A 922,746-nucleotide genomic window follows, 5' to 3' on the forward strand; every position below is an offset into this window, starting at 1 on the left:
GTGACCCAAAAGGGCCGCGAGCTTTTTTTAGCTATTAAAAAAGTTTGCAAGCTGTTTTTTATAATTTCCTGATGCAATTCCCCTCTCGGTAATGATGGCGGTAATGTACTCATGGGGAGTGACATCAAAAGCCGGATTGAATACCTTCACGCCTTCTGGTGCGATGGGTTCTCCCTGAAAGTGGGTCACTTCTTCTGCCGGTCTTTCCTCAATGGGAATATCATCTCCAGTTGATGTGTTCAAATCGATCGTTGATAGAGGAGAGGCTACATAAAAAGGAATGCCGAGTGCTTTTGCCTGCAAGGCTAGTCCGAACGTCCCGATTTTATTGGCGGTATCTCCGTTGGCAGCGACTCTGTCACAGCCGACGATGACCGCAGCGATGTTTTTTGTTTTAAGTGTATGGGCAGCCATGTTATCCGTAATCAATGTTACATTAATACCTGCCTGCTGCAGCTCCCAGGCTGTTAAACGCGCCCCTTGAAATACCGGTCTTGTTTCATTAGCGTACACTGAGAGGTCCCAGCCTTTTTCTTTTGCTAAATACATGGGAGCCAGAGCTGTACCATACCGGGAAGTTGCAATTCCGCCAGCGTTGCAGTGCGTCATCAAACAATCCCCGTTTTTCAGCAAGGTCAATGCGTATTCCCCGATTTTACGGCAAGTTTCTTCATCTTCCTGCTGAATGAAAAGTGCCTCTTGCTCAATCAGCTGAACCGCTTCCTCAGTATCTCGGGCTTGTTCGGCAGAGCCTGTGACCCGGTCGAGGGCCCAGAACAAATTAACCGCAGTTGGCCGGGATCCGGCAAGGTAAGCTTTTTGCTGCAACAGCTTTGACTTGAACTCGTCATACGGCAGGGAATTGTTGGCCTTTGCCCATAACACGATTCCAAAAGCTGCGGCGATTCCAATGGCAGGTGCGCCTCTCACTTGCAATTTTTTTATGCAATCCCACACTTGTTCAATTGTCGTAACATTAATGTAGACGGTATGGCGGGGAAGCTGCTGCTGATCAAGCAGCAGAAGATGATCCCCTTTATATCTTAGTGATGAAATCCAGGTTTCTGTCGTACTCATAATCATTAAACACTCCTGATGTATGTGATAAATTCATCGATATTTTTTATTCTCTCAGCGTTCTTTACCCAATCGCTTCCAAGCTTAAGCACACGTTTTTTTAACTCGATTTGGCCATTGAAGTCTTCAATGGAATCAAGATCTTCGACATGGGCAAGCCCAATCGTGCGGCGGATCACTTCACAACCTGCAAAACCAATCATATCTGTAAAAATACTATTTAAAATCTCTTCCTCAAATTCAGGAAGTTTGGTTGCAGACTCTACACCCTCTGTTTTCCACAGTTCCCTGTAATGGGCAGTGAAGGTTTCCCAAGTGTCTTTGATCACGCTGAGCAAATAGCTCTGATATTCTTCGCGCCTAAGATTGTCAGAGATATGAAAGGACTGTGAGGCATGATTCAATGCAATATTGGCAAAAAAGTGGGCGATATCAAAGCCTTGAGGCCCATAATAAGCAAACTCGGAATCTATTAATTTTGTAGAAGTTTCGGTAACGAAAATACTTCCGGTATGGAGGTCACCATGCAACAGGGCCTCTGCACGCGTTAGAAATTTATATTTTAGAGAGGCAGCTCTCTGTTTGAGGAGAGTATCATTCCATAGTTTGGAAACGGCCTCCTTCAGCTCGGAAGGAAAATCGTTGGTGTTGATGTCATAAAACGGGTCAGTAAATACAAGGTCTTCGGTTATTTTGCAGAGTTCAGGGTTTGTAAACGTCTGGACAAGCTCTTTCTTCTCGAAAGGATGCAAATAGAAATCACTCGTATAGAACAGGCTTTTGGCAATAAATGTGCCGATGTGCTGTGCGAGATGAGGATATTTGACCCCTTCGATCAGACCTTTCCGCAGAATCACGTGAGAAGATAAGTCTTCCATTACAGTGAGAGCGAGATCCTGGTCTGTATAAAAAACTTCTGGAACATGCTCAGGAGCAAATTCTGCTGATTTTATTAAAGAGCTGCTTTCAATCCTTGCCCTGTCCAGTGTAAGCGGCCAGCTTTCTCCCACAACTTTGGCATAGGGAAGTGCCTGCTTTACGATAATGGATTTACCTGTATCTGCTTCGATTAGCCGAAAAACAAGGTTAAGATTACCGTCACCAATCTCATTGACTTTAATGTTTTGATAATCAGAAAACAGTTTGAGTTTTTGTGCCAGCCCCACCACGGTTTGTTCATTCAGTGGTTTGTAAGCCTGTTTGAGGGTTGTTGCCATCTATACTACCTCCGGAATTTTTTGTATGTAAAAAGGCCTCTTTTCTGTATGAAAAGAGGCCTGGATGTATAGCTTCCACGCCTCTTATCTTGCAAAACAAAGTTTTGCTGGAATTAGCACCGTGCCATACTGGATCTCCAGGCTTCTAGTAGTAGACGCCCCATTTTACAATGGTATTACGGTCGGTTGCTGGGTTTCATCGGGCCAAATTCCCTCCACCTGCTCTTGATAAGAGACAACAAATATAAAATTGTTAGAAAAAACAGAATGCAATAATAATTTACAATGGCAATCATACAATCTTATCCATTGTCCTGTCAAATCTTTTTTTAATAAAATTCTGGACGTCTGTCTTCAAACACAGGAATTCTGTTTCTTACTTCTTCAACAAGATCAGTGTCGACCTCAGCAAACAAAATGGTCTCTTCTTCTCCGTCTGTCTCTGCAATAATTTCTCCCCAGGGATCAATGACCATCGTGTGACCTGCGAACGTGTTGTTCTTATCACTGCCGACCCGGTTGCATGCCACAACGTAGCATTGGTTCTCAATGGCTCTTGTTATTAGCAGGTTCCGCCAGTGGCTCAGCCGCTGCGCCGGCCACTCGGCAGGAACAAACAGGATAGAGGCGCCTTCAAGAATATGGGAGCGAATCCATTCGGGGAAACGGATATCATAGCAGATGACACCGGCAGCCGGAACGTTTTCAAGCATGAAATTTCCTTTGCTGGAGCCCGGAGCAATATATTTTTCTTCCTGCATTAGCCGGATCAGATGGAGTTTACTGTATTCGCCGATCTGCTTACCTTTTCGGTTAAAGGCATACATGGTGTTATAGATTCCTTCATCCGTTTTCTTAGCGATGGAACCCGCAACAATGTTCACTTGGTATTTGCTGGCAAGCTCGCTCATTAATCGTTTGATCTCCTCGCCGTTTGTATCTCCTATCTCATCTAGTCTTTCTAGATCATAGCCTGTAGTCCACAGTTCAGGAAGAACAATCACATCTGGTTTTTTCATTGCTGCCTGTTCAATTCGTTTTGAAGCCCTCTTAATATTTTGCTTGGGATTGCCAAGCTGAATATCCATTTGTATCGCTGCAACAGTAAGTTTCATGCTATCCTCCATTAAAACGTTTTGACAGATTTTAATTAAGCGTATAACATAATTGATTAGAATTTCAAGAAAATTACGAAAGACAGGATGTGTAACCGTGAAACAATTCCAGCAAGCAGAAGCTTTATCGCGGCTGCCTGAACAATTTTTTGCAAAGCTGGTAGGAAAGGTGAGTGCTGCTGCTTCTAAAGGGCATGATATCATCAACCTTGGCCAGGGAAACCCTGACCAGCCCACTCCTCCGCATATTGTGGCCGCTTTGCAGGAGGCTGCTCATAACCCGCAATATCATAAATATTCTCCGTTCAGGGGTTATGATTTTTTAAAAGAGGCAGTTGCTGAACATTACAAGAAAGAATTCGGCGTAGAAGTTGATCCTAAAAAAGAAGTAGCTGTCTTATTCGGAGGTAAAGCAGGTTTAGTAGAGATTTCACAATGTTTTTTGAACAAAGGTGACCTAGCCTTGGTCCCTGACCCTGGATATCCCGATTACTGGTCAGGACTTGCCATGGCGGAAGCTGAGATGAGCATGATGCCTCTTAAAGAGGAAAATGATTTCCTGCCTGATTACGCTGAAATCTCACAAGAGGATGCAGAACGGGCAAAACTCATGTTCTTGAACTATCCGAATAATCCAACGGCGGGTGTAGCGACAGTGCCGTTCTTTAAAGATACAGTAAGCTTTGCCGAAAAGCATAATATTTTAGTCGTCCATGATTTTGCCTATGGAGCCATCGGATTTGAAAACGAGAAACCGGTCAGCTATCTGCAGGTTCCTGGTGCGAAAGAACAGGGTGTCGAAATCTATACGATGAGCAAGACGTATAACATGGCTGGCTGGAGAGTAGGCTTTGCCATCGGGAACGAGTGTGTGATTGAAAGCATTAATCTTCTTCAGGACCACTTCTATGTCAGCCTTTTCCCAGCTGTACAGGAAGCTGCAGCTAAAGCACTCCTGGGGCCGCAGGAGTGCGTGGAAAATCTGGTCTCCATGTATGAAAAACGGCGTGATGTGTTTATTTCAGGATTGAGGGAGATCGGCTGGGATGTGACTGCCCCTAAAGGATCCTTCTTCTGTTGGCTCCCTGTTCCCTCAGGGTTCACCTCTGAAAGTTTTGCAGATTATCTCCTGGAGCATGCACATGTCGTTGTTGCACCAGGCATCGGTTTTGGCAAAGAAGGAGACGGTTATGTTAGAGCAGGGCTATTAACGGATGAGAACAGGCTGAAGGAAGCCGTTGTTCGGATTGCCCAGCTGAAATTATTTTGATAGTGTTGTACATTTAAGAGATTGACAGATTTTTTGTAACCTGTCATAATCACAAGTAATTCTAACATTCGAATAATTTTATTTATTCTCTTATCAAGAGCAGGTGGAGGGACTAGCCCTATGAAGCCCGGCAACCGGCTTATCCTTTAGGATAAAAACGGTGCTAATTCTTGCAGCGGCAGCTGACAGATAAGAGGGAGCGGTATCTTTTTGTTTATTATGCCTCTTCCCTCGGGAAGAGGTTTTTTATTGGAATAAATCTATGCTTTCGGAGGGATTTCAGCATGTCGACAATAACTGCAACCTATCTGGTTCATGATCCAAAAGGCAACTTTGAGAAAAAAGCTGAAGGAATTGCACTCGGACTGACGGTCGGTTCATGGACGGACTTGCCGGATCTTCAGAAAGAACAGCTGCGAAACCATAAAGGCCACGTAGTGGAAATCAATGAATTGCCCGAAGATACGAGGGTAAATCAATACTTTGGCTCGTCCAGAAAACAGGCTCTTCTTAAAATCGCGTATCCTGCCGCTAACTTCACACCGGACTTGCCGGCGATCTTGACGACTGTTTTCGGTAAACTATCGTTGGATGGAGAAGTAAAGCTGATCAATCTTGATTTTTCCCCTGAATTGGCTTCGGCTTTTCCTGGACCTTCTTTTGGAATTGATGGAATTCGCAATCAGCTGGGGGTTTTTGAAAGGCCTCTTCTAATGAGTATTTTTAAAGGTGTGATCGGCAGGGATCTTCAATATTTCAAGAATCAGCTGAAGGAACAAGCGCTGGGCGGAGTGGATCTCGTAAAAGATGATGAAATCCTGTTTGATAATCCGCTGACACCATTTGAAGAACGAATAACAGCTGCTAAAGAAGTATTAACGGCAACTGAACAAGAGACCGGACATAAGACACTGTATGCGGTGAATTTGACAGGGCGAACCTATGATCTGAAAGATAAAGCAAAAAAAGCGGCAGAGCTAGGGGCAAGCGCATTACTCTTTAACGTTTTCGCCTATGGGCTTGACGTCTTGCAAAGTTTAGCAGAAGATCCAGACATTAGCCTTCCGATCATGGCACATCCTGCCGTATCAGGCGCGATTACACCATCGGAATTTTATGGTATCTCCAACCGTCTGCTTCTTGGTAAACTGCTCCGCCTTGCAGGAGCGGATCTCGTATTGTTCCCGTCACCATATGGCAGTGTCGCTCTTCGAAAAGAAGATGCAATCGGCATTGCAGGCGAACTGACTGAGAAGGATGCAAACTGGAAAGGGGCATTCCCGGTACCATCAGCAGGAATCCATCCTGGTTTAACACCGCTCTTGCTTCAGGATTTTGGCATTGAAAGCATTATTAATGCTGGTGGGGGTGTTCACGGCCATCCAGGAGGAGCTGTGGACGGCGGCAGAGCTTTCCGCGATGCAATCGATGGATTGATGCTAAACAAATCTCTTGAACAGATCAGCCAGGAAAGTAAACCTTTAAAGGAAGCGCTTGAGTTGTGGGGCGGATTGGTAAAAGCATGAGCAAAACGAAAATTATCTTTTGTGACTTTGACGGTACGATTACCGAAAAAGATAATATTATCGATATCATGAAGAATTTTGCTCCGAACGGCTGGGAACTCATTAAAGATCAAATTCTAAATCAGGAGATCTCTATCCGGGAAGGTGTAGAGAAACTCTTTTCCCTTATTCCATCCGACAGGAAGAATGAGATTGTGAGCTATGTCCTCTCAACAGCAAAAATTCGAGAAGGATTTAATGAATTTGCAGCTTATACAAAAGAACACAATATCCCACTGTTTATCGTCAGCGGTGGAATTGATTTTTTCGTTTATCCAATGCTTGATGGAATAATTAATCAAAATAAGATTTATTGCAACGGGAGTAATTTTCAGGGAGAGACGATACAGATTCTTTGGCCGCATTCCTGCGATTCCTCCTGCAGCAATGATTGTGGATGCTGTAAACCTACTATACTGAGAGGCTACGATTCTTCCCGTTATGAAAAAATTGTGATCGGTGATTCCATTACAGACCTGCAGGCCGCCAAGATTGCGGATAAAGTGTTTGCCAGAGATTTCCTGATCGAGAAATGCGAAGAACTCAGCATTGCATACGATCCTTTCTCTACTTTTTATGAGATTGTACAGTATCTTGAAGAAAAGGGAGTGAGAGTTTGAGTACGCTTGATGCGCTATGGACAGAACTGGCGGACATTAAGGATGAATTGGCACAAAGGGACTGGTTTCCAGGAACAAGCGGAAACCTGTCCATTAAGGTAAGTGATCAACCGCTTACCTTCTTGGTTACCGCAAGCGGAAAGGATAAGCGAAGAAGGACGACTGAGGATTTTCTATTGGTGGATTCAGAGGGAAATGCGGTTGATCCAACGCATCTCCGCGCTTCAGCTGAAACCGGTCTTCATTCAAAAGTATACCAGCTGACCGATGCGGGCTGCTGTCTCCATGTGCATACTGTGGACAATAATGTGATTTCAGAATTGTATGCAGGAGAGGGGCAGGTTACTTTCAAAGGGCAGGAACTGATCAAGGCCTTTAACATCTGGGAGGAAGAGGGGTCCATCACGGTTCCCATTATTGAGAACTATGCGGATCTTAAGATATTGGCCGAAAGCTTCGGAAAGGCAATCGGTCCTGATACAAGAGCTGTCCTTATTCGAAACCACGGAATCACCGTTTGGGGCAAATCGGGATTTGAGGCGAAAAGGCACTTGGAAGCAATTGAGTTTCTATTTTCCTATCATATTAAAATGAAATCATTAATGCAGTTTCATGGTGGACAACCATCACTTATATAAAACGAGCATAGGGGGATGCCATATGGCGCAATTACGTTTTCATGATAACAATGAAAGGTATGAAGAACTTAAGAAGGTTAGTGATTATCTTGAAAGCCAGGGAGTAATCTACGAAAATTGGGATATTGAAAAACTTCCTGCACACCTGAAAGAAAACTATTCTTTAAGTGATGAAGAGAAAGCAGAAATCATTCAGGTCTTTAGAAAAGAAATTGATGAACTGTCAGAAAGAAGAGGATACGTGACAGAAGATATAATTGCCCTGTCACCGGATACTCCAAATCTTGATGAGCTGCTTAAAAACTTTTTGGCAGAGCATCACCATTCCGATGATGAAGTACGATTTATTGTGAGCGGACACGGTATTTTTGCGATTGAAGGGCCAGAGGGACGATTTTTTGACGTTGAGCTGGAGCCAGGAGATCTCATTTCTGTACCTGAAAACTATCGCCATTACTTTACACTCATGGATGACCGCAAAGTTGTGGCCGTCCGAATCTTTAAATCAAAGGAAGGCTGGGTGCCCATCTACGATAAACAGGAAACAGCTGTTAAATAATCAGGCTACACACTTGACTGCAGCAAAGGGAGCTTCCTTTGCTGCAGTTTTTTTAATGGCTGGTTTGCAAGCTTTTCAATCTTGAATAATTACACACTCATACCGGTGAACCATTCTCACTTACCTGCATAAAGTAAGTATTGGGCGCTTATGGAAGGATGAATCAGCATCCGAATGGAAAGGGTGATGACGGTGTGCGGGATTACTGGATGGATAGACTGGAAGCGCGACGTTTCACAGGAAAATAAAACATTGATTAAAATGGCAGCTACATTATCGAAGCGCGGGCCGGACGCTTTGAACGTATGGAGCCGCACTCATGCAGGCTTCGGCCATGCAAGGCTGGCGGTTGTGGATCTTGAAGGCGGCGCACAGCCGATGACGAGGGGGGAAGAGAACGCCCCTTGCACACTTTGTTATAATGGTGAGCTTTATAACACCGAGGATTTAAGAAAAGAACTGTTGAAAAAAGGGTACCAGTTTGAAGGTCATTCTGATACCGAAGTGCTTCTCATTTCCTATATTGAATGGGGAGAAAGCTGTATTGATCACTTTAATGGGATCTTTGCTTTTGCGATCTGGGATTCCCAAAAAGAAAAATTGTTTCTAGCACGAGACCGTCTTGGTGTCAAACCGCTGTTTTACTCTATAGCGGGAGGACGTCTTTTGTTCGGTTCGGAATTAAAAGCGATCCTGGCTCATCCTGATGTAAAAGCCGAACTGGAGAGGGAAGGTCTTCAGGAAGTTTTCGGGCTGGGGCCATCAAGGACTCCGGGACATGGTGTGTTTAAAGGAGTCAGTGAACTTAGGCCCGGCCATGGTTTAACGTTTGATAGAAACGGTCAAAGGCTTTGGCGGTATTGGAACGTGAAGAGCGAGTGTCATCCTCATTCGCTGGAGGAAACCGTATCCAATGTGAGAGAGCTGGTGGTGGATGCTGTTCAACGGCAGCTTGTTGCCGATGTGCCGGTTTCCACCTTTTATCGGGAGGCCTTGACTCAAGTGTGATATCCGCAATTGCGGCAGAGCATTTTAAATCAGAGAATAGAGGGCGGCTCCACACGTTCAGCATCGATTATGTGGATAATGACAAGTATTTTAAAGCGAGTGATTTCCAGCCGAACGCCGACGGTCCATTTATTCAAAAGATGGTGGAAGCCACAGGCTCCGTCCATCACAATTGTGTCATTGACACAGAGCTGCTGGTCAATCACCTTCGGGAATCAGTAGCAGTAAGGGATCTTCCGGGAATGGCTGATGTTGATTCCTCATTGCTTTGGTTCTGCAGACTGATTAAAGATCATTCCACGGTTGCACTTTCCGGTGAGTGTGCCGATGAAATTTTTGGCGGTTATCCATGGTTTCATAAACCAAAAGTTATGAACAGGCCCCTTTTTCCATGGATGAGTTCAACGGCTGAGCGGGAAGATCTGCTGCATGATCATTGGAAGAATAAGCTAAATCTATCTTCCTATGTGAAACAGCGGTTCCATGAATCACTCGCGGAAATGCCAAGGCTTGATGGAGAAACGGGAGTGGAGGCGAAACGCAGGGAGATTTTTTACTTAAACATGATCTGGTTTATGACAACATTACTCGATCGTAAGGACCGAATGAGCATGGGGGCAAGTCTGGAGGTCAGGGTACCGTTTGCTGACCACCGGATCGTTGAATACGCCTGGAACATACCGTGGGAGATGAAGATGCTGGAAGGGCGGGAAAAGGGCCTTCTCAGAAAAGCACTTACCGGAATCCTGCCGGATGAAGTTCTTCATAGAAAGAAAAGCCCTTATCCGAAAACACATAATCCAAACTATACGCAAAGTGTGAAAGAGTGGCTTCAGTCGATCATCGATAACAGCAGTTCACCTATACTGGAATTGATAAAAAAAGAAAAAGTTCAGGCGATTATTGATACAAACGGTGAAGCATTTAAAGTTCCTTGGTTCGGCCAGCTAATGACTGGGCCGCAGCTCATGGCCCATCTGTCTCAAATCGATACTTGGCTGAACGACTATAACATTAATATTATCGATTGAAAAAAACCGCGGAATTTACTTCCGCGGTTTTCTATGTGTGAGCTGCACCTGGCTGAATATCCAATACGTTCTTCCTCTCCCAGATTCTTGACCTCCAGCGCCAAAGCATAAGAAGTCCGCGCAGCCACTCATCTACGATAAAGGCGATCCATATGCCAAGCAGTCCCATCTCCATCGTTATTCCTAAAAAATAAGCAAGCGGGACACTGATTCCACACATCGATATGACTCCCATCAGGACAGGGAATTTAGCGTCTCCGGCCGCCCGAAGTGACGAGATGACCACAAGATTAAACGATCGGCCAGGCTCTAAGATAACTGTGACATAAAGCAGCGCTGCCCCTGCGGCTATAATGGCATGATCATGTGTGAAAATGGAGAGAAGATTTTTTGCCGATAAGGCAACGATCAAGGCCATGAAAAAGGAAATAGCCATTGCATATTTCAAACTTCGCAAACAGGTTGAATAGGCTTTGTCATTTTCTCTTGATCCGATCAAACGGCCGACAATGATTTGGGTACCTTCTCCAATTGATACTGAAAAAAGAAAAATAAACATCATGATATTAAGCGCGTATACTTTTGTTGTGAGTGCATCCGTTCCAAGAAGGGTAATAAAATACGTGATCGCAATCTGTGAAGTGCTGTAGGCGAGATGCTCTCCTGCAGCGGGCAGCCCGATTTTCAGCAAGTCTTTTAAATACTGAATTGGAAGAGTTAATAACGATTTAAAAGGCAGTTGTCCAGGTACTCTTTTATTCAGAAGATAGAGAATGACAACCAATCCGATAAATCGGCTGACCGTTGTTGAAATGGCTACCCCTTGAACACCTAGAACAGGAAATCCAAATGGTCCGAAAATAACAAGGCAATTTCCGAGGACATTGAGTACATTCATGAAAATCGCCACATTCATGGCATCACGGGTAAAACCATAGCTTCTAATGATGGCACCGATGGTCATGATAACGGCCTGCACGAACGAAAACCCGCCGACGATGACCAAAAAGGAATACGCTTGATCCATAAGTTCATCAGGTGTGTTCATCCAGCTGAGGAACGTTTTTCCGAACAAAAATAAAATTAAACTCAACAATAATCCGAACCCTAAGTTGACTGCGATTGCCATGACGGCTACTTCCGAAGATTGTTTCACCTTGGAAGCTCCAAGTGATTGGGCAACAACGACACTCGCACCCGTAGCTATGAATCCAAACATAACAATGATGATCTGCAGAAGCTGGTTTGAAAGGCCGACCGCAGCTACCGAATGGTCGGAATAGTAGCTGAGCATAAGTGTATCGGCATTCCCCATCAGCATATGAAGCATGATTTCAATGAAAATGGGCCACGTAATCGCAATCAAGGAGAGTTTGACAGGTTTTAGTGTTTTTGCTTTACTCATAATGTAGAATCTCCTTTTGACAAAAACGATATTGAACTTTACCTATTCTAAAGGATGATTACAGTATTAAAAAGAGAGTTAGCCGATATATCTTGTACTATTACGACTTTTTGAGGTGCACTATGATCCATTTTCCAGTTCCGCCGTTTCCCACTTATATCACAGGAGGAGAAGGTGTTTTTCATCCTGGGATGAAGCATTTCCGCAGGACGTTTTCAGTATATGACTTGATTTATGTAACATGCGGCACCCTCTATATGACCGAAGATAATAAGGAGTATGAGGTAAGAGAAGGGGAATATATCCTGTTAACTCCAGGTTGGGAGCATTACGGCCATAGAGAATGCCAGGAAAAAACTGAAATCCTGTGGCTTCATTTTCATGCAGAAACAGCACCTGCCGTTCATCCTGATGCCGAGGTAGACTGGTCAACGATCTTTCGAAGGGACAGTACTTATACCGAGGCCCCTCAATTTATACTTTCGTTTCCTATAAAAGGAAAAGTGAAAAACCGTGAGGTCATTACAAGCGGCTTGGATAGATTATTTACTCTGAATGAAATTCCATCTCCGGAAAACAAGCTTCGCCAGCAGCTGCAGTTTTCTGATGTGCTGATTTCATTGCAGAAAGAAGTGTTCAGCATTCCGACGGCTGCCGAGCAAGTTACCCAGAGCATTATCGATTATGTTCATCAGCACTACAACGAACATTTTTCAATGAAAAACCTTTCTCAAAAACTCCTGTTCCATCAGGATTATTTAACAAGATGCATGCAGCAGACCATGGGGATTACCCCTTTGCAGTATCTGAACCAATACCGTATGAATATGGCCAAGAACCTGATCAGTTCAACAACTTTAAGAATGAGTGATATTGCAGGGAAGTGTGGAATGGAAGATGCCGCATATTTTTCTAAGCTATTTAAGAAACTGGAAGGGATCAGTCCGCGAGACTATAGGAGAATGTCAAACCTTTTTTAAACCGGATGAGAGTTTCACTTTAGAATCCCTCAAGCCCATGCTTTTTTTTGTGTAGGCATATAACGATTAAAAAGGGTGAAAACTCAATCTTGAAATAAAGAGGCCATCTTTTATGCAAGAGCCTGGGTGGATGGGGTGGCATTCGATCAAAAGGGTTCAATCCTCTTTAACAACAACAGACTTCATCAAATGTTTGGCAATGTCACTGACCTCGATTGGAACTATCCATATGCTTGATGAAAAAAATTTCATCCGGTGAATCCTTATAAGGAAAAAAACCCCTTTGGTTCATATGCGCCATGTGAGCGTTCATGGTCAAAGGGGCTTTATTGATGAATAGGACTAGCAAAAATCCAAGTTCATGCTGACTGCCTTACAGGACGCTTGCACTGTTCTACGTTAACTTAATTTTAAAATCAAGGAATCATTGGCATTTACAACCGCATGAGCTGGGCTGATGTTTTCTCCCGTCCAAAGGTTAACGGCATTGCTGAATCCGTCAAATAGACCTTCTTCAAGCGTTATGGGTTCGCTCTCTGAATTAAAGGCGAATAAAAGGGTTTCATCAGCAGATGTTTTCTTATAAAGAAGCGTTCCAGGTGTATGGCTCCCTTTGATAAAAGAGAGGGTTCCACCATTGCCAAAAGCAGAATGATCAGATCTGAACGTGATCAGTTTTTGAATATCTTCAAATAAAGAGCGGTCCTGTTTTTCCTCATCCCACTCCATGCATTTTCTGCAGCCGGGATCCATTTCGCCAGTCATCCCTACTTCATCTCCATAATAGATGCAGGGAGTTCCAGGGAAGGACAGCATGAGTGTGTACAATTGGCGGACTCTTTCTTTATTTTCCTTGGCTAGTGTCAGTACCCTTGGTGTGTCATGTGAATCAAGAAGATTAAAAGCAACCTCATTCACGTTTGCAGGATAGGACTGTAGAACGTTTGTAATCTTGTCAGCAAATTCGCTGCCTGTTATTTTATCAAATGCTAGAAAATCCAAGGCTGCCGTCGTAAACGGATAGTTCATAACCGCATCAAACTGATCACCCTGCAGCCAAGGCATGGAATCATGCCAGATTTCTCCGAGGATATACGCATCAGGCTTTACACTTTTCACGGTGCTGCGGAACTCGCGCCAGAATTGATGATCCACTTCGTTGGCCACATCCAGCCGCCAGCCGTCAATATTGAATTCTTCGACCCAAAACCGGGCTACTTTCAATAAATATTCTTTTACCTCAGGATTTTCGGTATTTAGTTTCGGCATGTTTTTCTCAAAGGCAAAGGTGTCATAGTTTGGTTTAGGTTCTGTGATGACCGGAAATTCGCGAATGTGGAACCAGTTTTTATATTGCGAGTTTTCCTGGTTTCTGAGAACATCCTGAAATGGTTCGAAGTAGAAGCCGCTATGATTGAAAACAGCGTCCAGCATTACTTTTATGCCTTTTTCATGGCAAGCATCCACCAATTGCCGGAAGGTTTCTTTTGTTCCAAACTGCGGATCGATTTCAAAATAATCGATCGTGTCATATTTATGATTCGACTTTGCTTTGAAAATAGGGGTGAAGTAAATGCCGTTTATTCCAAGGCTGGCGAGATGATCAAGGTGCTGGATGACACCCTCAAAATCTCCACCAAAAAAATTGGTCTTGGATGGTGCAGCTGAGCCCCATGCCAGTGCCCCTTCAGGATCATTGGCAGGGTTGCCATTCGCAAATCGTTCAGGGAAAATTTGATACCAAACCGTATTCTTTACCCATTCAGGTGCCCTGAATACATCTGCTTTGTTAAGGAAAGGGAAGCAGAAATAATACGATGTATCATCCCTAGGTGCTTCTTCATAAAAGCCTTTTTCCGTATAGACCAGCTTCTCATTCTCATTCATCAGCTCAAATCCATAACGAAGTCTTCTAAACTCGGGAGATACTTCAATGACGTAATAATCGAACCATTCATCAGATCCCGATTTGGTCATCTCACTTTTCTGGATTTGCCAGCACCCGTCTATCCAATTATAAGGGTCGCCATAGATAAGATGTACAGACTGAACATCACCTTTTTTCGTTCGTAAACGGATGTGAAGCGTTTTTTCGTCATAGGCATAGGCATAGTTATTCTTTGGTCTATGATACAGGACTTCTCGCTGCATATCATCACTCCTGACTAGTTTTTGCAATCGGTTGCACATATAGGGTATAAAAAAGGTACAAACTCTGTGTGGAGGTTGTACCTGCGGTAGCATTGCCCCGATGCAATTAATTTCAACTTTAATGTAGTATATACTGAAATTGATGTCAACGAAAGAGTTGAAAGCGTTTTATAAAAATTTTTGAAAACAGTTGTCAAAATAAAAAAGGGATGTATAATGAAATTAGGAATTGATGCAATCGTTTTCACAACACGTTAGGCGAAGGCCTAATCCTTTTTTTGATTTGGTTGTGCAAACGGTTGTTTAAGATCTTAAACAAAATAGGGGGAACAAGAATGAAAAAGATAATGGCCTATATGTTAACGCCAGTGCTTGCTTTTGGTGTTCTTTCTGCCTGTGGTCCACAAGACAGCAGCGGAAGCGGCAGCAATACAGGAAAAGCAGAGAAGAAACCGGATAAATTAGTAGTCTGGGAAGATACAGATAAAGGTGTAGGCCTTGAACCAGCTGCGAAAAGCTTTGAAAAGAAATACGGAATTAAAATTCAATTTAAAGAAATGCCAATGCTTGATCAACAAGATAAGCTTCGTCTTGACGGACCGACTCACAAAGGAGCGGACATCATTACGACACCACATGACCGTATTGGGCCATTGGCTACTGAAGGATTGATCGAGCCTCTAAATATTTCAAGTGAAATTACAAGCCAATATACTGACTCATCAATCTCGGCTTTAACGTTTAAAGGAAAACTTTATGGTCTTCCAAAATCTACTGAAACACCTGTTTTCATCTACAACAAAAAGTATATGAAAGAAGCCCCTGCAACACTTGACGATCTTTACAAGTTCTCTAAAGGCGACAAAGGCGGCGCGCAATACGGGTTCTTGGCGAACTGGACAGATTTCTACTTCGCACATGGCATCTTAAGCGGTTACGGTGGTTATGTATTTAAGGATAACAATGGAACACTTGATACGAAAGATCTTGGTTTAACAAACAAAGGCTCTCTTGAAGGTGCTGATTACATTTCCAAATGGTACAAAGAAGGATTATTCCCTAAAGGTATCATCGGGAAAAAAGCAGGACAAACCATTGACGGTCTATTCAATGAAAAGAAAGTTGCTTCTGTAATGAATGGACCTTGGTCATTCCAAGGCTATAAAGATGCAGGAATTGATATCGGTGTTGCACCAATGCCGAAGCTTCCTAACGGCGAGTATGTAAAAACATTCATCGGTGTTAAAGGCTGGAACGTAAGTGCATATTCTGAGCACAAAAAATGGGCTCAAAAATTTGTAGAGTGGATCACGAACGAAGAGAACGCGAAAATCCGCTACGAAAAAACTCAGGAGATTCCTCCGATCAAAGCTCTTATGAAAGATCCAATCATTGCTGATAACGAAGCAGCAAAAGCAGTTGCTGTTCAATCAGAACGCGGTGTTCCAATGCCAAACGTACCAGAAATGGCAGAAGTTTGGGTACCAGTAGGAAACGCGCTGCAGCTTACTGCAACAGGTAAACAAGATTCCAAGAAAGCATTGGAAGACGCATCTAAAACAATCGAGCAAAACATTAAAGCAAAACACACCGGTAAATAATATAGAGGGAGGCGGTACCCAGTATATTCTGGGTACTGCTTTCACTATAGGTGCATCTTCTAATACCTGAAGGTTCAGACATTGGAAGATGCATCTATATCAAGTGTTTCAGAAAGGGGACAGCCTACATCATGGAGGCGTTAGCAAATCAATCCAACCATCGTAAAACCTCGGCTTTGCTCTCTATCATTCCTGGGATCGGCCAGGTATATAATAAACAAAGAATAAAAGGGGCTTTATTCCTTATCCTGGCAGCTTCCTACTTCGTTGTTTTCGGGAACCTTTTGAACATGGGTCTCTGGGGATTCTTTACCCTTGGAACAGAGCTTCCGCGTGACCATTCCATCATCCTCCTCGTCCAAGGGGTCATCGCATTTATCGTGATTGGCTTCGGCATCGCTTTTTATGTGTTTAACATTTACGATGCGTTTCAAAATGGCAAGAAGAGAGATCAGGGCTTTGCGGTCACAACCATTAAAGAGCAATATCAAAATGTGATTGATAAAGGATTCCCTTATCTTTTAGTAGGGCCGGGCTTTTTTATCCTGATCTTTGTTGTTGTATTTCCGATTCTGTTCATGGTTTTCCTTGCGTTTACCAACTATGACTTGTACCATTCACCGCCTGCTAAACTGGTAGATTGGGTAGGAGTTCAGAACTTCAGTGACATGTTTACGATGGATATCTGGAGAAATACATTTGTATCTGTATTTGCCTGGACGATTATCTGGACATTTACAGCAACCACTCTGCAGGTTGCCGTTGGGATTTTTCTTGCGGTTGTTATTAATCAAAAGGATCTTAAATTTAAAGGAATCATCCGTACGTTATTAATTCTTCCATGGGCAGTTCCTGCTTTCGTTTCTATCCTTGTGTTCAGTGGAATGTTCAACGACTCTTTTGGAGCAATTAATAACGATATTCTGGCAGCTTTTGGAATCGATCCCATACCGTGGCTGACCGATCCGCAATGGACGAAAGTCGCGATCATCTTTATCCAGACATGGCTGGGATTCCCTTTCATCATGGCAATGACAACCGGGGTACTCCAATCTATCCCTGAAGAATTGTATGAGGCAGCTACCGTTGACGGAGCGACAGTTTGGGATAAATTCAGATCCATTACGCTTCCGATGATTCTGGCTGCTACTGCACCGATCATCATCACACAGTACACGTTCAACTTTAACAACTTTAACGTCATTTATCTCTTTAACGAGGGCGGTCCAGCCGTTGCTGGACAAAGTGCAGGCGGAACAGACATTCTAATTTCATGGATTTATAATTTGACCATGACCTCTGCACAGTACAGCAAAGCTGCAGCTGTTACAGTTCTGCTGTCTGTCGTTATCGTTACGGTTGCGCTTATTAACTTTAAGCGAACGAAAGCATTTAAAGATGAAGGAATGATGTAAGATGAGCATTAAACGAGGAAAAATTATACGTCTCACTCTGTCCTATCTGGTCATTCTTGCTGCGATTACAATAGTGATCTATCCGATCCTCTGGGTTATCGGATCATCACTAAATCCCGGGGACAGTTTAACGAGTTCAACGATTATACCGGAGCATGCAACACTGCAGCATTACAAAGAACTGTTCACGAAAACTCAATATTTAACATGGTATTGGAATACATTGAAAATTTGTATCAGCACTATGGTTCTTGCTGTAATTTTTATCGGTCTGACAGCCTATGCTTTTTCCCGCTACCGTTTCTTCGGGCGAAAAAATGGTCTGCTTTTATTCCTTGTATTGCAAATGATTCCTCAGTTTGTAGCAATTCTTGCAATCTATATCCTTGCAAACCTTGTTGGACTTCTTGACACGCATTTCGGACTTGTTCTTGTGTACGTTGGGGGATTGATTCCTATGAACACCTGGCTGGCAAAAGGTTACTTTGATACGATCCCAAGAGAACTGGATGAATCAGCACGCATTGATGGAGCAGGACACTTCCGCATTTTTTGGCAGATCATTCTTCCGCTTGCTAAGCCAATTCTGGCTGTGGTTGCTTTGTTCAGTTTCATCTCGCCATTTGCGGACTTCATTCTTGCGTCCATCTTGCTTCAGTCAGATGAGAAAAAGACTTTGGCTGTAGGTCTTTTCAATATGGTATCCGATGAGTTTGGAAATTCCTTTACACTGTTCGCAGCTGGATCTGTATTAATTGCAATTCCGATCGGACTCTTGTTCCTTTCATTGCAGCGTTTCTTCGTTTCTGGGCTGACGGCTGGAGGAACAAAAGGCTAAAAGCGCCTCAATATATGAACGGGAAAAAGCTGCATACGCTTTTCCCGTTTTTTAATAAATGGAATTCTATTATTTTTGGAGGAAATGAGAATGCTAGATACAAGCTTTGCCATACATCCAGGGAATAAGGCTAAATTATTGAACAGTACCTATACCGACATAGGAAAGCTTTTAAAGGCGGAAAAGAAAGAGACGGGTTTTTTGTTTCAGTCCGAATTCGGCTTTGTACGAGTTTCATTCTATACAGAAGATACGGTCAGAGTGACGATGAATCCGGCGGGGTATCCTTCATTCGATTCAAGCTTTGCTCTTATAAAAGAACCTGAAAACATAAACGTTAAGATGACAGATGAAGAAGACAAAATGATGTTAGCTGCTTCCCGAATCAGTGTTGCCATCCAGAAGAATCCCTTTCGCATCTCAGTATATCGGGAGGATGGCACACTTCTCGTAGCTGAAGGGGCAAGAGGAATGGGTTTTAATGAGAAAAAAGAGGTTATCTGTTATAAAGAGATGGATCCTGAAGACCATTTTTACGGTTTCGGTGAAAAATCCGGCTTTTTAAATAAGCGGGGGGAAAAGATGACCATGTGGAACACGGATGTCTATGCCCCTCACAATCCTGAAACAGATTCACTCTATCAATCGATTCCTTTTTTTACGACACTGCGAAATGGAAAGGCGCATGGAATATTCTTCGATAATACGTTTAAATCTGCTTTTGACTTGAAAACAGATGAGGATTCATACTCATTTGGTGCAGAAGGCGGACAGCTTGATTATTATGTAATGGCAGGCCCAACGCCAAAAGAGGTTTTACAGCAATACACAGAGCTGACAGGGCGGATGAACATGCCGCCAAAATGGGCGATAGGGTATCATCAGTCCCGTTACAGCTATGAGACCGAAGCTGAAGTCAGAGCTCTTGTGCAATCCTTTCAGGAAAAAGGAATTCCCGTCGACGCGATTTATCTCGACATCCACTATATGGACGGGTACCGAGTCTTTACGTTTGACCATGAGAGGTTTCCTAATCCGAAGAAGCTGGTTCAGGATTTGCTTGAAATGGGTATTCGTGTGGTTCCGATTGTCGATCCGGGTGTCAAAGAGGATCCGGAGTATAAAACTTATCAAGAGGGAACCTGGGATGATCATTTCTGTAAGTACATCGAAGGACATCCATATTTTGGCGAAGTCTGGCCTGGAAACTCTGCATTCCCTGATTTTACGAATACGAAAACAAGGGAATGGTGGGGACAGAACCACAAATTCTACAGTGATTTAGGGATTCATGGGATCTGGAATGATATGAATGAGCCAGCTGTTTTCAATGAGACAAAGACGATGGATGTAAAAGTGATGCATGGGAATGACGGTAACCCGAAAACGCACAGAGAGCTGCACAATGTGTACGGTTTATTAATGGGTGAATCAACCTATAATGGAATGAAGAAGCTGATTGGCGGAGACAGGCCTTTTCTATTAACCCGGGCTGGTTATGCTGGAGTACAGCGCTATGCTTCAGTATGGACCGGAGACAACCGGAGCTTTTGGGAGCACTTGGCGATGTCTTTGCCTATGGTCATGAACCTCGGTGTTTCTGGTGTGCCTTTTGCAGGTCCTGATGTCGGTGGTTTCGCACATGACACAACGGGTGAATTGCTTATTCGCTGGACACAGGCCGGCGCATTCACCCCGTATTTCAGAAATCACAGTGCGATTGGCACGGTAAGGCAAGAACCGTGGGCGTTCGGTGAAAAAGTAGAATCAATTACGAAAAAGTATATAGAACTCCGTTATGTCTGGATGCCTTTTATGTATAACCTGTTTAGAGAAGCGCATCTCACAGGTGTACCAGTAATGAGGCCTCTATTCTTGGAATACCCAGAAGATCCGAGCACCATGAATGTGTCAGATCAGTTTCTGCTGGGCGACTCTGTTCTGATTGCCCCAATTCTTGCTCCGGGAACCACCCATCGAGCGGTATATCTTCCACATGGCAAATGGCATGATTATTGGACAGACACCGTTTATGAAGGCGGTCAGCATGTCCTTATAAAGGCGGAACTGGATGTATTGCCGATCTTTGTGAAAGACGGATCTATCCTGCCGCATGGTACGGTAAAACCAAACTCTGCCATAAAAGAAACGAAGATGACGTTCCATGTGTATGCAGAGCTTGATGGAAGTGCGGAGTATAGCTTGTATGAAGATGACGCCAAGACTTTTGCTTATGAAGATGATCACTTTGCAGAAATAAATATCAACTGTTCATTTTCCAAAAATTTGATTAAAATAGAACTTAACCAAGAAAGCAGCGGCTATACTCCTGATTGGACAGAATACGAGGTTGTTATCCACCATCCTGCGCCAGAAACAGAATTTAAGTTAAATGGACAAACGGTGAAAGGCAACAGGTTAAATGTCAATGATACAGTAATCATTAAAGGAACGTTGCAGCATGATTGAGAGTAAACACGGAAGGAGGATGATGATGACCGTTACGATTAAAGATGTAGCTAAACTCGCAAATGTAGCCCCATCCACCGTTTCGCGTGTCATTGCCAACAACCCAAGGATATCGGAAAAAACAAAGCTCAGAGTAAGGGAAGCGATGGAGCATTTAGGGTATCATCCAAACTTTAATGCAAGAAGTCTCGCTAACCGTTCAACCCAGGCGATCGGTCTTGTCATGCCCGGTTCCGCAGACAAAGCGTTTCAAAATCCATTTTTCCCGGAAGTTATCCGCGGCATCAGCACCATTGTGCATGAAAAAGAATATGCACTGTATATGTCCACAGGCCAGACAGAAGATGAAATTCATGATGGGGTCGTCCGAATGGTCCAGGGCGGCAGAGTGGACGGTATTATCCTCTTGTATTCAAGCGTAGATGATAAAGTAATGAACTATCTGATCGAGAAGAAGTTTCCTTTTACACTGATCGGCAAGCCGTTTAAGAATGAAGATGCGATTACCCACATTGATAATGATAATTTTAAAGCGGCAAGAGAGATGTCAGACTATTTGATTTCGCTCGGCCATGATAAGATCGGATTCGTTGGTGGAAGTTCTCATTTGGTTGTAACCATCGACCGGCTTCTCGGCTATGAAAAATCGTTGAGAATCCACCAGATCCCATACCGTGATGAATACATTATTCATGAAGAATTTTTAAAAGAAGGCGGCCAGGAAGCGATCAGAAAGTTGATGGCACTAGAGGAACCCCCGACTGCTCTTCTCGTCATGGATGATCTGATGGCGTTTGGTGTACTGAGTACACTCAGCGAGATGAACATCTCTGTACCTGATGACATTTCCGTACTTAGCTTTAATAACGTGATGCTGGCAGACTTTTCAACACCAGCGTTAACCTCTGTTGACATCAATATTTTTCAACTGGGATATGAAGCAGCAGAGTGTCTGATGGATCTTATCGCAAAACCAGACCGCACACCAAGAAGGGTGGCAGTTCCGTACCGTCTTGTCGAACGGCAGTCTTGTATGGCGATATCTGCCCCAAAAAAGAAAACCATATAAAAAGGAAGGCAGCCTGTTTATCGCTAAGAATAAACAGGCTTTTTTCTTTGGGAATGAATAAATCGATGAAGTTCCAGCGCTCGTCGGGCCTTAAAGGGCACTTGCCCTTTTCTTAAATAAACCTGTTGCTTAATGTTTATGTAATCGTATACAATAAGGATGGGACTTAGGACAAACGTTTGCACAAAACGAAAACAGGGAGTTATTGAAATGAAAAAAAAATGGTGGAAAGAAAGCGTCGTTTATCAAATATACCCTCGAAGCTTTATGGACAGCAATGGGGACGGAATTGGGGATCTACAAGGAATTATTTCAAAACTGGACTACTTAAAGGACCTTGGAATCGATGTCATATGGCTTTCGCCTGTATATAAATCTCCGAACGATGATAACGGCTATGACATTAGCGACTATCAGGAGATCATGGATGATTTCGGCACGATGGAAGATTGGGAAGAGCTGCTGGCAGCCTGCCATGAACGGGGAATCAAGCTGATCATGGATCTTGTCATCAACCATACATCTGATGAACATCCTTGGTTTGTTGAATCCCGTACATCCAAAGATAATCCGTACCGCGATTTCTATATTTGGAGAGAAGGGAAAGACGGCAGAGAGCCGAACAACTGGGAGAGTATTTTCAGCGGTTCGGCCTGGAAATACGACGAACAGTCGGATGAATACTATCTGCATCTGTTTTCGGCAAAACAGCCTGATCTTAACTGGGAAAATGAGAAGGTTCGCCGTAAGTTGTATGAAATGGTTCAATGGTGGGTGGATAAAGGAATCGATGGATTCCGTGTGGATGCGATCACGCACATTAAGAAAGCTCAAGGGCTCGAAGATCTTCCGAATCCTGGCAAAAAACGCTACGTTCCTTCCTGGGACGGCCACCTCAATCAGCCTGGAATCCAGGATTTCCTGAAAGAGCTGAAAGAGAATGTCTTCATGAATGATAAAATCATGACGGTGGGAGAAACGCCAGGAGTCAGTCCTGAAGGTGCAAGAGAGTACGTGGATGAAGAAATCGGTAAATTTAATATGGTATTTCAATTTGAACACATGGGTCTTGATCAAACGGAAGAAAGTAAGTGGGATCTTGCTCCTTGGAAGCTCTCTGATTTGAAAGACGTACTTACCAAATGGCAAAAAGGCCTTGAGGGAAGCGGATGGAACAGCCTATATCTTGAAAATCATGATCAGCCGCGGTCAGTTTCCAGGTTTGGCAATGATAAAGAATACCACAATAAATCAGCCAAGATGCTGGCCGCTTTTTATCAGTTCATGCAGGGAACACCTTATATTTATCAGGGACAGGAGATTGGGATGACCAACGTACAGTTTGAGTCGATCGAAGACTACCGTGATGTGGAAATCCTGAACCTGTACAGGGAAGCTCAGCTTGACGGAAAGAGTGTTCCTGAAATCATGAAGTCCATTTATGTTAAAGGCCGTGATAACGCCAGAACTCCAATGCAATGGAAAGACGCTAAAAACGGTGGCTTTTCTGAAGGGACACCATGGATTTCTGTGAACCCAAACTATCCTGAGATTAATGTAGCACTGCAGCAGGCTGACGAGAATTCAATCTTAAACTTTTATAAAAAGCTGATCAAGCTTAGAAAAGAACACAGCATCATTGTCTATGGAACGTACGACCTGGTTCTTGATGGCCATCCTGACGTATTCGCCTACACTCGTACGCTAGATAATGAAAAGCTTACAGTGCTTTGCAACTTCAGAAGCCAAAGCACACAAGTTGAGCTGCCAGAAAGCTTAAAAGATGACAAAGCTGAGTTGCTGATTTCGAATTATGAGTACAGCGGCACTGGTTTGAAAAACTTTGAACTGCAGCCGTTTGAAGTTCGGGTGTTTTACAGCAAGTGATGAATAAAAAAAGATCCTGGCCCATGCCAGGATCTTTTTTGTTATAAACCTTGTTCCTTCAGCCAGTCCAGTACCGGCCCGAAGTGCTTGTTGGATTTTGCATCTTCAAATTCAGCGAACGGATCGCCATTTTCCAGTATTCTCTGGTGGATTGACTCCAGCGGAAAGGTTTCTGGGCGAAGATCTCTATTCAGTTCTTCCCAGCGAAGCGGTGTAGCGACGAGTGCTTCATCGTTGCCCCTCACAGAATAAGGGGCGATGATGGTTTTTCCTTCCGCATGCTGGATGTAATCAATATAGCATTTGTTGCCTCTGTTTTTCTTAAGCCGTTCAACAGTAAACCAGCCCGGTTCTTTCGAAATCAGATATTGAGCCAGAAAATGGGTGAACCTTCTTGTTTCATCAAAGGTAAACTGGTTTTCAGGCAAAGGGATATATACTTGCAGCCCTTTGTTTCCGCTCGTTTTGACAAATGCTTCTAACTTCAGCTTTTGACAAACCTCATGGATAAGCAGGGCCGCTTCGACTGAGAGCACGAACTCATCCCGTGATGGCGGGTCAAGATCCATGACAATCTCAGAGGGTGCTTCAGTACCGATTTTACGAAAGGGGATATGGAGCTCGAATGCCAGCTGATTTCCTAGCCAAAGCAGTGCAGGCAGGTTGTTGCAAACAATATAATGAATCTCGTCTTCAACCACGGTCTCGATAAAGTCAGGAGCATAATCAGGACAATTCTTCTGATAAAAACGTTCATCATTGACCCCATGCGGATAGCGGATGACCGTCAGTGCCCGGTTCTTTAAAAAGGGAAGAAGGTAAGGCGCTATCCTGGCCAAATACTCAAGATAGTGAAGCTTCTGAAGTCCTTTTTTCGGCCACAAAGGCTTATCTGGAGAGGTGACGGCTACTTTAATGCCGTTGATGTTCAGCTCCTGCTGCTGATTGCTTTTTCCCATGTACAATCCTCCCAGCTGACATCGAGTCTAAAGGCAACAAATCGTGGGTGTCTCAGCTGATCTTTATAGATCTCCAAATATTGAAGTTCAACACATATTGATGGTAAAACCTTGATAAAATTGCTGTCCTCCGCAGACTTGTTGTTTTTTATGACTTCGATCAGAACTCTGCGTTCTTCTGAGGATAAGCCATGAGAGAACAAGCCGACAAAAACCGTTTCACCGTCTTTACGTGCACCGACATGAAAGTAGCCGTTCTTCTTTTCATAGGCTGTGATAAAAAAGATGCCGATCTGTGGGTTTTTTATTTTTATCCATTGTTCTGACCGTGCTCCTGGAACGTAATTGCTTTTGCACCGTTTCGCTATAATCCCTTCACTCTTTTCTTTTTTGTTGAGAGACCAGAGCTCATCCCCATTACGGAAAAATTCGATGGCTTTTGTTTTCATTTCTTCGCGTGCAGACATTTTTTTGAATATCTCTTGGAGCTTTTCTTTTCGCTGAAGCAAAGGGGTTTCGGTTACTCGCTCTCCCCGTACACTCAGCACATCAAAGACAAGGTAAGTGGCAGTATCATCTGCAGCGGCCCGTTTGATTTTGTTTACATCCTTTAACCTTCCCCTTTTTTGTAAAGCTTCAAATGATGCCTTATAGGGGGTTTCCAAGATGCATAATTCTCCATCAAATATGAGTGGGAGGAGGGATTTGATCTCCTCAGTCATTAGAATTAAATCATTCACGACTTCTGGAAACGAAAGGTTTAATGAATGGCCGTTTCTGCTGTAAAGATCGACTCCTGTTTCGGTCCATTGGGCAATGCAGCGGTAGCCGTCATATTTTATCTCATAAATCCATTCGGATCCCGTTGGGAGATCACTGGCTAAGGAAGCAAGCATTGGTCTGATCGGTATAGGCATTTATGTTAAGCTTTCTTCTTCTTTGGTTTAGCCTTTTTTGTTTGAGATTCCGGTTTCTCTTCTGCTGTCTTGGACTGGTCGATACTCGCCTGCAGCGCTTCCATCAAGTCAACAACATTGGTTCGCGGCCGTTCTTCAGACACTTTGATTTCTTCACCGGAAATCTTGCTTTCTATGATGTTTAGAAGTGCTTCACGATATTCGTCTTTATATTTCTCAGGCTCGAAAGGCGTAGACAGCTGTTCGATTAACTGCTTTGCCATTTCTAGCTCTTTGTCATTCACCTGTATGTCCTCATCCAGTCCTGGAACATACTCGACATTACGAACTTCATCGGGGTAATATATCGTTTCCATGACAAGCCCTTTATCATAAACCCTTACAGCAGCCAAACTCTCTTTTGAACGAATCGTAATCTTTGCGAGTCCGATCCTTCCGCTTTCTTTCATTGCTTCTTTTAACAAAGTGAAAGGTTTTGCGCCGTTCTCTCCGGGGCCGATGAAATAGGAACGATTAAAGTAAATCGGGTCGATCTCTTCCAATGAGACAAAATCAATGATTTCAATGGCTTTATTCTTAATCCCGGCGATTTTGTCGAGATCTTCTTTTTCTATAAGCACAAATTTTCCCGGCTCATATTCATAGCCTTTGACGATGTCTTCTTGTTCGACTTGCTGTTCACAAACCGGACAGGTTTTTTCATACTTGATCGGATTATGGCATTTTTTATGAAGATACCTCATCTTAATATCTTTGTCCTCAGTCGCTGCAAACAGCTTTATTGGAATATTAACCAGGCCGAAACTGATGCTTCCCTTCCACATGGTATGCATTGTCTACACCCTTTCCTAGTGTTCTTGTTCTAGTGTGTGACAATTGCCTGCCATTTTATCCAAATAAAAAAAGCCGATCTTCATCGGCTTTTCAGAATGTAAGAAATAGCTTGCATTGAGCTTTTCTTAATCTATCCGTTAACAACCGTTCCTCCGTTGATGTGGATAGTCTGTCCTGAAACATAGGATGAATCGTCACTTGCCAGGTAGACATAGGCTGGTGCCAGTTCTTCAGGCTGGCCCGGACGCTTCATAGGGGAGTTTTTTCCAAATACATCCACTTCTTCTGCAGTAAAGGTAGAAGGGATCAGTGGTGTCCAAATCGGTCCTGGGGCAATTGCATTTACTCTAATGCCTTTTTCGACGATTGAATTGGAAAGGGCGCGAGTAAACGACACGATTGCTCCTTTGGTCGATGAGTAGTCGATCAGTTTAGGGTGGCCCTTATAAGCAGTTATTGAAGCGGTATTGATGATGGAACTTCCAGCCTTGAAATGCTTTAAAGCGGCTTTCGTCAGATGGAACATGGAGAAGATATTTGTTCTAAAGGTTTTCTCCAGCTGCTCTGCTGAAATATCCTCAATGCTGTTCTGTGGATGCTGTTCACCAGCATTATTAACAAGAATGTCTAGCTGTCCAAATTCTCCAACGGTTTTTTCAACGGCTTCCTTGCAGAAGTTTTCGTCTCCAATGTCACCGGAAAATAAGAGGCAGCGAACGCCTTCCTGTTCGATCAGCGATTTTGTTTCTTCAGCGTCATTCTGTTCATCAAGATAGATGATGGACAACTGAGCGCCCTCTTTTGCAAAGGCAATCGCAGCTGCCTTACCGATCCCGCTGTCGCCTCCTGTGACTAGGGCGACTTTTCCTTTGAGCTTGCCGCTGCCTTGATATGTTTTAGCTTGAGATTGCGGTTTTGGATTCATTTCCGATTCTGTTCCCGGCTGATGATTCTGGTGCTGTGCCGGAGGATCAATTTTTCTTTCTTGCTGGTCGCTCATTTTCTCATCCGTCCTTTGTCCATGGTTTGAATACGACATTATTCTTCCACATCTCTTATGCAATCAAACCTTTTTTTAAAAAAGGTAGACAAATATTGTTCATCTTTTCAAAGTGTTGCATAATGAAGTAAAAGATGACAAAGAGAGAGGCAGTGGTTTCATGGTTGGTGTTGAAGCGTTGTCCAGCGAACAACTGTATCGGGCAATAAATCACTTTCGAACGCTTCATGAAAAGATTGTAAGGGAATGGCTGGACCATGCCTTAATAAAAAAAGAAGACCCTTTTTATGAAGAGGTCGTTAAGAACGGCAACCGCACCCTTGATTTGCTTTATAAGTATATAGAAAAACCGGATATTTCCCTGATTACGGACCTTACAAAAAAAATTGCTCCTGAGCGAATTGAAGCCAAAACAGACATCAGTGAATTTGTTTATAACATAAACATAGGCAGGCAAATCGTAAACGATAAGGCACTGAACTCCATTTTTCCTCCTGTAGAAATGAAGTGGATCATCATGACCATCAACCATTTTTTTGATCAGCTTCTTTACTATGCCATTAAAGAGTTTTCGTCATTGAATGATGTTATCATCGAGAATAAAAACCAGTTTATTCAGGAAATGCACAGTGACAGGCTTACGATATTAGGGCAGATTGCGGCAAGCTTTGCACATGAGTTTAGGAATCCGTTAACTTCTATTAAAGGATTCATTTATCTTTTGGAATCAGAGCTTGTACCGAATGAAAAAACCGACCATTATATTTCTATCATCAATGATGAGATGGAAAATCTGCAGGACAAGATCAGCCAGTTCCTATTGCTTTCCAAGATGAAAGGGCTGGACGACCTTATCGCTATCTTTGATCTATCTATCTGTTTGCATGAAATGATCGACTTTATGTACCCTCGTTTTCTAGAAGCGAAAATTAATCTAATGGCAGAAATCTCTCCAGATCTAAAGGTTGAAGGGGACAAGAACCAATTGAAACAAGTCATCTTGAATATATTGAACAACGCCGTAGAGGAGCTTTGTGATCTTCCGGAAGAACGAATTATTAAAGTAAAAGCCTATCGTTCATCAGAAAAAATCAGGCTTGAAATATCAAACAATGGTTCACAGATTCCAGCCCACCTGCTCGAGAACATCTTTGAGCCATTCATTACAACCAAGGAGCTGGGGACCGGACTTGGATTATCGGTCTGCAAACAAATTGTTGAAAAGCATAATGGGCAAATCCTTGTTGAATCCAATGCTTCATATACTACTTTTTCCATCAGCATTCCAGAAGCAATCGAAAGAACATCTTTATAAGGTGTTTTTTTTTTGCAATGAAGTATTGTCTAGATTCGATGCTTGACGGACTTTAGCAGAGGCTTGCACCATTCTTATGATTCACAAATCTGACATGAGAAAAGTGATTGTAATCACTATGAGGATATATTCGTTTTCTTATAATGAACATGTAATCAATATGGAAACCAAAGGGGACTTTGTCATGCTGGATCAAAAGACAATTGAAGTGATTAAATCAACCGTACCTGTGCTTAAAACTCACGGAAAGGAGATCACTACCCGTTTTTATAAAAATTTGTTCACTAAACATCCGGAACTATTAAATATTTTTAATCATGCCAATCAAAAACAGGGACGCCAGCAGACGGCTTTAGCGAACGCCGTTTATGCGGCTGCTGCCAATATTGATCAGCTGGAATCGATTATTCCCGCAGTGAAGCAAATTGCCCAGAAGCATCGAAGCTTAGGGATTCTGCCTGAACATTATCCGATTGTCGGCGAAAACCTTCTTATAGCGATCAAGGAAGTGCTTGGCGATGCTGCAACTCCTGAAATCATAGAGGCATGGGGAAAAGCATACGGTGTAATTGCAGACGCGTTCATCGGAGTGGAAAGCCAAATGTATCAGGAAGCAGAACATCAGCCAGGAGGCTGGGAAGGATTCCGGAATTTTATCGTGGATCGGGTCGAAGAGGAGAGTTCAGTTATTACCTCTTACTTTTTAGTGCCGGAAGATCAAAAAGCCATCGCTGCCTTTAAACCTGGCCAGTACATCAGTATCAAGTTTGTGATCGATGGCGAAGAATACAATCATATTCGCCAGTACAGCTTATCAGATGCTCCAGGAACAGGCTATTATCGGATCAGTGTCAAGAAAGAAGCGATCGGCACACATCCAGGCAAGGTTTCTGTGTATCTTCATGACCATATTAAACAAGGGGATATTCTGCAGGTAAGTGCTCCTGCCGGGGAGTTTTATCTTGATACAAAAAAAGAAACTCCAATTGTGCTTCTAAGCGGAGGAGTGGGTCTAACCCCAATGGTCAGCATGCTGAACACATTAGTTCAAGAACAAACAGAGAGAAACATTACTTTCATTCATGCTGCCATCGACAGTACATTTCATGCATTCAGGGAGCATGTCAAGAATTTGGCTGCAGAGCTTGATCATATTAAAAGTTATGTCGTCTATGAGAATCCAACTCTTGAAGACGAAGAAAAAGGTTTGTACCACAAAGAGGGATACATTGATCTCAACTGGCTGAAAGGACTGAATCTCGATCCTAATGCGGACTATTATTTCTGTGGACCACTTCCATTCATGAAGGCTGTGTATCACTGCCTAATGGACCTTGGAATCCACGAACAGCAGATTCATTTTGAATTTTTCGGGCCAGCAGCAGAACTTACAGAAACCGTAAAAGTAAAAGCATAAAAAAAAAGCATCCGCAAAGGATGCTTTTTTTAAATTTACAAATGATCGTTTTCTTTAGAAAACGAATGTTTTCCAGCTGCTTTGTTTTTTTGTTCAGCTTCATTTTTCAACTGCTGATTCGCTTGACGATCGTTTTCTTTCTTATGAGCGTCTTTCGTGTATTTATGTGTCAAAAGTCTCGCCTCCTCATGATTTAACATGAGCGGGTAAGAATAACTTTATGCATCGGAATAGGGCTTTGTAAGAAAGAACATGGCAATGGTGCCTGGACCCGCATGAGAGCCGATGGCACAGCCAATCATGGATATCATAATCTGTTCACAGCCGGTTTCTGCTTTAATCATTTCTTTTAAGGCATTTGCCGCTTCTTGATCATCGGCATGGCTGATCCCGATAATTTGATCTTCAAATGAAGTTCCCCGTTCTTTCATCAATTCGATCATCCGGCCAAACACTTTCTTTTTGCCACGGATTTTTTCGATCGGATAGAGTTTGCCTTCCTTCATATGAAGAACCGGCTTTATTTTCAGCAGGCTTCCCATTACTGCTGCTGTCCGGCTAACACGGCCGCCTCTTAATAAATATTCCAAGTCATCTACGGTGAAAATATGCTCAGTATGGCTGAGGTAATAATTCGCTGTGTTTATTACTTCTTCTAGATTTTTTCCTTCTTTCGCAGCCTTTGCCGCCTGATATACAACAAGGCCAAAACCAAGAGAAGCACATTGGCTGTCGATAACACTGATATTTGCATGAGGATATTCCTCAAGCACCTCCTGGCGCATGAGTTCAGCGGTCTGGAAAGTTCCGCTTAAGCCTGAAGAAAGCGTGATATAAACACAAGGCGTTTCAGTTACTGCGCATTTCTGGAAGGCTTGCTTAACAAGCAAAGGAGGAACCTGGGACGTTTTAGGTGCCGCACCTTCACGCATCTGATTATACAGCTGAAGCGGCTGTATGGTTTTCCTGTCATATTCTTCATGGCTATGAATGGTTACGACTAAAGGAAGCATATTAATTTCAAGTTCATCTATTATGTGCTGCGGCAGATCACAGCCGCTGTCTGTAATGATCTGGACTCCCATATCAATCACCTTCAATTATGTATGATATCTTCAGTGTATACTTCACTATTGGTAATGGCAATAGAATGTTTCAAGCTAAAACCTTTGTGCCTATTGACTCCAGAAGTTAATTCTGATAAAAAAGTATAGTTGGGAAGCTATGAATCGAAAGGAAATTTAAGAATGAATTACACACCCATGCAAGAAATCAAGAAAATTATCGCCATTATTTTAGGTGCTGCGTTGAATGCAGCCGCCCTTAATTTATTTTTAATACCTGCCAAAGTGTATGCGAGCGGATTTACCGGTGTGGCACAGCTCGTTTCTAGCTTGCTTGTCCATTCACCAGTTCCTATCTCAACTGGAATGCTTTTGTTTGTTCTAAACATTCCGGTAGCCATTCTAGGATGGATGAAGGTTGGTAAATCGTTCACCATCTACAGCTTTTTTTGTGTTTTTATGATGTCTTTTTTTCTTGAAATCATTCCTGTTGTTGAAATTTCAAAGGATATTTTGCTCAATGCGGTATTTGGAGGAGTGATTGCCGCTGTTGGTGTCGGCTTTACGCTAAAATATGGTGCTTCAACCGGGGGCCTAGATATCGTTGCCATGATTTTGTCACGTAAACACAACCGTCCGATCGGAACATATTTTCTGATTTTAAACGGCTGTATCATCCTTGCGGCCGGGCTGCTTTTCGGGTGGGAGAAAGCCCTTTATACACTCGTTACTTTATATGTTAGTACCCGTGTCATCGATGCAATCCATACCCGCCATGAGAAACTGACGGCTATGATTGTGACGAGAAAGGGAAGCGAATTAAAAGAAGCCATCCACTCAAGGCTGGTTAGGGGAATTACGATCGTCCCTGCAAAAGGAGCATTCTCAAACGAAAACAAAGAGATGCTTGTTATTGTCGTAACCCGATATGAGCTATATGATTTAGAACACATCATTAAAGAAGTCGATCCAAGTGCATTCACCAATATAGTGAACACGACTGGAGTTTTCGGGTTATTTCGAAGAGATGATCAATAGAAAAAAGAGTACCTTCAGGGAATTTTACCTGCAAGGTACTCTTTTTTTTTATTATAACGTTTCCAGAACTTTCTGAATTTGGGGCACCAGTTCGTCCCAATCACTTTCAGGAAATTTGTTTACGGTAATAAAGTCTTGAAAACCGAAGATGGATTCCACACCATCAATGCCAATAAGGGATTGTGCCAATTCTGAATCAGGTGTTTCTCCTGCTCTGGCTGATAATCTGCCTTCTAAAAAGGGCTGGCTTGCGGAAAATTTAAGAGCATTTGGGTTTGGGGTTGGTTGTATTCCAAATTCTACTGCCATTCTTCTCATCTCCTGTTATTAAAAATTAAAACGATACCTCTGTGATACAATATCATGAAAATCAAGGGAGTTGTACAGGTGTTTTGTGACTGAATTGTTGATTCCTGTTTCCAGCTCTATGGACTTAATCCCTTCATGTTCTGCCCAATGGATCAGATGCAGCAAAATTTTGCGGGCAATTCCTTTGTTTCGCGCATTTTCCCGGACGAAAAGTTCGTTTAACCAAAGATAGGGGCCGCCGAGAGGCAAGCTGATTCCGATGTTGTAGAATGCAACTCCGAAAACTTCTCCTGCTTCCTCGGCGATGATGACGCCTGAGTTGGAATCCTTCTGGATGGCAAGAGAAATGCCGTTTAGTACTTTTTGATAACTGCCATCATCCTCTGAACGCGTACGCTGCTGAGAGATCAAATCCGCGATTTTCTTGGTTAAATCCTCAGTGGCGTCAGCCGGAACTTCATAGACAAACATTAAAATCCTCCATGCAAATAGGTTTTGTAGCTACATTATAACAAAATAATCACTTTGCGACTGTGAGCAAATGAATTTTACAGGCGAATATTTATAATGAAACTAAAAAATGGCAAGGGGGGAGTTCATGAAAACATTGGTGTGCTTCGGTGACAGCATCACTTCTGAGGAAAAAAGCGATGACGGTTCACTTAGGCTGAGTTCAAGGGTGCGTTTGTCCCTGCAGAAATGGAATGTTATTAATGCAGGTGTACCTGCTGAAACCACGCGAGTGGCGTTAACCCGTTTTCAGGAAGACGTTTTACGGCATGACCCTGATCTGGTGACCATTCTTTTTGGTGCAAATGATGCGAGCAGACATCGTTTAATCGAAGTGGAAGAATATAAAAAAAACCTGGAATACATGATTGAAAAGCTTGGTCCATCAAAGGTCATCCTTGTTTCTCCGTCACCGGTTAACGAACGTTTTCAACATGCGAGATCAAATGAGGAGTTGAAGAATTACGCGTTTGCGGTAAGAAAATTGGCAAAAAAGTACAATACCCATTTCGTGGATTTATGGACAGAGATGATCAACAAAGATTATTGCAAGATGCTTAATAATGATGGCCTGCATTTTAATAAAAAGGGCTATAAACTCCTTGCAGATCTCGTCATCCGAAAAATGGAAAAGATTTCAAAATCCCAAGCTTCGAAAAGAATGTTACTGCTATAGTGGGTTACCCATAAAAAAAGGCTGAGAGAAAACTCTCGGCCCTTTTACTGCTGGTCTTGCGTGCTGCTTTTTGTCTGATCAAGCTCTTCCTGCAGTTCAGCAAGCTGCTGGCGTTCTGCATCAGAAGAGTCAGCCATGGCGGAAGAGATAATATTCTGTGCTACTGAAACGTCTTCGTTGCTGAAGTCATTGTTATGCTGGCTGATTTGCTCATGCTGTTCGTGTTGTCCCTCTTCATTTTTTCCAACCAGATTGGAAACAGCTTCTCTTGCTCTCTGAAAAATATTATTACCCATCGGTTAATTTCCTCCTAATGTAATATTTTTTTGAACTTCTTGCTTCGTTTCTTTAATGTCTTCATTTAGCTGCTGCTGAACGTCATTATGCTTTACTTCATCAGCGCCTTGCTGTATAGCACGTTTTGATTTGCTGTGCTTGCTCATTCATTTTTGCCTCCTAACGGTTTATATTAGTTTTTACACAAGCACGAGTTTTATGTAGAAAGCTCACCCTTCCAAAATTTATAAAAACCCGGCAAAGATTAGTCTCTGCCGGGTTTAATGGATTACATCATTTTAATGACAATACATCTTCTAAGTAAAGGGCGATTCCATCTTCTTCGTTTGTTGCCGTTACAAAGTTTGCGATATTTTTCAATTCGGAAATGGCATTGCCCATCGCAATTCCGTGTCCTGCATATTCAATCATTTCCAAGTCATTGTCTTCGTCGCCAAATGCAATGACCCTTGCTGTTGGTATGTTGTAATATTCGGCGATCTTCTTTAATCCTACAGCTTTGTTTAAACCGGCACGTATGATTTCTATGATGTTCCAAGGAGCAGCCCATACGCGCTGGTCGATTACTTCAGCATGTTCCTGTTTCAGCTGGTCCCGCAATTCAGCAACGTGATGATCCTGAGGATGAATCAAAATGGAGGTAGGGTCATCAGTGAGCATGTTTTGAAGGTCCCCCGTCTGTGCCGGGTTCTCTCCCATGATAAACGTATTGACAATGACCTCGTCTTCTTTGTGCAAATACACATCATCCAATACTTCAGCCATAATATTTTTCACAAGAAAGTCTTCAGCAGTTTGAATGACTCTTTTCGCATGTGAAAGTTCCAATGGGGAATGGTACACACCAAACTTCTTATCGTGGGGGTGATGAACAAATGCGCCGTTAAAGTTAACAATTGGTGTGTTTAAGCCAAGTTCATCATAATACATGGTGCTTGCACGATAAGGGCGGCCGGTTGAAATGCAGATGATATGCCCTTCTTTTTTAGCCTGAAGAACGGCGTTTTTTGTTCGATCCGAAATCGTTTTTTTATCATTCAGTAAGGTGCCGTCTAGATCTAACGCGATTAAATACGGTTTCTTCATTCAGATTCCTGCCTTTTCTTCGGTTCTCAAGTTTAGTGTAAAGCTTTCCTTAATCACTGTCCATTATAAGGAAGTTTTACTGTAGCGGGTCAAGGGTAATGCTACAAACATATCGGTTCAAGAAGGAGGAGTTTCCATGAAGAAGAAATATTTGCTGCTATCTGGTTTTGCATTGTCCGCTGCTGGAGTAACATCCTACCTCTTGCGTAAGGGTTCCAACAGGGCTATGGCTAAAATGATGGTCAATGATATGAAAGATAAAATCCTTCCTTTTCTGACAAAAGAGGAAAAAGATCAGAAACTGCCTGTGAATAAAGCGGGCCATCCCGATCCATATGATGTCGATGATAATGAAATGGTGTCGGAAGGAAGCATGTATCCTGTGAATTATTACAATAAAAAGAAACAGTAAGGCAATGTGATCAAGGTAAGAAAGCAAAAAGCAATTTAGCATGCATTGATGTAATGTCTAGCTCAATCACCCAGTCCTGAAAACGAACTTCAGTTTTCAGCGTAAGTCCTCGAGAGACGAAAAATAATTACCATTTCGTCTTAGGTCGCTTCACTCTTACCCAACAACACAAAAAATGTGTTGTTGGGTAAGAGTTCCAGCGCTTGTCGGACTTTTACGGGCGCTTGAGCTTTTCTAATACGCAAATTTTGATTAACTTGTTATGATAGAGTAAACGATAAGCAAAGGAGAAGTATATGGTAACCATAGAAACACGAACAATTGATAACATTCCGGTGCTGCATGCTTTTGAAGGTGGCAAAGAGAATGAAAAGCTTCCTTTAATGTTGTTTATCCATGGATTCACGAGCGCAAAGGAGCACAACCTGCACTTTGCCTATGCCCTTGCCCAAAAAGGATACCGTGTCGTTCTGCCGGATATGCTTCATCATGGTGAACGAATGTCTGATGTTTCAGGAGATAAAAGGATGTATTCCTTCTGGGATATCGTCGTTCAAGGTATCCAAGACATACATAAACTTGTTCAATCTCTTGATCGGGAAGGCATAATTGACCGTGAGAGGGTAGGAGTTTCAGGTACTTCCATGGGAGGGATCATTACATTTGGCGCTCTGTCACAGTATCCTTATATAAAAGCAGCTGTAACACTTATGGGAACACCGTACTATGAAGATTTTGCTTATTGGCAGATTGAAAAGATGAAACAGCAGGAAGTTTCCTTTCCTTTTTCAGAAGAGGCGCTCGCGAAGGTCATCTCCATCATCAAGCCCTTTGATTTAACATCGTGCATGGAAAAGCTTGATAATCGGCCTCTGTTATTATGGCACAGCAAAATCGATGAAGTGGTACCTTTCAGCCAAAGCTGCGATTTCTATAGAAAAGCAAAGGCTGTTTATAAAAATCCTGAGAAAATCCAATACATCGCGGATGAAACCTCAGGACATAAAGTATCTAGGGCGGCGTATCTCGAAACGGTAAAATGGTTTGCCAAATATTTATAGATCTGAAATAACCAACGAGAGAGGTGAGCATGATGCCGATTGAAAAACGGAAAATCATACCCGTCTGGGAAGCAGTACGGAGTGTACTGGATCAAACATTTGAATTGCCGACCGAAACGATTCCTCTTGAAGAAAGTGATAACCGTTATTTAGCGGAAGACATTAAAACTACCCATGATGTGCCTCCTTTTGATCGTTCTCCTTATGATGGATTTGCAATTAGAGCTGAAGATACAAATGGTGCATCAAAACAAGCTCCTGTAATTTTAAACGTGATCGATTCAATCGGAGCAGGCCATGTTTCTGAAAAAACAGTCCAAGAGGGAGAGGCCGTACGCCTAATGACGGGGGCTGCTATTCCAAAAGGTGCAAATGCCGTCATCATGCTGGAGCTCGTGAGCGAGAGGGACAGCGTGCATATTGAGATAAGACGAACTGTCCTCCCAGGTGATAATATTTCTGAACAGGGGGAAGACACAGAACAGGGAACTCAGATCTTAAAAAAAGGCTCAAAAATTCATCCGGGTGCTGTCGCTCTTCTGGCTACCTTCGGTTATGAAAGAGTGAAGGTAATGAAGAAGCCGGTGGTGGGGATATTAGCTACTGGTACAGAACTGCTGGATGTTGGGGAGGAGCTCGTTCCCGGAAAGATTCGAAACAGCAATGCCTACATGATTGCCTCACAGATCAAAAAAATAGGCGGTGAACCTCACATACTCGGCAAACTGCCGGATGATTTCGAGCAAACGTATACGGGCATTGTCAGCGCTTTAGAACGATGTGATGTGTTAATCACGACAGGCGGTGTTTCAGTGGGAGATTTTGATCATTTGCCGGCAATCTATAAAAAGATGGGGGCAAAGCTGCTTTTTAATAAAATCGCGATGAGGCCGGGGAGCGTTACTTCAGCAGCGGATTACAAGGGGAAACTTTTATTTGGCCTCTCCGGCAACCCGTCAGCATGCTTTGTGGGCTGTGAGCTGTTCGTGCGTCCTTATCTTTTGAATGCCTTGAATGCCGACAAGGTTCATCTTGGCGTATTAAAAACAGAGTTACAGGAGGATTTCCTTAAACCGAATCCATTTACACGTTTTGTGCGAAGCAGAGTGGAATGGAGGGGATCTGCACCATTTTCTGTTCCAGTAGGCTTGGATAAATCGGGGTCCGTTTCCTCCCTCGCAGAGGCCAATGCGCTAATCGTTCTGCCTGGAGGAACGAGGGGGTGGGAAAAAGGATCGGAAGTGACCACGCTCTTATTAGACGGGGAAGGCAGTGTATGGCCATGGGATCTGGCAGAAAAGTCCAAGTTGTAGGATATAAGAACAGCGGAAAAACAACTTTGATTACAAACCTGTTAGAGGCTGCGGCCAGGGCTGGAATCATGACCGGAACGCTTAAGCATCATGGACATGGCGGCCGGGTTGAATTTCGGGACGATGAATCGGATACCGCAGCACACCGCAGAGCGGGGGCAGTTGTTTCAGGGGTTGAAGGCGGGAATACTTTTCAGCTTTGTCTTAATATGCAAGCAAGCTTATGCAAGCTGCTTGAACTCTATGAACCGCTGGGACTTGATCTGCTGCTGCTTGAGGGATTCAAGGAACATCAGCTGCCTCGCATCGTCCTGCTAAAGGAGAATGCAGATCTCAAACTTCTTGAAGACAGCGTGGAAATTCTTGCGGTGATTGCATGGCCGCCTGTTTCCAGGCAGCTGATATCAGCAGATCTTCCATTTTTCAGGATTGGCGAAAAGGTACAATATATAGATTTTCTTCTGGATTTGTTTAAGGGGTTGAATACATGAAACGATTTGAAATTGTCACTGGACCAATTTTGGTACAGGACATTATAGACAAAGTAATCAGGGCGGAAGCCGGGGCCGTAAATACATTTATAGGAACTGTCAGAGAGTTGACGAAGGGTAAAAGAACGGTCTTTTTAAAGTATGAAGCATATATTCCGATGGCAGAAAGACAGCTTGCGAAAATAGGCGATGAGATTAGTGCCCGCTGGCCGGGATCAAGAACGGCCATTTCCCACCGAATCGGCAGCCTGGATATTTCTGATATTGCTGTTGTTATCGCGGTTTCTACACCTCACCGGGCAGAAGCCTTTGATGCATGCCGCTACGCGATCGAGCGCATCAAAGAAATTGTCCCCATCTGGAAAAAAGAACATTGGGATAACGGAGAGATGTGGGTGGGAGATCAGCTTGAAACAGCGGCCTATTCAAAAGGCCATCCTGAAAGCGAGGAAGATAAAAATGATTAAAGTGTTGTTGTTTGCCGGAATGCAGGAACGCGCAGGCACAGCTGAGCTTCAGTTGGATGAAGTACGGCTCCGCATTTCTGATATTAAATCTGCGTTAGAAAAAAAGTATGATTCTCCGCAAATGTTCATAGGCTGTCTATCGGCGGTCAATGAAGAATTTGCCGATGATGATACAGAAGTGTCCACAGGGGATACTGTCGCCTTTATTCCTCCGGTAAGCGGAGGTTAATTTTCACGTTCTGCACACGAAAAACATAATAATGTCGTTTGGTCCACATGAATGCCATTTAAAAAGCCCTCTAAACAATAGATGGGCTTTTTGCATTGGCTGCATTCTCCCACATATTCCTTCATTCTCCCACCTCCTTTTCCTCATCTTAAACGCAACGATTTGTGTAATCAACTCAGAAAAAATAAAAATTTATAAATATACAGTTGAATTTATCTTTATACATACATATAATGAAACATACATTAAAAATAACGAGGTGGAAGTTTTGAATGTCGGTATTGTAGGAGCAACAGGCTTCGGAGGGCTTGAACTTGTTCGGCTGCTGCAGCAGCATCCCGGTGTAAAAAAGCTGACTTTGTACTCATCAAGTAAAAAAGGAGAATCGATTGAAACAATCTATCCTCATTTGAACGGCATCAAGGAGGGAAAGCTGGAAGACATTGATCCTTACAAAATTCCTGAACAGGTTGACTTTCTGTTTTCATCAGCACCTACGGGAGTATCTGCGAGTTTGCTGCCTCCGATTCTTGAGCGGGGGATGAAGGTAATTGACCTTGCAGGAGACTTCCGCTTAAAGAAAAGTGAGGATTATCAGCAGTGGTACAAAAAGGAACCGCCCGATCCCAAGTGGGTTGATCTAGCGGTTTATGGATTATCAGAGTGGAACACCGATCTGATAAAAAACGCTCAGATGATTGCCAACCCCGGATGCTATCCGACGGCAGCTTTGCTCGGTCTTTTGCCGCTGATCAAAAAGAGTTTAATAGAAGTCAGTACGATTATTATTGATGCAAAGTCTGGTATATCAGGAGCTGGGGCGGTTCCTTCTGTTTCGGCACATTTTCCGTTTGCTAATGATAATCTGCAAATCTATAAGGTAAACCAGCATCAGCATATTCCAGAAATTGAACAAATGGTCCATCACTATAGTGAAACGAACAAGCCCATTACGTTCAGTACACATTTAGTTCCTATGACCCGTGGAATCATGAACACCATGTATGCGGAAGTGAAGGAGGGGGTCAGTTCGAAGGAGATTGAGGAAACCTATATCGAGTATGCAGAACAGCATGATTTTATCAGGCTTTCTCCATCACAAGGATTTCCTTCCACCAGGCAGGTTTACGGAAGCAATTTTTGTGACATCGGCTGGTCCTTTGATCACCGGACACAGCGTATAACGGCTGTATCGGTCATCGATAACCTAATGAAAGGTGCAGCAGGCCAGGCTGTACATAATTTTAATCTAATGAATGGATTTCCGGAAACAGCCGGATTGCCGGCAAGTCCAGTTTTTCCATAAAGAAAGGAGAGCCGATGTGGCTTCTATCGTTTCATCTCATCTAAAAAAAGTTACAGGATCAAATATTACATTGCCAAAAGGATTTTCAGCTGCGGGTATAAACTCCGGAATTAAATACAAGAAAAAGGATCTAGGAATAATTTTGAGTGAGAAACCAGCTTCAGCTGCGGCCGTATATACAACAAATAAGATCAAGGCAGCTCCCCTGGAGGTCACGAAGGAAAGCATTGAAACTGAAGGATTGCTGCAGGCCGTGATTGTTAATTCTGGGAACGCCAACGCCTTTACGGGGGAACAGGGCAGATTGGATGCCTATGCCATGCGCAATGAAGTGAGTGAACGATTTGGGCTGCAACAGATTCATGTTGGCGTAGCATCCACGGGCATTATCGGCGAGCCGATGCCGATCGATACAATATTAAAAGGAATTCAGCAATTGAATCCCGCATCCAAACTGAATCAAGCGCTGGAGTTCAGCCAATCGATTTTAACGACCGATACGAAGACTAAAAACGCTTGTTACTCTTTTACTGTCGGCGAGTCAGAGGTGGTGCTGGCGGGTACAGCGAAAGGATCTGGAATGATTCATCCGAATATGGCGACGATGCTTTCCTTTTTAACGACGGATGCTAACATATCTCCCCAAAACCTTCATCATGCACTGAAGAAAGTGACAGATCAAAGCTTCAACTGCATTACTGTTGATGGTGAAACATCGACGAATGATATGGTTCTCATACTTGCCAATGGATATGCAGATCATGAGGAACTCACTCCTGAGCACCCTGACTGGGGAACATTCCTTCAAGCATTGACACTAACGTGCACCGAACTTGCGAAAGCCATCGCCAGAGATGGGGAGGGAGCAACGAAATTGATCGAGGTGACGGTGGAAGGGGCGGCAAGCAGTGAGGAAGCTAGAGCGGCAGCAAAGTCCATCGTAGGTTCACCGCTAGTGAAAACGGCCATCTTCGGTTGTGATCCCAACTGGGGAAGGATCGTCGCTGTCCTTGGATATGCAGGCATCGAAATGAGTCCGGAAGCGATTGATCTTTATATAGGAGATTTTCCTGTACTGGTGCAGAGCGAAATCGAACGCTTTAACCATGAAGAGATCTCAGGCTACTTAACAGGGAGCGAAATTTCCATAACAGTCAACCTCCATACAGGAAACGGAATAGGAAAAGCTTGGGGCTGCGACCTAACCTATGATTACGTACAAATCAATTCCAGCTATACGACGTGAGGAGGAGACAGGATGGATCAATTGGTAATCATTAAGTGCGGGGGGAGCATTCTGAAAGCACTGGAGCCTTCATTTTTCCAGAGATTAAAAGACATGCAGGAAGAAGGAAAACAGATCATACTTGTTCATGGAGGCGGACCGGATATTACCAAATTTATGAATGTCCTGTCCATACCAAACGAATTTATCAACGGTGTGAGGAGAACCTCCGGCCGAGCGGCAGAAACAGCCGAAATGGTACTGGCAGGCCGGCTGAATCCCTGGTTTGTGTATCAGCTGAACCAGCTGGGGCTCAAAGCTATCGGAATAAATGGCAATGATGGTGCGTTATTGGAATGTGACTATCTTAAAAAAGAACAATGGGGCCATGTGGGCAAGATTTTAAAGGTGAACAGCGGAACGCTGACGCAGTTGATCAAAGCTGGTTTTATCCCTGTCATCGCATCAGTATCAAGAAATCTTACTGGAGAAATCTTGAACTTAAATGCGGATACAGTCGCCTTTGAAGTTGCCTCTGCCATGGAGGCAGAATCTCTGATTTTTGTGACAGACGTCAACGGAATTATGGCAGAAGGCAAGACTGTTCAAAAAGCGTCCATTGCCTCAATACATGAGCTGATCAATAACGGAGTCATAACTGGAGGGATGATTCCAAAAGTACAGGCAGCTATAGGATGTCTGCAATCCAAAATTAAAGAAATTCAGATCGTAGGAAAAGAAATGAAAGGGACGATGATCATAAAAGAGGAGGTATACAGTTGAGTGCACTATTTTCAAACTACGGCAGAAGGGACCTGCAGATTGAAAGTGGAAGCGGGAGTAAGCTGACCGATCACGCGGGCAAGTCATATCTTGATTTTACGAGCGGTATTGGTGTTTGCAATTTAGGCCATGTTCATCCAGCGGTTACAGCTGCGGTTGAAAATCAATTGAAAAAAGTCTGGCATACATCTAACTTGTTCCAATCTGATCTGCAGGAAGAAACTGCAGAACTGCTGGTTAAGCCTACTCATCTAAATAAAGTGTTTTTCTGCAACAGCGGAGCGGAAGCGAATGAAGCGGCTATTAAACTGGCAAGGAAATTTACTGGGAAAACAAAAATCATAACGTTTGAGCAGTCCTTTCATGGAAGAACCTATGGAGCAATGGCAGCTACGGGGCAGGATAAGATTAAAAAAGGATTCGGGCCGATGCTGGCGGACTTTCAAACGGTCCCTTTTAATGACTTTGATTCATTGATAAAATACGCTGATTCACAGACAGCTGCGGTAATGATCGAAGTGGTTCAAGGAGAAGGCGGTGTCATACCGGGAAATGAATCCTTCTTGCAAAGGGTTCAGCACCATTGCAATGATCATGACATACTTTTGATCATTGATGAAGTGCAGACTGGGATTGGACGGACTGGGAAAGCTTTTGCTTTTCAGCATTATGGATTAAAACCTGATATCGTTACGTCCGCAAAAGGACTAGGCAACGGTTTTCCAGTAGGTGCTGTACTGGGGACAGAGGAAGTAAGTACAGCGTTTGGACCAGGCAGCCACGGAACGACTTTCGGAGGGAATCCGCTTGCCATGGCAGCAGCGAGTGCCGTACTAAAAGAAGTGTTCTCTGACGTATTTCTGGATGAAGTGATGAAAAAAAGCGCTTTTTTAATTGAAGAATTACAGAAAGAACTATCTCCTTGTACGGAAGTATTAGAAGTCAGAGGGCTGGGGTTGATGGCAGGGATTGAATTCAGTCATAAAGCCGCGCCACTCATTCAGGAACTTCAAAACGATGGGTTGCTGGCACTGCCGGCAGGAGAGTGTGTTTTGCGTCTTCTCCCGCCTCTAAACATGAGTTATGAAGAACTGGCGGAAGGCGTCAAAAAAATATCTAAAGCTGTTAAAAAGAAAAGCATCTTGGTATAACTCATTTTTTTTACAAGGAAATGCATAAAAATCCAAATATATAAATTAATATACAAAGGAGAAGGAATGATGAAAGGATACTTGCAGCTTTCTAATGGTGAAAGTTTTAAAGGGAATTGGCACGGGAAGCCGCAATGCTCGAGCGGTGAAGTGGTGTTTTTTACCGGAATGACCGGATATCAGGAGGTACTGAGCGATCCTTCTTATCACGGACAGATTGTTGTTTTTGCTTATCCTCTCATCGGAAATTATGGGATCAATAAAGAAGACTTTGAATCTATCGTTCCTCAGCCAGCCGGAGTGGTGACATGCTCTGCAGATGAAGAAGGCCATCACTATCAGAGCCAGGAGTCATTCACGGCTTTACTGAAGAAGCATAATATACCGCATTTGAGCGGAGCAGACACCCGTTCTCTAATAAAATTGATCCGTTCCGAGGGAGACATGAAAGGGTTATTAACCAGCAGTGAACAAACCCTGCAGGATTTCAAAGAACAAAAAGGGATGCAGGGAAGGCTTGTGAAAGAAGTAGCCGTGACAAAACCTGAGGTGTACGGCAAAGGAAAAACACATATCGTAATGATTGATTTCGGATATAAAAAATCCATTTTGGATGCTTTAATCTCGTCGGGATGCAAGGTGACCATCGTCCCTTATGATACACAAGAAGAAGTTCTCCATAAATTAAAACCGGATGGCCTTCTCTTTTCAAATGGACCGGGCAATCCAAAAGAACTGGCACCCTATATGCCAGTGTACAGAAGGCTAGCCGAGCTCTACCCTACATTTGGTATTTGTCTTGGTCATCAGCTTTTGGCACTGGCTTTCGGCGGAAACACTAAAAAATTGAAGTTCGGACACCGGGGAGCGAACCATCCCATCATTAATGTGAGAACGAATAAAGTGGCGATGAGCTCGCAAAATCATGGCTATGTTGTGGAGGAAAAAAGTTTACTTCATACCGGGTTTCAAGTGCTCTATAAAAATATCAATGATGGAAGTGTGGAAGGGATGTTTCATGAAACACATCCGGTCATGACGGTCCAGTTTCATCCTGAAGCCAATCCTGGACCGGAAGACCATGCTCATATGTTCAGCAGTTTTATTGAACTAATAAAAGAAAAGAGGAGCGAAAAGATCTATGCCTAAGCAGCAAGAGATTCATAGTGTCCTGGTGATTGGTTCGGGGCCTATCGTCATTGGGCAGGCAGCTGAATTTGATTATGCAGGAACACAAGCCTGTGCAGCGCTGAAAGAAGAAGGAATACATGTTGTTCTCGTCAATAATAATCCGGCTACCATCATGACGGATGAAACGTATGCCAATAAAGTATATTTTGAACCTCTGACTGCCCAGTCCTTGGCAAGCATTATCTCAAAGGAAAAACCTGACGGACTTTTGGCTTCAGTCGGCGGGCAAACCGGGTTGAATTTGGCAATGGAGCTTCAGGAAAAAGGGATTTTAGAGGAACACAATGTAAAACTGCTTGGGACAAATTTGGAGTCCATTAAAAAAGCAGAAGACCGCGAGCTTTTCCGTGCATTGATGCATGAGCTTGATGAACCTGTGCCCGACAGTGAAATTGTAACAACAGCTGAAGAAGCTGCTGCGTTTGCAGGAAATATAGGGTTTCCGGTCATTATTCGTCCAGCATACACGCTGGGAGGCTTCGGGGGCGGGACTGCGCATACAGAGCACGACCTGAATGTCATCGTTAAAAAAGGTCTATCAGCAAGTCCGATCGGCCAATGTCTGATCGAGAAAAGCATTGCCGGATTTAAGGAAATTGAATATGAGGTGGTACGCGACTGCAATGATACGTGTATCACGATATGCAATATGGAAAATATTGATCCGGTAGGCATACATACCGGTGATTCGATGGTTGTCGCACCAAGCCAGACAATGACAGACCAGGAATACCACATGCTTCGTTCGTCAGCCATAAAAATCATCAGGGAACTTGGTATCATCGGCGGCTGTAATATCCAGTTCGCTCTTGATCCAGAAAGCAAAGCATATTACTTGATTGAGGTGAACCCTCGTTTAAGCCGTTCATCTGCGCTGGCTTCAAAAGCAACCGGATATCCAATCGCAAAAATAGCAGCAAAATTAAGTGTTGGTTATCAGCTTCATGAACTGAAAAATCCTGTTACTGGTTCAACGTTTGCCAGCTTTGAACCGGCTTTGGACTATATTACGGTTAAAATGCCGCGCTGGCCGTTTGACAAATTTCCGGAAGCAGAAAGAAAACTCGGAACGCAAATGAAGGCCACCGGAGAAGTGATGGCGATCGAGAGGAACCTGGAAGCGGCTTTGCAAAAGGCTGTCCGTTCTCTGGAACTGGACACGGAAAGTATTTTTTTGCAGGAGCTTAAGACATGGGGGAGCGGGAAGCTGAAAAATCTTTTATTAGAAGCGGACGACCGCCGGTTCTTTGCGATCACCGAATTGCTCAGCAGGGGAACTTCGGTTGAAAAGATTCATGAATGGACGAAAATCAATTCATTTTTTCTTGCTTCATTTAAAAAACTAACTGACCTCGACCAGCATATCAAATCAAGCTCAATGGAAAACAACAATCTGAATCATCTGGCTGATTGGAAAGCTGCGGGGTTCTCTGACCAGACTGTAGCAGCGTCATGGGGTGTAGCCGAAAATGAAGTGAGACAAATAAGGATTAAAGCAGGAATTGTTCCTTCCTATAAAATGGTCGACACGTGCGCTGCAGAATTTACCGCAGATACCGCTTATTATTACTCGAGCTGGAGAGGAAAAAGTGACAAAACACCAGTGGACAAAGAAAAAGTTGCCATTATCGGTTCTGGCCCAATCCGGATCGGTCAGGGAGTGGAGTTTGATTATTGCTGTGTTCATGGGGTAATGGCCCTGCAGCAGGAAGGCTATGAGACCATTCTGATCAATAATAATCCCGAAACCGTAAGTACTGATTTTGAGGTCGCGGATACACTTTATTTTGAGCCACTCTCATTTGAAGACATCATGAACGTACTGGATTTTGAAGGAGCTGAAAAAGCCATTCTTCAATTTGGCGGCCAGACAGCCATCAATGTAGCAAACCAGCTGGAAGAGGCCGGAATCCAAGTTCTTGGTTCAAATGCGGATCTGATCGATGAAATGGAGAACAGGGATCGGTTTTATCACTTTCTGAAAAAATGCGGCATCCCTCATGTGCCAGGGGAAACAGCGTATGATCAGCAAGAAGTACTGACATCCGCACAGAAGATCGGCTACCCGGTCTTGCTTCGCCCTTCCTACGTAATCGGTGGGAAAGGAATGATGATTGTTCACTGTGATGAGGAACTGAAGAATTATATGAACACACAGGCCATCGAGTTTCCCGTCCTAGTCGACCGTTATATTGCCGGAAAAGAGGCGGAAGTGGATGTCTTGACGGACGGAGAAAAGGTATTTATTCCTGGGATTTTCGAACATATCGAGCCAGCTGGCATCCATTCTGGAGACAGCACAGCTATCACACCTCCAGTCAGCCTGCAAAAAAGCACGATAGAACATATCGTCACATACACCCAAATTATAGCAAGTTCTATGCCATTCAAAGGAATATTCAATATCCAGTTCGTCATCGATGGAAACCAGGTATATGTCCTTGAGATCAACCCTCGCGCATCGAGGACTGCACCAATATTTAATAAAATATCAGGTGTGAACGTTATACAGGCATCAGTACAAGTCATGATTGGTAAAACATTGCCTGAGATCGGAATAGAATCCGGACTAAATGAAAGCCATTATTTTGCTGTAAAAGCACCGGTATTCTCCAATGTTAAGCTTCCAGGACTCTCGCCAAAAACCGCACCAATCATGCGTTCAACCGGAGAGGTTCTTGGAATTGGAGATTCTGTAGGGGAAGCCGTACAAAAAATCTTTACAGGATGCAATCCAGCTGCGCGAACAGGAGATGCTTCGATGCCAGCCAGCCTTTTTGCAGACATGGAGGAAAAACTGCTTTCTATAGAAGAAACACAACTTCTTCAAAATTGGAAAGAGAAAGGCATGGAGGTGTTCTTTCCTTCACAGCTGTCTTTTTCAGAGTGGAACCAATCGAGGCAGACGGGCATTTATTTTTCAACGGGCAGTGATGAACAATCGCATGAAAGATTAATGGAAGCCAGCCTGGCGGGCAATTATATCTTTACACAATGGGAAACATGCGCGTTCTATCAGCATGGCCTAAATCTCCCAATCGAGAATTTTGTTCATATAAAAGAAATACAAGAAAGAAAGGGAGTCAAAATATGAATCCGATGATATCCATTACAGAAACATCACTTACAGGCAAGGATCTGTTAACATTGGCAGACTGGAAGGCGGATGAAATCAAGCAAATCCTTCACTATGCCATTCAGCTGAAGAAGGAAAAGCAGCCCAAGCAGCTGCTGGCAGGGAAAACGCTCGGAATGATTTTTGAAAAGTCATCTACAAGAACCAGGGTATCTTTTGAAGTCGGTATGCTGCAGTTGGGCGGTCATGCTCTTCACCTAAGTTCCCGCGATATTCAAATGGGGAGAGGAGAATCCATCGCCGACACTGCAAAAGTGCTGTCAAGGTATCTAGATGCGATTATGATCAGAACATTTGATCATGAGATTGTAGAAGAACTTGCTCTTCATGCTGATATACCAGTGATTAACGGACTAACCGATGATTATCACCCATGTCAGGTTTTGGCTGATCTGATGACCATACTTGAATATAAATCATCTTTTGCAGGCAAAAAATTGACGTATATCGGCGATGGAAATAACATGGCCCACTCGTTAATGATCGGCTCGGCTAAAGTGGGACTGGACTGTACCATTGTGGCACCGAAGAATTATAAGCCGAAAGCGGAGATTGTAAGTAAAGCGCAGGAAATTGCAAAAGAATCGGGTGCGAAGATTCTTGTGACCAATGATTTAAAAGAAGGCATACAACATGCCGATATCGTGTATACCGATGTATGGGCAAGCATGGGCTGGGAAGACGAAACCAATGAGCGTCTCGAAGCCTTCAAAGATTATCAAGTTAACATCGAATCTTTAGCAGGCGCAAATCCAGATTATATTTTCATGCATTGCCTGCCTGCACACCGAGGGGAAGAAGTGACAGGTGAAATAATAGATGGGCCTCATTCCGTTGTCTTTGAGGAAGCAGAAAACCGTCTGCATGTTCAAAAAGCACTGCTTGCATCTGTCATGTAAAGGGATGAACACATTGGGGCTGGGTGAATAACATGTGTTAGTAAGGAGGTGCCCCATGTTTAATAACCAGAATCCTTATTATGCTCAACAGCAAGGTTTCCAGCCGCAAGGCTACCAGCAACCGCAGCCGGGCTATCAGCCGCAAGGCTTCCCGCCGAATCCTCAAATGGCCAAAAAGATGCAGAAGCTGTGCCGGAAAAACATTCAGCGATTTGTTTCGGTAACCATGCTCGATGGCAGTGTATACGATGGATTTATTGAATTCATGGACGGACAGAATATTTATTTTGCTTCTCCCATTATTGATGAGGGGCAGGACAGTGAAAGAGAGAACAACGAAACCGAATACGATTATCCATATTACGGGTTTTCACAGCCTGTAAGAAGCTATGAAATTGAACGGTTTATCATCCCGGTATCCAACCTGGCGAACGTCACGCCTGTTCCTTATTACTAATTTCCGAGCCAGCCAGTATTGGTTGGTTTTTTTGTGTGTTTTTGGGAATAGTAAACAACGAAAATGTAAAAAGGAGTGTGGAAACATTGGGTCAGAATCATCAATTTAAACATGGGCAAAAGGCTCCAAACAATGGCATCTATGTAGAAATCGGCGAAACCGGAAGCATGGTCAACGATCCGCAAGAGGTCCAGCTTAGTACGGGGGATCCATTTCCGAAAAATTCAAATCATAACCGTGTTTGGACCTATAAACGAAAGCCTTGATTATGCTGAAAATAGAGATTGGCGCGTAAAAGAAAAAAGGACCTGGGATCAGGTCCTTTTTTCGCGGTTTTCAAATTCTTCTTTAACAGCCTTTAGAAGGTCTGGATTTGTCAGTAGATCATAGCCGGTTAAAGCCAGTGATTTTGCGCCGATGAGCATTCCATCATAGCCCTTTTCTGAATTGGCTGCAGTGCAAAATTCTCTCGTATGGAGATTATGAAAGGCATCCGTAATCTTAATATACGGGTGGATCGCTGGTATAACCTGGCTCACATTACCTAAATCGAGTGATCCATGGTCATTCCCTGTTTCAATTTCTTCAAGCGGAATGCCGAGTGAAACAAGATTTTTTGTAAACGCATCTGACATGGATTCATTCGTAAGCAGGTTGGCGTAGCCGAGTTCATAGTGTGAGGCTTCCCATTCACAGCCCGAACCCATAGCTGCTCCTGCAGCACAGTCCTTTACTCTTCTCACCAGCTCTGGCAGCTGTTCAACTGTAGATGCACGCACATAAAATTTAGCCTGTGTCTGATCCGGAATCACATTCGGAACGGTTCCGCCTTTAGTGATTACACCATGGATCCGGACATCTGGGGTGACCTGCTGTCTGAGAGCATTCACATTGTTAAACAATGAAATGACAGCATCCAGAGCATTGATTCCTTCATGAGGTGAAGCAGCAGCATGCGCGGATTTGCCCTTAAAGTCAAATTGCAGAGCTTCCATCGCCATACTCGATCCGCTTCGTTCAAAGGCTTTGTATGGATGGCACATGAGAGCAGCATCTGCTCGGTCAAAGTATCCTTTATCCGTAAGGTGGACCTTGGCTCCTCCAGTTTCTTCTGCAGGCGTTCCGTATACAAGTACTTTTCCTCCGGTCTCGGCAGCCACTCGGCTAAGTGCAATTCCGGCAGCCGTACTCATCGTTCCAATCAAATTGTGACCGCAAGCGTGGTCAATTTCCGGAAGTGCATCATATTCTGCAAGAAAGCTGATGGAAGGTCCGGATTGTCCGCTGTCATAAACAGCAATAAATGCCGTTTCCATTCCCTCGATATTCTCTTCAACCTCAAAACCAAATGATCTTAATGTGTCAATGAGTTTATTGGATGACTGATATTCATTATAGCCAAGCTCGGGATGCTCCCAAATAAAGCGGGCAACTTCTTTAAATAAGTCAAAATTGTCATCCAGGAAAGCGGTAATGGATTCTTTCATTCGATAACCTCCAATTGCGTCCTTATTATGAAAAAAAGCCCTTCACGGGTGTGATGGGCTGCTATTTTGGTTATTCTGCAGTTTCTGCTTCATTTGGAAGTACAGCACCGATGATCATGATAAATACGGCAAAGACCACGCCAAATGTTGTAGCTTTTGCGAAGTCGTATGCTCCGCCCTGCATGGAAGCCAGTACATAAAATGCCATGTTGCTTAAAAGTAATGACCAGATTAACGTCCAGAAATAGCGCATTTAGTTCACCTCAGCTTTATGTAAACGAATTCTTCTCCTGATATAGTAACAAAAAATCAATGTTTTGTCTTTAAATGTTTTAGGAAATCAGCCAGGAATAGGCATATCCCTTCTCCTCTTTCACAGAACGGACATAGAATAAGTAAGAAAACTTTGGATGAGGGGAGAAAAGTGAGTATCGAAGAGAGAGCATTTAGCTTAGATGGACAATGGAATACAATACATCTTCCTGAACAGCCAAACGGTTTTGCTGTCATGGTATTTGGAGACTGCAATCATTTTGTTGATAATCATACAAGTTTATGGAAACAAAACACCGACCGGTTCATGCTCATCCGTACCCTGATGGAAATGGGATACACCGTTTTTTATTCTCATCTATATGGACGCAACTGGGGTAACCCAGAGGCTGTAAATCTTGCGAGAAGAGTTTATCGATATGTTCTGAAATATGAAATTCTAAATCCGAAGATTCATATCCTCGCAGAGGGAATGGGTGCTCTAACCGCACTCGATTTTATCAATGATATGGAAGGATACATCCGGTCTGCCATTTTTATCAACCCCTGCCTGGATCTTAAGGGGCATTTTCAGCAGGAAAAGCAAAACAAATTATTTTTAAAGCGAATCCGCAAAGAAATCAGCCAGGCTTACGGAATAAAAAACGAACAGATCGATGGATTTCTAGACAATGAAATGTCTCGGTTCACCCTGAAAAGCAATGTACCCATTAAAATTTTTCATGATGCAGCAGGTTCGGTTTATCCTTTCAAAGTGCATAGCCGGCCGTTTGAATCCTCTTGCCTTGAAAAAGGATTCTCTGTTTCGCTGACCATACAGATGCCGGGTAAAAGTGCAGAACGGTATACTGCCATCCCTTATTTTTTCAGCCGGTTTGAGACCATCCTGTGACTTTATTGTTGCAGGTTTTTTTGTGTGCTTTTCTTAAGATGCATACTCCTTAAGTTGAAAAATACGATATAGAGAAGGATAAAGAACGGAGGATTGTTCATGAAACGAGCACTCGTTACAGGAGCAGCAGGTTTTATTGGCTCCCACTTATGTACCAAACTTTTAGAGGATGAAGTGGAGGTCATAGGAATCGATGGCTCCCCATCAACCGAAAAATTAGATTATATTGGAAGAAACGCAAACTTTGAACTCATTAATCAACGAATCGAACAGGCGGACCTGATGAAAATTATGCATAAGGTCGATGTGGTTTTCCATCTTGCCTGTGGGATTCAGCCTAATGAACAATGGAGTGATATTGAAGATAGAGTAAAGGACCATGTTCATTGTATGCGGCTGTTAGCGGAATCAATAGACAGCCGAAAAACGAAATTCATCTTTTCCTCTTCTTATGATGTGTATGGAAAAAAAACAGGTGAAGTTACAGAGAACTCTACAGCGAATCCGGAGACATTGTACGGATTGATTAAACTCACAGAAGAGAATTGCATTCGGATGGCTGCTGCAAAAAAGCATTTTTCATACGTCATTCTAAGATTTCCAACAGTATATGGACCTTGGCAGCCTGAGGGGATGACTTTTCAGCAGATCATCAGCGCAGACGAAGGAGAACGTGATGTAATGACGGTAAAAAAAGATTCTGTCACGGAGGATGCGATCTACGTTGAAGATGCTGTCAGAGCATTATGTCTGGCTGCAGAAAACAAAAGCAGAAATGCGATATATAATATAGTCAGCGGATCAAGCGGAGAATGGCGCAAAGGATTAAAACTCCTATCTATAAAAGAAGATGAATTTCCAAAAGAAAAGCGAAACATGGTAGTTGTAGGAGAAAAGGCGGCTAAAGAACTTGGATTCCGCTCAGATGTTAAAATCGAAGAAGGTTTGAAAAAGCAGATTCAGCATAGCAAGGAAAGGCTCAAAAGTAGGTTTAAGGCATAAAAAGGGAAAATATGTTTTCCCTTTTTTTATTGTCCAGCTTCAGCGCCTAAGTCCTCGAGGTCGCTTCACTCTTACACCTCAACACAAAAAGCGTGTTGCTGTGTAAGAGCTCCAGCGCTTGACGGACCTTATCAGGGCGCTTGCGCTTTTCCCATTATTCTTTATACTAATAAAGGGGGTATCCGGCAAGCGAGGAAATGGGAGTGAACGTCCAAAATGCAGATCAAAACATTGCTCCTGGCAGCTTGTATACTGTTAGGTCTCACAGGATGCCAGGAAAAATCTTCACAGAACCTTCAAAACACCGGGCTCCTGATTCAGGATACAATCAATGATCAGGGCTGGGGTGACAAGGGGTATAAAGGGCTTTTAAAGATTCAGGATACATATGGGAATGAAGTTTTTTATAAAGAAAAAATAGAAACAAAAAGCCAAGTGCTTAAAGCGGTAAAAGAGTTTCAGAAGAAAAAGGTTAACCTCGTTTTTGGCCATGGTAAGATTTATGCTGATATCTTTGATCAGATCAGCAGTGATTTTCCCAAGATGCACTTTGTTAGCTTTAATGGAAAAGTACATGGCAAAAATGTGACGAGCATTCATTTTAATTCATATGGAATGGGTTTTTTCGCTGGAATGGCAGCAGCCAAAATGAGCCGCACCAACCATCTTGGAGTAATTGCCGCCCAGGATTGGCAGCCTGAAATAGATGGCTTTATAGAAGGTGCTCGTTACCAAAAGCCCAAAATTAAAGTGGATAAGAATGTAGTTCACAGCTGGAGCGATGAACAGAAGGCCATCAGCGCATTCCGTAAGATGGAAGCTTCCGGGGCAGATGTCTTCTATCCTGCAGGTGACGGATTTACCATCCCTGTTATTGAAGAAGTGAAAAAGAAAGCACTCTACGCGGTAGGCTATGTATCTGACCAATCGGATCTCGGCCGCGCTACAGTACTGACTAGTACGGTGCAAAATGTTGAATATGTGTATGGATTTGTCGCTGACAAGTTTAATGAAGGCGATCTGAAATCCGGGAATCTGCAATATGGATTTAAGGAGAAAGCCATTTCTCTGGGCAGGTTCAGCCCGCAAGTGCCTGCTTCTTTTGAAAAGAAGATAAAGCAGGAAATTGACGAATACAAAAAATCCGGAAAGCTCCCCAACGGAAAAGTAATGAAAGAACATGTATTGGAGGAAGAACAATGAATCAAGAACTCAATATGAAATTCATGCAAATTGCCATGAAGCATCTGCCAGAAGGAAAAGAGCTTTTGGAGAAAAAAGGAATGGAATTATCCATGGAGGATATCCAGCCTATGTTGAATCTTCTCCTTAAAGTAATGAACGATGCTTATGAGCTCGGAAAACAGGATTAAGAAAACGGAAAAAGGAGCCAACTCTGTGTTGGCTCTTTTATTTTTTCCTAAAGGCATTAAAGAGCGGTGAGACCTGCTGTGCTACTTTAACGGTCTGATCAATAACAGCCATCAGCTTGTTATAATCAAACGCCCCATCGTTCGTCCGGAATGCACTTAATAAGGGATTGGGCCGCTGAAAGGGCTGGCGGTAAGCCATAGGTATAAAGGGCGGCTCACTTGGAGGCTGTTCTCTAGTTTGCCGCGGTGGAGGAAATGGGCTTCTTGCATGCATCATTGGCGGCCTTAGATGCCTTGGTGAAGGAGGCCCATAGCGAGGCGAATTCAAATGTACCACTCCTTATTTTCAGACTGATTACATCTCTCTCTAGGATATGCCCTGAGTTGAAGTTGGTATCTTGTACCGGAAATCTCAGTACTGGACAAAAAACAAAAAATATCTTACATTAGTACCAGGTCTTAAAAATTGATACTAAGTTAGCTGGCGAACAAAATATAAAAAATAAACCAAAGGGGTAATGACATGAATGCTGGAATACTGGGTTTAGGTGCTTATGTCCCTGAGAAAGTGTTAACAAATTTCGATTTGGAAAAAATGGTTGATACAAGTGATGAATGGATTCGTACTCGAACAGGAATTGAAGAACGCAGAATAGCATCTGACGATATCAATACATCACACATGTCTGAAAATGCTGCACGAGAGGCGCTTAAAAACGCTGATATGAATGCAGAGGACATTGATCTGATTGTTGTGGCTACCGTCACTCCTGACAGGCCTTTTCCTTCCGTTGCTTGTATGATCCAGGATCGGCTGGGAGCGGTTAATGCTGTTGCTATGGATATAAGTGCAGCCTGCTCTGGGTTCATGTATGGAATGGTGATCGCTAAACAATTCATTGAATCGGGAACCTACAAAAATGTCTTGGTAGTCGGAGCTGAAAAATTGTCCAGAATTACAGATTGGAATGACAGAAATACAGCAGTGCTGTTTGGTGACGGAGCAGGTGCTGCTGTAATGTCGACAGTTTCTGAGGGCAGAGGAATCCTTTCCTTTGAACTGGGTTCAGACGGCAGAGGAGCGAAACACCTTTATCAGGACAAATATCTTTATATGAACGGCCGGGAAGTGTTTAAATTTGCTGTCCGCCAAATGGGTGAATCATCCATGAACGTTGTTGAAAAAGCTGGATTGACTAAGGATGATGTAGATTACCTTATTCCGCATCAAGCCAACATCCGGATCATGGAAGCAGCACGGCAGCGGCTTGATCTTCCGAAAGAAAAAATGGCAGTTACCGTAAATAAATATGGAAATACTTCATCAGCTTCTATTCCTATGGCTATTTCTGATGCTTTAAAAAATGGTAAAATAAAAGATGATGATCTGCTAGTACTCGTTGGATTTGGAGGCGGCCTTACATGGGGTGCAGTTGCACTTCGGTGGGGAAGATAATAGCTAACTATTCTTCAAAGGAGAGTTGAATTAAAAATGAAAAGACGTGTAGTAATTACAGGAATGGGAGCCGTTACTCCCCTTGGAAATAGTGTAGAAGAAACATGGAACCGAATTGTTGCAGGTGAATCTGGTGTTGGCCCGCTAACTCGCAGGGACCGAGATAAATTCCCGGTAAAAGTAGCTGCAGAAGCTACAGAATTCGATCCCCAGGAATTCATGGACCGCAAAGAAGCAAGAAAAATGGACCGCTTTACTCAATTTGCAGTAGCTGCCTCTAAAATGGCAGTGGAAGATGCAAAGCTTGACATAACAGATGAGATCGCACCGCGTGTAGGGGTGTGGATCGGTTCTGGAATCGGCGGAATGGATACGCATGAAGAACAATTCCGTGTTTTTGAGAAAAAAGGCTACAGAAGGGTCAGCCCGTTCTTTGTACCGATGATGATCCCGGATATGGCAGCAGGACAGGTTTCCATTATTCTTGGAGCAAAAGGCATGAACTCCTGTACGGTAACGGCTTGTGCATCAGGTGCAAACTCCATTGGTGACGCATTTAAAGTGATTCAGCGCGGAGATGCGGATGCGATGATCTGCGGAGGAACTGAGGCACCGATCACAGATATGGCATTGGCTGGTTTCTGCCAAGCTGGAGCACTCTCCTACAATGAGGATCCTGCAACAGCAAGCCGTCCATTTGATGCGAACCGCAGCGGTTTCGTCATTGGTGAGGGTGCAGGTATTCTTGTCCTTGAAGATCTTGAGTTTGCAAAAAAACGCGGAGCGAAAATTTACGCAGAAATCGTAGGCTATGCAGGCACCGGTGATGCCCATCACATTACAGCCCCGGCTCCAGGAGGAGAAGGCGGAGTCAGAGCCATGACACAAGCTGTTGAAGACAGCGGTCTTGCATTAGAAGAAATTGATTACATCAATGCTCATGGAACAAGTACAGATTATAATGATAAGTTTGAAACGATGGCGATCAAAGAAGTATTTGGAGAGCATGCTTATAAAGTGGCTGTCAGTTCAACAAAATCAATGACAGGACATCTTTTAGGCGCGGCAGGTGGAATTGAAGCGATTTTCTCAGTAAAATCCATTCAAAACGATATCATTCCTCCTACCATTAACTATGAAACAGCGGATCCGGAGTGTGATCTGGATTACGTGCCGAATGAAGCAAGAAAAGTAGAAGTTAACGCTGTGCTCAGCAACTCTTTAGGCTTCGGCGGTCATAACGCAACACTTATCTTTAAAAAATACAGTGAGTAATACAAAATCTTGGTTGATTTTTTCAGCCAAGATTTTTGTTTGTGTACAAAATGATGGTTGATTTTTTCAACCAAGATTTTTGTTTGTAATACAAAACCCTGGTTGATTCTATTAACCAGGGTTTTGTGTTTCTCTCGGGATTTTTCTTCCCATGCCATAGAATAAATTGGACAACCTCTGACTATACTGTTTTTAACAAAACGGTTAAGCGAGGGGTTGCAGATGTTATATTTACGAGATGTTTGGGTGAATTGGTTCGAAGGTGAAGAAAATGGCTATAACGTTTGTGAGTTCCATGAGTGGAGAAAGGATGACTTTATTGAATTGCTCGATCAAGTTCCAATCGTGAAAATGGATTCTTCACTCTTTCATTATATTGAAAATGAACTTAGCGATCTTCCAGATTCCCTTTTAGAGGAAGTACACCAAAAAGCATACGTAAGAAAAAATAACCAGAGAGTGCAGCTTGATCATTGTTTTATCATAACGGATGAGAAGAAAACGATGGTGATTGACACGATGGGCTATCGTATCCCGATACGGAAGAGCAGACTGATTCCGAGACAGGAACAGCTCGTCTATGAAATGGCGGAACAAATGGAGACCGCAACTTACACGTTCAAACCAGAAATCAAAGAAAAAGAGCATCATATCCTATCACCGGAACCGATTATCATGAGAGGGCTCACACGAAAGGAAAGACAGTTAAAGCAGCTCTTGTTCATGGTGCTGGATCAGCTTCATACAACTAAAAATGTGGCGGAAGTGCGTTATTGGTATACGGAGTGGATGCCTGAGAATTACATGGCCATTCAGCGAATGGAATTTGAAGAAGCATGGGCAGCTCTTTATTCTGAAATTAAAGACGGCTGGAGCGACCAGCATTATGCAATCTGTGAACGATTAGTAAAAGGGCAGCCTTACTTTGAGAAGATATGGGAACTTGAGAATGGGACACACGTAAACTGAATATGGAGCAAGAAAGGAGACTCATTGTGTGAGTCTCTTTTCTTATGAAATTCAGGATTAAAGCCGGGGATAGAGTTTTGTGAATACTCATTTCGAGTAACGCTCAATTAATTCAAGATTCGGATTAAATCCTAGATGAACAACTGCTTTTCCGCGAGATTCAAACGTCAATAAACACATAGAAACCCCCACTTAAAGTGGAGGTTTCTTCACGCGTTCCCGGTTTTACACTCGTTTTCTGGCCAAGCCCATTGCACGCTCTGCTTTATTCAGCATTTTGTTTGCTGCCCGGTTGGCTTTTTCTGCCCCTTGGTCAAGGATTTGATCAAGTTCATCAGATTCGATGAGGCTGAAATACCGGTCTTGAATCGGTTGTAAACGTTGAATGATCGCCTTAGCTGTGCCTTCTTTAAAATCTCCGTAACCTTTTCCTTCATATTTGGTCTCCAACTCGGAAATGGACTCACCGGAGCAAAGAGAGTAGATTGTCAAGAGATTTGAGATTCCTGGCTTATTCTCTTTATCAAACCTGACAATACCTTCTGAATCAGTTGTCGCACGCTTGATCTTTTTTGTGATGACCGCTTCATTATCTAAAATAGAGATGAAGGCATTCACGTTCGGGTCTGATTTGCTCATTTTTTTAACCGGATCAACGAGGGACATGATTCTCGCACCGACTTTGGGGATTCGAGGCTCAGGAATCGTAAAGATCTCACGGTACTTTTTATTAAAACGTTCTGCAAGATCTCTTGCAAGCTCAATATGCTGTTTCTGATCATCTCCAACAGGTACCAGTTCAGTTCCATAGAGCAGGATATCAGCAGCCATCAGCGGCGGGTACGTCAGCAACCCTGCAGAAACAGCATCTTTTCCTTTGGATTTGTCTTTAAATTGAGTCATACGCTCAAGTTCACCAATATAAGCGATACACTGTAATATCCATCCCATCTTCGTATGAGCAGGAACCTCAGACTGAATGAATAGTGTAGACTTCTCCGGGTCAATTCCAACAGCCAGGTATAGAGCTGCAAGGCTGCGGCTGTTCTTTTTCAGCTGGACCGGGTCTTGCGGGACTGTAATTGCATGCTGGTTTACCACACAGAAGTAACAGTGGTTATCTTCCTGATAGTTTACAAAGTGCTGCAGTGCTCCTAAATAGTTGCCAAGTGTGATCGTACCGCTTGGCTGTATGCCTGAAAATATAGTTGCCATAAAATATCCTTCTCCTTTTACTTCAAAATCAATACAAAAAGGCCCATCCATCCCATTAAAAGGGACGAATGGACCGCGGTGCCACCCTTACTTATTCATAAAGAATCTCTCAAAGCCGTACTGTCATACGGTGACCATTCTATCGTGCGGACAAACACGCCTGTTCCTACTGTAAGTTCAGACAGGAGCTCAAAAGCCCATTCCATGCTTATTCACTGCCTGTTTACACCACACACAGGCTCTCTGAGAGCTTCAAAAACATGTACTTTTCTTTATCATCGCCAAGATCATTCAATTAAAATAAGTATAGTAAATTTAAGACAGAATTGCAACCAAGCTAGAGACCACGAACAGAAAAAGACCCGAAGAGAGGAGAGGAAAAACAAATTCTCCTGATACTCTTTCTGAAAGATAGAAGTTCGATTCGGTTTCATGGCTGCTTGCATACTCTGCAGACTTAGAGAAACTCTTCATAACTTTTTTCAGTGTCCTGGAAAACAGATCGAATAATCCTCCCCTGATGACAAAAAGGGTTAAGCCAATTAAGAGGAGGGCGAGGGAAACCATGAAAAGGCTGTTCACTAAATGAATGAGGTGGATCTTTTTTTCAGAGACAAGCTCTATAATGAGCGAAAGTATTATGGATCCCGCGGTTAATAACAATGAGGAAGTCAAGCGTGACATCAAATTTCTCCTATCTGAAAAATCCAAGTTTGTTTTATACATTTTACCATGAAATTTCACCGATGAAGTAATACTTTTTACCTAGTAAATCCCCCTATCAATCTTCTTGAAGTGAGCTTTTGATACAAAACAGCGGAAGAGCGAAAAAGATATGGGGTAATAAAGGAGGATATATCACCAAACATTCTGGAAATTGCTGTCTGAAAAACAGAAAGAAAACGACGGACATTAATGGGTCTTTATTCCTATTTTTTGTTAATAAAACGTAAATATTATGGGCTTTTTGTAAAAGACGTAAAAAAAAGTATATGCATAATAGTTAGAAAACTTGTATAATACGGTTGTGGGCAAAATGTCTGATAATTCACGAAGTTTGGTCCACTAATTAGGTAAACAGAAAAAGGGGAGGTCAATTCATGAAGAAGTCAAAATGGTCGTTACTTCTAACGATCGTGCTCGTATTGAGCGTCTTCCTTTCTGCGTGTAGCGGAAAGAACGGTAAAGATGACAAAGCAAATGGCAATGCATCTGAAGGTAATGGAAGCTCATCTAAAGAAAAGGTGCTTAACCTGTTAGACTCATCAGAAATTCCATACCTTGATAACATCATGGCGGATGACTCTGTATCTCTAAACGTTGCAAACAACGTTTACGAAGGTCTTTACACTTTAGATGACAAAGATCAGCCAGTCCTTTCTGGTGCTGCTGAAGAGCCGCAAGAAAAAGACGGCGGAAAAACATGGGTATTCAAACTTCGTGATGACGCTGTTTGGAACAACGGTGAAAAAGTAACGGCAAATGATTATGTATTTGCTTGGAGAAAAGCTGTAGCGAAAGAAACAGCTACTCAATACTCTTTCATTTATCAAGTAGCAGGCATCCTGAATGCAGATAAAATACTTAACCCTGAAGACAAAATGTACAACAAAACGGATCAGCTTGGCGTTAAAGCAATTGACGATCACACGTTAGAAGTTAAATTCGCAGCTGACCCTGCATCAAAACCTTACACTAAAGCGGTTCTTTCATTCCCTACTTTCTATCCGCAAAATGAAGCTTTCGTTAAAAAACAAGGCAAAGAGTTTGCTCTTGAAGCAGACAAAGCGCTTTATAACGGCCCTTACACTCTTTCTAAATGGGAGCATGAAAAAGGCTGGCAGTTGAAAAAGAACCCTAAATATTGGGACAAGAACAACGTTAAAGTTGACACAATCAACGTAAACGTAGTTAAAGAAGAAGCAACTCGCATCAACCTGTTTGAAACTGGAAAAGCAGACCGTACTACCATTTCTGCTGAGTACGTGGATCAATACAAAGACAAGAAAGATATTTTCAGTACTGTTCCTGAATCAACATTATTCTTCTTGCGTATGAACCAAAAGAACAAAGCGTTGGCTAATGAAAACATCCGTCACGCACTAGATATGGGCTGGGACAAAAAACAGCTTACTGACGTTCTTTTAAACAACGGATCTGTTCCTGCTTACTTCCTAGTTCCTTCTAAGTTCGTTAACGGTCCAGATGGATCTGACTTCCGTGAGAAGTATGGCGACCTTAATAAAGGCGATGCTAAAAAGGCAAAAGAACTTTGGGAAAAAGGCTTGAAAGAGCTTGGAACAAAGAAAGTAGAGCTTACTCTACTTAACTATGACAGCGATACTGCACAAAAAGATGCGCAGTTCATCAAAAACCAACTTGAGAAAAACCTTCCTGGTCTATCTCTAAAAATTAAGCCACAACCATTTAAACAAAAACTTAAGCTTGAAGAGAAACTTGATTACGATATCTCCTATGCTGGTTGGGGACCTGACTATCCAGATCCAATGACATTCGTAGATATGTTCGTAACTGGAAGTCCTCATAACGAAATGAATTACTCAAACAAAAAGTACGACGACCTAATCAAAAAAGCTTCATCTGAAACAGATCTTAAAAAGCGTTGGGCTATGATGCAAGACGCTGAGAAAATCTTGATTCAGGATGATGCTGCAATCAGCCCAATGTACCAACGTGGTCTTGCTTACATCACTAAGCCAAACCTTAAAAACGTAGTAAACCACTCATTTGGCGGAGATTTCAGCTATAAAAACTGGGATGTTAAGTAAAAAATAATATTAAATGGTTAAATAGCTATACGCGGAGAGTATATGTCAGTAAGCCATATACTCTCCTTTTAACTGCAAAATTCTCACTAGTTGAAATTTGTCGAACTTTCAAATAAAACTATTGTAGGATATTGTAATCTCAACTATTATAGATATATAGGTATATAGCTGGGGTTTATTATTAGGAGGTGCAATAGTGGTTCGTTTTGTACTCAAACGCATGGTTTACATGTTGATCACACTATTTATTATTTCTTCATTTACGTTTTTCTTAATGAAGCTGCTGCCAGGTTCTCCGTTTAACAACGAGGAAAAATTGACAGCAGAGCAAAAAGTTATCTTGAATGAAAAGTACGGGCTGAATGATCCGATTCCTGTACAGTACTTTAACTATATGAGCAATCTCGTAAAAGGGGACGCGGGTGTTTCCTTCCAGTATGACAACCGGCCTGTATCCACTATGATTACAGAGAGAATTGGGCCTTCTGCTGTTCTGGGTGTTGAAGCAACTATTTTTGGAACGATTATCGGATTGATCTTAGGAATTGCCGCTGCATTAAAGCAAAATTCGGCGATTGATTACGTTTCTTCATTATTTGCTGTATTAGGTATATCCATTCCTTCATTTGTATTTGCTGGTGTTCTTCAATATTACGTGGGAGTTAAGCTAGATTGGCTGCCTGTAGCCCTTTGGGATGGTCCGAAATATCATGTTCTGCCAGCACTTTCGTTATCGGTTTTTGTAATAGCAACAGTTGCGAGGTTCATGAGAACGGAAATGCTAGAAGTGTTGGGACAAGATTATATTACAACTGCTAAATCCAAAGGTTTAAAAAGTATTGTTGTCATTTGGAAACATACGATTAGAAATGCAATGATCCCGGTAGTAACGATTTTAGGGCCTCTTGCCATCAACCTGATCACTGGTACGCTGATCATCGAACGAATTTTTGCAGTGCCTGGCCTGGGATACCAATTCGTAGGCTCGATCACACTTAATGATTATCCAGTAATTATGGCAACTACCATTTTTTACAGTGTATGTTTTATTGTAGTCATTTTAATTGTTGACATTTTGTACGGAATTATTGACCCGAGAATCAGGGTTGCAGGAGGCAAGGAATAATGAGCATGCGTGAAAAACAACTTAACAATGATTTGTTCCAGCCTGCGGTGATCTCTGCGGAAGCTTCTGAAAAAATAACGAAAGAGAGCACTTCCTTTTGGCAGGATGCCAGAAGGCGTTTGTTTGAAAACAAGGGAGCTGTTGCTGGGATTATCATCATCGTAGCTATTCTCCTTTTTGCCTTTATAGGTCCAATAATGAGTCATAATGGTTTTGATGATCAAGACACAAGCAGAACCAATTTGCCGCCGCGTATTCCTTTACTTGAAAAGGTAAGCTTCCTGGGTGTTGATGGCGTGGACATCCGAGGCGTCGATCAATATAAAATGAAAAACCAGACAAAAAATTACTATTGGTTTGGAACGGACTCACTTGGCCGGGATCAGTTCGTAAGAATATGGAAAGGGACGCAGATTTCTCTTTACATCGCATTCTTAGCTGCAGCCATTGATATGATAATTGGAGTCGCTTATGGAGCCATTTCAGGTTTCTTTGGCGGACGAACGGATAATATTATGCAAAGGATTATTGAAATCGTAGTAGGTATTCCTAACTTAATCGTCATTATCCTGTTCATTCTTATTCTTGATCCAGGGATTTTATCCATCACAGTGGCATTGGTTATTACAGGCTGGACTACAATGGCCCGTATCGTGCGCGGACAGATCTTAAAGTTGAAAAACCAGGAATTTGTAATGGCATCACAATCATTGGGGGCAACAAGTTCCCGTATTTTGACAAAGCACATGTTCCCGAATATTTTGGGTGCCATCATCATTACATCCATGTTTACCATTCCTAGCGCTATTTTCTTTGAAGCATTCCTAAGCTTTATCGGGCTTGGAATTGCACCTCCAACAGCTTCTCTAGGATCACTAGTAAACGAAGGATTTAAATCATTACAGATCTATCCTCACCTTGTAATGTACCCGGCTGTCATCATCTCGTTGATCATGATCAGCTTTAACCTATTAGGTGACGGGTTACGTGATGCTCTGGATCCTAAGATGCGTAAATAGGGGGAGAAAATATGAAAAATATATTAGAACTTAACAATCTTAATGTCTCCTTTCATACGTTTGCAGGAGAAGTAAAAGCGGTTCGCGGGGTCAGTCTTCATCTTGAAAAGGGTGAGTCCCTTGCGATTGTAGGAGAATCCGGATCAGGTAAATCTGTTACTTCGAAAGCAATCATGCGATTATTGCCTGAAAAAACGAGTGAGATTAAGGAAGGCCAAATCTTATTTGAAGGAAAAGATCTAGTGAAGCTCTCCAACCGCGAGATGGAGAAAATTCGTGGTTCTGAGATTTCTATGATCTTCCAGGATCCGATGACTTCCCTCAACCCGACGATGACAGTCGGGAAGCAAATCATGGAAGGTCTTCGCAAGCATCAGAACTTGTCTAAGAGCGAAGCGAAAGAAAGAGCAATCAATCTTTTAAAGCTTGTAGGGATTCCAAACCCGGAAATCCGCATTAAAGAATACCCTCACCAATTCTCAGGTGGGATGAGACAGCGTGTGGTCATCGCCATCGCACTCGCGTGTAACCCGAAGGTATTAATCGCCGACGAACCAACAACGGCACTTGATGTTACGATTCAGGCACAGATTCTTGATTTAATGAGAGATCTGCAGCAAAAGACAGGAACAGCTATTATTCTGATTACCCATGATCTTGGTGTAGTAGCCAATCTTTCACAAAGGGTCGCGGTAATGTACGGTGGAACGATTGTAGAAACAGGAACAACGGATGAAGTGTTCTACAATCCTAAACATCCTTACACTTGGGGATTACTATCCTCCATGCCAAAGTTAAACACGAACGACAAAGAATTGCTGGCGATTCCTGGTACGCCTCCAAACTTGCTTAATCCGCCAAAAGGCTGCCCGTTTGCTGCACGCTGCCCTTATGCGATGCAGGTTTGTGTGGACCATATGCCGGATGCGTCAGACGTTTCTTCAACTCATAAAGCGGCTTGCTGGCTGCTGGATGAGCGTGCGCCTAAGGTAGAACCGCCTGAAGCTGCATTAGTAGGAGGTGCCCGTTAATGGCAGTTGTAGAAAGAGAGAAATTATTAGAAGTCAAGAACCTGAAAAAGCATTTTAAAGTTGGCAAGAATGCTGTGTTAAAAGCAGTTGACGATGTTAGCTTTGATATATATAAAGGTGAAACACTCGGACTTGTAGGAGAATCCGGCTGCGGAAAATCTACGACTGGAAGAACGATTATTCGTCTGTACGATGCTACAGACGGCAATGTCGCTTATGAAGGTGTGGATGTTCACGGCAAAAAGTCCCGTAAAGAATTGAAATCCTTTAACCGCAAGATGCAAATGATCTTCCAAGATCCATATGCATCCTTAAATCCAAGGATGACGATCAAAGATATTATTGCCGAGGGAATAGATATCCACGGTCTTGCAAAGAACGACAAGGAACGTATGGAGCGTGTTTACGAGCTTCTAGAAACGGTGGGTCTGAACCGTGCACATGCGAGCCGTTATCCGCATGAATTCTCAGGCGGACAGCGTCAGCGTATCGGTATTGCCCGTGCCCTTGCAGTGGATCCTGATTTTATCATCGCTGACGAACCGATCTCAGCGTTGGACGTATCCATTCAGGCGCAGGTTGTAAACCTGCTTATGAAACTCCAAAAAGAACGCGGACTTACGTATTTATTCATCGCCCATGATCTTTCCATGGTTAAACATATTTCCGACCGTGTGGGTGTTATGTATCTTGGAAACATTGTAGAGCTTGCGGAAAGCGATGTGCTTTATGAAGAGCCTCTGCATCCGTATACTCAAGCGCTTCTTTCAGCCATTCCTGTTCCGGATCCTGAAGTAGAACGAAGCCGCGAGCGAATCATTCTGGAAGGTGATCTTCCGAGCCCGATCAGCCCGCCAAGCGGATGCCGTTTCCGTACACGCTGCCCGCATGCCATAGATGTTTGCGCAAGTACAGTTCCTAAATGGCAGGAAGCAAGAGAAGGCCACTGGGTTGCTTGCCATCTTTATGACAATGAATTGAACAATGGAAGTAAACAGTAACAAATGACGCGATCTCCTGTATATCAGGAGGTCGTTTTATGTTATGTTTAAGGAGGGTTATAAGGATTATTTGAAACGAGGTAATTGAATGAATATCACTTTTATTCTGGATAGTGCAAGCGACTTCTGTGTAGATCATCATACATTATCCGTCCCTTTTGTCATTGTTCCGCTTAATATTACTTTTAAAGACGATCATTTTTTGATGGGGTCGATATCAGTATGGATGAATTTTACGAGCGGATGGCAAGAGAGGAGAATCTTCCGAAGACAAGCCAGCCATCTCCACAGGCTTTCTATAATGCTTTTCATTCTGAGCTTGAAAAAGGAAACGAGCTGATTTATCTAGGACTTTCATCAAACCTGAGCGGTACTGTGCAAAGTGCAGGAATCGCGAAAGGAATGCTAGATGAAGACGTCCAGCATAAAGTGCATATTATCGATACAGGAACAGCTTCTGCAGGAATTCATGTATTGCTAAAAGAAGCGGAAAAACTTGTTCACCAAGGCAAGAGTGCTGAAGAAATAGTAGCATCCATCAATGAGAAAAAAGAAACGGTCTTGGCTTATGTACTATTGGAAACGCTTGAAAATGTGAAAAAGGGCGGCAGGATATCTGCTGTTCAGGGAGCCATTGCTGAACTTCTGAATATAAAACCACTTCTTTCCGTACAGGACGGAATTGTTGAAACGGTAGGAAAGTACAGAGGGAAGAAAAAAGGATTAATGAAACTGAAAGAATTGCTGCAGGAATGGAAGCAAAAGCATCCTGAAAAAGAGCTTTTTATTATTCATAGTCTTCCTTCCAAAGAAGAAGTAATGAAGGAGTTTGGAGAACTGTTTACATTCTCTGCGTTTAAATCGATCTCGTTCACCCGATTTGGCAGTACGATTGGTACGTATGCAAGCCAGAACGCGATCGGGTTCATCTTTCATTAATATATAAATAAAAACACTCCGTATGGATATGATCTATACGGAGTGTTTTAGGTTTTGTGTCTCATAATGAGCATCCACCAATCGGTCCAGATTTTTAATTCGGTTTAGTGCCGTACTTTTATCCAGTTTTCGATAATGATGCAATCCGCCAGGCTCCTCATCTGCTTCGTCGGCAAGCGCAACTACACGCTGTAGCGGCAGAAGCTGAAGCTGTCCTTGTGGCAGATAAGAATCAGTGTGCAAAAGAATGGCTAACGCAATCTCTTTTGCTTTCCTTGGATCTTCTCCCAGCTCAATGAGCAATTTATGAGCCCTTTCAGCACCTTTAATGGCATGAATGTCATTTTCTTTATAAAGGGAGTAATCCCATTGGCCGTTTGTATACCAAGTATAGTGGCCGACATCATGAAGAAGTGCAGCTTTAGTTGCGAGATCTGGGTTGACGCCATGCTCTTTAGCAAGGGAAAACGCATGGTATGCTGTTGAGATCGCATGCACAAGGCCAGAACGGTCCAAGTACTTCTGAGCAGATGGGTGAAGAAATATATCGGTTAATGTCACATTTCTCATCAATTTTTCTCCTTTCTGCAAACTCCTCGAACAGGTAAGATACGAGGGATGCTAAAAATGTATATTGTTATATACTATACCACCGTTTTGCCTCTTAATCAATAAAATAAAACAAAAAAAAGGGCTCTCATGGGAGCCCTTCTTTTCCATTAACTTTGTTAAATCGCAAAAAAGCAGATTGGAAAAAGCTTGCTTATACCCTTCTGGCTCAGGCGTCGGTTTAATCACACCCCACCAAAACAACAACATGAACTAACAGACCTTTTTCTATTAAAAATATTCCTTCCAGCGCTTTGAAACCAATTGGTCAATATCTGGCCGTGTTTCAACCGTTTCGGGATAAAAAGGCTTCATTCTTGCATCGATAATGATTGGTCCGCTGTATTTAATTTTATTTCGTACAACCTCACTTTTGGCGTAAAGATCATATGCTGGATCAAAACGCGTAAAGGCTGTCCATAAAAATTGGGATTGAGATGAGGCGATGGAGGCATCGTCCACTAAAAACACCAGCTGCCATTTATTAAGCTGCTGTTCGCCAGCTTGAAGCAGTTTTTCACCAAATTCGGGTTCTTCTTCAAATGTTGGTCCAGAGACACATAAACAGCCTCCGCAATATGCCTGGACGTCATGAATTCCTGGAATGGTTCCACCTTCATATACTCTTTTTAGTTCTCGTACGGGCTCTCCTAGCCCTGTCATGATCGCTTTGCTGCCGGTGTTGAATTTTCGTCCTGTATAATCCAGGGTATCCATGGATGTATCATGCAGGATCAGCAGATCACGCTCTGGCATGAATCTTTCTAACACCCCTTCGAGAAGCTGGGAGAAATCCTGAAGATCCACTTCCTTATTGGTTACCATAAGAAATTTAGTTAATGTAAGCTGACCCTCACCCATGATTCTTAAAGCATGTGCGAGCCCTTCCTTATAATAGGATTCTCGCACAACTGCACCTGCAAGGGCGTGAAAGCCTGTCTCTGCATAGGTCCACAATTGTTTAACGCCATTCATGACAACTGGAAACAGAGGGCTCATCAGTCGCTGCAGATATTCACCGATAAAGTAGTCTTCTTGTCTTGGCTTTCCAACCACTGTTGCGGGGTAGATGGCGTCTTTTCGTTTCCACATATGGTTCACATTGAATACAGGGAAGTCGTGTGCCCATGAATAATAGCCGTAATGGTCACCAAAAGGCCCCTCGGGTTCCCTGATATGTGGTGGAACAACTCCTCCAAATGCAAACTCTGCTTCAGCGATCAGCGGGTGGGAATAACCCGGCGCATGTGTAAGGTTTAGCTTGTCTCCCATCAGCATAGAGGAAAACATAAGCTCCGGAACTGCTTCAGGGAGCGGAGCAATTGCGCTGATCATTAGGGAAGGTGGCCCCCCAAGGAATAATGTTACTGGAAGCTCTTCGTTTTTTTGTTCAGCCGCATAGTGGTGGAAGCCGCCACCTTTATGAATCTGCCAGTGGATACCGGTTTTCTTTTCTTCTTTAATCTCGATTCTATACATTCCAAGATTATGCTCGTGTTTATCAGGATGTTCGGTGTAAACAAGAGGGAGCGTAACAAACGGGTTGCTGTCCATATGCCAGCCGGTTAAAGCAGGAAGCTTCTTCATGTTCACGTCAGCTGTGTAGGTTTCCATGATAGGAGCTTTTGCCGGTTTTACAGTTCTTGTGCCAATTTTCAGTACGTCTTTGATCATCCCTTTTTTTCCCCACAGTTTTGAAGCAGAAGGGGGGAGAAGGTCATCAATTGATGCGACGAGCTGCTTAACGAGAGCTTCCGGTTTAGGGCCGAAAGCCATATCTACACGGCGAATTGTTCCGAATAGATTGGTTACAACAGGGATATCACTGCCTTTAACATTCGTAAAAAGCAGGGCTGGCCCTTGTTCATCTATGACCCTGCGGTGAATTTCTGGGATTTCAAGGTATGGATCAACCTCGGCTTTTATTTCAATAATTTCATTTTCCTTTTTTAACTGCTGAATAAACGTTCGTAAATTAATATGCATGAATCTCCACCTCTAGTATGTATGATCTTCTTTTATCTTCACAAAAAAACAACTTCTCGTAAAGTGGAAGTTGTTTACCGGTTTCTTCTTAGTACGTTACTCCAATTGGATTGAAAAGATTTCGAGTGGTCTACGAATTTAAAAACAGATCTCCCGCCGAATAATTTAAGTGAGAACCAATGTGCGAGTATACCCATAAAAGCAGTCAATCCGATGACAAAAACAGCGAGCAGGAGTAAATCACGGAAAAACATCACCATCTAATCCCTCCATTGAAAAGGCATACATTTCCTCTTTATTGTATAAGATGTTTATCCCTTTGGAAAGAGGGAAAACTAAATCGAATTCTTTATACTCTCTCTATAACTAAATCATTTCAGTTAGGAGCTGGCAGGACAAAATGAACTGGTACGAAAAATTAAATCAATATTTCCCAATTGAAGAAATGAAATCTCAAGAACATATGGAACTCCTACTAGAAGACAAAGGAGATATTTATCATAAAGATGAAGGCCCCCATCATGTGCTGATGTATGTAGAACTGGATGATTTTATTTTCATTGATTATTTGTTCGTGTCTAAAGAATCACGCGGCCAGGGGCTGGGAAAGACTTTGCTGAAAAAGCTTAAAGAAAAAGAAAAACCGATCATACTTGAAGTAGAACCCATTGACTATGAAGATACAGATACCGAAAAACGGCAGCGGTTCTATCGGCGTGAAGGATTTAAGCATGCATCAAAGATTGGTTACAGAAGAAAGTCACTTGCTACTGATCAAGTGAATGAAATGGAGATTTTATATTGGGCTCCCAAAGGAGAAAGTGAAGAAAGTATTTATGAAAACATGAAAAAGACGTATAATGAGATACACACGTACAAAGATAAAGAATTGTACGGTAAAGCTTATCAGGATGTAGCGGATGTGCTCACCTTTCAGCACGATAAAGACGCCATAACCGAGTAATTTCTATGGCAAGGAGGTATCTGCATGAAAGCCAAGGATAAGAAAAAACAGAGTAAGCGAGAACTATTGAAAGAGATGTTGAGAAAGAATTTAAAAGGCTTATCCACGGGTCCGAAAAAAGGGCCGGCATCTCAATTCAAATCAATTGCATAAAGTGATTACGGGATGAAAATTTTTTCATCCTATTTCTTTTATGTTTTGTGAAACTTTTTTCGGGGTAATACGTCTATATAGATGGAACACATTGTTTTAGTTGGGTTGTATAAGTTTTATTACATTTTTGTGAAGACCTTTCTTGTTTAAAGAAAATGTAGTATAATAAAAAATATGATTTAATAACTATTTTAAAGTAGGGGTTAAATCAGTAGGATGGGGAAGGAGAAGATCCATATGGTTACTTTATTTACTTCGCCGAGTTGTACATCTTGTCGTAAGGCAAAAGCGTGGTTAAAAGAGAATGACATTCCATACCAAGAAAGAAATATTTTTTCCGAGCCTTTGAGCATCGAGGAAGTAAAACAAATCCTTCGTATGACTGAGGATGGAACGGATGAAATTATTTCAACCCGTTCAAAAACATTTCAGGAATTAAACTTGAATGTCGAGACGATGCCTCTACAGGATCTGTATCAGCTTATCGCAGATAACCCTGGGCTTTTAAGACGGCCGATTATCATGGATGAAAAACGACTCCAGGTAGGCTATAATGAAGATGAAATCAGAAGGTTTTTACCTAGAAAAGTCCGTACGTATCAATTGCTCGAAGCACAGCGTATGGTTAATTAAAAAAGCTTCTACAGATTAAGTTCTGTAGAAGCTTTTTTTATCAATCATTTAATGTTTTCCGGTCCTACCCGATTTTGAAAGAACGCCTGCAGCAATCACTCCGATTACGATAATGATGCTGAATGCGGATTTGATGTGGGGGCTGGACAGGAACAAAGGCTGAAGTTCTTTTTCCGAACAGATCATACCGGCCGCTGTGTAGGCAAGAATACCAGCGCCGATATAAATCAGGATTGAAAAGCGTTCCATCATATGAAGGATGGCCTTGCTTCCCCATATAATAATAGGTACAGAGATGATAAGACCGATCACGACGAGCTGAACCGATCCATGTGAAGCACCGGCAATAGCCAGTACATTATCAAGGCCCATTGCAATATCTGCTACAACAATGGTTCGGATGGCGCTGATCAACGACATGCCTGGTTTAATATTATTGCCGTTTTCATCATGAACCAGCAGCTGGTAGGCGATGTATATTAACAGAACTCCCCCTGTCAGGTAAAGAAGGGGAATCTTGAGCAGATAGACCACAAGAATGGTTAAGATGATTCTGACGATGATTGCGAGGCCTGTCCCAATAAAAATCGCTTTATTTCTTTGATGCTCAGGCAAATTACGGCTGGCCAGAGCGATTACAATCGCATTATCTCCCCCAAGCAGAATATCAATGGCGATGATCTGTAAGAGGGATATGAGGAAATCTGCTTCCACGAATGCCAACCCCTTTCAAGTGCTAAACGGGACTATGTATGTTAAAATGTACAAAACTTCTTTCAAATAAAGACCATTTATTTTTCCGAAAAGTCATTTAATCGTTAAAAGAACCCGATTAATCTAAAAAAAAGGGCAAAAAAATGGTCAGCATTTTTATTTCCAACTTCGATGTTTTGTCATAGAATAGAAGTACAAGAATGAGCCAGCTTTGGATTGAATTTTCTTTTTTTAGGGAAAAGTGACAATACATCATACCCAGGGGAAATTATCCCTTCATAGGTTACAATACGGTTAGAAGGGAGAGAACGAAATGGAAATAGAAAGAGTCAATGAATTTACAATTAAATTTTTCATAACGTATAGAGATATCGAAGACCGAGGTTTTGATCGTGAGGAAATCTGGTCCGACCGTGAGCGGGGGGAAGAATTGTTCTGGGAAATGATGGACGAAGCCCACCAGCAGGAACAGTTTCCTTTAGAGGGTCCGCTTTGGATTCAGGTGCAAGCCATGGATAAAGGACTGGAGATTATTGTAACTAGAGCACAGATGTCAAAAGACGGCACCAAGCTTGAATTGCCTCTAGGTGATGAAAAAATCGATCTTCCTGTTGATAAAAATATCGAAAAGATGCTTGATCAGCAGTTTACGCCAGATGATCAAGAGGAAGCTGAAGATATTGAACTTGCAGACGAAGATTATTTGTCATTTCTGTTAATCTTCAGTGATTTTGAAGATATGATCATGTTATCCCACAACATTGACAGTTCTTTATTCGCAAATTCCCTTTATCACTTTGATAATAAGTATTACTTGTATGTTACGTTCAATCCAGAAACAACGGATAGGGAGCAGGATGATTTATTATCTCAGCTGCTCGAATATGGCACAGATTCTGATGCATCCATCCATCGAATTCAAGAGTACGGAAAACAGATTATTGCTGAGCGGGCCCTTGAAGACATTTCGGCTCACTTTACATTGTAAGCACGCACCGATTTCATTACTTGGAATCGGTGTTTTTATTTTGAAAAAAGCCAGTTCCCTGTTTAATCCAACAAGAGCTGGAGCTGGACAATATATCTATGCAGCTCATTGAAAAAAAACAGACGATGATCGCCTGTTTTACTTTACTAGCTTCCATTGATGCTGCCGATTACGGGTTTTGGTCTCGCCGCCGTGTGAAATTTCTATTGTGTAAGGTTTTAGTTCAGGAAACGGTGAACCTTCTTGAAGTTCCACACGCTGTCCTCTTTTTACTTTGCCGCCGCCATGGCCTGCTTCAGCATACGTCCCGTTAACGTTTACGGTTTCTCCGGATTTAAACATGATCATACCCTCTTTCTTTGTTCATATTTAAGCGACTGATAGTCTGACAAATATAGTATAGCCATACATGAAAATATTTCCACACTAAATCAACCATCTTCTTGAAAATGGGATTTCTTTACCATAAAATAAAAGAAAAAAGAGGTGATGCTATGCTTGTTGCCCATACGAGCACAGGTAAAAGAATCAGTCTTCATACCGGCTACTCGAAAGAAGAACTGAGGTCTATTCAAAAAAGCAGCGGTTTTTATTGTCCCCAATGCAATGAAAAAGTTCAGATTAAAGCGGGAAACAAGAAGATCTGGCATTTTTCACACGTTCCCGGTGTTACCAATTGTACTTTATCAAGGGGAGAATCAATGTACCATCTGCTCGGCAAAAAGCTCTTGTATGAACATGTCATTAAGGAATTTCCCAATGCACTTCTGGAACCATTCTTTCCGGATATCTTCCAGCGCCCCGATATATGGATACCACCCCAGATTCCCATAGAGTTTCAATGCTCTGCTATTCCATCTCCCATTTTGATTGAAAGATCCAAAGGCTACATCAGCAGGGGAATGACCCCTTTTTGGATCCTCGGTAAGAAAAGGCTTAAAACACTAAGTTCCACTACTTTTCAGATCTCATCATTTGATTGGCTGACCGCCCGAATTTCTTCTGTTAACCACTTGCCCTCACTTTATTACTTCTGTCCTGTTGAAGCAAAAGTGTATCATCTCTCCTCCATTGTTCCTGTTACATCAACAAGAGTGTATGGAAAGCTTGATTCATATCCCCTATGTGAATATTCCTTTCAAACTCCTCATCATCTTCAACCATCAAAAAGAGATTCCCCATTGTTTCAAGTTAAATCCTGGCTGAACGCAAAAAAACAATGGAGACTCCACGCCTTTAAACAAAACCATCAAACCTACCGCCAACTGAAAATCCTCTTTCTTAAAAATCATTCAACGCTTACTTACTTTCCTTCTGAAGCAGGGATGCCTGTCCCTTTTGCTTATACTCTTCAGGAACCTTCATTTATATGGCAGTCATATGTGCTGCTGAACTCCATCATTCCTGTACAGATTGGAGAATCCTTTCAGTTCTCCAGCGTATTTAACCATATGAAATGGCTTATCCATAAGAAAATAATAACTCTGCGGGAACTGCCGCTTATTACAGATGTACATTATTCATTTGCTGTCATGCATTATCTTAACCTGCTTTGCTATTATGGGATCATTAAACGAGTTGGAAAAAAAGAGTTTGTAAAGATCAGAGACCCCGTTTTCCCAAATACGATGGATCAGGCATTAGCCAATGATTTTATTTTAATGGAGTCAGGGGTAAAACATGGTGTGAATATTCTGTTTTCTGGTAAAATGTAGGTATGTACGAAATTTAAGCAGGAGGTGCCGCTGCATGGCTCAAACAAAATCAAAATCTCTTCCGAAACGAGAAGAATTATTACAGCAGGATACATGGGATCTTGAAGCCGTTTACGCAACAAATGACAAGTGGGAAGAAGAATTCAATGAAGTGAAAGGCCTGTTGCCTGAATTGAAGGAATTTCAAGGAAAACTTGGCGAATCGGCAGAAACGCTCTATCATTACTTTCAAAAACAGGACGAGCTCACAAAAAAGCTTGGGAAGCTCTATACATACGCCCATATGCGGTACGATCAAGATACAACAAACTCTTTTTACCAAGGATTGAATGACCGGGCATCAAATCTAGCGACTCAGGTAAGCAGTTCTTTATCATTTGCTGTACCGGAAATTCTGTCGTTGCCCGAGGAGACCATTCAAACCTATGTTAAAGAGTATAAAGAACTTGCCTTATACAAGCATGCCTTGGATGAAATCAACCGCCAGCGGCCGCATGTTCTTTCTAAAGAGGAAGAAGCTCTTCTGGCTGATGTCAGTGAAGTGACGGCAAGTGCCAGTACCACATTCGGAATGCTCAACAATGCCGACCTTAAATTTCCTGAAATCAAAGATGAGAACGGAGATGAAGTCGAGGTTACACATGGCAGATACATCCGGTTTCTGGAAAGCAGCGACCGACGTGTAAGGGAAGATGCGTTTAAAGCTGTTTATGGAACGTATGATAAATTCAAAAATACGTTTGCAAGCACGCTGGCAGGTACCGTGAAAAAAGATAACTTTTTTGCCAGGACAAGAAAGTTTGAATCTGCAAGGCAGGCGGCATTAGACAGCAATAATATTCCTGAAGAAGTGTATGAAAATCTCGTTAAAACAGTGAATGACCATCTTCATCTGCTTCATCGTTATGTCGACATCCGTAAGCGGGCACTGAATGTAGATGAACTTCATATGTACGATCTGTATACACCGCTAGTTCAGGATGTGAAGATGGAGGTTCCTTATAAGGAAGCGAAAAACCTTGTGTTGGAAAGCTTGAAGCCGATGGGCGACGAGTATGTGGGTATCGTGAAAGAGGGCTTGGAAAAGCGCTGGATTGATGTACATGAAAATGCAGGGAAACGAAGCGGAGCCTATTCATCTGGAGCATACGGGACGATGCCTTATATCTTGCTGAACTGGCAGGACAATGTTAATAACCTGTTTACATTGACACATGAAATCGGGCACTCGGTTCACAGCTATTATACGAGAGAATATCAGCCATATCCTTATGCGGATTATTCCATCTTTGTCGCTGAAGTAGCTTCTACCTGTAATGAAGCGCTGTTAAATCACTACATGTTAAATAAAACAAAAGATAAGCAGGAAAAGCTTTACTTGTTGAATCACCACTTGGAAGGCTTCAGGGGGACGGTATTCCGTCAGACCATGTTTGCAGAATTTGAACAAGCTATCCATGTTAAGGCAGCAAACGGTGAGCCATTAACACCAGAACTTCTCACCAAGATTTATTACGATCTAAATCTGAAATATTTTGGTGAGAATGTGGTGATCGATAAAGAGATCGGCCTGGAATGGTCAAGGATTCCACATTTCTATTACAATTTCTATGTGTATCAATACGCTACTGGCTTCAGTGCGGCAGCCTCTCTTTCAAAACAGATCCTGGAAGAAGGAGAAAGTGCAGTTTCCCGTTACATTGACTTCTTAAAAGCCGGAAGCTCTGATTATCCAATTGAAGTGCTGAAAAAAGCAGGAGTTGATATGACGACGTCTAAACCGATTGAGGATGCATTAAAAGTGTTTGAAGAAATTCTGGATGAGATGGAAGACTTGTTATTTGAGAAATAAAAACAAGAGGAGCTCTTTATCGGTTAGACCGGTAAAGAGCTCCTTTAATTGTGAAAGGGTCTTTTCAATTTGTTTCGGTAATTGATACATAACATGAAAAGAAGGATGGAAAGAAATAGCAAGGGAACGGATAAAGCAAGAGAAATCATTTTTAACAATGAAAGGAGAAAAAAATAAAAGCAGCCGGCAATAAACAATAGGGACATCGTGAATAAGAACAAATACATGGCGACCCTCCTTGTCTCCATTGTATTCACCCCGTTAAGCCGCTATTCAAAAAAGACGAACCTATATGGGAAAGGTTCGTCAGTCAACCGACTTGTGATGAATTGTATCTCCAGAATGTACCGTACTTTACCGGAACACGTTCTACCACCTGTTGAAGAACGAGCTTTTTCATGGCTTTTTCTATCTCATTGGCTGCCAAGTTGTACACGACGGAAAGCTCTTTCGTCGCGACAAACCGGTAAATTTTCATGAACTCTTCAAGAGGGGGAGGGGATTTGGGTTCAGGATGAAACCCAAGCATCTCGGCAATAATTTCAACATAAATCGAATATTGGTAGCTGCCGGCAATTTTTATTCCGTCTTCTTCGGCTTTATCATTAAATATGATAAGGGTAGGAATCTGGTCGATTTCCATTTCATTTGTAAATTTCCAATCGCATTGAAGGGCTTTTATAGCCGATTGTGAATGCATATCTTTAATGAATTCATAAGCGTCCAAGCCAACATTTTTGGCGATTTCAAAAAGCACTTCTTCTTTTGAAATGTTTTGCTTCTGCAAAAATAAATGCTCTCTAAGCTTGCGCAAAAATTTGTTTCCTGACTGCTTGCCTTGAAGTTCCGCTGCTTTAATAGCAAGGAATACAAGGTAGGGCGCAAGGATGGGATCTTCAAACCAGAGATCACCGTCACAGCTCATGCCGGTCATATTTGCTGTTTTTTCCCATCGGTCTGCAATTCGTTCAGCAGACTGATGGCCTTTCCGTCTTCGAAATGAATTTAAGGAGTCCAATTTCCCGCCAATGATGTGCCTTAATGTGAAATATTGTCCATACTCAACCTGCAATTTCTTTAAGATAGGTTCCAGCGCCCAGCATTCGGGGCATAATGGGTCAATGACTGAGTATAATTCCAAAGGCTTATGACAGCTGGAAGCAGTAAAGTTACCCTTGTGCTTCGCTTCATAAGGATATTCGGCTTCAAAAGGTGTCAATATTTATTCTCCTTTCCATGGCTATCATCGGACGTATTTACCATATGATAAGCAGTCATGGTTAGACGGCTGATAATAAAATCCCTGAGGGGGCCTTCAAGGGATACAGAATCCATTGCTTTCCCCATGCACTGCAGCCAAGCTTTTGCATGGCGCTCTGTAATCGGAAAAGGCATATGCCGTGCTCTTAGCATAGGATGCCCATGTTCCATCGTGTATAATGAGGGACCGCCAAGAAACTGAGTAAGAAATTGAATCTGTTTACGTGCAGTTTCAGTAAGATCATCAGGAAAAAGGGGCGCTAGATCCTCGTTTTGTTTGACATGTTGATAAAAATTCGTGACCATTTTTGTTAGAACAGCCTCTCCGCCCAGTTGTTCATATGGGGTCATGTCCATTTCATTCATGGTGAAAACTCCTTCAAGCATTTTTCACAAAATCAGATTCATAACTGGGATTTGGGTGACCGCTGACCACGTTCAAAAAATCCTCAGAGTTTGTTTGTTTTCGAACTCCGCATTTGATGATGCGATAAACTTATTGTAGCAAGGGTATAGCCGGATTAGCAAACAATAGGATTCCCGGAAAAGCCCATAAAAAAACCGCACCTTTCATAAGGGCGGTTAAGCATTCATGCTCTGGTATGATTCCATCACTTTATTTACATAATTTTGTGTTTCTTGAAAAGGAGGGATGCCTCCATATTTAGCTACATTGCCAGGGCCTGCATTATAAGCGGCGAGAGCAAGCTTTTCATCACCGTTATAGCGGTCAAGCATCTGTTTAATGTACTTTACGCCGCCTTCGATATTATCTTCAGGGTTATAGGGATTCTGTACACCAAGCGCCTTTGCCGTCTCAGGCATGAGCTGCATCAATCCCATGGCACCTGCCGGGCTTTTGCTTAATGGGTTAAAACCTGATTCATGCTGTATGACCGAACGGATCAGGCCGGGGTTTACATCATATTTAGCACTGATTCTTTCAAGAATTGAATCGATATCTTTTGCTCCGGATGGGTTCGTTAGCTGTAATGAAGGCTTGGTATTCGGAACAGCCGGCAATGCAGAAACTGTCTTCATTGGTATTACGGGTTCTGCACCAGGCTGATCTAACCTCGCGGCTTCACTCAACTGCTGAAGAATCATGGCAAAAGGTGAAGATACAGGAGCAGCTGCTGTCCCATTTATATTTAACTGCTGAAGCGCCTGAAGCTCCATCAGCATTTTTATAGAATCAATTTTCATTTTTGTTCTCTCCTCAAACTATATGTATAATCATATCAAATGAGGAAGAATTAAACAATCAGAGTTCGCTGTTTTTAGCTTCAAAAAAACGTTGTATTTTATTGAGTGTTTTTCTTTCAGGTATTCCATATTGCTTTAGGAAAGTGCTGAATTCAAGTTCACCTTTTTTTCTTTCTTTCGCTTCATATTCCAGTTCGTAATCGATAACAGAAAGATATTGATTTTCATCGAGGACAAGGAGGCCGTCGCCGGTTTTTCTTTCCGCTCGCTTCGTTGTCAGTGTTCCAAGATAAACGATGCTTTTCGGATCAACGCCTAAATCGGTCAGGATGGAATAAACATGGCCTTTCGCAAACTTTTCGTTATTCATGTAAGAGCTGTATTCTGCTTCGCTGAGTTGTTGATGCGTTTCGAGCAGTCCATCGGAATGAGGCTGCTTTAAGGTTAAAACAAAAGATCCGTTTTTTTCGCGGATTCGCAGGGCACAGCGGTGACTTTTAAGTGAAAAATCGGGGGTATCGAAATAATGGTTCGTCTGTGTGGTAAAAGACTCTTCCTTGAGTGAAAGTTCATTAGATAACCGGAAGAATTCATCAGGGGTGAGCATATTTTTAAACTCTATTTCAACTTCTTGCTCCATATTTAGCACTCCTTCGTATAAGTACTGCACGAATCCCATTATGACACAGCCTTATTTGATTCTCAAATGACAAACTGTCTCTATAATTGTGTTAAACTAAAGAGTAGAATAATTGTTTTTAGGAGGTACAGCATGGCAATCAGACATAACATAAATCAAGCAGAAACAGGTGAACAGCTAACGCTGAGCATAGAGAAGGGTGAAGGCTTTTCCGAATGGAAGGACGGCAGCAGGATGCTTGTTGATTCGGATCAGCTTTCATTCATCTATGTCATGGAAACAGAGGATGACCTCGTATATATTTCGCTGCCAGAGCAGTTTTGGGGACAATTGAATGAAGCCCTTTCTAAAGAACTTCCCGTTGTACTAAAAACAGCTGAAGAAGACCATTCCTTCGAGCTGTCTGCTCTGCATTCTGAACTGTCTTATTTGCTCGAAAACATAAAAGGCAACAGCAATTATGGCGATAATATGCTAGAGGCTGTAGAACGATTGTTTCCAGCGAATAGCAAGTAATAACAGGAAGGTGGATGAGGCAATGGATTGGGAGACCCTTCTCGCCCCCTACAAACAGGCAGTAGATGAATTAAAAGTAAAATTCAGAGGAATAAGGGAACAATTTCAGAAGACCACGAAGCAATCACCGATTGAATTCGTAACAGGAAGGGTAAAGCCTATTAATTCTATTTTGAATAAGGCGTGGCAAAAAAATATACCGTTTGAAAAAATAGAAGAAGAAATTCAGGACATTGCCGGTTTGCGCATCATGTGCCAGTTTACGGATGATATTAAAAAAGTGACAGATATGCTCAGGAACCGCAAAGACTTTGAAATAGTTGAAGAGCGGGATTACATCACGAACAAAAAGCCAAGCGGCTACAGATCCTATCATCTGGTCATCCGTTACCCTGTGCAGACCTTGGAAGGGGAGAAGCCCTTGCTGGCAGAAGTTCAAATCCGTACGCTGGCGATGAATTTTTGGGCAACCATTGAGCATTCTTTAAACTATAAATATCAGGGACAGATCCCGAAAGATATTCAGCTGCGGCTGCAGCGGGCAGCGGAGGCCGCAAGCCGTCTGGATGAAGAAATGGCTGAAATCAGAGGCGAGGTTCAGGAGGCACAAATCGTATTTTCGGAAAGAACGGATGATGGGAAAGGATCCAGTCCGACTACATAATTTCTTCGAAAGAAGGTGATCCATTCGTGAATTTTGCCATTATTTCAAAAGGCGACCAAAAGTCAAATACGCTGAAACAAAAAATTAAGACCTATCTGCAGGAATTTGAGCTGCAATACAATGAGACGGAGCCGGATATCGTGATTACTGTTGGCGGGGATGGCACATTGCTTCACGCTTTCCATCATTATGTTCACCGGATTGACCAGACGGCGTTTGTCGGGATTCACACGGGACACTTAGGCTTTTTCGCCGATTGGGTGCCGGATGAAGTGGAAAAGCTCGTAATCCATATAGCAAAAACACCCTACCAGATTGTAGAATATCCGCTTCTTGAAGTGACAGTCCGCTATCTGGATGATGTTGATGAAAAAAGCTATCTCGCCCTTAATGAATGTACAGTCAAAAGCGGCGAGGGCTCTCTTGTCATGGATGTGGAAATTAAAGGTGATCTGTTTGAAACGTTCCGCGGGGATGGACTCTGTATTTCTACACCATCAGGAAGTACGGCTTATAACAAGGCTCTTGGAGGAGCGATCATTCATCCTTCACTTCCATCCATCCAGCTTTCGGAAATGGCTTCGATCAATAACCGTGTATTCCGTACAATTGGTTCACCCCTGGTGCTTCCTCAGCATCATACATGCATGCTGAAACCGGTGAACGATGTGGATTTCCATATTACCATCGACCATTTGTTTCTGCTGCAAAAGAAAGTCAAATCGATACAATGCCGGGTAGCTGAAGAAAAGATCCGGTTTGCCCGATTCCGTCCTTTCCCATTCTGGAAACGGGTGAAAGAAGCCTTCGTTACCGATTAACAGGAGACATTATGACCACATTTACAATAAAGTGGAAGGTTAAAGAAAATGAGGCTGGTCTGCTGCGTGAATTTTTGCGGCTTCATAAAAATATTTCTAAAAGCGCACTGGCTGATATTAAGTTTACTGGAGGAGAGCTTCTCGTAAATGGAGTACCTTCTACTGTCAGAAAAAGTGTGAACACCGGGGATGAGGTTGAGGTCCGGTTTCCACCCGAGGAAATCAGTTCTCATATGGCGCCGATTCCTATGCTGCTTGATATCCTGTATGAGGATGAACATCTTCTCTTCGTAAACAAGCCTGCAGGGATTCCTACCATACCATCACGCTACCAGCAGAACGGCTCCCTTGCCCAGGGAGTCCTTTCCTATTATGAACAGGAAGGGATTCAGAGCACATTTCATGCCGTCAACCGTCTTGATAAGGATACTTCGGGTCTCGTCATGATTGCGAAGCACCGTTTTGCACATTCGTTATTGTCTCAGCAGCAGAAGAAAAAAGCGATCAAGCGAACCTATCTAGCTGGTGTGGAAGGCAGGTTTGAAAGTCTGAGCGGGACAGTGGACGCCAGCATTGGAAGGAATCCTGATAGTCTGGTTGAAAGGATGGTCACAGATCAAGGTCAGAAGGCCATTACTCATTTTAAAGTGCTGAAGGAGTTGGCGGGGAACAGTCTTGTTTCTCTGCAGCTTGAAACCGGTCGGACCCATCAGATACGCGTTCATATGGCCCATATCGGACATCCGCTGCTCGGAGACGACCTATATGGTGGACCGGTAGATCTGATTTTCCGGCAGGCCCTCCACAGCTGGCAGGTCTCCTTCTATCATCCGTTAGAGGGGAAGATGATGAACGTAGAGGCACCGCTGCCGCAGGATTTACAGCAGCTTTTTGGAGACGTAGCAGAACAGTAAAAAAAAGCCCTTTTGGGGGCTTTTTTTTGTTGGTCCAGTTCTTACAAGAAACTCCGAAACTTTTCTTCAACAAATGGCATAGTCGAAGGTACAGAAACGGTCTGTTTCTCAGGATGGCGCAGGGCGGTCAGGCGGTTACCAAACACGCAGCCGGTATCAATGTTAATGGTGCCATTCACTTCCCGCGGTTCTAAGACAGGAGTATGGCCATAGATGATGCAGGCATTCCCGCTATAATGACTTGCCCAATCCCTTCTAACGGGTGTTCCGTCCGGATTGGTTTTACCTGTAATATCACCGTACAATACAAAGGTCTCAACTTTCTTCCCGGTCTTCCCGATATAATCCTCTCGAATTCCGGCATGGGCAATCACAAGCTGGCCATGGTCAAGTACAAGATAAAGCGGAGAGCTTTCATACAGCTCCATGAAATGATTTTTCACCTGATTAAACTCGCTGGGCGGAAGTTCATTTAGCTCAGCTACGGTTGTTTCCAGTCCATGAGTAATTTTAACATTACGGCCCAGGAAATAGCGGTAAAGCTTATTGCAGTGGTTTCCCGGAACATACAAGGCTTGATCAGCCTTGAACAGCTGATAGACATGTTCCATCACTTTGATAGAGCAGGGGCCACGGTCCGTAAGATCACCAACGAAAACCAGTTTCCGATCCTCATCATGTACAGGCATTTCATTTTTCCATATGTATCCTAGCTTCATGGTTAGTTCATAATATTCATCCCAGCAGCCGTGAATGTCTCCGATTACATCGTATTTCATGTTCGTCACCTCAATTATCCTTTACTTACTATAACCTCAAGAGAAAAGAAAAACACCTGCAAAAACAGGTGTTTTACTCAAACATATATTTTCTTGTCCTTGATCGAACATTGAGCACGAGGCCAAAAGCGATCATCTGGGCCAGAACCGAACTTCCTCCGTAACTGATGAAGGGGAGTGGAATTCCTGTGATCGGCATAACCTGAATATTCATTCCGATATTTTGGAAAACCTGGAACGTGACCATCCCAATTACACCTGCACACAGGTAGCTTCCAAATGCTTCATTGCTTTCTAACGCTGTATTGATCATTCGGTAGATCATAAGGAAGAATAAAGAGATCAATACGCTTGTACCGATAAAGCCCCATTCTTCACCAACGATCGAAAAGATGAAATCCGTCTGTGCCTCTGGAAGGTAAACAGACCCATGGGTAAAGCCCTTTCCGAACAGCTGTCCTGAACCGATGGCCATTAAGGCGTTCCGGATATGGTAACCTTCATCTTTGTGTCCATAGGGATCAAGCCAGGCGTAAAAGCGTTCCAGCTGATATTCATCAAGGATATGATCCAGGAAAAATTGCGGGAAGGTAAAATAGATCCAAACCAGCAAGGTGATAAAAAGAACGCCTATTAAAATGATCACGGCAATAATCCGCCACCTGATTCCGGATACGAGCATCAGACTCAGTGTAAGGGCGATAAACACCAAACTTGTACCGAGGTCAGGCTGCATCAGGATGAGGAGCATTGGAGGCATGACGATCAGCGCAATTTTACCGATAAGCAGCAAATCTTCATGCAAGGTCCGCACAATATATTTTTCATTATGGGTTGCAATGGTATTGCTGATCGAAATAATCAAGGCGACCTTCATCAGCTCTGATGGCTGAAGAGCGAAGGGACCGAAGCGGAACCAAGCTCTTGCCCCATTAATATTCGGTACTAGAGATTCAGGAGCAATTACAATCCCGATCAAGAGCAGGATGCCGAAACCGTACAAATACCATGATAGTTTTCTAAACTGGTCAAAATCCAGAATCATTACACCGGCAACAGCGAAAGCGCCGACTGCGTACCACATAAGCTGCTTGATAACAAAGTTAGAATCATATTGTGCAATTTCCTGGGCACTGTATATGGCCATACAGCTTATGCATATCATTAGAAACAGTAAAAATATTAAATTATAATCAATCTGCTGCAGCGGGGACTGCCTGTTATTTTCCATTGCATTCATACTCCTTATCTCGGATAACATGTTCTATCTTACCGAAAAATGAGAAGTTTGCATACTGAAAAGGGGGACATTAATTTGACAATTACATTACTTCTTTTTTATAGTGGACAAAATCAAGTGGTGCATACTGATTTATAAGGAGTTTTTATGTCATACATCTTGGGTAAATAAGTACTTATTGTAAAAAAGGAGGTAGCTATGGGAGGCCATGCTTCAATTTCTTCACTCGTCATCGTCATCTTAACAGCATTCTTTATACCAATTCTGCTCAACAAGTTTAAGATCAGGTTTTTACCGGTAGTGGTCGCGGAGATCATCGCCGGAATCATCATTGGAAAAAGCGGATTTGATATTGTTCATGCGGGAACATGGCTGGATATCCTTTCCGTGCTCGGTTTCATCTTTTTAATGTTCTTAAGCGGGCTCGAGATTGATTTCTCGGTGTTTGCTCCAAGTTCAGAGAAGAAAAAGCTGGCGAACGGTAAGACAGAACCGAACCGGCTGGCTGTCTCCACCATTATTTTTACCTTGATTTTCGTCATCTCTTTTGCTTTATCCATGGTCTTTTTATGGACCGGGTTTACTGATAATGCGTTCTTTATGACGCTGATCATCTCGACAATATCATTGGGAGTAGTTGTACCGACTTTAAAGGAAGAGGAGTTGTCCAAGACTGGAATCGGCCAGATTATTCTTTTGATCGCGGTCATCGCCGATCTCGTCACGATGATCCTGCTCGCTGTATTCGTTTCTCTTCAATCGGGAGACAGCGGACAGATGTGGCTTCTGCTTATTCTATTCGGTGCTGGCATTGTACTGTATTTTATCGGAAAGTACATGCGCCATCATACGTTTCTTGAAACACTTTCTAAAGGGACAGTACAAATTGATACACGAGCCGTATTCACGCTAATCATCGTTCTAGTCGGTGTTTCTGAATCCGTAGGTGCTGAAAACATCCTGGGAGCCTTTTTGGCTGGGGTATTAGTCTCACTTCTTTCTCCGAATCAGCATATGGTCCATAAACTGGATTCCTTTGGCTACGGATTTCTTATTCCGATCTTTTTTGTTATGGTCGGTGTGGAGCTGGACCTGGTTTCTGTATTAAAGGACCCGAAAGTGCTCATCTTGATTCCGTTGCTGCTTTTAGGGCTCTTGATTTCTAAATTTGTTCCTATATTAGTGCTGAGAAAATGGTATGACTGGAAGACTGTACTGGCATCAGGATTTTTATTGACGTCTACCTTATCACTCGTAATTGCTGCGGCAAAGATTGGTGAAAGGATTAAAGTGATCGATTCTAGAACATCATCAGCCTTGATCTTGACGGCGGTCATCAGCTGTATTATCACACCGGTGTTCTTTAAGAAGCTCTTGCCGAGAAAAAAAATCGAAAACACCAAAGAAAGATTGGCCATCATCGGTGCCAATCAATTTACACTGCCGGTTTCCAAAGAACTCGACAGCGGGCGCTATGAAAAGAAGGTCTATCACACGAGACAAGAAGAAAAAGATCCGAAGCAGCTGGAATCCTTTGAGATTATCGAACTGGAGGACTATTCAGCAGATACACTAAAAAACAGTGGTGCCTTTGATTCGGATATTCTGATCGTAGCTACGGGTGAAGACGGTGTGAACGAATCGATCGCCCATGAAGCCAGAAATTATGGCATCAAACGGGTCATCACCCGAATTGAGGATCCTGTGAAAAGGGAAGAGCTGGGCAATAAAAATATTGAAGTGTACTCTGCCTTCTTCAGCTCTCAGATACTGCTTAAGATGATGATTGAGAATCCATCGGTCGCGAGCTTTCTATCCCATAAAGACAATTCTCTATATGAGATATCAGTGAAAAATATGGATTATCATAAAACCGCACTCCGAAACTTCCCGCATTTTGGTGATGCGATCATCGTCAGGATTTTCCGAGGCAAGGATTCTATCGTTCCTCATGGCGATACCGAAATTTTGTTCGGTGATAAGCTGATTGTGACAGGCAGCAGGGAACATATTAAAGAGTTAAAGTTTGTATTAAGGTAAAAGAAGACGCACGAAATCAAGCTGTTTTTTTCAGCAGCCTGCTTTCGGCGTCTTTTTGTATGAAATTACGTCCATACTAACGATAAAAGGAGTGATGAAAATGAGTTTGCCAATCGTTAGATGTCCTCAATGCCACAAAGAAGCAGAGATTGATGCCGTACTGACGGCTCAGTCCAATCAAAATGTAATCTTTAACTGTCCCGGCTGCGGTTATGAAGCCCGAAATATTGAAACGAGCAAAGGATAAAAAAGATAAGAGGGTTCTAGTATTTCCTTTCTTATAAAATCTGTTATACTAATATTAGGACTAGGTACTAATAACAATTGCTAATATGGTCCGAATGAAATTTATCCTGCCATATTTAATAAGGAGGAATTACAAAATGAATCTATCACTTGAAAACCGTACATATGTCATTATGGGAGTTGCCAACAAACGAAGTATTGCGTGGGGGATTGCCCAGTCGCTGTCTAAAGCAGGAGCAAGGCTTATTTTTACATACGCTGGCGAGCGCCTCGAGAAAAACGTAAGGGATCTTGCTGAAACGCTTGAGCGCAAGGATTCGCTGGTTCTCCCTTGTGATATTACGAACGATGATGAAATTAAATCTACTTTTGAGCAGATTAAAGCTGAAGTCGGGGTAATTCATGGGCTTGCCCACTGCATCGCTTTTGCGAATACAGATGAACTAAAAGGTGAATACCTCAATACGACGAGAGACGGGTTCTTACTCGCTCATAACATCTCTTCTTATTCGCTTACTGCGGTTGCTAAAGAAGCACGCGGCATAATGACAGAAGGCGGAAGCATCGTAACATTAACTTACCTTGGAGGAGAGCGTGTCCTTCAGAACTACAACGTAATGGGTGTTGCCAAGGCTTCACTGGATGCCAGTGTGAAATACCTTGCGAGTGACCTTGGAAAAGAAAACATTCGTGTAAACGCGATTTCGGCCGGTCCAATCCGTACGCTCGCTGCGAAAGGAATCGGCGACTTCAACAGCATCTTAAAGCAAATTGAAGAAAAAGCTCCTCTCCGCCGTACAACGACTCCAGAAGAAGTGGGCGATACAGCTCTATTCCTGATGAGTGATCTTTCAAGAGGCATCACAGGGGAAACGATTCATGTGGACAGCGGGTACAGCATTTTAGGAAACTAATCCTTGTCATATCTTAATTTTTTCTGAATGAGAGCATAAAAAGCGATAAAACTGCCAGCCAGTATACCCAGTATATTGGCTGGTATTTTTTTTACGGGGATTGCTGCAAACTGAGCATGAACCAACAGCCCTATCATAATAGGCAATACAATGGATAGTTCATAGTTTTAGAATCCAATGAGATTAGAAAACCGATCGTAGCCGATAATGAAATGGCAAATTCACTGTAATTTACAGAACCGATTGCTTTTCTTGGTTTCAATCCTTTGAGAGCAGGACCGGAGTAGTGATCGGCCCCCACCCTCCACCGCCTATGGCGTCCAATAGGCAACGGTGAATAAATAACCGAGGACAAGCCGATAGCATAAAGTGATTGTAGGAAAATGTATCTGGAAAGAGGGATGGTTTCATTGAAGAGAATGAGTAGTGTTTTATGCTAGTATCTGTTGTAATGCCTGTTTATAATGGTGAAGCTTTTTTAATGGAATCTGTTGATAGTGTCCTAAATCAAACCTATAAACATTTCGAATTAATCGTTGTAAACGATGGATCCACAGACCGTACGAAAGATATTCTGAGTTCATTGAATGATGATCGAATAAAGAGTATTCATCTGAAAAAAAACGGTGGAGCTGCAAATGCATTAAATATTGGCATCAAGGAAGCCAAAGGGGATTGGATAGCAATTCAGGATGCTGATGACATCAGTTTACCGAACAAGTTAGAGGAACAGATTCGTTATATCTGTGAACATCCGGATGCAACCGCTGTAGGTTCCCTTATAGAATGTATTTCAGGCCATGCTGAAGTTCCTATGAGAAATCTGCAAATAGAAGCCACTAGAAATCACCTTTCTTCCAAAGAGCATATTAACGCTTATCGTTTTTATTTAAACCCTTTTTGCCACGGATCAGTTTTATTTTCTAAATCAATTTTTAATCAAATAGGGGGCTATGACCCTCAATATAAAATATGTTATGACTATGATTTATGGTTAAGGATGCTTGAGTTAACCCCCATTCATAAAATACCTATTGTGTTGTACCAGTATCGAGTTCATTCTGGGTCGATCAGCCGGAAAAACCAGCAAACGATAAATGAAGATTGGCTAGTAGCTTCTAAACATTTAAAAAAACAATTACAGGAGCGTTTTAAAAAAGCGCCGAGTTTTATCGTATTTGGCAAAGAAGAGGCCTGCGAAGATTTTAAACAAGTCAGTTTAATGAACAGAATAGACGTATCAGGATATTTTTATAAGGATTTTGACAATGATGATATGCTGCAGCTTTATTATGAGAGGAACATCGATGGGATTATTTTTTTGGAAGATATTAGCCTGATAAGCCTGTTTTATAAACTGCAGGAAAAAGGATTAGAGCTGAATAAAAACCTGTATAAAATTTGGGCAGGATATTATAAATAACACTTGCTGTAAGGATAAGAAAGTAACAATAGTTTTGAATGGGAGGCAGCAGCATGGCCATTTTAGTTACGGGAGGCGCAGGTTATATTGGCACCCATACGTGTGTGGAGCTTTTAAATAAAGGCTATGACATTGTTGTGTTAGATAAATTGTCCAAAAGTAAAAGAGAATCAGTCAACCGAGTAATGGAGATTTCAGGCAGAAGTTTTAAATTTGAGAATGTTGATCTTGTAGAGAAAAAGGAACTGGAAAGAGTTTTTACCGAGAATAAGATTGAAGCTGTCGTCCACTTTGCCGGATTAAAATCAGTTGGAGAGTCAGTGAAAAAGCCTCTTGATTATTATCGAAATAATGTCATGGGTACGATTTTGCTTTGTGAGGCAATGCAGCAATTTGGTGTGAAAAATGTGGTGATTAGTTCTTCTGCCGCAGTTTATGGTACAACAAAGCAAATGCCAATAGCAGAAGATGCACCGCTTGGTCCGGATAACCCTTATGGCCGGACGAAGCTGATGATCGAAGAAATACTTCGAGATCTCTATGTTTCAGATAGCGAATGGAGCATTGCTCTCCTGCGATATTTCAATCCGGTTGGAGCGCATGAAAGTGGACGAATTGGGGAGGATCTGAACGGAATTCCTAGTAACTTAGCTCCCTATATCACACAGGTCGCTGTCGGGAGATTGAAGGAAGTTAATGTCTTTGGCAATGATTATCAAACAAAAGATGGTACAGGAGTCAGGGATTATATCCATATCACTGATCTGGCAAAGGGACACTTAAAGGCGTTAGATAAAGTGTTGGCCGGCAATGGTGTAGAGGCTTATAACCTTGGGACTGGAAAAGGGTATAGTGTGATGGAAATGATTGCAGCATTTGAAAATGCAACTGGACAAAAGATACCTTACAAAGTGGTGGACCGCCGGCCTGGAGATGTTTCAGTCAGTTATGCAGACCCGGCAAAAGCCAAGAGGATGCTAGGATGGGAAGCCCAAAAGGGGATTGATGAAATGTGTGCTGATGCCTGGAATTGGCAGAAGAACAATTTATATGCTTCATTGATAAAAAATGACTCAGTTATAGGAGAGTATGAATGTTAGTTTCAGTTGTAATGGCTGTTTACAATGCTGAAGACTATGTTGAAGAGGCTATTAAAAGTATCTTAAATCAGACATATGATCAAATAGAGCTAATTATTGTTAATGATGCATCTATTGATCGGTCATATGAAATTCTTGAGTCAATAAAAGATCAAAAGGTAAAGGTTATCCATTTAGATAAAAATCAGGGAGCTGCTCATTGCTTAAATATCGGAATTAAGCAAGCTAGCGGAAGTTGGATTGCGATTCAGGATGCCGATGATCTAAGTCTTCCAAATCGCATTGAAGAACAGGTAAAGTATGTTACAAACCATGCCGGGATAGCAGCAGTTGGCTCGTTTATTCATTGTATACATGGAAAAGAAATAATCTCAAATGAATTATTATTAATGGAAGAGGAAGGATATAATGCCTCCAGTGAACATTTAAAAGAACACCGTTTTTTTTCCTGTTTTATGTGTCATGGTTCCGTTATGTTTTCTAAATCTGTTTTTGATAAATTGGGCGGTTATAATCCGGCATATAGAATCGCCTATGATTATGACCTTTGGATGCGTATGCTTGAAATATTGCCGATTCATAAACTGCCTAAAGTATTATATGAATACCGAATACACCCGGATTCACTTAGTCGATTAAAAAGGCAGGACACAGTTAATGAAGTTTGGCTGATTTCCAGTAAAAATATTCAAAAAAAATTAGTGGACGGTTTAAACCATAACCCTAATTTTGTTATTATCGGCGACCGAAAGACATGTAAAGAATTTAAAAACATTGCGTGTACAGAAAATTCTCTCTCAGTCTATGATTTTTACTATAAAAACAATAGAAGTTTAAGTTCTAAAATTTATAAACTTTATTGCACCGGTAAGGTGGATGCTGTAATTTTTCTTAACAGTTATAAATTATTAGGAATTTATGAGCAGTTAAAACAAAAAGGATTGATTTTTAACGATAATTTGTTCAGGATCATGGTGTAAGATATCTTCTTACTATAATGCAATCATAGTAATGTATAACTCCGTGGTTTTTTGCCTATACATCCCCTTAATTGCTGAATAGATTAAACTAATACAATGTATTTAAGTTTCGGGGGTGTACGATGCTTAACACTGGGAATGAACGGATATTAATCATAGCACCACACTCCGATGATGAAGTATTGGGTTGTGGAGGATTGATTGAGAGAGCATGCAGGTTAGGAAATCATGTGAAAGTTGTCATTGCAGCATTAGGAGAAACAACATTCATCCATTCCGGAATGAAAGTGACAGCCGATATTAGAAAAAAGGAACTGTCCGATGCCTTATCGTTTTTGGGTTGTGAAGATTATGAAGTCTTGTTTGAAGATAAAGAAGGGATATTGGACACCATTCCGCAAAAACAATTAGTCTCAAAAATTGATGATATCTTGATGAGTTTTAAACCCTCAATGGTGTTCATACCATATCCGAGTTTTCATCAGGATCATAAGGCGCTTTTTCATGCCTGCATGGCCAGCTTAAGGCCACAGCCTCATCTAAATTATAAGTTGATTGCTATGTATGAGTACCCTTTAATCGTCTGGCAATATCCTCGAATTAACAATGCCGGTGAGCTTTTCTTGGATCTTGGTGAAAAAATAGATATGAAAGTAGAAGCAATGAAAATGCATGTTTCCCAAATCCGTGAGTCTCAACATCTTATTTCACCAGAAAGTATAAAGAAATGGGCAGAAAAAAGAGGGATGGAGAACGGGTCCCAATATGCTGAGAAATATTATATTTTACGTGCAAAGCTTTTTTAGCATTCTGCCAGGAATAAAAGAGTTATTAAGGAGGAATTTTTGCTGAATAACTTTTCAATAAGACCCAAAAGCAGAAATTTTGGATTCGATCGGGGAAAACCTATTGATAGATTTTACATTGAGAAATTTTTAGAGAATAACCGCGCAGAGATAAAAGGACATGTTCTGGAAGTAGGAGATAATTATTATACGAGGACCTATGGAACTAACGTTTTGAAAAGCGATGTGCTGAACCTCATTCCTTCACCTGAAGCGACCATTGTAGGTGACTTGGCAACAGGAGAAAATATTCCTCATGAGGTTTTTGACTGTATTATACTGACCCAGGTCATTCATGTCATATACGATATTAAAATGGCATTAAACAATACAATAAAAGCGTTAAAACCAGGAGGGACATTGCTGATAACGACGACTGGTTTAAGCCCAAGCTGCCGAACAGATTTTCATGGAGACTATTGGAGATTTACGGATACTTCATTGAGGATGCTGTTGAATGAGCTCGTTGATGAAGAAAAGATAGAGATAGATGTATTTGGCAATGTTGCTGTAGCGAAAGCATTTCTTGACTGTTTGGCCGTTCATGAAATCCCTGAAGCCATTTTAGGCATTAAGGATGAACATTACCAGGTGATTCTAACTGCAATAGTTAAAAAATAATGTTTAAAAGAGCAAATGATGAATTGCTCTTTTTTTTATTTGATACAAACATCAGTACAATCAGGATTGGATTAAGTGCATATAAATTAATAAGGAATATTTTTTTTACAGGATATTATAAATTTTAAGAGGTGTTTAAGTAGTTGGATAAAGAAGTGACCATTTTAATACCTTCATTTAATTCAGGAATATATTTAAGAGAAGCTTTAGAGAGTGTGTTTAATCAAACATATCCCTATTGGAAAATTATTTTAGTGGATGATGCATCAACTGATGATAGCTTGTCCCATGCTGCTGATCTGTTGGAAGATCAAAGAATTACACTTATCAAGAATAAAAAAAACGTCGGCCAATCAATGTCACAAAACATTGGGCTTGAAAGAATAAATACAGAATTCTTTATGCAATTAGACGCTGATGATTGGCTTCCAGAAAACACACTGGATGTATTAATGGATACAGCAAGAAATTTACCTGAAGAAGTAGCATTGATTGTTGGCAATGTTATTGAAGTGACAGAAATCAGAAAAAGAAAAAGGTACAGATATGTTTCTAATGAATGGGACAATATTCTGCAGGAAAAATATGAACTGTTGCTTTCAAACTATATTCCTTGGCCAAAGTTTTACCGAACATCTTTGATAAAAAAGATGGGCGGATGGGCAGTTAATGACCCGTTTAACGGCAGGCATGCAGAAGATCTTCGTATGTTTTTACGATTAATAGAAGAATACCGTTTTTACTATATACCACAAACCATTTTATACTATCGAATACATGCAAGGAATTCCACACATCAAAAAGACGTTTACAGAGAGGCTGTAGAGTGGATCGTACGCGATGCTCTTCACCGGTGGGGAAATGAATATGAACCAGTATTTAAGGAAATTAGAGGCGGTTGGAGAGTAGTTAAAAAGTTAAACCGGATTGAATAGGAAGGGTTGGTGAAAATGGACGAAAAAGTAACGGTTCTAATCCCCTCGTATAACCCTGGCAAGTATTTAAGAAATGCAATAGAGAGTGTAATTAACCAGACGCATCAAGGCTGGAAAATGGTCATCGTAGACGATGCTTCGACTGATGATAGTTTATCAACGATACAGGACTATCTATCCGATCCCCGTATAGTCCTTATAAAAAACAAGCGAAATTTAGGACAGTCCAAAACCCAAAACGCTGGTTTAGAGCAAATAGATACTCTTTTTACAATAATGCTGGATAGTGATGACTGGTTTTTTCCAGACACACTTGAAATTCTAATGAATGAGGCGGAAAGGTTGCCCGATGAGGTAGCATTGATCTGCGGCAAAAAAACAATCTTAATAGAAAATGATCATGGTGAAGTGGTATATAAGATGCTGGATATAAAGGGTCGTTCATATGAAGATCCTTATGAATTTTTGTTGGGGAATTTTGTTCCATATCCCCGTTTTTACCGGACATCCGCGCTTAAAAACGTAGGAGGCTGGCCAACAGATGACCCATATGAGGGGCGTTATCTGGAAGACCGTCGCATGGATGTCCTTTTGATTAAAGATTATAAAATTCGATGGATCGATAAAATGCTTTATAATTATAGGAAACATATCAACAACGTAACCGTTAATAAGAAGGCTATTTTAAATGAGATGATTAAATGGAATATTCATTATGCGTTAAATAAATGGGGGAATGAGTTTGAGCCACAATTCTCAATAAATAAAAACGGCTGGGTTGAATTGAGTTCACTTACTCCAGTAAAAACATAGCATAGACCCCATTTTCCAATCCGTATAAAAAGACTGTCTCAAGAAGTTCGTTTAAAACGATCTGAATGAGGCAGCCTTCTTTTTTATTTGGTTGATTTCCGGAGTTGTCAGCTCTTCCACGTCTTGATTCATTTAGTTACTAAAAGAGGATTTATAAACATTTATTGTTCTTCGTAATCCTTCTTCCAGGCTTACCTTAGGTTCCCAATCAAGAATTTTTTTTGCTTTGTCAATGTTTGGCCGTCTTTGTTTAGGGTCATCTTTTGGCAGAGGGAGAAATACAATATCACTAGAGGAATTTGTGAGTTCTTTTATTAATTTAGCTAGATTTAAAACGGTAATCTCATTTGGATTACCTATATTTATAATTTCTCCGTTTGCGGCATCATTCTTCATCATTAACATAATTGCACGGATGGTGTCGTCTACATAGCAAAATGACCTTGACTGTGAGCCATCTCCATAAACAGTAATTTCCTCTCCCTTTATGGCCTGATTTACAAAATTAGAAATTACACGTCCATCGTCATTTCGCAAACCAGCAGAATACGTGTTAAATATCCGGGCAACCTTGATATTCACCCCGAAGAGGCTGTGGTATAAATAACAAAACACTTCCCCAAGCCGTTTGCCTTCATCATAGCAGGCTCTGGGCCCCCAGGTATTAACATTGCCCCTGTAATCTTCCGTCTGAGGATGGATTTCTGGGTCGCCATAAACTTCACTTGTACTTAAATATACCATTTTGGCATTATGAGTTTTAGTGAGTTCTAACATGTTTTTCGTTCCAATGGTATTGATTTCAATGGTTTCAAAAGGATATTGTTGATAGTATTTGGGGGATGCAGGAGAAGCGAGGTGATAAATTTGGTCTATGTCTGTTATTTCCTTTAATGGAAAGAGGTTATCAGAGCAAACATCAAGTTTTATAAAGGTGAAGTTTGGATGAGCATTTAACTTAACAATATTTTGCATCCTGCCGGTAGAAAGATTATCAATTCCTATAATGCAGCAGCCTTCGGATAAAAGAGTTTCTGCCAGCTGATATCCCAAGAAACCGGCCACTCCGGTAATAATTATTTTTTTCAACGCACCTATCACCTCTCAAGTGATTAATTGTAACCTATTCCTTCATAAATATAGCCAATAGATCTCATCTCTGCTGTATTGAGCATATTTCTCCCATCAAAAATAATAGGGGAATTCATTTTATTTTTTATACCTGCCCAATTTATATTTTTATATTGAGGCCAGTCAGTACAGATTAATATTGCATCTGCATTTGTGATTGCTTCTTCTGCAGAATCTTTTTGACAAACAGTATCCACTAGATTGCCAGGGAGTTTAGCAACGGGATCGTGTACTTCTACAATTGCTCCTTCATTTATTAAGTTTTGTATGATCTTCAAGGATGGCGACTGTCTTATATCATCTGTTTGAGCCTTAAAGGAAAGACCCAATACAGCAATTTTTTTTGCTGCCAAGCTGATTAATCTTGTTTTTACTTTTTTAAAGAGGTAGCCCGGCTGGTTCTCATTAATAGCATGAACTTTCTCGAGAATTGAAAGATCTATATTATTTTTCTTTGCAGTATCGATCAAGGCCAGCACATCTTTTGGAAAACAAGATCCCCCATAGCCAATACCAGCTTCTAAAAATAATTGGCCGATTCTTAAATCCAATCCAACCCCTTTAGCCACATCTTGGACATTAATATGCAATTTGTCACAAAGGATGGCTATTTCGTTAATGAATGAAATTTTAGTTGCTAAAAATGAATTAGCAGTATATTTAATTAATTCTGCAGCACTTGGTGTAGTAACAAAAAATGGTGACTTTATTCCCTTATAAAGTTCTTGAAGGAGTGCGGTTGCTTTATCATTTTCACTTCCAAGTATTATTCGGTCTGGATAAAGGGCATCGTGTAAAGCATTGCCTTCTCTTAGAAACTCTGGATTTGATAATACATCAAAAGAGACAGGATCTTTCTTGGTATTTTCGATCCACAGCTTAACTTGTTTAGAGGTTCCCGCGGGCACAGTGCTTTTGATGACGATTATTTTGTATTCATTCAGGTTTGAAGCGATAAATTCAGAAGCTTCCCGTAAAAAGTGCAAATTGGCACTTCCATCTTGATTTTGCGGAGTACCGACACAGATGAAAATAAGGTTATTATCTTTTATAGCTCTTTGATGATCATTTTCAAATGTGATTTTTCCAGAAGCTAAGTGCTTAGTAAGTAGCGTATCTAAACCGGGTTCGTAAAAAAAAAGTTTTCCTTTCTGTAAATCATTAATTTTCTTTTGATCAACATCTATCACTGTTACCGAATGTCCCAATTCAGCAAATAGTAAACCAGTAGTTGTTCCTACATAACCTGCCCCAATGATTAAAACATTCAATGAAACACCCCCGTTAAATTTCAGCTATTCTAAAATATGAATGTAACCAATAAAAGGAAACGGCTATAGCTAAAATTAAACACTGTCCCGGGCTTGAAATCTGTAATTAGTCTTTATATTTTTTAAAGACATGCCGGTTTTCACTAAAGGGGTTAGTAATCTCAGAATGTGCTAAATCATTATTTTTAAAAATATTACGTATTTTATCGCTTACTAATCTGCCGTTATCAAAGTAATCATAGCTCCATGGAATGTTTGATAAATCCTGATGGCCATGATCTTCTAACAATCTCTGATATTCATTGAGTATGTTAATGCCGTGAGTTGTTGTTTCATTGTTTATTAAATACAAGGTGTCAGAAATATAAGGCAGTCCGGAAAAATGAAAAAATCGTAAAGGTTGGTCATTTACCTTATAGTTATCGCTTGTTTTTGTAATATTTCTTTCAAATAGATTCCAATACGCAACATTGTATCCCGGGTGTTTTAAATTCATGACTTTATCAAAAAAAACAGGGGCAAGATCCATCCACTTTTGTTCATTGAATAACCCTCTTGGAGGATCGGTATAACAGTATTGATTGAGCCGATCACACCACCAATCCAAAAAAAACTGACATTCTGTAGATCGCTTGAGCGCGATAAAACCAGTATTGAAATTTCCGGAGTTCAAGAGTGCGAATTCCCCAAATAAATGGGCTGGATTTTTTACTGGATTTAAAATATGTGGAGTTAAAGCAATAGAATGTAAGCGAAGGGTATCCTCGACCTCTATGAAAGGTCCAAAAACCAGGGTATCACTATCCAGGTAAATGACATGTTCTTCTTTTGGATACTTTTGAAAAATATATCGAAACAGCTGTCCTTTACAGAACCCTGCTGTTTCATATTGACTATATTTAAATATGGTATGTTCAAAATTAAGATATCCCATATCTTTCGCTAAAACGATTTCATCAAACAGGTCTAATTTCCTTATAGAAACAGGAAGATTTTTTTCGATCAAACAGAGGACCATCTTTGATTCCGGAATATGCTTTTTAATGGATTGTGCTAATGTCTTGGCCATAGCAAGGTGGTTCATGCAAACAGAAGTACAGAAAATCAATGTTTTCTCACCTGCGTTTTTCGTATTTTTAACCGTTTAATGGCTTTATTGGTTAGTGCATAGGGGTTTGTAGTATGTGCCTCTAATTCAGAATTATATTTAAATACTGATCGTGATTTATCAACTATCCGTTCACCATGATCAAAAAAATTATAGCTCCATTCAAAATGGGTAGGATAGAGGTTTTCATTCTCCTCCATTAGAGCAATGTATTGATGTACAACTTTATATATAGACGGATTGTCTGGAAGGTTATCCCGGAGAAAATGTAATGTTGAAAAATGAAAAAATCGAAAAGGTTCACCATTAGCATAATATACGCCATCTTTCATGCTGATGTTGCGCTGGTTTATATTCCAGAACGCCACATTATAACCGTCATGTTTCAGTACATAAATCTTATCAAACAACATTAAGGCTGCTGTTAGCCATCTCTGGTCGGTAAACAGTCCTTGTTCCGCATCATTAAAAGCATAGCGTTCAAGTCTTGCTGTCCACCAATCCAGCATTGCTTCTGCTTCCATTGAACGTTTAACTCCAATGTACCCGCCGTTAATGATCCCGACTCTCAGAATCAAAATTTCTGCATTTTCCCCCCAAATGGTGTATGTGTTTTTTGGCGGTTCATTATAATGGGGAGTCAATACAATGGAATGCGTTTTAAAGGCAGCAAATACTTCATCAAAACGGGAAAACACTTGAGTATCTGAATCAATATAACTGAAAAATTCCACATCTTTATACTTGCTGTAGACATATTTCATAAGTTGTCCTTTACAAGCACATGCCGCTTCGTATTGATTATATTTAAATATAGTGGTTTCAAAGTTTGTAAAGCCCATGTCCTTAGCCAATACCACTTCATGAAAATCTTGATCGTCCAATAAATGGGCAGGCAAGCTTTTTTCTAGTAAACAAATAACCAATTTACTTTCCGGCATATGCTCTTTTAGTGAATTGGCCAATACCTTTGCCTTTGCCAAATGATTTAAACAGACGGATGTACAAAAAATCATATTTCACATCACCTTACTTGGAAATTATTTTAGTGTCATCAAAAAAAATGCATTCAATGGAAGTGTTTTCTATGTGCAGTTTATCGATTTTTGTCCCTTTTCCGAAAATACTATGAGTTATTAAAGAAGAGACATCACTTACATAAACATTTTCCAGAATTATACTGTCTTGAATCCTGCAGTTATCTATAACGGCACCCTGTGAAACTGATACATACGGACCTATTGTCGAATTTGTTAGCACACAGTTTTTATCAATATGAACGGGCGGAATCAACTTGCAGTTTTTGATGATGGTTGAAGGGTCTGTAGTCTCCTCTGATCGATTCAGGGAATCTAAAACCCAACGGTTGGCTTCTAACCATCGTTCTATTGTGCCTACATCGGAATATTCCTTTTTTGTAATTTGGTAAGAGATATTATATTGATGATTAATTAGCCATTGAATGGCGTCAGTAATTTCGTATTCTCCTCTTGAGGAGGGTTGTATATGGTTAATGGCAGTGAGCACATTGGAGTCAAACGCATAAGCTCCAATTATTGCAAGATTGGATGCTGAATTTTTTGGTTTTTCTTCCACATTAATGATCTGGTTGTTTTCTACATGGGCGATTCCAAATTCACTAGGATTAGAGACCTTCGTAATCATAACAGCACCGTTGATTGAACTAGACAGGATAGCTTCTTTAAGGGATAAAAGCGATTCATTGATCAGGTTATCTCCTAATAAAAGAATAAATGGTTCGGTCTTCAAAAAATCCGATGCTTGCCTTACTGCATCTCCAATACCCTTTGCTTTCGGCTGATAAATTAGTGTAATTGAAGTATTGTCGGCTCGTCGATTATCTATATACTCACAAATATCTTTTTGTAAAGGGTTTAATACAATACCAATTTCGTTTATGCCTATTTTTTTCAGGCTTTCAATACAATATTCTAGTAAGGGCTTATTAGCAACTGGTATTAAAGTTTTAGCCCTTGCAAGTGAAAATGGCCGAAGTCTAGTACCTTTTCCGGCTACTAATATTAATCCTTTCAATAAAAAAACACCACCAGACTGACTAAATAGTATTGTATCTATCATCAAAATATATGTTAAATTATGCATTTATACTGAGAAACGTTACATAAATAGGTGATTTCATATGGATATAAAAATCTATTATATGCCCAACCAATTTGTAGCTTTTGGAATAATTTAAAAGAAAAAGAGGAATTTTTATTCGAGGTGAGAGCAAATAAATGTATTCAAAAGAGTTCTTTAAAAGTAAAAGAGAAGATTCATTATCATCCGCAAACGGGGTTGTTCCCATCGTAATGGAATTAATCCAGCCAAAATCAGTTTTAGATGTTGGATGTGGGACGGGAACGTGGTTAACGGTTTTTAAGAAGAAATATAGAATAAGAGATATTCTTGGCGTTGATGGTGACTATGTGGACAGGAGGCAGCTGGATATACCAAGGAGAAAGTTCTTCCCGTATAACTTGGAGAATCTTCTTGATTTGGGAAGAACATTTGATTTGGTTGTGTCGCTTGAAGTGGCGGAACATCTCCCTGAGCTTTGTGCTGAAACCTTTGTGCAATCCCTTGTGAATCATGGCTCAGTTGTATTATTTTCAGCAGCTATACCTGATCAGGGCGGTGATCACCATGTTAACGAACAGTGGCCAGATTATTGGATTGAAAAATTTAAAAAACATGATTTCCTGGTTATTGACTGTATACGAGATAAGGTGTGGAGCAGTGATACAGTTGGATGGTGGTATGCTCAAAATATGTTTTTGTTCGTAAAAAGGGAATATTTATTTAACCACCCGGTTTTATTGTCTTTTTATAAAGATATAAACCCAGTATCTTTTAATAAAGTACACCCCAATAACCAGCTTTCAACTTTATGAAAATTAGAAAAGAATAATGAAGAACATGGAGAGGTTTATGGAAAATTATGATGTTACCGTTTTGATACCTTCCTATAATCCTGGAATATTTTTAAAGGATGCATTGGAAAGTGTGTTCCGGCAAACTTATGATAAATGGAAAATAGTTTTGGTAGACGATGCCTCCACAGATCAAAGTCTTGCTTTGGTCGAAGACTACTTAAATGATCCGAGGGTTACTTTAATTCGTTTGAAAGAAAATGCAGGTCAGTCAAAAGCACAAAATGAGGGCCTTGCCGTTATTGATACGCCTTTCATAATGAAGCTTGATTCAGATGATTGGCTTTTTTTTGACACAATTGAAAAACTAAGAAATGAAGCAGAAAAGGTTTCAGATCACGTTGCACTTATTTGGGGCAATAAAACAGATATTTATGAGGATCGGGAAGGGAATAAACTATTGGAAGTACCGCGCATCGGGGGACGTTCCTATAGTGATAGGTATGAATTCTTATTATCTAACGATGTACCCTTTCCCCGTTTTTACAGAACGTCCGCTCTAAAACAAGTGGGTGGATGGCCAACCGATGATCCATGGGAAGGACGTCATCTTGAAGATAAACGAATGGATGCATTGCTTATTGAACATTTTGAAATTCACTGGATAGATGAGATGCTTTATAATTACAGGCAGCATGCAAATAATGCTACCAAAAAAATAGATCTATATAATGAAGTTTTTGAATGGCACATCTTTAATACTTTAAAAAATTGGGGTGACTTGTATACCCCTGTTTTTAGAACATATTGTGGCTGGAAACAGCTGGCACAGCTTATTCCAAAGCAAAATCCTGTATAAAAAACAGGATTTTTTCTTTTATTTCCTTGGAAAATACATAGCAATCTCCTTTATTGCATACATAAATCATATAATCCCAATTCTGGGGAGGAAAAGATGAAATTCGATTATTTAATTGTAGGAGCGGGTTTCTCAGGTTGTGTAATGGCTGAAAGAATTTCCAGTATATTGGGGAAAAGGGTTCTAATTGTCGAACAAAGGAATCATATTGCAGGTAATGCCTATGATTATTTTGATGAAAATGGAGTTCTCGTTCATAAATTTGGTCCACATATTTTTCACACGAATTCGAAGAAAGTGTGGGATTATCTTTCAGCCTATACGGAATGGATTCCTTATTATCACAGAGTACTTGGTATGCTTGATGGAGAAATGGTCCCAATCCCATTTAACCTCAACTCACTAAATATACTATTTCCTTCCACCAAAGCCAAAGCAATAGAAAACGCCCTGTTGGAACAATTTAAGTTAGGGGATAAGATAACGATCCTACAGCTTCAAAATAACAAAAATAAACAGCTGCAAAATCTCGCAGATTATATTTACGAAAAGGTATTTCATGGTTATACGGTAAAACAATGGGGGTTAAGACCCGAAGAGCTGGATGCGTCTGTAACAGGACGGGTACCTATTCTCATCTCCAGAGACAATCGGTACTTTCAAGATAAATATCAAGCGATGCCAAAGCATGGATATACTGAAATGTTTAGAAGAATGCTGAAAAGCCCAAACATCAAATTATTGTTGAATACTGACTACAAAGAAATCTTAGCAGATGTTCAGTTTAACAAATTAATTTTTACAGGCCCTATCGATATGTATTTTGAATATAAATTTGGCCAATTGCCATACAGAAGCTTACGGTTCGAATTTGAATTCCACAATAAGGAGGAATTTCAAGAAGCAGGCCAGATCAATTATCCAAATGAGTATGAATTTACGCGTATTACGGAATTTAAAAAATTAACACACCAAAAGAACATCCTGGGAACAACGATTGCGAGAGAATATCCGGAAGTCTACAAAAAAGGTATTAATGACCCGTATTATCCCGTTCCCAAAAAAGAATACAGGGAGCAATATATATTATATGAAAATGAAGCGCAAACCATTAAAGACAAAGTGATATTTGCCGGAAGATTGGCAGAATACAAGTATTATAATATGGACCAAATCGTAGCCAGGGCTCTGCACTTGTTCGAAAAAGAAATTAATACAGAAAAGGATAATAAAGAATAGGAGGAGTGCCATGATTCTTGTGACAGGAGGAGCAGGATATATTGGGAGTCACGTAGTCAAAGCTTTAATTATGAAAAATTATCAGGTTGTTGTTATTGATAATTTGTCAACAGGCAATCAGGAAGCACTTGATCCTAAAGCAATATTTGTAAAAGGGGATGTAAGAAACCCTAAAGATTTAGGAGAAATCTTTTCAAATTACCCTATTCGTGCAGTTATGCATTTTGCAGCAAATGCATACGTAGGAGAGTCGGTTGAAAAACCTGCAGTATATTATAGCAACAACGTCAATGGAATGATAACCCTATTGAAGATGATGGTGCAATATAATGTTAAGAAAATTGTTTTCTCCTCATCATGTGCAGTTTACGGGAAACCGCCTTGCAAGATGATAAATGAAAGTACTCCTGCAATTCCCATTAATCCATATGGTTGGACCAAATTAATTGGGGAGCAACTATTAAGAGACTTTTCAACAGCATATTCGCTAAAATATATTGCTCTGCGGTATTTTAATGTAGCAGGCGCCATTGACTCAGGAGAATTGGGAGAGGACCACACACCTGAGACCCATTTAATTCCCAATATCATAAAACATTTACTCGGCGAGACGAAAAAAATTTTTGTATATGGTAATGATTATGAAACAAGAGACGGTACATGCATAAGAGATTATATCCATGTTACAGACTTAAGTAATGCCCACATTCTTGCACTTGAAGCACTGCTGGATAGTAAGGCTGCCAACAGAGTTTATAACGTAGGAAATGAAAAAGGAATAAGTGTGAATGAAATAATAAAAATGTGCGAAACGATAATCGGCAGAAAAGCCACTGTGGAATATGCAAAAAGGCGTGATGGAGATCCTCCTGCTCTCATAGCCAGTGCAGATTTGTTAAAAGAAGAGTTTAACTGGAAGGCACAGTTTGACCTGAAAGATATGATCGAATCAGCATGTCAATGGTTTTTAAATAATCCAAAAGGTTATAAAAAACCGTAAAAAGAAAGGGGATTATATGGTATCTGTCATTACCTGTACAATTAGGGATTCTTGCATGGATAATATATTTGATAATTACAAGAATCAAAATTACGATCATAAAGAACTGATTATTGTGCTTAATCAAGACAGTATGTGTTTGAAAAAATGGCGTGAAAAAGCAAAAAATTATGATAATGTTTCTGTTTTTCAACTCCCAGAACTTACCTCCTTAGGTAATTGTATCAATTTTGCAGTGGGGCAGGCTAAATATGATATAATTGCAAATTTTGAAGATGACGATTATTATGCACCAGCATATCTACAGCATTCTATTTCTGTATTGAATTCTATGAAAGCGGATGTTATCGGAAAGACATCGGTATATATATATTTGAAAAACAAGCAAGTATTAGCTGTTTTCAATCCAGGCAATGAAAATCAATATGTCAATCATCAAAGCAGTTTTGCAAAGCAATATTTACAAGGAGGAACATTAGTATTTTATAAAGCAATTCTGGACCTAGTAAGGTTTCCCGATCAGGTTAAAGAAGTAGACCGGATTTTTTGCAGGGACTGTGTGAAGGCGGGCTTAAGGGTTTACTCAACAACAAAAGAAAATTTCACCTATGTAAGGAAGGATGATCAGGAACAGCATACGTGGAAGGTGCCTGTGGATGTTATTTTAAGCATAAGCCAATTTATTACGAAGACAGATGATTTCAAACCGTTTGTATCAAAGTTTTGATGTTACTTATGAGGAACAGGGGAGGCTTGTATGGTTTCCGTCATCACTTGCACGATAAGGGATAATTGTATGGAAGAGGTTTTCCTTAATTTTGATCGGCAGCAAGATGTAGAAAAAGAATTAATTATCATTTTAAATAAAGATAATTTGGATGCTGAAAAATGGAAAGAAAGAGCAGCTGATTCTTCTAACATTTCTATCTATCAATTACCATCCGATACTACGCTGGGAGAATGTTTAAACTTTGGTGTAGAAAAAGCAAAGTTCAGCCATATCGCTAAATTTGATGATGATGATTACTATTCGCCATATTACTTGTTGGATTCACTTCAATCTATAAGAAATTCTCAAGCATCCGTAGTTGGAAAAACCTCCATTTTTATGTACTTTAAAGATCAAAGCCTGCTTACCGAATTTAATCCGAATAAGTTTGGGGGGGCAGCTGCGAAAAATGAGGAGACATACAATAATCATTTATTAATGGGAGGGACGCTGGTTTTTAAAAAAGAAGTTTTTAATACCGTAAAATTCAGTTCCACCAATATTGCTGAGGATTCAGCTTTTTGTAAATCATGTATTGAGAATGGAATTCCTCTGTACTCAGCAACTAAAGATAACTATGTTTATTTAAGAAGCTATGAACCAGAAAGCCATACATGGAGGATTAAAAATAACACGATTTTGAAATTCTGCAGCGTGATCGCTAAAACCGATGACTTCCGGCCATATATTACTAAAAAACCTATTCTCTAATGGTTAGAAAATCAGGCAGGCTGCCAGACTGTTTTTGGATTTTTCATTATCTAAAGAGATTGTCGAACAACAATAAAAAAAATCAGGCTTTTTAGGCCTGATTTTTGCGTAATAACCTAACCTATTACGTGAATAGTTGGATCGCAGTAATTTGACGGCAGTCAATGATGATAGGATATCCGTCTAAGATGAAAGTCGCACAGCAAGTTTTATGATCGAAACAAGCGAATGTTAACTCGTCATTAAAGAAGTCCTCTCCGCCTTTTAGTACGATTTGTACTAATGAACCAGGTGTTAGCTTTCTGATCTGATCACACGCACAACCTTTACATTGGTTATGAGAAGAAGATGAAGATGAAGAGCTTTCTTCTTTTCTTTTCCGTCTGCGTACAAAGCTGGAGCTTGAGCTAGAACTAGAGCTTGAGCTTGAGCTAGAACTAGAGCTTTCGTGTTTTTTTCTTTTCTTGTGTACAAAGCTGGAGCTGGAACTAGAACTTTCTTCGTTGCAGCCGCACCCTTGTTTTTTAAATAATGAACCCATTACTTTTCCTCCTTATTTGTCTTTCGTACTCCTGATTAATCAGGGGTAATATAGTATATTGAGTTTTTTAAAATTTGCATGGATAAGTACCTACTTGTACAAAAAATAGGTTTTTCTACTAGAAAAATAGAAAAAAAGAAGGGTGAGATCCTTCTTTTTAGTGGCCATCATTGTTTTTTTTAGGCTTCCACGTTACTTTTCCGCACGTTTTGCAGCCCTTCTTTTTTTTCACAGGTTCAAACAATGACGGTTTGCTTGCCGATTTTTTTGATTTTTCCTGCTGGCGATTACGATATAGCTTTCGCATTTGAGATTTGTCCATTCCACCCACACCTTTTCAGTAAGTTGCTTCTATACTATTCTTTACTTCTCCGAGTGGTATAGGTATTTGGCTGAAAGGGATTAATGGCTGTTGAAGTTTTGCTATTTTTTTGTTTAAACGGATTGATAGTAGATTCAGGGGTTTGTACGCTTTTAAAAGGGCTTATGGCTGGCCCGTTATGGAGATTTTTATTTCGTGTTACTGTTGCGGGTCTGCTTCGGACAGGTATAAGCTGCTGAGGAGCGATGAAGGTGTCAGGCACCTTAAATTCAGGTTCGATTTTTGGCTTTTGCATTTTTTTTGTTTCTTTTTCGCATTGCAGATCAGCGAGCATGGGATTTATCGATCTTAAGATGTGGTTTATCCCTGTCTGGTATTCTCCAATAGAGAGGGAAGCGAGTGATGAAAATGTCTTGGAGAGTCCAATCTGCAGGATGAGGTAGCTGATCCATTCAGGAATACATTCTTTTTCTCGCCATCTGAAGGAAAAAGAATAGTGATTTGCTTTCCTTTTGCATAGGATGCTCTTATGAATCATGTTTTGAACAGCATTTTCGGTATTCTCGGCTGGAGTAATATAGAGGAGTTTGGAATTTTCCGTTTGAATGATGATGGGTACAGGCTGATCAGCAACAAATGAAACCGATATTGAGGCTGTTGTACTCATTCCCGAGGCTTTTTCTTCTATAATAACATCAGTATGCTTAAGAATTTCTTTAACTCTTTCCAGGTCCCTTTGCTCAAGACCTGAAATCACAAAACACTGGCCATACATAGCCGGTTCAATTTCATGATAGTTTTCATTCCAATCCAACCCCCAATAATTTAATAATGGTTTTATATGCTGAAAAAAATTGATGTCCATCTGTCCGATCTGTCTGCCCGAAAATGTAAGAATCATGATGTCTTTCCTCCTAGCTGCCCGAAAAATAGGCATTCATTCTTGTGTCATAACCTATCGTATTCCCATAGTATGTATGGAATCTTCAGAACATGATGAGGAAAGGAAGGGAAACTATGGGTTTAAATCATAAGAAATCTATACCAAAGGCTGCCAATAGTCTCCAAGAAGAATGCATAAGAGTACAGAAAGTGTATGATTGGGTTACTGATACATTTTCAGTAACGAAACAAGTTAGTTTCAATCCGGAGCAGCTCAGAAAGATCGAGGAAGCATTAGAAGATCCGGCACGGCGTCCTTTGCGACTGACTTGTCAAACACCGGCGGCTCCGCCTCCATTCCCGTTAAACGGAGAAGAAACGAGGGCAGAATGCGAGACCTTCCTGTGTGAGCAGGTTGGTGAGAAAAGAGACGTAACGGTTTCGCTAAACGGTAATTTTGTTGATGCTCAGCTCGTGGAGCTGTTATTCACTTCTGAAGTAAGGGTAGCTGTTGTGGACCGTAACGGAAGAGTCGTAACACACCTTACAACGGATGCATCTGTCCTCGAACCATTTGTACTTTGTTATCCAGACGGAACAGACCTGTTTTGCAAAATCACCAGAATTCTTTGCAAAATCCAAACAGGAACCGTACTCCTAAACGCCCCAGCACCACGATCTTTTAACATCACCATTACATTCTGTGTGGATATCCAAATCGAAGCTGAAGTGAAACTCGAAGTACTTGCTAAGTTCTGCTCACCTCGAAATAATGACCTTTCAGCTGAAGAAGCTGAAATGGATTCTTGTCCGGAGGTCGAATTCCCTGCACAATGTCCGGATATCTTCCCTCGCCCTAACTGCGATTGCAGTGTCAGCGGTGAAGCGAGCGGACGCACCGGAAGCAATTCTACTGAAAAAGGCCGCCTTAGCGTGCTTGCTGATATCTGCCAAAACTGCAGCCTGAGTGACAGTTCACTTCGCTTTACGTTTGAAGATGAAAACGGGGGATTAAACAACTTCGACTTCACAGCGGATAGCTTTGAACAGGATTCTCTAAATTGCGAGCCTTGCGAAGGCAAGGGACTCAAGTTGATGGTCTCAGGTGTAGGTACGACAAATGACGGTGAAGAATTTGACTTTAACTTCGCAGCCGTAAGCCGCCACTCTGGAAGCCGTTTCCAGCTTCAGCTTATTGATGAAAGAGGGGTCACTGTATTCGAATCAGGAATTGTGAAAGTAGATAATGGAAGCCTTGAGGTTGAAGATTGCGTGACTTTCGATGATATCAAATTAAAATAATATCCTTAAGGGCAATAAAAGAGCAGGGAAGCATCCTGCTCTTTTTTCTTTAAATAGTGAACGAATCAGTGAAGCCTACATAAGATAAAAGATGGGAGCCTATTTAGGGGGGGACACGTATGCATTCTCAAAAAGAACGGTTAAGCTATGACCGTCTTATCGCTCGGGCCCAGTTTTATCAGGAAAAGTCTTTAGAGTTGGAAAAAAAATTAGTGTTTGCAGAGGAACTGATTGAAAAACTTGAAAAAGAAGCAGCGGATTCTTCAAAAGATACAACGATACAGGCACTTGAAGCTGAACGGGTGCGGCTGACAGAAGAGGTCGCACACTTGAAAAATGAGCTGGGGCAAGCCAAAAGCATTGATTATGACAAAAGAGCAGCGGATTATGAGGCATTGCTGGCCGAAGTGCAAAAGGAGATAAACGATAAGGAGAACAAACTGGATCTCAGCCAGCAAAAAATAAGGGCATTAGAAAAAAAGCTTTCACTTCAAGGAAGGCCTGATCCCTTTATGAAGAAAGCAGAGGAAGACGAAGAAGAGAATATTTTCGTTAAAAAGGATTATGAGTGTCTCTGTCTGTTTGATTACTCCATCATCATGAATGAAAATCAATCAGGCTTTATTAAGGGATCATTTATCATTGAAAACACAGGATTAATTACACTTCAGAATCCATCTGTTTGTCTGCGCTTCAATCCAGGTGAAGCCAATGTCTTAAAAGGGAAGATTTACTCCAGTGAAAATCATGAGGTTAATCAAGACAACCTCGCGAACTTTCATTGGATGTTTATCGACAACGACTGGGCGCAAGAAGCGAAAGAGCGCGGAGAAATCTGGATCTGCCCGATAAGAGAAATGATCATAGAACCTGGTGAGAAATCCGTGATACAAGACTATCAGATTCCATTTAAGAAAGAAGTCATAGGCAATCTAACGGTTGAAGCCTTTGTTTTCTTCAATAAACAGCAATATAAAGTAAAGGCGGCCAATCACATTTCTATCAATTTTTGATAATTAAGCCTATGTCCCTTCTCTATAATCTTGCATACTATGGGAATTATAGAGGAGGTTAGAGTATGTCTTGCGAGAAAAAGAAAAAGAAAGTGATCAAAGCAGATAAAGTCATTATTAAAGCAGATAAAGTGATTGTAGTAGAAGAAAAAAAGAAGAAGTACGACTATAAAGAAACATGGACTCACGATCACGTATATTCTCCTAAGAAGAAAGAATCTTCCAGCTGTAAAAAACATGAATCTTCCAGTTCCCACGGCAAAAAGAAAGAATCTTCTTCATCCAAACATTTTAAGTCAGAATCCAGCTTCAAAAAACACGAATCTTCTTCAAGCTATATTTGCTTTAAAAAGAAGCATAAAAAGCATAAAGATTGTGGCTGTGGCGGTTCCTGGATCTAAGCATGCAAAAAAAAGAACACGCAAAGTGTTCTTTTTTTGCTTTATAAAAAACAATTAGTCCTTTTCTTTCATTACTAGCAGTTCATGTCCCTTTTTCCATTCCGCATAGAGAACATCTTGAGCGGAGTTTATTTTTCTTTTTAAAAGCTGTGCCCGCAGCCACTCCTCATCAACTCCGGCTGTTTTTAAATTGTCATGAATAATTTTACCATCCAGGATCAAAGTGACAGGAAGTGTAACCTCAACTTCATGAAGCTTTAAGTCTTTGCGGGTGACCGGCTGTACATTGGATTTAGGAAGTACAGAAATGGAACCGTTCGTCTCCAGAATGGCATATTCTATCTCTCTCATGCTAAAATGGCCTTTCTGCCGGATAAGATCTTGAAGCTGGTTGATATCAAGCTTGTTCTTTTTCAGCTGTTTACGGTCAATGACGCCGTTTCGGACGATGATAGAGGGAGACCCTTCGAGAACCTTGCGCAGCGTCATTGATTTTTGTGTCAGCATCTCCAATGAATACATAAGTACTCCCCATACGCTAATCGCAAATAAGATCATCCAAATGTGCACATCAGGGTCATACATCGCATTTCCGACAAGTTCTCCGAGGATAAGAGCTGAAATAAAGTCGAAAGGTGTAAGCTGTGATAATTGTGTTTTTCCTAATAATTTAGTTAAAAAGAAAAGAGCAAAAAAACCAATGATCATTTCAATTGTAATTGTACCAAGCCTCATGACAGCCCCCACTGGTGCGAAGTTAAAGTTAGTGTTCTCCTGTTTGTCCAAAATAAACCGATCGTGAACATAAAAAAGCATCAAACTGACTCAAGATCAGTTCAATGCTTTATTCATGGCAACATGCCAAATATTGGCGTCTAGAAAGGGTTCTGTTGAAGTTGTAGCATATCCTAATTTTTTATAGAAATCCTCTGCATGGACCTGTGCATATAATGTAAGGGATGGATAACCGGACTGTTTGGCTGCCTGTTCCATCTTTTTCATCAGCAACTCGCCGAGCCCCTGTTTACGGCGGCTGGCCAGAATACAGACTCTTTCAATTTTCCCTCCGCCTTCTATCGGGCGTAAACGGCCTGCGCCAATTGGTTCACGACGGTCATCGTATAGGACAAAATGGGCTGATTGATCTTCAAACGAGTCAATCTCTTCTTGCTCAGAGACGTTCTGTTCATTTACGAAAACCTGTTTTCGAACAAACAAAGCGTCCTTGTATGATGGATCTTCCGTTGTTAGTACTTTTACTTCCAAAATTAAACGTCCTTTCCGAGCGCAAAAGTCTTGTAGACTTTCCAGCGGTCAGATTCTTCATCCATTTTTAACAAATGAAATTCTGTTACGGTTTCTTGGTATTCTGCTTCCACCATTTTTAACCGTTCCAGCACATCCGCATGCTCCACGTCAGAAAGCTTTTGGGCTAGGGTGAGATGAGGAACGAAATTATACGGATGTTCGTGTTCGAGCGGCCCTTCATAGAGAAGCTCGTGCAAGGAGTTTAGTTCATCATTGTTATCCACTTTCAAATAAATAACATTGTTGACAGGATGAAAAGAACTTGCTCGGGTGATATGAATATTGATCGGAGGAATATTCTTGGCGACTGTTTCGATATATTCAACGATTTCTTCGATTTCTGCATCGTTGGCTTCAAATGGATCTTTGAGTGTAATATGCGGTGCAATGATAGAATAATGAGGATCATAGCGTTTGCGGTAAGAATTTATTTTATCTTTGAGTTCTTCTGATGGGAATATAGCAATACCGTATTTCATTGAAAACTTCCTCCCTTATCTTTTGAATTAGTATATCAAAAATTCTTACAACTTCACAAATCGAATTATTTTCCGTAGATAAATTTTAAAGCAGGCCTGAGGTTTACTTGCCAGTCTGACCAAAGATGACTGCCTTCAAATTCATTATAACGATAATCAAACCCTATGTTCAGAAACCAGTCCGAAAGTTCACGGTTCGGCGATAAAAAATCTTTTATAAAGCCATCAACAGATTCAAAGCGGCTTTCTTCTTTTCCGACGGAATGATAGAGCGTCAGCAGTTCATACCCTTTGAAAGAGCGGACATCGTTCAAGATTTGCTGCTCAACGTACGGAGACTGTAAGATCAGCTTGCCGAAGGTACGGGGAAAAGATATCCCGCATCTGAGGGAAACATAGCCTCCAAGCGAGTCTCCGAGAAGGCACGTCCCGGATCCCAATAAGTAAGTATTAAACTTCTCTTGAACATAGGAAGGCAGATCCAGTGACATGAAACGAATATAAGCGTTATGTTTTTCTCCTTTTGGGTGATATTTATGATGCCTGTCCTCTCCGCGTTTATGGGAAATACCGATGATGATCATTTCCTCGATCTCATTCGCCTGAATCATATCATCCGCTGTAGATGCAAGCCGTCCGAGTTGAAAATAATCAGGTCCGTCCTGTGCGATCAATACAGGATATTTTTTTAGTGTGGTAAACGCTGGAGGCAAATAGATCAATAAAGGAATTTCTTCATTAAGTTCTTTACTATGTATGGTTTCTTCATAGACGGTTCCTTGAAAAGTGGGCATAAAAATTCTCCTATCTAAAAACAGCGCTTTCATTGTATCCGTTCCATTCTATCATACAGTGGTATAATGTAATCAAGATATAAGTATTATTCGGGAAAAATCCAAGGAAAATACAGAGGTGAGCCCAATGGCAAAACGAGTCCATAGCCGTGATGTTGAGTCTGCAGCCAGAGCCCTGCTTGCAGAACGGGGTGTAACGATTCCGGAAATCGCTGAAATTGTGTTTGAAATGCAGTCTCCCTTTTCTCCTCAATTAACGATGACAGAATGTATTGAAAGTGTTGATGCCGTGTTAACAAAACGAGAGATCCAGCATGCTTTGTTGGTTGGAATTGAGCTCGATAAATTAGCAGAAAAAAGGATGCTCTCTGAGCCATTGCAATCCATTGTGGAGATGGATGAAGGATTATTTGGTGTAGATGAAACGATTGCCCTTGGAGCAGTCTTTGGATATGGGAGTATTGCGGTTACGACGTTTGGACACCTTGATAAATATAAAATGGGTATCATTCGAAAGCTGGATACGAAAACATCCGAAGGCATCCATACGTTTCTGGACGATCTTGTCGCGAGCATTGCAGCGAATGCTTCCAGCAGGCTGGCGCACCGTCTCAGAGATCAGGAGGAAAGACTTTCAAAGCAAGAACTGGAACAGCATGATCAAGAAGAAAAGATAGGATGAAGAAAAGCTGCCCCTATACTGGGGCAGCTTTTCTTCGTCAACCACAGCTTTGACCCATTTTTACAAATTGAAGGACCAAGTATAGCTTATCTACATATGGTAGTAATGTGTAAACTTTATAGAAGGGAAAATGCATATGCAAAATAGAATGTACCCGTATGGTCCTGGGGCGGGTTACGGCTATGGGCAAGGCAACTATGGGAACCCAAACGTGAATCCCAATATGAATTATCCGAACCCTAACATAAGCCCAAACATGAACTATCCCGTCAGCCCCAATATGAATTATCCGGTAAGTCCTAATATGAATGTAAATATCCCGGTCAGCCCAAAAATGAAATACCCTAAAGAAGAAAAGCCAACAGAAGTAAGTCCGGCAGAGGTGACGAAAGCCAACAATTTTCTAGGGATCACAGAGACGCTTTCCGTCTGCCCATGTCCTCCAGGAGAGAACGTGTGGGCGGCCCTCGTGAATCCGGAAGGTTCAGGTGTAGATCTGGCGTTACAGCGAATCACCATCTCCAATATGACGTGCAGCCCGATAAACGCTCAAATCTATTTTAAGCCCACTCTGCCGTTCAATGGAAGAATGTCAGGAAATGTTACTCCTGCAGACTTGTCAAAAACTCCATCCGCCCGGCCAAAAGGACAGATTCAGTTTGGTTCGCTTCCAAACTCTCCAGTGAACGGAGTTTTAGCAGCATCCAGAATCATTCCTCCATACAAAAGTATTACCGTTGATCTGGATGGATTGTGGGTCATTGCATCAAGAACAAATGTAATGGTTTTCCTTACCTCTACATGCGATGACAGCAGCCTGAAATCTACTGTAGCTTTTGAATGGGAAGAAAAGTGATGGTTTAGGCCCTTTTTTAGGGTCTTTTTTTATTTTTGATTAATTTTAAAAAAACAGTTGCCAATTAAGTGAAAAATGAGGTATACTTCTATTTGTCCGATACATAATCATTTGATCCGATAGCTCAGCTGGGAGAGCGCTACCTTGACAGGGTAGAGGTCGGGGGTTCGAACCCCTCTCGGGTCACCATAACGCTTAAAACCGCGTCATATCAACGTTTACAAGTCACAGACTGGTCATCGACTGGATCAATGACTGATCGCCAGGGTACAGCCCGAATGGTACACACGGTTCAGGCGCATATATACTTACACGATAATCCTTCTGGTTCGATTAATACAATCGACTGGGAGGATTTTTTTGATGGACAAACGAACGGGAAAACGCATGATCGGAGATCGCAGCGGAACCACTATGCGCAAATCATTGTATGAACTGGACGCCTTATTCCAGAAGTATTTGAGCGCAAAAACAGCTGAAGGCCGGGCGCCCAGCATGGTGGAAAAATACAAGCGCTATTACAGATTTTTCTGCGACTACCTGGACAATCAGAACATACCGCGAGACATCCGCAAGATAGACACCGACGTCATCCGGTTATACAGCAGCTGGATGCTGAACGACAAGATAAAATTCGACGGACACACGTTCAAGCCGGAAGATTCGAAAACGCCTGGTCTGTCGGCTGTGACGGTCAATGATCGGCTGAAGATCTTGCGTGCCTGGTTCCGTTTTCTAGCCGACGAACAGCTGATCGACGAAGATCCAATGAAGCGGATCAAGAACGCCAGGGAAGAATCGGAACAGATCCAGGTTTTGAGTCCGCAACAGCTTCGCGCATTATTGGCAGCACCGAATCAACGCAGATATGCTGGATTCCGGGACGCTTGTTTATTGGCGCTATTAATCGATTCCATGTGCCGGATCAATGAAGCGTTAAACCTAAAGAAAACGGACATTGACTTTGCGTCCAGCACGATAAACATTAGAGCAGAGATCGCTAAAAGCCGAAAGTCACGTATCCTGCCGATCCAGAAGCGGACGGCGCGGCTGCTAAAAGAATTGATTGAAGAAGTTGCGTGCTTCAACAGTGAATACGTCTTTCTGGCGAACTATGGTGAACCATTGACGGCTAATCACTTCCGAAAGCAGCTGCGACAATATGCAGAGAAGGCGGGCATCACCCAGCGGATCATCCATCCACATTTATTGCGACACACAGGCGCAACAATGTTTTTGGAAGCGGGCGGCGATATCCGCCATCTGCAAATGCTGCTGGGACACAGTGATCTGCGCATGGTTTTGAGATATACGCATCTGTCGAAGCAGTCGCTGATCGCGCAGCATGAACAGTATTCGCCGATGAATAACGTAATCGAAAAGCGGCACAAAGAACGGAAGATCTTGCGCTGATTCGGGCGCAAAATAGCAAACAAATAAAAGTCAGTCCATTGCGGGCTGGCGGCTTTTTTTAAACGGATCGAGCGGGTTCAGGCTGTGAAAATTTGCAGAATAAATTTTTTGGATCGGAATAGGCAGTCTTTGTACTTCCAAATCCTTTAAAATATCAATCGGCTGATTTTCCATTTTTCAAAAAATGGTATTATTGATATGGAAAATGAAATGGATGGTGACAAGATGAAGATAACAGATTTTATCGATGAGAAGCTTTACGAACAGTTTAACAGGGATATTTATGGTGCTTTCCTGAAACTTAATGATCCCATGACGATGATTTTGAAAGGACATTTGTACATTGAAGCTGAATTTGAAAAACAGCTAGACATCTATTTAGCAAATCCTGAAGTATTGGATATATCGCGCATGAAATTTCCTGCTAAGCTAAATTTTTTGATCGCATTAGGAATAATGGATAAAAGCGACCGAAGTCCATATGCAAAACTTAATGAAGTCAGGCGTAAATTTGCCCATGATCTCAATTATCAATTGCAGGAAAATGATGTACAAATAATTGTTGATTCATTTAATAAATCACAAAAAAGTAGATTTAATAAAATGGCCGATGGGCAATCATCTCTTATGGGGAAATTGCGATTCTGCCTTTCAATATTATGGATAGATATATCCCTAAATACTGAATCAATAAAGCTGAAAGCAGAAACTCAAAGACTAGAAGAAGAAATAAAGAAGCTTAATGAAAAAAGCACTTTTGATTCTCCCAAACAATTTGAAAAATATTGGGAAAACTATATGGAAAGGATCAGTAAACAGAAAGATTCGCAAACAGAAGTGATGAACGATAAGGTGGCTCCAGCTGGGGAAGATTGCAATTAATCTGCACTAACAAAGGTTAGGGATTGAAAAATTCTGCGAAAAAATTTTTCGACTTGAATTCGGAAATCCTTTTTTAGATTTTTGGATGAACGCAATCAAGGCACCGTGTCTGCCTTAAATACGATTGTCTGCGCATACTGGGATTGTGGATCCCATAGATCGGCGCGCACTAGCGGATCTGTTTGCGAGTGGATCTTGACGATGACTGGACTGGCGTGTAATCCATCGATGGCAGGCGTGTGTAAGCGTAGGGCTGAGATCTAAACCCCCCACATTAGAATTTTTGGCGCAAAGGTGAACAGCCCAGGCGAAGGGAATTGATTGCGGATCCCCCCGGGGGTATCTAATACTTCGAGGATCAGCTCCATCCCGCGCATCCCTGGCGCCATCCATCCACAAGATTGTTCAGTCCGATTCCGATCATTCAATCGATCCATTGCGTGATACATCAAAGCATCGTCATCTGCATCCGAAGATCACCAATCATCATTGCATTGATCACCGATAATCAAGTCGGCGGGCTGCGCCGGCATACGATCCATCATGTGCAACTGCGCCTTAAATACGTTCCATTCCTTCACAACAGCAGCTGGCGCGCCAGGGTTCAACTTCCAGGCGCCAGGTGTTGTATCAACCCATTCATCAAGCCACTGCGGTTTTTGCAAAGATGTCACACAATCATCCCTTTCTTTTACGTATAGATGCAGCTATTGGCGCAAGCCTGGCGTTCATCGACTATTGACTATCATCTCGTTGTAGCCGCTGGCTGGCGCTTTTTCAATTCGCGATAAAGTAGCGATCTACTAATCCCGGTCAGATCGCAGATCTCGTTGACCGTGTACTTCTGCGTGTCATATAACGCAATGGACTGATCTATTTTGCGCTGATCTGCCTTTGGCCGTCCGCCCATGCGGCCACGTGCGCGTGCAGCTGCCAGTCCAGCCTGTGTGCGTTCACGGATCATATCCCGTTCTAATTCCGCAATAACACCGATCATACGGAACATTGCTTTGCCGATCGCTGTTGTAGTGTCAATGCGATCCTGGATCGATACTAATTCGACTCCAGCAGCTTCCAGCTGTTCTGCGACTGTAATCAGCTTCTTTGTGGATCTCGCAAGCCTGTCCAGCTTCCAAACGACAAAGACGTCACCAGGGCGCAGAATGTCCAGCGCACGCTGCAATTCTGGGCGATCGTCCTGGGCGCCGCTTGCGTGTTCAGTGAAAACCCGATCGCAGCCTGCGGCTTTCAGGGCATCCATCTGCATATCAAGCGACTGATCCAAAGTAGAAACACGTGCATATCCGATCTTCATGCTTTAAACCCCTCCGATTTTACTTTTATTTCCTTCTGCTCAATCATACATAAAACGTATGGAAGTGTCACATAGATTAATGGACAAGTTTTTAGACGTTTTAATAAGCTGGAAACCACATTCAGGAATCGAACTAATTATGTCCCGCTAATATTCGTTTTATAGACACATTGAGCAAAAACCTTGCTGCTATCAGTTAGCACGTTTCGTGTTGACTAGTCGTACACAAAATTTTTTTAGTTTAATCTTCATACAACGTCAGAAAACTGCGTCACTATCAGTTTGTACATTTTGTACATTCTAGAAGTTCTCTTTTGTACTTCTAAATATAACAGGGTTCTTAAGAGTTTTGAGCGACAGAACCCGCGCCACTATCAGTTCGCAGGATTTCTGCTGACTGGTTAGTAACTTTTCTACACTCTGAATTGCGTCATTGAAAAGACATTTGCGCTGAAAAACCGCGCAGTTATCAGGTTGTACGTTTTGGACAAATTAGAAGTTCCCTTTTTGTCACTTCTAAATCTATCAAGAATGGGGGGTTAACACAAAAATCCGCATGGCTGCCAGTTAGCACGAAATGTGCCGACTACTTCGCACTATATGCAATATCTGCTGAATCCGGACGTATTCCTGGCGTTGTCCAGGCTGACTTTTATCATCCATATAAGCGCGGATCCTGGCGCAGAATAATGTACAGCAGTGATCCACCCCCCCTGAAGTTCTGCGGCAGGTCGCGTCTGGAACGTCTAGGCCGATCTATGCGCCATTCTCCCACACGCACGGCACCTGTCCACGAATCAATAAATGCCATTCCACGTTCACAATTCGCCTGTTCAAGCTGCTATCCAACACAAACCATTCCGCAATCCCGTTCCGATCTCATATGCGCATTATGACGGCCAGAATGCGAACCCCGCCGCTGCCCACACGTAACATTTCTACACTGCTTTAATGCGACAACGTATAAATGTAACCCCAAGTAAACTCGCCGAATTTACATGAAGACCATGCGAATTTTAATATGTTACATTCATGATTTTAATGGACGAAAATTAACCCAGCTAGAACGCATATAGGTTGAACCAGTCGTGTCGTGCGACTGTTGTTCCCTCCTACCAGTGAGAAAGAGAGATTCCTGTCAGGATCGAATTGGCCAGCGTATATTCCCTTTGCGCTGGCTCATTTTTTTTACCAATAAGGTGAAAAGTCGTCCAATCATTCAAATGAAAGTAGGTGAAACGCAATGTCAAATCCAGTCAAACTATCGGCCTATTCAATAAAGCTGCTTCGAATCGTTCAGGGAATGTCGCAGAAAGAACTTGCAGAACGGGCAGGAATTGATCCGAAGTATCTCTCAAGGATCGAGAGGGGTGCAAGGCCCCTCACGCCATACAATGCGTTGAAACTGCGCGGCGCAATTGATCTTTCTGACAGACAAATCTTACAACTGTTAGCGGCACACAAACGCATTCTACACTGATCGGCGCAATGAGGGAGATGGGACGGATGGCCGGGATCGGTTGGGCTGGCGCCGTCCGCTTCATTCTTGTGATTAATCTTAATCTATATCTTGCGAGTACTTCTTTGCGTATTCTCTCTTCACATAGAACTAACATGTCATCTAGCTTTGCTAGTGACATAGAGAAACTTGTTTCTCGTTATATCTTTTATTTATATTTCTTTATATTTATTATTCTTTGTATTTACTATGCAATAGAATGAACTACCCGAAGTTCATATTTGAACTTCGTAAATTGAACAGATTGAACATCGGAAGGAAGACAGACAATACCAAACAAAAAGTGGGACAGTCATGTTCAGACCTGTATGAATAGTTGAAGACATAAGCACAGGCTAGATCGGAATAGCTACCCGATCGACAAGCGGAATCCTCTCGGCCGCAGCCGTGCTTCTTTTTATTCCATAAAAGGAGAGGAGACCATCACAGAGAGGAACTGAACACAAAATGAATCAGACAACTAACAATATGCATGAACACATAGGCGAGGAGGAATCGTTCTTCATGGCTTCAAAATCCATCTTCCATTACACGAACTTGCCAGGCATGGACTACGCAGCCTTATCGGTATACGTCTACATTGCGGCACATAAGCAAGATCAACTTTCCGTTGATGGCAGCAGCAAGCCTAACGGACTTCAAGGCTGGTGTTACCGTACGAAAAAGCGCATGGTCAGCGATCTGAAGATCAGCAAGGTAAAGCTGGACGCATGTTTGCGCACACTTCAGCAGTATGGTCTGATCCAAGTAGCGCAATGCAAGAATAAGTACGGCGGCAAGCCGTTGAAGTACCACAAGCCTTTGCGACCATCCACAAAGCAAGCGCTGATAGAGAAATACCCACAGTTCTTCGAAGTTGAAGAGACTGATGGTGAATTTGTTGAACTAGAGATTTTATCGATAGATGAAGCATAGGGCGTCTTTCCTTTGAGGATAGGCGCTTTTTTTTATGGAAAAACAACTACAAACACGGGAGGAATCAAAATGATGGAAGAACATTACAACGAAATGGCCGCAGTGGCCGCGATTTTAGACGACATGGGATTCGACAAAGAGGTTCGTAGCATGGCGATCAATGAAGCGGGATTCATTCCGCAGCGACTTCAAGCGCTGGCATATGAAGTTCTCCGATATTCTACGCGATATGGAATTGAAACTGACGAACACGAAGCAGATGAGATCTTGCAGGCAGTGTCGCGCCTGGTGTTCTGGGAACGACTGATTGCGAAGTCTGCGGTAAAGGCGAAACGGCGTCGCAGAAAGATCCGGAATGGGGGGGGCGACATCATGTGTAAAATCAGCCGATGAAAAAGTGCTATCTCTGTCACGTCCACAAGCCGCTGGATCAATTCCAGAAGAATGCGTCAAAACGCATGGGCGTTCGTGATGATTGTAAGACATGCCGCAAATTTGAGAACAGTGTCGGCCTGGCCAACCGAAGGGCAGAGGCTGTGGGCGAATCTGGGAGATTGACATTGCGCCAGGTGAAGCATCTATTCACGTTCTTTCATGACGCCTATTGCCCGCTGTGTGGGAAGCCATTCGATGATGGCAAGCATAATCCGAGCCTTGATCACGTTACACCGCTGTCCCGCGGAGGCAAGAACGAACTGGGCAACGTCGTGATTGTCGGGAATAGCTGCAATTCACGCAAGGGAATTCCAGCGTAATCAAGTATGCGCAGAAGACACCAGCATTGGAAATCGAATCTTTGATCCGCTTCCTGGCGATGGAGTCCGGCAAGGATCCGGAAGAAGTGCGCCAGCTCCTGGTCGAAGGCGAAGGTGAAAAGTCATGATGGATATCGAACGTAATCTGAAACGTGAAACGGATCGCCTGGCACAGAAATCTTGCGCCAGTGGAAACGGATCCGGTGGCTGTTATCTGATTTCTGGCGGCTGCTTGTACGCAAGAAAAAATCCGGGATTCGGCAGATGCCCGTACTTCGAAAAGAATGTGCTGCCTGCGAATCCTGCGCTGGAATCGGAGTACAAGCGATACTTCGGCGAAGCAGCAGCTGCCGGCAGCAAGATCGGAAAATGCGATCGCTGCGGATCCAGCTTTGCGAAAACTTCCAATCGCGCAAAGTATTGCGGACGATGCCGGGATATCGAACGGAAGCGAAAGGAAGCTGCGAGGAAGCGAGGATCACGATAAAAGTGCATATAAACGTCCGCATTTAGAAATCTGGAAGCCTTGCGCCACAAGGGATTCGGGCTTCAAAAATTGACGCCTAAGGGTTTATGTCTAGGACGACAAAAATGGCGTTCTAAATGCGGACACAGACGATAAAAAGGAGATGATCGCAATGAAAGAGACGGCAATTTTTCATCGGGTGAAGACAAAAAAAGCGGGCCTCTATGCAGCATCGGTGGAGATCTGTGACGCCGACGGTTTGCTACTGTTCCGGTACGAAGAGGATTTTTATCGGCAGCCGTTACGTCAGGTCAGCAAGGCGTCGATCAGATATGCCTGGAACTATTGCGACCAGTACGGGCTGAAAGTGGGTTGGCTGGAATCCGATGCCGGGATCCGCACGATTCCGATCCGGTTCCGGCTGGACGCAGATGGCACTGAAATAGAAGAAGACGAACAAGAAGAACTACAATTTGAAACGGGGGAATTTTGAAATGAACATACCTGCAAAGACTTCACAGTACTATATCCGAGAAGGCTTCACGGCAAGCACGGGCGATCGATACGAGGCAGACAAGATCTACAATGTGGATCCCGCAACGATACCAGACCATGCACACAAGTTGGAGGAAGTACGCTTCCCGTCACTGTCAGCTGTCACGCAGAACATTGCGCAGAAAGTCGAAGCTTACAAAGAGCAGCGCCAGGAAATATCGGAAAGTCCGCGTTACGCCGACAACCCGGCTGAACGTGAATTTTTACTGAAGGAAATCAGCAAACAGCTGGATTCGGACATCGCGGATCTTGAAAAGAAATTTGCGCAAGAAATCGAACTGACAGAAATGGATCTGGCGCAAGCAAGTGTGAAGCCGATCGAAGTAAAAACCGAAGACAAGGAAGCCGCCAGCTTAGTATTGGGAACCTTGTCCGCACAGCTTGCGTTTTCATCCGATCCAGCCAGCGTTCTACGCCTCTTCGAAAAGCAAGTCGCAGCTGTGGGTGATGGCGTTCGAATCGAGATCCTGAAGCACATCGCAAACATTGCAGAGTCAGCCGGATCAGATCCGGCGTCGAAGGAAATCTTGCGTCGCATACATGCAACCTGTGCCGACAGCCATCCTGGAATGCGCGACTTTGTGACACGTAGCAAGCATCTGGACGCAATCAAACGCGACGGTGATCCGGCCGCAGCTTATCGGGCATTAAAGGCTTATGAAGCGCGAAGGAGTGGACGTTAATGCTGGGAACAAATGATCAACAGCCAGGCGCAACAGATCCAGCACTTGCCGATCAGCAGCAGCCAGGCGCGAATGGCCAAAATCCGGGCGCCCAGGATGACGACAGACAGTCGGAACCATTAACAGCGGACGAGAAATCCGAACTGATCAGCTTGCGCAAGATGTCTGCACTTGCAACAGCAGGCATCAGCGATCCAGAAGATGTGTCAAATGCACTTCAATGGATAGAAGGCGCAGAAACGGTCGACGAGATCCAGTCCGGAATTGATCGTCTGCTGTGTGAGTTGAGAATATCAGAGCGATCCCAGGGCGTGGATCCATCGCCAGGTAATGGCCGTCAGTCGCCACCAAAGCCGAGAAGCAGAGAGGACGTTGGTCGGAAGCTATACCAGCGCATCAAGGATCGTCGCATAAAATAACACGTGCGCCAGCTTGCGGATATGAGCCGTGGGCTGGTTTATATTTTGTTTTGCAAATTACTAATTGGCTTACGTCGAAAAGATATTTTCGCTTTAAATACAACAGCATAGACTTGTGGTAAAATATCCCTTGAAAATAAAAATTTATGGGGGAGTTAAATGTCTAGTTTATACATGTGCCCAGTGTGTGATCAATACGCAATTTCTTTAGGAGAAGTTAATCATAATGATGTCTACGGTGTGGATTGTACAAGGTGTGGTCTTTTTAATATTTCCCACGAAGCCCAGAGTCAACTTTTCATAATGAAAGATGAAGTTGAAAAAAATAAAATTTCAGCTGTCTTAAGAGAAAATAGTATCAAAAACAGACTAGTATACACGGTAACATTGGGGAGGGCAGCTTTAAAGAATGGAATAACAATAGATAATTTACTAAGTCTTTTTCCTAGAACTGTATCTGACCGTATTGATCGCACTTTACAAAACCTAGTTAACTTGTCCTCATTTCCAAGTTCACCAGTACATATAACAGAGGACAGTTACCCTATTTTCTTTTCAGAAATTAAAGACTTAAAGGTTACTTTTTTTATACTAAAACAATTATCTGAAGATGGTTACATTCAAAGTGAGACATCAATTCCAGGAGAAATTATAGTAACTGCAAAAGGCTGGAACAGGGTTTCGGAACTGGAAAAAAAAGTTAAGGAAGACACTAAACAAGTGTTTATAGCAATGTGGTTTGATAAACAGATGGATCAGTTTGTCGGGGATGGATTTGAAGCTGCAATAAAGGAATCTGGATATGAACCATTTAGGATAGACTGGAAAGAACATAATGAAAAAATCGATGATCAAATTATCTCAGAAATTAAAAAGAGTAAGTTTTTGGTGGCTGATGTCACTGGACACAGAGGCGGGGTATATTTTGAAGCAGGATATGCTTTAGGGCTGGGAATGCCAGTTATCTGGACATGTAAAGAAGATCATTTGAAAGATGTTCATTTCGATACACGCCAATATAATCATATTGTATGGACTGACGTTGAAGACCTTCGAAGAAAATTATATTATCGAATACAAGCAACTATTGAATAAGCTATCTCCAAAAGTTTTAAACGCAATAAATTAAAGTTAAAAGGGAGGACTCACATTTGATCACAGGTTTATTGAAATATAAAGAAAAAAATTGCGTGTTTAAACTAATGGAATTTGATCTTGAAATTGAAGAAATTGAAAATAGAGATGAAATTTATATTAATGATTTAGACTTTTTTTTAAATCCAGATTCAATTTTAAAAGACGGCATAAATCTTCTTAAAGGTATAGAATTTGAAAATGGGAAGGAGATACTTTTTAACATTTATTCTTTAGATCAATCTGGGCCAAAAACTCACAATGCAAAATTATTATCCTATATAGTTTTTGATCAAAAAGAATCTAAATTTGATGGATTACAAATAAATGCTGACGAACTTAATTGGTTTCATAGTGTAAGTAATTCGTATTCACATAGAATTACACCTTCTACTGGCCAGGCAGAAGTGATCGTTAAACCTTATGAAAACACATCAAAAGAGTTTAACTTTAGCTTCGAAGATCAAAAAATTAATGGAAACCTTAATATATCTAGGACAATTTCTTTAGGATCAACCTTACCTTTAAAATTAAGAACAGATTTAAATTTTTATTTTAAAGCTACAAATTGCTTTCATATAGTCGAAAAACTATCATACATTACGACCCAGTTTTTGAGCTTGATTACATACAGAAGGAATTGCAGAATAAACCGAATTACTTTAAAGAAGAAAGATAACAACACTGGAAAGTATCGAAATGTTGGTAAACTAATGATCAGGAATATCAATAATATGGATAAACATTCTGAAGAAGAAAAAATAGTTCGCGAACGATTAATTGATTTACCATTAATTGAAGATCATATTGGATTATTATTTGACCAGGTAATTACGAACAAAATCTATTTAACTCATATACCTAAAAATTCAAAGGAAAATAAGGTAACAACTCCATCTCGCTTTATAATGGTTACTGCTGGATTTGAATGGCAATATAGGTTTTTACATAAGGATGAACAGGAAAAAGAAGACAAATATAAAGAACAACGAGAGGAAATAATTTCTTTTCTTGATGAAAAAATCGAACAAAATACCGGGAAAAAGAAAAAGTATTTTAAAAGTACCAAAAGTCTTGTTTTAAGAAGTGATTCAACTTTATCAGATAAAATACAAAAAGCATTGGATGAATTTGATGATGTGTTAGAAATTTTCATTAAGGATTTATATTTATTAAATAACATAGAAGAATATAAGTACTTGGAGATAGCTGATCGGATTCAACTTCATAGAAACAATATAGCTCATGGAAATATTGATCAAGAGATGGATTCTCTTGTTATTCTTGATCTATTTATCCTAGAGTGGCTATATTATGCAATGGTCTTAAATAGCATTGGTATGTCAAGAAAAAATATAATGCTTTCTTTAAATAAATTATTTAATCGAAGGTTTGCGTTATAAATGGAATAAAAGCTTGCAAACCTTTAGTGAATCTATCTACAAAAATTCATCCGTATTACTGCTATGATTGCAGGGTAGAGCGTAGACGTCTTGCACGGTTCAGCTTATGCGTTTATAATGAGTTTAATCGAATCAGAAGGAATACACGCTGAATACCTTGCGCCGACTGGCGTTGACTGGGCGAATGACTGACGTTGACTGAGCGATTTCTTATAACGTACCTTGACAGGGTAGAGGTCGTGGGTTCGAACCCCTCTCGGGTCACCATTCCTTGATATAACTGACATTGAGTTACGAACCAATGAAATTTTGGGTAGTGCTCTTACATAGGACTCTTTTTAAACCTTCTTGAACTCTACACGAGTTTCCAAGGAGGTTTTTTTATGTTAGTGGAATCATTGCAAAAAGAGTTTTTGATTGAGAGGAAGTTTGAAGGTTTAAGGGAGTCAACGTTGACCTCGTATAACGTTTTCTTCAAGTCTTGGAATGAATGGTTGAACACTCAAGGAATTGAACAAGTTGAAGACATATCTCCGCTTGTAATCAAACAATATTTGAGACAATGTGCGGACAATAGAAACAAACCAAAGACAATTAATACAAAATTGAAGTTACTTCGTGCGTTCTCAAGGTGGTTAGTTGAGGAGAGCCTTGTTGAACAACAATTTACCAAAGGAGTTAAAGCGGTAAGGGAGGATACGGTTCCCAAGATCGTTAGACAAGAAGATATTCAACTTGTTCTATCTCATTTAAGACGAGTTAAGAGACGGGAAAACACCTTTGAGTCACGGAGAAATTACGTTCTTGTGTTATTCATGATTGGAACGGGTTGTCGCTTGAGTGAGATTGAGCGATTAAATTGGACGGACATTGACTTCACAAACTCTCTTATTACAATCCTTGAAAGCAAAACTAGGAAACACCAAAGTGTTCCATTGTCGGATACATTAGCAAGAGAGTTGTTAGATTGGAAGTTATTCGTTGATAAGAAATTTAATAAACCTCCTCAACCATTGTTTATCACAAGGAATGGAACAAGGCTCACTAAAAACGGAATACAAAACTTTTTCAAGTTTAAAGAAAACTCTTGAGATACAAGGTGACTTTTCTCCACATTGTATGAGGAACTTTTATATCAAGGGATTGTTGAAGAATGGAGCGAACTTACGAGAAGTTCAATTATTGGCTCGACATTCTAAAATCACAGTTACACAAGGCTATATTGGTTTTTTTGCACATGAGTTAAAAGAAACCATTGATCAAAGTAATCCATTAAATGATCTAATATGAAAGAGAAACGTAAAGAAAAAGAACAACTTAAAGTCTTGAAGTATTTGTTGAAACTATATCCAAACGATAAGAAGATTATTGAAGCAATAAAGAAGTTGAAAAGAAAATAGTAAGTATATGAGCCGATTGTACTATAAAATGTATGATTGGCTCTTTATTTAATGTTAAACTATGGAAGTAAGGAGGGGTTTAATGGAAGTGATTACCGCATTGCCTATATACCGTATTTCACCGAAAGAGTGGGATAAAGAATTTGAGCAAAACTTGGAACAATCTTTAAATGGAGTGGAACCAACTAAGGTTAAACTCATGGAATTTCGTATTAGACAACGAGATTATTATTCATGGAAGTTCAATGACATTATTGGTTGGTTAGAATTATACATAGAGAATGATTTAGTTAAAGCACAACTTTACATATCGGGTAATAAGAAGTACAAGCGTGGATTCAATGCTATTTACAGGATTGTTATGATACAACGGTTGAAATTCCTATTAGTTCAAATGATAACGAGATAATTAGTCATGACATTACACTCCATATAAATTCTTGGAAAGAGCAATATTTTCAAAACCGTTATTACATTGATTATACATATTTAAAATCAATTGCATGGACTAACTTGTTGAAAAACGAGGAAGTAGTTACATAATTTTGCAGGTATTTATCGTTTTTCGGCGAATTATAGAGAAATAGATTTGTTGTAGAGGAGAAGATTTAATGCTTAGAAATTCATTTTTAGCCCTAATAACGGAAAAATTAAATAACTTTACATTTTCACAAAATGATTTTGATATTGATATTTCGGAATCTTATCATTCTGTTCATGTGAAAATTACTTATAGATATATTGAAGATTTTTATTTCTCATTTACTTTAAAGAAAAATCCTGGAGAAGAAATAAGTTTAGACCGTTGTCCAGGGATTGTTGTTAAAAACGAAAGTAAAAATGTAAAAACTAGAGGCACTCTTGTGGAAGACATTACAAGTTGGCTTAGAGCAATGGAAGAAGAAATGTCTTACACTCCATTCGCAAGAGAATTTACAAAAACAAAAGAAAGATTTACAGTGATGGAAGAAAAATTCAATGAAATTCCAGATGAATATTTCTCTAAAGAAGAAGGGGAATATCTTAAAGAAAAGCTAGAGAACCTTGAGTTTGATTTTGAACAAAAGTTAAGGGAAGAAATGGCGAATAAAGTAAACCTTGAAAATGAAATAGAAGTAATGAAAAAAGATTTAGAGCAATTAAAGTCACAAGTTGAACTATTAACAAAACGAGGTTGGATTAAATCGTTTGGAACTAAAATGTATACATGGGGAACAAGGTATCCGAAAACAACCGCATTTTTGGCTGCAATGGGATTACAATTATTACCCGAAGAAATTAAACAATTCATTCCAAAAGACGAACTAATCAATGCTATTTTACCCGAAGCTACAACGGAAACACCTAAACTTGTTGAAACCGTAAAAGAAGAAGTTACAAAGTAATAGCGTCTCCAGCTTCTATATGAAATATACGAGCCAATCGAATATGATTGGTTCTTTTTGTGTATAGGAAAATCAGAATGTGGGTAGTATGAAGAAAGCCGCCAAACATTCAAGAAACCCTTATTCAATAATGCTTTGTTTGAATACAAAATCTATACTTTTTAAACACAAAAAGTATACTTTTGGGTTAAAAAAATGAGTTAGTATAAATTTATGAAAAAAAGTAATTATGAAGATATAAGCCTTCTATACTTTCAAACTTTGGCGGGAATAGGAGAAGGCAAAGATAGGAGTGGTAATTGAAATTACTTTAAAATTTATAATGAGGTGAAGATAAATGAACACATACAATATAGAGAGATTTATTGAAACACTTGAGGAATTCCTTTTATTTTTACAACAAAAAATTAATGAAGCAACAAATGGTCAATGGTACGATATGAATGTTCTACAAGACTTGGATTCTAAAGTTCAAGCAATTTATAAAATCGCAATTGATTATTTAAAGAGTGATATTTACCTCCTTTACAGCATGGGTCAAACAATGCTCGAAAAACAAGTACAAGATTTATTTGATAAGTTAAATGCATCTGATTCAGATACATTTTATATCTTTTATACACAGATTTTTAGTTTGAAAGCAATGGTTGGAACACTTGAATAATACATGAGCTGTCTCTTATTGGGACGGCTCTTTTTATATACAAAAAAAATCCCTCCCCGTGCTTCCACAAAGGAAACATAGGGAGGGTTTTCTTATTACACCGAATGAGTTGAAGGATACGGTACAAAGAACCGTGCTTCGCTTTGTTCTCTCGAACACGAAAGAACAATGGGAGGTCTCCTATTCCTTTTACAAGGAAATCATGAGAGAAGTATTCAATTGTATTGAAAGAATTTTTAAAGTCGCTCCCTATTAGGAACGTCGCTTGTTCTCCAATCAACAATGGAGAACCCATAGGAGAGAAATGACAACACCGATAAGAAACCATATAGCTTTCTTCATTTTATAGTGTTGCTAATACCGTTTGTCTACAATGTATCCCTCACCTTAAAAAAATTGTGTGTATTTTTTAGAACCTTGTTGTGGGAGAAAAGAGGGGTACTCCCGCCGTGTGTAGGGGTGCTTTATAAATCAATTAAATTGTTGATCTTCCTTGTGAACTCCTTGAGCCACAATTTCAGTTTCTGAAGTGCTTCACAATGCTTCTAAAGGCTCTTACCTTAAACCGTGTTATCTCTTTATATAAAAGAATCTGACAGCTCTCATAAGCTAAGTCACACATTGCTTCACAAGGTGTTACTAACAATATAAAGTCTCATATGGCTTTACTCTATTGACACTAATAAATGGTGTTGATACTGTCTGGTTTAGAAGGTCTCATATGAGTGTCTCATAATACAAGGGAGGGAACACAATGATTTACGGGTATGCAAGGGTAAGTTCAAACGGTCAAGATTTAACCGCACAAGTAAAGTCTCTTGAGGAGCACGGTTGCACCAAGATATACAAGGAGAAGGTTAGTGGTAAGAACAAGGAGGATCGCACGGAGTTCCTTTCCTTGTTGAGCACGGTTCAAAAGGGAGACTCCATTGTTGTCTCAAAATTAGATCGCTTTGCACGTTCCACAAAGGACGCTCTCACGGTCATTGAGGAACTTGAGGAGAAGGGAGTCTCACTTGTGGTTCTCAACATGGGAGGAGACAAATTAGACACTTCAACCTCAATGGGAAAACTTATGGTCACAATGTTGAGCGGGATAGCGGAATTTGAACTCTCACTAATCAAGGAGAGACAACGGGAAGGAATTGCTCTTGCTAAACAAAGAGGAGTTTACAAGGGAAGACCACAAAAGTACACGGTGAAGAACAAAGGTCTCCAACATGCTTTTGAATTGTATGACAATAGAGACAACAATGGAAAGACCGTGAAAGAGATTTGTACAATAACGGGAATTAGTAAAGCCACGTTTCACCGCAAGTTAAGGGAGAGGTCACAATGATCTCTCTTTTTTTATTCTCAATTAAAATCAAGTTTCTCAATGTAATTCAAATATTTTAACCGTCACTCTAAAATGTCCGTTTGGCGACTTGCGGACGCTTACTTTTCGTAAGTTGTAAACCTTGTCTGCGATTTCGTAACCTAAGTTTTGTAATTTATATGTACTACCCAATACCAAAATAGGGACATGAAATCAGCCAAATTTGGTATGAAACTCATTGAATGTAATACCCAATACCAAAAAAGGTACAAAAAACAGCCTCTCATATACCAAAAAAGGGACACATTTTTGCCCTTCATGTACCAAAAAAGGGACATGAAATCAGCCAAATTTGGTAAGGAGATAAACAAGTAATAGATAAACAAGTAATAGATAATAAAGATTACTGGACTAACGTCCAGAATAATTACAATAAAAGAAATTAAATTTTAAAAGAACCACAATAACTTAATTAAATAAATACTGGTATTAAAGAAACTGGTATCACCAAAGTTGAAAGACCTCGGGGATCATTGTGGATACTTATATAAAAGATATATTGTGGAACTGATTTAAAGAAACTGGTAATAAGGTTCCGCTCCCTTCCGTTTCAACTTTCACCGTGGCGGTCTCAAATTCTTCTCCAAACTCCACATTCCATACGCTACATTGTTAAACAAATTTGGAGAATCCCTCAAACTTGTGTTGTCTTCCTTGTACTACTATATTTTCAAAAATATATTCATTATTATATTTGAGACTCTATTTGTTGATATATCCAGCAACTGTTTCTGACAGTTTAAGGACGAGGAAATACAAATATATTCATGGATATATTCAAATTGATTGTGAGCCATTCTGACAGGCTTGAACACTCTTCTTTGTGGGAGGAATGTCAAAATTCGTATTAAGTCGCTCAATGAGATCTCCAATGGAGGTCTCATTTTTTGTCATAATAATAGACTTTTCTTTGTCTTCTTTCGTCTAAAATTCGTCCATTCTGAAAGCCTAAAGCCTAAGTAAAACAAGACTAATTATCAAATGTGTTTATCTAAAATTACATTGGGTTGTGCGGAGTGGGTCATAGCTGCTTATAAGGTAGAGGATAAGTAAGCACAAACTTATTCTCATTCCATTGGAGGACTTGGAGAGGGGACGCTCTTTCCTGTTCTTCTCCTTATTTTTTATAGTGAATGTAATTCTTAATAAACACATTTAAGAGAGGAATGAATGAACGTGGAAAGACCATTGACGAAAAAGGAAGTACGGGCAATACGTCTTGTACTTGGAGTAATGCAAGGTGAGTGGGGAGATATGCTCGGGTTCTCTAAGTCTCATATTTTAAGAACGGAACAAGCTAACAAACACTCATATGAAGTTTCAACAAAATTTGACCAAGCGGTGAAATATAAGTTGAAGCAAATGGGGGTCAAACTTGAAGAAGTCTTGGAGATTGCAAGAAAGAGAGGTTTGTTGTAATGAGAATTTTACGTATTTTGATTGAGTTGTATGACCGTTCACACCACCCAAAGGAACGAGCGGAAATTATTAAAATAATTAAAGAACATATGGAAAGGGAGATTGAAAATGGCAAATAAGGAATTGCAAAAACTAAAAAAACAAATTGAAGACTTGCAAATAAATGTGAAGGAGATTGATTTTCAAGTTGCTGGTTTGAGAGAAAAAGCGGGTTCATTAAGACGTGAACGTTATGAACTCATGAAGAACTTTGTGGAGAACAAAAAAGAAGTGTTTGAGAAAGACGCACAAGAAAATGAATGTTGGGACAATGTAAGATCACTCACTCAAATGAAAGAAGAACTTGAAGAGCAGCTGGAAGCACAAAAAGTTGAGATTGTTGAAAAAGCGGTTCAATTAAGACATGAGACACACTTGGAGTTAACGGTTGAGGGAAATAAAGTCACTCAAGAACTTACACGTAAACGCTTTGAGTATCTCATGGAACTTGAGATAGCGGTAAAGGAAGCAAACGCAAAGTCTCAAGAAGCATTAACGGAAATTGACTTGTTTATCCTTGCTCATGGAAATGCTCACCAAAAGAAAACCGCAAATGCAAACAATAGAAATGTTGTTGACACGGGATACGGTAGAGCTGCAATGCCTTCTCATATGGTCGGTTTAGAAGATTACCGTTTATTATTCCACGAGGAGTCTCAACAAAACTTCACATTCCTTCTATTTAAACTTACGGGTGAAATTGAGTTCGGCGGAACGGAAGCCCAAAAGAAATACCGTGAAGCAATTCAAAAGAAAGGAAGTAAGAAGTAATGGAAAACAATAATGAATACAAAAAGACTCATGAAATTGAAATTAAACCACGGGATACAAAACATCTTGATCTCTTACGTGAAGGTTATGGAGAGCAAAAGGACTTCAAAGAAGTTGACGGGAAAGAGGTTTCCAAAGGTGAGGAGAACGTGGAACTTACGGACGAGGAGAAAGCACTTCTTGAGAGTGACGAGGACTCTTTGAGCCATGCTCTCAAACTCCGTCTTGGATACTTAAAATGGAGACTTGAACAAGACAAGAAACTTGAGAACGACAATGACAACGGTGGTGAGTAATATGAGTAACATTCAACCAAGGGAGGACAATGTTCCTTCCTTGTCTTCGTATGATGAACGCTTGGAGGAATTTGAGAACATTCCATTAGATAATCCAAAATACTCCACGTTACCAATGAGACAACGTCAAATGTGTTTAATGTATGTTCTCAAGGATCAAACGGGAATGACCGCAAAGGAAATAGCGGAGAAGTTTGAAATTTCCCGCACAATGCTTTACAAGTTTTTGAGAAAATATGAAGCACAAATGTTTATGCACGAGGTCTCAAATCAAATCTTATCGGAAACATTCACAATTGCGGTACTTGAAATGAAAAAGATACTAAAAACTTCTCATAGTGAGTCCAACAAAATTAAAGTTATTGAAATGATTATGAAAACACAAGGGAAGTTCAAGAATGAACTTGACGTAAATGTGAAGCAAGAACACGTCTTTGACCTTGAAAAAGAAAAACGTGAAATCATTGAGATTGACGTTGATGAAATTGAGTAAAGGGTTCCTCTTTTGGGAGCCTTTTATTTTTGCGAACCTTCTTACTTTTTGTAAGTTGGAATAAGACAAAGGAGGAGAAGAAATCCAATGGAATTTTTATTATTTGTGCTAACGTATTTATTTTTGTGGAACTCGGGTTCTCAACAAAGCAAAATGATTGAATGTTTAATTACGAAACTAGGAGGTTGATCGTTTGGACGCAATTAATCAAAAGATTGTATCAATGTATGAACACGGAGCAAGTCACAAAAAATTGCTTCCGAGATTGGTCTTTCAATTTCTTCCGTGTACGAACGTATTGTTAAATTGAAAGATAAAGGAATACTTCAACCACGACAAACGCCAAAAGGTAATTGTGTACTTGACCTCACATTCTCAAAACTAGAACTTGAGTTGTCTTACGTCACGGTTCCCAAAGTTGACATTATATCTTGTGATAAAGACATGAATCATTTAATCATAGAAGTTCAAGACAATAATGGCTTGAGAGCAACGTTAAAGTACCCTCTTGACGATCTTGAGGAAGAACTTGTTTCAACTCTTGGAAAGAGAATCTTGGAGGACGTAAAGGACGTTGAATGGACACCTCACATTGACGCTAGGAAGATTAAAACCGAGGAACAAGATTTGAAATACATTGGATCACGGTCTTTGCAATACTTTGTGGAAGGTTATAATTTAACGTTTATTCAAGGTTTCATAAAATACAAGAGACCTATTACAAGAAAATTTGTAAATATTTACAAGGATAATGTTCACCGTGTTGTCCACGAGGACGTTGTGAATGATTATGGTTTTGTATTAAAGGTAAAAGATATAAATTGAGCCTTCGGCTCGTTGCTTTGCAACAATCTTTTAATTACAAGGATCAACATAATTAAAAACTATGTTCTGTTTAACAACTTCTATCTTGTGTTGTGACTTTATTGTGGGGTTGTATTGGGACGCATATAGAAGCCTTATAAGTATGAGGAAACATGAGAGTAAAAATCTCGTGTTTTTTTTTATTGTTAAAGACTTTATTGGGTAGTCAATTTAAAACAAAAAGGAGAGAAATTATTATGAAAATCAACTTCACAATTGAAAAGATCGAAACGTTTATGAAGGAGTTCCAGTTAAACACAAGGGAACTTGGAGACTTACTTGGGTTTCACAAGGACTATATTGCTCGTATTTTACGTGGAGAAAAAGCAATAAGTCATAATGTTCAAGTTAAATTGAATCGTTTGTATGAGGAATTTACGAGTGTTGAGAACTTCAAAAACCGCATGTCAAAACTTAATGAGAACATGAACAAATAAAAGAAAGAGAGGAGAAGAACCAATGGAACTTATTATTTATCACCACCTATTCCACACGGAAAATAAGAATAGACTTACAACGCAAGAATTGTTCTTGTATACGCAATTGAGAAAAAGAAACATGTCAAACGGAGTCCTTGAGACCTCATTGGACATTCTTTCAAAGAGAGTAATCTTGTATAAAAAACCAAGACGAAACAAGGAAGTAATTAAGGAACTTCTTGTGAATTTACAAAAAAAGAAAGTGATTAAGTTTGAAGAAGAAAACGGAGTTATTGACATTGAATTTTACTTTTGTGAGGAACCATTTATAAAACTTCCTTCACAATGGCTTGATCTTATTGAGAGTCCCGAGGAATTATATCTTGTCGCTTTTATCATGAGTGCAAAGCACAAGAGAAGATCAATGCCATTTGCCTTTATTGGTGAAGTCCTTAATGTGAGCACCAACACCGCACAAAATGTTGTCAAAGGATTGGTTGAACGTGGATTGCTTCATAAGAAGACGGGAGAGAAGATTTTTAACCATGAACGTGAAGCAAACACTTACACGCTCCAAAGTATCTCACATGAGAGTTATGAGAGACCACAAGAGAGTTACGTTGAGGAGATCGAATCCCCGCAAGACACAAAGCCTTTAAAGGAATATAAACCCGCTAAAATAGACTTGATACAAAAGAAAGGAACAAAAACTCCAAAAGACTTCTTCCTTGAACAACAAGAATCCATTCCAATTGAGAAAAAAGAAACTCCAAAAAGATCAGCTGCTGAAATTCTAGCGGAGCAAGAGAAACCTGAAAATAACATTGTTGAGAAGACAAAAAAAGAACCAAGGAAAATCTCCGATAGTGCAATAGAGAAAAATCCATGGTTAAAGAGGTACCAAAAGAAAGCTGAACAAAAAGAGATTGTTGAAAAGAGAGAAGAAACAATTGAACCCGTGGAAAGGGTTTTTTAATTTGCCTTCATTAAATATAACAACACTGGGAGTATCGTGTGACCTAAATCAAAATAATTGAGTTTCCTAAAAAGGAGACTCTTTTTATTGGATTAAATTGGTTATTGGGTTACAATTTTTTCATAAAAAGAATGTGGAGGAAGCACATGACCATAAATGTTCAAGTTCAAAACTATATTTTTGTTATGAGGAATTTACAAGACTCGATTAACCAATTACAAGGTGAACAGTATCTAGAGAATCACAAGAAAACATTACTTTTTAGTTTACTAGAAACACTATCAAAAGGAGTTTTTGGAACAGAAAGGAATTTTGTAAAGTTTGAAAGACTAATTAGGGAGTTTTGTGTGTGGGAAGACGGAAAAAGGGTAAGTTTACAACAATTATCATTACTCTTGGAGAGAACAGAAGAACGAGGATTTGAGACATTAAAAAGTTATGTTGAAGCTAATTTATCACGTTATCCAATGTCTAGACCCGTTCCATTTACCCATGATCCTTATATTGAAGAAATAAGGGAATACATGCCTGAGGGAATTCAAAAGATTAATGGTGTTAAATTGGAACAATTAACTCACGTGAGTCTATTGTGGAAGTATCGAAATGGTTTGGTACATGAAGCAAGAGGACTTGGTGCTAACGAATTGTTTGATGAAGTTGAACCTCATTATATATTTTACAGAGCAATAGGATACGATACCGAGGGGGAAATAGCCTATAAAAAATATTGGCAAAAGTTATATCCATTACACTTTTTAAACGATCTTATAAATCAAGTAATCACAAATATAGAACCTTATTTGATTCAAAACGGAATTGATCCATATGATAATTATAACTTTGAACCATTATGGATTGAGGGGAGGAATTAATGAAAACCTTTCTAATTACAATTTTAACAAGCGGAATTACAAGTGGAATTGTTTTAGGTTTATACCGACATTTTTTAAGTAGAAATATAGAAAGTTACAAGAATACTTTACTATATGACTTGCAAAGAAAGGTTCATGATTTTCAGTTATTTGCAGCAAAGAAACATGAAAAATATGCAGATTTGTATAGTACATTACATGTGGCAACGGACGAATTATTAAATTTTACAAGTTGGTTTAAAGAATATCCTTCATTTCAAGGTTACACAGAAAAAGAATTAGATAATTATTTAGAGCAACATAATCTTATTCAAACACACAAATCAAGAATAAAATCATTATGGGAATCAGACAAATGGGCAATGCAATCAGAATTACATAAAATTATTGATTGGAATAAACGTTCGGAAGCAGATAGATTGAGGTTAATTGCTTACCAAAATTATTCACAATCACTAATTTATCAATCTAAAGACGTTGCAAAAATATGTGAAGAAATAACACAAAAACATGTGGAACTCATACTAGATTTTGACTTACTTAATGAGTTGGAACCAAATGAAAAGAAGGAAGTAAGAAAAAAGATTGAAAGTCACAAAAATGAACTTCGTACTTTAAGGGAGGAATTACATAAAGTAATGCAATCGGAATTGACTATAGGATACTATGAAAAATCCAATGAATAAAAAAGAGGAGCCATTGCGGTTCCTCTTTTTTCTATTTGGCGACTTCTTTAATTGGTAAGTGTTTTTCAAGCACTTCAAAGGTTGCTTTGATACTTCTAAGCAGACCAATCATAGCTGCTTTTATTTCACTTGAGGTAGTATACTTTCCTACACCCCATAATTCAATTCCATTTATTTTTCTTATTCCAGAATCTATACGGTATGGAGGGTGATTGTGTGCAATATCATTTCGCATTTTTACCCCAATTTTGAAGTCATCAGATTTTTTACTTTGTTGAGGTCTTTATACAATGGACGGTTCACATTTTTTAATTTGTAAATTGCTCTCTTAAAACTCACAAAGTCATCTTCTTTGATTTTAAAGTCATAAAGTTTGAACAACAAATGTCCAATTGTTTCATACAATGTGTAAGCCTTTAGAAAGAAGGTGTCCACAAAGTAAGTGAAATTGTAAAAGTTACTATGGTGTTGTTCTTCAAAGTGAGGGTAGTATTCAATTGATTGACCGTTTTTCCCAGGTGACTTATGCCATTCATCATCTGGAATCCCTTTGTAATAGTAATACATTGTGTAACCAAAATTTCGATTCACCGAGAGCAACCTATTCCCCAAAATAGTTTCCCAATGTTGTGTGTCCCAATTATCTAAGTTCATAAAATGATCGTCTTCTTTTTGAAACATTCCTTTGGATACTTCAAAGTCCTTCAACGGACTCTCCTTTGTACACTCATTGAGATCAACTTCTGTAATTCCTTCAAATGGTTTGATATTGATTTTTCTCTCCATGTTTCTCCCCATTTCATTTAAATTTATTACTTTAATGATAAGGGAACAACCTAATTTATTCCATGGAAGTCACACATTCTCCTAAATGTTGTTACTCTAAATATGAAGGGCGGATAAATTAAGATTGATTGCTTATCAAAACTATTCACAATCACTTCTCTATCAATCAAAAGAGGTTTCAAAATTTGTGAAGACATAACAAAAATACATGTCCACCTTATTTTAGATCATGATTTATATAGAGACGGAACCAACTGAATAGAAAGAGGTTAGGGAACGAATTAAAATTCACAAAGAGAACCTTCGATTATTACGGGAGGAATTATATAAAGTAATGCAATCTGAATTAACTGTCGGATTCTATGAGAAGTTAAAAGATAAAGCAGATAATTAAAGTATGAAAAAAGAGGAGCCTTTGTGGTTCCTCTAATTTTTTGTTTCAAAATGTTTTCCTAATACGTCTAGTGTTGCTTTAATACTTCTCAAAATCCCAATCATTGCTTCCTTTAACTCTTTGGAAGTTGTATATTCTCCAATTCCAAATGAACCCCCACTTGTTGTGATTTTTACTCCCGAACTTATTTCATATGGAGGGTGACTATGTGTAATTGCGTTTCTTATTTTGACTCCGTTTTGAAAGTCATCTGACTTCTTTATTTTAGATAATTTCTTTTGTAAAGGTCGGTCTACATTAAATAGTTTGAAAACAGCATTGTTATAACTTATTTGGTCACTATAATCCTCCTCATTGTATTCCAAGTTGTAATATCTAAACAATATTTGTCCAATGGTTTCAAACACAGTAAAAGCTTTTAAAAAGAAGCCGTCCGCAAAGAAGATAAAATTATATTGGTTACTAAAATGTTCATTCGTAAAATATGGAAAGTATTGAACTGATTGACCTTGTAAGCCAGGAGAAAGAAACCATTTCTCGTCTGGTATTCCTTTGTAATAGTAGAACATTGCATAAGCAAATTTTGAACGGGTTGAAAAAAGTCTATTCTCTAAAGTTTGTTCCCAATGTTGCATTTCACTATTTAAAAGGAATTGCCCTAATGTATTTTCTTGTTGGAAAAGACCACGAGGTAACTCGTAATTTAATAATGGACTTTCTTGCTCATTTTTCTCAAAGTCAACTTCCTTTATGTCTTCAAATGGTGTTATGTAGATTGTCATAAGTCGCTCCTTTCAAATGTTATATACAAATACTTCCACTCTATTTTTCTAGTTCCTTTAATAACTTAACAAAATTTTACATATTTTGATATAATGGTATAAAAAAGGATAAGGGTTACATATATGAAATTATTTCTCCAATACTTTGCAGGTCCATTGATCGCTGCTTTAATTACAACGGTTATACTTTGGTTTAAAGAAAGTAAGACAGAAAAGAAGAAACACCTTAATAATGTAACTTTTGAGCAACTTACAAAAGTGTACAATAAACTATTTATCTTGTATTACCAATACAATTCTTCATTAGTAATTGAGTATAAAGAGGAAGTTTATAGTTTAGACGAGGAAGGAGAAGAACAAACAATTGAACTCCCGCATGTTGACAACATTGATTTTTGGGAGAAAGTCATTAAGGAAGTAAAGGATATTGTTTATCCAAATATACATTTGTTAATGCGAAAAGACGTTGTATTGTGGAATGAATTTCTTGAGTATGAATTGATTGAAGAACCAACTTCTTCACTTGATATTGTTCTTGGATACGAAAGGTTTAAGAAATTCTTTGGGGATATTTCTTTGAGTTACATTAAACTTTACAATCAATATCATTTGGAAACGTCAAGTGTAAAAAAGAAAAGAAAGAAAGACTACAAGGGTAAATTGAAAAACATTAAGAGCAATCCATTTTACTCCAAAGAGGAGAAGCGTAATAAAATTAAAAAGTTAAAACAAAAAGAACAAGAGACCATAAGTAAAATACTTTAGAGGTGGAGAAATGGTAAAGGATACCCTAGCGTGGATAAATTCAAATGGTTGGATTGTATCTATTTTCACATTGGTACTAGGAGCCTATTTAAGTACGTTCCTAACAAAAAATAAAGAAGTCCTCATGAAAATTGCAGATAAAAAAGGACAGTATTATGCGGATTACATAAATGCTTTGCTTCAATTTAATAAACCAATTCATTTAAGAGCAAGAGAACATGAAATTATTAATACGAATAGAAATTATTTTTACTTAAAAAATCTTGTAATTTTGTATGGTTCAAATGAGGTCATTAAAAGACTTTCTATTTGTGAGAAAAACGGGATAAATTTTAAAAAAGAAGAGGGAAGAGAAAGCTATCTTAAATTAATTGAAGCAATGAAAAAAGACATTGAAAATCCTAAAATTATTAGATCATGGTGGATAAGAAGGATTGCGATGAACAACCGAAACAATAATATTGCCGACATTCTCTTTGATTATAAACAAGAAAGTGAAGAGGAATAAGTTACGACTTGCAAATTTTCATTGGACACTATACTGTAAAACTTGTACTAATTTACCGTTTAGAGTTCAATTAGGATTAAAACATTGATAGTCCGCATGTTTGTTGTATCAAGTGTTAAACAACTCCTTGACAGGGTAGAGGTCGGGGGTTCGAACCCCTCTCGGGTCACCATAACAGTTTATTCAAAGTCCTTGATTTTCAAGGTTTTTTGTGTTACAGAGTATTAGTATTGCATTTTTATACTACAATAAATCGAAACACGTTAAAGGAAAAACGATTATCGTCTTTTCGTCAAATCGAAAGTCAAAAGGACAGCGAATTTCAGCTGTCCTTTCGTGATATTCTCTGCCATTATTGTTAGTGTCAAATTGGTCTACCTATGCACGAGAACCATCATGATCGCAATAAATTCAGGTTCGCCCTTCAATGAACCAATTCTGAGACGGAGTCTTTTTGATAGAGTTTACGGAGTTTACGTCACAGCATTTAAATTTTACAATACTCCCATCAGCAATCTCTCCCGTAACAAGACCCTTATAAGAGTCATAATGTCTAAAGGTAATTTGAACCGATGTATCATGTAAACGAACAGTCACTTTGTTTCCCGATTTAAGTTGTTTAAATCGTTTACAAGTTTGTGAATGTTTTGAGGAATTCATTTTTCAACCACCTTCTTAAAAATTAGAACTTGTACTTGTCATAGTTTATGCGTTCCGTTCATTGTTGGTTTGGACGGGCAGCAAAATTTGGACAAATACACGTTTGTAAACATGAATGAAGCTGATCTTAAAGGGTATTTCAGCTTCTTTTTTTGCGCTTAACCAGTCCTCTTTAATGGTGTCCCGCCGTTTTTTTCTGTATTGTTGAGGGAAACATAAACAGAAAGAAAGGATGATAGTTTTGAGCGGAAAAATGAAGGCGGTAGGTTTGTATAAGTATTTGCCGATTGATAATCCTGAGAGTCTGTTAGATGTAGATATTGATAAACCATCTCCAGGTAAAAGAGATCTTCTCGTAAAAGTAAAAGCAATCTCTGTTAATCCTGTTGATACGAAAGTGCGCAGCCCGAAAAACGCCTTAGAAAAGGAACCGAAAATTCTTGGCTGGGATGTTTCAGGCATTGTGGAAGAGACGGGTTCTGGTGTAAGTATGTTTAAAGCTGGAGATGAAATATATTACGCTGGTTCCATTGGAAGGCCAGGAGGAAATAGTGAATTCCATCTTGTGGATGAACGTATTGCGGCCCATAAACCAAAAACGTTCAGCTTTGAAGAAGCTGCCGCAATGCCGCTCACAAGCCTTACAGCCTGGGAAGGATTATTCGAACGTCTCGGTATTGCTACGAAGAAGGATGAAAATGAAGGTCGATCCATATTAATTATAGGTGCAGCCGGGGGAGTAGGTTCTATTGCGCTTCAGCTCGCAAGTTGGGCAGGATTGACCGTGGTTGGGACCGCCTCACGAGCAGAGACCGAAGTTTGGGCTAAAAAACATGGTGCGGACTATACAATCAGCCATTATGCGGACTTTTTACCACAGCTGAATAAAATAGGGCTGTCTGAAGTGGATTACATTTTTTGTCTGAACAGTACCGATCAGCATTGGGAAAGGATGATGGAAGCAATTGCTCCCCAAGGTAAGATTTGTTCGATTGTAGAAACGAAAACACCGCTGAACATAAGCTTACTTCAGCAGAAGAGTGTAACGTTTGTCATGGAATTCATGTTCACAAGATCGCTCTTTGAAACGAAGGATATGAAAAGGCAGCATGAGATTCTGACAGAGATGGCCCACATGTTCGATGAAGGGATATTAAAGACAACATTAACGGAAACACTTCAACCGATCCATGCAGAAACGATGAGAGATGCACATTCGAAATTAGAATCCGGTAAGACGATAGGAAAAGTGGTAGTAAGCCGCAATGAATAAACCCTTCAGCTAGAAGGGTTTTTTTTGTTTTTTTAAGCTGTGAGAAGGGAATATTTTAAAAATCTAATATATAGTAAATGAAGATGAAAGGATGATGCAGTTGTTTAAGAATAAAGTTGTCATCGTTACTGGAGCAGGACAGGGAATTGGCAGGCAAATCGCCATTGATTTTGCGGCTGCGGGAGCAAAAGTGGTGCTGGCTGACCAAAAGGAAAAGGAAGCGAAAGAGACTTTGGAAAAGATACAGTCCAATAAAGGGAAAGCTCTTCTTATTCCAACAGATGTACGCCAGCCTGAAGATATTATCTCACTTATGGGGCAGACAAAAAGGGAATTTGGGCCAGTTGATATTCTGATCAACAATGCCGGCAAAGGGGTCTGGAAGTCTCCGTTCGATTTGGACGTGGAAGAATGGGATAATGTCATTCAAACCAATCTTCGAAGTGTATTTCTATGTTCGCGGGAAGCCGCAAAACAGATGAAAGAAAATGGGGGAGGCTCCATCGTTAATATCGCATCGACAAGAGCATCCATGTCAGAACCTAACAGTGAGGCATACGCGGCAACGAAAGGCGGCATAACAGCTCTCACTCATGCATTGGCCGCATCGTTCAGCGAACATGGCATTACGGTTAACGCCATCAGCCCAGGTTGGATTGAAACCCAAGACTATGAAGGTTTAAGAGATGTTGACCATCAACAGCATTGGTCAAAGAGGGTTGGAAAACCATCGGATATCTCTAGCGCCTGTTTATATTTAACAGCCCCTGACAATAACTTTATTAACGGTGAGAACCTGGTGATCGATGGTGGAATGACAAGAAAGATGATCTATCACCACTAAGATAGAATCGAACGGATGAATTCATCCAGTTAAGGAATGCTATACGTAGCCTTTTTTAGGTGAATGAAGAATAAGAGGGTGAGAGGCTGTGCCAGCTGAAAAGACACAGAGTAAAGTTGAGAGAGGGGTATATCTCAGTTTATCGGCATACATCGTCCTATCCCTGCTGAAGCTCGGGGTTGGCTGGTTCTATTCCTCTGAGGCTTTGGTTGCGGATGGTTTAAATAACTCAACGGACATTTTGGCATCCGTCGCAGTTCTGGTCGGTTTGAAAATTTCAAGGAAACCAGCGGACCGTGACCATCCTTATGGACATCTTCGTGCTGAGACCATTGCATCCATGATTGCATCCTTTATAATGGTGGTTATCGGGCTTGAAGTTTTTATTTCTGCAGTAAAGAGTATCGTGGAATTTAACATAAAGCCTCCATCAACCATAGCCGGGTTTACTGCCATTGTTTCAGCGTTTGTTATGCTTGCGGTCTACCGTTATAACATTAAACTTGCAAGAGAAACAGACAGCCAAGGGTTAAAGGCGGCAGCCCTTGATAACCGCTCCGATGCGTTTGTAAGTATCGGAGCGGCTGTTGGCATATTCGGAGCTCAGTTTGGCATTTTGTGGCTGGATCCTCTTGCTGCTGTGCTTGTGGCACTAATGATCATCAAAACCGGCTGGGATATTTTTTACGAAACCTCTCATAATCTTTCGGATGGTTTTGATTATGAAGAAGGAAAAGAGATGGAAAAAAAGATCTTGCAGGTAATTGGTGTAAAGCAAGTAACAGACTTAAAAGCAAGAAATCATGGGAGTTCTGCTATTATTGATGTAACCATCCTTGTAAATCCTTCGCTGAATGTCATTGAAAGCCACGAGATCACTGAGAATATTGAAGCAATGCTCAAGCAGGCGTATAAAGTGGGAAGCATATCTGTTCATGTAGAGCCGCATGAGATGAAGAAAGAGGTAGAGAGAAATGAATGAGAGTTTCAGGCAGACTGTACCTGCCAGGAAAGAAGAGAGGCAGACAAGAAGGCCATTGGTCCTTGTGTCAGTGATCATCGCCATGTTTATGGCAGCGATTGAAGGAACCATTGTTTCAACAGCAATGCCGGGAATCGTAGGAGACCTGGGTGGTTTTGCATTATATAGCTGGGTTTTCTCTGCTTATCTGCTCATGCAGTCTGTGACCATACTTATCTATGGCAAATTGTCTGATTTATACGGACGGAAACCTGTTTTTATTATTGGAATTATTATTTTTTTAATCGGTTCATTGCTGTGCGGTTTTGCGGCATCTATGAAACAGCTGATTGTTTACCGGCTTCTTCAGGGACTTGGAGCTGGAGCTGTGCAGCCGATAGCCACAACCATCGTGGGTGACATGTATTCCATGGAGGAACGTGCGAAAATACAAGGATATCTGGCAAGTGTGTGGGGAATCTCTGCTATTCTTGGGCCTTTGCTAGGAGGCTTTTTTGTCACATATTCTCATTGGTCCCTTGTTTTCTGGATGAATATTCCCCTAGGAATTCTAGCGATGATAGGTGTCGGTAAATATCTGCATGAAAACATTGAGAAAAAGAGAGTACATATTGATTATCTCGGATCTTTGTTCGTTTTAGTCGGAGTAAGTGCTTTGATGGTCCTGCTCATACAGGGAGGAACCGCCTGGCCGTGGAATTCTTGGGAGACCTATTTTTTGGGTGTTTTATCCGCGGGCGTCCTGTTCTGGTTTGTGATTCATGAATCCAAGTTTCCTGAACCGCTGATGCCAGTATTCCTGTGGAGCAACAGGCTGATTTCTCTTTCAAATGCTGCATCGCTTACCAATGGTGCAATCCTGATCGGCATTTCCAGCTTTCTTCCCGCGTATATTCAAGGGGTAATGGAACAGCCTCCAGTCGTAGCAGGATTTGCTCTTACTGCTATGTCAATCGGCTGGCCGATCTTTTCAACCATTGGTGGAAAGCTTCTGCTTAAAGTAGGCTTCCGGCCGGTGGCAACTGCTGGAGGCATTGCATTAATTGCTGGCTCGATCGTCTTCGTGTTTATGGATCCTTCCAAAGGGCCGGTCTGGGCAGGAGCTGGATCATTTCTTATCGGCTGCGGTATGGGGCTGACAAATACGACTTTTATCGTTGCCATTCAGAATAATGTGGATTGGAGAACAAGGGGTATTGCTACCGCTTCTAACATGTTTATGAGAATCGTGGGCAGTGCATTGGGAGCTGCTGTGCTTGGAGGCATATTAAATACCAGATTGAGCACTTATTTTGAAGAACATGGGGACAAAAAGGTATCCCTGGATGCAGCGAACATTCTTTTGGATGAAGAAAAACGAAGCAAACTGAGCAGCTCGGTTATTGATCTTCTGCAGCACGGACTTTCGTTTTCCTTGGACGATGTTTATAAAGGGGTTCTTGTGCTGTCCGTGTTAAGCTTTCTTTTCTCGGTACTGCTTCCTAAACCTACCAATAATAAAACAGGAGATCAATAGTCTCCTGTTAGATTGATTCCTGGTTTATTGTAATGTTTCAAGGAGCTCGATACGGTTGCCGAACGGATCACGGAAAGAAAAACGGATGATTCCGGGGATTTCAGTTTCATCTTTCACCACTACTTTTTTGGATTGGAGATACTGTTTTACGAGCTCCAGCTGAGCCACCTCAAATGCGGGGTGGCTTTTCCCTTTGGACGATTCTGGGTTTTCTACTCCGATATGCAATTCCTGGTTCCCTGCTTGGTACCATAGCCCGCCGTTTTTCTTTAAACTCTCTGGTTTTTCAATTTCGCTGAAACCAAGCACACCAGTATAGAAATCTCTTGCCCTTTCTTCTTCTCCTATAGGAATGCACAGTTGAACGTGATGAATCCCTTTAATATTTAATTTCATGGTGGTACTTCCTTTCTATATATGGAATGGTCTACCATTATCATAAATATTTCGTCAAATAATTGAAAATAGAATATAATAGTAAAAACTCATAAGTTTTTCTTATTGTTTAAATTGTGACGTGCTATTGTAAAGGAGGGACAGCATGCAGCTTTCTGAATTTAAAATTCTTCAAGTCCTTGCACAGGAATTGAATATGCGAAAAGCATCTGAACGGCTGTATGTTTCACAGCCGGCTTTGAGCCAGCGTCTTCAGACGATTGAGAACAGCTGGGGAACCAAGATTTTTTTACGCTCACAAAAAGGATTGGCGATTACTGCAGCGGGAGAGAAGATTATCGCTCATGTCAATGACACATTGAAAGAAGAAGAGCGTGTGAGAGAAGAATTGCAGTCATTGACCAAGGAAGTCTTTGGTACGTTAAGGCTGGCGGTAGCATCAATCATTGGGCAATACTGGCTTCCAAACGCTCTTAAGCAGTATGTCAGTTTATATCCTCAAGTAAATATTTCCTTGATTACAGGCTGGAGCAGTGAAATTATCAAACATCTTTATGAGGATCAGATCCACATTGGTATCGTGAGAGGAAACCCTGAATGGCGGGGGGAGAAGATTCATCTGTTTTCAGACAGCCTATATTTGACGGATACAGACATTTCCACCGTTGAAGAGCTGCAAACAACGGATAAGCCTTTTATTCAATTCAAAAGCCATTCTACCTATTATCAGGATATTCAGGAATGGTGGCAGGATCATTTTAGTATTCCGCCAAAGAAGACCATCATCGTGGACCAAATTGAAACATGCAAGCAAATGGCTCTCCACGGAGTTGGCTATGCCATTCTTCCGTCGATTTCTCTGCGTGAAACAGACGAATTCTATAAGGTTCCGCTGCACAATAAAAATGGAGAATCAATGAAGCGGGACACATGGATGATCTCTCATGGAGGTACACTTGAGCTGAAGCAAGTGGAGGCTTTCATAAAACTGGTCAACAGAGCTTAAAAAGGATTTTTGGTTTGAATGTTGTTTGAAATAATGGTTTAATACAAGACAGAACGTATTTAAGGAGGAGCACACACATGAAAATGATGGATGCAAATGAAATTATTTCATTTATACAAAACAGCAAGAAATCAACACCTGTAAAAGTATATGTAAAAGGTGATCTGGAAGGGCTCCAATTTGGGGAAAACACCAAGTCATTCCTAAACGGAAGTACTGGAGTGCTTTTCGGAGAATGGAAAGAGATCGAACAAGCATTGAATAACAATGAAGGTAAAATTGAGGACTTTGTGGTAGAAAATGACCGCCGCAATTCAGCTATTCCTCTTCTGGACATGAAGCATGTGAACGCGCGTATCGAACCGGGCGCCATTATCCGGGACCAAGTAGAAATTGGAAATAATGCCATTATCATGATGGGCGCTTCCATTAATATTGGTGCAGTAATCGGCGACGGCACAATGATCGACATGAACGTAGTTCTTGGCGGGCGAGCAACCGTCGGCAAGAACTGCCATATTGGAGCTGGATCCGTACTTGCAGGAGTTATCGAACCGCCATCTGCAAAGCCTGTTGTCGTTGAAGATGATGTGGTCATTGGCGCGAATGCGGTTGTGCTCGAGGGAGTGACCGTTGGTAAAGGTGCTGTTGTGGCTGCGGGAGCTATCGTAATTGAAGACGTGCCTCCTTATACTGTTGTAGCAGGTACGCCTGCACGCGTAATTAAAGAAATTGATGAAAAAACAAAATCAAAAACAGAAATCAAACAAGAACTTCGCCAGCTAAACGACTAATTTGTCAGGTGCTGATAAGATGAATATGGATACAGAGCGTTTTATAACGATCAGAAGAAAGCTTCACCAGATTCCGGAACCTGGTTTTCAGGAGTATAAAACACAGCAGTTTATTCTGGATTTTATTGATGGCCTTCCAAAGGAAAGGCTGGAGGTTCAGACATGGAAAACGGGTGTGCTCATAAAAGTTCCCGGGCTTAATCCGAGAAAAACCATTGGTTACCGCACTGATATGGACGGCTTGCCGATCTCAGAAGAAACAAGTTATGAATTTACATCTGTTCATAACGGATATATGCACGCCTGCGGGCATGATCTGCATATGACCATTGCTTTAGGTCTCCTTGATCACTTTGTGCATCAACCTGTAGACGATCATCTGCTGTTTATCTTTCAGCCAGCAGAGGAGGGTCCGGGCGGAGCGCTGCCCCTTCTGCAAAGTGAAGAGTTTCAAGCTGTAAAGCCGGATATGATGCTGGCATTGCATATTGCGCCAGAATACCCGGTTGGAACTGTGGCTGTTAAAGAAGGTCTTTTGTTTGCCAATACGTCGGAGCTTTTTATTGATTTGAAAGGGAAGGGCGGACACGCGGCTTATCCCCATCTTGCGAATGATATGGTCGTGGCGACGAGCCACCTTGTGACACAGCTTCAGTCTGTTGTTTCAAGGAACATAGATCCTCTTGATTCAACCGTGATAACCGTCGGAAAAATTACAGGCGGCACAAAGCAGAATATCATTGCTGAAACGGCTCGATTAGAAGGCACGATCCGCACTCTTTCCTCAGCTTCAATGATCAAGGTTAAATCACGTATTGAAGCCATTATAAAAGGAATTGAAGCTTCTTTTGAATGTGAAGCGGCCATTGATTATGGATCCAACTATTACCAAGTCTGTAATCATGAGGAACTGACCAAAGAATTTATTTCATTTCTCGAGTCCAGCAAACCTGCGGATTTCTATCGATGCCGAGAAGCCATGACAGGAGAAGATTTTGGCTATTTCTTAAAAGAAATACCTGGGTTTATGTTTTGGCTCGGTGTGGACTGTGAATATGGTCTGCATCATTCCCGCATTGAACCAAAGGAAGAGGCTATACCTGTTGCACTGCGCACGCTGTCCACTTATATTGAATGGAAAGCTACATCCCAATGATCAGATTGAATTAAAAAAGCGGCCCCTGGCCGCTTTTTTATTTGTGTGAAGAGGGATAAGCGGGCATTTCATTGGACAGATTAAAAAATGCTAAGGAGGTGGAAACGATGGCTAGAATTGGTGTGGAGGAATCCTTAACTAATGTTTCCGATGCTTTAAAAGCTAAAGGCTATGATGTAGTGGCACTTCGCCAGGAAAATGATGTGAATGGATGTGATTGCTGCGTCATCTCAGGGCAGGATCAAAATGTCATGGGAATGCAAAATGCAGTAGTGCAAGGTTCTGTTATTAACGCGGATGGAATGAGCGCAGACGATGTTTGCCAAGCGGTAGAAAGCAAACTTCAGCACTAAAACGGAAGGGGAACAGCCGGTATCGGGCTGTTCCTTCGTCTTGTCTGTGCGTTTATCTGTTAGGTGGAGAGGGTAACCTTTATTATCCCTACTCTAATTCTATTGGCAGGAGGTGACGATCCTTAATCAGTCTGGTTAAGGATTATCAAATGGCACTATTTAATATAGTAATGATTATCGCACTAATTCTTATAACCGCTTTTTTTGTAGCTTCTGAATTTGCCATCGTAAAAGTTCGTGCGACTCGAATCGATTTTCTGGCAGAGCAAGGCAATGGAAATGCGAAAGCAGTTAAAAAAATTCTCTCAAATATAGATGGCTATCTATCGTCGACCCAGCTGGGGATCACCATTACATCACTTGCTCTTGGCGGACTTGGAGAACCGACAGTAGAGACGCTGCTGAAGCCGTTATTTCATCACGTAAATCTGCCTCCCCAGGTACTTCATACCATATCCTTTATCATAGCTTTTACGGCCATCACATATTTTGAAGTGGTATTGGGTGAACTGGCGCCAAAATCATTTGCCATCCGAAAAGCTGAAGAGATCAGCCTTGCAGTAGCCAAGCCCTTAATCGCTTTCAGTTATGTCATGTTCCCGTTTATTTTTGTCCTTAACCGCTCAGCGGTAGTGCTGACAAGGATGCTAGGACTGAAAAGAAGTGAAGAACATGAAATGGCTCATAATGAAGAAGAATTGCGCCATCTGCTCTCAGAAAGTTTTGAAGGCGGGGAGATCAATCAATCAGAATATCGTTATGTAAACAAGATCTTTGAGTTTGATGACCGACTGGCAAAAGAAATCATGGTGCCACGGACAGAGATCGTATGCTTATATAAAGAAAACAGTTTTAAAGAGAATTTAAATGTTATGAGGGAAGAGAAATTCACTAGATATCCGGTAGCCGTGGATGATAAAGACCATATTGTCGGTCTTGTCAACATTAAGGAATTCTTTAATGAGCATGTTACGAATGAAGAAGAGGAATTAGAAAAATACATAAGGCCTATCATTTCCGTTCATGAATCATTTCCTATCCAGGAGCTTCTTGTAAAGATGCAAAAGGAAAGAGTACACATGGCTGTATTAATGGACGAGTATGGAGGAACCTCAGGAATCGTTACAGTTGAGGACATTATTGAAGAAATTGTCGGAGAGATACGGGATGAGTTTGATGAAGATGAAGAGCCAAGAATTAAAAAGATAAATGATAATGTGACGATTTTGGATGGAAAAGTACTCATCTCGGAAGTAAACGAATTATTCCATTTGGATTTAGATGATACTGATTTAGATACGATCGGCGGATGGATACTGAGCCAGCGTGGAGAGGTTGGGCTGGATGAAGAAATAGATCATGAAGGTTATTCATTTAAGGTGATTGAAACAGAGGGCCATCAGATTAAAAAGTTAAAAGTACTGAAAAAATCAGAAGAAAAGGCACAGAAGGAATCTTAACCCGCAGAATGGGAAAGGTTCCGTTTTTATTCCCTGCGCAAAAAAGCTGACTTTCCGCACGATGCGGACAAGTCAGCCTCTTTTTATTGGTCTTCTTTTTTTACCCATTCATCGTTGTCATTTTTTTTATATTTCTTTTTGACAGCACTCCAGGCCACTTTAAAGGCGGTTCCTTCTTCTTTATATTCGTCTAAAGCTGAATTAAAAGCCTCTTTAAAAATTTCCTGAGCATGATGGGGCAAGTTGTCTTTCACTTGGTTGGGCAATTCTTGAATTGAATCGTATGGCATCAGTTAACCTCCCTAAAAGTCATTCTACTGATAGGAATACCCGAAGCACTGCCTATTTAATCATCACACCCCGGGCTCGCTGGACCCTTCATTTGAATCTTCTTCAGCTGATGGAAGGCTGATGCCAGCTTGTCTGAATCTTTGCTGAAGCCGATCCTTGATCTTTTGTTCCATACTCCATTGCTTTAAATTTTCGGTTCTTGCAAGAATTCGAAGAACCGTCAGGCCAGTATCGGCTTCAACTACCGGCAGTACATTTGGCCCTTCGAGGATCGCAGGTTCTTCCTGCTGTAATAAGCGGCTTTCTTCTTTAACGATCTGCAGCGCTTCTTCTACCTGGGGAGTAGAGGGGATTTTGAAATCCACAAGAGCTCTCATATTGCCTCTTGAGTGATTGCTTACACTTGTTATTAAGCGGTTAGGAATATAATGAAGGGTTCCGTCAAAGCCGCGTACCTTGGTTGTACGGAGTTCTACATCTTCAACAATGCCATTAAAGGTACCGGTCGTAATATAATCTCCAACATCGATTTGTTTTTCGAGCAGAATAAAAAATCCGGTGACAACATCATTGACAAGTCCTTGGGCGCCAAAACCAATCGCGAGTCCTACGATTCCGGCCCCTGCAAGCAAACCGCGGATATCTATGCTAAACAATCCAAAAACGGCGACGAACGCCATAAAAATCAAAGCATATGTATACACGCTGATCACAAGTGTTGCAAGGGTTTTCGCCCTGAAATTTGACATGCCTTTCCTGTTGGACATTCGTCCAAAGGTCGTACTGATGATCTTCCTTCCTATATTTCGTACAACAATATAAACAATTAATATGGCTAAAAGCTTTAAAACTAAAATTCCAGTACTTAAGGCAAGTGCGCCCAAGTCAATCTCTGTAAATTTTTTGTAATCCGGCATTAAAACAATGTCCTCCTTTAGTCATTGTATCTTTTTTATTATGCATAACAGTATAACTGACTAAACGGTGTAATCCAATTATTTCACTTCTTTTGATTAACTTGTTATGATATTGGGGAAAGTAAAAGTTGGATTGTGAATAAAACTCCTTATTTAAATTAATTATTATTTAATATTGACTAAAAAGTGAGGTTGTTTTATAATAACAACGAAGCAATAACACAATTAGTTGGAGGGATTTAGTATGGCAGAACGTATGGTAGCAAAACAAGCTCCACGATTTGAAATGGACGCAGTATTACCAAACAAGGAATTCGGAAAAGTAAGTCTTGAAGAAAACATGAAAAATGACAAATGGACCGTGCTTTTCTTCTACCCAATGGACTTTACGTTCGTATGTCCTACTGAAATTACATCTTTAAGCGATCGTTTCGATGAGTTTGAAGATCTGGATGCAGAAGTTATCGGTGTTTCTACAGACACTATTCATACTCACAAAGCTTGGATTAACACTCCGCGTGATTCTAACGGCCTCGGTGAACTTAATTATGCATTGGCTGCTGACACTAACCACGCAGTTGCGCGTGACTATGGTGTTCTAATTGAAGAAGAAGGTGTCGCATTGCGCGGACTTTTCATTATTTCACCAGAAGGCGAACTAATGTATGCCGTTGTTAACCACAACAACATCGGCCGTGATGTTGATGAGACATTGCGTGTTCTTCAAGCATTACAAACTGGCGGACTTTGCCCTGCAAACTGGAAGCCAGGACAAGAAACACTAAACGTTTAATACAATCATAAGTGAGGACGGCCAAGGATTATGCTTGGCCGTCTTTTTCATTTTCTCATTTGATACCCTCTTGTTGATAGAGATGTGGTTTTCCTTTTCCAATTCAGAATCTATACTAAGATAAAAGACATTAAATAAATAGTTGGGGGAATAGATGATGAAACGCCAATATGCAGTAATCGGCCTCGGCCGCTTTGGTGGAAGCATTTGCCGTGCGTTAAGCGAGCAGGGGATGGAGGTGCTTGGGATCGATATGGATGAAGATCGGGTTAATGAGTATTCATCCATTGCCACTCATACAGTCATTGCGGATTCAACAGATGAGGGCGTACTTAAAAACCTGGGTATCCGAAATTTTGAACACGTCATCGTTGCGATAGGGGAAAACCTTCAATCCAGCATACTGACGACTTTAATACTTAAGGATATGGGGGTTTCAAAAATTACTGTGAAGGCACAGAATGATTACCATGAAAGGGTATTGCTGAAAATTGGAGCTGACCGTATCATCCATCCTGAAAGAGACATGGGAATAAGAATCGCTCACCAGGTCGTTTCAAAAAATGTTCTGGATTACTTGGAATTGTCTGATGAGTATAGCATTGTCGAGATGGCAGCAGGGGAGAAGATGAGCGGAAAGTCATTACAGGAGATGAACATCCGTGCTAAATACGGTTGTAATGTGGTGGCCGTCAAGCGCAGCCATGAAGTAATCGTTTCACCTCATGCCGATCAGAAGGTGGAGGAAGGGGATGTATTGATTGTAATTGGAGGAGAAAAGGACATCAGCCGGCTTGAGAAAGATTTAATGGCTTAGCGGAAAAGTTTACATAAAAAAGCATGAAAGGTTATCCTTTCATGCTTTTTCTATTTAGATTTCCATGATGATCGGCAGGATCATCGGACGTCTCTTTGTTTTTTCATAAAGGAAAGGAGAAAGGACATCAGTGATCTCGTTCTTGATCTCAGACCATTGTCTTGTCCGTTTTTCCTCCATAAGCCCGTTCAAATGCTGGTTCAGCAGGTTTTGTGCATCATTGATTAAGTCACCTGACTCCCTCATATACACAAAACCGCGTGAGATGATATCAGGTCCTGCTTCAATTTTGAATTCCTTCATATTCAGGCTGACGACAACAACAACCAGTCCTTCTTCAGATAGAATTTTTCTGTCCCTGAGTACGATGTTGCCAATATCCCCGATACCGCTGCCGTCAACATATACTGAACCAGAAGGAATCTTGCCGGCAACCGCTGCCTCATTGCTTGAAAGAGCAAGCACATCGCCGTTATCCATTGTAAAACAATTTTCAGGCAGAACATCGCAGGATGTTGCGAGATTGATATGCATCTTTAACATCCTGTATTCCCCATGGATAGGGAGGAAGTATTTTGGCTTCATCAGGCGCAGCATGAGCTTTTGTTCCTGCTGTCCTCCGTGGCCGGAAGTATGAATATCGTTTAATGATCCATGAATCACTTCAGCGCCTGCCCGGAACAGCTGGTTAATGGTTCTATTAACGCTCAATGCATTACCAGGAATCGGCGATGATGAGAATACAACGGTATCTCCTGGAATGATCTGAATTTGACGGTGAGTACCGTTGGCTATCCTTGATAATGCAGCCATCGGTTCCCCTTGGCTTCCTGTACACAGGATGGTTACCTGGTTGTCAGGAAGTCTGTTAATCTGTGAAGATTCAATAAACGTATTTTTCGGCGCCTTGATGAATCCGAGTTCTTGTCCGATAGTTATGGCAGAATCCATGCTTCTTCCAAAAACAGCGATCTTCCTGTTGTTTTGTACAGAAGCTTCGACTACCTGCTGAAGTCGATAGATGTTTGAGGCGAACGTCGCGAAAATGACCCTGCCGTTGACCTTACGGAAAATATCATTAATGCTCTCGCCAACCTTGCGCTCAGAAAGAGTAAAACCCGGAACTTCAGCATTTGTACTGTCTGAAAGCAGACACAGTACGCCTTCCTTTCCGATTTCTGCCATCTTCGTTAGATCGGCAGGTTCTCCTACTGGAGTAAAATCAAATTTAAAATCTCCCGTATGTACGATGTTGCCTGGCGGTGTCTTGACAACAATTCCGAAAGATTCCGGAATACTGTGTGTTGTCCGGAAGAATGAAACAGACGTTTTTCTGAATTTAATCACTTGGTCCTCTGAGATTTCATAAAGTTTGGCTCTGCGCAAAAGACCGTGTTCTTCAAGTTTGTTTTTGATAAGGGCGATGGCTAGTTTTCCGCCGTAAATAGGAATGTTCACTTGTCTGAGCAAGTATGGAATACCGCCAATATGGTCTTCATGTCCATGGGTAATGAACAGACCTTTAATTTTATCTTCATTTTTTACCAGATAAGTATAGTCTGGGATCACATAGTCAATTCCAAGCAGCTCGTCTTCAGGAAATTTAATACCTGCATCAATCAGGATGATCTCATCCTGGAATTGTACGCCGTACGTGTTCTTTCCGATTTCTCCCAAGCCGCCCAGAGCAAACACTGCTGTTTGATGGTTTTTTACAAATTTCATATATTATCTTTTCTCCACTTCAAAAGAGTCTGATTGTTGCTCATACTCAAGAAATTTCCCTTTGATTTCTTGAACAAACTCAATATTGTAATTGGTATCAGACAGTTTTTTTCTGACTTCCTCGATCGAATTGGCATCCATATAGATGGATTTTGTGTTCTCTCGGATAGGTACCTCGTTTTTGTTTTCCTGGAAATAAACTTTAAAAATCATCTTTTCGTCTCCTTACCGTACTAGTATTATCAATATCTTCGTTTTATTATAAATGAATTAGGTATGTTTTTCATGTTTTTTTCATCTTATCATGATAAATCGGACAATGTTAAGCCGGTAAAAGCCTGTTTATTGCAGACAAAAAGGTTTTTTTGCTCTTTTTAAATAAGGATATTCATGCATTAGTTTTTTTAGCTTGTTCATAAATCTTCGTTTTCGTTTCATTTCAGCCGTCCATCCTTTTTATGCGTAGTTTGTAGTAGTATGCCGCTGGTCTGTTTTCTCTTGCTAGGTAAATAGTGGAATGAAGTCAAATGAAAAAACTCCAGCCTGATCGGCTGGAGCTTTTTTTCATTGTTCTATCTGTGAAGCGTTACCGCTATTGGCGGAGTAAACGGGTTCTCTTTGTTGATCCTGTCATAAAACATGATTCCATCTAAATGATCGATCTCATGCTGGAAGACGATAGCTGGCATACCTTTTAACTTTAGCTCGACCTGCTCTCCATCTATTGTTGTTCCTTTAACTGTGGCTTTTGCATAGCGCGGAACGAGGCCGGGAACTTCTCTGTCCACGGAAAGGCAGCCTTCACCGCCTTCAAGGTAAGTTACTTTAACAGAGTGGCTGACGATTCTTGGATTAAAAAGGGCGTAGCTGAAGAGTTCCCCTTGTTCGTCAGTAGTATGAACAGCGATGATCCTTTTTGAGATTCCAATTTGCGGACATGCCAGCCCGATGCCCGGGCGGAGTTTGTATTTCTGGGCAATATCAGGGTCTTGGCTGTTCTTCAGAAATTTTAGCATCTTTTTTGCGGTTTCGATATCCTCTTGCTGAGGAGGAAGTTCAACATTTACTGCTTTTTCGCGCAGTATAGGATGGCCTTCTCGGACAACGTCCTTCATGGTTAGCATATGGTTTCCCCCAATTTACAAAGTTTCTTCTTTATTCATATGATAATGGCTTTTTCTGTATTCTACCATAAAAGAATAGCTTTCAATCGGTAATTTGACGCTAGGGTAAGCCAGCTTTTGAAAAAATGCTGCTTTGAAACAGGGTCACATGGAAAGTGATACAGTGATGATTCAGGTGTGCTAGAAGGGCTTGAACTGACCTGTAAAAATTCAAAGATATATTGATAGTAAACAATTGACGCTGTTTGGACGCTGGTGTAAACTAATCTATGTGATAAACATAATTGTATTACTCTGATTTCAAAAATATAGTAATACAGTTTTTGAAAGCCCTTAGAAACAGGAGGGGTGCACAAGATCATGTTTACCCATGATCAAATAGGGAAACAGCAATAATGATTTGTGCATCGGACCCTTAAGGCTTTTTTATAAACTTTGTCATGTATACGGAAAATTATGGGCATTCTAATAGAAGCGCCTATACATACATGGCGGATAACATTGGTGTAAGGAAGGATGAGGTGAAGGTTAATGAGTTTGATTGAACAGGTTGAAAAACAATTTGAAACCTTTCAAATCTTATCAGAAGACGGGAAAGTAGTTAATAAATCTGCTATGCCTAAACTTTCAGATGAAGAGTTGCAGGAATTAATGACACGTATGGTTTATACGCGTATTTGGGACCAAAGAGCGATTTCCTTAAACCGTCAAGGACGTTTAGGCTTCTATGCGCCGGTTGCGGGGCAAGAGGCTTCTATGCTTGGTTCTCAATTTGCGCTTGATAAAGAGGACTGGATTCTTCCAGGATATCGTGATATTCCTCAGATTGTATATCACGGACTGCCGCTATACCAAGCATTCCTATATTCCCGCGGACATTTCCAAGGCGGACAGATTCCTGAAGGCGTGAACGTTCTAATGCCTCAGATCATCATCGGCGCACAGATCGTTCAAGCTGCCGGTGTCGGAGTAGGTTTAAAGAAAAAGGGCAAAAAGAATGTCGCGATCACGTATACAGGTGATGGCGGTGCATCACAAGGTGACTTCTACGAAGGATTGAACTTTGCTGGAGCTTACAATGCACAAACCATTTTTGTCGTTCAAAACAACCGTTTCGCGATTTCAGTTCCTGTAGAGAAGCAATCTGCAGCTAAAACAATTGCTCAAAAAGCAGTAGCAGCTGGGATTGAAGGAATTCAAGTAGACGGAATGGACGTATTGGCTGTTTATTCTGCAGTCAAACAAGCTCGTGAGCGTGCTTTAAATGGAGATGGACCAACACTTATCGAAACACTTACGTACCGCTATGGTCCACATACAATGGCAGGTGATGATCCAACCCGTTATCGTACAGAAGACCTTGATAACGAATGGACGAAGAAAGATCCCCTTGTCCGTTTCCGCAAATTCCTCGAAGATAAAGGCCTTTGGTCTGAAGAGCAGGAAAACAAAGTAATGGATCAAGCAAAAGAAGACATTAAAGCAGCAATCAAAAAAGCGGATGGCGCACCGAAGCAAAAGGTTACTGACCTTATCGGATTTATGTTTGAAGAGCTTCCGCACAATCTGAAAGAGCAACTTGAAGAATACAAAGCAAAGGAGTCGAAATAATATGGCTCAAATGACCATGATTCAAGCAATTACAGATGCGATGCGCACTGAATTGAAAAATAATGAAAATGTCGTTGTGTTCGGTGAAGACGTTGGTCAAAACGGCGGTGTGTTCCGTGCAACCGAAGGTCTTCAATCTGAATTTGGTGAAGACCGGGTATTTGATACTCCTCTTGCTGAGTCCGGTATCGGCGGTCTTGCAATCGGTCTTGGACTTACCGGATTCCGTCCTGTTATGGAAATTCAGTTCTTCGGATTTGTATTTGAGGTAATGGACTCTGTTGTGGCTCAGGCTGCACGTATGCGTTACCGTTCTGGCGGAGTTTATCATTCTCCGATTACGATCCGTTCTCCGTTTGGCGGCGGCGTTAAAACTCCAGAACTTCATGCAGATAACCTTGAAGGCCTTATGGCACAAGCACCCGGAGTGAAAGTTGTTATTCCTTCAACGCCTTATGATGCAAAAGGACTTTTGATTTCTGCGATTCGAGATAACGACCCGGTTGTCTACTTGGAACATATGAAACTATACCGTTCTTTCCGCGGCGAAGTGCCAGAAGAAGAATACACAATTGAGATCGGTAAAGCGGACGTGAAACGTGAAGGTACAGATGTTTCTATCATTACTTACGGAGCGATGGTCCACTCCTCCCTTAAAGCGGCAGAAGAGCTTGAAAAAGAAGGGATCTCTGCTGAGGTTATCGACCTTCGTACGGTTAGCCCGCTGGATATCGACACCATCATCGCATCAGTTGAAAAAACTGGACGTGCAATCGTCGTTCAAGAAGCTCAAAAACAAGCAGGAGTTGGAGCAACAGTTGTAGCTGAAATTAATGACCGTGCGATCCTTAGCCTTGAAGCACCTGTACTTCGTGTAGCTGCTCCTGATACGGTATTCCCGTTTGCTTCGGCTGAAGATGTTTGGCTTCCTGATTATAAAGATATTGTTGAGAAGGCAAAGACAGTTTATAACTTCTAATGCTGGACAACATGCCTGAAAAAGAAATCTATTTGATTTCTTTTTCAGCATTTTATCCCTTTAAAGCATGATTAATTTTTTACTATAGGAGGCGTTGTTAGTGGCATTTGAATTTAAGCTTCCCGATATCGGTGAAGGTATCCACGAAGGCGAGATTGTAAAATGGTTTGTTAAGGCGGGAGATGAAGTTAAAGAAGACGACATCCTGCTTGAAGTGCAAAATGATAAAGCAGTAGTTGAAATTCCGTCTCCGGTTGACGGTAAGATTCTAGAAGTAAAAGTTGACGAAGGCACTGTTTCTGTCGTTGGTGATGTTCTCGTAACGATCGAATCAGAAAGTGAGCCGCCTCCATCTGCACATGGGGATGATACTCCAGAACAGCCAAAAGCTGAAGAAGAGAAAAAACCAGCTGCAGAAGAAGTAACTCAAAAAACAGAAGCAGCAAAAACAGAGCCGGTTACTGATGAAACAGTCGATGAAAATAAACGTGTTATCGCAATGCCGTCAGTGCGCAAATACGCACGTGAAAAAGGCGTTGAAATCCGTAAAATTTCCGGTTCAGGAGACAACGGCCGTGTAATGAAAGAAGACATCGACAAATACCTAAGCGGCGATGCTGGAACTCAAGAGCAGGAAGCTGTAAAAGAACCTGCAGCAGGAGCACCAGCTGCAAAAGAAGCTCCTAAAGCGATCCCAACTGGGGATAATGAAACTCGTGAAAAACTTAAAGGCGTTCGTAAAGTGATTGCGAAAGCTATGGTTAATTCTAAGCATACTGCTCCTCACGTGACCTTAATGGACGAAATTGAAGTTACCGAGCTTGTGGCACACCGTAAGAAATTCAAACAGGCTGCAGCGGATAAAGGAATTAAGCTTACTTACCTTCCTTACGTTGTTAAAGCTTTAGTTTCTGCTGCACGTGAATTCCCTGCAATTAATGCATCTATTGATGATGCGAATGAAGAAATCGTTTGGAAGCACTATTACCATATTGGAATTGCAGCCGATACAGATAACGGACTTATGGTTCCAGTTGTAAAAGATGCTGACCGTAAATCCATCTTCAAAATTTCTGCAGAAATCAATGAGTTGGCTGTTAAGGCCCGTGACGGAAAACTTTCATCCGATGAAATGAAAGGCGGATCTATTACAATTTCAAATATTGGATCAGCTGGCGGACAATGGTTTACTCCGGTCATCAATCATCCTGAAGTGGCGATTCTAGGAATCGGCCGTATTGCAGAAAAAGCAATTGTGAAAAACGGTGAAGTTGTCGTTGCACCGGTTCTTGCGTTATCATTAAGCTTTGACCACCGTTTAATTGATGGTGTAACTGCTCAAAACGCAATGAACCATATTAAACGTTTGTTGAACGATCCACAACTTTTGGTAATGGAGGCGTAGAGAAATGGTTGTAGGTGATTTTCCGATTGAATTAGACACACTTGTTATAGGATCTGGCCCAGGGGGATATGTGGCTGCCATCCGTGCAGCACAGCTTGGCCAAAAGGTTGCTGTAGCAGAAAAAGGCGAAATGGGCGGTGTATGCTTAAACGTAGGATGTATTCCTTCTAAAGCACTGATCAATGCCGGCCATCGCGTTGAACATGCGAAGCATTCTGACGATATGGGAATTAAAGCAGAGAACGTTACTGTTGACTTCTCAAAGGTTCAAGAATGGAAATCCGGTATCGTTAATAAATTAACATCTGGAGTTCAAGGCCTGCTTAAAGGAAACAAAGCGGAAATTATTCGCGGTGAAGCCTACTTCGTTAACGAAAATACAGTACGTATCATGGATGAAAAGAATTCTCAAACGTACACGTTCAAAAATTGTATCATTGCAACAGGTTCCCGTCCGATCGAAATTCCTGGATTCAAATGGAGTGACCGTGTCATTTCTTCTACAGGTGCTCTTGCTTTGCAAGAAGTACCAAAGAAAATGGTCGTAATCGGCGGAGGCTACATCGGAATGGAGCTTGGAACAGCTTTTGCTAACTTCGGTACTGAAATTACAGTATTGGAAGGAAGCAAGCAGATCCTTCCGGGCTTTGAAAAGCAGATGAGCCAAGTGGTTTCTAAACGCTTGAAGAAAAAAGGCAATGTAGAAATCCTTACAGAAGCTCTCGCTAAAGGCGTGGAAGAAACAAAAGACGGAGTTACCGTAACTGCTGAAATCAAAGGTGAAACAAAAACGTTTGATGCAGATTATGTACTGGTTACTGTTGGACGCCGTCCAAACACTGAAGAGCTTGGACTTGAGCAAGTCGGGATTGAAATGACTGAGCGCGGATTAATCAAGATCGATAAGCAAGCTCAAACCAACGTAAAAGGCATTTACGCGATTGGTGACATCGTTGAAGGGCCAGCTCTTGCCCATAAAGCTTCTTATGAAGGTAAAATTGCAGCTGAAGCGATCAGCGGACATCCTTCTGAGATAGACTACCTAGCTATACCAGCGGTTGTATTTACCGATCCTGAACTAGCTACTGTTGGATATGATGAAAAGAGCGCGAAGGAAGCTGGATTTGACGTAAAAGCGTCCAAGTTCCCATTCGCTGCAAACGGCCGTGCGCTGTCTATGAATGAAACTGATGGCTTCATGAAGCTGATCACTAGAAAAGAAGACGGATTGCTTCTCGGTGCTCAAATTGCGGGCGGAAACGCGTCTGACATGATTGCTGAGCTTGGATTGGCTATCGAAGCTGGAATGACAGCAGAAGATATTGCTATGACGATTCATGCCCACCCAACATTCGGAGAGATCTCCATGGAAGCTGCTGAAGTAGCGCTTGGATCTCCAATCCACATTGTAAAATAATTGTATTCTATCAGGCCTTCCCTTTGGGAAGGCCTTTTTTGAGGTTTTGTTCCTTTAATATCCAGCATAGTGTAAGAGAGGAGGGGTGTACGATGAAAGGGTTTCTTTTAATCAGTCCAATACATTGTGTTTTGTGGGCCGGGTATTTTACAGTGATCGAATTATCCAGACATGATCGAACGTTTTTTGAAATTATTTTGTTTCTAATGTTTTTATACCTGTCTTACCTGTTCTCTCATACGTTGTTTCAAAAAAGAACGGTAGCCATTAAAAGTACGATATTGTCAACGTCTTTATTTTTGCTGGTTAAATGGACCATGCTGCTTGTTGGGACGTTTTCTCTCTCTTGATGATTAATGCAAAAAAAAGATGCCTGTCATCTGGTTCAGGCATCCAAAGTTGCTGCTTTTTTATTTTTTCTTATAGTAATACATTATTCTGCCATTAAATAAATGCAGCTCTCCCTCTAGTTGTTTCGCCAGGAACTTACAGAATTCATTTGCTTTTCCTTTGTCTCCATGTGTATACCCTTCTGGCAGAGTGACCTGGATATAGGAGGTATTTGTTTCATCTTTTTCCTCAATGTCCAATCCAATCATAATATACTTAAATTGCTGCCTGTCAGTACCTTTTAAATAAAACCATCGGTCCTTGCCTTCGCTTTTTTCTTCCATTGAATAAGGAAATGCCGATTGACCATATTCCCATCCAAGCTGGGTGCCTGTCTTAGAGGTAATCTCTTTGTAATAACGAAAAAGATTCTTCACTTCTTCACTTGTAATAGACTGCTGTTTCGATGACGGTACGAGTTTGATATAAGCGTGCTGCTGCAATTTAATACCCCGCTTTCCCCCGATTTAACAACGGATGAGGCCAGTATACCTTACCTACTACTTTACCATTATTTTAAATAGTATGACAATATTACGTTAATTGGTTTAACTAAGGAAACACTGGGGAAAAAGATATAAATTAAGTTTGTTATAAAACACATCTCAGCGAATATAGTTGTTATATACTGCAAACATAGCGGCCCGCTTCAAAAATTATGGTTAGGGAGGGGTTTCTGTGGAAGTATTCGAAAAGCTTTATGATGAACATGAAAATGTCAACGTGCGTTTTGTTGGTTTTACAACAGAAGAGGTTCGGTATGACTTTGGTATTATCCATACGAACATGTTCTTCGGTAAGCCCTTGGTTGTCTGTATGCAGACTGGGCGGTCGGCCCTGCTCGATGCAAATGATCTTCAGAATCATGAGTACCTGCAGAAGGTGTTTCGTATACACTCATTAAAGGAAGCGAAAGATCTTTCCCTTTTCTTTGAAGAGTCTCTTCCGTCTATACTTGCATCTGAGCAATATGATTAAACATCATAAATAATTGAATGTGTTATGCTAATCAGGGTTGACAAATTAAATGTGACATAATATTATAAAGGTAAGAATAAAAGCGCTTACATGAAAAGGAGATGTTTTAGATGGGAGAAATCATTTGCCAGACATGTGATAGCACGATTGAACATTTTGAAGACGAAAAGGTAACAAAGCTTTACGCAAATAAATGTCCAAACTGCGCAAATCATACGAACGAAAATAAATAAAATAAAAAAATCCCGGATATCATCCGGGATTTTTTTATTTCTATCGAATCGCGATGTGTTCTTTTATCACTTTTAGCATTCCTAATTCAGGATCCTCTGGACCCTGAACAGGCAGGCCTGCCTCAATGGTTTCCTTAATATAGTTCAGGTTATCCTGTGTAATGATTTCACCAGGAATGAAAATTGGAATTCCCGGGGGATAAACCATGATAAATTCGGCAATGATTCTGCCTGCTGATTCCTCAAAGGGAACACTCTCGGTATCTGCGTAAAATGCATCACGGGGTGATAATGCAAGCACAGGAATATCGGGAACGTGGACTGGCATTGCCTGTGCAGCTTTTTCGTCTGAATTCTCAAAGTGTCGTGACATCTCTTCGAGTGCATGAACTAAAACCATGATATTCTTCTCATGATCCGCGGTTGTGATCAAGCAAAGAATGTTATAAAGATCGGATAGTTCAACTTCAATATTATGTTCCTCTCGAAGCCATACCTCCGCGTCGTATCCCGTTATGCCAAGTTCTTTTACGGAAATAAGCAGTTTTGTCGGATCCAGATCGTACGTCGCTTCTTTTCCCAATATTTCCTCGCCGACACAATAAAGGCGAGGTATTTTATTAATCTTTTCTCGTGCCTCATTGGCCAGTTTGATGGTTTTTTCAATGATGCTGTATCCTTCAGTAGCCAAACGTTTTCTTGCTGTATCAAGGGAGGCGAGCAAAATATAAGACGTTGACGTGGTCGTGAGCATACTCAGGATCGTTTGAACCCTTTTGGCTGAAACAAGACCTTCTTTTATGTTAAGGATAGAGCTCCCTGTAAGTGATCCGCCTAATTTGTGGACGGAAGTCGCAGCCATATCCGCTCCTGCCTGCATCGCGGAGAGCGGCATCTTATCATGAAAGTGAATAAGGACACCATGAGCTTCGTCGACAAGAACGGGTACACGGTAGCCATGTGCGATTTCAACAATTTCACTAAGATTGGCTGACACTCCATAATAGGTCGGATTAATGACAAGCACCCCTTTAGCATCAGGATTCTGCTCCAACGCTCTCTTAACGCTTTGAGGGGTTATACCATGGGAGATCCCTAGCTCTCTGTCAATTTCCGGATGAATGAAAACAGGTGTGGCACCAGAAAAAACAATCGCTGTCATAATGGATTTATGGACGTTGCGCGGTACGATAATTTTATCTCCAGGAGATACGACCGACATGATCATCGTCATGATGGCACCGCTTGTTCCTTGAACAGAGAAGAATGTATGGTCAGCTCCAAAAGCTTGAGCCGCTAAGTCCTGAGCCTGTTTAATCATTCCCTTTGGCTGGTGAAGATCATCAAGCGGAGCAATATTAATTAAATCGATGGACAGGGCATTCTCGCCGATAAAATCCCGGAATTCCGGGTCCATTCCGTAGCCTTTTTTATGTCCGGGAATATGAAATTGATACGGGTTTCGTTTAGCATGTTCTTTTAGACCAGTAAATAAAGGGGTTTCGTGTTGTGACAATTTTGACACCTCATCTATAATAAAAATAATCTTATCCTCATGAAAATACATAGTAAAACAAAAGAAGTATATCAGATTCTAACGATTTTGTATGCAAAGAAATAAAAAAAGAAAGGTTGGGGGAGAAGCATGGAAATGAAAACAAAAGTGACGGAGTTGTTGGGAATCCGTTATCCCATCATTCAGGGAGGGCTGGCCTATCTTGCATACTCGAGGCTTGCAGCTGCGGTTTCAGAAGCAGGCGGCCTAGGACAAATTACGGCTATGTCACTGGATTCTCCAGAATCATTAAAAGAGGAAATTAAAAAAACGAAAGAAATGACTTCCAGCCCTTTTGGAGTAAATTTTGCAATTGGACAGCATGGAAGGCCCTTTGAACATATGGTTGAAGCTGCAGTGGAAGAAAAAGTGCCTGTGATCAGTATGACAGGCGGAAACCCGTCAGGCATATTCGATCTTTTAAAGGGAATTGAGGTAAAGAAACTTGTTCTCGTTGCATCCACAAGACAGGCGGCTAAAGCAGAACAGCTAGGTGCCGATGCCGTCATGGTCGTTGGCCAGGAAGGAGGGGGACATATTGGAAAAGATGATGTCAGTACGATGGTGCTCATTCCTCAGGTAGCTGATGCGGTTTCCATACCGGTAATTGCTTCAGGAGGCATAGGAGATGGCAGAGGCTTGATGGCCGCCCTGGCCCTTGGTGCTGAAGGTGTGGAAATGGGGACCAGATTCATCGCGACAAGGGAATGTGAGCACGCGCATCCTGTATATAAGGAAGCACTCGTTCATGGAACGGAGACAGGGACAGTAGTCATTAAACGGAAGCTTGGTGCACCAGCCAGAGCGATCAGCAACAGCTGGACAGACCTTATTTTGCAAGAAGAAGAAAAAGCTGCGGGTTACGAAGAGATAAAAGATCTTATCAGCGGAAAACGGAACAAGGAATACATCTATGATGGAAACTCAAACGAAGGTTTTGGATGGGCTGGCCAAATCATGGGGAGAATTCAAGATGTTCCTTCAGTTGAAGATCTCTTTTCCAGGATACTTTCTGAAGCAGGCCATATTAAAGAGAGATGGGGAGCAGCGATTAAATAAAATTAATGAACGTTTTACCCAAACACTTTTTCCTCTCAACAATATACTAATCGTAAGAAGAGGAGACATTCTCTCCCCTTCCTGCCAAATCATATGTTACTCGGAATACACCTGTTTTTTTAACTCGTAAAGGGGCATCAGGGTTCGGAAGACGCTATCTGCTTTTTCGATAAAGTCCTTTCCGTGCAACTGAACCGCCTCATCCCTAGGTATATGAATCCCGCATAGCAGTTCGGCTTTTTTCACTTCTGCCAAAGTACGCACAAAGCCTGAAAGGTTACCGTTCTTCATATCACGATGCTGCACAGCATCCGGCTTCATATGATCCTGTGACCAAACGAAGTCATCCGGAATGGAGGCAGTGATCGTATTTAATTCTTTTTTAAGCGAAGCGGCATACTCTTTTTTTACTGGGGATTCATATATAACAGCAAACCAGATAAATACGTGGGTCTCAAACAGTCCGATTTGAAAATGCGGAAGTTTTTTGTATCCTCTCTTGCTGCTCGAGAATGCCACCCATGTATCATTTGGGGGATTAACTGTTCTTCGGGCATGTTTTGCCACATGAAAAAACATTTCCTCTCCTGTTAAAGAAGAAAGTTCTGCTGCGAAATGGCTGCCTAATGCTTCAAGCTTTGGCCGCACCCGCTCAATCAGTTTCTCCATTCTCGCCTCAAGTCCCTCAATAGCAAACACCTTAAAATCGCTCTCTTTAAATCCTGTAAAGCTCATTTCTTTTCCTCCTGCTAGAACTGTTTTGTGCACTGTGGTTAGTAGTTTACCACAAGGGGTACTGTAAAAGAAAATCCGCAATATATGCTACTTTTATATAATTTTTTTAAAAAAAGAGATTAAGGTTGCATTAAGCTAAAGTCAATCATATGATAGAAGACAATATCAAAAATCAGAATATTTAGTATTCTTACAAAAGATAGAAAGGATGTGGGATGTATGAAACAAGTCATTCAAACACTGAAAAGAACGGACGCCGAGCGAAGAATACCGGTACTGAAACTTGAGATCGATTATGAATTAGCGACACTATTCGAAGCATTGCAAAATAAAAATACGAAACAGATCAACGAATCCAAGCGGAAGCTGGAAAAACTTCGCCAGGAACTAGTGAGACTGGAAGCATGATGATAACTGACACAGGGTAAAAAAACGAACCTGATCTATTGCAGGGTCGTTTTTTTTGGGTGAACAATAAAATTCCGTCTGACAAAAGTGCATGGTATGGTTATGTTAAGCCTTACTAGTGGTAACATATAATAAAACATTGAACGAAACTGGAGCTGATGATAATGGACAATACAAAACTTGAAGATCTATACCAAACGGCCAAAAACTGGGTGTATGAAGCCGGAGAAGTTATTAAGCGTTCATTTTCTAATGAGCTGAACATTACATATAAATCACATTATGCCGATTTAGTGACGGATATGGACAAAGCCATAGAAAAGTTCTTTATCGATAAAATTAAAAAAGAATACCCGGACCATGAAATATTGGGGGAGGAAGGCTATGGCGATGAGGTGAAGGATCTAGACGGAACCGTCTGGATTATTGATCCGATCGATGGAACAACTAATTTTGTCCATCAGCAGAATAACTTTGCCATTTCAGTGGGGATTTTTCATAATGGCGAAGGTAAAGCGGCGTTTATTTATGACGTCGTCCGCAACGAATTGTTTCATTGCATTAAAGGGAACGGGCTGTATTTAAATGAAGAAAAACTTCCTCTGCTCAGTGAAGTGACATTGGACAAAGCGGTTATCGGGTTAAACGCCACCTGGATTACACCTAACCGGAAGATAGATCATCATCTGCTTCTTCCGCTTGTCAGAAAATCGCGCGGAACAAGATCTTATGGTACAGCAGCCATCGAACTGGCCTATGTCGCTTGCGGAAGGCTGGATGCCTATATGACGATGAGGCTTTCACCTTGGGATTTTGCAGCAGGATATATTTTGATTCAGGAAGCTGGTGGAATCATTTCTACGATGGACGGCAGCAAAGTGAAGGTTTTGAGCAAAACGAGTATTTTTGCTGCGAAACCTGGTTTGCATCAAGAAATTTTGGATACCATCCATACGGGAACACCACAAGATGGAGAATAGAAAAATAAGGGATGAAGATTTCGATTTTTTTAAAGAAATAATCCCCCATTCACACACTTGGATGAAAGAAGAAGGCTTGACAGGCGAAGAAAACGATGAGCATTTGCGGTCTTATTTGCATCGTTATGATGAAACAGGCGGAGAATGGCTGATCTGGAGTGGGGAAGGGCAAAAAATTGGAGCAGCGTATCTTGTATACGCTGCTCCTTCAAATCAAAAACCATGGCTTGGCACCATTGTCATCCATCCTGAAAAAAGAAAACAAGGATTTGCCAAAAAAATCATAGAGGAGATTTCCTCAATGGTGATAAAGAATAGCCCTGTATTGTTCTCAGCCTGTCCTGCGGAAAATACATCCTGGATCCGCTTCCTGAATCATAATGGCTTTGAACAGGCGGGATTAGAAAATGATGAAAAAGGAAAAGAATATATAAAATTTGTTAAATTCCTTTCAGACTATGACTGATTTCTTTCCCTGAATCTTTTTTTTAGTGTAAAACCTAATCCCATAAGTAAAAATACAGCAATGATCGCAATGATACCGATCAGCCAGCTATGTTGGCCGATCGCCACTCCGATCAAAGCAATGCTGAACGTTGTTAATACGGCAATGATCAAAAAAATCATATTTTCAATTTTCATAAGGGCCTCCAATCATACAAACGATAACTATAGTGTAACTAATTTTTCAAAAAGAAAAAGATTGTAGTTCTTTGTGGTATAATAGAAAAGTTGAATTCCAATAGAGAAATAAATATCCAGGTTGGTTCTGGAAATTTAATAAATAAAAGATAGGATTTTTAAGGAGAGATTATTTTGAACTTGAGACAAGATATAAAAAACATCGCGATTATCGCGCACGTTGACCACGGGAAAACAACGCTCGTGGACCAAATGCTTCACCAATCAGGAACTTTCCGTTCAAATGAACATGTCAATGAACGTGCAATGGACTCCAATGATTTGGAAAAAGAACGCGGAATCACAATCTTAGCAAAGAATACGGCGATCAATTATGAAGGTACCCGCATCAACATCATGGACACTCCTGGACATGCCGATTTTGGCGGCGAGGTAGAACGAATCATGAAAATGGTTGATGGTGTCCTTTTAGTCGTAGACGCTTATGAAGGATGTATGCCGCAAACTCGATTCGTTTTGAAAAAAGCGCTTGAGCAAAAACTGACTCCAATCGTTGTTGTAAATAAAATTGACCGTGACTTTGCCCGCCCTGAAGAAGTGGTGGATGAAGTTATCGATTTGTTTATCGAGCTTGGTGCAGATGAAGACCAGCTTGAATTCCCAGTCGTATTCGCTTCTGCTATTAAAGGGACTGCAAGCACAGATCCGCATCAGCAGGATGATAACATGAAAGCTTTATTCGACTCCATCATTGAAAATATTCCTTCACCGGTTGACAACAGTGGTGAGCCGCTTCAATTCCAAGTTTCTCTTTTGGATTACAACGATTACCTCGGTCGTATCGGTATCGGCCGTATTTTCCGAGGAACGATGGAGGTAGGGCAGGCGGTTTCTCTAATGAAACTTGACGGCTCTGTTAAAAAATTCCGCGTTACAAAGATTTTTGGTTTCCTTGGACTTAAAAGAGTGGAAATTCAGGAAGCAAAAGCTGGTGACCTTGTAGCTGTATCAGGAATGGAAGAGATCAATGTCGGCGAAACAGTCTGTCCTGAAGGCCAGGAAGAAGCATTACCGATTCTAAGAATCGATGAGCCTACATTGAAAATGACGTTCCTTGTGAATAATTCACCGTTCGCAGGCCGTGAAGGCAAATATGTTACTTCAAGAAAAATTGAAGAACGTCTTCGCTCTCAATTGGAGACTGATGTTTCCCTTCGAGTTGATAACACAGAATCTCCAGACGCTTGGATCGTTTCGGGACGCGGAGAGCTTCATCTTTCCATTCTTATTGAAAACATGAGAAGAGAAGGGTACGAGCTTCAAGTATCAAAACCTGAAGTTATCGTTCGAATGGTTGACGGAGTTCGTTCTGAACCTGTAGAGCGTGTTCAAATTGATGTACCAGAAGAGTATACTGGAGCCGTTATGGAATCTCTCGGAGCACGAAAAGGCGAAATGCTGAACATGATCAACAATGGTTCAGGTCAAGTTAGACTTGAATTCATGGTACCAGCCCGTGGATTAATTGGATATTCAACAGAATTCTTAACTCAAACACGCGGTTATGGTATCTTAAATCATACGTTTGACAGCTATCAGCCGATGCATCAAGGCCAGGTGGGAGGACGCCGTCAAGGAGTTCTAGTATCAATGGAACACGGTAAGGCGAGCCAATACGGAATCATCAACGTGGAAGACCGCGGAACGATCTTCGTGGAACCGGGTACTGAGGTTTATGAAGGAATGATCGTCGGGGAACATACCCGAGAAAATGATATTACGGTTAATATCACAAAAGTGAAGCAGATGACAAACATGCGTTCAGCAAATAAGGATCAAACCGTAAGCATGAAAAAACCTCGTGTGATGTCTCTTGAAGAATCACTTGAATATTTGAATGAAGATGAGTATTGTGAAGTTACTCCGGAGAGCATTCGTCTCCGCAAAAAGATTCTTGATAAAAATGAACGTGAACGCGCAACTAAGAAAAGTAAAGTAGCCAAGCAAAACTAAGATTGCGTCTGGTGGTGTGAGCGGTGGATGATAAAAAAGTTATGTCTGCGACGGGTGAGGATTCTTCACCCATCGCTCTTCTTTTAGGAATAAACGAACATCCTGTTGCAGGTTTCTTTCTATTGTATCTTGTCATTACAGTATTAACGATTCTTGTCTATCAGCTGGGCTTTGCTAAAAAGCTTCCACTTCTTAAATCTGCAGTCATTTATATTCTTTTGATATTGGGCTGTTTTCCGCTGACCTTTTTCGGAATTGGCCTGCCGGTTGCAGAGGGTCTTTTGTGTGCTGCCGCAGTATTGATTATTTACAAGATCAGGCTGCACCAGAGCAAAAAAAATAAAGCCGAACACCTTTAAGGAGAGCCTCTATGACCTTACAGGATGCGCTTTACAATTGGCTAAGTATAAAAAAGGTGGCAGAAGAAAGAACTGATGATCAAGCTGCAGCAGATACACTGCTTTTTTTCGATGAAATTCTGCGGGATGACCATGGGTTAGAACACATTGCTGTGCGTATCAGCAACGGCTGTTATGAAGTGGATTACAGAATTGGGGATTCACAGCATCATAAAAAATTTCCTTGCGACTATATTGATGCGCTTTGGGAATCGATTGAAGCAGAGCCCAAGTATAATTAGACCTATTTTGTATTGAGCCATGAACACTACTTGTTCATGGCTCTTTTTATGAGAAAGCCCAAGAGACATCCATACAGCAGGTGTCCTGCAAACCAGAGAAAAAGAGCATAAAAGTCAGTAATCGCAGGCGTTGGCTGCAATGAGAGGATGGTTAATGGAAAGTATAAAAAGGCAGACGAGGCGCTAAGCGTGAGCGATAAAAGATAGACATTCATTCTAATATGCTGCAGAAGGAACTGGGCAGCAAGCCCGATTAAACATGATACAAGGAGATGCAGAAGAAACTGAGAAAGTTCAGTCTGCATAAAAGAGAGAAGCGAAGGAGCAAAATCGATGTTAATCAGGAGCGTGTAGACCCGTTTTCCAGTCAGGGATTCAGCTGCCTTCAGAAAAATACCCAGAAGACAGCCGGATAATATGCCGGCCCAAAAACCCGGCAGCCATCAGTTTACCATTCATTTTCTTTTGCAGGAGAACGGTATAACAAAAAATTTCCTGTTGCAATTCTTTTGTTTGTTTTATCAGTGATCCTCTCCTGGCACTTTTCGCACATGTACGTGTGGATCGGCCGGTTTCGCAGCCGTTTAGCCAAAGAGGATTGATCTTCAATGGATTGAATGGTGTCACATAACACACATTTTACTCGCATACCAATCACCTCTGTCTTTTTGGTGTTATAGCCATTATATCAAAGAAGCCTCTATAAACACTAATAAATAACAAATCTCCATATAAAAACCCCGCTTGTCCAGCGGGGAAAAGATGGGTTAATGTGTTTCTTTTAATTTTTGCTGCTGATTTTTTGTGGCTTTTTCTTGTTTTTGCTGTTGGTTTTTCAGGTTTCTTTTCTCGTTATCTGAAAGCTGGCTGTTGTTGGTTTCTGTCGGTGAAGGTTTGCGTGAATCCATATTGTTTGGAACTTGCGGCATCAACCTTCCAACGATGGCAGAAAGCTCTCTGATGATTCCGCCTACAGGATGACCTTGTCTGATCTGTTTTCCCATTTCTCTTAGACGCTGAACGGTATCAGGATCGGCAGTTACTACCGCATTGGCTCCATAGGGGTCTTTTTTTAATGCCTCTGCCACAGAATACTTGATTGTTCCTGTCCTTGATGCGTCCAGTTTAGAATCGACATCAATTCCCACAACTGCATAACGTCCTAGTACAACCGCTGTAGCGTCTTCTACACCCGGTATGCCGGTAATCAGTCCAACCAGATGCCGAGAAACTTGTTGTGAGTTCCTTGGCCCTTGCTTTTGCCCGTTATTGGCTGTCTGGTTAACCTTGGTTAATCGAGGTGTGGTTTTATCCGTTTGTTCTGCACTTTTGTTGCTGTTGCATGCAAAAAGCAGCAATAGTGAACTCATAACGGCTATAATCCTTAATGTTTTCAATACTTTCATCCTTTCGAGCATGATCTTTTCCGTTATTTTCTGTGTTTTCTTCTATCTTTATTCAACAGTTCATACATTTAACTATAGTCCGTCCCGGCTGCTTTTCTTATACAGCTGGAAATAGACATGCAATCATCATTCATTAACACCGCCAAAACCATAGAAAATCAATAGTCAGGAGGCTGTGTAGGATTGAATAAAATATATGTCCTTGATACCAATGTTCTTTTACAGGATCCATATTCAATATTCTCATTTGGCAATCATGAGGTCGTTATTCCTGCAATCGTGCTCGAGGAAGTGGATTCAAAAAAAAGGTACATGGATGAGATCGGAAGAAACGCACGGGAAGTATCAAGGCTAATTGATAAACTTAGGGCGAAAGGGAAACTCCATGAACATGTTCCCTTGGAAAATGGGGGGATATTGAGGGTTGAACTCAATCATCGGTCCTTCCAGCGGCTTCAGGAAACATTTGCTGAGCCAACCAATGACAACAGGATCTTGGCTGTTTCTTTAAATTTATTAAATGAGGAAAAAGGAAAAGAGAACGCCAAGGAGGTAATTTTGGTCAGTAAGGATGTACTCGTCAGAGTCAAAGCAGATGCACTTGGCATCCAAGCAGAAGATTTCCTGAGTGACAGGGTAGTGGATCGCGACGAACAAACCTATTTAGGCTACAAGGAAATATACGTAAACAGCGAACTTCTGGAAAAATTTTATGAGAAGCAGGAGCTTCCTGTATTGGAGATTGCCAACCACTCTTTCTACCCCCACCAGTTTATCATTATGAAAGACATGTACCGGAGTTCTGTTTCTGCACTCGCGAGGGTAGAAGATAACGGGAAAAAACTAAAGCCGCTTCTATTTGAAGGGGATTCGATCTGGGGAATTAAGCCAAGGAATGTCCAGCAAAAAATGGCGATCGAATTGCTCTTGCGCAAGGATGTTCACCTCGTGACCTTGATTGGAAAAGCAGGGACCGGCAAAACCCTTTTAACATTGGCAGCAGGCCTTCTGCAGACCGAGGACTTGAAAAAATACATTAAACTCTTTATTGCAAGACCAATTGTACCGGTAGGAAAAGACATCGGTTATCTTCCAGGTGAAAAAGACGAAAAATTAAAGCCGTGGATGCAGCCGATCTATGATAACCTTGAATATTTATTTAATGCTAAAAAGCAGGGAGAACTTGAAAAAATCCTTGCGGGAATAGGATCTATTCATGTAGAGGCGCTTACTTATATCAGGGGTAGAAGCCTGCCTGACCAGTTCATTATTATTGATGAAGCACAAAACCTTACAAAACATGAAGTGAAGACGATATTAACGAGGGTAGGGGAAGGAAGCAAGGTAATTCTCCTGGGTGATCCGAAACAGATTGATCATCCTTATCTCGATGAATTTACGAATGGGCTCACATATGTTGTTGAAAAATTCAAAGACCAGAGCATCAGTGGGCATGTAAAACTTGAAAAAGGGGAGCGCTCGAGCCTGGCTCAGCTCGCGGCAGATCTTCTTTAGAGGATGCTCGCAAAAAAATAAACCTGCCGCGGCAGGTTTATTTGATAATGAATCCTCTAATGTTTTTTAACGGATTTTCTTTATTTCTTCCATCACCGTAATAGAAATGGACGGGACCGTCTTCTTTTAAAGGCTTTCCATTTAAAGAGAAGCCCAATACAGATTGGAGGCCTTCTTCCAATGTGATTTCTTCCATTCCGTCTGCTGTATGGATTTCAATAAGAGAGGCCGTTTTATCCGGTTCAGCGTTCTTTATGAGGTGTGCAAAGCCAATGCCGAATGTACCCGTTGCAATTTTCTCTTTCAGTGTCTTCCTAGACGCTGGTTTTTTCTCTGGAGGAGCAGAACCTTCAATAATTTCTTTATCCCAATGGGAAGATATTGCTTTTAAATACTTTTCTTCTTCACTCTCAACATTCTCTTTTTCATCAAAATATGTGGTCAGATCAAACTTTCTGTCATCGAATATAAATACACCCGGATCGATGGTCAGAATATACTTAACTTTTCCCTTTAATTCTAAAACAAAATCCATATTACCATGCTCCTAATTGACGTATAGTTATTGTTTCATTCATATTCATTCTATCATGAATAGAGTTAATACTGTAATATGTTGATTTTTTGGCAGTCAAGCGCTATATTAAAGAGTAGAAAGCCAGAGTAGAACGGAGGGATTATATTGTCACCTGAGATGGCAACAGGACATCGAGAAAAGGCATTTGAACTATTACAGGCGGATGCTGCAAAGATACTGAAGTTAATCGAGGTGCAGATGGAAAACCTGACGATGCCGCAATGTCCCCTCTATGAGGAAGTGCTTGATACACAAATGTTTGGACTCTCCCGGGAGATTGATTTTGCAGTAAGGCTTAACCTCGTTGATGAGGAAGATGGCAAAGGCTTGCTGGAATCACTTGAACGTCAGCTTTCCGCACTGCATGAAGCTTCTCTGCGGAAATAATAGATAACTCAAACCGTTGGCAAAATGGTTTGGGTTTTTTTATTTGGCTTTCTTCTAAAAGATTGTTGCTTTGGGAACAGTTTTGTAAAGAATCTTCATTGCCAAGTTGATTGGAGTGCAAGGTGCGCGACTCCTCGAAAATGAATTTCACATTTTCTTCGTGCGATATAACGCTGCCGAAGTCTTCCTTGTCCTGCGGGATATGCGGGACAGGTCCCCGCAGGCGCCTGCGCAGAGGAGGTAGGCGCTTGCGCCGCTAAGGCTCACCTCACGCGAAAGCGAGCAACCTAAAACGGAAATCAACCACTATCAAGAACAACGAAGATTGTGAAAACAGCGTAAACAGCTTTTTTATTACAGGAGCATTTTACAAAGTTGTGTTAAAATATTTTTAACTTTATCATACAGAGGGAAAGGAAGTTTTATATACGAATCATTGTTAAGGAAAAGACTACATAAAGGATGTAAGATAATGTTAAAAAAAATGTTTCGGCACTATGATTATTCACTGGTGATTGCAATTTTGGTTTTATGCGGTCTTGGTCTCGTGATGGTTTACAGCGCGAGCATCATTGTTTCAATTAACCGCTTCGGCTATTCCAGCAATTACTTTTTTATCCGCCAGCTTGTTTTTTTGGGAGCCGGGCTTGTCTGTTTTTTGGTTGCGATGATTATTCCCTATCAGTTCTATAAAAAACTCATCGTACCGATTGTTTTCGGCTCTATCCTCCTGCTCATAGCGGTTCTGTTTATCGGAAAAACGACAAACAACGCACAGAGCTGGATTTACATAGGACCTATCGGGTTTCAGCCGGCAGAATTTGTGAAGCTTGGACTGACGATTTACCTTGCTGCGATCTTTTCAAAAAAGCAGGACAAGCTTGAAAATTTTGCGGCCAGCGCACCTCCGTTGAGTGTATTTGCCGTGATGTTTATTCTGATCATGAAACAGCCGGATTTGGGGACCGGTTTGATTATTGCTGCGACTACCGGCATCATTATCCTGAGCTCAGGTATGAAACCAGGACATAAACTGATTTTGATTGTATCTGCACTAATGATCATCGGACTTGGTTCCCAGGTTTTGACACATGAGCAGAAGTCGCGTTTTACCGCGGCTTATGAACCGTTTAAAGATCCGCAAGGGGACGGTTTTCAGCTCGTCAATTCCTACTTGGCCATCGGTTCTGGAGGGATCACCGGCAATGGACTGGGCCAGAGTATTCAGAAATATGGCTTTCTTCCGGAACCTCATACAGATTTCATTATTGCCGTTATAGCGGAAGAGCTAGGATTCTGGGGAGTCGCACTTATAGTCGGCTTGATTGGATTTGTTGTTATTAAAGGCTTTATAACCGGCCTTAGAAGCAGGGATACTTATGGAAGCCTGCTTGCCTTTGGTATATCTGGTATGGTCGGAATCCAGTCTTCAGTAAATCTTGGGGCAGCCATTGGTCTGCTTCCGATTACAGGCGTACCTTTGCCTTTTATATCGTATGGTGGTTCATCTCTAGTCTTGTTGTTAATTTCCATGGGGATTTTAGTTAATATTTCCTGCCATGTTAATTATAAAAGAAAGCATCAAAAGCCGGAACAAGCACCTGCAAAAGCAAATCTTCACGCAGTGTAATTCCAGGAATTATTAGAGGGAGAGATACCGATGTCACAACAGCAAATCAGAAAAATATTAGTTGCCAACCGCGGAGAGATTGCCATCCGCATTTTTCGTGCATGTACAGAGCTGGGAATTCGTACGGTAGCGATTTACTCCAAGGAAGATTCAGGATCCTATCATCGATACAAAGCAGATGAAGCCTATTTGGTTGGAGAAGGAAAAAAACCGATTGATGCTTATTTGGACATTGAAGGTATTATCGCCATTGCAAAAAGAAACGGGATAGATGCCATTCACCCCGGTTATGGATTCTTATCAGAAAATATCCATTTTGCAAAGCGCTGCGCAGAAGAAAAGATTACGTTTATCGGACCGAAACAAGAACACCTCATTATGTTCGGCGATAAAGTAAAAGCAAGGGAAGTAGCGGTCAGTGCCGGGCTTCCAGTCATACCGGGATCTGACGGGCCCGTAAACAGCATTGATGAAGTGAGAGAATTTGCAGGAGAACATGGCTATCCAATCATTATAAAGGCCTCTTTAGGCGGCGGCGGAAGAGGCATGCGGATCATACGAAGTGAAAATTCGCTTGCGGAAGGATATGAAAGAGCAAAATCCGAAGCCAAAGCTGCGTTTGGAGAAGATCAGGTTTACGTTGAAAAATTTGTTGAGAAGCCAAAGCATATTGAAGTTCAGATTCTAGCGGACTTAGAAGGCAACATTGTGCATTTGTTTGAAAGGGACTGTTCTGTTCAAAGAAGGCATCAAAAAGTAGTTGAAGTTGCACCGAGTGTTGCCCTAAGTAAGGAACTTCGGCAGGAAATATGTGATGCCGCCGTTCAGCTGATGACGCATATCCACTATTTAAATGCAGGAACGGTGGAGTTCTTGGTTACGGAGGACGGCCGTTTTTATTTCATTGAAGTGAATCCCCGTGTGCAGGTGGAACATACCATTACCGAAATGGTAACAGGTGTGGATATCGTTCAGACGCAGATCCTGATCGCTCAAGGCAATATGCTTCACGGTGATGTAATTGGAATTCCACAGCAAGAGGATATTGCATGCCACGGCTATGCGATTCAATGCCGGGTAACAACAGAAGATCCCGCGAACAATTTTATGCCGGATACTGGTAAGATCAATGTTTACCGTTCTGGAGGAGGCTTCGGAGTACGTTTGGATGCTGGAAACGGCTTTCAGGGAGCTGTTATTACGCCTCATTACGATTCATTGCTCGTTAAGCTGTCAACATGGGCTCTAACCTTTGATCAAGCAGCTGCGAAAATGCTCAGGAATCTTAAAGAGTTCCGGATCCGCGGTATAAAAACGAACATCGAATTTCTTGAAAATGTTGTGAAACATAAATCGTTTATATCCGGAAACTATAATACTTCTTTTATTGACACATCAAGTGAGTTATTCTTGTTCCCTAAGAAGAAGGACCGGGGTACCAAGATGCTGACTTACATCGGTTCAACGACAGTTAATGGGTTTCCCGGCATTGAAAAAATGAAGAAACCGGCATTTACAAATCCGCGTCTTCCGAATTTACAACATATAGATCAGCCTGCAGACGGAACAAAACAAATCCTTGATCAGCATGGTGCCGACGGACTCGTTAACTGGATAAAAGAACAGAAAAAAGTTCTTCTGACAGATACGACCTTCAGGGATGGACATCAATCGCTCTTAGCTACTCGAGTAAGGACAAACGACCTGCTGCATGCGGCAGAACCGACAGCCAAACTATGGCCTTCCATGTTTTCTTTGGAGATGTGGGGAGGAGCTACCTTCGATGTGGCTTACCGATTCCTTAATGAGGACCCATGGGAGCGGCTCTTAAAGCTTCGAGAAAAAGTTCCAAACGTCCTGTTTCAGATGCTGCTGCGTGCTTCTAATGCGGTTGGCTATAAAAACTATCCTGATAATGTCGTTGAGGAGTTTGTGGAAAAATCATCCGCTGCAGGAATTGATGTTTTCCGAATCTTTGACAGCCTGAACTGGGTAGAGGGAATGACTGTCGCCATTGACTCTGTAAGGAAGAACGGGAAAATTGCCGAGGCTGCTCTATGTTATACAGGCGATATTCTTGATTCCTCGAGGACAAAGTACAATGCAGAGTACTACATAAAGATGGCAAAGGAATTAGAAGCTTCAGGTGCTCATATTCTCGCAATCAAGGATATGGCCGGATTGCTTAAACCGCAGGCTGCATATGAACTTGTTTCACGTTTAAAAGAAAACGTAAGCCTTCCTATTCACCTGCATACTCATGATACAAGCGGTAACGGAATATTCACCTACTCAAAAGCGATTGATGCCGGGGTAGACATAGTAGACGTGGCGGTCAGTTCTATGGCTGGGGGAACTTCGCAGCCTTCTGCCAACTCGTTGTACTATGCCCTTGCAGGAAATGAACGGCAGCCGGATGCTGATATCAGCAATCTTCAAGAGCTAAGTTCCTATTGGGAAGATGTCCGCAAGTACTATCAAGGCTTCGAAAGCGGGATGAACGCTCCTGATCCAGAAGTCTATGAGCATGAGATGCCTGGCGGCCAGTTCAGCAATCTTAAACAACAGGCAAAAGCGGTTGGCCTTGAAGAAAAGTGGGACCATGTTAAGCGGATGTACCGCCGCGTGAACGATATGTTCGGTGATGTAGTTAAAGTAACTCCTTCTTCAAAAGTGGTGGGAGATATGGCGCTGTTCATGGTTCAGAATGATCTTACAGAAGACGATGTATATGAAAAAGGTGAAAAACTGGACTTCCCTGATTCTGTCGTTGAGTTTTTCCAGGGTTATATCGGCCAGCCATACCAAGGGTTCCCAAAAGAACTTCAGCAGCTGATCTTAAAGGGAAGAGAGCATATAACGACGCGTCCTGGAGAATTGCTGGAGGCCGCTGACTTTATGGAGATTAAAGAAACGCTCTTCCATAAACTCAATCGTCAAGTAACTAGTTTTGATGCGATATCCTACGCTCTTTATCCAAAGGTATTATTGGACCGCGAAAGAATGTTTCAGCAATTCGGGGATATTTCAGTCCTCGATACACCGACTTTCTTTTATGGCATGAGGCTTGGAGAGGAGATCGAGATCGAAATTGAACAAGGGAAAACCCTTATTGTTAAACTTGTGTCCATCGGAGAACCGCAAATGGATGGAACAAGAGTCGTTTACTTTGAGTTGAATGGCCAGCCGAGGGAAGTTGTCGTTAAAGATGAAAGCATCAAATCGGCTGTCGCTGCCAAGAGAAAAATAGATCCGTCCGATCCAGGCCATATCGGTGCAAGTATGCCTGGCACCGTAGTGAAGGTTTGGTAGAGAAGGGTGAAAAGGTTAAAAAAGGTGATCATCTGATGATTACAGAGGCCATGAAAATGGAAACAACCGTGCAGGCGCCTTATGATGGAATCGTTAAAGAAATCTACGCATCCAACAGCGAAGCCATTTCACCGGGTGATTTATTGATCGAGTTAGCTAAATAGATAGCATCAATAAATCCATTGGGGATTTATTGATTGAACTGGCTAAATGGAAAGACAAAAAAGCATTTCACCTTTTGGGGTGAAGTGCTTTTTTTATAGTTAAATAAGATTGTTCAAAGAAAATTCACAAATTTGTTAAATTTCAGCCTTATACTAAAGTTTGCCAAAACATAGGAATATTATAGGAATATGTCTATCCGAGTCGAAGTATACAAACCTTCTAAATTGTTTTATAATGTTTTAGAAACATGTCTATCATATCACAACAATATGTGATAAATTTCGCAAATATGTGAAAAAAGGGATGCGTTTTACATATTGATTTCCGTTTCATTACTATTTAGAATAAATTATGGCATTTTACCTGGATAGTTTAACAAAAACCGGAAATGGAAGGAAACTTACCTGTAAAGGAGGTGTATACGGTGAGCAAAACTCAAACGACATTTGATGATGCTGACAAAGTGATCAAGGCTGATTCTCTACCGGAAGCTAATCCGACAGGTACATGGAAAGATTTTCTTACAATTGCCAAGATGGGAATCGTTATTTCAAATCTCATCACAGTTTTTGCAGGTGTATTTCTTGCCATTAAGTTTAACAGTCTGCTCTTTATGGATGAGCTGAATGTTTTGGCTCTGGCCGTTGTCGGCTCAGCCTTTGTAATCGCGGGAGGCTGCTGCTTAAACAATTACATAGACCGAGATATTGACGGTTTGATGGATCGTACCATGGACAGACCGACAGTAACCGGTAAGATTGAAGCACACCAGGCATTATGGATGGGGATAATTTTATCTGCCATCGGCGTTATTCTTCTAGCCATGACAACGCTAACAGCCGCCGTTTTTGGATTGATTGGTTTATTTGTATATGTGGTTGTTTACACGATGTGGCTTAAAAGAACCCACTCTATTAATACGGTTGTGGGCGGAATTTCCGGAGCGATGCCGCCTCTGATCGGCTGGGCCGCAGTGGATGCGAACCTGGATATAAAAGCTTGGATTCTGTTCTTGATTCTGTTTTTATGGCAGCCGCCGCATTTTTTGGCGCTTGCGATGAAGAGATGTGAAGAATACAGAAATGCAGGAATACCAATGCTTCCTGTCGTATCGGGATTTAAAATGACGAAGCGCCAGATGATCTGGTATGTAGCAGCTCTCATCCCGGTCTCCTTATATTTGTATCCATTTGGCAAGGTATTTACCATTTTAGCCGCTGTCCTGGGATTTGGCTGGCTGGCTCTTGGGTTATCTGGTATCCGGACAAGTGATGACATCAAGTGGGCAAGGCAGATGTTTGTCTACTCTCTTAATTACTTGACTATATTGTTCGTCGCTATGATTCTCGTAAACATATAATATCGACTTCAGTACGGAACATCTCCTTGAACCGTCTGGATGAATATATTAAAGACCTTTTATATTAAAGGGCTTACATTTTTTTTTGCTATTTGCTGCTTAATGTAAACGGACACATGCCGTTTATGACAAGCAGGTAATAGATTATAGTAGCTGAACTACAACGAGAAAGTGGGGTTTTATGAAGTGATGAGAAATTTGCTGCGTAAAGGGCGAGTAATCCCTTTGTTTGCAATGCTGGCGCTTCTGCTGATGGGTTGTGGTGATCCAACACTGTCTGCGCTTATGCCGCAAGGTGAAGTAGCCAACAAACAATACTCATTAATGGTGCTGAGCTTAGCAATTATGATTTTTGTATTGTTGGTCGTTTTTATCATTTATGTATTTGTTTTGATCAAATTTAGAAGGCGCAAGGGCGATGACACGATTCCTGAACAGGTAGAAGGAAATCATCTGCTCGAAATTTTGTGGACTGCGATTCCAATTCTTTTACTGATTATTCTTGCAGTTCCGACAGTTATGCAAACTTTTGATTTATCTGCGAAAGATAAACCTAAAAAGGGTGAACTGGCTCTCAAGGTTACAGGCCATCAGTACTGGTGGGAGTTTGAGTATCCTAAAGAAGAGATTATTACTTCTCAGGAACTAGTGCTTCCAGTTAACACAAAAGTGCATGTGGAGCTTTCTTCCGCTGATGTCATCCATTCATTCTGGATTCCATCGCTTGCTGGTAAAACAGACACCAATCCTGGTGACGGCAGCAAGAACTACATGTGGATTGAAACAGGAAAGAAAGAACAGATCTATAAAGGGAAATGTGCTGAATTATGCGGTGCTTCTCATGCCCTTATGGATTTCAAGGTAAAAGTCGTTTCAAAAGAAAAATACAAGGCTTGGGTAGATTCATTCAAGAATGCAAGCGGCAATGCTACCGGAAATGCTGCTGAAGGGCAAAAAATCTTTAAAAAGAACTGTATGTCTTGTCATGCGGTAGGCAAAAACGGCGGTAATACCGGACCTAATCTTACTGGTTTCGGTGATAAACAGCGTGTTGCCGGTGTACTTGAGCACAACAAAGCCAACTTGGAAAAATGGATTAAAAATCCTCAAAAAGTAAAACCAGGCAATAACATGCCGAACGTGCCCCTTAATGATGAAGAAGTTGACGCAGTAGCTGACTATCTTCTAAGTCTAAAACTTCAATAGGCAAGAGGAGCGGTTTGTAAAAAGGAGGTAAAAAGGTGTCTACTCATGCAAGTCACAAAAAGAGAAGTGGGCTGATGGACTGGCTCACCACAGTTGATCATAAAAAAATTGGTATTTTATACCTTATTGCAGGGGGATTCTTCTTCATCATTGGAGGAATCGAAGCAATGTTAATGCGTATTCAGTTAATAAAACCAGAAAATGACTTTGTCGCTGCTGAGACGTTTAACCAATTGCTGACGATGCACGGTACTACAATGATTTTCTTTGCGGCCATGCCGTTGATTTTTGCATTTATGAATGCTGTAGTCCCATTGCAGATCGGGGCAAGGGACGTTGCGTTCCCGTTTGTTAACGCATTAGGATTCTGGCTGTTTTTCTTCGGAGGAGTACTACTGAATTTAAGCTGGCTCTTAGGCGGAGCTCCTGACGCTGGTTGGACGGCTTATGCGCCTCTTTCAACAACGTCCGGGGGACCGGGGGTGGACTTTTATGTACTGGGAATTCAGATCTCGGGTATAGGAACCCTTATAGGCGGAATTAACTTCCTGGTAACAATCATCAACATGCGTGCTCCTGGTATGACATTTATGCGAATGCCGTTGTTTACATGGACAGCGTTTGTTACATCAGGTTTGATTCTATTTGCATTCCCTCCATTAACTATTGGTTTATTTATGTTATCTTTTGACAGGGTTTTTGATGCAAACTTTTTCAACCCGGACAATGGCGGTAATATTTTGATTTGGGAGCATATTTTCTGGATCTTCGGACACCCTGAAGTTTATATCCTCATCTTGCCTTCGTTTGGTGCGATCAGTGAGGTAGTTGCGACCTTCTCAAGAAAACGTCTTTTCGGATACAGCGCCATGGTGTTCGCGACCGTATTGATCGGTTTCTTAGGATTCATGGTATGGGTCCACCATATGTTTACGGTCGGCCTTGGACCTGTAGCTAACTCTATTTTTGCCGTAGCAACTATGGCTATCGCTGTTCCTACAGGTGTTAAGATCTTTAACTGGCTTTTCACGATGTGGGGCGGGAAAATCGTATTCTCAACAGCCATGCTTTGGGCGGTTGGATTTATCCCGACATTCGTAATGGGTGGGGTAACAGGTGTTATGCTTGCCATTCCTTCAGCTGACTACCAATTCCATGACAGCTATTTTGTAGTAGCCCATTTCCATTATGTAATTGTGGGTGGCGTAATACTTGGTCTTTTTGCAGGCCTATACTATTGGTATCCTAGAATGTTTAACAGGGTTTTGAATGAAACTCTTGGGAAAATTCATTTCTGGACGTTCTTTATCGGCTTCCACCTTACATTCTTCCCTCAGCATTTCTTGGGACTCATGGGTATGCCGCGCCGGGTATTTACATATCTTTCCGGTCAGGACCTGGATCAATTAAACTTTATCAGTTCAATCGGTGCCTTTTTAATGGCAATCGGTACGATTGTATTATTAATTAACATTATCATCTCAGCTTCAAAAAAATATGCACCTTCTTCCGATCCTTGGAATGGAAGAACGCTGGAGTGGGCCATTCCGTATCCTACACCTGAATATAACTTTGCACAAACACCATTAGTTCGGGGACTTGATGCCTTTTGGATTGAAAAAGCAGCTGGGAATAAAGGCATGACGCCTGCAGAACCAGTCGGGGATATCCACATGCCTAATCCATCCATCCTCCCGCTCTTTATGTCAATCGGGCTTTTTAGCGCAGCGTTAGGATTAATTTATAACACTATAACTGTAACAATCATTGGAATAATCGCCACGTTTATTTGCATGTTCTTACGTTCAATTATTGACGACCATGGCTTCCATATTCACAAAGAAGAAGTGGAAGACGATTTAAAGGGGGTTAAAGAATAATGCACGCGGATGAACGATTAAATGATGCTAACTTTCCGAAACATCCCGAAAAAGCCACCCTTGAAGGCAAAAATAAATTTTTAGGATTTTGGCTGTTCTTAGGTGGAGAGACTGTTTTGTTCGCAACATTGTTCGGAACGTACTTAGGCCTTCGCCATATGAATATGGATGGCCCAACTACTGAAGAACTATTCAAGCTTCCAACCGTATTCCTGGCAACCATGCTCCTGCTAACAAGCTCTTTAACAAGCGTATATGCGGTACTTGCATTAAAGCAAAACCGCGTAAAAAGCTTGCAAGGATGGTTTTTTGTAACCTTACTTTTGGGTCTTTGCTTTCTTGGCCTGGAAGTATATGAATTTAATGAATATGTCCATGAAGGGCATACTTTTACAAGCAGTGCTTTCGGTTCTGCCTTCTATACCCTTGTAGGATTTCATGGAGGCCACGTAGCTTTCGGCTGTTTATGGATCATTACATTGCTAGTACGCAACTGGAATCGCGGAATTACGCTTGTAAACGCACCAAAGTATTATTTATTTGCCCTCTATTGGCACTTTGTTGACGTCGTTTGGGTATTCATTTTCACTGTTGTGTATCTTATGGGGAAGGTGGGTTAAGAGATGGCTAATCATAGCAACCCTGAAACCAATGTTCACCGCAGCGAGGCACTGCAGCGTAAATTGGCGTTTAAAGAAGAGAGGAAACACCATAATGTTTCTTTCATTATGATGATCCTTTTAACTCTGATTGCGTTCTACGCCATTTGGAGTGATAAAGTAGCTGATTCTTTTGCTGTACTATTTATTCTCGTACTTGCTGTTGTTCAAGTATTCTTTCAATTGTATATCTGGATGCATTTAAGTCATAAGGGACATGATTTTCCGCTTTGGGGAATGATGTGCGGAATCCTTGTTGCTGCCATTACGGTTGTTGGTATTGCAGGAATGATCTGGACTTCTTAAATGGAAAATGGCTGCTTAAAGCAGCCATTTTTCATAAATATTGAATATCCCTGCTTTCCGTGGGAAAGGAGTTTATATAATGGACCATAACATGAGTCATGAAAAAATCAGTGATTTTGGTTTTTACAGCCTTTACCGGCCGGATATTTTCATCCTAATTTTGATCATTGGCATTTTATATTTTAAATATTACGGCAACAAAAACTCGGGCTTAAAAACAACAAAGCTGCAAAAGTTCTTTTTTTCAGCAGGTCTTGTATTTTTGTATATTTCCAAAGGCAGTCCGTTAAATGTCGTCGGCCATCATTATTTATTCAGCGTGCATATGATTGAAATGGCAGTAAGCTATCTTGTGGTGCCCCCGCTTATGATCCTCGGTATGCCGCATGGTTTGTATTTGAAGTGGTTTAGCCTTCAGAATTCTATGATGAACATCGTCCGCTTTTTAACAAAACCGCTCATTGCGATATTAGTCTTTATTACGCTGTTTTCCATTTACCATATGCCAGTCGTCTTTGACGCAGTCATGGCAAATGGATTTGTGGCTTTTCTCAGCCATACCATCTTGTTTATCACGGCATTCACGATGTGGTGGCCAGTCCTTTGTCCGATTGAAGAATTGAATTCATTGTCTGATTTACAGAAGGTTGGATATGTATTCGCTAGCGGTGTTTTACTGACGCCAGCCTGTGCATTGATCATGTTTGCCGGCCATCTGCTCTATTCAACGTATGCTCATGCGCCAGAACTGGTATCGTTTCTCCCTCCATTAGAAGACCAGATGACTGGAGGAATTGTAATGAAAATTCTTCAGGAAGTGGTTTACGGAGTAGTTCTTGGACACATTTTTTATAAGTGGGTAAAAAGAGAACGGGCGAAAGACAAAGAGGATTTAGCACTGATCAAAATGAGTGCTGCTGCAAATCATTCTTAAAGACAGTAAGTTAACCGGCAGCCGGTTAACTTTTTTTTTGAAAAAAAAAAGAGTTGTACCGTATAATGTCGAACTAGTTGTTAGAGAGAAAAAGGAGGAAAACCAGTGATTAGAAACCTTCAAAAGGAAGAACTGATGCATTCTCTTGAGCTTTCACAATATGCATTCAGATATTCATTAACAAAAGAAGATATAGAAAAGAGACTTCAAAATCTCGATCCTGCAAGTGTTTACGGTACGTTTGCTGAAAATGGCCAGCTGCTGGCTAAACTGCATTTGCTTCCGTTTGATGCTTATTTAGGGGGAAGATCCGTAAAAATGGGCGGTTTGGCGGGAGTAGCAACCTGGCCTGAGAACAGAAGAAAGGGACTGATCAGGCAGCTGCTCAGACATTCATTGGAAGTGATGAATAACACGGGTACTTATCTATCCATGCTTCATCCGTTTTCAGTAAAGTTTTACCGGAGTTTTGGATGGGAACTAACATGTGATTACAAAAAATATAAAATACATAAAACCCAATTTCCGCCCTTTCATGAAGTGAGCGGCAGAGTAGAACGACTATCTGAAGACAGTTCACCTATACTGTCTCCAATATATGAGAGATTCTCAGAACGCTATAACGGCTCATTGAAGCGAAATGAAGTGTGGTGGAATAATAATGTGCTTTCAAACTCGAAAATAGCACTCTACAGGCAAAGCAACAACGAGGGTGCAGGTTATATCCTTTATTCAATAAAAGAAAAAGTAATGGAGATCGAAGAGTTTGTTGCACTGGACAGAGAAAGCTGGGAAGGGCTTTGGAACTTTATAAGGAATCATGATTCGATGATTAACGAAGTCACCATTGTAGCTCCCCCTGATGATGAAACGGGATTTTATTTGGATGATCCTAAGATTCATCAGGAGCAGCACAGTTATTTTATGGCGAGAGTTGTAAACGTTCTTGAGGCTCTAAAAGAATATCCATTTAACAAGATTCCAGGTGAAACGTTGTTTCTCCACGTGAAAGATGACTTCGCTGAATGGAATACAGGTACTTATTCCGTTACAGCAGATGGGATTCAGCCAAGTGTGAATTTCTTCCCTGCTAAAGAAGGAGAATCTTCATGCCAAATAGCGCCTAAACGTGGAATTTCCCTTGGAATTAAGGAACTGACGGCTATTCTCTTTAACTATAAACAACCTAAAAGCCTGCTGAATCATGGGAGAATTTCCGGGAGAGAAGAAGATATCGCTTTATTTGAATCACTGCTCCCAAAACATACACCATTTATCTACGACTTTTTTTAAGGAGAATGAAAGTATGCCAAATAGAGATTCGGCCATTGAGGCTGCCAAAAAGTTTATTGATCAATTCTTTCCTTCGGGAGAAGTTGCCTTTCTAGCGGGGAGTATCGTTAGAGGGGAAGGAACCGAAAGCTCTGATCTCGACATTGTTATTTTTGATGCCTTGGCAGATCAATCGTTTAGAAAATCGTACCTGGAGTTTGGATGGCCAATTGAAGCATTCGTTCACAGCTTTCAGTCTTATAAAGTTTTTTTTAAGGAAAACAGAGACAGAGCAAGACCCTCACTTCCACAGATGTGCGCAGAAGGGATCATTCTGAAAGACAACGGACAGGCAGCTTCCATCAAAAATGAATCTCTGGCTTTGTTAAAAAGAGGACCGTCACCGTGGAAGTCCAAAGAAGTGGATTCTGCCCGCTATGAGATCACAAACCTGCTTGATGATCTGGAAGGCTCGAATAATCCATCAGAAGATCTTTTCATTGTTTCAAAATTGGCGTATATGATCCATGAATTTATCCTCCGTGTAAATGGCTGCTGGATTGGTGAAGGGAAATGGATGGTAAGGGCGTTAAAAGAATTTGATGAGGAGTTTGCACTACGTTTTGTTCAGGTGTTCGATGAGTATTATAAAGCAAGAGAGAAAAAGCAGGTGATTGGTTTTGCAGGTGATGTGCTTGATCCATATGGAGGAAGGCTGTTTGAAGGATATGCAATAGGAAAAAGAGAATAAGGAAAAACCCTTTCCGACGGGAAAGGGTTTTTTGCCGGAAGGGCATTATTTGATTTCTTCTATCACTTGATTAATAAGTTTTTTGCAATGATCTGTAATGGTTTTAGGAAACTCCTCATCATATTCAACACCGTGCGGATAATAGTGTTTTCCAAGGTAAGGATCCGACAGTTCAATCTTTGCATGAGAGCTCTCAACTTCGCCCTCTGCTACACGGCATGGAAAACGCAAGTAATACACGTCACCATTCGTCATATCTTCAAATTTATAATCGTATGTAATTCTTTCATAATCCCACTGTCCTGCACGGATGATTCCATGGTTATGCATAATATGTTCAAGAATTGAAAATTGGACAACTTGCCCCTTTAGGCCGCTTTCTTCAAATAACATTTCCTTAACCTCCCAATGTTCATGTAAACCTTTACTTATCTATGATAGTATGAATGCTTTAAAGATGCAATCGTTGTCATAATATTTCCCCTTTATTGAATGGACGTATAGAATGCCTTCAGAAGTGAACACTAATCTCGATAAAAATTGAGTATGGAGGAATCTTTAATGAAAACAATTCGTGACATTATGACAACGAACGTGGATACTTGTTCACCACAGGACAGCATCTATGAAATTGCTGTAAAAATGAAACAGGATGATGTAGGGGTCATTCCAGTATGTGAAGGAATGAAACTCCTCGGAGTCATCACGGACAGAGATATCGTCATCAGGGCAGTTGCAGAGAAGAAACAGGGTTCAACGAAGGTAACGGATGTCATGAGCAGTGAACTCGTAACAGGGAGCCCGGACATGAACATAGAGGAAGCTTCCGATCTCATGTCAAAGGATCAGATACGCCGCTTGCCAATCGTAGAGAACAGCAATTTAGTTGGAATTGTTTCCCTTGGAGACATCGCTGTGCATAAAGAAACAGACTCTAAAGCAGGTGTGGCACTAAGTGAGATTTCGGAACAAAGAGATCAGCTTCAGTAAACTTGCAAATACCCTAAATGAAAGCACCTTGTAGAAGGTGCTTTTTTAATTTATAGACAAATTCCACAATTGTGAAGTACAGTTATGAAAGGTATGTTTTGAAGGGAGAACCACTTTTGAAGAAAACAGCAATCCTAACGCTTTTTGCAATTCTCGTTATCTCGTTCTTTTTGGACAGTTGTGATCAGAATTCTTATCATACTCCTGAGAGACAGGAGAAACATAAAATTCCTCAGGAGAGTATTCAAACATTAAGCATCGAAAAATCGACCGTGGCTAATTTTGTAGGTAAAAGCAATAACTATCTGACCAAACGGCTTGGCCCCCCGGACCGGATCGAACCATCAGCTTACGGATATGACTGGTATGTTTACTCAAGTTTCGAGAACCAGTATATGCAGGCAGGAATCAAGGATAATAAAGTGGTAACCGTCTTTGTGGCAGGGGACGGAGTGCCGATCAAACCGTTCAAGATCGGCCAGTCCGTAACGTCGCTTCTAAAAGAGATTCCTGTTAAGAGTGAGATTACCGTTAATAAAACCGATGATTTATTTCGTTTCGAGCTATCGGAAGAAGAAATGAATACCCGTCCTCTCATTCCATTTCATGATATTTTTGCTCAGCTTTATTTTGATAAATTTACTCAGGAGCTTTCCAGCATCAGGTATCTGGATAAAGAAACATTGCTCTTGCAAAGACCCTATTCTGTCGTATACAGAGGCAGCTTGGAGAAACAGCCTGAATTCTCAGAAAAGTTGAAGAGAAAAATTGAAAAAGGACAAGAACAGCAGATTCTGGATATTACCAATGTCATTCGCTTAAAACATGGGTTAGCTCCTTTAGAAAAGGATAGCAAGACAGCAAAAGTGGCCTATAACCACAGCAAAGAAATGGAAGAGCTTGATTATTTTTCGCATACGTCACCCACGTCAGGTGACTTGGCCGATCGGCTAGAAGCGGGAAAAGTGAAATACTCACAGGCCGGTGAAAATATTGCAGCAAAATATACAGATGGACCGGCTGCAGTAGAGGGATGGCTCAACAGCCAGAGCCACCGGGAAGCGCTTTTAAATAAAAACTATACTCGCTTGGGTGTGGGGGTTTATGGGAGCAATTATACACAAAATTTTATAAAGCCATGATAAGCAGTAAGGGAAGGTCAGATGATCTCCCTTATTTTTTTTGAAACACAAAAAACGTGTTGCTGTGTTAGAGCTCCAGCGCTTTTCGGACCTAAGCAGGCCGCTTACGCCTTTCTTACAATAAAAAACGTGCCGGTCGAGACGGCAATTAATTGGTTTTGGTCACCGTAAACTTTTGATTCTGTAACGATGACTTTTTTTCCACGGTTGAGCACTTCTGCTTCACAGCGAAGAAAGCTTCCTGTTCCGGGAGAAGTAAAGTTTACTTTCATTTCAACGGTAACAGCTGCTGATCCTTCAGAAAGCGTCTGGTTGGCTGCTGTTCCCATAGCGGTGTCCATTAAAGTTGCAGTGAGCCCGCCATGCACTATTCCTATTGTGTTGCTTAATAATGGAGTGATTGGCACAGTAATTTCCAATTTATGATCGTTTATGATGTTCAGCTTCATATCCATTAAGCTTGAAATATAAGTAGAGTGGGTGTGTTTCCTTTTATTTTTTAAGCTTTTTAAGATGCCTGACAGCACATTTCTCTCTTCTTCTGAGGCTTCTGTTATGAAAGACTCCATCTCTCTATACAATTTCATTTTTTATTTCCTCTCTCTCTGTCTAGTTGCACGCCTGCTGCTCTTCAATTTTGACACAAAAATCAAAGGGAAACAACGATGTTTAAAGCATCACAAGAAAAATAGGCGCACCATTTTATAGGCGGAACTGTATCATGTAATAGGTGAATTGTAGTCGTTGAAGGACAGCCGGGGGTGAGAAGATGAAAAAGGACGTTGAGGCATTCCGAATATTTGTTCAGAAACATCCTAAGCTGATAAGTGAAGTCCGTTCAAATAATCGTACGTGGAGGGATGTCTATGAAGATTGGTATTTCCTTGGGGCAAATCATGAAAGCTGGAAGGCTTTTAAGGCCGAAAAGGATCAGGATACGGTAAAAACCGGTCATTTCAGGGGACTGAAGGAAAGAAAACAGAAACAGGAACCGGAATCGGCTGAAGAACAGTCTAAAAAAGAAATTACAGTCGGAGATGTTTTTTCCATGTTTCGAGACATCAATGTCAGTGAAATTCAGCAGCATATTGTCCAATTCAGCGGTGCGATCGAAGGCATTCATCAGTTGCTGAAGCAGTTCCAGGGCAGCAAATCAGTTCAGGGCCCGCCGTCAAATTCAAAGGATAGTTATTTTTCAGTATTTAAAGACTAAGGGGTGTGACGGATGAGAAAGGAAATTATTGACTATTTAAATACTAGGCCAGACCTTAAGTTTTTTATTCGGGAGCAGCCTAGATGGTATCGGGATCTATCGAGAAATCCACTTTTGCTGGAAGTGATGGAAAGTGAAGCGAATGTGTTCTTTGGGAGGACATTTGGCCAGCGGATTGATAAGTTCCACAATCAAGTGAAAACAGTTGGATTGATGATTGATTTTCTGAGCATGATGGGAAAAGGAGAAGACCTATAGGCCTGCTATAGGCTTCCTTTTCACCATAATAAAGGGATAGTTTGCTTACCGGTCCATTTCAGCTGCTGTAAGATACTCATAAATTTTTTTCTCTGGAGATACGGCAAGCTGGTTAAAGGCCTGGTTTCCGAACAGCACATTAAACTCTAGAATATAATAACGGCCGTTCGCCGCAACGATATCAAAGCCTGCATGGTTGATATTGAGTTCTTGAGCAACACGAAGGACAAGCTCTAATGCTTCAGCAGGAATGTTATCGAATGAGAGGGTTCCGCCCTGGCTTACGTTATTATGAAAGCCGTTGCTGCCTATGCGCCAATAACTTCCGATAATCTCATTTCCAACTACGCATATGCGAAGATCACGGTCAATCGGAAGGTACTCCTGTATATAGAAAACATCGTTTGCTTTTGCATATTCTTCGAATTCCTGTTCGTTATGAATAAGAAATACGCCTTTCCCCATTGAATTACGAATCTCCTTGGCAACAAAAGGAAAAGAGAAAGTCTCCAGAACCTTGCGCTTGTTCTCATTGGAATGTCCTAGAATCTCAGTGTATGGAAGATTTTCTGGACAAACCGTCCATAACGCGCGTGTCATCTCCATTTTGCTAAACCCAAGCTGAATACTTTCGATACTCGGAAATATTTTTTTCTTCATACCATATACCAACGAGTTTACCTGCCAGTTTTCCGGAAAAAGAAGCACGTCTGCTGCTTTTATTTTATCAAGCTCTTTGAACATGTTGTCAGGCTTTACATACTGTATGCCAGGGATTCCAATCGTTCTAAAAGGGTTAAACGTTACAAGTTTCATTGCGGTCCTCGCTCTCAAAGTCTTTCAAACGAGAGTATTATACTTTTTTTTATAAGAAGGAGTCAATGTTGTGAAGGCGGTTTTTCTTTTATCTCATAATAATTTCGGCTATAATAATAAGATGAAGGTAGAAATTAAAAGTAATCACTTCAGGGAGTGAGAGGATGCTGGGATTAGTGCTGGATTTTGAATTGCTGGATGAAACCTATTCTCTCGGAAAGATGATAGCTGAATCAGAAGCTGCCATACAATACCGAGTGTGTAAATATAATCTTGAACAAGACGCAAATGCTCAGAAGCTCATCAATGAGTTCAACAAAACAAAAGAGCTGTATGAGGAAGTTCAGCGTTTTGGAAAGTATCATCCTGATTATAAAACCGTCTCAACAAAGGTGAGGGTTTTAAAAAGGGAACTCGATTTTAATGAGACAATAGCCGGTTTCAAAAAAGCGGAGAAAGAATTGGAAAGCCTGTTAAACGAATGCAGTTCCCTTATAGCGGGAAGCGTTTCAGAGCACATCAAAGTGCCGACAGGCAACCCATTCTTTGATTCAAAAAGCTGCAGCGGCGGATGCGGAAGCGGAGGCGGATGCAGCTGCAGTTAAGGGCTCTCGATACAGAGCTCTTATTTTTCTTTTATCTATGATAGCGGATACAATCTTCACAAAGATTGCCGCAGCAGAACATCTTTTGTTGAGGAACGAGAAATCGGAACCGGTATACATATAAATGAGAATCTGTCCGGACATAGGATATTTCTGCGTTCAGCCTTTTGCCCATCATGGCTTGGATTGATCGAAGTTTGATCTCTTCCTCTATTTTCGTTCTGTCCGCCGATCCATCCGTTTTAATATAAAGAAACGGTATACCGGTGATGAGTTTTTTTTCTGCAGAATGGATAAAGGAAGTCTGCCGTACGGCCTCGAGGAAGCCATTCCAAATGATGTCAAGGTTCATAGGGGAAACTCCTTTTCTTAAATGGGATTAAATTGCAGACTGATAATAATCATGCTAGACTAAAAAAATGATGGTGTTAAAGGAGTAATTTATGATTGGAAACCGAATGGGGCTTGCGGTTTATTTGCATTCACTGAAATTTTCAAAGCAGCTGAGGAGATATGGAAATGTACATTATATTTCAAAACGGATGAAATATGCTGTTATATATTGCGATGCAGCAAAAATTGATGATGTTGCCGGTAAACTGGAATCTCTTCATTTTGTGAAAGAAGTGAAACGATCTCATAAACATGAGATCAAAACAGAATATGAAAGCAAGATCCCGGATAAAGCAAAGGAATATGATTACAAGATGGGATTATAAAAGACGATGACCCGAAAGAAGGATTGGGTCATCTTTTTATTTTATAACAATGGCGGGATTAGATAATTTAAACGCAAAATGCCGGTCAAATAGTGAAAATACAGTTCTTTTTCTTCGAAGTCTCCTGAAGGTTTCACGTCAAAGGTGATGATTTTCTTCTCCAGTTTCCGGGAGAGCTCTTCAAAAAGCTGATATCGCTTTGAATCTGCCGGAATCCCTTCCCGGCATATGTATAAAGGCTGGAATTTTCCTTCATCTGCCGGATGCAGTACGACGATGAATGAGGCTTTATGAATCCCGTTGATCTCAGTTCTTAGAACTAGCAGCTGACTGAGTCTCTTTTTGTTCGTTTCGGCGATTTCCATTAGTTCATAAATATCTGAATAACCTTCTCCGAGTTCAATAAAACGCTGAATCATAGGATGCGTTGATCCCCCTTTCTTTCTTTGACTTTAGCACACAAGGCTGAGGCTGAAAAGGGAGGGGGGCTCTTTATGAATCAAAAAAAACCCGCAGAACATCTGCGGGTTGCCCAAGGATAGATAAAAAACACTTTTTCCTATCTTTAAGGCGATGGGAGAGGAGAAACCGGAGGAAGAACTTATGGGGAAGTAAGTCTTCTCCGCGGTTGGCAACAACATCATTAGGGATGTTGTTAGGATTAGTATAGCCTTTGTCTAATTTTCTATACTTTAGGCTTGTAAAATAACTTGACAGTTTCTGTTTATTCTAAAAAAAGTGTGATAGGATAATGTTGAATAAAGAGCTGGAAGCAGCCATTAATCGTAAATTGATATGTAAGGTGTGGAAAAATGAGAGTTATTTCAGGTGAATGCAAGGGCAGGCCGTTGAAAGCTGTTCCGGGACAGTCAACACGCCCCACAACAGATAAAATCAAAGAGTCACTTTTTAATATTATCGGCCCTTATTTTGATGGCGGAATTGGACTGGACTTATACGGCGGCAGTGGAGGCCTGGGAATAGAGGCTCTTAGCCGGGGAATGGATAAGATGATCTTTGTGGACCGTGACACAAAGGCAGCAGAGACGATTAAGAATAATATTAAAGCATGCCGTTATGAAGAAAAGACAGAAGTTTATAGAATAGAATCACAGCGAGCCTTAAAGGCACTGAAAAAAAGGGAGTTTCAATTTGACCTTGTGCTTCTTGATCCGCCTTATGCGAAACAGCGGATTGCCGACGACATAACAAAACTTGATGAATATGGTTTATTAAGCAATGGTGTTCAGGTTGTAGCAGAACACGATCCTGGTGTGCCCCTTCCTTCATCGATCGGAAGTCTTGAAAGAGTGAGAGAAGAGACTTACGGAAGTACTAAGCTTTCTTTATATTTACGCAGAGAAGAGTAAATACATTGGATAAGAGGTGGAGAGCATGCCGAATATAGCCGTTTGTTCTGGGAGTTTTGACCCAGTCACACTTGGACATTTGGATATAATCAAACGGGGCGCAAAGGTTTTCGATGAGGTTATCGTTGTAGTAGCGAATAATCAGAGCAAAAGCCCATTATTTTCTGTAGAAGAACGGATCGGCCTGCTTCAGGAAGTGACAGGTGAACTTCCAAACGTCCGGATTGATTCATTCAGCGGACTTTTGATCGACTATGTTAAAAGCGTAGGAGCAAGTGTCATACTTAGGGGACTCCGGGCAGTATCGGATTTTGAATATGAAATGCAGATTGCATCCATCAATAAAAAGCTGAACGAAGAAGTAGAAACGTTTTTTATGATGACAAACAATCAGTATTCCTTCTTAAGCTCAAGTATCGTTAAAGAGGCAGCTAAATACCATGCATCTGTAGAGGGACTCGTTCCCCCCGCCGTACAGGACGCATTAAAACAGAAGTTCAAAACCCCCCATTAATGAAAACGGGGGTTTTTTTTGTTGAGCGAATGCTTAAGGCCCCAGATCAATATAGAAAGAATAAGAGCTGCAAGTGTCATATATGAACCTGCTTTTATAAAGAAGTGACAATATTCATCCCAAGGGTACATCATCAATTGGTTCTGTGACCAAACGGTTATTGATGTTTTGGAATGACCGGAAAGAAACAAGGGAAAGAACAGTGCTGCTAATACAGAAGCATACAGACCGTGCAAAAGCCTGGCGAAAAAGAACGGTTTGAAGCGAATGTCCGTATCAGCAAGAATGCTGGCAACCTGAGCCTGAACAGAAAAGCCGCTGAAGGCGAGAATGAAACTGACAATAATGCATTGCTGCAAAAGTATGCTTGTGCTTTCGCTGGCGAGCTTGCTGCCGAGAGTGATCTCAAACAGGCCCGTTATGAGCGGATAGCTGAGGACGCCTGAAATAGAGAGGATCGAAAAACATTTTTCAAGCAGGTGTGCAAAGACAGGCGTTATCGCCAACAGACTTAAAACCTTATTGATCACTGAAAACAAGATGATAAATCCTCCGATCATCAGAAGTGTACTGGTAGATGATTGAACAGCATCTCCTAACAGCTTTCCGATGGGCCGGCCGTCGGCCAGCCGGGCCTGATGCATTTTTTGCAGAGCGCTTAACGGCTTGAACCTTGTTAAAAAGCGGTTCGAATCTTCCCCTTTCATCGTTTTCTTCCCATGGAATCTCATGGTGAGGCCGACAAGTATGTTTCCTGCATAGTGGCTTAAGGCCAAAACGATACCGAGAGACGGATTGTTAAAAAAACCGACAGCCACTGCTCCAAAGATAAACAGCGGGTTGGAACAGTTCGTAAAAGAAACGAGTCTTTCTGCTTCAATCGTATTGATTTCTTTTTGCTGCCACAGTCTGGCCGTAAGTTTGGCTCCAGCCGGAAAACCGGATGAAAGCCCCATTGCCCAGACAAATCCCCCAGAACCGGGTACCTTGAACAAAGGACGCATTAAAGGCTCAAACAGAACGCCAAAAAAATGAACAACACCAAACCCGATCAAGATTTCGGAAAGGATAAAAAAGGGTAAAAGAGAAGGGAACACAACTTCCCACCACATCTCCAAACCGTCCAGCGATGCCGCAAACGCCGCTTTTGGAAAGATCATAACCGCAGCAGCGAGCGTGATCGCGGCTATAGAGAGTACGATAGATTTATAAAAATTCCATTTCAATTTCATCCCCCGTTTCATCAGTGAGACTAAAGAGCCATCCCTTGTCCATCTATATATTTATACGTATAGGCAAGTTAATTAGACCATATCTTAAAAAGGACAAAAGGTTAGGAGGAGACTGTAATGCAGAGGCCGATCATCGGTTTGGCACTAGGGTCAGGTGGAGCTAGGGGCTTTGCACATATAGGAGTAATCAAGGCACTCCGTGAAGCGGAAATACCGATTGATATGATCGCGGGAAGCAGTATGGGTGCTCTAGTCGGAGCTATGGTTGGAATGGGGCATAATAATGAGAATCTCATAAAAATGGCAACTTTATTTAAAAGAAAGTATTATATGGATTATACAGTTCCTAAAATGGGGTTTGTTTCCGGAAAAAAAATAAAAGAACTGGTCCGCCTGCTCACTCAAAATAAAAAGATTGAAGACACCATCATCCCGCTTTCCATTGTTGCTACTGATTTGATCAAAGGTGAAAAAATTGTTTTTAGAGAAGGGCCGATTGCCGAGGCGGTCAGGGCAAGCATTTCCATTCCTGGCATTTTTGTACCTGAAAAAATAGGCGGCAGGCTGCTCGTTGACGGAGGAGTGATCGAAAGAGTGCCGGCTGCTGTTGTAAGGGAAATGGGAGCAGATATTGTGATCGCTGTAGATATCTCTCATTTTAAAGCTCAGCCGGAGATGGCTTCCATTCTGGATGTTATTGTCCAAAGCATTGATATCATGCAAAGAGAAATTGTCCGCTATCATGAGATCTCAGCTGATATTATGATCAGGCCGATGGTCGAACAATATAGCTCGACAGCTTTTAAGAATGTAAGTGAGATCATCTTAATTGGAGAAGAAGCAGGGAAAAGTAAAATTGAGATGATTAAAAGCAGAATTGAGAAATGGAAGGAGAACAATCATGAAAGACCATCAAAATCCCCGGAGATCGAGCCGGATTAGTAAATTATCAGTTCTTGGGGTGATCGTGCTGGCGCTGGTCATCGCACTGTATCCACTGCCTTATTATGTGACATCACCGGGAAGTGCCAATGAACTGGCCCCCATTATTCATGTAAAAGACGGCGATAAAGAAAAGGGAAGCTTTATGCTGACCACCGTACGGATTGGAAAAGCAAATATCCCTCAATATTTATATGCAAAAGTAAGCGATTACCGTGAACTTCTGCCGGCAAATGAAGTTCGTTCTGACGATGAAACAGATGAAGAATACAACCAGCGGCAGCTTCAGATGATGCAGGATTCTCAGCATGCAGCTACAGTAGTAGCTTACCGGAAAGCTGGAAAAAATGTAAAAATCATCAGCAAAGGTGTCTATGTTACCGGAATTATTTCAGGTATGCCTGCAGAAGGAAAGCTAAAAGTCGGGGATGAGATTACGGAATTAGAAGGAAAACCGGTAAAAACAACAGAAGAGCTGCTAAAAAAATTGGCAGGGAAAAAAGCGGGAGACAAAGTGCAATTAAAAGTCCTCAGAGGCAAAAAGACATTTATGAAAACCGTAGCTCTTGCTAAATTCCCTAAAAAACTCAGCCAGAACAATGAAAAAAGAGCGGGCATCGGCATTACATATCCTGTAACAGATGTAGAGATTAAAGTTGATCCGCCGATCTACATAAAAACAAGTGAAATCGGCGGCCCTTCAGCAGGTTTGATGTTTTCTCTGGAAATCTTAAATCAGCTGACAAAAGGCGATATGACGAAGGGACACAAGATTGCGGGAACAGGAACGATTAATATTAATGAGGAAGTCGGACCGATCGGCGGCATTCAGCAGAAGATTGTGGCCGCGGACAAAGCAGGTGCTGAAATCTTTTTTGCACCTGTCAGTGCCAACAATTACAAAGATGCTGTAAAAGCAGCGAAAGATATTAAAACGGATATGAAGATCATACCAGTTAAAAAAATGGATGACGCAATCAACTACCTGAACAAATTAAAATAAAAAGCAAAGGCCTATAGAAAGAGGCCCTTGCTTCTGTCAAAGCGTAAGGGAGGAGTACTATACTCTTCCTTTATTTTTTTGGAAAGAAACGCTTGCGGATATCCGGCATAATAAATGGACGAGACACGCTGTTCCAGCTCCAGCATAGGATGATTGTACTGTGAGACTGTGGTTACAATTGGTACAGTGACCTCTTTTTTGCGCGTTCTTAAGTATTTCTGCCCCTCACTGCTCATTCCCAGAATGCGTATGTATGGAGGCCCTTTGCGAACCCATTCTGCAGCCGTTTCTTTTGTAATATTGTGCAGGATATGAAGGCACATCCGCTGAAGCCTTGTCCATGTATAGCGTTTGGTTTTTAAGGCAGCCATAAACTCATGAAAATTATTTGCGCCTGAGATGACTGACCGGAGGCGGTGCTCCAAGCCCTCTTCTGTTTCATACAGCTCACTTAACTGTTTTGGTGTTGATGAGAGCAGTTTATACCGGAGGATTGGATATAATGACTCCCATGTAGTGAATTGTCCTGTTTCCTGAAGGTGGCTCTCTAGTATATCCAATGTATAATCTGGAACCGCTTCCTTAATTTCGTTTGTGCTTATGTTTCCAGATTCAAATAAAGTCTTTCTTATGGCGGTTGCACTTGCAATTTTATGTGCAGTGATTTGATCTTCGTGATAGGCGGCCCCGATTCGTTTAATGGTATTAGGCTTGATGGAGAACTCTTGATCGAGGATTGCTTTTACATATTCAATGCCTAAAATATTATTGGGCTTGGCAAGATCGAGGGTATTGCTGCTTAACATAAGTGAACCAGCAGCAAGGGAAGAAGCCTTCGGAAATGAATACCCTTGTTTTATAAACGATTGAAAAGATTGATCATATAGAGTTTTATTCTTCTCCAGTTCCGAAATTGTATGGTAGAATGAATCCATGTTTCCTGATTCACTGCCAAAGCAGATAGCATCAACACCCATTTCATTTAAAAGAAAGACACTTGATTGTGCAAAAATAGGTGCAGGTGATACGGCGAACAGATAGGGCAGTTCAATAACAAGGTCAGCGCCTCCCATAAGGGCCGTTCTTGACCGGTCCCATTTCGAGAGGATGGCGGGTTCACCGCGCTGCAGGAAATTCCCGCTCATAACGGCAACAATTATGTCACTCCCTGATTGTTTTTTTGATTGTTGCAAATGATAAGAATGTCCATTATGGAAAGGGTTATATTCAACGATGATTCCGCAGGCCTTCACGGATTAACCTCCTTTTTGAATAACCATAGTACTTATTCTAGTTTAACGTTAATTGCCGCTTCTTTAAAGAACATGCTGTAAAGATATTATGTTGACATTTCTCTTTATGGCCGATATAATTATTACTGTTGCCTTGAGGTGAAAATAGATGAATTGGTCACTACAGGAATTAAAAAACTTTTATCGAAAACCGCTTGAATTTGATGAGTATGTTGATGCAAGTGAACTTAAATCGCTTGATAAAGAAATTCGCGATATACCGCCTGTTCATGTTAGCGGACATGCCGATGTTACTCAGCAGAAAGCCACTTTTTACCTGAAGATTCAGGGAGAAATGGTTCTTCCCTGCTCAAACACATTGGCAGATGTCCATTTTCCATTTTCGATAAAGACAACCGAAATCTTTCTTCTGGATCCCTCATATACGGTACCAGCTGAAGAGGAGAACCTTCACACGGTTGAAGGGCATTTCCTTGATCTGATGCCTTATATACAAGAGCATATTCTGCTTGAAAAGCCGATCAAAGTGGTAGCCGGACCTGATGTTAAGGATAAGATGGCTCCGCCTGAAGGAGAAGGATGGCAGGTCGTTACAGAGGAAGACCGCAAGAAGAAGATTGACCCTAGACTTGCGGATCTTGCCAAGTTTTTTGACAAAGACAAATCGTAAAATTGGAAAATCTGATGTTTGTTTCAGACAAAACCAATACCCCATTTTAAGGAGGTGGATAACATGGCAGTACCTTTTCGCAGAACTTCCCAAACCCGCCAAGCAAAGCGCCGTACTCATTACAAGCTTGAAATGCCTGGTATGGTAAAATGTCCACAATGTGGAGAATACAAACTTTCTCACCGCGTATGCCGTGAATGCGGTTCTTACAAAGGAAAAGAAGTAATCAGCAGCAAATAAGAAGAAACAGGAAGCAAATCCGCTTCCTGTTTTTTTTATTTATATGTAAATTGAGGATTTATTGTTCAATTAAAGGATTTTCCCGCTTAAAAACGAACTATATGTGTGACGTAAAGGGGGAATTAGATGGAAAAAGTACTGTATACAATTGAAGATGAGATCGGATGGATCACCATCAACCGTCCTGAAGTCAGAAATGCCGTGGATTTTGAAGTAATGGAGCAATTAGAGGAATACATAACTCAAGCCCGACAAAACGATAAAGTAAAAGTCTTAGTGATCAGAGGAGCTGGAAACCGGGCATTTTGTGCTGGGGGAGATTTACGGGCATTTTCAGGTCTCAAAACAGAAAGACAAGCTCATATTATGCTTTCGAGGATGGGTGAAGTGCTGAAAGCCCTGTTTTTCTTTCCGAAGCCAACTGCCGCCTTGATCAATGGAACGGCAGTTGGAGGCGGATGTGAAATCGCGTCTGCCTGTGATGTCAGAATCGCTTCGGCGAATGTGAAGATGGGCTTCGTACAGGGAACGCTCGGGATAACAACAGGGTGGGGAGGCGGCACCTATCTCATGGAGAGGGTACGGAAACTGGATGCACTGGATATGCTGTGGAGCGCCGGAAAGCTGACAGCGAAACAGGCAGCCGACAAAGGGTTTTTACAGTATCTGATAAAAGACGGTGACATTCATACAGAATGCACTAAATATTTAAGAAGGTATACGGAACATTCGGTTGATGTGCTGATGGCCTATAAACAGGTATATCTTCGCAGCCTTCCCTTCCAAGAAATTAATACAAGAGCAGATGAAGAAATAAAAACATGTGCAAAGCTCTGGGAATCAGAAAATCATCACCATGCTGTTGCAGCATTTTTCAATAACAGCAACTGATTTGCCTTTGTTTTTTTACTAAGTATAGTATCCTGGCGGAATGGAAATCGTACGATGGAGACCTCTTATTAATAGAACAAAAGTCTATCTTTTCTATTAATTGCATAACTATGTAAAAACGACATAAAAGATGGAGGGATTAGGTTGACTGTTGTTCGCCAGGATGCTTGGAACCAGGAAGAAGATGTATTGCTAGCAGATGTTGTACTTCGCCATATCAGAGAAGGGAGCACTCAGCTGGCAGCGTTTGAAGAAGTGGGAGAAAAACTGTCACGTACTTCTGCGGCCTGTGGGTTCAGATGGAATTCTCTGATCAGAAAAAGGTATGAATCAGCCATCGCTATAGCAAAAAAGCAGCGAAAAGAAAGAAATAAAGATAAGATTGGTTATGAAGAAAGCCGAGTAGACGTTTCGAGTCATGCTGGTAAAAGAGATGAATATGTCGTTGCGAAGGAAAAGTCATTATCACTGGATGATGTCATTGTCTTCTTGAAGAATTTTAAATCTACTGAAGAACGCCGTTCAGACCAAGAGCTGGCTAATCTTCGGAATCAAGTGGAGGAACTGAAAACACAAAATGCTCAGTTTCAGTCCCATCTTCAGAAATTAAATCATGAATACCAGCTCGTTTGTGAAGATTATAAAGCACTGATAGAAATCATGGACCGTGCTAGAAAAATGGTGGCGACGGATGAAGAAGGCGGCAATCATCTGACATTTAAAGTAGACGGCCTTCAAAAACTTGAAAAATAAAAAAAGATGGCGGAGAGCGCCATCTTTTTTTATTTTTGCAAATTTAAATTATAGCGTTTGTTCAGATACCCCTTTTGGATAGGACACATAAGGGTTTTCCCCGCGGTCCCTTTCTTCATTGTAGGTAACGGCTTCAAAGCCCATTTTCTCCCAGAACCCGCTCGATTGCTGTCTTCCATTTGTTTTAATTGGAAGATTGAACGATTGTGCAAATTGAACCAGCGTTTTTCCGTAGCCTTTCCCTTGATACTGCGGCAGCACTTCCAGCTTCCACAATTCAAAATAATCCTGTGGTGGACTGAAATAACGGTCGTATGCTGCCTCAATTCTATATAAGCTCATCCTGGCCACTAATTTGTCGCCAAAATAGATTCCGTAAAAAGGAGACTCACTGTCATTTTCAATAATGTTATCTTGAAGATCCTCGAGCATAGACAGCTCCTGAATACCGTATTCTTTGAACTGTTTAAATTCTTCTAATGTTTTATAGTTGATGACTAAGCGTTTAACTGTATACGTTTCCATGGTGCTCATAACTCGTTCCCCCTCGAATGACTCTGTTGATTATCTTTCTTTTAGTATATACTAATTATGCGAAAAATTCTTTAAAAAAGAAATATTCGTTTTGTTGCCGCTTACAAAAGGAAAAAAATATTTTTTGTCGAATATACGACAATGAGGCATCGAAGGGAGGATATAGAGTGAAGAAAATATTGATCGCTAACCGGGGAGAAATTGCCGGACGAATCGTTAAAACATGTTCAGAAATGGGAATAGAATCGATTGTGGTCTATTCGGATGCTGACAAGGAACTTCCCTACGTTCAGCAGGCCACTCGTGCTTACCATCTGGGAGAACCCCCGGTTATTAAATCTTACTTGAACCAGGACAAAATCATTGAGATTGCACAATCTGAAAAGGTTGATGCGATTCATCCAGGCTATGGATTCCTCTCCGAGAACGGGGAGTTTGCTAAAAAAATAGAAGAACTAGGCATAACGTTCATCGGTCCGTCCCCGAACGTAGTAGAGGCCATGGGGGACAAAGTTCAGGCGAGAAAAACCATGGAGAAAGCGGGTGTCCCTGTTGTCCCTGGAACGACTGAACCGATTGCGGATGTAGAAGAAGCGGCATCTATCGCTGGCAAGATCGGCTATCCTGTTATGCTTAAGGCAAGCGCGGGAGGCGGAGGGATCGGTATGGTCCGCTGTGACGATGAAGAAACCCTTCGAAAGCAGTTCATGTCCAGCCAGCAGCGAGCTAAAATGTATTTTGGCAGCGACCGTATGTTTATAGAGAAATTTATCAGCCCTGCCCGCCATATTGAAGTTCAAGTATTTGGAGACAGCCAAGGAAACATCATCCATTTGTTTGAAAGAGACTGTTCCATTCAGAGGCGGCATCAAAAAGTCATTGAAGAATCACCTTCACCTTATTTAACTGAGAAACTGCGTGAAGAAATGGGTGAAGCCGCAGTGAAAGCTGCTCAATCTGTTTCCTATACGAATGCGGGTACAGTGGAATTTATCGTTGATGGCGATGGGCATTTTTATTTTCTTGAAATGAATACCCGTCTTCAGGTCGAACACCCCGTAACGGAAATGACGACCGGGTTGGATCTTGTGAGATGGCAGATTGAAGTGGCATCAGGAAAATCGCTTCCGCTCCTGCAGAATGAAGTGCAGCAGAAAGGCCATAGTATGGAATTCCGCCTATATGCAGAGGATCCTGTTAAATTTCTTCCTTCACCAGGAAAAATTGAAGTTCTTTCGTTCCCTCAAGGAGAAGGAATCCGAATTGATGCAGGTTATGCAGCAACAAACACCGTCTCTCCGTTTTATGACCCAATGATTGCGAAGATTATTGTAAGCGATTCCAACAGAGAGCAGTGCCTAAAGAAATCAGCTGAGTTTTTTAACGAGTTTGAGGTCAAAGGGATAAAAACAAATGCCCCTCTTTTCAAAAAGGTTCTTGAGGATCCTGATTTTCAAAAAGGGGTCTATACAACAGGTTTTTTAACTGAGAAGCCAAAGGTTACAGAACAATAAAATACGTAGGAGTGTATGAGAATGAAACAGGTTATCGCATCAATGGCAGGAACAGTATGGAATATTGCTGTATCAGAAGGAGACCAGGTATCTGCGGGACAGAGTGTTGTCATCCTCGAGTCAATGAAGATGGAAATACCGGTCGAAGCAGAGTCGGCAGGGACAGTAGAAGAGATTAAAGTAGCAGTTGGAGATTTCGTAAATGAAGGAGACGTTCTAGTTACTCTGGCTTAAGGTTACGGAGAAAAACTGAACGAGCGCTCACTCTTTAATGCAGATGGAGGGATAACGATGGATTCAACGAAGACAGAATCGTCCTATGAAGTACTTGTCAGCAAGATTAAAGCAGGCGGTGCGGAAAAATATCATGCTAAAAACGCCTCTCAAAACAAGATGTTTGCAAGAGAACGTCTCTCGCTGTTATTTGATGAAGGTGAATTTCATGAAGAAGACGGACTGTTTGCAAACAGCCAGGCGGGAGATCTTCCCGCTGATGGTGTCATCACGGCAACGGGCAAGGTAAACGGACAGACGGTATGTGCGATGGCGAATGATTCTACAGTTAAAGCGGGCTCGTGGGGTGCCCGTACTGTAGAAAAAATTATTCGTATCCAGGAAACAGCACAGCGGCTGAAAGTTCCGATGTTTTATCTGGTCGATTCTGCAGGTGCACGGATCACCGATCAGATTGACATGTTCCCGAATCGCAGGGGAGCTGGAAGGATTTTTTATAATCAGGTAAAAATGTCAGGCATGATTCCTCAAGTCTGCCTCCTTTTTGGACCTTCTGCTGCAGGCGGAGCATACATTCCTGCATTTTGTGACGTTGTTATCATGGTTGACCAGAATGCGTCCATGTATCTGGGCTCACCAAGAATGGCTGAAAAAGTAATCGGCGAAAAAGTTACCCTGGAAGAAATGGGCGGAGCAAGGATGCACTGTTCGGTGAGCGGTTGCGGGGATATCCTGGCTGCAGATGAAAAAGAAGCGGTCAGCTATGCGAGAAAGTACCTTTCTTATTTTCCGGCCAATTATAAGCATAAGCCTGCTTTTACAGAAGAGAAGGCGCCGGTTTCTGGAAGAGAGATCAGTGAAATCGTGCCAAAAAATCAGAACGTGCCTTTTGATATGTATGAATTTATCAGCAGAATTGTGGATGAAGACAGCTTTTTTGAGATGAAGAAGCTTTTTGCTGCAGAGATTGTTACCGGTTTTGCAAGAATAAAGGGCCGCCCGGTCGGATTGATCGCCAATCAGCCAAAAGTGAAAGGCGGAGTGCTGTTTGTTGATTCAGCCGATAAGGCCGCTAAATTTATCACGCTGTGTGATGCTTTCAATATCCCTGTTATTTTCCTTGCGGATGTACCTGGTTTTATGATTGGTACGAAAGTAGAACGAGCGGGCATTATCCGCCATGGAGCCAAGCTGATTGCCGCCATGAGTGATGTCACGGTTCCTAAACTGTCTGTTATCGTAAGAAAAGCCTATGGAGCTGGACTTTATGCGATGGCTGGCCCTGCTTTTGAACCGGACTGCTGCATCGCGCTTCCTACCGCGCAAATTGCTGTTATGGGCCCAGAAGCTGCTGTAAATGCAGTTTATTCAAACAAAATTAATGAGATTGAAGATCCGAAAGAACGCGTGATGTATGTCCAGCAGAAACAACAGGAATACAAAGAGCATATTGACGTGTATAAATTGGCTTCAGAGCTGATTATTGATGATATTGTTGAACCTTCTGCTTTAAGGGAGACGCTCTATCACAGACTCGTCTTTTTTGAATCAAAAGATATGGTGTTTAGTGAAAGAAAGCATCCTGTCTATCCGGTATAAAGGATCCCTCCGCTTTTTTTGGCGGAGGTCTTTTTATGTCAAGATATGATAATATGAAGAAAATACGATGATACATAGGGATTAGGAGAAGTCCATGAAAATTGCCATAATCGGAGGAGGATCGATCGGCCTTCTCCTAGCATCATTTTTTTCAGAAGAAGGCCAAGAGGTTACAGTTTGCACAAGAACAGGCCAGCAGGCAAACGCCATCAAACGAAATGGGGTGAGCTGCAGGTCCGTTTCAGGTACTGAAAAAACATATCCAGTTTCTGCGAGTCTGATTGATGAATACAAAGAGGAACCGCATTATACGGTTGTTTGTGTAAAACAGCATCACCTGCCTGCTGTCTATGCCATTTTACGTTCCAGCCAGAGGTATTTAGACAGTACACTGCTCTTTATACAAAACGGAATGGGTCATGTGGATTCATTGGATTCCCTGCCCCAGCATAATATTTTGGCCGGCATCATTGAACATGGAGCGCTTAAGATCAGTGATCATGAAGTGCGGCATACCGGAAATGGGAAAATTAAGCTCGCCTCTTACCGGGGCGGCATTGACAATGCATTTTGGGGAAGAATGATAACAGGATGCTTCAGTATTGAAGCGAAAGACAGGCTTGATTCCATCATGAAGGAAAAACTTGTGGTAAACAGTGTGGTCAATCCACTAACCTCATTGTTCCGTGTTCAGAATGGTGACATTGAGCGGAATGCTCATTTAAGAGTAATGGCGAAACTTCTTTTTGAAGAAGCCTGTGGTGTTTTAGGTATTGGAGAGACGGATGCTCTTTGGGAGCATGTAAGGAATGTCTGCAGAAGAACAGCGGATAATCGGTCTTCGATGTTAAGGGATATTGAAGAAGGACGAAAAACAGAGATCGAAGCCATCAGCGGATATCTTCTTATGATCGCTGATCATAAGGGGATGCATCTTCCTAACACGAAGTTTATCTATCATGGAATCAAGGCATTAGAACCATAAAAGCGTAGAGGTTCATCTTCTATTGAATGTTGTTCTTCTTTTTGCATAAGTTACATTGAAGACTTTTGTTTTGCTGTCTTTATTTTTGTGCTTTTCTCCGAGCATTTCATTTTGGTGATGAACCTGTAGTTTGCTATACTCTATAAGCAGTTGTATACATAGAGAAAGGACGTACTTATATGAGGATCGATGAATTCCCTCTTCAAGATAAAAACCAAATAGCCGCATCATATTCAGCTGCTGATCCTTCAGTGGAAAACCTCTATGATTACAATGGGTTTACTGCTGAAATGATGGAACAACGGATTTCGGATATCGGCAGCAGAGAGTATGAACGTGAAAAATTGGCGAATTATCTTTCTGATTATAATTTTCAATTTTCCTGTTCAAAACAAACCTTAACCAACATCGAAAAACTAAGAAACCCTAAAAGTGCAGCAGTGATCGGCGGACAACAGGCGGGATTGCTTACGGGCCCGCTGTTAACCATACACAAATGCATCAGCATCATACAATTTGCCTGTATTCAGGAACGGCAGCTGGGTGTTCCTGTCGTTCCTGTCTTTTGGATTGCTGGTGAAGACCATGATTATGATGAAATCAATCATGTGAATGTTGAACGCAACGGAGGCCCTAAAAAACGCTCCCTTCCACCGGTTAGCCCGTTAAAGACTTCCGCAACCTTAATGGAGTGGGATAGCGTGAAGGCGGCGGAGTGGGCTGAATCTGTTTTTAGGGAGTTTGGAGAAACGGAATTCACAAAAGAAGTACTTTCAAAAGTAAAAGAGATCTTCAAATCTTCTAAAACAGCGGTTCATTCGTTTGCTCAATTTATTACAGATCTATTTGGAGAATACGGTTTGGTTTTAGTGGACTCTGGGGAACCGCATTTTAAGCGGCTTCAGACAGAAACCTTGGAAAAAATGATTCTTCGCAACAAAGAGGTGGATGAGGCTTTTGCTGCTGGCATCGGACAATTAACCGGTCGAGGGTTTTCTGCTCCGGTAGAGCTTCAAGAAAACAACGCCCACATGTTTATCTATCAAAATGAAGAAAGACTGCTGTTATTTCGGGATGATAGCGGTAACTTCCTCTCGAAAAATGAGGAAGTAACCATCACCTCAGAACAGCTCATGGCTAATGCCAAAGAAAAGCCGGAACTCTTCAGCAATAATGTTGTGACCAGACCTGTCATGCAAGAAAGCCTGTTTCCAGTCTTGGCATTTATCGCAGGATCGGGTGAGATTGCCTACTGGTCTGCACTTAAAGAAGTATTTCATCTTTTTGGCTTTAAGATGCCGCCTCTAGTACCCAGGCTTTCCATGACCATCGTAACCGGAAAGAATGAAAAACAGCTGAAAGAAACAGGGTTGAAAGTGGAGGATGTTCTGCGGGAAGGAACCGAAGTACACAAACAGTCTTGGTATGAAACCCATAAACCAATCGATACGAAAGGTGTCTATACGGAGACATTGACCAAGATCGAGGCGGCTCATACAGAACTGAAAACGCTGGCGCTCACTATTGATCCTTCTCTTAAGAGGCTTTCGGACATAAACCTAAACAGAATCAAAAATGAAGTTGATTATCTGCATACAAAAATGGAGCGGGCCATGAAAAAGGAATTAAAGGAGCCTCTTGCTTTGTTCGATCATCTGCAGTGCGATCTCGCTCCGGATGGTGTGCTTCAGGAGAGAGTTTGGAATGCTTTTTCATACATTAACCGCTATGGAACAGATTGGATTAAACAGCTAACAGAGCAGCCTCTTGAATTCAATGGCAAGCATAAACTTGTATATGTACGTTAAATTAAAAACGAAATAAAATGATAAAAAAAATCCTGCCCTACAGCAGGATTTTTTTTTTTGTTAGCGAATAATTTGTTAGTGGTGAAAAGTGGGGTAATGTGGTAGAGTTAGGGTAGAAAGTGGGGGATGTCCTATGTTCATGGGTGAATATCAGCATAACATCGATGAAAAAGGACGTATGATCATTCCCGCTAAATTTCGTGAAGACCTTGGTTCGACCTTTATCCTAACCCGTGGGATGGACAAATGCGTCTTCGGTTATCCTCTTGAAGAATGGAAAGTGATCGAGGAGAAATTGAAGAGTTTGCCATTCACAAAAAAAGATGCAAGAGCTTTCACCCGCTTCTTCTTTTCCGGTGCAGCAGAATGCCAATTGGACAAACAGGGGAGAGTAAACGTGGCACCTCAGCTTAGAGAGTACGCCAACCTCGAAAAAGATTGCGTAGTGATAGGTGTTTCGAATAGAATTGAAATTTGGAGCAAATCAGTTTGGGAAGAATACTTCGCAGCTTCAGAGGAATCTTTCGGTGAAATCGCTGAGAGCCTCATGGATTTTGATTTGTAGCCAAATGAAAAACTCTCTGACTTTATACACAGGAAGGAAATACATCATGTTTGACCATATTACCGTACTTAAAGAAGAAGCCGTTAATGCCTTAGATGTGAAACCGGATGGAATTTACGTTGACTGTACACTTGGAGGAGCAGGCCACAGCCGACTCATACTCTCAAAACTGACATCAGGCCACCTGTATGCTTTTGACCAAGATGACACGGCCATTGAACATGCAAAAGCTGCCCTTAAGGAATATGAAGGAACTTTCACCATTATTAAAAGCAATTTCCGTTACATTAAAGAAGAGCTTTATAATCGTGGGATTGAGAAAGTAGATGGAATTTTATTCGACCTGGGTGTATCCTCGCCGCAGTTGGATGAAGCAGATCGGGGATTCAGCTATCAGCACGATGCGCCGCTAGATATGAGGATGGATCAGACGGCTCAGCTGTCTGCCCATGAAGTTGTTAACGAGTGGCCTTATGAGAAGCTAGTGAAAATTTTTTTTCAGTATGGAGAAGAAAAGTTCGCTAAGCAGATCGCAAGAAAAATTGAAGCTGCCAGGAAAGATCGGACGATTGAAACAACGGGAGAACTTGTGGACCTGATCAAGGATGCCATACCTGCACCAGCGAGGAGAGCTGGCGGACATCCAGCCAAAAGAACGTTCCAAGCCATTCGAATCGCAGTCAATGATGAATTGAACGCGTTCGAAGAAGCATTGGAGGATTCTATAGAGCTGCTTTCGATCGGCGGAAGGCTTAGCATCATCACCTTCCATTCACTGGAAGACAGAGCCTGCAAAACGATCATTAAAAAGCACAGTACCGGGCCGTCCCTGCCTCCTGGTTTGCCGATCATACCCGAAGAATTTTTGCCAGTATTAAAAAACATAACAAGGAAGCCGATACTACCACGTGAAGAGGAAATTGACGTTAATAGAAGGTCACGTTCGGCCAAACTGCGCATAGCAGAAAAACAAAAATAAAGGAGAGTTATGGGTTGAGTAATTTAGCGTATCAAACACAGAGACAATATCAGCAAGAATCAAAACAAAAATATGTCCAGCAACAAGCACAACCGAGAATCAGAACCCCACGAATAACAAAAGGAGAAAAGTTCCTTTGGGTTTTTGCCTCTCTTATGCTTATTGCAGGCGCCATTTTCATGGTGTCAAACTACGCCTCAATCTATAAAGTGAACTCCAGCATCGAATCCGTTCAAAGTTCGATCAACTACGAAAATAAAGTAGTGGATGATTACAAACAGCAGGTCACAGAACTAAGTGCACCCGACCGCATTCTTAAAATTGCAAAAGAAAAGCTAGGGATGACGCTTAATGATAAAAATGTAAAAGTGCTTGAAAATTAAGGCGGAGTATTAGACTATGGAAAATAAGTTTAAATTTAATTGGGGAGCAGGGGTTATCATGTTAGTTTTCAGCCTGCTCTTTTTTGTGTTGATAGGAAGATTTTTTTACATTGCGTATACGAAACACATTGAAAATGTTGATTTAAAAGCCTATGCAGAAGAAAAATGGACGAGGCACAAAACCCTTGATGCCAACCGGGGGACAATCTTTGACCGCCACGGGCAGGCGATCGCCAAAGATATTCCATCCTATACTGTAACAGCCACACTTGACAAGAAGTATCCGACCCATATTAATGATCCTGCAGCGGCTGCTTCCAAGCTGGCAGGTGTCCTGGATGCAGATGAAGGGACGATCGAAGAAGCGCTGAGCAAAAAGAAATTATTTGAGGTCCAAGTGCCCGGCGGCAGAAAGATCAGCCACAGCGATAAAGAAAAAATAGAAAAGATGAAAATAGACGGTATTGATTTTCGGCCGGAAACGAAACGATATTATCCAAACCAGACGTTTGCTCCTTACGTGATCGGCTATACGAACGAGCAGGGGGAAAACGAAATATCCGGAGCTTTCGGTCTTGAGAAAACGCTTGATAAATACTTAAAAGAAACCAACGGAAGCCTGTCGTTCAAGAGTGATACGAAAGGCGTAAAGCTTCCGGATCCAGGAGAAAAGATCAAGAAACCGAAGAACGGTTCCAATGTATACTTAACACTCGATGAGAAAATCCAAATGGTGCTCGAACAGTCGATGGATAAGGCGAACAAAAAATATAAGCCTAAAAAGATAATAGGTATTGTAGCCGATCCGAAAACGGGCAGGATACTGGCCATGAGCAACCGGCCGGCTTTTAATCCGAACAAGCGGAACATTAAAGACTTTACGAACCTTGCCATCTCAGATCCTTACGAGCCAGGATCTACGATGAAGATCTTTACATTGGCTGCTGCGATCCAAGAAGGGGTGTACAATGGCAATGAGACTTATAAATCAGGCCAATACAAGATTCCCCACAACCGGCCGATCAGCGACCATAATAAAGTTGGCTGGGGAACGATCACCTTCAATGAAGGGGTTCAAAACTCTTCCAACGTGCTATTCTCCAAGCTTGCGAGAGAGAAGCTTGGCTATGACCGGCTTTTAAATTACTTGAAAAAGTTCGGCCTGGATCGTCCGACCGGCATTGATCTGCCGAATGAAAAATCCGGAAGAATCCTCTACAACTATGAGATTGAAAAACTCACCACCGCATTCGGACAGGGGACAACAGTAACACCCATCCAGCAGATCCAGGCGGCAACAGCCATAGCGAACGGCGGTAAAATGATGAAGCCGTATGTGATTGACAAAGTGGTGGATCCTACCGACAAAAAAGTGCTGCTTCAGCACAAACCGGAAGTTGCAGGAAGACCGATTTCAGAAAAAACATCAAAAGAAGTCCGCGATATTTTAGAGACTGTTGTAACGAAAGGAACAGGAAAGCCTTATCAGATCAAAGGGTACTCTGTCGCTGGCAAAACAGGTACAGCACAGGTGGTAGATAAAGAGTCTGGAAGATATGCTCACGGATGGGGACAAAATGTTTTTTCTTTCATGGGTATGGCTCCTAAAGACGATCCTAAGCTGCTCGTCTATGTCGCTGTTGACCGCCCTCATTTGAAAAATAATGAGCTTGGATCTTACCCGGTGTCAGACGTATTCACTACAGTTATGAAAAACAGCCTTCAATACTTGAACATTGAGCCTGAAGATGAAAAAGAAACAAAAAGAAAAATTTCCGACAGCTCGATCAAAATCGATGATTACAGCGGTGAGGAATCTGCAAAAGCTGAAGATGAACTGAAACAGAAAGGGATGAAGGTGCTGACACTTGGAAGCGGAAGTCAAGTCATCTCCCAGCAGCCCTCTGCCTCTTCAGGACTGCTTCCTGGAGAGAGGATCATCCTTCGGACAGAAGGTGATGTACAGATGCCGGACCTTACCGGATGGTCATTGACAGATGTCCTGAAATTTTCGAAGATCATGGACATCGACGCGTCTGTAAAAGGTTCTGGTTTTGCATCGAAACAGAGTTTGAAAAAAGGATCAGTAATCAAAGATAAAGATTACCTGACAGTCGAGTTTGAAAAGCCTCAGATGCCTTCCGTGAATCTCAGCGATGAAAGCGGAGGCGGAACAGAATAAGCTGGCGGAATGGCAAACTGCCATTCCGTTCTAATCGCCTATGTACAAGCATATATTGAAACGAGCCATGTGGAGGAGGTAATCATGTGCGTGTTTCAAATGTGACGGTACGTAGGCGGTTAATTTTTGTTCTTACCTTTGGGTTGATCTTCTTTTTTATCATTGGAGTCAGGCTTATTTATGTACAGTTTGTGATCGGAGACTGGCTGACAGGCAAAGCACTTGACTCATGGAGCCGGAACATTCCGTTTGAACCGCAGAGGGGCGAAATTCTGGATCGGAACAATGTGCCGCTGGCAACCAATATCAGTGCGCCTACTGTCTTTGTGATACCAAGGCAGATCAGCGATCCTGTTCAAACGTCTGAAAAATTAGCAGCCGTGCTGGATATTTCCCAGCTTGATGTATATAAAAAAATCACAAAGAAATCTTCCATCATCCGTCTGGACCAAGGCGGCAGGAAGATCAGCAATGAAAAAGCGAATCAAGTCCGTGAGCTGAACCTGCCTGGTATCTTTATTGCTGAAGACAGCAAGAGGCACTATCCTTACGGCAGCTATCTCTCCCATGTGTTGGGTTTTGCCGGTATCGACAACCAGGGGCTTATGGGACTGGAGCTCTATTATGATAAACAGCTAAAAGGAACAAAAGGGCATGTTTCGTTCTTTTCTGATGCTAGGGGACGCAGAATGCCCTCGTTATCGGATGATTATGAGCGGCCAAAGGATGGTTATAACCTCAAACTGACCATTGACTCCAAAGTGCAGACCATCATCGAACGCGAACTGGACATCGCGCAGGCGAAATATAATCCTGATGGAGCCGTAGCCATTGCGATGAACCCGAATACAGGTGAGATCCTTGGCATGTCAAGCCGGCCTGACTTTGATCCCGAAGAATACCGCCGTGTTGCGCCGGAAGTGTATAACCGAAATCTGCCGGTATGGGCAAACTATGAACCCGGTTCAACATTTAAGATCATTACGCTGGCAGCGGCCCTGGAAGAAAATAAAGTTGATCTCGAGCACGACCACTTTCATGATCCAGGGTCTATTGAAGTTGGCGGCAGGAAACTGCGCTGCTGGAAAAGGGGAGGACATGGCAGCCAATCCTTCTTGGAAGGAGTTCAGAACTCATGCAACCCTGGATTTGTTATTCTCGGGCAGCGTCTCGGCAAAGAAAAACTGTTCTCCTACATTCAAAAGTTTGGATTTGGGCAGAAGACGGGTATCGACCTTCAAGGAGAGGGTACAGGAATTTTGTTTAATCTGAAGAACGTAGGGCCGCTCGAGCTCGCAACAACCGCGTTCGGCCAGGGGGTTTCAGTTACGCCGATCCAGCAGGTTGCGGCGGTATCCGCTGCGATTAACGGTGGTTATCTGTATGAGCCATACATTGCCAAGGAACTGGTTGATCCAGCGACCGGGAAAACGGTGAGCAGGCAGACGCCAAAACTAAAACGGCGTGTCATATCTGAGAAAACATCCAAAGAAGTCCGGCATGCACTTGAGTCCGTTGTAGCACAAGGTACTGGCGGAAATGCGTTTGTAGATGGCTATCGTGTAGGCGGAAAAACAGGGACAGCACAAAAAGCAAAGAATGGAAAATATCTCCAGAACAATCATATTGTATCGTTTATCGGTATGGCTCCTGCAGATGATCCGCAGATCGTTGTTTACGTTGCGGTCGACAACCCGAAAGACACCATTCAGTTCGGAGGTGTAGTTGCTGCGCCGATGGTTGGAAAGATTGTGGATGACTCCTTACGAGCGATGGGGGTAGAGAAGAGGAAGAACCAGATCGAAAAGAAAAAAACGTGGCAGGATCAGGAGCTGATCAAAGTGCCTAATCTTGTAGGCAAGTCGACGAAAGAAATCAAAGGCTTGCTGTATGATTTGAAAATCCAAAGCTCCGGACGAGGGCAATATGTAGTTAAGCAAGCACCGGAACCTGGAGTAAAACTAAAGCCGGGTTCAGTTATTCGCCTGTTTTTGGGTGACAAACCGGATAGGTAGGATTAAAATAGACTTGAATGCTAATAGCCAGGCGATAGCCTTGGCTTCTTTTTCTGATGTGAACTCTTGTAGAAAGGTCTTGATAATGTGGAACTAAAGACACTAGTAAATCATTTATTAAACTATAAAACAGATCATGAAACGAACGCTGAAATTACTTCGATTGAAATGGACTCCAGAGCAGCAGGACCGGGAAGTCTGTTTGTCTGCATCAAAGGGTTTACCGTAGACGGTCACGACTATGCCGGGCAGGCTGTAAAAAACGGAGCAGCTGCAGTATTGGCTGAAAAACCTCTGGAGGGCATTGATTCGGTGCCCGTCATTTTAGTGAACGATACCAAAAGGGCGATGGCGGTGCTCGCCAATGTATTTTACGATTACCCAACAAATAAACTGCATCTGATCGGAGTCACCGGAACGAACGGTAAAACGACCACTTCTCATCTGATCGAGCAGATTTTTTCAGATGCCGGGAAACGCACGGGCATGATCGGCACCATCGATATGAAAATAAATGGAGTCAGCCATAAAGTATCCAACACCACCCCGGAATCTCTTTTTCTTCAAAAAGCGTTTAAAGAGATGAATGATCAGGGCGTGGAGAGTGCAGTCATGGAGGTTTCCTCCCATGCCCTGGATATGGGCAGGGTCAGGGGCTGCGATTATGACATCGCCGTGTTCACGAACTTTACCCAGGACCATTTGGACTATCATAAAGATATGGAGACTTATTTAAGAGCTAAAGGGCTTCTGTTCGCTCAGCTCGGTAATACATACGCCGGGAATAAGGAAAAGATCGCTATCCTTAACAGTGATGACGAGGCTTCAAAAGAGTTCGAAAAAATGACAGCCGCCCAAATATTAACGTACGGTATTGAACAAAAAAGCGATATTATGGCGAAGGATATTAAGGTGACTGGAAAAGGAACCTCCTTTACGCTTGTAACGCCGCTGGAAGAGAGGCCTGTTTCCCTAAAACTAGTCGGTAAATTTTCGGTATACAACGTACTTGCTGCGATTTCAGCTACGCTTTTATCCGGTATTCCGATTGACTCTATTGTCAAAACCATGGAAAATATGAATGGTGTACCGGGGCGGTTTGAAACGGTTGATGCTGGCCAAAGCTTTACGGTAATCGTTGACTATGCCCATACACCTGACAGCCTCGAGAATGCACTGACAACCGTGAATGAATTTGCCGTTGGAAAAGTGATTTCTGTAGTAGGCTGCGGAGGAGACCGTGACCGGACTAAAAGGCCGCTGATGGCAAAGATTGCAGCAGAGCATTCGGATGTTGCCATCTTTACTTCCGATAATCCCAGGACAGAAGATCCGCTTGCGATACTTGAGGATATGAAAGAAGGCGTACAGGGCTACGATTACATCATTAAGCCAGACCGAAAAGATGCGATTACCTACGCAGTAGAAATCGCAGATGACAATGACATTATTCTGGTTGCCGGAAAAGGGCATGAAACCTACCAAATTATCGGGAAAGACGTTCTGGATTTTGATGACAGGAAAGTAGCTGCAGAAGCGATTGGAGCGAAATAGCAATGAAATTGGATTTAAAAGAATTAACAGGGATAGCTGTATCGACTGCTGGAAACATTGAGAATACAGTGATTCATGGGGTAACCAAAGATTCAAGGCAATCTTCTCCGCAATCGCTGTACATTCCAATCTCTGGAGAAAAATTCGATGGTCATCGTTTTTTAATGCAGGCCATTGAGCAGGGAGCTGTAGCCTCCCTTTGGAAAGAAGGTACACCCCTGCCAGAGGGGCTCGAAAGCTCGTTCCCTCTCCTTTATGTAAAAGATACGGTGGAATCTCTTCAGCAGATGGCTAAGCTTTATTTAAGGAAAGTAAAGCCGGTCGTTATTGCTGTAACTGGTTCCAATGGGAAAACGACGACTAAGGATCTGCTGGAAGCTGTTGTTTCCACGACTTTTAAAACCCATAAAACACAAGGGAACTACAATAACCATATCGGCCTGCCTCTGACGATCCTGTCCATGGATAACGACACTGAGGTTATCATTCTTGAGATGGGAATGAGCAATTTTGGAGAGATCTCATTACTTAGCAGATTGTCTGAACCTGATCTGGCGATTGTAACGAATATTGGAGAATCACATATCGAGTACCTCGGAAGCAGAGAAGGCATCGCAAAAGCAAAACTTGAGATTAGAGACGGCCTTAAAGAAAGCGGGCTGCTCATTGTTGATGGAGATGAACCTCTTCTACAGCATCTGTCATCACCCAATGTATTAAAATGTGGCTATGGTGAAGATTGCACGGTGAAGATCGTGAATCAAGATGGTGATGAGGATGGCTTCACATTCGAGCTTGAAGGAGAGAACATGGTTTATTCTCTTCCGCTGCTCGGTACTCATAATGTTAAAAATGCAGCATATGCTATCGCAGTCGGCCATTATTTGAACATTGAGGACAGCGCGGTCAATGATGGTTTGAAAAACCTGACGCTGACCAACATGAGGCTGGAAAAATACCGCGGCTTGAATGGGGCGCTGCTGATCAATGACGCATATAATGCCAGCCCTACAAGCATGGCGGCTGCTATAGAAGCTGTTAAAGGACTGCCGAATTATAAAAGAAAAGCTGTTGTACTGGGAGATATGTATGAACTTGGTCCGACGGAAGAAAAGATGCACCGTGGGGTAGCAGAGTACATTGATGCTGAAATCACAGATGTTATCGCCATCGGAGAAAAAGGAAAGTGGATCGGCGAGGAAGTATTAAAAAAGGGTAAACCTGGGCCAAACGTCTCCATTTTCAACAAAAAAGAAGAGGCGTCTGATGCGATTCGCTCTCTGCTCTCAAAGGACACGGCAGTTCTGTTTAAAGCATCACGCGGGATGGCGCTGGAGACCATCATTAAACCATTTATTGAGGATGTTCAGGAGGCAGGGAAATGATTGAACAAGTATTACTATTTACACTTCTTGCTTCTTTTCTAATTGCTGTTTTAAGCTCGCCATTTTTCATACCATTCTTACGAAGATTAAAGTTCGGGCAAAGCATTCGGGAAGAGGGGCCGAAATCACATCAGAAGAAGTCGGGTACACCAACAATGGGAGGCATTATTATTATTGTTGCCCTTTCGCTGGCTGCTTATATTATGACTTTTAAATTCATTGGAATGAAGACGGAGACGTATTTGCTTCTTCTTGTAACAGTAGGTTACGGGATCGTAGGTTTTCTGGATGACTTTATCAAAGTCGTAAAAAAGAGGAATCTAGGGCTCACTTCCAGACAAAAGCTGGTAGGGCAGCTGGTTATTGCCGCAATCTTCTACATTGGACTTATTAAAACAGGATTTTCAACAGAGATCAGTGTACCGGGGACGGATTTTTCCTTTGATGTTGGCTGGTTCTATCCCGTTCTTGTCGTCGTCATGCTGATAGGAGCTTCTAACGCGGTGAACCTAACGGATGGTCTCGATGGACTTCTTGCGGGAACAGCTGCCATTGCTTTTGGGGCATTCGCGGTTCTTGCTTCCAACCTTCACCACTATGAAACCGCGTTGTTCTCAGTAGCTGTTGTCGGGGGCGTTCTCGGCTTTTTAGTTTTCAATGCCCATCCGGCAAAAGTTTTTATGGGTGATACAGGGTCGCTCGCTCTAGGGGGAGCCATAAGTGCTATTGCCATTATTTTGAAACTGGAACTTCTGCTTGTGATCATTGGCGGTGTGTTCGTTATCGAAACATTGTCGGTTATGCTTCAGGTTGCGTCATTTAAGACGAGAGGAAAACGAATCTTTAAGATGAGTCCTCTTCACCACCACTATGAACTCAGCGGCTGGTCGGAATGGAGAATCGTTGTAACCTTCTGGGGTGTCGGTTTGTTATTCGCTGCCCTTGGAATCTATTTAGAGGTGTGGGTATAAAATGAACGATATGAAAAATTTTCAAGGAAAACATGTACTAGTTCTCGGCTTGGCTAAAAGCGGATTCGCTGCTGCCAAGCTGCTTAAGTCTTATGGTGCGAACGTCGTCGTGAACGATCGAACGCCGATGGAAGAGAATGAACAAGCAAGAAAACTTTCAAGTGAAGGCTATGAAGTAGTCTGCGGGGATCATCCATTATCCTTATTGGACCGTCCGACAGACTTTGTTGTGAAAAATCCCGGAATTCCTTATACCAATCCGATTGTCAGTGAGGCGGTAAAACGCGGCATTCCTGTCATCACCGAGGTAGAAATCGCCGGAAAGGTATCCTGTGCTGAGATGATTGCCATTACGGGATCTAACGGAAAGACTACGACGACCACCCTGGTGGGAGAGATGCTAAAAAACAGCGGACGCAAACCTGTAGTTGCAGGCAACATCGGAACGGTTCTTTCTGAAGTGGCAGACCGGTCAAACGAATCAGATGTTATTGTTGCAGAACTGTCAAGTTTTCAATTGATGGGAACACAGTCGTATGCACCAAGAATCGCAGTTCTTCTTAATATTTTTGAGGCGCACCTGGACTATCACGGTTCACTTGCTGAGTATGCAGCAGCAAAGGGAAGGATTTTTGCCAACCAGAAAGAGAAAGACTTCGCGGTTTATAACGCGGATGACCTGAGAGTTTGTGAATTGGCTCAAAGCACAAAAGCGGTGAAGGTTCCCTTTTCTGTGACGAGAGAATGCCAAGATGGAGCTTACATAAAAGATGGAAGCCTTTATTTTAGAGAAGAGGAAATCATCTCTGTGAGAGATATTGTTCTTCCTGGGCAGCACAACCTTGAGAATATTCTTGCCGCTGTTGCCGCTTCGAAGCTAGCTGGAGCGAATAATGAACAGATTCAGGAAACGTTAAAAACATTTACCGGTGTCAAGCACCGCCTGCAGTACGTAGCGGAGGTCAACGGCAGGAAATTTTATAACGATTCAAAAGCTACCAATATACTGGCTACCCAAAAAGCCATTTCTGCGTTTGAGCAAAAAATCATTCTTCTTGCCGGCGGATTGGACAGAGGGAACGAATTTGATGATTTGATCCCGCAGCTGAAACAAGTGAAGTCGATCATTTTATTCGGACAAACAGCGCCTAAGCTGCAGCGAGCTGCAAAAGACGCCGGAATAGAAGATATTAAACTTGTTGATAATGTGGAGGAAGCCGTTCCTGCCGCATATCAGAATTCTTCTGAAGGTGATATTATCCTTCTATCCCCGGCTTGCGCGAGCTGGGACCAGTTTAAAACTTTTGAACAAAGAGGGGACATCTTTATCAACTCTGTGCATAAACTTAAGTAGAGTTTGTACATGCTGGTTTTGGAACGAGCAAATACAGAAGAGTTGAGGTGTTTCTTTTGCCTGCGACACGAACAACACCGGATATTATTTTAATTGGCACGACATTGCTTCTATTATCCATAGGCATTATTATGGTTTACAGCGCCAGTGCGGATTGGGCACTTGTAAAGTTCAACGATCCGTTCTTCTTCGCTAAACGGCAGCTGCTTTTTGCCGGAGTAGGAGTGGCAGCTATGTTTTTTATTATGAATGTCAATTATATGACCTGGCGTACTTGGGCAAAGATCCTCTTAGTCATATGTTTTGTTTTGCTGGTAGGCGTGCTCATTCCAGGAGTGGGAATGGTGCGGGGGGGCGCAAGAAGCTGGATTGGAGTGGGAGCCTTTTCCATCCAGCCCTCAGAATTTATGAAACTTGCAATGATTACTTTTCTGGCTAAATATTTAGCAGAACATCAAAAAAAGATAACGTCCTTTAAGAAGGGCTTGCTGCCAACATTAGGCCTTGTTATGCTGGCGTTCGCGATGATCATGCTGCAGCCTGATCTCGGTACAGGTTCTGTCATGGTAGGTACGAGCATCGTTATGATCTTTGTAGCCGGTGCAAGAATCTCCCACTTTGTAGGACTAGGGTTCGTCGGGCTTGTGGGATTCGCCGGTCTGATCATATCAGCCCCATACCGGATTAAGCGGATTACCTCCTTTTTAGATCCATGGAGTGACGAGCTTGGAAGCGGGTTTCAGATCATTCAATCTCTGTATTCTTTGGGTCCCGGAGGATTAATGGGGCTCGGACTTGGTGAAAGCAGACAAAAGTTTGGTTACCTTCCAGAACCACAGACGGACTTTATCTTTGCGATTCTATCAGAGGAGCTTGGATTTATTGGCGGTGCATTGGTCTTGCTGCTTTTTAGCATCCTTCTGTGGAGAGGGGTAAGAATTGCTCTTGGCGCCCCCGATTTGTTCGGAAGCTTCCTGGCGATCGGCATTATTGGAATGGTTGCTATTCAAGTAATGATTAACATCGGAGTAGTCACAGGTCTTATGCCGGTCACAGGGATCACTCTTCCACTGATCAGCTATGGGGGATCATCACTGACTCTCATGCTTGCATCGATCGGAGTTCTGCTGAACATCAGCCGTTATGCCAAGTATTAAGCGGTGTCTTACATGCTGAATTTTATGGACAAAGAAGTGAAACAGCTGAAGTTCAGTGTCCTCACAGCGGTTTTAGTTTATTTGTCTCTCACATGCCCTGTCAGTGTGGTGACAGGGTTTGTCTTATTTTTAATCAGTTTTACGGAGGTGCTTTATGAGAATTGTGTTAAGCGGCGGAGGTACGGGAGGACATATTTATCCTGCTCTTGCGCTTGCAAATGAGATTAAGAAACTTCATCCGGATGCAGAGATTTTATATATCGGTACAGAAAAAGGGCTTGAGAGCAAGCTCGTTCCGAGGGAGAACATCCCTTTTAAAAGTATTCATATTACAGGCTTTAAAAGAAGTCTTTCAATGGAAAACGCAAAAACGGTCATGCGTTTTTTAAAAGGTGTTTCCCGCTGCAAAAAGATCATGAAGGAATTTAAGCCGGACGTTGTCGTGGGCACAGGAGGATATGTTTGCGGTCCAGTCGTATATGCGGCGAGCAGCCTGAAGATTCCTTCGCTGATCCATGAACAGAACAGTGTCCCAGGCCTGACAAACAAGTTTCTTAGCAAGTATGTTAAGAAAATTGCGATCTCATTTGAAGAGAGCGCAAGTTATTTTCCTCAGGAAAAAGTTGTTTTCACTGGGAATCCCAGAGCTTCTGAGGTCATCGGAACTGACGGTGCAAAAGGAAGACAATCATTGAACCTCGATCCGGAGAAGAAGACAGTATTGATTGTAGGGGGAAGCCGGGGAGCCCGCCCAATCAATGAAGCGTTTCTAGATGTGCTTACAGAAGCAGAGAAGAAGAGCTATCAATTCGTCTATGTTACAGGTGACGTGCATCATGAGAACGTCCTGAAGGCGGTCAGCCAGTCAGGAAGCCCGGCGAATGTGACCATTGTTCCTTTTGTTCACAACATGCCCGAACTTCTTGCAGGTGTTGACCTAGTGGTTGCACGGGCAGGGGCTACATCTATCGCGGAATTGACGGCACTTGGAATTCCTAGTATTTTAATACCGAGCCCATACGTGACCAATAATCATCAGGAAAAGAACGCGAGAGCTCTTGAACAGAACGGAGCGGCTGTTGTGATTCTTGAAAAAGATATGAACGGTTCATTGCTTCTTGAAGAAGTGGACAATATCTTGCTTAACCAGGAGAACTGGGAAAGAATGCACCAGGCTTCAAAAGAACTGGGGATGCCAGGGGCTGCAGCGAATGTCGTTAAGCTAATGGAAAATATTAAACAAACTTCTGCGAAATAATATAAAATTTGATAATAGATTTTGTGTGATATAGGGGGGATTTTTTTTGAATAAACTGGCAGATCAACTGCGGAATGAAAACTTAGGTAAAGTTTTGGAAAATGAGCCGCTGAAAAACCATACTACATTAAAAATCGGAGGGCCTGCAGATCTTTTTTTTGAGCCGAACAGCACAGACTCTCTTAAAAAAGCAATGGAATACATCAAAGCAGCAGGTGTACCTTTCCGTCCGATCGGCCGAGGATCAAACCTGCTCGTATCGGATGAAGGAATCGAAGGAGTCGTCATAAAGCTAGGTGACGGTCTAGACAGCCTTGAACAAAATGGGAGCGAATTTAGGATTGGAGGGGGTATTCCCTCGTCAAACTGGCTACCGTTCTATCCCGCGAAGGATACTCAGGACTTGAATTTTCGGCAGGAATTCCCGGATCTCTCGGCGGAGCCGTATTCATGAACGCCGGAGCTCATGGATCAGACATGTCAAAAATCTTGAAAGAAGCATTGGTCCTCTTTCCGGATGGGGAGCTGAAATGGCTCACCAACGAAGAAATGGAGTTCTCTTATCGTACCTCAGTACTACAGAAAACCGGCGGGATCTGCGTGGAAGCCGTTCTGCTTCTTGAAAAAGGCGATAGAGAAACCATAATGGCTGAACTGAAAAAGAATAAAGACTACCGAAGAAATACACAGCCTTGGAACTATCCATGTTGCGGCAGCGTATTTAGGAATCCTCTTCCGAATTATGCGGGCCAGCTTATTGAATCCTCTGGTTTAAAAGGAACAACTGTCGGGGGTGCACAGATCTCTGACATGCATGCTAACTTTATTGTGAACACTGGAAATGCCAAAGCGAAAGATGTCCTGGATCTGATCTCGCTGATCCAGAAAAAGATCAAAGAACTGCACAATATCGATATCGAGACCGAAGTGGAGATAATCGGCAGAAAAAGCTAAAAAATGCCACATCGTTCACGTTAACTTATGTTATAATTTAATAGACATAAATCGGACTGGATGGTTCCTTTTGGAGAAGGAGAATAGCTTGCAGAGCTGTTTTCCTTTCTCTTTACATATGAAGGATGGTATTCAGTTATTTGTATTTACACGGGGGAAAGGAAATGGACAAGGAAAAAGTTGTTACGATTGAAGACCGCATTCCCAAATTAAAAACGCAGCGCAAACAAAAAACAAACAGAAGAATGATTATTTACTTGTCCCTTTTCTTTTTGCTGATATTGGTATTTGTCTATTTCCAATCCAGTTTCAGTGACATAAAAAAGATAACCGTGAGCGGGAACGAAAACATCAGCGACCAAGCCATTATTAAAGCAGCGAAAATCAGCCCTCACACCTCTTTTCTGAACCTGTCGGATGAAGACATTCGAAAAGGCATACTAAAAATGGGGGAGATATCCTCTGTTGATGTACATAAAAAGTTCTACAATCATCTCATTATAGAAGTGAAGGAATTTCATAGAGTAGGCTATCTAAAGGTCAATGGAAAATATTATCCTGTTCTCGAAAGCGGGAAACTTCTTGCTGGTATGAAAAAGGGGTCGTTGCCAGTAAACGCACCGATCATCACAGACTGGAAGGACCGGAAGCTCCTGAAACCTATGGCGAAGGAACTCGGCAAGCTGACGCAAGGGATCACCCACCGTATTTCTGAGATTCACTTAGATACTGAAAGCAAGGACGACAATCGAATTATTCTTTATATGACAGACGGTTACGAAGTCAGGTCCTCGATCACCCATTTTGCCAGAAAAATGGAAGCTTACCCATCCATCGTACAGCAGCTGGGACCTCATCAAAAAGGGGTTATCAATATGGATATCAGCACGTATTTCCATGAATTCGGCAAAGAGGAGGCACCTAAGAGTGAAACCGACAGGTAAGTATGTTTTCTTTTCGATCATCATGCTCGTGACAGGCTTTTTTCTATCGTACTCCTATCAAATTACGAAAAAGGAAGCAGCGACTCATGAAACGAACAGCCAGTGGAAACAAGAGGATGGTTTGAGAAGCGGTATATTGAGAACCCAAAAGACTAACCGGAAATTGAACGGGGAATTAAAAAAAATTCAGCTTCAAATTCAAAAAAGGGAAAACAAACTAGCGGATCAGGAGAAGAAATCTTATAACTTAGTTGAAGACCTGAAAAAAATGAGAAAAGTAGTTGGAAGCGTGAAGGTTAAGGGTCCGGGAATTGAAGTAACCCTCTCGGACTCATCTTATGTTCCTGAAGGTGAGAATCCCAATAATTATATAGTTCATGAAGAGCACATTCGAAGCGTGATCTACGAAATGCTGGTTTCAGGAGCGGAAGCTGTTGCTGTTAACGGACAGAGGATTTCACACAGCAGCTATATCACATGCGTGGGTCCGGTCGTCAGCGTAGACGGCAATCAATATCCAGCTCCTTTTACCATTACAGCGATCGGAGATAAGTCAGTAATGGAAAAATCGTTGAATTTATCTGTAGTCAGTGATCTCGTCAATGATGGTATTGAAGTTAGAGTAGCGACAAAGGATGGAATTACGATGGATCCTTATTTAAGCAAAGAGGGATGAGCCAATTGAACAACAAAAGAAAAGCAATATTCGCCGGCGTTGCCAGCATTCTGGGCGTAATGCTGGCTGTTCAGTTTCAGACAACCAACAATCCCATAACAAGAGACACAAGAGATACGTGGGAACTCCGTGCGGACTTGGAAAAAGAGAAGCAGCGCCAGCAGGATCTAAACAATGAAATCAAAAAGTATCAGGATCTTTTAGATGATTATGAACAATCACGAAAGAAGGAAAAAACAGAGGCGATGGAAAAAGCGCTTAATGACTTAAAAGAGGCGGCAGGTTTGACAGAAGTGAGCGGACAAGGAATTCTAATCACCATCGAACCCTTTAATGAAGGAGAAGCGCCAAAACTCTATCCGGAATTGATCAGAAGGCTGATCAATGAACTGAACAGATATGAAGCAAAGGACATTTCAGTGGATGGCCAGCGAATCATCTCGACTACGCCGATCAGGGAAGTCAATGGCGAAACCTACATAAATAACCAGCCGCTCGGCTCGTTTCCTATTGAAATCAAAGTATTATCAGATGATGCCCAAAAACTTCAAAATAAAATTATTGCTTCGCAATCTGCGGAAGATTTTGTGAGGGAGAACCTATACATTGATTCTAAGCCGCAAAACCAGCTGACACTGCCCGCTTACGATAAACCCATCCGTGTAAAATACATGAAGCAGGCAAAGGAGGAATTATAATGTGGCTGCCGGTCTTGGCTTTAATCATTGGTCTGGTTTTGGGTTTTTTATCTGAAATACGGATTCCTTATGAATATACAAACTACCTTTCTATCGCTGTTCTGGCAGCGCTGGACACGTTGTTCGGAGGAATTCGGGCCCATATGCAAGGGAATTTCGAGGATAAGGTATTTATCAGCGGGTTTTTCTTTAATATTCTGCTTGCGGCAGGCCTTGCCTATCTAGGGGTACATCTTGGAATTGATTTATATTTGGCGGCAATATTTGCTTTTGGCGTCAGATTGTTTAATAATATAGCTGTCATTCGCCGGCTTGTTATTTCAAAATGGAGCAAATCTAGAAAAAACAGTTAACTTTCTTAAAAACTTAAGAAAAAAAAGAGGGAATAATCCTTGTTTGTGGAATTTATTCCTTAATTAACCCACTCGTATACCGATATAATTACATAACGGATAGACGAATAGTATATAACGGACATTTTAAACTCAAGGAGGTGCCAAAGAATGAACAGCAACGAGATTTATGTAAGTTTAGACATCGGTACATCCAATATTAAAGTTATCATTGGAGAAATGACCAGTGAATCCTTTAATGTAATTGGTGTAGGTCACTCAAAATCTGCAGGAATAAAAAAAGGATCTATTGTTGATATCGATGAAACTGTTCGTTCCATAAAAAAAGCGGTTGAACAGGCAGAACGAATGCTTGGTATACCGATTAATGCAGTAATTGTAGGTGTGAAAGGAAATCATATTCAGCTTCAGCCATGCCATGGTGTAGTTGCTGTTTCCAGTGAAGACCGTGAAATTGGGGATGAAGACATTGCACGCGTGATTGATGCTGCTCAAGTAGTTTCAATTCCTCCTGAACGGGAAATTATTGATGTCATACCTGGACAGTTTATTGTTGATGGAACCGATGAAATTATTGATCCGCGCGGTATGCTCGGAGTCAGGTTGGAAATGGAAGGAACGATCGTAACAGGATCTAAGACCATATTACATAATTTACTGCGTTGCGTGGAAAGAGCGGGGCTGCAAGTTGCTGATATCTGTCTCGAACCGCTGGCTACTGCTTCAATAGCCCTTACCAGGGATGAGATGGACTTAGGAACAGCCTTAATCGATATCGGCGGAGGATCAACTACAGTGTCCGTATTTGATCAGGGAACAATGCAGATGACCACCGTTCTTCCTTTCGGCGGAGAGTTCATTTCTAAAGACATATCTATCGGACTTCGAACGACTGCGGAAGATGCAGAAAAAATAAAGATCAAGCATGGACATGCTTTTGTTGATCATGCATCAAAAGACGAAACGTTTTCTGTCGCTCAGATTGGATCCTCATCAGATCAGGAGATCAGTCAGTACGATCTGGCTCTTATTATTGAAGCCCGTATTGCTGAAATGCTCGAACTAGCTGACGAAGAGCTCATTCGAAGAGGCTACGGAGATCTGCCGGGAGGATTTGTGATAACCGGTGGTGTTGCCGCGATGCCTGGATTGCTGGAATTGGCACAGGAAATTTTCCAAAACAACGTCAGGGTCTCCCTGCCGGATTATATCGGCGTCAGGGAGCCGCAATATACGACAGGTATCGGCCTCATCCAATTTACGTACCGCAACATTAAGGTACAAGGAAAAGAGGTAGCTTCTGCCCTTACTGAGGGAGCTGAGGTCCAGCAAAGAAAGAAACAGCCTCAAGCAGCAAAGCAGCAAAGTGATAAAGCCGCAGGCGGCATGAAATCCAAAATGAAAAATTGGTTTGGTTTATTTTTCGAATAAGAGACAGGGTTAACTAGTCATTAGGAGGAACGCTCATGTTAGAGTTTGATATGAACATGGATTCATTAGCTACAATTAAGGTCATTGGTGTCGGCGGCGGCGGAAGCAACGCTGTTAACCGCATGATTGAGCACGGTGTACAAGGAGTAGAATTTATTTGCGTGAATACTGACGCCCAGGCACTAAACCTATCAAAGGCTCAGATTAAAATGCAGATCGGTTCAAAGCTTACTAGGGGATTGGGTGCAGGAGCCAACCCTGAAATTGGAAAAAAAGCGGCAGAAGAGAGCAGGGAACAGGTTGAAGAAGCCCTCCGCGGGGCCGATATGGTCTTTGTTACTGCCGGTATGGGCGGAGGAACTGGAACTGGTGCAGCTCCTGTAATCGCTGAAATCGCTAAGGAAATGGGAGCATTGACAGTAGGTGTTGTTACCCGTCCGTTCACGTTTGAAGGACGAAAACGTTCTACTCAAGCTGTTGGCGGAATCAGCGTATTTAAAGAAAAAGTAGATACATTGATTGTCATTCCAAATGACAGACTACTAGAAATCGTTGATAAAAACACTCCGATGCTTGAAGCTTTCCGTGAGGCAGATAACGTATTGCGGCAAGGGGTACAAGGGATCTCTGACCTGATCGCCGTACCAGGATTGATCAACCTTGACTTTGCCGATGTTAAAACAATCATGACTGAAAAAGGTTCTGCTCTAATGGGGATTGGTATTGCCACTGGCGAAAACAGAGCAGCTGAGGCAGCACGAAAGGCCATTTCTTCACCATTGCTTGAAACTTCAATAGACGGTGCCAAGGGTGTCCTGATGAACATTACTGGAGGAGCCAACCTAAGCCTTTATGAAGTTAATGAGGCGGCAGATATTGTATCCTCTGCTTCAGATCCTGAAGTCAACATGATCTTCGGGTCTGTTATCAATGAAGATTTAAAAGATGAAATTCTGGTGACTGTTATTGCGACCGGTTTCGATGAAAGAGAAAACATGCAAGCCATGCAGGCACAGGCGCAGCGTCCAAAATTCCAGCAGCAGGCTCCAAAGGCTCCTGCTAGCCAAGGAAACCAGCGTGAGGAAGTGACGAACGAAAACCGTCCGGCTCCGCCTTCACAATCCGATTCTGATACATTGGATATCCCTACTTTCCTTCGCAACCGCAACCGTAACCGAAGAAGATAAATAAGAAAAGCGGAAGCGCCAACAATACTTGGAAAACACCTTTCAGACTATGAAAGGTGTTTTTTTAGTGCCTTCAAAACAGTTTTTTGCAAGCAGTAGATTATGACAAAATCTCTTAAAATAAAAAGATATCTTGTCTCATAAATTGACAGACTTTATATTTCGCCTGTTTTATACTTGTTTCAACTCTTAAGAAAGGAGAAAACAAATGACACTTTATCTGGATGTCATTTGGTTTCTTAATTTTTGCATTGATTTTCTGCTGATTGTTTTAACCGGAATGGTGTTAAAACGCAAAATGCAAAAATGGAGACTGGCTGCGGGTTCTTTCATCGGATCTTCGTATGTTTTGCTGCTTTTTATTCCTACGGATATCAGCATGTATCATCCGCTCATAAAATTTGTTTTTTCCTTGATTATCATGGTTGTGTCTTTTGGTTTTCAAAAATTTTCATACTTCGCTAAAAATGTTGGGATGTTTTATTTTGTAACGTTTGTCACAGGAGGGGGGGTTTTTGCGGCACATTATTTCTTACAGACAGATTTAACGATCATGCATGGTGTATTGGCGACCAAGAGTACAGGAAAGGGTGATCTATTAAGCTGGGTGTTTGTCTGTATCGGCTTTCCGGCAGTATGGCTGTTTTCCAAAAAAAGAGTGGATGACATTAAAGTGCAGAAACTCCATTATACAGAATTGGTGGAGGTGGAAATCAGAATTGAGGATACATGCATACAAGCTGCCGGGCTGATCGACAGCGGAAACAAGCTGCATGACCCGATCACGAAGGTGCCTGTAATGATACTTGACTTGAATATCCACGAAGAACACCTTCCACCGGAAATCATAGCGTTTTCTAAAGATATGGAGTCATTTAACGAAAATGGTGCCTCGGGGCATTCCTGGGAATCCCGCCTGCGGATTATTCCATTTCGTGCTGTGGGGAAAGACAGTGAATTTCTCCCAGCCATCAAGCCGGATGAAGTCGTAATCACAAGCAAACAGGGGAACTTTTCATGTTCGAGAGTTCTAATCGGGTTAACTTATACAGCATTATCAAGTGAAAATGCGTTTACCTGCATTGTGCATCCAGAAGTCATGTCGAACGGTATCGAAAGCATAGCAGCCTCATAGAATAAGGAGAGGGGAGAATGACAAAGTGAGAAAGCTTCGTCTGAAACTGACACTTCTTTGGTACAAACTGTTAATTAAGCTTGGGATCAAAACGGAGGAAATCCATTATATAGGCGGCCATGAGGCGCTTCCGCCGCCGCTGAGCAAGGAGGAAGAAGCTGTACTCCTTGAAAAGCTGCCATCCGGCGATAAGGCTGCTAAATCATTGCTCATCGAAAGGAATTTAAGGCTGGTCGTCTACATTGCAAGAAAATTTGAGAATACCGGGATCAATATAGAGGATTTAATCAGTATTGGAACGATCGGACTGATCAAAGCGGTAAACACCTTCAATCCTGAAAAGAAAATAAAACTGGCTACATATGCATCCCGATGCATTGAAAATGAAATCCTCATGTATTTGCGCAGAAATAACAAAACACGATCAGAAGTTTCTTTTGATGAACCGCTGAATGTTGACTGGGATGGAAATGAACTCTTATTATCAGATGTCCTCGGGACCGAAGAGGATATTATTACACGCCGATTAGAGGCGAATGTCGATCGGAAATTGCTTTTGAAGGCTTTATTTACTTTAAATGACAGGGAGAAACAGATCATGGAGCTTAGATTCGGACTATCTGGAGGGGAAGAAAAGACCCAGAAAGATGTGGCTGATATGCTCGGGATATCTCAGTCCTATATCTCAAGATTGGAGAAGAGAATTATTAAACGGCTGCAAAAGGAATTTAATAAAATGGTCTGATTGGAGGCAGCAGCCTCTTTTTTATTTTGAAAATAATTTCCAGTCAATTAAGCTATACTGCCGCATGATTTCCGGCATCCGGCTTCACTTCCTGAAGATAGAGCTACTGCATAAAAATTCCTGCCAGGGAAATACTGACTTTGACAAAAAACTCCCGGTAGGAGGGAAATCCATTGACCCGAAACAAAGTAGAGATCTGCGGAGTAGACACGTCTAAGCTTCCAGTATTAAAAAATCCCGAAATGCGTGAATTGTTCACAAAGATGCAGAACGGGGATCCTACTGCACGCGAAACGTTAGTAAACGGCAACCTGCGCTTAGTTCTCAGCGTTATCCAGAGATTTAACAACCGCGGGGAGTTTGTTGATGATTTATTTCAGGTCGGCTGTATTGGCCTAATGAAATCCATCGATAATTTTGACCTTGGTCAAAATGTAAAATTTTCCACGTATGCAGTGCCTATGATTATTGGAGAGATCAGAAGATATTTGCGGGACAACAACCCCATCCGGGTATCCCGTTCTCTGCGGGATATCGCTTACAAAGCGCTGCAGGTCAGAGACCAGCTTATGAATAAGCTTTCAAGGGAACCAACGGCACAGCAGATCGCTGAAGTGCTGGAGGTTCCTAAAGAAGAAGTGGTATTTGCACTGGATGCCATACAGGATCCCGTTTCTCTTTTTGAACCTATTTATAATGACGGCGGCGATCCGATCTACGTAATGGATCAGATAAGTGATGATAAGGCTAAAGATTTTCAGTGGATTGAAGAAATTGCCCTGAAAGAAGCAATGAGGCGCCTAAATGAAAGAGAAAAAATGATTCTGACGATGAGATTTTTTCAAGGCAAAACGCAGATGGAGGTCGCCGATGAGATTGGAATCTCACAAGCCCAGGTCTCGCGTCTGGAAAAAGCGGCCATCTCACAGATGAACAAAAATATACAGAGCAGCTAAAAAGACAACCCGCTGATAAAGCGGGTTGTTTGCTGTACATGATTTTACAAGCCCGGTCATATAGTTAGTAAAAGAAGGGCGGGGATAAGATGATGAAGATTTCTGACTTTCAGGTCAAGGACGTAGTAAATGTTGCGAACGGCAAAAAACTTGGACATATCGCTGATCTGGAAATTAATTTAAGCACGGGAAAGATAGAATCACTGATCATACCGGGACCAGGAAAAATGCTCGGCTTTTTTGCAAGAGAAAGTGATATTGTCATTCCATGGAGAAATATCGTAAAGATCGGGACAGATGTCATTCTTGTCCGCTATATGGACGCTCAGGATTCAGGAGAATATATTAAAGAACCTTTTGATCAGTTGAAAAAGTAAATAGCATTATACGCTCAAGACTCATCTGTGATAAAATAAATAGCATAATAACCCAATATCCGTCTTAATTTGATAATACTTTTCACAGAAGGAAGTGTGCGGTTTTGAGAGCTGAACCATTTGTACAACAAGGCAGCATGTTTAAACTGGCTGACTGGATGAACCAGCATGCCGGATTAACAGCAGGCATCACGTCACGGCGTAATGGGTTTAGCAAGCATCCATATGAATCTTTGAATTTAGGATTCCATGTCGGAGACAACCCGGAGGATGTTCTAAAAAACCGGCATAGCGCAAGTGTTGCCATTGGAGCTGCTTTAGACCACTGGGTCGGAACTGAGCAGGTGCATCAGGCAGTCATAAAAAAAGTAACGCATGAGGATGCTGGAAAGGGCGCAAAAGATCTGGCAAGCGCGATTAAAGGCACCGATGGAATATATACAGCAGAAGAAGACCTACTACTTACCTCACTTTACGCTGACTGTGTGCCTCTTTTCTTTTTGAGTCCCCAAAGCAAACTTGTCGGGCTTGCCCATGCAGGCTGGAAAGGTACAGTCGGCAAAATCGGAGCAAACATGGTGGATGAATGGGTGAAGGCTGAAGGTATCAGGCCCGATGACATCATTGCAGCAATCGGCCCATCGATCGGAAGCTGCTGCTATGAGGTAGATGAATTTGTTATCATGCAAGTCAACAAGGCGCTTCCGGCTGATACAGCAAATTTTCCATACCGTCAAATAGACGAGAAGCATTATTTGCTGGATTTGCGGGAAGTAAATAAGAGGATTCTGATTCAGGCAGGCATGAAAGAGGAAAATATTGTTGAAACTTCTTATTGCACCAGCTGCAATAATGAGCAATTTTTTTCTCATCGCAAGGAACTTGGGAAAACCGGCAGGATCATGAGCTATATCGGGCGTTTGAAAGGAGCAGAACGTGAATATCCAGCAAAATCTTTCAGTCATCCAAAGTAATATATCTGAAGCTTGCAAGAAAAAAAACAGAAAGCCAGAGGACGTTAAAATTATTGCCGTGACGAAATATGTGAGTACAGAAACGGCTGAGGATGCAGTGAAATCTGGCGTTGAGCACATCGGTGAAAACCGTCCGGAAGGCCTCAAGGAAAAGTATGAGGTTCTTGGTGATGATGTGACGTGGCATTTTATTGGTTCTCTTCAGTCCAGAAAAGTTAAGGAAATTCTCCCTTACGTTGACTATATTCATTCATTGGACAGGCTTTCGCTTGCTAAGGAGATCGATAAGAGGGCAGACCGTGTCATCAATTGTTTTGTTCAAGTCAATGTCTCTGGAGAAGAAACAAAACATGGGATGCTGGCTGAAAAAACTCTATCATTTGTCGATAATATGAAAGAGTTTCCAAACATCCGGATCGTAGGGCTGATGACCATGGCTCCTCATTCAGAAGATGAGGAAACCCTTCGTTCTGTTTTTTCAACACTTAAACAGCTGCAAAATGACATACAGTCGAAGCATTACGAATTTGCGCCATGCACTGAGCTATCCATGGGAATGTCTAATGATTATGAAATAGCTGTCCAGGAAGGAGCAACGTTCGTCAGAATTGGGACCAGCCTGGTCGGCAAAGAATTTTAGGAGGTGCCAATCATGAGCATAAAGAACAAATTCAAGCGCTTTTTTGACCTTGAAGAAGATGAATATGTATATGAAGAGGTAGTTGAAGAAGAGGGTGCGGAGGCGGTGGAGAGTGAATATCCTCCTGCTCAAACAAAGAAAAACAAGCAGAACGTCGTCAGCCTGCAAAGTATTCATCAGCAATCCAAGGTGGTCCTTGTTGAACCGAGAGTATACGCGGAAGCACAGGACATTGCCGATCAGTTGAAAAACAGGCGTGCGGTTGTCATGAACCTGCAGCGCATACCACATGATCAAGCCAAACGGATCGTCGACTTTTTAAGCGGAACCGTTTATGCGATCGGGGGAGATATACAAAAATTAGGTCCTAACACATTTTTGTGCACACCGGAAAACGTAGATATTTCCGGATCGATATCGGAAATGCTGGAAGGCGAATAATACGAGGACGGTGGCTTTCTTTGGTATATCAGATTGGGAACTTTGTTAGCGAACTTTTCACTATCTATCGATATATTGTCATAGCGTACATATTAATGTCATGGTTCCCGAATGCAAGGGAATCTTCCATCGGCCAATTTATTGCCAGAATCGTGGAGCCATACTTGGCGCCGTTCAGGAGAATCATTCCGCCGCTTGGCATGATTGATATTTCTCCGATCGTCGCATTATTTGCATTATCATTTGCACAAGCTGGTGTGAGAATGGTCATTTACTGGATTGGCCAATACCTGGCCTAGAGGCAGAGGAGCATAGATGAACCTATATCAGCATTTTCGCAAAGAAGAATACCCCTTTATTGATCAAGTGCTGCAGTGGAAGGCTGAAGCAGAGGAACGGTATTCTGTTAAACTCACCGATTTTCTTGATCCAAGAGAGCAGGATATCGCTGAAAGCATGATTGGAAAAGGCTCGGAGGCTTCCCTGGCGTTCTGGGGAGGCTCTTCTTTTTCTGAGAGAAAGAGAGCATTAATCTATCCTTCTTATTTTGTGCCCGAGAAAAAGGATTTTGAAGTATCTGTATTGGAAATCCACTATCCAGCAAAGTTTGTAACGATGGAGCATCGAGATGTTCTCGGCTCTTTGATGAACCTTGGAATGAAGAGAGGAAAGTTTGGCGATATCCTCCAAAACCAGGACAGGATGCAGATCGTTGTTGCAGGCGATGTGAGTGACTACGTCCGTTTGAACTTGGAGCGAATCGGAAAAGCGAGTGTTAAGCTGAAAGAAGTGGCTGAAAATGATCTTATTGAATCGGACGAGATTTATGAAATGAAAGAAGGAACAGTTTCTTCATTGCGGCTTGACGTCGTTCTCTCTGAGATCTATGGGCTTTCCCGGTCAAAAGTCAGCCCGCTCATTCAAGGGTCGAAAGCAAAGGTCAATTGGCGGGTTACTGAAGAAGTGTCTTTTCAAGTAGAACCTGGTGATTATTTATCTTTAAGAGGATACGGCAGGAGCAAACTGATCGCTGTGGAAGGTAAGACAAAGAAAGACAGATGGCGGGTAAGGTACGGAGTTTTACAATAAATTATACAGTTTAGAAGGATTGGCATTACAATTGTCGAAACTAGGTAATTAATAGAAAGCATCATTAGCGGAGGTGGCGGAAATGCCTTTAACACCATTGGATATTCATAATAAAGAGTTTACCCGGGGATTTCGGGGTTATAATGAAGATGAGGTCAACGATTTTCTTGATCAAGTAATTAAAGATTATGAATCAGTGATCCGCGAAAGAAGAGAATTGGAAGAAACCGTAGAAAAGCTTGAAGAGAAGCTTTCCTATTTTAAAAACATTGAAGAAACATTGAACAAATCTATTCTTGTTGCTCAGGAAACAGGCGAGGAAGTTAAACGGAGCGCAACAAAAGAAGCAAGGCTGATCGTAAAGGAAGCGGAAAAGAACGCTGACCGAATTATCAATGAATCTCTGGCTAAATCCCGAAAAATCGCGATGGAGATCGAAGAATTGAAAAAGCAGTCTTCTGTTTATCGCACCCGTTTCCGCATGCTCATCGAAGCTCAGCTGGAAATGCTGAAGAATGAGGATTGGGATGCTCTTCAGCCTGCAGAACGTGGTGAAGAATATGAACTGGAGATGAAATAGAACGCTTGACGTTTTTTCGTCATAAGCATATAATTCTTTAAAGATTATTATATTTTGGCAACGATGAAAGGGAAAGTATGTAGAGCATCCATTTTTCAATTGAGCGAGCCGGTGATGGTGAAAGACCGGTAAATGGACTGTACAGAAGATCACCCCGGAGTTTCCAGGCTGAACCTACACTAAGTAAGCCTGGCGTTCTTTCACGATACGATTGCAAAGCGGGTTTCTTTCATTTTGAAACCTATTAGGGTGGTACCGCGGGTGGCCTTCTCGTCCCTTCACAGTGACGAGAAGGCCTTTTTGTATGCATGTGAGCAGTTGGAAATGATTTTTTCTATAGATGTAGGAGGAACAATATGAATTACAAAGACACGTTATTAATGCCTAAAACAGAATTTCCGATGCGGGGCAATCTTCCTCAGCGTGAACCGGAAGTTCAAGCCAAATGGGAAGATCTGAATATTTACAAAAAAGTGCAGGAACATACGAAAGGGCGACCTTCCTTCATTCTTCATGACGGGCCTCCTTATGCCAATGGAGATATCCATGTAGGGCATGCTGAGAATAAGATCTTAAAAGATATGATCGTCCGTTATAAATCCATGACAGGCTATCATGCACCATACGTTCCTGGCTGGGATACACATGGCCTTCCAATTGAAACCGCCTTAACCAAGAGCGGAAAAGTAAAAAGAAAAGAGATGTCGGTTGCAGAATTCCGTAAACGGTGTGAAGAATATGCTCTGACACAAGTAGATCGCCAGCGGAATCAGTTTAAACGACTGGGAGTACGCGGAGATTGGGAGAATCCGTACATCACCCTGAACAAAGCGTATGAAGCCCGTCAGATCGAAGTATTTGGCGAAATGGTGAAAAGAGGATTCATCTACAAAGGATTGAAGCCTGTTTATTGGTCTCCATCATCTGAATCTGCATTGGCAGAAGCAGAGATCGAATATTATGACAAACGTTCAGCATCTATCTACGTTGCGTTTCCGGTGAAAGACGGAAAAGGCGTACTTGATCAAGACGTAAGCATCGCCATCTGGACGACGACACCATGGACCATTCCGGCAAACCTCGGTATTTCCGTTCATCCTGATCTTGACTATGTCGTTGTTGAAGCAGAGGGAAGAAAGCTTCTAGTGGCACAGGCGCTAGTCGAGCAGCTGGAAAAAGAATTAGAATGGACGAATGTGACAGTTTCTAAAACCGTAAAAGGTAAAGATCTTGAACATGTTGTTGCACAGCATCCTCTCTATGACCGTGGATCCCTCGTCATGCTCGGTGACCATGTCACGACTGACGCAGGTACTGGGTGTGTCCATACTGCACCCGGACACGGGGAAGATGACTTCCTTGTCGGTAAAAAATACGGACTAGAAGTGCTCTGCCCAGTCGATGACCGTGGTGTAATGACAAGTGAAGCACATGGATTTGAAGGCATGTTTTATGATGAAGCCAACAAGCCGATCACACAGAAGCTGGAGGAGGCTGGCGCACTCTTAAAGCTATCCTTCATCACCCACTCCTACCCGCATGACTGGAGAACGAAAAAACCGGTAATCTTCAGGGCTACTGCTCAATGGTTCGCTTCTATTAAAGGAATGCGTAAAGAGATGCTGGACGCTATCAAAGAAGTGGACTGGATTCCTAACTGGGGCGAAACAAGACTGTTTAACATGATCAAAGACCGTGAAGACTGGTGTATTTCAAGACAGCGTGCATGGGGAGTTCCTATTCCGGTGTTCTATGCAGAAAACGGTGAACCGATCATGACGGAAGAAACAATCGCGCATGTTGTAAAACTGTTCCGTGAACATGGATCGAATATTTGGTTCGAACGAGATGCAAAAGAACTGCTTCCTGAAGGATTCACGTCTGAACACAGCCCGAACGGCAGGTTCTCTAAAGAAACAGACATCATGGACGTATGGTTTGATTCTGGATCTTCTCACTGGAGTGTTCTTGAAGAACGCGAAGATCTAAGCCGTCCGGCTGATCTCTATCTGGAAGGTTCTGACCAGTACCGCGGATGGTTTAACTCATCTCTTTCCACATCAGTAGCGATCACAGGCAAGGCACCGTACAAATCGGTTCTTAGCCATGGTTTTGTTCTTGATGGTGAAGGAAGAAAAATGAGTAAGTCCATCGGGAATGTAATGGATCCAATCAAAGTCATGAACCAGCTTGGCGCAGACATTATCCGTCTATGGGTATCTTCTGTGGACTATCAGGCAGATGTCAGAGTGTCCGACGATATCTTGAAACAAGTAGCTGAAGTTTACCGAAAAATCCGTAATACACTGCGTTTCTTGCTTGGAAACCTTAACGGGTTTGATCCTAAAGTAAACGGTGTTCCTTTTGAAGAACTTGGCAAGATTGATCAATACATGCTCGTTAAACTCAATAAACTGATCGACAAAGTGAAGAAATCGTATGATGAGTACCAGTTCCTGGCTGTCTATAACGCAATCCATAATTTCTGTACCATCGATCTGTCATCGTTCTACCTTGATATTGCCAAGGATACTCTTTACATTCAGGCAGAAGACGATATTAAACGCAGAAGCATCCAGACTGTACTTTATGAAGCACTTATGGCGATCACAAAATTGACAGCTCCAATTCTAGCCCACACGGCAGACGAAGTTTGGAACTACATTCCTGGTGTTACAGAGGAAAGTGTTCAATTAACAACCATGCCGGACTCTGTCACTTATCCTGGCGAAGACCAATTGATGAAAGATTGGGATCTGTTTATGGATCTTCGTGATGAAGTATTAAAAGCTCTTGAGGAAGCAAGAAATGCTAAAGTGATCGGGAAGTCGCTTACAGCGTCTATTACCCTGTATCCTGCAGAAAATGTGAAGAGCTGGCTTGAAAATGTAGAGGACCTTAATAAACTGTTTATTGTTTCAGAGGCAGTGATTGGCGGTTCTAGAGATGATGCTCCTGAAGGGGCAGTAAAGTATGATCACTTGGCGGTTTCTGTTAAGCCTGCTGAAGGCGAAACGTGTGAACGCTGCTGGGTTGTAACACCAGAAGTTGGTTCTGATGAAAAACATCCTACACTTTGTTCATCGTGTGCAGAGATCGTAACTCAAAATTATGAAAACTAAATAGGGAATAAAGAATAGCTGTCTTTCTGATGACGCAATCATTGCGGTTTGAGGAGGACGGCTTTTTTTTAGGCTATTTTCTGCTTTTTGAATGGACATTCACCTAACCACTTGCTTTGAAATAATGTAAAAGCAAGGAGGCTGTATATGGAACGGTTATATGACAAGGAGAGTGCATCTGTACTGCTTGACGATTGGAAAAGGAATGCATTCCATGCTTTTCATAGCAAGATGACGAATCATGAACTTAAATTTCCCTGCATTCCCGCCATTCAAGGGTATCAGCTCGGCCATATCCGTTATGGTTTCGCACCCCGTCCAGAAAGCAGGGAAGCTTCTGAAGCCTTTGCAGAACTGCTGGATTCATATGGAAAGTGCTCCCGTGAAACCGGCCATTATTCGGCTCTTGTTGTTTTCTTCAATAATGATCCGGCTCATTCTGAAGAATATCGAACGGTAAATACGTACGAAGAAGTTTTTTGGGATTTGATGAAAAGAACTTCATCGCTTGACAAAAAACCTTGGCCGGCACATATTTCAAATGATCCAGAGGATGCAACCTGGGAGTTTTGTTATGGATTGGAACAATATTTCGTATTTTGCGGAACACCCGCCCATGTGAAAAGGTACAGCCGCTACTTTCCCTTTTTTATGCTCGCTCTTACACCGAGGTGGGTGCTTTCCCGTTTCAATGAAGACCAGAAAAAGGCAGAAAAGATGTCTGAATGGATCAGGGATCGGCTGTCAACCTATGATACCGCTCCAATCCACCCTGAATTAAAAAAGTATGGAGATGCCGAAAATAAAGAATGGAAACAATATTATTTAAGGGATGATGAGACGGCAGGCTCGTCCTGTCCGTTTCATCATCTATGGAAGCAAAGTTCAGAAGCAAAAAGAGATACATGAGTCTGAGCAGCTGGAAAAGCAGGATAGTACCTGCTTTTTTCTATTAGGCTTTGTTAAAGCATATTGTTGATTTTTAATCATATGGGGCATCTCATACTGATGCTTATGGCGATGATAAGCTAAATAATTTAGTCTTTGGATTGTGCTTGGCCTTCAGCCTGTGCTAAAATTTGAAAGTATAAACTTAGGAATCGGAGGAAACAAAGTGTACTATTATCTTCTTGCACTTTTGGTGCTTGGCCTCGACCAGGTGACAAAATGGTGGATCGTTAAAAACATGCATTATGGACAAAGCATTACGGTCATAGAAAATGTTTTTTACATAACATCACATCGGAACAGAGGAGCTGCCTTCGGTATTCTGCAAAATCAGATGTGGTTTTTTATCATCATTACGATCGCTGTCATCGCTGCGGTCATCTATTATATGCAGAAGCACGCTAAACATCAGCCGTTGCTGCGAACAGCGCTTGGTCTTGTGCTCGGGGGAGCAACCGGGAACTTTTTAGACCGTATCATCAGGAAAGAGGTCGTTGACTTCCTGGACGTCAAGATATCGAACTATAACTATCCGATATTCAATGTGGCCGATTCCGCACTGGTTATTGGTGTCATACTAATATTTATTCAAACTTTAATGGAAAGCAAGAATAAGAAGGAGAACATGAATGGAGCACATCGAGGTTAAAATTGAGGAAGAACAACAGTCTGAGCGAATTGATAAGGTGGTAACTTCCATTGAATCAGACTGGTCGCGGTCTCAAGTCCAAAATTGGGTAAAAGACGGCATGGTAACGGTCAACGGCAAAACCGTCAAGACCAATTACAAATGCAGTGCAGGGGATATTATCTCCATCACGATTCCTGAACCGACAATCTTGGATGTTGAAGCAGAAGAGATGAATCTTGATATTGTCTTTGAGGATTCCGACGTTCTAGTCGTGAATAAGCCAAGAGGAATGGTGGTTCATCCGGCTCCTGGAAATTATTCAGGTACTCTCGTTAATGGTCTCATGGCCCATTGCAAGGATTTATCAGGTATAAACGGAGTTCTTCGGCCTGGCATCGTCCATCGTATTGACAAAGATACCACGGGTCTTTTGATGGTTGCTAAAAATGATATGGCCCATGAATCTTTAGTGAGCCAGCTAAAAGCAAAGACGACGACACGGAAATACAAAGCCATTGTTCATGGCGTCATGCCTCATGACAAGGGAACCATTGATGCACCGATCGGGCGTGATAAAAGTGACCGCCAAAAGATGACGGTTACGGATGAAAACAGCAGAGACGCGGTAACCCATTTTAATGTTCTGGAAAAGTTCAATGATTTCACATTTGTTGAATGCCAGCTGGAAACAGGCAGAACACACCAGATTCGTGTGCATCTGAAATATATCGGTTTTCCTCTTGCAGGAGATCCGAAGTATGGGCCCAAAAAAACGCTTGATATCAATGGACAGGCCCTCCATGCAGGTTTGCTCGGTTTTGAACATCCTCGCACAAAGGAATATATGGAATTTGAAGTACCTCTTCCAAAAGATATGGAACAGCTGCTTGACAATCTTCGACGGAAATTGGGTTGACAGGGTCCTTCCTTTCTGTAATAATAGGGTCAAATGAATAGTCCTTTAACAACAGTCCCGTGAGGCTGAGAAGGAAAACGGATTTAGGCTCCAGGCCTAACCATGTCCTCTCGCCCATACGGTGAGGGGATTTTTTTATGGGCCGCTTAAAGGATAAACATTAACGAACAAAAAAGAAGGTGACAAGTCATGCAAAAGGCAGTCATTATGGACGATCAGGCGATCCGCCGGGCACTGACAAGGATTGCTCATGAAATCATTGAACGGAACAAAGGAATTGAAAATGTGGTCCTGGTAGGCATTAAAACAAGAGGTGAATATTTGGCGAAGCGCCTTGCAGAACGAATTCAGAACATTGAGGGCAAACCAGTCAAGGTGGGAGACATCGATATCACCCTTTACCGTGACGACCTTAAAGTTAAGACCGAGAATCTTGAACCTGAATTAAAAGGAACGGATATTCCTGTGGATATTGCCAATAAAAAAGTAATATTGGTGGATGATGTTCTGTTCACAGGCAGAACGGTAAGAGCGGCGATGGATGCCGTCATGGACATCGGCCGCCCTGCTTCGATCCAGCTGGCTGTCCTCATCGACAGAGGCCACCGCGAACTGCCGATAAGGGCTGATTATGTCGGCAAGAATGTACCAACATCAAATAATGAAATCATTTCTGCCTCCTTAGCAGAGGTCGATGGAGCTGATGAAGTATCCATCCACGAAAACAATAAATAGCGCACGTCCCTTTAAATCGAGTCCAGAGAGACTAGCAAGGGAGGAATGGATAGACAGGCTGCACAAATAGGCAGACCTGTGTATTCAGCACAACCTCCTTCACTTGCAAAGGAGGTATTTTTTATGGATAAAAACAGAAATAACGAAAATACAGATCAACAGGAAACACGCCATGCCATACTGGATGTGCGTGAAGTACCGAAAATTCACCAATGGCTGACGTTAAGCCTGCAGCACCTATTTGCCATGTTCGGTGCTACGGTTCTTGTACCATTCCTGGTTAAACTGGATCCAGGGGTCGCACTGGTCTCAAGCGGTTTGGCAACATTGGCATACTTGCTGGTGACAAAAGGCCAGATTCCCGCTTACCTTGGTTCATCCTTTGCGTTCATCACTCCAATCATTTCCGTTAAAATGCTGGGCGGACCTGAAGCCGCGATGGTCGGAAGCTTTCTTGCTGGGCTTGTTTACGGAGCAGTAGCTTTGATCATTAAAACAAGCGGGTTGAAATGGCTGATGAGAATTATGCCCCCCGTTGTAGTCGGTCCTGTCATTATCGTCATTGGACTGGGGCTCGCCAATACAGCAGTTAAAATGGCAATGAACAATCCACATACAAATGAGTATAGCTTGTCCTACTTTTCAGTCGCTTTGTTCACACTGGCTGTCACGATCGTTTGCTCGATGTATTTAAAAGGAATCTTTGGAATCATTCCCATCCTGATCGGTATCATCGCCGGATATCTCTTTGCCTTTGCGAGAGGGATGGTGGATTTGTCGAAAGTAAAGCAAGCTAGTCTCATCGATGCACCTGACTTCATGTTTCCGTTTGTATCCTACACACCGCATTTTTCCTGGTCGATCGCATTTATCATGATGCCGGTGGCTACAGTTACTATCGCAGAGCATATCGGGCATCAGCTTGTACTGAGCAAGGTTGTCGGCCGAAACTTTTTAGAAAAACCAGGTCTGCATCGCTCCATCCTCGGTGACGGCATCGGGGTAATGATCGGTTCTTTCATAGGTGGACCCCCAGTGACCACATATGGTGAAAACATAGGAGTCTTGGCCATCACGAGAGTGTTCTCCGTTTTTGTTATCGGGGGAGCTGCAGTGACGGCCATCTGCTTCGGGTTCTCAGGAAAGGTCACTGCACTTATCAGCTCCGTACCAACACCGGTCATGGGGGGTGTTTCCATACTCCTCTTTGGGATTATTGCTTCATCGGGGCTCAGGATGCTGATTGATAATCAAATTGATTTTGGAAACAAACGAAATCTGATCATCTCTTCCGTTATCCTTGTTACAGGGATCGGGGGAGCGGTCCTCCAATTTAGTGAAACTCTGCAGATCACCGGCATGGCGCTGGCCACTATGATCGGTGTGTTCTTAAACCTGGTCCTTCCAGGACGTGAAGATGATTCTGAACTACTGAATAAGATGTTCGGAGTATCTGAAAACGACCCAGCTGCATAATGAACACCTTTTAAATGAGTCCGAGAGGCTTAGAAGGGTGAACCAGTATGAAGAGCGTATGCGCTTCTTCAAATCTGGCTGCACCCTGACAAGAAAACGTCAGGGTGTTTTTTTAGGAAAATTTCAAAAGGAGCTGATCGTATGAAAAATTTACTCACGATGAAAGATCTGTCAGTTCTAGAGATCGAACAGATCCTGCATGATGCACACGCGTTTGCCAAAGGGGAACTATGGAAGCCGGAAGGCCAGACGTTCACAGCCAACCTGTTTTTTGAACCGAGCACGAGAACGAGAATGAGCTTTGAAGCAGCCGAACGGAAGTTAGGACTGGATGTATTAAACCTTGACTGTTCCTTCTCGAGCACCCAAAAAGGGGAAACTCTTTACGATACGGTCAGGACGCTTGAAGAAATCGGTGCGGCTGCCGCAGTTATCCGGCACAGTAAAGACCGGTACTTTGATGAACTGGCCGGCAGAGTAGGAATTCCGATCATCAATGCAGGTGACGGATGTGGAAACCATCCTACCCAGTCATTGCTGGACTTGCTCACCATCCAGCAGGAATTCATCGTCCTGCAGGGGTTGAAGGTAGTTATCGTTGGAGACATCAGGCATAGCCGTGTAGCGAAATCCAATGCGGAAATTCTAGCTCGTCTTGGCGCAAAAGTTTATTTTTCAGGACCGAGAGAATGGTATGACAGTGAACTAGATGAGAATGGCTATCTTACGATGGATGAAGCGGTTGAAACAGCAGATGTACTCATGCTGCTGCGTATTCAGCACGAACGCCATGAGAACAAGAGCGGCATGACGGCTGAACAATATCATGAAAGGTACGGATTGACCGTTAATCGGGAAAAAAGAATGAAAGAACATGCCATCATCATGCATCCGGCCCCTGTAAACCGGGGAGTAGAGATTGCCGATGAACTTGTGGAATGTGAGCGTTCAAGAATTTTTAAGCAGATGAACAATGGAGTTTTTGTCAGAATGGCGGTTCTTAAATGGGCGCTGAAAACCAATTCAAAGGAGGAAACAAAGAATGGGCATCTTATTAAAGGGTGGTAAAGTACTGACTGGGACAAATGGTTTAAAAGTACAGGACATTTTAATCGAGGATACAAAAATAGCAGATATGGGCGAGTCACTGCCTGAAAAAGGCCATAAGGTGATTGACGTGTCTGGGAACCTGGTTACCCCGGGACTAATCGATCTCCATGTCCATTTGCGTGAGCCTGGCGGAGAACATAAAGAAACGATTGAAACAGGAACAAAAGCAGCTGCAAGAGGAGGATTTACGACAGTAGCCGCCATGCCGAACACTAAACCGGTGCCTGACAACGCTGCACAGCTTCAATGGGTTAATGAAAAGATCAAAGAGACCGCTTCCGTACGTGTCCTTCCTTATGCTTCGATCACAACCCGTCAGGCAGGCAAGGAACTTACGGATTTTGAAGCGTTAAAAAACAATGGTGCGTTTGCCTTCACAGATGATGGAGTAGGTGTCCAGTCGGCGGACATGATGCTTCAGGCGATGAGGCTGGCTAAACAGAGCGATGCGGTTATCGTTGCTCACTGTGAAGAAAACACACTGATCCATAAAGGATCGGTACATAAAGGAAATTTTGCGGAAAAGCATGGACTAAATGGAATCCCTTCCATATGCGAAGCGGTTCAGATTGCCAGGGATGTCCTTCTGGCGGAGGCAGCAGAAGCCCGCTATCACGTCTGCCATGTGAGTACGAAAGAATCTGTTCGTGTGATAAAAGATGCGAAGGCAGCAGGAATCAAAGTAACAGCTGAAGTAACTCCGCATCACTTGCTATTGTGTGATGAAGATATACCAGGATTAGACACGAATTATAAGATGAATCCCCCGCTGAGAGGAAATGAAGACAGAACAGCGCTGATTGAAGCCTATAAATCGGGGGTTATTGATTTTCTGGCGACTGATCATGCCCCTCATAGCAAAGACGAGAAAGACCTGGGAATGGAACTTGCTCCTTTCGGTATCATTGGTCTGGAAACAGCCTTCCCGCTTCTATACACCAATCTTGTTCAAAAGGGAGTTTTGACCCTGCAGGAACTGGTTGACGGGTTTACGCGGAAGCCAGCTGATTCGTTCGATCTTCCTTACGGAGCATTGGAGATTGGAGCAGAGGCTGACCTGACGGTGATCGACTTAAATCATGAAGAAAAAATAGATCCTGAAAACTTTGTTTCAAAAGGAAAGAATACACCGTTTGCAGGCTGGAGCTGCAAAGGTTGGCCTGTACTTACGATTGTAGAAGGCAGCATTAAGTATGAAAAGGAGAGTGTAAACGCATGAAACGGATTCTGGTTTTAGAAGACGGTACCGTATTTCACGGAGAAGGATTTGGAAGTGCAATCGATCAGGAAGGCGAAGTTGTCTTTAATACAGGGATGACGGGTTATCAGGAGATCTTGTCAGATCCTTCCTATTGCGGACAAATCGTGACACTAACATACCCGCTGATCGGAAACTACGGCGTTAACCGCCAGGACTTTGAATCCATCTCACCTGCTGTTCACGGACTGATCGTTAATGAAGCGTGTTCACTGCCCAGCCACTATCAGTCCCTAGGGACGCTTGACGAACTGTTAAAAGCAAAAAATATACCGGGTCTTATGGGAATCGATACAAGAATGTTAACTCGTTTAATCCGGAAACATGGAACGCTGAAAGGCAAGATAGCTTCAGCTGAGGCTGACACAGCTGCTATCGTAGAAGAGCTTAAATCTGCGCCGCTTAAAACGAACCATGTTCAATCTGTTTCTACGAAAACACCTTATCATCTCCCAAACACAGGACGAAGGGTCGTCGTAGTGGATTATGGGGCAAAAAGCGGGATCTTAAGAGAACTGTCACAGCGCAGCTGCGATGTGGTTGTGGTTCCCTACAATACAACAGCAGAGGAGATCTTACTGCTGAATCCAGACGGTATCCTATTAAGCAATGGCCCTGGAGACCCTAAGGATGTGCCGGAAGCCCTTCATATGATCACCAGCATTCTGGAAGAAGAAATCCCGCTGTTTGGGATCTGCTTAGGCCACCAGCTGTTCGCGCTGGCAATGGGAGCAAATACAGAAAAACTGAAATTTGGCCATCGCGGCTCAAACCATCCTGTAAAAGACCTTCAGACAGGAAAAATAACAATGACGGCACAGAACCACGGGTATACAGTCAGCCCCGAAACCCTTGCCGGAACGGAGCTTAGATTAACGCATACCGCTGTCAATGACGGAACTGTTGAAGGATTGGGACACAAAGTAAAACCCGCATTCTCAGTGCAATACCATCCAGAAGCCTCACCAGGTCCTATGGATGCCAATCCGCTGTTTGAAAAGTTCATGAACATGATGGAAACTACCAAGGAAGAGGGGAAAGAAATATGCCTAAACGCTTAGATATTAAAAAAATACTCGTGATCGGATCAGGTCCGATCGTCATTGGACAAGCTGCAGAGTTTGATTATGCCGGTACACAGGCTTGCCAGGCGTTAAAAGAAGAAGGCTATGAAGTTATCCTTGTCAACTCCAACCCGGCGACCATCATGACCGATACCTCGATGGCAGACAAAGTTTTCATAGAGCCGCTTACGGTTCCGTTTGTCAGCCGGATTATCCGCCAGGAACGCCCAGATGGACTTTTAGCCACACTTGGCGGACAGACAGGCTTAAACCTTGCTGTGGAATTGTCAGAGAGCGGCATTCTTGAAGAATGCAATGTGGAACTGCTTGGAACAACACTTTCAAGCATTCAACAGGCAGAAGATCGTGAACTTTTCAGAGGGCTGATGAATGAACTGAACGAACCGGTGCCGGAGAGCGAGATTATCCGTACGTATGATGAAGCGGCTTCATTTACAGCAGAAGTCGGCTATCCCGTGATCATTCGCCCAGCTTTCACCCTCGGTGGGACAGGCGGGGGAATTGCCAGTGATGAAGAGGAACTGAAAGAAATCGTAACGAGCGGCTTGCTTGCCAGCCCTGTACACCAGGTCTTGCTTGAAAAAAGCATCGCCGGATTCAAAGAAATCGAGTATGAAGTGATGCGTGACAGCAATGACACATCCATCGTTGTCTGCAATATGGAAAACATCGATCCTGTCGGCATCCATACCGGGGATTCAATCGTAGTTGCACCAAGCCAGACGCTGAGCGACAGAGATTACCAGCTTTTAAGAAACGCTTCTCTCAAGATTATTCAGGCATTAAAGATAGAGGGTGGGTGCAATGTGCAGCTCGCTCTCGATCCTGACAGCAGCAACTATTACATTATTGAAGTAAATCCAAGGGTAAGCCGGTCGTCTGCGCTAGCCTCAAAAGCAACAGGTTATCCCATTGCCAAGATTGCAGCTAAAATTGCTGTCGGCTACACACTGGATGAGATCAAAAACCCGGTCACAGGTTCCACTTACGCAAGTTTTGAACCGGCACTAGATTACATCGTAACAAAGATTCCGAGATGGCCGTTTGATAAATTTGAAGGAGCAAACCGAAAGCTCGGTACCCAGATGAAAGCAACGGGAGAAGTGATGGCGATCGGAAGGAATTTGGAAGAGTCATTGCTGAAGGCGGTCCGATCGCTTGAAACGAAATGCTATCATCTTGAAATCAGCAATCCGAAGCAGACAAGAGAAGAATTAATCCCAGTCCTTGTCAACGCAGATGATGAACGTTTATACCATATTGCGCAAGGTTTCAGAATCGGAATGACGGTAAGGGACGTTTGGGAGCTGACGAAGATCGATGCTTTCTTCCTTGAGAAGATCAAAGGAATCATTGACCTTGAGCAGAAAGTGCTTAACAACGTTGGTGATTTAGGATTGCTGCGTGCCGCAAAAGAAAAGGGCTTCAGCGATGTATGGCTGGCGAAAGCCTGGAACATGCCTGAAAAAGAAATATATGAAATTAGAATGACAAAGGATATCAAGCCTGTGTACAAGATGGTAGACACATGTGCGGCAGAGTTTGAGTCTGAAACGCCTTATTACTATGGAACATACGGTGAAGAAAATGAATCGTTACGAACAGAAAGAGAAAGCGTCCTTGTTCTCGGTTCCGGACCGATCCGGATTGGTCAGGGCATAGAATTCGACTATGCGACCGTGCATACGGTCTGGGCGATCAAAGAAGCCGGCTATGAAGCGATCATCATAAATAACAATCCAGAAACAGTGTCCACAGACTTCAGTACATCGGATAAGCTTTATTTTGAACCGTTAACCGTTGAAGATGTGATGCATGTCATCGATCAAGAAAATCCAAAGGGAGTCATTGTCCAGTTTGGCGGGCAGACGGCCATCAATCTTGCGGATGCTCTGCATGATAGAGGGGTAGCTATCCTTGGAACCTCACTTGACAACATGGACAGAGCAGAAGACAGAGACCGGTTTGAACAGGCGATGAAAGAACTGAACATTCCGCAGCCGGATGGAGAAACAGCGTTTTCAGTCAAGGAAGCACAGGTTATTGCAGAGAGAATCGGCTATCCGGTCCTCGTAAGGCCGTCCTACGTTCTGGGAGGCAGAGCGATGGAGATCGTCTATAAAGAAAAAGAACTTCTTCAATACATGGAGAATGCGGTGAGAGTAAATCCTGAACATCCTGTCTTGATCGACCGTTACCTGGAGGGCAAAGAAGTAGAAGTTGACGCGATATCCGATGGAGATGATGTATTCATCCCAGGAATAATGGAGCACATCGAACGTGCAGGCGTTCACTCCGGCGACTCCATTGCCGTCTATCCTCCTCAGCGATTGACGCCTGAACAGAAAGAAAAAATTATCGAACGTACGATCTCAATGGCACGGGGCCTTGGAATTATCGGGCTTCTTAACATCCAGTTCGTACTGCATGGCGAAGAGGTCTATGTATTGGAAGTCAATCCCAGATCAAGCCGAACGGTACCTTTCTTGAGCAAGATCACGGGAATACCTATGGCAAACCTGGCGACCAAGGTCATTCTTGGAACGTCACTAAGAGAGCTAGGTTACCATACGGGATACGCGCCTGAAAAAGAAGAAGTTTTCGTTAAAGTACCCGTGTTTTCGTTTGCGAAACTGCGCCGGGTGGACACGTATTTAAGTCCGGAGATGAAGTCCACTGGAGAAGTGATGGGAAGAGATACCACGCTGCAAAAGGCGCTATATAAAGGACTTGTGGCTTCAGGAATGAAAATACCAACCTATGGATCTGTACTATTCACCGTAGCAGATAAAGACAAACCAGAAGCGCTCCGCCTGATGAAGCGTTTCTACGAAATCGGCTATACGATCATGGCGACAGAAGGAACAGCAAACTATTTGCAAGAGCAGCAGATCCCTGTGACGGTTGTTCACAAGATCGGGAGCAAGGAAAGAAACCTCCTTGATGTGATCCGGCAAGGGGAAGCACAATTTGTCGTCAACACACTGACGAAAGGAAAAGTCCCTGCACGCGATGGATTCCGCATACGAAGAGAATCGTCCGAAAACGGAGTGGTGTGTTTAACAAGTCTTGATACTGCAGAAGCCTTGCTTGGTGTCCTTGAGTCCTTGACCTTTACAGCCAGACAAATGCCAGCTTTTGAAAAGGATCGTGTTCTCATATGAAAAAGGAACTGGTAGAAGTAGTTTCTCAGAAGGAGATTGCTCGTCATATTTTTGAACTGAAAGTACAGGGAAATGTAGTTAATGAAATGACTTCTCCCGGCCAGTTTGTCCACATACGAGTCACTGACACATTTCAGCCTTTGCTCAGAAGGCCGATCTCGATCTGTGATGTGGACCTGGAAAGCCGGACCCTGACGATGCTTTACCGCAAAGAGGGCACGGGTACCGCTTTGCTCAGCCAAAAAAAGGAGGGTGAGAAGATCGACCTTCTCGGACCGTTAGGAAACGGTTTTCCTCTGGACGAGCTGTCCCAAGGACAGACAGCGCTGCTTGTCGGCGGGGGTATCGGTGTGCCTCCCTTGTACTATCTGGCAAAAAAACTGTGCAGCCAAGGAATCAATGTGATATCTGTACTTGGATTCCAATCTGGAGATGACGGATTTTACAGTGAGAAATTCGCCGAGCTAGGAGAAGCATACGTTTCAACGGTGGATGGATCTCAAGGGACTAAAGGATTTGTAACAGATGTGATAAAAAACAAAGATTTACATTATGACCTGCTGTACTCGTGCGGACCCACTGTAATGCTAAAAGCTTTGGAACTGCAGGTTCCGGCAGCCAACGGATTCTTTTCTTTAGAAGAACGGATGGGCTGCGGAATCGGAGCTTGTTTCGCCTGTGTTTGCCATGTGAATGGAGGGCTTCCCTCAGACTATGTGAAAGTATGCAGCGATGGTCCGGTATTCCCGATTGGTGAGGTGGTATTATGAAACGTCTTGAGGTAAGTCTGCCAGGTTTAAAAATGAAGAATCCGATCATGCCTGCTTCAGGATGTTTTGGATTCGGCCGTGAATATGCAGGACTTTATGATCTGTCAGTCCTTGGGGCTGCTGCCATTAAGGCAGCCACCGTTGAAGCGAGGTTCGGCAATCCTACACCAAGGGTGGCCGAAACCCATAGCGGGATGCTCAACGCGATAGGATTGCAGAATCCTGGTGTGGATCAAATCATGGAAAAAGAACTGCCTTTTCTTAAATCGTATGACCTTCCGATCGTTGCCAATATCGCTGGATCAACAGAAGAAGATTACTGTGAAGTCGCAGAAAAGATGTCCAGCCATCCTCAAGTCTCTGTTTTGGAGCTGAATATATCATGTCCGAACGTAAAAGAAGGCGGCATTCAGTTTGGAACGGACGCGAGAACAGCAGCCGCACTGACAAAAAGAGTGAAAGCCGTCTCGTCCAAGCCGGTGTATGTTAAATTGTCTCCAAACGTTGCCAATATTGCTGAGATGGCAATAGCGGTAGAAGAAGCTGGGGCGGATGGTATTTCCATGATTAACACACTTTTAGGTATGAGAATCGATTTGAAAACACGAAAACCGATTCTAGCCAATAAAACTGGAGGGTTGTCAGGACCAGCGATCAAGCCAGTGGCGATCCGCATGATCCATGAGGTGAGCCAGGCGGTATCTATCCCGATCATTGGAATGGGAGGCGTCAGCTGCGCGGAGGATGTGATCGAATTCATGCTGGCCGGTGCTTCTGCAGTCGCGGTCGGAACGGCGAACTTTGTAGATCCGTTCATCTGCCCGGATATTATCTCACAATTGCCGGAATTGCTTGAGAAAATGAACGTCAGCCATATCAGAGAATTAATCGGAGGGAGCTGGAGGGAATGCGAAGTCCCGTCATTATCGCGCTAGATTTTCCGGGTAAAAAAGAAGTAGAAGCGTTTATTGAACCATTTGAAGGGCAAGAGGCCTGGGTAAAGGTTGGGATGGAGCTGTTCTATGGAGAGGGACCTCAACTGGTCTCTTATCTGAAAGAAAAAAGGTTCAGGATCTTTCTTGATTTAAAGCTTCATGATATTCCGACAACGGTCCGAAAAGCGATGGAACGAATTGCCGCTCTCGGAGTCGATATGGTAAACGTTCATGCAGCCGGGGGGCGAGAAATGATGAGAGGAGCCATCGAAGGGCTGGAAGCTGTAGCAGGTCCAGAAAAGCGTCCTCTCTGCATCGCGGTGACCCAGTTAACCAGTACATCGTCACAGATGCTCAAGGATGAACTGCTGATCGGCGAATCCATGGAGTCGGCGGTCAGCCATTATGCAAAGCTTGCGAAAGAAAGCGGGCTTGATGGCGTGGTCTGTTCACCGCTTGAGGTGCCATACATCAAGAAGGTTTGCGGACAAGAATTCCTAACCGTAACTCCCGGGATCAGGCTTAAAGATGATGATAAGAACGATCAGAAGAGAACCGCTGACCCTGCAGGAGCCAAAGAGCTAGGATCTGATTACATTGTGGTGGGAAGAAGCATTACCGGGTCTCTTGATCCATTGCAAACATACGTTAATATCGAAAAAGAATGGGGGATATTACATGAAACAACAAATCGCTAAAGACCTGCTTTCCATTGAAGCCGTTACACTTTCGGTGGAACATCCGTATACTTGGTCATCTGGAATGAAATCTCCTATCTATTGCGACAACCGCCTGACACTCTCCTATCCAAACGTGCGCAATGGGATCGCTGAAGGATTGAAGAACCTTGTTCTAGAGCATTTTCAGGAAACGAACATGATCGCGGGAACAGCAACAGCCGGGATTCCGCATGCGGCACTGCTTGCAGACCGTCTTGACCTTCCAATGAGCTATGTGAGGAGCAGTGCAAAGTCTCACGGAAAAGGCAAACAGATCGAAGGAAAAGCGGAATCCGGAATGAACGTGGTAGTGGTAGAAGATCTGATTTCAACTGGAGGGAGCGTCATTACTGCCGTTCAGGCACTTAGGGAAGCAGGTTGCAATGTACTTGGAGTTGTTGCAGTCTTTTCTTACGAACTTGCCAAAGGGGCGGACAATCTGGCAGCCAACAACATAAACGTGCAAACTCTTACCGATTTTAGTACATTAATAGAAACGGCCTCTGTGGAAGGCTATATTTCTAAAGATGATCTCTCGTATTTGCTCTCTTGGAAAGAAAATCCGGAGAACTGGCTTCAAAACGCATAGCGGGAGAATGGAAGGAGCGCTTCTGATTGAGGAAGATGAACAGTGAAGAATTCGATGAATTGGTCTCTTTTTTCGATAGCATGGCACGAACCACCTGGCTCGGCGGAATCCATGATACATTAAAGGAGAAAACAGGAACATGGAGAGATAAAAAGGTTCTTGATGTCGGATGTGGAACAGGAAGACTGCTACTTCGCGGCGCAGATGAAGCCGACAAGCTTACAGGTATTGATCTGTCATCGGAAATGATAAAAGCCAGCACGCAAAATTTCTTCTTTCATAACCGCAGCAAGAAGGGGGAGTTTGTGATCGGCGATGCATGTGATCTGCCGTTTGGTGATGAATCATTTGACGTGGCTTTATCAACGTGTGTCCTGTTTCTCCTTCCTGAACCGGAAGTGGGCATCAAGGAGATGATCCGAGTCCTGAAACCAGGCGGAACGCTGGCTATGCTGAATCCATCAGAAAAAATGAATCAGATGGAAGCTTTTCAGTATTGCAAGCAGCATAACATTTCAGGGTTTGAACAAACGGCCATGCTGAAGTGGGCGAATGTTTCAACGAGGAGACATCGATACATATCAGATAGCCTGACTTCTCTTCTTATAACAAACGGCCTTGAAGAGGTCACACATCATGAAGTGCTTGATGGATTGGCCATCATCACCATTGCAAAAAAAATAACCAGGTAGCTCCTGGTTATTTTTTTAATTTTAGCAGTTGATCTTCATCTGGAGTGACATAAAGGGTTTGCTGCTGGTCGTAGATCACAAATCCCGGCTTGGCCCCTGATGGCTTTTTAACGTGCCTGATCAGCGTATAATCCACCGGAACGGAGCCTGAATGCCTGGCTTTGCTAAAATAGGCGGCAAGTCCTGCAGCTTCAAGGAGCGCTGTTTCGCTAACTTCCTCGCTCTTTATGACGACGTGAGAACCTGGAATGTCTTTCGTATGAAGCCACGTTTCATTTTGGCGTGAGGCTTTAAACGTCAAATAGTCATTCTGTTTATTATTTTTGCCGACAAGGATGGTAATGCCGTCTGTTGATTGATAGGTTTCTAGAACAGGCTTTTCATTCTTTTTTGCCTTTTGCTGTTTTCGTCTTCTGACATACCCTTGTTCTTCTAATTCTTCCCGGATGCCTGCCACATCTCTCACAGATGCGGATTCCATCTGCTGGATGAGACTCTCGAAGTAAAGAAGATCTTCTTTCGCTTTTTCCAGCTGCTCTTCAATATAAGCGACCGAGTTTTTAAGTTTAGTGTACCTTTTGAAATAAGCTTGAGCGTTTTCAGAAGGACCTTTCAGGGGATCAAGCAGAATTTCAAGCTTCGGCTGATCCTCTTCGTAAAAATTCGTAACTTCAATTTTCTTTTGGCCTTTTTTCACCATATAAAGGTGGGCTGTCAAAAGTTCACCCAGGACTTTAAATCTATCTGCTTTCTCTGTATCTGAAAGAGATGCATTAAGTTTCTTAATCTTTTTGGCAATTTTATCATGCTCGTTATGCAGCATTTTTTCCAAATCTGCAGCTTGCTGCTTTACTCTGTCCCGTTCGGCCTTGCCGTAATAGAAGCGGTCCAGAAGCTCTCCAGCCGAATCGAAATCCCTCTTTCCTCCCTTTAAATGGGAGAGAGCTGTAACCGAAAAGTATTCCTTTCCATCTGAGACAGACATCTGTGGGGCATATCGGTTGTTCCTGAATTCCTCCATCATGGCGGTGAACGCTTCAGAAAGAGTCTCTTTCGTTGCCAGTCCGGCACGGAACGTTATCTCCCTGGCAATCTGTGGCGAGATTCCGCTGTAAAGCTGCACGATCTGACGGTCGATCTTACCTTCGTTCCATCTGATTTTTTGTATAAAACCTTCTGCACTTTCTGTAAGCGGAGAATGTTTTTCCTGAGGCGGAGGAGATAAGTATTTCTGTCCGGGAAGCAAAGTTCTGTATCGGTTCAGTGACGGGGGAATATGCTTGATGCAGTCTATGATCGTGCCGTTCTTATCTTCTACTAGAATAATATTGCTGTGCCTTCCCATAATTTCTATGATCAGCGTCTTATAGGCGATATCACCGATCTCATCTCTGTTTTTTACTTTAATATGAATGATTCTTTCCAGATCAATCTGTTCGATCGATTCGATGACTGCGCCTTCCATATGCTTTCTTAGCAGCATGCAGAACATGGGTGGGACTGCAGGGTTATCATACGATTTTGCGGTCAGCTGAACTCTGCTGAATGAAGGATTGGCGGATAACAATAGTTTTTGGTTTTTTCCTCCGGATCTTATCGTAAACAGCAAGTCTGTTTTATCAGGCTGATAGATTTTTGTTATCTTTCCGGATTGCAATGTCTTTTTTATCTCTGAAGCTGTTGCTCTTGTAACAATTCCATCAAAACTCATAGTTTCACCTCTGTTTCTCTCTTCATCAGTATAGCATTATTGAGGACATGCCTGCATATAAATGACTATATACGTTATGAGGCAGAGGTGGAGAAATGAATTGGTATCAGCTATCAAAGGAAGATGTTGAACGCCTGACCAACAGTAACCTGCAGACAGGCCTGAGTGATAAGGAAAGCCAGAAAAAGCTGAAAACAACAGGACATAACCAGCTGCAGGAAGCAAAGAAACCGTCGTCGATTCTCGTTTTTTTCGCACAATTCAAGGATTTCATGGTGCTCGTTCTTCTAGCCGCCACGTTATTGTCAGGCTTGCTAGGAGAGTATCTTGATGCCATTGCGATTATTCTGATCGTGATCATGAACGGAATATTAGGATTTATTCAGGAACGAAAAGCGGAAAAGTCACTGACAGCACTGCGTGAGCTGTCTGCTCCAACTGCGATCGTTATGAGAAACGGCAGCTGGACGGCGATCTCTGCTAAAGAACTCGTTCCCGGTGATATCGTGAAGCTTTCAGCTGGAGACCGGGTCGGGGCTGATATCCGCATGGTATCTGCTAGAGGCCTTTATATTGAGGAATCTGCACTGACAGGAGAATCCATTCCTGTTCAAAAAAGGGGAGAGGCACTCCAAGGAAGCGGCTTGCCGCTTGGTGACCAGGCCAACATGGCTTTTATGGGAACGATGGTGACCAGGGGCAGCGGAACAGGAGTTGTTATCGCGACGGGAATGACGACGGAGATGGGAAAAATCGCCCATCTGATCCAGAATGCTGATACGCTTGCAACTCCTCTGCAGCTTAAGCTTGAGCAGCTTGGCAAGATCTTAATTGGGATCGCTTTGCTTCTGACTGTCCTTGTAGTTGTTACAGGCGTTTACAGGGGACATGACTTATACAGCATGGTGCTGGCGGGTGTGTCACTTGCAGTGGCTGCCATACCTGAAGGACTTCCAGCTATTGTAACGATCGCCCTGGCGCTTGGTGTTCAGAAGATGATTAAGCGGAGAGCCATCGTAAGAAAGCTTCCTTCGGTCGAAACTCTGGGCTGTGCCACTGTCATCTGTTCCGATAAAACGGGGACGTTGACGCAGAACAAAATGACGGTCACTCATTTGTGGAGTGAAGGAACGATTTGGAATGTAACAGGAAGCGGATATGATACAGCAGGAGAATTTATAAGAAACGGGCAAAAGACGAGAATCGATCAGCATGAGGGGCTGCTTCAGCTTCTTTCATACGGCGCGATCTGCAACAATGCTGAACTTACGGATTCCGGCAGCATCATGGGTGATCCTACAGAAACCGCATTGCTGATCAGCGCAGCAAAAGCAGGTCTGATGAAAGATAACATTCTCCGTTCGGTTGAAATTTTGGACGAGGTTCCGTTTGACTCGGCAAGAAAAATGATGAGTGTAATCGTCCGCAACCAAAACAACGAGATGTTTTTAATCACAAAAGGAGCACCAGATGTCCTTCTGGAAAAAAGTGATTATGTATTGTGGGATGGAAAGCGGCAGCTGTTAAAACAGCAGCATACCGAACAGATTAAAGAGGCGATCCTGGGTCTCGGAAGCCAGGCACTGAGAACCATAGCCGTTGCCTACAAGCCGCTGCATACAAAAGAAAGAGCTGCCGCAGGACCGTCGGCAGAAAACCATCTGACGTTCATCGGTCTTCAAGGAATGATAGATCCTCCAAGAGAAGAAGTGAAAGAGAGTATCGACCGATGCCATGAAGCAGGGATTAAAACCGTTATGATTACCGGTGACCATGTCGTTACCGCAAGTGCCATCGCCAGACAGTTGAACATCCTGCCTCAGGGAGGGAAAGTTATTGATGGTGCGGCTTTATCGGTCATGTCAGATGAAGACCTGATAAGGGAAGCAGAAAACATCTTTGTTTATGCCAGGGTCTCACCTGAACATAAGCTTAAGATTGTCAAAGCTCTGCAAAAGAGAGGGCATATCGTCGCGATGACAGGGGACGGGGTTAACGATGCACCGGCAATAAAGTCTGCCAACATTGGAATCGCGATGGGTATAACGGGAACAGACGTGGCCAAGGAGGCATCCTCACTCGTTTTAAGTGATGACAATTTTTCAACCATTCGTGCAGCGATCGAGGAAGGAAGAAATATTTACGAAAACATCAGGAAGTTTATCCGATACTTGCTGGCTTCAAATGTAGGTGAGATCCTCGTTATGCTGTTCGCCATGATCCTGTCGATGCCGATGCCGCTTGTGCCCATCCAGATCTTATGGGTAAACCTCGTAACAGACGGTCTGCCGGCAATGGCCCTTGGTATCGATCCTGCGGAAGACAATGTAATGAAACGCTCTCCGAGGAAGCCAAATGAAGGGGTATTCTCAAGAGGGCTTGGATGGAAGATCGTTTCAAGGGGTTTCATGATTGGAATCGTAACGATTCTCGCTTTCTGGACCGCTCTGCACGAGCACCCAGATCAGCTGATGAAAGCACAGACTGTCGCCTTTTCAACCCTGGTCATGGCCCAGCTGATCCATGTCTTTGACTGCAGAAGCGAACGGTCAGTTCTGCACCGGAACCCGTTTGGTAACATGGCGTTAGTCTTGGCTGTTTTGTCTTCTGTTCTGCTTACGCTCGTGGTCATGTACATTACTCCTCTGCAAGCAATTTTTCATACGGTTCCCTTGTCTGGCCGGGATTGGCTGTTGGTCCTCGGAATGGCTGCGATTCCTACATTTGCCCTTACAGGGTTTCAAGCATTTAAAAAATTATAAAGCAGGGGGATAGAAACAAATCTTCATAGGTTTCTATCCTTTTTATTGTTCAGGGTTGTACAGACTGTTAAAATTGTTTAGAATAACGGAGGAATATGTTAAAATGATATAAATGTGCTGGGTACGGACATATCCATACATCGAATTAATTTCTACATAATGATTATGATCTTGCTCGTTCTGGCTAGAATAGAACTACCAACGTTAGGAGCGGTTATATACATGAAGCTAATCAATATTGGTTATGGAAACATTGTAGCAGCACACCGAATCATTTCCGTCGTAAGTCCGGAATCAGCGCCGATCAAACGCCTAATAACTATGGCAAGAGACGGAAATATGCTTATTGATGCCACATACGGCAGACGGACGAGGGCGGTCATCATTACGGACAGTGATCACGTTGTACTCTCTGCTGTTCAGCCTGAAACGGTGGCACAGCGGCTTCTCTCGATTGAAGAGGGAGCGGAAGAAAGTTAAGTGGAGGTAAGTATGGATAGAGAACGGGGCATTTTATTTGTGCTCTCCGGCCCATCCGGTGTCGGAAAAGGTACTGTATGCAAAGCGCTGAGAGCACAAAAGCTGGACATTCAATATTCAGTTTCAGCGACCACCCGAAATCCTCGGGTTGGAGAGGTTCATGGGGTAGATTATTTTTTCAAGTCTAAAGAAGAATTTCAGAACATGATTGAAAATAACGAATTGCTCGAATGGGCAGAATACGTCGGCAACTTCTATGGCACACCGATTGAGTATGTCAATCAGACACTGGATGAAGGCCGCGACGTTATTTTAGAAATTGAGGTTCAGGGAGCGCTTCAGGTACGAAAGACCTTTCCAGAAGGCGTTTTTATTTTTCTGACCCCGCCTAGTCTTGAAGAACTGCGAAGCCGCATTGTCGGCAGAGGAACTGAAACGGAAGACTTGATCAATAACCGCATGACAGTAGCCAGGGAAGAAATAGAAATGATGCAGCACTATGATTATTCCGTCGTAAATGATGAGATAAGCCATGCCTGCAGCAGGATCCAGTCTATTATCACCTCTGAACACTGCAAGGTGGACCGTGTAACCAATCGTTATAAAAAATTACTGGGAGATGAATAAGCATGCTGTATCCTTCAATTGATGCCCTTATGGACAAAATAGATTCAAAATATTCACTGGTGACCCTCTCTTCAAAAAGAGCAAGAGAGATTCAGAGAAGCAATAACGGAATCGTTGAAAAGCCGGTTTCCCACAAATTTGTCGGAAAAGCTTTGGAAGAGATTTATGCGGGATATTTAACGCCAAAAAAGTCTGACACTGAATGATGATCAATAACAACCTATGCTTATAGGTTGTTATTTTTTTCAATTTTTGCGGAATATTATATATGTTAATCATAATTATATTATGTAAACAAATAGGCAGGGGGAGATTTCATTGGATCATTCAATGAAAAAGATTTTGCTTTGTGTAACTGGAGGGATTGCGGCATATAAGGCGGCAACGATTGCAAGCCAGCTGTATCAGCTGGGGTTTGAGGTAAAGGTAATGATGTCAGAGTCATCACAGAAGTTTATTACTCCGTTGACACTGCAAACCTTATCCCGGAACGAAGTCTACACCAATACGTTCGAAGAACGGAATCCAAACGTTGTTGCCCATATTGACCTTGCGGATTGGGCAGACCTTGCTGTCGTGGCACCGGCTACCGCAAACTGCATCGGAAAACTGGCAAACGGGATAGCTGATGACATGATTACAACAACTTTACTGGCCACTACAGCACCGATAATGATTGCGCCTGCAATGAATGTCAACATGTATCAGCATCCTGCTGTTCAAGCAAACATGCAAAAGCTGGCAGACTACGGATACCGGTTCGTGGAACCAGGGGAAGGGCTGCTCGCATGCGGCTATATCGGAAAAGGGAGACTTGCTGAGCCAGAAGAAATTATTGCCTGTATTAAGGATTTCTCTGCCAAGCAAATGGATTTGCCTCTTGAAGGAAAAAAGGTCCTGATCACAGCGGGACCAACGAGAGAACAGGTGGACCCTGTGCGTTACTTCACGAATTATTCATCCGGGAAAATGGGTTATGCGATTGCAAGGGCGGCAGCGGGAATGGGAGCTTCAGTCACCTTGGTCAGCGGACCAACAGCGCTTGAAAAACCAGCAGGCGTCATGTTTATACCGGTAGAATCCACCGATGAAATGTTTCATGCGGTTATGAAAGAGTACCCGGAAATGGATCTCGTTATAAAGTCGGCGGCTGTTGCAGATTATACTCCCCGGATTAAATATGGTGAAAAAGTTAAGAAAAAGAATGAGAGCTGGTCGGTGGAAATGGAGAAAACGACCGATATTCTGTCAGTACTCGGAGAGAAAAAAGAGAGACAAGTCCTCGTGGGATTTGCTGCAGAAACCGGAAATCTTGAGGGTTATGCACTCGACAAACTGAAGCGCAAAAACCTGGATATGATCGTTGCCAATAACGTCGCTCAAGAAGGGGCCGGCTTCAGTGTTGATACAAACCGAGTGGTGATTTATAAAAAGGACGGTTCAGCAAAGGAATATCCTCTGCTGTCAAAAGATAAAGTCGCTCAGGAAGTTTTGGCGCAGGCTATGGAACTGATGCCTCTATGATCGCAAAAGTTATCGTGGATGTGCCGGCCAGCAATGTAAACCGCACCTTCGATTATCTTGTACCTGAAGAACTGAAAGATACAGTTAAACCCGGTATGAGGGTAGCCGTGCCTTTTGGACCAAGAAAACTTCAAGGCTTTGTCATCGAGCTTGGCGAGGAGACTTCTGTTCAAAAATTAAAGAAGATCATTGAACTTCTGGATCCGGTCCCAGTTTTGACTGAAGAACTCCTGAAACTCGGCAAGTGGGTATCGGATCAGACACTCTGTTTCTTAATCACAGCTTATCAGGCTATGATTCCAGCTGCTTTAAAAGCCTCCTACCAGAAGGAATTCCGGCTGGTTGACGGAGTCGGCCTCGCTGACTTGCCGGACGGAGCTAGAGAGTGGTTTAAACACCGGGAATACATCCCGATGGAAGATCTGCTGAAAATGTCACCGACACCGCTTGCCCTCTTCCAAAAACTTGTTCAAAAGAATTCCCTGGAAGTGATCTACAGGATGTCAGACAAAATAACGAAGAAAAAAATAAAGATCGTGCAGAGACGGGGAACAGAAGAGGAGAGACTTCAGCATATCGAATCACTTTCCAAACAGGCGGTTAAGCAAAAAGAGATTCTATCATTTCTTCATGAGTCTGAAAGCCCTGTAGTATTAAAAGATCTTCTAGAGATGTTCGACACGACAAGATCAACAGTCCAAGCCTTGGAGAGCAAAGGTTTTATAGAGATAGCGGAGAAGGAGATCTACCGTGATCCGTATGGTGGCCGTGAATTTAAAAGAACGCAGCCCCTGCTCTTAACATCTCAGCAGGAACAAAGCATTCAGCCTGTTTTGGCTGCTCTCGAGGAGAAGAGGCATGAAACTATTCTGCTTCATGGCGTTACAGGAAGCGGTAAAACAGAAATCTATCTGCAGAGTATTGACAGGGCAATTCAAATGGGGCAGGAAGCCATAGTTTTAGTGCCTGAGATATCTCTGACACCGCAGATGGTAAACCGTTTTAAAGGGCGGTTCGGTTCAAGGGTTGCTGTTTTGCATAGTGCTCTGTCCGCCGGAGAAAAATATGATGAGTGGCGAAAAATTCAGCGTAAAGAGGTATCTGTTGTGGTAGGTGCAAGGTCGGCCGTTTTCGCTCCGTTTGAAAATCTGGGCCTGATCATCATCGATGAAGAGCATGAATCAAGCTATAAACAAGAGGAAAATCCCCGTTATCATGCGCGGGATGTTGCTGTGCAGCGGGGAGAGCATCATCAGTGCCCGGTAATTCTAGGAAGCGCCACACCGTCACTTGAATCTTATGCCAGAGCCCAAAAAGGGGTCTACACGCTCTGTGAATTAAGCGACAGAGTGAACAAGAGGGAGCTTCCCTCTGTATCGGTAGTGGATATGAGGGAGGAGCTCAGGGCAGGAAACCGCTCGATGTTTTCCGGTGAGTTATTTGATAAAATCAATGACCGCCTAAAACGCGGAGAACAATCTGTATTGTTTCTCAACCGCAGAGGCTACTCATCGTTTATTCTTTGCAGAGACTGCGGATATGTCGGAGAATGCCCGCATTGTGATATTTCTCTTACGTACCATAAAAAACAGCATCTGCTCAAATGCCATTATTGCGGCCATCAGGAACCGATGCCTTCCCAATGTCCAATGTGTGAAAGTCAGTATATCCGTTTTTTTGGCACAGGGACACAAAAGGTGGAGGAGGAGCTCGCCAAGCTGCTGCCTCACGCAAGAGTGATCAGGATGGATGTGGATACGACCGGGCGAAAAGGGAGCCATGAAAAGCTCCTCAATCAGTTTGGTGAAGGAAAAGCAGACATATTGCTCGGCACGCAGATGATCGCGAAGGGGCTTGATTTCCCAAAAGTGACACTGGTGGGGGTGCTTGCTGCGGATACGATGCTGCACCTTCCCGATTTCAGAGCCTCTGAAAAAACCTTTCAGCTCCTCACCCAGGTCAGCGGAAGAGCAGGGCGGCACGAGCTTTCGGGAGAAGTGGTCGTACAGACATACACCGTCGGCCATTACAGCATAGATCTGGCATCAGGACATGATTATCATTCGTTCTATGAAACGGAAATGCAGATCAGACGGGAGCACAAATATCCTCCGTATTACTATTTGACGCTCATTTCGTTTTCGCACACTGAGCTATTGAAGGCTGTAGATGCCAGTGAAAAATCGGCATCCTATCTTCAGCAGAAAGTGTCTCCGGGAACAATCATCCTGGGTCCGGTCGTCTCGCCGATTGCCCGTATTAAAGATAGATATCGATATCAGGTAATGATAAAATACAAAAATGAACCTCGGCTTAGTGACTTGATCTCAGAGCTATTGCAGCATTTTCAGCATGAAATGGATGGGAACGGCCTGCAGATTTCAGTCGATATGAACGCGCAAAATATTATGTAAGCCTATAGATGGGAGAGAATGAGGATGGGAGTTAGGGAGATTGTAGTTTATCCTGACGAAATTTTAGAAAAGAAATGTGAAAAAGTGACAGAATTCAACCAGAAGCTGAGCCAGCTGATCGATGATATGTTTGAAACGATGTATGAAGCGGAAGGAGTAGGGCTTGCAGCTCCTCAGATTGGGATCGGCAAACAGATTGCTGTAGTTGATGTCGGAGATGAAACAGGTAAAATTGAACTGGTCAACCCGGTCATTGAAAAAATGGAAAGCGAACAGGACGGTCCAGAAGGGTGCCTTAGCTTCCCAGGTATATTTGGAGATGTTAAACGCGCACAAAAAGTCAGTGTAACTGCACAGGACAGGCATGGAAGAACGTTCACGATTACTGCAGAAGACTTTCTTGCCCGCGCCCTTCAGCATGAGATCGACCACCTGAACGGAATTCTATTTACCTCTAAGGTCAGTTCGTATTATGAACCGGGAGAGTTTGAAAGGTAGGAGTTACAAATGAAAATAGTATTTATGGGAACGCCTGATTTTTCTGTGCCAGTGCTGCGCAGACTCGTTAACGACGGCTATGAAGTCGCAGCCGTCGTCACGCAGCCGGACAAGCCGCAAGGGAGGAAAAAGGAAATTAAGCCAACGCCGGTGAAAGCAGAAGCCGAATTGCACGGCATTCCTGTCTTGCAGCCTGTAAAACTAAAGAATGAGTTTCAGGAAATTTTAGATCTGCAGCCGGATTTGATCGTAACTGCGGCATACGGACAAATTTTGCCTTCAGAAATATTAGAAGCACCGGAATATGGCTGTATTAATGTTCATGCTTCACTATTGCCGGAATACCGAGGCGGAGCGCCGATCCATCAGAGTATCATTGACGGGAAGAAAGAAACGGGCGTAACGATCATGTACATGGTAGATAAGCTCGATGCCGGCGACATTCTGACACAGGTAGTGGTCCCAATAGGTGAAGAAGACCATGTCGACAGCATGTTCAGTAAACTCAGCATTGCAGGAGCAGAACTCTTATCCAGTACAATACCTGACCTGATCGAGGGGAAATTAAGCCCGATAAAGCAAGATGATGATAAAGTTACCTATGCCTATAATATCTCTAGGGAAAAAGAGAAGATCGACTGGACAATGAGCGGTGAAGCCATCTATAACCAGATAAGAGGACTTCATCCTTGGCCGGTTGCATTTTCCACATTGAATGGCCAGACGTTAAAAATATGGTGGGGTAAAAAGGTCCCTGTTCCATCGGATGCAGTGCCTGGGACTGTTCTTGAAACAAGCAAAGAGGGATTGACTGTGAAGACCGGAGATTCTACGGGAATATTGATCACCGATCTGCAGCCGGCCGGAAAAAAACGCATGGCAGCTTCACAATTTTTACAAGGAGCCAAACTGGAACCGGGTACAATGCTGGGTGAAGAACTGTGAAACAAAACGTGAGAAATACTGCAGTTGAAGTTTTATTGAAAATTGAACAAAATCAGGCCTATAGCAATCTTTTGCTGAATCAGTCCATACAGAAGGCCAATCTTAGCCAAAAGGATGTCGGATTGCTGACGGAGCTTGTATACGGGACTGTCCAGAGGAAAAACACTCTTGATTATCTGCTGGGTCCTTTTGTCTCAAAAGGGTTGAAAAAGCTTGAAAAATGGGTGCTTGTCCTGCTGAGGATGTCCCTCTACCAAATGGTCTATCTCGATAAGATTCCGGATCATGCCATCATTAATGAAGCGGTAGAAATTGCTAAGAAACGAGGGCACAAAGGGATCTCCGGCATGGTAAACGGCGTGCTGAGAAGAATTCAGAGGGAAGGAACGGCTGATCTTTCCGAAGTGACACATGATGAGGAAAGACTCGCTCTTCAATACAGCATGCCTGAGTGGCTGGTCCAGCGATGGATCACTCAGTATGGCCTGGATAATGCTGAAAAGATGTGCGCGGCTAACATGGAGCCTGCCCCCGTTACGGGCCGTGTCAACAGCATGAGATCCAGCAGGGAGAAAGTGCTGCAATCGCTGCATGATGAAGGCATAGAGGGGAGCAACGGCGGCCTTTCGCCCGATGCGATTAAATTAAAAAAAGGGAGCCTTTCACATTCTTCTTCATTTAAGGAAGGATATGTTACAATACAAGACGAAAGCTCCATGCTCGTTGCAAGGGCGCTTAATCCATCATCAAACGAAAAAATCCTGGATGCCTGTGCAGCTCCTGGAGGAAAAACGACCCATATTGCCGAACTGTTAAATAATACGGGAGAGGTAACGGCCCTGGATCTTCACCCTCATAAGGTGAAATTGATACAGGAGCAGGCGGAGCGCCTAGGCCTTACCAATATTAAAACGGAAGCTCTTGACAGCCGCAAGGCCGGGGAAAAGTTTTCTGTGTCATCGTTTGACAGGATTCTGGTAGATGCACCGTGCAGCGGTTTCGGAGTGATACGAAAAAAACCCGACATCAAATGGTCGAAAAAAGAAGAGGATATCCATCGCATAGCCGAGATTCAGATGCAGATCCTCGATAAAGTGGCCGAACTGTTAAAACCCGGCGGTACTTTGCTGTACAGTACATGTACCGTCGATAAAGAGGAAAATGATGAAATTGCAGATGCTTTCTTAAAGCATCATTCAGATTTTGAATGGGACAAGTCTTTTAACGAACGGCTTCCTGAACCCTTACAGCCGTACCTTAAACCTGCTGAAGCACAGGTACAGATTCTTCCTCATTATTTTAACAGCGATGGTTTTTACCTTGCATGCTTTAAGAAAAAGACTACAACTGGTGGTGAAACCCAATGTTAAAACCGTTAAGTGAAAAACAGCAGAACCCGGCAATTATGCCTTCTATTTTTTCGCTTGAGCTGACAGATCTGGAAGATTGGCTTTCTGATATAAAAGAACCTAAGTTCCGTGCTTCCCAGGTTTATGATTGGCTTTACGAAAAAAGAATTACGAGTTATGAAGAAATGTCGAACCTTCCTAAAGGGCTTCGCGATAAGATGCAAGAAACCTTTCATATTCAGCCGATGAAAGAATTAGCACGTCAGGAATCTTCTGATGGTACGATAAAATTTTTGTTTGAACTCCAGGACGGTTATTCTATCGAAACAGTTCTGATGCGCCATGAATATGGAAACAGTGTGTGTGTGACAACACAGGTAGGCTGCCGTCTCGGCTGTACATTCTGTGCGTCAACGCTCGGGGGCTTAAAGAGAAATCTGCATGCCGGCGAGATTGTAGCTCAAGTTCTACAAGTGCAGCGTGCGCTCGATGCCACTGAAGAAAGAGTAAGCTCAATTGTCATCATGGGAATTGGTGAACCTTTCGATAACTACGAAGGTCTGATCAAGTTCCTAAAAGTAGTAAACCATGACAAAGGGCTGAATATCGGTGCAAGGCATATTACTGTTTCCACAAGCGGTATCGTGCCTTACATCTACAAATTTGCTGATGAAGGGATGCAGATCAACTTTGCGGTATCCCTTCATGCTCCGAATACTGAAATCAGAAGCAAGCTCATGCCGGTCAACCGCATGTATCCAATGGAAGAACTGATGGAATCCATTCGTTATTACATCAAGAAGACCGGTCGCCGGATTTCATTTGAATATGGTCTTTTCGGCGGTGTGAATGATCAGGTTGAACATGCTGAAGAACTTGCAGATCTGATTAAAAACGTAAAATGCCATGTAAACCTGATTCCTGTCAACTATGTACCGGAACGTGATTATGTCCGGACACCTAAGAAGCAGATCTTCAAATTTTTAGATACGCTAAAAAAACGGGGTATCAATGCTACCTTACGCAGGGAGCAGGGACATGATATTGACGCAGCCTGCGGGCAGTTAAGAGCGAAGGAGCGTCAGGAAGAGACGAGGTGACGTAAATTGCAGTATGCCTTTAAAACAGATACTGGTAGAGTTCGTCAGCATAATGAAGACAGCGGGGGAGTGTTCACAAAAGGTGAACACTTTCTTGCCCTTATTGCGGATGGCATGGGGGGACATAAAGCCGGAGATGTTGCCAGTTCCAAAACAATTCAGTCATTTGAGGAAGCCTGGAACGCTTCTTCGGAAGAAATTTCAGAGACTCCTGTAAAGGCTGAAGAATGGCTTTTAGAAACGGTAACACAGACCAATTTGGATCTGCATCAGTATGCAAATAAGAATATTGACTGCAGCGGGATGGGGACAACGCTTGTCGGAGCCCTTTGCACACCTTCCTATTTAACTATTTTACATATTGGTGACAGCCGCGTTTATTATTTCTCTGAAAAAAAGCTGATTCAAAAGACCGAAGACCATACCCTCGTTAATGAGCTGGTGCGGTCAGGGCAGCTATCGGAAATAGAAGCGGAAAATCACCCTAGAAAGAATGTGATTTTGCGGGCCCTTGGAACGGATGACCATATTGATGTGGATATTCAAACGATTTCCTGGGGCGAGGGAGATATCGTTTTGTTATGTTCAGACGGCCTCTCTAACAAAGTAACCCGCGAAACGATGGAAAACATACTGAATGATGACAACCTCTCGTTGGAAGATAAAGCTGATCGACTTGTGAACCTTGCAAATGAGGCCGGAGGAGAGGATAATATCACGATTGGACTCGTCCATTATACGCCCCAGACACCGGAAAAGGGAGTAAGTTAAATGATTGGCAAGCGTATAAGCGGCCGCTATAAGTTGCTTGAAGTCATCGGTGATGGCGGAATGGCAATCGTATACCGTGCCAAGGACTTAATCCTTGACCGGGATGTTGCGGTTAAAATACTTCGATCAGAGTTTTCAGACGACGAGGAGTTCATCAAACGATTCAGAAGAGAGGCTGAAGCGGCAACAAGTCTCGCCCATCCTCACATCGTAAGCATATTTGATGTGGGAGAGGAAAATAACGTGTACTTCATAGTCATGGAGTATGTAAAAGGGAAAACATTAAAACAATACATCAGGGATCATGGCCGCCTGTCTGTTGAAGAATCCATACAGATTATCAGGCAGATTGCCTCAGGAATGGTTGCAGCTCATGAGCATGGGATCATACACAGAGATATCAAGCCCCATAATATCTTAATTGATGAGAATGGATTGGCAAAAGTTACAGACTTTGGGATCGCTCTCGCCATCACATCCGCAACGATTACCCATACAAACTCAGTGCTTGGATCGGTCCATTACTTCTCTCCGGAACAGGCGCGAGGAGGAGTGGCCAATGCAAAATCGGACATCTATTCCCTAGGTGTTGTGCTGTTTGAAATGCTGACAGGCAGGGTTCCCTTTACAGGGGAATCACCGGTATCCGTAGCACTCAAGCATCTTCAGGAGGAAGTTCCCGAGCCAAGGAAAATCAATCCGGAAATTCCACAGAGTGTTGAAAATATTATTCTTAAAGCACTGACAAAAAATCCGGTGTACCGGTATGACAGTGCTCTTGAAATGATGGACGACCTGGACACGGCTCTCTCTCCTCACCGTCTGCATGAGCAGCGGTGGAGCAATTTTGATGATGCGGCAGATGCTACACGGGTCATGCCTCCGGTATCCATGAACAAAGCAGTCGAAAAGCCGGTTGCAATATCAAAAGATACCACAAAGCCTCCGCCAAAAAAGAAGAAAAAAAGTTGGTGGCTTGTACTGCTGATTTTACTGCTTTTGCTCGCAGGTGCTGGAGCGGCTGCCTTTGTGGTCATGCCTGGTTGGTTTAAAGTGAAAGATGTTTCTGTTCCCAATGTTATCCATAAAGATTACGAATACGGGTTTGAACGGCTCGCAAAACTCGGTTTTAACGTCGAACGGAAAGAGCGCTACGATGAAGATGTGGAACAGGGGAAAATTATAAAACAGGATCCTGATCCCCATTCTATGGTTAAAGAAGGCAGCACGGTTACACTTTTTGTTTCTAAAGGCTTTAAGAAAGTGGACATGCTGGATCTTACCGGAATGAGTGAAGATGCTGCACGAGACCTCTTAAACGAAAGAGGCTACGATAGCAAGAACATTGAGACCATACCGGTGGAATCAGAGGAAACGCCTGAGGGTGAGGTCGTCTCACAGAGCCCGGATAAAGGGGAAAAAGTCAATCCGAGCGAAATACAGGTGATTCTTCGTGTCAGTACTGGCCCGCCTTCGATTCAGCTTGAGAACTTATCAAATTCCTCGAAAGAAGATGTTGAGAAATACATCTCGCAGGAAGGGCTTAATGTCAACTTTACAAAAGAGTACTCTGATACCGTAGAAGAAGGAAAGGTCATCTCGCAAAAACCTTCACCTTATACGAATGTCAAAAAAGGTTCTACGGTTGATGTCGTTATTTCAAAAGGCAAAAAACCAGAACCGAAGCCCAAACCAAAGCCTGATGTTCAGGAAGACATCACATTTAATAATAAAATAACAGTTGAAGTTTCAAAGGGTGATGAGAATAAACAGTTCCAGGTCAGAATTGTTTACAGCGATGCCAAAGAGGAAAATGCTGTTTTCGTAGAAGAAGAAATTTCCCAGACGAAAGAGTATATGGTGCCTTTGACCGTCTCGCCGGACCATGATGCTTCCTATACCGTTTATTTAAATGGGAAAGAGCAGGCATCAAAAACATTTAATTATCAAGATGCGAAGGAAGGTAAATTCAAAGGAGCGAACAATGGACAATAAGACTGAAGGCAGAATTATTAAATCAGTCGCAGGATTCTATTATGTACAATACAATGACAAAGTCTTTCAATGCAGAGGCCGTGGCAATTTCCGTAAAAAGAAAATTACGCCTGTGGTCGGAGATTGGGTCGTATTTGAATCCTCCAACCCGACAGACGGATACATTATGGATGTTAAGGAAAGAAAGAACGAGTTAAACCGGCCGCCAATTTCAAATGTTGACCAGGCAATTCTCGTTTTCTCTGCCGTCCGGCCGGAATTTTCAAGTTCACTGCTGGACCGTTTTCTTGTTCATATCGAAGACAATGGCATTCAGCCGGTGATCTGCTTTACGAAGATGGATTTGATTGAAAGTGCAGAGTATCAGAAGGAAATCGAAAATTACATCGCTGCTTATAAGAAGCTCGGATATGAGGTCATTCCAACCTCTGCGATGTCGCTGGCCGGTATGGAAGACATCAAACCGATATTTAAAGGAAAAACGAGCGTCTTCGCAGGACAGTCCGGGGTAGGGAAGTCGTCTCTCTTGAATGCGCTGATGCCTGAACTCATGCTGGAGACGAATGACATATCAGATCATCTTGGACGCGGAAAGCATACAACGAGGCATGTTGAACTCCTTCCTTTTGAAGGGGGCTTGATCGCAGACACTCCTGGATTCAGCTCATTGGACTTTGTAGAAATTGAAACCGAAGAGCTCTCCTACAACTTCCCTGAGATGAAACAGAGGGTATCACAATGCAAGTTTCGCGGCTGCACTCACAGCTCTGAACCGAAATGCGCAGTAAAAAAAGCAGTGGAAGAGGGAGAGATCCCATCGTTCCGCTATGATCATTATCTTGAATTTTTGCAGGAAATCAAGGATCAAAAACGGAGGTACTAACATGATAAAAGTTGCGCCTTCCATTCTTTCCGCAGACTTTTCAAAGCTCGGTGAAGAAATTAAGGCAGTGGAAGAAAACGGTGCTGATTATATCCATATCGATGTGATGGATGGGCATTTTGTGCCGAATATTACGATGGGGCCTTTAGTCGTTAAAGCCATCAGGCCGCTCACTGAACTGACATTTGATGTACATTTAATGATTGAAAACCCTGACCGGTATATCCCGGAGTTTGCAAAAGCAGGTGCTGATATCATTACTGTTCATGTTGAAGCATGTCCGCACCTTCATCGGACCATTCAATTAATTAAAGAGCAGGGAAAAAAGGCAGGGGTCGTATTAAATCCTGCTACTCCTGTTGAAACCATTCAGCATATTTTGGCTGATATAGACCTTGTGCTCATCATGTCTGTAAATCCAGGCTTTGGTGGACAATCCTTCATACACACTGTGCTTCCTAAGATTGAAGTATTATCTGCGAGGATCAAGGAGCAGGGCTTGAACGTTGAAATTGAGGTAGACGGCGGCGTGAACGCAGAGACTGCCCGTCTTTGTGAGAAAGCTGGAGCTACCGTATTAGTAGCGGGATCAGCCATTTATGGGCAAAAAGACATAAAGGGTGCAATCCGTACCATTCGTGGTGTATAATATATAATAAGTATAATTGAAAAAAGTAACCACAGGGGGAGTCCCAAACAGGGGCTGAGAGGGGAGTACACTCCCGACCCTTTGAACCTGAAGCAGGATCATGCCTGCGTAGGAATGTGGAGTCGCAGTTGTTAACGATAAGCAACCGTCATTCACATGCCGGTTGCTTTTTTCTTTTTATTAAAGATGTTTGGGGGAGATTGATTTGAGTAAAAAAATTATGTTTTTGACTGAAGTGGCGATGATGTCAGCGTTGGCCATCATACTTAGTTTTGTTCAATTTAAAGGGCTTTGGGCAAATGGAGGCTCAGTTTCATTGGAGATGCTGCCAATCTTTTTAATGGCATTCCGCCGAGGGGTCCCTGGTGGAGTATTAACTGGTCTGATTGTCGGGATGGTAAAGATCCTGGTTGATGGAACCGCAGGATACAATCCCGCAGGTTTGATCCTGGATTACCCTCTCGCGTTCCTATTGGCTGGATTTGCCGGGGTGTTTAAAGTCAGTTCGGAAAGCCAATCTAAAAGGAGGATCTCAGCGATTGTGGCAGGCATCGCCTTCGGAAGCCTGCTCCGTTTGGCCTCCCATGTTGTATCAGGAGTCATATTCTTTGCATCATACGCCCCAAAAGGCATGAACCCTGTGCTGTACTCCATTGTGTATAATGCTTCATACATGATCCCGGTTGCTTTGATCACTGCAGCTGCTTTTATTTTCTTGACAAAAACAGCACCGCGGCTGCTGCATAGGACCGATCCAAGAGTTGTTAACGCGGCATGAAAATTATCATTTTAGCAGGAGGTCCGGAAGAAAGGCAGCCGGACCTCTCTTTATTTGCCGGCGAAAAGGCAGTCTGGGCAGGTGTTGACCGCGGCGTATTCTACTTGTTGAAAAAAGGAATCATACCCGGCTGTGTATTTGGAGATTTCGATTCTGTGAACAGCAGTGAGCGTGAATGGATGGCTTCATTTAACCTTCCTTCTTTTGAGTATGACAGTGAAAAGGATAAAACTGATCTAGAGCTGGCCCTTGAATGGGCACTGGGGCAAAAACCGGAACAGATCCTGCTGCTGGGTGTTACGGGCGGGCGCCTGGATCATGAACTGGCCAATATCCAATTGCTCCTTCATGGACTCGAAGCCGGAATTAACATTGAAATATGGGACAGGCAGAATAAGATTGCCTTATCAGCACCAGGACCGCATATCATACAACAAGAGCCTGAGTTCTCTTATGTCTCTTTCCTTCCATTTAACGGGCCTGTTACCGGCCTGACTCTGACAGGGTTCAAATATCCGCTTCAGGATCAATACTTGCCGATGGGTTCTACTCTCTGCATTTCCAATGAGCTTGTAAATAAAAGTGGTACTTATTCATTCTCGGGCGGCATATTAATGTTGGTAAAGAGCCATGATTAATATTTTATGCGTCGGGCCGCATGGTACTATTTTTATAAAAGCGAATATATTTATTAGGGAATGTCTTATTTTTTCAAAGGGCCTGGAGGAGGGGTATGATGAAATTTTACACCATTAAACTGCCTAGGTTTTTAGGAGGATTTGTACGTGCGGTTTTAGGTTCATTTAAAAAAGGATAATCACTTCCATCCAAAAGAAAAAAGCACCCATCAAGGGTGCTTTTTTCTTTTCAAGAAGTGTTGTCCCGTTCCAGCGCTTGTCGGACCTTGCAGCCCGCTTGCGCTTTTCCAAATAAAAAACAACGGGGATGCCGTTGTTTTAAGAGCGATTAAACGCGTTCAACTTTTCCGGATTTAAGGGCACGTGCAGAAACATAAACACGTTTAGGCTTCCCGTCAACCAAGATGCGGACTTTTTGAACGTTTACTCCCCAGCTCTTTTTAGATTTGTTCAATGCGTGGGAACGCTTGTTTCCTGTTTTAGGTCCTTTACCAGTAACGTAACATTTGCGTGACATAATTGTACCTCCTTTATAACAGTAAAACTGTATCATATCAGTCGTATGTTAAATACTAACCTATAGTAGCATGACCACTTAAGAAAAGCAACAAATGATTTTTCGTATTTCAAGTAAAAAGGCTTGACATGGCTTTGTGACTATTGTCAAATGGAGTTGTCCTTTCATAAAACTTAATTTTATAGTAAAATGAGGTTTAGCCATAATTGATTGATTAAAGGGGGATTCATCATGTCCATCGAAATGAAGAATAAATACGGCCAGATTGACATTTCTACGGAAGTGATCGCTACTATTGCTGGCGGCGCTGCTATTGATTGCTACGGTATTGTAGGCATGGCTTCCAGGAAGCAGTTAAAGGATGGTATTACCGAACTTTTAGGACGTGACAACTTCTCCCGGGGGATTGTGGTTCGGCAAGAAGAAGATGAAGTACATATTGATATGTATATTATTGTAAGCTACGGAACAAAGATTTCTGAAGTAGCCCATAATGTACAGACAAAAGTGAAATATACCCTCGATCAAATGCTGGGTCTCTCTGTAGATTCTGTTAACATTTTTGTTCAGGGTGTCAGGGTGACAACCCCTTAGTTAGGAGGAAAGTTCGTGTCTTTAACAGTTTTAGACGGTAAAAAGTTTGCGGCTATGGTTGCATTGGGAGCCGCAAACTTATCAAAAAACGCAGCAATGGTAGATGCACTTAATGTTTTTCCTGTGCCGGACGGGGATACAGGAACCAACATGAACCTTACGATTACTTCTGGTGCAAAAGAAGTTCAAAACAACATAATTCCCGATATCAGTAAAGTCGCGAGCTCTTTTTCCCGAGGCTTGCTCATGGGGGCAAGAGGCAACTCCGGGGTTATATTATCCCAGCTTTTCCGTGGTTTTTCAAAATCAATCGAAGGAAAAGAAACCATTACTTCGGCTGACTTTGCAAGAGCATTTGAGAACGGAGTAGAAACAGCCTATAAGGCTGTGATGAAGCCCATCGAGGGAACCATTCTTACGGTGGCTAAAGATGCGGCAAAACGTGCTGTTAAGGCGGCTAAAAAAAGTGATGATATCCTTTTCGTCATGTACGAAGTTGTAACGGAAGCCAAAGCTTCCCTAGACAGAACTCCTGACTTGCTTCCGGTTTTGAAAGAAGTAGGCGTTGTTGATTCAGGCGGGCAAGGGCTTCTGACGGTTTATGAAGGCTTTCTGTCCGCACTGGAAGGAAAGGACCTTCCTGAAATTTCTCCGCAAGGGCCTTCTATGAAGGAAATGGTTAATGCCGAGCACCATAAAGCACAGCTTCATATGAAAACCGAAGATATCCATTTCGGATACTGTACAGAGTTTATGGTGAAATTCGAACCTGAGAAATTAAAGAAGGCGCCTTTCATTGAGGAAGCATTCCGTAATGAATTAAACGAGCATGGCGATTCTTTGCTTGTTGTTGCCGATGATGATCTTGTAAAAGTTCATATTCATACGGAACAGCCGGGCAACATGCTTACCCTTGCTCAGAAACATGGAAGTCTGATCAACATTAAAATTGAAAACATGCGTGAGCAGCATACTGCGATTTTGGAATCTGAGACACATGTGCCCGTTAAGATGCCTGAATCTAAACAAGAGAAAAAAGCATATGGCATCGTTACCGTAGCGATGGGGAGCGGCATTAAAGAATTGTTCACTTCACTCGGTGCCGGTTACGTTATTGAAGGCGGACAAACGATGAACCCTAGTACCGAAGATATCGTCAAAGCCATTGAAGAAGTGAATGCCGAAAAAGTAATCGTGCTTCCGAACAACGGAAACATTGTTATGGCTGCAGAGCAGGCAGCATCCATCGTCGACCAGGATGTAATCGTCGTCCGCTCTAAAAACGTTCCTCAGGGAATGGCGGCTCTGCTTGTGTTTAACCCTTCAGCAGAATTGGAAGAAAATCATAAGAAGATGACAGACGCGCTTTCAAGCGTAAAATCCGGACAGCTTACATTTGCTGTAAGAGATACTTCCATTGATGGCGTCGAGATTTCAAAAGGCGATTTCATGGGGATCTTGAACGGCAAGATCGTAGCTTCCATGCCGGATAAAGATGAAGCGGTTCAGGAGCTTGTAAAGGAAATGATTGATGAGGATTCTGAAATCATCACCCTGATTTCCGGTGAAGATGCATCGGATGAAGATACGGAACGTTTAGTTCAGTTTATCGAGGAATCTTTCCCTTCTATAGAAGTGGAAGTCCATGAGGGCAGCCAGCCGCTTTATCCTTTTATTATCTCAGTTGAGTAGGTAAAATGTTCTCTCCATTATTGTTGAGTTATGATACAGTAATGGAGGGAATATTTTTTATGTCAGCTATATTTTTATCGGAGGGACATGAATGAAATACAAAAGTGTTTTTGATATAATCGGGCCAGTCATGATTGGGCCATCAAGCTCCCATACAGCAGGAGCTGCACGAATCGGGAGGGTCGCCCGCCACCTGTTTGGCAGGAAGCCAGAATATGCCCATATTTCTTTTTATGGTTCGTTTGCAAAAACGTACCGCGGACACGGGACTGATGTGGCGATCGTTGGAGGAATCCTTGATTTTGATACTTTTGATACTAGGATTGTGGATGCGCTTTCATTGGCGGAAGAGCAAGGTATTGAGATAAAGATGACCGAGGAAGATGCACTGACCGATCATCCCAATACCGCAAAGATCATTCTTGGTGACCAGAATGGAAAAATTGAACTGGTTGGGATATCGATCGGCGGAGGGAAAATAGAGATAGTTGAGCTAAACGGTTTTGAACTGAAGCTGAGCGGAAACCACCCTGCAATACTGATTGTTCATAACGACAGATACGGAGCCATCGCAGGAGTTGCAAATATTCTCGCCAAGCATCAGATCAATATCGGCCACATGCGGGTTTCACGGAAAGAAAAAGGACAAGAAGCTCTCATGATCATTGAAGTAGACCAAAATATAGACCCGGTACTCATCGAGGAGATTGAATCACTGCCAATTGTACAGCAAGTGGTAAAAATTAATGAGTAACCTTGAAAGGGAGAAGTAAGTATGTTTCGTAATGTTGCCGAACTAGTGGAACTTGCCGAGGCAAAAGAATGCAAGATTTCAGATATCATGATTGAGCAGGAAATGGAGTTTACTGGCCGGACGAAAGATGAAATCATCAGCCAGATGGACAGAAACTTAAAGGTAATGGAAGAAGCTGTTGAACGAGGAATAACGGAAGATGTTAAATCTCATTCCGGATTGACTGGCGGGGATGCCATCCTCCTTCAGAATTATTTAAAAAGCGGGAAAAGCCTTTCAGGTGAATTCATGCTGGATGCGGTCAGTAAAGCTATCGCAACCAATGAAGTCAACGCGGCGATGGGAACCATCTGTGCTACCCCTACAGCAGGCTCAGCAGGCGTGGTTCCTGGAACGCTCTTTGCCTTGAAAGATAAATTAAATCCGACAAGAGAGCAGATGGTCGCCTTTTTATTTGCTTCTGGAGCTTTCGGATTTGTAGTCGCCAACAATGCTTCTATTTCAGGTGCTGCCGGGGGCTGTCAGGCAGAAGTCGGATCAGCGACCGGTATGGCAGCAGCGGCCATTGTTGAGCTAGCTGGCGGGACACCTTCACAGTCCGCAGAAGCGATGGCTATCGCTCTGAAGAACATGCTCGGGCTCGTTTGTGATCCTGTTGCAGGCCTTGTAGAAGTACCTTGTGTAAAGCGGAACGCCATGGGAGCAAGCAATGCAATTGTTGCTGCTGATATGGCGCTCGCAGGAATCAAGAGCAGGATTCCGTGCGATGAAGTCATCGATGCGATGTACAAGATCGGGCAATCAATGCCGACAGCACTGAAAGAAACAGCGCAAGGAGGTTTGGCGGCTACACCAACTGCCCGGGAGCTTGAAGCGAAAATATTTGGAATAGCCCTGGAAAAAAAATGAAGCTTAACGAATTAAAAGTGACAGAGATCAATGGGATCGGTGAGAGCAAATCAGAAGAACTGAAAGAGCTTGGGGTTGTCTCAGTGATGGATCTGCTTGAATATTTGCCGTTCCGCTATGACAATCATCAGCTGAAAGATCTGGCCGATGTAAAACATGAAGAGAGGGCAACAATCGAAGGGAAGGTTCACAGTGAACCTTCTCTCCGTTATTTTCCAAGAAAAAAATCAAAACTCAGCATCAGGGTGCTGATCGGACGTTATTTAATTACTGCTGTCTTTTTTAATCAGCCGTATTTAAAAAAGCAGCTTACACCCGGACAAACGGTTACCCTCACAGGGAAATGGGATGCTCATAAAATGACCCTGACCGTCAATGACATTAAATTTGGGCTGCAGCCGCAAGATGAAAGCATCGATCCCATCTATCCGGTCAAGGGAGAGATGAGCGTTAAGCAAGTAAGGAGGCTGATCAAACTCGCCTTCAACCAATATGGTGAGGAGGTTGAGGAAGTGCTTCCGAAGGAGAGTTTGGAGTCCTATAAGCTCTGGCCGAGAAAACAAGCCCTATACAGCCTGCACTTTCCGAAGAGTTTTGAACATTTAAAACAGGCGCGCCGCCGGATGGTATATGAGGAATTCCTGCTTTTTCAGCTTAAGATGCAAATGTTTAAAAAGATCAACCGGGAACAGTCTGCCGGAGAAAAACTGCATTTCAGCATGGATGATGTCAACAGGTTTGTTACTTCCTTACCGTTCCCGCTGACGAATGCCCAGCAGCGGGTCACTCATGAAATTTTAAAAGACATGTCCTCTCCCCACAGGATGAATCGCCTTCTTCAGGGAGATGTCGGATCTGGCAAAACAGTCGTTGCAGCCATCGCCCTATTTGCAGCTGTTTCCTCAGGAAGCCAAGGAGCTTTGATGGTACCGACAGAAATATTGGCGGAACAGCACTACCATTCGCTTCTCCAACTGCTTGAACCTCATCAGATTAAAGTGGAATTACTGACAAGTTCTGTGAAAGGGAAAAGACGGGCAGATATTTTAGCAAAGCTTGCAGAGGGAGAAGTGAATGTGTTAATTGGTACACACGCACTCATTCAGGATGAGGTTGTATTTCATCAATTAGGCCTTGTCATAACTGATGAACAGCACCGTTTCGGCGTCAAACAGCGCCGGGTGCTGCGAGAAAAAGGACAAAGTCCGGATGTTCTGTTCATGACAGCAACCCCCATTCCGCGGACGCTTGCAATCTCCGTGTTTGGAGACATGGATGTTTCTGTCATCGACGAAATGCCAGCCGGCAGAAAAGCTATCGAAACCTATTGGGCTAAACATAACATGCTTGACCGTGTCCTCGGTTTTGTACAGAAAGAGCTTGATCAAGGGAGACAGGCCTATGTGATCTGTCCGCTTATTGAGGAGTCAGACAAGCTGGATGTACAGAATGCGATTGATGTGCATGCACAGCTGCAGCACTATTTTCATCAATACAGGGTCGGCTTAATGCATGGAAGGCTCCATTCCTCTGAAAAAGAGGAAGTGATGAGAGAATTTACTGAGAATAAGTGCCATGTTCTGGTATCTACGACCGTAGTGGAAGTAGGAGTAAACGTACCGAACGCCACGATGATGGTGATCTACGATGCGGAAAGGTTTGGCCTGTCACAGCTTCATCAGCTCAGGGGCCGCGTTGGCCGTGGAAGTGATCAGTCGTATTGTATATTAATCGCTGACCCGAAATCAGAAGAGGGAAAAGAAAGAATGAGGATCATGACTGAAACCTCTGATGGTTTTGTTCTGTCAGAAAAAGATCTTGAACTTAGAGGCCCTGGGGACTTCTTCGGCAGCAAACAGAGCGGGGTTCCAGATTTTAAGATCGCAGATATCGTGCATGACTACCGTGTGCTCGAGGTGGCGAGGAACGATGCTTCCCGGCTCGTCAATTCAGAAGCGCTTTTTCATGAAGAGGCCTACGCTCCGCTTAGAAGCTTCTTGGAAAAGGAAGGCGTGTTAACATCGGAACGCCTTGACTGATGAGGGTTCTGCTTCCGACGAATAGGTCCTTTCTTGAAATGATATAGCTGCTATTATATACTACTGTTAGTACCAGCTCTTAAAAAGCGAAAAACCGTGCATCCATAGAGGCTGATGCTTAAATGGCATATCTGGATGGTGTATACATGAAAAGAACGAAAAAAGAACGACAGGCTTTGCTGAAAGCTACGATTGAAAGGACGCCGTTTATTACGGATGAAGAACTGGCGGATAAATTCACTGTCAGTGTCCAGACCATACGGCTTGACCGTCTTGAACTTTCGATCCCGGAACTGAGGGAACGGATCAAAAACGTTGCACAGCAGCAGCTGGATACCGTTAAAGCCCTTCCGCTCGAGGAAGTAATCGGCGAAATTATTGATCTCCAGCTGGACGAAGCAGCGATATCCATATTGGACATAAAGAGTGAACATGTATTTTCCCGGACAAAAATAGCAAGGGGGCATCATCTGTTTGCGCAGGCAAACTCACTTGCCGTAGCCATTATAAACGATGAGCTGGCCCTTACTTCAAAGGCAAAGATCCGTTTTACCCGGCAAGTAAAAGAAGGGGAGCGAGTTGTTGCCAAGGCAAGGGTGAGCAGCATTGAAGACTACCGGACGACCGTGGAAGTTACGAGCTATGTAGATAAAGAGGCTGTTTTTTCCGGGGAGTTCATCATGTTCCGTTCAACTGGAGAAGGAAGGGAAGGGAGTACGACATGAGAATTGCCATCGATGCGATGGGAGGCGACAATGCTCCGGAAGCTCAGGTTAAAGGAGCTTTAAAAGCACTTTCTGCCTTTGATGATCTTACAGTGATTTTAATTGGAGATGAAAAGAAAATCTCTCCTTATCTGACTTCTGAAAAAAACATAGAAGTCATCCACACGGAAGAAAAAATAACGAGCGATGATGAACCTGTACGTGCAGTGCGGAAGAAAAAGAATGCTTCCATGGTTCTCGCCGCTAAAGAGGTAAAAGAGGGGCGGGCGGATGCCTGTATCTCAGCAGGGAATACTGGAGCACTTATGGCTTCTGGTCTGTTTAATGTTGGGAGGATCAGCGGTATTGACCGTCCGGCTCTATCTCCGACGCTTCCGACAGTAGACGGGAAGGGATTTTTGCTCCTGGATGTAGGCGCCAATATGGATGCAAAACCTGAGCATCTGCTGCAATACGCTATCATGGGAAGTACATATGCAGAGCAAGTAAGGGGAACGAGTTCTCCGAGAGTCGGTCTTTTGAATGTCGGCACGGAGGATGAAAAAGGGAATGCCCTAAGCAAAGCGGCCTTTCAGCTGCTGAAAGAAGCTCCCGTGAACTTTATCGGTAACGTTGAAGCAAGGGACCTCCTGAACGGAGCGGCTGATGTTGTCGTCTGCGATGGGTTTTCCGGAAACGTAGTGCTGAAAACGATAGAAGGTACCGCACTGACGATGTTTTCCATGCTTAAGCAGGAGCTTACAGCGACTGCTGTCAGCAAGATTGCAGCAGGGATTTTAAAACCTCGGCTTAAAGGCCTGAAGAACAAGCTGGACTATTCAGAGTATGGCGGAGCTGGATTGTTTGGGCTTGCTGCACCGGTAGTAAAAGCCCATGGGTCTTCCGATGAGAATGCGATTTATAATGCGGTAAGACAAACGAGAACGATGGTTGAAAAAAATGTTGTTCAAATCATTGCTGAAAAGATGAAAGAACTTGAAAAAGAAGAACAAAAGGGGGAAGAATAATGGGTAAAATTGCTTTTCTTTTTCCGGGACAGGGCTCCCAAAGCGTTGGAATGGCGCAAGAACTGGCACAAAATTTCGTAGAAGCCCGAACTATCTTTGATACCGCAGATGAAAAGCTCGGTATTTCTTTGTCTTCTATCATTTTTGAAGGGCCTGAAGAAGTCTTAAAACGTACAGAAAACACACAGCCGGCCCTGCTGACTGCAAGTATTGCTGTTTTGGAAGTATTTAAGAAATATGGGATCCAAGCTGACTATGCAGCCGGGCACAGTCTTGGGGAATATTCAGCTCTTGTGGCAGCTGGCAGTCTGTCGTTTGAAGATGCTGTATACGCGGTCAGACAGCGTGGCCTTTTTATGGAAGAAGCCGTGCCGACTGGAGTCGGTGCGATGTCTGCCATCCTGGGAATGAAACAGGAGGAACTTGAAGCCATTACAGAAAAGGTTACTGAGAACGGGCATGCTGTTCAGGTCGCTAATCTTAACTGTCCGGGGCAGATTGTTATTTCTGGTACTGCTCAGGGAGTTGCAGACGCGTCAAGGCTTGCGAAAGAAAACGGTGCAAAAGTGATCCCGCTGCAAGTGAGCGGACCTTTCCATTCTTCCTTAATGGAGCCGGCAGCTGAGAAAATGCAAGATGTTCTTGACTCGATTACGATTCAGGATGCAGAAATTCCGGTCCTTGCGAACGTCTCTGCCAAACAGGTAACAGATGCAGAGGAAATAAAAGAAAAGCTCGTCAAGCAAATCTACTCTCCGGTCAGATGGGAAGAGACCATTAATGAACTAATGGCTTTAGGTGTAGATACCTTTATCGAAATCGGACCAGGTAAAGTGCTGTCAGGCCTCGTGAAGAAAGTGAATCGCCGGGCAAATGTCATCGCCATCAGTGATGAAGCAACCATAAATGCAGCAGCGGAAAAGCTGAAGGGAGAGTAAAACTGATGTTAAAAGGAAAAACAGCTATTGTTACAGGCGCATCCAGGGGAATCGGAAGGGCCATCGCGTTGGAACTGGCAAAAAACGGCGCTAAAGTGGCCGTAAACTATGCAGGCAGTGAAGCGAAGGCGCAGGAAGTCGTAGATGAGATACGATCAATGGGCCAGGACGCTATCGCTGTGCAAGCAAATGTGGCAGATAGTGAATCGGTATCAGCTATGGTTAAAACAGTTATTGAAGAGTTTGGTGCTCTTGACATTCTAGTGAATAACGCAGGTATCACGAGAGACAACCTGATCATGAGAATGAAAGAGGACGAGTGGGACGCTGTCCTTGACACCAACTTAAAAGGTGTATTCCTCTGCACAAAAGCCGTAACCCGCCAGATGATGAAGCAGAGAAAGGGGAGAATCATTAATATCTCCTCCATTGTCGGTGTATCCGGAAATCCTGGCCAGGCCAATTATGTTGCAGCGAAAGCAGGTGTTATCGGACTGACAAAATCGACGGCTAAAGAATTAGCCAGCAGAAATATTACGGTGAACGCAGTGGCTCCAGGATTCATTGATACGGATATGACACACGTTCTTGAAGAAAATGTAAAAGGTGAGATGCTGAAGGCAATACCGCTTGCCCGTTTTGGGAGCACGGAAGACATTTCCTCCCTCGTCACGTTCCTAGCAAGCGACAGCAGTTCCTATATTACTGGACAGACGATCCACGTCGACGGCGGAATGGTGATGTAAGAATAGCGAAAACTGGGAAGCCTAAGAGGAGCTTCTCAGTTTTTATGGATTCCGCTTTAGCAGCGGTCGTCTCTGATCGAGGCGTTTCAGCATTTCTAAGGATCCAGCTTCAACGACCAATGTCTCTGACACTTCGCATTCCCACCTCAACACAAAGACCGTGTTGCTGTGTGTATGCTCCATCGCCTTTCGACATTAAACGGTCGTTTCAGCTTTTCTAAGGATCCAGCTTCAACGCCTAGAGACTCGAGTCACTTCACTCTCCCACTCCAACACAAAGACCGTGTTGAAGTTCTAGAGTTCCAGTGCTTTTCGTCTCTGATCGAGGCGTTTCAGCATTTCTATGGATCCAGCTTTAGTGGCCAGAGACTCGAATGCTTCAGTCTCCCACTCCAACACAAAGTACGTGTTGCTGTGTGAGACTTCCACCATTTTTCGTCTCTAAACGGGCCACTTCAGCTTTTCTGGCTTTTCTATCTTTTTTTTTCTTATGAAATGGTATATATTATTGAAAGGAGGTGAATACACATGGCAGACGTATTAGAAAGAGTTTCAAAGATTATCGTAGATCGTCTTGGTGTAGACGCTGCTGAGGTTAAAACCGAAGCTTCTTTTAAAGAAGATCTAGGTGCTGATTCCTTGGATGTTGTTGAATTAGTTATGGAACTTGAGGACGAGTTTGATTTGGAAATTTCCGACGAAGATGCTGAAAAAATTACAACGGTTGGTGACGTTGTTAATTACATAAACAGCAACAACAACTAATTTTATGCTGAACAAAGTCCCGTAACAGATGGTGCGGGACTTTAAACCTGTTGGCAGAAGAATAAAGCCGATACCCTCTAAGTGTTTGCAGGAGGCAATGATGAAAGGTTCAAAGAAACAGACATCAAATTTAAAGAAACATTCAAGGCAAAGATTTAAGCATCAGGCAAGAAAACAGATGGATGAAAAGGTACGCAAACAAAAGGTAGCTCCCTTACAGGAACGAATTGATCTCTTCTTTGACAATGAAAAATTACTGGTTCAGGCATTTACCCATTCATCATATGTGAATGAGCATCGGGGACGTCCTTACGAAGACAACGAACGGCTTGAATTTTTAGGGGATGCAGTTCTTGAATTGACAATTTCTCAATTTCTTTACTCAAAGTTTTCGACTATGAGCGAAGGAGAGTTAACAAAATTAAGAGCAGCCATTGTCTGTGAGCCATCTCTCGTCATTTTGGCCAACGAGCTTCATTTTGGGGATTATGTTTTGCTGGGCAAAGGCGAAGAAAACACCGGTGGACGCACACGGCCGGCATTGCTCGCAGATGTGTTTGAAGCCTTTATCGGTGCACTGTACCTTGATAAAGGAATCGAAGCCGTTAAAGGATTTCTGGAAGTGAATGTTTTTCCCCGAATTAATGAAGGTGCTTTTTCTCATGTGATGGATTTTAAGAGCCAGCTTCAGGAATATGTTCAGCGAGAAGGTCTTGGAACGATTGATTATAAAATCATTCAGGAAAAAGGGCCGGCGCATAACCGGGAATTCGTATCTGAGGTAAAGTTAAATGAAGATACGTTCGGAGTCGGTTTTGGACGTTCTAAAAAAGAAGCGGAGCAGCATGCTGCACAGGAAGCGCTCGAGAAGATAATGAAACATTAAAAAAACACCCTGCGAAAAGGGTGTTTTTCTTATGATTATGTATGAACGCTTACTTCTTTTTTAGGGAACCGAGCTCGGAGACGATGCCTTCCATATCTCTTACACTGAATCCAGGCATTTTCATTACCATATCATAAAGTTCTTTTATGTCATCATATTGGTCAACGGTGTAATCATCACCCTGGATCAGACCTGAGTTTACAAGCTGGAGCTTTTTTTTCAAGCCTTCTATCATAAACTCTATGTTCTCCTGGCTGGGAGTGGATAAGTTCATAGTAGCACCCTTTCTATCCTCTTTCTTTCACAATTGTAGCATAAAAGAATCTGTTTGTAAGTTGATCTATGGTAAAATAAATTAGTTAAGAATACATAAGGGGGATTAAGATGTTCCTCAAACGATTAGATGTAGTAGGTTTTAAGTCTTTTGCGGATCGAATCAATATTGAATTTGTGCCGGGTGTGACTGCGGTCGTAGGGCCGAACGGCAGCGGTAAAAGCAACATTTCGGATGCCGTCCGCTGGGTGCTTGGTGAGCAATCGGCCAAATCGCTCCGCGGTTCAAAGATGGAGGATATCATCTTCGCTGGAAGCGATAACCGCAAGCCGCTGAACGTGGCTGAAGTAACGCTAACGCTTGATAATGAAGATCAGCATATACCGCTTGAATATAATGAGATCAGTGTCACCCGCAGAGTGTACCGTTCGGGCGACAGTGAATATTTGTTGAATAAACAGCAGTGCCGCCTGAAAGACATCGTGGATCTGTTCATGGATTCCGGTCTTGGCCGTGAAGCGTATTCGATTATCGGTCAAGGGAAGATTGAAGAGATCTTGAGCAGTAAGGCGGAAGACAGAAGAAAGATCTTTGAAGAGGCAGCCGGGGTCCTGAAATACAAAACCCGTAAACAAAAAGCAGAGCAAAAATTGCAGGAAACTCAGGAAAACCTGAACCGGGTGGAAGATATACTATATGAACTAGAAGGACAAGTTGAGCCTTTAAAAATACAGGCTTCCATCGCCAAGGATTTTCTTGAGAAAAAAGAAGAGCTTCAGCAGATCGAAGTGGCTTTGACGGTTTTTGAAATTGAAGAACTGCATGAAAAATGGGAAAAACAATCTACACTCGTAGAAGAACTCAAAAATAAAGATTTCGCACTCTCATCGAAAGTGAAAAATGAAGAAGCATCACTCGAACGCGCCAGAGCCGACATACAGGCATTGGACGAATCCATAGACGAACTGCAGCAGTCGCTTCTCGTCGCGAGCGAAGAGCTTGAAAAGCTTGAAGGAAAACGTGAAGTCTTAAAAGAACGAAAGAAAAACTATCATCAAAATAAAGAGTCTCTCAAACAACAGATTCAGACACTGAAGAAAAAAAGCGAGGAGCTCCAGGCTGCTTCTACAGAAGGTACCAAGATTTTTGGCGAACAGAAAAAGGAACTACGTTCACTCCGCAGCCAGCTGAAGGAAGAGGAGAACCGTCTTTCCATCATCGAGCTCGATCTTGAAGCAGAGCTGGAACGTATAAAAAGTGACTACTTCGAGAACTTGAACAGCCAGGCTTCCATTAAGAATGAAATTCGTTATTTATCAGATCAGCAGAACCAGCAGCAGTTCAAGTCGAGCAGGCTGGATCAAGAACACGAGAAATATGTAGCTGAACGTGAAAGAGTCACCTCAGATAAAAAAGATTTGCTCGTGAAGGCTAAGGAAGCCGAGGAGAATATTCAGTCTCACTTAAAGCAGTATGCCGGATTAAAACAGCAGCTTGAACAAAAAGAAAAAGAGAACGAAGAAAAGCAAAGCAAGCTGTATCAAGCCTATCAGTTTATTCAGCAGTTCAAATCAAAAAAAGAATGGCTTGAATCCATGCAGGATGAGTACCAGGGGTTTATGCAGGGTGTAAAAGAAGTCCTTAAAGCCAAAGGAACCGTACTGCAGGGCATTGAAGGTGCAATCGCTGAACTCATCAGCGTACCGGCTGACATCGAGACAGCCATCGAAACGGCTCTCGGGGGATCCATGCAGCACGTTGTTACCCAAAGTGAAAAGGATGCCGTTGCCGCTATCGCTTTTTTAAAGAAAAAAAAATTCGGGAGAGCTACGTTCCTCCCTCTATCTGTCATTAAGGGACGTTTTATCTCACCGTCTGACATCAGTTTGGTCGCTTCGCACTCTGCATATGTCGGAGTGGCTTCTCAGCTCGTAACTGGAGACAGCAAATACGAGACGATCATCGCCAACCTGCTTGGCAACATCGTGATCGCTAAAACTATCGAGGGAGCGAACGAGATCGCCAAAATCCTCCGTTACAGGTATCGAATTGTTACCCTTGAAGGAGATGTAGTCAGTGCTGGCGGTTCCATGACGGGAGGAAGCGTCAAACAAAAGAATTCCTCGCTCCTTGGAAGACAGCGGGAACTGGACACGGTCACTGGAAAACTGGAGAAAATGGAACAGCAGACAGCTGTAATCGAAGAGCAGGTAAAGGACTCAAAAACAGCGATTACAGAGCTGAGATCCCAGCTCGAATCCTTCCGTGAAGAAGGAGAGAACAGCAGGCTTAAGGAGCAATCTGTAAAAAGCAGACTGCGCGAAATTGAAATCGAAGAGAAAAACCTGAATGACCGCCTCTCTCTGTATGACCGGGAGAAGAATAGTTATCATTCGGAACAAAGCACGATCACTGAAAGGATTAAAGAACTTCAGATTTCATTGGAGAGAAATGTGAAAGACGCGAAATCGCTCGAGGATCAGATCGAACAGCTTGATGCCCGTAAGAAAGATCAGCAAACCTCGAAAGAAGAGATACAGCAGTCAGCCACCGCTTTAAAAATCAAGATTGCAGAAAAAGACCAGCAAACGGCGAACCAGGAAGAGAAACTGGAGAGAATCCAGATGGAGCTCCGAGAAGTGAACGATCAGCTTAAAGAGACTGAACAGGATTTTTGGATGCTGGAAGAAGAAATGAACAGCAATTCTTCAGGTGAAGAAGTACTTGATGGACACATCGGCAAAAAACGGCAAGACAAGAATTCTGTACTTCAGCTCATCTCGCAGCGCAGACAGGAAAGACTCACGGTGTACCAGCAAGTGGAAGACCGGGACCGTGAACTGAAAGAATCAAAACGTATTCTTAAACAATTGAACGATGCCCTCCGTACAGAAGAGGTGAGCATCAACAGACTCGATGTTGAGCTCGACAACCGTCTCACCCATCTGCGGGAAGAATACGAGCTTTCCTTTGAAGGTGCGAAGGGACAATTCCAGCTGACCATGGAGGCAGCTGAGGCGAGGAAGAAAGTCAAATTGATCAAACTCGCGATAGAAGAACTCGGCCTGGTGAACCTTGGTGCCATCGAAGAGTATGAACGCGTATCGCAGCGTTTTGATTTCCTGACAGAACAAAGAGCGGATCTCGTAGAAGCAAAACAGACACTGCATGGAGTCATCGATGAGATGGACGAAGAAATGAAGAAGAGGTTCGAGGAGACGTTCACAAATATCCGCTCACATTTCGGCCAGATTTTCAAAGAGCTGTTTGGCGGAGGAAGGGCAGATTTATCTTTAACCAATCCAGAAAACCTGCTGACAACCGGCGTGGATATCCTTGCTCAGCCTCCAGGTAAAAAGCTGCAGCATCTTGCCCTATTGTCCGGCGGAGAGCGGGCGCTGACCGCTATTGCCCTGCTGTTTGCCATATTGAAAGTCCGTCCTGTTCCTTTCTGCATCCTTGATGAGGTGGAAGCCGCACTTGATGATGCCAATGTCAGCCGCTATGCGAGCTATTTGCGAACGTTCAGCAAAGAAACTCAGTTTATCGTCGTTACCCACCGAAAAGGAACAATGGAGGAAGCGGACGTGCTTTACGGCGTTACGATGCAGGAATCCGGGGTCTCCAAACTTGTTTCCGTCAAGCTGGAGGAATCAAGGGATCTCGTCGGGGCAAAGTAATGTATCATGTATGAATTTGAAGGAGGAACCTATGAGCTTCTTAAAACGAATAAAAGACAAATTCACTTCTCAAACAGACTCTGTATCTGAAAAATTCAAAAGCGGACTGGAGAAGACGCGAACTTCTTTTTCCACAAAAGTCAATGACCTCGTTAAGCGGTACAGAAAAGTTGATGAAGATTTTTTCGAGGAACTGGAAGAAATTTTGATCAGTGCCGATGTAGGGGTCCATACGGTTATGGATCTCATTGACAAATTAAAGGACATCGCGCGTACGAGAAACATCCAGGAAACAGAAGAACTGAAATCCGCGATCTCAGAAACACTCGCTGGAATGCTCCATAAAGGAGAACAGGACGGCTCACTGAACCTTCAAACAGAAGGCATGACGGTCATCCTTTTTGTCGGTGTAAACGGCGTAGGGAAAACGACGACGATCGGAAAACTTGCTCATCAGTTGAAACAACAAGGGAAAACCGTGATGCTTGCTGCCGGGGACACATTCCGCGCAGGAGCGATCGAGCAGCTTGAAGTCTGGGGGCAGCGTGCAGGCGTGGATGTTATCAAACATCAGGAGGGATCCGATCCTGCAGCCGTTATTTTTGACAGCGTAAAAGCAGCCAAATCCAGAAATGTGGATGTTCTGCTGTGCGATACTGCAGGAAGGCTGCAGAACAAAGTTAATTTAATGAATGAGCTTGAAAAAGTGAAACGCGTTATCGAACGGGAAGTGCCGGGAGCACCGCATGAGGTATTGCTTGTCGTTGATGCGACGACTGGACAGAACGCGATGAGCCAGGCGAAGATATTCAGCCAGTCCACAAATGTTTCAGGTCTTGTACTTACTAAGCTCGATGGTACAGCCAAGGGCGGAATTGTCCTCGGCATCCGTAACGAACTTGATATCCCTGTGAAATTTGTCGGACTGGGTGAAAAAATCGACGACCTGCAGGCTTTTGATCCTGATCAGTTTGTCTACGGACTCTTTTCTGGATTAGAGGAAGAAAAAGCGGAGTAATCCGCTTTTTCTTTTGGCTGTTTTCGTAACCCTTGTTGATTTTGGAAGTGGCTGAATTCCGTTTCAGGCTGCTCGCTTTCCGCGGGGCGGGCGGTGAGCCTTACCGGCGCCAGTGCCTAGTTTCTCGGCGCAGGCGCCTGTGGGTCTCACCTGTCCCGCTGCACCCGCAGGACAAGGAAAGGAAGGCTTCGGCAGCGTTATATCGCATGAAGAGAATGTGAAATTCATTTTCGAGGAGTCTCGCACCTTTCACTCCAACCAACTTATCAATGAAGGCTTTATATAAAAAATGTTCTCAAAGCAACACTCTTTTAGAAAAGAACCTTCTTTTTTATTTGGAAGTGCTTACCTGGATTTTTGAGATTGACAAGAAAAAATCTTGACATTGTTTCTTCGACAGTGTACTATAATTTAACGTAAAGGCTTTTCACTTAACAAGGGGTGTTGGAATGCTGGATAAGACGACGAGAATTAATTATCTTTATGACTTTTATCAGTCCTTGCTGACACCGAAGCAAAAGAATTACATGGCTTTTTATTATCTGGATGACTTTTCCCTTGGAGAAATCGCTGAACAATATAATGTAAGCCGCCAGGCCGTTTATGATAATATAAAACGGACCGAGGCGATGCTTGAAGAATACGAGGAAAAACTCGGTTTATTTGCGAAATTTCAGGAACGCGATCAGTTACTTTCCAGATTAAAAGAACTGCTCGGAAATTCGTCTGATAAAGTTCTTGAGATCATTGATCGCCTTGAAAACATGGAATAGGAGGCGACAATACGATGGCATTTGAAGGATTAGCCGACCGGCTTCAAAACACCTTGCAGAAAATCCGGGGCAAGGGTAAGGTAACAGAAGCGGATGTAAAAGAAATGATGCGTGAAGTCAGGCTTGCACTATTGGAAGCCGATGTTAACTTCCGGGTAGTAAAAAATTTTATCAAGCGAGTGACAGAACGTTCCATAGGTCAGGAAGTGCTGAAGAGCCTTACTCCAGGCCAGCAGGTTGTTAAAGTCGTTCACGAAGAGCTTACTGCTCTATTGGGCGGAGAACAAAGCAAGATCGCTGTCAACAACCGGCCGCCAACCGTCATTATGATGGTCGGGCTGCAAGGGGCAGGTAAAACGACGACAACCGGGAAGCTTGCAAATCATCTTCGCAAGAAGCATAACCGCAATCCTCTCCTGGTGGCTGCCGATATTTATCGTCCTGCAGCGATTCAGCAGATCGAAACACTTGGCAAACAGCTGAGTCTTCCTGTTTTCTCAATGGGGACAAAGTGAGCCCGGTTGAGATCACGAAACAGGCACTGGCTAAGGCAAAGGAAGAGCATCATGATTATGTTCTCATCGATACGGCAGGACGCCTTCACATTGATGAAGAACTGATGGATGAGCTTCAAAAGGTCAAAGAACTGGCAAATCCCAATGAAATTTTCCTTGTGGTTGATGCCATGACCGGGCAAGACGCCGTTAATGTTGCCGAGAGCTTTAATGAGCAGCTTGGATTAACGGGTGTCGTACTGACCAAGCTTGATGGAGATACTCGCGGCGGTGCTGCACTTTCCATTAAAGCAGTGACAGATCTCCCGATTAAGTTTGTCGGTATGGGAGAGAAGATGGATGCGCTAGAACCGTTCCATCCAGACAGAATGTCCTCCAGGATTCTTGGAATGGGTGATGTGCTGACACTTATTGAAAAAGCACAGACGAACGTTGACGAAGAAAAGGCAAAAGAACTGCAAAAGAAGATGCGGGACATGTCTTTTACTTTCGATGATTTCCTTGATCAGATGGGGCAGGTCAGAAACCTCGGCCCTCTTGATGAGCTGCTTAGCATGATGCCGGGCGCGAACAAGATGAAGGGCTTGAAAAATGTCTCCATAGATGAGAAACAGATTGGCCATGTCGAAGCTATCATTCGATCGATGACCAAACTCGAAAGAGAACAGCCGGAGATCATCAACGCTTCAAGAAGAAAAAGGATTGCGAAAGGGAGCGGACGGACCGTACAGGAAGTAAACCGCCTCATCAAGCAGTTCGACGATATGAAGAAGATGATGAAACAAATGTCCGGTATGATGAAGGGCAAGAAAAAAGGCGGAATGAAATTTCCGTTTATGTAAAATGGATGAATTTTCTGGTTTACAAAGCTGGGAATTTATTATATTATATTGATTTGTGTGAACAATTTTCGGAGGTGTATTTTTACAATGGCAGTAAAAATTCGTTTAAAACGCATGGGGCAAAAGAAAGCTCCATTTTATCGGGTAGTAGTAGCAGATTCTCGCGCACCGCGTGATGGTCGCTTTATCGAAGAGATTGGTACTTACAATCCAGTTGTTAATCCTGCAGAAGTTAAAATCAACGAAGAGCAGGCTCTTAAATGGATGCTTGACGGCGCGAAGCCTTCAGACACTGTACGTAACCTTTTCTCTAACGCAGGAATCATGGAAAAGTTTCATAACGCTAAACTACAAAAATAATGGGTGATGATATGATGACAGAGTTAATCGAGACGATTGTTAAGGCTCTTGTTGATCATCCAGAAGAAGTCAGCGTAAAAGAGGTAGCTGACGGCGAAAAGCTTGTTTATCAATTAACCGTGCACAGCTCAGATATGGGCAAGGTGATCGGCAAACAAGGCCGGGTGGCGAAAGCGATCCGTACTGTTGTCAATGCTGCTGGAACAAGCCAGAACAAACGTATTTCACTAGAAATCGTATAGCCGGATTTGAATTCGGCGGCAAAGTTACTTCTTTAAGCTTGAAAAGGGATGAGGGCAGCCTCAGCCCTTTTTTGCACTTTTAAATGATTTTTGATTATAGATTCTAATCATTCAGCCCACACTGAATATAAGAAACGGGCACAAGGGTGGATACATATGTCGAAATGGTTAAACGTAGGAAAAATCGTTAATACACATGGTATACGGGGGGAAGTTCGGGTGATCTCCCGCACGGATTTTCCTGAAGAACGATATAAAATAGGAAACACACTTTATGTGGATTTCGGAGACGGGAGCAGCCTGGTACCGGTTGTCATAGCCGCACACAGGGTCCACAAACAGTTCGACCTTTTGCAGTTTGAAGAACATCCGAACATTAACGACGTTGAAAAGTATAAAGGACATCTCCTGAAAACGCCTGCGGACGATTCCGTTGAACTTGATGAGGGGGAATTCTTCTATCATGATATCATCGGATGCACGGTGATGACCGAAGAAGGCGAAGAACTTGGAAAGGTAAAAGAAATTCTCTCTCCGGGAGCAAATGACGTATGGGTCGTGAAACGGAAAAACTTCGGGCCTGATATCCTGGTTCCTTACATTCCTCCAGTTGTAAAAAAGGTTGATATCGAAAATAAACAAATCACGATTCATATGATGGATGGTCTGATTTAACATGAAGATTGATGTCTTATCGCTGTTTCCTGAGATGTTTACCGGTGTATTCGGTTCATCTATCCTCAAAAAGTCACAGGAAAAGGGTCTCGTCCAGTATCATGTGACCGATTTTAGAGAGTATACAGAAAACAAACACCGGCGTGTTGATGATTACCCCTATGGCGGCGGAGCAGGCATGGTCCTGACACCCCAGCCTCTGTTTGACGCTGTAGAAGCCTTGAAGCGGGAGAATGAGACTCAGCAGCCGAGGGTCATCCTTCTCTGTCCGCAGGGGGAGCGCTACAGCCAGCGAAAAGCGGAGGAGCTTTCCAAAGAATCGCACTTGATTTTTGTCTGCGGACACTATGAAGGATATGATGAACGCATCCGGGAAAATTTAGTGACAGATGAGATCTCGATCGGCGATTTTGTTCTCACTGGCGGTGAACTTGGCGCGATGGTCGTTATCGATAGTGTGACGAGGCTTCTCCCTGGTGCTCTCGGCAATGAAGAGTCACCGGTAAAGGACTCGTTCAGCAGCGGAATGCTCGAGCATCCCCAATATACGAGACCCGCAGATTTCAGGGGGATGAAGGTGCCAGAGGTCTTATTGTCAGGGAATCATAAAAACATTGAAGAATGGCGTGTTAAAGAGTCGTTAAGACGCACGTGGAGAAGAAGGCCTGATCTGTTAGAAGGAATGGACTTAACCCCTCAAGAGAAAAAATGGCTTGAAGAGGTTAAAAAAGAGGACTAAATTTTATGGAACTACTTGCCTCTGTCTCTCTCCTATGGTAAGATAAATCTCGTGGCTTAGGCCAGTATTAAGGTGTTCCGCTGCTGAAGAAAACGAGGCAAGAACATCTGTCGGAAGGAGGCAATAACTATGCAACAGATTATTGCAGAGCTTGCTAAAGAGCAACTAAAATCGGATCTTCCTAAGTTCCGTTCTGGTGATACTGTTCGTGTACACGTTAAAGTTGTCGAGGGAACTCGCGAACGTATTCAGCTTTTCGAAGGCGTTGTAATCAAAAAGCGCGGAACTGGAATCAGCGAAACATTCACTGTTCGTAAGATTTCTTACGGTGTTGGTGTAGAGCGTGTATTCCCTTTACATTCACCTAAAATCGCGAACCTTGAAGTCGTTCGACGCGGTAAAGTTCGTCGTGCTAAGCTTTACTACTTGCGTGCACTTCGCGGTAAAGCAGCGCGTATTAAAGAGATTCGCTAATTACACACAAAAGGAGCTTGACTCATCTCAAGCTCCTTTTTACATATTTAAAATAATGTGAAAAAAATTAAGTTGAATGTGAGGCTGAAGTATGGCACGTCAGAAAAAAGAATCTTGGGAATGGTTAAAAGCATTGGCAGTGGCCTTGATTCTCGCCGGAGCAATTCGTTACTTTTTATTCGCTCCGATCGTGGTTGATGGCGAGTCCATGATGCCTACCTTGCACAACAGGGATCGGCTTGTTGTTAATAAAATGGATAAACCGGAACGATTTGATATCGTCGTGTTCAAGGCGACAGAAACGAAGGATTACATTAAACGGGTCATTGGCCTTCCGGGTGACAAGATTGAATACAAGAACGATACTCTGTATGTAAACGGCAAACCCCTAAAGGAAAAATATTTGGATCCGTATAAGAAACAGACGAAAGATGGAAACTTAACCTATGATTTCACTTTGTATGAAGTGACAGGAAAACAGACTGTTCCCAAGGGGAAAGTTTTTGTGCTTGGAGATAACAGAAGGCACAGCAGTGACAGCCGGAATATCGGCACTGTAGACATGGATGATATTATCGGCAAAGCCAGCGTGAAATTCTGGCCGATTAATGATATAGGTGTAGTAAAGTAGGTGAAGGAATGACCATCCAATGGTTTCCTGGCCATATGGCAAAAGCCAGGCGAGAAATTACAGAAAAACTTAAACTGATCGATGTTGTTTTTGAATTGGTAGATGCAAGAGTGCCCCTTGCCTCCCGCAATCCGATGATTGACGAGATTACAGCCGGAAAGCCGCGGCTGCTTCTTTTAAACAAAGCGGATATGGCGGATCCGGAGGTTACAAAACTTTGGTCGGACTATTTCGAGCAGAAAGGCCTCCCTGTTCTTGTGATTAATTCTAAAACGGGCCAGGGCATTAATCGTATAGAGACAAAAGCAAAAGAACTGGTCAAAGAAAAATTCGATAAGATGAGAGCCAAAGGCATCGTTAAGCCAAGAGCTGTCCGGGCGTTGATCCTTGGAATTCCCAATGTTGGAAAATCCACGCTCATCAACCGGATGGCAGGAAAAAACATTGCGGTTACTGGTGATAAACCGGGTGTCACAAAAAAACAGCAATGGATTAAAGTGGGTACAGCACTGGAATTGCTTGATACACCAGGTATTCTTTGGCCGAAATTTGAAGATCCATCCATTGGGCTGAAGCTGGCTGTAACAGGAGCCATCAAAGAAACGCTTCTTGATTTTTCGGAGATTGTTCTGTTTGCGCTTAAGTATTTTAAGGTTCACTACCCTGCCCGGCTGCAGGATCGATACAATCTTGAGTCAATTCCAGAAGACCCGATCGTCCTTTTTGATGAGATTGGAAAAAAACGCGGTTGTTTGATGAGCGGCGGCTATATCGATTATGAGAAGACAGCAGAAATCGTGCTGCGCGACATCCGTTCTGAAAAATTAGGCAGATTGTCGTATGAAAGACCAAAAGATTTTATCCAGTAGGCACGCACAAGCGTGCCTATTTTCTTTATAATATACCAGAACTGCTAAATGATTAATTCATGATGGCCGATATACATAGAAAGCGAAGGTTGACGATGAAACTTACGATCAAGGAAATTGAAGAAAGAATCCATAGACTTAAAGAAGAAAAAAATGAGCTTGATGCTTTTATAGATGAACTTCAGAGTGATGAACGTTCTGGAGTTAAGAAAATCATTTTGAGACATGAAAAAGCACTGGAATCTGCCCGGCTGCTCAAGGTTCATTATGAACAGATGATGGTGTTCGAGAAGGAGTGGACCAGTAAAGGAAAGCATGTAATCGCAGGGGTTGATGAAGTGGGGAGAGGCCCTCTTGCAGGCCCTGTGATTGCAGCTGCAGCCATTTTAAAACCTGGCACATACATACCAGGATTGAATGATTCAAAAAAGCTCAGTGAATCGCGGCGTGAAGAATTATTTGAAGAAATCATGAAAAACGCGGTTTCGATCGGCATCGGTCTGGTGACCGCACATGAAATTGATGAAATTAATATCTATCAAGCTTCCAAGAAAGCGATGGTAAAAGCAGTCGGAGCTCTGAAGGAGCAGCCTGATCATCTGCTGATTGATGCGATGGAACTTCCGCTTGCTGTTACCCAGTCCAAAATCATTAAAGGGGACGCAAAAAGTGTATCTATTGCGGCCGCATCCATCATTGCAAAGGTGACTAGAGACCGGTATATGAAGAAGCTGCATAGGAACCACCCTCAATATCAATTTAATAAAAACATGGGCTATGGCACGAAGGAGCACCTTGAAGCATTGGAAAGATTCGGTCCTGTTGAGGAACACCGCCGATCCTTTTCCCCTGTACAGCAAGGTTCACTGCTTTAAGCTTAAGGAGGAGCAGTTTATGAGAGTAGAAAACGGGGAGCTCCTTTCCCTGCTTGGAACCTTCAAAAACAGATCAGCATTGGTGCAAGGACAGCTGACGGCAGCAAAAATATTGGAAATATTTCCAGGGAACGTGGCGAAATTGTCTCTGCAGGGGGAGGTTAGGACAGCTCTGCTGGAAACCGCCCTTCAAGCAGGAGAAAGCTATTGGTTTGAAGTCAGTCAAACCGAACCCCTGGCGTTAAAGAAACTGGAAGCCATAAAAGTCGGTAAAAAGAATTCTGCAGAATTTGTGGCAGCACAGCTTGGATTTCCTAAAGATCCTGCAGCAAGGATGGCAGCTCAGTTTTTGCTGACTTCCAAACTGCCTGCTGCAAAAGAACAGCTGGCAACAGTTGCGGATTTGTTTCGAATTTCACAGAACAATGAACCGAAAACAGCAGAAATTCTTCAACAGATGATGAAGCGAGATATTCCATTGACAGAAGGTGCGTTCAGGGTCATGGAAGCTTATGAAAAAACAGGCCCGCTGCGGACAGAGCTGTTGAGGCTCCTGAATACGATCGATAATCACGAACCTGCCGGACTGTTAAACGAGCTGAAGCAAGCGTTAAACGGTGTATTAAAAGGTTCTGTGGCTTTATCACTGGAAGAGCCGGCAGCAGCGATTCTTAATGCCTTAGTAAGCGATGAACAGCCAAAAATAGCCGGGCAGCTAGAATATATATTAAAAAAAGCCGGATGGCTGGATCCTGCCACGACATTGAAAGAAATCAAAGCCGGCATCATGTCAAAAGGAAACGGAACAGCAGCCAACCTTGAGATGGAGAAATTTTTCTCAAAGCAGGGTGTAAGCCGGGAACAAGCGATGACTCAGCTTTTGAAGCTTTTGCCTGATCTTCCTGAAGAAGATCGTGCTTTCGTTCAATCCTTACTTTTATCCGACCACAGCAAAGATAGGCTGCCGGCAGCCATTAAGAAGCAGGTTGACCATCTTGGCCTGTTTCATGAAGCAAGGTTGCAATCCTTACAGTCTCAGGAAGAAGCAGTGAACAAAAGTGTAAAGTCACTCCTTCTTCAAGTGCTTGAGAGTAACGAGACGATGACAGCAGCGTTCAAAACACAGGCTGAAAAGGTCCTGCATAAGATAACCGGGCTTCAGCTGACCATGCTCCAAAGCCAGGAGAACGTTCAACAAGTCCTGCTTCAGATTCCGATGATGCTCGGCATACAGGCCGCTGACCTTACCGTGAGATGGGAAGGGAAAACAACAGAAACTGGTGAAATCGACAGTGATTTTTGCCGAATCCTCTTTATTTTACAGCTTGAAAAAATGAAAGAAACAACAATAGGAGTAACGATTCAGAACCGCATTCTCTCCCTGCAGATATGGAACGGCCAGGAGAATGCCAACAAGATACCTCAGGACCGTATCGAGATGCTTCGGGAGTCTCTCAAACAAATCGATTACCACTTATCAGGGGTTATGATGATGGGCGGAGGACAGAAGCGGCCAGCACTGGCTAAAAGAGCTCCTGAGCCTATGAATGGAGTTGATCTGCGAATATGAATAATGAGAAAACACTTCCTCGTGCCGCTGCCCTTTCCTATCATGAGAATATGGCAGCGCCTAAGCTGACAGCAAAAGGAACGGGAAAAACGGCAGAAAAAATTTTATCGTTGGCCCAGGAATACAATATTCCCATCCAGAAGGATCCCTCCCTTGTGGCACTCCTCTCACAGCTGGAGATCAATGAAAAAATCCCGCAAGAACTCTACGAAGTGGTCGCAGAAGTATTTGCGTTCATCTACCAAGTGGATCAGGGACAGCGTTGACAGGAGACGATATTTTTAATGTGATTGGGCATCTTATACTCAAAAGGAGGCGTCCATCATGCCAAGAAGAAAGCTGCTTGTTCCTGGTGTCGACTCGATGCTCAATCAGTACAGGGAAGAGATCGGCGAGGAATTCGGGATCTACCGTCCCGCTGCAGAACGGGATTTTACGGAAAAAAAGGCAGACAGAAAAAAAGAAAAATCGAACGGCAGGAAAGAAATAAAAAGCAGGGGTAAATAACCTGCTTTTTGTTTTGCATTTAGAAGCAGTAAGAGGCGATGCATCCCCTATTTTATTACATATTGTGTAACTTTTAATATGAAAAAATGTCGAAATTAGGTGAATGCGTTTGCAATAATTCTGTAGAATGGTAGACAGTTCGGCTTCTATTATATAAAATGGTATCGGTAGTTTAGTTTTGAACATGATAGGAGGATGGAGAATGAATATCCACGAGTATCAAGGTAAAGAGGTACTAAGAAAGTACGGTGTGGCTGTTCCTAACGGTAAAGTAGCGTATTCCGTAGAAGAAGCAGTTGAAGCTGCAAAAGAATTAGGAAGCGCTGTTACTGTTGTTAAAGCTCAAATCCATGCTGGCGGACGAGGAAAAGCCGGCGGTGTTAAAGTGGCTAAAAACCTTGATGAAGTTCGTACATATGCGGATGAAATTTTGGGGAAAGTGCTTGTCACTCATCAAACAGGCCCTGAAGGCAAAGAAGTTAAGCGTTTGCTTATCGAAGAAGGCTGCGACATCAAGAAAGAATATTACATCGGCCTTGTGCTTGACCGCGCAACATCAAGCGTTGTCATGATGGGATCTGAAGAAGGCGGTACTGAAATTGAAGAGGTGGCTGAAAAGACGCCTGAGAAAATCTTCAAAGAAGTCATCGACCCAGCGATCGGGCTTCAAGCATTCCAGGCTCGCCGCTTAGCATTCAACATCAACATCCCGAAAGAGCTTGTGAACAAAGCGGCAAAGTTCATGATGGGACTTTATAAAGCTTTCGTTGAAAAAGACTGCTCTATCGCAGAAATCAACCCGCTTGTAGTAACAGGTGACGGCAACGTAATGGCACTTGATGCGAAGTTAAACTTCGATTCAAATGCGCTTTACCGCCAAAAGGATATTCTTGAGTACCGCGATCTTGAAGAAGAAGATGCAAAAGAGATCGAAGCTTCCAAATATGACTTGAGCTACATCTCCCTTGATGGAAATATCGGATGTATGGTTAATGGCGCTGGTCTTGCTATGGCAACGATGGACATCATCAAACACTACAGCGGAGACCCTGCCAACTTCCTTGATGTAGGCGGCGGTGCAACTGCTGAAAAAGTAACAGAAGCATTTAAAATTATCCTTTCTGATGAAAAAGTTAAAGGGATTTTCGTTAACATTTTCGGCGGAATTATGAAATGTGACGTTATCGCAAACGGAGTAGTTGAAGCTACAAAACAAGTAGGGTTAAACCTGCCGCTGGTTGTCCGTTTAGAAGGTACGAACGTAGAGCTTGGCAAGAAAATCCTTAATGAATCTGGATTGAACATTACTTCTGCAGATTCCATGGCAGACGGTGCTGAGAAAATCGTTTCTTTAGTAAAATAAATTCCCCGAAATAAGGTAGAAGGGTGGAGAAAATAGATGAGTATTTTTATCAATAAAGACACAAAGGTCATCGTGCAAGGGATTACAGGATCTGTAGGCCTGTTCCACACACAGCAGATGCTTGAATATGGCACGAAAATTGTCGGCGGTGTTACACCGGGTAAAGGCGGTACGGAAGTAGAAGGCCTTCCTGTTTTCAATACAGTTGAAGAGGCAGTTAGAGCAACAGGTGCTACAGCTTCTGTCATTTATGTTCCGCCTGCATTTGCCGCTGATTCCATCGTGGAAGCAGTTGACGCAGAACTTGATCTTGCTATCTGTATTACAGAAGGAATTCCTGTTATGGACATGGTTAACGTAAAACGTTACATGGAAGGCAAGAAAACTCGTCTTGTCGGTCCTAACTGCCCGGGTGTTATCACTCCAGATGAGTGCAAGATCGGTATCATGCCTGGATACATTCATACAAAAGGGCACGTTGGGGTTGTATCCCGTTCCGGAACATTGACTTATGAAGCGGTTCACCAGCTTACACAGCGAGGAATCGGCCAATCTACAGCAGTAGGAATCGGCGGAGACCCGGTTAATGGAACAGATTTCATTGATGTGCTAAAAGCATTTAATGAAGACGAAGATACTTATGCTGTCATCATGATCGGTGAAATCGGCGGAACAGCTGAAGAAGAAGCTGCTGAATGGGTAAAAGCCAACATGAAAAAACCTGTTGTCGGTTTCATCGGCGGACAAACAGCGCCTCCAGGAAAACGTATGGGCCATGCCGGTGCGATCATTTCCGGCGGTAAAGGTACTGCTGCCGAAAAAATCAAAACCATGCAGGAATGCGGAATTAAAGTCGCTGAAACTCCTTCAGTTATGGGAGAAACACTTGTTTCTGCACTTAAGGAAAAAGGGCTTCTTGACCGCTGCACAACTCATAAAGCGAATGTATAAGCATAAAGCTCCCGTTTTTGGGAGCTTTTTTTAAAAAAATTTTGGTTTTATTGGAGGAGACTATGGACAGAGAACGGTTAATTCTTCTTCATCATTGCCGCGGAGCAGGGTGGAAAGCCATCCAGTCATTCTTAGCATTCGACCCGGAGTTAAAAGCTGTTTTTCAATTGAGCAAGAAAGAGCTTATAGAACGGTTCCGTATGAGTCATCAGAGCAGTAATGATTTTTTAGAAGATATCCGGAAGCTGTCTTACCGCTCCATTGAACAAACATACCGAAAGCATAATATAAAAATACATACATATTTTGATAGTCATTACCCGCTTCCTCTCCGCCATATTTTTGATTCGCCCTGGGTGTTGTACAGCAAAGGGAACACAGAGGCGCTGTCAGCTCCTCTCGCTATTAGTGTAGTAGGAACCAGGAATCCCACCGAGGGCGGATTAAAAAGCCTGAATAAAGTGCTTATGCCCCTGCTGGAAAAAGGATGGGTAACGGTAAGCGGGCTTGCTGCAGGAATCGATACCCATGCCCATGAATTGACTTTAACGCAGTCAGGCAGTACGATTGCAGTACTCGGGTCAGGAATCGGCCATATTTACCCCAAGGCCAACACAGACTTGGCACAACGGATAACAAGAAAAGGACTTCTCTTATCTGAGTATCCGTATGATTTGCCGCCAAGAAAATGGCAGTTTCCACAAAGGAACAGAATCATCAGCGGATTAACCCGTGGGACTCTCGTTGTGGAGGCGCGGGAAAGAAGCGGTTCTCTCATTACAGCAGATCAAGCTATGGAACAGGGAAGGGAAGTATTTGCTGTTCCAGGTTCCATATTGGATGAATGTGCGGCAGGCACTAACCGCCTGATACAGCAGGGAGCCAAGCTTGTAATGGAAGCTGAGGATATTTTAAGTGAATTAAGTTTGATATATTAGGTCAGAATGAAGTATTAGTCCCTGTTATTTCTCTTTATTTGAATGGCAATAATTGAAAACCGTTTGACAAATGATGAGAGTCTATTTAATAATAGGGAAGATTTGATTAAACCCTTAAAGGGGGATGCACTGAAAATGGAAGAGTATTTAGTAATCGTTGAATCTCCCGCCAAAGCAAAAACGATAAAGAAGTATTTGGGAAGCAAATATATCGTTAAGGCGTCCATGGGCCATGTTAGAGATCTGCCCCGAAGCCAAATGGGAGTAGAAATTAGTGAGAATTATAATCCAAAATATATAACGATCAGGGGAAAAGGTCCTGTTTTAAAAGAGTTGAAGACAGCGGCCAAAAAAGTAAAAAAGATTTTTCTCGCATCTGACCCCGACAGAGAAGGCGAAGCGATCGCCTGGCATCTTGCCCACAGCCTGGATATTGATCTGGATTCTGAATGCCGGGTTGTTTTTAATGAGATTACAAAGAATGCTATTAAAGACTCGTTTAAACGCCCAAGAAAGATAAACATGGATCTCGTTGATGCCCAGCAGGCTCGCCGTATACTCGACCGCCTTGTAGGCTATAAGATCAGCCCTTTATTATGGAAGAAAGTGAAAAAAGGCCTCAGTGCCGGACGGGTACAGACCGTAGCTCTTCGTTTGATCGTGGAGAGAGAAAAAGAGATCAAGGCATTTATTCCTGAAGAATACTGGAAGATTAAAGCCGCTTTCTCCTATGGCAAAGAAGAATTTGAAGCCAATTTTTATGGAATCAACGGCAAGAAGAAAGAGTTATCGAATGAAGAGGAAGTCAAGGAAGTTTTAAGCAAGATCAAAGGAAATACCTTTTCAATCGCTTCGGTTCAGAAGAAGGAGAGAAAACGTAATCCCGCGCCGCCATTCATCACTTCTTCCCTTCAGCAGGAAGCTGCAAGAAAACTGAACTTCAGAGCGAAGAAAACGATGATGCTTGCACAGCAGCTGTATGAAGGAATCGACCTCGGAAAAGAAGGCACGGTCGGTCTAATCACGTATATGAGAACGGATTCCACCCGGATCTCAGATCTCGCAAAAGAGGAAGCGAAAACTTTCATTACAGAAGAATATGGTCTGGAGTATGTTAACCAGGGAAATCGCTCAGAGAAAAAACAAGGCAAAAATACACAGGATGCCCATGAAGCGATCAGACCATCTTCTGCTTCCAAACATCCTAAAGAATTAAAAGAGTATTTGAGCCGTGACCAGCTCCGGTTATACCGATTAATTTGGGAGCGTTTTATTGCCAGCCAGATGTCTTCAGCAGTTTTGGACACCATGACTGTTGATCTCGAGAATCAGGGAGTAATTTTCCGTGCCAATGGATCAAAAGTAAAATTTCCTGGTTTCATGAAGGTATATATTGAAGGAAACGATGACGGCAAGAAAGATGAAGACCGTTTACTGCCGAATCTTGAAGAAGGCAAGACGGCCCAAAAGCAGGAAATCGAACCGACTCAGCATTTTACACAGCCGCCTCCAAGGTACAGTGAGGCCAGGCTCGTCAGAACAATGGAAGAGCTGGGCATAGGACGCCCATCAACGTATGCCCCGACATTGGATACGATCCAAAAGCGAGGCTACGTTATGCTCGATGACAAGAAGTTTCAGCCGACCGAGCTGGGAGAAGTCGTTCTTGAACTGACACTTGAATTCTTTTCAGAAGTGTTTAACGTAGAATTCACTGCTCAGATGGAAACGGATCTCGATGAAATCGAAGACGGCGAGAAGCATTGGAACGAAGTTATCGATGAGTTTTATAAAAGCTTTGAAAAACAGCTGGTTGTCGCAGAAGAGGAAATGAAGGAAGTCGAGATCAAAGACGAACCTGCCGGTGAGAACTGTGAATTGTGCGGGCACGAAATGGTCTTTAAGATGGGGCGATATGGAAAGTTTATGGCCTGTTCCAATTTTCCGGAATGCCGGAACACAAAACCAATTGTAAAAGACACGGGTGTTGAGTGCCCTGAATGCCATGAAGGAACAATCGTCGAACGTAAGAGCAAAAAGCGGAGAATCTTTTACGGCTGCAGCAGGTATCCAGAGTGTGAATTTGTTTCATGGGATAAACCTGTCGGCCGAACATGCCCGAAATGCAGTAAAATTCTTGTTGAAAAGAAGACGAAAAAAGGAAAAGTTGTGCAGTGTATCTCTTGTGATTACACTGAGGAGCAAGGTTAAAGGGGAGTTTTTCACAGAATGAACGATTTTGTAAATGTAATCGGCGCCGGACTAGCGGGAAGTGAAGCAGCCTGGCAGATCGCCAAAAGAGGAATTAAAGTCCACTTATATGAGATGAGGCCAAAGAAACAGACGCCTGCTCACCATACAGATAAGTTTGCAGAGCTTGTCTGCAGCAACTCTCTTCGCTCCAATACATTGACCAATGCGGTTGGAGTGCTGAAAGAAGAGATGAGAAAGCTGGATTCGGTGATCATTGCTTCAGCGGATGATTGTTCGGTGCCGGCGGGAGGGGCGCTTGCCGTCGACCGCCACGAATTTGCTGCGATGGTTACAGATCGGGTAAAGAACCATCCTAACGTTACGGTTTTTGAAGAGGAAGTAACGTCAATTCCTGAAGGGCCGACTGTGATCGCGACAGGCCCGCTCACATCAAAGGAACTATCAGAGTCATTAAGAACACTGACATCCGAGGATTATTTGTATTTTTATGATGCGGCAGCCCCGATCATCGATGTTGAGAGCATCGATATGGACAAAGTCTATTTAAAATCCCGCTATGATAAAGGTGAGGCTGCCTATTTAAACTGTCCGATGACCGAAGAGGAATTTGACCGTTTCTATGAAGCGTTGATCTCTGCTGAAACGGTGCCTTTAAAAGAGTTTGAAAAGGAGATTTTCTTCGAAGGCTGCATGCCGATCGAAGTCATGGGCTCCAGAGGCAAGAAAACGATGCTGTTCGGGCCGCTTAAGCCAGTAGGGCTTGAGGATCCAAAAACCGGCAAACAGCCATATGCAGTCGTTCAGCTAAGACAGGATAACAGCGCAGGAACACTCTATAATATAGTAGGTTTTCAAACGCATCTGAAATGGGGGCCGCAGAAAGAAGTCATTCAGCTGATTCCCGGGCTTGAAAAAGCGGAGATCGTCCGGTATGGTGTGATGCACAGAAACACATTTATCAACTCCCCGAAACTTTTAGAGAAGACCTATCAGTTTAAAGACAGAAAGGATCTTTTTTTCGCAGGCCAGATGACGGGTGTTGAAGGCTATGTGGAAAGCGCAGCATCGGGGCTGATCGCCGGAATCAATGCGGCAAGGCTTATGGAAGATAAAGCGCTTCTGGAGTTCCCTCAGGAAACAGCAATCGGCAGCATGGCCCATTACATTACGACGGCCAATGCGAAGAACTTCCAGCCGATGAATGCGAACTTCGGGTTGCTTCCTCCTCTTGAAACCCGTATTAGAAACAAGAAAGAGCGTTATGAAGCATTAGCTGATCGAGCGCTGGAAACAATTCAGAATTTTATAACAAAATTGTGAACTTACTTGTCATTGCCCCTAATCTGTGATACGATTTAGGGGCTTTGTGAGGTGTGATAAGTGGATTTAAATGACCGCTATTTGAAGATGTTTATCGAGTATTTGCAAATAGAAAAAAATAGTTCACATCATACAACGGAAAATTACGAAAAAGCGATCTTACACTTCAAGACGTTTATGAAACAGCAAGCAATCGAAGGATTCGCTGCTGTTTCTTATCTTTTGGTGAGACATTATTTGACATGGCTTCACGAGCAGTCCTATTCCAGAAGGACGGTCGCCAAAAAAATTTCGTCTCTCCGAAGCTTTTATCGTTTTCTTAACCGGGAAAAGATTGTTGAACATAATCCGTTTGCTGCCGCATCTCTGCCCAAAAAAGGCCAGAGCATTCCCCATTTTATCTATGAGGAAGAACTGGCACAGCTTTTTCATGTCAGTGACCTGTCTGATCCGCTGGGTCAGAGAAATCAGGCCATCTTGGAGCTTCTTTACGGGACAGGGATCAGGGTGAGTGAATGCTGCAAGATCCAGCTCGATGACATCGATTTTTACATAGAAACGGTGCTCATTAAAGGAAAAGGTAAAAAAGAAAGGTATGTGCCTCTAGGCAGCTATGCGATAGAAGCATTGACTCGTTATATTGAAGATGGAAGAAAACAGCTTGCAGAGAAAGCCGGCCAGCCTGTAAAAACACTGTTCCTTAACTATAAAGGAGGTTCTCTTTCTGCACGTTCCGTCAGAAATGTATTAAACAGCATGATTCAGCAGACGACGTTAACCGTACATATCAGCCCTCACGTCCTGCGCCACACGTTTGCGACCCATTTATTAAACGAAGGCGCTGATCTGAGGGCCGTGCAGGAATTGCTCGGACACTCTCATCTTTCGTCTACACAGATCTATACTCATGTCACAAAAGAACATTTGAAAAAAATTTATAATAACGCTCATCCTCGTGCATAAATGAAAGTAAGGAGGGATTTTTTAATGACCCATACATTCCATGCAACGACTATTTTTGCCGTTCACCATAATGGACAGTTTGCAATGTCAGGCGATGGCCAGGTTACCTTTGGCAATGCCGTAGTCATGAAGCATTCTGCCAAGAAGGTTAGAAGACTCTTCGGTGGAAAAGTACTCGCCGGATTTGCAGGTTCAGTTGCGGATGCTTTTACGCTGTATGAAAAATTCGAAGCCAAACTGGAGGAATACAGTGGCAACCTCGCACGCGCCAGTGTCGAACTCGCTAAAGAATGGCGTACTGACCAGGTGCTGAGGAAGCTTGAAGCCATGCTGATCGTCATGAACAAAGAAAGTCTCCTGCTCATTTCTGGAACCGGGGAGGTCATCGAACCGGATGATGGCATTCTTTCGATCGGATCCGGAGGCAATTATGCGCTTGCTGCTGGAAGGGCTCTGAAAAGAAATGCTCCTCATCTGTCAGCTGCCGAAATCGCAAGAGCGGCTTTGGAAATTGCCGGTGAAATCTGTGTTTATACAAACGACCAAATTATTTTGGAAGAGCTGTAGAAGGAGCGTGGGAAGAGTGAACACACATTTAACTCCAAGGCAGATCGTTGAGAAGCTTGATCAGTATATCATCGGCCAAAAAGATGCGAAAAAAGCGGTAGCTGTTGCATTAAGGAACAGGTACCGAAGAGGATTACTCGATGAAAAGCTTAGAGACGAGATCTCTCCTAAAAACATTCTGATGATCGGGCCGACCGGTGTCGGAAAAACCGAGATTGCAAGAAGGCTGGCGAAGCTCGTGAACGCCCCTTTTATTAAAGTGGAAGCTACCAAGTTTACTGAAGTAGGTTATGTCGGCCGGGACGTTGAATCCATGGTCCGGGACCTTGTGGAGACATCGATCCGTCTTGTTAAGGAACAAAAAATGCATGATGTAAAAGATAAAGCGGAAGAGAACGCCAATAAACGGCTTGTTGAACTATTGGTTCCTGGAAAACAAAAAGAATCATCCTATAAAAATCCGCTCGAAATGTTTTTTGGTTCGAACAACAGCAATAATGCACAAGCTCCTAGCGACAAAGAAGATGATGCATCAATCAGCCAGCAGCGCAGGCAGATGGCCCATAAACTCGCTCTTGGAGAGCTTGAGAACCATCTTGTAACCGTTGAAGTGGAAGAACAGAACCATTCCATGATGGATATGTTTCAAGGCGCAGGACTTGACCAGCTCGGCATTAACATGCAAGATATGCTTGGAGGCATCGTCCCCAAGAAAAAGAAAAAACGCAAACTGGCGGTCTCCGAGGCCAGAAAAGTGCTCACCCAGGATGAAGCTGCCAAGCTGATCGACATGGATGAAGTCACAAGTGATGCGGTTTACAAAACCGAACAAACAGGTATTATATTTATTGATGAGATTGATAAGATCGCAGGTAAGAACCAAAACAGCGCAGATGTTTCCCGAGAAGGTGTACAGCGTGATATCTTGCCGATCGTTGAAGGATCTACCGTCATGACAAAATACGGATCCATCAAGACAGATCATATTCTGTTCATCTCAGCAGGTGCGTTTCATATGGCTAAACCCTCAGATCTCATACCTGAGCTGCAGGGCCGTTTTCCAATCAGGGTAGAACTTGAAAAGCTGTCTGTCGAGGATTTTACCCGGATCTTAATAGAGCCGGATAATGCTCTTTTAAAACAATACAAAGCATTGCTTGCAACAGAAGGTATAAATCTTGAATTTTCTGACGAAGCTATTTCTAAGATTGCAGGTATTGCTTTCCAAGTGAATCAGGAAACCGACAATATTGGTGCTAGAAGACTTCATACCATCCTGGAGCGATTGCTAGAAGATCTGTCCTTTGAAGCACCTGATGTAACAATGAATGCCATAAAGATCACACCAGAGTACGTAGAAGAAAAACTTGCGACAATCGCAAAGAATAAGGATTTAAGCCAGTATATCCTGTAGGAGGAAATGAAAAATGAATTTATTAGAAAAAACAAGAAAGCTGAATGCGATGCTGCAACAATCCGGAGGAAAGCCAGTCAATTTTAAAGAAATGGCGGAAACTCTCAGGGATGTTATCGAAGCCAATGTTTTTGTTGTCAGCAGAAGAGGAAAGCTTCTTGGTATTTCTTTGAAACAAGAAATTGAAAATGAGAGAATGAAAAAAATGCTCGAGGAACGACAATTTCCTTCCGAGTACACAAAAGGTTTGTTTAATGTTACAGAAACATCATCTAACTTGGACATCGCAAGTGAATATACGGCTTTTCCGGTAGAGAACAAAGAACTCTTCTCTTCTGGATTAACGACCATTGTTCCCATTATCGGTGGAGCAGAGCGTCTTGGAACGCTGATTCTTTCCCGCCTTTCCAATTCTTTCAATGACGATGATCTGTTGCTTGCTGAATATGGAGCCACTGTTGTTGGAATGGAAATTCTGCATGAAAAAGCAGAAGAGATTGAAGAAGAAGCTAGAAATAAGGCTGTCGTTCAAATGGCGATCAGTTCACTTTCATATAGTGAACTAGAAGCAATTGAGCACATTTTCGAAGAGCTTGAAGGAAACGAAGGCTTGCTAGTCGCAAGTAAGATCGCTGACCGTGTTGGGATTACCCGCTCTGTTATCGTAAATGCTCTTCGTAAACTCGAGAGTGCTGGTGTTATCGAATCCCGTTCACTCGGTATGAAAGGCACATACATTAAAGTGCTTAACGATAAATTTTTACTCGAATTATCAAAACTTAAAACAAGCTGAAGATTATGTCATACACAAGGGGCCCATTCTGCTAAAGCAGAATGGGCTTTTTGTATTGGGTGAAATTGTCGAACCATGCAAAGATCACAAGACATTTCAGAACCAATAAATCCTTGTGTATCAACCTTCTAGTAAGAACTTAGTAGGAATAAAGACCTGGACATAAAGTAGTTCTTTTTATCGAAAAAAGTCACTTTGGTAAAAAATACATAGACACTTTTGGTTTTATGCCTTAAAATATGGAATATCGGTAACTTTTGGTACTCTTTTTAAAATTTAGTAGTAAAAAAGAGGGGATATAGTAATGTTTTCAAGTCCTATTTTTCAAATGCTCGAAAGAGGCTTAGATGCCACAGCGTTAAAACAAAAAACAATCACTGACAATCTGGCAAATATCAATACGCCAAACTACAAAGCAAAGAAGGTAGAGTTTCAAACTGTGCTGGATGGAAGTTTAACAGCTTACCGCACGAGCAGCAGGCATGTTCCATTCAGTACGTCTGGAGGCCAAAGCATGGCCTTGATAAGGGACAGCAGTACAATGATGAACAACAACGGGAACAATGTGGATTTAGATAAAGAGATGGCCGATCTGGCGAAGAACCAGATCTTGAACCAGGCCCTGGTTCAAAGGCTGAACGGAAAATTCAATTCACTGCAAATGGTTATTAAAGGGGGCAAGTAATAGATGGGTATGTTCGATGCATTAAACAATTCCGCTTCAGCTCTAACAGCACAGCGCCTGAAAATGGATGTAGTGTCCTCCAACATTGCAAACGCAGATTCAACGAGAGGAAAACTGGTTAATGGAAAGTGGGAGCCTTACCGGAGGAAAATGGTCGTCACAGAACCGAATGGATCTTCATTCAACACGATGTTTCAAACAGCCGTTGACAGCCGCTCAGGAGGTACAGGTGGAGGAGTAAAGGTTGATGGAATAGTAGATGATCAAACACCATTTAAAATGGTTTATCAGCCTGATCATCCGGATGCGGATAAGAACGGTTATATAAAACTTCCTAATGTGGATCCTTTAAAAGAAATGGTAGATCTAGTGAGTTCTACCCGGTCATATGAAGCCAACGTGACGGCATTGAATGCAGCCAAGGGAATGTATTTAAAAGCTTTGGAAATAGGCAGATAAAAGGATAGGAGATACATATGAATACTATCAATGTTACATCAGCAGCAGGCCTGGTAAAGAATGCGTATTCCGCCGGAAAGCAAACTCCTGCAGACGCTCAGAAATCATTCGCGGGCATGCTGAACCACATGCTCCATAAAGTCAATGACTCACAGACGGCATCCAACACTGCTACTGAAAATCTGGTAATCGGCAAGACTACCGATCTTCATCAAGTCATGATTGCTGCGGAGAAAGCCAGCTTAACCTTGCAAACAACATTGGAAATCAGGAATAAGGTCATAGAGGCTTATCAAGAGGTAATGCGTACACAAATGTAGCATTCAATAAATTTTTCGGATAGTCAGGCTAGTTTTATAGGGGTAGGAAGAAAAAACTTTTTTAAAATAAAAAAAGAAGAGAATTTCCTTGAGGAGATTGTTAATCGGGGGAAACGATGATTGAAAAACTGAAGAGCACTATGAACAGAATCTATGTGAATTTTAAAGAGCGCCCTAAAAAGCAAAAGATCATTTTGATCAGTTCCATCGCATTTGTTATTATAGCAGCCGCATTTCTGTTTACGTTTATAGCAAAACCGAAGCTAGTCCCGTTATATTCTGACCTATCTCCCCAGGAAGCCGGTCAAATTAAAGAAAGCCTTGATTCAAAAGGAATCACATCCGAGCTTTCTAATGGAGGCAAGGTCATCTCTGTTCCTCAAGGTGTAGTTGACCAGCTGAAAGTCGAACTTGCTTCAGAGGGCATACCGAAAAGTGGAAGCATTGATTACTCTTACTTCGGAGAGAACAAAGGGTTCGGGATGACGGACAATGAGTTCAGCGTTTTAGAAAAAGAAGCAACACAGACAGAGATCGAAAAGTTGATCAAAAGCATAAATGGTGTAGAAGAAGCCAGTGTGATGATCACAACACCGGATAAGAGCATCTGGGTGAATGACCAGAAAGATACCTCTTCAGCGTCAGTCGTTTTAACACTGAAGCCAGGGTATAAACTTGATCAAAGCCAAGTTAAATCACTGTACCATCTGGTTTCTAAAAGCGTTCCGAATCTGCCGGTCGAGAATATCGTCATATCCGATCAATATTCCAATACCTTTTCGCTTGACCAGACAAACTCGAATTCCGATATGACGGCATACGAAGAACAGCGCCAGATCAAGCAGGATATCGAACGTGATCTGCAAACGAGGGTGCAGCAGATGCTCGGTACGATCATGGGACCGGATAAAGTTGTGGCCACCGTTACAGCTGATATTGATTTTACAAAAGAAAAAAGAGAAGAAAAACTCGTTGAGCCTGTCGATAAGGACAAGATGGAAGGCATAAAGCTGAGTGCTGAAAAAGTCAAAGAAACGTTCACAGGGAACGGAACGGTTCCTGGAGGGGTCGACAACACAGGCCAGAGCGATGTGCCAACCTATCAGGGCGGAGCGAACGGATCCAACGGCGATTATGAAAAAGAAGAAGACAGAATCAACTACGAGGTTAACCGGATAAAAAGACAGATCGTTAAAAGTCCTTACGAGATTAAAGATCTGGGCATTCAGGTTATGGTAGAGCCGCCTAAGCCAAACGATCCAACTTCACTGCAGCAAGGAACACTGAATGACATCCAGCAGATGCTTGGAAATATTGTCAGGACCAGCATCTCAAAAGATACAGCCGCAAACCTGTCGCAGCAGCAGGTCAACCAAAAGATATTTGTTTCAGCCAAACCGTTTAATGGCAAGCAGCGGACGGCGGCATCGGCTAACTCAGCTATTCCGGTTTGGATCTACATTGCTGGCGGAATTCTGCTGGTCGTTATCATTCTTCTCTTAATCCTTCTTCTCAGGAAAAGGAGGCAGGAAGAAGAGCCGGTATCAGAAGATGTCGTGTTCGAGCAAGAGTTCTTTAATATACCAGATGTGAACATGGACCGGGAATCTGAGGGAACAGTCCGAAAAGAACAACTTGAAAAAATGGCAAAGGAAAAGCCTGAAGAGTTTGCCAAGCTGCTCCGCACGTGGCTATCCGAAGAATAGGAGGCTAGTTATGGCAAAAGCTGCCAAGGAATTGAATGGAAAAGAAAAAGCTGCCATGCTGATGATTTCTATGGGACCCGATGTGGCAGCCCAGGTATACAAGCACTTAAATGAAGATGAGATCGAGCGCCTGACGCTACACATCTCACAAATTAGAAAAGTAGATTCAGAAGTGAAAGAGAACATTATTGAACAATTTCATCAGATCGCACTTGCACAGGATTATATCTCTCAGGGGGGGATCGGTTACGCTAAAACTGTCCTGGAAAAGGCTGTAGGCCGGTCGGAAGCGATGGATATCATCAACAGGCTTACATCCACCCTCCAAGTGCGGCCGTTTGATTTTGCAAGAAAAGCAGATCCTGGACAGATTCTTAATTTCATACAGAATGAACATCCACAGACTATTGCTTTGATCCTGTCCTATCTGGATTCATCTCAGGCTGGACAGATTCTTTCAGAACTTCCTCAGGAGCTGCAGGGGGATATCGCGAGAAGGATCGCCATTATGGACCGCACCTCTCCAGAGATCATTAACGAAGTAGAGCAGATCCTTGAACGAAAACTCTCTGCTACCGTAAGCCAGGACTTCACGCAGGCTGGCGGTGTGGAATCTGTTGTGGATGTTCTGAATGGAGTAGACCGGGCGACGGAAAAAACGATTCTTGATGCGCTTGAGATTCAAGACCCGGAGCTTGCAGAAGAAATCAAGAAGAGAATGTTTGTATTTGAAGATATTGTCATCCTTGATAACCGTGCCATCCAGCGCGTGATCAGAGAAGTGCAGAACGAAGATATGCTTCTTGCACTTAAAGCAGCAAGTGAAGAAGTGAAAGAAATTTTGTTCCAAAACATGTCCCAGCGTATGGCGGAGAATTTCAAAGAAGAGATGGAATTTATGGGACCAGTCAGGCTGCGTGATGTAGAAGAAGCTCAATCCGGAATTGTCGGAATCATTCGGAAACTGGAGGATGCAGGAGAAGTCGTGATCGCAAGAGGCGGAGGAGATGACATTATTGTCTAGGATCATTAAATCTTCTTTAGCAGAGACCCAGGATTTGAATCGTACAATCGGAATCAAAAAAATACAGCAAAAAATAATGGTACAGGAACATCTTACGCCTGAATCCAGGATGGAGATCTCCAAGCAGAAAGCGCAGAACATTTTGGAGGAAGCGGAACGCAGCTATGAAGAGATGACCGCAAGAATGGCAAAGGAACGAAGTGAACATGAAGCTTTCCTGGAAAACAGCAAAAAAGAATGGAACGGACAGGTCATCATTGAGCGCGATGAAGCTAGAAAAGAAGGCTTTCATGAGGGGTATGAGGCAGGTTTGATAGAAGGACGAACAAGTTATGAGAGTTTACTGGATCATGCGAGGGAAACGGTAGAGCGCTCAAAGCAGGATTATCAGCAGCGAGTTGAGTCTGCTGAACCTGTTATTATCGAACTTGCAGCAAAGATGGCCAGAAAACTTGTTGGTGAACTTTTGAAAGAAAATAAAGAAGCATGGACCGTGGTCTTAAAGGGTCTCATAAAAGAAGTCAGAGATTATCCTGAAGTGAAATTATATGTCCATCCGTACTGGTATGAAACGACACTGAACGCCAAACAGGAAATACAAAACGTTTTGATGCACACATCCGTCTTGTATATCTATCCGGATGAAAAACTCAGCGAAAACGGCTGCGTGGTTGAATTTCCGTTTGGCAGAATTGAGGGCGGCATGGACAGCCAGCTCAATGAATTGAAAGAAAAGCTGATAGAAACAATAGGTGATCAAAACGATGAACACTGATGACCTTCTGGAAAGCATTGATCAGATCGACACCTACAAGCGCTTTGGAAAGGTTACGAGAGTGGTAGGTTTAATGATTGAATCCCGTGGTCCGAAAGCTTCAATTGGGGATATGTGTTATATCCATACGGGCAGCAGCCATCAGAAGATAAAAGCGGAAGTCGTCGGGTTTAATGAAGAAAATGTACTTCTCATGCCGTTTACGGCACTAAAATCCATATCAGTAGGCAGCCTCGTAGAAGCGACGAGGCGCCCGGTTCAGATTAAAGCAGGCCACGCATTGATCGGACAGGTGCTTGACGGATTAGGGAACCCATTGGACGGAAGTACAATGCTGAAAGGGTTAAGCAGTTTCCCTTCTGAGAATGACCCGCCAAACCCGATGAGAAGGCCGAGGATAAAGGAAAGCATCGAACTTGGGGTGCGTTCCATCGACAGTCTCCTCACGGTTGGCAAAGGCCAGCGGGTCGGAATCTTTGCTGGAAGCGGGGTCGGAAAGTCAACCTTGATGGGGATGATCGCTAGAAACTCTACTGCCGATCTAAATGTTATCGCCCTTATCGGGGAACGTGGGCGAGAGGTTATGGATTTTATCGAAAAAGATCTTGGAGAAGAGGGACTCAGGAAATCAGTGGTTGTCGTCGCCACCTCTGATCAGCCTGCGCTGATGAGAATTAAAGGTGCACTGACCGCCACGGCCATTGCGGAATACTTCAGAAGCCTTGGAAAAGATGTCATGCTGATGATGGATTCGGTCACCCGTTTTGCCATGGCTCAGAGGGAAATTGGGCTTGCTGTCGGTGAGCCGCCAACAACGAAAGGATATACACCATCGGTATTCGCAATGCTGCCGAAGCTTTTAGAGCGTTCCGGTACGGATGTCCAGGGATCCATTACAGCTTTTTATACAGTGCTTGTAGATGGAGATGATCTGAATGAACCGATATCTGACACTGTCAGAGGGATACTTGACGGTCACCTCGTACTGGACAGGAACCTGGCTAATAAAGGCCAGTTTCCTGCGGTAAACTTGCTGAAAAGTATCAGCAGGGTAATGAGTGATATTGTAGACAGCGACCATCGGATAGCGGCCAGCCGGTTTCGCGAACTTCTTGCCTCCTACACGGATGCGGAGGATCTGATCACCATCGGAGCCTATAAAAGAGGATCATCAGAAAAAATAGACAAAGCCATTGAAGCTTACCCTAAAATCCTGTCTTTCTTAAAGCAGGAAGTTGATGAAAAGGCTTCATACTATGACTCGATTTATCGCTTGCTGAGTGAGTTTGGAGGAGAACAGTAACATGGCATTTCAGTTTAAGATGGAAAAAATCTTGGCTCTAAAAACGAAAGAAAAAGAAGCTGTAGAGTCTGAGTACGGCGAGAGCGTAAGAATGTTTGAGAGCTTGGCGAAATCACTCTATGATCTTCTCAGGAAAAAAGAGGAGATAGAACAGCATTCGGATGAACAGTTCAGGACGAGGGTGGTCATCAATGAGCTTCAACAGACACAGCGTTTCCTGCTTTCTCTGACTCAAAAGATCAGCATGGTTCAATCACAGGTGCAGAAGGCCCGTGAGATCATGAATATAACACAGCAAGAACTGGTTGAAAAAACCATCGAAGTAAAGAAATATGAAAAACTGAAGGAAAAACAACATGCTGATTACCAGAGGTTCGTGACTGGAATAGAAAATCAGCAAAATGATGAGTTTTCCATTCTGCGCTACATTAACCAATGAAATTAGGTGAACTCGTTGGAAAGAAAAGAAAAAACAAACCGGTTCTCCTGGATCCTGCTCGTCATCGTAGTGCCCGCGATATTTGTTATCGTCATCCTGGCACTGATTCTCTTGTTCATGGGTGTAAATATCGGTGATAAAGCGAAAGAGATCGGCAGCGGCATCCCTGTTGTGTCATCTCTCATCGATAAAGGTGACAGCTCCGTAAACCCAGCTGATCTGAACGCACAATCGGAGGCGTACTGGAAAAAGAAGGTGAGCGACCGCGACCGAATGATCAAGCTTCTGCAGCGAGATGTTGATAAGAAAGAAACCGAGGCAGAGGGCCTGAAATCAGATCTTGCTGCCGCACAAAAGCAATCGGAATCAGGAATTGCACAAAGTTCGAGCGAGACACAGAACACAAGCAATACAGGGGCAGGTTCTGCACAGCAGAATCCGGATAAAAAGAAAATAGCGGCATGGTATAACACGATGTCACCAAAAAATTCAGCTGATATCCTCTCTAAAATGAAGAGTAAAGATGCAGCGGAAATCTTGCAGACGCTTGATGACGAAGTGACAGGAAACATTCTTGCGAAAATGGACCCTTCCAAGGCTGCTGAACTTACTCTCATGCTGAAAACAAAGTAATTAGAGGAGGTGATTCAACGTGAATTTACCCATTGCTTTACTAGGAAATCGAGCTGCTATACATCAGCCTGGTACTCAACAACCTGGAAAAAAGATGGAGGCTTCTCCGTTTTCTATGAATCTTGCACAGTCGGAAAGGGCGCTGCAAGCTTTAGCATCAGCTGTTCCGCATAAGCAGGAGAAGGTATCGTTAGAGAGTTTGCTTAAAACCATTCTTCAAGCACTGGACAAAGAGGATCAGCCTCTTCAGAAAGGGGACCTGGTTTTACCGGACGTACAGGCTTTATTAGCGAAGCTGCCTTCGGACCTCGTACATCAAATCGAGCAGCTCTTCCAAAGCGGAACGAGTGCTGCAGAAATGATTAAGAGCGAATCTCCGCCTGAAGTAAAAGCTATCACGATACTGATTCATCAGTTCAGCAAAGAAACACAGAATACAGATCCAATCAAAACAAGTGACCCTGTTAAATTTGGAATACCTGAAATTAAAAAAAGCATTGAGCTTCTGTTCCCGATTTTACGAGACTATAAGGAAGTAAAGTCAGCAAAAGCTATTTTAATAGGGCTCATAGAACAACTGCATAAACAGGAGCCGAAAAATGATGGCAAACCGTTTAAGTCGCTGGATCCTCAAACCTTTTTCGATAAAATGGAACGAGTTGTTCTGAAAAAAGAACTGCCCGTTATGCCGTTTCAATGGAACAGTACGGCAACTAAACAAACTGACCGACCAGTTTCTTCAGTTGCTCAGACGCCTGCCTATATGCCGCCCCTGGAACAATTTGTTCTGCACGCGCCTAAATCAGGAAGCAGTGAGGCAGCTCAGCGGCAATTTGTAAAAGAGTTTCAAAACATTATTTTGTCAGGGAAGTTTGCAGCTTCTTCAAACGGTACGGCCAAGCTGAACATCAGGCTGACTCCAGAGCATTTAGGCACACTGAACATTGAGCTCATCTCAAAGAATGGTGAGCTGTCAGCCAGAATTCTTACGAGCAGTGTCGGTGCAAAAGAAATGATGGAATCCCAGATTCATGTGTTAAAGAACGCGTTGCATGGAAACAGCATTCAGCTGGACCGGATCGTTGTCCTGGAACAGCCACAGGAACAAAAATTTCAGCAGCAGGATACGAATTCGCAGCCTCATCAGCAGCATCAGCATCAGCAGCAGGATGACGGTGTACAGGATGAACTGTTCAGTGACCTGTTGGATGAATTAGAGAGCGGGGAATAAAAGATGGCATCATCAATCAGCAATGATCTTTACCTGTCAAATCTTCAAAAAAAAGAGCGCCAAACGGGTTCGAACATTTTGGGGAAAGACGATTTCATGAAAATATTGATGACGCAGCTGCAGAACCAGGATCCTTCGAGCCCTATGGAAGATAAAGAGTTTATCTCGCAGATGGCGACCTTTTCTTCTCTTGAGCAGATGACCAATATGAGCAGCAGCTTCGATAAATTTATCGCTCAGCAGTATGACAATCTTTTCATCCAGCAGAGCAGTTTAATCGGTAAGAACGTTACGTATCTACAAGAAACACAGGATGAGTCAGGGGCGGTAAAAACAGAATCAAAAGAAAGTAAGGTAAAAGCCGTCTTGTTTGAAAACAAAGAAGCTAAATTCCAGCTGGCCGACGGAAACGTAATCGGAAGTAATTCGATCACCCAAGTCTCGAATGAAGATGTACAGGCCAGTAAATAAAGGCAATCCATTAATTAAGGGGAGGAACAAATAATGCTACGTTCAATGTATTCAGGAATCAGCGGAATGAAAAACTTTCAAGCCAAACTAGATGTGATCGGCAACAATATTGCCAACGTTAATACATATGGCTTCAAAAAAGGCCGGACGACGTTCAAAGATCTTGTAAGCCAGCAGATTTCAGGAGCGGGTGCTCCGGGGACTAATATAGGTGGCACCAATCCAAAACAAATAGGATTGGGTTCGCAAATGGCAGCGATTGATACTATTGATACTCAAGGAAGCTTACAAACCACAGGTCGAGCTTTAGACCTCGGAATATCTGGAGATGGGTATTTTGTGGTGGTAAATGGAAATGGAGATAAATTTTTAACAAGAGCGGGAAATTTTTATCTTGATGCAAATGGAAGCATAGTAAACTCAGATGGATTTAAACTTCTCGACTCCGCGGGTACAGCTCTAAAAATTCCTACTGATGCTAGCAGTTTTAGTATTGGAGCAGATGGTTCTATAACAGTAGTCGGAGGAGCGGGTACTAATAATCCGACTAATCCAATTGCGCTTGCAAAGATACCAAACCCAGCAGGATTAGAAAAAGCTGGATCTAACTTATATCGAGTTACAAAAAACTCTGGTAATGACACTGTTGCATTAAGTAAGCCTGGTGATTCGACAAAAGGTGTTGGGTCATTAGTATCTGGTGCTCTTGAAATGTCCAACGTTGACTTGTCTGAAGAGTTCACGGAGATGATTGTGGCTCAAAGGGGTTTCCAGGCAAATACAAAGATTATAACAACATCGGATGAGATCTTACAGGAGTTAGTCAATCTCAAACGATAAGCTGGAAGGGAGGATGGAGTAAGATAACCTCTTACTTATATCCCATAATATGATTATGTTAACTAAATTAAACGGAGAGACATTTACTTTAAACGCTGTCTTTATTGAACAAATCCAGTCTTTTCCTGATACGACCATTACACTGACTTCTGGAAAAAAGTTTGTGGTGAAAGAATCAGAAACTGAGGTCGCAGAAAAAGCCGTCTCCTTTTACCAGAAGATTTCTCCGTTTCACCTTCAGGGGTTGAAGAAGGAGGATTTGTAAATGGAACAAGAAGTTAAAAAGTCTAAGGGCAAACCCATTCTTATCGCCATGCTGGCCGCTTTGGTCATCATGGGGGGTATCGGCTATTATGTTTTCTTCCAGATGCCATCAAAAACAGAAGCGGTTGCCGAACCTTCAGCTGAAGAATTGGATAAGGTAACAGTTGAGACGGAAGAGATCACGACGAATCTGGCTGACCAATCCTTCATCAAGATTAAGTTCAGAATTCAGGCTGACAATGAAGATGCAAAAGCTGAGCTGGAAAAAAGGCTGTTCCAAGTAAACAACATTATTATCTATGAACTGTCTGGAATGAAAGCCGTTGACCTTCAGGGCCAAAAAGGGATCAACCATCTTGAAGGGATCTTGAAGGGCAAGGTTAGCAAACTGATGCAGGAAGGCAAGATTAAAAGAGTTTATACGATTGAAAAGATTATTCAATAGAAAAAATTCATCATAGAAAAGGGGTGAGGCTGTTGGCGGAAGTACTTTCCCAGAATGAGATTGACGCGCTGCTTTCTGCAATTTCCACAGGTGAAATGGATGCGGAAGAGCTGAAAAGAGAAGAGAAAGAACAAAAAGTCAGAACGTATGATTTTAAACGGGCACTGCGCTTTTCGAAAGATCAGATTAGAAGCATCACAAGGGTTCATGAAAACTTTGCCCGGCTGCTGACCACATATTTCTCAGCTCAGCTCAGAACCTATGTGCAAATATCAGTGGCGTCAGTCGACCAGCTGCCTTATGAAGAATTTATACGCTCCATTCCGCGGATGACAATCTTAAATATTTTTGAAGCCTATCCGCTCGAGGGCAGGCTGCTCGTTGAGGTCAACCCCAACATCGCTTATTCGATGCTTGACAGGCTTATGGGCGGCTACGGGGCAAGCATGAACAAGGTAGACAGCCTGACAGAAATAGAAACGAAGATCATCTCTCAGCTTTTTGAACGTGCATTGGCGAATTACAAGGAAGCCTGGAACAATGTGATGGAAATTGATCCCGTTGTACTGGATTTTGAAGTGAATCCTCAGTTCCTGCAGATGGTCTCGCCTAATGAAACGGTTGTTGTCATCTCGTTGACAACAACGATCGGCGAAACGAGCGGGATGATGAACGTCTGTCTTCCTCATGTCGTATTGGAGCCGATCATACCGAAGCTTTCTGTTCATTACTGGATGCAGAACAATCAAAAAGCCAGCATGCCGGAAGAGGCTGCACTGATCGAACAGAAAATCAGGCAGACACCGCTGCCGATGGTTGTAGAACTTGGTTCTGCAAATATGAAGGTGGAGGAGTTCTTACAGCTTGACGCAGGTGACATCATCCAGTTAAACAAAGGAATCCATGAACCATTGGACGTTTTTGTGGAAAACAACAAGAAATTCTTAGCACAGCCCGGTAAATCGAAAAAACGGATGGCTGTGCAGATCATAGAGCAATTAGAGGGGGAAGAGTGACATGGTAGGCGGAAATATGCTCTCACAAGATGAAATTGATGCATTGCTGAACGGAGGAGACTCTTCTTCAGAAGATGATGTCTCGATTGAAGATTACCTGAGTCTAATGGAACAGGATGCGCTAGGAGAGATCGGAAATATATCTTTTGGCAGTGCCTCAACAGCGCTTTCAACCTTGCTGAACCAGAAAGTGCAGATTACAACTCCGGCTGTTTCGATTGTATCGAAAGAAAAATTAAAGGATGAATTCCCGATTCCGCACGTGGCAGTACAGGTGGAATATGTGGAAGGCATTCAGGGAGCAAACCTCCTTGTGATCAAGACTTCTGATGCTCAGATCATCGCAGACCTCATGCTTGGTGGAGACGGAACAAATCCTTCACCTGACTTTGGGGAGCTGCAGCTCAGTGCGGTGGGTGAAGCGATGAATCAGATGATGGGATCGGCTTCCACGTCGCTTTCTACAATTTTTAATAAGCGGGTGGATATTTCGCCGCCTACAATTGACTTTTTAGACGTTGATTCTCCGGCCCCTGTCATTTCGAATGAAGACATTCTTATAAAAGTTTCGTTCCGCCTGAAAGTAGGTGACCTCATCGACTCGAATATTATGCAGCTTGTACATACAGATTTTGCACAAAATCTAGTAAAAGAGCTCATGAATCCAGAGCCGATGACAGCTGGTCCGTCTGATATTTCGGAGAATGTTCCGGTGGCGCATCCAGGAATGGAAGAGCAAGTTTCTATCCATATTGAGCAGCCTGTGGCCAACGAAGTTCCAAGAGCAGAGCAGGCTGTTGAACCAGCACCTCAGCAAAGAACTGTTTCCGTACAGCCGGCCATCTTTTCTGACTTTGAAGACAGCGGCAGTACGTTCACAGAAACGAAAAACCTTGATATGCTGCTGGACATCCCGCTTCAGGTAACAGTCGAGCTGGGAAGAACGAAGAAAAGCATAAAGGATATTCTGGAATTATCACCAGGTTCTATTTTGGAATTGGACAAGCTTGCAGGAGAACCGGTTGATATTCTTGTGAATCAGAAGCTGATCGCCAAGGGTGAAGTGGTCGTCATTGATGAAAACTTCGGGGTGAGAGTGACCGAAATCGTAAGCAGAAGAGACAGACTTCAAAATTTAAGGTAATAACAAGGAGGCAAAATAATGGCTAAACGTATTTTAGTAGTAGATGACGCAGCATTTATGCGAATGATGGTAAAGGACATTCTTGTCAAGAACGGTTTTGAGGTTTGCGGAGAGGCTGGAGACGGGCTGCAGGCGGTTGAAAGGTTTAAAGAACTTGCTCCTGACCTGGTAACTCTTGACATCACAATGCCTGAGATGGACGGCATCACAGCCTTAAAAGAAATTAAGAAGATCAATCCAAACGCGAAAGTAATTATGTGCTCAGCCATGGGACAGCAAGCGATGGTCATCGATGCAATCCAAGCTGGGGCAAAGGATTTTATCGTCAAACCGTTTCAGGCTGACAGGGTTATTGAAGCGATCAATAAAACATTAAGTTAAACATCAGGTGGTGCAGCAATTGAGCAAGTTTATAAGGTGCACAACAAGCGTACTGTTCTCCTTCCTGCTCCTTTTTAACGGATATCAAGCTGTTTCAGCAGAAGAAGGAGGAAGTTCCCGAGCCTCTTCTGCAGAATGCAAGACCGTTTATGAATGTCTGGATAAGAAGGCAGAAAAAAGCGAAAGCGGTAAGAAGCAGGAAAATGTTCAGGAACAATCTTCCCTTACGAGCGGAGGAAGCAGTTTTCTCACGTTTGTTAAGGTTATTATCGCCCTGGGATTTGTACTGTTTCTATTGATTTATCTACTGAAATTTATTCAGCGCAGAACGAAGAACTTTCAAGAAGGAAAGGCTCTGCAGTCTGTCGCCGGCATCGGTGTCGGTGCCAACCGATCCATACAGGCTGTCAAAGTCGGCTCAAGTGTCCTTATTGTCGGGGTCGGTGAATCGGTCACTCTGTTGAAGGAAGTAACCGATGAGGAGGAAGTTGAGAAACTGCTAAGGCAGGATCCGTCAGAAACGCCGAAACTGCCGATGAGGGCGGGAGAAGTGTGGAACAGCCTTTTGAAAAAAAGACAGTCGGCTTCATCTTCCGCTGATTTTTCCAGTGTCATGAAAGCGCAGCTTGAAGAAATGACAAACGCCAGGAAATCAGCGTTAAAACTGCTTGGCAAGAAAGGAAAAGCGGATGAGTGATCTACTGCCAGGACTCAACCTGGATCTATTAAACAATCATAGCTCTGGCGGCATGGAAACCACGATACAGTTATTGCTTCTGCTGACGGTTTTATCTCTGGCACCCAGCATCTTAATTCTCATGACGTGTTTTACTAGGATCGTAATTGTTCTGTCTTTTGTAAGAACGTCACTGGCGACCCAGCAGATGCCTCCCAACCAGGTACTTGTCGGCATTGCACTCTTCCTGACATTTTTCATCATGGCTCCCACCTTTCAGGAGATCAACCATGATGCCATCGGCCCGCTCATAAAAGGGAAGATTACACAGGAGGAAGCCTTTGATAAAGGGACTCTGCCTTTAAAGGAATTCATGACTAAGCATACGAGGGAAAAGGATCTCCAGCTTTTCTTGAATTACTCCGGTGCGAAGAAGCCTGAAAAAATAAAGGATATATCGTTATTGGCCCTCGTGCCTGCTTATGCGATCAGTGAATTGAAATCGGCCTTCCAGATGGGATTCATGATCTTTGTTCCCTTTCTTGTTATCGATATGGTAGTGGCAAGTGTTCTGATGGCGATGGGTATGATGATGCTTCCACCGGTCATGATCTCGCTCCCTTTTAAAATCCTGCTGTTTATTCTTGTTGACGGCTGGTACTTGATTGTGAAATCTCTATTATTAAGCTATTAAACAAGTAGGTGTATCGTATGAATTCAGAATTTGTTATATCCATTGCTGAAAAAGGGGTCTACACGACACTCCTGTTATGCGGTCCGCTCCTCGTAATCGCCCTGGTTGTCGGTCTCATCGTCAGTATCTTTCAGGCGACTACCCAGATTCAGGAGCAGACACTGGCTTTTATCCCTAAAATAGCAGCTGTGCTGATCGCACTCATATTTTTCGGGCCGTGGATGCTTTCTCAAATGGTAACGTTCACGTATGAAATATTTAATAATTTAAATCACTTTGTAGGCTTGTAACAGCATGGATTTTTTGAATTCGTTCCCTGCTTTTCTATTAATCTTAGTCAGAGTCGGTTCCTTTTTTGCAACCGTACCGATCTTCTCTTATAGAAACATACCGAACGTACATAAAGTAGGACTGGCTGTTTTCCTTTCCTGGATCATGCTTTACGCCCTTGGATCACCTGTAGTTTCAGTAAACAGCGACTTCATCGTTCTGATCTTTAAGGAAGCGCTTGTCGGCCTGTCGCTTGGTCTGATCGCTTCCATCCTGCTCTTTTCGATTCAGGTTGCAGGGGGATTCATTGATCTGCAGATGGGGTTCGCCATCGCCGGGGTGTTTGATCCGCAAACAGGAGTTCAGACACCGCTGATCGGTAAATTTTTATACAATCTGGCCATCTTGTTTCTATTTGCACTGAACGGCCATCACATGCTGATCGACGGATTATTTTACAGCTATTCTTTTGTACCTCTCACTGACATGCATTTTGGATGGGGAGATGGAGAAGTTGCAAGGCACGCAGTCTCCGTGTTTTCTGCCATGTTTGTTATCGCATTTCAGATGGCGCTCCCGATCGTAGGCTCGTTGTTTCTCGTCGATCTCGCTTTAGGAGTAGTTGCGCGGACTGTGCCTCAGGTCAATATTTTTGCAGTTGGCCTTCCGATAAAAATTATTGCAGCATTCTGCATCTTGTTCGTCATCATGCCGGCGTTTTTTATGAGCGTACAGTACTTGAGTGATGAGATGGCACAGGCCATGAGGAAGCTGCTCATGTTGCTTCAGGAGTGAAACCCATGCCATTACATCTTGACTTGCAGTACTTTTCAGGTGAGAAAACCGAAAAAGCCACTCCAAAGAAAAAAGAAGAAAGCAAGAAAAAAGGACAGGTTGCCAAAAGCGCGGACGTGAACACTGCGGTTACCTTATTCGCCGCTTTTTTAATGCTTTGGTTCACCGGCAAGACGGCCGCCGGGAAACTGCTTCACCTCGTGAACTATTCGCTGCAGAACGGTTTGTCGCTCGAGCCGACAGAAGAAAATGTTCAAATGCTGTTTGTGCATCTTGTCCAGGAGTCAGCAGGCATCGTTCTTCCTGTATTACTGACTGTTCTAGCCGCTGGTGTTTTTGCGAGTTTTATCCAGACCGGATTTTTGTTCTCGGCAGAAGCTGTCCAGATGAAGCTTGAAAGGCTCAATCCGCTGCAGGGGTTTAAAAAAATCTATTCCATGAGAGCAGTGGTCGAACTAATTAAATCCATATTGAAGATTTCCATTATCGGTACAGTTACCTTTCTGGTGATATGGAATAAAAAAGACCAGCTGATGAAATTATCGCAGGTCAGCTTGGAATCTGCACTTGGCATCTTTGGCGGTTTGGCTTTTCAAATGGGGTTTTATGCTTCTCTCGTTCTTCTATTTCTTTCTTTGCTTGATTTTATGTACCAGAAATTTGATTTTGAGAAGAGCATCCGGATGTCCAAGCAGGACATCAAGGATGAATACAAAAAATCAGAGGGTGACCCGAAAATCAAGTCAAAGATTAAAGAGAAACAGAGGCAGATGGCCATGAGAAGGATGATGCAGGAAGTGCCAAAAGCCGATGTGATCATTACCAATCCTACCCACTATGCAATCGCCTTAAAATATGACGATCAGAGAATGGACGCTCCTGTCGTCGTAGCTAAAGGAGTAGATTTGATCGCACAAAAAATCAAAAAAATAGGCACGGAGAACAGGGTGGCTTTAGTCGAAAACCGGCCGCTCGCCAGAACCCTCTACAGCCGGACTGAGATCGGTGATGTTATACCTGAAGATCTGTTTAAGGCAGTCGCTGAAATATTGGCTTATGTCTACCACTTAAAGAAATAAGTGCAGCAAATGTAAGGAGAGAAGGAAAAAATGAAAGCAAGAGATATTAGCGTTTTAGTCGGGGTAATCATGATCATCGCCATGTTGATCATTCCTTTGCCTACATGGCTGCTCGATTTCTTTATCATCATCAACATCACATTGGCGCTTATCATCATATTAATTTCTATGAATATGCAGGAGCCGCTGCAGTTTTCCATTTTTCCTTCATTGCTGCTGCTCGTAACACTTTTTCGGCTCGGTCTGAATGTATCGACGACGAGGTCTATTCTGGGGTACGGAAAAGCAGGGAACGTGGTCCATACATTCGGAGAGTTTGTGGTAGGAGGCAATATTTTAGTCGGAATTGTCGTCTTCTTTATACTAGTAGTCATTCAATTTATCGTTATCACAAAAGGATCAGAACGTGTTTCCGAAGTGGCGGCCAGGTTTACTTTGGATGCGATGCCAGGGAAACAAATGAGTATTGATGCTGACCTGAACGCAGGGATGATCTCGGACCGTGAAGCGAAAGAAAGACGAGAAAAGGTGGAACGGGAATCAGATTTCTACGGGGCGATGGACGGTGCAAGTAAGTTTGTAAAAGGAGATGCCATTGCCGGGATTATTATCGTCCTGATCAACATGCTGTTTGGTATTATTATCGGCATGACGCAGATGGGATTAAGTTTTGCTGAAAGCGCGCACACGTTTACTTTGCTGACGGTGGGTGACGGGCTTGTGAGCCAGATTCCGGCATTGATTATTTCTACCGCCACCGGGATCATCGTTACAAGAGCCGCTTCTGAAGGAAATCTGGGATATGATATTTCAAGGCAGATTCTAGCCTATCCTCATATGCTCATCGTGGCAGCCGCTACCATCATCGCCTTAGGGCTTTTCACACCGATCAACGATTTTGTCACCATCTCCATTGGAGGCCTTATCGCGATTGGCGGCTATCTGCTGCTAAAAGCAGAAAATCAACAAAAGGAAATGAATGAAGTCATCGAAGAAGACATTCAAACAGAACAGCTTAAAAGTCCGGAAAGTGTCATCAGCCTGCTGCAGGTTGACCCGATCGAATTTGAGTTTGGGTATAGCCTGATTCCTCTGGCAGATACCAATCAGGGCGGGGACCTGCTGGACAGGGTCGTCATGATCAGAAGACAGCTGGCACTTGAACTTGGCATGATTGTTCCGGTTGTCCGGATTCGTGACAATATTCAGCTTCAGCCGAATGAATACAGAATTAAGATCAAGGGCAATGAAGTGGCGCAAGGGGAACTGCTTCTGGATCATTACCTGGCGATGAGCCCGGGAATTGATGATGAAGCGATTCAAGGGATAGATACAGTGGAGCCCGCTTTTGGACTCCCAGCCCAATGGATCTCCGAAGACATGAAGGAACGGGCAGAAATGTCGGGATATACCGTAGTGGATCCTCCATCCGTCGTTTCTACCCATCTGACCGAAATCATTAAGAAGTACGCTCACGAACTGATCGGCCGCCAGGAGACAAAGCAGCTCATCGACCATATGAAAGAAAGCTATCCTACACTGATCGAGGAAGTAACACCTGATCCGCTTTCTGTCGGGGAAATTCAGAAAGTACTGTCTAAATTATTAAAAGAAAAAATATCCATCCGAAATCTCCCTGTTATTTTTGAGACGCTGGCTGATTTCGGGAAAATGTCCAGAGATATTGATCTATTGACTGAATATGCAAGGCAGGCCCTTTCAAGACAGATATCAAAACAATACGGACAGGATAACCAGCCATTAAAAGTCATTACGCTGGGAGGATCGGTCGAGAAAAGAATAGCAGATCACGTACAGCAGACAGAGCATGGCAATTATTTGTCGCTAGATCCGCAAGATTCTCAGCTTATTTTTGACCATATCTCAAAAGAGCTTGAACAAAGCAGGAGTTTTGGGCAAACGCCGGTCCTTCTCTGTTCGCCCGCAGTGCGCATGTATGTAAGGCAGCTGCTCGAACGCTACATGCCTGATCTGGTCATCTTATCGTATAACGAGCTGGAGCCGGAGCTGGAGGTTCAAAGCATAGGAGTAGTGAATATATGAAGGTGAAAAAATACAGCGCTCCTACCATTCAGGAAGCTATGAAAAAAATTCGGGGAGAGCTTGGAAGTGAAGCGGTCATTTTGCAAAGCCGGGAGGTCCAGACCGGTGGTTTTATGGGGTTCTTTACAAAGACGAGCATTGAAATAGTTGCTCTTCTTGATGCAGAACCGGTGCCTGCCACAAAAAAACATCCGGTAAACAGGCAAGATAGTCCTCCGTTGCAGAATGAACCAGACAAAACTGCGAAGAGTTTAACCCAAGACATCAATGAATTGAAACAGATGGTAAAACGATTGTCATCTGGGGATTCCGGCACTGTCATCCATGAATCCATCCCGTTCTGGGAAGGCTTCTTACGGAATCGCGGTCTGAGTGAATCTGTGATTGCCTCAATCGTTTCAGAGATGGCAGAGAAGTGTGACTTGCTGCATGGCAGCGAAAACAAAGACATTGATTGGTTTCCCTGGATTTCAGATTGGATGCTCAGCCGGATCAAGAATGATGGCTGGAACGGTTTTAACTATGAAACAAAATATTTAAACGTCATGGGACCGACGGGAGTTGGCAAGACGACTACCTTGGCGAAGCTGGCAGCAAAAGCCAAGCTGAATGATGGGAAAAAGGTTGCTTTTATTACAACAGACACTTACCGGATCGCTGCGATCGAGCAGTTGAAAACTTATGCCGCCATTTTAGATGTACCGATAAAAGTAGCGCACAGTGCAGAAGATTTTCAGCTTGCAAAAAGGGAGTTCAGCGAGTGTGATCTGGTATTGACCGATAGTGCGGGCCGCAATTTTCTGAACAGCACGTACGTGCATGAACTACAGGGCCTTCTGGTATCAAATGATGAGATGACGAACTATCTGGTCTTATCATTAACTTCCAAATTTGAAGATATGAAAAAGACGATCGAGCAATTTAAAGAAGCGGGTATTGATCGATATATTTTTACAAAAAAGGATGAAACGTCATCGCTCGGTTCCTTGATGAACCTCTTGATCGAGGAGCGTATATCAGCCGCTTACATTACAAATGGACAAAATGTTCCTGACGATATATTTGAACCAAAACCGGAAGATATCATTGAAATGTTCTTAGAGGCAAAAGTGAATGCGTGATCAAGCTGAAATTCTGCGTTTGAAGATAGAAGCGGCTTCATCTGAACAGCCGACGAAAGTATTTTCCGTTTTGAGCGGAAAGGGCGGAGTCGGCAAGTCCAACATAGCGGTGAATTTTTCTCTGGCACTTAGCAAGCTGGGAAAGAGGGTGCTGCTGGTCGACCTTGATATCGGGATGGGAAATGTCAATATTCTGCTAGGGTCTCCTTCTAGGAGAACGATCGTTGACCTTCTGGACCAGCGGCTATCTATCTGGGAAATCATTGAAAAGGGCCCTGGCAATCTAAGCTTTATTGCCGGGGGGAGCGGCCTCACCCGGATGGTTGATATGGACGAAAGAAAATCAGCATTTTTTGCTGCGCAGCTTCAGGACCTTTCCAGTATCTATGAATATATCGTTTTTGACATCGGGGCGGGTGTTTCAGAGACAAGCCTGAATTTTCTCATGGCCGGGCATGAAGCTATTCTTGTTACAACCCCGGAGATTACGTCTGTTACCGATGCGTACTCTATGATCAAAATGCTTCATGCCAGATGCCCAGAACTTCCGGTTTTTACGGTAATCAATCAATGCCGGAGTACCCGGGAGGCAATAGAAGTTCATCAGCGTTTGGCAAAGGTAACAAGTGAGTTTCTTAACAAAGAGATTAAGAATCTTGGATCTGTTCCCTTTGATCCTTCCGTTCAGCTCGCTGTAAAGCGGCAGAAACCGTTTCTGCTGCACCAGCCCCGATCACCAGCAAGTGCTGGGATCATCAGAGCGGCACATCAGTTCTCAGGGAATGTGAATGAAGAACAGTCTATTAGCTATCAGCGTTTTATTGAAAGGCTCACGGCTTTTTTTAAGAAAGGCAGAGATGAATCTTGGAAAAGATAAAAGTTTTGGTGGCTGACGACTCTGCTTTTATGCGAAAGATGATCAGTGATATGCTGAATTCTGCAGAAGGCATTGAGGTTGTCGGCTCAGCAAGAAACGGGGAAGAAGCGTTCAGCAAGGCGATGGATCTTAATCCGGACGTCATAACAATGGATGTCGAGATGCCGGTGCTTACCGGAATAGAGGCGGTAAAAAAAATTACAGCCTTGAAAGAGATACCGATCATCATGCTCAGCAGCACAACAAAAACTGGGGCCGATAATACGATTCTTGCAATGGAGGCCGGGGCGTTTGACTTTATTGAAAAGCCTTCGGGAGCGATTTCCTTGGATATCGAAAAAGTGAAGGTCGAACTGATTCTTAAAGTAAGGTCGGCGCTTAAGAATAGAAAAATTGGCGACAGCTCAGCAGATAGGCCTTCAAATCATTGTTTCAATACCGGAAAGATGATTTCAACATTACATAAGCCGGGCGGCCAAAAGGTGATCTTAATCGGTGTTTCTACCGGGGGCCCTAAAGCTCTTCACCACGTGTTTTCCAAGCTGCCAGGTAACTTAACCCTGCCTATCGTTATCGTCCAGCATATGCCGAAAGGATTTACGGCTTCGCTTGCCGACAGGCTTGATTCCATATCAAAAGTGAAGGTAAAAGAAGCAGTGGACGGCGAGAGGTTAAGGGCGGGAACAGCTTATCTGGCACCAGGAGGGTATCATGTGGAACTGAAGCAGGATAGAGAAGGACTGGCTATATCATTAAACACGAGTGAACCCGTAAGAGGACACCGGCCTTCTGTGGATGTTCTGTTTAACAGTGCATCTGCTGTAAGGTGCCATGCGATGGCTGTTGTGTTAACGGGTATGGGTTCGGATGGTTCTTCCGGCATTTTAGCAATAAAAAAAGCAGGACCATCGCTGATCATTGCTGAGTCTGAAGAGTCTTCCGTCGTATACGGCATGCCAAAAGCAGCCGCTGCTACCGGTGTAGTAGATCAAGTAGTTCATATTAAAGATGTTGCTGACAGTATTTTAAATTTTGTTTAGGCAGGGTGAAACCAGATGGAAATGAGTCAATACTTGGATATTTTTATTGAAGAAAGTAAAGAACATTTACAATCAATGAATGAACAGGTTCTGCTTTTAGAAAAACAGCCTGATGAATTATCGATCGTTCAGGAAATTTTCCGTTCAGCCCATACGCTGAAAGGTATGTCTGCTTCAATGGGTTATGAAGATCTAGCGAACCTGACTCATATTATGGAAAACGTGCTCGATGGCATAAGGAATCACAAGCTGACCGTTACGCAGGAAATCCTGGACGCTTTGTTCGTTTCCATTGATCACCTGGAAGAGATGGTGTTATCCATTGGCAACGGAGGAGATGGAAAAAAAGACGTGGAAGATATCGTACGCCTTCTTCATGCCATCGAGTCTGGAAAGAGCGAGGAGCCTCCTCAAAATAAACAAGAACAGAGCAAGGCAGGACAAGCGATATTTGATGAATATGAATTGACGATCATGAAACAGTCACTTGAGCAAAACTTTCACGTATACCAAATATCTGTTGAACTTCGCGATGATTGTCTGCTAAAAGCCGTAAGGGCGTACATGGCATTTGAAACATTGGAACAGATGGGTGAAGTGGTGAAATCAGTCCCTTCGGTAGATCTAATCGAACAGGAAAAATTCGAACGGGAATTTCAAGTAACCCTCATCTCAAAAGAACAGCCTGAGACCATTCAAAACAACCTTTTGAAGGTGTCTGAGATTGATAAGGTTTCAGTAGAAAGTATTATGGCAGAACACATTGTTCAGAACGAAGCAGAAGAGGCGGATCCGGAGGAAGAAAAGACTGGAGCTGATATGAAGGGCGAGCCCGCTCAAAAAACATCTTCATCTGCCGGAAGTAAAACAATCAGAGTTAACATAGACCGGCTGGATCGCCTGATGAACCTTTTTGAGGAACTGGTCATCGACAGGGGACGCCTTGAGAAGATATCAAAAGATTTGAAAAGCAATGATTTAAATGAAACGGTCGAAAGGATGTCGAGAATTTCATCTGATCTGCAGGACATCATTTTAAACATGAGAATGGTGCCGGTAGACCAGGTGTTTAACCGCTTTCCGCGTATGATACGGGGATTGGCAAAAGACCTTGGGAAATCAGTCTCTCTTGAGATAACAGGGGCAGAAACAGAACTTGACCGGACGGTGATCGATGAGATCGGTGACCCGCTTGTGCACCTGCTGCGAAATTCCATTGACCATGGAATCGAGAAACCCGAAAAGAGGGCTGAAGCGGGAAAAAGCAAGATCGGTACGATCCATCTTAGGGCGTACCATAGCGGAAATCATGTGTTTATCGAAATTCAAGATGATGGAGCAGGAATTAACAGGCACAAAGTACTCGAACGTGCCATTGAGAGAGGAATTGTAAACCGGGAATTATCAGAAGATTTCACGGATAAACAAGTTTTTGAATTATTGTTCGCATCTGGCTTTTCAACAGCGGACGTTATCTCTGACATATCTGGAAGAGGGGTCGGCTTAGATGCAGTGAAAAATAAAATTGAATCGTTAGGCGGTTTCGTCACTGTAGATTCAAGGGAAGGCAGCGGTTCTTTATTTTCAATCCAGCTTCCCCTGACGCTTTCCATCATTTCTTCCATGCTCGTGAAGGCGGGGGAAGAAACGTATGCCATTCCTCTTTCTTCTATTATAGAAACGGCGCTGATAAAAAAGAGCGATATCATGACCGTCCATCATCAGCCAATGATTGATTTCAGGGGCAAAGTAGTTCCGCTTATTTCGTTGAGCGAACTGTTTGAAGTGCCTGGACCGGGCTGGGATGAAAAGGACAGAAGTTCTGTAGTCATTGTTAAAAAAGGAGACAAGATGGCGGGGCTTGCTGTGGATTCCCTGATCGGCCAGCAGGAGATTGTTTTGAAATCGCTGGGGAATTACCTGGCATCCGTCTTTGCAGTTTCGGGCGCAACTATACTGGGTGATGGTCAAGTTGCTCTTATTCTAGATTGTAACGCACTTATAAAATAACCATATACGGAGGTAGTATGACATGAACGGACAAGAGATAAAAGTTATTGTATTTCAATTAGAAAACGAAGAATACGGCGTAGATGTACACCAGGTGAAATCGATAGAGCGAGTTTCTCATATTACAAGAATTCCAAGAACTCCCGGGTTTGTAAAAGGTGTGATTAATCTTAGAGGAATTGTAACCCCGATTATTGATCTTCGCAGCCGATTCGGAATGGAAGAAAAACAAACGGATGAGAACACGAGAATTATTATTGTAAATACGGATGAGATGGAAGTCGGCCTGATTGTTGACTCAGCCAATGATGTGCTTGACATTCCAACTGCGGATATTGAGCCTACACCAGAGGTGGCAGGCGGAATAAACGCAGAATATCTGGACGGTGTTGCTAAGATTGGGGATAGACTGCTGATTCTACTTCAGTTAGACAAAGTGCTGAACAAAGAAGAAGTCACACAATTACATTTAATCGGTAATCTGGGATAATGGCCGGATATGCACGCTTGACGGGTTTTCACTTGGATGTACTGAGGGAAGTCGGAAACATAGGCGCAGGGCATGCGGCTACCGCTCTCTCAGAACTTCTCGGGAAAACCGTAGATATGAGGGTTCCTTCAGTGAATATTGTCTCCCTTCAGGAGATGACAGAACTTCTTGGAGGAACAGAAACGGTTGTGGCTGCAGTCTACCTGCGGATGCTTGGTGACGCTCCAGGATCGATGTTCTTCATGCTTCCCCTGAATCAGTCAAAAAAGCTTGTCAGCCATATGTTAGCCGGAGAACCATATGACCCGGCTGAAGGTGTGTATTCCGAACTGACCCTGTCTGCCCTGCAAGAGGCGGGCAACATCCTTTCCGGATCTTACCTGTCCGCCTTATCCGATCTTACAGGAATGAACATACAGCCATCTGTTCCATCACTGAGTATAGATATGGCAGGTGCTATCCTCGGCTATGGATTGATTGAAATATCGAAATCAAGTGATTACGCAATTATTATTAACACGTCACTTACCGAACCGGAAAACATGCACTCGGACAGTATACACGGATACTTTTTTCTGCTGCCTGATCCTGATTCGTTTGAAAAAATATTTGATGCGCTTGGAGTGCCTTTGCATGAGTGAAGTGATTAAAGTTGGCATAGCAGAAATCTCCTATGGAGGCCCGGCCGCGTTTATCCGGACAACCGGGCTTGGATCTTGTGTAGGCATTATCCTTTATGATCCGATAACAAGGATGGCAGGTATGGCGCATGTCATGCTGCCGGATTCATCAATGTCAAGAACAGCTGAAGTTAATGAAGGAAAGTTTGCAGATACGGCAGTAAAAGCTCTTGTGAAAAATATGGAGATACAAGGTGTCAGGAAGATCCGGCTGAAAGCTAAAATAGCAGGCGGTGCGCAGATGTTTCAATTTTCTTCAGGCCAGGAATCCATGCGGATCGGCCCGAGAAATGTGGAAGCCGTGAAGAGCGGACTGGCGGATTTAGGGATACCGCTGGTCGCTGAGGATACGGGCGGAGATAAAGGAAGAACGATTGAGTTTAACACAGACACATTTGAGCTGCTGATCAAAACCGTACACCAAAAAGAGTTCATCATTTAAAAAACTGAAATTCAGGGGGAGTAGGCATGACATCTTCATCTTCTGTTGTAGAAGAGCAGGAAACGTGGAAAAAATGGCATGAAGACAGGGACAGCGAAGCCGGGGATATACTTTTAAGAGCGTATATGCCGCTGGTTCAATACCATGTGCAGCGAATCTCAGTCGGTCTGCCAAAGAACGTTAACCGCGACGAGTTAAAGAGCCTGGGCATGCTCGGCTTGTTTGATGCTCTGGAAAAATTCGAGCCCGAGAGGGATCTTAAATTTGACACGTATGCTTCCTTTCGGATCAGAGGAGCAATACTTGACGGGTTGAGAAAAGAGGACTGGCTTCCGCGGTCGCTGAGGGAAAAAACAAAAAGAATTGAAACGGCCATCGAGAAGCTCGAACAGCAGAATCTCAGGACGGTGAGTTCTTTTGAAGTAGCTGAAGAACTTGGAATTGAAGAAGACGAAGTGAATTCCGTCATCTCCGAAAGTTTTTTTGCGAATGTACTTTCCATCGATGAAGATAACAGGGATAGTGAGAGCAAAGAAAAGATCGGCTATACAATAGAAGATAAAAAGGGTCTGTCTCCAGAGTCAGAGATCGTACAGTCCGAACTGCATAAGGAATTGGCAGAAGTCATCACGGAATTGAATGAAAAAGAACAGCTTGTGGTCAGTTTATTCTATTTCGAAGAACTGACTTTCACAGAGATCGGCCAAGTGCTCGGATTATCAACTTCACGGATATCTCAAATTCATTCCAAGGCTCTTTTCCGGCTAAGACAGGTGTTAAAACGGTATTTATAAAATTTCTTTTTCAGAATGCGGGGATCACATGCTGTATTTTTTAACAACTGTCAGCTTAGTGCTGAATGTATTATGTTTTTATTTGATTGCCGTGTTATGGCAGAAACAGAGCGGCGGTGGAGTTGCTCTTCAGGATGAACAGGTAAAAAGAGAGCTTGAAGATCTGCTCCTTGCCTATGCCAGCGAGATGAAAGAACAGAACGATGAGATCATGAACCTGATCAAAGAAAACTGCGGCACAGGCCCTGTAAAAACCGAGCCTGCTGCTGAAAATCATATAGAGGATGCCAAGGACAGCAGCCCAGCTGCCGCAACAGAAAACATTCAGGACGCCATTTTGCATCAAGATGTTTTAAATTATGCGGAAAGTGGCTATACTGCAGGTGAGATTGCGAAAATGCTTGACAGGGGCAAGGGTGAGATCGAGCTGATCTTAAAGTTTCATGGAGCCAGATAAGGATTTATCGACAAGAAATTATATTTTATCTTGCTACTCTGTGCCGAAGTATGGTATAGTTACTTTCGGTGTTAATCACACACGTCTGCGGATTTAACCATTGGTGCTGCATATTTGCAGTTTTGGCTAAAGGCGAAGCAGGCGGAGGAAAACAAAACCATCAGGAGGTGCCATCATGGCAGTTATTTCAATGAAACAACTATTGGAAGCCGGCGTACACTTTGGACATCAAACACGTCGCTGGAATCCGAAAATGTCTCGTTACATCTTCACTGAGCGTAACGGCATTTACATCATCGATCTTCAAAAAACAGTGAAAAAGGTTGAAGAGTGCTACAACGTAATGAAAGACATCGCTGCAAACGGCGGTAAAATTCTTTTCGTAGGTACTAAAAAACAAGCTCAGGATTCTGTTAAAGAAGAAGCAGCTCGTTCTGGCATGTACTTCATCAACCAACGCTGGTTAGGTGGAACATTAACAAACTTCGGAACTATCCGCAAACGTATCAACCGTTTAAAAGAACTTGAAAGAATGCAAGAAGACGGGACTTTTGATGTTCTTCCTAAAAAAGAAGTTATTCTTCTTAAAAAGGAAATGGATCGTCTTGAAAAGTTCTTGGGCGGAATCAAAGAAATGAACAGCCTTCCAGATGCGCTATTCATCGTAGATCCTCGCAAAGAGCGAATCGCTGTAGCAGAAGCTCGCAAGCTGAACATTCCTATTATCGCTATCGTGGATACAAACTGTGATCCTGACGAAGTTGATCACGTGATTCCTGGTAACGATGATGCGATTCGTGCAGTAAAACTTCTGACTGGAAAAATGGCTGATGCTATTATCGAAGCTAACCAAGGCGGAGAAGAGCAAGAAGCTCAAAACGACGAAGAAACATCTGCATAAGCAATATAAACAGAAGGGTGATGGAGGGGATAAGCCCTTTCACGCCCTTTTTTAATGCTAAAGTCAACATGCTTTACATAAACCAAAGGAGGAATTACATTATGGCAGTAACAGCTCAAATGGTAAAAGAATTGCGCGAAAAAACAGGCGCGGGGATGATGGATTGCAAAAAAGCTTTGACAGAAACAAACGGTGACATGGAAAAAGCAATCGACTTCCTTCGTGAAAAAGGAATCGCGAAAGCAGCTAAAAAAGCTGACCGTATCGCTGCAGAAGGTTTAACTTCTGTTGTTGTAGACGGAAACAAAGCTGTAATCCTTGAAGTGAACTCAGAAACTGACTTTGTTGCGAAAAACGAAAACTTCACAGCATTGATCTCTGTGCTTGCTAAGCACCTACTTGAAGCGAACGTTTCTTCTGTAGAAGAAGCACTTTCTTCAGAAATCAAAAGTGAAGGCATTTCCGTTAACGATTACCTAAACAATGCGATCGCTAAAATTGGAGAGAAAATCTCCCTTCGCCGTTTCCAAATCATTGAAAAAGGCGAAAATGCCGCATTTGGAGCTTACCTTCACATGGGCGGACGCATCGGCGTACTTTCTGTACTAGAAGGAACTACTGACGAAGCAGTTGCGAAAGACGTAGCTATGCATGTAGCTGCAGTCAACCCTCGCTACATCTCCCGTGATGCAGTAAGCGAAGAAGAAGTAGCGCGTGAGCGTGAAGTTCTTACTCAACAAGCTCTAAACGAAGGAAAGCCTGAAAATATCGTTGCTAAAATGGTAGAAGGGCGCCTTGGCAAGTTCTTCGAAGAGATCTGCTTGAACGACCAGTCTTTCGTCAAAGACCCAGATCAAAAAGTAGGTAAATATGTGGCTTCTAAAGGCGGAACTGTAAAAGCATTCGTTCGTTTTGAAGTTGGAGAAGGAATGGAAAAACGCGAAGATAACTTCGCTGAAGAAGTAATGTCTCAAGTTAAAAAGTAATGCAGTGAAAAGCAGAATGAGGGAGCACAGTGTGTTCCCTTTTTTTCAGAACGGGAAGAAGCAAGCTATAATAAGGTGATGGATACGGAGGGAATTATGAGTACTTCAAAATACAAACGAGTAGTCCTAAAACTAAGCGGAGAAGCACTTGCCGGCGGAAAAGGCAGCGGAATTGACCCGGCTGTCATTCAGTCCATAGCCAACCAAGTCAAAGATATCGTTGAGCTTGGTGTAGAAGTTGCTGTAGTTGTTGGCGGCGGTAATCTATGGAGAGGCAAAGCGGGAAGTGAAATGGGAATGGATCGTGCTTCCGCTGATTACATGGGAATGCTTGCGACCGTTATGAACTCCCTGGCGTTGCAGGACAGCCTGGAGAACATCGGTGTTCAGACAAGGGTACAGACTTCAATTGAAATGCGTCAGGTAGCTGAACCGTATATTCGCAGAAAAGCTATTCGTCACCTTGAAAAGAAACGTGTTGTTATTTTTGCAGCAGGAACGGGAAATCCATATTTTTCAACGGATACGACAGCTGCTCTACGCGCTGCGGAAATTGAAGCTGAAGTCATACTGATGGCTAAAAACAATGTGGATGGCGTATATTCTGCTGACCCGACGATTGATCAAACAGCTGTAAAATACAATACTTTATCCTACCTTGATCTTCTGAAAGAAGGACTTGCAGTAATGGATACAACAGCCTCTTCTTTATGTATGGACAATGATATACCGCTTATCGTGTTCTCCATCATGGAAGAGGGCAACATTAAGCGTGTAGTTATAGGTGAAGAAATCGGAACGACGATTAGGGGGAATAATTAATGGCAAAGGAAATTTTGACAAACGCAGAAGACCGAATGAAAAAAGGCATTTCATCTTTTCAGCGTGAACTTTCAACTATACGTGCCGGCCGAGCTAACCCTGCGCTTTTGGATCGTATTCATGTCGATTATTACGGAGCACAGACTCCGATTAACCAGTTAGCGGGAATATCTGTGCCGGAGGCCCGTCTATTGGTCATTCAGCCTTATGACAAATCCGCCTTGAATGATGTTGAAAAAGCGATTCAAAAATCTGATCTTGGGCTGACGACTTCTAATGATGGCCAAGTGATCAGGATTGCGATTCCTCCTCTGACAGAAGAAAGACGCAAAGAACTCGTTAAGCTCGTTAAAAAATACGGTGAAGAAGCAAAAGTAGCTCTTCGAAACGTTCGCCGTGATGCCAACGATGATTTGAAAAAATCAGAAAAAGACGGTGAGATCACAGAAGACGAACTGCGCCGCTACAGTGAGGACGTACAGAAGCTTACAGACAAATACATTAGCGAAGTAGATTCTGTCGCTGTAAATAAAGAGAAAGAAATCATGGAAGTATAATTGATTTCCATGTAAAATAAAATAAGAAAAGCCCTCTTTATACAGGGGGTTTTTTTGTTAAGTCTGGACTAAATGGGGGCTCTGCCATGCTTGACAGAATTACATTCTGGAAAAAAGACGAAAAATCTGTGATGGATATAAAAGATGATTTAATACCCGCTCATGTCGCTATTATTATGGACGGCAACGGACGCTGGGCAAAACGGCGCGGTCTCCCAAGGGTTGCCGGACATCATGAAGGAATGAAGGTTGTTAAAAAAGTGGTCAAGCACGCCAGTGATCTAGGCGTAAAAGTTCTTACACTTTATGCTTTTTCAACAGAGAACTGGAAGCGTCCGCGGGATGAAGTGGATTTTCTTATGAAGCTGCCCGGTGAATTCTTGAATAGCTTCTTGCCTGAACTGATTGAACAGAATGTGCGCGTTACGATCATGGGGCATAAAGAAGTATTGCCGATACATACCATTCAGGCTGTAGATGAGGCGATTGAAAAAACAAAGAACAACACGGGACTCGTTTTGAATTTTGCCTTGAATTACGGAAGCAGAAACGAAATTACAACCGCTCTTACTCAAATTATCCAAGACATCGGCAAAGGTGCAGTGAAGCAGGAGGACGTCAGCGAAGAACTGATCAGCCAGTATTTGATGAGTGCAAGCCTGCCTGATCCTGATTTGCTCATCAGAACAAGCGGTGAAGTCCGTCTCAGCAATTTTATGCTGTGGCAGCTGGCTTACAGTGAATTTTGGTTTACCGACATCAATTGGCCCGATTTTACTGAGGAACATTTAAAAAAAGCCATTTACGACTATCAAAATCGCGGTCGGCGTTATGGCGGTGTATAATAAGAAGGAGGATTTATGAAGGAACGTATCATCACGGGTATTATTGCCGCTCTTCTTTTTATAGGAGTTACCGTTTACGGCAAATTGCCCTTTACTCTCGTTATCATCGCTTTGGCAGTGATTGGTTTACAAGAATTGCTTAGAATGAAAAAGATAACGATTCTGTCTGTTCAGGGGCTTATCGGACTGCTGCTGACTCTGGCGACCGTTATTCCTGAAAATTGGAAAGAAACGTATCTTGGCTATTTCTCAGGTGCTGAACCGATTGTTCTTGCTTTGCTGCTGATCCTGGTGGTAACGGTTATAACGAAGAACAGATTTACATTTGATGATGCTGGATTCGTCATTCTCTCTTCTTTGTATGTTGGATATGGATTTCACTATATTCTTGAAACGAGGCTGATGGACCAAGGCCTGCCGATCTTATTCTTCATCCTATTCATGATCTGGGGTGCAGATTCGGGCGCTTATTTTACAGGGAAATCGGTAGGGAAAACAAAACTATGGCCTGTAATCAGCCCGAATAAGACCGTGGAAGGGGCTGTAGGCGGAATTATCACCAGCATTGCTGTAGGTTTGCTGTGCTATGCGCTTAACTTTATTCCTTTTACGCTCTCAGTAGTCATTTTAATGGCGGTTATCGCGGGTATTTTTGGACAAATCGGGGATCTCGCGCAGTCTGCCTTTAAACGGCATTACGGGGTGAAGGACTCTGGCAATCTGCTGCCGGGGCATGGCGGGATTTTAGACCGTACGGACAGCTGGCTGTTCGTTCTTCCTCTCCTGCATATTCTGCACTTGCTTGCTTAAGAGAAAAGGACAAGGAGTAATCTATGAAAAAAATCAGTTTGTTGGGTGCTACAGGTTCAATAGGAGTACAGACTCTTGATGTGATCGAGCAGCACCCTGAGCAGTTTCGGTTAACAGCCATTTCTTTTGGGAAGAATATGGAAAAAGGCTTGGAGATCATCCATAAGTTTGAGCCAGAAGTGATTGCTGTCCAGAAAAAGGAGGATGCTGACCGTCTTCGGTTGAAGCTGGGGAACAGCTTCCGCATCGTTTTTGGAGAAGAAGGCTTAATCGAAGCGGCTGCTGCGACCGAAGCAGACATCGTCGTCAGCGCTGTGATGGGGAGTGTAGGGCTCCTGCCTACCATCCATGCAATAAAAGCCGGCAAAGACATTGCGATCGCGAATAAAGAAACTCTCGTGACGGCGGGGCATATCGTGATGGAACTTGCAGAAAAGCATGGTGTCCGAATTCTGCCCGTGGACAGTGAGCATTCAGCGATCTTCCAATGTTTGAATGGAGAAAATCCCAAGCAGATCGAACGCCTGATCTTGACGGCTTCCGGCGGAAGTTTCCGTGATTATACGAGAAGCCAGCTGGCTGATGTAACAGTAGATCAAGCGCTGAACCATCCAAACTGGTCGATGGGTGCCAAGATCACCATTGATTCCGCTACGATGATGAATAAAGGATTAGAAGTTATTGAAGCACATTGGCTGTTTAATATCCCGTATTCAAAAATAGACGTCATCTTACACAAAGAAAGCATCATACACTCTATGGTAGAGTACAAGGACGGCAGCACACTGGCTCACCTTGGAAACCCTGATATGAGGGTTCCTATCCAATATGCTCTTACGTATCCCGACAGACTTGAACTGCCTTCATCCAAAAGGTTAAACTTATGGGAATTAAGCAAACTTCACTTTGGAAAGATGGATCAGGAACGGTTCCGCTGCCTGAAGCTGGCATACATTGCCGGTGAGAAAGGCGGTACGATGACAACAGCTATGAATGCCGCAAACGAAGAAGCTGTTCAACTTTTTCTAGACCGGAAGATTCCGTTCTTAAGGATTGAAGATATTATTGAAAAGGCTATGGAGCAGCATGAGTTCATCCAACGGCCAACGCTGGAAGAGATACAGGCAATCGATAGACTTACAAGGCAGTATGTTCAGTCATTACTAAATTAAAGGTGGGTAAAAGGTTATGAATACAGTCATTGCCATCGTTATTATCCTGGGTGCACTTGTGTTCTTTCATGAACTTGGCCATTTGCTTCTCGCCAAAAGAGCGGGCATTCTATGCAGAGAATTTGCCATCGGGTTCGGTCCTAAAATTTTTGCATTCAAGAAGAACGAAACGACATATACGGTTCGCCTTCTCCCCCTTGGCGGATTTGTAAGAATGGCTGGGGAAGATCCTGAAGGCATCGAGCTTAAACCGGGCTACAGGGTTGGTTTGATCTTTAACCCGGAAGGCAATGTACAGAAGATTATCGTGAACCATAAAGAAAAATATGAGATTCAAAAAGTCATAACGATAGAAAGTGCTGATCTGGAAAGGGATCTGATTATCCGCGGATTTGAAAATGAGGAAGGCGAACGTCTTATCTATAAAGTAGATCCGCAAGCAATGTATGCAGCTGACCACCAGGAAATGCAGATCGCGCCGTATGACAGACAGTTTGGTTCCAAGACGCTCATGCAGAGGACGCTCGCAATCTTTGCCGGTCCGTTCATGAATGTGCTGCTTGCGTTCATCGTATTGATGAGTTTTTCACTGTTTCAGGGCATCCCGACGAAAGAAGCGAGGCTGGGTAATCTGGCACCGGATGGAGCTGCCATAAAATCCGGCCTGCAGAAGGGTGATAAGATCGTTTCGGTCAACGGTGATAAAGTAAGTAACTGGGAAGAGCTAGTTTCATTCATACAACAGAATCCGGGAGAAGAACTGACCTTTGAAATTAACCGGAACGGACAGACTCTTAAAAAGCCAGTCACTCCAGGCGAAAGGGATATGGATAACAAAGGGAACAAGGAAGGGTTTATCGGAGCTTATCCGTCCACTGAGTTTTCTTTATTGGGTTCTGTCTCCTACGGAGCAAAACAGACATGGTTCATGACGAAGATGATCTTTATTGGCCTAGGTGACCTGATTACCGGAAAACATGGATTTGATCAGCTTTCCGGACCGGTTGGAATTTACGAGTATACGAATAAAGCAACAGAGGGCGGAATTCCTATGCTGTTGCAGTGGGCGGCCGTACTGAGCATCAACCTGGCCATCTTTAATCTATTGCCGCTGCCCGCACTAGACGGCGGAAGACTCCTATTCCTGGCACTTGAAGCATTAAGAGGAAAACCTATCGATCCGCAGAAAGAAGGGCTCGTCCATTTTATCGGATTTGCGTTTCTGATGCTCCTGATGCTGGTCGTTACATGGAATGATATTCATAAATTCTTTTTAGATAAAATTGATCAATAAGTTTTAGTTGAGGTGGAGAGATGAAGCAAAGCAGGTTGTTCGCACCAACATTAAGAGAAGTTCCGGCAGATGCGGATGTTGTCAGCCATCAGCTGCTGCTCAGAGCGGGTTTTATCCGTCAGAATGCAGCTGGAATCTATTCGTTTTTGCCTTTAGGGAAAAAGGTACTTCATAAAGTAGAAGCAATCATTCGCGAAGAAATGGAGAATGCAGGCTCCAATGAGCTTGGCATGCCGGCGCTTCAGCTTGCTGAACTATGGCAGGAATCAGGAAGATGGTATTCCTATGGCCCGGAACTTATGCGTTTAAAAGACCGTCACGGGCGTGAATTTGCGCTTGGTCCAACCCATGAGGAAGTCATCACGAGCCTGATTCGCGATGAAGTAAAATCTTATAAAAAGCTGCCACTTAATCTTTTTCAGATCCAAACAAAATACAGAGATGAAAAACGTCCTCGTTTCGGGCTTCTTAGAGGCCGCGAGTTCATCATGAAAGATGCCTATTCTTTCCATGCTGACAAGGAAAGCCTGGATGATACCTATGAAGGAATGAAGGAAGCCTATAAAGCTATTTTCAGCCGATGCGGTTTAAACTTTAGAGCGGTCCTTGCAGATTCAGGAGCGATTGGCGGAAAAGACAATCATGAATTTATGGTACTTTCTGAGATTGGTGAAGACTTGATTGCTTATTCTACCGATTCCGATTTTGCAGCGAACATTGAAATGGCTCCTGTCAGCGCGGTTTATGAAACATCTGATGAAGCAAAAAAAGAATCGGAAAAAATTCAAACCGATAATGCAAAAACCATTGAAGAAGTGGCTGCCTATTTAAATGTAGAATCAGGTCAAATCATCAAATCTGTTCTGTTTATGGCAGACGATGAACCTGTACTCGTTCTTGTCCGCGGAGATCATGAGGTAAATGATATCAAGGTTAAAAATACGCTTGGTGCAGAACAAGTGGAACTGGCAGCTGCTGAGCAGACAGAAGCTATGATGGGCTGCAAGCCGGGCAATATCGGCCCTGTTTCAGTACCTGAGGATGTGTTGGTCATCGCAGATGCAGCGGTTGAGTATATGGTGAACGCCGTCATTGGTGCTAATGAAGAAGGCTATCACTATAAAAATGTGAATCCTGGTAAAGATTTCAATGTTTCTCAATATGCTGATCTCCGTTTCATCCAGGAAGGTGATGCTTCACCGGACGGAAATGGAACGATCCGGTTCGCAAAAGGAATTGAAGTGGGGCATGTCTTCAAGCTCGGACAAGTCTATAGTGAACCATTAAACGCAGCATTTCTTGATGAGAACGGAAAAAATCAGATCATGACAATGGGCTGCTATGGAATTGGGGTTTCACGTACACTTGCTGCTGTAGCAGAGGAGAACAACGATGAAAGAGGCCTCATCTGGCCAGTTTCACTTGCTCCGTTTGATCTGCATCTCATTGCGGCCAACAGCAAGGACGACATTCAGGCAAGTCTCAGTGAAAAACTGTATGATGAGTTAAAGGATGCAGGTTATGATTGTCTTTATGATGACCGAAAAGAGCGTGCAGGTGTCAAATTCGCCGATGCTGATCTAATCGGAATTCCAATTCGCATCACTGCAGGAAAAAAAGCAGGCGAAGGAATTGTGGAATTGAAAATCAGAAAAACCGGTGAAGTTGCCGAGATTCATGTTTCAGAACTAGTGGAGGCCGTTAAAAGCCGCCGCGAAATACTAGCGCGCTAGCATCCAGGGGATGACTTATGTGCCTGACACCCGAAGGAATTCTTTGGGGAATTGGGCTTTCCAACCTAAGTCATCCTCTTATTTATGGAAGGAGGGCATCATGAACAGTGACGATCAGGTAAGAAAAGAACGCTTCGCTCTGCTGTTGGACCAGATTGGCATCCCGGACGAACTGCGCCAGCACCTTGGTGAAGGCAGCGTTCAAAAGCTCGCCATCGATAAGAACGACAGAAGCTGGCATTTTTATTTTTCATTGCCAAAGCCAATGCCTGCCAATGTTTATACGTTTTTTACAGCGAAATTAACTCAGGCGTTTGAACATATTGCAAAAGTATCGTTTTCCGTCCGCTGCGAAACGAAAGACTGTGAAGAAGCATTATTGAGCCAATATTGGGAAATATGCTGTGAGAAGCTTAAAACAACAGCGAGTTCTCTTATACCCGGCCTCTTAGGGCAGACACCAGAAGTAACGGGGAACAAAATAAAAGTTACGGTAAGAAACGAGGCTGAAGGCTTGCTCATCAAAAGAAAGCTTTCTTCAGCGATGACAGAAGTCTACCGCTCGTTCGGTATGGAATCGGTGTCTCTCGAGATCGAAGTAAAACACAGTGAAGAGGAATTTCAAAAGTTCGTTGATCAGAAAAAGCAGGAGGACGCAGATAAAGTGCTCGCTGCCCTGATTGAGAAGGAGAAAGCAGATAAACGAGATGCTTCTTCTGCTCCATCAGAGATCATGATAGGTTACAAGATTCCGGATGACCCTGTTTCCATTGAAACGATTCAAGATGAAGAACGGAAGGTTACTCTGCAGGGCTTCGTTTTTGATGCGGAGACACGGGAACTTAGAAGCGGCCGAACGCTGCTTACGTTTAAGATTACCGATTACACCGATTCAATCATGGTGAAGATCTTCTCAAGAGATAAAGAGGATATACCGATTTTACAAGCTGTTAAAAAAGGAATCTGGGTGAAGGTCCGGGGCGGAATCCAAAATGATACGTTCGTTCGTGATCTAGTAATGATCGCTAACGACATCAACGAGATCAAACCCGAAACAAGGAAAGATCTTGCTGAAGAAGGAAAGAAAAGGGTAGAACTTCATCTTCATACCCCAATGAGCCAGATGGACGCCGTAACATCGGCATCCAGGCTGATCGGCCAAGCGAGCAAATGGGGCCATGAAGCAGTAGCGATAACCGACCATGCTGGCGTTCAATCCTTTCCGGAGGCTTACTCTGCCGGGAAGAAGAATGGAATTAAAGTCCTGTATGGTGTGGAAGCAAATCTAGTGGATGACGGAGTGCCGATCGCGTACAATGAGCAGCATCGTAAACTCGCCGATGAGTCCTATATCGTTTTTGACGTAGAGACGACAGGTTTATCCGCCGTTTACAATAAGATCATTGAGCTTGCTGCCGTTAAGGTGCTAAACGGGGAGATTATTGATCGGTTTGAGTCGTTTGCGAATCCGCATGAGCCGCTTTCAGACACAACGATCAATCTGACGGGAATCACCGACGATATGGTGAGAGACGCTCCAGAGATCGAGGAAGTTTTAAGGCGTTTTGAAACGTTCATGGGCAATGATATTCTTGTAGCTCACAATGCCAGTTTCGACATGGGATTCTTGAATGAAGGATTTCGTAAAATCGGAATCCAGGAGGCTCGTAATCCGGTCATCGATACCTTGGAACTTGCGCGTTTTATTCTGCCCGAACTGAAAAATCACAGACTGAACACACTTTGTAAAAAGTTTGATATTGAACTGACCCAGCACCACAGGGCCATTTACGATGCAGAAGCTACCGGGTATCTATTATGGAAACTATTAAAAGAATCATTCCAAAAAGGGATAGAGTTTCATGACCAGCTGAATGAAAACATGGGGCAGGGGGGCTATATGAGGAGCCGGCCTTCTCATTGTATTCTGTTCGCCCAAACCCAGCAGGGATTGAAAAATTTATACCAGCTCGTTTCTGAGTCTCATTTGAATTATTTTTACAGAACACCTAGGATTCCTCGCTCACGTCTGGCGAAATACCGGGAAGGACTGCTTATCGGTTCAGGCTGTGACAAGGGAGAAGTCTTCGAGGGCATGATGCAGAAAGCTCCTGCAGAAGTGGAAGAAATCGCAAAGTTTTATGATTATCTTGAGATCCAGCCTCCATCCAACTACTATCATCTGATCGAACGAGAGCTGATACAGGATGAGCTGGCGTTAAGGGAGATTATCGGGAATATCGTCAAACTTGGTGAAAAGCTTGGAAAGCCTGTGGTTGCTGCAGGTAATGTACATTATCTGGAACAAAATGATGCCATCTACCGAAAAATTCTTATTTCAAGCCAGGGTGGGGCAAACCCGCTTAATCGGCAAAGCTTGCCTGAAGTCCATTTTCGGACAACAGACGAAATGCTCGATTGTTTCTCGTTCCTGGGAGAAGAGAAGGCGTTTGAGGTTGTTGTAGCGAATACCCAAAAAGTTGCCGCCCAGATCGAAGAGATCAAGCCGATACCTGATGACTTGTACACGCCAAAAATTCCTGGTGCTGAAGAAGACGTGCGGAACATGAGTTATTCGATGGCTCGCAGCATCTATGGCGAGAACCTTCCTGATATCGTGGAAAAACGGCTGGAAAAAGAACTGAACAGCATCATTGGCCACGGGTTCGCTGTTATCTATCTCATTTCTCATAAGCTCGTTAAAAAATCACTGATTGACGGATATCTTGTTGGTTCGAGGGGGTCAGTCGGGTCATCCTTTGTGGCCACGATGACAGAAATTACAGAAGTTAATCCCCTTCCGCCACATTATGTTTGTCCGGAATGTAAGGATTCGATCTTTTTTGATGATGGTTCTGTCGGATCAGGCTTCGACCTTCCCGACAAAGAATGCCCGAAATGCCATTTGCTCTTCAAAAAAGACGGGCAGGATATTCCATTTGAAACGTTCCTTGGCTTCAAAGGGGATAAGGTGCCAGATATCGATCTAAACTTTTCAGGTGAATACCAGCCGCGAGCCCATAACTATACGAAGGAACTTTTTGGAGAAGAGTATGTATATCGAGCGGGGACGATTGGCACAGTTGCTGAGAAAACAGCGTATGGCTATGTAAAAGGATATGCATCTGACCACAATATCAATCTCCGTTCTGCAGAAGTGGACAGGCTGGTTTCTGGCTGTACCGGTGTAAAACGGACGACCGGCCAGCATCCTGGCGGAATAATCGTTGTTCCGGATTACATGGATATCTATGACTTCTGTCCGATCCAGTTTCCTGCTGATGATAAGAACTCCGAGTGGAAGACGACGCATTTTGACTTCCATTCCATCCATGACAACCTTTTGAAACTTGATATACTGGGACACGATGATCCGACCGTCATCCGGATGCTCCAGGATTTAAGCGGCATTGATCCGAAAACGATTCCAGCATCCGACCAGGAAGTTATGAAAATATTTTCCGGGCCTGAAGTACTCGGTGTAACAGAAGATCAGATTCTATGTAAGACCGGCACTTTAGGGATCCCGGAATTCGGGACAAAGTTCGTCCGGCAGATGCTTGAAGAGACGAAGCCGAGCACGTTCTCAGAGCTTGTGCAGATCTCTGGCCTCTCTCACGGAACGGATGTATGGCTCAATAATGCCAATGAGCTTATCGCTGATGGAACGTGTGAACTGAAAGACGTAATCGGCTGCCGTGACGATATCATGGTGTATCTGATCTATAAAGGCCTTGATCCTTCACTCGCCTTTAAGATCATGGAGAGCGTCCGTAAAGGAAAAGGACTCATTACTGAATGGGTAGAAGAAATGAAAAAGAATGATGTGCCGGACTGGTATATAGGTTCATGCTTGAAGATCAAGTACATGTTCCCGAAAGCCCATGCTGCAGCCTATGTTATGATGGCTGTTAGAATCGCTTACTTTAAAGTGCATTATCCCATTCTTTTCTATGCTGCTTATTTTACGGTCCGTGCCGACGATTTTGACATCACCGCCATGGTAAGAGGCTCAAGCGCCATCAAAGCTAAAATTGAAGAGATCTCTTCCAAAGGGCTGGATGCCTCTACAAAGGAAAAGAACTTGCAGACAGTTCTCGAACTGGCGTTGGAAATGTGCGAACGAGGATTCTCTTTTGGAAAAGTGGATCTTTACCGCTCAAGCGCAACCGAGTTTTTGGTGGAAGGAAACCAGCTTATCCCGCCGTTTAACTCCATTGCCGGCCTTGGTACCAATGCGGCTCTTAATATCGTGAAATCGCGCGAAGACGGTGAGTTCCTCTCGAAAGAGGATCTTCAGCAGAGGGCTCGCCTATCTAAGACGATCATCGACTATCTGGATGAACAGGGCTGTCTTGCAGGCATGCCTGAAGCCAACCAGCTCTCTCTCTTCTAAAATGAGCACAGCGCTGACGGTAAGGCAAGTTGCATAAACCCTTGGATTATGATATAGTAAATTTGGAAATACTTATGAATACCTTTCGGGAAAAGAGTGGGGAAACCCACTCTTTCGTTTCGTTTTGGAAAAGGATTTTTTTGGTAGAAGGGAGGATTCTAATGAGTAAGAAAATCACTGAAACTACCGAAGAGCTTGTGGTGCCGATACTTGATGAGTTGAACCTTGAGCTGGTAGATATCGAGTTTGTGAAAGAAGGGAAAAACTGGTTCCTTCGCGTATTTATTGATAATGAAACAGGTGTAGACATTGAGGATTGCGGGACGGTAAGTGAACGGCTCAGCGAAAAGCTGGACGCCTCTGATCCGATTGAACAGGCATACTTTTTGGAAGTTTCTTCACCCGGCGTTGAACGGCCTTTGAAAAAACCGGAAGACATTGCAAAAGCAATAGGGAAAAATGTCCACATTAAAATGTATGAGCAGGTGGATGGTGTAAAAGAGTTTGAGGGCAAACTGCTTGAATTTGACGGAGAAACTATAAAACTGCAGGTGAAAGTCAAAACCCGGAATACCGAGGTAGAACTGCCATATAACAAGATAGCAAGTGCCAGACTTGCGGTTGTGTTCAATTAATAAAGGGGAGAAGATGGATGAGTAGCGAGCTATTAGATGCACTGACGTTTTTGGAGAAAGAAAAAGGGATCAGCAAGGATATATTAATTGAAGCGATCGAAGCTGCACTGATTTCAGCTTATAAAAGAAACTTTCACCAAGCACAGAATGTAAGAGTTGATTTTAATACAACGACTGGAAGCATCAGGGTTTTTGCCCGAAAGAACGTTGTTGAAGAAGTAACAGATCCAAGGCAGGAACTTTCAGTTGAAGAAGCTCAAAAGATCAATCCGCAGTATGAGCTTGAAGATATTGTGGAGCTGGAAGTCACTCCGCGTGATTTTGGAAGAATTGCTGCACAGACGGCAAAACAGGTTGTTACCCAGAGAGTCCGCGAAGCAGAACGCGGCATTATTTTCTCTGAATTCATCGACCGCGAGGAAGATATCATTACAGGTGTGGTTCAAAGACAAGACCACCGTTACATCTATGTGAACCTTGGCCGAGTTGAAGCATTGCTTCCTGCCACAGAACAGATGCCGGGTGAAAAACACACGACGAATGACCGAATTAAAGTTTTTATTACAAAAGTTGAAAAAACAACGAAAGGGCCGCAAATCCTTGTTTCAAGAACACATCCTGGATTGCTGAAACGCCTTTTTGAACTTGAAGTTCCTGAAATCTATGATGGAACAGTAGAAGTGAAATCCATAGCGAGGGAAGCAGGAGACCGTTCCAAGATTGCCGTCCATGCTGCTGACCCCGAAGTGGATCCGGTGGGTTCATGTGTCGGACAAAAAGGCGGCCGTGTCCAAACTATCGTAAATGAGCTTAATGGTGAAAAGATCGACATCGTCCGCTGGTCTGAAGATCCGGTCGTTTATGTGGCAAATGCTCTAAGCCCGGCAAAGGTGCTAGAAGTGCTTGTCAATGAAGAAGAAAAGATGACTACTGTCATCGTTCCTGATTATCAGCTGTCTCTTGCAATCGGCAAGCGTGGACAAAATGCGAGGCTTGCAGCGAAATTGACCGGCTGGAAGATTGATATTAAAAGCCAGTCTGATGCTGAAGAATCAGGGCTTTATAACGGTAAAGAAGCAGAGGGGAATTTCGAAGTTTCCGAAGAATAGTTTTAATGAAAATGGGGGTGGGGCTGGATGAAAACCCGTAAAATTCCTATGCGGAAATGCGTGGCTTGCCAGGAAATGAAACCCAAGAAAGAGTTAGTTCGTGTGGTCCGTTCTCCTGAAGGCGAAGTTTTCGTTGACCGAACCGGAAAGAAATCGGGCAGAGGCGCGTATTTATGCAACCAGGCGTCCTGTTTTGCACTTGCGAAAAAAAAGGAAGCTTGAGCAATCAACTGAAAGCTCCTGTTACGGATGATGTGTTTTCAGAGCTCGAAAAAGGAGTCCTCTAATTTGACTGCATCTAAATGGGCTTCACTGCTGGGGTTGGCAAACCGGGCAGGTAAATGCATTTCCGGCGAGGAGCTTGTTGTTAAAGCTGTACAGCGGCAGAACGCAAAGCTTGTTATCCTCTCACAGGATGCATCGGCAAACACAAGGAAGAAAGTTACCGATAAATGCGCTTACTATAAAGTAGAAGTAAGATGGGTAGATGACCGCTATAGTCTCGGCAGTGCCATCGGCAAAGACCAGCGGGTAGTGGTTGCCGTGACAGATGTTGGTTTTACGAAAAAGTTAACTGCTTTACTTGATTAAACCAATCGGGGGTGAACATATGAGTAAGATGCGTGTGTATGAATATGCAAAAAAACAAAATGTTCAAAGCAAGGATATCATTGATAAATTAAAAACGATGAACGTCGATGTATCCAATCATATGTCAATGATTGATGAAGACGCGATCCGTAAATTAAACGATGCATATCAGCCCAAAAATAAGATGACAGAGGAGAAACATAAAATAGAACAGAAAAAGAATACATCCAATGTGAACAAGGTAGATAATAAAAATGAAAGTAAAAAAGAGAATACTATGAAAATAAAAAAAGACGAAACACCTAAAAAGCCAAACAGCAGCCAAAACAGCAAACCGGCTCCAAAGAGCGGAAACAATAGCCAGAACAGCAAGCCAGCTCCGAAAAGCGGGAACAACAGCCAGAATGCCAAGCCGGGACAAAAAGGCGGCAGCAACTTCAAGCCTGGAAACAAAAATAATAACAGCAATCATAATAATAAGAACAGAAACAACAAGAACAACAATCGAGGCAAATCTGCACCTGCACCACAACCAAAACCAGTACCTGTCACTCCAGAGAAGATTACCTTCTCAGGTTCTCTGACCGTAAGTGAACTGGCTAAAAAATTGGCAAAAGAGCCATCTGAAATCATTAAAAAATTAATGTTCCTAGGTGTTATGGCAACAATTAACCAGGAACTTGACAAAGAAACCATCGAGCTGATTGCGAGCGACTATAACGTAGAAGTAGAAGAAGAGATCATCATCGATGAAACCGAATTTGAAAATTTTGACAACGCAGATAAAGAAGAAGATCTTCAAGTCCGTCCTCCAGTTGTAACGATCATGGGGCACGTTGACCATGGTAAAACAACGCTGTTAGACTCTATTCGTGATACGAAAGTAACTGCTAGCGAAGCTGGCGGCATCACGCAGCATATCGGTGCTTATCAAATCGAAGACAAAGGAAAGAAAATCACTTTCCTTGATACTCCTGGACATGCCGCGTTTACAACGATGCGTGCAAGGGGAGCACAGGTCACAGACATCACGATTCTGGTCGTTGCAGCTGATGATGGTGTTATGCCACAGACTGTGGAAGCGATCAATCATGCGAAGGCTGCCCAAGTTCCGATCATTGTTGCTGTAAACAAAATGGATAAAGAGGCGGCGAACCCTGACCGCGTCATGCAGGAATTAACCGAGCATGCACTTGTTCCAGAAGACTGGGGCGGCGATACCATTTTCGTCAATGTTTCCGCGCTAAAAGGTGAAGGAATTGATGACCTGATCGAAATGATCCAGCTTGTTGCTGAAGTAGAAGAGCTAAAAGCGAATCCGAAGCGTGCCGCACAAGGTACCGTTATCGAAGCACAGCTCGATAAAGGCCGCGGATCAGTGGCTACCCTTCTCGTTCAAAACGGAACATTGAATGTCGGTGACCCGATTGTTGTAGGAAACACGTTCGGACGTGTAAGAGCGATGGTTAACGATATTGGGCGCCGTGTAAAAGTGGCAGGCCCTTCAACTCCGGTAGAAATCACGGGCCTAAACGAAGTTCCTCAAGCCGGGGACCAGTTTATGGTATTTGTTGACGAGAAAAAGGCTCGCCAGATTGGTGAAGCTCGCTCTAAGAAACAGGTTGAAGCACAGCGTAAGGAATCATCGAAGCTAAATCTTGAAGATCTGTTCAACCAGATCAAAGAAGGCGACATTAAAGAGATCAACGTGATCATTAAAGCGGACGTACAAGGATCTGCAGAAGCGCTTGCCGGCTCCCTTCAAAAGATCGATGTAGAAGGCGTAAAGGTAAAGATCCTTCATACCGGAGTGGGTGCAATCACTGAATCTGATATTATTTTAGCCTCTGCTTCTAACGCGATCATCATCGGTTTTAATGTTCGCCCAGATAATAATGCCAAACGTACAGCTGAAGCGGAGAAAGTCGATGTTCGTCTTCACCGTATCATTTACAACGTTATCGAAGAAATCGAATCTGCGATGAAAGGGATGCTTGATCCTGAGTTTGCAGAAAAAGTAATCGGCCAAGTTGAGATCCGCACAACCTTTAAAGTTTCAAAAGTTGGAACGATCGCAGGCTGTTACGTTACCGATGGAAAAATAACACGGGATTCAACTGTTAGGCTCATCCGTGACGGTGTCGTGATCTATGAAGGTAAAATCGATGCGTTAAAACGTTTCAAAGATGATGCAAAAGAAGTTAGTGCAGGATATGAATGTGGAATAACTTTAGAAAAGTTCAATGACATCAAAGAGGGAGATGTCATCGAAGCGTACATCATGGAAGAAATTAAACGGGCATGATTGGTTTCCTGACGGTTGAATGTTTCATCTATGAATCGCATTCACTAAAGGATAAACGCTCGGTAGTTAAAAAGATCGTTACTCGGTTAAGGCAGCAATTTAATCTTGCTGTCTCCGAGACCGACTTTCATGATTTATGGCAGAGAGCTGAACTTGGAATTGTAACCATCTCTAAGGACAAACTAATTGTAGAACAGGAACTTCAGAAAGCGATCAAGCTGATTAGCAGCATTCCTGAGCTGGAAGTGACAACAACTGCAATAGAGTGGTTATAATGTACAGATAGAAACGGGGTGGAAGAATGAGCAAAATCCGATCCAATCGCATTGGAGAACAAATGAAGAAAGAACTTGGCGATATTATTGGCCGGAAGCTAAAAGATCCCCGCATTGGCTTTGTAACTGTAACAGGTGTTGAAGTAACGGGAGATTTACAGCAGGCAACTGTTTATATTTCCGTGTTTGGAGATGATGCACAAAAAGAACAGACACTTCGTGGTCTGGCAAAAGCATCAGGTTTTATCCGAACTGAGATCGGCAAACGAATCCGATTGCGCAAAACGCCGGAAATTTCTTTTAAATTCGATGAATCCATCGAATATGGAAGCCGAATTGAAACATTGCTGACTGATATAAAAGGTTCTGATGAGGAATAGTGATTACAAAAAGAGATAGACAGGCCGCGGTTTGTCTGTCTCTTCTTTTTTCATGCAGATAGGTGGTAAGAATATGCCGGCACACCAGCCAGAGGGCGTTTTGCCTTTATTAAAGCCTGCAGGAATGACATCTCATGACTGTGTGGCAAAGTTAAGGAAAATTTTAAAAACAAAAAAAGTAGGTCATACCGGAACCTTAGACCCTGAGGTGACTGGGGTTCTTCCGGTCTGTGTCGGAAGAGGCACAAAGATTGCCCAATATATGGCCGATTATCCGAAAGCATACGAAGCGGAAGCTACGATAGGCAAAGCAACGGCTACTGAAGATGCTCATGGAGAAACCGTTGAAACAAAAGAAGTTCCCGGAGAGATCCGTGCTGAGCAGGTTGAAGCAGTCTTACAGTCTTTTAAGGGGATTATCCAGCAGGTTCCTCCCATGTTTTCTGCTGTGAAAATTAATGGTAAAAAGCTTTATCAATATGCCCGTGAAGGGATCGAAGTGGAGCGTCCTGTCCGTGAAGCAAACATTTACGAACTCAAGCTTCTCTCACATGATCGTCAATTTCCGGGACCTTACCCTGCCTTCTCGTTTTTTGTAAGATGCAGCAAAGGAACCTATATCAGAACCCTGGCGGTAGATATGGGCAGAAAATTGGGCTATCCTGCACATATGTCCAAATTGGTGCGGGTAGCTTCAGGTCCGTTTCAGCTAAAGGACTGCTATACCTTTGAGGAAATAGAGACAGCCGCAGAAAACGGGACGATCGCTGAGCTGTTTCTGCCCATTGAAAAGGCGATAGGCCACTTTGAGTCCATCGTCGCTGATGAAGAGATGGAACGCAGGATCAAGCACGGATCCGTACTGCCTATGGCAAAAGATGTGCAAAATAACAGGTTTGCCGTTTATAATGAAAAAGGGCAGTGCCTTGCGATCTATAAACAGCATCCCGATAAACCTCATTTAATGAAACCAGAAAAAATTTTAGCCGTAGAGTAAGGCAAAGAGTTAGAAGGTGGATTTTTGAAAACAATTACACTGTCACATCCTCATCAGCTGAATATGAACGAACTTCCCCCAACAGTTATGGCTCTGGGGTATTTCGACGGTATTCATAAAGGACATCAGAAAGTGATCGGAACTGCGGCTGAAATTGCCAAAGAGAAAAAAGCGGTATCAGCAGTGATGTCGTTTCATCCGCATCCCTCTGTTGTTTTAGGGAAGAAAGAAGCACATGTATCCTATTTAACGCCTCTGGAGAAGAAAGAAGCCCTGCTTCGTGATATGGGCATTGACATCTTCTATCTGGTGGAGTTCAATGAAGAATTTGCTTCACTCGCACCGCTGACGTTCATACAGGAATACTTGATAGGTCTTAACGTCAGTCATGTAGTCGCGGGCTTCGATTATACGTACGGAAAGTTCGGAAAAGGAGATATGGCCAAGATGGCGGAGTATGCCAATGGCCAATTTTCACAGACAGTCATTGGAAAAATGCAGATCAATGGCCAGAAAATAAGTTCGACCTTGATTCGAAACCTTCTAAAGGAAGGTGCGGTTGATCAGATCCCTGAATATCTTGGCAGGCCTTATTCCATCACAGGTATGGTAATCCACGGTGAGAGCAGGGGGACTTCCATCGGATTTCCCACTGCGAACATCAGCAGCAGCGCAGATTTCCTCATTCCTGTGAATGGAGTATATATCGTGCAGGTCAAGATCGGAGATACGGTTTATAACGGAGTGGCGAACATTGGCAAGAAGCCGACTTTCCATGAAGACCGTGAAGCGTCGATTGAAGTTCACCTGTTTGATTTCTCTTCTAACATTTATGGGAAAACGGTTGAAGTTTCATGGCTGTCACGGATCCGTGATGAAAGAAAGTTTGACTCAGTTGACAATCTTGTAAAGCAAATAGCTGCTGACAAACAGGCTGCCCTGGATTTTTTTTATGAAAAATAGGGTTACTCTTGCAATATCCTTAAAAAAGAGGTAATCTAATATTTGTACTTCATTGTACACTAAAAAAACCGCTGCTTGGCATCGCGATTTCACCGACGCATGCTCGGTTGCCGGGGTTTATATTTCAAAGGAGGTGAACAGGATGGCAATTTCTCAAGAACGTAAAAATGAACTGATTGGCGAGTACAAAACTCATGATCTTGATACAGGATCTCCAGAAGTTCAGATCGCTATCCTTACAGAGCAGATTAACACTCTTAATGACCATTTACGTACCCATAAGAAAGATCACCACTCACGCCGTGGTCTTTTGAAAATGGTAGGTAAGCGCCGTAACTTGCTAACATATCTTCGTAACAAAGATATTACGCGTTATCGTGAGCTTATCAATAAGCTTGGATTACGTCGTTAATCGGAAAAAGCGGGAAAATTTTCCCGCTTTTTTTCTGTAAAAAAACCCATACATAAAAGATTGGCTGTATACTGGAAGAAGAAGCCTAGTTTTCCTTTTTAGGAAAGATGTGTTTAGGATATAATATAGACATAAATTATTTGTTTTATTGTCGAGAGGAGTACCAAAAGAAATGGAACAAGAGAAACGTATTTTTTCTATGGACTGGGCAGGCAGAGAACTGTCATTCGAAATTGGAAACCTTGCAAAGCAAGCTAACGGAGCGGTATTCGTACGTTACGGAGATACAGCAGTGCTTTCAACAGCAGTAGCTTCTAAAGAGCCGAAAAATTTAAGCTTTTTCCCGCTGACTGTCAACTACGAAGAACGCCTTTATGCAGTTGGTAAGATTCCTGGAGGGTTTATTAAACGTGAAGGAAGGCCTAGTGAGAAAGCGATTCTAGCCAGCCGCCTCATTGACCGTCCAATCCGTCCGCTGTTTGCTGACGGCTTCAGAAATGAAGTTCAAGTAGTGAGCACGGTAATGAGCGTGGATCAAAATTGTTCTTCTGAAATGGCAGCGATGATCGGATCATCTCTCGCGTTATCAATATCTAACATTCCTTTTGAAGGACCGATTGCAGGTGTGACCATCGGACGCATTGACGGCCAATTTGTTGTGAACCCAACAATCGAAGAAAATGAAAAAAGTGATATCAACTTAATCGTGGCAGGTACGAAAGAAGCCATCAACATGGTTGAAGCAGGAGCGAAAGAAGTTCCTGAGGAAGTGATGCTCGAAGCAATCATGTTCGCCCATGAAGAAATTAAAAAGCTGATCGCTTTCCAAGAAAAGATTGTAGAGGAACTTGGGAAAGAAAAGATGGAAGTACAGCTTCACCAGGTCGATCAGGAATTGGTTGAAGAAGTCCGCAGCTTTATTGCTGCAGATTTAACAGCGGCTGTCAGTGTTTTTGATAAACAGGAAAGACAGACTGCTCTTGATGAATTGAAAAATAGAGTTGTCGCTCATTACGAAGAAACTGACGAGGAAAAAGTAAATGAAGCGAAAGAAGTTCTTCAGCTTCTCATTAAAGGAGAAGTCCGCCGCTTAATTCTCAAGGAAAAAATTCGTCCTGACGGCAGAAAGAGCAACGAGATCCGCCCATTGTCTTCAGATGTCAGCCTTCTCGCACGCACGCACGGATCCGGTTTGTTCACCCGCGGACAAACTCAAGCTTTAAGTGTATGTACACTTGGAGCTCTTGGTGATGTTCAGGTGCTTGACGGATTGGGAGTTGAAGAATCAAAACGCTTTATGCATCAATATAACTTCCCTCCATTTAGTGTCGGCGAGACAGGCTTTATGAGGGGCCCGGGTCGAAGAGAAATCGGACATGGAGCACTTGGGGAACGTGCACTTGAGGCTGTCATTCCTTCTGAAGAATCCTTCCCATATACAATTCGTCTTGTGTCTGAAGTCCTTGAATCCAATGGATCAACTTCACAGGCGAGCATCTGTGCCAGCACCCTGGCGATGATGGATGCAGGTGTTCCGATTAAAGCACCGGTTGCAGGAATCGCTATGGGATTGGTCAGCGACGGAGAAGATGTGACCGTTCTTACTGATATTCAGGGAATGGAAGACCATCTGGGAGATATGGACTTTAAAGTTGCCGGTACGTCAAAAGGTGTAACGGCACTGCAAATGGATATTAAAATCTCAGGTATCAACCGTGAAATTTTGGAACAGGCGTTAACGCAAGCAAAAGATGGCCGTCTGCATATTCTTTCTTCCATGATGGAAACACTGAATCAGCCTAGAAAAGAGCTATCTGCTTACGCACCTAAGATTGTTACAATGAAAATCAATCCTGATAAGATCAGAGATGTTATCGGGCCGAGCGGAAAAGTCATTAATAAAATTATTGAAGAAACCGGCGTGAAAATTGATATCGAACAAGATGGTACGGTATTCATTGCTTCTGCTGATCAGACCATGAACGAGAAAGCACAAAAAATTATTGCTGATCTGGTCCGTGAAGTTCAAGTCGGCGAGTACTATGACGGTAAAGTAAAACGAATTGAAAAGTTCGGTGCTTTCGTTGAATTGTTCGCTGGCAAAGATGGACTGGTTCATATTTCAGAACTTGCAGAAGAAAGAATCGGAAAAGTGGAAGACGTTGTGAAATTAGGCGATGTGATCCGCGTCAAGGTGACAGAGATTGATAACCAGGGACGTGTCAACCTTTCCCGAAAAGTCGTTTTAAAAGAACAGAAAAAAGAACAAGAACAAAAGAACAGCGAACAATAAAAAACCGGTTTAACCGGTTTTTTTTTATGGCTTTCACCGATTTGGCGATGTTCTAACAAGCCATTGCTGGACATACCCTTTTTACAGGAGGGGAGTTCAATGAAAAGAAATCTGCTGCATGTGAGTATGTTTATTCTAATAATTGGAGTAACTGTCGGGACGGTGCAAAATCCGTTTACCTCCACCTATTTAGATAGTATGAAAGCACAGACAACAATGGTGTCTAAGATGCAGGACAACAGTTTATTTGAACAGCTGCAAAAAAAGGCCGGTGAAGTAAACAAACCGCCGATCAATGCAGCCGTGGACAGAGTGTGGAAAGCTGTACCGGGATACAATGGCGTTGAACTGGATATCGATGCTTCTTATAAAAAGATGAGAGGTTTAAAAACCATTGATGATAAGAAACTCGTTTTTAAGCAGATTCCTCCTAAAGTAAAACTGAACGATCTGCCGCCATCCCCTATATACAAGGGAAATCCTGAAAAACCGATGGTGAGCCTGCTGGTCAATGTGGCTTGGGGTAACGAATACTTGCCAAAACTGCTGAAGACGATGAAGGAAGCTCATGTCCATTCTACGTTCTTTCTTGATGGATCCTGGGTGAAGAAAAACCCTAGTCTAGCAAAAATGATCCTGGATGAAGGCCATGAGATCGGAAATCATGCGTATACCCACCCGGATCTGAAGAAAATGACCAATGAGCGAATCAAGGATGAGCTATCGAGCACAAACCGTGTGATAGAAGCAACGCTTGGAAAAAAAAGAATACCGAAGTGGTTTGCTCCGCCTAGCGGAAGCTACAGAGATGATGTCGTGAAGATCGCTGCAGAGCAGAAGATGAAAACCATTCTTTGGACCGTAGACACCGTTGACTGGAGGAACCCGGATCCAGGCAGGATGGCGGAATCTGTTGTAAAAAAAGTGCATCCAGGTGCAATGGTGCTCATGCATCCGACGTCTTCAACAGCGGATGGCCTGAAACGGATAATAGGAGGCATTAAAGCCAAAGGTTATTCGATCGGAACCGTATCCGATCTTATGAATGAACAGCGGATGATAACTAAACCTCCAGTAAAATAACAATGTTGTATGATAGTTATGTTAATGGTATATTGTTCCTATGAGAACGGTTGATCGAGATGGAATACAGCTAGGAGGAAATAAGTTTGATTATTAGACATTCGTGTCCAAACGGCGTGAGAGTCGTCTTGGAAAAAATTCCAACCGTACGTTCCGTTGCCATCGGTGTTTGGATCGGTACCGGATCACGGTTTGAAGTTCCCGAAAACAATGGGGTTTCCCACTTTTTGGAGCATATGTTCTTCAAGGGGACAACAAGCCGCAGTGCAAGGGAGATCGCAGAATCATTTGACAGCATCGGCGGCCAAGTCAATGCGTTTACATCAAAAGAATATACATGTTACTATGCAAAAGTTCTCGATACCCATGCACCCAGGGCCCTTAATGTCCTGTCTGACATGTTCTTCAACTCTACATTCGACGAACAGGAACTTTTAAAAGAGAAAAACGTCGTTCTTGAAGAGATAAAAATGTATGAAGATACTCCGGATGATATCGTGCATGACCTATTAAGCAGAGCGAGCTTTCACCAGCATTCACTAGGGTATCCGATCCTCGGGACAGAGAATACCTTAAATACATTTAATGGTAAAACGCTCCGTGATTATATGGCTGATTACTATACACCGGAAAACGTTGTGGTCTCTGTAGCGGGCAACGTTGACGAAAGTTTTATTAAAGAGGTTGAAAACTTGTTCGGCGGTTACTCCGGTACTCTAGCCGATTCGAACATCCAGGCACCGCTTTTCCACAGTGAAAAGCTGGCAAGAAAAAAAGAAACAGAACAAGCGCATCTGTGCCTGGGCTTTCCGGGACTGTCATTGAAAGATCCGGATACGTTCTCGCTGATCGTTTTGAACAATATTTTCGGTTCCAGCATGAGCAGCAGGCTGTTCCAGGAAGTCCGTGAGCAGCGAGGCCTCGCTTATTCTGTCTTTTCATACCACTCCGCATACAGGGACAATGGACTGTTTACCATTTATGGAGGTACCGCTCCGGCACAGCTTGATGAGCTGTACAATACCGTCCTGATGATCGTTGATGATCTTAAAGATAAAGGTATAACGGATAAAGAGCTATTGAACTCGAAAGAACAGATTAAAGGAAGCCTCATGCTCAGCCTCGAAAGTACGAACAGCAGAATGAGCAGGAACGGGAAGAATGAACTGATCTTAAACTATCACCGTTCTCTTGATGAAATGGTGCAGCTGATCGATGCTGTTTCAAAAGATAGCGTGGACACATTGATTCATCGGATCTTCAGCAATGAATGTTCCGCATCGTTAGTGAGCCCGACAGGTGAACTCCCAAAAGGATTGCAATAATAGGCCTGCAGCATATGCTGCAGGTTTTTTTACGTCGTTTTCCAAAGGAATCTCTTAAATTCGGGCTTGTCATTAGGTTGTCTAATCAATCCCAATTTTTATTTTTGAATATACTGTTGAGGTAAATGAGAAGCATGGCGAATGAAGGCTGAATAATAAATGGTTTGAATACTGTTGCATCCGAGTGAGTAGAGTCACCATCTGGGCAATGCGTTCATATGATGGTGTTGCGAACATGAACAAGGATTTCCCCTGTTTTTGCGGAGCAACAGAGAAAGGGGAGGAAGCATGTTAACTGACTTGCAAATTGCCATATTTGGCGGTGATGCCAGACAGCTGGAGGTGATCCGCAAACTGACTGAACAAGGCGCCAACCTTGTACTGGTTGGGTTTGATCAGCTGGATCACGGGTTTACCGGAGCCTCGAAAATGGATATTGGAGAAGTTGATTTTTCCAGACTGGATTGTATCGTACTGCCGGTCAATGGCACAGGTCCAAATGGTGAAATTGATACCATTTTCTCAAATAAAAGTATTGTACTTACTTCCGCACATTTAAAGAAGACCCCGAAGCATTGCCATGTGTATTCAGGTATAACCAATGCTTACCTGAATGGCATTATTGCAGAAAGCGGACGGGGGCATACACAGCTCTTCGAAAGAGATGATGTAGCCATCTACAACAGTATTCCGACAGTGGAAGGCACGCTTATGATGGTGATTCAGAACACCGACACGACCATTCATAAATCAAATACGGTTGTCTTAGGTTTCGGCAGAGTCGGAATGAGTGTCGCAAGAGCGTTTGCGGCTCTTGGAGCAAAAGTAAAAGTGGGAGCTAGAAAACCGGAACATATAGCAAGGATCAGTGAAATGGGTTTTATACCTTTTCATCTCGATCATTTAAAAAAAGAAGTAATCGACACGGATGTTTGCATTAATACGATACCTTTTCAGATTGTGACGTCAGATATTATTTCAAAAATGCCAACCCATACGCTGATTATAGATCTGGCTTCCAAGCCCGGCGGAACAGATTTTAAATATGCCGAAAAAAGGGGCATAAAAGCCCTCCTTGCTCCTGGATTGCCGGGTATTGTTGCACCTAAGACGGCAGGACAGATTCTTGGAAATGTCCTTTCCCAATTAATGCAGGTAGAAATGGTTAATCGAAAGGGGAAAGCTTGATGAAAGTCAATGGAAAACATATCGGTTTTGGCTTAACTGGTTCTCATTGTACGTATGAGGCGGTTTTTCCTCAGATCAAGAGGCTGATTGACGAAGGGGCGAAGGTAACTCCTTTTGTTACTTATACGGTTCAAAGTACAAACACCCGGTTTGGTGAGGGTGAAGAATGGCTGCAAAAAATAACAGAGCTTACCGGAATCGAACCCGTGAATTCTATTGTTAAAGCAGAGCCCTTCGGTCCGAAAACGCCGCTGGATTGTATGATTATCGCTCCCTTGACGGGCAATTCCATCAGCAAGTTTGCCAATGCGATGACCGATTCTCCAGTCCTGATGGCAGCGAAAGCCACGATGCGCAATCAATCTCCTGTCGTCCTCGGCATTTCTACAAATGATGGTCTCGGTTTAAATGGTGTTAATATCATGAAGCTGATGGCGGCTAAGAACATCTATTTTGTACCGTTCGGCCAGGATGACCCTGTGCACAAGCAAAATTCGCTCGTCGCGCATATGGATTATCTCCTAGAAACGGTTGAAGCGGCACTAGAGGGAAAACAGCTGCAGCCTGTCCTGCGGACGAATAGATGAGCAAATCGTTAAAAATAGCTTTCTAAAAGCAGGAAGTATGTTAAAATGTGAAATAAAATGTGTATTGTTAAAATGATTCTCTCTTAAAATCAGAATGAGGGAAACCAAGATGTTTCACTTGAAGGAGAAACATTCGTGTTTCTCCTTCTGTCATGATAATGATTATGGATTAAACAAAAAAGGAGATACAGTCAAATGACTCAGAATGGATTTCATGTAGCGGTAGTCGGTGCCACGGGTGCCGTTGGACAACAAATGCTTAAAACGCTTGAAGAAAGAAACTTTCCGATTGCAAAACTATCACTTCTTGCAAGCAGCAGGTCTGCCGGCAAAACAGCAGTTTATAATGGTGAAGAAGTCATCATTCAAGAAGCGCTCCCGGAAGCCTTTGAAGGAGTTGACATCGCTCTGTTTTCAGCAGGCGGCTCTATATCTAAAGCATTGGCTCCTGAAGCAGTGAAACGCGGAGCCGTTGTCATTGACAATACCAGTGCATACCGGATGGATGAGAATGTTCCATTGGTCGTACCGGAAGTCAATGAAGAAGATATTCGCAACCATAATGGCATCATTGCCAATCCAAACTGCTCGACCATCCAGATGGTTGTTGCTTTAAAGCCGCTTCATGAGAAGTATGGCTTGAACAAAGTCATCGTATCTACTTATCAGGCAGTTTCTGGAGCAGGTGCAAAAGCGATTGAAGAATTAAAGTCGCAATCACAGGCTATCCTGGACGGTAAAGAGTTCACTCCAGAAATTCTGCCGTGTGCCAGTGATGAAAAGCACTATCAGATCGCGTTTAATGCTGTGCCGCAGATTGATAAGTTTCAGGAAAATGGCTATACCTTTGAAGAAATGAAAATGATCAATGAAACGAAAAAAATTATGCATATGCCTCAACTAGAAGTAGCTGCCACTTGTGTCAGGCTCCCGGTTGAGACGGGCCACTCTGAATCGGTTTATGTTGAATTAGGGGAAAACGTATCATCACTCGAAGAGATCAAGGATCTGATGACTTCTTCAGAAGGCATAACGCTGCAAGACGATCCTCAAAATCAAATCTATCCTATGCCTGCTCATTGTGTAGGCAAAAATGACGTTTTTGTCGGAAGAATCAGAAGAGACTTAGACCGCAATAACGCATTCCATCTGTGGATTGTTTCTGACAATCTCTTAAAAGGAGCAGCCTGGAACTCAGTGCAGATTGCAGAAAGCCTCATTAAGCTTGAATTGCTGAACTAATCAAAGAAGGTGCTAACTTCATGAAGATAATCATACAAAAATTTGGAGGCACATCCTTAAAAGACAATACCGGCAGGGAACTTGCGGCCGAACATGTCAAAAGGGCAGTGGCTGACGGATATAAGGTCGTCTGTGTCGTATCGGCGATGGGGCGTTCAGGTGATCCGTATGCAACGGATACACTTCTAAGTCTGATAGGGGCTACTGCTCACCAAGTGGAAAGCAGAGAGTATGATCTGCTTCTTTCTTGTGGAGAAATCATCTCTTCTGTTGTATTTTCCAACCTTTTAAAAACAAAAGAAATCTCCTCTGCTGCCCTGACAGGATCTCAGGCGGGCTTCAGGACAAATGATGAACATAAGAATGCAAGGATTACAGATATGCAATGTGACAGGCTGCGGTCCATGCTTGATTCACATGATGCTGTCGTTGTGGCTGGATTTCAAGGAGAATCTGCCTCAGGTGATGTAACAACGCTCGGACGAGGAGGCAGTGATACATCCGCATCCGCGCTTGGTGCTGCACTCGGAGCTGAATATATTGATATTTTTACTGATGTTGAAGGAGTAATGACAGCTGATCCGCGGATTGTAAAAGAAGCTGTGCCTCTTTCTGTTGTCACGTACAATGAAATTTGCAATATGGCCTATCAGGGAGCAAAGGTCATCCATCCTCGCGCGGTGGAGATCGCTATGCAGGCCAAGGTTCCATTACGGATCCGCTCGACGTATTCGGATCTTCCAGGTACCCTGGTCACCTCAGCTATATCAAAAGGAGCAGAAGGACGGGATGTTCAGGATCATGTGATCACCGGGATCGCGCATGTTCCCGGTGTTACGCAAATCAAGGTATTAGCTAAAGACTCACAATATGACCACCATACAAAGGTCTTTAAAGCCATGGCCAAAGAACAAATTTCAGTAGACTTTTTCAATATCAGCCCTAAGGGTGTAGTGTATACTGTAATGGAAAATATGGCTGAACATGCGGAGAAAGTCCTGAACGATCTCGGTTATTCTCCGGAGATCACAAGGAGCTGTGCTAAAGTTTCCGCAGTAGGAGCGGGGATGTCAGGGGTTCCCGGCGTCACGGCTAAGATCGTAGAAGCGCTGGTAGATGAAAACATTCAGATTCTGCAGTCCGCCGACTCGCATACAACCATTTGGGTGCTCGTCAGACAGGATGATATGGTTAAGGCGGTAAATGCTTTGCATAGAGCATTTGAATTAGATAAAATCCATTCCACGGGATTAAACTCCCCAAATCATTAAAAAAAGAGATACTTTGTGGACATTGCAAGATTTAAGGAGCTGATCGAGATGCATTTTGGAAATATTAGTACAGCCATGGTTACCCCGTTTGACAGTAAAGGAAATATTGATTTCAGCAAAACAACAAAGCTGGTCAATTATTTAATTCAGAACGGAACAGAAAGCCTGGTTGTGGCAGGTACAACAGGGGAGTCACCGACATTATCAACTGAAGAAAAGATCGCCCTGTTCAGGCACGTCGTAAAAGTTGTTGATAAGAGGGTACCTGTCATTGCAGGTACAGGAAGCAATAATACAAAAGCGTCCATCGATCTGACAAAAAAGGCAGAACAAGCCGGAGTTGATGCCATTATGATCGTGGCACCTTATTATAATAAACCGAGCCAGGAAGGCATCATCGCTCATTTTAAAGCCATTGCAGCAGAAACCAGCCTCCCGATTTTGGTTTATAATGTTCCCGGTCGTACGGTCGTTAGTATTGCAGCTGATACTGTTATTGAGCTTTCAAAGATTTCAAACGTTGTTGCCATAAAAGATGCTGGCGGTGACTTGGGTGAGATGAGCCGGATCATTGAAGAAACATCTGAAGAATTCCTTCTTTACAGCGGGGATGACGGAATCACACTGCCTGTGCTTTCCATCGGAGGGGCAGGAATCATTTCTGTCGCTTCCCATGTGATTGGAAACGAAATGCAGGAAATGATTTCGGCTTTTAAAGAAGGCAATGTGCAGGAAGCGGCAAAGCTTCATAGAAAGCTTCTCCCGATAATGGATGAGATGTTCAAAGCGCCAAGCCCTGCTCCTGTTAAAACAGCTCTTCAGCTAAAGGGCCTCGATGTCGGAAGCGTTCGTCTACCTTTATTGCCATTGAACCAGAAGCAGCGGGAATCGTTATCCCGTATCATGCATTCCTCATTGTAAGCAAGCGGCCAGAGTGCCGCTTGTTTTTTTTGTCTTTTTGTTGATTTTCAATCACATAGGGAGTTCCAGCGCTATTTCCCGCCGTACATAAGTGAAACATCGACCGATAAAAACATAAGCCGTGCCTTCTTTATCTTGTATTCGCTTTCGAACATAAGCTATAATGAATTCAAGTGACGTGAACGGAGAATACATAAACACATCAACTAGGAGGATTATTACATTGACAACGAAACAACAAAATAGCGAAAAGATTAAAGTTTTTGCCCTGGGCGGTATTGGCGAAATAGGCAAAAACATGTATGTGGTCGAAGCGGGTGAAGATATCTTTGTCCTGGATGCAGGATTAATGTTTCCTCAGGAGGAGATGCTTGGCATCGATATCGTGATCCCTGATATCACCTATCTTGTCCAGAATAAGGACAGGGTGAAGGGAATTTTTCTGACCCATGCACACGAAGACCACATCGGCGGCCTTCCTTTTATTTTAAAGCAGCTTCCTGTTCCTGTTTACGGAACGAAGCTTACCCTTGGGCTTGTAGAAGCAAAGCTGAAAGAAGCTGGACTTCATAAGAGCACTCAAACCCACTTAGTAAGTGCAGAATCCGTCCTTGACTTTGGAGAGTATAAAGTTACTTTCTTTGGCACAAACCACAGTATTCCTGATTCCGTCGGCATTGCCGTTCACACGCCGCAGGGAGTCATCGTGAATACAGGGGACTTTAAAATTGACCAGTCTCCGATTGATGGAAAGCATACGGATTTTGGCAAAATCGCTGAGCTGAGCAGCAAAGGTGTATTATGTTTGCTTTCTGACAGCACAAATGCGGAAAGACCTGGAATGACCGGCTCAGAAAAATCAGTCGGTTATGAGATCGATAATGTGTTTGCTGAAGCAAAGGGCCGAATCATCATTGCTTCCTTTGCATCCAATGTCCACCGGATCCAGCAGATCTTTACTGCAGCTTCCAAAACCAACAAGAAAATTGTGATTACCGGCAGAAGCATGGTAAAGGTTGTTGATATCGCTTCTGATCTAGGGTATCTGAACATTGAGAAAGACAGTGTCATTTCTATTGATCAGATGAATAACTATGCGGAAGACCGTATTGTTATTTTAACAACGGGCAGTCAAGGCGAACAGATGGCAGCTTTGTCGCGCATGGCGCATAAAGCCCATAAACAGATTGCGATCCGGCATACCGATACTGTAGTGATTGCAGCGACTCCGATTCCGGGCAACGAGCGTTCTGTAGCGCGAATTGTGGACTTATTGATGCGTACGGGCGCAGATGTGATTTTCGGACAGCGCAAAGTTCACGTTTCCGGACATGGCAGTCAGGAAGAATTAAAATTGATGCTTAGCTGGATGAAACCGAAATATTTTATCCCTGTACATGGTGAATATAAAATGCAAAAAGCGCATCAAAATCTTGCCCTTCAAGTTGGCGTTGAAGCTGAAAATATTTTTATCCTTGAAAAAGGGGAAGTAGTTGAATTTGCGGACGGTCTTGCTAAACGCACAGGAAAAGTTCCTGCTGGGAATGTTCTTGTAGATGGTCTTGGTGTAGGAGATATCGGAAACATTGTGCTCCGTGACCGCAAGCTTTTGTCTCAGGATGGAATATTGGTTGTTGTCGTTACGATCAGCAGGGCATCCAATCAGATCATCTCAGGTCCTGAAATCATTTCCCGCGGATTCGTATACGTTCGCGAGAGTGAGGAATTGCTTCAGGAAGCCAATAAACTCGTTACAGAAGTGCTCGATAAATGCATGCAGGAGAAAGTGAAGGACTGGTCCTCATTAAAATCAAACATGCGCGACTCACTGAGTCATTATTTATTTGATAAAACACGCCGTCGGCCGATGATTATGCCGATTATTATGGAAATCTGATGCCTGCAGTCTGCAGGCATTTTTTTATTTGTCCCTTCCCATAGAAGTAATGTCCAGCTCCAGCGCCCAGGGCTGAAAACATGGTTCTTGTTTTCAGCAAAGTTCCTCTCAGGACGAATTATGGACCATAATTCGTCTTTGGTCGCTTCAAATCATACCCCTCCAGATCGCTTTCACTTTTCTTTACAGAATGAAAATAACCCCAGCGTTCATACTAAAAGAAAATGCTGAACAAGCATAAGGGGGTTATTCGTATGAATCAGGAACAAGAACCAAAACAGCCGTCATTGCCCAACAACAATTCGGATCAGAACAGTCTCGTAAATAAACTGCAGTCACTCGGACAAACAAACGTTCCGCAGATGGAAGGCTCTAGTATCCACTGCCTTACGATTGTAGGCCAGATAGAAGGACATGTTCAGCTTCCGCCGAACAACAAAACAACGAAGTATGAGCATCTGATCCCTCAATTGGTTGCGATCGAGCAAAACCCGAAGATTGAAGGGCTGCTGATCATCTTAAATACGGTGGGAGGGGACGTTGAAGCAGGTCTTGCCATCTCTGAAATGATCGCCTCGCTTTCCAAGCCTTCCGTTTCACTCGTTCTTGGAGGTGGGCATTCGATTGGAGTGCCGATTGCTGTTTCAGCAAATTATTCCTTCATCGCAAAAACCGCAACGATGACAATTCATCCTGTCAGGCTTACCGGGCTGGTTATCGGGGTGCCTCAAACGTTTGAATATCTCGATAAGATGCAGGAAAGGGTCATCAATTTCGTTACCTCACATTCAGAAATAACCGAAGAAAAATTTAAAGAACTTATGTTTTCCAAAGGAAACCTAACCAGGGATATCGGGACGAATGTGATTGGAAAAGATGCTGTCAATGATGGACTAATCAATGAAGTCGGCGGTGTCGGCCAGGCGATCGCGAAGCTGAACGAACTGATGGAGCAGCACCGAGAAAAACCGGATGAAGGACTTGAGGTGATCCAATGACCTGGTATACACTCATGCCTCATGAACTCATGTTTCCTGAAGGACAGGAAGGGCAATCAGCTGAAAACAGCGTTCAATCCACCATGCTTTTTAACGATATCCCGGTCCTTGTGGAGCAGATCTCCCCAATGGAATATAAAGTGGTACGGGTGATCAGCACTGATCCTGCCCATTTTATGAATGCCGACTGCTGCCCAGGCCAAATTCTAAGAGCAGGCCATTTCTAAAGCGATAGTAAACAGGCCAGGTCCTGTGATATAATAAAGAATAAAAGCAGCCCTCAAGCGGCTGCTTTACTTGGTTTAGTTAAGAGGTGAAAGAATGGCGAAAAGAAATAAAAAAGCTTCAAAAAAAACGTCAGCTTGGAAAGAACAATTAAGCTATGAACTTGCCGGCCTTCTTTTGCTTGCTTTAACGATGCTTGCATTGGCCCGAATGGGAAAAGTAGGACTGGCTTTTGTACAGTTTCTCAGATTCTTCAGCGGCGAATGGTACGGCGTGCTTCTCGTCGGAACGCTGGCCGTGTCAATCTATTTAATCTGGAAACGCAAGACTCCGCCGGTTTGGGGAAAAAGGCTTGCGGGATTTTATTTGTTCTACATATCGATGCTCATTCTTAGCCATCTGAAATTATTTTCTCTGCTTTCAAAACAGGGGAGATGGGCAGATACGTCTGTCATCAGGAATACTTGGGAGATCTATTGGTCACAGCTTTCAGGGAACACGCCAGAGGCAGATCTCGGAGGCGGGATGATCGGATCAGTCGGTTTTGCAATGTTTCACTTTTTGTTCGGAGTACAGGGCTCTGGCGTCATTCTTGTTTTTGTTATGATTATTTCACTGATTCTCATCACAGGAAAATCACTGTCAGGTGTCATTTCAAAAATCGTAGAGGCAGCCGGCAACTTTTTTTCTCATACATACGAATCTCTGCAGGCTAAAACACAAGAATTAAAAAAAAGCCAGAGGAAAAGCGAAAAACGAACATCTAAAAAAGAAGCGCCTTCAGTGGATGAGCAGCAAGGAGAACATAAGCCTGCAGACGAAGATTATGAGCCGATCATTGAGGATTTTACCAGGAACTTGGACCGCGACGAGAGTTCTGCCGTACAGCTGAAATTTGGCTCAAAAGGATTTCATGAAGAAAAAAATGAGAAGACAGAACAAAAACAAGAAGATTCTGAACAGGCAGGATTGCAAGCAAGCTTTGAACAGACAGAAGAAGAACATAATGAAAACTATGCACTTCCTTCCATGGACCTCTTAGATCGGCCAGCTGCTACTGGCCAGCATAAAGAAAGGCAGTATGCAGCAAGTAAAAGCAATGCTAAAAAACTTGAGAAGACATTTGAGAGCTTCGGGGTAAAAGCAAGAGTGCTGAAAGTCCATCTTGGTCCTGCTGTTACGAAGTATGAAGTATATCCTGATGTGGGCGTAAAAGTCAGCAAAATCGTCAACTTGGCGGACGATATCGCCCTAGCTCTTGCTGCTAAAGACATTAGGATTGAGGCACCGATACCTGGAAAGTCAGCTGTCGGTATCGAGGTTCCCAACCAAGAAGTAGCTACAGTTACTTTAAGAGAAGTACTTGAGTCCAGCCAGTATCAGAAACAAACCTCCAGACTGGCGATTGGTCTCGGGCGTGATATCTCGGGCGAGCCGATTTTCGCAGAGCTTTCGAGAATGCCCCATCTCCTTGTTGCAGGAGCAACAGGAAGCGGGAAAAGCGTATGTATCAACGGCATTATAACAAGCATCTTGATGCGGGCGAAGCCTCATGAAGTCAAGATGATGATGATCGATCCAAAGATGGTAGAACTGAACGTGTACAATGGCGTCCCTCACTTGCTGGCACCTGTTGTTACAGAGCCGAAAAAAGCAGCACAAGCTTTAAAAAGGGTCGTAAGTGAGATGGAACGGCGTTATGAACTGTTCTCCCATAGCGGTACGAGAAACATAGAAGGATACAACGACAGTATTAAAAGACAGAACAATGAGAGCGGGGCCAAACAGCCTTCCTTGCCTTATATTGTAGTCATTGTGGACGAGCTGGCAGATTTGATGATGGTTGCTTCAGGAGATGTCGAGGATGCGATCATCCGCCTTGCCCAGATGGCTCGTGCTGCAGGAATCCACCTGATCATTGCTACGCAGAGACCTTCTGTTGATGTTATCACAGGGATCATTAAAGCGAATATTCCTTCACGCATCGCTTTCAGTGTCTCTTCTCAGACTGATTCTAGAACGATATTGGATATGGGCGGCGCTGAAAAGCTGCTGGGCCGAGGCGACATGCTCTTCCTGCCTTCAGGTGCATCCAAACCGACCAGAATTCAAGGAGCTTTTCTTTCGGATCAAGAAGTAGAAAAGATTGTGGAGTTTGTAATATCACAGCAAAAAGCGCAATACCAAAAAGAGATGATTCCAACTGAAGAAGCACAAGTTACCATGGAAATGGAGGATGATCTGTTTCCTGAAGCCGTAAAGCTAGTCGTCGACATGCAGACAGCATCCGTTTCCATGCTGCAGCGGCGCTTTCGTATCGGCTACTCTCGTGCCGCCCGGCTGGTGGATGCGATGGAGGCCAAAGGTGTCATCGGGCCTTATGAGGGCAGCAAGCCGAGAGAGGTTCTGCTTACCTCACTTCCCGAACAGAATCAAGCATCAAGCTCTTAACAGAACCCTTTTTAAGGGTTCTGTTTTTTTATCTTATTTATCTGAATAATGCGTTTATTCTCGGTTTTAAAAAATTCTCTAAAAATAGTATTTATTTCTATAGATAAAAATGATATATTTATGTCGATTATTTTAAATATTTGTCAAATAAACATTACACTGAAAAACAGTAAATTGTTATTGGTTTTGGTTGTCATAGAGGTGAATAACAACGTGTCCATTAAGACGGATCATCGTCTGCTGTATTTAAAAGTTATTGAGAAACTGAAAGCCGACATTGAGAACGGCACTTACGAAGAAGGCGAGAAACTCCCGTCAGAATTTGAGCTTTCTAAACAGCTGGGCATCAGCAGAGCTACATTAAGGGAAGCGCTCCGCATTCTTGAAGACGAAAATGTTCTGATCAGAAAACATGGAGTGGGAACCTTCGTCAGAACCAGAGCACTCTTTTCCTCTGGTATTGAAGAACTCTTCAGTGTGACGGACATGATTGAGCGAGCAGGCAAAAAGGCTTCCACCGTCTTCGTCTCCTCCGTCGTCATTCCTGCAGCTGATGACTTGAAGAATAAGTTTAATCTTGCAGAAGACGATGAAATCAATGTTGTTGAAAGGGTAAGAACGGCTGATTGTGAACCTGTCGTTTATTGCATCGACCATATACCCGCAGTTTATATGCCATCTGAATCACAGCATAAGTATCTCTCCATGCTTGAAATGCTTGAAAAAGAAGCCGGCAAGCGTGTAATGTATGCGGTAACAAACATTGAACCCCTCGGCTTCCATGAGCGGATTTCGGAGATCCTGGAATGTCCTGAGGAAGCGGCTCTTCTCGTTTTAAAACAGATGCACTATGATCAGAATGATGAGCCTGTTCTTTATTCATGTAATTACTTCAGAGCTGATAAATTTAACTTTACAGTCGTAAGAAAGCGCTTATAGCTGTCTATCATTTTTAGGGGGTGATGTGCAACACCGTTGTTCAATGTGTTACAAGTGTTATCCGCATAAAAAAATAGGGGGAAAAAGAATTGAAAAAGAGAACTGGAGTTTTATTAAGTCTAGCTTTAGCAGCCGGCACATTGCTTTCTGCCTGTGGTAAGGATGAAGGCGAAAAGTCAACTGGCGGCGGCAAAAAAGATGCATTTAAAGTGGCGATGGTAACAGACACTGGCGGTGTTGACGATAAGTCCTTCAACCAATCCGCTTGGGAAGGGCTTCAAAAGTTCGGTAAAGATAACGATCTTAAAAAAGGTACAGATTTCAAATATCTTCAATCATCCTCTGCAAGTGATTACGCTCCCAACCTGAATTCATTAGTTAGGGAAAAATTTGATCTTGTTTACGGAATCGGATTCTTGATGGCACAGGATATCCAAAAAGTCGCGAAGCAGCAGCCGAACGGACACCTTGCACTTGTTGATATGGTTGTTCCTGAAAAGAACGTTGCGAGCATCACTTTTAAAGAGAACGAAGGTTCATTCCTTGTCGGCTTAATTGCTGGGATGCAGACAAAAACGAACAAAGTCGGTTTTGTCGGCGGCGTGGACAGTGAATTAATCAAAAAGTTTGAAAACGGATTTAAAGCCGGAGTAAAAACGGCAAATCCAAAAGCCGAAATCTTTGTTCAATACGCTGGTGACTTTAACAAAGCTGAAAAAGGCCAAGCGATCGCCAACACGTTCTACGGAAAAGGCGCAGACATTATCTACCATGCAGCTGGCGGAACAGGTAAAGGTGTATTTACCGAAGCGAAGAACCGAGCTAAGAATGGTGAAAAAGTTTGGGTTATCGGTGTTGACCGCGATCAGCACGAAGAAGGTATGCCTGAGGATGTGACATTGACTTCAATGGTCAAGCGTGTAGACAAAGCTGTTGAACAAGTTTCAAAGGATACGATGGATGGAAAATTCCCTGGCGGAAAAGTAGTTGAATTCGGTCTTAATGAAGACGGTGTAGGAATTGCTCCTCACAAGGACAATGTAACGAAGGAAGCATTGGCAAAAGTTGATGAGTACAAAAAGAAAATCCAGGACGGAAGCCTTGTGGTTCCTAAAACGGATAAAGAGTTCAAAAAGTTTGAAGCAGATATGAAAAAATAAATGGTAAAAAGTAAAGGCTGGTATTCGTTTACTGGCCTTTATTTACGCAGTGAAAGGTTAGACTTCTGACTCCCTCTGCAGGATGAAGAAATAAGATTGTTAGGTTTATAGTTTGTCATAAGGGGTGAACACAATGGAGTATGTCATTGAAATGAGGAACATCCGCAAGGAATTCCCTGGCATCGTTGCCAATGACAATGTCACATTGCAAGTAAGGAAAGGCGAGATTCATGCTCTTCTCGGTGAGAATGGTGCGGGAAAATCAACGCTCATGAATATTCTCTTCGGATTGTATCAGCCGGAAGAGGGAGAAATCCACGTTAAAGGCCAGAAGATTTCGATCTCTGATCCGAACGTTGCTAATCGTCTTGGAATCGGAATGGTGCATCAGCATTTTATGCTGGTTGAAAACTTCACGGTAACAGAAAATATTATTCTTGGCAAAGAGATTACAACAGCGGGCAGAGTGGATTTGAAAAAAGCAGCGAAAGAAGTAAAAGCCTTATCTGACCGTTATGGCTTGCGTGTAGATCCGAATGCGAAAATCGAGGATATTTCCGTTGGAATGCAGCAGCGTGTGGAAATTTTGAAAACGCTCTATCGCGGAGCTGAAATTTTAATATTTGATGAGCCGACAGCTGTATTAACTCCTCAGGAGATTCATGAACTCATGGAAATCATGAAAAAGCTTGTGGCAGAAGGAAAATCAATTATACTGATCACCCATAAACTGAAGGAGATCATGGAAGCTTGTGACCGCTGTACAGTTATACGCCGCGGCCGGGGAATCGGCACGGTCGACGTTGCGGAAACCAACCCTGATAAACTGGCGGCGATGATGGTCGGGCGCGAGGTGAATTTCAAGGTTGACAAAGAAGATGCTGTGCCAAAAGGGCCGGTATTGCAAATCAATGACCTGGTCGTTGAAGATTCAAGAAAAGTGCCGGTCGTTGACGGGCTGACCCTTGAAATCAAGGCAGGAGAAATCCTGGGCATCGCCGGAGTGGACGGAAACGGACAGACTGAACTTCTCGAAGCGATCACCGGTTTAAGAAAAGCAACCAGCGGCACCATCCAGCTTAACGGCAAGGACATTACGAATCATAAGCCGAGAAAGGTAACGGAATCCGGAGTGGGGCATATCCCTCAGGACCGACACAAACATGGCCTGGTCCTTGATTTTTCGATCGGTACCAATATGGTGCTTCAAACGTATTACCAACAGCCGTTTTCCAAAAATAAAATTCTTAAATTTCCCGCAATTTTTGAAAAGGCCAATAATCTTATTAAAGAATTTGATGTGCGAACACCGAGTGAACATACGCTGGCACGTGCATTATCAGGAGGCAACCAGCAGAAAGCGATCATTGCAAGGGAAGTGGACAGAAGTCCCGATTTCCTTATTGCAGCACAGCCTACACGCGGTCTTGATGTTGGTGCAATTGAGTTTATTCATTCCAAACTGATTCAGGAACGAGATAAAGGAAAGGCAGTCCTTCTTCTATCGTTTGAACTGGATGAAGTAATGAATGTAAGTGACCGCATCGCGGTTATATATGAAGGTAAAATTGTTGCTGTCGTAGATCCAAAACAAACGACTGAACAGGAACTAGGACTGCTCATGGCGGGCGGCAAGAAACAAAAAGCAGGTGATTTGCAATGAATGTAATTAAAGGCCGTTTATTCCATATGCTTGTCCCGGCCATATCCGTGCTATTGGGACTTTTGATCGGCGGCATCATCATGCTGGTCTCAGACTATGATCCCATCAAAGCCTATTCTGCTTTAATCGAGGGCATTTTCGGAAACGGATACAATATGGGTGAAACGATCCGTGCGGCTTCACCGCTCATTCTTTCGGGATTAGCCGTGGCTTTTGCGTTTCGTACGGGACTCTTTAACATTGGGGTGGAAGGGCAGCTGCTTGTCGGCTGGCTAGCATCGGTCTATGTCGGGATCAACTTTGATCTCCCTAAGATCATCCACCTGCCACTAGCGGTTATCGCAGGCGCCCTAGCCGGAGCAATCTGGGGAGTGCTGCCAGGTATCCTGAAAGCGCGTTTTAAAGTTCATGAAGTTATTACTACCATCATGATGAACTATATCGCGCTATATGTAACAAATGCCATTATTCGTGCCTATATGCTGGCACCCGGTGAGAGGACGAAGGATATTAAAGAATCAGCATCCCTGGCTTCTCCTTGGCTTCAGCAGCTGACTGATTTTTCTCGTCTTCATTACGGAATTGTTGTAGCTATTATTGGTGCACTTATTATGTGGTTTGTATTATGGAAAACAACAACCGGCTATGAATTAAGAGCAGTCGGCTTCAACCAGCATGCTTCACAGTATGCGGGAATCAGCGTATCGAAAAATATTATCCTAGCCATGGCTATCTCAGGTGCCTTTGCGGGTGCTGCGGGAACGATGGAAGGCCTTGGAACCTATCAATATATGACGATCAATAACGCGTTTACAGGGGTAGGATTCGATGGAATCGCCGTTTCCTTGCTCGGAGCCAATGGATCGGTAGGGATCATTGTCGCCGCCCTTTTGTTTGGAGGACTGAAAATCGGTGCTCTTACTATGCAGTCTACCGCAGGAGTTCCCACTGAACTTATTGGAATCGTCATCGCATTGATCATTTTCTTTGTGGCGTCCAGTTACCTTATCCGCTGGCTGACCAACCGATTTACTAAAGGGGGTAAACTTTAATGGACTTCTTCGATATCCTTGCCCTTATTGTGCCTGCTGCGATCGTTTCAGCAGCTCCCCTTATCCTTACTGCTTTGGGCGGAGTTTTCAGTGAACGTTCTGGTGTTGTTAATATTGGACTTGAAGGACTTATGATGTTCGGCGCATTTTTAGGTGCGATCTTTACCCACTATGGTGAACAATGGGGGTTGGGCGCTGCTTCTCCATGGATGAGTTTTGCAGTAGCTATCGTTGGGGGTGCACTCTTTGCTGTTCCACATGCAGTGGCAAGCATTTCGCTGAAGGCCGATCAAGTCGTCAGCGGTGTTGCTCTTAACTTCCTTGCAGCGGGACTGTCCATCTTTTTGACGAAGAAACTTTTTGATGCAGGCCAGACGCCTGATATTCAGGAACGGATCGGCAAAGGAGATATTCCGGTGCTGTCCAAGATTCCGGTCATCGGAGACCTGTTCTTCTCCAATGCATACTCTACTTCTTTTGTAGCGATTTTCCTGGCTTTTGTCGTTTGGTATATCATTTACAAAACGCCGTTCGGCCTTCGTCTTCGTTCTGTAGGTGAACATCCGATGGCTGCTGATACGATGGGGATCAATGTTAATAAAACCCGTTATATTTCTGTTATCATCGGGGGTGCGTTCGCTGGCCTGGGCGGAGCCATCTATGTGGCTTCCATCGCTGGAAACTTCACACAGTCAACGATCTCAGGACAAGGCTTCATGGCTCTTGCTGCGATGATTTTTGGGAAATGGCATCCGCTTGGAGCGATGGGAGCGGCCTTGTTCTTCGGGCTTGCTCAAAGTTTAAGCATCACAGGGGAACAGATCCCTCTTCTCAAGGATATTCCTGATGTTTATCTGCTGATCGCGCCTTATGTGCTTACGATTCTTGCCCTAGCAGGATTTGTTGGCCGTGCAGACGCGCCAAAGGCATCCGGACAGCCTTACGAAAAAGGAAAAAGATAATTTTGAGGGGACTGTCCAGAAAGTCAGAGTAGCTGACCTTCTGGCAGTCTCTTTTTTCATGCAAGTTTTTTTAAAAGGTTGTTGCTTTGGGGACCTGTATGTCTAGAAACTTCATCAACCTTCCAAGAGCAACAATCAATACAAAAACAGTTTTATTTTTTAGGCTTATTGGACAGCCTCTTTTTTGTTTGAAGCAGGAAAAGTCATGATTACTATGGAATGTGGGTACACTAGAAAGTATGATTTACAATTATTTCGAAAAGGGAGGAAGCGAAATGACACTCGTAGACCATCATGTGGCTGACTTGCCCGGTATTACCTTACATACAGTCGAAACCACTAAATATAAGACCACTTCCTTAATTCTTCAGCTGAAAAGTCCGATCGTGGAGGAGGAAGTTACTAGACGTGCCCTGCTTCCCTATGTTTTGCAGAGCGGGACAGAGAGATTTCCTAGCAGTAAAGAGCTCCGAGAAGCGCTGGACAGCCTTTATGGAGCAACCTTGGGGGCGGATCTCTCTAAAAAAGGAGAATATCAGGTTATCACCCTGAGAATCGATGTAGCGAATGAAAAATTTCTATCGGATAATACACCTTTGCTCGACAAGGCGTTTGAACTGCTCTCCGATGTACTGCTCAAGCCGGCAAAACAGGGGAATGCATTTTTATCCGATATCGTCCAGAAAGAAAAACGGACGTTAAAGCAGCAGATTGAATCCATATACGATGATAAGATGAGGTATGCCAACAAGCGCCTGATCGAGGAGATGTTCGAAGACGAGCCTTATCGTTTCAATGTATACGGAAGCGAAAAGGAAGTCGATTCCATCACTCCTGAGATTTTATATGATTATTATAAGAAAGTCATCCAGGAAGACGAGGTCCATTTGTATGTCGTGGGAGATGTTTCCAAAGAAATTCTCAAGGATTTTACGGCAAAGCATTTTGTGTTTCCAAATGCTAAAGCAGAGCCGAAACGAGTAGCTTCCTCAGGAAAGCGAAGAGTGGATGAAGTGAAAGAGATATTTGAAGAGCAGGAAGTGCAGCAAGGAAAGCTCCACATGGGATACCGCACCTACATTACGTACTCCGATCCGGAATATCTTCCTCTTCAAGTATTCAACGGCGTCTTCGGCGGTTTTTCGCATTCCAAACTATTCATGAACGTCCGTGAGAAAGAGAGTCTGGCCTATTATGCTGCTTCTCGTTTTGAGAGTCATAAAGGGATTATTTTTGTTATGTCAGGGATTGAAACCAATAATTATGAAAAAACAGTAAAAATCATTAATGAACAGTTAAAAGAAATTCAAAACGGCAACATTTCTGACGGTGAACTGGAGCAGACGAAAGCGATGATCCGAAACCAAATCCTTGAGACGGTGGATGATTCTACAGGTTTGGTGGAGGTGCTTTATCACGAAGTAGTCTCCCGGCATAAACGGAGTATTGAGGAATGGCTCGAAGGCATCGAGAATGTTACGAAAGAACAAGTGATCGGTGTTTCAAAAAAGATTGAACTAGATACGATCTATTTCTTAAGAGGGAGGGGAGATGAATAATATGGAACAAATTCATTTTAAGCAGCTCAAAGAGACCCTAAACTGCAAGACCCTTGAAAACGGACTGAAAGTATTCATTTTAGAAAAAAAGGATTTCAATAAAACCTATGCAACGTTTACGACTAATTATGGATCCGTGGATAATCATTTTGTTCCGTTTGGAGAGAACGAACCAGTCAAGGTGCCGGATGGAATCGCCCATTTCCTGGAGCATAAGCTTTTTGAAAAAGAGCACGGTGACGTTTTTCAGGATTTCAGCAAACAGGGAGCATCGGCCAATGCTTTTACTACCTTCAAACGGACCGCTTATTTGTTTTCAACGACCGGTGATGTTGAAAAGAACCTGACGACATTGATCGATTTCGTTCAGGCACCCTATTTTACCGAAAAGACGGTAGAGAAAGAAAAGGGAATCATTGGACAGGAAATCAGAATGTACGATGACAACCCGGACTGGCGAGTGTATTTCGGTTTGATCGCCAACATGTATCAAAACCATCCAGTGTCCATCGACATTGCGGGAACGGTTGAATCGATTGCCAAAATTACAAAAGATGATCTGTATGAATGCTATGAGACCTTCTACCATCCGAGCAACATGCTCCTCTTTATTGTAGGGCCAGTTGATGCAGAAAAGATCATGGATCTCGTCGAGAAGAACCAGGCCGGAAAGGACTATAAAGACAAGCCGCCGATCGAGCGCTTTTTTGATGAGGAACCAGCTCAGCCCGCCAAAAGAAAAGAAGTGTTGAACATGCCGGTCCAAACACCGAAGTGCTATATGGGATATAAAGAGAAACGTCCCGAAAGGCAAGGGAAAGAACTGCTTCTCCGGGAACTCTCCGTAAATTTGCTGCTGGAGATGATGTTTGGAAAGAGCACCAAGAATTACGAGAAGCTTTATAATGATGGGCTGATCGATCCTTCTTTTTCTTTTGATTATACAGAAGAGCAAGGCTACGGTTTCTCCATGATCGGAGGCGATACATCTGATCCTGATGCTTTCGCTGATACCATTTCGCGTATGGTAGAGGATTTCAAGAAAACGGATATCAACCCAGAAGATCTGGAGAGAGCAAGAAAAAAGAAAATTGGTTCTTTTTTAAGAGCGCTGAACTCGCCCGAGTTTATCGCGAATCAATTCACCAGGTATGAATTTAACGGCATGAATCTTTTTGACGTGATCCCGACGTTTGAAGATTTAACGGCTGCACACCTTGAAAAGGCGCTGAGTGACCATTTTCAGGATAGCCAGCTGACCATTTGCCAGGTTAAGAAAAAACAGTCATAATGAAGGAAAAAACATCCCTGCTCATAAGCAGGGATGTTTTTAAGCAGGTGAAAATGATATGTCAGGCTGGGTTTTAGTGACAGGGGCAAGCGGCGGGATCGGTTCGAGCATCTGCCGGGCGCTTGCAAAAAATGGCTTCAATCTTATTCTCCATTACCATCGGAGCAGCCGGCAAGCAAGAGATCTCCAGCAAGAGGTCATTGCATTCGGTGTTGAAACCCTATTGGTGCAGGCAGATTTATCAGATCCTGCCGGAACTGATAAATTGCTGTCATCACTCTTTATGCCGATCGATACCGTTATACATAACAGTGCTGGTGCTTATTACGGACTGCTGACAGATATGGACAGCGAGACGGTGCAGAAAATGGTACAGCTGAATTTGACAAGTCCGATCTTGATCTCGAAACATCTACTGCCAGCTATGATGAAGAGAGGAAAAGGAAACATCATCGTCATCTCATCTGTGTGGGGATCAGTAGGTGCTTCGTGTGAAGTCGTTTATTCAGCCGTAAAAGGCGGCCTGAATACATTCGTCAAAGCATTAGCCAAAGAGGCGGCCCCAAACCGCATCAGGGTGAACGGCATCGCTCCCGGCGCGGTCGAGACACGGATGATGGAGGATTTTACTGAGGAAGAATTGAACTCGCTGAAAGAACAGATTCCAGAAGGCCGGCTAGGCCGGACGGAAGAAATGGCGGAAATCGTTATGTTCCTTTTGTCAGACCGCTCATCTTATATCAATGGGCATATTATTTCTGCAACAGGCGGCTGGCATAATTAATTGCAGAAACACCGGGAAATGTCCTGCACGATGCATAATTTCAGTTCCTTCTTGAAATATTATAGTATGTACCATATTTTAAGGAGGAAAATAAATGTCTGTATTAGATAACTTTGGACAGTGGAAGAATTTTCTCTCTGACCGTCTTGAGCATGCTCAAGGACAGGGAATGGACCAGTCAACCGTATCCAACCTTGCAACTGAAATCGGTGGCTACCTTGCTTCTCATGTAGACCCTAAGAACTCTGAAGAAAAAGTACTTGCTGATCTTTGGAGTGTTGCAAGCGATGATGAAAAGCACGCCATTGCCAACATGATGGTGAAATTAGTTCAGCACGACAACGGACAGTAAATAAAAGGATGTTAAGAATTTTTCTTAACATCCTTTTATTTTTCTTTCATAATAAATTGAAATCAGATATTATTAATTAATGAAGTGGGAAATTACTGATAACTAAAGGAAATAGGAAAGGGAGATGAAGAGTGGGCGAACAGGAATGGTATCTTGAATATGAAATTAATAAAAATCGTCCTGGTCTCCTGGGTGACATTTCATCTCTTCTCGGGATGCTGGGAATCAATATTGTGACCATCAATGGCGTTGACAACGAAAGAAGAGGGCTGCTTCTCATTGTTGACAAACAAGAGAAAGTAGACCGCCTTCGTTCCATTTTACAATCGATGGATAATATTACAGTCACGAAATTCCGTAAACCCAAATTACGAGATATTCTCGCCGTCCGGCATGGACGTTACATACAACGGGACGCAGACGATAAAAAAACATTCAGATTTGTAAGAGACGAACTTGGGCTCCTCGTTGACTTTTTAGCCGAACTGTATAAAGTCGAGGGCCATAAACTGATCGGCATCCGGGGAATGCCAAGGGTCGGAAAGACTGAATCGATCGTAGCATCGAGTGTTTGCGCGAGCAAAAAATGGGTATTTATATCTTCTACGCTGCTCAAGCAAACCATTCGGACACAGCTTGCGGATGATGAATACAGCACAGATAATGTTTATATTATTGACGGCATCGTGTCATCGAGGCGTTCAAATGAAAGGCACTGGCAGCTGATCAGGGAAATCATGCGTCTTCCATCAGCGAAGGTCATCGAGCATCCAGATGTATTCGTTCAGCAGACCGAATACAGCATTGACGATTTTGATTATATTATCGAGCTTAGAAACGATTCGAATGAAGAAATTACATATGAAGTAATAGAGACAGATGTAGGATTTTCCGCATTTGAATAACTTCAATTAGTGGAAGGTGGTAAATTTGACTGAATTAGGAAATTACTTAAGAGAAAAAAGGGAAGAAAAAGGTCTTTCTCTTGAACAGCTTCAAACTGAAACAAAAATACAAAAACGCTATCTGCAGGCGATTGAAGAAGGACGATACGAGATTCTACCAGGTTCTTTCTATGCCAGAGCGTTTATAAAAAATTACAGCGAAACAGTAGGGCTCAATTTTGAAGAAGTCTTTACCCAATTTGAAAATGAAATTCCAAAAGCCGAAAAAGAACCGACAGAATTTGTTCCCCGATCAGAACGGAGTAAGCAGGCCATGGGTTCAAAGGACTCTGTATTATCAAGCTGGCTGCCTAAAGTACTGATTTTTGCTGTCGTTCTGGCACTTCTGATCGGTGTTTGGGCCTACCTTGCCAACAGAGGGAATGACGGCGCTGATTCAAAGGACTCAAATAAACCTGCCAGTGTTCAGCCTGATAAGAGCAAGAAGGCTGAGAATACAAACAAGGCCAAAGATAAAAAACCGGAGAAGCCCGCGAATAGTGATTCACCAAAGAAACCGGCAGAACCGAAGAAAAAAGAATTTACTCTGAACAAGCAGGCTACACAGGGAATTACCACTACATATGAGCTAAGCCAGGCGGATGACTTTAAAATCGCCTTTAAGATGGACGGGCCGGTATATCTCGAAGTGAAAACAGGCAGCAAGACATTGGCTAGCAAGATGTTTAAAAAAGGTGATACAGCCAGCTATGACTTATCAGGTGAGAAAGATGTTGAACTTAATATTGGTGCCGCCAATTTTGCAAAAATGACGATCAATGAAAAACCGTTCTCATATCCGATTCCGCCTGTTAAGAGGGGAATTCACCAAAGGATCGTCATTAAAAACACGGCTTCCGGCAAACAATAACTTACGTAGAGCGCCGTGTAATGATTGTCAAAATTGGAGGAAATAAAAATGAATTTGCCTAATAAAATTACAATTTCAAGGATCTTACTTATTCCTGTATTCATGATCGTTCTTCTTGCCCCCTTTGATTGGGGAAAGGTAACATGGCTGGATGTTGATATTCCAGTCACCCATTTGGCTGCCGCCCTGATTTTCATCATTGCATCCTGTACAGACTGGGTAGACGGATATTATGCGAGAAAGCTCAACCTTGTTACAAACTTTGGGAAGTTTTTAGACCCTCTTGCGGATAAACTGCTGGTTACCGCTGCGTTTGTTGCCCTTGTTGAAGTAGGCTATGCACCGGCATGGATGGTCATCATTATCCTGAGCAGGGAGTTCGCGGTGACTGGCATACGCCTTGTAGCAGCAGCTGAAGGTGCAGTAATCGCAGCAAGCCAGATGGGCAAGCTGAAAACATGGATCCAGATCATTGCCATTTCTGCATTGCTGCTGCACAACATACCATTTGAATGGATCGGTATCCCATTCGCTCAGATCAGCCTGTGGGCAGCTACACTCATCACTCTCTATTCAGGATGGGAATATTTTATTCAAAACAAAGAAGTTATGCTAAAATCAAAATAACAGCAGGAACAGGAGAGAAAATCTCCTGTTTTTTTTATCAGAAAAATCTTCGTTTAAAAACGTACAATACGGGGGAATACGCAAATGAATGCAGAAATCATTGCCGTTGGAAGCGAGCTCTTGTTGGGACAGATTGCAAACACAAATGCTAAATTTATCTCTGCTGAATTGGCAGACTTAGGGATCAATGTTTTCTATCATTCTGTCGTGGGCGATAATCCGAAACGGCTGGAATCTGTCATAAAAACAGCACAGAACCGTTCAAATCTTCTCATCTTTACCGGAGGTCTCGGGCCGACGAAAGATGATCTCACTAAAGAAACCATCGCCACTGTTCTGGGAAAGAACCTGGTCTATGACCAAGAAGCGATGGATCATATTGAAATGTACTACAAAAGAACAGGCAGGGTCATGTCTGAGAACAATAGAAAGCAGGCACTTGTTCTTGAAGGTTCTGAGATTTTGCCGAACAAACACGGCATGGCTCCGGGAATGGCGCTGCATGAAGACGGACTGTCCTATATTCTTCTCCCGGGTCCTCCCAAAGAAATGCAGCCGATGTTCAGCAACTTTGCGATTCCTTATCTTTCAGGCAGACTGCCCGGAAAAGAGCCGATCGTCTCCCGGGTTCTTCGTTTCTTCGGGATTGGGGAATCACTGCTTGAAGCGACACTTCAGGACATTATCGATCAGCAGAGTAATCCGACTGTGGCGCCTCTCGCTGGAAACCATGAAGTTACACTCAGGCTCTCAGCAAAATTTCTGGACAGCAAGATTGCCCAAGAGCAGCTGGACGTGCTGGAAGGAAAAATCCGTGAGCGGGTAGGAGAGTTTCTATACGGATACGGAAATGATTCCTTGCAAAAAGCAGCAGCAGAACAGCTGAAAGATAAAAAGCTGACCGTTTCTTCTGCCGAGAGTCTGACAGGCGGATGGTTTGGAAAGCAGATAACCGACACGCCGGGCAGCTCGGAAATATTCAAAGGCTCAGTTGTTTGTTATACGAATGAGATAAAAGAGCAACTGCTTGGTGTTTCTCATGAGCTGCTTGTGTCCGAGGGAGCGGTCAGCGAGAACTGCGCGAAACAGATGGCGGAAAAGATAAGAAACCTGACCGGATCGGATATCGGCATCAGTTTTACCGGGGTTGCAGGACCGGGACCAAGTGAAAACAAAGAAGCCGGCACGGTCTTTATCGGCCTGGCGGATGAATCAGGCACCAAAGTGTACCCGCTGGCATTATCCGGTTCGAGGACCGCTGTCAGAGAGAGGTCTGTGATGTACGGATTGTTTTACTTATTATCAAAGGTCAAAAAAGGACAATAAAAAAATCGAATAAATGTTCGCAAAAAGATTGGCAAACGGTGAAAAAAGAAGTAAAATAAAGCTATAGGAAATGACATCACAATGTACTTACATGTGCAATGATATAAATTTGAGGAGTGATTACATGAGCGACCGCAAAGCGGCATTGGAAATGGCCTTGCGCCAGATTGAAAAACAATTCGGAAAAGGATCCATCATGAAACTTGGCGAGCAGGCTGAACAGAGAGTTTCCACCATCTCCAGCGGATCTCTTGCGCTTGATATCGCACTTGGCGTAGGCGGTTATCCAAGAGGACGGATCATCGAAGTATACGGACCTGAATCATCCGGTAAGACAACAGTTGCTCTGCATGCGATTGCAGAAGTGCAGAGAAACGGCGGACAAGCTGCGTTCATTGATGCAGAACATGCGCTTGATCCTGTCTATGCACAAAAGCTCGGCGTAAACATTGATGAGCTTCTTTTATCTCAGCCGGATACTGGCGAACAGGCTCTTGAGATCGCGGAAGCCCTTGTCCGAAGCGGAGCAGTGGATATTCTGATCATTGACTCGGTTGCGGCTTTGGTTCCTAAAGCAGAGATCGAAGGAGAAATGGGAGATTCCCACGTAGGCCTTCAGGCAAGACTGATGTCTCAGGCATTAAGAAAACTTTCCGGAGCGATCAGCAAATCAAAAACCATCGCGGTCTTCATTAACCAGATCCGTGAAAAAGTCGGCGTGATGTTCGGGAACCCGGAAACTACACCTGGGGGCCGTGCATTAAAGTTCTATTCTTCCGTCCGTTTGGAAGTACGCCGTGCTGAAACATTGAAACAGGGCACGGATATGGTAGGGAACAAAACAAGAATTAAAGTGGTTAAAAATAAAGTGGCTCCTCCATTCAAGACGGCGGAAGTAGACATCATGTATGGTGAAGGGATTTCAAGAGAAGGTGAAATCCTTGATATCGGTTCCGATATTGACGTCGTTCAAAAAAGCGGTGCCTGGTATTCCTTTGAAGGAGACCGCCTCGGTCAGGGAAGAGAGAATTCCAAACAATTCCTGAAAGAGAACAAGGAAGTAGCAGAAGAGATCATTACACAGATCAGAGGCTACTATCGCCTCGGTGAAGAAGCCAACACTCCAGAACCTGCGACACAGGAAGAATCTGAGGAGTTTGAATTAACCGAATAGCGTTTTAGACCGTACATACCTGCTATGTACGGTTTTTTTAAAAGGATAGGAAAGTATTAGTTTAACAGAGATTTGTGAGATAAATAGACTGCGTAATATCTGCAAATAAACTGCAGTTCACGCTTGGCGTCCGCAGCCGGACAGGGTCACAGCCCTGTCTGTTCATGGCCGGTATAATTTCCTTTGATTGGATATAAATAAAACTTGCCAATTTTGAAAGGAAGATTTATCATAGATAATTTGACATCTCTTGACATAACGTGCTGTCCTTTATAAAATGGAGGTATACTTTGATTTCATTTGAAATTAAAAGATATAACCTGAAATGAGAATGGCATGACTTGTGCACAACACTTTGTTACACGAATGATGCTTATGACCCAGTAAAAAAAGTAGATAGCAAGAGGAGGTGGAAACATGGAAAACATTATTGTCTTCATCTCCAGTTTGCTTGTCTCAGCAGGTGTCGGTGCAGTTGTCGGATATCTTGTTAGGAAAAAAATTGCCGAAGCAAAAATTTCAAGCGCGGAAAATGCTGCTGCTCAGATCGTTGAAGAAGCAAAGCGAGATGGTGAAGCGAGCAAGAAGGAAGCCCTGCTTGAAGCCAAGGATGAAATCCATAAGCTAAGAACAGAAGCAGAGCGCGACATTCGTGAACGCAGAAATGAGCTTCAGAGACAAGAACAACGATTGGTACAAAAAGAAGAGATTCTTGACCGGAAAAGTGAGACTCTTGATAAAAAAGAGGAATCATTGGAGAAGCGTGAGGAGTCTCTCACCAAAAAACAACGACAAATTGAAGAGATTGAAAGCAAAGTGGAGGAGCTGCTCAGAGAGCAGCAAAGAGAACTGGAACGTATATCCGGCTTTACGCGTGAAGAAGCCAAGCTGATCATCATGGGCGAGGTAGAAAACGAAGTTTCTCATGAAATGGCTATGATGGTGAAGGATATGGAAAATCGCGCTAAAGAAGAAGCGGATAAAAAAGCAAAAGAGATTCTTTCTCTTGCGATCCAGCGATGCGCGGCTGACCACGTTGCTGAAACGACAGTTTCTGTCGTGAACTTGCCAAATGATGAGATGAAGGGCCGAATTATCGGGCGCGAAGGACGAAATATCCGTACGCTGGAAACGCTAACAGGCATTGATTTGATCATTGATGATACGCCTGAAGCCGTCATTCTTTCTGGTTTTGACCCGATCCGCAGGGAAATTGCCCGTATGGCGCTTGACAAGCTCGTTCAAGATGGCAGAATTCATCCTGCCAGAATCGAAGAGATGGTTGAAAAATCTCGCCGTGAAGTGGACGAGTATATCAGGGAAGTAGGTGAGCAGACTACTTTTGAAGTAGGAGTTCATGGACTTCATCCTGATTTGATTAAGATCTTAGGGCGTTTGAAGTACCGTACAAGCTACGGCCAAAATGTATTGAAACATTCAATGGAAGTAGCGTACCTCGCCGGTTTGATGGCAGCAGAAATTGGAGAAGATGTTCATTTGGCCCGCCGTGCAGGTTTGCTTCATGACATTGGGAAAGCGATTGATCATGAAGTAGAAGGCAGCCACGTCGATATCGGTGTGGAATTGGCAACCAAGTATAAGGAACATCCAGTAGTTATCAATTCAATTGCTTCCCATCACGGAGATACAGAACCAACTTCAATTATCGCTACTCTTGTTGCCGCCGCTGATGCATTGTCAGCAGCAAGACCTGGAGCTAGACGTGAAACGTTGGAAACATATATCAGACGTCTGGAAAAACTCGAAGAGATTTCCGAGTCGTTTGACGGCGTGGAAAAATCATTTGCGATCCAGGCCGGAAGAGAAATCAGAATCATGGTTAAACCAGATTTAGTCGATGATTTGGCTTCTTACCGTTTAGCACGGGATATTACGAAAAAAATTGAAAATGAACTGGATTATCCAGGACATATTAAAGTAACAGTCATTCGGGAAACAAGAGCTGTTGAGTACGCAAAATAAAGTGGTGTATACCACTTTATTTTGTTTTTATACAGAATGCAGTAAAAGGAGTTCTTCATGAAGATTTTATTTGTTGGGGACGTCGTCGGTTCTCCAGGTAGAAAAATGATCGACACGTATTTGCCTAAATTAAAACGAAAATATCAGCCGCTTATTACGATTGTGAACGGTGAAAACGCTGCACATGGCAGGGGGATTACCGGAAGAATCGTAAAGGGGATTTTTGAAGCGGGGGCACAGGCCATCACGCTCGGGAATCACGCGTGGGACAATAGAGAAATTTTTGAGATCATCGACACTACTCCCCAATTGGTTAGGCCAGCCAATTTTCCTGTTGGGACACCAGGCAACGGATCAGCTCTCATAAAGATGAACCAGCTTGAAATTGGCATCATTAATTTACAAGGACGGACATTTCTCCCTCCTCTCGACTGCCCTTTTGAAAAGGCTGAACAACTGGTTGAAGAATTACGGAAGCGGACGCCGATTATCTTTGTCGATTTTCATGCAGAAGCAACAAGTGAAAAGCAAGCGATGGGCTGGTTCCTCGACGGCAAAGTAACTGCGGTCGTTGGCACGCATACCCATGTCCAGACCGCAGATCAGCGTATCCTTCCTCAAGGAACCGCTTACTTGACAGATGTAGGGATGACCGGCCCGTATGACGGGATATTAGGGATGGACCGGGAAGCTGTTTTGAAAAAGTTTCTTACCAGTTTACCGGTAAGGTTTGAAGTTTCTTCCGGAAGGGAACAGTTAAGTGGCGTCTTAATAGAGTGTGATCCTGCAACTGGAAAAGCGAAAACGATCAAGACCATTTTGATTAACGACGACCACCCGTTTTTTGAATAAAAATACTTTTGGTATAACATTTTATCGCTTGCCAGCATATTGTTGTAAACTTTTCCATACTGCAGGAATACGGGCTCTTACCAATGAATATAGTAGAATTGGTATCATATCTCTAAGGAGGTACAAATTAATGGAAATATTAAAAGTTTCAGCAAAATCCAACCCTAATTCTGTAGCTGGTGCACTCGCCGGAGTTCTTCGTGAAAGAGGAGGAGCTGAAATTCAAGCAATTGGGGCCGGTGCATTAAACCAAGCCGTTAAGGCAGTAGCTATCGCACGAGGATTTGTAGCGCCTAGCGGAGTTGACCTCATTTGTATTCCTGCGTTTACCGATATTTTGATTGATGGAGAAGAAAGAACTGGGATTAAGCTGATTGTCGAGCCACGTTAACTAAAAACTGTAAGCTGCCTGTTTGCCTGCTTTTTGCGCAAACAGGTTTTTTTGAGTGCGTAAATGTGGGTGAGAGCCTTCTGTAATTCACTGACGGCACCTATTAATTTTTCAATGAATACTTGCTTTTTTGTGAAGTTAGGTCTAGAATTGTAAACGTTTAGTACATATTTTTTAACAGCCATCTTTATACCCATCTTAGTGATCAGCGCGCTTATTTTCTTTCGGAAAATAGCGTATTTTTATACATGGAGACTTATGTTTTCTCCAGTAAACGCAATTGGTGAGTATATAGAATGAAAAGCATAGAAGGGGTGGAGTTCATGATTGATCAACTTTCCTGGAAAGTTGGCGGACAGCAAGGGGAAGGGATAGACAGTACCGGAGAAATTTTTGCAATGGCCTTAAATCGTCTTGGATACTATCTCTACAGTTATCGGCACTTTTCTTCACGTATCAAAGGCGGACATACGAACAACAAGATTCGTGTCAGCACCAAACAAACAAGGTCGATCTCGGATGATCTTGATATTTTAATCGCGTTTGACCAGGAAACCATTGATGTAAATATTCATGAGATGCGGGACGGAGGAGTCGTCATCGGCGACGCGAAGTTTAATCCAGTTGTTCCGGAAGGCTCAAAAGTAAGGCTCTTTTCAGTCCCGTTCACGGAAATAGCGAATGAGCTTGGCACTTCCTTGATGAAGAACATGGTGGCCATCGGCGCTACGAGTGCAGTGCTCGATTTGCCGGCTGAATCGTACATAGATGTGGTTGAGGAAATCTTTTCAAGAAAAGGCGCTAAAGTCGTAGAAAAGAATATGGATGCAATCCGTAAAGGCGCTGAGTTCTTTAATGAAGCAGCAGGGGGTCCGCTCGAGGGGTTCCAGCTGAATAAAGCTGACGGAAAAAAACGTATGTTTATGATCGGCAATGATGCCATCGCTCTTGGATTCGTAGCCGGCGGTGTCCGCTTCATGGCGGCTTATCCGATTACTCCCGCCTCAGAGATTATGGAATACCTCATTAAGAAACTTCCTCAGTTTGGCGGAACCGTTATCCAAACTGAAGATGAGATCGCAGCTTGTACGATGGCCATCGGCGCTAACTATGCTGGTGTACGTACTGTGACTTCATCTGCGGGTCCTGGTTTATCCCTCATGATGGAATCCATCGGCCTTGCAGGAATGACAGAAACACCGCTCGTCGTCGTTGATACACAGCGCGGCGGTCCTAGTACAGGGCTTCCGACGAAACAGGAACAGTCGGATTTAATGGCGATGATCTACGGTACACATGGTGAGATTCCAAAGGTCGTCATGGCGCCAAGCACAGCAGAAGAAGCTTTCTATGATGCTGTGGAAGCCTTGAATATTGCAGAAGAGTACCAATGCCCGGTCATTTTACTGACTGATCTTCAGCTTTCTCTAGGAAAACAATCCGTAGAACCGCTTGATTTCAGCAAAGTTGAAATTCGCCGCGGCACCCTGGATTTGAATGCTGAGCTTCCTGAAGAAGAAGGCGGCTACTATAAACGCTATGAACTGACGGATTCCGGAGTATCTCCTCGTGTTATACCGGGAATGAAAAACGGCATTCATCACGTGACAGGCGTCGAGCACGACGAAACGGGCAAGCCGTCAGAGGTTGCTGCAAACCGCTTGAAGCAGATGGATAAGCGTCTCCGAAAACTGAAGAACCTGAAATTCAACACGCCGGTCGTAAAATATACCCCGAATGAAGAGGCTGATCTTCTGCTTGTCGGGTTCAACTCCACAAGAGGCGTGATTGAGGAGGTTATTCCTCGTCTGGAAGCGGAAGGAATCAAGGTAAACCATGCGCATCTACGTTTGATTCATCCATTCCCGGTTGAAGAGATGAAGACTTTAATTGATTCAGCGAAAAAGGTAGCGGTCATTGAGAATAATGCTACTGGACAGCTGGCCAATATCCTTAAAATGAACCTGGGTGCTCATCACAAGATTGAGAGCATCTTAAAATATGACGGTAATCCATTTCTTCCTTCTGAAATTTTCAATAAATGCAAGGAGCTGGTTTAAATGGCGACGTTTAAAGACTTCAGAAATTCAGTAAAACCGAACTGGTGCCCTGGCTGCGGCGACTTTTCCGTGCAGGCATCCATACAGCGGGCGGCAGCAAACGTCGGGCTTGAACCGAACGACCTTGCAGTGATCTCGGGGATCGGGTGTTCCGGGCGTATCTCGGGTTACATTAAATCCTATGGCTTCCATGGCATTCACGGCCGTGTTCTTCCAATCGCCCAAGGCGTGAAAATGGCCAACCGTGATCTGACAGTTATTGCCTCTGGAGGAGACGGTGATGGATTCGCTATCGGAATGGGCCATACCGTTCATGCGATCCGAAGAAATATTGACGTAACCTATATCGTAATGGACAACCAAATCTACGGATTAACGAAGGGGCAGACTTCACCCCGCTCTGCTGAAGGATTTAAAACGAAAAGTACGCCAGAAGGTTCTGTAGAGTCCGCTATCGGAGTGATGGAACTTGCTCTTACAGCAGGTGCAACGTTCGTTGCGCAAAGCTTTTCAAGTGACCTGAAAGAACTGACTGCGATCATACAAAAAGGGATTGAACATAAAGGCTTCTCATTAATCAATGTGTTCTCTCCCTGTGTAACTTATAATAAAGTAAACACATATGACTGGTTCAAAGAACACCTTACAAGCCTTGATACAATCGAAGGCTATGATCCTTCCAATCGGATGATGGCGATGCAGACTCTGATGGAAAACGACGGACTCGTCAAAGGCATCATCTATCAGAATACAGTAAAACCTTCCTATCAGGACCTTGCCCACGGATACAGCAAGGATGCATTATCCAAAGCGGACCTGAAGATGGATGAAGAGAAATTTAACGGCTTACTTGCCGAATTTATGTAATAAATAAAAAAGGCATCCTGAACATTTATGTTCAGGATGCCTTTTTATGATTGCGCAACGCAAGTTCAAGTTTTTTGTTTCTGACAATGGAGACCATATTGATGAGCAGGAAAATCATCGTAATGTAAAAGATATCTTTAATGTTATAGGACGCAGCTACAAAGGTTCCCAGCAATGGGCCGAACAGGTTCCCGAGAAAACGGGCAGAAGAGCTAATTCCAAAAGCGGTAGCCTGCAGGTTTGGAGGTGCCAGTTTTTTAACGAGAACATTCAGTGAAGGGATCATTCCTCCGATAAATAGGCCTAGTAAAAACCTGCCTGCTAACAGGGCCTTCACATCGGTAGCCAGAACTTGAGGCAGAAAAGCAAGTGCAGCCATGAGCAAAGAGAAGATGAGAACTTTCCGCTGTCCATAGCGGTCGCCGATTCTTCCAAGGATCGGTGACCCAATCAGGTTAGCAATACCTGTTACGGCACTGATCAGCCCTACGACTAAAGTCAAATGGCTGCCATGGTAAATGGTCCTGGTGTAAAGGGTGATGATCGGCTGGATACTCATCATTGCAAGCTGGGTGATTGCAGCTGCGATAAATACAGGAAACAGGGGCTTAAGTGCTCTCCATTCGTTTTTCTTTTTGATGCTTCTTTCCTTTTTAACTGCGACATCTTCTTTAATAAAGAACATGACGACCATCCCTGCGATCAAAATAAGTCCACCTGTGACAAAAAAGACACCTTCAAATCCAAAGATCTCAGACAGAAAGCCTCCGATTAGTGGACCGATCAGTGTGCCGACAATCTGGCCAGTCTGCAGTGTGCCGAGGGATCTTCCAGCATCTTTGTCTGGTGTAACGGAAGCCTGGAGGGAAATGGACATGGAGATAAAACCGGAGAACAGACCATTGATCAGACGCAATACGAGAAGCTGTTCCGGCCCTGTCACAAGCCCCATTAACGCTGTGACAGTCCCCATCCCTATTGCAGAACGGATGAGCATTACTTTTCGTCCATATCGGTCAGCGAGTGAGCCCCATAGCGGCTGAAATAAAAAAGAAGTGATAAACTGAGCAGAAAAAATCCAACCTGTCCAATGTTCAACACTTTGAATATTTGAAACTCCAAGTTTTTCAATATATAGGGGCAAAAAGGGGATGATCAAGCTCATTCCTGCAGCGATCAGAAAATTGGCCGGCCAAAGAATCCAAAGTGATCGTTTCCAATACATTGAAGCATCATCTCTTTCATAAACGGTTTCTGCCTTTTATTTTACTCCTGTCATTTAATAAAGTGAAATTTAAGCATTATTAATTATTGAGTATTATTGATATTTTGAAGGGACACCAATCATTCCTTTTGCAATCGAAGTCTGTTATAATATTGAAGTTATCAGAGAAAAACACCTCTAGAGTTTCGCTGTTTGCAAGGGAGGAAATTGCAATGAACCAACAGGGATCGAATCCTGTGAAAGATAAAAATAAAACCTCTAAGGATTACGCCAGCTATTTTCAAACGACGTACCAGCCGCCTTCCTTAAAGGACGCTAAAAAACGCGGAAAAGAAGAAATTAAGATTGTAAAAGATTTTGTAATTGAAGAGGATTTACGAAGAATTGGAAATGGCAAGAAATTTTATATCAGGACCTATGGCTGCCAGATGAATGAGCATGATACGGAAATCATGGCCGGAATTCTCGGAGACATGGGCTATGAAGCTACGGCAGAAGTGATGGATGCCGATCTAATCCTGCTTAATACATGCGCCATCCGAGAGAACGCCGAGAATAAGGTTTTCGGTGAACTGGGACATCTCAAGCCGCTGAAAGTGGACAAACCTGATCTATTGATCGGAGTCTGCGGCTGCATGTCTCAAGAAGAATCTGTTGTCAATAAATTGTTGAAAACCTATAATCAGGTGGATATGATATTCGGTACCCATAACATCCACAGACTTCCGCAGATCGTGAAAGAAGCTTATCTTTCAAAAGAACGAGTCGTTGAAGTATGGTCCAAAGAAGGAGATATCGTTGAGAATCTTCCACGTGTGCGAAAGGGCAACATTCAGGGATGGGTCAACATCATGTACGGATGCGACAAGTTCTGTACGTACTGTATCGTTCCTTATACGCGAGGGAAGGAAAGAAGCCGCCGTCCTGAAGATATCATTGAAGAAGTAAGGCACCTTGCCCGCAACGGCTATCAGGAAGTAACTCTCTTGGGGCAAAACGTGAACGCTTACGGAAAAGACTTTGAAGATATTGAATTCGGTCTCGGTGACCTGATGGATGAGATCCGTAAGATTGACATTCCGAGGGTCCGCTTTACGACAAGTCATCCGCGGGATTTTGATGATCATCTGATTGAAGTACTCGCGAAGGGCGGAAACTTGGTCGAACATATCCACCTTCCTGTCCAGCACGGCAACAGTGACATTTTAAAGCTCATGGCGAGAAAGTATACGCGTGAACACTATCTTGAGCTTGTCGGAAAAATTAAAAAGGCCATTCCAAATGCTGCACTGACGACAGACATCATCGTCGGTTTTCCGAACGAGACAGAAGAGCAGTTTGAGGAAACGCTGTCTCTCGTAAAAGAAGTCGAGTACGATGCTGCTTATACCTTTATTTATTCACCGCGTGAAGGAACACCAGCCGCCAAGATGGCTGATAATGTGCCTTTAGAAACGAAAAAAGAAAGACTGCAGCGTTTGAATTCAATATTGAACGATATTTCGCTGCGCAAGAACCAAGCTTACCTGGACACGGTAGTTGAAGTGCTCGTTGAAGGGGAAAGCAAGAAGAATCCGGATGTATTATCAGGGCATACCACAACGAATAAAGTGGTGAACTTTAAAGGGCCGAAGCATCTCATCGGAAAGATTGTAAAAGTTCATGTTAAAGATGCGAAAACGTGGACGTTAAGCGGGGATCTACTAGAAGAAAAGGCGGGAGTGTTAGAGGGATGACTTATACAAAAAGTGATATTTTAGACAAAGCAAAAGAGCTGGCAGAAATGATTGCACAAACAGAGGAAGTTGATTTTTTCAAAAGGGCTGAGCAGCAGATCAACGAAAACGGCACCGTTTCCTTCTTGATCGCACAGATTAAAAAGCTGCAGAAAGAAGCGGTCAACCTTCAGCATTACGGGAAGCAGGAAGCCCACAAAGAAGTCGAAGAAACGATCGATAACCTGATGAAGGAAATGGACAGTATTCCGGTAGTTCAGGAGTTCAAACAATCTCAGGCTGATGTAAACGATATTTTGCAGATGGTTTCCCATACGATTTCCAATACTGTCACCGATGAGATCATCGAGTCTACAGGAGGAGACCTTTTAAAAGGAACAACAGGCTCTGCGGACGGCTGTTCAACCGGAAGCTGCGGCTGCCATTAATAGGAAGGATCAGGAGAATCTAACATTCTTCTGATCTTTTTTTGTTTGATAACCAACAGTATAAAAGAAAGTAATACAGTTACCCGTCTATGTAATTTCACGTACCGTATTTTAATAATATAAAAATTTTTAAAAATAGGTCACCATCTGGGCATCTTACATAAACTGTATTAACGGAATCATAAAAAGTTTTTTAGCACACTAGTCATTTGCCCTGCATAGGATGAAATGAAGATTGGAAGAGGAGGGATTAAGTCTATGTCAAACATAGATCAAGATCTGAATTACAGAGAGATAATTTGCAAAGCAGTATGCGGCAAGGGGCGGAAATTCTCTCAGTCAACACATACGATCACTCCAAGCCATAGACCTACGAGTATCCTTGGAAGCTGGATCATCAATCATTCATATAAAGCTTCCAGACAAAGTGATGACACGGTTGAAGTGGAAGGCCATTATGATATTAACGTCTGGTATTCATACAACAATAACACAAAGACCGAAGTTGTTACGGAAACAGTAGGGTATAAGGATTCGATCGTACTTAGTACAAGAGATGAGCATGCGACGGGAAAAGATCTTGAAATATCTGCCAGATGCATTCAGGCTCCAAACACTTTAGAAGCAACGATCTCTCCAAATGGGAGCCGCATGGTCATTCAATGTGAACGTGAATTCACCTGTGACGTAATCGGGGAGACCAAAGTATGTGTATATGTGAACCCTGATGGTGCGCTTGATGATTGGGAACAAAAAGACTGGGATTACGGACTGGATGATCAAGATGTTGAAGATATTGACCAATTTTTCATGGGTGAACTGGATGAATAACGAAACAAGGAAGAAGATATCTTCTTCCTTGCTTTTTTATGTATTAGGGGTATTGTTTTCTTGAATCCAAATCTGCATCCTATGCTATAATGAACTATTGAAAAAAGAACTTAGAAGTTAGGTGAAAGCATGGCACAATACACACCCATGATCCAGCAATATTTAAAAATAAAATCGGCTCACCGTGACGCTTTTTTATTTTTCAGGCTCGGTGATTTTTATGAAATGTTTTTTGAAGATGCGACAAGAGCGTCTCAACTGCTTGAAATCACACTGACCAGCAGGGAAGGCGGCACTTCCGAACGCATACCAATGTGCGGAGTTCCTCACCATTCTGCTGCCAATTATATTAAACAGCTCGTTGAGTCCGGCCACAAGGTGGCGATTTGCGAACAGGTAGAAGACCCTAAATCCGCAAAAGGGGTCGTGAAGCGGGAAGTCATCCAGATCATTACTCCAGGAACCGTGATGGACCATAACCTGCTTAAAGAAACCGAAAATAATTTTATTGCAGCCGTTTCATATAACGCTGAAGAATACAGCATCGTACTGAACGATCTTTCTACTGGGGAATTAAAAGGATACGTTTTTAAAGGCGATACATCTATGCTCATACAGGAGCTTCAGGCCATGCATGCAAGAGAAGTCATCATGTCATCTGAACTTTATGAACAGGTTGCTGAAACTGTTCGAATGAGATATCAGATCGTCAGTTCCATTCAGGACCAGAATGAGGTGCCAGATCCTTTTCAGCATTTAGTCCAAGAAAACGAAAGAGAGCTGCTGAAGAAAGCATGCGGACGTCTCTTTCATTATTTGCTCCATACACAAAAACGATCATTGGAGCATCTGCAGCCTTTAAGCATCCAGCATATTAACGAATTCATGAAGCTCGACAGCTTTTCCAAACGGAATCTGGAGCTTGTTGAAACAAACCGTTCAAAAGGAAAAAAAGGATCACTTCTATGGCTCCTCGACCGGACAGTGACCGGTATGGGAAGCAGGAGACTGAAACAATGGATTGAGCAGCCTCTTCTCGTCCCTGCGCTGATTGAACAGCGGCTGAATGTTGTGGAAGAGCTGATCCAGGAATTTTTTGTGCGCGAGGAACTGCGTGACAAATTAAAAAGGGTGTATGACCTGGAAAGGCTGGCGGGTAAAGTTTCGTTTGGCAATATTACAGCCCGTGACCTCATCCAATTAAAACAGACATTGGGAAGCGTACCGGGCATCAAACAGACCCTCTCGCAGTTATCCAACCCATACAGCAAAGATCTGGCAGACAAGATGGACAGCCATGAAGAACTGTATCACTATCTTGAAAGCTCTCTGCATGATGATCCTCCTCTTTCTATAAAAGAAGGCGGACTGATCAAGGATGGGTATCATGACGAACTTGATACATACCGGGATGCCAGTGTGAACGGTAAAGCATGGATCGCGTCGCTTGAACAAAGAGAAAGAAGCGAGACAGGCATAAAATCGTTAAAGATCGGTTATAACCGGATTTTTGGCTATTTTATTGAAGTTACGCGCTCGAACCTTTCTCTGATCCCCGAGGGACGCTATGAAAGAAAGCAGACACTGGCTAACGCCGAACGGTTTGTAACCCCTGATCTTAAAGAAAAAGAAAGGCTAATCCTAGAGGCTGAGGAAAAAATGGTCTCGCTCGAGTACGAGCTTTTCTTGCAGGTAAGGGAGCATGTGAAGAGCTATATTCAATCTCTGCAGCAGCTGGCTAAGCAGCTCAGTGAGATCGACGTACTTCAGGCATTTGCTGTGGTCAGTGAAGAACAAAGATATGTAAAGCCTGTCATCTCTGCTGATAACCGAGTGGCTATTGCTAACGGCCGTCATCCCGTCGTGGAAAAGGTGATGGATGCCCAGGAGTATGTTCCAAATGATATCTATTTGAATAATGAGCGGTCGATGCTTCTGATCACAGGTCCGAACATGGCCGGTAAGAGCACGTACATGCGGCAGCTTGCACTCACTTCTGTCATGATGCAGATTGGCTGTTTCGTGCCGGCAGATGATGCAGAACTTCCGCTTTTTGATCAGATTTTTACCCGAATAGGAGCCGCGGATGACCTTGTGGGCGGGCAGAGTACGTTTATGGTTGAGATGCTCGAAACAAGGTATGCCTTAAATAAAGCAACAGAGCAAAGTCTGATTTTGCTTGATGAAATCGGGAGGGGAACATCTACGTATGACGGAATGGCGCTCGCTCAGTCCATCGTAGAGTTCATTCATGACCATATTGGAGCAAAGACGCTCTTTTCGACGCATTATCATGAGTTAACGGTCCTGGAAACGCAGCTCAGCTCGTTGAAAAATGTTTATGTATCAGCGATTGAAGAACAAGGAAGGCTCGTGTTTCTTCATAAAGTGATCGACGGACAAGCTGACAAAAGCTTTGGGATACATGTTGCACAGCTTGCAGAGCTTCCTTCAGCAGTAATCGAGAGGGCTAAATTCATTTTAGAAGAATTTGAATCGGACGAGCGTTCTCCAAAAAAGGCAGCGAACAAGGCAGATACCCAGCTGAGTCTATTTATAGAAGAAAATGCTGCAGACAACATATCCAAAAAGAAACATGAAAAATCGGAAGTGGAAGAGTTTCTGAAAACGATGAACCTCTTGGAAATGACACCACTGGATGCAATGAACGCTCTGTTTCATCTGCAAAAGAAAGTGAAATAAAGGAGACGATCAAGTGGGAAAGATAATCCAACTGGACGATCACCTATCCAATAAAATCGCTGCCGGCGAGGTAGTAGAACGGCCGGCCTCTGTGGTCAAGGAACTTGTTGAGAATTCCATCGATGCGCATTCAAGCCGAATCGAGATCGAGCTTGAAGAGGGGGGCCTGTCTTTAATTCGAATCATTGACAATGGAAACGGGATCGAACCTGATGATTGTCAATTGGCATTCAGCCGGCATGCAACGAGTAAAATAAAAGAAGAACAGGATCTGTTTCAAATCCGAACGATGGGTTTTCGGGGGGAGGCGCTCCCCTCGATCGCTTCGGTTTCCCAGATGGAAATGAAAACAGGGACAGGCTCAGGCCCGGGTACGGCTCTGACGATTATGAACGGGCAGATTCAATCCGTATCTTCAACAAATTCCAGAAAAGGCACCGATATCACAGTCCGCCACCTGTTTTACAATACACCTGCAAGATTGAAGCACATGAAGACGATCAACACCGAGCTCGGCAATATAACTGACGTCATCAACCGGCTGGCACTGGGCCATCCTGAAATCTCTTTCCGGCTCAGGCATAATGGAAGGGATCTATTAAACACAAACGGAAGCGGAAACGTGCTCAATGTCATCGCTGCTGTGTATGGAATGAGTGTGGCAAGGAATATGGTTCCTGTAACTGCCAGGTCCCTCGATTATGAAATTGAAGGATACATCTCAAAGCCTGAGATTACGAGAGCATCAAGAAATTACGTTTCATTGTTCATGAACGGAAGATATATCAAGAATTACGCGGTCCAGCGTGCCGTTCAGCAGGCGTTCCATACGCTTCTTCCCATCGGCAGATACCCGCTTGTCGTCCTGTCGATCACGATGGATCCATCTATCATCGATGTGAATGTCCATCCATCAAAATTGGAAGCAAGGTTGAGCAAGGAGCCGGAACTCAACTCTTTAGTGGAAGAAGAAGTAAGGAACGTGCTGCGGAAGCTGAGGCTGATTCCCGAACCTTCGTCTTCACTTGCTGCCAGGATACCGGAGAAAGACCGTTCAGAACAAAGTACCTTCACGTTTGAGCATGGAACGCAGCCATTACCGCCATCTGAAAAGAAAGCTATGGAAAATGTGATGGATGATCATAAGAAGATAATGCTTCCAACTGAAAAAATCTCTGGTGATCCAGTGTTTACTAAGAGGATTTTAGAGGAGGAAACAGAGCTTCCAGATCAAATAAAAGAGAACCAGCATCTTATGGTGGATGAGCCGTTTTCTCTGAATCCGGCGGTTGCTCCCGAAAGTAAGGAACTCCCGGAAGAGGATTCCAGCAAAGTACCTGTAATGTATCCGATCGGCCAGATGCATGGCACATATATCATCGCTCAAAATGAAGAAGGCATGTATTTGATCGATCAGCATGCAGCACAGGAACGAATTAAATACGAATTCTTCAGAGAAAAGGTAGGACAGGTAGCTTCAGAGCTTCAGGAGCTGTTTGTTCCTATTACATTCCAGTTTACAAATAAGGAAGCCTTAATCATTAATGAAAATCTTGAAGTACTGGAAAAGGTAGGGGTCTTTCTCGAGCCGTTCGGCCAAACAACGTATATCGTGAGAGCACATCCTCAATGGTTTCCAGCAGGGCATGAGAAAGAAAGCATCGAAGAAATCATAGAACAGGTATTGGCAGAAAAGCAGGCTGATATCAAAAAGTTAAGAGAAAAAGCCGCCATTATGATGTCGTGCAAAGGATCGATTAAAGCTAACCATCATTTGCGCAGCGATGAGATCTTCATGCTGCTTGAAACACTTAGAAAAAGCGAAGATCCTTACACCTGCCCCCATGGCCGGCCGATTATCGTCCATTTTTCGACGTATGAGATGGAAAAGATGTTTAAAAGAGTTATGTGATCGTAAAAACGGTGTCCTTTTAGAAGGCCGCCGTTTTTTATTCCTTTCCTTTTTGGATTTTTCCGCATGTTCGCGTTATGATAAAGATATCAATTTAAAAATAAAACAAAGGGTATGATAGGAGTTTTTATGAAAGAAAGATTATTCGTGATTGTCGGTCCGACGGCTGTCGGCAAAACGAAAACAGGTATCGAACTCGCCAAAGCGTTTGATGGTGAGATCATCAGCGGTGATTCCATGCAGATCTATCGCAGTATGGACATAGGCACAGCAAAAATCTCAAAAGAGGAAATGGAAGGAATTCCTCATCATCTGATTGATATTAAAGATCCATGTGATTCATTTTCAGCAGCTGAGTTTCAGGAGCTGGCCAGAACAAGCATTTCTGATATTAACAAAAGAGGAAAAGTACCGATTATCGTTGGTGGTACCGGATTATATATCCGTTCGGTCACACATCAGTATGAATTCTCATCGGCTCCCGGGGATGAAAGCTACCGCCAGGAACTGGAAGAGCTTGCAAGGGAGAAAGGCGAGGTGCATGTTCATGCTCTCCTCGAAAAGAACGACCCTAAAAGTGCAGGAAAAATCCACCCTAACAATATAAGAAGAGTAATCCGGGCTCTTGAAATCTATCATAGCACTGGCAAGACGATGTCTGATACGCTCGCAGAACAGCAAACACACGAGGAATCACCGTACGAACTTGTTTTGATTGGATTATCGATGGAGCGTGAACTGCTGTATGAGCGGATCAATCAGAGGGTGGATGAGATGGTAGCATCAGGATTGGTGGAAGAGGCCCATCGTTTATATTCAGAGGGAGTGCATGATTGCCAATCCGTCCAAGCCATCGGGTATAAAGAAATTTACGAGTATCTTGAAGGCAGGCTGACGTTGGATGAAGCGGTCGAACTTCTTAAGCGGAACTCCAGACGATATGCCAAGCGGCAGTATACCTGGTTCAGGAATCAGATGGACATCGAATGGTTTGATATGTCATCACTAAACTTTTATGATAATTTTAAAGAAATCAGATTATTTGTAGAAGGAAAATTAAAGAACCTGTCGAATGATTATTCTAATGGCTAATGAGGAGGACTGTATACATGAAGCAAGCGATCAATATCCAGGATCAGTATTTAAACCAATTACGACGTGAAAACATCTATGTGACTGTATATTTACTGAATGGCTTTCAACTAAAAGGACTGGTGAAAGGGTTCGATAATTTTACGGTCATCCTGGAATCAGATGGGAAGCAGCACTTAATATACAAGCATGCCATCTCAACTTTTACGCCTCATCGTCCGGTCGAGCTGCCGGCTGAAAATTAATACATAGGTTTGTTGGGAAGTAAAAGAAAAACCTTGCTGGGTTCACTCAGCAAGGTTTTTCTCTTATGTCTTCGAAACGGATTGCAGATATTTATAATAGCGTTCGAGGCTTAAAGAGGACTTGAACCCAAATTTTTCTTTGATCTGTTCGGGTTCTTTCTCCGTTTGAAGTTCACGAAGTATGCAAGTTCGTCTCATGTGCTGTGCGGAGATGCCTTTTCGCAACCCAGACCTTTTGATTTCAAGACGGATCATTTTTTGTACAGCGATCTCAGTCAGCGGTTTGGGTGAATTGGTCTTGTAGACCCAGCGGTAGGTTCCACGCTGGTAATCAAAGGCGGCAAAGAACGAATCATTGGAATACCAGGCAGGACGAACCGCAGCAGGGATCGTTTCGTAATAAGAATAAAGAAACGCTTGATCCTCTCGTTCTATCCTTATTTTTCGGGGGAGGCTCGTTTCAGAAGGTACTTGTATGATACCCTTTGTAAAATTGATGTGTCTCATCTTCAAGGATGTCAATTCAAGTAATGTCAGGCCATAACGAGAAAGAAGAATGACGATGGAAAGGTTGCGGCTGATCAGAAGATGCCGGTATTTTTGTTGATTCTCCGTCAGTCCTTCATACGATTTAATGACCTCAAAGAGTTTGTCCAATTCCTCGGAAGAAATAAAGTCCTCATCTGTAAAATCAGTTTCCTCCCCAATCCCAAGATCCACTCCGTTTACCGGATTGTAGGCAAGTTTGCCGAGCGTAATCTGAAACTGTACAAGCTGTTTTAACACCGTCAATACCCGGCGCAATGTTCGAAGCGAATAATTTCTTTCATGTATCAAAAAGTCAAAATAGGACTGATAGTCTTCTGTTCGCAGAGATTGGAATACAGAAAAGCTGTCCTCCTCTTTAACGACTCTCATCCACGCTAAAAAGTCGTTCAGATCGTAAAAATAGCGCCTGATGGTACTTTCCTGTCTGCCTTTCTTCTCCAAGGTCTCTAAATACACTGCCGAATAGCTGGGCAAGGAATCGATTAGCGGAAACATGGTTACCTCCGTTTGGCGTTTTTGTTTAATTATACCAACTTCCACGTAGTGAAGCACTTTTAAATCCAAATGAATATTTGGACCGTTAAGTTTGAACACTAACCTTATTGATGAGAAAAAGAGAGGGTTATTTCCATGAAACGATATGTATTGGCTGCAGCGGCTGTACTTTGGATATCCGGCTGTTCGCAGAACGAACTGGATCTCGATAAAGAAAAGAGCTATAAAGCTCCTACGAAAGTCAACATGAAGAACTTGCCCAACTCCCAGAATGATGCCCCGAACGTAAATGAAAAAAATTATGAATCAAAAAATGCAAAAGAAATTTCGGATTTGGCAGAGACGGTACCTGGGGTCAAAAATGCAGATGTAATTGTGAGCGGGATTTATACGTTGGTAGGCATCACACCGGAGCATCACCTTACAAAGGGAAAAAGTGATCATCTGAGGTTGAGGGTTTATCAGACCATTAAAGGAAATGAACATGGAAAAAACGCAGCCATCACGACCGCCCCTTCATTGATCAGGGAAATGAGGGCGATTCAAAGAAAGATCGACGCAGGTGACAATCTTTATACGGATGATGTTTATAATAAATTAGGAATACTGATTGGTAAAATTACCCCAGTTTCAAATCAGGCGAAACGGAATTATCAGAAAGACCTCGACCGAACGAAACAAAATAATATGGGCAGGCAGATCTACGAATAGATTATTTCCCGGATAAGCGCAGGAACTGACAAAAAACCGCTTGATTATTGCATATCTGCAGATCGTTCGAAAACACAAACCCAAAAAAACCACCCATTATCGAATGAGTGGTTTTTTGCGTTATTTATGCCTGAGCTTCGAGGGTCAGATCGTTTTCATCATCATTTTTCGTTCCTTGCGGTTTGAACTTGCCGGCAAGGTAACTTGCGATCGTAATTGTAACGATGGAGTAGAGTGCATGTACAAAGCCGACCATTAAAGATGCAGAAATAACAATAATAAAGTCGGTCAGAAATAATGTTTTCCCGCGGTTGATTGAAAGATGCTGATCCATATAGACAGCCAAAATATGAATGCCGCCAAGTGATGCACCATTGTTCAACACGAGCACGACTCCTGTTCCGATAATCAGTCCTGAAACAATCGCAATGAGAAGAGGATGCATTCCAGGAGAGGGAGCAATCTTAAGAAATTCATTGATCAATGAAATCAGCGAGATACAGAGAAGTGTATACACCGAAAAGGAAATCCCCAGCCTTTTTACAGATAAAATAAAGAAAGGGAGATTGATCACGAAAAACCAGACACCCCATGAAATACCGGTCGAGAAGGTCAGCAGGGTGGAAATCCCCGCTGTTCCACCAAATGTCAGGTGGGAAACGGTAAGAAGTTTAGTTCCGAAAGCGGTTAAGAACAGCCCCATAAGAACTAAAAGGGCTTTTTTCAAAAAATACATATTCATCGTTCCTTTTTATGCAGCTATTTTCAAGAATAAGGCAGCAAGAAAAAATAGTCAATACATAAATTTGATTAAATATACATTTAATATTCTGAAAATATGATTTATTAGACGATTTAGATAACTTATTTTGAATAAATATTCATGTTTATTAATAAAGATTAATATTGCGACCCGAGAGTAAGCCCGTATAATTGAAACTCTTGAGAATACATTAGAATGAGGGCTAATCGATGGGCATTTGTCACCATAAATAATGTCATGAGTATAATAATCCTAGACAGCTAAAGAGAGGTGAATCTCTTGCATGATTCCATGACATTTAAAAAGAAGACGCAAATTAATATTATTCTGAACCAAAATAATGAAAGAGATCGTGTTGAAGAAGAAGCGAGTCCTTCTGCGAAAGAAAGACAGCTTGAAAAGCACCTTCCATTAAAGAAGATGGAGCAGGAAATGGCATCGCTCGTTGGAATGGAAGAGTTAAAAGGCTTTATTAAAGAAATTTATGCCTGGCTTTATGTGAATAAATGCAGAGCGGAACAAGGACTGAAAGTGGAAAAACAAGTGCTTCATATGATGTTTAAAGGAAATCCAGGTACCGGGAAAACGACGGTTGCACGGATGCTCGGAAACCTTTTTCATGAGATGAATGTTTTGTCAAAAGGACATCTGATTGAAGTAGAGCGAGCAGATCTTGTGGGAGAATATATCGGCCACACTGCGCAAAAAACACGAGAGCTCCTAAAGAAAGCTATGGGGGGCATCCTTTTTATTGATGAAGCCTATTCACTGGCACGCGGCGGAGAAAAAGATTTTGGGAAAGAAGCCATTGATACGCTTGTCAAAGCAATGGAGGATCAGCAGCATGATTTTATTCTTATCCTTGCGGGTTATTCAGGGGAAATGGATCGTTTTCTTAAATTGAATCCTGGTCTGCCGTCAAGATTTCCCATTATGGTTTCCTTTCCCGACTATTCCGTCGATGAACTAATGGAAATCTCAAGAAAGATGGTAGCTGAGCGTCAATATATCATGGCGAAAGATTCAGAATGGAAGCTCCGGCAGCATCTTCAGCGGGTTTGTGCAGCTGGAGAGAAATCCTTCAGCAACGGCAGATATATCCGGAATATCATTGAAAAAGCCGTCAGGAAACAATCAGTTCGTTTACTGAGAGAAGAGAGGACAGATAAGAAGTCATTGATGAGTCTGATCGCTGATGACCTTCATCTGGAAGAAAAACATGGAATTTGATATGATAGCTATATAATGAATAGGAAAGCAGGTAGGTTATTTGGAAGAAATCAAGCATTCTCATCTAGAGAAAGCCATCCTCGTTGGCTGCCAGTTACCAGGGCAAACCGACGAGCGATTTTTTTATTCAATGGAAGAGCTGGAGTCGTTGACAAAAACGGCTCAGGGACAAGCTATCGTTTCTGTTACCCAGAAGCGGGAGCGATATGATTCTGCTACATTTATAGGCAAAGGTAAAATTGAAGAGATACTGGCGCTCGAAGAGGAACTGGAGCCGGATCTGATTATTTTTAATGACGAACTGACACCTGCGCAGAACAGAAATCTCTCCCGCTTTTTTGACGCAAGGATCATTGACCGAACTCAGCTCATCCTTGATATTTTTGCAACACGCGCACGGTCAAGAGAAGGAAAACTTCAGGTTGAACTTGCACAGCTGCAATATATTCTTCCTAGGCTGGCGGGTATCGGGGTTTCTTTGTCACGCCTTGGTGCAGGTATTGGTACAAGAGGCCCAGGGGAAACCAAACTTGAAAAAGACAGAAGGCACATCCGGTCCAGGATCACTGAGATCAAACGCCAGCTCGCAGATATCGTCAGCCATCGTGGACGGTACAGAGAAAGAAGAAAAGAAAATCAGGCGATCCAGGCAGCGCTGGTCGGCTATACGAATGCAGGCAAGTCCACCATTTTCAATGGGCTAACCTCTGCAGACAGCTATGAAGAAAATTTACTGTTTGCCACATTGGATCCCCTGACAAGAAAAATGAGGCTGCCAGCAGGTCTCCAGGTGCTTGTGACAGATACGGTCGGTTTTATACAGGACCTTCCCACATCCCTGATTGCAGCATTTCGATCAACGCTTGAAGAGGTAAAGGAAGCAGACGTTCTCATTCATGTCATTGACGGCTCAAGCGAAGACCGTGATCAGCATGAATCCACAGTACTTTCCATTTTGAAGGATCTTGACGCTGCCTCCATTCCGATGATTACAGTCTACAATAAAAAAGATCAGTTTAAAGAAGGTTTCATACCCGCAACAGCTTCTGTCTCCATCTCGGCTTTTCAACAAGAGGATCTGCTTCTTTTAAAAGATGTGATCGAAACCGAAGTGAAGAAGCAGCTGGAATACTATCATATTTTTGTTCCTGCAGCAGAAGGCAGAAAGCTGTCGATGCTGAAAAACAACACCATCCTGCTGGAACAGGTTTTCATTGAAGATACACAAAGCTACGAATGCAGAGGCTATGCCCTGCCGTCCATGAAATTACAATAAAAGGAGCACCTTATGTTTTCACAGTTTCAAAACGGAGATCGACTACAAAAATTAGCACAAGAGACGGAGAAAAAGATCCGGTCCCAGCATGACACCATTCAGCAGAGAGCTGAATTTAATCAGTTAAAAGTGTTAAAAAGCTTTCGTGATCATCAGGTAAGTGATTTTCATTTTACCCCGTCAACAGGGTATGGCTATGATGATGCTGGCCGCGATACGCTCGAAAAGGTGTATGCTCAAGTGTTTGGTGCAGAAGCAGCCCTTGTAAGGCCGCAGATCATTTCAGGAACACATGCCATTTCTCTTTCATTGTTCGGAGTGCTTCTTCCTGGTGACGAGCTGCTGTACATCACAGGAAAACCTTACGATACTCTTGAAGAAATTGTAGGGATACGCGGAAAAGGGACAGGGTCGCTTAAAGAGTATGGCATTACCTATTCCCATACAGACCTTTCCCCAGCGGGAAGGCCTGATTTCAACGCCATCTCAAAGGCCATCCACAGCAAAACGAAAATGATCGGCATTCAGCGCTCAAAAGGTTACGCAGACAGGCCGTCATTTACTATAGAAGAAATCGGTGAAATGATTTCCTATGTGAAGGAAATCAAACCAGATGTCATCGTGTTTGTTGATAATTGCTATGGTGAATTTGTAGAAGAAAAAGAACCATGCGAAGTCGGAGCTGATCTGATCGCAGGTTCACTCATTAAAAACCCTGGAGGCGGACTCGCCAAAACAGGCGGGTATATCGCCGGCAAGAAAGAACTCGTCGAAAGGTGTTCCTATCGTTTGACTTCGCCTGGCATCGGTGCAGAAGCAGGTGCTTCCCTATACAGTCTTCTCGAAATGTACCAAGGATTCTTTTTAGCACCTCACGTTACAGCACAGGCCTTAAAAGGTGCGGTGTTTACAGCTGCTTTTCTTGAAAGCCTGGGAATGTCAACCAATCCATCATGGGATGCAAAACGGACAGACCTGATCCAATCCGTCAAATTAGAAGATAAAAAACGGATGATCGCTTTTTGCCAGGCGATTCAGCTCGTTTCTCCTGTGAATGCCCATGCGGTTCCTTATCCGGCATACATGCCGGGCTATGAGGATGATGTCATCATGGCAGCTGGTACATTTATACAGGGAGCAAGCATTGAACTGACAGCTGACGGACCGATCCGTCCGCCATATATTGCTTTTGTGCAGGGCGGACTGACATACGAACATGTCAAGATTGCTATACTAACCGCTGCAGACCATTTGATACAGGAGAATTTAATCTAATTTTAAAGGTGAAAATAACCGGTATACGAATGCCGGATATTTTTTATGTTATTTTTTCTGACATAAGGTTGACATGTGAGGTTTTGTAACATAAGATAAAAGTAGTTGGAAGGAGGGCTTATGATGATGAATGATGATACGAGAAGGAATCAACCTTTATTTCCGATCAGTATTGTTATGAAACTGACTGAATTATCTGCCCGGCAAATTCGATATTACGAAGAACATGAATTGATTCATCCGGCCCGTACCGACGGAAACCGGAGAATGTTTTCTTTCAACGATGTGGATATACTGCTGGAGATCAAAACTCTGATCGAACAGGGAGTTAACCTGGCTGGCATCAAACGAGTTTTTGAACTCAACCGACAAGCCGTTAACATACTGAAAGATGAGGTTAAGAACGAGCAAATGTCTGAAGCAGCACTGCATCGCCGTTTAAAACGGGAGCTTATGCATGCAGGGCGTCTTGGCAAAACTTCATTGATTCAAGGGGAATTATCCCGCTTTTTCCACTAATCTTAAAAAAGAATGCTGTATTCAATTACTAAGGAGGAGTAACAAGTGGCTAAATTTACTAAAGAAAACATCATGCAAATCGCTAAAGATGAAAACGTACGTTTCATTCGCCTTCAGTTTACCGATCTATTAGGTGTCATTAAAAACGTTGAAATTCCTGTAGGACAATTGGAAAAAGCATTAGACAATAAGATGATGTTTGACGGTTCTTCCATTGAAGGATTTGTTCGTATCGAAGAATCAGATATGCTTTTATATCCTGATCTGGATACATGGGTTGTTTTCCCTTGGACATCTGAAAAAGGAAAAGTAGCACGTATGATCTGTGACATCTACAATCCAGATGGCACTCCATTTTCCGGAGACCCTCGCGGAATCCTAAAAAAAGTATTAAAAGAAATGGAAGACCTTGGTTTCACTGACTTTAACATTGGGCCAGAACCGGAATTCTTCCTCTTTAAAAACGATGAAAAGGGCGAGCCTACACTCGAACTAAACGATAAAGGCGGATATTTTGACCTTGCGCCGACTGACCTTGGCGAAAACTGCCGCCGTGACATCGTTCTAGAGCTAGAAGACATGGGCTTTGAAATCGAAGCTTCCCACCATGAAGTAGCTCCTGGACAGCATGAAATCGACTTTAAATATGCAGATGCAATCACTACTTGTGACAACATCCAGACGTTTAAACTCGTTGTTAAAACCATTGCACGCAAACACGGCCTTCATGCGACGTTTATGGCAAAACCGCTATTCGGCGTAAACGGTTCCGGTATGCATGCGAACATGTCCTTGTTTAAGGATGGAGACAATTCGTTCTTTAATCCGTCCAATGAAACAGGACTAAGTGAAACAGCGATGCAGTTCCTGGCAGGGATTTTAAAGCACGCACAAGATTTCACAGCGATCACTAACCCGACAGTTAACTCATACAAGCGGTTGGTTCCTGGATATGAAGCTCCTTGTTATGTAGCGTGGTCTATGCAAAACCGCAGCCCGCTTATCCGAATTCCGGCTTCCCGCGGACTAAGCACACGTGTAGAAGTCCGTAGTGTAGACCCAACAGCAAACCCATACCTTGCGATGGCCGTATTGCTGGCTTCCGGTCTTGACGGAATCAAAAACAAGCTGCAAACTCCAGAACCGGTTGACCGCAACATCTATGTGATGGATAAAGAAGAGCGCGAAGCAGAAGGAATTAAAGATCTTCCTGCTACATTAAAAGAAGCGGTCGACCGCTTAAAGAAAAGCGAAGTGCTGATTAAAGCCCTTGGGGAACATGCGGCTGAGCACTTTGTTGAAGCGAAAGAAATCGAATGGGATATGTTCCGCACACAAGTTCATCCTTGGGAAAGAGAACAATATCTATCCATGTATTAAGATTCAAAACCCTTGACACCATTGGTGTTGAGGGTTTTTTGTTTGATGTTTTGGTGATAAGTATGATTTATTATTAAATTTTTTCGAAATGAATAGAGAAATAAAAACATTAGAAGAGGTAAAATATAGCTAATTAGTTCTATGAAAGGAGGCGGATTTGGATTATCAGCAGTGATAAATATTCCTCCTTCTGTACTCCCCAACATTCCATTGAAAATTCCGTAACAAACATTTAATCCCCAATGAATACCTGTATCTGCCCATATCGAACGTGTACGATAAAAAGCATAAGTTAAAGATAAACCCAAAACAAGAGAAAACAATGTATTTGATAAACTAAACCCTTCATTCCAACTATCATCCAGTGCATACAATAGGACAGATATAAGAAAAATCCATTTTTCATTTATTTTATCTCTCAAATGACCAAATACATATCCTCTAACGATAATGTCGTTTAAAAAAGAACCGATAAAAAATGTAAAAAAAACAAAGAAGAATGACATTAATGATTCAGTTAAATTTTTAACTTCGACAATTCGAAGAGAACTTCTAAAAACAACTAACCTGTCACATGGGGCTGGTTTCAGGGAGGTTTTCGAGATACCACTTATTGAGGATAACTGGAGTCTTGGAAAAATAAAAAACTGTTCCTAGATCCAGAAACCGGACAGAAATCAACAATCTTTAACGCTTTCTTAACGCGGACTTAATAACTGAAGACTAAAATGGATAGGGTATACAATTCATCTAGAGAGGAGTAAAACAACTATGCCAAAGGTACACACTCTATATAAAAGTCTAATAGCCATACCCATTATAGCTTCAACGATGATTCCTTCAACTACTATGGACAAGTCAGCAATTGGTGGCGTTGTGCACGCACAAACTCAAACCTTTAGCACTCAGACAGAAACGAATAAATTGCCATTGGGCTCTCCTGATCTGCAGGAAACGAGAAAAACAGTGGAAGTAGCACCGGGGGTTACTCAGACCGATATCAAACGGGGTACTAGGTCTGATTCAGATGTCTATACAGTAGATGTGAAATTTGTTAAAACACATGATGAGGCCGAAAAGTTGTCAGGCAAGCTCACTTCCCAGGGCTATCATCCACGGATAGAGACAATATCCAACCGGCCTGCCGACGATAATGAACAAGGTCCTCTTGGCTACCTTGTACGAGTTGGATCCTATACGACAGAAGACAATGCCAAAGCCATGCAGCAAAAGCTAGAAGCTGATGGATATACAGGGCTTAAAACAGTCTATACAGGCGAAGACGGAAAATCAACCACCGGTCCATGGAACGTGAACATTCTTGAGGTTGATCCCGATCAATATAAAGGGCACCTAAGTCCAGCATTGTCTAATGATGTGGTAACCGGAAAAGAGACGGTTACCAGTTTGGGCCAACGCCATCATGCGATTGCAGGAATAAATGGCGGATATTTCGTCATGGCAGACAGTGACGGTACACCAGGAGATCTTGCGGGTATATCCATGATTGGCGGGGAACTCATAAGCGAGGCAGTAAATAACCGCTCAAGTCTTATCATCCCTTCATCATCAGGACAAGATGCATCGATTTCTTCCATTTCCTCCAAGCAAACGGCCGTCTCTTCAGATGGCATTAGCCGTGAGGTTGATGGATTAAACCGGAAGCCAGGCCAGATCCGCGGCTGTGGAGGTGTAGGCGGAGACGCACCTACAGAACTGCCAAAACACGATTTTACGTGTACAGATGGAAGTGAGTTAATTCAGTATACTTCTTCATATGGAGAAACAGCCGATTCCGGAGTGGGAGCAGAAGCTGTTTTAGACGCTGCTGGAAAAGTAGTCCAGGTCCGCTACAGCCGGGGAGGAACGATTCCAAAAGAAGGCTCAGTATTGGCTGGAACGGGTGAGGCAGCATCTTGGCTTCAAAAACATGCCAAAGCAGGAATGAAAATATCGGTTAACAAAAACATAAATGAGGATGGTCAACCGTTAAAAGTGGAAGACTCCACTGAGCTGATCAACGGCGGCCCGCGTTTATTAAAAGGAGGAGAGGTAAGCCTAAATCCGGTGGAAGAAGGGTTCCATATGAAGGACAATCCTGAATTTTATTACAGATTTGGAGAACGCAGAAATCCGCGGACACTTGCAGGAATTAAACCAAATGGAAACCTGCTGTTTGTTACCATTGATGGGCATGAACCCGGCTGGAGTGTAGGAGCTAATTTTAATGAAAGTGCCGCTGTAATAAAATCACTTGGCGCAAAAGACGCGCTAAATTTAGATGGCGGTGGTTCAACCACAATGACTGTCGGCAACAAACTCAAAAACAGGCCTTCAGATCCAACAGGAGAACGTCCAATTGGAGATGCGATTCTTTTACTTCCATAATAATAATTAAAGCTGCGGGATTAACCCATAAGAGGCTGACTCATAAAGTGCAAGCACCATATTTATACACCATATATAGTTGTGTTCTTCATTCATAAAAGAACACTATAGTGTGTAGAGGTGCCTTGCGCTTTTGCCTTTGAGTCAGCCTCTTTGTGAAAAGGGAATGCGAAGTTAATAAACAACCATATAGAGGCAGTGTATTCAACTAGTTTATCCCTTTTCACCTAACCGTTAAGTATTTAGAAAATTACATAGGATATGTTCCGCACACAAGTTCACCCATGGGAAAGAGAACAATGCCTGTCTAAGTATGAAGTTTCAAAACCCTTATCACTTTCGGTGGTAGGGGTTTTGTTCCTATTTAATATAAAACATCCAGTTACTTTATGGGAGGTAAATTTGCGGCTGTTCTTCTCACAGATATTTTTGATTTACGATTGACAAGATATATGCTGGCAATGATCAGGAGTAATCCGATTAAAAGTGTGTTGGTGAACGGCTCATCCAAAAATAAGATACCAATTAAAATTGAGATGATCGGCACGAGAAAATTAAAAGAAGCAATCATGCTTGCATTTCCTCTAGAGAGCAAATGGAAGTAGATCAACCACGCAATGGCTACAGAAAATAAAGCTAAAAACAACATGGTCAGAACAAAGGGAAAACTCCATGTAATGCTGGACCATTTCTCTACTCCGCTGCCTGCTCCTGTCATGATCAGTCCGCCAATAATACTTTGAATGGTAATCAGCCAGATCCCATCGACTTTTGTGCTGATTGATTTCATATAAACGGTACCGATTGCCCAGCTTAAAGCAGTACAGACCCCGAGCAGCAGGCCAAAGAGAGAAATATGAGAAGATAATCCTCCAAGGCTGACGGTAGCCACTCCGGCAAAACCAAGAATCAAACCTGTAAGTTTACGTGCTGTCATGGTTTCTCCCATCCAAAACCACGCAATAATACCAATCAGCACAGGTTGTAAATAAACAATGACACTAAATAATCCTGCTGGCATAAACTTCAGTCCAATGGTTTGCAGGCCATAGAACAAGACCGAATTAAACAGACTGGAGAAAAAGTACATCTTCCAGTTTCTGTTAAGGTCCATTTTTTTATATCGTGGCAAAGCAAAAAGAAACAATAGAATTCCGGCTCCAAGTGATCGGAAACCCGATAAGAGTACAGGAGGGCAATAATGAAGTGCTACCTTGGAAATCGGCCAGGTAAGGCCCCATATCAATACTAGAATAGCAATGAAAACGATGTTTAATAAGGGGACTGAATGATGTTTCATCGTAGATCCTTCCTTAAAGTTTGACGTGAAAGGTGAGTAAGTTAAATATATCTAGTAGATATGCTGATTAAAAGATATATGAAAATTTTTATTTTCCAATTAGACCAACTTGACGGAAACAATGATTCATTGTTCTACTATTGAATCAGCTGCAGAGACATGAAGAAGACACAGCCAAATAATGCAGTGTCTTTCGTTACGCAGTTATTAAATTGAAAAGGGATATTTCTGATGGATGACCTGAAGAAAAGCAGAGACATTTCTGTTTTCCTGGACAATGGGCGAATAAAGGTAGGAAAATTTTCGGTTAAAGAAGTAATTCTGGATTTTTATAATAGACAGGTTGCCGTACTTTACATCCCGTTCGATCACGCTGCCGGAAAGCAGTGACAGCCCCAGCCCATGAATGACGGACTCTTTAATGCCTTGATTGGAGCTGATCGTCAGCAGAGACTTTGTTTTCAAACCATTGGATCTGATGACATGATTAAGATAATCACGAGTTCCGGATCCCGTTTCCCTTGATACCCATTGCTGATTTTGCAGATCATCTATGGTCACTTTGTCCTTGGAGGCAAGGGGGTGGCTTGGGGAAGAAACGATAAAAAGTTCATCACTCATAAATGGATGGACAGAAAGCTCCTTTTCGTTTGTTTGCCCTTCAATCAATCCAACATCCACTTTGTAGTTGCGCACGGATCCAACGATTTCTTCCGTATTTCCAATCAGCACTTGCAGCTGAAGCTCTTTGTGTTGTTTTTGCAGCGCATAAAGAAGTGAGGGGAGGATATATTCTCCGATTGTAAAACTGGCCCCAATCTTCAGCTCACCTTTAATCGTTGTATGGTGCTCTCCAATCTCCTGCCGGGCTTGTTCGTAAATCGTAAGGATCAGTTTTGCCCGGTCATATAATATCTCACCTGTAGGCGTAATTTGCAGAAACTTGGGTGAGCGGAGAAAAAGCTTGGTTTGAAACTCTTTTTCCAGATTTTTAATATGCAAACTGACACTCGGCTGAGACATCCGAAGAAGTTCTGCTGTTTTTGTAAAATTTTTTACCTCGGCCAGGGTGACGAACGTTTTTAATGCATCAAAATACATTTTTTAAAACATCCTTTATGATTAGTAATCTTAATGATAACGATAATTAATATGTATTTTACTAATGTTTTGTACTGAGGTAAAGTAGAGGATATAAATTTTTTAAGGGTTCTGACTATTTTTAAGATTAAAACCGAGTTAATGGATAGAAATAATTTAGTCTTAACCTAGAGGGAAACTTTTAAAGTGAAATGACGGAAAATAAAGTTTTATATTTCAATGTGAGGTGTTATCATTGCAACTTCAGGCAACAAACAGTCCATTCGATCAGGAGCAAGCTGAGCTCCTTAACAAGCTGATACCGACGTTAACTGAAGCACAAAAGCTTTGGCTTTCGGGTTACTTAGCGGCTTCTCAGTCACTTGCAGCACCAAGGGGACCAGCAGCTGTTGTAAAGCACGGCTCCATTTTGCCCGTTTCTAAAGAAGTAACCATCCTTTACGGATCTCAAACCGGGAATGCTCAAGGCATTGCGGATAACAGCAGTAAAGCTCTCAAAGAGAAAGGTTATGAGGTAACGGTTTCTTCCATGAGTGACTTTAAACCGAATCAGCTAAAGAAACTCAAAAACCTGCTGATCATTGTTAGTACACATGGAGAAGGAGATCCGCCGGATAATGCGATTTCGTTCCATGAATTTGTCCATGGCAAAAGAGCTCCAAAACTAGAAGATCTTCGTTTTTCAGTCCTGTCACTAGGTGACAGTTCCTACGAGTTTTTCTGTCAGACGGGCAAAGATTTTGATAAGGTCCTGGAAGAGCTTGGGGGTAAACGCCTGACACCGCGTGTGGATTGCGATCTCGATTATGATGAGCCGGCAGCAGAATGGCTTTCAAAAGTAATATTAGGCTTAAATGAGGCACAAGGAGAGACTGCAAGTGAAGCTTTTCAAGAGGCTTCAGCAACCCTAGCCGAAGAGGCAACGTATTCCCGGACCAATCCATTTCATGCAGAGGTCCTGGAAAATATTAATTTGAACGGACGCGGCTCGAATAAGGAGACCCGCCATTTAGAACTTTCGCTTGAAGGGTCGAATCTATCTTTTGAACCGGGTGACAGTCTTGGAATCTACCCTGAAAATGATCCGGAACTGGTTGATTTGCTTCTTGAGGAATTACATTGGAATCCTGAAGAAATTGTAACAGTGAACAAGCAGGGTGATGTGGCAGCTCTGAAGCAGGCGCTTATCGCCAATTTTGAAATTACAGTTTTAACAAAGCCGCTGCTTCAGCAGGCAGCACAGTTAACTGAAAATGAAAGACTGCATGAACTAATGTCTGCTGGGCATGAGAGCGAGCTGAAAAGTTATCTTTCAGGCCGTGATCTTCTGGATCTCGTTCATGACTTTGGCCCATGGGCCGTTTCACCACAGGACTTTGTCAACATTTTACGTAAAATGCCAGCTCGTTTGTATTCGATTGCTTCGAGCCTGAATGCCAATCCGGACGAGGTTCATCTAACCATCGGCGCTTTGCGTTATGAATCCTTCGGACGCAGCCGCAGCGGCGTTTGTTCCATTTTATGTGCTGAACGGCTGGAGCCAGGGCACACACTTCCAGTTTACATTCAGCACAATCAGAATTTTAAACTGCCAGCGAACGGTGAAACACCGATCATTATGGTAGGACCTGGAACAGGAGTAGCGCCTTTCCGGGCGTTCATGCAAGAACGTGAGGAAACAGGTGCACTAGGGAAATCATGGATGTTCTTTGGAGAACAGCATTTTGTCACTGATTTCCTTTACCAGACAGAATGGCAAAAGTGGCTGGAGAATGGGGTGCTGACAAAAATGGATGTGGCGTTTTCCCGTGACACCGAGGAAAAAGTATATGTACAGCATCGTCTGCTTGAACACAGTAAAGAACTCTTCCATTGGTTAGAAGAAGGTGCTGTTTTATATATCTGCGGAGATGAGAAAAACATGGCCCATGATGTTCATCAGACACTGATCGGAATCATTGAAAATGAAGGCAGCATGACCCATGAACAAGCGGAAGAGTACGTGGCCCGCATGCAGAAGGAAAAACGTTATCAGCGTGACGTGTATTGACCGGCAACAGAAAGGAGTTTAAACAGATGTCAAACCCATTATTAAAAGCACCGGAAGGCAAACCGAGTGATGTGGAACGCATAAAAGAAGAGAGTAATTATTTACGAGGTACGCTGAAGGAAGTGATGCTTGACCGGATCAGTGCAGGTATCCCGGATGATGATAACCGCCTCATGAAGCATCATGGCAGCTATTTGCAGGACGACAGAGACCTTCGTACGGAGCGGCAGAAACAAAAGCTTGAACCAGCTTATCAGTTCATGCTCCGTGCAAGATTGCCAGGGGGAGTCGTGACGCCTTCTCAATGGCTGGTTTTGGATCAGCTGGGCAACAAGTATGGTAATGGAACATTAAAATTAACCACACGACAGACGTTTCAAATGCACGGCATTTTAAAATGGAACATGAAAAGGACCATTCAGGAGATCCATGCATCAATGCTCGATACGATTGCAGCTTGCGGTGACGTAAACCGTAATGTGATGTGCATCTCCAATCCTTATCAATCAGAAGTTCATTCTGAAGTGTATGAATGGTCCAAAAAACTCAGTAATTATCTCTTGCCAAGAACGAGAGCGTACCACGAGGTTTGGCTGGATGAAGAAAAAGTAGCAGGCACTCCAGAAACGGAAGAAGTTGAACCGATGTACGGACCGCTTTACTTGCCGCGTAAATTTAAAATCGGCATTGCAGTTCCACCCTCCAATGATATTGATGTCTTTTCACAGGACCTCGGTTTAATCGCCGTCGTAGAAGATGGGAAGCTAATTGGATTTAATGTGTCCATTGGTGGAGGCATGGGAATGTCACATGGAGATAAAGCAACCTATCCGCAGTTGTCAAAAGTGATTGGGTTTTGCGCACCGGACCAGGTTCTTGAGGTGGCTGAAAAAGTCATTACCATTCAGAGAGATTATGGAAACCGTTCACAGCGTAAAAACGCCCGCTTCAAATATACAGTCGACCGGTTAGGTCTTCAAACCGTTAAAGAAGAGCTGGAAAACCGTTTAGGCTGGAGTCTGGATGTAGCGAAAGACTTTTCATTTGAAGATAATGGAGACCGGTATGGCTGGGTACAGGGTGTGCAGGAGAATTGGCATTTTACTCTGTTTGTTGAAGGCGGCCGTATCGCGGATTTTGAAAACTACAAGCTGATGACCGGTTTAAGGGAAATCGCTAAGGTCCATACAGGGGAATTCCGTTTGACCGCCAACCAGAACCTTATAATTGCCAATATTACGAGAGAGAAGAAACAAGAGATTACAGAGCTGTTGGAACAGTATGGAATGCTCGACAGCCAAAATGTTTCTGCGATCCGGCGCAATTCCATGGCATGTGTAGCCCTTCCTACTTGCGGTCTAGCCATGGCGGAGGCAGAACGCTATCTTCCGGTGCTAATGAACAAGATTGATAACATAGCTGAAGAAAACGGCTTGAGAAACGAAGAGATTACCGTTCGGATGACGGGTTGCCCCAATGGATGTGCCCGCCATGCGCTAGGTGAAATTGGGTTTATCGGTAAAGCGCCAGGAAAATATAACATGTATTTGGGTGCAGCGTTTGACGGCAGCCGATTAAGCAAAATGTATCGTGAAAACATAGGAGAGGAAGAGATTTTAAAAGAATTGAAGATGCTGTTCCCTAGATTTGCGAAAGAACGCGAAGAAGGCGAACACTTTGGAGACTTTGTGATTCGTGCGGGCATTATAGAAGCAACGACGGACGGTACAAACTTTCATAACTAATATAATCCTTATAACTAAAACAGCGACCCTGCCATGCTTGCGGGGTCGCTGTTTTTTGCTTTTCTTTATTGAAGTGTTCGATATACACCGATTACTTTACCAAGGATGGTCACGTTTTGCAGCAAAATTGGAGATAAAGCGGCGTTTTCCGGCTGCAGGCGAATGTGGTCTTTTTCTTTAAAAAAGCGTTTTACAGTCGCTTCATTTTCTTCTGTCATGGCCACAATGATGTCACCGTTTTCAGCTGTTGGCTGCTGCTTGACTACCACGAGGTCCCTGTCGTAGATGCCAGCTTCTATCATACTGTCTCCTTCTACAGTTAACATAAAAACATTATCGTCGCCTACAACATGTTCTGGCAATGAAAAATATTCATCAACGTTTTCGATTGCTGTAATCGGTGAACCCGCGGTAACTTTACCGATGATCGGTACATTAACGGATCGCGTTCTGGTTATGATCTGATCTGATTCGAGGCCGAGCACTTCAATGGCCCTGGGTTTGGTAGGATCACGCCTGATCAGCCCCTTTTTCTCAAGTCTGGATAAATGGCCGTGTACGGTTGAGCTTGATGCCAGTCCAACTGCTTCACCGATTTCCCTGACTGATGGTGGATAGCCTTTCGCATTTACTTCTTCTTTAATAAAGTCCAGGATATCGATTTGCCTTCTGGATAATTTTGTCATGATTACACCTCATTCACTGAATACTCTTGAAAAAAGTATAGCATGCAGGAACAAGATATACAAACATAAGTTCGAAAAAAACCCTTGTAAAGAACAGGTGTTCCTATTATAATGAAAATTAATAAGAACACATATTCGCAAAGGGGAGATATATGATGAAGGGATTTTCACCGGTATTTATGCTATTATCTATTGTTGCAGCAGGTTTTATTATGTTCGCTTATCAGTCTCACGCAGAAGGATCCAGAGAATATATGGAGATTACCGTTAATAAAGGTGATTCACTTTGGGAGATCGCCGAAGAATATACGAAGGACAAAGGTTCAAATTGGGAATTTGTCAACTGGGTTGAAAAGAATAACGGAATACAGGCAGGAACCATTACCCCAGGACAGAAATTAACAATACCGATCAAGGCAGAAGAAAACAGGTGAGGCACAATTGAAATCGATCATTTATTGCAGAGTAAGCACCGAAAAGGAAGAGCAGACATCCTCTTTATCCCGGCAGGAAGATGAATTGAGACAGCTGGCAGTCAGCCATGGGTTTGGCATTGTCTCTGTCATAAAAGATAGAGAAAGCGGATACAGCCTGGAACGGGATGGTTTGTTTGAGGTGATCGAGCGGGCCCAAAACGAAGAATTTGATGTTCTTCTTGTAACGGATGATACCCGCTTGGGCAGGGGGAACGCCAAGATCGTTCTTCTTCACGAACTTCAGAAGAGGAACATTAAAGTTTATACCTTCAGCAGCCAAGGGGAATACCATCTTTCCGAAGCAGAGTCTATGGTGCTTGAAATCGTTGCCGTTGTAGAGGAATATCAGCGCAAGCTACATAACTTAAAGATAAAAAGAGGAATGAGGAAGGCTGTTCAAAAAGGCTATAAACCACAAAAGAATTTAAAGAACATCCATCATGGAGGAAGAGACCGGAAGGTGCTTCCGGTTGATGAAATCATCCGGCTTAGAGGAATGGACCTTACGTTTGCAGAAATTGCCGTTACGCTAAGGGGTTTTGGATATGAAGCATCAAAAGCGACAGTTCACCGCAGGTATAAGGAGTATTTAGAAAGTGCTCCGACTGGAAACTCTACTTAATATTCGTTACGATAGGAATATCGAAGAAAAAGGAGAGGTGTTCCATGCTTACACCAGATAAACTGGAACGGATAAATTTTCTTGCCAAAAAATCTAAACAAGAAGGTTTATCAACAGAAGAAGCCAAAGAACAAAAGCAATTAAGGGAGGAGTATCTGAAAAACGTCAGAACTTCTTTTCAAAATAGATTGCATTCATTGAAGATCATTGACCCGGAAGGCAATGATGTAACACCGGATAAACTAAAAGAAAGTAAAAAAAGCCAGAACAATATGAAGCATTAAGGAAAAAGTCCTGATTTCAGTTCAAAGAAATCAGGCTTTTTTGTTGTTGCAAAATTCAGAATTTCGTATATACTGTTATATAACAACTGTGAAAGGGGAGAACACCTTGGCCTTTTCAATAACGGATTCAGTGGTCAGACTGTATAGTGAGATCGATCTTAATGAAGGTGAGGCGCTCCGGTTGTATGCGCGATATGCCGGCAGTGCAAGCAACGGCGGATACTCATTAGGCGTAATCCCGGCTCAGCCGGCAGACGGTGATGATATTCAGGAAGTAAGCGGATTGAAATTTTGTATTAAACCGGATGACCGCTGGCTCGTAGATGATATGAAACTGGACTACGATGAAGGGGAAGATATCTTTTATTGTGAGTTCCCTGCGTTAAACTAAATAAAGGAACCTGTATTATAACAAAGAGTTATAAAGTTATAATGCAGGTTTTTTTATTTGTATCAAAGATAGATTTTATGGGACACTATTGGTGGGCATTGTGCTTGTATAAAATGTGCAATATGTTTATGATGGTATCGAGAAATCTTTTACATATGTAGATGAAGGGATGATTAAATAATGTCTACTGCTTCAATTGACCAATTATCAATCAACACTATCCGTACCTTGGCTATAGATAGCATTGAGAAAGCCAAATCTGGACACCCTGGTATGCCAATGGGTGCTGCACCGATGGCTTACAGTCTTTGGACGAAATTCATGAACCACAACCCGGAAAATCCTGAATGGTTTAACCGTGACCGTTTTGTGTTATCTGCAGGGCATGGCTCCATGCTGCTTTACAGCTTGCTCCATCTTTCAGGCTATGACTTGTCCATGGAAGACTTGAAACAATTCCGCCAATGGGGAAGTAAAACGCCAGGGCATCCTGAGTACAAACATACGGCTGGTGTAGATGCTACTACAGGACCGCTTGGACAGGGGATCGCGATGGCTGTAGGTATGGCAATGGCAGAACGCCATCTTGCTGCAACTTACAACAAAGATGGATTTGAAGTTGTTGACCACCATACGTACTCCATCTGCGGAGACGGGGACTTAATGGAAGGTGTATCTGCTGAAGCTGCGTCACTTGCAGGCCACCTTGGACTCGGAAAACTTGTTGTTCTTTATGATTCAAATGATATCTCTCTTGATGGAGATCTTCATCTTTCGTTTTCTGAGAGTGTAGAAGACCGTTTTAAAGCATATGGTTGGCAAGTACTTCGTGTAGAAGACGGAACAAACCTTGAAGAGATCGAAAATGCGATCGCAGAAGCAAAAAAGGATACTTCACATCCGACGTTAATCGAAGTAAAGACAGTAATCGGATACGGTTCTCCTAACAAATCCGGTAAATCAGCTTCTCATGGTGCCCCTCTTGGATCTGATGAAGTAAAACTGACAAAAGAAGCCTACAATTGGGTGTTTGAAGAAGACTTCTTCGTACCTGATGAAGTAAGTGATCACTTTGCTTCATTGAAAGAAGAAAGCATAAAGAAAGAACAGGAATGGAATGAGTTATTTGCACGCTATGAAAAAGAGCACAGTGAAGCTGCAGCTCAATTAAAAACAGCGATCGATAACAAATTACCAGAAAACTTTGATGCGAATCTTCCTGAATTTGATAAAGCTGTTGCGACAAGGGCTTCTTCAGGAAAAGCATTGAATGCTTTTGCAAAAAATATTCCATGGTTGTTTGGAGGGTCTGCTGACCTTGCAGGATCAAACAACACGATGCTTACTGGAGAAACAAACTTCAGCCGTGAAAATTACAGCGGCCGCAACATCTGGTTTGGAGTAAGGGAATTTGCGATGGGAGCAGCTGTTAACGGAATGGCGCTCCATGGCGGACTGAAAGTATTCGGTGCAACGTTCTTCGTATTCTCAGACTACTTGCGCCCGGCAATCCGTCTGGCTTCCATCATGAAGCTTCCAGTAACCTATGTATTTACCCATGACAGTGTAGCAGTTGGTGAAGACGGCCCTACCCATGAGCCGGTAGAACAGCTTGCGTCACTCCGTGCGATGCCTGGACTTTCTGTCATCCGCCCAGCAGATGCATATGAGTCTGTTGCTGCGTGGAAGCTGGCTCTTGAAAGTGTAGATCAGCCAACTGCTCTAGTATTAACAAGACAAAACCTTCCGATTCTAGAAGGCACAAAAGAAAGTGCATATGAGAATGTCAAAAAAGGTGCATATGTTATTTCTGAAGCTGAAGGTACACCTCAAGCATTGCTGCTCGCTTCTGGTTCTGAAGTCAGCTTGGCGATCGAAGCACAGAAACAATTAAAACAAGAGGGTATCCAAGTTTCTGTTGTTTCTATGCCTTCATGGGATCGTTTTGAAAAGCAATCTTCAGAATACAAAGAGAGCGTTCTTCCTTCATCGGTAAGAGCAAGACTCGGTATTGAAATGGCGGCATCTCAAGGCCTTCACAAATATGTTGGTTTGGATGGTGACACAATAGCGATTGACAAATTTGGTGCTTCAGCACCTGGAGAAAAAATTATTGCTGAGTACGGCTTTACGGTCGAAAATGTTTCTAATAAATTAAAAGCCTTATTGAATAAATAAGCTGTAGAAACCCCGGAGAAAATATGCTCCGGGGTTTCTTTTTCGACAAAAGAAGTGGCCTCATGCTCCAGCATAAGACAAGTATTTTGTAAAGAATCCATTATACTAATTGTAAAAAAGGGAGAGAGGTGGCGGTTTTGAGAGAGTATTTGATCTATAAGATAAAGGAAGATGTTGCCGAAGAGTATTTCGGGAAAGAAATCAAACTCTTTCAGCTGTTTTTGGAAGAATACAAAACCTTTACTCAGCAAAAAGAAGTATTGATGAAACAAATCCTGTACATCACCTCTCCGCTTCAGCTGAACCCTCTTCAATCGTTTATAAAACAGATGCTGCTCTCATCAAAAGGATTTCAGGCGGAAGTCCACTCTTTCCTTCTGGAGTGTGAAAAAAGCTCTGCTCGGCTCAGTTTTTCAGAACGTTATATGCTTCTTCAAAGCGTAGGCAGTTTTGAGGCGGAAACAGCCATTTTTGAAAACATACGAAAGTATGAACGCTGTTTTTTTGCGATGGATTTTAAGTATTACCGCTATGGCTGGCTGAATCCGTTAAAGGCTAGGACAGGCTATGGGTCATAAATATTTTGGCGTGTATCTTGTAACTGATTGTCTTTTTATAGTAAACTAGTGCTAGACAACACGAAGGAGGAAGTTTTACTATGTTTTATTATATCCTTGTGGGCATTTTAGCGCTTCTTGCAGGAGTAGCAATTGGATTTTTCATTGCCCGCAAATACATGATGAATTACCTACAAAAGAATCCACCAATCAATGAAAACATGCTGCGTGTGATGATGATGCAAATGGGTCAGAAGCCGTCCCAAAAGAAAATCAATCAGATGATGAAAGCAATGAACAACCAGATGAAGTAAAAAAGCCCGTAACAGCAGGCTTTTTTCATCAATTAAGATTAATCAGTTGATCATTCCTTAAGTCATTGGTTAATTTTTCTTATATCACGACAACTACCACTTTTTCTGCCCAAGATTCAGCAGAAAGGGTGGTTTTTTTAATGAAATTAGAAGATTAATGGAGGAGTATTATTAGCAATTGAAAAAGGATCTTCTTTCAGTCAAAGGAAATTAATCCCTTTTATCGAATGGAGTAGATATAGAGCCGAGTCGGCTAGACGTATAGGTTTTACTTTACAGGGAGAAAAGGGAGTTAGTTAAGGATGGGGGAACTCTATGATAAAAATTTATTTGCATTTATACTCTAAAGGGGAAGACCATGGAGATGCTGGATATTACGAATTTCAAACTGTCCCATCACAGGGAGAATACTTAACTGACAATAAGAATCTGTACAAGGTTGAGATGGTAATTCATGCTCCAGGAAATGATTCAGCTGCAGCTGAAATATTTGCTGTTAAAGTGGATTTAGAGGAAGAGTTGTCGGAGAATATATCTTAGTTACATATTAAAGAAAATGAGGGCAGGAAGAACGACGATCGCAATCGCTCACCGTCTGTCCACTATTCAAGATGCTGATCTGATTCTTGTTCTTCATCAGGGAGAGATTGTGGAAAGAGGAACTCATCAAGAACTGGTGGAAGCACGAGGCTTATATCATAAAATGTATTCCCTTCAGCAAAAAGGAAAGCTCTCCTATGATGCGAGATGATCCTCCCTGAGGAATTTTTCTTCATTTTCATTGAACAAGCGGTTTTAAATCTATAAACTAAAAGTATTACATAAAGAGGAGTAGACTTGATGGCAGACTTGAATATATGGCTGGCTTTTGGAGCTGGTTTACTGTCTTTTATCTCCCCGTGCTGCCTGCCGCTTTATCCGGCTTTCCTTTCTTATATCACAGGAATTTCAGTCAGGGAGATCAAAGAAGAAAAAGGAATGAAAAGAAAACAAGCCATGCTGCATACGGCTTATTTTCTACTCGGTTTTTCGATTGTTTTTATCGTATTAGGATTATCGTCTTCATTCATCGGCAATATCTTTGTTGAATACAAGGATTTTCTTCGCCAGTTCGGAGCAATTATCATTGTCATCTTTGGCTTGATCATTTTAGGCTTATTGAAGCCGGCGTTTCTAATGAAAGACAGAAAGCTGGCTTTCAGAAACAGGCCTGCGGGATACATGGGCTCCATCTTGATCGGTATCGGTTTTTCTGCAGGATGGACACCTTGTACAGGCCCGATTCTAGGAGCAGTGATCGCTCTGGCCGTGTCCAATCCAGGAGCGGGCATGCTGTATATGGCTTTTTATGTTCTTGGTTTTGCGGTTCCTTTTTTCTTTTTAAGTTTCTTTTTGGATAAACTGAGCAGCATCAAGAGATATAATGTACAAATAATGAAATCTGGCGGTTTTCTTATGGTCGCCATGGGGGTCATGTTATACTTTGACTGGATGACCAAGTTCACTTCGTTTCTCGTAAATCGCGTTTTTGGCGGCTTTCAAGGATTTTAAGAAGGATTTAAAAACAACAACAATTTTTTGAGCCATCTGAAGAAGAAAGAAGGAAAAGATTTTGTTTTTTATTGCAAGCAGTATACTGGCAGCCGTCATGGCTGTCACCGTTATTTTTGTACGTTTGAAGGCTACGAAAAAACCTGCCTCCCTTAAAAAGATTATACTTCCTCCTTTTTTCATGTCCACCGGGTTTCTCATGTTTGCATTTCCTGAGTTCCGAGTTACCTGGTGGGAGGCAGGGGAGGCGTTCCTGGTTGGCTGTCTCTTTTCCATATTTCTTATAAAAACAAGCAAGTTTGAAAAGAGGGGAGGGGAGGTCTATCTTATCCGCTCAAAAGCTTTTGCAGCGATTTTGATTGCGCTTTTCCTCATACGTATGGCGATGAAGACGTACCTTGGCCATCAGATCTCCTATACAGAAACGAGCGGTCTGTTTTTTATCGTGGCGTTTGGGATGATTCTCCCCTGGAGAGTGGCGATGTATTTCGGATATCAAAAAGTGCTGAAATCATAAAAAAACTCGATCACCAACTGGTGATCGATTTTTTTTATCCTAAAAGGCTCTTATAGGGAGAGAGGTCAATGTGCTTTTCGTTTAACTTTTTGATGAGCCATTTATGATCTCTTTTCGGTGTAGCGATAATGTATCCCCGTACTATAAGATCCTGCGTCATCACAGATGCTTTTTCCTGTATGGCAAGCTCGCCGATTTTTCCTGCAATCTTTTCACGGGCAACATCACGGAAAAGCTCGGGAACAGGTGTGACGAGTTCCTCCAAAAAGGCCTTTTGCTGCGGAGTCCATAAATGGATCGTCTCCTGGATATAGTAATCCTGCCAGTCCAAGATTGATTTTCCGTCTTCTTTCGGAAGCCGCTTCAAAAACTTTCGAAACATAAAATAACCGCCGATCGCAAACATTGAGATTAAAAATATTGTCCAGGCTGCAATGAATAGAAAAAAACCTGCAGACATGCTGTCCACCCCGATCAATAGGTTTCTTCAACCTTATTATGTATTCTCTAACAATTATATCTTGAGAAACAGGAGGAAATCAATAAACATCTGGAAGGGTGTGAAGAGGGGAGGGAAAGATCGATTACGGGAAATAATTTATACGACAAAAAATGACATCCTCCACAGGGTTATAACAGTTCAAAAAAGGAACTATAACAGTTTGTTCATTGGTACAGAAAGTTATTAACACTATAACAGGCCTTGTTGTGGATAACTGTAAATACTTTAAATTGTGGATAAACCTGGGATAACTAAGCCTGCATAAATATTCATGTGTGCATAAACGCTTGGATAACCTGCTGGAAAAAGAAGTATACCTCCCTACCGTTTATGGATGCTGGGAAATAATGATCATGGCAGCAAGCGGGATGGCTTGACTTCACCTTGAAACTCACGTTACATTATCGGACAGAGAGTAATCTATTATTTTGGAGGTGCCGTACATGCGGTTAGCGGACAAAAAGGTATTGAGTCTTGTACATCATGAGTTTGAAGATCTGGAATTATGGTATCCTATTCTGCGCTTGCGGGAAGAAGGAGCTCAAGTCGATCTTGCCGGGGAGAAAGCGGGAGAAACCTATAAAGGAAAATACGGAGTCCCTGCAGAATCGGATTCTTCATTTGACGAGATTGATCCCTCAGACTATGATGCTTTACTCGTTCCAGGCGGGTGGGCACCCGACAAACTGAGACGTTTTTCAAAGGTTATAGAAATCGTTCAGCATATGGAAACTCATAAAAAGCCCATCGGTCAAATTTGCCATGCCGGGTGGGTCCTGATCTCTGCAAAAATGCTTCAGGGTAAAAAAGTAACGAGCACACCCGGGATAAAGGATGATATGGAGAATGCCGGGGCAGTGTGGCTGGATGAAGCAGTAGTCGTTGATGGCCACCTGGTCTCAAGCCGCCGTCCGCCAGACCTGCCGCCCTATGTGAAAGCATTTGCTGATGTACTGGCCGGTGAGTATAACGAACAATAAAAAAAGAAGGCGGCATCTGCCGTCTTCTTTTATATTAGGTTCATTTATTTTCAATGGCGGGACCATGTGGGAATCGAACCCACCGGAGACGGCACGCGCCCCCCAAGAGGTGTTGAAGACCCAGGCGAGCACCAGCTGCACTTCTGGCCCCGTGGAAGGAAGTTATTTCTTAACAAGTTCTTCCTCAAAGTAGAATGTTGAAGGATTTTCTTTCACAATGTAAGAATAGCGTTTCATGTTCTTAATAAACTTGCATCGTAAAACAGTGACCATTTCATCGGTAGCTTTAATTTTTACGGATTCACCGGCGGCAAACAGATTATTTTTCAGGTTGGTTCTCTCCCTAATTCGTAATAAAGTATTGCTTCAGCCCTGAGTAACAAACAAAAAGGAAAAAAAGAGTGAAAATTTCACTCTTTTACTATCTTCCAGTCATAAAGTTCTTCAATCTGGCAATCTAATTCTTTTGCGATGGTCATAGCATTGCTTAGACTCATTACTTTTTTAGACTGGTAATCGTTTAACTGGTCAACAGAGATATTGGTTTTTTTTGAAAGAGCTTGGATCTTCATGTTCTTATCAGCAATTAAAGATTTCAGATTGCTTTTTTTAGGTTTATAAACGTTCAAAACGCCACCTCACTTTTAAATAGTATAACACAATGGATATGGAATAGATAGTTTCACCCGAATAAAGCTTCACCGCAGAAGCCTGTCTGCAAATAAAATGGTACGATAGGATAAAGGAAAGAGAAAATACAGGGAGGTGTCTGCGATCGGAGCACAGCATATTACGATTGGAATTGCCGGCCATATTGACCATGGGAAAACGGCACTGACGAAGGCGTTGAGCGGTGTGGATACTGATACGCTAAAAGAGGAAAAAGAGCGGGGCATTACAATTGAACCCGGTATCGCTCCTTTTTACCTCGGTGATGGAATCCAATCTGTAATCATTGATGTTCCTGGGCATGAACGGTTCATCCGCCAGATGATTGCTGGCTCAGCAGGAATTGATATAGTCATCCTTGTGATTGCAGCAGATGAAGGAATTATGCCGCAAACCGTTGAGCACCTTGAAATTCTTCAATTTCTGGGAATCACGGATCTAGTTTGTGCAGTTTCCAAGGCAGATAAGGTTAATGATGAATGGAAGTCATTGCTCCTCGAAGAGATCGAAGAGATGATGAAGAGCTTCTCATTCCTTAATCATTCTGTTCATTTTGTCGACAGCTTTTCAGGAACAGGGTTGGAAGAACTGAAGAAGGAACTCCTCGGCATGACGGACAACGTAACCGCTAAAAATGTTTGCGGTCCATTTCGGCTGCCGATCGACCATTCGTTTACTGTAGCAGGTCAAGGAACGGTTGTAAGAGGAACGATTTTAGAAGGTTCCGCCTCTGTCGGTGACACACTGCAAATGGAGCCGGGCGGGGATTTAGTAAAAATAAGGCAGCTGCAAATACACAACAGACAAGTGGATTATGCCCTGGCGGGACAAAGGGCCGCCCTGAATGTCACGGGGATCAAGCATGAGGATGTTAAAAGAGGGCATGTTCTTTTTTCTCCGGGAGAGTATCAAGTTACGGATACATTGGACATCATGCTGCTGTTAACCAAGAATCATAAGAAGATCAAGCAGCGCCAGCTCATCAAATTTTACATAGGAACTACAGAAATCATGGGTAAGATCGTATTCTTTGACAGAAACGAATCTACTGAAAAAGCGGGAGCTGCCTATTGTCAGGTTCGGTTAGTCCACCCGGTCATAGCCAAGCGGGGTGACCGGTTCATTTTGAGGCGGCCTTCACCTGAAGAAACGATCGGCGGCGGCGAGGTAATCGATCCAAATGGTGGAAAATACCGGTTTGGAGAGGAGACTGTTGCATTCCTGAAGGAGAAAAAAGAGGGTGCACCAGAAGAATGGATCATCCGGCACCTGCAATCACATCATTTGCTGCACGTAGATGAGATGGCAAAATTGACGGGCATCCCTGCCGTCCTGCCTGGCCATCTACAGCGTTTACTGGCTGAAAAGCACATCGTTGAGGTTTCTTCAGAACAATATGCACTGTCAGAGAGCGTTTCGGAGATAAAAAGCAGGATCGTAGAAGAAGCAGCTCGCTTTCATCAGCAATATCCTTTGCGGGAAGGGTTGGATAAAGCTGAACTTCTGCAGCGGCTCAAAGGATATCCTGCCTTGCTGATTGAATTTGTTTTAAAAGAACTGCTCCATGAAGCTGCATTGCGGCAAAATCAGAATCTGATCGCACAAATCAATTTTCAGCCGGAGATTCCAAATCAATGGAAAGTGCGTTACCAACAGTTGGAGCAAAGGATGTTTCAGCAGGGAATTGAGTCAGATCCTTTTGATCAGCTTTACGAGCAGGCTGGAATGCCGAAGGGTATGCGACTGGACATCTTATCCTACATGCGCCGCACAGGCCAGGCTGTGCAAGCAGGGGGAGACAGGCTGATCCACAGAAAAGCCCTGAATTTCCATATAAAGACATTAAAGGAGAACTGTGCACCGTCCTTCTCCATACAGGAAGCAAAAACGGCATTGAAGGTATCCAGGAAATTTCTTATTCCGTTTCTTGAATTGCTGGATCAGCTGGGATATACAGAACGTGCAGGTGATCAAAGAAGATGGAATAAGGCATGAAAAAAAACTCCGCAGTATTCGGAGTTTTTTTAAGGTTCAATGATGATCAATCTTTCTTTTCGTTCGGTAACACTGCCGATCTTTGCTGCTTGCTTTAATCCTGCGCTATGCAGATCTCTAAGATAAGCATCGGCCTGGTTCTCCGGCAGACTGACCAATAATCCGCCGGACGTAACAGCATCACATAATATCCATTGCTGTGTTTCTGTCAGCGACTCATCATACCTGATCAAATCTTCAATCCATTGGTGGTTCGCTTTCGTGCCGCCTGGGACGACTCCCTGCATGGCAAGTGCTTCTGTTCCTTCGACGACCGGTGTTCTGGAATAAGAGAGAGCGACCGAAACTGATTCACTGCCTTTAGCCATCTCACTGGCATGCCCCAGCAAACCAAATCCGGTCACATCAGTCACAGCATTAGGCTGATAGTTAGCAAGGCATTCTGCCGCGGTTTTGTTCAATGAGGCCATGATCTCCGAAACATACCGGACTTGCCCCTCATTCAAACGATTCTGCTTGATGGCCGTCGTCTGAATGCCGATTCCGATCGGTTTTGTAAGTATAAGAGCATCGCCGGGCTTTAATCCTACATTTTTGTAGATCTGCGCCGGGTGGGCAAAGCCTGTAACAGATAAGCCGAATTTTGGCTCCTGATCATCGATGGAATGTCCTCCGACGATAAGGGCACCAGCCTCTTTCACTTTGTCGGCTGCGCCTTTTAGAATCTCCGCTAATACTTCATGGCCCAATTTTTTTAGCGGAAAACCGACAATATTTAAAACGGTTTTTGGGGTTCCGCCCATCGCATATACATCGCTTAAAGCATTGGCTGCAGCAATTTGTCCGAACATATACGGATCATCTACAATGGGTGTAAAGAAATCAACGGTTTGAATCATGGCAACTTCTTCACTCAGCTTGTATACTCCTGCATCATCAGACGTTTCCAGGCCGACGATCAAATTAGGATCAGCTTCTCTTTCTGGTAAATGGCACAAAACTTGTGCAAGGTCCTCGGGACCGATTTTGCAGCCTCAGCCGCCTTTGGTTGAAAACTGGGTCAAACGGATTTTATCCTGGCTTGTCATGAACTCCACCTCCTTAAATGTAGTATAAACATTTTTGGGCCGAAGTGCGAAAAAGTATAATTGAAAAAAAGAGAAAGAAGAAAGGAGCAGGAACGTGAAGGAAAAGTTAAGGAGATTGCCTGCTGTGAATGCTGTTCTCCAGGCCAAAGATTGGCAGGCGGGGAAATTGGAAGTTCCGGCAGAAATAATTACAAGATGGGTTCAGGAAGAAATCAGTAATCTCCGGGAAGCCATACTGAATGGCAGCTATAATGGAAAAGCCGAAAATACAGAACTATTATCCCGGGTATGTGAAGCAGTCGGCCGCAGGCTTTACGAAGAAGGTCCCTATTTATTGAAGAGAGTAATCAATGCAACAGGTGTTGTTTTACATACGAATCTAGGGAGGGCAAGGCTGAGCAAAGCTGCCGCAGAAAGGGTGGCCCAGGCTGCGTCTTCCTATACGAATCTTGAGTACAATCTTGAAGAAGGATCGAGAGGCTCACGGAATGAGGTTATCGAGAGGCAGATCACATCCATCACTGGCAGTGAAGCTGCATTGGTGGTAAATAATAATGCCGCAGCGGTTTATTTTATTCTGAATGTTTTAGCGAAAGAGAAAGAAGTTATCGTTTCGCGGGGAGAGCTTGTTGAGATTGGCGGCTCCTTTCGAGTGTCATCCATCATGGAAGAAAGCGGTGCCCGCCTGATTGAAGTGGGTACGACTAATAAAACGCACATGGCCGATTATGAACGAGCGATCACAAGTGAGACGGCTATGATTATGAAAGTCCATAGCAGCAATTTCAAAATGAGTGGCTTTACAAAAAGTATTCCTGCAATCGAACTGCTGAAATTGAAAGAAAAAAATCCGGGACTTATTTTATATGAGGATATGGGGAGCGGATCGCTCTTTCCGTTCTCGCGGTATAAGATCGGAGATGAACCGGAGATAAAGCCAGCCGTTCAGGCAGGAATTGACCTGATCTCTTTTTCCGGAGATAAATTGCTTGGCGGTCCTCAAGCGGGGATTATCGCAGGAAAAAAGGAATTAATAACCGCATTAAAAAACCATCAGCTTGCGAGGGTGCTTCGTGTAGATAAACTTACACTGGCTGCTCTGGAAGCCACTTTGCTCGCTTATCATAATGATGAGAAAGCGAAAGAGATTCCTGTTATCCGGGACATGCTGAGAACCCAGGAGGAAATTCAGACACAGGCCGAAAGGATTGCAGGAAAGCTGGAAGACGCGTTCAATTGTACGGTGAAAAAAGGCTTTTCCATGCCGGGAGGCGGAACGATGCCGGATGTGCTATTGCCTGCCTATATAATAGAAGTAACGGATCGTAATCTGTCACCTTCTGAGCTTGCGGATAAGTTAAGAAAGCAGAGAGTTCCTGTGATCGTGACGGTAAGAAACAATAAATGTGTCATCGATCCAAGGACTTTGGATGAAACGGATGAAAAGGCTCTGATTCAAACATTCTTAAACCTAAACTAAAAGCCAACGCTGAGGTTGGCTTTTAGAGGAATTACATTTTTCCGCCGTGCTTCTGGCGGGTGTGGTTTCTGTTTTTTACTTTTTTTGATCCGCTCAGCGGTTCAGGCTGTCCTGGATTTTCACCTTTTGGGGCATTTTTGCGAATATCATCAAACCTATTATGCTCTGTCATAAGACCCTCCGTATTGAATAAATTATTCTTTGTTTTGGCATAGTAAAGACATCATGACATCTAACAAAGGAGAAAGAACAATGCCGTATCACAAAGATAAACAACAGGCTTTTCAAGATGCAGAAAAAGGATATTCTCAGGCAGTTTCTGCAAATCAGCTCATTCAAACCCAAGCTGCCGATTATGGCAGAAGGGTAAAAGAACTAAAAAAAGAAGCAGAAGAAGCACTGCAGCAGATCGATAATGCACTCGAAGTGTCCTCTGAACATCAAAGACAGCAGCTCGAACAGTACCGTTCAGAGCTCCAAGGATTTATTTCACAATATAACAGCTGATTTATTTTCGTTTTTTTGTCTTTTTATTGTTCTGTTTCTGTGCCTCTGTCAAAGGTTCGTTGGAAGCGTGAAGCTGTTCGTTGCCAAATTCCGTCTCATATCCTGCGCCTCCGCCTTGCGCTTTAGCTGCATTCATTCCCGGACGGATATGATTCGCTTTCCCTTTTGCTTTTGCCATTAGATCCACCCCCCTTGTTCCTTTAGTGTGTGCAGAACAATGAAAAAAAGCACTCCCTAATTCTGGAGTGCTTTTTATAAAAGAACAGGCTATTTTTTCCTGAACCAGTCGACAAGCAGCCAGAGACCGCTTAAGCCAACCAATACATATATGATTTGCGTTAATGTGGAACCGCTTCCAAAAATTGCGGTAACTACGTTAAAATCAAATAAACCAATCAGACCCCAGTTCAGTGCTCCGATAATTGCAAGAAGTGTAGCAAGCTGTTTTAGAATAGCCATGTACCCTCAGCTCCTTTCCAAAGAGAGTTATTTAAGTCTCTATATCATACGAAAACGCAAATCTTTGGTGAATGGAATCGAACATAAGATTTTCTTATATTGTTTAATAACATATCTGTTATTTACTTATTGAAAGCACTTTCGTATGATAGGTAAGGGAAGGAAATTGTAGAATGAGTAAAGAGAGAATTTTGCAGTATATGTGCAACTTTTCGACAATTTTTCTCTTGTTTGGTGTATGATTGGTTTGAAGGAGGAGAGTGGAGTAATGACTAAACAACAAAATGACATTTTTAAAGCGCGTTCATCATTTAGCGCAAATGGAAAAACGTACAACTACTATCGACTGAATGCACTCGAAGAAGCGGGTGTGGGCAACGTTTCTAAATTGCCGTACTCCGTTAAAATTTTGCTTGAATCCGTTTTAAGGCAGCATGACGGCAGAGTAATTCTAAAAGAACATATTGAGAACCTAGCGAAATGGGGAACTCCAGAACTTAAGAATATCGACGTTCCTTTCAAGCCATCACGTGTAATCCTGCAGGATTTTACAGGTGTGCCTGCTGTCGTTGACTTGGCTTCTCTTAGAAAAGCCATGAAAGATATGGGTGGAGACCCTGCTCAAATTAACCCTGACATTCCGGTTGACCTTGTAGTTGACCACTCTGTACAGGTAGATAAATATGGATCAGCTGATTCTTTAAATGTAAACATGAACCTTGAATTTGAACGAAACGAAGAGCGCTATAAGCTGTTAAGCTGGGCTCAGTCCGCGTTCGATAACTATCGTGCGGTGCCGCCTGCTACAGGTATTGTCCATCAGGTAAACCTTGAGTATCTTGCTTCTGTCGTGCAAAGCCACGAAGTAGAAGGGGAACTTGAAGCTTTCCCTGATTCACTTGTTGGAACGGATTCCCACACAACAATGATCAATGGCCTTGGTGTATTAGGATGGGGTGTCGGCGGAATTGAAGCCGAAGCTGGAATGCTAGGACAGCCATCTTATTTCCCGGTACCTGAAGTAATCGGCGTTAAGCTAGTCGGCGAACTTCCTGACGGTGCAACCGCAACTGACCTTGCGTTAAAAGTGACACAAGTTCTGCGCGAAAAGAAAGTAGTCGGCAAGTTTGTTGAATTCTTTGGACCTGGACTTGCTGAAATGCCGTTGGCAGATCGTGCCACGATTTCCAACATGGCGCCTGAGTATGGCGCGACTTGCGGATTCTTCCCTGTAGACCAAGAAGCGCTAAACTATCTTCGACTTACTGGAAGAAGTGAAGAGCAGATCACCCTTGTTGAAGAATACAGCAAAGCAAATGGCTTATTCTACACACCGGGAGCTGAAGATCCGATCTTCACTGACGTAGTTGAAATCGATTTAACACAAATTGAATCCAATCTTTCCGGGCCTAAACGCCCTCAAGACTTGATTCCGCTGTCTAAGATGAAAGAAGCTTTTAATAAAGCGCTTGTTTCTCCTCAAGGCAACGCAGGATTCGGTTTAACAGACGAAGAGATCAACAAGGAAGTTAAAGTGAAGCATCCGAGCGGAGAAACATCTGTCTTGAAAACGGGAGCAGTTGCGATCGCTGCGATCACAAGCTGTACAAACACATCTAACCCATATGTAATGCTTGGTGCCGGGCTTCTTGCGAAAAAAGCCATTGAAAAAGGACTTAAAGTTCCAGCTTATGTAAAAACATCTCTTGCTCCTGGATCAAAAGTTGTAACAGGATATTTAGAAAAAGCAGGGCTTATGTCTTACCTTGACCAATTAGGCTTTAACCTTGTCGGATACGGATGTACAACTTGTATCGGTAACTCCGGTCCACTATCTCTTGAGGTAGAACAAGGCATCGCTAAAAATGATCTTACGGTTACCTCTGTTCTTTCAGGAAACCGTAACTTTGAAGGACGCATCCATCCGCTGGTAAAAGCGAACTATCTCGCTTCTCCGCCGCTTGTTGTGGCATATGCGCTTGCGGGAACGGTAAACATCGATCTTCAAAATGATTCATTTGGTAAAGACAGTGAAGGCAACGATGTTTATTTCAAAGATATCTGGCCTTCTTCTGCTGAGATTAAAGAAGCGATGAACCAAGCGGTTACACCGGAAGTGTTCAAAAAAGAATACGAAAGTGTCTTTGATGAGAACGCTCGCTGGAACGCATTAAAAACAAGTGCTGAAAAGCTTTACAGCTGGGATGCAAGCTCAACCTACATTCAAAACCCGCCGTTCTTTGAAGAACTTTCTGCTGATTTGAAAGAAATTCAGCCTCTGAAAGATCTTCGCCTGATCGCGAAGTTTGGTGATTCAGTTACAACTGACCACATTTCTCCAGCAGGTGCAATCGCTAAAGATTCTCCAGCAGGAAAATACTTGATCAGAAACGGTGTAGAGCCTCGCGACTTTAACTCTTATGGTTCACGCCGCGGTAACCATGAAGTGATGATGCGCGGAACGTTCGCCAACATTCGTATCCGCAACCAGATCGCACCTGGAACAGAAGGCGGCTGGACAACATACTGGCCAAAGAATGAAGTAATGAGCATCTATAAAGCTGCAATGAAATATAAAGAAAACAACACAGGCTTAATGGTCATCGCCGGGAAAGATTACGGAATGGGAAGTTCTCGTGACTGGGCAGCAAAAGGTACAAACCTTCTTGGTATCCAAACGGTTCTTGCTGAAAGTTTTGAACGGATCCACCGCAGCAACCTTGTGTTGATGGGTGTGCTTCCTCTTCAATTCAAAGAAGGCGAAACTGCAGAAACGTTCGGTCTTACAGGCAAGGAATCCTTTACTGTACAAGTTGACGAGAATGTAAAGCCGCGTGACGTAATAAAGGTTACGGCCGTGACTGAAGAAGGATCAAAAATTGAGTTTGAAGTCATCGCACGCTTCGACAGTGAAGTAGAGATTGATTACTACCGCCATGGAGGAATTCTTCCAATGGTCCTTCGCAACAAAATTTCCAACAAACAGCCTCAAAACTAAATGAATATGGAAGCTCTCCTTTGGGAGGGCTTTTTTATTTTTCTGAAATTTGAATAATAACATTTTTTCCTGTCCATAACAGTAACAGAATATGGATGATGGAGTGATGATTTTGAGGAAGAACAGACACATCTCGTTTAAGGACCTGGTCAGAGAAAACAAGAGGGAACTGCTGGGCGATCAGGAAGCCATGGAACGAATTGAGAAGAAACTTGAAGAAAAGCATACAAAAAAAGCCTAACGGAGACAGGAAGTTCCTGTTTCTTTTTTTATTTTAAGTAAATATTATGTAATGAAGGAGGCAGATCTATATGAGCAACCCGAAAAGACATCCGCAATCCTTTGTACCCAGCCATCTGGGGACACAGCCAAGAGAAGGAAAAGGCAATAAGGGAAAACAAATGGCCAACAAAGGCAATGAGCATCCTGATTATGTGCCTACAAAAGGCTGAATAAAAAAGAGGTTCTATTGCCTGCACGTCAGCGATAGAACCTCTTTTTTGCCATTTTCCGAATGAAAACCCTGGCATTTCCTTCTTGTTTTGTTCACTACCACCATATAAATCGACATATTTAGCGAAGTATGTAGTAGATGAGAAATAGGAGGGGTACGGTTGATAACTGCAGAAGTGAAACCATTGCCTGTCTCAACCAAGAAGGAAGATCAGGACGTTTTATACCGGGAGCTTGAATTACAGATGCAGCGTCTCGGTCATCTTGTTCCTTTTCGTGAAGAATTAAATTGGGGAAATGAAATAGGATCGGTTGAGATTGGGCCTGACATAATCATAAATAAACTTAAAAAAGCTGCCGCAAAAAGCGACGGTGTTCTTTTGCTTTATGCAAAATTAACAAAAGGCACGGTCTATCAGCACATTATCATGCATCCGAATGTGGAAGGGTTCTATCTCCCGTTCCGGTTTGAAGAGCCATTCTTCATCACGGTGAAAAATAAAAAAATTTGGATTGGTTCCTCAGTCAGGCTTGCAGAAGAGCTTAATTGGCTCGGTATTACCATGCAGAACCTGGAGGACAAGGAAGTGGTGGATTGCTGGAACGCTTTTAAAGAATTATGCGAGCTCAGCATCGAACATCATTCGCCAGTCATTATGAACAGAAATTAGCCCGGAATATTTTTTCCTCTTTGATACAAACTATGTTTGATTCAAATTAAGAGGAGGGAAAATCCCGATGGCTAAACCAGACGACAGAAGCAATAATGTTGAAAGGCTTCAGCAGATGGTAGAAAATACGCAGCAAAACATTCAGGAAGCGAATGAATCTGTTCAGAATACAGATATGACTTCCCAGCAAAAAGAACAGATCAAGAACAAGAACGAGAGAAGAGAAGAAAGCATTCAATCGTTCCAGAGCGAGATTGAAGATGAGCAATCCTACCGCAATAACCAATAGATAAAAGAACAGCCCCCTGCTGTAACATTCGTTGCGAGGGGGTTTTTTGCATATTGCTTCAGCCGCGCACCTTCATTGTGTTACACTTTATTGGAATGGCGGATAAAGGAAAATATAAGACAGGTGATGACAGAACATGTTAGTTTCAGAAGCAAAAGTGGACGTAAGGTATGCAGAAACAGATCAAATGGGTGTTGTCTATCATGCCAATTACTTAGTTTGGTTTGAGATTGGCAGGACGGCATTTATTAAAGATCTCGGATTCAGCTATGCACAGATGGAGAAGGATGGAATTTTATCTCCTGTCACTGAGATCCATGCCAATTATAAGAAGCCTCTAACATATGGCGATCAGGCCAAGATTTTCACATGGGTTGATGAATATACAGGACTGAAGGTAAAATACGGTTATGAAATCAGAAATTCCAAAGATGAGCTATGTGTGACTGGGAATTCGACACATGTTTGTGTCAAAAAAGATTCATTTCGTCCCATTTCAATTAAGAAAGTATTTCCGGATTGGCATCAGGCTTATGAAGGACAGAAAAAACAAAAGCAGGGATAAACATGGCATTCGGTTTAGCAAGACAAGAGCTGAACGATTGGAAGAAACGAGCGGCCAGCGGCAAAATCGCTTTTATTACTCATTTTTGGTATGATCCCCGCTTTCCTGATATGAAAACGGTCACGAAGGTTGGCTGTTCAGATCTGATAGCCTTAGAAGAATGGGGTAAGAAATATGGCTTAAAGAAAGAATGGATCCATCACCGCCATGGCTATCCCCACTTTGATCTGATGGGGCACAGGCAAACAGCAATTCTTCGGGCAGAAAACAAAATGGATCAGGTTGAAAGGCTGATAAAAAAGACAGAAAAGAGGAATCGGTAATCACGATTCCTCTCATTTGTTTATTCATACTGAAAATCGATCGTTTGACCGTCTTCATCCACGTCGATGTTCAGGTTATGATCATCGAAATACCACATGTCTTCTCGTTCAACGTAGAATGTAATTCCATCCTGCTGAACTTCAGAACCTGCTTCTTTCGGCTGTTCTTTTGCAACTCCCAGCGAAAAGCCGCTCTGGACTGTACTGCAGCCGCCGAGCCTCACAAAAAAACGCACAAAATCTCCGGCTTTTATTTCCATTTCGTTTTTATACCATGCAACAGCAGAGTCCGTAATGTTCATCTTCATAGTAGTAAGTAAAACCTCCTTGAGAGCCTGATTGTAGCATTCCATTCCTCATCATTGCTACTATAGCTGAAGCCTCGCATCAAATAAAGAATTTTGTTTTAAATGAAACATGTTATAATAATATCGATACATATCGGACAGAAATACAGGTAACATATAAGGAGAAAATAGTGTGAAACATAGAGTAGCAAAGGTTTTTATTTCCATGCTTCCGCAAAATGGGATCTCCCGTATTGCTGGTTCCTTGGGAAGAACAAAAATGAGCAAATGGTATGTTAAACCATATGCCAAAATGTATGACATTAACTTATCAGAAATTGAAAAACCAATACAGGACTATAAGCACCTTACTGAATTTTTTTCAAGAAAATTAAAGATCAATGCGCGCCCGATCGATAATTCGGCTGACTCGATCATTTCTCCGGTTGACGGAGTGGTATCTCAGTTTGGACGAATTCAAAAGGGGACGATCATCCAGGCGAAAGGAATCGATTATTCGGTTCATTCTTTATTGGGTGAGGCGAAAGAGGACTTTGAAGAAGGAAGCTTTGTAACGATCTATTTAAGTCCAAAAGATTATCACCGCATCCATATGCCGCTTGACGGAAAAATCACTTCGAGCACGTATATTCCGGGGCGTCTGTTTCCTGTCAACGATATCGGCGTTAATCATGTCAAAGGGCTCTTTACAAAAAATGAAAGACTCGTCACCTATGCTGACACAAAAGCAGGGGAGATCGCCATCGTGAAGGTTGGAGCATTCATCGTCGGAAGTGTGCAAGTGGCATACTGCGAGCCGTATAAACGGGCAAGAAAAAAGGTGCTAAAAACGGAGCATCCCTCTGAACGATATAAAAAAGGGGAAGAAATCGGCCATTTTGAATTCGGTTCGACCGTCATCTTAATCTTTCAAAACGGAAAAATGGAGCTCGATCCATCTGTCAAAGCCGGCTCAGCTGTTAAAATGGGCCAAAGAATAGGAAAGATTAAAGCCCGTTAATTAACGGGCTTTTTTGCATCCTTTTAAAACGGGTATAGTGGCTTGAGCAGCGAAAAAGTAAAAGAAGAAAGGATGGAAAAGTTCATGGACTTATTAACGATGGAACAATTATTTCAGCAGGCGAAGGCGAATTTTTCAGTGTCCGACGTCATATCACCTCATGTGCGAATTCTGTTTATCCTCGAGTCCCCGCATCGGGAGGAAATCAAACATCATATACCGTTGGCCGGTTCATCAGGGAGATCGGTAAGCAAAGTTTTATTTGAAGGGAAACAAAGCCTGCCGTTTGGATTGCTGCTGAAAGAAAATAGCGATAAGAAACCTTATTGCCATCTTGGCATCTTGAATGTTTGCCCGTTTCCGCTGCAGAGCGCAGCGATTCCAGATAGCAAATGGGGTGATAGCCACCCTGAATTTGTGCGTGCTGCAGAAAAAGTCCGTGTGGGGAATGATAAAGATGTGTACAGGGACGAAACATGGAATGCTTTCCAGGAAGTCATGCAGCAGGATTTTAACCAAAGGTTAACCGAACTTGTCAATCAGCCTTTGGTCATCGTCCCGTGCGGACGGTTTGCACAGAAACAGTTCCGGCTTGCTGATGTCCAGTCTTCCCACTGGAAAGTTGTCAGCGATGTCCCTCATCCTTCCTATAATTCCTGGTCAAAGGATCGGTATAGTGCACAGATCGCCGAAGTTACTGAGGCCGTGGGTTACATTTAAAAAAAGAAAAGCATGCTTACACCATACAGGACGGCAGTAATTCCTGCAGCAATAAGCGCGGGCTTCAGTTTGTATTTCGCATAATCAATGACTGGAAGATTCAATATCCGGGCGATCGTGTTCGTATCATCACTGAGCGGTGATGCAAAGGCTCCGAACGTTCCACTCGCAAATACAGCTCCGATCACAAGAGGAAGGGAGATGCCGGCAGCTTGGGACATGGAGATCCCGAGCGGCATCAGGATGCCCCATGTTCCCCAGGCTGAACCAATAAAATAGGACACTGCTGCACCGAAAACGAATAGAGCAGGAGTCACGAATGCGGAAGGAATCCATCCTGAATGGTCGGTAATAAACCGCGAGAATCCCAGTTTGTCGGTCACGGAGGACAAGCCCCAGACGACGGTAAGCAGTACGATAACAGACATCAGCTCATTTCCGCCGGCAATGAAGCCCTCCATCAAAGGCCCCGTTTTCACCCCTTGAAATCGGCAGTAGACGAACGAAAACAATATGGTGATGATAAGAGCCATCACCATGGCATTTAGCACATCCGCTTTAATGAAGGCGTTAAAGAATCCTTCACTTTTTTTGCTCCCGTCCCACCAAGTGAGGAATAATGTGAGAGAAACGGCAATAATCAACGGAATGAGCAAGTTCCACGGCTTGACGGGAAGATCTTTTGATACAGCAGGGTCACAGTTATGCCAGTCATCTTCCTCAGTTTCGATGGACTCATTGCTGCTCATGGGCTTTGAGCTGGAATGGTGGAAAAAGCTTAAATAAATGCCAAGAATGATCATAACAATTGAAAAAAAATTATAGGGAATGCTTTGGATAAAGAGGGAATAGGCATCGCCTTTTATCTTTTCATTCTCTAAAGCCATATCAACGATGGAAGTCATATAGCCTACAAAAGCGGTCGCGATCGGGATGAGTACAATGATCGGCGTCGCTGTAGTTTCGATGACAAACCCCAATTCCTGAGTAGACATTTTTACTTTTTTCATCAATGACCTCATGATTGGAGCAATGGTTACGAACCGGAAGCTGGGTGCGCTGAATGTGCCGATCGTAGAAACGTAAGTTAAGAACAACGCTCCTTTTTTTGTCTGGATCCTTGAAGAGGCTGCTTCTACGAAACCCCGAATACCGCCTGAAAGTTTAATGATGCCGACCAGTCCTGAAAAAGCGTAAAGAAACATTAGGATTTTCAGGTTGCTTTTATCGGTTAAGCCCTCAATGACAAAAGTGATCATTTTTTTGAGTCCGCCGATGAGGGAAGGCTCCAACAGGTAGCAGCCCGCCAGAAAGCCGATAAATAAGCCCGGCAGAACTTGCCTCGTTTTAACCGCTATGGGAATGACAACAAGAAAAGGTATGATGGACAGCCAAGTTTGATTCATAATGCCCCCCGATTCATATGGATTGACTAATCATTATCATGTGATGCTCAAGGGAAATTATTCTTGATGGTTCATGAATCGCCAACAAAGCCTTACCGGCATACACTATTATGTATGCCGCAAGATTTGTTTGCAGCATGTAGAGGTTGCATTATTTCTTCTGTCATGTTAAGGTTATGTTCGATAATAAATTGTAAAGCAAAACTGTTTATATATACTTCTGTATAGGGGCATATTATATCTAAATATGTGCCTTTTTTTAAGGCCTACTTTGTTTAATAATCTTTATTTTGAACACTAAACCAGTGATTTTTAAGATTGTAAAAGATGATTTCAGGAGATTTACTTGGAAGTATAAGGAAATGGTTTTGACGAAAAAGGAGACAGTTACACATTGACAACATTCAGTGAATTAGGTTTAAGTCCCGAATTGCTAAAATCAATTAACAATATGGGTTTTGAAGAAGCTACGCCGATCCAGCGTGATACGATTCCAACCGCTCTTAATGGAACGGATCTTATCGGACAGGCTCAAACAGGAACAGGAAAAACCGCTGCTTTCGGTATTCCGTTGATCGAAAAGATCGACGTAAAAGCCCGTAAAATTCAAGGAATCGTTCTTGCTCCAACACGTGAACTCGCAGTTCAGGTCGGTGAAGAACTAAACAAGATTGGCCAATTTAAGGGGATTAAAACCCTTCCGATCTATGGTGGACAATCGATCGTCAGACAGATCAAAGCACTAAAAAACAATCCGCATATTATTGTGGGTACACCAGGTCGTGTGATTGACCATATCAACAGAAAAACATTAAAGCTTGAAGACGTTCATACTGTTGTTCTTGATGAAGCAGATGAAATGCTAAACATGGGCTTTATCGAAGACATTGAAACAATCCTTGAAAATGTCCCGACTGAGCGCCATACGATGCTCTTCTCTGCTACAATGCCGAAACAGATTCAAAAGCTTGCTGAGCGTTTCATGAAAGATGTACTTGTCATTCGTGTGAAAGCAAGTGAGATGACGGTTAAAAGCATTGAACAAGAGTATGTAGAAGTTAAAGAAAAACAAAAGTTTGATGCTCTTACCCGATTGCTTGATATTCAATCTCCAGAGCTTGCCATCGTTTTCGGCCGTACAAAGCGCCGTGTCGATGAATTGACTGAAGCATTGAACAAGAGAGGCTATTCTGCTGAAGGAATCCATGGTGACCTTCCGCAATCGAAACGTGACATGGTTCTTCGCGCGTTTAAGAACAACACGATTGAAGTACTTGTCGCTACTGACGTTGCAGCTCGCGGATTAGACATCAGCGGTGTTTCTCACGTATATAACTTTGACATTCCACAGGATCCTGAAAGCTATGTTCACCGTATCGGACGTACAGGACGTGCGGGAAGAACAGGATATGCGGTTACGTTCATCACCCCTCGTGAGATCGATCACCTCTATACGATTGAAAAAATCACGAAGCGTAAAATGGTGAAACGTCCTGTTCCTTCACTTAACGAGGCGATTGAAGGCCAGCAGCGCATGGCGCTTGATAAGCTGCTTAACGTGATTGAAGATGGAGATATCCAAATCTATAAACAAACAGCGATGGAAATGCTTGAAGAGCATGATTCCGTATCCCTGTTGTCTGCAGCATTAAAACTGTTGACTAAAGAGCCGGATAGCACTCCGATCGAATTGACATTCGAACCGCCACTTTCGGTGAAAAAACGCCGTGACAACCGATTCGGAGACCGCCGACGCCCTCAGCGCGGCAGCAGCAACGAATCAAGAGACAAGAGAAGAAACGGAGGCAACCGCAGTGACAAACAGCGTCAAGGCGGCGGCAACCGAGACATGTCATACCGTGCGCCAAAACGCATGAGAGAAGATAAAAAAGCAAGATAACATACGAAAGGAATCTGCGAATCAGCAGGTTCCTTTTTTATTTTTTGGTTTCAATGAACCGATTTTGGCATACTAGCTATAGGAGGGATAACGATGGAAATGATCGGTTCAACCTATACATTTAATGCCAGGAACGGTGAAAAAATAACCTTGAGACCTGTTGTTATGGAAGATGCCGGGCAGATCGTTGATGCAGTAAAGGAAATCGTTGATGCAGGAGAATTTTTACAAAAAGAGAGGCCCCGCACAAAAAGTGAGGAAGAGGATTTTATCAGTGACTGCCGGATGAAAGGTAATATGTATACCGCCATCGAAAAACAGGGAACTGTGATCGGGATCGCCCGTATCATTAAAGGAGAACTTACGATGAAAAAACATACGGGGATGTTTAGAACGTGGATTAATTCAAAAGGACAGGGTTTAGGGATAGGCAAAGAGGTAATGGACTATTCCATCCAATGGGGGAAGGAGAACGGACTTTATAAGATCTGGCTGACTGTCTTCTCAGAAAACAAAATCGCCATCAGGCTTTATGAAAAAGCTGGCTTTACCGTGGAAGGCGTTCAAAAAGGACAAGTGATCATCAATCAAGAACTGCAGGATGAATGGTATATGGCCTGTTTCCTAAAAAAAGAAAGCGAGTAGCGAAAAACTGGGCAGCCCCGGTTTTCTTTTTATAGATTCATTCATAGAGAATCATACATAATTATGGTAAAGTGAAGAGGACTACAAAGGTATTGGAGAAGTGGAGAGTTCAATGAATAGAGCAAGAATCACCGAACAAAGTGAACAGCAAATAAAGAGTGCGGCTTCATCCATTGCCGCAGCTTACCGTGAATTAAAAAAACTCGGTTCTAAGGGCGAAGCTGGTGCGGTCTTGGATTTGTATGAAAAAGTGAAAACCCAGCAGTTTGCCATCGCGTTCTGCGGCCATTTTTCTGCCGGTAAATCCAGCATGATCAATGAGCTCATCGGGGAAAACATATTGCCCTCAAGCCCGATTCCAACAAGTGCAAATGTGGTGAAAGTCCAAAATGGAACCCCTTCAGCAAAAATCTTATTAAGAAACAAAGGAATAGTGAGTGTAGATCCACCTATTGACGTGTCAGAGATAAAAAAATGGGCAAAGAACGGCGAAGAGATCGAGAGTATTGAAATTAATGTGGACCGTACTATTCTTCCTGACCGAATCGCCATCTATGATACACCGGGCATTGATTCAACGGATGATGCCCATAAGGTTGCAACAGAATCTGCCCTTCATATGGCAGATGTCGTATTTTATATCATGGATTATAACCATGTTCTTTCACAGCTGAACTTTACCTTTATCCGGCTGCTGAAAGAACAGGGAAAGAAATTGTACCTGATCGTGAATCAGATCGATAAACACAATGAAAAAGAGATCACTTTCCGTGAATTTACAGACAAAATTAAGAGCGGATTCAAGAGCTGGGACATTGAACCGGAAGAGATCTTTTTTACCACCATCATGGATCGCAGCCATTCCGGGAACCAGCTTCAGGAGATCAAAACGCTCTTCCAAAAATTTTATTTGGCGAAGGAGGAATGGATTCAGGAAAACGCCTTCAGCGAAACTGAGCGCTTGATCAGAAAAACGGTACAAACTTGTCTTGACCTTGATGAAGACCGCAATAGAGAAGCATTTGAAACAGCTGAAGGTGAAGATGAAAACGCGAGTGAACAAAAAGCTGTTCATTTTCTTGGTAAAATGGAAACGTTGGAAAAAGATGTGGTTCAAAAGAAAGCGGATGCCGCGAAACGGTTTAAAGACATCCTGGACAACGCTATCCTTATGCCTTTTCAGACGAGAGAACTTGCCAAGAACTACATTGAGAGCCGGCAGGATAGTTTTAAAGTAGGCGTTCTGTTCGCCTCTAAAAAAACTGAAGCCGAACGAAATGTACGGCTTCATGCCTTTTATGAATCAGTGCAGGAGAACATAAAGACACAGATCAACTGGCATCTTAAAGATTACTTTCATGCACATTCCGCTGTAATGAAAGAAGAGCCGGTACTGAGTCTAGAACGGCTGGCTGCTCTTATCAAGCCTGGAGCTTCATTAAACGGCAATTATGTTTTGCAATACTGCAATGATGTCGTGGAAGATATTAAGCGTACTTTTATGTCGCATTACCGGCCGGAACTTGATCAGATCACTATTGAGACAGAAAAAAACGCGCAAGCAGAGATTCAACAGTACAAGGTGCTGATCTCAGAGCAGGAAAATATTTTAGCTGCACTGCGAAAAACAAAAGAAGTGAGACAAAAATGGATATCCACAGAAAGCATGCTTTTAGATGCCTTGTACAGTGAACAAAACCATGCTGTTGCGATGGAAGAAGCAGATCTCGTTCTTGCAGCACAAGAGGCGGAGGTTTCTAAACTTACCGTTGAAGACTTAAAGAAAAACGCCAATTCTTCAGAAGAAACCGAAATACTGGATAACGTCCCTAATGGAGAAACAGCAGTGAACCGCGCAAAGACCGGGGGGCCGTCCCGTCTTGAGGATGAAGCAGAAAAGCTTGAATCCGCAGCAGCCATCCTGTCCAGGCTTGAGTTGATGAAAAATCGTTCTGATGATATGAAACGTTTTTCAGAACGGCTTTTAAACCGAGATTTTACGGTCTCGCTGTTTGGTGCTTTTTCTGCTGGAAAATCATCGTTTGCCAATGCGCTGATCGGGGAAGAACTCTTGCCCGTTTCTCCGAATCCAACGACTGCCACGATCAATAGGATTGTTCCGCCTGATCAAGAGCATCAGCACGGCACAGCACTCATTTATTTTAAAAAAGAACAAGATCTTTTAGATGAGATCAACCTGTCACTGTCTCATTTTGGAAAAAAGGCAGGAAACATTCTCGAAGCCATACAGGCAGCGGGCCAGATTGACAGCCGAAAAAGCTCTGATAAGCTTCGTCCGCACCTTCAATTTTTAATGGCGGTCCATAGAGGGTTCAGTGCCATAGAAAAGCAGATGGGTACCGAAATGTCTATTTCCGCTGCAGAGTTTAAGGCATTCGTTGCCGATGAAGAAAAGGCATGTTTTACAGAAAGTGTATCGGTCTATTATGATTGCGCCCTGACAAAGATGGGGGTGACATTGGTGGATACACCGGGAGCTGACTCCATCAATGCCCGCCATACGAACGTCGCTTTTGAATTTATAAAAAAATCAGACGCCATACTTTATGTAACCTATTATAACCATGCATTCTCAGCCGCTGACCGTGAGTTTCTGATCCAGCTCGGACGTGTCAAAGACACCTTTGAACTGGATAAAATGTTCTTCGTGATCAATGCATCAGATCTGGCGAAGGATAGTGAAGAGCTCATCGATGTTGTGGAACACGTCGGTGATAATTTGCGCCGGTTCGGGATTAGACATCCAAAGCTGTATCCGATGTCGAGCTATTTTTCATTGCTGGGACAAAAACCAACGGGTGAACTGTCTCAGGAGGAACGAAACCGACTCGGAAGCAAATACCAAGAGTTACAAGGGCAGGAACTATTGCAGCGGACAGGATTCCTGCCGTTCATGAACGCCTTTATGTCCTTCTTAAAAGAAGACCTTGCAGATGTGCTGGTGAATTCAGCGATTAACCAATTCCAGCAATCCAAGTTTATGCTGGAGCGGCTGATCGACGAAGCAGCCTCCAGTCAAAAGGACCGTGAAAGAAAGTCACAAGAGCTTAAAAATACATGCACGAACATGCTGCAAACGATGGAAGGCTATTCTCTGCAGCAAAAAGAAGAGCTTTTGCAAAAAGAGATCAATGAGCTGCTGTTTTATGTAAAACAAAGAGTTATGCTTCGGTTTACCGAATTTTTCAATGAGGCATTCAACTCTTCTGTGATCACAGGATCGGTAAAAGAACAAAAGAACGCTTTGCATGAAAGCTGGAAAGAACTGCATCAGAGGATTCAATTTGATCTGCATCAGGAATCGAGGGCAACCATACTCAGGGTAGAAAAATACATTCTTTACTTGCTCAGTGAGATGCACGAGGAAATGGATCAGGCATTGAAAAGGTTTAATGGTCCGGAGTATCACATGGGTAAAGAGGATATTCAGTTCAAGAGCCTTGAAATTGAAACGAAGCTTCACGAGGCCGAGGGAAAAGAAACGATTCTTAAAGAATTTAAGAATGCACGTCATTTCTTTGAAGAAGGGGGAAAGAAAAACATCATGGAAAAGATGTACACCATGATGGAAAACCCGGTTCAAACTTTTGTGGATGATAGTGCAGGAGTGTTCTATACGTATTATCTTTCATCATTTAATGATTCTGTGCATTCCGAAATCAGCCGTAGAAAAGGAGATGCTGTTCTTTATTATGAAGGGCTGCTTAAAGCGCTTGAAACTCCCGGACTTCTGGAAACGATGAAGAAAAGCCTACTGGAACTGAATCAATTATAAAAAAAGGAAACCGTTTAGACGGTTTCCTTTTGCTCTTATTGAATCTCACTGACAAAGCTTGCTTCAATCAATCCTAATTTTTTATGGATTGTATTTACTTTTTCGGCAAAAGCACTGAACTGTTTGTCAGCGTCTGCTGTTTTCGCTTCATTTCCTAGGCCTTCAGCTCTTGTCTTATACGATTGGCTAAGGTCTTTGAAAGCTGTTTTGAAAACTTCTTGATCTTCTTTCGTCAAGGAAGAAGGAACCTTCAGCTCAGGGATTTCTTTCGCTGCTTTTTCTCCAGAGTCCTTGGCTGCTGCAGCTAATTTTTCAAGGTCTGCTTTTGGTGTTTTCTTTTCAGGATCAAGAGCTGCTGCATAGGCATTGAACGGCGCATGATATTCACGCAGTTTTGCTCCTAATTCAACTTCAAAATCCAATACTGCGGATTTTTCTTTGTTTTTGTCCGATGAAGTTTCTGATTTTGGTTTATCCTGGCCTTTTGCTTCTTTTTCCTGACTGCATCCTACGCTAAACACAAGCAAAAGTACTGCGGCAATACTCATAAATTTCTTCATATCACAAAACCTCCCTAAATATGTAATTTTCTAGAAATCGACCGGCAAAATCTAGTTTATTATGTTTTCAGTCAGTTGTAAAATGATAAATTATTTAAAATGTTTTGAAAAATGAATGTTAATCAATCACATGGTATACTAAACCAAAGATGAGGTTTGAGGAGGAAAAATGATGAGTGTACATCAAGAGATCAGCAAACATTCCAGCAGGCAGCATGCGATTGTATCAGAATTTCTGATGCTGGAACAAAGAAGAGAAAATTTGATCGATATCACGGTTGAGCAATGCGGAAAAGGACTTCCTTTCAATGTGAAAGAGATTAATGAAGTAAGTAAACAAATGAACCTGCTCGCTCAAAAGGGGATTGTTCCTCAGCGGAAATTAATCACAGAACACATGGTAAAGGAATATGTGCACAAGAAAAACCAAGCGTCCAATCTGTAAAGATTGAATGCCTGGTTTTTTTTATGATTTCCTAAAATAATTAAGGATTAGGGATGGATAGGGATTTTAAAAAGGATTCCAGCCTGTCTAAACCGGCAGAAAGCTGTTCCATAGATGCTGCATAAGAAATCCTGATATAGCCTTCACCCAGTTCAGAAAAGGCTGAACCGGGAACTACGGCTACTCTCTCTTTTTCCAATAACTTTGTGGCAAATTCCAGTGAAGTGATCCCATATGGAGAGATATCAGGGAAAATATAAAAAGCTCCTCCTGGCTTTTCGGCGTGCAGTTTCATTTCAGTTAACCTTCTGCTGACAAACTCTAAACGCTTGCTATATTCTTTTTTCATGGGAAGCGCATCGTCTTTGCCGGCTGTTAATGCTTCAATCGCAGCCATCTGTGAAATAGTTGAAGCGCATGTTACATTGTATTGATGCACCTTTAATAGATGTTTTGAAATCTCTGCGGGGGCAAAGACGAGGCCGATTCGCCATCCGGTCATAGAATGTGACTTGGAGAGCCCGTTGATAACAATCGTTTTTTCTTTCATCCCTGGCATCGATGCGATCGAGACATGTTCGTGTTCGTACGTGAGTTCGCTGTAGATTTCATCGGATAGTACAAAAACATCCTGATCTTTTAGTACATCTGCAATTTCCTTGAGCTCGCCGGGAGATAATATACAGCCCGTTGGATTGGAAGGATAGGGCAGGATCACGCACCTTGTATTTGGTGTGAGGTGTTCCTGAATCAGCTCGGCGTTTAGTTTAAAGCCGTTTTTTGTGGTATCCACATAAACTGGGTTCGCTTTGCACATCTCGATGACAGGAGCATAGCCTGGGTATACAGGACCCGGCAGCAGGACATCACATCCTTCATCTAAGATCGTACGCAGAGAAATGTCGATTGCCTCACTGGCACCGTTCGTTACGATCACTTCATGTTCAGGATGATATTTCATTCCATATTTTTCATTCAAGAAGGAAGAGGCGGCTTTCCTTAACTCTAAGTAACCGGCATTATGAGAATACACGGTTTTGTTTTCATCAATGGCCTGTTTGGCAGCATTTTTAATATGCTCCGGAGTAGGGAAGTCAGGCAGTCCCAGGGTAAAAGAAATGGCATCCGGATATTGGCTGACAAGGTTATAAAACGTACGGATCCCCGATATTTGAATATGTCTGACCGAGGGGTTCAATAAATGTTCCAACTCATTCTTCCTTTCTTTATCCTATTGCTTTTAGCAGCGGATGTCTGTTGTTTTTAAGTTTAGCTTTAAACTCCTTTTAGAGTCAATGGTTTGAATTTCTTGTATGTAAAAAGCTGTGAAAACCATACTAAGAAAAAGCCTGTATGCTATTTGGATCTGGAGGAGAATATGGAATCGAAAAAAAAGCTGGACTTAATTTCACTTGCATCAATCCCGCTGGTAATGACGCTGGGAAACTCAATGTTGATCCCTGTACTGCCCTCGATTGAAAAGAAACTGCATATATCTTCTTTTCAAGTCTCGATGATCATTACGGTATATTCTATAGTGGCTATCATCCTTATTCCTATCGCGGGCTACCTGTCCGATCGGCTGGGCAGAAAAAAAGTCATCATTCCAAGCTTGATCATAGCAGGCATCGGGGGGCTCGTAACAGGCTGGGCTTCTTGGAAAATGAATGATCCATATTACATTATCCTGGCCGGACGGCTGCTGCAGGGGATCGGTTCAGCAGGAGCAGCTCCGGTCGTACTCCCATTGGTGGGGGATATGTTTGATGATGAAAAGGATGTAAGCTCAGGGCTCGGCCTAATCGAAACGAGCAATACGTTTGGTAAAGTGATGAGCCCAATCGTGGGGGCTATATTGGCAACCTTCATCTGGCATCTTCCTTTTTGGTTTATCCCCATTTTCTGCTTGATTTCCATCGGCCTTGTTTTTTTTCTTGTGAAAACTCCAAAGAAAGAAGAACAGGCACCGCCGGCTTTCAAGAAATTTTTACGATCGTTTAAAAAAACGTTCAAGAACAACGCCAAATGGCTGATCGCTATATTTGCAATCGGGGGGATCATCATGTTTGTGCTGTTTGGCGTTTTATTTTATTTATCCACAACACTTGAAGAAGAATACAGCATAAACGGGATTAAAAAGGGTTTCGTATTAGCCATTCCGCTTCTTGCGTTATCTATTTCTTCATATATTGCTGGCAAGAAGATCGGCCAGAGCAAGTCTCTCATGAAATGGCTCACTTTCGGGGGAATCATGCTGCTTGCCTTTTCGATCTTGAGTGTTACGTTTACAGATGGACTCTTTTTCCTGCTTGCCATTCTTTTTGTCAGCGGAATAGGAATTGGATCAGCCTTGCCATGTCTGGACGCTTTAATCACAGAAGGTATAGAGAAAGAAGAGAGAGGGACCATCACATCATTGTATAGTTCAATGCGCTTCGTCGGCGTTGCTCTCGGACCTCCCATTTATGCGATCATTATGAAGTCCGATCATTCCATCGTATTTTATACATCCGCGGGTGTCAGTCTTTTTGCTGCACTGCTTGCTTTTTTTGCGATTAAGCCTGAAAAGGAAAAAGGTGAAAAAGGCGAGAAAGGCAAAAAAGAAGAAGGGCCGGCAAAACCGCTGAACCCTGCATTGCATTAAAAAGCTCACGGCAGATGCCGTGAGCTTTTTATTTTTCATCGCGATCAGTTCTAAGATCAGTTCTAAGGTTCGTTGGCGGCCACCAAGTGTAGCCGTCTTCGTTCAATAGTTCTTCCGCTTCAAGAGGACCCATTGTTCCTGAAGAATATTTGTAGAGAGGAACATTTCCATTCCTCCAGGCATTTGTAATTCCATCAATAAATTCCCAAGAAAGAGCCACTTCGTCCCAGCGCGTGAAGTACGTTGAATTTCCGAGCAAGCAATCGTGCATCAGTTTCTCGTATGCCTCAGGACTGTTCAATTCATTATGGCAGTTGTTGCAATAGCTCATGTTGATCGGCAGAAGGGCAGGGAAATCACCTTGAGGCTTCGCGTTCAGCGAGAGACTCAAGCCCTCATCCGGCTGAATATGAATTCTCAGTAGGTTTGGCTGATAATGGTCATCATGCTCGTGATAGAGCGCCATTGGTCCGTTCTTAAACTGAACCACGATTTCTGTTGCCTTTGTTGCCATACGTTTACCTGTACGAAGGTAGAACGGTACACCGGCCCAGCGGAAATTATCAATAAACACGCGAGCCGCAACAAATGTGTCCGTTTTTGAAGCAGGATCTACATTCTCTTCATCCACGTAAGCAGGAACGGTTTTTCCGTTCATTGTGCCTTCCTTATATTGTCCGCGGATCACGTTTTTAGCAACTTCGTCCTCATTGTAGAAACGCAGGGCACGAAGCACTTTAACTTTTTCATCGCGGATTAATTTGGGATCCAATCCGCCGGGAGGCTCCATAGCAACCATCATGGCCATCTGCAGCATATGGTTCTGCAGCATATCCAATATCGCACCGGATTTTTCATAATAGGATGCGCGGTCTTCAACACCAAGTGTTTCACTGGAGGTGATCTGAACAGAGGATATGTATTTGTTGTTCCATATCGATTCAAAGATTGCGTTCCCGAAGCGGATGACCTGAATGTTTTGGACCATTTCTTTACCAAGATAGTGGTCGATACGGTAGATGCTTTCTTCAGGAAAACTCTTCTGAAGCTGCTCATTCAGTTCAGTGGCTGATTGAAGATCGTGGCCAAAAGGTTTTTCGATGACCAGGCGCTGCCAGCCTTCCGTCTCAGTCAGCCCTTCTGATTTTAAGAAGGAAGGAATGGTACCGAAAAATTGCGGAGCCATCGCAAGATAGTACATTCGGTTTCCGCCAAGGCTGTATTTGCTGTCTAGTTCATCAGCAAGGCCTTTTAGATCTTGATAGCTTTTTTCGTTGGTTACATCCATTTGCAGGAAATAAAAATGGGAGATGAATTCATCCACTTTGTCATTTTGGATGTTTTTCTCTTTGGATATAGAAAGTTTCACATCTTCCTGAAATTTTTCATGTGAAAATTCTTTTCTTCCGACACCGATGACAGCAAACTTTTCGTTAAGCTTTTGCTTTTGGTACAATTGGAAGAGTGCAGGGTACAGTTTACGGTGAGCCAGATCTCCTGTAGCACCGAAAAGTACGATACAGGCTTCTGGAATATGGTTGTTCATAATATCAATCCTCACTTTGCTAATATTGCTTATGACATCAGTTTCCCCTATGTTTCATAAAAATAACGTTTATTATTTTATCGAAAGGAGTCGCCTCATGAAAAATATTGTAACACAAGAATGGCTGGAGTCTCATTTATCGCGCTCAGACCTGGTCATCTGTGACTGCAGGTTTAATCTATCGGACCCGGAGGCAGGCAGGAAACAGTACGATTCGGGACACATTCCAGGTTCAATTTATGTAAATCTAGAAAAAGACTTGTCAAGGAGTGTCACAGAGCATGGAGGACGCCATCCGCTTCCGTCAAAAAAAGAAATGTCGCAAGCGTTTGGACGTTTAGGAATTGATGAAAAGAAAACCGTTATTGCTTACGATGATCAGGGAGGCTCATATGCTGCAAGGTTATGGTGGATGCTGAAGCTTCTGGGCAGTGAGAAGGTTTTTGTCCTGCAGATTGGTTTTTCTGCCTGGGAAAGGAAAGGGTACCCAGTGACGTCTGAGAATACGGTTCTTCAGCCAACGGTTTTTACTCCTCAAGAAAGCAAATGGAGAACGGTCAGTATGGAAGAAGTCAGACTAGCATCGCTCAAAGATGGTAAGGGAGCCATCGTTGTTGATTCAAGAGACCCAGAACGGTATAAAGGTAAGCATGAGCCGATCGATAAGAAAGCGGGGCATATTCCAGGAGCGGTGAATATTCCGTGGCTAAAGAACGTGAGTGAAGGAAGTAAATGGCTTGACTCATCAGAGCTGAAGAGTGTTCATAAAGGTCTGAAAGAAAAACCTGAAGTGATCGTCTATTGCGGATCTGGAGTAACGGCGTGCGCCAATATACTCGGCATGGACGAAGCCGGCATCGAGAATGTAAGATTATATCCTGGAAGCTGGAGTGACTGGATATCTTATCCGGATAATAAAATTGAAAAACAATAAAATAATTTCACGTACCGTATTTTAAGTATGAATTGAAAGGAAATAAATATGGCAAACATCGACATGCATACCCATTCAACCGCATCAGACGGAGTAAACTCGCCTGCTCAGAACGTCAGACTTGCCGCAGAAAAAGGACTTGGCGGGCTTGCAGTTACCGATCATGACACGGTTTCAGGCGTCTCTGAAGCACTCGGCGAGGCTGCCAGCCATTCAAACTTTTTATGTATCCCAGGAATTGAAATCAGTACGCTCGACAACGGACACGATATTCATGTTCTTGGTTATTTCATTGACCATGAGAATGCTGAATTCCTTTCAAAGCTGGAGGAACTCCGTACTGTCAGAAATAAGAGAAATGAAAAGATTGTAAAAAACCTTCAGGAACTCGGAATCTCAATCACCATGGAAGAAGTAACAGCAAAAAGGAAATCATCCAGTGGCAATATTGGCCGTCCTCACATTGCTGAAGTACTGATGGAGAAAGGAATCATCAGCTCTTTGAGAGAAGCATTTGATAAGTATTTAGGCAAAGGGAAGCTGGCTTATGCCATCACTGAGAGAATTTCACCGGCTGAAGGCGTAAAAATTATTCTTGATGCCGGGGGTGTCCCTGTTCTGGCTCACCCGGGTTTATATGATCAGGACGAACTGATTCCGCAGTTGAAGGAGCATGGATTAGCAGGGCTCGAGGCTTACCATTCGGATCATTCGGCCGAGCAGGAAGTGCATTATCGAAACCTTGCCGAGCGCTATCAGTTAATTCCTACAGGAGGCAGTGATTATCATGGAGTTCGTAACGGAAAAGTTTTTCACGGAGACCTTGGTAATCGATATTCTGACTTAATAACAGTAGAAAAGTTAAAAAGCTTATCAATAAAATATCGTTAAACTGCCAATTGGCAGTTTTTTCTTTTCGCCTTTCATTTCAAATTTTTAAAGGAATAAACAAATGGCTATGGAATAAACAAGGTAGAAATGGGGGTAATAATCAGATGCAAACTGAAACGTTTTATAAACAAACAGAAATTAATAAAGAAGATGTAACAGCTGAGATATTTCTGGATTACTTTAATGAACGATTGAGAGTGGATGATTATCGGGGAAATATTTCTTCCTTGGCCGCTGAAGTCAACGAACTGGCTGTTCAGCATGATTTCTCAAAAGTGATCATTAAGGCTAAATCAGAACATGTCGGAGCTTTTCTAGCATTGGGCTTTTTGCCTGAAGCCGTATTCAGCCAGTATTTTAATGGAAGCGACGCTGTGGCGATGTGCCGATATTACACGAACGAAAGGAAGCGAAGTGACTATTGGGTAGAGGAAGATAAGATTATGGATCGAATTTTTGAACTTCCAGAGGGTAAATCCGGCGGACATTCTCTGCCAGAAAACTACCTTATCCGATTAGCTGACCAAAACGATACAGAAGGCCTATCCACTTTATATGGAAAGGTATTCCAAGTATATCCCACTCCAATGAATGATCCTTCCTATATTAAAAATACAATGGAGCAGGGGACCATTTATTATGTGATCGAACAGAATAAAGAAATTGTAAGTGCTGCCTCTGCGGATATTAATATGCAATATCACAATGCAGAACTTACAGACTGTGCTACATTGGCTGAACACCGAAAATTTGGTCTGATGAAGATCTTGATTGAGAAGCTTGAACTGGAACTGAAGAACCGTAAAATCTATTGTGCCTATTCCATCGCACGCTCTTTGTCGTTTGGAATGAATGCTGTCTTTTTTCAAAGAGGCTATAAATATCAAGGGAGATTCACAAAAAATTGCCTGATTTTTGATAAATACGAGGACATGAATCTCTGGATGAGAGATCTGTCAGCAAATTAGTGCCGAAATTTCGGCAATCCTGATGAAAATTGAGCAGCTTGTTCTTTTGATTCAGAGTGGAGGTGCCTATGTTTAAAGACTCGGTTGAAACCATTGAGATGCTAAAAGCCATATTAAAGACGATTGATGAAGGAATTCATGCAGTGGATGCCAGCGGAATGACCATTTTTTATAATGAAGTTGCCGCAAGGCTTGATGGTTTAAAAGTTCCTCAAGTGCTAAACCAGCACGTCCTATACTCTTTTCCTTCATTAAATCAGCAAACCAGTACATTGCTGAACGTTATTAAAACAGGAAAACCGATCATCAACCAGCATCAAACGTATACAAACGTAAACGGCAAGCGGGTCGATACGGTCAACACGACGCTGCCGCTCATCGTTGACGGGGAACTGATCGGTGCGATTGAAATATCAAAGGACCTTACAAAAATAAAACAATTGTCAGAGAAGCTTCTTGATATGCAGGCGCAGTTTCATAAAGACCGTTCCGTAACCATAAAAAATGGTCATTATGCATCTTATCACTTAGAGGACTTTATTTCAGCTGATCCCCAGATTGATCAGTTAAAGTCACTGTCGAAGAAAGTATCTGAAACTTCCTCACCCGTTCTTATTTTCGGGGAGACCGGAACCGGAAAAGAAGTTCTTATTCAAGGGATACATAATCATTCATTGAGAAAAAACAAACCATTTATTGCCCAGAACTGTGCTGCAATTCCATCACAGCTTTTGGAGAGTATTTTATTCGGTACAGTGAAGGGAAGCTTTACGGGTGCTGTCGACCGGCCGGGCCTTTTTGAACTAGCGGATGGTGGAACCCTGTTTCTAGATGAGATCAATTCTATGCCTCTTGATATCCAAGCAAAATTATTGAGGGTCCTTCAGGATGGGGTAGTCCGCAGAATCGGTGCTGTTCAGGGCAAATTAGTGAATGTAAGGATCATGGCTGCATTGAATGAACACCCTTCAGAATGTGTTAAATCAAATAAACTTAGGGAAGATTTATACTACAGGCTGAACGTGATTTTTTTTGAAATTCCTCCATTGCGGCATCGAATTTCAGATATTCATCTGCTTGCGGAGCACTTTATTTCTCAATATAATGTTCAATTCAAAAAACAAATTAAGGGGCTTTCAGAAGAAGCATTCCATCTTTTTCAGCAATATCCATGGCCAGGTAATGTCAGGGAGCTGAAACATGTGATCGAATATGCCATGAATATGGCGGATGATAATGAGGAAATAAAAGTTGCAGACTTGCCTCATCATCTCCTGGCCACTCCTTCTCTTGCAGGCTCTATTGAGCAAATACCCATTCCTCCTCTTAGGGAGGCTCTCGCTCATCGGGAACGCGAGCTGATATCCAAGGCTCTTTCTGCTTCGGATGGAAATATTCAGAAAGCTGCACAACTGCTCAAAATACCGAGACAGACACTGCAATATAAATTAAAAATCAATGCACACTGAACTGCCGGATTTTCGGCAGTTTTTTCTTTTTCCCAAACAAGTGGATAGGCGCATACATTATCATTATCAGAATAATAAGGGATCTAAGGCTTTTTTTCAGTATCATTCATTTTGGCACGGAACTTGCAAGTATAGATTAATGAGCCAAGTATACAAGGAGGTAACGCAATGCCTATCGTGAATGGATTGTACCAGCCAAAAAGACATTGGAAAGAAGTGGAGTTATGGAAGGACGTCACAGAAGAGCAGTGGAATGATTGGCTCTGGCAGCTGACACATACGGTAAGAAATCTTGAAGACTTAAAAAAAGTCGTAAACTTAACGCCTGAAGAAGAGGAAGGCGTTCGTATATCCACCATGACGATTCCTTTAAATATCACCCCGTATTATGCATGGCTGATGGACGAGGATGATCCGCGCTGTCCGATCCGGATGCAGTCCGTACCGATCGGAAAGGAAATCTTGAAAACAAAATATGATCTTGAAGATCCCCTGCATGAGGATGAAGATTCTCCAGTTCCTGGACTGACACACCGTTATCCTGACAGAGTGCTATTCCTGGTAACCAATCAATGCTCCATGTACTGCAGATATTGTACGAGAAGACGTTTCTCCGGACAGATCGGAATGGGTGTACCTAAAAAGCAGCTTGACGCAGCCATTGATTATATTGCAGCGACTCCGCAGGTGAGAGATTGCCTGATTTCTGGAGGAGACGGTTTATTAATCAATGACAACATTCTTGAATATATTCTAAAAAGGCTAAGAGAAATCCCCCATATGGAAATCATTCGGATCGGAACACGTGCTCCTGTCGTGTTTCCGCAGCGAATTACCGAAAATCTGTGCAACATCTTAAAGAAATATCATCCGGTTTGGCTCAACACGCATTTTAATACATCCATTGAAATTACAGAGGAATCCAAAAAGGCATGTGAAATGCTCGCAAATGCCGGTGTACCGGTCGGAAACCAGTCTGTTATCCTGGCTGGAATCAATGACAGCACGCATATTATGAAAAAGCTGATGCATGATCTCGTAAAGATCCGTGTACGCCCTTACTATATTTATCAATGTGACTTATCTGAAGGCATCGGACATTTCCGTGCACCTGTCTCAAAAGGGCTGGAGATCATAGAAGCATTACGTGGCCACACGTCCGGATATGCTGTTCCGACTTTTGTTGTGGATGCACCGGGTGGAGGAGGCAAAATTTCTCTTCAGCCAAATTATTTGATTTCACAGAGCCCTGATAAAGTAATTTTACGAAACTTTGAAGGAGTTATCACGTCTTATCCCGAACCTCAAAACTATAAAGCCGGATTGGCAGATGAGTACTTTAACCAGACCATGGGTATTACAGAGCAGCCGGCCGCAATAGGAATAACAGCACTTATGAAGGATGAGAAATTCAATATCGTTCCTGAAGGCTTAAACCGGTTTGACCGAAGAAAAACATACGAAACGAACCCTGAACATGCCACTCTGAAAGATAAACGGGAAAAACGGGACGAAATGAAAGAAAAGAAATTCAAACATGAACTGAAAAAAGAAACAGCCACTCAGGATGATGGCACAGTGAAAGAAGCATAGGAGGCCGCTCATGAAGGAATGCATGTGGTGCAATGATCATTCAGCCAAAGAAATTACCAAGACGGGATACTGGGAACTGCATGACGGTACCCGGGCACTTCAAATAAAAGAAATCCCGGCTCTTTATTGCGAGTCTTGCAGTATGGAATATCATGAAGATGAAATCGTGGAAGAAATTGAAGATCAGCTTTTATTGATTGATACAAAAAAGCTGAATCAGGTTTTGACGTTCAAAGAATTAATGGCTCAAGAACGTTTTTTAAAGAAAAATTACTTTAAATCCTATTAAATATGCATTCAATGAAAAGCAGCGGATTTCCGTTGCTTTTCCATCATGAATGGAAGGAGTGCCCATCATGGATAAAACAGGAATTATTAAACCGGTGCTGGATGCAAGCTATCCCATGATCAGTCACGGAGAGGGAATCTATTTATATGACGAAAACGGCAATCGGTATATCGATGGATCCTCAGGAGCCGTAACCGCAAACATCGGCCATGGTGTGGAAGAAATCGCGGATGTGATATATGAACAAGCAAAGCAGGTTGCCTTCGTTTACCGTTCGCACTTCACAAGTCTGCCGGCAGAAAAACTGGCAAAGAAGCTAGCAAGTATGACTCCTGGTGACTTGAACTGGACCTTTTTTGTCAACAGCGGATCGGAAGCCACGGAAACCGCATTAAAGGTAGCGATCCAGTACTTCCAGGAACAAGGAATTTACACGAAAACAAAAATACTTTCCCGATGGACCAGCTATCATGGCATAACACTGGGAGCTCTGTCGATGTCCGGCCATCATATGAGAAGAGAGCGATTCTCGGAGCTGCTTGAAGATTTCCCGGCTGTTCCCGCACCTTATTGCTACCAATGTCCTTTGCAAAATACATACCCCGGATGCAGATTACAATGTGCTGACGAATTGGAACGTGCAATTGAACAGATTGGGCCTGAAAACATCGCTGCGTTTATTTTTGAACCTATCATTGGCGCTGCAGGCGGCGCGATTGTACCTCCTCCGGGCTATTATGAAAAAGTGAAAGAGATCTGTGACAAGTATCATATTTTAACCATCGCCGATGAAGTGATGACGGGGATGGGCAGAACAGGAAAAATGTTTGCTATCGACCACTGGGGAATAGAGCCTGATATTATGACCCTCGGCAAAGGGCTCAGTGCAGGGTATACCCCAATGGCGGCAACCGTGGTGTCCGACCGCATTATTAATGTGATACGAAAAGGATCCAGAGTGGTCATGAGCGGGCACACCTTCAGTGCGAACCCTCTTTCTGCAGCGGCATGCTGTGCAGTCATGGAATATATGGAACAACAAAATCTTGTTCAGAATGCCGAGGAACAAGGAGAACGTTTATTAAATGGATTGAAAGAACTGGAGCAAAAATACTCTTTTGTCGGCAATGTTCGCGGTAAAGGTCTCTTATGCGGATTAGAACTTGTCAATGATGCACTGAACCACGCGCCATTTTCTGTCAGCGACCGTGTAGGGGAAAAGCTGATCTCCATTTGCTTCAACAATGGACTCATCATATATCCTGCTTTCGGAGGAGTTACCGGATACGAGGGAGATGCTGTGTTAATTTCTCCGCCATTAATTGTTACTTCTTTTCAAGTTTACGAGATATTAAGAATTTTGGATGAAAGCTTGCAAGAATTAATGAACCATCTTGTATCTTCAGGAATTGTGATTCATCGAGCAACGAGCTAGAAGAAAGGAGATTAAAACCATGCTGTCCAATACCAATGAAACAACATTAAAAACAAAGCTCATCACGATGGAAGAAGCAGCTGCTCTTTTTTATGATGGCATGTCGCTGATGGTAGGGGGGTTTGGAGGGGTGGGGGCTCCGCCATGCTTAATCAATGCCATTCTTGACCAAAACATCAAGGATATTTTTATGATCAGCAACGATACCGGCTTTCCTTGGATCGGACCGGGCAAACTGATCACTGAGAAGCGGATCAGCCGTCTTATCGCTTCCCACATCGGTTCCAATCCGGAAGCGGGTAAACAGATGCACGGCGGTGAACTGGCTGTGGAGTTTATTCCTCAGGGCACCCTGGCCGAGAAAATCAGGGCCGGCGGGATGGGCCTTGGGGGAATTTTAGTAGATGTAGGCCTTGGAACGGTCGTTGAATCCGGGAAGCAGAAAGTGGATATTAACTCAGCGACTTATATGGTAGAGCCTGCCCTTACAGCCGATGTTTCTATCGTTTATGCACAAAAAGCCGATACCTATGGAAATTTAGTCTACGATAAAAGCGCGCGAAATACGAATCCTCTCGTGGCTATGGCAGGCAACATAACGATTGCAGAAGTAGAAGAAATCGTACCCGCAGGTGAACTGGATCCGGAATGTATTATAACGCCTGGTGTCTTCGTGGATTATATCGTTCAGAGCAAGGGGGTGGATTGGGAATGGGTTTGGGAATTGAAACAAGGCACCGAATAGCACGCAGGGCAGCACTTGAAATTGATAGAGGAACGATCGTCAATTTAGGCATCGGCATACCTACGCTAGTTGCGGATTACATTCCGAATGACCACGGTGTCATGCTTCATACAGAGAATGGAATTCTAGGCATGGGCGGATCACCAGAAAAGGGGAAAGAAGACGGCAACCTCTCCAATGCCGGAGGTTATCCTGTCACCTTGATCTCAGGGGCATCCTATTTTGACAGTGCCACAGCTTTTGGCATCATAAGGCGCGGACTTCTGGACATTACCGTATTAGGAGCTCTGGAAGTCAGTGAAAGAGGGGACATCGCCAATTGGATTGTACCCGGAAAAAGAGTGCCGGGCATGGGGGGAGCCATAGACCTTGCACAAAAATCTAAAAAGGTCATCGTTCTTATGAATCACACGGATAAAGAAGGCAATCCAAAGATCGTAAAACAATGCAAATTGCCGCTTACGGTGCAAAAAGGCGCTCACATGATCATTACAGAAAAAGCCGTAATTGACGTGATGGATGGAAAGCTTGTACTAAGAGAAATTATGCATCCCTATACCGTTGATGATGTGGTGAAATCAACGGGTGCTTCTTTAGAAATTCTCGATCAGATCGGAACTTTTCAGTAAAAAACGGCAGGAGGGTGAACATGAAAAAGGAAATTCAAAAGTGGATGGACAGCAAAAAGCCAGAAGCCATCTCATTTTTGCAGAAGATGGTACGTTCGAACAGTGAACAGGGAAAAGAAAAAGAAGTCCAGATGCTAATCGCAGATAAGCTTCAGGATATAGGTCTGGAAGTAGATGTTTGGCATCCGGATGACGAAGCGTTTTTCCGGCATCCTTATTTTTGTGCGACGAGAACAGATTTCTCAAACAGCCCTAACGTGGCGGGGATTTTAAAAGGAAGCGGAGGAGGGCGGTCGATCGTTTTGAACGGGCATGTGGATGTCGTGCCTCCAGGTGATCTCAGCCAATGGGAAAACGATCCCTATAGCGGTGAAATTAAGGACGGAAAACTGTATGGCAGAGGTGCGACAGATATGAAGGGCGGAAATTTATGCCTGCTTCTAGCAATACAATGCTTAAAGGATCTGAACGTTCCGTTAAAAGGAGATGTCATTTTCCATAGTGTAATGGAAGAGGAGAGCGGAGGGGCAGGTACACTTGCCGCTATTCTTAGGGGATATACGGCAGATGCTGCTATCATTCCGGAACCGACGAATATGAAGATATTTCCAAGCCAGCAAGGATCCATGTGGTTCAGGATAAATGTGTACGGCAGATCCGCCCATGGAGGAACAAGATACGAAGGTGTCAGCGCGCTTGAAAAGGCGATGATTGTTGTTAAGGAGCTGCAGGACCTTGAGAAAGCAAGAAATGAAAGAATTACAGATCCTCTCTATCAAAATATTCCTATTCCTGTACCGATTAACTTAGGGAAAATATCAGGCGGTGAATGGCCATCATCTGTTCCCGATCATATCGTTATTGAAGGGAGAATAGGTGTGGCTCCATGTGAATCACTTGAGGATGTGAAAGGCGAGCTGGAAGATCGAATGGCGAGCCTCAACGATCAATGGCTTAAAGAACATCCTCCGGCTGTGGAATGGTTTGGAGCACAGTGGCTGCCTGGCAGCATTGATCAAGACCATGATCTCATGAAGCTTTTGTCCAATCGTTTTACTGAAATTTGTCAGTGTGAACCTGTTATTGAAGCATCACCATGGGGAACAGACGGAGGGTTGTTAACATCTGTCGGCCATACACCGAGCATTGTATTCGGGCCTGGAGTAACTTCAGTTGCCCATTATCCGGACGAACATATTGAGCTGGATAAAATTTTTCAGGCGGCTGAAATTATCACTTTAACGATTATGGATTGGTGCGGCGGGATTGAAACAGAAACAAAAGAAGATCTGCTCGTCAAAAAAGATACGTAAAACCTGCTGAGGCGGGTTTTTTTTCTTTAACTGTGGAATGAATGAGAAGTGAAATGATCGGTGATCGGAGGGAGCTTGCTCCAATGAATAGTAAGTGAGGTGATATGCTGTTTCGTGATTAAGGATGAACAATGGGGCGGGCAGGGAGCTGTAAGCATTTCATAAACAAAATTTAATCCAAGAGGAAGCAGAAAGGCCGGAACACGCAGAGGATACGACTGATTCAGCTCGTACGCAGCACCGTATGTAATGCCGAGTTCATAAAGGAGATAGGGTGTTCCTAATTTTGAAACAATAAATGTTCTGTAGGCCAAGTATTCGCTTTCATAATATTGAGAGACAATTTGAAACTCATCGTTTTGAATGCTGCATCTCGGTATTTTAAACAAATGGGATCCTGGACTTTTAGCGTGCAATCGCTTTATTCCTCCTTTGGTATTTACTCTACATTTTCATTTTCGCCGCGTTAGACTGATTTCCTTTTTCAGCCAAAAAAAAGATGAACAAGACTGTTCATCTTTTTAACGAGGGTTGTGCTGTGCTCTTTTAATAAATGAAGCTTCTTCCCCGATGACTCCGCAAGCAGCGCACTGCACAAGTCTTTCCGCTCCGTTGTAAGGAATATGGAAGGGATCCAAGTCTTCAGCATTTTCGTACTGATTGACAACCGAGCCTGTTGACGGATCTAATTTTACAGACTGCGGAACTTGCGCGATCAGATTAAACCTTGTACGATTGGTTTTACAGTTTGGGCATAAATAAGCATTTGACATTGTACATCAACCTCCTGTTCATAGGGTTACCATTGTCAGGAAAATTATGTTACTCATTTATTTTTGACGAATGGAAACAATAGTTATACTCTATATAACAGGAGCTGAAAAACATTGGGAAAACAGAAAAAAGGAAATGCCAATGCCCAGCGCAACAACAATGCGAAACAAATGGAACAGCGAAGCGATTCTGAATTTGCTGCTATGGAAGATGCCAGAAGCAGCGGCCATCGCCATGGCAAGAAAACGAAGTAAACTTATTTACAAAATTTAAATATGGCGTTATAATTACAGTCTGCGATGTTAGTAGCTCTTATTTTGTCTTAAACCGATATGAGTAATAAGGGAATCCTAAATGTCTGTTGAATACATCGTGCCTCTCCATTCGTTAGAGGAAGATGAAAATACAGCTGCGGATACCCACCTGTGAGAACGGGTTTTAAGACAGGATGAGTTACGGCAGAGCGGACATACATAAACAGCTTATTTTACAACTACGTAAAATAAGTTTTTTTTATAAGTTTTTATTTTCAAATAAAAACTTCATTTATTTTCAAATAAAAACTTCATTTATTTTCAAATAAAAACTTCATTTTTAAAAAAACATATAAAAATATTTGGTTTTTTTATGAAATAAATATAACCTGGCAGACTAGATGGCCGGGTATGCGGGACGGTGAATGAAATGGTTGATGAAAAACATGAGAAACTATTGCTGATTGATGGGTTTAATTTACTGAGCAGGTGTTATTTCGCTACGGCTTACGGAAAAGAACTTCATCAGCTTCAACGCAACTCTAAAGGGTTGTTTATAAACGGTCTGCGCGCTAAAATTCAAAAATTGCTGCAATTGGTGAGGATCCACACACCGACTCACTTAGCCATCGCTTGGGATGTAAAGAGAAACGAAACGCTGCGCAAACAGAAATATCAAGATTACAAGGGAACCAGGAATGAATTGCCGGAACCTTTGATTCAGCAATATGAAACAGCAGTTTCCCTATTTAATAGCTTAGGTATTCCTCAGTTTACGGTTCCAAAATATGAAGCCGACGATATCATTGGGACGTTTGTTCAAAAATGGAGAGATGAAAGAGAAGGGGAATGCATCATTTACAGTAACGACAGGGACTTGCTTCAGCTGCTATGCGGAAAAACATCTCAGCTTATCGCTGCAAAGAAGGGTGAAACCAAGTATACGCTGACTCATTTTCAATCAGACTATGGCATTGAACCGTCTCAATGGGTAGATGTAAAAGCACTGTTAGGGGATAAGAGCGATAATATTCCCGGTGTTGCCGGTGTAGGTGAAAAGGCAGCTCTGCCTCTCATTCAGCAGTATGGAAATGTTGAGGGCATCTATCATAAGGTAGATGAACTGGACGAGAAATACAAAAGGTATTTCAAAAAGCTTCAGCTTGGAAGAGAAATGGCGTTCCTTAGCAAGGATCTTTGCAAAATATATACCGATGTTCCCGATATTCTTGAGCTTGATTTTGATCAGATACAGATCAAAGTAGATAAATCAAAATTGTTGGATGAGCTTACTGAGCTTGAGATAAATGTAAGAGTGGGTTAAGAATTTACCCACTCTTTTGTTTTTCTTTTCTTTAAAATTTTAGCAAATGGAAATTCAGCAGCGATCATTCCGGCAAGGATAAGGATACATCCTGTGATCCCTTTCGCCCCAAGGGTTTCATTTGCCCAAACATAAGCTGTCAGAGCACCGAAAACGGGCTCGAGAGCAAAAATGAGAGCCACCCGGGCTGGAGTAGTGTAGCCTTGAAAATAGGTTTGTGCTAAAAACGCGAGAGCTGTAGCAAAAATAGCTGTGACGACCAGAGCTGTTATCACTTCCTTCTGGAGCATGATGTCCCACTTGAAAGCGGGTTTCCAGTTTTCAATGGAGAGCGATGTGATCAAACTCAGGAATGAGACGGTTGCCAGCTGAATGAGTGTTAGCCATAAAACAGGGGCACCGGAAGCGAATTTAGCAGTCATCACAATATGCATGCCAAATGAAAATGCACATAGCAGGACGAAAAAGTCGCCTTTATTCATAGCTAAGCCGCTTCCTCCTGTTAGAAGATACAGACCTGCTACTGCCATTATTACACTGATTGCAGAGGAGAGCGTCAGCCTTTGTTTTAATAAAAAGACGGCCATAAGGGGAACAACAACCACACTCAATCCCGTGATGAACGCAGTCTTCGACGATGTCGTGTAGATTAATCCGACAGTTTGAAATCCATATCCCAGGTATAGCCAGAAGCCGAGTGAGATCCCTTTATGCCAGATGCGTTTACGCTTGAGAAACTGCTTCTTGTCAGGTGCTGCAAAAACGATCCAGCCTCCCAATATTATGGCAGCCAAAAAAAACCGGATACTGTTAAATGCAAACGGAGGGAGGAAGGCAACCGCTTTTTGAACGATGACAAATGTTGTTCCCCACACCAATGCAACAAGAAGAAGACCGGAATCTGCTATTTTTCTTTTCATTGCACTTCATTGAGCTGGACAGCTTTTCGAGCAAGATCATTCGCCACCTTATTTTGTTTGCTCGGTATCCATTTCAGGAAGAACAGCTGCAGCTGATCAATCATTTGTATGGCTTCCTGCAATAAGGGATCATATCGTTTGTCTTTGGCAAACCGTTTTTCTACCGCTCTTTCCACCGCTTGAGAATCGGTCCTGAATGAAACCGGGTCATAGTTCTTTTCCACACAAATCGTTAAAGCAAGAAGCAGGCTGCGGAATTCCGCTTCATGATTGGATAAGCTTCCGAGCGGAATGCTGTGTTTTTCAACCGTTCCATTTCCTAGTTTAATAAAGATGCCTGCTCCGGATGGACCCGGATCTCCTGCGCTTGCTCCGTCAATATACACTTCGATCAATCCGATCCCCTCCTGTTTTTTTCTATTATAGCGAAATGGGATACAATAAGAAATGAGATATTACAAATTCAGGGAGGCCCTGCGATGAAGGTTACGTTGGAATGGGAATATAAGCCCTCAAGATCAAAGAATATGACACGGTTTGTTTCAGATCCCGTGACGGTGGCGCAAGCGGTTCAGCTTGCTGAAGACATTGAAAGAACAGGCCGTCTTGGAAATCTTACGTTTCTTGATGAAACTGGTGTTTATTGGTCTAAAAAAGAACTTCAAAAAATGGTGGCTGTTATTGAGACAGAACCCTCTGATATTACAGCGTTTTTTGATGGCGGGTTTCAAAAAGATGAGCGTTTATCCGGGCAGGGAACAGCAGTTTATTACAAACAATCGAATAAAAATTACCGGGTACGCTCCAATGCCTCTTACCATATGATTGAATCGAATAATGAATCGGAATATGCGGCGCTTTGGCTGCTTATAAATGAACTGGAACGTCTGGGTGTACAGCGGACACCGGTAACGATTAAAGGGGATTCAATGGTGGTTATTCAGCAAATGAGCGGGGAATGGCCTTGTTACGAAGAAAATCTGCAAAAATGGATGGACAAAATTGAAGAAAAACTGAAAATACTCGGAATCAAACCATCCTATGAGCTAATCTCCCGGAAAGAAAATAAAGAGGCAGATTCCCTTGCGACACAGGCACTTCATAAGAACATGATCCATGGTAAAAAAGAAATCATTGATTAATGGTATTTTTGACTGATACAATTTACATGAATCTTCAAAGAATAGGATGGGATGCAATTGTCTCAGTTTTCAATCGAGGAATACTTCCAGTACCTGGCTTCAAAGGGGATTAAATTAAAAGAAAGTGATACTGCATTTATTGAATTCGGTAAGCACTTTACTGGAATGAGTGATTATATGGTCAGCGTCGCCATTGAAATTACGTTAAAAATCCAAAGAGAGTTCGACGGAAGCTACTATATTGCTCTTTTAGAGGAATTTAAGCAGAATGAAATTAAAACAAAACGAAGAGCGTATACATATGTGAATGATCTTGAAGAAGAGATTAACGTTTCTTATTCATAAAAAAAAGCCGGATATCCGGCTTTTATTGTTTTAATGCTTCATTGATCTGCTGTTCGCAGCGTTCTAATGTTTCACGGGCATTCTCCAAAAACATGCCATCCATTCCTGTCTGGTTGTTCATCATGGCATCGTAATGCTGTTTAGCAGTATTCAGCGCTTCTTTGGCTGCATGAAGCTGGCCGGGATCCATACTCATCGTAGCATGGCCGATGATTCGTTGTGCACTCTGAATGGACATGTCTACCTGTTTAAGATCGTTATACGGTTCTGACATATAATTCACCTACCTGTTTTACTTTTAGTATGTCTTTTGGAACAAACTTTTATAATGAGAAAGGAAAAATTCAATGAAAAGAAAAATTATTGAAGCAGCCGAGAGGTACGTTCAAGAAACTTTGCGCGGGGAAGGCAGCGGCCATGATTGGTGGCATATATACAGGGTGAATAAACTAGCTCTTACCATTGCAGAAAAAGAAGGTGCGGATCCCTTTGTCTGCAGCTTGGCAGCCCTCCTCCATGATATTGCTGATGAAAAATTTAATGCATCTGAAGAAGCAGGACTTCAAAAGGTATCCTTATGTCTAACCGAGCATGAGGTAACAAACCCCGAAAAGCAACATGTTCTTGAGATTATTTCAACCATGTCATTTAAAGGCGGGAATTCAACAGGGATGAAGACAATTGAGGGAATGGCAGTCCAGGATGCCGATCGTTTGGATGCCCTTGGTGCGATCGGCATCGCAAGAACTTTTGCGTATTCCGGATTTGCCGGACAAATGATCTATGACCCGGATATTCCTGTACGGAACACAATGACAAAAAGTGAATACCGAAATGGAGTGTCAACTGCTATCAACCATTTTTATGAAAAACTGCTGACATTGAAAGACCGAATGAATACAGAGCATGGAAAAAAACTTGCAGAGAGCAGACATCAACAGATGGTATCGTATCTGGATGTGTTTTTTTCTGAGTGGGAAGGCATCCGATAATAGACCCTATAAACAAAGGAGGCTCATTCTAAAAGAATGGAGCCTCCTTTGTTAAAGCTTATTCGGCAGGGCGCGGACCTGGATCGAGCCCATCTTTTGACACGGTCATCGCAGGACGGATTTCAGCATCTTGCTCAACCCTTACCTGACAGGATAAACGAATTCCCTCGCCTAACCCTTTTGTTTCAATGATATTCCGTTCAAATTCGTTCATCTCACCTAGGTCACCGGAGACAACCTCTACCCGGCAGGTTGTACACTTTGCTTTCCCGCCGCAGCGGTGAAGAATATCCACTCCATTGTCTTCAAGTCCGATTACAAGTTTTTTTCCATTTTCAATTTCATAATCACCAAAACCCTGTACAGTGATTTTTGCCATGAATCTCAATTCCTCCTTTTAGAATTGCAAGATTAAATCCTTTCTATTATACGATAAACTAATCTCGTTAAAAACAAAATTCAGGATAAACTAAATCGATAGGACGACAAGAATGTTTACATTTTATAAATGATTTTAGGTAAAATGATTATATGTACGTATTTTACAGGGGGTACTTTACACATGACAAAGGAAGTCAAGCATAAGTCCGACATTGAAATCGCACAAGAAGCAAACATGCTTCGAATTGAAGAGATCGCCGCTCAATTGAATATACAAGAAGAAGACTGGGAACCTTATGGGCGCTATAAGGCAAAACTTTCATTGGGTTTGTTCGACAAACTTAAAACGAAGCAGGAAGGTAAGGTTGTACTCGTAACATCCATCAATCCAACTCCTGCAGGTGAGGGTAAATCAACGGTAACGGTCGGCCTTGGACAGGCTCTTAACCGAATCGGAGAAAAAGCCATTATTGCTCTAAGAGAACCTTCGCTTGGCCCTAGTATGGGACTTAAAGGCGGTGCAGCTGGAGGGGGATACTCCCAAGTTATTCCGATGGAAGATATCAATCTTCACTTTACTGGCGACATTCATGCGATTACAACTGCCAATAACGCTTTGGCAGCAGTCATCGATAATCACATCCATCGCGGGAATGAACTGAACATTGATCCTCGGAAAATTGTGTGGAAGCGTGTTCTCGATATGAATGACAGAGCACTTCGGAAAATTGTCATCGGTCTTGGCGGACCCGTGCAGGGTGTGCCGCGTGAGGATGGTTTTGATATTACAGTAGCTTCTGAAGTCATGGCCATCTTTTGTCTTGCGAAAGATCTGGATGATTTGAAGAAGAAACTTTCTAGAATGGTCGTTGGCTATACCTATGAAAATAAACCCGTTACCGTTGCCGATTTAAAAGTAGAAGGTGCACTGACCCTGCTTTTAAAAGATGCGATCAGACCTAATCTCGTTCAAACGCTTGAAAATACTCCAGCTATTATTCATGGAGGCCCGTTCGCCAATATTGCCCACGGATGCAACAGCATCATCGCGACAAAGTTAGCCAGCAAACTTGGAGATTATGTTGTAACAGAAGCAGGGTTCGGTGCTGATCTCGGGGCGGAGAAGTTTTTAAACATAAAAGCCCGCTATGCTGATCTGAAACCCAGTGCAGTCGTAATCGTCGCTACAGCACGTGCATTGAAGATGCATGGAGGACAGAATAAAAATCAATTGTCAACGGAAGATCTTCAAGCATTGGCTGCTGGAATGGCCAATCTTGAAAAACATATTGAAACGATCCAGGCATTTGGGGTGCCTTTTGTGGTAGCTGTCAACCGTTTTGTGTCCGATCATGATTCTGAAATTCAGTATATCTTGAAGTGGTGCAGCGAGAAGAATATACCTGTTGAACTATCCGATGTTTGGCTGAAAGGCGGAGAAGGCGGTGAAGATCTGGCAAGAAAAGTACTCGATATTATCGAGAATGGAATCAATGAGTATCAGCCGTTGTATACACTGGATCAGCCACTTGAAGAAAAAATCATAACGATTGCCGAGAAAGTGTATGGTGCAAGCGGGGTTCAGTTTTCACCAAAAGCGCTGACACAGCTTCAAGAGTTTGAACTGCAAGGCTGGTCAACCCTTCCTGTCTGTATGGCCAAAACCCAGTATTCACTTTCTGATGATCCGAAAAGACTGGGACGACCTGAGGAATTTGTGATCACTATTCGTGAATTAAAAGCATCAATTGGAGCAGGCTTCATTGTGGCACTGACCGGAGATGTGATGACGATGCCGGGATTGCCGAAAGCACCTGCAGCATTGAATATGGATGTTACAGAAGACGGGAAAGCAGTGGGATTGTTTTAAAAGAGAAGCAGGTTTGGTATACTTAGCGGAGGGGAGGGTGCACATTATGAAACCATTGCAAATTTCAGCAGAAACAGCCCTCATGCTGTCCAAGAAGCTGAATGTTCCGCTTGAACAGATCATGCATATGCCTCAGCATATTTTAATAAAGAAACTCATGGAAATTTCTGAGGAAGAAGAGACAAAAAAGGAAGAATAAAAGACGGAAACCTACTTTACGGATTAAAAGTAGGTTTCTATTTTTCAATGTTAAAGTCCATACTATTATAAAAAGAACAAAGGAATTGAGATGCGATGGAAAATAAGTTAAGAGCCGGAGAGGTATTTACATTAAAAGTTGAACGGTTGAGCGATTTCGGCTATTTTTTAAGCCTTGGAACTGAAGAAGTTATGCTGCATAAAAGAGAAGCTTCTAAAGAGCTAAAAGAAGGAGAAACGGTCGAAGTATTTTTATACCAGGATCATGAAGGGAGATTGGCAGCAACCATGACCCAGCCAAAAGTCCGTCTGGATACACTGGCATGGCTCAAGGTCGTTGGCTCTACGAAACGATTGGGTGTATTCCTGGACATTGGCATACATAAGGATGTATTGCTGTCAAACGATGATCTGCCCGGCCCTTTAGAGCAGTGGCCTGGAATTGGAGACCAATTGTACTGCGGTCTTCGTCTGGATAAGAAGGGAAGGCTGTTTGCGGACCTTGCGAGTGAACAGGAAATCGTTGAACAGGCAGAAGCAGCGAATGAAAGCCATTTTAATCAAATGGTTACTGGACATGTGTACAAGCTTAATGATTCAGGAGCATTAATCTTTACAGAGAACAGTCTGATCGGCTTTATCCATCAAGATGAAATGAGCCACCAGCTCCGCCTCGGCGAACGGGTAGAATGCCGCGTCACATTCATAAGGGATGATGGAAGAGTAAATCTTTCGATGAAGCCGAGGAAAGAACAAGCATATAGTGAGGATGCCGAAAAAATCTACACCTATCTAAAAGCAAATAAAGGCCAGATGCCTTATACTGATAAATCCAGTCCGGATGAGATTAAAAATGAATTTGATATAAGCAAGGCGGCATTTAAACGGGCTCTGGGCAAATTGATCAAAGAAAATAAAATCAAGCAGGAGAACGGAAAAACGTACCTTAAGATTTAGCTTTGTTCAATCGATGCTTGCTTATACCCTTCTGCTTTTCTGTAGGTGGTTCAATCACACATCCACCAAAAATTAACAATATGGACTAACAGAGCTTTTTAATATAAAGCATGCAGAAGATAAACGGTCTGCCTATGAAAACAACAATAAAAACAGATACAGTGATGGCCTCATCGCTGTTTTAGCGGCCATATACTTCTTATGGGTCATAAAGCAGGAACCGCCGATATAAAAACCTTCCTCTTCGCCATCGCGCTTCTTGTTTCAGGAATCATTTTTGGAAGAAAGAAAAAGGACAGCTTTAGCTGTCCTTTTTCAATGGTTTTATTTTAAGCATTATCTCGGAGACCAATTCCGGTATTGACCTTGACTACGATTTCATCAAACTTGCCATCATCAAACTTTTTGGAGGAAAGAAGGGTACCAGCAATAGCACCGAGGAATCCGAGTGGAATTGAAACAATACCCGGATTTGCTAATGGAAAGACAGGTTCACCGACCAAAATTGCCACACCCGCTTCTGGAGACCAAACGCTTGGGCTTAGAGCTACTAAAATAAGTGAGCTTAAGAGCCCAACCAGCATTCCAGAAACGGCTCCGGCTGTATTAAAGCGCTTCCAAAAAACGGTGAATAATAGAATGGGAAGGTTCGCGCTGGCAGCTACAGCAAAAGCAAGTGAAACGAGAAAAGCTACGTTTAATTTTTGTGCAAACAACGCGAGGATAATGGACAAGATGGCTACCCCAATGGATGACCAACGAGCAGCTTTCATCTGTTCTTTTTCAGTGGCTTCACCTTTCCGTAAGATTTGACTGTAAAAATCATGGGCGAACGCTGAAGCAGCTGAAAGGACTAGACCAGCAACTACTGCCAGAATGGTAGCGAAAGCAACTGCAGATACAAAAGCAAACAAGAAATCTCCCCCAAGCGCTTTTGCAAGCAGTGGGGCAGCCATATTTCCGGCGGAATTTGCTTTTATGATAGAATCAGTTCCAACGAAAGCAGCAGCTCCAAAACCAAGAAAGATTGTCATAATATAAAAGATACCAATCATCCATGTCGCATAAACAACTGACTTTCTTGCAGTTGGTGCATCCTTTACAGTAAAAAAGCGAATAAGTATGTGGGGTAGTCCTGCCGTTCCCAGAACGAGTGCCAGATTCAGAGAGATAGTGTCCAGAGGATCTTTGTATTTGTTTCCTGGATGAAGAAAACTCTCACCTAATGGGGTGGCTGTTTTTATATGTTCAAACATACCCGTGATGCTGTAGCCGAATTTTGCAAATACCATCAGAGAGATTATGAAAGTACCTGCCATCAGCAGTCCCGCTTTTACAATCTGAACCCAGCTTGTCGCCATCATTCCTCCAAACACCACATAGACTGTCATAAGCACACCAACAATTAGAACAGAAGTTGTATACTCTATGTCGAGTAATAAGGTAATCAGTGCCCCCGCACCGACCAATTGAGCAATCATGTAAAAGATTGAAATAGTGATGGTGTTTAACGCAGCCACACCCCGGACTTTTTTATCATCAAACCTAGCCGCAATCATATCAGCCATTGTATATTTCCCCAGATTTCGCAAAGGCTCAGCGACGAGATAGAGGACAACAAGGTAAGCCACAAGAAAGCCGATGGAATAAAAAAAGCCATCAAAACCCGAAAGTGCAATAGACCCGGCAATGCCGAGGAAAGATGCTGCTGACATGTAGTCCCCTGCGATCGCAAAGCCATTCTGCCAGCCTGTCAGTCCACTGCTGGCTGTATAGAAATCATTGGCTGTATTTGTGCGTTTCGCAGCAAAATAAGTAATCACCAGAGTAATTGCCACAATTGCTATAAATAGCATAAATGCAGTATTCATTTTCTGTCAGCCTCCTTTAAAGACTGACGTATAATCTCATCTGCTTGTTTGTCAAAAGCAACCGCTCGTTTAGAATAAAGGCTGCATAAAACCCATGTCATAATAAATTGTGAAAAAGCAAAAACCCAGGCCCAGCTAATGTCACCGAAGGCAGAAGTATTAAGAATTGTAGAGTATGAGGTCATGATGGGGAGAGTAAAATAAAAAACAAAGAAGAAAATGCACATCGGAAGAAGAAATTTCTTTTTTTCTTGAAGTAATTGTTTAAAGGACGCAGAAGAAGCAATCTTGGAATAATTTATATTTTTGTCTTCAGATTTTTTCTCTGCTAACACTCGATCCCCTCCTGAGCCTGAACGGGTGAATCTTTTAACATCATGCAACACTCCTTTTTGTTTTTTCTGAAAATTAAATCATTTTCATTATATAAAAATTATGGCTTATTATCTAGCTTTTTAAAAGATATAGTTGATGTTAACTTAAGGTTATAGTATTTTTAGGATATTTACCTTACATATACATAGGAAGAAGGAAAGAAGGATGGTGAGAAGCATTGAGCTTGATTTTAATTAAACTTGGCATTTCGGCATTTCTTGGATTAGTTATCGGTCTCGAGCGAGAGCTTAAGCGAAAACCTGTCGGGTTAAAGACCTGTTTGGTGATTTCAATCAGCAGCTGCTTATTAACGATCGTTTCCATCGAGTCAGCGAAGAGCTTCTCTGAATTAACCGGGCGAACGATGATGGACCCAATGCGTCTGGCTGCGCAGGTCGTAAGCGGGATCGGTTTTCTTGGAGCAGGGGTGATTTTACGGAGAAGCAATGATGTAATTTCCGGACTGACTACAGCTGCAATGATTTGGGGAGCATCCGGACTGGGAATAGCATCAGGTGCAGGTTTCTATTTAGAGGCAGCAGCAGGAGCTCTTATGATCCTAATCAGTGTTGAGTTAATTCCAATGATCATGAAATGGATGGGCCCAAAAACGCTGAGAGAAAAAGAAGCCCGTGTTCGCATTATTGTGCCGGATGGATGGAACATGACTGAGATGGTAAAAGAAATCAAACAAAAACAATTAAAGATCCTGAATGTTCGAGTGAAGGATCTGGACAATGGCACAAGTAAAATGGAGCTTACCTTGAGCATTTATGAAAAAAGATATACAACTGACATTTATTATGATATTAAAGAGATAAAAGGAGTTCAAAACGTAGAAATTGAAACGTTGAGCTAACTTCATAAAAGGAGCCCTGTGAATGAAGGCATTAGTGATTGTAGATTATACCTATGATTTTGTAGCAGACGATGGAAAGCTGACTTGCGGAGTTCCAGGTCAATCCATAGAAAAAAGGATTACAACAATAACAAAACATTTTATTGAACAAAAGGATTTTGTTGTTTTTGCTGTTGATCTCCACGAAGAAGAAGATTCTTATCATCCAGAGAGCAGCCTGTTTCCATCTCACAACATCAGAGGAACGAAAGGCCGGGAGCAATATGGAAAACTTGGTGAACTTGCTGATTCTCTAACTGCACAGGAAAAAATCAACATTTACTGGATGGATAAAACACGATACAGTGCGTTTGCGGGTACCAATCTGGATCTTAAACTTAGAGAACGAAACATTACAGAGCTGCATCTCGTTGGAGTATGTTCTGACATCTGTGTTCTTCATACGGCTATTGATGCTTACAATAAGGGCTATAATATTGTGATTCACGAGGATGCTGTGCAAAGTTTTAATTCGGAAGGGCACCAATGGGCACTTGGGCATTTTACAAACGTTTTGGGCGCAAAGGTAATTAAGGACAGCCAATTTACTTCAATATTTTGATTCATTTGGAAGGCGGGCGGCCAGCTCCGCCTTTTTAATTTTACAGGCCACAAGATTATAGGGAAGGAATGATCACATGCCAAAAACAGCATTGATTGCGGGAGCAACCGGTTTGGTAGGAAAAGAACTTCTCGGGCTGCTCGTCAGCAGTGGTGACTATGATCAGGTCATCGTGTTAACAAGAAATGAAACAGGCGTTCACGATAAAAAACTTATCGAAATGCAGATTAATTTTGACGAACTGCCATCCTATCAGCGATTTTTTAGTGCAAATGATATCTTTTGCTGTTTAGGGACGACGATAAAAAAGGCCAAAACGAAAGAAGCCTTTCGAAAAGTTGACTTTGAGTATCCCGTGATGATGTCTCAGTTTGCCGCGGAACAAGGTGCTGCGCGCTTTCTCGTAATCTCTGCCATAGGTGCCAAGCCAGATTCCAGGTTTTTTTACAGCAGTGTAAAAGGAGAAATGGAACAAGCCGTAAGGAAAGCAGTTATTCCTTCTGTTGGAATCTTCCGCCCCTCGCTTTTAACAGGGAACCGGGAGGAGTGGAGGACGGGAGAAAAAGCAGGAGAATGGCTCGCCAACTCCTTATCTTTTCTGTTCAAAGGGAAACTTCGAAAGTATCTGCCTGTTTCAGGGAGTTTGGTTGCGCGTTCCATGTACGAGTTTGCTCAAGGGAATATAAAAGGTAATACTGTAATTGAATCAGAAGTGATGGCAAAGTAAAAGGTAAAAGATAAATGAGTTTATTCCGTCAACGGAATCAGCTATAATTAGTGTACAGATCTATTTGGAGGGATAAAATGAACGCTTACGAAGAATACATGAGACAGATGGCTCAGCCGATGAGAAATGAGCTTACAAATGCAGGGTTTAGTGAACTGACAACACCAGAAGAAGTTGATCGTTTTATGGAGAATACAGAAGGAACTTCTCTCGTTTTTATTAATTCAGTATGCGGATGTGCTGCTGGATTGGCCAGGCCTTCTGCGATCTACTCTTTAAATCATGCAGCAAAACCGGATAACATTGTTACAGTTTTTGCAGGCCAGGATAAAGAAGCAACGGCAAGGATGAGAGATTATTTTGAAGGTTACCCTCCTTCTTCACCTTCCATGGCACTTTTAAAGGGAAAAGAAGTAGTGCATTTTATCCATCGTCACGATATTGAGAACCACAGCGCAGAAGAAATTGTAGAGAATCTTGTAACCGCCTATGAGAAAAATAATAAATAATTAAAAGAACTCATTTTGAGTTCTTTTTTTGTGCGAAAAAATCAATCTCACAACTAATTTTGAGAAAATATTCAGAAAACAATTGCCATTTTTATTTTCATGTCATATAGTATATCTAATGATGTTAGAAAATATGACATGAGAAGGGTGGAGAGATAACATGAAAGAAAGTACGGTATTGATGTTCATTGATTCTTTATGGGTAATGTTTGCTGCGATTTTAGTAATTGGAATGCAAGCTGGATTCGCACTTTTAGAAGCAGGATCCACCCGAATGAAAAATTCGGGTCATGTTGCAGGAAAACAAATATTAAGTTTTGCTATTGCAACAATTGCCTTTTGGGCAGCTGGCTTTGGCATTACCTTTGGGGAAGGGAACAGCTTTTTAGGAACGACGGGCTGGCTCTTGCACGGTGACAGCAAAACGTTTGATTCCTTGTCCTGGGCCAATGTTCCGCTTTCTCTTAAATTTTTATTTCAGCTCGCATTTGTAGGTGTTTCATTGGCAATCGCATGGGGAGGATTTGCTGAGCGGGCAAAACTATCCGTCTATTTTATCTTCGGAACAGTGTTTACTGTTTTGATTTATCCGATCATCGGCCATTGGGTTTGGGGAGGAGGATGGCTTGGGAAAATGGGCATGCAGGATTTTGCTGGATCAACTGTCATCCATCTTCAAGGTGCGATCGCTGCACTTGTAGCTACATTGCTTTTAGGTCCTCGAATTGGAAAATTCAATAAAGATCGCACACCAAATCTCATCCCTGGCCATAACCAGGTCTACACTGTTCTTGGAGGCATCATCCTGTGGATTGGATGGTTTGGATTCAACGCGGGAAGCACAATGGGGACAGCGGATGGATTCTTCGGTTATATCGCTTTAACAACCAACCTTGCCGCAGCAGCTGGCGCAATCGGCGCTATTCTGACTTCAAAGCTATTAACAGGAAAAGCGGATATTCCAGCAATGGTGAACGGAGTGCTCGCAGCATTAGTTGCCATTACGGCTGCTTGCGCTTTTGTGGAAGCATGGGCAGCGATCGTGATCGGTGTTTTCGCGGGAGCATTTACATTCTGGACTTCTATATATTTTGAGAGAAAAGGTATTGATGACCCGATCTATGCTTTTTCGGTTCATGGTATCGCTGGAATCATCGGAACGATCTCAACCGGATTTTTCGCATCGCCGCGCCTAGTAGAGCAAACTGGTGTCGGAAAGGCAGGTCTTTTTTATGGCGGCGGAGTTCATCAGCTTTTCGTTCAGACAGTAGGAGTAATTGGTGCGGCTGGATATGTAGCTATCGTTTCTTTTATTCTATTATTTGCTTTGAAGAAACTTTTCGGATTAAGGGTTACACCTGAGCAGGAAATTTCAGGCCTTGATATCAGTGAACATGGTTCCTATGGATACCCTGAACATTTAGATCCGGCAATTACTCAGAAAGCCAACTGATTCTTATGCTTAATTTTTTTGATGAATCGAAATACCAAGACACGGTGACAGTTCATGAGATGAAAGAACGAGTGAAGAAAGCTGCTGCACTGGAGGAACTTAGGAAGATTCATGCGGAGATCATTCCGTTTATTCAAGGGCTGGAAGCTTCCGGTCTCTCTATTAATAACAGATACAATTCACTGAACGATATTCACGATGTTTTAACCCGTAAGGCTGTTTCGTTTGCTTACGATACAACAAGAGAGACTATAGGAACAGCACCTGGAGAAAGATATTGCTTCTTCAGTATGGGGTCGAGTGCACGACACGAACAAACGATATGGACAGATCAGGATAATGGGCTAATCTATCAGACTGGTCATGAAGATAAAAGAGTGGTTGAGGCTTTTGCTGAAGAATTTTCCCGTACGGCTGTCCATTATTTAGCTGAAGTAGGCTATCCCTTATGCCAGGGAAACGTGATGGCGTCCAACCTCCGATGGAGGAATAGTGATGAGGAGTGGAAAGATCAGCTATCCTCCTATTTAAATAAAGGATCAGAAGATGATTTGAAATACATGATGATCATGCTGGATACAAAGCCTGTTTATGGCCTCCCTGCACTTCTGTATCGCTTAAGGGAATGGTTTGTCCAGGAAATACGCCAGCGGCCGTTTATCCTCAAAAAAATGGCAGAACTCGTTACTGCACACGAAATACCGATTAACATGTTCGGAATGATCTTTACAGAACGCTGGGGGAAATATGCAGGGCGCTTCGACTTGAAACAAGGAGTATTCGCTCCGTTTACCACTAACATTAAATTGTTGTCGTTGTTGTATGGAGAAGGCGCCCAGTCTACAAGAGAACGAATCTTCGGTCTGAACGAGAAAGGCTGTTTTTCCTCTTTACAGATGGATGAATGCGTTGCGGCTTATGATTTTCTATTGGAACTGCGGTTAGCTCACTCGATTGATCTGAAGGAAATGGATGATAGACTTGATTATCATTTATGGTTGACTACTTTGGATTCTAAAGCGGCTCAGCAGCTTAAACGCACAATGAAACTGACCAAACTGATACAAAAACAGATCAAAAAGAGAGGAACAAGTTTTGAACAATCAGCCGGGATCTGAAAGAAATCTAAAGTATATTATGCATAGATTATTCAATCTTGGATTGAATCGGGAAGAAGTCCCTCCTGGAAATCCTGGTTCCTTTCAGCATGAAGCCTGGATAAGAAAGATCCTGAAAGAGAAAGCTTCCAAACGAGCCGATTTAAAAACAAAGCTGGATGACGTTCTATTTATTATTCTGGATACTGAAACAACAGGCTTCAGGCCGGAACATGGGGATCAAATATTCTCAATAGCCGCCGCAAAGATGAAGAATTCGACGGTTATTGAACAATACCACCAATTCATTAATCCTTCAGTCAAAATTCCTGACGAGATCAGAAGTTTAACCGGAATCATTGAAGACGATGTGAAAAACGCTCCAACCCTGGATGAGAAAGCGGAAGAAATCTTTCGCTTTCTCTCGGGCGGAGTGATAATCGGTTATCATATTTCACATGATGTAGCTTTTATTAACCATTACTTGTGGAAACGATACCGTTCTTCATTAAAACAGCCATCACTTGAATTGGCATTGATTACAGAAAAACTTGTAGGTTCGTCTGCTTTTCCAACGTTGGACAGTGCATCTTCTTACTTTGACATTGATTGCTGCAACAGACATAGTGCTCAAGGAGATGTTTTGATCATGGTTGATCTTTGGAGAAGCCTATTGGACCTTTGCAGAGAAAAAGGGATCGAGACACTTGAAGATCTTTACGTTTATATCAAATAAATCAAAAAGAAAGCGGAGAAAATTTTCCCCGCTTTCTTTTTTTAAAATTCTTATTTACTGCGTCTGCTACTGCTGCTGCTTTCGCAACATTCGTCTCCAGAAAAGCCGGACCAACAAGAACAGCCAATAATGATCAATAAAATAAACAGCACAATAATCAATGTATAGCCGTGCCTTCCTCCGCCGAATCCATAACCTGTTCCGTAGTCGTATCCAGTTCCATACCCATACCCGCATCCATATCCGTAGTCGTAACCGTGATGTCCGAGATGATAGTGATGTCCGAGGTGATGGTGATCATAGATCGCCTTGCCGGGTGCAACCGGCAGGTTGACCGGAGCGTTTACCGGTGCATTCATAGGAATATTTAAAGGGGTGTTTACGGGTTTATTAACAGGTGCCATGGGTACATTTATTTTTTTATTTTCCATTATTGTCCCTCCGTCGTTAAATAATATTAGGTATATATCTCCATACAGCCTATGTACGTTCGCCCTGCTCGGTAACGGACAAATGCGGATTTTTTGAAAATAAAAAAAGCATTCCGGATGGAACGCTCATTATAGCCATTTAATTTTCGGTTCGGTTTTTGCGATAATTCTGCCGATATTCGCTCGATGCCGATAGAGCAAAAAGAGCAAGAATGCAGACATAACGGTTATTAATAAAATATCGTGGACAACGATTCCATATAATACTGCGGCCATGCAGGCAACCAGTGAAGATAAAGAAACATATTTCGTAAGGTAGAGTACCATAAAGAAGACGGCGATAAGAAGCAAGAACATTAACGGTGCATAGAATAACAAGATTCCTGCAGAAGTGGCCACTGCTTTTCCGCCTTTGAATCTTGCGAAAAGAGGGTAGCAATGTCCAATAACAGCGGGTATTCCAGCTAGCAGGACATGCAAATCTGTATTCAGCAGCAACGGAAGGGAGGCTGCAAGTGTCCCTTTAAGAATGTCTGAAATCGTTACAATGAAACCCGCTTTTTTTCCAAGGATACGGAAGGTGTTGGTACCTCCCAAATTTCCGCTGCCATGCTCGCGGATATCAATTCCATACTTCCATTTGCCTACGATGAGCGCAAAAGGAACGGAACCAATGATATAAGATAAGACCAAAATTAAAAGTATCAAATGATTCACCTTCTGCCTGTCTTTTCTTCTTATTATATATGCAATCGCTTCCAGGTAACAGATGTTTTTTAGATTGAAATGTGTAGTGTCTGTTCTGGCTGAAGCTGGAACGGGAAAAGCTGAACCTAAAAAAACCATGCCTCAATGAGCATGGTTCTTCGCTATATTTTTCCTTCGAAAGGGCAGCCACCAGTTCCATCTGCCCATCAGTCTCATTAATGAGGGAACGAGGATCATTCTGACGAGTGTGGCATCAATAAGGATGGCGAGTGCGATGGCGATACCAATTTGTTTTACAGGCATAACATCAGTAAACACGAACGATCCCGTAATGACAATCATGATGGCTGCCGCGGATGTAATGATTTTGGAGGTTGACGTTAAACCTTCCAATGTCGCCTTATCATTATCACCGGTTTCCTGATAGACTTCCTGAATCCTGGAAATCAGGAAAACCTCATAATCCATACTGAGACCAAACACAATACCAAACGTAAAGACTGGGATCATCAAACCTATACTGACAGGATCCATTAAATAACCACTCTGAAAAATCCACACGAGAATTCCGAATGTCGCAGAAAGGCTAATAACATTCATTAAAATGGCTTTTAAAGGGATAAATAGCGATCGAAAGGCGATGAGAAGAACAACAAAAGTCGATAAAAGGACAATGGATAGACCGTCTGGTGTTTTATTAATGATTTCATCAAAAATCTCCTGATTAAACTTTGTGGGTCCGCCGAGGGTCAGCTCTAATCCATTCTCTTTTCCCTCCCATTTTTTCACCCATTTTTTTGCATTTTCTGAAGTGACACCAATTGAAAGATAAGCTCTGATCACTGTCTTATCGTTTTTTACATAGCGATCTAAAACAGGCTTCAGTTTTTCACTGCCTTGTTTAGTTTTGCTGGCTGCAAGAATTTCAGCCGGTGTCAGGCTTCTTGTGTAGGAAAACAGGGAGTCAACATGTTCTACTGCTTTTTCCTTTTCAAGCCGCTTAACGAGCTTTTCGGTGTTCAATAATTGGCGGACGGTCAATACCTTTCCGCCGCCATCAGCAACAATGGTAACAGGATATAATTCTTTCTTGCCAAACGTGTCTTCAAATCGCTCAAACATAATTCTTGATTCATAATGAGGCGGAAGAGACTCGGCTTCAGGGATAGAAAGCTTTAAATCATGGACAGGGATTAGGGCCAAGATTAAGATCGCTACTGAAAATATAAGCATGATTGCAGGTCTCTTCATCACGAATGAAGCAAATTTTCTCCATCCTGAACGGCCGTTTTTTCGCCTCAGCAGCATAAAAGAATCAATTCGTTTACCGAGTACTGCCAAAACAGCAGGAAGAAATGTGAGTGCGTTAATAACAGAAATAATGACGACGACCATTCCGCCGAGTGCAACGGATCTGAAGATATCAATCTGAATCAGCAGCATCCCTGAAAGACCCAGAAACACACAAAATCCTGAAAAAGCAATGGATCTTCCTGCAGTAAGTACCGAGATGACAACTGCGTCCTCTATACTCTGACGTTCAAGTTCTTCTCTAAACCGATTAACGAGCAGGAGTGCGAAATCAATACCTAGGGCGAGCCCGATCATTGGCACTACATTAAGGATGAATATGGTTAAGCTGAACTCCTGGCCAATCAGAAAAAGAATCCCCATAGCGCAGACCACACTGCCCAAGCCGATGATTATGGGCAACCCGGCTGCGATTAATCCCCCGAACGCCAGCAGCAATATGATCAGTGCCGCAGGAAGGCCGATCGCTTCCGCTCGGGCGAGATCCTTCTGGCTGGCGGTATTCATATCTTCTGCAATCACTGGTCCGCCTGTAATGCCAATCTGCATATCCTTTGTACTTTTCGTCTTTTTCCGAATCTGCTTGATAGAATCCTTTAATTCATCAAAGCTTTTATCAAAATTCACGGTAGCGTATGCTGTTTTCCCTTTAATCATTTTTGGTGACCCATAGGGGGACGTTACACTTACTGCGTGATCAACAGACTGCAATTTTCTCAGAGCCTCATCTACCGTCTTCTTGTATACTGGATCATCAGGTGAGAGATTACTTGATTTAAACAGAATCATTACAGACGATTTTGGCTGGTTAAAGTCATTCTGCATTATATTTTCAACTTTCTTGAATGACCCTTCCATCTCAAAGCCGCTGCCGCTTAATGAATCCGGAAGTTTAATGGCCAGCATGCTGAATGCTGCTGTCGCTAAAACCCAAAATACGATAATGAGCTTGCGGTATTTAAAAGCCCCTTTTCCAATCATTTGAAAGATGCCCTTGTCTCTCATTTTCTTCCTCCTATTAAGTGATACAACGATGGCTGAATATTGCCCTTTGCCGGTAAATGTGATATAGATGAAAAGATTAAATAAACAAGGTAACAGGTGACGTGGATATGATTGTGACTACAGCAGGAAAATTTGATGATAAACTGATAGAAAAGGCAGAAAAAATAAACCGAATGGTACATGGCAGGCTGGTTTCCAGAAAAAATCAATCCATATCTTCCTTACATACCCAATTTAATGACCATATATTAATGGTTGGCAAAGAAAAATTAACACTTCATCCACTGGGACAATCAGAACCGCTTTTTTTTCATCCGAATTCCTCCATGTTTAGAGTGAAACAAATACTCCGCGGTGAAACGGATCCCTTACTTTCAGCAGCAAGGCTTGAAAAGGGAATGACCATGTTGGACTGTACAGCTGGACTGGCTTCTGACGCCATTGTTTGCAGTCTGGCTGTCGGAAACAGCGGTAAGGTGGTTGGCGTAGAAAAAAACCGCTATATCGCTTTTTTGGTAGAAAGCGGACTTGTCACGTGGGAAAGCGGTATTAACGAGATGGATGATGCGATGCGACGAATCGCCATTTTGAACGAAGACCACTTTTCCTATTTGAAAACCCTTCCTAATGATTCGTTCGATGTGGTTTATTTTGATCCGATGTTTGAGGAATCCATTGACTCACCGGGGCTCAAAGGCTTAAAGGGTATGGCTGCCTATGTACCTATAACAGAAGAAACGATAAATGAGGCCAAACGTGTGGCAAGGCAAAGGGTCGTTTTAAAGGACCATTTTAAGAGTACCAGGTTTTCGCAGTTTGGATTTACGGTTATTAAAAGGCCATCTTCTAAATTTCATTATGCGGTTATCGAATTAACTAATTAAGGAGTTTCAAATGATAACAGGATTGCTTCTACTGCTTTTAGCAGGGGCTGGGATTGCGGGTTTCATTAAAAAACATATTTTCAGAATAAAAGACCCTGACCTCGAAGATTACATGGATCAATTAAAAGCTCAGACTTGGTATCAGGAATTAGCTGACGATCCCCGGTCCTGTGGATTGATTGCTTCATTTGAGCAGAACGCCCCTCTTAAAGATGTTTATTATGTTCAGCAGCTTCTGAGAAATGATGGATCCAAAGAAGGATTCATCCGCTATATTCGTGAAAAAACCCAGTAAACAGCTCTTCTGCTTACTGGGCCTTTTTGTATCTTTTGCACTTATCTTATTAACGGGACAGAACTTCTGTATTCATTGCCCATTCATTAATAACAAAATCCCTTGCACCTGAGGATACATAAGGATCCTGCTTTGCTAGAGCAGCAGCTTCCTCAAGATCTTTCGCTTTATAAATAACAAGGCCCCCAGTGCCGTCAGTAAATCTTCCATATGTAAAGATATTCCCCTGACCAACAAGACCTTCAAGATATTTCAAATGATCCTCTCGGTAAACGCGGCTCTTTTCTTCATCCAGTATCGGTAGACGTACAGCATAATAGTTCATGTTTGACCTCCTAAAATTCTTAATCTCTTTTATTATGTAAGGAATTCCTCAAAAAGAAAAGTCATTCACACTTCAAAATATCAAGAAAGATTTTTCGTTTCCTCAATATGATTAATTTATATCGCTAATTTTTAGGACATTGGGGGAGATGTATGGGTAAACATGTCACGTATCCGACCTGGAATTCACTGTACAAAAAATTTGAGAAGAGAGAAGCAGTTGGAGTGGAACCGACCGCAGGCAATTGGCCGACCTATTTCCTAAGAAGAAACAGAAGGGGAGAGTTTACGGATTTTAATGGAGAAGTTATTGAATGGGAGATCAAAGACCCATCGGAAGTTGATTTTACAGGTAAAGAGTTAACAATCGTTAGATCAACATTAAATAAACTGACTGCCAAGCAAAAAAAAATAGCGAAATATTATGCAGGGATGCCGACATCCAACTGGTCATTGGTGGCAGGAAAACTGATCAGCGCTTATCAGCTTTCACCTCCTCTTGCAGCACGGATGCTGTCTGCTTTGCAGCTGGGTATTTCTGATACGTTGTGTGTCGTCTGGCATTACAAATATCTCTGGGATGTTGCAAGGCCAATACAGCTTGATCCTTCTCTGAAAACCGTCATATGTACTCCGCGCTTCCCTTCATATGTCTCTGGGCATGCAGCAGTAGCCGGATGCGCAAACACTATTCTTTCTCATTTTTTTCCTCACGAAGCAGAAAAATTGCATGATATAGCTGAAGAAGATGCGGCATCCCGATTATTTTCAGGAATCCATTTTCATGCCGATAATGAAGAGGGGCTTAAACTGGGTACTCAAATTGGTGAATATGTGGTCTCCGCCTTGAACTATCAAAAAATCACGGTTGAAGTTCAGAAGAGCAACAAGCATGCGAATCTATCCACTCATTATGCCAGTCCGCTGGACGATTGCCAGCACTGTGAATCCATTTTGGATCGCCATATTAAATAAACTCCCGATGCCGGGAGTTTATTATTTAATTGTCAGATAACTATGTTACTATAGATAAAAAGAAATTTGGAGGTGAAGGCTGGCCATGATTGATTTAAGAAGCGATACGGTAACGAAACCCACCGAAGAGATGCGCAGGGCCATGTATGAAGCAGAAGTGGGGGATGATGTATACAGTGAAGACCCTTCCATTAATGCGTTAGAAGAAGCGGCTGCAGAAATCCTTGGAAAAGAGAATGCGCTTTTTGTTACGAGCGGGACCCAGGGGAATCAAGTAGCAATTCTGACCCATTCTGTTTCAGGCAGTGAGGTTATCATGGAAGCAGATTCTCACATTTTTATGTATGAAGCGGCGGCTGCTTCCGCCTTTGCGGGGATTCAGCCACGTCCGCTAAAGGGGATAAGGGGATCGATACAGCCTGAGGACTTATTACAGGCAATCAGAAGCGAGGATATTCATCATCCTGAGACTAGCCTTGTTTGTCTGGAGAATACACACAATCGAGCTGGAGGGGCAGTTATTTCAGCAGAAGACATGGCAGCAATCTATAAAATATGCAGGACCAATAAGATTCCTGTACATCTTGATGGAGCCAGGCTTTTTAATGCAGCCGCCGCAAGCAATTTATCCGTAAAGACACTTTCATCACATTGTGATACTGTACAAATCTGTTTATCGAAGGGATTGGGTGCTCCGGCAGGTTCTATCCTGGCTGGCTCTGCTTCATTTATTCATAAAGCAAAAAAATGGAGAAAACGGCTTGGAGGCGGACTGCGGCAAGGGGGAGTCCTTGCGGCTCCGGGAATGATCGCTCTAAAGAAGATGGCTCACCGTCTTCATGATGATCACATAAAGGCGGCAAAGCTTGCACAAAGCCTGGCGGAACAGCCAGCACTTTTTGTGGAGAACAGGGTCGATACGAACATAGTACTCGTTAATATTGGACAAACTGGCTTTTCTACCAGCCGTTTTTTACAGTTATTGAAAGAAGAAGGAGTCCTTGCTGTGGCTTTCGGACCACAAACCATACGTTTTACAACACATTATGAAATATCCATCAAAGATATCGAACAGGCTATCGAAAAGATATCGAAAATCGTATCAGCAAAAGTTATCCTTCACTAACGGTCAAAACAAAAAAACCAATCCCGATTTAACAAAGGGATTGGTTTTTTTTGATTAGAGTTTTGGGGTGACTCTGTGCTTTGTTGCTTGTTCAAAAGAGTAGGCAAACCCGATTAACTCTGGCTCTTTAAAGGCTGAAGAGGTAAAGACAATACCGATCGGCCTGCCGTTTTCATCATAGCCTGCAGGCACACTGATCGATGGGTATCCTGCTTTAGCTGAAAAACCGTATCCGGTATCTCCAGGGTAAAGCAGGGCATCCAGCTGGAATTCTTTCAACACTTTATCAATCCCCAGTTCTCTGGATTTTCGAAGATCATTCATCCGGCTTTCCAAATAATCACATTCCGTGAATGTACCCGATGTTTTTTCACTTTCCTCCAAAAGAACTTGTCCATAGCGCAAACATTTTGCTGCATTAGTGTTATTAAAGGCCATGATATCTTTTAAAGAAGTGATGGAATCAAGCCGCGTGTGCTGCTTTAAATAATGGTTGATTCCTGATTTAAACTCATACAGAAGTACATTATAGTCCCATTCCTCATGCTCTAAAGGGGTGGCAGAGTCGATGATTACGATTTCGCACCCTTGCTGTTTGATGACCTCGATTGAATCATCGAAACGTTCCTTTTCAGAAGAAGAGAGTTCTTTTGTGCAATAATGGTAAGAAACACCAATCCTTGCACCATTAAGCGCTGTTTCCTTCAAATGTTTAGTATAATCCGTTTCAAATGCGTGAATAGATTTGTGTGTCGCTGGATCTCTGTTATCCACTCCCGTCATGCCACCGAGCAGTATTGCCGCATCAGTTACCGTTCTGGCCATCGGACCGGCCGTATCCTGGCTAGACGAGATGGGTATAATGCCGAAACGCGAGAGTAATCCTGTAGTAGGTTTAATGCCAATGATGCTGTTTGCCGAAGCGGGGCAAAGAATAGATCCCGAAGTTTCTGTTCCGATCGCAGCTGCTGCAAAATTGGCAGCAACAGCAGCTCCAGATCCTGAGCTTGAACCGCTGACATCAAACGATCCCGGGCCATATGGATTTAGAACTTGTCCACCACGGGAACTGAAGCCGTTCGGCATGTTTTCTGTCATGAAGTTGGCCCACTCGGTCATGTTCGTTTTTCCAAGTATGATTGCACCAGCCTCCCTAAGTTTAGCTGCTATGAAAGCATCCTCGTCAGCATAGGAATCAGCAAGTGCGAGGGAACCGGCACTGGTATGCATCGCATCACCTGTGTTGATGTTGTCCTTTAGCAGAACAGGTATACCATGGAGAGGACTGCGTTTTCCTTTTTGCAGTCTTTCGGCGTCCAGTGATTCTGCGATATGAAGAGCATCGGGATTGACCTCGATCACGGCATTAATATTAGATCCACGGTGATTGTGAAGGGATATTTGTTTAAGGTAAAGACATACAAGCTGCACAGATGTTAGTTCTTGGCGATCAATAGCATTCTGAATGTCCGCAATCGTTGTTTCTTCAAGAACAAATGTTGAATGATTGACCATGGTCATCAGGAAACCCTTCTTTCTTATTCGTTAATTGTGATCGTTATAGGAGACCATTCACCGATAATTCCTTGCCCATGCAGCGAAGTGCTGCCTTCAGGTGACAAATCTTTTTCCGTCATGAGCCCCAGTGCAACAGTAAAGCTGTTGAATTTAAGCGGGACATTCGTTTCTTTTCGAACCTCTTGCCCGTTAACCAAAAAGACAACCTCATCTTTTCCTCTGTGATAAATAATCTTATATGTATTAAATTCCCGTTTCTTAAAGTCGGTTTCTTCTTTAAAAATGCAAAAATATTTCGTTTGTCCTGAATCTGGAACCTCGACTCCAGGGAAGGGCAATATACCATAGACACTGGCATATTTCTCATTTCCGGCGAAAAAATCAAGTGCTGCACCTGTACTGAAATCCAAAAGATTCAAGGAAACAAAGCCATCGTATAGATCATTAGGAACCGTATTTTCTGTCCTTGCACGGATGGAAATTTCAAAAGAGATAGAGCCAACCTCTGGGGCTGCATATGTTTCATTCGAATAGTACATATGTTTGGCGTTGTCGAGGAATTGTATGCGGGAATGTGACCTGGTCAAAGGATTAGCACGGACATACAAGTGATCATTCCTCACAATGACAACAGCTTCAGGCTCTCTAAACTCATGGAAGCCTCCATCTGGCTGAGGAAATCCTCCTGTACGCCAGGATTGATCATTCGATAATATGGATTGAAAGTTTCCTAATATCTTTTTCTGTTGATCTTTAACAGCTTGATTTGATTTGTCCATCATCGCAACTCCCATTTTTTGATAATTCAATTAAAGCAAAAAAGGAGCTGGTTAGCAAACCGAAGTCTAGTAATTGAGATTGGTAGATAAACTAGTTTTATTTTTCAGGACAAGTATATTTCTGAAAATATTGAATAATAATGGTAAAAAGAACGCGAAGGGGAAGGTGAGCGTACTATGAAAGGATTTACTAGTCTTACTTTATACAGTTGTAATGGGAAGGACTTCAGCACGGATGATAGAATTATGCTGTTTATTACAAAATTTCACTTGAAAACCAAAAGTGAAAAGTGGATGACACTCAGACGGCTGCTTAAAAAGAAGGCAAATCCGCTCGTTGCACATATATTAATCAGTTCAGAATATAGAAGGGATTTTTCGGAACTCCTTGAGGATGAAACCGTAAGAGATTTTTATCTGGACTTAAAACAGCCTCGAAAGCAGGCGATAAGGGCATAAATACGCCGGGAGGAGCCCGGCCTTTCCCCTGCTGAAGAACATAATTGATGCCAATCCTCCGAAGTGTTGCTATAATAGAAGAGTACTTTTACACTAGAGGAGTTTTTAAGCATGAAATATTTCACTGTTGAAGAAGCGAATCAGCTTCTGCCAGTCATTTCACGTGAGTTAGAAAGCCTTCAGCAGCTTCAGCATTCGTTTGTACAATTTTATGATGAATTAGAACGATTGCGTTTATCTGAAAATCCCCCGAATGATGATTTTTTTACCATCGAAAGCAAACTGGATTTTATGGAAATTGAAGCTCAAAGCTACATCCATAACATTCATTCTTTTGGTGCTGAACTAAAGGATATCCATTCAGGCCTAGTTGATTTTCCAGCTATTATAGGGGATAAAGAAGTGCTGCTTTGCTGGAAGCAGGGAGAACCTGCAATCACGTATTATCATGGAAAAGAAGACGGTTATATCAACCGGAAATCTCTGGAAAATTAAGTCCGGAAAATATTTTTATATTTATTTTCTGAAAAACGCTTGTTTTATTCTCGGAAATTGTTTATGATATATCTCGTGACGGTAACCAAGCGCCTATAGTGAAATGGATATCACACGAGATTTCGGCTCTCGTATTCTGGGTTCGAATCCTGGTGGGCGCGCCATTTAAAAGTTATAAATACCACGGGGTCATACCGGTGGTTTTTTATATGCATTTCAAAAAAAAATTCAACGTTGCAGGTTGGTGATCATAATGTCAAACGAAATGCAAAAGCCATATCGAATTTTACTTTATTATAAATATGTTCCAATTGAAGAACATGAATATTTTGCCCGAAAACACTTAAAGTATTGTAAAGAATTAGGTGTTCTAGGCAGAATTATTATTGCTCCTGAAGGGATTAATGGAACGATCTCAGGAACAGTGGAGCAGACAGAGCAATATATGAGGGACATGAAAAGTGATCCCCGTTTTGCTGACATGGTATATAAAATTGACGAGAGTGACGAGCATGCGTTTAAAAAAATGTTCGTACGTCCTAAAAAAGAGCTTGTAACCTGGCGCCTCGATGAAGATGTCGACCCTAATGAATTAACAGGGAAACGGTTAAGCCCAAAAGAATGGATGGAAATGATCCAGAGAGATGATGTCGTGATCGTAGATGGAAGAAACGACTACGAATATGAGATCGGCCATTTCCGAAATGCCATCCGGCCGGATGTTAAAGCATCCCGTGATTTTCCAAAATGGGTGAGAGAAAACCTTCACCAATTCAAAGATAAAAAAGTCCTCACATACTGTACTGGAGGAATTCGCTGTGAGAAATTCTCCGGCTTCCTCCTGCAGGAAGGTTTTGAAGATGTTTACCAGCTTCACGGCGGTATTGTCACATACGGAAAAGACGAGGAAACGAAAGGCCGTTTCTGGGATGGTAAAATGTACGTCTTTGATGAGCGGATTTCAGTACCGGTCAACCGAACAGAAGAAGATGTGGTAATCGCGAAATGCTACTATTGCGGTAAAACAGAAGATCGTTATGTTAACTGTGCGAATCCGGATTGCAATCGACAACATGTTTGCTGTGAAGAATGTGAATCGAAATATAAACGATCTTGTTCCGATGAATGCCGAGAGCATCCGAATAACCGCTATGAAATTGAAAACGAAGTTCCAGAAAAAAAAGCACAATAATTAAATCACTCAAGCAGTCAGCTTACGCTGGCTGCTTTTTTTCTTTCAAAATCTTTCACCTCAACTTTGAATGTTTTTGACAGAAAATTAAACTATTTGAATGAAATTGGTTGTTTATGATAGTTTTTGATTGTTTTTTGAAAGGGCTTACTTTATAATGGGTTATTAAGAGGGAGGGCTGGTATGTTATATACATTGCGGCAAGAAATTATTCTTTCACTTATGGAAAAACAAAAAGTAGTTACACTTGAAGAGCTTGTTCAGGAAACCGGTTCTTCAGAGTCAACGATCCGCAGAGATTTGGACAGACTTGAAAAAGCAAAAAAACTAAAACGCATTCATGGGGGAGCATCCAGGATAGAAGATAAATCGGAAGAACCGTCCGTAGAAGAAAAAAATCTTAGAAACATGAAAGAAAAACGGGTGATCGCCCAATATGCCGCTTCTATTATTGAAGAACATGAATGTGTTTATCTTGATGCCGGCACGACAACACTCCAAATGATATCTTACTTAAATCCCTCAAATCTCATTGTGGTGACGAACGGCATTCAGCTGGTTGGTCCACTAGTAGAAAAAGGAATATCTACTTATCTGGTCGGAGGGCTGATTAAATCTAAAACTGGAGCCATGATCGGCAGCGGTGCCATAAAAAGTCTTGAGAATTACCGGTTTGACAAATGCTTTATCGGTATTAATGGTATTCACGAAGAATGGGGTTACACGACGCCAGATCCTGAAGAGTCCATTTTAAAGCAGAAGGTGCTGGAACTCTCACAAGAAAGTTTTGTTTTAGCGGACCCCTCGAAATTCGGAAAAAGCACGTTTTCGAAAGTAGCTTCACTGCAAGAAGCGTCCATCATCACAGTGAAAAGCAACATTCAACTGTCATCTTATGAAAAGAAGACGATTGTAAAGGCGGTGGAATTTTGATCTATACAGTTACCTTAAATCCTTCCATTGATTATTTTGTTAAAGTCAATGAGTTGAATGAAGGATCCATCAACCTGGCTGACGAGCAGAACATCGTGGCCGGCGGTAAAGGAATAAACGTTTCAAAAGTTTTAAAAAACCTTGGAATCGAAAGTATTGCCACAGGCTTTATAGGCGGTTTTACAGGGGATTATATTGAACAGTCTCTTCAGAAAGATAACATAGGCACACAGTTTGTCAGAGTTCATGAACAGTCAAGAATCAACATTAAACTAAACACAGGGAAAGAAACAGAGATTAACGGGATCTCCCCCGAGATAAGCTCAGTTGATCTCTCTTTGCTGGAGAAGACTTTATTTTCCAAATTAAAGGAAGATGACTTTGTTGTACTAGCAGGCAGTCTTCCTTCAAGTTTACCTGCCAATTTTTATGGTCAACTAATAGCAGACATCCGATCGAAAGGATCTCATGTCCTATTGGATACCAAGGGAAATCCATTGCAGGAAGCATTAAAGCATCATCCGTTTTTAATTAAACCAAACCATCATGAACTTGGAGATCTTGTTGGTGCAGCCATTGAAAATCCATCTGATGCTGTATTTTATGGCAAGCAGCTGATTCATGAAGGTGCGGAAAACGTCTTAGTTTCCATGGCGGGCCAAGGTGCTGTTTTTGTATCAAAAACAATTTCTGCGTATGCCAATGTTCCATCTGGAATCGTAAAAAACTCAGTCGGTGCAGGCGATTCCGTAGTAGCAGGTTTTTTAGCAAATTACACTCAGCATCAAAATCTATTGGAGGCCTTTATGTATGGTGTCACTGCCGGCAGTGCTTCCGCTTTTTCAGCTGGATTCTGCACAGCCGCTGAAATCGAGAGATATCTGCCTGAAGTTAAGGTAGAAGTTATAGAGGGGGCATAAGAATGAAAATTACAGAATTAATCACGAAAGAAACGATAAAACTTCATCTTGAATCGAAGGAAAAAGCAGATGTGATAGATGAACTGGTTCAGAAATTGGATGAAGCAGGAAAACTGAATAATAGGAAAGCTTATAAAGAAGCTATAATGGCCAGAGAATCACAAAGCACGACAGGGATTGGAGAAGGCATCGCCATTCCGCATGCCAAAACTGCTGCAGTCCAATCTCCTGCCATTGCCTTCGGAAGAAGTGTGGATGGGCTTGATTATGATTCCCTGGACGGCCAGCCTTCCAAGCTGTTTTTTATGATTGCCGCCAGTGAAGGAGCCAACAATGAGCATCTTGAAACGTTATCCAAGCTCTCTACATTTTTGATGGATATGAAGTTTCGTGAAGGGCTTCTTCATGCAAAAGATGAAGATGAGATCATAGCGATGATCAACGAAAAAGAAGAGGCTGAGGAAGCAGGAAAGGAAAAGGATGCTGGACCTTTTGAAATTGAAAAAGATCAGCCGTTGCTTCTTGCCGTTACTGCCTGCCCTACAGGAATTGCCCATACCTATATGGCTGCAGATTCTCTAAAAGCAAAGGCAGCCGAATTAGGTATGCTGTTAAAAGTAGAAACAAATGGCTCAAGCGGTGTAAAGAACAAAATAACCTCCACAGAAATTGAAAGGGCCACGGCCATTATTGTTGCTGCTGATAAACAAGTGGAAATGGAACGTTTCAGCGGAAAAACACTGATACAAGTACCTGTAGCACAGGCAATCAGAAATCCAGAAAGCCTGCTGAAAGATGCAGCGGCTAAAAAGGGAACCGTTTACAATCCAGGAAACAGGCCATCGGGCTCAGAAAACGAAGGGCAAACGAAACAAAAGTCGGCCTTTTACCGCCATCTTATGAATGGTGTGTCCAATATGCTTCCGTTTGTAGTCGGAGGAGGTATCCTGATTGCCATCTCCTTTATGTTTGGTATCCATTCTGCCGATCCCAAAGATCCTTCTTACAACCAGTTTGCAGCTGCACTCGATACGATCGGAGGAAAAACAGCCTTTGCATTGATGGTAGCCGTTCTTGCCGGTTTTATTGCAAGAAGCATTGCTGACAGTCCTGGATTCGCACCGGGAATGGTCGGAGGATTCTTGGCATCAACGGGCCAAAGCGGATTTTTAGGTGGACTAATCGCTGGATTTCTTGCAGGGTACATCGTCCTTGGGCTGAAAAGACTGCTGGCATGGCTGCCAACTTCTCTTGAAGGAATTAAACCTGTCCTTCTCTATCCTGTTTTTGGTATTCTACTTACCGGATTGATTATGATCTTCGTTATAAACGGACCTGTACACGCATTGAATGTAGCGCTATCTGACTGGCTGCAAGGATTAGGAAAAGGGAATGCCATCCTGGTGGGCTTGCTGCTCGGAGGAATGATGGCGATTGATATGGGAGGACCGATCAACAAAGCAGCCTTTACATTTGGTATTGCAATGATTGATGCAGGTAACTTCGCTCCCCATGCTGCCATTATGGCAGGCGGTATGGTTCCGCCACTCGGATTAGCCATTGCAACCACTATTTTTAAAAACAAGTTTACAAAGCAAGAACGTGAAGCCGGAAAAACATGCTATGTTATGGGGCTTTCCTTCATTACCGAGGGAGCCATTCCATTTGCCGCTGCGGACCCGGGACGTGTGATCCCGTCCATCGTTGCAGGTTCTGCTACAGCGGGAGCGTTGACTATGCTGTTTGGTATCGGTCTGCGGGCACCTCATGGAGGAGTATTTGTTATCCCGTTTGTTGAAGGCAATCCTCTTCTATATGGCCTCGCAATCTTAATTGGAGCCATCGTGACAGCGGTCCTTGTCGGGTTCTGGAAAAAACCTGTTCAGCAATAAAAACAGGTAAGCCATCCAACGCCAAATGGATGGCTTTTTTCTTTTCTCAGAAGTGATGCTATGATAGAAAAGAGAGGTTTAAGAAGGAGTGTGTAAGATGGATCCCAAAGAAATTGAAAACAAAATTATTCAAAATTATAAACAAGATGAAGGCATGATGATTCTTGTATTTGCTCAATGGTGCATCAATCAAGGAATAGATCCAAAACAGCTCTATTTTCGGGCATATCCGGGCCAGACTGAGAATGAATTATTAAACCATATGCTTGAACAAACCGTCCCTAAAGAGGAATCTGAAGAAATCCCGGATGCAACCGTCCTTGGTGTATTATCTTTGTTCGGAAACGAAGATTTGGCATTTGAAGTATCAAATGAAATCGAAAGGAGAGCAAAACATGGAGCAGATTGAACCAGGCATGAAAGTGACGGCGCTTTATAAAACGGGGAAATACATAGGTGAAGCAGAACAAATAAAAAATGGAAAGGTGCTTGTCAGTGTTCTCTCTGTATTGAAACACCCTAGACAAGGTGATCTGCATAATCCGAACCAATCGGATGTTCCGTTCTTTCATCAAAGAAAAGCACTGGCCCTGCATGAAAAGACATGGGCTCCCATCCATTCGGTAAAACCATTTGATGGAGAGATTCCCGAGTATTCTTCCTCGCTAAAAGCTGCATTTGATGAACATCTTCTTGAAATAGAGGAAACAGACAATCAGTGGGCTCAAAAATCTTTAGAAGAATTAAAGAAGCTTAAAAAAGAATACAAGCTATAGATAAAACTATGATGAAAAAATCACAAGTGTTATAATATGATGTGATAAAACCTGACATGGTTTTTGAAGACAGGTTACAGGGTAATATAAATTTAACACTACGATAAAGGTGGATGGCATGATGAATGAGACACAGCAAAAAATTATTCAGGACCTCGGAGTAAAACCTGAAATTAGACCGCGGGAAGAAATTCAGAACCGTGTAGGCTTTATGAAAGAGTATTTAAAAAAGAACGGTCTGCAAGGCTTTGTTCTAGGCATCAGCGGAGGCCAGGATTCATCGCTCGCCGGGAAACTTGCACAGCTGGCAATCAACGAATTAAAAGAAGAAACCAATGATCAAAACTATCAGTTTATTGCAGTCCGGCTGCCGTACGGAGTACAAAAAGATGAAGAAGATGCACAGCGTGCATTAAAATTTATCCAGCCAGATAGAACCCTTACCGTTAATATTAAGGGAGCGGTCGATGCATCTGCTCAAGCGTTTCATGATGCAACCGGCGGGAAAATAACAGATTTTCTAAAAGGCAACATCAAAGCGAGAGAGCGAATGAAGGTTCAATATGATATTGCTGCAGCAAATAAATCTCTTGTTATTGGAACCGATCATGCAGCCGAGGCTATTACGGGCTTCTTTACAAAGTATGGGGACGGAGCCTGTGACCTTGTTCCGCTCACAGGCCTTAGCAAAAGGCAAGGTAAGGCTTTATTGAAAGAGCTAGGGGCAGACGAAAAACTTTATTTGAAAGTACCTACCGCCGATTTGGAAGACGACAAGCCGCTCGTACCGGATGAAACCGCTCTTGGAATTACTTATGAAGAACTGGATGATTACTTGGAAGGCAAAGAAGTATCACCTGAATCGAAAGAAAAAATTGAACATCGGTATATGATTACTGAGCACAAGCGCCGTTTGCCTGCAGCTCCTGATGATACTTGGTGGAAATAAAATGAACCTCATTAAAAGCAGACAAAAAGTCTGCTTTTTTTCATGGAAAAGATGAGGTATACTTATTTTGGGAATGATGTGAGAAAGGAAGCAAACTGTGAGTAAAAAAGCAAAAATTGTATTTGTAATCAGTACACTTGTTTTTGTTATTGTATTGTTTTCCTCCATTCAAAGGGAAAATACCCGAAAAGAGAACTTAAAAGCAATGGGCGATTATTTCAACAAAAAGTTTGAGTTAGATGAGGATCTGAAAAGCCAATACGATAATGAATTTAAAGTTAAAGTAGGGAAAGAACGCTATATTGTCACATTGAAAAACAAAAAAGTGGTTTCAGCAAAGAAGGAATCCTAAACACAAGAAGATTGCCAAAATATAGGCAATCTTTTTTTGAGGAAAAAATGATTTAGAAGGTTTAAAACATTTCAAGTTTTCCAGCAATTCATTTGACAGGATATGGTATTTTTCATATAGTTAGAAAGCTGATGTACCAAAGCTTTAATCGTAAAAGTAACGAAAAGAAAGGAGGGTGAACATGCGTTTTAAAGATTTTCACCCCAATATTAAAATCCGGATTGTTGAATCACTGCTCTCGGGCTCCATAGGAGCAATGATCTATCCTTTTATGGCTATTTATTTAGCAGAAAGAGTTGGTGAATCCCTAACTGGCATATTGTTAATTATCAATATAGCGGTTGGCTTCCTGGTGGGGTTTTACGGCGGTTATTACGCAGACACCATTGGCCGTAAGAAAATCATGGCCATTGCAGAGACGTTAAGATTTGCTAGTGTACTGATTATGGCAGGAGCAAATGGCCCATGGGTACATTCAGAAATGGCCGCTGCTTACATAACCATAGCCATGATGATGGTTAACAGCATCTGCTGGGGACTGGCAGGCCCTGCGGCCAGTGCGATGCTGATTGATGTGAGCACTCCAGAGAACCGAAAATTCATGTATGGTATTACCTATTGGACAAATAATCTTTCAATTGCTCTTGGGGGTTTGGCAGGAGGCTACTTGTTTAAGGATTATCTTTTTGAATTGCTTGTCGGCCTATCCATTGTTTCGATGGTATCCGTTATTCTTGTCGTATTTTTTATCAAGGAAACCTATGTTCCTGTGAAGAAGACCGTAAAGAAAAGCGTACTGGCTGATATTTTATCCAGCTATAGAATCGTTTTTAAAGATACAACTTTCATTTTGTTTATCGTTGCTTATTTATTGGTCTTATCTCTTGAATTTCATTTATCAAACTATGTTTCTGTCCGCTTAAGCCAAGATATGCCTGTTCAGAAATTATTCAACTTCTCAGTAGATGGCTTCAACATGCTGGGAATTCTGAGAACAGAAAACACATTGCTTGTCGTACTTCTTGCTGTTCTGGTCAGCAAGATCACTTCGCGCTTCAAAGACAAACGTGTTTTCTTTCTAGGACTTGCCTTGTATATTGTGGGTTACTTAACCATTTCCTACAGCAATCATGGCTTGATTCTGCTAACAGTTATGGTCATCGCTACGGTTGGAGAATTGATGTTTGTTCCGATTGAACAGTCCTATCTTGCCGACATTCCTCCCGATGATCTCCGCAGTTCTTACATGGCGGTGAGCGGAATGGTATACCGGGGAGCAATGACCATTGCCGCAGTCAGCATTACACTCGGCCATTTTATCCCTCGAATGGGGATGACCCTTATATTCATGTTAATGGCTTGTACAGGAATTGCCATTTTTGTTAAAGTGCTGCCGTCTCTGGAGGAAAAACGCACGAAGCAAAAACAAACAGCCTAATCAATAAACCTTCAGCCTGCCGGGCTGAGGTTTTCTCATGCACGGTTAATAACAATGGAAAGTTTATAATTAACATGTTCGTTTAACTTAACCAGAAATTGATCGAGTATTTCATTGGATGGAAACCTGCACTCCAGAAGGTAGCAGCCATCTCCGCTTATTTTGAAGTTATTTATGACAAACTCCTTTTGCGCATCCAAAAACGTTAAATACGGCTGATGATGAACATTTTTAGTAAATATATTGATAAAACAATGAAGAGTAAAGCCGAATTTTTTATAATTCATCCGAACCGTATATCCTTCTATGATGCCTTCATCTTCTAATTTCAAAACCCTTGATGAAGCAGCCTGGCCTGTTAAATGAACCTTTTCCCCAAGTTCTTTCATGGTCATTCGGCCATTATTTGAAAGAACTTCTATGATTTTTTTATCGGTATTGTCCATCACCAACAACATTCCTTTCACAATTCAAGCAATATCCTGAAAACACTTGAAAAAAGCTATGTATACCTATCATTCTTCTATTTTAAACTAACTGTGAAGCATACAAAAGGAGGACAACAGAATGAATATCAGACTTATTCGAAACGCAACATTGGTTATAGATTATGCGGGAACAACGTTTCTAATGGATCCATTCTTTGCTGATAAAGGAACAATTCCGCCGTTTCCAGATTCAGCAAATCAGGATAAGGCAAACCCTTTAGTATCATTACCATACTCGATAGAAGAATTGATTTCGGCGGACGCTGTCATTGTCACTCATTTGCATCCCGATCATTTTGATGATACTGCCAAGAAGGCACTTCCTAAAGATATCATCATCTTCGCTCAAAATGATAGAGACGCTGAAAAGATTCGGAAAGATGGATTTCAAAACGTAAAGTCGCTTGAGCAAGAATGTCTGATTGGGGACATCAAACTGGCCAGGACGGATGGACAGCATGGGATCGGTGAAATCACAAAGCGGACAGGAAAAGTGTCAGGCGTTGTTTTCACTCATCCAAAAGAAAAAACGCTATACGCAGCGGGTGATACGGTTTGGTGCGACGATGTTAAGGAAGCCTTGCTGAATCATGATCCGGAAGTGATTGTAGTGAATGCAGGAGCTGCCCAGTTTCTAAAAGGCGGTCCCATAACAATGACGAAAGAGGATGTCTATGAAACTTATAGGGCTGCCCCTGGTGCTAAAATTTTCGTATGCCATATGGAAGCTCTTAACCACTGCCTGCTGACGAGAGAAGAACTGGATCATTATTGCAGTGATCTTGGAATGTCTAGCCAAGTTCTCATTCCGAGGGACGGTAATTCATGCTTTTTTTAATCGAAAACCGCAGAAAGACAGAAGTTTTTCTGCGGTTTTTTTATGACTTGGTAAGTAATCGTTTCTTTAGGGTAGATAAACAGTCCGCTGCTGTCATATAATCGAATACGAGGTGATATCTAAATGGAAATTCAGTATGTATTGTATGGAGACCAAATTATTAAGAGAGATCAAGCTTCTATTGATATGGAAGACAGAGGCTATAATTTCGGTGACGGAATTTATGAAGTGGTTTATATTTATGGCGGAAAACCATTTTCAATGGAAGAGCATTTCAAGCGATTTGCCGAAAGTGCAGCCAAGCTTGAGATGAAGCTGCCTTACACACTCGAAACGATTATAGATCTGACGGTTAAACTGATTGATGCCAATAAAATTCATAATGGAATTGTATACATACAGATGACAAGAGGAGCTTCTCCAAGAAATCATTTATTCGACCGGGAGTCATCCTGCCTGATCACAGGCTTTGCAAGAAAGATGGATCCACCCGTTCAAGCTCAGGAGAATGGAGTAAAGACCTATCTTACAGAAGATATCCGCTGGCTGAGATGTGACATAAAGAGCCTGAACTTGCTGGGCAATACGATGGCCAAGAGAAAAGCGGCAGACCATGGATGCCACGAAGCGCTCCAGCATCGGGAAGGAACATGTACAGAAGGGTCATCTTCTAACTTGTTTATCATTAAAAACGGAACATTGTATACGCATCCGGCTACCAACCTGATCCTTAACGGCATTACCCGCCAGCATATTTTAACGATTGCAAACGAAGAGAATGTTGACGTCACTGAACAGGCATTTACTACGGATGACCTCCTCGAGGCAGATGAAGTTTTCATCTCAAGCACAACGATGGAGATTGCTCCTGTCATTGCAGTGACGGGAGACAAAAAAGGGACTTATCCGATTGGTCCGATTACTCGTTTTCTTCAGAAGAAACTTAAAGAAAAAATAAACCAGCCGACTGTTCTAAATTAAAGGGGTATTTGTTTGAAAGCGATTGCGAAATATTTTATCAATGGAATTTTGACTGCACTTCCTATTATTTTGGTTTTTTATGTTCTCGTAAAGGTGTTTGATTTTCTAGACAGTATCCTTGGCGATACCTTGAAAAATTATATGAAGAATGATTATATTCCTGGAATCGGCATACTTGCGACAATTGTTCTTTTGATCATATTAGGATGGCTCTCGTCTCAATATATCAGTGGGCGGTTCATATCATTACTGGATTCGGCTTTAGAAAGGATCCCGCTCGTCAAAACTCTCTATTCTGTCATTAAAGATACTTTTCAGTCCTTACTGGGGGAGAAACGATCGTTTTCTACAGTCGTACTGGTTGAAATGCCTGAAAATGGTTTGAAAAGCATCGGCTTTATTACGACTGACAATCCAGAAGTTCTTTCAGAGGCATTTATGGGACATGTGGCGGTTTATATTCCGCAAACGTTTCAGATTGCCGGTTTTACCTTTTTGGTTCCAAGAGCCAACATTACTGTTTTGGACATTAAACCTGAAGATGCAATGAAATTTATTCTTTCGGGAGGAGTAGCGTCCAAATAAGAGAAACTTATTTTTGTTGAACCTTCAAGAACGGTCTTTCTGCCGCGCTTGAAGGTTTATTTTTTATTACTGCCTCATACCTTCTTAAGAAGTGAACTCTTAAGGAGACATCAATGAACATGAAAAGAAGGTACCGCACTCTTACAAAAGCTGTTATCATTCCTTCAGGTTTCTTTGTCCGTATCCTTCGCAGCTTTATTCCTTCTGAAAGATCTATTGTCTGGGCAATCCCTCAGCAAGACCGAAAATGGATCACGGACAGAATGAACCAGGCGGGTTCTGAAAGTGGACTCTCTTTTTATTACGGCAACGAAAAAAGCTTGATCAGCCTCATTAAAGAAAAAACGCAATTACATAATCGAAACAATATCACAAGAACGGAAGCATATTATCACTTTTATAAAAACCATCCCGAGGTTCATTGGGCATTGCTTGCGCACATGGTGTCCAGGAATGCTGGATATCAGATGACGGATTTAAAGGGAGAATTTCTGACAAGGCTCCTGAATGATGAGCAGCGCTTTCCAATCTATTGGGCATTAGAGACAGCGAACAGCCTCATCTTTCAAGATGTATACCCGCAGCTTCTCTTGTATGAGGAAAGCAAACGTGCCAGAAGAAGTCTTTTTCATTTGCTGCCAGGGCTAGAAACCTCCGCCTTCATGAAGCCGATTTGGGAACATTTTTGGCACAGTCAAGAGAGCCGGATCCTTACCATGGCTCTTATTATTAATGAGCAAAATTTTATTGATAATCGGGTGGTTCATAATAACACCCATGCCAAAGCCTTCCATAGTGTACCTTTTCAACTGCAAAACCTTCTCCAGTTAACAAAGATCATTTTTCCGGTTCAATCTGGCATCACAAAACTTGCTGGCATACGGGTCACCAGATTTAACGATCTAGCCAGCAGGATAGAAACAGGCAAACACCTATACCGGCAGCTTTTTCATGAAAGGCTGCAATCCGGTATATTGCGATTTGCGGACCAACAGCCCCACACTGGGTCACGAACGGATTATTGGAAAGAGGTTTTCACTTCTGATCTCTCTGCTTTTTCACCATCCTATGATAGAGAGAGGATGGGGTATTTTAAACTAAAAAAGAAAGCAGAGCGTTTATACAGCCCAAAATTGCTTGACGCCTGGAATACATTTTTTACTGATTCTCCAGTGAAGGGAGATTGGTTTAACGGTAAAGACATGCCTGAACAATTCAATTTCTTATTTAAACCAAAACCAGCATTCATAGAAAGAGAATATTGGACCGATCTACATCAACTGGAGGGTGCAGTGCTGGCCAAACAATTTTTATTCTAAAACAAGCAAAAGAGAACTCAGTTAGGAAAGAGCTCTCTTTTTAACGAAGATTATTTAAAAATGGAGATGATGGATCCTAATTGCTGCATCATTCCCATGGCAGAGTTTATTCCATTGAATGTTTTACCCCAGCTGAATGGACTGCCTTGATTGCCGGGGTTCTGGAATGGCTGCTGGTTAAATGGGAATTGCTGTCCGCCGGGAAACCCGCCGTTCCCGAATGGAAAGGGGGTGGGAAACATGGAATTGGCCGCTTGATTATTATTTTGTTTATTCAACTTTCCGTTCCCACCCGGACCACCAAGAAAAGGGTTATAGGGATAGGGTGGCCGGGGAGGGAGCATATGATGATTCATATAGGGATTAGGTGGCGGAGGATATGGAGGATAGGCAGCCATATAGGGATTCGGTTTTGATGCATAATGCTGGCTCCCTGATGGAGGAGAAGCAGGAAGCGGCGGACGGGGAGGAGAATGTTCCATCAGTTCCGGATGATTGGACACCGATTCTTTATGAAATGGATCATAGCCTCCATATGGAAAATAACGCAATGATCCATTATTCTTCCTTTTGTTATACAAATTTTTCACCTCGAATTTTTTCCTTATATGTATATGCTTGTTTAAGAAAAGGGTATAGACAAGGGTCTTTATTTCATAAAATAAAGCTTTTCATACAAAAAAGCTTCCGGGAAGTGATCCCGAAAGCTTTTTATTATACGAATAAATTTAAAATTTGATAGATAATGGCAGCTAATACCGCTGAGATCGGCAATGTAATAATCCATGTTAGGACAATTCGCCGAGCAACTCCCCATTTAACTCCTTTAACACGCTTAGCAGAACCTACACCCATGATTGCAGATGAAATAACATGAGTCGTACTGACTGGCAGTTTTAAAGCCGTAAAAGTGAAGATAATCACGGCAGATGATAAATCAGCTGCAGCTCCATTTACCGGTTGAAGTTTCATGATCTTTCCACCGACGGTCTTAATGATCTTCCAGCCGCCAACGGATGTTCCGATACCCATTGAAAGAGCTGCGGCAACCCTTACCCACATTGGGATGCCTTCTGTGGTATGGTATCCACCTGCAATCAATGCCAGGGTAATGATCCCCATCGCTTTTTGTGCATCGTTCGTTCCGTGTGAGAAAGATTGAAGAGCGGCAGTGAAAATTTGAAAGGTACGGAAGCCTTTATTTGTTTTTGTTTTATTAAAGTTTTTAAAGATTGCTGCAAATAGAGTCATGATGATAAAACCGACAGCTAAAGCAACAAATGGTGAAATAATTAAAGCTTGAATGATTTTTAGAAAACCATCGTAGTTGAGGACCCCGAATCCTGCTGCAGAAATAGCAGCACCTGCAATTGATCCGATAATCGCATGAGATGAACTTGACGGAATCCCGTAATACCAGGTAATCAAGTTCCAGGCGATACCAGCGATAAGGGCCGACAATACAATGAGCAATCCTATTTTTTCATCATGAAACTGAAAAGGATCGACAATATCTTTACTTACACTTTTGGCTACGCCTGTAAAGGTCAATGCACCAATAAGGTTCATTGTAGCGGCAAGTGCGATGGCTACCTTTGGAGGCAGCGCTTTTGTTGACACTGAGGTCGCAATCGCATTGGCTGTATCGTGGAAACCGTTGATAAAATCAAAGGCCAATGCGAAGATAACGACTAAAACGATCAGAAAAAATAACGTATCCATAGCCAATCACTCCTTAGGCGTTACGCATGATAATGGTTTCAAGAGTATCGGCAACATCTTCAGTGCTGTCGGAAATAGCCTCAAGAAGCTCATAAAGCTCTTTATATTGCATGATTTTAATCGGGTCCTTTTCGACGCTGAATAAGTTTTTGATGCTTGTACGAAGCAGGTCATCAACCACAGATTCAAGATCGTTCAGCTTAATCGCATGCGGACGGATTTCCATAAGTTTTTTCTTGTGCAATAATTTAGCGGATTCAGCAACCTCGTAAGTCGCTTCTAGAATATGGCCAGCAAATTGAACCATGTATTGGTCAGGTGTTGTGATGTTGTACATTTCAAATCTGGAAGCACATTGTTCCATGCCGTCCAGAATGTCGTCCATTTTATTGGCAAGCTCTAAAATGTCTTCACGTTCTAGGGGAGTAATAAAGGTCTTGTTCAAACCGATAATCAACTCGTGGATAAATTTATCGCCCTTGTTTTCATATGCCTTCATTTTTCTTGCAAATTCTTTTAAATCTTCATCGGATTTGATTTTAAAATCCACAAAGTATTGTGCGGAGTCGCGGACGTTATCTGCGATGCTGGTTAGTAAGTCCAAAAACAAATCCTTTTTTGATGAAAATATCATGTACTAAAACCTCCGTTTGTTAAGAAAAAGTAAATTTCCCCTAAATTTTTTGCTAACCCAAACCAATCGTATTATAACTTTTATGATTCTAAAGATAAACAGCTTTTTTGAATTGAAATAAAACATTTACAAAAGCTTTACAATTCAGTTCTTCCCTTATAGAGTATACCCCCTAAGACATAAAAAAAGCAGCTTTCCGCTGCCAATCATTTATATGTAATGGCCGGGATGAAAAAATTAGAACCTGCAGCATCGTACACGCTATGCATTTACGCTGACATGCTGTGGTACATCCCGTCATCAACTAAAATATAACACTCACTTAAAAAAATTAGCAAGAATTTTATCTCTTCTCATTTTTTGTACCTTTTCCACTGTAAGTTCATATTTATAAAGTAACTGAGAGTGAAAGGTGCGGAGCAGGATGGGCTTATCTTGGAAAGTAAATTCTCACTATACCGCCTTAGGAGATTCCATTTCTGTGGGAATCGGCTCATCCAAGGAATGGGGAAGCTTCGTCCAGCGGTATACCGTTCTCTTAGAGCATACTCTCTTCAAGACATATCATCTTTCAAATTACGCTAAAAATGGCTTTACAACACTCGATGTACTTTCTTCGATTGAGGAGCCGAAGGTCAGAAAAGCCCTCATGAATTCAGAGATCATTACCATCACTGCAGGCGGAAATGATTTGATCAAGGCAGGGAAAAAATATCTTTTAAAAAAGGAAGAAGTGGAATTTCATCACACGTTAAAAGAGTGCCAAAGGAATATGTCTGCCATTTTAAAGAACATTATTGAGATGAAAGAGAAGGGGAGAAAGAATTACATTATCCGCATAACGAATATATACAATCCTTACCACAAGTGGGATCTTGCTTATAAATGGGTAAACTTATTCAATGCTTATATCCAGACGTTCCAGAAGTACCCCAACGTAAGGGTCGCAGATATTTACTCCTTATTCGTCAGACGAGAAAAAGAATTGTTGTCATGGGACAGTATCCATCCTAACAACCTCGGCCATAAAATGATAGCTCAAGCAGTCTACGACACGGGTTTTGGCCCGTTAAGCCCTCACTTTGACTGAAAATATTTTCTGAAAACATGACTTAATGCATTCAGTGGCCAGATCCGGCTGTAACTGTGATACAAAACATAAAAGAATCCAGGCAGGGCGGATCCCGTTGGGTAATTTAACGCGGATGTATCATGGTAGGAAGAAAGCAAATAATTTACTCCATTAGCAATAGCGGTTGTTGGCTGCGGACTCATCGAAGTGAGAGCATCAATGGCCCATGCGGTTTGGACAACCGTTCCATAACCCAAAGGTACATATCTCTTCGCCTCATCGCTATAACATGATTCACCCCAGCTCCCATCCGTATTTTGAATAGACTCAAGCCACCTCGCAGCTTTTATAAGACATTTTTCTCTGTTTACCTGCATTCCAACAGATGCAAGCCCTGTTACAGCCGCCCATGTTCCATAGATATAGCAGACACCCCATCGTCCATACCATGATCCATCGGACCCCTGATGGGACTTCAGCCAATTCACGGCACGGCTTACAGCAGGATCCTTTAAAGTCAAGGTTGTATAACTGCCTAAAAATTCAAGAACTCTTCCTGTGATATCAGGGTTTGACGGATCAATCAAAGCGTCGGATGCATTTTTAACAGGAAGCAGTCCAAGCCATTCTTTATTTGTATTTTTTTCAAAAGCAGGCCAGCCGCCGTCATCGTTCTGCATGGCAAGCAGCCAGGTTATTCCTTCTTGCCAAGAGTGAAAGGTAAGGGGTGAGAAAGCAGCCTGTATTGAAATGGAGCGTAAAGCTGCCTGAGTATCATCCGTATCAGGATGGATGGAATTGGTTTCAGAGAAACCCCACCCACCGGGAGCGGTTTCTTTACAATGAACCTGCCAGTCGCCTTTTTTGGTGTGCTGCTGTTCGAGAAGAAAGTGAACCCCTTTTTGTATGTGATGATTTGCAGGTGAGATGCCGGCTTCGATCAAGGAATAGAGAAGAAGTGAGGTGTCCCATACAGCAGAAGGTGAATTTTGAACAAAAAAATGAGTGCCATTATTACATAAAAGAGAAATAATCCCATGAATGGCCTGAAGAATGATTTGTGAATGTTTCGGATAGCCAAGGGAAAGCAAACCATAAATCATGTAGAACGTTGAAGAGGCGTAACTAAGGAGGGTTCCGTCTTTTTCAATTCTGTCCAGCATGTAACGTTCCAATTTTTTATGAACAGAATCAGAGGGATCCTCTAAGCCGCTAAAAAAACGAATTACCGAATCATTTTCAAGTTCCGGCCAATAGTATTCATGATTCCGATCACCCGTTAAAGCAGAGAGCTGCTGGCTGCAAGGATGAAATATAAAGAAATCATTTCTCATGGCAGCAATCAGTGGTACGAAATGAACTCTCGCATAGCTGCTCATATCGTAGAACTGGATTGGAGATAAGGATGGGGGATCGATTAGTAAACCGGGATCAAAGGGGATTCTGGGCCAAGGTATAACACCATTTACAGACAGAAAAGCGCGCGTTAAAAGACTTGCCTTTTTTAATCCACCATGATGGAGAATAAATTCTTTGGCCATTTTCATCCGTGGACTGTCAATATTGAGATATCCAGCGTAACAGAGTGCAACATACGCTTCAATCGTAACAGAAAGATTGCCTTCTTTCTCATCAGGGTATACTTTCCATGTTCCGTCCAATTCTTGTTTTGAAAGAATGCGTTCAGCCAATTTTCGTTTTAACGGCTCATCATTCCACTCCCATAATACAAGAAGGACAAGCAGATAGGCATCTGTTGTAACTGGATTTTCAAAACAAAATCTAAACGAGCCATCTGCCTGCTGGAAAGATAGCAGATCATGGCAGCGCCGTTCAATCTCATTTCTGATTTTCTCCAAATCGAGCATTGGGGATACACCCTTCCCGGATGACTAGAGTAAGAAATCAATACATCACATCTCCAATCTATATGAAGCAGGTGAGGGCAATTATGAATAATGAACATAACACAGCGTTCTGCAAGCTGTTAAAAGAACATCTGGAACGTCTTCAAGATCCGGCTGAATCCCTTCAAATCCGAAGGGTATCCGGGGGCAGCATCAACGAGGCTTATGCTGTTCAAACACAGAAACAGAAGTATTTTTTAAAAATACATCGCCGTGCACCAGAACGTTTTTTTCAGTGTGAGGCGGCCGGACTGGCTGCAATAAGAACAACTCAAACCATAGATGTTCCGGACGTTTATACGTATGAAGACAACAGGACTGGGGACAAAGCAAGTTTTATTTTGGCAGAGTGGGTTGAAGGAAAGAAAACGAAAGATACAGAAAGAAAACTGGGAGAAAGACTTGCTGCTCTTCACAGTTCTCCCGGACCGGTGCGTTATGGATTGAATCACGACAACTTCATCGGAACCATTCCGCAGCCGAACGGCTTATATTCAACATGGACAGCGTATTACATAACGAAACGGATTCTGCCGCAGATTGAAAGAGGAATTGAAGGAAACGGAATGGATTCAGAACGAAAAAATAGGTTGTTCAAAATCATGGAGAGGATGGAAAAAGATCTTCCAGAACAACCTGATGTTTCCTTGCTGCATGGAGATCTATGGGGAGGGAACTGGATTACTGGAAAGAATGGGGAACCCTTTCTGATCGATCCCGCGATTCTTTATGGCCATCATGAAATGGATTTGGCTTTCGCAGAATTGTTTGGCGGATTCTCTGCTGATTTTTACGAGGCTTATGCTTACTTTTTACCAATTGAAAAAGAATATCAAGACCGTAAAGAACTTTATCAATTGTTTTATCTTCTCGTTCATTTGAATTTATTTGGAGAAACATACGGTCGCCCCATAGATCGAATTCTAAAGAAATATTTATCGTAGTTTTTCAAGCTGCTGATCATGAAGGCGGTATAGTAGAAGATAGCCAATGATCGACCCGACAAAAGCAAGGGACATATCCCATTGTGAATCCCAGATATCCCCTTGGATTCCCAGAAAATCTTTGGCAGAATGCCCTTCCATTTTCGCAACCAGCCACTCGATAATCTCATATCCTGCGGCGAGGGAGAGAATGATGCTTAAACTAAGGAAAATAAGCCAAAAACGGCGAGGGAGGCCGGCCAGCCTGAGCAAAACTTCTCGTACAGGAATAATCGTGAGCCCCTTAAAGAAATGTCCGAACCGATCATAATCATTTCGTTTAAGATGAAAGGTATTCTGAATCCGCTCAAAAAGGGGGACATCATCGTACGTATAATGGCCACCGATAAACATTAATATGAACACGATGGAAAAAAGGCTGTAGGAAAGAGTTGTAAATTGAAAACGCTTATAAGTAAGCATTAGGATTAGGATTGGAAGGACAGCGGGTGATACTTCAAGAACCCAAGTGAAATAATCAGCCGGGCGGAAAGCAGACCAGACGAAAACAAGCGCAGTAAGCAACAGAATGTACAGATGAATATTTTTTGGATGGTTTATTTCCATGTGTGCTCCTCCTGATATTCCTTTTTATCAGTATGAAGGACACAGCCGGCAGTTATACCTTATCCTAAAATATAAAAAAATCGCCCAGGAAGGGCGATTTTTTATTATCATACAGTAACTTTCTCCAATTCTTTGCGGATCTCAGCAGATCTTTCTTTTGCGTTGATGATTGCTTTAGTAAACGCTTGGCCAGCTTCATTTTCCTGCAGAGCATTCAACCCTGCTGCTGTAGTGCCGTTTGGGGATGTAACTTTTTTTCTTAGTGATTCAGGTGATGCATTAGTATCCAGCACCATTTTACTGGCACCGAAAACGGTTTGAGCCGCTATTTCCCTAGCAAGGTCTTCATCCAGTCCTTCAGCCTGAGCTGTTTTTTCAATATGTTCAAGAACATAATAAATGTAAGCCGGACCGCTTCCTGCTATACCTGTAAACACATCCATCTGTTCTTCTTCAATTACTTTTACCCTGCCGACCGCAGAAAATAACTCTTTTGCGATTTCTATATGCTCCATTGTGACCGATTGTCCACCAGTTACGGCCGTAATGGATTCTCCAATCGTACTGGAAGTGTTAGGCATTACCCGAATAACCGGCTGTTCATCAGGAAGAATTTCTTCCATAAAGCCAGTAGATATCCCCGCGAGAACAGAGAGTACAATTTGATCTGGCTTTAGTTTGGGTTTCAGCTCGATTAATGCTTTTTCTGCATCTTTCGGCTTCATGGCCAAGATGATCAGATCCGCTTCTTGGACCCTGACTTCACTGTAAGGTAAGGCAATCACCTTATATTTTTTCATCAGTTCAATTCGTCGTTCTTCATTTTGTTTATTCGTCATCATAATATTGCTGGGCGGTAATTTATCTTGATTGACCATTCCGGCAGCTATTGCTTCGGCCATGGAACCTGCCCCGATAAAAAGCACTTTTTTAGTTTCTAACATGCAACCTCTCCTTATTGCTGTGCTAAGTTCACTTAAGGTCCTATCTTAACATGTAAAGAAAAGGTTTCAACCCTTTACCGGGACATCGCCCGTTATAGCCAATAATCTCTAAAGAAAGAGAGAATTAAGTAGGCTAAACTGCAAATAGTGTAAGAAATTATGGGAAAACCTTTTAAATCCCTGGATATGAAGAAATACATTCATCGCTTAGCAGGCTGCGGCGGGAGCGATATGGTTTGCAGCAGCTGTCTTTGTTCATCAGGCCACCATGCTCCACAATCTTCTGAGACGATGCAAGCTGCACATTTTTCAAGGTCAAACACTTTCATACCGGAAATTGGGGGAGAGTAGACGTGTAAAGTAATCAGAGGATCCTTTTCATGAGTACCCATCTTATGAATCATTCCTCTTCCAACGTTAAGGAGCGATCCTTTATTTTCAACCTGTTCTTTCACTGGCACAGGCAGTTCGCCGGGCCGGAGCTTATAGAGTGTGTGGTTTGAAGAGCCAGATAAAATCTGGACCCACCCATATGACTGCCCATGGTCATGTGGAGAGCAATCCAGGGCAGAAGCCCAATGCATAACGAGAATTTCTACGTGAGCACTCTTATAAATTAATTTCCTGCCATAGGGTTTGTTTTCTGGATCCCTGATAAAAGGGCCGGCGTCCTTTACACTAGCTTGCAGTTTATGGATAGCATCAAGCAATTCCTGTGAGGTAGGTTGAACGAGCGGAGTGAAGAGTTTTTCAATCGTTGTAAGGAATAGCAAGTTATCATCCTCCTGCCGAATTTAATGGGGTTATCTATAGTATATTGGAGCCACTTATCGCGCATGTGCTCTGAAGGAAAATCGGTAAATGGTCACAAAAAATATCATATATCCGAAACATAACTCCTAGGGGCTGCGTTAGTTCGCAACAACAAAAGGGTGATCAGTAATCGTCCTTTTACTTTTGACGAAAACACAAAGATCCAGGAGGTATAAATTTATGTTTAAAAAGATTGGTTTAATTACGGGAATAACAGCCATTGGGCTATCTATAGCAGGAGGAACAAATGCAAGTGCACATACGGTAAAGGAAGGGGATACTCTTTGGAAGCTTGGTCAGTCTTATAACGTATCTTATGAAAGTATCAAAAAAGACAACAATTTAGACGGAAATATGATAAGACCTGGCCAGCAATTAAACATACCGGCAGTTAAAGGGGTAAGTGAAGATCAACTGAAAGCATCTTCAGAAGATAAAAGACTTCTCGCTTCTCTTGTCGAAGCCGAAGCAATGGGTGAAAGTTTTGAAGGTAAAGCTGCAGTTGCTGCTGTTGTCTTGAACCGAGTAAAGGCTGATAGCTTTCCGGATACGATCAAGGGGGTTATCTACGACAAAGGGCAGTTTCAGCCTGTCATGGAAAACAAACTGAAAAAGCCTTCACCTTCATCAGAAAAAGCTGTTGATAAAGCATTATCCGGTTATGACAATACGAATGGATCGCTGTTTTTCTATAATAAAACGACAGCGGTAAGCCGTTGGCTCGATACAAAGCCTGTCAATATAGTAATCGGCAACCATACATTCAGCAAGTAAATTAAAGCCTCAGGCCATAGAAAGAAAGGTCTGAGGCTTTATTATCGTTCACTTGAGCTCTTTATGCTAAGACCCGATGATTCAATTTTTTGGCTGTTCCGGGCGATGAGAACATCACAAGTGGCATGCCTGGTGATATATTGTGAAACACTGCCGATAAAAATGCGTTCCATAGCGTTTAACCCGGTTGCACCGCAGACAATTAAATCTGCTTCATGCATGGAAGCGAAAGAAAGGATTTCTGTTTTTGGAGTTCCGTAATTGGATAAGGTTTTAACATGTTTTAATCCATGTTTCCTTGCCATTTCATCATAATTTTCAAGAAGGGATTCACTGAAACTCTTATCACGGCTCATCTCGATGGTAACTGCACCTGCGTCTAATGGAGCAGTAGGGATTTTTTCCTCAGAAATATGGACAATTAGCAATTGCGCATGATATTCTTTCGTAATTTCTATAGCTCTGTAAAAGGCAACCTCGGAAGATTCCGATCCATCCACACCAACAAGGATTCTCTCGTAATAAGGCATAAAAATCACCCCTTTTTTGTAAACTTATATAAATTCATTCCCTATATATAAGAGAGGCAAACATAATCGTAACATTTGTACCCAACCTCCAAATTCCATTTGACAAACCTATAGTAGTAAGGTATTTTTGAACGTATTAAAGTATTTGAAAAATTCATAATTGACTCTTATCAAGAGTGGTGGAGGGACTGGCCCGATGATACCCGGCAACCTGCAGATTATTTCTGAACAGGTGCCAAATCCTGCAAGGCAGAAGGCTTTGAGAGATAAGAGAAGGTCAAGCCCAAGCGGATAATTGCACCTCTCTGAATCTTTTAGAGAGGTGTTTTTTGTTGAATAAATGGGGGGATATCTGTTGGCAAATACACAATTATCTGCTGTAAATGATACGGCAGCAATAGGAGAACTTACGTTGGAGTCTGGAAAAGAGCTGAAAGATGTCGATATCGCTTACCAGCGAATCGGTGCAGCAAATGCACCTGCCATTTTCGTATGCCATGCACTTACAGGTAATCATTATACGTTAAACAGTGAGATGGGAGAAGGCTGGTGGGCAGGTCTATTGGGAAATGGACAGTATATTGATTTGGAGAAATACCAGGTGATTACTTCAAATGTATTGGGAGGGTGCGACGGGTCAACGGGACCACTCTCGGTCAATCCCGTTACTGGAAGTCCTTACGGAGCTGAATTTCCATTGATAACGATCAGAGACATGGTGCAGGCCCAAAAGAAACTTTTGGACGTACTCGGCTTGGGGCGTCTAGAGGCAGTGATCGGCGGATCGTTAGGCGGCATGCAGGTTTTAGAGTGGGGACTGATGTATCCTGATTTTATGGAGCGTCTGATCCCGATTGCCGTAACCCCTTTACTAAGTGATTATGCGATAGGTTTCAATGCAGCGGGAAGAACGGCCATCCTCAGTGATCCCTTATGGAATAACGGCCAGTACGGTAAAGAAAGTACACCAAGGAAAGGGCTTGGCATTGCTCGGATGATCGGTATGCTCACTTATCGTTCGGGAGCATTGTTCAATCATCGATTTCAGCGAAAACAAACAGAGAATTGGGAAACCATTCATGAGAATGCAGCCTTTTCAGTTGAATCCTATCTTCAATACCAAGCGAATAAATTAGCTGACCGTTTTGATGCCAACAGTTACTTAACCTTATTGAAAGCGATGGATACTCACGATATTGGCAGAGAAAGGGGAGGAGTAGTGGCTGCGTCCCAGAGCTATAAGGCTCAAATGCTTTGTGTTGGTTTCACCGGTGATTTGCTCTATCCTTCTGATTTAATGGAACAGTTTGTAAAAGATGTTCAAGCTGCAAATAAAAGAGCAAAATATCTTGAGGTATCTACCATGTTTGGCCATGATGGATTTCTGACAGAATTTGATAAGTGGGGGAACTTGCTCAAAGAATTTATGAGAGAAACAATAAAGACATGAGGATATCATCCTCATGTCTTTATTTATCACTATTCAACAGCTGGTTTTTCAATAACCGCCGTCTGATTAGAAGGCTTATGCTGTTCAGGGCGCTCCCGGCTAATTCTTCCGCCGCCGACGGATAAAGCGACCAAAATACCCGCTCCAATAAAAATCAAGCCTGTTAAAAATACAGTGGTAAAAGAATCACTCCATGCGGTCTGTATAGAATGAATAACGGTATCTTTAATTGTATCTGGCAATTTAAGAAGATCTGGATGGATTAAAATGCTGAACAATGCATCTGTTTTGTCTGCTAACTTTTGAAAGATCCCTTGAAGCATTGGGTTCGTTTGTTCACTCACTACATCTTTCATTTTTGTTTCTAAGGAATGGTTCATCACTACATTTAGGACAGTGATACCAATCGTACCGCCAATTGAACGGAAGAACGTTGATGCAGAAGTAACAGCTCCCAGTTTTGTTTTCGGAAATTCATTTTGAATCGCGATCATTAATGTCGGCATAACAAGACCCATTCCGAATCCCATAATTATCATATAAGCGTATGCTGTAATTTCATTGGAATCAACACCCATCGTGCTCATCAAGTAGAAGCCTACTGCTGTAATGATCATGCCCGCAGTCAATACGGTTCGATAAGGAACTTTCAATAGAAGTCTTCCTCCAATAATACTCGCCAGGATGAGAGAAATCATCATCGGTGTCATGGTAGAACCAGCTTGTGTCGGAGTTACACCCAGAATACCCTGCATAAACATCGGAACGAACATGATCGCACCGAACATGCCTAAGCCCAGTAAAAACCCTAGAGCATTTGTTGTGGCAAAAACACGGTTTTTAAACAGTGAAAGATCTAGTACAGGCTCTTTTGCTTTCTTTTCTACAAATCCGAATACGATCAAGAGAACGATGGAGAAGCCGAAGATCAATCCGCTTTCCAGAGAAACCCATTCAAATTTATCTCCGCCAAACGTCAAACCAAGGAGCAATAAGACGATGGCAGGGATTAGAGTGATGATTCCAAGATAATCGATATTCACTTCTTCTTTTGGCCTTACCAGTTCATTTTTCATTCCAACAAATATGAGGATGGCAGATAAGAGACCAAAAGGAACATTAATTAAGAAAATCCAGTGCCAGCTGATCGTGTCGACTAAAAATCCACCGATGAACGGACCGATAACAGAGCTTAATCCGAAGATTGCTCCGAATACTCCCTGCCATTTCGCACGCTGTTCCGCTGTGAAAATATCACCGATGATGGTCTGGGAAAGAGGCATGATCATACCGCCGCCAAGACCCTGCAGCCCGCGGTAGAAAATCAATTGTTCCATAGAATTCGCTGTTGCACATAACCCGGAGCCGATGACGAAAATGACGGTTCCAATCAAATAAAGGGAACGGCGTCCGTATAGATCCGAAAGCTTTCCGACGATCGGAATTATCGTAGTAGATGTAATTAAATAGGCAGTAGTTACCCAGGCAAAAATAGAAAACCCATTTAACTCACCGATAATGGTAGGCATCGCTGTACCAACCACGGTCTGTTCCATTGCGCTGAAAAACATCCCGATAATAAGGCCTAAAAGAACCATATTGCGGTTGATAGGCATTTGTTGTTCAATTTTCATATGATTGTTCTTCTCCATTCTGTTGTTATACTAATTGAATCTTTAGTGTTCTGATATATCTTTGCAATACTCCTTCAACTCAGGAACCTTTGTGCATTCATGTTCTCATGGTGGTATTTTCACAATTCGTTTTGATCACCTTCCATGAAATGACCCCCAGTCAAATTCTCAATTTAATTAACCTACTAAACTAAAATCACTAAATCATTATATTACTGATATGACCAGTCAGTCAATCTTATAATTTTAAAAAAACGCCCAAAAATTATAAGGCGTTTTTCCAGTGTATTTAAGCAAGCAATGACAGGCCGCCGTCCACGATAATGGTTTGCCCTCTAATCATGCTGGCTGCAGGTGTACAGAGGAAATAAACCGTTTCAGCGATATCAGCCGGTTCAACAATTCGTCCCGCCGGGTTCTTCTTCTTCGCTTCGTTTAAGAGTTCTTCCCGATTAGGGAAATGCTTCAGTGCATCCGTATCAACAGCTCCGCCAGATACCGCATTGACTACAATTCCTTTAGGCGCAAGTTCGACAGCAAGATAACGGGTGATTGCTTCAACCGAAGCCTTGGATACACCAACGGCTACGTAATTCGGAAGTGCTCTGATCGATCCAAGACTTGATAGAGCAACGATAGCACCTGAACCTTTTTCTGCCATAAGCATCGCTGCTTGCTGGGAGGCAAACAGGTACGCTTTTGCGTTGATGTCCTGTGTCCAATCCCAATGGCTTTCTTCAATTTCCAGCAGTGGCCTTAAAACACCGGAAGCGGCATTGTTTATAAATACATCTAGACGGCCAAAGGTTTCCTTTACTTCCGCAAACAAGGCTTTGATCTGGTCAAGGTCACCGACGTTCGCTTTCACTAAATGGACCTTGATTCCGTATTGAGATTCAAATTCTTGTTTAGTCTCCTCCGCGTCTTTCTTCTTCCTCATGAAATTTAACACGAGATCATATTCTTCGGAGGCAAATTTGGAGGCGATGGCTTTACCGATGCCTCTGGTGCCGCCTGTAATCAAAGCTACTTTTCTTGTCAACAAAAACACGTCCTTTATCACATTCTGCATTTAGTACCTGGTCCTAATTCTAATTCGGTTCCCACCGAATGTCAATGCTGCCCTAAACTAAGCATTTGAAAGGAAAGAAGAAGAGATATACTATATAATAGATTTTTATAGTTTTTATTATGAAAGGGAATTTTACATGACCATAGATCAATTGCAATTACCCAACGTACTGGCTGAAAAATTAAATTATGAAAGAAATAGACGAAATAAAAACAATTCTGCTGAGTTTCAAGGTCTAATCGGATCAGAAGGGTACACAGCGGAAGATAATGAGATTGTAAAAGACGCTGTGATTGCCTTGCTGATGGGGAAGAATGTTCTGCTGAAAGGGCCTACAGGTTCAGGCAAGACAAAGCTGGCGGAATACCTTTCGTCTTTATTTCAGCAGCCTCTGCATTCTATCAACTGTTCAGTGGATTTGGATGCTGAAGCGTTACTGGGGCATAAGACCATCTCCTATGAAAAAGGACATTCTGAAATTGAATTTATTCCTGGGCCGGTAACAAAAGCGGCAGCGTTCGGGCATTTCTTATACATTGATGAAATCAATGTTTCAAAGCCAGAAACACTTCCCATCTTAAACGGTATTCTCGACTACAGACGGACAGTTACTAATCCGTTTACAGGTGATATTATTAAAGCTGCTGAGGGATTTAACGTGATCGCAGCGATCAACGAGGGATATATTGGAACCGTTCCATTGAATGAAGCATTAAAAAACCGTTTTGTTGTTATTGAAGTCCCTTATATTCAAGGAAAAGCACTATTTGAGATGCTGCTATCCCAATCTCAGCAGAAAGACCGCAGAATTCTAAAACAATTTGTACAGTTTTCTTCAGATCTTGTTCAGCAGACTAAGACAGGGCAGTTATCGGAGGACGCAGCCTCCATCCGGGCTTTGCTTGATGCAGCAGACTTATCGGCCTATATGCCGCCAAAGAGGGCGATTCAGCGTGCTGTAGCTGATAAATTAGAAGACGAACGGGAAAAAACATTAATCCATAACATTGCCGATACCCTTTTTATGTAGAGTGGATGTCCAGGAGGTGAAGTAGCGCATGAAATTTTTAACATTTGCAGATACAAAAATCGATTCTTTTCTGCATATGCAGCTGATCGACCTTGCGAAAACCCTGTCCAGAGATCCAAAAATGGATGTAGAATTCTCATACCATTCTTATTTGAACAAACCCGGCCGTGTGCTGCATGTCAGCCAGTTTTGGATGACCTATCCAGCCAGCCTGCAGCTTCATGGATTAAAAAGTGAAGTTTACTTAAGAAGCTTTGGGAATTACTTTTTTTCGGATCATACCTCTCTGCAAGAAGCACTTCAGTCCTTAAAAAATGAAGAGCATTTTCAATTTCTTAAGCATCTGCTTTTGTTTTCAGAAGATTTTCGCCTGGAAAAAGTGTGTGTGACTAAACGGCCTGGTATGTCTGTTTCTTTCTTGGAGAGGAAGAGAGTTCTTCTTACTCATTATCAGAGGCAGTACCGTCAGCATATCCAGCAACGAAGATGGCTTGACGCGTTCTTCTGCTGTATTTTTCTGTTTGCCAACCATCGGCTCGTGCCGCTTCAAACACCATTAAAGGAATGGTATGTTGAGCTGCGCCAGGATCTAATAAAATTAAACACTGCTGGAAGCACATCAGAGCTGGTTGCAGTAATCCATGATATTAAGAGAGCATTAAGAGCATTTACCGAAAGGGATATGACGAGTTCTTATCTGTCGTTCTACGGATCTGAAAAATTGAATTTTAAAGATATCTCAAGAGAAAATGAAGTAAAAGCACCATATTCACAGACTGCATCAGAAGATGAAAAAAGCTGTGATGAATCGGAACGGGAAGATATGCCAAGCTGGCACGAAGAGACCTCTTCTCCGACTGACTCATTTCTTCAGTTTGATCTGGATCAAGGGACATCAACCGATTTGCTTGGTGAAGGTGGGAGGAAAGCCGAGGAAGGAGATCAGGCTTTCGGAGCGGTTCAGGCTGGAGCGAAGGATTCAAAAGGCAAGGATTTTAAAGGGGAGACTGGTGCAGGTGTAGACCAAACAGACGGGCGTTCCGGGCAGGGCCTTTTTCCATACGGTGAGATGAACCGTTTTGCTGTTGAAAAAAAGATCCTGCCGAAAAAGCCTTCTTTTCAGGAAGTACAGGATTATCAGAAGTTCAAATCTGCTGTACAATCTTCTGTCAGCCTGTTGAAACAAAGCTTTTTGAAGACCATAGAAACATAAAAAAAAATGTACCAAACCACGATTTGAATTTTGGCCGATTAAACAAAAGGCTAACACGGCTGCTGACCGATAAAAATCCCAGGCTGTTCTTTAAAAAAGCAGAATCACCGCAAGAACTCGATGCCGTCTTTACTTTGCTTGTCGATTGCTCGGCCTCCATGTTTGACAAAATGGAAGAAACACAACAGGCTATTGTCCTGTTCCATGAGACCCTGAAGGCCGTCCGAATCCCGCATTCCATAGTAGGCTTTTGGGAAGATGCGGCTGATGCGAAGAAAGACAGCCAGCCTAATTATTTTCAGGAAGTGATTTCGTTCAAGAGCTCACTTAAAAATCAGTCTGGACCTGAAATTCTGCAGCTGGAGCCACAGGAAGATAATCGAGATGGCTATTCCATCCGGAAAAAGGCAGGGGATTTGCTGCGCCGGAAGGAAAAACAAAAGTTTTTACTCGTCTTTTCAGATGGAGAGCCAGCGGCGTTTGATTATGAGGACCATGGCATTCTGGACACGTATGAAGCTGTAGCCAATACTCGTAAAATGGGAATTGAAACGCTGGGGATGTACATTTCTAATGGAAAAGTGACCGAGGAAGCTCAAAATCTAATGAAAAATATATATGGCAGCCATCAGGTGGTCGTACCCAGTGCAGCAGAACTCGTCAGTTATTTAGTGCCTGTCCTGCGCAAGCTTCTATTCAAATTATCTTAATCCAAAAATTAGCAGGCTACATTGACAGCTATCTCCATCCATTACTCGTAAAAAAGATTTGAGGGTCTCATTACAGCAACAACATGCGATGTTGAACTGAAAAAGAAAATCCAGGAGGGTTATCCTGGATTTTTTTAATGGCTGGAGACTGTTGTCATTTGTTTTTGTTGAATATATGCAAGCCGGAAGTAAAGAGTGACCGCACCCATCGCTAGGCCTGTGATCAATCCTACCCAGTATCCATACGCTTCTAGGGCAGTATAATTAGCCAGCACATAGCCAACCGGCAAACCGATCACCCAATAGGATATTAAAGATAGTACAAGCGTTACGTTCACATCCTTATACCCTCTCAGAGCTCCTTGTATGGGAGCGGCAATAGCATCGGAAAGCTGAAAAAAGACTGCATAAAGCAAAAAATGCTTCGTTAATTTTATGACAGATGAATCGTTTGAATACATTCCGGCAACTTGGCTAGGGAAGATGAGCAAAGCTGCTGCACACAGCAAGGCAAGAATGACCGCAGTTCCTATTCCGAGATAACTGTATTGCTTAGCGTCTTTATACCGATGCGCCCCGACTTCGAAACCGACCGCAATGGTGAGTGCGAAGGAGATACTCAAAGGCAGCATATAAAGAAACGAAGCAAAATTAAGTGCAGATTGATGGGCGGCAATCGTTGCTGTATTGAATGAACTCATCAGCAGCGTTACGGCTGCAAAGATACTCGTTTCAAAAAAGATGGAAAATCCAATCGGCAGCCCAATTTTCAGCTGGCTTTTCCATGCTGAAATCGAAAGGGAGTAAAACTTGCTGAAGACTTGATAATCAGAGAAAGGCAGCTTCTTGTGAATGATATAGAACGCCAGTAAAGCAATAAACCAATACGTAAGAGCAGAAGCATAACCCGAACCAACACCGCCAAGCTCCGGAAACCCCCACTTACCGAAAATCAATAAATAATTGAAGAGGGCATTGACGGGAAGTGCAGTTAACGTAATCAGCATAGACACCCTCGTTCTGCCGAGAGCATCGATAAAACAGCGGAGAACGTTATATAAGAACAGAGGAATCATACCGAACGAAAGGGCTCTCAGATACCCGGAAGCTACCTCCCTTACTTGAGGGTCCAGATTCATGGCATTCAGCAGTGGATTAAGAATCAATAATCCAACTGCAATTACAGCAAATGAAAGAGCAAAAGCAAGATAGATGCTCTGTATGAGAGCGTACGGTACTTTTTCTTTTTTTCCGGCACCATTATATTGGGAAACGATGGGAGTAAGCGCCATCAATATTCCGCTTAATCCAGTAAACACAGGGACCCAGATGCTTGAACCGAGCGCTACACCAGCAAGCTGTTTCGGGCCTGAGTGGCCGGACATCACTGTATCAAGAAAATTCATCGCGAATAATCCAATCTGTGTAACCAGTACAGGAAGCACCAGCTTGATGAACAATAAAATTTTTTGCTTGATCGTTTGAGTTTTTTCCATTTCATATTCCTTTTCCAAGTCTGTAATAATGGAAATTATAACATATGGGCAAAGGGGGGAGGGCAGTTATTTCGCAGAAGTAAGATGAAAAACACAAAAGAAAAAGATGATCCCGGATGGACCATCTTTTTACAATTTAGGAAGAATGAACAACCGAATGTTTTTTCAGTTCATTCATGAACTCGTGGAACTGAGGAATATTCATTTGCTGTGCAGAGTCAGATAGAGCGACAGCTGGATCCGGATGAACTTCAGCCATAACGCCGTCAGCACCGATCGCTAGCGCTGCTTTTGCCGCAGGAAGCAATAGATCCCTTCTTCCGGTAGAGTGGGTCACATCGACCATAACTGGAAGGTGAGTTTCTTTTTTAAGAATCGGAACAGCAGAAATATCGAGCGTATTCCGTGTTGCTTTTTCATACGTACGGATTCCGCGCTCACAGAGAATGATTTGGTCGTTTCCTTGAGCCAGGATGTATTCTGCTGCGTACATGAACTCTTCAATCGTTGCAGATAGACCGCGTTTTAATAATACTGGCTTTCTGATCGCGCCAGCTGCTTTTAAAAGTTCGAAGTTTTGCATGTTGCGTGCACCGATTTGAACGACGTCCACATAATCCAGAGCTTCTTCCAGATCGTTTGGATTTAAAATCTCACTGATAACAGCGAGGTTCTCTTCATCAGCAACTTGTCTTAAGATTTTAAGTCCTTCCATGCCAAGACCTTGGAAATCATAAGGAGAAGTACGGGGTTTAAACGCTCCGCCGCGCATAAGCGTCAATCCTTGATCTTTTAATGCCTTTGCCACTTGTTTGACCTGATCGTAGCTTTCAACCGCACAAGGTCCCATCACAAAATGCTGCTCACCTGTTCCAATAAGCTCGCCTTTTATGTTTATAATGGTATCATCAGGTTTCTTTTTACGGGAAACCAGCAGCGCTTTACGGTTATCATCTTCCTGCAGCTCAAGGCTGGCTTTGAAAATTTGTTTAAAAATATATTGAAGGGTAGACGTTTCGAACGGCCCTTTATTACGGTCTTCAATCAGATCAAGAAGCTTGCGTTCACGTACAGGGTCAAAACGCTTAACACCCTGCATTTCTTTTAATTTTCCAATCTCTTGTACGATGGAAGCACGGTCGTTTAACAAATCAAGAATCTTTTGATCGACGGATTCGATCTCACTGCGAAGTTCTTCCAGTTCTTTTGACATCCTAAGCTCCTCCTCATGATTTATAGAATAGGTGTTTACTCCTTCAAAATTGTTTCTTTTATAAGGGCGGCGCCGGCCCTTTTTCGAATAATTTTTTGAGTATTGTTTGCTACTTTAAAGCACGATAGTATATCTTGTCAAGGGGTTATTTTCAGATTTCTTCAAAGGCTTTGTTAATTTTCAAAAATATGGGCTATCCCCCTTTACAATCGCCTCTAACCGTGTTAAAACTTGATATAATACAATTAAACGATCGCAATGACAGGCAACAGTAGTATTCTTCTCCCTGTTTTAAGAGAGCTGGTGGACGGTGCGAACCAGTACAAAGGAGAATGCGAATTACACCCTCGAGCTTCCTTTTTGAACGATCCTGTTTCATGGTTCAGTAGAAAAGGACGGTTTACTCCGTTATCCGTGAATGAAGTGGCGGAATTATTTTCCGCAATGAGGGTGGTACCGCGAATAAATTCGTCCCTGCTATTTATAGCAGGGACTTTTTTGTATCTCTAAAGAAAAATAAGGAGGCAATATTATGAGGTATTTAACTGCCGGAGAATCACACGGCCCGCAGCTCACAACTATTCTGGAAGGCATTCCATCAGGACTGCCACTGACAGCAGCAGAGATTAACGAAGAACTCTCCCGCAGGCAGAAAGGGCATGGCCGCGGAAGAAGGATGCAGATTGAAAAGGACCAAGCTATTATCAACAGTGGTGTCCGCCACGGCTACACGCTCGGATCTCCGATAACTCTTGCCGTAGAGAACCGGGATTTTAAACACTGGACGAAGATCATGGGGGCCGAACCTTTGGAAGAGGACAGTGATGAAGTAAAACGCCAGATCACAAGACCTAGACCGGGGCATGCTGATCTAAACGGAGCCATCAAGTATAACCATAGAGATATGAGGAACGTTTTGGAACGGTCATCTGCCAGAGAGACTACAGTGAGAGTAGCGGCAGGTGCAGTAGCAAAACAGCTTCTGAAGGAGCTTGGGATAAAAGTCGGCGGCCACGTGATTGAAATTGGAGGAGTCGTAGCGGAGCAGCTATCCTTTGAATCCTTAGAAGACCTCCAGGAAAGAACAGAAGCTTCTCCTGTACGCTGTTTGGATGAAACGGCTGGAAAGAAAATGATGCATGCCATCGACGAGGCGAAGGAGAAGGGTGACTCAATCGGAGGCATCGTTGAAGTGATTGTAGAAGGCATGCCCGTCGGGGTTGGTAGTTATGTTCATTATGATCGGAAGCTTGATGCAAAGCTTGCAGCGGCCATCATGAGCATCAACGCATTTAAAGGTGCAGAGATCGGCATCGGATTTGAAGCCGCTCATAAACCGGGAAGCCTCGTTCATGACGAAATCCTTTGGAATGAAGAAGATGGTTATACTCGACGAACCAATAACGCTGGCGGATTAGAGGGAGGAATGACGACCGGAATGCCAATCGTCGTCAGAGGAGTAATGAAACCAATTCCAACTCTATACAAACCTCTTCAAAGTATTGACATTGATTCTAAGGAACCATTCCAGGCCAGCATTGAACGCTCAGACAGCTGCGCAGTGCCGGCAGCGAGCGTGGTAGCGGAAGCTGTAGTGGCTTGGGAGCTGGCAGCAGCCATTGTTGAACAGTTCGGAGTAGACAACATGGAACGAATTAAAGAAAACATCGAACGGCATAACCGTCAGGCGCGTGAGTTTTAATGGAAACCATGAAGATTAACACGGATTCCAAGCGATACCCAGTCTTCATAGGAGGAACTGTTCTCGAAGAACTGCCTGATTTCATTCAGGCTTTGTCTCCAAGAGTGACGAGTATCCTTATACTATCGGATGAGACCGTAAGCAGCCTTTATCTCAAAGAAACGGCAGGGAAACTTGAAAATATCGGCCAATCGCTGCATTCCTTTGTTGTACCGAGCGGCGATAAGGAAAAATCATTTCATAATTATTATGAGTGTCTGACGTTCGCTCTGGAGCAAGGATTGGATCGACATTCGCTGATCCTCGCCCTTGGCGGAGGAATGATCGGAGACCTAGCCGGTTTTGTAGCAGGAACATATATGAGAGGCATCCGTTTCATACAAGTGCCAACAACTCTATTAGCTCATGACAGTGCGGTAGGCGGAAAAACGGGGATCAATCACCCTCTCGGAAAAAACATGGTCGGCGTTTTCCATCAGCCTGAAGCAGTTTTTTATTCTACTGCTTTTTTGAAATCTCTGCCCGAAGCAGAGTGGAGATCAGGATTTGCAGAAGTCATCAAGCATTCTCTTATTGCTGATGAGGAATTCTATTATTGGCTGGTTAAAGAAGTTTCTGGATTACAAGATATTTCTGAAGATAAACTGGCTTATTTATTGAAGAGAGCTATTTCAATAAAAGCACAAGTCGTATCACAAGATGAGAGAGAAAGCGGATTGCGTGCGATCTTGAATTTTGGCCATACTCTCGGACATGCGATTGAGAGCAAAGCTGGTTATGGTGCGATCTCCCATGGTGATGCCGTATCAATCGGAATGCGGTTCGCATTGAAGCTCAGCGAATCGATCTCCGGCAAAAATCTTCATTATAATATGATCAGTGACTGGCTTCATGATTATCAATTTCCTGCACTTCCTCCTCAACTGGAAGCAGTAGAGTTGCTTGAAACCATGAAAAGAGATAAAAAATCGACGATGGGCCATGTGAATATGGTGCTTCTGGAGGAGATTGGACAAGCCTATGTTCAAGAAGTCAATGACTCCTTCCTATTAGACTCTCTCCAAGAATTTATTTTGACAGACAAGGAGCAATACAGTGAATAAACGGGTTCTGCTGATTGGATTAGGCCTTATTGGCGGATCCATCGCAATGGCTATAAAAAAAGAACATTCTTGCACCATCATAGGACATGATATTTCTGCTGATCATGCCAACCTCGCAAAACGGCTCAGTATCATTGACACAATCTGTACTGATCTCCAAAAAGAAGCAGAGATGGCCGATCTGATTGTATTGGCTACACCGGTGGAGGAAACGGAAAGACTGCTTGAATGGTTTGCTGCCTTTACCATCCCCCCAGGTGCCCTCATCACAGATGTCGGCAGCACAAAATCCAGAATCATGGAAAAAGCTTCTTCCATAGAAGATAAAGGCATTACATTCATCGGAGGCCATCCGATGGCCGGATCTCATAAATCAGGACCGGGCAGTGCCAAAGCACATCTGTTTGAAAATGCGTTCTATATGATCACACCTGGGCCAGAAACTCCTGACCAAAGAATAGAAGAATTAAAGGACTGGCTAAAAGGGACACATGCAAAATTCATCGTCATGGATGCCGAGAAACACGATCTTCTTACCGGGGTCGTCAGTCACTTTCCCCATGTCGTCGCAGCGAGCCTTGTACGCCAAGTAGAGCATTATTCCCACGAACACCAACAAGTTAACGACCTTGCTGCTGGCGGCTTTAAAGATATCACTAGAATCGCTTCCAGCAGTCCTGTAATGTGGAAAGACATTATCAAGCACAACAAGGAAAACATTTTAACCTTTATTGATGAATGGATCATGGAAATGGAATGTGTGAAGGATCTTGTTAAAAGTGGAAGCGACCAAGGTTTACATGATTACTTTTCAGGTGCAAAACAATATCGGGATGCTCTTCCGATTAAAGCCAAAGGTGCTATCACATCGTTTTATGATCTGTATGTAGACATAATCGATGATGTCGGAGTGATTTCCCGTGTTACTTCTATTCTTGCTGAGAAAAAGATCAGCATTACGAATATCCGAGTGATTGAGGCAAGAGAGGATATTTACGGAGTACTTCGAGTCAGCTTCCAGTCGGAGGGGGACCGCCAGCAAGCAAAAGAGAGTCTTGAACACCTGCAATTTACCACCTACATTGCAATGTAGCAAAGGAGGCCAATTTGATGTCAAAACGATTAAAGCCAGTTTCCGGTCTGCAAGGAACCATCCAAATACCTGGAGATAAATCCATCTCTCACCGGGCGGTTATGTTCGGTTCAATTGCTGAAGGACGTACAACTGTTCAAGGATTCCTTACTGGAGATGATTGTTTAAGTACCATTGATTGCTTCAGAAAAATGGGAGTCAGTATTCATCAGGAAAATGACACAGTTATAATAGAAGGAAAAGGATTAGAAGGGCTCAAAGAACCTGTTGATATTTTGGATGTCGGAAACTCCGGCACTACGATTCGGCTTATGCTTGGCATCCTTGCAAATACACCATTTCATTCCTGTATTACCGGTGATGCATCCATTGCGAAACGGCCAATGAAAAGGGTAACCGGCCCGTTAAGAGGTATGGGTGCTGCCATTGAAGGAAGAGATGAAGGAAATTTTGTTCCTTTAAGCATACGAGGAGGACATTGCAAGGGGACCGATTATCAGTCGCCGGTTGCCAGTGCACAAGTGAAATCAGCGATCTTGCTTGCAGGGGTATCTGCAGAAGGAACAACATCTGTTACAGAACCACATAAATCCCGTGATCATACTGAGCGGATGCTTGGAGCGTTTGGCTGCAAGGTTGCTGTCGATGGCAACACAGCAAGTATAAAAGGCGGTCAAGGTTTAAAAGGAACACATATAGAAGTACCCGGAGATATTTCATCTGCCGCTTTTTTCCTTGTCGCTGGCTCCATTGTACCCGAGAGTGAGATCACTTTGAAAAAAGTAGGGATGAATCCAACGAGGACAGGGGTCATCGATGTTCTAAAACAAATGGGCGCAGATATTACCATTTCACCGATAGAAGGGGAGGGTGCTGAGCCATACGCGGACCTTACAGTAAGAACTTCAAAACTTAAAGGAATTGAGATCAGCGGAGAGATCATTCCCAGGTTAATAGATGAGATTCCAATTATTGCTCTGGCTGCCACTCAAGCATCAGGGGTAACAGTGATCAAAGATGCGGCGGAACTAAAAGTGAAAGAAACAAACAGGATTGATACTGTCGTTCACGAACTGAAAAAAATGGGCGCAAAAATTGAAGCGACTTCCGATGGGATGATCATTAGCGAAACATCATTACTAAAGGGAGCCGATGTAGACAGCCATGGAGATCACCGGATCGGCATGATGCTCGCTGTCGCATCCTGCCTGTGTAAAGGTGAAACCACGCTGTTAAACAGTGAGGCTGTAGCCGTTTCGTATCCTGGCTTTTTCGGAGAGCTCGATCACCTGCAGAGCAAAAATAGCAGAGTTTAGTTTGCACACCTTTAATATAGTAGAAAAAATTCAATACAGAGCATAAACTGCGGAGAGGCCAATGAGGCTCTCCGCTTTTTAAGTTGTATGTGAAGGAGTCCTTAACATTCTTGCTTGGATGTATGCCCGAAGGATATGGTATGATACAATCATTGAGAGTATGGAATTAGCGAAGGAGAAATATAACTATGATCACAGTAACAAATGTAGGTCTCCGCTACGGCGACCGAAAGCTTTTTGAAGATGTAAACATTAAGTTCACCCCAGGAAACTGCTATGGCTTGATCGGAGCTAACGGAGCTGGAAAATCAACGTTTATCAAAATTCTTTCCGGTGAAATCGAACCTCAAACCGGAGATGTTAATATAACACCCGGCGAACGTCTTGCTGTCTTAAAACAAAACCACTTCGAATACGAAGAAAATGAAGTACTGCAAACCGTTATTATGGGGCATGCCCGCTTGTACCAAATCATGCAGGAAAAAGACGCGATCTATATGAAAGCCGATTTCTCTGATGAAGACGGAATTAAAGCTGCCGAGCTTGAAGGCGAATTCGCAGAGCTGAACGGCTGGGAGGCAGAGTCTGAAGCTGCCATCCTATTAAAAGGATTAGGTATCGGTGAAGATCTTCATTATAAAAAGATGGCTGACCTTTCAGGGTCTGAAAAAGTAAAAGTATTGCTTGCTCAAGCTTTATTTGGGAAACCGGATATTCTGCTTCTGGATGAGCCGACAAACCACTTGGATCTGCGTGCGATCCAATGGCTTGAAGAATTTTTGATCAACTTTGAAAACACCGTCATTGTGGTATCCCATGACCGCCACTTCTTGAATAAAGTTTGTACCCACATGGCTGATTTGGATTTTGGAAAGATTCAGCTTTATGTTGGAAACTATGATTTCTGGTATGAGTCCAGCCAGCTTGCATTAAAAATGGCACAGGAACAAAACAAGAAAAAAGAAGAGAAAATCAAAGAGCTTCAAAATTTCGTTGCCCGATTCAGTGCGAATGCATCTAAATCAAAACAGGCAACCTCCAGAAAAAAATTGCTCGACAAAATCTCGTTGGATGATATTCGGCCTTCTACCCGCCGTTATCCTTTCGTAAACTTTTCCATTGACCGTGAAATCGGCAATGACCTTCTTATGGTGAAGGACCTCAGCAAAACCATTGATGGGGAAAAAGTATTAAACAACGTTAGCTTTACAATGAACAAGGGTGATAAAATTGCATTTGTCGGCAACGATGAAAACGCAGTAACTGTCCTCTTTAAAATCTTAATGGGTGAAATGGAAGCAGACAGCGGCAGCTTCAAATGGGGAGTTACAACATCACAGGCTTATTTCCCAAAAGACAATACTTCCTATTTTGAAAATAATGAGCTTAACCTTGTTGACTGGCTGCGCCAATACTCTCCTGTCGATCAATCAGAAAGCTTTTTGCGTGGTTTCTTGGGACGTATGCTGTTTTCCGGTGAAGAAGTACTGAAAAAATCAAAAGTACTTTCTGGAGGAGAAAAGGTCCGCTGTATGCTTTCCAAAATGATGCTCAGCGGCAGCAATGTCTTATTATTGGATGATCCGACAAATCACCTGGATCTAGAATCCATTACTGCATTGAACAATGGTTTGATCAGCTACAAAGGGTCCATCTTATTTACATCTCATGACCATCAGTTTGTTCAAACCATCGCAAACAGAATTGTTGAAATTACACCGAATGGACTTCTTGATAAACAAATGTCCTATGATGAGTTTCTTGAAAACGAAGAGCTTCAAAAACAAAGAGAAAAGATGTACAAATAAAAAAACGGCCCTAGGCCGTTTTTTTATTTGTACAAACTTCCAATTGCCAGCAAAAAAGTGGTATCGAATAGTCTCAAAACGCACCGGTACAGCTCTAAGTTTATTTTTTATTTTTTTGTGGTAAATATAACCAGATAAAGACAGTTAACAAGCCTAAGAGAAAAGCAGCAGCAAGAGATAAAACAATTAATGATTCTTGTCATATAAGTAGCTGCACAAGGATGAATTAAATCATTACGCAAAAATTGTACCCCATGAAGGCAGGAACCAGAGTAAGAAGCAGAACATAATGCATATGGGATGGAGAACACTGGGATAATCGCCGCAATAGACAGGAAAAATAAGGAAATAAGTTTATTTGAAATGGCCACCATTACATTCCTTTCTCTGATTGATTTTTATTCAATCGGGAAATATAGACTATATACTTCTGATGCAATTGTACTAGGCAGGGAATTTCAATAAATTCTATTTATCTGAAAATATTAACATTTCTTTCTATGAATTGTTGTATTGATATAGTAGAATAATTTTCCATTGTCTGAATTCCCTTGTTTTTTAAATTGTTTATTTGTATAGTGTGAATATTATTAATTTAGAAAGGATGCTGCAATGTTTCAAGATATTAATTATTTCCGCTTTGGGGAAGCTGGAATTCTCATGGAATTTGGCCATGAGGTCAGTGAAGAAATAAATCAGCAAATTCATGAAATCTCTAGATGGCTCAATGAAAACCCTTTTGATGGGTTTATTGAAACAGTTCCTGCTTACACCACACTTACTGTACTATACGATCCTATGAAATTTGTACACCCTGAAAAATCAGCATTTGAACTTGCAAAAAATCGGATTGAAATGCGTATTGAATCTATGCCGAAAGAAAGCGCTTCCGCAGGAAGGGTTATAAGAATTCCAGTTTGTTACGGGGGAGACTTTGGTCCTGACCTTCGGAACGTGGCGAAACTTAACAAGCTTACAGAAAAAGAAGTGATAAAGATACATACTGAGAAGACCTGCTACGTTTATATGCTCGGCTTCGCACCCGGGTTTCCTTTTTTAGGAGGCATGTCTTCTGAAATTGCTGCTCCAAGGCTTTCCTCTCCCCGCCTGTCCATTCCAAAAGGAAGCGTGGGAATTGCAGGAGAACAGACAGGGATTTACCCAATTGAAACTCCCGGTGGCTGGCAATTGATCGGCAGGACGCCCCTTGAACTGTTCAGGCCTGATGATAATCCGCCAACACTGCTTGAGGCTGGAGATCAAGTTGAGTTTTATGAGATTACAACAGAAGAATATCATTCATGGGAGGCTGAAGATGACCATCAAGATTGATAAACCTGGGATGCTGACCAGCCTTCAGGATCTCGGACGCTATACTTATCAGCAATATGGGGTCATTGTAAATGGAGCGATGGATCCTTTTGCACATACTGCAGCCAATCTGCTAGTTGGAAATCCGGAAGGAGAAGCAACGCTTGAAGTCACACTGACCGGCCCTAAGCTTACTTTTGGGATCGATACATACATTGCTATCTGCGGTGCTGATCTCACCCCGTCTCTTAATGAAAAACCCATTGAGAACTGGAGAACAATCTCCGTTAAACAAGGGGATGTTCTGGAATTCGGAAAGTGCAAGTGGGGATGCCGGGCCTACATTGCTGTAGCTGGAGGTTTTGATACAAAGCGGGAGATGGGGAGCAAAAGCACATATTTGCGTGCAGGCATTGGAGGTTACAAAGGCAGAGCACTCAAAGAAGGTGATACTCTATCAGTATGTACAGATGGACACTCCTTTCATCCCATTTCAATAAATTGGTTTGTAAGTCATGAATTAAGAGCAGTTTACTCAAATAAGAACACGATCCGAGCAGTTAAAGGAAGACATTTTGAACTTTTTACTAAGGATAGCCAAACCGCTTTTTTTAATGAAGGATTTAAGATCTCTACACAGTCTGACAGAATGGGGTATAGGGCTGAGGGTAATGCCCTGCAGCTGGAAGAACAACGAGAGATCCTGTCCGAACCTGTCCTTTTTGGAACCGTTCAAGTTCCATCAGAAGGCAAGCCCATAATATTAATGGCCGATCGCCAAACGACAGGCGGATATCCCAAAATTGCACAGGCGGCGTATGTTGACTTGCCAAAGCTTGCACAGGCAAAACCGGGAGACTCGATTGTCTTTCAAGAGATATCAGACGAAGAAGCACAGATTAATTATATCATTCAAAAAATACAGCTGAACTACTTAAAAACCGGAATCGGCTTAAAGAACAGGGAGAGGTAGGACATGAATTTTTCGGTAGACTTGAATTGTGACATGGGTGAAAGTTTTGGCCGTTATCAAATTGGCTTTGATAAAGAGATGATGGATTTTATTTCATCCGCTAATATTGCTTGCGGTTTTCACGCTGGCGACCCTTCTATAATGAAACACACTGTTCAGCTCGCTTTAGAAAAAAAGATAGCCATTGGAGCGCATCCAGGGTTGCCTGACCTCATGGGGTTTGGACGACGAAATATGTATCTTACTCCAGAGGAAGCCTATGATTATGTCCTATATCAAGTTGGAGCATTATCAGCCTTTGTACGAGCAGAAGGCGGAAGGCTTCGCCATGTCAAACCGCATGGAGCTTTGTACAACATGGCTGCCATCAACAAAGACCTATCACGTGGAATTTCAGAAGCCATCTATAAACTAGACCCGGAAATCATCTTGTTTGGCCTTGCAGGGAGCGAGCTGATCGAAGCCGGTAAAGCAGCAGGCCTCCAAACATGCAGTGAAGTTTTTGCTGATCGAACCTATCAGGCGGACGGCACACTTACTCCGAGAAACGAACCGAACAGTGTTCTGACCGATGATCAGAAAGCGGTCGATCAAGTCATAAAGATGGTGAAGTACGATAAGGTAGGCACTCCTGCCGGCGATATCGACATTAAAGCTGAGACCATCTGTATCCACGGTGATGGAGAGCATGCCTTGTCTTTTGCACAAAAGATAAACAAAGCATTCGAGAAAGAAGGCATTCAACGACTACAACACAGATAAGCGAGGTAAACGGATGAAGCAAAAAAGCAATTGGCAGCTCCTGTTAGGGGCCGCATTTTTAATGGCAACATCTGCTATCGGGCCAGGATTCTTAACACAGACTACTGTATTTACACAATCATTAGCGGCAAGCTTCGGATTTGTTATTTTAATATCCATCCTTCTTGATATCGGAGCGCAATTAAACGTTTGGCGAATTATTGCTGTGTCTGAGCGAAAAGCACAGGATATCGCTAATTTGATGCTTCCGGGACTCGGCTATTTCATTGCACTGCTAGTTGTCATTGGCGGACTTGCTTTCAATATCGGAAACGTAGGCGGAGCTGGTCTGGGAATCAATGTTATGTTCGGCGGAATATCTCCTGAGGCGGGTGCAGTGATCAGCGGAGCGATCGCCATCTCAATTTTCTTGGTTAAAGAAGCCGGAAAAGCGATGGACCGTTTTACATTGGTCGCCGGTTTTGTTATGGTAGCTCTCACAGTTTATGTTGCGATTACCTCCTCTCCGCCGGTAGGTGAAGCAGTCGCAAAGACGTTAGCTCCAGACAAAATTGATTTCGCGGCCATCGTTACACTCGTCGGCGGAACGGTCGGCGGCTATATTACATTTGCCGGTGGACATCGCCTGCTTGATGCTGGTGTTAAAGGGGAAAAAGCGTTAGGGGAAGTGAACAAAAGTGCAGTGTCGGCAATCGGGATCGCTTCAATTATGCGGATTTTTCTCTTCCTTGCAGCCCTTGGAGTCGTAGCAAGCGGTGCTACATTAAATCCTCATAATCCGCCAGCATCTGTATTTCAGCATGCCGCAGGAAACATAGGCTACAAGCTTTTTGGTATTGTTATGTGGTCGGCTGCAGTTACGTCAATAATCGGTGCTGCCTACACGTCTGTTTCATTCATCCGAACGTTTCATCCAAAGCTTGAAAGATACGGAAATTTATTAATCGTCGTGTTTATTCTTTTTTCCACATTAAGCTTTGTATCGATTGGAAACCCTGTTAAAGTATTGGTACTTGTTGGAGCATTGAACGGTTTAATTCTGCCGATTACTCTTGGTGTCATGCTTTTTGCTGCCTATAACAAAAAAATAGTCGGCTCATATAAGCATCCATTATGGATGACGGTAGTAGGTGCACTCATCTGTGTTGGCATGGCAGTGATGGGAATCAATGCTTTTTACGAAATGTTCTCATAGGATATAATACTTTTAAAACCAGACTCCTCGCTTTACAATAGATTTGAAAGAGGTGAGCAGGTTGGAAAATTTAAATGAATGGTTTCAAAGAGGTTTAACAAAAGACGAATATATTGAAAGTATGCAAGTCAATAAGGAAGAGCTGATGTCGATCTACAACAGCTTCACCCTTACTGATGAAGACAAGGATCTTTATCAGCAGTTTCCTGTTCTTGAACTGAAGGCAGTGGTGCTTACGGCTGACTGGTGCGGTGATGCTTTGCTATGTGTTCCGGTCATTCAGAGAATTGCAGAATATGCTGGTATCGAGCTGCGCTTTTTAATCCGTGATGAAAATCTTGAGCTTATGGATCGATATTTAACCAACGGTACAGCGCGCGCCATTCCGAAATTCATTTTCATGGATCAAGAGGGAAATGAGAAAGCGGTATGGGGGCCTCGTTCTCCAGAGGTACAGTCTCTGATCATGCACGAACGAAGCACTTTGCCTGCAAAGGAAGATCCATCGTTTGAAGAAAAGCAAAAAGAGATGTACCAGAATTTCAGAGCTCGGATGACAACAGACCATGCTCTATGGGAATCCGTCAATAAAAGCGTAAAAGATGAACTGAAAAATCTTTTGTAAGAACCGATTAAGGGAGCAGCTCAAAAATGGAGCTGCTCCCTTTGTCTTGCAGGCAAACTATTTTGTCATAAATTTGGCACCCACTATAATAGAGAAATAAGTACCCAGAGAACCGAAAGAATTGAGGTATAAAAATGGAAAAACAAACTGAACAGTCTATCGGCATCTGGTACGCTGCTCTTTCGTACTTGATGTGGGGCTTTCTTCCGCTTTACTGGAAGCCTCTCCAAACTGTTGAATCTGGAGATGTACTTGCCCATCGGATCCTTTGGTCTTTTATATTTATGATACTGGTTATCCTTTTTATGAAGAAGACATCATCTTTCTTCAGCAATTTACAAAGCCTATTCTTACAAAAGAAAAACTTTTTTGCGGTTTTGGCTTCATCTCTTTTAATCAGTGCCAACTGGCTGATGTATATTTGGGCCGTGAATAATAATCATGTCGTTGAGGCTAGTCTGGGTTATTACATCAACCCTCTTGTAAGCGTGTTATTGGGGATTATTGTTCTGAAGGAAAAGTTAAATTATTGGCAGATCGTTTCATTCGGGGTCGCACTCATCGGGGTTGGACTGCTAACATTCCAATACGGAAAATTCCCATGGATTGCCGTATCTCTTGCATTGAGCTTTGGTCTGTATGGCCTCACAAAAAAAATGGGCAGCTATGATTCTATACTTGGGCTGACTTATGAAACCATGTTTGTGGCACCTCTTGCCCTCATCTATATCGTTTTTGCCCAGCAGAAGGGTACGGAGGCCTTCGCGGGACAAAACAGCACAGTGACTTTGCTGCTGATGGGAGCGGGAGTAGTAACAGCCATTCCTTTACTATGTTTTGCACAGGGTGCTAAACGGATTTCTTTATCCATGATCGGATTTCTGCAATACATCGCACCAACCATCATGCTTATCCTTGGGGTCTTCCTCTATCATGAAGACTTTTCAAATACCCGTCTTTTTTCTTTTCTTTTAATATGGATGGCTCTGGTTATCTTCTCAATTTCTAAAACAAGGTGGATGGCTCGCTTACAGCCTAAAAATAAGCATAAAACATACGGTACTTGAGCATTTTTCGCCGTAATCCTCTACTTTTCGTCAATTTTCTTGAAAGTTAACTTTTGACCTACGCCCATACTGTGCTAAAATAACCATGAAAACGTTTAATAAAGAAGTTCAAATCTGCTTTCGCTTTATTGCAAAAGAATTAATTTACCGTGATTTGTAAAAGAATCGTTTTATTGTTGAGCATTCAGGGGATGTATTTCAATGATGATAGATTTGCTTTTGCTTTAAAAACAGGAACTTTGAGAACTTCTTGTCGTTCTCCTATTTAAGTTGTTAAAATTTGATATTAAAACGCAGCAGGGGGTATCAACCAATGAGCACAAACCGTCCAAGCCAGGATTCACCATGGCAGGGATTTTACGGACCGAACCTTGGTTATGTCATTGAATTGTTCGAACAGTATTCAGCTGATCCCAATTCAGTTGACGAGGAACTAAGAAAACAGTTTGAAGAGTGGGGTCCGCCACCATCTTCTGATGAAGCAAATCAAGATGCACGCAGCAGCCTGTCTCAGCAAGCTCCATCCGGAGTTTCAGTCAGCAAGATTGTTGCCGCATCGAAGCTAGCCGAAAACATCCGTACGTACGGCCATTTGGCAGCAGAAATTCATCCCCTTGAAGAAGTGTCAAAAGAAATTAAGTTGCTGAAACCATCCCATTATGGACTGAGCGAGGCGGACTTGAAAACGATTCCAGCCTCTTTAATTTGGGCTGAGGCGCCAAGAGATGTTCAAAATGGATTGGAAGCGATTAAACGCCTAAAAGACATTTATACGAAATCAATGGCTTATGAGTTCAGCCATGTGCACGTTGAAGAAGAACGTAACTGGTTAAATAACATGGTAGAATCAGGATTCATCTATCCTGAAATGACAAATGAAGAAAAGATTGCATTATTACAGCGTCTGACTGAAGTGGAAGGCTTTGAAAAATTCCTGCACCGTACATTTGTCGGACAGAAACGTTTCTCCATTGAAGGTCTTGACATTCTCGTTCCAATGCTCGATGAGATGATTCATCAGAGCGTTAAAGGCGGTACAAGCAACGTCATGATCGGAATGGCACACCGTGGACGCCTGAATGTACTCGCTCATACTTTAGGGAAACCATACGAGAAAATTTTCGCTGAATTTCATCATTCGCCAAACAAGGAGCTGATTCCTTCTGAAGGTTCAAGAGGAATTAGTTTTGGCTGGACAGGTGACGTTAAATATCACCTTGGAGCAGATCGTTCCATTGAAGAAAACACAGCCAGAGCAACATTAACGCTGGCAAATAACCCATCCCACCTTGAGTTTGTTAATCCGGTAGTCGTCGGATACACTCGTGCAGCTCAAGAGGTGCGTACAGAACCTGGATATCCTCAGCAGGATGTTAATAAATCATTTGCCATTTCAATCCATGGCGATGCGGCTTTCCCAGGTGAGGGGATTGTTGCTGAAACACTTAACCTCAGCCGTTTGAAAGGATATCAAACCGGCGGATCCGTTCACATCATTGCGAATAACATGATCGGATTTACGACGGAAAGCTCTGATTCACGTTCAACCAAATATTCAAGTGACCTTGCGAAAGGTTTCGAAATTCCGATCGTTCATGTAAACGCGGATGATCCGATTGCTTGTATCGCTGCAATCACACTCGCTTATCAATACCGTATGCGTTTTCAAAAAGACTTCTTGATCGACTTGATCGGTTACCGCCGTTTCGGACATAACGAAATGGACGATCCTGCTGTAACTCAGCCTGCAACCTACGAAAAGGTCAACAGCCATCCTACCGTTCGTGCGTTGTTTGCCAAACAGCTGGAATCTGAAGGTGTAATCAAAGAAGGCCAAGGCGATACAATGGATAACGACGTTCAGCAGAAACTTCAGGCTGAATATGAAAAAGTAAAAGGCATTTCTAAAGATGGAGAAGTGAAGGATGTAGAAGTCCCTGAAACAATTGTCAAGGGATTCCCTGCTCTAGATACATCTGTTGCGATAGATGAACTAAAAGAAATCAATCAGGCTCTTCTAGAAAGACCTGAAGGCTTTACGGTCTATCCTAAACTCGAGCGGATTTTGGCAAGAAGAGCCAATGCTCTTGATGAAGGAAGCAAAGTTGACTGGGCACTTGCTGAAACACTTGCATTTGCAACCATCTTAAGTGACGGTACGCCGATCCGTATTACCGGACAAGATGTTGAGCGAGGAACATTCGCTCAAAGACATCTGGTTCTGCATGACAGCCAAAACGGAAAACTATTTTCACCGCTTCATCAGATTCCGCAGGCAAAAGCAGCATTCGGCATCCATAACAGCCCGCTCTCTGAAGCATCTGTCGTCGGTTTTGAATATGGATACAATGTTTTCGCACCTGAAACTCTTGTTCTTTGGGAAGCACAATATGGAGACTTTGCAAATGCAGCACAAGTCATCTTCGACCAATTTATTTCTGCCGGACGCGCAAAATGGGGTCAGAAATCAGGTCTGGTTATGCTTCTTCCACACGGTTATGAAGGTCAAGGCCCTGAACATTCAAGCGGCCGAATCGAAAGGTTCCTTCAACTCGCTGCGGAAAATAACTGGACAGTGGCTAACTTATCAAGCGCTGCACAGTACTTCCATATCCTAAGACGCCAGGCTGCAATTCTGGATAAGGAAGAAGTTCGCCCGCTCGTCATTATGACACCTAAGAGCCTCCTAAGAAATCCAAGAACATCTTCAGCAGGAAGCCTGCTTGGAGAAGGTCAATTCAAACCGGTTCTTGAGCAAGAGGGGCTTGGAAAAAAGGCGGAACAAGTAAAGCGCGTCGTTCTTTGCACAGGTAAAGTTGCTATTGATTTAGCGGCTGAAGCTGAAGGCAAAGCTGAGGAATTGAATCACCTTCATATCCTTCGCGTGGAACAGCTGTATCCGTTCCCTAAAAACGAGGTTAAAGAGATTCTTGAGCGCTACCCACATTTAGAGGAAGTCGCATGGGTTCAAGAAGAGCCGAAAAATATGGGATCATGGGCATATATCGAATCCAAGCTGCGTGCTGCCGCTCCAGAAAGCGCAAGCGTAAAATATATTGGACGTCCAGACCGATCCAGTCCGTCAGGCGGAGACCCTGATATTCATAAAAAAGAACAAGAGCGTATTGTATCTGTCGCTCTAAGAGCAGACCAAACCAAAACGATAACTTCAGAGGGAGGCAATGAACGTGATTGAAATTAAAGTACCAGAACTAGCAGAATCCATCTCCGAGGGCACGATCGCCCAATGGCTAAAAAATGTAGGTGACAACGTTAAAAAAGGCGATAACATTGTCGAACTTGAAACGGATAAAGTCAACATTGAAATCAGTGCGGACTATGATGGCATTATTCAAGAAGTTCTTCGTGAAGAAGGCGATACGGTAGAAGTTGGCGATGTTATCGCTGTACTAAAAGAAACAGGGGATGCATCAAGTGAAGCTCCAGCTGCATCTGAAAACAAACAAGAAACTGTACAGCCAGCTGTTGAAGCTCCGGCAGCTGCACAAAACAAGCAGCCTGAAGAAGTAAAAGAAACAGAGCAAAGAAAAGAAACAGACCGTCCATTAGCTTCACCTGCAGCACGCAAGCTTGCTCGTGAACTTGGAATCGATCTTTCAAAAGTGGAAGCACGCGATCCTCTTGGACGAGTACGCCCTAAGGATGTAAAAGCAGCTTCTGAAAAACCGGCAAGTCAGCCTGAACAAAAGGCACCAAAAGCTCCGGAGAAAAAAGGATCCAATGCTCCAAAACCGGCTGACGTGTCAGGGAAACCAGTTGAACGCATCAAACTTTCCCGCCGCCGCCAAACGATTGCAAAACGCCTCGTAGAAGTACAGCAAACAGCAGCGATGCTTACAACCTTCAACGAAGTGGACATGACGGCGATCAACGATATCCGCAAACGAAGAAAAGATGCTTTCTTGCAGCAGAATGACGTGAAACTCGGATACATGTCTTTCTTTACAAAAGCGGTTGTAGGTGCTTTAAAACAATTCCCTCTTCTCAATGCTGAGATTCAAGGTGATGAAGTACTTCTTAAGAAGTTCTATGACATCGGAATTGCAGTAGGAGCTGAGGAAGGACTAGTTGTCCCTGTTGTAAGAGATGCTGACAAGCTTAGCTTTGCTGGTATCGAAAAAGAAATCCTCTCTCTTGGTAAAAAAGCGCGAGACAACAAACTTACACTTTCTGAGCTGCAAGGCGGTACGTTCACGATTACCAACGGAGGAATTTTTGGTTCCTTAATGTCTACACCGATCCTAAATGCTCCTCAAGTTGGGATCCTTGGAATGCACGGCATCAAAATGCGTCCTATTGCTATTGATGCAGAAAGAATGGAAAATCGTCCGATGATGTACATTGCACTTTCATATGACCACCGTATCGTTGACGGACGTGAAGCAGTAAGCTTCCTTGCGAAGGTTAAAGAAATGCTGGAAGACCCAGAGTCATTATTATTACAAGGTTAAATAATTGAAGCCAGGGACCGCATCCCTGGCTTTTTTGTGATTAAAAATGTTTGGCGGCATGTAGGCAAGTGGGATTTTTCCCTTTAAAATAAAGAATAGAAAGACTAATTCAGAAGAGAAAGGGCTGAGAAAATGGGGATGCCATTAGAATTGAATACTATGATTGTTACAAAGAACAAAGAAATCCGTTTGGAGTCGTCCAATTTTTATAAGCTAATTAAAGAAGGATATCGGCTATATCCTATCGATATCCCCCTGGAGATTCGAAAAACAAAGGAAACAAAGCCTGTAGCTATCGCTAAAATTTGTGAACTGAAATGGAAAGACGGAGATACAGAAATCACATATGAATTAATCGACCTAAATACTGTGAATTAATTCCAGACATTATTATCGGAATTTGTCGAAACGAAGTACGTTAAACAGGATTGTCCAGCGAAATGATATGTGTACAGCTCAATTTAGTTGATAAAGGGGCGCACACAGTCATGTTAATGGACGAACTATTAAAAGGGATTAAATTTGCACAACCTGAAAGCCATGACCCATCAATGCTGATTCAAGGGATTCAATTCAATTCCCGCAAAATCAGGCCAGGGGATTTATTTGTAGCAATTAACGGGTTTAGCGCTGATGGGCATCGCTATATTAATCAAGCGATTGCCAATGGGGCAGCTGCGGTGGTCGGAGAACAAAATGTAAATGGGTTAAACGTTCCATATTATCAGACCTCCGACTCAAGGAAAGCGTTAGCGAGGCTGGCAAGCAACTTTTATGGCCACCCATCTAAAAATCATATAATGATCGGAGTAACTGGAACGAACGGAAAGACGACAACAGCTTATTTATTAAAACATATCATTGAGCAGTCAGGCATGACATGCTCAATGATCGGCACAGTAAACAACATGATAAATAATCAGGCCATACAGTCCAAAAATACCACTCCAGATCCTCTTGAATTACAATCACTTCTTGCAGAAAGCCGTGACGAAGTCGTTATTATGGAAGTTTCTTCACATGGAATTGAGCAGCAACGGGTGGAAGGCATATTATTTGATTATACTCTTTTTACAAATTTGGGGAATGATCATCTTGATTATCACGAAAGCCTAGAAGCTTATTTTAATGTGAAAGCTCGACTGTTCAAACGAATGAAGAGCCAAGGAACAGCAATTATTGCTTCACATAATGAATGGGGAAAGAAGCTGCAAAACAAGTTGTCCGAATCTGGGAATAATGTGCTTACATTCGGCAAACAGAGCGAGGACGAGATGCAGCTCTTGAACGTATGTACTGAGTATTTTCCAACCATTAAAGTCAGACTGGGTGAAACAACAGATTTTCTCCAGGTTCCATTGCCTGGTATGCATAATGTATGGAACACGCTAGGCGCGCTGTTAACTGTTCAAAAAATGGGGATTTCTTTGAAGAAAGCTGCCTCCTATCTATCGACGTTTAATGGAGTCCCGGGACGTTTTGAAACGTTCAGCCATCCTGCGGGAGCGACCTTCATTGTTGATTATGCCCATACGGAAGACGCTATTGAATACTGTTACCAGACGGCCGAACGTGAAAATGCCGAACGGATCATTCATATTCTTGGTTTTAGAGGCAAAAGGGATCTTTCCAAGAGAAGAGATATTGTTGCGCTTTGTTCAGATGTCTGCTCACAATTGATTTTAACTTTTGATGATCTAAATGGTGTTCCCTCAGACCGTATGGTGGAAGAACTACAAAAATTGAACGAAGATTTTGCGGACGGAAGTGCCGAGATCATACCTGATAGAACACAGGCGATTCAGCACGCCTGGGAAAAAGCTGAAAACGGCGACTGGGTTTTCATTACAGGTAAAGGTCAGGAAACCTACAAACAATCCTTTAAATTGCCAGCTTCCACAGATAAACAGACCATTCAATTCTTGAAAACGTCAAAAGATATGGTTACCAGTTAAAACGCCTCTGAACATCAGGGGCGTTTTTTATTTATGTTCAACCGCTCATACTATCGGAATAATTGTTTTTCATATTTTCTTTGGATGTTTCTTATTTCGGAGATTAATTTTTTGCCTGCTATCGGTTCATATTGTTTATAGATAGGATTCAACTTTTCAATCCATTCCTTTTTTTCCTTTGAAGTCAGTTCGTGGATTTGAATATTTGATTCTTTTTTTATAAGACTCAGCTGCTCTTTATTCATGGATCGATAGTGGTCCTGGTTCCACTTGACCGTTTCAATTATGGAATCTTGTATGATCAGCCTGGCCTTAGCAGGAAGGCTGTGCCAATAATCCTCATTCATTAATAGGGCATACCCTAAAAAACCATGGTTGCTGATCGTCATGTAATCTTGAACTCGATAGTATTTTTTTGAATAGATGTTAGAGATCGTATTTTCTTCCCCACTAACATTCCCGGATTCCAAATTTCTATAGGTTTCATTAAAATCCATCGGTTTACTCTGGCCGCCAAGAAGCTCAAACTGTTTTTTCAGTACATTGCTGGACATAATACGGAACTTTTCACCCTTAAAATCATTTGGGTGAATAACCGCATGGCTTTTATTGGTGATTTGCTTTAAACCGTTCACCCAAAAACCAAGGCCTTTTATGTTTTGGCTGTTAAGGGATGCAAGCAATGATTTCCCTATGTCTCCGTTCAGCCCATCATTGATCGCTGTTTCTGTAGGAAAAGCAAACGGCAAATCAAGAACCTGCCATTTTGATGAAACACCTTCCAGCTTTGATGTAGCAGGGGCTATCATTTGTACCCTGCCGTCCTTCAATGCCTCCAATTCTTCTTTATCGGAATATAGACTTCCGTTAGGAAATACCTCCACCTTCACTCTGTGATTTGATTTTTGATCCACTAGATCAGCAAATTTTTGCGCCGCCAATCCTTTAGGTGTGTTCTCTGCAACCACATGGCTGAATTTGATCACAATCTGTTTTCGAATGCCAGATTGTTCATCATCAAAAGCCAGGTCCTGTTCTTTGCTATTAAAATGAAAGCCTATATAAAAAGAAAGCAATAAGCCTGTGACGAGAAAAATTAAAATTCCAATGATTTGTTTCATGTTCAGCCTCTTTTGTACTCTTTTTCCATTAAGTCTAGCATAACTTAAAAACCATGTTACAATATTACACAGAATTCACTGGAAGGAATGGCTTGGCCATATGAAATTTTTAAGATTACCCATCCGCTGGAAAATCATCATTTTATCGTTCGGAATTGTTCTTTTTTCCCTTTTGATCGGAGGCATTATCATAATTGGTAAAATTGTGGATATGAGGGAAGAGGAACTTGGCAAACGTGCAATGATTACTGCCCGAACAGTGGCTCAGCTTCCTGAAGTACAGAAGAAGATCCAAAAGAAAGATGGAGCTGCGATCATCAATCCCATTGTGGAAAAAATAAGAGTGATAAATAGTACAGATTACATCGTCGTTTTAAACATGCATCATGTCAGATACTCTCATCCTGTATATAGACTTATTGGAACAAGATCAGCAGGCAAAGATGAAGAACCGGCGTTTGCAGACCATACCTACATATCAAAAGCAAAAGGAGAGCTGGGAGTTGCTGTACGTGCTTTTATGCCTGTTAAAAATGAACAGCTTGAACAAGTTGGTGTCATTATCGTTGGAAACATACTTCCGGGTTATCTTGAAATCCTGCAAAGCTTGAAAGCACAGGCCGCTCTTATAATAATATTAACCCTGTTCTTCGGCCTGCTTGGTTCCTGGATGCTGGCAAGGCACATTAAACAGCAGATGTTTGAGCTTGAGCCGCATGAAATTGTGCGGATGTATGAAGAAAGTACAGCCGCTTTTCATGCTATGCATGAAGGAGTAATTGCTGTAGATGTAAAAGATAACATCACCATATTCAATGAAAAAGCAAAATCGATATTTCGAGTGGAAGGGAATCTGACCGGCAAACCGATACGCGAGGTGATCCCGGACACCAGGCTTCCTGAAATTATTGAGTTTGGAAAACCCGTGTACAACCAAGAGATTAATGTGAGCGGCAAAATCATTATGAGCAATCGAATTCCAATAAAAGTCAATCATTCCGTCATCGGAGCTGTAGCGATCTTTCAGGACCGGACAGAGGTTGCAAAAATGGCGGAAGAACTAACGGGGGTAAAGGCATTCGTAGAGGCACTCCGTATTCAAAATCACGAGCATTTGAACAAGCTTCATACGATAGCCGGACTCATTCAGCTGGAAAAGCGTGAACGAGCGCTTCAGTATGTTTTTGATATCTCGGAGCAACAGGAGAATCTGACGAGATTCGTTACAAAAAATATTAACAACGACAGTATTGCAGGTCTTCTTTTAAGCAAAGTGAGCAGGGGAAAAGAATTGAAAATCAACGTCTTGATCGACAGCAAGAGCCATTTGGAAGAACTTCCTTACCTGCTCAATGAACACGACTTTGTAATGATCCTCGGGAACCTCATAGAAAATTCCATACATGCCTTAAATGATTCAAATACTCCTGAACAACAAATTGATATCAGTATTGAACAAGACAGTGAAATTTGTGCTGTCCTGGTCGAAGACAATGGTCCAGGAATCCCTGAACATCTGATGCCTTACATTTTTGACAAAGGAGTCACTACGAAAGGTGAAAAAGGACTGGGACTTGGTTTATTTTTAGTTAAAGAGATTATAGATAAGGGAAAAGGGGACATTAACCTATCTTCCTATCCAAATGGAGGGACGAGTTTTTACATCACGTTCCCAATGAACGGGAGGAGACAGCCATGAAAAGAAAAAAGATTTCTGTTGTTTTAATCGAAGACGATCCGATGGTGCAGGAAGTAAATAAAGCATTTATTGAAAAAGTCAGCGGCTTTGAAGTGACCGGCAGTGCTGCTAACGGAGTGGAGGGGGTAAAAAAAATTCAGGAACTACAGCCGGACCTTGTCATTCTTGATATCTTCATGCCCAAACAAGATGGTCTCGAAACACTCTATCAGATACGGAAAAATAAAGAGAAAGTAGATGTTATTATTATATCTGCAGCCAAGGATAGGGACACGATACAGACGTTGCTTCAACAGGGTGCGATGGATTATATCATCAAACCGTTTAAGTTTGATAGAATTAAGCAAGCTTTGGAAAGATATAAAGACTATTACACACAATTTTGTTCGGACGGTGAAATGTCTCAAAAAGAAGTGGATACTGTATTATCAGGTATACATAATGAACATCAAAATCAAGAACAAAAAGAGATTCCTAAAGGGTTGAATCAGCTCACCCTGAAACAGATCATCACCTATCTACAAGAGCAATCGTATGGCAAATCTTCCGAAGAAGTAGCTGAAGGGGTCGGGATTGCCCGTGTGACAGCCAGAAGATATCTTGAGTATTTAGAAAAAAGTGGAGAAATCATACTGGATATGCAGTATGGAGGGGTGGGGAGACCAGTTAATCGATATCTCATGAAGAAATTCTAAGGTTATCTGGCTAACGAAAGACCAAAAAGACCAAAAAGGACAATATAACCTAAATATTCACTAAATTTTCTGAAAGCGTTATCATCAATTTCATGGATGATAACGCTTTCAGTATGTTATTAGCTAATAAAGGAGGAATAACATGAAACCCTTGTTTAAGAATTTAACCTTCCAAGTCATTATTGCTATTATTCTCGGTATCACTTTGGGGCTGCTATGGCCTGAAGCCGGAAAGAACATGAAGCCATTGGGTGATACGTTCATCAACGCTGTTAAAATGGTCATTGCTCCTATTATTTTTCTCACCATTGTTCTAGGTATCGCCAAAATGGGGGATATGAAAAAAGTAGGCAAGGTTGGCGGTAAAGCCTTTATTTATTTTGAAGTCGTCACTACATTTGCTCTGATCATTGGTTTAATCGTTGTCAATGTCATTAAACCTGGAGCGGGGCTGGACTTTAACAAGCTGCAAAAAGGAGATGTTTCTCAATTTACTTCCGGTGGTGCGGAAGGAGGAATCAACTGGGTAGATTTCGTTACCCATATTGTACCCCAGAATATGGTCGACGCGTTCGCGAAGGGAGATATCCTTCAAGTCCTCTTTTTCTCTATATTGTTTGGAGTCGGATTAACGGCTCTGGGAGGAAAAGGGAAACCAGTGATTGATTTTTTTGATAAGCTTTTACAGATCTTTTTTAATGTCGTCGGTTATATCATGAAAGCTGCGCCGATAGGGGCCTTTGGAGCGATGGCTTTCACCATTGGAAACTTCGGCCTTTCATCATTGCTGCCATTAGGAAAGCTGATGATTTCCGTCTATATGACGATGATCTTATTCGTAGTCCTCGTGTTGAACATCATCTGTAAAATGTATGGTTTCAGTTTATGGAAATACTTAAAGTACATAAAGGACGAAATTCTAATTGTACTTGGAACGAGTTCCTCCGAATCTGTCCTTCCCAGGATGATGAACAAGATGGAGCGTTTCGGCTGTTCCAAGTCAGTAGTCGGACTGGTGATCCCTACAGGCTACTCTTTTAATCTGGACGGTACTTCCATCTATCTTTCAATGGCCGTGGTATTCCTGGCTCAAGTTTTTAATATCGACTTAAGCCTTTCACAGCAAATTACCATCATTGCCATCCTTATGTTAACGTCAAAAGGTGCCGCGGCTGTAACAGGCGGCGGTTTTATCGTACTTGCCTCAACACTTTCAGCCATGCATGTTATCCCTGTAGAAGGACTGGCTTTACTGCTTGGGGTTGACCGCTTCATGAGTGAAGCCCGGGCGATCATCAATTTGATCGGAAACGGGATCGCAACTATCGTTGTATCAAAGAGTGAGAATGAATTTGATGAGAAAAAAAGTGAAGAAGCCTTTCTTGAACTTAAATCTCGGGGAAGAACGGCGTAAAAAGGCTTTTCTTTTGTCCTTTTAAAAAACAAGAGATTCCTTTAAAATAAAAAGGTATACAAAAGTAAGAGGCTGAATGATGATCCACCAATCATGGGAAGACAAAGCAACGATCAAAACGGTTACATGTATCCATACAAATGCAGCAAAGTATATGGTAGACCGAGTGCTGACCGAGGGAAAAACGTACGAAGTAAAGAACGAAACAGAAGAATTCTATTTTGTAGTTGATAACTCGGGCAGAGTCGGAGGATTTTATAAGGAGTACTTTCAAGAAAAACAATAAGCCTATAGGCTTGTTGTTTTTTGTTTGGAGAATGAACATGGATGAGAAGAAGGGAAGCAAAGTTTTGCCCCATACAATTTGAATGCTTGCTGCTTCGTCAATAATGACCAATAGGCAATGCAATACCTATTCAAATAAACAGCCCATCTGTAACAAATTTCTTTGAAATGCTGCTTATTATAAGCTTATGAACACAAAAGGATTCCTCGGCCGCAAATAAGCGAGCAAATTATTTTAAAAAGAAAGGATCGACAGGAATGACTAAAGCTGTATTTATTGACAGGGACGGTGTGATTAATGAAGTTATGACGTCAAGAGTCAAACATGTTAATCATCCCAGCAACTTTTATTTTCTAAAGGGCGCTCTTGAAGGATTAAGAGAACTGACCGAAATGGGGTTTCATTTATTTGTTGTAACGAATCAAGGGGGAGTTGGGCTTGGATTCCTCCAGGAAAAAACGCTAAAGAAAATTCACGATAAAATGGTGTTAGAAGTGGAAAATGCAGGTGGTGTGATAAAAGATATCGCTTATTGCTGCCACAAGCCGAAAGAAGGATGCTCCTGCAGAAAACCCAGCCCTGGAATGATATTGGACCTGGCAGATCGGTACGATATTGATCTCACGAAGAGTTATATGATCGGGGATCGCGAAACAGATATTGAAGCAGGAAGGAAAGCCGGTGTCACCACTATAAAAATTGGCGGGGAAATAGGAAAAGCTGATTTCTTGGCAATCCATCTGTTAGAAGCAGCCGATCATATCCGATCTCGTGAAAAAAAGTAAAGAACGCTCATTTCTAGAGCGTTCTTTACTTTTACACAGACATCTACTTATGAACCAGCTGTCTTTTATTTTTTTGAATGACCGCTTTTATTGTAAAATAGGAAACTTCTTCCCCAAGTTCTTCCTTCAATGGTTTCAACTTTTCACTTCCAAGATGATCAATAGCGTTTAAGACCATGGCTTCTTGGTCAGCCGGGATAATTCTTTCCCAGTTTAGCGGTATTCCTTCCTCTGCACAACGGAGAAGATGGTTTTCTACTGTTTGCACCGAAAGATTCCGCGTTTTGGCGATATCAGTAATAGGCTGATTTTCTTGAAAGAGTGCGTAAGTATCCAAATGGCTGTCCTTTTTTGGAGAATCTGATGAACTCTCCATTTCCGCTGCAGCAGTTGCTGAAGCAGTGAATTCCTTAAGTGTGTCCAGGAAAATCTGGCCATAACGGTCAAATTTCACTTTTCCGACGCCTTTAATCTCCAGCATTTCTTCTTCATTACCCGGAACTTTTTCGCTCATTTCCTTTAGGGCACTATCCGCAAAAACGACATATGGAGGTACGTTTTCCTGATCTGCCAGTTCCTTACGCAAGTTCCTCAGATGTTCAAAGAGCTCGTTATTTTCAGTAAAGCTGGTAATCGATTTCCGTTTCTCTTTTCGAAAAACCTTTTCTTCTCCCTTTAACACAAACAGTGCTCTGGGTGCCAGCATAAGGACAGGGTACTGGCTATCGGATAACTGAAGGAGGCCTTCCGCTGTCAGATAATCAATAAGCTGCATAATTTCTTTTTGAGGCCGGTTTTTCATTAATCCATACGTCGTTAGAGTGGTAAGCCCCAGCTCTTGTATTCGCTTTGTTTTCGATCCGTTCAGCACTTGTGCGACTGCTGTTTTTCCAAACCGCTGATTCATGCGTTTCACACAGGAGAAAACCATTTGCGCTTGAGTGGTAATGTCCGTTTGCTCACGCTGGTCGGTACAATTTCCGCATTTCCCGCAATCAGCGGATTCCTCATCTCCAAAGTACTCGACAATAAAACCCTGCAGGCATTGTTCAGTATGGCAATAGTCTGTCATAAACTGAAGCTTTTTGTATTCATTTCCTTTCCTTGCTTCATCCATCGTTCCTTGTTCTATTAAAAATTTCTGAAGCTGGACATCCCGTGCGGAGAAGAATAGAATACACTCACTTGGTTCACCGTCTCTGCCCGCACGCCCCGCTTCCTGATAATAGGCTTCAAGATTGCGGGGAAGATTGTAATGAATGACATAGCGGACATTCGTTTTATTGATCCCCATTCCAAAAGCATTTGTAGCTACCATGATTGCCGTATCATCAAAAATAAATTGATTTTGTGATTCCCGTCTTTCCTCTTCGGAAAGGCCGGCATGATATTTTGAAACAGTAAAACCAGTTTTCTTTAAAAAACTATGAAGCTGATCGACTTCATTTCTAGTCGAAGCATATATAATGCCAGAATTTGAACTGTTTTTCTTTACATATCGAAGCAGGTATTCACGTTTAACTTCATCTTTAATAATAGAAAACGTTAAATTATTCCGTGCAAAACCCGTAACAAACGTGTTTTCTGGCTGAATGTCTAACAGCCGGCAGATATCTTTTGTTACTTCCTTGGTGGCTGTAGCCGTCAAGGCGACGATTACAGGCCGCGGATGAAGTGAAGCCAGCATATCTTTGATACGCAAATAACTTGGACGGAAGTCATGGCCCCATTGAGAAATACAATGCGCCTCATCGATGGCGATCATGGATATATTCATTTTTCCTATGAGACGTCTGAATGCCATGGACTCCAGCCGTTCAGGCGCAACATAAATCAACTGATAGGCACCGTTTGCCGCTTGTTGTATCCTGTCCTGAATGTCTTCGTCAGATAGTGAACTATTAATATATGTAGAAGGAATTCCAGCATTCTCAAGGGAATCTACCTGATCCTTCATCAACGAAATAAGGGGAGAGATAACCAGGGTCACTCCATTGAGCAGCATTGCAGGAACCTGATAGCAAATGGATTTTCCTCCCCCTGTAGGCATGATCCCCAATGTATTCTTATGCTGGAAGATGCTCTTGATCACTTGTTCTTGTCCTGGCCGAAATGAAGAATAGCCAAAATGTCTTTCTAAAATTTGTTGAGCTAAATTAAACATACAATCTCCTTTCTGAACAAAAGAAAGAATAGAAAAAAAGGATTTTACAAAGTGCTAAAAAAAACGGAACAATGCTTAATTATACATCAATCCTGAAAAACCTGCTGTAAATAACAAAAGAAAAACAGAGTTCTACTGTATGCTTTCTAAAATAACAATATCAAGTACTTTCCTCTAATGGATAATCTATCAAATATAGTTTTTTGTTAGAAATAGATGAATAAAATAGTATTTTGTAATATTATTGTAATCTCCCTAAAATACTTTTGTTATAAATATTTTATATTATTAATTTATTGGTATCGCAAGAAAATTTTAGGGGGAAAGAGCAACTTGAAAAGATTACTTATGGGGTTGGGAATTGCAGGCATTTTAACTGCAAATCCTTTAGTGGGACAGGCAGCACTGGGAGATCATACGTTAAAATACGGAATGACTCATACAGAAGTAAAAGATTTGCAGCAAACGTTAAAAACGAAGGGTTACTTTACGTACAGCACGACTACAACCTATTTTGGTACATATACAGTGAATGCTGTGAAAAGCTTTCAAAAATCAAAAGGGCTTACTGCTGACGGAGTTGCAGGGCCGGCCACCTTTAAGGCGCTGGGAATCTATCCGTCCTATAGCAAAACTCAACTTGTTTCCACTGCTAAAACTTACTTAGGTGTACCTTATGTGTGGGGTGGTACGACAACTTCAGGCTTTGACTGCAGCGGATATGTCGACTATGTTTTTCAAAAATCGGCGGGAATCACACTGCCAAGAACGGTTGCAGATATTTATAAAGTAGGAACAAAGGTTACTACTCTAAGCGCCGGAGATTTGGTTTTCTTTGAAACTTATCAGACCGGTGCTTCACATGTCGGTATCTATATTGGAAACAACCAGTTTATTTCCGCTACTTCATCAAATGGAGTCAGTATAGCTTCCATGAGTAATACATATTGGGCACCCCGGTATTTAGGGGCAAAACGAATTTAAGGGATAAGCCAGAACAACGTCACTGTTGTTCTGGCTTTTTTTATTTAGCCCTGTTTGTCAATGTTGTTGTTGATTTTTGGTGGGGTGTGATTGAACCGCCTTCTGAAATTTTATTGGAGAAACAGACTTGAGGGCGCTTTTAAGCATCAGTTTGCGGTGTCCAATATGGTAGAAAATCAACAATATGCTTTAACAAAGCCTTTTATTTATATAATTAATCAAAATCCACATGAAAATAGAACAAGAGGGAAATATAGGAAGAAAAGAGGAGGGATTTTTTTATCATGAAAAACAGTAAACTGCCCGATTTTTCAGAATCCTACTGGAAAGATTCCTGCCAAGTACAGGGATATGAAACTTTATCAACCGATTTAGAAGCAGATGCAGTGGTTATAGGAGGAGGAATAACAGGAATCACAACTGCTTATCTTTTGTCGAAGGAAGGGCTGAGAGTAATCCTTCTGGATGGAAGTAAAATATTAAATGGGACAACGGGCCATACAACCGCAAAAATAACGAGCCAGCATGGCGTCATCTATGATGAGTTAATTCAGCATTTTGGAGTAGAACAAACGAGGCTCTATTATGAAGCAAACAACGGTGCTCTGAATTTTATCAGATCCATGATCAACGACCACCAGATTGACTGCGATTTTTCCGAAGAAGACGCCATCATCTATGCAGAATCGGAAACCTATCTTAAACAGGTTCAAAAGGAATATGATGCCTACAAAAAGCTGAACATCAGCAGTGAATACTCTGAGAGCATCGCGTTGGATATGGCTGTGCGAGGAGCCGTTTCGATGAAAAATCAGGCACAATTTCATCCGGTTAAGTATCTGGCCGCACTCACACAGGAGATTACAAAGAACGGCGGCAAAATCTTTGAAAATACCACCGCAGTTGATGTTGAAACTGGAAATCGCCCTCGAGTCGTAACAAAAGACGGTTATAAAATTACCTGCAGACATGCTGTAATTGCTTCTCACTTTCCTTTTTTCGATGGAGCCGGGTTTTATTTTGCAAGAATGCACGCAGAACGTTCATATGCGATTGGTGTTAAGACGGAAAGTGATTATCCAGGCGGGATGTATTTAAGTGCTGACAGTCCGACCCGTTCTTTAAGATACACGAATTACAATGGTGAGAAATTAATCATCGTTGGCGGTGAAAGCCATCAAACAGGACAGGGAATGTGCACAAGCAAGCACTATGAAGCCTTGGAAGCATTCAGTGAAAAGGTGATAGGTGTATCCGAGATCCCTTATCGCTGGTCTGCACAGGACTTAATAACATTAGATAAAATCCCTTACATCGGTCCGATTACCGCCCACCATGAAAATATCCTGGTGGCTACAGGATATCGCAAGTGGGGAATGACGAATGGAACGGCGGCAGGTTTGCTCATAAAAGATCTGATTTTAGAAAAGAAGAATCCGTATGCCGACGTCTTTACACCCTCAAGGTTCAAGGCTTATCCAAGCCTGAAAACAATGGTTACAGAGAATGCCGATGTTGCCAAGCACCTGATCGAAGGCAAACTGGAGATGCCGGATAAAACCCCAGGAGATCTATCACCGGATGAAGGGGCAGCAGTCACGTACAATGGCAAAAGAGCAGGAGCGTACAAAGATAAAGAGGGCAAGCTCTATGTACTCGATACCACCTGCACACATCTCGGATGCGAGGTGGAGTGGAACAACGCCGAACGCTCGTGGGACTGCCCGTGCCATGGATCACGCTTCTCGTTTGAGGGTGAGGTACTTGAAGGCCCGGCGACCGAACCGCTGGAAAAGCTGGATCAATAGACAAAATAAAAAGTGGCTCCTTTTTTTTCGGGAGTCACTTTTTTGCTGCGGCAATTAAAGCTTGAAATATGCTCATCATTTCAGGGGAAGCTGTCAGCTCTTCTGGATGCCACTGAACACCCAGGATAAAATGGTCTTTGTTTCTGCTTTCAATGGCTTCCACGATTCCATCCGGTGCAAATGCACAGGGCAGAAGAGGCGGAGCTGCAGATTTTACGGATTGATGATGAAAGCTGTTGACTTGAAGCGCAGGAGTTCCTGTAAGTTCGTAAAGGGACGAACTCTTCTTGATCGAAACCTCATGGGTGGGAACCTTTCTTGGCGCCTCTTGCTTATGTTTAACCGGCTTTTCAGTTTCAGCAGGAATGTGCTGAATCAGTGTTCCTCCTAAGGCAACATTGATAATGTTCATTCCGCGGCATATGCCTAAGAGCGGCTTTTTATTTTGTTCAGCTAACCTTACAGCTTGGATTTCAAATTCATCCTGCGTCCTGTTTACGATGCCAAGCTCCGGCGTTGGATGCTCCTGATAGAAGAAAGGATCTACATCATCTCCTCCAGGCAGTACAATCCCATCACACTTCAAAATCATTTGTTTTGTTAACCCTTTGTTTACGGATGGCAGCAAAACGGGAAGCCCACCCGCTTGGATAATTGCGTCACTGTATTTACGGTGTAAAATAGAGCTTTGGTTTCCATTATGTTCAGCACTTGATACTGTAATCATGATCATGGGCGAGGCTTTTTTCATAGCATTAATCCTTTCAGGCATTATCTGTGTCTTTCCAGTATGCCCCATTTGATGATTACGTTTACAAATAAGAAGGCAGGGAAAAAGGGATTCCTGAGGCGGCTGTTGCGAAGCTCAATCAAATGGGTCATAATTTTGGCGCAGCAGGGGATGAAATCGGCAATGTTCAAAGTATTTTTATTGATAATAAAGAGCAATCGGTATACCCCTTATCCATCATCCGTAGCAGATAAAAGACGCATGATTGATATCATGCGTCTTTCTTATCGTCTTGCTTATAGAATTGCATTCTCAAACTCTCTTAAATCTTCTATTTCTGCTACTTTAAACCCGCTGTGCTCAATCTTATGCATCAGCTGCTCCACTTCATCTTTTGTTACAGAGCGGTTAAGGGTAATAACGATCCGGCGCACGAATTGCTTCCCCGCATCCTGAGTGAAAACTCCTTCAATATTATATTCATCATTTATAGAAGAAAACAGTTTTTTCAATGATCCTTTCCCTTCTGTAGTGGAGACAGTGAGCGAATATCCCCCTTTTTTTATGCCATAGGAATCTTCAAGAATATCCATCACCTTTGAATGGGTAACGATTCCTTGAAAAAAGCCATTTTGATCAATAACAGCCATGAAAGGAAGTCGCCGGATAGAAAACAAAACTTTAAAATATGGCGTATTCTCATACACATAGCTTTCCTCATCCTGAATCAGCTTGCTCACAGGTTCAGATGTAGAGCCTGCTTCATCAATGATATAATCGGACGTTGTTTCTTTATAGATCAGCCCCCGAAACTTTTCCTCTTTTTCATCAAGAACGGGAATACAGCGGTATCCTGACTGAATGAGCTGTCTTCTGCTCTCGCTGATCGATGTATTCTCTGTGACGTATGTTACTTTCGTTTTTGGTATGTAATTTGATTTAATCTTCATTTTTGACCCCCTATGAATAGAATGCGTTTATCCTTACTAGTTTCGTCATTATTTGCGCCATACCTTTTTTCAAACGTTTGATATACCGAAAATATTATCAAAAAATTATGATTTTTACAATTTCAGCCATTAGACCCAGGAAAATATTACCTTTATTCACTTTATACGTGTCGAATGATTCGTCCTTTTGTTGCAAGGAGTCACACTTTGGTATCCAGAAATAGGTAAGGCAGTTAACCAAAGGAGGATATATCATGAGAAAACCAGCAAAAAAAGCCGTTACGATGACAACAGCTGCCTTGCTTGCAGCAGGTTTGTTTACCGGGTCCGCTGCAGCAGCTGCTCAAGGTAAAGGAACCATCTCTCCGCCGCATGTATTGAAAGGCGGCTACCAACCCATCCAAAAATACAGTCAGACGCCAAAAGCTCCTTTTCAAAGCCTTTCGAAACAAAACAGCCGCTTAAATGTGATGGGCCCTTCCAAACCTAGTTATAAGATGAACGTGTTCTATGACACAGCGAAGCATCAAATTTGCGGGAAGCTTTCTGTAAAGTTTAAAAACAACTTGAAGGAAAACTTAAATGAACTTTATTTCAATCTTTGGGGCAATGCCGACATGTTTGCGGAAAATGGAGGCAGCATGGACGTCAGCAATGTAAAAGTGGATGGAAAACGTGCGGTATATAACGTTGATGGAACTGCGCTGCATATTCCTTCGGTTAAAATTAAAAAGGATAAGTCAGCCTCTGTCAGCATGAATTTTACGGTAAAGGTTCCAGAGCAGCAGGACCGCTTCGGCTGGTTCAAAAATACCGTATCATTAGGAAACTGGTTCCCGATTCTTGCTGTATATGACAAGGAAGGCTGGAATGTGGATCCTTACTTTCATGCCGGTGAGTCCTTTTATTCTTTAACTGGAGACTATGATGTTACGGTGACCACTGACAAAAACCAAGTCATCGCAGCCTCTGGAACAGAGGCAGGGAAACCGCAAACGAATGGAAACCTTGCTGTACACCGCTACAAAGCCCATGATGTCAGAGATTTTGCCATGGAGATGGATCCTACCTACAAGGTCAAAAAAGGGATGGTCAACAACGTAAAAATCAATGTTTACTATACAGCTGAACAAGCGGCCTATGCCGATTCAATGCTGCAATCCGGACTGAAGAGCATCGATCTGTTCAGTGATCATTTTGGGACCTATCCATGGCCTGAGCTTGATATTGTCGGAATGGAAGGCTGGTTCGGCGGAATGGAATACCCTCAGCTCGTCATGATCAGTATTGCAGGACAACGCTCTCAAGAATGGGTGAAATCCGTGACTGCGCATGAGATCGGCCATCAATGGTTCTATGGAATTATTGGAGATAACGAATATGATGAGCCTTGGCTGGATGAATCTTTTGCAACATTTTCCGCGGCTTTATATGATAATGAGTTAAATCAGCTCACCACACCAGCCGTACCAAATAAGAATTACCATCTTTCTTCTCCAGTCTCAACATTTACAGCGGACGGTGATTCAGGGATTAACGCTTACTACCAAATGATCTATGGCTACGGTTCCCGCACACTTAATGATCTCCGTCTAAAAGTAGGGGACAAAGCATTCTACTCTGCAATGAAAGCCTACTTTAAAGAGAAGAAGTTTGGCGTGACGACGACAAAAGATTTCGTCACCATCATGGAAAGAGAAACCGGGAAAGATCTTGGAGAGTTCTTTAAAGATCACCGTGTTTATGTTTCAGATCAAGAATAGAGCAACCTCATTGCAACTAGCCGGCTCGGTATTGAGCCGGCTTTTTCATGGTCTTTTACTACATGATCTAAAACAATGAAATTGGCCGTGTTACAATTGGAGAGAGAAGTTAAAGAGGGAGATGATCTTGTGGAAACTAGCAAAATGCTTAAAGAAGAAACGATTAAACATTACGTAAATAAATACCCTTTATTGAGTAAAGTTTCTGACGGGGAAGAAGTGTTTTGGTGTAATCCGGGATATTCCGATAATCATAGACCGGAAACTGAAACGATCACCTTAGCAGATATTCAGGAAGCTGAAGCGAGGCTTCAACGGTTTGCTCCATATCTTTCAGCAGCTTTTCCTGAAACGCAGGAAACAAACGGAATTATTGAATCACCATTGCTTGAAATACCGGATTTTCAAAAAATAATAACAGATAAAGAAGATTTGATGCATCCGGGGAAGTGGTTATTAAAATGCGACAGCAACCTTCCTATTTCAGGATCGATCAAAGCTAGAGGCGGCATCTATGAAGTGTTGAAGCATGCTGAAGAATTGGCTCTTCAACATCAGTTGATAACGAGGGACGAGAACTATGCAAAGTTTGCGGAAGAACCGTTTACACAGCTCTTTTCCCAATATTCCATTGCTGTAGGCTCTACCGGAAATTTAGGGCTGAGCATAGGAATAATGAGTGCGAAATTAGGTTTTAACGTAACCGTCCACATGTCGGGTGATGCACAAGAATGGAAGAAAATCCTTTTAAGAAGCAAAGGAGTCGAAGTCATCGAATATCATGCGGATTACAGCTTAGCCGTTGAGGAGGGAAGGAAACAGGCCGAACTCGACAAGAGGTGCTATTTTATTGATGACGAGAATTCGACTACTCTTTTCTTAGGTTACGCTGTAGCTGCCCTGCGATTAAAAAAGCAGCTGCAAGAACAAGGAATTCCTGTGGACCAAGATCATCCTTTATTTGTCTACCTCCCTTGCGGAGTAGGCGGAGGTCCAGGGGGAGTGGGGTACGGATTAAAAGTTTTGTTTAAGGAGAATGTCCACTGCTTTTTTGCTGAACCGGTACAATCTCCCTGCATGCTTATAGGGATGTTGACAGGCCTTCATGAAGAGGTATCCGTATTTGACTTTGGCTTAACCAATGATACAGCAGCTGATGGTTTGGCAGTCGGCCGTCCTTCCGGCTTTGTCGGGAAATTCATCGAACCGTATTTAAGCGGTATTTATACGATAACGGACGGAGAACTGTTCAGGCTTCTTCGACATATTTCCGACTCTGAGAAGCAATCTCTCGAGCCCTCCGCCTTAGCCGGTGCAGCTGGACCTACCAGACTTTTAAAGACCAGTGAAGGCACAGGTTATCTCAAGAAACATCACCTGGCGGAAAAAATGGAAAAAGCAACTCATATCATATGGGCAACTGGCGGCAGCATGGTGCCTGATGAAGTAATGTCAAACTACTATCAAATGGGAAGCAGAAGTTAGGTTCATAAAAGACAGGGAGTAAATTTTAGACAGACAGGGAAGAAACGGGATAAAACAACTCCTCTTTTTGAAAGAGTTTGTTCTTTGCTTGCCTATCTCAGTTTCCTGATTTTTTCAATCATTGCCCGAGGTATATTTTCAAAAACAACAAACAAGCCAGCCCGCTAAGAGGCTGGCTTTTCCTTTATCTTCCGGAAATCGGTCTATTCAATCTTTTTACAATCCATTATGATAAACATAAAAACGCTTACAAAAGGGGTTCTTTGGGATTGAAAAAAATAGGTCTTTCCATATTTACAGCCATCTTCTTTTTAAACGCGGGTTATATGCTGTTTTTCGGAAGGGAAACGTTTCAGGTAAAGCCCTCAGCTGCACAAACATCGAAATATCTTTATCATTTTGTCCTGATCTCAGAGGAAATAGATAATGAATATTGGCGGCTTGTAGAAAAAGGAGCAAAAGCAGAAGCGGATAAACGTCATATTCATTTGGACTATATCGGACCCAAGCAGGCAAACAACGAAGAACAGCTTACCTTAATCGATAAAGCCATAGCAGGCAAGGTCGATGGGATAATGACCCAGGGACTATCCAGTGAAAAGTTTAACTACCTCGTCAATAAATCTGTACAAAAAGGAATCCCACTCATAACCGTTGACACCGATGCTCCGGGCAGTGAACGCCAGGTCTATGTAGGTTCTGACAATTACAGGGCCGGCCAGCTTGCAGGAGAAGAATTGGTGAAGAATACACAAGGTAAACAAAATGTAGGAATTGTTACTGGACGGCTTGATGCGTCCAATCAGCAGCTGCGGGTAAAAGGATTTGAAGACGTTCTTGCTAAACATAAAAGAATCCAGGTCACCGGCATTCAAGAATCGAACATCACAAAAAGTGGTGCACTGCAAGCTACCTATGAATTACTCAAGAACGATGCGGATATTACTGCTTTTTTTGGTACGAGTGCTTTGGACGGCATTGGAATCAGCCAGGTCACTTCACAATATCAAAGCAAGAGAAAACCTTACATTATTTCTTTTGATACCTTGCCCGAAACCATGGCGCTTATCAGGAATGAACAAATTAATGCAACAGTCGGCCAGTATCCCTATCAGATGGGAGAAAAGGCTGTCCGAACTCTTCTGTCGCTGAAAATAGGAAAGCTTCCGCCACCGCTTCAATATACAAAAACGGATATCATCAAAAAAACGAAACCAACTTTGTTGTGGAGGGCCTCAAGATGAAAACAATCCGCAGCAAGCTGTTACTCTATTTTTTTGTGTTTGTCATTCTTTTTAACGTAGTTTCCATCTCCATTTTTTTCAGCAGCCGTTCCTTTTTGTTAGAGTATGATTCTCGATTTAAGCAATTTTTGCTCCTCAACGAGATCTCACAGACTTCTGACCAGCTGTACGATAAAGCAAATCAGTATGTGGTTGAACGAAACAAAAAAGTGATTACTGAGTTTCATAGAGTACGGTATCAACTAAACGAAAAGACAGGATTGCTTCAACAGGATCAGAAGGGGTTTGACAATATTCAGCTGAAAACTTATATCCATATGGTCCAAACCTTAATACAAGAATGCGAGTTATCGATCGGATTTGCCATTCAGGATGATATCGATCAGTACTCATTGCATTTAAAGGAAGCGCGGAACACGTCTTCATATCTTCAAGACACAACATTGTCACTGATCGATCTTGAACTGACGGATTATCAATCTTTTTATGCACACCTTGAAAAGAGAAATGAATCATTCAAGTGGTTTACTTTGTTTTTATTTAATACGACCGTGCTTCTTGCCATCTTTTTTGCCCTTTGGTTCTCCAGAGGAATCAACAAACCAGTCCAAATTTTATCGAAAGCTGCATCAGAAGTATCTGCCGGAAAGCTTGATGGGAAGCCCGTACTGATCCAGTCCAACGATGAGCTGAAACTGCTCGGTGAAACCTTCAATCTGATGCGCAAAAACATACGTCAGTACATCTCTGAGATTGAAGAAAAGTCCGAGCTCGATTCCCTGCTTAAAGAACTGGAGCTGAAACACCTTCAGAATCAAATCAATCCTCATTTTTTATTTAACACATTGAATACCATCTCAAGGATGGCTTATTTTGAGCAGGCAGAGGAGACGTCAAAACTCATTCATTCTGTTTCCACGCTCCTTCGATACAGCCTGAATGATATTAATCAATCCGTCCTCTTGCGTGAAGAGGCAAAGGTAGTCATTGAGTATTTTCATATTCAGCAGACGCGGTTTTCCGACCGGATCGCGTTTCACACGAACATTGATGAAGATTGTACGAACATCTTGGTTCCAAGACTGATTCTTCAACCTCTCGTTGAGAATGCGTTTATTCATGGTGTCGAAAGCATGGAGGAGGGGGGAGAGATCTTCTTGGCCATCTATGCAGAAGGTGAAAAAATCATAGCAGAAGTAAAAGATAATGGAGCAGGAATGCCTGCCGGTGCATTAAGGAAACAGACAGGATCAGTTCATGTGGGCCATTCAACAGGCATTGGTCTGGAAAATGTCATGAGACGGATGGCGCTTTTCTATCAATCTGATCACCTTGTAAAGATCAATTCAAGCCCTGGGAATGGTACATCGGTTAGGCTTATATTTCCCCAAAAGGAGGCGGCTTCAGTTGAAAGTAATCATAGCGGATGATGAAAGCCTGGAACGGAAAGCATTACGAAGAATAATCGAAGATCACTTTCCGTATATGACCATTGCAGGGGAAGCTTCCAATGGTAGATTAGCCATTGAAATGGCCAGAAAATACAAACCTGATTTTATGCTGATGGATATTAAAATGCCCGGTTTAAATGGAATTGAAGCCATTCAAGTCATCAAAAAACAGAACCCCGCCATGCAATTTATCATGGTAACTGCCTATGAATCTTTTCAATATGCAAAAGAAGCGATGAAGGAGGGGATAAGAGAGTATTTGTTAAAGCCCAGTACAGCTGAAGAAACCGTCCATGCAATTCAAAGAGTGTGCCAATCCATTTCTGAAGAACAAGATAAGCAAAGCCGCTATTCTGCTACAGCAGAGATTGTTTTAGAAAATATTCTATTAAAGATTCTGCAATATGAGCAGACCGATTCTGTTCTCGAGCAATTAGCTGTTTTATTTCCAAATATGCAGAATTCCTTTATTTCTGTCATTGAATGTGAAAAAAGCATTCCGTCAGAGCAAGTGATTTCTGTGCTTAATAAAAGATCACCATTTCCGTTTATTTCACTTCCTTATGGAAATCAGCTCGTTTTGCTGTTTATGAGCCACAAGAGCAATCCAATAAATGATTCTTTGCAGCTGGCAAAGAGGCTGCAGTCTGAAATCTTTGAGAAATTATGGATGGGAGTGGGCAAAAGCTATACGGATTTGAAAGAAATCAGGCACTCCTATGAGGAAGCGGCTAAGACTGTATATTTCCTGAAAAAACAAAACGGCGGGCGCTTTGCTCATTATTCTGAAGTGGATCCTACAAGAGATCCTGGACCGGATGAGATTGTTGGGGCCATTTTCAGCAACAATCCTTCTGGAGCGAAAAGTATGCTGGGAAAAAAACTGTCATCTTTTCAATTGATGGATTTATACATTTTACTCAGGGAAAGAATGGTTCAGGAAGAAATAGACGTCAGTGATTTGTCCTACCCTGAAAATAGAAATGCTTGGGGAGAATTGATCAGAAACGTTTGCAGGAAAATCAATGAGGACAAGGAGACCTACGATCCGGTTAAGCTCGCAAAGAAATATATCGATGATCACTACCACGAAGCAATTTCCCTGGAACAGGTTGCTGAAATGTCGGGTTTGAGCCCGACCTATTTTACAAAACTGTTTAAAGAAGAAACCGACATGACGTTCATCGAATTTCTTACCGAGGTCCGCCTTCGCAAAGCAATGAAACTGCTAAATCAAAAGCAGTACAGTCTGAAGCAGATCTGTTATATGGTCGGCTATAAAGATCCGAACTATTTCAGCCGCGTGTTTAAGAAGCAGCATCTTCTTTCGCCCAAGCAATATATCCGGCAAAAAGCAGAGCAAGCCAAATCATAAAAAAGTGAAGATAAAGATAAAAAAGTACAGAAAATTGGGAAACAAGAACCTGCAAATCCTTTTTATACTGATAATGTAAGCGGTAACAACGCAAATGAAGGGGGAGGTTCACTTGAAAAAGAACGTATGGATTTATGCTGTACTGACTCTCAGTCTGATCCTGTCAGCATGCAGCAGCCAATCAAGTTCAGGGCAGGCTGACCAAAAGAAAAGCTCAGGCAAGCTGGAGATTTTCAGCTGGTGGACAGGTGCCGGTGAAGAGGACGGATTAAAAGCTCTTATTAAACTATTTAAAGAAAAAAATCCTGAGATCCCAATCGAGAACGCGGCTGTAGCCGGTGGAGCAGGAACGAATGCCAAAGCAGTATTGGCAAGCCGAATGCAGGGGAATGATCCACCTGCTACTTTCCAGGTGCATGGCGGTTCTGAACTGAACGACGGATGGGTCGCAGCAGGGAAGATGGAGCCTTTGAATGATCTGTATGACAAAGAGGGGTGGAATGACAAGTTTCCTAAGCAGCTGATTGACATGGTCAGCAAAGACGGAAAAATTTACTCTGTACCAGTAGATATCCACCGCGGAAACGTTCTCTGGTACAACAAGAAAATCTTCACTGAAAATAACCTTCAGGCTCCAAAAACGTTTGATGAATTTTTCAAAGTAGCTGACCAGTTAAAGAAAAAAGGAATAACACCTCTTGCCTTGGGGGATAAAGAGCCTTGGACAGCCACTATGATTTTTGAAAACGTCCTTCTTGGAACATTGGGAAATGAGGACTATCAGAAATTGTGGAAAGGCGAAATGAAGTTTGATGACCCAAAAGTGAAGAAGGCGGCAGAAACGTATAAAAAAATGCTTTCTTACATTAATTCAGATCATAGTTCAAGAAACTGGCAGGATGCTTCTCAGATGGTCGCCAAGGGCGATGCAGCAATGAACATCATGGGAGACTGGGCCAAAGGGTATTTTGTGAATGATCTTAAGCTTAAAGTAAACGAAGACTTCGGGTGGGTGCCGACACCTGGCACAGAAAATCAGTTTATGATCATCACTGATACGTTTGGGCTTCCTAAAGGCGTGAAGAATGCAAAGGATGTAAAGCAGTTCTTATCTGTTTTAGGCTCAGTTGAAGGCCAGGATGCCTTTAATCCATTAAAAGGTTCAATACCAGCAAGAACAGACGCGGATGTCTCCAAGTATGATGAATACGGAAAACAGACGATTAAAGAATTTAAAGAGGCGAAGCTGGCTGCTAGTCTGGCACATGGTTCAGCCGCTCCTGAAGGATTTGTTACAAAAGCGAACCAGGCGGTCAACATTTTTGTTACGCAAAAGAATGTGGACCAGCTAATCGATTCTTTAAACCAAGCAAGCAGTGAACTGAAAAAGTAAGGATTGAGAAAAAGAGGAGGAGGACATCTCTTCCTCTTTTCTTACTATCAACTAAAATTAAGGAGGAACGGTTGAATGGAACCAAAAATATTGCCTCCACTTCAATCAGGCTCTTCATTAGCCGTTTCAGCAAAGAAACGGAGAAAACGAAATGCAGATCACCTGTTGTCTTTTGTTTTTATACTCCCATCCATTTTAGCAGTAGGAGTGTTTGTCTACGGATTCATCGCATGGTCGGGCTATGTTTCTTTATCCAACTGGAACTCGCTTGTTCCCGATCTGTCATTTGCAGGGTTCAAAAATTATATTTTCCTGTTTAAAGACTTTCGATTTCAAGCTGATTTGAGGAATACTCTATTCTTTACGGTATTTTTTATTCTTTCCGTTCTAGTGATGGGATTGTTGCTTGCGGTATTTCTTGATCAAAAGATACGGGGGGAAGGGCTTTTCCGAAATATTTTCTTTTTTCCTATGGCCCTCTCTTTTGTTGTTACGGGTGTCATCTGGCAGTGGCTGTTAAATCCGGCAACAGGTGTGAATCTCTTTTTGAAAAAACTCGGCATGGATTCCCTTTGGTATACTTCAGTAAAAATTGTTCCTGGAGTGGAATGGGGTAAAATTCAGTTTGGGGTTCCTGTAGCTGTCGTCGCAGTGGTTATTGCCGCAGCCTGGCAGATGACCGGTTTTTCGGTTGCTATGTATTTAGCAGGATTGAGAGCCATCCCGGAAGAAATCAGAGAGGCTGCACGAATGGATGGGGCTTCCGAATTTCAGATCTACCGTAAAATCATTTTTCCAATTGTTGCTCCGATTACCGTGAGTGTGATCATCATCATGGCTCATATTTCGTTAAAAATTTTTGATTTAATTTACGCCATGACCGGGCCCGGTGCCAACTTTGTTACCGATGTTCCAGGTGTCTATATGTTTGAGACGACGTTCAGGGGCAACTATTATGCTAACGGTGCAGCCATTTCCATCATCATGCTTGTGACCGTTGCAATCTTTATCGTGCCTTATCTTATTTCAAGCAGAAAGGGTGAATCGTGATGGCTGTCCGCTCAGTTTATCGGTCCCTGCTCTATGCATTGCTGATCATCATGAGTCTTTTCTATCTTATGCCCGTCTATGTCATGCTGATTACGAGCTTAAAATCGCTTGATCAGATTACGCTGTCCCAAATGTGGGAGCTTCCGCATTCGCTTGATTTCAGCAGTTATCAGCAGGCGTTTGAAAGACTTTCTCCCAATTTTATGAATAGTATTTATCTCGTGGTTCCGGCCACTCTTTTGTCCGCACTTTTAGGATCGTTAAATGGATACGTGCTTTCCAAGTGGAAGTTTAAAGGAGCTGACTGGATTTTCACCGCCATTTTATTCGGGATGTTTATCCCCTATCAGAGCATATTGATTCCTCTTATTCAATTTTTGCGAGAAGTCGGCCTTTATAACACCATCCCGGGTCTGATCTTTGTGCATGTCGTTTACGGTATCCCGATTACAACTCTCATGTTCAGAAATTTTTACGCCAGTATACCGGAGGAAATGATAGAATCAGCTAAGATTGATGGTGCTGGCATTTTTAAAATTTATCGGCATATCATTGTTCCGCTCTCCATTACTGGCTTTGTTGTGGTAGGAATCTGGCAGTTCACCAATATATGGAACGAGTTCCTGTTCGCTGTTACCATAACAACTTCCTCACAGCAGCCCATCATGGTAGCCCTTCAAAATCTTTCAGGGAGCCAGATTGTCCAGTGGAATGTTCAGATGGCCGGAGCCTTATTGGCCGCGTTGCCTACGCTGCTTGTCTATATTTTTCTTGGTAAGTTTTTTGTAAAAGGCCTCTTGGCAGGTTCTGTTAAAGGATAATAAAGAAAGGACAGTCTGATTCTTCCGGGAGCAGGCTGTTTTTTAATGCTAATATTTTTAAACTATTCCCACTTTTCTATATACTAAGGGTGGAGACATTCAAGGAGGTTATCATGGATCAAAAAATATCGGAAGACCGCATTCACCAAACGTTTAAGAAGGAAATTTTTGAGATCTTCGAAAATGAACCGTACGCGAAATTTTTAGGCATTAAGTTAACCGACATAGGAGCCGGATCAGCAGCAGCTGAAGTAGATGTTCAGCCTCACATGTTAAATTCCCATGGTACTGCACATGGAGCTGTCATTTTTGCATTGGCTGATTTCGTGTTTGCTGCAGCGTGCAATTCATATGGCAAAACATCAGTCGGGCTTTCTACTACGGTGAATTTTATGGCAGCAGGCAAAGCAGGCAGTAAACTGAAAGCGGTTGCGGTGGAAGAAAAGAAAAATTACAGAACATCCTGGTATAACATCAGAGTGGAAAGTGAAGGAGAGCTCATTGCTTCAATGGAAGCTCTAGCTTACAGGAAGAATAACTATTTTGTTCCAGTGGAAGATATGGATAAGCCAATACCAGAATCCTTTTAAATAATGAAGTTACTTTTCTTTAAAGGAAGGGAATGTACCAGCGAAAAGGTTATGAGGAGGTATAAAGATGAGAATGGAAACCACGGAAAAGGAAAATATGCTTAAGAGCTATCAAACGGTTCGGACTTTTAGTGAACAGCTGGTTCAGCCGTTGAATCTGGAGGATTTTATCATTCAATCGATGGAAGATACGAGTCCTCCTAAATGGCATTTGGCCCATACCACTTGGTTTTATGAAAAATTCATTTTAAAAGAGTTCGCCGAGGATTATCAGGGGTTTAATGTTCAATTTGATTATTTATTTAACTCTTATTATGAAACTGTGGGGCCTTTTCATCCAAGAATCCAAAGAGGTCTGATTACACGGCCCTCAGTTGAAGAGGTTTTTGAATACCGCCGTTATGTAGATTTACATATGGCCGATCTTCTTGAATCGGATAAACCTGAAGAAAAGAAGGAAGAACTGGTTAGAGTTCTGAAAATCGGTTTGCACCACGAGCAGCAGCATCAGGAACTCCTGTTGACTGATATTAAGCATAATTTAGCTCAAAATCCATTTTTGCCGTCTTACCAAGAGCAAGAGAAGAAAAATATACCTGCAGCTGGTTCTCCTTCTTTTGTTGCTGTAGAAGGCGGCCTCATTGAGATCGGCCACAGTGGTGAAGGGTTTTGCTTTGACAATGAAACACCTCTTCACAAGGTATGGCTTGATTCTTATAAACTCTCCTCACATCTTGTGACCAATAGGGATTATTTGGCTTTCATTAATGATGAGGGCTACAAAAAACCGCAATTCTGGCTGTCAGATGGATGGAATACGGTATGTAAGTATCAATGGGAGTCCCCGCTTTATTGGTTTAAGCGAGAAGATGAGTGGCATGTTTATACACTTGGAGGAGTGAAGAAACTCGACCCGGATGAACCTGTATGCCATGTCAGCTTTTATGAAGCGGATGCTTATGCCAGATGGGCAGGAAAACGGCTTCCCACAGAACAGGAATGGGAGCATGCGCTGGCCTCCCAAAAAATTGAGGGCAACTTTGCAGAAAATGAAAATTACCATCCGTTACCTTGCGGATTAAATAAAAGCGGTCCTTTCTATCAGGCATTCGGTGATGTATGGGAGTGGACAAAAAGCCCCTATGTTTCTTATCCGGGGAACAAACCCTACGAGGGAGCACTTGGTGAATACAACGCTAAATTTATGTGTAACCAGATGGTACTCAGGGGGGGATCCTGTGCTACCTCATCCTCTCATTTCCGTCCTTCTTACCGGAATTTCTTTCAGCCGGAGAAAAGGTGGCAATTCAGCGGTATTCGTCTGGCTGAAGATGTAAGGTAGGAATAATGCTTTAAGCATGTTTTCTTATTTTGTTCTCCTCCCAACAAATAAACCTCACTTCTATGCTTTGCCTTAAATTAGGTTAAACTAAATATCAAGTAAAGAGAAATCATGAATCAGGTTTTAACCTTGGCGGTGCAATGAAAGAATGGAACAACACATCTTTTTGGAAGAGATCGGGGGAGACTATGGCAGCGTTATATGACTGCATTATTATTGGCGGAGGGATTGCAGGCCTGCAAGCAGGGATACAGCTGGGCCGATATAAACACAAAACGCTTATCCTTGATTCCAACAACGGAAGATCCAACTTGTGCAAAAATTATCGGAATATATTGGGGTGGCCAGAAGGAGTCAGCGGTGAAACCTTAAGACAAAATGGAAGAAAACAGGCTGAACGAGTGGGTGTTGTTTTCAAGGAGCAACTTGCCTTGTCGATGGATAAGAATGCCGGAGTTTATCTAATCACAACGGATCAGAAGGAACAACTGGAAACGAAAACAGTACTAATTGCTACCGGGGTCATGGATAGGCTTCCCCCTGATATCGCAAATTTGAAAAAGTGTCTTGGGGAAACGATGTTTATCTGCCCGGACTGTGATGGTTATGAGGTTGAAGATAAAAAGCTGATTGTGGTTGGTTCAGGACAGGCAGGGGCTGGAATGGCGATCACCCTCAATTATTGGACAAAGGACATCACATTTATAAACCATGAACAAAAGGAATTGGACGAATCAACATTGCAGGATTTAAAGGACTTGGGAATTCAGCATATCTTTAAACCCATCAAGGAAATATTAGTGAAGGACGATTCCATTTTTGAAGGTGTTCGATTTGAAGATGGAGAAAAAATAGAAGGCGAGCGTGGTTTTGTTGCCTTTGGAGGCAATAGAGTACATTCTGAACTCGCTGAAAAGCTTGGGGTTCAGTTGGAGAAGAAGCATATTGTTGTTAATGCAAGAACGAAAGAAACTAATATTGAAAATGTATGGGCCGCCGGCGATGTTGTCGCTCATTCCGAGCAGGTCACCATCGCCATGGGAGATGGTGTGCAGGCAGCCATTTGGATTCATAAAAGACTTCGTTCTTTTGAGCATTAGAATAGGAGGAACTCAGTACGGATGAAAGCATTCAATGAAAAAATAGATCGAATGAACACTCACTCTGTAAAGTGGGATCACACGAAAGAGATTTTCGGGAAGGAAGATCTTTTGCCAATGTGGGTGGCGGACATGGACTTTAAAGCTCCCCATGCAGTCATTGATGCCATGAAAAAAAGAATCGATCACGGGATTTTTGGCTATTCCATGGCCACAAAAGAGACGAAGCAAATTGTCATGGATTGGTTAAAGAGCAGGCATACCTGGGAAATTCAAAGTGATTGGATCGTCTTTACACCAGGGGTCGTTCCTGCTCTTTCCGCAGCGATCCACACCTATACTGAAACGAATGATGGGGTGCTGATTCAAAGCCCCGTGTATTATCCATTTGGGGACATGGTGAAAAAGAACAATAGAAAACTTATCAGCAATTCTTTGCGCTATAACGGTGAAACATATGAAATGGACTTTGAAGACCTTGAGTTACAGTTCCGGACGAAAAATATTAAATTGATGCTCCTTTGCAACCCTCACAATCCTGTGGGCAGAGTATGGACCAAAGAGGAACTTGGAAAATTGGCAAAACTCTGCATTCAATATGATGTATTGGTGTTTTCAGATGACATTCATTTTGATTTGATCTATAAGAAGTACAGGCATACGATCTTGTCCTCTTTGTCCCCGGAAATTGAGGAGAGGACAATCACCGGAATTGCTCCAAGCAAGACATTTAATCTTGCAGGACTTCAATTTTCTACGATTATTATTCCGAATAAAACACTAAGGGACAAATTTAGTGATTATTTAGCAACAATTGGTTTTTTTTCCCCAGGATCATTGGGGATCATTGCTGCGGAAGCTGCTTATCAGAATGGGGAAGAATGGCTTGATGGCTTAATGGAATACCTGGAAAGCAACCTGGACTACTTGAAAAATTTTATAAAAGAGAAACTTCCCCAAATTAAAGTGATTGAACCCGAAGGAACCTACTTAGTTTGGCTGGACTGCTCCAATCTAAACATGGATCATAAAAGGTTGGAGAGCTTTATCCAAGATGAAGCAAAATTGGCATTTGATGAAGGTTATATCTTCGGGAAAGAAGGAGAAGGCTTTGAACGGATCAATATTGCCTGTCCTCTTGAAACCTTGAAAGAAGGACTAACAAGATTAGAGAAAGCGATAAATAAACAAAATGTTGTTTGATGAAACTGCCCTGAATCTGATTCAGGGTTTTTTTAATTCGAAAGCTCTGTTAGTCCATGAAGTTTTTTGGTGGGGTGTGATAGACTTGAGGGCCTCTTTCTAGCATCAGTATGCGATGCCCTTTAAGATTGAAAATCAACAATATCCTTTAATAAAGCCTATTGGAAAGAATTACTGTGCTAAATCAGTTGAAAACTTAAGGAATCCTTAGTAAAATGGCAAACTGTGTGAAGCGAATCGATCAAAGAGAAGGGAGGAAGTCAGGATGCATAACGTAATGGAAAGAGAAACAGCTTCGGTTGAACAAGCGCGAAACAGTCTGGAATTTCAAGTGCTTCGAATGCAGAATGATTTAAAAGAAATAGCTAAAAAGTGGGATGTCCTTGGGGTCGAACAGACAAAAGACGACCATCTGACCATTGTGTACAAATTGGAAAATAAACATCAGTGTAAAATTATGCTGAATGACTGCTCCACTTCTTTTCAAGGAATTTGGGATTTTTCCATTGATGCCATTTATGACAGCAATGATAGTATCTTTATCGGAGACATTAGGGGACCCGCCAACATGGGTTATGGCTCCATTTGTATACAATATTTGAAGGAACTGGCGAAGGACCAAAACATCCCTTATATAAAAGGGGACATTGCTCCAAGAGACTGGGACCACGTAAATCGGCTAGTCCATTTTTATGAAAAGCACCATTTTTCAGTTCAATTGGATAACGAAAGCAAATCTGGCAGTATCGTTTGGAATGGCTAAAATAATTTCCTTTTGAAAGTTAGAAAGCAACGTTTATAAACCTTCCTCCCGGGTATTTAAACACCCAAAAGCTTTAAAAGGAGGAATCTATATGGGCAAGAATGTCCTGGGCGTTTTTAATTATGATGAGGAAGCAGTCATTGCTGTACAGCAGTTGAAGTCAGAAGGTTATCATATTGATGAAATCTCATTTGTCATCAACCATGATGGATTCAAAGATACACTTGAAACGAGGACGGGAGCTGCGGTTGATATCATTAATCAAGAAGAAACAATATTCCAGAAAATTAAAAATATTTTCTCACATGATCCGTATACAAATAACTTTGAAGAAAAACTGGCTGGGTTAGGCCTCCCGGAAAACAAAGCCATAATCTATGCATCTGAACTAGAAGCAGGGAAAATATTAATGCTGGTAGGCTCAGATTATCAATTTGATGCGAAGGGCGAAAAGACTCTAGCAGAGTCCGAAACCTTTGGGCATGACAAAACACCTCATTTATAGCGAAACAGAAACCAGTTCCATACCTGCGAGGAACTGGTTTCATTTGATTGTAAATATTTGTTTATATGGTATATTATGTTTATAAGTTTATTAACAAAATGTTATACACGACATTCACCGAGGAAGAAATTTAGTTCCTCGCTCTTTTACTATCCAGACTGCTATTGCTGAGTTTTCCTTAGGGGGAGGACTAGGAGGTGCAAGATATTAACGACTATCGCCTTAATAAAAATACGTATTTCATGCGCAACCTGGATGAAATCATTCAAGTTGATCTGGAGTACAATCCTCAAAAGAATTCAATCATGCTGCATTAAAACTATGGGGAGGTTTTTTCAAAATGAGTATACCCATCCTAAAAGTCAATGATTCATTGCTCGTCTCCATTCAAGAAGATTTGGACGATCAGTCAGCTATGCAGCTTCAGGAAGATATTCTAAAAAATATTCAATCTACCAATGCTACAGGTATTGTAATGGATCTCTCTTTGGTCAATCTAGTGGATTCCTTTATCGCCAAAATACTAGTTGATATTGTCAACATGTCAGATCTGATGGGAGCCAGGGTCATTGTAACGGGTGTTCAGCCTCTGGTTGCCATTACACTGAATGAGATGGGAATTTCCATGAAAAATATATCAACCGCCATTGATGTAGAAAAAGGTTTAGAATCATTAAAAGAATATAACGGAAGAATCCAAAAATTAAAAACATAAATCCTAGTTTGAAAAGCATGCAGAACCGTACGGTTCTGCATGCTTTTTTTAGTTAAAGTTTAAAGATTTACGGTAAGGGTAGTGAGGAAATGAATAGTTTATAACAATTTAAGAGGAAAGCAGTGGTGAGCGATATTGTCAGATTCAATACATGTGAAAATTGACGGCATTCAAAAAGCAACCCAATCAGATCAAACCGTTCTACAGCTTCTTTCAGAACTTGACATTGATGTCCCCAGTGTCTGTTACCACCCTAGTCTCGGACCGATTGAAACCTGTGATACTTGTATTGTCAGTGTAAACGGAGAGCTTGTAAGATCTTGTTCAACTTCTTTAAAAAATAGAGATGTAATTGAAACAGCATCAGAAGAAGTCAGGAAAGCACAAGTCATCGGCATAGACCGGATATTACATAACCATGAATTATACTGTACGGTATGTGATTACAATAACGGCGGATGTGAAGTACACAATACGGTAAAAGAAATGAAAGTCAACCATCAGAGCATCCCGTTTGAACAAAAACCGTATGAAGCGGATAAGTCTCATCCGTATTACCGGTATGATCCTGACCAATGTATTCTATGCGGACGCTGTGTGGAAGCTTGCCAGGATGTTCAGGTTACCGAAACACTGACAATTGACTGGGAAAGGGATCGACCTCGCGTGATCTGGGACAATGATGTACCGATTAATGAATCATCATGTGTATCCTGCGGCCATTGTTCCACCGTTTGTCCTTGCAACGCCATGATGGAAAAGGGGATGGAAGGAGAGGCCGGCTACATGACCGGGATTGACCGTAAAACCCTTCGTCCCATGATTGAAATTACAAAGAGTGTAGAAACGGGTTATGGTTCCATTTTGGCCATTTCAGATATGGAATCTGCGATGCGTGAGGAACGGATCAAAAAAACAAAAACCGTATGTACGTATTGCGGTGTCGGGTGCAGCTTCGACATCTGGACAAAAGGCAGAGAGATACTCAAAGTTGAACCTCAGGCAGAAGCTCCGGCAAATGGGATATCCACATGTGTTAAGGGGAAATTCGGATGGGAGTTTGTCAACAGTGAAGAAAGATTGACGAAACCTTTGATCAGAGAAGCTGCCGGATTCCGGGAAGCAGAATGGGATGAAGCGATTAGCCTGATCGCGGAAAAGTTTTCTGAAATCAAGAAAGACCATGGAGCAGACGCGCTTGGTTTTATCAGTTCTTCCAAATGCACAAACGAAGAGGCCTATTTGATGCAAAAACTGGGAAGAGCTGTAATCGGTACTAACAATATTGACAATTGCTCAAGGTATTGCCAGACACCTGCCACCCTAGGTCTGTTTCGAACTGTAGGACATGGCGGAGATTCGGGCGGTATTAAAGATATTGAGATGTCTGAACTGGTCATTGGTATAGGAACAAATACTTCTGAATCGCATCCTGTACTCTCCACAAGAATTAAACGTTCACATAAGCTGAACGGACAAAAGCTGATTGTAGCCGATTTAAGAAAGCATGAGATGGCAGAACGCTCAGACTTGTTTGTCCAGCCAGCGCCAGGTACAGACCTTGTCTGGATATCAGCAGTGTCCAAATATATTATTGATATGGGCTGGGCCGATAATGACTTTATTCAAAACAGGGTGAACGGATTTGAAAACTATGTTGAAAGCCTTGCTCCATTTACATTGGACTATGCTGAAAAGCTGACTAATATCCCGAAAGAACAAATCATAAAAATAGCTGAAATGATTCATGAAGCGAATTCTGTTTGTGTATTGTGGGCCATGGGGGTCACACAGCACAGTGCAGGAAGCGATACGAGTACAGCCATTTCAAACCTTATGCTAATTACAGGCAATTATGGCAAGCCTGGGGCAGGTACGTACCCTCTAAGAGGGCATAACAATGTACAGGGAGCGAGTGACTTTGGAAGCATGCCGAACAGACTTCCCGGGTATCAGCATATTGAAGATGAGCAAGTGCGGAAAAATTTTGAACAGGCCTGGGGAGTGAAGCTGCCGGAAAAAATCGGCTTAAATAATCATGAAATGGTTGCTGGCATTCATGATGGTACACTTAAAGCCATGTATTTAAAAGGTGAAGATATGGGAATTGTAGATTCTAATATCAACCAAGTGCATGCAGCATTCGAAAAGCTTGAGTTTTTCGTTGTACAAGATATTTTCCTTTCCAAGACAGCAGAATTTGCTGATGTTGTTCTTCCTGCAAGCCCCAGCCTTGAAAAAGAAGGCACCTTTACAAACACTGAACGAAGAATTCAACGTTTATATCAGGTGTTGGAGCCTTTAGGTGATTCTAAACCGGATTGGCAGATCATTCAAAATGTAGCCAATTCACTGGGTGCAAACTGGAAGTATGAACATCCTAGCGATATTATGGAGGAAGCTGCTCCTCTTGCACCTTTATTTGCAGGAGTAACTTATGAACGCCTTGAAGGGTATAAAAGCTTGCAGTGGCCAGTGTCAGTGGACGGAAAGGACACGCCTCTATTATTTACAGAGGATTTTCCGTTTCCTGACGGGAAAGCGAATCTTTTTCCATTAGAATGGACAAAACCAGTTCATTTTGGAAAAGAATTTGATATCCATGTAAACAATGGCCGTCTGCTTGAACACTTCCATGAAGGGAATATGACATATAAAGCAAAAGGAATCGCCTCAAAAACACCAAATGTTTTCCTAGAGGTTTCTCCCGAGCTTGCGGAGGAACGCGGACTGAGGAATGGTTCTCTTGTCCGCCTTACTTCACCTTATGGAAGTGTCAAAGTGAAATGCCATATTACTGATCGGGTGAAAGGGAAAGAAGTTTACCTTCCGCTGAATGATAACGGGGACGCAGCGATCAACCTTCTGACAAGCAGTTATGCTGATAAAGATACCGATACACCAGCTTATAAGGAAACCATGGCAAAGCTGGAAGTCCTGAATACTGAAGGAGTCGACCCTATTCCAAGAATCAACCATCGCAATGGAAACCCACAGCCGCAGATTGGTGTAAATGTGCAAAAGAAATGGGCAAGAAAAGATTACGTTTTTCCTGGTGACCTTGTAAAAAAGGAGATGAAGCAGGATGGCTAAAGCAACCAAAATCATAAAGAGGCTGGAAGTTACAGAGGAAGAGCAGCGAACCAGAGACTTAAAAGAAATAGAAGATGCTTTCATTAAAAACAAAGATGCGCTCCTTGGATCCCTCAGTGTCATCAATCATATGCATGAAAAAGGAATCATCTCTCTGTTAAACGGGCTGTTCGGACAAGGAGACAAAGTACTTGAGATTTTGGTTAAGACGGCTGATACGCCAGAGACCTCGAACACTCTTAAAAACCTTCTTTTGATGATGGGTGTATTGGGCACTCTTGATGTTAAACAGCTTGAACCCCTTTTATTGAAAGTCAACGCAGGGGCAGCCAAAGTAGCCGAACACAAAGATACAGAAGAAAAAACAAGTTATTTTGATCTTGTACGTGCGCTTAAAGACCCTGAAATCAATCGCTCCATTACCCTTCTCATAACATTTTTAAAAGGAATGGGCGAAAAAACCGATCATAAAGAACGCAGCACAGAAGAATTCACGGTTCAAAAAAAAGATAAAGGCAAAAATCTTGGATGATAGAAAAAGAACTCCCTGAGCAGGGAGTTCTTTTTTTCATGGAATAACCTAAAATTTATCGACAATCTTTTAGTTTATTTCTGCTTTGACGCGTTCCATCCTCTGGATATCCGCAAAAAAATCCGTATTAGTACACTTTTTTGTAGATTTAGGGAGAATTAAAGAGAAAGGTTTACAGCAAGAATAAGTTTGCGAATTACAACAGGTGGTAATATATAGATACATATAAAAATAATGGTCGTTAAATAGATGCCGTGGTTTCAATCTATCTGTAAAGAGGAGGTATAGGCATGAAGTACAAAGTCAAAGATTGGCTCAGACTGACTCCCCGTGAGAGATACTTGCTTTTGTACGCTGTTGCCCTGCTTCAAAAAGAACAAAGAGCGGTATAAAAAAAGCTGTACAATGGCAGCTTTTTTTACTGATATTGCTCAAGTTTAGAGAAGAAATGAATAACAAAGTCGTAAAACACATTTTCAGCCGGTGCCAATTCCCGTTTTTTTGGTGTAATAAGCCCTACTGTACGCTGCACAAGCGGAAAGTCAATGGGCTTTTTTACTGTGTAGCGAGGAGTGGTTTCATAGAAAGAACTATCGGGTAATAAGGTTACACCCATTCCGGCCGTAACCAGCCCTTTGATCGCATCCATATCTTCCCCTTCAGAAGATATAATCGGAGAAAAACCGGCTTCTTTACATGCTTTAATGACTACTTCCTGCAGCACATAGCCTTCAGGAAACAAGACAAAACGGTCATTTCTTAAATCACTTAAAACCAAGCTGCTTTTATCTGCCTTTGGATGATCAGCCGGTAACAATGCGGAAATTCTTTCCGTAAAAAGGATGTGGCCTTTAACATCAGGTTGATTTGCTGGAACTGGCCCTAAAAACGCTAGATCAATATCCCCATTTTTCACAGCATCGATTAAAAAATGATAAGATCCTTGACGAAGGTGAAAAGCAATGTTCGGATGCTCTTCTTTAAACGCTGAAATAATAGTAGGTAGAAGATGGCTTGCGAGGCTGGTCGGAAAACCGATCTTGATTGTACCTCGTTCGGGATCCAAATATTCTTCTATTTGTTTTCTTGCATAATCTATTGCTTTTAATGCAGTGGATGCATGGGTCAAAAAAAGTTTTCCAACAGGAGTCAGCTTTACATTTCTGCCTTCTCTCTCAAACAGTTCGACATTTAATTCTGCTTCCAGGTTGGCAATTTGCCTGCTGACTGCGGACTGTGCCACATGCAGATGCTGTGCCGCCTCGGACACGTGCTCTCGCTCTGCCACCTCGATAAAATAGTACAATTGACGAAGTTCCATTTTGATACCCTCCAGCAATCATTCTCAAAAATAGATTAATCTTATCTAAATTATATATTGTTTGGATGAATTATAAAACCTACACTATAGAAAAGACATTTGAAACGGGGGAGCGAACAATGACATTCCATAACTTACCAAAACCACAGGGCCTCTACCGTCCGGAATTTGAACATGATGCATGCGGTATTGGCTTATACGCCCATATTAAAGGATTAGCTACCCATGATATTGTTAAAAAAGGTTTAAGTATGCTTTGCCAATTGGATCACCGGGGAGGGCAGGGAAGCGATCCGCTAACTGGAGACGGTGCTGGACTTATGGTACAGCTTCCACACGAGTTCTTCAAAAAAGCATGCCCTCAATTCGATCTACCTGAAAAGGGAAGATACGGAGTTGGCATGATGTTTCTTCCAAAAGACGAAAACGAACAGCAATCTGTTAAGAATAAATTAAACCAAATCATTGAACAAGAAGGTCAAAACCTCATTGGATGGAGAAGTGTGCCTGTAATTGACGGAAAAATCGGAACTATCGCACAAGAAAGCTGCCCATCCATTCATCAGGTTTTTATTAAAGCCTCAGATCATACAAAGAATGAACTGGACTTTGAACGCAAACTGTATATTATTCGGAAACTAGCAGAGACATGGGGAAAAGAAAACCAATTAAACTTTTACTTCTCTAGCCTTTCTTCATCCACCCTTGTATACAAGGGACTTTTGACACCTGAACAGGTAGATGCTTTTTACCGGGACCTTAATGACCCTTCTTTTGTTTCAGCATTCGCTTTAGTGCATTCCCGTTTTAGCACAAATACATTTCCAAGCTGGGAAAGGGCTCATCCAAACCGGTACCTCATCCATAATGGAGAGATTAATACGTTAAGAGGCAATATTAATTGGATGAAAGCTCGTGAACAGCAATTTGCTTCTGAGGCTTTTGGAGATGACTTGGAAAAACTGCTTCCGATACTTGATACAGAAGGCAGTGATTCCTCCGTTCTTGATAACGCTCTGGAGTTTTTTGTACTGGCGGGGAGAGAACTTGCACATGCAGCCATGATGCTGATTCCTGAACCATGGTCTGAAAATCCTCATATGACAGATGAAAAAAAAGCTTTCTATGAATATCATAGCTGTCTTATGGAGCCGTGGGATGGCCCTACAGCCATTTCTTTCACAAACGGCCGCCAAATCGGCGCCGTACTTGACCGAAACGGTTTACGGCCAGCGCGCTATTACGTAACAAAGGATGACTATATTATTTTCTCATCCGAGGTTGGGGTCATTGATGTAGAACCAGAGAATGTACTCTACAAAGATCGGTTAAGCCCAGGAAAAATGCTCCTTATTGATCTAGAAAAGGGAAGAATTGTTTCAGATAAAGAAATTAAAACTGAACTTTCCCATGCCAAGCCTTATCGCTCATGGCTTGAGGAAAATCTGATCCAACTGGACAGCGGCTCACATGAAGAAAGTGCTGAATCAGTTGATCAGCTCGTACTCCGGCAGAAGGCGTTTGGCTACACCCATGAAGATATTCATAAATACTTGATTCCTATTATCACAGAAGGAAAAGATCCGGTGGGATCCATGGGAAATGATACACCTTTAGCTGTGTTGTCAGACCGCCCCCAATCATTGTTCAATTATTTTAAACAGTTATTTGCACAAGTAACAAATCCACCGATCGATTCTCTTCGTGAACAAGTCGTTACATCAACAGTCAGTTATTTAGGAGCGGAGGGCAATCTGCTTGAAGCGAACGCAGCCAGCTGCCATCGTATCCAATTGGATACCCCGATCCTATCAACCGGAAGATTCAACCAATTACAACAAAATGTCTGGCCTGAATTTTCAAGCAAGACTCTGCATACTCTTTTTTCTGAAGATTTGGAAACCAGCTTGAATCAATTGTTTTCGCAAGCAAAAAGAGCGATTGAGGAAGGGCATACTCTTCTCATCCTTTCAGACCGTGAAATGAATGATAAGAACATCCCGATGCCCGTTCTGTTATCAACAAGCGCACTCCATCATTATCTTGTTCGAAAAGGACTTCGAACGAAAGTAAGCATAATTGTTGATTCCGGGGAAACCAGGGAAGTCCATCATTTTGCAGCAATCATTGGCTTTGGAGCAGACGCCATTCATCCTTACCTTGCTTATGCTACGTATCATCAGGCAATTATTGATGGCCATCTGTCCGTTTCTTTTGATCAAGCTGTTCAAGGTTATATTAAAGGAGTGACAGACGGTGTCGTTAAAGTGATGTCTAAAATGGGCATCTCGACGATCCAAAGTTATCGAGGAGCTCAAATTTTTGAAGCGATCGGCATCGGCCAAGGAGCCATTGACCGATACTTTACTGGAACGGCATCTCAACTTGATGGCATCGATCTTCAAACGATGGGCCTTGAAGCCTTACAGCGCCATTCTGACGCTTATCGGGAGACACTGGAGGAAACGCTTGAATCCGGCAGTGACTTTCAATGGAGGAAGACAGGCGAGCATCATGCCTTCAATCCTAAAACCATTCATACATTGCAATGGGCATGCCGAAAAAATGATTACAGCCTGTTCAAACAGTATTCTAAAGCGGCAAACGAAGAACGCCTTAACTTTTTAAGGAATTTATTCTCCTTTCCCTCAGAAGACCGAGCTGTACCAATCGAAGAGGTTGAGTCTGTTGAAGACATTGTGCGCCGGTTTAAAACAGGAGCAATGTCGTTCGGTTCCCTAAGCCAAGAAGCACATGAAGCATTGGCTGTTGCCATGAACCGCTTAGGCGGAAAAAGCAACAGCGGGGAAGGCGGAGAGGATCCAAGCCGCTTTATATTGGATGAAAATGGTGATTCGCGGCGAAGTGCGATTAAGCAGATCGCTTCAGGACGATTTGGCGTGAAAAGCCATTACCTTGTCAACGCTGATGAACTGCAGATCAAGATGGCTCAAGGAGCGAAACCTGGGGAAGGCGGCCAGCTTCCTGGAAACAAAGTATATCCATGGGTAGCAGATGTGCGAGGATCAACGCCTGGGGTAGGACTGATATCTCCTCCTCCGCACCATGATATCTATTCCATTGAAGATTTGGCACAGCTTATTCATGATCTAAAGAACGCGAACCGTGATGCGCGTATTTCCGTTAAGCTCGTTGCAAAAGCAGGAGTAGGAACGATTGCTGCAGGCGTTGCAAAAGGAGCTGCCGATGTAATAGTGATCAGCGGCTACGACGGAGGGACAGGTGCATCACCCAAAACAAGCATCAAGCATACGGGACTGCCTTGGGAGCTGGGATTGGCAGAAGCCCATCAAACGTTAATGCTGAACGGATTGCGCGACCGTGTGGTATTGGAAACCGACGGCAAGCTGATGACTGGCAAAGATGTAGTACTGGCAGCTTTACTGGGAGCAGAAGAATATGGTTTTGCTACAGCTCCACTCGTTGTTCTTGGCTGTGTCATGATGCGTGCCTGCCACCTGGATACGTGTCCGGTAGGGGTTGCTACACAAAATCCAGAGCTGCGGAAAAAATTTATGGGCGATCCAGATCATGTTGTCAATTACATGCGCTTTGTAGCTCAGGAAGTCCGTGAGATTATGGCTGAACTTGGGTTCAGAACGATGGACGAGATGATTGGCCACAGCGAAATACTCAGCGTTTCAGAACGTACGAAAAACCATTGGAAAGCCAAACAATTGAACTTGGCCAATCTGACACATACTGTAGATGGTTCTGTCAGAACGTTCCAGACACCGCAAAATCATAAGATCGAAGAATCCTTGGATATGAGAGAGATACTTCCAGCCATCTCTAAGGCTTTGGAGCGTCAAGAACAAGTGAATCTATCGTTTCAGCTGAATAATACAAATCGTGTTGCCGGAACTATCTCCGGAAGTGAAATCTCAAAGATATATGGAGAGAACGGACTTCCCGAAGATACCGTCAATCTGCAATTCTATGGTTCAGCGGGCCAATCCTTTGGTGCCTATATCCCACGCGGCATGTCACTATATTTAACTGGTGACGCAAATGATTACGTAGGAAAAGGACTATCTGGCGGAAAAATAACGGTATCTTCCCCGAAAGAATCTGATTTTCTATCGGATACAAACGTTATCGCTGGGAATGTTGCCTTCTATGGTGCAACAAGCGGAGAAGCGTACATCAATGGATCTGCAGGGGAGCGTTTTGCTGTGCGGAACAGCGGAGCAAATATTGTTGTAGAAGGCATCGGTGATCATGGATGTGAATATATGACTGGCGGAAGAGTGGTCATTCTTGGGGAAACCGGCAAAAACTTCGCTGCTGGTATGTCTGGGGGGATTGCTTACGTTCTGGCCAGTGAAAAAGAACAGTTCATATCGTTATGCAACAAGGACAGTGTTGAATTTGAATCTTTGCAGGCTGATCAGGAAGAAGCAGAGGTTAAAAAGATGATTTTGAGTCATTATCATTATACGCTTAGCTCAAAAGCAGCTTTTATCCTCAGCAACTGGTCACAATACAGAAAACAATTTGTCAAAGTTATTCCTAAAGATTATAAAGCGATGATCGGTCTGATCGAGGAACAAAAAGAGGCAGGGTTACAACATGATGAAGCCGTAATGAGTGCCTTTTTAGAAACATCATCTCTAAAAAAAAGTACCCCGGTCAAAAAAAAGACTCAGTTAATTCTTAATTAGGAAAGGGGAGAGGACAATGGGAAAAACAACAGGATTTATGGAATATGCGAGAGAAGAAGCCAAAGAACGGAATCCTCTCACACGCTTAAAAGACTGGAATGAACATACAGAACTGATGAGTGATGATACCCTTCACCGCCAGAGTGCGAGGTGTATGGATTGTGCAACACCATTTTGCCATATTGGCATGGAGATTAGCGGGATGACCTCTGGTTGTCCCATCCATAACCTCATTCCTGAATGGAACGACCTGGTCTACCGCGGCAGATGGAGAGAAGCGCTTGACCGGTTAATTAAGACGAACAACTTTCCGGAATTTACCGGTCGCGTCTGTCCAGCGCCATGTGAAGGTTCATGTACAGTTGAAATCTCTTCACCTGCAGTAACCATTAAGAACATTGAGCAGGCCATCATTGATAAAGGTTTCGAAAACGGCTGGATCCAACCCCGGATCCCTAACAGACGAACCGGCAAAAAGATTGCTGTTGTCGGCTCCGGTCCAGCCGGTTTGGCTGCCGCAGATCAGCTCAACCAAGCAGGACATTCCCTCACAATCTATGAAAGAGCAGAACGTGCCGGAGGATTGCTTACCTATGGTATTCCAAATATGAAGCTTGAAAAAGATATCGTAGAACGCCGAATTCAGTTACTCAGTCAAGAAGGAATTGACTTTGTGCTAAATACGGAGATTGGAAAAGACATCACTTCTGAAGAACTTAAAGATCAGTACGATGCGGTCATACTTTGTGTCGGTGCCCAGAAGCAAAGAGATCTGGAACTCGATGGCCGAGAAGCGAAAGGTGTTCACTTCGCTATGGACTATCTTACAAAGTCAACACAGCATCTGCTGAATCAGCATCAATCTGATGAAGCATTCATCGATGCTAAAGACAAGGATGTTATCGTAATTGGAGGTGGCGACACAGGTGCAGACTGTGTTGCAACAGCTCTACGTCAAGAGTGCAGAAGCATCGTTCAGTTCGGAAAGTATCCTAAACTTCCAGAAGCAAGGACACCTGATAACATGTGGCCTGAACTGCCTAACATTTTTACAATGGATTATGCCTATGAAGAAGCACAGGCGAAATTCGGTGAAGATCCGCGGCAATATACGGTACAGACGAAAAACATCGTGGCAGATGGGGATGGAAACTTAAAAGAACTTCATACGGTTCAAATGCAATATACAACGAACGAGCATGGACAGCCCGAACTAATAGAAGTTCCTGGTACAGAAAAAGTATGGCCAGCCCAGCTCGTATTTATAGCGATTGGTTTTGATGGGCCTGAACAGCCGCTGCTTCAGCAATTCGGTGTGAAATCAGAGAATCAAAAGATTTCCGCAGTACATGGTGATTATCGCACAAACGTAGAAGGTGTGTTTGCCGCTGGTGATGCAAGACGCGGACAGAGCTTAATCGTATGGGCGATCCAGGAAGGCAGAGAAGCTGCACGCGAAGTAGATAAGTATTTGATGGGCAGCACAGTATTGGTGTAATGAACTCCGTTTAGAAGACCGTCTTCCTTTTATGGCAGGCGGTTTTTCCTGTGGATAAGAATCTGTTTTTCTAGTAAAACTGTTTAACCAACAAAAATAATACCCTGATCACCTTTTCCTCGGTAATCAGGGTATTATCCGTAACGCACATTCATCATTTACCATCACCTATGCTTCATGTTGTCCCATGCATCTTTCACATTCATAAACGTATGATTCATGCTGCTCTTCAATTGTTTTTCCGCATTCCCGGCATTGCTTCTTAGGTAAATTACGATAAAATTCCAACGTCAACATTCAGCATTACCTCCTGTTTTGAATTAAATTTATTGTATTATAACAGATATAAATAGTCAACATCTGTTATAGAATTATTTTGAAACACTACTAAACTCCTAGATATTCCATATAAGCGTATTTGTAAGTTCTGTTTTACCCTTACGTCAGTAAATGCTAAAATATAAAACGAAAAGGGAAAGTATACCGAGAATTATTCATTTTGTTGATAAAGGAGAAGGATTATGGAAAAAGTATTGATTTTTGGTCACAAGAACCCGGACACCGATACCATCTGCTCAGCTATCGTATATGCTGACCTTAAAACGAAACTGGGATTTAATGCAGAACCTGTACGTTTAGGAGAAATTAATGGTGAAACACAATATGCCCTTGAGCAATTTAAGGCGGAAATGCCTCGCCTGGTGGAAACTGTAGCAAACGAAACGAATCAAGTTATTCTCGTTGACCACAATGAGCGCCAGCAAAGTGCATCTGATATCGAAAAAGTCCGCGTGCTCGAAGTCATTGACCACCACCGTATCGCAAACTTTGAAACAAGTGATCCACTTTATTACCGCGCTGAACCTGTAGGATGTACCGCAACCATTTTAAACAAAATGTACAAAGAGCATGGGGTTGCTGTTGAAAAAGACATCGCAGGCCTAATGCTGTCCGCTATCATTTCTGATTCCCTTCTTTTTAAATCTCCAACCTGCACAGGGCAAGATATCGCTGCTGCACAGGAACTTGCAGAAATCGCGGGTGTAGATGCAGAAAGTTATGGTTTGGAAATGCTGAAAGCGGGAGCAGACTTAAGCGACAAATCTGTAAGCCAGCTTATCACTTTAGATGCCAAGGAATTTCAGATGGGCAGCAGCAAAGTAGAAATTGCACAAGTAAATACGGTTGATACAGCTGAGGTATTTGAGCGCAAGGCAGAAATCGAGGAAGCCATCAGCAAAGCTGTCCAAGAAAAAGGACTTGATCTGTTCTTGTTCGTTGTGACTGATATTTTAACAAACGACTCAACAGGGCTTGCAATCGGAAGCAAAGCTGCAGCCGTAGAACAAGCTTATAATGTGAATCTTGAACATAATACAGCTGTTCTTAAAGGTGTAGTATCCAGAAAGAAACAAATCGTTCCAGTTTTAACAGATGCCTTCAGCCGTATCCAATAAATAGATAAGTGACAGCGTTACACATAGGTGTAATGCTGTTTTTTGTCTAGTCAATAAAGGGATTGCAATGCAAATTGGCGAAAAGATTAAAGGACAAAATTTATGGCCCAAGAGGCGGGAGGTTTCTCATGGCAGTTAAAAACTACGGCTTGCTGAAGGGAACGGTCATAGAGTCTCGAATGGAAAGGGATTTAGATACTCCTCATTATCAGATTCATGCAGTGGACGAAAACAGTGTGCATTATCGTATAGCGGTTAACGTCATGTCCAGCTCAGAAAACTCCGAGGTTCTTTATCTGGTTAATGAAAATTTCAATTCATCTCTTACTGAAAAATTAACACAGCTTCCTGAAACCTATTTGCCGCTGGGGAATGAAAACAGGGAACTTGCTATTGATTACATCAGGGACGGGCTCTTTGATCCTTCTTTAATGAAACCCCTGCCAAGCGACGCAACAGGACCAGACAACGATTTAAACGATATACTTGATCATTACATTCAGAAAGCCATTTCTGAAAAAGCATTCATCTATATATATGGGTCCAAATTCGGACCTGAATCACAGCCGGATAAAGTATTTGGTTTTCAGCCAACAAACGGGATGCATAACATACACATGAACCAGGGGAATGAAGACAAGCAGAATCAAAGAGATTGGGCAGGGGATAACGGAACGTGGCACGATGGGGCGTTATTTCTGCAATTCGAGAATCAATGGACGGCCATTTTTCTTGCCTTCTTATCCCAATCATGGTGTACAGATGATCGAGGCTACCCAACCAAGATGTGCCAGCACGATGATAAAATCAGTAATCAAATATAACAAAGAGAACAGCCGATCGGCTGTTCTCTTTTATTTTTACTTTTTGATGAACTCCTGGGCCCAGAAATCCTCATTATCCGTATATCCAATACCAATATGAGTATAGTCGGGATTAAGGATATTCTTGCGGTGTCCTTCACTGTTCATCCAGTCATTGACCACTTGTTCTGGAGACTGCTGGCCGACAGCAATATTTTCTCCGGCAGAACTGTACGGGATATCCATTTTATCCATCTGTTCAAAAGGGGATCCATGCGTTGGGCTGTTATGTGAGAAGTAATTATTCTTCTCCATATCGTTTGCTTTTACTTGCGCAACGTTGGTTAATGAAGGATCCCATTTTAAATCGGAAAGCCCATACTTTCTTCTCTCCTGATTCGTTAGCTCTACGACCCGCTGAATCATCTCCTGGCTGTAGCCCTGATTTCCTGAAGGAGGAGCTGCCGGAGGAACTGTTCCATTAATGTCTGGGTTGGTTTCCATGCTCATATCTGGATTGTTGTAGGAAATGTTTTCTCTTTGGACCTTTTCTTTCTTTTGTCCAGCTTTTGACTGGTACGGTATCTTTTCTTTTGTTAAATATCCATTTCCTGTTTTCATCATATTTTTATTAGCCATTCTTTTATGCTGCTGATCCTGGCCCAGTTCATTCTTCTTCATGTTATTGCATCCGCTGCTGAAAACAAGAATACATAAGAAGGCCATCGGTATTGAAATTGCTTTTCTCACAGAGACTTCTCCTTTACACCTTATTAGATCTTAACTAAAAACGTTTTTAGTATTTCACGAAATAAGAAAGGCATACTAAGCCATGTAAATTTAAGTGCGGGCACTTTTAATGCATAAATTACTTTTTAAAAGTATGATTGATAGGAAAGAAGAAACAAGAAACAAGAAAAGGAGTGCGTTCATGAACAACACATACCAAAAATTATTAGAGCCTTATACATTTGCAGATGGATTTTCAGTGAAAAACCGTATCGTTATGGCTCCAATGACCAATTTTTCTTCCAATCCAGACGGAACAGTGACTGATGAGGAAGTTAACTATTATGTACGCCGTTCAAAGGGAGCAGGCTTGGTGATTACAGCCTGCGCATATGTTACACCAAGCGGCAAGGGATTTCATGGTGAGTTCGGAAGCCATAGTGATGATATGATTCCAAGTTTAAGAAAGCTTGCTTCCAGCATAAAAAAACAGGGAGCAAAGGCCATTCTTCAAGTTTTCCATGGCGGGCGGATGTGTCCTCCTTCGCTGGTACCCAATGGAGATGTGATAAGTGCCAGTGCTGTTCCTCCAGAACAGAAAACACCTACTGGTGAACAGCCAGTACCACGTGAATTGACCCATTCAGAGATCGAAGAAATCATCCGTGACTTTGGCGAATCTGCACGCAGAGCGATTGAGGCGGGCTTTGACGGAATCGAAATTCATGGAGCAAACGGATATTTAATTCAACAGTTCTTTTCTCCGCATTCAAACCAGCGTGATGACCAATGGGGAGGAAGTTTGGAAAAACGTATGGCGTTTCCGCTGGCAGTTATTGATGCAGTAACAGCCGCTGTCCAGACACATGCCAAAGAGCCTTTCCTGGTGGGTTATAGACTTTCACCTGAAGAACCTGAAACCCCTGGAATTACGATGGATGAAACGTTAGGATTAATGGATGAACTTGTGAAAAAGAAACTGGACTATCTTCATGTATCACTTATGGATTTCTGGTCTGTTCCAAGAAGAGGTGTAGACGATAATCGCTCTCGAATGGAGATCATCCAGGAAAGAGTCGGAGATCAGGTTCCCGTGATTGGGGTGGGTTCCATTTATACAGCAGAGGATGCGTTAAAAGCCTTGAATACCGGAGTCCCCTTTATTGCATTAGGCAGAGAATTAATCATTGATCCTGATTGGGTACAAAAGATCGAAGAGGGAAGAGCCTCTGAGATTGAAACGAAATTAAGAAAAGACGCACAAGAAGAGCTCGTCGTTCCTGAACCACTCTGGCAGGCCATCATGAATACACCAGGGTGGTTTCCAATAGAAAATTAAAATAAAAGCTCTGTTAGTCCATGTTGTTGATTTTTGGTGGGGTGTGATTGAACCGCCTACTGAAAAGCAGAAGGGAATAAGCAAGCTTTTTCCTTTCTGCTTTTCGGGCGCTTCATTTGTTTAACAAATCAGTTCTTATTGGAGAAAAAGACTTGAGGGCCTCTTTTAAGCATCAGTATGCGATGTCCAATATGATTGAAAATCAACAATTTGCTTTAACAAAGGCATAATAAAAGGAAGCCCCGGAAATCAATCCAGGGCTTCTTTTTTAATCGGATAGGCTGTTGATCCTAAATCCTATTTTTCCAAATTGTTCAGCTTTATTCAAACGCTCAAAAGCATGCTCAAATTGATTTAAATCAAACATTTTATCAACAATCGGCCTGATTTTATGTTTGTTAATAAATTGAATCATTTCAGTGAATTCTTCACTGCTGCCCATCGTAGTGCCGAAAAAGCTATATTGTCCATAGAAGAATTTCCTTAAATCAAGCTGAATCTGGTCACCGGCTGATGCACCAAATGTTACGATTGTGCCTCCTGTACGCAACTGATTTAATGATTTGTTAAAAGTTGCTGCACCCACACTTTCAATCACAAGATCCATCTTTTGGTTATCAAGCTGCCGGTTCCAATCCTCATTGCTGTTTATCGCCTGAACGGCACCTAATTTGCGTGCTCTTTGGCCTTTTTCTTCAGAACGGGAAGTCACATATACTTCGGCATTAACTGCTTTTGCAAATTGCAGCAGGAAGGTAGCCACACCACTTCCAATCCCGGGTATAAGGACCCTTTGATGTTCTTTCAGTCTGCCTCTGGTAAAAAGAGCTCTGAATGCCGTCAACGCGGCTAATGATAAGACTCCCGCTTCTTCCCACGTTAAATGTGCTGGTTTAGGCACGGCATTTTCAGCAGGAACTGTCACCTTTTCTGCAAAGGTTCCGTGAAAGGGGAGTCCGAGTATTTCAAAACCTTCCGGCGGTGCATCACTTTTTTCCTTCCAGCCGATTCCCGGGTTAATAATAACCTCATTTCCGACAATCACGTTGTTTACGCCTTCTCCAACAGCTTCAACAATGCCTGCTCCATCTGATCCTATGATTAAAGGGGGATCCGATGGCTGATGTCTTTCCATCACAAACAAATCACGGTGATTTAAGCCTGCAGTTATTAATTTAATTCTTACTTCTCCAGGTTTTGGGCCTTTTTCCTCGAATTCAGTATAGACGAGTCCTGATAAACCTTTTTGATTTTTATGAACAAGTGCTTTCATGATAGCCTCCCATTCCACTAAGTTACAACAAGTGTATCAAAGGAAATCTTCATTGTCTTTTACCTCGTATATATTCATAACCATCTGGCAGTCTCTGCAATCATACGTTTTGCTACAATGCGGGCATACTTTTTGTTAAAGTGGTAAAAAATCATCTTGAAGATGAAGAATCTCAAAATTATGCCGCATTGATGGAATGGAAAAATCCATTTATAACTTGATATTTTCTTTTAAATATATAATAATAGTAACAAACTTACTTTTTGTATGTTACAAAACATAAAGGAGCATTTAAGATGAACTTTCACACACGTCCGCACACTTTTGTAGAAACCGTTCAATTAATCGTCGAGGATTTGAATCGATCGCTATCTTTTTATCAAGATATATTAGGTTTTTCAGTTCTTAAAGAAGAAAGGGGAGTCGTTTTCTTAACACTGGATGGCCATAACTCTATCTTATCTGTCGTACAGCCTGAAAATGCGAAACCGAAACAGCCCCGAACATCAGGATTGTATCACTTTGCATTGCTTCTCCCAAACCGTAATGAACTAGCCAAAGTGCTGCGCCACTTCATTGATATTGGTTATCCACTACAGGGCGCATCGGACCATCTTGTGAGCGAAGCTTTATATTTGGCTGATCCGGATGGCAACGGAATTGAAATATACGTAGACCGTGATTCAAATGAATGGAAATGGGAAAATGGACAAGTGGAGATGACTACGGAACCTCTTGATGCAAAAGGGCTGTTAGCTGAGAGTGACGGCTCCACTTATGAAGGGCTGCCAAAAGAAACCATTATGGGGCATCTGCATCTTCATGTATCTGATTTACAAGAAGCAGAATCATTTTATTGTGAAGGGTTAGGATTCGAAGTTGTTCTTCGTTATAGCAACCATGCATTATTCATCTCAACCGGCGGTTATCATCACCATCTCGGTTTAAACATCTGGAACGGTCAAGGTGCACCTGCTCCCGATAAACATCGCGCAGGATTGAAACAGTTTACTGTTGTTTATCCGTCAGCTGAAGCAAGAGATGAAGCCGCGGCCCGGCTTGGGAAATTAGGTAATAATGTCCAGCAACTTGAGCAATCTCTTTTTGTAAAAGATCCTTCAGGTACTCTGATGGAATTAGCGATAGATTAACATAAGGCAAATCAACCCATCGTCTTTTTGCAGCGGTGGGTTGATTTATTTTGTGTCCCATACAACGATGGACTTAAAGGAGGTCAAAATTAGCTGTATGGGAAGTAGGAAGTCAATAACAATCGAAGAAATGAGCATTCCAATCAGGCTGTTAAAAATGCATGGGCAGGATGAAGCCATTAATTCCAATCCCCAATAAAGTACTGCCGCAGCCGATGGCGATCCATTTCTTCATAGTATCTTTCATCTCCGAACAATGTTTTTTTACTACCATATGTAAGAGCTTAAGATTTATGTTTCACCGGATGATAGGAGTATTATCCGGCTTACGATTGCTCAAACTACCCATATGTTGAACAATCGGAGAGCTGCCATGATTTGTCGTTCTAGTGAAGAGCTTAATCAATTAGTATTGGAAGCCAAGGACTGCACGAAGTTCGGTAAAGTAGCGGATTACATACCTGCACTGAAAAAAGCAGATCCTGATGACTTATCTGTCGCCATCTATCACACTGATGGTACATGTTTATCGGCAGGAGATGTCCAATTGAAGATAACGCTTCAAAGCATTTCTAAGGTGCTGGCTCTCGCCCTCGCATTAATGGACTGCGGCGAAGATGAAGTTTTTTGTAAAATCGGGTATGAGCCTACTGGAGATCCTTTCAATTCCATCGTAAAGCTGGAGATCAGTAAACCTTCGAAACCGCTAAATCCCATGATTAATGCCGGAGCACTGGTCGTGACTCACATGATTAAAGGACATTCGGTCCACGAGAGGTTTGAACGTCTTCTTCAATTTGTCAGGAAGCTGGCTGGAAATCCTTCCATCTCTCATTGTGAAGAAGTGGCTGTATCAGAGTTTGAGACCGCACATTTAAACCGTTCACTTTGTTATTTTATGAAGCAGCATGGCATCATTAATGAAGATGTGGATAATCTTATCTACCTTTATACAAAGCAATGCGCTATAGAAATGAATTGCCTTGATTTGGCGAAAATTGGCCTTGTTCTTGCTCTTGATGGTATTGACCCATTGACGAATAATCGGTTAATCCCCACGCATATCGCTCGGATCTGCAAGACTTTAATGGTGACGTGCGGCATGTACAATGCTTCCGGCGAATTTGCCGTAAGAGTTGGGATTCCTGCTAAGAGCGGTGTTTCTGGAGGGATCATGGGTGCCGTGCCCAACCGGTTCGGCATCGGGATCTTTGGTGCGGCACTTGATGAGAAAGGAAATAGCATAGCCGGACTTAAAATTCTGGAGATGCTTTCTAAACGATACGATCTAAGTATGTTTTAGGACGAGCTATTTTACAGCCTTATTTAAATAGGGCTGTTTTTTTATGTCGAATGGAGGGTATCTTAACAATATTTGATGGAGTAAAAGCTTAATTACAATACTTTGCTAATAAGGGGAAATCATTCATGAGCCGAACACATGAGCAGCGAATTCAATTGCACGGTTTTAATAACCTGACCAAATCATTAAGCTTTAATATGTACGATATTTGTTACACTAAGACAAGGAAAGAGCGGGAAGCCTATATTGAGTACATCGATGAAGAATACAGCGCTGAGCGGTTAACCGGCATTCTTCAGAAAGTGTCCGACACGATTGGAGCGCACGTATTAAATATCGCTAAACAAGACTATGTTCCCCAAGGAGCCAGTGTAACATTATTAGTTTCTGAAGGCCCAATTGTCGAAGTACCTACTGAAAATATTGATGAAACACCGGCAGCCATGCCTGAATCTGTAGTCATGCAGCTGGACAAAAGCCATTTAACCGTTCATACGTATCCCGAATATCATCCGGACGAAGGAATCAGCACCTTTAGAGCGGATATTGATGTTTCAACTTGCGGGGAGATTTCTCCTTTAAAAGCTTTAAATCATCTCATCGATTCCTTTGATACCGATATTATGACCGTCGACTACTGGGTGAGAGGGTTCACAAGAGATATTAATGGCCAAAAGCTTTTTATTGATCATGATATATCTTCCATACAAAATTTTATCAGCGAGGATTTTAAAAACGAATTTGATATGATTGATTCAAACATCTATCAGGAAAATATTTTTCATACGAAATGCAAGCTGAAAAATTTTGACCTGAACAATTACTTATTCGGCTACTCAAGGGATACACTGACCGAACAGGAACAAGCGGAAATCACCAAAAGAATTACCGAGGAGATGGATGAGATCTATTTTGGAAGAAATATGAATCGTTTTTTTAGGTAGCTGTTTTCTAAAAGATTGTAGCTTTGGATTTAGCTTCTTTAACCTTTTTAGCGTAACTAAATCTGCACCTATTACGCGTGAGGAGTCAAGCCGGATTTTTTATTTTCAAATTTACAGGTCTTCTGTTCAAAAAATTCCGATTTATGTTCAAACTGTTTATACGTGACACTTAACGACAGGATTCAACACATTTAATTAAAAAGAACCATTGACTCGTAAAGCTCTCTGGTCGCTACGTCCTTTTTTTCCTTCCATACTCCTTAATTCCAACATCATTGTTTACAGAGCGTTAAATTGAAAAAGAGACCCGAATCGGGCCTCTTTTTTTGAAATCAACACTATCGAGGCTGATTTCCAAGCTGCTGTTCCGCCATGGCAATGAGACGTTTTGTCATCTCTCCGCCTACAGATCCATTAGCCCGTGCGGTCGTATCTGCACCAAGCTTCACTCCAAACTCATTGGCTATTTCCTCTTTCATCCTGCTTAACGCATTCTCAGAACCAGGTACCAAAAGTTTGTTTCTTGCCATGATGCAACACCCCCGCATGGAATTGAGCAGACAATGCTGCTCGTCTATTAAGGTTTCCGAAAATGAAAAAAGGCATTCGTTTTTCAGATCCTTGCAACTGTTTAAAAGTAAATTATTGGCTCCTGAAAAGCAGCAGCGTTATAATGGATTCATAAATAAGCATAAGTTAGTTAAAAAGGATGTTGCAGTATGGATGTTTTTGAAGCGATTAAAACAAGGAGAAGCATAGGTTTGGTTAAGGACGATCCAGTTCCCGATCATCTCCTCGAAAAAATTTTAGAAGCGGGAACATATGCTCCAAACCACCACCGTACGAATCCCTGGAGATTCTTTGTCATCAGCGAAGCAGGAAGAAACAAACTGGGAGAGCTTCTGGCAGAAATCACGAAGTCTGCAATGAATGAACCATTGTCAGAAGAAGATCAGCAAAAATTGGAGAAGGTAAAGAAAAAACCGCTTCGTGCACCGGTTATTATTGCGGTCGGAGTAGAGCCGGGAGATCACCAAAAAGTGATTCATAAGGAGGAAACAGCCGCTGTCAGTGCCTCGATTCAAAATATGCTGCTTGCTGCCCATGCTCTCGGTCTTGGGGCAGTTTGGCGCACAGGCGCGATTTGTTATGACGACAGAGTAAGGTCTTATTTCCGCCTCTCAGACAAAGGTGAAATGGCTGGATTTATCTATCTTGGCTATCCAAATAAAGCGCCTGCAGCTATCAATAAACAACCCTATCAGGAAATCACCGAGTGGTTAAAATAGTCGAATTACAACACGAAGAGAAGCCAACACGTTTCTCTTCGTTTTTTTATGGAGGAAAACAGGGTAAGGGTACTTTGTATGCATTGGTTTGACTAAATGAGAGAGGATGAAAAATGTGCAAAAAAGAAAACTAGGCAATGAGGGTTTGGAAGTCTCATCCCTTGGATTGGGCTGCATGGGCATGTCGGACTTTTACAGCGGACAAGATGATCAGGAGTCAGTAAAAACCATTAACCATGCACTTGAATTAGGTGTAAACTTCCTGGATACTGCTGATATGTATGGTGTTGGCAAAAATGAAGAATTGGTAGGTGCAGCGATCAGTGATCGCAGGAAGGATGTCATCCTTGCTACGAAATTTGGCAATGTAAGGGGTGAAGACGGTTCCTTTTTAGGTGTAAACGGACATCCGAAATATGTGAAAGAAGCGTGTGAAAACAGTTTGAGGCGGCTTGGCACGGATTACATTGATCTCTTCTATCAACACAGAGTCGATCCAGGCATCCCTATAGAAGAAACGGTGGGGGCAATGTCGATTCTTGCTCAGGAAGGGAAAATACGCTATCTGGGCCTTTCAGAAGCTTCTCCTGAAACCATCCGGCGTGCACATGATGTACATCCCATTACAGCCGTACAAACTGAATATTCATTATGGAGCCGGGATGTTGAAGAACAAATACTGCCTGCGATCCGGGAGCTTGGCATCGGATTTGTTCCCTACAGCCCGCTCGGCCGAGGCTTCTTAACAGGCCAGATCAAAAGATTTGAAGACTTGGCTGAGGATGACTACCGCCGGTTTTCCCCAAGGTTTCAAGGAGAAAACTTTCAAAAGAACTTAGATCTTGTTGAAAAAATAAAAGAGATCGCTTTAGAAAAAAGCTGCAGTACATCACAGCTGGCTATAGCCTGGCTGCTTGCCCAAGGTAATGATATCGTCCCAATTCCCGGAACAAAGAAAACCCGTTATTTAGAAGAAAATGTTGGGGCAATAAAGGTTGAACTGACACAAGATGACGTCAGCCGGATCAATGAGGCTGCACCAAGGGGAGCGGCCGCAGGTGAACGATATCCTGAAGCAGGAATGAAAGGTGTAAACCGATAAAGCAGAGTACGCAAATAAATGGCGGCTTACTTCATAAGGAGGAGCTGCCATTTTTGTGTTAAGATAGGTTCATTATTATAAAGCAGGTGTTTTTATGAAAAACAGATTCTCTATTGGCCAGATGGCTAAACTTCACAGCATCCCCGTTAAAACGCTGCGCTATTATGACGAAATTGGTTTATTTACGCCAGTTAACGTTGATCCCGTTTCTGGTTATCGCTATTATTCCTTTGAACAATTCGAACTGTTGGACATCATTTATTATTTAAAATCTATGGGAGTCCCACTCAAGCAGATCAAGCTCCAGCTCGAAAAACGCAACCTGGATTCTTTCCTGGACATTCTTCAGAATCACAAAGAAGATGCTGAAGAAAAAATAAGAGAGCTGGAATCGATCAGTAAGAGGCTTGAACACCGAATAACTGAAATTCAAAAGACAAAAAGCGTAGAAATGCTTGGAATTCCTGAGGTCAAGCACTTTAAAGAGAGAGCAGTCATTCAAATGAAAGAACCGATCGCTTCCATTCACGAACTGGAGTACTCCTTAAGAAAAATCAAAACAATCCTAGGACAAACGACATCCATAGTCATCGGAAAAGTAGGACTGACCGTCCCTTTTTCATTTATTCTGGAGAAGCGGTATACAGAATACAATTCTGTATTTTTGCTGCTGGAGTCACCAGAAGAGAACTCTTTATTGAAAGAAGAAGCGACGTATCTGTCAGAAGGGAATTATGCCTGTATTTCCTTCCGGGGGACTCACAGCGATGCCCCGGTGTATTATGATATACTTCTGAATTTCCTTGAAAAGAACAATCTGGAGGCTAAGGGAGATGCGATTGAGCGCGTGATCATTGATGAGTTCATATCCAATCGCCAAAGCGACCACTTTGCTGAAATACAAATCCTTGTAGAGGAATAAAGTTGACCCTCCAGTTACTGGAGGGTTTATTCTTTTTCTATTCTATTTTAATCGAAAGGGAAGAGCCATGAATCAAACTAATCCAGAAAATTCACCTTATTCAGCTATTCAACAATCCAGCACATCCAGAAGACTCTGGCTTGCTATAATTTTAGGCTCGATGACGGCCATCGGTCCATTATCCATTGATATGTATCTGCCTGCTTTACCTAACCTAATGAAAGAGCTGAGTACGACCGCTTCAGCCGCACAGCTCAGTCTCACTGCATGCTTATTGGGGATTGCTGTGGGACAATTGTTTGTAGGTCCGATAAGTGACAGAAGAGGAAGGAAGATCCCGCTGCAGATCGCCTTGGGCCTATATGCCGTATCTTCTTTGCTCTGTGTTTTTGCTCCAAATATCAGTGTTCTCATTTTCCTTAGATTTGTTCAGGGAGCTTCAGGGGCCGGAGGTATTGTCATATCCAGAGCCATGGTCCGAGATCTTTTTTCCGGCCCGGATATGACGAAGTTCGTTTCTTTATTGATGCTGATTAACGGTATCGCTCCGATCCTGGCTCCTGTTGCAGGTGGACAATTATTACAGTTCACCTCATGGAGAGGCGTGTTTATTGTTCTTTGTGTCTTAAGTCTGCTTATGCTTCTTGCTGCTTTTTTTGGTTTGCAAGAAACGCTTTCAGCAGAGAATCAGACATCTGGCGGGATCAAACAGACGCTTTCGACGTACAAAAAACTGCTGAGTGACCGAGTTTTTATGGGGTATGCAGCCTCACAGGGATTTGTCATGGCAGCTATGTTCGCCTATATTTCAGGATCTCCGTTCGTCATTCAAAATGTGTTCGGTGCCTCACCACAAGCGTTCAGTGTGTTTTTTGCAATCAACGGAGCTGGAATAATCATCGCCAGCCAGATTGCTGGAAAACTTGCAGGAAAAGTCAGCGAAACGGCATTATTGCGAAGCGGGTTGCTAATTGCGTTAGGAGGCGGTATCTTAATGGTCATCGTAAGTTTTGCAACGAAAAGCTTATTCGGCTTGCTCATTTCCTTATTTTTAACGGTATCCAGCGTAGGAATCGTCAGTACGGCCAGTTTTTCACTCGCTATGCAGAATCAGCAAAAAGCAGCAGGGAGTGCTTCCGCGCTGCTAGGGCTGCTGCCTTTTATACTTGGTGGTATTGCAGCACCACTGGTTGGTCTCTGGGGAAGTAATCCTGCGGGTTCAATGGCTTTTATCATTGCACTGTGTGAAGCAATAGCATTTGTTTTATATTTCTTTTTAACGAAAAAAGTGAAAGAAAACGTGTAAAAGCCAGTCCTTTTTAGGATTGGCTTTCTCTTTTATAGAGACTTATGCTTCCATTTTGTTTGATGAAGATGACATGGTCTCCCTTCTTTATAGAATTAAAATCCGGTGACGGAACAGAAACAGCCTGGCCTGATGAAAGGCGAATGGTATAGTTGGGCAGGCTTTGAATATTTGTTCCCCTTTCTACCGCTTTTTCTGAGTAATCCTTTTCAAGCACACAGCCTTCAAATATAGAATATTTAAACTGTCCCTGTACAAAGTCTGACCACGCGAAATAAAGAAAAAAGACAGCCACGGTCCACAGAATGATAATCTTTGGTTTGCTCAAAGCTTCCACCTCCGGGATTAGTATTTCCTATACCCGAATTAATTACATAAGGCTGTTTGCGTATTCTTTGTTGCTATTGGGGGTGTTGATTTCCGTTCCAGGCTGCTCGCTTTCCGCGGGGCTCACCTGTCCCGCTTCTCCCGCAGGACAAGGAAGGCTTCGGCAGCGTTATATCGCACGAAGAAAATGTGAAATTCATTTTCGAGGAGTCTCGCACCTTCCACTCCAATCAACTTATCAATGGAGCATTTACAAAAATGTTCCGTAAGCAACAATCTTTTAGTAAAGAGCCTTACATAAAGGACTTTCTTATTAATTTTTTGAATAATAAGTTTATTTTATTGATAATTTTATCGAAAAGAGTATACTTTAGATAATCAAACATACCGACCGGTTAGTAAGTTGAGGGGAGATGAAGATTTTGGATTTTTCGTATTCTGAAAAAGTGAAAGACTTGCAGAAAAGGATCATGTTTTTTATGGAACAGTATGTTTATCCGAATGAGGCTCTTTATGAACAACAGCTCAATAAGCAAAAGGACCGATGGAGCGCAGTTCCGCCGATAATGGAAGAATTGAAAGTAAAAGCGAGAAAAGAAGGCTTATGGAATCTGTTCTTGCCTGACAGTGAAGATGGAGCTGGACTTACCAATCAGGAGTATGCCCCGCTATGTGAAATTATGGGACGATCCCTCATCGGGCCAGAAGTCTTTAACTGCAACGCACCTGATACAGGAAATATGGAGGTACTTGTCCGCTATGGAACGGAAAAACAGAAAGAGATGTGGCTCAAGCCCCTATTAGAAGGGACGATCAGATCCTGTTTTTCCATGACAGAACCCGAAGTCGCTTCCTCGGATGCCACGAATATTGAAGCACGCATTGAAAAGGATGGAGATGAATATGTCATCAACGGACGGAAATGGTGGTCATCCGGAGCCGGGGATCCTCGATGCAAAATTGCTATCGTGATGGGAAAGACCAATCCAGGTGCGAACCGGCATGAGCAGCAATCCATGATTCTTGTGCCTTTGGATACCCCTGGGGTGAAGGTGGAAAGGATGCTTTCCGTTTTCGGTTATGATCATGCTCCTCATGGACATGGAGAAATCACCTATGACAATGTACGAGTACCGGCTGAGAATATCATCTGGGGTGAAGGGAAAGGATTTGCTATCGCTCAAGGAAGGCTTGGCCCGGGAAGGATACATCACTGCATGCGGCTGATCGGAGCAGCAGAAAGAGCGCTAGAAGAATTGTGTAAGCGTGTTCAAAAAAGGACAGCCTTCGGAAAACCAATTGCAAATCAAGGAGTAATCCGGGAATGGATCGCTGATTCAAGGATTGAAATTGAACAAGCCAGGCTCCTGACCTTGAAAGCAGCATATATGATGGACACTGTCGGCAATAAAGAAGCCAAGACAGAGATCGCTATGATCAAAGTTGTCGCACCTTCAATGGCGCTGCGCGTGCTGGACCGTGCCATTCAGGCGTTTGGAGGAGCCGGGGTCTCTGACGACTTTACACTTGCTGCCCAGTGGGCGAATGCAAGAACATTAAGGCTTGCTGACGGTCCGGATGAAGTCCACCGAGCACAGCTAGCCAGACTAGAACTTAAAAAATACCCGCAAGAACTGTTTGTCCATTAGAATTTTAAAGAAAGTGAGGCAGAAACATGAATGTACTCAAGCTGTTTGATTTAACAGGTAAAACAGCGATCATTACAGGCGGAGGAAGGGGATTAGGGCAGCAGATTGCCGAAGCATTCGCTGAAGCAGGCGCCAGCGTTGTTCTCTGTTCCAGAAAAGTTGAGGCCTGTGAGGAAGCAGCTCAGAAGTTAAAGCAACTCGGAATAAAGACACTCGCCTTGAAGTGCGATATCTCAAATCCGGAAGATGTTCAATCTGTGATCGATCGAACGCTGCAGGAATTTGATTCCATCGATATTCTCGTCAATAACAGCGGAGCGACATGGGGCGCACCCGCCGCAGAAATGCCGTATGAAGCATGGAAAAAGGTGATCGACGTAAACGTGACGGGCACATTTTTAATGAGCCAGGCTGCAGGGAAAGTGATGATAGAACAGAAATCAGGCAAAATCATCAATATTGCCTCTGTTGCTGGACTTGGGGGCACAGATCCGCGTTATATGGATACGATTGGCTACAACACGAGCAAGGGTGCAGTCATAACTTTCACAAAGGATCTTGCCGTGAAATGGGGGCAGCACAATATTAATGTGAACGCGATAGCTCCAGGATTTTTTCCAACCAAGATGTCGAAAGTGCTCATTGAACACGGAAAAGATGCCATTCTAGAGGGGACGCCTCTCAACCGTTTTGGCAGTGATGATGATCTTAAAGGAGCCGCTCTTTTCCTTGCATCAAATGCTTCTAATTATGTTTCAGGAGACGTGCTGATTGTAGACGGCGGGGCACATGCCTTGTAAACAAAGAAGCCAATAAGGAGGAAAATATGGGACTGCAAGGGAAAACAGCAATTGATACCATACCGGTGGAGGCGGCGCAAAAAGAAGAGCTGCAGCCCTTCTGTTTGCGCGGCTGCTCGGCTTGCATTCGAGAATATAAACGTATCAAAATACGTCGAAATATGTCGAACATAAACAGTTCGAAAAAATATCCGGGATTTTGAGAATAAATCTACCATTTTCGCGAATAAACAGGCACATTTCGAGAATAAATCTTATATTTCAAGAATAAAATTTCGGCCGCATGATTTTCTCATCAATTTTTAAAAATCTGGAGGGTTAATAATGAGCGAAAACAAAGTTTGGAAAAGCCATTATCCTGAAACCATTCAACCAGATATACTGATTCCTGACCTGTCCATCCCGCAGCTGCTTCAACAGACAGCAGAACGATATCCTGATTCCAACGCTTTATCCTTTTATAGCCATAAGACCACGTACGGTGAACTGCTGAATCTCGTAAACGGTTTTGCATCCGCTTTGCAGCAGTCGGGAGTGAAAGCCGGAGACCGTGTGGCCATTATGCTGCCGAACTGTCCTCAATATGTGATTACATACTATGGAGTCCTGACTGCCGGAGCGATCGTTACCCAGGTTAATCCGATGCTCGTTGAGCGGGAACTGCAGCTTATCCTCGAAGACAGCGGAGCTGAGACCATCGTCGTCTATGAACCGCTATATGAACAGGTGAAAAAGCAAAAGCATGTTTCTCCTTTAAAACGGATCATTTCGGTTAGTTTTGATGAAAGCCAAAAAGATCTTTCACCAGACTGTTCTTTTTCTCAGTTTTTGCAAAGCGGCACCGGTCGTATCGATCTTGCAGTAATTGTTCCTGAACGGGATGTTGCAGTTTTACAATACACCGGAGGGACAACTGGACGTTCCAAAGGCGCCATGCTGACGCATAAAAATATCATCGCTAACGTCCTTCAATCACATGAGTTTTTTAAATATAACATTGAGTTCGGGAAAGAAAAGTATTTAACGGTCATTCCTCTTTTCCATGTGTTTGGCATGACTTCCTGTATGAATCTCGCAATCTATACCGCATCAGAATCAATCATGCTCCCGAGATTCGAAATCAATGAGGTTCTTCAAACAATTAAAAATGAACAGCCGACCGTTTTTCCCGGTGTTCCGACGATGTATGTTGCGATCACCAACCATCCGGAAGCTGAAAACTTCGGTATAGACAGTATAAAAGTGTGCAATAGCGGAAGTGCTCCGATGCCTGTCGAACTGCTTCAGGATTTTGAGAGAAAGACAGGTTCAAAGATTCTAGAAGGCTACGGATTATCAGAAGCCTCACCGACCACACATTGCAATCCGATGTTTTCTGAACGAAAAGAAGGGAGCGTAGGCATTGGTCTGCCGTCGACAGATTGCCGTATCGTGGACTTGGCAACAGGAACTGAAGACGTGAAGACAGGTGAACTGGGTGAGCTCATTATCAAGGGGCCGCAAGTCATGAAGGGTTATTGGAACATGCCGGAGGAGACAGAACATACCCTTCGCAACGGCTGGCTCTACACCGGAGATATAGCCAAGATGGATGATGACGGTTATGTCTTCATCATGGATCGCAAAAAGGACCTTATTATCGCGAGCGGCTACAACATCTATCCAAGGGAAGTAGAAGAAGTGCTATATGAATTCCCAGCCGTTCAAGAAGCCGTTGTGATTGGTGTACCTGATGCTTACAGAGGAGAAGATGTGAAGGCTATCCTTGTATTAAAAGCAGGGAAAACCGCAACAGAGGATGAGATTATTTACTATTGCAAACAAAATTTATCTGCGTATAAGATCCCGAATGTCATCGAGTTTCGCGAGCAACTGCCCAAGACGAATGTCGGTAAAATTTTGCGCAGAGCTTTGCGGGAAGAAGCACGAATAAAGACAAGGTAGGGACAATTTTATAGATTATTTGAGAAAAGAAGAAAAGGAGAGAAAGAGAATGATATAATTTTGCCTGAAATTGATTAAAGAATGCGAGGACACAGACATGAAGGAAAAAATTACGGAATGCAGCATCCGTTTATTTGAGAAAAAGGGATTCAGTGAAACATCCATACAGGATATTGTTGATGCTATAGGCGTAACAAAAGGGACTTTCTATTATTATTTTGCTAGCAAAGAAGAACTGCTGATGAACATTCACAACAGATATATTGATGAACTATTAAACCAGCAGGAACGAATCATCTCTGATCAAACGAAATCAAGCAAAGAAAAGCTGTTTGAGATCGTTTATGCGTTAATCGGCAACATCAGACAGGCCGGAGCCAGTGCTAAAGTGTTCTTCAGGGAAATCAAAAACCTGAACGAAGAGCGCCTCTCCCTGATTATTCCTAAACGGGACCGTTTCCGCTTCAATCTGGAGCAGTTGATCCATGATGCCATAGAAAACGGTGAATTTCGTTCTGACCTGAACGCATCCATCGTTACGTTTGGAATTCTTGGCGCAGCTAACTGGAGCTATCAATGGTTCAATCCGGATGGAATGATGTCAGAAAGAGAAGTAGCCGAAATATTTGTAGAAATGATTCTAAATGGCATAGCACATAGAAATTGATACTAAATAACGGGAGGCTATACGATGAAAGCAGAAGATGTACAGCAGATTACTGTATTAGGTGCAGGCCAAATGGGACATCAGATTGCCATGCTGTGTGCGCTTGGCGGATTTGAAACTGTTATACAGGACGTGCAGGAACTGGCGCTTTCCAAAGCAGAGAGCAAACTCAATGCCATTATGGACAAATGGGTGACTAAAGGAAAGCTTTCTGCCGATCAGAAAGAAGCGGCTTTTCAGCGCCTTCGTTTCACAACAAGCTTTGAAGATGCGGTCAGAAATACCGATTTTGTGATTGAAGCTGTTGTGGAAAAACTGGATGTAAAGCGAGAAGTGTTTGCGAAGCTTGAGCAGTTGGCGCCTGAACATACCATTTTTGCAACCAACAGTTCAACAATCGTCAATAGTTTGATTGCTTCAGAAACAAACCGTGCGGATAAGGTAGTTAACATGCATTTCTTTTTCCCGCCTCTCGTGATGGATTGTGTGGAAGTGGTGATGAGTGACCAAACATCCGAAGAAACGGCTCAGCTGACGATGGAGGTCTGCAAGCGGATCAACCGTACCGCAGTTCTGCTTAATAAAGAGATTTCGGGTTTTATTGCCAACCGTATTTTGGGCGCGCTGCAGAAAGAAGCTGTTTACCTGTATGAACAAGGAATCGCTGACTATAAAGACATCGATATCATTTGCCGTAAAGCATTGAACCACCCGATCGGACCATTTGAACTGATGGACTTATCCGGCATCGATGTAGGCTACTATGTCATGGAACAGCGTTATAAAGAGACGGGCGATCCAGAAGACAAGCCGTTTGCCTGCATTGAAGAGAAAGTGAAGCAAGGCCATTTAGGGAGAAAAACCGGCAAAGGCTGGTACAACTATGAAACTGAAGGAGTGAAACTATAATGGGAAAATATCTTGAGGTAGTAAAAAACAATCATCTCGCTGTCATTACGATTAACAATCCGCCGCTGAATGTATTGAGCAGAGCCGTATTCCAGGAGCTTGATGATACGTTCATGGAGTTGGAACATGACCGGGAAACGGTAGCCGTTTTACTGACGGGAGAGGGAGATAAAGCATTCGTTGCTGGAGCCGACATTAAAGAGTTTCCTCAGATGATGGGGGACCCTGATATGAAGTCACAAGTGATGGAGGTCCATTATATCCTAAACCGAATTGATTCTTTTCCAAAGCCTACGATCGCTGTCCTGAACGGCTTGACACTCGGAGGCGGCTGTGAGCTTGCCCTTTCATGCGATATAAGGATTGCTGAGGAACACAGCCAGATCGGACTGCCTGAAATAACCCTCGGATTATTTCCTGGCGGGGGAGGAACACAGCGTCTTCCCCGCTTAGTGGGAGAAGCGAAATCAAAAGAAATAATGTTTACAGGGGAACCGATTTCAGCAGACGCAGCTGAACGAATCGGACTGGTCAATAAGGTAGTCCCTTCCGGTGAAGGACTGGCCAGTGCCAAACAGCTGGCAAGTAAAATCACCCGACACTCGCTTCAGGCTCTTTCACGAATTAAACAATCGGTTGATGAAGGCCTTAACAAATCCTTGGATGAAGGCATCGAAGTGGAAGCTTCTCTGTTTCAGGAAGTGTTCCAAACGGAAGATATCAAAGAGGGCGTTCAGGCATTTTTTGAAAAAAGAAAACCCGCCTTTCAGCATCGTTGATCGGTAAGAGGCAGAAAGTGAGGAAGACATGCATGAAATTGAACTGACGGTACGGTTCTGTGAAACGGATGCCCTGGGCCACATTAACAACACGAGTTATTTTATTTATCTGGAAGAAGCGAGGGTCCGCTGCTTTGAAACTCTAGGCCTTGAAATGAACACGAACGAATGGAGCTTTATTCTTGCTTCCACAAAATGTGACTTCATGGCACAAGGTTATTTTAACGAAAGACTAGTGGTGCGGACCGGAGTATCAAAAATCGGAACCAAAAGCTTTACATTGGAACACGAAATCTATAAAGCAGAAACCGAGGAGTTAGTTGCGAGAGGGAATGCAGTCATTGTGTATTTTGACTTTAAAACACAGCAGACTGCTCATATACCAGAATTTCTGCGCGACGCATTGAAAGAGAATCTAGTATTGCAGACTCAAGAGTCAGAATCTGGAAATAAATGAATCGAGGTGGAGGAAGACATGAGTAAGGATACGATAGCCGTTCGCCAGGGTGAAGAACTGGATCTTGCTGCTCTTGAGCGTTTCCTTAGGCATTCAATGGATGAATTGCCGGAAGAGACGCTGGAAGTCCGGCAGTTTTCAGGCGGCCATTCCAATCTGACATATCAGCTCAAAATGGGTGAATGGGAAGCCGTTCTGCGGAGGCCGCCGCTTGGCCCCGTAGCGCCTAAAGCTCACGATATGGAGCGGGAATTCCGTATCCTGTCTGAGATTCATGAAATGTTCCCTCCGGCTCCAAAGCCTCTTCTTTTTTCAAAAGGAGAGGAGATTATTGGACGACCGTTTTTCTTGATGGAGAGAAAACACGGAATCGTAGTTGATACCTCTTTTCCGAAGGGAGTCCAGGTGACTCGGCATTTATGCGGCCAGATTTCCAGTGAGATGGTGAATCAGCTTGTCCAGCTGCATGCCATTGACTACGAAAAAACAGGATTATCTGAAATCAGCAAGCCTGATGGGTTCATGGAACGGCAGGTGCATGGATGGATATCCAGATATGATCGTTCGAAAACCGATGATATTCCGGAAGTAAAGCATTTGACCACATGGCTTGCCGCCCATATCCCAACACAGCAGCCCGCTTCCATAATCCATTATGATTACAAGCTCAATAACAGTATGTTTGATCAGCGCTTGAACCACATGACAGGATTGTTTGACTGGGAGATGAGTACGGTTGGGGACCCCCTCGCCGATCTTGGAGTCGCCATGGGATACTGGATTGAAGCCGATGATCCCGATCTTTTGAAAACGGGACTGGGAAAACCGCCTGTAACCACTATGGAAGGTTTTTTTACGAGGGAACAGTTTATAGAGGAATATGCTAAAAAAAGCGGTAGAGACGTTAGCGCAATCAATTTTTACTTAACGTTCGCCTATTTCAAACTAGCTGTTATCTGCCAGCAAATCTATTACCGGTATAAAAAAGGGCAAACCGAGGATGCCCGCTTTTCACAATTTCATCACTTTGTCAAAAGCTTGATCCTGCATGCCTCCCATACTGCTTTTGAACAATGAGGTGAAGAGATGAAAGTCCATTTGCTTTTGAAAAAGGAAGAGATCCATTCCGAAAAGATGGCTGAAAATAACAAGATTGCCGTGGTGCTTGATGTCTTGTTGGCGACCACGACCATCGTATCTGCGTTGTATCAAAGAGCAAAAGATGTTATTCCAGTGAAAGACCACAAAGAAGCGCGGGAATTATCAAAAATGTTCCAAAAGGGAGATTACCTTCTGGCCGGAGAGCTGCATGCCAAACCAATTGACGGTTTTCTATATCCGAGCCCTTTATTGCTCAGTGGCCAAGTCCAGGGAAAAACACTCATCTTATCCACGACGAACGGCACAGTGGCTCTTCGAAAAACAGCAGGGGCACAAAAAGTATATATTTCTTCTTTACTGAATAATACAGCGACTGCTAAGGCTTTGTTACATCACAATAGTTCGAGTACGATCGTTATCATCTGCTCCGGCAATTCCGGAGAGACGAGCCTCGAGGATGTATATGGAGCAGGACATCTCATTACGGCGTTAGTTGAGCTGGGTGGAGAACCGCTGCAGCTGAGTGACGCTGCCCAAACGGCCTACTATCTGTATAAAGGAAACAGACAGAATGCTTATCAGGTTCTTCAGTCGTCCTATGTTGGAAATTTATTTGCCAGCCACGGCTTATTTGACGACTTGGATTTTGCCTCTGCTGTCGATGCAGCCCCTGTTGTTGCGGTGCTGAAGGATGGGAAAGCCACCATTGAACAAGAGCACGCCCAACAGCAATCTTAAACACAAAAAGGGAGGGAACTTTCATGGAACAAACCGGTACGAGAGTGAAAGGTTCCGGATTTTTATTTTCATCCATAGATTTGAATCACTTGTTTACCCCGGAGGATTTCACTGAAGAACATGTGATGATCAAGGCAACGGCCAGGCAATTTATTGAAAAAGAAGTCGGTCCTTATCGCGAAAACATCGAGAGCCAGGATTTTAAACGGATTGTTTCTTTATTAAAAAAAGCAGGAGAGCTTGGCCTTTTGGCTCACAGTATTCCTGAACAATACGGCGGGCTGGGCCTCGATAAGATCAGCAAGGGCATCGTCGGTGAGATGGTCGGCCCTTCAAGCGGATACGGCGTAGCGCATTCCAATCATACGTGTATCGCCACACTGCCAATCACCTATTTCGGTACACCAGAACAAAAGAAAAAGTACCTTCCGAAAATGGCATCAGGTGAACTCCTAGGTGCCTATTGTCTGACAGAACCAAATGCCGGCTCAGATGCCTTGGCCGCGCAAACGACAGCAGTCCTGAACGAGGAAGGGACTCATTATGTTTTAAATGGTACAAAAATCTATATTACCAACGCTGTTTTTTCAGACACCTTTATCGTGTATGCAAAAGTGGATGGATCAAAATTTACAGCCTTTATTGTTGAAAAGGATTTTCCAGGCTTAGCACTTGGACCCGAAGAAAATAAAATGGGGATCAAAGGTTCATCGACCCGGTCGGTTATTCTTGAAGATTGTCTCGTACCCGTGGAAAACCTGCTTGGCGATATCGGAAAAGGCCATGTTATCGCCTTAAATGTCCTGAACCTTGGAAGATTTAATCTTGGATCCGCCACTATGGGAGCTGCAAAATACGGGTACCAGAAAGCGGTACAGTTTATTCAGGAACGTAAACAATTTAAGCGGCGGATCGCTGACTTTCCAGCTACGAAAGAAAAAATCTCCAAACTGGCTGCCCGCCTGTATGCGGCAGAATCTCTCCAGTACCGGACAGCAAGCTTAATTGAAGATGCTCTTCATGATCTGGATGATATTGCTGATTTAAACACGGTCGGCAAACGGCTGAGTGAGTATTCCGCAGAATGTGCGGTCTGTAAGATCTATGGATCTGAAACATTGGATTATGTTGCGGATGAAGCGCTGCAGCTCCATGGCGGTGCAGGATTTATCAAAGAATACGGCATCGAACAGATGTACAGAGACTCACGAATCAACAGAATCTTTGAAGGCACCAACGAAATTAACCGGCTGCTGATCCCAACCCACCTTTTTAGAAAGTCGCTAAAAAGGGAGATCGACCTGCATACCCCTATTCAACGAGCGGTGCTTTCACTGCAAAAGGAATCTGCACAAGATACCTCTTTTATGGCAGATGAACAACATGCTGTTGAAACGATCCGCAGCCTTTTCCTCCTATCTGCCGGTCTAGTTTTTGAAGTGTATGGTGAAGAACTTCCCCATGAACAGGAGGCCTTAATGGCGCTTGCTGATTTGGCGATCATACTTTATGCTGCTGAATCGGCTGTTTTCCGTACATTGAAGTCAGTCATGAAAAAAGGGGAAGAAAAAGCAGCACTCAAAATAGGCCTTACCCATACGATTTTAGAAGATAGTCTATGGGAAGCTGAAATGCTGTCACGCAAGCTTGTCCACGAACTGACGGATGGTGAGAAAACAAATCAGCTGGTCATGCTGATCACGCAATCTTGTAACCGCTGTCATCAATTTGGGAAAAGTGTCGCAAGAAACCGCATGATCGCAGAGAAACAATATGAAGCAAATACTTTTATTTGCTAAAGGAGACGGATTATGAAGTTCACGCACTCTATTGCCCTAATCACTGGAGCCGGCAGCGGAATAGGGCAAGCCGCTTCAATCAAACTGGCGAAAGAGGGGGCCAAAGTGATTTTAGTCGGGCGGACAAAGTCTAAACTGGAAAACACGTCGGCAGAGATCTGCAAAATTCCCAATGCTCAGGCAGCGGGAATTTTCACAGCAGATGTAACGAGTGAAAAAGAAGTTGAGGGATTGGCAGAACACGTCCAATCGCAATTTGGTGAGCTGCACGTGCTGATCAATAATGCAGGCGGCAGCTCCCAAACAAGAATCATGGAAACTGCTGCCAGTGAATGGGATCACGTACAAAGCGCCAACTTAAAGAGCGTGTTTCTCGTTTCTCGTATGCTAGGAAAAATCATGATTGATGGTGCCAAAAAAGAAACAAACCGGCAGAACCGGGCCATTGTCAATGTAGCCTCCCTTTCCGGACATCAGGCAGGTGCCCATATTCCGCATTACAGTGCTGCAAAAGCCGGTGTCATCAATTTTACGAGAGCACTTGCCTTGGAACTATCCCCTTATTGCATCCGGGTCAACTCTGTTTCTCCCGGTTTTATTGAAACACCGCTCACAGAAGAAGGTCTTGAGAATGAACAATTTGTAAGAGCCATCAAAAAAAATACCGCATTAAAAAGGGTCGGCAAGCCGGAGGAGATCGCCAATATTATATCTTTTCTAGCATCGAGTGAAGCTTCTTATATGACAGGGTCAGACGTACTAGCTGACGGCGGCTGGCTCATTATGTAATTAAAGGAGGAGAAAATAATGAATCAAGAACACCTTTTAGTAGAATTCGAGGGTCCGATAATGATCCTCACCTTAAACAGACCGGAGAGTTTAAATTCCTTCAGCGAGGAAATGATCACCGGGTTGACCGATGCATGCGCTGAAGCACAAAACCGAGAAGATATAAAAGTCATCGTGCTCAAGGGAGCTGGTCGCTCTTTCAGTGCAGGCGGTGATGTCAAAACGATGGGGCAGGCGACTTCCAATGATGTGTATCAGCATATCGGCAAACTCAACCGCTGCATCCTGGCGATGAAAGAAACGGAGATTCCGATCATTGCTGCTGTCCACGGATTTGCTGCGGGGGCCGGCTTTAACCTTGCGATGGCCTGCGACTTAATCGTCTCTGCAGAAGACAGCAAATTTGCGCTGAGTTTCTCACAGGTCGGACTGATCTCTGATGGAGGAGGCTCTTACTTCCTGCCTAAGCTCATCGGGCCTCATCTAGCAAAACAGTTCTTTTTCAGCGCCGAGCCGATTTCAGCAGCGAGACTTTACCAATTAGGAGTAATCAATTACCTGGCTCCACTTGAAAGTCTGGAGGCTGAAGTGTTCAAATTGGCTGCTAAACTGGCAAACGGTCCTGTGGCAGCCTTTGGAAAGATGAAAAAGCTTATTGATGCTTCCTATCAATCTACCCTTGAAGAGATTCTTGAGCAGGAACGTTTAAACCAGACACTTATGATCTCAACAGAAGATCATCAAGAAGGCATTTCGGCGTTTAAAGAAAAAAGACAGCCCGTGTTTACCGGTAAATAGGAGGATGACGATGAAAGCAGTGCGATTTAAAGAATATGGCGGACCGCAAGTGCTGGAGAATGTTGAACTCGACAAACCTGTTCCTAAAGGACATGAAGTACTGATTGAAATCCATGCTGTCGGCGTGAATTATGCGGATACGGCACGCAGAGAAGGCCAATATGTCATTCCTACACCTTTGCCATTTGTTCCTGGAGCTGAAGTCGCAGGGGTCGTTGTTGAAACAGGAGAGAAATCCGCTCACATAAAACCTGGCACAAGGGTCGTGACCTTAATCGAATCCGGTGGCTACGCAGAATATGCGCTGGCTGATGGAAGATTTGTAATACCGATTGATGACCATCTCGATTTTCAGCAGGCTGCCGCATTGCCTCTGCAGGGATTAAGCGCCTACCATATTCTTAAAACGATGGGAAGGCTTGAAGAAGGAGAAACGGTGCTCGTTCATGCGGCAGGCGGAGGAGTCGGAACGATCGCTGTCCAGCTTGCGAAGCTTTTTGGAGCCGGAAAAATCATAGCAACTGCCAGTTCTGAGGACAAGCTGGAACTTGCCCGGCAGATGGGCGCTGATGTGGCGGTCAACTATACGGAGGATGGCTGGGAAAATAAAGTTCTCGAAGCAACAGATGGCAAAGGCGTAGATGTGGCTCTAGAAATGGCAGGAGGCGATGTGTTCCATAAGACACTGAAATGTCTCGCTGTGTTTGGCAGGATTGTTGTTTATGGTGTCGCAAGCGGGGAGCCGAGCAAATTTTATCCTTCGAACCTTATGGGAAAAAATCAATCCGTGATAGGATTTTTCCTTCCTCAGATCATGAGAAGGCCTGACCTGTTAAAGCCAAGCCTTCAGGAGCTGTTTACGTATCTGGCTCAAGGCAAGCTGAAACTGAACATCGGTGAAGTTTTCCCTTTAAGAGAGGCTGCACAGGTTCATGACCTCATGCAGTCAAGAAAGACAAAAGGAAAGCTGCTGTTAAAGCCATAATAACAGAGATGAACATAAAATTAAAAAAGAAAAATATGCCTCTTCATTAGTGAAGAAAGCTTCAGGAAGAAGAAAAATTGTAAGATGAGGCAGTGTCTGGACAATGAATTCAATGGTGGAAACGGTGACAGGTCCTATCTCTGTTATACATTGATTCATGAGCATTTAATATTTGGCTATCCCGGCTTAACAGAGACGTAACTCTGGGGAGATTTAATGAAGAAGAGGCACTGCTCATGGAGAATTGGACGCCTGCTCATCTTTTCCTCAACATCCTGCCTGAATTAAAGGAAAAAGGAGTGACCATTATGCAATTTGAAAAAATGTTTAATGAGAATGCCAAAGGTCTTATCAGCGGGGTGACAGAGAAAGTCATTTCTTGATAACAGCATGCGAAAAGGGGCTGTCCAGAAAGTCGAAAATTGACCTTCAGGCAGCCCCTTTTTGGCTTGAAAAATCTTCAATGAAAAGTTAATTGAAGTGGAAGATGCGAGACTCCTGCGGGACTAGCGTGACAGGTGAGACTCCCGCCGGTGCTAGCACCAAGAGGCTCACCGCACGCCCCGCGGAAAGCGAGCAGCCTGGAACGGAAATCAACAGCTTACAGACTTCTTGGACAGCCCCTTTTTTATGATAATTGAATGGCATCTTCAACAGGATAGAGGGATAGGTCAATATCCAGTTCCATCTCTAACGCCAGTTTAGCAAGCTGCTCTCCGATAAAAGGACCCATCGTTAGCCCTGAAGCACCGAGTCCGTTGGCAAACAGAATTCCTTCCCAGCCAGGCAGTTTCCCAATCACAGGCAGAAATCCTGGAGTGAATGGGCGAAAGCCTGCTCGAGCCTCGGTGAATGAGGCTTCAGACAGACCCGGGGCGGTTTCTAATCCTTTATTAAATACTTCATGCAAACCTCCGGCTGTAATACGATGGTCATAGCCATCAGGATCGTTTTCATGAGTCGCCCCGATAATGATGCGGCCATCCTCGAGCGCCAGCACGTATTGATCACTGGGCGGCATCACAACAGGCCAATGACTCGTGTCAGTATCACGAAACTGCAGATGAACGATCTGCGCTTTTTGATACGTTACGTTCATATGGATTCCCAATGGTTTAAACAGCTCATTCGCCCACGCCCCTGCACATACGATAACCTTGTTCGCTTCTATCGATTCGCCACCGGCTTTAACACCGGTCACTCTATTTCTGCTGAATAGGAGAGAGGCATCATCCTTCACCAAGAGAGCTCCATTTTTTTGTGCGCCGCGAAGCAAAGCATCACGAAGAGCACGTCCATCAACCCGTGCCGCGCCGCTCACATGCACGGCACCATATTCTTCTTTTAGAGCAGGGAACAGAGCTTGAGCTGCCTCAGGAGTCAGGATTTTTATTTCTCCCATCTCAGGTGCTTCTTCTTTCCGTTTCAACGCACGGTCTTCCATCTTCCTCAGTTTTTCATGGTCATGTTGCAGGCTGACGGCACCTACACGAGCATAGCCCGTTTCTGTTTCACCATCTGCTCGCAGCTGTTCAATTAAAGCCGGATAAAAGGCTGCGCCGTTTTTAGCCAGTGCATACCATGCTTTATTCCGCCTCTGAGACAGCCATGGGCAGATTATGCCTGCTGCAGCATCTGTGGCTTGCCCTTGGTGTTTCCGGTCGACAACGATGACCTCAGCGCCTTTTTTGCTTAAAAGATAAGCGGCTGACGCCCCGAGGATTCCTGCACCGACGATAACGTATCTTTGCATTTTTTCAGCATCCTTTACTTGGTTGATCCTTTTCTATTATAACCGAATCATAGAATAGAGAAAAAAGTCCATTTTATGTATAATAAGAGGTGTTGAACGGTAAGTTGTGTTATTGAAAATGAAGTTGAAAGAGAGTGGAACATAATGGGACGTAAGTGGAACAACATTAAAGAGAAAAAAGCGTCAAAAGATGCCAATACGAGCCGCATCTACGCTAAATTCGGCCGTGAGATCTACGTGGCGGCAAAGCAGGGAGAACCTGATCCTGAATCCAACCAGGCATTAAAAGTCGTTCTTGAACGTGCAAAAACATACAGTGTGCCTAAAAATATCATCGATCGTGCCATTGAAAAGGCGAAGGGCGGATCGGATGAAACGTATGACGAGCTTCGTTACGAAGGATTCGGCCCAAATGGTTCAATGGTCATCGTTGACGCGCTAACAAATAATGTGAACCGGACGGCTGCGGATGTGCGTGCAGCCTTTACGAAAAATGGCGGGAACATGGGTGTTTCCGGCTCAGTGGCCTATATGTTTGATGCAACAGCCGTATTTGCCATCGAAGATAAAACGGAAGAGGAAGTGCTGGAAATCTTAATGGAAGCAGATGTTGACGCCCGTGACATTATTGAAGAAGACGGTTCTGTCATCGTGTATGCAGAGCCTGACCAATTCCATGCTGTACAAGAAGCATTCAAGAATGCCGGTATTACCGAATTTACAGTAGCCGAGCTTACCATGCTGGCACAAAATGACCTGTCCCTTCCTGAAGATGCACAGAATCAATTTGAGAAAATGATCGATGCGATCGAAGACTTGGAAGATGTTCAGCAGGTATACCACAACGTAGACCTTAGTGAATAAAAAGAAAAAGCAGACCTTCATTTGTAAGGTCTGCTTTTTTGTTATTGTTATGTATTCTACTATGCACTTTTAGACAAAGGAGTATTCGATAATTTCCTTTTCTTGAATTTCAATCCCAGATAGTGAACAACCCAGCGGTCCATACCGATTCGCCCAGCATTTGCTCCTGCAGCCAGAACGATCATACCTGCTAGAACCATTTGCGGGTTGACAGATGTTGTACCGGAGAATAAATATGCAAAGTTCATTGTAAGCCCCATGAGAACCGCTAAACTAGTAAACATACCTAACAGGAGTCCAAGACCTACCAAAAATTCTCCCCAGGGAATGAGCGCATTAAAGATTTCAGCATTCGGCAGAGCGACTTGCCTCAAGAAATCACCCCACCAGGGCTGAACAGCAGGATGATCACCAGAAACTTGCTTAAGAGCCCCAAGCATAAAACCACTGGCATCAAAATGCCCGCTGCTGATTTTTTCCCATCCTGCCTGAACCCACTTAACTCCAAGATACAATCGAAAAAGAGTAAGCACGTAAGAGGCTAAACGATTTTCTTTTAACCATTGAATAAACATAGAATTCCTCCTAAACAACAAATGATAACGATTATCATTATCACATCAAATTCTATCTTGGTCAATGCGAAAATAGTTTCATTACTATACTCTCTGCCTAGTTAAGAAGAACCATTTCATGAAGTAATAATAATTGTCCGGCCGCATGAATAGCTGCTTTTTCGTACCAGGCCTGCTTTCGCTTTTCTTTGCATTCTTCCATCTTTTTCAGAATAAAATCTCTCAGATTGAATATAGTTTACTAGAAACGGAAGGAAGAAGGTGAATTCTATGAGACTTCAAGCAGTGTACTTTTGGATTCTCATCATGATCTCTACGACAGGGTTCAGTTATCTTTATTTATCCTCGCTATTTACTGTTGGGTTCCTTGTTACCGGGCTCATCATGGTGTGTTTAGCCTACATTGCCATTGATCTTAAAGAGGAGGAGGAATGGGATGAGAGACAGCAATAACGGCTTGTTTTCAACGAGTATAAAGGTTTCTCTCCTTAGCATTCTTCTTTTCTTTGTAGCTGGATTTATATCATCTGCGGAAATTAAGTTCGATGTATCATCCTCCCTTGTTAAAAAGTGGTTTAATAACTTTACAACGGAAGCCTTGGTCTATGCCATCGGATCAGAGAATCCTTATTATACGCAGGTGCTTCCAAAAGAAAGCAAACCGCCAGCCGCTTCTTCCATCATGCTGCAGCTCATGACCAACCTGAGGCCAGGGGACCCGCGAAGTTTGATCGGAACGGAACTGCCAGGCTTTGCGATCTATGATTCAGAGATTTATATTGCCGGGAAAGGAACAACCTATTCTACATTGCCGATTGAACCGACATTGCCCCTTCAGGAAATTCTAAAGCCGAACGAACCGAATAAAAAGAATGTGAATATCGATAACCCGAATGAAGATATTCCTCCGCCCAAATTAAAAACGAAAGGCCAGGTCGTTTATATTTACCATTCACACAGCTATGAATCATTCAGGCCGATCCTGCAAGGAGGCAAATTTACAAGTTCCAATCCAAAGACCAACATTATAGCGGTAGGTGACCGGTTAAAACAGGATCTGGAGAGCAGAGGGATTGGTGTAGATCATGACACCACTAACGTAGGGGAAAAGTTAAATGCGAGAAAGTGGACTACCAATCGTGCGTATGCACTGTCCCGAGAAACCGTTCAGCATGCCGTCTCACAAGACCGTGATTTATCCTACCTGATTGACATCCATCGTGATTCTCAGCCTAGGAAAATGACGACGATCTCTATCAACAACCAGCCTTATGCGCGATTATGTTTTATTGTTGGAAGGGAACATCCGTCTTTTGAAAAAAACCTTCAGATTGCAGAAGAACTGAACAGTCTGGTAAATAAAAAATATCCTCATCTCAGCCGGGGGGTCATTATTAAGAATAAATCCCAAGGCAACGGCATCTACAACCAGGATCTTTCGAACAACGCCATGCTGATTGAAATGGGAGGAATCGATAACGACTTCCGTGAACTGTACAGAACCGCAGATGCTTTTGCAGATGTGTTCAGCAGTTTTTACTGGCAGGCAGAGAAGGTAAATGGGAATGCGAATTAGAATATAGTGAGAAGAGCTGTTTCAGCAGCTCTTTTTTTATGAAAGATGAAGGGGGATCAGAATGAATCGGATTGAATATGAATGGGTCAAACAGACGAGAGAGATTCTTTTGAAATTTTGTGATGAGCTTCAACCTGAAGATTTCACAAGACAAATTGATGGGTTCGGCTTCCAAAGTGTGCGGGATTCACTGCTTCATGTTGCAAACTGCTATCATGGATGGCTCGGTTCCTATATTTTATTGCAGACGAAAACGCCTCTGACACCAAAAGAAAACATTTCAAAAACAAGTTTGGAAGAAATTAAACAGAGATTTATCCAGGCTGATGCCTATGTTGATGATGTCCTTAATGATTTGGATGGGCAGATGAATGAGCTTATCATAAGAGCCATTCCTTGGAGAGAACATGGAGAACCTATTTCCATTTCAGCTGCACAGCTTCTTCTGCATGTGGTAACACACGAATACCATCATAAAGGCCAAATTATGGCGATGGCCAGACATATGGGTTATGAACCGCCGAATACAGATGTGCTGGGGGTTGGGGATTAATCAAATTTTTAATTATTGTACGAAGAGCATTTTCATTGTAGATGAAATGCTCTTTTTTCATGCGTAAATACCAACATTACGGCAATCTGATAAATCTAACAATTTCACGTACCGTATGTTAAATCTTTAAAAATTAAAAATAATATTTAAAGATCCAACCTCAAAATCTACCAATTTTTACAATTACATTGTTATTTTTCAACATTCCATCATTGACTCGCAAGTAACTTATCGATATAATGTCAGAAAATATAACATTGAATTGTAAGGGGTATTTACATGTTAGTACGTGACGAAGTAAATCCAAATATTAACATTCAAATTTCACCATCAGAACTTTTAAAAATGCTGCAATTCATGAAAACTAAAAAAGAACAGGAAATTGAACGGATTAAAAACAAGATTAATAAATACGTACAAAAGAAAAATGCCGAAGATGCCTTTTATCAATCATTATCCCCTTTCCGAAAATTATTTACAGGCCGATCTCCCAGCCATCATCAAGCAGTTGAATACATTGCACATGTAAAAGAACCACTTAAACAAATTGATAAATTAAAACAAGGTGTATTTGAGCTGGATCATTCCATCCACGGTCTAAAAGAAGAACCATCAAAAGATGAGATTATCCTCTCACGCACTATTATTGGGGAAATAAAGATGAATCGGAAATCGGGGAAGGAAACAACATGACTATCCACACACTAAATACAGGGTTAGATACCATTTGGGTTGTCTTGACTGCAGCTATGATTATACTAATGGAGGGTGGTTTCGCTCTATTAGAAGCCGGATTCGTCAGACATAAGAATAACGTAAATATCCTCATGAAGGTATTTGCAGACATTACAATCGGTACCCTTTGTTTTTACCTTATTGGGTTTGGTTTAATGTATGGAAAGGATTTGTCGGGCTTAATTGGAAGTAACGGATTTATGATTAAAGGAGATCTCTCACATTTACACTTTTTAATTTCTGTTGATACCTTTTGGCTATTCCAAGCAGCGTTTGTTATTGCCGTCATTTCCATTGTATCTGGCGCTGTTGCTGAGCGTATTAATTTCCGTGCCTACATTCTTTATGCCGTTATCATGACAACCTTTATTTACCCGGTTGCAGGCCACTGGGTCTGGGGCGGAGGATGGCTCGGAAAACTTGGAATGCAGGACTTCGCAGGTTCTGCGGTTATTCATGCATTAGGTGGATTTTCTGCTTTAGCCGCAGCAATTTTTATCGGTCCTCGAAAAGGAAAATTCACTCCTCAAGGAGTTAGTACAGTCTCCTTGCCAAGTAATCTTCCCTTAGCATCTGTAGGAGCCTTCTTACTTTGGTTTGGTTGGTTTGGTTTTAATGCAGGAAGTACGTTAAGTGCCACTGATGCCAGAATTGGACATATTGCCATTGTAACCATGCTGTCAGCAGCATCAGGCGGTGCAGCAACAATGCTTTATACCCTTTTTCGTTATAAGCGCTCTGATGCACCTTCTGTAATTAATGGATCATTGGCTGGGTTGGTAGGAATCACAGCAGGATGTGCTTTTGTCAGTGATCCTTTTGCTATCCTAATTGGAGCTGGATCTGGTCTGCTAATGCTTTTCGCCACTTATTGGTTAGAAATCAAAAGAATTGATGATCCTGTAGGTGCGTTTCCCGTTCACGCGATTTCAGGAATATGGGGAACCGTAGCGGTAGGATTGTTTGCAACAGATAAAGGTCTTATTACGACCGGGAACTGGCACCTGTTAGGCGTTCAGCTTTTAGGATTACTCGTCTTGTGCATATGGGGTTTTGTCTTAACCTGGATGGGACTTAAATTGATTCAATTGTGGATACCTGTCCGATCGACTGAAGAAGAGGAAGAGGTTGGATTAGATATTAGCTACCACGGTATGGTTGCTGCTTTTCAGGAACAAGAGTTTATCAAATACGAAAGTAATTACCTCCATCATAAAGATGACGATTAAAAGAATTTCAAAGACACAGACCCACCTTCATTTTACGTTGTTGGTGGGTTGTTTTTTATTTACTTCCGGTAAAATTACCTGAATTTTCTTGACATTTGTTGATGAAGTAATGCATAATATTCTTTAAAATTATCTGGTGCGTTAATAGGGGCCAGTAAATATGTTATCAGGCGAAAGAGAGTGGAATTCATCAGGCTGAGAGATTCCATCGCTGAAGAAACTATTGAACCTACCCCTTGAGCTGCTAGGCGAATAACCTGGCCGTTTCCCTCGTTACGGGTTTTAAGAGAGTATCATCTGCCTAGATGATACTAATAAAGGTGGTACCGCGGATGACAGACTCTTTCCGTCCTTTTTTAAGGATGGGAAGGGTCTTTTTTAGTAAACAAAAGGAGTGGCGGATACATGAGCAAAAGACGAATCGTTGTAAAAATCGGGAGCAGTTCCCTGACCAACAAGAACGGCGGACTAAGTAAGAGTAAACTTACCGAACATGTGGAAGCAATCGTCCAATTAAGAAAACAGGGACATGAAGTTATCTTGATCTCTTCTGGCGCGGTGTCAGCGGGATTTGCCGATTTAGGGTATCCCGCGCGTCCTGTAACAACAGCCGGGAAACAAGCCGCTGCAGCTGTGGGGCAAGGGTTATTAATTCAAGCTTATACTGAAATCTTTAAACAACATGGAATTGTTGCTGCCCAGCTGCTGTTAACCCGGAATGACTTTTATAAAAAAGAGCAGTACACCAATGCCTATGCGACGTTATCCGAACTGTTAAAACGGTCGGTGCTGCCAATCATTAATGAGAATGATTCCGTCTCGATCGATGAATTGACCTTTGGAGATAATGATATGCTCTCCGCTCTTGTCAGCGGCCTCGTTCATGCAGATTTATTGATGATATTGACGGATATCAATGGACTGTATGATCAAGATCCACGAACGGTTCCCACAGCGCATCGGTATGATTTTCTTTACGACATTACAGATGACCATATTAAGATGACGAATTTGGCGTCGGCATCAAAATTTGGTACAGGAGGTATGAAATCAAAACTCCTGGCCGCAAAAACAGCTCTCTCGCTCGGGGTAAACATTTTTGTCGGTACAGGCTCCAATCAGGAAAAACTCCTTCATATTCTAGATGGAAAGGGCGATGGAACGTATATCGGCAATTCGCCTGCCACCGCATTAAAAACACAAAAACAATGGTTGGCTTTTCATTCACCGGTCAGCGGAATCATTGAAATAGATGATGGAGCCGCAAAGGCCATTTTGTTCGAGGGAAAAAGTTTGTTGCCGGCGGGAATTCATGCTGTCAGTGGTGTGTTTTCAACCGGGGAAGTGGTAGAAATCATCAATTCCGCAAAAGAGGTCATCGGTAAAGGCCAGGTTCAGTATTCCTCTGAAGACTTACAAATTATTAAAGGATTAACGAGTCAAGAAGCGATGGAAAAGACCAAGAATACCCACCCTGAAGTAGTTCATCGCAACAGATGGCTGTCCATGATAAAGGAGAGAACCGTATGAGTGAATTAATCACCAAAGGAAAAAAAGCAAAAAAAGCGGTCACTGTACTCATCACAAAAACGACTTCACAAAAAAACAAAGCCCTGCAGCACATTGCGGACCAGTTGATCCATGAGACACCCTATATCTTGCAGGAAAATAATCGAGATATAGAGCATGCTCGAGAAAACGGTGTGCACGAATCCTTAATTGACCGTCTGATACTTAATGAATCAAGAATTAAGGAGATGTCTGTGGCACTTGAGCAGCTTGCGTTTTTACCCGACCCTACAGGAAACGTTCTAGAGAGATTTGAACGTCCCAATGGGCTCATAATTGAAAAGATAGCTGTCCCGCTAGGAGTCATCGGAATGATTTATGAAGCAAGGCCGAATGTCACTGTAGATGCCGCCAGTCTGTGTTTAAAGACTGGAAACGCAGTTCTGCTTCGAGGAAGTTCTTCAGCTATCCATTCAAACAGAGCGTTAGTTTCTGTGATCCACCATGCACTGGAACTAAGTGATCTCCCAGTAGATTCTGTTCAGTTAATTGAAGATACGAGCCGTGAGACAGCAACACAGATGTTTAAAATGAACGACTATCTTGATGTTTTGATTCCGAGAGGCGGGAAGGCATTAATTCAAGCCGTCGTCGAAAACGCGTCTGTTCCAGTTTTAGAAACAGGTGCCGGAAACTGCCACGTTTATATCGATAAAAGTGCGGATAAGAAAATGGCGATTGACATCGTTCTCAACGCCAAAACCCAGCGTCCGTCGGTTTGCAATTCTATAGAAACCGTGCTCGTTCATGAAGCCTGGGCGAAAAAACATATGAAAGAGTTGGTCGAAAACCTTGTAGAGAGAGGTGTCGAGCTGCGAGTTGACCAGAACATTCATGAACTCTTTCCAGCCATTGTATTAGCGAGCGAGGAAGACTGGCAATCAGAGTATTTAGATCATATTTTAGCGATAAAAACCGTGTCGGGCACATCGGATGCTATTGAACATATTAACCGCTACGGTTCTAAACATTCAGAAGCCATCATCACGGAAGCTGAAGATAACGTTCGTTCATTTTTTCAATTGGTAGATGCCGCCGCGCTTTATCATAATGCCTCAACCCGTTTCACCGATGGCCATGAATTCGGCTTTGGCGCTGAAATCGGCATCAGTACACAAAAGCTTCACGCTCGCGGTCCGATGGGCTTGCCCGCCTTAACCTCAAGCAAATATGTGATCAGAGGAAACGGACAGATACGGGAATAGGGAGTGACGTTGTGAAATATAGGCTACGAGCAGCGGATATCCGCTGCTTTTGTTTGTTGTTATATACTTTTTGAAGGGTATAATAAGGAATACACTATAAGGAGGTTCATGTATTTATGAATGTAATTAGACATACACTTGATAAGCTTCAGGATCCTACCAATATTCTCGAAGGGGATCGATACGAATTTATCATACATATAGAGGTTGAAGAAGACGATGAACTGTATATGGAAAATGGCGTATATATTAAACTGATTTATGCTGCTCTGCCTCAAGAGCCCCGAATTGTTCAATACCACTTATACGAAGACACAACAAACAATCCTCTTGATTTTGAATTAGAAGACGACGAAGTAGATGAGCTTAAGGAATTCTGCCGAAGCCAAGTACAGTAAAACAATAAAAACATTAAAACAGTATCCATCAAAATTTATGGTTACTGTTTTTTTCATTTAAGATTCATCTTCATTTAGCTGCTGTCATGATGCACTTCAATTCCACCAAACCCGGGGATGCATCGGAAATTTCCGACTGAAATTAACTCTTTTTTTGATATTATTGGAGATAGGATATAGTTTCCTGTTATTGAATGCAAGAAGAAAAAATTCTTAAATAGGTAAGGGGAATATTCATGATTCACTATCAAAAAAATGGTTTGACCGTTTTTCAAAGTGCGCTTTGGCAAACAACAAGTACAGTAGTAGAGGGAGTTGAGTTTGTCCTTATTGTCGATCCTTCTTGGCTCCCCCATGAAATAAAAGCCATTCAAGAACACGTTGAGGAGCTTAATCCAAATAAAGAAGTATATCTTTTATTTACCCATGGAGATTTTGACCATATTATTGGTTACTCAGCGTTCTTAAATGCTAAGGTCATTGCAAGCGAAGGTGTGAGTAATCATCCTGCTAAAGATTATAAACTTGGTCTTATAAAGGATTTTGATCGTAAATATTACATAGACAGGCCTTATCAGCCTAAATTTCCAGTTGTTGATATTGAGATCAACAAAGATGGCCACCAGCTTGCATTAGGAAGCACAACGTTAACCTTTTATTTATCGCCTGGTCATACTCATGATGGAATATTTACAATCATTGAGCCTCAGGGGATTTGGATTGCCGGGGATTACCTTTCGGATTTTGAACTTCCTTTTGTATTTGATAGTGTAAAGGCTTATCAGTCAACACTACTAAAAGCAAATTCAATATTGGATAAACATCAGCTAAGTGTTTTGGTACCCGGCCATGGCAAAACAACTGAAAGTAAAGAAGAGATGAAGCAAAGAATTGAAGCATCCCAAACCTATCTTTCCCGGTTAATAGAGGCTGTTGAAAATGAAGATGAACAAACAATAAGCCGGTTAAGGCAGGAGATGCATTATGAATCAAGTTTTACTTCAAGCTGCCACGAAGAAAATGTGCAGCAAGTGAAAAGGGAGTTTGCGAACGAATGGGGGAAGCAATGAGATTAGACATTATACATACGAACGACCTTCACAGTCCTTTTGAAAATTTTTCAAGAGCGGGAACGTTCACGTATCTGATAAAAAGCTAATTGAAATATGCCCATCTCCCCTAAATGCAACTTCATTTGAAGTCCAGGGGAAGCATATCATTACCGCTTTAGAACTATCTTTGGATGCGCAGCACTGTTTGTCAGACGGAAGAGGCCCGGGATTCAGAGGTAAGTATACGGGGAGCTTGCATATTGCGGGTGCTAAAATCATTCATGATGGAAAAAGAGTTATTGATATATTAATTGGAGAAAAATCAATAGAGAAAGAAAAATGGTACACAGTGGCTACATCCGATTACCTTCATCGGGGTTCAGGGTATGAATCACTTGCTAACAACATAAATCAAACGTTCCTTGCTGAAGAAATAAAAGACGTGATCCGAATTTATGCAAGTAAGAAAGAGTTTGTCGAAAGGGCTTCAGTTTCCAGATGGATTGATCAAGAAAATCATAGGTTGATGATGTAGAAGTGGAATCCAGTCCATTAATACTGAAAATTCATTCAAAGTGTCCCGGAATATTCCTGGGATACTTTTTTAATGCGGCCTTGAAATAGTCATTTTATTGTATACTACGGGGAATAGTACAAGCTTATTTATATCTTTACATAATATTTTCAGGTTAAAAAAAGAAGATTTTATAAGTCCCAAAGCAAGAAATTAGAACCAGGCATTTACCTTGTCAATTAGTATGGAAATAATCAGAAAATTATAACATGATTTTATAAAAATGATTATCAGATTTTAAAACTGCTTATTACTCAATCGCGTTAACCTAAATATGTGAGGGGGGGGGGCACAAGTGTCCGAGTTACTCATTGTCGATAATGATAAACAAAGCCGCAAGGAAGTCTGCTCGTTAATTGAAGAAAGCAAATACAGCTTTCTATCGATCTATGAATCGAGCACGGCTAACCGGGGTATGCTGCTGCTGAAACAAAGTAAACCGAGTGCGCTGATGATTGATCTTTCTTTACCCGATATGGATGGTATGGCTTTTGGCAAAACAGCCCTTCAATTGTATCCAGATCTCCCCATCATCGTGATTACCCAGTTAAAGATGTTTGAACTTGTTCAGTCATCTATTAATTCCGGATTTTTAGGGTATTTATTGAAACCGCTTTCTAAACATGAACTAATTGAAACGCTGGACAGGGTTTTAATCCCGGTTCTCGGCAAAAGTGTGACCCGTGTGATGAAAACGGGTGAAGATCATTTCACAGCAGATCTAAAAAATCCTATCGGCAGCGCCATCCAATATATGCAAATCTATTACGGTGAGCCGCTAACCTTAAAGAGCCTGGCGGACAAAGTTTACTTAAGCCCCTCGTATTTCAGCAAAATGTTTAAAGAAGATACTGGAATGACTTTTGTTGAATATCTGTCTTTTGTCAGAGTTCAAAAAGCAAAAGGACTATTGCGAATGTCTTCACTGCCCATCGAAGTCATCGCCAATAATTCTGGATTTGCTAATTCAGGATACTTTGCCACTACATTTAAAAAGCTGCTTGGTATTACACCGAGCGAATACCGTGAGCAATTTCATTTACAATCAGAGCCGGGATTAACTATATCAGCAGGAGGTGCATAAATGCTTCCCATTTATCTTGAAATGAAGCGCTGTGCTGAAAATGGCATCCGGGGAGTTCTCGGAACGATTATTCGTACTGAAGGGTCAACCTATCAAAAGGAAGGCAGCAAATGTTTTTGGGCAGAAGACGGAAAGCTGACAGGCTTATTGAGCGGAGGCTGTGTGGAAGGAGATTTGGCCGAACATGCCCGGGAAGTTCTGAATCACTTTTCCTGCAAAACGCTAGCTTATGATTTTCGAGACAAAGGCGATGATTTGTGGGGGCTTGGGCTTGGTTGCAACGGATCGATTGATATTTTTTTGGAACCGTTTGACCCTGTACACCTTCGAGAAAGCACAGAACGCAGCTTAGAAATCTATCAAAAAGCCGACAACTATGAAACAAGCTTGGCGACAATCATCGAAGCAGAAACTCCATCACTTATAGGGAAAAAATGGATGGTCAAAAACAATAGTTCTGATCCCGTGAAATCAGGACTTCATTCTGTTACCTATGAAAAAGAAAAGGTCCTTGTGTTTACAGACACCATTACACCCACTCCCAGACTAACGCTATTCGGAGCAGGTCCGGATGCTGTTCCACTCGTAAATGGTGCAAAACAATTGAATTGGCACGTATCCGTAATTGATCATCGCCCGTCTTTTGTAAACAAACAGAATTTTCCTGAGGCTGATCAACTGCTTTGCATCCCTAAAGGAAAATGGCCAAAACTGGAGTTAGAAAGCCGTTCTTTTGTTGTTATCATGACCCATCATTTTGATCAGGACCTTTTGTTGCTTGAGCAAATTCTTGAAACAGATGTTCCCTATATTGGAGTGCTTGGACCCAACAAACGTACTTACCAGCTGATGGATAGGCTTGGAAGGGAATTTCATGAGGAATGTCTCTCACGGCTTTATAGTCCAATAGGGCTTGACATTGGATCACAGACTCCTGAAGAAATTGCACTCAGTATTCTTGCAGAAATGGTAATGGTCCATCGAGGGAAGGGGAGCGGAAAACCCCTTCATGTTATGAAAGAGACAAGCTTCACTAAGTACCTGCATAAGAAAGTGGGTGAACTGGCATTTTAACTGAAAAGAGGGAGACCTGGGCCATCATACTGGGAGCCGGCAAGTCTGAGCGTATGGGCACACCTAAAATGATGCTCCGCTATCAGGAAAAAACACTCATACGCCATGTGATCGATGCAGCACTCGACTCAGATGTAGATGATGTTGTGGTCGTTATTAACCCTGAAGTGGAAGGTTTGCTTGCCGAGGCTACGGTGGCGGGAGTGAATAAGATTTTTTTGAATAACCACTCAAACAAAGGATTATCATCTTCCGTAAAATCAGGGCTTTATGTTTTGCCTGCTGAGGTGGAAGCTGCCATTTTTCTCCTAGGGGATCAGCCTTTGATATCTTCACGAGAGATCAATCTTCTGCTGGAAGAGTTCCATGCTGACCATGAACATTTTATTTATCAATCATCTTATATAGGGAAAAGAGGACATCCTGTCTTGTTTCACCGGAGGATGTTTAACAGGCTGTTAGAAATAAAAGGTGACAAAGGCGGCAGAGATTTAGTGAAGAAATATACCGATCAAGTAAAGATTATTGAAATGGGAAAAAACTATCCGTTTGATATTGATACAATTGCCGATTACAAAAAGCTTTTAAGAAAGGAGGTCTCTTAAATGAACAAGGTTATTGGTAAAGCGATAACCAGGGTAGAAGACATGAGACTTTTAACCGGACAGGGCAAATATATCGATGACATCGGTACACCGGCCCAGACGTTTCAGGCCGCCATTCTAAGAAGCTCAAGTCCGCATGCGAAAATTGTCTCGATTGATACGACAGAGGCTGAAAGAATAGCCGGAGTAAAGGCGGTCATTACCGGAGAACAGGTGAAGGAGTATCTCGAACCATTTAGTGTAGGTGTCAGTGCTCCAGTTCATTACTATCCTATTGCCATCGACAAAGTCAGATATGTAGGAGAGCCTGTAGCGGTTGTGATTGCTAAAAGCCGTTACTTAGCGGAGGATGCGATGGAGCTCATTAAAGTGAAGTATGAATCCCTTCCGCCTGTCGTTGATATCGAAGGATCACTTGAGAAGGATGCACCGGTGCTTCATGAAAACGTGGGATCCAATATAGCCAATCACCGGACGTTTCATTACGGAAAAGTGGACCAGGCTTTTGAAGAAGCGGATACCATCATTAAACATAAATATCTTTTTCCTAAATATACCGCTACACCTGTGGAAACATACGGTATTATCGCTCATTATGAATCAAGTGAAAATCAATATACAGTTCACGCCAATTTTCACGGACCTTTTGTAATCCAGGCCATTATGGCTCAAGCGCTGAAAATTCCAAGCAATAAGCTAAGAATCATTGTTCCAAAGGATATTGGCGGAAGCTACGGAATAAAAGCGGGAACATTTCCATATATGGTTCTTCTGTCTGTAGCGAGCCGAATTGCCGGTTGTCCGGTAAAGTGGATTGAAGATCGGCAGGAGCATTTGTCGGCAAGCTCCAGCGGGACGGACAGGGTCACCTATATTGAAGCGGCGGTAAAGAATAACGGAAAGGTTACCGGCTTACGCATGAAGATGATTGACAATGTCGGTGCCTACATCCGGGCTCCGGAACCCGCCTGTTTGTATCGTACTCATGCCAATTCAACCGGTGCCTATGATATTCCGAATCTTCATATTGATGCGTACGCGATCATGACCAACAAGCTTCCCACAGGATTAATCAGAGGCTATGGAGGCCAGGAGCTGTATTTTCCTCTAGAGCGAATCATGCAGAAGGTTGCATTCGAGCTGAACTTGGATCCGGCGGATGTGATTCGCAGGAATCTTATCCAAAAGGATCAGTTTCCTTACAAGACAGCTTCGGGCGGCCTGTACGACAGCGGCGATTATATCAAGGGGTTCGAGCTTGCACTTGAGACCGGAAAATATGGGGAATTCCGCAAAAAACAGGAGGAAGCAAGAAAGAACGGAAAAATTTTCGGTGTCGGCCTTGCCTGTATAGTCGAGCCGTCGGGTTCCAACATGGGATATATCACGGTTGCCCTAACTCCTGAAGAAAGAGTAAAATCCCTGCCCAAATCAGGTTGTTCGGAGGCTGCTACTGTTTCAATGGATCCGATGGGAAGCGTTAATGTGAGGATCAGCACGACTCCGTCCGGGCAGGGGCATGAAACCGTTGCAGCACAAATTGTTTCAGAGGTTTTAAGCATCCCAACGGATAAAATCAAGGTTGTCGCGGAGCTGGATACATCCACAAGCGCATGGTCTATTGCATCCGGAAGCTATTCCAGCCGCTTTGCCTCATTAGGATCCAGTGCCGTCTTTTATGCGGCACACAAGGTGAAGGAAAAGTTGATCAAGATTGCTTCTCACCAGCTGAATGTAAATCCTGATGAACTCGAACTAAGGGATGGTGCTTTTTATGTAAAGGCAGATCCTGCAAAAAAATATGCATTGAAGAGGGCTGCAGGATCCGCGCACTGGAATCCGTTATCCCTTCCGGAGGGAATGGAGCCGGGAATCTATGAAACTTACTATTTTTCTGTAAAAGCGGCAGAGCCTCCTGATGAAAATGACCTCATCAACTCTTCGGTGACCTATGGATTTGTTGCCGATCTGGTAACGGTCGAGATTGACCCCGAGACAGGGGAGGTAAACATTCTGGACTATATAACAATCCATGATGCCGGAAAACTGCTCAATCCGCTCATCGTGGATGGACAGATATTTGGCGGACTCGCGCATGGCTTGGGTGGAGCGCTCTTTGAAGAGCTCGTGTATGACAATAAGGGGCAGCTGCTTACCGGTTCATTCATGGACTATTTGTGCCCGACCGCTCCTGAAATTCCAAATGTCACGATCAAGCATATTGAAACGCCATCACCTATGACTCCGCTTGGTGCAAAAGGACTTGGAGAAGGTAACACAATGAGCGCTCCAGTTGCTGTCGCCAATGCGGTAAGTGATGCCCTTTCTCCGTATAATGTGGCGATTGATACCCTGCCGCTCAGTCCAAATCGAATATGGACTCTGCTGAATCAAGCGAAAAAAAACAAACATAAAGAGGTGACCATCTGATGGAAGGCAAAGGAAAGCTAGTTTTAGATGCAGGAGTGGAAAGAGCTTATGAAGTGCTGCTCGATCCCGGCGTTCTTGAAAAATGTATTATGGGCTGCAAAAAACTCGTCCTGGTGGAGGACAACAAATATGAGGCCGAGCTGTCCATTGGGATCGCGGCCATAAAAGGAAACTACTCCTCTACGATCGAAATCCTCGATTTAGAGGAGCCTAACCATTACAAGCTCGCTGTAAAGGGAGAAGGATCACCGGGAACTGTAGAAGCGGTCGGAATTGTAGACCTGACCCCGGAAAGTGAAAGCTCTACTCTATTAAACTACTCATACGAAGCTGAAGTAGGCGGAAAGGTAGCGATGGTAGGACAGCGGATGCTAGGTGGAGTAGCCAAGCTGGTCATACAGGACTTTTTCAAAAAACTGGGCAAGGAATTAAAACGAATTGAACAAAGCGCTTAAAGAAAGGGGCCGTGCTGATTATGAAACCCGCAAAATTTGATTACTACCGGCCTAAAGATGTCTCAGAAGCCCTTTCTCTGCTGGAATCCAGCGGTTTTGACGGCAAGATTATTGCGGGGGGACAGAGTCTCGTTCCCATCATGAACATGAGGCTGGCCACCCCTGAGTGTTTAATCGACATTAATGGCTTGCATGATTTAAATTTTATCGATAGCGATGATCATACATTAAAAATCGGGACGATGACACGGCAGAGTACGGTGGAAACCTCTGAACTCGTGAAAAAGAAATGCGGATTGGTAACGGAAGCTGTTGCCCATATTGGCCACCTTCAAACGAGAAACCGGGGAACGATTGGTGGGAGCATCGTCCATGCAGACCCTAGTGCTGAGCTTCCCCTCGTTTTGATGGCGCTCAATGGAACACTTCACATTTCTTCAGAAGAAGAAACGAGAAGCGTGAATGCGGAGGACTTCTTTCTTACGTTTCTAACGACAGACATGATGCCAAATGAAATGCTGACCGAAATTCATCTGCCCATATGGAAGGGACGAGTCGGCTCTTCCTTTCAGGAAGTCGCGAGGCGCCATGGTGATTTTGCGCTCGTAGCAGCCGCCTGTCAGCTTGAGCTTGACGCTCATGACAGAATTTCAGATATCCGGCTTGCGCTCGGCGGGGTAGAGGCTATTCCGCTCTTAATAGAGGATGCAAAAGAACTTCTTGCTGGTGAAAAGGTTACAGACCAAGCTGTGCAAAAAATCGCCGAGCTTGTGGCCAAGAGTGTGGAGCCCGAGTCCGATCTGCATGCCTCGGCAGCATACCGTACACAATTAGCCAAGGTTTTGACGACACGAGTTTTATATCAAGCATACGAGAGAGCAAAGGGGTGAGCAGCATGTCCTTAACCGAAGTAAATGTAACGATCAACGGCAAGTCGTATTCAGAGTGGGTTGAACCAAGAATGCTGTTGAGTGATTTCATACGTGAATCGTGCGGACTAACTGGAACTCATGTAGGCTGCGAGCACGGTGTTTGCGGGGCCTGTACGGTCAGCTTGGACGGGTCGGCGGTAAGGTCGTGCTTAATCTTTGCGGTGCAGGCGGATAACCGCGAAATTAAAACGGTCGAAGGTCTAGCCAGCAGTGGAGAAATGACAACGCTTCAAAAAAATTTCGTGGAATGCCATGGTCTGCAATGTGGTTTTTGCACCGCTGGCATCTTAATGTCCATCACTGATTTTTTGGAAAAGAACCCGCAGCCTTCGGTTAAAGAAATCAAAGAAACCCTGTCAGGACATCTGTGCCGATGCACAGGCTATGACGGAATTGTGAAGGCTGTAGAGAAAACGGTTCAAGACAACAATAAAGAAGTCTTGCAAAGGAGTTGAATCCATGAATCTCGGAACGTTACTGGAATTCGCAGTAGAGCGCTTCCCGAACAAGGATGCTGTCGTTCAGCAAGATCAGCGTTTATCCTATGCGAGGCTGAACAGCCAGGTTGATAAGCTGGCCGCCTCCCTTCAGCGCATCGGAATAAAACAACAGGATCGTGTCATGGTTTTGTTAAAAAACCGGAGCGAAAATGTCATTCTCTATTGGGCGCTGCAAAAATTGGGTGCCATTTATACACCGATAAACTTCAGGCTTTCAGCAAAGGAAGTAGAGTATTGCTTTAACGATGCGGAAGCAACTGTGATTGTCTATGAGGATGCGAGCCAGGCGGCGGTGTTAAAAGCAAGGTTCAATGAGAGGCCTGTCTATATTGGGCTCGAGGGTGTACAAGGAGCAGATATCTACTTTTCTGAACTGATTGAACGGAGCCCTGAAACGTATGACAGACCAGACATACTGGATGAAGATATCGCCTTAATGCTCTATACTTCGGGGACCACAGGAAAACCAAAGGGGGTTCCAAGAAGTCATAAAAATGAGTATGCGGCCGCCCTTGCCCATATCATCCAAAATCATTATATAGAAGGGGAGAGCACACTCGGAACAATGCCTCTCTACCACACCATGGGAATGAGATCGCTGCTTTCAATTACATTTTTAAACGGAAAACTTGTCATACTTCCTGATTTTGACGCTAAGGATGCGCTGGAATTGCTCTCTAAGGAAGCTGTTTCTTGTTTGTATCTTGTGCCTACTCTGTACCATGACATATTAAAGCATCCGAAATTTAGCGATTATGATCTGTCGGCCCTTAAAAAAATAGGATATGCCGGAGCCTCCATGACCTCTTCCCTTACAGAGAAATGTATTGAGCGGCTGAAGCCTGAGGTGTTCGTCAATCATTATGGAAGTACTGAGGTGTACACCTTTACCATCAATTCAAATGTCTTCGAAAAGCCATGCTGTGCAGGGAAACCAGGGTTTCATCAAAACATCAGGCTGGTTAGAGCAGACCCGGACGGACATTCAACCTGCGAAGAGATCGTAGGAAAAGATGAAATCGGTGAGATCATTGTCAATTTGCAATCAGTTGAAGCGTTCAAGGGATATTGGAACCGGCCTGATGCGACCCAAAAAGCGATTCGTGACGGCTGGTATTTTACAGGAGATCTTGGTGTGCTGGATGAAGACGGAGATCTGCATGTCGTCGGCAGAGTGGACGACATGATAATCTCAGGCGGCGAAAACATCCACCCTCTGGAAGTCGAAGACGTCATCTCCGAGCATGAGAATGTAATCGAAGTCGCCATCGTCGGAGAAGAAGACGATAGATGGGGACAGATTGTATCAGCGTTCGTCGTTCCCGCCAGCCATACTGTCTCGATTCAAGAGCTGGACGAGTTCTGCAAAAACCATCCGCAGCTCTCCAACTACAAAAGGCCGCGAAAGTATGTATTTGTTAAGGAAATTCCGAAAAGTCCTGTCGGAAAAGTGTTGAGGAGGAAATTGCGGGATGGGGAATTTGAATTGTTCAAAACAGAAAAAGTAGTTTAATTTCTTAAAATCGAAAGGGGAAATCAATATGACAACCACTACTCAATATGATCACATCCGTGTAGAAAAGAACAGGGAAACACAAACAGCGACCATTTTATTCGACCGACCGGAAAAAATGAATTACATCAGTATGCTCGCCAGGAAACAATTTGCTGAGATCTTTGAAGAATTGAACGATGACGAAGGCGTATGTGTCATCATTGTAAAGGGTGAAGGCGACAAGTGTTTTAGTGCTGGCGGAAGTATTCCTCAGTTCATGGAAACTCATCCTGAAGAATTGTCCCGTTTAAGAGTGAACGTTGCCGCACCAGAGCGTTCCCCGAAACCCGTCATCGCACAGCTTCAAGGATATACATTTGGGGTAGGCTTTGAGATTGCCATGGCGTGTGATTTCAGAATCGCTGCTGACGACACCCTCCTCGGGTTGCCGGAAATGAATTTGGGCATGATTCCCGGAAGCGGAGGGACGCAGCGTGTGGCACGGGCTGTAGGCCTTACAAGAGCAAAGGATATGATCATGAGGGCAAGAAGGATACCTGCTGAAGAGGCGTACCAATGGGGATTGATTACTAAGGTTGTGGCGAAAGAGGAGCTTGACAATGAAGTGGATCAACTGGCGGCTGAGCTCGTACGGTTTTCACCACTTGCTCAGCGTGTTTGTAAGGAAGTATTGAATGCTGCTGAGGAAGGCCCGTTAAGCACCGGATTAGAGATTGAGGGAAGAGCGTATGGCATGCTGAGATGCACCGAAGACTTCAAAGAAGGTGTTGATGCATTTGTTGAAAAGAGAAAACCGAACTTTACCGGGAAGTAAGTGGAACAGAGTAATCCTGTGCACACCAGGATTACTCTTCTCCTAAATATACTTCTATAAATTCAAAAGACTGAAAATTCAGTCTTCAATTCACTCATCCAAGCTAAGTCATGCCAAAAAAACTTTAGTATTGGAGGAAATAACATGTCAAGTGCAATACCTTCTGAGGTTGTTCAAAAAACGGAAGCACCAAAAGTGAGTAGCAGGCAAATGGTTTCTGCAACAGCTGCTTCATTATTAGGATGGTCCTTTGATTTATATGATCTCTTCATTCTCCTGTATGTTACACCAACCATAGGTAAGCTATTTCTTCCTACAACTAATCCCACACTGTCCCTGGCTGCGGTATATGCTTCTTTTGCCGTCACACTGCTTATGAGACCACTCGGATCCGGCATATTCGGATCGTATGCCGACAAGCATGGCAGAAAGAATGCCATGACAGTGGCGATCGTCGGGGTTGGTATTAGTACTGCTATTTTTGGATTACTGCCAACGGTTCCGCAAATCGGCTTTTTCGCTGCCTTCCTGTTTTTACTGCTGCGGCTCGTCCAGGGAATCTTTGTCGGTGGGGTAGTCGCCTCCACCCATACCATTGGAACCGAAACAGCACCTCCTAAATGGAGAGGATTAATGTCAGGCCTTATTGGCGGAGGAGGCGCTGGGCTAGGCGCACTGTTTGCTTCCATCGTTTTTACAGTCGTTTCAGCCCTGTTTCCCGGTGAAGCCTTTGATAGCTGGGGCTGGAGAGTCATGTTCTTTACAGGTATTTTAGGAGCCATTGCGGGCCTTTTTGTGTTTAGGACGCTGGAGGAATCCCCGTTATGGGCCGAAATGAAAACGAAAAAAAACTCAAAACAAAAAATCGTCCAACAAAAACCGGTTAAATCGCTGTTTACGACATACTCCCGTGTACTTCTGGTGAATTTAATGATCGTTATCGGAGGCGGATCGGGTTATTACCTGACTGCCGGATTTATTCCAACCTTCCTTAATGTCGTAAATAAAGTATCCTCTTCGACGCTGTCCGGCGTTCTTATTGCGGCCAGTATAGCTACCATTATATCTGCACTCATTGCCGGACATCTGAGTGAAATCTTTGGCAGAAAAAAGGTATTCCTTGTCATCGGCGTATTGAACGTTATCGGATTACCTTATTTTTATCTATCACTGGCTGATGCTGCGTCTGTTTCATCCATCTATTTTTATGTCATATGTCTTGTACTATTAGGCAATGCGGCGTATGCACCTGTCCTGATTTTTTTAAACGAGCGCTTTCCGACCTCCATCCGGTCAACCGGCACAGGCCTTTCATGGAATATGGGCTTTGCCGTCGGTGGAATGATGCCTACTTTTGTTACTTTGACGAGTGGATCCATTGAAAACATTCCCCATACATTGATGTATTTTACGATCGTGATATATCTGATTTACATTATTGGAAGCGTTATCATCCCAGAAACGAGAGGCAGACTGCAATAGCGCAACATCAGAGTTTTACACCCGTTTGATCTGAATAGAAAGAAGGGAGACTTTATCGATGTCAACTATCGTCCATAAAAAGATACCCACTTATTATAATTTTGCAGGCGGCGAGTGGACAGAAGCGACTTCTAAGGAGCTGATAGAATCGTTTAATCCGGCGACCGGAGAACTGGTCAGCTATTCGCAAAAATCGAATATTCAGGATGTATCCCAGATTATAGAGTCAGTACAGCATTCATTCCTGACAAGTGATTGGTCAATGAATCCTAAGCGCCGTTATGAAGCATTGCATTCGTTGGCCGAAAAAATGACAGAAAAGCTGGAGCACCTTGCTCTCATCCTCACGATGGATCAGGGAAAGACCATTCGCGAGTCGCGGATCGAGCTGTCAGGCTGTATTGATACACTGAAGTATTTTGCAGGAGCCGCACGTTCTGTCTTTGGCCGTTCCATGCAGCTTGAACCTGATAATTTTGGTGTCGTTGTAAAAGAGCCGGTTGGCGTGGTGGGAATCATATCACCTTGGAATTGGCCCGCGTTGCTCATGATTCGTGAACTCGCACCTGCTCTTGCTGCCGGTAATGGAGTTCTCGTCAAGCCAGCAAGCCTTACTCCTTCAATATCCGTAGAGATCTTTAAGCTCATTGCTGAAATTCCTCATTTTCCAAAAGGGATCGTTAGCATCGTGACCGGTCCAGGAAAGTCCATTGGAGCAGCCATGGCAGCCAGTGACAAGATCGACATGATCAGCTTTACGGGGGACACCTCTACTGGCAAGTCCATCATTGAAATGGGAGCAGGAAATGTCAAAAAAGTAGCACTCGAACTTGGCGGGAAATCTCCGAACGTCGTCTTTGAGGATGCAAATCTTGATAAAGCTGTTCCGGTCATCGGCCGTTCCATTTTTATTTCCGCAGGCCAAATCTGCATGGCCGGTTCCAGGGTGGTCATTCATGAATCCATTAAAGACGAAGTGGTCAAACGTCTAAAAGAATATGCCGAACAGCTGCGGGTGGAAAACGGGCTTCTGGAAACGGCTGATATGGGGCCGTTGGTCTCACAAAGCCAATTGGATCTTGTTGAAGAGTATTGTGAAATCGGCCGGAAAGAAGGAAGAATCATTACTGGCGGCTACCGAATGGCTGGCGAAACATATGATCAGGGCTTTTATTTCGCTCCTACCATCATTGATGGGCTCATGGCCGGCAGCCGCGTGGTCAAAGAAGAAATTTTCGGGCCTGTTCTCGCTGTTCAGACATTCTCAACGGAAAAAGAAGCACTTCACATTGCGAATGACAGTGATTTTGGTTTGTCCGCCGGTGTATGGACATCGGATCTCAACCGAGCGGTACGGATGTCCAAAGGGATCAAAGCGGGAACCGTCTGGATCAATACGTACAACAAAAACTTTCCTGAAACAGAATTTGGGGGTTACAAGCAGAGCGGTTTAGGAAGAACAAGGGGAGTGGATGGCCTGATGGAATATTGCGAGACGAAGCATGTGCATATTGAAATAGACCCTCGTGAGGGGGCTCCTCTATGAACATGAGTTCTATAGTAAAACAGACAGGGCAGGACTTCTCCTTTCATTTGCCTACGCGGATAGAGTTCGGGTATGGAAAATCCTCCCGCCTTGCGGAGAACCTCATAAATCTTGGTGTGAACAGAGTTTTTATCGTCAGTGATAAAGGGGTGGAATCCGCCGGATTATTGAGCGGAATCATTTCATCGCTGCAAGATTCAAAGATTGTCAGCGAGCTCTATCTTGAGGTAGAGCCTGATCCGAGTCTTGAAACGATTGATCGTGGAGCCGAGTATTTTCTATCGGGGCACTATGATTGTCTCGTTGCAGTAGGAGGCGGAAGTGTCATAGACACTGCAAAAGGGATTAGGATTGTAGCTAGCCAGGGCGGCAGCATCCGCGATTATGCAGGAGTCGATAAGATCGTAGGCTCCTCAGCTATTCCGCTGCTTACGATACCAACCACATCCGGGACAGGGAGTGAGGTGACTATCTTCGGTGTTTACTCAGACTGGAAGAACAATGTGAAAGTGACCGTCACCAGCCAGCATATGGCTCCGACTCTTACTATTGTTGATCCTGAACTGACCATGGGGTTACCAGAAAATATGACCGCAGCCTCCGGAATTGATGCTCTGGCCCATGGAATCGAAACCTTCTTTTCCTTACGGTCGTGCCCTGCATCCGATGCACTGGCCACTGAAGCGATTACCACTGTCGGTTCCCACCTTAGACAGGCTGTTGTGGACGGAAAAAATAAGGAAGCACGAATTGGAATGTCGCACGGAAGCTTACTGGCAGGGATGGCGTTTAACAACGGCTTCCTTGGGCTTGCCCACGCTATTGGAAGTGCTCTTTCCGGTCACTGCCATGTTCCTCACGGAATAGCCATCGGCTTGCTCCTCCCCCGCGTCGTTGAGTTCAATGCTCAAGTGTGCCCACTTAAAGCGGCTAAGATTGCGCAGTTGTTGGGGGTTGAGGGAGAAGACGAAACACAGTTGGCCGGTCAGGCGGCTAAAGCAGTGGCTTTCCTGGTGCGGGAAATTGGACTGCCTACCCGGTTGAAGGAATTGAACGTCCCTGAGGACAGGCTCGCTGCAATTGCAAGTGACTCTTTTCAAAGCGGGATGATGAGGTTTAATCCCCGGCAGCCAGCAGAGGCTGACGTTCTGGATCTGTTAAAGCGAGTTTACTAGAATTCACAAACAAAACGGAGGCGGTTTTTTAATGAGCGATGATTTGATTCTTAGTTTGGAAAAAAGTACAGACGAGGTAGCCTGGAATTTATACCGGAAAGCGATACGGTTTGGAACGTGGGATCCTGCTGAGATCGATTTAACCCATGACAGAGATGATTTTGAAGCACTTGATCAAGACCTGAAAGATTACCTCATTCACTTTTGCACCGGATTTCTTGATGCAGAAGAGAATGTTGCCTTAAAATTTTGTCCCTGGATCATGCTTGGGGCATCCACCCAGCAACAAGCCTTCCTCAGTACTCAGTTGTTGGAGGAATTCAAGCATACCGAATTTTTCCTTCGGTACTTTGAAGAGGTACTCGGCATCAAACGTTTACATGGAGTGCAAAATCTCGTTCAGCAAAAGCTGGATGAGCGGGGCAAAATGATGCTCAATGCACTGGAAGGCAGTCTAGAGGAACGCGAAACTGCCCTCGTTGAAGGATTGACTCACTACCAGGGAATCATTGAAGGTGTACAAGCCATGGCGGGGTACGATGTATTTGAGGATGTTTATGGAAGTAAAGGACTCCTCCCCGGGTCGAAAGAAGGCTTCAAACGTATAAAAGAGGATGAAGGCCGCCACGTGGGCTTTGGGCTTCGCATGTTAAAGCTGCTCGCAAGAAATGAAAAGCACGCCAATAGAATACGAGAGATTTATAGTGAATATCTTCCCTACATTTTGATTCGCTACGATCAGCCGGTAGTGGTTGGCGGACGCGAGGTTCCAACCCCGGTGGAGGTGAACGGCCGGCAGCGGGTGACGAAGCTTTTTGAAAGGCGCCTGAAGGACATATTCGGAGTGCGATCCGTGAGTTAAATAAGGAGGGAATCGCTTGGTGACAGCCCGTGCCATAATCATAGGAATGGTCATTTTGTATGTGCTAGCCACTGCTTTTCTTGGACTATATACGAAGAAATTCTCAAAAAGCTCGGACAAATACATGACAGGAGGAAAAGCTTTCGGCCCTTTTATTATCGGGGTCTTGATGATGTCTGAATTCATAGGCACCGGCTCTACGATTGGCACCGCGCAAACCGCTTTTTCTAGAGGAATTTCGGCTTCCTGGAACTTAATCACACTCGCGTTTGCTTTCGCTTTGTTTGCCTACACACTGGCAATAAAGTTCCATGAGCGTGGAGAGTATACCATTTCTGGGGCTATATCGAAAACTTACGGAAATGGTGCGAGAACAATTACCTCAGTCATTATGATTTATGCCCTAAGCGTGGTCAACGTATCAATGTACGCGGGAGGGGCGGCGACCTTATCTGCGATTATTCACGTCCCCCATGCGATGGCAGCAATTGTGGTGGGGGTAGTCACAGTTGTTTACGTTACCTTGGGCGGAATGTTTGCGGTTGCTTATACCAACCTTATTCATGCGTTTTTTAAATATTTGGGATTAATTCTGGCAGTCTCGTTTGGTTTAACTGCAGCAGGCGGTTTTTCAGGTCTGTCGCTGCAGCTAAAGCCAGCGATGTTTGACTGGACAGGCATTTCATGGCCAACCATTATTGCATGGACCATCGCCAACATTGGCTCTATTTTTTCTACTCAATACATCATTCAGGCGGTTTGTTCGACCAATGATGATGCCAACGCAAAAAAAGCAAGTATTTACGCAGGGGTGTTCGTTATTCCTGTAGGAATCATGGCCGCTCTCATTGGGATGACAGCCTCTATATTGTTTCCGAATATCGTTTCTTCCGAGGCTTTTCCGATGTTGACTACCCTTATGAATCCTTTCCTTGCGGGTCTTGTGATCTCCGGATTAATCGCCGCGGTTTTTGGAACAGTGGCCGCCTCAACAATTGGAGCAGCTGCCCTATTGTTAAAAGACTTTTATACTCCGCTCTTTAATAAAGAAGGATCAGACAATAAATCACTCAGGTTTTCAAGAGTGGCGACCATTGTGATGGGACTTTTACCTATTCCGTTCGCCATTTTTACCCCGGAAATACTAAACACAATCTTTTTTGCCAGGGCACTCCGTACAACCATCGCCGTTATCGTAGTTTTGATGTTTTATTTTCCCCGTTTCAGCAGCGGAATAGGGGCTGCCCTTGGAATGGTATTCGCTGTAATTACAACAACATTTTGGTTTCTTGCAGGAAACCCGTTCGGTATCGATAACATTTATATCGCTGCTGTTGCATCTCTTATCGTAATGGGAATCGATCATTTTTGGCGAAAAAACAAAACTGTGGTTCATGAGGAACGTTCAAATGAAAATAACGGCCACCAATACAAGGTGCAATAGAGATAAGGGGGAAAGGTGTAATGAAGGCAAGAACATTTCGTACATGGCTAGCTCACCTTGAATCGACAGGGAGGCTGGTGGCCATCGATAAAAAAGTGAGTCTGGAGTATGAGATCGCTGCTGTCGCAAAGAAACTGGACGGCAAAAAAGCGGTATATTTTTCAAATATTGAGAACTATGGGATGCCTGTCGTTTCGGGGATATGTTCTACAAGAGATGACTTTGCTGAAGCATTGGAAACAGACCAATATGGAATCATTCCAAAATTCACTGAAGCGGTAGCTTCACCAAAAGCATGCAGAAAAGTGAGCAACCAAGATGCCCCGGTAAAGGAAAATATCATCACCGAGAACATCGATTTGCTTAAGACCTTTCCTATTCCCGTCCACCATGAGATGGATTCTGGAAATTACATTACCGCAGGCCTGTTCATTACCCGTGATCCTGTGACCCGAAAGCAAAATGTATCCATTCATCGCCTGCAGATTTCTGGAAAGGATAAACTGGGAGTACTTTTGCTGCCGAGGCACACCTTTCATTTGTACAAACAGGCAGAGGAGGAAGGAAGGGCGCTCGAATGTGCCATAGTTATAGGAGTGGATCCTGTGACACTTCTTGCTTCACAGGCGAGTACCCCATTCGGGATAGATGAGCTGGAAATCGCCAGTGCTCTGCGATCAGAACCACTTGAGACCGTTCGTTGTGAAACGGTGGACATTGATGTGCCTGCCTATGCGGAGATCGTTTTAGAAGGTAAAATCCTCCCTCATATTCGGGAGCCGGAAGGACCGTTTGGGGAGTTCCCTAAATATTACGGCCCGCGGAGTGACAAGGAAATTGTTCAGCTAACCGCCGTGTCACACCGAAAAGACCCGATCTTTTATACGATTATCCCGGCTGGATACGAGCATCTTCTGCTCGGGGGCATTCCACGTGAGGCTAGCCTCATTCAAAGTGTCCGCCAGACTGTGCCTTCTGCCGTTGCGGTTCACATGAGTCCAGGCGGGACATGCCGTTATCATGCGGTCGTATCCATAAAAAAGCGAAACAAAGGTGAAGCTAAGAATGCCATCCTCGCTGCCTTCGCAAACAGTTTTGATATAAAGCACGTGGTTGTCGTCGATGAAGAGGTAGATATATTTAACATGGAGGAAGTAGAATGGGCAATTGCTACGCGTTTCCAGGTGGACAAGGATTTAGTGGTAGTAGAGGGGGCGCAAGGCTCAAAACTCGATCCGTCCACAAATGACGGGTTCGGATCGAAAACGGGATTTGACTGTACAGTTCCACTTAACAGTGAACCGATGCGTTATAAACGAATTTCCATTCCGGGATACGCAAATATGGACATCCAGGAGTACCTAAACGAAACATCATCAGGGGTAAACCCAGAGCATCTTGAGTATGGCAACAGGAGGAATGATTCCTTGATCAGCTGATCAATGACAGCTGGTCTTTTGTCTCTACCGTTACGTTTATAAGTCAACGGGAAGAGGAATGCTAACTCCCAGCAGCATCATTTTATTAAAATTTTTATTTGTCTCCCTATACAGAAAAACACCTTGAAATTTCAACTTGTATCCAGCATCTCTCCAGTCAAAAACATGGAGCGCTCCATCGAACGGGAACAGCCCTTGGAGACGATGATCAGTGCGGGCAATTCGATCGGAGCAACATTAACGTTTCCGTTATTAGAATCCATTTTTTATCCGGGAAATCCTCTTTATGATGGAGCGGTCTTAATTCGAGGTGACCTTATTATTTCGGCAGCAAACGTACTTCCCTTATCCAAAATTCATTCAAGTTCAAAAAAACTGGGAACCCGTCATCGAGCAGCCATAGGATTGACCGAGATTAGTGATGCACTGGTACTCGTGGTATATGAAGAAACGGGCAGAGTTTCGTTCTCTGTGGATGGAAAGCTGTATCCGATAAACATGTCCGGTTCAATCGTTTAAAGTATAGGCAGTGCATCAAAAGCAGACCATCCGTCTGCTTTTTTATTTGGGTCTTTCTGTCGGTTTTTTCTTTTGACGATAACGAATCCCATTTCTGGAGTATAATTGACTTGAGACCATAACAAGTACTGGGGAGTGATTGGATGGTTTTAGATTTAATTGGAGAGCCGGGAATGGAACCTGTAGTTGGAATGCTCTACTCAATGGTAGACGGAAATTACAAACGGTTAAAAACAATTGTTGCAGGTATGTCACAAGAGGAATTAATTAGATTATAAAGGTCCAAACCAAAAATATAACAGTACCGCGCAGTTAGTAAGGCACTTAGCATACGTGGACCTCAAATGGATATTTAGAATCAAGGGTGAGGCGGTGCCGAGGGAACTTGAAGAGAAATTTGGGCCTAGTTTTGATAAAAACGACCAATTGCCGCAGCTGAAAGGGATTTCTCTGGATGTGCTCATGACTGATTATGATCATGTTGTACAGATGATTAAATCAATGTGTTATCAGTTAACAGACAAACAGTTACATCAAACCGTTGAATATGAAAATGGCTACAAAGCCACATTCCAATGGGGTATTTGGCATATCGCAGACCATAACAGATATCATCAGGCACATATTAATCAACTGCGTAAATGGTTTAGCCAAAAATCAGAGACAAGAGAGGATCAACATCATGAAAAAAGGGATTTTACTATTGGTGGCGGCAACCTTTCTTTGGGCAGGTAATTACATATGCGGCCGGTATTTAGCACCGGCCTTGCCAGCAACTTTATTAAACACTATCCGTTGGGCTATTTCAACGGGGCTCCTGTGGGGATTACTGATGCTTAACAAAAAACCATTCCCGATCATTTCTAAGTGGAGAGAATTTGTAATACAAGGGTTTCTTGGCATATTCGCCTTTTCTACATTAAACTATTTAGGTCTTAAATCGATTAGCGCATCACAAGCAGGGATGATATCAGCAGGTATACCCATTACCATCTTATTATTCACTCCTTTTTTTCTTGAAGAAAAGATCAAAACAAAAGCATGGATTGGTGCAGCAATCTCAATCTTTGGCGTGATTCTCTTGGTTGAGGGAAGACAAGCAAACTCTTCTCAAGGTTCAATTGTTGGACAAATTGAAATTCTCTTATCATGCTTGGCTTGGGGAATGTATACAGTACTTGGTAAGAAATATGGCAAAAAGATAGATCCCCTTACCATGACCGCTGGAGCCGGTTTCTATGGGACGATTTTTAGTGCGATAAGCTGTATTGGAACGGTACATCCAAATATGATACATATGACGAGAAATGCATGGATTTGTATTTTCTATGTGAGTACATTTGCTTCAGTTATTGCGTATTTTTCGTGGAATACCGGAGTGAAAATTGTAGGAGCAGGGCGTGCAGCTCCATATATTAACCTTCTCCCAGTTTGGACTGTTTTGTTAGGCGTTCTATTGTTGCAAGAACATATATCTGGAATCACCCTTTTAGGCGGAATAGTTACAATTCTTGGAGCTGTGCTAGCAAGTTTAAAATAGTATAAAAATACCCGGAAGAGGACGACCAGGAGTGGTGGGACGACAGCCATCATTTTTGATCGTCCTCTTTGTGTTTAATCATATTAACAATGCAAAGTAACAAACTCAATAATTTGAAAGTATTATCTTAGTGAGTTAATTAGCATGATAGTTCTGATCTTTTTTTTATTCTCGTTCGGTTACAACTACTCTCATGGCAATAAGATAATTTTGTTAGTACTTTTTCTAATAGGATTTGTGGGTTGGGCTATGAATAAGGCGATTGGAAAGATGCTTGGATCAAGAAATATTAAAATTCATCCGTTGTTTTTATCCGTCGTTGGATTTATTACCTTTATGGCAGGTCTTCAATGCTCCTCATCAACAAGGAGAATCATGCATGACATTTATCATACTTTGGACATGACACGTATGTCTTAAAAGACCAGACTCCCATCTTTATACTTGAGTTGAACCAATGGGAGGGAAACATACTAATGACGAAACAAAAAAATGTTAACTTACGAAAACAAGTAGCCCCATATGAAAAACCGAATACGAAAAATAGTGTAGCACAGCTCATTAATACGCTTGTTCCATTTTTTCTATTGTGGTACCTGGCTTACGAAAGCCTGTCCATTTCCTATTTCATCACTTTGCCATTAACGATTATTGGAGCGGGATTTTTGACGCGGATCTTTATTATTTTTCATGATTGCTGCCACCATTCATTCTTTAGAAATCGAAAAGCCAATAAAATAGTGGGAACGATTACAGGAATTCTTACATTATTCCCGTATCACCAATGGCAGCATGAACATAACATCCATCACGCTACAAGCAGTAACTTAAATAAACGCGGTACAGGTGACATTTGGATCCTGACGGTAGATGAGTATTTAGCTGCATCTTTTTGGAGCCGCATCGCTTATCGATTGTACCGCAATCCGATCGTGATGTTTGGTCTTGGCCCGATATATGTGTTTCTGATTACGAACCGCTTTAATCGAAAAGGAGCAAGATCGAAAGAACGCATGAATTTATATATTACGAACCTTGCTATAGCTGCATTGGCCGCATTGCTTTGCTGGACCATCGGCTGGGAAGCATTCTTGCTTGTTCAAGGTCCTATTTTCTTCGTATCCGGAGTTGCAGGCATTTGGCTGTTCTATGTACAGCATCAGTTTGAGGACTCTTATTTTGAAAAAGACGAAGATTGGGATTACGTGAAAGCCGCTATGGATGGGAGCTCATACTACAAGCTTCCGAAAGTCCTGCAATGGCTGACAGGCAATATTGGATTTCATCATATTCATCATTTAAGCCCAAGGGTGCCAAATTATCACTTGGAAGATGTTCATAGTATTGATTCAACTTTCCAAAATGTACAAACGATCACGCTTGCTTCAAGTCTTCGTTCCTTGGGATTCCGTCTTTGGGATGAGGAGAGCAGAACGTTTGTCAGCTTTAAATACATTAAAAAGATAAAAGCAAAAAAGGATAATACGAGAGCGGCCCATTTAAAATCAAGCTTGAGCGGCCGATAACAAATAAAGTCCTGAAAGCAGGTGTAAAACCCTTGTTTTCAGGACTCTATTCTGTCTTCAAAAGTAATTGTGATAAGATAGCGATAGGCATTCAACACCGCAAAAGAGGGTTCAATATGAAAAAGATCTATAAGCTGTTTCAAATAAATACCGGGATTTCTCCGTATGTGTGGAGCGTTTTTAGTATTTTGCCGTTTTATTTTATTTTTCAATCTTCATCCACGAAACAAATTGTCGTGGGTATTTTGCTGACCATTTTATTCTTTATCACCTATCGTTTTGCCTTCATATCAAAAGGGTGGCCTGTTTACGTATGGGCTAGCATTCTAATTGCTATATCGATTACCATGACAAGCCTTTTTAACTATGTTTATTTTGCATTTTTTCTTGCTTATTTTATTGGTAATATAAAAGAACGTATTCCTTTTATTTCCTTATATATTATTCATCTCGTCAGCACGACTGTCTCTTTTAACTTCAACATCGTTTTTCAAGATGAGCAGTTCTTAAAACAATTGCCTTTTATCATCATCATTTGGATCAGTATCATCCTTATGCCTTTCAGTTTATATAATCGAAAAAAGCGTGAGCAGCTGGAAGAACAATTGCAAGACGCGAATTCTGTTCTAGTAAAACAGCAGGAACGCCAGCGGATTGCCCGTGATCTTCACGATACTTTAGGACAAAAACTTTCACTGATCGGGTTGAAAAGTGATTTGGCCAGAAAGCTAATTGACAAAGACCCCGAGCAGGCTCGTTCTCAGTTGAACGACGTACAGCAGACCGCTAGAACAGCACTGAACGAGGTCCGGAAAATGGTGTCTCAAATGCGGGGGATTCGATTAGAAGAGGAACTCATCAACGTGAAACAAATACTTAAAGCGGCGCAAATTGAATATGTAGGTGAACAAGAATTAAACCTCACGAATGTTTCCCTGCTGATCGAAAATATTTTGAGCATGTGTCTGAAAGAAGCGGTAACCAATGTCGTAAAGCACAGCGGCGCGACAACCTGTCATATCTCCATCAAACAATCGTTAAATGAAATTATGATTTCCATACGGGATAACGGAGCAGGAATAAGAGTAGATGAAGATATGACAAAAGGCCACGGACTACTAGGAATAAAAGAACGGCTTGAATTTGTCAACGGTCATCTGGAGATCTTTTCAGAGGAGGGGACGACGTTAATCATACAAGTACCGAATGTAATAAAATCGCCGGAAAAGGAGGGAGACAAATGATTCGGATCGTTATTGCGGAAGACCAGCAAATGATGTTGGGGGCACTGGGTTTGCTGCTTAATTTGGAAGAGGATATGGAAGTGGTCGGAAAGGCAAGCGACGGAGAAAAAGCGATTTCGCTTGTTCATCAGCATCAGCCTGACATATGTATCATGGATATTGAAATGCCAGTAAAAACGGGACTTGAAGCAGCGGAAGAACTGAAAGGATCAGGCTGCAAAGTAATGATTTTAACGACATTCGCTCGTACAGGATATTTCCAGCGGGCATTTAAGGCGGGGGTCAGAGGGTATTTGTTGAAGGACAGTCCGAGCGAAGAATTGGCAAGTTCCATCCGCAGTGTGATGGCAGGCAGGCGAATCTATGCCCCGGAACTCGTGGACGATGCATACAGTGAGGAGAACCCTCTAACTGACCGGGAAAAAGAAGTTTTATCCCTAGTGGCTGATGGTAAAAACACAAAAGAAATCGCCGATCAGCTTTCCATCAAAGCTGGAACGGTACGAAACTATATTTCAACGATATTAGAAAAACTTGAAGTCACCAATCGGATTGAAGCCATTACCAGATTCCAGGAAAAAGGCTGGTTTAAATAAGTTTCCCGCACGTTATTGCTTTGTCCGTGACCAGTGTAATTATCATTGGTCAAGTACTTAAGGAGATGAATCAATGAATTCTTCTTCAATTAGCGGTTTATAATATAATTTAACGGTCTCTGGGACTGATAGTTACACTACAAGTGTGTAAAAGTCAGCTCAGCGGCCTTTTTGTGTTTCTAGAAGCCTATTCAAATAATCGAATAGCAGTCTTCCAAATAAAAAACTGGAAGAGCAGCTTATTTTGAATATTATCCTGAATAACCAAATAGTGATATTAGGAACTGCTGTGCAGGAGGATGAAGATGGGAGTTGAAAACAGTGGAGCACCAACATAAAAATCTAAAAAACGCATCGCTCGGAACACGTATAATCGCTTTTTTGTGGGACTATGTTATCGTTTCGTGTTATCTCTCCTTGCTGTTCGGAGTATCCTTTATTGCACGACCGATGCTATTACCGTTGTTCAGGGAAAGCTCTTTATCTGCGGAAATTACCGGATTTCTATTAATTACACTGCCAGTATATCTTTATTTTTCCGTAAGTGAGGGATCGAAATTTCATGCGACATGGGGAAAACGAAAAATGGGGATTATGGTAGTGGGCGTACGAGGCCAACCCATCGGACTTGGGCACTCGCTTTTCCGTTCCGCGCTAAAATTTGTCCCTTGGGAGCTTTCCCATTTTACCATTTGGCATATTGCCATTCCTTCTGAGTTCCCCGATTATTTGATTTATATATTATTAATAACTGTCTATGGACTTGTATTGATTTACTTGATAAGTCCCTTGAAAAGCAAAAATAAACAAACTGTTTATGACTCTATCGCGGGGACAGTTGTTAGGTACAAGTACGAGAACTATTGATTTACAGGAGATTTTCTAACCCAAACCGTATTTTATTCAGGTGATATACATTTATTTCATTCGAGTTTAGAAAAATTTTAGATTTGAAGGATATACTTAATTGAACATTTTTAATCATTAGGGAACAGGAAGGAAGTATTATGTCTATTCGAGTACGTTTGCTTTTATCCAATCTTGCCATGATCATAATGCCTGTCATTTTGTTCGTTCTGGCTGCTTTTTTGCTCTTCTCGTTCGTCTTTGTCGACCACAAGGATAACCGCTTCATTTTTGGCTCGTTGGGTACGACTGAAGGTGCCCGGCCGGCGGACAAGCAAGTCATGGAATTAAAGAAGACAGCAGCCTTAACACCGGAAAAACTATTGAACGTCCAGTATTTGATCCGGGCAGATAAGGAATTAAATGAACAGGGTGCAGCTTTAGTCGTAAGAAAAGGGGACAAAGTCATTTACCGTTCCGTAAAAGACAAAACCTTGGAAGTCAAGGATCTTCCGGCTTTTGGATTCGAGGGGTCGAACCGCCCGGTCTCGCGATTGGGCAATAAGCTTTATTCCATGCAAAAGTATGATTTTTACTTCTCAAATGGATCAACAGGGACGTTATTTTTTATTCGAGATGCTGATTTTGTAAAACGGATCTTCCCCCTTCTTTTTGGTAGTTTCCTGTTCATCATGCTCATTACAAATGGGCTGCTCACCTATTTTGTATCCAAAAGCATCCTATATCCTGTGAACGAACTAAGGGAAGGGGCCAGGAAGATCAGTGAGGGAAATCTGGACTTTCTATTAGTATCAAAAAGAAACGATGAACTTGGCCAGCTCTGCCAAGCATTTGAGACGATGAGAAAAAAGCTAAAAGCTTCAACGGAAATCCAGCTGCAGTACGAGGAAAACCGGAAAGAACTGATCTCTAACATTTCCCATGATTTAAAAACGCCATTAACCGCCATTAAAGGATATGTGGAAGGAATCCGTGACGGCGTGGCAAATACTTCAGAAAAAATGGATCGGTATACACAGACGATTTACAAAAAGGCAAACGAACTCGACCATCTCATTGATGAACTGTTTTTGTATTCCAAACTGGATTTAAAAAAGGTCCCATTTCATTTTGAAAAAATGGAAACCAGCGGGTATATCGAGAATTATATCGAAGAATTAAGAATGGATGATACAGTCGGTCAGGTCAGGCTGTCCCTTACGATTAAGGAGGGAAAAGAATTCGAAGTGATTGCTGACCGGGATAAACTAAAACGGGTTTTCACCAATATTATAGAGAACAGCCTCAAATACATGGATAAAATAGAAAAATCAATTGATATCGTGTTATCCTCCAATGAAGAAACCGTGTTGGTTGAAGTGCATGACAACGGCCCTGGGATCAAGGAATCTTCTTTACCGCACCTCTTTGATCGTTTTTACCGAGCCGATCCATCCAGGAATACAACCGGGTCGGGACTGGGACTGGCTATTGCAAAACGGATCATCGAAGATCATGGCGGGGAAATATGGGCGGAAAGCCGTGAGAATGAAGGGACCAGTATCATTTTTACGCTAAAAAAAGCCGTGAATGAGGAGGCAAGCCCATGAAAAAAGTGTTAATTATTGAAGATGATGTGAGTATTGCCGAATTGGAGTGTGACTATCTGGAGATCAATGGGCTAGCGGCCGAAATCGCTTTAACAGGGGATACAGGCCTACAAAAAGCATGTTCTGAACCGTTTAACCTCGTTCTCCTGGACCTAATGCTGCCAAACATGGATGGATTTGAACTATGCAAAAAGCTGCGGCAGGAAAAAGATATCCCGATATTAATGGTATCCGCCAAAAAAGATGACATTGATAAAATACGGGGATTTGGGCTTGGGGCGGATGACTTTATTGTAAAACCGTTCAGCCCGGGCGAACTCGTGGCAAGAGTGAAGGCACACCTGGCAAGATATGATCGGTTGAGTAAACGGGAAAATCCGGCTGATGAGATCCATATTCGCGGCCTTCACATAAAGAAAGCTTCCCGTCAGGTGCTTATGAATGAGCGTGAAGTGATCCTTACGGCAAAAGAATTTGATCTGCTTTTCTTTCTGGCGATGAATCCGAATCATGTGTTCAGCAAAGAACATCTTTTCGAAAGAATCTGGGGCTTTGATTCGATGGGTGACATTGCGACGGTTACAGTGCATATCCGGAAGCTCCGTGAAAAAATAGAGATTGATCCCTCCAATCCACAGTACATTGAGACAATCTGGGGGGCCGGCTATCGATTCAGAGGTTAAACCCGGCATAGTCCAGGTTTTTTTCGTTAGAATGCAACAGCGATTTAAAAAGTTTATTGAAATTTAAGATTTTGTTTAGAAGAGGTTTAGAAATTATGGATACCATGAGGTGAAACGGATTAGTGACGAAAAGGAGGTGTTGATGATGAAGCAGTTGACAGGCAGGGCAAAAAAATGACTGGTAATCCTCCATCTTTTATTCGCTGCTATTTTATTTGGAGTCACTGTTTCCTTTCTTGTACTAAGTGTTACCGCAGCTGCTACGGATGACGTGACCATACTGAAGAGCTGTTATACGGTCATGTACATTCTTGCAACTTCGTCAGTACGTGCATCAACGATCGGTGTAGTCGTAACGGGAATCTTTCTGTCGGTTTGGACGAAGTGGGGGCTGTTCAAATTCCACTGGATCATCGTGAAGGAAGTCTTAACGATTCTTTCTATAGGGCTAGGAATCTTCGGGATGTACTACTGGACGCTCGATGCCTCTTCTATAACGGCAACGGAAGGTCTTCGTGCGCTGCATGATCAGGGGTTCCTTGTGAACCGGCTGCAGTTGTTTATAGGTATTATTCTTCAGATCCTTTCCCTTGGGACGATGTTCTTCCTGTCAGTATTTAAGCCATGGGTACGCCGGAATCGCAGCAGTTAACCATGATCAAATAAAAGGAGGAAAGTGTATGGGCTGGGAACATCACGGATTTCAATTTCCATTCTTCGGATTAATTTTTTTGAGTCTAGTGACCGTACTGATCATTTTTAAAATGATAGCATTTCGGAGGTGCCATTCCTATATGAACAATCAAAACGACGCTTCCGTTATACTGAAACGCCGTCTTGCTTCAGGGGATATTAAAGAAGAGGAGTACAAGAAGCTTAAACAGCTAGTAGACAAATAAAACCTAAAGGGGTTTTACTAATCGAGAAAGAAATAATAGGAGTAAAAAATACAAAAATTAGTAATAAGGACCCAGAATTTCACTGGGTCCAATTAATTAAAAGCCGCCTTCTAAAGGATGAAAAGGAATTCGCAATCTTTCTTCCACTATGCGCAGGCGTTGGTTTAATCGGTTTAACTGACGTGAATGGCGTTCAACAGTGTTTTCAAGTTGGTTAACTTCCCGATTAAGCTGGTTGACTCGGTTTTCCAGCTGATTAACCCGCCTTTCAAGCTGCCTTATTGGAGGCTGTCTATCTGGGTCATGTTGCTGATGAGGATAATAATCATTCGACTGTTGTGAGTAAGGGTCGTATTGCTGTTGCTGGACGTATGGTTGATAAGAACCGTATTGCTGCTGGACATATGGTTGATAAGAACCATATTGCTGCTGGACATATGGTTGAGAACCGTATTGATAAATAAATAACCTCTCCTTTCAAAATTCTCAAAATAAACTCCCTTACTAAGATATGTATCCATAATGGGAGTGGACATATATAAATACCTATTTTTAAAAAGAAGGAGAAATCCAGTTTTCATTAATCTCTATAAACACGATCCTATTGTTTAGTTTTTTTCAAAATTGGGTACTTTTTGACCTAAGGAGAGTGATTTAATTGAATCCCAAATTTAAAATATTCCACAATGATGAACATTTGAGTGAATCAATTGACAAGCTTAGAAACAATGGAATTCGAGATGATGATATCTACATTCTTGCTCATGATAATGATCATGTCAGACGCGATAGGAAGGAAACAGATGCCAATAAGATTGGGGTCAACGTAACTGGGTTGGGCACTGCGACGAAAAATGTGTTCAAAAGCAAAGGGGATAAATTAAGATCCAAAATGAAGGAAATTGGATTTGACCAATCAAAGGCTGAACAACTAGAAGAAGAATTAGACAAGGGAAAAACGCTATTAGTTGTAACAAATCAAGATGAAGTTAAGTTTTAATGCATGAAATTCATCTGTTAGTAAGTAAAAGGGCAGTATTCATATTGGAGTTCTACTTTTTAGACTAGAGGCATTATTCGTAAGCTGGTATATCGAATGTCAGTGGGATATGTATTTAGTCGGATAAGTATCCTCATAAAGAATTGAGGAAATTTGATTTATCCAAAGTTTCTTTGCCATATGAATGGTTCTTAGAGTGTCGTCAGTAAATGAACACAGTATAAGGTAATGAAATTACTCTTGAACTAACAGGTGCTTTAAGATGTAAGCTGCCAACACTGGCAGCTTTTTTTATTGTATCAACGGTCAGATTTTTTGAAGAATGGTATTATTGTTTTAATTGAATAAGATAAAAATGGAGGCGGGAAATGTACAGCGACAAGAAGTTACGAACACTGGAAATCCCGTTAAATGAGGTTGTAAATATAAATCCGATTAAAGTTACAATAGAAAATATTAATTTGAAAATTGCATTTTAAAGCAATAGCTAAAAAGGAATATCCATTGCTGTCCATTAGTTAACTGTCGGTAGTTGTTTAAGAAGGTAAGGGGGCAAGCATGAACAATAAGAAGCTGATAAAAAAGTTTGATAAACAAGCAAATACCTACGATCGAAGAAGAGAAAAACAAATCCAAAGGAAGTGGAGAGAAAAATTAATTGAAGAGGCCCAAGGATCCGTTCTAGAAGTGGCAGTCGGAGCAGGAGGAAACTTCCCGTTTTATAACCGTGAGGAGATTGAAAAAATTACAGCGGTGGATTTTAGTCCTGAAATGTTAGAAAAAGCAAGAGTAGCAGCACATCAATATCATCTTCCAATCGAATTTGTTGAAAGTGACATTGATCAATTGGAGTTTGAGGAGAATCAGTTTGATACCATTGTTTCTACGCTTTCATTCTGCGGTTACCCTCAACCATTAAAAACGTTAGAGAACCTAAGTAAATGGTGTAAACCAATGGGACAAATATTGTTATTGGAGCATGGTATCAGTTCTAATTTCATTTTCTCAACGTTACAAAAGGTATTAGATCCTTTGGCTGTTAGAACGATTGGGTGCCATCAAAATAGAGACATCATGGAACTGATCAGCCTTTCTCCTATTGAGATCCAGAAAGTAGAACATCATTGGCTGGATGTTTTCCATCTGGTTTGGGCGAAACCCAAAAATAAATGATGGGCATAAAAAATAATGTATTGAATGCATAAAGATGCTCAGAGGGAATCTGAGCATCTTTTTTGTTTTAGGAAATCTTCAGGCCTCTATTTTTCGAACAGCTCTTTATGTTTTAACGAAATATAGTTATCCATAACAAATATCCTTTTTCTTCTTGAACAAGGAAGAAATATCGAAACCTTATTGGAAATTAAAACGTATATGAATCATAAGAAGGAAATTAAAGCACAGGCATTCATTGTATTAATGGTATTTAAAAAAATTATAATAGACGGGAAGAAATAAAAATTGGGCTCTATCATTTTACAAATTGGGCAATATATTTACGATATTTATTATTGGTTAATGTTAATATCCATTCTCGGTTCCTGGTTTCCGCAATTTTATGCCACAAAAGTTGGCATATGGATTAGTAAACTAGTTGACCCTTACTTTGCTGTCTTTCGGCGTTTTATCCCGCCTCTTGGTGTAATTGATTTTTCACCTATCATCGCTTTAATTGCGTATAGATATTTAGGGGGATTTGCTCTCGAAGGTCTTCGCCAATTAATGAATATGATGGGCGTATAATAATGATAAACAACCTGTCGAATAAAGCAGAGAAAACAATAAATCTTAACAGGGCTGCATCGCAGCTCTTTTTTTTATTGAACTAACGGGCAGCATTCCTGTTCCCAGAGTTTCTAACGGTTTTTAAAGATTGGGAAGGTATTAAGCGAATTGCCAGTACCTCTATTGGTATTCGTAAATGTTCTCAACTGGCTATTTTGTACCAAAAAAACAAATCATTAATGATTTGTTTTGACTTCGCATTACCCCAATGTTAAGAATATTTTACCTCTTTATTTTACCCCTTATGTTATAAAAAACCTGTCGAATATTATCCAAGCAACATCATTTCCGTTGGTAAAGATGAAATCAAAACTTTTGTAAAACCATTGCGGTGAAGTGATAAAACTGAAGGAGGGATAAGATGAGATCGAGATTTCAACGCCAAAAGAGAAAAAAGCTCCATGTTAGTCTGAACGCCTTAATTTGTATCGTATTGGTCCTAATATTTATTGTAGCAGGAAATATAATATGGGGAGACAGTAATGAGGCCTCAACCAATAACCCACAAAATACAACCAGAAGTAAAGGTGAACAAAATAACCAACAAAATAATGACACCACGATCCGAAAAGATAAAGAGACCGAATTGAAAAAACAAGAGATAAAATTGAGAGAAAATAAAAAAACTAAAGACCAGCAAGAAGCTAAGCGAATCCAGAAAGACTCCGAGGAAGCTAAAAAAGAACAAAAAGCAGAAAAAGACCGAGAAGAGCAGAAAGCAAAAGAAGCCAAGGAAGAACGCGAGAAGCAAAGGTCTCAAGACGAGAAGAAAGTTACAGGATCTGGGTCGTCGGAACCCATTGGAACGAGTCAGACTGGACCCCATACTTCGAGTTATGTTGAGGATTCAGTGGATTGGAACGAAAAAGTAAAAGCAATCCAAATGGCAACAGGTCTAGGGGACAACATGAACATCTGGCGAATTGAAAATGGCGGGGGACCGCAAAAATCAGTGGGAAAAGTGAGCCCTGACGGCGAAGATAGTTGGATGTATGTTGTGAACCTTGAATGGGTTGATCAAAAAGGCTGGAAAGTAACAAGTGTTAGTAAACAAAATCGATGAAAGGGATTTCTTATTGAACTAAGTGTGCATACTTAGAGTTCAAGTGTAGCTGGTGCTAGTTTCTTCCTCCATAGTCTTGTTCCAATAGGGGTCCTACCAACAAAACGCGGAAAACATACGCTAAGAGAGTAACATCAGGAAAATACGGGTTTACAACGGTAAGGAAATCCAAATATAAAAAAAAGCCTAATTTCTCGCTTTTAACACTGAGAAATTAGGCTTTAGTTAGGGGGAGGAGGCGTTCTTTTTTGCCTTTCCCGAAAATTTTGATGGTTTGAGTATTCAAATCGATTTACTCCCACATAAGATCCACTAACTCTTGTCGTTCCCGCAGTTGTCCTGTTCATTTCTGTGCCTTTGATATTCATGTATCATGAAGGGGAATCTTGTTAAGGTTATAGACGGTGAAATGAAAATGGTGGGGGTTACTGAGTATGTACCACCTTTGGCACGAAGGAAACTTATTCAAGTAGCCGCTGGAAAAGTGGTAAGTGAAACAGGTTGTCTATCTTAAACCAACTATTCGTTGTACCGTTAAATTTAGGAATTACACTAAGGCAGGGCTGAAAGAGGGCCCCTTCATAGAACTTCAAAAGGCGATAAGCCAACAAATACGATTACCAAAGATAATCTAGATGGACAAGAGTCAAAACCGCCTGAGGGAACTAATGATGAAGATGTTCCAAAAGCAACAGAGCAAGTGTTTCTAATTAAATGATTAAAAATAAAGTAAACATAAAAGAGAGGCTTTGTATTTATACAGGCCTCTCTTTACAATGATTAATCAACAGATACTTAACGGAGCTGATGTAATGTGGGCTCCGATGATGCCAGCAATAGGAATCAGCTACTAGTGATCCTCTTTTCCGAAAGTAAATCGATTCCACTCTCTAGAAAGGACCGTTAACATGAACAATAAGAACCTGATAATGAAGTTCGATAAACAAGCTAAAGACGTCGCTCTTTATGAAAAAGTAGAGCACCGCTGCACACCATTGAAGCAGGTGCAAAATCCAAACCTCTGGATGCAAAGACTTTAACTAACGTAGCTGATGAACTGAATAGTGTTTTATCCAAAGTGGAAAAATTGAAGTAAAAACAAAAAGCCCAAGAATGACGGCATATTCTTGGGCTATTTTTAATGGTTGCTAGGCCGTAGTGCATTATTGGCAAGAGATAATAAAGATCACAATGCTTAGTTGGGTTCCACATGGACATGAACATCATATACTCCGTAATCTCTTATGAGGATCCTTTCCATAAGGGTGGCTATATCATGAGCTTCTTTAATGCCTAACGTAGATTTAACCATTATAACAACATCAATAACTTCGTTATTTCCGTAATTTCTCCCCTTAATGGTTTTTATTCTTTTAACTCCATCCACTTTTGAAATGGCTTCTTGATAAAGTTTTAGTTTTTCTTCATCAAAGCCATCTGAAAGTTCATGGGACGCTTGTTTAAAGATATCCAATGCTGTTTTACATATTAAGAGCCCTACTATAATGGCAGTCACAGTATCAAGCCATGGCATTTTTAATTGGGAACCAAAGATTCCGATGGCTGCTCCTATACTTACCCAGGCATCGGACAAATTATCTTTAGCGGCTGCCATAACCGATTTACTGTTAATTTTAAGAGCTAGTCTTTTGTTGTAACGATAAACGAAATACATGGCTAATGCAGAAAAAATACCTGTATAAGCGGCAATTAGATCTGGAGATTCTTTCTTCTCACAAAAAAAAGAATGTTAAACTTAAATGTAAATGTAAAGTTAAACGTTCATCCTCAAGCTCATCCTCAAGATTTATCTGTAAAAGAAAGAAAAAGCGTCGTCGTCACCACTCGTAATATAAAAGTTAAATGGTTGTGAAGTCTATCTCTTCGGAGGTAGGCTTTTCTAATTTCTTAAAAAGGACTTCACTCCGAGGTAGCCAACTACCGCAGAGTGGTCTTTAACCAAGATGGTTTCTAATGGAATTACAATAATCAATTCCTCACAATTATTAGAGCTAGGGAGTCAGTTTTTTAAGAATGGAAAACCCTTAACGTATTGTTTAGATCCTAACCAATTAGATAAGGAAGTGCACAATGAGCAAAGTCCATGAATAAATAAAAAACTTCTGCCCTTCCAGTCAGGTTAGAGGAGCAGAAGCTTCTTAAGAATCCCTGATTGATGAGGATTCCGTCCTTGCATTTAATTGTATTCATTCAGTTTACCAATATGAGGAAAAGAACAAAAAAATTAATGAGGTAATTAACCTATTATATTCGCAAGAGATCATTGACTTTTTCGAAATCCTGGTTCATTAAAATTGATCCAATTTATAATTTTTGTTTTTTCATTTTGTAAAATATCGAGCAGCGAAGTAAAGACCCAATACATAAACAACCGCAGTGTAGTGGGGGGCTTCCTATGTAAATAGATGTCCATTTGTATTATTTGAATTCATTTCAGAAAGTGTTCCAGTCCGTTTTCCAAGGTCGATAACAGATATTCAGCTGTACCAGGCTCGGCTTCTGATAATGCACGGAATTGCTGCATCGCTCGATTAAAACGAAAGGTAATTTGATCTTCTTCCTGGTCTGGCGGGACCATGGAGAAGATAAGAAGTTCCTTTTGAATCTTTTCTAATAAGTGAAGTTCAATATTATCTGTTTTTCCCCTTTCCAAATTACTCAAGTCTCCTGAGGAAACACCAAGTTGATTGGCAAAAGCGTTTAACGTTATCCCTTTCTTTTCTCGGACATATCGGATTCGTTTTCCCAGATCTTGCATCATGAATGTGGCTACCTCCTTAACAAGTGCATATGTGAAACCTTTTCTAGGTAAGGACTATTTCTCTGCGGTGTTTCTTATTTCCTTTGTTTTTTCGTTACCTACCTTTAGGGAAGGTGATTCTTTTGTGAAATCGGCCCATTAGCAACACTTGTTCAAAAGTTACCACTTTTTCATTGAGGGCACTTGAATTGGAATCCTCTCTTTTTATAGGCTGTTTTAGCATTAATTGTAGCTTTGCTTAACCTTGTTCAACTAACGGGCAGGATAGTTCAATAACCCTATCCTTTTACGCTTCTACAACCAATGGAGGGGTAGGTATGCACCTAGCTTACAAAGATGAATATCTTATTGGTAAAACCATTTTAACTACGGAGGAATAGTTATGGGATACTTTGTTACAGTAGAGCCAGGTGTAAATCTATATGTTGAAGATCTTAACCCAGGGGGTAACAAGACCATAGTATTTCTACATGGCTGGCCGTTGAGCCATAAACAGTTCGAATATCAGTTTGATGTTCTTCCTGCAATGGGTTACCGCTGTATTGGCATAGACTGGAGGGGTTTTGGTAATTCGGATAAACCAATTAGTGGCTACACCTTAAATAGACTGGCTGATGATATCCGCACTGTTGTTGGTACACTTCAATTAGAAAATTTTACGCTTGTGGGTCACTCAACAGGTGGAGCAATTGCGATTCGATATATGTCTAGATACAACGGTTACGGAGTATCCCAACTTGTCCTTGTTGATGCTGCAGCTCCCACAGGCTTTACCGCAGAAACTGCTAATAACTTTCTTAAAGAAGCCTTAAATGACCGCCCTAAAATGATGCAGGACGTAACAGATGGCTTTTTCTTTCAGTATGTAACTCGCCCATTCTCAGACTGGTTTTTTCAAATGGGATTACAGGCTGCGGGATGGTCGACAGCGGCAGTCATTGTTTTATTAAGAGATGAGAATTTGAATGAAGATCTTCCAAAAATAGTTGCCCCCACTTTAATTATTCACGGCATTCATGATAAAGTTATTCCATTTTCACAAGCTCAGGAACTAAATCAAAAAATAAGAAATTCAAAGCTAGTCCCGTTTCAATATAGTGGTCATGGTCCTTTCTGGGAAGAACGTGGCAAGTTTAACCAGCTATTGGCACAATATATTCATTAAAAATTTGTAGAAGGGATTGCACAATAACCTTGTCCTTTTATGAGCAGTTTGTTCGATTGATTGTTCAATTAACGGATACGTTCGTATTATGGAGTTAACCAGTTTTTACTGGTTTCTCTTTTTTTTATAGGACCTATTATTTCAGTAGCCAGGGTAGAACGTACGGGTGCGTGGGAGTTAGATCTCGTCAACTAAACTGTTCGCCCCCTACTTGTAGAATGATGTTTGAGGCTGGTTGGGACATATGATCTCGTATAACAAGCGAAGCTATGGAACTACAGGAAGGTTAGGGGTTACTAGCGAGTACAACAAAGGGAGAGATAATTATTGAATCCAGTAGTTGGCCTAGATTGGCCAAAGAGGAAAGTGAAGCTCAAGCCTTTTTAGATAAAGACAGGCCTTTTGGGAAAAGCTTCAGTGTGAAGCATACCAGGGAAGACTTAGATTCATTTGTTTCTTTCTTGAGAGGAATAGAGAGAGATACCGGGGTTCGGCCAGCGGTCATTCTTAAATCTACAGGACATTGCCATGCACCAATTATTCAATGTCTTGAGGACAGTCAATATCTATACATCTTGGTAAATCCGATTATTTCATATCAAGCCAAGAAAACAAGCCTTAGGAAGGTAAATACGGATGCCGTTGATGCATATCATCTTTGTGTTCTTTATTACAAGGAAGAATTTGAGCCTTATAAGAAGGTAGTGACAGTAAATCCTCACCTGGTAAGAAGGAATAAAGAAAATCGTGATAACACCCAGTCTAAGAGTGATAAGAAAGATGCTTTAGTCATCGCGGACATGGTGAAGAACGGTTACTATACCTTCGTGAGAAACACATCGGAATCATTTGAAAAACTAAGGGTTCTAATGTCCAATCGGGATGTGGTGGTTAAACGTCTAGTCAGCTCTATTAATCAATTAAACCGCTGGGTTGATATTGTTTTTCCAGAACTCAGGGAGGTATTTAAAGACATTACTGCCAAAGGTGCAATCGCAACCTTACGGCTCTTTCCATCTCCGATGGAACTGAGTTCCATGAAACCGGATGAGATAGTTGAAGGTTGGAAGTCACTAATGAAAAGACAGCCAGGAATGAAAAAGGCTCAATTGCTTCTCCAGTTGGCCAGAAAATCTGTAGGTACAAGACAAGCTCTTGAAGCATATAAATTTCATCTTGAGCAATTATGAGCAATTATTAGAAGAATATGATCTTGCGGTCCTTCAGTTGGAAAGGGTGGAACAAGCCGTTAACGAGGTATTAAACTGCATACCGTTCGCAAAGAAGTTGCTTACCATTAAGGGAATTAGTGAAATTTCGTTAGCCGGCATTTTAGGTGAAGCTGGCGATTTAAGTGGTTTCTCCCACGGCAATTCCTTGCTCCGGCACGCTGGATTACACCTGGCAGAAGCAAGCTCAGGAAAAAGGGCACTGACCCATTAGGTTAGCAAAACTGGCATCCACCTCTTGGATAGGCATGACGAAGGAATGATAGGGCAATTGACCCGTTGAGACATGGGAGGGAAAGCCTCCATGGGCGGCGTGGAGATGTACATTACATGGAAAATGTGGAGTTTTAGTCTGCTCCTTTATTTCACTATGCCTTCACGAAGCCTTTAGATCCCAAATTTACTCTATCTACCCGTTAGCTTAAATTCAGTGGTTTTGAAATCCTGTGAATAAGCGAGTATTCGCAAGAAAATCGTATTAAACTGAGGGAGTTGAAGAAGGAAATAAACTTTAAAATGGAGAATATTTGGAAATTAGACCTATGAAGGACCTTATACTTTTCAAAGAGGATGATGATTATGAAGAAACAGAAGAAGATCTTGATATTTCTTAAAACAATAACTACTTTTCTGCTTTTAATGATGTTTATACTGTCATCTACGAAAATGATTCATGATTATCTCAGTGCAGCTGTCATAATAATTATTTTAGTTGTTTTCTTTTATACAGAAGGAACAATTAGAAAAAAGGACTCTAATCATATTTAAGCATAGTAGTCGGAACGTCCCATGTTTGGAGCGATTTTTGCCTTTAAACACTGGAAATAAAGGGGGTACCGCATTGTTTTCATTTTGAAGTAATAGCGTTACAAAGGTATGCCGCAAATGATGCAACGAGAACATGGTTTCTGGTAGCAAATTTCCCGGTATCGTTCTCTAAATACGTAAACAGTTGTTTTAGTTCTTGCAGCGTCATATAGACCGGGATTTTCTTGTCCGATTTCGGAGCCTGAACACCGAGCATAAAGTTATGGTTCATGTAGTTTTCTTTGACGCAGTATTCACAGAAAGACTTTAAAGCAGAAATTCGGCATTGAAGTGTTCTAGGCTTGATCTGGTATTGCATGACTTGTTCCTGAATAAAACGGCGTGTGGTGGCCGGCGACAAATCAGCAAGTAGTATGGAGCGATCGTGCTTGGTTAAAAATGCAGGGTAAAGCTGCAGATTAAACGCGTAACTTTTTAGCGTGTTGTGTGAGTAATTTTTCTCAACCTGCAGATACCTCAGAAAATCATCTTCGAGAATTATGGGTCGGTAAACTTAAGCGGCGGAAGTGCCGAATATGAAAGGTTATCGGAACTTGAGAGGAAAAAGTTATGTTCTAATTGAGTTTTTTCTTAGTTAACATAATATATATTCTAGGAAGCTATGTAGATAAGAACAAAATATGTATCAATTGTTAAGTTTACTACTGAAATTGAGACAAAATGAAAAATGATACAAAAATGCTCTCGAGTTTTTTTAGATTGTTTTATTTTACTTTTCAATTGAACCGGCTGCAGTTGTTCCATTGGTAATACATGATTAAATAAAATGAGGAGCTTTTACCTCTTTCTTTAAAAAAACTAAAAGATATACAGCTCGTTTACCATTCTTCTGCTTACAAGTGGCCTGGTTAATTAAAGGAATTTTTAAGATAGCAAGCCTTACATTAATCATGTAATGATTTATTGAGTGGTAAAGAACAACATACAGAAAATGATCCGTCTTTTTTCAATTCTGTTTTTAGTACATCCTTCAATCCTTTCCATTATTCCACTATATTTAATGTTATAATTGCTAAATATTAACCTACGTGAAAATTTTAAGGAAGTGATGGCGGATGGAACGTTGGAAAAGAAATATGTGGGTTTTATGGATCGGAGTTTTTTTCACTTCGGCCAGTTATTCTATGGTTATCCCCTTTCTGCCTCTGTTTCTTCTTCAGATTGGTGTGCACCACCACACTGAAATGTGGGCGGGAGTATTATTTAGTGCAGCATTTTTGGCAGGCGCCATCTCCTCTCCTTATTGGGGACTATTAGCGGACAAATATGGAAGAAAGCCAATGATCATTAGAGCTGGTTTTTCTCTTTTTGTTATTTATACGCTTACCGCCTTTGTGAACAATCCCTATGAATTGCTGGTTCTACGGATCATGCAGGGGCTTCTAACAGGATTCATTCCTGGAGCCATCGCTCTAATTGGTACAAATACACCAAAGAAGAATGTAGGATACGCCCTGGCAATGATATCGACAGCAACAGCTTCAGGCGGGATTATTGGACCTCTCCTTGGGGGTGGTATTTCCACATTAGTCGGAAACAGATGGTCATTTGCCAGTGGAGGATTATTGGTACTATTTTCTACGATTCTCGTAATCTTTATGGTAACAGAGGAAAATTTCACCCCAAGTACGACGAGGGGATCGGTCATCAATGATATCCGGACTGCGACAGCTAACCGCCCATTTATGATTGTCTTGTTATTAACGATGGTGACCGTCTGTTCGCTTATGACCATTGAGCCTGTCTTACCTTTATACATACAAAAATTAGGCGGATCTGTCGAAAATATTTCATTGCTGGCAGGTGTGATCTTTTCTTTACCTGGTATTGCAAGTATTTTATTCGGAGCGTTCTGGGGTAAATTGGCAGATAAAATCGGGTTCCGCACGGTTTTGATCATTGGGTTATGCGGCGGCGGGCTTGGTACATTGGCACAAATGTTATTTCATGGAATCTGGGGATTCTCCATCATACGATTTATGTTCGGCATTTTTTTCTGCGCGGTCTTCCCTGCTTTAAATGGTCTGGTTGTTAAGCTAACACCGGATGATTTTAGAGGCAGGGCCTTTGGACTGAATCAAACCGCTAATCAAATCGGAGGGATGCTCGGTCCAGTCCTTGGCGGTTTTATAGGTGGGATTTTCACGATTCACATTGTTTTTCTAGTAACGGGAATCTTCCTCTTGATCGCTACGGGAATCGCATGGACGTCAAATTGGGAGAATACAAGCAAAAAGAGGCAGGAAAAATTCAGAAGCACCTCTACCTCAGTATAGCCCTTATCAGTACACGTTTTGCAATATCATTCAAACACCCCTGTCGAATTTTGATATTCGACAGGGGTGTTTATGTCTAAGAATTGTTCTGGAGTATGAGTGAAAGATGAAGTATCAGGAAAACACATACTTCAATTCCTTAGTGGTGGAATTGGCAAAGGAAAGCTATAGGACAGTTTAATACCCTCTTTTAAAATCAACCTTATTATGTAGCATCCTGTTTCCTTCAATCATTTTTAGTGTTTCCACAAAACAGGATGCACCCTCCTCAGGTGTGGTAACTGCTGAGATATGGGGAGTAATATGAACTTGGGGATGATTCCAAAATGGGTGGTCGTCTGGCAGCGGCTCATGGTTAAATACATCAAGAACAGCAAATCTGACATGACCTGAATCTAGAGCATGAATCAGCGCATCATTAACAACCGATGCACCTCTTCCTACATTTATAAAACCCGCATTCGTTAAATGATGAAAGAGTTGCCCATCAAAGAAATTGGCTGTTTTTTCGGTCAACGGTAAAGTATTAAGGATGTAGTTCATTTCATGTAACTGTGAAAAATGGTCATCAACAGTCATAACCTCTTTAAAATATTCTTTTTTCTTCCCGCTTAAAGAAACCCCATAGACTTCCATCCCAATTTTTGCAGCCGTTTGGCCGATCTCACCGGTTCCATAAACCATGGTTTTTTGTTTATTTAATAATTGAGGTGGAATGGGATGCCATTTTTTTTGATGCTTTAATTCTTGAAATTGCTCATGTAACTGTACATCCTTAAGTAAGTAGCTCAAGCAATACTCGGCAATTCTTTGTCCAAAGGAACAAATGGTTCTGGTTAATAACACCTCTTCATTCCAGTGTTTTTTGTATAAAAAACAGTCAACACCCGCTCCCAGGGAATGCACCCATTTTACAGAACTGTAGTCAAAATTGGACTTCAAATTAAAGGATGCATAAGCATCAGCCCACGCAAGATCCTCCTGCGTCATCTGTTCTTCAGGCAGAAAGCGGAAATCTTTTTGTAAATCTTCCTTTTCGATAATAGTCTTTTCGATAATAGTCTTAAGTTCTTCGTACATGGGGCTTACGACTAGTAATTTATTTATTTTCATTTTTCTCACCCCTTTTTCATAAACAATAATTGGATGACTTCATTATAATCCAGAATGTCAAAACAGGAGTGTTTATCTCTTTCCATTTTAATTTATAGAACGATTTCCATATCCATCAGCGCTGAACTCAAACTTTTCCCATGGCGATCTAATGAAAGGGAACGAGTCACACCCCCTCCTAATGCGTTATCCATAACAAAGTTTAAAGCACCGATCTTAGGGAGTTCATATCGAATAACGTCTCCCTTTACAATTTCCTGAAAAAATTCTTTTACCCGCTCTGCGGTTATAGATTTTTTCACCTTCTCATAATCACCCATTTCATAAACGATGACAGAAACATTCGAGATATTACCTTTATCTCCAGTTCTTGAATGGGCGATTTCCTTTAGTTTCAAAATTTACACCTCCTCGTATTCCACGTCAATTTGGATATCACTTTCAGGGATAAGAATTGAGGCAATGGAAACAATGTCCTGAATGTTTACCCGTACACCCCCGCCTCCTGCCGGTCCATTCGTATAGAGGGCTTCTACTTCTTGTCCTATTGCCAGAGCTTCCTTCTCTTCGCTGCTCCTAGCCGCTATTCGTAAACGAACCTCTGAAGGTGTAATGTTCTCACTTGATAAGCTTGATATTGACTCTCCATATAATGAGGACACTCCTATAAAATCAATGGATAAATCCTGTATCTTAATATCCCTGTGATCAATTCTTTTTCTAATGATTTCCTCAGACAGTTTAGCTCTATTTAAGCAACCTGAACCGCCATAGCTGATTTCCGCTTCCACAATGAATCCATCTTTATACCCAACGCTTGTTTTATAAAAACCGCTTTTTTTCTTTCCTGACGCTCCTTTCACAAACACATGATCAGAAGACGTCTCCTCCACTTCAATTTGAGAAAAATCCGCGATCACATCAGGAGTTAAATACCTCGCGGGATCATGAATTTCATATACCAATTGTTCTTTTACCGTACTCGTCGATACAACCCCGCCTGCTTCATCAAGCTTAGTTAAAGTAATATCTCCATCCTCATTAATTTCAGCGATTGGAAACCCGACATTCCATAGGTCTTCCACTTCTTTATAGCCTGGATCAGCAAAGTAGCCTCCTGTGACCTGGGCGCCGCATTCCAGTAAATGGCCTGCAGCGGTTGCTTTTCCCAGTCGTTCGTAATCCGTTATCTCCCAGCCGAATTCATACATTAACGGACCGACCGTCAGAGAAGGGTCAGAGACTCGGCCCGTTATCACGATATCAGCATCTTCTTTTAAAGCCCTAACGATTCCCTCCATGCCGATATAAGCGTTCGCCGAAATAATGTGTGTTTGAATTTCTTTCAGCTTCTCCCCGGTTTCCATAACGGGTAAGTCTAAATACTGCTCGATGTTCGAATACACGTCATCCCCTGTAACAGCAGCAATTTTCAGGTTGCGGATTCCTCGTTCCTGTGCCATTGCTTTGACCGCTTTCGCTGCTGATAATGGATTGGCAGCTCCCATATTCGTAATCACTTTAATATGGCTTCCAGCACACAAGGGCAATATTTTATCCATTCGGTACTCCAGTAATCGGTTGTAACCCTTATCTGAATCCTTCAATTTTTCTTGTTGAGCTAAGGCAATGGTTCGTTCAGCCAAACATTCAAAAATGATATAATCCAAATGCCCTTTTTTCATCAATTCAACGGCAGGCTCAATCCGGTCGCCTGCATAGCCTGCACCTGCACCAATCCTTATCGTCCTCACACTTTAATCTCCCATCCGTAATCCTTTAAGAAGAATGAACCCCTGCTGATTGCAATATTCTTCTAGCCCGGTCTACAATCGGCAGATCAACCATTTTCCCGTCCAGCTGCAAAACACCCGAGCCGTTTACTAATGACCGTTCAAAGGCTTTTACTAGTCGTTCCGCTTCTTCTATCTCTTCTTTTGTCGGAGCAAAGACTTGGTTAACAAGCTCAATCTGGTCAGGATGAATAATCAGTTTTCCTTGAAAGCCCAGTTGCTTGATCAATGTGGTTTCTTTTAATAAACCATCGCTATCTTTTATATCAACATACACCGTGTCAATGGGGGCTTCAATGCCTGCAGCCTTCGATGCAATCACGAGGTGCGACCGTGCATAGAGCAATTCCATTCCGCTTTTCGTCAGTTCCGCCTGGATATCCAATGCAAAATCCATGGAACCGAATGCCATACGTATTACACGGGGGCTTGCAGACGCGATTTCAAAAGCGTGATGCAGCCCTAGAGCTGATTCGATAATGGGAACAATTTTAATTTGATTTGAATCCATGTTTCTTTTCGTTTCTAATTCGCTGATTATGCGATCAAGAAAAACGATTTGTTCGCAGGTTTCGGCCTTTGGCAAGACAATCCCTGATATACCAGTACTCAGCACATTTGTCAGATCCTCATAAAAGTAAGGAGAATGATAGCTATTGATCCTTACAAAATTCACTTTGTCTCCATGAAGATCAATTGCTTTTCTCACTCTTGATCTGGCCATTTCTTTTTCATCTGGAGACACGGCATCCTCCAGATCATAGATCAGCACATCCGCACTTAAACTGCCTGCCTTTTGTAATTTCTTTTCATCAGACCCAGGAACAAACATCCATGTTCGAGATCCATTCAAGCACATCACCATCCTTTTCAACTCTTACAAAACTCCAATTGTTCGATAGTTATCAATTGTTGATGCATCAATGCCGAACTCTTTTAAAATTGACTCTGTATGTTCCCCTACTGCCGGTATCGGATTCATTGCCGGCTCCAAATCTTCAAAAGTTACTGGCGGAATTAAAGCTTTCAACGTTCCCGCCGGTGATAGGACGTCTCTCCAGCGATTCCGGATTTTCAACTGTGGATGATTAACAAATTCCTGAACAGTATTCAAATGTGCGTTAGCGATTTCAGCCTTTTCCAGCCTGCTGATAATCGTTTCTGCACTAAGGCTTCGGAATACAGAGTCAATGATTTCTTTCAGCTGACCGCTATTAGCCAATCTCCTGGCATTGCTGTTAAAGCTGGTATCCGTCTTTAATGCAGGGTTTTCCAAGACAACCTCACAGAAATTCGCCCATTCTCGTTCATTTTGTATTCCCATGAAAACCAGTTTTTGATCTCCTGCCAGAAAAGGTCCATATGGATAAATCGTGGCATGGCTTGCTCCAGTTCGTTTCGGATCAGATCCTCCATACTTAGAATAATAAAGGGGATAACCCATCCATTCTCCGAGGGCCTCAAGCATAGAAACTTCCAACACTTGCCCTTTTCCTGTTTTAAAACGGGAGATCAAGGCGGTTAAAATCCCAGAGTACGCATACATCCCGGCGGCTATATCAGCAATGGATATTCCTGCTTTGGATGGTGTTTCTTCTGTACCTGTAATCGAAACCACCCCTGTCTCACATTGGATCAGAAGGTCATACGCTTTTTTATCTTTATATGGTCCATACGATCCATATCCCGAAATTCCACAGATAATCAGCTGCGGATACTTTTCTTTTAAAACATCGGAACAAAATCCCAGCCGATCAACGGCCCCAGGTTTTAGATTCTGAATAAAAACATCCGCCTCCGATAAAATGTTTTCCAAAATCAATTTACCTTCTTGTTGTTGCAAATCAAGTGTTATTGACTCTTTTGAACGATTGAGCCAGACAAAGTGGCTGGACATGCCCTTGGCGGCTGAATCATAATGGCGGGCAAAATCCCCGGTGCACGGCCTCTCAACCTTTATGACGCGTGCCCCTAAATCCGCTAATTGTCTGGAAGCAAATGGGGCCGCTACTGCCTGCTCCAGTGTAACAACTGTAATCCCTTCTAACGGCAGCATTTAAATCCTCCTTCCTATTCATAATCGCAACCTCGTCCCACTCCGTTAACTCGAGTGGGGGGTGAGGAAATTTACAAAGAAATAGCTCCGGTGATAAGCGCAATAACTGTCATAACGATGGTCGTTCCAAATGCCCAGAAGAAAACACTCTTCTGAAGGTCACCCAAATCCACCTTACATAAACCAAGAAGAACAAAGACAGATGGATTTAATGGGCTTAGCGGAAACCCTGTTGTAGCGTTTCCTAGTAATGCGGCGCGGCCAATGTCTAAAGGATCAATACCGAACGAGGCTGCTGATTCGCTCAGAATCGGAAGCACTCCATAATAAAAGGCATCGGGAGAAAATACTAAGCTTAACGGCATACTGATGACGGCTATTAAAGTCGGAAGGTGCGGCCCCATCCAATCCGGTATGATGGAGACCATTGACACCGCCATGGCATCCAGCATTTTTGTGCCTGAAAGGACGCCTGTGAAAATACCTGCGGCGAAAATGGTAAAGCACACTAAGACCATGCTTTTTGCATGTGCAGCAATCTGTTCATTCTGTCTGTTAACATCAGGAAAGTTCACGATTAAAGCAAGGGCAAAAGCAAGGATAAATAAGACAGGTACTGGCATTAATTCCATGATTAAAACCGTTATAAGAACCACCGTTAGAATAAGATTGAACCAGAACATTTTTGGAAGACCAGTTGCCGGCATGTCCAAAGCGGCGGCCGTCTCTTCTTCAGCATTTTTTCCATGATGATTCGTCCATTGAACAACTCCCAGACGTTTTCTCTCTTTCTTGCCAAGTACGTAGGAAACAAACACAACCCAGGCCATTCCTGCAAGCATGGAAGGAATTATCGGATTAAACAGTTGTGAAGAAGTGGCATCCAGTGAAACCATGGCTCTTGCCAGCGGTCCACCCCAAGGGATAATGTTCATGACTCCCGCTCCAAGGGCTACGGTACTTGCCAGGATAAGAGGATTCATGCCCAGCCTTTTATAAACAGGGAGCAAGGCAGTGATTGTAATCATAAATGTCGCAGAACCATCTCCGTCCAAAGCAACGATTAAGGTAATGATGGCAGTGGCCATTACGATTTTAAGCGGATCGCCTTTGGCAAATCGAATCAACCGTGAGATCATCGGGTCAAACAATCCTCGATCAATCATTAATCCAAAATATAAGATGGAAAACCCGATCATGATGCCTGTCGGTGTTACTTTCTGAACGCCCTCAAGCATCATTTCTCCCATTTCTAGCCTAAAGCCGCCAATCAGACCAAATACGATCGGTACGAGTGCAAAAGCAATTAATACTGAAACTCGTTTCGTCATGACCAAATAAAGAAAAGTACCAATCATTAAAAATCCTAAAATAGCCATTCCTTAAACCCCCTTATTATTCGTTGAGTAGAAAGCGGTTACAATTTCTCCTATACCCTCTGTTTCAGACTCCCCCCTCTCACTTGCTGCAGGTGGCCTGTCAGCCTCCGTTCTGTCATTTCTTTTACAAGAATTACGCAATCCATCAGCTTTTCAAAATCAATTCCGGTTTCGATACCCATTTCGTTAAGCATAAATACAAAGTCTTCGGTAGAATCATTTCCTGCAGCGCCTGGCGCAAATGGGCATCCGCCCAGACCGCCAATGGCAGTATCGAAAGAGGTTATTCCAGCTTGCAAAGCAGCTAATGAATTAGCTTTTGAAAATCCGTATGTATCGTGAAAATGTGCTGTAACTTTAGCCTTTGTACCGAGGTCTAAGGTTTTTGAGAATAACTGATAGACCTGATGTGGATTCGCTCGGCCGATCGTATCGCATAGAACAATCTCATCTACCTCTAACGTTTCCAATGTCTTCACCATATTCAATGTTGTTTCTTCTGCTACAATCCCTTCATACGGACAGTGGAAAGAGGTGGCAATACTGAACCTTACAAACATATCCTCACTTTTTGCTTCTTCTACCACTAGCGATAATTGGTGCAGTGATTCTTCCACGGACATCCGAACATTTTTCATATTAAACGTCTCGCTTGCACCAGCAACAAGAGCAAGGTTTTTAGCTCCCGCTTCTCTTGCCAGTTCAAATCCTCTTTTATTCGGAATGAGGACCAGATATTGCAAATCCGGCTTTTGATCAATGTTTCGATAGACAACATCGGCGTCTGCCATTTGCGGCACATGCTTTGGCGATACAAACGAGGTTGCCTCCATTCTTTTGATCCCTGTCTCACCTAAGGCATGAATGAGCTGTAATTTCTGTTCGGTTGGGATAAACGTTTTTTCATTTTGGATGCCATCTCGTGGCCCCGATTCCATGATTTCTACACGTTTTGGTAAATTCATCAGTCCCTCTCCCCCTTATCGTTTTAGAGCGCCTGTTTCATTTTTGGTGAGAATCCCTTCCTCTTGCCATTCTTCATATTGCGAGTTTGTAATCCCGAGCTTCCCTTTTAATACCTCTTCCGTATGTTCTCCCAGCTTAGGTCCAGGCCAGTTAATGCTTCCAGGTGTCTTGCTCATTTTTGGAACAATGCCAGGGACCTTAAGTTTTCCTAACCCATCTACATCCAATTCACAAATCATTTTACGAGCAATAAAGTGAGGGTCTTCCATCATATCTTCCACGCTATAAATGGAGCCGGCAGGAATGTTGTACTCATCCAGTATTTTCAGCGCATCCTTTAAGTTATGCTGGATTGTCCAGCCTCCTATGACTTTATCCAAGTACTCAGACTTCTGTACACGTCCATGATTGGAAGCATAATCTGGATCTTCACCCAAATCCTCTCGATTGATGGCATCCATCAGCCTTTTAAAGATTCCATCCCCATTTGCTCCGATAACCACATATTTTCCGTCTCTGCAAAGGTACGTATTGGAAGGTGCAATTCCGGGTAATGTACTGCCCGTTCGTTCACGGATCACCCCGTATTGGTCATACTCTGGAACGGCACTTTCCATTAAGCTGTAGATGGCCTCGTAAAGAGCGACATCCACACATTGCCCTTCTCCCGTATGATCTCTATGATAGACAGCCATCAATGCCCCCATCACGGCATAGAGAGCAGTTACAGAATCTCCTAAACTAATCCCTACTCTGGTCGGCGGCCGATCGGGATAGCCCGTTAAATACCGAATACCTCCCATTGCCTCCCCAATACTGCCAAAGCCCGGTTTATTCCGATAAGGACCGTCCTGGCCATATCCTGAAACACGAACCATAATGATAGAGGGATTATATTTCTTTAAGTCGTCATAACCAATGCCCCACTTTTCCAGCGTGCCAGGTTTAAAGTTTTCAATAATAATATCTATCTCTTTAGCAAGCTCTCGAATAATTTCCTGCGCTTCTTCCTTGCGAAGATCTAAAGAGATGCTCTTCTTATTCCTGGACTGCACATACCACCATAAAGAAGTCCCCTCATGCAGCATTCTCCATTTCCGAATGGGGTCCCCCTTTCCTGGCGGTTCAACTTTAATAACCTCAGCACCAAAATCCGCCAATAATCTTCCTGCGAATGGTCCAGCTATTAAACTGCCTATTTCCAAAACCTTCAGTCCTTTTAAAGGCCCTCTCTTTTGATGATCCATCATACTCCCACTCCATTCTAGTAGTTTAACCTTCAAAGGATGTAAGCGCTTTACATCCTTTGAAGCGAACACTTTTTCTGTCACTTCTTAAAGGATTCGATCTTGTATTATATAAAAATTCTGATAATTATAATAATAGTTATCAGCGGTTTCTTTGTCAACGGTTAACCGTTGACATTTTTTAAAGAATGGCTTCTGTTATTCTTTAACAACCCCTCGAGTTAATGTAAACTAATAAGTAGACAGAAATAATGCCTTGAACCCATGTTGCTTAGGAGGGCTTGAATTGAGGGAAATTCAAAAAACAGAACTTTTGCATAGTCAGGTTTATACGATATTAAAAGCAATGATCATGGAGAGTGAATTTCAACCTGGAGAACGATTAGTTGAAACGAAGGTCGCCTTACAGCTTGGCGTAAGCAGAGGAACCGTTCGTGAAGCCTTTCAGATGCTGTTAAAGGATGGTTTGCTCACACGGGATAATAATGTCATATTTGTTTACAACCCTAGTGTTCAAGATATAGTGGATGTGTATGAATGCAGGAAAAGTCTGGAGTCTCTTGCCGTCAAATTGGCAACTACTCATATTCAGGACGAGCAATTGAATCAGCTTGGCTTCGTTCTTGAGGAATCAAAAAAGGCGGTAAAAAGAAATGATACCCAAACACTTACCAATCTAAATCAGGAGTTTCACGATATCATTGACTTGGCCTCCCATAATAAACAGCTCATCCAATTATGCGAAGTGATCAAAACAAAAACGCTTTATATTAGGAACAATGTCTTAAAAAATCATTTTAAAAATTTCTCGGATTTTGTAGATGATCACGAACGGATTTATTTGGCTATTAAAGAGCGAAAAGCTAGTAAAGCCGAACAGGAAATGATCACACATATTGAAAAAAGCTTCGAAACCATTCAAAACGCTTTAAATTCTGATCCTATATAAACAGGAGCCTGGCACCGGTTTTTAATAAACAAAATCCCTGATCCGTAACGGATCAGGGATTTTGTTTATTAAAGATTCTCAACCCCATTAACAACATGTCCCTCCTGTTTGTTTTTTATCTTAGAAATGTACACTACTCAAATACCAAATTACGATTTGATCCTTCTCCATCAGTTACTTTCTGCCTGATTAATTCTAAAGATATTTCCTACTAACTGCTGATTATTCGTTTGAAAAAATTAGAATTTTTTGGGATAAATTGCACTTAATATATTATTCCAACCGCGTTACTCTATGGTGGAATAAAGAAACGGGAGGATTGATAAGGTTGAAACTGATTAAAAAAGCAACATCCTGTTTGTTCATTTCCATTTTAAGTATTGCTCTGCTTGTTTCACCTGGAGGCTTTACGAGCAAAGCTTTCGCAGAGACGAACACCTATGATGGTAAAGCCCCTTCATACAACAATTGTGATGACACCGGAGTAACGAAGAAATCGTTGAAGATAACGAATAATGATGGTTCATACGCCACCCTTGAACTTCGCTTTAGCACGAAATGCAAAACAGCATGGGCAAAGATTACATTGAGCAGAGCAGCCAAAACAGATGGCGAAGCTACTGCATTAGTCGTTCGAAGCACAGATAATAAACAATATGGCTGCCATAATGCAGGCGGAAACGGAGAGATCAATAAAGGACAAAAATCCTGCTATACGCCAATGGTCTATGATTTGGATCCCCGTAAAGCCAAGGCAGTTGGGTTCTGGCCATATACCCGCGGGGAGACAGGCTGGTATTAAATAAGGAAAGGGTGATTTTTGTTGAGGAAAAAGATAAAAGGATTTGTTATTTCCATAGCTATGATCTTAGCCGCGATTATCACGTCTTTCGGAACAAATGATCATCCTGCCTATGCAGAAAACCATTCGTATGACGGTAAGAGTCCTTACTACAATAATTGTGATGACAGCGCGGTAACAAAAGATAAGAAATGGATTGATTCCGTTTCATATGTAGAGTTGAAATACAGCACTTCATGTAAAACCGCCTGGGCAAAAGTAACGATCACCAAAAAAGCGACGTCATATTATGAGGCAGATGCGAGAATTGTGCGCAATACGGACGGCAAAGCCCTAACGTGTGACGGTTCAGGAGGAAACGGTGCAGTGAATAAAGGACAAACCTCCTGCTATACAGGAATGGTATATGATTATGCCCCAAGAAAATCGCAGGCACAGGGCAAACATGCCATTCCGAACAGTGATGCTTATAAGGTGGCAAAAACGATCTGGTATTAAGGAAAAGCGTCATGAGTTCAGTTTTGGACCTATGACGCTTTTTTTAAATAGATAATTTAAGAAAGTGCCTGAAACAGTCCAATCATACTCTATGTGGTTTCCCCGTTTCTACGATTTAATCGTTTGAGAATTGGTGAACTGGTAATCATAACATAATTTGTACAGTTCCATTAATTCGATCTCATCCGGCACCCTCGGATTATTGCCGGGACTTCCGCTAGCCAAGGCGTCTCTGGCCATCTTTTCTAGACTTTTCAAAAATTGCTCCTCCTTAATTCCCCATCCTTTCAAACTAGGAATATCAAGCTCGAGGCAAAGGGCTTTCATTTCTTCCACCAGTTTTTGCGCAGTTTCCCGTTTTGTAAGCCCTTTCGTTTCATTAAAAATTAAATCCCCGATGTCTGCGAGCCTCTCATAGCAAGCTTCTAGACTATACTCCAGAACAGCAGGAAGCAGCATAGCATTCGAGATGCCATGAGGCACATTGAACAGGGCACCTATCGGTCGGGACATTCCATGAACCAAGCAGACCGATGAATTGGAAAATGCCATTCCTGCCTGGAGGGCAGCAAGTGACATTTTTTTCTTTGCTTCTATATTTTGAGGATCATGATAAGCATCTCGTATACTTTCCATTATGTGCCCGATGGCAGTTAACGCTAATGAATCGGTAAAAGGATGGGCACGTCTTGAAAGATACGCTTCAATAGCGTGAGTAAGGGCATCAATTCCGGTTGCTGCAGTTATACTTTTAGGTGAAGAAATGGTTAGGACCGGATCTACAATCGCTGCTGCCGGCATAAATGCGGGCTGTTTAATCATCATTTTAATATCCTGAACGGTATCGGTTATGATTGTTACATCAGTTGCTTCAGATCCGGTCCCAGCTGTGGTAGGAATAGCAATTAATGGAACGGCTGACTTCTGTGCAATTTTTCGGCTATTCATATAATCGCTGATGGATCCTCCATTTGTACCAAGAACTGCAACCGCTTTTGCTGTATCAATACAACTTCCTCCACCTAAGCCAATAATAACGTTGCAGAACTCCGCTTTAAGCTTTTCCAGAGCTTCATAAACAAACAAATCTGTCGGCTCAGAATCGATTTCTAAATACATGACTGAGGATACTCCTGCTTCTGTTAAATGATGCTGGCATTCTTCAACGTACATCAGCTTTTCCATAATTCGGTCGCTGATGATTAGTGCTTTATTTCCGAGTTTAGACGTTTCTCCCCCCACTTTCTTAAAAGAATGTTGTCCGTAGAGTATAGTTCTTGGCATTTGCAGAACTGAAACCATAATAGCTACCCCCTTCTTAACAATGCTTTCTTCCATGCGTATTGCTTCGACAAGGTTAAGGAGATACCCTTCCTGGCTTTTCCCGATCTTCCTTTTGCTGCGCTGTTATTTGTAACGCTGATGTGACCCTTGTCCATATTTCATCTGGATATCACAACTTTAGATGATCGTATTGTGTCTTATCGGTCATATCGTAATCAGCATAAACTGAATACACCCATTTGGTTCTATAAACTAACAGTATGAAAAATAGAGCTAATGTTCGTTAGCTCTACTTGAATTGTTTTACTTATTTTGTTTCAAGCTCAGTTTTATTTCTTCTTCTACAAAGCCATAAAGACTAACAGATGTAGCAGTGTTTCTTATACATTTAAGATTCTCAAGCTTAACCATCATGTTCCTTGCTTCCGCCAAATAAGAAATCGCTTCCCTCATTTTCTCTTTATAAGCTTTGGTTGTTCTTTCGATTTCTGCAGCGAACTTTTCATCCGTACCAGGTGTAATACAAGTTTCGTACATATCAATGATTTCATCTGTTCCTCGTTCAGGGTCATATTCATGAGGTGCTGTGCTATCAAATATTGCGATGCCTTTTTCACGAAGGATGACCATGTCTAAACTGTTTGGATCAAATCCGCAGTGGTAAACCTCAACGTCGTATCCTTTTTCTTCTCCAGCAGCTGCAATCTGCTTCAGCATTGTTGATTTCCCTGATCCCGCTCTGCCTTTAATAAAATAACGTTTGCAAATATCCTCTGTTAGATTTTGAATATAGTCAACTGCACCATTTGGAGTTGCTGCACCTAAGAACCGATGTTTTACATTTGAAGTTTTTCCAGCTGTCTCCTCTCCATAGAAAAGGTCAATCAGCTCATTCGTCAATTCATTGGCTTTAGCAAAACTCATGTTAGCAATATAGATATCTTCAATGTCATCATGTGCTTTAAGTGATTCTGCAAATGTTGTATATGCTTTTTGAAATTTTGCGGAAATGTCCATATTAAGCTGATGAATTTCATCAATATGTTCAGAAAGATTTTTAGTGGTCCTTTCATTCTCAAGAATGGTTATTTGCAAATTTTCGCTTGCTGCCTGTTTGAGAATCTCAGGGACTGCATCGTCAATAATTCCAACACCAGCATCAGGAACGATTAACCCTTCTGTCCATTCATTATTAGATGCGCAATGCAAATATTCAATAGTATATCCTTCTGCTCTTAATGTTTCACCTACTGTATTCATGAATGCAGATTTATCTGATCGTAACCCTCCTTGAAGCAAAAACACTCGTTTCAAACCCCTTAATGCAGAGTCATAAAGACTAATATATCCTTTAGCTGTATTTCCACCTGCATAATAATGGAGCACTTTTCCTCCCATCCAATCACCCTTTCCCTTTTCTGCTAACATATGTTCACCATGAATAAGGGTGAATGCCTACCTTTAAAAAGATAAAGCTCTTTTCTAAAAGATTGTTGCTTTTGGGTCATTTTGGTAAACAGCCTTCATTGACAAGTGATTGGAGTGTAAGGTGCGAGACTCCTCGAAAATGAATTTCACATTTTCTTCGTGCGATATAACGCTGCCGAAGCCTTCCTTGTCCTGCGGGAAAAGCGGGACAGGTGAGACCCACAGGCGCGTGCGCCGAGGAGGCTCACCGCATGCCCCGCGGAAAGCGAGCATCCTGAAACGGAAATCAACTACTCCTAAGAGCAACAAAGGTTACGAAAACAGCAAAAGATAAAAAGCTTTTTCTAGACCATTACCTAACTTTCCAACCTCTTCTATTTCTTTTACAAGCTTATGGTTGCCCTTGATGATCTCAGGGAAATAAGCGTTTGCCAAAACAAAAACTAAGCGATCCAAATACAGGTTTAATGTTTATTTAATAATTCTTTATAATCTAAACACTCATCTTTTATATTTACGTATTAAACTATTAATTGAAAGAACGGTCATGAATGCCTATTGTCCTTTACGCCAACGGCATCTTAACCATGTGTTTCATTACAATACTCAAAAATACATAACAGGTTGGACGATATTCGCGACTCTGACAGTGACCGATTAATCTTTTAATGAAGATATTAGATAACGTTGAAGGAGGAAACGATGACATTAACCAACGAACAAATTCTTACTGAGTTATCGGATCATCAACGAGCCATAGCTAAAACAGGTGGCCCTGCAATTACAGTAAAGTCTTTCTCCTGGAGTATTGCCTTATGAGTATGTCAATGGGGAATGTCATGGATCTTAAAATTACACATGAAAAATTGAACGGCACTCATTATTTAGAATTAGAAGGAGAAGTTCAGAGCTACACGGCACCCAAGTTAAAAAAAATACTTGACCCCTTATCAGAAAAAACTAAACAAGACATAATTATTGATGTTGAAAAGATTGATTTCATAGATAGTGTTGGGTTAGGAGTTTTCGCTGGAGTGCTTAGATCAACGAACAGGAACAACAGTACGTTAATGCTAAGAGGCATGACGAATCGCGTCCGCCGATTATTTGAGGTAACAGGACTTATAGAAATGGTTGAAGCCAGCAAGAACAAGAAGACCATAAGCTTCTTATCATAGATCCTAAAGGTCAAAATATTAGATAGCCTATCCCATTACTAGACTCAATGTTCTTATATTAAATTGAATAAAAAGTCTCATTCTACTCCTCATTTTCTTTGTATATGCATGATGGTGAAACAAAAATTCAATGCTATTTTGAGGGGAATGAGATGATGAAGCTAATTCGTGTCTGGTATTGGGTCTTCACAGCATTATTAGCAGCCTTAATGCTCGCAGGTTCCATTCCTGATATTCTCTCTGTTTCTGCTGCTGTGGATTTATTTAATCGTTTAGGCTATCCAGACTATCTTTTGCCTTTTCTCGGCATTGCCAAATTGTTGGGTGTAATCGCCATTCTGGTGCCAGGCTTTCCAAGATTAAAAGAGTGGGCCTACGCCGGTTTTTTCTTCGATCTGGCCGGTGCGATGTATTCTACGATCGCTGTTGGAGATCCCTTCAGGTCATGGATAATCTTTTTTGTAGGATTTATCTTGATTGCCGGTTCGTACGTTTTCCATCATAAGAAGTTAGCTGGAGTAACAATGACAGATTCAACCCACACTTAAATCCCGATTTCATCAAACCTCAAAAGGCAGTTCCTGTTATAACAGGAACTGCCTTTAATGATTTGTTAGGAGCTATTTCAAAAAATTATGTGCGGAAAGAGTGTAAAGTTTCACAGTTTCAACAAGTTCTTTAATATCAACATATTCATCGGCATGGTGCGGGATATGACGATCACCTGCTCCTGTTGTAACGATTGGCACCCCTGCAAGATGAAGAAAAGTACCATCTGTTGCACCTGGTACACCGTTATAAACAGGATCCTTGCCCGTAACTTGGGTATAGGCCTGTGCCATAGCTTGTACAACGTCATGATCTTTTGGCGTCTCTGTCCAAGGACGGTCTTCAATCAGTTCCAGTGTTGCTTTAAAATCATGATCTTCTTCACTAAGCTGCTCAATAATATCTTCAATTTTGCTTCTTAATTGCTCATGCTCCTGTCCAGGAACCGTCCGAATATCAAGAGTGGTCATACATTGTGCAGGAACTACATTGATTTGCGGTTCACCCTTTACTGGCGCTTGGAGAATTGTAGGCGTGATACTTGGCCATCCGAGATAAGGATGTTCTCCCAGCCGTTCTTTTTCTGTTTGTTCAAGTTTATCCAATTCTACGATTAATTTAGCCATTCTTGTAACAGGATTGATCCCTGTGAGCGGCATAGCGCCATGAGCCATTTTTCCGTATGTTTTCAAAGCGATCCTCATCGCACCTTTTTGGGTAATGCATAGCTGATTCTCCTCTGGTTCACAAATAATGGCTCCATCCACATCATTCGCCCAGCCATTCTTTATAAAATGTTTAATCCCAATCATCATGCCTTCTTCGTCACATGGAATACAAAGTATAATCCTACCTTTGAATGCTGCTCCTGATTTTTTCATAGAATGAACAGCAGAAATCGCAGCCGCCAAATTCCCTTTTGTATCACATGAACCTCTTCCATAAATTTTACCGTTACTGATTTCTCCCCCAAAGGGGGCATACGTCCAGGAGTCCAGGTCTCCTTCAGTTACCACATCTGTATGCCCTTCAAACAGGAGGGTTTTTCCGGGAATACCAGAGTCATAGATTGCTATAACATTCGGGCGTCCAGGCACTACTTCTTCATAGTACACTTCTAATCCGATGTCCTTAAGATAATCAACTATGAAACGGGCTACCTTTTCTTCGTTTCCGTCTTCAAGATTTGGGCGATAAACACTTTTAATACGGATAAGGCTTCTTGTCAGTTCGACTACTTCTTTTTCATCAACATATTGCAGAATAGATTCTATAGCAGTTGTCATTGCTCCCTTCCTTTCCAAAGTGATTTTTTGACATCTTTACTTGATGGAAAGTTCTTGATTCCTTCAGCATTCATAATGGCCTGGATGACTGCCTGTGCTAAAACGTCTCCAGCAATGGTTCCAATCAGATCAACAGAAGCACTCATATCTCCAGTAGCCAAAGAAAATATGGTGTCCCCATCATACATCGTATGCACAGGATAAATCGTTCTCGCTAATCCGTCATGAGCCATGGAGGCTACTTTCGAAGCTTGTGACTTCGTTAACTTAGCGTTGCACGCGACAACTCCGATCGTTGTATTTGTGCCAGCTGCCAAGGGAAATTCGGGTTGCTCAATCATCCATTCTAAGCTGCTTCTTATATTCCCTTGGTCATCTCTTGCACCCGCAATGACTTCTCCAGTTTCAGGATTTCGAATCTCCCCTATGGCATTAACGGCAACAATCGCACCCACAATTAAACCACTGGGTAAAATTAAAGACGCCGAACCGAGACCTCCCTTCATTGCTCGATGATGGCCAGCTACTTTACCAACCGTAGCCCCGCATCCTGCTCCTGAATTACCAAGTGGAAAATGTCCCCTTTTCGCGTTGGATGCTGCCTGATAACCCATTTCCCGATCTGGCCTTGCTGAAGGGTCACCAACAGGCAAATCAAACAGTACAGCTGACGGAACAATCGGAACAACTCCTACTCCAACGTCCAAACCAATCCTTTTGTCCTCTAAAAACTTCATGACCCCGCTTGCTGCATCCAGACCATAGGCACTTCCTCCCGCCAGGCAAATGCCGTGCACTTGCTCAACAAGATTCAGCGGGTGAAGCAGATCCGTTTCCCGAGTCCCTGGAGCTGCCCCCCGAACATCTACACCACAAACGACGCCTTTTTCCATTATTAAAACAGTACAGCCTGTATAACCTATACTGTCTTCTTCATTGCCAACTTTAATGCCAGGGACATCAGTAACATTTTGAAAACATTCCACTACATATCTCCAGAAATCTTGGATTTTCTGTTCCCGCTATGATCCAGCTTTTTCCAAGCTGCAACTACTGCCAGGGTAATGATTACGGAGACTATAGCTTCCGGTATGCCATTAGTAACCGCAATTGTAACCGCAACACCCGGTGCAATATAGCCTCTAACCACCGCCATGATTAAAACGAGGAGCGTATTGGTAAAAGCTCCGATAAAGCCAGCCACTCCAATAGCGGCATATTCGTTGACTCTACGAAGTGAAATATAAGAGAAGTAAGCAGTGACACCAATAAACAATCGAGGAAGGATGGCCACTAGTGGATCCTTGAATAGTGGTATCGTTGCATCCAAAAAAGATGAAACACCGAAGATTAATCCAATAACCAGTCCAACAAATGGCCCTTGCATAACTCCTCCAATGATTGCAGGAACATGCATGATGGTTGCGTTTCCTGCTGCTGTTGGAACAGGAATAAAACCTAACCGAGTGACACCAAGCAAAATAGCTACCGCTCCTAAGACACCTGCAATGACAATCTTTCTTGTGGTTAATCCTCTTTCCATTCGATTACCCTCCTTATTTTTTTACAGAATGATAGTTTGGTAGTGATCTCTAGTAGGGAAAAGGGAATACTAGTAAGAATGCAGCGAATAAAATACAAAAAAGAATAGCTATATAATCTTTGGTTTGAGCCTTATACTTTGTGTAAATTGACCGTTCACTTCCTGGGGTATAGCACCTTGCTTCCATTGCGAGCACTAAGTCCTCTGCCCGGGACATAGCAACATTGAATAATGGAATAATAATAGGGAATACATCTTTTGTTCTTTGGATAATTCTCCACCAGGCACCCGTTCCAAACTCCGCTCCTCTGGATGCTTGGGCCTTCATCATTTTTTCCATTTCCATAGCAAACGTTGGAACAAAACGGATTGCTATCGTAATAATCAGCGCAAATTCATGAACCGGAAACTTTACATGCTTTAATGGTCTTAATAAACTCTCAATCCCATGTGTAATTTGTGTTGTAGAAGTACTTAAGGTTAGTACACTGCTTAAAAAGATGATCTCGATAAAACGAAAGGCAGAAACAACGACTAGCCTTATGCTGTCACTTGTTATCAGAATAAATCCATAATCCACTAAAACTGTTCCACCAGAAGCAACTTTGGTATAGAACAACAATTGCAGCACCGCTAATATCAAAATGAATGGGATTGCAGGCTTGACCCCTGATAAACCATAGTTAATGGGAATACGTGACATGTAAAATAGCCAACAGGCAAATGCAAGAGCAATAATATTACCTCCGTAGGTGTCACATACTGCCATTGCAATGACTAGAATCGTGAAGGCTAAAAGCTTTACGCGGGGATCCATACGATGAACAAGTGAACCAGTAGGCAAGTACTGACCAATCGTTATATTGCGTGTTAATTCAAATTCAAAACCAGCCAACATTATCACCTCCTATGAAGGATAGAAACGATTTCCTGTGCGGCAGACTCCATTTCATATGCTTTAAGATTGACTGGATAACCCCGTTCTTTTAGACGTGCGAGAATCTCTACAGTTTGAGGTGCTCCAATATGGTGTTTAGCTAAGGTTTCCGAATTACTGAAAATGTCTCGGGGTGTTCCTTCAACCAGATTCTTCCCTTCTGCCAACACATAAATCCTTTGAGCTAAATAGGCCACTTCCTCCATGTTGTGAGAAACAAAAATGACTGTCATGTTCTCTTTCTCGTTCAACTGACCTATTTTGTGCAAAAGTTCTTGTCTCGAATGGGGGTCAAGACCTGCTGTAGGTTCATCTAATACCAAAATTTTGGGTTGTAATGCCAGAACACCAGCCAAGGCAACTTTTCTTTTCTGTCCACCGCTCAGGGCATAGGTCACCCGGTCTTTCAGTTCCTCGAAAGAAAGGCCGACCAATTCCATTGCCCACTTGACACGATCCCTCACTTTTTTTAATGGCAGTCCCATTTTTAAAGGGCCATAAGCGATATCATCACCGATCAGCTTTTCGAAGATCTGGTCTTCAGGGTTTTGAAACACGAGGCCAACTTTTCTTCTCAAAGCTTTTACATCAAGTTTTGAATCAGATAAATTTTGGCTATCCACCAATACTTCTCCGCGCTGAGGACGCATCAAACCGTTGAAATGCTGAATTAATGTGGATTTGCCAGATCCCGTATGACCAATAATCGCGATGCATTCCCCTTTTTTTACTTGTAGATTAATCCCTGAAAGCGCCTGGTATTCAAGAGGGGTATTTTCCATGTAGGTATGATATAAATCTTTCACTTCTAAAATGGGAAGCTCACTCATCCTACAAACACCCCTCTTTTGGCTGATAGACGGACAACTTCTTGGACAATCTCGTTATTCTGGATTATATCTGCCTGAAATTCTTCGTCGTATTCATGAATCAATCTTGCTAATTGACTCGCAACAGGAACATCAAGCTTCAATTTATGCAACAGTTCATATTGCTGAAAGATTTCTCTGGGCGGGCCGTCCAATACAATCTGGCCTTGTTCAATAACAATCACCCGGCTGGCCTCTGCTACTTCCGACATATGGTGGGTAACGGATATGATGGTCATTCCGTCGTTATTCAGTTGTCGGACAACTTCCAAAATATCTCTTCTTCCATGGGTATCCAGCATGCTGGTAGCTTCATCAAGTACTAAACAATCCGGCTTCATTGCAATGATTCCCGCAATGGCAACACGCTGTTTTTGTCCGCCTGATAGGTGATGTGGCGGTCTTTTTCGAAACTCGCTCATCCCTACTGCTTCCAATGCATATTCAATTCTTTCTTTCATCTCGGATGCGGGTACTTCAATATTCTCTAAACCAAAGGCCACATCGTCTTCAACGATTGTCGCAACAATCTGGTTATCGGGATGCTGAAATACCATACCTACTTTTTGGCGAATCTCCCGAATTATTTTCGTTTCCTTCGTATTGTAACCGCTTACCAACACATCTCCATTACTGGGCTTAAGAATACCATTCAAGTGTTTAGACAGGGTGGACTTGCCGGAGCCGTTATGTCCAACAATTGCAACATATTCTCCTGGAAAAATATCAAAAGAAACTCCATTCAATACCGGTATGGAAGTATTGTTACTCACACTATATTCAAAACTAAGGTCGCTAACTTGAATAAGAGGTTTTGTCATTAAAATCCCCTTTCCCATATGCTCTGGTAACTATAATGTTTTCGTTTTTATCAGCGGTTCATCAGCCTTCATAACTGAACTTTGCTTTTTTAAACTAAACACAAGCAAACTCGTCATTATTAAACTAAAACCTAGAAAAAATAGCCCTGCTTCCATCTTTCCGGATGCATCTTTTAAATAACCGATCATGTAAGGCCCAACAAATCCTCCTAGGTTTCCAATCGAGTTAATCAGTGCTATTCCTACTGCTGCTGAGGCTTCTGTCAAAAATAAAGCAGGCAGTGACCAGAAAGGGCCAAAAAAACTGTAGATTCCAACGGTTGCAATGGACATCATTAAAATAGAAAGATAAGGATTAGACGTCATCCCTGCCCCAATTAAGCCTAGAGCCCCCAATAAAGGCGGTAGAGCCGTAAATAATCTTCGCTCACCTGTTCGATCTGACCGTCGGGCCCACCAAATCATACAAATTCCTCCAGCAATGTAAGGTACCATTGAAATAAGGCCGACTTGGGTGTTAGTGAGCAACGAAGAGAATGATTTTATGATGGTCGGCATCCAAAATCCAATGCCGTATAGACCGATAACCAGCGTTAAGTAGATGAGTGATAGTTTCCAAACCAGAGGATTGGTCATCACTTCACGAGTTGAATGGTGTTTCAGGCTCCCTTTTTGCCTGTTTTCATGTTGAATTTCCTGTATGAGCCACTCTTTTTCTTCTTTTTCCAGCCAATTTGCGTTTTGTGGACGATCCGTTAAGTAAAAAAACGTAACAATTCCAATGATGATTGCAGGTATTCCTTCTAAAACGAACATCCAGCGCCATCCAGGCATCCCTGCCCAATTAATAGAATCCATGATCCAAGTAGATAGAGGAGCTCCAATGATATTTGAAGCTGCAAGAGCAGTCATAAATAAGGCGAAGGCTCTGGCCTGCTCTTTTGCCCGGAACCAGTAGGTAATATATAAAATAACTCCTGGAAAAAATCCCGCTTCCGCTACTCCTAAAAGAAAACGCAAAACATAGAGGTGTGCAGCACTCTGAGCCCAAGCTGTCATAATAACAACTAATCCCCAACTGATCATGATCCGTGCAATCCACTTTCTTGCTCCTACTTTGTGCAAGAGTATATTGCTGGGAATTTCAAACAGAAAGTATCCAAAGAAGAAAATACCAGATATTAAACCAAACGTAGAGCTGGCCAGTGCTAAATCTTTGTTCATATCTAGTGCGGCATATCCAAGGTTTACTCGGTCAAGAAAGGCAACAATGTATAACAAAAAGATAAACGGAATGATTCTCCAAAATACTTTTTTTGTTGTACGCTCTTCAATTGATACATTAAGTTGATTCATAAAAACCTCCCCTTCTCATTCTGATTTCTTAATACTTAAATTCAGACTAGATTCCCCGGCCTCCATCCACATTCATAATTTCACCAGTGACGGCTTTTGCTAGATCAGAAGCTAGATATAAAGCTGCCTCCGCAATATCCTCCGGTTGAATCAAAGTGCCCAGAGGGACGCTGTCGAGAAAAATTTTCTTTTTGTCTTCCTCAACCTTTTCCTCATCACCAGGTAAGAATTTTCCCAGCATAGGAGTTTCAGCTGGTCCTGGATTAATGGCGTTAACCCGGATTTTATAAGGGGCTAATTCAAGTGCCAGTGCCTTGGTTAACATGATCGCCGCCCCTTTCGATGCACAATAAGCGTTTAATCCAGGTCGGGCCCGTATTCCTGCAATGGAAGCGATATTAATTATCGATCCTTTTCTCATTTTTTTCATATGAGGAACAAGATGCCGCGTGGTTAAAAAAATCGATTTCGCATTTACGTTCATAATCTTATCCCATTCACTTATGCTCATTTCTTCAATGGGAGTGAAAAACTGAGGAACTCCCGCGCAATTTAGCAGGACGTCTAAATTTTTGTATTTATCGACGGCTTCCTTGATCAGGTATTGGACACTTTCATCATCTCCCACATCTGTCTGAACGACCAATACTTCTCCTGCTTGTCCTATTTCTTCGGCTGTAAGGTTAGCAGCGTCTCTGTTTAAGTCTGCTAACACGACCTTTGCTCCTTGGGCTGCAAACACCTTAGCTGCAGCCTTCCCCATACCCGAGCCTGCCCCAGTAATGATAGCTGTTTTTCCTTCTAGCAATCCGGCAGTCATAGATTCATCACCACCATACGTTCATCTGTCATTTCCTGAATGGCGTAATGCGGTCCTTCTTTTCCAATCCCGCTGTTTTTCACACCGCCATATGGCATTACATCATTACGATAAGTTGATACATCATTTATGATTACCCCGCCGTATTGCAAAACTTTAGCCGCTCTCATCGCCAGCTGTAAATCACGGGTGAAAATGCCAGCCTGCAACCCATACTCTGATTGATTGGCGCATAGGAATGCCTCTTCAATATCCTGATAAGGAATGATACAAACAATGGGAGCGAATACCTCCTTACATACCACCTTCATTTCAGGTTTCGTGTTGACGAGTACTGTTGGAAATAGTAAGGCGCCTTCCCTTTTTACAGGCAACAAGGATTTTGCTCCTTGTTCTATGGCTTCATTCACCCATTTCTCTGAACGAATGGCTTCTTTTTCACTGATCATCGGACCTACGTCTGTTTCTGCTATTTCTGGATCGCCCACTTTCAATTGTTGTACATAATGTAAATAACGCTCCGTAAAATCATTTAAGGAAGATTGATGAACATAAAGGCGCTGTACTGCTATACAAGCTTGTCCAGCGTTGTGAAAACTGCGGCTCGCCGTAAGTTTCGCAGCTAACTCTAAATCTGCATCACTATGAACAATGTTCGGGGAATTGTTGCCCAGTTCAAGAGCTACTGGCCTTAAACCGCTTCGTTCTTTGATATGCCTTCCGACTTCACCTGAACCAGTAAATGTATACATCGCAATGCGCTCATCTTCCAAGAGCCATTCCCCAACCTCACTGCCTGCACCGGTGACGATGTTTATATAGCCTTTCGGAAGACCTGCCTCCTCCAAAAGATCCACTAGCTGAAAAGTCGCCAGCGGGGTAGTGGTAGCAGGCTTAATTACAATGGTATTTCCAGCAGCAAGAGCGGGAGCAATTTTATGAACCCCTAACAGCAAAGGGTAATTGAATGGAGTAATAACTCCTATAACCCCTTTTGGGACACGGATGGTAAAGCCTAACCGGTTATCTGCCCCTTCCGTCGCCTGCAGCGGAATCATTTCTCCGGCGATTCTTTTGGCTTCTTCTGAGGACAAACGGATCGTGTTAATCGTACGATCAAGTTCTCCCGCCGCATCTTTTTGGGTCTTACCCACTTCTTTTACTAATGAGAGTTCAAAATCCTTGCGTCTCTCCTCCATTAAATCAGCTGCTTTTGAAAGAATAGCAGATCGCTGAAAGGCTGTTAATTTGTCGGTGTTAAAGTTTTTTTCAGCCGCAGACACTGCCTGATCCACATGATGCTTACTTGCTTTAGCAATGTTTGCAATCACCTCCCCTGTGTACTTATGATAAACAGGAATAGTTTGTTCGGTTTGAACGTGTTTTCCATCAATGTACAAATAGAGTTTTTTATCATTCAATAATGAAGTTTGTGTCTCGGTCATCCTTCATCCATCTCCTTAATTAAAATTCATACTCTTAAACGTCATTTGTTCATGAATGGCACTTCCAAATTCACTCGTCGTGTTTTTCCCGCCAAGATCTGGTGTTGATACCTTTCCTTCAAGGAGTACCTCTTCGATCGAGTCTACAATTAAGTCCGCAACTTCAGAAAAACCAAGATGCTCCATCATTAAGCTGATACTCCAGATTTGAGCTATGGGATTGGCTATCCCCTTTCCGGCGATGTCGGGCGCAGAACCATGAATCGGTTCAAACATTGAAGGGTACGTTTTTTCAGGGTTAATATTTCCTGAAGGGGCTAGTCCAAGGCCACCTACAATAGCTGCCCCAAGATCAGTTAAGATATCACCAAAAAGGTTACTTCCTACAACAACATCAAGTTCTTCAGGCCGTGTAATAAAATAGGCCGCCAGTGCATCAATATGATAAATATCAGTTCGTATAGATGGATGATTCCGGCTGACTTCCTTTACGATTTCATCCCAGAAAGGCATTGAGTGATTAATACCGTTCGATTTAGTAGCTGCGGTCAGCCGTTTTTTGGTTCTTTTCTCAGCCAGGGAGTAGGCATATTTGATCACTCGTTCTGTTCCATATCTCGTAAACACATTGTTTTGTACAGCAAGTTCAAAGGGAGTATTCTCGTGTATCCGCCCTCCCATGTTGGAGTATTCTCCCTCCGTATTTTCACGGACTACTACAAAATCCAAATCATCATGTGCTTTATAACGAAGAGGGCTGTCCAATCCTCTTAGAAGTTTAATTGGACGTAAATTGATATATTGCTGAAAAGTTCTCCGAATAGGCAAGATCAGCTCCCAAACGGATATGTGGTCAGGTACAGATGGAGCTCCTATCGCTCCAAGCAGTATGACATCGTAATCCCGCAAAATTTCCAAACCATTTTCAGGCATCATCTTTCCATGTTTTAAATAGTAATCACAATTCCAATCAAAGGCGTCGATAGAAAAATGAATCCCTCCGTGAAGTTCCTCAATCCTTTTTAATGTTTTTAACCCTTCTTCCATCACTTCAGGCCCAATTCCATCTCCAGGTATGGCGGCAATCGAAAAATGCTTCAAGTCATCACCTCATTTTGTTCTGTTAATGATAATTACTTTGCAAGTTTCATGCCAATTCTGTTAATTTTAAATTTTCTGAACTTAATAGGTAAAAAAATAGCATGCGAAGAGAATTTTTGTCGCGTTTTACAACAAACGTTTCAAAATAAAACATCATAATCGGTATTCTTTCATTTTCCTCCAAAGAGTTGATCGGTCAATCCCAAGAGCATTTGCTGCCTCTGCTTTGCTCTCATATTTTTGAAGTGCTCCTTGAATTAACTCTTTTTCATTCTCTTTTATTGTGATTCCACTGCTTTCTATTGTTCTTGCGTTGTTCTTCCTAAGCTTTGGGTAAAAAAAGGAAGCATCTTCACCCAAAATTTCTGTTCCTTTTTGCAGTAAAACAATTCGCTCCAAGACATTTCTTAATTCACGGATGTTACCCGGCCAGTGGTAATGCTGCAAAACAGAAATAAAATCTTCTTCAACTTTTACTATTTGCTTACGATGCATTTCGTTGAATTGCTCAATAAAATGTCCGGTAAGTAAAGGGATATCCCCCAGTCTATATCGTAAAGGCGGCAATTCAAGAGAAAGTACATTTAACCTATAATATAAATCTGTCCTAAATTCCTTCTTGGTAATTCCTTCTTCAATATTTGAATTTGTGGCTGCAATAATTCGAACATTAACAGGAATCGTTCGTTGTCCACCAATTCTGCGGATAGACCGTTCCTGAAGAACACGTAAAAGGTGCGCCTGTATCTGCAAGGGCATTTCGCCAATTTCATCCAAAAAGAGGGTACCTCCATGTGCTAATTCGAAGAGTCCTTGTTTACCGCCTTTTCTCGCACCTGAAAAACTTCCTTCTTCATAGCCAAACAATTCACTCTCCAGGAGACTTTCAGGAAAGGCTGCACAATTAACAGCAACAAAAGGACCAATAGCACGGCTGCTTTCCAGATGGATCCCTTGAGCAAATAATTCCTTACCTGTTCCAGACTCTCCTGTAATTAGAACCGTTGCATCCGTTTTCGAAAAGATCTTTGCTTGTTCTTTGGCTTCTCGGATCTCTTTTTCCTCTCCAATAATATCCTCGAGTCTATATTTAGCTTCTAATCCGTTATCATGCAACTTTTTCCTTAGTTTCATTTCCAGCCTTTGCAGGTCAGTGATTTCCTTAAAATTAGATACAGCTCCTACCACAGTATGGTTAAGAATGACCGGAAAACGATTAATAATAATTTGCCGATTGAGAATCTTAGCAACATCCCCTATTTCTTTCCTTCCAGTCTGAAGCACTCTAAGCATATCCGAGTGCGGAATAAATTCCGTTATGTACTTTCCAACGACTTCACCTTCAAGTCCTAAATACTTTTTTGCATTTTCATTGGTTAGAGTTATTTTCCCTTGGCGGTCTACCGCTATTAATCCATCATGAGCAGAATCGGCGATGGCTTGTACCTGGTATTTTTCTTTAAACATCTCTCTGGTGACACCCAAGAGATTTATTGCCTGTCTTATAGAGGAAAATACGGTATCCATTGATGGTTGAACATAATATAGGTTCTCTTTTGTTTGTTGGGCAATGGGCAGATGACTTTCCCAAGAAGGAATTAGGAAAGATGTGTTTATCTTTGCATTTCCAAAATCGATGTTGTCTTTGCTGCAAATTTCAAATGTTTTATTGTAAATCATTTGATTCTCATGATCCAGCCATTTTTTTTCATCATTTGATACGATAATGAGTGGGTTTTTTCCAAGAAGATTGTGCTCGTCTATCGTTTTTTTAAAATCACTTAAGTGCAAGGACAAGGGGACAATGGGAATCGAAAATGATTCAACCTCGCTTAAATAGATGGAAGGGGTAATAAGGACAAATGGATTCATAATATGATCTATGACTGTTTTTCTTGAATGAAATGAGGATGTTTGAATGCCACTCTTTATTAATATGTGAGTAATGAATTCCTCCAGCTCTTTATCCACTTTGTATAAAGCAATCATTGATCAACCTCTTTTCTTATAGGTTAAAATAAAAAAGGAGCACTTATCATTTTGCTAATTAATTTTAAATCTAGTGTAACATAGTTATTTTTCAACTTATCTATTTAATAATACGTTTTCTATCGTTTTACATGGTAGCTAAAAATGACTAACTAAAAATAATATAAAAAGCCTTTCTCTGACGTTACAGAAAAAGGCTTTTTATATACTCTTTTGCAAAGGCTTTAATAGCCACATAGATCTACCCAACTTCAAGTCTTTTAAACTGTGAGAGGACCAGCCGGTAATATTCCTTCTCGAGCTCCATCAGCTCCTCGTGGCTGCCTTGTTCTATAATGTTTCCGTGATCGAGTACGATGATGCTATCGGCCTCACGAATGGTGGAAAGCCGGTGGGCAACAATAATGGCCGTTCTCCCTGCAAGAAGGGTCTTCAGCGCTTTTTGTATATTGACTTCGGTTACTGTATCAATACTCGCGGTTGCCTCATCTAGAATAAGGATGCGCGGATTTGCGAGCAAGGCACGCGCAAAGGATAATAACTGCCGCTCTCCAACAGACAGGACATTCCCCCGCTCTTCTACCTCCGTATGGTAGCCATCCTTCAATTTGTTAATAAAGAGGTTCGCACCGACGGCTTCTGCTGCTCTTTGAACCTCTTCATCGCTCGCTCCCGGCCGGCCAAATCGAATGTTCTCCATGATGGTACCAGAGAAGATGAACGTGTCCTGCAGTACAATACTTACCTGTTGGCGAAGGCTTTCAAGCTTTAAATGTTTAATAGGGATATCATCGATTTCAACGGACCCTGAAGTAGCGTCATAGAATCGGCAGATCAGGTTGGCAATGGTTGATTTTCCTGAGCCCGTATGGCCGACGAACGCAACCGTTTCACCTGCTTTAATATTCAGGTCAATACCGTTCAGTGCCTTCCGCTTGCCATCGTAAGAGAACTCCACTTCCTTAAATACCACTTTCCCCCGGACGTCATCCGGTTCCACTGGATTCGTAATTTCTGCCACATTCGGTCTTTCATCCAAGAATTCAAAAATACGTTCTGAAGACGCCATACCTACGAGCAGCTGATTGTACACTTGGCCAAGTCTTGATATCGGCTCCCAGAACATGCCAAGGTAAAAGGCAAAAGAAACAAATACCCCCATTTCGAGAGAGCCTTGCTGGATTAAATGTGATCCATACCAGATTAGAATGACGGTCCCAATGGCGTTCGATACGTCCACAAAGGGGCGGAACATGGCGTTTAGCCTTGTTGCCTGTTTCCAGCTCAGCAGGTTGTCGTTATTGATACCGTCAAAGAAGTTCATATTCTCCTGTTCCTGGGTATAGGACTGAGTCACCCTAATGCCTTGAATACTCTCATTCAGATGAGAGTTAATCTTTGCCTGCCGTGCACGGACCACCTGCCAGGAACGGCGGATCCGGCGGCGTATGCTCGTTGAGATGACAAACATAAGCGGGACAACCACCATAATAGCCAGTGCAAGCGGCGGGCTGTAGACAAACATAAGAACTATGATCCCGACAAGCAAAATTAAATCCATCAGGACATTGATGACGCCGTTCGTAAACAAGTCCTGAAGTGAATTTACATCATTGATCACACGCACCAGTATGGAACCTGCTGACCGCTGATCAAAGAAACGGTGCGAGAGCTGCTGGATATGCTTAAACAAGTGCTGTCGGATGTCACAGATGACGAGCTGCCCCAGTTCATTCATCCACCTGATCCGGTACGTGTTGGCAACCCACGAAACAATGTACATGACAGCAATGGACGTGATCAGCTCAATGAGCAATGGGGTGTTTTTATTTTTGATCGCATGGTCGAAAGTCAGGACTCCAATAAAAATAGGGACGACGAGCCGGATTCCTGTCGTTAGCAGCATAGCGATGACCGCTTTTGGCAGCAGTGATTTTCTATATGGGCTCATATATTCGAACAGCCGGGTCATGAGCCCCCAATTAAACGGCTTATCGATGGGCGGTTCGCTGGAATAAAAGAATCGTTCTTTTTTTCGTTTTACCATGATCAATACCCCGCTGACACTCGTTTGGCTTGGAGTGCTTCCCTGTCCTTGTATTGAAATTCATACGTACGTTTATACATTCCTTCTTGCTCGAGTAACTGCTCATGAGTTCCTCTTGCTGCAATTCTTCCGTTCTCAAGCACTAAAATTTCATCTGCATGCTTCAAGGAAGAGATGCGGTGAGCGATGATAAATGTCGTTCGGTCCTTCATAACTTCTTGGAAAGCCTGCTGAATCTTAAATTCGGTTTCCATATCAACGGCGCTCGTTGCATCATCTAGCAGGAGGATGCTCGGATTAACAAGAAGCGCTCTCGCGATGGAAATTCGCTGTTTTTGGCCACCGGAAAGGCCAAGGCCGCGTTCTCCAAGCTGCGTTTCATACCGCTGTGGAAGCTCCATAATAAAATCATGCGCCTGTGCCTGTTTTGCCGCTGCGATAATGCGGTCCATTTCAGCATTTGGGTCACCGTATGAGATGTTATCTTTGATGGTTGAGGAGAATAAAAAAGATTCTTGAAAAACAACGCCAATATGCTGACGAAGTTTAATCGGATCAAAGGTGGAAATCGGTTTACCGTCAATTAGGATCTCGCCGGCTTGAGATTCGTAAAATCTGGAAATGAGCTGGGTGAGTGTTGTCTTGCCGGAACCAGTCGCTCCCATCAGCCCAATAATCTGACCCTTCTTCACATGAAATGAAATTTCTTCAAGTGGGGGATCCTCCTCTGCTCCGTATCGATGCGTAACCCCTTTGAATTCGATATCTCCTTCGATGCTTTCAATCGCTTCTGATTGATGATTGAGCTCTCCAGGTTGATCCAGGAGTTCTACTAATCGTTCACCGGACGCTTTGGATTGTGAAAAGGTATTAATGATAAATCCCAACCCCATAATGGGTCCGATGATGTACCAGACCAAACTAAAAAAAGCAACGAGTTCCCCAGGCATTAGCTTCCCTTGAATGACAAGATAGCCTCCATACGATAAAAGAAAGACGACACAAAGATTGCCGATCAGCTCCATGAGCGGAAAGTATTTTGCCCAGATGCCAGCCGTAAATATTTGTTTATCCTTATAGTTTTTGTTGGAAGACATAAACTTGCCAATCTCGAAATCTTCTCTGGATAGTGACTTTACCGTCTGCATCCCGCTGACATTTTCCTGGACCTTGGTATTCAAGTCCCCCATTGACTTACGTATAGCTTGAAATGCAGGGTGAACCGCTTTATCAAATCGGTAGACGACAATACCTAAAAACGGAAGTACACCTAACGTAACAAAAGCAAGCGGGACGGAGTAATAGAACATTACCATTAAGCTGAAACCAATGAGAAAAACAAAGTTGATCAATTGTGCAAATCCGAAAGAAAGGAAAAAACGAAATCCTTCGACATCCGCAGTAAGCCGGGACATGAGGTCACCTGTTTTAGCGTTATCATAATAACCAAAGGGCAAAAACTGCAATTTTTCATACAATGCTTTACGCAGCCTGTATACCGCACTGACTCCGAATAGATCGCCGAGATACTGATTAATAAAGGTGAATCCGCCTTTAACAGTCATGAGAACAACAAAGGCTAGAGCAAGCAGTGGAACCTTATCATATTTCCCTTTTAAAATAACATCATCTATCGTATATTGAAGCACCATGGGATAGATTACTGTCATGCCCGTTAGGATAATAAGGGTTACGACTGACCAGAGAAAGTACCTTTTATACGGCCAATAAAATGCTTTCAATTTCCGGAATGTTTCCACACTCTCACCTGCCACTTTTTTATAAATTTTGAAAAGAACCACAATATAGATATTATAATGCGGCTCCAAATAAATAACTAATAATTGGTATTTAATCCAAAATTCCTAGCATTTCCTTGCTCTTTGGTTCGGTTTCGCTTACTGCTGTATAGGATTTTACTGTGACAAGTCGTGGTTTCCTTTGTTCATTTAAACATGTGACTTATGAAGCATTTTTGTACATTCATGAAAAACCCCTCATTTGCAGGAATCACATAGGAAGACGTCAAACAGTTAACTAACACCCTGGAAAAGACGATGTTAAATTTCTAGTAAAGGTGGCCGTCAAGATGACCATTCACGGGTTCTTGGAACGAAACGCCCGGAAGTTCCCAACGAAAGAAGCATTTATTTCTGGTACAGCACGATTGACATACAGCGATATGAATGCCAAAGCCAATCAGCTTGCCCGACTACTGATTGAAAACGGCGTCAGGAAGAACGAACGAATGGCGATCATGTCGCGAAACAATGAGCATTTCTTCTATGCGTATTTTGCTTTATTAAAAGCGGGAGCCATTCCTGTTCCTCTCAACACACGGCTCAAGTCGACCGAGGTCCATTCTATTTTAGAAAGGATGGATTGCAGAGGAATCCTTTATGAGCAATCTTTTCAGTCATGCGTTTCACAGGAGGCTATAGTTTTTCCACTTCTGGCGGTTTCCTTGGAACATGCCGTTAACCAATCCCTCCCCTTCTCATCCGATAATCTGAACTTCTCGATTGATACGAACGAGATTTGTGAGATCATGCTCACTTCAGGAACGACGGGTCTTCCAAAAGGAGTGATGCTCACTCATGCCCAGGTTGCCTCTGTTGCCATGGCGATCGCAGTAGAATTCCATTTAACTCACCTGGACCGTATACTCTCTCAGATGCCTCTTTCCCATTCTGCTCCACTAAATTGTTTTTTCATGGGCGGGCTTTATTGCGGTGCTTCTCATGTTCTTGGAGATTTCACACCTCAGAATTTTCTCCAAAGGATCCATCAAGAAAAAACGACTTTCACCTTTGCCTCTCCTATCGCTTATTTGCTTGCAGCCAAAGAACCTTCCCTATCGAATTATGATCTATCCAGCATGCGGGTATTCGCCTATGGCGGCGGAGCCATGCCGCTTGCTTCCTATCATTTTGTGACAAAAGCCTTTCATAACAAAAACTTTTATCAGGTATACGGCTTGACGGAGGCCGGGCCGAATGGATCTCTTTTGCGGCCCGAGGAACATGAACAGAAACCAGGAAGTATTGGAAAAACGGCGGTTGTCAACATGGAGATCAAAGTCATCAATGAGGATGGAACGGAAACGGCTCCTGGAGAATACGGAGAAATTATTTTAGCGGGTGACAGTGTCATGTCCGGCTATTTCAACAACGAAATCGCAACAGAAGAAATTTTTCGTGACGGGTGGATTTATACCGGGGACATCGCGTATCGCGACGAGGATGGTTATCTGTTCATTGTTGATCGTAAAAAGGACATGATCATTCCAGGCGGAGTCAATGTGTATCCTCGGGAGATTGAAGAAACACTGACGAAGCATCCAGATGTTCTTCAGGCCTGTGTAGTAGGAGTTCAAGATCAGGAGTGGGGTGAAACGATTAAAGCTGTCATTGTAAGAAAAGAAGACTCGGTGCTGTCAGAAACCGATCTAAAAAACTTTGTGTCTGGCCATCTTGCTGCCTACAAGTGTCCCCGTGTCTATAGTTTTGTAGCGGAGCTGCCATACAATGCGAACGGTAAAATAGTAAAACAGCTTGTAAAGGAGATGTGACAGGTGAAAAACAGTGTAAAGAACATCAGCCAAATCGACTATACGATATGGAATCAAGGAAACGAAGCCAATTGGTATAATGACGATCCGATTCTCGTCCGCTATGCCAAACGTTACCTGTCAGCTCCTATGTATAAATATGTTGAATCCTCCTTTCAAAAAACCGGGATGCTTGCTTCTGGCCCTATCGATCAGCGGGCTGTACATACCGATCGTGAGGGAGCACCGAAATTAATCCGGTATAACCGTAAAGGTGAAGAAATTAATAACGTTTGGTATAACGAGGGATATTTGCAAACGGTAAAAGACGGTTATGGAACAGGCGTCGTATCCTATCGCTATGATGAGAACGCCCCTGAAAAGGTTCCTTTTATGGTCAACTCCATTCTGCTTTTTTTACTGTGCCAGGCTGAAAATGGCTTCACTTGTCCTGTGGGACTTTCACAGTCCGTTGCTTTCGTTCTTGAAAAATTCGGATCCACTCAGCAAAAGAACGATTACCTTACCCGTCTTGCATCCACTGATCCAGATTTCCACGAACAAGGGGCGACCTTTCTGACAGAGATCCAAGGGGGCTCGGATGTGGGAGCGACCGAAACCGTCGCTGTTAAAGAAGGCGATCACTACCTCCTAACGGGAGAAAAATGGTTCGCTAGCAATTGCGATGCTGAAATTGCCATTGCCCTCGCCCGAGTCAGTACAAAGCCATCAACAAGAGGACTCGGCCTTTTTATCGTGCCAAGGACCTTGGCAGATGGCACAAAAAACAAAGTTTCGATAAGAAGATTGAAGGATAAACTTGGAGTTCGGGCTGTCGCCAGTGGTGAACTCATTTTAAACGAAGCGGTAGGTTATCTCATTGGTGAAGAAGAGAACGGCTTTAAATACATGGCAGAAGCCCTGAATGTTTCAAGGCTCGGCACCTCTCTTGCAGGTCTTGCCGTTGCAAGAAGAGCACTTCTGGAAGCGGCCGTCTATACATGCCAGCGTAATGCATTCGGGGCAGCAGTTATCTCTTATCCCATGGTACAGGAATCATTGACAAACATGATGACTGAAATTGAAGCAGCATGGTCAATCTCCGCTCAGATGATTTGTTTATTCGACCGTGTGCATACCTACAATGAAGGAACTCCTGAAAGTACCTCTCTCCTCAGGATTCTTCTTTCACTAGCCAAATACCGGTGCAGCGAGCTGGGTGTATCCGCTGCCAAAGAGGCGCTTGAACTGCATGGAGGCAATGGATACATTGAAGAATATGTTACCCCTCGCCTTCTACGGGATGCAATTGTTAATCCGGTTTGGGAAGGAACCGCAAACATCCAGTCGCTCGAAGTATTAAAAACACTTCAGAAGGGCGGAACAGTATCATTTATGGAAGACTTGTATCAAACCATGGATCAAATCAAAAATTCAGAACTTCTTCAGCGGCGAAACCAAATAAAGATGGAAGTTCAACGGGTGGAAGAACTGATTGAGCATGTATTAAAACTAGATGCCCGTCAACAGAGCGCTCTCGCAAAGAAATTGGCTGATTTTATGTATGATGTGTATACAGCCGTCCATCTCCTGGAGGAAGCGCAATATGATCTTCAAAATACGGGAGACAACAGAAGAATGATCATCGCTGAACACTGGTACAGAATGAGATTTGATGGTTCACCTGATCGTGGAATTCTTTTGGGTCCTGCCATTACAGAAGAGATATTTGAGAAGATCGTTTGCTTTCACTAAAAAATTAAGGATAAAGGAGCGGGGATATCCCCGCTTTTTTTATGCAAAAAAAGAACCGAATCCTATAGATCCGGCTGCTCAATGAGGGTATTTCATTAGGGGGTGTTTCAAGAGATTGTTAAATCCCAACGATTATACTCCCTATCTTACCACATCGCTTTAATAAGTAAATGCTTTTATGCATTAAATTATTAAATTTTTTATTCTTGTCTTTTCTTCGCCAAGAATGAAAGAGTGCGAACTCTTTCATCCTTTAACGAAAAAGGTCCCCAAGCTAAGATCCCTAGATAGACTGGAAGGTTTCTAGCAAACATACTTGCAATCACAACCTTGATTTATCCAATTTTCTCCGCCTTGTACATATTAAATAATCTTTTTCTATAAGTATCCTACTTTGCCAGGTATTGGATAAACAAAATTCTTTACTCATGTCTCTGAATTACTGATGAATATCACTGTTTTTTAATAAGAATTCTATATGAGGACAGGACAAGGTACTATAAATGTAATTAGAGACAATTGGAGTTATAAGAAATAATAAACCCTCAACCGGTCGTATCTTCTCCAAAGTTCTTCACCTAAACATTATATTTTAAGGCTTGATTCCATAAAGGGAGCGGTAGGAGCATATGCCATTGAATCCCTTGCCCCACCAGGATAGCTCTCAATCTTATCAACAAGGACAATGCCATTTGTAACTACAATGCCTGTGAGCATTAATAAACCTACCAAGGCTGCTAGATTCCATTCCAATCGAAAGATAAACATAGCAGCCACTAATCCAGAATACAGACGAGGACGGATATCGGTGCTTTCCCCTGAACCGGTGAGGACAATTGCCCCGATACTATCATTAAGGGTGGTTTTCCTTAATACGGATACGGACTGGTATTATCAGTTTATAAAATCGGCAAACTACCGATCTTATAGTGATAGATATACCTATGCAACGTTTGATAAAGCAATACAGCAAAGCGGCGGTACGCTTTGCTGCGAACTTTTCCAACGGTTTGGCTACACCGACAGAATCAATAAAAGGTTGTTTTTGAGAATCGAGCAGTCTCGACAATTTCAAGAACTGAGGTTTCCTTGAACCCTTTCGATGAAAAAGATGAAGTGCAGCGTAAAGCATCATGTCCCGAGCTTTTGCCGAACAAGAAGCTCATCGTTTAGAAGGCAGCAAAACACATCAGCTATCTGAAGCTTTTCAATTTACCAGATCGATTTATGTGGCTCGTTCAGAGCTCTATCAAGTGCCCTATTCCGAAATGGATAGGTTTATTATTTTTAATTCCATAGATACTTTTTAATATAGATAGTAAAATCAAGTAAAAGGAATTTCTAAGAGAAAAGGATATTAATTTTTAAATTCACATATAAATCGTTCTAGACCTGGTACCCTCTCTCCCTTGCATTTTTATCTTGAAACTATAAAACTATAATTTATTAAATTCTACTGGTTTAATTTTAAATACATAAGGAGCATAATATGACGATTTTTGATAAACTAAAACTTAAAAAATATCAAAAGATGGCCGTTGTCAATCAACCAAGTGAGTATCATATCTTTACAGATGAACCGACTACTGTTTCTAAAGATCATGATGCGATTTTTATTTTTGTGGAAGCATTGGATGAGATGGTGATGCATATTCAATCCATTGTGAAAAATGAGCAGCTTTTGCTAGAGAACGGATATCTCTTTATTGCGTATCCGAAAAAAGGAAATAAACGATTTAAAACCTTTATCCATAGAGATGAAATGTTTCCTGCATTGAATGTGGGAGAGGATGGATATGTTGGCGATAGTGATATCAAATTTGCGCGCATGGTGAGTATGGATGATGTTTTTACTGTTGTTGGGTTAAAACGCGAGAAAAAGAAAATCAATAAATCTTCTTTAGCAGCAAGCCAGTGTGTTGCGGATTATGAAGATCATATCAAAGACGTTGAACGGTTACTAGCTAACCATCCAAATGAAAATATATTCTATCAAAAGTTAACACCAGGCTATCAAAAAGACTGGGCACGATATATTTACTCAGCTAAACAACAGCAGACACGCGATAAGCGTTATCTGCAGATGGTGGATATTCTTTCGCAAGGATATAAATCGATGGACTTATTCCGCCAGAAAAAGAAATAATCAACTGTAACATTTCCTGTAACCAATCTTTATTATTTGTTAAGTTTCAGTTGATTTCGTTTTTTCATCAAAATTATGAGATAGAATGGTAGTGAAATTAAGTGGGGAGGAAAAATAATTATGAAAAAATTGAGATTAATGATGTCTCTAGCCGTTACAGCTGTTACGATGTCCATTTCAACAATATCAGTTTTCGCAGAACCTGAGCCAAATGATTCAAATACTGTACCGCTTGCTAGAGCCCATGCGCACAACGACTATGAACATGAAAGACCGCTTTACGACGCACTCGACCATGGCTTTACTAGTGTTGAAGCTGATGTGTGGCTGGAAGATGGAAAATTGCTTGTTGCCCATGATGAGGTTGATGTAAAACCAGATCGAACGTTAAAGTCTTTATATTTAGAACCACTTAAACGTAAAATTACCCAGAACCAAGGGTCGGTTTACAAAGATTCGGATCAGGATTTCTTGCTATGGATTGATGTTAAATCAGAAGATGTAGCCACTTATAAAAAAATTCACGAGCAGCTCGCTGACTATCAAAAGATGCTGACGAAATTTTCAAAAGTTGGAGTAGACCAAAGATCTGTAACCGTTATTATTTCAGGAAATCGCCCTAGAGAATTGATGGAGAACCAAGTTGTTCGTTATGCAGCTTATGATGGCAGAATGAGTGATTTGGAAACAAATGCTCTAAATGATTTCATGCCGGTAATCAGCGATAACTGGACGAAACAGTTTACATGGCAAGGTATTGGTGAAATGCCTTCAGAAGAACGAGAAAAGCTGAAGTATATCGTAAAAACTGCACACAACGACGGACAGATGGTCCGATTTTGGGCTACACCTGATCTCGCAGCTCCTAATCGTAAAGCTGTTTGGGATGAACTTATGAAGGCAGATGTAGACTTAATTAACACAGATGATCTTCCAGGACTACAGAAGTATCTACTCGAAAACGACCCAAATCCGACCCAACAGCATATAAAATGGTAAACAAATAAAAACACTTTCTAGAGTTTCGAGAAAGGCTTTTATCCAACAAGAGGATGCATCAGGCATCCTTTTTTAGTTTGTATCGCTATAAATACGAGGGATTTAATAGTTATTTTAACTAGTAAATCCTATACTGGAAGCCTTTTTTTAGAAAAATAAAAGGGTGGCATCTCTTGTTTAAGAAACGCCGCCTGGGCATACCCGTTATTTTTTTATCTGACTCACTTTGTTACTATACTTCTTATGCCACGTTTCCCATTCACCTTTTGGAAAGTCTATGTTATGACCATGAAGTAAGGTACATAACAAATCGAGGCATACATGCCATCCTGCCAAATCCTTCGAGGATGCTCCTGAAACTGCAATCGCAGATTTCGAAACTCGCTACCCTACCCAATTCGAATAAGTAAAATACATGTTTTAGTTCTACGTGTTCGATAAGCTAGTAACACATAATATAATTATGTAAACAAAGTTTCGTAAAAATTGAATTTTACGCATAGATTTCATTAAAAAAGAGTTTTGACATTGGCTAATACAAGAGAATCCTTAAACGTTAATAGTGAAGTATTTGTCTTGTAAACTCTTTAAAATCACCAAGGTGTTTCTCTACAATTTCTTTTAAGATCTCAATGTTTAAAGACTGATAATCGTGAACAGCTATGTTTCTAAAGCCCACCATCGCTTTTAATCGCTTGGCCAATTGTTCTTCAATGATTGCATGCTCTTGTAACATATCAAACGCGTCTCGACTTGATTGCGGAAGTCCCAGTCGTTTATCTGCGATTATATGCATCGCCAAGTCGATTGAGGCTTCACACGCTCGTTTCACATTAAGAACCATGGAGTCTTGCTTGGTAAAATCCTTAAGGTTTTGAGCGTCATCTTGATAAACCTGGTGTATCCTATTTATACAACGTTCAATTACACTGATCTTGTTTAGAATCACGTCATTTTTCATAAATTGACCCACTTTCATCAATTTTCTTTAGTATATTTTTTCGTTCTTCATTTAACTTAGCGTACATGCTTAACGCAGTCATTTGTAAATTCATAAATACGTTCTCATCTACACAATAAATTAACTGACCCGTTCAGTCAACGTATCCTTAAGTTCAGTTAAATACTTTTCATTGGTAACATTACTAATAGAGGTTACTAAATCCATGTGTATCCCTCTTCTCTTTTCTGTGCTTCACTAAATTAATTATAAGATTTGTTAATAAATGTATCGACAGTAAAGATAATATCTCATTATCTTTACTGTCTCTCCTGTCTTAAACTTTCATAAATAAAAATGGTTTAAATGAAAAAAATAAAGAAAAAATTTAAAAAACGGATCTAAATTGCAAAATAAGTAGAAATTATATAGATTTGGCCCTATATAGGGCTATTTAAATATTGAAACGGAAAATCCATTTTTTTATATTTTAAGTGTAAAATTCATCCCTTACATAAGGAGGCGATAAATATGGAGGTTTGTATTTATTGCAGCTTGGAATATTCCTTTCAAAGGGATAGTCCAACGTGGATATGTAAATAAGGAAGTTTCAATGATCAGATTTAAAGGAGGCATATACCTTGTCGAATAAATCAGATCGTAAACGTAGAAAAATTAGCCGTTTCCTTCAAAAGGAATTGAAAAAGGTGGGACATCGAATTAAAAAACAGCACCCCGTTGATTCGGAACAAATGGCCAAGAACGACCGCCTGAAATTAGAGACACACCATTGAATCCTTATTTCACCACATGGAAACACTTTAAAAACAAAGGAGCATAACTTTAATATTGATTTCTATTTGGAGGCGATGATTTATGTCTTTAATTCCATATGAATCATTTCGTAAGCTTGATAATATGAGAAAAGAATTAAATCGGTTTTTCCCTTTTGATATAGACTTTCCTCAGAACAATGATGTCTTGAAAATGGATGTATACGAAACAGACAATGAAGTAGTTGCAACCGTTGATATACCAGGAGTAGAAAAGAAAGAAGACCTGACCATTAAGATAGAGAATAATAATGTGCTTTCTATTAGTGGCATAATAAACAGGGCTAACGAAGTTAAGAACGACCATATGTACACACAGGAACGATTTACAGGTCGCTTTGAACGTTCCATTCGTTTGCCTACACCTGTTGCTGCTGAAAAAGAAGCAAAAGCCACCTACAAAAATGGAGTTCTTGAGATACGTATGCTAAAGTTACATGATCAAGAGAATGATCAAAAACAAATTGGTGTGGAGTTTCATTAAGAGTTTGAGGTATTAGTTAGACTTGCGTCTCTTTTGTCACATGGGTGTCTTCACAATAACAAATTAGGGAAGCCTGTTTTATGGCTTCCCTTAATTTCACTTCTTCTTTTTATCAGTGCTCATACAAGTATTTCTTCTTTCTCGCATTGCCGTCCTTCATACATTACAAAACCTAAAAAGTCATAATTTAACTGTTAATATAGGTAACCTAATAAATCTATATCTCCATATTCCCACTTTTTATTTCCAGTCTCTTTAATCATAAGTTCGTTAATAACTTCAAATCCGATACCTAACGTACTCTGCTTCTCATTATCTATTTTAAGCCATTTACATTTGTTTTCTACAGATCTATATCCATTTTTCAAATATAAGTTCTTATCATCTGCAAATAAAAGTAAGAAGTCTATTGATTTATTTTGACAGGATTTATCTATTTCAGAAAGTAACATAGAGCCTAACCCACGTGAGCGGTACCCTTTTATCACACATAAATCAATAATCCCTAGAACTTTAACTGGTTTGCCGTTCAGATTCATCACTCTATAATCTAGTCCTACTTGAGCAACCAGTTTATTAGCATTATCCTCATCAAACACTAAGTATCTAAAATGAGGCAATTGCTTAAAATACTCTCTTTCCTTTGGGTAATTGGTTTCAAAACACTCAAAGAGCAGCTCTTGGATCTCTTTTCTTAAAACATTATCAATTTCGTAATCAAATACTCTATTTATCTTCAAATTTCTTCTCCTGTGCTTCAATATAATTTAATCTGTAAATCTGTGCCTAACTACATCATACCTATCGAATGACACCAGAACTCATCGAAGTCCACGAAAAGTTCGACGTAAGTCCTCAACCCACTTATCTGGAATTTCCCATGGGATAAAGTGTCCACCAACTTCGTGAGCTGTAATGTTGACATGGTTATACCAGGGAGCACGATCACTGTCTAGAAAATCCTTTATGCGATTCTCAGTAGTAATACCAGGCGGGTTTTCATAGCCTACGAAAGTTATACCTGTGGGTGCCTCAATAACCGGCCAACGATTATGAGAAGGTGTCCATGGGTAACGATTATTATTCGCATAAACTCTTATCGATGTTTCAATAGTGTTGTTAACCCAAAAGATGGTTGCATGAGTAAGAAGGTCGTCCTTAGAAAAAACATTCTCAACGTTTCCGTTATTATTACTCCATTTGATCCATCTTTCCAAAATCCATGCAAGCATTCCAACTGGAGAGTCACTCAATCCAAAGGCAAGTGTGCTAGGGTCAAGAACATGTACGGCTAGATGGGATGCAAACCGACGATCCAGCTCCAAAATATTTTCTTTCTTTTCTTGAGAAATGTTGTCAGGAAGGATACGTCCTCTGGCAAAATTCCATGCATCATCCCCATTAAAAAAATTCAATTTAAGGGCAGATCCAATATGTATTGCGTAGAGATTATCACTATATTTGTGTCCCAATTGGCCAGTTATAAGCGCACCTACATCACATCCTCCTGCTGCATACCTATCATAGCCGAGAATATCAGTCATAAGGATATTCCAAAGATCGGCGATTTTCCAGTAATTCAAGTCTGGGTTGCTAGGAAGTGGTGAAGAAAAGCCGTATCCTGGGAGTGAAGGAACGATTACGTCAAATGCTTCAGCGGGATTACCTCCAAATACACCAGGGTCCGCAAGCGGGTCAATGACTTTGGACCAATGCCAAAAAGTCCATGGCCAACCATGGGATAGAATTAATGGGATTGGATTGGGGCCCTTGCCTGGTTTACGCATGAAGTGCACAGGAACTCCCTCCACATTTACTTTGTAGTGTTCGTAGGCATTAATTGCACTTTCAGATTTCCGCCAATCAAACTGGTTCATCCAATAGTCTACTAATTCCTCTAGATAGTTCCTACTAATGCCATAAAACCAGTCGTCATTACCATTATCAAGCGGCCACCTGGTATTCTTTAAGCGGTTTCGAAGATCAGATAGTAACTCATCCGATACATAGATTGGATGAGGTTCAAGAGCAAAAGAAACTGCCACTAAACATTCCTCCTTAAGCAAATAAATTTGATAAAAGGGATCATTTCTATTATCAAATGAACAAAACTTAATTATGAATCCTCTCCAGTTCGACTAGCCGTTTCAATTCTAGGATTGTGGATGTACTTGCGTGTTTTTCCTCCAAAGTAAGCCCATCAATAAAAGTTCGAGAGCCGAACTATTCGATCTAAACGATGTGATTTAATTACATTGTTGCCATGCAAGGTTCAGAAGGTCATTAGAAGTTCAACAAGTTATATATTCAATCTTTTCCTAATTGATTTAATAGTTGAATCCTAATTGTCCATTCGAATAGATTAATGATTATTGGGCATATCTTTAAATAAATGAATTAGGAGATTTAGTTGGTATAGCTTAGAATCCTGGAGGAGTTTGATGTTTAATTGGATATACAATCATATAATTAATTCATTTCCTTTTCTATTTCTCACCTTATCCATACCAGTTTTCATGGTAATTTTAATTCTATTATCATTATACAAAGACAACAGAAAAGAGAACTCTTAGGGTTCTCTCTTTGCTCTTTCACTATAATACAAGTTAGTCTTGACTGCTGTGTCATGTGAGTCACCATCTCAAAATACAAATGTGCTATACGTCTTATTTAACTTCCCCTTTCAGAACTCTGATTCACTAACGGAAATCCTACATATTCTCTAAATTTGTATATCGTTAATAAATGTTAGAATGTCCTTATTTATCCGGTCTGAATGTGTAATGTACAGTCCATGAGGAGCATCATTATACAAGGTAAACTTGCTTTTAGATAACAACATTGCTGACTTCTGACCTGAGATTTCTACCGGAATTGATCTATCTTTATCGCCGTGAATAATGAGTGTACGTACGTTGATAGAACGCATCTCCTCTCGGAAATCCGTTTCGATGATTTGCTTATTACACTCAATCACTGCTTTTAGCGATGTCTGCAACATATCCCACCGGGTCCATTCACCCATTGCAGTAGTTTTAGGACTGTCTAAGTAGGGCAACTCATTCTCAATCAACCAAGTCGGGAAATCTCGTTTCCATGTTTCTCTCACCCTGTCAGCAACTTCCTTAGGTATTCCATTTGGATTATCCTCTGTTTTCATTAAAAAAGGCACAATGGCAGCGATAAGTACAGCACGATCGATCCGGTCGCTGCCATGACGTGTTAGATATCGAATCACTTCACCACCACCCATAGAATGACATACAAGGGTGACATTTCGAAGATTCAAGTATTCAATCAATGCAGCAAGATCGTCCGCCAGAGTATCAAAGTCGTATCCTTTCCCTGGCTCGTCGGAACGCCCATGACCGCGCCTGTCATATGCTATACATCTTAAGCCCTGATTTGATAAAAAAATCCTCTGATAATCCCACATTCTAGAACTAAGTGACCATCCAGAAACAAAAACGACTGGATTCCCTGTACCCCACTCTTGGTAAAACAGTTGCACACCTTCTTTGTTTTCGAAAAATGGCATCGCTAATCCCTCGCTCAATTTACAGATTTTTTTCAAATTAAAAAAATCAAGACGATAATTATGAGATTATGACATAACCTTATATTTTATGGTTTCACACATGGATTAATATTGAGAAATTTTCTTACAGCAGTTAGAAAGGCAGGTAAATATTCATCGTGAACATAGTGCCCCGCACCTTCAACCATCACCAATTCGCAATCTGGGATTAGCTCAGAAACCTCTTGTAACTTGTTTTGAGAGGTTTTACTAGATCCACCACCAATAATAAGTGTGGGCACGCTAATGTCGGTAAGATGTGCCCACCACTCAGGTTCATTGTGCTGCCCGAGTATAGAGGGAATAACCAGCCAATCAAACGGTAAAGAATGAGAGGGCTTTGATGGGATTTCTTTTGGTTTTTCATCAGAAGGAGGAACAATATCTTCAATTATCAAACGTTCTAATCTTGACGGATAAGTTTCTGCGAATAGGTAGGATACTAATCCCCCCATGGAATGACCCATTAGTGTGAACTGTTCCAAATCCATGGCATTAGCAAAATGCAGCAAATCCTCGCACATGAGTTCAATGGTGTATGTATCAAACCTCGCACTCCCAGCGTGCCCGCGCTGATCTAATGCTAAGACACGGTATTTCTCTCCCAATACAGCTGCCGTCTTATCCCATGACTCTGAGCTTTCTCCTAAAGCGTGAAGTGCAATAAGCGTTGGTGTTGAAGGTTTTCCAGTCTCACGATATTGAAAAGTGGCTCCATTAATTTCAATTTCTTTTACCCTTGTCTCCATCGCATTCATCTCCCAGGGTGGATTTCATTTAGAGAACCACCTTATTTTAATTTCATATTTGCTCAATCCATTTAGGTCGTAATTATTTATTGTGGTCCAATTTCTCTTATGTGGAACAAAACTCGTGGATTATCTGTTTTTTTAATTCTTCTACCGGAAGTTTATGTGGATAGGTAGATATCATGAACATAATACCTTGAAGGACAGTTGAAAAATATAACGAACGGTTCCTTGGCTCCCTAACTCCCATCCTTTCAAACATTTCACATTGAAATTCAAACATTCTAGCGTTTTCTTTAATCAGGAGTTTACTGTATTTAATTAGCTCTTCGTCTGCCTCTGGCTGAGTTTGCAGATGCAGATAGAATCGATGAACTTCTGGATTTTCATGGATATTATCAATCGCACCTTCGATAATGTGCTTAAGTTGCTCACTGGGTGTCTCGAGAGCAGCAGCTCCTTCCATGACTTCAATCACTTCGTTAATTCTATGCTCGACCATTTCAGAAAGCAGTTCTTCTTTCCCTTTGTAGTAATTGTATAGTAACCCTTTAGAAATACCCGCTTGTTTAACTACCTCGTTAATAGTTGTTGCATAATACCCCTTTTTAGTAAATAACTCCATAGCAGCTGCACGTATCTTTTGTTTTGATAACTGACGAATACGTTCGTTCTCTTCAGGTGTACGTGGCATATCTAACAAACCTCCATAAAAGCTGTGCTTCGTCACTTTAGTGTTCAATGATGTAGATCAACACACACAATATAAATGCAATCCTTCTTACATAAGCATTAAAATCCTCTGTATTATTTTAATACAACAATCTCATATACCATTATTTAACTTTTTATAGATTTATTTTATTATTGAATGACCGGTTGGTCAATAATAATTTTAAAAATAATAAGTACCTACAGAAAAAGGTGCTTTTTGTGGATGAGATGAAGATTATATGAACAATTTGACTACATTAGTTTTCGTAAGGTTTTATTCTTGAAAATCACCTCATCGAACTTGTCTATTGGCAATGTATATAAAGAGTGCATTCCTAAAGGTAATAGAATTGTACTCACTTCTAAAATATAATCAACCAAAACCTGAAGAAATTCAAAGCACAGGTGTCGTGCTACAGGTAGCCCCTGATCCCCCTACAACTAATTACCGGAATAATTCACACAAATCTGCCCTCCACATTTAATAATAGCCTACGAACCGACTTATGTTTCGGTCTATTCACTTTTACCTCTCCTGCATTCGGAATAAGGCATTCTTATACACAACAGAGTTTAAAAAGTAAAAACTATACATTTCCAAACCTATGTCATTTGCATCATTGGAATCCATCTTCAGTTATTGCAGAGATGAAGTGGATCCCTCCCAATTGTAAAATTACAATGAAATATTTAATCTAATTACTGATATGATTTAATCAAATATTGTATTTTAAACTATACCCAATTTAAATTAACTTCAACTGTAGTTGGGTTAATCGCACTTTCCGCTCGTTAAAGAAAAAATCTAAAAACGCCTTCCACCAAGTATATTCAAGGGTTTGAGGCGTTTTAGTAGAAATGATTTAGTTTGGTTAATTAACATTTTACGCAAGATTTTATGAAGATAAGGGAATACTCTATTCCATTGCGCCATGTGGCAGGTCAATCTGATTAACGGTGAAATAGTAATGCATTCGATTGGTGAGGGAATGTACCTGAAGAAAACACATTTCATCTTCGACATCGATGACCGTATATTCAAGGGCTTCCGGATGAGATTTTCGAAAAGCCTTGGCTTCGTCAAAATCATCGAATTCCTTTTAGCCTTTTTTATTTAAGTAGAACTCTCCTTTTTGCAAAATAAAAAAGACCGGCGTATGCCAGTCTTATTTTTGTTTTTCTTTTTCTTCCAACTTTTGAACAAGATCCTCAATAAAGTCATGAAACTTTTCAACCGTAACCCAATTTTTCCTTGCATCATATGTAGATGGTTTTTCCCATCTACCAAACCAAATACTTGAGTTTTTTCGAAAGAAGCTGCTATTTCATTCGATAGACTACCAAAGGCTATCACCACTTCATTTGACTGATCGTCCTTATTTTCTGTAACCAATTTATTAGTGATCACCTACTAGTTTAATAATATATTAATTTGATGATGACTTTCCCATTTTTGTCGATGAACCCTGCTTTTCCGTTCTTTTTTACATAGAGCAGGCCTTCATGGAAGTCACCTAATTCGTCGTATTGAGGAGAAATCACGACCTTTCCCGTTTTATCGATGAATCCATATTTCCCTTTGTAGTCGATATAGAAATAATCATATTGATTGGAAAAGGAGTTAATTTCACTATATTTGGGCTCGACTAGCATTTTCCCTGTTTCGGTTACGATTCCGTATTTTGAACCCATCCTCACTCTTATTAACCCTTTACCTTCCATTGGATCAATCCGGTCATATTTAGGTGTGATGATCACTTTTCCTTTGCTGTTTATAGCACCTTCTTTGTTTTTTTGCTTAAAAATCAAATAATCACGATTTATTAAGCCTTCGCCATAGGTTGCCATCCTTAAATAGTCATAGGTTGGCTCAACTATCACTTTGCCTGTTTCGTTAATAAAACCGTATTTATTATTCTGCCGGATAATAGCTAACCCAATCTGGTTAAAGTAACTAATTGAATCATAGTTGAAATCGAGAACGACTTCGCCTTTTCGATTAATGACCCCATACTTGCCGTCCTTTGAGGCCACCGCTGCATCTTTGCGAAATACATAAAGTGCGGTTTCATCACCGTCTTCTGCTTTCTCAAACTGCGGTTTAATCACCATCGCTCCAGTTGTATCGATGAATCCAATCTTTCCATCAATAACAACGGAAGCCAGGCCTTCTGAGAAATGACTCGTTTCGTCAGAAATTGGCTCAACAATTACTTTTCCTTTTGAACTAACGAAACCGTACTTTCCACCCAATTTTGTTTGAGCAAATCCCTTGTTAAATGGCCAAATCTGATCGTATTTAGGTTCAACCATGATTTTCCCACTTAAGCTCATCAGTCCATATTTTCCTGCGTTTCGAATCTTTGCCAAGCCATTTTGAATTGAACCGATGCTATCAAAAGTTGGGGCAACGATGACTTTTCCTTGCTTATCGATAAGGCCGAACTTTTTGTTAAGAATGGCAGTGAATACACCATTTGTGTTCTTTGTAATTTCATCATATGTGGGGACTAAAACGATTTTTCCGCTTGTGCTTATAAGTCCGTATTTTCCCTTACTCTTGTAAGATGCAACTCCGTTTTGAAAATCACCTATTTTTTCATACTTGGGTGAAACGATTATTTTTCCACTTGTATTGATGAGCCCGTATTTTCCCTTACTCTTGTAAAATGCGACTCCGTTATGAAAATCACCTATTTTTTCATACTTGGGTGAAACGATTATTTTTCCGCTTGTATTGATAAGCCCGTATTTGTTTTCCTTTTCTACTAGGACCGGACTCTTATAACCATCCGCTGCATACTGGTATTTAGGCGACACTATTACTTTGCCCTTTGAGTTGATGAACCCATATTTATTATTCTGCTTGACTCTCAATAAATTGGTTCGCTTTGATTGGGTAATCTCTTCATACAGCGGCTTTATGACAACTCTTCCTTTTTGTCCATCATTCCATATTTCCCGTTTTGCACGAATGAAACGAGCCCATTGGTAAATTGAGTACCTAGAACTCTTTTACTTGTTGCTGCATGTGTTGTGGACTGAGTTGTACCTAGTAACAAGCTCATTAATAAAAACACGAATACCCAAATCTTCAAATGATTCTTCATAAAATCTCCCTCCTTGTTCTTGAATGATGACATTTTTTCACAATCTGAATTATCGCTTGAACTTTTTTACTTTTTCATTATTTCCTACACCATTCCTCCTTTATATTTTAGACGAAATGTATATTAGGAAGTTACAAACTTATGTCTTAGGGTATCCATATTTTCATCTTGATCGGTCAGCATGTCCGCTGGCTGCAATGATTGATGTATCCGATATTACTAAATAACAAAGACCATTCAGTCTCATACTGAACGGTCTTCTACAAGCTTCACTCTAAATTATTAATCATTGTCTGCCGGCGATGGAGCCTTGCTTTCCGGCTGCTGGGCAACTTCATTTGGTAAGAGCGGCTTTTTGTCACCTGGATACGGTGTATCAAAACCTTTTGTTGCGTACCAAACCGCGTGATTCAGCATGTTTGCATTAATTTCGTCAGGTGATGCATTTTTCCCGCTCATCCATGACTTGTTTTTGTTGGACCATTCCGTCCATTGCTCTGCCAATGCCTTAGACTCTGAGGTACTCGCTTCTGTGTTCGCAAGTGCAGCTGCATTGGCCGTTGGCTGACCGTTTAATGTGTCAAGCGGGATTCGGTTCGCTTCAGCTTCATATGGTGTGAAATCTGGCTTATTCGTGAAAATTTCGCTCATCGGCTGTGCGGCTGCATCATTTTGGTTCATGGCAGGAAGTCCCAGGATTTGTTCAATACTGCGAACCATATTGATCACTGTCCAGTAGCGGCTGTTCGTTACTTCTTTTTTCACCCATGGACTGATCACATAGGCGGGTTCGCGGTGCCCGTCCACATGATCCAACCCATTTTGAGCATCATCTTCTGTAATAAAAATGACAGAGTCTTTCCAGTACGGACTATGGGAGATTAAATCAACCATTTTACCAACAGCAAGGTCATTGTCCGCAACCATGGCCTGAGGAGTTGGATTTCCTGAAGCCGTTCCGGCCGTATGATCATTGGTTACCCACAACGTATTTAATTGCGGCAAGTCTTTATTCTTTACATGCTTTTCAAACTGCCTTTTAAAAATCTCATATCGGTATTGATCCGGTATGTTCATATCAAATGTAGGATACGGTTTGTGCGTAATCGGCCCAAGAGACGGAATGTCATAGGTTGCCTGATAATGGCCCACCGGAACGTGAGGATCACCTTCTTGTTGTCCGGACAGTTTCAAGTAATCATTGTACCAGTCCTTCCAAGTGCCGAATTCCTCAGGACCTGTAAATCCAGTCGTATCTTCTCCGAAGTTTTCCACAGAAACCTTGTATTTGAGAGCTTGGTCCCAAAGGTGTCCAGTAGGGGCATAAGCCATCGGATCTCCGGCTCCGCCTGGATAGCTTCGGACGTTGGCTGTATCGGTTTCTTTATCTTCATAATCTGTATTGGTCCCCTGCATGACCCATTGGTGGCCACTTGCAGATTGAATCCCTGAAACATAGAAATTATCCAGTAGCGGGTATGTATTGGCAAGCTTATGGAAATTTGGTGTTACCTCTTTACCGAATTGTGTGATAGCAGGTTCACCGTTTCCTTTCCCTAGATCACCAAGAACTTGGTCATAGGTTCTGTTCTCTTTAATGATATAGAAGACATGTTTTATCTTTGATGGCTCGCCAACCCGCTCTGGCATGGCAACCGGATTTATATCGCGTCGAGGTTCCGCATTCTGGTCCTTTAGACCAAACCAGTTATTATTGGCGTAAACCTTTTTTGTTCCTTCCATTAAATCATTTGCCGATGGAAAAGGAATCATGGACAAAGATCCAATTTGCGCATAAGAGGAATGTCCTGAAACAGTAACTCCTTGAATGGTTGATGTACGTGCAGGTCCAAGTGAGCCTACACCATCAGCGTTTGCCACAAGCAAGCGTTTATTATCGGCATCCATAGCCATGTCTACAGGAAACCATGCTGTAGGCATAAGTCCTAATAGTTCTGGTGTCTTGTTCGGACCTTGCCAGTCATATACTGCTACTGCGTTAACTCGTCCTAAACTGACTAGCAATCGATTATTGTCCAGCATCCTGACCGCATTGGGTGCTGCACCTTTTTTAGACTTCGAATATGGTTTAATGTCGATGGTTTGGACTACTTTATCTGTTTTAGAATCAATAACAGAAACCGTATCACTGTTTGTGTTCGCAACAAAAATATACTGGCCGGATTGAGTCATTCGTTCTGGCTGGACACCAACTGGAATCGTTTTTGTCACCTTATTGGTTTTAAGGTCTACCACAGAGACCGTTCCAGTCGAAGTGGCACCAGTCTTCGGATTAACAACCACCTTCGTACCCGAAGAATCAACGGTTGTGTCACCAGACTGTGGTTTTCTGCCGCCTTGGTTGGTGACATATGTTTTATCTCCATTCACTAACACACTGGTTGGGGCATTTTCAACTGGAATCTTGCTCGTTACAGTACCCGTCTTCGGATCGATGACGGCAAGGCTGTTATCCCTGTTCAGTGCGACGAGCAACTGCCCTTGAGGCCCGACTTTAATATCCAGCGGGTTGATGTTTCCTCCAACACTCGCTTCTGGGAGGTCATATGTCGTTTTGACGGTTGGCGTGCCGTCGTCGGCAATCGTCATAACAACTACTTTTCCAGTTTTACCTGCCGATCCTGTAGCATATAATTCTTTGCCGTCCAGTGAATAAGCAACACCCCACATATGTGAGAGTTTTAATTTAAAGCTTGTCGCCATTAATTTTCCAGTTGTGAGATTTACGATGTTTAGACCGTTACCGCCATAATCAGTTCTTCCATTTAAAACGGCCGCTGTTTTTCCATTCGGGTGAACCGCAATAGTAATTGGATTGCCCCCAAACTCAATTTGTTTTCCGGCTGGAGTGACGAGCTGATTTACAGGCGTTAACACCGAACCGTCTTGCTGTCTGCCTACTGTCTTTGTGCCAAAGGGATCATCAATGGATGCGTATACACTTGCCGAACCAAGAAGCGCTGTACTTATTGCAATACCAGCAATCAGTTTCTTCTTGTGAATGATCTTTTTCACTTTTCTCTCTCCATTCTAATTGGTATGTTTTACTAGATTAGGATACTGCTATATTTTTAACGTTTGTTTACATCAAGGTAAAGTTAATTGTTTAACTATGTAAAATATTCAATCTCTTCTCTTCACAATTAGTATCTTAATAAAAGGCTCTTTTCTAAAAGATTGTTGCTTTGGAAATATTTCGTAAATAATCCTTCATTATAGTTGATTGGAGTGCAAGATGCGAGACTCCTGCGGGGGAAGCGGGACAGGTGAGACCCACAGGCGCATGCGCCGAGGAGGCTCAGCGCACGCCCCGCGGAAAGCGAGCATCCTGAAACGAAAATCAACCACTCCCAAGAGCAACAAAGGTTACGAAAACAGCCTAATAAAAAGAAAAAGCAGCCTTTGCCCAGGCTGCTCACGATGGTTTGGGTATTATGCATACATTTTTTCATCAGTGATATTTTTTTGAGAAATATTTGGTGAACCTTTATGCAGCCATTTATAGACAATGGGAATGACTATTAAACTGATAAATGTTGAACTGATCAAACCGCCTATTACGACAATGCCAAGAGTTTGTGAGATTATAGAATCGGTGCGGGAGGATAGAGCTAACGGAAGTACGGTTAAAACAGTCGTTAAAGCTGTCGTTAATATCGGACGCACTCGAGTGGATGTTCCAAGAACAATCGCTTCATTTAACATAAGACCCTCGGCTCGTTTTCTCTCGATCTTATCAACAAGAACAATGCCATTTGTAACTACAATGCCTGTGAGCATTAATAGACCGACCAGGGCTGCTAGATTCCATTCCAATCGAAAGATAAACATAGCCGCCACTGATCCAATAAACGCCAAAGGGATACAGACGAGTACGGATAAAGGTGCTTTCCAGCCTCTAAAGACTGTACCTATGATGAAAAGAACGAGCAATAAAGAGAAAGAAAAGGCAATTGCAATCTCATAAATCATTTCATTTACTTGTTCTGGTATTCCGGCAAAGGAGTAGCTGATATTCTGCGGCAACGGAAGTTTCTCTAAAATCGATTTTACTTGTTTAGTCACCCCGCCAATATCTGATGAAGTGATATTGGCCGTAACCTCGGCGAATGGCTGTCCGTCCTTTTCCTGAATTTCTGATGAATCGGCATCGGCTTCCAGTGTGGCAAGCTCATCTAACCTTACTTTATGCCCTTGGTCATTCTTAAAAGTTTCTGAGCCCAGGGCTGAAAAAACATCTGAAGGGCTGTCTTTGCTTTTCAACACGACCGGAAAAGCATGTTGATTAATGGATATTTGCCCCTTTGTACCTTCCGCTATATAAAATTGAATCCGATTTAAAAGATCCTCCACTTTGATCCCATTTCTTTCAATGGCTTTTTGATCAAGATGAATATGATACTTTTTCGTACTGGCCTCATCGTCAGCTATATCCTCTACTGCCAGCCCAGGAACTCTTACAAGCTTTTGGCCTATTGAATGTGCCATGGATTCCAGTGTTTCATGATCCGATCCAGTGAAGTTAATCTTTAATTGGGAGTCATCTCCCGCAATCCGCTGATCCGTAACCGTGTATACGGCTTTTCCCTTTATGGAGTCAAGCTGTTTTTGAAGATTTTCAATAAAAGAAGCAAGGTTAGTATCTGTGTTGACCGTAACAAATAAGTTGGCAACATTCGGTTTTTGAATCCAACCGCCGCCTGCATCAAAAACATCATCCGATTGAGCAGTAAAAGACGACCCAAGGACTGAAGAATATGTACCCACATGTTGATCCTTTTTAATAAGCCCTTCTACTCTTTTAACTTCTGCATCCATTTCTCTTAACGATACAGACTGAGGAAGTTCGATCCGAACACCGGCTTGTCCTTTTTTATAACTCATGGGTAAAAAGTTCACTGGTAAAAATGCTGCTCCAATACCCGTAATAAGAAACAATAGAAGCGTTAAGGCGATGATTTTTTTCTCTTTGTGCAACATCCATTTAAAACCTTTATGCATGAGAGGTTCTAACGGATCATGAACACTAAGGGGTTTACCCTTCCAAAAAAGGTTGTAGAGAGTCGGCACTACCAGCATCGCAACCAATAAGGAAACGAAAAGCGCAATAACTACCGACCATGCAAACCCTGAGAAAGCTGAACTTACGATGCCGCCGATTAGAGCAATGGGAACATAAACCGCGATCGTCGTTGCTGTTGAAGAAACAATGGCAGGGATCATTTCTGAGACCGCGTGTGATAACTGATGAAGTTTTATTTTCCCCTCCGTTTCCTGCACTTTCCGGTTTAAATTATCCAAAATAACAATGGAGTCATCGACCACTCGTGCCATGGCCACGATCAAACCTGAAACCGTCAGTATGTTCAAGCTGATTCCCAACGTTTTAAGTACACCGATGGTTGCTAAAAGACATATGGGAAGCGACAGAACAATCAATAAGGTGGAACGAACTTGACGGAAAAACAAGAACACACAGATCATGGCGAAAAGACAACCTAACACCCCTTCTTTAACTAGTCCTTTTAAAGATGAATTCACTTGTTCACTTTGATCAAACAGAATGGACGATTTCACATCATTATTTTTTAGCTCAGGTATGGTTTTCAGCTTGCTTCTTATTTTTTCTCCTACATCTGTAATATTTGAAGTGGATGTTTTTAACACATCAAGCCGAACACTCGGCAGCCCATCGGTCCGGGAGATCGTTTGAAGATTGACCACTGAATTTGAAATGTCAGCTACCTTAGAGAGCGGGATGGATCGGCCATCCTGCCTTTGAACAGGCAAGTTTAATAACTCCTGCTTATTTAATGACCAACCAGAGACCTGGACAGGAATAGAAGCTCGATTACTTGGGACATTGCCCTGCAGTTCTGTTGTATATTTTTTCTTCATTGAATTTTGAAGATCGTTTACGGTTAATCCAGCTTTTTTTAGTTTTTCCTTATCAATGGTCAAAGCATATCCAGCCGTTCCACCACCCGTTACATTGATTTCCTTTACCCCTGGAACAGTTTTCAACCCACTTACAATATCTTCTTGGACCATCGTTCGTAAGGTGTTCTCGGTTACATTTGGAGAGGCACTGGTTAAATTGATGCTCATAATCGGAAACGAATTTGTACTAAGGCGTGTCACAACAGGTTGTTTTACACCAGCAGGCATTGAAATCGTTTCTATGGCGCGGTTAACCTCTTCTTCAGCTTTTTCCATATCATAGCTCATTGGAAAGTTGAGACGAACAAGAGAGCTGTCATTTGAGGAGCTGGTTTCGATACCCTGAAGGCCATCCACAACCCGAACGGCTTGTTCAATCGGTTTTGTAACGTTCAGTTTCATTTGATCTGCTTGATAATTTTCAGACTGCGCAGACACAGTAAGAGTTGAATTATTGATTTCAGGCAAATAATCTCGTTGAATTTGCCGGGCAGCCATCGCCCCCCAAGCAATAATCAGTATTATCAGAGTGATAATAAGAACGGCCCGTTTCATCGATCCATCAATGAGTGATTTCATCATGTTTCTTTTACGCCCCCAAACTTTATACATTCTGTTCTTCTGTTCTACAAACAAGATGATTATTTTAATATAATGGACAGTTGTAAAAATTCGATTAATGAAGCGTAAAAGAATTATAGAATTGTAGATAATTTACATAATAAAAAACATCTGAATTATTTCAGATTAGCTTCTATATATTAGACAGTATCCTTTTTGTCTTTTGTAAACTTGTATAGTTTATTTCTATATTTTCATATAAAAATACGGTATGTGAAATTATATTAAATATAGAAACCTGATTTGGTCTTCTGTAAAATACACGACCATTCTTTAAAACATATATTTATTAGGAGAATCCTAACTTTAAGAATGATTATTGACTGCATCATTGAGGAAATCCCGTCCTAAACGTTTAGTAATTTTTTACCTATTCAAATGAATCAATATTAAAAACCAACAAAAATAATCAGAATAATTTAAAAATAACTATTGAAAGCCTTTTCAATTGGTGGCATTATTCTATCAATCAGTAAATTATTTAGTAATTAATCGTAAAATTTATAAAATATATAACTAAAGAGGTTTTTCATGATGGCAACCAATTAAGGATAGAGGAAAAAATCCAACGTCTCAACAGCAGTCCCCCCTTTTCAACGGTGAAAGTTTATACCAAAGAAATGGGACATACCGGGGTCAAGCGATTAATAAATCGAATAAATGGCAGAAATCTTCCCATCAAGGTGATGATTCCAACCTCTTTGGTCATTCGGCCAAGCTGCGGATCATCTATAACAAAGCATCTTTTTAAGGAGGTGATTCAATAGATTACGAGGAGTTCTTATAAAGGCTTATTCGCCCAGAAACCCGCAACTGCCAATCACTGGCTCCTAAAGCGAATAGTTCAACTCCCAATTAAACAAGTGGAGGGTTAACGATGAAGGTTACAATTATTGGAGCAGGAAGTGTAGTTTTTGCCAAGCGTTTAATTACAGATATTTTAAGTTTTCCCGAGTTAAGTGATACTACCTTTTCTTTAACCGATATTCATGCGGAACGTCTGCAAACCGCAGAAAAAATGACACAATCCATCATCGCTCAATTTGGAAACAATGCTCAGGTGGAAGCGCACATCGATCGAAAGCAGGCATTGATCAATGCTGATTATGTACTTAATTTAATCCAAGTGGGAATGCATGAGGCTACATTGGTTGATTTTGAAATTCCTAAACGGTATGGCTTAAAACAAACCATTGCTGATACACTCGGTGTTGGTGGTGTTTTCCGTGCCTTACGAACTATTCCGGTTCTCCTCGATATCTGCAGAGATATGGAAGAAGTTTGTCCGGAGGCGTATTTGCTTAATTATACAAATCCGATGTCCATGCTTATGCTGGCCATCCAAAAAGCTTCTTCCATAAAATCCGTGGGATTGTGCCATAGTGTTCAAAACACAGCGGACGAGTTATCCTCTTACTTAAATATTCCCGTGGAAGAACTGGAATACAAAGTTGCAGGCATCAATCATATGGCCTGGTTCTTGGAGTTAAAAAGAAATGGTCAGGATCTTTATCCTTCTCTCTTTGAAGCCATGAAAGACCCAGACATTTATGCTAAAGATAAAGTGCGGTTTGAAATGATGAAGAGATTAAATTGCTTTATCACAGAATCCAGTGAACATATCTCCGAATACACGCCGTATTTTATTAAACGGGATCAGTTAATCCAAGACTTTGACATTCCGATTGATGAATATGTGAGAAGAAGCGAAGACAATTTAAAGCAATTTTCCGAAACACAAAAGATGATTGACCAAGGGAAGGCCTTTCCAATGGAAAAAAGCCATGAATTTGGAGCCCCTATCATTCATTCTCTAGAAACGGGGATCAACCGAGAGATTTGGGGCAATGTGTTAAACACACAACTTATTACGAACCTGCCGAATAATTCCTGCGTGGAAGTTCCTTGCCTGGTCAATAAACGAGGAATTCAGCCTTTCCAGGTAGGCGATCTCCCACCTCATTTGGCTGCGATGAACATGACCAATATCAATGTTCAGCAACTGGTGGTAGAAGCCATCCTTACAGGCAATGTAGATTATGTGTATCAAGCGGTCATGCTCGACCCCCACACGTCTTCCGTCCTATCGCTTGACGAAATGTGGGACATGACCAAAGAGCTTTTGGATGCTCATGCAGATTACTTACCTGCATTTACTAAAGGAAGACACTTAACCTATCTGGGCAAAGCAGCAACTTTATAATTGTAAAAAGCTAAGGATACTAGTCCTTAGCTTTTTTGGTTTAAATCATATTACTTAATTGGCCGGAAAATTGATAGGCAGTATACTCGTTGGAACAAGGCTGGCCATTTGTAATTTCTACAATACTGTGAGAATTCTACTACACTTTAAAAAGGAAAATAATACAGCGCAACTGAATAATAAGCTATATGAATTAAAGGAGGAATCGCAAATGAAACAGCGTCACGAGGTTTTTTTCAAACAATTAGAAGGCATTAGAAACTACCTGCTAAAAGTGGCAAATGTCACTGAGGAGGTAGCGGAGATTGTCCCTAAAGGCTTTAAAAATAATATCCGATGGAATCTCGGCCATGTTTTCGTGGAACAATATGCTTGGATCGAGAATTTAACCAAGGAAGAGGTTGGTTTCCCTAAGTAATTTAATGAATGGTTTGGATGGGGCACTTCTCCAGATAACTTTACTGCTGAAACACCTTCCTTAGAAGAATTGAAGCAGTTACTTAAAGGACAAATTGCTAATATTAAGGAAACATATGGTGATAGATTAGAAGAAGTATTTGAACAAAACCAGGGGATGGATACCCTTGAACAAGTCCTTCTTTGGACGACTTTTCACGAGGGCATGCATCTGCAAACCATCTTGGATATTAAAAAAGTGCATGAATGCTTAATAGAAAATTAAGATGGAACCAAACGAAAACGGTCTTACTTTTAAGCAAATTTCATCAAAACTGCAAAAAGCGGGTACCAATGTTTATGTTTACGCTGCAGACACAGCCGGCAACAAAAGTTCAAGTGCTGTTAAAATAAGCATGAGTCTACAAACCAGTTAAGGGACTGACATTTTAATTTGTCAGCCCCTTTTCCATTTCTTATCTTTTTCTTCTACTAGGCTTTTAACAATTTAAGTGATGGTTTCAACAACGCCTAAATAATCAACCAGTCGATCTGAAGCTGCATTTCAACACTAGAATTTTAAGTCTGTTTAAAAGAGAGTTGGGGTGTATTTTGGTAAAAAACAGGTTTTTCAACAGATTGGATCAATTCCTTCTCACCGGTTTGCTGAGCTTTTAAACAGGCGTCCGAAGTTATTGCAGCAATGTAACCATCCCATGATGAGGGACCGTTGGGTTTTCCTGTTTTCCTGATAGAATCCATAAAGTCTTGAAGCTCTTTATCATACGCATCTTGAAATCGAAGTTTCCAATCTACTAATATTTCTGTGCTTCTTTTACCTTCTTTTCGTGTAACTACACTCGATACTTCCGGAAGATGTGCAACACCGTCTTCCCCAATTACTTCACACTGAATATCGTATCCATAATTGCAATTTACAAAAACCTCAGCTTGAATGACAATTCCAGCTTTGGTCTCCAGTATAAAAATCTGCGGGTCAATTAAATGCCCTAAAGCATGTTTGGTCTTTTTTGGAAAAAACACTTGAACAGATTGATATTCATCATTGACCAGCCAGTGAAGAACATCTATTTCATGGATGAGTGTGTCTGATACTGCCATATCAGAGGTGTAATTTTCATTTGAACTGGTATTACGATGCACACAGCGAATCATTAATGGCTCCCCAATATCATGGCTGTCCAGTACTCGCTTTAATTCTACGTACCCAGAATCATAACGGCGCATAAAGCCCACTTGAACCAATCGTTTCCCTTGTTTCATTTCTGCTTGTACAATTCTTTGACAGCCTTCTGCTGTCGCAGCTAATGGCTTTTCACAAAAGACGTACTTTCCTGCTTCAATAGCCGCCATTACACTATGCTCATGGGCCGGTCCCCAGCTTGTTACAAGCACTGCATCTACATTAGGATCCTTGATCACTGAATGATCGTCTGGAAAGATAGCTGCATCCAATTGAAATTCATCTATAACACTTTTTACGGCTTCATTATTTACATCGGTTACTGCCACAATTTTACCGCCAGATAATGTATTGGTGATTCGATTGATATGCTCCCTGCCAATTGCACCAGTCCCAATTACACCAAATTTTAACGTCACAATTAACCCTCCTTGAAAAATCAAATCCTAGTAATAGAGTATTTAAACATAAATACACGAAATAAAGCTGAAGATACAAGTTCTTTCAGAAACTTGTTGTATACTTTAGGTTCATACCATCTTTTCTTCCTTTTTGATTAGAAGCTTTTCATCAATGTACTTACGACTTATTAAGGCATACTCCAATGGATGAGCAATGGAGGGATCTTGTTCAGCCTCAATGACAATCCACCCTTGATAACCATGTTCTACTAGCGTCTGATAGGGTTCTGTAAAATCAATGCATCCATCGCCAGGTACCGTAAACAGACCATGTAAAAACGATTGTTGGAATGACTTCCCCTGTTCCTTGCATTCCTGTAAAGTATCTTTTCTTACATCTTTAAAATGAACATGTTTTATCCGGTCAATATGTTTGTGAAGCAATGTGAGGTAATCTCCATCGGAAACAAAGATATGGCCGGAGTCGTATAGTAAATGTACAAAATGTGGATCTGTATGTTCTAAAAGTCGGTCAATATCAGCTAAAGTCTGTACTCCGGTACCCATGTGATGATGGTAAACCAGGCGTAATCCATACGTTGTCGCTATCTCGCCTAGAGTATTAAGCCCCTTACATAATACGCTCCATTCTTGATCTGTAAAAGCTGGCTTATTCTGAAAGACATTTGTATCTTCTCCTTGAACGCTGCAGGTTTGCTCCGATACAACTGCCACATCCGCATGAACCTCCTGCAGGTATTGGCATTGTTCATGGAACGCAGAAATAACACTTTTCAAACCATCACGAATGATATAACTACTAAACCACTTCCCTGCAATCTTTAAATTACGAAGTGCAAGTTCTTTATTTAATACTTCCGGTTCAGGAAAAAAACCTCCGACTTCTGTTCCTTGAAAGCCTGCTACAACAATGTCGCTCAGCAGGTGCTGCAAGGTGTTTTCTGCACCAATTTCCGGCAGATCATCATTCCGCCAGCCTATAGGGGCAATCCCCCAAAAGATACCTTGATTCTCCATCTTGGGTCTCCTTTTTTAGTATTGTTTTGCCTCCTGCAGTTTCTTCTGTTTTGCATCATAGACTTGCTGCACACTTTCTTTATTGGATACTTCAGCAACTCCCACATTCCACCAGGCCTCATATCCAGCAGTCATGGTTTTCGGCAATACTTTAATTTCAATCAGCGTCGAACAGGTTTGCTGCTTTGCATCTTCAAGGGCATGGATTAGATCCTCTTTATTGTTCACTCGATAGGTTTTCGCGCCATAACCTTCCACGACTTTCGCGTAATCAATGTTTAAGATCCTGTTGTCCGATGTTCTGAATTCACAAAAGTAACTTCCGCCTCCGTTATCCATCTGTAGATTGTTAATACAGCCAAACCCTGAGTTATCAAAGAGAAGCAGATTAATTTTTTGATTGTATTGAATAGCTGTAATTAATTCAGAGTGGAGCATTAAAAAACTCCCATCCCCAACCATGGCATAGACTTCTTGAGAGGGATGGGCCAACTTGATCCCCAGCGCACCAGATACTTCGTAACCCATACATGAGTATCCATATTCCAGATGATAAGTATTGGGGACTTCCGAGCGCCATAAGCGCTGCAAATCTCCAGGAAGTGATCCTGCGGAACCAATAACATAACTGGCAGGATCAATGGTGTCATTGATGGCTACTAATGCAGTCGTTTGAGCAAACTCCGTTTCAAGCGCAGCCGCATATTCGTTAAGTGTCACTTGAGAGAAATGATTTTTAATTTCCGGATCATATTCTGTTCGATTGAAACTTACTTGGCTTAAGCGGTGACGCTCTGCCAGCCATTCTTCTTTTAGGCAGGGGATGTCCTCACCAAAATTACTGCGGTAACCTTCCAACATAGGCATCAACTGCTCTAACGTTGTTTTCGCATCAGCTACCACCTGAAAAGCATCTAGTTTATATGCTTGAAAACGGCTCACATTAATGTTAAGGAACTTCGTTTGATCAAAACTGAACGCCGTTTTGGAAGACGTCACAAAATCGGTATATCGTGTCCCTATCCCAATAATGAGATCCGCCTGTTGTGCCGCTTTATTCGCCGACAAGGTACCGGTAACACCCATTCCACCTAGATTGTTTATAAAAGTAGATTCTACTGTCGATTTTCCAGCTTGGGTTTCTACTATCGGAATGGCATGTTTTTCAGAAAGAGCGATTAAGACATCACGGGCTTGAGAATATTTAGCTCCCCCACCTACAATGATTAGAGGTTTTTCGCTCATCTTAATTAACTCTGCCGCACCTGTCAGCTCACGTTCCGTCGGTAACTGGCGGTCGAGGTAGTGGATTCGTTTTTCAAAAAAAGCTTCTTGAAAGTCATAAGCCTCTCCTTCAACATCTTGAGAGATACAAATGGTGGCTGGACCTGCCTTACCAGGGTCTGTCATCACTTCAAATGCTCGGAGTAAACTACTCATTAATTGTTCAGGACGGGTAATTCGATCCCAATATCTTGAGACCGGCTTGAGGGCATCATTGGTAGTGACTGCTGCGCTGTACTCTTGTTCAACCTGCTGAAGAACAGGATCGGGTTGACGGGTGGCAAACGTATCAGCAGGCAGGAAAAGCACCGGAATATTATTGGATAGTGCCGTTCCCGCTGCAGCCACCAAATTGGCGGATCCAGGCCCGACGGAAGTCGTAACAGCATAGATTTTCTGCCGTAACATTTCTTTGCTGAAGGCAATTGCCGCATGTGCCATTCCTTGTTCATTTTTACCTTGAATCACTTTTAAGTGTCCTGCGTCTTGTTCTAAAGCTTGCCCAATCCCAAGGACATTTCCATGGCCAAATACAGTAAAAATACCTTCAACAAAATGAAATTCCTTGCCATCCACATGGAGATACTGTTGATTTAAGAATTTTATTAGTGCTTGTGCTGTTGTTAACCTTATGGTTCTCATTTTCATTCACCCCTTTACATGGATTGATTCATTTAAGGGACTTTCCTTTTCTCTAATGAACTGTTCGATTTCCTGTACGGTTGGCATGGCATCAGAAGAACTGTGTTTGCTAACTACAATGGAAGCAGAGGCACTCCCATATTTTAAAGCGCTTTCAATACCTTTGCCTTTGATGAGAGCATATAAGAAAGCGGAAGCATAAGAATCCCCTGCACCAAATGTTTTTAACACTTCGGTTGGATAAGCTTTCCCCTTATAGGTTTCTCCTTCTCTGGTATAAGCAAACGATCCCTCAACCCCTTGCTTTATCACAATTAATCCAGGCGAGTGTTGAAATAGATATTGGATCGTGTCTTTATTTTTGCCGTTTGGCTTGTTTTCAAGTATGTCGTACTCATCTCTTGTACCAAGAATTACATCGGACTGTTCAGCCACCAATGAGTAATATACGGATGTCTCTTCACGAGATTTCCAAGTGTATGGCCGATAATCCAATTCAAAAATAACCAAAACATGATTTCTTTTCGCTAATTGAATGGCGTTTAATACGGCTTCTCTTGAAGGGCTTTTTGACAGAGCGGTTCCTGAGACCAAAAGAATACTTGATCGTTTTAAGTAACTTTCCCTAATTTCAGAGGGTGCTAAGTATAAATCGGCTACATCCTCACGATACATGAGGATGCTGCACTCTTCCGGACTTTTAATCTCGGTAAAAGCCAAACCTGTTTTATGTCCTTCTTTATCAATGATCAGATTGGATGTATCTACGCCCATTCGGTTCATGTATTGCTGAATGAAGCGTCCATGCTGATCATCTGAAATTTTACCAATAAAACCAGCGTTCAGGCCTAATTTCGAGCTGCCAATGGCAATATTAGCAGGCGATCCCCCTACATATTTCGTAAAGGTCATGGTTTCTTCCATCGGGCGGTTGTACTCCGTAGCATTTAGATCAATGCAGGCTCGTCCAATGGCGATAATATCAAATTCTCTGTTTTTACTAAACTCAACTTTCATTTCCCCACTCCTTTCCAGCTATTTAGCGTTCTAATATCCATTCGTGGTTCGGATCATTATGAAATTTCCAAATACGGTTTGGGCCTGCCATAACATTTAAATAATAAGAGGTATATCCCTCGGGAACCCCTACTGGATGATACCCTTCCGGCACCAAAACAACATCGCCGTTTTCAACGGTCATGGTTTCATCGAGCGAACGATCATCGGTGTAAACACGCTGAAACACGAAGCCTTGTGGTGGATTAATTTCGTGGTAATACGTTTCTTCTAATAAAGATTCCTCTGGCAGGTTATCTTGATCATGTTTATGAGGAGGATAACTTGACCAATTGCCGCTCTCTGTATAAACCTCGACTACCAACAAACGATGAGCTGCTGAGTTGGAATCAGGTAATATATTATGAACCAAACGCTGATTATTACGGCTGCCTCGATTCTCTACTTCATTTTCCTCAGCTTTAATTAATTTGGTAGGTAGAACCTTCTCCGTAGGCGAATAACATAAAGCCACGCGCGCAGGCTTCACTCCTTCTACTTCTAACCGCTGCTGATTGGATATATACACACTGTCCGTAGGAATCTTGTCAAAGACACTCTTACGGGTACCAAGTTTAGTGAATGTATTCTTCTGATCCTTAACATTTATGGTCCCTTTCAAAGCAACGATGCAGCATTCTTTATCATTTAAGATTTCAGTATATTTAGCACCTGGCGCTAATTCTATAATTTTAAGTTCAACATACTGCAAAGGAGAAACCTCATTTTTTACTTCATGAACAATGGTTACTCCTGAAGCAATCTCCCTTTTTTCTGGTTTGCATAACAATTGCGTCATATGTTCCTCCTCCTTTAGTGTGTTTTGCACTATCACTTCATTAGCAGATTAAATAGATAACTTAAATCGTTTTACTTTCTGAGAAAAATAGAGGTAAGTAGTCTTTGTTTTCATCCAAAATATCTCGAAGGATCTTTTCAGCAACCGAAGCACTCTTAACCAGTGGATGGGTGGTAAGGGCCATCAGTGCCGATGAGTAATCCCCATGAACAGCAGCTTCAATAGCCAATTCTTCGTAGGCTTTTACCACCTGAAGCAAGCCGCGTATTCTTGCATCAATCTCCGTTGAAAGCTGAATAGGACGGGCCCCTTGTTGATCAATCACACAGTTTACTTCAATGGAGGCCGTAGAAGGAAGACAGGCGAGGATTCCATTGTTCTGGACATTGACCGTTTGGATGTCCTTTTTATTGTTGTAGATGGAAGACATGATATTTACCGCGGCCTCTGAGTAATAAGCTCCGCCTCTTTGAGCAAGTTCAGGTGGCTTGATGGAAAGGTTAGGGTCTTTATACCTTTCAAATAAGGCTACCTCCACCTTTTTCACCTCATCCGCTCTAGTACCTTCATCCTTTAATTGCTGAATTTGCTGCTGAAGAATCTCGTCTTTTTTATAATAGTAACGGTGATACCCACAAGGAAATGACCCTAAGGATAGTAGAAAATCACGGTCCCACTCTATGTCGGGGATATTTTTCATGGTAAACCCCTGCTTACCAGGTATCTCGTCTAGAAAAGATTGTGTCACATCTTTGTTTCTTACCATAATTTTAGTGGTCCAATTCAAGTGATTGATGCCAGCCATCTCAATTTCCACCTCAGATGCATCGACATCAAAAAATGCAGCGAACTGCTTTCTTGTGTTAATCGGGAGGTTGCAAAGCCCGATCGTTTTAACGTTGGCATATTTATTGACCGCTTCGGTTACCATGCCGGCGGGATTTGTAAAGTTAATGAGAAACGCGTCTGGAGAGAATTTTTCGATATCTTTACAGATATCGAGGATAACCGGTATGGTGCGAAGTGCTTTGGCAAACCCGCCTGCACCTGTAGTTTCTTGGCCGATACACTGATATCGCAAAGGAATCCTTTCATCTCTGGATCTCGCATCTAACATTCCCACTCGAAGTTGAGTAATGACGAAATCGGCATTGGTTATGGCTTCCTCTCGATTGAGTGTTAACTCAAGATTGATGGGTACACCCGCCTTTTCAATCATTCTTCTAGCAAGGTTTCCAACAATCTCTAATTTTCCCTGCCCCTCTTTAATATCCACTAAATAAAGATCTTGAATTGGAAACTCCTCATACCGCTCGATACATCCTTCAATCAGTTCGGGCGTATACGACGATCCCCCTCCAATTACTGCTACTTTAAGCCCGCTCTTCATGATATTTCCACCCTTTCTCCAATTGGTTTAAAACATCCGTTGATGTCGGTAATCCTAATTGATCCCTTGCGAGTAGAACAGCTCCAAATACCGGATCCATTTCGGGTATAACGAGCTGAATGGAATGCCCTTCATTCTCGATGATCTGTTTTAAAGAATCCAATACATAAAGGTTTTTCCCCTTTTGCACCACACTGCCGGTCAAAATGATGGGAATGGGTGCAGGTAAACTGCCCAGTCTTTTTATAACGGAACTTGCGGCTAATCCTAATTCTTTTCCCATCTGTTTTAATATCCTTATCGAGAGCTGATCTCCGTCCATTGCGGCTTCATGAAGTACAATAGCCAAATCGCCGGTTACTTTGGTCACACCATCATCTAAGAATTGATTCCACATCTCTTCCATGCTGCTAAAGCCAAAATAACATGGAACTCGATGTGTTAGAATAGTCGGTATTTCTCGGAGTTCCCAGGAACGGATGGCCGATCGGAAGGCTTCAATTGCTAGCGCGTTTCCACCTGCTCCAGCTCCATCTCCATAGAGATATCCAAAACCACCGGTTTGGACAACTTTTCCTTGTTGATTTCGGCCAGATGCGTTGGTGCCACTCCCACACACCAGAACCACTCCTGTATTCGAAGAGCTTCCTAGCCGTAATCCTTCCATCGTGTCGCATACCAAGTTCCATTTAGCAAAGGGAAATGTAGCGAGTGCTGATTTAAGCAGTCGAATATCTTTTTCACGGTCTGCCCCGGCCAATCCATACTGTACAAAAGAGATGTCACTATAACTGATTTCAGCTTCCTCCATCGCTTGTGAAATCGCTTCTTGCACATTAGTTAACGCTTTTTTGATTCCATTGACTTGATAATTGGAACAACCAGAATACCCCTTCCCAATAATTTGTCCATGCTGATCAACGATGACGGCCTGGGTTTTGCTTCCACCCCCATCAACACCCATCACAATCGTTCCCATTATTCTTTCACACCCCCACCTGCAAGGCCTCCAACAATGTATTTGTAGAGGAATACCGAGACCAAAACCGGAGGTAAGGAGGCAATAAAACCGCCAGCCGTCATTAGTCCCCAATCAATGCTGTGCTTACCGATAAATTCTCGGATGGCGATCGGAAGCGTCTTCGATGCAAAGGTTTGTGTGAAGGCACTTGCGAACATGAACTCATCCCATGCTAATAACAACGTAAAGATTGCCGTTGCGGCAATTCCTGGCATCGCTAAAGGGACAATAATTCTAAACAAGGTACCGATACGAGAACACCCATCAATAATTGCGGCTTCCTCCAAGGCTTTCGGAATGGTTTGGAAGTAACCTGTCATGATCCAAATGGCAAACGGAAGGGAAAAGGTAGTGTAAGAAATAATTAAAGACCAAACGGTATCCAGCAGCGGTGGAGTTTGAAACAATATAAAACTAGTAAAAGGAATAGTAATGGATATACCGTTTCTCATCATTACATACAGAGGAGCAATAATTGAAATCGAAGGTAAGAGCTGCATAGCAAGGACAGTAAATAAAGCAGAATTTCGAAAAGGAAATTTCACCTTTGAAAAGGCAAAAGATGCAAAGATGGCCAAAAACAAGGTTAGCATAGTTGTGCCTAATGAAACGATCACACTGTTTTTCATGGCAGCTATAAATTCGCCCGCCCCATTCCCCGTAAAAAGTTTGTAATAGTTTTCTAATGTCGGAGAATGAGGAATTAAATGTCCGCTAAGGAGCTCTTCGGTTTTACTGATTGAAGACGTAAAAAGATAAATAAAAGGCGCCAATGTGAAAATAGCCAGCAAGATTAAGCCACTCCACAAATAGAAGGGAGGAATAAGGTCCGTGCTTTTTGTCTTAAATAACTTAGACTTAACTTTGACGGCTGGTTTCACTTCATTCCTGACTGTGCTTTGTTCTATCGTTGGTTCGAACATCGTAGCCCCTCCTTTTAAAACTCATGAGAATTTTTCTTTAACAATCGTATATACCAAACAATAAATACTAAGATGATCGCTGTAGAGACCCAAGCCATGGCGGAAGCTTCTCCAAGGTAAAAATAACGGAAGGCTTTATTGAACGTCAGGTACGAGATCGACGTAGTCGGATCGCCTGTAAAAACCGTTAAAATATCGTACACACGAAAAGCAGCTATCGTACGAAGGACTACCGCAATCATCAATATCGGAAACAACTGAGGAATGGTCACATACCAAAGCTTTTTCCAAAAACCCGCTCCATCCATCATCGCTGCTTCATACAGAGATGATGGAATTGCTTGTAAACCCGCCAATAATAATAACGTCATAAAGGGTGTCATTTTCCAAACGTCAGCTACTACAACGGAATTGATAATATTATGAGCATCTGCCAGCCAGAGTGGATTTTCACTCGCGCTCAGCACATGTATTTTTTTAAGAATAATCGTAAACGACCCGTTCCCTGGCTGGAAAATCCATTTCCATAGCAAGCCATTTACTAAAGTCAGCATCGCCCAAGGAATAATAATTATCATTCGAAAAAATACTCTTCCCCGGAACATTTGATTTAACAATAAAGCACTAAATAAGCCCAATACTAATTCGGCAACGGTTGAAATCACCGTAAAGTAACCGGTAAAATACGTCGCGGTCCAAAAATCATGATTGTTAAATAGCGCAATAAAATTACCAAAACCCACAAATACAACGTCAGAACCATCCAGCATATGATACTTGTACATACTCCAGACAAGCGATTGGTAAATGGGGAACAAAAAGGTCTTAAAGAGTATGTAGAAGGTTGGAAACAATAAGACAAAAGCAAAAAGTATTTCTTTTCTCTGTTTCCTGCCCATTAACCTCGGATTCACTAACTTTCCAGTCGATTTTTCCATCGCGAGCCTCCTGCGAAAGAAGAAGCGGTTAGTATCCAACCGCTTCTCGTTTATTATTTTGCATCTTCAATGGCTTTTTCGATATTTTTTGCTGCGGTGTTTAAAGCATCTTCTGGTGATTTTTTGCCTAAGAGAGCTTCATGGATTTCTGCGGATAAAATGTCAGCCCATTCCACGTAACCCGGAGCGTTCGGACGATTTTGCCCATATTGATATTGCTTCATAATCTTATCCACTGTTTTGGTTTTGTCTGCTGCTTTGAGCTCGGGATCGTCATACAACCCTTCCAATGTTGGATACATCCCATCTTGCTCAAACATCGGAAGTTGGAATTGTTTGGTACTCATCCATTTTAAGAATTGAAGCGCTGCTTGTTTATGTTTACTATCTCTCATTAATGAGATGCCTTCAGATCCCGTTACTGCGGCTGACTCTACGTCTCCGTTTCCTGGCATTAGCCCTACATCCGTTTTATTCATCACTTTGGATTTGGATGGATCATTCAAATCCGGATACATTCCTTCCCAGTTCGTCATCATAGCAATTTTTCCAGCAGCAAACGCGTTTTTCACATCATCTTCACTCCACTGCATACTCGCAGGATCCACCGTTTTATCTTTTTGAACAAGGTCGACCATAAATTGAAGCGCTTTCAATCCTCCGCTTTTATTAAAAACGGGGGTTCCATTTTCATCAAAGAACTTACCGCCAAAACCATATACTAAGCTGACAAAGTCACAATTCAATCCTTCTGCTTGTTTCCAAGACCATGCAGAACCATAAACCCCATTCTTTGTAATTTTTTTAGACATTTCTCTAAATTCATCCCATGTTTTAGGAGGCGCATTATATCCTGCTTTCGCAAGAAGCTCTTTGTTCCAATAGAAGTGTTTGGTACTTGAAAAAAACGGTACAGCGGCAAGTTGATCTTTATACATGACAGAACTTAAAGACGATTGAGTGTATTTCTTTTGAACATCTTTTGGTACCGAATCGGCTAAATCAAACGCTATCTTACCTTCCATAAATTGACCTGCCCAAATGGTATCCATCTCAGCTAAATCTATATCTGCAGAGTTGGAAAGTACCGCTGTTGTAATTTTGTTATAAAGTGAATTATAATCAACCGCAATCTCTTTAACTTTGATACCTGTGTCTTTTGTAAATTCTTTTAATATTTTTCCTCGAGGACCATTTTCACCGTCAGTATTTACCCATAATAGGGTGATTTCTTCCCCTTTTAGGTCTTTCTTGTTGTTCCAGCTCAGCTTCTCATCTTTCGCTTCACCTTTTTCTCCACTCGTAGGTGGTGCTGCATTACATCCGGTCAGCAAGATAAAAATCAATGATAACAGAAAAAGAACTTTACCTCTTTTCAACATAGACCCTCCCTTTAAATAAATGTTAATCCTTACTCTTTCGTTGTCACTTTTGATAAAAGTGTGGCTTGGCCGAGAAACAAACCTTTCTTCTGGCTTAGGGCTGCGGTTGCCATTTGAACCACATAGGCATAAATCAAAGGGCTGACAAATTCATCAATTGAATTCAGTTGGATCGACAGCACATTCGGATGAGTCAACACCTGATCTGAAACGTAAACTACCATGCCCCCTAACTCAGCAATTTCAATCGCAAAATTATGATTTAGCGCCTCTGTAGTTCCTTTTGGATTAAACAGAATGCATTGAAAAGAATCCGCCAGCAATTCAAACGGTCCGTGTCGAAATTGTCCCAGCGATAATGACTCAGTTTGCATTCTAGCCGCTTCTTTTAATAAAAGGGCACCTAGATCAGAGGTGATGACACTAGGACCACGGCCAAGCAAAAACAGTGGTCGGTCTTCGGATAGAAAATTACCTATCCGGCTGCTAATCTCCTCTTCTTTAATAGCTGTCTCCAATTTAGAAACCCCTTGGAATAACGCTTGTTCTAACGGTGCATTCACCCACTGAGAGCACAAGTGAAGCAATAAACCAGCTGTTGAGGTAAATGTTTTTGTCGCAGTGATTGATTCTTCCTTTCCAGCTGCGGTATAAAAAACTTGAGACGCACCTTGAGCCAGGGTACTTTGTGGTGTGTTCGTAATCGCGGTATATTCTGAAAGTGTAGCGGCTAACCGGCAGGCTTCATACGATTCTCCGCTTTGTGAAACAAAGATGGGTTGATAGTGTTTCAGCATTGGTATTTGATAGTGGAGGAGCTCAGAGGTGTCCACTGCTACTGCAGGATAACCCTTTGCGTTCAAAAAAAGGGCTGCCAACTCTCCTGCTGCTAATGAGCTGCCCATACCCGTAAAAAGCAACGGGCGATTGAGATCCAGGGACAAATAATTGCCCCTGTTGGCTTCAAGGGTATCCTTTAAAGCTTGAGGCTGTTCAGCTACCTCTTTCATAAACACATTCAATGATTTCTCCTCCTGCCTTAAACCGTTATATTTTTGCCCCTAAATTGAGGGAGGTGTTCTTTATGGGCTTCAAGATAGTCATCCATCATCGCCTTGGCAGATGTGAATGATGGAACAAGAGGATGAACCGTTAAAGCATTAACACCCGCTTGATAATCCCCCTTTACGGCAGATTCAACGGCTAATCGTTCATACGTTTTCACCGGATGGATCAAGGAAAGAGCAAAGTCCGGTACCTCCCCAATACTTAATGGGAAATAACCATTTTTATTAACAAGACATGGAACCTCAACTACATCATCTTTATGAAGCTGGGCAATGGTACCCTTGTTTGGGACATTTAACGTTAAGACCTGCTGCTTGTTATTTGCAATACTTCGGATAATGTTTAATGCCAGACCTTCATATCCTTCTTCTTCAAAGGAAAGTTCAACGGTTTCCTCTTGCTCGTGAACATCGTGAACTTGTCCTGTTGTCTCCCTGGACATGTAGGTGCTCCCCCTTGCATCTAAAGTTTGTTGATAATCACTCCAAGCTTCTTCCATTCGTCCTTGATGGACGAGTTCTGAAATTCTCTGGAGGAGAGGCCGATTTAACTTTACGATTTGCTGTCCCCTTGTCTGATTGGATTGCTTAATGTTGTTTACCGCCTGATCAGAGTAGTAAAAGTAATAGAGGTATTCGTTCGGCAGCATCCCCATGTTTTGAATTAATTCTGGTTCGAAAAAGCGGAAGGTATGTGAAATACGGGAGAGATGATCATAATTATCAAGGATCTCGGGGAGACGATCCACTCCCTTGTCATAAACAGAAGGTACCCATCCGAGATGGTTTAATCCAAAGTAATTGACTTGAAGGTCGGTGTGCGGCACCTTCAAAAATTTACATAGTGAGTTTTTAATTCCAGCATGCGCATCGCAAATTCCTATCACTTTTTTATGAGTTCCATATGTAGTAAGTGCCTGTGCCATCAACCCTGCAGGATTGGTAAAATTCAGCAGCCAGGCTTCCGGTGCTTCCTCACTGATAATCTTTGAGTATTCTAGCATAACCGGGATTGTCCGTAATCCCATGGCAAATCCGCCAGGGCCCGTCGTTTCTTGCCCTAAAACGCCATATTTAAGGGCAATTTGTTCATCAAGAACCCTTCCTTCCTCTTGCCCCACACGGATAGCAGAAAAGATGAAATCCGCCCCTTGTACTGCTTTACGGATATCCGTTGTAAACGATAATTTAAAAGTACCCTGATGTTTCTCTACCAAATGGCGAGAGATGTTCCCCATGATCGAAAGCCGCTCTTCATCGACATCAAAGAGGGTCACTTCTTTAAACGCAAGGTCTGTATGGTTAAACAATCCTTCAATCAATAACGGTGTTCTCATACCAGCACCGCCTAAAATAGTCAGTTTCATTATTCATTCCTCCTATTTTATTTACTGGGCTCAAAAAAATCCTGCTGTACTTGTTGCCAGGTCGGGCTACCGGTCGTTCCTCCTAGACTTTGCACCGAACAGCTGCCACAGTAATTGCCTAGCTTTACTGAATCATCTAATGACCATCCCTTTAGAATTCCAGTTAACAGTCCGGCAGAGAAAACATCGCCTGCGCCTGTTGTATCAACCGCACTGCATTTATATCCTAAAATCTTTTTCGTGGCGTTTTTATGTCTTACAATTGCCCCCTCTTCCCCCAATTTAATGACTACAGGGGCAGCATATTTGTTTAATTTCTCAATGGCCTCTAGAGGATTCAATAAACCCGTTATCGTTTCTGCCTCTTTTTGATTGGGTGTAAAGATATCTGCCATTTTAATTAGTTCGTCTAATTGAGGGTTCGTAAGCCATTCCTCATCCCAACCGACATCCAAAGAGATATACATGCCTTTTTTCTTAGCAGTCTCAATGACGGATATATTCTCACTTACCGCGCCGGTATGTAATACTTTCGAGTCAGTCTTTTTAATCACCGTCTTCGCGTAATCTGCCAGGTTCAATTTTTCCACGTTATCCTGATAGGAAAGAAACGACCGGTCTCCCCCATAATTAATGGCCACCGATAAACAACGCAACGGCTGATCTACTTCTAGCATTAGTGAAGTAGATACACCCTCAGCCTCTAAACTTTCTTTCATAAAATGGCTTAAAAAATCATTACCAATAGGAGAGATAACAGCTACTTTCATTCCTAATCTTGATAGTGCAACCGCTGTGTTGTAAGCAGCTCCACACGTAAATTCAAAAGACCCGCAATATACTTCCTCTCCTGGTTTTGGGAGTTTAGGAATGGATGAAAAAATGATATCGGTTGAAATGATTCCTTGAACCAGAACATCATAGGTCATGAAAATATCCCCCTTCCTTTTATTTGTTATATTGTTACTACAAATCTATTTCATTTCATGATTCTTGTCAATTGAATTTTCTAAATTTTTAGATTATATAAAAGGGTGTCTGAATAATACTGGTTTTGCTCATTATTAATAAGAATTAAGCCATATAAAATTCTTTGGTGTGGTCGTCGCAGCTCCAAAATACCCCTATAAATTATTTTAACTATTAAATAAATTTGTAAATGGCAATAAATTTGTTGTAACATATGAATACATCTATTTTGTATGAGATTAATCGGAGTGAGAATATGATAAATAAAAACCCTGGAACTGCCTTGTATTACGTGATCAAAGAGAAACTCTTAGAGCTTATTAAAAATGAAACCTATCCGGTAGGCAGTCAGCTGCCCACGGAATCCGAATTATGCCAGATGTTTGATGTTAGCCGAACAACTATCAGGCTGGCTTTGCAGCAGCTTGAGATTGACGGTAAAATTCATCGGGTCCAAGGAAAAGGGACCTTTGTATCCAAGCCTAAGATAAATGAGGCTCTCTCCCAAAGCATTAAGAGCTTTTCTGAGCAAATGAAAGACGCCGGACTCGTTTCTTATTCAAAAGTGCTGACCTTAGATGTAATTCCGGCATATTTCTCTCTGGCTCAAGCTCTTGAGATTAAAGAAGATGACCCTGTCATCAAGCTGGTACGCTTGCGATATGGGGGAACAGAACCTCTTCAGCATTCCACATCGTTCATCCCTTGGAAGATTGCTCCTAGCCTGATCCAGGAAGATTGTTCAGGTTCATTATTCCAATTGTTGAGAACCAAATTTGAGGTTGATATCTACCGATCTATGGAATCAATTGAACCTATCTTAACCAATCAAACAATGAGTGAATTACTAAACATTCCTGTAGGATCCCCTTCGTTTTTATTGGAGTCCATCACATATTCAACCAAACAATCCCCCATCGAACTCTCCTCTAGCATTGTCCGTGGAGATCGTTCAAAGTTTGTGATGCAAAGGTATTATGAAAAGTAACCGAAAGCATTTTTTAGTGATTAAGGATTTCCTAATAATTTTACTCCTACTGAAAAAACAAAAGGCATGCAGACGATATTAAACGCCTGCATGCCTTTTCTCAATTAACTGACATCATTCTTCTCATCGTCCGATAAAGCAGCTCCGTCCCCTTCGCAAGGTCTTCAGGCGCAGAGTATTCCGCAGGATTATGGCTGATGCCGTCTTTGCAGCGGACAAATATCATGCCGTAATCACACGCATAAGAGAGCATCAATGCATCGTGGAAAGGGCCGCTCATTAGCTCTGGTGTTTCCAGTCCCATCTCTTTGCTTTCGTCGTGCATAATCTCCTTGATCCAGTCGGCACAATAACGCGGCTCGCTGTTTGTATCTTCCTGAATCTCGTAGTTTAACTGATACTTTTGACAGATCTCCTCAATTTCCTGACGCAGCTGTTTCTCATATTGGTCACGGCGGTTTTGATCAATGTCACGGAGGTCAACGGTAAACGTTACTTCTTCCGCGATGATGTTTCTTGAATTCGGAAAGACCTGTACATGCCCGACCGTTCCAACCGTTGGAGCTCCCGGTTCCTGCTGGACGATCCGGTTGAGGGCGAGTGTGATTTCTGAAGCTCCCAGCATAGCGTCCTGCCGCATCCCCATAGGAACGGAACCCGCATGCCCCGCAAATCCCTTCAGTTTGACCGTCCACCATAAAGGGCCAGAGATGCCAGTTACAACTCCAATAGGAAGATTAGATTTATCCAGCACTGGGCCTTGCTCAATATGAAGCTCCAAGAAGGCATGGATGCTTCCCGGCTGATATTGTGATTCATGAAACTTGGCCGGATCACAGCCGAAATCACGCAAAGCCTGTTCTCTTGTAACTCCATCCTGGTCCTTACGCTTTAAATCTCCTTCATCCAGCTTGCCCAGTATACCCCTGGAGCCAAACAAGCCTCGGTTAAACCTCCATCCTTCTTCATCACAAAACGATACGACTTCGATCGGCCGGTCTGGTGTAATTCCCTGTTCCTTTAAGGTGGCTACAGCTTCAATGCCGGCAAGAACCCCAGCAGGCCCGTCAAAACGGCCTCCGTAAGGCTGAGAATCCAGATGTGAACCAATCATGAGCACCGGAGCCTTCCTATCCTTGCCCTCGATTCTGCCGATCAAGTTTCCAAAATGATCAATCCTGACAGACATACCTGCTTCTTCCATCCAAGTACTTACAAGTTTAAAGGCTTCTTTTTCCACAGGTGAAAGGGCCGGCCTGCATACACCTGTTTCCCCGATCTTTCCTATCTCGGCCAACTCTTGCAAATGGGCATTCAGCCGTTCACTATTGATCTGAATTTGTTCAACTTTCACAGTCATTCCTCCTTTTTCAACGTACAAAAAGGCTGCTGAAAATGACTCAACAACCTCTTTGTCTATTATTCTGCCGGTGTAAGATTTTTTTGCTGATGAAACATGATAGACGAAAAATACTTTCTGGCATCTGCCGTTTGAAGAAGAAGAACTTCCCTTTCTTGATTCGTAGCACCTGTACGTTCAAACTCTACTGCGGCACCATCAAGATTCTCTGACACTCTCGTAATCTGATATCCCTGATACAGGAGAAAATCTATTTTTTCCTTTTCCTCAAAATATTCCTGTGATGCTGACATACCCCATCCTCCTTTTCAAGAGTGTGACTACCGATTATTTGGAAAGCGCCGCCAGCTGTTTCTGTCCTTCAGCATTGAACCGTTTTCTTTTAATATAACGGCCTTTTCCCAATTCGCCGACAAACGTTTTATCTTTAATAACAAACTCGCCTCTGGATAAAACAGATACCGGCTCACCAGTGATCTTCATTCCTTCAAACGCGTTATAGTCAACGGCCATGTGATGTGTTTGCGCAGAAATAGTTCGTTCCTTTGTCGGATCAAAGATTACAAGGTCTGCATCACTGCCAACAGCGATCGTTCCTTTTTCAGGAAACAAACCAAACAGTTTTGCTGATCGGGTAGAAACAATGTCAACAAACTGGTTGAGCGTGATTCGGCCTTTTTTTACTCCTTCTGAAAAAAGGACAGAAAACCTGTCTTCGATGAACGGGCCGCCGTTAGGTATCTTGGTGAAATCTCCCTTGCCAAGATCTTTCTGGCCTTTAAAATCAAACGAACATTGATCCGAACCCAGCGTCTGAAGCTGGCCGCTTTTTAAAGCATTCCATAACGGTTCCTGGTGTTTCTTTTCCCGAAGCGGCGGTGACCAGACATATTTGGCTCCTTCAAAATCAGGCCTTTCCATTTCGGATTGATCAAGCACTAGGTATTGAGGGCAAGTTTCTCCATAAACCTGGTAGCCTTTGCTCCTTGCTTCTGCAATTTTTTCGGCTGCTTCCTGACAGGATACATGAACCACGTACAGCTGAGAATCAGCCAGCCCTGTCATCATGCAGGCACGGCCAGTTGCTTCACCTTCCAGTTCCGGCGGCCTCGTCAATCCATGATAGATGGGATCCGTCTTCCCTTCTTCGAGCGCTTTTTTAGTCAGAAAATCGATGACATCCCCGTTTTCGGCATGTACCATAACGAGGGCTCCCTGTTCTTTTGCCATAACGAGCGTCTTAAACAAGGTTTCATCATCTGCCTGAAGCACGTTCTTATACGCCATAAATACTTTAAATGAAGTGATGCCTTCCTCCTCTATTACCTGTGGAATCTCCTTCATGACTTCTTCGTTTATTTCCCCAATCATAAGGTGGAACGAATAGTCAATGACGGCTTTATCCTTTGATTTGTTATGCCACGTTTCGATGGAATTTTTCAGTGGAATCCCTTTGTCAGTTAAGCAGAAATCGATAACCGTCGTTGTTCCTCCGAAGGCTGCAGCAATCGTACCGGTCTCAAAATCATCTCTGCTTACCGTACCGCCAAACGGCATCTCCAGATGGGTATGGGGATCGATGCCTCCCGGAAAGATATAACATCCTTCAGCATCGATCACCTCCATGCCTTCACTTGGAAGGTTCTTTGCGATCATTGCTATCTTTCCGTTTTCAACGAGAACATCTGCCACAAACGTGTCAGATGCGGTTACGATTGTACCGTTTTTTATCACTTTTTTCATTTTGCTGCCTCCCGTTCATTATCTTTGTATCCAGCCAAAACCGTTTGGCGTTCGTTCCAAGTCATCGGTGGCTGCTCATGAGGAAGTTCAATCATGTCGATCGCACCTTCTTCAGGACATACTATCGAACAGAGGTTACAGCCTACACAGTCATCTTCTCGGACTTCCAAATATTTTTGCCCATTAGGATCTGTAAGCATATCAATGCATTGATGAGAAGTATCTTCACATGCAATATGGCATTTGTTGCAATTGATGCAGACATCATTGTTGATGCGGGCGACAATCCTGTAGTTTAGATCCAGGTTGCCCCAGTCAGAATAACGTTCCACTGATTTTCCGATAATCTCCTGAACCGATGAGATTCCTTTTTCATCTAAGTAGTTGCTTAAGCCATCAATCATATCTTCTACAATGCTGAAGCCGTGATGCATGGCTGCTGTACAGACTTGTACGCCTCCTGCCCCCATCAGCATAAATTCCACTGCATCCCGCCATGTTGATATCCCGCCGATTCCTGAGATCGGCACATTGATGTAAGGATTCCTTGCACATTCGGCCACCATGTTTAAGGCGATCGGTTTAACCGCAGGTCCGCAATAGCCTCCATGTGCTCCCTTGCCAGCAACATGAGGAATCGTATTCCAGGTGTCGATGTCCACACCGGCTAAACTGTTGATCGTATTGATCATACTGATCGCGTCTGCTCCGCCTTGAACGGCTGCTTTAGCGGTAACCGTAATATCCGTGATGTTCGGTGTCAGTTTCACAATGACAGGCGTTCTCGCAGCCTCCTTCGCCCACATCGTCTGTGCCTGGACCAGATCAGGCTGCTGGCCTGAAGCTGCACCCATTCCACGTTCAGCCATACCATGAGGACAGCCAAAATTCAGTTCCAGTCCATCAACGCCCACATCCTCTACCCGCTTGACGATTTCGTGCCATTTTTCCCTTTTCGGTTCTACCATTAAAGAGGCGATAATGGCATGGTTCGGAAACCTTTTCTTCGTTTCATAGATTTCCTTAAGGTTTACTTCGAGGGGGCGGTCTGTGATCAGTTCTATATTATTGAATCCTGCTACTTTTTTCCCGTTAAAACTAACAGCTGCAAAACGGGCGGTTGTATTGATGATGGGTTCACCTAGCGTTTTCCATACTGCTCCTCCCCAGCCAGCTTCAAAAGCACGCTGAACCTGATACCCCGAATTGGTTGGCGGTGCAGAGGCCAGCCAAAATGGATTTGGTGATTCAATTCCTGCAAGGTTAATACGCAAATCTGCCATATAAAGACCCTCCTAAGTGATTTGATTGAAAAACAAATGGTTACGCGGTCTCAATTATGGAATTCTTTAACGTCTGATGAATCGCATAAGCTGCTCTTTTCCCTTGCTGTGCGGCTGTAACGACCATCGCTTCTCCCTGCCCGTCACCAAAAATAACATCACCAGCAGCAAACACTTTTTCATTGGAAGTTTGATAGGTTTCAAGGTTGACCTTAACCGTTCCCCACTGATGTTCGAGCCCAAAGGATTCAATCAGATCGGTATACCTTGTCTGCCCGATCGCCTTAATGACTGCGTCAACCTCCAGAATAAATTCAGATCCTTCGACCGGAACCGGCCTTCTTCGCCCGTCTGTTCCTGGCTCGCCAAGCTGCATGCGGATGCATTCCAGCTGCTTCACCTGGCCTTTTTCATCTCCAATGATTCGTTTTGGAGCGGTCAGCCACCGAAATTCCACATTATCCTGTTTTGCGAATTCAAACTCAAAATCGTATGCGGTCATTTCCTCCTGAGTCCGGCGGTAAAGGATTTTTACATTCTCCGCTCCCAAGCGAACGGAACACGTTGCCGCATCAATAGCTGTGTTGCCTGCCCCGATGACGGCTATCCTTTTGCCGATGTAGGCTTCAGAAAGTTCTTTTGTTTTAGTGTCTTCCACAAACTGAATGGCGTCGTGGACTCCGTCAAGATTTTCTCCTTCAATTCGGAGCATCGGTACCTTCGACATTCCCACAGCAAGTACTACAGCATCATATTCAGTAAGAACATCTGCTGCCTGAACATCTCTTCCGATCATCGTATTCGTTTTTATTTCTACACCGAGTTTTTCAACTTGCTGTACTTCCCATAATGAAACTTTTTGCGGCAGGCGGAACGAAACGATGCCATACGTATTTAACCCTCCAGCCTGTTCTTTTGCTTCAAAAATGGTGACTTCATAGCCGAGCAGAGCAAGCTCTCGGGCTGATGACAAACCTGCAGGGCCGCCGCCGATCACAGCAACTTTTAAGCCGTTTTTCTCGCCAGCCTTAAACAATGACTGTTCGTTCTTGATCGCCCAATCCGTAGCATAGCGCTGAAGATCACCGATCATGATGGGTTTAGTGGAGTCGTTGAGTACACATGCTCCTTCACAGAGCTCCTCGGTCGGACAAACCCTTGCACAGCTTGCTCCTACAGGGTTCGATTCCATGATGGTCCTTGCTGAACCTTTTAAGTTCCCAGATGCGATCTTTTTAATAAATGACGGGATGTTGATCCCGGTCGGACAGGCTTGAATGCATGGAGCATCATAACAATACAGGCACCTGTTCGATTCGTCCCTGGCTTCCGCTGGAGTCAACCCTAACCTTACCTCGTCAAAGTTTCGCTGAAGTGCTTGCAGTGAAATAAACGCTTGGCTTCCGTTACTCATTTTGTATGCCCCCTCTATTCTTTGGAATTAAGGCAAAAGCGTGGTCATTTCCTGATAGGTTTCAGGACGTCGGTCTCTATAGAACTGCCAGGTATTTCTTACTTCGCGGATCAATTCCTTGTCCATCTCACCAATGACCACTTCATCCTGATCACGGCTGCCCATGGCTACAAAATTCCCGCGAGGATCGCAAAGGTATGATTGTCCGTAAAACTCCCCAAGGTTCCATGGACCTTCCGTTCCTACACGGTTGATCGCTCCGATATAATATCCGTTGGCAACCGCATGAGCCGGCTGTTCGAGCTTCCATAAGTATTCCGAAAGGCCAGCGACCGTGGCAGAAGGGTTAAACACGATTTCAGCACCGTTTAACCCTAGAAGTCTAGCTCCCTCTGGAAAATGGCGGTCGTAGCATATATAAACCCCTACCTTGGCAAACGCCGTGTCAAAAACCGGGTATCCCAGATTGCCGGGCTTAAAGTAATATTTCTCCCAGAAACCGTTGCCTTCATGGCCAACGTTCACTTGTGGAATATGATGTTTTCGGTACTTGCCAAGGTAGGAGCCGTCTGCATCGATCACTGCAGCTGTATTGTAATAGGTTGCAATCCCTTCTCTTTCATAAATCGGAAGCACAATCACGGTGCCCAATTCACGGGCCAATGCCTGAAATCTGCTGGTAGTCGGTCCGTTCGGAATTTCTTCCGCCGCATCATACCATTTGGCATTTTGTTCCGTACAAAAATAAGGACCATAAAAAATCTCCTGCAAACAGATGATTTGAGCTCCTTTTTCTGCGGCTTCCCTTACGAGTTTGATATGCTTTTCAATCGCCTGTTCCTTGTGAACCGACACGGATTCATTGCCATCTGCTTCATTGGAAGCTTGAATGAGACCAATCTTAACCATGTTTGACATCATATCTCCCCTTTTATTTAATTGGTTGTAGAATCTAAAAAACAATAAGATGGATGTTGAACGACGATGAGGCATGAAACAGATTTTCATGTAAGCGGAAGGGTACATTTTGGTCTTACGTAATAACATTCTCCATGAACACTATGTAATCATTCTAAAATTCTGAATATTTTTACTATACATGCTTTCAAATAAATTTTCATTATACATTCCGTCAAATGTTGGAGCTGCTTTTCGTTACACTATGTTAAGTTCACCTTTGATGGATACACCATGGCTCCTTTAGCTGGGAGCCATGATGAAAATTTAAGGCTCATTTCTAAAATGTTGCTTTGGGAACATTTTTGTAAAGAGCTTCATTGACAAGTTGATTGGAGTGGAAGGTGCGAGACTCCTCGAAAATGAATTTCACATTTTCTTCGTGCGATATAACGCTGCCGAAGCCTTCCTTGTCCTGCGGGACGTGCGTGACAGGTGAAACCCGCAGGCGCTTGCGCGGAGGGGTTCAGCGCACGCCCCGCGGAAAGGGAGCAGCCTGAAACGGAAATCAACCACTCCCAAGGGCAACAAAGGTTACGAAAACAGCCAAATTTAAAGGGTAAAGATGGCTTCTTTCAGTGTTTTTACAAGAAAGGCTGCATCCTCATCCGTAATATTCAGAGGGGGAGCAAGAGTAAGCACATTATTATAGCCCGCAACCGTGTCTCCGTTTTTGCCGATCAGCAGTCCTTTCGCCTTGCATGCACTGATGACTCCGTTAACCTGTTCTACTGACAGCGGTACTTTCGTTCTTTTATCTTGAACAAGCTCAATGCCGAACAGCAGTCCCTTCCCTCGGACGTTTCCAACATAAGGATGTTCTTCAAGTTCAGACAGCTCTTTTAATAGCTCTGCTCCCTTCTCTCTGGAGCGGTCGATCAGATTTTCGTTTTCCATGATCTCCAGGTTTTTCAGGGCGACTGCACAGCAAGCCGGATTTCCTCCAAACGTATTGACGTGGCGGAAGTGATCATACTCTCCGTCTCCTTTAAATGCCTCGTAGATCTCACGTTTTACAGCTGTTGCAGACAGCGGCAAGTAAGAACTTGTTATCCCTTTTGCCATGGTCACAATATCAGGCTGCACGCCGTAATTCATGAAACCGAACGCCTTACCCGTCCGTCCAAAACCGTTGATGACCTCATCAGAGATGAGCAGGGCACCGTGTTTTTCACAGATTTCTTTTACTTTTTTCATATAGGAATCATGCGGGATGAGGACACCGCCCCCTGTAATGATCGGTTCCATAATGACACCCGCAATGGATTCCGAAAGCTCCCATGTCATCACCCGGTCAATCTCAGAAGCACATTCTTCACTGTAGGACTCGGCATTATGATAATCAGGGAACCGGTAACTATCAGGGGGAGCAACATGGAGAAAGCCCTGTCCGAGCGGTTCGTATTTGTACTTCCGCTGCGCCTGGCCGGTTGCCGCAAGAGCTCCCATGGAGTTGCCATGATATCCTCGGTAGCGGGCAATGAATTTATATCGTCCTTGCTCACCCTTCTGCTGATGGTACTGCCTTGCGATCTTAAAGGCTGTCTCATTTGCTTCTGATCCGCTGTTTGAGAAAAAAATTACATAATCACCGCCAAGCCATTGATTCAATTTTTCACCTAAATCTATGGCTGGCTGGTGGCTTTGTGTCAGGGGGTAATAAGGCAGCTCTTTTAATTGGCTGTAAGCGGCTTGGGCCAGCTCTTTTCTCCCGTATCCCACATTGACTGACCACAACCCTGCCATTCCATCCAGATATTTTTTGCCTTCTTTGTCTGTAATCCATGATCCGTCTGCTGATTTCACGACCATGGTAGAAGGGTTATACCGTTTCATAGAATGCCAGATGTACTGTTCATCTTTTTGCTGAAGAAGATCCCTTTGCTCGGTTTGCATCACAGTCTCTCCTCTCAAATTAAACAAAACGGGACGTGATCATTTTTTTCTTTGTAAAAAAGTTTAGGCCGTCCTTACCGTTCGCATGCAGATCTCCATAGAACGAATCCTTTGCCCCGGAAAACGGAAAGAATGCCATTGGAGCTGGCACACCAACATTAACGCCAAGCATACCGGGCTCAGCTTCTTCACGGAATTGGCGCACAGCTTTTGCATCCTGTGAATAGAGGGTAGCTGAGTTTCCAAACCTTGATGTGTTGACAATTTCCAGCGCTTCATCCAAATCGGAAGCCCTAAGAATACTGAGAACCGGAGCAAACAGCTCTTCCCGAGCAATCGTCATATCAGGTGTTACCTGGTCAAAAATCGTTGCCCCAAGAAATGTTCCGTCAGCATGGTTGCCCATATCTTCTCTTCCGTCCCGCACTAATACAGCGCCTTCTTCCTTGCCTTTTTCGATCAAGCCCAATACTTTTTCACGGTGGCTCTGACGGATGATCGGTGTCAGCAGAACATCCTCATCCATTCCATATCCCATTTTCATTTCATCCGCTTTATCCTTTAATGCTTGAACAAAGGTATCCTGATGGCCGACTAATACAACTGCGCTGCACGCCATACAACGCTGGCCAGCACTTCCGAACGAGGAACTGAGGACGTTCTGGACCGCTTTATCCAGATCAGCATCCGGCAAGACGATATGATGATTCTTTGCCCCAGATAATGCCTGAACTCTTTTTCCTTTAGCTGCTGCTTTTTCATAGACGTACTTCGCCACTGGCTGAGAGCCGACGAACGAAACCGCTTTCACATCTTCGTGCTCAATCAGTCCGTTAACGACATCGTGGGCACCATGGACAATATTGAAGACTCCCTCGGGCAATCCCGCTTCTGCCAATAGCTCTGCAAGACGGTTAGCAAGAATTGGAGTTCGTTCAGAAGGCTTCAGTACAAACGTGTTTCCGCATGCGATCGCCAGAGGAAACATCCAGCATGGCACCATCATCGGGAAGTTAAAAGGTGTTATGCCTCCTACAACACCAAGCGGATATCGAAACATTTCTGAATCAATGTCTTCAGCGATGCTGCCAAGGGACTCACCCATCATTAGGGATGGAGCTCCACAGGCAAACTCAACACATTCAATACCGCGAAGTACTTCCCCATAGGCTTCTTTATAGCTTTTGCCATTTTCCATAACGACAAGCTGTGCAAGCTTTTCGTGGTTTTCTGTTAACAGCTGCTGGTATTTAAATAATACTCGGGCACGCTTTGGCACGGGAACCTTCTTCCAAGTTTTAAACGCTTCTTTCGCTGCCTGAACTGCCTGTCCTACCTCTTCCTTCGTCGAGATAGGCACGCTCGCAAGAACTTCACCCGTAGCCGGGTTGGGCACATCGAGAAATTCAGAGGCAGATGAATCCACCCACTGGCCTTTTACGAAATTTTTAAGCGTTTGTGCTTTATTTGTCAACACTGTCATAAAATTACCTCCCGCAATAATTTTTAAAATATTCTAAACTTTCCAATTCTATTATATCCGTATAATACGCTACTTTCATTAGACATAATGTAAAATGGTTTCCCTTAACTGGTATACATAAAGTTAAATAAAAAGAGACTGGTATAGGTTCAGCCTCTACAGTTCCATGTATTCATGAGCCATCGCCGCGAATTCAAGGGCTTGGCGCTTTCCGGGTTCCATAAAATCTTTGCCAAGCAATTCCTCCAGCTGCTTAATCCTGTGGTACAAGGTTTGCCTGACAATAAAAAGATGGCCAGCCGTCTCTTGTTTAGACCCATTGCACATCAAAAATACTTTCAGCGTGGTCAGAAGTCTTGTATTATTCTTTGCATCATATTGGATCACTGGCCGAAGATAATCTTGAATAAAATCAACCAGTTCATGTTTGTCCGGAATCATGGAAATCAGACGGTACATGTGAAGATCGTCATAAAGAGGACTGATTTTTCCTTTTGCAAGTTTGGTTTGAAAAATTAACGCCTTCTGAGCTGTATCATAGCTTTTATCCAGTGCACTCAGCCTGCTTATCCATTTACCGACCGCCATAAAGAGCAAAGGAAGATTCTGATTTTCCCTTGCCAGATGGATTCCTTTGCGCACCCTTTCTTTGTATGAAGCAGCATCCCTAAGATTAATGAGGATAAAGATGAGATGGTCGCTTTTTGCATAGGGAAGGATATAAAAACCGAGTGGTTCGAAAATGGACCGGAAAACAATCTGTATGTACGGATATTGTGTTTCAGAAAAACCGGCCTCTCCGTTTTCAAATTCAACACAAAAAACAGACGCCCCTTGATGTCGGCCTTTCATTCCCAAATATACGAGATGCTTTTCGATCTCCTCGTCACGGTGGCGTCCCTCCAGCCACTCTTGCATCCAGCTGTTTTCTTCCGCTTTCTTTTTTTCAGCGGTATACATCTCCCGGAGCAGCTGGTTGGCAATGGCTGTAGCCGTCCGGTCTGCCAGGAGGACGTGCAGATCAGTAATCGGCTGGTCTTTCGAACAGAGAATCAGCTCTGCGAATTGATGGTCAAGCGCCTGGATGGGCTGCCTTACCACCGAGGAGCTTTCCTTGTTTTTTTCAATAAAATCCAGCCATTCTTCCTGCTCTGGAGAATCCACGGCAGGGAACAGTGCCACGTTTTTCTGGCTTTGTATAAAAACCACCTGCATCTTGACGGAATGGTGGAGAAGTTTAAGTATATTTTCCTGTGGATTTGAGCTTAGCAGCAACTGATTCAGCGCTTGTGAAAAACTCTCAAGCTCTGTGATCATCTTATAATGCTGCTGGATGAGATAAGTATGCAACTCCTGGGTAATATCAATGAAACGGACTTCTTCTTCAAACAATATGATAGGAAATCCGTGATTTTCAGCAGCTTCAAGAACCGATGCCGGCACAGCCGACAGTTGAGTTCCAAGCTCGATGCATAAACCAGAAACATTTAGCTCAATAAGTTCCAGCACAAAGGAAAGAAAGGCTTTTTCATTGTCTTTCCATGCCATACCTGTCGAAAGAATCAGCTCGTTTCCGTTGAGGAGATTTCCGATCTGAGCGACCTCCATCACATGAACCCATTTCACCAGGCGGTTCAGCCCTTTACTGCCGGCAGCGACTTTCGCCTTGGAAAAGGTACTTCTGTTTAATACATCATTTATGGTCATTTTTAAATGAAGAACGATACCGGCACCCACTTTCCGTCAGAATATTTTTATTCTTTTATTTTACAACACCCGCTCCCTTTGGGCTAATTATTATCAATATTTGAATTATCTTCCGAGTCGCTATCGTAAGTATGAGTGAAACTGAAATCCGTGTGGGTTGAAACAGTGCTTCCGGTGTTGCCAAAACCAGAACCCGCATAAAATTTCTCATTTCTTTTCGGATTAAGAACCAGGCTATTACCAATGGTAAATACGCCGCTTTCCCGAACGGTATTGATATTAACGGCTCCGACGGTCGCAGGCATCCATAACTCCTCCTTACATTTTTTACCCTATCCTATGTAATATTCTTTGAATGGGTCTTTTGTTTTCAAAAAGAAAAGACCTCCTATAAGAGGCCTTCACTGTTTTCTTAAGGAATGGCATATATTTCGACTGTGAATTCTTTTCCGTTTGTTTTTTCCGGATTTGCAAGATAGATGTCTTTCACAGTTTTAATATTTGTTATTGCTCCGTCTTTCAGGTCATTAAAAATAGTCTCATCGAATCCCAGTTTATCATCATGCATCACATCGAACTGAGCGTTTTTGGGACCTGAGGTGACGATCCATTTCAGTTTGCTGGCATAGGAAGGAATGTTTTTCAGTGAGAAGTTGTCGCTGGATCTATGGTCCTGTCCTGGCTTGGGAGTACCATATGATGAAATGGTCCCCACTTTTACAGGAGCCTTTACTTGTACGTAAAACGGATCATTGTCCAATATACGGTCATAGGCATACCAGGCAGCCAGCCATCTTCCTGCTGCATTATTGGATTCCTTAGGGATGAGTTTTACCGAAAACCAATCCTGGCCATTCGTTGATGATCCTTCCCAAGTTGAAGCAAAAGGAAATTCATCGCACTCTTTTCCTGTCCGGTCTTCTCCCTTAAATTCCTTGTTGCATACAGATCTTGTCTTAGCTCTGTTTTGTGCATATTCTTCTGGATGCCTTTTCGTATACATACGTGTTAGCGGACGGTCTCCCAATGCTCCAGGTATCTTTTTTCCCAGCTTATAAGGTTTGGTCTTCTCCGGATGATCCATCGCAAACTTCCAGTGTTCACCTGCTTCTTTTAGTGGAGCGAACTCTGCCTTGGTGATGGGAACATTTAATACCGAATCGGTTTTACTAAATATGGCTCCCTGCCAAAAATGCTGGTCGGGAAATGCAAACATGTATTTTGCTGAATCAAAACGAACTCTCTGTTTAATTCCATCAATGGTTTTAGTAAACTTCTTAGGTGCATGCTTAATGGTGAGTTTGGGCCAGAAATCCATATATCCGATTTGATCAGGGTTATAATCACTGGCCGGAGGAGCATCCGAAAGGAATGTTTTCAAACCAAAGTTTGTGTTTTTCCACTGTGCAATGGTCCGTTCTATGGCAGGAGTCTTTGAATCCGGTTTGCAGTCACCTGCATTGATTTTAGCCTGACAAACCACATCAATTTTCAGTTTTGCTCCGTTTAACGAAGGATTGGTAACAAGGATATCATCAATGCTGTAATATACTCTCATTTTCCTGCTTTGATTCGATCCGTATCCGATTTCTGTGAATTGAATCTGCACACCGTCATAGGTACAAAATCCAAAGCGGCATGACCTGGGTATCTGGTAAGTAGCCACATGGGACCAACAGAAAGAATAATGATTTTTTATATAACCTGTTTTTGAGCCGCTGGCTGGGTTGTTTCGGCACTCTTCCACAGTACTGATATGATCATAATCAAATGCCGGGGGCTCCCAGCCCAACGCAGTAAACATTGGCGGCCCCATCTTCGATTCATATGCAGAGTTGCTTTGCTTGTCTTCGTTTCTTAGATCTTCTAACGTCTGAACCTCTTTTTTAGTTTTTTCCTGAATCGTTTTCTCGCTGTACCTTTCAATAGATTTTCCTTCCTTCATGAGATTTGTTGCCTTTTTCAATTTTACTTTATCGCTTTGAAGCCAATAACCTCCTCCTTCAGGACTTGAATGTGCCTCTGCTGGTGTAATTATCCCAATGATCAAAAATAACAAGAGTGCAGCGGAAACGATTAGCCTGTACGCACTAGACATTTCATAACCTCCCCTTATATTTTGATTTGGAAATCAGGGCTTTAAAAAAAGGGAAAAACTTTGTTCTCCACATATCGGCCTAGTACTTCCCTTTTACATCCTCCAAATCGGAGTCATATTACTATACAAACATATCATTTACAATACATTCCATAGAAAATACTTCCAAAATACCAATCAACTTTTTTCAATTGAAATGAACTAGGTAAATAGGTTAACTGCAAAGGTCATAGTAAAAAGCATCCTCCTCTGAATCGGAGAATGCTTTTTACTGAAAATATTATTTCACCCAAGAACCAACTATCGGATATTGGTAAGGCCGGTCATTTAATGCACGGAAAATTCCCACTAAAGGGGCGATGATAGCCATTAATCCAAAAACAATCAAGAATGGCAAACCGATGAGTACCCATGAGAAGAATGCCGAGACAGCGATTAACACCCCAATTACAAGATGGAAGAGCGCAGCTTGAAGCGCCAGGCTTTTCACTTCCCGATCAGTTATCAAAAGATAAACGATCAGCGGTACGAGTATAGGCGCAAACCATGTACTGGCGTGAATAAGAATTCGAAGTCCTTTATGTTCCAATTATCTTAATCTCCTTTTTCAGCAGAAATAAACTATACAAGTAGTGTATTGTATTTGACAGCTTTTTGTAACGCGCCTTGAGCCTGAATTTACATACGTCTTAAGTCTTATGGCTAAAAGCGGAATGAGTTTGCTGCTGCCAGCGCTGCAGCTGCTCCTCTCCTTTACGGTCATTCAGCAGCTGTTCTGCAAGAGCTGTTCCTTCCGCTACGGAAGGGGTATGCCCAAGAATAGAGAAGCGGAGCCCAGCATTTAGAACCACCTGATTACGGTAAGGAGCCAGCTCCTCTGACGGATCGCCTGCTAGAACTCTGTGTATCAATGAACATTGCTCAGCAGGTGTCAGCCTCTCTTTGTTTACTTCTTTTGTATGCTTTAATCCATAGTCCTCCGGATTAATAATGATAGATTCACTTTTCTTTTCGGTTATTTCATAAATAAAGCTGCTTCTGTGTACAGGAAGATCTTCTGAACCTTCCACCCCCTGCACGATAAATGCTTTTTCATAGGTTAGCCGCTGAAGAGTGGGTATGATCTTATTGACTGCCGATCGATGAAAAACACCAAGGATAATGTATTTGGCACTCGAAATATCAAGCAGCTTCTCAACCGTGTTCATGATTGTCCGCACGCCGATCTCTTTGCGTATTCTTCTTAATGAACCAAGCGGTGGACAAAGCTTTTCCGTCCACCCAAACCCGATCTCTGTCTGATCAAGAGAATATTCCATTTCTTCCAAGCTATGCGCGATTGGAACCTTCAAGTGCTCCAATATTGTTTTTAAGGAAGTTCCGTGTTTAGGAGGAAGCGATTCATCCGCATGCAAAAACACTGGCAATCCTTGCTGTGATAACAGGATACTTACAGGAATCGTGGCGGCAAATGAGTTTCTGCCATTATAAGGGCCACCGCAGTCGAGTATCTTTCGAGTGGTCTGCTGCGTCAAATGCTCGGTATGGTTTCGGAATTCATGAATAAAAGCGAGAAGTTCATCCGGAGTTTCCATCTTGATGCGTTCGGCCATAAAAAATGCGGCGATTTGGGCATCCGTTGCCTCCCCTGAAGCAATGCACGCAGCAGCTTTAAGCGCCTCTTCATACGCGAGGTCTTTGGCACCCCGTTTTCCACGTCCTACTTCTTTAATCCATTGCTGCATATCCGTCACCTCTCATATCTGTTAATTTTAGAATTATCTCATTTTTTAGCCTGAAAGGAAAATAAAAAAAGAGATTCCGTTTAAGAATCTCTTTTCCTTTTTCTCTATTACAGCATACCCAGCCTTTTTTTGGTTGCCGGTCCCACAATTCCGTCGACTTTCAGTTTGTTTGCCTTTTGGTACTTGCGTACAGCCGAATCTGTATTTTTCCCGAAGATGCCGTCGATTCCTTTCGTACTGTAACCTTTATTGGTAAGTGTTCTTTGCAGCTCTTTCACTTCGGTTCCTTTGCTCCCAAGCTTCAGGTTCCCAGAGGAGTTCGCAGGAAGTGAGGATGGATTCAGACCGTTTGCCGCTGCTATGGAATCATAAGATTTGCTCGAACTCGCTATCACCACAGGTGTATTCACTTTCACCTTGCTGAAAAGCCACTGTACTTCGTTGTTGTACATGCGGATACAGCCGGCACTGGCATAGGTGCCAATGGAATTCGGGTTGTTGTTTCCGTGAATAGCGTAAGTGGTACCCCATGTCCCTCTGGCATTTAATCCCAGCCAGCGGTTTCCAAGCGGGTTCCTCGGATCTCCTCCAGGAATATGGCCAGAGTAGTACGGCCGGTTAACGATTTTGTTTACAATTTTGAACTTTCCTTCAGGTGTAAAAGACTTTTCTCGGCCAGTGGCCACTTTGAACACACTGTTCAGCCTGCTGTTTTCATAATAGGCCAGCTCATTCTTTGATTTGTTGATGATAATGAATTGGCTTACTCCAGCTGCACCGGCAGGCTGAGCAAAAAACAACACAAAGCTGAACGTTAGGAGGAGCGCTAAAAATTTCTTCATCTGTTCCCTTCCTTACTTTAAATTTACGTTTGTTGCCAAACAATAAATCATATGCTCCTCCGCAGGATAAAGATTACAATCTTTACAAATTTATTTCATTTCAATGAAAACCGCTTCTTCGGTATCCTGTTAAAGTTACCAACCCTCTTTCTTTTGGAAAGAAGTCATTGATAATCTGTTGATTTGATCTTATCCTTAGATTAACAAGAGGATGAAAGGAGTAAACCATGAGCACCTTCAAGAAACAGCAGAATGGCATCTTCCCCTCAGTCTGTCCTCTGGATTGTCCGGATCAATGCGGTCTGCTTCTACATAAAACAGATGGGAAAATAACGAAAGTTCAGGGAGATCCAAATCATCCCGTTACAAAAGGGAACATCTGCAACAAGGTAAGAAATATGCCGGAACGAATCTATGATTCGAAGCGGCTGACCACTCCTTTAAAACGGACAGGCCATAAAGGGTCGGGGCAATTTGAACCAATTACATGGGACGAGGCAATAGAATCAATCGCCTCCAAATGGAAGAATCTTATAGCATCTGAGGGTACTGAGAGCATTCTTCCCTACAGTTTTTATGGAAACATGGGGATATTGAGCGCTGAAGGCATGGACAGGCGTTTTTTTCACCGTCTCGGTGCCAGCCGCCTGGACCAGACTATCTGTTCAGTGGCAGGATCCGTTGGCTATAAATACACAATGGGAGGAAGCTTTGGAATCGATCCTGAAGACACCATCCATTCAAAATTAATCATCTTTTGGGGGATAAATGCAGTCAGCACCAACATGCATCAAGTCGCACTGGCGCAAAAAGCACGAAAAAACGGAGCAAAAATCGTCGTTATTGATGTCCATAAGAACCGGACAGGTATTCTAGCAGACTGGTTTATTCCTATTCTTCCGGGAACAGACAGTGCTCTTGCTCTCGGCTTGATGAACCTTCTTTTTGAAGAAGGCCTGGCGGATCTGGAGTTCTTGCAAGAATACTCCATCGGCTATCAAGAACTCCGGGAACATGTAAAACAATATGATCCCCATACCGTAGCAGCGATTACCGGAATTCCGGTTGACGATTTAAAGGAACTTGCAGCATTATACGGTACCGTCTCACCTTCTTTTATCCGCATCGGAAACGGTCTGCAGCATCATGACAACGGCGGTATGGCTGTCCGTACCATCGCATGCCTTCCAGCCATAACAGGGCAATGGCTTGTAAAAGGCGGTGGCGCGATAAAAGGAAACTCCGGCTACCTTGCCCACAATACAGCAGCGGTTCAACGGCCAGATCTGCTTGAGAATAAAGAGACACGCGTCATTAACATGAACCAGATCGGAAGTGCTTTGCTTGACTTAAAGCCCCCCATTTCATCGATGTTTGTATACAATTGCAATCCAGCTGTAGTAGCTCCGGAAGGGAATAAAGTACGCAAAGGGCTGGAACGGGAAGATCTGTTCATTGTCGTTCACGATCTGTTCCTGACCGAAACAGCATCCTATGCGGACATCGTGCTTCCCGCTACCTCATCGTTTGAAAACACGGATTTTTATACGTCCTACTGGCACAAGTACACTCAGATACAAGAACCTGTAATCGAGCCATATGGGGAAAGCAAGTCCAATCCCGATGTTTTCCGCCTATTGGCCGAAGCGATGGGGTTCCAGGATGATGTGTTTAAAGATTCTGATGAAGAAATGATTGAACAGGCGTTCCATTACCCGGCCAATTCATATATTGAAGACATTGATTTGCAGACATTAAAAGAAAATCAGTTTGTCAAAGCAAAAAACACACCATTGTTTCCAGGAAAACTCCCGACACCAAGCGGGAAAATCGAGCTGTATTCCAAAAAGATGGAGGAAGACGGCTACCCAGCACTGCCGACGTATGTTCCGCTTCCTGCTGACGGTGATCATCCATTTTTATTCGTACCGGGACCCAATCATAATTTCTTAAACTCGACGTTCAGTAATAACGATAAACATATCCAGTTGGAAAAAACACCTCAGCTGCATATCAATTCGAGAGATGCAGCTGAACTGAACATTGAAAACGGAGAAATGGTAAGAATATGGAACAAACGTGGAGAATGCTTGCTGCAGGCATCCATCGGTGAAAACGTTCTGTCCGGAGTAGTGGTTACACAGGGGCTTTGGGCCGACCTTCCTGGTACAAAACAGTTAGTCAACGTTCTAACGCCTGACCGGGTCGCCGATATGGGCGGCGGTGCGACTTTTTTCTCCGGACGGATCAGTATTGAAAAAATACAATAAATAACCAATAGGAGGAAACGATGTATCAGAGCAGCATCCGGCCAAAAAATGATGACCGAAAGAACGTGAATACGACTTTGAGCCAGTCATTGTATAAGGAATTAAAAGCATTAGCAGCAAAGCTTGACAGACCTGCAAACGACCTTCTAGAAGAAGGCATGAGGCACGTACTAGAAAAATATAAAAATAAGAGGACTTCAAAATAAGCAAAAAAATAAAGGATGTACGCCCCGCTTATGGGGTGTACATCCTTTTGCTTGTTTCAGGCTGATGCAAGTACAATGGAAGATTGATCCTGCCATCTGATGAAACAGATATCCCTTCACTCTCGAGAGAAAACCGTTGGACAGCGTGCATTTCTTCGTCTGTAAACCCGATCTCTCCCTTTGCATTGATGACCCGATGCCAAGGAAGGTGATGCTTTTTACCCATCGAATGAAGAATTCTCACAACCTGTCTTGCACCGCGGGGACTTCCAGCGAGGCGGGCGATCTGTCCATAAGTCATGACTTTTCCTTCAGGTATTTGTTTTATAATAAGAAGTGCGCGGTCAGTAAACGTCATAGATACTTTCCTTTCAACTAGAGGATTACTGTTAGTGTACAACAAAAATTCGGTACAACCCAGTGAGAGCTGTACCTAAAAAACTAAATCTGCCATTCTTTGATAAATCCGAGGTTACTCATAAAGTTAACAATCTCTTCTCGATAACATTCAGGATTGTCAAAATGGACCGCATGTCCAGCTTCAATACTAACAAGCTCTGTGTTCGGTCTTTTTGACACCATTTCCTGAGCATGCTCAGATGAGAGCACTCTGCTTGTTGTCCCATAGATCAATAAGGCCGGAACGGTTGAGGCGGTCCATTCTTTCCAATAGTCCCCGTTCAGTTCACGTTGTGAGCGGAGGATGTCCCCTACATTGAATGGAAGCCCCCACCCATCTTCGTACTGCCGCATCGAGTAGGCATGTGCAGGTCCAAGACGGCCGATTCCTTCGATTAACGCTTCCTTTGTAGGTGCTCTGTATGGCCAATCCAAAGCGAAGCTCAAATCAGAATGAATCACTGCTCCTACATCTTCAATGATGAGAGCCAAAACGCGATCGGGAAAGCGGGCTGCAAGTCGATAGGCTACAGCTCCTCCCAGGGAATGGCCGAGAATAATCGCTTTTTCAATGTTGAGATGATCCAGCAGAGCAATCGCGTCTTCAACATACCGGTCATTTTCATAGCTTGAAGGACGGCCAGATTCACCGTGTCCCCTCTGATCAAGCGCAAACATATGACAGGCTTCCTGAATATGTTCGGCTAATCCTTCGGCAAAGCGCCCTTCATTCATGTGTCCATGCAATGCGAGAAGTGTCGCTCCTTCCCCGCCAAAGTCCAAATAGGAAAGCCTTGTGTCCGGTCCATCAAAAAATAATCTTTTCTTATTTGTTTTCTTTTTCTTCATAAGTGATCGCCCTCTCCTAATGTTCGATCAGTATAGATCAAACATGTTTACGTCATAGCCCAGTTCCTTCAAATAATTAAAGAGCTGCGCCCGGTGATGCTGAGCATGAGTGACGATTTCAATCAGCCATTTGGCCTGCACCGTCCCATAATCTAAATAAAACGGCTTCGTTTCCTTTTGAAGAAATACTTCATCCGGCAGCTGTTCCATGTAGCTCCTTACATCATGCAGCCCATTTTTCATCCTCACGATCCATTGTTCTGGCTCGTTATCGGCGGCAACCTCCGCTTCGAGTTCCCGAACCTCTTCTTCGCTTTTCTCCTGCAGGATCAGAAGATCAGTAGAAGGCACGGAAACGAGGTGCAGCACCAGTTCATGCAAAGATCTCATGTTTTCTTTTGGGCGGTAATCCAAGTGGTTCGGTGATATTTTACCGATTAAATTTGTTGAAGTTCTCGCAATCAGCTCCAATTCTTCCAGAAGCATCTCTTTCAATTCGTTTATTCCCTGCATCTTGCTCACTCCATTTCACTTACTTGATTTCTTTAAGTGCTAATGTACTTGTTGTGGTTTCATTGTAGCTTATAACAGTGACAGGGAATGTCACAAATAAAAAAATGGGGAAAATTAAGATGTCAAAATCGAAGCGTATCCTGGAATTAATGATGACCGTAAACCGAAGAAGAAAGTTTACTGTAAAAGAACTGGTTCAGGAATTCGGCGTCTCACAGCGCACGATCCTCCGCGATTTGCAAGAGCTAAGCGAGCTGGGTGTCCCTCTGTATTCAGAAGTAGGCCCTCATGGAGGCTATCAGGTGCTGAATGAACGGATACTGCCTCCTATCGCGTTTACGGAAGAAGAGGCAGTCTCCATTTCTTTTGCGGGCCACGCGCTGCGCCATTTTTCATCATTGCCGTTTGAAACGGAATACTCTTCAGCGCTAAACAAGTTTTATTTTTATATGTCCGGTGAAGTCAGGGACAGGATTGATGAGATGAAGAATCGTGTAGACATCATCACCCCGCATCGGAGCTCAAAATCTCCCTATTTGTCTGCTCTTCTGGCAGCATCCATCCAGCAAAAGGTAATTTTGGTAGTATGCATCAAGAGGTGAAACCACAAAAAGGGAGATCCAGCCGATCGGAATTTATGCGAGCAATGGGTTATGGTACTGTCCTGCTTATTGTTTCCTCCGCAACGATTTTCGGCTCTTCCGCATCGACCGCATTCATAATGTTGGCGATCCATCGAAAAAAACTGAACCGATGGACTTTTCCTCGCTTCACCTGGGAAACAGAAGATCCTACAACCAGCCGGAGAAAAACTGGTCAGGCTTATTGTTGAACTGAACAAGGAAGGTGTCCAGCAGTGTGAATCAGAAATTTGGGCAGCTCCCGAGCTAAGGACACGAAACGATGGCACAGGATGGCTGGAGTGCTCAATTCCGATAACCGACCTTGACTATTTTGCGGAATTTTTTATTGGAATGGGTAAAAAAGCGAGGGTTAAACAGCCTCAAGAATTGCTGGAGCTCATGAGGATCCGGCTGAGGGAATTATTGCACCTTTATAAATGAAAAGAAAACCAGGCCCATTTTGAAACCAGGCCTGGTTTTAGTTACGTAAAGTATTCAATTTTCGCATTAGGAAAGTATTTGTCGATGTCTGACTCCAATCTTTCCCGCAGTTCGAGCTCTTCTTCTTTGCTGTAGATATATTTTCCGATTCCGTAACGGCCCCATTTGTAGCGCCTCTCTTCTTCGTTCATCTCAAGCTTTGTTTTAGGATAGTTTTTCTCGATGACGCGTTTGGCAGGCTTTGTAAAGCGATGCTGAATCATCTCAAATGTAATGTCATCCCTGGCACTTTGCGGCAGTGCTGCATCCAGCTTTTCAAACAGCTGGCGATAGCCTTCCTGCCAGCCTTCATGAATATAGATGGGAGCGACGATAAAACCAAGAGGATATCCTGCTTCAGCGACCTTTTTTGCAGCCTCGATCCGCATGTCGAGAGGGGATGTTCCCGGTTCAAAATATTTGATGACATAATCGGCATTCACACTGAAACGGAACCGTGTGCGTCCGTTATGCTTTGCATCCAACAGATGATCTACATGATGAAATTTCGTAACAAACCGCAAACGGCCCAGATCAGACTGGCCAAAATATTCAATCGCGTGCTTCAATGTATGAGTCAGATGATCGATCCCCACAATATCGGACGTACAGGAAGCCTCAAACCGTGTGATCTGGGGAGCTCTTTCTTCCATATACTTTTGAGCCTGATCCAATATTTCTTCCACGTTCACATAGGTGCGGATATACGGTTTACTTCCCATCGTTGTCTGTAAATAACAGTAGTGGCAATGACCCATGCACCCGGTGGCAAAGGGAATGGCATACTCAGCTGACGGTTTGGACGAATCAAAATTTAAAGTCTTCCGCACGCCCACAACAAGAGTTGATTTGGCGTTTCTGTATTTTTGCAGGTCGTTATCTCCCGGGATATTCCGTACCTGATTATGTGAAGTTGTTTCCCGGATCTCTAGTCCCATATCTTCAAATTTTTTTTTAAGCTGAACTCCAAGAGGGTACTCCAACGCTCTTGGTTCTATGTAAACCAGCTGCGGTACAAAAGGTTTTATCAAAAGTACATTCTCCTTTTACTAAAACTGATCATAATCAAAGATTTCTTTATAGTGCTGCTCAGCTTCTTCGAAAGTGTTATAAACAGCATCATCATCGGCCAGCAGATGATAGGACTCGTGCAAAAACAATGCCACTTCATTCTCATGTTCAGGATGCTCTACAATTTCAGCCTGTGTGATGTTTGCTACATTTGGCGTATGTGGGTTTCTGTAGATGACGAAGACTTGATCACCGACTTGATATTCTCTTTTTTTCATGTTGATCCATTCCTTCCTCAAAAATTGCTCTCCGTTACTATCCTTGCCCCCGCCTTCTCTTTTTATGTTAGGCTTTGTTAAAGCATATTGTTGATTTTCTTTCCAAGTGGGCATCGCATACTGATGGTAAGGCGTGTGATAGCCAGCGATGATGAGAGCCGGCGGCGGTTCATTCACACCCCACTAAAAAACGACAACATTGAGTAACAGAGCTTTATGTTAAAAAAAGACCTTCCATTATGGAAAGTCTTCCACTATTCATCATGAGGATTAATGATGGCCAGGACTTGGTGATCCTCCCATTTACCATTGATTTTTACATTCTTAATGGCCAGGCCTTCTTTATGAAAACCTGCCTTCTCCAAAACGCTTATCGATCCTATGTTATGAGGCATAACTCCCGCTTCAATGCGGTGGAGTTTCAATTCTTCAAATGCATACTGAACGATCAATTTGGCGGCTTCTGTCGTGTACCCTTTACCATTATGCTCCTGATCCAGGAAATATCCGATGAACGCACTCTGAAGGGAGCCGCGCAGCACTTGAAAAAGATTGATCGTGCCAATTAGCGCATGCTTCTTCTTTGTAAATATACCAAACTGATAATCCGAATCATTTTTTTGAGATTGTTCATATTCTTTTATCCTTTTCCGCTGGCCTTCTATACTGTAAAAATCGTCGGGACGTCCCATGGAAAATCGTTCAAAAAAACAACGATTTTTCTTTTGCAATTCAAGCAGCGCCTCCGCATCTCCCAACGCGAACGGCTTTATGTATATTCTTGCCCCTAACAACAGATTCCCCCCTCTCTTATAAGCGCACCTCATTTGAAACTTCAAACATGTAGCTGACGGTTTTTACTTCATTAATAACCAGTTAAATATTACCATAAAAGGACAAAATTTTCACGTGATAACTTGTTTTTTCATTCTTTTTACTGTAGCGATGCCTATGATAAAAATGCAGAAAACCGCAGTAGCCGACACCATGATACCTGCCCAAACTCCAAAGGGAGGAATGGTGTGAAGCGATTTATATAAAAGCAGTGCACCAAATGAGAAAATAAATAAGGTCACTGAAAAAAGAAAGAGCAAAACATAATGGACAATATAAAGGATCATGAACCGGCTTAAGGGCATATGCTGAAGCGTTAGCCCCTCCCAAACAAAATCTATTAATCTTTTCATGGCGACCTCCTTTATAACCATAATAGACGTTCGGAGGAAAAGTTATTCGTATATTCTTACTTTCAACATATTTTGCTTAACACCCACAATGGCTTCGGCTATAATGTGTATATTCCAATCAGAAAGGTCGGATATTAAAATGCGTCAGCCTCCAGTCTCTGTTCCACGTCCCTTAGTACGGCTTAATCAGTGGTTTATCGTTCTCTCTGTTGCGGCAGTTTGGTTGACAGGCTTTGAATGGATCCTTCTTCTCCCGCTCGCTGCAGGTGTCTCTGGACTTTTGTTCCGGTTTAATCCGGTCATGCAGTTTGGAAAGCTGTTTCTTCAAAAACCACCTTCTTCCTACGTTCCGGAAGAATGGAATCAGCATCAGTTTAACCAAAAGATTGCAGTGGCATGCCTTATCTTCGCTTATCTTTCTTATATCCTTCATTTCACGATCGCTGCCTATGTATTTACGATTATGGTTTTCTCTGCCGCTTTCATCGCGATCCTCGGATTTTGCATCGGGTGCTTTATCCGTTTTCAATGGCAGCAATATCAATACCGCAGATCATCCAGCCATTAAAAAAGCAACGTTCCTGAATATACGGAACGCTGCTTTTTTGTTATATGTTTAATATATGCTGTTTTGCTAGAAGAATAAGAGCAGCGATCATTAAGATTCCTGAAACAGCTGCTTCCGTATTGGAGCCCGTCTTGGTATAGATCGGAGACCGAAACCGTAAAGGAATCGGATACAAAAATTGAATGCCTCTCGATGTGCAGGCATCCAGAATGAGATGGCTGATCACACCAGCGAGTAACCCATATTTCAGATTCAGACTGTAGGTTGAATGGAGGGCACCAGCAAGCAGGACGACTGCTGCAATGAACAGCCAGCTATGTGTAATCGTTCGATGGCCAAACGTTTTGCTGACAAACTTTGAAAATAGCTTTGTTTTTCGCCCAGCCCATGAATTAGGATGGCATAGATCTGGAAGCAGACTGCCGAGAAGCCCTGCTCCATAAAAGACAAGCTGATGGTCTAAGGAAGCTGGTCCATCTATCCATTCGTTTACAAGTGCAGCCGCTGCCAAACCTCCCATTAAATGTGTGTTCCCTTTCATCGTTCACCTTTTTCTTGTTGTTAGTTTACATAATCCTATGCAGGTTAACTAGTAGAGAGAAATAACAAAGAGCAGCAATTGCTACTCTTTGTTTTCTTCCGTATGGACATGTTCCCATACTTCTGTCACTTCACCTGAATCACTGATATCCACGACATATGAACCGTTATTATACCGATCTGCATTTTTAAGTTTTGCCGGTTCAACCAGTACGATACTGTTGTTTTTTGTTTTTACTTCATAACTGGCATTTGCATTTGCCAGCTCCAGACCGATGACACGGTGTGGATTGCTTTTCAGCTCCCGCAGCATGACAAGCCCGCGTTTTGCTCTTGATGATTTATCAAATTCCGTAATCTTCATTTTTTTAACAGATCCGCGATGTGTAATTAAGACAAGCTGGCTGGCTTCTTTTTCAGGCAGCGCTTTTCCGCTCACAACAATATCGCCATCTTTAAGGTTTATTCCTTTGACTCCAGCAGCCCGCTGTCCGACCACATTGATCTCTTCCTCACCAAACCAGAGACCGTATCCATAATGTGTTGCAATAAAGACATCCTCACTGCCGTTCGTCAGGTGTACATCGATCAATTCATCGTCGCCTTTAAGCTTGAGAGCCATCAACATTTTGTTATACCGCTGTGCCTTATACTGCATTAACTCTGTTTTCTTTGCCATCCCTTGTTTCGTGAAGAAGACCAGGAATTGATTCTCCTGAAATTCCTTGACAGGTATGACTTTAATCAGCTGTTCATCACGGTCGAATCCAACCATGTTGGCCAAATGCTGGCCTGTATCCTTCCATCGTGCTTCCGGAAGCTCATAGACCGGCATAAAAATGTAATTTCCTTTGCTTGTGAAAATCAATATGGTATCGGTTGTGTTCAGCTGAGAAGCAATCAGAAGCCGGTCAGTCTCCTTCATCCCAGGCGCTTCACCGTTTGAAGCGGAATAAGAACGAAGGGACGAACGCTTGGAGTAGCCGTCTTTCGTTACGGTGACCATCACTTCTTCTGAAGGAATCATGACTTCCATATTGATTTTGATTTCTTCAATTTCATCTTCAATCTTCGTTCGGCGTTCATCACTATATTTCTTTTTGATTTCAGCCAATTCTTTTTTGATTACATTGAACAATTTAGCTTCACTGTTTAAAATGCCTGTTAAGTAAGCAATTTTCTTTTCAAGTTCTGAAGCTTCATTTTCAAGGGTTGTTACGTCCGTATTCGTCAGCCTGTAAAGCTGTAACGTAACGATCGCTTCAGCCTGAGCCTCTGTGAAAGAATATTTTTGAATAAGATTGTCTTTCGCATTCCGCTTATCTTTTGAACCGCGGATGATCGCGATGACTTCATCAAGAATTGAGATCGCTTTAATCAAGCCTTCAACGACATGCTGGCGTTCTTTCGCTTTGTTAAGATCATACTGGGAACGCTTAGTAACAACTTCTTTCTGGTGCTCGATATAAGCTGAAATGATTTGTTTGAGCCCCATCAACTTCGGCGTCTTATTATGGATGGCGACCATGTTGTAGTTGAACGAGATCTGGAGGTCCGTATTCTTAAACAGAAAAGCTAGTACGCCTTCAGCATTACCGTCTTTTTTCAGTTCAATAACGATACGCATTCCAGTACGGTCGGTTTCATCCCTTACTTCGGAGATTCCCTCTACCTTCTTGTCCAGCCGTAGCTCGTCAATCCGTTTTACCAGGTTGGCTTTGTTTACCTCAAAAGGAATCTCGGTAATAACGATCTGCTGTCTTCCGACCTTTAGATCTTCAATCCGAGTCTTCGCCCGTACGATCACACGGCCTTTACCTGTTTCAAACGCTTTTCTTATGCCTTCTTTTCCTTGTGCGATTCCTCCTGTAGGAAAATCTGGCCCTTTGATCACCGTCATCAGCTCATCGAGAGTCACGTCGGGATTAGCGATCTGCATCGTTACAGCGTCAATAACTTCTCCAAGATGATGTGGCGGAATATCTGTAGCATATCCAGCAGATATACCGGTTGATCCGTTGACAAGCAAGTTCGGATATCTTGCAGGAAGTACGACAGGCTCATCAATCGTATCATCAAAGTTTGGTGCGAATTCCACCGTGTTTTTTTCAATATCCCTTAACAGTTCCGAAGAGATTGAAGCGAGTCTTGCTTCGGTATAACGCATGGCCGCTGCCGGGTCTCCGTCGACACTTCCGTTGTTGCCATGCATTTGGATCAGCACGTTTCTAACTTTCCAGTCCTGGCTCATCCGTACCATCGCCTCATAAACGGAAGAATCTCCATGGGGATGATAGTTCCCTATTACGTTACCGACGGTTTTTGCTGATTTTCGGTACGGTTTATCGGCGGTGTTGCCTTCCTGAAACATCGCGTACAGAATACGTCGCTGTACTGGTTTCAGGCCATCCCTGGCATCAGGCAATGCACGGTCCTGAATAATGTATTTACTGTACCTCCCAAAACGGTCTCCGATGACCTCTTCGAGCGGTAAATCCATAAATCGTTCTACTAATGACAAAATCTAAACCTCCTCAGGATACTGCTGATCTGATATGTTTTCATTATCCAGAATGTTGGTATCCTCGTTTAACCCGAACTGAACATGTTCTTCAATCCATTTTCTTCGCGGCTCTACCTTGTCTCCCATCAGTACGGAAACCCTTTTTTCCGCTCTGGCAGCATCGTCGATCTTCACACGGATCAATGTTCTCGTTTCAGGATCCATCGTTGTTTCCCAGAGCTGATCAGCGTTCATCTCACCAAGTCCTTTATAGCGTTGAATGATATAGCCTTTTCCGACCTTTTTTATCGCCGTTTTTAACTCATCATCATCCCATGCATATTCGATGATTTCTTTTTTTCCGCTTCCTTTGCTCACCTTGTATAGCGGCGGCAGAGCGATGTATACTTTTCCGTTCTCGATCAGCGGTTTCATATAACGGTAAAAGAAAGTCAGCAGCAGGACTTGGATATGCGCGCCATCCGTATCCGCATCGGTCATGATGATAACTTTTTCATAATTAAGGTCTTTCACTGTAAAATCAGAACCTACTCCTGCTCCAAGTGCATGGATGATCGTATTGATTTCTTCATTCTTAAAGATATCCGCAAGCTTTGCTTTTTCTGTATTGATGACCTTACCCCTTAGAGGCAGAATCGCTTGAAAACGCCGGTCACGCCCCTGCTTGGCTGAACCTCCGGCAGAATCACCCTCTACGAGATACAGTTCGTTCTTGGCAGGGTTCTTTGAGGTTGCCGGAGTCAGTTTTCCGCTTAGCATCGTGTCTTTCCGTTTGTTCTTCTTGCCGTTACGCGCATCTTCTCTCGCCTTGCGTGCTGCTTCCCGTGCCTGGGCGGCTTTAACGGCTTTCCTGATCAGCATTTCACTGATCTGAGGGTTTTCCTCAAGGAAGTACGAAAGATTGCCTGAAACGACGCTGTCGACGCTTGATCTGGCATCACTGCTGCCAAGCTTGCTCTTCGTTTGGCCTTCAAATTGAAGCTTTTCTTCTGGAATGCGCACCGAGATAATAGCGGTCAAGCCTTCACGAATGTCGGATCCGTCCAGGTTCTTATCGCGTTCTTTTAAAAGAGATACCTTTCGGGCGTAATCATTCATGATCCTTGTGATAGCGGTTCTAGCACCTGATTCGTGCGTTCCTCCGTCCTTCGTGCGAACGTTGTTAACGAACGAAAGGACGTTTTCTGCATACCCGTCATTAAACTGAAACGCAAAGTCGACTTCGATGTCATTTTGTGACCCTTCGAAACTAACAACAGGGTGCAGCACATCTTTATCCTCGTTCAAGTACGTGACGAAGGCTTCAATGCCTGACTCATACTGATAAGTATCACTCTGTCCGCTCCGTTTGTCCGTCAGTTCAATCTTTACGCCTTTCAATAAGAATGCTGCTTCTCTTAACCGCTCACTCAGCGTTTCATAGTTATAATTGGTTGTGCTGAAGATCGAGGCATCCGGTTTAAAATGAATGATCGTCCCCGTCTTTCTTGTCTTACCGATTTCCTCGAGCGTTGTAACCGGCTTGCCGCCGAATTCAAATCGTTGCTGAAAGATCGTACCATTCCGGTGAATCGTCACTTCGAGCCATTCAGACAAAGCGTTAACGACTGAGGCGCCTACACCATGGAGACCGCCGGACGTTTTGTACCCGCCCTGGCCAAATTTCCCCCCTGCATGCAGAACGGTCAGGATTACTTCCGGTGTCGGCTTGCCCATTCTATGCATACCAGTCGGCATACCCCGTCCTTCGTCTCTGACGCTTACACTGTTGTCTTTATGTATCGTGACATATATATTATTGCCGTGCCCCGCGAGTGCTTCATCGACGGCATTATCTACGATTTCATAAACAAGATGATGCAATCCTCGGCTATCGGTGCTGCCGATATACATACCAGGACGTTTTCTGACCGCTTCAAGGCCTTCTAATACCTGTATGGCATCATCGTTATATTCTAAATGTGGTTTACTAGCCAAAACACTTTCTCCCTTCAAAAAACTTGCAGTATAACTAATCATATCAGAACATTTGTTTCTATTCCAGATAAGAAAAGCGTAAGCGCCCTGCTTAGGTCCGATTAGGCGCTGGAACTCTTACCAAGCAACACGTTTTTGTGTTGTGGGGGAAGAGTGAAGCGACCTGGGACGAAATGTGTTTATATATCGTCTGCCGAGGACCTAAACTGAAGCTAGACATTCCTTCTCTGCCAGTTAATTTTATACTTTCCTGCATCTTAAAAAATGATAGACCGCTTTCTATTTTAACTTTTCTGCTTCAATCGTGCAAAAACCTTTTGAGTTTACACAAAAAACCACCCCATCACATCGGGTGGTTCAAGCTTATCTGGCTAATCTGGCGTACTCGATTTTGATGCATTTATCCATGATGGAAACCGTTTGATGTTCCTTCAAATAGTCATATGCTTCATCGTTCGCTAGTCCTAGCTGTGCCCAAAAAACATCTGCCCCGATGTCAACGGCATCCTTCGCTACCTCAAGCAGGTATTCACTTCTGCGGAAAACATTCACGATATCAACATGACCTTCAATCTCCTGCAATGTTTTTTACCGCTTTTACCCCAAGTACCTCATCAACTGCCGGATTTACCGGAATGATTTCATAGCCGGCATCCTGCATGACCGAAGATACCATGTAAGAAGTTTTCATGGGATTGTCTGATAGACCAACAACAGCGATCCTCTGTTTTGATATGAGAATATCCCTGATTTCATCATCAGCCGGATTTTTAAAATGCATACCGTTTCCCCCTTAAGATTTCGTCTAATACTCTATATATGAACCTAAAATCTGATTTTCAAACACATGAAAATGCCAGCCGTTATGGGGCTGGCACGTTTAATGACTAATTCAGCTGATAGAGTGAGGAATACTTCTCTTCAAAATATCGGATCAAATAGTCAGGATTTAAGCCCTCACCTGTCACATCTTGAAGGATCTCCATCGGTTTTTTCATCTTCCCGTATTGGTGGATATTTTTGCTCAGCCACTCCTGAACTGGTTTAAGATCCCCTTTTTCAACAAGCTGATCAAAGTCAGGGAGATCACGGATTAGGGCTTCTTTTAATTGTGCTGCATAGATATAGCCCAATGCGTATGAAGGGAAATAGCCAAAGCTGCCTCCTGACCAGTGAACATCCTGAAGGACACCCTCACTGTCATTCTCGGGCTTCACTCCGAGATATCCCTGCATTTTTTCATTCCAGATACGAGGAAGATCTTTCACTTCAATTTCATCGTTGAATAAACCTTTTTCAATTTCATACCGAACAATGACATGAAGAGGATAAGTCATCTCATCTGCTTCGATACGGATCAGTGAAGGTTCAACTACATTTATCGCTTTATAAAAACTCTCCAGATCTACATTATCGAACTGGCTTCCTGCATATTGCTTGAGCGAAGCATAATGATGATTCCAGAACCCTTGATGGCGGCCAACGAAGTTTTCCCAGAACAGCGACTGTGATTCATGTATGCCCATGGATGTACCTGTGCTGAGCGGTGTTCCTACGAGTGCTTCTGATAGGTTTTGCTCATATAGGGCATGTCCGCCTTCATGAATTGTACCAAAAATCGCTGTACGGAAATCTTTTTCCACATAGCGGGTCGTTACACGGACATCTCCAGTATTCAAACCAATAGCAAACGGATGGACCGTTTCATCCAGACGTCCTGATTCAAAATCGTATCCCATCTCTTTTAGGACATGAAGACTGAATTCCTTTTGTTTCTCTTTAGGGAACGCCTCAAACAGGAAAGCCGTCTCAGGCTTCCCAGCTTCGGTCACCTTCTGCAAGAGCGGAACGATGCGGTCGCGCAGTTTAGCAAACGTCTCATCCAAAATTTCTACAGTGACACCAGGCTCATACATATCCAAAAGGGTATTGTACTTATTGCCTTCATAGCCCCAATATCCGATAAAGCGTTTATTAAATTCCACAAGCTTTTCCAAATAAGGCTGGAACATAGCAAAATCAGATTTGGCCCTCGCTTCTTCCCAAATGCTTTCTGCTTTTGACTGCAGAATCACATATTCCTTAAACTCATCTGCGGGAATTTTTGTATTGCGGTCATAATCTTTTTTGACCTCATCCAGCGTTTTTTTTGTTACTTCCGAGAGCGAATCATATACGGAGCTTACAGAAAGTTCTTCTATGTATTTTTTCATTTCATCTGATGTGGACATAGCAAATACATCCGCAGAAAGCGTACCTATGACTTCTGAACGCTGGCTGACTCCTTTTTTTGGCGCACCTGTACGCAGATCCCAGTACATCAAACCAATGGCTTCATTCATATGCGTCATTTTTTTTACGTAATTAAGAAATTCCTTTTCTACCGATTGCAAGGTCTGTGACATTATGTTCTTCCTCTCTAAACTTAAGTAAATTAACCATACCATCTAACCATTCGGCAGAAAACATAAAACTCCTGCAAGAAAGAAAAGCAAAAGCACCCTGTTAAGTCCGACAAGCGCTGGAGATCTTACACTGCAACACGTTTTTTGTGTTGTGGGGTAAGAATGAAGCGACCTAAGACGAATTGTGATTTATCAATTCGCCCACCGAGGACTTAAGCTGAAAACTGAAAAATTCGTTTTCAGCCCTGGGCGCTGGAGCTAGACAACACACCTATGCCTTTTCAAGGCTGTCATGGAAATAATTAATGTAAACGTTCTAGAAATGAGGAGGTTCCATGTTCTCCTCTGATGCCAAATTCGTAAGATAACGCCTGTTTTAATGCATGATCTGCTTCTATAAAAGCCTGATGATATTGATCACCGTATTGTTCCTTTAATGCTTTTATCGTTTCATACGCGTGCTTCAGCTGCAGGATATATTCTGCATTCTGTTCCAATGTCCATCACCTCTGATCACAGTATGGCCGGTTCCTGTGTCCCTCATTACTTATCCAACAAAAAAGATCTCCCGAAGGAGATCCTTTATGTTAGCTGCGGGGCTGTCTTTTTCCGAAGTACTGGTAATAATCGGTCTTAATATGCCCATTATATAATTTTCTCTTTTTCGTAGCTGCTTTGCCATAGAGCTGCTCAAACTGCTCATTGGAGGTAATGACATATACCGACCAAGTTTCAAGTGGACGGAAGACCTCACCCATGTCTCTATAAAGCTGTTTCACTTCTTCCTTCTCACCCAAACGTTCCCCATAAGGCGGGTTGCTGATCACATATCCGTACTCTTTTCTTGTCGTAAAATCTCTGACTTGCATCTGTTTAAACGAAATGAAATCGCCAAACCCAGCTTCTTCAGCGTTATTGATCGAGAGGTCGATCATTTTATGGTCGATATCCGATCCTTGAATATCAAGCGGTGTATCATACTTGGCGAGATCATGCGCCTCTTCAACCGCACGATACCATACTTTTTTATCAATCCAATTCCAATTTTCAGAAGCAAATTCTCGATTCAGCCCTGGCGCCACATTCTGCCCGATCATGGCTGCCTCGATCGGAATGGTTCCTGATCCGCAGAATGGGTCTACAAACGGCTTGTCCGGTGTCCAGTTCGTTAATTTGATGAGAGCTGAAGCCATTGTCTCTTTTAGCGGCGCTTCACTGTGCAGGGCACGGTAACCCCGTTTATGGAGGCCCGTCCCGCTCGTATCAATCGTAAGAGTAGCCACGTCTTTTAATAGTGCGACTTCAATTCGATAAAGAGGGCCTTCTTCCGAAAACCATGTTTCTCTTTGATAAGCATTCTTCATTTGATCGACTACAGCTTTTTTAACGATGGCCTGACAGTCAGAAACACTGAATAATTTTGACTTAACGGACTTTCCGATAACAGGAAATTCTCCATCCTCAGGGATAAAATCAGACCAAGGCAACGCTTTCGTCTGTTCAAACAGTTCATCGAATGTTTCCGCTTTAAATTCTCCGACAAGAAGCTTAACACGGTCTGCGGTCCTCAGCCATAGATTGGAGCGGCAGAGGGCAGACTCGTCTCCTTTAAAAATAATCTTGCCGTTTTCAACTTTTACGTCCTCAAACCCAAGGTCACGGACTTCCTGTGCAACAATGGATTCCAGGCCCATGGCTGCGGTAGCAATATACGTCAGATTCATAAGAGATCTCCTCATGGTTGTTTTTCCAGTCTTAATATACCCAAAATAGCTTATGTAAAAAGAAAAAAGGCCACTAGGGCCCTCTTACATTCTCAAGTGTCACCAATAACGTTCTGTAAGCCATGTTCTGTTCCATCGTACTGCATTCGGCTTCCGCCTCGTACTCCGGTGGTAATCATCTATCTCCAGATGAATAGTCATCTGTTCTTCTTCGCGTTCAATTCCGCTCAGAAAACTCCCCTACCATAATTTGGGTTTCTCGCTCGTGGGGTTTACCGCGTTCCACTCTTGCCGTTTCCGGAAAGACTACGTCACTGTGGCACTTTAAAGGTAGTGTCACCATATCCGAAGACTTAGGTGAGTTCCCTGCCGTTAATCCAGTCGAAACCAGAATACCCTGGCTTATCTTTTCGCCAGGCACGAACACTACGGCCATCGCAGACCGTGCGAGCATGGACTTTCCTCAACATCTTTAAAAAGATGCCGCGATTACCCGAACGTTATTAGTTTTAAATTGTCAAAGCAAAATTTAGTATAGCAGGAAGCTGTTTAAAAATCAAATGGATAATAATTACTGAATCAATCGTAAAGTTTGCTTCCGAATACGTGCTTTTCCAGATTTGACAGACGCTGAAGAATGTCGGAATTAATGTTCATGGATGATGTTGGAACTCTTCTTGTCTGTTCAGATGTATTTTGCACTTCTTTGCGAAGCCTGTTGTTTTCCTGAATGACTTTGTCAAATTCCTTTTGGAAGTTCTCATAGTCTTTAATGATCAAATCAAGAAATTTATCTACTTCATCTTGATCATAACCTCGAAAACCCTGTTTAAAATCTTTTTCGAGAATTTCTTTTGCAGTCAGATTCAATCGTTTTTCTCCATTCATCGGGCTCACCTCAATGTTTAACTTCATTTTTTCCTGCGTTCGCAGCATAATTCAAACAAATACACCGTTCTTTATTTATACATGATGACTTTTTATTAAATCTAGCCTATATTTTTTCAAATTCAATAGAAAAAGTCAATTTCTATCCAAAATCATTCCCAAAATTCCCCTTTGGCGTCCTGTTCATCCTGATAGATCAGTTCTAGGTCAGACGGTGTGATATATAGTACTTCGTATGCCGGATCTTTTTCTTGCCTCCGTCTGGCAGGTTCAAGATAAAAACGCGGTGTTCCCGGAGTATCTTCATCATATAAAATGAGCATCCCATCGGTTTTCTGCACAAGAAACCCATTTTTTGCGGCCAGCTGCTTCGGACTGAAGTACGGTTTATTGGAGATCGATTCTACAAAATCCGCCTGCGCCAGCAGTTCATGATACTGCTCCTGCCGGGCTTCGTTCCAATTCGCTTCCTGATCCAGGAATGGGGTAAGCACTGCAAGTTTGAGGTCCGGAAATCTTTGATCCCGAAGCTCAACAGCGACTTCCCCCGCCCATATTTCAACACCCGGCTGGCCGCTGATGATCACCCATTCCAGTCCTTCTTCCAAGAGCACTGTCAGTTGTTTCTCAATGGCTTTTTTTATATAGTGTACCCCCGGATCTTTCTCTTTAAAAATCCCGAGTTCATGGGATTTATATCCAGTTATCAGCAAGTTTTTCACCATGAACTTCTCTCCCAGCACTTCATTTACTTTGAAAAAAGGAACCAATCAAAATGATCAGTTCCCTCACGTAACATGACTAAATTCATTTGCAATAAAAAACGTCAGTCCCAAAACAAGAAAAAATGCAAATACTACCCATTGCCTCACGGATCCATCTCTCCATCGCTTAATATACTAGCATATTTTTACAGGAAAATGGCCGATTCCCCAAATTTCTACATCACGTGTAACGTTTTAGCGATTATCGTCAAAGCGGCGCACATTTTGCGCTTGCCTGGGGAATAATTAGTATTTTCCTATGAAAAATCTCTTTTTTTATTCTACACAAAAAGTGTCCAAATTTAAATACATTTATCGGCCAAAATTTATATTTTTTTAGGAGTTTTCACATTTTTTTCTTAATCTCTGAATTCTGTTGTCCAAAGCTGTTTTTTCTTTCTCTTCCGTCCGTTTTAACAACCTCTTTTTGCTCTTCCAGATCCCGTACGCAGCTTCTGCATAATAGAGCGCTTTTTCATAGTCTTTTCCCTGATGTTCATGCCATTTCGCCAATTCGACATACGGTTCTTCATCATTTCCCAGCGAACCATTGGTGCAAAGTTCCTGCCAGAGCGGAACTGCCAGATGATCTTGCTTTGTTTTTTTATAAAGAGCCGCTGCTGCCTTTTTGGCCATTTTACTTTGGCTTCCTTCCCCGTTCATCATCTCCGTATATTTTTGCAGAGCAATGCCAAACTGGCCGGCAGATTCGTACCACCTTGCCGATTCATACTGTTCAATGCTCGTCACTGCAGAGCCGCCCTGCAGGAGTTTGGAGATATGGATATAGAGGGAAATCAGCGATAAAACATCCCATTCATTATGGGTCATGACCCCTTTTACGAGTTCGGGATCGTTTTCTTTTAAATATTGAAAATAGAGCATGGGCGCCAGATAACCTGGAGTGTCATGCTCCCGCTTCACACCGAGGATCTCCTTTTCAACGACTGAGAGCCTTACGGATTCAAGGCTCTGTTTCCAAAGCCTTCTGGATCCATGGAGAAGATCAAAATGTCCGAACGCCGGCAGAGAAGGTACAAAATCCCGAATCAGTGTATGTCTCGTTTTAACTTGAGGCCAGTCAAAGGATTTCCCATTGTACGTAACCAAGTTTTTCAGTTCCTTGATTTGAGTTAAAAAAAGATGGTACATCGCAATTTCCGATCCAGGGCCGGGAAGGAAAAACTGTTTCACTTTTACCTGATCTTCTTCCACTTGGCTGTAGCCGAGGAGAAAGATGGTATTTCCTGCTCCACCGCTTAATCCAGTCGTTTCCGTATCAAAGAAAACAAGATCTGATGGATATAGGTCATGAGAAGATAGCGGATGAACGGCACCAGCCTTCCTCCAGTCTTCCATCACTTCTTCCAGTTCTTCGAATGAATAATTTCCCCAGCGCTGATCCAATGGGTAGCTGACTTCCCTGACGAGGCAATACTCTTCTTCATAAAAATAAGGCGTCGTTTGAAAACTGTTCCAAGCTTCATGATGCTGAATGACTAGCTGAGAAGGCGGCGTCTGGATGCCCGTCCGGGCTTCCTTCTTCTCAGAGACGAGGTGCTTCTTAAAACGATTCAGTTTTGACTGCATCGACATTTTCATCTCTCCTGACTGCATCCAGCAGCTTCAGTGCCAGAACTTTCGCATTTTCCCCTTCAAGCATTGTTCCCGTACAAGAAGGGCATCCTGCTTCACAAGGGCATGTTTGGATAACCTGGTGAGCTTCGTGTATCACCGTATCCCATATCTTATATACATTCTCACTCAACCCGATTCCGCCTGGATACCGGTCATAAAGGAAAATAGTCGGCTTTCCGGAATGAACCGCTTTGATCTGCGGAACAACATGCAGATCGCTCGGATCGCACATAACAAAAAGCGGAGCTACATGCCGGAACACATTTGCAATTCCGATCAGCCCCTGTTCGATGGAGCTTTCACGTATACTTTGAAGCTGATCCCGGTCAAATTCAAGCCAGGTAGCTGATGTGTGAAGCTCTTCTTCCGGAAGATGGATGGGGCCTGATCCGATATTCTCATGGGTTTCAAATTTTATTTTCTTAAAAATGGTAGCCATCGCATTGACGGTTACTTCCCCAAATGCCCTCTCCTGATCTTTCAGCTTCGTATTCTTGTCGATTTCGAGTACTTTTAAGGAAACGGCAAGATTGGCATCTGTAAAATAATCAACATCTACTTCCCGGACGAATGCTTTCTTTTCTTCATAATCCAGTTTTTCAACCTGATATTGAACACCCTGATGAAGATAAATGGCTTCTTCATGCAAAAGAGTCATTGAGCTGAAACGGTCCATCTCGCCGATGATTCTTACGTTTGCTACATCACTTTGATCCACGATCACCACATTTTCCTGAGAGGCGGACCGTAACGAAATGTTGTGGGCCGGAAAGGAATCGTTCATCCAGAAGTATCGTTTTCCCTGATGATGAAGGACTTGTTCTTCCGTTAAAAACTCAAGTATCTCTTCAATCTCTACTCCCCAAAATGCATCCCCTTCTTTAAAGGGAAGCTCATATGCCGCACATTTGACATGATCCACAAGTATGATCAGATTTTCCGGGTTGATACGGGCAGATTCAGGCGACCGGTCAAAAAAGTATTCCGGCTGCTGGATGATATACTGATCCATCGGACTGGAGCTAGCGACCAAGATCACGACAGATTCATCCTGACGGCGGCCCGCTCTTCCCGCCTGCTGCCACGCACTGGCGATCGACCCGGGATACCCTGTTAAAATACAAGCGTGGAGCTGTCCGATATCGACACCAAGCTCAAGGGCGTTTGTACTGACGACACCCATGATCTCCCCGTTTCGCAAGCCCTTCTCGATGGCCCTCCGCTGGGTCGGAAGATAGCCCCCTCGATACCCTTGAATGGACTTCATGCCGAATTCCTTTTTGGCCAGCTCCTGAAGATACGTCAGCAGAATTTCCACTCTCACGCGGCTTCTGGCAAAAACGATCGTTTGGATCTTGTTTTTAAGAAACTGGCCTGCAAGATCTCTCGCCTCCAGTGTGGCTGATTTCCGAACATTCAGCGGCTTGTTCACAATCGGCGGGTTATAGAAGATGAAGTGTTTCTTACCGCTCGGCGCGCCGTTGTTGTTGATGAGTTCCATTCCTGTTCCCGTGAGATTTTCCGCCAGTTCTTTCGGATTGGCAATCGTAGCTGAAGTACAGATGAAGATCGGATCGCTTCCATAGAATGAGCAAATTCTCTTCAAACGGCGGATGACATTTGCGACATGGCTGCCAAACACCCCTCTGTATGTATGGAGCTCGTCGATGACGATATACTTCAGGTTCTCAAACAGTGAGACCCACTTCGTATGATGAGGCAGAATCGCTGAATGCAGCATGTCCGGATTTGTCATAACGACATTTCCGGCTTTTCTTACCACCTGCCGGATGTTGGCCGGTGTATCGCCATCATACGTATAGCTCTTGATATCAAGACCGATCGCATCAATAAACTCGTTGATCTCAGCCTTTTGGTCCTGGGCGAGCGCTTTGGTCGGAAATAAGTACAAGGCTCTGCTGTCCGGGTTCTCCGCGATTTCCTGCAGGACCGGCAAGTTATAGCACAGGGTTTTCCCTGAAGCCGTCGGTGTGACCGCGACAAAACTCTTTTGGTTCAGTGCGGTTTGAAAGGCGGTCAGCTGGTGGGAATATAGTGAAGTTACTCCCCTGTCTTGTAATGCTTGTTTTATATGTGGATGAAGTGTTTCAGGTATTTGCCCTGTCACCGCTTCTTTTTCTTCTATTATTTTCCAGTGAACAATCTGTTCATTAATGGAAGGCTCCGTTCTTAATAATGCAAGCAGTTCCTGCATCGTTTTTTTCGTTTCCATATCGTCACCTCATCCTCTATTTTATCGAATAAACGTTCGTAAGAAAACTAATATCTCATTTAGCGGGGATTGGTGTATGTAAATTGTTGCGACGGAACAGGGAAAATAGACAAATCAACTTAAAATCCCTTTCAAAATCAGATGAAAGAGGCTGTAAGAGTATAAATACCTCTAATTACCTGCTTAAAACGGCTTAAGAAGAAAGAAAGTATAAAAATTAGGGGGGAATGGACTTTGATTTTAATTTTCAAGAGCTACACTTTTATTATTGAACGGAACGCGGTGCCAGGCACCACACAATAAAAAAACAGCAAACCCATGGGCTTGCTGTTCCTATTATTAAAGATTTTGTAAAACTTGTTCTAGATCGGTGGTCGGCTGACGACAGCTGAATTTTCGCAGACGAAAACCGTCGGCTTGCCGTTTTTCAATTGAAGCTCTTTTGCATATGGTGCCATTGAAGTAAACTCATAAGTGGTCCTTGTCTTAAAAGGACCACTTATGCACTGCTTTTAATTATTCTGCTCCCTCTTTCCTGCGGCCGTCATAAGCGACACCGCAAGAACAGCGATTTTCCCCAAATAATAAATTATAAGAAGCCGGGAATTCCTGATTGACTCGCTGTACCTCTCTTGCAAATTCTTTGCTGTCAGCAGGTACTTTTGAAAGGGCATCAGCTTTTTCTTGGGTATCAATATTAGCGCCCGGCGGGACGAATCTGTTCTTTGGAATATGAACACCATTGGTGACGACTGCATTATTGGAAATGAACACTCCACTTTGTACAATCGCGTTATATACAATGGATTTAAATCCAACAAATACCTTATTTCCAATATAACAGGGGCCATGAACGAGAGCTCCATGAGCAATGGTGACTTCCTTGCTTATGAAGATGGAATACCCCTTTCCACCTACAGATATGAGTTTATTTAATAACCCATGTAAAATGACTCCATCCTGAAGATTTGTATTAGAGCCTATATAAAATGGGGTCCCTTCATCCGCACGTATACTAACATTAGGTGCTACATAAACATTTTTTCTTATGACTACATCACCAATTACACTGGAGAAAGGACTAATGAATGATCTTTTGTCAATTTTGGGGGAGATTTGAACGGGATTAAATGAAGTAATTGGATTGGGACTGATAAATGGTCTAAAACAATCGTCACGTTTCAAACTGATCACCTCTTTGATCACTTTATCCATCAGGTTATGCAGGTTGGTGAACATACGCAACAGGATCGTTATATTAAAATTGAATACGATCATCGTAACTGAGTGAAAAAAATAGTTCACTCTGCCTTTGTCGGAAGGAGAAATGATTTCTGATATAGAATACCTGATAAAACCCTATATTTTAACAAAATTTCAAACCTTGGCTAAGGAGTTGCACCGTATGAATATCGTAGATCTCGTTCAGTCACAAGTCATTGCTGCTATTAAAAATGAAGAAGAAATCGAAAAAGCGATAACAAGCAATGCAAATATTGTATTTCTCTTGACAGGAAACTTGTTGAATATAACAGAATATCTTGATCGATTAAAAGAAGCTCAAAAGAGTATCTTTATTCATATCGATTTTATAGAAGGCCTTTCTAATACGAAGAGCGCCATAAAATATATTGCTCAAAAATGGAAACCCTTAGGCATCATTACAACAAAAAGCACCTTGATTAAATTTGCCAAAGAAGAAGGGTTAATGGTCATTCAACGAATGTTTCTTATTGACCATAGTGCCATTACAAAGGGAATCAGCATATGCGAGACGTATCATCCGGATGCCATTGAGGTGCTGCCAGGACTTATGCCAAACGTGATCGATCATCTGACAAGACAGGTTAACCTGCCCATCATTGCGGGAGGCTTAATCAGTTCAAAAGAAGATATCATCAAAGGACTGGAAGCGGGTGCTCTGGCCATGTCTACCGGTGATTCCTCCCTATGGAATTTTGATATCTAAAAAGCACACAAAAGGGGAACTAGAGAGAATTGTTCCCTTTTTATGTGCCTGATTAACCGCTGATATCTGTCCGATGAACTTTGTTAATCTCTGTTATGCCTCTGTAGATGTCATAAATGGTATTTTTGTTTAATACCGCTACTTTTAACTCCAGAAGAAGTGAATGATCTTCCAGATCCTGAATATGCACATGATCGATTCTAAGTCCTTGTTTTTGTACTTCAGCAATCACCTCACCCATTTCATCCCTGTATTTCAAATTAAGTTTAAGGGAGATTTCTTTTGCTTGAATCTTTCGCCAAAAACCGAGTTTATTAATAAAAAGAGGAAGAATCTCAACACTGATCATAAGCAGGATGACACCTGCAACAGCTTCGATAAAAAAACCCGCACCGGTTGCGATACCAATCCCTGCTGCTCCCCATATCATGGCAGCCGTCGTTAAACCCGTGATGGTATCATCCTCTTTTCTTAAAATCACTCCCGCTCCTAAAAACCCAATTCCCGAAACAATCTGCGCGGCTAATCGAAGCGGATCCATTTGTATTTTTACGAAAGCAGATGACGGAAAGGAATAGGAAGATTGTATGGAAACAATGGTTAACAGGCAGCTAATAATGGATATAACCAAGCTCGTTTTTAACCCCAATGGTTTCCTCTTTAATTGTCTTTCTAAACCGATAGCCAGCCCCAATATGGCAGATATGAATAGTTTCACCAGCATCTCTGCATCAAAGTTTGCTGCCAATTCCTTCAATCCTATCGACCTCCTTATCCTAATGACTCGTTATTGGCAAAGAGCGGTGCAATGGCAACTGGTGGATATCTTTAATGCTTTGAAGGATATAGGAAGGTTTTTGCACAGAATCCTTTACCATTTCTTTTGTTGTAATTCCAGACAGCACGAGCACGGTTTGGATCCCATTATCATTTCCCATTCGTATATCCGTCTCTAAACGGTCTCCGATGATATAGCATTCTTCAGGCTTTAAATGTAAAACATCCTTTATGACAATATCCGCCGCGAATTTCGAAGGTTTCCCCATGATATAATCAATGGCCTTGCCAATCGTTCCTTCCATTGCCCCAATAATGGACCCACAATCAGGAATCTCACCATCCACAACCGGACACGTGCGATCCGGGTTGGTTGCCAGAATCACCGCCCCGTTTTTCGCCCATGCTTGATAGGCATCGTTCAGTTTACGATAATTAAATTGGCGATCCCAGCCTAAAACGACATAGGTAGCTTGGTCAGGATCCTCTGTAATTCTTATTCCTTCATGGATCAACTCTTCGAATAAAGCCTCCTCCCCGATAACATAAACAGCATCGCTGCGATTCATATGTTGTTTTAAAAACTTGGCTGTAATGTAATTGGAGTTGATAACTTCATCTATTGACGCCTCGATTCCCAGTCCCTTCAGCTTTTTTACATAGTCATGACGCGTCGAGATGGATTTATTCGTGAAAAAGACGACCTTGTGCCCGCCATTCCGCAAATATTCTATCGCTTCCTTCCCCCCCTCAATCATCTGGTTTTCTACATAAACGGTTCCATCCAAATCAAATATAAAACCTTTTGCCATATGAATACCTCCATTTAAACTGCACTAAAATGAATAAAACCCCCAGCTATAGAAGCCTTATAAGCAAAGGCTAAAATAGCTAGGGGTTTCTCTTATTCTCTTCCCGCTGTTATTCAGTTGTAAGTTTCAGAGATGCCTGTTATCGTACGATAGAATTAACGTTCGATACATGATTGATAATATCCTGGATCGAGTATTGATACGGATTAATTTCATAGATAACCGGTCCATCAAAGGATTGCTTCTCTAAAAAGCCCTCCAGCTCCTCCGTGAAATGATTTCCCTCCCCAGGAAGCAGATGAAGATCCGATTTCCCATCATTCTCTGATAAATGGATGCCGCCTAATGATCCAGCCAGCTGATCAATCGTTGTTTCCAAAGCATCCCCCATCAAATCCAAATGGCCGATATCCAAGCACGCCTTTACATTTGCAGCAGTGATTAAATCGATCCATTCTTCTACATTAGAAGCAATCTGATGGCAATAGTTTAATTTATCCGGAATGAGGTTTTCCAACAGCAATTCTACCCCATGCTGCATAGCGACTTCATTTAGCTTTAAAATTCGCTCTTTTACCCTTATTAAGGACTCATTTCGTTCTTCAGAAAACCAGGCATATCCTCCATGGAAGGTCGCATGCTTCCCTCCATATTCAGCAAGCTTTGCCAGCCATTGTGATAAAACATTAAATGTTCTTTCGTATACAATCGAATCAGGAGTAGCCAGATTGAGATCGTGGAAAGGCAAATGCAATCCAACCTTAAAACCTAAATCACTGGCAAACTTTAAATAGTGATGAGCATTGTTCTGTTCTGCCAGTATTTCAATGCCTTCGAACCCTGCTTTTTTAATCCTGATAAAGTCATTTACATCTGCTGTTAGTCCCAGGGACCAGCTATTAAGCCATTTTTCCATGATTTTCTCCGTTTGTTGATGAATTAAAATTAGAGGTAAGATCATTATTCAGTTCTTCTAATTTTTTGCCTTTGGTTTCAGGGGCTAATAATGCCGATACAGTTAAGCCTAATAAACTGATAACGGCAAAGAACCAGAGGGCTTTGCTGCTTCCCCACGCCGCAATCAAATTAGGAAATACCAATATCCCCATAATGGAACCAATTCGGCTGAATCCCGTGGCCAAACCGGATGCACTCGCTCGGATACTTGTTGGGAATAATTCTGTCGGATAGACAAAGTTAAGGATTCCTCCACCCATATTGGCAAACAGCACAGCCAAACTGAACAGAATGACCAAAAATGCAAACGTAGGACTTGGATTAAGAGCTAGAATAATCAGTGCTATCGATAAACCGATGAACGAAGTAATAATAAGAGGCCTTCTTCCAATCCTTTCTACAAGATTCATTCCGACAATGGCTCCCAATAAACCTAATAAACTAACCGTTCCAGATCCCATATAAACCATCATTTGTGAACCATTGGTAAAGGGTTTTAATATCGTTGGTGTATACATGGAAATTCCATAATAGGCGACAGCATAGCAGAACCAAAATCCGCAAACAAAGAACGTACGTTTAAAAAGAGTCTTTGAAAATAAATGGCTGACTTTTGTTTTCGGAGTAGAATCCGCTGGAATGATGACTTTTTGCCCTGTGATTTTCAGCATGATTTCCTCTGCTTCTTTCTCCCGTCCTCTTGAAGCCAGCCATCTAGGAGATTCCGGAAGGGTGACTCTAAAAAAGAAAACGATTAATGCAAAAACAGCTCCTACCAGAAGCATGTATCTCCAGGCACTCGGCCCCACCGGCACTAACAAGATCCCGATGAGATAGGCCGTAACAGCGCCTACAAACCACATGGCCCCCAGAGATGTACTATGTTTTCCCCGGCTTTTTGTTGAACTGAATTCCGATACAAGAGTAGCAGAAATCGGATAGTCTGCACCGATTCCAATTCCTAACAAGAAACGGAATAAAATGAGCTCCCATGGAGCCTGTGCGAATGCGGTTAAGGCGGCAAACACAACAAAAGCCATTAAATCAACAACATACATCGCTTTTCGGCCGAATTTATCGGTTAAGTTACCAAGCCACAACGCACCGATCAATGAACCAATAACAGCCGAAGATGTGATCAAAGCCTGAATCCCGGGAGTAATATCCCACTGACTTAAAATTAACGGCATGGCGACAGCAATAACCGTTAAATCAAAGCCATCAAGAAAAGTACCGGCAGCTGACAAGAGGGTGACTTTTCTTTGAAAGCGCTTTAATTTTGGAGAATCCAAATGCTCAAAACTCATAATCTGACCCCTTCCCTTTTTCATTATGTAAAATTATAGAAGAAGAAAAATAAAAGCCATAGCCAAAAAAACATGTAACATGTTTTTAATGACTATGGCTTCTCTTCATCTCCGGCCATAAATCTACACAATGCATTATTTTTTTATTTGCTAAACAATTTATACAATATTCAAACGAGTCTGTCAACTATTATTTGGAAATGCTCTTTTCTAAAAGATTGTTGCTATGGGAACATTGTTGTAAAAAAACTTCATTGACAAGTTGATTGTAGTGCAAGGTGCGAGACTCCTCGAAAATGAACTTCACATTTTCTTCGTGCGATGCACCGCTGACGAAGCCTTCCTTGTCCTGCAGGACGAGCGTGACAGGTGAGACCATGAAGGCGCTAGCGCCGACGGGCTCAGCACACGCCCCACGGAAAGCGAGCATCCTGTAACGGAAATCAACTACTCCCAAGAGCATCAGAGCTTACGAAAACAGCTTTTGATCATGTACTATAGATGACCGACTGAAAATATTGATGAACCATTTAGCAGGTTAATATAAACTATTCTGGATCGTCCCGGTTTATGTTGCTATCTCTTCCAAATTTATGTATAATTAAAAATAATCAGATAACTTGAACAGTTAGTGTTTCGGGTAGAGATACGGAGAACCCTGTGAACATGCATTCGTACGGCATTTATTGCCGCACATGCTATGTCATGGGGTTTTTTTGTGTGTTTATCCTCTCTAAATGTTATCTGGAAAGAATAGGATCAACAAAATATGACCGGGGAGGGGAAAGAATGAAAGGTTTGAAGTATAGGAAGTGGCTCATCTATGTTGCAACGCTTGTTCTGGCAATGGGAAATGATTGGGGACTGCATGCGTTTAAAGCAAATGCTGCTGAAAATGCAGTACCCAATCTATTGATTACAGAGGTCATTCCAGATACGGATAACTATGCGGGTTATGATGCGTTTGAGTATATCGAAATCTATAATAACAGCAATCAGGAGATCAATCTGCAAGACTATCACATTCAAACAGGAGGCTGGAACAAGACAATTGATAACGCAGCCAAAATCGGCCCGTGGGATACGATGCTGTTCTGGACGAGAAGGCAGGAAACTCAGCCGATGACATTGGAAGGCTTCAATCACTTTTATTTTTCGTCTTATTCTAGTAAATACATTGAGGAAGATCACTTGCAAAGAATAGAAGATATTGGCGGCCTGGTGAATAGCAAAAACCAGACGGTATCCGTTTTTGATCCGAGCGGAAAGGAAGTCGTTAAAGCGAATTACACCGGTGACCAAGTAGCCGCAAATAAGTCCATTATGTTCGGTTATCCAACCAATGGAAGCATCACGATGAAAACGTTATCCGGCAATCAAAATCCGACACCTGGCTGGGTCGAATCGGCACAAGCTCCTCCAAGACCAAAACAAGACGATGCGGCACCTTCCATTCCTTCCAATATCAAAGCAGAGGCAGGAAACGGTGTAGTGCAGCTAAGCTGGGATTCAAATCCGGATTCCGACCTCTATCGCTATCATATCTACAAGAATGGAAATTTAGAGTTTTCCGTCTCTCCATCCAAGCATGAATTTACGATATCTTCGCTGATTGGCAATCTTGATTATACCGTGCAAATGACTGCCGTTGATACTTCAGGAAATGAATCGGCGAAATCAGCCCCCCTAACGGTTAGACCCGGACATCAGCTCATTACACAGGTAGAAAGATCATCCAATGACAGAAACCCAAAATATCAAACACTGTGGGATATCAGCAAGGATGGCCCGATCATCCCTGGATTAGTACAGGATCTTGTCCCGCAAGGACTCGGTTATTACAAGAAAAAAGATTGGTTATTTACCATTAATTATTTGGATAATGGAAGGCCCGGAACGCTATCCGTGATTGATGCCACATCTGAAAAACTGGTGAAATCCATTGTATTGTATAACCAAGACGGCACACCATACACCGGCCACGCGGGAGGCGTTACTGTAAGCATGGACCATGTTTGGATCTCTTCCGAACAATTTCTCTATACGTTAAATATCAGTGATATCGTTGCGGCGCAAAATAATGATGAGCTTACGTTCACGAACCAGATTCATGTTCCCGTAGAAGCGGCTTATGATGTCTATGACGATGATAAAAAAATTCTATGGGTTGGTGAATTTTATGAGCCAAGCAGCTACCCGACGGATCCAGCACACCACCAGGTGAACCGTGCCGGAGAAATGCAATATGCCTGGATGGTCGGTTATAAGCTCACACCAAGTACAGACATGCTGACAAGTGAACAATGGAATCAAACATCGAATGAACCTGCAACTCCGGATTATGTCTTTTCCACCATCGGAAAGGTTCAGGGCGCCATTGTTCAAAAGAAGGGGATCTCTTTAGTTACTTCCTATGGACGGGCAAACGATAGTGTTCTCTATCGATACGAAGATCCGCTAAAAGAGGAGCCTAATCAATACGTTACGTTCGGGGAAAAGCAAGTCCCTCTTTGGTTCCTTGATGGACAAACCGCCAAACCGATAGAAAGTATCACCGCGATTCCCATGAATGAAGGAGCAGTGCTAGTAAAAAGTGATCTCTATGTTTCCTTTGAATCAGGAGCGAACAAATATCGGTATACCGGGACCTATCCAAGGGATCGGATGCTCAAAATTGATATGAAGACATTAATGAAGGATGATCGGAATACAGAGAAAGAAGAACGTAAATAGAGTAACTCGGCGATAAGTATTGCACCCATCTGTTCAATCTCCTTTGATACCGCCCAAAAGGCTGCAGATATTCCTGCAGCCTTTTTCGGTATAATTTATTGAAGTATTTTATTTGTTTTGACAGACTTGTCCAGATCTTTCTCTTCTTCGTCGAAATAAACCGCCTTGCCCGATTTGGCAGATTCGTAGATTGCTTCAAGAATCTCCGTAACCACCAAAGCCTGTTCTGGTTTAACTACCGGCTCCTTGTCGTTCAGAATAGCGTCGATCCACAGTCTTGCTTCATGCTCGGCATCGCTTTCTTCATCCGCATCATAAAATGCGACTCCTTTTCCATCAACCTGAACCTCATTCGTGTATAGCTTGCCGAAGTCTTCTCCGTTTATCCTGAGTCCGTCCATCATGTCGGCTCCGCCTTCTGTTCCACATAGGGTACACATTGCTTCACCTGTCTGTAAGGTATTCAGTGCCCAGCTCGTTTCCAGCGAGATGGTTGCTCCGTTCTTCATGGTGATCATGCCAAAGGCTGAATCTTCTACGGTAAACTTTTCAGGATCCCAGGAACCCCAGGCATTTGCTGCGTCTTTCTTTTTGCCAAGTTTGTGATAGGTCGTTCCGAGTACTGCCTTCGGTTCGTAATTGTTCATCATCCAGAGAGTCATATCGAGTGAATGTGTACCGATATCGATCAGTGACCCCCCACCCTGCTTTTCTTCATCCAGGAACACGCCCCATGTTGGTACAGCACGGCGGCGGATCGCGTGTGCTTTCGCATAATAGATATCTCCAAAATCTCCGCGCTCACACAGCTTATGTAAATGCCAGCTGTCTGCACGGAAGCGATATTGATAGCCAATGGTCAGTTTTTTCCCTGTTCGTTTGGCGGCCTCGACCATTCGACGGGCATCAGCTGCTGTTTTGGCCATTGGTTTTTCGCACATTACGTGTTTGTCCGCTTCAAGAGAATCGATCGTGATTTCTGCATGGGAATGGTTCGGTGTACAAACATGTACGACGTCAACGCGTTCATCCTCAAGAAGTTCTTTGTAATCGAGATACACTTTGGCATCCTCGGTTCCAAACTCCTGAGCCGCTTTTCTTGCTTTTTCTTCTTCCAGGTCACAAAAGGCAACCAGTTCTACTTCGTCAATCTTTGAAAGGCTTGGCATATGCTTTCCGTTGGCGATCCCGCCGCATCCAATAATTCCGATCCGTATTTTCTTATACACGAAAACTTCCTCCTTGATTATTGATTTAAGAAAACTTCTTTTACTTCAGAAATTGAAACCTTTCTTCCTTCAGCGTTTGATCGTGCTGCTGCTTCATTGATCAAGGTAAGACTGCAAACATCTTCCTTCGTAATCGTCGTTTCTCCTCCATTCAGTATGGACTCCGCCCATTGTTCCATCGGCATCGGAAGTGCTTCGGGCAACTGCTGTGGTGTGGCCCAGCCCTCTTGATCAAGCTGTCTGCTAGTTAGACGAATTTCGTTTTCTTCAATCAGTAAGGCTCCTTTTGTACCGTAAACCTCTAACTGAAAAGGACTTCCATACGATAAAAATCCGGTTTCCAGCGTTCCGAGCGCACCTGAGTCATATTCGACAAGGACCACCGCACTCTCCTCCACATTTCTTTCATTACTCTGTTGAAAAATAGACGTTACTGCTTTTGCAGGCCCTGCCAGCCGGTTGGTTAAATAGATGGGATGGGCACCAAGGTCGATTAACGCTCCACCTCCGCATTGATCTTTGTTATAAAAATGTGGAGGAAGCCAGCCATTTACATTGCCGCTCTCAGGAACCGCACCATTATGTGCCAGACGGCAGCGAATCGATGTCAGCTCCCCTATCCACCCCTGATCTAACGCGTGCTGTGCATATAAATAGTAATTGGTTGTCAGCCTTGGCAAGGAGACGGTTAACTTAACACCTGCTTTTGCCACAGCCTCATAGATTTCTTCACAGTCAGCTGTTGTTAACGCAAGCACCTTCTCTGTAAAAACATGTTTTTTATGTGCAACGGCTGCCATGATCACTTCTTTGTGCAAATTCGTGGGTGTGTTGACGATAACCGCATCAATACCAGGGTCTTGCAGCACTGCTTCTAGTTCTTTTTCAAAACGTACTCCCAGTTCTTCAGCCCATTTTTCTCCCCTGGAAGGATCTTCATCCCAAACTCGTTGAATCGAAAGGGATGGATTGCTTTTTGCCTCTCTCGCATAATCATCAGCATGAACATGCCATCTGCTTAATAACGCTACGGAAACCACTTTTCATCACTCCTCCTCTTTATCATGAAATGCTTAAATTACTGAAAAGGTTTTCAATGAATTGGACGGGTAGAATCTCCTTCTATTAATTCCACGTCCAAAAACTCTTTTTTAATAGAAGAGCTGCCGTTCATCATCTCCAGCAATCGGTTAAGAGCAAGCCTTCCCATCTCTTTTTCGTTTTGGCGAAGGTGAGTAAACTCCCAGCCGCTTAAATTGTTGTCGTACGCATCAAAACAGATGATTGAGAGATCTTCAGGAATACGAAGACCCAACTCTTCGGCTGCACGTTTGGCAAGAACCGCTATGTTGTATTCCAGGGCAAATATCGCTGTGATCTCAGGGTGCTTTTGAAGGTGTTCCTTGATGATCTCGACATCATGTTCTGGTTTAATATCTTTGCTGATAGAGGAGGGCAAAGATTTTTTCAGATCAGAACACCATAACTGCCGGTTAACGATTCGGTTCTGTTCTTCATACGCGCGCAGTATACCGTTAAAACGGTCTACGACGGTCGTCGTTTCTGCAGTGGCTGGTCCCAGAACACCGACGTATTCATGCCCCAATTCGAATAAATGGTTTATTCCCTGTTGAGCAGCCCTAATATTATCCGTCGAAACGAACGCCGCGGCCACTCCCTTAAAGGTTCGGTCAATCAGCACAAACGGATATTCTGTGATCACCATTTTAAGAATCTCAGATCCATAATGTTCAGCGTGTGCAGGATAAAGGATTAACCCGTCTACTCCAAAGTCGATCAGCTGTCTGATGGCATCGGCCTCTTTATCGATTGACCCATTTGTACGTTTTAATATCACGAAACAGCGATGATTGGCTGCTTCTTCAATACTGGAAACCACTTTTGAAACATAACTGTCATCCAAGTCAGGCACAATCAATCCGACTAAAAACTTGTTCGTTTCTTTTACGTCATTTTCTGGGTTGTCTGTTGAATCTTCAGACACAAAGGTGCCTTTTCCGCGCTGGCGAAACACGAGTCCTTCACTCACTAGTAACTCCAACGCCTTCTTGCTGGTTATACGGCTAACTTGAAAGGAGTCTGATAGTTCTTTTTCAGAAGGTACCCGATCTCCTGCTGCATACTGGCCATTGATAATATTTTTCTTGATTGATTGATAGACTTGCTTGTATAAAGGTTCCATGTTACCACTCCAAAAACAGAAATATGCATACTATATCTGGAAAACAGTGTATACATATTGATTATACCTGAAAGGTCTGACAATTCTAACGGTTAACTCCATCTTCGAACCTGCCTGCTTCCACTCACAGTCACCCTTTGGAAGCCCCGCCCAGGCTAAAGCCTTGAGACATAAAGCGCTGTGAAAAGATGTACAGAACAATCGCCGGGAAGGTATACAGAATGGAAAACGCGGCGAGTTTACCGTACTCTACCATGCCAAAGTTACCAAAAAACTGATAAATGGTAACTGAAGCAGGAAGCTTCTCTGGAGACTGAATGAGAATATACGGTACAAAGAAATTGCCCCAGCTGCCTGAAAAGGTAAAAATGCCGACCGTACAGATACCTGGAATCATCAATGGCGCGACAATTCTTTTCAGTCCCTGCCATACCGAGGCACCATCAATCCAAGCTGATTCCTCTAGCTCCAGTGGAACAGCATCCATGAAGTTTTTCAGCATCCAGATCGCATAAGGGAGTCCGGCTGCTGTTAAAAAGAACATCGTCCCCCATAGCGAGTCTTGAAGTTTCATATAAATAAACAACTGATATACTGGCACCATAACAGCCGTAATCGGCAGCGAGGTCATAAAGAGAATCGTAAACATAAAATGCTTTTTATATTTCATCTGATAACGAGAAAGTGGATAAGCAGCCAGCCCTGCCACCAGCACCACGAGCAGGCCTTGCCCCAAAGAAAGAAGCAATCCAATGATAAACGCCCGTATGTTTACCGGATTGGTTAGGACGCTTTTAAAATTATCCACCGTAAAGGCAGTTGGAACCTTAATGGAGGAGTTGGCATTGGGATCGACGGATGCGATAAGCACCCAAAGAAGCGGAAGGAGAAACAGAACACCTATCACCGTTAAAATGATGTATGGCAACGTTCTTTCCAGCTTTATGGATTTTCTTTTCATCGATCTCCCTCCTAAACTTTGACTTTCATCGATTTTAAATACAGAAGGCTTACTAGCACACCGATTAATAAAAGAATAAGTGAAATGGCAGTACCGTAACCAAGCTGATAGTTGACAAAGGCTTGATTGTACATAAAGATCGGCAATGTTTGTGTTGATGTGCCCGGCCCTCCGCCCGTCATTGCATAAATTAAAGTGAATACGCCTAAGGTTTGAAGCGTAACGAGGATCATGTTCGTAACAACAGAGCCTTTGATCATCGGCAGTACGATCTTATAAAGAACCTGGAACCGTGAAGCACCATCCACGACCGCCGCCTCTTCAATACTTTTTGGCACATCATCCAGTGCGGCCTGAAAAACAAGCATGGAAAACGCGGTGCCGTGCCAAATATTAGCAATAATCACACTCGTCATCGGAAAGGTAAAAAGCCAGGCAACCGGTTTCAAACCAATCTGCTGCAGAATCATGTTCAACGTCCCGCTGTCATTTAGAAACGCTACCCAGCAGAAAGCAACGACAATTTCTGGGGTCACCCAGCCGGCAATCACGATGATACCGATCACCCGGCGGAATGCCGGATTTTTCTCTTTCATGAGCAGGGCCAGAATAAATCCAAGAATTTGCTGGCCCACGATGGCTGAGAACAATAAATACACAATCGTTTTGATCACGCTGATCCGAAAGTTGGGATCCTGAAACATGTTCACAAAGTTACTGAAGCCCACGAATTGGGTCGCTTGCGCCTCACTCCCTGTCAGAGACAGGTTGGTGAAGGCAAAATAAAAGGTTAAAAGGATCGGCCCGATAAAAAAGATGAGCAGCAAGATCCAGGAAGGCAGTAAAAAGAGAAGCGATGTTACTAACTTTTTATGGTTGCTTTTATGAGGTGATGAAGTTCTTCCAACAGATGTTGAAGGAGAAACCACAGGGTTTGCATCCAAAGAAAACACTCCTTTTCAGAAAACGTTACCTTTCGATCACTTTGTCTTTGCCTACAACACGTGTTACATTTTTCTGATAGTTTTCAACTGCCTGTTTTGGCGATGATTTTCCGGTAACCACATCTTCCACCGTTGATTGGATGACTGTCGAAACAGAAGGATACTTATCGACAGACGGTCTGAAATGGGTGTGTTCCAGAAATTCAGTAGCCTCTTTAAACATCGGCAAGTTTAAGTATTCCGATTCTTTTGATACGTCTTCGCGCGGAGAAAGGTTGTTTTCTTTTAACAATAATTTTAGGTTATTTTCTTTAGTAGAAATGAATTTAATAAATTCCCAAGATAGATCTTTGTTATCTGATTTTTTTGGAATGGAAAATGCCCATCCTCCCGACATTGAGGTTTGTCCAGGCTCTTCACCGTTTTGGGTTGGCATGGCTGTATAACCCAGTGTTTTAAATGCATCCGGCCATGGTGCGGGTCCGTCTTTTCGGTAGTTTCCTGCCTGCCAGATCCCGTCTAAACCTATCGCAAGCTTTCCTTTTGGCATCAATTGAGTATAGGCAATGGTGCCTCCCTGGCCGTTTAGTACTTGTGACAAGTTTGGACCCAGTTTTTCTTTATAAATGGTATCGATGAATGTATACGTATCTAGCAGTCCCTGACTGTTCACGATCCATTTTCCCTTGCCCTCATCGTATAACGGATCTTTTGTACCATACAGCAGCATCTCGAACGTTTGCATGGAAGTGCCTTCACCCGTGGCTTTGCCAGAGTTCATCCACAATGGAATAACACCTGGATCCTTCTTCTTAATGGTTCTAGCCGCCGTTAAGATATCGTCCCATGATTTTGGTTCCCATGGTACCGGCAGCCCAGCTTTCTTAAAAAGCTCTTTGTTGTACCAGAGGCCTCGCGAATCGGTATTAAAAGGGACACCATACGTTTTGCCGTCCTGGGCTTTAACACCATTCTTAACATTGTCGATATATTGATTCCACTCATCCCAGCCTTTCAGCTTATCGTCCAAGGGTTCAAGATAGCCCGCACTCGCATCCGAATTCACCATAAAAGTATCTTCCGTGACGATATCTGGCGCTGACTGATCGGACTTGAGCATTAGAGCAACTTTGGCAAAATAATCGCCTTCCGATGCGCTGATTGGAGAGAGCTTGATATTCGCTTTTGGATGCTCTTTTTTAAACTCTGGAATAATGTCATTGTTTAGCCAATCGGTCAGTCCTTTGTTCGTTCCTCCCCCATCTCGGAACGTAATGCTAATCGTGTTGCTGTCTCCCGACTTTTTGCTCCCCGAAGTAGAATTGGCATCTGAACAAGCCGAGCTAAAAAGAACACTCCCAGTGATAACCGAAATTGCGGCCAGCTTTTTGTAGCTTTTTACTCTCATTTCCAACACCCTCCTCTAATTTTTAAAAATATTCGTATGTAGGTTCTTAGAGGTAAAGATGACAGCGCTTACAATAAAATCTAAAAAAAGTCTCCTTTCTGAATTTTCAGTAAATTGGTTACACTATTAACTTAATTGATATACCTGATATATGTCAACATATTATTTGATATATCTTTAAAAAATGTCTGTTAGTCAATGTTGTTGATTTATGATGGGGTGTGATTGAACCGCCAGCGATCACCCCTTAATATGTTTTACAATCAACATTATGCTTTAACAAAGACTTAAAAAAAGAAATAAAAAAGAGACATCTCTGCCTCTCAGTCAACACTTCTAACTCTCAATATTTTTTGCTGAATTGAGACAAAAGATCGTGGTTACAATATCAGCAGACAGGAGGTTAAATATGACTAGTTTGATCATAAAACTTATTGCGATTCCCATTGTTTTATTCGTCGCTGCTTTTTTCTTTCCAGGTGTACATTTCGAGAGTTATTGGCAAATCATTGTGGTGGGAATGACGCTTGCAATTCTTGGAGTCGCAGTCGAATACTTTGTCCTTCGCAAAGGGGCTCTTTGGATCAGTGTATTCATTGATGTGGCGGTATCCGGTATCATTTTCTATTATGCCTCAAACTTTCAATGGGAAGCTTCTGTTACTTGGTTTGGCGCTCTGTTAACAAGTGTCTTTCTGGGAATCCTTGAATTTTTTACACACCGTTATTTATTGGCTTCTCATAAAGCTCATAGCGAACCCATATAAAGAAAGCCTCAATTCCTTAAAGGAATTGAGGCTTTCTTTACAATTCTATTTGTTATTAGATCAAACGGGTTGTAATGATGCCGTCAATTTGTTTGATCTTATTTTCTAAACCAGGGATTACCTCGCCGCTTACCTTATTGTCAATGTCAATCATCGTATAGGCGTATCCTCCTCGGCTTCTGTTCACCATGTCAGCGATGTTCAAATTATAGCTTGATACTGCCAGTGTGATCTGGCCCACCATATTCGGTACGTTTTCGTGGAAAGCTGCCACTCGCAGCTTTCCTGTATAAGGAAGGGAGGCATTTGGAAAGTTTACGGAGTTTCTGATGTTTCCGGTTTCTAAAAATTCCTTCACCTGTCGGGTCGCCATAATGGCACAATTTTCCTCTGATTCTTTCGTGGAAGCTCCAAGGTGCGGGACCGGAACAGTATTTTTCATTTTCAGCACATTTTCATTCGGAAAGTCAGTAATATATTGGCCGACGGTTCCATTTTCGAGTGCGATTTCCATATCCTTTTCGTTCACAAGCTCTCCGCGAGAGAAATTTAATATATGGACTCCCGGTTTCATAACATTGAACGCTTTCTGATTAAACATCTCTTTTGTATCAGGCGTTAAAGGAACATGTACTGTAAGATAATCTGATTCGGCAAATAACTGTTCAAGCGTCATCGCACGCTTTACATTGCGGGACAGGTTCCAGGCTGTATCCACAGAGATGAACGGATCAAACCCAATTACATCCATGTCTAAATCAAGCGCATCATTCGCTACAAGTGCACCGATTGCACCTAAACCTATTACACCCAACGTTTTTCCCTTAATTTCTTTTCCAAGAAATTGTTTTTTTCCTGCTTCTACAAGTTTTGGAATTTGTTTACCTTCGCCTTCTAAAGACTTTGTCCATTCCACACCGGCAAAAAGGTTCCTGGATGAAGCCATTAATGATGTCAGTACCATTTCTTTTACTGCGTTCGCATTAGCTCCAGGAGTGTTAAAAACAACAATTCCTTGCTCAGTACATAGTTCAACCGGAATATTATTAACTCCCGCCCCGGCCCGCGCAATCGCTTTGAGTTCATCTCCAAATGTTAAAGAGTGCATGTTAAAGCTGCGAACAACGATCGCTTCAGGATTTTCACTGTCGTTGTCTATAACATAGTTGCCTTTGCTGAATACCTTCAGACCGCTTTCCGCTATGTTATTTAAGGTTTTGATGGTTTTTCCTTTTTCTAACGTGATTGTCGTCATTTTGTTCTCTCCTCTTTTTTATGATGGTTTTCTCTTTAATCCATTACCAAAAGTAAAGCAGGAAACTTACGAATCACCCTATACTTCCTCAAATAAACAGAAAAGAGGTAAGGGAAAAAATCTCCTTACCTCTGCCCAGGCGAACGGCTGCGACACTATGTGCTCCCTCGCGGTTATCCGCGTTTCGCCAGTTACACATAGCCTTTTAATTTGTTTTATACTAACAAACTTTCAGTCAGCTATCAACACCTGTATATTAAAAATTCAAACATTTTATTTAGAGACTCTCGATTTCTCTTCATGTATTCTCTTATGGTGAAAATATAACCCTCTTGAACGGAAAAAGTGCCAACATTTAATGTTGGCTTTTTTTATATGAACTATTTTAACGTTTTACGTTTTTAGTTCTAGGCGTTCAATCCCATTGTTTGAATTTCGGCGAGAATAGGAGTAAACTGCTTATTAGTTAACAATGTTAAATTTTATCTTTATAAAAGATATGCTTAGCTTTTAGTTCCTGATCAATTGAAAGGATGCCGTGAGAAAAATATTTTTCTCTACGTTTATCAGTTGGTGAACCTGGGTTGAACATAAGAATCTCATTAAACATATAGTTCTTAGGAATATGAGAGTGGCCAAAAATGATGCAGTCCACTTTTTCATCCTGAAAAGCAGTGATCGCTCTTTTCTCAGTCGTCTGTTTCTTTCCATGTCCATGAACAATGCCTATTTTGTATCCATTGATTTCAAGGATGAGTTTCTCACTTAGAAGTTCTTTCATTTCCAGTCCATCCACATTTCCTGTCACTCCTTTGACAGGTGCATAGGATTGCAGCTCATTGTATAAATCTAACGTCTGCCAGTCGCCAGCATGGATAATGAGGTCGGCAGTTTCCAGGTCACACAGGAGCCTTTCAGGCAGCTTTTTGGACTTTTTGGGCATATGGGTATCAGCTATCACGACAATTTTCATAAAAAATTTCTCCTTCTTTTTCACACTTGGTCATTTTTTCATAGGCCGTAATCCTCAGTAATATCAAGGAAAGCGCTTTTTTGTGAAAATATTCATTATTTTCACAATTGAATTATAATAGCTTTTCCATTTAATTGTTATTGACTACTAAATATTTAGTAAATTAAAATATTTATAGATTAAACAAATTGGAGGCATCATGATGGAAGCAACTGTAAAAGTGGAGCAGGACATTCAGCTCCAAACAAAAAAGAAACATCCACCTGGATTATACTTGCTCTTCTTCACTGAAATGTGGGAGAGGTTCAGCTATTATGGCATGAGAGCCATTCTTGTCCTTTACTTGACTAAATCGCTGATCAGCGGTGGTCTAGGTATAAGTGATAGCGTGGCCATGAGTATTTATGGCTTCTTCACCGGTGCTGTATACTTCACACCAATGATAGGCGGATATTTAACAGACCGATTCCTCGGCAAAAGACTTGCGATTACCATAGGCGGTGTCACAATGGCGATTGGTAACCTGGTATTGTTTGCCAATCAGAGTAAACCTGCATTCTTCGCTGGACTGGCATTGTTGATCATCGGAAACGGCTTCTTTAAACCAAACATTTCTACGCTTGTTGGTGATCTATACTCTAAAAATGATGCCCGTAAAGATGCTGCGTTCACTATTTTCTATATGGGAATCAACATTGGTGCATTTTTCTCTCCACTCATTGTAGGATTCCTTGCTGAAGACTTCTTTAAAACAACAGTTAATGGTGTAGAGCATTTCGGATTTAAATTTGGATTCTTGGCGGCGGCCATCGGAATGATTATCGGCCAGCTCCTGTTCAACTTTCTTGGAAACAAATTCTTAGGCGACATCGGCAAAAAGCCGGTTGGAGTTGCTCAAAATACTGTCAGCGATAATGTGAAAAAGAAACCTCTTACTAAAGTGGAGAAAAACAGAGTGAAAGTTATCGTGATTCTGACGTTCTTTGTTATCTTCTTCATGGCAGGTTTTGAACAAGCAGGAAGCTCGTTAACCCTTTATACGGACAAGTTCATTGACCGTACAGTATTTGGATGGACGGTCCCAACTTCTTGGTTCCAGTCACTTAACCCATTGTTTATCGTAATCTTTGCTCCAATCATCTCTATCTTATGGGTTAAATTATCAAAATCAAAACGTGGAGACCTGCCAACTCCTACGAAAATGGCAATTGGTATGATGCTGCTTGGTGCTGGTTTTGCTGTTCTTGTTCCTGCTCTTATTCAAACAGGAACCGGCGATTCTTCAGCAGTTAAAGCAAACATGATCTTCATGGTACTGACTTATTTCCTCCATACGATCGGTGAGCTTTGCTTACAGCCGGTTGGTTTGTCCATGACCAGTAAACTCGCTCCAGTTAAATTGGCTTCCCTTATGATGGGTGTCTGGCTTGCCGGATCTGGTTTTGCCAACATCCTTGCCGGACAATTGGCTTCTACTACTGAATCATTAGGATACTTTGAAGTATTCATGATCATCGGCGGAGTTACCATCTTCCTTGGTCTTATACTCCTAAGCCTTTCTAAAAAACTTGTGAAAATGGCATCTGAATAAAACATGTAAACACGCAAACAGGCAGCCTGACCGGCTGCCTGTTTTTAATGCGTACTAATGCTTATTTTGAAGTTCAAATTCTTTCATTCTGACTTCTGCTGCTTCAGCTTTCTTCAGTTCCTTTGTATGTAACTGTTTAAGAAATTTAACCGTCATCCACGCCAGAATCACAAAAATGATGAAGATGAAGACAGCTGGCAGAAGTTCAAGCTTATTTTCCGGGAATTCTACATCAATCATTGAATACACACCTTTCTTGATGTCTCTGCCTATATTATACACCTATTGCAAACGCCTTCCAGTATAAAAAAAGTACCCTCTCTAAATCAAAGGGTACCCGGTACTCATTTAGGCTTCAATCGAACGGTTTTCTTTTACATAGCGGTTGTCCTTATGGTCTCGGCAATGAGTGCTGCATGCCCGCTTATGCTCGTGCTCACATTCTTCACACATGAGCAGGTGTTTGTTGCATTCCGGATTGCCGCACTTCAAATAGCGTTCCTCAGGCTTGCCGCAATGATAGCATGTGCCTACTACCTTTTCTGTACCTGCTCTGTTGACCGGTACTGCGATGCGCTCATCAAAGACATAGCATTTTCCGTCCCAAAGGTCTCCCTTCACTTCTTCATCATAGCCATAGGAAATGATTCCGCCCTCTAATTGGGAGACATCCTGAAACCCTTCTTTTAATAAGAAGCCCGAAAACTTTTCACACCGTATGCCTCCGGTACAGTACGTCAGCACTTTCTTGTCTTTGTACTGGCTGAAATTTTGCCTGATCCAGTCTGGCAAATCTCTGAACGTTTCAACATCAGGCCGGATGGCGTCTTTAAAATGGCCAAGGTCATATTCATAGGTGTTTCTGGCATCGAGTATAACCACATCCTCCTGCTGCATTGCTGCATAAAAATCTTTTGGCGCAAGATGATTGCCTGTCAGCTCATTCGGGTTAACATCGTCATCCAAGTTTAGGTTTACAATCTCTCTTTTCAATTTAACTTTCATCTTTTTAAATGCGTGGGTTTCAGACGGCTCGATCTTAAATACGATATCGCGAAACCGGCTGTCATTTTTCATATGCTCTATATATAAGTCCGTTTGATCGGTCGTTCCAGATACCGTTCCGTTGATCCCTTCATGCGCGACAATGATCCTTCCCATTAATCCTATCGATTTACAGAATTCAAGATGCTCAGCAGCAAATTGCTCTGGATCTTGAATCGTGATGTATTTATAAAACAGCAGCACTTGGTAACTCATTAATTTTCACTCCATTAGCTTAGTTTCAACTCAACTATCATAACAAATTTTACTGCAAAAAGGCAGATTCTATTATGAAAACGATTTCCCTTTGATTCCCAGTTGTTTTCATTTACTGGATGTGTGAATATTTGAATTGTGAGAATCATTTAATAAGGAGGAACTATGTTTTTTAAAACGGCCGCATTAAGTCTTACCGCTTTTCTGAGTATGACGACTGCCACTTTTGCAGCAAGTCCATATACTGCAAAGCCGGGAGACTCCATCTATAAAATTGCTCAAGCCCATCAGACAAGCGTTAAAACTATAATGAATATGAATCTATTGCACCAAACGATGATCTATCCTGGACAAGTCATTTATATTCCTGATCATTTAGCATTATATACCGTCCGCTTCGGAGACACCCTTTATACCATCTCAAAAAAATATGGACAAAGCATCCAAGCTTTGATTCTGGAAAATCCGCAAATCAAGAATCCCAGCTTGCTATATCCCGGGCAAACGATTGAGCTTCCAGCAAGCAACAAAACAGAAAGTCAGACTTTCAGCCAATCGGCTCCAAGCCAGCAGGTTAATGTAAGCGCTAACGCCAAAGAAGTGGCCAGCCTCGTTAACCAGGAACGGAACAAACAAGGGCTCTCTCCGCTTACTCTCAGCCAGAAACTAAGCAATGTCGCCCAGATCAAAGCAAAAGATATGGTGGAACGGAATTATTTCTCCCACACCTCACCAACTTACGGCTCGCCTTTTGACATGATGAAAACATTCGGCATCTCTTATACAGCCGCCGGTGAGAACATCGCTGAAGGGCAACGTTCCCCCCAGCAAGTGATGCAGGACTGGATGAACAGTACAGGTCACCGTGAAAACATTTTAAGCAGCAAGTATAGCCAGATTGGCGTCGGGTACTACAATGGTGCCTGGGTCCAAATGTTTATTCGATAAAAAACGTTAGATTCTCACAAAAAAAGTCCAGTACTGTTTGATCAGCACTGGACCTTTTATATATGAGCTTTAGGCGACACCCGCATCATCCATGCGAACAGAAACCGCTTCATAATGATGTTCCAAAGAAATCCTTTTTATTTTGTTGAAGAATCCATCAGGCACATCCCTGACGAGGGCCTTTGCAATCTTCCAGGCCTGAACTTCAACTAACAGTTCAATCTTTCTTTTTTTCAGTTCATCTTCTGTATCATCGTACAGTTCCACTAGCTTTTGCAAATAGGGATCTGTGGAATGGCCCGCTTCATGAGCAAAGATGACCAAGGCATACTCCAGCATGACATCCTGTTCAGGAAACATCCACTGGCACTGAGATTGAATTTCTTCCAGATACAATGTTATCGAATGGTCTCCGGCATTATATTTCCCGCCAATGTTTCGGTCGAGCGGACATTTGGCCTCGATCTGAACATCAACTGATAAGTTAAAACGTTCCACCATTTTATTGATTTTATAAATTAGTTTTTCATTCTCCAGCAATTATTTCCCCTTCTTTTTTGTAAAATTTTGAGTTCGCTGGGGCGCTGACTTTTTGGGCGGCCTTTTTTTGTCCGTTTTTTGCTGTGTACTATGCGACTGCGGGACAAGATGATCTCTTTTAAAGACCATTTTTTGAGGGTCGGTGTCCATCTTCTTCGCCCATTTTACGAGCACGTTCTCTTCTCTTTCGGTCACTAGAGAAATGATGGTTCCCTCTTGGCCCATCCTGCCTGTTCTTCCTGACCGGTGAATGTATTGTTTTTCTGAATCTGCTAGGTCAAAATGTATAACGTGTGTAAGTCCGCTAATATCCAATCCACGCGCAGCTAGATCTGTTGAAAGAAGCAATGCATGATCACTTGCACGGAATTCTCTCATCACTTTTTGCCGCTCTTGTTTGGATGCTTGTCCAGAGATCACCCCTACGGTAATGCCTCGGTAAGCCATTTTTGCAGCAATCTCTTCAAGACGCATGCTATCACCAAAAAACACGATAGCCTTCATGTTCGAATGGTGTCGAATAATCCGCCTGAGATTATCTATTTTATCACGTCTTTCAGAAATCAGGTAAAGATTCTGCACTTTTTTTGCAGCAGATGAATCCCTTTCAACCTTTATGAAAAGAGGCTCATTCATCCATTCCTTAGCGAGCTCTTCCGATTTTTTTGAAATGGTCGCTGACACAAAAACAAGCTGGCGGTCTTTCATCGTCCCTTTGACAATATTCTGAACCTCGTCCATTAATTCCATATCATAAACGACATCTGCTTCATCCACTATAATCGTCTTCACCTCATGAAGCTTGAGCTTTTTATTTTTGTAAAGCTCAAGAATCCTTCCCGGTGTCCCGATGATATACTGTGGCTTCTTCTTTAGCTTATCGATCTGCCGCTGTACGTTTACTCCGCCGATCAGTGTTGTTCCTGAGATTCCGCTTCCTTGAGCATATTCCTGGAAAACGGTATGAATCTGCATGACCAGTTCTTTTGTTGGCGCAATGACCACTGCCTGTACAGAAGATGAACTGCTGTCTATGTTTTGCAATACCGGCAGACAGTAAGCCAGTGTCTTGCCTGTTCCAGTCGGAGATTCAACGATTAAGTCTTTTCTTCCTAACATACTCGGCAGCATCTGCTCCTGTACGGGAGTCAGTGTTTCAAACCCCGCATTTTCCCAATTCTCTTGCAGGAAAGGATGCAACTCCTTTAATTGTGTAGTCATACTCATTTATTTTCCCCTTTATGAAAAATTTGTTTACATGAAGCCATCATGCGTTCCAGGTAATCCTCTAGCTGTTCACTGTTTTCTTCATGCAATTTGCTGTCTATGTTTATTAAAATTTCATTATGGTAGCTGCCTCTTGGCAATCCATAGATATATGAAACCTTTTGAGAGACTTCACCGTACGGATCCCATATCCTTCTTAAGGTTTCACCGAGCTCTGAACACTCTGCTTCAATATCCTGCACCGTTAAATAATAGGTCACAGAAAACCTGCATCCAGTATTCTCTGTCTCTCTTTCCATTATTTCATCTGCAAGGTCTTCTAAACCTGCTGCAAGCTCAATTTTTGCTTTTACTCCCTGTCCTGTTTTTCCTTTTATAAATACTTCTAAATTGTATTTTCTGCTGAGAGATGCAAGATCAACCAGATCACGGCGGTTCGTAACCTTTAAGTGACCGTCAAAATCAAGGTCATAGACCATGCCTTCCAGTATAATTTTTAAATTTTCATAGATCGTGGGATCAATCATGTAAGTACCTTCTTTGTTTTATAGTCTTAAAATACGGTACGTGAAATTATATATGGCACTGGATGAATACATTCATTTTACCTTCATACATCTCCGTACGCTACTCTTTCTCTTTTTTTGAAACAGACAAAATAAAAAAGACGGCTTGGTTTTCCGTCTTTTACGAATGCAGCCGTTCCAGCATGGTACTCAGGACGTAATCGATGGATTTGACCATCTCGGTGAACCGTTTCTCCTTCGTATCCGGCTGAAATGCAAATACCGCAATAAACTGTAAGTTATCAAACGTGTCATTAATCTGGTTAACGTGAATATATTTTGGCTGGTTAGCGGCTACCCATGGCAAGGAAAGGTTCTTCCACTCTTCCGCCATCGCGCGGATCCGGTCGGTAAACGGCTTGACCTCTCCATAAAAGTCTACTTCATAGCCTTCTTTTTTTGTATTTTCGATATACTGATCAAAAGCTTCCCGATTGGCATCTAAAAGCTCTCTCGTTAATTGATTTAAGCGATCCATAATTCACCCCTGACCCTTCTATCCTACCAAAATAAAGGATAGAATGCACGTGGTTCAATAAGGTTAAAGGGTAAAAAGACTCACGAGCCAATTCCTCCGGGGTTTTTTATATCCAGCGGTCTCTTCTGTGCCCTGCGGCATCTTCAGCAGCTTCACTTCGATATCTTCAATCTTCTCTTCAATTTTGATCAGACGCTTCATCATGTCATCCATCTCTGTAGCATGCTGAAGAACTTGATAGGACAATACGTCGTCTGCCTTTTCTTCGATCTTTTTTTCCAGCTTTTCGATCTGTGCCATCAGACTCTCGAATCGTTCATCAAACCTCTGGGCCTTCACCGGAGCCACTGGAGATTTTACCTGAGCAGCGATCTGGATATCGTTCATGAGAAGCCCGGCGTCCAGCTGCTTTTTTATCTCACGCAAATCTTCTATGTCTTGCTCAGAGAACAGATAATGACCATGGTCATTTTTTTGGCAAGTAAGATTGAAATGTTTGACCCAGCGCTGAATGGTAGTGGGATTGACACCAAGTTCTTCCGAAACCGTTTTTGTTTTAAACACCATTTCCATTTCTAATTCCCTCCCCGTTTTCTTATATGGTAGTAATTCCGTCCCTTTTTTTGATTCCCTTCATAGGTGACAAAACTAGAAGCGATTCGGCAAAGAAAGTGATATTCCTTAAAAATATCCTCCTTTCGACACTGTTCACTCCGTATGAAACAGGTCCTCCTGCCTAACACTACAATCAGGAGGTGAACGATTATGGAAAAACACGAAAACAGCCTGGAGCAGGAGCAGGAAAAAATGACAAACGCACCTGAACAGGAAAAAGAAACAGGACACGGCGACAAAAAGCTGGAAGGCCCCAACTATCCGGCTACATAATACGAAAGGCTGAAACGGCCGTTCAGACCCGACAAGCGCTGGAGTTCTTGAGCATAAAACGCTTTTTGTTTTCTGCTCAAGAGCGAAGCGACTCGAGGGTCTGGCCGTTGAAGCTGGATCAAGAAAGGCTGAAGCGCCTGGTCAGAGACGAAAGTTGGTGGAACTTTTACAAATCAGCACGCTCTTTGTGTTGAGATGTAAAAGTGAAGCAGCCGAGTCTCTAGGCGCCGAAGCTGGATCAAGAAAGGCTGAACCACTCGTTCAGGCTTTCGGCTATTTTCAAACCATTCTTACTAAACAGCAAAAAAGGTGATCCTGCCCGCTTTAACAGCGGAAGCCAGATCACCTTTTTTCATTCCAAATTCCTATCTTTAAACAGCAGTTCTTCCAATAGGATTCCGATCTGAAGCTCCAGCTCTTTTTTGTGGTACCACTCCGTCAGGTTGATTTGCCGAGGGATAGAAAAGGATCGATAATAGGTATCCAGGTTCTTTACTCGTTTACTCCAGTCCGGCAGGGACGGCCGGCCGTGATCTACGAGCGGATAAATCAGACGGAGCAGCTGCGGCAGCCTTTCGCGGTTCGGATAGACGTACTGCTCATAATCGCGGCGTGAGCCTGTATGGGGAGTCATCTGTGCAAAATCATAAAACAATGTCTGATACGGAGATTGAAACAGCAGCCATGCGAGCCTTCTTCCGAGCAGAATGCGATTTTTAATCGTACGGAAACCGTGTACAGAAAAGCCGAACACATCTCCCTCTAATGTCGGAAACAAAACTGTACTGAAATGGAGCCAATTCTGGAGCCGATAGGGCATGGAAAGAAAAACTCTCCGGCGATAAACAGGATGATCGATGACCGGGCGCTGGATCAGATGCTGTTCATTGATGATCAACGATGTCCATAGCCTCTCTTCGTCTCCCATTGACCAAAACCGAAGCCACTCTCTCTGCATAAACTTAGAAACATTGAGCATCGGAAGCAGTGAGAACAACGGCCGGCCGGTCTCTTTGCTTTTTTCATAAAGAAGGAGCTGCGGATAGGCATCCGAAAAAATCAGCCAATTCGCCCGCTCATACGTAAAAAAAAGCAGATGGCGGTATTTTGGGTGAATGGATCTCCTCATCCATTCACCCTCCAGGTCACACATGTTGTAACCAGCATTTCTTGATACGATGGAAGCCAGAAAAGACCATTTGACCTCTGGGTGTTTTTCATAAAACTGCTGATAAAATACGGTACGTGAAATATTATCTCGGTTCCCTTTTTCTGTTTTTAGCTGAATCTCTCGGATCAGCTCTGATTCTATCCATTTTTGTTCCTGGCTCAACTTTTCCCCTCCTTTTAACCTTATCGTTCTACAGCGCTGCCTAAAATATTTGTAAGCTCTATAGAAAAACGGTAAAATAAGAAGATAAACATATGGTTTGGAGGCATGAACATGGAGCAAAAGGTGATCATCTATACACAGGAAACCTGCCCGCCATGCTTTGCAGAGAAAGAATGGCTAAAATCAAATAACATTTCATTCGAGGAAAGAGATATTCGAAAGAATTCCCAATATATGAATGAAGTCATCGGTTATGGAGCAAGTGCTACTCCTGTTACCGTGATTATAAAGGATGGTTCCCAGGAAGTTGTGATGGGCTTCAAGCAGGAGGAACTGCAGTCCATTCTTGCGATCGATTAAACAAATACGGCCGATCTCTAAAAAGCTATGCCAGCACTTGCCGCTTGCATAGTTTTTCTTATGTATTCATTATAAGGATGTGAAAGGATGACACCCATCAATTATCCGAATGGAAAAAAGCAGGAGTCTACCCTGCCGCAGGGCGCTTCTAAAGCCCAAAGCACCATTTCCTACGGCAACAGGGGCATGACTCTTGAAGAAGACTTGAATAAAAGCAATGAGTATTATCTGGAAACCGGCAGAGCCGTCATCCATAAAAAACCGACCCCTGTTCAGATTGTCAATGTTGAATATCCAAAACGTTCAGCTGCGGTCATAAAAGAAGCTTATTTTAAACTCGCTTCCACGACCGATTACAACGGCGTATACCGGGGGAAGTATGTTGATTTTGAAGCGAAGGAATCGAAAAACAAGACCTCCTTTCCGCTCCGCAACTTCCATGAACATCAGATTCAGCACATGGAAGCAATCACGGCGCACGGCGGCATTGCATTCGTGATCCTGCGGTTCTCTACACTGAACGAAGTCTATCTGCTTGACGCTTCACACCTGATCTCATTCTGGAACGATCAAAAGAACGGTAGGAAATCGATACCGAAAACTGAAATAGAAACGCACGGATTCCTTGTTTCCCCGGGTTTTATCCCCAGAATTGACTATTTAAAAATTATTGATAAAATGTACTTCAATCACTAGCGGGCAAGTCAAGTTCATAAATAATCCGCTATTGACGAATAATCATAATGTACAATGCAGTAAGTGAAAGGTTGGTACAAATACATGTCTAATGAATACCGCAGCAGGCAGGAACGCAGACAGGCTTCCGGTGGAGGCAATAATCCGCCCAAGAAGAAAAAGAGGTTCCCGCTCTTTAAAGCTATCATCTCGTTCTTGATCATCATGTTCCTCATTGGGACAGCAACTGTCGGGGTCATCATGGCGAAATCCCCAAAACTCGACCCTGAAAAACTGAAGACCCCTTTATCTTCCCAGATCTACGATAAAGACGGAAAAAAAGTCAGCTCCCTCTTTTCTGAAGAGAATCGGGTAAAAGCAGGAATCGCAGATATTCCGCCTAATGTTAGAGATGCATTCGTATCCGTTGAGGATGTGCGCTTCTATAAGCATCCGGGTGTCGACGTGCGCCGGATTTTCGGAGCAGCACTCGCCAACCTGACAGGCGGTTTTGGTTCTGAAGGGGGAAGCACAATCACCCAGCAGGTCGTAAAAAACACGATCCTCACCAATCAAAAATCGCTGACGCGTAAAATTCAGGAAGCGTACCTGGCGATCAAACTCGAACAGAAGTACTCTAAGGAGCAGATCCTGGAGATGTACTTGAATAAGATTTATTTCGGCCATGGTGCCTATGGCATCGGAACAGCTGCTAAAACCTATTTTGATGCGGACAAACTTGATCAGCTTAAGCTTCATCAAGTAGCCCTGCTCGCCGGACTTCCAAAAGCCCCGAGCAACTATGACCCGCTCACGCATCCAAAAGAAGCAGAGCAGCGCCGAAACGTTGTATTAGGACAGATGCAAAAGTATGGTTTCATCACAAAGGCCGAAGCGGATAAAGCAAAAGCCACTCCGGTAACAGACGGCCTGCGTAAAGGAAAGCTGCAGGAAACACGGGTTCACGAAGCTTACCTGCAGCAAGTTATCAAAGACCTTCATAAAATTAAAGGCATGGAAGATGTCGATGTCTTTGCCGATGGTCTGAAAATCTACACGAACATGGATACAAAAGCTCAGGAAACAACGGAGGATGTGCTTCAGAACGCCTCGTTCCTGCGTAATGAGAATAAGAAGCTTCAATCCGGTATTGCGATTGTTGATACGAAGACCGGTGGAATCCGGGCGATCGGCAGCGGACGCGATGAGAACCTGATGAGCGCCTACTATGCTTCTGGAAATCCAAGGCAGCCGGGATCTACGATCAAACCGATCCTTGACTACGGCCCTGCGATCGACAGCATGAAGTGGGATACCGGGCACATTCTGAAAGATACACCGATTACAATCAATGGAGCGACCATCAATAACTTCAATAATGAACAATTTGGAGAGGTAACGATGCGTAAGGCTCTAGAAAAATCGGAGAATACACCTGCCGTCCGAACATTCCTTGAAGTCGGCGAGAGCAAAGCAGTCGATTTCGCCAATAAGCTTGGTATCAAGATTGACTCTGCACCTCCAGCTTATGCGATCGGCGGATTCCAAAAAGGGATCACCCCACTTAACCTTGCGGGTGCCTATGCCGCTTTCGGAAATGAAGGCGTCTATACCGAACCGACAACAATAAGGAAGATTGAGTTCCCGAACGGACAGGTTGTAAAACCAGAAACTAAACCAGTCGCTGCGATGAAGGATTATACTGCTTATATGATCACCGATATGCTGAAAGGCGTCATGAGAAGCGGTACAGGAATTATGGCGAACGTCCCAGGCCTTAATATCGCCGGTAAAACGGGAACGACCAACCTTCCGAAGGAAATCCGAGACCAGTATGGCATCCCTAAGAGTGCAACGAACGATGCGTGGATGGCAGGATATACAAGCTCCTATTCCGCTGCTGTTTGGACCGGATACAACAAATACAAAGATGAAGACGGCGTTCACTATCTCGACACGAATCAAAAAAACTATTCCAAGTTAATCTTTAAAGAAGTGATGAGCCGCTTAAATCACAGCAACACAGACTTCCAGAAACCGAACTCTGTTGTAGATGTAACACTTGAAAAAGGAACACATAAAAAAGCAAGCGAATTTACACCTGATGATCAGAAAACGACCGAATTGTTTGTTCGCGGAACGGAACCAAGCGAAGTTTCTAACAAGTATGAGAAACCAGCTTCGATTGAAGGCCTGACCGCCAAGTACGATGATAAGAGCAAGTCCATTGATGTGAAATGGACTTACAAAGGCGGCAAGGGCAAAACGGTCTATAAGGTAGCGGCGAACGTTGACGGCGCAGCTGCTGCTGAACAGACCATCAGCGACAAGAAATTCACCGTGCCAAACGCAGAACCTGGCAAGACGTATACCTTCCAGGTCACAGCGGTTGAAACCGATACAGGGAAAGAGAGCGACCCTGCTCAAACATCCGTAACCGTACCAGGTGAACAGCAGCCGCCTGCCGAAGGACAAACGCCTGATCATGGGAATAACCCTGGACAAGGGAACAACCCTGGACAAGGGCAGGAAGGCAGCAAGCCAGGAACAAATCCTGGAGACAACACCAATCCTGGACAGGGAAACAACGGCCAGCCTGATCAGGGCGGAGGCCAGCAAGGAGGCGGAACGGAGCCTCAGAATCCGCCAGGACAAGGACAGCAGGATCAGCAACAACGAAAACAAGAAAAGAAACAGCAACAAGAACAAGGCGGTTTCCCTTCCCTTCCAGACTTAAATCAATAAAGTAAAATAAAACAGGCCATCGCCGTTATGCGGCGATGGCCTGTTTTATTATTGAAACCGGATCGTATAGCGGTCCTGAAGGTAGTTCCATAATCCCGGATAATTAAAAGCAAGGTTCCAGAAACTTGCTCCTCCCAGCCGATATTCATCAATCAGATCAAACTTTGCTTTCATGCTGCGGAAATCCTCAAACCAGACTTTATGCTGCTTCTTCTCTTTATCCCAGTATTCATAATATGGAGCCTGAACGCCTTCTGCGTATTGAACAGCGGTTTTCCTTTTTCCTGCGAGCTGCAGCGCCTGAGCCGGGCTGAGGGCTTCAGCCTGCGGCCCGCCTTGGACGTAGGGAAGTGTCCAATCGTATCCGTACAGGTTGATCCCCATCAAAATCTTGCTTCTTGGTATCGCTGTTACTGCATAATCCAGCACCTTTTTCACTTCGTTGATCGGGCTGACCGGGAGTGGAGGGCCTCCGCTGTATCCCCATTCATAGGTCATCAGGATCACATAATCAACAGTCTGTCCATGTGCTTTATAATCGTGTCCTTCATACCAGACGCCTTTTTGTTTTTCTTTGATCTTCGGAGCGAGCGCCGTTGTGGCAACATAGCCCTCTTTATGCATGCGGTCGGTAATGTTCCGCAGAAACCGGTTATACCGTTCTTTGTTTTGTCGGCCAATATATTCAAAGTCTACGTTTACCCCTACGTACCCTTTTTCTTTCATGATCATTACAGTGTTCTCAATGACTTTATTGCTGATCTCAGGACTTTTTAGAATAGTCGTCGCGAGCTCCTGGCTGAACGCCCCGTCTTTGATTGTCGTAATCGAGATAAGAGGCCTGACGTTCTCATTTTTTATCTCACGCAAAAAAGAGCTGTCATCAAGCGGCTTTAAATCACCATTTTCGTTCACTTCATAGCTGAACAGCGATATATAGCTTAGTGCTTTTGCTGCTTTTTTAAAATTTTCCCTTGATTTTTCAGATGGTTCTGCAAATGCATTTATCGTCAGCGTCCTCTTCCTCTTTTGCGGGACATTCAGCGTCTGTCCTTCCTTCAACGGCTTGTCATCAGACCCGGGATTGGCCTGCTTCAGCTCAAATACTGTGACTCCTAGCTTTGAGGCAACCGTTTCTAACGTATCCCCTTTTTTAGCTTTATAAATGAATGGCGCGGGTATGAGCAGTGTCTGCCCGACAGTCAGGACATCCTGAGCACCAAGAGCATTTACGGCAGCGATCTCTTGCCAGGGCAGGTTATAAAATTGAGAGATTTTATAGAGCGAGTCTCCCTTTTGAACCACATGAATCTGCATAGCTCCCCCTCCTACACGTTCTCATGAATTAGTCTATGTAGGGAGAATTTGTCCATATTCCGGTCAGCCATTGTGTTTGATGGCAGCCACCTTTTTCTGAAGCTCCTGAAACAGCTCGTTCAGCTGGATATAAGAATGATAATGATCCGGCTCTGAACAGATCATCTCGAGACGTTCTATAACATTCACTGGCTTGATATCCAATGATTGAATCTCTTCTTTCCATCCTAAAAGGTTGCCGGCAGGCTGTCCGTTGCACCACATCAAAGCCTGCAGAAAACAGCTCAGCTGGAAAATCATCGGATTTCTCGCTTCTTTTCTGTTTCTCTCTGAAAAGAAAGATCGAATAACTGAGCTTGCCGCTTCCCACTTCATAAACTTTGCTTCTATTCCTTGTTTTTGTTGAGGATGTGGAGAAGATCCCATTCCGTTATAAAAGAGGAGTTCTTCCAGAAAAGGGACGTCAGCATCCCCTTCTTTCAGCTGCTCCTCATTGCCGAAAAAAAGGGGATGCCTCATGGATTCAGGAATTTTAAGCATTGGAGCGCGGCGAGGCTTTCTTTAACTTTACTTTCATGCGTTTTTGGCCTTCGCGGCATAGTTCCAGGAGCGGACATTCGGGGCACTTCGGGTTTTGCGCTTTGCAATGATACCGTCCAAAAAAGATCAGCCTGTGGTGGGTGACACCCCAGTCTTCTTTTGGAACTTTTTTCATCAGCGTCTCTTCCACCTGCAGGACGGAATCCTTCCATTTGCAGATGGCAAGCCGCTTGCTGACCCGCTCAACATGGGTATCGACTGCTATTGCCGGCAAACCGAATGCGACAGATACTACGACGTTCGCTGTCTTCCGCCCAACGCCTGGAAGCTTCGTGAGTTCATCCCTGTCTTCCGGCACTCTGCCGCCGTATACGCTCAGAAGGAGCTCGCACAGCTTTTGAATATTTTTAGCTTTATTGCGGTAAAGTCCGATGGAGCGGATATCATCCTGCAGTTCTTCCAAAGGAACCTGCAGGTAATCTTCGGGTGTTTTATATTTTGCGAACAGGCCCGGTGTAACTTTGTTCACCAGGGCATCGGTACATTGTGCAGACAGGAGTACGGCGATGGTCAGTTCAAATGGATTGCTGTGGTTCAGCTCGCAGTGTGCATCCGGGAACATCTTGCCGATCGTGTCTAGGCAATAGGCGATCTGTGATTTATTAAGCATCGTAACCTCCAGAATTCTTGTAGAGCAGACATAGAAAAATAGACGAGGGCCACTCGTCTACGATTGCTCAAGCCAGTTATAAACGGGAACCGAGAACTGATTGTGGCTTTCAGATTGCTCTGGCGCCCGCGCTGTTCCGCGGGTTTGCCGCGCTCTGAACTTCTCCCCGTACGTTCTGGCCTGTTCGGGTGTCTGTATATTATTTTTCTTCCATTCGAACAGAATGCGATCGATATACCGGAAGTTCAGCTTTCCGCTGATCACCGCTTCTTTTAGCGCTGAAATGATCAAAGCAGGCGAGTGCCTGTCCTGGTCGATCCATATTTTTAACGTTTCGCATTCCATCGGCGAAAGCGGCCTTCCGAATTCACGTTCAAAAATGGAGTAGACGTTTTCTTCATCATTTTCTTTTTCCTGCTGATCCTGCTCCGCTTCTTGGTTTGAAAGCAAAGAGAGCAGCTTTTCCCAAAGCGGGTTCAAAGAATAGGCTTCATAGTACATGCCTTTTTCGCCATCTTCGAAATGGTCGATCTCCAGAAGCCCCTGCTGGATAAAACTTCTGAGCAGCGCCATGCATCTTGCAGCTGAGATGCTCATCCGTCCAGACAGTTCTTCCGGTGTCGGAAACGGGTTTCCGGATTCTATAAATGTGTGGACATGAAGAATTAGCATGCATTCTTCATCCTGCAGCCCGATGGCCCGGTATTGTTTAAACAATACATGGGGTATAGAAACCGTGCCTTCAGACAGCCATTTAAGAAACAATGCCTTTTCCATCATAACACCCCTCCTTCATCAGTATACCACGAGAAACCCAGCTTCCTGCAATCATGATGAAATCGTGACAGACGAAATGAAGCAAATGGGCATCACTTAGATGGCTAAACGGTGAAAAACCTCCGAAAAGGAGGTTTTCCATCATCATGGATATAAACGGTTTAACAGTCTTGGGAATGGGATGGTCTCACGTACGTGTTCTGCACCTGTGATCCAAGCAACCGTACGCTCCAGCCCCAGGCCAAAACCTGAATGCGGAACGCTGCCGTACTGGCGCAGCTCGAGATACCATCTGTAGGCATCGTCTGTCAGACCGTGTTCTTCATAGCGTGCTTTCATGAGCTCCAGATCATCTATACGCTGGCTTCCGCCAATGATCTCTCCGTATCCTTCCGGAGCGATCAGATCCGCACAGAGAACAACGTCATCACGTTCTGGATGAGGCTTCATGTAGAACGCTTTAATCTCTTTTGGATAGTTCGTGATAAAGACAGGCTTGTCAAAGCTCTCAGCGATGGCTGTCTCATGTGGGGCACCAAAATCGTCTCCCCAATCAATGTCATCGAACCCCTTGTCTTTAAGCAGTGTAATCGCATCATCGTAGGAAATGCGAGGGAACGGAGCTTTCACGTTTTCTAGTTTGGAAAGATCGCGGCCAAGTATCGTCAGTTCAAGCTTGCAGCGCTCAAGGACTGATTGAACCACATGGCTGACAAACTGCTCTTGAATCTCGAGAGATTCTTCATGCTCAACAAACGCCATCTCAGGCTCGATCATCCAGAATTCGATCAGGTGGCGGCGAGTTTTTGATTTTTCAGCACGGAACGTCGGGCCAAAGGAGAATACTTTCCCGAGTGCCATCGCTGCTGCTTCCATATAGAGCTGCCCGCTCTGAGAAAGGTAGGCATCCTCATCAAAATATTTTGTGTGAAACAATGTGGTCGTTCCTTCTGCCGAGCTTCCTGTAAGAATCGGCGGATCCACTTTTATGAACTCGTTCTTATGGAAGAATTCATACATGGAATGGATGATTTCGTTCCTTACTTTCATAATCGCGTGCTGGCGTTTGGAACGAAGCCAAAGGTGTCGATGGTCCATCAAGAACTCTGTTCCATGTTCTTTCGGTGTGATCGGATAATCGACCGCTTCATGGATCACTTTCACATCTGTAACCACCAGCTCAACACCCGTCTGGGAACGGTCGTCCTGCTGAACTTTTCCAGTTACATAAAGGCTTGTTTCCTGAGTAAGGCTCTTTGCAGTCGTCCAGATATCTTCAGCAACTTCAGCTTTAACAACGACTCCCTGGACGAAGCCTGTCCCGTCGCGCAGCTGCAAGAACGCAATCTTACCGCTGGAACGCTTATTGCTCAGCCAAGCACCGATGGTAACGGTTTGATCGATATGGCTTTTTAATTGGGATATAGTAGTTTTCACGTGACACCCTCCAAAATATTCTATGTATAAGTGATTATCGTCTAATCACTTATATAAATCAAATAAGCCTGTATAGATTATTTGCTGTTGTTCTTCATGAAACGTTCAATGCGCTCCAGTGCCTCTTCAAATTTCTCTTGAGAAGTGGCATAGGACAGCCTGACGTTATCCGGTGAGCCGAATCCTGATCCCGGCACGAGAGCAACCTTTTCTTCCTCAAGCAAGGCAGACACCCATTCGTCTACTGTTTCAAAACCGGTCAGCTTGACCGCTTCTTTTACATTAGGAAACAAGTAAAAGGCTCCCTTTGGTTTAACGCATGTAAAACCGGGAATCTTGATCAATTTTTCATAGACGGTATCCAGCCTGGATTCAAAAGCTTTTCTCATCTCTTCAACCGGCTCCTGGGTTCCTTCATATGCTGCAATCGCCGCATATTGGGAGATGGTCGTCGGATTGGACGTACTGTGGCTGTCCAGATTCGTCATCGCCTTAATGATCGCACTGTTTCCAGCTGCATAGCCGATCCTCCAGCCTGTCATGGAATGAGACTTGGAGACGCCATTGATGATGATGGTCTGTCCCTTCAGTTCAGGTGAGAGCTGGGCAATGGAGGTATGTGATGCCCCGCCATAGATCAGCTTTTCATAGATCTCATCAGAAACGATCAGGATGTTATGCTTCAAGCAAACCTCTCCCAGCTGCTTCAGTTCGTCTTCTGAATAAAGAGATCCGGTTGGGTTGCTTGGAGAGTTGATGATGATCGCCTTTGTTTTATTGTTCACTGCCTGTTCGAGCTGTGAAGGAGTGATCTTAAAGGCGTTCTCTTCTTTGCCTTCTACATAGACCGGAACACCTCCGGCAAGCTTCACTTGTTCAGGATAGCTGACCCAATATGGAGTAGGAATGATCACCTCATCGCCGTCATTAAGCAGGACCTGAAAGAGCGTATACAATGATTGCTTTGCCCCTGTGCCTACAACAATTTCAGCCGGTGAATAGTCCAGGTTCTGATCTTCTTTAAACTTTTGCGAAATAGCATGTTTCAATGAAAGCAGGCCGCCCGAAGCCGTATATTTTGTATGGCCTTCCTTCATCGCGCGGTAAGCGGCTTCGATGATATGGTCCGGAGTGTTGAAATCGGGTTCTCCTGCTCCAAGACCGATTACATTGTGCCCTTCAGCCTTCAGGGCGTTAGCCTTTGCTGTTATTGCCAATGTAGTTGATGGTGTCAGTGCTTTAACTCGGTTTGCCAGTTCCATTTCTTTCATCCCTCGCTTTTAGATTTCATGTTTCATACTGTATTTTTTATAGCGCTCACCGTTCTCAAAATAGCCGTAATAAAACGTATATCTTCCTTTTTCATCCAGATAGACAGCTTCCCACAGCACTTGATCATGCTCCATCCCAAGACGGAGATTGACCCATTCTTTCGGGTTCAAATTCCTGTCGACATAGGCCTTCATCTGAGTCTTGGTCAGTCCGTCGCTCTGTTTAACAAGCTTTGTTTTATTCTTTGGGCCAACGAGAACATAGACTTCTCCGTTCTTTCCGGATGTTCCTTGTACGGTCTCATACGCCTGGGTTCCGTGATAATATTCCACACTGTCGATACGGGACAGCCCATACTGGTCCTTGGCGATTTCCTCCGCTTTGCTTTGGCCAGCTTCCTGGCCCGACAGGATTTGCCGATACATTGAGATTCCCTGCCAAAGAATGATCCCTGCACAGGCAATCCCCAAAATAACCCACCATTTTTTCATTTTCGGCCGCCTCTATGTCTTATAGATGGTAAATATCATTGTATTTTCGTCGTGGTCATCAAGTGCCAGGCCAAACATCACATCTTTTGTTTTCAGCGTTTTGTTCAGCTCAGTCACAACTTTATACAAATCCGGCGATTTTTTTACTTTTACCGTGGAAAGAACTTCAATCTTGCTTTCCAAAGTATTACCTCCTTACAGCTGCCATAATTACAGGCGAAAACGGGACTCACCAGGAAATCGGTGCTGTGCTGCCGTTCCCGCTTTATTCGTCTCGTTTCCTACTATATCAAACTTCAGCCCATTTTGGGACAGGCTTCTGCTATCATTTTTCATGATTCGCTCAGCCAGCCTTCAAGATCGATCAAAAGATCGTGCATCATTCCTTTTTGCACTGGCACTGGAGGGAGAGACGTAATAAACGACTTGCCGTAGCGCGTTTCGGTGATCCTCCTGTCAAAAACAAACACGACACCGGTATCCCGCTGTGTACGGACAAGCCGGCCAAATCCTTGTTTAAAGCGGATGATTGCCTGAGGAAGGGAAAGCTCCATAAAGGGATTTCCGCCCTCGCTTTTCAGTTTCTCCGCTCTCGCCGCGGTTACCGGATTATCCGGTGGAGTAAAAGGAAGCCGAATGATTACGAGGCAGGAAAGATCATCTCCCGGGATATCGATCCCCTCCCAAAAACTGCTCGTACCGAAAAGGATGGACTGTTCGAACTTCTTAAAGTTCTTTGTCAGGCGTGCACGGCTGCCACTGTCAATTCCCTGACCGAACAGAACAAAGTCATCTTGCGCGGTGATTCCTTTAAAGACGCTGTACGTTTCCCGGAGCATATCGTTGGACGTAAACAAAACGAGCATCCGTCCTTTTGTGACTTTTGCGATATTGTGAAGCTGGCGGGCGATCACAGCGACGAATGTCTCCTGATCCACTTCATTGATCAGAGGGACATCTGTCGGCACCATAAATTTCACCTGCTGGTCATAAGAAAAAGGAGAAGGAAGATTCGCAGTCATCGGACCGAAATCATCAAGTCCGAGTCTTGACGTCATATATTGAAACGAATTTCTAACAGACAAAGTCGCTGAAGTCATGATGACACTATTTTTCTTGGCGAAGAATTCATCGGCCAGCAGCTCACTGATCACAATGGGTTTGCTGTATAGATAGACCGCATTCTTTGCGCCCTTCGCTTCGACCTCAAACCAGAAAACCTCGTTTTCATTGACTTCTTTTAGCAGATGACGAAGCTTTTCTTTCTCTTCCTCAAGCTGGTTTCTCAATCCGTCGAAATCAGCCAGCAGACCTTTTTGCGCAAAATTCAGATGTTCTTCCTTTTCATCTGCAAGCTTGTTCACTTTTTTTAGCGATTTCCCAAGGTCACCCAAGCCGAATAACACACGCTCGACCATCTCAAGGATCGCCTGCCACATTGCGCTCTTTGTGTCGCGTCCGCCGTAACGGTAGCTCACACGGCCAAAGTCATTCATGCTGCTCTTCTTGGCTTCCAGCACGTAAGAACGGATGGAGCGGAACAACTCGTCTATCTCCATCTTTGCTTCAGGCAGCTCCTTCGCGATCTGTTCCAGCACGGGCTCAAGCCCCGGCAGTTCAACAGTTTCTATCAGCTGATAAAGCTTTTTCACCAGTCCGCTGTCATCGTCGTGTCCAATACGTTCAAGCAGTCTCGTAAATACGAAGTAATCGGTCTGAATGCCGAAATGGTCGCTGACCACTTCTTCTACATGATGAGCCTCATCAATGATGACTTCTTTGTAGGAGGGCAAGAGCTGCGCATCGGATTTTACATCGCTGAAGAGCAGCGCATGATTGGTGATCACAAGATCGGATGCCAGTGCAGCTCTTCTTTTTCTATGATAGAAACATCTGGAATACCAGGGGCAGCGGTGGTTCAGGCAAGAGGCAGAATCGCTTTTCACCTGATGCCAAAAAAGCTTGCCTCCTGATGCGAGGTTCAGTTCTTCAACATCTCCTTGATCTGTCTCCGTCAGCCAAACGAGCAATTGTGCTTTCGTAAGGTTCGTATCATAATTATCTTCTGAATGATCATCCAGCGACTGTTCAAACTTTCGTAAACAAAGATAATTATTGCGCCCTTTTAGGACGGTAGCATGGAATGGAAAAGACAGGATATTTTTCAAAATGGGAATGTCCCGTTCCAGAAGCTGCTGCTGAAGCTGGATCGTATGTGTACTCACAACGATCGGCCGGTCTTCCCGTTTTCCATAAAGGATCGAAGGGATCAGATAGCCCATTGACTTTCCTACTCCCGTTCCAGCCTCGATCATCGCATGCTGATGATCCTCCATCGCATCGTACACCATTTCCATCATCTTCTGCTGGCTCTCACGTACTTCATAATGTTCCATTTCCTGTGACAGATCTTCCAATAGTGCGGACGGGTCCATCTTGATCTGCAGCGCATTCTCCTCTTTCTCGATTGGAGAAAATGACTTCAATACTAGCTGCCTGAAATAGTCCATTCCATGATCATCTTCTATTTTGGAAGATTTCAGGATGATCAGGTCCCCTATGATCTCCTCCAGGCTGCTCTGCATCTTTTTAAGAAACGGATCCATCCGCTGCAGTGTGAGCAGAGGAAGCCTGGACAGTTTATGCAGCAGTTCGATCAGCAGGTAAGCCGTCACTTCAGCATCGCTGTCCGCTTGATGGGGATTCTCATGAACAATGCCAAGATAATCTGCCAGCTGGCCGAGCTGATATCCATCAGCCTGCAGGAGCAGAATCCGCGAAAGTTCAACCGTATCCAGAAGGGGGCCGGTAAATCGCTGATATCCGCTGTTTTCAAACTCTTCCTGCAGAAAGTTCAGATCAAATAGGACGTTGTGGGCAACAAAGTATGACCCTTCAAGCATCTGCAGAATAACGGGAGCCACCTCTTCAAACAGTGGAGCATCCGCGACCATTTCATCGTTGATGCCGGTCAGCTGTTCAATAAACGGCGGAATGGGTATCTCCGGGTTAACAAAGGAAGAAAACCGTTCAACAATTATGTTATTTTCAACAACAACGGCACCGATCTGAATGACACGGTCTCCGCGGGCAGGAGCGTTTCCTGTAGTTTCTACATCTATGACAACATAACGGTTGTTCATCCTTTTCACCTCGGGTCAAGCGGCTCGGTATTCAATAAATAAATCCAAGTCCTTTATGTAAATAGAAAAACCCCTTTATCAAGGGGTTAAAGAATCGTTGAAGCCGGTTCATAACCTAGTATTTCAGTAATTGAGTTATTTTCATCCATGATCGCCACTCTCGGCTGGTGGAACGGAACTTCCTCTTCTGCCATCATGGCGTAGGAAATCACGATGATAACGTCTCCTTCCTGAACGAGCCGGGCAGCAGCACCGTTCAGGCACATCACACCTGTGCCGCGTGGCCCCGGGATGATATACGTCTCAAATCTGGCTCCGTTGTTGTTGTTGACGATCTGCACCTTCTCGTTGGGCACCATGTCAACCGCATCCAGGATATCCTCATCTATCGTTATGCTTCCCACGTAATTTAAGTTAGATTCTGTTACGCGGGCGCGGTGTATTTTGCCTTTCATCATTGTTCTGAACATATGAATCACCTATGGTTCCTTCCATCAGGAATAATGGTTATATTATCAATCAGTCTCGCATTCTTAAACTGGACGGCGAGCGCGATGATCTTTTTCTGGTCTGCTGCTGAAGCTTCTTCAAGTTCCGGATAGGACAATATCTCAAAATAGTCCACTTTTCCGCTTGTATGCTCCTCTAAATACTCTATCATTTTTTCCTTGATGTGTATAACATTTTTCCCTTCCAAGAGAAGATCTGCTGCCTCCTGGAGCGACCGGTATAAGACAGGCGCCTCCTGCCTCTCCTGAGGTGAAAGATAAACATTCCTCGAACTTTTTGCGAGCCCGTCTTCTTCTCGGACGGTCGGACAAGGGACGAGTTCGACCGGAAAGTTCAAGTCTGAGATCAACCCTTCCACGACCGCCACCTGCTGTGCATCTTTCATCCCGAAATAAACCCTGTCAGGTGAGATGATATGAAACAGCTTGGTCAAAACGGTGGCCACGCCATCAAAATGGCCTTCCCTCGTTCTTCCGCAAAGAGCATCCACCCTCTTGTTTACCCTCATGGTGACTGAAGGCTCGGAAGGATACATCTCCTGTACCTCCGGATAAAACAAAGCGTCCACACCATGGTTCAGGGCCACCCGTTCGTCTCGTTCAAAATCCCTCGGATAACGGTCAAAATCTTCGTTTGGGCCAAACTGGAGCGGATTGACAAAAATACTCAGTACGGTAAGAGCATTCTCTTTTCCCGCGCGTTCCAAAAGTGAGGCGTGCCCCTCGTGGAGATAGCCCATCGTCGGTACGAACCCGATTGTCCTGCCCCCGGTCTTTGCTTCGGCACTGAAAGCCTTCATTTCGCTGATACTTGTGATGATTTTCACTTTATTTCCCTCCGTACAGCGCTTCTGCATCTTCCGGCTTCATCGTAAATGAATGCTCATCAGCAGGAAACGTTCCTTCTTTTACTTCAGCAATAAAGTCTGCGATCCCCTTTTGCATATCCTCCGCCGAATGGGCGAACATCTTCACAAATTTAGGAACATGATGAAAGCCATAGCCGACCAGATCATGATACACAAGCACCTGGCCGTTGGCAGAATTCCCGGCACCAATGCCAATAACAGGAATTTTCACGGACTCCGCAACGAGCTGTGTCAGCTGCTTCGGTACACATTCAAGCACAAGAGCGAAAGCTCCCGCCTCTTCGATCGCAAGGGCATCCTGGAGCAGCTGTTTTGCCTTTTTCGATTCTCTTCCCTGTACTTTATAACCGCCGAGCACGCCAGCTGTCTGAGGTGTAAGCCCGAGGTGGCCTACGATAGGAACGCCCGCATCCATCAAATATCCAATCGTTTCGATCACATTCTTTCCACCCTCAAGCTTGAGAGCGTGGGAGCCTGTTTCCTGCATGATCCTCATCGCGTTCTTCACCGTCTCCGTTCTGCCGGCATGGTAGCTCATAAAGGGCATATCAGTCACGATAAACGTGTTCGGTGCCCCTCGTTTTACAGCGCGGGCATGATGGATCATATCCTCTACGGTTACCGGTACTGTCGAATCGTACCCAAGGACCACCATTCCGAGTGAATCGCCGACGAGAATCATATCCACTTCCGCTCGTTCGGCCAGCTGGGCTGATGGAAAGTCGTAAGCAGTAATCATGGTGATCTTTTCTTTTTGCTGCTTCATAGCCAAAAAACTTTGCGTGGTCTTCATCCTTCTTCCTCCTTTTTTTGGGAGGAACAGAGGAAAAACCCCTCAATTAAGCAGAGGGGTCCATTGCATCTCTAACCTTTCCAATCCCTCTGTCCCGGTCCTTGATGGATCTAGGCAGATGTAAAGCTATCTGTCATACGTTCAAAGAAAGTGCAGTTCCCGCACTGCGGGATACCGCCTTTTCTACACTTTATAATGTACCATATTATTTATGTTCCGGGTATCTCAATATCCGCTGAATAAATCGAATGCACCTTTCCGTTATCATCTTCAAGGAGCAGGATGCCTTCATCAGTAATTCCTTTGGCCACGCCCTCAAGCTGCTGGCTCGCTGTCCTCACCTTGATCCGCCTTCCGATGCTATGGGCATATCCTTCCCACAACAGTTTGATCAGCCCAAAGCCTTTGTTTAAATATTCACGATAAAGAACTTCGATCTCTTCAAGAATGGCTGCGATCAAATCGGCTCTTTTCGTCTCATTTCCTGATTCGATCTTCAGCGATGTTGCGATCTTTCTGACATCTTCATTAAAATCCTCGACTGTTACATTTACGTTCAGGCCAATCCCGATGATCACAGCGTGCACACGATCAGATTCCGCCTGAAGCTCTGTCAGAATGCCGACTGTTTTTTTGCCGTTGATCAAAATATCGTTCGGCCATTTGATCTCTGCATGCAGCCCTGTCACTTTGTAGATTGCTTTCGTGACACTGACAGCAGCGAGAAGTGTGAGCTGCGGCGTTTTTTGAAGGGGGATTTCCGGACGCAGGATGAGGCTCATCCAGATTCCGGTGCCCTTTGGAGACTGCCAAGGCCTTCCGAGTCTGCCCCTGCCGCCTGTCTGTTCGTCAGCAACTACAAGCGTACCCTCCGGCTTTTGTTCATAAGAAAGCTTTTGTGCGATTTCCTGTGTGCTTTTCACCGATTCTTCATACACGATGTTCTTGCCTAATACATCCGATTTCAGACGGGCGCTGATCTCATGCTCAGTCACGCGGTCGGGAGAAGACACGATACGATAGCCTTTCCGCTGAACGGCTTCAATCACGTATCCTTCTTTCCGCAGCTCTGTGATATGCTTCCAGATCGCCGTACGAGAGCAATTCAGCTCATCACTGATCTGCTGTCCGGAAACAAACGTATCTCCATTCTCAATAAGCATCTGAAGCAAATGCTGTCTCATTTTCCCTTCCAACTCCTCACCCACTCCATGATGGCCCTTTTTTCATTTAGAACTTTTCCTTCAACTACCCCGTGTTCGATCCTCTGCAGCATCTCCTGTATCCAGGGGCCTTTCTCTGATTCATCAAGACTTACGATGTCCTTCCCGTTTACAGCAAGCTCTTTCCGCTGATGAATCGGCAGTTTTTGAAAGCGTTTCTGAACAGAATCAAGATCCTCATCCACAATCCTGCCCTTCACTGCATTTCTCACCCTCTGACAGGACACTGCCTGCAATTCTCCCAATTCATAAAGATCGTGCGGCCGCAGTTCCTCCTTGTCCAGATAACGGATGAGCTGCAGTACCGAACGGATCAAAGCATTGGACTGCTTCCAGGCTTTCAGGAAGACGGCTGGATCTTCCTCCCCAAGGAGAAACAGCAGCGCGGCCCACCTTTCTTCATCACTCTCCAAGCAGGCCCAATCCAAAGCATACAATCGTTCTGAAGAGCTCCTGAAACGGTTAAGCTCTGGAAGGGAGGAAACCACCCCTGTTTCAAACATAAACCTGAGGCATGAAGATGCTTCTATACCTCTTAACAGTTTTATAAACTCAGCAGCGAGGCGTTCCACTGCAATCTCTTTTAATTCATCTGCAAGTCTTTTACACGCTTTTTCTGTTTCCTCTTCAAGTGTAAAACCCAAGACCGCCCAAAAGCGGAGAGCTCTCATAATACGAAGAGGGTCTTCCATAAACCGCTTTTCAGCGTCTCCGACCGTTTTGATTTTCTTATCCTTTAAATGCTGACTGCCGCCGAACGGATCGTGCAAATTTCCGGCCGCATCCATCGCCATGGCATTGATCGTAAAATCTCGTCTTGAAAGATCTTCGAACAATGAATCAATATACTCCACAGAAGATGGATGACGGCGGTCAACGTAAGTGCCTTCTTTTCTGAAAGTTGTCACCTCATATGAAATATGCTGTACACGCACGATAACGGTCCCGTGCTCCATGCCGACAGGGATCGTTTTTGCAAAAAGCGAACACACCACTTCTGGAAGTGCAGAGGTGGCGATATCAATATCTCCGATGTCCCGGTTCAAAAGGTAGTCCCTCACACATCCACCTACCATATACGCCTGGTAGCCGGCTTGTAGCAGCCTGTCCATGATGATCTGTGCTCCGGCAAAAAGATCGCTCATATTATCCTATCCTTTTAGCACACTGTAATATAAATCCTCATAATCTCCTACAATCTTAGAAGAATGGAAATGATCCCTGACGTGCTGCATCGCTTGATAGGCGAACGTCTGCTGTTTGTTCTCATCCGTCAGAATAGAAAGGGAGGCCGCTGCGATGCCGTCTATGTCTCCCAGCTCGCAGATATAGCCGGTCTCTCCGTCCAGAATCACTTCTGGAATGCCGCCGATATTCGTACCGACAACGGGCACCCCGCACGCCATAGCTTCAAGAAGAACAAGTCCGAAGCTTTCTTTCTCAGAAAGGAGGAGCTTTAAATCACTGATCGAAAATAGTTCTGCCACATTTTCCTGCTTGCCGAGAAAAAGGACATGATCCTCGATATCCAGTTCCTGCACCATTTTGCACGCTACCGTAAATTCCGGCCCATTTCCGATCAAGAGAAGTTTGGCAGGAATCGTACTCACGATCTTATGGAAGGCCCTGATGACATCCGGCACCCGTTTGACCGAACGGAAATTGGAGATATGGATGATCACCTTTTCTTCCGGTTTAATGCCGTATCCCTTTTTAAGATGGGCAGCCTCCTGCTTAAAGTATTCCCGTTCATCGACAAAATTGTAGATCGGCTGAATCTCGTTCTTTATGCCGAGCAGCTTATAGGTATCATCCTTAAGACTGTTAGAAACGGCGGTCACCGCATCTGAATTCTCGATGCCGAACTTGATCATCTCCTTCAGTGAAGGATCGTATCCAAGCACCGTAATGTCGGTACCATGCAGTGTCGTCACAATCTTTAGTTGTTCGCCGGCCATCTGCTTGGCAAGAAAAGCGCAGATCGCATGAGGAATGGCATAATGCGCGTGGATGATATCAAGTTTCTCGCGTTTTGCGACCTCCGCCATCTTGCTCGCCAATGCCAGATCATATGGCGGGTATTTAAAAACAGAATAGTTGTTCACCTCAACCTCATGATAAAAGATGTTGGCGTATACTTTCCCGAGCCGAAACGGCAGGCTTGAAGTGATAAAATGGATCTCATGCCCCTTTTCTGCCAGCAGTTTTCCTAGCTCAGTCGCTACAACACCCGATCCACCTACAGTAGGATAACAAGTGATTCCTATTTTAAGCTTCATAGCTGTTCTCCTTATAATTTCTTTAATAACAGGGGTTTCTTCATCATAAAGCCTTCCGCATAGTCTACGCCCGCTTCATGCCCGAACATCTTCTCCCTCGCGCTCACCGACTCGATATAGCCGTTGACAAGCGGTGTATCAAAGCTGTCATCCTGCTTTACGAACTGGCTCTTATAGCATTGAAGCGCAGCTTTCTTCTTCTCATAGACGCTTGAAACATCGACCAAGAGCTGAGGCTTATGAAAACCATTGATAAAATAATAATAGATTTTCTTTACCCTGTGTGGCGGCAGGTTGTCAGGATCAATAATCTTCCTCACCCCGGCTGAAAAAGCGGCTTCCTCTGCGAGCCTTGAGCAGTTGCCATGATCGGGATGGCGGTCCTCCCAGTACGGGATAAAGAGACAATCAGGCTTCTTGCGCCTGATCAATGAAACAATCGCCAGTATGTATTCTTCTTTCATCAACAGACCTCTGTCCGGCAGCTCAAGATTCAAACGCTCGGAAACACCTATAACTTCTGCCGCATGGCCTGCTTCTTCCTTGCGCAGTTCCACTGTTCCATTGGAAGACAGTTCGGCTCTTGTCAGGTCACAGATTGAAACCTTGCCTCCATTGGCCGTATGTATCGCAATCGTGCCTGACATTCCGATCTCAACATCGTCGGAATGGGCGCCGACAGCCAGCCAGCTTTCTTTGTTCATGATTGATTTCCTTCTCTTTCTTTAATAATATTTCTCCAGTTGAAATCGCCTCGCTCCATCGCCCGGATAAAAAGTTCTCCGCTCGCCACGTTCGTCGCGACAGGAATCTGATATACATCACAAAGACGGATGAGTGCAGAGATGTCCGGTTCATGCGCCTGCGAAGTTAATGGATCCCTAAAAAAGAGCACCAGATCCATTTTATTCTGAGCGATCAGCGCACCGATCTGCTGATCCCCGCCAAGCGGGCCTGATTGGAACCGATGGATGTCCAGTCCGGTTGCGTCCATTATCTTTTGCCCGGTCGTTCCCGTGGCAAACAGCTCGTGTTTTCTTAAAATTGGTTCATAAGCCATGGAAAAGTTAATCATTTCCTGTTTTTTATTATCATGCGCAACCAAAGCAATTCTCATCGTTCCCCCACCTTTTACTCTATAATATTTTCCAAGCCATATACGAGATGATCCACATTTACAACCGCTTCTACCGCCATCTTAACACCAGGCATAAACGAAGCACGGTTCATCGAATCATGTTTGATCGTTAAGGTTTGTCCCTCTCCGCCTAAAATGACTTCCTGGTGGGCAACAAGCCCCGGCAGCCTGACACTGTGAATCCGTATTCCATCAAGTTCAGCACCCCTTGCTCCAGGAAGATCTTCTCTCTCATCAGGATGTCCTTGGGATTTTGGCTCTCTGACCTCTCTGATCAGCTGTGCCGTCTTCAAAGCCGTTCCGGATGGGGCATCGAGTTTTTGGTCGTGGTGCTTCTCAATAATCTCAACATCAGGCAAATACTTGGAAGCCATCTGGGCAAACTTCATCATTAAGATGGCACCAACCGCAAAGTTGGGGGCGATGATCGCTCCAAGTTCTTTTTCTTGAGCGAGGTTTTTCAGACGCTCTAAATCCTCATCCGAGAAGCCTGTCGTTCCGATGACAGGCCTGACATTATGCTCGAGCGCCTGTTCAAGATGGACTTTCCCGATCTCAGGCTTCGTAAGATCGATCAAAACATCCGGCCTGATTTCTGAAAAGCAAAGTGTTGCGTCATCGTATACCGGAATATCGAGGGATGGCATTCCCTCCAGATCTTTCAGCTTCATTCCTGCATGTCTGGAATCAATCACTGCTGAAAGTGTAAAATGTGGAGTTTCGTTGACCATGTTCACGGCTTCACGCCCCATTTTTCCTCTTGGCCCGGCAATGACAATGGTTATTTGTTTGCTCATGCTACTTTTCCTCTCCTTCTTCGATGCGCGTCCATCGGTCTTTATCTCTCGTATTAAACTTATTCATGACCATATCAAAGGCTTTTTCCATACTAATATCGAGTGAATTGGCAAAACATAGTAAGACAAATAAAATATCACCCAATTCTTCTTCAATGGTCTGCTCTTTTTCAGTGGATTTTTTCGGTTTTTCACCGTAATAGTGGTTAACTTCACGAGCAAGCTCGCCAAGCTCTTCTGTCATCCTGGCCATCATCGCAAGGGGGCTGAAATACCCCTCTTTAAACTGGCCGATATATGTATCAACGTCTTGCTGCATTTCCTGCATGGTTTTTTTCAACGATATCACCTCTTCGACAATCCTACGTTTATGTTAGCGAAGAATAAGACATTTGACAAATTTCACGAGCGATTGAACCTCCCTTCTTTTTCCTTTATAATGAAAACGCAAACAGGGTATCGCATCAGTATCAGGAGGCACATAAATGACATTTCCGATTCGCAGCAAAAACGTATTTTTTATTTTATTTGGTTCCGCCATCTTTTCATTTGGCATCGTCCACTTCAATATGGCAAACAATCTGGCAGAGGGCGGATTTACAGGAATTACCCTTATCCTTTACTTTTTGTTCCATATTGACCCTTCCTATTCCAACCTTGCCCTCAACATCCCTCTTTTCTTTGTAGGATGGAAGCTGCTTGGAAAAAACGCATTCATTTATACGATGATCGGCACGCTGGGTGTTTCACTGTTCTTGTTTCTCTTCCAGCGTTATTCAACTCTTACAATTAATTTGAAACAGGATATGCCTCTCGCCGCTCTTTTTGCCGGGGTATTCATCGGTATCGGCCTAGGAATCATCTTCCGTTTCGGGGGAACGACTGGCGGTGTCGATATCATCGCGAGGCTCGGCCATAAATTCTTCGGCTGGAGCATGGGAAAGACCATGTTTATGTTTGACGCGGTGGTCATCACAATGTCGCTAGTTTACCTCAACTACAAAGAAGCGATGTACACACTTGTCGCCGTTTTTGTCGGCGCACGCGTCATCGACTTTATGCAGGAAGGCGCCTATGCCGGCAAAGCCGCAATGATCATCTCCGAAAAAAATACCGAGATCGCTGCATTGATCATGAAAGAGCTCGACCGCGGCGCAACCTTGCTCAGCGCTAAAGGGAGCTTTACTGGCAGCCAGAAAGAAGTTCTTTATTGCGTGTTCGCGCGTAACGAAATCGTCCGGCTTAAGCAAGTAATTGAACGGGTCGATCCCCATGCCTTCGTAACCGTTAACGACGTACACGAAGTCCTCGGAGAAGGCTTCACACTCGATAGTGATAAGAATCCGATAGGGATATGAGAAAAGCTGAAGCGCCAGACCAAAGACGAAAAAGACTGGAACTCTAGAACTTCAACACGATTTTTGTTTTGGGGTGAAAGAGTGAAGTCGTCGAGTCTTTAGACGCTGAAGCTGAATCCCAACTGAAGGAAAGCGTGTTGAAGTAATCGTACTTCAGCACGCTTTTTTATGCAGCAGCCAGGTGGAATTGAAAGAATATTCAGTACGATTCAATTATCCTCTAGTTTGGTTCAATTATTATTTCTACGGTTCAATTCTTCACTCAATTGAATCAATTCCGCTCACATACCCGCATTCTTCATCCATTGCACCACAAAAAACAATAAAACCCCTGCCTGAGCAGGGGTTTCGTCATTTAATCGTCATTATTCATTCCTACAAACATAAGTATGAAGCGTAGAAGCTCCAATACAGCGACCAATGCTGCAGCTACATATGTCAGTGCAGCGGCATTAAGGACTTTTCTTGCCTGGCGCTCTTCATTGTTCCGGATCATGCCAGTAGAAACGATCTGATCCATCGCACGGCTGCTCGCGTTAAATTCGACTGGGAGTGTTACCAGCTGAAAGAGGACTGCGGCTGCCATGAAGATAATACCGATTAACAAAAGATTAGCAGAGTAGAAAATAGCTCCTGCAATGATCAAAAGATAAGCAAAGTTGGAACCTAAGTTAGCAACCGGCACTAGAGCATGCCGGAAACGCAGCGGCGCGTAGCTTTCCTTATCCTGAATGGCATGGCCGACTTCGTGGGCGGCTACTGCAGATCCTGCAATGGAATGGCCGTAATAGTTTTCTTCGGATAAGCGGACAACTTTTGAACGCGGGTCATAATGGTCGGACAGCCGTCCTCTGACCGGCTCAACCGCGACATTGTATAGCCCATTGCGGTCCAGTATTTCACGGGCGACTTCCGCCCCTGTTTTTCCTGTTGAGTTTTCAACTTTTGCGTACTTGTTATACGTGCTTTTCACCCTCATCTGTGCCCAGATCGGGATGATCAGCAACAATGCAAAATAGATGAGAAAAGACATTTATAGCATTCCTCCACTATAGTAATTACTTTAATTTTATGATTGTCGCCATATATCTGTCAAACAGAATGCTTTACCGCTTATCTACAGCCTTCACGTTTTCCTTCTCCGCTTTGTATTTTCTCCATCCTACATAAAATAATGTAGAGAAGATGATTCCCCCGATGGAAAAGATCAGCCAGAACAGGGAAGGTTCAGAGTTGTCTTCTTTTGCAGCAAACAGGTTTTCAAAATCGGATCTAACGGATTCAAGTTTCTTCTTGTCCGCTGAGGATGTGAAAATGCTGGTCCGGCTGCTGTCGATGAACTCGATATCTTTATCCACCTGATTAAAAAAAGTATCTTCAACGTCCATGCTGACTGCCGGGCGGATCATGGCGTAGTTGGCGAGAAACTCGTTTGCCGCCTCCTGGTATTCCTGATTATGATTCTTCCGTAAAGCCAGCTGCATGTGCTTTAATGGATTGATGAGCTGATATTCCGTTTGTTTCCACAGCGGCTGATGATCGGAAATCAAGGCGTCGACAAGCAGCCTTACACCTGTAAGCCGGTGGAGTTTAACGTCGCGCGGTTCTTCAGCTCTTCCAAGCGTTTCGATTGTATCTTCTACTGTGACATCAACCATGCGGATTTTATCTTCAGCCAAATCGGCCTTCAGGGCGCCCTTACCAAATTGAGATGACAAATAGAAAAGGACTTCGCTCGCTTCTTTATACCGTTCCTCTTTGGCAAGCTCCAGCGCTTTATCCGATAATTGAGTGACGTTTTCAAGGCTGCTGGTCTGTCCGCCGTTCGCGTGTGCAGCAATCGGAAGACTAACCAGCAGTAAACTGAACACAGCCGCAAATTTAAATTTCATTCCTTGTCCCTCCCATACGGTATAACAAATCATATGAGGAAACGGACAAGGTTAGACCTTTATTTGCCGGAGTGAGCCGGCTTCTCCCTCGTTAAATAATACACAAGGACGACGGATACCACACTGAGCCAGAAGGTAAGATATCCGATAAGCTGCATATGTTTCCAGAGTACGTCGTACCTCGGCATCATACCATAAACATAATCGATAATTTCGTTATGAAATACCCAAAGGCCCGCTACCGCCAGATGCCGGAGCTGAATTCGATAGTACGGTGTATAAAGGAGGCCTTCGATCGCCATCCCCAGATGGGAAACGATGAGCATATAATTGGCCCAATACATAGGAGGATCGACTACACCGCCGGCAATATTCATGCCAACCGCCCAGATTCCGTACTTAAAAAGGCTTACCGCGGCCAGTGCTTCGATATATGGAAGGTTTTTTCCGAAAAGAAACGCAATGAGCACGAAGACAAAGAACAGACTGGCCGTCGGGCTGTCTGGCACAAAAAGAACAAACTTCAGCGGTGTTGCAGCGAGCTGGTCTTTATACCAGTAATATCCATAGGCCGTTCCAAGAATATTGATGATAAGCAAACTGGACAGGAACCATTTTTGCTTCAAAATTCCATAAAGATAAATCATTCTTTTTCTCCTCACTTGCCGATTGATGTAAAAAAAGCCGACTCTGCAAGCCAGCTTTTTTTGATGTTTATTTTTTCAGTTTTGAAATGAATGTGGCCAATTTTTTCAAATCGGCTTCATTGCCTTTATAAGCGTTTGCAGGCATAGCCCCTCGCCCTTCTTTGGCGATCTTCATGATCTGTTCAGGTTTTAAACCGGTTCCAATAAGTGATGGCCCCGTTCCGCCTGTCAATTCTGATCCATGGCAGCCTACACAGGACTGGCCTTTGAAGACTTGATAGCCGGGATCGTTCTTGTCGATGTTGGTCTCCACGATTTTACCCTGTTCTTTCGCCTTTTCCCAGTCATGGGTAACAACGGACTCCCATGTTAAATATGTAATGGAAATAAGGGCAAGCAGCATTAATCCTGTAGCAACAGGACGGCGTGAAGGACGGCGTTCCGGCCCTCTGTCCAGCCATGGTGCGAGCAGCAGCGCTCCGAAAGCAAGTCCAGGAATAACAATCGTTCCGATTAAAACGTAATCACCGGCAGCATACTTGTATTTCAAGAGCTGATACAAGAATAGGAAATACCAGTCAGGAAGCGGAATATATCCTGCATCTGTCGGATCTGCTTTACGCTCCAGCGGAGATTCGTGAGAAATGGTTAAGATTAAATACCCTATTAAAAAGACGGCACCTACCATCCATTCTTTCAAAAGGAAGTTTGGCCAAAACGCTTCCGTTTTTCCGGGATACTCAGAGTAATCCTTCGGAATGTTCGGCTTGCGCTCTGCAGGAACACGGGAGTCTCCTACAAACTTCATTCCTTTGCCTCGATGCATCTTTCTCCCTCCCTTTTTTAGCGTCTAGAAGCTTATCTGCTCTGACGCAGATGAGCTTTATCTGCCAAGATATATCTCTGATGTAGAGAATGGTCACTCAATTTTAAAAATAAAGACAATTAAAAAAGCAATTTTACAGCGGACCTGAGATACCCTGTTTGCGGATCATGATAAAGTGGGCACCCATGAGCGCGAGCAGTGCAGCCGGCAGGAAGAATACGTGAATCGCAAAGAAACGCGTTAATGTCTGTGCTCCGATGATTTCTCCGCCTGCTAGGAATGTTTTCGCGATCGGTCCGATCACAGGGATTGTTTCTGCGATCTGAATCCCTACTTTTGTAGCGAACAGCGCTTTCATATCCCACGGCAACAAATAGCCTGTGAACCCAAGTCCAAGCATAACACCAAAAATCAATACTCCTACTACCCAGTTCAATTCACGAGGTTTTTTGTAAGCGCCCTGGAAAAATACGCGCAAGGTATGTAAAAACATCATAACGATTACCAAGCTGGCTCCCCAGTGGTGCATTCCTCTAACGATGACACCGAATGCCACCTGATTCTGCAGATAATATACAGATTCCCAGGCATTCACAATATCCGGAACATAGTACATCGTTAAGAACATTCCAGACAAGATTTGGATTACCGTAATAAAGAACGTTAATCCTCCGAAACAATAAACGAACGCGGAAAAATGATGGGCCGGGTTAACGTGCTCTGGCACTTCATGGTCAGCCACATCGCGCCAAAGCGGCGTAATATCCAAACGCTCGTCTACCCAATCGTAAATTTTTTGCAGCATCTATTACGCCCCCTTTCGTGGTTTTGCCTTTCCTAGATACAACTTTCCGTCCTTCACCTTGCTGTCATAAACATCGAGAGGCGCAAGCGGCGGTGTACCTTTAATATTCGTACCGTCTTTCTCATAACGGCCTCCGTGGCAAGGACAATAAAATTGGCTTGGGTGGCTTGGATCAGTGTTCCAGTCGATGGTACATCCCAAATGCTTACAAACCGGTGAAAGCGCTATTAATTCGCCCTTGCCGTTTTTGTAGACCCACGCAGATTGGGTGACCTCTGATTCGTACCATCCGTCTTTTTGCTTGATTTTAAAGTTAAATCGTTTTGGTTCCTTGCCGATCTTGCTGACTTCAGTAACCGCTACCATATCCTGGTCCGCACCCTTTTCAAGGATGGGGTCGATGGCAAAACGCACCATTGGCATAAGCATCCCTGCAGCCATGAACCCTCCGACACCGGTCAATGTGTAGTTCAAAAACTGGCGTCTGGAGATATCTTCCTTAGACATTTCGTTTCCCCCCCTTGCTGTAAATAAAGTCCATCCGGACAATTGTTTTACACACATATTACTAGGACATTAACATGATAGCGTAAGTTGTCTTTTACTGTCAATATGAACATGTATCTCCAGTGCTTGGTTTTTTAGCTTTCCTGCCACTTATGAAGGATGATCTGAAACAGCTGTTTGACCTGTTCTTTAACGATTTCTTCCTTATATGACGAGTCCATCGTCTCCATCGGTATGACAGGCATCCAAAGGAGTGTTTCTTCCAGCTCCTGTTCAGCTTTTTTCCAATCGGCATCACTCGTCAAGAAAAAAATATGGCGGAACCCTTCTTCCTTAAGTTCACTGACCCATGAGTGGAGCCGGGACATGAGAGCTTCTTCACTTTCCAGCTTCAAATAGGTAAAGGAAGGCATGAGAAACAAGCGTCCGTGCAGCTGACGTTCTGTCTCTTCTGCAATGAGAAGGGAATAATCAGCCATCCCTGCGCTTGTCCTCATGGAAGGGCCGAAAGAAAGAGGCTGAAGGGGAATGATGACAGTATCCACAAACTCTTTCGACTGCTGATAAATATTAATATCACCTGAACTCCATTTCATCTGTGAAACTCCTTTTATGTAAAAATAGTTTAATATGTATTCCATCGTATCAAAAAAAACAAAATAAAACCCTCTTTTTAAAAAAGAGGGTTACAATTTTCTAAGTTCTTCGGTAAGCTGCTGGAAAGTTTCTTCATCTTTTTGGTCCAGCGCACGGTCAATGTTAACGAGTATTTTCTGTTTTTTAAATTGGGATACCGATTGGTCAAGAATCAGTTCTGCCCACAGTCCATATTTCCGGTCTGTTACCATATTGTCAGGCAGATGCGGATTTTCTTCCAGTACCGAGGCATACTCGGGCGTCAATCTTGAAGAATTAAAGTTTAGTTCAATAAAGATGTCTTCTTCCTGGTTAAGCCGGATATCGTGGAATGATTTTTCTGCATCCGTTGTCAAGACATTCTGTTTATAAAAACGGAATGGAACACCATCGGTACATTGAGCGGACATAATAATGGCTTTAGGACAATACTCTGCTTTCTCCACAAAGTGAACCTTTTCCATGAGCTGGTCGTCACTGACAAGGTAGTTTAACAACCAGACGCACTCACGTTTTTTTAGTTGATAATGATTTAAAAACCATTTAATAAAATCCTTCTTTTCAAGGACAGAAACGGTGCTGCTCATTGTGATCCCCCCATCATTCCTAACCAAAGTATATTACTTTAGTATATTCTTGCCCTGCTTGATAAATCCTTCTAACCGGAAAGAATATTTAAAGAAAAAAGCGGGTTGATTAGTACTCTTCCAGCCGGCTGATTATTTCTTCAACATGGTAAAGGTTCGGGTTCAATGACAAGGCTTGTTTCAGGATGCCGGCTGCCTTTACAGGTTCCCCTTCTTCGATCAGAAACATGCCATACTCTTCCAAGAAGACTTCATGGTTCGTGAAGGAAGGAAAGGCCGCTTCATATTGTTCTCTGGCCTGTTCATATTCTTCTGCTTCTTTGTATGCAAAGGCCAGATCCCAGATCATCTCCGGCGTTTCGTCACCCTGCTCTGCAACATGTGTGAGCAGTTCGACCATGTCAGCAAAACGTTCTTCTTTTTTAAGCATGGAAGACAAGTGAAGGACAGCCTCAGCATTTGAAGGATTGAGCGCGATAACCTCCCTCGCGTACTTTTCGCCTTCTTCTTTGTTTCCTGTCCGGTACATGAGGCGTGCGGCACGTACTTTAAGGTCTTCGTTGAATTCATCCTTGCTGATTCCTTCCCGGATCGCCTCGATCGCCTCGTCAAGGGCCCCCTCTTCCTCATAGGATGAAGCAAGCAAAGGATAAAGCGTCGTATACTCAGGGTCCAGTCCTTTTAATTCTTCAAGCGCAGATATCGCTGTTTTATACTCCCCTGTTTTATACGCGGTCAATCCGTATCCAAACAGACTGTGCAGTTCTTTTTTGGATTCCAGGCCTTTTTTATAATAGTCAAGAGCTTCTTCAAACTTACCGCCTCTGCTCAGCGCTTCGGCAAGCCTTAGGTAAAGATCCCCTTCGGGAAGAGTCGACGCAATCGGTTCGGCTTCCTTGAAGAAGGCAGCGCTTTTGATAAAATCGCCTCGTTCAAGATACAGTTCACCAAGAGCAAAAGCAAGAACTGGCTCATCCGGTTTGGTCTGCTTGGCTTTCAGGAGCTTTTGCTCCGCAACTTCATGGAGTCCTTGCATAAAATAAAGGTCAGCCTGCAATAGGAGCGATTGGACGTAAGAATCATCGTATGCACTGATTTGTCCCAGCATCTCCAAAGCTTCATCTTCCTTTTCCATCTCAATGAGCAGCTCGGCGGCAAAGATGCCGAGGTCGCCATCCTCCGGGTAAAAAGCTCTCAACTGAGCAACGATCTTCATCGCTTCCTCCAGATGTCCCCAGTTTTCATAAACCCTCGCAATATCATAGAGTGTTTGATGGTCGGCTTCCTTTGTAAGCATTTCGATGAGCTTCATGCCCTCACGGACATGTCCCATTTCAACAAGGGTGATGGCTTCTTGTAACTTTTCCAATAACAAAAACTCCTTCTCTTACGGCAATCTATTTTGTTTTCATTATACATGAGAGGGTGTGTTCACTTCAAAATCTACGATTCGCCTTCGCCCTTATATAGACAGGCTATGAGCGCACCTGCAAAGATATGAGTATAGGAAAACAAAAAAAAGCCCTGACTTTGAAAGCGCTGTCAGGGAAAACAATAATATGGATAGGAGTGGAGAGAAACCATATTAGTTATATTATAGCAGTAGCGCTTCAAAAATCAACAGTATTTTTCGAAAATTTTGAATTTATCGAGAAAGAGGCCGAGCAGGCCCCTATTCTCTGGTTTAAACGGTTTCTTTTTCTGTATTTCCTGACACCAGCAAATAATTTTCCAGATGCTCAATGATCTCCCCGTTCTGCTGCTTATCGCCAATCGTTATTCTGAGGCTTGTAGGAAAGCCCAGTGCTGATCCAGAACGCACAATGTAGCCTCTTTCAAGAAGATGCTGAAACAAAAGATTCGAGTCTTCCTTAAAATCAATTAGGATGAAATTCGCTTGAGAAGGATAGTAAACCAATCCGCGTTTCTGGCAGAAATCATAAAATTGCTGCAGCCCTTCTCTGTTTCTTTCAGAGCAGGTGCTGATGAAATCCTGGTCTTTGATCGCAGCACGGGCTGCTGCCTGTGCAATGCGTGAGGTGTTGAACGGCTCTCTGGCCGGTTCAATGGCGGTGATAAGCTTCTCATCACCGATTCCATAACCGATCCGGAGTGCAGCAAGTCCGTAAGCCTTAGAAAACGTCCGCAGGATCACCAAATTCGGATATCGGTCCAAATAAGTGATGGTCTCTGGAAAATCTTCGGCTTCAACGTATTCATAATACGCCTCGTCACTCACTACGAGTACGTGCGGAGGAACTTCAGCCATAAATGTTTCAAACGATTTTTGATCAATATAATGGCCGGTAGGATTATTCGGGCTGCACAGCCAAACGATTTTTGTTTGTCCGTCGATCGCTTTGAGCATCTCATTCAGGTCATGTTCTCCGTTAAGCAGCGGAACTTCGCGAACTTCTGCTCCTTCAATCACAGCGTTATGCTTGTACTGAGGAAAAGTGTTCGCTGCCATGACCGTGTTCGTTCCTTCATGCAAAAAGCTTCTTGACAAGATCTGCACGACTTCGTCGGAACCATTGCCAAAAATCAAATTTCCTTTTTTTACTCCTAAAAATTCTGAAAGCTCCTCCCGCAGTTCAGCGCTGTAGCCATCAGGATACAGCCCTAAGTGAGCGGCTTCTGAAACGATAGCGTCCTTAACCGAAGGCGAGCTTCCGTATGGATTCTCATTTGATGCCAATTTAACGATTTTGTCCAGCCCGTATTCGCGCTTCACTTCCTCGATTGGTTTTCCCGGCTGATAGGGTTTTAAATTCAACAGCTGTGATTTTGCCTCCACAAAGACCCTTCCTTTCTGTTAACTGTAAACATTCAGCGGGACCAGCTTGGAAAGAAAGTCAGAGAACGTTTGAAGCGCCTCTCCTTTCTTGTCCTCCCTGAGAAGATCTGGTCCCAGCTCCTCAATTTTTGATACGATCGTGCTCCCCATGATAAAACCATCACATTTACCCTCAAATTGCTGCATCTGCTCTCTGCTCGACAAGCCGAAACCGATCAATACCGGAACCGAACTCGCAGATCTCGCTTCATCCAGAAAGCGGTCCAGGCCGTTGGCAAACGAAGTCCTTGCCCCGGTAACACCAAGTGAAGAGATGCAATAGAGAAACCCCTGTGCAGCCTCTCCGATTTCTTTTAGCCTTCCTTGAGAAGTAGTGGGCGCAGCGAGAGAAATGAAGCTTAGATCATGGGCGGAACATGACTTCTGAAGGTCTTTGCTTTCTTCAAAAGGCATATCCGGCACAAGCAGCCCATCAATTTCGTTCTGTGATGCCAATTCAAAAAATTTCTGTTCTCCCAATTGTAACAAAAGATTGTAATAAGTAAAGATAATGACCGGAATGGTTAAACCGGCTGCGCGCATGTTTGCGACGAGCTTCATGGCTTTTTCCAAACTCATATCATTTTCCAGCGCCCGTTTGGAAGCCCGCTGGATCACCGGCCCGTCTGCAAGTGGATCAGAATATGGAATACCCAGCTCCAGTGCATCCGCCCCTTCGTTTTGAAGAGCGAGAGCCAGGTCAACCGTAACCACGGGAGAAGGATCACCTGCTGTGATAAAGGGTACGAACAATGACGATTTCTTTGACTGAAACTCTTTCATTCTACTGCCCATGAGAGACTTCCTCCTTCTGCTGCTCAAAAAGTGTATGAACGTCTTTATCTCCCCTGCCGGACAGGCAGACGATGATGTTTTCTTCAGCACGCATGCTTCGTGCTTCTTTTAATGCTTGTGCCACAGCGTGTGCGCTCTCCAGCGCACAAAGAATGCCTTCTTCACGGCATAAGAGATTCAGTGCCTCAAGCGCTTCCTCGTCCGTGATGTTTTCATATTTGACACGTTCCGTTGATTTTAAGAAAGCATGTTCCGGTCCTACTCCAGGATAATCCAAACCTGCTGAGATGGAATAAGGCTCCTGGATCTGGCCTTCCTGCGACTGAAGCAGGTACGTCAATGATCCATGGATAACACCGGCTGTCCCGTTCGCCATCGTCGCGGCATGCAGGCCGGTCAAGAGTCCTTTGCCTCCCGCTTCAACCCCGACAAGAGAAACATCCTCATCGACGAACGCCGAAAAAATACCGATTGCATTACTGCCGCCCCCTACACAGGCCACCACTTTCTCAGGAAGGCCGCCCTCCTTTATTTGAGCAAATTGTGCTTTTGCCTCGTATCCGATCACACTCTGAAACTCTTTGACGATCTTCGGATACGGATGCGGCCCAACGGCTGATCCAATCATGTAGAAAGTATCTTCAACCGATGCGACCCATTGCCTGATCGCTTCATTCGTCGCATCCTTTAACGTTTTTGTTCCGCTGCTCACCGGAATCACTTCCGCTCCCAGCAGTTTCATGCGGAAGACGTTTAGAGCCTGACGGCGGATGTCCTCCTCGCCCATATATACTTTGCATTCCAAACCATACCTCGAAGCAGCGGTAGCAGCAGCAACGCCATGCTGTCCTGCTCCTGTTTCAGCGATAATCTTTTTCTTTCCCATCCTTCTTGCGAGCAGCGCCTGCCCGATCGCATTGTTGATCTTGTGGGCACCAGTATGGTTCAAATCTTCTCTTTTCAGGTAGATGGACGCTCCGCCGATCTTTGCACTCAGCTTACCTGCATAAGTTAAAGGTGTAGGACGGCCGGAGTAATCGGCAAGCTCATGCTGAAGCTCCTCCATGAACTCAGCGTTTTCAATCGCTTCATTAAATCCCTTCTCAAGGTCATCCAAAGCAAACATGATCGTTTCGGGTACAAACTTCCCGCCAAACTCTCCATATCTTCCCCGGCTGTCAGGATATACTGTTTTCATATTGCATCATCATCCCTTCTATATCCTTTATTTTTTTTCGGCTTTTTTTACAGTCTTCCTCAATTCCGCTGCTGATGTCTATGCCGTCCGGACTATAGCTCAGCAGTTTTGTAATGTTTTCTGCATGAATACCCCCGGCAATAAAACAAGGAACACCTTGCCGTTCGGCCTCCTGTAAATACATCGGAACAGCATCCCAGTCAAAGGCAGTTCCTGTTCCTCCGTAAGCTCCCTCTACCCGGGCATCAATTACATATCCGTCTGCGACCCCGGCAAACTCTTTCAGGACGCTCCATCCGGCTTGCTCGTGGCGTACGGCTTTCCAAATCTTTATTCCTGTTTTTTTCTTTAGTTCTTTTAGAAATCCGGGAGTTTCATCACCATGGCATTGAACGATATCTAAAGGCACGTTTACTAAAGCGGCCTTTATTTCATCAAGAGAAGGGTTCACAAATACTCCTGTTAATTGCTGTTTGAGCGGCTGATTTTCCATCACCCATTTGCCCGCATCTTCAGGAGTTACCCTTCGTTTGCTCGGGGCAAAAATAAATCCTGCCAGATCTGCGCGTGACTCTTTTACAAGAAGCAGGTCTTCCTTGCTCCGGCATCCGCAAAATTTAAGAAACGTAGTCTTACCGGCCATACAGCGTCTTGATCCCTTCGGCCGGAGAGGAAGCACGCATGAGCGTTTCGCCGACTAAAATCGCGTTGATGCTGTGACTGCGCAAGTAATGGAGATCGTCTGTTTCTTTTATTCCGCTCTCACTCACGGTTAATATGCTTTCTGGAATATGGCTGGCGATGGCCGCTGTATGTTTTACATCCGTTTTGAACGTACGGAGATCCCTGTTGTTGATCCCGACGAGCTTTGGTGTGAACTGCTTCAGGACGCCTTCCAGCTCCTCTACAGAGTGAACTTCCACAAGGCATTCCAGATCATGCTCATGAGCAAACTCGTACAATTCGTGCAGCTTTTGCGGTGTCATGGCAGCGGCGATCAGCAAAATCGCATCAGCGCCGATATGAGCACTCTCGAGGACTTGGAGCTTGTCGATAATAAAGTCTTTTCTCAAGACCGGAAGAGAGACCATCTGTTTTACAGCGACCAGGTCTGCCGCATGTCCCTGAAAAAAACGCTGATCCGTAAGCACCGATATTGCAGCCGCCCCTCCCTGTTCATATTCAGCGGCAATCTCTGCAGGAACGTAATGCTCCTTAATCGTCCCCTTTGAAGGCGAAGCTTTCTTAACTTCAGCAATGAGCGCAGGCGCATTTTCTGATGTTCTGATCGCCTCATAGAGAGATGCCTTTTTTCTGTTATGTTTTATAGTGAAGTTGTTTTCAAGCTTTGTGATTTCTTCCTTTTTTTGATCAAGAATTTGTTGCAGCATAAGGCAATCCTCCTGTTTGGTTCTGAATCATTTCTAAATGGCGGCTGGCTTTCCCCGTTGTAATAATGTCCCGTGCCAGTTTAACCCCTTCATGGATGGTTGAGGCTCTTCCTGTCAAATATAAAGAGGCGGCGGTATTATAGATCACGATATTTTGTGCAGAAGCAGAAGCTTTACCGCTCAGAACTGCTTTGATCAAGGCTGCGCTCTCCTGACTGGAGGCCACCGTCACCTCTTCTAAAGTTCCGCATGGAAGTCCTGCATCTTCAGGAGTGAGTGTGAATTCGTTCACGTTCCCATTCTCCACTTCGAAAAAGTGTGTCGGTGCGAATATGGAGCATTCATCCAATCCGTCTGCTCCTGTAACCACTAAGGTTCTCTGCTCTTTGAAATCAGCAATCGCATGCGCCATTTTTTTTGCCGTTTCCTTGTTAAAGGCACCGATCAGCTGATGTGTTGGATGGGCCGGATTGCATAACGGACCGAGAATATTAAAAACCGTTCGGAAAGACAGTCCCTTTCTCGTTTGGCTCGCATGCCGGAGTGCCGGATGATAGTTTGGCGCAAAAAGGAAACAAAGAGAGAACTTCTCCAGATTCTCTGCGATTTCAGACGCATCGCCGCTTGATCCGATCCCGAGCTGCTGAAGCACGTCTGCGCTCCCGCTTTTCGATGTAACAGCTGAATTGCCGTGCTTGGCAACTTTAATGCCCGTTGATGCGAGCAATAAGGAAGACGCAGTGGATATATTAAAGGTTGACGCACCGTCTCCGCCTGTTCCGCACGTATCAAGGATTTGCGGATATTCGAGGTGAAGCGGCACGGTATGATCCAATATTGAAGTTGAGAATCCAACGATTTCTTCGATGGTTTCCCCCCGCAGCCGGAGTATGGTCAGCAAACTGGAAAGCTGGACTTCCGTCACTTTTCCTTCCAGTATTTCGTTCATCATTTCGTAGGCTTCTTTTTGTGAGTAGGTTTCTCCAAGAATTCCTTTTTTGAGAAGTTCTTTGACGGCCATTGCAATCCCTCCTTAAGATTATTAATGCAATAAGGCAGCAACGATCCGTTCATGTAGGGGATAAATAAAAAGATAGACATAACATGGTGCATATTCACCTCCATCAAAAATGGAGAATGAATGAGGCGAAAAAGAGGTACAAAAAAACCCATGCTCGAAGAGGCATGGGTACTATGTATTCATAACCCTCTGCTCGGCTCCACTCATCATTCTCAACTATTCTCATCTCTCAACTAAACTGCTCTCTGGGCTAAATCATTCTGAAAATCTAAATCGTTAAAACACAAGATAAAGCATTACGCACAGTTTGTCAACCCAAAGGGCTGTGCATTTCTGAACTAGACAAGCGGTTTCTGATAAAGGAAAGCTTCTCTTGGCTGCAGATTAAAGCGGCCCGGGTGAAAGATCTGTTCCGTGCTGCCCACGAACAGATAGCCTCCGGGGCGCAATGACTCTGAAAACTTATGAAACAATGCTTCTTTCGCTTCTTCTGTAAAGTAAATTATAACATTACGGCAAACAATGAGATCAAAGCTCTTCTCAAAGGCATCTGCCAATAAGTTATGCTGTTTGAACACAATTGGTTTTTTTAGTGCTTCCATAACCGCAAACCCTCCAGCTTCTTGCCGAAAACTGCTGTTCCTGACTGACTCAGGCACGTTCTTAATCGATGTTTCAGCATATAAGCCCTCCTTTGCCCTTCGCAGCGCAAGCTCATCGAGGTCCGTCGCCAGAATGGAATAGGTGATGTTCCTTCCTGTTTCCTGCAAAAGCGAAGCAAGGGTGTAAGGCTCCTCTCCTGTTGAACATGCGGCACTCCAGATCTTCAGTTTGTTCGTCCTGCTTAAAAGATCTGGTATGATCTTATCCTTTAAAACCATCCATCGTTCCGGATTCCGATAAAACTCCGAAACATTGATTGTCATCCGGTCAAGTAATTCATCCAGCAAGCGGCGGTCTTTCATAAGAGCTTTCGAAAAGACAGAGAAACTTTCAAAGCTCTTCTTGTCACGAAAAGCAGTAAGGCGCCTCTTCATCTGTGCCTCTTTATACAGTGACAGGTCAATAGATGTTATGGATTGAACGTCTTTAATAAAATTTGAATAATCTTGATCCACGTTTCTTACCCCTTTATGTATAGCGTTACTCTAACTATCGGCAAATAAGAAACATTCCTTAACGCTAAACACGCCAAATAAAAAAACCAGCCGTGGCTGGCTGGTTTATAACGCTTACATTAAATCCAAGAAGAAACCGCTTTCTCGTAATTGACAAGTTCTTCTTCCTTGAAGAAAAGACCAATTTCACGAACAGCACTTTCAGGAGAATCAGAACCGTGAATGATGTTATTGCTTACGCTTACGGCAAAATCTCCGCGAACAGTTCCTGCAGCTGCCTCTGAAGGATTGGTTTTTCCCATCATGTTACGAGCAGTAGCAATCACGTTATCTCCTTGCCATACCATAGCGAAAACTGGGCCAGAAGTGATGAAATTTACCAACTCGCCAAAGAACGGACGCTCTTTATGTTCTCCGTAGTGATTTTCTGCAAGCTCACGTGAGATTGTCATCAATTTGGCTCCAGCAAGCTGAAATCCTTTTTTCTCGAATCTTGAAACAATCTCTCCGATCAAATTGCGCTGTACACCATCTGGTTTTACCATTAGAAACGTTTTTTCCATAATAGTTCTCCCCTATCTTCTATGTATTGGTTCAGGGCTTGTAAGCTAGCTGTGACCCCTAGAAAATAGTATCAAAAATAGTTCGATTTAGCAATGAGCTAAAATTTGCGCTTACCAATATACTTGGCAATCTTGATCATGCTGTTTCTTGCCTGTCCTGCCGGAAGCTGATCGGCGGCTGCAAATGCATCTGCCAGGTAGGATTGGGCAGCCATGGAAGCTTTCTGAATGGATCCGCTTTTATTGATCTGTGCAATAATGCCGGAAAACTCATCCTCATCCCAGGTTTGATAATAACGCTGGATATTGCCTTTTAATTCTGGTATCTTGTCCATTGCATAAAAAACAGGAAGGGTAATGTTTCCCTGCTTCAAGTCGCCGCCCGCAGGTTTCCCCAATTCTTTTTCGGTTGCTGTAAAATCCAGAATGTCATCCGTGATCTGAAAAGCCATGCCAACGGAATAGCCAAAACGGTACAGCTGTCTTTGCAGCTGAACAGAAGCATTGGAGGCAATAGCTCCAAGCTGGCAGCTGATAGCGATCAAGAGGGCTGTCTTTCTTTTGATGCGCCGCAAGTATTGTCTTATGTTCTGATCCAGATCAAACTGCTCTTTGATTTGCTGGATCTCACCAAGACACATCTCTTTCATGGAATAGGACAAGACTTGATGGGCTACAATCTGGCTGACATGGGTCATCATCTCGATCGCTTTGGCAAACAGAAAGTCCCCTGTATACATCGCCACTTTGTTGTCATACTCAGCTTTAACCGTCTTTGCCCCTCTTCGCAGCTCGGCATCGTCAATCACATCATCATGGACGAGTGATGCCATATGTATCGTTTCCAGTGCGGCAGCAACTTTCTTTACACTTCGGATATCGTATTCGCCGAAGTGTGCGGAAAGCAGTACGAAAACCGGCCGGATTCGCTTGCCTCCAGCTTTCAGAAGCTGGCTCCCGGCCTTTTGCAAGATAGGGTGGTCTGCTGATATCGATTGCTCCAGTTCGGATTCAATCTGAAGCAGATCTTTTTTTACATGTGAATAGAGTTCAGTCAGTTTCATAGCTTTCACCTAAATGCCCTGTAAGGAGTAGTTAAAAAAAGTAAATTCGGGAACCTTCTGAATCAGTGAATGCTTATGGGCGAGCTCAAAATAATGCTTCAGCCCTTTCAAATGGCTTTCCCCGAAATCATAATTGATGCCATGAAAATAGTTTGCCCAAAAAGAGTATTCCCCTCCATGGGCAGGCAGGATATGGCTGATCATCTCATGATATTGGTCTGACTTTGTCTTTTGTTTGCTCTCTGACATTTCAAATAAGAGCTTCTCCAGAAGAGCCGGCTCTCTTTTAATGCTGTCGTTTCGCACGGCCATGACGGCATAGGTCATCGGAAGCTCTGTATGCTTATACCACAGTTCGCCCAGATCATACACATGAATGTCTTTCTCCTGCCGCCAGTCGGCTTTAATGGCATCCTCCCCGATCAGCAGGCAGGCTGAATGATTCTGCAGCATCTGATCATAGTCAGGTTCCATCGTTTCATAGACAGGATCAAGTCCGTAAAATTCTTTAAGGATCACTTTCAAAAGAACGACCGAAGTTGCAGAACTTGAAGTAAGTGCGATGCTCTTTCCGGCCAGATCTTCAATGGCTGTTTTTGAGAACAATAGAATAGATCCTACCTTACCGAAAGTCGATACGGATAAATTAGGGAAAAGACTGTATTGAAGGCTGTTTTCACCAAAAGAAAAGGAAGAAATACCGCCAAGGTCAATTTCCCCCCTGGCCATTCTCCGGTTCAGCTCAGCCGGTATCTGCGGAATGAACGCCGCTCCGGTATTTTCAATCTCTTTTTTATTCAAATAGAAAAATAGAGGAAGGATGTTTGTATATTTAATCTCGCCGATATTGAGCGTCATTACTCTCCCCACCTTTTAAATAAATCATGTTGCACTCCGAGGCTGTCCAGCGCTTTGCCGACCAAGAAATCAACAAGGTCGTCAAGGGTCTTCGGCAGCTGATAAAAACCAGGCATCGCAGGCAGGATCTTGCCGCCTGCCTGTGATACTTTAAGCATGTTTTCCAGATGAATACTGTTTAGCGGTGTTTCACGCGGCACGAGTACGAGCTTTCGCCCCTCTTTAAGCATCACATCCGCCGCCCTCTCAAGCAGGTTGCCGGACGCTCCGTGTGCGATTCCTGACAGTGTACCCATCGAACAAGGAATGATGATCATGCCGCTGTTCTGATAGGAGCCAGAAGCGATCGGAGCTTTAAAGTCTCTTAGCGTATGATAGTGAAGTTCGCCGCTGCTCCCCTGTATAAAGTATTCTTGAAGAATGCTGCCGCGGTCTGTTGTATCCCATCCGAGCTCTTCGTGAAAAACCTGCCAGCCGGCTTCAGTGACCATGAGATGGACTTTATGACCGCCCTTCAGCAGCTCCTGAACAAGGCGCACTCCATATACAGCTCCGCTCGCTCCCGTAATTCCTACGGCGAAATTTTTCATAGCAGCAAATCTCCCAACGAGAAAATAAACATAACGACGCTCAGGATTCCATTCATCGTAAAAAAGGCAACGTTCAGCTTCGACAGATCTTCCGGAGAAACCATCGAGTGTTCATAGATCATGATCGCTCCTGATAAAAACACGCCGGCAAAGTATACCCAGCCAAACGATGAGACCGCGCCGAGAAATAAGAAAGCCGAGAAGCTGACGACATGGAAAAAGCGTGCGATGAAAAGTGCCTTAGGAATCCCAAAATAAGAGGGAATGGAATACAAGCCGTGGTTCCTGTCATAATCCGCATCCTGTGTGGCATAGATCACGTCGAATCCTGCCGTCCAGAACAAGACTCCCGCATAGAGCAGAAAGGCTTCGGCAGACAGGGTTCCCGTTGCTCCAACCCATCCTCCAAGGGGAGCGAGAGCGATCGTTGCACCGAGAATGACGTGGCATAAGTATGTAAAACGCTTCGTATAGGAATAGAATACTAGAAAAAATACAGCCAGAGGCAAAAGCCATACGGAAAGAAGGTTCAGCTGTGAAGCACTGACAAACAGCAGAACAAAAGAACCGGCAATAAACACCACAGCTTCTTTCTTGCTGATTAACTTTGCAGGAATAGCCCTCGTCGCCGTTCTGGGATTTTTTTGGTCGATCCTGGCATCGATGACACGGTTGAGCGTCATCGCAGCGCTTCTCGCGCCTACCATCGCCAGTGTAATCCAGATCCATTCCGTTATGGACGGAAAAGTTCCTTCTTCCACTACATTTCCGAGAATCGCCCCCAAAAATGCAAATGGAAGCGCAAATAAAGTATGTTCAAACTTTATCATTTCAAGAATGATAGCTAATTTCTTAAACACAAGCGATCTCTCTTTCTATGTTTGTTTAATTCCCATGTGCATAGCAGCCGTTCCGAACGTATAAGGCTTAACTGTAACATGGGATAACCCCGCTTCTTCAAATAACGCCTTCAATTCATTCCTATCAAGGAATTCTCCGGCAGATTCCTGAAGCCAGGAATACTCAGTATAGCTTTTTGCCAGAAGTCTGCCGAGAAACGGCATGATGACCGAAAAATAAAAACGGAAGACATGCTTTACGATCGGTGTGGTCGTCTGAGAAGTTTCCAAACAGACCACCCTGCCTCCCGGTTTAACCACGCGTTGCATCTCTTTGATTACCTGGAGATAATCTGGAACGTTCCGAAGACCGAACCCGATGGTCACATAATCGAATGTATTATCGGGAAAAGGCAGCTCCATAGCATTCCCGTGGATCAGCTTTACATTCGGGCACTTCAGCTCCGAAAGCTTTTTCTTGCCGACTTCCAGCATGTTCTTGCTGAAATCCAGCCCGGTTACCGACCCGGATGCTCCGACCGCTTTCGCGAGAGCGATGCTCCATTCCCCTGTGCCGCAGCATACATCGAGCGCATGGCTTCCTTCTTTCACAGCCATGCGCTTCATCGTATCATTGCGCCATCTCGTATGCTGCTTAAAGCTTATCACGTTGTTCATAAAGTCATATTGACCTGATATTTTTTCAAAGACCGAATGGACCCGCTGTTCCTTTAATTGTTCCATCGCTTATCCTTCCTCCGGCAATAAATAGTGAGGTGCTTCAAGCAGTGCCCTCATTCTCTTTTCCATGACAGCTTTTAAAGTAGCCGGCTGCTTTTGTGTCTTAAGCTTGTGGCGTGCTAGCAGCAGATCATTTTTAATCTGATGGTGATAATCTGAAAAAAGAGGATCAGGGCATTGAGAAGCAGCAGAAACAAACAAGAACTCAGAGATAAACGGAATGAACTCTTCCTTGCCAAAGTGGCGTGCTACCCTTGTCAGGATACCAGCCTCCATGCTTTTGATTCCGTTTGTGATCTCATCAGGTTTTGATTGTTTGCTGTAAAAAAGCTTCATCTTGCTTTCGTTTACATCCTGAATCCCAAGTGAGAGTACCCGTATTAACGGAAGATCTTCACAGAGGGATAGCATAAAATAGTAGAGGCTGCTGTAATAGTCTCCCGCCAGAACGGTCAATTGCCGCTCTTTTACTTCGTCCTTTTGAATCTTCAGAATGTATTCATGCATATCGAGCGCACTCTGGACGAGTATGACGGCTGCGTAATATTCCTGCAATTCCTCGCCTTCATATCCGCTTTCTCTCAGAAGCGAATAGGCAATCAGGCATTTATCCTTATTGATCCGGGGAACATCGACATACTGCTTTAGAAAAGAATGTTCCATCGTTCGTAAAACATATTCATTTAACTTATTTATTTCATGGATGATCTTCATGTCCCTGCCCCCACATCCTGCAAATACAGCTTACTCTATCTATTATGTATTATATCATACCGGCCATTCAATAATTGTTCACGCCATAATGTATCAGGCGTAAAGAAAACTTGGCACGAGCCAAGCTTTATACTTCCGTGTCAACTTCACCGTGCCGTGTATAAATGACCGCCTTGCCTCTTACTTTAACCGCAGATGTATGCTCAGTGAACTGAGCGAGCATGACCTCTCCCTTATCAAGCTTCTCTGAATGGTGGAACCTGGTCTCAGTCCCCCTGGTCAAGCCAATCACGTTAACTCCGTTTTCTTTCGCTTTAATCACAAAAAACTCATTCTCGTTCATTTTTTCGTTCGTTTTCATGCCGCACACTCCGTTTCTTTTAAATTAACCGCGAATAAACGTGAGCACTTCTGCTCTTGCAGCCGCATCCTTAACAAAAATCCCTCTAACTGCAGATGTTATGGTTTTTGAGCCGGGCTTTTTCACTCCGCGCATGGTCATGCACATATGCTCAGCCTCGACAACGACGATCACACCATGAGGCTCAAGCGTCTCTACGAGCGCATCAGCAACATCTGATGTAATTCTTTCCTGAAGCTGCGGCCTGCGGGTGACTGCCTCAACAGCTCTTGCGAGTTTGCTCAGACCGGTTACTTTTCCTCCTCTTGGGATATAGCCGATATGCGCTTTTCCAAAGAAAGGAACAAGATGGTGTTCACACATGGAATAGAACGGAATGTCTTTCACGAGTACCAGCTCTTCATGATCCTCTCCGAAGATCGTAGCAAAGTGCTCTTTCGGATCCTGGTTCAGTCCCTGAAACACTTCCTGGTACATTTTCGCCACTCTTTTCGGTGTATCAACAAGTCCTTCACGCGACGGATCTTCTCCAATGGCCTCAAGGATCATGGTAACTGCCTGTTCAATTTTTGCCTGATCGAATTCCTTCACTGCGGTAGCCTCCATTTTCATTCCTGCAACGTTTCATGTAGGTTCATTTTCACGTTTGCTGTACGTTTTTCTAAAACCGATTCTAGCATATGTAACAAGCAATGGCAAAAAAGGAAAGCTCATTCCACACTTTTATCACAAAAATAAAAGAACCGCATAATGCGGTTCTTGCTTGCCCTATGTATAAGATTATTTTAGAGCATCCTTAAGGGCTTTTCCTGGTTTGAAAGCAGGCACTTTGCTTGCTGCGATTTCGATCTCTTCACCAGTTTGCGGGTTGCGACCCTTACGAGCAGCACGCTCACGAACTTCGAAGTTACCAAAACCGATAAGTTGTACCTTGTCACCTTCTTTAAGTGTTTCAGCGATCGCCTCGAATACTGCATCAACAGCTTTAGTGGCATCCTTTTTAGAAAGTTGAGTTTGTTCAGATACTGTATTTACAAGATCAGTCTTGTTCATTCCATTCACCTCCTCTCAAAGAATGCTATTATCTATGCATTTGTTTTTCGGCTGTCTTACTATCATAAAGCGCTGGGCCCTGTTTTATACAAGATTTACTAAATACTTTCGTAACAAGCCTTATATTAAACGATAAGTCATAAGAATTCAATATTTTTATCCGGAAAATAGCGAAAAGCCGACTTTTATAGGGTCTTTTTGCCTATTTCCAACAAAAAAGACTCCATTTAAGGAGCCTCTCATTATAAAATAATAGCGATTAATCCTCCAGAGCCTTCGTTTATAATGCGCTCAAGGGTTTCCTTCAGCTTGTATCTTGCATTCTCCGGCATGAGTGAAATTTTGCCCTGAATGCCTTCCCTTACGATGGAATTCAGCGATCGTCCAAAGATATCAGAGTTCCAGATGGATAGCGGATCCTCTTCAAAATCCTGCATAAGATACCTTACGAGTTCTTCGCTCTGTTTCTCTGTGCCGATGATCGGCGCAAATTCTGATTCCACATCAACTTTAATCATATGAATAGAAGGCGCTACCGCTTTCAGCCTGACGCCAAACCTGGAGCCTTGGCGGATGATTTCCGGTTCATCGAGGCTCATGTCGGTCAAGGCTGGAGCAGCTATTCCATAGCCTGTTTGTTTGACCATTCTCAGTGCATCTGCTACCTGGTCATATTCCTGCTTCGCATAGGCGAATTCTTGCATCAGCTGCAGCAAGTGATCTTTGCCCCTGATCTCTACTCCTACGACTTCTTTTAAGATCTGATCATAGAGGTCATCTGGAGCAAACAGGTCAATCTCTGCAATCCCCTGACCCATCTCAATGCCTGCAAGCCGTGCGTCGTCGATAAATTCGAAGTCGCTGAAGCTGCCTACTACCCGGTCGACATCCCTCAGCCTTTTGATATCCTTCACTGTTTCCCTTACTGCTTCTTCATAGCTTTCCCGCAGCCAATGTTCCTCCCTAAGCACCATGACCCAGCTTGGCAGGTTCACATTGACTTCAAGAACCGGGAACTCATACAGTACTTCTCTGAGAACATTGTTTATATCATGCTCTGTCATGCTCTCTACACTCATGGCCAGAACTGGAATATCATATTTCTCGCACAGTTCTTTGCGCAGCTGTTCTGTATCAGGATGATGCGGCTGCACGGAGTTGACCACCAGGATGAACGGCTTGCCGACTTCTTTCAATTCATCGATAACTCTTTCTTCCGATTCGATATAGTCGTACCTTGGAATCTCTCCGATCGAACCGTCTGTGGTGACAACAACTCCGAGAGTGGAATGCTCCTGGATGACTTTTCTTGTGCCGATCTCAGCAGCTTCATGGAAAGGAATCGGTTCGTCATACCAAGGTGTATGAATCATTCTTGGCCCGTTCTCATCCTCATAGCCTTTTGCGCTCGGCACTGCATAGCCTACACTATCCACCAGCCTCACATTAACATCCAGGCCTTCTCCGACATGGATTCTGACCGCATTGTTCGGAACAAACTTAGGTTCCGTTGTCATGATGGTCTTTCCCGCTGCACTTTGAGGAAGCTCATCCTGTGCCCGCTGGCGTTCACCGTCATTTTGGATGTTCGGCAGCACGACCAGCTCCATAAACCGTTTGATAAAGGTAGATTTCCCTGTACGAACAGCACCGACTACTCCGAGATAAATGTCTCCTCCTGTCCGTTCAGCGATATCTTTGAAAATATCGATTTTTTCCATTCATTTCCCTCCCGATCCAAATAAGTTCCGGATGCTATTCTTGGACATTACATACATATGATGTTGTCCCAAAAATATGATAAGGAATGAAAGTTTTTTCATACAAAAATCAGCGATGGACCTCAGTTCGTTTTATAGACCGGGAGAGAAGCACAAACAATTGTGATCTTCCGTGTGCAAACTGTCCAGGTTATCACCATGTCCGTTTTTATATAAAAAACCCTCCTCCTTTTCTATGAATGTATTAAAAAGGAGGAGAGTTCATGCCAATTATTTATCTCGTGTTGTATAAAGTTATTGATCAGATGCCAAAAAAACAGGCTCTCCGTTCTTTACGGTATAGGGAACGGAACGCACCGGCACAAAAAATGAGTCCTGCACAAGGAGCGGACGGATGTCTTCTCCTTTTTTTACATGCTGCCCCTTTTTCAGCAGGTGGTAGAGATCGATAGAATAATCTACATGAACTTTTGAATCATTATCTACAATAAATGGAAGATTCTTTCCGGAATAAGGGCTTACTGCGTATGGTGCCTCTTTGTAGCCCATCTTTTTATAATCAAGGGTATACCTGCCAATAGCCAATATCTTTTGATATGGCGGATATTTATGGGTTCGAATATATTCCTTCAATCTGGTTTCCAGATCCTGAGCTTTGTTTACAGTCACCAGGTCAATCAGCCTAACTTTTGGTTTCGTTTCCGCATCGATGAGCACATATTGAAACGTGCCTCCTTTTTCGAACGAATTGCCGGGAGGCTGCTGCATGTATTTTGGAACCAGCCTTCCAAAATCAATCGGATACTTTTCATAAACGTCTGTGGAGGCGTCTTTGTTTTTAATCGGAAGCACAGACGTGTCTTTATGGTAATCATCCACTGCAGACTGAACCATAGCCATCTGGTCCTTGTATGGTATACGGTTTTCGCTTTTTTGGCTGTCTGGATACAGGCAGCCCGTCAGGCTGAAGAGCAGGCAGACTAAGAACGTGAGAGAACAGATTTTTTTCATGGTTCTGGCGTACCTATCCTTTCGCCGGTCCGCTAAAGACTACGAGAACAATAAAGATGCCTGCTGTAATCATGCAAATATATGCGATAGCCGCCAGTATGTATTTAAAGATTCCTTTCAGTTTCGATCTGCTGATCATAATAGAAAAAACCGCAATAAACATCAATGCGATGGATGAAAGCGCAACCCACATTTTCATTAATCCTGCGTCCATATGTATCCCCCTTTGCATACAGCGTAAATTATAGCATAAAACAAAAGAAAAGCGTAAGCGCTCAAGTTTTGGTACGATAAGCGCTGTAGCTAGACATTCCTTCTTTCTTACAACAAAAAAAGGCAGGCCGATGTCTGATACACCGCCTGCCGAATGACTAAAAACCCCAATTTGCAGATTGATTGGCTATCCGTTAAAGTTGTCCCTACTTGTTCTCGAACATTTTAGATAATGTGTTGAAATCAAGAGGCACATTGTTATTGATTACAGCACTGACAATTTGGTCTTCTTTTTGTTTGGAAACAGGGACACCGGCCAAGGAGGCTACCTGGGAAATCAGTCTTCTTAGAGTGCGTTCATCCCGCAGATTTTCATTGCTGACGGTCTGGGCAAGTTTAAAGATATCTTCTTTCTTAACGTTTGTTTTCTTTTCAACCTTATCAAAAAATTGATTGTTACGATCCATTTTTCGTCCTCCTCCAACAACCTATTCACCATTATCCTATGCGTTAGTCTAAGAATCGTGAAAGAAATCGGAGAGATAAACCAAATGGATTATTCCGTAATATTTAAATTCGATAAAAGAGAAGAGACGTCTTCCACTTCATGGGTCCTGCTTCTTCTCATCAGTTCATCCACAGCTTCTTTCGCATTTTTTCCGTCGAACAGAACGTCATGAAGAACATTTGTGATCGGCATCTCTACATTCTCATTCTGAGCCAGCTGGTAAGCCGCTTTTGTTGTTCTTACACCTTCGACAACCATGCCCATTTTTTCAAGTACCGCATCGAGCGCTTCCCCTTTGCCGAGCATGTTTCCGGCTCTCCAGTTCCTGCTGTGGACACTCGTACATGTAACGATGAGATCTCCGATTCCTGTCAAGCCCGCGAATGTCAGCGGGTTGGCCCCCATTTTCGTTCCAAGCCTGGCGATTTCAGCAAGTCCACGCGTGATGAGAGCGGCTTTGGCATTGTCTCCATAACCAAGCCCGTCAGACATACCGGCTCCAAGCGCGATAATATTCTTCAGTGCTCCGCCGAGTTCAACCCCTACAATATCCGGGTTCGTGTAGACCCTGAAGTTCTGGTTAATAAACAGATCCTGAACAAACTCCGCTTCTTCTATATCGGCAGAGGAAACCGTAACCGTGGTCGGCTGCCTTAATGAAACTTCTTCTGCATGGCTTGGCCCTGAAAGCACAACAATGGATTTGCGCACTTCAGCAGGTACTTCTTCTTCAATGATTTCAGATACACGCTTATACGTTTCGGGCTCTATTCCTTTGCTGGCATGTACGATCGTTACCGGATGATCCAAGTGCGGTACCAGATCGCCAAGCACTTCTCTTATCGCCTTTGTAGGAGCGACAATCAAGATCATGCCCGCGCCTGAGACCGTTTCATGAAGATCGGTAAATCCGCGGAGCTCTTCTGGAAGCGAGACACCCGGCAAATATTTTTCATTGGTATGTAAAGAATTGATTTCGTTGATCTGTTCTTGTCTTCTTCCCCATAACCGGACATCGTGTCCATTATCCGCCAATACGAGGGCCAGCGCTGTACCCCAGCTGCCGGCACCGATTACTGCTACTTTTTCCATTCCCACTCCACTCCTTACTTAATGCCCTATTTTTCTTTCATTTCCTTTTAAAAGTCTAGAGATATTGGTGCGGTGCCTCCATATGGAGAGAACACCGATCAATGAAGCGCATAGCGCCGCATCATAAGGTATTGTTTTTAAAATAACCATTAATGCAGGCGTCAAAATCATAAAAACGATGGAACCTAAAGAAACATAACGGGTAGCTGCAATGAGAAGAATTACAAAGATCCCAGATATGAGTGAAGGGATGAACGAAGCTACAACAAAAACACCAATGGTCGTCGCTACCCCTTTACCTCCTTTAAATCCGTAATAGATGGGCCAATTATGCCCGATAATGGCCATCGCTCCCGAAGCGATGGCTGCGGTCATATTGTAATGGAGGCCACTTGCAGCCCACACAGGGATCATCCCCTTAAGCCCGTCCAGCAGAAGCACGCCGATGGCAGGTCCTACACCGATAACCCGCAGCGTGTTCGTGGCTCCTGCATTTCCGCTCCCCAGTTTGCGTATATCCTCTTTTTTCAGCCCTTTAGTGATGATATAACTGAAACTGATGGAGCCTAATAAATAAGCACCGATAAACAGCAAGACAATCTGCATGCCGTCTACCTAATCATTTTTTTTGCGGGCAACGATTCTGATCGGGGTACCAATAAAGCCAAACGTCTCCCTTACCTTGTTTTCAAGGAACCTGCGGTATGAAAAGTGAAGAAGTTCAGGATCATTGACAAAAAGAGCAATCGTAGGCGGCTTAATGGCTACCTGAGTGGCATAGTTGATTTTCAGGCGCTTGCCGTTGTCCGTAGGTGTAGGATTCATTGCCACAGCATCCATGATCACATCGTTCAGAACGTTCGTCTGAACACGAAGGGAATGGTTTTCGGCCACTTGATTGATCAAAGGATAAAGAGTATGAAGTCTCTGTTTTGTTTTTGCTGATACAAAAAGAATAGGAGCATAGCTTAGGTACAGGAAATGATCCCGGATCTTCTGTTCAAATTCACGAAGTGTTTTATCATCTTTTTCAACGGCATCCCATTTATTCACGATGATAATGACCGCTTTTCCTGCTTCATGGGCAAAGCCTGCCACTTTTTTATCCTGCTCGATGATTCCTTCTTCCGCATTCAGAACAACACAGACAACATCGGCTCTTTCAATGGCTTTTAAAGCACGAAGAACACTATACTTTTCGGTATGCTCATAGACTTTTCCTCTTTTTCGCATCCCTGCTGTATCAATAATCGTATATTTCTGTCCTTCACGGGTAAATTCTGAATCGATCGCGTCTCTTGTTGTGCCGGCAATATCGCTTACGATCACACGCTCCTTGCCTAAGATCGCATTAACGAGTGAAGATTTACCAACATTTGGGCGGCCGATCAGGCAAAAACGGATCGTTTCATCATCTTCCTCTTCCTCAGGCTGTTCCGGAAAATGGCTGAATACCGCATCGAGAAGGTCTCCGAGGCCAATACCGTGCGAACCCGATACTGGAAAAGGCTCTCCCATTCCAAGGGAATAAAAATCATAGATCAAATCCTTGCGTTCAGGATTATCTATTTTGTTGACTCCAAGAACAATGGGTTTCTTTGAGCGATGAAGAAGTTTTGCCACCTCTTCATCTGCGGCGGTTACCCCTTCTTTCCCATCGGCAAGAAAAACAATAACATCCGCTTCATCGATAGCGACCTCAGCTTGCTGTCTCATGAGATGCAATAACGGTTCATCTCCGATTTCAATTCCGCCCGTATCAATTATATTAAATTCACGGTTCAGCCATTCAGCTGAACTATAGATTCTGTCTCTTGTCACACCTGGCATATCTTCCACGATAGAAACCCGGTCTCCGACAATACGGTTAAATATTGTGGACTTCCCCACATTTGGTCTTCCGACGATGGCCAAAACTGGCTTTTGCATGTCGACACATCCTTTTTACTTAATAGTCCAAAAAAAGAAAACCCTTCCGCGATGAAGGGCCGCAATAATAGCTAATTTATTTTAGCAGATAAAAGTATAACCCACAACCGTCATTCAGCGCAGACTCACCTTGATACACGTTTTATCATTTTTCCTTTCCCTGCTTCTGCGGACAAAAAATGTCCGAATTGCTGTACGCCTTCAAAGACAAAGCACAGGGCAACCGACAAGGAAACAACATCAAGGAAATTAAGACTTCCCAGTTCAATGCTCCACGTTAGTTTTTTAATAATAACGTGATAGACAGCCTCCCCTTCGCAATATCCCGCTGCGAGCACGAAGGGACGAAAACGCGGATGTTTAATTAATAATAAAGAAAGAACAAAGAGAGCACACGCAAGCAGCCATTTTACTTGTACAACCATCCAAACTGGATCATACATCGAGAATAGAAGCATGGCATTATAGGAAAGAGCGATCAGAAAAGAACAAAATACGTAATATAGAACCATCTTAAACGGCAATCTAAAAATCCATAAATAACAGCTTAAAAACAGAAATAGAAATGTAAAATTAATGCTCACAAAACCCGTGTCCAATACGAAGCCATGCGCGATCAGCAGGATGAGAAGCGAGGCTGAATAGACCGTCCGCTGGGGCGATGCTTTCATTAAAAACGTGCTGTAGGCCCATCCAATCCATGCAAACCAATAAAAGAAAATTCCATCCATCATGCTCTCCTCCTCTACCCCCATTATGGCTCAATCGAATAAAACCTAATCATGCAGTCATAATAAAAGCAAACAGAAAGGAGGCAGCAGCATGGGAAAAGACCGCCAGGAAAAAAAACTCCGCGAATCACACAGAGTAGAATCGGACCGTGACCAGAGTCTGAAATATTCTGGAGCTACATCGCTGGAAGGCCCGGAAGAAGCCAAAAGAAGAAATAACCAAAAAAGCTGAAACAAAAGAAAAGAACTCCGCAGCGGGAGTTCTTTTTTTATCTTAATCTTTTTTTAATCCTTTAAGCTGGTCACCGATCATATCGGCGAGCGAGAAGCCTTTTTCTTCTTTCGGGAAGTTTTCACGGATGTTCTGCTGTTCTTTCGCTTCCTGTGCAGCACGGATACTGAGGGAAATTCTTTTTTCTTTCCGGTCAATATCCAACACTTTTACATTAACCTTCTCACCTTCAGAAAGCACTTCTCCAGGACTTCCAATGTGGCGGCTGCTGATCTCTGAGATGTGTACAAGCCCTTCAACACCTTGTGCGATTTCAACAAACGCACCGAAGGAAACAAGGCGTTTAACCGTACCCTGGATCACCTTGCCTGGTGCAAGACCAGATTCAAGGCTCTCCCAAGGTCCCGGCTGGGTCTCTTTAATGGAGAGGGAAACACGTTCATTATCCCTGTCAACGGAAAGGACCTTAACTTTGACAGCATCTCCTTCTGAGACGACTTCAGATGGATTATCCACCCGTTTATGGGAAAGCTGAGAAATGTGAACGAGGCCGTCAAGACCGCCGATGTCAACAAACGCACCGAAATCGGTTAAACGCTGTACAGTGCCATCAAGCACTTGGCCGGAATCCAAATTGTTCAGGAGCTCTTGTTTCCGCTGTGATTCCAGCTCTTCCTCGACGGCGCGATGGGAAAGAATGACGCGGTTTTTCTCTTCATCGAGCTCCATAATTTTAACCGTCAGAGCTCGGTTTTTGTAATCACTGAAGTCTTCAATGAACCTTTTTTCGACCATGGATGCGGGGATGAAACCGCGTACGCCAAGATCGACGACGAGTCCTCCTTTTACAACTTCATGAACCGTTACTTCAAATGTTTCATTCTGATCAAACTTTTGTTTCAGTTCTTCCCAGGACATGACAGTGTCGACCGCTTTTTTGGAAACGGTGAGCTGTTCTTCAGTAAGAGATGTGACTTTTACCGCCACTTTATCTCCTTCTTTTAGAAAATCTGATGCTTTTTCTACGAAAACATTGGAGATTTCATTCACAGGCAATACAGCATCCTGCTTGTAGCCCACATCTATAATGGCCAGCTTATCTTCAACCTTTAAGACAGTCCCTTCAACTACATCTCCAACTTCGAGCACTTTTGTCTCTTCTAAACTTGTGTTCAACTCATCAGCCATACAACAATGCCTCCTCAATTTCGTATAAGTATATATTTCAACCTTCAATATGAAGGAAGTATACAGTATTCCTTTTACGATACAGAATCCATAAGAAGCTTTTCTATATTTAACATTATAAGGTTTGTTGCATCTTTTGCGGAAGCTTTTTGCTCTCTCATTTCTGTAAAATCAATCGGCTTCCCGAAAATAATGGTGATTTTTTTGCCGCGTTTATACTCGCCTTTAATGGCACACGGCACGACAGCTGCTTCTGATTTGAGAGCGAAAAAACCCGCGCCTGCAAGCCCCTGGCCTAATTGGCCTGTTTTGCTCCTCGTGCCCTCAGGAAATAACCCGAGTACTTTTCCCTCTTTCAGTATGCTCAATCCATTCCTTAATGCCTGTTTGTCGCTCATTCCCCGCTTTACAGGAAACGCATTGATTTTTGGAAGGATTGTCTTTAAGACTGGCATACTGAACAGTTCAGCTTTGGCCATAAAATGAACATCTCGTGGTGCGGCCACTCCGACTAGCGGAGGATCAAAATTATTAATATGGTTGCTGCAAAGAAGAATTCCGCCATCGGCAGGTACATTTTCAAGCCCTTGAATATCAATTTTGTACATGCTTTTCAAAAAAGCACCGCACACCGCTTTACCGAATTTGTAAAGGTTCACTTTATCCAGCCCTTTCACTCACCAAATGAAGGATTTCATTAACAACATCTTGAATGGACATTGATGTGGTGTCAAGCTCAATCGCGTCATCCGCTTTTTTTAACGGAGCAAACTCGCGTTCTGAATCGCGTTTATCGCGGAGGCTGATCTCTTCTTTCAGTTTCTCAAGATCGGTTTCATGCCCTTTGCTTGTATTTTCATCATATCTTCGTTTCGCACGCTCTTCTACAGATGCGATCAAAAATACCTTCAATTCAGCATCAGGCATAACATGGGTGCCGATGTCACGGCCGTCCATTACTACTCCGCCTTCGCTTGCAAGTTCCTGCTGCCGCCTGACCATCTCTTCTCTGACCTCTTGCGGAGTAGCGACAAAGGAAACGTTGTTCGTCACTTCCGAGCTTCTAATTTCTTTGGAGACATCCCTTCCATCTAGGATGACAGCCTGGCCGTCTCCTGTAATCTCTAATTCTATGTTCGTTTCTTTTAGAAGAGATTGCAGCATGCTGCCGTTATGCAGATCAGAATTGGAAGACAGGGCTTTGTAGGTTAATGCCCGGTACATCGCACCCGTGTCTATGTATATATAGGAAAGCTTGTCCGCGACCAATTTTGCAACTGTACTTTTGCCCGCTCCTGCTGGGCCGTCAATAGCGATCTTTAATTTCTTGTTCATGTTTCCTCCTGCATACACAAAAATCTTTTTTTGAAACCATACGAATAAAAGCAGGTATACACCCTGCTTTTTATAGTTAAGAAATTATACTATTCTACTCCGCTTACAAGGGTATGGTCTAGCTCCAGCGCTTCTGCATTTCTTAACTATTCATAGGCAACTTTTCGCCATTAACTATACCATAAACGCAACTAGCGGTCTATGGTTTCCATAGTGCCTGGGTTCTTTCCTTTAATGACGCCTTCATAATAAATACTTTTGTTTACGTTCCGTTTCCAAGTGTCATGAGTCAGTATCCATTGTGAAAGGATCAGGAATGCAAAATGGATAATGGCCAGCTTTATGAGAAAACCTTCAATTTTTTTCAAGCCGATCAGCCTCCGATACATGAAAATAATATATCCAAGCCGGAAAGGTTCTATTCGTTTAAAAGCTTCTTTTTCTCAGCAAGCTGCTGTTCAAAACAATAGCGGACAAGGTTTTGCTGTGCGGCTTCCCCCAGATTTTCAAAATGGACAGATGCCTTTTCTCTCTCTCCGTCATGCAGGATCCGCAGCACTCTGCATTCTGCCTTCAGATAATGGATAGCGCCTGTCTGCATAGGAAGAACCACACCGCATAAAACCTGCATCCCTTCCTGTAAAGGATGCCCTTCCTGCAAAACAATTCTTAGCCCTCCCGCACTGATATCTGAAGTGACAGAAGTGAAGGGAGCAAAAGAAGAGGGTTCCTCTAATGGATGAACCGCAAGATCCAGCATGGTCTCGATTCTGATAAATTGCCTCCGCTGCAGCTTTACCAGCGAATTTTCAACCGGATAATGGATGGCCAAGAGCGGAATCCTGTCGATCTTGCGTCCGCATAGTTCAGTATGAAACATATATACATTTTGATCATCATGATAAATTGTTGCTTTGAATGCTGTTCCATTCATGAAAAATTCCATTTTCCCTGTTTTTTCATTGAACGGATAATCAATATAGATCTGTTCATCCGACAGTTCCATCACTTTACATTTGTAGCGCGTACCGTGATCCGATACTGCCGGCTCTAAAAATAGAGTGTCTCCTATAGCAAACAACCAAATCCCCCATTATAAGACTATTTTACCATTAATTATGCCATATTTCCCAGAAAGTACAAGACCATTAAAAAAAGGAAAGCGTTGGCGCTTTCCTTTTACTATCTTACATGGAGCTGTAATCCGGTTCTCCTTCTTTCAATTTCTTAACCTGTTCTTCGTCTCCGTTTAGTGCACTGATGTAGATTACATATGTTTCGTCACCGAGAAGACCTAAGAACTCATAACAGTAAACTTCCTGCTGCACATCATTCTTGATGATCGCCATGTGTTTTTCCATGACCTTGAATTTCGGGTTAAGCTTCGTTCTTGCCTGTTTTTCATTGATTTTTGCAGGAGGAATGGTCCGGTCGTGATGGGAAGTCAAGAAATCGGTTCCCTGGTACCCCATTATATCTCCATTGTCCAGAGCAACTTTAATGGAAATGCTGTCCGGATAAATCCTTACGCCATCCTGAACACTTACGAAAGTGAAGACAGCGATGTTATCATACTGGTTGGCTGATACGACCTCCATCTTACTTTTCATATGAAGAGTAAGGAACGAAATGGCTTCCTTCTGTGCATCGTTCAAGCTGATCTTCTGGGCCGCTACTTTCCTGTCTTGCAGCACCCATAAAGGATAACCGCCTTTTTTCGTCACATCCATGTAGGTTGTGGCTTTTGTGTCAGGATTGTACATCGTGATGGAATATGCTTTATATTGCGAGCCCTTTCCCGTTTCCTTTACGTTAATCCTTACATTTTTCTTGAGCTGGAAGAACTTGATCGCGAGCTTTTTCGCCTCCTGTTTCGTGATGTTCTTTCCTTCAAGCTTTGATACATTTCGCTTTTTCGCATTATGCATATTCGAAACTTCAGGACCAAAATCCGTCTGAGAATAACCTTCTGAAGATTTGTCTACGGTCTTAAAACCATCGATAATCGTATTGTCCTCCGGGTGTTTATTGTTAGCGAGCGCCATTTCAACATCCATCCAGCGAAGGTTGTTTTTTGAAGCCAGTGCTTCGGTCCTGCGAAGTTCATTCTGTATTTCTGAAGAGTTTGCATACAATTTTTTGAGTGTGGCATGTTCTTTATCCGAGAGCGGCTTCTTTTCAAGATCTCTCAGTGAGACACGATAACTGAAATCCCCCATCTTGGTTAAAAAACCTTCCGTCTTATTAAATGGAAGCAGCGACAGCGGCAGCTGGCCCACATTGTTATGGGCTTCTGACGTAAGCCTCCACACTTGTGCCAGTGTCGGTGAAAGCTGGCGCTTGGAGTTCATGGCCAATGTTTCCCCAATTTTGTCATGCAGAGCATCTACATTAAAGTTTAAGTCATGGAATGCACGCTGATAGTTATTTTCCGCCTGAATGAGGATAGCGTTCTTTTGCTGGTGTTCACTGTATCCCCAATACCCTGTACCCGCTATGGCTAATACTAAAAGAGCAATTAATACTGTTCGTATCAATGAAATCACCTCCGTTATTTGGTATAGATGTGCTTACCAATTTTTTTGATTTGAGGCCTTGTCCAGATCCATCCGGATGTCGCTGTATCAGGATTGAAATAATAAAGCGCTTCTCCTGTCGGATCCCATCCGTTCAGAGCATCCATCACAGCTTTTTTCGCTTTCTGATTCGGCGTCAGGTAAATCTGTCCGTCTGCAACGGCTGTGAACGCACCTGGTTCAAAAATGACGCCTGATACGGTATTAGGAAACTCCGGACTTTCCACCCGGTTGATAATGACAGCTGCTACAGCAACCTGGCCGATATAAGGTTCTCCTCGGGACTCACCGTAAACGGCGTTTGCTATCAAATTAATATCATTCTGAGAATAGCCATCGGGGATGTTTTTGCCTGGTCTCGGCTTGCTTACTTTAGCAGCCGGCTTGTTGCCTGGCTTTGCCGCTGCAGCTTTTTTCCCTGGTCTTGCAGGCTGGGCTGCCTTCTTCCCGCCTCCCTGTTTGACTTGCTTTTCTTTTGGAACGCCGCCATAAGTGGTAAACTTATTGCCTTTGCGGATCTGCTTATGAACCCATCCATAATTGAATTTTGTCTGGTCCGCCAGCTTCTTCTTTGTTGTAAACCCAGCGAGCCCATCAATCTTTAACCCGTTCTCATACTGGAAATTACGCAGAGCCCAATAGGTTCTCCAGCTGAAGACACCATCTATGGGGCCATTGTAATATCCGATATATTGCAGCCTTGACTGCAGCTCCACTACGTCTTCACCCGTGGCACCTTTTTGGATGACTTGGGGCGTAAAGGCATGAGTGGTCTCCGGAGTGTATCCGGCCATAATACATGACATAGCAACTAAAAAAAACAGCGTACGTTTTATGTAACGCATTGGTTTTTTCATGAGAAAGTGCCTCCTGTGAAATATTCTCAGCTTTGTATGATAAAAGTAGCTTTTGTAAATCTCAGCATTTTATGCAATGTATTGTACAAGAAAAGCGCAAGCGTCCTGCTTAGGTCCGACAAGCGCTGGAGGTCATACACCTTAACACGCTTTTTGTGTTGAGGTGTATGAGCGAAGTGACCAAAGACGAAAACAGTACTCTATTTTCGTTCTCCGAGGACCTATGACGACATCGCTATTTCGTCCTTCGGCACTGTAGCTAGACAAGAATGAGACATAGAAAAAACCCGGAGAATTTCATCTCCGGGTTAGGATCCTACATTTTTATGCCGTGTCAGCCAGGCTGTTTTATGGGCATTTGCGAGCTTCACTTTTTTTAGTCCCAGCCACCATAAGAACAGCATGAAAGGCAGCATGGCGATGAGAAAGTCTTTTTCAAAAACAAGCAGAATCCAGTTATAGATTCCATGCAGTCCGAACGGAATTATGATCGAAAGACTTAAAAACACCTTTTTCCGGGAACCGGATGAAAACTTGGCCTTTCCAAAGTAATAACCACTGATGACTCCGAAAAGCGCATGGCTGGAAACCGGCATTAAAGCTCTGCCCATCGCTTCGTTAACCCCATGCACGTACAGGTAAAAAATGTTCTCCATTGAAGCGAACCCAAGGGATAAGGCCACGGCATAAACGATACCGTCATAAGGCTCATTGAATTCGGCATGCTGATAAGCGCAATAGAAAACAAGAAACCACTTCAGAAACTCTTCGAGCAGAGCAGAAAGAAAAAAGCCTTCTGTAAAAGAAGAAACCATCATTTCCTCTTTAAATCCAAATTGGATGACCATGATCGGAAAAACAAGCAAAGCTCCAAAAATATATAATCGAATGACCATAGAAACAGGCTCGGTTTCATATTTATCTTTTAAATAAAAGAAAGCAAGCAGGGCGACAGCAGGAGCGACCCCTGCCGAAACAATTCCTAACATAGCAGCCCTCTTTTCAGCTGTTTTTTTACAATGGTATCATGGAACACCCAGAATGGAAACCGTTAGCTGATGTTTATGAAAAAATTGTAACATCTTCCTAGAAAATATTTTGGATGCGATCTCCCTCACCGGCAGCCAGGAGCACAGCCAGACGAATCCTTGCTTTCTTGCTGTCATAGTCTTTTCCAAGGATAACCCCGTGTTCAGCAAGATCATACGTACTTCCAAGATAATCATAAGTCGGATATACTTGGCCCTCCTCAGAACTGGTCGTAATGACGACCTTTATCCCAGCATCAACTGCTTCAATAATGGAATTCATCATCAGCGGAGCTACCTGCCCTCTGCCTGCTCCTTCTAGAACAATGCCCTGAACGCCGCTTTCGATGGCCGCTTTAATAAATTTGCCGTCTGCGCCAATATAACATTTGATGATATCAACGGGAGGCACTGCTTTTTCTACAGTATAATATTCCCTTCCGATCGGCTTTTGGTAGGCTACGACCTTATCGTTATCGATAATTCCTAAGTATCCAAAACCAAAAGAATTAAAGCCCTGCAGGTTGGAAGCATGAACTTTTTTTACATACCTGGCCGTAAAAATTCTCTCATTAAATACAACTACTGTTCCAGAACCTATTAAATCAGGGTCACATGCAGTATAGATGGCGTGCCTCATATTCGTATAAGAGTCACTGCCGATTTCTCCGGGTGAACGTTGTGAACCCGTAACGACTACTGTCCTCGGATCTGCGATGGTCAGATCAAGAAAATAAGCGGTTTCTTCAATACTGTCTGTTCCATGAGTAATGACTACACCATCATAACCTGAATCCCTAAAAAGGTTTTCAATGGCTTCCTTAAGCACGTTAAGATGTTCAAACGTCATGTGCATACTCGGGACCTGAAACAGTGAAAAAATACTAACTTCAATATCGTTTGGCAGCTCAATCATTGCCGCCAGCTCTTCCCCGTCAGAGCGCCTGAAGATAGAAGTCCTGACGTTTCATTCGGCTTGCTGGCAATGGTTCCGCCAGTAGTTATCAACGCTACTTTTTTCATATGTAAACACCTCTTAAGTATCATAACACAAGCTCTTCACCGCAAGAACCCACCAATTAAGCGGCTTACATTAATAAAAATGCAGCCCCTGTTTTATTGATGAGATGCCGATAACGTATCGGCGATCAGTCCGCCATGGAACCTTCCATTCTCAATAAAGATCTCATTAGCATTGTTGCCTGCAGCAATGACACCGCAGATGAACACATTTTCCACATTCGTTTCCATCGTCTCAGGATTGTGGGCGGGCCGGCCCGTTTCATGGTCAATATGGATACCGATTTTTTCAAGGAACCCGTGATCCGGATGATATCCTGTCATAGCAAACACAAAATCTGCCTTAACCGTTTCTTTTTTTCCGTTTTTATCAAAGGTTACTGTATTTTTGCCGATTTCAAGAACGTTCGACTGAAAGTGCATGGCGATCTTGCCACTGTTTACATGCGCTACAAACTCAGGCAATACCCATGGTTTTACACTCTTGGAATAATCTTCACCCCGGTAGAGAACTGTCACCCTCGCACCGGCTTTTTGAAGTTCAAGCGCTGTATCGACCGCAGAGTTTTTTCCGCCGATCACCGTCACATCTTTATCATAATAAGGATGACCTTCCTTAAAATAATGAAAAACATGCTGCTGCTGCTCACCTTGTATGTTCATATAGGTCGGATTATCATAGTATCCTGTCGCAATTATAACAGCTTTCGCCTCGTATTCATTGGAGTCACCTTTAGCCGTTTCTGTCTGGACATGATATGTTGTACTGTCCCCTTTTTGTACAGCAGTTACTTTCTCAAACGTGCGGATGTTCAGTTCTTTCCGTTTGGCCACCTCGCGATAGTAAGTCAGTGCGTGGATTCTTCTCGGTTTTCTTTCCTCATTGACAAAAGGTACACCACCAATTTCAAGCTTTTCACTAGTGCTGAAAAACGTTTGGTGAGTCGGGTAGTTATAGATTGACTCCACGATATTCCCCTTCTCGATCACCACATAGGAAAGCCCTTTTTCCTTCACAGCGATGGCTGCGGATAAGCCGCACGGCCCCCCGCCAATAATACAAACATCGTACTTCATTTCTCCACTCTCCTGGTTCACAAATCTATAGCTTGCTCTTTTTATATAGGCTCACACATAGCCTTTCATTAATAAAAATGATTTATCCCTTAAACCATAAAAATCCCCTATCAATTAATGATAGGGGATTCTTCTGGCATTTGCAAAAGATTAAATCCATCCTCTGAAACGGGAGGCTTCAGCCATCTTGCGCACGCCTACCATATAGGCTGCGAGGCGCATATTTACTTTACGATTCATGGCCGTTGTGTAAACGTTATTAAAAGATTTCACCATTACAGTTTCAAGCTTCTCTTCTACTTCTTCTTCTGTCCAATAATATCCCTGGTTGTTCTGTACCCATTCGAAATAGGAAACCGTTACACCGCCGGCACTTGCCAGCACGTCCGGTACAAGAAGGATGCCGCGCTCTGTCAAAATCTTTGTTCCTTCAAGTGTTGTAGGGCCATTGGCTGCTTCGACTACGATAGAAGCTTTAATATTATGGGCATTTTCTGCTGTAATCTGATTTTCAATCGCTGCAGGAACAAGAATATCGCAATCCAGTTCTAAAAGCTCTTTGTTGGAAATGGTATCTTTGAATAATTTAGTAACCGTACCAAAGCTGTCGCGCCTTTCCAAGAGATAGTCAATATCAAGGCCTTCTGGATCGTGGAGTGCACCATAAGCATCAGAGATCCCAATGACTTTTGCGCCTGAATCATGCATAAACTTCGCTAAGAAGCTGCCTGCGTTTCCGAATCCCTGGATAACGACTCTTGCACCCTCAATTTCAAACCCCCGTTTTGCAGCTGCTTCACGAATGCAGATTGTTACCCCTTTCGCTGTAGCTGTTTCACGGCCGTGTGAACCGCCTAGAACAAGCGGCTTGCCTGTGATGAAGCCAGGTGAGTCAAATTCTCTGATCCGGCTGTATTCATCCATCATCCAAGCCATGATTTGAGAGTTGGTAAACACGTCAGGTGCCGGAATGTCCTTTGTAGGACCAACGAGCTGGCTGATCGCACGGACATAACCGCGGCTTAGACGCTCCAGTTCACGGAACGACATGTTGCGGGGATCACAAATGATTCCCCTTTACCTCCGCCGTATGGAAGATCCACAATTCCTGCTTTTAAGCTCATCCAAATCGAAAGTGCTTTCACTTCTGTCTCTGTTACACTCGGGTGAAAGCGGACTCCCCCTTTAGTCGGGCCGACTGCGTCATTATGCTGGGAACGGTATCCCGTAAATATTTTAGTAGAGCCATCATCCATTTTTACCGGGATGCGGACAGTCAGCATCCGGATCGGTTCTTTGAGAAGTTCATATACTTCCTCAGGGTACCCTAATTTATCAAGTGCTTCCCCAATCACTGATTGTGTTGCGGTTAGCACGTTGTTATTTTCATGGTTATCAGATTTGTGATCTGCTGCGTTTTGGGCAGTCATTTGGTTACCTCCCATTATTGTCACCTCTAAAGTTTAGTCAATCTTCAGAGACAGTATACACCTTTGTTAGTCCTATGAGAAGGGAATTTTCAAGATATTCGCGAAAAAGGTAAGCGCTTTCGGTACTTTTTTACTATCAAACGGCCGGCATAATGAAGCCCCCCCTAGACTTGAAGGGAGGGCGGCCGTTTATTTTTGAAGCGAAAGCTGAATGAGCTTCTCGATCATATCAGGGTAAGAAAGACCTACTTCTTTCGCCGCGTCCGGGAATAAGCTGGTTGGTGTCATTCCCGGCAGCGTATTGACTTCAAGAATGACAGGTTCACTTCCGTCGCTCGGAATAATGAAATCAACCCTGGAATAAACTTCGCACCCCAATACCTCATGAGCCAAAACGGCTTGTTTCTGAAGCAATGATGTGGTTTTTTCATCAAGGCGTGCCGGTACATAATGTACACTTCCGCCTTCCGCATACTTGGATTCATAATCGTAATACTCATTTTTCGGGACAATCTCAACGACAGGGAGAGCATTGACACTTCCTTTTTCCCCCATAACCGCCACTGTCACTTCTTTGCCGGATACAAATTCTTCAACCATAACTGTATGATCATGCAAAAGGGCTGAAGCGATGCCTTTCAGCATTTCATCTTTGTTTTTTGCGATGGTCAATCCAATCGTAGATCCCTCATGATTCGGTTTGACAACAAGAGGAAATCCGAAAGGAACATCGAGTTTATCCTCGCGGTATAGCTTTTTCTCCAAAACAACCTCTTTAGCCGTTCGGATTCCAGCATTTTTAAAAAACTGTTTGGAACGGGCTTTATCCATTGCCAGCGCCGATGCAAGAACACCAGAACCAACATAAGGAATCTTCAGCATATCAAGCAAGCTTTGCAGCTTGCCGTCCTCACCGTATTTTCCATGCAATCCGATGAATACGATATCTGCATTCAGCTGAATGATTTCTTCCAGTCGATCAGGATGAAAGTCCACTCCGATTACTTCATGCCCTTTCGCTTCCAAAGCGTTCATAATCTGTTTTCCACTAGATAAGGATACCTCGCGCTCAGCGGATACTCCTCCGTATAAAACTGCAATTTTCATGTGTGTAATCACTCCCACCCCAAAAATATATGTAGTTCATTATATTCCCTGCCCCGTTTTGTGAGCTTTTCTATAAGGAAATCCCATATATCATACCATGTTTGCAGGTTGATGTAATGGCTAATGTGTTTTTTCAAATAAAAAACTCCCGGATTTTCGGGAGTTTAATTAAAATAAGAATTGATTTGGGAAATTGCATTGCTTTCCATCAAGGCTTTGCCATATTCGATCACTCTGTAGCTCGTAATGGTAGAAGAACTGCCAAATTCAGCTAACAATGCAATGAGTGTATCCAGTTCAATATCGGGAAGATCCTGTTCTTCAAACTTCAGATAGAAACAGTTTTCAAATGAATAGAGTGTCCCACCGTCAATGCTGAGCTGACCAAGGCGTTTTGCCAATGAGATGACATCTTCAAAGGAAGAAAATTCATAGAAGATTTCGTCACTTTCATCCAAGGTTACTTGCATTTCAATATAGTCTTCATCATATTCATCTTCGAGTTCATACTCGTTATGACCTTTTGTCACAATGACCACCATTCCTTGCGCCGGTAAAGCAAAAACTTCAACAGCAATCGGTCCGTCTGCTTTGAATCCCACTTCGTCGTCTGCTTCGGTCATCATATCTCTGAATAGTTGGTGAACTTTAGGAATATCCTGCCATATTTCATCTTTGGAGATTCCGCGTTCTTTTAAATCATCAAACGTTAGGAAGATCTTGATCTTGTTATAAGTTAATCGCTCTACCCGCATTTCTGGTCCCCCTTACGATCGATTCCGCAACTCTTTAATACACTATATGAGTAAGAAGGAAGTTGGTGCTAAACTTCTCTTACCGCACTTTAATGATCAAGAGCCGGTCGCTTTTCTTGTTTTAATTTTTTATGAATCCATTGTTCCCAATCTGATTTGGTGTTCCCTATTATGATGTCTTTAAATTTGGTTTTTATATCATTGGATAAATATTCAATTCCCAGTCCTCCTAAGCCGATCTGAAGGTTTGGATACTCTTTATCCACCTTTTCAAGCCAATTCAGGGTCTGAGAAAGATGTTGTTCCATCGTACAGGAAACAACTAACAATTTAGGGTCGATTTCATTAATGACAACATTAAGATCCTCGGGAGGGATTCCTTTACCAAGATAGATGACTTCAAACCCTTTTTGCCTCAAGTACAGTGTGAAAATCAGTAAACCTAATTCATGGGTCTCTTTTAATCCGCAAACCGCCATTACTTTTGGCAAGTAACCGTCGACAGGAAGATGATAGAGTATGTTCCCGATCTTCGTCTTCAAAAAAGAGGTCGCATAATGCTCATGGGCAACCGTAATTTTATGGTTCTCCCACATATGGCCGATTTTTACGAGTAAAGAGCCTAGTATATCAATCGTTACTTTTTCTATGGTAAAAAGGCTGAATGCACGGTCCAAAACTTCCTTGGCTTTGTTTTCATTGAAAGAAAGGAGTGCGGACAGCAGCTCGTCCGCCAGTTGAACAGCCATATCCTTCTGGCTGCTGCTCTCGACGACGAACTGATCGATGTTATTTTCATGATGTTCAAGCAGATCTACAGCCTGGCTAATCGTGAAACCGTGATTAATTTTATTCATGAGCCATTTAATGATATAGATGTGTTCATCTGTATATAGCCTGTGGCCAGCTTCATTGCGCTTGGGCTGGATGATGGAATATCTCCGCTCCCAGGCTCTTAATGTTCCCGCCTGGATTCCAAGCATTTTTGAAACGGCTTTAATATTGTATTTCCCTTCCTGTGAAGCCATTTCTAAATCCTCCAATAGCTGATTATACCCATAAGTATAGCGGACTGCTTACCTTGTGTAAAATTTGTACAACGCCTCACAAATATACTCGTACATGCATAGAACTAAAAAGATTGGGAGTACAGTGTTAATCCCCGTTAATAACTTTTTGTAAAACACATTTTAACTGAAAATTGATAAAAAGGACAGCCCCGGTATGCAGGGCTGGCCAGATCAATCCTCATGTATGCTTAAAATTCTGAATCCAGACTGGCTGAGCTTTTCCACAAACTTTTCAAGATTTGGTGTTTTTTCCACTTTCATTACCATTCGTCTTACGAGCTGATCCGTTTCATCAAATGTAGTCAGTGAGATAATATTCTCGTGAAATTGCTTTGTAATCTCAGACAATCGGGCAATCCTTCCTTCCGTTTCAAGGGATGCGAAGGATATTCTAATCCCGGGCTTTTTCATGCCGAACGCGCTTTGAAACTGCTCCAGCACATCATACCGGGTAACGACGCCAAGCAATTGATTATGTTTGTCAGTTACGGCAACGATCGGCATATCCTTTACCATCAGCAGAGTCCTTTCAAACATTTCATCTTCACTGATGGTCAGTTTTCTGCAGCTGGCAATATCGCCGGCTTTTGTTTTTGCTAAAAATTGCTCCTTTGTCTGGTTGTTCGCGAAAAAAGCTTCGTAGATGGAATGACGTGTAAGAATCCCTTTAAACCTGTTATCAGAGACGACCGGAACTCCGTCAATATCATACTTTTGCAGAAGATCAAGCACTTGTTTTACAGAATCTTTTTCCTTCACAAAATGTGTCTTACGCAATGGGATCATATTGCTTTTTACAAACATACTCTTTCACTTCCTCCCCGCAGCCACTTGATTTAAATTTTAAGAATATTTAAAATCTTTTATTGAAAATACTGTAAAATTGACTTATCATTGAATTAACAAGTGAAAACTTAAAAAAGAATGGAGAGGAACATCATGACTTTATTAAAAATCAAGACAAAATCTCTCGTGTTAAATAAAGATCTAAGATATAACGAAAAACTTGGACTCCCTGTTGAAGTCTATTGTCCGAATTCCCATAGAACTATTGCTTTCGGGCGCATCGAGACGATGGATGACCATTTTGTAGTCATCAATTCAGAGAAACATTCCATCGCTGAACACTTCTTTTTCGGATGCCCCAGCGCGATCTAGCTCTTCATTTATGATACAGATTTATGTTGTACTCAGATTTAACATACTCCAATACATGATGCCTGTTCTTCCACATTTCCGGCCTTGGCCATAAATCGTCTCCGCGTTCAATGATCTCTTTCCTGATGCTTTCATATTCATCATCCGCTTTTGCACATTTCTTTTTGAGCCGTTTCCACTGAACCCCTGCCACTATAAAATAAATCCCGATAAACCAGATCATCCTGTCTCCTGCGAGGGAAAACAATGCCGCCCGTACACTTTCAGCATGGGTTAACTTAAAACCATACAAGTAGATCAACCCCAGGCAGCCCATGAGCGAACTATAAAACGCCCACCATTTCATCTGCCTGTCAAACTGGTCTTTCTGTTCTTTCTTTTCAATCAGCGTCTGAAGCACCACTTTGCAGATTTCTGAGATAAAAGGCTCGATCTTCCAGTAGTTGATTGCGTTCATATAAGCCCCCTCCTGCTTCAACGTATGCAAAATTAGATTAAATCATTCCCAATGGCTTCCTGTTTTTGATCTCGTTCTCCAGAGGCCTTTTTTAAATAAAAAAAGGATGCTGACGAATTTTGCATCAGCATCCTTTTACTACTTCATGATTCTATTTTCACCTTCTGTACATCGTCATTTCCTTTTAGCGGATCCGTTACTCTCGGAAACCAATAGTTATATGTAAGGATAAAAACAACGAGGAGCAAGAAAATAACAAGCAGAGATTGGGCCAGCGGCAGCCGGTTCTTTTTTTTCTCTTCTGAAGAACTCTCGGGTTCCACTGCATTTTCTTTTCTTATCTGTTCCGTTTTTCTTTTATGAAATTCCTTCCTCGAAGGCAGCGGACGATCGTTTATTAGTTCAGATTGTTCACTCATGTTCTTCATGAGTACCACCTCCGTTGTCCTCTATGGGATAAGATTTAGAATGGGTCGTAAGCCATCCTTTGGAAATCAGCAGCCCCAGAAAAAAATCGATAAAAAAATGAGCGGTCATCGGAACAAGCAGATTCTCGGTGTATTGGTATAAATATCCGAGAAGAAAGCTAAGTAGAACCGCTGCACTGAAAAGTACAGGCTTTTTTATATATCGTACATGGAGGACTGCAAAAAGTATACTTGTTAAGCTTAAGCCGAGCAAGGGCTGTACAGCTCCCCGAAAGAGCCACTCTTCTGAAAACGAAATGACAGCTGTTAGTACAGCAATATGCCAGACCGGAACCGAGCGGAAGATGCGCTCATTGATCCCTCCGTCATCCAAGGAACGTTTCGGCATCCATTTATGCAGAAGGAGGTTAATAATGACTACCGCTAATGCGGTTCCTGCTCCCAAAATTATGATATTAAAGCTTTCCCATCGGAACCGGTGCAGATCAAAGCCCGCAAACCACATGATGGCTGTTCCGGCAGCAAAGAATAGAAATTGGGAAAAATATATATTAGTGCGTAATTCTCGGTCGCTCATTTGCCGGATAAGCTGTGCTTGATCCCAATTCTTCATGATGATCATCACTTTCCTGATTAAAAATTAGTTGCAGCTCATTTTGCCAATTCACAGCTGCTGCAGGCTGAGGATTTGTACGAGTTTCCTTTTGGATGAAATGTCCGATATCTGCCTTGCAGTGGCTGCAGCAATTACTTGGGCGTTCCCCCATCTCATCATGAAAGATGTGTGCAATCTTTTCTCGTTTGCAGAAATCTCCTCTTGTCCATTCTACCATTTCATCTATTTTTTTGCGTTTCAGAGCTTTTCTGTTTTTCATTTTTTGAAGAATACGTTCCTTGGCTTCATCCGGCAGCACATTTCCTTCGTTTAAAAAGTAACCCTCTTTTTCTAACTGATAAAGCAAAAATCTTCTTGCGCTGTCACTCATTTCAAACCTTTCCAGCATACCCGAAAATGAAACGCGGTCAGCCGCAGGCAGTGAAGCACAATGGAGTATTTGTCCCTCATCTGGAAACTCATGGTCAATAAACATCCCCGGAATTTCTTCATCCCCTCTGCAATATAACAAAACAGCGAGACTCTCTTTGCCGTCTCTTCCCGCCCGGCCGATTTCCTGGACGTAAGACTCCATGGCAGAAGGCATATGAAAATGGACAACAAACCGGATGTTCGGTTTGTTGATGCCCATGCCGAAAGCATTGGTACAGCAAATGATATCAAGTTCATCATTTAGAAACTGTTTTTGGATCAGCAGCCGATCCTCATTTTCAAGTCCCCCATGGTAGGCAGCTACGCGAGTCATCCCTTTTTCTCTCAGATTTTCTGCAAGGTTTTCAGCCCATGATCTTGTCGAGGCATAAAGAATTCCAGGTCCATTTAATGAGGAAGCGAGTTCAATGGCACGATTCAGTTTATCCAGATGTTCCGTGCAGTGCTCTACTGTTAACGTGATGTTCGGCCGATCCACACGATAAACATGCATCGCACAGCTTTTCATTTTAAGCTTTGCTGTGATATCATCTCTGACTTCCGGTGTAGCGGTCGCTGTCAGAGCAAGACAAGGGGGATTCCCAATATTGCTTCGAAACGACGCCAGTTTTAGATAACTGGTCCGAAATTCATGGCCCCATTGCGATATACAATGCGCCTCATCAACAACGAACAGAGAGACGGAGATTTTTTTCAGTTCGTTGAGTACAAATTCATTTTCAAGTATTTCAGGAGAAACATATATAAATTTATAAGAAGAGAGCCTGTGAAGCACTCTTCTTTTTTCTTCAAAATCCATAAAACTGTTTAAAGCGACCGCTCTTTTTTCCCCAGAACGCTTAAGCTGTTCCACCTGGTCTTCCATCAGTGAAAGAAGAGGTGAGACAATGATGATTGAGCCGGAAAGAATGTAGCCTGGAAGCTGATAGCATAATGATTTTCCTGTACCAGTAGGCATCATGGCCAGTACGTCATTTCCCATCAGAATGTCTTCGATCACTTCCTTCTGTCCAGTGCGGAATTCATCATATCCGAAATTTTTACTTAACAGGGCTTCCAGCTCCAATTCGATCACCTGCCCTTCCTAGTACGAGACGTATTTTAAAGTAAGAGATGTCATCTCCGAGGCTTTCTTTTATGCGTTTTAGTTTTTTAGTCTTCAGCTTTTCAAAAGCAGCTGCTATCTTTTCTTGTTCCTGCTCGGTTACGTAAGGTTCGATCGAAAAGTTGGGATAGTGGATCGCAATCTCTACTAAGTGGTCTTCAATTGTGCTTTTTTTCATCTTTCTGATCAGGATGATCTGTTCCATGCTATTTCCAGATCTCAGCAATCTCCACGTCTTTTGAGCGGATACTGTGAGAGGATCGTTTATTTCCAAACAGTTTACGAGTTTGTTCAATACGGGGTAAAATTTTTGCCCTTCTTCTGCATGCATGAGAAGATAGTGGAGCACAGAACGGAAAATAAGTTCAGAATCCTCTACAGGCAGCCCTAATACATTAGCCGCTTGGTTATTCGTGAGACCTGTTCTTCCGTACCTGCTTAATTTTAATACAAATATCTCTGCATGGCGGCCGGGCAGTTCACCGAGGAGTGAAAGAAATTCTCTGTATAACTGATCCGCCTCCGCCTGCCTCTCGTTCTGCTTCGGAAATATTCTTTTCACCTGATAAAGTGTCACCGGGTCTCTTGAAACCGGCAGAAAATCATATTTGTTTCGGGTACAGTGAGATAATGCTTGTATGTATAAAGCAAGAAGCCTGTAAAATGGAAGTTCTGCGTTTCTGTAGCGAAGACCGTTAAAGGCGAATAGATACGGACGATCCTTCAGAAGCTTGGCTAATTGTTCATCCCCTTCTTCTGTAATGATATACCGGTCTTCCAGCCTTTTGGCCAAACTGCGCTCAATGAGGTGGCTGATCGTTCTTTCAAACTCTTCACGTTCGAGGCTCGGCAAGACCCCAAATAAAAAAGAGAGATTAAAAAGGTGTCCGTCAGAAAGTGTCTGCGAAGTTTTCTTCCCTTTTACCAAATGCAAGATTCCTGACAGACTTCGTTCACCATTAAATTGTTTCAAACAATAGAGGAGTATGCCATCTCGCGTATTCATCATCAATCACCACACTTAAATAATCTTTAGCCTAACACGCATCTGTAAACTAATAAAGAAGCAGAATTCGTTTAGCGGAGAAAAACCAGGGGAAACATGAAGTTAAAGGGAGTTGTGTCATAAACCATTATTTTTTCTATTGAAATACTGGTAGCTAATAAATTACAATATGAATAGCACACATATATTGAAGTATAACATTTTGAATGTATTCGTGTTTTATTGTATTGTTCTTACCATGATTAGGAGGTTATAAATATGCCAAAGTACACAATTGTAGACAAAGACACTTGCATTGCCTGCGGAGCTTGCGGAGCTGCTGCGCCCGATATTTATGATTATGATGATGAAGGCATCGCCTTTGTTACTCTCGATGAAAACCAAGGAATTGTTGAAATTCCAGATGTATTGATCGACGATATGCAGGATGCTTTCGAAGGCTGCCCAACAGATTCTATTAAAGTGGCAGACGAACCGTTTGACGGCGATGCATTGAAATTCGAATAGAAGAAAATACAAAGCCCTTCATGCTGATGCTGGAGGGTTTTTATTTTCTCTTTCATTTAAAATCAAATGATAACCATTGTCAATTATAAATTCCGCGTAAACGATTCACCGTCCCTCTTTAAAGTTCTAGTTTTCTTTCAAATTTCGTTTGTACTCTAAATAGCCCTGTGTTAAATTATCAATATTATATAAATATTCTGTCTATATAAGCTGTAACTATAAACTGGGAGTGGATGAGATGTTTCGTGTGCTGGCAGCAGATTCAATAGCAAAAGAAGGAATGGCAGCTCTGGAGAAAGAGTCCGGCGTTTCAGTCATTTATGGAAGTGTTGAGGACGTTCAAGATCCAGAGAGTATCGACGCTTTGGTCGTACGAAGTGCCACTAAAGTAACAAAAGAACTTCTATCCCGTTTTCACAACATTAGAATTGTAGCGCGTGCAGGTGTCGGAGTGGATAACATTGATATCGATGCAGCAACACAGCGCGGGGTTCTGGTCATTAATGCACCTGATGGCAACACGATTTCCACAGCTGAGCATACATTCGCGATGATCATGGCAATCCTGCGAAAGATTCCTCAGGCGAACCAATCGATTAAAGAAGGAAAATGGAACCGTTCAAGCTTTACAGGAGCTGAGCTTTCCGGAAAAGTGCTCGGGATCGTAGGACTTGGGAGGATTGGAACAGAGCTTGCCAAACGGGCTCGTGCGTTTGATTCAAAAGTGCAAGTGTTTGATCCGTTTCTAACGACAGAAAGGGCAAAAACACTGCAGGTCGTTCCTGTTTCCCTGGATGAACTTCTCGAGAGCAGTGATATTATTACCGTACATACACCGCTTACAAAAGAAACAAAAAACCTCATCAACACCGAGAATCTATCAAAGACCAAACAAGGCGTTTATTTGATCAACTGTGCGAGGGGCGGCATCCTTGATGAAGAGGCCCTTTACACCTACCTATCAAACGGCCATATTGCAGGCTGTGCCCTTGATGTGTTCGTGCAGGAACCTGCTGTTGAGAACCGGCTTGTTCACCTGCCGAACGTGATCGCCACTCCTCACATCGCGGCTTCAACCGCAGAAGCACAGATGAATGTAGCTGAACAGGTTGCCAAAGAAATCTTAACCTTCTCCAAAGGCAAGCCCGTCAAAAACGCGGTGAACCTTCCAGCCGTCTCCAATGACGACTTTCAGAAGATCTATCCTTATTATGAACTTGCTAAAGTTTCCGGCCAGTTTCTATCACAGTCATTCTCTTCTCCGATTAAAGAGATTAAGATTACCTTTGCCGGAACTATCACAGAATTGGATACAGGATTAGTATCAAGAGGCCTTCTGTCCGGATTCTTACAGCCAAGAGTAGACCGGATTGTCAATGATATCAATGCCACGCTCATCGCGAAAGAGCAAGGCTTCTCATTTGGCGAAAAATACAGCACAGAAACACAAGGCTATGAAAATATCATTGAAGCCCGTGTTATCGGCGAAACAGAAAGCTTCAGCCTTCAATCCACGTATATCAACGGCTATGGCCCAAGAGTGGTCAACATCAACGGATATTCCACTGATTTTGTTCCTGAAGGGTTCCTCATATACATTGAGCATGTCGATAAGCCTGGTGTCATCGGCAGAGTCGGAAAGCTGCTCGGTGATCTGGAGGTCAACATCGCTGCAATGCAGGTGGGAAGAAAGATGGCCGGCGGAGAAGCGATCATGATGCTTACGTTTGACAAAGAGCTGGATCAGGATGTATTACTGAGGATCAAGGAGCTCTCTGACGTAGTATCCGCTACTACTATAAACCTTTAATAACAGCAAAAAAGCATGGAAGCAAAGGCTTCCATGCTTTTTTTATGCTTTAAAACGAGATTTCTTTTCGTTCTCCTTTAGTAAACGTCATTACAGACGTATAACCGGCTTCCCTTGCCTGTTGGAAAGCCTTTCCATAATCAGCACCCACATGGGACGGTTCGTGAGCATCGGAAGAAAATACGATCGGAACCCCTTTGCTTCGACACATTTTTAGTAATACCGGTTCTGGATAAAGCCGCTGGACCGGTTTGCGCAATCCGGCAGTAGAGATCTCAACGCATGTTTTTGAATTCTTGAGTGCGTCTGTCGCCCGTTCATATTGTTCAAGAATAAATTCCTCATCATTCGGTATGTAGTTGAAAATTTTCACAAGGTCGATATGCCCGATGATATCAAAAAGATTGGACTCTGCCAGTGTTACCACTTGATCATAATATTGTCTGTAGACCTCATAAAGATCCCTGCGTTCCCACTCTTTCCGGTACTCAGCAAGATCAATGCCAAAGTCTCCAACCCAATGGACTGAACCGATCACATAATCAAAATCATAGCTTGATATAAAACTTTCCATCTCTTTATGCCGGCCTGGCGTATAATCCATCTCGATCGACATCTTTACATCCATATCCTTCGACCATGCTTCATGAAACAAGTCTACATAGTCTTTCATGTCATAATATCTTCGTTCTTCCATCCAAGGTTTGCTCACTATATCTTTCGTTTGGTAAAAATGATAGGCATGTTCAGAGATTCCAAAATGGCTGATCTCTCTTTCTCTAGCCTGGTTAACAAACCTTTCAAGATAGTCCAGTGTTAGCGTTCCCTTTTCTAAATGATTGTGATAGTCTGTCGGCAAGCTTGTTCCTCCTCTAATTTTCCAACCTAATTCTCGGGCAAATCCTTATCCACTTTTGTAACATGAATTTCGGCCTCCTTCAAGTGTTTTTCAAAACTTTCTCCTGACTTTGCCTTGCCGCCCTTGCCGCCCACAAACAGAATCCCGATGCACAAGGTGATAGCCAATACAACAAGAAATCGCCTTCCGTAATCTTTCATCTTTTCCTCCCTGAAACTAGAATCACCTTTTCATGTTATGCGGCTCTGCATTAAACAGAACAAAAAAACTGCTCCTCCCTTTGTTAGTTGTGCCTAACAAGAGGAGTGCAGTTCACTTCAGCCGTTTGTTTTATGGTGTATTTGTTTCTTATGGAACAAGAATAATCGAGGTATTTTCCTATTCTTCAACAGATAGCGGCAAAAAGATCGAAAATGTCGTACCTTCGTTCAGCTTGCTGTGAACAGAAATCGTGCCGCTGTGGCTGACCACGATATTTTTGGCGATCGCCAAGCCAAGCCCGGTTCCGCCTTTCTTCCCCCGTGTTCTGGCTTTATCCGCTTTATAAAACCGTTCGAAAACAAAAGGCAGATCTTCTTCTGCGATTCCTGATCCATTGTCGGTAACCTCGATCTTCAATCCTTGCCCAGCGGAACCGACCCGGATAGAAACTTTACCGCTGCCGGCTGTATGGCGGAGTGCATTGTCGATCAGGTTGGTCAACACTTGTTCGATGCGGTCAGGATCAAGTCTTGCCGTACCATCTGTATTGATATCCAGTGTGAGCTCGATTTCCCTTTCCCTCGCGATTCCATAGAATTTGCGGACTACCCGTTCAAAAAATTCAGTGACAGATACAATAACGGGGTGAAGTTTCATCTGGCCCGCTTCAAGCCTCGCAAGATCTAGCAGTTCATTTACAAGGCGGCCCATGCGCAAAGATTCATCATGTATAATCTTAACGATTTCCTTTTCTTCTTCCTTGGAGCCGGCCACATCATCAACGATCGCTTCACTGTATCCTTGAAGCATGGCAATCGGTGTTCTGAGTTCATGAGAGACATTCGCGATAAAATCTTTTCTTAATTTATCCAACCGTCTTTCTTCTGTCATGTCCCGTAAAACGGCAACAGCTCCCCTTACATAGGACTGGTTATAGAGAGGCGTCATGAGCACCACCCAGCTTCGCCCCTGAATATCAATTTCAATGTACTGTTCTTTTTCAAGGGTAACAACATTCTCAAACAGCTCTGTAAGCTGATCAGGCACGGTCTTATCTTTGTTACGGTCCATCCCCTGTTCATAATACCAGGCCTGCAAGAAGCGTTCAGCCGGCGGATTGGATACAAGTATGCTCATTCTCCTGTCAAAGGTAATAACCCCGTCTGCCATTGAACTAAGGATTCCTGAGAGCTGTTCTTTTTCCTGATTCAGCGCAGTAATAAAGTTTTTCAGCTGCCTTCCCATCCGGTTAAAGGCCATGGCAAGTTCTCCGATCTCATCGTGCGTCAGCATCGGAACCTTCATATCAAACTCTCCTCTGGCCATATGGGAGGCCGCCTCCCGCATTTTACGCAGCGGGGCGGTAATTCGGCTCGAAAGAAAGAACGCAAAGATCGTCGTTAATATAATGGCAATTCCTGCTGATAAAAAGATAAGGCGCTTCGTATAGTTCGTACTTTCGGCGATGTTTTCGAGTGACTGGTAGATGTACACCCCACCCGTTTTCCCGTTCTCCATTTTAAAAGGCCGCCCGACGATAAGCAGCCGGTTATGTTTTTCTTTACCATTTGACATAACGGGAAAATCGCCTTTTTTGACGACTTTGTTTCCTTTTTTGTAGACAGACGCCAGTGAATCATTTTTAAAGAACACCTTAACTGGCAAGTCCGGTTCCTCATTCTTTCTCGGTGTCGGAGAATAGTATTCTTTTTTATCCATGATGAACATCGCATTTAATGAATAGGCGTCGACAAGCTCTGAGGAAATCCGCAAAGCCTCTTCCCTGTTGTCATAATGCTCCACGAGCTCGACCATTTTTTGGGCAAGCTTGGTAAGCTGCTGCTCTGCTTGTTCATCGTGGTATCTTTCTACGAATTGTGTAAGCAACACTGTTAAAATAAAAAGGACTACGGAAACAAGAAGCAATATGGTTACCCAAAGTTTTCCGACTACACTGCGCCAGATCATTCTTGTTCAGCTACCTCAAATTTGTAGCCCACTCCCCACACTGTCGCAATCATCGATGCTGCCTGAGGGGAAACTTTATTTAGCTTCTCGCGCAGCCGTTTGACATGAGTATCAACCGTCCGAAGATCTCCGAAGAACTCATAGTTCCAAACATCTTTTAAAAGCTGCTCCCTTGCATACACTTTATCCGGGGTCTTCGCCAGATAATACAGCAGTTCATACTCTTTAGGAGTTAGGTTGACTTCTTTTCCCCCAGCGATCACGCGGTGAGCGTCATGATCGATCGTCAGGTGCGGAAACACGATGATATTTTTAGCGACGGATTCAGTTTGCAGGAACTTGGTAGATGAAGACCTGCGCAGCAGTGCCTTCACTCTGAGGATAACCTCTCTGGGGCTGAACGGTTTTACGATATAGTCGTCAGCACCGGATTCAAATCCTTGTATCCGGTTCATCTCCTCACCTTTAGCCGTTAGCATGATAACAGGCGTGGCTTTCCTTTGCCGGAGTTTTTCACAGACTTCCATTCCATCCATGCCGGGCATCATCACATCCAGCAAGATCAAGTCGTAATTTAAGGTCAAAGAGTAGTCAAGCGCTTCCTCTCCGTTCTCCGCTTCATCTACTTCGTAATTTTCTCTTTCAAGATACATTTTTAAGAGCTTGCGAATCCTTTCTTCATCATCAACAACAAGAATTTTCGCTTCTTTTTCCACTGCTGTTCCTCCATTTCATATGTATCTGCCCTTCTATCATACATGAACACTTTGTATATCACAAAACCCTTCATACCAGGAAACAAACCTGACATGAAGGGTATAGGCCTGCGCTTATTATGCGTAGGAATGAAGACCGGATATCACAAGGTTAACCGCAACAAGGTTAAACATGATGATGACGAATCCGATGACGCAGAGCCAGGCAGACTTCTCGCCATGCCAGCCTCTTGAAAGCCGAAAATGCAGATAGGCCGCATAGAACAAGAAAGTGATCAGTGCCCATACTTCTTTTGGATCCCATCCCCAGAACCTTGTCCATGCCTGCTGTGCCCAGATCATCGCAAAAATGAGTGCGCCAAGTGTGAAAACAGGAAAACCGATGGCAACAGAACGATAGCTGATCTCATCAACAAGATCCGGTTTAAGATTCATAAGTTTTGGCTGAATGGCTGCGGCGATCCGCTTTCTTAAGATCAGCCGGATGATGCCATAAAGTACTCCGCCCATGAGCAGGGACCAGATGAATGTGTTAAATTTCTTTGGTGCTTCATCACCATTCATCCAGGATGGAGATTTCAGTAGCGGTCCGAAATGATTGTCTGTCTGTGTTCCGTTTGGAGGGCCTACGAGAGCCGGCACATTGTACGTCAACTCCGTTTTTTGATCCCTCTTGTCCGTCCAATCAAACTTCGTCTCATAGCCGGCTGCTGAAGAAATCGCACTTACAAGAACGAAACCGAGTACACACAAGAGCAGATACATAATGATCTCAAGCATCTTTGTCTTTTTGGATGAAATGCTCTGATCAACCACGCGAATCAGGTAGATGAACCCTGCCGCAAATGAGATGGACAGGATGCCTTCGCCGAGGGCTGCAGTCGTTACGTGTATTTTCAGCCAATCACTTTGAAGTGCCGGAATGAGCGGTGCGATATCTTTCGGGAACATGCTGCCATATGCGATGACCAGCAGGGCGATCGGCATCGCGAACACCCCAAGGGCATTTGTTCTGTAAATGCCATATAAAAGGATGAAAGCAAACACCATCATCATCCCAAAGAAAGTAGTGAATTCAAACAGGTTGCTGACCGGTGCATGACCGCTCGCGATCCATCGCGTAACGAAATATCCAAGCTGCGAGATGAAGCCCAGAATGGAAAGTACATACCCAGTTCTTCCCCATTTCTTAGTATAGGCTGCTTTTTCCTTTCCTTTTTTGTCAGAAAGAGACATGGCAAAGACAGCTGTTGCGATTAAATAAATAATAAATGCAATATAAAGCAAATTACTGCTAAGTTGAGCCATAATAACCTCCAGTCAGGGCTTAAGCGCTTTTTTCGTCACTTTGGTCAACAGGCATGACCAGCCCGGATTCCTCCGAAATGGCCTGCATTTCTTTTTTCAGGCCAAACCAGTTTTTATTCGTATGGGCAGCAATCCATAATTGCCCGTTTTTCTGCTGAATCCAAATTCTGCGGTGATTCCAGTACAGTCCCTGGACCACCCCAAGCATGAAGATAATTCCGCCAACAATAATGATTGGAAGTGTTCTGTCCTTCTTGACGGTTAACGCTGATACGTTTTTCGTTCCGAGACCGGAGAAGGTCATCTTATACTTGTTGTTGCCGGCTTCTACGTTCTTACGAATTCCTATAAAAGCGGTTTCTCCTTTTGGCGTCTCTGGGGTAAACATCTTAAATACGAATGCCGGGTTGTCGGGCACGCTGTTTTCTGTTGTCGGCTGGCCGTCTTCATCGAGCTTAAAGTTCGGGAAGTATTCAACCATTTTCACTTTGTAGCCGTTTCCAAGATCATACGCCGACTTTGGATTAAAGAGATTGATCTTGATTTCCCCAAAGCTTTTCCCCGTCGATTTCTTTTCAAGCTTCAGGTTCATTCTATGAAACTCGTTCAGCTTGAAATCTACTTGATATAGGGCATAATCCCCGAATGTCAGCGGCTCATTCACTTTAATCTTAGCATCTTTAACTTTCTTCAGTTCCGGATCTGCTCCTACAACTTGGGCAGGATTTGCATGATAGAGCGTGATATTGCTCTGATAGTTCTTCGGCACCTCGTTGCCCACCTGGTTTAGTGCGTTGGAGAACTGCTTGTCCTTTTTATTGTAGAGCTCCATAACAAACTTATGGTTCTTTAAATAATACTGGCCTTCGTCTGTTTTCGTTCCAGGTACAGCAGTCGTTTCCCCTTCTCTGATCCAAAGAGTCTGATCTGTATACATACCCGGGAAAAAGCGAAGCATGGCTCCGATCAAAAAGATGATGAGCCCGGTATGGTTCACATAAGGGCCCCATCTGGAAAACCGGTTTTTCTCTGCCAGTATGTTGCCGTTATCTTCTTTAATTCTGTAGCGTTTGCCTGACAGAACCTTCTTCACCTGCTCAAGTGAGATCCCATGATCAGAAACCGCAAAAAGACGCTGCCTCTTCATAAAGCTTTCATGGCGTGTCACCCGCTGGTGTTTAAGCGCCCTGTAAAGAGGAACGCCCCTGTCGATGCTCACGATAATGAGAGAAATACCAAGAGCTGCAAGGAGCAGTAAAAACCACCAAGAACCATATAGGTTGTGAAAACCGAGCAGATAGAAGATTTGTCCCGGTGTCCCGTATTCCTGTTTATAATACGTCGTTGGATCCACATTGGGAGGTATGTACATTTCTTGCGGGAAAATGGTGCCGATTGCTGCTGCTATTAAAATAACAATAATGATTCCAATGCCCACTTTTACGGATGAAAAGAAGTTCCAGATCTTATCAATAAACGTTTTGTTATAGGTCTGGGAACGAATCGCGCTGCCCTCATACCTCATGTTGATCAGTTCGCGCGAATTTTCGTTGCTTAACGGCTTCCCGCACGATTCACAAATCTCAGTTCCGAACGGATTCTTGTGGCCGCATTCACATTGTATCGTTTTCAAATTTGCACACCCCGTTACGGCTTGATTTTTTCCATATACTCTTTAATCGTTTCATTAGAAAGTGATTCACTCGTTTTCTCAATGATGTTTCCGTTCTTATCAACAAGGAATGTTGTAGGAATCGGTCCGATGCCATAAGCCTTCGTCACTTCCCGCGAACCATCGAGTGGAATAGGAAAGGACAGATGAAAGCGGTCCGCAAAATTTTTCACAGAAACATTGGATTCTCCAACGTTGACGGCCAGAATCTCTACTCCATGTTTCTGATACTCTTTATATTCCTTTTGCATATATGGCATCTCGCGCTGACAAGGCTTGCACCATGTTCCCCAGAAGTTCAAGAACACTCCTTTTCCTTTGTAATCTGACAGCTGGACTTTGTTTCCCTGCAGATCCGTCAGCTCAAAATCAGGTGCCTTATCGCCCTTTTGCACACTGCCGCTCTTATCTTGAAACACATTATTGTAAAAGGTATAACCGACGGCAAGAGCTATGACGGCAAGAAGAATTGAGCGAAACACCAGTCTTCTTTTCTTTTTCAATTATGACGCCCCCATTTTATATGTTCCCAACTTAACTATAACGCTTGAAATTTTATTTATGGCCTCTCTTTTTTGACGGTTGTGTGACAGCTTGGTTGCGCAGCTGTTTCACTTCATGCGGCGTCAGTTCTCTGAATTCGCCTGGATTCAGCCCTTTCACATCTAAAAAAGCATAACGCTCCCTCTTCAGTTTCATCACCGGATGTCCGATCGCTTCAAACATTCTTCTGACTTGCCGGTTTCTACCTTCGTGTATGATCAGTTCAATAATAGAGGTCTGTTTCTTCCTGTCCCCTGAGATGAACTTCACTTTTGCAGGCGCGGTCTTGCCATCTTCCAGCACGACCCCCTTTTCAAGCTTTTTCAGCACTTCACGTTCGGGAATACCTTTTACTTTCGCGATGTACGATTTGTCCACCTTATATTTCGGATGCATTAGTTCATTGGCAAATGCACCGTCGTTGGTCATGATCAAAACACCAGAAGTGTCATAGTCCAAACGGCCGACCGGAAAGATCCGCTCTTCCACGATATCCTGAAAATAATCCGTAACAACCTTTCTACCTTTGTCGTCCGAAACAGCAGTGATGACACCCGAAGGCTTGTACATCAGAAAGTATACAGGCTGTTCCCTTTCTATTTGCACTCCATTTACTTCGATGCGGTCTTTTGGAGAAACCTTCGTACCAAGCTCCTGCACAACGGTTCCATTGACTTTAACTTTTCCTTCCAATATTAATTCTTCAGCTTTTCGCCTTGATGTAATGCCGCTCTGGGCAATTACTTTTTGTAAACGTTCCATGATTTCACCTCATTTAACATCATACTCTCTACACTTCCATTTCTCAAGCTGAGCTTCAATGTTCTTCACACAAAAACACACCGAACATTTGTGGGTTCGGTGTGTTCTATGAAAATACGATGGTAACGACGATGATAGAAGCGATAAATCCAATCAGGTCAGCAAGGAGTCCTACTTTCAGCGCGTACCCCATCTTGCGGATGCCGACCGCTCCAAAGTAGACGGTTAAAACATAGAACGTCGTATCTGTGCTTCCTTGAATCGTAGAGGCCAGTCTGCCTATGAATGAATCAGGCCCGTTGGAAGCGATAAGATCAGAGGTTATACCAAGTGCTCCGCTTCCTGAAATGGTGCGCATCAGACCGAGCGGCACCACTTCTCCGGGGACGTGAATAAAATCAAAGAACGGTTTCCCGAAATCAAGCAAGAGATCAAGCGCACCTGAAGCCCGGAACACGGATATAGAAACGAGCATTCCGACCAGATAAGGTATCATGGAGACAGCGAGGGAGAACCCTTCTTTTCCGCCTTCTACAAAGGCTTCATAGGTCGAAACTTTTTTTACTGTTCCATACAGTAAAATAAAGCCGATCAAAAATGGGATAAACCAGATTGAAAATGAATTTATGAAACTCATAATCTATTTCTTCCCCTTCCTGCTTGACCGATAATAGAAAAAACGGTCAATACAAAGTGCAAACACCGTCGAGACTCCCGTTGCGAGCAGCGTAGTCCCGACAATGTCTGTAGGATTGGAAGATCCATAATTCATTCTGATCGCTATAATCGTTGTTGGAATCAGCGTGATGCTTGATGTGTTGATCGCCAGCAGGGTGATCATCGAGCGGCTCGCTTCATTTTTCCCGCCGTTCAGTTTCTTCAGCTGTTCCATCGCTTTGATCCCCATTGGTGTGGCTGCGTTTCCAAGGCCAAAAAGATTAGCTACCATATTGGATAAAATATAGCCGAGTGCAGGATGGCCTTCGGGCACATCCGGAAAGAGGCGCTTGACGATTGGACGGAACAGAAGGGCAAGCATTTCCAGCAGTCCGCCCTTTTCGGCAATTTTCATGAGGCCGAGCCAAAAAACAAGGATACTGACCATACCTAGACTGATCGTTACTGCTTCCTGTGCGCTTTTAAAAACAGCCGCGTTCACCTTATCGACGTTTCCAGTCAGCATGGCGACAATGAACCCTGTCACCATCATCCCCACCCAGATGTAATTAACCATGTCTTACACCTGAGCTGATTGAGAAAAGGGAAGCCACCATGTCCTTGAACACACTCCAGAATGTCTTGCTGTCTTCCTTCACCAATCCTTTTCCTTCATAATATAAAGGCAGATCGGCGATCATCGTTTCCCCCAGCATGACTTTCATTTTTCCAATCGGTTTGGGAATGGCTCCTTCTTTCCACTTCCCTCCTTTTGGAGGCTGGTATAGAGTGACTGATTTCTGAACTTCTTTTTTCTCGCTTTTCATGAGAGGGTATCGAAAATCTCTTGAAGCTTCAATCTTATTTTTATAGGCTTTCAGCTTGATTCCGTCAACGACCCCTTTTTTCACGATGCTGGCAAGGTGAAACGTCCGATAGCCCCAATTAAACATAACTGCATGATCTTCCCAGTCATCCGGATCGTTCAGCGTTACCGCAATGAGCCCCATTCCGTCTTTCTTGGCTGTCGATACGAGTGTTCGTTTTGCAAGCCTGGTATAGCCTGTCTTTCCTCCCGTAGAATAGGGATACCGTTTAAGCATTTTATTTTTGTTTCGCCAAACCCGATCCCACTTCTCGCCTTCTTGAGGAGACCGGTAGATAGCAGAGGACGATATCTCTCGGTACTGAGGATTCTCCATGGCATAACGTGTGAGCACCGCCATATCATAGGCGGTGGAGTAATGGTCATCATGATCATCAAGTCCGTGCGGGTTGCGGAAAAGCGTGTTCTTCATGCCGATTTCCCGAGCTTTTTGATTCATCATGTAAACGAAACCATCAAGGCTTCCTCCGACATACTCTGCGATGGCTACAGCTGAATCATTCCCTGAGCGAAGCATTAAACCATATACCAGATCATTTAGGGAAATATGCTCACCTGGTTTTAAATAAAGTGAAGAACCTTCCGTTTTGGTCGCTTTTTCGCTGACCGTCACACGGTCCTGAAGTTTTCCGGATTCAATCGCGAGTATAGCAGTCATGATTTTGGTGATGCTGGCGATCCGCATCGGCCGGTGTTCATTTCTGGCATAAAGGATTCTTCCTGAATCCTGATCCATGAGGATAGCAGCTCTCGCGGAAACACCAGGACCATCAGCATGAGCTGAAAATGGCGCGTAAGGAAAGACCATTACGGCTATTAATATCGGCAGTATCCATTTTTTCGATGTATAGAGCATTAGTATCCCGTCCTTAGTTGTTTTGTACAAGTTTATGCAAAAACAGGACGGTTATGATGGTAAATTATATCCAATTATGTTTCGTCACCAGGTAAGAATCTGTGTTTCCCGTCGAATCGCTGTCCGTAATCGGTTGCCTCCTGAAGGGCTTTCTCTTCTGCCGGAATTCGGACAGATAGGATAACAGCGTTTAAAACAAGAAAAAGAAGAGCTGTGAAATAGGCCTGAAAGACAAGAGGGATCGTGATGATCTCCATGGTTACGATACAATAGTTTGGGTGTCTGATATATTTGTAAGGCCCACTTGCCACCACTTGGGCCCCAGGCAGAATAATAATTTTCGTGTTCCAAAAGGCTCCGAGCGATCTGAGGCACCAAACACGGGCCATCTGGGCGAGTAAAAAAAGAGAGAAAGGGATCCACCACCAGGAGGCAGGCTCTTTATGGAATAGTGGGACTTCAAGGAGCAATGAGACAAAAAATGAAGCATGAATCGCCACCATCCATTTGTAATGTTCCTGTCCTGCTTCAAACGCCCCTTTAGAAAAAAGAAACGTTTCATTCCTCCTTGCGATTACTAGCTCTGCAAGCCTTTGAAGAATCAGTGCACCTAGAAAAAGAAAAAACACGATCATCCCCCCTTATGTCCATTGTATGTATAGCAGTTCAGAAGAAAAACCGGGTCCAAGCGCTGCCATCAGTCCGGTTTCACCCCGTTCAGGCATTCTTGCCATAAACCTTTCCATCACATAAAACACCGTAGCTGACGACATATTGCCAAACTCCTTCAGCACGGCTTTGGAAATCTCTGTCTTTTCCGGCGGTATCTCAAGAGCATCAATGTAGGCATCTAATACTTTTTTTCCTCCCGGATGAGCGATAAAGTGTTTGATATCCCTGCCGGTTAAGCTGTTCTTTTCGAGGAACCCGTCCACGTTCGGTTTCAGCCAGCCCCGGATGATATTCGGTATGTCCCTTGAAAATACCACATAGAGTCCGTTATCTTTCACATCCCACCCCATGACCTCTTCAGAGTTCGGCATAAGTGTGGACATCGTATCTTTCACTTCAGGTATCGCTTGAAGTGCTGAGGCTTCTGCCGCATCCGACTCATCGCCGCAAAGAAGCGCACAGCCGACCCCGTCTGAAAAAAGCGATGTGCCTACAAGGTTGCTTTTACTGTGATCATCATGCTGAAACGTTAAGCTGCACAGCTCCACACTCAGTACGAGGACGTTTGCTCTCGGATACGCCCGGCAATAATCATAGGCTCGGGAAAAACCCGATGCCCCTCCCGCACAGCCAAGCCCCCAGATCGGCACCCGTTTTGTATGAGGTGAGAAAGGCAGTTCATTCATGATTCTTGCCTCAATGCTCGGTGTGGAAAAACCTGAACTGGAAATAAAGAAAATCGCATCAATCTCCTTATATTCAATATTCCTTCTTAAAAAGGGAGAATCCTGCAGACATTTTTTAATCGCTCTTCCGCCATACTTGGTTGCGGTTTCGATGTAAAAATCGTTCTTCTCCTGAAAAGAGTGCGTTTCTTTGAACCACTCCAGCGGCTTCGCAAAATGGCGGGTCGCAATCTCGCCATTGTGAAACACCTTAAGAAGTCTCTCAATATCTTTAAATGACTGAGAAAATAATCCCCGTGCAAATTCGAGAGCCTGTTCTTGTTCCAGTTTATGTGGAAGATTCGTTGTTTGAACGGATACAATTTTGGGCATGTTGAAACCTCCGTATGGGTAGTTACATAAGTTTTCCCTTTTAATACCGGTTTTACGCCCTTATTTCTTTCTAATAAAAAAAGCCTCCATTAAGGAGACGTTTTTTTATTGCTGTTTTACCGTTTTCCAAATCTTTTTCACTTCAGACCAATCCACGTTCTGAAAGAGAGAAAGAAAGTTTTCCTCCCTGTTCATGTAAAGTCTTCTTCTTTCCAGGGCATCCTTCAAATGAAGCAAGCAAACCAGGGCTGCTATGTCTTTAATCGCCAGCTGCTCTCCATCATCCGTGATTAATTGTTCCGAGATGCGCGGCAGGAGCTGTTCTTCAAAATATCTCACGTAAAGAAGCTGAAAACTTTTTTCTTGTCCTTCTTGTTCATAGAATACTTCTGAACGGTTAAAAAAATCTTCCGGCGAGTTCGGCTTTTCCTTTTCCAGCTCATATCCTGTACATGCTCTAATTTTCAAGGCCGTCAACTCCTGTTCCCATTATTCCATCGTTTCTTGAAACTTTGAAAAAAACAGATCCGCTTCCTCTTCAATCGATTGATCGTTCACTTTCTCAGGGAGCGGCGGAAGTTCGTGCAATGACTTTAAACCAAAATGCTCCAGAAAATTCTTTGTCGTACCGTATAGAATAGCCCGGCCGGTTCCTTCTGCACGGCCTGTTTCTTTGATGAGCCCTTTAGAAGAGAGCGTCTGCAGCGGCTTTTCAGTCTTTACCCCTCTGACTTCCTCTATTTCAGCCCTCGTGATCGGCTGTTTATAGGCGATGATTGCAAGTGTTTCCAAAGCGGCCTGTGACAGGCTGGAGTGGGAGGGAGCAGATACAAGCCTTTCATAATAGCCGGCATGTTCGCGCTTCGTAACAAACTGGAATGAACCGGCGATTTCAATGATTTCCATGCCTCTCGTATCAGACTTGTAGTCTTTGACCAGCTCATCAAGAAGCTCTTCAGCCGCATCCATGCTGATCTGCAGAACGTCTGCTATCTGCTTTTTTTCAATACCCTCTTCCCCCGAAACAAATATTAGCCCTTCAATGACCGCTTTATGTTCTGCTGATTGACTCAAACTTCATTCTCCTTTGTTGCATAAATAAAAATTTCGCTAAAATTGTTTTCTTGCTCACATGTCACATCTTTTGTCTTCATTAACTCCAGCACAGCCAGAAAAGTGACAACAAGATGTTCCCGGTTTGAGGAGGTGAAAAGATCGGAAAATTTCTTTCTGCCGCTCGAATAACGGATCTCATTGATGATCTGCTTCATCCTTGTCTCAATCGGGATCTCCTGGCGCTCAATCGTTGTTTTTCTCGGCGCCTTCTCGAGTTTTTTAGTAAAAATCTTCTGCATTGCGGCGAGCATATCATAGATCGTTACGTTAGCTACGGGATTGATCTCTTCTTCTTGGTTTTCATAGTACGTCAGATCCATAGCCTCTCTTGTAAAGATCATGCTTCTGGCCGTTTCTTTCTCCTTCAGGCCGACTGCCGCCTGCTTAAATTTTCGATATTCAATAAGCCTGCGTACGAGATCTTCCCGGGGATCTTCATCCATCTCAATCTCCATCTGCTGATCAAGATCCAGTACGTCCTGTTTTGGGAGCAGCATCTTGCTCTTGATGGCGAGAAGCGTTGCCGCCATGACCAGGTATTCACTGGCGACATCCAATTTTAATTCCTGCATCGTATGTATATAGTTCATATATTGCTCTGTAATCGCAGCAACGGGTATATCGTATATATCGATCTCGTACGAAGTGATCAGATGCAGGAGCAGATCGAGAGGACCTTCAAATGCATCGACTTTCACGCTATACTTCATAGTAGTAACCCCTGTTTCCAAATTCAATATTGTACCGGAATTATACCATATTTTAAACACAGTTCCTTTTTGCATCTTAAAATTTTTAGTAAGATAGACTGTAAAAAGAAAACCAGGAGGCCATTGATGTACCCAGAAGCATACATTGAATACCTTGCCTACTTCCACGGATCGAGGGACTTTTTCGAATGCCATGAAGTACTTGAAGAGCATTGGAAAAGCGAAGGTCAGCAAAACGGCGTCTGGGTCGGATTGATCCAGGTCGCGGTCTCACTCTACCATCAGCGCAGAGGCAATGACATTGGAGCGTTCAGAATGATGAAGAGCGCAATCGGTAAACTGACCGCACATAAAGAGGATCTCACGAGGCTCGGTCTTGATGGCACAGCGCTGCTAGAAAGGCTCATGATAAGATTGGATGAGATCGAATGCCGAAAGCCTTTTACAGACCTGAATTTCCCTGTTGCAGATGAAGCACTCATGGACCAGTGCTGCCGCTGTATCGAAAAACAAGGCTCGGTTTGGGGCAATGAAAGCAATATGGCGGATGAAACGATCATGCACAAGCATAAACTGCGTGACCGGAGTGAAGTTATTTTAGAACGTGAAGCGCAAAAGCAGCTGCGGATGAAAAAGAAGAGCTGAAGCCCAACTAGAAAATCCCCAAAAAAAACCCCCGGGAAACCGGGGGTTTTCACTATTCTTATTCTTCCCAAACTTTAACTTCTTTCATTACATCGCCTTGTTTGATTCTTAGAACCGTGTCCATGCCTTCGGTAACTTGTCCGAAAACAGTATGAACGCCGTTTAAATGCGGCTGCGGCTCATGAACGATAAAGAACTGGCTTCCGCCTGTGTCTTTGCCGGCATGTGCCATTGAAAGAGAACCAGCTACGTGTTTGTGAGGGTTTCCGGCTGTTTCGCATTTGATCGTATAGCCAGGGCCGCCTGCACCTGTTCCTGTCGGGTCTCCGCCTTGTGCTACGAAACCAGGAATCACACGATGGAATGTTACCCCATTATAGAAACCTTCGTTCGCTAATTTTTCAAAGTTGGCTACTGTCCCCGGTGCTTCTTCCGGAAAAAGCTCGATGGAAATTTTTTCACCGTTTTCAAATTCGATAGAACCTTTTTTCATAGATATAACCTCCTGAATTCAACATACTTCATTATTTTATGCTTTTTTTAGCCCAGAGTCCAGCGAGGTCAGCAGGCTCATCTTAATTGCCGGCAAACACGCCGTTCTTTAAAGGAAGATCCAGGCGTAAAAGATCTTCGTAAGACTCTCTTTTCACAACGAGGCGAGCTTCCCCTTTTTCAGCAAAAACGACCGCCGGCCGGGGTATGCGGTTATAGTTGTTGGACATGGAATATCCATAAGCACCCGTGCAGAAGACAGCGAGCAAGTCTCCGCTCTTCGTCTCCGGGAGTATGATGTCCCAGATCAGCATATCCCCTGATTCACAGCATTTCCCGGCGATTGAAACTTTTTTCGTCCCTTTTTCACCGGCACGGTTTGCAAGCGCGGCTTCATACTGGGCTTGATATAGAGCAGGACGAATGTTATCGCTCATGCCCCCGTCGACAGCCACATAATGACGGACAGAAGGTATATCTTTTTGAGAGCCGATCGAGTAGATGGTCGTTCCTGCATCTCCGACCAGTGAACGCCCGGGTTCAATCCAAATTTCCGGAACAGCAACAGAGGCGCTAGTAGATAACCTGGTGATCTCCTGGATCATCGCGTCAATGTATTCTTTCGGTTCGAGCGGTTCATCTTCTTCTGTATAGCGGATGCCGAATCCGCCTCCGAGGTTCAGGACTTCAGGAAAGAAAGAAAATTCTTTGTCCCATTTACCGAGATATTCGTAAAGCTTTTGAATCGCCAGAACAAATCCCGTGGTCTCAAAGATTTGTGAACCGATATGGAAATGAACGCCCAAGAGGTTCAGACAGTGTGATTCAAGCGACTCTAGAACCGCCTGTTCTGCCTGGCCGTTCTGAAGGTCAAAACCGAACTTGGAATCCTCCTGCCCAGTCAGGATGTACTCGTGTGTATGAGCTTCAATACCCGGAGTGATCCTCAGCAAGATGGATGTGTTCTTGTTCAGCTGATTGCAAAGGCTTTCGAGCATGCGGAGTTCATGAAAGTTATCGACAACAAAACATCCGATCTCCGATTGAAGAGCATATTGAAGTTCCTCGTAACTTTTGTTGTTTCCATGAAAATGAATACGATCTGCCGGAAAACCAGCTGAAAGAGCGGTATACAGCTCCCCGCCTGATACGACATCCAGGCTCATTCCCTCCTCGTCCATCAGCTGGACTTGCGCCAAACATGAGAACGCTTTGCTTGCATAAGCCACTTGTGCTTTGATCCCTTGTTCCTCAAACGCTTTCTTGAACGACCTCGCACGCTTTCGGATCAGCTCTACATCATAAATATAAAGCGGTGTACCATATTCACGCGCCAGCTGAACGGTGTCAACCCCGCCAATTGTTAAGTGATTGTCATCATTGATTGAACTAGTACCATGTAAATACATGAAAAAATCTCCCTTCTGCTTTTCCATTAGAGATTCTGCTCCGACGAAAAACAAAGACAGCTAATGTATTAAGGTACATTAGCTGTCTTACACCGTACCCCCATTTGCCGGAATAGTTCTCCACTGCATGATGCAGTGACAGTCCGCTGTCTGTTCGGCAGCGACCCAGCATGAGGATGTATGGACCATCTTCACACTTCGGCAAATTGGCCTTTAAAATGATTTCTTCATGTCCATTCACTCCATCATCCTACTGATCCGCTTTGCGCCTCTACCCCATTATCAATAAATGAGGCATATCCAATTGTTATGAACAAATTTATCACAAATTTATTCCTTCGGCAATACTTCTTAGGAAGTCGGCTGTTTTTTTCTGTTCTGCGGATGGACGATGCTTGGCCTGATCTTTGAGAGCGGCACAGCGATCCGGATGACAATCTGCAGGAAGGCTTTTGCATTAAAAGGTATGAATGGCCATAAGTAAGGGGTATTCAAGTTCTTCATCGAGCACAGATAAAGTATTATTAAGGTGGCCCCACCTACAAAGCCAGGCACATGGAAAATGGCAGTTAAGAATAGCAGCAGAAGCCGGAGCATCTTATTGGCTACACTCAGCTCATAGCTTGGGGTCGAGAAACCGCCGATCGCCGCTATAGAAACATAGAGAATAACTTCAGGAACAAACAGTCCGACATCGATCGCGATCTGTCCGATCAATACGGCAGCGATCAAACCCATCGCCGTCGACAGCGGACTTGGGGTATGGATAGCAGCTACCCTCAATATTTCTATCCCGATCTCAGCAAAGAGGATCTGCAGAAATAAAGGAATATGCGTCGTCTTGTTCGGACCGATAAAATCAATATTAGGAGGAAGCAGGTTTTCCTGAGTAGCATAGAGGTACCAGAGAGGCACAAGTAAAAGTGAAGCGATAATCCCTGCGAAACGGACCCATCTGATAAAAGCTCCTACCATCGGGGTCTGCCTGAACTCTTCAGCATGCTGAATATGGTGGAAATAAGTAGTCGGGGTAATGATGACCGATGGGCTTGTATCCGTAATAATCAAAACATGCCCCTCCATGAGATGCTGTGCGGCGACATCCGGCCGCTCGGTATAACGGACGAGCGGAAAAGGATCCCATCCTTGCTTTACGAGAAATTCTTCGATCGTTTTATCCGCCATTGGAATACCGTCGATGTCAATGCTCTGCAATTCTTGTTTGACAAGCTTAACGAGCCCGGGATCGGCAATGTCATCAATATAGCAGATACAGATATCTGTTTTGGATCGTTTACCGACCTGCATTATTTCGTGGCGGAGCCGTTCATCTCTGATCCGCCTGCGGGTAAGAGCAGTATTGACAATTATATTTTCCGTATATCCATCACGGGAGCCGCGGACGACCTTTTCAGTGTCCGGTTCTTCCGGCTGCCTGCCCGGATAGCTACGGACATCCACGATGAAAGCTTGGTCTTCCCCTTCAAGAAAGACAGCAATCAATCCAGAAAGCATGCGGTCAATGGCTATCTCCAAATTATCGGTCAGTTCCACCTGTTGGTGAGACAGATGTTCATGAAGTATTTCTTTCACATTGGAGGGAGCCCGATGCCCATGGTCCATATCCATGAGCTCTCTCATGATCTCAATGATGAAAAGGCTGTCACATAGTCCAGTGCAATAATAGATCTGGACTTCTTTTTTAATAGATGCAGTTTCCTGACACCCACATCAAAGCTGATTCCGATGCCCAGCCGTGATTTCAGCTGCTGTTCGTTCTCTTGGATTTTTTTACTGATTGGTGTCTTTTGCCTTTCTTTCGACCCCTGCATTATAACCGCTCCTTTCTAAAATGGTTTCAACCGCCATACTTGTAATCGGGGCTCCTTTTTCCACTGCGTCATGGCCGGCCATCTTTCCGATATCACCGATACCGATGACGATCGGGAGGTTCAATTCATCAAGTATATAGACGGTATCTCCGTTGATCCTGCCTGTCTCAAAATCGGGAACACCACTCTTGTCAATCCCGTATTCTGTAAAGCTCCCATACCGGTCAATGGAAAAATGAACTTTAGTCCATTCCGAATGATGGGTTTTGGATGCGACAGCTATTGCGCCGAGGACCTCGATGTCCGGTTGGCTGCACACAATTCTCATTGCGAGTTCTCCCGGGCCTTCGCCGCGGAATCCGCAATCATCGAACATGACGAGGACGGGATCGTGGGGCGTCTGCATTATCATTCTTACAAGCTGGTGCCCGCTTATTTTCGAAGGGTTCCCCCAGGACTGGGAAATACAGCGTCCACCTATTTTTCTGGCTACATGCTCTACTGCTCGCAAAGCATATAAATCTCCGTCTGTAATGAGGATGACACGCTTCTTTCCCAATGTTTTCACCCCTTAGGCTTAAATATTAATGCGACCAGAAAACCGAATAGAATGGCAGATGAGATACCGGCAGAAGTCAGTTCAAAGATTCCCATGGCTATTCCAATAAACCCATGATCGTCTGCTGATGCCATCGCACCATGCAGCAGGTTATGCCCAAAGCTCGTGATCGGAACAGTAGCTCCTGCACCTGCAAATTTAATAAGATTATCATAAATTCCAAATGCATCCAGCGCTGCTCCAACGACAACAAAGGAGGTGGTGACGTGTGCAGGAGTTAATTTAAACACATCCATCATGAGCTGGCCGACTACACATATGGCGCCTCCGACTAAAAATGCCCATAAATACTCCATTACTTAAGCACCTCCTTTGTACTTTCAAGAACTACTCCGTGAGCAATCGTTGGAATGGATTCTTTCTGCTGCATCATCGTCGGATTCAGGAGTGCCCCAGTGGCTACGACTAAAATCCGGGTCAAATTACCTGATTGAAGTTCTTTTACAAGGTGGCCGTATGTTACGACTGCAGAGCAGGCACAGCCGCTTCCGCCGGCAAACACTTCCTGATCAGGACGGTACATCATCAGACCGCAATCTCTGTGATTCTTTGAGATATCTACTCCTTGCTCACTTAAGAGCATCTTAACGATCGGTGAACCGACTGCTGAAAGATCCCCTGTTACGATTAAATCGTAGTAATCCGGGTCATTCCCTGTCTCTTTAAGGTGAGCCGCGATAGTATCTGCTGCTGCAGGCGCCATCGCTGAACCCATATCAAAAGGATCCTTGATCCCAAAGTCTTTTACTTTTCCAATCGTGGCTGAGGTTATTTTTATGGATGATGGTTCTCTGCTGACGAGAGCAGCCCCCGCTCCTGTCACCGTGAACGTTGCCGTATCCGGCTTCTGTCCGCCATATTCAGTCGGGTACCGGAATTGGCGTTCAGCTGTAGCGTTATGTGAACTTACGGCTGCCACTACCCGATTGGCGTAGCCCCCATCCACCAGGGCAGCACCGACTGCAAGAGATTCCATCGAAGTGGAACAGGCTCCGAAGACACCAAGGAAAGGAATTTCATTAGCTCTTGCCACATAGTTTGCTGTTACAACCTGATTGAGCAGATCGCCTGCAAGGAAAAAATTAATATCCTCGTTTGACAATTTTGCCTTGTTCAGACAGCTCGTGATTGAATCTTCCATCAAACGGCGCTCTGCGAGTTCCCAGTTCTTTTCATTACAATGAAGTTCGTTGTACTTTACATCAAACATCGCTCCGAGCGGGCCTTCACTTTCCATTGGGCCTACCGCCGTTCCTGTTGAATTTAAAAAGACCTGTTCTCCAAATTTCCACGTTTGTCTGCCGAGCAGTTTCATATCCATCGTTCCTTTACATTAGTATTTTAAACGCATACCTGATCATTCCGAAGATATAGGCTGATACAGCTCCGAAAACAATAACTGCACCTGCAAGTTTGAATAAGTTGGTAGCAATTCCTAATACGATCCCTTCACTCTTGTGTTCAAGAGCGGCGCTCGTTATAGCGTTGGCGAACCCTGTAACCGGCACAGCTGATCCTGCGCCGCCGAACTGTCCGATCTTGTCATACACCCCGATGCCTGTCAGCAAAGCCGCGATGAGGATCAGTGTAGCTGCAGTTGGATTGCCTGCTGTCTGTTCATTAAAGTTGAAATAGGTCATATAAAACTTCTGAAGGGCTTCACCTATAATGCAGATGAATCCACCCACCAAAAATGCCTTCAGGCAGTTTATGAAATAAGGTGGTTTCGGCTGCAAGGGTTTGATTTTTTCGGCATAAGCCTGCTGCTGTTCTTTACTGGACATGTTCATTTCTCCTGTCTTATTGATTTACGTATACCATCCAATGAAACAAAGATCCCAACACTTTTCCTAATACGATCGCCATTAGTATCACGAGAAGTTTTTCTCCGAACCCGATTCTTTTTGCCAGGATCGGGAGTACGTTCAGCACTTCGGTTAAGGCCGCGGCAAGCATACCGATAAATACACCGCAAAAGATCCCGATTGGAATGAGAAGCAGCGGCGAGGAATGGATGGAGGCATTTCTCAAGTTCAGCCATCCCCCGATCACTGCCCCTAACACAACACTCCACTCATAAGCCCGTATAAAACAGTACGTTTTACTTAGCTGCATCAGCCGGGGAATAATCCCAAGAACCGTTAAAAAAGCAACAAATCCCGATCCTACAGCAATACCACCGCCTAAACCGATAAAAGCAAGGAAAACACTCTTAATCTCCATGGATCTTCTTCTCGGTCTCTTTGTTCTCATGAATAACGACATACTGATCCAGATCCTGCTGGTATTTAAACATTTCAACTTCCAGAGGACTCGGTTCCTCGTTCAGCCTCTTCTTGAACACATGGTTAAAAAATAAGACCATTCCGAGCCCAAGCCCAAATGAATAGGGAATCTGCAGAAGAAGAGGCTGATTGTTATAGCTGCCGGTAATCATAAAATAGATCTTCTGATGGACCACCTGCATGCTTACATCCTCGTGAAAATTCATAATGGCAAGGGCTGAACCGATAAATAGGAGCAGCCAAACAAGTACAAAATATACAGGTGCCATTTTCTTCTTTTTAAATTGTATTTCAAGTATCGTTTGGGCTGGACCTACCGTTTGGATATCACAATTTGGCAGAACATCCTGAATCTGTTTCACGACCTTCATAACATCAAGAACCACCAGATGCTTATCTGCCGGTTTTACTTGATGAACAATCAGGTCCTGCAGCTTTTTGGCAGCTGCAGATGATGCGACAATCTGTGCGGCCGTTCCCAGTGTAACGGGCTGATGAAGAACAACCTGAACCTTTTGTCTCATACGTATGTAAACAGTAGATTCCTCCATGGTTGTGCCTCCTGTTTTCTTCGACATTCGTTTTTAGTATGTATTTGGTAAAGTTGTCTCATTCTTCATACCTGGATTATCCATCAATTGCCAAAAGAAAAAGCGCCGAGCTTGACATTCCATCTATGCAAAATCTTTACAAAATAAAAAAGCCAAATGGACTGGTTAATCCATCTGGCTTTTCATCTGAGCTAATATTTTCTTTTCAAGGCGAGAGACTTGGACCTGTGAGATGCCAAGGCGCTCAGCCACTTCCGATTGTGTCTGGTCTTTGTAGTAGCGGAGATAAACGATAACCCGCTCCCTTTCATCTAGAGATTCGATGGCCTCCTGCAAGGTGATTTTGTCAAACCACTTGTTATCAGCTGTATCTGCGATTTGGTCAAGAAGTGTGATAGGATCTCCGTCGTTTTCATAGACGGTCTCGTGGATGGACGTCGGTGCACGTACAGCTTCCTGTGCAAGCACGACTTCCTCAACGGTGATCTCCAGCTTTTCGGCGACTTCATTGACAGTAGGTGTTCTGCCAAGACCTTTTGACAATTCATCCTTCGCTTTCCTTACTTTGTTCCCCATTTCTTTCAGCGATCTGCTGACCTTTACTGTACCATCATCCCGGATGAACCGCTGGATCTCTCCGATGATCATCGGAACGGCATACGTAGAAAAACGTACGTCATAACTCAGGTCGAACTTATCAACCGACTTTAGGAGGCCGATGCTTCCGATTTGAAAAAGATCGTCCGGTTCGTATCCTCTGTTGATAAAACGCTGTACGACTGACCAGACAAGGCGCATGTTCTTCTCCACGATCAAATCACGGGCAGTTTGGTCGCCTTCCTGGCTTCGTTTGATCAATAACTTGATTTCCTCATCCTTAAAGTACGATTCATTCTTACCGCCTTTAACCTCGACATCCATAAGGCATACCCCTTAATTGATAACCGCTTTATTTTTTGCCAGGAATTTAGTCAAGTGAATCGTGGTGCCATAGGAAGGTTCTGAGATCACTTCCACCTCATCCATAAAATTCTCCATGATCGTAAAGCCCATTCCAGACCGTTCAAGCTCCGGTTTTGAAGTGAACAGCGGCTGTCTCGCCTCGTCGAGATCCTGGATTCCTATCCCCTTATCTCTGATTGTCAGCTTAACCGTATCTTCATCAATAGTGACTTCAATGTATACGACTCCATCCGCACGATTCTCATAGCCATGAATAATAGCATTGGTTACCGCTTCAGAGACGACCGTCTTAATCTCTGTCAATTCATCCACCGTCGGATCCAGCTGGGCAATAAAAGCAGCGACAGTAACCCTCGCGAACGATTCATTCTGGCTCAGCGCCGAAAACTGGATTTTCATTTCGTTTCTCATGTTAAGCCACCCCCAGTGTTTGTAGGGCATATTCTTCATTTTCTTCCAGCCTTATAATCTTAAAGAGGCCAGACATGTCGAATAGACGTTTAACTGCCGGAGAGATCGCGCATACCACCATCTCACCGTGATTGTTCTTGATCTGTTTATACCTGCCCAGGATAACGCCGAGGCCAGAACTGTCCATGAAAGCCAAACCTTCAAGGTTCAGCATGATATGTTCAATCTTTTTGCTCTTTAAAATATCATCAACCTTTGACCTCAGTTCATCAGCAGTATGATGGTCCAGTTCCCCTTCAAGGCGTATACATAAAACGGTATGCTTAATCTCCAGCCCGATGTTAAGACTCAACTTTCTCTCCTCCTTTTTCTTGATACGAAAATGTTTCGATAAAAAAAGGACAAAATCCTCCACTATTACAAAACTAGTGCGGATTCGTCCATATTAGTCAAATCATGCAATTAAGACGATTTTGCCATATGGCCAATCGTACGTTTAAATAAACTCCACCATGAAGCGCTCTTCACATTCTCAGATGCAAGCAGCGGGCTTTTGGTGATCGTTTTTCCACCTTTAACAATACTGAGTGTTCCTACCTGCTGGCCTTTTTTGATCGGCATCTTCAGATCAGGAGTCACTGTGATCTGTGGATTCACTTTGTTTTCTTTTTCACCGCGTTTGGAAAGGACAGAAATACTTTCAGAAGTTACAACCGCCAGCCTCTGCTTGTTCCCCTTCTGGATTTTAACCTGCTTCACAATTTGATGGCGATCATACAATTTCTTAGTTGCGTACTGAGAGAATGCATAATCAAACATTTCGGTGATCTGCTTGTTCCGTTCCTTCGGATTCGGTGCACCCATCACAACAGCGATGACACGCATATCATGCTTTTTAGCTGTAGCTGTAAGGCAATACTTGGCCTCCTGGGTAAATCCGGTTTTCAAACCGTCTGTCCCTGGATAAAACTTTACAAGCCTGTTCGTGTTCACGAGCCAGAATTTTTTCGATGTGTTTTGGCGAAGGTATTCTTCGTAAAGGCCGGTATATTTCGTAATCTCTTCATGCTTCAAAAGTTCCTTGCCCATGATTGCCATATCGTGAGCAGAAGAATAGTGGCCGGCTGCAGGCAGTCCCGTCACATTTTTAAAGAATGTCTCATTGAGTCTCAGCTGTTTTGCTTTTTTGTTCATCATGTCTACGAAAGAAGACTCGGATCCTCCGATTTTCTCAGCCATCGCGACAGAAGCATCATTGGCACTGCCGATGGCGATTCCTTTTATCATGTCATGAACGGTCATCTCTTCGCCCGGCTCAAGGAAAATTTGAGATCCTCCCATTGACGCAGCATACTCACTTACCCGGACGGGATCAGTAAGTTTAATTTTACCGGAATCCAGTGCTTCCATGATTAAAATCATCGTCATAATTTTTGTCATGCTCGCAGGCGGCAGTTTTTTATGGCTGTTCTTATTAAATAATACCGTACCTGTATCACGCTCGATTAAAATGGCAGATGAAGAATTTGGAGCAAGCTTTAATGTTTTTTCAGCAGCAAACGTACGACCTCCGCCAACGGATAGCAGGAGTGCCATCGCAACAGCAACCACTATGTATCGTTTCATTGCATTTTCCCTCCAATTCATGATACCCCTATTTTTTCCATTAATTTTCCGTTTATACAGGGGATGGAAGAAAAGCAAAAAGGATCATCCAAATGGATGATCCTCAAGAGAAAAAATTATTCTTTGATCTCTTTGTATACAAGAGTAGGAGCTGTAACACTTTCTGATGATACCGTGTAAGCCGCATGAATTTTCTCAACGACTGCTTTCACGTCTTCTGTGTTGCTGTAGATCGTAACCAATGATTCTCCAGCAGCAACTTGATCACCGACTTTCTTCTTCAGCATAAGTCCGACAGCCAAATCAATTTCAGATTCTTTTGTCGCACGGCCTGCGCCTAGAAGCATAGCCGCTGTTCCGATTTCATTAGCAACGATCTCTGAAACATATCCATCTTGTTTGGCATCTACTTCAAACGTATATTTCGCCTGCGGAAGTTTAGACGGATCATCGACTACGGATGCATCCCCGCCCTGTGCACTCAAGAACGTTTTCAGCTGTTCCAATGCCTTGCCGTTCGTCATGACTTCTTTTAATTTCCCGCGTGCTTCTTCAAGAGATTCAGCTTGTTTAGCCAGATATACCATGTGGCTTCCAAGCGTTAGGCAAAGCTCTTCAAGATCTTCAGGGCCTTGGCCTTTTAAAGTATCGATGGCTTCCTTTACTTCAAGTGCGTTACCGATGGCAAATCCGAGAGGCTGACTCATGTCAGAAATGACAGCCATTGTATTTCTGCCTACGGTATTCCCGATTTGAACCATTGCTTTTGCGAGTTCTTCTGCCTCTTCAACGGTTTTCATGAACGCGCCTGCACCCGTTTTAACATCAAGAACGATTGCATCTGCACCAGCTGCGATCTTCTTGCTCATGATCGAGCTTGCGATCAATGGAATGGAGTTAACAGTCGCTGTAACATCACGCAAGCCGTATAATTTTTTGTCAGCGGGCGTCAGATTACCACTTTGGCCGATAACGGCTACCTTATTTTTATTCACGAGAGAGATGAACTCTTCGTTATCGATCTCTACGTGGAAACCTGGTACAGCTTCAAGCTTGTCGATCGTTCCGCCGGTATGGCCAAGGCCTCGGCCGGACATTTTAGCGACAGGAACATTCAGAGCAGCTACCAATGGAGCCAGGACTAAAGTTGTTGTGTCACCTACGCCGCCGGTAGAGTGTTTATCCACTTTGATTCCTTCAATGCCGGACAAATCAATCTGATCGCCGGACTCCACCATGGCTAGGGTAAAGTTAGCACGCTCTTCTGTTGTCATGTCCTGGAAATAGACAGCCATCGCGAAGGCTGCCATCTGGTAATCAGGCACGCTTCCGTTAGTGTAGTTCGTAATAATAAAATTAATTTCTTCTTTCGTCAGTTCTTTGCCGTCTCTCTTCTTTTCAATCAAATCAACCATTCTCATATTCAAACACCGCTTTCTTTACAAAGTAACATTTTTGACTAATTCTTTAACCAAGTTGATAAATTTCGGTTTTGTCCGGTTGGCAACTGCCACCACTTGTTCATGCGTAAGCGGTTCAAGCTCATCCGCGATTGCCATGTCGGTTATACAGGAGATTCCGATGACTTTCAAGCTCATATGGCTGGCAACGATTACTTCCGGAACGGTAGACATTCCAATTGCATCTCCGCCTACCGTACGCAGCATGCGAAGCTCGGCTTTGGTCATGTAGGTCGGACCAGTGATCCCTGCGTATACTCCCTGCTGCACTTTAATTCCAAGGTTTGCTGCTGTATCTTTCGTAAATTGAACAAGTTCAGGCGTATATGCTGTGCTCATGTCAGGAAAACGTGGTCCAAGTTCAGCATCATTTGGCCCGATCAGAGGGTTCGCTCCTGTCATATTCAAATGATCATCAATGATCATGAGATCACCGGCTGAAAATTCAGGGTTCATACCTCCACAAGCGTTTGTCACGATTAGAAGTTTTACTCCAAGGCCTTTCATCACACGGACAGGAAAGGTAACATCCTGCATGCTGTAGCCTTCATAGAAGTGAAATCTTCCTTGCATTGCTAAAACTGTTTTTCCGTTAAGCGTTCCAATGACCAATTTACCTGCGTGGCCTTCAACAGTTGATACCGGGAAATGAGGGATATCGCTGTAATCGATCTGAACTGCGTTTTCGATCTCATCTGCTAGCTCCCCAAGACCTGAACCAAGAATAAGACCGATTTCAGGGTGCATCCCCTCTATTTTGGATTGGATCATATTTGCTGCTTCATTCATTTTGGTTAATAGTGTAGCCATTTTTCTTCCTCCCCTTAAATGGTTTTTACGATTCCTTTTACAAGACCAAGAAAATTGGATTTAACCCGTTCAGTTGTTTCCATTACTTCATCATGGGTCAACGGCTGATCTAGAATTCCTGCTGCCATGTTCGAAATGCAGGAAAGTCCGAGAACCTTCATTCCTGAATGGCGAGCTATGATTACTTCGGGGACAGTGGACATACCAACTGCATCTCCTCCCAATGTTCTGAGCATGCGAATCTCTGCCGGTGTTTCATAGCTTGGACCAGAATTCGCCACATAGACTCCCTCTTTTAACGTTATGCTGAGGGATGAAGCTGTACTGCGCGCAATTTCCTGCAGGCTCTGAGTGTAAGCTTCAGACATATCGGGAAACCTGACCCCAAAGGAGCTGTCGTTTGGTCCGATTAAAGGATTGTCGCTCAGATTATTGATATGATCCGTAATCAGCATCAGATCTCCTGCTTCAAAAGAAGTGTTGATCCCGCCTGCCGCATTGGTCACGATGACACTCTCCACACCAAGCTCCTTCATGACTCTGACAGGGAAGGTGACTTTCTCAAGAGTGTAGCCTTCATAATAATGAAAACGGCCCTGCATCGCAATGACCTGCTTGCCCTCAAGCTCTCCAATAACAAGCTGGCCGGCATGCCCCTCAACCGTCGATACAGGAAATTCAGGTATATCGCCGTAAGGAAGAGTAACAGCATTTTCGATTTCATCAGCCAATATCCCCAAACCTGATCCTAGGATGAGTCCGATTTCCGGTTTTGCGGACAGTTTTTCTTGAATAAAGTTTGCAGCAGTCTGTATCTGTTTCAATTCTCCCATTTCTTTTCCTCCTAATTTAGTTGATCAAGAAAGCTTTTTCCATATTCAGGCATCTTCACGTTATAGTTTTCGGCTACCGTCGCCCCGATATCGGCAAAGGTTTTACTCACCTTTAAAGGTTTTCCTGATTCGATTCCTTTGTAATACACAAGAAGCGGAACATATTCTCTCGTATGGTCTGTTCCATGATGAACCGGATCATTCCCGTGATCGGCTGTAATCATCAGAACATCATCTTCGTTAAGTTTTTCAAAAACCTCCGGAAGGCGGGCGTCAAACTCTTCAAGAGCTTGTCCATAACCTTTTGGATCTCTTCTGTGTCCGAACAGTGCGTCGAAATCAACAAGGTTTATGAAGTTCAGCCCGTAAACGATTGATCCATCGATTTAACGAGCTGATCCATTCCATCCATATTGGATTTGGTGCGGATCGCTTCCGTAACTCCTTCACCGTCATAGATATCGGAAATCTTCCCGAGCGCGATCACATCATAACCGCTGTCCTTCAGTTCGTTCATAACCGTTCTCTCAAACGGTTTCAACGCATAATCATGGCGGTTGGCTGTCCGTTTGAAGTCACCGGGTTTGCCGACAAACGGTCGCGCGATAATGCGGCCGACCATATATTTATCGTTTTTGGTAAGTTCTCTTGCTATCTCACAGATTTTGTACAGTTCTTCGAGCGGGACCACTTCTTCATGAGCCGCGATTTGCAGAACAGAATCCGCAGAGGTATAGACGATGAGCGCTCCTGTATTCACATGCTCCTCACCCAGTTCATCCAGAATTTCCGTCCCTGAAGCCGGTTTGTTGCCGATGATCTTGCGTCCGGATTTTTCTTCAAGCACCTGAATCAAGTCATCAGGAAATCCTTCTGGGAACGTTTGAAAAGGCTGTTCGATATGAAGGCCCATGATTTCCCAGTGCCCTGTCATCGTATCTTTGCCGTTCGATGCTTCCTGAAGCTTAGCAAAATGTGCTTTCGGCTTTTCTGCAGGACTGATCCCTTTGATTTCCCGAATGTTGCTCAGACCTAAAGATTCCATGTTCGGCATATGAAGCCCGTTCATTTTTTCAGCGATATGGCCAAGTGTATCCGATCCTTTATCATCAAACTTGCCGGCATCCGGTGCTTCCCCGATTCCGACAGAATCCATTACAATCAAAAACGTGCGTTTGAACTTTTTATATTTCATTATTAAAAAACCTCCAAAACTAATAAATTCATCTTTAGATACTATATCCTCACAACCGCCTGAACAAACTCGAAGCGATGATGTCAGAAGTCAGACATCTACGTGGAAAAAAAGGCTAAGCCCTTGGATGATAGGCAGCGTAAACATCTTTAAGCCTTGTTTTCGACACGTGGGTATAGATTTGCGTTGTGGAAATATCTGCATGGCCGAGCATCTCCTGTACCGCCCGCAGATCCGCTCCATTTTCCAGCAAATGCGTCGCGAACGAATGTCTAAGCGTATGGGGAGTCAATTCTTTTTCAATATTTGCTTTTTTGGCAAGCTGTTTTAAAATTTTCCAAAAACCTTGCCTTGATAAACGGTTTCCGTGGTGGTTCAAAAACAAAGCGTTCCCGCTCTTGCCTTTTGAAAGTGCAGGACGGCCCTTATCCAAATAGGCTTGTATGGCTCCTGTCGCCATTTTACCGAGCGGAATAATACGTTCTTTGTTCCCTTTTCCAAGACAACGCAAAAACCCCATCGATAAATGGACGTCGGCAAGATCTAGGCTTACCAGCTCCGTCACTCTTATCCCGGTCGCATATAGCAGCTCGAGCATGGCCTTGTCCCTGATCCCGAACGTTTCATGGGTATCGGATGTATCTAAAAGCGCTTCCACTTCGTTCATAGCCAGCACCTTCGGAAGCTTGCGTTCAGCTTTGGGTGTTTCAATATGTACAGATGGGTCAGATTCGCTCGCCTTTTCACGAAGCAGAAACTGGTGAAACGAACGGATAGATGCAATGTTCCTCGCAATAGTTGTTGTAGCCTTGCCGTTTTCTTTAAGTTGAAGCAGGTAACCTATTATATTTGCACGCTGAATCTGGTTGATATCTGAAATGTTTTCCACTTTTTCAATGAAAAGCACATACTGCTCAAGGTCGCGGCGGTAAGAATCCACCGTGTTTTTAGAAAGACCACGCTCGACTATTAAATAATGAATAAAATCCTGGACATGATCTGTCATATCTGCGCTCCTTATTCACTGGATTCGTAGAAAAACAGCAATCGGATGAGCCAATTGCTCTCCTCTTTATTCGTAGTGGCAGCGTCACTTTGGAAAACCTTGACCGCTTTCCCCTTCGGCACATCGTACCGGTGATAATCCTGGTACTCCTGGTTGATCCAAAGCAGCCCAAAGTAGAATAACAATGTGCAGGCTGTAAAAGATAAAAATATTTTTGATGTGTTCCAGCATAACCTCAGCCAAGATCTCATGGTTCAGCGGCCTCCCCGTACTATAATATTAGTACAGGTTATGCCAAAGAATTGCGGTTATATACACATTTTCTAATTTTACTACAACTTTACGTTAACTGATTCTTTCGGATTTGTAAATAAATAAAAAATGATGAGTACCTTTCATCAAGAGGTCTCATCATTTTTATCATTTCCGTTACAGCGGTGGCAGATGCCGTGAAAAGTGAGGCGGTGGTCTTTAATTTTAAAATTCCAGCCCTCTTCAACGACCTTTTCCACATCTTCCAGCAGATCCTCTTGGATTTCATCGACCGCTCCGCATTCAAGGCAAACGAGATGATGATGGAAGTGAGCTGCTCCTTCTGTACGAAGATCATATCTCGATACGCCATCTCCAAAATTTATTTTATCGACTACTTTCAGTTCAGTTAATAGTTCTAATGTACGGTAGACAGTAGCAAGACCTATTTCTGGTGATTTCTCCTTCACAAGAAGATAGACGTCCTCTGCACTTAAATGATCTTCCTCATTTTCCAGGAGGACCCTAACTGTAGCTTCTCGCTGGGGAGTAAGCTTATAGCTCTGGGAATGCAGCTGTTTTTTGATCCGGTCTAGACGGCTTTCCATACCTAATCCTCCCTTATGTTTCACATGATTATTATAAGGCATGGAAAGAAAAGGTGTCAATTTAAAATAATTATAATTTGCAGTTTATAATTATTATTATATGATAGTTTCCATTCATTATTTTGACCCCAAACTCATTACTCCTTCCATCAGAAGCGGTGAAAGATACGCTTCAAAGGCAGATGCAACAGCGAGGAACAATCCTACTGCGATAATGAGAGCTGAATATTTAAAGAACTTTGGAAAAAAGGGGTCGCTCGATTTTTTCAAAAACTGCTGTCTGATCATTTTAACGGAAAATAGAATAGAAGCGGCAGCTGCCACGATCAAACCCGGAACCAGAATGAGGTTCTGTGGAAGAACGGAAACAAAAGCGAGCAAGAATCCGTGCCAGCCCATCTGGTTCACGAGAAAACCGACCGTAAACCCGATGACTACCCCTTTAATGAAGAGCATGATCAGGATGACCGGCAGTCCGATAACAGACAGCCCAAGAATCCACATCACCGCTATATATTTAATATAATGGCTGTAGCTTTGTGAGAACATATCCTCTGGATCAGCAAAACTCCCCTTGGAGACCTCCCCGAAAAACCGGGACAAATAATTCAGCAGGTCCTGTTTTTGACTCAGTGTCAGGCTGTTTACAATAACAGCTCCAAAAATAACGCCCATCAGCAAGAGGACGGATACAAACACATACAGCGAATAATGCTCTTGAAGGTGAAACAGTACAAACCTTTTAATAGACCGCATCTCTATTTCCTCCCTTAATCTCTTATTTCATTCTATGAAAGTCAGAGGGAGGTATGTCTATTTTTTATCTGCTAGATTTGCCTGATGCTACTTTCCCGTACTTGCCGCCCCCGCCAGACTGGAAAGATAGCTTGCCTTCCCTTGCACGCAGAATATGATGCACGATCGTTTGCGGAGCAGCTTCCATTAAATCTTTTTCTTCTACCTCATGAAGGATCGCCATGTCCGTTCCGAAATGATCCCTTAGTTTTTGCAGCGTTTTCGGTCCAAGAGCAGGAATGAACTCCAGTGGAACTTGATGGATATAAGGCGGCCTTTCTTTGTGATCTGACTGCTGCAGGGCGCATTTTCCTAATTCATTGATCCGGTTTTTAACACCTCGTATTTTTGATGAACTCCCGCATTGCTTGCATACGGTCCCTTTCTCTTCATCGATGATCTCAGAGCATTTAGCGCAGGTCGTTTCATAATACTTGCCGAGCCTCGGATTTAAGCCATAGTTGGCTGTAATCCGCCTCCCCTGTTCCTCTTTTAATGCCTGTTTGAATTCCAGAAAAGTCGGTTTCTCCATCCGGATTGTCTGGTATTCCCGTCCGATCTTTTCCAGAGAATGCGCGTCTGAATTTGAAAGAAATGGATAGGACCTCAGTTCTTCAACAGCAAAAGCCATAGACGTATCCGAACTTAACCCGAGTTCGATGGCATCTATGAGGTCTGGAAGGAAAACTTCCGAAAGAGAAGCGTTTACCCCTTTTCCATACAAGCTCTTATGCGGAGTGAACACGTGAGCCGGGATAAACAGTCCTCCCAGTTCTTTCGTTTTTCTTTGAAGGTTATGGGCCGACTCGTAGATTCGCTGCGAGCTTAACGTAATATTTTTCATCCGGCCGGCCATATAAAAACTGAACTGTTTCATCTTTTCAAGTGTAGGAAAAAACACTAGAACATGGATAGGCCCTTTGCAGTTCCCATCATAGATTTCGATTTCGGACCCCGGCAGAAGGCACACCTTCTCATACCATAATCCGCCTTCTTCGTGTTCAGCCATGACTCCCGATTCTAGCATCTCCTCTAGTTCTTGAATCACTTCCGGCACGTGGCAGTCAATGATGCCAAGAAGATCGATTCCTTTAACGGCAGAAGCCATATCTAAAATAGCAGATAAAATCAGGGATTTGGCCCCCGTAATCTTTACAGGCTTTCCAGAACGCGACCTTCCGATATGTACATGCAGGTCCGCGTAATACGTATTAAGCATCTTTCTCAAGCTTTCTCTTCAATAGTACATATTGTACGGCATAAGCGGTCTTCGCATCGTGAATCTGCTGGTTTTTTACGAATTCCTCCGCCTCTTCAATGGATACTTCAAGAACATCCAGAAACTCATCCTCATCGGGCTGCTGTTCTTTGCACTCTTTAAGGGAATCCGTGAAATACAGGTGGATCAATTCGTCTGCAAATCCCGGTGAGGTATAGAACGATGATAAATACTCAAGCGATCCGCATTCATAGCCTGTTTCTTCGAGCAGCTCACGCTTCGCACACTCCAGCGGATCTTCATTCTTTTCAAGCTTTCCAGCTGGTATTTCAACGATCGTCTTTTCCAAGGCTTTACGGTACTGTCTCACAAGCAGCAGTTTATTTTCCTGTGTAAGGGCAATAATAGCTACTGCCCCGGGATGTTTTACAATCTCGCGCTTGCTTTTGTTGCCGTTGGGAAGCAGGACTTCCTGTATTTCTAAATCTATGATCTTTCCAGAATAAACCGGGGTTGTTGATAGTGTCGTTTCTTTTAAATGATCCATTGCTTGTCTCACTCCTGGTTCTATATCTTATTTGGCTACATAAAGTCTATCATAAGCCGGTAATGATGAACACGATAACGCCATATTGAGGAGGAAACCCGTGAAAGTGTATATCCAGCATAATGGTGTAACAATGGTAGGAAAAGCTTGGCAGATTAAATATATGCTCAAGCAATATATGAAGCAGCATTCCACTGTAAAGGAGTGGATCACTTCCTCTCCAGGACATAAACGCTGACCCGTTCCAGGCTGGAAGGTTTTTTTTTGCCTGTTTTCATGCTACTCTTTTTGTAATTCATTCATACAAGGAGATGATTTTCCCATGAAGCAGAATAAACTTGGAGCCTCTGATTTGTTTGTAAGCGAAATCGGACTCGGCTGCATGTCCATTGAGCCTGGTAATGAAACAGAAGGAAGAGAAATGATTCGAAGAGCGTATGACGAAGGCGTCACTTTTTTCGACACCGCTGATCTTTATCACTTCGGCTGGAATGAAGAATTTGTAGGAAAAAGCGTAAAGCCTTTCAGAGACAAGGTCGTTCTCTCCACTAAAGTTGGCAACCGCTGGACCGCGGATAAAGAGGGCTGGGACTGGGATCCATCAAAGGCATACATAAAAACTGCGGTAAAAGACAGCCTCCATCGCCTGCAGACGGACTACATCGACTTATATCAGCTCCATGGGGGAACCATTGAAGACAATATGGATGAAACCATCGCCGCCTTCGATGAACTGAAAAAGGAGGGCCTCATCCGGGAATATGGCATCTCCTCGATCAGACCAAACGTGATATCGTATTATGCTGAACATTCAGACATCGTGAGTGTCATGATGCAATACAGCATTCTTGACCGTCGCCCGGAGGAAGAGATGCTTGATTTTCTTCATGATAAAAACATCAGCGTGATCGCACGCGGACCTGTTGCGAAAGGCTGGCTCTCTAAACGAGCGCTGCAGCGCAACGAGAGCGATCAGTACCTGGATTATGAAGGAAAGGAGATCCAGGAGCTCGTCAAACACCTGTACAGCGAATTTGGAAGTGAAATCCGTTTGAGCCAGACTGCGATCCGTTATGCTCTTCATCACCCTGCCGTCGCTACGGCTATTCCAGGCGCGAGTTCTGTGGAACAGCTTCTTTCCAATATCGGAACCAGCACTATGCATGAACTGGCTTCCGATGAGGTTAGCGCTATCCGTTCGTTGTCTAAAAAGAACGTCTATGAACAGCATAGAAGATAAAATAAAAAAAGCTTCACGGCTGTCATCATGGGCGGCCGTGAAGCTTTTATTTATGAAACGTTCTCTATAATCATGGCAATTCCCTGGCCTCCGCCGATGCAAAGGCTCGCTAAACCATACTTACCGCCCCGGTTCCGGAGTTCATAAGATAATGAAAGCAAGAGCCTTGCTCCACTTGCTCCCACTGGATGGCCGAGTGCAATCGCTCCGCCGTTGACATTGGTTTTTTCCCGATCTAGCCCCAATTCTTTCTCAACCGCCAGATACTGTGAAGCAAACGCTTCGTTTACTTCAACCAGGTCCATGTCTCCAATCGTCAGGTTTGCTTTGGCCAATGCCTTTTGTGCGGCAGGAACTGGGCCGATTCCCATAATCTTTGGATCAACCCCGCAGACTGCCCATGACACAATTTTCGACATCGGTTTAACTCGTTTGTTCTGAACGCTTTCCTCTCCTGCCAGAATAAGAGATACAGCACCATCATTGATCCCGCTTGAATTTCCTGCTGTTACGGTTCCGTCTTTTTTAAACGACGGCCTCAGTGCCAAAAGCTGTTCCAGAGTGGAGTCGGGTTTGACGAGTTCGTCAGTTTCCAGCTGCAGCTTCCTCTTTTCATCAACTGCAACCGCAATGATCTCTTCAGCAAAACGGCTGCTGCTAATCGCTCTTGCCGCCCTTTGGTGGCTCAAAAGCGCATATTGATCCTGTTCTTCTCTTGTTATACCGTATATTTCTGCCAGGTTTTCAGCGGTAATCCCCATTCCGCACCCGATATACTGATCTGTTAAGGTGTGAAGAAGCATATCTTCAAGCTGGAGGTTTCCAAATTTCTGTCCCTGAAACCGCTGATTAAAGGTCGCATGAGGGCTCATGGACATGTTTTCAATCCCGCCGCACAGCGCCAGCTGGGCGTCTCCTGTCTGGATGGAGAGTACACTGCTGATCACCGCCTGAAGGCCGGAACCGCATAATCGGTTAACTAGCATCGCAGGCACCGTTTCAGGAATATCTGACCTTAGTGCGATATGCCTTGCTGCGTAAGCCGCATCGATGCTCGAATGAATCACATTTCCGTACACCACTTCCCCTATTTCTTCAGGATTGACTTTTGCACGCTGAAGCGCTTCATGGGCGGTTATTGTTCCAAGCTGCATAGATGAGACATTTTTCAATGATTTGCCGAAGCTTCCGAAGGGTGTCCTGGCCCCTTCCACCACATAAACCGAACTCATCATTTTCCTCCCCGTTTGTTTTAACTGTTAGTAAGCGTCCGTTTTTACATTTTCATCAATGATCAAATCAGGGTCTGTGCACTCTTGAATGTCCTCAACGGTATAACCTGCAGCTACCTCTGCCAGCTTAAGGCCCTGTTCTGTCACATCGAGAACGGCCCTGTCTGTAATAATGCGGTGTACGACACCTTTTCCTGTTAACGGCAGGCTGCAGTTCTTCAAGATCTTGCTTTGGCCGCTTTTATTCACATGCTCCATGATCACGATGATTTTTTTTGCGCCATGGACGAGATCCATCGCACCGCCCATGCCTTTGATCATTTTGCCCGGAATCATCCAGTTTGCCAGATCACCATTCTCTGAAACTTCCATCCCGCCAAGAATGGCGATGTCAACATGGCCGCCCCGGATCATGGCAAAAGATTCGGCACTGTCAAAGTAAGATGCTCCCTTAATGGCGGTCACCGTTTCTTTCCCTGCATTGATCAAGTCCGGATCCACTTCGGTTTCCTTCGGGTATGGGCCGATTCCAAGCAATCCGTTTTCGGACTGCAGGACGACGCTCTTGTTTTCACTTATGTAATTCGCAACCATGGTAGGCATTCCAATGCCAAGATTGACGTAGAATCCGTTCTCAATTTCTTTTTCTGCTCTTCTTGCAATTTTTTCTCTATTATTCATCGCCATTCCCCGCTTTCTCTGCTTATGATTGAACGGTCAGTCGCTCAATGCGTTTTTCCTGCTGTGCGACAATCATCTTCTGCACATAAATTCCCGGTGTATGAATACTGTCTGCGTCCAATTCTCCTATTTCATGCAGCTCTTCCACTTCAGCAATGGTTACTTTCCCTGCGGCTGCGATCATAGGATTAAAATTTCTTGCCGTCTTGTTGTAGATCAAGTTTCCGGCCTTGTCCCCATGAGCCGCGCGAATCAGGCTATAATCTGCGGTCAGCCCTTTTTCTAAAAGGTACTCTTTGCCATTGAATGTACGGACTTCTTTTCCTTCCGCGATTGGTGTACCGACTCCGGCTGGTGTATAAAAGGCCGGAATACCTGCACCGCCCGCGCGGATCCGTTCAGCAAGCGTGCCTTGCGGAATCAGCTCGACCTCAATCTCGCCGGAAAGCACCTGTCTCTCAAACTCCTTGTTTTCTCCCACATAGGAACCTATCATTTTTCTAATCTGCTTGTTCTTCAGGAGCAAGCCAAGCCCCCAATCATCCACGCCGCAGTTATTGGAGATGACGGTTAAATCTCTGGTTCCCTTTTCAACGAGCGCCAGAATCAATTTTTCAGGAATTCCAACGAGACCGAATCCGCCGACCATCAGCGTTGATCCGTCCTTAATCTCTTCAATCGCATGCAGTGCACTGGTTTCTATAGATTTCATTCTGCTCCCCCCTTATTGCCATTTTTCATTTTCTACGATTGTAGCTACTCCCTGGCCGCCGCCGATGCAAAGGGTAGCAAGCCCGTACCGGTTCTCTCTTCTTCTCATCTCGTGCAGAAGGGTCACAAGGATTCTCGCGCCGCTTGCTCCAATCGGATGACCAAGGGCGATTGCGCCTCCGTTGACATTCAATTTTTCATCTGAGAACTGAAGCTCTTTTCCAACAGCAAGCGACTGTGCCGCAAACGCTTCGTTCGCTTCGATCAAATCAATATCTTCAAGCGTTATCCCTGACTTTTCGAGCACTTTTTTCGTGGCATCTACCGGGCCGATTCCCATTATGCTTGGATCAACACCTGCACTTGCATTGGCTACAATTCTTGCGAGAGGCGTCAGGCCAAGTTCTTCTGCTTTTTTTCTGGATACAACAACAAGAGCAGCTGCGCCGTCATTTATGCCCGAAGCATTTCCCGCTGTTACTGTGCCGTCCTTTTTAAATGCCGGTCTCAGCTTACCTAGCTTTTCGGCTGTCGTCCCTTTCTTCGGATATTCATCCTCTGAGAACAGCAGTGGATCTCCTTTTCTTTGCGGAATCTCAACCGTTACGATCTCATCCGAAAATTTGCCTTCCTCCATGGCTCTTTCACATTTCTGCTGGCTGTCTGCTGCAAACTGATCCATCTCCTGACGGTTCAAGCCATAGGCGTCACAGAGATTCTCAGCCGTAATCCCCATATGGTAATCATTAAAGGCACACCATAATCCGTCATGAACCATGGAATCAACCAGCTTGCCGTCTCCCATGCGCAATCCGTTTCTTGCATCGTTTAAAAGATATGGCGCCGCACTCATATTTTCCATTCCGCCGCATACGACCACTTCCGCTTCACCGAGCATGACCGCCTGGCTGGCTAAATGAAGAGCCTTCAGTCCGGAACCGCAGACCTTGTTGATCGTCATACTGGAAACCCTCTGCGGCAGTCCCGCTTTCATGGCCGCCTGGCGCGCCGGGTTCTGGCCCAATCCCGCTTGAAGAACATTCCCCATGATCACTTCACTCACTTCATCCGCTGAAACGCCTGCCCGCGACAGTGCTTCTTTAATTACAATGGCTCCCAGCTCTGTGGCGGGGATATCCTTCAAACTTCCCAGGAAGCTGCCGATCGGTGTTCTGACAGCGCTTACAATCACTGCATCTTGTATTGCCATAATTTCTTCTCACTCCCGTATTTTTTTCTGAATATTCCTTATTATCATACCATAATTCCATGCTCCGTATTGCAACTTAAGGAGGTAAAACGTAAAATAAAGGAAAGATTTCATACATAACGCAATGACTAGGAGGAGCTATGGAACTACCCCAAAGAGTCACCATCATTGAAGTTGGACCGCGCGACGGACTGCAAAACGAAAAGCAGCTCGTGCCGGCGGAAGACAAGATCCGTTTTATTCATAAACTGAAATCCTCGGGAATTCAAGAAATGGAGCTTACCTCGTTCGTCTCTCCCAAATGGGTGCCGCAGATGGGGGATGCTGAACAAGTGATCGAGCATTGCACCGATGACAGCACTCGAAATATCGTGCTCGTTCCGAACGGAAAAGGAGTAGAGCGCCTGCTTTCTTCCGGATGTAAGAACGCAGCTTTTTTTGTCGGTGTGAGTGATACGTTCAACCGAAAAAATATTAATAAAAGCACGAGAGAGAGCATGGATGAGCTTGCTCCGCTCATCAGAGACCTGAAACGGAAGGGCTTTTTTGTGCGGGCATGTATTTCGACGGCGTTTTATTGTCCGTATGAAGGAAAAATGGACGAACAGGCTGTCCTGAAACTATGTGAGGAATTTTCAGATCTGGGAGTAGATGAGCTCTCCGTCGCCGATACGATCGGGCTTGCTAATCCTCAGGAAGTTTATGACTTGTTTGCCCTGCTTAAGCATCATCTTCCTTCTGCCCTGCTAATCGCTGCCCATTTTCATGACACACGCGGCATGGCCCTGGCTAATATCTTTTCTGCCCTTCAGGCAGGTGTGGACCGCTTCGACACGTCCGCAGGGGGGCTTGGCGGCTGTCCGTTTGCTCCGGGAGCAACAGGAAATGTGGCAACAGAAGATACTGTTTACATGCTGAATCGTATGGGTATCTCGACCGGCATCCAGCTTGATCTTCTCCTTGAGGCTGTGGAGTTTATCTCTCCTTTTGTTTCCCGCGGCCTTCAAAGCAGGCAATACCTTCTCTCAAAACAGGAGAAGACGCCCCGGTAGGCGTCTTTCATCATCATTGAAGCACTAAAAAATAGGAAAGACGCCCTTTTAGGCGTCTTTTTTTCAGTATTGAAACACTGGATTTAAAAAAAGACGCTTTTTTAGGCGTCTTTTCCTTTTTTTATTTTATTTTCGAGCCTAAGATGCGGATTGAGCATCTGATTTGGGCTTTTCAGCTGAAACGTATGCTGTTCCTTTTTAAAATCAATGGTCATCTGTTCATCAAAGAACACCATCTTATTTTTCTCCATATAAACGGGCAGGAAGTTTGTTTCAAGCTGTACCGTGCCCTCAGGTTCTTCTTCCACAATCCAAAGTGCAGCTACCCCGCTGACCACACAGCCGCAGCCTTCCGTATCATATTTCAGCAGAATGCGGCCGCCTTCCTGTATCTTACTCTTTATCTTTTCAATCGCTCTTTCCGTCCATTCCAGTTTCATGTTCATTTCTCCTTGCTGTTCATGGTTTGTATAACGTGGATGGCCCAGTCACACCATTCTATCCAGTTTTGCATGTAGCGTTTTCCGAATTCCGATGTTAAATATTCTCCCAGATCCTCCTGCTGAAAGCTGTCTTCAGGAAAATGGCTGTCTTTCCAGTTTTTCATCAATCCCAGGCCAAAAGAATGCTGTTCCTTGGCCCGTTCTAAAAAAGCAACAGCCGTATCTGGAGGTATAAGATGAAACAATGAAACACGCAATAACAGGTCATCCTTTAGTTTCGGCTGTGAGATTTCCTTGCTCAGCAGCCATTTCAGCAGCCTCTCATAGCCTTTTGGTTCGATTTGATATACCTTCTTATCCGGATAGTCCACTTGATGAATCACTTGCGAGGTTACAAGCTCCTCTTCCTCCATCTTTACAAGTTCGCGATAAATCTGTGTATGATGGGCTGTCCAGAAGTGGATCATCGTTTCTTTAAACTGCTGATTCAGTTCATATCCGGTTGCCTCGCTCTTGGCCAACAATCCAAGCAGCGCATATCTCAACGCCATCCTCTTCATTCCTTCTTTCCGTCTCTGTTTGTTATTTTAACATATTCTTCACAATCATCGGTGGAAAATGCTTGATATGATTCTAGTACTTTTATTATACTAAACTTGAACATATGTGAAAATACACATATCAAAACAAAGGAGAGTGAACGATGAATTGGTTGACCCGGTTTAGTTTAAAAAACCCTGTCGCAGTCTTTATTTTTTCATTTTTATTAATTCTCGGCGGCTTATTTTCTTTTAGTTCTTTAAAGGTTGATTTGCTTCCGAATGTAGAGTTTCCGCAAATCACCGTTCAAACGACTTATCCTGGTGCCTCTCCTCAGGATGTTAACAAACAGGTAACCGATGAACTGGAGGAAAAGCTGAAAAGCCTCGATAATGTGAAGTCTGTAAAAAGCACTTCACTTGAAAGCGTTTCGATCATCAACCTTGAATTTCCTTTTTCAGTAAACATGGATGATATCGAAGACCAGATCAACACGATTACTAAAGAAGCTGACCTTCCCGACACAGTGAGCATTGAGGTTAACCGCTTCTCATTCGGTACCATCCCGATCTACAATATCTCTTTATTCCCCAAGAACGGCGATAACATTCAGCCGTTCGTAGAAAAAGAACTGGTGCCCGAGCTGAAAAAAGTTCAGGGAATCAATAACGTTTCAGTCGGCGGAGTGAAGGAGGATTTCGTTTCCATTCAAGTCGACCAGAAAAAAGCGCAGCAGATGGGCCTTTCTCTAAGCTCCATCAAAGATGCGATCAACTCCCGCTTTCTTTCCTTCCCTGCCGGCAATGTCACTTCGGGTGATATATCCGTGCCTGTCCGTGTGGAGGAACAATTAAAAACCATTAAAGAGTTAAAATCACTTGAACTGCCGCCATCTGCCGGAGGGCCTCCATCCGGAGCTTCTCCCGGGGCAAAAGGACAGCAGCAGGCACCTGGGGGCGCAGCCCAAGGCCCTGGAAATTCCGGTAAAAGCGGAGCAACTGCTGCTGCAGCGGCTGCCCAGCCTCAAACGGTAAAGCTTGGGGATATCGCTTCCATCAAGCAATCAGAAGATGTGAATGAAATCACCCGTTACAACCTAAAACGGTCTCTGTCTATGGCCGTAACGAAAAAGCAGGATGCCAATACGGTCGAAGTGGCCGACAGCGTCATGTCCATCCTGAACAAAGATAAGTACAAAGAAAGAATAGATTACGCGATCGGTTTTGACCAGGCAGACGGCATCAAGGATTCTGTCAATTCCCTGATCAAAGAAGGGCTTTTCGGTGCTCTCTTCGCGTCATTGGCTGTTCTCTTGTTCTTAAGGAATGTGCGGGCGACCATTATTGCCATCATATCGATTCCGTTGTCTTTGCTTATCTCAGCAATCTTTTTGAATCAGCTGGGTATTACTCTGAACATCATGACCCTGGGCGGGATGGCAGTAGCCGTCGGCCGCGTTGTGGATGACAGTATCGTCGTCATCGAGAACATTTTCCGCCGTATTCGTAAAAGCAGTGGGGAATACTCTCGAAACGAACTTGTCATCGATTCAACGAAAGAAATATTAAGAGCGATCGTCTCGTCCACCCTGACAACCGTAGTTGTGTTCCTGCCGCTCGGTTTCGTCGGCGGTATAACAGGAGAGTTCTTCCTGCCGTTCGCCCTTACTGTCGTATTCGCTTTGTTGGCTTCCTTGCTGGTTGCCATCACCATAGTGCCAATCCTTGCTAAATTTGCTTTTAAAAAGGTAAAACCTGAAAACAATGATGGGCCATTGCAGAGAGCGTACAGCAAAGTCATCCGTTCCTCCCTGAACCATAAGTTCATCGTACTGTTTGTTTCTGTCGTTCTTCTTGCAGGATCCCTGTTCCTTTCAACAAAGCTTGGCATGGTATTCCTTCCAAATGAAGAGCAAAAGACCGTTACGGCCAATATTGAACTTCCAGCTTCTACAACGGTTGAAAAGACGAACGACATTTCATTGAAAGTCGAGAAAATGCTGGACAGCCGCAATACGGTGAAAGAAGTAACGGCAGGAATCGGAAGCCGAGATTTCCAATCCGGATTAAAACGCGAGAATGTGGCCAACTACTTTATTAACTTAAAAAAAGGCACAAGCGTTAACAAAGAGATCAAGTCGCTTGAGAAAAAAATCAAATCCATCGTCAGCGAAGACAGCAAGGATGCAGTCGTCAGCCTTCAGGAAGCTCAGTCTGGAGGACCGCCTTCCAATAATGAAGTAAACATCGACCTGTATTCCAAAGACCTGGATGCGCTCCAAAAAGGGGCTGCATCGGTAGAAAAATATATGAAGTCCCGTGATGACCTGAAATATGTCTCCAACAATTTCAAGGATACTCAGCGGCAGTGGATCGTAGAGATCGACACGAAAAAGGCGGCTGAAGCGGGAGTATCCGGCTATTCAGTGCTGAGCATTATCAATGACGCCACCAAGACTGCTTCTGTCGGAAATTTTGAACTGAACGGCAAAGAAAGTGATGTCCGCCTTACGTATGATAAAAAACCGGATTCACTGGATCAGATTAAAAAATTAAAAGTGTTTGGAACAAAAGGGCCGGTTGCTCTTTCTGAAGTAGCAAAAATTAAAGATATTGACGCTGTAACTGCCATTCAAAAGCTGGACGGCAAAGTGTATGCGCAAGTATCTGCCCAAGTACCTGGCAATAACGTCCAGGGGGTTACACAAGACGTTATTAAAAATGTAGAGAACAAAGTGGATCTGCCGAAGAATGTATCAACTGAAGGCGGTGGCGGAAGTGAAGAAACGGTGAAAACCTTTAAGGAGTTAGGTTTAGCCATCGCGGTTGCCGTGGGACTGGTTTACTTGACAATGCTGGTTACTTTCGGCCGTGCCCGGATTCCATTTATCATTCTTTCATCCCTGATTTTCGTTCCGGTCGGTGCCATCGGCGGCCTTTACCTTGTGGATGAGCCGCTTTCGGTCAGTGCCATGATCGGTATCCTGATGCTGATCGGTATTGTTACCACCAATGCCATTGTCCTTGTCGACAGGATTGGCCAAAACCGGGAAAATAAAGGTATGACCATTCGCGTGGCCTTGCTCGAAGCCGGAAAAATACGTCTTCGCCCGATATTGATGACCGCATTCGCAACGATTGCTGCCCTCATCCCGCTGTCATTGACTTCGTCTTCCGGAACGTTAATTTCAAAAGGACTTGCGGTCGTTGTGATCGGAGGTTTGACCACT

The 922,746-nt window shown here is 42.9% G+C and carries 924 protein-coding genes, 3 tRNA genes, 2 other RNA genes, 21 pseudogenes, 6 riboswitches and 3 other annotated features (2 of these 959 cut by a window edge); of the genes and pseudogenes, 590 read left to right on the plus strand and 360 right to left on the minus strand.

Translation table 11 applies throughout. From position 1 onward, the window contains the following. On the plus strand, positions 1-4 hold the end of the coding sequence (locus tag LCY76_RS08725) for an EAL domain-containing protein (RefSeq protein WP_248252316.1). 1,769 nt of this gene lie to the left of the window's left edge; only the last 4 of its 1,773 coding nucleotides appear in the window; the start codon falls outside the window, past its left edge; the stop codon is at positions 2-4. 23 nt (positions 5-27) lie between these two features. Here LCY76_RS08725 and mtnA read toward each other — a convergent pair whose 3' ends face one another. The 3 genes from mtnA to LCY76_RS08740 form a co-directional block, all read right to left on the minus strand. Further along, positions 28-1,077: an S-methyl-5-thioribose-1-phosphate isomerase gene (gene mtnA / locus LCY76_RS08730; RefSeq protein ID WP_248254631.1), complete on the minus strand. Its 1,050-nt coding sequence runs from the start codon at positions 1,075-1,077 to the stop codon at positions 28-30. Between the two features lie 5 nt (positions 1,078-1,082). After that, positions 1,083-2,294: an S-methyl-5-thioribose kinase gene (gene mtnK, locus LCY76_RS08735; protein ID WP_248252317.1), complete on the minus strand. Its 1,212-nt coding sequence runs from the start codon at positions 2,292-2,294 to the stop codon at positions 1,083-1,085. Positions 2,295-2,375: 81 nt separating this feature from the next. Then, positions 2,376-2,529, minus strand: a riboswitch (SAM riboswitch). Positions 2,530-2,623: 94 nt separating this feature from the next. Beyond that, the gene (locus tag LCY76_RS08740; protein ID WP_419714933.1) at positions 2,624-3,421 is read right to left on the minus strand and encodes a carbon-nitrogen family hydrolase; all 798 of its coding nucleotides are present in this window, start codon (positions 3,419-3,421) and stop codon (positions 2,624-2,626) included. Between the two features lie 85 nt (positions 3,422-3,506). On the opposite strand from LCY76_RS08740, the gene LCY76_RS08745 reads away from it, so the two are divergent. The 6 genes and pseudogenes from LCY76_RS08745 to asnB all read left to right on the plus strand — a co-directional run bounded on the left by LCY76_RS08745 (position 3,507) and on the right by asnB (position 10,100). After that, positions 3,507-4,679 (plus strand): pyridoxal phosphate-dependent aminotransferase, encoded by a 1,173-nt coding sequence (locus tag LCY76_RS08745; RefSeq protein ID WP_248252319.1) that lies wholly within the window; start codon positions 3,507-3,509, stop codon positions 4,677-4,679. Positions 4,680-4,766: 87 nt separating this feature from the next. Beyond that, positions 4,767-4,875, plus strand: a riboswitch (SAM riboswitch). An 88-nt stretch (positions 4,876-4,963) separates the two neighbouring features. Beyond that, complete coding sequence (gene mtnW, locus LCY76_RS08750) at positions 4,964-6,205, plus strand: 2,3-diketo-5-methylthiopentyl-1-phosphate enolase (RefSeq protein WP_248252320.1); 1,242 nt, start codon at positions 4,964-4,966, stop codon at positions 6,203-6,205. After that, on the plus strand, positions 6,202-6,864 hold the full coding sequence (locus LCY76_RS08755; RefSeq protein WP_248252321.1) for a 2-hydroxy-3-keto-5-methylthiopentenyl-1-phosphate phosphatase: 663 nt from the start codon (positions 6,202-6,204) through the stop codon (positions 6,862-6,864). Before mtnW ends, LCY76_RS08755 begins: the two co-directional genes overlap by 4 nt. Continuing rightward, complete coding sequence (locus LCY76_RS08760; RefSeq protein WP_248252322.1) at positions 6,861-7,502, plus strand: methylthioribulose 1-phosphate dehydratase; 642 nt, start codon at positions 6,861-6,863, stop codon at positions 7,500-7,502. Before LCY76_RS08755 ends, LCY76_RS08760 begins: the two co-directional genes overlap by 4 nt. Positions 7,503-7,524: 22 nt before the next feature. Beyond that, entirely contained in the window at positions 7,525-8,061 is a 537-nt protein-coding gene (locus tag LCY76_RS08765; RefSeq protein WP_248252323.1) for a 1,2-dihydroxy-3-keto-5-methylthiopentene dioxygenase, read from the plus strand. A 174-nt stretch (positions 8,062-8,235) separates the two neighbouring features. Continuing rightward, positions 8,236-10,100: pseudogene (gene asnB, locus LCY76_RS08770) on the plus strand (asparagine synthase (glutamine-hydrolyzing)). A 31-nt stretch (positions 10,101-10,131) separates the two neighbouring features. On the opposite strand, the gene LCY76_RS08775 reads toward asnB, so the two are convergent. Next, positions 10,132-11,505 carry an MATE family efflux transporter gene (locus LCY76_RS08775; protein ID WP_248252324.1) on the minus strand — a complete coding sequence of 458 codons (1,374 nt, stop codon included), beginning with the start codon at positions 11,503-11,505 and terminating at the stop codon, positions 10,132-10,134. Positions 11,506-11,627: 122 nt separating this feature from the next. On the opposite strand from LCY76_RS08775, the gene LCY76_RS08780 reads away from it, so the two are divergent. Beyond that, on the plus strand, positions 11,628-12,485 hold the full coding sequence (locus tag LCY76_RS08780; protein ID WP_248252325.1) for a helix-turn-helix transcriptional regulator: 858 nt from the start codon (positions 11,628-11,630) through the stop codon (positions 12,483-12,485). Positions 12,486-12,884: 399 nt separating this feature from the next. Here the strand turns inward: LCY76_RS08780 and LCY76_RS08785 are convergent, their stop codons facing one another. Continuing rightward, positions 12,885-14,636: a glycoside hydrolase family 13 protein gene (locus LCY76_RS08785; protein ID WP_248252326.1), complete on the minus strand. Its 1,752-nt coding sequence runs from the start codon at positions 14,634-14,636 to the stop codon at positions 12,885-12,887. A 335-nt stretch (positions 14,637-14,971) separates the two neighbouring features. Between LCY76_RS08785 and LCY76_RS08790 the strand changes: the two genes are divergently transcribed. The 6 genes from LCY76_RS08790 (at position 14,972) to LCY76_RS08815 (ending at position 23,915) form a co-directional block, all read left to right on the plus strand. Next, the gene (locus tag LCY76_RS08790; RefSeq protein WP_248252327.1) at positions 14,972-16,237 is read left to right on the plus strand and encodes an extracellular solute-binding protein; all 1,266 of its coding nucleotides are present in this window, start codon (positions 14,972-14,974) and stop codon (positions 16,235-16,237) included. A 131-nt stretch (positions 16,238-16,368) separates the two neighbouring features. Further along, entirely contained in the window at positions 16,369-17,652 is a 1,284-nt protein-coding gene (locus LCY76_RS08795) for a carbohydrate ABC transporter permease (protein WP_248252328.1), read from the plus strand. A 1-nt stretch (position 17,653) separates the two neighbouring features. Continuing rightward, positions 17,654-18,490: a sugar ABC transporter permease gene (locus tag LCY76_RS08800; protein WP_248252329.1), complete on the plus strand. Its 837-nt coding sequence runs from the start codon at positions 17,654-17,656 to the stop codon at positions 18,488-18,490. A gap of 90 nt (positions 18,491-18,580) precedes the next feature. Next, complete coding sequence (locus LCY76_RS08805; RefSeq protein WP_248252330.1) at positions 18,581-20,959, plus strand: glycoside hydrolase family 31 protein; 2,379 nt, start codon at positions 18,581-18,583, stop codon at positions 20,957-20,959. Positions 20,960-20,984: 25 nt separating this feature from the next. Continuing rightward, positions 20,985-22,028, plus strand: coding sequence for a LacI family DNA-binding transcriptional regulator (locus LCY76_RS08810; protein WP_248252331.1), 1,044 nt, complete (start codon positions 20,985-20,987; stop codon positions 22,026-22,028). Positions 22,029-22,238: 210 nt separating this feature from the next. Beyond that, positions 22,239-23,915, plus strand: coding sequence for a glycoside hydrolase family 13 protein (locus LCY76_RS08815; RefSeq protein WP_248252332.1), 1,677 nt, complete (start codon positions 22,239-22,241; stop codon positions 23,913-23,915). Positions 23,916-23,956: 41 nt separating this feature from the next. Here the strand turns inward: LCY76_RS08815 and ligD (LCY76_RS08820) are convergent, their stop codons facing one another. The 4 genes from ligD (LCY76_RS08820) to LCY76_RS08835 form a co-directional block, all read right to left on the minus strand. Continuing rightward, the gene (ligD, locus tag LCY76_RS08820) at positions 23,957-24,874 is read right to left on the minus strand and encodes a non-homologous end-joining DNA ligase (protein WP_248252333.1); all 918 of its coding nucleotides are present in this window, start codon (positions 24,872-24,874) and stop codon (positions 23,957-23,959) included. Further along, a complete protein-coding gene (gene ligD, locus LCY76_RS08825; RefSeq protein ID WP_248252334.1) occupies positions 24,844-25,791 on the minus strand; it encodes a non-homologous end-joining DNA ligase in 948 nt (315 codons plus the stop codon). Before ligD (LCY76_RS08825) ends, ligD (LCY76_RS08820) begins: the two co-directional genes overlap by 31 nt. A gap of 5 nt (positions 25,792-25,796) precedes the next feature. After that, positions 25,797-26,624, minus strand: a complete 828-nt coding sequence (gene ku, locus LCY76_RS08830; protein WP_248252335.1) for a non-homologous end joining protein Ku — start codon at positions 26,622-26,624, stop codon at positions 25,797-25,799. A gap of 131 nt (positions 26,625-26,755) precedes the next feature. After that, a complete protein-coding gene (locus tag LCY76_RS08835; protein WP_248254632.1) occupies positions 26,756-27,625 on the minus strand; it encodes an SDR family oxidoreductase in 870 nt (289 codons plus the stop codon). A 160-nt stretch (positions 27,626-27,785) separates the two neighbouring features. On the opposite strand from LCY76_RS08835, the gene LCY76_RS08840 reads away from it, so the two are divergent. Next, positions 27,786-28,940 (plus strand): histidine kinase N-terminal domain-containing protein, encoded by a 1,155-nt coding sequence (locus LCY76_RS08840; RefSeq protein ID WP_248252336.1) that lies wholly within the window; start codon positions 27,786-27,788, stop codon positions 28,938-28,940. Positions 28,941-29,124: 184 nt separating this feature from the next. After that, positions 29,125-30,357 carry an NO-inducible flavohemoprotein gene (gene hmpA, locus LCY76_RS08845; RefSeq protein WP_248252337.1) on the plus strand — a complete coding sequence of 411 codons (1,233 nt, stop codon included), beginning with the start codon at positions 29,125-29,127 and terminating at the stop codon, positions 30,355-30,357. Between the two features lie 35 nt (positions 30,358-30,392). On the opposite strand, the gene LCY76_RS08850 is transcribed toward hmpA, so the two are convergent. Together LCY76_RS08850 and LCY76_RS08855 are read right to left on the minus strand one after the other, a co-directional pair. Further along, positions 30,393-30,530 (minus strand): hypothetical protein, encoded by a 138-nt coding sequence (locus tag LCY76_RS08850; protein ID WP_248252338.1) that lies wholly within the window; start codon positions 30,528-30,530, stop codon positions 30,393-30,395. Positions 30,531-30,575: 45 nt separating this feature from the next. Next, positions 30,576-31,442 (minus strand): DegV family protein, encoded by an 867-nt coding sequence (locus LCY76_RS08855; protein ID WP_248252339.1) that lies wholly within the window; start codon positions 31,440-31,442, stop codon positions 30,576-30,578. Between the two features lie 162 nt (positions 31,443-31,604). Here LCY76_RS08855 and LCY76_RS08860 point away from each other — a divergent pair, with 162 nt between their 5' ends. Further along, complete coding sequence (locus LCY76_RS08860; RefSeq protein ID WP_248252340.1) at positions 31,605-32,459, plus strand: YitT family protein; 855 nt, start codon at positions 31,605-31,607, stop codon at positions 32,457-32,459. A 51-nt stretch (positions 32,460-32,510) separates the two neighbouring features. Here LCY76_RS08860 and LCY76_RS08865 read toward each other — a convergent pair whose 3' ends face one another. Both LCY76_RS08865 and LCY76_RS08870 read right to left on the minus strand, forming a co-directional pair. After that, complete coding sequence (locus tag LCY76_RS08865) at positions 32,511-32,768, minus strand: NifU N-terminal domain-containing protein (RefSeq protein ID WP_248252341.1); 258 nt, start codon at positions 32,766-32,768, stop codon at positions 32,511-32,513. Between the two features lie 18 nt (positions 32,769-32,786). Beyond that, a complete protein-coding gene (locus LCY76_RS08870; protein WP_248252342.1) occupies positions 32,787-33,239 on the minus strand; it encodes a GNAT family N-acetyltransferase in 453 nt (150 codons plus the stop codon). A gap of 127 nt (positions 33,240-33,366) precedes the next feature. On the opposite strand from LCY76_RS08870, the gene LCY76_RS08875 reads away from it, so the two are divergent. Beyond that, positions 33,367-33,954, plus strand: a complete 588-nt coding sequence (locus tag LCY76_RS08875) for an SGNH/GDSL hydrolase family protein (protein WP_248252343.1) — start codon at positions 33,367-33,369, stop codon at positions 33,952-33,954. 44 nt (positions 33,955-33,998) lie between these two features. On the opposite strand, the gene LCY76_RS08880 is transcribed toward LCY76_RS08875, so the two are convergent. The 3 genes from LCY76_RS08880 to LCY76_RS08890 all read right to left on the minus strand — a co-directional run bounded on the left by LCY76_RS08880 (position 33,999) and on the right by LCY76_RS08890 (position 35,337). Then, entirely contained in the window at positions 33,999-34,250 is a 252-nt protein-coding gene (locus tag LCY76_RS08880; protein WP_248252344.1) for a DUF3813 domain-containing protein, read from the minus strand. Positions 34,251-34,253: 3 nt separating this feature from the next. Beyond that, a complete protein-coding gene (locus tag LCY76_RS08885) occupies positions 34,254-34,397 on the minus strand; it encodes a hypothetical protein (protein WP_156316220.1) in 144 nt (47 codons plus the stop codon). Between the two features lie 127 nt (positions 34,398-34,524). Next, complete coding sequence (locus LCY76_RS08890) at positions 34,525-35,337, minus strand: Cof-type HAD-IIB family hydrolase (protein WP_248252345.1); 813 nt, start codon at positions 35,335-35,337, stop codon at positions 34,525-34,527. A 136-nt stretch (positions 35,338-35,473) separates the two neighbouring features. On the opposite strand from LCY76_RS08890, the gene LCY76_RS08895 reads away from it, so the two are divergent. The 6 genes from LCY76_RS08895 to LCY76_RS08920 all read left to right on the plus strand — a co-directional run bounded on the left by LCY76_RS08895 (position 35,474) and on the right by LCY76_RS08920 (position 39,310). Continuing rightward, positions 35,474-35,749, plus strand: a complete 276-nt coding sequence (locus LCY76_RS08895; protein WP_248252346.1) for a hypothetical protein — start codon at positions 35,474-35,476, stop codon at positions 35,747-35,749. 296 nt (positions 35,750-36,045) lie between these two features. Further along, positions 36,046-36,810: an esterase gene (gene yjfP, locus LCY76_RS08900; RefSeq protein WP_248252347.1), complete on the plus strand. Its 765-nt coding sequence runs from the start codon at positions 36,046-36,048 to the stop codon at positions 36,808-36,810. Positions 36,811-36,839: 29 nt separating this feature from the next. After that, positions 36,840-38,123: a molybdopterin molybdotransferase MoeA gene (locus LCY76_RS08905; RefSeq protein ID WP_272885588.1), complete on the plus strand. Its 1,284-nt coding sequence runs from the start codon at positions 36,840-36,842 to the stop codon at positions 38,121-38,123. After that, complete coding sequence (gene mobB / locus LCY76_RS08910; protein ID WP_248252348.1) at positions 38,087-38,614, plus strand: molybdopterin-guanine dinucleotide biosynthesis protein B; 528 nt, start codon at positions 38,087-38,089, stop codon at positions 38,612-38,614. Before LCY76_RS08905 ends, mobB begins: the two co-directional genes overlap by 37 nt. Beyond that, on the plus strand, positions 38,611-39,081 hold the full coding sequence (locus LCY76_RS08915; protein WP_248252349.1) for a molybdenum cofactor biosynthesis protein MoaE: 471 nt from the start codon (positions 38,611-38,613) through the stop codon (positions 39,079-39,081). The genes mobB and LCY76_RS08915 overlap by 4 nt, the downstream gene beginning before the upstream one ends. Continuing rightward, positions 39,074-39,310 (plus strand): MoaD/ThiS family protein, encoded by a 237-nt coding sequence (locus tag LCY76_RS08920; RefSeq protein WP_248252350.1) that lies wholly within the window; start codon positions 39,074-39,076, stop codon positions 39,308-39,310. The genes LCY76_RS08915 and LCY76_RS08920 overlap by 8 nt, the downstream gene beginning before the upstream one ends. Here LCY76_RS08920 and LCY76_RS23825 read toward each other — a convergent pair. After that, positions 39,307-39,435, minus strand: coding sequence for a hypothetical protein (locus tag LCY76_RS23825; RefSeq protein ID WP_255357532.1), 129 nt, complete (start codon positions 39,433-39,435; stop codon positions 39,307-39,309). The two genes, LCY76_RS08920 and LCY76_RS23825, sit on opposite strands and share 4 nt — an antisense overlap. A 143-nt stretch (positions 39,436-39,578) precedes the next feature. Here LCY76_RS23825 and argC point away from each other — a divergent pair, with 143 nt between their 5' ends. The 9 genes from argC (at position 39,579) to LCY76_RS08965 (ending at position 49,724) form a co-directional block, all read left to right on the plus strand. Continuing rightward, positions 39,579-40,616 (plus strand): N-acetyl-gamma-glutamyl-phosphate reductase, encoded by a 1,038-nt coding sequence (gene argC / locus LCY76_RS08925; protein WP_248252351.1) that lies wholly within the window; start codon positions 39,579-39,581, stop codon positions 40,614-40,616. Between the two features lie 16 nt (positions 40,617-40,632). Next, entirely contained in the window at positions 40,633-41,862 is a 1,230-nt protein-coding gene (gene argJ / locus LCY76_RS08930) for a bifunctional glutamate N-acetyltransferase/amino-acid acetyltransferase ArgJ (protein ID WP_336606250.1), read from the plus strand. Between the two features lie 12 nt (positions 41,863-41,874). Further along, positions 41,875-42,624 carry an acetylglutamate kinase gene (gene argB / locus LCY76_RS08935; protein ID WP_248252352.1) on the plus strand — a complete coding sequence of 250 codons (750 nt, stop codon included), beginning with the start codon at positions 41,875-41,877 and terminating at the stop codon, positions 42,622-42,624. Beyond that, complete coding sequence (argD, locus tag LCY76_RS08940) at positions 42,621-43,775, plus strand: acetylornithine transaminase (protein ID WP_248252353.1); 1,155 nt, start codon at positions 42,621-42,623, stop codon at positions 43,773-43,775. Before argB ends, argD begins: the two co-directional genes overlap by 4 nt. 69 nt (positions 43,776-43,844) lie before the next feature. Further along, positions 43,845-44,924, plus strand: a complete 1,080-nt coding sequence (locus LCY76_RS08945) for a carbamoyl phosphate synthase small subunit (protein WP_248252354.1) — start codon at positions 43,845-43,847, stop codon at positions 44,922-44,924. Continuing rightward, positions 44,917-48,060, plus strand: a complete 3,144-nt coding sequence (carB, locus tag LCY76_RS08950; protein ID WP_248252355.1) for a carbamoyl-phosphate synthase (glutamine-hydrolyzing) large subunit — start codon at positions 44,917-44,919, stop codon at positions 48,058-48,060. The genes LCY76_RS08945 and carB (LCY76_RS08950) overlap by 8 nt, the downstream gene beginning before the upstream one ends. A 5-nt stretch (positions 48,061-48,065) precedes the next feature. Beyond that, on the plus strand, positions 48,066-49,001 hold the full coding sequence (gene argF, locus LCY76_RS08955) for an ornithine carbamoyltransferase (RefSeq protein ID WP_272885709.1): 936 nt from the start codon (positions 48,066-48,068) through the stop codon (positions 48,999-49,001). 55 nt (positions 49,002-49,056) lie between these two features. After that, entirely contained in the window at positions 49,057-49,458 is a 402-nt protein-coding gene (locus tag LCY76_RS08960; protein ID WP_248252356.1) for a hypothetical protein, read from the plus strand. Between the two features lie 86 nt (positions 49,459-49,544). After that, positions 49,545-49,724, plus strand: a complete 180-nt coding sequence (locus LCY76_RS08965) for a YjzC family protein (protein WP_062231369.1) — start codon at positions 49,545-49,547, stop codon at positions 49,722-49,724. 48 nt (positions 49,725-49,772) lie between these two features. On the opposite strand, the gene LCY76_RS08970 is transcribed toward LCY76_RS08965, so the two are convergent. Together LCY76_RS08970 and LCY76_RS08975 are read right to left on the minus strand one after the other, a co-directional pair. Further along, the gene (locus LCY76_RS08970; RefSeq protein ID WP_248252357.1) at positions 49,773-50,945 is read right to left on the minus strand and encodes a M20 family metallopeptidase; all 1,173 of its coding nucleotides are present in this window, start codon (positions 50,943-50,945) and stop codon (positions 49,773-49,775) included. 70 nt (positions 50,946-51,015) lie between these two features. Next, a complete protein-coding gene (locus tag LCY76_RS08975; protein ID WP_248252358.1) occupies positions 51,016-51,198 on the minus strand; it encodes a YjzD family protein in 183 nt (60 codons plus the stop codon). Positions 51,199-51,369: 171 nt separating this feature from the next. Here LCY76_RS08975 and LCY76_RS08980 point away from each other — a divergent pair, with 171 nt between their 5' ends. The 4 genes from LCY76_RS08980 (at position 51,370) to LCY76_RS08995 (ending at position 54,485) form a co-directional block, all read left to right on the plus strand. After that, the gene (locus tag LCY76_RS08980) at positions 51,370-52,110 is read left to right on the plus strand and encodes a lipase family protein (protein ID WP_248252359.1); all 741 of its coding nucleotides are present in this window, start codon (positions 51,370-51,372) and stop codon (positions 52,108-52,110) included. Positions 52,111-52,209: 99 nt separating this feature from the next. Continuing rightward, positions 52,210-53,112, plus strand: a complete 903-nt coding sequence (locus LCY76_RS08985) for an NAD-dependent epimerase/dehydratase family protein (protein ID WP_248252360.1) — start codon at positions 52,210-52,212, stop codon at positions 53,110-53,112. A gap of 216 nt (positions 53,113-53,328) precedes the next feature. Then, a complete protein-coding gene (locus tag LCY76_RS08990; protein WP_248252361.1) occupies positions 53,329-54,315 on the plus strand; it encodes a BMP family ABC transporter substrate-binding protein in 987 nt (328 codons plus the stop codon). Continuing rightward, on the plus strand, positions 54,312-54,485 hold the full coding sequence (locus tag LCY76_RS08995; protein ID WP_053354769.1) for a ComZ family protein: 174 nt from the start codon (positions 54,312-54,314) through the stop codon (positions 54,483-54,485). Before LCY76_RS08990 ends, LCY76_RS08995 begins: the two co-directional genes overlap by 4 nt. Before the next feature lie 37 nt (positions 54,486-54,522). On the opposite strand, the gene LCY76_RS09000 is transcribed toward LCY76_RS08995, so the two are convergent. After that, positions 54,523-54,813 carry a YppG family protein gene (locus LCY76_RS09000; protein ID WP_248252362.1) on the minus strand — a complete coding sequence of 97 codons (291 nt, stop codon included), beginning with the start codon at positions 54,811-54,813 and terminating at the stop codon, positions 54,523-54,525. A 195-nt stretch (positions 54,814-55,008) separates the two neighbouring features. Here LCY76_RS09000 and LCY76_RS09005 point away from each other — a divergent pair, with 195 nt between their 5' ends. The 3 genes from LCY76_RS09005 (at position 55,009) to LCY76_RS09015 (ending at position 58,185) form a co-directional block, all read left to right on the plus strand. Then, entirely contained in the window at positions 55,009-55,941 is a 933-nt protein-coding gene (locus LCY76_RS09005) for a beta-ketoacyl-ACP synthase III (protein WP_053354767.1), read from the plus strand. A 36-nt stretch (positions 55,942-55,977) separates the two neighbouring features. Next, a complete protein-coding gene (fabF, locus tag LCY76_RS09010; RefSeq protein WP_248252363.1) occupies positions 55,978-57,216 on the plus strand; it encodes a beta-ketoacyl-ACP synthase II in 1,239 nt (412 codons plus the stop codon). Between the two features lie 222 nt (positions 57,217-57,438). Beyond that, entirely contained in the window at positions 57,439-58,185 is a 747-nt protein-coding gene (locus LCY76_RS09015; protein ID WP_053354765.1) for a YjbA family protein, read from the plus strand. Positions 58,186-58,410: 225 nt separating this feature from the next. On the opposite strand, the gene trpS is transcribed toward LCY76_RS09015, so the two are convergent. Beyond that, the gene (gene trpS, locus LCY76_RS09020; protein WP_248252364.1) at positions 58,411-59,400 is read right to left on the minus strand and encodes a tryptophan--tRNA ligase; all 990 of its coding nucleotides are present in this window, start codon (positions 59,398-59,400) and stop codon (positions 58,411-58,413) included. 57 nt (positions 59,401-59,457) lie between these two features. Continuing rightward, positions 59,458-59,688 (minus strand) — a binding site (T-box leader). 27 nt (positions 59,689-59,715) lie between these two features. After that, positions 59,716-60,126 carry a DUF3899 domain-containing protein gene (locus LCY76_RS24135; protein ID WP_419714935.1) on the minus strand — a complete coding sequence of 137 codons (411 nt, stop codon included), beginning with the start codon at positions 60,124-60,126 and terminating at the stop codon, positions 59,716-59,718. Positions 60,127-60,500: 374 nt separating this feature from the next. Here LCY76_RS24135 and LCY76_RS09025 point away from each other — a divergent pair, with 374 nt between their 5' ends. From LCY76_RS09025 to LCY76_RS09050, 6 genes and pseudogenes are all read left to right on the plus strand, one after another. Next, complete coding sequence (locus tag LCY76_RS09025; RefSeq protein WP_248252365.1) at positions 60,501-62,189, plus strand: peptide ABC transporter substrate-binding protein; 1,689 nt, start codon at positions 60,501-60,503, stop codon at positions 62,187-62,189. A gap of 196 nt (positions 62,190-62,385) precedes the next feature. After that, positions 62,386-63,315 (plus strand): oligopeptide ABC transporter permease, encoded by a 930-nt coding sequence (gene opp3b, locus LCY76_RS09030; RefSeq protein WP_248252366.1) that lies wholly within the window; start codon positions 62,386-62,388, stop codon positions 63,313-63,315. 5 nt (positions 63,316-63,320) lie between these two features. Then, positions 63,321-64,334, plus strand: a complete 1,014-nt coding sequence (gene opp3C, locus LCY76_RS09035) for an oligopeptide ABC transporter permease (protein WP_248254636.1) — start codon at positions 63,321-63,323, stop codon at positions 64,332-64,334. Between the two features lie 11 nt (positions 64,335-64,345). After that, positions 64,346-65,365, plus strand: coding sequence for an ABC transporter ATP-binding protein (locus tag LCY76_RS09040; RefSeq protein WP_248252367.1), 1,020 nt, complete (start codon positions 64,346-64,348; stop codon positions 65,363-65,365). Beyond that, positions 65,365-66,366, plus strand: a complete 1,002-nt coding sequence (locus LCY76_RS09045; RefSeq protein WP_248252368.1) for an ABC transporter ATP-binding protein — start codon at positions 65,365-65,367, stop codon at positions 66,364-66,366. The genes LCY76_RS09040 and LCY76_RS09045 overlap by 1 nt, the downstream gene beginning before the upstream one ends. Before the next feature lie 204 nt (positions 66,367-66,570). Beyond that, positions 66,571-67,305 (plus strand): annotated as a pseudogene (locus tag LCY76_RS09050) (DegV family protein); the annotation flags it as partial. A 33-nt stretch (positions 67,306-67,338) separates the two neighbouring features. On the opposite strand, the gene LCY76_RS09055 reads toward LCY76_RS09050, so the two are convergent. From LCY76_RS09055 to LCY76_RS09065, 3 genes are all read right to left on the minus strand, one after another. Beyond that, positions 67,339-67,875 (minus strand): HD domain-containing protein, encoded by a 537-nt coding sequence (locus LCY76_RS09055; RefSeq protein WP_248252370.1) that lies wholly within the window; start codon positions 67,873-67,875, stop codon positions 67,339-67,341. Between the two features lie 270 nt (positions 67,876-68,145). After that, the gene (locus LCY76_RS09060; protein ID WP_248252371.1) at positions 68,146-69,900 is read right to left on the minus strand and encodes a UbiD family decarboxylase; all 1,755 of its coding nucleotides are present in this window, start codon (positions 69,898-69,900) and stop codon (positions 68,146-68,148) included. A gap of 74 nt (positions 69,901-69,974) precedes the next feature. Then, positions 69,975-70,160, minus strand: coding sequence for a hypothetical protein (locus LCY76_RS09065; protein WP_248252372.1), 186 nt, complete (start codon positions 70,158-70,160; stop codon positions 69,975-69,977). Positions 70,161-70,300: 140 nt separating this feature from the next. Between LCY76_RS09065 and LCY76_RS09070 the strand changes: the two genes are divergently transcribed. The 3 genes from LCY76_RS09070 to spxA all read left to right on the plus strand — a co-directional run bounded on the left by LCY76_RS09070 (position 70,301) and on the right by spxA (position 71,650). Beyond that, a complete protein-coding gene (locus LCY76_RS09070) occupies positions 70,301-70,864 on the plus strand; it encodes a GNAT family N-acetyltransferase (protein WP_248252373.1) in 564 nt (187 codons plus the stop codon). 24 nt (positions 70,865-70,888) lie between these two features. Continuing rightward, positions 70,889-71,017 carry a hypothetical protein gene (locus LCY76_RS23830; protein WP_255357533.1) on the plus strand — a complete coding sequence of 43 codons (129 nt, stop codon included), beginning with the start codon at positions 70,889-70,891 and terminating at the stop codon, positions 71,015-71,017. A gap of 237 nt (positions 71,018-71,254) precedes the next feature. Continuing rightward, complete coding sequence (spxA, locus tag LCY76_RS09075) at positions 71,255-71,650, plus strand: transcriptional regulator SpxA (protein WP_007203028.1); 396 nt, start codon at positions 71,255-71,257, stop codon at positions 71,648-71,650. 48 nt (positions 71,651-71,698) lie between these two features. On the opposite strand, the gene LCY76_RS09080 is transcribed toward spxA, so the two are convergent. After that, on the minus strand, positions 71,699-72,364 hold the full coding sequence (locus LCY76_RS09080) for a TerC family protein (protein ID WP_248252374.1): 666 nt from the start codon (positions 72,362-72,364) through the stop codon (positions 71,699-71,701). A gap of 313 nt (positions 72,365-72,677) precedes the next feature. Here LCY76_RS09080 and mecA point away from each other — a divergent pair, with 313 nt between their 5' ends. Next, positions 72,678-73,352 carry an adaptor protein MecA gene (mecA, locus tag LCY76_RS09085; RefSeq protein WP_248252375.1) on the plus strand — a complete coding sequence of 225 codons (675 nt, stop codon included), beginning with the start codon at positions 72,678-72,680 and terminating at the stop codon, positions 73,350-73,352. A 138-nt stretch (positions 73,353-73,490) separates the two neighbouring features. Here the strand turns inward: mecA and LCY76_RS09090 are convergent, their stop codons facing one another. Next, entirely contained in the window at positions 73,491-73,694 is a 204-nt protein-coding gene (locus LCY76_RS09090; protein WP_248252376.1) for a YjzC family protein, read from the minus strand. 152 nt (positions 73,695-73,846) lie between these two features. On the opposite strand from LCY76_RS09090, the gene LCY76_RS09095 reads away from it, so the two are divergent. After that, complete coding sequence (locus LCY76_RS09095) at positions 73,847-75,067, plus strand: competence protein CoiA (RefSeq protein WP_248252377.1); 1,221 nt, start codon at positions 73,847-73,849, stop codon at positions 75,065-75,067. A 34-nt stretch (positions 75,068-75,101) separates the two neighbouring features. Beyond that, complete coding sequence (gene pepF, locus LCY76_RS09100) at positions 75,102-76,919, plus strand: oligoendopeptidase F (RefSeq protein WP_248252378.1); 1,818 nt, start codon at positions 75,102-75,104, stop codon at positions 76,917-76,919. Between the two features lie 310 nt (positions 76,920-77,229). On the opposite strand, the gene LCY76_RS09105 is transcribed toward pepF, so the two are convergent. From LCY76_RS09105 to LCY76_RS09120, 4 genes are all read right to left on the minus strand, one after another. Continuing rightward, positions 77,230-78,138 (minus strand): ClpXP adapter SpxH family protein, encoded by a 909-nt coding sequence (locus LCY76_RS09105; protein ID WP_419714936.1) that lies wholly within the window; start codon positions 78,136-78,138, stop codon positions 77,230-77,232. Further along, complete coding sequence (locus tag LCY76_RS09110; protein ID WP_272885589.1) at positions 78,135-78,545, minus strand: globin domain-containing protein; 411 nt, start codon at positions 78,543-78,545, stop codon at positions 78,135-78,137. The genes LCY76_RS09105 and LCY76_RS09110 overlap by 4 nt, the downstream gene beginning before the upstream one ends. A gap of 216 nt (positions 78,546-78,761) precedes the next feature. Then, on the minus strand, positions 78,762-79,385 hold the full coding sequence (locus LCY76_RS09115) for a lytic transglycosylase domain-containing protein (protein ID WP_248252379.1): 624 nt from the start codon (positions 79,383-79,385) through the stop codon (positions 78,762-78,764). A gap of 58 nt (positions 79,386-79,443) precedes the next feature. Continuing rightward, complete coding sequence (locus tag LCY76_RS09120; protein WP_248252380.1) at positions 79,444-80,025, minus strand: CYTH domain-containing protein; 582 nt, start codon at positions 80,023-80,025, stop codon at positions 79,444-79,446. 132 nt (positions 80,026-80,157) lie between these two features. Between LCY76_RS09120 and LCY76_RS09125 the strand changes: the two genes are divergently transcribed. From LCY76_RS09125 to LCY76_RS09140, 4 genes are read left to right on the plus strand one after another with little or no spacing between them, the layout of a single operon-like run. Then, positions 80,158-80,541 (plus strand): UPF0738 family protein, encoded by a 384-nt coding sequence (locus tag LCY76_RS09125; protein ID WP_248252381.1) that lies wholly within the window; start codon positions 80,158-80,160, stop codon positions 80,539-80,541. A gap of 22 nt (positions 80,542-80,563) precedes the next feature. Further along, a complete protein-coding gene (yjbM, locus tag LCY76_RS09130; RefSeq protein WP_248252382.1) occupies positions 80,564-81,205 on the plus strand; it encodes a GTP diphosphokinase in 642 nt (213 codons plus the stop codon). A 26-nt stretch (positions 81,206-81,231) separates the two neighbouring features. Next, on the plus strand, positions 81,232-82,026 hold the full coding sequence (locus LCY76_RS09135) for an NAD kinase (RefSeq protein ID WP_053354743.1): 795 nt from the start codon (positions 81,232-81,234) through the stop codon (positions 82,024-82,026). Between the two features lie 11 nt (positions 82,027-82,037). After that, a complete protein-coding gene (locus LCY76_RS09140) occupies positions 82,038-82,940 on the plus strand; it encodes an RluA family pseudouridine synthase (protein WP_248252383.1) in 903 nt (300 codons plus the stop codon). A 41-nt stretch (positions 82,941-82,981) separates the two neighbouring features. Here LCY76_RS09140 and prpE read toward each other — a convergent pair whose 3' ends face one another. Together prpE and LCY76_RS09150 are read right to left on the minus strand one after the other, a co-directional pair. Beyond that, the gene (gene prpE, locus LCY76_RS09145) at positions 82,982-83,719 is read right to left on the minus strand and encodes a bis(5'-nucleosyl)-tetraphosphatase PrpE (protein ID WP_248252384.1); all 738 of its coding nucleotides are present in this window, start codon (positions 83,717-83,719) and stop codon (positions 82,982-82,984) included. 73 nt (positions 83,720-83,792) lie between these two features. Then, entirely contained in the window at positions 83,793-84,950 is a 1,158-nt protein-coding gene (locus LCY76_RS09150; RefSeq protein ID WP_248252385.1) for an FtsW/RodA/SpoVE family cell cycle protein, read from the minus strand. A 207-nt stretch (positions 84,951-85,157) separates the two neighbouring features. On the opposite strand from LCY76_RS09150, the gene LCY76_RS09155 reads away from it, so the two are divergent. From LCY76_RS09155 to fabI, 3 genes are all read left to right on the plus strand, one after another. Next, entirely contained in the window at positions 85,158-86,999 is a 1,842-nt protein-coding gene (locus tag LCY76_RS09155) for a monovalent cation:proton antiporter family protein (RefSeq protein WP_248252386.1), read from the plus strand. Between the two features lie 100 nt (positions 87,000-87,099). After that, positions 87,100-87,246 carry a hypothetical protein gene (locus LCY76_RS09160; RefSeq protein WP_091006588.1) on the plus strand — a complete coding sequence of 49 codons (147 nt, stop codon included), beginning with the start codon at positions 87,100-87,102 and terminating at the stop codon, positions 87,244-87,246. Positions 87,247-87,382: 136 nt separating this feature from the next. After that, on the plus strand, positions 87,383-88,159 hold the full coding sequence (gene fabI / locus LCY76_RS09165; RefSeq protein ID WP_248252387.1) for an enoyl-ACP reductase FabI: 777 nt from the start codon (positions 87,383-87,385) through the stop codon (positions 88,157-88,159). 133 nt (positions 88,160-88,292) lie between these two features. On the opposite strand, the gene LCY76_RS09170 is transcribed toward fabI, so the two are convergent. Further along, positions 88,293-88,460: a hypothetical protein gene (locus tag LCY76_RS09170; protein WP_419714937.1), complete on the minus strand. Its 168-nt coding sequence runs from the start codon at positions 88,458-88,460 to the stop codon at positions 88,293-88,295. 132 nt (positions 88,461-88,592) lie between these two features. Here LCY76_RS09170 and LCY76_RS09175 point away from each other — a divergent pair, with 132 nt between their 5' ends. From LCY76_RS09175 to LCY76_RS09205, 7 genes are all read left to right on the plus strand, one after another. After that, on the plus strand, positions 88,593-89,582 hold the full coding sequence (locus LCY76_RS09175; protein WP_248252388.1) for a glycosyltransferase family 2 protein: 990 nt from the start codon (positions 88,593-88,595) through the stop codon (positions 89,580-89,582). 53 nt (positions 89,583-89,635) lie between these two features. Further along, positions 89,636-90,682, plus strand: a complete 1,047-nt coding sequence (gene galE, locus LCY76_RS09180) for a UDP-glucose 4-epimerase GalE (RefSeq protein WP_248252389.1) — start codon at positions 89,636-89,638, stop codon at positions 90,680-90,682. After that, positions 90,676-91,662, plus strand: a complete 987-nt coding sequence (locus LCY76_RS09185; RefSeq protein WP_248252390.1) for a glycosyltransferase — start codon at positions 90,676-90,678, stop codon at positions 91,660-91,662. Before galE (LCY76_RS09180) ends, LCY76_RS09185 begins: the two co-directional genes overlap by 7 nt. A 122-nt stretch (positions 91,663-91,784) precedes the next feature. After that, positions 91,785-92,468, plus strand: a complete 684-nt coding sequence (locus tag LCY76_RS09190) for a PIG-L deacetylase family protein (protein ID WP_062231435.1) — start codon at positions 91,785-91,787, stop codon at positions 92,466-92,468. A gap of 39 nt (positions 92,469-92,507) precedes the next feature. Further along, complete coding sequence (locus LCY76_RS09195; protein WP_062231437.1) at positions 92,508-93,128, plus strand: methyltransferase domain-containing protein; 621 nt, start codon at positions 92,508-92,510, stop codon at positions 93,126-93,128. Between the two features lie 143 nt (positions 93,129-93,271). Beyond that, positions 93,272-94,063, plus strand: a complete 792-nt coding sequence (locus tag LCY76_RS09200; RefSeq protein ID WP_248252391.1) for a glycosyltransferase family 2 protein — start codon at positions 93,272-93,274, stop codon at positions 94,061-94,063. Positions 94,064-94,078: 15 nt separating this feature from the next. Continuing rightward, positions 94,079-94,876, plus strand: coding sequence for a glycosyltransferase family 2 protein (locus tag LCY76_RS09205; RefSeq protein WP_248254639.1), 798 nt, complete (start codon positions 94,079-94,081; stop codon positions 94,874-94,876). 132 nt (positions 94,877-95,008) lie between these two features. Here LCY76_RS09205 and LCY76_RS09210 read toward each other — a convergent pair whose 3' ends face one another. From LCY76_RS09210 to LCY76_RS09230, 5 genes are all read right to left on the minus strand, one after another. Continuing rightward, positions 95,009-95,965, minus strand: coding sequence for a UDP-glucuronic acid decarboxylase family protein (locus LCY76_RS09210; RefSeq protein WP_248252392.1), 957 nt, complete (start codon positions 95,963-95,965; stop codon positions 95,009-95,011). Between the two features lie 23 nt (positions 95,966-95,988). Further along, positions 95,989-97,278, minus strand: coding sequence for a UDP-glucose dehydrogenase family protein (locus LCY76_RS09215; RefSeq protein WP_248252393.1), 1,290 nt, complete (start codon positions 97,276-97,278; stop codon positions 95,989-95,991). Positions 97,279-97,384: 106 nt separating this feature from the next. Then, entirely contained in the window at positions 97,385-98,284 is a 900-nt protein-coding gene (locus LCY76_RS09220) for a hypothetical protein (protein WP_248252394.1), read from the minus strand. 98 nt (positions 98,285-98,382) lie between these two features. Continuing rightward, positions 98,383-99,402 (minus strand): hypothetical protein, encoded by a 1,020-nt coding sequence (locus LCY76_RS09225; RefSeq protein WP_248252395.1) that lies wholly within the window; start codon positions 99,400-99,402, stop codon positions 98,383-98,385. Positions 99,403-99,415: 13 nt separating this feature from the next. Continuing rightward, on the minus strand, positions 99,416-100,441 hold the full coding sequence (locus LCY76_RS09230) for a sugar phosphate nucleotidyltransferase (RefSeq protein WP_248252396.1): 1,026 nt from the start codon (positions 100,439-100,441) through the stop codon (positions 99,416-99,418). Between the two features lie 203 nt (positions 100,442-100,644). On the opposite strand from LCY76_RS09230, the gene LCY76_RS09235 reads away from it, so the two are divergent. The 6 genes from LCY76_RS09235 to LCY76_RS09260 all read left to right on the plus strand — a co-directional run bounded on the left by LCY76_RS09235 (position 100,645) and on the right by LCY76_RS09260 (position 105,858). Beyond that, positions 100,645-101,301 (plus strand): class I SAM-dependent DNA methyltransferase, encoded by a 657-nt coding sequence (locus LCY76_RS09235; RefSeq protein WP_248252397.1) that lies wholly within the window; start codon positions 100,645-100,647, stop codon positions 101,299-101,301. Positions 101,302-101,338: 37 nt separating this feature from the next. Continuing rightward, positions 101,339-102,139, plus strand: a complete 801-nt coding sequence (locus LCY76_RS09240; protein ID WP_248252398.1) for a glycosyltransferase family 2 protein — start codon at positions 101,339-101,341, stop codon at positions 102,137-102,139. A 96-nt stretch (positions 102,140-102,235) separates the two neighbouring features. Continuing rightward, positions 102,236-103,378 carry a UDP-galactopyranose mutase gene (gene glf, locus LCY76_RS09245; protein ID WP_248252399.1) on the plus strand — a complete coding sequence of 381 codons (1,143 nt, stop codon included), beginning with the start codon at positions 102,236-102,238 and terminating at the stop codon, positions 103,376-103,378. Positions 103,379-103,388: 10 nt separating this feature from the next. Continuing rightward, positions 103,389-104,378, plus strand: a complete 990-nt coding sequence (gene galE, locus LCY76_RS09250; protein WP_248252400.1) for a UDP-glucose 4-epimerase GalE — start codon at positions 103,389-103,391, stop codon at positions 104,376-104,378. A gap of 55 nt (positions 104,379-104,433) precedes the next feature. Beyond that, a complete protein-coding gene (locus tag LCY76_RS09255; protein WP_248252401.1) occupies positions 104,434-105,105 on the plus strand; it encodes a glycosyltransferase family 2 protein in 672 nt (223 codons plus the stop codon). Between the two features lie 30 nt (positions 105,106-105,135). Beyond that, complete coding sequence (locus LCY76_RS09260) at positions 105,136-105,858, plus strand: glycosyltransferase (RefSeq protein ID WP_248252402.1); 723 nt, start codon at positions 105,136-105,138, stop codon at positions 105,856-105,858. A gap of 124 nt (positions 105,859-105,982) precedes the next feature. Here the strand turns inward: LCY76_RS09260 and LCY76_RS09265 are convergent, their stop codons facing one another. The 3 genes from LCY76_RS09265 to LCY76_RS09275 form a co-directional block, all read right to left on the minus strand. Then, entirely contained in the window at positions 105,983-106,399 is a 417-nt protein-coding gene (locus tag LCY76_RS09265; RefSeq protein ID WP_248252403.1) for a hypothetical protein, read from the minus strand. A 157-nt stretch (positions 106,400-106,556) separates the two neighbouring features. Next, positions 106,557-106,721, minus strand: a complete 165-nt coding sequence (locus LCY76_RS09270) for a hypothetical protein (RefSeq protein WP_248252404.1) — start codon at positions 106,719-106,721, stop codon at positions 106,557-106,559. A 34-nt stretch (positions 106,722-106,755) separates the two neighbouring features. Further along, positions 106,756-107,622, minus strand: a complete 867-nt coding sequence (locus LCY76_RS09275; RefSeq protein ID WP_248252405.1) for a hypothetical protein — start codon at positions 107,620-107,622, stop codon at positions 106,756-106,758. A gap of 116 nt (positions 107,623-107,738) precedes the next feature. Between LCY76_RS09275 and LCY76_RS09280 the strand changes: the two genes are divergently transcribed. From LCY76_RS09280 to LCY76_RS09290, 3 genes are all read left to right on the plus strand, one after another. Continuing rightward, positions 107,739-108,905 (plus strand): BMQ_0737 family morphogenetic spore coat protein, encoded by a 1,167-nt coding sequence (locus LCY76_RS09280; protein ID WP_248252406.1) that lies wholly within the window; start codon positions 107,739-107,741, stop codon positions 108,903-108,905. A gap of 119 nt (positions 108,906-109,024) precedes the next feature. Next, entirely contained in the window at positions 109,025-109,918 is an 894-nt protein-coding gene (locus tag LCY76_RS09285; protein WP_248252407.1) for an SH3 domain-containing protein, read from the plus strand. 65 nt (positions 109,919-109,983) lie between these two features. Continuing rightward, positions 109,984-110,319, plus strand: coding sequence for a hypothetical protein (locus tag LCY76_RS09290; protein ID WP_248252408.1), 336 nt, complete (start codon positions 109,984-109,986; stop codon positions 110,317-110,319). A gap of 54 nt (positions 110,320-110,373) precedes the next feature. On the opposite strand, the gene LCY76_RS09295 is transcribed toward LCY76_RS09290, so the two are convergent. The 4 genes from LCY76_RS09295 to LCY76_RS09310 form a co-directional block, all read right to left on the minus strand. Beyond that, positions 110,374-111,054 carry a DUF421 domain-containing protein gene (locus LCY76_RS09295; protein WP_248252409.1) on the minus strand — a complete coding sequence of 227 codons (681 nt, stop codon included), beginning with the start codon at positions 111,052-111,054 and terminating at the stop codon, positions 110,374-110,376. 96 nt (positions 111,055-111,150) lie between these two features. Next, positions 111,151-111,585 carry a GNAT family N-acetyltransferase gene (locus tag LCY76_RS09300; protein ID WP_248252410.1) on the minus strand — a complete coding sequence of 145 codons (435 nt, stop codon included), beginning with the start codon at positions 111,583-111,585 and terminating at the stop codon, positions 111,151-111,153. A gap of 2 nt (positions 111,586-111,587) precedes the next feature. After that, positions 111,588-112,106 (minus strand): 2'-5' RNA ligase family protein, encoded by a 519-nt coding sequence (locus LCY76_RS09305; RefSeq protein WP_091006638.1) that lies wholly within the window; start codon positions 112,104-112,106, stop codon positions 111,588-111,590. Positions 112,107-112,171: 65 nt separating this feature from the next. Then, entirely contained in the window at positions 112,172-112,900 is a 729-nt protein-coding gene (locus tag LCY76_RS09310) for an alpha/beta hydrolase (RefSeq protein ID WP_248252411.1), read from the minus strand. Between the two features lie 127 nt (positions 112,901-113,027). Here LCY76_RS09310 and LCY76_RS09315 point away from each other — a divergent pair, with 127 nt between their 5' ends. From LCY76_RS09315 to LCY76_RS09335, 5 genes are all read left to right on the plus strand, one after another. Continuing rightward, the gene (locus tag LCY76_RS09315; protein ID WP_248252412.1) at positions 113,028-113,582 is read left to right on the plus strand and encodes a phosphatidylglycerophosphatase A family protein; all 555 of its coding nucleotides are present in this window, start codon (positions 113,028-113,030) and stop codon (positions 113,580-113,582) included. Between the two features lie 136 nt (positions 113,583-113,718). Continuing rightward, on the plus strand, positions 113,719-114,438 hold the full coding sequence (locus LCY76_RS09320; protein WP_248252413.1) for a DUF6143 family protein: 720 nt from the start codon (positions 113,719-113,721) through the stop codon (positions 114,436-114,438). 113 nt (positions 114,439-114,551) lie between these two features. After that, positions 114,552-114,627 (plus strand) — tRNA-Val (locus tag LCY76_RS09325). Between the two features lie 174 nt (positions 114,628-114,801). After that, positions 114,802-115,851, plus strand: coding sequence for a tyrosine-type recombinase/integrase (locus LCY76_RS09330; protein ID WP_248252414.1), 1,050 nt, complete (start codon positions 114,802-114,804; stop codon positions 115,849-115,851). A gap of 198 nt (positions 115,852-116,049) precedes the next feature. Further along, positions 116,050-116,733, plus strand: a complete 684-nt coding sequence (locus tag LCY76_RS09335) for a hypothetical protein (RefSeq protein WP_248252415.1) — start codon at positions 116,050-116,052, stop codon at positions 116,731-116,733. A 476-nt stretch (positions 116,734-117,209) separates the two neighbouring features. On the opposite strand, the gene LCY76_RS09340 is transcribed toward LCY76_RS09335, so the two are convergent. Both LCY76_RS09340 and LCY76_RS09345 read right to left on the minus strand, forming a co-directional pair. After that, entirely contained in the window at positions 117,210-117,407 is a 198-nt protein-coding gene (locus tag LCY76_RS09340) for a hypothetical protein (protein WP_248252416.1), read from the minus strand. Between the two features lie 71 nt (positions 117,408-117,478). Further along, positions 117,479-118,048 carry a recombinase family protein gene (locus LCY76_RS09345; protein ID WP_248252417.1) on the minus strand — a complete coding sequence of 190 codons (570 nt, stop codon included), beginning with the start codon at positions 118,046-118,048 and terminating at the stop codon, positions 117,479-117,481. Between the two features lie 1,243 nt (positions 118,049-119,291). Here LCY76_RS09345 and LCY76_RS09350 point away from each other — a divergent pair. The 24 genes and pseudogenes from LCY76_RS09350 (at position 119,292) to LCY76_RS09460 (ending at position 137,559) form a co-directional block, all read left to right on the plus strand. Beyond that, complete coding sequence (locus LCY76_RS09350) at positions 119,292-119,528, plus strand: helix-turn-helix domain-containing protein (protein WP_248252418.1); 237 nt, start codon at positions 119,292-119,294, stop codon at positions 119,526-119,528. A 543-nt stretch (positions 119,529-120,071) separates the two neighbouring features. Beyond that, positions 120,072-120,482: a hypothetical protein gene (locus LCY76_RS09355; RefSeq protein WP_248252419.1), complete on the plus strand. Its 411-nt coding sequence runs from the start codon at positions 120,072-120,074 to the stop codon at positions 120,480-120,482. 69 nt (positions 120,483-120,551) lie between these two features. Further along, positions 120,552-120,875 (plus strand): hypothetical protein, encoded by a 324-nt coding sequence (locus tag LCY76_RS09360; protein WP_248252420.1) that lies wholly within the window; start codon positions 120,552-120,554, stop codon positions 120,873-120,875. Between the two features lie 65 nt (positions 120,876-120,940). Beyond that, the gene (locus tag LCY76_RS24140) at positions 120,941-121,237 is read left to right on the plus strand and encodes an HNH endonuclease (RefSeq protein WP_419714987.1); all 297 of its coding nucleotides are present in this window, start codon (positions 120,941-120,943) and stop codon (positions 121,235-121,237) included. Positions 121,238-121,364: 127 nt separating this feature from the next. Beyond that, positions 121,365-121,724, plus strand: coding sequence for a hypothetical protein (locus tag LCY76_RS09365; RefSeq protein WP_248252421.1), 360 nt, complete (start codon positions 121,365-121,367; stop codon positions 121,722-121,724). Positions 121,725-121,875: 151 nt separating this feature from the next. Beyond that, on the plus strand, positions 121,876-122,196 hold the full coding sequence (locus LCY76_RS09370) for a hypothetical protein (protein WP_248252422.1): 321 nt from the start codon (positions 121,876-121,878) through the stop codon (positions 122,194-122,196). 1 nt (position 122,197) lies between these two features. Next, on the plus strand, positions 122,198-122,941 hold the full coding sequence (locus LCY76_RS09375; RefSeq protein WP_248252423.1) for a hypothetical protein: 744 nt from the start codon (positions 122,198-122,200) through the stop codon (positions 122,939-122,941). Continuing rightward, a complete protein-coding gene (locus LCY76_RS09380) occupies positions 122,941-123,360 on the plus strand; it encodes a hypothetical protein (protein WP_248252424.1) in 420 nt (139 codons plus the stop codon). Before LCY76_RS09375 ends, LCY76_RS09380 begins: the two co-directional genes overlap by 1 nt. Before the next feature lie 159 nt (positions 123,361-123,519). Then, positions 123,520-124,455, plus strand: a complete 936-nt coding sequence (locus LCY76_RS09385) for a hypothetical protein (RefSeq protein ID WP_248252425.1) — start codon at positions 123,520-123,522, stop codon at positions 124,453-124,455. 56 nt (positions 124,456-124,511) lie between these two features. Next, positions 124,512-125,897 (plus strand): hypothetical protein, encoded by a 1,386-nt coding sequence (locus LCY76_RS09390; RefSeq protein WP_248252426.1) that lies wholly within the window; start codon positions 124,512-124,514, stop codon positions 125,895-125,897. 383 nt (positions 125,898-126,280) lie between these two features. Next, positions 126,281-127,187, plus strand: a pseudogene (locus LCY76_RS09395) (tyrosine-type recombinase/integrase). A gap of 192 nt (positions 127,188-127,379) precedes the next feature. Then, positions 127,380-127,706, plus strand: a complete 327-nt coding sequence (locus LCY76_RS09400; RefSeq protein ID WP_248252428.1) for a hypothetical protein — start codon at positions 127,380-127,382, stop codon at positions 127,704-127,706. A gap of 202 nt (positions 127,707-127,908) precedes the next feature. Beyond that, positions 127,909-128,682 (plus strand): hypothetical protein, encoded by a 774-nt coding sequence (locus LCY76_RS09405; RefSeq protein ID WP_248252429.1) that lies wholly within the window; start codon positions 127,909-127,911, stop codon positions 128,680-128,682. A gap of 337 nt (positions 128,683-129,019) precedes the next feature. Next, positions 129,020-129,346, plus strand: coding sequence for a hypothetical protein (locus tag LCY76_RS09410; protein ID WP_248252430.1), 327 nt, complete (start codon positions 129,020-129,022; stop codon positions 129,344-129,346). A gap of 754 nt (positions 129,347-130,100) precedes the next feature. After that, a complete protein-coding gene (locus LCY76_RS09415; RefSeq protein ID WP_248252431.1) occupies positions 130,101-130,685 on the plus strand; it encodes a recombinase family protein in 585 nt (194 codons plus the stop codon). 1,209 nt (positions 130,686-131,894) lie between these two features. Beyond that, positions 131,895-132,143, plus strand: coding sequence for a hypothetical protein (locus LCY76_RS09420; RefSeq protein WP_248252432.1), 249 nt, complete (start codon positions 131,895-131,897; stop codon positions 132,141-132,143). A gap of 108 nt (positions 132,144-132,251) precedes the next feature. Then, positions 132,252-132,953: a hypothetical protein gene (locus LCY76_RS09425; protein WP_248252433.1), complete on the plus strand. Its 702-nt coding sequence runs from the start codon at positions 132,252-132,254 to the stop codon at positions 132,951-132,953. Beyond that, positions 132,953-133,249 carry a hypothetical protein gene (locus LCY76_RS09430; RefSeq protein WP_248252434.1) on the plus strand — a complete coding sequence of 99 codons (297 nt, stop codon included), beginning with the start codon at positions 132,953-132,955 and terminating at the stop codon, positions 133,247-133,249. The genes LCY76_RS09425 and LCY76_RS09430 overlap by 1 nt, the downstream gene beginning before the upstream one ends. A 1-nt stretch (position 133,250) precedes the next feature. Beyond that, a complete protein-coding gene (locus LCY76_RS09435; RefSeq protein WP_248252435.1) occupies positions 133,251-133,742 on the plus strand; it encodes a phBC6A51 family helix-turn-helix protein in 492 nt (163 codons plus the stop codon). A 444-nt stretch (positions 133,743-134,186) separates the two neighbouring features. Then, positions 134,187-134,567 (plus strand): hypothetical protein, encoded by a 381-nt coding sequence (locus LCY76_RS09440; RefSeq protein ID WP_248252436.1) that lies wholly within the window; start codon positions 134,187-134,189, stop codon positions 134,565-134,567. 236 nt (positions 134,568-134,803) lie between these two features. Further along, positions 134,804-135,043 carry a DUF1441 family protein gene (locus tag LCY76_RS09445; RefSeq protein ID WP_248252437.1) on the plus strand — a complete coding sequence of 80 codons (240 nt, stop codon included), beginning with the start codon at positions 134,804-134,806 and terminating at the stop codon, positions 135,041-135,043. 22 nt (positions 135,044-135,065) lie between these two features. After that, a complete protein-coding gene (locus LCY76_RS09450) occupies positions 135,066-136,001 on the plus strand; it encodes a hypothetical protein (protein ID WP_248252438.1) in 936 nt (311 codons plus the stop codon). 146 nt (positions 136,002-136,147) lie between these two features. Beyond that, complete coding sequence (locus LCY76_RS09455; RefSeq protein WP_248252439.1) at positions 136,148-136,873, plus strand: hypothetical protein; 726 nt, start codon at positions 136,148-136,150, stop codon at positions 136,871-136,873. After that, the gene (locus tag LCY76_RS09460) at positions 136,873-137,559 is read left to right on the plus strand and encodes a hypothetical protein (RefSeq protein ID WP_248252440.1); all 687 of its coding nucleotides are present in this window, start codon (positions 136,873-136,875) and stop codon (positions 137,557-137,559) included. The genes LCY76_RS09455 and LCY76_RS09460 overlap by 1 nt, the downstream gene beginning before the upstream one ends. A 31-nt stretch (positions 137,560-137,590) precedes the next feature. On the opposite strand, the gene LCY76_RS09465 is transcribed toward LCY76_RS09460, so the two are convergent. From LCY76_RS09465 to LCY76_RS09475, 3 genes are all read right to left on the minus strand, one after another. Next, positions 137,591-137,794: a hypothetical protein gene (locus tag LCY76_RS09465; protein ID WP_248252441.1), complete on the minus strand. Its 204-nt coding sequence runs from the start codon at positions 137,792-137,794 to the stop codon at positions 137,591-137,593. A 2-nt stretch (positions 137,795-137,796) separates the two neighbouring features. Further along, entirely contained in the window at positions 137,797-138,345 is a 549-nt protein-coding gene (locus tag LCY76_RS09470; RefSeq protein WP_248252442.1) for a Cthe_2314 family HEPN domain-containing protein, read from the minus strand. Positions 138,346-138,771: 426 nt separating this feature from the next. Further along, a complete protein-coding gene (locus tag LCY76_RS09475; protein WP_248252443.1) occupies positions 138,772-139,521 on the minus strand; it encodes a Cthe_2314 family HEPN domain-containing protein in 750 nt (249 codons plus the stop codon). Positions 139,522-139,644: 123 nt separating this feature from the next. On the opposite strand from LCY76_RS09475, the gene LCY76_RS09480 reads away from it, so the two are divergent. The 6 genes from LCY76_RS09480 (at position 139,645) to LCY76_RS09505 (ending at position 146,069) form a co-directional block, all read left to right on the plus strand. Then, entirely contained in the window at positions 139,645-140,286 is a 642-nt protein-coding gene (locus LCY76_RS09480; protein ID WP_248252444.1) for a hypothetical protein, read from the plus strand. A 10-nt stretch (positions 140,287-140,296) separates the two neighbouring features. Beyond that, complete coding sequence (locus tag LCY76_RS09485; RefSeq protein WP_248252445.1) at positions 140,297-140,794, plus strand: hypothetical protein; 498 nt, start codon at positions 140,297-140,299, stop codon at positions 140,792-140,794. A 913-nt stretch (positions 140,795-141,707) separates the two neighbouring features. Further along, complete coding sequence (locus LCY76_RS09490; RefSeq protein WP_248254640.1) at positions 141,708-142,727, plus strand: zinc-binding alcohol dehydrogenase family protein; 1,020 nt, start codon at positions 141,708-141,710, stop codon at positions 142,725-142,727. 100 nt (positions 142,728-142,827) lie between these two features. Next, the gene (locus LCY76_RS09495) at positions 142,828-143,571 is read left to right on the plus strand and encodes an SDR family NAD(P)-dependent oxidoreductase (protein ID WP_248252446.1); all 744 of its coding nucleotides are present in this window, start codon (positions 142,828-142,830) and stop codon (positions 143,569-143,571) included. A gap of 88 nt (positions 143,572-143,659) precedes the next feature. Then, entirely contained in the window at positions 143,660-144,553 is an 894-nt protein-coding gene (locus LCY76_RS09500; protein ID WP_248252447.1) for a cation diffusion facilitator family transporter, read from the plus strand. After that, positions 144,546-146,069 carry an MDR family MFS transporter gene (locus LCY76_RS09505; RefSeq protein ID WP_248252448.1) on the plus strand — a complete coding sequence of 508 codons (1,524 nt, stop codon included), beginning with the start codon at positions 144,546-144,548 and terminating at the stop codon, positions 146,067-146,069. The genes LCY76_RS09500 and LCY76_RS09505 overlap by 8 nt, the downstream gene beginning before the upstream one ends. A 24-nt stretch (positions 146,070-146,093) precedes the next feature. Here the strand turns inward: LCY76_RS09505 and LCY76_RS09510 are convergent, their stop codons facing one another. Then, positions 146,094-146,465, minus strand: a complete 372-nt coding sequence (locus tag LCY76_RS09510; RefSeq protein ID WP_248252449.1) for a VOC family protein — start codon at positions 146,463-146,465, stop codon at positions 146,094-146,096. Between the two features lie 145 nt (positions 146,466-146,610). Between LCY76_RS09510 and ccpC the strand changes: the two genes are divergently transcribed. From ccpC to LCY76_RS09535, 5 genes are all read left to right on the plus strand, one after another. Further along, on the plus strand, positions 146,611-147,471 hold the full coding sequence (gene ccpC, locus LCY76_RS09515; RefSeq protein ID WP_248252450.1) for a transcriptional regulator CcpC: 861 nt from the start codon (positions 146,611-146,613) through the stop codon (positions 147,469-147,471). 77 nt (positions 147,472-147,548) lie between these two features. Then, the gene (gene dapD, locus LCY76_RS09520; RefSeq protein WP_248252451.1) at positions 147,549-148,265 is read left to right on the plus strand and encodes a 2,3,4,5-tetrahydropyridine-2,6-dicarboxylate N-acetyltransferase; all 717 of its coding nucleotides are present in this window, start codon (positions 147,549-147,551) and stop codon (positions 148,263-148,265) included. 25 nt (positions 148,266-148,290) lie between these two features. After that, positions 148,291-149,421: an N-acetyldiaminopimelate deacetylase gene (locus tag LCY76_RS09525; protein WP_248254641.1), complete on the plus strand. Its 1,131-nt coding sequence runs from the start codon at positions 148,291-148,293 to the stop codon at positions 149,419-149,421. A 107-nt stretch (positions 149,422-149,528) separates the two neighbouring features. Continuing rightward, positions 149,529-149,774 (plus strand): YkuS family protein, encoded by a 246-nt coding sequence (locus LCY76_RS09530; RefSeq protein ID WP_248252452.1) that lies wholly within the window; start codon positions 149,529-149,531, stop codon positions 149,772-149,774. Between the two features lie 149 nt (positions 149,775-149,923). Next, positions 149,924-151,234: a hemolysin family protein gene (locus LCY76_RS09535; protein ID WP_248252453.1), complete on the plus strand. Its 1,311-nt coding sequence runs from the start codon at positions 149,924-149,926 to the stop codon at positions 151,232-151,234. An 83-nt stretch (positions 151,235-151,317) separates the two neighbouring features. Here the strand turns inward: LCY76_RS09535 and LCY76_RS09540 are convergent, their stop codons facing one another. Both LCY76_RS09540 and LCY76_RS09545 read right to left on the minus strand, forming a co-directional pair. After that, a complete protein-coding gene (locus LCY76_RS09540) occupies positions 151,318-151,524 on the minus strand; it encodes a ChaB family protein (RefSeq protein ID WP_248252454.1) in 207 nt (68 codons plus the stop codon). A gap of 63 nt (positions 151,525-151,587) precedes the next feature. Continuing rightward, entirely contained in the window at positions 151,588-152,442 is an 855-nt protein-coding gene (locus LCY76_RS09545; protein WP_248252455.1) for a mechanosensitive ion channel family protein, read from the minus strand. Between the two features lie 244 nt (positions 152,443-152,686). Here LCY76_RS09545 and LCY76_RS09550 point away from each other — a divergent pair, with 244 nt between their 5' ends. After that, the gene (locus LCY76_RS09550) at positions 152,687-153,235 is read left to right on the plus strand and encodes a peroxiredoxin (protein ID WP_248252456.1); all 549 of its coding nucleotides are present in this window, start codon (positions 152,687-152,689) and stop codon (positions 153,233-153,235) included. Positions 153,236-153,392: 157 nt separating this feature from the next. Continuing rightward, complete coding sequence (locus LCY76_RS09555; RefSeq protein ID WP_248252457.1) at positions 153,393-154,052, plus strand: potassium channel family protein; 660 nt, start codon at positions 153,393-153,395, stop codon at positions 154,050-154,052. A 54-nt stretch (positions 154,053-154,106) separates the two neighbouring features. On the opposite strand, the gene rnjA is transcribed toward LCY76_RS09555, so the two are convergent. From rnjA to def (LCY76_RS09570), 3 genes are all read right to left on the minus strand, one after another. Beyond that, positions 154,107-155,777, minus strand: a complete 1,671-nt coding sequence (gene rnjA / locus LCY76_RS09560; RefSeq protein WP_091006674.1) for a ribonuclease J1 — start codon at positions 155,775-155,777, stop codon at positions 154,107-154,109. 3 nt (positions 155,778-155,780) lie between these two features. Next, positions 155,781-155,990 carry a DNA-dependent RNA polymerase subunit epsilon gene (locus tag LCY76_RS09565; protein WP_248252458.1) on the minus strand — a complete coding sequence of 70 codons (210 nt, stop codon included), beginning with the start codon at positions 155,988-155,990 and terminating at the stop codon, positions 155,781-155,783. Between the two features lie 359 nt (positions 155,991-156,349). Next, entirely contained in the window at positions 156,350-156,901 is a 552-nt protein-coding gene (gene def, locus LCY76_RS09570) for a peptide deformylase (RefSeq protein ID WP_248252459.1), read from the minus strand. A 531-nt stretch (positions 156,902-157,432) separates the two neighbouring features. On the opposite strand from def (LCY76_RS09570), the gene pdhA reads away from it, so the two are divergent. The 5 genes from pdhA (at position 157,433) to LCY76_RS09595 (ending at position 162,663) form a co-directional block, all read left to right on the plus strand. After that, complete coding sequence (gene pdhA, locus LCY76_RS09575) at positions 157,433-158,512, plus strand: pyruvate dehydrogenase (acetyl-transferring) E1 component subunit alpha (RefSeq protein ID WP_248252460.1); 1,080 nt, start codon at positions 157,433-157,435, stop codon at positions 158,510-158,512. Between the two features lies 1 nt (position 158,513). Then, a complete protein-coding gene (locus LCY76_RS09580) occupies positions 158,514-159,491 on the plus strand; it encodes an alpha-ketoacid dehydrogenase subunit beta (RefSeq protein ID WP_248252461.1) in 978 nt (325 codons plus the stop codon). A gap of 100 nt (positions 159,492-159,591) precedes the next feature. Next, entirely contained in the window at positions 159,592-160,896 is a 1,305-nt protein-coding gene (locus LCY76_RS09585) for a dihydrolipoamide acetyltransferase family protein (RefSeq protein ID WP_248252462.1), read from the plus strand. A 4-nt stretch (positions 160,897-160,900) separates the two neighbouring features. Next, on the plus strand, positions 160,901-162,313 hold the full coding sequence (gene lpdA, locus LCY76_RS09590; RefSeq protein ID WP_248252463.1) for a dihydrolipoyl dehydrogenase: 1,413 nt from the start codon (positions 160,901-160,903) through the stop codon (positions 162,311-162,313). Positions 162,314-162,405: 92 nt separating this feature from the next. Further along, the gene (locus tag LCY76_RS09595; RefSeq protein ID WP_248252464.1) at positions 162,406-162,663 is read left to right on the plus strand and encodes a hypothetical protein; all 258 of its coding nucleotides are present in this window, start codon (positions 162,406-162,408) and stop codon (positions 162,661-162,663) included. 60 nt (positions 162,664-162,723) lie between these two features. Here the strand turns inward: LCY76_RS09595 and LCY76_RS09600 are convergent, their stop codons facing one another. Beyond that, entirely contained in the window at positions 162,724-163,146 is a 423-nt protein-coding gene (locus tag LCY76_RS09600; protein WP_248252465.1) for a DUF1885 family protein, read from the minus strand. A 235-nt stretch (positions 163,147-163,381) separates the two neighbouring features. Here LCY76_RS09600 and LCY76_RS09605 point away from each other — a divergent pair, with 235 nt between their 5' ends. Together LCY76_RS09605 and LCY76_RS09610 are read left to right on the plus strand one after the other, a co-directional pair. Next, complete coding sequence (locus LCY76_RS09605) at positions 163,382-163,681, plus strand: DUF3055 domain-containing protein (protein ID WP_053354645.1); 300 nt, start codon at positions 163,382-163,384, stop codon at positions 163,679-163,681. A 110-nt stretch (positions 163,682-163,791) separates the two neighbouring features. After that, entirely contained in the window at positions 163,792-163,914 is a 123-nt protein-coding gene (locus LCY76_RS09610; RefSeq protein ID WP_248252466.1) for a GapA-binding peptide SR1P, read from the plus strand. A gap of 40 nt (positions 163,915-163,954) precedes the next feature. Here LCY76_RS09610 and LCY76_RS09615 read toward each other — a convergent pair whose 3' ends face one another. Continuing rightward, a complete protein-coding gene (locus LCY76_RS09615) occupies positions 163,955-165,430 on the minus strand; it encodes an aminotransferase class I/II-fold pyridoxal phosphate-dependent enzyme (protein WP_248252467.1) in 1,476 nt (491 codons plus the stop codon). Between the two features lie 129 nt (positions 165,431-165,559). Between LCY76_RS09615 and LCY76_RS09620 the strand changes: the two genes are divergently transcribed. Then, positions 165,560-166,528 (plus strand): NAD(P)H-dependent flavin oxidoreductase, encoded by a 969-nt coding sequence (locus LCY76_RS09620; RefSeq protein ID WP_248252468.1) that lies wholly within the window; start codon positions 165,560-165,562, stop codon positions 166,526-166,528. A 96-nt stretch (positions 166,529-166,624) separates the two neighbouring features. On the opposite strand, the gene LCY76_RS09625 is transcribed toward LCY76_RS09620, so the two are convergent. After that, complete coding sequence (locus LCY76_RS09625; RefSeq protein WP_248252469.1) at positions 166,625-167,263, minus strand: YktB family protein; 639 nt, start codon at positions 167,261-167,263, stop codon at positions 166,625-166,627. 219 nt (positions 167,264-167,482) lie between these two features. Here LCY76_RS09625 and LCY76_RS09630 point away from each other — a divergent pair, with 219 nt between their 5' ends. The 3 genes from LCY76_RS09630 to LCY76_RS09640 all read left to right on the plus strand — a co-directional run bounded on the left by LCY76_RS09630 (position 167,483) and on the right by LCY76_RS09640 (position 169,117). Beyond that, positions 167,483-167,671: a hypothetical protein gene (locus LCY76_RS09630; protein ID WP_053354634.1), complete on the plus strand. Its 189-nt coding sequence runs from the start codon at positions 167,483-167,485 to the stop codon at positions 167,669-167,671. Between the two features lie 164 nt (positions 167,672-167,835). Beyond that, positions 167,836-168,651: an inositol monophosphatase family protein gene (locus tag LCY76_RS09635; RefSeq protein ID WP_248252470.1), complete on the plus strand. Its 816-nt coding sequence runs from the start codon at positions 167,836-167,838 to the stop codon at positions 168,649-168,651. Next, positions 168,641-169,117 (plus strand): GNAT family N-acetyltransferase, encoded by a 477-nt coding sequence (locus tag LCY76_RS09640; protein WP_248252471.1) that lies wholly within the window; start codon positions 168,641-168,643, stop codon positions 169,115-169,117. Before LCY76_RS09635 ends, LCY76_RS09640 begins: the two co-directional genes overlap by 11 nt. On the opposite strand, the gene LCY76_RS09645 is transcribed toward LCY76_RS09640, so the two are convergent. Then, on the minus strand, positions 169,108-169,293 hold the full coding sequence (locus tag LCY76_RS09645; RefSeq protein ID WP_053354631.1) for a DUF5325 family protein: 186 nt from the start codon (positions 169,291-169,293) through the stop codon (positions 169,108-169,110). The two genes, LCY76_RS09640 and LCY76_RS09645, sit on opposite strands and share 10 nt — an antisense overlap. A 171-nt stretch (positions 169,294-169,464) precedes the next feature. On the opposite strand from LCY76_RS09645, the gene typA reads away from it, so the two are divergent. Genes typA through LCY76_RS09660 form a run of 3 tightly spaced genes read left to right on the plus strand, consistent with a single transcriptional unit; the run spans position 169,465 to position 171,946 of the window. After that, entirely contained in the window at positions 169,465-171,306 is a 1,842-nt protein-coding gene (gene typA / locus LCY76_RS09650; RefSeq protein ID WP_248254642.1) for a translational GTPase TypA, read from the plus strand. Between the two features lie 41 nt (positions 171,307-171,347). Beyond that, complete coding sequence (locus LCY76_RS09655) at positions 171,348-171,665, plus strand: YlaH-like family protein (RefSeq protein WP_062232523.1); 318 nt, start codon at positions 171,348-171,350, stop codon at positions 171,663-171,665. Positions 171,666-171,676: 11 nt separating this feature from the next. Further along, positions 171,677-171,946, plus strand: coding sequence for a hypothetical protein (locus tag LCY76_RS09660; protein ID WP_053354629.1), 270 nt, complete (start codon positions 171,677-171,679; stop codon positions 171,944-171,946). A 448-nt stretch (positions 171,947-172,394) separates the two neighbouring features. Here the strand turns inward: LCY76_RS09660 and LCY76_RS09665 are convergent, their stop codons facing one another. Together LCY76_RS09665 and LCY76_RS09670 are read right to left on the minus strand one after the other, a co-directional pair. Next, positions 172,395-172,595 carry a YlaI family protein gene (locus LCY76_RS09665; RefSeq protein WP_082315925.1) on the minus strand — a complete coding sequence of 67 codons (201 nt, stop codon included), beginning with the start codon at positions 172,593-172,595 and terminating at the stop codon, positions 172,395-172,397. A 118-nt stretch (positions 172,596-172,713) separates the two neighbouring features. Further along, positions 172,714-173,316, minus strand: a complete 603-nt coding sequence (locus LCY76_RS09670; protein WP_248252472.1) for a YhcN/YlaJ family sporulation lipoprotein — start codon at positions 173,314-173,316, stop codon at positions 172,714-172,716. A gap of 219 nt (positions 173,317-173,535) precedes the next feature. Here LCY76_RS09670 and LCY76_RS09675 point away from each other — a divergent pair, with 219 nt between their 5' ends. After that, the gene (locus LCY76_RS09675) at positions 173,536-174,867 is read left to right on the plus strand and encodes a PhoH family protein (protein ID WP_248252473.1); all 1,332 of its coding nucleotides are present in this window, start codon (positions 173,536-173,538) and stop codon (positions 174,865-174,867) included. 37 nt (positions 174,868-174,904) lie between these two features. Here LCY76_RS09675 and LCY76_RS09680 read toward each other — a convergent pair whose 3' ends face one another. Next, on the minus strand, positions 174,905-175,402 hold the full coding sequence (locus LCY76_RS09680) for a peptidyl-prolyl cis-trans isomerase (RefSeq protein ID WP_248252474.1): 498 nt from the start codon (positions 175,400-175,402) through the stop codon (positions 174,905-174,907). 159 nt (positions 175,403-175,561) lie between these two features. On the opposite strand from LCY76_RS09680, the gene LCY76_RS09685 reads away from it, so the two are divergent. From LCY76_RS09685 to LCY76_RS09735, 11 genes and pseudogenes are all read left to right on the plus strand, one after another. Then, entirely contained in the window at positions 175,562-175,831 is a 270-nt protein-coding gene (locus LCY76_RS09685; protein ID WP_419714988.1) for an Fpa/YlaN family protein, read from the plus strand. 472 nt (positions 175,832-176,303) lie between these two features. Further along, a complete protein-coding gene (ftsW, locus tag LCY76_RS09690) occupies positions 176,304-177,461 on the plus strand; it encodes a putative lipid II flippase FtsW (protein ID WP_248252476.1) in 1,158 nt (385 codons plus the stop codon). Between the two features lie 30 nt (positions 177,462-177,491). After that, a pseudogene (gene pyc / locus LCY76_RS09695) lies at positions 177,492-180,937 on the plus strand (pyruvate carboxylase). A gap of 425 nt (positions 180,938-181,362) precedes the next feature. Beyond that, entirely contained in the window at positions 181,363-182,298 is a 936-nt protein-coding gene (gene cyoE / locus LCY76_RS09700) for a heme o synthase (RefSeq protein ID WP_248252477.1), read from the plus strand. Between the two features lie 189 nt (positions 182,299-182,487). Continuing rightward, positions 182,488-183,504, plus strand: coding sequence for a cytochrome c oxidase subunit II (gene coxB, locus LCY76_RS09705; RefSeq protein WP_053354621.1), 1,017 nt, complete (start codon positions 182,488-182,490; stop codon positions 183,502-183,504). Between the two features lie 35 nt (positions 183,505-183,539). Then, positions 183,540-185,384, plus strand: a complete 1,845-nt coding sequence (ctaD, locus tag LCY76_RS09710) for a cytochrome c oxidase subunit I (RefSeq protein WP_053354620.1) — start codon at positions 183,540-183,542, stop codon at positions 185,382-185,384. Next, a complete protein-coding gene (locus LCY76_RS09715; RefSeq protein WP_248252478.1) occupies positions 185,384-186,004 on the plus strand; it encodes a cytochrome c oxidase subunit 3 in 621 nt (206 codons plus the stop codon). The genes ctaD and LCY76_RS09715 overlap by 1 nt, the downstream gene beginning before the upstream one ends. Before the next feature lie 3 nt (positions 186,005-186,007). Continuing rightward, the gene (locus LCY76_RS09720) at positions 186,008-186,349 is read left to right on the plus strand and encodes a cytochrome C oxidase subunit IV family protein (RefSeq protein WP_053354618.1); all 342 of its coding nucleotides are present in this window, start codon (positions 186,008-186,010) and stop codon (positions 186,347-186,349) included. 79 nt (positions 186,350-186,428) lie between these two features. Next, positions 186,429-187,283, plus strand: a complete 855-nt coding sequence (locus LCY76_RS09725; RefSeq protein ID WP_091006717.1) for a cytochrome c oxidase assembly protein — start codon at positions 186,429-186,431, stop codon at positions 187,281-187,283. Positions 187,284-187,388: 105 nt separating this feature from the next. Continuing rightward, complete coding sequence (locus LCY76_RS24025; protein ID WP_248252479.1) at positions 187,389-188,576, plus strand: GNAT family N-acetyltransferase; 1,188 nt, start codon at positions 187,389-187,391, stop codon at positions 188,574-188,576. 13 nt (positions 188,577-188,589) lie between these two features. Then, positions 188,590-189,306, plus strand: coding sequence for a nucleotidyltransferase domain-containing protein (locus LCY76_RS09735; protein WP_248252480.1), 717 nt, complete (start codon positions 188,590-188,592; stop codon positions 189,304-189,306). A gap of 45 nt (positions 189,307-189,351) precedes the next feature. On the opposite strand, the gene LCY76_RS09740 is transcribed toward LCY76_RS09735, so the two are convergent. Then, the gene (locus LCY76_RS09740; RefSeq protein WP_053354614.1) at positions 189,352-189,699 is read right to left on the minus strand and encodes a YugN family protein; all 348 of its coding nucleotides are present in this window, start codon (positions 189,697-189,699) and stop codon (positions 189,352-189,354) included. 168 nt (positions 189,700-189,867) lie between these two features. Between LCY76_RS09740 and LCY76_RS09745 the strand changes: the two genes are divergently transcribed. Together LCY76_RS09745 and LCY76_RS09750 are read left to right on the plus strand one after the other, a co-directional pair. After that, positions 189,868-190,296 carry a CBS domain-containing protein gene (locus tag LCY76_RS09745; RefSeq protein ID WP_248252481.1) on the plus strand — a complete coding sequence of 143 codons (429 nt, stop codon included), beginning with the start codon at positions 189,868-189,870 and terminating at the stop codon, positions 190,294-190,296. A gap of 116 nt (positions 190,297-190,412) precedes the next feature. Continuing rightward, complete coding sequence (locus LCY76_RS09750) at positions 190,413-191,438, plus strand: CAP domain-containing protein (protein ID WP_248252482.1); 1,026 nt, start codon at positions 190,413-190,415, stop codon at positions 191,436-191,438. Positions 191,439-191,542: 104 nt separating this feature from the next. On the opposite strand, the gene LCY76_RS09755 is transcribed toward LCY76_RS09750, so the two are convergent. Then, a complete protein-coding gene (locus LCY76_RS09755; RefSeq protein ID WP_248252483.1) occupies positions 191,543-192,025 on the minus strand; it encodes a PaaI family thioesterase in 483 nt (160 codons plus the stop codon). Positions 192,026-192,207: 182 nt separating this feature from the next. Here LCY76_RS09755 and ylbD point away from each other — a divergent pair, with 182 nt between their 5' ends. Both ylbD and LCY76_RS09765 read left to right on the plus strand, forming a co-directional pair. Continuing rightward, positions 192,208-192,651 carry a YlbD family protein gene (gene ylbD / locus LCY76_RS09760; protein WP_248252484.1) on the plus strand — a complete coding sequence of 148 codons (444 nt, stop codon included), beginning with the start codon at positions 192,208-192,210 and terminating at the stop codon, positions 192,649-192,651. 12 nt (positions 192,652-192,663) lie between these two features. Next, the gene (locus LCY76_RS09765) at positions 192,664-192,909 is read left to right on the plus strand and encodes a YlbE-like family protein (RefSeq protein WP_248252485.1); all 246 of its coding nucleotides are present in this window, start codon (positions 192,664-192,666) and stop codon (positions 192,907-192,909) included. Positions 192,910-192,954: 45 nt separating this feature from the next. On the opposite strand, the gene LCY76_RS09770 is transcribed toward LCY76_RS09765, so the two are convergent. Beyond that, entirely contained in the window at positions 192,955-193,725 is a 771-nt protein-coding gene (locus LCY76_RS09770) for an ATP-grasp domain-containing protein (protein ID WP_248252486.1), read from the minus strand. 164 nt (positions 193,726-193,889) lie between these two features. Here LCY76_RS09770 and LCY76_RS09775 point away from each other — a divergent pair, with 164 nt between their 5' ends. Further along, positions 193,890-194,330 carry a YlbF/YmcA family competence regulator gene (locus tag LCY76_RS09775; RefSeq protein WP_248252487.1) on the plus strand — a complete coding sequence of 147 codons (441 nt, stop codon included), beginning with the start codon at positions 193,890-193,892 and terminating at the stop codon, positions 194,328-194,330. Positions 194,331-194,361: 31 nt separating this feature from the next. Here LCY76_RS09775 and LCY76_RS09780 read toward each other — a convergent pair whose 3' ends face one another. After that, positions 194,362-194,682 carry a hypothetical protein gene (locus LCY76_RS09780; protein ID WP_248252488.1) on the minus strand — a complete coding sequence of 107 codons (321 nt, stop codon included), beginning with the start codon at positions 194,680-194,682 and terminating at the stop codon, positions 194,362-194,364. A 91-nt stretch (positions 194,683-194,773) separates the two neighbouring features. On the opposite strand from LCY76_RS09780, the gene LCY76_RS09785 reads away from it, so the two are divergent. Further along, positions 194,774-195,049, plus strand: a complete 276-nt coding sequence (locus LCY76_RS09785) for a YlbG family protein (RefSeq protein ID WP_248252489.1) — start codon at positions 194,774-194,776, stop codon at positions 195,047-195,049. Positions 195,050-195,090: 41 nt separating this feature from the next. Here LCY76_RS09785 and LCY76_RS09790 read toward each other — a convergent pair whose 3' ends face one another. Beyond that, positions 195,091-195,468: a DUF7147 family protein gene (locus tag LCY76_RS09790; protein WP_248252490.1), complete on the minus strand. Its 378-nt coding sequence runs from the start codon at positions 195,466-195,468 to the stop codon at positions 195,091-195,093. A gap of 393 nt (positions 195,469-195,861) precedes the next feature. On the opposite strand from LCY76_RS09790, the gene rsmD reads away from it, so the two are divergent. Together rsmD and coaD are read left to right on the plus strand one after the other, a co-directional pair. Beyond that, complete coding sequence (gene rsmD, locus LCY76_RS09795) at positions 195,862-196,419, plus strand: 16S rRNA (guanine(966)-N(2))-methyltransferase RsmD (protein ID WP_248252491.1); 558 nt, start codon at positions 195,862-195,864, stop codon at positions 196,417-196,419. A gap of 25 nt (positions 196,420-196,444) precedes the next feature. Then, positions 196,445-196,933 carry a pantetheine-phosphate adenylyltransferase gene (gene coaD / locus LCY76_RS09800; protein ID WP_248252492.1) on the plus strand — a complete coding sequence of 163 codons (489 nt, stop codon included), beginning with the start codon at positions 196,445-196,447 and terminating at the stop codon, positions 196,931-196,933. Here the strand turns inward: coaD and ylbJ are convergent. Next, a complete protein-coding gene (gene ylbJ, locus LCY76_RS09805; protein ID WP_248252493.1) occupies positions 196,930-198,165 on the minus strand; it encodes a sporulation integral membrane protein YlbJ in 1,236 nt (411 codons plus the stop codon). The genes coaD and ylbJ overlap by 4 nt on opposite strands. Positions 198,166-198,282: 117 nt before the next feature. Here ylbJ and LCY76_RS09810 point away from each other — a divergent pair, with 117 nt between their 5' ends. After that, complete coding sequence (locus tag LCY76_RS09810) at positions 198,283-199,107, plus strand: patatin-like phospholipase family protein (RefSeq protein ID WP_248252494.1); 825 nt, start codon at positions 198,283-198,285, stop codon at positions 199,105-199,107. Continuing rightward, the gene (locus LCY76_RS09815; RefSeq protein WP_248252495.1) at positions 199,067-200,110 is read left to right on the plus strand and encodes a SepM family pheromone-processing serine protease; all 1,044 of its coding nucleotides are present in this window, start codon (positions 199,067-199,069) and stop codon (positions 200,108-200,110) included. Before LCY76_RS09810 ends, LCY76_RS09815 begins: the two co-directional genes overlap by 41 nt. An 11-nt stretch (positions 200,111-200,121) precedes the next feature. Here the strand turns inward: LCY76_RS09815 and LCY76_RS09820 are convergent, their stop codons facing one another. Beyond that, positions 200,122-201,363, minus strand: a complete 1,242-nt coding sequence (locus tag LCY76_RS09820) for a nucleotidyltransferase (protein ID WP_248252496.1) — start codon at positions 201,361-201,363, stop codon at positions 200,122-200,124. Between the two features lie 148 nt (positions 201,364-201,511). On the opposite strand from LCY76_RS09820, the gene LCY76_RS09825 reads away from it, so the two are divergent. From LCY76_RS09825 to LCY76_RS09840, 4 genes are all read left to right on the plus strand, one after another. Continuing rightward, positions 201,512-202,033: a YceD family protein gene (locus tag LCY76_RS09825; RefSeq protein ID WP_248252497.1), complete on the plus strand. Its 522-nt coding sequence runs from the start codon at positions 201,512-201,514 to the stop codon at positions 202,031-202,033. Positions 202,034-202,096: 63 nt separating this feature from the next. Beyond that, positions 202,097-202,273 (plus strand): 50S ribosomal protein L32, encoded by a 177-nt coding sequence (gene rpmF, locus LCY76_RS09830; RefSeq protein ID WP_053354596.1) that lies wholly within the window; start codon positions 202,097-202,099, stop codon positions 202,271-202,273. Positions 202,274-202,399: 126 nt separating this feature from the next. After that, positions 202,400-203,164 (plus strand): enoyl-CoA hydratase/isomerase family protein, encoded by a 765-nt coding sequence (locus tag LCY76_RS09835; protein WP_248252498.1) that lies wholly within the window; start codon positions 202,400-202,402, stop codon positions 203,162-203,164. A 144-nt stretch (positions 203,165-203,308) separates the two neighbouring features. Then, entirely contained in the window at positions 203,309-203,917 is a 609-nt protein-coding gene (locus LCY76_RS09840) for an RsfA family transcriptional regulator (protein WP_248252499.1), read from the plus strand. Positions 203,918-203,965: 48 nt separating this feature from the next. Here the strand turns inward: LCY76_RS09840 and LCY76_RS09845 are convergent, their stop codons facing one another. Further along, a complete protein-coding gene (locus LCY76_RS09845) occupies positions 203,966-204,442 on the minus strand; it encodes an N-acetyltransferase (RefSeq protein WP_248254643.1) in 477 nt (158 codons plus the stop codon). 176 nt (positions 204,443-204,618) lie between these two features. Here LCY76_RS09845 and LCY76_RS09850 point away from each other — a divergent pair, with 176 nt between their 5' ends. From LCY76_RS09850 to LCY76_RS10085, 48 genes and pseudogenes are all read left to right on the plus strand, one after another. Continuing rightward, positions 204,619-205,965 carry an acetyl-CoA carboxylase biotin carboxylase subunit gene (locus LCY76_RS09850; protein ID WP_248252500.1) on the plus strand — a complete coding sequence of 449 codons (1,347 nt, stop codon included), beginning with the start codon at positions 204,619-204,621 and terminating at the stop codon, positions 205,963-205,965. A 21-nt stretch (positions 205,966-205,986) separates the two neighbouring features. After that, positions 205,987-206,199, plus strand: coding sequence for an acetyl-CoA carboxylase biotin carboxyl carrier protein subunit (locus tag LCY76_RS09855; protein ID WP_248252501.1), 213 nt, complete (start codon positions 205,987-205,989; stop codon positions 206,197-206,199). A 57-nt stretch (positions 206,200-206,256) separates the two neighbouring features. Further along, complete coding sequence (locus LCY76_RS09860) at positions 206,257-207,798, plus strand: acyl-CoA carboxylase subunit beta (RefSeq protein ID WP_248252502.1); 1,542 nt, start codon at positions 206,257-206,259, stop codon at positions 207,796-207,798. 94 nt (positions 207,799-207,892) lie between these two features. After that, positions 207,893-208,783: a ketopantoate reductase family protein gene (locus tag LCY76_RS09865; RefSeq protein WP_248252503.1), complete on the plus strand. Its 891-nt coding sequence runs from the start codon at positions 207,893-207,895 to the stop codon at positions 208,781-208,783. 179 nt (positions 208,784-208,962) lie between these two features. After that, a complete protein-coding gene (bshC, locus tag LCY76_RS09870; RefSeq protein ID WP_248252504.1) occupies positions 208,963-210,591 on the plus strand; it encodes a bacillithiol biosynthesis cysteine-adding enzyme BshC in 1,629 nt (542 codons plus the stop codon). A 133-nt stretch (positions 210,592-210,724) separates the two neighbouring features. Next, a complete protein-coding gene (gene mraZ / locus LCY76_RS09875; RefSeq protein ID WP_248252505.1) occupies positions 210,725-211,156 on the plus strand; it encodes a division/cell wall cluster transcriptional repressor MraZ in 432 nt (143 codons plus the stop codon). A gap of 46 nt (positions 211,157-211,202) precedes the next feature. Then, on the plus strand, positions 211,203-212,135 hold the full coding sequence (gene rsmH, locus LCY76_RS09880) for a 16S rRNA (cytosine(1402)-N(4))-methyltransferase RsmH (protein WP_248252506.1): 933 nt from the start codon (positions 211,203-211,205) through the stop codon (positions 212,133-212,135). Positions 212,136-212,149: 14 nt separating this feature from the next. Then, positions 212,150-212,518, plus strand: coding sequence for a cell division protein FtsL (ftsL, locus tag LCY76_RS09885; protein WP_053354586.1), 369 nt, complete (start codon positions 212,150-212,152; stop codon positions 212,516-212,518). A 16-nt stretch (positions 212,519-212,534) separates the two neighbouring features. Next, on the plus strand, positions 212,535-214,700 hold the full coding sequence (locus tag LCY76_RS09890; RefSeq protein ID WP_248252507.1) for a penicillin-binding protein: 2,166 nt from the start codon (positions 212,535-212,537) through the stop codon (positions 214,698-214,700). An 86-nt stretch (positions 214,701-214,786) separates the two neighbouring features. Next, positions 214,787-216,715 carry a stage V sporulation protein D gene (locus LCY76_RS09895; RefSeq protein WP_248252508.1) on the plus strand — a complete coding sequence of 643 codons (1,929 nt, stop codon included), beginning with the start codon at positions 214,787-214,789 and terminating at the stop codon, positions 216,713-216,715. 87 nt (positions 216,716-216,802) lie between these two features. Beyond that, positions 216,803-218,269, plus strand: coding sequence for a UDP-N-acetylmuramoyl-L-alanyl-D-glutamate--2,6-diaminopimelate ligase (locus tag LCY76_RS09900; RefSeq protein WP_248252509.1), 1,467 nt, complete (start codon positions 216,803-216,805; stop codon positions 218,267-218,269). 2 nt (positions 218,270-218,271) lie between these two features. Further along, on the plus strand, positions 218,272-219,654 hold the full coding sequence (locus LCY76_RS09905) for a UDP-N-acetylmuramoyl-tripeptide--D-alanyl-D-alanine ligase (RefSeq protein WP_248252510.1): 1,383 nt from the start codon (positions 218,272-218,274) through the stop codon (positions 219,652-219,654). Continuing rightward, positions 219,651-220,625 carry a phospho-N-acetylmuramoyl-pentapeptide-transferase gene (gene mraY, locus LCY76_RS09910; protein ID WP_053354581.1) on the plus strand — a complete coding sequence of 325 codons (975 nt, stop codon included), beginning with the start codon at positions 219,651-219,653 and terminating at the stop codon, positions 220,623-220,625. The genes LCY76_RS09905 and mraY overlap by 4 nt, the downstream gene beginning before the upstream one ends. 1 nt (position 220,626) lies before the next feature. Continuing rightward, complete coding sequence (murD, locus tag LCY76_RS09915; protein WP_248252511.1) at positions 220,627-221,979, plus strand: UDP-N-acetylmuramoyl-L-alanine--D-glutamate ligase; 1,353 nt, start codon at positions 220,627-220,629, stop codon at positions 221,977-221,979. A gap of 56 nt (positions 221,980-222,035) precedes the next feature. Next, entirely contained in the window at positions 222,036-223,136 is a 1,101-nt protein-coding gene (spoVE, locus tag LCY76_RS09920) for a stage V sporulation protein E (protein WP_053358283.1), read from the plus strand. 154 nt (positions 223,137-223,290) lie between these two features. Beyond that, entirely contained in the window at positions 223,291-224,394 is a 1,104-nt protein-coding gene (murG, locus tag LCY76_RS09925) for an undecaprenyldiphospho-muramoylpentapeptide beta-N-acetylglucosaminyltransferase (RefSeq protein WP_248252512.1), read from the plus strand. Between the two features lie 46 nt (positions 224,395-224,440). Beyond that, positions 224,441-225,348: pseudogene (gene murB, locus LCY76_RS09930) on the plus strand (UDP-N-acetylmuramate dehydrogenase). Positions 225,349-225,512: 164 nt separating this feature from the next. Continuing rightward, positions 225,513-226,292, plus strand: coding sequence for a cell division protein FtsQ/DivIB (locus LCY76_RS09935; protein WP_248252513.1), 780 nt, complete (start codon positions 225,513-225,515; stop codon positions 226,290-226,292). After that, positions 226,276-226,968, plus strand: coding sequence for a DUF881 domain-containing protein (locus LCY76_RS09940; RefSeq protein ID WP_248252514.1), 693 nt, complete (start codon positions 226,276-226,278; stop codon positions 226,966-226,968). The genes LCY76_RS09935 and LCY76_RS09940 overlap by 17 nt, the downstream gene beginning before the upstream one ends. A 5-nt stretch (positions 226,969-226,973) precedes the next feature. Next, the gene (locus tag LCY76_RS09945; RefSeq protein ID WP_248252515.1) at positions 226,974-227,666 is read left to right on the plus strand and encodes a DUF881 domain-containing protein; all 693 of its coding nucleotides are present in this window, start codon (positions 226,974-226,976) and stop codon (positions 227,664-227,666) included. After that, positions 227,666-228,019, plus strand: coding sequence for a small basic family protein (locus tag LCY76_RS09950; protein WP_248252516.1), 354 nt, complete (start codon positions 227,666-227,668; stop codon positions 228,017-228,019). Before LCY76_RS09945 ends, LCY76_RS09950 begins: the two co-directional genes overlap by 1 nt. A 150-nt stretch (positions 228,020-228,169) precedes the next feature. Then, the gene (gene ftsA / locus LCY76_RS09955; protein ID WP_248252517.1) at positions 228,170-229,450 is read left to right on the plus strand and encodes a cell division protein FtsA; all 1,281 of its coding nucleotides are present in this window, start codon (positions 228,170-228,172) and stop codon (positions 229,448-229,450) included. 35 nt (positions 229,451-229,485) lie between these two features. Continuing rightward, the gene (gene ftsZ, locus LCY76_RS09960; protein WP_248252518.1) at positions 229,486-230,637 is read left to right on the plus strand and encodes a cell division protein FtsZ; all 1,152 of its coding nucleotides are present in this window, start codon (positions 229,486-229,488) and stop codon (positions 230,635-230,637) included. Positions 230,638-230,845: 208 nt separating this feature from the next. After that, positions 230,846-231,772, plus strand: a complete 927-nt coding sequence (spoIIGA, locus tag LCY76_RS09965) for a sigma-E processing peptidase SpoIIGA (RefSeq protein ID WP_248252519.1) — start codon at positions 230,846-230,848, stop codon at positions 231,770-231,772. Positions 231,773-231,797: 25 nt separating this feature from the next. Then, positions 231,798-232,517 (plus strand): RNA polymerase sporulation sigma factor SigE, encoded by a 720-nt coding sequence (gene sigE, locus LCY76_RS09970; RefSeq protein WP_053354571.1) that lies wholly within the window; start codon positions 231,798-231,800, stop codon positions 232,515-232,517. A 173-nt stretch (positions 232,518-232,690) separates the two neighbouring features. Continuing rightward, positions 232,691-233,473: an RNA polymerase sporulation sigma factor SigG gene (gene sigG, locus LCY76_RS09975; protein ID WP_062231643.1), complete on the plus strand. Its 783-nt coding sequence runs from the start codon at positions 232,691-232,693 to the stop codon at positions 233,471-233,473. Between the two features lie 89 nt (positions 233,474-233,562). Further along, positions 233,563-233,850 carry a YlmC/YmxH family sporulation protein gene (locus tag LCY76_RS09980; protein WP_053354569.1) on the plus strand — a complete coding sequence of 96 codons (288 nt, stop codon included), beginning with the start codon at positions 233,563-233,565 and terminating at the stop codon, positions 233,848-233,850. A gap of 104 nt (positions 233,851-233,954) precedes the next feature. Then, a complete protein-coding gene (pgeF, locus tag LCY76_RS09985; protein ID WP_248252520.1) occupies positions 233,955-234,824 on the plus strand; it encodes a peptidoglycan editing factor PgeF in 870 nt (289 codons plus the stop codon). After that, entirely contained in the window at positions 234,787-235,464 is a 678-nt protein-coding gene (locus LCY76_RS09990) for a YggS family pyridoxal phosphate-dependent enzyme (protein WP_248252521.1), read from the plus strand. Before pgeF ends, LCY76_RS09990 begins: the two co-directional genes overlap by 38 nt. Before the next feature lie 12 nt (positions 235,465-235,476). Continuing rightward, the gene (locus tag LCY76_RS09995) at positions 235,477-235,905 is read left to right on the plus strand and encodes a cell division protein SepF (protein ID WP_053354566.1); all 429 of its coding nucleotides are present in this window, start codon (positions 235,477-235,479) and stop codon (positions 235,903-235,905) included. Between the two features lie 20 nt (positions 235,906-235,925). Beyond that, positions 235,926-236,204, plus strand: a complete 279-nt coding sequence (locus LCY76_RS10000; RefSeq protein ID WP_053354565.1) for a YggT family protein — start codon at positions 235,926-235,928, stop codon at positions 236,202-236,204. A gap of 16 nt (positions 236,205-236,220) precedes the next feature. Further along, entirely contained in the window at positions 236,221-236,994 is a 774-nt protein-coding gene (locus LCY76_RS10005; protein WP_248252522.1) for a YlmH family RNA-binding protein, read from the plus strand. Positions 236,995-237,076: 82 nt separating this feature from the next. Continuing rightward, positions 237,077-237,574 carry a DivIVA domain-containing protein gene (locus LCY76_RS10010; protein WP_053354563.1) on the plus strand — a complete coding sequence of 166 codons (498 nt, stop codon included), beginning with the start codon at positions 237,077-237,079 and terminating at the stop codon, positions 237,572-237,574. A gap of 54 nt (positions 237,575-237,628) precedes the next feature. Continuing rightward, positions 237,629-237,855 (plus strand) — a binding site (T-box leader). 75 nt (positions 237,856-237,930) lie between these two features. Then, the gene (gene ileS, locus LCY76_RS10015; RefSeq protein WP_248252523.1) at positions 237,931-240,696 is read left to right on the plus strand and encodes an isoleucine--tRNA ligase; all 2,766 of its coding nucleotides are present in this window, start codon (positions 237,931-237,933) and stop codon (positions 240,694-240,696) included. A 147-nt stretch (positions 240,697-240,843) separates the two neighbouring features. Continuing rightward, positions 240,844-241,605, plus strand: coding sequence for a YqcI/YcgG family protein (locus tag LCY76_RS10020; protein WP_248252524.1), 762 nt, complete (start codon positions 240,844-240,846; stop codon positions 241,603-241,605). Positions 241,606-241,810: 205 nt separating this feature from the next. Further along, positions 241,811-242,293, plus strand: coding sequence for a signal peptidase II (gene lspA, locus LCY76_RS10025; protein WP_248252525.1), 483 nt, complete (start codon positions 241,811-241,813; stop codon positions 242,291-242,293). After that, positions 242,274-243,191, plus strand: coding sequence for an RluA family pseudouridine synthase (locus LCY76_RS10030; RefSeq protein ID WP_248252526.1), 918 nt, complete (start codon positions 242,274-242,276; stop codon positions 243,189-243,191). The genes lspA and LCY76_RS10030 overlap by 20 nt, the downstream gene beginning before the upstream one ends. Positions 243,192-243,380: 189 nt before the next feature. Beyond that, the gene (gene pyrR / locus LCY76_RS10035; protein WP_053354558.1) at positions 243,381-243,926 is read left to right on the plus strand and encodes a bifunctional pyr operon transcriptional regulator/uracil phosphoribosyltransferase PyrR; all 546 of its coding nucleotides are present in this window, start codon (positions 243,381-243,383) and stop codon (positions 243,924-243,926) included. Positions 243,927-244,049: 123 nt separating this feature from the next. Next, positions 244,050-245,402 carry a solute carrier family 23 protein gene (locus LCY76_RS10040; RefSeq protein WP_248252527.1) on the plus strand — a complete coding sequence of 451 codons (1,353 nt, stop codon included), beginning with the start codon at positions 244,050-244,052 and terminating at the stop codon, positions 245,400-245,402. A 141-nt stretch (positions 245,403-245,543) separates the two neighbouring features. Next, positions 245,544-246,470, plus strand: a complete 927-nt coding sequence (locus LCY76_RS10045; protein ID WP_248252528.1) for an aspartate carbamoyltransferase catalytic subunit — start codon at positions 245,544-245,546, stop codon at positions 246,468-246,470. Beyond that, positions 246,445-247,731, plus strand: coding sequence for a dihydroorotase (locus LCY76_RS10050; RefSeq protein ID WP_248252529.1), 1,287 nt, complete (start codon positions 246,445-246,447; stop codon positions 247,729-247,731). The genes LCY76_RS10045 and LCY76_RS10050 overlap by 26 nt, the downstream gene beginning before the upstream one ends. Next, entirely contained in the window at positions 247,728-248,831 is a 1,104-nt protein-coding gene (locus LCY76_RS10055) for a carbamoyl phosphate synthase small subunit (RefSeq protein WP_248252530.1), read from the plus strand. Before LCY76_RS10050 ends, LCY76_RS10055 begins: the two co-directional genes overlap by 4 nt. After that, entirely contained in the window at positions 248,816-252,019 is a 3,204-nt protein-coding gene (gene carB, locus LCY76_RS10060; protein WP_248252531.1) for a carbamoyl-phosphate synthase large subunit, read from the plus strand. Before LCY76_RS10055 ends, carB (LCY76_RS10060) begins: the two co-directional genes overlap by 16 nt. Continuing rightward, positions 252,016-252,789: a dihydroorotate dehydrogenase electron transfer subunit gene (locus LCY76_RS10065; RefSeq protein WP_248252532.1), complete on the plus strand. Its 774-nt coding sequence runs from the start codon at positions 252,016-252,018 to the stop codon at positions 252,787-252,789. The genes carB (LCY76_RS10060) and LCY76_RS10065 overlap by 4 nt, the downstream gene beginning before the upstream one ends. Beyond that, positions 252,786-253,724, plus strand: a complete 939-nt coding sequence (locus LCY76_RS10070) for a dihydroorotate dehydrogenase (RefSeq protein ID WP_248252533.1) — start codon at positions 252,786-252,788, stop codon at positions 253,722-253,724. The genes LCY76_RS10065 and LCY76_RS10070 overlap by 4 nt, the downstream gene beginning before the upstream one ends. Further along, positions 253,697-254,422: an orotidine-5'-phosphate decarboxylase gene (pyrF, locus tag LCY76_RS10075; protein ID WP_248252534.1), complete on the plus strand. Its 726-nt coding sequence runs from the start codon at positions 253,697-253,699 to the stop codon at positions 254,420-254,422. The genes LCY76_RS10070 and pyrF overlap by 28 nt, the downstream gene beginning before the upstream one ends. Then, the gene (pyrE, locus tag LCY76_RS10080; RefSeq protein ID WP_248252535.1) at positions 254,403-255,032 is read left to right on the plus strand and encodes an orotate phosphoribosyltransferase; all 630 of its coding nucleotides are present in this window, start codon (positions 254,403-254,405) and stop codon (positions 255,030-255,032) included. Before pyrF ends, pyrE begins: the two co-directional genes overlap by 20 nt. A gap of 35 nt (positions 255,033-255,067) precedes the next feature. Then, positions 255,068-255,724, plus strand: coding sequence for a class I SAM-dependent methyltransferase (locus tag LCY76_RS10085; RefSeq protein WP_248254644.1), 657 nt, complete (start codon positions 255,068-255,070; stop codon positions 255,722-255,724). Between the two features lie 7 nt (positions 255,725-255,731). Here the strand turns inward: LCY76_RS10085 and LCY76_RS10090 are convergent, their stop codons facing one another. Continuing rightward, positions 255,732-257,435, minus strand: coding sequence for an Rqc2 family fibronectin-binding protein (locus LCY76_RS10090; protein ID WP_248252536.1), 1,704 nt, complete (start codon positions 257,433-257,435; stop codon positions 255,732-255,734). Between the two features lie 95 nt (positions 257,436-257,530). Between LCY76_RS10090 and LCY76_RS10095 the strand changes: the two genes are divergently transcribed. The 17 genes from LCY76_RS10095 to spoVM all read left to right on the plus strand — a co-directional run bounded on the left by LCY76_RS10095 (position 257,531) and on the right by spoVM (position 275,027). Further along, the gene (locus LCY76_RS10095; protein ID WP_248252537.1) at positions 257,531-260,197 is read left to right on the plus strand and encodes a calcium-translocating P-type ATPase, SERCA-type; all 2,667 of its coding nucleotides are present in this window, start codon (positions 257,531-257,533) and stop codon (positions 260,195-260,197) included. 216 nt (positions 260,198-260,413) lie between these two features. Next, complete coding sequence (remA, locus tag LCY76_RS10100) at positions 260,414-260,677, plus strand: extracellular matrix/biofilm regulator RemA (RefSeq protein WP_053358281.1); 264 nt, start codon at positions 260,414-260,416, stop codon at positions 260,675-260,677. Between the two features lie 12 nt (positions 260,678-260,689). Beyond that, positions 260,690-261,304, plus strand: a complete 615-nt coding sequence (gene gmk / locus LCY76_RS10105) for a guanylate kinase (protein WP_053354545.1) — start codon at positions 260,690-260,692, stop codon at positions 261,302-261,304. A gap of 2 nt (positions 261,305-261,306) precedes the next feature. Further along, a complete protein-coding gene (rpoZ, locus tag LCY76_RS10110) occupies positions 261,307-261,510 on the plus strand; it encodes a DNA-directed RNA polymerase subunit omega (RefSeq protein WP_248252538.1) in 204 nt (67 codons plus the stop codon). 124 nt (positions 261,511-261,634) lie between these two features. Next, complete coding sequence (gene coaBC / locus LCY76_RS10115; protein WP_248254645.1) at positions 261,635-262,828, plus strand: bifunctional phosphopantothenoylcysteine decarboxylase/phosphopantothenate--cysteine ligase CoaBC; 1,194 nt, start codon at positions 261,635-261,637, stop codon at positions 262,826-262,828. Beyond that, entirely contained in the window at positions 262,825-265,242 is a 2,418-nt protein-coding gene (gene priA / locus LCY76_RS10120) for a primosomal protein N' (RefSeq protein ID WP_248252539.1), read from the plus strand. The genes coaBC and priA overlap by 4 nt, the downstream gene beginning before the upstream one ends. Before the next feature lie 24 nt (positions 265,243-265,266). Beyond that, positions 265,267-265,740 (plus strand): peptide deformylase, encoded by a 474-nt coding sequence (gene def / locus LCY76_RS10125; RefSeq protein WP_248252540.1) that lies wholly within the window; start codon positions 265,267-265,269, stop codon positions 265,738-265,740. Between the two features lie 9 nt (positions 265,741-265,749). After that, complete coding sequence (fmt, locus tag LCY76_RS10130) at positions 265,750-266,685, plus strand: methionyl-tRNA formyltransferase (protein ID WP_248252541.1); 936 nt, start codon at positions 265,750-265,752, stop codon at positions 266,683-266,685. Further along, positions 266,682-268,055, plus strand: coding sequence for a 16S rRNA (cytosine(967)-C(5))-methyltransferase RsmB (gene rsmB, locus LCY76_RS10135; protein WP_248252542.1), 1,374 nt, complete (start codon positions 266,682-266,684; stop codon positions 268,053-268,055). Before fmt ends, rsmB begins: the two co-directional genes overlap by 4 nt. Then, the gene (gene rlmN, locus LCY76_RS10140) at positions 268,049-269,134 is read left to right on the plus strand and encodes a dual-specificity RNA methyltransferase RlmN (RefSeq protein ID WP_248252543.1); all 1,086 of its coding nucleotides are present in this window, start codon (positions 268,049-268,051) and stop codon (positions 269,132-269,134) included. Before rsmB ends, rlmN begins: the two co-directional genes overlap by 7 nt. Before the next feature lie 6 nt (positions 269,135-269,140). Then, complete coding sequence (locus LCY76_RS10145; RefSeq protein ID WP_248252544.1) at positions 269,141-269,905, plus strand: Stp1/IreP family PP2C-type Ser/Thr phosphatase; 765 nt, start codon at positions 269,141-269,143, stop codon at positions 269,903-269,905. Continuing rightward, a complete protein-coding gene (pknB, locus tag LCY76_RS10150) occupies positions 269,906-271,900 on the plus strand; it encodes a Stk1 family PASTA domain-containing Ser/Thr kinase (RefSeq protein ID WP_248252545.1) in 1,995 nt (664 codons plus the stop codon). Beyond that, positions 271,890-272,783, plus strand: a complete 894-nt coding sequence (rsgA, locus tag LCY76_RS10155; protein ID WP_248252546.1) for a ribosome small subunit-dependent GTPase A — start codon at positions 271,890-271,892, stop codon at positions 272,781-272,783. Before pknB ends, rsgA begins: the two co-directional genes overlap by 11 nt. A gap of 1 nt (position 272,784) precedes the next feature. Then, complete coding sequence (rpe, locus tag LCY76_RS10160; RefSeq protein ID WP_248252547.1) at positions 272,785-273,432, plus strand: ribulose-phosphate 3-epimerase; 648 nt, start codon at positions 272,785-272,787, stop codon at positions 273,430-273,432. A 24-nt stretch (positions 273,433-273,456) separates the two neighbouring features. Further along, a riboswitch (TPP riboswitch) is annotated at positions 273,457-273,564 on the plus strand. 73 nt (positions 273,565-273,637) lie between these two features. Next, positions 273,638-274,210: an energy-coupled thiamine transporter ThiT gene (gene thiT / locus LCY76_RS10165; protein WP_248252548.1), complete on the plus strand. Its 573-nt coding sequence runs from the start codon at positions 273,638-273,640 to the stop codon at positions 274,208-274,210. Beyond that, positions 274,207-274,848 carry a thiamine diphosphokinase gene (locus tag LCY76_RS10170; protein ID WP_248252549.1) on the plus strand — a complete coding sequence of 214 codons (642 nt, stop codon included), beginning with the start codon at positions 274,207-274,209 and terminating at the stop codon, positions 274,846-274,848. The genes thiT and LCY76_RS10170 overlap by 4 nt, the downstream gene beginning before the upstream one ends. A gap of 98 nt (positions 274,849-274,946) precedes the next feature. Then, positions 274,947-275,027, plus strand: coding sequence for a stage V sporulation protein SpoVM (gene spoVM, locus LCY76_RS10175; RefSeq protein ID WP_053354533.1), 81 nt, complete (start codon positions 274,947-274,949; stop codon positions 275,025-275,027). 149 nt (positions 275,028-275,176) lie between these two features. Here spoVM and rpmB read toward each other — a convergent pair whose 3' ends face one another. Continuing rightward, entirely contained in the window at positions 275,177-275,365 is a 189-nt protein-coding gene (rpmB, locus tag LCY76_RS10180; RefSeq protein ID WP_248252550.1) for a 50S ribosomal protein L28, read from the minus strand. A 231-nt stretch (positions 275,366-275,596) separates the two neighbouring features. Here rpmB and LCY76_RS10185 point away from each other — a divergent pair, with 231 nt between their 5' ends. The 9 genes from LCY76_RS10185 (at position 275,597) to fabG (ending at position 284,769) form a co-directional block, all read left to right on the plus strand. Next, positions 275,597-275,959 carry an Asp23/Gls24 family envelope stress response protein gene (locus tag LCY76_RS10185; protein WP_053354531.1) on the plus strand — a complete coding sequence of 121 codons (363 nt, stop codon included), beginning with the start codon at positions 275,597-275,599 and terminating at the stop codon, positions 275,957-275,959. A 15-nt stretch (positions 275,960-275,974) separates the two neighbouring features. Then, positions 275,975-277,651: a DAK2 domain-containing protein gene (locus tag LCY76_RS10190; RefSeq protein ID WP_248252551.1), complete on the plus strand. Its 1,677-nt coding sequence runs from the start codon at positions 275,975-275,977 to the stop codon at positions 277,649-277,651. Between the two features lie 91 nt (positions 277,652-277,742). After that, positions 277,743-278,405 carry an L-serine ammonia-lyase, iron-sulfur-dependent subunit beta gene (sdaAB, locus tag LCY76_RS10195; RefSeq protein ID WP_248252552.1) on the plus strand — a complete coding sequence of 221 codons (663 nt, stop codon included), beginning with the start codon at positions 277,743-277,745 and terminating at the stop codon, positions 278,403-278,405. A gap of 21 nt (positions 278,406-278,426) precedes the next feature. Further along, positions 278,427-279,314 (plus strand): L-serine ammonia-lyase, iron-sulfur-dependent, subunit alpha, encoded by an 888-nt coding sequence (sdaAA, locus tag LCY76_RS10200; protein ID WP_248252553.1) that lies wholly within the window; start codon positions 278,427-278,429, stop codon positions 279,312-279,314. Further along, positions 279,311-281,353: an ATP-dependent DNA helicase RecG gene (recG, locus tag LCY76_RS10205; RefSeq protein WP_248252554.1), complete on the plus strand. Its 2,043-nt coding sequence runs from the start codon at positions 279,311-279,313 to the stop codon at positions 281,351-281,353. The genes sdaAA and recG overlap by 4 nt, the downstream gene beginning before the upstream one ends. A gap of 146 nt (positions 281,354-281,499) precedes the next feature. Further along, positions 281,500-282,078, plus strand: a complete 579-nt coding sequence (fapR, locus tag LCY76_RS10210; RefSeq protein ID WP_248252555.1) for a transcription factor FapR — start codon at positions 281,500-281,502, stop codon at positions 282,076-282,078. Next, on the plus strand, positions 282,075-283,085 hold the full coding sequence (gene plsX, locus LCY76_RS10215; protein WP_248252556.1) for a phosphate acyltransferase PlsX: 1,011 nt from the start codon (positions 282,075-282,077) through the stop codon (positions 283,083-283,085). The genes fapR and plsX overlap by 4 nt, the downstream gene beginning before the upstream one ends. After that, positions 283,085-284,023: an ACP S-malonyltransferase gene (gene fabD / locus LCY76_RS10220; protein WP_248252557.1), complete on the plus strand. Its 939-nt coding sequence runs from the start codon at positions 283,085-283,087 to the stop codon at positions 284,021-284,023. Before plsX ends, fabD begins: the two co-directional genes overlap by 1 nt. 5 nt (positions 284,024-284,028) lie before the next feature. After that, positions 284,029-284,769 carry a 3-oxoacyl-[acyl-carrier-protein] reductase gene (gene fabG, locus LCY76_RS10225; protein ID WP_248252558.1) on the plus strand — a complete coding sequence of 247 codons (741 nt, stop codon included), beginning with the start codon at positions 284,029-284,031 and terminating at the stop codon, positions 284,767-284,769. Between the two features lie 294 nt (positions 284,770-285,063). On the opposite strand, the gene LCY76_RS10230 is transcribed toward fabG, so the two are convergent. Then, complete coding sequence (locus tag LCY76_RS10230; protein WP_248252559.1) at positions 285,064-285,201, minus strand: hypothetical protein; 138 nt, start codon at positions 285,199-285,201, stop codon at positions 285,064-285,066. Between the two features lie 96 nt (positions 285,202-285,297). Between LCY76_RS10230 and acpP the strand changes: the two genes are divergently transcribed. After that, a complete protein-coding gene (acpP, locus tag LCY76_RS10235) occupies positions 285,298-285,534 on the plus strand; it encodes an acyl carrier protein (protein WP_053354523.1) in 237 nt (78 codons plus the stop codon). Positions 285,535-285,634: 100 nt separating this feature from the next. Then, positions 285,635-286,420: a ribonuclease III gene (gene rnc / locus LCY76_RS10240; RefSeq protein ID WP_419714938.1), complete on the plus strand. Its 786-nt coding sequence runs from the start codon at positions 285,635-285,637 to the stop codon at positions 286,418-286,420. A 49-nt stretch (positions 286,421-286,469) separates the two neighbouring features. On the opposite strand, the gene LCY76_RS10245 is transcribed toward rnc, so the two are convergent. Continuing rightward, on the minus strand, positions 286,470-286,694 hold the full coding sequence (locus LCY76_RS10245) for a DUF1128 domain-containing protein (RefSeq protein WP_053354522.1): 225 nt from the start codon (positions 286,692-286,694) through the stop codon (positions 286,470-286,472). Between the two features lie 110 nt (positions 286,695-286,804). Between LCY76_RS10245 and smc the strand changes: the two genes are divergently transcribed. The 107 genes and pseudogenes from smc to LCY76_RS10780 all read left to right on the plus strand — a co-directional run bounded on the left by smc (position 286,805) and on the right by LCY76_RS10780 (position 395,133). After that, positions 286,805-290,374 carry a chromosome segregation protein SMC gene (gene smc / locus LCY76_RS10250; RefSeq protein WP_248252560.1) on the plus strand — a complete coding sequence of 1,190 codons (3,570 nt, stop codon included), beginning with the start codon at positions 286,805-286,807 and terminating at the stop codon, positions 290,372-290,374. Between the two features lie 31 nt (positions 290,375-290,405). Next, positions 290,406-291,392: a signal recognition particle-docking protein FtsY gene (gene ftsY, locus LCY76_RS10255; protein WP_248252561.1), complete on the plus strand. Its 987-nt coding sequence runs from the start codon at positions 290,406-290,408 to the stop codon at positions 291,390-291,392. A 449-nt stretch (positions 291,393-291,841) separates the two neighbouring features. Further along, positions 291,842-292,165, plus strand: a complete 324-nt coding sequence (locus LCY76_RS10260; RefSeq protein ID WP_248252562.1) for a putative DNA-binding protein — start codon at positions 291,842-291,844, stop codon at positions 292,163-292,165. A 14-nt stretch (positions 292,166-292,179) separates the two neighbouring features. After that, positions 292,180-293,522 (plus strand): annotated as a pseudogene (ffh, locus tag LCY76_RS10265) (signal recognition particle protein). An 87-nt stretch (positions 293,523-293,609) separates the two neighbouring features. Beyond that, on the plus strand, positions 293,610-293,882 hold the full coding sequence (gene rpsP / locus LCY76_RS10270; RefSeq protein WP_053354517.1) for a 30S ribosomal protein S16: 273 nt from the start codon (positions 293,610-293,612) through the stop codon (positions 293,880-293,882). Positions 293,883-293,896: 14 nt separating this feature from the next. Further along, positions 293,897-294,124: a KH domain-containing protein gene (locus LCY76_RS10275; RefSeq protein ID WP_053358276.1), complete on the plus strand. Its 228-nt coding sequence runs from the start codon at positions 293,897-293,899 to the stop codon at positions 294,122-294,124. A 156-nt stretch (positions 294,125-294,280) separates the two neighbouring features. Next, entirely contained in the window at positions 294,281-294,799 is a 519-nt protein-coding gene (gene rimM / locus LCY76_RS10280; RefSeq protein ID WP_248252563.1) for a ribosome maturation factor RimM, read from the plus strand. Between the two features lies 1 nt (position 294,800). Next, complete coding sequence (gene trmD, locus LCY76_RS10285; RefSeq protein WP_248252564.1) at positions 294,801-295,538, plus strand: tRNA (guanosine(37)-N1)-methyltransferase TrmD; 738 nt, start codon at positions 294,801-294,803, stop codon at positions 295,536-295,538. Between the two features lie 129 nt (positions 295,539-295,667). After that, positions 295,668-296,012: a 50S ribosomal protein L19 gene (gene rplS, locus LCY76_RS10290; protein WP_007202524.1), complete on the plus strand. Its 345-nt coding sequence runs from the start codon at positions 295,668-295,670 to the stop codon at positions 296,010-296,012. 91 nt (positions 296,013-296,103) lie between these two features. Continuing rightward, a complete protein-coding gene (lepB, locus tag LCY76_RS10295) occupies positions 296,104-296,643 on the plus strand; it encodes a signal peptidase I (protein WP_053354514.1) in 540 nt (179 codons plus the stop codon). Between the two features lie 8 nt (positions 296,644-296,651). After that, positions 296,652-297,512 carry a ribosome biogenesis GTPase YlqF gene (ylqF, locus tag LCY76_RS10300; RefSeq protein WP_248252565.1) on the plus strand — a complete coding sequence of 287 codons (861 nt, stop codon included), beginning with the start codon at positions 296,652-296,654 and terminating at the stop codon, positions 297,510-297,512. Positions 297,513-297,607: 95 nt separating this feature from the next. After that, positions 297,608-298,387 (plus strand): ribonuclease HII, encoded by a 780-nt coding sequence (locus LCY76_RS10305; RefSeq protein WP_248252566.1) that lies wholly within the window; start codon positions 297,608-297,610, stop codon positions 298,385-298,387. Positions 298,388-298,406: 19 nt separating this feature from the next. After that, positions 298,407-299,957, plus strand: coding sequence for a hypothetical protein (locus LCY76_RS10310; RefSeq protein ID WP_248252567.1), 1,551 nt, complete (start codon positions 298,407-298,409; stop codon positions 299,955-299,957). Continuing rightward, entirely contained in the window at positions 299,954-300,223 is a 270-nt protein-coding gene (locus LCY76_RS10315; RefSeq protein ID WP_248252568.1) for an EscU/YscU/HrcU family type III secretion system export apparatus switch protein, read from the plus strand. Before LCY76_RS10310 ends, LCY76_RS10315 begins: the two co-directional genes overlap by 4 nt. A 58-nt stretch (positions 300,224-300,281) precedes the next feature. Beyond that, positions 300,282-300,464, plus strand: coding sequence for an alpha/beta-type small acid-soluble spore protein (locus LCY76_RS10320; RefSeq protein ID WP_248252569.1), 183 nt, complete (start codon positions 300,282-300,284; stop codon positions 300,462-300,464). Between the two features lie 202 nt (positions 300,465-300,666). After that, positions 300,667-301,827 (plus strand): ADP-forming succinate--CoA ligase subunit beta, encoded by a 1,161-nt coding sequence (gene sucC, locus LCY76_RS10325; protein WP_062231727.1) that lies wholly within the window; start codon positions 300,667-300,669, stop codon positions 301,825-301,827. Between the two features lie 36 nt (positions 301,828-301,863). Further along, on the plus strand, positions 301,864-302,778 hold the full coding sequence (gene sucD, locus LCY76_RS10330) for a succinate--CoA ligase subunit alpha (protein WP_248252570.1): 915 nt from the start codon (positions 301,864-301,866) through the stop codon (positions 302,776-302,778). 62 nt (positions 302,779-302,840) lie between these two features. Beyond that, positions 302,841-303,716: a DNA-processing protein DprA gene (dprA, locus tag LCY76_RS10335; RefSeq protein ID WP_248252571.1), complete on the plus strand. Its 876-nt coding sequence runs from the start codon at positions 302,841-302,843 to the stop codon at positions 303,714-303,716. 135 nt (positions 303,717-303,851) lie between these two features. Further along, a complete protein-coding gene (topA, locus tag LCY76_RS10340; RefSeq protein WP_248252572.1) occupies positions 303,852-305,927 on the plus strand; it encodes a type I DNA topoisomerase in 2,076 nt (691 codons plus the stop codon). A gap of 18 nt (positions 305,928-305,945) precedes the next feature. Continuing rightward, the gene (gene trmFO, locus LCY76_RS10345; protein WP_248252573.1) at positions 305,946-307,250 is read left to right on the plus strand and encodes an FADH(2)-oxidizing methylenetetrahydrofolate--tRNA-(uracil(54)-C(5))-methyltransferase TrmFO; all 1,305 of its coding nucleotides are present in this window, start codon (positions 305,946-305,948) and stop codon (positions 307,248-307,250) included. 60 nt (positions 307,251-307,310) lie between these two features. Next, on the plus strand, positions 307,311-308,213 hold the full coding sequence (gene xerC / locus LCY76_RS10350) for a tyrosine recombinase XerC (protein ID WP_062231735.1): 903 nt from the start codon (positions 307,311-307,313) through the stop codon (positions 308,211-308,213). A 24-nt stretch (positions 308,214-308,237) separates the two neighbouring features. Then, entirely contained in the window at positions 308,238-308,780 is a 543-nt protein-coding gene (gene hslV / locus LCY76_RS10355) for an ATP-dependent protease subunit HslV (RefSeq protein ID WP_062231737.1), read from the plus strand. 16 nt (positions 308,781-308,796) lie between these two features. After that, complete coding sequence (gene hslU / locus LCY76_RS10360; RefSeq protein ID WP_248252574.1) at positions 308,797-310,194, plus strand: ATP-dependent protease ATPase subunit HslU; 1,398 nt, start codon at positions 308,797-308,799, stop codon at positions 310,192-310,194. A 13-nt stretch (positions 310,195-310,207) separates the two neighbouring features. Beyond that, positions 310,208-310,987: a GTP-sensing pleiotropic transcriptional regulator CodY gene (codY, locus tag LCY76_RS10365; RefSeq protein WP_053354500.1), complete on the plus strand. Its 780-nt coding sequence runs from the start codon at positions 310,208-310,210 to the stop codon at positions 310,985-310,987. 298 nt (positions 310,988-311,285) lie between these two features. Beyond that, the gene (flgB, locus tag LCY76_RS10370) at positions 311,286-311,672 is read left to right on the plus strand and encodes a flagellar basal body rod protein FlgB (protein WP_419714989.1); all 387 of its coding nucleotides are present in this window, start codon (positions 311,286-311,288) and stop codon (positions 311,670-311,672) included. Between the two features lie 3 nt (positions 311,673-311,675). Continuing rightward, the gene (flgC, locus tag LCY76_RS10375) at positions 311,676-312,131 is read left to right on the plus strand and encodes a flagellar basal body rod protein FlgC (protein WP_248252576.1); all 456 of its coding nucleotides are present in this window, start codon (positions 311,676-311,678) and stop codon (positions 312,129-312,131) included. A gap of 17 nt (positions 312,132-312,148) precedes the next feature. Continuing rightward, positions 312,149-312,451: a flagellar hook-basal body complex protein FliE gene (fliE, locus tag LCY76_RS10380; RefSeq protein ID WP_248252577.1), complete on the plus strand. Its 303-nt coding sequence runs from the start codon at positions 312,149-312,151 to the stop codon at positions 312,449-312,451. A gap of 116 nt (positions 312,452-312,567) precedes the next feature. After that, positions 312,568-314,157, plus strand: coding sequence for a flagellar basal-body MS-ring/collar protein FliF (gene fliF, locus LCY76_RS10385; RefSeq protein WP_248252578.1), 1,590 nt, complete (start codon positions 312,568-312,570; stop codon positions 314,155-314,157). A gap of 10 nt (positions 314,158-314,167) precedes the next feature. Continuing rightward, on the plus strand, positions 314,168-315,181 hold the full coding sequence (fliG, locus tag LCY76_RS10390; protein ID WP_248252579.1) for a flagellar motor switch protein FliG: 1,014 nt from the start codon (positions 314,168-314,170) through the stop codon (positions 315,179-315,181). After that, positions 315,174-315,956, plus strand: coding sequence for a flagellar assembly protein FliH (fliH, locus tag LCY76_RS10395; RefSeq protein WP_248252580.1), 783 nt, complete (start codon positions 315,174-315,176; stop codon positions 315,954-315,956). Before fliG ends, fliH begins: the two co-directional genes overlap by 8 nt. Next, complete coding sequence (gene fliI, locus LCY76_RS10400) at positions 315,946-317,259, plus strand: flagellar protein export ATPase FliI (RefSeq protein WP_248252581.1); 1,314 nt, start codon at positions 315,946-315,948, stop codon at positions 317,257-317,259. The genes fliH and fliI overlap by 11 nt, the downstream gene beginning before the upstream one ends. A 1-nt stretch (position 317,260) precedes the next feature. Next, positions 317,261-317,698 (plus strand): flagellar export protein FliJ, encoded by a 438-nt coding sequence (gene fliJ, locus LCY76_RS10405; RefSeq protein WP_248252582.1) that lies wholly within the window; start codon positions 317,261-317,263, stop codon positions 317,696-317,698. Between the two features lie 15 nt (positions 317,699-317,713). After that, entirely contained in the window at positions 317,714-318,331 is a 618-nt protein-coding gene (locus LCY76_RS10410; protein ID WP_248252583.1) for a MotE family protein, read from the plus strand. A gap of 19 nt (positions 318,332-318,350) precedes the next feature. Further along, positions 318,351-319,562 carry a flagellar hook-length control protein FliK gene (locus LCY76_RS24030; RefSeq protein WP_248252584.1) on the plus strand — a complete coding sequence of 404 codons (1,212 nt, stop codon included), beginning with the start codon at positions 318,351-318,353 and terminating at the stop codon, positions 319,560-319,562. Between the two features lie 3 nt (positions 319,563-319,565). Next, positions 319,566-320,033: a flagellar hook assembly protein FlgD gene (gene flgD, locus LCY76_RS10420; protein ID WP_248252585.1), complete on the plus strand. Its 468-nt coding sequence runs from the start codon at positions 319,566-319,568 to the stop codon at positions 320,031-320,033. A gap of 33 nt (positions 320,034-320,066) precedes the next feature. Continuing rightward, a complete protein-coding gene (gene flgG / locus LCY76_RS10425) occupies positions 320,067-320,873 on the plus strand; it encodes a flagellar basal body rod protein FlgG (RefSeq protein ID WP_248252586.1) in 807 nt (268 codons plus the stop codon). A gap of 49 nt (positions 320,874-320,922) precedes the next feature. Continuing rightward, positions 320,923-321,138 (plus strand): flagellar FlbD family protein, encoded by a 216-nt coding sequence (locus LCY76_RS10430; protein WP_248252587.1) that lies wholly within the window; start codon positions 320,923-320,925, stop codon positions 321,136-321,138. After that, positions 321,139-321,582 carry a flagellar basal body-associated protein FliL gene (fliL, locus tag LCY76_RS10435; RefSeq protein ID WP_248252588.1) on the plus strand — a complete coding sequence of 148 codons (444 nt, stop codon included), beginning with the start codon at positions 321,139-321,141 and terminating at the stop codon, positions 321,580-321,582. A gap of 29 nt (positions 321,583-321,611) precedes the next feature. After that, positions 321,612-322,598 carry a flagellar motor switch protein FliM gene (fliM, locus tag LCY76_RS10440; RefSeq protein WP_248254647.1) on the plus strand — a complete coding sequence of 329 codons (987 nt, stop codon included), beginning with the start codon at positions 321,612-321,614 and terminating at the stop codon, positions 322,596-322,598. 1 nt (position 322,599) lies between these two features. Beyond that, positions 322,600-323,742 carry a flagellar motor switch phosphatase FliY gene (fliY, locus tag LCY76_RS10445; RefSeq protein WP_248252589.1) on the plus strand — a complete coding sequence of 381 codons (1,143 nt, stop codon included), beginning with the start codon at positions 322,600-322,602 and terminating at the stop codon, positions 323,740-323,742. Positions 323,743-323,760: 18 nt separating this feature from the next. Continuing rightward, positions 323,761-324,123: a response regulator gene (locus LCY76_RS10450; protein WP_053354484.1), complete on the plus strand. Its 363-nt coding sequence runs from the start codon at positions 323,761-323,763 to the stop codon at positions 324,121-324,123. A gap of 19 nt (positions 324,124-324,142) precedes the next feature. Then, positions 324,143-324,820, plus strand: coding sequence for a flagellar biosynthetic protein FliO (locus LCY76_RS10455; RefSeq protein ID WP_248252590.1), 678 nt, complete (start codon positions 324,143-324,145; stop codon positions 324,818-324,820). A gap of 52 nt (positions 324,821-324,872) precedes the next feature. Then, positions 324,873-325,493, plus strand: a complete 621-nt coding sequence (gene fliP, locus LCY76_RS10460; protein WP_231689253.1) for a flagellar type III secretion system pore protein FliP — start codon at positions 324,873-324,875, stop codon at positions 325,491-325,493. Between the two features lie 17 nt (positions 325,494-325,510). Continuing rightward, on the plus strand, positions 325,511-325,783 hold the full coding sequence (gene fliQ, locus LCY76_RS10465; protein WP_053354481.1) for a flagellar biosynthesis protein FliQ: 273 nt from the start codon (positions 325,511-325,513) through the stop codon (positions 325,781-325,783). 4 nt (positions 325,784-325,787) lie between these two features. Continuing rightward, a complete protein-coding gene (gene fliR / locus LCY76_RS10470) occupies positions 325,788-326,558 on the plus strand; it encodes a flagellar biosynthetic protein FliR (RefSeq protein ID WP_248252591.1) in 771 nt (256 codons plus the stop codon). 5 nt (positions 326,559-326,563) lie between these two features. Beyond that, positions 326,564-327,637, plus strand: a complete 1,074-nt coding sequence (gene flhB / locus LCY76_RS10475; RefSeq protein WP_248252592.1) for a flagellar biosynthesis protein FlhB — start codon at positions 326,564-326,566, stop codon at positions 327,635-327,637. A 30-nt stretch (positions 327,638-327,667) separates the two neighbouring features. Next, a complete protein-coding gene (gene flhA / locus LCY76_RS10480) occupies positions 327,668-329,701 on the plus strand; it encodes a flagellar biosynthesis protein FlhA (RefSeq protein ID WP_248252593.1) in 2,034 nt (677 codons plus the stop codon). Next, positions 329,698-330,822: a flagellar biosynthesis GTPase FlhF gene (gene flhF / locus LCY76_RS10485; protein WP_248252594.1), complete on the plus strand. Its 1,125-nt coding sequence runs from the start codon at positions 329,698-329,700 to the stop codon at positions 330,820-330,822. Before flhA ends, flhF begins: the two co-directional genes overlap by 4 nt. After that, positions 330,815-331,699 carry a MinD/ParA family protein gene (locus tag LCY76_RS10490; RefSeq protein WP_248252595.1) on the plus strand — a complete coding sequence of 295 codons (885 nt, stop codon included), beginning with the start codon at positions 330,815-330,817 and terminating at the stop codon, positions 331,697-331,699. The genes flhF and LCY76_RS10490 overlap by 8 nt, the downstream gene beginning before the upstream one ends. Then, the gene (locus tag LCY76_RS10495; protein ID WP_272885594.1) at positions 331,687-332,739 is read left to right on the plus strand and encodes a protein-glutamate methylesterase/protein-glutamine glutaminase; all 1,053 of its coding nucleotides are present in this window, start codon (positions 331,687-331,689) and stop codon (positions 332,737-332,739) included. The genes LCY76_RS10490 and LCY76_RS10495 overlap by 13 nt, the downstream gene beginning before the upstream one ends. Positions 332,740-332,754: 15 nt before the next feature. Next, entirely contained in the window at positions 332,755-334,749 is a 1,995-nt protein-coding gene (locus tag LCY76_RS10500; protein ID WP_248252596.1) for a chemotaxis protein CheA, read from the plus strand. Positions 334,750-334,771: 22 nt separating this feature from the next. Continuing rightward, on the plus strand, positions 334,772-335,239 hold the full coding sequence (locus LCY76_RS10505; RefSeq protein WP_248252597.1) for a chemotaxis protein CheW: 468 nt from the start codon (positions 334,772-334,774) through the stop codon (positions 335,237-335,239). Further along, the gene (locus LCY76_RS10510; RefSeq protein ID WP_248252598.1) at positions 335,239-335,880 is read left to right on the plus strand and encodes a chemotaxis protein CheC; all 642 of its coding nucleotides are present in this window, start codon (positions 335,239-335,241) and stop codon (positions 335,878-335,880) included. Before LCY76_RS10505 ends, LCY76_RS10510 begins: the two co-directional genes overlap by 1 nt. Continuing rightward, entirely contained in the window at positions 335,873-336,361 is a 489-nt protein-coding gene (locus LCY76_RS10515; RefSeq protein ID WP_248252599.1) for a chemotaxis protein CheD, read from the plus strand. Before LCY76_RS10510 ends, LCY76_RS10515 begins: the two co-directional genes overlap by 8 nt. A gap of 26 nt (positions 336,362-336,387) precedes the next feature. Then, the gene (locus LCY76_RS10520; protein WP_248252600.1) at positions 336,388-337,155 is read left to right on the plus strand and encodes a FliA/WhiG family RNA polymerase sigma factor; all 768 of its coding nucleotides are present in this window, start codon (positions 336,388-336,390) and stop codon (positions 337,153-337,155) included. A gap of 28 nt (positions 337,156-337,183) precedes the next feature. Further along, entirely contained in the window at positions 337,184-337,612 is a 429-nt protein-coding gene (locus tag LCY76_RS10525) for a DUF6115 domain-containing protein (protein ID WP_248252601.1), read from the plus strand. A 175-nt stretch (positions 337,613-337,787) separates the two neighbouring features. Further along, a complete protein-coding gene (gene rpsB / locus LCY76_RS10530; protein ID WP_053354469.1) occupies positions 337,788-338,513 on the plus strand; it encodes a 30S ribosomal protein S2 in 726 nt (241 codons plus the stop codon). 101 nt (positions 338,514-338,614) lie between these two features. Beyond that, the gene (gene tsf / locus LCY76_RS10535; protein WP_248252602.1) at positions 338,615-339,499 is read left to right on the plus strand and encodes a translation elongation factor Ts; all 885 of its coding nucleotides are present in this window, start codon (positions 338,615-338,617) and stop codon (positions 339,497-339,499) included. Between the two features lie 96 nt (positions 339,500-339,595). After that, positions 339,596-340,321, plus strand: a complete 726-nt coding sequence (gene pyrH, locus LCY76_RS10540) for a UMP kinase (protein ID WP_053358273.1) — start codon at positions 339,596-339,598, stop codon at positions 340,319-340,321. Next, positions 340,321-340,878 (plus strand): ribosome recycling factor, encoded by a 558-nt coding sequence (frr, locus tag LCY76_RS10545; RefSeq protein WP_053354467.1) that lies wholly within the window; start codon positions 340,321-340,323, stop codon positions 340,876-340,878. Before pyrH ends, frr begins: the two co-directional genes overlap by 1 nt. Positions 340,879-340,964: 86 nt before the next feature. Continuing rightward, positions 340,965-341,723 (plus strand): undecaprenyl pyrophosphate synthase, encoded by a 759-nt coding sequence (gene uppS / locus LCY76_RS10550; protein ID WP_272885595.1) that lies wholly within the window; start codon positions 340,965-340,967, stop codon positions 341,721-341,723. 15 nt (positions 341,724-341,738) lie between these two features. Then, complete coding sequence (locus tag LCY76_RS10555; RefSeq protein ID WP_248252603.1) at positions 341,739-342,533, plus strand: phosphatidate cytidylyltransferase; 795 nt, start codon at positions 341,739-341,741, stop codon at positions 342,531-342,533. Between the two features lie 23 nt (positions 342,534-342,556). After that, positions 342,557-343,705, plus strand: a complete 1,149-nt coding sequence (locus LCY76_RS10560; protein WP_248252604.1) for a 1-deoxy-D-xylulose-5-phosphate reductoisomerase — start codon at positions 342,557-342,559, stop codon at positions 343,703-343,705. 16 nt (positions 343,706-343,721) lie between these two features. Beyond that, positions 343,722-344,999, plus strand: a complete 1,278-nt coding sequence (rseP, locus tag LCY76_RS10565) for an RIP metalloprotease RseP (protein WP_248252605.1) — start codon at positions 343,722-343,724, stop codon at positions 344,997-344,999. 20 nt (positions 345,000-345,019) lie between these two features. Next, a complete protein-coding gene (locus LCY76_RS10570; protein WP_248252606.1) occupies positions 345,020-346,732 on the plus strand; it encodes a proline--tRNA ligase in 1,713 nt (570 codons plus the stop codon). 100 nt (positions 346,733-346,832) lie between these two features. After that, entirely contained in the window at positions 346,833-351,128 is a 4,296-nt protein-coding gene (locus LCY76_RS10575) for a PolC-type DNA polymerase III (protein WP_248252607.1), read from the plus strand. 161 nt (positions 351,129-351,289) lie between these two features. After that, positions 351,290-351,763 carry a ribosome maturation factor RimP gene (gene rimP, locus LCY76_RS10580; protein WP_248252608.1) on the plus strand — a complete coding sequence of 158 codons (474 nt, stop codon included), beginning with the start codon at positions 351,290-351,292 and terminating at the stop codon, positions 351,761-351,763. Between the two features lie 17 nt (positions 351,764-351,780). Next, entirely contained in the window at positions 351,781-352,872 is a 1,092-nt protein-coding gene (gene nusA / locus LCY76_RS10585) for a transcription termination factor NusA (protein ID WP_248252609.1), read from the plus strand. A gap of 27 nt (positions 352,873-352,899) precedes the next feature. Beyond that, on the plus strand, positions 352,900-353,094 hold the full coding sequence (gene rnpM, locus LCY76_RS10590) for an RNase P modulator RnpM (protein WP_336606251.1): 195 nt from the start codon (positions 352,900-352,902) through the stop codon (positions 353,092-353,094). Positions 353,095-353,160: 66 nt separating this feature from the next. Then, positions 353,161-353,463, plus strand: coding sequence for a YlxQ family RNA-binding protein (locus LCY76_RS10595; protein WP_369795759.1), 303 nt, complete (start codon positions 353,161-353,163; stop codon positions 353,461-353,463). Positions 353,464-353,482: 19 nt separating this feature from the next. Next, positions 353,483-355,768 (plus strand): translation initiation factor IF-2, encoded by a 2,286-nt coding sequence (gene infB / locus LCY76_RS10600; protein WP_248252611.1) that lies wholly within the window; start codon positions 353,483-353,485, stop codon positions 355,766-355,768. Then, positions 355,765-356,043 (plus strand): DUF503 domain-containing protein, encoded by a 279-nt coding sequence (locus tag LCY76_RS10605; protein ID WP_053354456.1) that lies wholly within the window; start codon positions 355,765-355,767, stop codon positions 356,041-356,043. The genes infB and LCY76_RS10605 overlap by 4 nt, the downstream gene beginning before the upstream one ends. A gap of 26 nt (positions 356,044-356,069) precedes the next feature. Beyond that, positions 356,070-356,423 carry a 30S ribosome-binding factor RbfA gene (gene rbfA, locus LCY76_RS10610; protein ID WP_053354455.1) on the plus strand — a complete coding sequence of 118 codons (354 nt, stop codon included), beginning with the start codon at positions 356,070-356,072 and terminating at the stop codon, positions 356,421-356,423. Between the two features lie 73 nt (positions 356,424-356,496). Further along, positions 356,497-357,420 (plus strand): tRNA pseudouridine(55) synthase TruB, encoded by a 924-nt coding sequence (gene truB, locus LCY76_RS10615; protein WP_248252612.1) that lies wholly within the window; start codon positions 356,497-356,499, stop codon positions 357,418-357,420. A gap of 24 nt (positions 357,421-357,444) precedes the next feature. Next, entirely contained in the window at positions 357,445-358,383 is a 939-nt protein-coding gene (gene ribF / locus LCY76_RS10620) for a bifunctional riboflavin kinase/FAD synthetase (protein ID WP_419714940.1), read from the plus strand. 142 nt (positions 358,384-358,525) lie between these two features. Next, positions 358,526-358,795, plus strand: coding sequence for a 30S ribosomal protein S15 (gene rpsO / locus LCY76_RS10625; protein WP_053354452.1), 270 nt, complete (start codon positions 358,526-358,528; stop codon positions 358,793-358,795). Between the two features lie 172 nt (positions 358,796-358,967). Further along, on the plus strand, positions 358,968-361,088 hold the full coding sequence (gene pnp, locus LCY76_RS10630) for a polyribonucleotide nucleotidyltransferase (protein WP_248252613.1): 2,121 nt from the start codon (positions 358,968-358,970) through the stop codon (positions 361,086-361,088). Between the two features lie 99 nt (positions 361,089-361,187). Continuing rightward, a complete protein-coding gene (locus tag LCY76_RS10635; RefSeq protein ID WP_248252614.1) occupies positions 361,188-362,171 on the plus strand; it encodes a polysaccharide deacetylase family protein in 984 nt (327 codons plus the stop codon). An 86-nt stretch (positions 362,172-362,257) separates the two neighbouring features. Next, on the plus strand, positions 362,258-363,496 hold the full coding sequence (locus tag LCY76_RS10640) for a M16 family metallopeptidase (RefSeq protein ID WP_248252615.1): 1,239 nt from the start codon (positions 362,258-362,260) through the stop codon (positions 363,494-363,496). 288 nt (positions 363,497-363,784) lie between these two features. Further along, the gene (dpaA, locus tag LCY76_RS10645) at positions 363,785-364,684 is read left to right on the plus strand and encodes a dipicolinic acid synthetase subunit A (protein ID WP_053354448.1); all 900 of its coding nucleotides are present in this window, start codon (positions 363,785-363,787) and stop codon (positions 364,682-364,684) included. Next, a complete protein-coding gene (gene dpaB / locus LCY76_RS10650) occupies positions 364,684-365,271 on the plus strand; it encodes a dipicolinate synthase subunit B (RefSeq protein ID WP_248252616.1) in 588 nt (195 codons plus the stop codon). The genes dpaA and dpaB overlap by 1 nt, the downstream gene beginning before the upstream one ends. Positions 365,272-365,466: 195 nt before the next feature. Beyond that, positions 365,467-366,513: an aspartate-semialdehyde dehydrogenase gene (gene asd, locus LCY76_RS10655; protein ID WP_248252617.1), complete on the plus strand. Its 1,047-nt coding sequence runs from the start codon at positions 365,467-365,469 to the stop codon at positions 366,511-366,513. 20 nt (positions 366,514-366,533) lie between these two features. Next, on the plus strand, positions 366,534-367,784 hold the full coding sequence (dapG, locus tag LCY76_RS10660; protein WP_248252618.1) for an aspartate kinase: 1,251 nt from the start codon (positions 366,534-366,536) through the stop codon (positions 367,782-367,784). A 48-nt stretch (positions 367,785-367,832) separates the two neighbouring features. Next, positions 367,833-368,705, plus strand: a complete 873-nt coding sequence (gene dapA / locus LCY76_RS10665) for a 4-hydroxy-tetrahydrodipicolinate synthase (RefSeq protein WP_248254651.1) — start codon at positions 367,833-367,835, stop codon at positions 368,703-368,705. Between the two features lie 223 nt (positions 368,706-368,928). Further along, a complete protein-coding gene (locus tag LCY76_RS10670; RefSeq protein WP_248252619.1) occupies positions 368,929-370,602 on the plus strand; it encodes a ribonuclease J in 1,674 nt (557 codons plus the stop codon). Positions 370,603-370,856: 254 nt separating this feature from the next. After that, on the plus strand, positions 370,857-371,600 hold the full coding sequence (locus LCY76_RS10675) for a ClpP family protease (protein WP_248252620.1): 744 nt from the start codon (positions 370,857-370,859) through the stop codon (positions 371,598-371,600). Beyond that, entirely contained in the window at positions 371,597-371,827 is a 231-nt protein-coding gene (locus LCY76_RS10680) for a YlzJ-like family protein (protein WP_062231824.1), read from the plus strand. The genes LCY76_RS10675 and LCY76_RS10680 overlap by 4 nt, the downstream gene beginning before the upstream one ends. Positions 371,828-371,921: 94 nt before the next feature. Next, a complete protein-coding gene (locus LCY76_RS10685) occupies positions 371,922-374,276 on the plus strand; it encodes an FtsK/SpoIIIE family DNA translocase (RefSeq protein WP_248252621.1) in 2,355 nt (784 codons plus the stop codon). Positions 374,277-374,489: 213 nt separating this feature from the next. After that, positions 374,490-375,215: a GntR family transcriptional regulator gene (locus tag LCY76_RS10690; protein ID WP_248252622.1), complete on the plus strand. Its 726-nt coding sequence runs from the start codon at positions 374,490-374,492 to the stop codon at positions 375,213-375,215. Positions 375,216-375,304: 89 nt separating this feature from the next. Further along, positions 375,305-376,375: a BMP family lipoprotein gene (locus tag LCY76_RS10695; protein WP_248252623.1), complete on the plus strand. Its 1,071-nt coding sequence runs from the start codon at positions 375,305-375,307 to the stop codon at positions 376,373-376,375. A gap of 133 nt (positions 376,376-376,508) precedes the next feature. Then, positions 376,509-378,038 (plus strand): ABC transporter ATP-binding protein, encoded by a 1,530-nt coding sequence (locus tag LCY76_RS10700; protein WP_248252624.1) that lies wholly within the window; start codon positions 376,509-376,511, stop codon positions 378,036-378,038. Then, positions 378,035-379,090 carry an ABC transporter permease gene (locus tag LCY76_RS10705; RefSeq protein WP_248252625.1) on the plus strand — a complete coding sequence of 352 codons (1,056 nt, stop codon included), beginning with the start codon at positions 378,035-378,037 and terminating at the stop codon, positions 379,088-379,090. The genes LCY76_RS10700 and LCY76_RS10705 overlap by 4 nt, the downstream gene beginning before the upstream one ends. Further along, positions 379,090-380,052, plus strand: coding sequence for an ABC transporter permease (locus tag LCY76_RS10710; protein ID WP_053354435.1), 963 nt, complete (start codon positions 379,090-379,092; stop codon positions 380,050-380,052). The genes LCY76_RS10705 and LCY76_RS10710 overlap by 1 nt, the downstream gene beginning before the upstream one ends. Before the next feature lie 275 nt (positions 380,053-380,327). Then, positions 380,328-381,611, plus strand: a complete 1,284-nt coding sequence (gene yfmF / locus LCY76_RS10715; protein WP_248252626.1) for an EF-P 5-aminopentanol modification-associated protein YfmF — start codon at positions 380,328-380,330, stop codon at positions 381,609-381,611. A 1-nt stretch (position 381,612) separates the two neighbouring features. Then, positions 381,613-382,902, plus strand: coding sequence for an EF-P 5-aminopentanol modification-associated protein YfmH (gene yfmH, locus LCY76_RS10720; protein ID WP_248252627.1), 1,290 nt, complete (start codon positions 381,613-381,615; stop codon positions 382,900-382,902). A gap of 58 nt (positions 382,903-382,960) precedes the next feature. Continuing rightward, positions 382,961-383,686: an elongation factor P 5-aminopentanone reductase gene (ymfI, locus tag LCY76_RS10725; RefSeq protein WP_248252628.1), complete on the plus strand. Its 726-nt coding sequence runs from the start codon at positions 382,961-382,963 to the stop codon at positions 383,684-383,686. A 94-nt stretch (positions 383,687-383,780) separates the two neighbouring features. Next, positions 383,781-384,038: a DUF3243 domain-containing protein gene (locus LCY76_RS10730; protein WP_248252629.1), complete on the plus strand. Its 258-nt coding sequence runs from the start codon at positions 383,781-383,783 to the stop codon at positions 384,036-384,038. Positions 384,039-384,169: 131 nt separating this feature from the next. Next, a complete protein-coding gene (locus tag LCY76_RS10735) occupies positions 384,170-384,943 on the plus strand; it encodes a DUF3388 domain-containing protein (protein WP_248252630.1) in 774 nt (257 codons plus the stop codon). Between the two features lie 25 nt (positions 384,944-384,968). After that, positions 384,969-385,853 carry a helix-turn-helix domain-containing protein gene (locus LCY76_RS10740; protein ID WP_248252631.1) on the plus strand — a complete coding sequence of 295 codons (885 nt, stop codon included), beginning with the start codon at positions 384,969-384,971 and terminating at the stop codon, positions 385,851-385,853. 48 nt (positions 385,854-385,901) lie between these two features. After that, on the plus strand, positions 385,902-386,480 hold the full coding sequence (gene pgsA / locus LCY76_RS10745; RefSeq protein WP_053354429.1) for a CDP-diacylglycerol--glycerol-3-phosphate 3-phosphatidyltransferase: 579 nt from the start codon (positions 385,902-385,904) through the stop codon (positions 386,478-386,480). Between the two features lie 84 nt (positions 386,481-386,564). After that, positions 386,565-387,806 (plus strand): competence/damage-inducible protein A, encoded by a 1,242-nt coding sequence (locus LCY76_RS10750; RefSeq protein ID WP_248252632.1) that lies wholly within the window; start codon positions 386,565-386,567, stop codon positions 387,804-387,806. A gap of 124 nt (positions 387,807-387,930) precedes the next feature. After that, positions 387,931-388,980: a recombinase RecA gene (gene recA / locus LCY76_RS10755; protein ID WP_248252633.1), complete on the plus strand. Its 1,050-nt coding sequence runs from the start codon at positions 387,931-387,933 to the stop codon at positions 388,978-388,980. 417 nt (positions 388,981-389,397) lie between these two features. After that, positions 389,398-390,963, plus strand: coding sequence for a ribonuclease Y (gene rny, locus LCY76_RS10760; RefSeq protein WP_053354426.1), 1,566 nt, complete (start codon positions 389,398-389,400; stop codon positions 390,961-390,963). Positions 390,964-391,020: 57 nt separating this feature from the next. Then, positions 391,021-391,815 carry a TIGR00282 family metallophosphoesterase gene (locus LCY76_RS10765; RefSeq protein ID WP_248252634.1) on the plus strand — a complete coding sequence of 265 codons (795 nt, stop codon included), beginning with the start codon at positions 391,021-391,023 and terminating at the stop codon, positions 391,813-391,815. A gap of 130 nt (positions 391,816-391,945) precedes the next feature. Beyond that, entirely contained in the window at positions 391,946-392,206 is a 261-nt protein-coding gene (spoVS, locus tag LCY76_RS10770; RefSeq protein WP_053354424.1) for a stage V sporulation protein SpoVS, read from the plus strand. A gap of 323 nt (positions 392,207-392,529) precedes the next feature. Further along, entirely contained in the window at positions 392,530-394,266 is a 1,737-nt protein-coding gene (locus LCY76_RS10775) for a 2-oxoacid:acceptor oxidoreductase subunit alpha (RefSeq protein ID WP_248252635.1), read from the plus strand. After that, entirely contained in the window at positions 394,267-395,133 is an 867-nt protein-coding gene (locus LCY76_RS10780) for a 2-oxoacid:ferredoxin oxidoreductase subunit beta (protein ID WP_053354422.1), read from the plus strand. A gap of 31 nt (positions 395,134-395,164) precedes the next feature. On the opposite strand, the gene LCY76_RS10785 is transcribed toward LCY76_RS10780, so the two are convergent. Continuing rightward, positions 395,165-396,358: an MFS transporter gene (locus LCY76_RS10785; RefSeq protein ID WP_248252636.1), complete on the minus strand. Its 1,194-nt coding sequence runs from the start codon at positions 396,356-396,358 to the stop codon at positions 395,165-395,167. 212 nt (positions 396,359-396,570) lie between these two features. Between LCY76_RS10785 and miaB the strand changes: the two genes are divergently transcribed. The 7 genes from miaB to hfq all read left to right on the plus strand — a co-directional run bounded on the left by miaB (position 396,571) and on the right by hfq (position 405,305). After that, positions 396,571-398,094 carry a tRNA (N6-isopentenyl adenosine(37)-C2)-methylthiotransferase MiaB gene (miaB, locus tag LCY76_RS10790; protein WP_248252637.1) on the plus strand — a complete coding sequence of 508 codons (1,524 nt, stop codon included), beginning with the start codon at positions 396,571-396,573 and terminating at the stop codon, positions 398,092-398,094. Beyond that, a complete protein-coding gene (locus LCY76_RS10795; RefSeq protein WP_248252638.1) occupies positions 398,091-398,522 on the plus strand; it encodes a YlbF/YmcA family competence regulator in 432 nt (143 codons plus the stop codon). The genes miaB and LCY76_RS10795 overlap by 4 nt, the downstream gene beginning before the upstream one ends. Before the next feature lie 258 nt (positions 398,523-398,780). After that, complete coding sequence (cotE, locus tag LCY76_RS10800; protein WP_091005522.1) at positions 398,781-399,353, plus strand: outer spore coat protein CotE; 573 nt, start codon at positions 398,781-398,783, stop codon at positions 399,351-399,353. Between the two features lie 129 nt (positions 399,354-399,482). Beyond that, positions 399,483-402,056, plus strand: coding sequence for a DNA mismatch repair protein MutS (gene mutS / locus LCY76_RS10805; RefSeq protein WP_248252639.1), 2,574 nt, complete (start codon positions 399,483-399,485; stop codon positions 402,054-402,056). Positions 402,057-402,069: 13 nt separating this feature from the next. Next, positions 402,070-403,968: a DNA mismatch repair endonuclease MutL gene (mutL, locus tag LCY76_RS10810; RefSeq protein WP_248252640.1), complete on the plus strand. Its 1,899-nt coding sequence runs from the start codon at positions 402,070-402,072 to the stop codon at positions 403,966-403,968. A 129-nt stretch (positions 403,969-404,097) separates the two neighbouring features. Then, positions 404,098-405,060 (plus strand): tRNA (adenosine(37)-N6)-dimethylallyltransferase MiaA, encoded by a 963-nt coding sequence (gene miaA / locus LCY76_RS10815; RefSeq protein ID WP_248252641.1) that lies wholly within the window; start codon positions 404,098-404,100, stop codon positions 405,058-405,060. Positions 405,061-405,077: 17 nt separating this feature from the next. Continuing rightward, positions 405,078-405,305: an RNA chaperone Hfq gene (gene hfq / locus LCY76_RS10820; protein ID WP_053354414.1), complete on the plus strand. Its 228-nt coding sequence runs from the start codon at positions 405,078-405,080 to the stop codon at positions 405,303-405,305. A 63-nt stretch (positions 405,306-405,368) separates the two neighbouring features. Here the strand turns inward: hfq and LCY76_RS10825 are convergent, their stop codons facing one another. Further along, positions 405,369-406,349 carry a tyrosine-type recombinase/integrase gene (locus LCY76_RS10825; protein WP_248252642.1) on the minus strand — a complete coding sequence of 327 codons (981 nt, stop codon included), beginning with the start codon at positions 406,347-406,349 and terminating at the stop codon, positions 405,369-405,371. A 135-nt stretch (positions 406,350-406,484) separates the two neighbouring features. Here LCY76_RS10825 and LCY76_RS10830 point away from each other — a divergent pair, with 135 nt between their 5' ends. After that, positions 406,485-407,060 (plus strand): YhcN/YlaJ family sporulation lipoprotein, encoded by a 576-nt coding sequence (locus LCY76_RS10830; RefSeq protein ID WP_248252643.1) that lies wholly within the window; start codon positions 406,485-406,487, stop codon positions 407,058-407,060. Positions 407,061-407,184: 124 nt separating this feature from the next. Here LCY76_RS10830 and LCY76_RS10835 read toward each other — a convergent pair whose 3' ends face one another. Then, the gene (locus LCY76_RS10835) at positions 407,185-407,796 is read right to left on the minus strand and encodes a YitT family protein (protein WP_248252644.1); all 612 of its coding nucleotides are present in this window, start codon (positions 407,794-407,796) and stop codon (positions 407,185-407,187) included. A 318-nt stretch (positions 407,797-408,114) separates the two neighbouring features. On the opposite strand from LCY76_RS10835, the gene spoVK reads away from it, so the two are divergent. From spoVK to glnA, 5 genes are all read left to right on the plus strand, one after another. Next, positions 408,115-409,053 carry a stage V sporulation protein K gene (gene spoVK, locus LCY76_RS10840; RefSeq protein WP_248254652.1) on the plus strand — a complete coding sequence of 313 codons (939 nt, stop codon included), beginning with the start codon at positions 408,115-408,117 and terminating at the stop codon, positions 409,051-409,053. Between the two features lie 40 nt (positions 409,054-409,093). Further along, on the plus strand, positions 409,094-410,329 hold the full coding sequence (hflX, locus tag LCY76_RS10845; protein ID WP_248252645.1) for a GTPase HflX: 1,236 nt from the start codon (positions 409,094-409,096) through the stop codon (positions 410,327-410,329). Between the two features lie 12 nt (positions 410,330-410,341). Then, positions 410,342-411,604, plus strand: coding sequence for a methionine gamma-lyase family protein (locus LCY76_RS10850; protein WP_248252646.1), 1,263 nt, complete (start codon positions 410,342-410,344; stop codon positions 411,602-411,604). A 126-nt stretch (positions 411,605-411,730) separates the two neighbouring features. Continuing rightward, positions 411,731-412,123 (plus strand): MerR family transcriptional regulator, encoded by a 393-nt coding sequence (locus tag LCY76_RS10855; protein WP_053358269.1) that lies wholly within the window; start codon positions 411,731-411,733, stop codon positions 412,121-412,123. Between the two features lie 45 nt (positions 412,124-412,168). Continuing rightward, a complete protein-coding gene (glnA, locus tag LCY76_RS10860) occupies positions 412,169-413,503 on the plus strand; it encodes a type I glutamate--ammonia ligase (protein ID WP_091005538.1) in 1,335 nt (444 codons plus the stop codon). On the opposite strand, the gene LCY76_RS10865 is transcribed toward glnA, so the two are convergent. Continuing rightward, positions 413,500-414,009, minus strand: coding sequence for a CPBP family intramembrane glutamic endopeptidase (locus tag LCY76_RS10865; RefSeq protein ID WP_248252647.1), 510 nt, complete (start codon positions 414,007-414,009; stop codon positions 413,500-413,502). The two genes, glnA and LCY76_RS10865, sit on opposite strands and share 4 nt — an antisense overlap. 265 nt (positions 414,010-414,274) lie before the next feature. On the opposite strand from LCY76_RS10865, the gene LCY76_RS10870 reads away from it, so the two are divergent. Further along, complete coding sequence (locus tag LCY76_RS10870; RefSeq protein WP_248252648.1) at positions 414,275-415,891, plus strand: phosphodiester glycosidase family protein; 1,617 nt, start codon at positions 414,275-414,277, stop codon at positions 415,889-415,891. A 382-nt stretch (positions 415,892-416,273) separates the two neighbouring features. On the opposite strand, the gene LCY76_RS10875 is transcribed toward LCY76_RS10870, so the two are convergent. Both LCY76_RS10875 and LCY76_RS10880 read right to left on the minus strand, forming a co-directional pair. Beyond that, on the minus strand, positions 416,274-417,191 hold the full coding sequence (locus LCY76_RS10875) for a DMT family transporter (protein WP_248252649.1): 918 nt from the start codon (positions 417,189-417,191) through the stop codon (positions 416,274-416,276). A gap of 207 nt (positions 417,192-417,398) precedes the next feature. Then, complete coding sequence (locus tag LCY76_RS10880) at positions 417,399-418,292, minus strand: LysR family transcriptional regulator (protein WP_248252650.1); 894 nt, start codon at positions 418,290-418,292, stop codon at positions 417,399-417,401. A gap of 235 nt (positions 418,293-418,527) precedes the next feature. Here LCY76_RS10880 and LCY76_RS10885 point away from each other — a divergent pair, with 235 nt between their 5' ends. Beyond that, positions 418,528-420,342 carry an assimilatory sulfite reductase (NADPH) flavoprotein subunit gene (locus tag LCY76_RS10885; protein ID WP_248252651.1) on the plus strand — a complete coding sequence of 605 codons (1,815 nt, stop codon included), beginning with the start codon at positions 418,528-418,530 and terminating at the stop codon, positions 420,340-420,342. Positions 420,343-420,368: 26 nt separating this feature from the next. Further along, positions 420,369-422,087: an assimilatory sulfite reductase (NADPH) hemoprotein subunit gene (gene cysI, locus LCY76_RS10890; protein ID WP_248252652.1), complete on the plus strand. Its 1,719-nt coding sequence runs from the start codon at positions 420,369-420,371 to the stop codon at positions 422,085-422,087. Positions 422,088-422,152: 65 nt separating this feature from the next. Here cysI and lexA read toward each other — a convergent pair whose 3' ends face one another. After that, a complete protein-coding gene (gene lexA / locus LCY76_RS10895; RefSeq protein ID WP_053354394.1) occupies positions 422,153-422,773 on the minus strand; it encodes a transcriptional repressor LexA in 621 nt (206 codons plus the stop codon). Positions 422,774-422,925: 152 nt separating this feature from the next. Between lexA and yneA the strand changes: the two genes are divergently transcribed. From yneA to LCY76_RS10950, 11 genes and pseudogenes are all read left to right on the plus strand, one after another. Continuing rightward, a complete protein-coding gene (yneA, locus tag LCY76_RS10900; protein WP_248252653.1) occupies positions 422,926-423,207 on the plus strand; it encodes a cell division suppressor protein YneA in 282 nt (93 codons plus the stop codon). 7 nt (positions 423,208-423,214) lie between these two features. Then, positions 423,215-423,871: a YneB family resolvase-like protein gene (locus tag LCY76_RS10905; RefSeq protein ID WP_248252654.1), complete on the plus strand. Its 657-nt coding sequence runs from the start codon at positions 423,215-423,217 to the stop codon at positions 423,869-423,871. Positions 423,872-423,915: 44 nt separating this feature from the next. Continuing rightward, positions 423,916-424,155, plus strand: a complete 240-nt coding sequence (locus tag LCY76_RS10910) for a DUF896 domain-containing protein (protein WP_053354391.1) — start codon at positions 423,916-423,918, stop codon at positions 424,153-424,155. A 106-nt stretch (positions 424,156-424,261) separates the two neighbouring features. Beyond that, entirely contained in the window at positions 424,262-424,546 is a 285-nt protein-coding gene (locus LCY76_RS10915) for an iron-sulfur cluster biosynthesis family protein (protein WP_248252655.1), read from the plus strand. A gap of 180 nt (positions 424,547-424,726) precedes the next feature. Beyond that, a complete protein-coding gene (gene tkt / locus LCY76_RS10920; protein ID WP_248252656.1) occupies positions 424,727-426,724 on the plus strand; it encodes a transketolase in 1,998 nt (665 codons plus the stop codon). Between the two features lie 137 nt (positions 426,725-426,861). After that, on the plus strand, positions 426,862-427,302 hold the full coding sequence (gene sirA / locus LCY76_RS10925; protein ID WP_248252657.1) for a sporulation inhibitor of replication protein SirA: 441 nt from the start codon (positions 426,862-426,864) through the stop codon (positions 427,300-427,302). An 80-nt stretch (positions 427,303-427,382) separates the two neighbouring features. Beyond that, positions 427,383-427,595, plus strand: coding sequence for a YneF family protein (locus LCY76_RS10930; RefSeq protein WP_053354387.1), 213 nt, complete (start codon positions 427,383-427,385; stop codon positions 427,593-427,595). A 315-nt stretch (positions 427,596-427,910) separates the two neighbouring features. Continuing rightward, positions 427,911-428,135, plus strand: a complete 225-nt coding sequence (locus tag LCY76_RS10935; protein ID WP_248252658.1) for a hypothetical protein — start codon at positions 427,911-427,913, stop codon at positions 428,133-428,135. A gap of 16 nt (positions 428,136-428,151) precedes the next feature. Beyond that, positions 428,152-428,346, plus strand: a pseudogene (locus LCY76_RS10940) (ABC transporter ATP-binding protein); the annotation flags it as partial. An 89-nt stretch (positions 428,347-428,435) separates the two neighbouring features. Beyond that, the gene (locus tag LCY76_RS10945) at positions 428,436-429,146 is read left to right on the plus strand and encodes a cytochrome c biogenesis protein CcdA (protein WP_062231978.1); all 711 of its coding nucleotides are present in this window, start codon (positions 428,436-428,438) and stop codon (positions 429,144-429,146) included. A gap of 61 nt (positions 429,147-429,207) precedes the next feature. Further along, positions 429,208-429,663, plus strand: coding sequence for a CcdC family protein (locus LCY76_RS10950; protein ID WP_248252659.1), 456 nt, complete (start codon positions 429,208-429,210; stop codon positions 429,661-429,663). Positions 429,664-429,697: 34 nt separating this feature from the next. On the opposite strand, the gene LCY76_RS10955 is transcribed toward LCY76_RS10950, so the two are convergent. Continuing rightward, positions 429,698-430,123 carry a DUF2621 domain-containing protein gene (locus LCY76_RS10955; RefSeq protein WP_062231980.1) on the minus strand — a complete coding sequence of 142 codons (426 nt, stop codon included), beginning with the start codon at positions 430,121-430,123 and terminating at the stop codon, positions 429,698-429,700. A 485-nt stretch (positions 430,124-430,608) separates the two neighbouring features. Between LCY76_RS10955 and LCY76_RS10960 the strand changes: the two genes are divergently transcribed. After that, positions 430,609-431,145 carry a type 1 glutamine amidotransferase domain-containing protein gene (locus LCY76_RS10960; protein WP_248252660.1) on the plus strand — a complete coding sequence of 179 codons (537 nt, stop codon included), beginning with the start codon at positions 430,609-430,611 and terminating at the stop codon, positions 431,143-431,145. Positions 431,146-431,199: 54 nt separating this feature from the next. Here the strand turns inward: LCY76_RS10960 and LCY76_RS10965 are convergent. Further along, positions 431,200-431,296 (minus strand) — tRNA-Sec (locus LCY76_RS10965). A 259-nt stretch (positions 431,297-431,555) separates the two neighbouring features. Further along, positions 431,556-431,774 carry a helix-turn-helix domain-containing protein gene (locus LCY76_RS10970; protein WP_053354381.1) on the minus strand — a complete coding sequence of 73 codons (219 nt, stop codon included), beginning with the start codon at positions 431,772-431,774 and terminating at the stop codon, positions 431,556-431,558. A gap of 136 nt (positions 431,775-431,910) precedes the next feature. Here LCY76_RS10970 and selB point away from each other — a divergent pair, with 136 nt between their 5' ends. Beyond that, on the plus strand, positions 431,911-433,809 hold the full coding sequence (gene selB, locus LCY76_RS10975) for a selenocysteine-specific translation elongation factor (RefSeq protein WP_248252661.1): 1,899 nt from the start codon (positions 431,911-431,913) through the stop codon (positions 433,807-433,809). Between the two features lie 29 nt (positions 433,810-433,838). On the opposite strand, the gene selD is transcribed toward selB, so the two are convergent. Then, on the minus strand, positions 433,839-434,897 hold the full coding sequence (selD, locus tag LCY76_RS10980) for a selenide, water dikinase SelD (protein ID WP_248252662.1): 1,059 nt from the start codon (positions 434,895-434,897) through the stop codon (positions 433,839-433,841). Positions 434,898-434,991: 94 nt separating this feature from the next. Between selD and selA the strand changes: the two genes are divergently transcribed. Further along, the gene (gene selA, locus LCY76_RS10985) at positions 434,992-436,377 is read left to right on the plus strand and encodes an L-seryl-tRNA(Sec) selenium transferase (RefSeq protein ID WP_248252663.1); all 1,386 of its coding nucleotides are present in this window, start codon (positions 434,992-434,994) and stop codon (positions 436,375-436,377) included. Positions 436,378-436,408: 31 nt separating this feature from the next. On the opposite strand, the gene LCY76_RS10990 is transcribed toward selA, so the two are convergent. Further along, positions 436,409-436,549, minus strand: coding sequence for a small acid-soluble spore protein P (locus tag LCY76_RS10990; protein WP_053354377.1), 141 nt, complete (start codon positions 436,547-436,549; stop codon positions 436,409-436,411). 80 nt (positions 436,550-436,629) lie between these two features. Here LCY76_RS10990 and LCY76_RS10995 point away from each other — a divergent pair, with 80 nt between their 5' ends. After that, a complete protein-coding gene (locus tag LCY76_RS10995) occupies positions 436,630-436,884 on the plus strand; it encodes a hypothetical protein (protein WP_053354376.1) in 255 nt (84 codons plus the stop codon). Position 436,885: 1 nt separating this feature from the next. On the opposite strand, the gene sspO is transcribed toward LCY76_RS10995, so the two are convergent. Both sspO and LCY76_RS11005 read right to left on the minus strand, forming a co-directional pair. Continuing rightward, entirely contained in the window at positions 436,886-437,062 is a 177-nt protein-coding gene (gene sspO / locus LCY76_RS11000) for a small acid-soluble spore protein SspO (protein ID WP_062231999.1), read from the minus strand. Positions 437,063-437,151: 89 nt separating this feature from the next. Beyond that, positions 437,152-437,343: a DUF378 domain-containing protein gene (locus LCY76_RS11005; protein WP_248252664.1), complete on the minus strand. Its 192-nt coding sequence runs from the start codon at positions 437,341-437,343 to the stop codon at positions 437,152-437,154. Positions 437,344-437,611: 268 nt separating this feature from the next. On the opposite strand from LCY76_RS11005, the gene acnA reads away from it, so the two are divergent. The 7 genes from acnA (at position 437,612) to LCY76_RS11040 (ending at position 442,642) form a co-directional block, all read left to right on the plus strand. Continuing rightward, positions 437,612-440,341: an aconitate hydratase AcnA gene (gene acnA / locus LCY76_RS11010; RefSeq protein ID WP_248252665.1), complete on the plus strand. Its 2,730-nt coding sequence runs from the start codon at positions 437,612-437,614 to the stop codon at positions 440,339-440,341. 112 nt (positions 440,342-440,453) lie between these two features. Then, complete coding sequence (locus LCY76_RS11015) at positions 440,454-440,582, plus strand: FbpB family small basic protein (protein WP_082316242.1); 129 nt, start codon at positions 440,454-440,456, stop codon at positions 440,580-440,582. A 70-nt stretch (positions 440,583-440,652) separates the two neighbouring features. Continuing rightward, positions 440,653-440,793, plus strand: coding sequence for an acid-soluble spore protein N (locus tag LCY76_RS11020; RefSeq protein ID WP_053354373.1), 141 nt, complete (start codon positions 440,653-440,655; stop codon positions 440,791-440,793). Between the two features lie 162 nt (positions 440,794-440,955). Then, positions 440,956-441,465 carry a hypothetical protein gene (locus LCY76_RS11025; protein WP_248252666.1) on the plus strand — a complete coding sequence of 170 codons (510 nt, stop codon included), beginning with the start codon at positions 440,956-440,958 and terminating at the stop codon, positions 441,463-441,465. A 67-nt stretch (positions 441,466-441,532) separates the two neighbouring features. Further along, positions 441,533-441,754 (plus strand): small acid-soluble spore protein Tlp, encoded by a 222-nt coding sequence (gene tlp, locus LCY76_RS11030; protein WP_053354371.1) that lies wholly within the window; start codon positions 441,533-441,535, stop codon positions 441,752-441,754. A 136-nt stretch (positions 441,755-441,890) separates the two neighbouring features. Beyond that, the gene (locus LCY76_RS11035; RefSeq protein WP_248252667.1) at positions 441,891-442,319 is read left to right on the plus strand and encodes an acyl-CoA thioesterase; all 429 of its coding nucleotides are present in this window, start codon (positions 441,891-441,893) and stop codon (positions 442,317-442,319) included. A 2-nt stretch (positions 442,320-442,321) separates the two neighbouring features. Then, positions 442,322-442,642 (plus strand): hypothetical protein, encoded by a 321-nt coding sequence (locus LCY76_RS11040; protein WP_062232007.1) that lies wholly within the window; start codon positions 442,322-442,324, stop codon positions 442,640-442,642. A 20-nt stretch (positions 442,643-442,662) separates the two neighbouring features. Here the strand turns inward: LCY76_RS11040 and LCY76_RS11045 are convergent, their stop codons facing one another. Beyond that, positions 442,663-442,950 (minus strand): HesB/YadR/YfhF family protein, encoded by a 288-nt coding sequence (locus LCY76_RS11045; protein WP_248252668.1) that lies wholly within the window; start codon positions 442,948-442,950, stop codon positions 442,663-442,665. A 172-nt stretch (positions 442,951-443,122) separates the two neighbouring features. Between LCY76_RS11045 and asd (LCY76_RS11050) the strand changes: the two genes are divergently transcribed. Together asd (LCY76_RS11050) and LCY76_RS11055 are read left to right on the plus strand one after the other, a co-directional pair. Next, complete coding sequence (asd, locus tag LCY76_RS11050; RefSeq protein ID WP_248252669.1) at positions 443,123-443,950, plus strand: archaetidylserine decarboxylase; 828 nt, start codon at positions 443,123-443,125, stop codon at positions 443,948-443,950. A gap of 84 nt (positions 443,951-444,034) precedes the next feature. Then, positions 444,035-444,670 carry a uracil-DNA glycosylase family protein gene (locus LCY76_RS11055; RefSeq protein WP_248252670.1) on the plus strand — a complete coding sequence of 212 codons (636 nt, stop codon included), beginning with the start codon at positions 444,035-444,037 and terminating at the stop codon, positions 444,668-444,670. Here the strand turns inward: LCY76_RS11055 and LCY76_RS11060 are convergent. Next, positions 444,667-446,076, minus strand: coding sequence for a Na+/H+ antiporter NhaC family protein (locus LCY76_RS11060; RefSeq protein WP_248252671.1), 1,410 nt, complete (start codon positions 446,074-446,076; stop codon positions 444,667-444,669). The genes LCY76_RS11055 and LCY76_RS11060 overlap by 4 nt on opposite strands. A 394-nt stretch (positions 446,077-446,470) precedes the next feature. Between LCY76_RS11060 and cshA the strand changes: the two genes are divergently transcribed. From cshA to LCY76_RS11075, 3 genes are all read left to right on the plus strand, one after another. Then, complete coding sequence (cshA, locus tag LCY76_RS11065) at positions 446,471-447,976, plus strand: degradosome RNA helicase CshA (protein WP_248252672.1); 1,506 nt, start codon at positions 446,471-446,473, stop codon at positions 447,974-447,976. Positions 447,977-448,069: 93 nt separating this feature from the next. After that, positions 448,070-448,621, plus strand: a complete 552-nt coding sequence (locus tag LCY76_RS11070; RefSeq protein WP_248252673.1) for a GNAT family N-acetyltransferase — start codon at positions 448,070-448,072, stop codon at positions 448,619-448,621. Between the two features lie 112 nt (positions 448,622-448,733). Further along, complete coding sequence (locus LCY76_RS11075; RefSeq protein ID WP_248252674.1) at positions 448,734-452,417, plus strand: dynamin family protein; 3,684 nt, start codon at positions 448,734-448,736, stop codon at positions 452,415-452,417. A 35-nt stretch (positions 452,418-452,452) separates the two neighbouring features. Here the strand turns inward: LCY76_RS11075 and LCY76_RS11080 are convergent, their stop codons facing one another. Then, positions 452,453-452,977 (minus strand): hypothetical protein, encoded by a 525-nt coding sequence (locus LCY76_RS11080; protein ID WP_248252675.1) that lies wholly within the window; start codon positions 452,975-452,977, stop codon positions 452,453-452,455. Positions 452,978-453,149: 172 nt separating this feature from the next. On the opposite strand from LCY76_RS11080, the gene LCY76_RS11085 reads away from it, so the two are divergent. Then, a complete protein-coding gene (locus LCY76_RS11085; protein WP_336606252.1) occupies positions 453,150-453,422 on the plus strand; it encodes a DUF2533 family protein in 273 nt (90 codons plus the stop codon). Between the two features lie 40 nt (positions 453,423-453,462). Here LCY76_RS11085 and LCY76_RS11090 read toward each other — a convergent pair whose 3' ends face one another. Continuing rightward, the gene (locus tag LCY76_RS11090; RefSeq protein WP_248252677.1) at positions 453,463-454,632 is read right to left on the minus strand and encodes an aminotransferase A; all 1,170 of its coding nucleotides are present in this window, start codon (positions 454,630-454,632) and stop codon (positions 453,463-453,465) included. A gap of 168 nt (positions 454,633-454,800) precedes the next feature. Here LCY76_RS11090 and bcbE point away from each other — a divergent pair, with 168 nt between their 5' ends. Continuing rightward, complete coding sequence (bcbE, locus tag LCY76_RS11095; RefSeq protein WP_248252678.1) at positions 454,801-456,066, plus strand: bacillibactin exporter BcbE; 1,266 nt, start codon at positions 454,801-454,803, stop codon at positions 456,064-456,066. Positions 456,067-456,094: 28 nt separating this feature from the next. On the opposite strand, the gene zwf is transcribed toward bcbE, so the two are convergent. Continuing rightward, entirely contained in the window at positions 456,095-457,615 is a 1,521-nt protein-coding gene (zwf, locus tag LCY76_RS11100; RefSeq protein WP_419714990.1) for a glucose-6-phosphate dehydrogenase, read from the minus strand. Positions 457,616-457,709: 94 nt separating this feature from the next. On the opposite strand from zwf, the gene LCY76_RS11105 reads away from it, so the two are divergent. The 10 genes from LCY76_RS11105 (at position 457,710) to LCY76_RS11150 (ending at position 467,878) form a co-directional block, all read left to right on the plus strand. Further along, on the plus strand, positions 457,710-458,546 hold the full coding sequence (locus LCY76_RS11105) for a sulfurtransferase (protein ID WP_248252680.1): 837 nt from the start codon (positions 457,710-457,712) through the stop codon (positions 458,544-458,546). A 48-nt stretch (positions 458,547-458,594) separates the two neighbouring features. After that, positions 458,595-459,437: a PHP domain-containing protein gene (locus LCY76_RS11110; RefSeq protein WP_248252681.1), complete on the plus strand. Its 843-nt coding sequence runs from the start codon at positions 458,595-458,597 to the stop codon at positions 459,435-459,437. 104 nt (positions 459,438-459,541) lie between these two features. After that, on the plus strand, positions 459,542-460,405 hold the full coding sequence (gene ablB, locus LCY76_RS11115) for a putative beta-lysine N-acetyltransferase (protein ID WP_248252682.1): 864 nt from the start codon (positions 459,542-459,544) through the stop codon (positions 460,403-460,405). 68 nt (positions 460,406-460,473) lie between these two features. Continuing rightward, positions 460,474-461,874 (plus strand): sigma-54 interaction domain-containing protein, encoded by a 1,401-nt coding sequence (locus tag LCY76_RS11120; protein ID WP_248252683.1) that lies wholly within the window; start codon positions 460,474-460,476, stop codon positions 461,872-461,874. Positions 461,875-462,042: 168 nt separating this feature from the next. Then, entirely contained in the window at positions 462,043-463,467 is a 1,425-nt protein-coding gene (kamA, locus tag LCY76_RS11125) for a lysine 2,3-aminomutase (RefSeq protein ID WP_272885596.1), read from the plus strand. A gap of 10 nt (positions 463,468-463,477) precedes the next feature. Further along, positions 463,478-463,756: a YokU family protein gene (locus tag LCY76_RS11130; protein ID WP_248252684.1), complete on the plus strand. Its 279-nt coding sequence runs from the start codon at positions 463,478-463,480 to the stop codon at positions 463,754-463,756. Between the two features lie 67 nt (positions 463,757-463,823). After that, positions 463,824-465,191 (plus strand): aspartate aminotransferase family protein, encoded by a 1,368-nt coding sequence (locus LCY76_RS11135; protein ID WP_248252685.1) that lies wholly within the window; start codon positions 463,824-463,826, stop codon positions 465,189-465,191. A gap of 19 nt (positions 465,192-465,210) precedes the next feature. Beyond that, complete coding sequence (locus LCY76_RS11140) at positions 465,211-465,936, plus strand: CoA transferase subunit A (protein WP_248252686.1); 726 nt, start codon at positions 465,211-465,213, stop codon at positions 465,934-465,936. Next, positions 465,903-466,565, plus strand: a complete 663-nt coding sequence (locus tag LCY76_RS11145; RefSeq protein ID WP_053354349.1) for a 3-oxoacid CoA-transferase subunit B — start codon at positions 465,903-465,905, stop codon at positions 466,563-466,565. The genes LCY76_RS11140 and LCY76_RS11145 overlap by 34 nt, the downstream gene beginning before the upstream one ends. A 20-nt stretch (positions 466,566-466,585) precedes the next feature. Continuing rightward, positions 466,586-467,878: a peptidase gene (locus LCY76_RS11150; RefSeq protein WP_248252687.1), complete on the plus strand. Its 1,293-nt coding sequence runs from the start codon at positions 466,586-466,588 to the stop codon at positions 467,876-467,878. A 26-nt stretch (positions 467,879-467,904) separates the two neighbouring features. On the opposite strand, the gene LCY76_RS11155 is transcribed toward LCY76_RS11150, so the two are convergent. Then, a complete protein-coding gene (locus LCY76_RS11155; RefSeq protein WP_248252688.1) occupies positions 467,905-468,294 on the minus strand; it encodes a hypothetical protein in 390 nt (129 codons plus the stop codon). A 105-nt stretch (positions 468,295-468,399) separates the two neighbouring features. Continuing rightward, positions 468,400-468,651, minus strand: coding sequence for a DNA alkylation repair protein (locus LCY76_RS11160; protein WP_248252689.1), 252 nt, complete (start codon positions 468,649-468,651; stop codon positions 468,400-468,402). A 114-nt stretch (positions 468,652-468,765) separates the two neighbouring features. Here LCY76_RS11160 and LCY76_RS11165 point away from each other — a divergent pair, with 114 nt between their 5' ends. From LCY76_RS11165 to LCY76_RS11175, 3 genes are all read left to right on the plus strand, one after another. Beyond that, a complete protein-coding gene (locus tag LCY76_RS11165) occupies positions 468,766-468,906 on the plus strand; it encodes a hypothetical protein (RefSeq protein ID WP_248252690.1) in 141 nt (46 codons plus the stop codon). A 34-nt stretch (positions 468,907-468,940) separates the two neighbouring features. After that, a non-coding RNA gene (gene ssrS, locus LCY76_RS11170) (6S RNA) lies at positions 468,941-469,126 on the plus strand. A 210-nt stretch (positions 469,127-469,336) separates the two neighbouring features. Further along, positions 469,337-470,230, plus strand: a complete 894-nt coding sequence (locus LCY76_RS11175) for a 5'-3' exonuclease (RefSeq protein WP_248252691.1) — start codon at positions 469,337-469,339, stop codon at positions 470,228-470,230. Here the strand turns inward: LCY76_RS11175 and LCY76_RS11180 are convergent. Both LCY76_RS11180 and LCY76_RS11185 read right to left on the minus strand, forming a co-directional pair. After that, complete coding sequence (locus LCY76_RS11180; protein WP_248252692.1) at positions 470,227-471,150, minus strand: DMT family transporter; 924 nt, start codon at positions 471,148-471,150, stop codon at positions 470,227-470,229. The genes LCY76_RS11175 and LCY76_RS11180 overlap by 4 nt on opposite strands. Then, complete coding sequence (locus LCY76_RS11185; RefSeq protein WP_248252693.1) at positions 471,147-471,545, minus strand: reverse transcriptase-like protein; 399 nt, start codon at positions 471,543-471,545, stop codon at positions 471,147-471,149. The genes LCY76_RS11180 and LCY76_RS11185 overlap by 4 nt, the downstream gene beginning before the upstream one ends. Before the next feature lie 84 nt (positions 471,546-471,629). On the opposite strand from LCY76_RS11185, the gene LCY76_RS11190 reads away from it, so the two are divergent. Together LCY76_RS11190 and LCY76_RS11195 are read left to right on the plus strand one after the other, a co-directional pair. After that, complete coding sequence (locus LCY76_RS11190) at positions 471,630-472,292, plus strand: reverse transcriptase-like protein (RefSeq protein WP_248252694.1); 663 nt, start codon at positions 471,630-471,632, stop codon at positions 472,290-472,292. A 57-nt stretch (positions 472,293-472,349) separates the two neighbouring features. Further along, positions 472,350-472,637 (plus strand): DUF6123 family protein, encoded by a 288-nt coding sequence (locus tag LCY76_RS11195; protein ID WP_248252695.1) that lies wholly within the window; start codon positions 472,350-472,352, stop codon positions 472,635-472,637. Positions 472,638-472,659: 22 nt separating this feature from the next. On the opposite strand, the gene LCY76_RS11200 is transcribed toward LCY76_RS11195, so the two are convergent. Beyond that, a complete protein-coding gene (locus LCY76_RS11200) occupies positions 472,660-472,911 on the minus strand; it encodes a DUF2564 family protein (protein ID WP_248252696.1) in 252 nt (83 codons plus the stop codon). A gap of 73 nt (positions 472,912-472,984) precedes the next feature. On the opposite strand from LCY76_RS11200, the gene LCY76_RS11205 reads away from it, so the two are divergent. Beyond that, positions 472,985-473,629 carry an HD domain-containing protein gene (locus tag LCY76_RS11205; protein WP_248252697.1) on the plus strand — a complete coding sequence of 215 codons (645 nt, stop codon included), beginning with the start codon at positions 472,985-472,987 and terminating at the stop codon, positions 473,627-473,629. A gap of 58 nt (positions 473,630-473,687) precedes the next feature. Here LCY76_RS11205 and LCY76_RS11210 read toward each other — a convergent pair whose 3' ends face one another. Next, positions 473,688-474,008 (minus strand): 2Fe-2S iron-sulfur cluster-binding protein, encoded by a 321-nt coding sequence (locus tag LCY76_RS11210; protein ID WP_062232057.1) that lies wholly within the window; start codon positions 474,006-474,008, stop codon positions 473,688-473,690. Between the two features lie 183 nt (positions 474,009-474,191). On the opposite strand from LCY76_RS11210, the gene LCY76_RS11215 reads away from it, so the two are divergent. The 3 genes from LCY76_RS11215 (at position 474,192) to LCY76_RS11225 (ending at position 477,035) form a co-directional block, all read left to right on the plus strand. Continuing rightward, the gene (locus LCY76_RS11215; protein WP_248252698.1) at positions 474,192-475,880 is read left to right on the plus strand and encodes a formate--tetrahydrofolate ligase; all 1,689 of its coding nucleotides are present in this window, start codon (positions 474,192-474,194) and stop codon (positions 475,878-475,880) included. A gap of 46 nt (positions 475,881-475,926) precedes the next feature. Further along, positions 475,927-476,079: a YycC family protein gene (locus LCY76_RS11220; protein ID WP_082315907.1), complete on the plus strand. Its 153-nt coding sequence runs from the start codon at positions 475,927-475,929 to the stop codon at positions 476,077-476,079. Positions 476,080-476,174: 95 nt separating this feature from the next. Continuing rightward, positions 476,175-477,035 (plus strand): CvfB family protein, encoded by an 861-nt coding sequence (locus tag LCY76_RS11225; RefSeq protein ID WP_248252699.1) that lies wholly within the window; start codon positions 476,175-476,177, stop codon positions 477,033-477,035. A 329-nt stretch (positions 477,036-477,364) separates the two neighbouring features. Here the strand turns inward: LCY76_RS11225 and LCY76_RS11230 are convergent, their stop codons facing one another. Both LCY76_RS11230 and LCY76_RS11235 read right to left on the minus strand, forming a co-directional pair. Then, complete coding sequence (locus LCY76_RS11230) at positions 477,365-478,906, minus strand: solute symporter family protein (protein WP_248252700.1); 1,542 nt, start codon at positions 478,904-478,906, stop codon at positions 477,365-477,367. Further along, complete coding sequence (locus LCY76_RS11235; RefSeq protein ID WP_248252701.1) at positions 478,903-479,241, minus strand: DUF485 domain-containing protein; 339 nt, start codon at positions 479,239-479,241, stop codon at positions 478,903-478,905. The genes LCY76_RS11230 and LCY76_RS11235 overlap by 4 nt, the downstream gene beginning before the upstream one ends. A gap of 218 nt (positions 479,242-479,459) precedes the next feature. On the opposite strand from LCY76_RS11235, the gene LCY76_RS11240 reads away from it, so the two are divergent. From LCY76_RS11240 to LCY76_RS11270, 7 genes are all read left to right on the plus strand, one after another. Then, complete coding sequence (locus tag LCY76_RS11240; protein ID WP_062232066.1) at positions 479,460-480,140, plus strand: MgtC/SapB family protein; 681 nt, start codon at positions 479,460-479,462, stop codon at positions 480,138-480,140. A gap of 22 nt (positions 480,141-480,162) precedes the next feature. After that, positions 480,163-480,741: a cysteine hydrolase family protein gene (locus LCY76_RS11245; RefSeq protein WP_248252702.1), complete on the plus strand. Its 579-nt coding sequence runs from the start codon at positions 480,163-480,165 to the stop codon at positions 480,739-480,741. Between the two features lie 76 nt (positions 480,742-480,817). Beyond that, positions 480,818-481,468 carry an NAD-dependent epimerase/dehydratase family protein gene (locus tag LCY76_RS11250; RefSeq protein WP_248252703.1) on the plus strand — a complete coding sequence of 217 codons (651 nt, stop codon included), beginning with the start codon at positions 480,818-480,820 and terminating at the stop codon, positions 481,466-481,468. A 77-nt stretch (positions 481,469-481,545) separates the two neighbouring features. Next, a complete protein-coding gene (locus LCY76_RS11255) occupies positions 481,546-481,977 on the plus strand; it encodes a BrxA/BrxB family bacilliredoxin (RefSeq protein ID WP_248252704.1) in 432 nt (143 codons plus the stop codon). A gap of 160 nt (positions 481,978-482,137) precedes the next feature. Beyond that, positions 482,138-483,430 (plus strand): ammonium transporter, encoded by a 1,293-nt coding sequence (locus LCY76_RS11260; protein WP_248252705.1) that lies wholly within the window; start codon positions 482,138-482,140, stop codon positions 483,428-483,430. Between the two features lie 5 nt (positions 483,431-483,435). Next, the gene (locus LCY76_RS11265; RefSeq protein WP_248252706.1) at positions 483,436-484,548 is read left to right on the plus strand and encodes a DUF294 nucleotidyltransferase-like domain-containing protein; all 1,113 of its coding nucleotides are present in this window, start codon (positions 483,436-483,438) and stop codon (positions 484,546-484,548) included. Then, positions 484,526-485,263 carry an exonuclease domain-containing protein gene (locus LCY76_RS11270; RefSeq protein ID WP_248252707.1) on the plus strand — a complete coding sequence of 246 codons (738 nt, stop codon included), beginning with the start codon at positions 484,526-484,528 and terminating at the stop codon, positions 485,261-485,263. Before LCY76_RS11265 ends, LCY76_RS11270 begins: the two co-directional genes overlap by 23 nt. Before the next feature lie 50 nt (positions 485,264-485,313). On the opposite strand, the gene yjcZ is transcribed toward LCY76_RS11270, so the two are convergent. From yjcZ to LCY76_RS11285, 3 genes are all read right to left on the minus strand, one after another. Continuing rightward, the gene (gene yjcZ, locus LCY76_RS11275) at positions 485,314-485,568 is read right to left on the minus strand and encodes a sporulation protein YjcZ (RefSeq protein WP_248254654.1); all 255 of its coding nucleotides are present in this window, start codon (positions 485,566-485,568) and stop codon (positions 485,314-485,316) included. Positions 485,569-485,823: 255 nt separating this feature from the next. Next, entirely contained in the window at positions 485,824-486,402 is a 579-nt protein-coding gene (gene plsY, locus LCY76_RS11280) for a glycerol-3-phosphate 1-O-acyltransferase PlsY (RefSeq protein WP_053358265.1), read from the minus strand. Between the two features lie 141 nt (positions 486,403-486,543). Beyond that, positions 486,544-488,718 (minus strand): MMPL family transporter, encoded by a 2,175-nt coding sequence (locus tag LCY76_RS11285; protein ID WP_248252708.1) that lies wholly within the window; start codon positions 488,716-488,718, stop codon positions 486,544-486,546. A 107-nt stretch (positions 488,719-488,825) separates the two neighbouring features. Between LCY76_RS11285 and LCY76_RS11290 the strand changes: the two genes are divergently transcribed. Together LCY76_RS11290 and LCY76_RS11295 are read left to right on the plus strand one after the other, a co-directional pair. Continuing rightward, positions 488,826-489,602 (plus strand): class I SAM-dependent methyltransferase, encoded by a 777-nt coding sequence (locus tag LCY76_RS11290; RefSeq protein ID WP_248252709.1) that lies wholly within the window; start codon positions 488,826-488,828, stop codon positions 489,600-489,602. Between the two features lie 10 nt (positions 489,603-489,612). Next, positions 489,613-489,897: a hypothetical protein gene (locus tag LCY76_RS11295; RefSeq protein ID WP_248252710.1), complete on the plus strand. Its 285-nt coding sequence runs from the start codon at positions 489,613-489,615 to the stop codon at positions 489,895-489,897. Positions 489,898-489,946: 49 nt separating this feature from the next. Here the strand turns inward: LCY76_RS11295 and LCY76_RS11300 are convergent, their stop codons facing one another. Next, positions 489,947-490,222: a YciI family protein gene (locus tag LCY76_RS11300; protein ID WP_248252711.1), complete on the minus strand. Its 276-nt coding sequence runs from the start codon at positions 490,220-490,222 to the stop codon at positions 489,947-489,949. A gap of 152 nt (positions 490,223-490,374) precedes the next feature. Between LCY76_RS11300 and LCY76_RS11305 the strand changes: the two genes are divergently transcribed. Then, positions 490,375-491,196 carry a vanadium-dependent haloperoxidase gene (locus tag LCY76_RS11305; RefSeq protein WP_248252712.1) on the plus strand — a complete coding sequence of 274 codons (822 nt, stop codon included), beginning with the start codon at positions 490,375-490,377 and terminating at the stop codon, positions 491,194-491,196. An 85-nt stretch (positions 491,197-491,281) separates the two neighbouring features. Further along, positions 491,282-492,322, plus strand: coding sequence for a low-specificity L-threonine aldolase (ltaE, locus tag LCY76_RS11310; protein ID WP_248252713.1), 1,041 nt, complete (start codon positions 491,282-491,284; stop codon positions 492,320-492,322). Positions 492,323-492,376: 54 nt separating this feature from the next. Here the strand turns inward: ltaE and LCY76_RS11315 are convergent, their stop codons facing one another. Together LCY76_RS11315 and LCY76_RS11320 are read right to left on the minus strand one after the other, a co-directional pair. Then, complete coding sequence (locus LCY76_RS11315; protein WP_248254655.1) at positions 492,377-493,837, minus strand: amidase family protein; 1,461 nt, start codon at positions 493,835-493,837, stop codon at positions 492,377-492,379. A gap of 23 nt (positions 493,838-493,860) precedes the next feature. Continuing rightward, on the minus strand, positions 493,861-494,619 hold the full coding sequence (locus LCY76_RS11320) for a DUF6081 family protein (RefSeq protein WP_248252714.1): 759 nt from the start codon (positions 494,617-494,619) through the stop codon (positions 493,861-493,863). A gap of 177 nt (positions 494,620-494,796) precedes the next feature. Here LCY76_RS11320 and LCY76_RS11325 point away from each other — a divergent pair, with 177 nt between their 5' ends. From LCY76_RS11325 to LCY76_RS11380, 12 genes are all read left to right on the plus strand, one after another. Then, complete coding sequence (locus LCY76_RS11325) at positions 494,797-495,078, plus strand: hypothetical protein (protein WP_062232086.1); 282 nt, start codon at positions 494,797-494,799, stop codon at positions 495,076-495,078. A gap of 111 nt (positions 495,079-495,189) precedes the next feature. After that, a complete protein-coding gene (locus LCY76_RS11330; protein ID WP_248252715.1) occupies positions 495,190-495,573 on the plus strand; it encodes a DUF2203 domain-containing protein in 384 nt (127 codons plus the stop codon). Positions 495,574-495,662: 89 nt separating this feature from the next. Beyond that, positions 495,663-495,737 (plus strand) — tRNA-Arg (locus tag LCY76_RS11335). A gap of 89 nt (positions 495,738-495,826) precedes the next feature. Beyond that, positions 495,827-496,765 carry an oxygen-dependent tRNA uridine(34) hydroxylase TrhO gene (trhO, locus tag LCY76_RS11340; protein ID WP_248252716.1) on the plus strand — a complete coding sequence of 313 codons (939 nt, stop codon included), beginning with the start codon at positions 495,827-495,829 and terminating at the stop codon, positions 496,763-496,765. 183 nt (positions 496,766-496,948) lie between these two features. Further along, positions 496,949-497,698, plus strand: coding sequence for a DeoR/GlpR family DNA-binding transcription regulator (locus tag LCY76_RS11345; RefSeq protein WP_248252717.1), 750 nt, complete (start codon positions 496,949-496,951; stop codon positions 497,696-497,698). Then, positions 497,695-498,618 (plus strand): 1-phosphofructokinase, encoded by a 924-nt coding sequence (gene pfkB / locus LCY76_RS11350; RefSeq protein WP_248252718.1) that lies wholly within the window; start codon positions 497,695-497,697, stop codon positions 498,616-498,618. The genes LCY76_RS11345 and pfkB overlap by 4 nt, the downstream gene beginning before the upstream one ends. A 2-nt stretch (positions 498,619-498,620) precedes the next feature. Beyond that, positions 498,621-500,510, plus strand: coding sequence for a PTS fructose transporter subunit IIABC (locus LCY76_RS11355; RefSeq protein ID WP_248252719.1), 1,890 nt, complete (start codon positions 498,621-498,623; stop codon positions 500,508-500,510). A 97-nt stretch (positions 500,511-500,607) separates the two neighbouring features. Then, positions 500,608-500,919, plus strand: coding sequence for a hypothetical protein (locus LCY76_RS11360; RefSeq protein ID WP_248252720.1), 312 nt, complete (start codon positions 500,608-500,610; stop codon positions 500,917-500,919). Beyond that, positions 500,906-501,286 carry a kinase-associated lipoprotein KapB gene (gene kapB / locus LCY76_RS11365; protein ID WP_248252721.1) on the plus strand — a complete coding sequence of 127 codons (381 nt, stop codon included), beginning with the start codon at positions 500,906-500,908 and terminating at the stop codon, positions 501,284-501,286. Before LCY76_RS11360 ends, kapB begins: the two co-directional genes overlap by 14 nt. Before the next feature lie 121 nt (positions 501,287-501,407). Beyond that, on the plus strand, positions 501,408-502,235 hold the full coding sequence (gene nadE / locus LCY76_RS11370) for an ammonia-dependent NAD(+) synthetase (protein ID WP_248252722.1): 828 nt from the start codon (positions 501,408-501,410) through the stop codon (positions 502,233-502,235). A 97-nt stretch (positions 502,236-502,332) separates the two neighbouring features. Further along, positions 502,333-502,587, plus strand: coding sequence for a hypothetical protein (locus LCY76_RS11375; protein WP_248252723.1), 255 nt, complete (start codon positions 502,333-502,335; stop codon positions 502,585-502,587). Positions 502,588-502,768: 181 nt separating this feature from the next. Continuing rightward, positions 502,769-504,025: an MFS transporter gene (locus LCY76_RS11380; RefSeq protein WP_248252724.1), complete on the plus strand. Its 1,257-nt coding sequence runs from the start codon at positions 502,769-502,771 to the stop codon at positions 504,023-504,025. Positions 504,026-504,060: 35 nt separating this feature from the next. Here LCY76_RS11380 and LCY76_RS11385 read toward each other — a convergent pair whose 3' ends face one another. Next, positions 504,061-504,474, minus strand: a complete 414-nt coding sequence (locus tag LCY76_RS11385; RefSeq protein ID WP_248252725.1) for an Lrp/AsnC family transcriptional regulator — start codon at positions 504,472-504,474, stop codon at positions 504,061-504,063. A gap of 118 nt (positions 504,475-504,592) precedes the next feature. Between LCY76_RS11385 and LCY76_RS11390 the strand changes: the two genes are divergently transcribed. From LCY76_RS11390 to LCY76_RS11405, 4 genes are all read left to right on the plus strand, one after another. Beyond that, positions 504,593-505,351, plus strand: coding sequence for an MBL fold metallo-hydrolase (locus LCY76_RS11390; protein WP_248252726.1), 759 nt, complete (start codon positions 504,593-504,595; stop codon positions 505,349-505,351). A gap of 123 nt (positions 505,352-505,474) precedes the next feature. Then, complete coding sequence (gene dat / locus LCY76_RS11395; protein WP_272885597.1) at positions 505,475-506,332, plus strand: D-amino-acid transaminase; 858 nt, start codon at positions 505,475-505,477, stop codon at positions 506,330-506,332. Positions 506,333-506,344: 12 nt separating this feature from the next. Continuing rightward, a complete protein-coding gene (locus LCY76_RS11400) occupies positions 506,345-506,917 on the plus strand; it encodes a DUF502 domain-containing protein (protein ID WP_248252727.1) in 573 nt (190 codons plus the stop codon). Between the two features lie 113 nt (positions 506,918-507,030). Then, entirely contained in the window at positions 507,031-508,236 is a 1,206-nt protein-coding gene (locus LCY76_RS11405; protein WP_248252728.1) for a DUF2515 family protein, read from the plus strand. A gap of 50 nt (positions 508,237-508,286) precedes the next feature. Here LCY76_RS11405 and LCY76_RS11410 read toward each other — a convergent pair whose 3' ends face one another. The 3 genes from LCY76_RS11410 to LCY76_RS11420 all read right to left on the minus strand — a co-directional run bounded on the left by LCY76_RS11410 (position 508,287) and on the right by LCY76_RS11420 (position 510,592). Continuing rightward, positions 508,287-508,826, minus strand: coding sequence for a hypothetical protein (locus LCY76_RS11410; protein ID WP_248252729.1), 540 nt, complete (start codon positions 508,824-508,826; stop codon positions 508,287-508,289). A gap of 124 nt (positions 508,827-508,950) precedes the next feature. Continuing rightward, positions 508,951-509,958: an inorganic phosphate transporter gene (locus tag LCY76_RS11415; protein WP_248252730.1), complete on the minus strand. Its 1,008-nt coding sequence runs from the start codon at positions 509,956-509,958 to the stop codon at positions 508,951-508,953. A gap of 13 nt (positions 509,959-509,971) precedes the next feature. After that, the gene (locus LCY76_RS11420; protein ID WP_248252731.1) at positions 509,972-510,592 is read right to left on the minus strand and encodes a DUF47 domain-containing protein; all 621 of its coding nucleotides are present in this window, start codon (positions 510,590-510,592) and stop codon (positions 509,972-509,974) included. Positions 510,593-511,016: 424 nt separating this feature from the next. On the opposite strand from LCY76_RS11420, the gene LCY76_RS11425 reads away from it, so the two are divergent. Beyond that, positions 511,017-511,682 carry a GDSL-type esterase/lipase family protein gene (locus LCY76_RS11425; protein ID WP_248252732.1) on the plus strand — a complete coding sequence of 222 codons (666 nt, stop codon included), beginning with the start codon at positions 511,017-511,019 and terminating at the stop codon, positions 511,680-511,682. Here LCY76_RS11425 and LCY76_RS11430 read toward each other — a convergent pair. Continuing rightward, positions 511,670-513,532 carry a terpene cyclase/mutase family protein gene (locus LCY76_RS11430; RefSeq protein ID WP_248252733.1) on the minus strand — a complete coding sequence of 621 codons (1,863 nt, stop codon included), beginning with the start codon at positions 513,530-513,532 and terminating at the stop codon, positions 511,670-511,672. The two genes, LCY76_RS11425 and LCY76_RS11430, sit on opposite strands and share 13 nt — an antisense overlap. An 83-nt stretch (positions 513,533-513,615) precedes the next feature. On the opposite strand from LCY76_RS11430, the gene LCY76_RS11435 reads away from it, so the two are divergent. Beyond that, positions 513,616-514,515, plus strand: coding sequence for a fructosamine kinase family protein (locus tag LCY76_RS11435; protein ID WP_248252734.1), 900 nt, complete (start codon positions 513,616-513,618; stop codon positions 514,513-514,515). On the opposite strand, the gene LCY76_RS11440 is transcribed toward LCY76_RS11435, so the two are convergent. The 3 genes from LCY76_RS11440 to LCY76_RS11450 all read right to left on the minus strand — a co-directional run bounded on the left by LCY76_RS11440 (position 514,507) and on the right by LCY76_RS11450 (position 516,838). Then, positions 514,507-515,121: a DUF2238 domain-containing protein gene (locus LCY76_RS11440; protein WP_248252735.1), complete on the minus strand. Its 615-nt coding sequence runs from the start codon at positions 515,119-515,121 to the stop codon at positions 514,507-514,509. The two genes, LCY76_RS11435 and LCY76_RS11440, sit on opposite strands and share 9 nt — an antisense overlap. A 107-nt stretch (positions 515,122-515,228) precedes the next feature. After that, positions 515,229-516,065 carry a pyrroline-5-carboxylate reductase gene (gene proC / locus LCY76_RS11445; protein ID WP_248252736.1) on the minus strand — a complete coding sequence of 279 codons (837 nt, stop codon included), beginning with the start codon at positions 516,063-516,065 and terminating at the stop codon, positions 515,229-515,231. Positions 516,066-516,265: 200 nt separating this feature from the next. Next, on the minus strand, positions 516,266-516,838 hold the full coding sequence (locus LCY76_RS11450) for a cysteine dioxygenase (RefSeq protein ID WP_248252737.1): 573 nt from the start codon (positions 516,836-516,838) through the stop codon (positions 516,266-516,268). Positions 516,839-517,058: 220 nt separating this feature from the next. On the opposite strand from LCY76_RS11450, the gene LCY76_RS11455 reads away from it, so the two are divergent. Beyond that, the gene (locus tag LCY76_RS11455) at positions 517,059-517,652 is read left to right on the plus strand and encodes a cell wall hydrolase (RefSeq protein ID WP_248252738.1); all 594 of its coding nucleotides are present in this window, start codon (positions 517,059-517,061) and stop codon (positions 517,650-517,652) included. Positions 517,653-517,693: 41 nt separating this feature from the next. Here the strand turns inward: LCY76_RS11455 and LCY76_RS11460 are convergent, their stop codons facing one another. Further along, complete coding sequence (locus LCY76_RS11460) at positions 517,694-518,182, minus strand: universal stress protein (protein ID WP_248252739.1); 489 nt, start codon at positions 518,180-518,182, stop codon at positions 517,694-517,696. Positions 518,183-518,346: 164 nt separating this feature from the next. Then, a riboswitch (SAM riboswitch) is annotated at positions 518,347-518,455 on the plus strand. Positions 518,456-518,537: 82 nt separating this feature from the next. Here LCY76_RS11460 and metX point away from each other — a divergent pair. Continuing rightward, a complete protein-coding gene (metX, locus tag LCY76_RS11465; RefSeq protein ID WP_248252740.1) occupies positions 518,538-519,632 on the plus strand; it encodes a homoserine O-acetyltransferase MetX in 1,095 nt (364 codons plus the stop codon). 29 nt (positions 519,633-519,661) lie between these two features. Here metX and LCY76_RS11470 read toward each other — a convergent pair whose 3' ends face one another. Together LCY76_RS11470 and fabL are read right to left on the minus strand one after the other, a co-directional pair. Next, a complete protein-coding gene (locus LCY76_RS11470; protein WP_248252741.1) occupies positions 519,662-521,266 on the minus strand; it encodes an MDR family MFS transporter in 1,605 nt (534 codons plus the stop codon). A gap of 289 nt (positions 521,267-521,555) precedes the next feature. Then, on the minus strand, positions 521,556-522,308 hold the full coding sequence (gene fabL / locus LCY76_RS11475) for an enoyl-[acyl-carrier-protein] reductase FabL (RefSeq protein WP_248252742.1): 753 nt from the start codon (positions 522,306-522,308) through the stop codon (positions 521,556-521,558). A 166-nt stretch (positions 522,309-522,474) separates the two neighbouring features. On the opposite strand from fabL, the gene LCY76_RS11480 reads away from it, so the two are divergent. The 3 genes from LCY76_RS11480 to LCY76_RS11490 are packed head-to-tail and all read left to right on the plus strand — an operon-like array spanning position 522,475 to position 525,291. After that, entirely contained in the window at positions 522,475-523,368 is an 894-nt protein-coding gene (locus LCY76_RS11480; RefSeq protein WP_248252743.1) for an ATP-binding protein, read from the plus strand. Positions 523,369-523,396: 28 nt separating this feature from the next. Next, positions 523,397-524,581 carry a hypothetical protein gene (locus tag LCY76_RS11485; protein ID WP_248252744.1) on the plus strand — a complete coding sequence of 395 codons (1,185 nt, stop codon included), beginning with the start codon at positions 523,397-523,399 and terminating at the stop codon, positions 524,579-524,581. A gap of 23 nt (positions 524,582-524,604) precedes the next feature. After that, the gene (locus LCY76_RS11490; RefSeq protein WP_248252745.1) at positions 524,605-525,291 is read left to right on the plus strand and encodes a vWA domain-containing protein; all 687 of its coding nucleotides are present in this window, start codon (positions 524,605-524,607) and stop codon (positions 525,289-525,291) included. Between the two features lie 134 nt (positions 525,292-525,425). On the opposite strand, the gene LCY76_RS11495 is transcribed toward LCY76_RS11490, so the two are convergent. Further along, positions 525,426-526,787: an MATE family efflux transporter gene (locus LCY76_RS11495; RefSeq protein WP_248252746.1), complete on the minus strand. Its 1,362-nt coding sequence runs from the start codon at positions 526,785-526,787 to the stop codon at positions 525,426-525,428. 136 nt (positions 526,788-526,923) lie between these two features. After that, entirely contained in the window at positions 526,924-528,000 is a 1,077-nt protein-coding gene (locus LCY76_RS11500) for a bifunctional 3-deoxy-7-phosphoheptulonate synthase/chorismate mutase (RefSeq protein ID WP_091005683.1), read from the minus strand. 249 nt (positions 528,001-528,249) lie between these two features. Next, positions 528,250-528,479 (plus strand) — a binding site (T-box leader). Between the two features lie 53 nt (positions 528,480-528,532). Here LCY76_RS11500 and aroC point away from each other — a divergent pair. The 15 genes from aroC (at position 528,533) to LCY76_RS11575 (ending at position 547,382) form a co-directional block, all read left to right on the plus strand. Continuing rightward, positions 528,533-529,702 (plus strand): chorismate synthase, encoded by a 1,170-nt coding sequence (aroC, locus tag LCY76_RS11505; RefSeq protein ID WP_248252747.1) that lies wholly within the window; start codon positions 528,533-528,535, stop codon positions 529,700-529,702. Then, positions 529,702-530,805 (plus strand): 3-dehydroquinate synthase, encoded by a 1,104-nt coding sequence (gene aroB, locus LCY76_RS11510; protein WP_248252748.1) that lies wholly within the window; start codon positions 529,702-529,704, stop codon positions 530,803-530,805. Before aroC ends, aroB begins: the two co-directional genes overlap by 1 nt. Then, positions 530,798-531,898, plus strand: a complete 1,101-nt coding sequence (locus LCY76_RS11515) for a prephenate dehydrogenase (protein WP_248252749.1) — start codon at positions 530,798-530,800, stop codon at positions 531,896-531,898. The genes aroB and LCY76_RS11515 overlap by 8 nt, the downstream gene beginning before the upstream one ends. Positions 531,899-531,915: 17 nt before the next feature. Beyond that, on the plus strand, positions 531,916-533,214 hold the full coding sequence (gene aroA / locus LCY76_RS11520; RefSeq protein WP_419714942.1) for a 3-phosphoshikimate 1-carboxyvinyltransferase: 1,299 nt from the start codon (positions 531,916-531,918) through the stop codon (positions 533,212-533,214). 188 nt (positions 533,215-533,402) lie between these two features. Further along, positions 533,403-535,022 (plus strand): ABC-F family ATP-binding cassette domain-containing protein, encoded by a 1,620-nt coding sequence (locus LCY76_RS11525; RefSeq protein WP_248252751.1) that lies wholly within the window; start codon positions 533,403-533,405, stop codon positions 535,020-535,022. Between the two features lie 612 nt (positions 535,023-535,634). Then, positions 535,635-536,354, plus strand: a complete 720-nt coding sequence (gene pxpB, locus LCY76_RS11530) for a 5-oxoprolinase subunit PxpB (RefSeq protein WP_248252752.1) — start codon at positions 535,635-535,637, stop codon at positions 536,352-536,354. After that, positions 536,338-537,306: a 5-oxoprolinase subunit C family protein gene (locus LCY76_RS11535; RefSeq protein WP_248252753.1), complete on the plus strand. Its 969-nt coding sequence runs from the start codon at positions 536,338-536,340 to the stop codon at positions 537,304-537,306. The genes pxpB and LCY76_RS11535 overlap by 17 nt, the downstream gene beginning before the upstream one ends. A gap of 3 nt (positions 537,307-537,309) precedes the next feature. Further along, positions 537,310-538,068 carry a LamB/YcsF family protein gene (locus LCY76_RS11540; RefSeq protein WP_248252754.1) on the plus strand — a complete coding sequence of 253 codons (759 nt, stop codon included), beginning with the start codon at positions 537,310-537,312 and terminating at the stop codon, positions 538,066-538,068. 13 nt (positions 538,069-538,081) lie between these two features. Then, entirely contained in the window at positions 538,082-539,263 is a 1,182-nt protein-coding gene (locus tag LCY76_RS11545) for an NRAMP family divalent metal transporter (RefSeq protein WP_248252755.1), read from the plus strand. A 61-nt stretch (positions 539,264-539,324) separates the two neighbouring features. Next, a complete protein-coding gene (locus LCY76_RS11550) occupies positions 539,325-539,888 on the plus strand; it encodes a thioredoxin family protein (protein WP_248252756.1) in 564 nt (187 codons plus the stop codon). Between the two features lie 134 nt (positions 539,889-540,022). Next, positions 540,023-540,955 (plus strand): EamA family transporter RarD, encoded by a 933-nt coding sequence (rarD, locus tag LCY76_RS11555; RefSeq protein ID WP_248252757.1) that lies wholly within the window; start codon positions 540,023-540,025, stop codon positions 540,953-540,955. A gap of 313 nt (positions 540,956-541,268) precedes the next feature. Continuing rightward, positions 541,269-544,151, plus strand: a complete 2,883-nt coding sequence (locus tag LCY76_RS11560; protein WP_248252758.1) for a 2-oxoglutarate dehydrogenase E1 component — start codon at positions 541,269-541,271, stop codon at positions 544,149-544,151. Continuing rightward, positions 544,144-545,427 carry a 2-oxoglutarate dehydrogenase complex dihydrolipoyllysine-residue succinyltransferase gene (gene odhB, locus LCY76_RS11565; protein WP_248252759.1) on the plus strand — a complete coding sequence of 428 codons (1,284 nt, stop codon included), beginning with the start codon at positions 544,144-544,146 and terminating at the stop codon, positions 545,425-545,427. The genes LCY76_RS11560 and odhB overlap by 8 nt, the downstream gene beginning before the upstream one ends. Before the next feature lie 132 nt (positions 545,428-545,559). Beyond that, complete coding sequence (locus LCY76_RS11570; RefSeq protein WP_248252760.1) at positions 545,560-545,805, plus strand: DUF2584 domain-containing protein; 246 nt, start codon at positions 545,560-545,562, stop codon at positions 545,803-545,805. A gap of 110 nt (positions 545,806-545,915) precedes the next feature. Beyond that, positions 545,916-547,382 carry a UDP-N-acetylmuramoyl-L-alanyl-D-glutamate--2,6-diaminopimelate ligase gene (locus LCY76_RS11575; RefSeq protein ID WP_248252761.1) on the plus strand — a complete coding sequence of 489 codons (1,467 nt, stop codon included), beginning with the start codon at positions 545,916-545,918 and terminating at the stop codon, positions 547,380-547,382. A gap of 50 nt (positions 547,383-547,432) precedes the next feature. Here LCY76_RS11575 and LCY76_RS11580 read toward each other — a convergent pair whose 3' ends face one another. Then, a complete protein-coding gene (locus LCY76_RS11580) occupies positions 547,433-548,503 on the minus strand; it encodes a DctP family TRAP transporter solute-binding subunit (RefSeq protein WP_248252762.1) in 1,071 nt (356 codons plus the stop codon). 100 nt (positions 548,504-548,603) lie between these two features. On the opposite strand from LCY76_RS11580, the gene LCY76_RS11585 reads away from it, so the two are divergent. From LCY76_RS11585 to LCY76_RS11605, 5 genes are all read left to right on the plus strand, one after another. Then, the gene (locus tag LCY76_RS11585; protein WP_248252763.1) at positions 548,604-550,202 is read left to right on the plus strand and encodes an ATP-binding protein; all 1,599 of its coding nucleotides are present in this window, start codon (positions 548,604-548,606) and stop codon (positions 550,200-550,202) included. Beyond that, positions 550,199-550,897 carry a response regulator gene (locus tag LCY76_RS11590; RefSeq protein WP_248252764.1) on the plus strand — a complete coding sequence of 233 codons (699 nt, stop codon included), beginning with the start codon at positions 550,199-550,201 and terminating at the stop codon, positions 550,895-550,897. The genes LCY76_RS11585 and LCY76_RS11590 overlap by 4 nt, the downstream gene beginning before the upstream one ends. A gap of 142 nt (positions 550,898-551,039) precedes the next feature. Next, positions 551,040-552,311, plus strand: coding sequence for a dicarboxylate/amino acid:cation symporter (locus tag LCY76_RS11595; protein ID WP_248252765.1), 1,272 nt, complete (start codon positions 551,040-551,042; stop codon positions 552,309-552,311). 79 nt (positions 552,312-552,390) lie between these two features. Further along, positions 552,391-552,597, plus strand: a complete 207-nt coding sequence (locus LCY76_RS11600; RefSeq protein WP_248252766.1) for a DUF6501 family protein — start codon at positions 552,391-552,393, stop codon at positions 552,595-552,597. A gap of 257 nt (positions 552,598-552,854) precedes the next feature. Beyond that, positions 552,855-553,382, plus strand: a complete 528-nt coding sequence (locus LCY76_RS11605; protein ID WP_248252767.1) for a D-glycero-alpha-D-manno-heptose-1,7-bisphosphate 7-phosphatase — start codon at positions 552,855-552,857, stop codon at positions 553,380-553,382. A gap of 43 nt (positions 553,383-553,425) precedes the next feature. Here LCY76_RS11605 and recQ read toward each other — a convergent pair whose 3' ends face one another. Further along, positions 553,426-555,546: a DNA helicase RecQ gene (gene recQ, locus LCY76_RS11610; protein ID WP_248252768.1), complete on the minus strand. Its 2,121-nt coding sequence runs from the start codon at positions 555,544-555,546 to the stop codon at positions 553,426-553,428. Between the two features lie 333 nt (positions 555,547-555,879). Between recQ and LCY76_RS11615 the strand changes: the two genes are divergently transcribed. Beyond that, positions 555,880-556,530 (plus strand): C40 family peptidase, encoded by a 651-nt coding sequence (locus tag LCY76_RS11615; RefSeq protein WP_248252769.1) that lies wholly within the window; start codon positions 555,880-555,882, stop codon positions 556,528-556,530. Between the two features lie 284 nt (positions 556,531-556,814). After that, positions 556,815-558,338, plus strand: coding sequence for an FAD-dependent oxidoreductase (locus tag LCY76_RS11620; RefSeq protein WP_248252770.1), 1,524 nt, complete (start codon positions 556,815-556,817; stop codon positions 558,336-558,338). A gap of 34 nt (positions 558,339-558,372) precedes the next feature. On the opposite strand, the gene LCY76_RS11625 is transcribed toward LCY76_RS11620, so the two are convergent. Then, a complete protein-coding gene (locus LCY76_RS11625; protein WP_248252771.1) occupies positions 558,373-559,089 on the minus strand; it encodes a gamma-glutamyl-gamma-aminobutyrate hydrolase family protein in 717 nt (238 codons plus the stop codon). Positions 559,090-559,364: 275 nt separating this feature from the next. After that, entirely contained in the window at positions 559,365-560,018 is a 654-nt protein-coding gene (gene cbpA, locus LCY76_RS11630) for a cyclic di-AMP binding protein CbpA (RefSeq protein WP_248252772.1), read from the minus strand. Between the two features lie 254 nt (positions 560,019-560,272). Between cbpA and LCY76_RS11635 the strand changes: the two genes are divergently transcribed. From LCY76_RS11635 to LCY76_RS11715, 17 genes are all read left to right on the plus strand, one after another. Beyond that, positions 560,273-561,781, plus strand: a complete 1,509-nt coding sequence (locus tag LCY76_RS11635) for a M1 family metallopeptidase (RefSeq protein WP_248252773.1) — start codon at positions 560,273-560,275, stop codon at positions 561,779-561,781. 144 nt (positions 561,782-561,925) lie between these two features. After that, entirely contained in the window at positions 561,926-563,266 is a 1,341-nt protein-coding gene (gene dsdA, locus LCY76_RS11640; protein ID WP_248254657.1) for a D-serine ammonia-lyase, read from the plus strand. Positions 563,267-563,535: 269 nt separating this feature from the next. After that, positions 563,536-564,510 (plus strand): sugar-binding protein, encoded by a 975-nt coding sequence (locus LCY76_RS11645; RefSeq protein WP_248252774.1) that lies wholly within the window; start codon positions 563,536-563,538, stop codon positions 564,508-564,510. Further along, entirely contained in the window at positions 564,507-565,940 is a 1,434-nt protein-coding gene (locus LCY76_RS11650; protein ID WP_248252775.1) for a sensor histidine kinase, read from the plus strand. The genes LCY76_RS11645 and LCY76_RS11650 overlap by 4 nt, the downstream gene beginning before the upstream one ends. Beyond that, a complete protein-coding gene (locus tag LCY76_RS11655; protein WP_248252776.1) occupies positions 565,918-567,336 on the plus strand; it encodes a response regulator in 1,419 nt (472 codons plus the stop codon). Before LCY76_RS11650 ends, LCY76_RS11655 begins: the two co-directional genes overlap by 23 nt. A gap of 112 nt (positions 567,337-567,448) precedes the next feature. Then, the gene (locus LCY76_RS11660; RefSeq protein ID WP_248252777.1) at positions 567,449-568,729 is read left to right on the plus strand and encodes an ABC transporter substrate-binding protein; all 1,281 of its coding nucleotides are present in this window, start codon (positions 567,449-567,451) and stop codon (positions 568,727-568,729) included. Between the two features lie 75 nt (positions 568,730-568,804). Next, positions 568,805-569,779 (plus strand): carbohydrate ABC transporter permease, encoded by a 975-nt coding sequence (locus LCY76_RS11665; protein WP_248252778.1) that lies wholly within the window; start codon positions 568,805-568,807, stop codon positions 569,777-569,779. Continuing rightward, complete coding sequence (locus LCY76_RS11670) at positions 569,779-570,600, plus strand: carbohydrate ABC transporter permease (protein WP_248252779.1); 822 nt, start codon at positions 569,779-569,781, stop codon at positions 570,598-570,600. The genes LCY76_RS11665 and LCY76_RS11670 overlap by 1 nt, the downstream gene beginning before the upstream one ends. Positions 570,601-570,713: 113 nt before the next feature. Beyond that, positions 570,714-571,190, plus strand: a complete 477-nt coding sequence (locus LCY76_RS11675; RefSeq protein WP_248252780.1) for a hotdog fold thioesterase — start codon at positions 570,714-570,716, stop codon at positions 571,188-571,190. 67 nt (positions 571,191-571,257) lie between these two features. After that, positions 571,258-572,532, plus strand: coding sequence for an ergothioneine biosynthesis protein EgtB (gene egtB / locus LCY76_RS11680; RefSeq protein WP_336606253.1), 1,275 nt, complete (start codon positions 571,258-571,260; stop codon positions 572,530-572,532). Positions 572,533-572,720: 188 nt separating this feature from the next. After that, positions 572,721-573,632, plus strand: a complete 912-nt coding sequence (locus LCY76_RS11685; RefSeq protein WP_248252781.1) for an NAD(P)/FAD-dependent oxidoreductase — start codon at positions 572,721-572,723, stop codon at positions 573,630-573,632. A gap of 21 nt (positions 573,633-573,653) precedes the next feature. Next, the gene (locus tag LCY76_RS11690) at positions 573,654-574,835 is read left to right on the plus strand and encodes a MalY/PatB family protein (protein ID WP_248252782.1); all 1,182 of its coding nucleotides are present in this window, start codon (positions 573,654-573,656) and stop codon (positions 574,833-574,835) included. Between the two features lie 265 nt (positions 574,836-575,100). Further along, on the plus strand, positions 575,101-575,598 hold the full coding sequence (locus LCY76_RS11695) for a hypothetical protein (RefSeq protein ID WP_248252783.1): 498 nt from the start codon (positions 575,101-575,103) through the stop codon (positions 575,596-575,598). Between the two features lie 91 nt (positions 575,599-575,689). Further along, complete coding sequence (locus LCY76_RS11700; RefSeq protein ID WP_248252784.1) at positions 575,690-576,103, plus strand: YflT domain-containing protein; 414 nt, start codon at positions 575,690-575,692, stop codon at positions 576,101-576,103. Positions 576,104-576,443: 340 nt separating this feature from the next. Further along, complete coding sequence (locus LCY76_RS11705; RefSeq protein ID WP_248252785.1) at positions 576,444-576,818, plus strand: STAS domain-containing protein; 375 nt, start codon at positions 576,444-576,446, stop codon at positions 576,816-576,818. 135 nt (positions 576,819-576,953) lie between these two features. Beyond that, positions 576,954-579,911 (plus strand): formate dehydrogenase subunit alpha, encoded by a 2,958-nt coding sequence (gene fdhF / locus LCY76_RS11710; RefSeq protein WP_248252786.1) that lies wholly within the window; start codon positions 576,954-576,956, stop codon positions 579,909-579,911. Beyond that, positions 579,904-580,443, plus strand: coding sequence for a helical membrane plugin domain-containing protein (locus tag LCY76_RS11715; RefSeq protein WP_248252787.1), 540 nt, complete (start codon positions 579,904-579,906; stop codon positions 580,441-580,443). Before fdhF ends, LCY76_RS11715 begins: the two co-directional genes overlap by 8 nt. Before the next feature lie 418 nt (positions 580,444-580,861). Here the strand turns inward: LCY76_RS11715 and gltC are convergent, their stop codons facing one another. Then, positions 580,862-581,764, minus strand: coding sequence for a glutamate biosynthesis transcriptional regulator GltC (gene gltC, locus LCY76_RS11720; RefSeq protein ID WP_248252788.1), 903 nt, complete (start codon positions 581,762-581,764; stop codon positions 580,862-580,864). 119 nt (positions 581,765-581,883) lie between these two features. On the opposite strand from gltC, the gene gltB reads away from it, so the two are divergent. Both gltB and LCY76_RS11730 read left to right on the plus strand, forming a co-directional pair. Beyond that, positions 581,884-586,449, plus strand: a complete 4,566-nt coding sequence (gene gltB, locus LCY76_RS11725; RefSeq protein WP_248252789.1) for a glutamate synthase large subunit — start codon at positions 581,884-581,886, stop codon at positions 586,447-586,449. Between the two features lie 16 nt (positions 586,450-586,465). Next, on the plus strand, positions 586,466-587,947 hold the full coding sequence (locus tag LCY76_RS11730; RefSeq protein WP_248252790.1) for a glutamate synthase subunit beta: 1,482 nt from the start codon (positions 586,466-586,468) through the stop codon (positions 587,945-587,947). Between the two features lie 168 nt (positions 587,948-588,115). Here the strand turns inward: LCY76_RS11730 and yhfH are convergent, their stop codons facing one another. After that, entirely contained in the window at positions 588,116-588,244 is a 129-nt protein-coding gene (gene yhfH, locus LCY76_RS11735) for a protein YhfH (RefSeq protein ID WP_074440588.1), read from the minus strand. 224 nt (positions 588,245-588,468) lie between these two features. Between yhfH and LCY76_RS11740 the strand changes: the two genes are divergently transcribed. After that, positions 588,469-589,404 carry a manganese-dependent inorganic pyrophosphatase gene (locus LCY76_RS11740; protein ID WP_248252791.1) on the plus strand — a complete coding sequence of 312 codons (936 nt, stop codon included), beginning with the start codon at positions 588,469-588,471 and terminating at the stop codon, positions 589,402-589,404. Positions 589,405-589,532: 128 nt separating this feature from the next. Further along, positions 589,533-590,228 carry a YukJ family protein gene (locus tag LCY76_RS11745; RefSeq protein ID WP_248252792.1) on the plus strand — a complete coding sequence of 232 codons (696 nt, stop codon included), beginning with the start codon at positions 589,533-589,535 and terminating at the stop codon, positions 590,226-590,228. 36 nt (positions 590,229-590,264) lie between these two features. On the opposite strand, the gene LCY76_RS11750 is transcribed toward LCY76_RS11745, so the two are convergent. Then, positions 590,265-590,957 (minus strand): CAP domain-containing protein, encoded by a 693-nt coding sequence (locus tag LCY76_RS11750; protein WP_248252793.1) that lies wholly within the window; start codon positions 590,955-590,957, stop codon positions 590,265-590,267. A 181-nt stretch (positions 590,958-591,138) separates the two neighbouring features. Between LCY76_RS11750 and LCY76_RS11755 the strand changes: the two genes are divergently transcribed. Further along, a complete protein-coding gene (locus tag LCY76_RS11755) occupies positions 591,139-592,275 on the plus strand; it encodes an NADH-dependent flavin oxidoreductase (protein WP_248252794.1) in 1,137 nt (378 codons plus the stop codon). A 268-nt stretch (positions 592,276-592,543) separates the two neighbouring features. On the opposite strand, the gene LCY76_RS11760 is transcribed toward LCY76_RS11755, so the two are convergent. Further along, a complete protein-coding gene (locus LCY76_RS11760) occupies positions 592,544-593,548 on the minus strand; it encodes a zinc-binding dehydrogenase (protein WP_248252795.1) in 1,005 nt (334 codons plus the stop codon). A gap of 296 nt (positions 593,549-593,844) precedes the next feature. Here LCY76_RS11760 and LCY76_RS11770 point away from each other — a divergent pair, with 296 nt between their 5' ends. The 3 genes from LCY76_RS11770 (at position 593,845) to speD (ending at position 596,946) form a co-directional block, all read left to right on the plus strand. Beyond that, positions 593,845-594,699 carry a VOC family protein gene (locus LCY76_RS11770; protein ID WP_248252796.1) on the plus strand — a complete coding sequence of 285 codons (855 nt, stop codon included), beginning with the start codon at positions 593,845-593,847 and terminating at the stop codon, positions 594,697-594,699. 373 nt (positions 594,700-595,072) lie between these two features. Further along, positions 595,073-596,002, plus strand: coding sequence for a glutaminase A (gene glsA, locus LCY76_RS11775; RefSeq protein ID WP_248252797.1), 930 nt, complete (start codon positions 595,073-595,075; stop codon positions 596,000-596,002). A 125-nt stretch (positions 596,003-596,127) separates the two neighbouring features. Next, a complete protein-coding gene (gene speD, locus LCY76_RS11780) occupies positions 596,128-596,946 on the plus strand; it encodes an adenosylmethionine decarboxylase (protein WP_248252798.1) in 819 nt (272 codons plus the stop codon). 338 nt (positions 596,947-597,284) lie between these two features. Here speD and LCY76_RS11785 read toward each other — a convergent pair whose 3' ends face one another. Next, entirely contained in the window at positions 597,285-597,476 is a 192-nt protein-coding gene (locus LCY76_RS11785) for an alpha/beta-type small acid-soluble spore protein (protein WP_248252799.1), read from the minus strand. 189 nt (positions 597,477-597,665) lie between these two features. Between LCY76_RS11785 and LCY76_RS11790 the strand changes: the two genes are divergently transcribed. The 4 genes from LCY76_RS11790 (at position 597,666) to LCY76_RS11805 (ending at position 601,565) form a co-directional block, all read left to right on the plus strand. After that, on the plus strand, positions 597,666-598,235 hold the full coding sequence (locus LCY76_RS11790; protein WP_248252800.1) for a nitroreductase family protein: 570 nt from the start codon (positions 597,666-597,668) through the stop codon (positions 598,233-598,235). Positions 598,236-598,350: 115 nt separating this feature from the next. Then, positions 598,351-599,337, plus strand: a complete 987-nt coding sequence (locus LCY76_RS11795) for an aldo/keto reductase (protein WP_248252801.1) — start codon at positions 598,351-598,353, stop codon at positions 599,335-599,337. Between the two features lie 94 nt (positions 599,338-599,431). Continuing rightward, the gene (locus LCY76_RS11800) at positions 599,432-600,259 is read left to right on the plus strand and encodes a MerR family transcriptional regulator (RefSeq protein WP_248252802.1); all 828 of its coding nucleotides are present in this window, start codon (positions 599,432-599,434) and stop codon (positions 600,257-600,259) included. A 67-nt stretch (positions 600,260-600,326) separates the two neighbouring features. Continuing rightward, positions 600,327-601,565 (plus strand): multidrug effflux MFS transporter, encoded by a 1,239-nt coding sequence (locus LCY76_RS11805; RefSeq protein ID WP_248252803.1) that lies wholly within the window; start codon positions 600,327-600,329, stop codon positions 601,563-601,565. Positions 601,566-601,578: 13 nt separating this feature from the next. Here LCY76_RS11805 and LCY76_RS11810 read toward each other — a convergent pair whose 3' ends face one another. Then, on the minus strand, positions 601,579-601,893 hold the full coding sequence (locus tag LCY76_RS11810; RefSeq protein ID WP_248252804.1) for a hypothetical protein: 315 nt from the start codon (positions 601,891-601,893) through the stop codon (positions 601,579-601,581). Between the two features lie 421 nt (positions 601,894-602,314). On the opposite strand from LCY76_RS11810, the gene LCY76_RS11815 reads away from it, so the two are divergent. The 16 genes and pseudogenes from LCY76_RS11815 to LCY76_RS11885 all read left to right on the plus strand — a co-directional run bounded on the left by LCY76_RS11815 (position 602,315) and on the right by LCY76_RS11885 (position 615,690). Beyond that, positions 602,315-603,541, plus strand: a complete 1,227-nt coding sequence (locus tag LCY76_RS11815; RefSeq protein ID WP_248252805.1) for an acyl-CoA dehydrogenase — start codon at positions 602,315-602,317, stop codon at positions 603,539-603,541. 26 nt (positions 603,542-603,567) lie between these two features. Continuing rightward, a complete protein-coding gene (locus LCY76_RS11820) occupies positions 603,568-604,341 on the plus strand; it encodes an SDR family oxidoreductase (RefSeq protein WP_248252806.1) in 774 nt (257 codons plus the stop codon). 26 nt (positions 604,342-604,367) lie between these two features. Continuing rightward, positions 604,368-604,544: a hypothetical protein gene (locus LCY76_RS11825; protein WP_248252807.1), complete on the plus strand. Its 177-nt coding sequence runs from the start codon at positions 604,368-604,370 to the stop codon at positions 604,542-604,544. A 121-nt stretch (positions 604,545-604,665) separates the two neighbouring features. Beyond that, positions 604,666-606,285, plus strand: a complete 1,620-nt coding sequence (locus LCY76_RS11830) for a long-chain-fatty-acid--CoA ligase (protein ID WP_248252808.1) — start codon at positions 604,666-604,668, stop codon at positions 606,283-606,285. Between the two features lie 97 nt (positions 606,286-606,382). Beyond that, positions 606,383-606,952 carry a TetR/AcrR family transcriptional regulator gene (locus tag LCY76_RS11835; protein WP_248252809.1) on the plus strand — a complete coding sequence of 190 codons (570 nt, stop codon included), beginning with the start codon at positions 606,383-606,385 and terminating at the stop codon, positions 606,950-606,952. A gap of 24 nt (positions 606,953-606,976) precedes the next feature. Beyond that, a complete protein-coding gene (locus LCY76_RS11840; protein ID WP_248252810.1) occupies positions 606,977-607,861 on the plus strand; it encodes a 3-hydroxyacyl-CoA dehydrogenase family protein in 885 nt (294 codons plus the stop codon). Then, positions 607,861-608,640, plus strand: a complete 780-nt coding sequence (locus tag LCY76_RS11845; RefSeq protein WP_248252811.1) for an enoyl-CoA hydratase — start codon at positions 607,861-607,863, stop codon at positions 608,638-608,640. Before LCY76_RS11840 ends, LCY76_RS11845 begins: the two co-directional genes overlap by 1 nt. Positions 608,641-608,668: 28 nt before the next feature. Beyond that, on the plus strand, positions 608,669-609,097 hold the full coding sequence (locus LCY76_RS11850) for an acyl-CoA thioesterase (RefSeq protein WP_248252812.1): 429 nt from the start codon (positions 608,669-608,671) through the stop codon (positions 609,095-609,097). Between the two features lie 18 nt (positions 609,098-609,115). Beyond that, complete coding sequence (locus LCY76_RS11855; RefSeq protein ID WP_248252813.1) at positions 609,116-610,174, plus strand: phosphotransferase family protein; 1,059 nt, start codon at positions 609,116-609,118, stop codon at positions 610,172-610,174. 9 nt (positions 610,175-610,183) lie between these two features. Then, positions 610,184-610,936, plus strand: coding sequence for a 2-phosphosulfolactate phosphatase (locus LCY76_RS11860; protein WP_248252814.1), 753 nt, complete (start codon positions 610,184-610,186; stop codon positions 610,934-610,936). A gap of 23 nt (positions 610,937-610,959) precedes the next feature. Further along, on the plus strand, positions 610,960-612,735 hold the full coding sequence (locus LCY76_RS11865) for an acyl-CoA dehydrogenase family protein (protein WP_248252815.1): 1,776 nt from the start codon (positions 610,960-610,962) through the stop codon (positions 612,733-612,735). A gap of 12 nt (positions 612,736-612,747) precedes the next feature. Further along, a complete protein-coding gene (locus LCY76_RS11870; protein ID WP_248252816.1) occupies positions 612,748-613,524 on the plus strand; it encodes an SDR family NAD(P)-dependent oxidoreductase in 777 nt (258 codons plus the stop codon). Positions 613,525-613,542: 18 nt separating this feature from the next. After that, positions 613,543-614,322 (plus strand): enoyl-CoA hydratase/isomerase family protein, encoded by a 780-nt coding sequence (locus LCY76_RS11875; RefSeq protein ID WP_248252817.1) that lies wholly within the window; start codon positions 613,543-613,545, stop codon positions 614,320-614,322. Between the two features lie 10 nt (positions 614,323-614,332). Continuing rightward, a complete protein-coding gene (locus LCY76_RS11880; protein WP_248252818.1) occupies positions 614,333-615,307 on the plus strand; it encodes a quinone oxidoreductase family protein in 975 nt (324 codons plus the stop codon). 103 nt (positions 615,308-615,410) lie between these two features. Then, positions 615,411-615,540 (plus strand): annotated as a pseudogene (locus LCY76_RS24145) (phosphotriesterase family protein); the annotation flags it as partial. A 3-nt stretch (positions 615,541-615,543) separates the two neighbouring features. Then, complete coding sequence (locus tag LCY76_RS11885) at positions 615,544-615,690, plus strand: hypothetical protein (protein ID WP_248252819.1); 147 nt, start codon at positions 615,544-615,546, stop codon at positions 615,688-615,690. A gap of 245 nt (positions 615,691-615,935) precedes the next feature. On the opposite strand, the gene LCY76_RS11890 is transcribed toward LCY76_RS11885, so the two are convergent. Further along, the gene (locus LCY76_RS11890; protein WP_248252820.1) at positions 615,936-617,060 is read right to left on the minus strand and encodes an NAD(P)/FAD-dependent oxidoreductase; all 1,125 of its coding nucleotides are present in this window, start codon (positions 617,058-617,060) and stop codon (positions 615,936-615,938) included. Positions 617,061-617,204: 144 nt separating this feature from the next. Here LCY76_RS11890 and LCY76_RS11895 point away from each other — a divergent pair, with 144 nt between their 5' ends. Then, positions 617,205-617,924: a YebC/PmpR family DNA-binding transcriptional regulator gene (locus tag LCY76_RS11895; RefSeq protein ID WP_248252821.1), complete on the plus strand. Its 720-nt coding sequence runs from the start codon at positions 617,205-617,207 to the stop codon at positions 617,922-617,924. A 59-nt stretch (positions 617,925-617,983) separates the two neighbouring features. On the opposite strand, the gene LCY76_RS11900 is transcribed toward LCY76_RS11895, so the two are convergent. After that, a complete protein-coding gene (locus tag LCY76_RS11900) occupies positions 617,984-618,499 on the minus strand; it encodes a DoxX family membrane protein (protein ID WP_248252822.1) in 516 nt (171 codons plus the stop codon). Between the two features lie 270 nt (positions 618,500-618,769). On the opposite strand from LCY76_RS11900, the gene LCY76_RS11905 reads away from it, so the two are divergent. The 37 genes and pseudogenes from LCY76_RS11905 (at position 618,770) to LCY76_RS12085 (ending at position 654,211) form a co-directional block, all read left to right on the plus strand. Continuing rightward, entirely contained in the window at positions 618,770-618,952 is a 183-nt protein-coding gene (locus LCY76_RS11905) for a hypothetical protein (protein ID WP_053354213.1), read from the plus strand. Continuing rightward, on the plus strand, positions 618,936-620,075 hold the full coding sequence (locus tag LCY76_RS11910; protein WP_248252823.1) for a stage II sporulation protein P: 1,140 nt from the start codon (positions 618,936-618,938) through the stop codon (positions 620,073-620,075). The genes LCY76_RS11905 and LCY76_RS11910 overlap by 17 nt, the downstream gene beginning before the upstream one ends. A 61-nt stretch (positions 620,076-620,136) precedes the next feature. After that, on the plus strand, positions 620,137-620,628 hold the full coding sequence (locus tag LCY76_RS11915; protein WP_248252824.1) for a DinB family protein: 492 nt from the start codon (positions 620,137-620,139) through the stop codon (positions 620,626-620,628). Between the two features lie 279 nt (positions 620,629-620,907). Continuing rightward, positions 620,908-621,321: a hypothetical protein gene (locus tag LCY76_RS11920; protein ID WP_248252825.1), complete on the plus strand. Its 414-nt coding sequence runs from the start codon at positions 620,908-620,910 to the stop codon at positions 621,319-621,321. Then, on the plus strand, positions 621,318-622,592 hold the full coding sequence (locus LCY76_RS11925; RefSeq protein ID WP_248252826.1) for an ammonium transporter: 1,275 nt from the start codon (positions 621,318-621,320) through the stop codon (positions 622,590-622,592). Before LCY76_RS11920 ends, LCY76_RS11925 begins: the two co-directional genes overlap by 4 nt. A gap of 405 nt (positions 622,593-622,997) precedes the next feature. Next, positions 622,998-624,122 (plus strand): glutamate 5-kinase, encoded by a 1,125-nt coding sequence (gene proB / locus LCY76_RS11930; RefSeq protein WP_248252827.1) that lies wholly within the window; start codon positions 622,998-623,000, stop codon positions 624,120-624,122. Then, positions 624,119-625,366 (plus strand): glutamate-5-semialdehyde dehydrogenase, encoded by a 1,248-nt coding sequence (locus LCY76_RS11935; RefSeq protein ID WP_248252828.1) that lies wholly within the window; start codon positions 624,119-624,121, stop codon positions 625,364-625,366. The genes proB and LCY76_RS11935 overlap by 4 nt, the downstream gene beginning before the upstream one ends. Before the next feature lie 116 nt (positions 625,367-625,482). Next, complete coding sequence (locus LCY76_RS11940; RefSeq protein WP_248252829.1) at positions 625,483-625,764, plus strand: DUF6509 family protein; 282 nt, start codon at positions 625,483-625,485, stop codon at positions 625,762-625,764. A 236-nt stretch (positions 625,765-626,000) separates the two neighbouring features. Further along, positions 626,001-626,834, plus strand: a complete 834-nt coding sequence (locus LCY76_RS11945; RefSeq protein WP_248252830.1) for an MBL fold metallo-hydrolase — start codon at positions 626,001-626,003, stop codon at positions 626,832-626,834. 82 nt (positions 626,835-626,916) lie between these two features. After that, positions 626,917-627,351: pseudogene (locus LCY76_RS11950) on the plus strand (5'-nucleotidase C-terminal domain-containing protein); the annotation flags it as partial. Between the two features lie 334 nt (positions 627,352-627,685). Further along, positions 627,686-628,474 carry a response regulator transcription factor gene (locus tag LCY76_RS24035; protein WP_248252831.1) on the plus strand — a complete coding sequence of 263 codons (789 nt, stop codon included), beginning with the start codon at positions 627,686-627,688 and terminating at the stop codon, positions 628,472-628,474. Beyond that, positions 628,475-629,548, plus strand: coding sequence for an XdhC family protein (locus LCY76_RS11960; RefSeq protein ID WP_248252832.1), 1,074 nt, complete (start codon positions 628,475-628,477; stop codon positions 629,546-629,548). It abuts the gene before it with no gap. A gap of 29 nt (positions 629,549-629,577) precedes the next feature. Further along, entirely contained in the window at positions 629,578-630,153 is a 576-nt protein-coding gene (locus LCY76_RS11965) for a nucleotidyltransferase family protein (protein ID WP_269431903.1), read from the plus strand. After that, a complete protein-coding gene (locus tag LCY76_RS11970; protein WP_248252833.1) occupies positions 630,154-632,583 on the plus strand; it encodes a xanthine dehydrogenase family protein molybdopterin-binding subunit in 2,430 nt (809 codons plus the stop codon). Then, a complete protein-coding gene (locus LCY76_RS11975; protein WP_248252834.1) occupies positions 632,583-633,038 on the plus strand; it encodes an SRPBCC family protein in 456 nt (151 codons plus the stop codon). The genes LCY76_RS11970 and LCY76_RS11975 overlap by 1 nt, the downstream gene beginning before the upstream one ends. Before the next feature lie 20 nt (positions 633,039-633,058). Further along, complete coding sequence (locus LCY76_RS11980) at positions 633,059-633,928, plus strand: FAD binding domain-containing protein (RefSeq protein WP_062232283.1); 870 nt, start codon at positions 633,059-633,061, stop codon at positions 633,926-633,928. A gap of 5 nt (positions 633,929-633,933) precedes the next feature. Then, on the plus strand, positions 633,934-634,425 hold the full coding sequence (locus tag LCY76_RS11985) for a (2Fe-2S)-binding protein (RefSeq protein WP_053354198.1): 492 nt from the start codon (positions 633,934-633,936) through the stop codon (positions 634,423-634,425). A gap of 4 nt (positions 634,426-634,429) precedes the next feature. Next, a complete protein-coding gene (locus tag LCY76_RS11990; protein WP_053354197.1) occupies positions 634,430-635,983 on the plus strand; it encodes a class I adenylate-forming enzyme family protein in 1,554 nt (517 codons plus the stop codon). 28 nt (positions 635,984-636,011) lie between these two features. After that, the gene (locus LCY76_RS11995) at positions 636,012-636,800 is read left to right on the plus strand and encodes an enoyl-CoA hydratase/isomerase family protein (RefSeq protein ID WP_248252835.1); all 789 of its coding nucleotides are present in this window, start codon (positions 636,012-636,014) and stop codon (positions 636,798-636,800) included. Positions 636,801-636,944: 144 nt separating this feature from the next. Continuing rightward, the gene (locus LCY76_RS12000) at positions 636,945-638,282 is read left to right on the plus strand and encodes an MFS transporter (RefSeq protein ID WP_248252836.1); all 1,338 of its coding nucleotides are present in this window, start codon (positions 636,945-636,947) and stop codon (positions 638,280-638,282) included. Positions 638,283-638,340: 58 nt separating this feature from the next. Next, the gene (locus tag LCY76_RS12005; RefSeq protein ID WP_248252837.1) at positions 638,341-639,828 is read left to right on the plus strand and encodes an aldehyde dehydrogenase family protein; all 1,488 of its coding nucleotides are present in this window, start codon (positions 638,341-638,343) and stop codon (positions 639,826-639,828) included. Then, a complete protein-coding gene (locus tag LCY76_RS12010; RefSeq protein WP_248252838.1) occupies positions 639,825-641,003 on the plus strand; it encodes an iron-containing alcohol dehydrogenase in 1,179 nt (392 codons plus the stop codon). Before LCY76_RS12005 ends, LCY76_RS12010 begins: the two co-directional genes overlap by 4 nt. A 31-nt stretch (positions 641,004-641,034) precedes the next feature. Beyond that, positions 641,035-641,865, plus strand: coding sequence for a R2-like ligand-binding oxidase (locus tag LCY76_RS12015; protein ID WP_248252839.1), 831 nt, complete (start codon positions 641,035-641,037; stop codon positions 641,863-641,865). A 19-nt stretch (positions 641,866-641,884) separates the two neighbouring features. Further along, complete coding sequence (locus LCY76_RS12020) at positions 641,885-643,309, plus strand: sodium:solute symporter family protein (RefSeq protein ID WP_248254660.1); 1,425 nt, start codon at positions 641,885-641,887, stop codon at positions 643,307-643,309. A gap of 20 nt (positions 643,310-643,329) precedes the next feature. Next, positions 643,330-644,748, plus strand: a complete 1,419-nt coding sequence (locus LCY76_RS12025) for a UbiD family decarboxylase (protein ID WP_248252840.1) — start codon at positions 643,330-643,332, stop codon at positions 644,746-644,748. Positions 644,749-644,843: 95 nt separating this feature from the next. Beyond that, positions 644,844-645,267: pseudogene (locus tag LCY76_RS12030) on the plus strand (diadenylate cyclase); the annotation flags it as partial. Between the two features lie 143 nt (positions 645,268-645,410). Continuing rightward, a pseudogene (locus LCY76_RS12035) lies at positions 645,411-646,002 on the plus strand (DinB family protein). Continuing rightward, positions 645,950-646,807, plus strand: coding sequence for a DMT family transporter (locus LCY76_RS12040; RefSeq protein WP_248252841.1), 858 nt, complete (start codon positions 645,950-645,952; stop codon positions 646,805-646,807). Before LCY76_RS12035 ends, LCY76_RS12040 begins: the two are co-directional and overlap by 53 nt. Positions 646,808-647,056: 249 nt before the next feature. After that, positions 647,057-647,227, plus strand: a complete 171-nt coding sequence (locus LCY76_RS12045; protein ID WP_248252842.1) for a hypothetical protein — start codon at positions 647,057-647,059, stop codon at positions 647,225-647,227. 56 nt (positions 647,228-647,283) lie between these two features. Beyond that, entirely contained in the window at positions 647,284-648,333 is a 1,050-nt protein-coding gene (desA, locus tag LCY76_RS12050) for a Delta(5) desaturase DesA (protein ID WP_248252843.1), read from the plus strand. Between the two features lie 116 nt (positions 648,334-648,449). Beyond that, on the plus strand, positions 648,450-649,577 hold the full coding sequence (locus LCY76_RS12055) for a sensor histidine kinase (protein ID WP_248252844.1): 1,128 nt from the start codon (positions 648,450-648,452) through the stop codon (positions 649,575-649,577). Further along, positions 649,574-650,173, plus strand: a complete 600-nt coding sequence (locus LCY76_RS12060) for a response regulator transcription factor (protein ID WP_248252845.1) — start codon at positions 649,574-649,576, stop codon at positions 650,171-650,173. Before LCY76_RS12055 ends, LCY76_RS12060 begins: the two co-directional genes overlap by 4 nt. Positions 650,174-650,494: 321 nt before the next feature. Next, positions 650,495-651,040 carry an RDD family protein gene (locus LCY76_RS12065; RefSeq protein WP_248252846.1) on the plus strand — a complete coding sequence of 182 codons (546 nt, stop codon included), beginning with the start codon at positions 650,495-650,497 and terminating at the stop codon, positions 651,038-651,040. A gap of 140 nt (positions 651,041-651,180) precedes the next feature. Next, on the plus strand, positions 651,181-652,629 hold the full coding sequence (locus tag LCY76_RS12070) for a sensor histidine kinase (RefSeq protein WP_248252847.1): 1,449 nt from the start codon (positions 651,181-651,183) through the stop codon (positions 652,627-652,629). After that, entirely contained in the window at positions 652,626-653,312 is a 687-nt protein-coding gene (locus LCY76_RS12075; RefSeq protein WP_248252848.1) for a response regulator transcription factor, read from the plus strand. The genes LCY76_RS12070 and LCY76_RS12075 overlap by 4 nt, the downstream gene beginning before the upstream one ends. Before the next feature lie 271 nt (positions 653,313-653,583). Beyond that, the gene (locus LCY76_RS12080; protein ID WP_248252849.1) at positions 653,584-653,964 is read left to right on the plus strand and encodes a hypothetical protein; all 381 of its coding nucleotides are present in this window, start codon (positions 653,584-653,586) and stop codon (positions 653,962-653,964) included. A gap of 28 nt (positions 653,965-653,992) precedes the next feature. Beyond that, positions 653,993-654,211 carry an SHOCT domain-containing protein gene (locus LCY76_RS12085; RefSeq protein ID WP_248252850.1) on the plus strand — a complete coding sequence of 73 codons (219 nt, stop codon included), beginning with the start codon at positions 653,993-653,995 and terminating at the stop codon, positions 654,209-654,211. Positions 654,212-654,307: 96 nt separating this feature from the next. Here LCY76_RS12085 and LCY76_RS24150 read toward each other — a convergent pair whose 3' ends face one another. Beyond that, positions 654,308-654,673, minus strand: coding sequence for a hypothetical protein (locus LCY76_RS24150; RefSeq protein WP_082683359.1), 366 nt, complete (start codon positions 654,671-654,673; stop codon positions 654,308-654,310). A 196-nt stretch (positions 654,674-654,869) separates the two neighbouring features. Here LCY76_RS24150 and LCY76_RS12090 point away from each other — a divergent pair, with 196 nt between their 5' ends. From LCY76_RS12090 to LCY76_RS12105, 4 genes are all read left to right on the plus strand, one after another. Then, entirely contained in the window at positions 654,870-655,211 is a 342-nt protein-coding gene (locus tag LCY76_RS12090; RefSeq protein WP_053354181.1) for a YflT domain-containing protein, read from the plus strand. A gap of 558 nt (positions 655,212-655,769) precedes the next feature. Next, on the plus strand, positions 655,770-656,384 hold the full coding sequence (locus tag LCY76_RS12095; RefSeq protein WP_248252851.1) for a class I SAM-dependent methyltransferase: 615 nt from the start codon (positions 655,770-655,772) through the stop codon (positions 656,382-656,384). Between the two features lie 288 nt (positions 656,385-656,672). Beyond that, positions 656,673-656,954, plus strand: coding sequence for a YggT family protein (locus LCY76_RS12100; RefSeq protein WP_248252852.1), 282 nt, complete (start codon positions 656,673-656,675; stop codon positions 656,952-656,954). 403 nt (positions 656,955-657,357) lie between these two features. Continuing rightward, the gene (locus tag LCY76_RS12105; protein ID WP_248252853.1) at positions 657,358-658,059 is read left to right on the plus strand and encodes a DUF1510 family protein; all 702 of its coding nucleotides are present in this window, start codon (positions 657,358-657,360) and stop codon (positions 658,057-658,059) included. Between the two features lie 1,195 nt (positions 658,060-659,254). Here the strand turns inward: LCY76_RS12105 and LCY76_RS12110 are convergent. Both LCY76_RS12110 and LCY76_RS12115 read right to left on the minus strand, forming a co-directional pair. Beyond that, a pseudogene (locus LCY76_RS12110) lies at positions 659,255-659,794 on the minus strand (cation diffusion facilitator family transporter); the annotation flags it as partial. A 714-nt stretch (positions 659,795-660,508) separates the two neighbouring features. Continuing rightward, the gene (locus LCY76_RS12115; protein WP_248252854.1) at positions 660,509-660,841 is read right to left on the minus strand and encodes a helix-turn-helix domain-containing protein; all 333 of its coding nucleotides are present in this window, start codon (positions 660,839-660,841) and stop codon (positions 660,509-660,511) included. 382 nt (positions 660,842-661,223) lie between these two features. On the opposite strand from LCY76_RS12115, the gene LCY76_RS12120 reads away from it, so the two are divergent. Both LCY76_RS12120 and LCY76_RS12125 read left to right on the plus strand, forming a co-directional pair. Beyond that, a complete protein-coding gene (locus LCY76_RS12120; protein WP_248252855.1) occupies positions 661,224-662,006 on the plus strand; it encodes an alpha/beta fold hydrolase in 783 nt (260 codons plus the stop codon). A 350-nt stretch (positions 662,007-662,356) separates the two neighbouring features. Beyond that, positions 662,357-663,431, plus strand: a pseudogene (locus LCY76_RS12125) (IS110 family transposase); the annotation flags it as partial. 651 nt (positions 663,432-664,082) lie between these two features. Here LCY76_RS12125 and LCY76_RS12130 read toward each other — a convergent pair. Then, entirely contained in the window at positions 664,083-664,544 is a 462-nt protein-coding gene (locus LCY76_RS12130; protein WP_336606280.1) for a site-specific integrase, read from the minus strand. A gap of 574 nt (positions 664,545-665,118) precedes the next feature. On the opposite strand from LCY76_RS12130, the gene LCY76_RS12135 reads away from it, so the two are divergent. Continuing rightward, positions 665,119-666,339, plus strand: a complete 1,221-nt coding sequence (locus LCY76_RS12135; RefSeq protein ID WP_248252856.1) for an MFS transporter — start codon at positions 665,119-665,121, stop codon at positions 666,337-666,339. Positions 666,340-666,516: 177 nt separating this feature from the next. Here LCY76_RS12135 and LCY76_RS12140 read toward each other — a convergent pair whose 3' ends face one another. From LCY76_RS12140 to LCY76_RS12175, 8 genes are all read right to left on the minus strand, one after another. Further along, positions 666,517-667,452 carry a D-2-hydroxyacid dehydrogenase gene (locus LCY76_RS12140; RefSeq protein ID WP_248252857.1) on the minus strand — a complete coding sequence of 312 codons (936 nt, stop codon included), beginning with the start codon at positions 667,450-667,452 and terminating at the stop codon, positions 666,517-666,519. 92 nt (positions 667,453-667,544) lie between these two features. Beyond that, entirely contained in the window at positions 667,545-667,850 is a 306-nt protein-coding gene (locus LCY76_RS12145; protein WP_062232332.1) for an AtuA-related protein, read from the minus strand. A 3-nt stretch (positions 667,851-667,853) separates the two neighbouring features. Beyond that, positions 667,854-669,206, minus strand: a complete 1,353-nt coding sequence (locus LCY76_RS12150) for an acyclic terpene utilization AtuA family protein (protein ID WP_248252858.1) — start codon at positions 669,204-669,206, stop codon at positions 667,854-667,856. 25 nt (positions 669,207-669,231) lie between these two features. Continuing rightward, positions 669,232-670,098: an HpcH/HpaI aldolase/citrate lyase family protein gene (locus tag LCY76_RS12155; protein ID WP_248252859.1), complete on the minus strand. Its 867-nt coding sequence runs from the start codon at positions 670,096-670,098 to the stop codon at positions 669,232-669,234. 24 nt (positions 670,099-670,122) lie between these two features. Next, entirely contained in the window at positions 670,123-671,301 is a 1,179-nt protein-coding gene (locus LCY76_RS12160) for a CaiB/BaiF CoA transferase family protein (protein WP_248252860.1), read from the minus strand. A 71-nt stretch (positions 671,302-671,372) separates the two neighbouring features. Continuing rightward, positions 671,373-672,680, minus strand: coding sequence for a CitMHS family transporter (locus LCY76_RS12165; protein ID WP_248252861.1), 1,308 nt, complete (start codon positions 672,678-672,680; stop codon positions 671,373-671,375). A 50-nt stretch (positions 672,681-672,730) separates the two neighbouring features. Continuing rightward, the gene (locus LCY76_RS12170) at positions 672,731-673,645 is read right to left on the minus strand and encodes a hydroxymethylglutaryl-CoA lyase (RefSeq protein WP_248252862.1); all 915 of its coding nucleotides are present in this window, start codon (positions 673,643-673,645) and stop codon (positions 672,731-672,733) included. Positions 673,646-673,660: 15 nt separating this feature from the next. Then, the gene (locus tag LCY76_RS12175) at positions 673,661-674,893 is read right to left on the minus strand and encodes a CaiB/BaiF CoA transferase family protein (RefSeq protein WP_419714991.1); all 1,233 of its coding nucleotides are present in this window, start codon (positions 674,891-674,893) and stop codon (positions 673,661-673,663) included. Between the two features lie 286 nt (positions 674,894-675,179). Between LCY76_RS12175 and LCY76_RS12180 the strand changes: the two genes are divergently transcribed. The 3 genes from LCY76_RS12180 to LCY76_RS12190 all read left to right on the plus strand — a co-directional run bounded on the left by LCY76_RS12180 (position 675,180) and on the right by LCY76_RS12190 (position 677,142). Further along, positions 675,180-675,842 (plus strand): GntR family transcriptional regulator, encoded by a 663-nt coding sequence (locus LCY76_RS12180; protein ID WP_053358246.1) that lies wholly within the window; start codon positions 675,180-675,182, stop codon positions 675,840-675,842. A 328-nt stretch (positions 675,843-676,170) separates the two neighbouring features. Beyond that, on the plus strand, positions 676,171-676,644 hold the full coding sequence (locus LCY76_RS12185; protein ID WP_091009805.1) for a DUF2690 domain-containing protein: 474 nt from the start codon (positions 676,171-676,173) through the stop codon (positions 676,642-676,644). Positions 676,645-676,704: 60 nt separating this feature from the next. After that, positions 676,705-677,142, plus strand: a complete 438-nt coding sequence (locus LCY76_RS12190) for a DUF2690 domain-containing protein (protein WP_248254662.1) — start codon at positions 676,705-676,707, stop codon at positions 677,140-677,142. A gap of 108 nt (positions 677,143-677,250) precedes the next feature. Here the strand turns inward: LCY76_RS12190 and LCY76_RS12195 are convergent, their stop codons facing one another. Next, on the minus strand, positions 677,251-678,444 hold the full coding sequence (locus tag LCY76_RS12195) for an iron-containing alcohol dehydrogenase (RefSeq protein ID WP_248252864.1): 1,194 nt from the start codon (positions 678,442-678,444) through the stop codon (positions 677,251-677,253). Positions 678,445-678,729: 285 nt separating this feature from the next. Then, the gene (locus LCY76_RS12200; RefSeq protein WP_419714992.1) at positions 678,730-679,824 is read right to left on the minus strand and encodes a PRK06851 family protein; all 1,095 of its coding nucleotides are present in this window, start codon (positions 679,822-679,824) and stop codon (positions 678,730-678,732) included. A 169-nt stretch (positions 679,825-679,993) separates the two neighbouring features. On the opposite strand from LCY76_RS12200, the gene LCY76_RS24155 reads away from it, so the two are divergent. The 3 genes from LCY76_RS24155 (at position 679,994) to LCY76_RS12215 (ending at position 681,580) form a co-directional block, all read left to right on the plus strand. Then, a complete protein-coding gene (locus LCY76_RS24155; protein ID WP_248252866.1) occupies positions 679,994-680,188 on the plus strand; it encodes a hypothetical protein in 195 nt (64 codons plus the stop codon). A 481-nt stretch (positions 680,189-680,669) separates the two neighbouring features. Beyond that, positions 680,670-681,032, plus strand: coding sequence for an STAS domain-containing protein (locus LCY76_RS12210; protein WP_248252867.1), 363 nt, complete (start codon positions 680,670-680,672; stop codon positions 681,030-681,032). Between the two features lie 152 nt (positions 681,033-681,184). Continuing rightward, complete coding sequence (locus LCY76_RS12215; RefSeq protein ID WP_248252868.1) at positions 681,185-681,580, plus strand: DoxX family protein; 396 nt, start codon at positions 681,185-681,187, stop codon at positions 681,578-681,580. A gap of 72 nt (positions 681,581-681,652) precedes the next feature. Here LCY76_RS12215 and LCY76_RS12220 read toward each other — a convergent pair whose 3' ends face one another. The 13 genes from LCY76_RS12220 to LCY76_RS12280 all read right to left on the minus strand — a co-directional run bounded on the left by LCY76_RS12220 (position 681,653) and on the right by LCY76_RS12280 (position 697,555). Beyond that, positions 681,653-682,867, minus strand: a complete 1,215-nt coding sequence (locus LCY76_RS12220) for a M20 family metallopeptidase (RefSeq protein ID WP_248252869.1) — start codon at positions 682,865-682,867, stop codon at positions 681,653-681,655. After that, positions 682,864-683,853, minus strand: a complete 990-nt coding sequence (locus tag LCY76_RS12225; RefSeq protein WP_248252870.1) for a P1 family peptidase — start codon at positions 683,851-683,853, stop codon at positions 682,864-682,866. Before LCY76_RS12225 ends, LCY76_RS12220 begins: the two co-directional genes overlap by 4 nt. Beyond that, positions 683,853-684,410, minus strand: coding sequence for an ECF transporter S component (locus tag LCY76_RS12230; RefSeq protein WP_091009811.1), 558 nt, complete (start codon positions 684,408-684,410; stop codon positions 683,853-683,855). Before LCY76_RS12230 ends, LCY76_RS12225 begins: the two co-directional genes overlap by 1 nt. Positions 684,411-684,459: 49 nt before the next feature. Beyond that, positions 684,460-685,305: an energy-coupling factor transporter transmembrane component T family protein gene (locus tag LCY76_RS12235; RefSeq protein ID WP_248252871.1), complete on the minus strand. Its 846-nt coding sequence runs from the start codon at positions 685,303-685,305 to the stop codon at positions 684,460-684,462. A gap of 5 nt (positions 685,306-685,310) precedes the next feature. Then, a complete protein-coding gene (locus LCY76_RS12240; RefSeq protein ID WP_336606254.1) occupies positions 685,311-686,153 on the minus strand; it encodes an energy-coupling factor transporter ATPase in 843 nt (280 codons plus the stop codon). A gap of 20 nt (positions 686,154-686,173) precedes the next feature. Next, the gene (locus LCY76_RS12245; RefSeq protein ID WP_248252873.1) at positions 686,174-687,037 is read right to left on the minus strand and encodes an energy-coupling factor transporter ATPase; all 864 of its coding nucleotides are present in this window, start codon (positions 687,035-687,037) and stop codon (positions 686,174-686,176) included. A 30-nt stretch (positions 687,038-687,067) separates the two neighbouring features. Continuing rightward, positions 687,068-688,393, minus strand: coding sequence for an MFS transporter (locus LCY76_RS12250; RefSeq protein ID WP_248252874.1), 1,326 nt, complete (start codon positions 688,391-688,393; stop codon positions 687,068-687,070). Between the two features lie 46 nt (positions 688,394-688,439). After that, the gene (locus tag LCY76_RS12255; RefSeq protein ID WP_248252875.1) at positions 688,440-689,213 is read right to left on the minus strand and encodes an SDR family NAD(P)-dependent oxidoreductase; all 774 of its coding nucleotides are present in this window, start codon (positions 689,211-689,213) and stop codon (positions 688,440-688,442) included. Further along, positions 689,210-690,658 (minus strand): aldehyde dehydrogenase family protein, encoded by a 1,449-nt coding sequence (locus LCY76_RS12260; RefSeq protein ID WP_248252876.1) that lies wholly within the window; start codon positions 690,656-690,658, stop codon positions 689,210-689,212. Before LCY76_RS12260 ends, LCY76_RS12255 begins: the two co-directional genes overlap by 4 nt. 15 nt (positions 690,659-690,673) lie before the next feature. Continuing rightward, the gene (locus tag LCY76_RS12265; RefSeq protein WP_272885603.1) at positions 690,674-691,759 is read right to left on the minus strand and encodes a tartrate dehydrogenase; all 1,086 of its coding nucleotides are present in this window, start codon (positions 691,757-691,759) and stop codon (positions 690,674-690,676) included. Between the two features lie 153 nt (positions 691,760-691,912). Beyond that, positions 691,913-693,730: a sigma-54 interaction domain-containing protein gene (locus LCY76_RS12270; RefSeq protein WP_248252877.1), complete on the minus strand. Its 1,818-nt coding sequence runs from the start codon at positions 693,728-693,730 to the stop codon at positions 691,913-691,915. Positions 693,731-693,989: 259 nt separating this feature from the next. Continuing rightward, entirely contained in the window at positions 693,990-695,795 is a 1,806-nt protein-coding gene (locus LCY76_RS12275) for an ABC transporter ATP-binding protein (protein WP_248252878.1), read from the minus strand. Between the two features lie 2 nt (positions 695,796-695,797). Next, the gene (locus LCY76_RS12280) at positions 695,798-697,555 is read right to left on the minus strand and encodes an ABC transporter ATP-binding protein (RefSeq protein WP_248252879.1); all 1,758 of its coding nucleotides are present in this window, start codon (positions 697,553-697,555) and stop codon (positions 695,798-695,800) included. A 329-nt stretch (positions 697,556-697,884) separates the two neighbouring features. Here LCY76_RS12280 and LCY76_RS12285 point away from each other — a divergent pair, with 329 nt between their 5' ends. Continuing rightward, positions 697,885-699,366, plus strand: coding sequence for a class I adenylate-forming enzyme family protein (locus LCY76_RS12285; protein ID WP_248252880.1), 1,482 nt, complete (start codon positions 697,885-697,887; stop codon positions 699,364-699,366). Between the two features lie 3 nt (positions 699,367-699,369). Continuing rightward, a complete protein-coding gene (locus LCY76_RS12290) occupies positions 699,370-701,100 on the plus strand; it encodes an acyl-CoA dehydrogenase family protein (protein WP_248252881.1) in 1,731 nt (576 codons plus the stop codon). A 585-nt stretch (positions 701,101-701,685) separates the two neighbouring features. Here LCY76_RS12290 and LCY76_RS12295 read toward each other — a convergent pair. Then, a complete protein-coding gene (locus LCY76_RS12295; protein WP_248252882.1) occupies positions 701,686-701,868 on the minus strand; it encodes a hypothetical protein in 183 nt (60 codons plus the stop codon). A gap of 721 nt (positions 701,869-702,589) precedes the next feature. Here LCY76_RS12295 and LCY76_RS12300 point away from each other — a divergent pair. Then, a complete protein-coding gene (locus LCY76_RS12300; protein WP_248252883.1) occupies positions 702,590-703,246 on the plus strand; it encodes a YdeI/OmpD-associated family protein in 657 nt (218 codons plus the stop codon). 141 nt (positions 703,247-703,387) lie between these two features. Further along, the gene (locus tag LCY76_RS12305) at positions 703,388-704,245 is read left to right on the plus strand and encodes a phosphatidylinositol-specific phospholipase C/glycerophosphodiester phosphodiesterase family protein (protein ID WP_248252884.1); all 858 of its coding nucleotides are present in this window, start codon (positions 703,388-703,390) and stop codon (positions 704,243-704,245) included. A 556-nt stretch (positions 704,246-704,801) separates the two neighbouring features. Here LCY76_RS12305 and hepT (LCY76_RS12310) read toward each other — a convergent pair. Continuing rightward, positions 704,802-705,206 carry a type VII toxin-antitoxin system HepT family RNase toxin gene (hepT, locus tag LCY76_RS12310; protein WP_248252885.1) on the minus strand — a complete coding sequence of 135 codons (405 nt, stop codon included), beginning with the start codon at positions 705,204-705,206 and terminating at the stop codon, positions 704,802-704,804. Between the two features lie 620 nt (positions 705,207-705,826). On the opposite strand from hepT (LCY76_RS12310), the gene LCY76_RS12320 reads away from it, so the two are divergent. Then, complete coding sequence (locus LCY76_RS12320) at positions 705,827-705,979, plus strand: hypothetical protein (RefSeq protein WP_248252886.1); 153 nt, start codon at positions 705,827-705,829, stop codon at positions 705,977-705,979. 82 nt (positions 705,980-706,061) lie between these two features. After that, positions 706,062-706,502, plus strand: a complete 441-nt coding sequence (locus LCY76_RS12325) for an Hsp20/alpha crystallin family protein (protein ID WP_248252887.1) — start codon at positions 706,062-706,064, stop codon at positions 706,500-706,502. A 194-nt stretch (positions 706,503-706,696) separates the two neighbouring features. Here the strand turns inward: LCY76_RS12325 and LCY76_RS12330 are convergent, their stop codons facing one another. The 10 genes and pseudogenes from LCY76_RS12330 to LCY76_RS12380 form a co-directional block, all read right to left on the minus strand. Further along, positions 706,697-707,242, minus strand: a complete 546-nt coding sequence (locus LCY76_RS12330) for a GNAT family N-acetyltransferase (protein WP_248252888.1) — start codon at positions 707,240-707,242, stop codon at positions 706,697-706,699. A gap of 81 nt (positions 707,243-707,323) precedes the next feature. After that, complete coding sequence (locus tag LCY76_RS12335; protein ID WP_248252889.1) at positions 707,324-708,547, minus strand: epoxide hydrolase family protein; 1,224 nt, start codon at positions 708,545-708,547, stop codon at positions 707,324-707,326. Positions 708,548-709,224: 677 nt separating this feature from the next. After that, entirely contained in the window at positions 709,225-710,040 is an 816-nt protein-coding gene (locus tag LCY76_RS12340; RefSeq protein ID WP_248252890.1) for an alpha/beta fold hydrolase, read from the minus strand. A gap of 86 nt (positions 710,041-710,126) precedes the next feature. Then, positions 710,127-710,828 carry an alpha/beta fold hydrolase gene (locus tag LCY76_RS12345; protein ID WP_248252891.1) on the minus strand — a complete coding sequence of 234 codons (702 nt, stop codon included), beginning with the start codon at positions 710,826-710,828 and terminating at the stop codon, positions 710,127-710,129. Positions 710,829-710,934: 106 nt separating this feature from the next. Then, entirely contained in the window at positions 710,935-711,522 is a 588-nt protein-coding gene (locus LCY76_RS12350) for a TetR/AcrR family transcriptional regulator (protein ID WP_248252892.1), read from the minus strand. Positions 711,523-712,812: 1,290 nt separating this feature from the next. After that, a pseudogene (locus LCY76_RS12355) lies at positions 712,813-712,941 on the minus strand (sugar ABC transporter substrate-binding protein); the annotation flags it as partial. Positions 712,942-712,958: 17 nt separating this feature from the next. Continuing rightward, positions 712,959-714,539 carry a WG repeat-containing protein gene (locus LCY76_RS12360; RefSeq protein WP_419714993.1) on the minus strand — a complete coding sequence of 527 codons (1,581 nt, stop codon included), beginning with the start codon at positions 714,537-714,539 and terminating at the stop codon, positions 712,959-712,961. Continuing rightward, positions 714,464-714,652, minus strand: a complete 189-nt coding sequence (locus LCY76_RS12365; protein ID WP_248252894.1) for a hypothetical protein — start codon at positions 714,650-714,652, stop codon at positions 714,464-714,466. The genes LCY76_RS12360 and LCY76_RS12365 overlap by 76 nt, the downstream gene beginning before the upstream one ends. Positions 714,653-714,934: 282 nt before the next feature. Next, on the minus strand, positions 714,935-717,688 hold the full coding sequence (locus LCY76_RS12370; protein WP_248252895.1) for an alkaline phosphatase family protein: 2,754 nt from the start codon (positions 717,686-717,688) through the stop codon (positions 714,935-714,937). Between the two features lie 417 nt (positions 717,689-718,105). Further along, a complete protein-coding gene (locus tag LCY76_RS12380) occupies positions 718,106-721,195 on the minus strand; it encodes an efflux RND transporter permease subunit (RefSeq protein ID WP_248252897.1) in 3,090 nt (1,029 codons plus the stop codon). A 617-nt stretch (positions 721,196-721,812) separates the two neighbouring features. On the opposite strand from LCY76_RS12380, the pseudogene LCY76_RS12385 reads away from it, so the two are divergent. From LCY76_RS12385 to LCY76_RS24045, 4 genes and pseudogenes are all read left to right on the plus strand, one after another. After that, positions 721,813-722,001: pseudogene (locus tag LCY76_RS12385) on the plus strand (substrate-binding domain-containing protein); the annotation flags it as partial. Between the two features lie 110 nt (positions 722,002-722,111). After that, on the plus strand, positions 722,112-723,437 hold the full coding sequence (melA, locus tag LCY76_RS12390) for an alpha-glucosidase/alpha-galactosidase (RefSeq protein WP_248252899.1): 1,326 nt from the start codon (positions 722,112-722,114) through the stop codon (positions 723,435-723,437). Positions 723,438-723,648: 211 nt separating this feature from the next. Then, positions 723,649-723,855, plus strand: coding sequence for a DinB family protein (locus LCY76_RS24040; protein WP_336606255.1), 207 nt, complete (start codon positions 723,649-723,651; stop codon positions 723,853-723,855). 69 nt (positions 723,856-723,924) lie between these two features. Continuing rightward, positions 723,925-724,119: a hypothetical protein gene (locus tag LCY76_RS24045; protein WP_336606256.1), complete on the plus strand. Its 195-nt coding sequence runs from the start codon at positions 723,925-723,927 to the stop codon at positions 724,117-724,119. 293 nt (positions 724,120-724,412) lie between these two features. On the opposite strand, the gene iolG is transcribed toward LCY76_RS24045, so the two are convergent. The 13 genes from iolG to LCY76_RS12460 form a co-directional block, all read right to left on the minus strand. Continuing rightward, positions 724,413-725,456 (minus strand): bifunctional inositol 2-dehydrogenase/D-chiro-inositol 1-dehydrogenase, encoded by a 1,044-nt coding sequence (gene iolG / locus LCY76_RS12400; RefSeq protein WP_248252900.1) that lies wholly within the window; start codon positions 725,454-725,456, stop codon positions 724,413-724,415. 111 nt (positions 725,457-725,567) lie between these two features. After that, positions 725,568-726,476, minus strand: coding sequence for a myo-inosose-2 dehydratase (gene iolE, locus LCY76_RS12405; RefSeq protein ID WP_248252901.1), 909 nt, complete (start codon positions 726,474-726,476; stop codon positions 725,568-725,570). Between the two features lie 15 nt (positions 726,477-726,491). Continuing rightward, the gene (gene iolD, locus LCY76_RS12410) at positions 726,492-728,402 is read right to left on the minus strand and encodes a 3D-(3,5/4)-trihydroxycyclohexane-1,2-dione acylhydrolase (decyclizing) (protein ID WP_248252902.1); all 1,911 of its coding nucleotides are present in this window, start codon (positions 728,400-728,402) and stop codon (positions 726,492-726,494) included. Between the two features lie 6 nt (positions 728,403-728,408). Continuing rightward, positions 728,409-729,419 (minus strand): 5-dehydro-2-deoxygluconokinase, encoded by a 1,011-nt coding sequence (gene iolC, locus LCY76_RS12415; RefSeq protein ID WP_248252903.1) that lies wholly within the window; start codon positions 729,417-729,419, stop codon positions 728,409-728,411. A gap of 22 nt (positions 729,420-729,441) precedes the next feature. After that, positions 729,442-730,257: a 5-deoxy-glucuronate isomerase gene (iolB, locus tag LCY76_RS12420; RefSeq protein WP_248252904.1), complete on the minus strand. Its 816-nt coding sequence runs from the start codon at positions 730,255-730,257 to the stop codon at positions 729,442-729,444. Between the two features lie 61 nt (positions 730,258-730,318). Beyond that, complete coding sequence (locus LCY76_RS12425) at positions 730,319-731,647, minus strand: 6-phospho-beta-glucosidase (protein WP_248252905.1); 1,329 nt, start codon at positions 731,645-731,647, stop codon at positions 730,319-730,321. Continuing rightward, a complete protein-coding gene (locus LCY76_RS12430) occupies positions 731,631-732,626 on the minus strand; it encodes an N-acetylglucosamine kinase (protein ID WP_248252906.1) in 996 nt (331 codons plus the stop codon). The genes LCY76_RS12425 and LCY76_RS12430 overlap by 17 nt, the downstream gene beginning before the upstream one ends. Further along, positions 732,626-733,549 carry a carbohydrate ABC transporter permease gene (locus LCY76_RS12435; RefSeq protein ID WP_248252907.1) on the minus strand — a complete coding sequence of 308 codons (924 nt, stop codon included), beginning with the start codon at positions 733,547-733,549 and terminating at the stop codon, positions 732,626-732,628. Before LCY76_RS12435 ends, LCY76_RS12430 begins: the two co-directional genes overlap by 1 nt. A 56-nt stretch (positions 733,550-733,605) precedes the next feature. Further along, entirely contained in the window at positions 733,606-734,529 is a 924-nt protein-coding gene (locus tag LCY76_RS12440; protein ID WP_248252908.1) for a carbohydrate ABC transporter permease, read from the minus strand. A gap of 53 nt (positions 734,530-734,582) precedes the next feature. Beyond that, positions 734,583-735,908, minus strand: a complete 1,326-nt coding sequence (locus LCY76_RS12445; RefSeq protein WP_248252909.1) for an extracellular solute-binding protein — start codon at positions 735,906-735,908, stop codon at positions 734,583-734,585. A gap of 32 nt (positions 735,909-735,940) precedes the next feature. Next, a complete protein-coding gene (locus LCY76_RS12450; RefSeq protein WP_248254664.1) occupies positions 735,941-736,921 on the minus strand; it encodes an SIS domain-containing protein in 981 nt (326 codons plus the stop codon). A 29-nt stretch (positions 736,922-736,950) separates the two neighbouring features. Beyond that, positions 736,951-738,345: a 6-phospho-beta-glucosidase gene (locus LCY76_RS12455; RefSeq protein ID WP_248252910.1), complete on the minus strand. Its 1,395-nt coding sequence runs from the start codon at positions 738,343-738,345 to the stop codon at positions 736,951-736,953. 17 nt (positions 738,346-738,362) lie between these two features. Further along, a complete protein-coding gene (locus LCY76_RS12460; protein ID WP_248252911.1) occupies positions 738,363-739,274 on the minus strand; it encodes a carbohydrate kinase family protein in 912 nt (303 codons plus the stop codon). Positions 739,275-739,570: 296 nt separating this feature from the next. Here LCY76_RS12460 and LCY76_RS12465 point away from each other — a divergent pair, with 296 nt between their 5' ends. Next, the gene (locus tag LCY76_RS12465) at positions 739,571-740,302 is read left to right on the plus strand and encodes a GntR family transcriptional regulator (protein ID WP_248252912.1); all 732 of its coding nucleotides are present in this window, start codon (positions 739,571-739,573) and stop codon (positions 740,300-740,302) included. 100 nt (positions 740,303-740,402) lie between these two features. Here LCY76_RS12465 and LCY76_RS12470 read toward each other — a convergent pair whose 3' ends face one another. From LCY76_RS12470 to LCY76_RS12535, 14 genes are all read right to left on the minus strand, one after another. Next, a complete protein-coding gene (locus tag LCY76_RS12470) occupies positions 740,403-741,662 on the minus strand; it encodes a M20 family metallo-hydrolase (RefSeq protein ID WP_248252913.1) in 1,260 nt (419 codons plus the stop codon). Positions 741,663-741,721: 59 nt separating this feature from the next. Continuing rightward, positions 741,722-741,955 (minus strand): hypothetical protein, encoded by a 234-nt coding sequence (locus tag LCY76_RS12475; protein ID WP_248252914.1) that lies wholly within the window; start codon positions 741,953-741,955, stop codon positions 741,722-741,724. Between the two features lie 34 nt (positions 741,956-741,989). After that, the gene (gene hydA / locus LCY76_RS12480; RefSeq protein WP_248252915.1) at positions 741,990-743,405 is read right to left on the minus strand and encodes a dihydropyrimidinase; all 1,416 of its coding nucleotides are present in this window, start codon (positions 743,403-743,405) and stop codon (positions 741,990-741,992) included. Then, complete coding sequence (preA, locus tag LCY76_RS12485) at positions 743,402-744,688, minus strand: NAD-dependent dihydropyrimidine dehydrogenase subunit PreA (RefSeq protein WP_248252916.1); 1,287 nt, start codon at positions 744,686-744,688, stop codon at positions 743,402-743,404. Before preA ends, hydA begins: the two co-directional genes overlap by 4 nt. A 40-nt stretch (positions 744,689-744,728) precedes the next feature. Beyond that, a complete protein-coding gene (locus LCY76_RS12490; RefSeq protein WP_248252917.1) occupies positions 744,729-746,102 on the minus strand; it encodes an NAD(P)-dependent oxidoreductase in 1,374 nt (457 codons plus the stop codon). Positions 746,103-746,129: 27 nt separating this feature from the next. Then, positions 746,130-747,020 carry a nitrilase-related carbon-nitrogen hydrolase gene (locus LCY76_RS12495; protein ID WP_248252918.1) on the minus strand — a complete coding sequence of 297 codons (891 nt, stop codon included), beginning with the start codon at positions 747,018-747,020 and terminating at the stop codon, positions 746,130-746,132. Positions 747,021-747,611: 591 nt separating this feature from the next. After that, positions 747,612-748,958, minus strand: coding sequence for an aspartate aminotransferase family protein (locus tag LCY76_RS12500; RefSeq protein ID WP_336606257.1), 1,347 nt, complete (start codon positions 748,956-748,958; stop codon positions 747,612-747,614). 16 nt (positions 748,959-748,974) lie between these two features. Next, positions 748,975-750,438, minus strand: a complete 1,464-nt coding sequence (locus tag LCY76_RS12505) for a CoA-acylating methylmalonate-semialdehyde dehydrogenase (protein ID WP_248252920.1) — start codon at positions 750,436-750,438, stop codon at positions 748,975-748,977. A gap of 156 nt (positions 750,439-750,594) precedes the next feature. Beyond that, positions 750,595-752,175, minus strand: a complete 1,581-nt coding sequence (locus LCY76_RS12510) for a PucR family transcriptional regulator (protein WP_248252921.1) — start codon at positions 752,173-752,175, stop codon at positions 750,595-750,597. Between the two features lie 53 nt (positions 752,176-752,228). Continuing rightward, a complete protein-coding gene (locus tag LCY76_RS12515; protein WP_248252922.1) occupies positions 752,229-752,450 on the minus strand; it encodes a spore germination protein in 222 nt (73 codons plus the stop codon). A gap of 107 nt (positions 752,451-752,557) precedes the next feature. Beyond that, positions 752,558-754,243 carry a NucA/NucB deoxyribonuclease domain-containing protein gene (locus LCY76_RS12520; protein WP_248252923.1) on the minus strand — a complete coding sequence of 562 codons (1,686 nt, stop codon included), beginning with the start codon at positions 754,241-754,243 and terminating at the stop codon, positions 752,558-752,560. 280 nt (positions 754,244-754,523) lie between these two features. Then, positions 754,524-754,832: a magnetosome magnetite crystal formation protein family gene (locus LCY76_RS12525; protein WP_248252924.1), complete on the minus strand. Its 309-nt coding sequence runs from the start codon at positions 754,830-754,832 to the stop codon at positions 754,524-754,526. A 100-nt stretch (positions 754,833-754,932) separates the two neighbouring features. Beyond that, positions 754,933-755,988, minus strand: a complete 1,056-nt coding sequence (locus LCY76_RS12530) for an anthranilate phosphoribosyltransferase (RefSeq protein ID WP_248252925.1) — start codon at positions 755,986-755,988, stop codon at positions 754,933-754,935. 107 nt (positions 755,989-756,095) lie between these two features. After that, positions 756,096-756,830 (minus strand): L,D-transpeptidase family protein, encoded by a 735-nt coding sequence (locus LCY76_RS12535; RefSeq protein WP_248252926.1) that lies wholly within the window; start codon positions 756,828-756,830, stop codon positions 756,096-756,098. 227 nt (positions 756,831-757,057) lie between these two features. Between LCY76_RS12535 and LCY76_RS12540 the strand changes: the two genes are divergently transcribed. Then, positions 757,058-759,100, plus strand: a complete 2,043-nt coding sequence (locus LCY76_RS12540) for a molybdopterin oxidoreductase family protein (protein WP_248252927.1) — start codon at positions 757,058-757,060, stop codon at positions 759,098-759,100. Positions 759,101-759,120: 20 nt separating this feature from the next. Continuing rightward, positions 759,121-759,306, plus strand: a complete 186-nt coding sequence (locus LCY76_RS12545; protein WP_053358194.1) for a ribbon-helix-helix domain-containing protein — start codon at positions 759,121-759,123, stop codon at positions 759,304-759,306. A 28-nt stretch (positions 759,307-759,334) separates the two neighbouring features. Here LCY76_RS12545 and LCY76_RS12550 read toward each other — a convergent pair whose 3' ends face one another. From LCY76_RS12550 to LCY76_RS12560, 3 genes are all read right to left on the minus strand, one after another. Beyond that, positions 759,335-759,664, minus strand: coding sequence for an MGMT family protein (locus LCY76_RS12550; RefSeq protein ID WP_248252928.1), 330 nt, complete (start codon positions 759,662-759,664; stop codon positions 759,335-759,337). Positions 759,665-759,747: 83 nt separating this feature from the next. Further along, complete coding sequence (locus tag LCY76_RS12555) at positions 759,748-760,554, minus strand: alpha/beta fold hydrolase (protein WP_248252929.1); 807 nt, start codon at positions 760,552-760,554, stop codon at positions 759,748-759,750. Between the two features lie 27 nt (positions 760,555-760,581). Further along, positions 760,582-761,067 carry a DinB family protein gene (locus tag LCY76_RS12560; RefSeq protein WP_248252930.1) on the minus strand — a complete coding sequence of 162 codons (486 nt, stop codon included), beginning with the start codon at positions 761,065-761,067 and terminating at the stop codon, positions 760,582-760,584. Between the two features lie 119 nt (positions 761,068-761,186). Between LCY76_RS12560 and LCY76_RS12565 the strand changes: the two are divergent. Continuing rightward, positions 761,187-762,131 (plus strand): annotated as a pseudogene (locus LCY76_RS12565) (helix-turn-helix transcriptional regulator). A gap of 41 nt (positions 762,132-762,172) precedes the next feature. Here LCY76_RS12565 and splB read toward each other — a convergent pair. The 4 genes from splB to LCY76_RS12585 all read right to left on the minus strand — a co-directional run bounded on the left by splB (position 762,173) and on the right by LCY76_RS12585 (position 764,646). Beyond that, positions 762,173-763,201, minus strand: a complete 1,029-nt coding sequence (gene splB, locus LCY76_RS12570; RefSeq protein WP_248252931.1) for a spore photoproduct lyase — start codon at positions 763,199-763,201, stop codon at positions 762,173-762,175. Positions 763,202-763,219: 18 nt separating this feature from the next. Next, positions 763,220-763,459: a transcriptional regulator SplA domain-containing protein gene (locus tag LCY76_RS12575; RefSeq protein ID WP_248254665.1), complete on the minus strand. Its 240-nt coding sequence runs from the start codon at positions 763,457-763,459 to the stop codon at positions 763,220-763,222. A gap of 254 nt (positions 763,460-763,713) precedes the next feature. Further along, positions 763,714-764,256, minus strand: coding sequence for a GNAT family N-acetyltransferase (locus LCY76_RS12580; protein WP_248254666.1), 543 nt, complete (start codon positions 764,254-764,256; stop codon positions 763,714-763,716). A gap of 108 nt (positions 764,257-764,364) precedes the next feature. Beyond that, a complete protein-coding gene (locus tag LCY76_RS12585) occupies positions 764,365-764,646 on the minus strand; it encodes a hypothetical protein (RefSeq protein ID WP_248252932.1) in 282 nt (93 codons plus the stop codon). A gap of 139 nt (positions 764,647-764,785) precedes the next feature. Here LCY76_RS12585 and LCY76_RS12590 point away from each other — a divergent pair, with 139 nt between their 5' ends. Beyond that, on the plus strand, positions 764,786-765,214 hold the full coding sequence (locus LCY76_RS12590) for a DUF4395 domain-containing protein (protein WP_248252933.1): 429 nt from the start codon (positions 764,786-764,788) through the stop codon (positions 765,212-765,214). Positions 765,215-765,254: 40 nt separating this feature from the next. On the opposite strand, the gene LCY76_RS12595 is transcribed toward LCY76_RS12590, so the two are convergent. The 13 genes and pseudogenes from LCY76_RS12595 to LCY76_RS12655 all read right to left on the minus strand — a co-directional run bounded on the left by LCY76_RS12595 (position 765,255) and on the right by LCY76_RS12655 (position 781,092). Then, positions 765,255-765,755: a metal-dependent hydrolase gene (locus LCY76_RS12595; RefSeq protein WP_248252934.1), complete on the minus strand. Its 501-nt coding sequence runs from the start codon at positions 765,753-765,755 to the stop codon at positions 765,255-765,257. An 81-nt stretch (positions 765,756-765,836) separates the two neighbouring features. Then, entirely contained in the window at positions 765,837-768,275 is a 2,439-nt protein-coding gene (gene parC, locus LCY76_RS12600; protein ID WP_248252935.1) for a DNA topoisomerase IV subunit A, read from the minus strand. A gap of 3 nt (positions 768,276-768,278) precedes the next feature. Further along, positions 768,279-770,255 carry a DNA topoisomerase IV subunit B gene (gene parE / locus LCY76_RS12605; protein ID WP_272885608.1) on the minus strand — a complete coding sequence of 659 codons (1,977 nt, stop codon included), beginning with the start codon at positions 770,253-770,255 and terminating at the stop codon, positions 768,279-768,281. A 363-nt stretch (positions 770,256-770,618) separates the two neighbouring features. Continuing rightward, positions 770,619-771,036, minus strand: a pseudogene (locus LCY76_RS12610) (CoA-binding protein). A gap of 106 nt (positions 771,037-771,142) precedes the next feature. After that, complete coding sequence (locus LCY76_RS12615; protein ID WP_248252937.1) at positions 771,143-772,660, minus strand: carboxypeptidase M32; 1,518 nt, start codon at positions 772,658-772,660, stop codon at positions 771,143-771,145. 302 nt (positions 772,661-772,962) lie between these two features. Further along, positions 772,963-773,157, minus strand: coding sequence for a hypothetical protein (locus LCY76_RS12620; protein WP_248252938.1), 195 nt, complete (start codon positions 773,155-773,157; stop codon positions 772,963-772,965). A 90-nt stretch (positions 773,158-773,247) separates the two neighbouring features. Beyond that, complete coding sequence (locus LCY76_RS12625) at positions 773,248-774,384, minus strand: THUMP domain-containing class I SAM-dependent RNA methyltransferase (RefSeq protein WP_419714945.1); 1,137 nt, start codon at positions 774,382-774,384, stop codon at positions 773,248-773,250. Between the two features lie 111 nt (positions 774,385-774,495). Beyond that, positions 774,496-774,885, minus strand: an RNA gene (gene rnpB, locus LCY76_RS12630) — RNase P RNA component class B. A gap of 78 nt (positions 774,886-774,963) precedes the next feature. Beyond that, complete coding sequence (gpsB, locus tag LCY76_RS12635) at positions 774,964-775,272, minus strand: cell division regulator GpsB (RefSeq protein WP_053358547.1); 309 nt, start codon at positions 775,270-775,272, stop codon at positions 774,964-774,966. Between the two features lie 152 nt (positions 775,273-775,424). After that, positions 775,425-775,997, minus strand: coding sequence for an SLOG family protein (locus LCY76_RS12640; RefSeq protein ID WP_272885609.1), 573 nt, complete (start codon positions 775,995-775,997; stop codon positions 775,425-775,427). A 375-nt stretch (positions 775,998-776,372) separates the two neighbouring features. Then, a complete protein-coding gene (locus LCY76_RS12645; protein ID WP_248252940.1) occupies positions 776,373-777,632 on the minus strand; it encodes a ribonuclease H-like domain-containing protein in 1,260 nt (419 codons plus the stop codon). Next, a complete protein-coding gene (locus tag LCY76_RS12650) occupies positions 777,601-779,907 on the minus strand; it encodes a DEAD/DEAH box helicase (protein ID WP_248252941.1) in 2,307 nt (768 codons plus the stop codon). Before LCY76_RS12650 ends, LCY76_RS12645 begins: the two co-directional genes overlap by 32 nt. A gap of 516 nt (positions 779,908-780,423) precedes the next feature. Then, complete coding sequence (locus LCY76_RS12655) at positions 780,424-781,092, minus strand: LbetaH domain-containing protein (RefSeq protein WP_248252942.1); 669 nt, start codon at positions 781,090-781,092, stop codon at positions 780,424-780,426. A 220-nt stretch (positions 781,093-781,312) separates the two neighbouring features. Here LCY76_RS12655 and LCY76_RS12660 point away from each other — a divergent pair, with 220 nt between their 5' ends. Next, complete coding sequence (locus tag LCY76_RS12660) at positions 781,313-781,876, plus strand: glycerol-3-phosphate responsive antiterminator (protein ID WP_248252943.1); 564 nt, start codon at positions 781,313-781,315, stop codon at positions 781,874-781,876. Positions 781,877-781,928: 52 nt separating this feature from the next. Here LCY76_RS12660 and LCY76_RS12665 read toward each other — a convergent pair whose 3' ends face one another. The 4 genes from LCY76_RS12665 to LCY76_RS12680 all read right to left on the minus strand — a co-directional run bounded on the left by LCY76_RS12665 (position 781,929) and on the right by LCY76_RS12680 (position 785,729). Further along, a complete protein-coding gene (locus LCY76_RS12665; RefSeq protein ID WP_248254667.1) occupies positions 781,929-782,600 on the minus strand; it encodes an MgtC/SapB family protein in 672 nt (223 codons plus the stop codon). Positions 782,601-782,652: 52 nt separating this feature from the next. Further along, a complete protein-coding gene (locus tag LCY76_RS12670; protein ID WP_248252944.1) occupies positions 782,653-783,465 on the minus strand; it encodes an HAD-IIA family hydrolase in 813 nt (270 codons plus the stop codon). 139 nt (positions 783,466-783,604) lie between these two features. Next, entirely contained in the window at positions 783,605-784,381 is a 777-nt protein-coding gene (locus LCY76_RS12675) for a sugar phosphate isomerase/epimerase family protein (RefSeq protein WP_248252945.1), read from the minus strand. Then, positions 784,365-785,729 carry an MFS transporter gene (locus tag LCY76_RS12680; RefSeq protein ID WP_248252946.1) on the minus strand — a complete coding sequence of 455 codons (1,365 nt, stop codon included), beginning with the start codon at positions 785,727-785,729 and terminating at the stop codon, positions 784,365-784,367. The genes LCY76_RS12675 and LCY76_RS12680 overlap by 17 nt, the downstream gene beginning before the upstream one ends. 789 nt (positions 785,730-786,518) lie before the next feature. Between LCY76_RS12680 and LCY76_RS12685 the strand changes: the two genes are divergently transcribed. Then, entirely contained in the window at positions 786,519-788,462 is a 1,944-nt protein-coding gene (locus LCY76_RS12685) for a lamin tail domain-containing protein (RefSeq protein WP_248252947.1), read from the plus strand. Between the two features lie 95 nt (positions 788,463-788,557). Here the strand turns inward: LCY76_RS12685 and LCY76_RS12690 are convergent, their stop codons facing one another. The 6 genes from LCY76_RS12690 to LCY76_RS12715 all read right to left on the minus strand — a co-directional run bounded on the left by LCY76_RS12690 (position 788,558) and on the right by LCY76_RS12715 (position 795,207). Continuing rightward, the gene (locus LCY76_RS12690; RefSeq protein WP_248252948.1) at positions 788,558-789,691 is read right to left on the minus strand and encodes a Gfo/Idh/MocA family protein; all 1,134 of its coding nucleotides are present in this window, start codon (positions 789,689-789,691) and stop codon (positions 788,558-788,560) included. 17 nt (positions 789,692-789,708) lie between these two features. Beyond that, on the minus strand, positions 789,709-790,731 hold the full coding sequence (locus LCY76_RS12695) for a Gfo/Idh/MocA family protein (RefSeq protein ID WP_248252949.1): 1,023 nt from the start codon (positions 790,729-790,731) through the stop codon (positions 789,709-789,711). 53 nt (positions 790,732-790,784) lie between these two features. Next, positions 790,785-791,894: a GntR family transcriptional regulator gene (locus LCY76_RS12700; RefSeq protein ID WP_248252950.1), complete on the minus strand. Its 1,110-nt coding sequence runs from the start codon at positions 791,892-791,894 to the stop codon at positions 790,785-790,787. Between the two features lie 130 nt (positions 791,895-792,024). Beyond that, a complete protein-coding gene (locus LCY76_RS12705) occupies positions 792,025-792,855 on the minus strand; it encodes a carbohydrate ABC transporter permease (RefSeq protein WP_248252951.1) in 831 nt (276 codons plus the stop codon). Positions 792,856-792,866: 11 nt separating this feature from the next. Beyond that, positions 792,867-793,784: a carbohydrate ABC transporter permease gene (locus tag LCY76_RS12710; RefSeq protein ID WP_248254668.1), complete on the minus strand. Its 918-nt coding sequence runs from the start codon at positions 793,782-793,784 to the stop codon at positions 792,867-792,869. A 40-nt stretch (positions 793,785-793,824) separates the two neighbouring features. Continuing rightward, positions 793,825-795,207 (minus strand): extracellular solute-binding protein, encoded by a 1,383-nt coding sequence (locus LCY76_RS12715; RefSeq protein ID WP_248252952.1) that lies wholly within the window; start codon positions 795,205-795,207, stop codon positions 793,825-793,827. A gap of 409 nt (positions 795,208-795,616) precedes the next feature. Between LCY76_RS12715 and LCY76_RS12720 the strand changes: the two genes are divergently transcribed. Continuing rightward, positions 795,617-795,973 carry a DUF2512 family protein gene (locus LCY76_RS12720; RefSeq protein WP_248252953.1) on the plus strand — a complete coding sequence of 119 codons (357 nt, stop codon included), beginning with the start codon at positions 795,617-795,619 and terminating at the stop codon, positions 795,971-795,973. Between the two features lie 55 nt (positions 795,974-796,028). Here the strand turns inward: LCY76_RS12720 and LCY76_RS12725 are convergent, their stop codons facing one another. Together LCY76_RS12725 and LCY76_RS12730 are read right to left on the minus strand one after the other, a co-directional pair. Beyond that, complete coding sequence (locus LCY76_RS12725; RefSeq protein WP_248252954.1) at positions 796,029-797,228, minus strand: phosphoglycerate dehydrogenase; 1,200 nt, start codon at positions 797,226-797,228, stop codon at positions 796,029-796,031. Positions 797,229-797,354: 126 nt separating this feature from the next. After that, a riboswitch (ZMP/ZTP riboswitch) is annotated at positions 797,355-797,433 on the minus strand. A gap of 270 nt (positions 797,434-797,703) precedes the next feature. Then, entirely contained in the window at positions 797,704-798,201 is a 498-nt protein-coding gene (locus tag LCY76_RS12730; protein WP_248252955.1) for a metallophosphoesterase family protein, read from the minus strand. A 202-nt stretch (positions 798,202-798,403) separates the two neighbouring features. Here LCY76_RS12730 and LCY76_RS12735 point away from each other — a divergent pair, with 202 nt between their 5' ends. Then, positions 798,404-799,792 (plus strand): peptide MFS transporter, encoded by a 1,389-nt coding sequence (locus LCY76_RS12735; protein ID WP_248252956.1) that lies wholly within the window; start codon positions 798,404-798,406, stop codon positions 799,790-799,792. Between the two features lie 54 nt (positions 799,793-799,846). Here the strand turns inward: LCY76_RS12735 and LCY76_RS12740 are convergent, their stop codons facing one another. Further along, positions 799,847-800,032 (minus strand): hypothetical protein, encoded by a 186-nt coding sequence (locus tag LCY76_RS12740; RefSeq protein WP_248252957.1) that lies wholly within the window; start codon positions 800,030-800,032, stop codon positions 799,847-799,849. A 108-nt stretch (positions 800,033-800,140) separates the two neighbouring features. Next, the gene (gene trhO / locus LCY76_RS12745) at positions 800,141-801,052 is read right to left on the minus strand and encodes an oxygen-dependent tRNA uridine(34) hydroxylase TrhO (RefSeq protein WP_248252958.1); all 912 of its coding nucleotides are present in this window, start codon (positions 801,050-801,052) and stop codon (positions 800,141-800,143) included. A gap of 165 nt (positions 801,053-801,217) precedes the next feature. Here trhO (LCY76_RS12745) and LCY76_RS12750 point away from each other — a divergent pair, with 165 nt between their 5' ends. Next, complete coding sequence (locus tag LCY76_RS12750; protein WP_248252959.1) at positions 801,218-802,000, plus strand: LysM peptidoglycan-binding domain-containing protein; 783 nt, start codon at positions 801,218-801,220, stop codon at positions 801,998-802,000. Between the two features lie 69 nt (positions 802,001-802,069). Here LCY76_RS12750 and LCY76_RS12755 read toward each other — a convergent pair whose 3' ends face one another. From LCY76_RS12755 to LCY76_RS12775, 5 genes are all read right to left on the minus strand, one after another. Continuing rightward, positions 802,070-802,540, minus strand: a complete 471-nt coding sequence (locus LCY76_RS12755) for a hypothetical protein (RefSeq protein ID WP_248252960.1) — start codon at positions 802,538-802,540, stop codon at positions 802,070-802,072. Further along, on the minus strand, positions 802,541-803,761 hold the full coding sequence (locus LCY76_RS12760; RefSeq protein WP_419714994.1) for a DEAD/DEAH box helicase: 1,221 nt from the start codon (positions 803,759-803,761) through the stop codon (positions 802,541-802,543). Between the two features lie 2 nt (positions 803,762-803,763). Then, positions 803,764-804,294, minus strand: coding sequence for a hypothetical protein (locus LCY76_RS12765; protein WP_248252962.1), 531 nt, complete (start codon positions 804,292-804,294; stop codon positions 803,764-803,766). Between the two features lie 160 nt (positions 804,295-804,454). Next, positions 804,455-804,811: a YppE family protein gene (locus LCY76_RS12770; protein ID WP_248252963.1), complete on the minus strand. Its 357-nt coding sequence runs from the start codon at positions 804,809-804,811 to the stop codon at positions 804,455-804,457. 63 nt (positions 804,812-804,874) lie between these two features. After that, positions 804,875-805,384: a MerR family transcriptional regulator gene (locus tag LCY76_RS12775; RefSeq protein WP_248252964.1), complete on the minus strand. Its 510-nt coding sequence runs from the start codon at positions 805,382-805,384 to the stop codon at positions 804,875-804,877. Positions 805,385-805,576: 192 nt separating this feature from the next. On the opposite strand from LCY76_RS12775, the gene LCY76_RS23865 reads away from it, so the two are divergent. Then, complete coding sequence (locus LCY76_RS23865; RefSeq protein WP_255357569.1) at positions 805,577-805,699, plus strand: hypothetical protein; 123 nt, start codon at positions 805,577-805,579, stop codon at positions 805,697-805,699. A gap of 352 nt (positions 805,700-806,051) precedes the next feature. Here LCY76_RS23865 and LCY76_RS12780 read toward each other — a convergent pair whose 3' ends face one another. Next, positions 806,052-807,032 carry a DUF2515 family protein gene (locus LCY76_RS12780; protein WP_248252965.1) on the minus strand — a complete coding sequence of 327 codons (981 nt, stop codon included), beginning with the start codon at positions 807,030-807,032 and terminating at the stop codon, positions 806,052-806,054. A gap of 111 nt (positions 807,033-807,143) precedes the next feature. On the opposite strand from LCY76_RS12780, the gene LCY76_RS12785 reads away from it, so the two are divergent. The 3 genes from LCY76_RS12785 (at position 807,144) to LCY76_RS12795 (ending at position 810,812) form a co-directional block, all read left to right on the plus strand. Further along, entirely contained in the window at positions 807,144-807,392 is a 249-nt protein-coding gene (locus LCY76_RS12785) for a glutaredoxin family protein (protein WP_248252966.1), read from the plus strand. 87 nt (positions 807,393-807,479) lie between these two features. Further along, the gene (gene recU, locus LCY76_RS12790) at positions 807,480-808,088 is read left to right on the plus strand and encodes a Holliday junction resolvase RecU (RefSeq protein WP_248252967.1); all 609 of its coding nucleotides are present in this window, start codon (positions 807,480-807,482) and stop codon (positions 808,086-808,088) included. A gap of 84 nt (positions 808,089-808,172) precedes the next feature. After that, positions 808,173-810,812, plus strand: a complete 2,640-nt coding sequence (locus tag LCY76_RS12795; RefSeq protein ID WP_248252968.1) for a PBP1A family penicillin-binding protein — start codon at positions 808,173-808,175, stop codon at positions 810,810-810,812. Between the two features lie 48 nt (positions 810,813-810,860). Here the strand turns inward: LCY76_RS12795 and LCY76_RS12800 are convergent, their stop codons facing one another. From LCY76_RS12800 to LCY76_RS12890, 20 genes are all read right to left on the minus strand, one after another. Further along, on the minus strand, positions 810,861-812,129 hold the full coding sequence (locus LCY76_RS12800) for a glycosyl hydrolase family 18 protein (protein WP_248252969.1): 1,269 nt from the start codon (positions 812,127-812,129) through the stop codon (positions 810,861-810,863). A 63-nt stretch (positions 812,130-812,192) separates the two neighbouring features. Next, positions 812,193-812,669 carry a YpoC family protein gene (locus tag LCY76_RS12805; RefSeq protein WP_248252970.1) on the minus strand — a complete coding sequence of 159 codons (477 nt, stop codon included), beginning with the start codon at positions 812,667-812,669 and terminating at the stop codon, positions 812,193-812,195. Beyond that, positions 812,662-813,339, minus strand: coding sequence for an endonuclease III (gene nth / locus LCY76_RS12810; RefSeq protein WP_248252971.1), 678 nt, complete (start codon positions 813,337-813,339; stop codon positions 812,662-812,664). Before nth ends, LCY76_RS12805 begins: the two co-directional genes overlap by 8 nt. A 57-nt stretch (positions 813,340-813,396) precedes the next feature. After that, complete coding sequence (locus LCY76_RS12815; RefSeq protein ID WP_248254669.1) at positions 813,397-814,116, minus strand: DnaD domain-containing protein; 720 nt, start codon at positions 814,114-814,116, stop codon at positions 813,397-813,399. A gap of 144 nt (positions 814,117-814,260) precedes the next feature. Beyond that, positions 814,261-815,553 carry an asparagine--tRNA ligase gene (gene asnS, locus LCY76_RS12820; RefSeq protein WP_248252972.1) on the minus strand — a complete coding sequence of 431 codons (1,293 nt, stop codon included), beginning with the start codon at positions 815,551-815,553 and terminating at the stop codon, positions 814,261-814,263. Positions 815,554-815,630: 77 nt separating this feature from the next. Continuing rightward, a complete protein-coding gene (locus LCY76_RS12825) occupies positions 815,631-816,815 on the minus strand; it encodes a pyridoxal phosphate-dependent aminotransferase (protein WP_248252973.1) in 1,185 nt (394 codons plus the stop codon). An 18-nt stretch (positions 816,816-816,833) separates the two neighbouring features. After that, on the minus strand, positions 816,834-817,316 hold the full coding sequence (locus tag LCY76_RS12830; RefSeq protein ID WP_248252974.1) for a cell wall elongation regulator TseB-like domain-containing protein: 483 nt from the start codon (positions 817,314-817,316) through the stop codon (positions 816,834-816,836). A gap of 12 nt (positions 817,317-817,328) precedes the next feature. Next, the gene (locus tag LCY76_RS12835; protein WP_082683449.1) at positions 817,329-817,499 is read right to left on the minus strand and encodes a YpmA family protein; all 171 of its coding nucleotides are present in this window, start codon (positions 817,497-817,499) and stop codon (positions 817,329-817,331) included. 27 nt (positions 817,500-817,526) lie between these two features. After that, positions 817,527-817,652, minus strand: coding sequence for a hypothetical protein (locus LCY76_RS23870; RefSeq protein ID WP_255357568.1), 126 nt, complete (start codon positions 817,650-817,652; stop codon positions 817,527-817,529). Next, positions 817,649-820,459, minus strand: coding sequence for an ATP-dependent DNA helicase DinG (dinG, locus tag LCY76_RS12840; RefSeq protein ID WP_248252975.1), 2,811 nt, complete (start codon positions 820,457-820,459; stop codon positions 817,649-817,651). The genes LCY76_RS23870 and dinG overlap by 4 nt, the downstream gene beginning before the upstream one ends. 86 nt (positions 820,460-820,545) lie before the next feature. After that, on the minus strand, positions 820,546-820,929 hold the full coding sequence (gene panD / locus LCY76_RS12845; protein ID WP_062235427.1) for an aspartate 1-decarboxylase: 384 nt from the start codon (positions 820,927-820,929) through the stop codon (positions 820,546-820,548). Between the two features lie 5 nt (positions 820,930-820,934). Further along, a complete protein-coding gene (gene panC / locus LCY76_RS12850; RefSeq protein WP_248252976.1) occupies positions 820,935-821,795 on the minus strand; it encodes a pantoate--beta-alanine ligase in 861 nt (286 codons plus the stop codon). A 1-nt stretch (position 821,796) separates the two neighbouring features. Then, on the minus strand, positions 821,797-822,630 hold the full coding sequence (gene panB / locus LCY76_RS12855) for a 3-methyl-2-oxobutanoate hydroxymethyltransferase (protein ID WP_248252977.1): 834 nt from the start codon (positions 822,628-822,630) through the stop codon (positions 821,797-821,799). A gap of 209 nt (positions 822,631-822,839) precedes the next feature. Further along, positions 822,840-823,826 carry a biotin--[acetyl-CoA-carboxylase] ligase gene (locus LCY76_RS12860; protein WP_248252978.1) on the minus strand — a complete coding sequence of 329 codons (987 nt, stop codon included), beginning with the start codon at positions 823,824-823,826 and terminating at the stop codon, positions 822,840-822,842. Next, entirely contained in the window at positions 823,811-824,998 is a 1,188-nt protein-coding gene (locus LCY76_RS12865; protein ID WP_248252979.1) for a CCA tRNA nucleotidyltransferase, read from the minus strand. Before LCY76_RS12865 ends, LCY76_RS12860 begins: the two co-directional genes overlap by 16 nt. Positions 824,999-825,004: 6 nt before the next feature. Further along, the gene (gene bshA / locus LCY76_RS12870) at positions 825,005-826,132 is read right to left on the minus strand and encodes an N-acetyl-alpha-D-glucosaminyl L-malate synthase BshA (protein WP_248252980.1); all 1,128 of its coding nucleotides are present in this window, start codon (positions 826,130-826,132) and stop codon (positions 825,005-825,007) included. 11 nt (positions 826,133-826,143) lie between these two features. Further along, entirely contained in the window at positions 826,144-826,836 is a 693-nt protein-coding gene (gene bshB1, locus LCY76_RS12875) for a bacillithiol biosynthesis deacetylase BshB1 (protein WP_248252981.1), read from the minus strand. Further along, complete coding sequence (gene mgsA, locus LCY76_RS12880; RefSeq protein WP_053358075.1) at positions 826,833-827,249, minus strand: methylglyoxal synthase; 417 nt, start codon at positions 827,247-827,249, stop codon at positions 826,833-826,835. The genes bshB1 and mgsA overlap by 4 nt, the downstream gene beginning before the upstream one ends. A gap of 14 nt (positions 827,250-827,263) precedes the next feature. Further along, positions 827,264-828,067 carry a 4-hydroxy-tetrahydrodipicolinate reductase gene (gene dapB / locus LCY76_RS12885; protein WP_248252982.1) on the minus strand — a complete coding sequence of 268 codons (804 nt, stop codon included), beginning with the start codon at positions 828,065-828,067 and terminating at the stop codon, positions 827,264-827,266. A gap of 1 nt (position 828,068) precedes the next feature. Further along, complete coding sequence (locus tag LCY76_RS12890) at positions 828,069-828,395, minus strand: nucleotide pyrophosphohydrolase (protein WP_248254670.1); 327 nt, start codon at positions 828,393-828,395, stop codon at positions 828,069-828,071. Between the two features lie 157 nt (positions 828,396-828,552). Here LCY76_RS12890 and LCY76_RS12895 point away from each other — a divergent pair, with 157 nt between their 5' ends. After that, positions 828,553-829,425, plus strand: a complete 873-nt coding sequence (locus LCY76_RS12895; protein ID WP_053358073.1) for a YitT family protein — start codon at positions 828,553-828,555, stop codon at positions 829,423-829,425. A gap of 355 nt (positions 829,426-829,780) precedes the next feature. Here LCY76_RS12895 and LCY76_RS12900 read toward each other — a convergent pair whose 3' ends face one another. The 34 genes from LCY76_RS12900 to LCY76_RS13065 form a co-directional block, all read right to left on the minus strand. Then, positions 829,781-830,458: a zinc metallopeptidase gene (locus LCY76_RS12900; protein ID WP_248252983.1), complete on the minus strand. Its 678-nt coding sequence runs from the start codon at positions 830,456-830,458 to the stop codon at positions 829,781-829,783. 73 nt (positions 830,459-830,531) lie between these two features. After that, complete coding sequence (locus tag LCY76_RS12905) at positions 830,532-831,317, minus strand: sporulation protein YpjB (protein ID WP_248252984.1); 786 nt, start codon at positions 831,315-831,317, stop codon at positions 830,532-830,534. Between the two features lie 59 nt (positions 831,318-831,376). After that, positions 831,377-831,964 carry a lipoprotein heptaprenylglyceryl N-acetyltransferase LhaT gene (lhaT, locus tag LCY76_RS12910; protein ID WP_248252985.1) on the minus strand — a complete coding sequence of 196 codons (588 nt, stop codon included), beginning with the start codon at positions 831,962-831,964 and terminating at the stop codon, positions 831,377-831,379. Between the two features lie 67 nt (positions 831,965-832,031). Further along, a complete protein-coding gene (locus LCY76_RS12915; protein WP_053358069.1) occupies positions 832,032-832,790 on the minus strand; it encodes a menaquinol-cytochrome c reductase cytochrome b/c subunit in 759 nt (252 codons plus the stop codon). A gap of 133 nt (positions 832,791-832,923) precedes the next feature. Next, a complete protein-coding gene (qcrB, locus tag LCY76_RS12920) occupies positions 832,924-833,595 on the minus strand; it encodes a menaquinol-cytochrome c reductase cytochrome b subunit (protein ID WP_053358068.1) in 672 nt (223 codons plus the stop codon). 3 nt (positions 833,596-833,598) lie between these two features. Then, the gene (locus tag LCY76_RS12925) at positions 833,599-834,102 is read right to left on the minus strand and encodes a Rieske (2Fe-2S) protein (protein WP_062235401.1); all 504 of its coding nucleotides are present in this window, start codon (positions 834,100-834,102) and stop codon (positions 833,599-833,601) included. A 134-nt stretch (positions 834,103-834,236) separates the two neighbouring features. Next, positions 834,237-834,698 (minus strand): YpiF family protein, encoded by a 462-nt coding sequence (locus LCY76_RS12930; protein WP_248252986.1) that lies wholly within the window; start codon positions 834,696-834,698, stop codon positions 834,237-834,239. 90 nt (positions 834,699-834,788) lie between these two features. Beyond that, a complete protein-coding gene (locus LCY76_RS12935) occupies positions 834,789-835,325 on the minus strand; it encodes a ReoY family proteolytic degradation factor (RefSeq protein WP_053358065.1) in 537 nt (178 codons plus the stop codon). A 109-nt stretch (positions 835,326-835,434) separates the two neighbouring features. After that, the gene (locus tag LCY76_RS12940; protein ID WP_248252987.1) at positions 835,435-836,694 is read right to left on the minus strand and encodes a tetratricopeptide repeat protein; all 1,260 of its coding nucleotides are present in this window, start codon (positions 836,692-836,694) and stop codon (positions 835,435-835,437) included. 315 nt (positions 836,695-837,009) lie between these two features. Continuing rightward, on the minus strand, positions 837,010-838,122 hold the full coding sequence (gene hisC, locus LCY76_RS12945; protein ID WP_248252988.1) for a histidinol-phosphate transaminase: 1,113 nt from the start codon (positions 838,120-838,122) through the stop codon (positions 837,010-837,012). 18 nt (positions 838,123-838,140) lie between these two features. Further along, complete coding sequence (gene trpA, locus LCY76_RS12950) at positions 838,141-838,956, minus strand: tryptophan synthase subunit alpha (RefSeq protein WP_248252989.1); 816 nt, start codon at positions 838,954-838,956, stop codon at positions 838,141-838,143. Then, positions 838,946-840,154, minus strand: a complete 1,209-nt coding sequence (gene trpB / locus LCY76_RS12955; RefSeq protein ID WP_248252990.1) for a tryptophan synthase subunit beta — start codon at positions 840,152-840,154, stop codon at positions 838,946-838,948. Before trpB ends, trpA begins: the two co-directional genes overlap by 11 nt. After that, a complete protein-coding gene (locus LCY76_RS12960) occupies positions 840,135-840,797 on the minus strand; it encodes a phosphoribosylanthranilate isomerase (protein WP_248252991.1) in 663 nt (220 codons plus the stop codon). The genes trpB and LCY76_RS12960 overlap by 20 nt, the downstream gene beginning before the upstream one ends. Then, on the minus strand, positions 840,787-841,545 hold the full coding sequence (gene trpC / locus LCY76_RS12965) for an indole-3-glycerol phosphate synthase TrpC (protein ID WP_248252992.1): 759 nt from the start codon (positions 841,543-841,545) through the stop codon (positions 840,787-840,789). Before trpC ends, LCY76_RS12960 begins: the two co-directional genes overlap by 11 nt. Continuing rightward, positions 841,526-842,566, minus strand: coding sequence for an anthranilate phosphoribosyltransferase (gene trpD / locus LCY76_RS12970; protein WP_248252993.1), 1,041 nt, complete (start codon positions 842,564-842,566; stop codon positions 841,526-841,528). The genes trpC and trpD overlap by 20 nt, the downstream gene beginning before the upstream one ends. A gap of 338 nt (positions 842,567-842,904) precedes the next feature. After that, the gene (locus tag LCY76_RS12975) at positions 842,905-843,684 is read right to left on the minus strand and encodes a CheR family methyltransferase (protein ID WP_248252994.1); all 780 of its coding nucleotides are present in this window, start codon (positions 843,682-843,684) and stop codon (positions 842,905-842,907) included. Between the two features lie 119 nt (positions 843,685-843,803). After that, on the minus strand, positions 843,804-844,247 hold the full coding sequence (gene ndk, locus LCY76_RS12980; RefSeq protein ID WP_053358056.1) for a nucleoside-diphosphate kinase: 444 nt from the start codon (positions 844,245-844,247) through the stop codon (positions 843,804-843,806). A gap of 98 nt (positions 844,248-844,345) precedes the next feature. Next, positions 844,346-845,311 (minus strand): heptaprenyl diphosphate synthase component II, encoded by a 966-nt coding sequence (gene hepT / locus LCY76_RS12985; protein ID WP_248252995.1) that lies wholly within the window; start codon positions 845,309-845,311, stop codon positions 844,346-844,348. Positions 845,312-845,320: 9 nt separating this feature from the next. Beyond that, the gene (locus LCY76_RS12990; RefSeq protein ID WP_248252996.1) at positions 845,321-846,169 is read right to left on the minus strand and encodes a menaquinone biosynthesis protein; all 849 of its coding nucleotides are present in this window, start codon (positions 846,167-846,169) and stop codon (positions 845,321-845,323) included. Further along, the gene (locus LCY76_RS12995; protein WP_062235368.1) at positions 846,169-846,759 is read right to left on the minus strand and encodes a UbiX family flavin prenyltransferase; all 591 of its coding nucleotides are present in this window, start codon (positions 846,757-846,759) and stop codon (positions 846,169-846,171) included. Before LCY76_RS12995 ends, LCY76_RS12990 begins: the two co-directional genes overlap by 1 nt. Continuing rightward, complete coding sequence (locus tag LCY76_RS13000) at positions 846,756-847,619, minus strand: UbiA-like polyprenyltransferase (RefSeq protein WP_248252997.1); 864 nt, start codon at positions 847,617-847,619, stop codon at positions 846,756-846,758. Before LCY76_RS13000 ends, LCY76_RS12995 begins: the two co-directional genes overlap by 4 nt. Before the next feature lie 15 nt (positions 847,620-847,634). Next, positions 847,635-848,342 carry a demethylmenaquinone methyltransferase gene (locus LCY76_RS13005; protein ID WP_248252998.1) on the minus strand — a complete coding sequence of 236 codons (708 nt, stop codon included), beginning with the start codon at positions 848,340-848,342 and terminating at the stop codon, positions 847,635-847,637. A gap of 3 nt (positions 848,343-848,345) precedes the next feature. Then, on the minus strand, positions 848,346-849,053 hold the full coding sequence (locus LCY76_RS13010; protein ID WP_248252999.1) for a heptaprenyl diphosphate synthase component 1: 708 nt from the start codon (positions 849,051-849,053) through the stop codon (positions 848,346-848,348). Positions 849,054-849,180: 127 nt separating this feature from the next. After that, on the minus strand, positions 849,181-849,414 hold the full coding sequence (gene mtrB / locus LCY76_RS13015; protein ID WP_053358050.1) for a trp RNA-binding attenuation protein MtrB: 234 nt from the start codon (positions 849,412-849,414) through the stop codon (positions 849,181-849,183). Positions 849,415-849,438: 24 nt separating this feature from the next. Continuing rightward, positions 849,439-850,005, minus strand: coding sequence for a GTP cyclohydrolase I FolE (folE, locus tag LCY76_RS13020; protein WP_091004878.1), 567 nt, complete (start codon positions 850,003-850,005; stop codon positions 849,439-849,441). A 189-nt stretch (positions 850,006-850,194) separates the two neighbouring features. Continuing rightward, positions 850,195-850,467: an HU family DNA-binding protein gene (locus tag LCY76_RS13025; RefSeq protein ID WP_248253000.1), complete on the minus strand. Its 273-nt coding sequence runs from the start codon at positions 850,465-850,467 to the stop codon at positions 850,195-850,197. 242 nt (positions 850,468-850,709) lie between these two features. Continuing rightward, on the minus strand, positions 850,710-852,188 hold the full coding sequence (gene spoIVA / locus LCY76_RS13030) for a stage IV sporulation protein A (RefSeq protein ID WP_248253001.1): 1,479 nt from the start codon (positions 852,186-852,188) through the stop codon (positions 850,710-850,712). 294 nt (positions 852,189-852,482) lie between these two features. Beyond that, a complete protein-coding gene (locus LCY76_RS13035; RefSeq protein ID WP_248253002.1) occupies positions 852,483-853,199 on the minus strand; it encodes a hypothetical protein in 717 nt (238 codons plus the stop codon). Positions 853,200-853,212: 13 nt separating this feature from the next. Further along, positions 853,213-853,413 carry a DUF2768 domain-containing protein gene (locus LCY76_RS13040; RefSeq protein ID WP_248253003.1) on the minus strand — a complete coding sequence of 67 codons (201 nt, stop codon included), beginning with the start codon at positions 853,411-853,413 and terminating at the stop codon, positions 853,213-853,215. 205 nt (positions 853,414-853,618) lie between these two features. Then, complete coding sequence (locus tag LCY76_RS13045; protein ID WP_248253004.1) at positions 853,619-853,879, minus strand: stage VI sporulation protein F; 261 nt, start codon at positions 853,877-853,879, stop codon at positions 853,619-853,621. Positions 853,880-853,968: 89 nt separating this feature from the next. Next, complete coding sequence (locus LCY76_RS13050; protein ID WP_248253005.1) at positions 853,969-855,012, minus strand: NAD(P)H-dependent glycerol-3-phosphate dehydrogenase; 1,044 nt, start codon at positions 855,010-855,012, stop codon at positions 853,969-853,971. Positions 855,013-855,030: 18 nt separating this feature from the next. Further along, entirely contained in the window at positions 855,031-855,618 is a 588-nt protein-coding gene (gene plsY / locus LCY76_RS13055; protein ID WP_248253006.1) for a glycerol-3-phosphate 1-O-acyltransferase PlsY, read from the minus strand. A 9-nt stretch (positions 855,619-855,627) separates the two neighbouring features. Continuing rightward, positions 855,628-856,941, minus strand: coding sequence for a ribosome biogenesis GTPase Der (gene der / locus LCY76_RS13060; protein WP_053358041.1), 1,314 nt, complete (start codon positions 856,939-856,941; stop codon positions 855,628-855,630). A 125-nt stretch (positions 856,942-857,066) separates the two neighbouring features. Then, a complete protein-coding gene (locus LCY76_RS13065) occupies positions 857,067-857,675 on the minus strand; it encodes a YphA family membrane protein (RefSeq protein ID WP_248253007.1) in 609 nt (202 codons plus the stop codon). A gap of 88 nt (positions 857,676-857,763) precedes the next feature. Between LCY76_RS13065 and LCY76_RS13070 the strand changes: the two genes are divergently transcribed. After that, the gene (locus LCY76_RS13070) at positions 857,764-857,904 is read left to right on the plus strand and encodes a YpzI family protein (RefSeq protein ID WP_082316214.1); all 141 of its coding nucleotides are present in this window, start codon (positions 857,764-857,766) and stop codon (positions 857,902-857,904) included. A gap of 42 nt (positions 857,905-857,946) precedes the next feature. On the opposite strand, the gene rpsA is transcribed toward LCY76_RS13070, so the two are convergent. The 16 genes and pseudogenes from rpsA to LCY76_RS13145 form a co-directional block, all read right to left on the minus strand. Next, positions 857,947-859,092, minus strand: coding sequence for a 30S ribosomal protein S1 (rpsA, locus tag LCY76_RS13075; protein ID WP_248253008.1), 1,146 nt, complete (start codon positions 859,090-859,092; stop codon positions 857,947-857,949). Between the two features lie 74 nt (positions 859,093-859,166). Further along, positions 859,167-859,751 (minus strand): lysophospholipid acyltransferase family protein, encoded by a 585-nt coding sequence (locus LCY76_RS13080; protein WP_062235338.1) that lies wholly within the window; start codon positions 859,749-859,751, stop codon positions 859,167-859,169. Position 859,752: 1 nt separating this feature from the next. Further along, complete coding sequence (cmk, locus tag LCY76_RS13085) at positions 859,753-860,427, minus strand: (d)CMP kinase (RefSeq protein WP_248253009.1); 675 nt, start codon at positions 860,425-860,427, stop codon at positions 859,753-859,755. Positions 860,428-860,618: 191 nt separating this feature from the next. Then, entirely contained in the window at positions 860,619-860,795 is a 177-nt protein-coding gene (locus LCY76_RS13090) for a DUF5359 family protein (RefSeq protein WP_248253010.1), read from the minus strand. Between the two features lie 50 nt (positions 860,796-860,845). Further along, positions 860,846-861,508: a flagellar brake protein gene (locus tag LCY76_RS13095; RefSeq protein WP_248253011.1), complete on the minus strand. Its 663-nt coding sequence runs from the start codon at positions 861,506-861,508 to the stop codon at positions 860,846-860,848. A 106-nt stretch (positions 861,509-861,614) separates the two neighbouring features. Beyond that, the gene (ypeB, locus tag LCY76_RS13100) at positions 861,615-862,964 is read right to left on the minus strand and encodes a germination protein YpeB (RefSeq protein ID WP_248253012.1); all 1,350 of its coding nucleotides are present in this window, start codon (positions 862,962-862,964) and stop codon (positions 861,615-861,617) included. Between the two features lie 14 nt (positions 862,965-862,978). Beyond that, complete coding sequence (gene sleB, locus LCY76_RS13105; protein ID WP_419714946.1) at positions 862,979-863,860, minus strand: spore cortex-lytic enzyme; 882 nt, start codon at positions 863,858-863,860, stop codon at positions 862,979-862,981. Between the two features lie 308 nt (positions 863,861-864,168). After that, positions 864,169-864,849, minus strand: a complete 681-nt coding sequence (prsW, locus tag LCY76_RS13110) for a glutamic-type intramembrane protease PrsW (protein ID WP_248253013.1) — start codon at positions 864,847-864,849, stop codon at positions 864,169-864,171. Between the two features lie 97 nt (positions 864,850-864,946). Then, positions 864,947-865,911, minus strand: a pseudogene (locus LCY76_RS13115) (asparaginase). Between the two features lie 93 nt (positions 865,912-866,004). Then, positions 866,005-866,985: a YpdA family putative bacillithiol disulfide reductase gene (locus LCY76_RS13120; protein ID WP_248253014.1), complete on the minus strand. Its 981-nt coding sequence runs from the start codon at positions 866,983-866,985 to the stop codon at positions 866,005-866,007. 150 nt (positions 866,986-867,135) lie between these two features. Next, positions 867,136-867,921, minus strand: a complete 786-nt coding sequence (locus LCY76_RS24160) for a Glu/Leu/Phe/Val family dehydrogenase (protein WP_419714995.1) — start codon at positions 867,919-867,921, stop codon at positions 867,136-867,138. A 33-nt stretch (positions 867,922-867,954) separates the two neighbouring features. Continuing rightward, a pseudogene (locus LCY76_RS24165) lies at positions 867,955-868,430 on the minus strand (Glu/Leu/Phe/Val family dehydrogenase); the annotation flags it as partial. Positions 868,431-868,604: 174 nt separating this feature from the next. After that, a complete protein-coding gene (locus LCY76_RS13130; RefSeq protein WP_062235317.1) occupies positions 868,605-869,522 on the minus strand; it encodes a D-alanine--D-alanine ligase family protein in 918 nt (305 codons plus the stop codon). A 164-nt stretch (positions 869,523-869,686) separates the two neighbouring features. Beyond that, positions 869,687-870,277 (minus strand): genetic competence negative regulator, encoded by a 591-nt coding sequence (locus tag LCY76_RS13135; RefSeq protein ID WP_053358028.1) that lies wholly within the window; start codon positions 870,275-870,277, stop codon positions 869,687-869,689. 89 nt (positions 870,278-870,366) lie between these two features. Then, entirely contained in the window at positions 870,367-871,305 is a 939-nt protein-coding gene (locus LCY76_RS13140; protein WP_248253015.1) for a MerR family transcriptional regulator, read from the minus strand. A gap of 213 nt (positions 871,306-871,518) precedes the next feature. Next, on the minus strand, positions 871,519-872,151 hold the full coding sequence (locus tag LCY76_RS13145) for a CBS domain-containing protein (RefSeq protein ID WP_248253016.1): 633 nt from the start codon (positions 872,149-872,151) through the stop codon (positions 871,519-871,521). A 135-nt stretch (positions 872,152-872,286) separates the two neighbouring features. Here LCY76_RS13145 and LCY76_RS13150 point away from each other — a divergent pair, with 135 nt between their 5' ends. Next, positions 872,287-872,505 carry a hypothetical protein gene (locus LCY76_RS13150; protein WP_248253017.1) on the plus strand — a complete coding sequence of 73 codons (219 nt, stop codon included), beginning with the start codon at positions 872,287-872,289 and terminating at the stop codon, positions 872,503-872,505. Positions 872,506-872,509: 4 nt separating this feature from the next. Here LCY76_RS13150 and LCY76_RS13155 read toward each other — a convergent pair whose 3' ends face one another. The 5 genes from LCY76_RS13155 to LCY76_RS13175 form a co-directional block, all read right to left on the minus strand. After that, on the minus strand, positions 872,510-872,962 hold the full coding sequence (locus tag LCY76_RS13155; protein WP_248253018.1) for a DUF2663 family protein: 453 nt from the start codon (positions 872,960-872,962) through the stop codon (positions 872,510-872,512). 143 nt (positions 872,963-873,105) lie between these two features. Then, the gene (locus tag LCY76_RS13160) at positions 873,106-873,390 is read right to left on the minus strand and encodes a hypothetical protein (protein ID WP_053358023.1); all 285 of its coding nucleotides are present in this window, start codon (positions 873,388-873,390) and stop codon (positions 873,106-873,108) included. Next, positions 873,374-874,003, minus strand: coding sequence for a CPBP family intramembrane glutamic endopeptidase (locus tag LCY76_RS13165; protein WP_248253019.1), 630 nt, complete (start codon positions 874,001-874,003; stop codon positions 873,374-873,376). Before LCY76_RS13165 ends, LCY76_RS13160 begins: the two co-directional genes overlap by 17 nt. Then, the gene (locus tag LCY76_RS13170; RefSeq protein ID WP_248253020.1) at positions 873,942-875,513 is read right to left on the minus strand and encodes a RecQ family ATP-dependent DNA helicase; all 1,572 of its coding nucleotides are present in this window, start codon (positions 875,511-875,513) and stop codon (positions 873,942-873,944) included. The genes LCY76_RS13165 and LCY76_RS13170 overlap by 62 nt, the downstream gene beginning before the upstream one ends. After that, a complete protein-coding gene (locus LCY76_RS13175) occupies positions 875,479-876,549 on the minus strand; it encodes a YpbB family protein (protein WP_248253021.1) in 1,071 nt (356 codons plus the stop codon). Before LCY76_RS13175 ends, LCY76_RS13170 begins: the two co-directional genes overlap by 35 nt. Positions 876,550-876,807: 258 nt before the next feature. On the opposite strand from LCY76_RS13175, the gene LCY76_RS13180 reads away from it, so the two are divergent. Both LCY76_RS13180 and serA read left to right on the plus strand, forming a co-directional pair. Further along, positions 876,808-877,056 (plus strand): ferredoxin, encoded by a 249-nt coding sequence (locus LCY76_RS13180; protein ID WP_062235300.1) that lies wholly within the window; start codon positions 876,808-876,810, stop codon positions 877,054-877,056. A 238-nt stretch (positions 877,057-877,294) separates the two neighbouring features. Beyond that, positions 877,295-878,866 (plus strand): phosphoglycerate dehydrogenase, encoded by a 1,572-nt coding sequence (gene serA, locus LCY76_RS13185; RefSeq protein WP_248253022.1) that lies wholly within the window; start codon positions 877,295-877,297, stop codon positions 878,864-878,866. A 49-nt stretch (positions 878,867-878,915) separates the two neighbouring features. Here the strand turns inward: serA and LCY76_RS13190 are convergent, their stop codons facing one another. The 16 genes from LCY76_RS13190 to LCY76_RS13265 form a co-directional block, all read right to left on the minus strand. Beyond that, positions 878,916-879,725 (minus strand): histidinol-phosphatase, encoded by an 810-nt coding sequence (locus tag LCY76_RS13190; protein WP_248253023.1) that lies wholly within the window; start codon positions 879,723-879,725, stop codon positions 878,916-878,918. 26 nt (positions 879,726-879,751) lie between these two features. Beyond that, entirely contained in the window at positions 879,752-879,925 is a 174-nt protein-coding gene (locus tag LCY76_RS13195) for a hypothetical protein (RefSeq protein ID WP_248253024.1), read from the minus strand. Positions 879,926-880,103: 178 nt separating this feature from the next. Further along, on the minus strand, positions 880,104-881,894 hold the full coding sequence (locus LCY76_RS13200) for an ATP-binding protein (RefSeq protein WP_248253025.1): 1,791 nt from the start codon (positions 881,892-881,894) through the stop codon (positions 880,104-880,106). After that, the gene (locus LCY76_RS13205) at positions 881,891-882,610 is read right to left on the minus strand and encodes a response regulator (RefSeq protein ID WP_053358016.1); all 720 of its coding nucleotides are present in this window, start codon (positions 882,608-882,610) and stop codon (positions 881,891-881,893) included. The genes LCY76_RS13200 and LCY76_RS13205 overlap by 4 nt, the downstream gene beginning before the upstream one ends. Positions 882,611-882,727: 117 nt before the next feature. Next, the gene (gene ccsB / locus LCY76_RS13210; protein WP_248253026.1) at positions 882,728-883,918 is read right to left on the minus strand and encodes a c-type cytochrome biogenesis protein CcsB; all 1,191 of its coding nucleotides are present in this window, start codon (positions 883,916-883,918) and stop codon (positions 882,728-882,730) included. Between the two features lie 19 nt (positions 883,919-883,937). Then, complete coding sequence (gene resB, locus LCY76_RS13215) at positions 883,938-885,551, minus strand: cytochrome c biogenesis protein ResB (RefSeq protein ID WP_248253027.1); 1,614 nt, start codon at positions 885,549-885,551, stop codon at positions 883,938-883,940. A gap of 14 nt (positions 885,552-885,565) precedes the next feature. Continuing rightward, positions 885,566-886,093, minus strand: a complete 528-nt coding sequence (resA, locus tag LCY76_RS13220) for a thiol-disulfide oxidoreductase ResA (protein WP_091004834.1) — start codon at positions 886,091-886,093, stop codon at positions 885,566-885,568. A gap of 52 nt (positions 886,094-886,145) precedes the next feature. Then, the gene (locus tag LCY76_RS13225; RefSeq protein WP_053358012.1) at positions 886,146-886,895 is read right to left on the minus strand and encodes a pseudouridine synthase; all 750 of its coding nucleotides are present in this window, start codon (positions 886,893-886,895) and stop codon (positions 886,146-886,148) included. 106 nt (positions 886,896-887,001) lie between these two features. Then, positions 887,002-887,532 (minus strand): spore maturation protein, encoded by a 531-nt coding sequence (locus LCY76_RS13230; protein WP_248253028.1) that lies wholly within the window; start codon positions 887,530-887,532, stop codon positions 887,002-887,004. A gap of 3 nt (positions 887,533-887,535) precedes the next feature. Next, positions 887,536-888,129 (minus strand): nucleoside recognition domain-containing protein, encoded by a 594-nt coding sequence (locus LCY76_RS13235; protein ID WP_053358010.1) that lies wholly within the window; start codon positions 888,127-888,129, stop codon positions 887,536-887,538. Then, positions 888,122-889,294, minus strand: coding sequence for a D-alanyl-D-alanine carboxypeptidase family protein (locus tag LCY76_RS13240; protein ID WP_248253029.1), 1,173 nt, complete (start codon positions 889,292-889,294; stop codon positions 888,122-888,124). Before LCY76_RS13240 ends, LCY76_RS13235 begins: the two co-directional genes overlap by 8 nt. Before the next feature lie 74 nt (positions 889,295-889,368). Then, on the minus strand, positions 889,369-889,929 hold the full coding sequence (locus LCY76_RS13245; RefSeq protein ID WP_272885610.1) for an isoprenylcysteine carboxyl methyltransferase family protein: 561 nt from the start codon (positions 889,927-889,929) through the stop codon (positions 889,369-889,371). A 6-nt stretch (positions 889,930-889,935) separates the two neighbouring features. Continuing rightward, positions 889,936-891,024 carry a type III polyketide synthase gene (locus LCY76_RS13250; RefSeq protein ID WP_248253031.1) on the minus strand — a complete coding sequence of 363 codons (1,089 nt, stop codon included), beginning with the start codon at positions 891,022-891,024 and terminating at the stop codon, positions 889,936-889,938. 105 nt (positions 891,025-891,129) lie between these two features. Further along, positions 891,130-891,492, minus strand: a complete 363-nt coding sequence (locus LCY76_RS13255) for a hypothetical protein (RefSeq protein ID WP_248253032.1) — start codon at positions 891,490-891,492, stop codon at positions 891,130-891,132. Positions 891,493-891,513: 21 nt separating this feature from the next. Next, positions 891,514-892,098 (minus strand): SMC-Scp complex subunit ScpB, encoded by a 585-nt coding sequence (gene scpB, locus LCY76_RS13260; protein WP_091004825.1) that lies wholly within the window; start codon positions 892,096-892,098, stop codon positions 891,514-891,516. Then, positions 892,095-892,850, minus strand: a complete 756-nt coding sequence (locus LCY76_RS13265) for a segregation/condensation protein A (RefSeq protein ID WP_248253033.1) — start codon at positions 892,848-892,850, stop codon at positions 892,095-892,097. The genes scpB and LCY76_RS13265 overlap by 4 nt, the downstream gene beginning before the upstream one ends. Positions 892,851-892,976: 126 nt before the next feature. Between LCY76_RS13265 and LCY76_RS13270 the strand changes: the two genes are divergently transcribed. Then, positions 892,977-893,495, plus strand: coding sequence for a DUF309 domain-containing protein (locus LCY76_RS13270; protein WP_248253034.1), 519 nt, complete (start codon positions 892,977-892,979; stop codon positions 893,493-893,495). A gap of 58 nt (positions 893,496-893,553) precedes the next feature. Here LCY76_RS13270 and LCY76_RS13275 read toward each other — a convergent pair whose 3' ends face one another. From LCY76_RS13275 to LCY76_RS13385, 23 genes and pseudogenes are all read right to left on the minus strand, one after another. Beyond that, entirely contained in the window at positions 893,554-893,988 is a 435-nt protein-coding gene (locus LCY76_RS13275; protein WP_053358003.1) for a peptidylprolyl isomerase, read from the minus strand. An 82-nt stretch (positions 893,989-894,070) separates the two neighbouring features. Beyond that, positions 894,071-895,396 carry a diaminopimelate decarboxylase gene (gene lysA / locus LCY76_RS13280; protein ID WP_248253035.1) on the minus strand — a complete coding sequence of 442 codons (1,326 nt, stop codon included), beginning with the start codon at positions 895,394-895,396 and terminating at the stop codon, positions 894,071-894,073. A 105-nt stretch (positions 895,397-895,501) separates the two neighbouring features. Then, positions 895,502-895,678, minus strand: a riboswitch (Lysine riboswitch). 69 nt (positions 895,679-895,747) lie between these two features. Further along, positions 895,748-897,228: pseudogene (locus LCY76_RS13285) on the minus strand (spore germination protein). Then, the gene (gene spoVAEA / locus LCY76_RS13290) at positions 897,188-897,787 is read right to left on the minus strand and encodes a stage V sporulation protein SpoVABEA (protein WP_248253036.1); all 600 of its coding nucleotides are present in this window, start codon (positions 897,785-897,787) and stop codon (positions 897,188-897,190) included. Before spoVAEA ends, LCY76_RS13285 begins: the two are co-directional and overlap by 41 nt. Before the next feature lie 5 nt (positions 897,788-897,792). Beyond that, positions 897,793-898,143 (minus strand): stage V sporulation protein AE, encoded by a 351-nt coding sequence (gene spoVAE, locus LCY76_RS13295; RefSeq protein ID WP_062235246.1) that lies wholly within the window; start codon positions 898,141-898,143, stop codon positions 897,793-897,795. After that, positions 898,143-899,162, minus strand: coding sequence for a stage V sporulation protein AD (gene spoVAD, locus LCY76_RS13300; RefSeq protein WP_248254672.1), 1,020 nt, complete (start codon positions 899,160-899,162; stop codon positions 898,143-898,145). The genes spoVAE and spoVAD overlap by 1 nt, the downstream gene beginning before the upstream one ends. 13 nt (positions 899,163-899,175) lie before the next feature. Continuing rightward, on the minus strand, positions 899,176-899,631 hold the full coding sequence (gene spoVAC / locus LCY76_RS13305) for a stage V sporulation protein AC (protein ID WP_248253037.1): 456 nt from the start codon (positions 899,629-899,631) through the stop codon (positions 899,176-899,178). Positions 899,632-899,647: 16 nt separating this feature from the next. Further along, positions 899,648-900,070 carry a stage V sporulation protein AB gene (locus LCY76_RS13310; protein ID WP_091004814.1) on the minus strand — a complete coding sequence of 141 codons (423 nt, stop codon included), beginning with the start codon at positions 900,068-900,070 and terminating at the stop codon, positions 899,648-899,650. Then, complete coding sequence (locus LCY76_RS13315; RefSeq protein ID WP_248253038.1) at positions 900,060-900,683, minus strand: stage V sporulation protein AA; 624 nt, start codon at positions 900,681-900,683, stop codon at positions 900,060-900,062. Before LCY76_RS13315 ends, LCY76_RS13310 begins: the two co-directional genes overlap by 11 nt. 165 nt (positions 900,684-900,848) lie before the next feature. Continuing rightward, positions 900,849-901,604, minus strand: a complete 756-nt coding sequence (gene sigF / locus LCY76_RS13320) for an RNA polymerase sporulation sigma factor SigF (protein ID WP_091004811.1) — start codon at positions 901,602-901,604, stop codon at positions 900,849-900,851. A gap of 12 nt (positions 901,605-901,616) precedes the next feature. After that, positions 901,617-902,057 carry an anti-sigma F factor gene (gene spoIIAB, locus LCY76_RS13325; RefSeq protein ID WP_248253039.1) on the minus strand — a complete coding sequence of 147 codons (441 nt, stop codon included), beginning with the start codon at positions 902,055-902,057 and terminating at the stop codon, positions 901,617-901,619. Between the two features lies 1 nt (position 902,058). After that, positions 902,059-902,409 carry an anti-sigma F factor antagonist gene (gene spoIIAA, locus LCY76_RS13330; protein WP_053357993.1) on the minus strand — a complete coding sequence of 117 codons (351 nt, stop codon included), beginning with the start codon at positions 902,407-902,409 and terminating at the stop codon, positions 902,059-902,061. A gap of 110 nt (positions 902,410-902,519) precedes the next feature. Beyond that, positions 902,520-903,683, minus strand: coding sequence for a D-alanyl-D-alanine carboxypeptidase family protein (locus LCY76_RS13335; protein ID WP_419714947.1), 1,164 nt, complete (start codon positions 903,681-903,683; stop codon positions 902,520-902,522). A 116-nt stretch (positions 903,684-903,799) separates the two neighbouring features. Beyond that, the gene (locus LCY76_RS13340; RefSeq protein WP_248253040.1) at positions 903,800-905,104 is read right to left on the minus strand and encodes a pyrimidine-nucleoside phosphorylase; all 1,305 of its coding nucleotides are present in this window, start codon (positions 905,102-905,104) and stop codon (positions 903,800-903,802) included. Between the two features lie 18 nt (positions 905,105-905,122). After that, positions 905,123-905,953 carry a purine-nucleoside phosphorylase gene (locus tag LCY76_RS13345; RefSeq protein WP_248253041.1) on the minus strand — a complete coding sequence of 277 codons (831 nt, stop codon included), beginning with the start codon at positions 905,951-905,953 and terminating at the stop codon, positions 905,123-905,125. 14 nt (positions 905,954-905,967) lie between these two features. Beyond that, complete coding sequence (locus tag LCY76_RS13350; RefSeq protein ID WP_248253042.1) at positions 905,968-906,786, minus strand: purine-nucleoside phosphorylase; 819 nt, start codon at positions 906,784-906,786, stop codon at positions 905,968-905,970. 11 nt (positions 906,787-906,797) lie between these two features. After that, a pseudogene (deoB, locus tag LCY76_RS13355) lies at positions 906,798-907,981 on the minus strand (phosphopentomutase). A gap of 115 nt (positions 907,982-908,096) precedes the next feature. Further along, positions 908,097-908,987: a site-specific tyrosine recombinase XerD gene (gene xerD, locus LCY76_RS13360; RefSeq protein WP_248253043.1), complete on the minus strand. Its 891-nt coding sequence runs from the start codon at positions 908,985-908,987 to the stop codon at positions 908,097-908,099. Positions 908,988-908,998: 11 nt separating this feature from the next. After that, entirely contained in the window at positions 908,999-909,238 is a 240-nt protein-coding gene (locus LCY76_RS13365) for a YqzK family protein (protein WP_053357986.1), read from the minus strand. A gap of 147 nt (positions 909,239-909,385) precedes the next feature. After that, positions 909,386-909,847: a ferric iron uptake transcriptional regulator gene (gene fur, locus LCY76_RS13370; RefSeq protein WP_248253044.1), complete on the minus strand. Its 462-nt coding sequence runs from the start codon at positions 909,845-909,847 to the stop codon at positions 909,386-909,388. Between the two features lie 117 nt (positions 909,848-909,964). Further along, positions 909,965-910,603, minus strand: coding sequence for a stage II sporulation protein M (spoIIM, locus tag LCY76_RS13375; protein WP_053357984.1), 639 nt, complete (start codon positions 910,601-910,603; stop codon positions 909,965-909,967). A gap of 64 nt (positions 910,604-910,667) precedes the next feature. Continuing rightward, on the minus strand, positions 910,668-911,861 hold the full coding sequence (locus LCY76_RS13380) for an endonuclease Q family protein (RefSeq protein WP_248254674.1): 1,194 nt from the start codon (positions 911,859-911,861) through the stop codon (positions 910,668-910,670). Then, positions 911,854-912,408 carry an NUDIX hydrolase gene (locus LCY76_RS13385; protein WP_248253045.1) on the minus strand — a complete coding sequence of 185 codons (555 nt, stop codon included), beginning with the start codon at positions 912,406-912,408 and terminating at the stop codon, positions 911,854-911,856. The genes LCY76_RS13380 and LCY76_RS13385 overlap by 8 nt, the downstream gene beginning before the upstream one ends. A 100-nt stretch (positions 912,409-912,508) precedes the next feature. Here LCY76_RS13385 and mciZ point away from each other — a divergent pair, with 100 nt between their 5' ends. Together mciZ and LCY76_RS13395 are read left to right on the plus strand one after the other, a co-directional pair. Continuing rightward, positions 912,509-912,646, plus strand: coding sequence for a Z-ring formation inhibitor MciZ (gene mciZ / locus LCY76_RS13390; protein ID WP_248253046.1), 138 nt, complete (start codon positions 912,509-912,511; stop codon positions 912,644-912,646). A gap of 84 nt (positions 912,647-912,730) precedes the next feature. Beyond that, positions 912,731-913,648, plus strand: a complete 918-nt coding sequence (locus LCY76_RS13395; RefSeq protein ID WP_248253047.1) for an aldo/keto reductase — start codon at positions 912,731-912,733, stop codon at positions 913,646-913,648. A gap of 50 nt (positions 913,649-913,698) precedes the next feature. On the opposite strand, the gene LCY76_RS13400 is transcribed toward LCY76_RS13395, so the two are convergent. From LCY76_RS13400 to LCY76_RS13415, 4 genes are read right to left on the minus strand one after another with little or no spacing between them, the layout of a single operon-like run. Then, a complete protein-coding gene (locus tag LCY76_RS13400) occupies positions 913,699-914,880 on the minus strand; it encodes a thiolase family protein (protein ID WP_248253048.1) in 1,182 nt (393 codons plus the stop codon). Between the two features lie 27 nt (positions 914,881-914,907). Further along, on the minus strand, positions 914,908-915,561 hold the full coding sequence (locus LCY76_RS13405) for a CoA transferase subunit B (protein ID WP_248253049.1): 654 nt from the start codon (positions 915,559-915,561) through the stop codon (positions 914,908-914,910). 22 nt (positions 915,562-915,583) lie between these two features. Further along, the gene (locus LCY76_RS13410; RefSeq protein ID WP_248253050.1) at positions 915,584-916,273 is read right to left on the minus strand and encodes a CoA transferase subunit A; all 690 of its coding nucleotides are present in this window, start codon (positions 916,271-916,273) and stop codon (positions 915,584-915,586) included. Positions 916,274-916,285: 12 nt separating this feature from the next. Further along, positions 916,286-917,482: an acetyl-CoA C-acetyltransferase gene (locus tag LCY76_RS13415; protein ID WP_272885611.1), complete on the minus strand. Its 1,197-nt coding sequence runs from the start codon at positions 917,480-917,482 to the stop codon at positions 916,286-916,288. 140 nt (positions 917,483-917,622) lie between these two features. Between LCY76_RS13415 and LCY76_RS13420 the strand changes: the two genes are divergently transcribed. After that, positions 917,623-918,534, plus strand: coding sequence for a hydroxymethylglutaryl-CoA lyase (locus tag LCY76_RS13420; protein ID WP_248253051.1), 912 nt, complete (start codon positions 917,623-917,625; stop codon positions 918,532-918,534). A 101-nt stretch (positions 918,535-918,635) separates the two neighbouring features. Here the strand turns inward: LCY76_RS13420 and LCY76_RS13425 are convergent, their stop codons facing one another. Next, entirely contained in the window at positions 918,636-918,974 is a 339-nt protein-coding gene (locus tag LCY76_RS13425) for an iron-sulfur cluster biosynthesis family protein (protein WP_248253052.1), read from the minus strand. Between the two features lie 2 nt (positions 918,975-918,976). After that, on the minus strand, positions 918,977-919,528 hold the full coding sequence (locus LCY76_RS13430) for a PadR family transcriptional regulator (protein ID WP_248253053.1): 552 nt from the start codon (positions 919,526-919,528) through the stop codon (positions 918,977-918,979). 152 nt (positions 919,529-919,680) lie between these two features. Between LCY76_RS13430 and LCY76_RS13435 the strand changes: the two genes are divergently transcribed. Continuing rightward, positions 919,681-922,746, plus strand: the 5' portion of a protein-coding gene (locus LCY76_RS13435; RefSeq protein WP_248253054.1) for an efflux RND transporter permease subunit. Its footprint extends 90 nt past the window's final position; only the first 3,066 of its 3,156 coding nucleotides appear in the window; it begins with the start codon at positions 919,681-919,683; its stop codon lies off the right edge, out of view.

It is taken from the genome of Fictibacillus marinisediminis, assembly GCF_023149135.1.
GTDB lineage: Bacteria > Bacillota > Bacilli > Bacillales > Fictibacillaceae > Fictibacillus_C > Fictibacillus_C marinisediminis.

Bases quoted from the DNA above. Each gene is read 5' to 3' on its own strand.
- LCY76_RS13150 (WP_248253017.1), top strand. From the start codon at position 872,287: ATGACTTTATTAAAAATCAAGACAAAATCTCTCGTGTTAAATAAAGAT.
- LCY76_RS13070 (WP_082316214.1), top strand. From the start codon at position 857,764: ATGGGAAAAGACCGCCAGGAAAAAAAACTCCGCGAATCACACAGAGTA.
- rpmF (WP_053354596.1), top strand. From the start codon at position 202,097: ATGGCAGTACCTTTTCGCAGAACTTCCCAAACCCGCCAAGCAAAGCGC.
- LCY76_RS11575 (WP_248252761.1), top strand. From the start codon at position 545,916: ATGTTAATGGACGAACTATTAAAAGGGATTAAATTTGCACAACCTGAA.
- LCY76_RS13035 (WP_248253002.1), bottom strand. From the start codon at position 853,199: ATGAAAAAAATCTGTTCTCTCACGTTCTTAGTCTGCCTGCTCTTCAGC.
- LCY76_RS13395 (WP_248253047.1), top strand. From the start codon at position 912,731: ATGAAGCAGAATAAACTTGGAGCCTCTGATTTGTTTGTAAGCGAAATC.
- LCY76_RS13245 (WP_272885610.1), bottom strand. From the start codon at position 889,929: ATGATCGTGTTTTTTCTTTTTCTAGGTGCACTGATTCTTCAAAGGCTT.
- rny (WP_053354426.1), top strand. From the start codon at position 389,398: ATGGAAAACATTATTGTCTTCATCTCCAGTTTGCTTGTCTCAGCAGGT.
- LCY76_RS11975 (WP_248252834.1), top strand. From the start codon at position 632,583: ATGGAAGGCAAAGGAAAGCTAGTTTTAGATGCAGGAGTGGAAAGAGCT.
- LCY76_RS08860 (WP_248252340.1), top strand. From the start codon at position 31,605: ATGAATTACACACCCATGCAAGAAATCAAGAAAATTATCGCCATTATT.
- LCY76_RS09310 (WP_248252411.1), bottom strand. From the start codon at position 112,900: ATGCCCACTTTTCAAGGAACCGTCTATGAAGAAACCATACATAGTAAA.
- iolE (WP_248252901.1), bottom strand. From the start codon at position 726,476: ATGGAGAATCAAGGTATCTTTTGGGGGATTGCCCCTATAGGCTGGCGG.
- LCY76_RS12650 (WP_248252941.1), bottom strand. From the start codon at position 779,907: ATGGAAACGAAAAAAACGATGCAGGAACTGCTTGCATTATTAAGAACG.
- LCY76_RS09385 (WP_248252425.1), top strand. From the start codon at position 123,520: ATGTCTAGTTTATACATGTGCCCAGTGTGTGATCAATACGCAATTTCT.
- LCY76_RS11085 (WP_336606252.1), top strand. From the start codon at position 453,150: ATGAGTGTACATCAAGAGATCAGCAAACATTCCAGCAGGCAGCATGCG.
- acnA (WP_248252665.1), top strand. From the start codon at position 437,612: ATGACTAAACAACAAAATGACATTTTTAAAGCGCGTTCATCATTTAGC.
- tkt (WP_248252656.1), top strand. From the start codon at position 424,727: ATGTCTACTGCTTCAATTGACCAATTATCAATCAACACTATCCGTACC.
- LCY76_RS13140 (WP_248253015.1), bottom strand. From the start codon at position 871,305: ATGGCTTCACAGGAAGGGAAATACAATATTAAAGCCGTTTCAAAAATG.
- LCY76_RS09740 (WP_053354614.1), bottom strand. From the start codon at position 189,699: ATGTTATTTGAAGAAAGCGGCCTAAAGGGGCAAGTTGTCCAATTTTCA.
- LCY76_RS11835 (WP_248252809.1), top strand. From the start codon at position 606,383: ATGAAGGAAAAAATTACGGAATGCAGCATCCGTTTATTTGAGAAAAAG.
- LCY76_RS12640 (WP_272885609.1), bottom strand. From the start codon at position 775,997: ATGGTGAAAAACTTGCTGATAACTGGATATAAATCCCATGAACTCGGG.
- melA (WP_248252899.1), top strand. From the start codon at position 722,112: ATGAAGGTTACAATTATTGGAGCAGGAAGTGTAGTTTTTGCCAAGCGT.
- spxA (WP_007203028.1), top strand. From the start codon at position 71,255: ATGGTTACTTTATTTACTTCGCCGAGTTGTACATCTTGTCGTAAGGCA.
- LCY76_RS09640 (WP_248252471.1), top strand. From the start codon at position 168,641: ATGGAGAATAGAAAAATAAGGGATGAAGATTTCGATTTTTTTAAAGAA.
- pyrF (WP_248252534.1), top strand. From the start codon at position 253,697: ATGCGAAGTCCCGTCATTATCGCGCTAGATTTTCCGGGTAAAAAAGAA.
- LCY76_RS11925 (WP_248252826.1), top strand. From the start codon at position 621,318: ATGACTATCCACACACTAAATACAGGGTTAGATACCATTTGGGTTGTC.
- LCY76_RS23870 (WP_255357568.1), bottom strand. From the start codon at position 817,652: ATGAAAAATGATAGCAGAAGCCTGTCCCAAAATGGGCTGAAGTTTGAT.
- rnjA (WP_091006674.1), bottom strand. From the start codon at position 155,777: ATGAAATTTGTAAAAAACCATCAAACAGCAGTGTTTGCTCTGGGCGGC.
- flgC (WP_248252576.1), top strand. From the start codon at position 311,676: ATGGGTATGTTCGATGCATTAAACAATTCCGCTTCAGCTCTAACAGCA.
- LCY76_RS11485 (WP_248252744.1), top strand. From the start codon at position 523,397: ATGAAATTTTTAACATTTGCAGATACAAAAATCGATTCTTTTCTGCAT.
- LCY76_RS09060 (WP_248252371.1), bottom strand. From the start codon at position 69,900: ATGCATATTAATTTACGAACGTTTATTCAGCAGTTAAAAAAGGAAAAT.
- LCY76_RS10010 (WP_053354563.1), top strand. From the start codon at position 237,077: ATGCCTTTAACACCATTGGATATTCATAATAAAGAGTTTACCCGGGGA.
- pyrE (WP_248252535.1), top strand. From the start codon at position 254,403: ATGAAACAACAAATCGCTAAAGACCTGCTTTCCATTGAAGCCGTTACA.
- LCY76_RS09785 (WP_248252489.1), top strand. From the start codon at position 194,774: ATGATTGGAAACCGAATGGGGCTTGCGGTTTATTTGCATTCACTGAAA.
- LCY76_RS10570 (WP_248252606.1), top strand. From the start codon at position 345,020: ATGAAGCAAAGCAGGTTGTTCGCACCAACATTAAGAGAAGTTCCGGCA.
- flhB (WP_248252592.1), top strand. From the start codon at position 326,564: ATGCCATTACATCTTGACTTGCAGTACTTTTCAGGTGAGAAAACCGAA.
- LCY76_RS09545 (WP_248252455.1), bottom strand. From the start codon at position 152,442: ATGCCGGATTACAAAAAATTTACAGAGATTGACTTGGGCGCACTTGCC.
- nth (WP_248252971.1), bottom strand. From the start codon at position 813,339: ATGCTTAATAAATCACAGATCGCCTATTGCCTAGACACGATCGGCAAG.
- ylbD (WP_248252484.1), top strand. From the start codon at position 192,208: ATGAAAAAGGACGTTGAGGCATTCCGAATATTTGTTCAGAAACATCCT.
- LCY76_RS12495 (WP_248252918.1), bottom strand. From the start codon at position 747,020: ATGTCAAACATGGTTAAGATTGGTCTCATTCAAGCTTCCAATGAAGCA.
- fliR (WP_248252591.1), top strand. From the start codon at position 325,788: ATGGATTTTTTGAATTCGTTCCCTGCTTTTCTATTAATCTTAGTCAGA.
- LCY76_RS08835 (WP_248254632.1), bottom strand. From the start codon at position 27,625: ATGAGCGACCAGCAAGAAAGAAAAATTGATCCTCCGGCACAGCACCAG.
- trpC (WP_248252992.1), bottom strand. From the start codon at position 841,545: ATGCTGCAACAAATTCTTGATCAAAAAAAGGAAGAAATCACAAAGCTT.
- sucD (WP_248252570.1), top strand. From the start codon at position 301,864: ATGAGTATTTTTATCAATAAAGACACAAAGGTCATCGTGCAAGGGATT.
- LCY76_RS12505 (WP_248252920.1), bottom strand. From the start codon at position 750,438: ATGACAGTGTTGACAAATAAAGCACAAACGCTTAAAAATTTCGTAAAA.
- LCY76_RS08765 (WP_248252323.1), top strand. From the start codon at position 7,525: ATGGCGCAATTACGTTTTCATGATAACAATGAAAGGTATGAAGAACTT.
- yfmF (WP_248252626.1), top strand. From the start codon at position 380,328: ATGACACTCGTAGACCATCATGTGGCTGACTTGCCCGGTATTACCTTA.
- LCY76_RS10990 (WP_053354377.1), bottom strand. From the start codon at position 436,549: ATGACAGAGCATAATAGGTTTGATGATATTCGCAAAAATGCCCCAAAA.
- fur (WP_248253044.1), bottom strand. From the start codon at position 909,847: ATGGAAAGCCGTCTAGACCGGATCAAAAAACAGCTGCATTCCCAGAGC.
- galE (WP_248252400.1), top strand. From the start codon at position 103,389: ATGATTCTTGTGACAGGAGGAGCAGGATATATTGGGAGTCACGTAGTC.
- LCY76_RS08890 (WP_248252345.1), bottom strand. From the start codon at position 35,337: ATGAAGAAACCGTATTTAATCGCGTTAGATCTAGACGGCACCTTACTG.
- trpA (WP_248252989.1), bottom strand. From the start codon at position 838,956: ATGGGCAGTAGAATGAAAGAGTTTCAGTCAAAGAAATCGTCATTGTTC.
- LCY76_RS09150 (WP_248252385.1), bottom strand. From the start codon at position 84,950: ATGGAAAATAACAGGCAGTCCCCGCTGCAGCAGATTGATTATAATTTA.
- recG (WP_248252554.1), top strand. From the start codon at position 279,311: ATGAAGCTTAACGAATTAAAAGTGACAGAGATCAATGGGATCGGTGAG.
- LCY76_RS11380 (WP_248252724.1), top strand. From the start codon at position 502,769: ATGCGTTTTAAAGATTTTCACCCCAATATTAAAATCCGGATTGTTGAA.
- LCY76_RS09115 (WP_248252379.1), bottom strand. From the start codon at position 79,385: ATGAAAATTGATTCTATAAAAATGCTGATGGAGCTTCAGGCGCTTCAG.
- LCY76_RS10320 (WP_248252569.1), top strand. From the start codon at position 300,282: ATGCCAAGAAGAAAGCTGCTTGTTCCTGGTGTCGACTCGATGCTCAAT.
- lpdA (WP_248252463.1), top strand. From the start codon at position 160,901: ATGGTTGTAGGTGATTTTCCGATTGAATTAGACACACTTGTTATAGGA.
- LCY76_RS10020 (WP_248252524.1), top strand. From the start codon at position 240,844: ATGGAACGGTTATATGACAAGGAGAGTGCATCTGTACTGCTTGACGAT.
- LCY76_RS11800 (WP_248252802.1), top strand. From the start codon at position 599,432: ATGAAAAACAGATTCTCTATTGGCCAGATGGCTAAACTTCACAGCATC.
- LCY76_RS13380 (WP_248254674.1), bottom strand. From the start codon at position 911,861: ATGCTTAATACGTATTACGCGGACCTGCATGTACATATCGGAAGGTCG.
- LCY76_RS12645 (WP_248252940.1), bottom strand. From the start codon at position 777,632: ATGTCGATGCAGTCAAAACTGAATCGTTTTAAGAAGCACCTCGTCTCT.
- LCY76_RS13420 (WP_248253051.1), top strand. From the start codon at position 917,623: ATGGAACTACCCCAAAGAGTCACCATCATTGAAGTTGGACCGCGCGAC.
- LCY76_RS09755 (WP_248252483.1), bottom strand. From the start codon at position 192,025: ATGAAATTGTATAGAGAGATGGAGTCTTTCATAACAGAAGCCTCAGAA.
- dinG (WP_248252975.1), bottom strand. From the start codon at position 820,459: ATGAACAACCGTTATGTTGTCATAGATGTAGAAACTACAGGAAACGCT.
- LCY76_RS09980 (WP_053354569.1), top strand. From the start codon at position 233,563: ATGATGAAGATTTCTGACTTTCAGGTCAAGGACGTAGTAAATGTTGCG.
- LCY76_RS12935 (WP_053358065.1), bottom strand. From the start codon at position 835,325: ATGAGCAGCACCGTTTCTGTCCTTGAAAAGAAGGATTTTATTAAATGG.
- rsmD (WP_248252491.1), top strand. From the start codon at position 195,862: ATGAGAGTTATTTCAGGTGAATGCAAGGGCAGGCCGTTGAAAGCTGTT.
- spoIIM (WP_053357984.1), bottom strand. From the start codon at position 910,603: ATGCGGTCTATTAAAAGGTTTGTACTGTTTCACCTTCAAGAGCATTAT.
- LCY76_RS11210 (WP_062232057.1), bottom strand. From the start codon at position 474,008: ATGGCAAAAATCACTGTACAGGGTTTTGGTGATTATGAAATTGAAAAT.
- coaBC (WP_248254645.1), top strand. From the start codon at position 261,635: ATGAAAAAGATTTTGCTTTGTGTAACTGGAGGGATTGCGGCATATAAG.
- LCY76_RS09320 (WP_248252413.1), top strand. From the start codon at position 113,719: ATGCAAAATAGAATGTACCCGTATGGTCCTGGGGCGGGTTACGGCTAT.
- LCY76_RS12295 (WP_248252882.1), bottom strand. From the start codon at position 701,868: ATGTTTATCTTTCGATTGGAATGGAATCTAGCAGCCTTGGTAGGTTTA.
- LCY76_RS09835 (WP_248252498.1), top strand. From the start codon at position 202,400: ATGGAAAAAGTACTGTATACAATTGAAGATGAGATCGGATGGATCACC.
- LCY76_RS09660 (WP_053354629.1), top strand. From the start codon at position 171,677: ATGACCTTACAGGATGCGCTTTACAATTGGCTAAGTATAAAAAAGGTG.
- LCY76_RS11670 (WP_248252779.1), top strand. From the start codon at position 569,779: ATGGCTGTCCGCTCAGTTTATCGGTCCCTGCTCTATGCATTGCTGATC.
- lepB (WP_053354514.1), top strand. From the start codon at position 296,104: ATGGCACGTCAGAAAAAAGAATCTTGGGAATGGTTAAAAGCATTGGCA.
- LCY76_RS12210 (WP_248252867.1), top strand. From the start codon at position 680,670: ATGAGTATGTCAATGGGGAATGTCATGGATCTTAAAATTACACATGAA.
- LCY76_RS10705 (WP_248252625.1), top strand. From the start codon at position 378,035: ATGAATGTAATTAAAGGCCGTTTATTCCATATGCTTGTCCCGGCCATA.
- LCY76_RS10520 (WP_248252600.1), top strand. From the start codon at position 336,388: ATGACATCTTCATCTTCTGTTGTAGAAGAGCAGGAAACGTGGAAAAAA.
- LCY76_RS10575 (WP_248252607.1), top strand. From the start codon at position 346,833: ATGAACAGTGACGATCAGGTAAGAAAAGAACGCTTCGCTCTGCTGTTG.
- LCY76_RS12175 (WP_419714991.1), bottom strand. From the start codon at position 674,893: ATGGATCATCAAAAGAGAGGGCCTTTAAAAGGACTGAAGGTTTTGGAA.
- cbpA (WP_248252772.1), bottom strand. From the start codon at position 560,018: ATGAAGATTAAATCAAATTACATACCAAAAACGAAAGTAACATACGTC.
- LCY76_RS12930 (WP_248252986.1), bottom strand. From the start codon at position 834,698: ATGAAATGGAGTTCAGGTGATATTAATATTTATCAGCAGTCGAAAGAG.
- spoVAC (WP_248253037.1), bottom strand. From the start codon at position 899,631: ATGTCCAGTAAAGAACAGCAGCAGGCTTATGCCGAAAAAATCAAACCC.
- LCY76_RS12725 (WP_248252954.1), bottom strand. From the start codon at position 797,228: ATGACGACAATCACGTTAGAAAAAGGAAAAACCATCAAAACCTTAAAT.
- LCY76_RS11190 (WP_248252694.1), top strand. From the start codon at position 471,630: ATGAAGGTTACGTTGGAATGGGAATATAAGCCCTCAAGATCAAAGAAT.
- LCY76_RS12215 (WP_248252868.1), top strand. From the start codon at position 681,185: ATGATGAAGCTAATTCGTGTCTGGTATTGGGTCTTCACAGCATTATTA.
- recU (WP_248252967.1), top strand. From the start codon at position 807,480: ATGACACCCATCAATTATCCGAATGGAAAAAAGCAGGAGTCTACCCTG.
- recA (WP_248252633.1), top strand. From the start codon at position 387,931: ATGAGCGACCGCAAAGCGGCATTGGAAATGGCCTTGCGCCAGATTGAA.
- pepF (WP_248252378.1), top strand. From the start codon at position 75,102: ATGGCTCAAACAAAATCAAAATCTCTTCCGAAACGAGAAGAATTATTA.
- LCY76_RS10560 (WP_248252604.1), top strand. From the start codon at position 342,557: ATGAAAAAAATCAGTTTGTTGGGTGCTACAGGTTCAATAGGAGTACAG.
- asd (WP_248252617.1), top strand. From the start codon at position 365,467: ATGACTCAGAATGGATTTCATGTAGCGGTAGTCGGTGCCACGGGTGCC.
- LCY76_RS12925 (WP_062235401.1), bottom strand. From the start codon at position 834,102: ATGTCTAAGGAAGATATCTCCAGACGCCAGTTTTTGAACTACACATTG.
- LCY76_RS08800 (WP_248252329.1), top strand. From the start codon at position 17,654: ATGAGCATTAAACGAGGAAAAATTATACGTCTCACTCTGTCCTATCTG.
- trmFO (WP_248252573.1), top strand. From the start codon at position 305,946: ATGAACGATTTTGTAAATGTAATCGGCGCCGGACTAGCGGGAAGTGAA.
- LCY76_RS09620 (WP_248252468.1), top strand. From the start codon at position 165,560: ATGGAAATGAAAACAAAAGTGACGGAGTTGTTGGGAATCCGTTATCCC.
- ylbJ (WP_248252493.1), bottom strand. From the start codon at position 198,165: ATGAAATTGAAATGGAATTTTTATAAATCTATCGTACTCTCTATAGCC.
- LCY76_RS12325 (WP_248252887.1), top strand. From the start codon at position 706,062: ATGTCTTTAATTCCATATGAATCATTTCGTAAGCTTGATAATATGAGA.
- LCY76_RS12490 (WP_248252917.1), bottom strand. From the start codon at position 746,102: ATGAGTAACGGAAGCCAAGCGTTTATTTCACTGCAAGCACTTCAGCGA.
- LCY76_RS10880 (WP_248252650.1), bottom strand. From the start codon at position 418,292: ATGTATTTTGATGCATTAAAAACGTTCGTCACCCTGGCCGAGGTAAAA.
- LCY76_RS09095 (WP_248252377.1), top strand. From the start codon at position 73,847: ATGCTTGTTGCCCATACGAGCACAGGTAAAAGAATCAGTCTTCATACC.
- LCY76_RS09205 (WP_248254639.1), top strand. From the start codon at position 94,079: ATGGACGAAAAAGTAACGGTTCTAATCCCCTCGTATAACCCTGGCAAG.
- LCY76_RS09055 (WP_248252370.1), bottom strand. From the start codon at position 67,875: ATGAGAAATGTGACATTAACCGATATATTTCTTCACCCATCTGCTCAG.
- LCY76_RS12195 (WP_248252864.1), bottom strand. From the start codon at position 678,444: ATGGTTTCAGTTCTGCAAATGCCAAGAACTATACTCTACGGACAACAT.
- LCY76_RS12905 (WP_248252984.1), bottom strand. From the start codon at position 831,317: ATGAAATTTAAATTTGCGGCTGTGTTCAGTTTACTGCTGGTTAGTCTT.
- spoVK (WP_248254652.1), top strand. From the start codon at position 408,115: ATGACATTTAAAAAGAAGACGCAAATTAATATTATTCTGAACCAAAAT.
- LCY76_RS12160 (WP_248252860.1), bottom strand. From the start codon at position 671,301: ATGCTGCCGTTAGAAGGGATTACAGTTGTTACACTGGAGCAGGCAGTA.
- LCY76_RS13405 (WP_248253049.1), bottom strand. From the start codon at position 915,561: ATGAATAATAGAGAAAAAATTGCAAGAAGAGCAGAAAAAGAAATTGAG.
- LCY76_RS09120 (WP_248252380.1), bottom strand. From the start codon at position 80,025: ATGGAGCAAGAAGTTGAAATAGAGTTTAAAAATATGCTCACCCCTGAT.
- LCY76_RS11580 (WP_248252762.1), bottom strand. From the start codon at position 548,503: ATGAAACAAATCATTGGAATTTTAATTTTTCTCGTCACAGGCTTATTG.
- fliF (WP_248252578.1), top strand. From the start codon at position 312,568: ATGATTGAAAAACTGAAGAGCACTATGAACAGAATCTATGTGAATTTT.
- yfmH (WP_248252627.1), top strand. From the start codon at position 381,613: ATGGAACAAATTCATTTTAAGCAGCTCAAAGAGACCCTAAACTGCAAG.
- LCY76_RS10710 (WP_053354435.1), top strand. From the start codon at position 379,090: ATGGACTTCTTCGATATCCTTGCCCTTATTGTGCCTGCTGCGATCGTT.
- LCY76_RS11390 (WP_248252726.1), top strand. From the start codon at position 504,593: ATGAATATCAGACTTATTCGAAACGCAACATTGGTTATAGATTATGCG.
- coaD (WP_248252492.1), top strand. From the start codon at position 196,445: ATGCCGAATATAGCCGTTTGTTCTGGGAGTTTTGACCCAGTCACACTT.
- LCY76_RS24135 (WP_419714935.1), bottom strand. From the start codon at position 60,126: ATGTATAAAACAAACTTGGATTTTTCAGATAGGAGAAATTTGATGTCA.
- LCY76_RS10510 (WP_248252598.1), top strand. From the start codon at position 335,239: ATGGCCGGATATGCACGCTTGACGGGTTTTCACTTGGATGTACTGAGG.
- LCY76_RS08795 (WP_248252328.1), top strand. From the start codon at position 16,369: ATGGAGGCGTTAGCAAATCAATCCAACCATCGTAAAACCTCGGCTTTG.
- LCY76_RS12670 (WP_248252944.1), bottom strand. From the start codon at position 783,465: ATGGCAAAAGGTTTTATATTTGATTTGGATGGAACCGTTTATGTAGAA.
- LCY76_RS11895 (WP_248252821.1), top strand. From the start codon at position 617,205: ATGGGACGTAAGTGGAACAACATTAAAGAGAAAAAAGCGTCAAAAGAT.
- LCY76_RS08755 (WP_248252321.1), top strand. From the start codon at position 6,202: ATGAGCAAAACGAAAATTATCTTTTGTGACTTTGACGGTACGATTACC.
- truB (WP_248252612.1), top strand. From the start codon at position 356,497: ATGCCGGCACACCAGCCAGAGGGCGTTTTGCCTTTATTAAAGCCTGCA.
- LCY76_RS23865 (WP_255357569.1), top strand. From the start codon at position 805,577: ATGGAAAAACACGAAAACAGCCTGGAGCAGGAGCAGGAAAAAATGACA.
- LCY76_RS10830 (WP_248252643.1), top strand. From the start codon at position 406,485: ATGAAACGATATGTATTGGCTGCAGCGGCTGTACTTTGGATATCCGGC.
- LCY76_RS11970 (WP_248252833.1), top strand. From the start codon at position 630,154: ATGAACAAGGTTATTGGTAAAGCGATAACCAGGGTAGAAGACATGAGA.
- LCY76_RS09225 (WP_248252395.1), bottom strand. From the start codon at position 99,402: ATGATTTTTTGTACATCCGTCTGTTTAAATCATTTGGCAAAGGCAAAG.
- ftsW (WP_248252476.1), top strand. From the start codon at position 176,304: ATGTTAAAAAAAATGTTTCGGCACTATGATTATTCACTGGTGATTGCA.
- spoVAE (WP_062235246.1), bottom strand. From the start codon at position 898,143: ATGGAGTATTTATGGGCATTTTTAGTCGGAGGCGCCATATGTGTAGTC.
- LCY76_RS11285 (WP_248252708.1), bottom strand. From the start codon at position 488,718: ATGAGAGACAAGGGCATCTTTCAAATGATTGGAAAAGGGGCTTTTAAA.
- xerD (WP_248253043.1), bottom strand. From the start codon at position 908,987: ATGACAGATCATGTCCAGGATTTTATTCATTATTTAATAGTCGAGCGT.
- LCY76_RS09235 (WP_248252397.1), top strand. From the start codon at position 100,645: ATGTATTCAAAAGAGTTCTTTAAAAGTAAAAGAGAAGATTCATTATCA.
- LCY76_RS12865 (WP_248252979.1), bottom strand. From the start codon at position 824,998: ATGAGCGATCTTTTTGCCGGAGCACAGATCATCATGGACAGGCTGCTA.
- LCY76_RS09430 (WP_248252434.1), top strand. From the start codon at position 132,953: ATGGAAAACAATAATGAATACAAAAAGACTCATGAAATTGAAATTAAA.
- qcrB (WP_053358068.1), bottom strand. From the start codon at position 833,595: ATGCTGCAAAAAATTTACGATTGGGTAGACGAGCGTTTGGATATTACG.
- LCY76_RS12085 (WP_248252850.1), top strand. From the start codon at position 653,993: ATGGGCTGGGAACATCACGGATTTCAATTTCCATTCTTCGGATTAATT.
- hmpA (WP_248252337.1), top strand. From the start codon at position 29,125: ATGCTGGATCAAAAGACAATTGAAGTGATTAAATCAACCGTACCTGTG.
- fmt (WP_248252541.1), top strand. From the start codon at position 265,750: ATGAAAATAGTATTTATGGGAACGCCTGATTTTTCTGTGCCAGTGCTG.
- LCY76_RS09435 (WP_248252435.1), top strand. From the start codon at position 133,251: ATGAGTAACATTCAACCAAGGGAGGACAATGTTCCTTCCTTGTCTTCG.
- LCY76_RS13400 (WP_248253048.1), bottom strand. From the start codon at position 914,880: ATGAGTTCGGTTTATGTGGTGGAAGGGGCCAGGACACCCTTCGGAAGC.
- rpe (WP_248252547.1), top strand. From the start codon at position 272,785: ATGATAAAAGTTGCGCCTTCCATTCTTTCCGCAGACTTTTCAAAGCTC.
- aroC (WP_248252747.1), top strand. From the start codon at position 528,533: ATGAGGTATTTAACTGCCGGAGAATCACACGGCCCGCAGCTCACAACT.
- LCY76_RS09420 (WP_248252432.1), top strand. From the start codon at position 131,895: ATGAACGTGGAAAGACCATTGACGAAAAAGGAAGTACGGGCAATACGT.
- pknB (WP_248252545.1), top strand. From the start codon at position 269,906: ATGATTGGCAAGCGTATAAGCGGCCGCTATAAGTTGCTTGAAGTCATC.
- cysI (WP_248252652.1), top strand. From the start codon at position 420,369: ATGTCAAACCCATTATTAAAAGCACCGGAAGGCAAACCGAGTGATGTG.
- dpaB (WP_248252616.1), top strand. From the start codon at position 364,684: ATGAAAGTCAATGGAAAACATATCGGTTTTGGCTTAACTGGTTCTCAT.
- LCY76_RS13050 (WP_248253005.1), bottom strand. From the start codon at position 855,012: ATGGAAAAAGTAGCAGTAATCGGTGCCGGCAGCTGGGGTACAGCGCTG.
- infB (WP_248252611.1), top strand. From the start codon at position 353,483: ATGAGTAAGATGCGTGTGTATGAATATGCAAAAAAACAAAATGTTCAA.
- LCY76_RS08815 (WP_248252332.1), top strand. From the start codon at position 22,239: ATGAAAAAAAAATGGTGGAAAGAAAGCGTCGTTTATCAAATATACCCT.
- fliQ (WP_053354481.1), top strand. From the start codon at position 325,511: ATGAATTCAGAATTTGTTATATCCATTGCTGAAAAAGGGGTCTACACG.
- LCY76_RS11960 (WP_248252832.1), top strand. From the start codon at position 628,475: ATGCTTCCCATTTATCTTGAAATGAAGCGCTGTGCTGAAAATGGCATC.
- LCY76_RS10785 (WP_248252636.1), bottom strand. From the start codon at position 396,358: ATGTATTGGAAACGATCACTTTGGATTCTTTGGCCGGCCAATTTTCTG.
- LCY76_RS13365 (WP_053357986.1), bottom strand. From the start codon at position 909,238: ATGAGATCTTGGCTGAGGTTATGCTGGAACACATCAAAAATATTTTTA.
- murD (WP_248252511.1), top strand. From the start codon at position 220,627: ATGAACGATATGAAAAATTTTCAAGGAAAACATGTACTAGTTCTCGGC.
- LCY76_RS12530 (WP_248252925.1), bottom strand. From the start codon at position 755,988: ATGCAGCAATGGATTAAAGAAGTAGGACGTGGAAAACGGGGTGCCAAA.
- LCY76_RS12990 (WP_248252996.1), bottom strand. From the start codon at position 846,169: ATGACGCTCAATATCGGCGAGATTAAATATACAAACATCCTTCCTCTA.
- hfq (WP_053354414.1), top strand. From the start codon at position 405,078: ATGAAGCAAGCGATCAATATCCAGGATCAGTATTTAAACCAATTACGA.
- LCY76_RS08875 (WP_248252343.1), top strand. From the start codon at position 33,367: ATGAAAACATTGGTGTGCTTCGGTGACAGCATCACTTCTGAGGAAAAA.
- LCY76_RS13160 (WP_053358023.1), bottom strand. From the start codon at position 873,390: ATGAAGAACATGAGTGAACAATCTGAACTAATAAACGATCGTCCGCTG.
- LCY76_RS12045 (WP_248252842.1), top strand. From the start codon at position 647,057: ATGAATAAGGCGATTGGAAAGATGCTTGGATCAAGAAATATTAAAATT.
- LCY76_RS09510 (WP_248252449.1), bottom strand. From the start codon at position 146,465: ATGAAATTAAATATTAAAGGGATTCATCACGTTCAACTGTGCATTCCT.
- LCY76_RS10450 (WP_053354484.1), top strand. From the start codon at position 323,761: ATGGCTAAACGTATTTTAGTAGTAGATGACGCAGCATTTATGCGAATG.
- LCY76_RS12250 (WP_248252874.1), bottom strand. From the start codon at position 688,393: ATGAATCAACTTAATGTATCAATTGAAGAGCGTACAACAAAAAAAGTA.
- LCY76_RS13005 (WP_248252998.1), bottom strand. From the start codon at position 848,342: ATGGAACAATTAAAGGAACAGCGGGTCCATTCGGTCTTTGAAAAAATA.
- LCY76_RS13430 (WP_248253053.1), bottom strand. From the start codon at position 919,528: ATGGCGTTGAGATATGCGCTGCTTGGATTGTTGGCCAAGAGCGAGGCA.
- LCY76_RS12550 (WP_248252928.1), bottom strand. From the start codon at position 759,664: ATGACGTTTACTGACCGCGCACTTCTTATTATAAAACAAATACCTGAA.
- LCY76_RS11885 (WP_248252819.1), top strand. From the start codon at position 615,544: ATGGAGAATTGGACGCCTGCTCATCTTTTCCTCAACATCCTGCCTGAA.
- miaB (WP_248252637.1), top strand. From the start codon at position 396,571: ATGAACCAACAGGGATCGAATCCTGTGAAAGATAAAAATAAAACCTCT.
- LCY76_RS13385 (WP_248253045.1), bottom strand. From the start codon at position 912,408: ATGGATCATTTAAAAGAAACGACACTATCAACAACCCCGGTTTATTCT.
- LCY76_RS12720 (WP_248252953.1), top strand. From the start codon at position 795,617: ATGACTAGTTTGATCATAAAACTTATTGCGATTCCCATTGTTTTATTC.
- LCY76_RS09540 (WP_248252454.1), bottom strand. From the start codon at position 151,524: ATGCCATACGATTCAATTCAAGAATTGCCCAACCAAGTGAAAGACAAC.
- LCY76_RS11570 (WP_248252760.1), top strand. From the start codon at position 545,560: ATGGGGATGCCATTAGAATTGAATACTATGATTGTTACAAAGAACAAA.
- LCY76_RS11865 (WP_248252815.1), top strand. From the start codon at position 610,960: ATGGAACAAACCGGTACGAGAGTGAAAGGTTCCGGATTTTTATTTTCA.
- panB (WP_248252977.1), bottom strand. From the start codon at position 822,630: ATGAAGACCACGCAAAGTTTTTTGGCTATGAAGCAGCAAAAAGAAAAG.
- dat (WP_272885597.1), top strand. From the start codon at position 505,475: ATGGAAATTCAGTATGTATTGTATGGAGACCAAATTATTAAGAGAGAT.
- LCY76_RS09580 (WP_248252461.1), top strand. From the start codon at position 158,514: ATGGCTCAAATGACCATGATTCAAGCAATTACAGATGCGATGCGCACT.
- ku (WP_248252335.1), bottom strand. From the start codon at position 26,624: ATGCATACCATGTGGAAGGGAAGCATCAGTTTCGGCCTGGTTAATATT.
- LCY76_RS08775 (WP_248252324.1), bottom strand. From the start codon at position 11,505: ATGAGTAAAGCAAAAACACTAAAACCTGTCAAACTCTCCTTGATTGCG.
- LCY76_RS10930 (WP_053354387.1), top strand. From the start codon at position 427,383: ATGTTTTATTATATCCTTGTGGGCATTTTAGCGCTTCTTGCAGGAGTA.
- LCY76_RS09045 (WP_248252368.1), top strand. From the start codon at position 65,365: ATGGCAGTTGTAGAAAGAGAGAAATTATTAGAAGTCAAGAACCTGAAA.
- LCY76_RS11260 (WP_248252705.1), top strand. From the start codon at position 482,138: ATGAAAGAAAGTACGGTATTGATGTTCATTGATTCTTTATGGGTAATG.
- LCY76_RS09725 (WP_091006717.1), top strand. From the start codon at position 186,429: ATGGACCATAACATGAGTCATGAAAAAATCAGTGATTTTGGTTTTTAC.
- ftsZ (WP_248252518.1), top strand. From the start codon at position 229,486: ATGTTAGAGTTTGATATGAACATGGATTCATTAGCTACAATTAAGGTC.
- LCY76_RS10185 (WP_053354531.1), top strand. From the start codon at position 275,597: ATGTCCATCGAAATGAAGAATAAATACGGCCAGATTGACATTTCTACG.
- LCY76_RS10500 (WP_248252596.1), top strand. From the start codon at position 332,755: ATGGAAATGAGTCAATACTTGGATATTTTTATTGAAGAAAGTAAAGAA.
- LCY76_RS11875 (WP_248252817.1), top strand. From the start codon at position 613,543: ATGAATCAAGAACACCTTTTAGTAGAATTCGAGGGTCCGATAATGATC.
- LCY76_RS11230 (WP_248252700.1), bottom strand. From the start codon at position 478,906: ATGAATACTGCATTTATGCTATTTATAGCAATTGTGGCAATTACTCTG.
- LCY76_RS13275 (WP_053358003.1), bottom strand. From the start codon at position 893,988: ATGAAAAAAGGTTCTATCGAATTTGAAAACGGTGAAAAAATTTCCATC.
- ftsY (WP_248252561.1), top strand. From the start codon at position 290,406: ATGAGCTTCTTAAAACGAATAAAAGACAAATTCACTTCTCAAACAGAC.
- def (WP_248252459.1), bottom strand. From the start codon at position 156,901: ATGCTAACCATGAAGGACGTTGTCCGAGAAGGCCATCCTATACTGCGC.
- spoIIAB (WP_248253039.1), bottom strand. From the start codon at position 902,057: ATGAGAAACGAAATGAAAATCCAGTTTTCGGCGCTGAGCCAGAATGAA.
- LCY76_RS13310 (WP_091004814.1), bottom strand. From the start codon at position 900,070: ATGGAGATTAAGAGTGTTTTCCTTGCTTTTATCGGTTTAGGCGGTGGT.
- LCY76_RS11985 (WP_053354198.1), top strand. From the start codon at position 633,934: ATGTCCTTAACCGAAGTAAATGTAACGATCAACGGCAAGTCGTATTCA.
- LCY76_RS12465 (WP_248252912.1), top strand. From the start codon at position 739,571: ATGATAAATAAAAACCCTGGAACTGCCTTGTATTACGTGATCAAAGAG.
- LCY76_RS13230 (WP_248253028.1), bottom strand. From the start codon at position 887,532: ATGAGTTTCATAAATTCATTTTCAATCTGGTTTATCCCATTTTTGATC.
- LCY76_RS12055 (WP_248252844.1), top strand. From the start codon at position 648,450: ATGAAAAAGATCTATAAGCTGTTTCAAATAAATACCGGGATTTCTCCG.
- sspO (WP_062231999.1), bottom strand. From the start codon at position 437,062: ATGGCAAAAGCAAAAGGGAAAGCGAATCATATCCGTCCGGGAATGAAT.
- LCY76_RS09440 (WP_248252436.1), top strand. From the start codon at position 134,187: ATGAATCATTTAATCATAGAAGTTCAAGACAATAATGGCTTGAGAGCA.
- rseP (WP_248252605.1), top strand. From the start codon at position 343,722: ATGAATACAGTCATTGCCATCGTTATTATCCTGGGTGCACTTGTGTTC.
- hepT (WP_248252885.1), bottom strand. From the start codon at position 705,206: ATGAAAAATGACGTGATTCTAAACAAGATCAGTGTAATTGAACGTTGT.
- LCY76_RS10795 (WP_248252638.1), top strand. From the start codon at position 398,091: ATGACTTATACAAAAAGTGATATTTTAGACAAAGCAAAAGAGCTGGCA.
- LCY76_RS13335 (WP_419714947.1), bottom strand. From the start codon at position 903,683: ATGAAACGATACATAGTGGTTGCTGTTGCGATGGCACTCCTGCTATCC.
- LCY76_RS09550 (WP_248252456.1), top strand. From the start codon at position 152,687: ATGGCAGAACGTATGGTAGCAAAACAAGCTCCACGATTTGAAATGGAC.
- fabF (WP_248252363.1), top strand. From the start codon at position 55,978: ATGAAAAGACGTGTAGTAATTACAGGAATGGGAGCCGTTACTCCCCTT.
- LCY76_RS12575 (WP_248254665.1), bottom strand. From the start codon at position 763,459: ATGAAAAAAAGAGAATATCAAGTCGGTGATCAAGTCTTCGTCATCTAC.
- dapG (WP_248252618.1), top strand. From the start codon at position 366,534: ATGAAGATAATCATACAAAAATTTGGAGGCACATCCTTAAAAGACAAT.
- egtB (WP_336606253.1), top strand. From the start codon at position 571,258: ATGAGAATGGAAACCACGGAAAAGGAAAATATGCTTAAGAGCTATCAA.
- LCY76_RS10730 (WP_248252629.1), top strand. From the start codon at position 383,781: ATGTCTGTATTAGATAACTTTGGACAGTGGAAGAATTTTCTCTCTGAC.
- LCY76_RS09240 (WP_248252398.1), top strand. From the start codon at position 101,339: ATGGAAAATTATGATGTTACCGTTTTGATACCTTCCTATAATCCTGGA.
- fabD (WP_248252557.1), top strand. From the start codon at position 283,085: ATGGGTAAAATTGCTTTTCTTTTTCCGGGACAGGGCTCCCAAAGCGTT.
- LCY76_RS09465 (WP_248252441.1), bottom strand. From the start codon at position 137,794: ATGCGAAATGATATTGCACACAATCACCCTCCATACCGTATAGATTCT.
- LCY76_RS09810 (WP_248252494.1), top strand. From the start codon at position 198,283: ATGCAGAGGCCGATCATCGGTTTGGCACTAGGGTCAGGTGGAGCTAGG.
- glsA (WP_248252797.1), top strand. From the start codon at position 595,073: ATGATTTGTCGTTCTAGTGAAGAGCTTAATCAATTAGTATTGGAAGCC.
- LCY76_RS11140 (WP_248252686.1), top strand. From the start codon at position 465,211: ATGCTGTCCAATACCAATGAAACAACATTAAAAACAAAGCTCATCACG.
- LCY76_RS09455 (WP_248252439.1), top strand. From the start codon at position 136,148: ATGACCATAAATGTTCAAGTTCAAAACTATATTTTTGTTATGAGGAAT.
- LCY76_RS12915 (WP_053358069.1), bottom strand. From the start codon at position 832,790: ATGCATCGAGGCAAAGGAATGAAGTTTGTAGGAGACTCCCGTGTTCCT.
- sdaAB (WP_248252552.1), top strand. From the start codon at position 277,743: ATGAAATACAAAAGTGTTTTTGATATAATCGGGCCAGTCATGATTGGG.
- LCY76_RS09255 (WP_248252401.1), top strand. From the start codon at position 104,434: ATGGATAATATATTTGATAATTACAAGAATCAAAATTACGATCATAAA.
- coxB (WP_053354621.1), top strand. From the start codon at position 182,488: ATGAGAAATTTGCTGCGTAAAGGGCGAGTAATCCCTTTGTTTGCAATG.
- LCY76_RS10955 (WP_062231980.1), bottom strand. From the start codon at position 430,123: ATGTCTGCAGGTTTTTTTCTATTCATTGCAGCCTGGACAATATTTTTA.
- LCY76_RS09415 (WP_248252431.1), top strand. From the start codon at position 130,101: ATGATTTACGGGTATGCAAGGGTAAGTTCAAACGGTCAAGATTTAACC.
- LCY76_RS13040 (WP_248253003.1), bottom strand. From the start codon at position 853,413: ATGGACGCAGGATTAATGAAAATGTGGGTTGCGCTTTCATCCATCGCA.
- cmk (WP_248253009.1), bottom strand. From the start codon at position 860,427: ATGAACAAGAAATTAAAGATCGCTATTGACGGCCCAGCAGGAGCGGGC.
- LCY76_RS11880 (WP_248252818.1), top strand. From the start codon at position 614,333: ATGAAAGCAGTGCGATTTAAAGAATATGGCGGACCGCAAGTGCTGGAG.
- LCY76_RS12060 (WP_248252845.1), top strand. From the start codon at position 649,574: ATGATTCGGATCGTTATTGCGGAAGACCAGCAAATGATGTTGGGGGCA.
- LCY76_RS11700 (WP_248252784.1), top strand. From the start codon at position 575,690: ATGGGCAAGAATGTCCTGGGCGTTTTTAATTATGATGAGGAAGCAGTC.
- LCY76_RS11890 (WP_248252820.1), bottom strand. From the start codon at position 617,060: ATGCAAAGATACGTTATCGTCGGTGCAGGAATCCTCGGGGCGTCAGCC.
- LCY76_RS10945 (WP_062231978.1), top strand. From the start codon at position 428,436: ATGGCAGACTTGAATATATGGCTGGCTTTTGGAGCTGGTTTACTGTCT.
- LCY76_RS11220 (WP_082315907.1), top strand. From the start codon at position 475,927: ATGAAACCATTGCAAATTTCAGCAGAAACAGCCCTCATGCTGTCCAAG.
- LCY76_RS12255 (WP_248252875.1), bottom strand. From the start codon at position 689,213: ATGACTGCCGGATTGCTAGAAGGAAAAACAGCTATCATTACTGGGGCA.
- ccsB (WP_248253026.1), bottom strand. From the start codon at position 883,918: ATGGCTCAACTTAGCAGTAATTTGCTTTATATTGCATTTATTATTTAT.
- bcbE (WP_248252678.1), top strand. From the start codon at position 454,801: ATGGAATCGAAAAAAAAGCTGGACTTAATTTCACTTGCATCAATCCCG.
- mraZ (WP_248252505.1), top strand. From the start codon at position 210,725: ATGTTCATGGGTGAATATCAGCATAACATCGATGAAAAAGGACGTATG.
- LCY76_RS11625 (WP_248252771.1), bottom strand. From the start codon at position 559,089: ATGAAAAAAGCCTCGCCCATGATCATGATTACAGTATCAAGTGCTGAA.
- LCY76_RS09825 (WP_248252497.1), top strand. From the start codon at position 201,512: ATGAATTGGTCACTACAGGAATTAAAAAACTTTTATCGAAAACCGCTT.
- LCY76_RS12785 (WP_248252966.1), top strand. From the start codon at position 807,144: ATGGAGCAAAAGGTGATCATCTATACACAGGAAACCTGCCCGCCATGC.
- LCY76_RS09535 (WP_248252453.1), top strand. From the start codon at position 149,924: ATGGCACTATTTAATATAGTAATGATTATCGCACTAATTCTTATAACC.
- LCY76_RS13065 (WP_248253007.1), bottom strand. From the start codon at position 857,675: ATGATGGATGGAATTTTCTTTTATTGGTTTGCATGGATTGGATGGGCC.
- LCY76_RS09685 (WP_419714988.1), top strand. From the start codon at position 175,562: ATGGCAACAGGACATCGAGAAAAGGCATTTGAACTATTACAGGCGGAT.
- LCY76_RS11500 (WP_091005683.1), bottom strand. From the start codon at position 528,000: ATGTCAAAAGAACTGGAAGAACTTCGCAGTGAGATCGAATCCGTCGAT.
- LCY76_RS11360 (WP_248252720.1), top strand. From the start codon at position 500,608: ATGGATCCCAAAGAAATTGAAAACAAAATTATTCAAAATTATAAACAA.
- rpmB (WP_248252550.1), bottom strand. From the start codon at position 275,365: ATGTCACGCAAATGTTACGTTACTGGTAAAGGACCTAAAACAGGAAAC.
- LCY76_RS09860 (WP_248252502.1), top strand. From the start codon at position 206,257: ATGGATTCAACGAAGACAGAATCGTCCTATGAAGTACTTGTCAGCAAG.
- LCY76_RS09790 (WP_248252490.1), bottom strand. From the start codon at position 195,468: ATGATTCAGCGTTTTATTGAACTCGGAGAAGGTTATTCAGATATTTAT.
- rpsA (WP_248253008.1), bottom strand. From the start codon at position 859,092: ATGGCTGATGAGTTGAACACAAGTTTAGAAGAGACAAAAGTGCTCGAA.
- LCY76_RS12475 (WP_248252914.1), bottom strand. From the start codon at position 741,955: ATGTCAGCATCACAGGAATATTTTGAGGAAAAGGAAAAAATAGATTTT.
- LCY76_RS09360 (WP_248252420.1), top strand. From the start codon at position 120,552: ATGATGGAAGAACATTACAACGAAATGGCCGCAGTGGCCGCGATTTTA.
- LCY76_RS11035 (WP_248252667.1), top strand. From the start codon at position 441,891: ATGTTAGTTTCAGAAGCAAAAGTGGACGTAAGGTATGCAGAAACAGAT.
- frr (WP_053354467.1), top strand. From the start codon at position 340,321: ATGGCAAAGGAAATTTTGACAAACGCAGAAGACCGAATGAAAAAAGGC.
- rplS (WP_007202524.1), top strand. From the start codon at position 295,668: ATGCAACAGATTATTGCAGAGCTTGCTAAAGAGCAACTAAAATCGGAT.
- LCY76_RS11175 (WP_248252691.1), top strand. From the start codon at position 469,337: ATGGTTGATGAAAAACATGAGAAACTATTGCTGATTGATGGGTTTAAT.
- LCY76_RS12425 (WP_248252905.1), bottom strand. From the start codon at position 731,647: ATGAAGAGCGGGCTTAAAGTAGCAGTAATTGGAGGGGGATCGTCGTAT.
- ccpC (WP_248252450.1), top strand. From the start codon at position 146,611: ATGCAGCTTTCTGAATTTAAAATTCTTCAAGTCCTTGCACAGGAATTG.
- trhO (WP_248252716.1), top strand. From the start codon at position 495,827: ATGTCAAACGAAATGCAAAAGCCATATCGAATTTTACTTTATTATAAA.
- LCY76_RS08790 (WP_248252327.1), top strand. From the start codon at position 14,972: ATGAAAAAGATAATGGCCTATATGTTAACGCCAGTGCTTGCTTTTGGT.
- LCY76_RS11040 (WP_062232007.1), top strand. From the start codon at position 442,322: ATGGCATTCGGTTTAGCAAGACAAGAGCTGAACGATTGGAAGAAACGA.
- LCY76_RS12895 (WP_053358073.1), top strand. From the start codon at position 828,553: ATGACATTTCCGATTCGCAGCAAAAACGTATTTTTTATTTTATTTGGT.
- LCY76_RS10310 (WP_248252567.1), top strand. From the start codon at position 298,407: ATGAGAGTAGAAAACGGGGAGCTCCTTTCCCTGCTTGGAACCTTCAAA.
- LCY76_RS09175 (WP_248252388.1), top strand. From the start codon at position 88,593: ATGCTAGTATCTGTTGTAATGCCTGTTTATAATGGTGAAGCTTTTTTA.
- LCY76_RS09070 (WP_248252373.1), top strand. From the start codon at position 70,301: ATGAACTGGTACGAAAAATTAAATCAATATTTCCCAATTGAAGAAATG.
- LCY76_RS09775 (WP_248252487.1), top strand. From the start codon at position 193,890: ATGCTGGGATTAGTGCTGGATTTTGAATTGCTGGATGAAACCTATTCT.
- LCY76_RS09355 (WP_248252419.1), top strand. From the start codon at position 120,072: ATGGCTTCAAAATCCATCTTCCATTACACGAACTTGCCAGGCATGGAC.
- LCY76_RS12340 (WP_248252890.1), bottom strand. From the start codon at position 710,040: ATGCCATTTTTCGAAAACAAAGAAGGTGTGCAACTGTTTTACCAAGAG.
- LCY76_RS12200 (WP_419714992.1), bottom strand. From the start codon at position 679,824: ATGGGAGGAAAAGTGCTCCATTATTATGCAGGTGGAAATACAGCTAAA.
- LCY76_RS08885 (WP_156316220.1), bottom strand. From the start codon at position 34,397: ATGAGCAAGCACAGCAAATCAAAACGTGCTATACAGCAAGGCGCTGAT.
- LCY76_RS08840 (WP_248252336.1), top strand. From the start codon at position 27,786: ATGGTTGGTGTTGAAGCGTTGTCCAGCGAACAACTGTATCGGGCAATA.
- LCY76_RS11105 (WP_248252680.1), top strand. From the start codon at position 457,710: ATGAAAAATATTGTAACACAAGAATGGCTGGAGTCTCATTTATCGCGC.
- LCY76_RS12095 (WP_248252851.1), top strand. From the start codon at position 655,770: ATGAACAATAAGAAGCTGATAAAAAAGTTTGATAAACAAGCAAATACC.
- panD (WP_062235427.1), bottom strand. From the start codon at position 820,929: ATGTTCAGAACAATGATGAAAGGCAAAATACACCGCGCCCGCGTAACA.
- LCY76_RS09410 (WP_248252430.1), top strand. From the start codon at position 129,020: ATGAACACATACAATATAGAGAGATTTATTGAAACACTTGAGGAATTC.
- LCY76_RS12665 (WP_248254667.1), bottom strand. From the start codon at position 782,600: ATGCTGGTGAAACTATTCATATCTGCCATATTGGGGCTGGCTATCGGT.
- fliI (WP_248252581.1), top strand. From the start codon at position 315,946: ATGAACACTGATGACCTTCTGGAAAGCATTGATCAGATCGACACCTAC.
- LCY76_RS11460 (WP_248252739.1), bottom strand. From the start codon at position 518,182: ATGCCTTATTACGAGAGAATCCTTGTTGGTGTGGATGGATCGGAATCT.
- LCY76_RS11690 (WP_248252782.1), top strand. From the start codon at position 573,654: ATGAAAGCATTCAATGAAAAAATAGATCGAATGAACACTCACTCTGTA.
- tsf (WP_248252602.1), top strand. From the start codon at position 338,615: ATGGCAGTAACAGCTCAAATGGTAAAAGAATTGCGCGAAAAAACAGGC.
- LCY76_RS11595 (WP_248252765.1), top strand. From the start codon at position 551,040: ATGAAACCCTTGTTTAAGAATTTAACCTTCCAAGTCATTATTGCTATT.
- LCY76_RS11820 (WP_248252806.1), top strand. From the start codon at position 603,568: ATGAATGTACTCAAGCTGTTTGATTTAACAGGTAAAACAGCGATCATT.
- LCY76_RS12595 (WP_248252934.1), bottom strand. From the start codon at position 765,755: ATGAAAGGGAACACACATTTAATGGGAGGTTTGGCAGCGGCTGCACTT.
- ftsA (WP_248252517.1), top strand. From the start codon at position 228,170: ATGAACAGCAACGAGATTTATGTAAGTTTAGACATCGGTACATCCAAT.
- LCY76_RS11605 (WP_248252767.1), top strand. From the start codon at position 552,855: ATGACTAAAGCTGTATTTATTGACAGGGACGGTGTGATTAATGAAGTT.
- fliP (WP_231689253.1), top strand. From the start codon at position 324,873: ATGGAAACCACGATACAGTTATTGCTTCTGCTGACGGTTTTATCTCTG.
- LCY76_RS11455 (WP_248252738.1), top strand. From the start codon at position 517,059: ATGTTTAAAAAGATTGGTTTAATTACGGGAATAACAGCCATTGGGCTA.
- LCY76_RS11415 (WP_248252730.1), bottom strand. From the start codon at position 509,958: ATGGATACGTTATTTTTTCTGATCGTTTTAGTCGTTATCTTCGCATTG.
- LCY76_RS10995 (WP_053354376.1), top strand. From the start codon at position 436,630: ATGCCGTATCACAAAGATAAACAACAGGCTTTTCAAGATGCAGAAAAA.
- LCY76_RS11060 (WP_248252671.1), bottom strand. From the start codon at position 446,076: ATGAATCAAACTTGGCTGTCCATCATACCTTTTCTTGTTGTCATTCCC.
- acpP (WP_053354523.1), top strand. From the start codon at position 285,298: ATGGCAGACGTATTAGAAAGAGTTTCAAAGATTATCGTAGATCGTCTT.
- LCY76_RS13345 (WP_248253041.1), bottom strand. From the start codon at position 905,953: ATGGCTACACTATTAACCAAAATGAATGAAGCAGCAAATATGATCCAA.
- LCY76_RS11005 (WP_248252664.1), bottom strand. From the start codon at position 437,343: ATGGCTATTCTAAAACAGCTTGCTACACTTCTTGCAATTATCGGAGCA.
- argB (WP_248252352.1), top strand. From the start codon at position 41,875: ATGGATCAATTGGTAATCATTAAGTGCGGGGGGAGCATTCTGAAAGCA.
- LCY76_RS09305 (WP_091006638.1), bottom strand. From the start codon at position 112,106: ATGAAATACGGTATTGCTATATTCCCATCAGAAGAACTCAAAGATAAA.
- LCY76_RS12010 (WP_248252838.1), top strand. From the start codon at position 639,825: ATGAACATGAGTTCTATAGTAAAACAGACAGGGCAGGACTTCTCCTTT.
- LCY76_RS13145 (WP_248253016.1), bottom strand. From the start codon at position 872,151: ATGTTTGTAAAAAGCAATATGATCCCATTGCGTAAGACACATTTTGTG.
- topA (WP_248252572.1), top strand. From the start codon at position 303,852: ATGGAAGAGTATTTAGTAATCGTTGAATCTCCCGCCAAAGCAAAAACG.
- LCY76_RS13410 (WP_248253050.1), bottom strand. From the start codon at position 916,273: ATGAAATCTATAGAAACCAGTGCACTGCATGCGATTGAAGAGATTAAG.
- spoIIGA (WP_248252519.1), top strand. From the start codon at position 230,846: ATGACACTTTATCTGGATGTCATTTGGTTTCTTAATTTTTGCATTGAT.
- gmk (WP_053354545.1), top strand. From the start codon at position 260,690: ATGGATAGAGAACGGGGCATTTTATTTGTGCTCTCCGGCCCATCCGGT.
- LCY76_RS11695 (WP_248252783.1), top strand. From the start codon at position 575,101: ATGCATAACGTAATGGAAAGAGAAACAGCTTCGGTTGAACAAGCGCGA.
- LCY76_RS10680 (WP_062231824.1), top strand. From the start codon at position 371,597: ATGACCTGGTATACACTCATGCCTCATGAACTCATGTTTCCTGAAGGA.
- LCY76_RS09480 (WP_248252444.1), top strand. From the start codon at position 139,645: ATGAAATTATTTCTCCAATACTTTGCAGGTCCATTGATCGCTGCTTTA.
- LCY76_RS11180 (WP_248252692.1), bottom strand. From the start codon at position 471,150: ATGAAAAGAAAAATAGCAGATTCCGGTCTTCTTCTTGTTGCATTGGTG.
- LCY76_RS10245 (WP_053354522.1), bottom strand. From the start codon at position 286,694: ATGAACTTATCCACTCCCAGCCAGGAGAACATAGAGTTTATGATAGAA.
- LCY76_RS10960 (WP_248252660.1), top strand. From the start codon at position 430,609: ATGCGGTTAGCGGACAAAAAGGTATTGAGTCTTGTACATCATGAGTTT.
- LCY76_RS08915 (WP_248252349.1), top strand. From the start codon at position 38,611: ATGAAACGATTTGAAATTGTCACTGGACCAATTTTGGTACAGGACATT.
- LCY76_RS11860 (WP_248252814.1), top strand. From the start codon at position 610,184: ATGAAAGTCCATTTGCTTTTGAAAAAGGAAGAGATCCATTCCGAAAAG.
- LCY76_RS12555 (WP_248252929.1), bottom strand. From the start codon at position 760,554: ATGAAGAAAAAGAAAACAAATAAGAAAAGATTATTTTTTGATGGACCG.
- dapA (WP_248254651.1), top strand. From the start codon at position 367,833: ATGCATTTTGGAAATATTAGTACAGCCATGGTTACCCCGTTTGACAGT.
- LCY76_RS12770 (WP_248252963.1), bottom strand. From the start codon at position 804,811: ATGGATCGCTTAAATCAATTAACGAGAGAGCTTTTAGATGCCAATCGG.
- LCY76_RS10910 (WP_053354391.1), top strand. From the start codon at position 423,916: ATGCTTACACCAGATAAACTGGAACGGATAAATTTTCTTGCCAAAAAA.
- LCY76_RS10040 (WP_248252527.1), top strand. From the start codon at position 244,050: ATGGATAAAAACAGAAATAACGAAAATACAGATCAACAGGAAACACGC.
- LCY76_RS11905 (WP_053354213.1), top strand. From the start codon at position 618,770: ATGAGACTTCAAGCAGTGTACTTTTGGATTCTCATCATGATCTCTACG.
- LCY76_RS12960 (WP_248252991.1), bottom strand. From the start codon at position 840,797: ATGGCCGGTAAGACTACGTTTCTTAAATTTTGCGGATGCCGGAGCAAG.
- LCY76_RS13225 (WP_053358012.1), bottom strand. From the start codon at position 886,895: ATGGAACGTTTACAAAAAGTAATTGCCCAGAGCGGCATTACATCAAGG.
- LCY76_RS09505 (WP_248252448.1), top strand. From the start codon at position 144,546: ATGAATGAGAGTTTCAGGCAGACTGTACCTGCCAGGAAAGAAGAGAGG.
- LCY76_RS10490 (WP_248252595.1), top strand. From the start codon at position 330,815: ATGCGTGATCAAGCTGAAATTCTGCGTTTGAAGATAGAAGCGGCTTCA.
- LCY76_RS12680 (WP_248252946.1), bottom strand. From the start codon at position 785,729: ATGAGTTTTGAGCATTTGGATTCTCCAAAATTAAAGCGCTTTCAAAGA.
- LCY76_RS10825 (WP_248252642.1), bottom strand. From the start codon at position 406,349: ATGTTTCCGCTAATCGATTCCTTGCCCAGCTATTCGGCAGTGTATTTA.
- LCY76_RS11425 (WP_248252732.1), top strand. From the start codon at position 511,017: ATGGGCTTATCTTGGAAAGTAAATTCTCACTATACCGCCTTAGGAGAT.
- LCY76_RS11305 (WP_248252712.1), top strand. From the start codon at position 490,375: ATGGGTAAACATGTCACGTATCCGACCTGGAATTCACTGTACAAAAAA.
- preA (WP_248252916.1), bottom strand. From the start codon at position 744,688: ATGGCAGATTTGCGTATTAACCTTGCAGGAATTGAATCACCAAATCCA.
- LCY76_RS12900 (WP_248252983.1), bottom strand. From the start codon at position 830,458: ATGTCTTTTCTCATCTATTTTGCATTGTTGCTGATCATCCCGATCTGG.
- rimM (WP_248252563.1), top strand. From the start codon at position 294,281: ATGTCGAAATGGTTAAACGTAGGAAAAATCGTTAATACACATGGTATA.
- LCY76_RS09765 (WP_248252485.1), top strand. From the start codon at position 192,664: ATGAGAAAGGAAATTATTGACTATTTAAATACTAGGCCAGACCTTAAG.
- LCY76_RS12230 (WP_091009811.1), bottom strand. From the start codon at position 684,410: ATGGAAAGAGGATTAACCACAAGAAAGATTGTCATTGCAGGTGTCTTA.
- fliE (WP_248252577.1), top strand. From the start codon at position 312,149: ATGAATACTATCAATGTTACATCAGCAGCAGGCCTGGTAAAGAATGCG.
- LCY76_RS09950 (WP_248252516.1), top strand. From the start codon at position 227,666: ATGTGGCTGCCGGTCTTGGCTTTAATCATTGGTCTGGTTTTGGGTTTT.
- LCY76_RS09445 (WP_248252437.1), top strand. From the start codon at position 134,804: ATGAAAATCAACTTCACAATTGAAAAGATCGAAACGTTTATGAAGGAG.
- lexA (WP_053354394.1), bottom strand. From the start codon at position 422,773: ATGACAAAATTATCCAGAAGGCAAATCGATATCCTGGACTTTATTAAA.
- LCY76_RS13340 (WP_248253040.1), bottom strand. From the start codon at position 905,104: ATGAGAATGGTTGATTTGATTGAAAAGAAGAGAGACGGCAAAGAACTG.
- LCY76_RS11245 (WP_248252702.1), top strand. From the start codon at position 480,163: ATGAAGGCATTAGTGATTGTAGATTATACCTATGATTTTGTAGCAGAC.
- LCY76_RS11590 (WP_248252764.1), top strand. From the start codon at position 550,199: ATGAAAAGAAAAAAGATTTCTGTTGTTTTAATCGAAGACGATCCGATG.
- LCY76_RS12430 (WP_248252906.1), bottom strand. From the start codon at position 732,626: ATGGGAACGATTGTGATGGGTGTTGATGGGGGTGGAAGCAAAACCCAG.
- LCY76_RS11145 (WP_053354349.1), top strand. From the start codon at position 465,903: ATGGGTTTGGGAATTGAAACAAGGCACCGAATAGCACGCAGGGCAGCA.
- LCY76_RS11330 (WP_248252715.1), top strand. From the start codon at position 495,190: ATGAAATATTTCACTGTTGAAGAAGCGAATCAGCTTCTGCCAGTCATT.
- spoIVA (WP_248253001.1), bottom strand. From the start codon at position 852,188: ATGGAAAAAATCGATATTTTCAAAGATATCGCTGAACGGACAGGAGGA.
- nadE (WP_248252722.1), top strand. From the start codon at position 501,408: ATGAATGAGACACAGCAAAAAATTATTCAGGACCTCGGAGTAAAACCT.
- LCY76_RS09525 (WP_248254641.1), top strand. From the start codon at position 148,291: ATGGATACAGAGCGTTTTATAACGATCAGAAGAAAGCTTCACCAGATT.
- LCY76_RS11300 (WP_248252711.1), bottom strand. From the start codon at position 490,222: ATGAACTATTATGCTGTACGTCTACCGATACTGGATGAAGAAAAGAGC.
- LCY76_RS11020 (WP_053354373.1), top strand. From the start codon at position 440,653: ATGAGCAACCCGAAAAGACATCCGCAATCCTTTGTACCCAGCCATCTG.
- LCY76_RS11805 (WP_248252803.1), top strand. From the start codon at position 600,327: ATGAATCAAACTAATCCAGAAAATTCACCTTATTCAGCTATTCAACAA.
- LCY76_RS12015 (WP_248252839.1), top strand. From the start codon at position 641,035: ATGAGCGATGATTTGATTCTTAGTTTGGAAAAAAGTACAGACGAGGTA.
- LCY76_RS09770 (WP_248252486.1), bottom strand. From the start codon at position 193,725: ATGAAACTTGTAACGTTTAACCCTTTTAGAACGATTGGAATCCCTGGC.
- LCY76_RS09715 (WP_248252478.1), top strand. From the start codon at position 185,384: ATGCACGCGGATGAACGATTAAATGATGCTAACTTTCCGAAACATCCC.
- rarD (WP_248252757.1), top strand. From the start codon at position 540,023: ATGGAAAAACAAACTGAACAGTCTATCGGCATCTGGTACGCTGCTCTT.
- fliJ (WP_248252582.1), top strand. From the start codon at position 317,261: ATGGCATTTCAGTTTAAGATGGAAAAAATCTTGGCTCTAAAAACGAAA.
- LCY76_RS10855 (WP_053358269.1), top strand. From the start codon at position 411,731: ATGAATGATGATACGAGAAGGAATCAACCTTTATTTCCGATCAGTATT.
- rbfA (WP_053354455.1), top strand. From the start codon at position 356,070: ATGAGCAAAATCCGATCCAATCGCATTGGAGAACAAATGAAGAAAGAA.
- LCY76_RS08865 (WP_248252341.1), bottom strand. From the start codon at position 32,768: ATGGCAGTAGAATTTGGAATACAACCAACCCCAAACCCAAATGCTCTT.
- kamA (WP_272885596.1), top strand. From the start codon at position 462,043: ATGCCTATCGTGAATGGATTGTACCAGCCAAAAAGACATTGGAAAGAA.
- LCY76_RS12560 (WP_248252930.1), bottom strand. From the start codon at position 761,067: ATGCAGGGAATAAACGAATTGAAAGAGATGCTTCTGGAAGAATTGGAG.
- LCY76_RS09015 (WP_053354765.1), top strand. From the start codon at position 57,439: ATGTTATATTTACGAGATGTTTGGGTGAATTGGTTCGAAGGTGAAGAA.
- LCY76_RS12740 (WP_248252957.1), bottom strand. From the start codon at position 800,032: ATGATTGATGTAGAATTCCCGGAAAATAAGCTTGAACTTCTGCCAGCT.
- LCY76_RS11910 (WP_248252823.1), top strand. From the start codon at position 618,936: ATGAGAGACAGCAATAACGGCTTGTTTTCAACGAGTATAAAGGTTTCT.
- rpsB (WP_053354469.1), top strand. From the start codon at position 337,788: ATGGCAGTTATTTCAATGAAACAACTATTGGAAGCCGGCGTACACTTT.
- LCY76_RS12440 (WP_248252908.1), bottom strand. From the start codon at position 734,529: ATGGAAAAATCGACTGGAAAGTTAGTGAATCCGAGGTTAATGGGCAGG.
- mtrB (WP_053358050.1), bottom strand. From the start codon at position 849,414: ATGAAAACGAACGAAAAAATGAACGAGAATGAGTTTTTTGTGATTAAA.
- LCY76_RS11320 (WP_248252714.1), bottom strand. From the start codon at position 494,619: ATGGACAAATCAAATCAAGCTGTTAAAGATCAACAGAAAAAGATATTA.
- LCY76_RS12540 (WP_248252927.1), top strand. From the start codon at position 757,058: ATGAGCACCTTCAAGAAACAGCAGAATGGCATCTTCCCCTCAGTCTGT.
- codY (WP_053354500.1), top strand. From the start codon at position 310,208: ATGAATTTATTAGAAAAAACAAGAAAGCTGAATGCGATGCTGCAACAA.
- LCY76_RS11990 (WP_053354197.1), top strand. From the start codon at position 634,430: ATGAATCTCGGAACGTTACTGGAATTCGCAGTAGAGCGCTTCCCGAAC.
- LCY76_RS11600 (WP_248252766.1), top strand. From the start codon at position 552,391: ATGATCCACCAATCATGGGAAGACAAAGCAACGATCAAAACGGTTACA.
- trmD (WP_248252564.1), top strand. From the start codon at position 294,801: ATGAAGATTGATGTCTTATCGCTGTTTCCTGAGATGTTTACCGGTGTA.
- LCY76_RS12450 (WP_248254664.1), bottom strand. From the start codon at position 736,921: ATGAAAGAGGTAGCTGAACAGCCTCAAGCTTTAAAGGATACCCTTGAA.
- LCY76_RS08780 (WP_248252325.1), top strand. From the start codon at position 11,628: ATGATCCATTTTCCAGTTCCGCCGTTTCCCACTTATATCACAGGAGGA.
- LCY76_RS08960 (WP_248252356.1), top strand. From the start codon at position 49,057: ATGTTTAATAACCAGAATCCTTATTATGCTCAACAGCAAGGTTTCCAG.
- glf (WP_248252399.1), top strand. From the start codon at position 102,236: ATGAAATTCGATTATTTAATTGTAGGAGCGGGTTTCTCAGGTTGTGTA.
- LCY76_RS12470 (WP_248252913.1), bottom strand. From the start codon at position 741,662: ATGACTGTGAAAGTTGAACAAATTCAGATCAATAGTGAACGGCTGAAT.
- LCY76_RS13025 (WP_248253000.1), bottom strand. From the start codon at position 850,467: ATGAACAAGACTGATCTTGTAAATACAGTATCTGAACAAACTCAACTT.
- LCY76_RS13195 (WP_248253024.1), bottom strand. From the start codon at position 879,925: ATGAAAGATTACGGAAGGCGATTTCTTGTTGTATTGGCTATCACCTTG.
- flhF (WP_248252594.1), top strand. From the start codon at position 329,698: ATGAAGGTGAAAAAATACAGCGCTCCTACCATTCAGGAAGCTATGAAA.
- pyrR (WP_053354558.1), top strand. From the start codon at position 243,381: ATGCAAAAGGCAGTCATTATGGACGATCAGGCGATCCGCCGGGCACTG.
- LCY76_RS11135 (WP_248252685.1), top strand. From the start codon at position 463,824: ATGGATAAAACAGGAATTATTAAACCGGTGCTGGATGCAAGCTATCCC.
- LCY76_RS09450 (WP_248252438.1), top strand. From the start codon at position 135,066: ATGGAACTTATTATTTATCACCACCTATTCCACACGGAAAATAAGAAT.
- LCY76_RS12115 (WP_248252854.1), bottom strand. From the start codon at position 660,841: ATGATGCAAGATCTGGGAAAACGAATCCGATATGTCCGAGAAAAGAAA.
- LCY76_RS09530 (WP_248252452.1), top strand. From the start codon at position 149,529: ATGGCTAGAATTGGTGTGGAGGAATCCTTAACTAATGTTTCCGATGCT.
- LCY76_RS09490 (WP_248254640.1), top strand. From the start codon at position 141,708: ATGAAGGCGGTAGGTTTGTATAAGTATTTGCCGATTGATAATCCTGAG.
- LCY76_RS11075 (WP_248252674.1), top strand. From the start codon at position 448,734: ATGAATAGAGCAAGAATCACCGAACAAAGTGAACAGCAAATAAAGAGT.
- LCY76_RS12800 (WP_248252969.1), bottom strand. From the start codon at position 812,129: ATGCAGATTCATGTGGTTCAAAAGGGAGACTCGCTCTATAAAATCTCT.
- pyrH (WP_053358273.1), top strand. From the start codon at position 339,596: ATGAGTACTTCAAAATACAAACGAGTAGTCCTAAAACTAAGCGGAGAA.
- LCY76_RS11250 (WP_248252703.1), top strand. From the start codon at position 480,818: ATGCCAAAAACAGCATTGATTGCGGGAGCAACCGGTTTGGTAGGAAAA.
- LCY76_RS11980 (WP_062232283.1), top strand. From the start codon at position 633,059: ATGAAACCCGCAAAATTTGATTACTACCGGCCTAAAGATGTCTCAGAA.
- proC (WP_248252736.1), bottom strand. From the start codon at position 516,065: ATGTTAGAAACTAAAAAAGTGCTTTTTATCGGGGCAGGTTCCATGGCC.
- LCY76_RS11480 (WP_248252743.1), top strand. From the start codon at position 522,475: ATGACCATAGATCAATTGCAATTACCCAACGTACTGGCTGAAAAATTA.
- LCY76_RS09780 (WP_248252488.1), bottom strand. From the start codon at position 194,682: ATGAACCTTGACATCATTTGGAATGGCTTCCTCGAGGCCGTACGGCAG.
- fliY (WP_248252589.1), top strand. From the start codon at position 322,600: ATGGTAGGCGGAAATATGCTCTCACAAGATGAAATTGATGCATTGCTG.
- LCY76_RS11915 (WP_248252824.1), top strand. From the start codon at position 620,137: ATGAATCGGATTGAATATGAATGGGTCAAACAGACGAGAGAGATTCTT.
- LCY76_RS09090 (WP_248252376.1), bottom strand. From the start codon at position 73,694: ATGTTTAAATCCGGAGAAACCGTAAACGTTAACGGGACGTATGCTGAA.
- LCY76_RS12165 (WP_248252861.1), bottom strand. From the start codon at position 672,680: ATGGCTATTTTAGGATTTTTAATGATTGGTACTTTTCTTTATTTGGTC.
- LCY76_RS11110 (WP_248252681.1), top strand. From the start codon at position 458,595: ATGGCAAACATCGACATGCATACCCATTCAACCGCATCAGACGGAGTA.
- LCY76_RS13240 (WP_248253029.1), bottom strand. From the start codon at position 889,294: ATGCTCTATACATCGAAAAAATGGATACTGCCGATATTAATAGCCGTA.
- LCY76_RS08785 (WP_248252326.1), bottom strand. From the start codon at position 14,636: ATGCAGCGAGAAGTCCTGTATCATAGACCAAAGAATAACTATGCCTAT.
- LCY76_RS09335 (WP_248252415.1), top strand. From the start codon at position 116,050: ATGGAAAATGAAATGGATGGTGACAAGATGAAGATAACAGATTTTATC.
- LCY76_RS24040 (WP_336606255.1), top strand. From the start codon at position 723,649: ATGAAACAGCGTCACGAGGTTTTTTTCAAACAATTAGAAGGCATTAGA.
- LCY76_RS11525 (WP_248252751.1), top strand. From the start codon at position 533,403: ATGATCACAGTAACAAATGTAGGTCTCCGCTACGGCGACCGAAAGCTT.
- LCY76_RS10065 (WP_248252532.1), top strand. From the start codon at position 252,016: ATGAAAAAGGAACTGGTAGAAGTAGTTTCTCAGAAGGAGATTGCTCGT.
- carB (WP_248252531.1), top strand. From the start codon at position 248,816: ATGCCTAAACGCTTAGATATTAAAAAAATACTCGTGATCGGATCAGGT.
- LCY76_RS12535 (WP_248252926.1), bottom strand. From the start codon at position 756,830: ATGAAGAAATTTTTAGCGCTCCTCCTAACGTTCAGCTTTGTGTTGTTT.
- LCY76_RS08985 (WP_248252360.1), top strand. From the start codon at position 52,210: ATGAAACGAGCACTCGTTACAGGAGCAGCAGGTTTTATTGGCTCCCAC.
- LCY76_RS09065 (WP_248252372.1), bottom strand. From the start codon at position 70,160: ATGGTGATGTTTTTCCGTGATTTACTCCTGCTCGCTGTTTTTGTCATC.
- LCY76_RS11535 (WP_248252753.1), top strand. From the start codon at position 536,338: ATGACCATCAAGATTGATAAACCTGGGATGCTGACCAGCCTTCAGGAT.
- LCY76_RS08990 (WP_248252361.1), top strand. From the start codon at position 53,329: ATGCAGATCAAAACATTGCTCCTGGCAGCTTGTATACTGTTAGGTCTC.
- LCY76_RS13235 (WP_053358010.1), bottom strand. From the start codon at position 888,129: ATGGTTAATTACATCTGGGTGGGGATGATGGTGACAGGGTTCATTGTC.
- lhaT (WP_248252985.1), bottom strand. From the start codon at position 831,964: ATGATTTATCTTTATGGAATTTTGAAGCAAAAATGGTTCCTGTCCAGT.
- uppS (WP_272885595.1), top strand. From the start codon at position 340,965: ATGCTTGACAGAATTACATTCTGGAAAAAAGACGAAAAATCTGTGATG.
- LCY76_RS12715 (WP_248252952.1), bottom strand. From the start codon at position 795,207: ATGAGAGTAAAAAGCTACAAAAAGCTGGCCGCAATTTCGGTTATCACT.
- LCY76_RS10170 (WP_248252549.1), top strand. From the start codon at position 274,207: ATGAAAATTATCATTTTAGCAGGAGGTCCGGAAGAAAGGCAGCCGGAC.
- LCY76_RS10515 (WP_248252599.1), top strand. From the start codon at position 335,873: ATGAGTGAAGTGATTAAAGTTGGCATAGCAGAAATCTCCTATGGAGGC.
- mutS (WP_248252639.1), top strand. From the start codon at position 399,483: ATGGCACAATACACACCCATGATCCAGCAATATTTAAAAATAAAATCG.
- sucC (WP_062231727.1), top strand. From the start codon at position 300,667: ATGAATATCCACGAGTATCAAGGTAAAGAGGTACTAAGAAAGTACGGT.
- LCY76_RS10780 (WP_053354422.1), top strand. From the start codon at position 394,267: ATGGCGACGTTTAAAGACTTCAGAAATTCAGTAAAACCGAACTGGTGC.
- LCY76_RS10875 (WP_248252649.1), bottom strand. From the start codon at position 417,191: ATGAAACATCATTCAGTCCCCTTATTAAACATCGTTTTCATTGCTATT.
- spoVAD (WP_248254672.1), bottom strand. From the start codon at position 899,162: ATGAAACTGCTCGGCAGACAAACGTGGAAATTTGGAGAACAGGTCTTT.
- gpsB (WP_053358547.1), bottom strand. From the start codon at position 775,272: ATGAATGGAGAAAAACGATTGAATCTGACTGCAAAAGAAATTCTCGAA.
- plsX (WP_248252556.1), top strand. From the start codon at position 282,075: ATGAGAATTGCCATCGATGCGATGGGAGGCGACAATGCTCCGGAAGCT.
- ylqF (WP_248252565.1), top strand. From the start codon at position 296,652: ATGACCATCCAATGGTTTCCTGGCCATATGGCAAAAGCCAGGCGAGAA.
- LCY76_RS09720 (WP_053354618.1), top strand. From the start codon at position 186,008: ATGGCTAATCATAGCAACCCTGAAACCAATGTTCACCGCAGCGAGGCA.
- LCY76_RS11945 (WP_248252830.1), top strand. From the start codon at position 626,001: ATGATTCACTATCAAAAAAATGGTTTGACCGTTTTTCAAAGTGCGCTT.
- LCY76_RS12995 (WP_062235368.1), bottom strand. From the start codon at position 846,759: ATGAAAAATTTCGCCGTAGGAATTACGGGAGCGAGCGGAGCTGTATAT.
- LCY76_RS12765 (WP_248252962.1), bottom strand. From the start codon at position 804,294: ATGATTGATCCCACGATCTATGAAAATTTAAAAATTATACTGGAAGGC.
- LCY76_RS10090 (WP_248252536.1), bottom strand. From the start codon at position 257,435: ATGAGTTTTGATGGAATTGTTACAAGAGCAACAGCTTCAGAGATAAAA.
- LCY76_RS12890 (WP_248254670.1), bottom strand. From the start codon at position 828,395: ATGCAGGAAATGCAGCAAGACGTTGATACATATATCGGCCAGTTTAAA.
- LCY76_RS12735 (WP_248252956.1), top strand. From the start codon at position 798,404: ATGGAAGCAACTGTAAAAGTGGAGCAGGACATTCAGCTCCAAACAAAA.
- LCY76_RS11290 (WP_248252709.1), top strand. From the start codon at position 488,826: ATGATTGTGACTACAGCAGGAAAATTTGATGATAAACTGATAGAAAAG.
- spoVS (WP_053354424.1), top strand. From the start codon at position 391,946: ATGGAAATATTAAAAGTTTCAGCAAAATCCAACCCTAATTCTGTAGCT.
- LCY76_RS11560 (WP_248252758.1), top strand. From the start codon at position 541,269: ATGAGCACAAACCGTCCAAGCCAGGATTCACCATGGCAGGGATTTTAC.
- LCY76_RS12705 (WP_248252951.1), bottom strand. From the start codon at position 792,855: ATGAAAAGAAAATCCATAAAGCTGGAAAGAACGTTGCCATACATCATT.
- LCY76_RS13045 (WP_248253004.1), bottom strand. From the start codon at position 853,879: ATGGATCGTAACAATCAATTTTTTGATAAGGTTGAAAAGAAAACAAAC.
- LCY76_RS10045 (WP_248252528.1), top strand. From the start codon at position 245,544: ATGAAAAATTTACTCACGATGAAAGATCTGTCAGTTCTAGAGATCGAA.
- opp3C (WP_248254636.1), top strand. From the start codon at position 63,321: ATGCGTGAAAAACAACTTAACAATGATTTGTTCCAGCCTGCGGTGATC.
- LCY76_RS12455 (WP_248252910.1), bottom strand. From the start codon at position 738,345: ATGAAACTGACTATTTTAGGCGGTGCTGGTATGAGAACACCGTTATTG.
- LCY76_RS10005 (WP_248252522.1), top strand. From the start codon at position 236,221: ATGAACCTATATCAGCATTTTCGCAAAGAAGAATACCCCTTTATTGAT.
- LCY76_RS11325 (WP_062232086.1), top strand. From the start codon at position 494,797: ATGAAAGGATTTACTAGTCTTACTTTATACAGTTGTAATGGGAAGGAC.
- LCY76_RS09140 (WP_248252383.1), top strand. From the start codon at position 82,038: ATGACCACATTTACAATAAAGTGGAAGGTTAAAGAAAATGAGGCTGGT.
- LCY76_RS11055 (WP_248252670.1), top strand. From the start codon at position 444,035: ATGGACTTATTAACGATGGAACAATTATTTCAGCAGGCGAAGGCGAAT.
- LCY76_RS09125 (WP_248252381.1), top strand. From the start codon at position 80,158: ATGGCAATCAGACATAACATAAATCAAGCAGAAACAGGTGAACAGCTA.
- LCY76_RS09040 (WP_248252367.1), top strand. From the start codon at position 64,346: ATGAAAAATATATTAGAACTTAACAATCTTAATGTCTCCTTTCATACG.
- ndk (WP_053358056.1), bottom strand. From the start codon at position 844,247: ATGGAAAAAACGTTTCTAATGGTAAAACCAGATGGTGTACAGCGCAAT.
- cotE (WP_091005522.1), top strand. From the start codon at position 398,781: ATGTCAAACATAGATCAAGATCTGAATTACAGAGAGATAATTTGCAAA.
- LCY76_RS08870 (WP_248252342.1), bottom strand. From the start codon at position 33,239: ATGTTTGTCTATGAAGTTCCGGCTGACGCCACTGAGGATTTAACCAAG.
- LCY76_RS11940 (WP_248252829.1), top strand. From the start codon at position 625,483: ATGAATGTAATTAGACATACACTTGATAAGCTTCAGGATCCTACCAAT.
- LCY76_RS11215 (WP_248252698.1), top strand. From the start codon at position 474,192: ATGACAAAGGAAGTCAAGCATAAGTCCGACATTGAAATCGCACAAGAA.
- LCY76_RS12685 (WP_248252947.1), top strand. From the start codon at position 786,519: ATGAAAGGTTTGAAGTATAGGAAGTGGCTCATCTATGTTGCAACGCTT.
- LCY76_RS10525 (WP_248252601.1), top strand. From the start codon at position 337,184: ATGCTGTATTTTTTAACAACTGTCAGCTTAGTGCTGAATGTATTATGT.
- miaA (WP_248252641.1), top strand. From the start codon at position 404,098: ATGAAAGAAAGATTATTCGTGATTGTCGGTCCGACGGCTGTCGGCAAA.
- LCY76_RS11405 (WP_248252728.1), top strand. From the start codon at position 507,031: ATGAACATGAAAAGAAGGTACCGCACTCTTACAAAAGCTGTTATCATT.
- LCY76_RS10030 (WP_248252526.1), top strand. From the start codon at position 242,274: ATGGAGCACATCGAGGTTAAAATTGAGGAAGAACAACAGTCTGAGCGA.
- trhO (WP_248252958.1), bottom strand. From the start codon at position 801,052: ATGAGTTACCAAGTGCTGCTGTTTTATAAATACATCACGATTCAAGAT.
- pxpB (WP_248252752.1), top strand. From the start codon at position 535,635: ATGTTTCAAGATATTAATTATTTCCGCTTTGGGGAAGCTGGAATTCTC.
- hepT (WP_248252995.1), bottom strand. From the start codon at position 845,311: ATGAAACTGACTGAACTCTATTCACATGTAAAAAAAGATCTGCTTCAG.
- LCY76_RS13425 (WP_248253052.1), bottom strand. From the start codon at position 918,974: ATGAAACTGGAATGGACGGAAAGAGCGATTGAAAAGATAAAGAGTAAG.
- LCY76_RS08895 (WP_248252346.1), top strand. From the start codon at position 35,474: ATGAAGAAGAAATATTTGCTGCTATCTGGTTTTGCATTGTCCGCTGCT.
- LCY76_RS11200 (WP_248252696.1), bottom strand. From the start codon at position 472,911: ATGTCAGAACCGTATAACGATCTTAAACAGGTAGACATGTCCATTCAG.
- LCY76_RS09735 (WP_248252480.1), top strand. From the start codon at position 188,590: ATGCCAAATAGAGATTCGGCCATTGAGGCTGCCAAAAAGTTTATTGAT.
- LCY76_RS09935 (WP_248252513.1), top strand. From the start codon at position 225,513: ATGGACAAGGAAAAAGTTGTTACGATTGAAGACCGCATTCCCAAATTA.
- rnpM (WP_336606251.1), top strand. From the start codon at position 352,900: ATGAAAACCCGTAAAATTCCTATGCGGAAATGCGTGGCTTGCCAGGAA.
- LCY76_RS11715 (WP_248252787.1), top strand. From the start codon at position 579,904: ATGGCTAAAGCAACCAAAATCATAAAGAGGCTGGAAGTTACAGAGGAA.
- LCY76_RS12675 (WP_248252945.1), bottom strand. From the start codon at position 784,381: ATGGAAAAATGGCTTAATAGCTGGTCCCTGGGACTAACAGCAGATGTA.
- LCY76_RS12775 (WP_248252964.1), bottom strand. From the start codon at position 805,384: ATGGAAATGGTGTTTAAAACAAAAACGGTTTCGGAAGAACTTGGTGTC.
- LCY76_RS12585 (WP_248252932.1), bottom strand. From the start codon at position 764,646: ATGAAAAGATTAATAGATTTTGTTTGGGAGGGGCTAACGCTTCAGCAT.
- LCY76_RS12545 (WP_053358194.1), top strand. From the start codon at position 759,121: ATGTATCAGAGCAGCATCCGGCCAAAAAATGATGACCGAAAGAACGTG.
- murG (WP_248252512.1), top strand. From the start codon at position 223,291: ATGAGAATTGTGTTAAGCGGCGGAGGTACGGGAGGACATATTTATCCT.
- LCY76_RS12000 (WP_248252836.1), top strand. From the start codon at position 636,945: ATGTCAAGTGCAATACCTTCTGAGGTTGTTCAAAAAACGGAAGCACCA.
- rsmH (WP_248252506.1), top strand. From the start codon at position 211,203: ATGTTTGACCATATTACCGTACTTAAAGAAGAAGCCGTTAATGCCTTA.
- LCY76_RS08920 (WP_248252350.1), top strand. From the start codon at position 39,074: ATGATTAAAGTGTTGTTGTTTGCCGGAATGCAGGAACGCGCAGGCACA.
- LCY76_RS12830 (WP_248252974.1), bottom strand. From the start codon at position 817,316: ATGAAAAAATGGTGGGTTATTTTGGGGATTGCCTGTGCAGGGATCATT.
- LCY76_RS11315 (WP_248254655.1), bottom strand. From the start codon at position 493,837: ATGGTCAATCATTCAACATTTGTTCTTGAAGAAACAACGATTGCGGAC.
- iolC (WP_248252903.1), bottom strand. From the start codon at position 729,419: ATGAAAGTTGAGTTTAGTAAAAACAGAGAATTTGATATTATCGCCATT.
- galE (WP_248252389.1), top strand. From the start codon at position 89,636: ATGGCCATTTTAGTTACGGGAGGCGCAGGTTATATTGGCACCCATACG.
- LCY76_RS11495 (WP_248252746.1), bottom strand. From the start codon at position 526,787: ATGGAAAAAACTCAAACGATCAAGCAAAAAATTTTATTGTTCATCAAG.
- LCY76_RS10555 (WP_248252603.1), top strand. From the start codon at position 341,739: ATGAAGGAACGTATCATCACGGGTATTATTGCCGCTCTTCTTTTTATA.
- LCY76_RS09330 (WP_248252414.1), top strand. From the start codon at position 114,802: ATGGACAAACGAACGGGAAAACGCATGATCGGAGATCGCAGCGGAACC.
- LCY76_RS09405 (WP_248252429.1), top strand. From the start codon at position 127,909: ATGCTTAGAAATTCATTTTTAGCCCTAATAACGGAAAAATTAAATAAC.
- LCY76_RS11150 (WP_248252687.1), top strand. From the start codon at position 466,586: ATGAAAAAGGAAATTCAAAAGTGGATGGACAGCAAAAAGCCAGAAGCC.
- LCY76_RS09645 (WP_053354631.1), bottom strand. From the start codon at position 169,293: ATGAAAATTGAAAATATGATTTTTTTGATCATTGCCGTATTAACAACG.
- LCY76_RS09670 (WP_248252472.1), bottom strand. From the start codon at position 173,316: ATGAGTTCACTATTGCTGCTTTTTGCATGCAACAGCAACAAAAGTGCA.
- LCY76_RS12520 (WP_248252923.1), bottom strand. From the start codon at position 754,243: ATGTCTAGTGCGTACAGGCTAATCGTTTCCGCTGCACTCTTGTTATTT.
- LCY76_RS10835 (WP_248252644.1), bottom strand. From the start codon at position 407,796: ATGTATTTTTTGAAAAAAGCCCTTTTAGTTCTTATGGGGCTGTTCTTA.
- LCY76_RS11705 (WP_248252785.1), top strand. From the start codon at position 576,444: ATGAGTATACCCATCCTAAAAGTCAATGATTCATTGCTCGTCTCCATT.
- LCY76_RS11420 (WP_248252731.1), bottom strand. From the start codon at position 510,592: ATGATATTTTCATCAAAAAAGGATTTGTTTTTGGACTTACTAACCAGC.
- LCY76_RS09025 (WP_248252365.1), top strand. From the start codon at position 60,501: ATGAAGAAGTCAAAATGGTCGTTACTTCTAACGATCGTGCTCGTATTG.
- LCY76_RS13130 (WP_062235317.1), bottom strand. From the start codon at position 869,522: ATGAAAATTGCAGTTTTATACGGAGGAGTATCCGCTGAGCGCGAGGTA.
- LCY76_RS08970 (WP_248252357.1), bottom strand. From the start codon at position 50,945: ATGAAAGAATCCATTACCGCTTTCCTGGATGACAATTTTGACTTATTT.
- LCY76_RS11785 (WP_248252799.1), bottom strand. From the start codon at position 597,476: ATGGCAAGAAACAAACTTTTGGTACCTGGTTCTGAGAATGCGTTAAGC.
- LCY76_RS11830 (WP_248252808.1), top strand. From the start codon at position 604,666: ATGAGCGAAAACAAAGTTTGGAAAAGCCATTATCCTGAAACCATTCAA.
- carB (WP_248252355.1), top strand. From the start codon at position 44,917: ATGCCTAAGCAGCAAGAGATTCATAGTGTCCTGGTGATTGGTTCGGGG.
- LCY76_RS10765 (WP_248252634.1), top strand. From the start codon at position 391,021: ATGAAGATTTTATTTGTTGGGGACGTCGTCGGTTCTCCAGGTAGAAAA.
- LCY76_RS12825 (WP_248252973.1), bottom strand. From the start codon at position 816,815: ATGGAACTGGCAAACCGAGTTAAAGCACTGACACCATCAACTACATTG.
- LCY76_RS24160 (WP_419714995.1), bottom strand. From the start codon at position 867,921: ATGGCTTGGATGATGGATGAATACAGCCGGATCAGAGAATTTGACTCA.
- LCY76_RS11635 (WP_248252773.1), top strand. From the start codon at position 560,273: ATGAGAAAACCAGCAAAAAAAGCCGTTACGATGACAACAGCTGCCTTG.
- LCY76_RS09345 (WP_248252417.1), bottom strand. From the start codon at position 118,048: ATGAAGATCGGATATGCACGTGTTTCTACTTTGGATCAGTCGCTTGAT.
- LCY76_RS13155 (WP_248253018.1), bottom strand. From the start codon at position 872,962: ATGAACGCAATCAACTACTGGAAGATCGAGCCTTTTATCTCAGAAATC.
- yjfP (WP_248252347.1), top strand. From the start codon at position 36,046: ATGGTAACCATAGAAACACGAACAATTGATAACATTCCGGTGCTGCAT.
- LCY76_RS13250 (WP_248253031.1), bottom strand. From the start codon at position 891,024: ATGCCCAAAATTGTATCCGTTCAAACAACGAATCTTCCACATAAACTG.
- LCY76_RS11435 (WP_248252734.1), top strand. From the start codon at position 513,616: ATGAATAATGAACATAACACAGCGTTCTGCAAGCTGTTAAAAGAACAT.
- LCY76_RS09815 (WP_248252495.1), top strand. From the start codon at position 199,067: ATGAAAGACCATCAAAATCCCCGGAGATCGAGCCGGATTAGTAAATTA.
- LCY76_RS11540 (WP_248252754.1), top strand. From the start codon at position 537,310: ATGAATTTTTCGGTAGACTTGAATTGTGACATGGGTGAAAGTTTTGGC.
- LCY76_RS10870 (WP_248252648.1), top strand. From the start codon at position 414,275: ATGCCAAAGGTACACACTCTATATAAAAGTCTAATAGCCATACCCATT.
- LCY76_RS13180 (WP_062235300.1), top strand. From the start codon at position 876,808: ATGCCAAAGTACACAATTGTAGACAAAGACACTTGCATTGCCTGCGGA.
- pnp (WP_248252613.1), top strand. From the start codon at position 358,968: ATGGAACAAGAGAAACGTATTTTTTCTATGGACTGGGCAGGCAGAGAA.
- rlmN (WP_248252543.1), top strand. From the start codon at position 268,049: ATGTTAAAACCGTTAAGTGAAAAACAGCAGAACCCGGCAATTATGCCT.
- LCY76_RS09290 (WP_248252408.1), top strand. From the start codon at position 109,984: ATGTCTTGCGAGAAAAAGAAAAAGAAAGTGATCAAAGCAGATAAAGTC.
- LCY76_RS13165 (WP_248253019.1), bottom strand. From the start codon at position 874,003: ATGAAGAATTGGGATCAAGCACAGCTTATCCGGCAAATGAGCGACCGA.
- LCY76_RS10865 (WP_248252647.1), bottom strand. From the start codon at position 414,009: ATGTCATTCTTCTTTGTTTTTTTTACATTTTTTATCGGTTCTTTTTTA.
- prpE (WP_248252384.1), bottom strand. From the start codon at position 83,719: ATGAAATACGATGTAATCGGAGACATTCACGGCTGCTGGGATGAATAT.
- LCY76_RS10685 (WP_248252621.1), top strand. From the start codon at position 371,922: ATGGCGAAAAGAAATAAAAAAGCTTCAAAAAAAACGTCAGCTTGGAAA.
- tlp (WP_053354371.1), top strand. From the start codon at position 441,533: ATGGCTAAACCAGACGACAGAAGCAATAATGTTGAAAGGCTTCAGCAG.
- bshA (WP_248252980.1), bottom strand. From the start codon at position 826,132: ATGAAGCTTAAAATAGGAATCACTTGTTATCCTACTGTAGGTGGATCG.
- hslV (WP_062231737.1), top strand. From the start codon at position 308,238: ATGACCCATACATTCCATGCAACGACTATTTTTGCCGTTCACCATAAT.
- sleB (WP_419714946.1), bottom strand. From the start codon at position 863,860: ATGAAAAAACCAATGCGTTACATAAAACGTACGCTGTTTTTTTTAGTT.
- LCY76_RS10935 (WP_248252658.1), top strand. From the start codon at position 427,911: ATGATAAAAATTTATTTGCATTTATACTCTAAAGGGGAAGACCATGGA.
- LCY76_RS12795 (WP_248252968.1), top strand. From the start codon at position 808,173: ATGTCTAATGAATACCGCAGCAGGCAGGAACGCAGACAGGCTTCCGGT.
- ymfI (WP_248252628.1), top strand. From the start codon at position 382,961: ATGTCAGGCTGGGTTTTAGTGACAGGGGCAAGCGGCGGGATCGGTTCG.
- LCY76_RS11470 (WP_248252741.1), bottom strand. From the start codon at position 521,266: ATGAAAATTGAACAACAAATGCCTATCAACCGCAATATGGTTCTTTTA.
- LCY76_RS09745 (WP_248252481.1), top strand. From the start codon at position 189,868: ATGAAAACAATTCGTGACATTATGACAACGAACGTGGATACTTGTTCA.
- LCY76_RS12460 (WP_248252911.1), bottom strand. From the start codon at position 739,274: ATGACCTATGATGTTCTGGTTCAAGGAATCATTTCAACCGATATCATT.
- LCY76_RS10055 (WP_248252530.1), top strand. From the start codon at position 247,728: ATGAAACGGATTCTGGTTTTAGAAGACGGTACCGTATTTCACGGAGAA.
- LCY76_RS09350 (WP_248252418.1), top strand. From the start codon at position 119,292: ATGTCAAATCCAGTCAAACTATCGGCCTATTCAATAAAGCTGCTTCGA.
- LCY76_RS09270 (WP_248252404.1), bottom strand. From the start codon at position 106,721: ATGGACAAATCTCAAATGCGAAAGCTATATCGTAATCGCCAGCAGGAA.
- LCY76_RS09155 (WP_248252386.1), top strand. From the start codon at position 85,158: ATGGGAGGCCATGCTTCAATTTCTTCACTCGTCATCGTCATCTTAACA.
- LCY76_RS10430 (WP_248252587.1), top strand. From the start codon at position 320,923: ATGATTATGTTAACTAAATTAAACGGAGAGACATTTACTTTAAACGCT.
- LCY76_RS12005 (WP_248252837.1), top strand. From the start codon at position 638,341: ATGTCAACTATCGTCCATAAAAAGATACCCACTTATTATAATTTTGCA.
- LCY76_RS09190 (WP_062231435.1), top strand. From the start codon at position 91,785: ATGCTTAACACTGGGAATGAACGGATATTAATCATAGCACCACACTCC.
- smc (WP_248252560.1), top strand. From the start codon at position 286,805: ATGTTCCTCAAACGATTAGATGTAGTAGGTTTTAAGTCTTTTGCGGAT.
- LCY76_RS09855 (WP_248252501.1), top strand. From the start codon at position 205,987: ATGAAACAGGTTATCGCATCAATGGCAGGAACAGTATGGAATATTGCT.
- serA (WP_248253022.1), top strand. From the start codon at position 877,295: ATGTTTCGTGTGCTGGCAGCAGATTCAATAGCAAAAGAAGGAATGGCA.
- LCY76_RS10260 (WP_248252562.1), top strand. From the start codon at position 291,842: ATGCTGGATAAGACGACGAGAATTAATTATCTTTATGACTTTTATCAG.
- LCY76_RS10315 (WP_248252568.1), top strand. From the start codon at position 299,954: ATGAATAATGAGAAAACACTTCCTCGTGCCGCTGCCCTTTCCTATCAT.
- iolD (WP_248252902.1), bottom strand. From the start codon at position 728,402: ATGAGAACCATAAGGTTAACAACAGCACAAGCACTAATAAAATTCTTA.
- LCY76_RS11295 (WP_248252710.1), top strand. From the start codon at position 489,613: ATGATAACAGGATTGCTTCTACTGCTTTTAGCAGGGGCTGGGATTGCG.
- LCY76_RS09425 (WP_248252433.1), top strand. From the start codon at position 132,252: ATGGCAAATAAGGAATTGCAAAAACTAAAAAAACAAATTGAAGACTTG.
- mtnK (WP_248252317.1), bottom strand. From the start codon at position 2,294: ATGGCAACAACCCTCAAACAGGCTTACAAACCACTGAATGAACAAACC.
- LCY76_RS13415 (WP_272885611.1), bottom strand. From the start codon at position 917,482: ATGGCAATACAAGATGCAGTGATTGTAAGCGCTGTCAGAACACCGATC.
- LCY76_RS09635 (WP_248252470.1), top strand. From the start codon at position 167,836: ATGGACAATACAAAACTTGAAGATCTATACCAAACGGCCAAAAACTGG.
- LCY76_RS11545 (WP_248252755.1), top strand. From the start codon at position 538,082: ATGAAGCAAAAAAGCAATTGGCAGCTCCTGTTAGGGGCCGCATTTTTA.
- def (WP_248252540.1), top strand. From the start codon at position 265,267: ATGGGAGTTAGGGAGATTGTAGTTTATCCTGACGAAATTTTAGAAAAG.
- fliG (WP_248252579.1), top strand. From the start codon at position 314,168: ATGGCAAAAGCTGCCAAGGAATTGAATGGAAAAGAAAAAGCTGCCATG.
- LCY76_RS09845 (WP_248254643.1), bottom strand. From the start codon at position 204,442: ATGGAAACGTATACAGTTAAACGCTTAGTCATCAACTATAAAACATTA.
- prsW (WP_248253013.1), bottom strand. From the start codon at position 864,849: ATGTTAGGAATTGTTTCGGCAGGGGTCGCTCCTGCTGTCGCCCTGCTT.
- LCY76_RS11995 (WP_248252835.1), top strand. From the start codon at position 636,012: ATGACAACCACTACTCAATATGATCACATCCGTGTAGAAAAGAACAGG.
- LCY76_RS09280 (WP_248252406.1), top strand. From the start codon at position 107,739: ATGGGTTTAAATCATAAGAAATCTATACCAAAGGCTGCCAATAGTCTC.
- LCY76_RS11430 (WP_248252733.1), bottom strand. From the start codon at position 513,532: ATGCTCGATTTGGAGAAAATCAGAAATGAGATTGAACGGCGCTGCCAT.
- LCY76_RS12660 (WP_248252943.1), top strand. From the start codon at position 781,313: ATGAATATCGTAGATCTCGTTCAGTCACAAGTCATTGCTGCTATTAAA.
- iolB (WP_248252904.1), bottom strand. From the start codon at position 730,257: ATGACGCAATTGTTATGCAAACCAGAAAAAAGGGAGATTGCTTCAGGA.
- LCY76_RS12515 (WP_248252922.1), bottom strand. From the start codon at position 752,450: ATGCCTGCGACCGTCGGAGCCGTTAATATCAATACCGTTCGGGAAAGC.
- LCY76_RS09400 (WP_248252428.1), top strand. From the start codon at position 127,380: ATGGAAGTGATTACCGCATTGCCTATATACCGTATTTCACCGAAAGAG.
- LCY76_RS10675 (WP_248252620.1), top strand. From the start codon at position 370,857: ATGAATCAGGAACAAGAACCAAAACAGCCGTCATTGCCCAACAACAAT.
- trpS (WP_248252364.1), bottom strand. From the start codon at position 59,400: ATGGCAACTATATTTTCAGGCATACAGCCAAGCGGTACGATCACACTT.
- LCY76_RS12380 (WP_248252897.1), bottom strand. From the start codon at position 721,195: ATGATGAAATCACTCATTGATGGATCGATGAAACGGGCCGTTCTTATT.
- LCY76_RS09380 (WP_248252424.1), top strand. From the start codon at position 122,941: ATGCTGGGAACAAATGATCAACAGCCAGGCGCAACAGATCCAGCACTT.
- LCY76_RS12300 (WP_248252883.1), top strand. From the start codon at position 702,590: ATGACGATTTTTGATAAACTAAAACTTAAAAAATATCAAAAGATGGCC.
- LCY76_RS09370 (WP_248252422.1), top strand. From the start codon at position 121,876: ATGAAAGAGACGGCAATTTTTCATCGGGTGAAGACAAAAAAAGCGGGC.
- ligD (WP_248252333.1), bottom strand. From the start codon at position 24,874: ATGGGAAAAAGCAATCAGCAGCAGGAGCTGAACATCAACGGCATTAAA.
- LCY76_RS11745 (WP_248252792.1), top strand. From the start codon at position 589,533: ATGGCAGTTAAAAACTACGGCTTGCTGAAGGGAACGGTCATAGAGTCT.
- LCY76_RS10505 (WP_248252597.1), top strand. From the start codon at position 334,772: ATGAACGGACAAGAGATAAAAGTTATTGTATTTCAATTAGAAAACGAA.
- dapB (WP_248252982.1), bottom strand. From the start codon at position 828,067: ATGAGCAAACAAATAACCATTGTCATTGCCGGGCCAAGAGGAAAAATG.
- LCY76_RS12245 (WP_248252873.1), bottom strand. From the start codon at position 687,037: ATGACAAAACCTCTTATTCAAGTTAGCGACCTTAGTTTTGAATATAGT.
- LCY76_RS12220 (WP_248252869.1), bottom strand. From the start codon at position 682,867: ATGACAACTGCTATAGAATCTATTCTGCAATATGTTGATGAAAAAGAA.
- LCY76_RS08810 (WP_248252331.1), top strand. From the start codon at position 20,985: ATGACCGTTACGATTAAAGATGTAGCTAAACTCGCAAATGTAGCCCCA.
- LCY76_RS09655 (WP_062232523.1), top strand. From the start codon at position 171,348: ATGTCTGCGACGGGTGAGGATTCTTCACCCATCGCTCTTCTTTTAGGA.
- LCY76_RS11080 (WP_248252675.1), bottom strand. From the start codon at position 452,977: ATGAAGAAATTTATGAGTATTGCCGCAGTACTTTTGCTTGTGTTTAGC.
- LCY76_RS10635 (WP_248252614.1), top strand. From the start codon at position 361,188: ATGAAAAGAAATCTGCTGCATGTGAGTATGTTTATTCTAATAATTGGA.
- LCY76_RS12170 (WP_248252862.1), bottom strand. From the start codon at position 673,645: ATGAATTTACCAAAACGTGTAGAAATCATGGAATCGGGGCCACGAGAT.
- LCY76_RS11255 (WP_248252704.1), top strand. From the start codon at position 481,546: ATGAACGCTTACGAAGAATACATGAGACAGATGGCTCAGCCGATGAGA.
- LCY76_RS10230 (WP_248252559.1), bottom strand. From the start codon at position 285,201: ATGGTGGAAGTCTCACACAGCAACACGTACTTTGTGTTGGAGTGGGAG.
- trpD (WP_248252993.1), bottom strand. From the start codon at position 842,566: ATGGCCGTCAAAGAACTTCTCAAAAAAGGAATTCTTGGAGAAACCTAC.
- pgsA (WP_053354429.1), top strand. From the start codon at position 385,902: ATGAATTTGCCTAATAAAATTACAATTTCAAGGATCTTACTTATTCCT.
- LCY76_RS23830 (WP_255357533.1), top strand. From the start codon at position 70,889: ATGAAAGCCAAGGATAAGAAAAAACAGAGTAAGCGAGAACTATTGAAA.
- ablB (WP_248252682.1), top strand. From the start codon at position 459,542: ATGCAAACTGAAACGTTTTATAAACAAACAGAAATTAATAAAGAAGAT.
- rsgA (WP_248252546.1), top strand. From the start codon at position 271,890: ATGGACAATAAGACTGAAGGCAGAATTATTAAATCAGTCGCAGGATTC.
- LCY76_RS11790 (WP_248252800.1), top strand. From the start codon at position 597,666: ATGGATGTTTTTGAAGCGATTAAAACAAGGAGAAGCATAGGTTTGGTT.
- LCY76_RS12120 (WP_248252855.1), top strand. From the start codon at position 661,224: ATGGGATACTTTGTTACAGTAGAGCCAGGTGTAAATCTATATGTTGAA.
- LCY76_RS11900 (WP_248252822.1), bottom strand. From the start codon at position 618,499: ATGTTTATTCAATGGTTAAAAGAAAATCGTTTAGCCTCTTACGTGCTT.
- LCY76_RS09665 (WP_082315925.1), bottom strand. From the start codon at position 172,595: ATGCGAGTAAAATGTGTGTTATGTGACACCATTCAATCCATTGAAGAT.
- LCY76_RS24140 (WP_419714987.1), top strand. From the start codon at position 120,941: ATGGGCGTTCGTGATGATTGTAAGACATGCCGCAAATTTGAGAACAGT.
- LCY76_RS12615 (WP_248252937.1), bottom strand. From the start codon at position 772,660: ATGTCACAGACCTTGCAATCGGTAGAAAAGGAATTTCTTAATTACGTA.
- LCY76_RS11855 (WP_248252813.1), top strand. From the start codon at position 609,116: ATGAGTAAGGATACGATAGCCGTTCGCCAGGGTGAAGAACTGGATCTT.
- LCY76_RS11045 (WP_248252668.1), bottom strand. From the start codon at position 442,950: ATGAAGATGAACATTACGGACTCTGCTGTTGCATGGTATAAAAACGAA.
- bshC (WP_248252504.1), top strand. From the start codon at position 208,963: ATGAGGATCGATGAATTCCCTCTTCAAGATAAAAACCAAATAGCCGCA.
- LCY76_RS13175 (WP_248253021.1), bottom strand. From the start codon at position 876,549: ATGAATACGCGAGATGGCATACTCCTCTATTGTTTGAAACAATTTAAT.
- LCY76_RS10070 (WP_248252533.1), top strand. From the start codon at position 252,786: ATGAAACGTCTTGAGGTAAGTCTGCCAGGTTTAAAAATGAAGAATCCG.
- LCY76_RS09160 (WP_091006588.1), top strand. From the start codon at position 87,100: ATGAGTTTGCCAATCGTTAGATGTCCTCAATGCCACAAAGAAGCAGAG.
- recQ (WP_248252768.1), bottom strand. From the start codon at position 555,546: ATGTTTAATTTAGCTCAACAAATTTTAGAAAGACATTTTGGCTATTCT.
- LCY76_RS12730 (WP_248252955.1), bottom strand. From the start codon at position 798,201: ATGAAAATTGTCGTGATAGCTGATACCCATATGCCCAAAAAGTCCAAA.
- rpsO (WP_053354452.1), top strand. From the start codon at position 358,526: ATGGCAATTTCTCAAGAACGTAAAAATGAACTGATTGGCGAGTACAAA.
- nusA (WP_248252609.1), top strand. From the start codon at position 351,781: ATGAGTAGCGAGCTATTAGATGCACTGACGTTTTTGGAGAAAGAAAAA.
- LCY76_RS11740 (WP_248252791.1), top strand. From the start codon at position 588,469: ATGGAAAAAGTATTGATTTTTGGTCACAAGAACCCGGACACCGATACC.
- LCY76_RS13265 (WP_248253033.1), bottom strand. From the start codon at position 892,850: ATGAAGTATAGCGTGAAAGTCGATGCATTTGAAGGTCCTCTCGATCTG.
- LCY76_RS12750 (WP_248252959.1), top strand. From the start codon at position 801,218: ATGTTTTTTAAAACGGCCGCATTAAGTCTTACCGCTTTTCTGAGTATG.
- LCY76_RS09315 (WP_248252412.1), top strand. From the start codon at position 113,028: ATGGCAAAACGAGTCCATAGCCGTGATGTTGAGTCTGCAGCCAGAGCC.
- rpoZ (WP_248252538.1), top strand. From the start codon at position 261,307: ATGCTGTATCCTTCAATTGATGCCCTTATGGACAAAATAGATTCAAAA.
- mraY (WP_053354581.1), top strand. From the start codon at position 219,651: ATGATTGAACAAGTATTACTATTTACACTTCTTGCTTCTTTTCTAATT.
- yhfH (WP_074440588.1), bottom strand. From the start codon at position 588,244: ATGTTGACGTTGGAATTTTATCGTAATTTACCTAAGAAGCAATGCCGG.
- rimP (WP_248252608.1), top strand. From the start codon at position 351,290: ATGAGTAAGAAAATCACTGAAACTACCGAAGAGCTTGTGGTGCCGATA.
- mtnW (WP_248252320.1), top strand. From the start codon at position 4,964: ATGTCGACAATAACTGCAACCTATCTGGTTCATGATCCAAAAGGCAAC.
- LCY76_RS11160 (WP_248252689.1), bottom strand. From the start codon at position 468,651: ATGTCAAATGCTTATTTATGCCCAAACTGTAAAACCAATCGTACAAGG.
- LCY76_RS08880 (WP_248252344.1), bottom strand. From the start codon at position 34,250: ATGGGTAATAATATTTTTCAGAGAGCAAGAGAAGCTGTTTCCAATCTG.
- LCY76_RS11225 (WP_248252699.1), top strand. From the start codon at position 476,175: ATGGAAAATAAGTTAAGAGCCGGAGAGGTATTTACATTAAAAGTTGAA.
- LCY76_RS11825 (WP_248252807.1), top strand. From the start codon at position 604,368: ATGGGACTGCAAGGGAAAACAGCAATTGATACCATACCGGTGGAGGCG.
- LCY76_RS09995 (WP_053354566.1), top strand. From the start codon at position 235,477: ATGAGCATAAAGAACAAATTCAAGCGCTTTTTTGACCTTGAAGAAGAT.
- LCY76_RS12700 (WP_248252950.1), bottom strand. From the start codon at position 791,894: ATGGAACCTTTATACAAGCAAGTCTATCAATCAATCAAGAAAAATATT.
- yjbM (WP_248252382.1), top strand. From the start codon at position 80,564: ATGGATTGGGAGACCCTTCTCGCCCCCTACAAACAGGCAGTAGATGAA.
- LCY76_RS12815 (WP_248254669.1), bottom strand. From the start codon at position 814,116: ATGGAAAAGGCATTGTTTCTTAAATGGCTGTCTGAAGGCACGGTTTCT.
- LCY76_RS12365 (WP_248252894.1), bottom strand. From the start codon at position 714,652: ATGAAGAATCATTTGAAGATTTGGGTATTCGTGTTTTTATTAATGAGC.
- LCY76_RS10605 (WP_053354456.1), top strand. From the start codon at position 355,765: ATGATTGGTTTCCTGACGGTTGAATGTTTCATCTATGAATCGCATTCA.
- LCY76_RS08995 (WP_053354769.1), top strand. From the start codon at position 54,312: ATGAATCAAGAACTCAATATGAAATTCATGCAAATTGCCATGAAGCAT.
- mobB (WP_248252348.1), top strand. From the start codon at position 38,087: ATGGCCATGGGATCTGGCAGAAAAGTCCAAGTTGTAGGATATAAGAAC.
- rpsP (WP_053354517.1), top strand. From the start codon at position 293,610: ATGGCAGTAAAAATTCGTTTAAAACGCATGGGGCAAAAGAAAGCTCCA.
- LCY76_RS11730 (WP_248252790.1), top strand. From the start codon at position 586,466: ATGGGAAAAACAACAGGATTTATGGAATATGCGAGAGAAGAAGCCAAA.
- LCY76_RS09260 (WP_248252402.1), top strand. From the start codon at position 105,136: ATGGTTTCCGTCATCACTTGCACGATAAGGGATAATTGTATGGAAGAG.
- flgG (WP_248252586.1), top strand. From the start codon at position 320,067: ATGCTACGTTCAATGTATTCAGGAATCAGCGGAATGAAAAACTTTCAA.
- argF (WP_272885709.1), top strand. From the start codon at position 48,066: ATGATATCCATTACAGAAACATCACTTACAGGCAAGGATCTGTTAACA.
- LCY76_RS11650 (WP_248252775.1), top strand. From the start codon at position 564,507: ATGAAAACAATCCGCAGCAAGCTGTTACTCTATTTTTTTGTGTTTGTC.
- LCY76_RS11685 (WP_248252781.1), top strand. From the start codon at position 572,721: ATGGCAGCGTTATATGACTGCATTATTATTGGCGGAGGGATTGCAGGC.
- LCY76_RS13010 (WP_248252999.1), bottom strand. From the start codon at position 849,053: ATGAAGATCATCCATGAAATAAATAAGTTAAATGAATATGTTTTACGA.
- LCY76_RS09470 (WP_248252442.1), bottom strand. From the start codon at position 138,345: ATGGAGAGAAAAATCAATATCAAACCATTTGAAGGAATTACAGAAGTT.
- LCY76_RS11920 (WP_248252825.1), top strand. From the start codon at position 620,908: ATGTTAGTACGTGACGAAGTAAATCCAAATATTAACATTCAAATTTCA.
- LCY76_RS10050 (WP_248252529.1), top strand. From the start codon at position 246,445: ATGGGCATCTTATTAAAGGGTGGTAAAGTACTGACTGGGACAAATGGT.
- LCY76_RS09475 (WP_248252443.1), bottom strand. From the start codon at position 139,521: ATGACAATCTACATAACACCATTTGAAGACATAAAGGAAGTTGACTTT.
- LCY76_RS09555 (WP_248252457.1), top strand. From the start codon at position 153,393: ATGAAACGCCAATATGCAGTAATCGGCCTCGGCCGCTTTGGTGGAAGC.
- LCY76_RS11355 (WP_248252719.1), top strand. From the start codon at position 498,621: ATGAAAATTACAGAATTAATCACGAAAGAAACGATAAAACTTCATCTT.
- spoVM (WP_053354533.1), top strand. From the start codon at position 274,947: ATGAAATTTTACACCATTAAACTGCCTAGGTTTTTAGGAGGATTTGTA.
- bshB1 (WP_248252981.1), bottom strand. From the start codon at position 826,836: ATGAACAAAGAAAGCTGGCTGGCTGTCGGCGCCCATTCCGACGATGTT.
- speD (WP_248252798.1), top strand. From the start codon at position 596,128: ATGAGCCGAACACATGAGCAGCGAATTCAATTGCACGGTTTTAATAAC.
- LCY76_RS23825 (WP_255357532.1), bottom strand. From the start codon at position 39,435: ATGAAGGAATATGTGGGAGAATGCAGCCAATGCAAAAAGCCCATCTAT.
- LCY76_RS11870 (WP_248252816.1), top strand. From the start codon at position 612,748: ATGAAGTTCACGCACTCTATTGCCCTAATCACTGGAGCCGGCAGCGGA.
- LCY76_RS09565 (WP_248252458.1), bottom strand. From the start codon at position 155,990: ATGATTTTTAAAGTTTATTTCCAGGAAAACAAAAACGAGGTACCTATC.
- gltC (WP_248252788.1), bottom strand. From the start codon at position 581,764: ATGGAACTTCGTCAATTGTACTATTTTATCGAGGTGGCAGAGCGAGAG.
- LCY76_RS11770 (WP_248252796.1), top strand. From the start codon at position 593,845: ATGAACTTTCACACACGTCCGCACACTTTTGTAGAAACCGTTCAATTA.
- LCY76_RS12040 (WP_248252841.1), top strand. From the start codon at position 645,950: ATGAAAAAAGGGATTTTACTATTGGTGGCGGCAACCTTTCTTTGGGCA.
- LCY76_RS11120 (WP_248252683.1), top strand. From the start codon at position 460,474: ATGTTTAAAGACTCGGTTGAAACCATTGAGATGCTAAAAGCCATATTA.
- LCY76_RS13315 (WP_248253038.1), bottom strand. From the start codon at position 900,683: ATGGAGGAATCTACTGTTTACATACGTATGAGACAAAAGGTTCAGGTT.
- LCY76_RS09285 (WP_248252407.1), top strand. From the start codon at position 109,025: ATGCATTCTCAAAAAGAACGGTTAAGCTATGACCGTCTTATCGCTCGG.
- proB (WP_248252827.1), top strand. From the start codon at position 622,998: ATGAGCAAAAGACGAATCGTTGTAAAAATCGGGAGCAGTTCCCTGACC.
- rnc (WP_419714938.1), top strand. From the start codon at position 285,635: ATGAAAGGTTCAAAGAAACAGACATCAAATTTAAAGAAACATTCAAGG.
- LCY76_RS12345 (WP_248252891.1), bottom strand. From the start codon at position 710,828: ATGGAGACAAGGGTAAAAGAAATTGAAATTAATGGAGCCACTTTTCAA.
- LCY76_RS09005 (WP_053354767.1), top strand. From the start codon at position 55,009: ATGAATGCTGGAATACTGGGTTTAGGTGCTTATGTCCCTGAGAAAGTG.
- LCY76_RS12350 (WP_248252892.1), bottom strand. From the start codon at position 711,522: ATGCCACGTACACCTGAAGAGAACGAACGTATTCGTCAGTTATCAAAA.
- LCY76_RS09625 (WP_248252469.1), bottom strand. From the start codon at position 167,263: ATGAGCTTTACAGGATTTAAAGAGAGCGATTTTAAGGTGTTTGCTATT.
- LCY76_RS12760 (WP_419714994.1), bottom strand. From the start codon at position 803,761: ATGACTACACAATTAAAGGAGTTGCATCCTTTCCTGCAAGAGAATTGG.
- LCY76_RS09460 (WP_248252440.1), top strand. From the start codon at position 136,873: ATGAAAACCTTTCTAATTACAATTTTAACAAGCGGAATTACAAGTGGA.
- LCY76_RS12190 (WP_248254662.1), top strand. From the start codon at position 676,705: ATGATCTTAGCCGCGATTATCACGTCTTTCGGAACAAATGATCATCCT.
- LCY76_RS11265 (WP_248252706.1), top strand. From the start codon at position 483,436: ATGCTTAATTTTTTTGATGAATCGAAATACCAAGACACGGTGACAGTT.
- LCY76_RS10085 (WP_248254644.1), top strand. From the start codon at position 255,068: ATGAACAGTGAAGAATTCGATGAATTGGTCTCTTTTTTCGATAGCATG.
- LCY76_RS11845 (WP_248252811.1), top strand. From the start codon at position 607,861: ATGGGAAAATATCTTGAGGTAGTAAAAAACAATCATCTCGCTGTCATT.
- LCY76_RS11205 (WP_248252697.1), top strand. From the start codon at position 472,985: ATGAAAAGAAAAATTATTGAAGCAGCCGAGAGGTACGTTCAAGAAACT.
- ileS (WP_248252523.1), top strand. From the start codon at position 237,931: ATGAATTACAAAGACACGTTATTAATGCCTAAAACAGAATTTCCGATG.
- LCY76_RS10700 (WP_248252624.1), top strand. From the start codon at position 376,509: ATGGAGTATGTCATTGAAATGAGGAACATCCGCAAGGAATTCCCTGGC.
- dsdA (WP_248254657.1), top strand. From the start codon at position 561,926: ATGCTTAAAGAAGAAACGATTAAACATTACGTAAATAAATACCCTTTA.
- LCY76_RS12305 (WP_248252884.1), top strand. From the start codon at position 703,388: ATGTCTCTAGCCGTTACAGCTGTTACGATGTCCATTTCAACAATATCA.
- hydA (WP_248252915.1), bottom strand. From the start codon at position 743,405: ATGAAAAAAGTGATAAAAAACGGTACAATCGTAACCGCATCTGACACG.
- LCY76_RS11935 (WP_248252828.1), top strand. From the start codon at position 624,119: ATGAGTGAATTAATCACCAAAGGAAAAAAAGCAAAAAAAGCGGTCACT.
- LCY76_RS08975 (WP_248252358.1), bottom strand. From the start codon at position 51,198: ATGCGCTATTTCTGGACGTTAATCTGGTCATTACTTTTAAGCAACATG.
- dprA (WP_248252571.1), top strand. From the start codon at position 302,841: ATGGACAGAGAACGGTTAATTCTTCTTCATCATTGCCGCGGAGCAGGG.
- LCY76_RS12625 (WP_419714945.1), bottom strand. From the start codon at position 774,384: ATGAATCTGACGTATATTGCTACCGCAGCCATGGGCCTGGAATCCATT.
- LCY76_RS11585 (WP_248252763.1), top strand. From the start codon at position 548,604: ATGAAATTTTTAAGATTACCCATCCGCTGGAAAATCATCATTTTATCG.
- LCY76_RS09905 (WP_248252510.1), top strand. From the start codon at position 218,272: ATGAAATTGGATTTAAAAGAATTAACAGGGATAGCTGTATCGACTGCT.
- LCY76_RS08905 (WP_272885588.1), top strand. From the start codon at position 36,840: ATGATGCCGATTGAAAAACGGAAAATCATACCCGTCTGGGAAGCAGTA.
- LCY76_RS09375 (WP_248252423.1), top strand. From the start codon at position 122,198: ATGAACATACCTGCAAAGACTTCACAGTACTATATCCGAGAAGGCTTC.
- plsY (WP_248253006.1), bottom strand. From the start codon at position 855,618: ATGCAGATTGTCTTGCTGTTTATCGGTGCTTATTTATTAGGCTCCATC.
- LCY76_RS12075 (WP_248252848.1), top strand. From the start codon at position 652,626: ATGAAAAAAGTGTTAATTATTGAAGATGATGTGAGTATTGCCGAATTG.
- LCY76_RS08855 (WP_248252339.1), bottom strand. From the start codon at position 31,442: ATGGGAGTCCAGATCATTACAGACAGCGGCTGTGATCTGCCGCAGCAC.
- LCY76_RS11345 (WP_248252717.1), top strand. From the start codon at position 496,949: ATGTTATATACATTGCGGCAAGAAATTATTCTTTCACTTATGGAAAAA.
- LCY76_RS13270 (WP_248253034.1), top strand. From the start codon at position 892,977: ATGTACCCAGAAGCATACATTGAATACCTTGCCTACTTCCACGGATCG.
- fapR (WP_248252555.1), top strand. From the start codon at position 281,500: ATGAAAAGAACGAAAAAAGAACGACAGGCTTTGCTGAAAGCTACGATT.
- LCY76_RS09265 (WP_248252403.1), bottom strand. From the start codon at position 106,399: ATGGGTTCATTATTTAAAAAACAAGGGTGCGGCTGCAACGAAGAAAGT.
- LCY76_RS11755 (WP_248252794.1), top strand. From the start codon at position 591,139: ATGAACAACACATACCAAAAATTATTAGAGCCTTATACATTTGCAGAT.
- LCY76_RS09630 (WP_053354634.1), top strand. From the start codon at position 167,483: ATGAAACAAGTCATTCAAACACTGAAAAGAACGGACGCCGAGCGAAGA.
- LCY76_RS11840 (WP_248252810.1), top strand. From the start codon at position 606,977: ATGAAAGCAGAAGATGTACAGCAGATTACTGTATTAGGTGCAGGCCAA.
- LCY76_RS09890 (WP_248252507.1), top strand. From the start codon at position 212,535: ATGGAAAATAAGTTTAAATTTAATTGGGGAGCAGGGGTTATCATGTTA.
- der (WP_053358041.1), bottom strand. From the start codon at position 856,941: ATGCAAAAGCCAGTTTTGGCCATCGTCGGAAGACCAAATGTGGGGAAG.
- desA (WP_248252843.1), top strand. From the start codon at position 647,284: ATGACGAAACAAAAAAATGTTAACTTACGAAAACAAGTAGCCCCATAT.
- LCY76_RS09865 (WP_248252503.1), top strand. From the start codon at position 207,893: ATGAAAATTGCCATAATCGGAGGAGGATCGATCGGCCTTCTCCTAGCA.
- LCY76_RS11070 (WP_248252673.1), top strand. From the start codon at position 448,070: ATGGAAATGATCGGTTCAACCTATACATTTAATGCCAGGAACGGTGAA.
- LCY76_RS11440 (WP_248252735.1), bottom strand. From the start codon at position 515,121: ATGGAAATAAACCATCCAAAAAATATTCATCTGTACATTCTGTTGCTT.
- sigF (WP_091004811.1), bottom strand. From the start codon at position 901,604: ATGGATGTCGAGGTTAAAGGCGGTAAGAATGAATCGTACTTTAAGGAT.
- ligD (WP_248252334.1), bottom strand. From the start codon at position 25,791: ATGCCTATACCGATCAGACCAATGCTTGCTTCCTTAGCCAGTGATCTC.
- mtnA (WP_248254631.1), bottom strand. From the start codon at position 1,077: ATGAGTACGACAGAAACCTGGATTTCATCACTAAGATATAAAGGGGAT.
- fliL (WP_248252588.1), top strand. From the start codon at position 321,139: ATGGAACAAGAAGTTAAAAAGTCTAAGGGCAAACCCATTCTTATCGCC.
- pdhA (WP_248252460.1), top strand. From the start codon at position 157,433: ATGAGTTTGATTGAACAGGTTGAAAAACAATTTGAAACCTTTCAAATC.
- LCY76_RS11675 (WP_248252780.1), top strand. From the start codon at position 570,714: ATGGATCAAAAAATATCGGAAGACCGCATTCACCAAACGTTTAAGAAG.
- LCY76_RS12140 (WP_248252857.1), bottom strand. From the start codon at position 667,452: ATGAAAATAAATAAATTACTAGTCGTAAGCCCCATGTACGAAGAACTT.
- aroA (WP_419714942.1), top strand. From the start codon at position 531,916: ATGTCAAAACGATTAAAGCCAGTTTCCGGTCTGCAAGGAACCATCCAA.
- LCY76_RS09295 (WP_248252409.1), bottom strand. From the start codon at position 111,054: ATGAGGCTTGGTACAATTACAATTGAAATGATCATTGGTTTTTTTGCT.
- LCY76_RS11620 (WP_248252770.1), top strand. From the start codon at position 556,815: ATGAAAAACAGTAAACTGCCCGATTTTTCAGAATCCTACTGGAAAGAT.
- LCY76_RS08740 (WP_419714933.1), bottom strand. From the start codon at position 3,421: ATGGAGGATAGCATGAAACTTACTGTTGCAGCGATACAAATGGATATT.
- LCY76_RS12070 (WP_248252847.1), top strand. From the start codon at position 651,181: ATGTCTATTCGAGTACGTTTGCTTTTATCCAATCTTGCCATGATCATA.
- flgD (WP_248252585.1), top strand. From the start codon at position 319,566: ATGGCATCATCAATCAGCAATGATCTTTACCTGTCAAATCTTCAAAAA.
- LCY76_RS09365 (WP_248252421.1), top strand. From the start codon at position 121,365: ATGGATATCGAACGTAATCTGAAACGTGAAACGGATCGCCTGGCACAG.
- flhA (WP_248252593.1), top strand. From the start codon at position 327,668: ATGAAAGCAAGAGATATTAGCGTTTTAGTCGGGGTAATCATGATCATC.
- LCY76_RS10095 (WP_248252537.1), top strand. From the start codon at position 257,531: ATGAATTGGTATCAGCTATCAAAGGAAGATGTTGAACGCCTGACCAAC.
- priA (WP_248252539.1), top strand. From the start codon at position 262,825: ATGATCGCAAAAGTTATCGTGGATGTGCCGGCCAGCAATGTAAACCGC.
- ltaE (WP_248252713.1), top strand. From the start codon at position 491,282: ATGATTGATTTAAGAAGCGATACGGTAACGAAACCCACCGAAGAGATG.
- LCY76_RS09595 (WP_248252464.1), top strand. From the start codon at position 162,406: ATGAAAGGGTTTCTTTTAATCAGTCCAATACATTGTGTTTTGTGGGCC.
- LCY76_RS11850 (WP_248252812.1), top strand. From the start codon at position 608,669: ATGCATGAAATTGAACTGACGGTACGGTTCTGTGAAACGGATGCCCTG.
- lysA (WP_248253035.1), bottom strand. From the start codon at position 895,396: ATGTATTTACATGGTACTAGTTCAATCAATGATGACAATCACTTAACA.
- LCY76_RS10750 (WP_248252632.1), top strand. From the start codon at position 386,565: ATGAATGCAGAAATCATTGCCGTTGGAAGCGAGCTCTTGTTGGGACAG.
- gltB (WP_248252789.1), top strand. From the start codon at position 581,884: ATGACATTCCATAACTTACCAAAACCACAGGGCCTCTACCGTCCGGAA.
- LCY76_RS09110 (WP_272885589.1), bottom strand. From the start codon at position 78,545: ATGAATGAAATGGACATGACCCCATATGAACAACTGGGCGGAGAGGCT.
- LCY76_RS11130 (WP_248252684.1), top strand. From the start codon at position 463,478: ATGAAGGAATGCATGTGGTGCAATGATCATTCAGCCAAAGAAATTACC.
- LCY76_RS09185 (WP_248252390.1), top strand. From the start codon at position 90,676: ATGTTAGTTTCAGTTGTAATGGCTGTTTACAATGCTGAAGACTATGTT.
- fabG (WP_248252558.1), top strand. From the start codon at position 284,029: ATGTTAAAAGGAAAAACAGCTATTGTTACAGGCGCATCCAGGGGAATC.
- LCY76_RS24155 (WP_248252866.1), top strand. From the start codon at position 679,994: ATGAATTTCACATTTTCTTCGTGCGATATAACGCTGCCGAAGCCTTCC.
- mgsA (WP_053358075.1), bottom strand. From the start codon at position 827,249: ATGAGAATTGCTTTGGTTGCGCATGATAATAAAAAACAGGAAATGATT.
- LCY76_RS11665 (WP_248252778.1), top strand. From the start codon at position 568,805: ATGGAACCAAAAATATTGCCTCCACTTCAATCAGGCTCTTCATTAGCC.
- yneA (WP_248252653.1), top strand. From the start codon at position 422,926: ATGATGAAGGGATTTTCACCGGTATTTATGCTATTATCTATTGTTGCA.
- LCY76_RS12260 (WP_248252876.1), bottom strand. From the start codon at position 690,658: ATGACCGAGACACAAACTTCATTATTGAATGATAAAAAACTCTATTTG.
- LCY76_RS12275 (WP_248252878.1), bottom strand. From the start codon at position 695,795: ATGGTAAAACGAAAAAAAGAACGATTCTTTTATTCCAGCGAACCGCCC.
- LCY76_RS08945 (WP_248252354.1), top strand. From the start codon at position 43,845: ATGAAAGGATACTTGCAGCTTTCTAATGGTGAAAGTTTTAAAGGGAAT.
- LCY76_RS13200 (WP_248253025.1), bottom strand. From the start codon at position 881,894: ATGATCTGGCGCAGTGTAGTCGGAAAACTTTGGGTAACCATATTGCTT.
- LCY76_RS10275 (WP_053358276.1), top strand. From the start codon at position 293,897: ATGACAGAGTTAATCGAGACGATTGTTAAGGCTCTTGTTGATCATCCA.
- LCY76_RS12105 (WP_248252853.1), top strand. From the start codon at position 657,358: ATGAGATCGAGATTTCAACGCCAAAAGAGAAAAAAGCTCCATGTTAGT.
- LCY76_RS10775 (WP_248252635.1), top strand. From the start codon at position 392,530: ATGATTGATCAACTTTCCTGGAAAGTTGGCGGACAGCAAGGGGAAGGG.
- trpB (WP_248252990.1), bottom strand. From the start codon at position 840,154: ATGAAAACAGTATATCCTGACAGCCGGGGAAGATATGGAGAGTTTGGC.
- dapD (WP_248252451.1), top strand. From the start codon at position 147,549: ATGAAAATGATGGATGCAAATGAAATTATTTCATTTATACAAAACAGC.
- LCY76_RS09485 (WP_248252445.1), top strand. From the start codon at position 140,297: ATGGTAAAGGATACCCTAGCGTGGATAAATTCAAATGGTTGGATTGTA.
- kapB (WP_248252721.1), top strand. From the start codon at position 500,906: ATGGAGCAGATTGAACCAGGCATGAAAGTGACGGCGCTTTATAAAACG.
- fabI (WP_248252387.1), top strand. From the start codon at position 87,383: ATGAATCTATCACTTGAAAACCGTACATATGTCATTATGGGAGTTGCC.
- LCY76_RS12285 (WP_248252880.1), top strand. From the start codon at position 697,885: ATGACCATTCACGGGTTCTTGGAACGAAACGCCCGGAAGTTCCCAACG.
- LCY76_RS12135 (WP_248252856.1), top strand. From the start codon at position 665,119: ATGGAACGTTGGAAAAGAAATATGTGGGTTTTATGGATCGGAGTTTTT.
- LCY76_RS10305 (WP_248252566.1), top strand. From the start codon at position 297,608: ATGAAACTTACGATCAAGGAAATTGAAGAAAGAATCCATAGACTTAAA.
- LCY76_RS12590 (WP_248252933.1), top strand. From the start codon at position 764,786: ATGCGTCAGCCTCCAGTCTCTGTTCCACGTCCCTTAGTACGGCTTAAT.
- LCY76_RS13120 (WP_248253014.1), bottom strand. From the start codon at position 866,985: ATGAAGTACGATGTTTGTATTATTGGCGGGGGGCCGTGCGGCTTATCC.
- LCY76_RS09680 (WP_248252474.1), bottom strand. From the start codon at position 175,402: ATGGATTTTGTTTTAGAATTAAAGGGAAAAGTTAAGTATATTCTGACC.
- LCY76_RS09610 (WP_248252466.1), top strand. From the start codon at position 163,792: ATGGGAGAAATCATTTGCCAGACATGTGATAGCACGATTGAACATTTT.
- LCY76_RS12805 (WP_248252970.1), bottom strand. From the start codon at position 812,669: ATGCTTAAAATTCCTGAATCCATGAGGCATCCCCTTTTTTTCGGCAAT.
- LCY76_RS13135 (WP_053358028.1), bottom strand. From the start codon at position 870,277: ATGCGGGTAGAGCGATTAACTTATAACAAGATCAAGATCTTCCTAACG.
- LCY76_RS12025 (WP_248252840.1), top strand. From the start codon at position 643,330: ATGAAGGCAAGAACATTTCGTACATGGCTAGCTCACCTTGAATCGACA.
- LCY76_RS09275 (WP_248252405.1), bottom strand. From the start codon at position 107,622: ATGATTCTTACATTTTCGGGCAGACAGATCGGACAGATGGACATCAAT.
- mecA (WP_248252375.1), top strand. From the start codon at position 72,678: ATGGAAATAGAAAGAGTCAATGAATTTACAATTAAATTTTTCATAACG.
- LCY76_RS10850 (WP_248252646.1), top strand. From the start codon at position 410,342: ATGTTTTCACAGTTTCAAAACGGAGATCGACTACAAAAATTAGCACAA.
- sdaAA (WP_248252553.1), top strand. From the start codon at position 278,427: ATGTTTCGTAATGTTGCCGAACTAGTGGAACTTGCCGAGGCAAAAGAA.
- LCY76_RS08805 (WP_248252330.1), top strand. From the start codon at position 18,581: ATGCTAGATACAAGCTTTGCCATACATCCAGGGAATAAGGCTAAATTA.
- LCY76_RS13350 (WP_248253042.1), bottom strand. From the start codon at position 906,786: ATGGGAGAATTGAAACAGATACAGACTGCTGCAAACTTTATTCAAGAA.
- dpaA (WP_053354448.1), top strand. From the start codon at position 363,785: ATGTTAACTGACTTGCAAATTGCCATATTTGGCGGTGATGCCAGACAG.
- aroB (WP_248252748.1), top strand. From the start codon at position 529,702: ATGGAAACCATGAAGATTAACACGGATTCCAAGCGATACCCAGTCTTC.
- LCY76_RS11760 (WP_248252795.1), bottom strand. From the start codon at position 593,548: ATGAAAGCACTTGTTCATAAAAATCAAAAAGGTTTATCAGGACTCGTC.